This is a genomic window from Priestia sp. RMT2NF4, assembly GCF_047872835.1.
GTDB lineage: Bacteria > Bacillota > Bacilli > Bacillales > Bacillaceae_H > Priestia > Priestia zanthoxyli.
Map to the genome: position 1 here is coordinate 57,672 of NZ_JBLQZO010000002.1, position 797,587 is coordinate 855,258.

836 protein-coding genes, 1 tRNA gene, 6 pseudogenes, 8 riboswitches and 2 other annotated features (1 of these 853 running past the window's edge) are annotated in these 797,587 nt (G+C 38.8%); of the genes and pseudogenes, 160 read left to right on the forward strand and 683 right to left on the reverse strand.

Annotated features, from left to right (window positions below; genetic code table 11):
• The 6 genes from eutH to ACMX9J_RS09390 all read right to left on the reverse strand — a co-directional run.
• On the reverse strand, positions 1-1,026 hold the 5' portion of the coding sequence (gene eutH / locus ACMX9J_RS09365) for an ethanolamine utilization protein EutH (protein ID WP_116740204.1). The gene continues 264 nt to the left of window position 1, outside the view; 1,026 of the gene's 1,290 nt are visible here — the first part of the coding sequence; the start codon lies at positions 1,024-1,026; the stop codon falls past the left edge of the window.
• A gap of 214 nt (positions 1,027-1,240) precedes the next feature.
• Complete coding sequence (locus ACMX9J_RS09370) at positions 1,241-1,813, reverse strand: ANTAR domain-containing response regulator (RefSeq protein WP_028409891.1); 573 nt, start codon at positions 1,811-1,813, stop codon at positions 1,241-1,243.
• Positions 1,806-3,239, reverse strand: a complete 1,434-nt coding sequence (locus tag ACMX9J_RS09375; protein ID WP_028409890.1) for a sensor histidine kinase — start codon at positions 3,237-3,239, stop codon at positions 1,806-1,808. Before ACMX9J_RS09375 ends, ACMX9J_RS09370 begins: the two co-directional genes overlap by 8 nt.
• Positions 3,240-3,871: 632 nt before the next feature.
• On the reverse strand, positions 3,872-4,153 hold the full coding sequence (locus ACMX9J_RS09380; RefSeq protein WP_416225716.1) for a hypothetical protein: 282 nt from the start codon (positions 4,151-4,153) through the stop codon (positions 3,872-3,874).
• A gap of 10 nt (positions 4,154-4,163) precedes the next feature.
• Positions 4,164-4,553 (reverse strand): SHOCT-like domain-containing protein, encoded by a 390-nt coding sequence (locus tag ACMX9J_RS09385; protein WP_016766321.1) that lies wholly within the window; start codon positions 4,551-4,553, stop codon positions 4,164-4,166.
• An 11-nt stretch (positions 4,554-4,564) separates the two neighbouring features.
• Complete coding sequence (locus tag ACMX9J_RS09390) at positions 4,565-4,930, reverse strand: DUF2089 domain-containing protein (RefSeq protein ID WP_028409887.1); 366 nt, start codon at positions 4,928-4,930, stop codon at positions 4,565-4,567.
• Between the two features lie 273 nt (positions 4,931-5,203).
• Here ACMX9J_RS09390 and ACMX9J_RS09395 point away from each other — a divergent pair, with 273 nt between their 5' ends.
• From ACMX9J_RS09395 to ACMX9J_RS09405, 3 genes are read left to right on the forward strand one after another with little or no spacing between them, the layout of a single operon-like run.
• The gene (locus ACMX9J_RS09395; RefSeq protein WP_416225717.1) at positions 5,204-5,761 is read left to right on the forward strand and encodes a TetR family transcriptional regulator; all 558 of its coding nucleotides are present in this window, start codon (positions 5,204-5,206) and stop codon (positions 5,759-5,761) included.
• Positions 5,762-5,775: 14 nt separating this feature from the next.
• Complete coding sequence (locus ACMX9J_RS09400) at positions 5,776-6,138, forward strand: DMT family transporter (protein ID WP_416225718.1); 363 nt, start codon at positions 5,776-5,778, stop codon at positions 6,136-6,138.
• A gap of 4 nt (positions 6,139-6,142) precedes the next feature.
• A complete protein-coding gene (locus ACMX9J_RS09405) occupies positions 6,143-6,553 on the forward strand; it encodes a YvaD family protein (protein WP_416225719.1) in 411 nt (136 codons plus the stop codon).
• An 888-nt stretch (positions 6,554-7,441) separates the two neighbouring features.
• Here ACMX9J_RS09405 and ACMX9J_RS09410 read toward each other — a convergent pair.
• From ACMX9J_RS09410 to ACMX9J_RS09420, 3 genes are read right to left on the reverse strand one after another with little or no spacing between them, the layout of a single operon-like run.
• Positions 7,442-7,594: a hypothetical protein gene (locus tag ACMX9J_RS09410; RefSeq protein ID WP_155404188.1), complete on the reverse strand. Its 153-nt coding sequence runs from the start codon at positions 7,592-7,594 to the stop codon at positions 7,442-7,444.
• Between the two features lie 45 nt (positions 7,595-7,639).
• The gene (locus ACMX9J_RS09415; RefSeq protein ID WP_416225720.1) at positions 7,640-8,530 is read right to left on the reverse strand and encodes a prephenate dehydrogenase/arogenate dehydrogenase family protein; all 891 of its coding nucleotides are present in this window, start codon (positions 8,528-8,530) and stop codon (positions 7,640-7,642) included.
• 20 nt (positions 8,531-8,550) lie between these two features.
• The gene (locus ACMX9J_RS09420; RefSeq protein ID WP_416225721.1) at positions 8,551-9,231 is read right to left on the reverse strand and encodes an RraA family protein; all 681 of its coding nucleotides are present in this window, start codon (positions 9,229-9,231) and stop codon (positions 8,551-8,553) included.
• Positions 9,232-9,667: 436 nt separating this feature from the next.
• Here ACMX9J_RS09420 and ACMX9J_RS09425 point away from each other — a divergent pair, with 436 nt between their 5' ends.
• Together ACMX9J_RS09425 and ACMX9J_RS09430 are read left to right on the forward strand one after the other, a co-directional pair.
• Positions 9,668-10,519 carry a MurR/RpiR family transcriptional regulator gene (locus ACMX9J_RS09425; protein WP_416225722.1) on the forward strand — a complete coding sequence of 284 codons (852 nt, stop codon included), beginning with the start codon at positions 9,668-9,670 and terminating at the stop codon, positions 10,517-10,519.
• Between the two features lie 723 nt (positions 10,520-11,242).
• The gene (locus ACMX9J_RS09430) at positions 11,243-12,541 is read left to right on the forward strand and encodes a CitMHS family transporter (RefSeq protein WP_416225723.1); all 1,299 of its coding nucleotides are present in this window, start codon (positions 11,243-11,245) and stop codon (positions 12,539-12,541) included.
• Positions 12,542-12,805: 264 nt separating this feature from the next.
• On the opposite strand, the gene ACMX9J_RS09435 is transcribed toward ACMX9J_RS09430, so the two are convergent.
• From ACMX9J_RS09435 to ACMX9J_RS09455, 5 genes are all read right to left on the reverse strand, one after another.
• On the reverse strand, positions 12,806-13,273 hold the full coding sequence (locus tag ACMX9J_RS09435; protein WP_416225724.1) for a hypothetical protein: 468 nt from the start codon (positions 13,271-13,273) through the stop codon (positions 12,806-12,808).
• Positions 13,274-13,367: 94 nt separating this feature from the next.
• Positions 13,368-14,813, reverse strand: a complete 1,446-nt coding sequence (locus ACMX9J_RS09440) for a DHA2 family efflux MFS transporter permease subunit (RefSeq protein WP_416225725.1) — start codon at positions 14,811-14,813, stop codon at positions 13,368-13,370.
• A 702-nt stretch (positions 14,814-15,515) separates the two neighbouring features.
• Complete coding sequence (locus ACMX9J_RS09445; protein ID WP_416225726.1) at positions 15,516-16,022, reverse strand: DinB family protein; 507 nt, start codon at positions 16,020-16,022, stop codon at positions 15,516-15,518.
• A gap of 201 nt (positions 16,023-16,223) precedes the next feature.
• The gene (locus tag ACMX9J_RS09450; RefSeq protein ID WP_416225727.1) at positions 16,224-17,921 is read right to left on the reverse strand and encodes an MFS transporter; all 1,698 of its coding nucleotides are present in this window, start codon (positions 17,919-17,921) and stop codon (positions 16,224-16,226) included.
• 68 nt (positions 17,922-17,989) lie between these two features.
• Positions 17,990-18,622: a TetR/AcrR family transcriptional regulator C-terminal domain-containing protein gene (locus tag ACMX9J_RS09455; RefSeq protein WP_416225728.1), complete on the reverse strand. Its 633-nt coding sequence runs from the start codon at positions 18,620-18,622 to the stop codon at positions 17,990-17,992.
• A 290-nt stretch (positions 18,623-18,912) separates the two neighbouring features.
• On the opposite strand from ACMX9J_RS09455, the gene ACMX9J_RS09460 reads away from it, so the two are divergent.
• A complete protein-coding gene (locus ACMX9J_RS09460) occupies positions 18,913-19,107 on the forward strand; it encodes a hypothetical protein (protein WP_028414863.1) in 195 nt (64 codons plus the stop codon).
• Positions 19,108-19,306: 199 nt separating this feature from the next.
• Here the strand turns inward: ACMX9J_RS09460 and ACMX9J_RS09465 are convergent, their stop codons facing one another.
• A complete protein-coding gene (locus ACMX9J_RS09465) occupies positions 19,307-19,504 on the reverse strand; it encodes a ChaB family protein (protein ID WP_416225729.1) in 198 nt (65 codons plus the stop codon).
• 648 nt (positions 19,505-20,152) lie between these two features.
• On the opposite strand from ACMX9J_RS09465, the gene ACMX9J_RS09470 reads away from it, so the two are divergent.
• From ACMX9J_RS09470 to ACMX9J_RS09480, 3 genes are all read left to right on the forward strand, one after another.
• Positions 20,153-20,413: a hypothetical protein gene (locus ACMX9J_RS09470; RefSeq protein ID WP_416225730.1), complete on the forward strand. Its 261-nt coding sequence runs from the start codon at positions 20,153-20,155 to the stop codon at positions 20,411-20,413.
• 150 nt (positions 20,414-20,563) lie between these two features.
• Complete coding sequence (locus tag ACMX9J_RS09475; RefSeq protein ID WP_047750116.1) at positions 20,564-20,797, forward strand: hypothetical protein; 234 nt, start codon at positions 20,564-20,566, stop codon at positions 20,795-20,797.
• A gap of 111 nt (positions 20,798-20,908) precedes the next feature.
• Positions 20,909-21,502, forward strand: a complete 594-nt coding sequence (locus ACMX9J_RS09480; protein WP_047750115.1) for a hypothetical protein — start codon at positions 20,909-20,911, stop codon at positions 21,500-21,502.
• A gap of 79 nt (positions 21,503-21,581) precedes the next feature.
• Here the strand turns inward: ACMX9J_RS09480 and ACMX9J_RS09485 are convergent, their stop codons facing one another.
• From ACMX9J_RS09485 to ACMX9J_RS09500, 4 genes are all read right to left on the reverse strand, one after another.
• Positions 21,582-22,784, reverse strand: a complete 1,203-nt coding sequence (locus ACMX9J_RS09485; protein ID WP_047750113.1) for an iron-containing alcohol dehydrogenase — start codon at positions 22,782-22,784, stop codon at positions 21,582-21,584.
• An 80-nt stretch (positions 22,785-22,864) separates the two neighbouring features.
• Complete coding sequence (locus tag ACMX9J_RS09490) at positions 22,865-23,374, reverse strand: GNAT family N-acetyltransferase (RefSeq protein WP_416225731.1); 510 nt, start codon at positions 23,372-23,374, stop codon at positions 22,865-22,867.
• 234 nt (positions 23,375-23,608) lie between these two features.
• A complete protein-coding gene (locus tag ACMX9J_RS09495; RefSeq protein ID WP_047750109.1) occupies positions 23,609-23,950 on the reverse strand; it encodes a hypothetical protein in 342 nt (113 codons plus the stop codon).
• Between the two features lie 75 nt (positions 23,951-24,025).
• Positions 24,026-24,358, reverse strand: a complete 333-nt coding sequence (locus ACMX9J_RS09500; protein WP_047750108.1) for a hypothetical protein — start codon at positions 24,356-24,358, stop codon at positions 24,026-24,028.
• Positions 24,359-24,631: 273 nt separating this feature from the next.
• Here ACMX9J_RS09500 and ACMX9J_RS09505 point away from each other — a divergent pair, with 273 nt between their 5' ends.
• Entirely contained in the window at positions 24,632-24,823 is a 192-nt protein-coding gene (locus tag ACMX9J_RS09505; protein WP_028414873.1) for a hypothetical protein, read from the forward strand.
• Between the two features lie 402 nt (positions 24,824-25,225).
• Here ACMX9J_RS09505 and ACMX9J_RS09510 read toward each other — a convergent pair whose 3' ends face one another.
• Positions 25,226-25,393 (reverse strand): hypothetical protein, encoded by a 168-nt coding sequence (locus ACMX9J_RS09510; protein WP_165573610.1) that lies wholly within the window; start codon positions 25,391-25,393, stop codon positions 25,226-25,228.
• Between the two features lie 378 nt (positions 25,394-25,771).
• On the opposite strand from ACMX9J_RS09510, the gene ACMX9J_RS09515 reads away from it, so the two are divergent.
• A complete protein-coding gene (locus ACMX9J_RS09515; RefSeq protein ID WP_034267430.1) occupies positions 25,772-26,485 on the forward strand; it encodes a hypothetical protein in 714 nt (237 codons plus the stop codon).
• Between the two features lie 53 nt (positions 26,486-26,538).
• On the opposite strand, the gene ACMX9J_RS09520 is transcribed toward ACMX9J_RS09515, so the two are convergent.
• Positions 26,539-26,685: a hypothetical protein gene (locus tag ACMX9J_RS09520; protein ID WP_014458831.1), complete on the reverse strand. Its 147-nt coding sequence runs from the start codon at positions 26,683-26,685 to the stop codon at positions 26,539-26,541.
• Positions 26,686-26,728: 43 nt separating this feature from the next.
• Positions 26,729-27,649, reverse strand: coding sequence for a lysostaphin resistance A-like protein (locus ACMX9J_RS09525; protein WP_416225732.1), 921 nt, complete (start codon positions 27,647-27,649; stop codon positions 26,729-26,731).
• A gap of 854 nt (positions 27,650-28,503) precedes the next feature.
• Here ACMX9J_RS09525 and bioF point away from each other — a divergent pair.
• From bioF to bioC, 3 genes are read left to right on the forward strand one after another with little or no spacing between them, the layout of a single operon-like run.
• Entirely contained in the window at positions 28,504-29,682 is a 1,179-nt protein-coding gene (gene bioF, locus ACMX9J_RS09530) for an 8-amino-7-oxononanoate synthase (RefSeq protein WP_049165954.1), read from the forward strand.
• Positions 29,679-30,425 (forward strand): alpha/beta fold hydrolase, encoded by a 747-nt coding sequence (locus ACMX9J_RS09535; RefSeq protein WP_416225733.1) that lies wholly within the window; start codon positions 29,679-29,681, stop codon positions 30,423-30,425. Before bioF ends, ACMX9J_RS09535 begins: the two co-directional genes overlap by 4 nt.
• Positions 30,418-31,239, forward strand: coding sequence for a malonyl-ACP O-methyltransferase BioC (bioC, locus tag ACMX9J_RS09540; protein ID WP_416225734.1), 822 nt, complete (start codon positions 30,418-30,420; stop codon positions 31,237-31,239). Before ACMX9J_RS09535 ends, bioC begins: the two co-directional genes overlap by 8 nt.
• A gap of 111 nt (positions 31,240-31,350) precedes the next feature.
• Here the strand turns inward: bioC and ACMX9J_RS09545 are convergent, their stop codons facing one another.
• From ACMX9J_RS09545 to murQ, 3 genes and pseudogenes are all read right to left on the reverse strand, one after another.
• Positions 31,351-31,833 (reverse strand): PTS sugar transporter subunit IIA, encoded by a 483-nt coding sequence (locus ACMX9J_RS09545; protein ID WP_416225843.1) that lies wholly within the window; start codon positions 31,831-31,833, stop codon positions 31,351-31,353.
• A 78-nt stretch (positions 31,834-31,911) separates the two neighbouring features.
• Positions 31,912-33,318: pseudogene (locus ACMX9J_RS09550) on the reverse strand (PTS transporter subunit EIIC); the annotation flags it as partial.
• A 32-nt stretch (positions 33,319-33,350) separates the two neighbouring features.
• Positions 33,351-34,241: an N-acetylmuramic acid 6-phosphate etherase gene (murQ, locus tag ACMX9J_RS09555; protein ID WP_028414879.1), complete on the reverse strand. Its 891-nt coding sequence runs from the start codon at positions 34,239-34,241 to the stop codon at positions 33,351-33,353.
• A 381-nt stretch (positions 34,242-34,622) separates the two neighbouring features.
• Between murQ and ACMX9J_RS09560 the strand changes: the two genes are divergently transcribed.
• Positions 34,623-34,844, forward strand: a complete 222-nt coding sequence (locus ACMX9J_RS09560; protein WP_416225735.1) for a hypothetical protein — start codon at positions 34,623-34,625, stop codon at positions 34,842-34,844.
• A gap of 2 nt (positions 34,845-34,846) precedes the next feature.
• Positions 34,847-35,959 carry a type II asparaginase gene (locus ACMX9J_RS09565; protein ID WP_416225736.1) on the forward strand — a complete coding sequence of 371 codons (1,113 nt, stop codon included), beginning with the start codon at positions 34,847-34,849 and terminating at the stop codon, positions 35,957-35,959.
• A 134-nt stretch (positions 35,960-36,093) separates the two neighbouring features.
• On the opposite strand, the gene ACMX9J_RS09570 is transcribed toward ACMX9J_RS09565, so the two are convergent.
• The 12 genes from ACMX9J_RS09570 to mreC form a co-directional block, all read right to left on the reverse strand.
• Positions 36,094-36,480: a hypothetical protein gene (locus tag ACMX9J_RS09570; protein ID WP_154989931.1), complete on the reverse strand. Its 387-nt coding sequence runs from the start codon at positions 36,478-36,480 to the stop codon at positions 36,094-36,096.
• Between the two features lie 385 nt (positions 36,481-36,865).
• Complete coding sequence (locus ACMX9J_RS09575; protein ID WP_033580029.1) at positions 36,866-38,284, reverse strand: sodium/glutamate symporter; 1,419 nt, start codon at positions 38,282-38,284, stop codon at positions 36,866-36,868.
• Between the two features lie 21 nt (positions 38,285-38,305).
• Positions 38,306-39,472, reverse strand: coding sequence for an alanine dehydrogenase (locus tag ACMX9J_RS09580; protein WP_033580028.1), 1,167 nt, complete (start codon positions 39,470-39,472; stop codon positions 38,306-38,308).
• Between the two features lie 335 nt (positions 39,473-39,807).
• A complete protein-coding gene (locus ACMX9J_RS09585; protein ID WP_416225737.1) occupies positions 39,808-40,671 on the reverse strand; it encodes a DUF4097 family beta strand repeat-containing protein in 864 nt (287 codons plus the stop codon).
• Positions 40,661-41,224 carry an HAAS signaling domain-containing protein gene (locus ACMX9J_RS09590; RefSeq protein WP_034267455.1) on the reverse strand — a complete coding sequence of 188 codons (564 nt, stop codon included), beginning with the start codon at positions 41,222-41,224 and terminating at the stop codon, positions 40,661-40,663. Before ACMX9J_RS09590 ends, ACMX9J_RS09585 begins: the two co-directional genes overlap by 11 nt.
• Positions 41,211-41,540: a PadR family transcriptional regulator gene (locus ACMX9J_RS09595; protein ID WP_034267458.1), complete on the reverse strand. Its 330-nt coding sequence runs from the start codon at positions 41,538-41,540 to the stop codon at positions 41,211-41,213. Before ACMX9J_RS09595 ends, ACMX9J_RS09590 begins: the two co-directional genes overlap by 14 nt.
• A 327-nt stretch (positions 41,541-41,867) precedes the next feature.
• The gene (locus ACMX9J_RS09600; RefSeq protein WP_028414887.1) at positions 41,868-42,023 is read right to left on the reverse strand and encodes a hypothetical protein; all 156 of its coding nucleotides are present in this window, start codon (positions 42,021-42,023) and stop codon (positions 41,868-41,870) included.
• 499 nt (positions 42,024-42,522) lie between these two features.
• Entirely contained in the window at positions 42,523-43,191 is a 669-nt protein-coding gene (locus tag ACMX9J_RS09605) for a phosphatase PAP2 family protein (RefSeq protein WP_034267461.1), read from the reverse strand.
• A gap of 140 nt (positions 43,192-43,331) precedes the next feature.
• Positions 43,332-44,750 (reverse strand): HAMP domain-containing sensor histidine kinase, encoded by a 1,419-nt coding sequence (locus ACMX9J_RS09610; protein WP_034267464.1) that lies wholly within the window; start codon positions 44,748-44,750, stop codon positions 43,332-43,334.
• The gene (locus ACMX9J_RS09615) at positions 44,751-45,434 is read right to left on the reverse strand and encodes a response regulator transcription factor (RefSeq protein ID WP_028414891.1); all 684 of its coding nucleotides are present in this window, start codon (positions 45,432-45,434) and stop codon (positions 44,751-44,753) included.
• Positions 45,435-45,695: 261 nt separating this feature from the next.
• Positions 45,696-46,391: a response regulator transcription factor gene (locus tag ACMX9J_RS09620; RefSeq protein ID WP_028414892.1), complete on the reverse strand. Its 696-nt coding sequence runs from the start codon at positions 46,389-46,391 to the stop codon at positions 45,696-45,698.
• Positions 46,392-46,572: 181 nt separating this feature from the next.
• Entirely contained in the window at positions 46,573-47,364 is a 792-nt protein-coding gene (gene mreC, locus ACMX9J_RS09625; protein WP_051137134.1) for a rod shape-determining protein MreC, read from the reverse strand.
• A gap of 510 nt (positions 47,365-47,874) precedes the next feature.
• Between mreC and ACMX9J_RS09630 the strand changes: the two genes are divergently transcribed.
• From ACMX9J_RS09630 to ACMX9J_RS09640, 3 genes are all read left to right on the forward strand, one after another.
• Positions 47,875-48,639, forward strand: coding sequence for a hypothetical protein (locus tag ACMX9J_RS09630; RefSeq protein ID WP_416225738.1), 765 nt, complete (start codon positions 47,875-47,877; stop codon positions 48,637-48,639).
• 113 nt (positions 48,640-48,752) lie between these two features.
• Positions 48,753-48,911: a hypothetical protein gene (locus tag ACMX9J_RS09635; protein WP_416225739.1), complete on the forward strand. Its 159-nt coding sequence runs from the start codon at positions 48,753-48,755 to the stop codon at positions 48,909-48,911.
• Between the two features lie 49 nt (positions 48,912-48,960).
• On the forward strand, positions 48,961-49,236 hold the full coding sequence (locus ACMX9J_RS09640; protein WP_140451129.1) for a hypothetical protein: 276 nt from the start codon (positions 48,961-48,963) through the stop codon (positions 49,234-49,236).
• 529 nt (positions 49,237-49,765) lie between these two features.
• Here the strand turns inward: ACMX9J_RS09640 and ACMX9J_RS09645 are convergent.
• A complete protein-coding gene (locus ACMX9J_RS09645; RefSeq protein ID WP_416225844.1) occupies positions 49,766-50,668 on the reverse strand; it encodes a LysR family transcriptional regulator in 903 nt (300 codons plus the stop codon).
• A gap of 91 nt (positions 50,669-50,759) precedes the next feature.
• Between ACMX9J_RS09645 and ACMX9J_RS09650 the strand changes: the two genes are divergently transcribed.
• From ACMX9J_RS09650 to ACMX9J_RS09660, 3 genes are all read left to right on the forward strand, one after another.
• Entirely contained in the window at positions 50,760-51,356 is a 597-nt protein-coding gene (locus ACMX9J_RS09650) for a cyclophilin-like fold protein (protein ID WP_416225740.1), read from the forward strand.
• Between the two features lie 81 nt (positions 51,357-51,437).
• The gene (locus ACMX9J_RS09655) at positions 51,438-52,607 is read left to right on the forward strand and encodes an MFS transporter (RefSeq protein WP_047750092.1); all 1,170 of its coding nucleotides are present in this window, start codon (positions 51,438-51,440) and stop codon (positions 52,605-52,607) included.
• A 131-nt stretch (positions 52,608-52,738) separates the two neighbouring features.
• Complete coding sequence (locus ACMX9J_RS09660) at positions 52,739-53,446, forward strand: SDR family oxidoreductase (RefSeq protein WP_416225741.1); 708 nt, start codon at positions 52,739-52,741, stop codon at positions 53,444-53,446.
• 112 nt (positions 53,447-53,558) lie between these two features.
• Here the strand turns inward: ACMX9J_RS09660 and ACMX9J_RS09665 are convergent, their stop codons facing one another.
• Both ACMX9J_RS09665 and ACMX9J_RS09670 read right to left on the reverse strand, forming a co-directional pair.
• Positions 53,559-53,969, reverse strand: a complete 411-nt coding sequence (locus ACMX9J_RS09665) for a cupin domain-containing protein (protein WP_047751802.1) — start codon at positions 53,967-53,969, stop codon at positions 53,559-53,561.
• A 78-nt stretch (positions 53,970-54,047) separates the two neighbouring features.
• Positions 54,048-54,911, reverse strand: a complete 864-nt coding sequence (locus ACMX9J_RS09670) for an aldo/keto reductase family protein (RefSeq protein WP_047750089.1) — start codon at positions 54,909-54,911, stop codon at positions 54,048-54,050.
• A gap of 216 nt (positions 54,912-55,127) precedes the next feature.
• Here ACMX9J_RS09670 and ACMX9J_RS09675 point away from each other — a divergent pair, with 216 nt between their 5' ends.
• Positions 55,128-55,676, forward strand: a complete 549-nt coding sequence (locus tag ACMX9J_RS09675; RefSeq protein WP_028414900.1) for a TetR/AcrR family transcriptional regulator — start codon at positions 55,128-55,130, stop codon at positions 55,674-55,676.
• 306 nt (positions 55,677-55,982) lie between these two features.
• On the opposite strand, the gene ACMX9J_RS09680 is transcribed toward ACMX9J_RS09675, so the two are convergent.
• The 10 genes from ACMX9J_RS09680 to ACMX9J_RS09725 form a co-directional block, all read right to left on the reverse strand.
• A complete protein-coding gene (locus ACMX9J_RS09680; RefSeq protein WP_047750087.1) occupies positions 55,983-56,540 on the reverse strand; it encodes a sugar O-acetyltransferase in 558 nt (185 codons plus the stop codon).
• Between the two features lie 166 nt (positions 56,541-56,706).
• Entirely contained in the window at positions 56,707-58,065 is a 1,359-nt protein-coding gene (locus ACMX9J_RS09685; protein WP_047750085.1) for an SLC45 family MFS transporter, read from the reverse strand.
• 1,051 nt (positions 58,066-59,116) lie between these two features.
• A complete protein-coding gene (locus tag ACMX9J_RS09690; RefSeq protein WP_033580018.1) occupies positions 59,117-59,530 on the reverse strand; it encodes a helix-turn-helix domain-containing protein in 414 nt (137 codons plus the stop codon).
• Positions 59,531-59,721: 191 nt separating this feature from the next.
• Positions 59,722-59,874: a YjcZ family sporulation protein gene (locus tag ACMX9J_RS09695; protein WP_013058439.1), complete on the reverse strand. Its 153-nt coding sequence runs from the start codon at positions 59,872-59,874 to the stop codon at positions 59,722-59,724.
• Between the two features lie 285 nt (positions 59,875-60,159).
• Positions 60,160-60,267: a YjcZ family sporulation protein gene (locus ACMX9J_RS09700; RefSeq protein WP_016766356.1), complete on the reverse strand. Its 108-nt coding sequence runs from the start codon at positions 60,265-60,267 to the stop codon at positions 60,160-60,162.
• A 201-nt stretch (positions 60,268-60,468) separates the two neighbouring features.
• Positions 60,469-60,807 (reverse strand): CotD family spore coat protein, encoded by a 339-nt coding sequence (locus ACMX9J_RS09705; RefSeq protein WP_409405477.1) that lies wholly within the window; start codon positions 60,805-60,807, stop codon positions 60,469-60,471.
• Positions 60,808-60,989: 182 nt separating this feature from the next.
• Positions 60,990-61,178, reverse strand: a complete 189-nt coding sequence (locus ACMX9J_RS09710; RefSeq protein ID WP_028414904.1) for a hypothetical protein — start codon at positions 61,176-61,178, stop codon at positions 60,990-60,992.
• A 125-nt stretch (positions 61,179-61,303) separates the two neighbouring features.
• Positions 61,304-62,047, reverse strand: a complete 744-nt coding sequence (locus tag ACMX9J_RS09715) for an HAD family hydrolase (RefSeq protein ID WP_047750084.1) — start codon at positions 62,045-62,047, stop codon at positions 61,304-61,306.
• Between the two features lie 216 nt (positions 62,048-62,263).
• Positions 62,264-62,446, reverse strand: coding sequence for a hypothetical protein (locus ACMX9J_RS09720; RefSeq protein ID WP_047750083.1), 183 nt, complete (start codon positions 62,444-62,446; stop codon positions 62,264-62,266).
• 133 nt (positions 62,447-62,579) lie between these two features.
• Positions 62,580-62,786, reverse strand: a complete 207-nt coding sequence (locus tag ACMX9J_RS09725) for a hypothetical protein (RefSeq protein WP_028414907.1) — start codon at positions 62,784-62,786, stop codon at positions 62,580-62,582.
• A 486-nt stretch (positions 62,787-63,272) separates the two neighbouring features.
• Here ACMX9J_RS09725 and ACMX9J_RS09730 point away from each other — a divergent pair, with 486 nt between their 5' ends.
• Together ACMX9J_RS09730 and ACMX9J_RS09735 are read left to right on the forward strand one after the other, a co-directional pair.
• Positions 63,273-63,482: an alpha/beta-type small acid-soluble spore protein gene (locus ACMX9J_RS09730; protein WP_047750082.1), complete on the forward strand. Its 210-nt coding sequence runs from the start codon at positions 63,273-63,275 to the stop codon at positions 63,480-63,482.
• A gap of 83 nt (positions 63,483-63,565) precedes the next feature.
• Positions 63,566-63,724: a hypothetical protein gene (locus ACMX9J_RS09735; RefSeq protein WP_165636196.1), complete on the forward strand. Its 159-nt coding sequence runs from the start codon at positions 63,566-63,568 to the stop codon at positions 63,722-63,724.
• 221 nt (positions 63,725-63,945) lie between these two features.
• Here the strand turns inward: ACMX9J_RS09735 and ACMX9J_RS09740 are convergent.
• Positions 63,946-64,047 (reverse strand): annotated as a pseudogene (locus tag ACMX9J_RS09740) (esterase); the annotation flags it as partial.
• Between the two features lie 264 nt (positions 64,048-64,311).
• Between ACMX9J_RS09740 and ACMX9J_RS09745 the strand changes: the two are divergent.
• Entirely contained in the window at positions 64,312-65,100 is a 789-nt protein-coding gene (locus ACMX9J_RS09745; protein ID WP_047750081.1) for a hypothetical protein, read from the forward strand.
• A gap of 4 nt (positions 65,101-65,104) precedes the next feature.
• Positions 65,105-65,575 carry a hypothetical protein gene (locus ACMX9J_RS09750; protein WP_416225742.1) on the forward strand — a complete coding sequence of 157 codons (471 nt, stop codon included), beginning with the start codon at positions 65,105-65,107 and terminating at the stop codon, positions 65,573-65,575.
• 204 nt (positions 65,576-65,779) lie between these two features.
• Here the strand turns inward: ACMX9J_RS09750 and ACMX9J_RS09755 are convergent, their stop codons facing one another.
• Complete coding sequence (locus ACMX9J_RS09755) at positions 65,780-66,298, reverse strand: YfiT family bacillithiol transferase (protein ID WP_047750078.1); 519 nt, start codon at positions 66,296-66,298, stop codon at positions 65,780-65,782.
• A 269-nt stretch (positions 66,299-66,567) separates the two neighbouring features.
• Here ACMX9J_RS09755 and ACMX9J_RS09760 point away from each other — a divergent pair, with 269 nt between their 5' ends.
• Positions 66,568-66,798 (forward strand): hypothetical protein, encoded by a 231-nt coding sequence (locus ACMX9J_RS09760; RefSeq protein ID WP_047750077.1) that lies wholly within the window; start codon positions 66,568-66,570, stop codon positions 66,796-66,798.
• A gap of 79 nt (positions 66,799-66,877) precedes the next feature.
• On the opposite strand, the gene ACMX9J_RS09765 is transcribed toward ACMX9J_RS09760, so the two are convergent.
• From ACMX9J_RS09765 to ACMX9J_RS09785, 5 genes are all read right to left on the reverse strand, one after another.
• Complete coding sequence (locus ACMX9J_RS09765; RefSeq protein ID WP_416225743.1) at positions 66,878-67,369, reverse strand: hypothetical protein; 492 nt, start codon at positions 67,367-67,369, stop codon at positions 66,878-66,880.
• 196 nt (positions 67,370-67,565) lie between these two features.
• Positions 67,566-67,847, reverse strand: coding sequence for a hypothetical protein (locus ACMX9J_RS09770; RefSeq protein WP_025749994.1), 282 nt, complete (start codon positions 67,845-67,847; stop codon positions 67,566-67,568).
• Positions 67,848-67,928: 81 nt separating this feature from the next.
• Positions 67,929-68,114, reverse strand: coding sequence for a hypothetical protein (locus ACMX9J_RS09775; RefSeq protein WP_028414911.1), 186 nt, complete (start codon positions 68,112-68,114; stop codon positions 67,929-67,931).
• A 621-nt stretch (positions 68,115-68,735) separates the two neighbouring features.
• Entirely contained in the window at positions 68,736-69,140 is a 405-nt protein-coding gene (locus ACMX9J_RS09780) for a hypothetical protein (protein WP_047750070.1), read from the reverse strand.
• Between the two features lie 486 nt (positions 69,141-69,626).
• Positions 69,627-70,124, reverse strand: a complete 498-nt coding sequence (locus ACMX9J_RS09785) for a DUF3267 domain-containing protein (protein WP_416225845.1) — start codon at positions 70,122-70,124, stop codon at positions 69,627-69,629.
• Positions 70,125-70,463: 339 nt separating this feature from the next.
• Between ACMX9J_RS09785 and ACMX9J_RS09790 the strand changes: the two genes are divergently transcribed.
• Positions 70,464-70,916: a DUF4288 domain-containing protein gene (locus ACMX9J_RS09790; RefSeq protein WP_416225744.1), complete on the forward strand. Its 453-nt coding sequence runs from the start codon at positions 70,464-70,466 to the stop codon at positions 70,914-70,916.
• A 116-nt stretch (positions 70,917-71,032) separates the two neighbouring features.
• Here ACMX9J_RS09790 and ACMX9J_RS09795 read toward each other — a convergent pair whose 3' ends face one another.
• Positions 71,033-71,614 carry a manganese efflux pump gene (locus ACMX9J_RS09795; protein WP_416225745.1) on the reverse strand — a complete coding sequence of 194 codons (582 nt, stop codon included), beginning with the start codon at positions 71,612-71,614 and terminating at the stop codon, positions 71,033-71,035.
• Positions 71,615-71,733: 119 nt separating this feature from the next.
• Here ACMX9J_RS09795 and ACMX9J_RS09800 point away from each other — a divergent pair, with 119 nt between their 5' ends.
• Positions 71,734-72,375, forward strand: a complete 642-nt coding sequence (locus ACMX9J_RS09800) for a DUF1232 domain-containing protein (protein WP_028414916.1) — start codon at positions 71,734-71,736, stop codon at positions 72,373-72,375.
• Between the two features lie 43 nt (positions 72,376-72,418).
• On the opposite strand, the gene ACMX9J_RS09805 is transcribed toward ACMX9J_RS09800, so the two are convergent.
• Complete coding sequence (locus tag ACMX9J_RS09805) at positions 72,419-72,691, reverse strand: DUF3973 domain-containing protein (protein WP_416225746.1); 273 nt, start codon at positions 72,689-72,691, stop codon at positions 72,419-72,421.
• Positions 72,692-72,880: 189 nt separating this feature from the next.
• Between ACMX9J_RS09805 and ACMX9J_RS09810 the strand changes: the two genes are divergently transcribed.
• Complete coding sequence (locus ACMX9J_RS09810; RefSeq protein ID WP_416225747.1) at positions 72,881-73,225, forward strand: SPW repeat domain-containing protein; 345 nt, start codon at positions 72,881-72,883, stop codon at positions 73,223-73,225.
• Positions 73,226-73,461: 236 nt separating this feature from the next.
• Here the strand turns inward: ACMX9J_RS09810 and ACMX9J_RS09815 are convergent, their stop codons facing one another.
• The 4 genes from ACMX9J_RS09815 to ACMX9J_RS09830 form a co-directional block, all read right to left on the reverse strand.
• Positions 73,462-74,334, reverse strand: coding sequence for a GyrI-like domain-containing protein (locus ACMX9J_RS09815; RefSeq protein WP_176343546.1), 873 nt, complete (start codon positions 74,332-74,334; stop codon positions 73,462-73,464).
• Between the two features lie 249 nt (positions 74,335-74,583).
• On the reverse strand, positions 74,584-75,153 hold the full coding sequence (locus ACMX9J_RS09820; protein WP_028414918.1) for an MEDS domain-containing protein: 570 nt from the start codon (positions 75,151-75,153) through the stop codon (positions 74,584-74,586).
• A gap of 244 nt (positions 75,154-75,397) precedes the next feature.
• Positions 75,398-75,589: a hypothetical protein gene (locus ACMX9J_RS09825; RefSeq protein WP_416225748.1), complete on the reverse strand. Its 192-nt coding sequence runs from the start codon at positions 75,587-75,589 to the stop codon at positions 75,398-75,400.
• Positions 75,590-75,844: 255 nt separating this feature from the next.
• Entirely contained in the window at positions 75,845-76,627 is a 783-nt protein-coding gene (locus tag ACMX9J_RS09830; protein ID WP_416225749.1) for a GNAT family N-acetyltransferase, read from the reverse strand.
• Between the two features lie 149 nt (positions 76,628-76,776).
• On the opposite strand from ACMX9J_RS09830, the gene ACMX9J_RS09835 reads away from it, so the two are divergent.
• Entirely contained in the window at positions 76,777-77,208 is a 432-nt protein-coding gene (locus ACMX9J_RS09835) for a terpene synthase (RefSeq protein ID WP_416225750.1), read from the forward strand.
• Positions 77,209-77,638: 430 nt separating this feature from the next.
• Positions 77,639-77,770 carry a YvrJ family protein gene (locus ACMX9J_RS09840; RefSeq protein WP_306430480.1) on the forward strand — a complete coding sequence of 44 codons (132 nt, stop codon included), beginning with the start codon at positions 77,639-77,641 and terminating at the stop codon, positions 77,768-77,770.
• A gap of 14 nt (positions 77,771-77,784) precedes the next feature.
• On the opposite strand, the gene glp is transcribed toward ACMX9J_RS09840, so the two are convergent.
• Positions 77,785-79,050: a gephyrin-like molybdotransferase Glp gene (glp, locus tag ACMX9J_RS09845; protein WP_416225751.1), complete on the reverse strand. Its 1,266-nt coding sequence runs from the start codon at positions 79,048-79,050 to the stop codon at positions 77,785-77,787.
• Positions 79,051-79,164: 114 nt separating this feature from the next.
• On the opposite strand from glp, the gene moaC reads away from it, so the two are divergent.
• On the forward strand, positions 79,165-79,653 hold the full coding sequence (gene moaC / locus ACMX9J_RS09850; protein ID WP_033580001.1) for a cyclic pyranopterin monophosphate synthase MoaC: 489 nt from the start codon (positions 79,165-79,167) through the stop codon (positions 79,651-79,653).
• A 12-nt stretch (positions 79,654-79,665) separates the two neighbouring features.
• Positions 79,666-80,178, forward strand: a complete 513-nt coding sequence (locus ACMX9J_RS09855; protein WP_047750056.1) for a MogA/MoaB family molybdenum cofactor biosynthesis protein — start codon at positions 79,666-79,668, stop codon at positions 80,176-80,178.
• A 33-nt stretch (positions 80,179-80,211) separates the two neighbouring features.
• Here ACMX9J_RS09855 and ACMX9J_RS09860 read toward each other — a convergent pair whose 3' ends face one another.
• From ACMX9J_RS09860 to ACMX9J_RS09880, 5 genes are all read right to left on the reverse strand, one after another.
• On the reverse strand, positions 80,212-80,874 hold the full coding sequence (locus ACMX9J_RS09860; RefSeq protein WP_028414925.1) for a sulfite oxidase-like oxidoreductase: 663 nt from the start codon (positions 80,872-80,874) through the stop codon (positions 80,212-80,214).
• 24 nt (positions 80,875-80,898) lie between these two features.
• Positions 80,899-81,816, reverse strand: a complete 918-nt coding sequence (locus ACMX9J_RS09865; RefSeq protein ID WP_049165977.1) for an ABC transporter permease — start codon at positions 81,814-81,816, stop codon at positions 80,899-80,901.
• Entirely contained in the window at positions 81,803-82,870 is a 1,068-nt protein-coding gene (locus ACMX9J_RS09870; protein WP_335707326.1) for an ABC transporter permease, read from the reverse strand. The genes ACMX9J_RS09865 and ACMX9J_RS09870 overlap by 14 nt, the downstream gene beginning before the upstream one ends.
• Positions 82,845-84,377, reverse strand: a complete 1,533-nt coding sequence (locus ACMX9J_RS09875) for an ABC transporter ATP-binding protein (protein WP_416225846.1) — start codon at positions 84,375-84,377, stop codon at positions 82,845-82,847. Before ACMX9J_RS09875 ends, ACMX9J_RS09870 begins: the two co-directional genes overlap by 26 nt.
• Before the next feature lie 82 nt (positions 84,378-84,459).
• Positions 84,460-85,470 (reverse strand): BMP family protein, encoded by a 1,011-nt coding sequence (locus ACMX9J_RS09880; protein WP_033579996.1) that lies wholly within the window; start codon positions 85,468-85,470, stop codon positions 84,460-84,462.
• 75 nt (positions 85,471-85,545) lie between these two features.
• Positions 85,546-85,652, reverse strand: a riboswitch (SAM riboswitch).
• Between the two features lie 343 nt (positions 85,653-85,995).
• Here ACMX9J_RS09880 and ACMX9J_RS09885 point away from each other — a divergent pair.
• On the forward strand, positions 85,996-86,154 hold the full coding sequence (locus tag ACMX9J_RS09885; protein WP_155278274.1) for a hypothetical protein: 159 nt from the start codon (positions 85,996-85,998) through the stop codon (positions 86,152-86,154).
• A 90-nt stretch (positions 86,155-86,244) separates the two neighbouring features.
• Here ACMX9J_RS09885 and ACMX9J_RS09890 read toward each other — a convergent pair whose 3' ends face one another.
• Together ACMX9J_RS09890 and ACMX9J_RS09895 are read right to left on the reverse strand one after the other, a co-directional pair.
• The gene (locus ACMX9J_RS09890) at positions 86,245-86,613 is read right to left on the reverse strand and encodes a hypothetical protein (protein WP_328141732.1); all 369 of its coding nucleotides are present in this window, start codon (positions 86,611-86,613) and stop codon (positions 86,245-86,247) included.
• 13 nt (positions 86,614-86,626) lie between these two features.
• Positions 86,627-88,237, reverse strand: coding sequence for a putative polysaccharide biosynthesis protein (locus tag ACMX9J_RS09895; RefSeq protein WP_416225752.1), 1,611 nt, complete (start codon positions 88,235-88,237; stop codon positions 86,627-86,629).
• Positions 88,238-88,569: 332 nt separating this feature from the next.
• Here ACMX9J_RS09895 and ACMX9J_RS09900 point away from each other — a divergent pair, with 332 nt between their 5' ends.
• The gene (locus ACMX9J_RS09900) at positions 88,570-89,154 is read left to right on the forward strand and encodes a YjgB family protein (protein ID WP_416225753.1); all 585 of its coding nucleotides are present in this window, start codon (positions 88,570-88,572) and stop codon (positions 89,152-89,154) included.
• Between the two features lie 27 nt (positions 89,155-89,181).
• Here the strand turns inward: ACMX9J_RS09900 and ACMX9J_RS09905 are convergent, their stop codons facing one another.
• The 3 genes from ACMX9J_RS09905 to ACMX9J_RS09915 form a co-directional block, all read right to left on the reverse strand.
• Positions 89,182-90,024: a GNAT family N-acetyltransferase gene (locus ACMX9J_RS09905; RefSeq protein ID WP_047750049.1), complete on the reverse strand. Its 843-nt coding sequence runs from the start codon at positions 90,022-90,024 to the stop codon at positions 89,182-89,184.
• Positions 90,021-90,686 (reverse strand): cyclase family protein, encoded by a 666-nt coding sequence (locus tag ACMX9J_RS09910; RefSeq protein ID WP_047750048.1) that lies wholly within the window; start codon positions 90,684-90,686, stop codon positions 90,021-90,023. The genes ACMX9J_RS09905 and ACMX9J_RS09910 overlap by 4 nt, the downstream gene beginning before the upstream one ends.
• 94 nt (positions 90,687-90,780) lie before the next feature.
• Positions 90,781-91,908, reverse strand: coding sequence for a 2-methylaconitate cis-trans isomerase PrpF family protein (locus ACMX9J_RS09915; RefSeq protein WP_047750047.1), 1,128 nt, complete (start codon positions 91,906-91,908; stop codon positions 90,781-90,783).
• Positions 91,909-92,092: 184 nt separating this feature from the next.
• Here ACMX9J_RS09915 and ACMX9J_RS09920 point away from each other — a divergent pair, with 184 nt between their 5' ends.
• From ACMX9J_RS09920 to ACMX9J_RS09930, 3 genes are all read left to right on the forward strand, one after another.
• Positions 92,093-92,953 (forward strand): LysR family transcriptional regulator, encoded by an 861-nt coding sequence (locus ACMX9J_RS09920; protein ID WP_033579989.1) that lies wholly within the window; start codon positions 92,093-92,095, stop codon positions 92,951-92,953.
• Positions 92,954-93,250: 297 nt separating this feature from the next.
• Positions 93,251-94,567, forward strand: coding sequence for a CitMHS family transporter (locus ACMX9J_RS09925; protein WP_028414937.1), 1,317 nt, complete (start codon positions 93,251-93,253; stop codon positions 94,565-94,567).
• 67 nt (positions 94,568-94,634) lie between these two features.
• Positions 94,635-94,796, forward strand: coding sequence for a hypothetical protein (locus ACMX9J_RS09930; protein ID WP_165636182.1), 162 nt, complete (start codon positions 94,635-94,637; stop codon positions 94,794-94,796).
• Positions 94,797-94,900: 104 nt separating this feature from the next.
• Here ACMX9J_RS09930 and ACMX9J_RS09935 read toward each other — a convergent pair whose 3' ends face one another.
• Positions 94,901-95,584, reverse strand: coding sequence for a hypothetical protein (locus ACMX9J_RS09935; protein WP_416225754.1), 684 nt, complete (start codon positions 95,582-95,584; stop codon positions 94,901-94,903).
• 142 nt (positions 95,585-95,726) lie between these two features.
• Positions 95,727-96,179, reverse strand: a complete 453-nt coding sequence (locus ACMX9J_RS09940; RefSeq protein ID WP_047750043.1) for a hypothetical protein — start codon at positions 96,177-96,179, stop codon at positions 95,727-95,729.
• A 200-nt stretch (positions 96,180-96,379) separates the two neighbouring features.
• Between ACMX9J_RS09940 and ACMX9J_RS09945 the strand changes: the two genes are divergently transcribed.
• Entirely contained in the window at positions 96,380-96,622 is a 243-nt protein-coding gene (locus tag ACMX9J_RS09945; protein WP_033579987.1) for a hypothetical protein, read from the forward strand.
• Between the two features lie 84 nt (positions 96,623-96,706).
• On the opposite strand, the gene ACMX9J_RS09950 is transcribed toward ACMX9J_RS09945, so the two are convergent.
• The 4 genes from ACMX9J_RS09950 to ACMX9J_RS09965 all read right to left on the reverse strand — a co-directional run bounded on the left by ACMX9J_RS09950 (position 96,707) and on the right by ACMX9J_RS09965 (position 99,048).
• The gene (locus ACMX9J_RS09950) at positions 96,707-96,841 is read right to left on the reverse strand and encodes a hypothetical protein (protein WP_257041728.1); all 135 of its coding nucleotides are present in this window, start codon (positions 96,839-96,841) and stop codon (positions 96,707-96,709) included.
• 140 nt (positions 96,842-96,981) lie between these two features.
• Positions 96,982-97,626: a Bax inhibitor-1 family protein gene (locus ACMX9J_RS09955; RefSeq protein WP_028409806.1), complete on the reverse strand. Its 645-nt coding sequence runs from the start codon at positions 97,624-97,626 to the stop codon at positions 96,982-96,984.
• A gap of 145 nt (positions 97,627-97,771) precedes the next feature.
• Positions 97,772-98,353 (reverse strand): ATP-dependent Clp endopeptidase proteolytic subunit ClpP, encoded by a 582-nt coding sequence (clpP, locus tag ACMX9J_RS09960; RefSeq protein WP_034271305.1) that lies wholly within the window; start codon positions 98,351-98,353, stop codon positions 97,772-97,774.
• Positions 98,354-98,382: 29 nt separating this feature from the next.
• A complete protein-coding gene (locus ACMX9J_RS09965) occupies positions 98,383-99,048 on the reverse strand; it encodes a sigma-70 family RNA polymerase sigma factor (RefSeq protein WP_033579985.1) in 666 nt (221 codons plus the stop codon).
• 152 nt (positions 99,049-99,200) lie between these two features.
• Here ACMX9J_RS09965 and ACMX9J_RS09970 point away from each other — a divergent pair, with 152 nt between their 5' ends.
• Positions 99,201-99,740, forward strand: coding sequence for a DUF2199 domain-containing protein (locus ACMX9J_RS09970; protein WP_028414943.1), 540 nt, complete (start codon positions 99,201-99,203; stop codon positions 99,738-99,740).
• A gap of 39 nt (positions 99,741-99,779) precedes the next feature.
• On the opposite strand, the gene ACMX9J_RS09975 is transcribed toward ACMX9J_RS09970, so the two are convergent.
• The 3 genes from ACMX9J_RS09975 to ACMX9J_RS09985 all read right to left on the reverse strand — a co-directional run bounded on the left by ACMX9J_RS09975 (position 99,780) and on the right by ACMX9J_RS09985 (position 102,830).
• Entirely contained in the window at positions 99,780-101,030 is a 1,251-nt protein-coding gene (locus ACMX9J_RS09975) for a C40 family peptidase (protein ID WP_049165989.1), read from the reverse strand.
• 179 nt (positions 101,031-101,209) lie between these two features.
• The gene (locus ACMX9J_RS09980; protein WP_033579982.1) at positions 101,210-102,409 is read right to left on the reverse strand and encodes an MFS transporter; all 1,200 of its coding nucleotides are present in this window, start codon (positions 102,407-102,409) and stop codon (positions 101,210-101,212) included.
• On the reverse strand, positions 102,378-102,830 hold the full coding sequence (locus ACMX9J_RS09985) for a MarR family winged helix-turn-helix transcriptional regulator (RefSeq protein WP_416225755.1): 453 nt from the start codon (positions 102,828-102,830) through the stop codon (positions 102,378-102,380). Before ACMX9J_RS09985 ends, ACMX9J_RS09980 begins: the two co-directional genes overlap by 32 nt.
• A gap of 253 nt (positions 102,831-103,083) precedes the next feature.
• Here ACMX9J_RS09985 and ACMX9J_RS09990 point away from each other — a divergent pair, with 253 nt between their 5' ends.
• Positions 103,084-103,512 (forward strand): hypothetical protein, encoded by a 429-nt coding sequence (locus ACMX9J_RS09990; RefSeq protein WP_028414946.1) that lies wholly within the window; start codon positions 103,084-103,086, stop codon positions 103,510-103,512.
• Positions 103,513-103,533: 21 nt separating this feature from the next.
• Here ACMX9J_RS09990 and sigH read toward each other — a convergent pair whose 3' ends face one another.
• The 4 genes from sigH to ACMX9J_RS10010 all read right to left on the reverse strand — a co-directional run bounded on the left by sigH (position 103,534) and on the right by ACMX9J_RS10010 (position 105,786).
• Positions 103,534-104,184, reverse strand: a complete 651-nt coding sequence (gene sigH / locus ACMX9J_RS09995) for an RNA polymerase sporulation sigma factor SigH (RefSeq protein ID WP_013058500.1) — start codon at positions 104,182-104,184, stop codon at positions 103,534-103,536.
• A 385-nt stretch (positions 104,185-104,569) separates the two neighbouring features.
• Positions 104,570-104,725, reverse strand: coding sequence for a DUF3934 family protein (locus tag ACMX9J_RS10000; protein ID WP_162837669.1), 156 nt, complete (start codon positions 104,723-104,725; stop codon positions 104,570-104,572).
• Positions 104,726-104,802: 77 nt separating this feature from the next.
• Entirely contained in the window at positions 104,803-105,003 is a 201-nt protein-coding gene (locus tag ACMX9J_RS10005) for a cold-shock protein (protein ID WP_013058502.1), read from the reverse strand.
• Between the two features lie 327 nt (positions 105,004-105,330).
• Positions 105,331-105,786, reverse strand: coding sequence for a histidine phosphatase family protein (locus ACMX9J_RS10010; RefSeq protein WP_416225756.1), 456 nt, complete (start codon positions 105,784-105,786; stop codon positions 105,331-105,333).
• A gap of 201 nt (positions 105,787-105,987) precedes the next feature.
• Between ACMX9J_RS10010 and ACMX9J_RS10015 the strand changes: the two genes are divergently transcribed.
• On the forward strand, positions 105,988-106,662 hold the full coding sequence (locus tag ACMX9J_RS10015; protein ID WP_416225757.1) for a hypothetical protein: 675 nt from the start codon (positions 105,988-105,990) through the stop codon (positions 106,660-106,662).
• Positions 106,663-106,703: 41 nt separating this feature from the next.
• Here the strand turns inward: ACMX9J_RS10015 and ACMX9J_RS10020 are convergent, their stop codons facing one another.
• The 3 genes from ACMX9J_RS10020 to ACMX9J_RS10030 form a co-directional block, all read right to left on the reverse strand.
• Positions 106,704-106,817 carry a YjcZ family sporulation protein gene (locus ACMX9J_RS10020; protein ID WP_098999647.1) on the reverse strand — a complete coding sequence of 38 codons (114 nt, stop codon included), beginning with the start codon at positions 106,815-106,817 and terminating at the stop codon, positions 106,704-106,706.
• Between the two features lie 189 nt (positions 106,818-107,006).
• The gene (locus tag ACMX9J_RS10025) at positions 107,007-108,395 is read right to left on the reverse strand and encodes an amino acid permease (RefSeq protein WP_274862843.1); all 1,389 of its coding nucleotides are present in this window, start codon (positions 108,393-108,395) and stop codon (positions 107,007-107,009) included.
• Positions 108,396-108,435: 40 nt separating this feature from the next.
• Positions 108,436-109,830 (reverse strand): amino acid permease, encoded by a 1,395-nt coding sequence (locus ACMX9J_RS10030; RefSeq protein WP_028414950.1) that lies wholly within the window; start codon positions 109,828-109,830, stop codon positions 108,436-108,438.
• 528 nt (positions 109,831-110,358) lie between these two features.
• On the opposite strand from ACMX9J_RS10030, the gene pruA reads away from it, so the two are divergent.
• From pruA to ACMX9J_RS10045, 3 genes are all read left to right on the forward strand, one after another.
• On the forward strand, positions 110,359-111,927 hold the full coding sequence (gene pruA / locus ACMX9J_RS10035; RefSeq protein WP_028414951.1) for an L-glutamate gamma-semialdehyde dehydrogenase: 1,569 nt from the start codon (positions 110,359-110,361) through the stop codon (positions 111,925-111,927).
• A 72-nt stretch (positions 111,928-111,999) separates the two neighbouring features.
• On the forward strand, positions 112,000-112,914 hold the full coding sequence (locus ACMX9J_RS10040; protein ID WP_033579975.1) for a proline dehydrogenase family protein: 915 nt from the start codon (positions 112,000-112,002) through the stop codon (positions 112,912-112,914).
• Between the two features lie 174 nt (positions 112,915-113,088).
• Positions 113,089-113,892 carry a YwqG family protein gene (locus ACMX9J_RS10045; protein ID WP_416225758.1) on the forward strand — a complete coding sequence of 268 codons (804 nt, stop codon included), beginning with the start codon at positions 113,089-113,091 and terminating at the stop codon, positions 113,890-113,892.
• Between the two features lie 62 nt (positions 113,893-113,954).
• On the opposite strand, the gene ACMX9J_RS10050 is transcribed toward ACMX9J_RS10045, so the two are convergent.
• Positions 113,955-114,482: a YcxB family protein gene (locus tag ACMX9J_RS10050; protein WP_047750029.1), complete on the reverse strand. Its 528-nt coding sequence runs from the start codon at positions 114,480-114,482 to the stop codon at positions 113,955-113,957.
• Between the two features lie 172 nt (positions 114,483-114,654).
• On the opposite strand from ACMX9J_RS10050, the gene ACMX9J_RS10055 reads away from it, so the two are divergent.
• Positions 114,655-115,041 (forward strand): VOC family protein, encoded by a 387-nt coding sequence (locus ACMX9J_RS10055; protein WP_047750027.1) that lies wholly within the window; start codon positions 114,655-114,657, stop codon positions 115,039-115,041.
• Between the two features lie 123 nt (positions 115,042-115,164).
• On the forward strand, positions 115,165-115,344 hold the full coding sequence (locus tag ACMX9J_RS10060; RefSeq protein WP_080754473.1) for a hypothetical protein: 180 nt from the start codon (positions 115,165-115,167) through the stop codon (positions 115,342-115,344).
• A gap of 10 nt (positions 115,345-115,354) precedes the next feature.
• Here the strand turns inward: ACMX9J_RS10060 and ACMX9J_RS10065 are convergent, their stop codons facing one another.
• Positions 115,355-115,501 carry a hypothetical protein gene (locus ACMX9J_RS10065; RefSeq protein WP_176343531.1) on the reverse strand — a complete coding sequence of 49 codons (147 nt, stop codon included), beginning with the start codon at positions 115,499-115,501 and terminating at the stop codon, positions 115,355-115,357.
• A 190-nt stretch (positions 115,502-115,691) separates the two neighbouring features.
• On the opposite strand from ACMX9J_RS10065, the gene spoIIP reads away from it, so the two are divergent.
• Entirely contained in the window at positions 115,692-116,876 is a 1,185-nt protein-coding gene (gene spoIIP, locus ACMX9J_RS10070) for a stage II sporulation protein P (protein WP_034271278.1), read from the forward strand.
• 258 nt (positions 116,877-117,134) lie between these two features.
• Here spoIIP and ACMX9J_RS10075 read toward each other — a convergent pair whose 3' ends face one another.
• From ACMX9J_RS10075 to pgaC, 4 genes are all read right to left on the reverse strand, one after another.
• The gene (locus ACMX9J_RS10075; protein ID WP_047750026.1) at positions 117,135-118,850 is read right to left on the reverse strand and encodes a putative bifunctional diguanylate cyclase/phosphodiesterase; all 1,716 of its coding nucleotides are present in this window, start codon (positions 118,848-118,850) and stop codon (positions 117,135-117,137) included.
• A gap of 380 nt (positions 118,851-119,230) precedes the next feature.
• Complete coding sequence (gene icaB, locus ACMX9J_RS10080; RefSeq protein WP_416225759.1) at positions 119,231-120,097, reverse strand: intercellular adhesin biosynthesis polysaccharide N-deacetylase; 867 nt, start codon at positions 120,095-120,097, stop codon at positions 119,231-119,233.
• Positions 120,094-120,555 (reverse strand): poly-beta-1,6-N-acetyl-D-glucosamine biosynthesis protein PgaD, encoded by a 462-nt coding sequence (pgaD, locus tag ACMX9J_RS10085; RefSeq protein WP_047750023.1) that lies wholly within the window; start codon positions 120,553-120,555, stop codon positions 120,094-120,096. The genes icaB and pgaD overlap by 4 nt, the downstream gene beginning before the upstream one ends.
• Complete coding sequence (gene pgaC, locus ACMX9J_RS10090; protein WP_033579968.1) at positions 120,513-121,769, reverse strand: poly-beta-1,6-N-acetyl-D-glucosamine synthase; 1,257 nt, start codon at positions 121,767-121,769, stop codon at positions 120,513-120,515. The genes pgaD and pgaC overlap by 43 nt, the downstream gene beginning before the upstream one ends.
• Positions 121,770-122,062: 293 nt before the next feature.
• Between pgaC and ACMX9J_RS10095 the strand changes: the two genes are divergently transcribed.
• The 5 genes from ACMX9J_RS10095 (at position 122,063) to ACMX9J_RS10115 (ending at position 125,296) form a co-directional block, all read left to right on the forward strand.
• Complete coding sequence (locus ACMX9J_RS10095) at positions 122,063-122,584, forward strand: ferritin (protein WP_014458733.1); 522 nt, start codon at positions 122,063-122,065, stop codon at positions 122,582-122,584.
• 22 nt (positions 122,585-122,606) lie between these two features.
• Positions 122,607-122,807: a hypothetical protein gene (locus tag ACMX9J_RS10100; RefSeq protein ID WP_014458732.1), complete on the forward strand. Its 201-nt coding sequence runs from the start codon at positions 122,607-122,609 to the stop codon at positions 122,805-122,807.
• Between the two features lie 142 nt (positions 122,808-122,949).
• Entirely contained in the window at positions 122,950-123,105 is a 156-nt protein-coding gene (locus ACMX9J_RS10105; protein WP_014458731.1) for a hypothetical protein, read from the forward strand.
• 480 nt (positions 123,106-123,585) lie between these two features.
• Positions 123,586-124,311 (forward strand): AbrB/MazE/SpoVT family DNA-binding domain-containing protein, encoded by a 726-nt coding sequence (locus tag ACMX9J_RS10110; RefSeq protein ID WP_098626199.1) that lies wholly within the window; start codon positions 123,586-123,588, stop codon positions 124,309-124,311.
• Positions 124,312-124,561: 250 nt separating this feature from the next.
• Complete coding sequence (locus ACMX9J_RS10115; RefSeq protein ID WP_328141744.1) at positions 124,562-125,296, forward strand: class I SAM-dependent methyltransferase; 735 nt, start codon at positions 124,562-124,564, stop codon at positions 125,294-125,296.
• A 321-nt stretch (positions 125,297-125,617) separates the two neighbouring features.
• Here the strand turns inward: ACMX9J_RS10115 and ACMX9J_RS10120 are convergent, their stop codons facing one another.
• Positions 125,618-127,168, reverse strand: coding sequence for an ABC transporter substrate-binding protein (locus ACMX9J_RS10120; RefSeq protein WP_028414963.1), 1,551 nt, complete (start codon positions 127,166-127,168; stop codon positions 125,618-125,620).
• Between the two features lie 205 nt (positions 127,169-127,373).
• Here ACMX9J_RS10120 and ACMX9J_RS10125 point away from each other — a divergent pair, with 205 nt between their 5' ends.
• Positions 127,374-128,870, forward strand: coding sequence for a carboxypeptidase M32 (locus ACMX9J_RS10125; protein WP_416225760.1), 1,497 nt, complete (start codon positions 127,374-127,376; stop codon positions 128,868-128,870).
• Between the two features lie 130 nt (positions 128,871-129,000).
• Here ACMX9J_RS10125 and ACMX9J_RS10130 read toward each other — a convergent pair whose 3' ends face one another.
• Positions 129,001-129,873: a 5'-methylthioadenosine/S-adenosylhomocysteine nucleosidase gene (locus ACMX9J_RS10130; RefSeq protein ID WP_416225761.1), complete on the reverse strand. Its 873-nt coding sequence runs from the start codon at positions 129,871-129,873 to the stop codon at positions 129,001-129,003.
• Between the two features lie 156 nt (positions 129,874-130,029).
• A riboswitch (purine riboswitch) is annotated at positions 130,030-130,133 on the reverse strand.
• A 230-nt stretch (positions 130,134-130,363) separates the two neighbouring features.
• On the reverse strand, positions 130,364-131,374 hold the full coding sequence (locus tag ACMX9J_RS10135; protein WP_416225762.1) for an aldo/keto reductase: 1,011 nt from the start codon (positions 131,372-131,374) through the stop codon (positions 130,364-130,366).
• A gap of 277 nt (positions 131,375-131,651) precedes the next feature.
• On the opposite strand from ACMX9J_RS10135, the gene ACMX9J_RS10140 reads away from it, so the two are divergent.
• The gene (locus ACMX9J_RS10140; protein WP_289578271.1) at positions 131,652-131,906 is read left to right on the forward strand and encodes a hypothetical protein; all 255 of its coding nucleotides are present in this window, start codon (positions 131,652-131,654) and stop codon (positions 131,904-131,906) included.
• Between the two features lie 124 nt (positions 131,907-132,030).
• A complete protein-coding gene (locus tag ACMX9J_RS10145) occupies positions 132,031-132,645 on the forward strand; it encodes a pyridoxamine 5'-phosphate oxidase family protein (protein ID WP_416225763.1) in 615 nt (204 codons plus the stop codon).
• A 38-nt stretch (positions 132,646-132,683) separates the two neighbouring features.
• Here ACMX9J_RS10145 and ACMX9J_RS10150 read toward each other — a convergent pair whose 3' ends face one another.
• The 7 genes from ACMX9J_RS10150 to ACMX9J_RS10180 form a co-directional block, all read right to left on the reverse strand.
• Entirely contained in the window at positions 132,684-132,851 is a 168-nt protein-coding gene (locus ACMX9J_RS10150) for a hypothetical protein (RefSeq protein WP_249887379.1), read from the reverse strand.
• Positions 132,835-133,317, reverse strand: a complete 483-nt coding sequence (locus ACMX9J_RS10155) for a DinB family protein (RefSeq protein ID WP_249887378.1) — start codon at positions 133,315-133,317, stop codon at positions 132,835-132,837. The genes ACMX9J_RS10150 and ACMX9J_RS10155 overlap by 17 nt, the downstream gene beginning before the upstream one ends.
• Positions 133,318-133,319: 2 nt before the next feature.
• On the reverse strand, positions 133,320-133,838 hold the full coding sequence (locus tag ACMX9J_RS10160; protein ID WP_033579957.1) for a GNAT family N-acetyltransferase: 519 nt from the start codon (positions 133,836-133,838) through the stop codon (positions 133,320-133,322).
• Positions 133,839-133,899: 61 nt separating this feature from the next.
• The gene (locus ACMX9J_RS10165) at positions 133,900-134,400 is read right to left on the reverse strand and encodes a hypothetical protein (protein WP_416225847.1); all 501 of its coding nucleotides are present in this window, start codon (positions 134,398-134,400) and stop codon (positions 133,900-133,902) included.
• A 182-nt stretch (positions 134,401-134,582) separates the two neighbouring features.
• Positions 134,583-134,711 carry a hypothetical protein gene (locus tag ACMX9J_RS10170; protein ID WP_416225849.1) on the reverse strand — a complete coding sequence of 43 codons (129 nt, stop codon included), beginning with the start codon at positions 134,709-134,711 and terminating at the stop codon, positions 134,583-134,585.
• 20 nt (positions 134,712-134,731) lie between these two features.
• On the reverse strand, positions 134,732-134,890 hold the full coding sequence (locus ACMX9J_RS10175; protein WP_181170510.1) for a hypothetical protein: 159 nt from the start codon (positions 134,888-134,890) through the stop codon (positions 134,732-134,734).
• Positions 134,891-134,952: 62 nt separating this feature from the next.
• On the reverse strand, positions 134,953-135,123 hold the full coding sequence (locus tag ACMX9J_RS10180) for a hypothetical protein (RefSeq protein WP_416225764.1): 171 nt from the start codon (positions 135,121-135,123) through the stop codon (positions 134,953-134,955).
• Between the two features lie 185 nt (positions 135,124-135,308).
• Between ACMX9J_RS10180 and ACMX9J_RS10185 the strand changes: the two genes are divergently transcribed.
• Entirely contained in the window at positions 135,309-135,695 is a 387-nt protein-coding gene (locus ACMX9J_RS10185; protein WP_033579956.1) for a MerR family transcriptional regulator, read from the forward strand.
• Between the two features lie 36 nt (positions 135,696-135,731).
• On the opposite strand, the gene ACMX9J_RS10190 is transcribed toward ACMX9J_RS10185, so the two are convergent.
• Together ACMX9J_RS10190 and ACMX9J_RS10195 are read right to left on the reverse strand one after the other, a co-directional pair.
• Positions 135,732-136,694, reverse strand: a complete 963-nt coding sequence (locus tag ACMX9J_RS10190; RefSeq protein ID WP_033579955.1) for an aldo/keto reductase — start codon at positions 136,692-136,694, stop codon at positions 135,732-135,734.
• A 227-nt stretch (positions 136,695-136,921) separates the two neighbouring features.
• Positions 136,922-137,602, reverse strand: coding sequence for a lysostaphin resistance A-like protein (locus ACMX9J_RS10195; protein WP_416225765.1), 681 nt, complete (start codon positions 137,600-137,602; stop codon positions 136,922-136,924).
• A gap of 83 nt (positions 137,603-137,685) precedes the next feature.
• Here ACMX9J_RS10195 and ACMX9J_RS10200 point away from each other — a divergent pair, with 83 nt between their 5' ends.
• The 3 genes from ACMX9J_RS10200 to ACMX9J_RS10210 all read left to right on the forward strand — a co-directional run bounded on the left by ACMX9J_RS10200 (position 137,686) and on the right by ACMX9J_RS10210 (position 140,145).
• Positions 137,686-138,423, forward strand: a complete 738-nt coding sequence (locus tag ACMX9J_RS10200) for a MerR family transcriptional regulator (protein ID WP_049166009.1) — start codon at positions 137,686-137,688, stop codon at positions 138,421-138,423.
• Positions 138,420-139,664, forward strand: coding sequence for an MFS transporter (locus tag ACMX9J_RS10205; RefSeq protein WP_230683532.1), 1,245 nt, complete (start codon positions 138,420-138,422; stop codon positions 139,662-139,664). The genes ACMX9J_RS10200 and ACMX9J_RS10205 overlap by 4 nt, the downstream gene beginning before the upstream one ends.
• 199 nt (positions 139,665-139,863) lie before the next feature.
• Entirely contained in the window at positions 139,864-140,145 is a 282-nt protein-coding gene (locus ACMX9J_RS10210; protein ID WP_028414975.1) for a hypothetical protein, read from the forward strand.
• A 40-nt stretch (positions 140,146-140,185) separates the two neighbouring features.
• Here the strand turns inward: ACMX9J_RS10210 and ACMX9J_RS10215 are convergent, their stop codons facing one another.
• On the reverse strand, positions 140,186-140,359 hold the full coding sequence (locus ACMX9J_RS10215; RefSeq protein WP_165573632.1) for a hypothetical protein: 174 nt from the start codon (positions 140,357-140,359) through the stop codon (positions 140,186-140,188).
• A gap of 132 nt (positions 140,360-140,491) precedes the next feature.
• The gene (locus ACMX9J_RS10220; protein ID WP_154992279.1) at positions 140,492-141,970 is read right to left on the reverse strand and encodes a glycoside hydrolase family 32 protein; all 1,479 of its coding nucleotides are present in this window, start codon (positions 141,968-141,970) and stop codon (positions 140,492-140,494) included.
• A gap of 327 nt (positions 141,971-142,297) precedes the next feature.
• Between ACMX9J_RS10220 and ACMX9J_RS10225 the strand changes: the two genes are divergently transcribed.
• On the forward strand, positions 142,298-142,771 hold the full coding sequence (locus tag ACMX9J_RS10225; protein ID WP_047750012.1) for a YtxH domain-containing protein: 474 nt from the start codon (positions 142,298-142,300) through the stop codon (positions 142,769-142,771).
• A 43-nt stretch (positions 142,772-142,814) separates the two neighbouring features.
• On the opposite strand, the gene ACMX9J_RS10230 is transcribed toward ACMX9J_RS10225, so the two are convergent.
• The 3 genes from ACMX9J_RS10230 to ACMX9J_RS10240 all read right to left on the reverse strand — a co-directional run bounded on the left by ACMX9J_RS10230 (position 142,815) and on the right by ACMX9J_RS10240 (position 144,449).
• Complete coding sequence (locus ACMX9J_RS10230; RefSeq protein ID WP_047750011.1) at positions 142,815-143,153, reverse strand: hypothetical protein; 339 nt, start codon at positions 143,151-143,153, stop codon at positions 142,815-142,817.
• A gap of 290 nt (positions 143,154-143,443) precedes the next feature.
• Positions 143,444-143,704: a hypothetical protein gene (locus ACMX9J_RS10235; RefSeq protein WP_016765166.1), complete on the reverse strand. Its 261-nt coding sequence runs from the start codon at positions 143,702-143,704 to the stop codon at positions 143,444-143,446.
• A 136-nt stretch (positions 143,705-143,840) separates the two neighbouring features.
• Complete coding sequence (locus tag ACMX9J_RS10240; RefSeq protein ID WP_047750010.1) at positions 143,841-144,449, reverse strand: hypothetical protein; 609 nt, start codon at positions 144,447-144,449, stop codon at positions 143,841-143,843.
• A 173-nt stretch (positions 144,450-144,622) separates the two neighbouring features.
• Between ACMX9J_RS10240 and ACMX9J_RS10245 the strand changes: the two genes are divergently transcribed.
• On the forward strand, positions 144,623-144,988 hold the full coding sequence (locus tag ACMX9J_RS10245; RefSeq protein ID WP_028414979.1) for a DUF3221 domain-containing protein: 366 nt from the start codon (positions 144,623-144,625) through the stop codon (positions 144,986-144,988).
• A gap of 11 nt (positions 144,989-144,999) precedes the next feature.
• On the opposite strand, the gene ACMX9J_RS10250 is transcribed toward ACMX9J_RS10245, so the two are convergent.
• The 6 genes from ACMX9J_RS10250 to ACMX9J_RS10275 all read right to left on the reverse strand — a co-directional run bounded on the left by ACMX9J_RS10250 (position 145,000) and on the right by ACMX9J_RS10275 (position 150,870).
• Entirely contained in the window at positions 145,000-145,932 is a 933-nt protein-coding gene (locus tag ACMX9J_RS10250; RefSeq protein WP_028414980.1) for a patatin-like phospholipase family protein, read from the reverse strand.
• Between the two features lie 125 nt (positions 145,933-146,057).
• Positions 146,058-147,968, reverse strand: a complete 1,911-nt coding sequence (locus tag ACMX9J_RS10255; protein ID WP_034263844.1) for an ABC transporter permease — start codon at positions 147,966-147,968, stop codon at positions 146,058-146,060.
• On the reverse strand, positions 147,955-148,722 hold the full coding sequence (locus ACMX9J_RS10260; RefSeq protein ID WP_176343519.1) for an ATP-binding cassette domain-containing protein: 768 nt from the start codon (positions 148,720-148,722) through the stop codon (positions 147,955-147,957). Before ACMX9J_RS10260 ends, ACMX9J_RS10255 begins: the two co-directional genes overlap by 14 nt.
• On the reverse strand, positions 148,719-149,075 hold the full coding sequence (locus ACMX9J_RS10265; protein WP_034263848.1) for a YxeA family protein: 357 nt from the start codon (positions 149,073-149,075) through the stop codon (positions 148,719-148,721). The genes ACMX9J_RS10260 and ACMX9J_RS10265 overlap by 4 nt, the downstream gene beginning before the upstream one ends.
• Positions 149,076-149,162: 87 nt before the next feature.
• Positions 149,163-150,197, reverse strand: a complete 1,035-nt coding sequence (locus ACMX9J_RS10270; protein WP_409405507.1) for a sensor histidine kinase — start codon at positions 150,195-150,197, stop codon at positions 149,163-149,165.
• Position 150,198: 1 nt separating this feature from the next.
• Positions 150,199-150,870 carry a response regulator transcription factor gene (locus ACMX9J_RS10275; protein WP_409405508.1) on the reverse strand — a complete coding sequence of 224 codons (672 nt, stop codon included), beginning with the start codon at positions 150,868-150,870 and terminating at the stop codon, positions 150,199-150,201.
• A 325-nt stretch (positions 150,871-151,195) separates the two neighbouring features.
• On the opposite strand from ACMX9J_RS10275, the gene ACMX9J_RS10280 reads away from it, so the two are divergent.
• On the forward strand, positions 151,196-152,014 hold the full coding sequence (locus ACMX9J_RS10280) for a squalene/phytoene synthase family protein (protein ID WP_033579942.1): 819 nt from the start codon (positions 151,196-151,198) through the stop codon (positions 152,012-152,014).
• A 35-nt stretch (positions 152,015-152,049) separates the two neighbouring features.
• Here ACMX9J_RS10280 and ACMX9J_RS10285 read toward each other — a convergent pair whose 3' ends face one another.
• Together ACMX9J_RS10285 and ACMX9J_RS10290 are read right to left on the reverse strand one after the other, a co-directional pair.
• Positions 152,050-153,999, reverse strand: a complete 1,950-nt coding sequence (locus ACMX9J_RS10285; RefSeq protein ID WP_033579941.1) for an FUSC family protein — start codon at positions 153,997-153,999, stop codon at positions 152,050-152,052.
• A 156-nt stretch (positions 154,000-154,155) separates the two neighbouring features.
• A complete protein-coding gene (locus ACMX9J_RS10290) occupies positions 154,156-154,416 on the reverse strand; it encodes a metal-sensitive transcriptional regulator (protein WP_013058561.1) in 261 nt (86 codons plus the stop codon).
• Positions 154,417-154,794: 378 nt separating this feature from the next.
• Between ACMX9J_RS10290 and ACMX9J_RS10295 the strand changes: the two genes are divergently transcribed.
• Positions 154,795-155,235 carry a NucA/NucB deoxyribonuclease domain-containing protein gene (locus ACMX9J_RS10295; protein WP_033579940.1) on the forward strand — a complete coding sequence of 147 codons (441 nt, stop codon included), beginning with the start codon at positions 154,795-154,797 and terminating at the stop codon, positions 155,233-155,235.
• Positions 155,236-155,270: 35 nt separating this feature from the next.
• Positions 155,271-155,678 (forward strand): competence protein ComJ, encoded by a 408-nt coding sequence (gene comJ / locus ACMX9J_RS10300; RefSeq protein WP_033579939.1) that lies wholly within the window; start codon positions 155,271-155,273, stop codon positions 155,676-155,678.
• A 101-nt stretch (positions 155,679-155,779) separates the two neighbouring features.
• On the opposite strand, the gene ACMX9J_RS10305 is transcribed toward comJ, so the two are convergent.
• From ACMX9J_RS10305 to ACMX9J_RS10320, 4 genes are all read right to left on the reverse strand, one after another.
• Positions 155,780-156,370 carry a CPBP family intramembrane glutamic endopeptidase gene (locus ACMX9J_RS10305; protein WP_028414990.1) on the reverse strand — a complete coding sequence of 197 codons (591 nt, stop codon included), beginning with the start codon at positions 156,368-156,370 and terminating at the stop codon, positions 155,780-155,782.
• 395 nt (positions 156,371-156,765) lie between these two features.
• On the reverse strand, positions 156,766-159,084 hold the full coding sequence (helD, locus tag ACMX9J_RS10310) for an RNA polymerase recycling motor HelD (RefSeq protein ID WP_416225766.1): 2,319 nt from the start codon (positions 159,082-159,084) through the stop codon (positions 156,766-156,768).
• 243 nt (positions 159,085-159,327) lie between these two features.
• Entirely contained in the window at positions 159,328-159,453 is a 126-nt protein-coding gene (locus tag ACMX9J_RS10315; RefSeq protein WP_016765178.1) for a hypothetical protein, read from the reverse strand.
• Positions 159,454-159,591: 138 nt separating this feature from the next.
• Positions 159,592-160,107, reverse strand: a complete 516-nt coding sequence (locus ACMX9J_RS10320; protein WP_033579937.1) for an enoyl-CoA hydratase/isomerase family protein — start codon at positions 160,105-160,107, stop codon at positions 159,592-159,594.
• A gap of 242 nt (positions 160,108-160,349) precedes the next feature.
• Between ACMX9J_RS10320 and ACMX9J_RS10325 the strand changes: the two genes are divergently transcribed.
• A complete protein-coding gene (locus ACMX9J_RS10325) occupies positions 160,350-160,718 on the forward strand; it encodes a winged helix-turn-helix transcriptional regulator (protein WP_013084552.1) in 369 nt (122 codons plus the stop codon).
• A 23-nt stretch (positions 160,719-160,741) separates the two neighbouring features.
• Here the strand turns inward: ACMX9J_RS10325 and ACMX9J_RS10330 are convergent, their stop codons facing one another.
• From ACMX9J_RS10330 to ACMX9J_RS10365, 8 genes are all read right to left on the reverse strand, one after another.
• Positions 160,742-161,956 (reverse strand): cytochrome P450, encoded by a 1,215-nt coding sequence (locus tag ACMX9J_RS10330; protein WP_165636153.1) that lies wholly within the window; start codon positions 161,954-161,956, stop codon positions 160,742-160,744.
• Positions 161,957-162,125: 169 nt separating this feature from the next.
• Complete coding sequence (locus tag ACMX9J_RS10335; protein WP_013058570.1) at positions 162,126-162,521, reverse strand: DoxX family protein; 396 nt, start codon at positions 162,519-162,521, stop codon at positions 162,126-162,128.
• Positions 162,522-162,677: 156 nt separating this feature from the next.
• Positions 162,678-164,099 (reverse strand): glycosyltransferase family 2 protein, encoded by a 1,422-nt coding sequence (locus ACMX9J_RS10340; protein WP_416225767.1) that lies wholly within the window; start codon positions 164,097-164,099, stop codon positions 162,678-162,680.
• A gap of 44 nt (positions 164,100-164,143) precedes the next feature.
• Entirely contained in the window at positions 164,144-165,367 is a 1,224-nt protein-coding gene (locus ACMX9J_RS10345; protein WP_416225768.1) for a nucleotide sugar dehydrogenase, read from the reverse strand.
• The gene (locus ACMX9J_RS10350; RefSeq protein WP_165636150.1) at positions 165,360-166,886 is read right to left on the reverse strand and encodes a glycosyltransferase family 2 protein; all 1,527 of its coding nucleotides are present in this window, start codon (positions 166,884-166,886) and stop codon (positions 165,360-165,362) included. The genes ACMX9J_RS10345 and ACMX9J_RS10350 overlap by 8 nt, the downstream gene beginning before the upstream one ends.
• A 2-nt stretch (positions 166,887-166,888) precedes the next feature.
• On the reverse strand, positions 166,889-167,089 hold the full coding sequence (locus ACMX9J_RS10355) for a hypothetical protein (RefSeq protein WP_013084559.1): 201 nt from the start codon (positions 167,087-167,089) through the stop codon (positions 166,889-166,891).
• An 18-nt stretch (positions 167,090-167,107) separates the two neighbouring features.
• On the reverse strand, positions 167,108-167,455 hold the full coding sequence (locus ACMX9J_RS10360) for a DUF2642 domain-containing protein (protein ID WP_034270507.1): 348 nt from the start codon (positions 167,453-167,455) through the stop codon (positions 167,108-167,110).
• Between the two features lie 252 nt (positions 167,456-167,707).
• The gene (locus tag ACMX9J_RS10365; protein WP_033579928.1) at positions 167,708-168,382 is read right to left on the reverse strand and encodes an NlpC/P60 family protein; all 675 of its coding nucleotides are present in this window, start codon (positions 168,380-168,382) and stop codon (positions 167,708-167,710) included.
• 185 nt (positions 168,383-168,567) lie between these two features.
• On the opposite strand from ACMX9J_RS10365, the gene ACMX9J_RS10370 reads away from it, so the two are divergent.
• Complete coding sequence (locus ACMX9J_RS10370; RefSeq protein ID WP_416225769.1) at positions 168,568-169,857, forward strand: protoglobin domain-containing protein; 1,290 nt, start codon at positions 168,568-168,570, stop codon at positions 169,855-169,857.
• Positions 169,858-169,897: 40 nt separating this feature from the next.
• Here the strand turns inward: ACMX9J_RS10370 and ACMX9J_RS10375 are convergent, their stop codons facing one another.
• The 3 genes from ACMX9J_RS10375 to ACMX9J_RS10385 all read right to left on the reverse strand — a co-directional run bounded on the left by ACMX9J_RS10375 (position 169,898) and on the right by ACMX9J_RS10385 (position 171,984).
• Complete coding sequence (locus ACMX9J_RS10375) at positions 169,898-170,428, reverse strand: HTH-type transcriptional regulator Hpr (protein WP_028415001.1); 531 nt, start codon at positions 170,426-170,428, stop codon at positions 169,898-169,900.
• Between the two features lie 195 nt (positions 170,429-170,623).
• Positions 170,624-171,487: an RsiV family protein gene (locus tag ACMX9J_RS10380; protein ID WP_047749996.1), complete on the reverse strand. Its 864-nt coding sequence runs from the start codon at positions 171,485-171,487 to the stop codon at positions 170,624-170,626.
• Positions 171,484-171,984: an RNA polymerase sigma factor gene (locus tag ACMX9J_RS10385; RefSeq protein ID WP_047749995.1), complete on the reverse strand. Its 501-nt coding sequence runs from the start codon at positions 171,982-171,984 to the stop codon at positions 171,484-171,486. Before ACMX9J_RS10385 ends, ACMX9J_RS10380 begins: the two co-directional genes overlap by 4 nt.
• A gap of 159 nt (positions 171,985-172,143) precedes the next feature.
• Here ACMX9J_RS10385 and ACMX9J_RS10390 point away from each other — a divergent pair, with 159 nt between their 5' ends.
• On the forward strand, positions 172,144-173,553 hold the full coding sequence (locus ACMX9J_RS10390; RefSeq protein ID WP_416225770.1) for a polysaccharide deacetylase family protein: 1,410 nt from the start codon (positions 172,144-172,146) through the stop codon (positions 173,551-173,553).
• A gap of 28 nt (positions 173,554-173,581) precedes the next feature.
• Here the strand turns inward: ACMX9J_RS10390 and ACMX9J_RS10395 are convergent, their stop codons facing one another.
• The 3 genes from ACMX9J_RS10395 to ACMX9J_RS10405 are packed head-to-tail and all read right to left on the reverse strand — an operon-like array spanning position 173,582 to position 177,556.
• Positions 173,582-174,697 carry a GerAB/ArcD/ProY family transporter gene (locus ACMX9J_RS10395; RefSeq protein ID WP_028415005.1) on the reverse strand — a complete coding sequence of 372 codons (1,116 nt, stop codon included), beginning with the start codon at positions 174,695-174,697 and terminating at the stop codon, positions 173,582-173,584.
• Positions 174,698-174,714: 17 nt separating this feature from the next.
• On the reverse strand, positions 174,715-175,944 hold the full coding sequence (locus ACMX9J_RS10400) for a Ger(x)C family spore germination protein (RefSeq protein ID WP_416225771.1): 1,230 nt from the start codon (positions 175,942-175,944) through the stop codon (positions 174,715-174,717).
• The gene (locus ACMX9J_RS10405) at positions 175,934-177,556 is read right to left on the reverse strand and encodes a spore germination protein (RefSeq protein ID WP_328153364.1); all 1,623 of its coding nucleotides are present in this window, start codon (positions 177,554-177,556) and stop codon (positions 175,934-175,936) included. The genes ACMX9J_RS10400 and ACMX9J_RS10405 overlap by 11 nt, the downstream gene beginning before the upstream one ends.
• A 157-nt stretch (positions 177,557-177,713) precedes the next feature.
• Here ACMX9J_RS10405 and ACMX9J_RS10410 point away from each other — a divergent pair, with 157 nt between their 5' ends.
• Positions 177,714-177,947: a hypothetical protein gene (locus ACMX9J_RS10410; RefSeq protein WP_028415008.1), complete on the forward strand. Its 234-nt coding sequence runs from the start codon at positions 177,714-177,716 to the stop codon at positions 177,945-177,947.
• Positions 177,948-178,114: 167 nt separating this feature from the next.
• Positions 178,115-179,287 (forward strand): hypothetical protein, encoded by a 1,173-nt coding sequence (locus ACMX9J_RS10415; protein ID WP_416225772.1) that lies wholly within the window; start codon positions 178,115-178,117, stop codon positions 179,285-179,287.
• 50 nt (positions 179,288-179,337) lie between these two features.
• Here ACMX9J_RS10415 and ACMX9J_RS10420 read toward each other — a convergent pair whose 3' ends face one another.
• The 5 genes from ACMX9J_RS10420 to ACMX9J_RS10440 form a co-directional block, all read right to left on the reverse strand.
• The gene (locus ACMX9J_RS10420) at positions 179,338-180,771 is read right to left on the reverse strand and encodes an amino acid permease (protein ID WP_416225773.1); all 1,434 of its coding nucleotides are present in this window, start codon (positions 180,769-180,771) and stop codon (positions 179,338-179,340) included.
• Between the two features lie 64 nt (positions 180,772-180,835).
• Complete coding sequence (locus ACMX9J_RS10425) at positions 180,836-180,976, reverse strand: hypothetical protein (RefSeq protein WP_416225774.1); 141 nt, start codon at positions 180,974-180,976, stop codon at positions 180,836-180,838.
• A 24-nt stretch (positions 180,977-181,000) separates the two neighbouring features.
• The gene (gene rocF, locus ACMX9J_RS10430; protein ID WP_416225775.1) at positions 181,001-181,900 is read right to left on the reverse strand and encodes an arginase; all 900 of its coding nucleotides are present in this window, start codon (positions 181,898-181,900) and stop codon (positions 181,001-181,003) included.
• 392 nt (positions 181,901-182,292) lie between these two features.
• A complete protein-coding gene (ggt, locus tag ACMX9J_RS10435) occupies positions 182,293-184,371 on the reverse strand; it encodes a gamma-glutamyltransferase (RefSeq protein ID WP_416225776.1) in 2,079 nt (692 codons plus the stop codon).
• 409 nt (positions 184,372-184,780) lie between these two features.
• Positions 184,781-185,278, reverse strand: a complete 498-nt coding sequence (locus tag ACMX9J_RS10440; protein WP_028415012.1) for a tetratricopeptide repeat protein — start codon at positions 185,276-185,278, stop codon at positions 184,781-184,783.
• Between the two features lie 173 nt (positions 185,279-185,451).
• Here ACMX9J_RS10440 and ACMX9J_RS10445 point away from each other — a divergent pair, with 173 nt between their 5' ends.
• Positions 185,452-185,538 carry a YjcZ family sporulation protein gene (locus tag ACMX9J_RS10445; protein WP_016765201.1) on the forward strand — a complete coding sequence of 29 codons (87 nt, stop codon included), beginning with the start codon at positions 185,452-185,454 and terminating at the stop codon, positions 185,536-185,538.
• Between the two features lie 189 nt (positions 185,539-185,727).
• Here ACMX9J_RS10445 and ACMX9J_RS10450 read toward each other — a convergent pair whose 3' ends face one another.
• The 4 genes from ACMX9J_RS10450 to ACMX9J_RS10465 form a co-directional block, all read right to left on the reverse strand.
• Entirely contained in the window at positions 185,728-185,808 is an 81-nt protein-coding gene (locus tag ACMX9J_RS10450; protein WP_016765202.1) for a YjcZ family sporulation protein, read from the reverse strand.
• A 327-nt stretch (positions 185,809-186,135) separates the two neighbouring features.
• Positions 186,136-187,455, reverse strand: a complete 1,320-nt coding sequence (locus ACMX9J_RS10455; RefSeq protein ID WP_014458669.1) for a TrkH family potassium uptake protein — start codon at positions 187,453-187,455, stop codon at positions 186,136-186,138.
• A gap of 3 nt (positions 187,456-187,458) precedes the next feature.
• Complete coding sequence (locus ACMX9J_RS10460) at positions 187,459-188,118, reverse strand: potassium channel family protein (protein ID WP_028415014.1); 660 nt, start codon at positions 188,116-188,118, stop codon at positions 187,459-187,461.
• A 124-nt stretch (positions 188,119-188,242) separates the two neighbouring features.
• A riboswitch (cyclic di-AMP (ydaO/yuaA leader) is annotated at positions 188,243-188,387 on the reverse strand.
• 115 nt (positions 188,388-188,502) lie between these two features.
• Complete coding sequence (locus ACMX9J_RS10465; RefSeq protein WP_416225777.1) at positions 188,503-188,961, reverse strand: hypothetical protein; 459 nt, start codon at positions 188,959-188,961, stop codon at positions 188,503-188,505.
• A gap of 120 nt (positions 188,962-189,081) precedes the next feature.
• Here ACMX9J_RS10465 and ACMX9J_RS10470 point away from each other — a divergent pair, with 120 nt between their 5' ends.
• Positions 189,082-189,537: an Lrp/AsnC family transcriptional regulator gene (locus ACMX9J_RS10470; RefSeq protein WP_028415016.1), complete on the forward strand. Its 456-nt coding sequence runs from the start codon at positions 189,082-189,084 to the stop codon at positions 189,535-189,537.
• 289 nt (positions 189,538-189,826) lie between these two features.
• Here ACMX9J_RS10470 and ACMX9J_RS10475 read toward each other — a convergent pair whose 3' ends face one another.
• Positions 189,827-190,729 carry a peptidyl-prolyl cis-trans isomerase gene (locus tag ACMX9J_RS10475; protein WP_416225778.1) on the reverse strand — a complete coding sequence of 301 codons (903 nt, stop codon included), beginning with the start codon at positions 190,727-190,729 and terminating at the stop codon, positions 189,827-189,829.
• On the reverse strand, positions 190,726-192,000 hold the full coding sequence (locus tag ACMX9J_RS10480) for a S1C family serine protease (protein WP_033579915.1): 1,275 nt from the start codon (positions 191,998-192,000) through the stop codon (positions 190,726-190,728). The genes ACMX9J_RS10475 and ACMX9J_RS10480 overlap by 4 nt, the downstream gene beginning before the upstream one ends.
• Positions 192,001-192,222: 222 nt before the next feature.
• On the opposite strand from ACMX9J_RS10480, the gene ACMX9J_RS10485 reads away from it, so the two are divergent.
• Together ACMX9J_RS10485 and ACMX9J_RS10490 are read left to right on the forward strand one after the other, a co-directional pair.
• Entirely contained in the window at positions 192,223-192,894 is a 672-nt protein-coding gene (locus tag ACMX9J_RS10485) for a response regulator transcription factor (RefSeq protein ID WP_028415019.1), read from the forward strand.
• Positions 192,891-194,240 carry a sensor histidine kinase gene (locus ACMX9J_RS10490; protein WP_033579914.1) on the forward strand — a complete coding sequence of 450 codons (1,350 nt, stop codon included), beginning with the start codon at positions 192,891-192,893 and terminating at the stop codon, positions 194,238-194,240. Before ACMX9J_RS10485 ends, ACMX9J_RS10490 begins: the two co-directional genes overlap by 4 nt.
• Positions 194,241-194,275: 35 nt before the next feature.
• On the opposite strand, the gene ACMX9J_RS10495 is transcribed toward ACMX9J_RS10490, so the two are convergent.
• Positions 194,276-195,268 carry a D-cysteine desulfhydrase gene (locus tag ACMX9J_RS10495; protein WP_028415021.1) on the reverse strand — a complete coding sequence of 331 codons (993 nt, stop codon included), beginning with the start codon at positions 195,266-195,268 and terminating at the stop codon, positions 194,276-194,278.
• 150 nt (positions 195,269-195,418) lie between these two features.
• Here ACMX9J_RS10495 and ACMX9J_RS10500 point away from each other — a divergent pair, with 150 nt between their 5' ends.
• The 3 genes from ACMX9J_RS10500 to ACMX9J_RS10510 all read left to right on the forward strand — a co-directional run bounded on the left by ACMX9J_RS10500 (position 195,419) and on the right by ACMX9J_RS10510 (position 197,630).
• On the forward strand, positions 195,419-195,937 hold the full coding sequence (locus tag ACMX9J_RS10500; RefSeq protein WP_028415022.1) for an acyl-CoA thioesterase: 519 nt from the start codon (positions 195,419-195,421) through the stop codon (positions 195,935-195,937).
• A gap of 74 nt (positions 195,938-196,011) precedes the next feature.
• Complete coding sequence (locus ACMX9J_RS10505) at positions 196,012-196,692, forward strand: GntR family transcriptional regulator (RefSeq protein ID WP_028415023.1); 681 nt, start codon at positions 196,012-196,014, stop codon at positions 196,690-196,692.
• Complete coding sequence (locus tag ACMX9J_RS10510; protein ID WP_028415024.1) at positions 196,689-197,630, forward strand: multidrug resistance efflux transporter family protein; 942 nt, start codon at positions 196,689-196,691, stop codon at positions 197,628-197,630. Before ACMX9J_RS10505 ends, ACMX9J_RS10510 begins: the two co-directional genes overlap by 4 nt.
• A 41-nt stretch (positions 197,631-197,671) precedes the next feature.
• On the opposite strand, the gene ACMX9J_RS10515 is transcribed toward ACMX9J_RS10510, so the two are convergent.
• From ACMX9J_RS10515 to ACMX9J_RS10525, 3 genes are all read right to left on the reverse strand, one after another.
• Positions 197,672-198,250 carry a suppressor of fused domain protein gene (locus ACMX9J_RS10515; RefSeq protein WP_013084584.1) on the reverse strand — a complete coding sequence of 193 codons (579 nt, stop codon included), beginning with the start codon at positions 198,248-198,250 and terminating at the stop codon, positions 197,672-197,674.
• Between the two features lie 224 nt (positions 198,251-198,474).
• Positions 198,475-199,575: a M24 family metallopeptidase gene (locus ACMX9J_RS10520; protein WP_033579912.1), complete on the reverse strand. Its 1,101-nt coding sequence runs from the start codon at positions 199,573-199,575 to the stop codon at positions 198,475-198,477.
• Between the two features lie 75 nt (positions 199,576-199,650).
• On the reverse strand, positions 199,651-200,325 hold the full coding sequence (locus tag ACMX9J_RS10525; protein ID WP_033579911.1) for a hypothetical protein: 675 nt from the start codon (positions 200,323-200,325) through the stop codon (positions 199,651-199,653).
• A gap of 536 nt (positions 200,326-200,861) precedes the next feature.
• Here ACMX9J_RS10525 and ACMX9J_RS10530 point away from each other — a divergent pair.
• Positions 200,862-201,593, forward strand: a complete 732-nt coding sequence (locus tag ACMX9J_RS10530; RefSeq protein WP_371129326.1) for an LCP family protein — start codon at positions 200,862-200,864, stop codon at positions 201,591-201,593.
• Positions 201,594-201,815: 222 nt separating this feature from the next.
• Complete coding sequence (locus tag ACMX9J_RS10535) at positions 201,816-202,184, forward strand: cupin (RefSeq protein ID WP_231099260.1); 369 nt, start codon at positions 201,816-201,818, stop codon at positions 202,182-202,184.
• Between the two features lie 27 nt (positions 202,185-202,211).
• Here the strand turns inward: ACMX9J_RS10535 and ACMX9J_RS10540 are convergent, their stop codons facing one another.
• The 5 genes from ACMX9J_RS10540 to ACMX9J_RS10560 form a co-directional block, all read right to left on the reverse strand.
• Positions 202,212-202,730 (reverse strand): NAD(P)H-dependent oxidoreductase, encoded by a 519-nt coding sequence (locus ACMX9J_RS10540; RefSeq protein WP_033579910.1) that lies wholly within the window; start codon positions 202,728-202,730, stop codon positions 202,212-202,214.
• 140 nt (positions 202,731-202,870) lie between these two features.
• Positions 202,871-203,617, reverse strand: a complete 747-nt coding sequence (locus ACMX9J_RS10545; RefSeq protein ID WP_416225779.1) for a TIGR02206 family membrane protein — start codon at positions 203,615-203,617, stop codon at positions 202,871-202,873.
• 306 nt (positions 203,618-203,923) lie between these two features.
• On the reverse strand, positions 203,924-205,447 hold the full coding sequence (locus tag ACMX9J_RS10550) for an ABC transporter permease/substrate-binding protein (protein WP_033579908.1): 1,524 nt from the start codon (positions 205,445-205,447) through the stop codon (positions 203,924-203,926).
• Positions 205,447-206,397 carry an ABC transporter ATP-binding protein gene (locus tag ACMX9J_RS10555; RefSeq protein ID WP_014458647.1) on the reverse strand — a complete coding sequence of 317 codons (951 nt, stop codon included), beginning with the start codon at positions 206,395-206,397 and terminating at the stop codon, positions 205,447-205,449. The genes ACMX9J_RS10550 and ACMX9J_RS10555 overlap by 1 nt, the downstream gene beginning before the upstream one ends.
• Before the next feature lie 265 nt (positions 206,398-206,662).
• Positions 206,663-206,735 (reverse strand) — tRNA-Thr (locus ACMX9J_RS10560).
• A gap of 210 nt (positions 206,736-206,945) precedes the next feature.
• Between ACMX9J_RS10560 and ACMX9J_RS10565 the strand changes: the two genes are divergently transcribed.
• Entirely contained in the window at positions 206,946-207,998 is a 1,053-nt protein-coding gene (locus ACMX9J_RS10565) for an aromatic ring-hydroxylating oxygenase subunit alpha (protein ID WP_028415032.1), read from the forward strand.
• Positions 207,999-208,031: 33 nt separating this feature from the next.
• Here ACMX9J_RS10565 and ACMX9J_RS10570 read toward each other — a convergent pair whose 3' ends face one another.
• Positions 208,032-209,555, reverse strand: coding sequence for a DHA2 family efflux MFS transporter permease subunit (locus ACMX9J_RS10570; RefSeq protein ID WP_416225780.1), 1,524 nt, complete (start codon positions 209,553-209,555; stop codon positions 208,032-208,034).
• 265 nt (positions 209,556-209,820) lie between these two features.
• Here ACMX9J_RS10570 and ACMX9J_RS10575 point away from each other — a divergent pair, with 265 nt between their 5' ends.
• Positions 209,821-210,741, forward strand: coding sequence for a TetR/AcrR family transcriptional regulator (locus ACMX9J_RS10575; RefSeq protein ID WP_034270579.1), 921 nt, complete (start codon positions 209,821-209,823; stop codon positions 210,739-210,741).
• A 109-nt stretch (positions 210,742-210,850) separates the two neighbouring features.
• Here the strand turns inward: ACMX9J_RS10575 and ACMX9J_RS10580 are convergent, their stop codons facing one another.
• The 6 genes from ACMX9J_RS10580 to ACMX9J_RS10605 form a co-directional block, all read right to left on the reverse strand.
• Positions 210,851-211,672, reverse strand: coding sequence for a carbohydrate ABC transporter permease (locus tag ACMX9J_RS10580; protein WP_014458643.1), 822 nt, complete (start codon positions 211,670-211,672; stop codon positions 210,851-210,853).
• Positions 211,673-211,687: 15 nt separating this feature from the next.
• Entirely contained in the window at positions 211,688-212,590 is a 903-nt protein-coding gene (locus tag ACMX9J_RS10585; RefSeq protein ID WP_016765225.1) for a carbohydrate ABC transporter permease, read from the reverse strand.
• A 23-nt stretch (positions 212,591-212,613) separates the two neighbouring features.
• Complete coding sequence (locus ACMX9J_RS10590; RefSeq protein ID WP_028415036.1) at positions 212,614-213,855, reverse strand: ABC transporter substrate-binding protein; 1,242 nt, start codon at positions 213,853-213,855, stop codon at positions 212,614-212,616.
• A 74-nt stretch (positions 213,856-213,929) separates the two neighbouring features.
• The gene (locus ACMX9J_RS10595; protein ID WP_224980505.1) at positions 213,930-216,050 is read right to left on the reverse strand and encodes an amylo-alpha-1,6-glucosidase; all 2,121 of its coding nucleotides are present in this window, start codon (positions 216,048-216,050) and stop codon (positions 213,930-213,932) included.
• 87 nt (positions 216,051-216,137) lie between these two features.
• On the reverse strand, positions 216,138-217,154 hold the full coding sequence (locus ACMX9J_RS10600) for a LacI family DNA-binding transcriptional regulator (RefSeq protein ID WP_028415038.1): 1,017 nt from the start codon (positions 217,152-217,154) through the stop codon (positions 216,138-216,140).
• 146 nt (positions 217,155-217,300) lie between these two features.
• Complete coding sequence (locus ACMX9J_RS10605) at positions 217,301-218,575, reverse strand: ATP-binding protein (protein ID WP_416225781.1); 1,275 nt, start codon at positions 218,573-218,575, stop codon at positions 217,301-217,303.
• A 271-nt stretch (positions 218,576-218,846) separates the two neighbouring features.
• Here ACMX9J_RS10605 and ACMX9J_RS10610 point away from each other — a divergent pair, with 271 nt between their 5' ends.
• Together ACMX9J_RS10610 and ACMX9J_RS10615 are read left to right on the forward strand one after the other, a co-directional pair.
• Positions 218,847-219,611 carry a sulfite exporter TauE/SafE family protein gene (locus ACMX9J_RS10610; protein ID WP_028415040.1) on the forward strand — a complete coding sequence of 255 codons (765 nt, stop codon included), beginning with the start codon at positions 218,847-218,849 and terminating at the stop codon, positions 219,609-219,611.
• Between the two features lie 233 nt (positions 219,612-219,844).
• Positions 219,845-221,197 (forward strand): cation:dicarboxylate symporter family transporter, encoded by a 1,353-nt coding sequence (locus tag ACMX9J_RS10615; RefSeq protein ID WP_416225782.1) that lies wholly within the window; start codon positions 219,845-219,847, stop codon positions 221,195-221,197.
• A gap of 27 nt (positions 221,198-221,224) precedes the next feature.
• On the opposite strand, the gene ACMX9J_RS10620 is transcribed toward ACMX9J_RS10615, so the two are convergent.
• Positions 221,225-221,620: a hypothetical protein gene (locus ACMX9J_RS10620; RefSeq protein ID WP_416225783.1), complete on the reverse strand. Its 396-nt coding sequence runs from the start codon at positions 221,618-221,620 to the stop codon at positions 221,225-221,227.
• Between the two features lie 70 nt (positions 221,621-221,690).
• Positions 221,691-222,662 (reverse strand): NAD(P)H-dependent flavin oxidoreductase, encoded by a 972-nt coding sequence (locus ACMX9J_RS10625; protein WP_416225784.1) that lies wholly within the window; start codon positions 222,660-222,662, stop codon positions 221,691-221,693.
• 172 nt (positions 222,663-222,834) lie between these two features.
• On the opposite strand from ACMX9J_RS10625, the gene ACMX9J_RS10630 reads away from it, so the two are divergent.
• Both ACMX9J_RS10630 and ACMX9J_RS10635 read left to right on the forward strand, forming a co-directional pair.
• On the forward strand, positions 222,835-224,877 hold the full coding sequence (locus ACMX9J_RS10630) for a catalase (protein WP_416225785.1): 2,043 nt from the start codon (positions 222,835-222,837) through the stop codon (positions 224,875-224,877).
• Between the two features lie 123 nt (positions 224,878-225,000).
• Positions 225,001-225,714, forward strand: coding sequence for a YoaK family protein (locus tag ACMX9J_RS10635; protein WP_034270598.1), 714 nt, complete (start codon positions 225,001-225,003; stop codon positions 225,712-225,714).
• A 26-nt stretch (positions 225,715-225,740) separates the two neighbouring features.
• On the opposite strand, the gene ACMX9J_RS10640 is transcribed toward ACMX9J_RS10635, so the two are convergent.
• The gene (locus ACMX9J_RS10640; protein WP_416225786.1) at positions 225,741-226,238 is read right to left on the reverse strand and encodes a GNAT family N-acetyltransferase; all 498 of its coding nucleotides are present in this window, start codon (positions 226,236-226,238) and stop codon (positions 225,741-225,743) included.
• A 200-nt stretch (positions 226,239-226,438) separates the two neighbouring features.
• Between ACMX9J_RS10640 and ACMX9J_RS10645 the strand changes: the two genes are divergently transcribed.
• A complete protein-coding gene (locus ACMX9J_RS10645; RefSeq protein WP_033579900.1) occupies positions 226,439-227,020 on the forward strand; it encodes a YitT family protein in 582 nt (193 codons plus the stop codon).
• A gap of 37 nt (positions 227,021-227,057) precedes the next feature.
• On the opposite strand, the gene ACMX9J_RS10650 is transcribed toward ACMX9J_RS10645, so the two are convergent.
• From ACMX9J_RS10650 to ACMX9J_RS10680, 7 genes are all read right to left on the reverse strand, one after another.
• The gene (locus ACMX9J_RS10650; protein ID WP_028415047.1) at positions 227,058-228,026 is read right to left on the reverse strand and encodes an LCP family protein; all 969 of its coding nucleotides are present in this window, start codon (positions 228,024-228,026) and stop codon (positions 227,058-227,060) included.
• Positions 228,027-228,113: 87 nt separating this feature from the next.
• Entirely contained in the window at positions 228,114-230,036 is a 1,923-nt protein-coding gene (locus ACMX9J_RS10655) for an LTA synthase family protein (RefSeq protein ID WP_028415048.1), read from the reverse strand.
• Positions 230,037-230,442: 406 nt separating this feature from the next.
• Complete coding sequence (locus tag ACMX9J_RS10660) at positions 230,443-230,796, reverse strand: cupin domain-containing protein (protein ID WP_028415049.1); 354 nt, start codon at positions 230,794-230,796, stop codon at positions 230,443-230,445.
• A gap of 51 nt (positions 230,797-230,847) precedes the next feature.
• Entirely contained in the window at positions 230,848-231,747 is a 900-nt protein-coding gene (locus ACMX9J_RS10665) for a DMT family transporter (RefSeq protein ID WP_416225787.1), read from the reverse strand.
• 151 nt (positions 231,748-231,898) lie between these two features.
• Positions 231,899-233,026, reverse strand: a complete 1,128-nt coding sequence (locus ACMX9J_RS10670) for an NADH-dependent flavin oxidoreductase (RefSeq protein WP_416225788.1) — start codon at positions 233,024-233,026, stop codon at positions 231,899-231,901.
• Positions 233,027-233,221: 195 nt separating this feature from the next.
• The gene (locus ACMX9J_RS10675) at positions 233,222-233,407 is read right to left on the reverse strand and encodes a Fur-regulated basic protein FbpA (protein WP_033580328.1); all 186 of its coding nucleotides are present in this window, start codon (positions 233,405-233,407) and stop codon (positions 233,222-233,224) included.
• A 109-nt stretch (positions 233,408-233,516) separates the two neighbouring features.
• On the reverse strand, positions 233,517-234,401 hold the full coding sequence (locus ACMX9J_RS10680) for a DUF4405 domain-containing protein (RefSeq protein WP_416225789.1): 885 nt from the start codon (positions 234,399-234,401) through the stop codon (positions 233,517-233,519).
• Between the two features lie 237 nt (positions 234,402-234,638).
• Positions 234,639-234,870, forward strand: a binding site (T-box leader).
• Positions 234,871-234,937: 67 nt separating this feature from the next.
• Here ACMX9J_RS10680 and ACMX9J_RS10685 point away from each other — a divergent pair.
• Positions 234,938-236,308 carry an amino acid permease gene (locus tag ACMX9J_RS10685; protein ID WP_028415053.1) on the forward strand — a complete coding sequence of 457 codons (1,371 nt, stop codon included), beginning with the start codon at positions 234,938-234,940 and terminating at the stop codon, positions 236,306-236,308.
• A gap of 42 nt (positions 236,309-236,350) precedes the next feature.
• On the opposite strand, the gene ACMX9J_RS10690 is transcribed toward ACMX9J_RS10685, so the two are convergent.
• From ACMX9J_RS10690 to ACMX9J_RS10705, 4 genes are all read right to left on the reverse strand, one after another.
• Complete coding sequence (locus ACMX9J_RS10690) at positions 236,351-237,577, reverse strand: DUF819 domain-containing protein (RefSeq protein ID WP_416225790.1); 1,227 nt, start codon at positions 237,575-237,577, stop codon at positions 236,351-236,353.
• A gap of 131 nt (positions 237,578-237,708) precedes the next feature.
• Positions 237,709-238,275 carry a TetR/AcrR family transcriptional regulator gene (locus tag ACMX9J_RS10695; RefSeq protein WP_098626892.1) on the reverse strand — a complete coding sequence of 189 codons (567 nt, stop codon included), beginning with the start codon at positions 238,273-238,275 and terminating at the stop codon, positions 237,709-237,711.
• A gap of 121 nt (positions 238,276-238,396) precedes the next feature.
• On the reverse strand, positions 238,397-239,035 hold the full coding sequence (locus ACMX9J_RS10700) for a hypothetical protein (RefSeq protein WP_416225791.1): 639 nt from the start codon (positions 239,033-239,035) through the stop codon (positions 238,397-238,399).
• Positions 239,032-239,931, reverse strand: coding sequence for a LysR family transcriptional regulator (locus ACMX9J_RS10705; protein ID WP_416225792.1), 900 nt, complete (start codon positions 239,929-239,931; stop codon positions 239,032-239,034). The genes ACMX9J_RS10700 and ACMX9J_RS10705 overlap by 4 nt, the downstream gene beginning before the upstream one ends.
• 156 nt (positions 239,932-240,087) lie before the next feature.
• On the opposite strand from ACMX9J_RS10705, the gene ACMX9J_RS10710 reads away from it, so the two are divergent.
• Entirely contained in the window at positions 240,088-240,837 is a 750-nt protein-coding gene (locus tag ACMX9J_RS10710; protein WP_028415058.1) for a sulfite exporter TauE/SafE family protein, read from the forward strand.
• Positions 240,838-240,858: 21 nt separating this feature from the next.
• Here the strand turns inward: ACMX9J_RS10710 and ACMX9J_RS10715 are convergent, their stop codons facing one another.
• The 4 genes from ACMX9J_RS10715 to ACMX9J_RS10730 all read right to left on the reverse strand — a co-directional run bounded on the left by ACMX9J_RS10715 (position 240,859) and on the right by ACMX9J_RS10730 (position 243,005).
• Positions 240,859-241,353 carry a GNAT family N-acetyltransferase gene (locus tag ACMX9J_RS10715; protein WP_048019991.1) on the reverse strand — a complete coding sequence of 165 codons (495 nt, stop codon included), beginning with the start codon at positions 241,351-241,353 and terminating at the stop codon, positions 240,859-240,861.
• 72 nt (positions 241,354-241,425) lie between these two features.
• Complete coding sequence (locus ACMX9J_RS10720) at positions 241,426-242,067, reverse strand: NAD(P)-dependent oxidoreductase (protein ID WP_028415060.1); 642 nt, start codon at positions 242,065-242,067, stop codon at positions 241,426-241,428.
• 50 nt (positions 242,068-242,117) lie between these two features.
• Positions 242,118-242,303 (reverse strand): hypothetical protein, encoded by a 186-nt coding sequence (locus tag ACMX9J_RS10725; RefSeq protein ID WP_080968625.1) that lies wholly within the window; start codon positions 242,301-242,303, stop codon positions 242,118-242,120.
• Between the two features lie 39 nt (positions 242,304-242,342).
• The gene (locus ACMX9J_RS10730) at positions 242,343-243,005 is read right to left on the reverse strand and encodes an MgtC/SapB family protein (protein WP_048019927.1); all 663 of its coding nucleotides are present in this window, start codon (positions 243,003-243,005) and stop codon (positions 242,343-242,345) included.
• A gap of 105 nt (positions 243,006-243,110) precedes the next feature.
• Between ACMX9J_RS10730 and ACMX9J_RS10735 the strand changes: the two genes are divergently transcribed.
• Together ACMX9J_RS10735 and ACMX9J_RS10740 are read left to right on the forward strand one after the other, a co-directional pair.
• Positions 243,111-243,920 (forward strand): class I SAM-dependent methyltransferase, encoded by an 810-nt coding sequence (locus ACMX9J_RS10735; RefSeq protein WP_416225793.1) that lies wholly within the window; start codon positions 243,111-243,113, stop codon positions 243,918-243,920.
• Between the two features lie 43 nt (positions 243,921-243,963).
• Positions 243,964-244,683, forward strand: a complete 720-nt coding sequence (locus ACMX9J_RS10740) for a poly-gamma-glutamate hydrolase family protein (protein ID WP_416225794.1) — start codon at positions 243,964-243,966, stop codon at positions 244,681-244,683.
• 51 nt (positions 244,684-244,734) lie between these two features.
• Here the strand turns inward: ACMX9J_RS10740 and ACMX9J_RS10745 are convergent, their stop codons facing one another.
• A complete protein-coding gene (locus ACMX9J_RS10745; RefSeq protein WP_034270643.1) occupies positions 244,735-245,244 on the reverse strand; it encodes a hypothetical protein in 510 nt (169 codons plus the stop codon).
• A 22-nt stretch (positions 245,245-245,266) separates the two neighbouring features.
• Positions 245,267-246,676 (reverse strand): PLP-dependent aminotransferase family protein, encoded by a 1,410-nt coding sequence (locus ACMX9J_RS10750; RefSeq protein ID WP_416225795.1) that lies wholly within the window; start codon positions 246,674-246,676, stop codon positions 245,267-245,269.
• Positions 246,677-246,788: 112 nt separating this feature from the next.
• Here ACMX9J_RS10750 and ACMX9J_RS10755 point away from each other — a divergent pair, with 112 nt between their 5' ends.
• Entirely contained in the window at positions 246,789-247,187 is a 399-nt protein-coding gene (locus ACMX9J_RS10755; protein ID WP_048019923.1) for a GNAT family N-acetyltransferase, read from the forward strand.
• Between the two features lie 233 nt (positions 247,188-247,420).
• Positions 247,421-249,514: a cytoplasmic protein gene (locus tag ACMX9J_RS10760; RefSeq protein WP_416225796.1), complete on the forward strand. Its 2,094-nt coding sequence runs from the start codon at positions 247,421-247,423 to the stop codon at positions 249,512-249,514.
• A 65-nt stretch (positions 249,515-249,579) separates the two neighbouring features.
• Here ACMX9J_RS10760 and alaP read toward each other — a convergent pair whose 3' ends face one another.
• The 3 genes from alaP to ACMX9J_RS10775 form a co-directional block, all read right to left on the reverse strand.
• Positions 249,580-250,983, reverse strand: a complete 1,404-nt coding sequence (gene alaP / locus ACMX9J_RS10765) for an alanine permease AlaP (RefSeq protein ID WP_416225797.1) — start codon at positions 250,981-250,983, stop codon at positions 249,580-249,582.
• Positions 250,984-251,299: 316 nt separating this feature from the next.
• Positions 251,300-251,458: a DUF1540 domain-containing protein gene (locus ACMX9J_RS10770; protein WP_016765258.1), complete on the reverse strand. Its 159-nt coding sequence runs from the start codon at positions 251,456-251,458 to the stop codon at positions 251,300-251,302.
• A 100-nt stretch (positions 251,459-251,558) separates the two neighbouring features.
• Positions 251,559-251,897 (reverse strand): hypothetical protein, encoded by a 339-nt coding sequence (locus ACMX9J_RS10775; protein ID WP_028415069.1) that lies wholly within the window; start codon positions 251,895-251,897, stop codon positions 251,559-251,561.
• 69 nt (positions 251,898-251,966) lie between these two features.
• A riboswitch (SAM riboswitch) is annotated at positions 251,967-252,068 on the reverse strand.
• 121 nt (positions 252,069-252,189) lie between these two features.
• On the opposite strand from ACMX9J_RS10775, the gene ACMX9J_RS10780 reads away from it, so the two are divergent.
• Positions 252,190-252,486, forward strand: coding sequence for a hypothetical protein (locus ACMX9J_RS10780; RefSeq protein WP_416225798.1), 297 nt, complete (start codon positions 252,190-252,192; stop codon positions 252,484-252,486).
• A gap of 12 nt (positions 252,487-252,498) precedes the next feature.
• Here the strand turns inward: ACMX9J_RS10780 and ACMX9J_RS10785 are convergent, their stop codons facing one another.
• From ACMX9J_RS10785 to ACMX9J_RS10810, 6 genes are all read right to left on the reverse strand, one after another.
• Positions 252,499-252,945 carry a GNAT family N-acetyltransferase gene (locus ACMX9J_RS10785; RefSeq protein WP_416225799.1) on the reverse strand — a complete coding sequence of 149 codons (447 nt, stop codon included), beginning with the start codon at positions 252,943-252,945 and terminating at the stop codon, positions 252,499-252,501.
• A gap of 81 nt (positions 252,946-253,026) precedes the next feature.
• Complete coding sequence (locus ACMX9J_RS10790; RefSeq protein WP_028415071.1) at positions 253,027-253,467, reverse strand: hypothetical protein; 441 nt, start codon at positions 253,465-253,467, stop codon at positions 253,027-253,029.
• 107 nt (positions 253,468-253,574) lie between these two features.
• Positions 253,575-254,564 carry a glycosyltransferase family 2 protein gene (locus tag ACMX9J_RS10795; protein ID WP_063248340.1) on the reverse strand — a complete coding sequence of 330 codons (990 nt, stop codon included), beginning with the start codon at positions 254,562-254,564 and terminating at the stop codon, positions 253,575-253,577.
• A gap of 12 nt (positions 254,565-254,576) precedes the next feature.
• On the reverse strand, positions 254,577-256,262 hold the full coding sequence (locus ACMX9J_RS10800; protein ID WP_416225800.1) for a DUF6044 family protein: 1,686 nt from the start codon (positions 256,260-256,262) through the stop codon (positions 254,577-254,579).
• A gap of 37 nt (positions 256,263-256,299) precedes the next feature.
• Positions 256,300-256,719, reverse strand: coding sequence for a GtrA family protein (locus ACMX9J_RS10805; protein ID WP_028415074.1), 420 nt, complete (start codon positions 256,717-256,719; stop codon positions 256,300-256,302).
• A 158-nt stretch (positions 256,720-256,877) separates the two neighbouring features.
• Positions 256,878-258,203 (reverse strand): metallophosphoesterase, encoded by a 1,326-nt coding sequence (locus tag ACMX9J_RS10810; protein ID WP_168761213.1) that lies wholly within the window; start codon positions 258,201-258,203, stop codon positions 256,878-256,880.
• Between the two features lie 221 nt (positions 258,204-258,424).
• On the opposite strand from ACMX9J_RS10810, the gene ACMX9J_RS10815 reads away from it, so the two are divergent.
• Positions 258,425-259,810, forward strand: a complete 1,386-nt coding sequence (locus tag ACMX9J_RS10815; protein ID WP_416225801.1) for a protoporphyrinogen oxidase — start codon at positions 258,425-258,427, stop codon at positions 259,808-259,810.
• A gap of 474 nt (positions 259,811-260,284) precedes the next feature.
• On the opposite strand, the gene ACMX9J_RS10820 is transcribed toward ACMX9J_RS10815, so the two are convergent.
• The 4 genes from ACMX9J_RS10820 to ACMX9J_RS10835 form a co-directional block, all read right to left on the reverse strand.
• A complete protein-coding gene (locus ACMX9J_RS10820; protein ID WP_416225802.1) occupies positions 260,285-261,136 on the reverse strand; it encodes a VOC family protein in 852 nt (283 codons plus the stop codon).
• Between the two features lie 207 nt (positions 261,137-261,343).
• Positions 261,344-262,282: an MBL fold metallo-hydrolase gene (locus ACMX9J_RS10825; RefSeq protein WP_416225803.1), complete on the reverse strand. Its 939-nt coding sequence runs from the start codon at positions 262,280-262,282 to the stop codon at positions 261,344-261,346.
• Between the two features lie 24 nt (positions 262,283-262,306).
• A complete protein-coding gene (locus ACMX9J_RS10830) occupies positions 262,307-263,233 on the reverse strand; it encodes a DMT family transporter (RefSeq protein ID WP_033579879.1) in 927 nt (308 codons plus the stop codon).
• Positions 263,230-263,712: a GNAT family N-acetyltransferase gene (locus tag ACMX9J_RS10835; protein ID WP_416225804.1), complete on the reverse strand. Its 483-nt coding sequence runs from the start codon at positions 263,710-263,712 to the stop codon at positions 263,230-263,232. The genes ACMX9J_RS10830 and ACMX9J_RS10835 overlap by 4 nt, the downstream gene beginning before the upstream one ends.
• Before the next feature lie 220 nt (positions 263,713-263,932).
• Between ACMX9J_RS10835 and ACMX9J_RS10840 the strand changes: the two genes are divergently transcribed.
• Together ACMX9J_RS10840 and ACMX9J_RS10845 are read left to right on the forward strand one after the other, a co-directional pair.
• Positions 263,933-264,553: a LysE family translocator gene (locus tag ACMX9J_RS10840; RefSeq protein WP_416225805.1), complete on the forward strand. Its 621-nt coding sequence runs from the start codon at positions 263,933-263,935 to the stop codon at positions 264,551-264,553.
• A gap of 277 nt (positions 264,554-264,830) precedes the next feature.
• Positions 264,831-266,264, forward strand: a complete 1,434-nt coding sequence (locus tag ACMX9J_RS10845) for an alanine/glycine:cation symporter family protein (protein ID WP_416225806.1) — start codon at positions 264,831-264,833, stop codon at positions 266,262-266,264.
• Between the two features lie 57 nt (positions 266,265-266,321).
• On the opposite strand, the gene ACMX9J_RS10850 is transcribed toward ACMX9J_RS10845, so the two are convergent.
• Together ACMX9J_RS10850 and ACMX9J_RS10855 are read right to left on the reverse strand one after the other, a co-directional pair.
• Positions 266,322-266,774 (reverse strand): CBO0543 family protein, encoded by a 453-nt coding sequence (locus ACMX9J_RS10850; protein WP_028415082.1) that lies wholly within the window; start codon positions 266,772-266,774, stop codon positions 266,322-266,324.
• Positions 266,775-266,931: 157 nt separating this feature from the next.
• Positions 266,932-267,897, reverse strand: a complete 966-nt coding sequence (locus ACMX9J_RS10855; RefSeq protein ID WP_416225807.1) for a bile acid:sodium symporter family protein — start codon at positions 267,895-267,897, stop codon at positions 266,932-266,934.
• A 292-nt stretch (positions 267,898-268,189) separates the two neighbouring features.
• Between ACMX9J_RS10855 and ACMX9J_RS10860 the strand changes: the two genes are divergently transcribed.
• Positions 268,190-269,296: a mechanosensitive ion channel family protein gene (locus tag ACMX9J_RS10860; protein ID WP_025750169.1), complete on the forward strand. Its 1,107-nt coding sequence runs from the start codon at positions 268,190-268,192 to the stop codon at positions 269,294-269,296.
• Between the two features lie 40 nt (positions 269,297-269,336).
• Here ACMX9J_RS10860 and safA read toward each other — a convergent pair whose 3' ends face one another.
• The 5 genes from safA to ACMX9J_RS10885 form a co-directional block, all read right to left on the reverse strand.
• Positions 269,337-269,960, reverse strand: coding sequence for a SafA/ExsA family spore coat assembly protein (safA, locus tag ACMX9J_RS10865; protein WP_074677042.1), 624 nt, complete (start codon positions 269,958-269,960; stop codon positions 269,337-269,339).
• A 137-nt stretch (positions 269,961-270,097) separates the two neighbouring features.
• Complete coding sequence (locus ACMX9J_RS10870; protein ID WP_048019911.1) at positions 270,098-271,462, reverse strand: hemolysin family protein; 1,365 nt, start codon at positions 271,460-271,462, stop codon at positions 270,098-270,100.
• Positions 271,463-272,074: 612 nt separating this feature from the next.
• The gene (locus ACMX9J_RS10875; RefSeq protein WP_016765278.1) at positions 272,075-272,305 is read right to left on the reverse strand and encodes a hypothetical protein; all 231 of its coding nucleotides are present in this window, start codon (positions 272,303-272,305) and stop codon (positions 272,075-272,077) included.
• 114 nt (positions 272,306-272,419) lie between these two features.
• The gene (locus tag ACMX9J_RS10880) at positions 272,420-273,139 is read right to left on the reverse strand and encodes an NAD-dependent protein deacylase (protein WP_048019910.1); all 720 of its coding nucleotides are present in this window, start codon (positions 273,137-273,139) and stop codon (positions 272,420-272,422) included.
• A gap of 12 nt (positions 273,140-273,151) precedes the next feature.
• The gene (locus ACMX9J_RS10885; protein WP_013058676.1) at positions 273,152-273,550 is read right to left on the reverse strand and encodes a universal stress protein; all 399 of its coding nucleotides are present in this window, start codon (positions 273,548-273,550) and stop codon (positions 273,152-273,154) included.
• 158 nt (positions 273,551-273,708) lie between these two features.
• Here ACMX9J_RS10885 and ACMX9J_RS10890 point away from each other — a divergent pair, with 158 nt between their 5' ends.
• Complete coding sequence (locus ACMX9J_RS10890; protein ID WP_013058677.1) at positions 273,709-273,852, forward strand: hypothetical protein; 144 nt, start codon at positions 273,709-273,711, stop codon at positions 273,850-273,852.
• 26 nt (positions 273,853-273,878) lie between these two features.
• Here ACMX9J_RS10890 and pfkA read toward each other — a convergent pair whose 3' ends face one another.
• Positions 273,879-274,838 carry a 6-phosphofructokinase gene (gene pfkA / locus ACMX9J_RS10895; RefSeq protein ID WP_028415086.1) on the reverse strand — a complete coding sequence of 320 codons (960 nt, stop codon included), beginning with the start codon at positions 274,836-274,838 and terminating at the stop codon, positions 273,879-273,881.
• Between the two features lie 345 nt (positions 274,839-275,183).
• Here pfkA and ACMX9J_RS10900 point away from each other — a divergent pair, with 345 nt between their 5' ends.
• Positions 275,184-275,861: a C40 family peptidase gene (locus tag ACMX9J_RS10900; RefSeq protein WP_016765281.1), complete on the forward strand. Its 678-nt coding sequence runs from the start codon at positions 275,184-275,186 to the stop codon at positions 275,859-275,861.
• A gap of 134 nt (positions 275,862-275,995) precedes the next feature.
• Positions 275,996-276,538, forward strand: coding sequence for a 5' nucleotidase, NT5C type (locus ACMX9J_RS10905; protein WP_028415087.1), 543 nt, complete (start codon positions 275,996-275,998; stop codon positions 276,536-276,538).
• Between the two features lie 150 nt (positions 276,539-276,688).
• On the opposite strand, the gene ACMX9J_RS10910 is transcribed toward ACMX9J_RS10905, so the two are convergent.
• The 3 genes from ACMX9J_RS10910 to ACMX9J_RS10920 form a co-directional block, all read right to left on the reverse strand.
• Entirely contained in the window at positions 276,689-276,814 is a 126-nt protein-coding gene (locus tag ACMX9J_RS10910; RefSeq protein WP_013058681.1) for a hypothetical protein, read from the reverse strand.
• A 583-nt stretch (positions 276,815-277,397) separates the two neighbouring features.
• Positions 277,398-277,523 carry a hypothetical protein gene (locus ACMX9J_RS10915; protein WP_016765283.1) on the reverse strand — a complete coding sequence of 42 codons (126 nt, stop codon included), beginning with the start codon at positions 277,521-277,523 and terminating at the stop codon, positions 277,398-277,400.
• Between the two features lie 102 nt (positions 277,524-277,625).
• Positions 277,626-278,030: a secondary thiamine-phosphate synthase enzyme YjbQ gene (locus ACMX9J_RS10920; RefSeq protein ID WP_098249144.1), complete on the reverse strand. Its 405-nt coding sequence runs from the start codon at positions 278,028-278,030 to the stop codon at positions 277,626-277,628.
• Between the two features lie 118 nt (positions 278,031-278,148).
• Between ACMX9J_RS10920 and ACMX9J_RS10925 the strand changes: the two genes are divergently transcribed.
• Genes ACMX9J_RS10925 through ACMX9J_RS10935 form a run of 3 tightly spaced genes read left to right on the forward strand, consistent with a single transcriptional unit; the run spans position 278,149 to position 281,822 of the window.
• On the forward strand, positions 278,149-279,585 hold the full coding sequence (locus ACMX9J_RS10925) for a spore germination protein (RefSeq protein ID WP_048019908.1): 1,437 nt from the start codon (positions 278,149-278,151) through the stop codon (positions 279,583-279,585).
• Positions 279,586-279,600: 15 nt separating this feature from the next.
• Complete coding sequence (locus tag ACMX9J_RS10930) at positions 279,601-280,698, forward strand: GerAB/ArcD/ProY family transporter (RefSeq protein ID WP_098113576.1); 1,098 nt, start codon at positions 279,601-279,603, stop codon at positions 280,696-280,698.
• Positions 280,695-281,822 (forward strand): Ger(x)C family spore germination protein, encoded by a 1,128-nt coding sequence (locus ACMX9J_RS10935; protein ID WP_048019906.1) that lies wholly within the window; start codon positions 280,695-280,697, stop codon positions 281,820-281,822. The genes ACMX9J_RS10930 and ACMX9J_RS10935 overlap by 4 nt, the downstream gene beginning before the upstream one ends.
• 5 nt (positions 281,823-281,827) lie before the next feature.
• Here ACMX9J_RS10935 and ACMX9J_RS10940 read toward each other — a convergent pair whose 3' ends face one another.
• Positions 281,828-282,196: a hypothetical protein gene (locus ACMX9J_RS10940; protein ID WP_033579870.1), complete on the reverse strand. Its 369-nt coding sequence runs from the start codon at positions 282,194-282,196 to the stop codon at positions 281,828-281,830.
• A gap of 230 nt (positions 282,197-282,426) precedes the next feature.
• On the opposite strand from ACMX9J_RS10940, the gene ACMX9J_RS10945 reads away from it, so the two are divergent.
• Positions 282,427-283,029: a DUF3885 domain-containing protein gene (locus ACMX9J_RS10945; RefSeq protein WP_013058688.1), complete on the forward strand. Its 603-nt coding sequence runs from the start codon at positions 282,427-282,429 to the stop codon at positions 283,027-283,029.
• A 38-nt stretch (positions 283,030-283,067) separates the two neighbouring features.
• Here the strand turns inward: ACMX9J_RS10945 and ACMX9J_RS10950 are convergent, their stop codons facing one another.
• The 5 genes from ACMX9J_RS10950 to ACMX9J_RS10970 form a co-directional block, all read right to left on the reverse strand.
• The gene (locus tag ACMX9J_RS10950) at positions 283,068-283,763 is read right to left on the reverse strand and encodes a hypothetical protein (RefSeq protein ID WP_310884065.1); all 696 of its coding nucleotides are present in this window, start codon (positions 283,761-283,763) and stop codon (positions 283,068-283,070) included.
• Positions 283,763-284,632: an ABC transporter ATP-binding protein gene (locus tag ACMX9J_RS10955; protein WP_063248347.1), complete on the reverse strand. Its 870-nt coding sequence runs from the start codon at positions 284,630-284,632 to the stop codon at positions 283,763-283,765. Before ACMX9J_RS10955 ends, ACMX9J_RS10950 begins: the two co-directional genes overlap by 1 nt.
• Positions 284,629-284,997, reverse strand: a complete 369-nt coding sequence (locus ACMX9J_RS10960) for a GntR family transcriptional regulator (RefSeq protein ID WP_028415095.1) — start codon at positions 284,995-284,997, stop codon at positions 284,629-284,631. The genes ACMX9J_RS10955 and ACMX9J_RS10960 overlap by 4 nt, the downstream gene beginning before the upstream one ends.
• Positions 284,998-285,102: 105 nt before the next feature.
• Complete coding sequence (locus ACMX9J_RS10965; protein WP_416225808.1) at positions 285,103-285,858, reverse strand: alpha/beta family hydrolase; 756 nt, start codon at positions 285,856-285,858, stop codon at positions 285,103-285,105.
• Positions 285,859-286,072: 214 nt separating this feature from the next.
• Positions 286,073-286,963, reverse strand: a complete 891-nt coding sequence (locus tag ACMX9J_RS10970) for a YitT family protein (protein WP_013058693.1) — start codon at positions 286,961-286,963, stop codon at positions 286,073-286,075.
• Between the two features lie 260 nt (positions 286,964-287,223).
• On the opposite strand from ACMX9J_RS10970, the gene ACMX9J_RS10975 reads away from it, so the two are divergent.
• The 3 genes from ACMX9J_RS10975 to ACMX9J_RS10985 all read left to right on the forward strand — a co-directional run bounded on the left by ACMX9J_RS10975 (position 287,224) and on the right by ACMX9J_RS10985 (position 289,600).
• The gene (locus ACMX9J_RS10975; protein WP_416225809.1) at positions 287,224-288,033 is read left to right on the forward strand and encodes a DUF4397 domain-containing protein; all 810 of its coding nucleotides are present in this window, start codon (positions 287,224-287,226) and stop codon (positions 288,031-288,033) included.
• On the forward strand, positions 288,030-288,653 hold the full coding sequence (locus tag ACMX9J_RS10980) for a class F sortase (RefSeq protein WP_028415098.1): 624 nt from the start codon (positions 288,030-288,032) through the stop codon (positions 288,651-288,653). Before ACMX9J_RS10975 ends, ACMX9J_RS10980 begins: the two co-directional genes overlap by 4 nt.
• A gap of 128 nt (positions 288,654-288,781) precedes the next feature.
• On the forward strand, positions 288,782-289,600 hold the full coding sequence (locus ACMX9J_RS10985; protein ID WP_063248349.1) for a glycerophosphodiester phosphodiesterase family protein: 819 nt from the start codon (positions 288,782-288,784) through the stop codon (positions 289,598-289,600).
• 27 nt (positions 289,601-289,627) lie between these two features.
• Here the strand turns inward: ACMX9J_RS10985 and ACMX9J_RS10990 are convergent, their stop codons facing one another.
• From ACMX9J_RS10990 to ACMX9J_RS11045, 12 genes are all read right to left on the reverse strand, one after another.
• A complete protein-coding gene (locus ACMX9J_RS10990) occupies positions 289,628-290,314 on the reverse strand; it encodes a hypothetical protein (RefSeq protein ID WP_028415100.1) in 687 nt (228 codons plus the stop codon).
• Between the two features lies 1 nt (position 290,315).
• Positions 290,316-291,158 carry an ATP-binding cassette domain-containing protein gene (locus ACMX9J_RS10995; RefSeq protein ID WP_416225810.1) on the reverse strand — a complete coding sequence of 281 codons (843 nt, stop codon included), beginning with the start codon at positions 291,156-291,158 and terminating at the stop codon, positions 290,316-290,318.
• 119 nt (positions 291,159-291,277) lie between these two features.
• Entirely contained in the window at positions 291,278-291,787 is a 510-nt protein-coding gene (locus ACMX9J_RS11000; RefSeq protein WP_033579864.1) for a GNAT family N-acetyltransferase, read from the reverse strand.
• A 35-nt stretch (positions 291,788-291,822) separates the two neighbouring features.
• Positions 291,823-293,028: a TolB domain-containing protein gene (locus tag ACMX9J_RS11005; protein ID WP_325075028.1), complete on the reverse strand. Its 1,206-nt coding sequence runs from the start codon at positions 293,026-293,028 to the stop codon at positions 291,823-291,825.
• Between the two features lie 101 nt (positions 293,029-293,129).
• Positions 293,130-293,948, reverse strand: a complete 819-nt coding sequence (gene yidC / locus ACMX9J_RS11010; protein ID WP_014458568.1) for a membrane protein insertase YidC — start codon at positions 293,946-293,948, stop codon at positions 293,130-293,132.
• A 505-nt stretch (positions 293,949-294,453) separates the two neighbouring features.
• A complete protein-coding gene (locus tag ACMX9J_RS11015) occupies positions 294,454-295,833 on the reverse strand; it encodes a sucrose-specific PTS transporter subunit IIBC (protein WP_028415103.1) in 1,380 nt (459 codons plus the stop codon).
• 178 nt (positions 295,834-296,011) lie between these two features.
• Positions 296,012-296,839 carry a PRD domain-containing protein gene (locus tag ACMX9J_RS11020; RefSeq protein WP_033579862.1) on the reverse strand — a complete coding sequence of 276 codons (828 nt, stop codon included), beginning with the start codon at positions 296,837-296,839 and terminating at the stop codon, positions 296,012-296,014.
• A gap of 37 nt (positions 296,840-296,876) precedes the next feature.
• Positions 296,877-297,374, reverse strand: a complete 498-nt coding sequence (locus tag ACMX9J_RS11025) for a PTS sugar transporter subunit IIA (RefSeq protein WP_028415105.1) — start codon at positions 297,372-297,374, stop codon at positions 296,877-296,879.
• Between the two features lie 234 nt (positions 297,375-297,608).
• Positions 297,609-297,806 carry a hypothetical protein gene (locus ACMX9J_RS11030; protein ID WP_372452798.1) on the reverse strand — a complete coding sequence of 66 codons (198 nt, stop codon included), beginning with the start codon at positions 297,804-297,806 and terminating at the stop codon, positions 297,609-297,611.
• A gap of 134 nt (positions 297,807-297,940) precedes the next feature.
• The gene (locus ACMX9J_RS11035; protein ID WP_028415106.1) at positions 297,941-298,567 is read right to left on the reverse strand and encodes an FMN-dependent NADH-azoreductase; all 627 of its coding nucleotides are present in this window, start codon (positions 298,565-298,567) and stop codon (positions 297,941-297,943) included.
• A gap of 140 nt (positions 298,568-298,707) precedes the next feature.
• Entirely contained in the window at positions 298,708-299,163 is a 456-nt protein-coding gene (locus tag ACMX9J_RS11040) for a hypothetical protein (RefSeq protein ID WP_028415107.1), read from the reverse strand.
• Positions 299,164-299,321: 158 nt separating this feature from the next.
• Positions 299,322-299,867: a hypothetical protein gene (locus ACMX9J_RS11045; RefSeq protein WP_325075026.1), complete on the reverse strand. Its 546-nt coding sequence runs from the start codon at positions 299,865-299,867 to the stop codon at positions 299,322-299,324.
• 666 nt (positions 299,868-300,533) lie between these two features.
• Here ACMX9J_RS11045 and ACMX9J_RS11050 point away from each other — a divergent pair.
• Positions 300,534-301,700: an FtsW/RodA/SpoVE family cell cycle protein gene (locus tag ACMX9J_RS11050; protein ID WP_014458560.1), complete on the forward strand. Its 1,167-nt coding sequence runs from the start codon at positions 300,534-300,536 to the stop codon at positions 301,698-301,700.
• Between the two features lie 243 nt (positions 301,701-301,943).
• On the opposite strand, the gene ACMX9J_RS11055 is transcribed toward ACMX9J_RS11050, so the two are convergent.
• Together ACMX9J_RS11055 and deoD are read right to left on the reverse strand one after the other, a co-directional pair.
• Positions 301,944-303,392, reverse strand: a complete 1,449-nt coding sequence (locus ACMX9J_RS11055; RefSeq protein WP_028415109.1) for a SulP family inorganic anion transporter — start codon at positions 303,390-303,392, stop codon at positions 301,944-301,946.
• 214 nt (positions 303,393-303,606) lie between these two features.
• The gene (deoD, locus tag ACMX9J_RS11060) at positions 303,607-304,311 is read right to left on the reverse strand and encodes a purine-nucleoside phosphorylase (protein ID WP_013058711.1); all 705 of its coding nucleotides are present in this window, start codon (positions 304,309-304,311) and stop codon (positions 303,607-303,609) included.
• 194 nt (positions 304,312-304,505) lie between these two features.
• Between deoD and ACMX9J_RS11065 the strand changes: the two genes are divergently transcribed.
• Positions 304,506-304,658: a hypothetical protein gene (locus tag ACMX9J_RS11065; protein ID WP_013058712.1), complete on the forward strand. Its 153-nt coding sequence runs from the start codon at positions 304,506-304,508 to the stop codon at positions 304,656-304,658.
• A gap of 51 nt (positions 304,659-304,709) precedes the next feature.
• Here ACMX9J_RS11065 and ACMX9J_RS11070 read toward each other — a convergent pair whose 3' ends face one another.
• The 5 genes from ACMX9J_RS11070 to ACMX9J_RS11090 form a co-directional block, all read right to left on the reverse strand.
• Positions 304,710-305,033, reverse strand: coding sequence for a hypothetical protein (locus ACMX9J_RS11070; RefSeq protein WP_013058713.1), 324 nt, complete (start codon positions 305,031-305,033; stop codon positions 304,710-304,712).
• A gap of 246 nt (positions 305,034-305,279) precedes the next feature.
• Positions 305,280-305,906 (reverse strand): phosphatase PAP2 family protein, encoded by a 627-nt coding sequence (locus ACMX9J_RS11075; RefSeq protein WP_028415110.1) that lies wholly within the window; start codon positions 305,904-305,906, stop codon positions 305,280-305,282.
• 235 nt (positions 305,907-306,141) lie between these two features.
• Entirely contained in the window at positions 306,142-306,912 is a 771-nt protein-coding gene (locus ACMX9J_RS11080; protein WP_028415111.1) for a sporulation protein, read from the reverse strand.
• Positions 306,899-307,732, reverse strand: a complete 834-nt coding sequence (locus ACMX9J_RS11085) for a serine/threonine protein kinase (protein ID WP_098626909.1) — start codon at positions 307,730-307,732, stop codon at positions 306,899-306,901. The genes ACMX9J_RS11080 and ACMX9J_RS11085 overlap by 14 nt, the downstream gene beginning before the upstream one ends.
• A 6-nt stretch (positions 307,733-307,738) precedes the next feature.
• Positions 307,739-307,993: a hypothetical protein gene (locus ACMX9J_RS11090; RefSeq protein WP_080754470.1), complete on the reverse strand. Its 255-nt coding sequence runs from the start codon at positions 307,991-307,993 to the stop codon at positions 307,739-307,741.
• A gap of 117 nt (positions 307,994-308,110) precedes the next feature.
• Between ACMX9J_RS11090 and ACMX9J_RS11095 the strand changes: the two genes are divergently transcribed.
• Positions 308,111-309,172: a DUF2515 family protein gene (locus ACMX9J_RS11095; protein WP_033579858.1), complete on the forward strand. Its 1,062-nt coding sequence runs from the start codon at positions 308,111-308,113 to the stop codon at positions 309,170-309,172.
• A gap of 58 nt (positions 309,173-309,230) precedes the next feature.
• Here the strand turns inward: ACMX9J_RS11095 and ACMX9J_RS11100 are convergent, their stop codons facing one another.
• The 3 genes from ACMX9J_RS11100 to ACMX9J_RS11110 all read right to left on the reverse strand — a co-directional run bounded on the left by ACMX9J_RS11100 (position 309,231) and on the right by ACMX9J_RS11110 (position 310,799).
• Complete coding sequence (locus tag ACMX9J_RS11100; RefSeq protein ID WP_013058720.1) at positions 309,231-309,401, reverse strand: YozD family protein; 171 nt, start codon at positions 309,399-309,401, stop codon at positions 309,231-309,233.
• A 265-nt stretch (positions 309,402-309,666) separates the two neighbouring features.
• The gene (locus ACMX9J_RS11105; RefSeq protein ID WP_013058721.1) at positions 309,667-310,353 is read right to left on the reverse strand and encodes a hypothetical protein; all 687 of its coding nucleotides are present in this window, start codon (positions 310,351-310,353) and stop codon (positions 309,667-309,669) included.
• Between the two features lie 230 nt (positions 310,354-310,583).
• A complete protein-coding gene (locus ACMX9J_RS11110) occupies positions 310,584-310,799 on the reverse strand; it encodes a YozE family protein (RefSeq protein ID WP_013058722.1) in 216 nt (71 codons plus the stop codon).
• Between the two features lie 408 nt (positions 310,800-311,207).
• Between ACMX9J_RS11110 and ACMX9J_RS11115 the strand changes: the two genes are divergently transcribed.
• Together ACMX9J_RS11115 and dat are read left to right on the forward strand one after the other, a co-directional pair.
• The gene (locus ACMX9J_RS11115) at positions 311,208-312,245 is read left to right on the forward strand and encodes an acyltransferase family protein (RefSeq protein ID WP_416225811.1); all 1,038 of its coding nucleotides are present in this window, start codon (positions 311,208-311,210) and stop codon (positions 312,243-312,245) included.
• 121 nt (positions 312,246-312,366) lie between these two features.
• Positions 312,367-313,212, forward strand: a complete 846-nt coding sequence (dat, locus tag ACMX9J_RS11120) for a D-amino-acid transaminase (RefSeq protein WP_028415114.1) — start codon at positions 312,367-312,369, stop codon at positions 313,210-313,212.
• A 35-nt stretch (positions 313,213-313,247) separates the two neighbouring features.
• On the opposite strand, the gene ACMX9J_RS11125 is transcribed toward dat, so the two are convergent.
• The 13 genes from ACMX9J_RS11125 to ACMX9J_RS11185 form a co-directional block, all read right to left on the reverse strand.
• Positions 313,248-313,526 (reverse strand): YokU family protein, encoded by a 279-nt coding sequence (locus tag ACMX9J_RS11125; RefSeq protein ID WP_013058725.1) that lies wholly within the window; start codon positions 313,524-313,526, stop codon positions 313,248-313,250.
• A 14-nt stretch (positions 313,527-313,540) separates the two neighbouring features.
• Positions 313,541-314,953 (reverse strand): lysine 2,3-aminomutase, encoded by a 1,413-nt coding sequence (ablA, locus tag ACMX9J_RS11130; RefSeq protein ID WP_028415115.1) that lies wholly within the window; start codon positions 314,951-314,953, stop codon positions 313,541-313,543.
• 67 nt (positions 314,954-315,020) lie between these two features.
• On the reverse strand, positions 315,021-315,869 hold the full coding sequence (gene ablB, locus ACMX9J_RS11135) for a putative beta-lysine N-acetyltransferase (protein WP_034270774.1): 849 nt from the start codon (positions 315,867-315,869) through the stop codon (positions 315,021-315,023).
• A 26-nt stretch (positions 315,870-315,895) separates the two neighbouring features.
• A complete protein-coding gene (locus ACMX9J_RS11140; protein WP_047749942.1) occupies positions 315,896-317,161 on the reverse strand; it encodes a peptidase in 1,266 nt (421 codons plus the stop codon).
• Between the two features lie 13 nt (positions 317,162-317,174).
• Positions 317,175-317,837 carry a 3-oxoacid CoA-transferase subunit B gene (locus ACMX9J_RS11145; RefSeq protein ID WP_028415118.1) on the reverse strand — a complete coding sequence of 221 codons (663 nt, stop codon included), beginning with the start codon at positions 317,835-317,837 and terminating at the stop codon, positions 317,175-317,177.
• The gene (locus ACMX9J_RS11150; protein ID WP_028415119.1) at positions 317,822-318,523 is read right to left on the reverse strand and encodes a CoA transferase subunit A; all 702 of its coding nucleotides are present in this window, start codon (positions 318,521-318,523) and stop codon (positions 317,822-317,824) included. Before ACMX9J_RS11150 ends, ACMX9J_RS11145 begins: the two co-directional genes overlap by 16 nt.
• Positions 318,524-319,873 carry an aspartate aminotransferase family protein gene (locus ACMX9J_RS11155; protein ID WP_048019888.1) on the reverse strand — a complete coding sequence of 450 codons (1,350 nt, stop codon included), beginning with the start codon at positions 319,871-319,873 and terminating at the stop codon, positions 318,524-318,526.
• A gap of 108 nt (positions 319,874-319,981) precedes the next feature.
• Positions 319,982-321,217, reverse strand: coding sequence for a dicarboxylate/amino acid:cation symporter (locus tag ACMX9J_RS11160; protein WP_033579852.1), 1,236 nt, complete (start codon positions 321,215-321,217; stop codon positions 319,982-319,984).
• Between the two features lie 180 nt (positions 321,218-321,397).
• Positions 321,398-321,552: riboswitch (cyclic di-AMP (ydaO/yuaA leader) on the reverse strand.
• Positions 321,553-322,155: 603 nt separating this feature from the next.
• A complete protein-coding gene (locus ACMX9J_RS11165; RefSeq protein ID WP_028415122.1) occupies positions 322,156-323,625 on the reverse strand; it encodes an NAD(P)/FAD-dependent oxidoreductase in 1,470 nt (489 codons plus the stop codon).
• 217 nt (positions 323,626-323,842) lie between these two features.
• Positions 323,843-325,243 carry an ATP-binding protein gene (locus tag ACMX9J_RS11170; protein ID WP_028415123.1) on the reverse strand — a complete coding sequence of 467 codons (1,401 nt, stop codon included), beginning with the start codon at positions 325,241-325,243 and terminating at the stop codon, positions 323,843-323,845.
• Between the two features lie 153 nt (positions 325,244-325,396).
• A complete protein-coding gene (locus tag ACMX9J_RS11175; protein WP_080518349.1) occupies positions 325,397-325,570 on the reverse strand; it encodes a YjcZ family sporulation protein in 174 nt (57 codons plus the stop codon).
• An 87-nt stretch (positions 325,571-325,657) separates the two neighbouring features.
• A complete protein-coding gene (locus tag ACMX9J_RS11180; protein ID WP_232217062.1) occupies positions 325,658-326,083 on the reverse strand; it encodes a hypothetical protein in 426 nt (141 codons plus the stop codon).
• Positions 326,073-326,234, reverse strand: a complete 162-nt coding sequence (locus ACMX9J_RS11185) for a hypothetical protein (protein WP_165573653.1) — start codon at positions 326,232-326,234, stop codon at positions 326,073-326,075. Before ACMX9J_RS11185 ends, ACMX9J_RS11180 begins: the two co-directional genes overlap by 11 nt.
• A gap of 214 nt (positions 326,235-326,448) precedes the next feature.
• On the opposite strand from ACMX9J_RS11185, the gene ACMX9J_RS11190 reads away from it, so the two are divergent.
• Positions 326,449-327,204, forward strand: a complete 756-nt coding sequence (locus ACMX9J_RS11190; RefSeq protein ID WP_014458542.1) for a DUF4397 domain-containing protein — start codon at positions 326,449-326,451, stop codon at positions 327,202-327,204.
• A gap of 31 nt (positions 327,205-327,235) precedes the next feature.
• Here ACMX9J_RS11190 and ACMX9J_RS11195 read toward each other — a convergent pair whose 3' ends face one another.
• From ACMX9J_RS11195 to ilvA, 7 genes are all read right to left on the reverse strand, one after another.
• Complete coding sequence (locus ACMX9J_RS11195; protein WP_047749937.1) at positions 327,236-327,808, reverse strand: YpmS family protein; 573 nt, start codon at positions 327,806-327,808, stop codon at positions 327,236-327,238.
• A 12-nt stretch (positions 327,809-327,820) separates the two neighbouring features.
• Positions 327,821-328,705, reverse strand: coding sequence for an SGNH/GDSL hydrolase family protein (locus ACMX9J_RS11200; RefSeq protein ID WP_014458541.1), 885 nt, complete (start codon positions 328,703-328,705; stop codon positions 327,821-327,823).
• Positions 328,706-328,941: 236 nt separating this feature from the next.
• Positions 328,942-329,520 (reverse strand): SCO family protein, encoded by a 579-nt coding sequence (locus tag ACMX9J_RS11205; RefSeq protein WP_416225812.1) that lies wholly within the window; start codon positions 329,518-329,520, stop codon positions 328,942-328,944.
• Between the two features lie 24 nt (positions 329,521-329,544).
• Positions 329,545-331,161: an ATP-binding protein gene (locus ACMX9J_RS11210; RefSeq protein WP_033579850.1), complete on the reverse strand. Its 1,617-nt coding sequence runs from the start codon at positions 331,159-331,161 to the stop codon at positions 329,545-329,547.
• A 150-nt stretch (positions 331,162-331,311) separates the two neighbouring features.
• Positions 331,312-332,154: a DegV family protein gene (locus tag ACMX9J_RS11215; protein WP_416225813.1), complete on the reverse strand. Its 843-nt coding sequence runs from the start codon at positions 332,152-332,154 to the stop codon at positions 331,312-331,314.
• 169 nt (positions 332,155-332,323) lie between these two features.
• Complete coding sequence (locus ACMX9J_RS11220) at positions 332,324-332,575, reverse strand: YpmP family protein (protein WP_013058743.1); 252 nt, start codon at positions 332,573-332,575, stop codon at positions 332,324-332,326.
• Positions 332,576-332,736: 161 nt separating this feature from the next.
• Positions 332,737-334,008 (reverse strand): threonine ammonia-lyase IlvA, encoded by a 1,272-nt coding sequence (gene ilvA / locus ACMX9J_RS11225; protein WP_013084697.1) that lies wholly within the window; start codon positions 334,006-334,008, stop codon positions 332,737-332,739.
• A 231-nt stretch (positions 334,009-334,239) separates the two neighbouring features.
• On the opposite strand from ilvA, the gene ACMX9J_RS11230 reads away from it, so the two are divergent.
• Positions 334,240-334,458, forward strand: coding sequence for a hypothetical protein (locus ACMX9J_RS11230; RefSeq protein WP_028415130.1), 219 nt, complete (start codon positions 334,240-334,242; stop codon positions 334,456-334,458).
• Between the two features lie 294 nt (positions 334,459-334,752).
• Here the strand turns inward: ACMX9J_RS11230 and ACMX9J_RS11235 are convergent, their stop codons facing one another.
• From ACMX9J_RS11235 to ACMX9J_RS11290, 12 genes are all read right to left on the reverse strand, one after another.
• Positions 334,753-335,238 (reverse strand): dihydrofolate reductase, encoded by a 486-nt coding sequence (locus ACMX9J_RS11235; protein WP_028415131.1) that lies wholly within the window; start codon positions 335,236-335,238, stop codon positions 334,753-334,755.
• Positions 335,235-336,029: a thymidylate synthase gene (locus tag ACMX9J_RS11240; protein WP_013058746.1), complete on the reverse strand. Its 795-nt coding sequence runs from the start codon at positions 336,027-336,029 to the stop codon at positions 335,235-335,237. The genes ACMX9J_RS11235 and ACMX9J_RS11240 overlap by 4 nt, the downstream gene beginning before the upstream one ends.
• 267 nt (positions 336,030-336,296) lie before the next feature.
• Positions 336,297-337,199, reverse strand: a complete 903-nt coding sequence (gene purU / locus ACMX9J_RS11245) for a formyltetrahydrofolate deformylase (RefSeq protein ID WP_176343479.1) — start codon at positions 337,197-337,199, stop codon at positions 336,297-336,299.
• A 285-nt stretch (positions 337,200-337,484) separates the two neighbouring features.
• Positions 337,485-339,290 (reverse strand): IucA/IucC family protein, encoded by a 1,806-nt coding sequence (locus ACMX9J_RS11250; protein ID WP_416225814.1) that lies wholly within the window; start codon positions 339,288-339,290, stop codon positions 337,485-337,487.
• The gene (locus ACMX9J_RS11255) at positions 339,287-340,441 is read right to left on the reverse strand and encodes an MFS transporter (RefSeq protein WP_033579848.1); all 1,155 of its coding nucleotides are present in this window, start codon (positions 340,439-340,441) and stop codon (positions 339,287-339,289) included. Before ACMX9J_RS11255 ends, ACMX9J_RS11250 begins: the two co-directional genes overlap by 4 nt.
• A gap of 3 nt (positions 340,442-340,444) precedes the next feature.
• Entirely contained in the window at positions 340,445-341,734 is a 1,290-nt protein-coding gene (locus ACMX9J_RS11260; RefSeq protein ID WP_049166069.1) for a lysine N(6)-hydroxylase/L-ornithine N(5)-oxygenase family protein, read from the reverse strand.
• Positions 341,713-342,306 carry a GNAT family N-acetyltransferase gene (locus ACMX9J_RS11265; protein WP_028415137.1) on the reverse strand — a complete coding sequence of 198 codons (594 nt, stop codon included), beginning with the start codon at positions 342,304-342,306 and terminating at the stop codon, positions 341,713-341,715. Before ACMX9J_RS11265 ends, ACMX9J_RS11260 begins: the two co-directional genes overlap by 22 nt.
• Positions 342,303-344,057 carry an IucA/IucC family protein gene (locus ACMX9J_RS11270; RefSeq protein WP_416225815.1) on the reverse strand — a complete coding sequence of 585 codons (1,755 nt, stop codon included), beginning with the start codon at positions 344,055-344,057 and terminating at the stop codon, positions 342,303-342,305. Before ACMX9J_RS11270 ends, ACMX9J_RS11265 begins: the two co-directional genes overlap by 4 nt.
• Positions 344,035-345,555, reverse strand: coding sequence for a pyridoxal phosphate-dependent decarboxylase family protein (locus ACMX9J_RS11275; RefSeq protein WP_155007685.1), 1,521 nt, complete (start codon positions 345,553-345,555; stop codon positions 344,035-344,037). The genes ACMX9J_RS11270 and ACMX9J_RS11275 overlap by 23 nt, the downstream gene beginning before the upstream one ends.
• 1 nt (position 345,556) lies before the next feature.
• Complete coding sequence (locus ACMX9J_RS11280; protein ID WP_033579844.1) at positions 345,557-346,921, reverse strand: aspartate aminotransferase family protein; 1,365 nt, start codon at positions 346,919-346,921, stop codon at positions 345,557-345,559.
• Between the two features lie 262 nt (positions 346,922-347,183).
• Complete coding sequence (locus tag ACMX9J_RS11285) at positions 347,184-347,876, reverse strand: copper homeostasis protein CutC (protein ID WP_014458532.1); 693 nt, start codon at positions 347,874-347,876, stop codon at positions 347,184-347,186.
• 251 nt (positions 347,877-348,127) lie between these two features.
• Complete coding sequence (locus tag ACMX9J_RS11290; RefSeq protein ID WP_176343478.1) at positions 348,128-348,964, reverse strand: hypothetical protein; 837 nt, start codon at positions 348,962-348,964, stop codon at positions 348,128-348,130.
• 165 nt (positions 348,965-349,129) lie between these two features.
• Here ACMX9J_RS11290 and ACMX9J_RS11295 point away from each other — a divergent pair, with 165 nt between their 5' ends.
• Positions 349,130-350,557 carry a cryptochrome/photolyase family protein gene (locus tag ACMX9J_RS11295; protein WP_080754468.1) on the forward strand — a complete coding sequence of 476 codons (1,428 nt, stop codon included), beginning with the start codon at positions 349,130-349,132 and terminating at the stop codon, positions 350,555-350,557.
• Positions 350,558-350,796: 239 nt separating this feature from the next.
• Positions 350,797-352,002: an ATP-binding protein gene (locus tag ACMX9J_RS11300; protein WP_033579817.1), complete on the forward strand. Its 1,206-nt coding sequence runs from the start codon at positions 350,797-350,799 to the stop codon at positions 352,000-352,002.
• Positions 352,003-352,038: 36 nt separating this feature from the next.
• Here ACMX9J_RS11300 and ACMX9J_RS11305 read toward each other — a convergent pair whose 3' ends face one another.
• Together ACMX9J_RS11305 and ACMX9J_RS11310 are read right to left on the reverse strand one after the other, a co-directional pair.
• A complete protein-coding gene (locus tag ACMX9J_RS11305) occupies positions 352,039-352,524 on the reverse strand; it encodes a metal-dependent hydrolase (RefSeq protein ID WP_013084711.1) in 486 nt (161 codons plus the stop codon).
• Positions 352,525-352,640: 116 nt separating this feature from the next.
• Positions 352,641-352,808, reverse strand: coding sequence for a hypothetical protein (locus ACMX9J_RS11310; protein WP_165573659.1), 168 nt, complete (start codon positions 352,806-352,808; stop codon positions 352,641-352,643).
• 123 nt (positions 352,809-352,931) lie between these two features.
• Here ACMX9J_RS11310 and ACMX9J_RS11315 point away from each other — a divergent pair, with 123 nt between their 5' ends.
• Positions 352,932-353,174 (forward strand): hypothetical protein, encoded by a 243-nt coding sequence (locus ACMX9J_RS11315; RefSeq protein WP_033579816.1) that lies wholly within the window; start codon positions 352,932-352,934, stop codon positions 353,172-353,174.
• A gap of 36 nt (positions 353,175-353,210) precedes the next feature.
• On the opposite strand, the gene ACMX9J_RS11320 is transcribed toward ACMX9J_RS11315, so the two are convergent.
• The 3 genes from ACMX9J_RS11320 to gabT form a co-directional block, all read right to left on the reverse strand.
• Complete coding sequence (locus ACMX9J_RS11320) at positions 353,211-354,635, reverse strand: NAD-dependent succinate-semialdehyde dehydrogenase (protein WP_028411357.1); 1,425 nt, start codon at positions 354,633-354,635, stop codon at positions 353,211-353,213.
• A gap of 31 nt (positions 354,636-354,666) precedes the next feature.
• Positions 354,667-356,037: a sigma-54 interaction domain-containing protein gene (locus ACMX9J_RS11325; RefSeq protein ID WP_416225816.1), complete on the reverse strand. Its 1,371-nt coding sequence runs from the start codon at positions 356,035-356,037 to the stop codon at positions 354,667-354,669.
• Between the two features lie 148 nt (positions 356,038-356,185).
• Complete coding sequence (gene gabT, locus ACMX9J_RS11330; RefSeq protein WP_028411359.1) at positions 356,186-357,541, reverse strand: 4-aminobutyrate--2-oxoglutarate transaminase; 1,356 nt, start codon at positions 357,539-357,541, stop codon at positions 356,186-356,188.
• Between the two features lie 276 nt (positions 357,542-357,817).
• On the opposite strand from gabT, the gene ACMX9J_RS11335 reads away from it, so the two are divergent.
• Positions 357,818-358,243 carry a DUF2621 domain-containing protein gene (locus tag ACMX9J_RS11335; protein WP_028411360.1) on the forward strand — a complete coding sequence of 142 codons (426 nt, stop codon included), beginning with the start codon at positions 357,818-357,820 and terminating at the stop codon, positions 358,241-358,243.
• Between the two features lie 31 nt (positions 358,244-358,274).
• Here ACMX9J_RS11335 and ACMX9J_RS11340 read toward each other — a convergent pair whose 3' ends face one another.
• The 3 genes from ACMX9J_RS11340 to ACMX9J_RS11350 all read right to left on the reverse strand — a co-directional run bounded on the left by ACMX9J_RS11340 (position 358,275) and on the right by ACMX9J_RS11350 (position 360,347).
• Positions 358,275-358,766, reverse strand: a complete 492-nt coding sequence (locus ACMX9J_RS11340) for a CcdC family protein (protein WP_013084715.1) — start codon at positions 358,764-358,766, stop codon at positions 358,275-358,277.
• A gap of 104 nt (positions 358,767-358,870) precedes the next feature.
• Positions 358,871-359,428, reverse strand: a complete 558-nt coding sequence (locus ACMX9J_RS11345; RefSeq protein WP_013058767.1) for a DUF2179 domain-containing protein — start codon at positions 359,426-359,428, stop codon at positions 358,871-358,873.
• A 211-nt stretch (positions 359,429-359,639) separates the two neighbouring features.
• Complete coding sequence (locus ACMX9J_RS11350) at positions 359,640-360,347, reverse strand: cytochrome c biogenesis CcdA family protein (RefSeq protein ID WP_033579815.1); 708 nt, start codon at positions 360,345-360,347, stop codon at positions 359,640-359,642.
• Between the two features lie 139 nt (positions 360,348-360,486).
• Between ACMX9J_RS11350 and ACMX9J_RS11355 the strand changes: the two genes are divergently transcribed.
• A complete protein-coding gene (locus ACMX9J_RS11355; RefSeq protein WP_013084718.1) occupies positions 360,487-360,663 on the forward strand; it encodes an aspartyl-phosphate phosphatase Spo0E family protein in 177 nt (58 codons plus the stop codon).
• Positions 360,664-360,685: 22 nt separating this feature from the next.
• On the opposite strand, the gene ACMX9J_RS11360 is transcribed toward ACMX9J_RS11355, so the two are convergent.
• The 8 genes from ACMX9J_RS11360 to yneA all read right to left on the reverse strand — a co-directional run bounded on the left by ACMX9J_RS11360 (position 360,686) and on the right by yneA (position 368,753).
• Positions 360,686-362,491, reverse strand: a complete 1,806-nt coding sequence (locus tag ACMX9J_RS11360) for an ABC transporter ATP-binding protein (protein WP_165635201.1) — start codon at positions 362,489-362,491, stop codon at positions 360,686-360,688.
• The gene (locus ACMX9J_RS11365; protein ID WP_033579813.1) at positions 362,481-364,244 is read right to left on the reverse strand and encodes an ABC transporter transmembrane domain-containing protein; all 1,764 of its coding nucleotides are present in this window, start codon (positions 364,242-364,244) and stop codon (positions 362,481-362,483) included. The genes ACMX9J_RS11360 and ACMX9J_RS11365 overlap by 11 nt, the downstream gene beginning before the upstream one ends.
• 90 nt (positions 364,245-364,334) lie before the next feature.
• Positions 364,335-364,547 carry a YneF family protein gene (locus ACMX9J_RS11370; RefSeq protein WP_013058772.1) on the reverse strand — a complete coding sequence of 71 codons (213 nt, stop codon included), beginning with the start codon at positions 364,545-364,547 and terminating at the stop codon, positions 364,335-364,337.
• Positions 364,548-364,637: 90 nt separating this feature from the next.
• A complete protein-coding gene (sirA, locus tag ACMX9J_RS11375; protein WP_028411364.1) occupies positions 364,638-365,078 on the reverse strand; it encodes a sporulation inhibitor of replication protein SirA in 441 nt (146 codons plus the stop codon).
• Between the two features lie 149 nt (positions 365,079-365,227).
• Entirely contained in the window at positions 365,228-367,234 is a 2,007-nt protein-coding gene (gene tkt, locus ACMX9J_RS11380; protein ID WP_013058774.1) for a transketolase, read from the reverse strand.
• Positions 367,235-367,401: 167 nt separating this feature from the next.
• Positions 367,402-367,632, reverse strand: coding sequence for a DUF896 domain-containing protein (locus tag ACMX9J_RS11385; RefSeq protein WP_013058775.1), 231 nt, complete (start codon positions 367,630-367,632; stop codon positions 367,402-367,404).
• A gap of 69 nt (positions 367,633-367,701) precedes the next feature.
• Positions 367,702-368,370, reverse strand: coding sequence for a recombinase family protein (locus ACMX9J_RS11390; RefSeq protein ID WP_028411365.1), 669 nt, complete (start codon positions 368,368-368,370; stop codon positions 367,702-367,704).
• A 53-nt stretch (positions 368,371-368,423) separates the two neighbouring features.
• Positions 368,424-368,753 (reverse strand): cell division suppressor protein YneA, encoded by a 330-nt coding sequence (yneA, locus tag ACMX9J_RS11395; protein WP_028411366.1) that lies wholly within the window; start codon positions 368,751-368,753, stop codon positions 368,424-368,426.
• Positions 368,754-368,899: 146 nt separating this feature from the next.
• On the opposite strand from yneA, the gene lexA reads away from it, so the two are divergent.
• Entirely contained in the window at positions 368,900-369,517 is a 618-nt protein-coding gene (gene lexA / locus ACMX9J_RS11400; protein WP_013058778.1) for a transcriptional repressor LexA, read from the forward strand.
• Between the two features lie 209 nt (positions 369,518-369,726).
• Positions 369,727-371,172 (forward strand): hypothetical protein, encoded by a 1,446-nt coding sequence (locus ACMX9J_RS11405; protein WP_033579812.1) that lies wholly within the window; start codon positions 369,727-369,729, stop codon positions 371,170-371,172.
• 67 nt (positions 371,173-371,239) lie between these two features.
• On the opposite strand, the gene ACMX9J_RS11410 is transcribed toward ACMX9J_RS11405, so the two are convergent.
• Positions 371,240-371,440, reverse strand: a complete 201-nt coding sequence (locus tag ACMX9J_RS11410; protein WP_230624665.1) for a hypothetical protein — start codon at positions 371,438-371,440, stop codon at positions 371,240-371,242.
• 282 nt (positions 371,441-371,722) lie between these two features.
• On the opposite strand from ACMX9J_RS11410, the gene ACMX9J_RS11415 reads away from it, so the two are divergent.
• Genes ACMX9J_RS11415 through ACMX9J_RS11425 form a run of 3 tightly spaced genes read left to right on the forward strand, consistent with a single transcriptional unit; the run spans position 371,723 to position 374,615 of the window.
• Positions 371,723-373,228, forward strand: a complete 1,506-nt coding sequence (locus ACMX9J_RS11415) for an ArnT family glycosyltransferase (RefSeq protein ID WP_033579811.1) — start codon at positions 371,723-371,725, stop codon at positions 373,226-373,228.
• A gap of 20 nt (positions 373,229-373,248) precedes the next feature.
• The gene (locus ACMX9J_RS11420; RefSeq protein WP_028411369.1) at positions 373,249-373,641 is read left to right on the forward strand and encodes a GtrA family protein; all 393 of its coding nucleotides are present in this window, start codon (positions 373,249-373,251) and stop codon (positions 373,639-373,641) included.
• On the forward strand, positions 373,638-374,615 hold the full coding sequence (locus ACMX9J_RS11425) for a glycosyltransferase family 2 protein (protein WP_028411370.1): 978 nt from the start codon (positions 373,638-373,640) through the stop codon (positions 374,613-374,615). Before ACMX9J_RS11420 ends, ACMX9J_RS11425 begins: the two co-directional genes overlap by 4 nt.
• A gap of 39 nt (positions 374,616-374,654) precedes the next feature.
• Here the strand turns inward: ACMX9J_RS11425 and ACMX9J_RS11430 are convergent, their stop codons facing one another.
• The 7 genes from ACMX9J_RS11430 to hflX form a co-directional block, all read right to left on the reverse strand.
• Positions 374,655-375,632: a cation diffusion facilitator family transporter gene (locus ACMX9J_RS11430; protein ID WP_416225817.1), complete on the reverse strand. Its 978-nt coding sequence runs from the start codon at positions 375,630-375,632 to the stop codon at positions 374,655-374,657.
• 109 nt (positions 375,633-375,741) lie between these two features.
• Entirely contained in the window at positions 375,742-377,568 is a 1,827-nt protein-coding gene (locus tag ACMX9J_RS11435; RefSeq protein WP_028411372.1) for an APC family permease, read from the reverse strand.
• A 162-nt stretch (positions 377,569-377,730) separates the two neighbouring features.
• Positions 377,731-377,872: riboswitch (cyclic di-AMP (ydaO/yuaA leader) on the reverse strand.
• A gap of 191 nt (positions 377,873-378,063) precedes the next feature.
• The gene (locus tag ACMX9J_RS11440; RefSeq protein ID WP_033579809.1) at positions 378,064-379,122 is read right to left on the reverse strand and encodes an N-acetylmuramoyl-L-alanine amidase; all 1,059 of its coding nucleotides are present in this window, start codon (positions 379,120-379,122) and stop codon (positions 378,064-378,066) included.
• A gap of 917 nt (positions 379,123-380,039) precedes the next feature.
• Positions 380,040-381,374 carry a type I glutamate--ammonia ligase gene (gene glnA / locus ACMX9J_RS11445; protein WP_013084732.1) on the reverse strand — a complete coding sequence of 445 codons (1,335 nt, stop codon included), beginning with the start codon at positions 381,372-381,374 and terminating at the stop codon, positions 380,040-380,042.
• A gap of 83 nt (positions 381,375-381,457) precedes the next feature.
• A complete protein-coding gene (locus ACMX9J_RS11450) occupies positions 381,458-381,865 on the reverse strand; it encodes a MerR family transcriptional regulator (protein WP_014458504.1) in 408 nt (135 codons plus the stop codon).
• Between the two features lie 182 nt (positions 381,866-382,047).
• A complete protein-coding gene (locus ACMX9J_RS11455) occupies positions 382,048-383,310 on the reverse strand; it encodes an aminotransferase class I/II-fold pyridoxal phosphate-dependent enzyme (protein ID WP_033579808.1) in 1,263 nt (420 codons plus the stop codon).
• Between the two features lie 14 nt (positions 383,311-383,324).
• The gene (gene hflX / locus ACMX9J_RS11460; RefSeq protein ID WP_176344704.1) at positions 383,325-384,575 is read right to left on the reverse strand and encodes a GTPase HflX; all 1,251 of its coding nucleotides are present in this window, start codon (positions 384,573-384,575) and stop codon (positions 383,325-383,327) included.
• Between the two features lie 289 nt (positions 384,576-384,864).
• Here hflX and ACMX9J_RS11465 point away from each other — a divergent pair, with 289 nt between their 5' ends.
• Positions 384,865-385,476, forward strand: coding sequence for a trimeric intracellular cation channel family protein (locus tag ACMX9J_RS11465; RefSeq protein WP_013058789.1), 612 nt, complete (start codon positions 384,865-384,867; stop codon positions 385,474-385,476).
• A gap of 31 nt (positions 385,477-385,507) precedes the next feature.
• On the opposite strand, the gene spoVK is transcribed toward ACMX9J_RS11465, so the two are convergent.
• The 128 genes and pseudogenes from spoVK to ACMX9J_RS12105 all read right to left on the reverse strand — a co-directional run bounded on the left by spoVK (position 385,508) and on the right by ACMX9J_RS12105 (position 519,169).
• Positions 385,508-386,446: a stage V sporulation protein K gene (gene spoVK, locus ACMX9J_RS11470; RefSeq protein ID WP_223546698.1), complete on the reverse strand. Its 939-nt coding sequence runs from the start codon at positions 386,444-386,446 to the stop codon at positions 385,508-385,510.
• A gap of 205 nt (positions 386,447-386,651) precedes the next feature.
• Positions 386,652-386,876: an RNA chaperone Hfq gene (hfq, locus tag ACMX9J_RS11475; RefSeq protein ID WP_013058791.1), complete on the reverse strand. Its 225-nt coding sequence runs from the start codon at positions 386,874-386,876 to the stop codon at positions 386,652-386,654.
• Positions 386,877-386,908: 32 nt separating this feature from the next.
• Positions 386,909-387,859 (reverse strand): tRNA (adenosine(37)-N6)-dimethylallyltransferase MiaA, encoded by a 951-nt coding sequence (gene miaA, locus ACMX9J_RS11480; protein ID WP_034265185.1) that lies wholly within the window; start codon positions 387,857-387,859, stop codon positions 386,909-386,911.
• Between the two features lie 100 nt (positions 387,860-387,959).
• Entirely contained in the window at positions 387,960-389,837 is a 1,878-nt protein-coding gene (mutL, locus tag ACMX9J_RS11485; RefSeq protein WP_028411376.1) for a DNA mismatch repair endonuclease MutL, read from the reverse strand.
• A gap of 18 nt (positions 389,838-389,855) precedes the next feature.
• Positions 389,856-392,513, reverse strand: a complete 2,658-nt coding sequence (gene mutS, locus ACMX9J_RS11490) for a DNA mismatch repair protein MutS (protein WP_176343473.1) — start codon at positions 392,511-392,513, stop codon at positions 389,856-389,858.
• A gap of 163 nt (positions 392,514-392,676) precedes the next feature.
• Positions 392,677-394,074 carry an amino acid permease gene (locus tag ACMX9J_RS11495; RefSeq protein ID WP_033579805.1) on the reverse strand — a complete coding sequence of 466 codons (1,398 nt, stop codon included), beginning with the start codon at positions 394,072-394,074 and terminating at the stop codon, positions 392,677-392,679.
• A gap of 177 nt (positions 394,075-394,251) precedes the next feature.
• The gene (locus ACMX9J_RS11500; protein ID WP_013058796.1) at positions 394,252-394,797 is read right to left on the reverse strand and encodes an outer spore coat protein CotE; all 546 of its coding nucleotides are present in this window, start codon (positions 394,795-394,797) and stop codon (positions 394,252-394,254) included.
• A gap of 236 nt (positions 394,798-395,033) precedes the next feature.
• A complete protein-coding gene (locus tag ACMX9J_RS11505; protein ID WP_013058797.1) occupies positions 395,034-395,465 on the reverse strand; it encodes a RicAFT regulatory complex protein RicA family protein in 432 nt (143 codons plus the stop codon).
• 1 nt (position 395,466) lies between these two features.
• Entirely contained in the window at positions 395,467-396,996 is a 1,530-nt protein-coding gene (gene miaB, locus ACMX9J_RS11510) for a tRNA (N6-isopentenyl adenosine(37)-C2)-methylthiotransferase MiaB (RefSeq protein ID WP_416225818.1), read from the reverse strand.
• Positions 396,997-397,250: 254 nt separating this feature from the next.
• Positions 397,251-398,117: a 2-oxoacid:ferredoxin oxidoreductase subunit beta gene (locus tag ACMX9J_RS11515; RefSeq protein WP_013058799.1), complete on the reverse strand. Its 867-nt coding sequence runs from the start codon at positions 398,115-398,117 to the stop codon at positions 397,251-397,253.
• Entirely contained in the window at positions 398,104-399,861 is a 1,758-nt protein-coding gene (locus ACMX9J_RS11520) for a 2-oxoacid:acceptor oxidoreductase subunit alpha (protein WP_416225819.1), read from the reverse strand. Before ACMX9J_RS11520 ends, ACMX9J_RS11515 begins: the two co-directional genes overlap by 14 nt.
• A 17-nt stretch (positions 399,862-399,878) precedes the next feature.
• The gene (locus ACMX9J_RS11525; RefSeq protein ID WP_416225820.1) at positions 399,879-400,055 is read right to left on the reverse strand and encodes a hypothetical protein; all 177 of its coding nucleotides are present in this window, start codon (positions 400,053-400,055) and stop codon (positions 399,879-399,881) included.
• A 183-nt stretch (positions 400,056-400,238) separates the two neighbouring features.
• Positions 400,239-401,156: a dipeptidase gene (locus ACMX9J_RS11530; RefSeq protein ID WP_033579803.1), complete on the reverse strand. Its 918-nt coding sequence runs from the start codon at positions 401,154-401,156 to the stop codon at positions 400,239-400,241.
• Between the two features lie 75 nt (positions 401,157-401,231).
• Positions 401,232-401,492 carry a stage V sporulation protein SpoVS gene (gene spoVS / locus ACMX9J_RS11535; protein ID WP_003181955.1) on the reverse strand — a complete coding sequence of 87 codons (261 nt, stop codon included), beginning with the start codon at positions 401,490-401,492 and terminating at the stop codon, positions 401,232-401,234.
• A gap of 223 nt (positions 401,493-401,715) precedes the next feature.
• A complete protein-coding gene (locus ACMX9J_RS11540) occupies positions 401,716-402,513 on the reverse strand; it encodes a TIGR00282 family metallophosphoesterase (protein WP_028411380.1) in 798 nt (265 codons plus the stop codon).
• A gap of 81 nt (positions 402,514-402,594) precedes the next feature.
• Positions 402,595-404,154 carry a ribonuclease Y gene (gene rny / locus ACMX9J_RS11545; protein WP_013058803.1) on the reverse strand — a complete coding sequence of 520 codons (1,560 nt, stop codon included), beginning with the start codon at positions 404,152-404,154 and terminating at the stop codon, positions 402,595-402,597.
• Between the two features lie 280 nt (positions 404,155-404,434).
• Positions 404,435-405,472, reverse strand: a complete 1,038-nt coding sequence (recA, locus tag ACMX9J_RS11550; RefSeq protein WP_013058804.1) for a recombinase RecA — start codon at positions 405,470-405,472, stop codon at positions 404,435-404,437.
• A gap of 199 nt (positions 405,473-405,671) precedes the next feature.
• Positions 405,672-406,913, reverse strand: coding sequence for a competence/damage-inducible protein A (locus ACMX9J_RS11555; RefSeq protein WP_028411381.1), 1,242 nt, complete (start codon positions 406,911-406,913; stop codon positions 405,672-405,674).
• Positions 406,914-406,929: 16 nt separating this feature from the next.
• The gene (gene pgsA / locus ACMX9J_RS11560; RefSeq protein ID WP_028411382.1) at positions 406,930-407,514 is read right to left on the reverse strand and encodes a CDP-diacylglycerol--glycerol-3-phosphate 3-phosphatidyltransferase; all 585 of its coding nucleotides are present in this window, start codon (positions 407,512-407,514) and stop codon (positions 406,930-406,932) included.
• 144 nt (positions 407,515-407,658) lie between these two features.
• On the reverse strand, positions 407,659-408,636 hold the full coding sequence (locus ACMX9J_RS11565; protein ID WP_231099267.1) for a helix-turn-helix domain-containing protein: 978 nt from the start codon (positions 408,634-408,636) through the stop codon (positions 407,659-407,661).
• Between the two features lie 12 nt (positions 408,637-408,648).
• On the reverse strand, positions 408,649-409,440 hold the full coding sequence (locus ACMX9J_RS11570) for a DUF3388 domain-containing protein (RefSeq protein WP_013058808.1): 792 nt from the start codon (positions 409,438-409,440) through the stop codon (positions 408,649-408,651).
• 213 nt (positions 409,441-409,653) lie between these two features.
• Positions 409,654-409,914 carry a DUF3243 domain-containing protein gene (locus ACMX9J_RS11575; protein WP_013058809.1) on the reverse strand — a complete coding sequence of 87 codons (261 nt, stop codon included), beginning with the start codon at positions 409,912-409,914 and terminating at the stop codon, positions 409,654-409,656.
• Positions 409,915-409,979: 65 nt separating this feature from the next.
• Positions 409,980-410,705 carry an elongation factor P 5-aminopentanone reductase gene (gene ymfI, locus ACMX9J_RS11580; RefSeq protein WP_176343470.1) on the reverse strand — a complete coding sequence of 242 codons (726 nt, stop codon included), beginning with the start codon at positions 410,703-410,705 and terminating at the stop codon, positions 409,980-409,982.
• Positions 410,706-410,768: 63 nt separating this feature from the next.
• The gene (gene yfmH / locus ACMX9J_RS11585) at positions 410,769-412,052 is read right to left on the reverse strand and encodes an EF-P 5-aminopentanol modification-associated protein YfmH (RefSeq protein WP_025750276.1); all 1,284 of its coding nucleotides are present in this window, start codon (positions 412,050-412,052) and stop codon (positions 410,769-410,771) included.
• The gene (gene yfmF / locus ACMX9J_RS11590; protein WP_028411385.1) at positions 412,039-413,334 is read right to left on the reverse strand and encodes an EF-P 5-aminopentanol modification-associated protein YfmF; all 1,296 of its coding nucleotides are present in this window, start codon (positions 413,332-413,334) and stop codon (positions 412,039-412,041) included. The genes yfmH and yfmF overlap by 14 nt, the downstream gene beginning before the upstream one ends.
• A 258-nt stretch (positions 413,335-413,592) precedes the next feature.
• Positions 413,593-414,552: an ABC transporter permease gene (locus ACMX9J_RS11595; RefSeq protein WP_013084750.1), complete on the reverse strand. Its 960-nt coding sequence runs from the start codon at positions 414,550-414,552 to the stop codon at positions 413,593-413,595.
• Complete coding sequence (locus tag ACMX9J_RS11600) at positions 414,549-415,610, reverse strand: ABC transporter permease (protein WP_014458483.1); 1,062 nt, start codon at positions 415,608-415,610, stop codon at positions 414,549-414,551. The genes ACMX9J_RS11595 and ACMX9J_RS11600 overlap by 4 nt, the downstream gene beginning before the upstream one ends.
• A complete protein-coding gene (locus ACMX9J_RS11605) occupies positions 415,607-417,136 on the reverse strand; it encodes an ABC transporter ATP-binding protein (protein WP_028411387.1) in 1,530 nt (509 codons plus the stop codon). The genes ACMX9J_RS11600 and ACMX9J_RS11605 overlap by 4 nt, the downstream gene beginning before the upstream one ends.
• 119 nt (positions 417,137-417,255) lie before the next feature.
• On the reverse strand, positions 417,256-418,344 hold the full coding sequence (locus ACMX9J_RS11610) for a BMP family lipoprotein (RefSeq protein ID WP_028411388.1): 1,089 nt from the start codon (positions 418,342-418,344) through the stop codon (positions 417,256-417,258).
• A 133-nt stretch (positions 418,345-418,477) separates the two neighbouring features.
• Positions 418,478-419,203, reverse strand: coding sequence for a GntR family transcriptional regulator (locus tag ACMX9J_RS11615; RefSeq protein ID WP_028411389.1), 726 nt, complete (start codon positions 419,201-419,203; stop codon positions 418,478-418,480).
• Between the two features lie 640 nt (positions 419,204-419,843).
• Positions 419,844-422,201 carry an FtsK/SpoIIIE family DNA translocase gene (locus ACMX9J_RS11620; protein ID WP_047749914.1) on the reverse strand — a complete coding sequence of 786 codons (2,358 nt, stop codon included), beginning with the start codon at positions 422,199-422,201 and terminating at the stop codon, positions 419,844-419,846.
• Between the two features lie 138 nt (positions 422,202-422,339).
• Positions 422,340-422,549 carry a YlzJ-like family protein gene (locus ACMX9J_RS11625; RefSeq protein ID WP_028411391.1) on the reverse strand — a complete coding sequence of 70 codons (210 nt, stop codon included), beginning with the start codon at positions 422,547-422,549 and terminating at the stop codon, positions 422,340-422,342.
• Entirely contained in the window at positions 422,546-423,298 is a 753-nt protein-coding gene (locus ACMX9J_RS11630; RefSeq protein ID WP_013058820.1) for a ClpP family protease, read from the reverse strand. The genes ACMX9J_RS11625 and ACMX9J_RS11630 overlap by 4 nt, the downstream gene beginning before the upstream one ends.
• A gap of 105 nt (positions 423,299-423,403) precedes the next feature.
• Positions 423,404-425,071 (reverse strand): ribonuclease J, encoded by a 1,668-nt coding sequence (locus tag ACMX9J_RS11635; protein ID WP_168761239.1) that lies wholly within the window; start codon positions 425,069-425,071, stop codon positions 423,404-423,406.
• Between the two features lie 194 nt (positions 425,072-425,265).
• A complete protein-coding gene (gene dapA, locus ACMX9J_RS11640; protein ID WP_013058822.1) occupies positions 425,266-426,138 on the reverse strand; it encodes a 4-hydroxy-tetrahydrodipicolinate synthase in 873 nt (290 codons plus the stop codon).
• Positions 426,139-426,213: 75 nt separating this feature from the next.
• Positions 426,214-427,446, reverse strand: coding sequence for an aspartate kinase (gene dapG / locus ACMX9J_RS11645; RefSeq protein WP_028411393.1), 1,233 nt, complete (start codon positions 427,444-427,446; stop codon positions 426,214-426,216).
• Positions 427,447-427,485: 39 nt separating this feature from the next.
• Positions 427,486-428,529, reverse strand: a complete 1,044-nt coding sequence (asd, locus tag ACMX9J_RS11650; RefSeq protein WP_013058824.1) for an aspartate-semialdehyde dehydrogenase — start codon at positions 428,527-428,529, stop codon at positions 427,486-427,488.
• Positions 428,530-428,720: 191 nt separating this feature from the next.
• On the reverse strand, positions 428,721-429,326 hold the full coding sequence (locus ACMX9J_RS11655) for a dipicolinate synthase subunit B (RefSeq protein WP_013058825.1): 606 nt from the start codon (positions 429,324-429,326) through the stop codon (positions 428,721-428,723).
• Positions 429,326-430,225 (reverse strand): dipicolinic acid synthetase subunit A, encoded by a 900-nt coding sequence (dpaA, locus tag ACMX9J_RS11660; RefSeq protein ID WP_013058826.1) that lies wholly within the window; start codon positions 430,223-430,225, stop codon positions 429,326-429,328. Before dpaA ends, ACMX9J_RS11655 begins: the two co-directional genes overlap by 1 nt.
• A gap of 188 nt (positions 430,226-430,413) precedes the next feature.
• Positions 430,414-430,680 carry a YlmC/YmxH family sporulation protein gene (locus ACMX9J_RS11665; protein WP_013058827.1) on the reverse strand — a complete coding sequence of 89 codons (267 nt, stop codon included), beginning with the start codon at positions 430,678-430,680 and terminating at the stop codon, positions 430,414-430,416.
• Between the two features lie 98 nt (positions 430,681-430,778).
• Positions 430,779-432,023: an insulinase family protein gene (locus ACMX9J_RS11670; RefSeq protein ID WP_176343469.1), complete on the reverse strand. Its 1,245-nt coding sequence runs from the start codon at positions 432,021-432,023 to the stop codon at positions 430,779-430,781.
• A gap of 28 nt (positions 432,024-432,051) precedes the next feature.
• Entirely contained in the window at positions 432,052-433,032 is a 981-nt protein-coding gene (locus tag ACMX9J_RS11675) for a polysaccharide deacetylase family protein (protein WP_033579798.1), read from the reverse strand.
• Positions 433,033-433,174: 142 nt separating this feature from the next.
• On the reverse strand, positions 433,175-435,301 hold the full coding sequence (gene pnp, locus ACMX9J_RS11680) for a polyribonucleotide nucleotidyltransferase (protein WP_014458473.1): 2,127 nt from the start codon (positions 435,299-435,301) through the stop codon (positions 433,175-433,177).
• Positions 435,302-435,469: 168 nt separating this feature from the next.
• On the reverse strand, positions 435,470-435,739 hold the full coding sequence (gene rpsO, locus ACMX9J_RS11685; protein ID WP_013058831.1) for a 30S ribosomal protein S15: 270 nt from the start codon (positions 435,737-435,739) through the stop codon (positions 435,470-435,472).
• A 149-nt stretch (positions 435,740-435,888) separates the two neighbouring features.
• The gene (ribF, locus tag ACMX9J_RS11690) at positions 435,889-436,845 is read right to left on the reverse strand and encodes a bifunctional riboflavin kinase/FAD synthetase (protein WP_416225821.1); all 957 of its coding nucleotides are present in this window, start codon (positions 436,843-436,845) and stop codon (positions 435,889-435,891) included.
• 28 nt (positions 436,846-436,873) lie between these two features.
• Positions 436,874-437,791 (reverse strand): tRNA pseudouridine(55) synthase TruB, encoded by a 918-nt coding sequence (gene truB / locus ACMX9J_RS11695; protein WP_033579797.1) that lies wholly within the window; start codon positions 437,789-437,791, stop codon positions 436,874-436,876.
• 92 nt (positions 437,792-437,883) lie between these two features.
• The gene (gene rbfA / locus ACMX9J_RS11700) at positions 437,884-438,249 is read right to left on the reverse strand and encodes a 30S ribosome-binding factor RbfA (RefSeq protein ID WP_013058834.1); all 366 of its coding nucleotides are present in this window, start codon (positions 438,247-438,249) and stop codon (positions 437,884-437,886) included.
• A 14-nt stretch (positions 438,250-438,263) separates the two neighbouring features.
• Positions 438,264-438,542 carry a DUF503 domain-containing protein gene (locus tag ACMX9J_RS11705; protein ID WP_013058835.1) on the reverse strand — a complete coding sequence of 93 codons (279 nt, stop codon included), beginning with the start codon at positions 438,540-438,542 and terminating at the stop codon, positions 438,264-438,266.
• Positions 438,539-440,407 (reverse strand): annotated as a pseudogene (gene infB, locus ACMX9J_RS11710) (translation initiation factor IF-2); the annotation flags it as partial. The pseudogene infB and the gene ACMX9J_RS11705, both read right to left, overlap by 4 nt.
• A 22-nt stretch (positions 440,408-440,429) precedes the next feature.
• Positions 440,430-440,729: a YlxQ family RNA-binding protein gene (locus ACMX9J_RS11715; RefSeq protein WP_028411400.1), complete on the reverse strand. Its 300-nt coding sequence runs from the start codon at positions 440,727-440,729 to the stop codon at positions 440,430-440,432.
• On the reverse strand, positions 440,729-441,010 hold the full coding sequence (gene rnpM / locus ACMX9J_RS11720; protein ID WP_013058838.1) for an RNase P modulator RnpM: 282 nt from the start codon (positions 441,008-441,010) through the stop codon (positions 440,729-440,731). The genes ACMX9J_RS11715 and rnpM overlap by 1 nt, the downstream gene beginning before the upstream one ends.
• Positions 441,011-441,023: 13 nt before the next feature.
• Positions 441,024-442,136 carry a transcription termination factor NusA gene (nusA, locus tag ACMX9J_RS11725; RefSeq protein ID WP_028411401.1) on the reverse strand — a complete coding sequence of 371 codons (1,113 nt, stop codon included), beginning with the start codon at positions 442,134-442,136 and terminating at the stop codon, positions 441,024-441,026.
• Positions 442,137-442,173: 37 nt separating this feature from the next.
• Positions 442,174-442,644, reverse strand: a complete 471-nt coding sequence (gene rimP / locus ACMX9J_RS11730; RefSeq protein WP_028411402.1) for a ribosome maturation factor RimP — start codon at positions 442,642-442,644, stop codon at positions 442,174-442,176.
• 364 nt (positions 442,645-443,008) lie between these two features.
• Positions 443,009-447,319 carry a PolC-type DNA polymerase III gene (locus ACMX9J_RS11735; RefSeq protein WP_028411403.1) on the reverse strand — a complete coding sequence of 1,437 codons (4,311 nt, stop codon included), beginning with the start codon at positions 447,317-447,319 and terminating at the stop codon, positions 443,009-443,011.
• A gap of 118 nt (positions 447,320-447,437) precedes the next feature.
• Positions 447,438-449,135, reverse strand: a complete 1,698-nt coding sequence (locus ACMX9J_RS11740) for a proline--tRNA ligase (RefSeq protein ID WP_028411404.1) — start codon at positions 449,133-449,135, stop codon at positions 447,438-447,440.
• Between the two features lie 104 nt (positions 449,136-449,239).
• Positions 449,240-450,499 (reverse strand): RIP metalloprotease RseP, encoded by a 1,260-nt coding sequence (gene rseP / locus ACMX9J_RS11745; RefSeq protein ID WP_028411405.1) that lies wholly within the window; start codon positions 450,497-450,499, stop codon positions 449,240-449,242.
• A gap of 78 nt (positions 450,500-450,577) precedes the next feature.
• A complete protein-coding gene (gene dxr, locus ACMX9J_RS11750; RefSeq protein WP_033579795.1) occupies positions 450,578-451,726 on the reverse strand; it encodes a 1-deoxy-D-xylulose-5-phosphate reductoisomerase in 1,149 nt (382 codons plus the stop codon).
• A gap of 35 nt (positions 451,727-451,761) precedes the next feature.
• A complete protein-coding gene (locus tag ACMX9J_RS11755; RefSeq protein WP_028411407.1) occupies positions 451,762-452,553 on the reverse strand; it encodes a phosphatidate cytidylyltransferase in 792 nt (263 codons plus the stop codon).
• Positions 452,554-452,571: 18 nt separating this feature from the next.
• Complete coding sequence (locus ACMX9J_RS11760; protein WP_028411408.1) at positions 452,572-453,354, reverse strand: isoprenyl transferase; 783 nt, start codon at positions 453,352-453,354, stop codon at positions 452,572-452,574.
• Between the two features lie 134 nt (positions 453,355-453,488).
• On the reverse strand, positions 453,489-454,046 hold the full coding sequence (gene frr / locus ACMX9J_RS11765) for a ribosome recycling factor (RefSeq protein WP_013058847.1): 558 nt from the start codon (positions 454,044-454,046) through the stop codon (positions 453,489-453,491).
• 2 nt (positions 454,047-454,048) lie between these two features.
• On the reverse strand, positions 454,049-454,771 hold the full coding sequence (gene pyrH, locus ACMX9J_RS11770) for a UMP kinase (protein WP_028411409.1): 723 nt from the start codon (positions 454,769-454,771) through the stop codon (positions 454,049-454,051).
• Between the two features lie 76 nt (positions 454,772-454,847).
• The gene (gene tsf, locus ACMX9J_RS11775; protein ID WP_013058849.1) at positions 454,848-455,729 is read right to left on the reverse strand and encodes a translation elongation factor Ts; all 882 of its coding nucleotides are present in this window, start codon (positions 455,727-455,729) and stop codon (positions 454,848-454,850) included.
• 107 nt (positions 455,730-455,836) lie between these two features.
• Positions 455,837-456,556, reverse strand: coding sequence for a 30S ribosomal protein S2 (gene rpsB / locus ACMX9J_RS11780; protein ID WP_013058850.1), 720 nt, complete (start codon positions 456,554-456,556; stop codon positions 455,837-455,839).
• Positions 456,557-456,714: 158 nt separating this feature from the next.
• Positions 456,715-457,242, reverse strand: a complete 528-nt coding sequence (locus tag ACMX9J_RS11785; RefSeq protein ID WP_176343468.1) for a hypothetical protein — start codon at positions 457,240-457,242, stop codon at positions 456,715-456,717.
• A gap of 15 nt (positions 457,243-457,257) precedes the next feature.
• Positions 457,258-458,019: a FliA/WhiG family RNA polymerase sigma factor gene (locus tag ACMX9J_RS11790; protein ID WP_176343467.1), complete on the reverse strand. Its 762-nt coding sequence runs from the start codon at positions 458,017-458,019 to the stop codon at positions 457,258-457,260.
• A gap of 56 nt (positions 458,020-458,075) precedes the next feature.
• The gene (locus tag ACMX9J_RS11795) at positions 458,076-458,570 is read right to left on the reverse strand and encodes a chemotaxis protein CheD (RefSeq protein WP_028411411.1); all 495 of its coding nucleotides are present in this window, start codon (positions 458,568-458,570) and stop codon (positions 458,076-458,078) included.
• Between the two features lie 50 nt (positions 458,571-458,620).
• The gene (locus ACMX9J_RS11800) at positions 458,621-459,049 is read right to left on the reverse strand and encodes a chemotaxis protein CheW (protein ID WP_014458457.1); all 429 of its coding nucleotides are present in this window, start codon (positions 459,047-459,049) and stop codon (positions 458,621-458,623) included.
• Positions 459,050-459,079: 30 nt separating this feature from the next.
• A complete protein-coding gene (locus ACMX9J_RS11805; RefSeq protein ID WP_176343466.1) occupies positions 459,080-461,059 on the reverse strand; it encodes a chemotaxis protein CheW in 1,980 nt (659 codons plus the stop codon).
• A 14-nt stretch (positions 461,060-461,073) separates the two neighbouring features.
• Positions 461,074-462,117 carry a protein-glutamate methylesterase/protein-glutamine glutaminase gene (locus ACMX9J_RS11810; RefSeq protein ID WP_176343465.1) on the reverse strand — a complete coding sequence of 348 codons (1,044 nt, stop codon included), beginning with the start codon at positions 462,115-462,117 and terminating at the stop codon, positions 461,074-461,076.
• Positions 462,118-462,126: 9 nt separating this feature from the next.
• Positions 462,127-462,996, reverse strand: coding sequence for a MinD/ParA family protein (locus tag ACMX9J_RS11815; RefSeq protein WP_028411415.1), 870 nt, complete (start codon positions 462,994-462,996; stop codon positions 462,127-462,129).
• Positions 462,989-464,086, reverse strand: coding sequence for a flagellar biosynthesis protein FlhF (gene flhF, locus ACMX9J_RS11820; protein ID WP_176343464.1), 1,098 nt, complete (start codon positions 464,084-464,086; stop codon positions 462,989-462,991). The genes ACMX9J_RS11815 and flhF overlap by 8 nt, the downstream gene beginning before the upstream one ends.
• Positions 464,086-466,122: a flagellar biosynthesis protein FlhA gene (gene flhA, locus ACMX9J_RS11825; RefSeq protein WP_033579790.1), complete on the reverse strand. Its 2,037-nt coding sequence runs from the start codon at positions 466,120-466,122 to the stop codon at positions 464,086-464,088. The genes flhF and flhA overlap by 1 nt, the downstream gene beginning before the upstream one ends.
• A gap of 30 nt (positions 466,123-466,152) precedes the next feature.
• Positions 466,153-467,235: a flagellar biosynthesis protein FlhB gene (gene flhB, locus ACMX9J_RS11830; protein WP_176343463.1), complete on the reverse strand. Its 1,083-nt coding sequence runs from the start codon at positions 467,233-467,235 to the stop codon at positions 466,153-466,155.
• 2 nt (positions 467,236-467,237) lie between these two features.
• Positions 467,238-468,014: a flagellar biosynthetic protein FliR gene (fliR, locus tag ACMX9J_RS11835; RefSeq protein ID WP_047749904.1), complete on the reverse strand. Its 777-nt coding sequence runs from the start codon at positions 468,012-468,014 to the stop codon at positions 467,238-467,240.
• Between the two features lie 2 nt (positions 468,015-468,016).
• Complete coding sequence (fliQ, locus tag ACMX9J_RS11840) at positions 468,017-468,286, reverse strand: flagellar biosynthesis protein FliQ (protein WP_033579787.1); 270 nt, start codon at positions 468,284-468,286, stop codon at positions 468,017-468,019.
• A gap of 10 nt (positions 468,287-468,296) precedes the next feature.
• Positions 468,297-468,965 carry a flagellar type III secretion system pore protein FliP gene (gene fliP, locus ACMX9J_RS11845; protein ID WP_028411420.1) on the reverse strand — a complete coding sequence of 223 codons (669 nt, stop codon included), beginning with the start codon at positions 468,963-468,965 and terminating at the stop codon, positions 468,297-468,299.
• Complete coding sequence (locus ACMX9J_RS11850; RefSeq protein ID WP_028411421.1) at positions 468,958-469,599, reverse strand: flagellar biosynthetic protein FliO; 642 nt, start codon at positions 469,597-469,599, stop codon at positions 468,958-468,960. The genes fliP and ACMX9J_RS11850 overlap by 8 nt, the downstream gene beginning before the upstream one ends.
• Before the next feature lie 63 nt (positions 469,600-469,662).
• Positions 469,663-470,025 carry a response regulator gene (locus tag ACMX9J_RS11855; RefSeq protein ID WP_033579786.1) on the reverse strand — a complete coding sequence of 121 codons (363 nt, stop codon included), beginning with the start codon at positions 470,023-470,025 and terminating at the stop codon, positions 469,663-469,665.
• Positions 470,026-470,046: 21 nt separating this feature from the next.
• Positions 470,047-471,177 (reverse strand): flagellar motor switch phosphatase FliY, encoded by a 1,131-nt coding sequence (fliY, locus tag ACMX9J_RS11860; protein ID WP_255219746.1) that lies wholly within the window; start codon positions 471,175-471,177, stop codon positions 470,047-470,049.
• Complete coding sequence (gene fliM / locus ACMX9J_RS11865) at positions 471,167-472,168, reverse strand: flagellar motor switch protein FliM (protein ID WP_034265235.1); 1,002 nt, start codon at positions 472,166-472,168, stop codon at positions 471,167-471,169. The genes fliY and fliM overlap by 11 nt, the downstream gene beginning before the upstream one ends.
• 20 nt (positions 472,169-472,188) lie before the next feature.
• Positions 472,189-472,620: a flagellar basal body-associated protein FliL gene (fliL, locus tag ACMX9J_RS11870; protein WP_028411424.1), complete on the reverse strand. Its 432-nt coding sequence runs from the start codon at positions 472,618-472,620 to the stop codon at positions 472,189-472,191.
• Positions 472,621-472,623: 3 nt separating this feature from the next.
• Complete coding sequence (locus ACMX9J_RS11875; RefSeq protein ID WP_025750317.1) at positions 472,624-472,833, reverse strand: flagellar FlbD family protein; 210 nt, start codon at positions 472,831-472,833, stop codon at positions 472,624-472,626.
• A 35-nt stretch (positions 472,834-472,868) separates the two neighbouring features.
• Positions 472,869-473,693, reverse strand: coding sequence for a flagellar basal body rod protein FlgG (flgG, locus tag ACMX9J_RS11880; RefSeq protein WP_014458441.1), 825 nt, complete (start codon positions 473,691-473,693; stop codon positions 472,869-472,871).
• Between the two features lie 25 nt (positions 473,694-473,718).
• Positions 473,719-474,147 carry a flagellar hook assembly protein FlgD gene (gene flgD / locus ACMX9J_RS11885; protein ID WP_048019847.1) on the reverse strand — a complete coding sequence of 143 codons (429 nt, stop codon included), beginning with the start codon at positions 474,145-474,147 and terminating at the stop codon, positions 473,719-473,721.
• A gap of 9 nt (positions 474,148-474,156) precedes the next feature.
• Complete coding sequence (locus ACMX9J_RS11890) at positions 474,157-476,775, reverse strand: flagellar hook-length control protein FliK (RefSeq protein ID WP_416225822.1); 2,619 nt, start codon at positions 476,773-476,775, stop codon at positions 474,157-474,159.
• A 17-nt stretch (positions 476,776-476,792) separates the two neighbouring features.
• Positions 476,793-477,425: a MotE family protein gene (locus ACMX9J_RS11895; protein ID WP_033579781.1), complete on the reverse strand. Its 633-nt coding sequence runs from the start codon at positions 477,423-477,425 to the stop codon at positions 476,793-476,795.
• A gap of 9 nt (positions 477,426-477,434) precedes the next feature.
• A complete protein-coding gene (gene fliJ / locus ACMX9J_RS11900; RefSeq protein WP_028411429.1) occupies positions 477,435-477,878 on the reverse strand; it encodes a flagellar export protein FliJ in 444 nt (147 codons plus the stop codon).
• Between the two features lie 2 nt (positions 477,879-477,880).
• Positions 477,881-479,194, reverse strand: coding sequence for a flagellar protein export ATPase FliI (gene fliI / locus ACMX9J_RS11905; RefSeq protein WP_165635188.1), 1,314 nt, complete (start codon positions 479,192-479,194; stop codon positions 477,881-477,883).
• On the reverse strand, positions 479,169-479,957 hold the full coding sequence (fliH, locus tag ACMX9J_RS11910; RefSeq protein ID WP_028411431.1) for a flagellar assembly protein FliH: 789 nt from the start codon (positions 479,955-479,957) through the stop codon (positions 479,169-479,171). Before fliH ends, fliI begins: the two co-directional genes overlap by 26 nt.
• Positions 479,950-480,969 carry a flagellar motor switch protein FliG gene (gene fliG, locus ACMX9J_RS11915; RefSeq protein WP_025750326.1) on the reverse strand — a complete coding sequence of 340 codons (1,020 nt, stop codon included), beginning with the start codon at positions 480,967-480,969 and terminating at the stop codon, positions 479,950-479,952. Before fliG ends, fliH begins: the two co-directional genes overlap by 8 nt.
• A gap of 11 nt (positions 480,970-480,980) precedes the next feature.
• Positions 480,981-482,573 carry a flagellar basal-body MS-ring/collar protein FliF gene (gene fliF, locus ACMX9J_RS11920; protein ID WP_048019845.1) on the reverse strand — a complete coding sequence of 531 codons (1,593 nt, stop codon included), beginning with the start codon at positions 482,571-482,573 and terminating at the stop codon, positions 480,981-480,983.
• Between the two features lie 49 nt (positions 482,574-482,622).
• Positions 482,623-482,913 carry a flagellar hook-basal body complex protein FliE gene (fliE, locus tag ACMX9J_RS11925; protein WP_028411433.1) on the reverse strand — a complete coding sequence of 97 codons (291 nt, stop codon included), beginning with the start codon at positions 482,911-482,913 and terminating at the stop codon, positions 482,623-482,625.
• A 12-nt stretch (positions 482,914-482,925) separates the two neighbouring features.
• Positions 482,926-483,375 carry a flagellar basal body rod protein FlgC gene (flgC, locus tag ACMX9J_RS11930; RefSeq protein ID WP_028411434.1) on the reverse strand — a complete coding sequence of 150 codons (450 nt, stop codon included), beginning with the start codon at positions 483,373-483,375 and terminating at the stop codon, positions 482,926-482,928.
• A gap of 2 nt (positions 483,376-483,377) precedes the next feature.
• Complete coding sequence (flgB, locus tag ACMX9J_RS11935; RefSeq protein ID WP_028411435.1) at positions 483,378-483,767, reverse strand: flagellar basal body rod protein FlgB; 390 nt, start codon at positions 483,765-483,767, stop codon at positions 483,378-483,380.
• Positions 483,768-484,210: 443 nt separating this feature from the next.
• Positions 484,211-484,990: a GTP-sensing pleiotropic transcriptional regulator CodY gene (gene codY, locus ACMX9J_RS11940; RefSeq protein WP_013058882.1), complete on the reverse strand. Its 780-nt coding sequence runs from the start codon at positions 484,988-484,990 to the stop codon at positions 484,211-484,213.
• A 28-nt stretch (positions 484,991-485,018) separates the two neighbouring features.
• Positions 485,019-486,419 carry an HslU--HslV peptidase ATPase subunit gene (gene hslU / locus ACMX9J_RS11945; protein WP_013084801.1) on the reverse strand — a complete coding sequence of 467 codons (1,401 nt, stop codon included), beginning with the start codon at positions 486,417-486,419 and terminating at the stop codon, positions 485,019-485,021.
• 16 nt (positions 486,420-486,435) lie between these two features.
• Positions 486,436-486,978, reverse strand: coding sequence for an ATP-dependent protease subunit HslV (hslV, locus tag ACMX9J_RS11950; protein ID WP_013058884.1), 543 nt, complete (start codon positions 486,976-486,978; stop codon positions 486,436-486,438).
• A 14-nt stretch (positions 486,979-486,992) separates the two neighbouring features.
• Positions 486,993-487,895 (reverse strand): tyrosine recombinase XerC, encoded by a 903-nt coding sequence (gene xerC / locus ACMX9J_RS11955; RefSeq protein WP_014458427.1) that lies wholly within the window; start codon positions 487,893-487,895, stop codon positions 486,993-486,995.
• Positions 487,896-487,960: 65 nt separating this feature from the next.
• On the reverse strand, positions 487,961-489,265 hold the full coding sequence (trmFO, locus tag ACMX9J_RS11960) for an FADH(2)-oxidizing methylenetetrahydrofolate--tRNA-(uracil(54)-C(5))-methyltransferase TrmFO (protein WP_028411436.1): 1,305 nt from the start codon (positions 489,263-489,265) through the stop codon (positions 487,961-487,963).
• A 206-nt stretch (positions 489,266-489,471) separates the two neighbouring features.
• Positions 489,472-491,547, reverse strand: a complete 2,076-nt coding sequence (gene topA / locus ACMX9J_RS11965; RefSeq protein WP_028411437.1) for a type I DNA topoisomerase — start codon at positions 491,545-491,547, stop codon at positions 489,472-489,474.
• Positions 491,548-491,701: 154 nt separating this feature from the next.
• Positions 491,702-492,583 carry a DNA-processing protein DprA gene (dprA, locus tag ACMX9J_RS11970; protein WP_033579776.1) on the reverse strand — a complete coding sequence of 294 codons (882 nt, stop codon included), beginning with the start codon at positions 492,581-492,583 and terminating at the stop codon, positions 491,702-491,704.
• A 63-nt stretch (positions 492,584-492,646) separates the two neighbouring features.
• Positions 492,647-493,549, reverse strand: coding sequence for a succinate--CoA ligase subunit alpha (sucD, locus tag ACMX9J_RS11975; RefSeq protein ID WP_013058889.1), 903 nt, complete (start codon positions 493,547-493,549; stop codon positions 492,647-492,649).
• An 18-nt stretch (positions 493,550-493,567) separates the two neighbouring features.
• Entirely contained in the window at positions 493,568-494,728 is a 1,161-nt protein-coding gene (gene sucC / locus ACMX9J_RS11980) for an ADP-forming succinate--CoA ligase subunit beta (RefSeq protein ID WP_013058890.1), read from the reverse strand.
• Positions 494,729-495,096: 368 nt separating this feature from the next.
• Positions 495,097-495,864 carry a ribonuclease HII gene (locus ACMX9J_RS11985; protein ID WP_033579775.1) on the reverse strand — a complete coding sequence of 256 codons (768 nt, stop codon included), beginning with the start codon at positions 495,862-495,864 and terminating at the stop codon, positions 495,097-495,099.
• A gap of 107 nt (positions 495,865-495,971) precedes the next feature.
• A complete protein-coding gene (gene ylqF, locus ACMX9J_RS11990; RefSeq protein ID WP_025750333.1) occupies positions 495,972-496,838 on the reverse strand; it encodes a ribosome biogenesis GTPase YlqF in 867 nt (288 codons plus the stop codon).
• A gap of 21 nt (positions 496,839-496,859) precedes the next feature.
• Positions 496,860-497,411, reverse strand: a complete 552-nt coding sequence (lepB, locus tag ACMX9J_RS11995; RefSeq protein ID WP_013058893.1) for a signal peptidase I — start codon at positions 497,409-497,411, stop codon at positions 496,860-496,862.
• Between the two features lie 180 nt (positions 497,412-497,591).
• On the reverse strand, positions 497,592-497,936 hold the full coding sequence (gene rplS, locus ACMX9J_RS12000; protein ID WP_013084808.1) for a 50S ribosomal protein L19: 345 nt from the start codon (positions 497,934-497,936) through the stop codon (positions 497,592-497,594).
• 161 nt (positions 497,937-498,097) lie between these two features.
• Positions 498,098-498,838 carry a tRNA (guanosine(37)-N1)-methyltransferase TrmD gene (trmD, locus tag ACMX9J_RS12005; RefSeq protein ID WP_014458419.1) on the reverse strand — a complete coding sequence of 247 codons (741 nt, stop codon included), beginning with the start codon at positions 498,836-498,838 and terminating at the stop codon, positions 498,098-498,100.
• Positions 498,838-499,350, reverse strand: a complete 513-nt coding sequence (gene rimM / locus ACMX9J_RS12010; protein ID WP_028411442.1) for a ribosome maturation factor RimM — start codon at positions 499,348-499,350, stop codon at positions 498,838-498,840. The genes trmD and rimM overlap by 1 nt, the downstream gene beginning before the upstream one ends.
• Positions 499,351-499,362: 12 nt before the next feature.
• The gene (locus ACMX9J_RS12015) at positions 499,363-499,746 is read right to left on the reverse strand and encodes a YlqD family protein (RefSeq protein WP_013058897.1); all 384 of its coding nucleotides are present in this window, start codon (positions 499,744-499,746) and stop codon (positions 499,363-499,365) included.
• Between the two features lie 151 nt (positions 499,747-499,897).
• On the reverse strand, positions 499,898-500,128 hold the full coding sequence (locus ACMX9J_RS12020; RefSeq protein WP_013058898.1) for a KH domain-containing protein: 231 nt from the start codon (positions 500,126-500,128) through the stop codon (positions 499,898-499,900).
• Positions 500,129-500,139: 11 nt separating this feature from the next.
• Entirely contained in the window at positions 500,140-500,412 is a 273-nt protein-coding gene (rpsP, locus tag ACMX9J_RS12025) for a 30S ribosomal protein S16 (RefSeq protein ID WP_013058899.1), read from the reverse strand.
• Between the two features lie 137 nt (positions 500,413-500,549).
• Positions 500,550-501,893: a signal recognition particle protein gene (gene ffh / locus ACMX9J_RS12030; protein ID WP_028411443.1), complete on the reverse strand. Its 1,344-nt coding sequence runs from the start codon at positions 501,891-501,893 to the stop codon at positions 500,550-500,552.
• Positions 501,894-501,905: 12 nt separating this feature from the next.
• Complete coding sequence (locus ACMX9J_RS12035; RefSeq protein ID WP_025750337.1) at positions 501,906-502,238, reverse strand: putative DNA-binding protein; 333 nt, start codon at positions 502,236-502,238, stop codon at positions 501,906-501,908.
• A 273-nt stretch (positions 502,239-502,511) separates the two neighbouring features.
• Positions 502,512-503,510 carry a signal recognition particle-docking protein FtsY gene (ftsY, locus tag ACMX9J_RS12040; RefSeq protein ID WP_013058902.1) on the reverse strand — a complete coding sequence of 333 codons (999 nt, stop codon included), beginning with the start codon at positions 503,508-503,510 and terminating at the stop codon, positions 502,512-502,514.
• A gap of 25 nt (positions 503,511-503,535) precedes the next feature.
• A complete protein-coding gene (gene smc, locus ACMX9J_RS12045) occupies positions 503,536-507,096 on the reverse strand; it encodes a chromosome segregation protein SMC (RefSeq protein ID WP_028411444.1) in 3,561 nt (1,186 codons plus the stop codon).
• A 77-nt stretch (positions 507,097-507,173) separates the two neighbouring features.
• Positions 507,174-507,920, reverse strand: coding sequence for a ribonuclease III (gene rnc / locus ACMX9J_RS12050; RefSeq protein ID WP_013058904.1), 747 nt, complete (start codon positions 507,918-507,920; stop codon positions 507,174-507,176).
• A 181-nt stretch (positions 507,921-508,101) separates the two neighbouring features.
• Complete coding sequence (gene acpP, locus ACMX9J_RS12055) at positions 508,102-508,335, reverse strand: acyl carrier protein (protein WP_013058905.1); 234 nt, start codon at positions 508,333-508,335, stop codon at positions 508,102-508,104.
• Positions 508,336-508,473: 138 nt separating this feature from the next.
• A complete protein-coding gene (gene fabG / locus ACMX9J_RS12060) occupies positions 508,474-509,214 on the reverse strand; it encodes a 3-oxoacyl-[acyl-carrier-protein] reductase (protein WP_013058906.1) in 741 nt (246 codons plus the stop codon).
• Between the two features lies 1 nt (position 509,215).
• Entirely contained in the window at positions 509,216-510,160 is a 945-nt protein-coding gene (fabD, locus tag ACMX9J_RS12065) for an ACP S-malonyltransferase (protein WP_257040904.1), read from the reverse strand.
• Between the two features lie 3 nt (positions 510,161-510,163).
• On the reverse strand, positions 510,164-511,168 hold the full coding sequence (gene plsX / locus ACMX9J_RS12070) for a phosphate acyltransferase PlsX (protein WP_028410795.1): 1,005 nt from the start codon (positions 511,166-511,168) through the stop codon (positions 510,164-510,166).
• 20 nt (positions 511,169-511,188) lie between these two features.
• Positions 511,189-511,752 (reverse strand): transcription factor FapR, encoded by a 564-nt coding sequence (gene fapR, locus ACMX9J_RS12075; protein ID WP_013058909.1) that lies wholly within the window; start codon positions 511,750-511,752, stop codon positions 511,189-511,191.
• A gap of 263 nt (positions 511,753-512,015) precedes the next feature.
• Positions 512,016-514,064: an ATP-dependent DNA helicase RecG gene (recG, locus tag ACMX9J_RS12080; RefSeq protein ID WP_033579773.1), complete on the reverse strand. Its 2,049-nt coding sequence runs from the start codon at positions 514,062-514,064 to the stop codon at positions 512,016-512,018.
• Complete coding sequence (gene sdaAA / locus ACMX9J_RS12085; protein ID WP_013084817.1) at positions 514,057-514,944, reverse strand: L-serine ammonia-lyase, iron-sulfur-dependent, subunit alpha; 888 nt, start codon at positions 514,942-514,944, stop codon at positions 514,057-514,059. Before sdaAA ends, recG begins: the two co-directional genes overlap by 8 nt.
• Before the next feature lie 79 nt (positions 514,945-515,023).
• Entirely contained in the window at positions 515,024-515,686 is a 663-nt protein-coding gene (sdaAB, locus tag ACMX9J_RS12090) for an L-serine ammonia-lyase, iron-sulfur-dependent subunit beta (RefSeq protein WP_028411448.1), read from the reverse strand.
• 212 nt (positions 515,687-515,898) lie between these two features.
• Entirely contained in the window at positions 515,899-516,927 is a 1,029-nt protein-coding gene (locus ACMX9J_RS12095) for a PTS sugar transporter subunit IIC (protein WP_016765419.1), read from the reverse strand.
• A gap of 195 nt (positions 516,928-517,122) precedes the next feature.
• Positions 517,123-518,790, reverse strand: coding sequence for a DAK2 domain-containing protein (locus tag ACMX9J_RS12100; RefSeq protein WP_028411449.1), 1,668 nt, complete (start codon positions 518,788-518,790; stop codon positions 517,123-517,125).
• Between the two features lie 16 nt (positions 518,791-518,806).
• A complete protein-coding gene (locus tag ACMX9J_RS12105; protein ID WP_013058913.1) occupies positions 518,807-519,169 on the reverse strand; it encodes an Asp23/Gls24 family envelope stress response protein in 363 nt (120 codons plus the stop codon).
• 314 nt (positions 519,170-519,483) lie between these two features.
• On the opposite strand from ACMX9J_RS12105, the gene rpmB reads away from it, so the two are divergent.
• The gene (gene rpmB / locus ACMX9J_RS12110) at positions 519,484-519,672 is read left to right on the forward strand and encodes a 50S ribosomal protein L28 (RefSeq protein ID WP_013058914.1); all 189 of its coding nucleotides are present in this window, start codon (positions 519,484-519,486) and stop codon (positions 519,670-519,672) included.
• A gap of 57 nt (positions 519,673-519,729) precedes the next feature.
• On the opposite strand, the gene spoVM is transcribed toward rpmB, so the two are convergent.
• The 17 genes from spoVM to ACMX9J_RS12195 all read right to left on the reverse strand — a co-directional run bounded on the left by spoVM (position 519,730) and on the right by ACMX9J_RS12195 (position 537,599).
• Positions 519,730-519,810 carry a stage V sporulation protein SpoVM gene (gene spoVM, locus ACMX9J_RS12115; RefSeq protein WP_016765421.1) on the reverse strand — a complete coding sequence of 27 codons (81 nt, stop codon included), beginning with the start codon at positions 519,808-519,810 and terminating at the stop codon, positions 519,730-519,732.
• Positions 519,811-519,889: 79 nt separating this feature from the next.
• Positions 519,890-520,537, reverse strand: coding sequence for a thiamine diphosphokinase (locus ACMX9J_RS12120; protein WP_028411450.1), 648 nt, complete (start codon positions 520,535-520,537; stop codon positions 519,890-519,892).
• A 116-nt stretch (positions 520,538-520,653) separates the two neighbouring features.
• Positions 520,654-521,310, reverse strand: coding sequence for a ribulose-phosphate 3-epimerase (gene rpe / locus ACMX9J_RS12125; RefSeq protein ID WP_013058916.1), 657 nt, complete (start codon positions 521,308-521,310; stop codon positions 520,654-520,656).
• 2 nt (positions 521,311-521,312) lie between these two features.
• Positions 521,313-522,194: a ribosome small subunit-dependent GTPase A gene (gene rsgA, locus ACMX9J_RS12130; protein ID WP_013058917.1), complete on the reverse strand. Its 882-nt coding sequence runs from the start codon at positions 522,192-522,194 to the stop codon at positions 521,313-521,315.
• 13 nt (positions 522,195-522,207) lie between these two features.
• Positions 522,208-524,250, reverse strand: coding sequence for a Stk1 family PASTA domain-containing Ser/Thr kinase (gene pknB / locus ACMX9J_RS12135; RefSeq protein ID WP_176344702.1), 2,043 nt, complete (start codon positions 524,248-524,250; stop codon positions 522,208-522,210).
• A gap of 5 nt (positions 524,251-524,255) precedes the next feature.
• Positions 524,256-524,999, reverse strand: a complete 744-nt coding sequence (locus tag ACMX9J_RS12140) for a Stp1/IreP family PP2C-type Ser/Thr phosphatase (RefSeq protein WP_028411452.1) — start codon at positions 524,997-524,999, stop codon at positions 524,256-524,258.
• A gap of 4 nt (positions 525,000-525,003) precedes the next feature.
• A complete protein-coding gene (gene rlmN / locus ACMX9J_RS12145; RefSeq protein WP_028411453.1) occupies positions 525,004-526,095 on the reverse strand; it encodes a 23S rRNA (adenine(2503)-C(2))-methyltransferase RlmN in 1,092 nt (363 codons plus the stop codon).
• Positions 526,096-526,097: 2 nt separating this feature from the next.
• Positions 526,098-527,438, reverse strand: coding sequence for a 16S rRNA (cytosine(967)-C(5))-methyltransferase RsmB (gene rsmB / locus ACMX9J_RS12150; protein WP_176343455.1), 1,341 nt, complete (start codon positions 527,436-527,438; stop codon positions 526,098-526,100).
• Positions 527,431-528,369: a methionyl-tRNA formyltransferase gene (gene fmt, locus ACMX9J_RS12155; RefSeq protein WP_028411455.1), complete on the reverse strand. Its 939-nt coding sequence runs from the start codon at positions 528,367-528,369 to the stop codon at positions 527,431-527,433. The genes rsmB and fmt overlap by 8 nt, the downstream gene beginning before the upstream one ends.
• A 10-nt stretch (positions 528,370-528,379) precedes the next feature.
• Positions 528,380-528,853 (reverse strand): peptide deformylase, encoded by a 474-nt coding sequence (gene def, locus ACMX9J_RS12160; protein WP_013084828.1) that lies wholly within the window; start codon positions 528,851-528,853, stop codon positions 528,380-528,382.
• 70 nt (positions 528,854-528,923) lie between these two features.
• Positions 528,924-531,338, reverse strand: a complete 2,415-nt coding sequence (gene priA / locus ACMX9J_RS12165; RefSeq protein WP_028411456.1) for a primosomal protein N' — start codon at positions 531,336-531,338, stop codon at positions 528,924-528,926.
• The gene (gene coaBC, locus ACMX9J_RS12170; protein WP_176343454.1) at positions 531,335-532,552 is read right to left on the reverse strand and encodes a bifunctional phosphopantothenoylcysteine decarboxylase/phosphopantothenate--cysteine ligase CoaBC; all 1,218 of its coding nucleotides are present in this window, start codon (positions 532,550-532,552) and stop codon (positions 531,335-531,337) included. The genes priA and coaBC overlap by 4 nt, the downstream gene beginning before the upstream one ends.
• A gap of 180 nt (positions 532,553-532,732) precedes the next feature.
• Positions 532,733-532,954 carry a DNA-directed RNA polymerase subunit omega gene (rpoZ, locus tag ACMX9J_RS12175; RefSeq protein WP_013058926.1) on the reverse strand — a complete coding sequence of 74 codons (222 nt, stop codon included), beginning with the start codon at positions 532,952-532,954 and terminating at the stop codon, positions 532,733-532,735.
• A 2-nt stretch (positions 532,955-532,956) separates the two neighbouring features.
• The gene (gene gmk / locus ACMX9J_RS12180) at positions 532,957-533,571 is read right to left on the reverse strand and encodes a guanylate kinase (protein ID WP_013058927.1); all 615 of its coding nucleotides are present in this window, start codon (positions 533,569-533,571) and stop codon (positions 532,957-532,959) included.
• A gap of 13 nt (positions 533,572-533,584) precedes the next feature.
• Positions 533,585-533,845 (reverse strand): DUF370 domain-containing protein, encoded by a 261-nt coding sequence (locus ACMX9J_RS12185; protein ID WP_013084831.1) that lies wholly within the window; start codon positions 533,843-533,845, stop codon positions 533,585-533,587.
• Positions 533,846-533,891: 46 nt separating this feature from the next.
• Complete coding sequence (locus tag ACMX9J_RS12190; RefSeq protein WP_028411458.1) at positions 533,892-534,767, reverse strand: YicC/YloC family endoribonuclease; 876 nt, start codon at positions 534,765-534,767, stop codon at positions 533,892-533,894.
• A gap of 153 nt (positions 534,768-534,920) precedes the next feature.
• Positions 534,921-537,599, reverse strand: a complete 2,679-nt coding sequence (locus ACMX9J_RS12195; protein WP_028411459.1) for a cation-translocating P-type ATPase — start codon at positions 537,597-537,599, stop codon at positions 534,921-534,923.
• A gap of 141 nt (positions 537,600-537,740) precedes the next feature.
• Here ACMX9J_RS12195 and ACMX9J_RS12200 point away from each other — a divergent pair, with 141 nt between their 5' ends.
• The gene (locus ACMX9J_RS12200; protein WP_176343453.1) at positions 537,741-539,453 is read left to right on the forward strand and encodes an Rqc2 family fibronectin-binding protein; all 1,713 of its coding nucleotides are present in this window, start codon (positions 537,741-537,743) and stop codon (positions 539,451-539,453) included.
• Between the two features lie 34 nt (positions 539,454-539,487).
• Here the strand turns inward: ACMX9J_RS12200 and pyrE are convergent, their stop codons facing one another.
• The 42 genes from pyrE to ACMX9J_RS12410 form a co-directional block, all read right to left on the reverse strand.
• Positions 539,488-540,126 carry an orotate phosphoribosyltransferase gene (gene pyrE, locus ACMX9J_RS12205; RefSeq protein ID WP_029715075.1) on the reverse strand — a complete coding sequence of 213 codons (639 nt, stop codon included), beginning with the start codon at positions 540,124-540,126 and terminating at the stop codon, positions 539,488-539,490.
• Positions 540,123-540,845: an orotidine-5'-phosphate decarboxylase gene (pyrF, locus tag ACMX9J_RS12210; RefSeq protein ID WP_028411462.1), complete on the reverse strand. Its 723-nt coding sequence runs from the start codon at positions 540,843-540,845 to the stop codon at positions 540,123-540,125. The genes pyrE and pyrF overlap by 4 nt, the downstream gene beginning before the upstream one ends.
• Positions 540,817-541,758, reverse strand: a complete 942-nt coding sequence (locus ACMX9J_RS12215; RefSeq protein ID WP_013058933.1) for a dihydroorotate dehydrogenase — start codon at positions 541,756-541,758, stop codon at positions 540,817-540,819. The genes pyrF and ACMX9J_RS12215 overlap by 29 nt, the downstream gene beginning before the upstream one ends.
• The gene (locus ACMX9J_RS12220) at positions 541,755-542,528 is read right to left on the reverse strand and encodes a dihydroorotate dehydrogenase electron transfer subunit (RefSeq protein WP_034265289.1); all 774 of its coding nucleotides are present in this window, start codon (positions 542,526-542,528) and stop codon (positions 541,755-541,757) included. Before ACMX9J_RS12220 ends, ACMX9J_RS12215 begins: the two co-directional genes overlap by 4 nt.
• Entirely contained in the window at positions 542,525-545,737 is a 3,213-nt protein-coding gene (carB, locus tag ACMX9J_RS12225) for a carbamoyl-phosphate synthase large subunit (RefSeq protein WP_014458390.1), read from the reverse strand. Before carB ends, ACMX9J_RS12220 begins: the two co-directional genes overlap by 4 nt.
• Complete coding sequence (locus ACMX9J_RS12230) at positions 545,737-546,822, reverse strand: carbamoyl phosphate synthase small subunit (RefSeq protein WP_028411464.1); 1,086 nt, start codon at positions 546,820-546,822, stop codon at positions 545,737-545,739. The genes carB and ACMX9J_RS12230 overlap by 1 nt, the downstream gene beginning before the upstream one ends.
• Entirely contained in the window at positions 546,807-548,096 is a 1,290-nt protein-coding gene (locus tag ACMX9J_RS12235) for a dihydroorotase (RefSeq protein ID WP_176343452.1), read from the reverse strand. The genes ACMX9J_RS12230 and ACMX9J_RS12235 overlap by 16 nt, the downstream gene beginning before the upstream one ends.
• Positions 548,059-548,997 (reverse strand): aspartate carbamoyltransferase catalytic subunit, encoded by a 939-nt coding sequence (locus ACMX9J_RS12240; RefSeq protein WP_028411466.1) that lies wholly within the window; start codon positions 548,995-548,997, stop codon positions 548,059-548,061. The genes ACMX9J_RS12235 and ACMX9J_RS12240 overlap by 38 nt, the downstream gene beginning before the upstream one ends.
• 148 nt (positions 548,998-549,145) lie before the next feature.
• Complete coding sequence (locus tag ACMX9J_RS12245; protein ID WP_176343451.1) at positions 549,146-550,453, reverse strand: solute carrier family 23 protein; 1,308 nt, start codon at positions 550,451-550,453, stop codon at positions 549,146-549,148.
• Positions 550,454-550,610: 157 nt separating this feature from the next.
• Complete coding sequence (pyrR, locus tag ACMX9J_RS12250; RefSeq protein ID WP_013058940.1) at positions 550,611-551,153, reverse strand: bifunctional pyr operon transcriptional regulator/uracil phosphoribosyltransferase PyrR; 543 nt, start codon at positions 551,151-551,153, stop codon at positions 550,611-550,613.
• Positions 551,154-551,344: 191 nt separating this feature from the next.
• Positions 551,345-552,259: an RluA family pseudouridine synthase gene (locus ACMX9J_RS12255; protein ID WP_013058941.1), complete on the reverse strand. Its 915-nt coding sequence runs from the start codon at positions 552,257-552,259 to the stop codon at positions 551,345-551,347.
• Entirely contained in the window at positions 552,256-552,723 is a 468-nt protein-coding gene (gene lspA, locus ACMX9J_RS12260) for a signal peptidase II (protein WP_013084844.1), read from the reverse strand. The genes ACMX9J_RS12255 and lspA overlap by 4 nt, the downstream gene beginning before the upstream one ends.
• 80 nt (positions 552,724-552,803) lie before the next feature.
• Entirely contained in the window at positions 552,804-553,091 is a 288-nt protein-coding gene (locus ACMX9J_RS12265; RefSeq protein WP_028411468.1) for a conjugal transfer protein TraR, read from the reverse strand.
• 170 nt (positions 553,092-553,261) lie between these two features.
• Positions 553,262-556,027, reverse strand: coding sequence for an isoleucine--tRNA ligase (gene ileS / locus ACMX9J_RS12270; RefSeq protein WP_416225823.1), 2,766 nt, complete (start codon positions 556,025-556,027; stop codon positions 553,262-553,264).
• Positions 556,028-556,098: 71 nt separating this feature from the next.
• Positions 556,099-556,319 (reverse strand) — a binding site (T-box leader).
• Between the two features lie 69 nt (positions 556,320-556,388).
• Positions 556,389-556,883: a DivIVA domain-containing protein gene (locus ACMX9J_RS12275; RefSeq protein ID WP_013058945.1), complete on the reverse strand. Its 495-nt coding sequence runs from the start codon at positions 556,881-556,883 to the stop codon at positions 556,389-556,391.
• Positions 556,884-556,967: 84 nt separating this feature from the next.
• Positions 556,968-557,741, reverse strand: coding sequence for an RNA-binding protein (locus ACMX9J_RS12280; protein ID WP_013058946.1), 774 nt, complete (start codon positions 557,739-557,741; stop codon positions 556,968-556,970).
• Between the two features lie 51 nt (positions 557,742-557,792).
• Entirely contained in the window at positions 557,793-558,062 is a 270-nt protein-coding gene (locus ACMX9J_RS12285; RefSeq protein WP_028411469.1) for a YggT family protein, read from the reverse strand.
• A gap of 3 nt (positions 558,063-558,065) precedes the next feature.
• Entirely contained in the window at positions 558,066-558,530 is a 465-nt protein-coding gene (locus tag ACMX9J_RS12290) for a cell division protein SepF (protein WP_028411470.1), read from the reverse strand.
• A gap of 16 nt (positions 558,531-558,546) precedes the next feature.
• Complete coding sequence (locus ACMX9J_RS12295) at positions 558,547-559,230, reverse strand: YggS family pyridoxal phosphate-dependent enzyme (RefSeq protein WP_028411471.1); 684 nt, start codon at positions 559,228-559,230, stop codon at positions 558,547-558,549.
• A gap of 7 nt (positions 559,231-559,237) precedes the next feature.
• Positions 559,238-560,059 (reverse strand): peptidoglycan editing factor PgeF, encoded by an 822-nt coding sequence (pgeF, locus tag ACMX9J_RS12300; protein WP_028411472.1) that lies wholly within the window; start codon positions 560,057-560,059, stop codon positions 559,238-559,240.
• Positions 560,060-560,133: 74 nt separating this feature from the next.
• The gene (locus ACMX9J_RS12305; RefSeq protein WP_013058951.1) at positions 560,134-560,388 is read right to left on the reverse strand and encodes a YlmC/YmxH family sporulation protein; all 255 of its coding nucleotides are present in this window, start codon (positions 560,386-560,388) and stop codon (positions 560,134-560,136) included.
• A 345-nt stretch (positions 560,389-560,733) separates the two neighbouring features.
• On the reverse strand, positions 560,734-561,513 hold the full coding sequence (gene sigG, locus ACMX9J_RS12310; RefSeq protein ID WP_013058952.1) for an RNA polymerase sporulation sigma factor SigG: 780 nt from the start codon (positions 561,511-561,513) through the stop codon (positions 560,734-560,736).
• Positions 561,514-561,661: 148 nt separating this feature from the next.
• Positions 561,662-562,381: an RNA polymerase sporulation sigma factor SigE gene (gene sigE, locus ACMX9J_RS12315; RefSeq protein WP_013058953.1), complete on the reverse strand. Its 720-nt coding sequence runs from the start codon at positions 562,379-562,381 to the stop codon at positions 561,662-561,664.
• A 30-nt stretch (positions 562,382-562,411) separates the two neighbouring features.
• Complete coding sequence (gene spoIIGA, locus ACMX9J_RS12320) at positions 562,412-563,335, reverse strand: sigma-E processing peptidase SpoIIGA (protein ID WP_014458377.1); 924 nt, start codon at positions 563,333-563,335, stop codon at positions 562,412-562,414.
• A gap of 276 nt (positions 563,336-563,611) precedes the next feature.
• Positions 563,612-564,769, reverse strand: a complete 1,158-nt coding sequence (gene ftsZ, locus ACMX9J_RS12325; protein ID WP_013058955.1) for a cell division protein FtsZ — start codon at positions 564,767-564,769, stop codon at positions 563,612-563,614.
• Between the two features lie 41 nt (positions 564,770-564,810).
• Positions 564,811-566,106, reverse strand: a complete 1,296-nt coding sequence (gene ftsA / locus ACMX9J_RS12330; protein WP_013058956.1) for a cell division protein FtsA — start codon at positions 566,104-566,106, stop codon at positions 564,811-564,813.
• Between the two features lie 425 nt (positions 566,107-566,531).
• Positions 566,532-567,290: a cell division protein FtsQ/DivIB gene (locus ACMX9J_RS12335; RefSeq protein ID WP_016765445.1), complete on the reverse strand. Its 759-nt coding sequence runs from the start codon at positions 567,288-567,290 to the stop codon at positions 566,532-566,534.
• Between the two features lie 153 nt (positions 567,291-567,443).
• Positions 567,444-568,349 (reverse strand): UDP-N-acetylmuramate dehydrogenase, encoded by a 906-nt coding sequence (gene murB / locus ACMX9J_RS12340; protein WP_115654857.1) that lies wholly within the window; start codon positions 568,347-568,349, stop codon positions 567,444-567,446.
• Between the two features lie 540 nt (positions 568,350-568,889).
• Positions 568,890-569,990 carry a stage V sporulation protein E gene (spoVE, locus tag ACMX9J_RS12345; protein WP_013058959.1) on the reverse strand — a complete coding sequence of 367 codons (1,101 nt, stop codon included), beginning with the start codon at positions 569,988-569,990 and terminating at the stop codon, positions 568,890-568,892.
• Between the two features lie 61 nt (positions 569,991-570,051).
• Entirely contained in the window at positions 570,052-571,401 is a 1,350-nt protein-coding gene (murD, locus tag ACMX9J_RS12350; RefSeq protein ID WP_416225824.1) for a UDP-N-acetylmuramoyl-L-alanine--D-glutamate ligase, read from the reverse strand.
• Complete coding sequence (gene mraY / locus ACMX9J_RS12355; protein ID WP_013058961.1) at positions 571,402-572,376, reverse strand: phospho-N-acetylmuramoyl-pentapeptide-transferase; 975 nt, start codon at positions 572,374-572,376, stop codon at positions 571,402-571,404. It lies immediately after the preceding gene.
• Positions 572,377-572,437: 61 nt separating this feature from the next.
• The gene (locus ACMX9J_RS12360) at positions 572,438-573,901 is read right to left on the reverse strand and encodes a UDP-N-acetylmuramoyl-L-alanyl-D-glutamate--2,6-diaminopimelate ligase (RefSeq protein WP_028411475.1); all 1,464 of its coding nucleotides are present in this window, start codon (positions 573,899-573,901) and stop codon (positions 572,438-572,440) included.
• A 211-nt stretch (positions 573,902-574,112) separates the two neighbouring features.
• Positions 574,113-576,029 carry a stage V sporulation protein D gene (locus ACMX9J_RS12365; protein ID WP_176343450.1) on the reverse strand — a complete coding sequence of 639 codons (1,917 nt, stop codon included), beginning with the start codon at positions 576,027-576,029 and terminating at the stop codon, positions 574,113-574,115.
• Between the two features lie 69 nt (positions 576,030-576,098).
• Entirely contained in the window at positions 576,099-578,357 is a 2,259-nt protein-coding gene (locus tag ACMX9J_RS12370) for a penicillin-binding protein (protein WP_028411476.1), read from the reverse strand.
• Positions 578,358-578,362: 5 nt separating this feature from the next.
• Complete coding sequence (gene ftsL, locus ACMX9J_RS12375; protein WP_028410764.1) at positions 578,363-578,722, reverse strand: cell division protein FtsL; 360 nt, start codon at positions 578,720-578,722, stop codon at positions 578,363-578,365.
• A 30-nt stretch (positions 578,723-578,752) separates the two neighbouring features.
• Positions 578,753-579,691 (reverse strand): 16S rRNA (cytosine(1402)-N(4))-methyltransferase RsmH, encoded by a 939-nt coding sequence (gene rsmH / locus ACMX9J_RS12380; protein WP_048019824.1) that lies wholly within the window; start codon positions 579,689-579,691, stop codon positions 578,753-578,755.
• Between the two features lie 334 nt (positions 579,692-580,025).
• On the reverse strand, positions 580,026-581,651 hold the full coding sequence (bshC, locus tag ACMX9J_RS12385; protein WP_063248567.1) for a bacillithiol biosynthesis cysteine-adding enzyme BshC: 1,626 nt from the start codon (positions 581,649-581,651) through the stop codon (positions 580,026-580,028).
• Between the two features lie 90 nt (positions 581,652-581,741).
• On the reverse strand, positions 581,742-582,125 hold the full coding sequence (locus tag ACMX9J_RS12390) for a DUF3397 domain-containing protein (RefSeq protein ID WP_013058968.1): 384 nt from the start codon (positions 582,123-582,125) through the stop codon (positions 581,742-581,744).
• Position 582,126: 1 nt separating this feature from the next.
• Positions 582,127-583,008 (reverse strand): 2-dehydropantoate 2-reductase, encoded by an 882-nt coding sequence (locus ACMX9J_RS12395; RefSeq protein WP_416225825.1) that lies wholly within the window; start codon positions 583,006-583,008, stop codon positions 582,127-582,129.
• Positions 583,009-583,166: 158 nt separating this feature from the next.
• A complete protein-coding gene (locus ACMX9J_RS12400) occupies positions 583,167-584,708 on the reverse strand; it encodes an acyl-CoA carboxylase subunit beta (protein WP_049166164.1) in 1,542 nt (513 codons plus the stop codon).
• A gap of 19 nt (positions 584,709-584,727) precedes the next feature.
• Complete coding sequence (locus ACMX9J_RS12405; protein WP_033579761.1) at positions 584,728-584,940, reverse strand: biotin/lipoyl-containing protein; 213 nt, start codon at positions 584,938-584,940, stop codon at positions 584,728-584,730.
• Positions 584,937-586,289, reverse strand: a complete 1,353-nt coding sequence (locus ACMX9J_RS12410) for an acetyl-CoA carboxylase biotin carboxylase subunit (RefSeq protein ID WP_033579760.1) — start codon at positions 586,287-586,289, stop codon at positions 584,937-584,939. The genes ACMX9J_RS12405 and ACMX9J_RS12410 overlap by 4 nt, the downstream gene beginning before the upstream one ends.
• Before the next feature lie 313 nt (positions 586,290-586,602).
• Here ACMX9J_RS12410 and ACMX9J_RS12415 point away from each other — a divergent pair, with 313 nt between their 5' ends.
• Positions 586,603-587,073, forward strand: a complete 471-nt coding sequence (locus tag ACMX9J_RS12415; protein WP_013058973.1) for an N-acetyltransferase — start codon at positions 586,603-586,605, stop codon at positions 587,071-587,073.
• An 81-nt stretch (positions 587,074-587,154) separates the two neighbouring features.
• Here the strand turns inward: ACMX9J_RS12415 and ACMX9J_RS12420 are convergent, their stop codons facing one another.
• From ACMX9J_RS12420 to ACMX9J_RS12435, 4 genes are all read right to left on the reverse strand, one after another.
• Positions 587,155-587,757, reverse strand: a complete 603-nt coding sequence (locus tag ACMX9J_RS12420) for an RsfA family transcriptional regulator (protein WP_028411482.1) — start codon at positions 587,755-587,757, stop codon at positions 587,155-587,157.
• A 178-nt stretch (positions 587,758-587,935) separates the two neighbouring features.
• On the reverse strand, positions 587,936-588,703 hold the full coding sequence (locus ACMX9J_RS12425) for an enoyl-CoA hydratase/isomerase family protein (protein ID WP_028411483.1): 768 nt from the start codon (positions 588,701-588,703) through the stop codon (positions 587,936-587,938).
• Between the two features lie 169 nt (positions 588,704-588,872).
• Complete coding sequence (gene rpmF, locus ACMX9J_RS12430; RefSeq protein ID WP_013058976.1) at positions 588,873-589,046, reverse strand: 50S ribosomal protein L32; 174 nt, start codon at positions 589,044-589,046, stop codon at positions 588,873-588,875.
• Between the two features lie 65 nt (positions 589,047-589,111).
• Complete coding sequence (locus tag ACMX9J_RS12435; RefSeq protein WP_014458367.1) at positions 589,112-589,630, reverse strand: YceD family protein; 519 nt, start codon at positions 589,628-589,630, stop codon at positions 589,112-589,114.
• A gap of 179 nt (positions 589,631-589,809) precedes the next feature.
• On the opposite strand from ACMX9J_RS12435, the gene ACMX9J_RS12440 reads away from it, so the two are divergent.
• Positions 589,810-591,009, forward strand: a complete 1,200-nt coding sequence (locus tag ACMX9J_RS12440) for a nucleotidyltransferase (protein WP_033579759.1) — start codon at positions 589,810-589,812, stop codon at positions 591,007-591,009.
• 27 nt (positions 591,010-591,036) lie between these two features.
• Here ACMX9J_RS12440 and ACMX9J_RS12445 read toward each other — a convergent pair whose 3' ends face one another.
• Together ACMX9J_RS12445 and ACMX9J_RS12450 are read right to left on the reverse strand one after the other, a co-directional pair.
• The gene (locus ACMX9J_RS12445; RefSeq protein ID WP_416225826.1) at positions 591,037-592,053 is read right to left on the reverse strand and encodes a SepM family pheromone-processing serine protease; all 1,017 of its coding nucleotides are present in this window, start codon (positions 592,051-592,053) and stop codon (positions 591,037-591,039) included.
• Entirely contained in the window at positions 592,043-592,840 is a 798-nt protein-coding gene (locus ACMX9J_RS12450) for a patatin-like phospholipase family protein (protein ID WP_028411486.1), read from the reverse strand. Before ACMX9J_RS12450 ends, ACMX9J_RS12445 begins: the two co-directional genes overlap by 11 nt.
• A 466-nt stretch (positions 592,841-593,306) precedes the next feature.
• Here ACMX9J_RS12450 and ylbJ point away from each other — a divergent pair, with 466 nt between their 5' ends.
• Positions 593,307-594,515, forward strand: a complete 1,209-nt coding sequence (gene ylbJ / locus ACMX9J_RS12455) for a sporulation integral membrane protein YlbJ (RefSeq protein ID WP_033579758.1) — start codon at positions 593,307-593,309, stop codon at positions 594,513-594,515.
• 58 nt (positions 594,516-594,573) lie between these two features.
• Here ylbJ and coaD read toward each other — a convergent pair whose 3' ends face one another.
• Together coaD and rsmD are read right to left on the reverse strand one after the other, a co-directional pair.
• The gene (coaD, locus tag ACMX9J_RS12460; protein ID WP_013058982.1) at positions 594,574-595,068 is read right to left on the reverse strand and encodes a pantetheine-phosphate adenylyltransferase; all 495 of its coding nucleotides are present in this window, start codon (positions 595,066-595,068) and stop codon (positions 594,574-594,576) included.
• A gap of 35 nt (positions 595,069-595,103) precedes the next feature.
• Entirely contained in the window at positions 595,104-595,673 is a 570-nt protein-coding gene (rsmD, locus tag ACMX9J_RS12465) for a 16S rRNA (guanine(966)-N(2))-methyltransferase RsmD (protein ID WP_013084870.1), read from the reverse strand.
• Positions 595,674-596,262: 589 nt separating this feature from the next.
• On the opposite strand from rsmD, the gene ACMX9J_RS12470 reads away from it, so the two are divergent.
• Entirely contained in the window at positions 596,263-596,649 is a 387-nt protein-coding gene (locus ACMX9J_RS12470) for a hypothetical protein (protein WP_013084871.1), read from the forward strand.
• A 74-nt stretch (positions 596,650-596,723) separates the two neighbouring features.
• On the opposite strand, the gene ACMX9J_RS12475 is transcribed toward ACMX9J_RS12470, so the two are convergent.
• Positions 596,724-596,999, reverse strand: a complete 276-nt coding sequence (locus tag ACMX9J_RS12475) for a YlbG family protein (RefSeq protein WP_013058985.1) — start codon at positions 596,997-596,999, stop codon at positions 596,724-596,726.
• Between the two features lie 77 nt (positions 597,000-597,076).
• On the opposite strand from ACMX9J_RS12475, the gene ACMX9J_RS12480 reads away from it, so the two are divergent.
• A complete protein-coding gene (locus tag ACMX9J_RS12480; protein WP_033579757.1) occupies positions 597,077-597,391 on the forward strand; it encodes a hypothetical protein in 315 nt (104 codons plus the stop codon).
• A 5-nt stretch (positions 597,392-597,396) separates the two neighbouring features.
• On the opposite strand, the gene ACMX9J_RS12485 is transcribed toward ACMX9J_RS12480, so the two are convergent.
• The 36 genes and pseudogenes from ACMX9J_RS12485 to ACMX9J_RS12660 all read right to left on the reverse strand — a co-directional run bounded on the left by ACMX9J_RS12485 (position 597,397) and on the right by ACMX9J_RS12660 (position 629,351).
• Positions 597,397-597,843 carry a YlbF family regulator gene (locus ACMX9J_RS12485; protein WP_028411490.1) on the reverse strand — a complete coding sequence of 149 codons (447 nt, stop codon included), beginning with the start codon at positions 597,841-597,843 and terminating at the stop codon, positions 597,397-597,399.
• A 100-nt stretch (positions 597,844-597,943) separates the two neighbouring features.
• Positions 597,944-598,330, reverse strand: coding sequence for a hypothetical protein (locus ACMX9J_RS12490; RefSeq protein ID WP_033579756.1), 387 nt, complete (start codon positions 598,328-598,330; stop codon positions 597,944-597,946).
• Positions 598,331-598,429: 99 nt separating this feature from the next.
• Positions 598,430-598,666 carry a YlbE-like family protein gene (locus ACMX9J_RS12495; protein ID WP_013058988.1) on the reverse strand — a complete coding sequence of 79 codons (237 nt, stop codon included), beginning with the start codon at positions 598,664-598,666 and terminating at the stop codon, positions 598,430-598,432.
• A gap of 5 nt (positions 598,667-598,671) precedes the next feature.
• Positions 598,672-599,082 carry a YlbD family protein gene (locus tag ACMX9J_RS12500; protein ID WP_034270859.1) on the reverse strand — a complete coding sequence of 137 codons (411 nt, stop codon included), beginning with the start codon at positions 599,080-599,082 and terminating at the stop codon, positions 598,672-598,674.
• An 82-nt stretch (positions 599,083-599,164) separates the two neighbouring features.
• Entirely contained in the window at positions 599,165-599,752 is a 588-nt protein-coding gene (locus tag ACMX9J_RS12505; RefSeq protein ID WP_028411492.1) for a DUF1405 domain-containing protein, read from the reverse strand.
• 133 nt (positions 599,753-599,885) lie between these two features.
• Positions 599,886-600,653, reverse strand: coding sequence for a menaquinol-cytochrome c reductase cytochrome b/c subunit (locus ACMX9J_RS12510; protein WP_028411493.1), 768 nt, complete (start codon positions 600,651-600,653; stop codon positions 599,886-599,888).
• Positions 600,654-600,763: 110 nt separating this feature from the next.
• Positions 600,764-601,438, reverse strand: a complete 675-nt coding sequence (gene qcrB / locus ACMX9J_RS12515) for a menaquinol-cytochrome c reductase cytochrome b subunit (RefSeq protein ID WP_013058992.1) — start codon at positions 601,436-601,438, stop codon at positions 600,764-600,766.
• Between the two features lie 3 nt (positions 601,439-601,441).
• Positions 601,442-601,942 (reverse strand): ubiquinol-cytochrome c reductase iron-sulfur subunit, encoded by a 501-nt coding sequence (locus ACMX9J_RS12520; protein ID WP_013058993.1) that lies wholly within the window; start codon positions 601,940-601,942, stop codon positions 601,442-601,444.
• 204 nt (positions 601,943-602,146) lie between these two features.
• On the reverse strand, positions 602,147-602,605 hold the full coding sequence (locus ACMX9J_RS12525) for a YpiF family protein (protein ID WP_033579754.1): 459 nt from the start codon (positions 602,603-602,605) through the stop codon (positions 602,147-602,149).
• Between the two features lie 117 nt (positions 602,606-602,722).
• A complete protein-coding gene (locus ACMX9J_RS12530; protein WP_013058996.1) occupies positions 602,723-603,268 on the reverse strand; it encodes a ReoY family proteolytic degradation factor in 546 nt (181 codons plus the stop codon).
• A gap of 97 nt (positions 603,269-603,365) precedes the next feature.
• On the reverse strand, positions 603,366-604,622 hold the full coding sequence (locus ACMX9J_RS12535; RefSeq protein ID WP_028411495.1) for a tetratricopeptide repeat protein: 1,257 nt from the start codon (positions 604,620-604,622) through the stop codon (positions 603,366-603,368).
• Positions 604,623-604,926: 304 nt separating this feature from the next.
• Complete coding sequence (gene aroA / locus ACMX9J_RS12540) at positions 604,927-606,216, reverse strand: 3-phosphoshikimate 1-carboxyvinyltransferase (RefSeq protein ID WP_416225827.1); 1,290 nt, start codon at positions 606,214-606,216, stop codon at positions 604,927-604,929.
• A gap of 21 nt (positions 606,217-606,237) precedes the next feature.
• Positions 606,238-607,338: a prephenate dehydrogenase gene (locus ACMX9J_RS12545; protein ID WP_028411498.1), complete on the reverse strand. Its 1,101-nt coding sequence runs from the start codon at positions 607,336-607,338 to the stop codon at positions 606,238-606,240.
• 72 nt (positions 607,339-607,410) lie between these two features.
• Positions 607,411-608,514 carry a histidinol-phosphate transaminase gene (gene hisC, locus ACMX9J_RS12550; RefSeq protein ID WP_176343449.1) on the reverse strand — a complete coding sequence of 368 codons (1,104 nt, stop codon included), beginning with the start codon at positions 608,512-608,514 and terminating at the stop codon, positions 607,411-607,413.
• Between the two features lie 4 nt (positions 608,515-608,518).
• A complete protein-coding gene (trpA, locus tag ACMX9J_RS12555; protein WP_047749878.1) occupies positions 608,519-609,334 on the reverse strand; it encodes a tryptophan synthase subunit alpha in 816 nt (271 codons plus the stop codon).
• Entirely contained in the window at positions 609,321-610,535 is a 1,215-nt protein-coding gene (gene trpB / locus ACMX9J_RS12560) for a tryptophan synthase subunit beta (RefSeq protein WP_028411500.1), read from the reverse strand. Before trpB ends, trpA begins: the two co-directional genes overlap by 14 nt.
• A 30-nt stretch (positions 610,536-610,565) precedes the next feature.
• Positions 610,566-611,159 (reverse strand): annotated as a pseudogene (locus ACMX9J_RS12565) (phosphoribosylanthranilate isomerase); the annotation flags it as partial.
• Positions 611,149-611,916 (reverse strand): indole-3-glycerol phosphate synthase TrpC, encoded by a 768-nt coding sequence (trpC, locus tag ACMX9J_RS12570; RefSeq protein ID WP_176343447.1) that lies wholly within the window; start codon positions 611,914-611,916, stop codon positions 611,149-611,151. The pseudogene ACMX9J_RS12565 and the gene trpC, both read right to left, overlap by 11 nt.
• Positions 611,906-612,931: an anthranilate phosphoribosyltransferase gene (gene trpD, locus ACMX9J_RS12575; protein ID WP_028411502.1), complete on the reverse strand. Its 1,026-nt coding sequence runs from the start codon at positions 612,929-612,931 to the stop codon at positions 611,906-611,908. The genes trpC and trpD overlap by 11 nt, the downstream gene beginning before the upstream one ends.
• On the reverse strand, positions 612,924-614,438 hold the full coding sequence (trpE, locus tag ACMX9J_RS12580; RefSeq protein ID WP_028411503.1) for an anthranilate synthase component I: 1,515 nt from the start codon (positions 614,436-614,438) through the stop codon (positions 612,924-612,926). Before trpE ends, trpD begins: the two co-directional genes overlap by 8 nt.
• A gap of 283 nt (positions 614,439-614,721) precedes the next feature.
• On the reverse strand, positions 614,722-615,804 hold the full coding sequence (gene aroB / locus ACMX9J_RS12585) for a 3-dehydroquinate synthase (protein WP_176343446.1): 1,083 nt from the start codon (positions 615,802-615,804) through the stop codon (positions 614,722-614,724).
• Positions 615,804-616,976: a chorismate synthase gene (gene aroC, locus ACMX9J_RS12590; RefSeq protein ID WP_028411505.1), complete on the reverse strand. Its 1,173-nt coding sequence runs from the start codon at positions 616,974-616,976 to the stop codon at positions 615,804-615,806. Before aroC ends, aroB begins: the two co-directional genes overlap by 1 nt.
• 134 nt (positions 616,977-617,110) lie before the next feature.
• Complete coding sequence (locus ACMX9J_RS12595; protein WP_176343445.1) at positions 617,111-617,893, reverse strand: CheR family methyltransferase; 783 nt, start codon at positions 617,891-617,893, stop codon at positions 617,111-617,113.
• Positions 617,894-618,104: 211 nt separating this feature from the next.
• Positions 618,105-618,554 carry a nucleoside-diphosphate kinase gene (gene ndk, locus ACMX9J_RS12600; RefSeq protein ID WP_013059010.1) on the reverse strand — a complete coding sequence of 150 codons (450 nt, stop codon included), beginning with the start codon at positions 618,552-618,554 and terminating at the stop codon, positions 618,105-618,107.
• Between the two features lie 115 nt (positions 618,555-618,669).
• A complete protein-coding gene (gene hepT, locus ACMX9J_RS12605; RefSeq protein WP_028411507.1) occupies positions 618,670-619,635 on the reverse strand; it encodes a heptaprenyl diphosphate synthase component II in 966 nt (321 codons plus the stop codon).
• 81 nt (positions 619,636-619,716) lie between these two features.
• Positions 619,717-620,421, reverse strand: a complete 705-nt coding sequence (locus tag ACMX9J_RS12610) for a demethylmenaquinone methyltransferase (protein WP_013059012.1) — start codon at positions 620,419-620,421, stop codon at positions 619,717-619,719.
• Between the two features lie 4 nt (positions 620,422-620,425).
• Positions 620,426-621,220, reverse strand: coding sequence for a heptaprenyl diphosphate synthase component 1 (locus ACMX9J_RS12615; RefSeq protein ID WP_029714662.1), 795 nt, complete (start codon positions 621,218-621,220; stop codon positions 620,426-620,428).
• A gap of 278 nt (positions 621,221-621,498) precedes the next feature.
• Positions 621,499-621,729 (reverse strand): trp RNA-binding attenuation protein MtrB, encoded by a 231-nt coding sequence (mtrB, locus tag ACMX9J_RS12620; RefSeq protein WP_028411509.1) that lies wholly within the window; start codon positions 621,727-621,729, stop codon positions 621,499-621,501.
• 25 nt (positions 621,730-621,754) lie between these two features.
• Complete coding sequence (gene folE / locus ACMX9J_RS12625) at positions 621,755-622,321, reverse strand: GTP cyclohydrolase I FolE (protein WP_013059015.1); 567 nt, start codon at positions 622,319-622,321, stop codon at positions 621,755-621,757.
• A 148-nt stretch (positions 622,322-622,469) separates the two neighbouring features.
• On the reverse strand, positions 622,470-622,742 hold the full coding sequence (locus tag ACMX9J_RS12630) for an HU family DNA-binding protein (RefSeq protein ID WP_013059016.1): 273 nt from the start codon (positions 622,740-622,742) through the stop codon (positions 622,470-622,472).
• Between the two features lie 373 nt (positions 622,743-623,115).
• Positions 623,116-624,594: a stage IV sporulation protein A gene (spoIVA, locus tag ACMX9J_RS12635; RefSeq protein ID WP_013059017.1), complete on the reverse strand. Its 1,479-nt coding sequence runs from the start codon at positions 624,592-624,594 to the stop codon at positions 623,116-623,118.
• A gap of 229 nt (positions 624,595-624,823) precedes the next feature.
• Positions 624,824-625,546: a hypothetical protein gene (locus tag ACMX9J_RS12640; RefSeq protein ID WP_028411510.1), complete on the reverse strand. Its 723-nt coding sequence runs from the start codon at positions 625,544-625,546 to the stop codon at positions 624,824-624,826.
• 24 nt (positions 625,547-625,570) lie between these two features.
• Positions 625,571-625,774, reverse strand: coding sequence for a DUF2768 domain-containing protein (locus tag ACMX9J_RS12645; RefSeq protein ID WP_028411511.1), 204 nt, complete (start codon positions 625,772-625,774; stop codon positions 625,571-625,573).
• 314 nt (positions 625,775-626,088) lie between these two features.
• Complete coding sequence (locus tag ACMX9J_RS12650; RefSeq protein ID WP_013059021.1) at positions 626,089-627,120, reverse strand: NAD(P)H-dependent glycerol-3-phosphate dehydrogenase; 1,032 nt, start codon at positions 627,118-627,120, stop codon at positions 626,089-626,091.
• Positions 627,121-627,137: 17 nt separating this feature from the next.
• The gene (der, locus tag ACMX9J_RS12655) at positions 627,138-628,448 is read right to left on the reverse strand and encodes a ribosome biogenesis GTPase Der (protein ID WP_014458340.1); all 1,311 of its coding nucleotides are present in this window, start codon (positions 628,446-628,448) and stop codon (positions 627,138-627,140) included.
• 297 nt (positions 628,449-628,745) lie between these two features.
• Positions 628,746-629,351, reverse strand: coding sequence for a hypothetical protein (locus tag ACMX9J_RS12660; RefSeq protein WP_028411513.1), 606 nt, complete (start codon positions 629,349-629,351; stop codon positions 628,746-628,748).
• Positions 629,352-629,471: 120 nt separating this feature from the next.
• Here ACMX9J_RS12660 and ACMX9J_RS12665 point away from each other — a divergent pair, with 120 nt between their 5' ends.
• Positions 629,472-629,609: a YpzI family protein gene (locus ACMX9J_RS12665; RefSeq protein ID WP_013059024.1), complete on the forward strand. Its 138-nt coding sequence runs from the start codon at positions 629,472-629,474 to the stop codon at positions 629,607-629,609.
• A 30-nt stretch (positions 629,610-629,639) separates the two neighbouring features.
• Here ACMX9J_RS12665 and ACMX9J_RS12670 read toward each other — a convergent pair whose 3' ends face one another.
• From ACMX9J_RS12670 to prsW, 10 genes are all read right to left on the reverse strand, one after another.
• Positions 629,640-630,854 carry an MFS transporter gene (locus ACMX9J_RS12670; RefSeq protein ID WP_028411514.1) on the reverse strand — a complete coding sequence of 405 codons (1,215 nt, stop codon included), beginning with the start codon at positions 630,852-630,854 and terminating at the stop codon, positions 629,640-629,642.
• Positions 630,855-631,033: 179 nt separating this feature from the next.
• Positions 631,034-632,083, reverse strand: coding sequence for a type 2 isopentenyl-diphosphate Delta-isomerase (fni, locus tag ACMX9J_RS12675; protein ID WP_176343444.1), 1,050 nt, complete (start codon positions 632,081-632,083; stop codon positions 631,034-631,036).
• 16 nt (positions 632,084-632,099) lie between these two features.
• On the reverse strand, positions 632,100-633,236 hold the full coding sequence (rpsA, locus tag ACMX9J_RS12680; protein ID WP_028410732.1) for a 30S ribosomal protein S1: 1,137 nt from the start codon (positions 633,234-633,236) through the stop codon (positions 632,100-632,102).
• A 162-nt stretch (positions 633,237-633,398) separates the two neighbouring features.
• Entirely contained in the window at positions 633,399-633,986 is a 588-nt protein-coding gene (locus ACMX9J_RS12685; RefSeq protein ID WP_033579748.1) for a lysophospholipid acyltransferase family protein, read from the reverse strand.
• The gene (gene cmk, locus ACMX9J_RS12690) at positions 633,983-634,657 is read right to left on the reverse strand and encodes a (d)CMP kinase (RefSeq protein WP_176343443.1); all 675 of its coding nucleotides are present in this window, start codon (positions 634,655-634,657) and stop codon (positions 633,983-633,985) included. The genes ACMX9J_RS12685 and cmk overlap by 4 nt, the downstream gene beginning before the upstream one ends.
• Before the next feature lie 162 nt (positions 634,658-634,819).
• A complete protein-coding gene (locus tag ACMX9J_RS12695) occupies positions 634,820-634,996 on the reverse strand; it encodes a YpfB family protein (protein ID WP_013059030.1) in 177 nt (58 codons plus the stop codon).
• A 68-nt stretch (positions 634,997-635,064) separates the two neighbouring features.
• The gene (locus ACMX9J_RS12700; RefSeq protein ID WP_176343442.1) at positions 635,065-635,730 is read right to left on the reverse strand and encodes a flagellar brake protein; all 666 of its coding nucleotides are present in this window, start codon (positions 635,728-635,730) and stop codon (positions 635,065-635,067) included.
• Positions 635,731-635,882: 152 nt separating this feature from the next.
• On the reverse strand, positions 635,883-637,232 hold the full coding sequence (ypeB, locus tag ACMX9J_RS12705; RefSeq protein WP_014458333.1) for a germination protein YpeB: 1,350 nt from the start codon (positions 637,230-637,232) through the stop codon (positions 635,883-635,885).
• A 17-nt stretch (positions 637,233-637,249) separates the two neighbouring features.
• The gene (gene sleB, locus ACMX9J_RS12710) at positions 637,250-638,182 is read right to left on the reverse strand and encodes a spore cortex-lytic enzyme (RefSeq protein WP_249886028.1); all 933 of its coding nucleotides are present in this window, start codon (positions 638,180-638,182) and stop codon (positions 637,250-637,252) included.
• Between the two features lie 145 nt (positions 638,183-638,327).
• The gene (gene prsW, locus ACMX9J_RS12715) at positions 638,328-638,978 is read right to left on the reverse strand and encodes a glutamic-type intramembrane protease PrsW (RefSeq protein WP_028411520.1); all 651 of its coding nucleotides are present in this window, start codon (positions 638,976-638,978) and stop codon (positions 638,328-638,330) included.
• A 198-nt stretch (positions 638,979-639,176) separates the two neighbouring features.
• On the opposite strand from prsW, the gene ACMX9J_RS12720 reads away from it, so the two are divergent.
• The gene (locus tag ACMX9J_RS12720) at positions 639,177-640,148 is read left to right on the forward strand and encodes an asparaginase (protein ID WP_048019803.1); all 972 of its coding nucleotides are present in this window, start codon (positions 639,177-639,179) and stop codon (positions 640,146-640,148) included.
• Between the two features lie 19 nt (positions 640,149-640,167).
• Here ACMX9J_RS12720 and ACMX9J_RS12725 read toward each other — a convergent pair whose 3' ends face one another.
• The 10 genes from ACMX9J_RS12725 to ACMX9J_RS12770 all read right to left on the reverse strand — a co-directional run bounded on the left by ACMX9J_RS12725 (position 640,168) and on the right by ACMX9J_RS12770 (position 649,600).
• Positions 640,168-641,139, reverse strand: a complete 972-nt coding sequence (locus ACMX9J_RS12725; protein WP_028411522.1) for a YpdA family putative bacillithiol disulfide reductase — start codon at positions 641,137-641,139, stop codon at positions 640,168-640,170.
• Positions 641,140-641,271: 132 nt separating this feature from the next.
• Positions 641,272-642,537, reverse strand: coding sequence for a Glu/Leu/Phe/Val family dehydrogenase (locus ACMX9J_RS12730; RefSeq protein ID WP_370506064.1), 1,266 nt, complete (start codon positions 642,535-642,537; stop codon positions 641,272-641,274).
• Between the two features lie 357 nt (positions 642,538-642,894).
• Positions 642,895-643,497 (reverse strand): genetic competence negative regulator, encoded by a 603-nt coding sequence (locus tag ACMX9J_RS12735; RefSeq protein WP_025750420.1) that lies wholly within the window; start codon positions 643,495-643,497, stop codon positions 642,895-642,897.
• A gap of 127 nt (positions 643,498-643,624) precedes the next feature.
• Positions 643,625-644,536, reverse strand: coding sequence for a MerR family transcriptional regulator (locus tag ACMX9J_RS12740; RefSeq protein ID WP_416225828.1), 912 nt, complete (start codon positions 644,534-644,536; stop codon positions 643,625-643,627).
• A 107-nt stretch (positions 644,537-644,643) separates the two neighbouring features.
• Positions 644,644-645,411 carry a metallophosphoesterase gene (locus tag ACMX9J_RS12745; protein ID WP_249886027.1) on the reverse strand — a complete coding sequence of 256 codons (768 nt, stop codon included), beginning with the start codon at positions 645,409-645,411 and terminating at the stop codon, positions 644,644-644,646.
• 20 nt (positions 645,412-645,431) lie between these two features.
• Complete coding sequence (locus tag ACMX9J_RS12750) at positions 645,432-645,806, reverse strand: hypothetical protein (protein ID WP_028411525.1); 375 nt, start codon at positions 645,804-645,806, stop codon at positions 645,432-645,434.
• A gap of 54 nt (positions 645,807-645,860) precedes the next feature.
• Entirely contained in the window at positions 645,861-646,316 is a 456-nt protein-coding gene (locus ACMX9J_RS12755) for a DUF2663 family protein (RefSeq protein WP_047749869.1), read from the reverse strand.
• A gap of 88 nt (positions 646,317-646,404) precedes the next feature.
• Positions 646,405-647,010 carry a CPBP family intramembrane glutamic endopeptidase gene (locus ACMX9J_RS12760; RefSeq protein ID WP_047749868.1) on the reverse strand — a complete coding sequence of 202 codons (606 nt, stop codon included), beginning with the start codon at positions 647,008-647,010 and terminating at the stop codon, positions 646,405-646,407.
• The gene (locus ACMX9J_RS12765; protein WP_047749867.1) at positions 647,010-648,527 is read right to left on the reverse strand and encodes a RecQ family ATP-dependent DNA helicase; all 1,518 of its coding nucleotides are present in this window, start codon (positions 648,525-648,527) and stop codon (positions 647,010-647,012) included. The genes ACMX9J_RS12760 and ACMX9J_RS12765 overlap by 1 nt, the downstream gene beginning before the upstream one ends.
• A 23-nt stretch (positions 648,528-648,550) precedes the next feature.
• Complete coding sequence (locus tag ACMX9J_RS12770; protein ID WP_155017502.1) at positions 648,551-649,600, reverse strand: helix-turn-helix domain-containing protein; 1,050 nt, start codon at positions 649,598-649,600, stop codon at positions 648,551-648,553.
• 257 nt (positions 649,601-649,857) lie between these two features.
• Between ACMX9J_RS12770 and ACMX9J_RS12775 the strand changes: the two genes are divergently transcribed.
• Positions 649,858-650,106: a ferredoxin gene (locus ACMX9J_RS12775; protein ID WP_013059046.1), complete on the forward strand. Its 249-nt coding sequence runs from the start codon at positions 649,858-649,860 to the stop codon at positions 650,104-650,106.
• Positions 650,107-650,187: 81 nt separating this feature from the next.
• On the opposite strand, the gene ACMX9J_RS12780 is transcribed toward ACMX9J_RS12775, so the two are convergent.
• On the reverse strand, positions 650,188-650,763 hold the full coding sequence (locus ACMX9J_RS12780) for an ECF transporter S component (RefSeq protein ID WP_047749865.1): 576 nt from the start codon (positions 650,761-650,763) through the stop codon (positions 650,188-650,190).
• Between the two features lie 154 nt (positions 650,764-650,917).
• A riboswitch (FMN riboswitch) is annotated at positions 650,918-651,061 on the reverse strand.
• A gap of 298 nt (positions 651,062-651,359) precedes the next feature.
• On the opposite strand from ACMX9J_RS12780, the gene serA reads away from it, so the two are divergent.
• Positions 651,360-652,934 (forward strand): phosphoglycerate dehydrogenase, encoded by a 1,575-nt coding sequence (gene serA / locus ACMX9J_RS12785; RefSeq protein WP_028411531.1) that lies wholly within the window; start codon positions 651,360-651,362, stop codon positions 652,932-652,934.
• 31 nt (positions 652,935-652,965) lie between these two features.
• Here serA and ACMX9J_RS12790 read toward each other — a convergent pair whose 3' ends face one another.
• The 12 genes from ACMX9J_RS12790 to ACMX9J_RS12845 form a co-directional block, all read right to left on the reverse strand.
• Positions 652,966-653,655 (reverse strand): peptidoglycan DD-metalloendopeptidase family protein, encoded by a 690-nt coding sequence (locus ACMX9J_RS12790; RefSeq protein WP_034270932.1) that lies wholly within the window; start codon positions 653,653-653,655, stop codon positions 652,966-652,968.
• 171 nt (positions 653,656-653,826) lie between these two features.
• Positions 653,827-655,599 carry an ATP-binding protein gene (locus ACMX9J_RS12795; protein ID WP_416225829.1) on the reverse strand — a complete coding sequence of 591 codons (1,773 nt, stop codon included), beginning with the start codon at positions 655,597-655,599 and terminating at the stop codon, positions 653,827-653,829.
• Positions 655,599-656,315: a response regulator transcription factor gene (locus ACMX9J_RS12800; RefSeq protein ID WP_043976342.1), complete on the reverse strand. Its 717-nt coding sequence runs from the start codon at positions 656,313-656,315 to the stop codon at positions 655,599-655,601. Before ACMX9J_RS12800 ends, ACMX9J_RS12795 begins: the two co-directional genes overlap by 1 nt.
• A 328-nt stretch (positions 656,316-656,643) precedes the next feature.
• The gene (ccsB, locus tag ACMX9J_RS12805; RefSeq protein WP_257040874.1) at positions 656,644-657,822 is read right to left on the reverse strand and encodes a c-type cytochrome biogenesis protein CcsB; all 1,179 of its coding nucleotides are present in this window, start codon (positions 657,820-657,822) and stop codon (positions 656,644-656,646) included.
• 11 nt (positions 657,823-657,833) lie between these two features.
• Positions 657,834-659,456, reverse strand: coding sequence for a cytochrome c biogenesis protein ResB (locus ACMX9J_RS12810; protein WP_028411535.1), 1,623 nt, complete (start codon positions 659,454-659,456; stop codon positions 657,834-657,836).
• Between the two features lie 12 nt (positions 659,457-659,468).
• Positions 659,469-659,990, reverse strand: a complete 522-nt coding sequence (gene resA / locus ACMX9J_RS12815) for a thiol-disulfide oxidoreductase ResA (RefSeq protein WP_028411536.1) — start codon at positions 659,988-659,990, stop codon at positions 659,469-659,471.
• A 198-nt stretch (positions 659,991-660,188) separates the two neighbouring features.
• Positions 660,189-660,914 carry a pseudouridine synthase gene (locus ACMX9J_RS12820; protein WP_028411537.1) on the reverse strand — a complete coding sequence of 242 codons (726 nt, stop codon included), beginning with the start codon at positions 660,912-660,914 and terminating at the stop codon, positions 660,189-660,191.
• 86 nt (positions 660,915-661,000) lie between these two features.
• Complete coding sequence (locus ACMX9J_RS12825) at positions 661,001-661,534, reverse strand: spore maturation protein (protein WP_013084923.1); 534 nt, start codon at positions 661,532-661,534, stop codon at positions 661,001-661,003.
• Positions 661,531-662,130, reverse strand: a complete 600-nt coding sequence (locus tag ACMX9J_RS12830) for a nucleoside recognition domain-containing protein (protein WP_013059057.1) — start codon at positions 662,128-662,130, stop codon at positions 661,531-661,533. The genes ACMX9J_RS12825 and ACMX9J_RS12830 overlap by 4 nt, the downstream gene beginning before the upstream one ends.
• Complete coding sequence (locus ACMX9J_RS12835) at positions 662,123-663,271, reverse strand: D-alanyl-D-alanine carboxypeptidase family protein (RefSeq protein WP_416225830.1); 1,149 nt, start codon at positions 663,269-663,271, stop codon at positions 662,123-662,125. The genes ACMX9J_RS12830 and ACMX9J_RS12835 overlap by 8 nt, the downstream gene beginning before the upstream one ends.
• 117 nt (positions 663,272-663,388) lie before the next feature.
• On the reverse strand, positions 663,389-663,961 hold the full coding sequence (gene scpB / locus ACMX9J_RS12840) for an SMC-Scp complex subunit ScpB (protein WP_033579736.1): 573 nt from the start codon (positions 663,959-663,961) through the stop codon (positions 663,389-663,391).
• Complete coding sequence (locus ACMX9J_RS12845) at positions 663,958-664,713, reverse strand: segregation/condensation protein A (RefSeq protein ID WP_013059060.1); 756 nt, start codon at positions 664,711-664,713, stop codon at positions 663,958-663,960. Before ACMX9J_RS12845 ends, scpB begins: the two co-directional genes overlap by 4 nt.
• A 198-nt stretch (positions 664,714-664,911) precedes the next feature.
• Between ACMX9J_RS12845 and ACMX9J_RS12850 the strand changes: the two genes are divergently transcribed.
• Positions 664,912-665,010, forward strand: a complete 99-nt coding sequence (locus tag ACMX9J_RS12850; protein ID WP_170836726.1) for a YjcZ family sporulation protein — start codon at positions 664,912-664,914, stop codon at positions 665,008-665,010.
• Positions 665,011-665,142: 132 nt separating this feature from the next.
• A complete protein-coding gene (locus ACMX9J_RS12855) occupies positions 665,143-665,664 on the forward strand; it encodes a DUF309 domain-containing protein (protein WP_028411540.1) in 522 nt (173 codons plus the stop codon).
• A 75-nt stretch (positions 665,665-665,739) separates the two neighbouring features.
• Here ACMX9J_RS12855 and ACMX9J_RS12860 read toward each other — a convergent pair whose 3' ends face one another.
• Complete coding sequence (locus tag ACMX9J_RS12860; RefSeq protein ID WP_013059063.1) at positions 665,740-666,093, reverse strand: GNAT family N-acetyltransferase; 354 nt, start codon at positions 666,091-666,093, stop codon at positions 665,740-665,742.
• 244 nt (positions 666,094-666,337) lie between these two features.
• Positions 666,338-666,772, reverse strand: a complete 435-nt coding sequence (locus tag ACMX9J_RS12865; protein ID WP_013059064.1) for a peptidylprolyl isomerase — start codon at positions 666,770-666,772, stop codon at positions 666,338-666,340.
• A gap of 390 nt (positions 666,773-667,162) precedes the next feature.
• Between ACMX9J_RS12865 and ACMX9J_RS12870 the strand changes: the two genes are divergently transcribed.
• Positions 667,163-668,038 carry a DUF1002 domain-containing protein gene (locus ACMX9J_RS12870; protein WP_014458307.1) on the forward strand — a complete coding sequence of 292 codons (876 nt, stop codon included), beginning with the start codon at positions 667,163-667,165 and terminating at the stop codon, positions 668,036-668,038.
• 47 nt (positions 668,039-668,085) lie between these two features.
• On the opposite strand, the gene lysA is transcribed toward ACMX9J_RS12870, so the two are convergent.
• The 19 genes from lysA to ACMX9J_RS12965 form a co-directional block, all read right to left on the reverse strand.
• Positions 668,086-669,405: a diaminopimelate decarboxylase gene (gene lysA, locus ACMX9J_RS12875; RefSeq protein ID WP_028411542.1), complete on the reverse strand. Its 1,320-nt coding sequence runs from the start codon at positions 669,403-669,405 to the stop codon at positions 668,086-668,088.
• Positions 669,406-669,543: 138 nt separating this feature from the next.
• Positions 669,544-671,025 carry a spore germination protein gene (locus ACMX9J_RS12880; protein WP_045292948.1) on the reverse strand — a complete coding sequence of 494 codons (1,482 nt, stop codon included), beginning with the start codon at positions 671,023-671,025 and terminating at the stop codon, positions 669,544-669,546.
• Positions 671,018-671,584, reverse strand: a complete 567-nt coding sequence (locus tag ACMX9J_RS12885; protein ID WP_047749863.1) for a stage V sporulation protein AE — start codon at positions 671,582-671,584, stop codon at positions 671,018-671,020. Before ACMX9J_RS12885 ends, ACMX9J_RS12880 begins: the two co-directional genes overlap by 8 nt.
• A 6-nt stretch (positions 671,585-671,590) precedes the next feature.
• Positions 671,591-671,941, reverse strand: coding sequence for a stage V sporulation protein AE (spoVAE, locus tag ACMX9J_RS12890; protein WP_013059069.1), 351 nt, complete (start codon positions 671,939-671,941; stop codon positions 671,591-671,593).
• A complete protein-coding gene (gene spoVAD / locus ACMX9J_RS12895) occupies positions 671,929-672,960 on the reverse strand; it encodes a stage V sporulation protein AD (protein ID WP_047749862.1) in 1,032 nt (343 codons plus the stop codon). The genes spoVAE and spoVAD overlap by 13 nt, the downstream gene beginning before the upstream one ends.
• Positions 672,961-672,973: 13 nt before the next feature.
• Positions 672,974-673,435 (reverse strand): stage V sporulation protein AC, encoded by a 462-nt coding sequence (spoVAC, locus tag ACMX9J_RS12900; protein WP_028411545.1) that lies wholly within the window; start codon positions 673,433-673,435, stop codon positions 672,974-672,976.
• 18 nt (positions 673,436-673,453) lie between these two features.
• Positions 673,454-673,876, reverse strand: coding sequence for a stage V sporulation protein AB (locus ACMX9J_RS12905; RefSeq protein ID WP_014458301.1), 423 nt, complete (start codon positions 673,874-673,876; stop codon positions 673,454-673,456).
• Positions 673,866-674,486, reverse strand: a complete 621-nt coding sequence (locus ACMX9J_RS12910) for a stage V sporulation protein AA (protein ID WP_045292952.1) — start codon at positions 674,484-674,486, stop codon at positions 673,866-673,868. Before ACMX9J_RS12910 ends, ACMX9J_RS12905 begins: the two co-directional genes overlap by 11 nt.
• Positions 674,487-674,648: 162 nt before the next feature.
• Entirely contained in the window at positions 674,649-675,410 is a 762-nt protein-coding gene (sigF, locus tag ACMX9J_RS12915) for an RNA polymerase sporulation sigma factor SigF (protein ID WP_013059074.1), read from the reverse strand.
• A gap of 12 nt (positions 675,411-675,422) precedes the next feature.
• A complete protein-coding gene (gene spoIIAB, locus ACMX9J_RS12920) occupies positions 675,423-675,866 on the reverse strand; it encodes an anti-sigma F factor (RefSeq protein ID WP_013084935.1) in 444 nt (147 codons plus the stop codon).
• The gene (gene spoIIAA, locus ACMX9J_RS12925; protein WP_014458299.1) at positions 675,866-676,216 is read right to left on the reverse strand and encodes an anti-sigma F factor antagonist; all 351 of its coding nucleotides are present in this window, start codon (positions 676,214-676,216) and stop codon (positions 675,866-675,868) included. The genes spoIIAB and spoIIAA overlap by 1 nt, the downstream gene beginning before the upstream one ends.
• Before the next feature lie 102 nt (positions 676,217-676,318).
• The gene (locus tag ACMX9J_RS12930; protein WP_033579732.1) at positions 676,319-677,485 is read right to left on the reverse strand and encodes a D-alanyl-D-alanine carboxypeptidase family protein; all 1,167 of its coding nucleotides are present in this window, start codon (positions 677,483-677,485) and stop codon (positions 676,319-676,321) included.
• A 116-nt stretch (positions 677,486-677,601) separates the two neighbouring features.
• Positions 677,602-678,432, reverse strand: a complete 831-nt coding sequence (locus ACMX9J_RS12935; RefSeq protein ID WP_416225831.1) for a purine-nucleoside phosphorylase — start codon at positions 678,430-678,432, stop codon at positions 677,602-677,604.
• Between the two features lie 16 nt (positions 678,433-678,448).
• A complete protein-coding gene (deoB, locus tag ACMX9J_RS12940) occupies positions 678,449-679,630 on the reverse strand; it encodes a phosphopentomutase (RefSeq protein ID WP_028411549.1) in 1,182 nt (393 codons plus the stop codon).
• A 197-nt stretch (positions 679,631-679,827) separates the two neighbouring features.
• Complete coding sequence (xerD, locus tag ACMX9J_RS12945) at positions 679,828-680,721, reverse strand: site-specific tyrosine recombinase XerD (RefSeq protein WP_028411550.1); 894 nt, start codon at positions 680,719-680,721, stop codon at positions 679,828-679,830.
• Positions 680,722-680,727: 6 nt separating this feature from the next.
• Positions 680,728-680,955 (reverse strand): YqzK family protein, encoded by a 228-nt coding sequence (locus ACMX9J_RS12950; RefSeq protein ID WP_013059081.1) that lies wholly within the window; start codon positions 680,953-680,955, stop codon positions 680,728-680,730.
• Between the two features lie 195 nt (positions 680,956-681,150).
• Positions 681,151-681,603 carry a Fur family transcriptional regulator gene (locus ACMX9J_RS12955; RefSeq protein WP_013059082.1) on the reverse strand — a complete coding sequence of 151 codons (453 nt, stop codon included), beginning with the start codon at positions 681,601-681,603 and terminating at the stop codon, positions 681,151-681,153.
• Between the two features lie 112 nt (positions 681,604-681,715).
• On the reverse strand, positions 681,716-682,360 hold the full coding sequence (gene spoIIM / locus ACMX9J_RS12960) for a stage II sporulation protein M (protein WP_025750451.1): 645 nt from the start codon (positions 682,358-682,360) through the stop codon (positions 681,716-681,718).
• Between the two features lie 534 nt (positions 682,361-682,894).
• The gene (locus ACMX9J_RS12965) at positions 682,895-683,446 is read right to left on the reverse strand and encodes an NUDIX hydrolase (RefSeq protein WP_028411551.1); all 552 of its coding nucleotides are present in this window, start codon (positions 683,444-683,446) and stop codon (positions 682,895-682,897) included.
• A 71-nt stretch (positions 683,447-683,517) separates the two neighbouring features.
• Between ACMX9J_RS12965 and mciZ the strand changes: the two genes are divergently transcribed.
• Together mciZ and ACMX9J_RS12975 are read left to right on the forward strand one after the other, a co-directional pair.
• Positions 683,518-683,685, forward strand: a complete 168-nt coding sequence (gene mciZ / locus ACMX9J_RS12970) for a Z-ring formation inhibitor MciZ (protein ID WP_033579730.1) — start codon at positions 683,518-683,520, stop codon at positions 683,683-683,685.
• A 93-nt stretch (positions 683,686-683,778) separates the two neighbouring features.
• Complete coding sequence (locus ACMX9J_RS12975; protein ID WP_047749860.1) at positions 683,779-684,696, forward strand: aldo/keto reductase; 918 nt, start codon at positions 683,779-683,781, stop codon at positions 684,694-684,696.
• Between the two features lie 27 nt (positions 684,697-684,723).
• Here ACMX9J_RS12975 and ACMX9J_RS12980 read toward each other — a convergent pair whose 3' ends face one another.
• From ACMX9J_RS12980 to ACMX9J_RS12995, 4 genes are all read right to left on the reverse strand, one after another.
• Positions 684,724-684,972: a YqkE family protein gene (locus ACMX9J_RS12980; protein WP_033579729.1), complete on the reverse strand. Its 249-nt coding sequence runs from the start codon at positions 684,970-684,972 to the stop codon at positions 684,724-684,726.
• Between the two features lie 64 nt (positions 684,973-685,036).
• Positions 685,037-685,705 (reverse strand): 3-oxoacid CoA-transferase subunit B, encoded by a 669-nt coding sequence (locus ACMX9J_RS12985; RefSeq protein ID WP_416225832.1) that lies wholly within the window; start codon positions 685,703-685,705, stop codon positions 685,037-685,039.
• Between the two features lie 20 nt (positions 685,706-685,725).
• Positions 685,726-686,415, reverse strand: coding sequence for a CoA transferase subunit A (locus ACMX9J_RS12990; protein WP_028411555.1), 690 nt, complete (start codon positions 686,413-686,415; stop codon positions 685,726-685,728).
• A gap of 238 nt (positions 686,416-686,653) precedes the next feature.
• Entirely contained in the window at positions 686,654-687,841 is a 1,188-nt protein-coding gene (locus ACMX9J_RS12995; protein WP_028411556.1) for an acetyl-CoA C-acetyltransferase, read from the reverse strand.
• Positions 687,842-688,018: 177 nt separating this feature from the next.
• Between ACMX9J_RS12995 and ACMX9J_RS13000 the strand changes: the two genes are divergently transcribed.
• Positions 688,019-688,915 carry a hydroxymethylglutaryl-CoA lyase gene (locus ACMX9J_RS13000; protein ID WP_047749859.1) on the forward strand — a complete coding sequence of 299 codons (897 nt, stop codon included), beginning with the start codon at positions 688,019-688,021 and terminating at the stop codon, positions 688,913-688,915.
• 68 nt (positions 688,916-688,983) lie between these two features.
• Complete coding sequence (locus tag ACMX9J_RS13005) at positions 688,984-689,895, forward strand: alpha/beta hydrolase (RefSeq protein ID WP_028411558.1); 912 nt, start codon at positions 688,984-688,986, stop codon at positions 689,893-689,895.
• Here ACMX9J_RS13005 and ACMX9J_RS13010 read toward each other — a convergent pair.
• Positions 689,892-690,230 (reverse strand): iron-sulfur cluster biosynthesis family protein, encoded by a 339-nt coding sequence (locus tag ACMX9J_RS13010; RefSeq protein WP_045292968.1) that lies wholly within the window; start codon positions 690,228-690,230, stop codon positions 689,892-689,894. The genes ACMX9J_RS13005 and ACMX9J_RS13010 overlap by 4 nt on opposite strands.
• 130 nt (positions 690,231-690,360) lie before the next feature.
• Here ACMX9J_RS13010 and ACMX9J_RS13015 point away from each other — a divergent pair, with 130 nt between their 5' ends.
• The gene (locus ACMX9J_RS13015; RefSeq protein ID WP_028410691.1) at positions 690,361-690,576 is read left to right on the forward strand and encodes a CDGSH iron-sulfur domain-containing protein; all 216 of its coding nucleotides are present in this window, start codon (positions 690,361-690,363) and stop codon (positions 690,574-690,576) included.
• Between the two features lie 72 nt (positions 690,577-690,648).
• Here ACMX9J_RS13015 and ACMX9J_RS13020 read toward each other — a convergent pair whose 3' ends face one another.
• Both ACMX9J_RS13020 and ACMX9J_RS13025 read right to left on the reverse strand, forming a co-directional pair.
• Positions 690,649-691,443: an SDR family NAD(P)-dependent oxidoreductase gene (locus tag ACMX9J_RS13020; protein ID WP_047749858.1), complete on the reverse strand. Its 795-nt coding sequence runs from the start codon at positions 691,441-691,443 to the stop codon at positions 690,649-690,651.
• 23 nt (positions 691,444-691,466) lie between these two features.
• The gene (locus ACMX9J_RS13025) at positions 691,467-692,423 is read right to left on the reverse strand and encodes an MBL fold metallo-hydrolase (protein WP_028411561.1); all 957 of its coding nucleotides are present in this window, start codon (positions 692,421-692,423) and stop codon (positions 691,467-691,469) included.
• Positions 692,424-692,691: 268 nt separating this feature from the next.
• Between ACMX9J_RS13025 and proI the strand changes: the two genes are divergently transcribed.
• Both proI and namA read left to right on the forward strand, forming a co-directional pair.
• Positions 692,692-693,540, forward strand: a complete 849-nt coding sequence (gene proI / locus ACMX9J_RS13030) for a pyrroline-5-carboxylate reductase ProI (RefSeq protein ID WP_034270974.1) — start codon at positions 692,692-692,694, stop codon at positions 693,538-693,540.
• Between the two features lie 137 nt (positions 693,541-693,677).
• Positions 693,678-694,694, forward strand: coding sequence for an NADPH dehydrogenase NamA (namA, locus tag ACMX9J_RS13035; RefSeq protein ID WP_028411563.1), 1,017 nt, complete (start codon positions 693,678-693,680; stop codon positions 694,692-694,694).
• A 28-nt stretch (positions 694,695-694,722) separates the two neighbouring features.
• On the opposite strand, the gene rnz is transcribed toward namA, so the two are convergent.
• The 12 genes from rnz to mce all read right to left on the reverse strand — a co-directional run bounded on the left by rnz (position 694,723) and on the right by mce (position 708,892).
• Entirely contained in the window at positions 694,723-695,652 is a 930-nt protein-coding gene (gene rnz, locus ACMX9J_RS13040; protein ID WP_033579725.1) for a ribonuclease Z, read from the reverse strand.
• 68 nt (positions 695,653-695,720) lie between these two features.
• On the reverse strand, positions 695,721-697,079 hold the full coding sequence (locus tag ACMX9J_RS13045; RefSeq protein ID WP_028411565.1) for an aspartate aminotransferase family protein: 1,359 nt from the start codon (positions 697,077-697,079) through the stop codon (positions 695,721-695,723).
• A 93-nt stretch (positions 697,080-697,172) separates the two neighbouring features.
• Complete coding sequence (locus tag ACMX9J_RS13050) at positions 697,173-698,642, reverse strand: CoA-acylating methylmalonate-semialdehyde dehydrogenase (RefSeq protein WP_028411566.1); 1,470 nt, start codon at positions 698,640-698,642, stop codon at positions 697,173-697,175.
• A gap of 207 nt (positions 698,643-698,849) precedes the next feature.
• On the reverse strand, positions 698,850-700,481 hold the full coding sequence (locus ACMX9J_RS13055; protein ID WP_033579724.1) for a PucR family transcriptional regulator: 1,632 nt from the start codon (positions 700,479-700,481) through the stop codon (positions 698,850-698,852).
• A 139-nt stretch (positions 700,482-700,620) separates the two neighbouring features.
• Positions 700,621-700,812, reverse strand: a complete 192-nt coding sequence (locus ACMX9J_RS13060) for a hypothetical protein (RefSeq protein WP_013059103.1) — start codon at positions 700,810-700,812, stop codon at positions 700,621-700,623.
• 395 nt (positions 700,813-701,207) lie between these two features.
• A complete protein-coding gene (locus ACMX9J_RS13065; protein ID WP_028411568.1) occupies positions 701,208-701,420 on the reverse strand; it encodes a hypothetical protein in 213 nt (70 codons plus the stop codon).
• Positions 701,421-701,453: 33 nt separating this feature from the next.
• On the reverse strand, positions 701,454-702,872 hold the full coding sequence (hydA, locus tag ACMX9J_RS13070; RefSeq protein WP_033579723.1) for a dihydropyrimidinase: 1,419 nt from the start codon (positions 702,870-702,872) through the stop codon (positions 701,454-701,456).
• A 19-nt stretch (positions 702,873-702,891) separates the two neighbouring features.
• Complete coding sequence (preA, locus tag ACMX9J_RS13075) at positions 702,892-704,172, reverse strand: NAD-dependent dihydropyrimidine dehydrogenase subunit PreA (protein WP_416225833.1); 1,281 nt, start codon at positions 704,170-704,172, stop codon at positions 702,892-702,894.
• A gap of 21 nt (positions 704,173-704,193) precedes the next feature.
• Positions 704,194-705,555 carry an NAD(P)-dependent oxidoreductase gene (locus ACMX9J_RS13080; RefSeq protein ID WP_416225834.1) on the reverse strand — a complete coding sequence of 454 codons (1,362 nt, stop codon included), beginning with the start codon at positions 705,553-705,555 and terminating at the stop codon, positions 704,194-704,196.
• Between the two features lie 224 nt (positions 705,556-705,779).
• Positions 705,780-706,898, reverse strand: coding sequence for a tripeptidase T (locus tag ACMX9J_RS13085; RefSeq protein WP_013084962.1), 1,119 nt, complete (start codon positions 706,896-706,898; stop codon positions 705,780-705,782).
• 25 nt (positions 706,899-706,923) lie between these two features.
• Positions 706,924-708,474, reverse strand: a complete 1,551-nt coding sequence (locus ACMX9J_RS13090) for an acyl-CoA carboxylase subunit beta (protein ID WP_033579719.1) — start codon at positions 708,472-708,474, stop codon at positions 706,924-706,926.
• The gene (mce, locus tag ACMX9J_RS13095; protein WP_080754463.1) at positions 708,467-708,892 is read right to left on the reverse strand and encodes a methylmalonyl-CoA epimerase; all 426 of its coding nucleotides are present in this window, start codon (positions 708,890-708,892) and stop codon (positions 708,467-708,469) included. Before mce ends, ACMX9J_RS13090 begins: the two co-directional genes overlap by 8 nt.
• 149 nt (positions 708,893-709,041) lie before the next feature.
• Between mce and prli42 the strand changes: the two genes are divergently transcribed.
• Entirely contained in the window at positions 709,042-709,137 is a 96-nt protein-coding gene (gene prli42, locus ACMX9J_RS13100) for a stressosome-associated protein Prli42 (protein WP_149917156.1), read from the forward strand.
• Between the two features lie 75 nt (positions 709,138-709,212).
• Here prli42 and ACMX9J_RS13105 read toward each other — a convergent pair whose 3' ends face one another.
• The 17 genes from ACMX9J_RS13105 to ACMX9J_RS13185 all read right to left on the reverse strand — a co-directional run bounded on the left by ACMX9J_RS13105 (position 709,213) and on the right by ACMX9J_RS13185 (position 729,663).
• Entirely contained in the window at positions 709,213-709,737 is a 525-nt protein-coding gene (locus ACMX9J_RS13105) for a L,D-transpeptidase (RefSeq protein WP_014458269.1), read from the reverse strand.
• 98 nt (positions 709,738-709,835) lie between these two features.
• Positions 709,836-710,786 (reverse strand): aromatic acid exporter family protein, encoded by a 951-nt coding sequence (locus tag ACMX9J_RS13110; RefSeq protein ID WP_013059112.1) that lies wholly within the window; start codon positions 710,784-710,786, stop codon positions 709,836-709,838.
• 160 nt (positions 710,787-710,946) lie between these two features.
• On the reverse strand, positions 710,947-711,669 hold the full coding sequence (locus tag ACMX9J_RS13115) for an amino acid ABC transporter ATP-binding protein (RefSeq protein WP_028411574.1): 723 nt from the start codon (positions 711,667-711,669) through the stop codon (positions 710,947-710,949).
• Positions 711,662-712,321 (reverse strand): amino acid ABC transporter permease, encoded by a 660-nt coding sequence (locus ACMX9J_RS13120; RefSeq protein ID WP_013059114.1) that lies wholly within the window; start codon positions 712,319-712,321, stop codon positions 711,662-711,664. The genes ACMX9J_RS13115 and ACMX9J_RS13120 overlap by 8 nt, the downstream gene beginning before the upstream one ends.
• A gap of 31 nt (positions 712,322-712,352) precedes the next feature.
• On the reverse strand, positions 712,353-713,156 hold the full coding sequence (locus ACMX9J_RS13125; RefSeq protein ID WP_026106695.1) for a transporter substrate-binding domain-containing protein: 804 nt from the start codon (positions 713,154-713,156) through the stop codon (positions 712,353-712,355).
• Between the two features lie 281 nt (positions 713,157-713,437).
• Entirely contained in the window at positions 713,438-713,875 is a 438-nt protein-coding gene (locus ACMX9J_RS13130) for a BrxA/BrxB family bacilliredoxin (protein ID WP_028411575.1), read from the reverse strand.
• A gap of 193 nt (positions 713,876-714,068) precedes the next feature.
• Positions 714,069-715,064 carry a methylmalonyl Co-A mutase-associated GTPase MeaB gene (meaB, locus tag ACMX9J_RS13135; protein WP_028411576.1) on the reverse strand — a complete coding sequence of 332 codons (996 nt, stop codon included), beginning with the start codon at positions 715,062-715,064 and terminating at the stop codon, positions 714,069-714,071.
• Between the two features lie 16 nt (positions 715,065-715,080).
• Entirely contained in the window at positions 715,081-717,231 is a 2,151-nt protein-coding gene (gene scpA / locus ACMX9J_RS13140) for a methylmalonyl-CoA mutase (protein WP_048019778.1), read from the reverse strand.
• Complete coding sequence (locus ACMX9J_RS13145; RefSeq protein ID WP_033579717.1) at positions 717,224-719,260, reverse strand: methylmalonyl-CoA mutase family protein; 2,037 nt, start codon at positions 719,258-719,260, stop codon at positions 717,224-717,226. The genes scpA and ACMX9J_RS13145 overlap by 8 nt, the downstream gene beginning before the upstream one ends.
• Before the next feature lie 157 nt (positions 719,261-719,417).
• Positions 719,418-720,677 (reverse strand): dihydrolipoamide acetyltransferase family protein, encoded by a 1,260-nt coding sequence (locus ACMX9J_RS13150; RefSeq protein WP_033579716.1) that lies wholly within the window; start codon positions 720,675-720,677, stop codon positions 719,418-719,420.
• Positions 720,678-720,692: 15 nt separating this feature from the next.
• The gene (locus ACMX9J_RS13155; RefSeq protein ID WP_013084975.1) at positions 720,693-721,676 is read right to left on the reverse strand and encodes an alpha-ketoacid dehydrogenase subunit beta; all 984 of its coding nucleotides are present in this window, start codon (positions 721,674-721,676) and stop codon (positions 720,693-720,695) included.
• Between the two features lie 12 nt (positions 721,677-721,688).
• On the reverse strand, positions 721,689-722,681 hold the full coding sequence (locus tag ACMX9J_RS13160; RefSeq protein ID WP_014458261.1) for a thiamine pyrophosphate-dependent dehydrogenase E1 component subunit alpha: 993 nt from the start codon (positions 722,679-722,681) through the stop codon (positions 721,689-721,691).
• A gap of 20 nt (positions 722,682-722,701) precedes the next feature.
• Positions 722,702-724,123: a dihydrolipoyl dehydrogenase gene (gene lpdA / locus ACMX9J_RS13165; protein ID WP_028411580.1), complete on the reverse strand. Its 1,422-nt coding sequence runs from the start codon at positions 724,121-724,123 to the stop codon at positions 722,702-722,704.
• 28 nt (positions 724,124-724,151) lie between these two features.
• Positions 724,152-725,231: a butyrate kinase gene (gene buk, locus ACMX9J_RS13170; protein WP_372492011.1), complete on the reverse strand. Its 1,080-nt coding sequence runs from the start codon at positions 725,229-725,231 to the stop codon at positions 724,152-724,154.
• 96 nt (positions 725,232-725,327) lie between these two features.
• The gene (bcd, locus tag ACMX9J_RS13175) at positions 725,328-726,431 is read right to left on the reverse strand and encodes a branched-chain amino acid dehydrogenase (protein ID WP_013059125.1); all 1,104 of its coding nucleotides are present in this window, start codon (positions 726,429-726,431) and stop codon (positions 725,328-725,330) included.
• Between the two features lie 12 nt (positions 726,432-726,443).
• Positions 726,444-727,355, reverse strand: coding sequence for a phosphate butyryltransferase (gene yqiS / locus ACMX9J_RS13180; protein ID WP_028411582.1), 912 nt, complete (start codon positions 727,353-727,355; stop codon positions 726,444-726,446).
• A gap of 238 nt (positions 727,356-727,593) precedes the next feature.
• Positions 727,594-729,663: a sigma-54 interaction domain-containing protein gene (locus ACMX9J_RS13185; RefSeq protein WP_154973106.1), complete on the reverse strand. Its 2,070-nt coding sequence runs from the start codon at positions 729,661-729,663 to the stop codon at positions 727,594-727,596.
• A 175-nt stretch (positions 729,664-729,838) separates the two neighbouring features.
• Here ACMX9J_RS13185 and ACMX9J_RS13190 point away from each other — a divergent pair, with 175 nt between their 5' ends.
• Positions 729,839-730,090, forward strand: a complete 252-nt coding sequence (locus ACMX9J_RS13190) for a DUF2627 domain-containing protein (protein WP_028411584.1) — start codon at positions 729,839-729,841, stop codon at positions 730,088-730,090.
• Between the two features lie 12 nt (positions 730,091-730,102).
• Here the strand turns inward: ACMX9J_RS13190 and ACMX9J_RS13195 are convergent, their stop codons facing one another.
• Positions 730,103-730,831, reverse strand: a complete 729-nt coding sequence (locus ACMX9J_RS13195) for a glycerophosphodiester phosphodiesterase (protein ID WP_014458256.1) — start codon at positions 730,829-730,831, stop codon at positions 730,103-730,105.
• Positions 730,832-730,955: 124 nt separating this feature from the next.
• On the opposite strand from ACMX9J_RS13195, the gene ACMX9J_RS13200 reads away from it, so the two are divergent.
• The 3 genes from ACMX9J_RS13200 (at position 730,956) to ACMX9J_RS13210 (ending at position 733,117) form a co-directional block, all read left to right on the forward strand.
• Entirely contained in the window at positions 730,956-731,108 is a 153-nt protein-coding gene (locus tag ACMX9J_RS13200; RefSeq protein WP_064504589.1) for a YycC family protein, read from the forward strand.
• A gap of 313 nt (positions 731,109-731,421) precedes the next feature.
• On the forward strand, positions 731,422-732,753 hold the full coding sequence (locus ACMX9J_RS13205) for a peptide MFS transporter (protein WP_033579713.1): 1,332 nt from the start codon (positions 731,422-731,424) through the stop codon (positions 732,751-732,753).
• A gap of 112 nt (positions 732,754-732,865) precedes the next feature.
• On the forward strand, positions 732,866-733,117 hold the full coding sequence (locus ACMX9J_RS13210; protein WP_416225836.1) for a hypothetical protein: 252 nt from the start codon (positions 732,866-732,868) through the stop codon (positions 733,115-733,117).
• Here ACMX9J_RS13210 and ACMX9J_RS13215 read toward each other — a convergent pair.
• The 29 genes from ACMX9J_RS13215 to ACMX9J_RS13355 form a co-directional block, all read right to left on the reverse strand.
• A complete protein-coding gene (locus tag ACMX9J_RS13215) occupies positions 733,082-733,408 on the reverse strand; it encodes an Imm8 family immunity protein (protein WP_176343428.1) in 327 nt (108 codons plus the stop codon). The two genes, ACMX9J_RS13210 and ACMX9J_RS13215, sit on opposite strands and share 36 nt — an antisense overlap.
• Positions 733,409-733,449: 41 nt before the next feature.
• The gene (locus tag ACMX9J_RS13220; RefSeq protein ID WP_416225837.1) at positions 733,450-733,824 is read right to left on the reverse strand and encodes a hypothetical protein; all 375 of its coding nucleotides are present in this window, start codon (positions 733,822-733,824) and stop codon (positions 733,450-733,452) included.
• Positions 733,825-733,848: 24 nt separating this feature from the next.
• Positions 733,849-734,379 (reverse strand): DUF2247 family protein, encoded by a 531-nt coding sequence (locus tag ACMX9J_RS13225; RefSeq protein ID WP_416225838.1) that lies wholly within the window; start codon positions 734,377-734,379, stop codon positions 733,849-733,851.
• 368 nt (positions 734,380-734,747) lie between these two features.
• Positions 734,748-735,536, reverse strand: a complete 789-nt coding sequence (gene spo0A / locus ACMX9J_RS13230; RefSeq protein WP_013084985.1) for a sporulation transcription factor Spo0A — start codon at positions 735,534-735,536, stop codon at positions 734,748-734,750.
• A gap of 227 nt (positions 735,537-735,763) precedes the next feature.
• Entirely contained in the window at positions 735,764-737,044 is a 1,281-nt protein-coding gene (gene spoIVB, locus ACMX9J_RS13235; RefSeq protein ID WP_028411587.1) for a SpoIVB peptidase, read from the reverse strand.
• 182 nt (positions 737,045-737,226) lie between these two features.
• The gene (gene recN, locus ACMX9J_RS13240) at positions 737,227-738,954 is read right to left on the reverse strand and encodes a DNA repair protein RecN (protein ID WP_028411588.1); all 1,728 of its coding nucleotides are present in this window, start codon (positions 738,952-738,954) and stop codon (positions 737,227-737,229) included.
• 16 nt (positions 738,955-738,970) lie between these two features.
• Entirely contained in the window at positions 738,971-739,420 is a 450-nt protein-coding gene (gene ahrC, locus ACMX9J_RS13245) for a transcriptional regulator AhrC/ArgR (protein WP_013059136.1), read from the reverse strand.
• Positions 739,421-739,581: 161 nt separating this feature from the next.
• Complete coding sequence (locus ACMX9J_RS13250; RefSeq protein WP_028411589.1) at positions 739,582-740,409, reverse strand: TlyA family RNA methyltransferase; 828 nt, start codon at positions 740,407-740,409, stop codon at positions 739,582-739,584.
• Positions 740,406-742,307: a 1-deoxy-D-xylulose-5-phosphate synthase gene (gene dxs, locus ACMX9J_RS13255; RefSeq protein WP_033579712.1), complete on the reverse strand. Its 1,902-nt coding sequence runs from the start codon at positions 742,305-742,307 to the stop codon at positions 740,406-740,408. The genes ACMX9J_RS13250 and dxs overlap by 4 nt, the downstream gene beginning before the upstream one ends.
• Before the next feature lie 320 nt (positions 742,308-742,627).
• The gene (locus ACMX9J_RS13260) at positions 742,628-743,524 is read right to left on the reverse strand and encodes a polyprenyl synthetase family protein (protein ID WP_033579711.1); all 897 of its coding nucleotides are present in this window, start codon (positions 743,522-743,524) and stop codon (positions 742,628-742,630) included.
• Entirely contained in the window at positions 743,524-743,757 is a 234-nt protein-coding gene (locus ACMX9J_RS13265; RefSeq protein ID WP_013059140.1) for an exodeoxyribonuclease VII small subunit, read from the reverse strand. The genes ACMX9J_RS13260 and ACMX9J_RS13265 overlap by 1 nt, the downstream gene beginning before the upstream one ends.
• Before the next feature lie 3 nt (positions 743,758-743,760).
• Positions 743,761-745,101, reverse strand: coding sequence for an exodeoxyribonuclease VII large subunit (gene xseA, locus ACMX9J_RS13270; protein ID WP_416225839.1), 1,341 nt, complete (start codon positions 745,099-745,101; stop codon positions 743,761-743,763).
• Between the two features lie 84 nt (positions 745,102-745,185).
• Positions 745,186-745,578, reverse strand: coding sequence for a transcription antitermination factor NusB (gene nusB, locus ACMX9J_RS13275; protein WP_013059142.1), 393 nt, complete (start codon positions 745,576-745,578; stop codon positions 745,186-745,188).
• 221 nt (positions 745,579-745,799) lie between these two features.
• On the reverse strand, positions 745,800-746,201 hold the full coding sequence (locus ACMX9J_RS13280; protein ID WP_013059143.1) for an Asp23/Gls24 family envelope stress response protein: 402 nt from the start codon (positions 746,199-746,201) through the stop codon (positions 745,800-745,802).
• 29 nt (positions 746,202-746,230) lie between these two features.
• The gene (gene accC / locus ACMX9J_RS13285) at positions 746,231-747,583 is read right to left on the reverse strand and encodes an acetyl-CoA carboxylase biotin carboxylase subunit (protein WP_028411593.1); all 1,353 of its coding nucleotides are present in this window, start codon (positions 747,581-747,583) and stop codon (positions 746,231-746,233) included.
• 12 nt (positions 747,584-747,595) lie between these two features.
• Positions 747,596-748,102: an acetyl-CoA carboxylase biotin carboxyl carrier protein gene (gene accB / locus ACMX9J_RS13290; protein ID WP_013059145.1), complete on the reverse strand. Its 507-nt coding sequence runs from the start codon at positions 748,100-748,102 to the stop codon at positions 747,596-747,598.
• 352 nt (positions 748,103-748,454) lie between these two features.
• A complete protein-coding gene (locus ACMX9J_RS13295; protein WP_223268967.1) occupies positions 748,455-749,105 on the reverse strand; it encodes a SpoIIIAH-like family protein in 651 nt (216 codons plus the stop codon).
• A 7-nt stretch (positions 749,106-749,112) separates the two neighbouring features.
• Entirely contained in the window at positions 749,113-749,775 is a 663-nt protein-coding gene (gene spoIIIAG, locus ACMX9J_RS13300) for a stage III sporulation protein AG (RefSeq protein ID WP_028411595.1), read from the reverse strand.
• Complete coding sequence (gene spoIIIAF, locus ACMX9J_RS13305) at positions 749,772-750,401, reverse strand: stage III sporulation protein AF (RefSeq protein ID WP_224980536.1); 630 nt, start codon at positions 750,399-750,401, stop codon at positions 749,772-749,774. The genes spoIIIAG and spoIIIAF overlap by 4 nt, the downstream gene beginning before the upstream one ends.
• On the reverse strand, positions 750,398-751,582 hold the full coding sequence (gene spoIIIAE, locus ACMX9J_RS13310) for a stage III sporulation protein AE (protein ID WP_013059149.1): 1,185 nt from the start codon (positions 751,580-751,582) through the stop codon (positions 750,398-750,400). The genes spoIIIAF and spoIIIAE overlap by 4 nt, the downstream gene beginning before the upstream one ends.
• 24 nt (positions 751,583-751,606) lie before the next feature.
• Positions 751,607-751,990: a stage III sporulation protein AD gene (gene spoIIIAD, locus ACMX9J_RS13315; RefSeq protein WP_013059150.1), complete on the reverse strand. Its 384-nt coding sequence runs from the start codon at positions 751,988-751,990 to the stop codon at positions 751,607-751,609.
• 20 nt (positions 751,991-752,010) lie between these two features.
• Entirely contained in the window at positions 752,011-752,217 is a 207-nt protein-coding gene (spoIIIAC, locus tag ACMX9J_RS13320; RefSeq protein WP_013059151.1) for a stage III sporulation protein AC, read from the reverse strand.
• A gap of 19 nt (positions 752,218-752,236) precedes the next feature.
• On the reverse strand, positions 752,237-752,749 hold the full coding sequence (gene spoIIIAB / locus ACMX9J_RS13325; RefSeq protein WP_028411597.1) for a stage III sporulation protein SpoIIIAB: 513 nt from the start codon (positions 752,747-752,749) through the stop codon (positions 752,237-752,239).
• Between the two features lie 6 nt (positions 752,750-752,755).
• Positions 752,756-753,703 carry a stage III sporulation protein AA gene (gene spoIIIAA, locus ACMX9J_RS13330; protein WP_047749845.1) on the reverse strand — a complete coding sequence of 316 codons (948 nt, stop codon included), beginning with the start codon at positions 753,701-753,703 and terminating at the stop codon, positions 752,756-752,758.
• Positions 753,704-753,768: 65 nt separating this feature from the next.
• Positions 753,769-754,050, reverse strand: coding sequence for a YqhV family protein (locus ACMX9J_RS13335; RefSeq protein ID WP_028411599.1), 282 nt, complete (start codon positions 754,048-754,050; stop codon positions 753,769-753,771).
• Between the two features lie 138 nt (positions 754,051-754,188).
• Positions 754,189-754,746, reverse strand: coding sequence for an elongation factor P (efp, locus tag ACMX9J_RS13340; RefSeq protein WP_013059155.1), 558 nt, complete (start codon positions 754,744-754,746; stop codon positions 754,189-754,191).
• 19 nt (positions 754,747-754,765) lie between these two features.
• Complete coding sequence (locus tag ACMX9J_RS13345) at positions 754,766-755,824, reverse strand: M24 family metallopeptidase (RefSeq protein WP_033579709.1); 1,059 nt, start codon at positions 755,822-755,824, stop codon at positions 754,766-754,768.
• A gap of 1 nt (position 755,825) precedes the next feature.
• Positions 755,826-756,263, reverse strand: coding sequence for a type II 3-dehydroquinate dehydratase (gene aroQ / locus ACMX9J_RS13350; protein WP_013059157.1), 438 nt, complete (start codon positions 756,261-756,263; stop codon positions 755,826-755,828).
• A 121-nt stretch (positions 756,264-756,384) separates the two neighbouring features.
• Positions 756,385-756,921 (reverse strand): YqhR family membrane protein, encoded by a 537-nt coding sequence (locus tag ACMX9J_RS13355; RefSeq protein ID WP_033579707.1) that lies wholly within the window; start codon positions 756,919-756,921, stop codon positions 756,385-756,387.
• A gap of 313 nt (positions 756,922-757,234) precedes the next feature.
• On the opposite strand from ACMX9J_RS13355, the gene ACMX9J_RS13360 reads away from it, so the two are divergent.
• Complete coding sequence (locus ACMX9J_RS13360) at positions 757,235-758,191, forward strand: DUF1385 domain-containing protein (protein ID WP_014458240.1); 957 nt, start codon at positions 757,235-757,237, stop codon at positions 758,189-758,191.
• Positions 758,192-758,239: 48 nt separating this feature from the next.
• The gene (locus ACMX9J_RS13365; RefSeq protein ID WP_013059160.1) at positions 758,240-758,638 is read left to right on the forward strand and encodes an SA1362 family protein; all 399 of its coding nucleotides are present in this window, start codon (positions 758,240-758,242) and stop codon (positions 758,636-758,638) included.
• 30 nt (positions 758,639-758,668) lie between these two features.
• Here ACMX9J_RS13365 and ACMX9J_RS13370 read toward each other — a convergent pair whose 3' ends face one another.
• From ACMX9J_RS13370 to ACMX9J_RS13395, 6 genes and pseudogenes are all read right to left on the reverse strand, one after another.
• Positions 758,669-759,550 (reverse strand): patatin-like phospholipase family protein, encoded by an 882-nt coding sequence (locus ACMX9J_RS13370; RefSeq protein WP_028411603.1) that lies wholly within the window; start codon positions 759,548-759,550, stop codon positions 758,669-758,671.
• 102 nt (positions 759,551-759,652) lie between these two features.
• On the reverse strand, positions 759,653-760,084 hold the full coding sequence (mntR, locus tag ACMX9J_RS13375) for a transcriptional regulator MntR (RefSeq protein ID WP_013085004.1): 432 nt from the start codon (positions 760,082-760,084) through the stop codon (positions 759,653-759,655).
• Between the two features lie 285 nt (positions 760,085-760,369).
• Positions 760,370-761,491, reverse strand: a pseudogene (locus ACMX9J_RS13380) (hypothetical protein); the annotation flags it as partial.
• Between the two features lie 83 nt (positions 761,492-761,574).
• A complete protein-coding gene (locus tag ACMX9J_RS13385; protein WP_416225840.1) occupies positions 761,575-762,498 on the reverse strand; it encodes a restriction endonuclease in 924 nt (307 codons plus the stop codon).
• 209 nt (positions 762,499-762,707) lie between these two features.
• A pseudogene (locus tag ACMX9J_RS13390) lies at positions 762,708-764,147 on the reverse strand (vitamin B12-dependent ribonucleotide reductase); the annotation flags it as partial.
• Between the two features lie 312 nt (positions 764,148-764,459).
• Positions 764,460-765,293: a lipoate--protein ligase family protein gene (locus tag ACMX9J_RS13395; RefSeq protein WP_013085005.1), complete on the reverse strand. Its 834-nt coding sequence runs from the start codon at positions 765,291-765,293 to the stop codon at positions 764,460-764,462.
• Positions 765,294-765,522: 229 nt separating this feature from the next.
• Between ACMX9J_RS13395 and ACMX9J_RS13400 the strand changes: the two genes are divergently transcribed.
• Positions 765,523-765,906, forward strand: a complete 384-nt coding sequence (locus ACMX9J_RS13400) for a rhodanese-like domain-containing protein (protein WP_049166196.1) — start codon at positions 765,523-765,525, stop codon at positions 765,904-765,906.
• A gap of 44 nt (positions 765,907-765,950) precedes the next feature.
• On the opposite strand, the gene gcvPB is transcribed toward ACMX9J_RS13400, so the two are convergent.
• From gcvPB to gcvT, 3 genes are read right to left on the reverse strand one after another with little or no spacing between them, the layout of a single operon-like run.
• Positions 765,951-767,429: an aminomethyl-transferring glycine dehydrogenase subunit GcvPB gene (gene gcvPB, locus ACMX9J_RS13405; RefSeq protein ID WP_028411605.1), complete on the reverse strand. Its 1,479-nt coding sequence runs from the start codon at positions 767,427-767,429 to the stop codon at positions 765,951-765,953.
• On the reverse strand, positions 767,422-768,768 hold the full coding sequence (gene gcvPA, locus ACMX9J_RS13410; RefSeq protein WP_033579704.1) for an aminomethyl-transferring glycine dehydrogenase subunit GcvPA: 1,347 nt from the start codon (positions 768,766-768,768) through the stop codon (positions 767,422-767,424). The genes gcvPB and gcvPA overlap by 8 nt, the downstream gene beginning before the upstream one ends.
• A 20-nt stretch (positions 768,769-768,788) precedes the next feature.
• Positions 768,789-769,889 carry a glycine cleavage system aminomethyltransferase GcvT gene (gcvT, locus tag ACMX9J_RS13415; protein WP_168761288.1) on the reverse strand — a complete coding sequence of 367 codons (1,101 nt, stop codon included), beginning with the start codon at positions 769,887-769,889 and terminating at the stop codon, positions 768,789-768,791.
• Between the two features lie 212 nt (positions 769,890-770,101).
• Positions 770,102-770,194: riboswitch (glycine riboswitch) on the reverse strand.
• A 180-nt stretch (positions 770,195-770,374) separates the two neighbouring features.
• Between gcvT and ACMX9J_RS13420 the strand changes: the two genes are divergently transcribed.
• The gene (locus ACMX9J_RS13420; RefSeq protein ID WP_033579702.1) at positions 770,375-772,048 is read left to right on the forward strand and encodes a DEAD/DEAH box helicase; all 1,674 of its coding nucleotides are present in this window, start codon (positions 770,375-770,377) and stop codon (positions 772,046-772,048) included.
• Positions 772,035-772,859: a YqhG family protein gene (locus ACMX9J_RS13425; protein WP_047749842.1), complete on the forward strand. Its 825-nt coding sequence runs from the start codon at positions 772,035-772,037 to the stop codon at positions 772,857-772,859. Before ACMX9J_RS13420 ends, ACMX9J_RS13425 begins: the two co-directional genes overlap by 14 nt.
• Positions 772,860-772,882: 23 nt before the next feature.
• On the opposite strand, the gene ACMX9J_RS13430 is transcribed toward ACMX9J_RS13425, so the two are convergent.
• The 9 genes from ACMX9J_RS13430 to ACMX9J_RS13470 all read right to left on the reverse strand — a co-directional run bounded on the left by ACMX9J_RS13430 (position 772,883) and on the right by ACMX9J_RS13470 (position 777,723).
• Positions 772,883-773,068, reverse strand: coding sequence for a YqzE family protein (locus ACMX9J_RS13430; protein ID WP_013059170.1), 186 nt, complete (start codon positions 773,066-773,068; stop codon positions 772,883-772,885).
• 43 nt (positions 773,069-773,111) lie between these two features.
• A complete protein-coding gene (gene comGG, locus ACMX9J_RS13435) occupies positions 773,112-773,486 on the reverse strand; it encodes a competence type IV pilus minor pilin ComGG (RefSeq protein ID WP_033579700.1) in 375 nt (124 codons plus the stop codon).
• Positions 773,476-773,913, reverse strand: coding sequence for a competence type IV pilus minor pilin ComGF (gene comGF, locus ACMX9J_RS13440; protein WP_033579699.1), 438 nt, complete (start codon positions 773,911-773,913; stop codon positions 773,476-773,478). The genes comGG and comGF overlap by 11 nt, the downstream gene beginning before the upstream one ends.
• Positions 773,910-774,248: a type II secretion system protein gene (locus ACMX9J_RS13445; protein WP_033579698.1), complete on the reverse strand. Its 339-nt coding sequence runs from the start codon at positions 774,246-774,248 to the stop codon at positions 773,910-773,912. Before ACMX9J_RS13445 ends, comGF begins: the two co-directional genes overlap by 4 nt.
• On the reverse strand, positions 774,232-774,669 hold the full coding sequence (comGD, locus tag ACMX9J_RS13450; protein WP_016765559.1) for a competence type IV pilus minor pilin ComGD: 438 nt from the start codon (positions 774,667-774,669) through the stop codon (positions 774,232-774,234). Before comGD ends, ACMX9J_RS13445 begins: the two co-directional genes overlap by 17 nt.
• Complete coding sequence (gene comGC / locus ACMX9J_RS13455) at positions 774,656-774,967, reverse strand: competence type IV pilus major pilin ComGC (RefSeq protein ID WP_416225842.1); 312 nt, start codon at positions 774,965-774,967, stop codon at positions 774,656-774,658. Before comGC ends, comGD begins: the two co-directional genes overlap by 14 nt.
• A 14-nt stretch (positions 774,968-774,981) precedes the next feature.
• On the reverse strand, positions 774,982-776,028 hold the full coding sequence (comGB, locus tag ACMX9J_RS13460; protein WP_033579696.1) for a competence type IV pilus assembly protein ComGB: 1,047 nt from the start codon (positions 776,026-776,028) through the stop codon (positions 774,982-774,984).
• On the reverse strand, positions 776,019-777,071 hold the full coding sequence (gene comGA, locus ACMX9J_RS13465; protein ID WP_028411611.1) for a competence type IV pilus ATPase ComGA: 1,053 nt from the start codon (positions 777,069-777,071) through the stop codon (positions 776,019-776,021). The genes comGB and comGA overlap by 10 nt, the downstream gene beginning before the upstream one ends.
• Before the next feature lie 268 nt (positions 777,072-777,339).
• Positions 777,340-777,723: a Spx/MgsR family RNA polymerase-binding regulatory protein gene (locus tag ACMX9J_RS13470; RefSeq protein WP_028411612.1), complete on the reverse strand. Its 384-nt coding sequence runs from the start codon at positions 777,721-777,723 to the stop codon at positions 777,340-777,342.
• 261 nt (positions 777,724-777,984) lie between these two features.
• On the opposite strand from ACMX9J_RS13470, the gene ACMX9J_RS13475 reads away from it, so the two are divergent.
• On the forward strand, positions 777,985-778,221 hold the full coding sequence (locus ACMX9J_RS13475) for a DUF2626 domain-containing protein (protein ID WP_013059179.1): 237 nt from the start codon (positions 777,985-777,987) through the stop codon (positions 778,219-778,221).
• A 37-nt stretch (positions 778,222-778,258) separates the two neighbouring features.
• On the opposite strand, the gene ACMX9J_RS13480 is transcribed toward ACMX9J_RS13475, so the two are convergent.
• Entirely contained in the window at positions 778,259-778,891 is a 633-nt protein-coding gene (locus tag ACMX9J_RS13480; protein ID WP_028411613.1) for an MBL fold metallo-hydrolase, read from the reverse strand.
• 209 nt (positions 778,892-779,100) lie between these two features.
• Here ACMX9J_RS13480 and ACMX9J_RS13485 point away from each other — a divergent pair, with 209 nt between their 5' ends.
• On the forward strand, positions 779,101-779,277 hold the full coding sequence (locus ACMX9J_RS13485) for a DUF2759 domain-containing protein (protein WP_028411614.1): 177 nt from the start codon (positions 779,101-779,103) through the stop codon (positions 779,275-779,277).
• Positions 779,278-779,312: 35 nt separating this feature from the next.
• On the opposite strand, the gene ACMX9J_RS13490 is transcribed toward ACMX9J_RS13485, so the two are convergent.
• The 18 genes from ACMX9J_RS13490 to sodA all read right to left on the reverse strand — a co-directional run bounded on the left by ACMX9J_RS13490 (position 779,313) and on the right by sodA (position 797,315).
• Positions 779,313-780,215 (reverse strand): M14 family metallocarboxypeptidase, encoded by a 903-nt coding sequence (locus tag ACMX9J_RS13490; RefSeq protein ID WP_028411615.1) that lies wholly within the window; start codon positions 780,213-780,215, stop codon positions 779,313-779,315.
• A 111-nt stretch (positions 780,216-780,326) separates the two neighbouring features.
• Positions 780,327-781,295, reverse strand: coding sequence for an ROK family glucokinase (locus ACMX9J_RS13495; protein ID WP_013059183.1), 969 nt, complete (start codon positions 781,293-781,295; stop codon positions 780,327-780,329).
• Positions 781,296-781,297: 2 nt separating this feature from the next.
• Positions 781,298-781,504: a YqgQ family protein gene (locus tag ACMX9J_RS13500; protein ID WP_028411617.1), complete on the reverse strand. Its 207-nt coding sequence runs from the start codon at positions 781,502-781,504 to the stop codon at positions 781,298-781,300.
• A 181-nt stretch (positions 781,505-781,685) separates the two neighbouring features.
• Positions 781,686-783,206: a rhomboid family intramembrane serine protease gene (locus ACMX9J_RS13505; RefSeq protein ID WP_328142113.1), complete on the reverse strand. Its 1,521-nt coding sequence runs from the start codon at positions 783,204-783,206 to the stop codon at positions 781,686-781,688.
• Between the two features lie 134 nt (positions 783,207-783,340).
• Entirely contained in the window at positions 783,341-783,517 is a 177-nt protein-coding gene (locus tag ACMX9J_RS13510) for a hypothetical protein (protein WP_013059186.1), read from the reverse strand.
• Positions 783,518-783,568: 51 nt separating this feature from the next.
• Positions 783,569-784,366, reverse strand: a complete 798-nt coding sequence (locus tag ACMX9J_RS13515; protein WP_033579694.1) for a DUF92 domain-containing protein — start codon at positions 784,364-784,366, stop codon at positions 783,569-783,571.
• Positions 784,353-784,919, reverse strand: a complete 567-nt coding sequence (locus ACMX9J_RS13520; RefSeq protein WP_049166202.1) for a 5-formyltetrahydrofolate cyclo-ligase — start codon at positions 784,917-784,919, stop codon at positions 784,353-784,355. Before ACMX9J_RS13520 ends, ACMX9J_RS13515 begins: the two co-directional genes overlap by 14 nt.
• A gap of 48 nt (positions 784,920-784,967) precedes the next feature.
• Entirely contained in the window at positions 784,968-785,117 is a 150-nt protein-coding gene (gene rpmG, locus ACMX9J_RS13525) for a 50S ribosomal protein L33 (protein ID WP_013059189.1), read from the reverse strand.
• A 242-nt stretch (positions 785,118-785,359) separates the two neighbouring features.
• Complete coding sequence (locus ACMX9J_RS13530; RefSeq protein WP_049166203.1) at positions 785,360-787,639, reverse strand: sugar phosphate nucleotidyltransferase; 2,280 nt, start codon at positions 787,637-787,639, stop codon at positions 785,360-785,362.
• Entirely contained in the window at positions 787,636-789,954 is a 2,319-nt protein-coding gene (locus tag ACMX9J_RS13535) for a glycosyltransferase (RefSeq protein ID WP_034271119.1), read from the reverse strand. The genes ACMX9J_RS13530 and ACMX9J_RS13535 overlap by 4 nt, the downstream gene beginning before the upstream one ends.
• Complete coding sequence (locus ACMX9J_RS13540) at positions 789,947-790,441, reverse strand: DUF4912 domain-containing protein (RefSeq protein ID WP_034271122.1); 495 nt, start codon at positions 790,439-790,441, stop codon at positions 789,947-789,949. Before ACMX9J_RS13540 ends, ACMX9J_RS13535 begins: the two co-directional genes overlap by 8 nt.
• A gap of 67 nt (positions 790,442-790,508) precedes the next feature.
• On the reverse strand, positions 790,509-790,715 hold the full coding sequence (locus ACMX9J_RS13545) for a hypothetical protein (RefSeq protein ID WP_176544770.1): 207 nt from the start codon (positions 790,713-790,715) through the stop codon (positions 790,509-790,511).
• Between the two features lie 119 nt (positions 790,716-790,834).
• Positions 790,835-791,494: a phosphate signaling complex protein PhoU gene (gene phoU / locus ACMX9J_RS13550; RefSeq protein WP_013059193.1), complete on the reverse strand. Its 660-nt coding sequence runs from the start codon at positions 791,492-791,494 to the stop codon at positions 790,835-790,837.
• Between the two features lie 22 nt (positions 791,495-791,516).
• The gene (gene pstB / locus ACMX9J_RS13555) at positions 791,517-792,314 is read right to left on the reverse strand and encodes a phosphate ABC transporter ATP-binding protein PstB (protein WP_416225848.1); all 798 of its coding nucleotides are present in this window, start codon (positions 792,312-792,314) and stop codon (positions 791,517-791,519) included.
• A 388-nt stretch (positions 792,315-792,702) separates the two neighbouring features.
• Entirely contained in the window at positions 792,703-792,834 is a 132-nt protein-coding gene (locus ACMX9J_RS13560; RefSeq protein ID WP_255219741.1) for a hypothetical protein, read from the reverse strand.
• Between the two features lie 126 nt (positions 792,835-792,960).
• Positions 792,961-795,138 (reverse strand): peptidoglycan D,D-transpeptidase FtsI family protein, encoded by a 2,178-nt coding sequence (locus ACMX9J_RS13565; protein WP_033579690.1) that lies wholly within the window; start codon positions 795,136-795,138, stop codon positions 792,961-792,963.
• 161 nt (positions 795,139-795,299) lie between these two features.
• Entirely contained in the window at positions 795,300-796,577 is a 1,278-nt protein-coding gene (locus ACMX9J_RS13570) for an MFS transporter (protein ID WP_033579689.1), read from the reverse strand.
• Between the two features lie 129 nt (positions 796,578-796,706).
• Complete coding sequence (sodA, locus tag ACMX9J_RS13575) at positions 796,707-797,315, reverse strand: superoxide dismutase SodA (RefSeq protein WP_013059198.1); 609 nt, start codon at positions 797,313-797,315, stop codon at positions 796,707-796,709.
• Between the last annotated feature and the right edge of the window lie 272 nt (positions 797,316-797,587).

Consider the following 797,587-nt stretch of genomic DNA (forward strand, 5'->3'; position numbering starts at 1 on the left):
TGCAAACGAAATATTAATAACTTTGTCTTTTGGAGGCATGCTGCGAATGAGCTTAAACATCGCTAAAATATTAGCAATCGTAGCTAAAATACCTGCACTTCCTTCTTTACTTAATCCGAGTTTTTTCCCTACAGCTTCAAGCGGCTTTCCTGCATATTTTTGAAGCAAATAAACCATTGGAAATGCACCAGCAAGCATGATTCCAATATAACCTGCTGTTTCTAGCGCACGGAATTGATCCGCTTTATCAGCCATGATCGGATGAAATCCCCAGCTTCCAAATAAATGAGAGAATAGGCCCGTAAAAATTTCAACAATGGAGAAAACAAGAACTAGCTTAATTCCGGCATCCATAATACGCCCAAACCACATAAATCCTTTAATCATTAAATCTGGCAAGAAATATAGTCCTACCGCTAATAGCACAACAAATAATAAAAGTGGAGATAAATTCAAAATAATTTTTAAATAACTTAGCGTAAATTCGTATGTTGAATCACTGGTAGTGGAAATAATTTTACGCACATCAGAATTGGTTACCATAATCAAAACACTTGAAATAAAAGCACCGATAGGAATAGTTAACACACCTGACATAACGCCGAGCGCCATATATTTATGGTCACGTTTATCAAGCATGGCAAGTCCTACTGGAATCGAAAATACAATGGTTGCTCCGGCCATAAATCCTACTATCATGGCCATAACCCATCCTTCATACGACTCTTTTAATACGTGTGCTAATTGATATCCTCCCATATCCGTTGCTAAGATAGAGGTTGCAGCAATAGCAGGGTCTGCCCCAATAGCTGAGAAAAAAGGACCGCATACCGTACTAATAAACCAAGAAAGATATGGAGTTGCAGCCATAATACCAGCCGCTGGTATAAAAATGTACCCGATAGAATGTAATCCTTCCATGAATTGCTTTCCTAATCCTTCATCACTATTTCTAATCGCAGCAATAGCCCCACACACTGCACAAGTCATGATAATATAAATCACGATTTTCCCAATGATAACCACACCCAATTCCCCCTATATGATGATTTTTATTTAAACAGATAATAGTTTAACTATTTCTATCTATTTAAAGCATATGAAGTAACCTGTTAAGAGCTTTGCTGCTAGAGAAAGATTAAAATTGTTCCCTTAAAAAAGACAAAAAGGTGCCAGGTGGTTTTTTATCACTTAAAACCACTAAGCACCTTTGCTCAAACTATTTACTTGTACAGTGAGGTTAAGTTCCATATTTCTCAATGATGTGTTTTGCTAATTTCTCTAGTGTAACCTGCTTTTTCATGCTAATCGTTCGCATTTTTTTGAAAGCACGATCTTCTGTTAAATTATATTTATCCATTAGAATTCCTTTTGCTTTTTCAACAATTTTTCGTTTTTTAAGTTCGTTATTCATTTCCTGAACTTTTTGCTCATACATTTTTGCATTTTCTGCTTGTTGTAAAGCAATTTCAACTGCTGGAATTAAATTGGATTCAGAGATTGGTTTCACTAAATAGCCTACTATATTCGCTTTTTTCGCTTTATCAATAAACTCCTTCTGACTGTATGCTGTCAACAGCAGAATAGGAATATTATATTTATTTGAAATAATTTCACTTGCTTTTAGTCCATTTAACTTAGGCATTTTTATATCCATAATAATTAAATCTGGCTTTAGTGCAAAAGCTAATTCAACCGCTTTTTCTCCATCTCCAGCTTCTCCTACTATTTCATAACCATTATCAGAGAGCATCATTGATAAATCTAGTCGTACAATTGACTCATCTTCGACAATCATAATTCGTTTAGTCACGGTGTCCGCCTCTTTCTAATGGGAACCTAGCTGATGCCATGGTGCCATTTGCAGTTCTCTCAATCGAAAATTGACCAGATAAATCGTGAGTGACCATCATGGTAACTATATCTAATCCTAAAGATGGCTTGGCTTCTCTTGAGTACCCAATACCATTATCTTCAATTGCAACCTCTATTTCATGGTTATTCTGTTGAAAAGAAACGTGAATGTTACCTTCTTCTCGCCCCTTAAACGCATGTTTCATACAGTTTTGAATAAGCTCATTAATAATTAACGCTATGGAAACAGCTTTATCCGACTTTGCAAAAAGCTGAGTGCCCGAATATTCAATTGAAATATTTTTATTTTCATCAGTAGCGCTATACACTAGCATATTACCAATTTTCTCAATCAAACTAAGAATATCTACATTGTCTACGCTAGAGTTAGAAAGAATAATCTCATACACAGAAGCGATACTTAAAATCCGGTTAAGACTCTCAATAAAATGAGCCTTGCTTTCTTCAGGAAGTCCCCTTCTCATCTGAAGCCTTAATAAACTCGCAATAGTCTGTAAATTATTTTTGACACGATGATGAATTTCTTGAATCATGACTGATTTAACAACAAGTTCTCTTTCTCGCTCTCTAAGTTCAGTCATATCTCGAAATGTAATAAAAGCACCATTCGTTGGGCTTTCTTGTTTTAAACTAACTTTTTTGACTTGAAATACCTTATTCAAAATAGTCACTTCTTGCATAAACAACTTTTCTGGATGATAAAATAACTCTTCTAAACAAGGGAAATATTCGATGATTTGATTCCCTACCTTACATTCTGAGGAACAGACTTCAGAAACCAAATTGAAAGCAGCTGAATTAAAATATAGAATGTTTAAATTAGGATCAATAAAGAAAAGGGCCTCTCCAATAAACTCTGGAATAAGCGAAGCATTTTCTGTCATCTCCATTAAAATTTCGCTTAACGTGTCATTAGTATTTGATAACGTTTTCATTTTTTCTTGACGTTCAACCACTTCACTCATATCTTTCTCCATAATCAATGTAGCGATTACACGATTATTAAATCCTTTAATAGGAACTACACTTTGTTCTACCGTTTTTCCTTCTTGTGTTAAAGCACGATTTAAAGACATAGGTTTTCCATTTTTCAGCGTGTAAAATACTGCTGGTTCAAACGCTTCGTACACAAATTTCCCTGCGACTGGACGTTCGTAAACTGACGGTGCAGTTTCTGGTGCTGCTTCTGCCACTACGACCGCATGCTGCCCTTCTTTTGTTAAACAATCAATAAACACATTTGCTCGGTTTAAATCAGCAATAAGCGGCAAGTTTTTAGCAACTTCATCAATTTTTTGAATATCTACTTCTGCTAGATTTGTATGAAGCCTGCATAAAGAATTTAAGGATAATGTATGAGTCATATGTAAACTCCTAGCTGCTTTTAAACATTTAAGCATTAAAATATTAGAATATAATAAGTATTATATTTTTCTGAACTTTCTTTGTCAATGACCCATTTTGATGTGAAAATATTTACTTTACGAAGGAAACCTTATTTCTTCTATGACTTGTCACCTCTTTTTCTAAAGATGAAAGTAGACCATGGTGAACTATCTACCAGGTGAATGTGCACACATATGGTCCCCTTGCTTTAGAGCTTTTTCTCATAAAAATAGTATTCTGTTATTTTGTTAGTAATAGCTTATGTAACGAGTTTTGGATTTTAAAAAAAGATAAGATCTACTATGGTACCGTTTGATAAAAAGAAATACCTAATAAAATCATGTAACAAAAGAGAGCTTTAATACAATTTCGGTGTAGATAGGAATGTGGATTGCTATGTTTGTTGCCATATTTGGGAGCACATACTCGGGGTATAGATTAAACAAAAAAAGGAAAGAAGCAGAAAAAAAGAGATCCTACAGCACGATAGCACGCTGTATTGTCTCTTTTTTTAGCCTTTTTGCATTTATATAGACTACTTGAGATGAACTTAGACGTATGAAGCGATTTTCAATTTAGTTCTGTAAAGCATCTTGTATTTTATACTAAATCATAGTCTAACTCTTACCTCCGTACCGTCAGTAGCTTTAACATCTACTAGCACCATTCCCTTATGTTTCTTTAGTTCCTTGACGATAGGCTTTAACACGCTTTTATCTATTAGCGGAAAAGTAAAGTTCAGCTCTTTTCTTTTAAAATGTTCTTTTGTCCATTTATCTACATGCTTCTGGATAAATTTCGAAAAAGCAACGCTAATAGCAACATTTAAAAGAGCATATGGAATTGGGATACTAAACCGAGCTTCTTTGGTTTTCACTTTTACATGAATCATAAGCAAGCCGCTACTCAATGATGACTGAAACGGTATCTCCGTTCGCCGATTTAATATCAACAATCTGGCCATCTAACTCGTTTTCAATTGCTTCAACAATCAGGTTTATGTCTATATCTTTTACATATTTTTCTGATTGAGGAATACTTGCTGCGATGCTGTGTCCAGCCATTAATACCAGCTTGACAAGCTTTATTGGCAAATTAACCTTCACATTATCATTTTCAGTTGAAACAACTCGAATTTTTAACGTTTTATCTAAATACGCATTCGGTTTCTTCAAAAGCTTATTGCCTGTTTCTTCTTTTTCTTTTAACACTTGAATCAGTTCTGATCCCTTTTCTGCATCAATTTTTCCTTCTTGAACCATTGTTAACACTTTTGTAATTTCCTCTTTCATAGACAATCCCCCTATTCTTCTTTTAAGAGCTTGATGGCTTCTTCTGCTGTAATTTCACCATTTTCTAACATAGACACAACTTTTTTCTCGTCTACTTCGTTTTTCTTCTTTTCTACATATCCAAGAGATGAAATGATGTCAGTCAGCTTGCCTCGGACGGTTGGGTACGAGACGCCCAGTTCTTTCTCAACTTCTTTGATATTTCCTCTGCACGTTAAAAACACTTCTACAAAATGAAGCTGATCACTCGATAAAGATGCCAGCTTAGATAATTCAAACTCATTTTCAATCGTCGTGTGACAATGGCTGCACTGCAGCTTTGTAATTTTTAACGTTTCACTGCAGACAGGACAATTTGTAAGTACTTTATAAGCCATAATCAAATCTCCTTCTTTTAGTTAATTTGATTATACAACAATTATTTAATATTAAAAAACAATAAAATTAAATAATTTTATATTAAAAATTAAATATATTAACTTTAATTTTAAAAATATTGATAAATCGTTCTAAAACCAAAACAATAAGAGCCCAGATTCTTCACACCTAAAAAAGTAAACACAAGATAAAAATGTTTATTTTTGGAAAAATATGTTGTAAAATACATTTGGTACTATAAAATTATTTTTGGTACCAAATGGAGGTTTTTTATGAAAGAAAGGATTACACAAGAAGCCATTTTTTTAATTCAGCAAAAAGGTTTGTCTTTTACTATTAGCGATTTGGCTAAGAATTTAGGAACGAGCAAACGAACCATGTACCAACATTTCAGCTCCAAAGACGACATCATTGACTCGATAATTGAAAATCTCATCCTACAGATCAAGAACAAAGAAGAAGAAATCTTCCATGATGAAAGTCTAAGTTTGCTTGAAAAGATTACTCAAGTTCTTATATGTGTTCCTGAAGAGTTTAGTACAATGGACATTCGCCTATTAGTAGATTTAAAACGGCTTCACTATAATCAATGGGTTAAGATAGATGACTTTCTAAAGCAAGAGTGGAATCTAGTGGTAAAACTTATGGAAGAAGGCATAGAAACCAGAGTTATACGTGAAATTAATTTACAACTGTTTGTAGAGCTATACCTAGGCGCAATCAACCAAATTTATCAGCCAAACTTTTCGCTAAAAACTAACTTAACAATGAGTGAAATATTAAAATCTGTTATTGATATTCTTTTGAATGGCATTTCTATAAAAAAATAAGGTGGCGAAAAGATTTGCATTGGCTCTATCTATGTTTAGCTATTCTTTTTGAAGTAGCTGGTACAACGTCCATGAAATTATCAGACGGTTTTACTAAAGCTATACCAAGTGTGCTACTTATACTTTTTTATATTTGTAGTTTGTACTTTTTAACGTTAACTTTAAAAAGTTTAGAGGTTTCAATCGCTTACGCTATTTGGTCAGGGATGGGGATTATAATTATTACGCTAATTGGATTTATGTACTTTAATGAAAGTGTAAGCCTGCTAAAAATTGTTGCTATAGCTCTAATCATTATAGGGGTAGTGACATTAAATATGACCGGGGAAAAAGAAGCTAATACTAGTAAATCAACTTTGGAAGAACACATGAGGTAAAAAGATGAAATATTTAAAACCTTTTTTTCTTGTCACAGATATAGGATTTATTGTTTATTGGATTGTTACTTACTTTGAATGGATACCCAAAAGTGCAGCCTTCAAAGATTATGATAACCCTATAGTCATGGCTTGGAACTGGTCGTTCTTCCCTCTAGATATTCTTATTTCATTCACTGGCTTATTTAGCCTATATTTATACAAGCTGCATAGAGAATCATGGAAAGGATACGCTTTAATTTCTCTAGTGTTAACATTTTGCTCAGGGCTACAAGCCATTGCGTATTGGGCATTTATTAAAGATTTCGATTTCACATGGTGGGCTTTTAATTTGTACTTGATGATTTACCCTCTATTCTTTATAAAATTACTTATAAAAGGCAATGAGGATCAAAAAAGTAAACTTTTCATTTAATGAACGTTTTAAAATCAGTTTAAAGCAATAACTAAAGAATTATTAAAACCTCTTGAGGAGGGGTAACAAATAAATAAGAAAATCGCTAATATCATCATCTTTTTTATGTGGTTTCTGTTCTTGCTTCTTCTATGGATCATCTTCTCTTTTTCTAAAGGCCAAGGTGGAGAATGGTGGTCTATGTACCATTTGAACTCCCATAAATATGGTCCTTGGGCTTTGGGGATTTCTTACATAAAAATTAGTGTTGCTGCGGTTATTTCGTTAGTAATAGCCTATATCGCGAGTTTTGGATTCAAAAGAAAGAAATAAGATCAACTGAGGTGCTACTTAATAAAAGAGGATTTCTAACGTAGCTTTTATATTTTAGGGAGAAATGCAAAACCACTTATACAAGAATTCACACACATATAATTCTAGTTGTTTGAATTGAGGTTACAGTTCTTCCTGTAACCTCTTTTATAATTCCTTACCTGCAATTTTCTTTTATATAAGTGTCATATGAGGTATTTTTTAATTTCCACAAGTTTGATCATGGGAAGCAGCCTTTCTAATTCCTAGGACGCCATTGGCTACCAACACTACCTTATTTTTAAACATAACGTTTACATCTCTTTTATTGTCAAGCTCTGGAGAATTGCTATATTTGCGTGTTCACTCATTTCGCTTGGCCTTCTTTACTATCTTTTTTAAGCAGATTTCCTAAACCTAAAAGAACTCAGTTAACAGCTAGAGTAGAAGCTGGATTATAGCAACAGATAATTTCAGAAAAAATTTTATGGTTTTGTAATTTCACGAAAGTTTCTCTTGCCTCCCTTTCTGTGTTAAATTCAAACATGATAATATTATGTTCTCTTGAATAAGCATTGATTACAGTAACCACCCACATCAAAAATCTCCTAGGGCTGTTACAATTAAATTTGATTCTGATAAATGAATATCTCTGGAATTCTTATGAATAGCTGCTATACTTGTAGACTTATTTGGAATAAACCCCTTTTCTAACCGAATAGAACCGCTTTGAAAATTCCATGTTCCCAAGTAAATCTCCCCGTCTCTTACTATTGATATAATAGATTAGTTTATTTAATTGTTTACAGCAGCATCTTCTTTACATGCTTTGATAACATCCAACCAATGATCTGGCTTTTGTCCTTTAAACTTTTCTTTTAAATTAAATGAAGCCAATGTTTCTAACTTACTTTTTGCCGCTCTAGACATAACAGAATTTAAATTAGAGGCCTCTAGCATTTGAATAGAGCCGTCTAACTCAATTGATCTTCTTAATGCATGTATAGAGGTTCCAGTTACCAATCGGTTCATTGTTTCTCTAAAGCTCTTACTATCTAAAGTTTCACTAATAGAATCTAAGACTAATTGTTCTACATTAAATTCATGAGAAGCTTCTAATAACTCTAGATAAAGAGCAACTACACCTTTCATATAAATGCTGCGAATTAGCTTTACAGCAGAGGCATCACCAGGTTTTTCACTTACTTTAGTTATGTCCATACTGTACGGAGTCATTAAAGAAATCAGTCGATCTACACCATTACCACTTGCTGAAATAGGAACCTTATGTTTATAAACTGGCAGGGGACCTAGCATTGCGGCATCCACAAAGAATGCATTCTTCTCTTGTATATTTATATCAATTTTTTGTTTTACGATGGGAGTGGAAGCTGATACATCTACATAGATACAACCTTTCTTTATAAATGGTTTTAGCATCTCACTAACTTCAAGTGCTTTATCTGCGGGTACTGCTACCATTACTATATCTACTTGTTTTAAAACTTCTTGAGGTCTACAAAGAAGCTCTACTTGAGCTTGATCAGCCCGTTCTTTAATTTGTGGACCAAATGTAGGATGGTCTATCATAACATCATGAGCAAAAATGGTTTCTAACCCTTCACCTTTTAGACCCACTGACAACTCAAAGGCCGCCTCTCCAAATCCAATAAAACCTAATTTCATTTTAAAGCTCTCCCTTCTGTTTATAATCCATATACTTTCATTTGTTCTCTTAACCATGAAGGCTGAATGTTCCCTCCAGATTCACCTTGCAGACGCGCTCTTTCAAATGCTTGGATCGTTTCTAAACGTGTTTTCTCATACTCTAGTTTTTTTTCCGCTTTAAAAAGAACCTCTTCAATCTTTTCTTTTGGAACTACAACAACTCCGTCATCATCACCTATAATTAGATCTCCTGGAATAACAGCTACGCCTCCACAAGAAATAGGTTTATGTAACTCACCTGGACCATCTTTAAGAGGACCATTCGGAATAAATCCTTTTGAGAAAATAGGAAATCCTGATTGACTAAGGGTCTCTTTGTCCCGAACTGCCCCATCTATAATAATCCCCTCAAGTCCAATAGCTTTAGCTGCAGCTGCCATTAATTCTCCAAGGTAAGCATTTGCCGTATGCCCCTTTCCATCTACAACTAGTACATATCCTTCTGTACCATCATAGATTGCCTGATGAAGAAATAAGTTATCTCCAGGTCTTAAACTTACAGTTAGAGCGGTTCCAACTACCTTCATTCCTATAGATACAGGCTTAATTTTATAATCCATTGAGCCTGTACACCCCATTGCATCGGATATAAGAGTTGTATTAAGAAGGTTTGCTCTCTTAATAATGTCTTCAGATAATACTGGTGCTAAATTACTCACTGATATACACTCCTCTTCGATTTTAATATATTCTAATCAATGCTCTACTCAGGATAACGCTTACAAAATTAAATTAATAAAATTAGATATTGCCCCCCTATTCGCAGAATATCTACAGTTTATTTGCTGCATTTTTGAAAAAGATAGAAAAACATCGTAAAAAATAAATAAAGTAATAAAAATTACTACATTTTTTATTTAAGTAATATTTATTACTATAATCTTAAATGTATCTTATCACCGGTGCCTAATAAAGTAAATCTATTTTTGTAAATAAAGCACAGGAAAAACATATCCTAAGCTTTATTGCTTAGAAGAAACATTTTTACATAAAAAAGTAAACATGCTAAAATTCAAGTAAGTATTGTGATAAATACTTTTTATATGCTTAAAAAAATAAAATTTACAATATAATCTGTTTAATTGGAGCGAAGGTATGGAAAATCCAATATTAAAATTAAAAGATAATATCTCACAACTAACAGAAACTCAACGGAGAGTAGCAGACTATATCCTTAAAAATCCTGTCGATGTAGCTTTTTTAACGGTTGATCAATTGGCTTTGACAGTAAAAACTAGTACGACCACGATAATGAGATTAGCTTTTAGTCTAGGCTATTCTGGATATGCAGAGTTTCAAAAAGGACTTCAGGAGCTTTTACGTAACAATGCTGCTCCTCAAATCAGATTAGAAACAAATTTGAAGGGCTTAGATGAGAGTGATTTGTGGATGCGATGTGCAGAAAGTCAATTCAATAACATTCAATCAACAGTAGAAATGATTTCTACAGAGAGCCTAAATAAAGCGTTAGAAATGATTGTCTCTGCAGACCGAATATTTTGTACAAGCGTTAGAAGTGGTTTACCCGTGGCACAGCATCTATCTTTTGGGCTTAATCGACTACTCGGAAACTGTGAGCTAATTGTCTCTGACTTAAGTGATTGGGTGGATAAAGGAATTACTTTAACTTCTAAAGATTTAGTTATTGCAACCTCCTTTCCAAGGTACGCTAGAAGAACTGTTGAGTTTGTAACAGCTGCCAAAAGTAACCATGCCAAGGTCATTTCAATTACCGACAGTTATTCTTCTCCTTTAGTTAAGTACTCAGATTTAGTACTGACTTGTAGCTCGAGTAGTATCGCTTTTCATAATTCACCTATAGCGTCGCTACTTGTGGCCGATTATCTTGTAAGTGCGATAGCTATAAATTATCCAGAAAAGACAAAGGATCGTCTCGATAAAATCACTTCAATCCTTACAAAAATTAATTATCATTACACTGATTAAATTTACGAATGTGGTAAAAGCATGAAATATCGAATGTATAAAATAATTCGATATTTTATGTTTTTACCATTTTTTTTTTCAGTTAAGTCTAATACTTCCCTTTCACTTTTCATTTCTATAAAAAAACATTTACTTTTCATTAGAAGCCATGATAGTATACTTTTAAATAGTCACAATTATTACAACAATTAAATAAAAAGTAATAATTATTACTTCAAAAGATGGGTTGTAATAATGAATATAGTTAGTTCTGTAAAATCATTTTTAGATATCATCCGGAGATATCTGACTGCTCCCCTACTAAGATATTACAAAGTGACTATAAGTTTATTAATCCTAACACTTGTATTTTGCTTGTTAACACGAAAATGATGAGAGCAGTACCTTTGGTTCTAAGCAATCATCAACAAAAGATTTTAGTAAAGGAGTGATTAGTTAAAGAAACACGAGAATAGAAAATAATCTATTAATGATTCTATATATACAGTGGGCTTAAGGGGGGAATTCACGCTAGTTTTTTTGTAAACCCTTACATTCGTTCTGATACCAGGTTTTAAACCAATAATATGTAAAAAAAGCCAATTGTTTTCTACTAATGAATGATTGTGCAAAGTAGCTTTATAATAAAGAATGATAGTTAGATAGTTTCATGAGAATTTAAAAAGTATGACATTAAAGATAAACAAGAGGGAAAATGAAAGAAAGTTCTAGAGGGGGTATAATATGTTAACATTTTTAGGTTTTTCGATGATTGTAGTATTTATGTATTTAATCATGAGTAAGCGTTTGTCTGCCTTCAGTGCATTAACAGTGGTTCCTATTGTTTTTGCTTTATTGGGCGGCTTCACTGATTTAGGACCAATGATGATGAAGGGTCTTGAAACCATTGCTCCGACAGCAATTATGATTATCTTTGCCATTCTCTATTTCGGGGTGTTAATTGATACAGGATTATTTGATCCCCTAGTAGCGAAAATTCTAAAAATGGTAGGCGGTGACCCTCTGAAAATTGTAATGGGTACTGCAGTACTATCTTTAATAGTTGCTTTAGATGGTGACGGTACCATTACATATCTAATTGTAGTAACGGCATTTCTACCCCTATACAATCGGTTAGGTATGAATAAACTTATTCTAGCCTGTATTCCTGCATTAGCAATGGGTATCATGAACATGACTCCATGGGGGGGACCTGCTGTACAAGCTGCGGCGGCAGTAAAAGCAGATGTAACTAGTTTACTTATACCCCTTATTCCTTCTATGATCGCAGGAATGATATGGATTTTGGTGGTTTCATATTTTCTTGGACGACGCGAGCGTAAAAGACTTGGAGTTATCAATATAGATACAGAATTTAATAATGAAATTGCTGCAGCTCTTGATGTAGGAATGGATGCATCAATAAAGCGTCCAAAATTATTTTGGTTTAACTTAGCTTTAACACTTTTACTTCTTATTGCTTTAGTTCTAGGGTTCTTACCATTACCAGCTTTGTTTATGATTGGATTTGCTATCGTGATGATTGTTAATTACCCAAATTTACAAGATCAAAAGGAACGCTTGCATGCTCACGCAGGGAATATATTAACGGTGGTTTCCATGATATTTGCTGCAGGTATATTTACTGGAATTATAGATGGAACAGGTATTGTTAAAGCTATGGCGGATACTTTAATAGCCGTTATTCCTGATGCTCTTGGCCCAAAATTAACATTAATTGTTGCCCTTATAAGTATGCCATTCACATTTTTTATGGCAAATGCCCCCTTCTATTTCGGGATTATTCCTATTATGTCTGAAACGGCTGCTCACTTTGGCATCCCTCCACTAGAAATTGGTCAAGCTTCTTTACTAGGGCAACCCTTGCATCTATTAAGTCCACTTCAAGGTTCTATTTATGTCTTAGTAGGACTCCTTGGCATTGATATAGGTGACCATATTCGCTTTGCTGCCAAGTATGCCATTGGAACAGCGTTAGTTATGACGATTGTGGCTGTATTATTCGGAATACTATCTATATGAATGATTTATGGGAACATACAAAAGAGAGAGCTGATTCTTCAAAACAGCTCTCTTCTATATATTTAACTTTAAATTACATTAAAGATTGAAATATAACATAAGCAAATCACTAATCAATCATGACTGATACAGTATCTCCGTTTGTCAATTTGATCTCAACAGTTTAGACATCAAATTCATGTTCAATTGCTTGAATAATAAGGGGATGTCTATATCCGCCAAATTAAAAAATAGTGCCTACGTAATCCCACTTAAGGTTTTAAATCAACTCCATTTTTTCACCTTTTCAAATAAATACTGCACTCCATATAACAAATATGCCTTGTAGTGAAGGTAGATAAAAAATTGAAAATGATTTATTCGGTTTAAACTTACAATTTTCAACCTTTTAAGAACATCAATAAAGTAAAAAGCAAAGATTCCATCAGCTATAACATTCAGCAATAAAAACTTCTTAAAGTTTCCATATGAATATTTAAGCAGCCACATTGAAAGAGGCATATAAGGCCCAATGCTAAAAGGAAGTTCATCTTTTATAAACGAATCTTTTTTATCATAAAATTTCCACCACTTCCTCTTATGCCCATACAAATGATTAATAATTTCAAAGATAATAATAAAAATCCCTGCTAACGAATAACGTCTTATGCTGCGTTTTCCTATAAACAACAACGACAACCACGGAATCGCTATTATAGATAGGTTAAATCCTAAGTGTTTTCTTGATATCATAAGTGAACTCACCTCAACGTACTTTATCTAGTCTTCTTATAGTGTCCGCCTATTACAAAAAAAACACAGACCATCCAATGGTCTGTGTTTTTTATTAATGTGCTTTTTGTTCAACATTGACTCTCTTGATAAAGAACGAGATAACCAATCCAACAATGGAAACAATGATCGCAAAGACAAACGCGTGTTGAACACCGTTGGTAAAGGCAAGAATTTGATTTAGTGGATCCATTTTATTTGATACCGTCTCAAGGAAGCTTCTTGAACCCGATGAAAGAATGGAAATTCCAACAGCTGTTCCAATTGCGCCTGAAACCTGCTGTAAAGTGTTCATAATCGCTGTCCCATGCGGGTACAGCTCAGGTGGAAGCTGGTTTAATCCGTTTGTTTGAGCTGGCATCATAATCATCGAAATGGCTATCATAAGCGCAATGTGCAGAGCAACGATAAACCCTGTTGACGTTTCCAGCGTTACGGTTGAAAAACCATACATGGTGCCGGCTACAATCACAAGACCAGGGATAACTAACCATTTGGGACCAAAACGGTCAAATAATCCGCCCATAACCGGTGAAAGAATTCCGTTAATCACTCCTCCAGGAAGAAGCATTAGACCAGCGGCAAAGGTTGATAAAGCTAATGATGTTTGTAAGTACAGAGGTAAAATCATCATCGCAGACAGCAGTACCATCATGCAGACTAGAATTAATAAAAGACCAATTGTAAACATTGGATACTTAAAGGCTTTAAGGTCTAACATTGGCTCTTTCATCTTCGTTTGACGAATAGAGAATGCAACTAACGCGATCGTTCCAATGACAAGAGTTAGAATAACCTGTAGACTTCCCCAGCCCCCGCCTTCTCCAGCGCTGCTAAATCCAAATACAATTCCTCCAAAACCTATCGTTGAAAGAACAACGGAAATCATATCGATTTTTGGCTTTGTTGGTGTCGTAACGTTCTGCATAAAGAAAGCTCCAAACACCAAGGCAACCACTAATAACGGAAGTGAAATCCAAAAAATCCAGTGCCACGTTAATGTTTTTAAGATTAAGCCTGATACAGTTGGTCCAACAGCTGGCGCAAACATAATAACGAGGCCGATGATTCCCATTGACTTTCCACGCTTATGCGGCGGAATAATAACAAGAATTGTGTTAAACATAAGCGGTAAAAGTAAGGCCGTTCCCACAGCTTGCACGACACGGGCAATCATGAGCACCCCAAACGTTGGTGCGATAGCGGCAATAAATGTTCCGATAATCGAGCAGATTAGCGATGCTATAAAAAGCTGTCTCGTCGTAAACCGTTGAAGAATAAAACCTGAAATAGGTACCAGAATTCCTAACGTTAATAGATACCCTGTTGTTAGCCATTGTGCCGTTGTTTCGTGAATACCAAAGCCTGAAATTAGCTCTTTTAACGCCATATTTAGCGCTGTTTCACTAAATAAACCGATAAACCCGGCAATAAGAAACGACGTAATAATCGGCAGCGCTTTGATGTTAGAGCTTTCGGTTGCTGTTTGTTGATTACTCATATTAAATTGTCTTCCTCTCTTTTACGTACTCTTTTTGGTGAATTTTTTTCTATCTCAATGATAAGTTGATTAGCAGACAAACGATACATACCGATATAAAGATTAGTAATAAGTTTAAGACATTGTGCTGATTAAGCTTTTTCCTTCTCTTCTCTTTTGACCGGATTGCTTTTTGTCTTCTAAATTCGTTTCTTTCCACAGATACCTCTCTCTCCATTTCATTTCTAAATTACGTATGTAAACTGTTTCCCATTTATGTATATGCTTTTTCAATAAGCAAGATAGAACTAAAAAATGAAAAGAGGAAAGGCACATATTTATACCATTCCCCTGCACAAAGGAAAAATGAATTTCCACTTTGTATCCAGGAATATTGTAACACAGCTATAAGCACTGTTTCTATCTAAAATATACTAAATAATGATATCTATATACCTAACTCAGTTCACTCGCGACAATTATAATTTGTTTCTGTTATTTTGTTGGGACTGACATATATAGTGATTTTTGAATGTAATAGAAGTTGAGCTTCTATCATTAATTTTTTATATTTAAATCCAATATAGAACATATGTTCCTAAAAGTCAATCTTCAACAACAATCACAAACAGAGCCAACTAAAAAGATATTCTCCTAAACAGAAGAATATCCTAGCTGAAAATTCATTTGAATAACTAATAGTTCTGAACAGAATGATTGAATTCAGTGTCTCCATTTTAAGATATGTTCATTTTCCGTTTGAAGCAGCTTCGTCATATAAACGATTTGTCCCGTATGATAGGCATAATGTTCAACGGCATATAAGATAACACTTAAGCAAGGCTGTATTTTACTTGGTTCTGGAATTAAGGTACTTGTTGTAGAGGGCATTTGTATGGATTTTTCTAAATCGTTAAAATCAAAATTCCCGATAACTTCTTTACTTTGTTGTCGTGTAAGGATTAAATTTTCTATCAGCTGATCAGCGTTCATTACTCTGTTGTCAGTAAACTCTTTAGATCGCTGTCTAATAAAAGGCTTACCACCAATTATGCTGGCGATAAATGCATATTCGCTGCCGGCAAGATGTAAACACAAGTTTCCAATACTATTCGTTTCTTGACGGAACTTTTTCCAAATGTCATCATCTTCTAGTCTACTAATACAAGTTTGAATTATATTCAATTGTGTATCAAGGGATTCAATACTTTCTTTTATGAAGGAATTCATCTAGGTTCTCCTTTTGGATTTTTATTCTATTTTATAAATAATTATACATATTTCCATCTATATTTGCACTGTATTTTTTGTATTAGTTATTAATTTACATAAAACATACCTGTAAAGCGTACATGTAGAAATGAAAAGAGCAAACTCCCTTGCACGTGAGTTTGCTCTTTCTCTTCTTCATTCAAATTTCTTAAGTTTAACTTATTGTCCTATATCCTTCATCCTTTTAAGAGCTTTTCTATATTCTTGATCTCTCATATGCAGCATTTTATCAGGAGAAGGTTTAGGCTGGCCAAACTTTTTCAAAGCTTCTCTATACTCGCTGTCACCAATGACTTGATTCGAAACAATCTCTTTAGGCGAACGCTCAAAAACGGGAGTAGCTTTTTTACTGTGAACCTCTTCGGTACTCAGTTTTTCTTTATTTTTTTCTTTATCATGCGGCTTATGAGCCAGCTTGTGTCCTTTACCTGTTAGAAACATCAAAAACGAGAGAATGAATACCACAATGCTCAATACACACGAAAACGTAGAAAAGGTATGATACGTAATGATTTCAGATTTTACATGTAGAGACTGAGTAAAATTTTCTTTACTAGCAACCTGGCTCTCTGCACTTACCGTCGCAAGGTTATCTTTATACACCTTTGCAAAAACAATACTGCTGATTACAGGAATGACTGCAGATACTGTAACTCTTATAAATTGAACCGTGACCATTCGAGGGACTAAACTTGGTAGTGGTCCGCCTAAAGCAGCACCCATAAGACCTGCAGCGACTGTGAATCCTACTCCTGCGATTAAAGCAGCGAAGTTACTAACAAAGAGAAAAGCTGAAGCATGACCGTCCACATACATCCACTGTATGTTTACTCCCATAATAATGACGGCTCCTATAATACCTAATACGCCCGGCCCGACTTTATCATATAATACGGCACTTAATATGGCCGCAATTACTATCCCCGCAAAAAGCCCGATATAGATCAGTGACATCTCTCCTTTATCAAAACCAGATCCACTTTTAAGCAATCCTTGTAGAGATAAAAGAGTGAGACTCATACTAATATTTCCTATAACAGCGATTAAGATAGCGAGAGCTGGTTTTCGAGAAGCCACTAATCGAAAGGGAATTAAAGGATTTTTAATATGCCATTCTGCTATAAATAAAAAACATAAAAAAATGATGCTTCCTACTATGCCTATCCATACATAAGTAGATGCCCATCCTGATTTTTGGAGATTAATTAATGTAAACGTAATAAATGCAGTAACCATAAACATTAACGCTACACCGATGATGTCAAATGGTTCATGATGTTTGTTCTGCTGCTTGGCGTGATCATTTGTTAAAAATTTGTAGCTAAAACCTATTCCCAGTAAGGAAAGTACGGCCGCTATATAAAATAACCATCTCCAGTGTCCGTAGCTGTTCACTAACATTCCGAGAAAAATACCCACAACGCTAGATCCATAAAACCCGCCAATAAGAATCAATAATGCCAAGTTCCGTTTCTGAATCGGAAAAGAAAGAACCAGCATTGGAATCATCATCATAAGTGCTAAACCCGTTCCTGTCCCTTGTAAAAAACGACCAATTCCCATTCCTAAAAAGCTGTTAGAAGCAATACTTACGATAGCTCCTATAAGAAACAAACACATCGAAAGAACATAATTCCTTCTCTCCCCTAACTTGTGTCGCAGGATAGGTCCAAACGGAATACAAAATGCAAAGCTTATAACCCCTATTAAAACCGGTGTTATTGAAATATAAGATTGATTGTGAAACGTTTGTTGGAGAATTTCACGTATAGAATTTAATGACGTGTTTAACATTAAACCAGGACCAATAGCTAAAACTGCCAGTAAGGAAATCCCCCAGTGTTTTTCTATTTTCATACTACAATTCCTTTCTGCCTTTCATGATTGTAAAATATCTTTATTTCAACAAACTAAAAAATAAAGCTTCAGTAAGGAAGCTTTATTTTATTTTCTAAACCTGCCACTCGAATTGGCCCTAGAAGGGTTAAACGGGTTAATTTATCAGCCATAAATGCAGGGCTAAATTTCATATCGCTTTCTAACCAAGAACAAATGACACCTATATGAGCTGATGTGATATAGCTAATCAGGATATCTTTAGGAATATCCAGTCCATCCTCTGCTTCTCCAATCGAAGAGATTAGCTCTCCGTACACTCTTTTCTTTACGATTTCCGTCATATAACTTCTGAATTGAGGCAATCCTCGGTCACTTAGCATGACTTTAAAATAATCAGCGTGTTCGTAGATGAATTCAAAAAGCTTTAAAAAAGAAACAGACTCATCTTTTTCTTCTACTTCTGAGGAAGCCTCGTTATTTTGTTTAGGCTTTACCTGCTCTATTAGTTCTTCTAAAACTTCATTCATGATTTGAACAAGAAAGTCTTGCTTATCTTGATAGCGTAAATAAAATGTTCCTCGCGTTAATTCCGCTTTTTCCGTAATTTCTTGAATCGTAATGGACGCGACATCTTTCTCTTTAAGAAGTTCGACTAAAGCGTCTCTTAAGTATTTATTTGTTCTTTTTATCCTAGGATCTACTTTTGTTTTTTTAGACATAGTTGATCTCCTTGTATCACTTTTATTAAGACATACGATGGACTATTTAAACTATCCTGTATCATCAGCATATATTCTATACATAATGTAAACTAATGAACATTATGTATATTAAGTCTCACAAAGTATTGCCAATCTGTCAATATCAAAAATTGGGTAGGGTTAAAACATTCCATTATTAGAGATGGATTGCGTGAACTCAAGAGTGAAATCTTTTTTAAAAACGTTCAAAAGAAATGGTATTAGAAATGAAGGAATAGTAAAAATTGATATTATGGAGGTGTTTTCTTATGAAAAAGTTTGAAGTAACGTTTCATTTGATCAATGGTGAAATCAGTCATATAGTTGAAACTAAATCACTTATTCGTGCAAAGAACTACATACAATATAGATTTGAAGATAAAAGTAAAGTATTGGACTTAGCAAATGACTTGGTACTCGTTAAAAGCAGCGTTCAATACTTTACCGTAGCTGAAAAAGAATAAGTAATGATATAAACAGGGTATAAATTGCTTGTTACACCGCTGTTAATTTCCATGCAAGGCTTCGCTTTTCGCAGGCGGCAAGTGAGCCCGCAGGAGTCTTGGCCTCGCTATCCAATTAACGGCTACAAGCACCTACATTCACCCTCATAATAAAAAAGATCCGAACGGTTTATCGTTCGGATCTTCAGCTCTTTTCTAGCTATTTTTTCACCCAGTTGTCATTACTATCCTTTTTGTACTTTGTTTTTACCGCATTCCACGCAACTTTATGCGCCGTAGCTTCTTCTTTGTATTCGTCACTCGCTGAGTTAAATGCTTCTTTATAAATTTCCTGAGCATGATGAGGAAGGTTCTCTTTTACTCCATCAGGCAGTTCTTTTAATGAATTGTAGGGCATATAGTATTCCTCCTTGAAAACGTCTTTTACTACTGATTTACCTGTTCTTAATGAGTATAAACATTTAATAAATAATGAAAATGAATGCCTCTTAAGCTAATTATAGTAAGACAATTTTTAATAAATTATATATAGGATGATGTAGTGTAAAAAGAAATCCAACGAAAGAATGTATATAAACTTTAATTTTTAAAAATAGCTTCTCGAATGGTAACTAATGATATAATTACCTTTAACTGTATAAAGGGTGATTTTGTTGATAGAAGATTTAATTGGAGGAACACTACCGTTTTTCCCTCCCAAGGAAACAATGGCTGCTAAAAAAAACTTAAACTTAGTCTATTACGTAAGCAAGAATGGTTTAGAACGCCTTAGTTAAGAAAGGATCGACGAACTATGAAAAAATCGAATAAAGATCACTTACTTTGGAACATGTTAAAGTTATGGATTTCTATACCTAGAAATATTCGTGTAGCATTTCTTTGGGCTTTTATTTTAGGACTCTCCTACTTGGGCTGGGTAAAGCTAATCCACCGATTTATTTAACATTAGCAATTTACTTTCGGATCGTTTTTATTGTGAAATAATCCAGAGGAGTTATTTGAGTTGTAAAAGATAAAAAAGCTTATTGGAAAGGGATAGATTCATATGGCTGTAAATATGATTTTTAATCCATTTTTTGCTTTAATAGTCCTTGTGGTAGGGATGTGGACAGCAAGTACGGTTCACCAATTTTTTGGGTTAGTATCGATTTTAGGAGGTTTGTTATTAGGGTTCTCTACCTTATTCAAAAACGGTACAACAATCAATAAAAAGTCAAAGGTTTTACTTTTTGCATCTTTTGTTTTTCTGTTGAGTTTATTCTCATCAGCTTACTTGGTTGTATCGGCCTTTATCTTTCATTTCTAAAAACACTTTAAGTAAATAAATAAGCAGATAAAAGGATCTTCTAACGAAAGATCCTTTTTTAATGGGGCTAATGCGTATTATGGGAACCAACATCCACTAGTCCTATGTTAAACTGTACATAGAAATATCGATGAGTCTGGAGGCAAGGTAATGAAACGTGCAATAGGAATATTTCTTATTGCTCAAGCTTTATTAACGTACTTAACTATTAATATGATTTATACTCCTTATACAACTACAACAGTGAATAACAATACGGGAGCAGTGACAGTTTCGTATAGTTACCCTTGGGTATATTGGTTAGGTTTTATTGGCTTGGGCATTATGCTTATAGTGGGAACATATTTAGTTTTTGCCAAAGATAAGAAGCAGATTTTTAATTAAAGGTCTGCTTTTATTTCTATCGAAAAGTCACATTATGATACATACGTCTTTATAAGGATTTTAATATATAATTAAGACTAAAAAAGAATAATTTCAGAAAGAGGAAAATGTGTGAAACGTAGTCGTTTGTTGCTTTTATCGTTAATGAGTAGTTTGCTAGTTATTCTAGTATCGTTATTCCAGTGGGATCTCGTTGATATAATAACGGAATTTTTAATGTTGCCTGTCTGGTTATTTGTCTATGCCTTCTTTATCATCATAACTGTATGGGCATTGATTCACCTTTTTAAAAATAGAAAGTGGCAGCCGGTTGTTATTCAGTTCATTACTATTATATTATGGTTCTTCTTTCCCTTTACTCAAGTCAACTTGGATTTGAACTTTAAAATCCATCAAGAGAAGAGAGAAGAAGCTGCGGCTAAAATAGAAAATGGCGTGATTAAACCTAACGTACCCGATAGTCCATCACTTATTCAATTGCCAAAAGAGTATACTCAATTGTCTAAAGGCGGAGGCGACATTGAAGTAGAAACAAAAGGAAAGTCGACATCAATTCTTTTCTTTACGTACCGCGGGATGCTAGACAATTTCTCAGGATTTGTTTATGACCCAAATGATCATAAACCTTCAAAAAGCGATTTTGACGGAGATTTTAAACAGATAGAAAAAGTACATAAGAACTGGTATTATGTATCTTCTTATTAAAAATAGATACTACTTAAAAACTGGCCCCAAATCGTTAGACACTGTCTGACAATTGGGGCCGGTTTTTAATTTTCATTCTTTAATTCAAGCTCTCTACTTCAGAATGCCGTTTTTTATCTACACGGTCAAAGTAAGCTTGTTCAAGAATTTGCATATAATCAGCCTCGGTAATTAAGCGAACGTTACTTGGCGTTGAGTTGTTTTGCATAGCCAACTTTACAATGCTCGGAAAGTCTTCTTTCTTTACACCCTCTAGCTCTTTTAGTTTAGGAATGTTTAATGATTCTGTTAATTCTATAATCCCGTAAATTAATTTTTCAACAGCTATTTCATCTGAATCTGAATCTTTGGCAAAATTCATATACCTTGCTAATGTAGCATGCAGCTGCTTATTCTCCATAGAATTAAAACGTAATACGTATGGTAAAAACACTGCGTTAGCAACTCCATGCGGGGTATCATAAAGTCCTCCAAGCGCTTCTGCTAAGCAGTGTACCGAAGCAACATCTGCAGATCCGAAACACAAGCCAGCTAAGAGACTTCCTTCCAGCATATCTTGACGAGCCGCTTCATTTTTACCATCTCGGAAAACGATAGGCAATGCTGAAACAATCGTTCTCATTGCTTGAGCCCCAAGCGCTTGTGATATAGGATTTGTTATTTTACACGTATAACCTTCAATCGCATGAACGAGGGCATCAATGCCAGTCGCAGCCGTAACAGAAGGAGGAAGACTTAATGTTAGTTCAGCATCAAGAATCGCCAAGACAGGTCTTAATGTACTATGTTTGAGCGTCATCTTTCGATGTGTAGATGCTTCCGTAATTACAGCAGACCGAGTAACCTCTGAGCCAGTACCTGAAGTAGTTGGAATACAAATAACTGGTGCAATGTTTGAATACAGAAGTCGGCCGTCTGCATAGTCAGATGGTTCCCCGCCGTTTGGGCCGCACAGCGCAATAGCTTTTCCTGTGTCCATTGCACTCCCGCCACCAATGGCCACAACTGCCTCCGCACTAAAGTCACGAAATAACTTAGCACCTTCCAAGCAGTTCGTATCTCGAGGGTTTTGTTCAATTGAATCAAATACCAGCACTCGGTAACCAGAAGCCTCCAAGGCAGTTACAATTGGTGAAACTAATCCTGCACGAACCACACCAGGGTCACTCACGACTAAAATTGATGAACCAATATTTAAAGATGTCAGCATTTCTGGTAATTCTCTAGCTTTCCCCATTCCTACCTCAATTTGAGTAGAACAAAAATAGTTATAAGATTTCATTTATACCCCTCCCGTTGTCTAAAATCAAATACATATCTTAAGAAGTACTAGTTTTTAAAATTTCATCATGGCCGGTAAGCTTACTTATTCCACTCTGAAGCTAATATACCCATAAAATATGTATCTACGTATTTCCCATCCACATAGGCATGGTTTCTTAATTTTCCTTCGGTAACAAAACCAATCTTTTCATATAGTGTAATGGCCTGTTCGTTTATTCCCCTTGTGGTTAAATAGATTTTATTTAGACGAAGCTGTTTAAACCCTAGATCAATCATTTGTTCCATAGCCATTCGACCATATCCGTGACCTCTAGATTCTGAAGATAGGAGAATTCCTATACTAGCTCTTCCATGTGCATAGTCTATATCCTTCAGAAATACCCATCCGACTAATTCTTTTTCATCGCTTTCAATTCCTAAAATTAAATCGTTGTTCATTCTTTTCTTTTCTACTTCTTGTACCACCTCTTCATAAGTTAAAGGTGTTCTGCCTATCATTCGTATTGCCCGTTCATCATTTAACCATTTATGTAAGTATTGAATGTGAGTAGTTTCAAATGGCGTAAGATGTATTCTTTTTGTACTCATTGATTTATCTTCTCCTTCTAAAGAAATGCAATCACAAATTACAATTCATTCCATACTTGATTCCCTAAATATCGCTGACAAAGGTAAATGTGTATTTCTACTTACGATATACAACAGCCAAATTAAAATAAGTAGATGCATAATTGAATGAAGCCATTAATCTATTTAAATAGAACATTTTTGTATATAATTCTGGAATCAATAAAAAAACCCTCTCTTACATTTTACGTATAGTTAATCTTTGTCTTTAATTAGGGTTAATTCATCGGTTTGAACTATTAAATCAATTATCTTATTTCCTTTTTCGTAATACGTCGAGGCACCTTCTCGGTCCCTTTCCTTCCACCCTTTTGATTTAATCACTAATTTATATCCTGACGGAATGCCGTTTTCTTCAGAAGCTTTAGACCAATCATATATTGCTGTACGTTCTTTTCCTTTTACTAACTTTGCATTTTTAGGAACAGGGAAACCGAAAAACTTATCAGATGGGATATAGGCAAAGAATGTAACAAAATAAAAAATCCCTGCTCCTATTAGTAGAATTGCTGAAACGGTCGTCACGGCTTTTTTCAAAGTATTGCCCTTCTTTCAATGACATTTTTACAATGAGATGGATCTTATTGCATTAAAATTTCTGTTGTTTTAGATTTAAGCATCTTTTTGTACATTCGTCTTATAGAGCTTTTTCAACCAGGAATAAAGAATACATTCGCTAATTATAAAGAGAAGAACGCTTATAAACGTAGTTGCTAAAAACTCAAAGATGTTAAGAATAGACATAGCGTGTCCCCACCACCAATATCTAAAATCCGTTCCGAACAAAACAAAATGAATAAAAAGAGAAATTGCCTGAACTTCTCCTACTGATCTATGAGATTTTATAATAAGTATTCTTCCAATAAAGAAACTAATTATGAAAGAGAAAATAATGAATACAAAATAAAGAGAACTGGCCAATAAGGCTTCCTGTGGTGAATACATGATAACCTCCTTTTATATTGATTATTTTACCATTAATTATAATTAAAGGAAGTTAACTTTTAAGGATTTGCACCTTAAAAAATATTTAAATAGAAAAAGAATTTTTTGTAGCATTGTTGACACATTGTTTCTCAAAAAACAGGATCAATTTTTCTCTAATCTAAGGTTGGTCCTTCTAATAAACCCCATTATGTTAATCCGATGTAATAGAAGAAGGATTTTTACTTTTTAAGGTAGAATAGTTCCTTAAAGAATCATAAAGGAGTTGATTTCATGTCTAAACAAACAAAAGATAGAAAAGAAATAAAGCTTTTGGATTCTCAACTTTACTTATGTGAGGAAATTAGAAAGCTGTTGAGGAAAAAAGAAAAAAGAAGTCTAGCCTTTGAACAAGAGTATACAGAACATGATATATTACACATTGCTTTAAACAGATTAATGAGTGAGCTAATCTCTAGACATTAAAAATTTCATCTATTATATTTGATATTATTCGAAATAGATACGTTTAATATAAAAAATAGACAGAATATTTCATTAATATCTTTACTTTGTAAACGCTTTCGTTTATACTAAGTATAGGTTGGATGGCATGAGTGGCTGTCATAGTATTTAGCGTAGGCGGGGCTGATATGAGGGAACAGGGCATAGAAGAAATGTCCTTTTTTTGTTTGGGCAACATTTGTTAGAGACTAGGAAATGTTATAAAACTTCTTTCAAACGCTTTTTTTGTTTCATATGCCCTATCCAGTCTAGAAATTGAAAAAGACCACCTCTTCCCAGTCAAAAGAGGTAGCTTTTTTTAAAAATTGAATGAACAGTAGTCGTTAAATAATGCTTTATTGCTTCTTGAGTAAGTTGCTTAACTTAAGAAATGGTATTCGTAGACAGCATATTCACCGCTTTTTCCAACAGTAAAATATCTTCTTCAACCATTCTTTTCATATCATCGAGATCAAGTTGAATATATTCTTCTTTTAAACGTTCTAATTCCCTGACGAACAGGGATCCCGTATAGTACCTATAATTTGTCACTACTATTTATCCCCTTTGTATGCTCTTACTAGATGTAATTCCCCTTTATTCAGATTAACAACCAATAAATGCAAAATTTTTTAAAAAAATCCTTCCCTGATGTAGGCAAAGGATTTTTAACTTGATTAAAATAGGGAAAATATGTTATTAACGTGGCCGGATTTTTAGTTTCATATACATACAACGTTTTATCGTTCTACTTTGATTTTAAATCAAATTTATCTTCTTTCCCATTCCATTTTATTGTCACGTGATAAGGAGCGTTGCTGCTTTGAGTCGAACACCCGTTGCAGCTTTCATTTACCATCTAAATCATGGTTTCTCTTCTTCTATTAAAGGGAATTAAACCCTAAAAGTGAACCTTAAAAGGAGACCATCATGGTTACAATTGAATCAATTATAATAGGTATTGTTTTTATCCTCATTCAATTATACGCATTAACGATTGTCGAACGTTCTCCAATCGGGGAGCAAAAGCTGCTCTCATTATCAGGTGGTGTAGCTATTGCTTATGTATTTATTTATATCTTACCGACGCTTCATAAGAAACAAGAAGAGTTTGGAGGATCGCTAGCCCTTGATACTGAACTATATTTTCTTGGTCTTCTCGGCTTACTCGTCTATTTTTCAGTGTATTCATTTGCTCAGACAAAAGCAGCCACTCACCTAACGGAACTGACCGTTTATATGGTACAGGCTAGTTTTTTTATGATTTATTCTTTTATCATTTCTTATGTCGTGTTTTCAACCGATGTTAAGCGAGTTGAATCAGTATTCTACGGACTGGCTATCAGCCTTCATTTTATCGGGTGGTCTTACCATCTAGGAAAAAAACATCCGCGCTTACACAAAAATAGAGGTCGCTATATGCTTGCCGGAGCAACTTTTCTTGGGTCAATTTTGGGCGTCTTTGGCCCCTCATCAGGCCTGCTTATTGAGTCGATGATTGCTTTTAGTTCAGGTGCAATGTTATTTAACGTCATCAGTAAAGAGCTCCCTTTTGAAAAACATGCGCATTTGCCAACCTTTTTAATCTCATCTCTTGTCTACGCGGCTACAATGATTTCGTTAAAAGCTTTTTTCAATTGGTAGCTGCGTGCGCGTGTTTTTACAAAATAAAAAGAGCAGCCTTTAAGGCTGCTCTTTTAAAGTATGGTTTTTATTACTAGATATACTGCAGCAATCGATGCAAGAACGATAAGCACATTTAAAATACGATGTTGAGTAGCTAAGTGGCCCCGCTTCATTTCTGCACGAGTCAATGGTTTATTTTCATCGTGATTTCCACTCACTCTGTTACATCTCCTATCCTGTTTAGGTATTGGTTCTGCCAATTTAAGCAATAGGCTGATCTTTGTCAGCTGCTTCTTCCTTTTTTATCTTCCCTCTACATAAGATATAGAAAACACTGAACATAACAATCGACCAAATAAGGTTAGCTCCTGGCTCAGTGTTAGCTACCTTAAACAAACTCGGTATAGACCCGAAAACAGAATCATCCGTTGTAAGGAACAGAGCGAGAAATATGTTGTTGGCTGCGTGTGCGCCAATGGTAATTTCTAAGCTTTTTGTTTTAACCGCGATATATGTAAGAGCAAAACCAGCTACAATATAATCTAGTCCCACCAATATAATGGATTTATTCATTTCAGGATTAGCAAAATGACCTATTGAAAACATTAGTCCCACAATAATCGCAAGTAAAATTGGACGCTTCACTTTCTTACCCACCCATTGAAGAAGAAGACCTCTAAAAAACAGCTCCTCGGTTGTTGTTTGAATAGGTACTAATAAAAGCGTGATCAGTACTAACAGGGCATACTCTTTTAAACTTACATGATTCCATGAATAATCCGAGTGGTTAAACACGACATCAATTAATTGTGAAACGATTAGTAACAGACTAAAAGCTCCAAAAGACCATATTACTTTCTTCCAGTTCACACGTTTGTTAGCAGTGATTAGTGATTTCATTTTTCGTTTGTGAATAAAACGAATCCCGATCCATAAACCAAAAATCCAGCATATGTACATAATATGAGACAACAGAAAATCAAGATTAGCATTGATTCCTACAGCTAATCCGCTATCAAAATCAACATATGATTTTCCACTTTCATCAGCTACAACCATTATCATTTCAGCAATAATATAAATAATGGATCCTAACAGTATAAACACAGAAGCAAGGATTGTTGTACTTACATAACGCTTCCAGCTATTTTTTCCTTCTTCCACATTTAAATAGTTTTTCATTTTATTCTTACTCCCTCAGCCTTCTCTTCTCAACTACATCGTTCTTCTCTACTTCGTTGTTGTCTAGGCAATGTAAAAATCTATTAGGACCCGAAGTCCTGCAATTATGTTAACTACCGCCTGCTTTTTACCTTTGAAGATAAGGGAAGAGACTGAAAACATTAAGAAATTACAACTCTACCCATTACCTCTTTATATAAAATTTAGCGCCTTAAAAGCCGTCAAAAAACAGCTTCTTCTAAAAGAAGACTCGACACTAAGTCATCGTTAACCTTTATATCCTGCTCATACGTGCCCGCATACACATAATTTTGAAGAAAATACTTGCTACTCAAGAATATATATCCTAGAACAACTAAAATAAATATTTTTTTCAACATCGTCCTCACCTTTTTATCTAAAGTTTTCCCCTCGCGGCTGCTTCCACAATCGCTAAGGGCTTATCCATAAATAGCTTTTCATTTTTTAAAATTAGCTACCATTCTATCTAACACCGCAAAAATGTATATAAGTTACAATTATATTACATTATTATTACAAATGTAACAATTACATTATAACTAAGAAAATGAGGATAATCAATATGAAGTGTTTAGTAAAGCAAATAAAATTGCTAGATTAATATGATGCGTGTAAATAAATCCAAAACATGTCGGAAAAGACGTTTGTTATTAAACAGGAATATTTAAAGAACAAAAAAAGCAAACTCCCTACCGTTAGGAGTTTGCTTCTTTTATTCAAGAGTTTTTATAACCTCTCTCATCTTGACACTCTTCTAAAGGAGTGATTAGATATATATGTTAACCTTTTAAAAATTAAAGTTAACTAATTTTATTGTCGGTGGTGAGAGTGTATTGTATTGGGAAGAAGATATTAAGAGAGAACTTGCCTATTTAGATGAAATTTTTCAAAAACGGCACCTTGTTACTACAGAATTTGCTGAACAACCATGGCTTACAGTCAATGGACGTAAAATGTTAAACCTTGCCTCTAATAACTATTTAGGCTATGCAGGAGATAGTGGACTGAAGAAAACAATGAGTGATGCTGTGATGACGTATGGAGTAGGAGCAACAGCTTCACGCTTAATAGTAGGAAATCACTTCCTTTACGAGAAAGCAGAAAGAGCCCTTGTTAATTGGAAGAAAGCTGAGGCAGGACTTATTATCAATAGTGGTTATAATGCAAACCTAGGAATCATCTCAGCCTTGGTTCCGCGTAATGGCTTCATCTTCAGCGATAAGTTAAATCATGCAAGTATCATTGATGGGGCCCTACTGAGCCGTGCAAAACTTCAACGCTATCGCCATAACGATATGAACCACCTAGAAAATTTATTAAAAAAAGTTCCCTTAGAGTCACGGAAGTTAGTTGTAACAGATACTGTTTTCAGCATGGATGGTGATTTCGCCAAGCTCAAGGAGCTTGTTAAATTAAAAGAGCAATATAACGCCCTACTAATGGTTGATGAGGCTCATGCAAGCGGTGTATACGGAAAAAATGGTGAAGGATATGCACATTTTCTTAATCTGCAAGATAAAATTGATATTCAAATGGGAACGTTTAGTAAAGCGCTAGGGTCATTTGGAGCTTATGTTACGGGAAAACAGTGGCTCATAGATTATTTGAAAAATAGAATGCGAGGACTCATTTATTCAACTGCTCTTCCCCCTGCTATACTCGGTGCAATAACGGCTGCAATTGAAAAGGTGCAACAAGACACAGAGCGCCGCGCACTTCTTCAAGAACATGCACTATTTTTTAGGAAGGCACTTACATACGAAGGATTTAACACATGTAATAGTCAATCTCAAATCATTCCAATTTTAACGGGAGAAAACAAAAGAACAATGCAGTTTGCAGAGCGTTTACAGAAAGAAGGAATTGCTGCTATTGCAGTTAGGCCTCCTACTGTTCCTGAAAATAAAGCAAGAATTCGTTTTACTGTAACAGCCGATCATACGCGAGAAGATTTAGATTGGGCCATAAAGAGAATTTCTCTAATTGGAAAAGAAATGAGTGTGATTCAATGAAACCATCCACTATTATAATATTTCCCGGATGGGGAATGGAAAAAGCAGCGTTTCAACCAATCATAAAATCATTGTCTACTATATGTAACGTTTTGTGTACAGACTGGAGAGGCGTAAAAGAACTAAGTGACTTTAGAGAACGAGCAATTCAATTGCTTATTTCTACTCCAGGTACTGTTTATTTAATGGGTTGGTCATTAGGTTCTCTTGTAACGCTTGAACTTGCAAATTTATACCCTAACAAGATAGAAGGACTCATATTAATTGGCGGAACTAGTCGCTTTACAAACGACATGCATAATACATTTGGATGGGAGCAACGCATCGTTGAACGTATGAAAAAACAACTACAGCGTAATAAAGAAGAAACCCTTACTTCATTTTATAACGCTATGTTCACTAAATTTGAAAAAGAAGAAGAATTTCATCATCAATTTATGGAAGTTGTTCAGCGTGATTATCAAGGAGACAGCATGTACTCCCTCCTTACAGGGCTGGATTATTTACTCCAAAAAGATGTTAGAATGCAACTCAATCAAATTCAAACTCCTTGTTTGTTGATCCATGGAAAAGATGATCAAATATGTTTACCTGAGTCTTCTTCTTTCATAGCTGAAAGAATTGGTGGAAAAGCGCAGCTGTGTATTCTAGAAAAAGCTGGCCATATTCCTTTTTTTACAAAGCCTCAGCACTGTACGCAACTTATAGAAAAATTTATCGAAAAGGAGCTCATTTATGATTAATAAGCAACTTTTAAAGAAAAGGTTCAATAATCATGCTAAAACTTATGATGCTTATGCCGATGTACAAAAAAGCATGGCAAACCAATTAATAGATCAGCTTTCCACCAATTTCTTTAACGAGGAAATAGCTATTCTTGAAATTGGCTGCGGCACGGGTTATTTAACACAATTATTGTGCAAAAAATTCCCTAAGGCTGCTATTACAGCAGTTGATTTGTCATCAGGAATGATTGAGTTAGCAAAGGAAAAAGTAAGGGAAGATCGAATTTCTTTCATATGCGGAGATATCGAGGAACTAAGTATAGAAAGACATTATGACCTTATTATTTCTAATGCAACATTTCAGTGGTTTAATAGTCTTCATACGACAATTAAAAAATTGTATAAACAACTTAAGCCTACAGGCAGCCTGCTATTTTCAACCTTTGGTAACCGTACGTTTCAAGAGCTTCATTCATGCTACAGCCATGTGAAACAAAAGCTTGGTCTTTTCAGTAACAGTTCACCTGGCCAATCGTTTTTTTCTCTTGAAGAGTTGTCTCAAATTTGTGAACAAGCATTAGTTCCATTGAGAGAGCATCCATTTAAACTATCAAAAACGGAGGAGCTAGAGGTTCAATACTTTGCGACGGTTAAGGCATTTTTTACATCAATAAAAAAGATTGGAGCAAGTAACAGTAACGAGGAAAGCTACTTTCAGCGCCCTTCCTTTTTTCGTGAATTAATCAACCTATACGAAAATAATCATCGTGACGAAAATGGCGTAAAAGTAACCTATCATTACTTAATGTTTAATATTACAAAAACGAACTAATAGCCAATCCAGCCCTGGCTACTCTCTAGAAGTGATGACTTGCCGCCAGTAAAAAAGGGTACTCTTCTATTTAGAAAAGTACCCTTAAATAATCAATTAGATTTAATTAACTTACTGTTTTTTAGAAACTAACTCAATAATATTTGTTATACCTTGCTCATTGTACCCTGTTTTTAATAACTGTATTTGATTATGTTCAGATAAATTTGTAAAAATGATTGGTGTAACAAGTGATTTAGCATTTTCTTTAATGTAGTTTAGGTCTATTTTTAAAAGCGGGGTTCCTTGTGTAACCTTTTCTCCCTCTTTAATTAGACATGTAAACCCTTTCCCATTCAAGTTCACTGTTTCTAACCCTACGTGAATTAATAACTCTAGACCTTGATCTGTTTTTAGACCTATGGCATGTTTTGTAGGAAAGATGCTAACAACCTCCCCATTGATAGGAGAAATAAGCGTATTATTAGTTGGTTCGATGGCAAAACCGTCTCCCATCATCTTTGAAGAAAAAACGGCATCAGGGACTTCTTCTAGAGGCACAATATATCCATCAAACGGAAGTTTGAATGCGCTTCCTAAAGTTGTATCGTTCATTTCTTTTTTCTCACCTGTTGCAGCAACTTCAGCTTTTGTCTTCGCTTCAGGTACTTCTTTGTTATTAGAGCCTTCTGTAATAGCCTCTTTTGGTATGCCAAATAAATATGTGCAGATGAATCCTCCAGCATATCCTGCAAGTAAGCCGATGATATATTTCAGCCATAAACCATGAGCAATTAATGGAATTAAAGCTAGGCCAGATGGACCGATAGCAATGGAACCAACGTTTCCGAACATTCCAATTACAGCTCCTCCAATTCCTCCACCGATACAAGCAGTAATGAATGGGCGTCCTAATGGAAGAATAACTCCATAAATAAGTGGTTCTCCAATACCTAATATTCCGACAGGAAGAGCCCCTTTAATAATGGTAACAAGTGATTTATTTTTACGGCAACGAACCCAAAGTGCTAAAGTTGCACCTACTTGTCCAGCACCAGACATGGCAAGAATCGGAAGCAAGATGGTCATACCAGCTGTATTAATCATTTCAATATGAATAGGGATTAATACTTGATGCAGACCTAGCATCACCAATGGTAAAAATGCCACTCCTAGTACAAAACCTGCAAAAACCCCTCCACGTTCAAGAGTCCAATCTATGCCTCCAATTAAATTACTAGAAATTAGACCTGCAAGAGGCATAATAAAGAAAATCGTTAGCAATCCGACAATCAGAAGAGCAATTGTAGGTGTAACAATAATATCGATTGCATCAGGAATAAATCGACGTAAGAATTTTTCTAAAAATGAAAGTAACCATACAGCAATTAAAACTCCGATAACCCCGCCTTGCCCAGCAGTTAGAGGCTGATCGGTAAAGATATTCATAATAGGGAATTCTTCTGTAACTCCCGTTAAAAGGGTGATACCTCCGATAACTCCACCTAGGGCCGGAGTAGCACCAAACTCTTTTGCTGCGTTAATACCTACATAAATAACTAAATAGCTGAAGATTGCATTTTTAATTACATTAAGAATCGTAACGTATTGTTGCCAATTATCTTTATCAAGGTCTCCCGCGGTTATGCTGTTGGCTAAAATAGAAGCAATGCCAGCTATTAAACCTGCGCCTACGAAAGCTGGAATGAGAGGGATGAAAATGCTTCCAACTTTCCGTAAAAAATTTTTAAATGGCGTATTGTTTTTCTTTTTTAGCTCAGATTTCATACCTGCACCTTTTGACGTCAAACCTTCAGATGAAGCTTTTTCTTGTGAAGGAGCTGCAGAATCTTCTTGAAGTACAATACCAAATTGTTCAGCAACTTTCGTAACTACTCCTGGTCCTAGAATAATTTGATACGTATCATCATCGACAACCCCTACCACTCCTTTCACTTGTTTTATACTCGCTTCATCGATTCTATTATGATTCACTGGGGTGACACGGAGTCTTGTCATACAGTGTGTATAATTCGCTATATTAGAACTGCCTCCAAGAGCTTGAAGCAGTTCTTTAGCTGTTTGATGATGTTTACTCATAGCTGTTCCCATCTCCCTTATAGTTTCGCTACTTAATTCACGATTGCTTGACGGATAAACCCTTGTGTTTGTTCTAAACGATGTAAAGATTCCTCATATGAAAGTCCTGTTAAAATCATGACTATAGCAAGCTTAGAATTACAATTTGCTTTTGCTAAGTACTCTTCTGCCGTATCATACGTGCATGAAGTTGCTTCCATCACAATTCGTTTTGCGCGTTCTACGAGCTTTTCATTCGTCAGCTGAACGTCTACCATTAGATTTCCATACACTTTTCCGATACCTACCATAGAAGCTGTCGAAAGCATGTTACAAACCAATTTTTGTGCTGTTCCGGCTTTCAAGCGAGTAGAACCTGTTAATACTTCAGGACCATTTACTACTTCAATTGCAATGTTTGCTACTTTTCCAATATCAGAGCCCTTATTACAGCTAACTGCTATTGTTTGAGCTTCAATTGAGTTAGCATATTCTAATGCTCCAATGACATAAGGTGTACGACCGCTTGCTGCAATCCCTACAACAATGTCTACCTTAGTAAGTCGAATGTTTTGTAAGTCTTCCATGCCCAACTCTTTACTATCTTCCGCTCCTTCTACTGCTTTGATAAAAGCTTTTTCTCCGCCGGCAATTAAGCCTATTACTTCATCTGGGTTTGTACCAAATGTAGGCGGACACTCAACAGCATCAAGCAAGCCGATGCGGCCACTGGTTCCTGCACCTATATAAATAAGGCGCCCCCCTTGTTTCTTAGCTTCTATAATAGCTTCTACAGCTTTTGCAATAGAAGGAAGTTCTTTTTTTATCGCACTCGCAACTTTTTCATCTTCTTCATTCATGGTTGTAAGAAAATCAAAAATGGACATTTCATCCAGATTCATTGTTTTTTCATTACGAGTCTCAGTAGTTAAATGTTCAAGCATTACTTATCCATCCTATCTTTGTTTTTGTTTGAAATCGTTCTCAAGTACAGAATAACGTCTTTGAAATTAAATTTCAACAATTATTTTAAAATGTTAAAATTTAATTTCAAAAACTATAGTAATATGTGACTTTGAACAAGCATCATATACCTGAATTTTAGTAAATAAGACAACTCTCACCGTATAAATATCAAGCATGTCTTATATCAATAATGACTCCTTCCCTGCTGCAGCAAGGATTTTTTTACAAACGTTCCTATTAAAATCATTATTTTCATCCCTATATAGAGACTACCTTATATTAAATGGGTAAAAAAGCGAAATAATTTCCATTTTTTAGAACAGAATAGTTCCTTAAAAGGTTATAAAGGAGCCGAACTCATGTCTAAACAAATGGAAGATATAAACGAAATGAAGCTTTTAGATTCCCAAGTTCACTTATGTGAGGAGATTAGAAAATTGTTAAGAGAAAAAGCAAAAAGAAATCTCATAAAAATAATGCGTTTATCTATTTATTCTTCGTGCGGACAAATGATTGGATATTTCAAACTCAAATTACTAATAATACCGTTACATGTCTTTGGCGTAAAAGGAGCTACGTAACGATGGAACTGAAAAGAATAATAGGCATCACCTGTTTATCAAGCGTTATCTTATTTTCGGGACCTTTATCATTGGTCAATGCATCTATAAATGATTCTAAAATGACTGTAAAACATTCAGTGAAAGAAGAGTTGCCCAATATAAAAATTTTGGCCACTGGAGGTACGATTGCAGGTTCTTCTGAAAGCAGCACAGACACAACTGGATATGAATCAGGAGCCCTTGATATTAAAACCATCATTAAAGCTGTTCCTCAGTTGAAAAAACTAGCGAATGTAAGCGGAGAACAAGTCGTAAATATCGGAAGTCAAAATATAAATAACAGCATTTTGTTAAAGTTAGCCAAACGAATTAATACACTATTAGCGTCTAAGGATGTTGATGGTATTGTCGTAACACACGGATCTGATACGATGGAGGAAACGGCTTATTTTCTAAACTTAGTAGTAAAGAGTGACAAGCCTGTGGTTGTGGTTGGTTCAATGAGACCAGCTACCGCTATAAGTGCAGATGGACCGCTAAACTTGTATAACGCAGTAAAAATTGCTTCTACAAAAGAAGCACGAAATAACAGCGTTTTAGTAGCGCTTAACGATCGAATTGGCGCAGCTCGTTATATAACGAAAACACATACAACGGCAGTGGATACGTTTAAATCCCCTGAACAGGGATATGTAGGAGAAATAGCTGGAGATCAGGTATTATTTTATAATAAAGCAACTCGTAAGCATACAACGCAATCACTATTTGATGTATCAAAATTAGATAAGCTTCCTCGAGTAGACATCATATATGGGTATCAAAACGACTCTAGGAACTTTTATGACGCAGCCGTAAAAGCCGGAGCAAAAGGAATAGTCGTCGCAGGAGCAGGAAATGGGCTGCTATCGGATGCTGCCCTAACAGGTGCTAGAGATGCGGTAAAAAAAGGCGTAGTTATTGTGAGATCCAGCCGCGTAGGAAGCGGGGTTGTGACACATGAAGAATCAGATGATAAAGATACGTTTGTTACATCGGATTCATTAAATCCACAAAAAGCCCGTATTCTTTTAATGCTTGCTTTAACGAAAACAAAGGATCCTAAAAAGATTCAAGAATATTTTAATGAGTATTAATCAAAAATATCTCTCCTCCTCCATTTTGGTATTTTAAGAACAATCGGTAACAAAAGTATAAACAGGCCGAGACACCACCACTAGCATACTTTTGTCTCAGCCTGTTTTCATAAGAAAAAACATCAGCAGGTCCCTTATTCATTTCCCCAGTTCTTGCTTTCTATAATTAAATGATTGGATGTGGCGTCTAGCACACGCCATACCAAGGTCTTACCTTCTATATCTTTTAACTCGATAATGCCTTCTAGCTTATTGGTATTCACATGGACACGCTTCTCATCTATTCTTTGCGCACTTTTTAATCTCGTTCCAAATGTTGCAGGACTTTCTTCCGTTAGCTTTACAATTACATCTATCATACGTTTGTCAGAAATATAGGTTTCGCTGTTTTCATAGTTTTGATCAGCAGGTTTAATAGCGTGTTCTAACCCAGTTTCATATTGGCGCCAATCAACAATTAAAAAAAGCGCAAATACTAAAGACACTGTTAGTAATAAGCCATACACAACATTTCGTTTCATTTATTTTTGCTCCTTTCAATAGCGATTTATAGGTAAAATGAAGAAACCACCTGTTGTAAGAATAGGTTGTATCAGAAAATAGTATCGTACAACTCTGAAAAATATTCCGGTTTCCGAGTAAAAGAAGGTATATTTTTAAAGATTTCTACCTACAGAGACTATAAATATCTAGACAATCAGCTTAATATAGGTCAAGCACTAACAATCCATTAATTAAGAAAAACAAGAGATAAATCATGGTAGAAAACGGACGAATTTATCCTTCTCTATCACAAACTTCTCATCGCGTTGTAAGAGCCCGTAAACATATGTTTACGGGCTCTTGTTTCTCGTTCATAAGATATAAATATAATTAGTCAAGTATACATATTTTATTTAACCTACGTTATTTTTCAATATGTTCTCCCGATATCCGAATAAAGCCTTCATTTCTATCTAATGGAACAGGAGGACGCTCGCCTAAAGGAACCTTCCAGTGCCACCATTTGAAGATTCGAGCGATGACGAAACATAGAATTGATATGCCTGCAAAAATCCCAACAAACGTCCAGTGCTGTCCACTTAGCAGCATAACAGGCCCCGCTGACCATGCAAATAATTCTAATGGCGTATTAAGCGGTCCAACTACCGCTGTGTCTGTAAGTGTTTTTGATTTATTGTTAGGATCAATAATTCTTAGTAATGTAAGTCCGATAGCGAATACACCTGTTGAGTAGCCATACACGAATATAGAACGTTCAAACCAGCTTTCATAGTTCATAGCAGGTCCAATTACGACTAACATCACCACCACTACTACTATGCCTGAAAGCATTAATAAACCAAGCGGAAGTGCATATTCAACCACAATCGGTAATTTAATTGACGCTACACCGAAAAATACAAGAAAATCGGTTGCTGCACTTCCTAAACGATCGACTATCTTACTATCAACGTATTTGTAAACGCCTTTTTCTCCTTTGCCTAGCAATATGTACATAAGCAGTGCTATTAAAAATGCTATTGTAAACGTTGGGAATTCTAGTCCCCAAGCAGTAGCAATATAGTTATTTAATAGATAGCCCAAACCTGACGGCACAACTAATAATGCTAAATGAAAAGCTAATGGATCCATGGCAATTGGTGAAATCGTGTCATTCCCCATTGCCGTTCTATTTTTAGGCTGAACTAATCCTGTTTTTAGATCCTCCGAAATTTCCGAAAAATCTTTCACATAGTGAGTATAACCTTTTCGCGTTGCCCATTTTATAAAGATAAGTCCACCAAAAATACCTGCTAAAATACCGCCGGTAGCAGCTGTCATTCCTAAGTCAGTTGCATTTTCCCATCCTAAATTTTCAAAGGTTGTACCTACCGCTGCCGCCGTTCCATGACCTCCATAAAATCCGGCTGCTAAAAGCAAACCAAATCCGTTATTAATCTCCGGGGCAAACTTTGAAATCACTAAAATCGAAAAAACAATTGGAATAGACATTTGAAGACCTATACAAAGAATTTTATAAGTAGCATATGCGCCCATTCGATTAATATCCTTTTTCATATTGCCTGGTGAAAAAGAAAACCCGTTTATCCCAACTGCCGCAAATACAAAGATGGTGATGATTCCTGCATAGGAGCTAATATCTTCAGAAAAAGGTAGAACATTTAGAAAGCTAGGTCCTAGTGCTAAACCTAAAAAACCTGCCAATAAGCTTGCTGGAATAAAGCTTCTTTGAATAAATTTAAATTTTGCGCGAAGCAGCATGCCTATTAGAATCAGGACGCTGGCACAAGCAAAATCTACTAGTATCGTATATACAGTCATTCATATCCTCCTTTCGTAACGTTACATGCTTAAAAAATTAGTTGATCTTGTTGATGTAGCCGGTGGTGCTGGGTCTAGTTTTTCTTCTTTTATATGTAATACGTCTTCTGGTTTGATCCAAGGTCTATTTTGGATAGCACTTGTTTCTTCATGTGTAAGGTATCCTTTATAAGCGGTTAAGCTTCGTCTTAAAAATCCGTCTTTAATACAGGCTGATTTCACACCTGAATTTAGGATAGATTGGATATGCGGCAATACAGATGCCGCATAAGCTACAGAAGTAGAATTAGCAATAGCTCCAGGAATATTGCTGACACAATAATGAACGACACCATTTTCGATATATGTAGGATTTTCATGAGTTGTTTCACGGAAGGACTCAATCGCACCGTCAGTATCATTGCTAATATCTACAATAACTGATCCTTTTTCCATTAAATTGAGCATATCACGATCTATTAAATAATCTTCGCGTTCCTTTGGCCATTTAACACAGTTAATCACCATATCAATTTCAGGAAGCAATTTTTTAATATTTTGCTTAGTTGATAGCTGCGTATTTACTTTTTCATTATACGTTTTGCCAATATCTCTTAATGTTCCGTAATTGATATCCATTACAGTACACCACGCGCCTAAAGAATGTAGCACCTGCAGCGCCGACCTTCCTACTAGTCCTCCTCCAAGGATAAGTACCTTCATACCAGGGGCTCCGGCTAAGCCACTAACAAATTTTCCTTTCCCGCCGTTAATCGTCAGCATAGCCTGCAGACCCATTAATGCACCTTGTTTTCCCGCTGCTTCACAGTTAACTGAACCAAATCTATGAGAATCCTCTGCTGTGAACGCAATACATTTGCTATCGAGTATAGCTTGTACCTGCTCTTTGTGTGCAGCTGGATGTATACACGTATAGATAATTTGATTTTCCTTAAGCAGCTTATACTCATTTTCTTCAATTTCTTTAACTTTTGCGATAAAGTCACATCTTTCATACATCTCTTCTGTTGTTTCTACTATTTCCGCCCCTTCTTTTTCATACTGTTCATTCGTAAATCCCGCTAGTACGCCCGCATCTTTTTGAACAAGAACCGTATGACCATCATCTTTAATAGCAGCAGCCTCCACAGGCGTCATAATTACTCGATACTCTCCCACTTTATTATCTTTCAATACACCAAATATCATGTTGTTCCCCCTAAAGTCGTTTTTTTGAATGCTTCTCCTTCTCATTCCTGCGTGATATCAAAGTTAATTAAACTATTAATAATATTCAGATTAAAATGAATACAGCTTGTTTTTCTAGCACGCAAGTTTTGGAGTAATTGTTCTATTAGAACCTTATTCTGCATTCACTTACCAAATTATAAATTAAAATGAATAAAAATTCAAAATAATATAATATTACTAGCTATTTTTTGTGTAGTAACAAGCTTTTAGCTTATTAATCTTGCATAGAAAAAAGGTTCCACTCATCAACGTTCAATGAGTGAAACCTTTTTAATTTAGTTATAGCTAATAGGTTACTTTACTACTGAAATATTGCCATTGTGAGTAGCTAGTTTAATGATATTCTTTCCATTTCCAATAACAGCGTTACGATCATATTTATTCAAAATATCGACTTTTCCATTATCGACAGAAACGTTAAATTGAACGTCACTTGGTTGTTTTTCTGTCGTAATCGTAATCTTTCCATTGTGCGTTTTAAAGTCAATGTCTCGATCAAGTTCTTCTGTTTCAAGAGCGATACTTCCGTTATGCGTTTCGCCTTTTAAACTACCTTGCACGTTACTCAGCGTTATTTTCCCATTATTTCCTTTTACTCTAACTATTTTTGCCGCAGCATTTTTTATGCTTGTGAGTCCATTGTGTACGTTTGTATTCAGGCTTTCTGAGTCAATATCCCCTAATTCCACACGTCCATTGTTTGCACGAACAGAAACATCCGCTGCGCGTAATTTTTTAACAGACACGTACCCATTGCTGCTAGAAACTTTTAATGAATTATACTGCTTTTCAGGTAAATAAACATTGATGGATAGCGGTTTTAATACACTAACAATGTCAAAATTGACCCAGCTGCGCTGCTGTTCATTATAGGAGATAAAAAGCGTTGAATTTTTAACGTCAGTAGTGAAGTCTCTTTTTATATTAGGAGATGTTTCACCTTTTAATGTTACTTTGATATTATCACCTTTGATAGGATACACATGAACACGAGTATTATCCGTATCGATGTTTACCTTGGATACTTGATTGCTGTTAATAACTTTTTCTTTTGAAATAGGTTCAGGATCAATAGCACGATAAGTAAGGAGGCCTCCTATAATCCCAACAAGGATGAGAATGCCTGCAAGAACGGAGAGTTTCTTTTTATTCAACACGTTTTAAACCGCCTTTCACCAGTGATACATTGTATTTCAGATAACGTACAAAGCCTTTTATAGCTAGCTTCGTTACAACAAACATACCTAACATAATAAAATATCCAATTCCGCAAAATGCTAACGCCATAAATAAATTAAAGAGAAAAAAGCCGCTTGAATGTACAATAGCCTCACCGAGAACTAGAATAGGAGATAGCAAGAAACATAGACCTATGGCCCAAGCTGATAAAATAAAGCCAGCTAATGCAACGGCCGGACCAAGAACAATTACTACATTAAAAAAAGCTAAACCAATTACGGCCCAAGTGGCTCTCAAAATATTTTGAGTTGTTGCCTTAGCTGTTGCTTGCTCAACGTGATAATCTGCCAGTAATTCTTTGGCTATTTGATTCGGGGATCCTAGCGACGCTACAATTTCTTCTTCTGTTTTTCCTTCTTCTAAGCCAATGGAAAAATGTTCTTCATAATCTTGTAAAATATCCGCTCGTTCTTTTGAGGACAATGGTTTTAAGGATTCATTTAATTGCTGTAAAAATTTACTCTTCGACATTGTTCACACCTTCTTTAATTAATTGATTAACACCTCTTGAAAATTCGTTCCATTCATCGATAAGTTCGTATAAATACTCCCTTCCTTTAGCTGTAAGCTGATAATATTTTCTTGAAGGACCTTCTGTAGATTCTTTTAAGTACGTTGTAAAATATTCTTCTTTTGTTAATCGGCGCAGAAGAGGATATACGGACCCCTCTGATATTTCAATTTGATCGGAGATTTTTTGAACTAATTCATATCCGTAGCGGTCTTTCTTATCCAGTAACACAAGGACACACAGCTCTAAAACCCCTTTTTTAAATTGCACGTTCACTGCTCTTCACCCTTTTCTTTTCACAGTCCACTACTGTTTATTGTATAGTACTGATTTATAATAACTTCCTAATAATTACAATATATCACCAGCTATTGTTTATTGCAAGGTACTGTTTAATATTTTTTTAAATTTTAACCATTTTATAGCGAGTATGATCAAACTAAAATAACTTATTGGAAAAAGATACATGGCGTGCTAAATTCAGCTAGATAATAACTACGTAAGGTGTTTTTTAAAAAGAAGGTCCTAGATAGAATTATTTTTAATGCAGCAAAATAAAAAGCAGCCTATAACTATAGACTACTCAGCAGCGAACATTCTAGGCTATTTTTCTTTTGCTTGCTTGATAAATAAAAAGAAAACCGTAATTAAGATAAAATAATTTAGCGGGTTTTTAAAGATATTCCCGTCTAAAGCTAATTGTAATAAGATCCACAAAGCGAATATAACGAGTATGGCTGGTATTATAAGTTTGTTCATACATTGCTCATCCTTAGTCTCAGAGTAATACAGTAATCATGACTCTCAATATTTTTTATACTGTAAAAATTAAAGCCACAAATAGCTTTGAAAGTATATTGATTGAATTCCTGTAAGAATATCACTTTTTAAGATAAAATTTAACAGTTTCCGCCACGATTGATAGAAATGGATCAATTTCATTTGATTTTTTTGTAATAAGTTCAAGAAAAAAGTAACCGTTATTTTACATTTTCTAATAATAAAAACAGTCAATTTTATGACTGTTTTAAGTAGAATGCTATCAAAAATTTAATTTCCTAGGTGGTGTATCACCTTTATAAAAAATGCAGTTCTTATAGATTCGTTTTTTATTCCCCCTACTGAAAAAACGTCCATAAATCAATGCTGGCTGTTCATATCAGTACTTTTGATAATCCACACTTAATTATGAAGCCAGTCACTTGCATCCTTACCCTATATGGTATATGGTTATTTCCGCGTTGATATATCATCGTATTCATTCTTTACTTTGAGTAGATCTTCTTTGCTCAACCTTCTTCTCCTGATAGCGTTGATAGAACCAGATAGCAATAGCTAGCCAGCAGCCGCTAGCAAAATAGCCTCCAATAACGTCGCTAGGATAATGCACGCCTAAGTAAATACGACTAATACCTATTGCTAGAATCATTGTAGTGCTAATAACGATTAAAAGTGTACGTCCCCAGCGAGTAGAAATATGACGCCAGAGCAAAAATGAAAGGACGCCGTAAACAGCAAAAGCACTCATAGCATGCCCACTTGGAAAGCTATAACCATTGATTTCGATTAATCGATGGAAATCAGGACGTGCACGATGAAAAAGTAGTTTTAGCAACTCATTGAGGATTGGAGAACCTACAATAATCGCGATAAATAAAATAAGCTCCGTTCGATGTTTTAATACTTTATAGAGAAAAAACAAAATAAAGAGAGAAATCACTGCCACAGATGGCGTAGAGCCAATAAAAGTAAAGCATTTCATAATAGTCGTTAGCCTAGGAGTTTCGAACCCTTGAATTAGCGATATAATAGACCGATCAAATGCGACAATTTTTGATCCATTAATTAAAAGAGCCATCCCACTAAAACAAATAAGGGACAACAAGCTTAATATAAAAGCAAGTGTAAATTGAAACTTCAACTTCATACTAGATACCTCTACTTTCTGTGCTTTATCAAGCTACTTTTGATGAAATGTGATAAGGTCTTTTTACTTTTAGATTTTGATGCTTCTTTGCTTTTGAAGTTAGGAGTATTAAAAATACAGAGCTTGTTTGATATGCACATTTATAGAGAGTTAGTAAACAGAGGCCATACAGCCGTTACATTTGTTCCTTCGCCCTCTTTACTCTCGATGTTAATCGTACCGTGGTACTTTTCAATCCATCGTTTGGCTATAGCCAGTCCTAAGCCAAGTCCTCCTTGTTTTCGGCTCCTTGCCTTATCCACTCGGTAAAATCTATTTAAAATATAAGGTATATCCTCTTCTGGAATTCCAATTCCTTTATCCATTATTTTAAGGGATACCTTTTCATTGATGAGAGAACAGTCTATAACTACCTCTTTCTCTTCCTTCTTAGAATATTTGACTGCATTATCTAACAAAATGATTAATATTTGTTCTAGATGGCGAGAAGAAATATTCACGTACAGATTTTCATGTGAGTGTCTTATTTTAAACTCATAGTTGTTATACAGTACTTCAAAATTCCTTACAACATGTTGAACAGTGGCCAATACGTTAATAGGTTCAACATCTACAGGATTTATCAGACTATTTTCAGCTCGGGATAGCTCCAATAATTCTTGCACAAGATTCGTTAAACGCTCTACTTCTTTCAGACTGGATTTCAAGGACTTATCTAATACTGCTGCATCATTTTTCCCCCAGCGATTTAACAATGTCAAATGTCCTTGGATAATGGCTAACGGAGTTCTTAATTCATGTGAAGCATCTTCTACAAACTGTTTTTGCTGTAAAAAAGAGTCTTCGAGGCTATCCATCAACTCATTAAATAAACTGCCTAATTGAGCAAATTCATCGTTTTTTTCATTAACTGGAACACGTTCTTCAAGGCCATTTGTTTTTATTTTTTTCATCGTCAATGTTAACGCTTGAACGTTAGATAGTATTTTCTTTGCTAGAATGGTTCCACCTAGAATACTAAAGATTAGTGAGCCTATCCCTGCAGCAAGCATTAATAAAAAAATCTTGTCCATAAAAGCATCAGACATCTCCATATTTCTAACAATTTCAACCGTTCCAGTGAAGTTGTCGGTGACAATTGGAGAACGAAGAACGAGTAGACGTTCATCGTGGTTTCGAATCACTTTATACTCTTTGTGCTTCACCGCCTTCGGTTGCTGCCAGTTTGGTGAAACATTGTTTGAGGTACTGGTTATAATGTTCCCTTTCCTATCAAGAACACGAATCAACTGATTCTTTTCATTAATTTTCGATAAGTATCCTTCACTGTTTTCAATTTGTTTTAAGGATAAAGGTTCATCATCAGATTGAATAAAAGCGAGAACCTCGTTTAATTGATGAATACCATTTTGCTTCTCATAATTTAAAATACCGTTATCAATCACAATGTATTGAAAGAGGTTATAAGAGAGAAAAAGAAAGAATAAAAACATGGAAGACCATAACGTTATCTTCCATCTTATAGGCAAATCTTTTATACCCTTTATCCACTTTCTCATTTAAACATCACGCATCACGTACCCAACCCCTCTGATGGTTTGAATATATAACTCTTTGTCCTGCGCACTTAATTTATTTCTTAAATATCTAACATATACATCGACAACATTCGTTTCAACAACTGAATCGTACCCCCACACTTGCTCTAAAAGTATGTCTCTCGTTAATACTTTGTTAATGTTACGCATAAAAATGGCTAGGAGTTCAAATTCTTTATTCGTGAGTTCAATTAGTTTTTTTTCTTTTATCACTGTTCTTGATTCCAAATCAAGTTCAATATCTTTAAATGTTAATAGTAGCTTCTGATCCAGCATCTTGTTGTTTTCTTGACGTCTAAAAATGACTCGCATTCTTGCAAATAATTCTTCAATTGCAAATGGTTTGGACAAATAATCGTCAGCTCCATTATCAAGCCCCATTACCCTGTCCATGACACTATCCTTAGCTGTGAGCATAATAACAGGAGTATCCTTAGTTGTTCTTAGTCTTCTGCATACCTCAATTCCATTTAATCCAGGCATCATTAAATCCAATAATATAATATCGTACTTCTGCTTGGTTGCTTTATCTAAACCAGTACGACCATCGTAAGCTACGTCAACTAAATATCCTTCATATTTTAGTTCTAATTCTAAAAATTCTACTAATCCTTCTTCATCCTCTACAATTAGTACCTTTTGCATATAAAGTACTCCCCTTTGTCTAAAAATTAAAAACGTAAAAACTGCTTCTACAAATGAATATGAGTACTAGTACTATATCCCTCAATTTTGAAAGATAATAAGAAGAAATATGAAATAAGTTTTCTATGACTTTCTTCTTTATAGGCTTTTCTTCAATTTATCAAATAAAAATTAGATTTGAATAAAAAAGAGATTAAGAATAAATGAATTTATTTCTTAATCTTCTTTAATGAATCATATAAAGTTGCTTTCCTTGTTTCTTTAACTTTCTTTAATGGTGTATCCTATACCTCGAACAGTCTCAATGAGTGAGGGACTAAATCCTTCTTCAATTTTCTTTCTCAAATAACTTATATAAACATCAAGTATATTTGTATCTCCTTCGTATTCATATCCCCATACATTTAGTAAGATTCCTTCACGAGTAACCGTCTTATTTTTATGGATGACTAAGTAAATTAATAAATCATACTCTTTAGGGGTTAAGCTGATTTTTTGCCCAGCTCTAGTTACTTCTCTTGATTCAGTATTTATAACCATATCTTCAATTAATAATAACGAGTCTTTTTCTACCTTATTCCTAATAACAAGGTGCTTATAACGTAGTAAAGAACGTATCCGAGCCAGCAATTCTTCAGTTTTAAATGGCTTAGTTATATAATCGTTTGCGCCATGATCTAACCCCAGTATTTTGTCTAGAGTTGAGTTGCGAGCTGTCAAAAGAATAATGGGCACGTAATTTTCTCTCTTTCTTACTTTACGCAAGACCTCTATACCACTCATTTCCGGTAGCATAATGTCAAGTAAAATTAAATCAAACATATTTGATAAGGCCATTTCGAGACCATCTCTTCCATTGTTTTTAATTTTCACTTGGTAACCTTCATGTTCAAGTTCCATTTTTAATATATTGCCTATTTCTACTTCATCTTCCACAATTAAAATACTTTCTTTCATCTAAATAACCTCTCTTTTCAATCTCTATATTTTTGCTTTGCATATCGATCGCTCTTTCCAATAATAAAGAGAAGTGTATAGCTATCACAAACCAACATCTCAGTGGACTATAGAAAATTTTAAGTGCTGAACATAAAAACATAAGATAAAAGACTTCTATTAGAATGTGATATTAAATTCCCTACCCATTGTTCTTTGCTTTAATAACAATTACTTCACTAATATCATTAAAGTTGGATGAGGGTTTTACAACGGCCAATTGCGTTAGTCCATATTCATCAGGCTTTACTTTGATGACTTTTCCTAAGGCTAATTTCCCTTGAAAGATTGAACTGATAGGAGAGGTTTGAACTTTATCTCCTACATTAACCTCAGCCTCACTAGGGATTTTTCTAATAATTAAATTACCTTTTTTATCATCGTAGCCTTCTAATGTTCCATTCACGCTTTTCCTATCCTTTAACATTACCGCCATACGATTTGTCCTAAGGTTTGAGCTAATTAGTTCTACGATAGAGGTTGACGAAAAAACTTTGGATACCTTCCCAATAACTCCATTTGTACCTAGCACATTCATATCTATTTTTAACCCCTGCTTCTTTCCTTTATCAATTGTTAATTCATTGTTCCAGTTGTTCGTTGAGCGGCCAATTACGGTAGCTGTTACAGGATTATAGGTTTTCACCTGATCTTCTGCTTTTAAAATTTTTTTTAAGACTTTATTTTCATAGTCCAACTTATAAGCATTTGCTTCCTCCTGATTTTCAGTGGCTAGCTTATTCTTTAAGATAGAGTTTTCTTTGTAAGTGGAAAATAATTGACTCACTTGTTGAGGTTCACTCCAAGAAAGCTTGTCTAAAGAAAGTAAGCTACCTTTGTACAAGGTTCCAACAAAAATAAGTCCTCCTACAGTAAGAATCCCTCCTATCAAAATATATGTATGTCTTTTCTTCTTTCTTTGAAAACGTATCAAAATGGCACCTTCCTACCAATAGTCATGCTATTTATAATCTTACTAGCTGTTTCTTAAAAATTTCTTAAGTATCATCATCTTTGACCTCTTAACAACTGTTCAACGTTCTCCTTCTTTTAATGAATTGTACTTATTTTCTAGTTTCAAAAGCTGAAGGCATAACGTTATGTTTAAAAAACTTGGCTCACATAATTTAAATTTAATACTGTGTAATGAAATTTAAATGAAATTAAAATGAGAATCCGATAAAAAATAAATATTTTATTTTTATAAAAACATCATGGTGCAACAGAGTTGATAAAACATTTAATTAAAACATTAATAAAAAGTTTTTTATAAAAATCTCATTAAATTCTTATTTATTTTTCATTTTGATTTTAGAAAAAGACTGTACAGTTTGAATTGCAGCGATGAAGCTTTTAAAAAATTTCTTTAAGAAAAACGTTAGGCAAGTGTGCCGTTTATTTAAGAGAATAAACAGTTAGCACAAGAAGGAGAGAAAAATTAAAAATGCAAGCATCTTCGCCAATGAATAAAATTGCACAAATTACCCTTGTTTTTTGGATTATGAAGATTTCTGCTACGACACTGGGTGAAACCGCAGGTGACTTGTTAGCACAAACATTAGGAGTTGGATATGCAGTTAGTACGCTGATCTTTTTTAGCATATTTTTAATTACACTTGTAGCTCAACTAAGCTCTAAGAGGTATATTCCGGCCCTTTATTGGACTGTTATTCTGTCAACTAGCGTAGCTGGCACAACTATGTCTGATTTTATGGATTGTACACTGGCATTAGGTTACGCAAAAGGCTCGATGATATTAATCACTATATTGTTGTCGATATTTGCATACTGGTATTTTAGCGAGCGTTCATTAAATATCAACTATATTAGAAACCGCAAGGCTGAAATACTTTATTGGATTGCCATCCTTTTCTCAAACACATTAGGTACAGCTTTAGGAGATTTTTTGTCTGATACGTCTGGCCTTGGATATATAGGTGGAGCTATTTTAATTGGCAGCTTACTAGCATTCATTGTTATATGTACCTTCTATACAAAGATTTCTCGTGTGTTTTTATTTTGGGTAGCATTCGTTTTGACTCGCCCTTTCGGAGCAACATTTGGAGATCTTTTGACAAAGCCACATGAAAAAGGTGGTTTAGACTTAGGTACGGCAGGCTCTTCTCTAGTCCTAGCCTCCATTCTTATTGCCTTTATGATTCATACGACATTTAAACAAAATAACGTAAGCTCAGAACAAGCGCTGTAGATTTCCTTTTTTATTTAATACATTACAAAACCCATAAAAAGAAAAAATCTAACGAAGTGACTAATTGCATGAACCACCTCTTTTTCGCACATACTCGTAAGGAGGTGGTGTTTATGGTTAATCAGTTAGAAGTTCTTACCCAGCGTGTTAATGATAAACAATACGATTACTGGCTTCATCATGATTTATTTAGTGCTCAATGGTGGCTAATTATCATTTTAAGTACGCTTTTCTATTCGTTTTTTATCTCCTCATTGACCGACAACGAATAATATTCATTCTCTTAGTATTTTTTTCATTAGCTTTGTTTTAGTTGGTACTGTGGATGAACTCGGAAAGTTCTTTGGCGTATGGAGCTACCCTCATCAATTATTGGTCTTTACTCATCGTTTTAATTCCGTTGATTTTGCAGTTATCCCGGTTATACTTACATTAGTTTACCAATTCTTTAGCAAATGGAAGTTTTATTGGATTGCTTCTCTTATTGCTTCAGCTTTTATCGCTTTTATTGGAGTGCCTATATTTACTTTTTTCCATATTCTATGGAGCATATTAATTGCAGACACAAAAAAAGCTCACCTTAAAAGGTCAGCCTAAATAGGGGAGTTCTATAGAAAATGTTGTATTGCATTACTGATATTTATACTAGCATCTAATAGTGAAAAATTGGTGAAATGTTCGTCTCACTTATCTTTTTAAAAATTTCTTCTTTGAAAAATGAAGTCTACGTTTTAAGCTCTCACTATAAAAGCGTGAATTCGTGACAGGCTACGCTTTTATACATCTATATTCCATTAAGATCTATGAAAGTTAACCGGTCTCTAATCATCGCTTACTCGTTCAAGCCTGCTATTTTTAGGTACGTCTCTTTTATCTTCAATCGCTCTCCGTAAAGGAAGCTAAAAGAACTGTAAAATATATGGACGAAAAAGCTAATCATTATCTTGATATTATTAACGGTTTATCCCCAGATGACACTAACCCTGGCGAATGGCAGTTAATACATCCTAATAAAACATCCTAAGGCTCTTAACATCACCTCCATACCCGCAGTAAAAAGACTTATCTACCATACCGTATAGATAAGTCTTTTTACTCCATTTGTTTGAACTAGACCGATGCGCTGTCAGTTTAGAGTTTGTGAAAATTCCCCCTGCAGTTCTTTTAAAAACGCATCAGCTGCAGCTGAAAGAACATGATGCTTTTTCCACACAATATTTAAACCGGATTCAAGTCTTGGCTGTAACGGCCTGAAACAAAGGTTGCTATTAGTAGACGTATTGACTATTTTATCAAGTGTTATGGCATACCCAATGCCTTCTTCAACCATAATGGCAGCATTATATGCAAGATTGTATGTAGTAACGATGTTTAATTTATGAAAGTCTTCGCCAAACCAATCCGAAAATTCATTTTTTGAAAATGTCTGCTTCATGGCCTGTCGTGAACAGATTAGTGGAGCGTTTAATAAATCCGCAGCTTGAATGCTTTCTTTGAGGGCAAGAGAACTGTCTCTTCTCATCACAACGCCCCAAACATCTTTGGCAGGGATATTAAGATAATTGTATTTTGAAATATCAGCCGGTTGAATTAAAATGCCAAAGTCAAGCAGCCCCTTGTCAAGCCGTTCCGTTATATCTTCTTCGTTTCCGCTGTAGAGGTGATATCGTATATTTGGATAACGTAACTGCACATCTTTTGCGACTCGTGCAATATGTTTCATTGCTTCTGTCTCCCCGCCCCCTATATAGATATCACCACCTATTGTTTCTTCCATGGAACTAAACTCCGCCTCTAATTTATCGACCATATTAACAATTTCCTCTGCCCTGTTTCGCAGAAGCATTCCTTCATCTGTCAAAATGATACTGTGACTGCTGCGAATAAATAATTTTTTGCCCAACTCTTGTTCAAGATCTTTTAATTGTCTAGACAGTGTTGGCTGTGTCACATGCAAAACATCAGCGGCCTTCGTGATGTTTCCTTCTCTTGCAACCGTAAGAAAATACCGCAAAACTCGAATTTCTATATCCCTCTCCTCCTTTCATAAGCTTTAGTATATACACTCCAGAAATGCTTATCAAACATATCATGATATAAGATATAAGTATTTTCTATATTTGGAAGAAGCCGTTAGAATAAACAACAAAGAAGTTCATGTCACACCAGCAACATCTTTAATAATTCAATGTGGAAAGGATCTTAAGATGAAAAAAATGTTACATCTGCCTTCTATCTTAGTAATAAGCGCTGCACTCACTGCTTGCGGCAACAATCATTCTTCTGCAACCGACCATAATGCCAGTAAGCATTTAAACCGAGTACCAGAACAAACAGAAGAAGATAGTATTTCAAATACAAGAATAAAGTTAACGTTCAACAACAAAGAAGTGTTTGTTAGGATGTACGATAACCCAGCAAGTAAGGATTTTCTAGCTCAACTGCCTTTAACCGTAACGTTTGAAGATTATATAGGTAAAGAGAAAGTTAGTATTTTACAAAAAAGATTATCTATAGATGATGTACAAGCCGGAGACCTATCCAAAAAAGGAGACTTTGCTTATTACGCTCCTTGGGGAAATGTAGCTATTTTTTACAAAGGTCTTGAAGATGCTACAAACGACCTTATCATACTAGGTCAAATTGAATCAGGAAAAGAAAATGTTGAAAATGTTGATGGTGATTTTACAGGTAGAATTGAAAAAGTGACTAAGTAAAAACATGACAATACACCTTTAAACAACCCGCTTTACAGCCACGAGAACACAACATTTTTTAGAAAGAAGGATCTTTATTTTATGTCTAAACAAACTAAACTACTTATATTTGTCTTAACTTTAGGAGCTTTCGGTATTATCAATACCGAAATGGGCGTTATAGGGATATTACCCTACATTGCGGATCACTTTCATATCAGTGTATCAAAGGCAGGATGGCTGGTGAGTCTCTTTGCGCTTACCGTGTCAATATCCGGTCCAACGATGCCGTTATTATTTTCGGGAGTCAATCGTAAGAAGGCAATGCTGCTTGTACTTGGTATTTTCATTTTAGGTAACATTATCTCTATCTTTACTTCTAATTTTGCTATTGCCATCATTGCGCGTGTGATTCCAGCTATTTTTCATCCAATTTATTTTTCAGCAGCTTTTACAATGGCAGCGAACTCAGTTAGCAAGGAAGAGGCTCCAAAAGCTGTTTCAAAAGTCTTTATTGGCGTATCTGCAGGTATGGTACTTGGTGTGCCGATCGCAAGTTTTCTTGCAAGTACAGTCTCGTTTCAACTATCAATGACGTTTTTTGCTGTTATTAATGCGATAGTATTTATTGCTACGTGGGCATTCTTCCCTTCAATGCCTGTTAAAGAAAGACTTTCATACGGAGCACAGCTCAGCGTATTAAAAAAACCTGTTACTTGGCTTTCTATTATTGCCGTCCTTTTACTGAATTCAGCAGTATTTGGGGTATATAGCTATCTTGCTGAGTATCTTAAAAGCGTTACGAACCTCTCTGGACAATTAATTAGTTTCATGCTGGTTCTGTACGGTGTGGCAAATATTATCGGAAACATTATCGCAGGGAAATTACTTACGAAAAATGCCATTAAAACTGTAGTCGTTTTCCCTTTCGCATTGGGAATCGTTTACATCATTTTATTTTTCATCGGACAGTTTACTTGGCCTATGGCTATCATGACTTTAGTTTGGGGAATATTTGCTGGTATAGGAACGAATATTAATCAATATTGGATTTCCTCCGCAGCTCCAGAAGCTCCTGATTTCGCAAACGGACTATTTTTAGCATCCGTTAACTTAGGAACAACCATTGGTACAGCCGTAGGTGGACTGTTTATATCAGGAATGGGTATACAATACGTTGTACTAGTGGGCATCTTGTCATTAGGATTGAGCGTAGTATTTATTTTACCAAGAAGTTATATGAAACGTCCTGTAAGTCAACTTTCAAAATAAGACATCAACGCAACTTTCTTTCGGGATCCCTAGTAGGATCCCTTTGTTTTCTTTTATTACATCTATGAAAAGCTGAATTCTATTCTAGTCAATACTTACAGAATTAATAAATAAAAAATGGAGGACTTGAAATGGAAAAACACACTAAACTTGCACTCGTCACCGGCGGAAATCGGGGTATTGGCTATGAACTAGTGAGACAATTGGCGATGAAAGGTTTTAAGGTCATTTTGACGAGCCGAAATTCAGAAACCGGACATAAAGCCGTGCAAAAACTTAAAGACTCTCATCTTGATGTTTCGTTTGTAGTGATGGATATAAGCAGTGAAGCCAGTATCCGCCAAGCTGCAGCTACAGTAAGTGAACAATATGGACGATTAGATGTGTTAATTAATAACGCGGGCATATATTTAGATAAAAATCAAAAATTAGTGAACTTGGACCCTTCTGTTCTAGAAAAAACGCTAGAAACGAATTTCTTCGGTGCTTACCACGTAATCCGTTCCTTTATGCCTCTTATGGAACAGCAAGCCTACGGAAGAATTATTAATGTTTCCTCCGAATATGGAGCAATGAGTGAAATGTCTTCTTCAGGAGTGGGCGCTTATAAGTTATCCAAGCTTATTCTAAATGGCTTAACGCAATTAATAGCTGCGGAAAGCACCAAAGATATCAAAATTAACGCGGTCGATCCAGGATGGGTAAGCTCAGATATGGGTGGACCATCAGCTCCAAGAACGCCGCAGCAAGCTGCTCGTTCTATTCTTTGGTTAGCAACGATTGGACCCGAAGGACCTTCCGGATTCTTTTTTAAAGACGGAAAACAAATCGATTGGTGAACTTTTATAGCGTTAAGGCTATTTCCTATGACATCTTGAATTTATAATAAAAACCCTACGGATTATTAGGAATAATCCGTAGGGTTTTTGCTTCTAAGATACATACGATCTATTATTTTATGCTATTATATTCCTCATCCGTTACTGGTTCTAACCATTCCGGCGTACCGGCAGTGATGGCAATGTGTTCAAACCAGCTGTCTTTTGCAGCACCATGCCAATGTTTGACACCATCATGCGTCACAATAACATCTCCAGCTTTTAAGAATTGTGCAGGTTTTCCTTCTTCTTGGTACCAACCTTCGCCACCCGTTACTAATAGAAGCTGAAATCCATCACGATGAATATGCCAGTTATTGCGGCATCCAGGTTCAAAGGTTACATTTCCAACTCCAACGTTCACTTTAGGATCTGCGATTAAGGTTTGAAGATAGCTTTGTCCAACAAAAAATTGTGCATATGCTTCATTCTTTTCACCTGCTGGAAAAATAACGCCATTTTTTACTTCTTCATGTTTTGCCATTTTGATTCCTCCAATAATATCATTCATAATTGTATCTCTTGGCTCATTCATTGCTATAAAAAGTCCTTGCTCACCTGTTTATTTTAATTTTCCGCCAAATACCGGGAAGTAGCTGTGCTCACCATAATCTTGAATAGGTTTGACATTTTTCAAAATTTCCATATCTGCATCGCTGATCACAAAGTCAAGCTTTGCATTGATTCTCATATGATCTGGATTTGCCGTCTTAGGAATGACTGCAAGACCAAGCTGAATATCATAGCGCAGGCAAAGTTGAGCAACAGACACTCCGTATTTATCAGCTATTACCTTCACTTCTTTATTATCAAGAGCCGCACCGTGCGCAATTGGTGAATATGCTTCTACCAAGATGCCATTCTTCTGGCAGAACTCAATTAACTCCAAAGGCGTATTGCTCACATGTGCCAATATTTGATTGACCATAGGCTTGATTTCACAGCTAGAAAGAATATTCTCTATATCATCCTGAAGGAAGTTAGAAAGGCCGATTGCCTTTACCTTCCCTGCCTTATAAGCATCCTCCATTGCTTTCCATGCCTCTTTGTTTTCTTCGAAGTAGCGTTTCTCTTCTCTAAACTCCGTCCAAGGCTGTGGACTGTGGATAATTAGAAGATCAATGTAATCCAGCCCCAACTTTGTTAAAGACTCATCAATGGAATTCGTAACTTCCTCATAAGTTTTTGCTTCTGCTGCAACCTTTGTTGTAATAAAGAGTTCTTCTCTTGCAACACCGCATGAACGGATTCCTTCGCCTATGCCAGCTTCATTCATATAAGCTTGTGCCGTATCAATATGGCGATACCCGCTAGATACCGCATCGCGCACTGCCTGAGCTGCCTGTTCGTCATCAAGCAGCCACGTACCAAGACCTAATAGTGGAATTTCTACACCGTTTGATAATTTATACGTTTCGTTAAACATGTTTTTTATCTCCTTTGAATTGTTTATTTTTCTATACTTTAAAAGTATCTATCTGCCTGTTAAAAGTAAATCAACATTGATTGATTAATCAACATCTGTCTATAATTATAAAAGCAAATAAAATCCTTTCAATCGTTAATTGAAGGCGATTCGTTGATTACTCAACAAATGAAGAGGTATTGTTGAATATCTTTTAAAAAAAGTGAGGTTTTTAAAATGGCGAAAGTGGATAGAAGAATACTCAAAAGCCAAGAGGCTATAAAAAACGCAGTGACTGAATTAATGACCCAAAAACGATTTGATGACATTACCATTCAGGATATTGCCGACAAAGCAAATGTTAACCGAGGCACGATTTATCTTCACTATATGGATAAATATGATTTATTAGATAAGATGATTGAAGAACATATGAACAACCTCGAAGAACTATGTCATTCGGCTGCTGATATGACGTTCCAAGAAGGAAATTATGTTTGGTTTGAATATTTTGAGCGTCACCATCTCTTCTTTTCAACCATGTTAGAAAGTAAAGGCGCTCATTATTTCCGCAGCCGTTTTCTCGAGTTAGTCATCCAAGAGTATGGTCCTGAAGTTGATACAACTGAAGGAGAAAACAAAGGGTTGCGTAAAGAGGTTGTTATTCAGTTCTTTGCCTCGGCCGTTGTAGGGACAGTAGAATGGTGGTTTAAAAACGGGATGCACGTTCCAACCGATGTAATAGCCGAGCAAACTGGCATATTGTTAGATCGGAATTTAGAATAATTTAACCCGTTTTACACGTACACATAAATGAAAATTCCCGCGCAGTGTAAAAATGGTAGAAAACATCCTTATTATAAGATCTTTTTAGAAATCTGAGTTAGAGATGCTATGACTTGCAGTCAAATAAAGTGATAATCTCAACATAAAAGAACAGCACTAAACCTGCTGAGTATCCATAGGTTTAGTGCTGCTCGAACATTTTGTTTTTTTAAAAACAGATATTGATTTTTACAGAAAGATTCATTTCTATCGGGAATAACTCTTTATTTTTTAGTTAATTTATAAACAATGTTTAGCTAGTAAAAATTAATCCAACTTTTTTATAATTTTTGCGGGGTTCCCTCCCACTACTACATTATCTGGAACATCTTTTATCACAACAGCTCCGGAAGCGACTACAGCATTATGTCCAATTGTAACGCCTGGATTGATGACAGCTCGTCCCCCAATCCATACATTATCTCCAATCGTGACGGGCTTGGTATATTCAACTTCTGTAATTCGCTGTTCTGCATTCACAGGATGAGTATTCGTATAAATATGTACGCCCGGTGCCATCATGCAGTTCTTCCCTATTGTAATTCGTCCCCCATCTAAAAGTGTGCAGTCAAAGTTCGCATAAAAATTTTCTCCTACGTGAATATTGTATCCGTAGTCACATCGAAAGTTGGATTCAAGGTAAATGCGTTCTCCTGTTGAACCAAATAGTTCTTTTAGTAACTCCGTACGCTTTTCATAATTCGTCTCATCTGTACCGTTAAACGAACGAACAAGCCTTCTTGCATCTTCCCGGTCCTTTACTAATTCTTGGTCTGCTGGAAAATACAGCTCGCCATCCACCATTTTTTCTTTTTCAGTTTTCATTGATTCATTCTCCATTCTTGTTATCAAATTTCCCACTAGATTGAATTCGTTTACATTTTATCATGATAGTCAATACAAAAATAAGATGTTTATAGATTCCGGTCAATAGCTCGAACACAAAAAAGCTAAGAAACCACGCTGCTTTTGTACCATGTACAGTTACTAATTAGTTTGTATATGTTTCTTTAATAATTGAAACAGACGCTGCTCCCGTAGCAAGTAAAATACCTGAGATTAAAATCATGCCCGGCATAGAAGATCCGATTATTGGGAACAAAGCAAAACTCAAGCAAGAAGCTATAATTTGCGGCAAACAAATACTTCCGTTAAATAACCCTAGATATGTTCCCATATTCTTTCCTGACAGGGCGTTGGTAAGCATCGTGAACGGAAACGTCATCATAGCAGCCCAAGCGATACCAATTAAAATAAATGAAGCAATCAGCATCCATTGATTGTGAATAAAAAAGACAGATCCAAAACCAATACCGCCTAGCAGTAAACTAAAAGCATACGCTGGCTTACGTTTGTTGTTGGCTACGCGTGACAAAACTAGTGACCAAATGACTGCGGCAATCGACTGTACAGCTGATAAAATGCCGAACCAGTTGCCAGCTGCTTGATAGCCTGAGCTAGACGGCTGATTCGTATACCAAACGTTTTCAGCGACTGCACCTGTACCGTATGTCCATAAGTATTGAAAGCCCATCCAGCAGAAAAATTGAACAAGTGTGACCGTCCAAAAAACCTTTGGAGCGTTGCGAAGCAGTTTAAAAACGTTTACATTTTCTTTTGTAGCTTCATCTGGAATACCATGGTATGCTGCAAATTCTGCAGGTGAATATTCTTTTACTTTAAGTATTGTAAATAAACTACAAATAATTAACACAACGGCTCCAACATAAAATGAAATAACAACTGATTGTGGTACTACCCCTTTTGGTGCACTATTTGATACGCCTAATACCGTTAAAACAAAAGGGAAAATACAGGCTAGCACAGCACCGCTGTTTGATAGAAAACTTTGAATAGAATAGGCAAAACCTTTTTGCTCTTCATTGACCATGTCTCCAACCATCATCTTAAATGGCTGCATGGCTACATTTGATGATACGTCCATAAACAAAATAGTGATGGCGCCAAAAGTCATAGCAGCCACCGCACTAAAACCAAAACTGCCGGCGTTTGGCAGCAAACACATAACAATTACGGCTACAATTGCGCCAATCAGTAGATAGGGGATACGACGGCCAAGCCTTGGCATCCAGGTACGATCTGAAAAATAACCAACTAAGGGCTGAACCACTAAACCGGCCAACGGCGGTAAAATAAAGAAAAAGCCTAATGTAGTTGGATCAGCACCGATTGTTTGAAATATGCGTCCCATATTTGAACTCTGTAATGAGAATGCCATTTGTACACCTAAAAATCCAAAACTAATTAACCATATGGTACTGATCGGTAGATAAGGTAAGTTTGGCTGAACGCTTTTTTCACTGGTTTCAACGATTCTTTCTTCTAACATAACTGCCTCCTATGATTCAATTAACAGCCGCAAAAGATAGATGTTCTGATGTAAAGTGCTACGACATTCGTTGTGAACGTTTTCAAAACAACGATGAATACTGTAAAATGTTAGTGTCTTTGGCTGGCTGTTTTCTATTTTGCTAGATTACCTCAGGAATACGGCATAACTAATAGTCCTGTCTAAAAATGCTGTTTGAGTATGTAAGAATTTTCACTATCGGCTCATCCGTAAGCTGCTGACTATCGCTTATACCTTCTTAAAAGTTTCATAAAATCTAATTATTAAAAACATTAGAATACTTTTATTTGAACATTATATACTAAACTAATAATTTAATGCAATCGTTTGCACAAATTATTTTTTAAATATTTAAAGACCTTCGAATCTCGTGACACTATGCGTACATACTCATTATCATCACTTTAATATTTCTAAGTCAAAGGAGGCTTTACTCTTGAAATCTTATAAAAAACCCAAAGAATATACGTATTCCTTGGGTTTGAGTTCCTTTAATTCACTTAATTTCCTTCTGGAGCAATCCATAATAGAACAGAGATTGTCTGTAATATAACTTTAACTGAAGGTTTTTGTAACCATAAGGATTATAAAGAAGATAACCGCGAAGAAAAATCCTTGACTGACAGGGCTAGTAGTCTTTTTATCTAAGGATTTTCGGGTAAATAGCTTGAAGAACAATGGAAACAGAATGCCTCCAATGATTGCTGTAATTAGTGCTTTAACTAACATCCAATACTCCTTTCTAAAACAATTAGAGGATACCCATAACTTAACATAAAAACCTAAATCATACAAAAAAACCATAGAGTCGAAAACGTATGGTAATCGCCCGTAAACCATTCGTTTACAGACGAAACTGTGAATTAGACTACGAAATTTTGTGAAAAACCGTTCGTTTCCTTACTACTAACATCTTTATCTATATTACTCATATTTAATAAACCCTCTAAAAGAAAATAATAGCCAATGTTAATGTTTGTATGACTACAAGTACAAAAACAGGCTTTAAGGTTCCTTAAAGCCTGTCCACTTACCTTTCTTCCTTAAAATCTTTTTTTATATTCCAAAACGTTTGTTTTAATTCGTTATAAAAAAGCATAATTGCAAACCCTAGTATCGAAATACAGAATGAAAATTTACCTAAGTCAAAAAATATTCCTATAAATACAATGATAATCCCTATGACGAACCCTGGAGTAGCTGGCTCCTCTTCCTCTTCATCTATTGCAATTTTCTTTTGAAACTTCTGATCTCCCTTAATCAATTCATCCAGCGTCACATTATAAAGCTCACTTAACTTAATAAGGTTCTCAATATCCGGATACCCTTTATTATTTTCCCACTTATAGACGGCTTGTCTAGATACATTCATTTCCCCAGCTAGGTCTTCCCTGGACATCTTTTTTTCTTCCCTTAACTTCTGCAGCTGTTCCCCTAAATTCACTCTCATCACCTCTAAGGCTTAGCTTACAATAAATATGTAAAAAATTCCATAAACGCTTAGTAACAAGCTGTAAACCATTGGTTAACGCGGCAAATATAAAGCGTAATCACTGGACATGTACAAATTCAACACAGAAAAAAAGCTAGCATAAAGCTAACTTTTTTAAGTTAGAGATAAAGGCAGGCTAATAATTAGCAACCGCCAAATCCTCCCCAACAAGCACAGCCAATAATGATTAATAAGATAAACAGCACGATAATTAAAGCAAAACCACTGCCACCGCCGTAACCGCAGCCGCCGCCATAACCATAGCCACAACCTCCGCCATAACCGCCAAAGAACATAAACTCCACCTCCTTCTTCTTCATACATTTAGCATATGATAAAAAACGAAATGTGCTCCACGAAGTGGATAGACTACGTTTTATACCACTATAAAAAAAACAATAACCTTTTAGTTTCTTTTACATACAATGAAGCATCCTCAGATCCCATATATGAGTTGTACACCCTCTGCAATAGATTGTTTGAATTCCGCCCAATCAGTTCTATTGCGTATAAAAGCACTCCCTGCACAACCTAGAATAAAAAAGTCTTTCTCTAATTAGAGAAAGACTTTTTTATTCTTATTAATAGCCAAATCCGCGGCCGTAACAGCTGCATCCAATAATGACAAGAAGAATAAACAGAACAACTAATAAAGCAAAACCAGAACCAGCTCCACCATAACTAGACATATAAACACTTCCTTTCGTGATATTTAACTAAAGGAAAAAACTTTAAACTTACATGGGTTAAGGTATTATATGTAGACACAGCTCATATCGATTGGATTTTGGTCTAAAATGGGCTATTTTGTTTAACGATAGCTAAATAACATCCTAAGTTTCACATAGTAAAAACCCTTCATTGTTAAAATGAAGGAGCTTTTTTGGCTATCAGCACCACGGACGAGGTCTAGGAGGACAGCTTGGAGCACAAAAATGTTGATGCGTTTCCTGACATACAACGGATTCTGTATGCGGGAATGAGTGCATATATTTATAATTTTTTTGATAAACATTTGTAGTATGACTCGGATGCACCATTGGCACAAACACATCTTGACCAGTAAAAGATGTATTTTGTTTAACTGGGTCATACTGAGCAGGCATGGTTTGAGGAGGCAATTGACCACAAGGTTTAGCTTGAGGATAACCGCAGTTACCTTGCTGAGGATACATAGCCCCGTGATAACCACCGTAATTAGAGTGCTGATAAGGATAGTTGTTTCTCATATGAAAAATCTTCTCCTTTCTGTTAGTAGACTCCTATTACTGTATGTGAAACAACCATAGAATGTTTGGACAAATACCTAAAAAAGACCCTAAATAGTTAGGGTCTTTTTTACTAAGAGAAAAATGTGTATCCTTAGTAACATAGCTATGATACTAAGAAATAAAAGGTTTTTTAATGCCCATTATTCCTCAAGATTAACATCCATCGCTCCGTTATCAATATTATTTAAAATGGTTTTGTTTTTATCGTCTAATTCATTACGTAAAAGTGAATTACGCGTCGCTTCGTATAAATCGTAGCTTCTTTCATCAACTGGAGAATTATGATCTTCACATATCATTTTTTCTGATTCTTTGGATTGACCTCCCATATCAGTCACCTCCTCTGTATAGTATGTGAGTTGATTAGAAAAAACATAAGAGCTTTATCTGGCTACTGTTAGGTAAGGTTTAATCAACGGTTAGCTGTTTTTGTATATTTTGTTTATATATGACCTTAGGTGGACACAACCGTTTCTTGAGCGTGCTTTTGAATGATTTCTGGAACTTCCAGCAGTGAATGAACGGTTATCATTTTACCTTTTGGCGCAATATCAATTTCAACTTGATTATAGCTCCACTCCAGTTCAGAAGGTACATGAATCGCATGTATTCCAACCTCTACTGCCGGTCTTATATCGGTTTTTAATGAATTGCCAATCATCCAAGTCTTTTTTGGATCGTACTTAATTTGGTTTAGTATTTCTTTTAATGCAGGTGTATCTTTTTGTTCAGAAATAAATACCCTTTTTTCAAAGTATTTAGCTAGCTCTAGCTGAACAATTTTTCTACCTTGATTTTCCTCGTCTCCACCTGTGTGTAAGTAGAGATCATGTCCTTGTTCTTTAAGCTTATCTAATACTTCATACATATTTGGCAAAGGCTCTACCGGTACTTCAAATACACTTTGACCAATTTTTTTGACTCTTTCGACTCTATCTTCATGAATATCTTGATGATTTTGTTCACTAAAAAATAAATAAGTAGCTACTAATGATTCTGGAAAACGGGAAGAGTGAAGGCCATACTTTTCGATACTTTTTAAATCTATCTCTAACTGCTTTTGTTTTATTTCTTCCTTAGTCAGATTCTCAAACCATTCCTGCAATTGAGCCACAAAAGCATTTATGGTGTCTCTAAAATATTTATTACAGTGAACAAGCGTATCGTCTAAATTAAAAAGTAAGGTTTGCTTCTGCATTTCGTGAAATCCTTTCTACAATGGATGTACAGACAATATATATATAAATACTAACCGCTTTACCTATCCACGCCTAAAACCAAGGTGAATTTTCCAATACCTTAGGCACAAGCAATTGATTACTACGCTGAAATGAGAATATTTAGTGGAAAGATCCTTCTAACATATAAAATAGAAGGATCTTTTTATAAGATAAAACGCTGCAGAATATTCCTGCTAATAAATATAACGTTCAAAATGTTCTCTATTCATATTTGTTTTGAACGTAGAGGTACTCAGTCCTGAACGATTTATTAGCGGTTGGCTGCCTTCGTTTTCTTTAGGTATATTCATTTCAAGACCTTGTATAGTGAAAGGATCATACATATACGTTGTTCGTTCAGTTTCTGTGTCCGACATTAACTTCACCTCTATTAATAGCCCCCATTTTTTTAAATCATGTTAACTCGTTTACAGCAGATCCTCTAATAAAAATAGCTACGTTTCATAGGTCTTTTCGCTAAAAAAGATCCGCCATTTTTGACTTTTTTTATTACGTTGTAATTTCTTGTGGCTCTTCGCCTTCAAGGTCAGTAAAGAAATTTTCTAAGGATTCCCTTGGGTCAAGAGCACGTCCGTCTTCTTCGACAATACGGTTAAGCGTAGGGTCATTATTGCTATCTTTATTTTTATAGTTGTTATAATCAACTCTTTCTGCAATTCCTGAATTATCAACGTCTTTAAAGTCTTTCTTTGGCATAAAAACACCTCCTAGCCCTATTGTTTGAAAATTTGAAGATAAAATAAGTGGAAGGTTAAGTTATATTTTTATTTCCCCAGAATTAATTAGATACTTGTTGCTAAAAGATATGTACAACATGCTTAATTGTTTTACGAAATGGGGAAACTAAAACGTCAAAACTGAATTTACAGAGGCAGAATAACTAAACACACTTCTTAAAATAGCTATAAAAAGCAATTATTTTTAGTTAGTCCTTTGTCATTCAATTAGTATACTCATGAACATGAAAAAAGAATGACAAATGAACTGTCATTCTTTCTCCTACACATGGCAAGCGTATAGTTTTCTTCACAAGGAAATGAAACATGTAATTCCACTTTTCACAGCGTAACTTGTTTCTACTCTTTAGTATCATTAAATGATAAGGTCTAAACATCCACAAATTACCATGTATATACTTCTTGGCCTCTAGGAAACTTAAGGAAAACAAGGAGGTGACACAACATGGCAAACAACAAAAGCAGCAACAACAACGAATTATTAGTATACGGTGCTGAACAAGCAATCGATCAAATGAAATATGAAATCGCTAGCGAATTTGGTGTAAACCTTGGTGCTGATACAACTGCACGTGCAAACGGATCAGTAGGCGGCGAAATCACAAAACGTCTTGTTCAATTAGCTCAGCAACAACTTGGCGGCGGACGCTTCTAAGACAACTTTATAATTGATGGCTGAAGGAAGAATGGATTTCCATTCTTCCTTTTTGTACGAATAAAAAAGGAAGGAGAGATTATATGCAGCAAAATCAACCGGCTAAAGAAAATGCGGGCTTTACTGAAAAATCAGCAGCTTCTGCAACAAATGCTCAAAAAGTAAAACAAGAAATCCAAAGAGACATAAATGAAGGACAAGGTGCAATGACTTCTCGAGAAGCAGGCGCAATGCGCGATTAAAAAAACACTTTAAGCAGTTTTTAATCACGGACTCTTTATATAAGAACCTATAAAAGTACCTCAATTAACCGAGGTACTTTTAGCAGTCTACTCTATTTCGACGGGGGAAATACTGTGACTTCGGGTGTGTTTCATCAGGTCTATACTGGTGAAACACAAAGGCAAACGGTCTAATCCCCAATATATAAAAGGCAAGCCTGCCTTGTCCACCTGAAAAATAATTAGTTTGTATTTTGTCCCTCGCCATTCAGCCCTTCTTTTATGTACGCGTTAACCTGACTATTTGAAAGCAACCCAATATGTCCAATGTCATAAAGCTGAATATATTTCTATATCTTGAACAAACCAATCAAGACGCCGTGAAGCATCTAACCACCTCTTTATTAACGTAATACCAATTGTTAGAAACAACATGTAAAAAGCTCTCTATCGAAAAATAAAGAGCTTTTTCTTATCAACGAATTCTCTATTTTGACAAAGATTAAGTGTATATCAATGGATTGCATAAAATAAGTAAACAAGACCATATTAAATATGAATGATAGGTATAAAAAGTATATTTCCTTCCAAACCATAGGAGATCGTATATGAATAATTATAAAAATGACAATACTGCAAGACGCTATATTGCTCATGTTAGTATATTTGGAACGACTCAAATTCATTTAAGAAACCCCTATATTGTTGCTTGGTGGTCAGCAGCTTTTCCTGGATTTGGACACCTACTACTGTCTAAATATCTTCGCGGCTTTGTGTTATTTATATGGGAGGTCGTCATAAACCTTAAATCTCATGTAAATTTAGCAATGATTTATTCTTTTCAAGGAAACATCGATATGGCCAAAGACGTGCTTAATACAAGATGGCTTCTTATTTATATTCCCGTTTATATTTTTGCTATATGGGATAGTTACCGAACAACCGTTGATTTAAATAAAATATACGTGTTAGCTGAAAGAGAAAATCATCGGTTCAACTCGTTTAGTATAGGAGCCATGGAAATAAACTATTTAGATAAACGGAATCCCATCTTGTCCGTTGCCTGGTCCTTATTGATGCCAGGTCTAGGACAACTCTATATTCATCGGATCATTGGTGCTTTCTTTGTTATCATTTGGGCAGTCATTTTCTTTTATTATTCCCATCTACTTGAAGGGATTTCTCTGCTATTTTTAGGAGAAATAAAACAGGCTACTTCCGCTTTAAATAAAGAATGGCTGTTATTTTTCCCTTCCCTATATGGTTTTGCTACCTTTGATTCCTACATGAATACTGTTGAGAACAATAAACTTGTGGAAAGAGAGCAAAAAAACTTCTTCGAGAAAACGTATCAACATCCAAACTTCTGTATTGTGAAAGGAAAAAAGGTGGAGTGAAAACATGCAGGTCTTTTCTACATTTGAATACTCCAGTTACATAGAGTTAGCTGTTTCGGAGCTAGAGAGAAAAGGGGTAAAGAAAGAAGATATATTTATTGTTCCTCTTAATAATCGAACAGAAAATCGCCGGATTTTTGATAGCCTTCATCGAGCAGATGGAGTTTCTCTTATTGATTTAGGAATGGCTTTAGCCACAGCCTTTTCCGTCATTGGTGCAAGCATTGGCTTTAAACTAAGCTGGGGCCCTATTTATTGGGGAATTATTAGTGCTTTTATCGGATTTAGCTTAGGATTGGGAATTAAACTATTTATATTTAAAGTAATCAGGAAAAATCAACGACTTCTGCGTGGCAAACATTCAGAAGTCATACTCATTGTGGATTGTCGTACCGTGGATGCCGAAATGGTTGAACAAACTTTGTGGAAAAACCTTGCCTTAGGTGTTTCGAAAGTCAGATCTGATGGCTTATAAAAATAAGTCATCACCGTACAATATAATAGCGAGATGCAGGATGAATGAATTACTATTCAGGATTAGAGATAACTTCCTTGACGGATTGAGGGAGTTTTCCTGTTTTCAAGCTGTATACTCTTTAATTAGCATAATTTCATTTATTAGAACCAAAAAAGCTCTTAAAAAGAGCTTTTTTGGTTCTAACATACGTTAAATGCCATTCTACCATCCTCTTTGATTTCTTAATGTGGTAATATGAGCAATATGATGCTTTCCATGCCAAGCGTAAGTGGCTATTAATTGCTCAATCGTCACTTCCCCATTTTCAGGATGGTGGATCATTTTCTTCAAATCTTTTTCATCAAGTGAGTTTAAAACTTTATGCAGACGCTTATGTAAAGCTGAAAAAAGTTGAAGAGAAACTTCTATCGGTAAATCATTATCAGGCAGATTCGACCAAGCTACTTCATCATAGGCCTTAATAGTAGGTGCTTGCTCTGTTAAGCCTAATTTAAAACGAGTATAAGCATTCATATGTGAGTCAGCTAAATGATGGACAACTTGACTTAATTTCCAACCGCCTTCTCGATAAGGCGTAGCTAACTGCTCGTTTGTCAGCCCTTCTACAGCATAAGCTAATTGCTTTGGTGCATCTCCAATGTCATGAATCCAACCTTGAATATCTTCTTTTTGAATATTTTTCTTCACGGTAAATTTTCCAATGGGATATTGATTAAACATACTTCTTCCTCCCTTTCTAATTTTGTTAATATCTATTATATCAATTTTAAATATAAATAAATTCAAATATTCAGAATTAAATATAGGTGAAAAATTATAATTTATAAATATGGTGTGTACTTTCAGTTACCCTCATGTACCTTCTACGCAGTACAAAGACCTGGCTTTGCTATAATTCATGATAATTTTCCCCCTAAATTAGGCCGTTTTTAATAAAAACAATAAACATATAGAAAAACTTGCCGTAAAATTAAGTTGAGGTGAGTAAAATGAGCAGTGATTATAAAAGCTATTTCTACAAAAAGTTCTTTTTAATATATTTTATTACCCTTTCATTATTTATTATCGTTGATATTATAGAATCAGGAATAATTACACTTTTTTCTTTTGCAGACAGCTGGAATTTCATTTTGTATCAAATTGGTTTTTGTTTAATTGCTATTGGCTTTTTTAGTGCCTTCCTTGCAACCTTATTATGGAAAATAAAAAAAGTTAAATAAATACGTCATAGCTCCCCACAGAAATAACAAAAGACCTTCAGCTATTAGAAGATCTTTTTTGGATAGTTGCTTTAAGCGCTTATAATCTTGACTGAGAATCATTGGTTTGCCCAATTACTTTTTCCACGATGTACTGATATCCATATAAAACAACGGCTAAAACCGTAGTCATCCCCCAGTACATGCTTGGCGACATCTTTTTCATTTTAAATATGCCCACTTTTTTCAAAGCACCGCCAAAAGGGAAAATATTAAACCAGTCTAACACCGTATTGGCAAGTATGTATTTTAGAAAAGAGCCGTACGTTAGCTTAAATATCCAAAGTGTTCCTATTAAGTGCGGACCTAAAATATAAGTAAAATCTATAGGTGCTTTAGGAAATAAAGGATTGTTATTTCTAAACCATTTTTTCTGATTGGCAATGACGGTAAACACAATGATGAATAAGTTAGCGAAAGTAGCTACAGGCAAAAAACGGACAAATGATTTTGTTCCTATAAAAGGCGCGGTTAACCATGGAAAGATTAGCACGCTTAAAGAAATGATCAATTTTCTTTTATACTTACGCATGAATTGTCTCCTCAAACTATATTTTCCAAAATATTATTACCTAAAATTGAAAGGTTATGTAATATACCACAACGATTCCAGGCAAAGATAACCTGGCTAACGATGACATACGTTTATTTCTAGTGACGATGGCATTAGAATCCAATCTTCAAAAAAAGAAGCATCTAGCCTTTAAAGACTAAATGCTTCTCCTCCTTTACACCTTATAAATTTCATTAGACGACAGCCAGTCAACGAATTGATGATACGGATAATATGTAGTCCCTTTCAGCTCTATTTTTGGAGCTCCAGGATATTTAGTTAACAGTTCTTCAATTTCACCCTTACTCAAATGAAAGTGATAGTGCAGATCTTTTTCTTTAATCAAATAAGGATATTTTGATTTCCTTTGAGGTTTACTAAAATTTTTTAAACCATCGCCTATAAAATAACCAAGGGCAGCTAATCCTAACGCTAACCAAAAAAAGTTCATTTCCAAAACAGGATACACCCCAAACATTTCTAATAAATACATTCTAGCGTAAGATTCATAACAAAGAGATCTTACTTTATAAGATCTCTACAAATTAGCCAGTTTTTCATCAGCTATAAACTTCATAAGTATACCTGCCCCTGAAACATTTAATAATATGCTGCTGCCTAAAATAACACCATATAATAATCCAGCTATATGTAATGTTAAAGCTAAAATCAGAAAGACTGTTCCTATACCGACCAAAAATAATCCCAAGCTTCGATTATCCATCTATTTCACCACCAAAAAAATAAATATAGTTATATTTTAACATAATTATACTTATTTTACTTTTAAATGTTAAAATAGGCTTATTGATGAGCGGGGAGATTATAGGATCATGAAAAAAGTTATATCGTTTTTAATTTCTACCTTGTGCGGTAGCTTAGTTCTTTCTGGACTATCTTTTTCTAATGGTTACGAGCAAATGAGCTTAAACCATTTTCTAGACCAAATAATGTTTGGATTTATGTATATTGCACTATTTGTAATTGTATTAGGAATTCCTTCTTCTTTCATAATCGATGCTATTGTAAAGAATCAAACGAGGCATAAATATATAGTTGAGCTAGTATGGTATGTTGTGTTCGGTGTTATAACTGCATTCATTAGCTCCGTACTTATTTCACTACTTATCTCAATAGATGATCGTAAGTTTTTTATAAACTTGAGTTTAGTTAAACCATTCCTCTTTTTTTCTCTTAGTTGTTCAGTGCCGTTTGGAATCTGCTCTACCTTGTTGAAATTTAGAGTAAAAAAGAATTTTTTTAGTAAATAAATAGTGTACATCCTTCTAGCTTCTTATAAAAATCAAAAAGTTTAGAACCACAGTGGTTCTAAACTTTTTGATTTTTATCTATATCGCCTTGCCGAAAAGAATTGGACAATGGGAAAAATAATTAAAGAAAGACATATCGCTGCAAATAAAGATATGTTGCCAAAATCATTTCTTCTGACGAAAATAATTCGATCTAGTACCCAAAGAACAAAAAGAGCTATTGTTAGGATATGATAGCTTGTCTTTGCACTGATAGCAGCAATTTTCTTTCCCATTTCATCTTTTTGTACTTTTTTATCAGATCCCCATGTACTAAATTGCAACCAGGCAATTAATAAAAGGACAATTCCTAGAATACTATTTAGATTTAATTTCTTGTCATTTATAAAATCCGTTATGTATAAAGTAAGCAGCCCTAAAGTAATAATACCTAATATAATACCTCCAACTACATTGTTTCTTCTCTCCTTATTCACCATAAATCCCTCCTGCTTCTATACAAAAATAATTCGTCATCACTTACATTAAAATTCTGTACTACTAGAAACGCTAGAACTAACTTGAATCATACTTAATAATTTCAACAGTATTAATCATTTGCCTGGAAACTTAGCACGCATTCACTAACCCCTCCGAGGATAATTTCTTTGGTTTCCTAAGGTTCTTTCATTCGGTGGTGCATTTATATCCCTCTACACCAACATGTAAAACATCTTTTACATATATAGTTTATGGTAAAAATTTCATAATGTCAAACACCTTTTACAAAATTATTGAATTACTTTATGGTATTAGTAACTCCAAAGACAGTACCTTTAGAAAACATCGTCTAGTTTACCTATTACAGTAAACACTACAATCCTTACTTTTATCTTGGAATACCGGCTCGTTTTATCAGCACAAAAAAAGCACCTAATTACTACAGGTGCTCCTTTTCTAGATGTGAATACAAATAAACCAATCTACTAATATTTTACGTGATAATAACCTCTGCAAAAAAACGAATTCTTCGGTTTAATCGCAATTAAAAATGAGTTATAGATATCTGAGCCAGAAATGAATGTATTTATCCAACATACAAATAATAGGATGGATCTAATATTTCCTGATACATAGAACGACGTAATAGCAGGAACTATCGATAATACAAGAAAAGGCAAGCTCATAAAGATCCAATATCTCGTTTTAGATAGAGTTGCATTTGTATTGAGCCAGAAAAATATTCCGCTAAATGTCAAGCTCACATCACCTTTTTTATATACGACTAAAACGTGCAGACATTCATGAATAGCAAAGACAATCATACCCATTATAATAAGATAAAAGAGATTGATGTGAGTAAAGTCTGCTCCAAAGAAATAAGGTATCAATAGAATAATAATTTGAAGTAAATATACAAACTTCATATAGTGTTTTCGATACCACGTATTCTGGATAAAAGGCGTCCATTCAGAAAAGTCCATGCTTATTTGTGGCAAGTGGCGAAACCAACTGATGATAAGCGTTCCCTCCCTTGTCCAAACTTCCACTAATTATGCGTTTGTTTTAACGTAAAATCTCCTAATATATATTACACTTTATTATTTAAATATTGAGTAAGTAAATACACTGCAGCATTTGTGAGTTGATCAATATGTCCCTCCCCCCTAATATAAAGAATATATTGATTATATTTCCATTTTATCATAGGTTAGTGGATGAACACGATATACCAACTTAGTTATATAAGCAAAAAGGACGATAAGGAATACGATGTTAAAATTAATTATGATGGTTCCTTTAGTTAAGAATGGAGAGTTGATATGAAAACAACTAATAGCGAAGAGTTAGGTGACCAATGGTATGGAGTAAAGGTTCTTTATAAGCACTTAATAGTGGGTAAACCTAATACAGAAAAGATCGACGAAAATTATGAAGAACATCAGATATTTGAAGAAAGTATTTTATTAATTAAAGCCCAATCATTTGATCAAGCCTATGAAATTGCAGAAAAGAAAGCAAAAGAATGTGAAAAAAGCTATACCAACGTTTATGATCAGACTGTGCACTTCCAATTGATTGAGAGTTTAGATGCCTTCCTCTTATGTGAAGAAGAGGAGTTACCAAATGGTTCGGAAGTATATTCACGTTTTTTACACGTGCCTAAAAAAGAAAGTTTAGCTAATGTCTTATCTAGGTACTATCCGGAAGTTACAGAGGATGAAACAGAGCTGATACGCAAAAGCTTCCTTTTAAGGAATAGAGATTTTAATTGAAGATTCATATTAAATATAAAAACAAGATATATACGATATACGAACTTGATCAACATAATGTACTAACTTAAAACATAAGTAAGAGACGCCACTTGCTTTAAATGGCGTCTCTTCTTTTAGAATATTTGAGTAAAAGCTACAATTAAAATCGTAATCCCGCTGATTAACGTTCCAAATTGACCTAATGTAAATTTCCCAATTTGAACATTTGCTGCTTTTTGCCCCACCATTACGCCTAGCCATACCGTTATAAAACTACCAAATGCTGATGTGAGCGAAATAGCTAAAGGTGATAAACCAAGTAAACCCGCTCCTAGACCGTTTGTAAGTGCATTGGCTGAAAGTGCAACACCTAGCACACTACTTTCAACCCAGCCAATATATCGTACGTTTTCTTGACCACTACTATCTAATTCATCAATTCCATTATTTTTTTGGGAACCAACTAATAAAATAATTCGAATTCCAATTAGCGTTAATAATACGACGGCTACAATAACATGGAAAACTCCTGGTAAGATGCTTGAAATCCATCTACCAAACATAATCCCGGTCATACTAAAGAGGAAACAAATAGCTGCTATTAGTAAATTCGAAAGCCATTTGATCCTGATTTTTCGTACTCCATAAGATATTCCTACACCAAAGTTATCTATACTTGATGACAGGGCAAAACCTAAAATGAATAACCATTCCATTTTGTATTCTCCTTTTGATGATAATATTGAGGAAATTTGCTTACTTGTTGCATATATTGTTGATAAACCTTCAATAAAATGATTACTGCGCGTTGAAAAATATAAAGAGGTGAATCGCAATGTCTAACATCCAAAATGAACAAAGCCTTGGTCTGTTATTACGGTCTTTATTAAAGGAAAATGCTTTATCTATGCGGAAACTAAGCTCACTTACGGGGATTGATACGGCAACTATTTCACGGATTATAAATGGAAAGCAGCAAGCAAACCTACATCATTTAAAGCAATTTGCACACTATTTAAATACGCCTCTTGAAGCATTGATTGATCCTGCTGAAGCTGCTTCAAACCATACAGAAAATGAACTAGAAACAGGCATTCATTACTCCATCGATAAAATTCAAGAAATACTTAAATCTTTTAATATAGCAGATACCAACTTCACGATTGAACGTGTAAAACAAGAACTAACAAAATATAAGCAATATGCACAGACAGACGAAGGACACAGCATGATCATAAATAACTTTCAATCCAAAATAGAGCAAGTAGGAAGCGTTGGTACTTTCATCGACCAATTAAAGCAAATGTATCTTGAATATTGTAGCGAAGAAACCTCAGCCGCCAAGCGCTCTATATTGGGAAGTGCACTATTGTATTTTATTTTGCCTACCGATATTATTCCAGACTACGTCTTTCCAATCGGTTATTTAGACGATGCAATAGCTGTACAACTAGTGATGAATCAACTTACGGAATAAAAACTGAGTTTTATTAAGGGAACTGAACGCGGCATTCCGCTATTTATTGTGAAAATGGAACTTTTTCTGAACCATGACGATGAGCAGGTAAATACTCTATTTCCTTCTTTAATTTAGATAATTCCTTTGGCACAATCTTTTTAATAATTTTTTCTTTTTTACATGGCTCGCATGACTCATGGTTGCATCTATGTGCACACATACCTAAAGGGATTTTCTCTCCTACAAATGGATCTATATAGACTCCATTTTCAAATAACTTACTCTTAATAAGATGTTCATTTTGCAATCTGCAGCAATTAACACAATAGTACATTTGTTTTCACTCTCTTTCTTATACTTGATTTTGAAACATCTTATGAGAACTCATCAACAGAAGTGCTTGTTCCTACATGAAAAGTTGAAAAAATCTCAACAGGCGTTGATGAATACTCAACACACGTTACTTACAAACATATAGTTTAATCATGACATCACTACGAGTGTCATAATTTGAGGAGGGATAATGATGAAAGCAAGAGGAATTGCTAACGCCGTAATTGGTATTTGGTTTGTTATGGCCCCGTGGATGCTTGGGTTTTCATATAATGCAGGGGCTACGTCAGCAAGTATTGTATTTGGAAGCCTTCAAATGATTATGTCTTTTTGGGGAGTTACTAAACCCGGATGGAATTCATGGCAAAATTGGATTTCGCTCGTTACCGGATTATGGTTTATTCTTTTTCCCTTTATTTATTCATTAACAGACGGGGTGCTTTGGTCTAGCGTCATACTTGGGTTAATGACCGTATTACTTAGTTTATGGAGCTTAAACTCTAAAGCAAGATTAAAATTAAAAGCTGTAAGTTAAAAAGCGAATAATATTCCACTTTTTGCTTAAACTACTCAAGATACCGCAACGTATCGACTATGTGAGAAATAATTCTCCTAGCAGAAAAGCTCCCTACGGAAATAGGGAGCTTTTTCTGCTTTTTATGTAAGGGTTGTACAGATTTAGTCAACGTAATGTATTTTATAGAAAGCTATAAAAGAGAAAAGGTAGATCACATTTGTGATCTACCTTTTCTCTCCATTACGGAGTCATCATTACTTTTTTAACACGGGTATCCATATTTCACTTTTAAAGGTTGGCGACGTTACATTTTTATGTTCATTCCATAAGATTTCCGGTCCTTCTACTTGTTCATAAGTTGAGGCCGGAAACCATTCTGAATAAATTCGTCCCCATACATCTTGTAATGTGTCAGGAAATGGTCCGACTGCTTCGAATACAGCCCATGTTCCAGCTGGCACTTCAAGTTGTACTAAATGATCGGGACAATCCTTAGTTGTGGCTACACCGATATAATGGTCCAGCTGCCCTTTTTCCTCCATTCTCCCTTCAGAAAAGTTCACAGATGCACTAAGCAAACCTAATGGTGTAACATTAGAAAGTTCTTTTAATTCACGTATTGTTTCATCGTTCAAGCTTTCCCACATAGCAGCAATCTTTGGATTGACTCCATGAAAGATTATTGGAACTCTTTCTTTAATACCGACTATATGAAAGTCTTCTTTTTTTTCAATGCGATAATTCATCTCATTTCCCCCTTTAATTGATAACTGAAAGGTCATTTTTGGAAATGCTTTAAGTGAACTGCCGCTCTTTTTAGCTTCGGAAGGAGTTATACCATGCAAATTTTGAAAAGCTCTTGTAAACGAATCTGGTGAGCTGTAATTGTACTTGATCGCAACATCAATGACTTTGATGTTACTATCTTTAAGTTCAAATGCTGCAAGTGTAAGTCGTCTTCGGCGAATATATTCTGATAAAGTAATACCTGCAAGAAAAGAAAACATTCTTTTAAAGTGATACTCAGAGCAAAGAGCCAGCCTTGCTACTTCTCTAAAATCGATATCATTGGTTAAATTCTCCTCAATATAGTCTAAAGCTCTATTCATATTTCTAAGCAAATCCATTTATATGACCTCCCTTATTATCAGAATAGCAGGATTTGAATAGAGCTATCCGACATTTCATGCACAGTTATGCAGGCTTTTTTCTTCTGTTCATAAGTTTTCACAAACTTAAACAAGCTATTCAAGATGCAATTTTAGTTAACATAATAACTTTCGAAAACAACAAATAAAGAGCCTTAAAGTATAAGGCTCTTTATTTGTTCTCTATTCACCTGTGTTTTTATGAGCAAATCCCAACCAAAATAGCAATTACACTGCATCTGTCATTACATATAAATGGGATGGCGCAATTTTGTTTTCTAAAATTACGTATGGATGGCATTTCATTAAAGCGAGCTTAAGAACTTCTGGTACTCTCTCTTCATCATAAGCGCATACTAAATACAATCCGCCTTTATTTACTAATTTATCGGCTTCATTTTCAAACTCTTCTAGAATAGGTATAATTCCTTCTTGCTGTCCCCATTCTACATGAGCCCATATTTGAAAAGATGTATTGTTTTTATAGAAAGGATCTAAGTGTCTAGAAAGGTGTTCAAAGATTATGGCAGGCTGAAAACTTCCACTTGAACAGTAATAATCAAAATTATTAATAGTATGTATATAGGTTAATTGATCTTTAGTTAGAATTCCCTCTAATTTTTCAAAAATTAATGGAATTAATCTTTCACTTTCTATAACTAAAGTATGTCTCTTCTGTTCAATACCCGAAACAATATAAGACACAAGATTGTCTAAGTAACTTTTCATATCGTCAATGTTGTAGTAAATATGAACGCTTTCATTATTCTGTATTAATTGAGCAAACTGATTTTTCAAATATGTACGCTCCCTTATATAAAATCAACCTAAATTTTAAGCCTCTTAAAATAGTAATTTGTTTATCTGTTAGAAAGATTCTACGCTTTGCGTTCCTGCATGTCAAAATTGGATGTTCTTCCCTTTGTTTTGGGGTGGACAGCTTTTTTAGAACAGTGTATCTATATTGATTGCAAACGTTTGCGACAATTATTCTAGCAGCTTGACTAAAGGATACTATACCCTTTTCAAATACGATTAAAACCTAACAAGAAATGATTATGGAATTAAACTTTTGTACACCTGTATAAATAGAATTACCTGTTAATATTGCGGTTCCTAGAAGCCATCCCACCGTAGGAGAGTACTGAAATACATTTTTCAAAGCCATCCCTAAAGAAATAGCTGCCATTCCTAACATTAATAAAAGGACAGTAATGCCTTGCTGTCTTTGCATATATACCACCTCAGATGCTTTTTCTTCTAATCATTGTTTCCTCGGCTGCTCTTTTTTCCCTACAATCCAAGCTAAAGATAAAATTGAAACAGTTACAACTACTGCCGTCAACATCCCTATATCCACCTCTTCTTCCTTATAATTACATTGCAACATACCTTTAGAACAGTATTTAAACATACCTATCATAATTAGACTTAGTTAACTTAAAATATGTTGTTGGTACAAAGAAAAAAACCATATTTCTAGGGCTTTTCATTTTAATACATATAGAGCGTAACTCTCTTCATTAGAAAATCCAAGTTTACTAGCTAATACTTTTGACGCTTCATTATTATTATCGCAATCCCAAGCAGGCATAACATTTTTTTCTAAACACTTTTTTATAAACTCTTGACCTACTATCTTTCCCAGTCCCTGTCCTCTATAGCTAGAATTAGTCACAATATCGATTTCAGCTATTGTTCCACTATGAAAGATCGACACACATTCAGCGACAATATTTTCTTTATGGATAACACAAACGCCTAACCCGTTTTTCAGAAAATGACTTTCTGATCCCCAGTAATCCACTATATATGATTCGTTAAAATTCTTACTTTTTCTTAAAGCGTCGGAGTTAAAATCTTTTAACTCATAAAGATCGGGAAGATTATACTTAGAAGGAACTTTTGAAGGAACAAATCTATACTTAGAACGCATCATTTTCTTTACGTACGGTTCGAAAGTCTCGTCAAAAAAAGCCTCCCAGTCGGTCGATGGAGTAAAAACAGTAAAACGTTTTTCCTTACCATAAACATTCTCAACAAAGTAACGATAGAGAGATTTATTAAACACCCCATCATTTCCTTTACCAAATACATAATAGTCACCTGCAGGTATTCTAAGAAATCCTGACGTTGGCCTCATACGATCATTTACATACACAGATTCTTCAATAACGTGATTAACGACAGAAAAAGCAAATGTAGGAGTCTTAAATGACGCTTTTAAAATGTTATGTATCTTATCATAATCTTTTGGTTCTAAATAATACATTTTATCTACTCCTCCTTAACAAAGTATATGTTTATATATTTGTTAATTAATACCACACAAGACTATTTTACTGTAAACTGAATACTACAGATTTAACAATATCTAATTTATAAAAATATCGTACATCAACATGTTAGCAGGAGGAACTTATGATATCGCTTCATAGAATTTTAAAATTGCGTGATTTAGAGATTTTCCATGTAACAAGAAATGGAAGAATCATATCATATGTAGTCATTGAAGACACTCGAAGTCCATTTACAGAAGAAGACAAAAAACTAGATCCATTATGTTACATGGATGAAGAAGATATTAACGCAATTTTAAACGTCTTTAGGATTTCGATCATTAATGATGAAAAATTAAATGAAAAAGATTCAGACCTTATAACATCGTTCTTTTCAGACTTTGTTAATAATACAAATTTAACAAACTTTATTATAAAAGAATACATTCAAGAAGATTTGTATGATCATGAAGTTAATCTAAAATTCTTCAATAAAATATTAAAAAACATAGGCTCAAATTATAGTATTGAAGAATTTGATGAAATCAACTGGATTTATTTATCTCAGGATTAAGACCGTGTACACAAACCACCCTCTTAGGCACATAGAAAAAAAGAGAACCCCTAGGGAAGTAAGGGTTCTGAAAGAGTCACTTTTATAGAATATGCCGCTTTTTATACACCTTTCATTTAGTTGGCTTTTGATTAGGAGGACCAACGTAATCGATGAATTAAAAGCGCACCTTTTATTCATATGTTAGAACACATCCAAAGTAGTATTTATATTCAAAAACATGTTAAAATCTAGTAGGCATTTATACTCAAATACGTATAAATGAACCCTTACAAAAAAAGCAGCCTCGCTTGCCAATGCCGGGGCTGCTTTTTCTTATTTTTCAAGGACTTTTGTCTTAAAAATGGACGTATACCCTGCGAACAAATACTTAGAAATCACATATGATAATATATCTTCTAAGTGAAGGAGGTATGCTATTATAGAAAACTTGGTTAGTTATATTAAAGATTTAGGCTTTCCAATTGCCCTATCTTTTTACTTACTTGTTCGCATTGAAAGCAAATTAGATCGAATTACAGAACTGCTTCAAATTCTTATTGAAAAGAAGGACAAGCAATAAGCAGACTTCTGTTTTTATACCCAAAGCGAACTCGTACCTTCGTCTTCAAGATGCAGCACGTCCACTTCTATTCCTTTATCATATCCATGCTCTCCGCCTGGAAGAACAATCAGTGCGTTTGCTGCAGCTAATGACGAAATAGCGCCTGACTTGTCCATGCCAACAGGCGTTACTAAGAGCCTTCCGCCTTCGTCTGTCATTTCTCCCCGTACCATTCTTGTGAATGCATTAGGCTCTTTAAAACGGCCGTTTAACACCGCTTTTGTTTTATGTAAATGAGGCGCCGGTGAATGTAAAAAGCTGCGAACAATCGGACGTACAAACAGTTCAAACCCGACATAGCAAGCAGATGGGTTTCCTGATAATCCAAACAGCAGCTGTCCGTTTCGTTCTGCGACTGTTGTGACGCTTCCCGGTCGCATCGCAATTTTGTTAAACAGCACATTGGCACCAAGCTTTTCATAAATAGCCGGCAAATAATCATAGTCACCAACGGATACCCCTCCGGTTGTCAGTAAAATATCCACTTCTTCAAGTGCTTTTTCTACCGCTTCATAGCAGCGGTCAAAATCATCTTCAAGCTTCCCTAAATATTTCGGAATTCCCCCGCTTCTTACGATTTGCGCAAGTGCCATATAAGAGTTGCTGTTGCGGATTTTTCCTGGCTCTAGAGGCTCGTTTACATCAAGCAGTTCACTTCCCGTTGTTAACACGCCAACCACCGGCTGCTTCACCACGGCTACATCCGCATAGCCAAACGTAGCTAAAAAAGCCGTGACGCCCGGATTAATGCGCGTTCCTTTTGAAACGAGCACGTCTCCTTTTTTTGTTTCTTCTCCTTTTAACGCAATGTGTTCCCACTTTGAAGCAGGCCTGCTTAACGCCATATACGTTTTGCCTTCTTTTTCATACGACTTCGTTACTTCAAGCATCACAACCGCATCACATGAATGAGGCACTTGCGCTCCTGTCATAATGCGCACTGCTTGAAACGGCTTTACTTCTTCTTCAAAAACAGAGCCAGCGCCGATTTCACCTACAACTTCGAACTCTACAGAATGTTCATTTGATACTTCTACGCAGTCTTGTGCTTGAACCGCAAAGCCGTCATAAAGCGATTTATTAAAATGAGGCACGTTTTGGTCGGCAATAATATCTTCTCCTAAATAGCGCCCGTAGCTTTCGGTGATCGATACGCGTTCGATGCTGCCTTTTCTTTTATATGTCATAACTTTTTCAATTGCTTCAGGAATTGAAATAGGTGTTCTGCTTTCTAACATACATTCTTCACTTCCTTTATGTCTGTTCACTTTTTACGCTATGGTGTAAAATCATAGCATATCTCACTATTTCTATCATACAACAAAATTTACTGAAAAAGGATGAAAACACCGATGTCTTCTTTTACACATTTTAATGACCAAGGCCGTGCCAATATGGTCGATATTAGCGAAAAATCTATCACTCGCCGCGTTGCAACAGCTCGTTCAAGCATACTCGTTAACAAAGAAATTCACGAAGCCATTGTAGAACATAAAATCGGAAAAGGCGATGTGCTTGCTGTCGCACAAGTAGCAGGGATTATGGCAGCAAAACGCACGTCTGACATTATTCCGATGTGTCACCCTCTTTTATTAAAAGGCGTAAACCTTTCATTTGACTGGGATACAAGCAATGACAAGTATCGTTTATTAATAGAAGCAACTGTTAAAACGGAAGGCTCAACGGGCGTTGAAATGGAAGCTTTAACTGCCGCTTCTGCCTGCGCTCTAACCGTTTATGATATGTGCAAAGCCATTGATAAAGGCATGATTATCGGCGAAACATATCTGCTTGAAAAATCAGGCGGCAAAAACGGTGACTACAAGCGTACGGAAGCGTAAAGGAGGTACATAATGAGCGTACATGAACATAAATCCAAAGCAACTCAGCCCGTTCGCTGCAAAGTCATTACGGTATCCGATACACGTACAAAAGAAACCGATAAAAGCGGCGCGCTAATGATCCAACTTCTGAAAGAACACGAGATGCAGGTCGCTTCCTATGAAATTGTAAAAGACGATCAAACGTCGATTCAACAAGCGATACTTGCCGGATGCAGTGCTGAGGACATTGACGTTGTTCTCACAAACGGCGGCACCGGCATTACAAAACGAGACGTCACAATTGAAGCCGTTCAAGCGCTGATTCATAAAGAAATCGTCGGGTTTGGCGAGCTGTTTCGCATGCTGAGCTACACCGAAGACATTGGCAGCGCAGCGATTATGAGCCGGGCAATTGCCGGGACGATTAACGAAAAAGCCGTTTTTTCTACACCAGGATCAAGCGGTGCTGTTCGCCTAGCTATGACCAAACTGATTTTGCCTGAACTTCGCCACGTTGTGTGGGAATTAAACCGCCAGCGCTAACAAAATGCCTATGCTTGCGCATAGGCATTTTCATTAATCATAGTCTTTATGTACCCACTCATCTTCTGGAATGCCTAAATCTTCTCCAGAAAAACGCTCTTCTTTAAACGGATCTCCTCTAAGATGAAAGCCGTTTTGCTCCCAAAAGCCCGGATGGTTTTCATCAATAGCTTCAAAGCCTCGAAGCCATTTGACACTTTTCCAAAAGTACAAATGCGGCACAACCAATCGCAGCGGATATCCATGCTTAGGTGTAAGCGGCTCTCCGTTAAAGGAATGAGCGAGAAGAATATCGTCTCTCAGTAAATCTTTTACTTCAATGTTTGACGTATAGTCATTATCTCCGTGCAGCATGATATATTTACTTTTCAACTCCACGCCAACTGCTTTTAAAAAGTCTGTAAACAGCACGCCCGTAAATTCATTATCAAGTCTTGTCCATCTCGTTACGCAGTGAATATCACATTTCACCGTTGTTTGAGGCATGTTCAATATATCTTGATACGAAAGCGTCACTTCTTTGTCTACCAACCCAAACACGCGAAGCGTCCACTCCTCTAAGTTATACTCCGGCACGTCGCCTTCATGTAAAATGGGAAAGCGCTCTGTTACTACCTGACCCGGAGGCACTCGTCCTTCATACTTTGGATCAATTTCCGGTGTTTTCATTCGTTTAATACGGTCTGCTTTGTTCATAGGTACCACCTCTTTATTTTTTTATCAGCGTGCACTTTGCTGACTTGTTTGATTCGTTTCGACTCCTTTATCTCGCAGGAAAAACATCGCTGCTAATGTAAGTACATACGGCACCATCATCGTGAACTCGGTCGGTATTGAAAAACCTTGCAGTCGTGTGCTCACCGCATCCATTAAACCGAAAAGTATACTCGATGCTAAAATACCGATCGGATGAGACTGACCGAGCATCATCGCAACAAGTGCAATAAATCCACGCCCTGAAGTCATGCCTTCTGAGAACATCGTGACTTGCCCTAATGAAAGCTGTGCTCCTGCAATCCCACACAGAATTCCGCATGCTGCGATCGCAAACAGCTGATATCTTATTGCTTTTAACCCAAGCGTACTTGCTGCTACTTGATTGTAGCCTACTGCTAGAAGACGAAAACCAAAAATCGTTCGATAAAAAAAGATATAAAAAGCAATAGCTGCTAAAAATGCAAAATAGACAAGCGGTGACTGCCCGGAAACAATGTCGCCGATTATAGGTATGTCTTTAATTAAAGGTATATCCCATGTGCCTATTCCGTGCATGTTTTTATCGTAATAGGCACCTTTTGTATGAAAAATAGTCCGGAGTAAAAATGTCGTTAAGCCCAGTGCTAAAAAATTAATAGACACCCCAACAACAATTTCATTCGCTTTAAACATCACGACCATCATTCCAAAAAGCAACGCAAAAAGTAAGCTTGCTCCAGCCGCAATCACGATCGCAAAAAAGACATTGTGAGTATAATAGTTACCGGCAATTCCGCTAAAAGCCCCAATCAATATCAGACCTTCTAGCCCTACATTAAATATGCCCACGCGCGCGCAAAGCATTCCGCCTAGCGCCGCTAATAATATAGGCGCAACCATTCGCAGCGTTGCATTTAACAGTGACCAATCAAGCAGCTCCACGAATATCAGCTCCTTTCTTTTTTGCTTTCCACCACTGCTTTGTGAATTTTGCTGAGATAAATAGAATGAGTACAGCTTGCATAATACTCGCAATTTCTAACGGAATTTCTGTATTACGCTCTAACCCCATCGCTCCTGTTTGCAAAGCGGCAAGTAAAAGAGACGTAAAAATAATGCCGATTGGATTCGATTTTGCTAACAGAGCAGCCATCACTCCAGTCCATGCATATCCAGGAACGGTAAGCGCACCGTCTACAAATCGGTACTGTGAACCAAGCACTTCAAACCCTCCTGCTAATCCAGCCAAGCTCCCGCTAATAAACATACTGAACAGCATGACTTTTACTTGATGAATGCCTCCATACGCTCCGAACAACGGATTTTTTCCAGATGCGTTCACTTCGTACCCAAACACAGAGTAGCGAAGCACTGTCCATAGCAGTAGCGCACCGATTAAAGCAATGATAAATCCGACATGAAGAGGCATTCCTTGAAACACTTTTCCAAGCCACGCCGATTGCTCAATCATAGGCGTTTGAGCGAGAGCTGCTGAGCCTGTTTTATCTTGAAATGGGTGACCTGCTAAATAACTTGCAAATAAAACAGCGATATAATTTAATAAAAGGGTCGAAATGACGAGCTGAATTTTAAACGCGGCTTCCATCCATCCTGCTAAAACGGAAAGCAAACCTCCTGCCACAACCGCAGCGGCAATAGCCGCTATCAGCTTGACTACCCCTGGAGCCGGCAGGTAATAAGCAACAATCGCTGCACTGATAGCTCCAACGACCATCTGTCCTTCTCCGCCTAAATTAAACACACCTGCTCTAAAAGCAAATCCGACACCTAACGCAATTAACAGAATAGGCGTAGCGCGAGCCAGCGTAGTAGTGAAGAAATAAAAATTACCAAACGCTCCATTCCAGAGCTCTGTATATGTTTGGAAAACCGAACCACCTGTTAAGGAGATAATAATGCCTCCTATTGCTAAGCCAAAAATGACCGCAATAATTGGTTGGATTAATGATTTAAGAAGTTTCTGCAACTGTATCACCTTCTACCGTTCCTCCTGCCATTAATATGCTTAGTTTCTCTTCCGTCGCTTCTTCTCTTGCAAGCTCTCCAACAATACTGCCTTCGTACATCACTAAAATTCGATCTGATAGTGAGATAATCTCCGACAGCTCAGAAGATACAAGTAAAATAGCCGATGCATTATTGCGTTTTTGAATCAAAGCGTCGTGAATACGTTCCATTGCCCCAATATCCACTCCTCGCGTTGGTTCGGCAGCAAGTAGAAAAGAAGTGTTTTGGCCAAGCTCTCTTGCAACAATCAATTTTTGCAGATTCCCCCCTGACAGTTCTCCTGCTTTTTGCTTAGATGAAGTGGCTTTAATCGAAAATTCATTTATCCATTCCTCCACGCTCGAATTGAATATCTTTCTTTTCAGCCAGCCCATTTTCGAGTAAGAAGCTTTATACTGATAGCCCATCAGCGCATTTTCTTCGATCGTATCGTCTTTAGAGGCTCCCCACATATAGCGGTCTTCTGGAATATGAGCAATTCCTGCCTCTCTTCTTTCACGCACAGATCGCCCTGTAAGATCTTCATCTCCAAGTTTGATACTTCCGGTGTCTGTTTCTACTAATCCAGCAATTGCTTGAAGCAGCTCTGACTGCCCATTTCCTGAAACCCCTGCAATACCGACAATTTCGCCTGCAGAAACGTGAAGAGACACATTTTGCAACACGTTTTTTTGTCCTTTTCCTTTTAAAAAGAGATTTTGTACGCTTAAATGAGAAGTGCTTTGTGATGGCACTCTTGCAGGACGCTCTTTTAATTCTCGTCCTACCATCAGCTTGGCTAAATGGTGAGCATTAGTAGATTCTTTATTTGTGACGCCGGCTACTTTACCATTTCGCAGAACCGTGATGCGGTCCGCTACTTCCATCACTTCTTGCAGCTTATGTGTAATAATAATGATGCTTTTTCCTTGTGAAGCCAAAAAACGGATTGTTTTTAATAGTTCCTTCACTTCATGAGGAGTAAGTACAGCGGTAGGCTCGTCTAAAACAATGATTTCTGCTCCTTGATACAGCACTTTTAAAATTTCAATCTTTTGCTGTTCTCCAATTGAGCAATGCTTTACTTTTTTATGAACATCTACTGAAATCTGATAGGTTTGGGTTAATTGCTGAACATCCTCTTTCGCCTGCCTTCTATTAAAAAAGAGACCTTTCTTTGGCTCATGCCCCAAGACAATATTTTCAGCCACTGAAAAATGAGGAAAAACCATAAAATGCTGATGCACCATGCCTATTCCGTTTTTAATCGCATCCGCAGGAGATGAAAACGAGACGGTTTTCCCATGTAGCTGAATACTTCCTGAACTCGGCTTTTCCATTCCGTAAAGCATCCTCATCAACGTTGTTTTACCAGCACCGTTCTCTCCGACCAGCGCGTGAACCTCGCCTTTTTTTAGCGTAAAAGACACGTTATCGTTTGCTAAAAATGAACCGTATTTCTTCGTTAAATTCGTTAACTGCAGCAGCTCACTCATTCCATTCATTGCTCCTTTCCCCTTTAGGTTTTTTTCAAAAATAAGAAAGAGAAGCCAGCCTTACTCGACTTCTCTTCTCAACTCACTTTGCTAACGGATCTTTTACCACTGTTTTTCCATCAATAATCGAATCTTTAATTTCTTTTAATTGATTAATCACATCTTGTCCTACAAAGTCACTAAGAGGCGTCTTGCTGTCTTGAGTCACATACGTTAACCCAACACCTTTTTCTTTTAAGCCGTATGTCACTACGCCCGATTTAAATTTGTCATTTGCGAGTGCTTCTACCGTTTCATAAGCAGCTGCATCAGATCCTTTTAACTGCGATAAAACGATATGCTCAGGATCTACTTCCGTACGGTCAATATCTTGTCCTGCCGTATAAAAACCTTTTTCTTTTGCTGCTTCAAATACACCCAAGTCGCCTACTGCTGATGCTCCGGCGATAAAATCAGCGCCTTTTGAAGCTTGTAAAATAGCAAGTTCTTTTGCTTTAGCTGGATCAGAGAAGCTTCCAACATAGTTTACTAGAAACTCTGCTTTTGGATTTGTTGATTGTAATCCTTCTTTAAAACTTACCGTCCATTTTTTTAATAATGGAATATCATCAGCTGCAACCATTCCTACTTTATTCGTTTTCGTAATCAATCCTGCCGCTGCTCCTAATAAATATGAAGCTTCTTGCTCACGAAATACAACGCTTCTTACATTTGGTAAATCGACCACTGTATCAATAATCGCAAATTGACGCTGCGGATTTTCTTGAGCTACTTTTTTCAACGCATCTTCGGATTCAAAAGAAGATGTAATAATCAAGTCATAATTTTCGGCTACCGCAGCACGCAAATTACTTTCAATGGCTGCTTGGTCCGTAGATTCAATTGTCTTTACATCAATGTTATACTTCTTCCCAGCGCGCTTTGCTCCATCATCCATTTGCTGAAAAAACGGGTTAACCCCAATCTTTTCAGGCAAAACAAGAGCAATTCGCTTCTTTCCTTTCTCTTCACTTCCACTGCTTTTTGTACTTTTTGACTGACAGCCAGTTACGAGTAGTACAAGCGCAACTGCTAAAATAAGAAATCTCTTCATTTAACTTACTCCCCCTATAATATAAAAAAAGCTCTTCCTTTATATAAAGGAAGAGCTCGTTAACCAAACGTCTCTTCCTCATCTTCAAGAACATACTGTTCTTAAGGATTTGGCACCATTCTGTCATAGACAGCGGTTGCCGGGTTTCACAGGGCCAGTCCCTCCACCTCTCTTGATAAGGAAAACAATAGCTATTTATTTTATGTAATATAGTCAATATTAATAGTTTTTCAACAATTGTCAATATTATTTTTCTTTTTCACGCAAAAAAACTTTAAAAACAGATAGGATTATACGGTTTTAGTCTACTAAAATATAAAATAGAAGTTAAAGCCTTTACCTCATTTCTTGAATCATTCTATACTTCTTCACAAAGCACTTATACTGAATCTGTTGACGGTCAAGAGGGTTTAGTGGTAGCAAATAAGTTCTATTATATCTCTTCCGTTAATGTGTTATTAATTGAAACCACTTTACCAATAATGTTAGACTTTTCCTTAGTAATATTGTTAAGAGGTGTTAACGGTGAAATTAATGAAAGAACTATCTGGCATAGCTATTGGGCTTATTATCGCTTTAGCCGTTTCAAAAACATTTTTTGATACCCCGACCAACATTGGAATCATAGTTATTTTTATTACTAGTATGATCGTAACAGGGATAGCAAGAGTAAAACTAAGATGAGATAATCTAACAAAAAAACGCCACCTTTTATTCGCAAGGTGGTGTTTTCTTTTAATGATTTTAGTATGTAGTAATTCCAAGTGAAGGCTTTTACCCTTCTCCATCAATCATCGTATACTTCCTAGCAAAGCGCTTGTAGTAAATTTGCTCATCCTCTTGTCCATTGTTAAAAACAAGTCGGTTATGATCAATATCTTTCTCTTTTAACACATAGCCTTTTTCATCCATCAGTTGAATATATTCATCTAAATGTCCTTTTTTCACCATATAGTAAAGAACATTATCTGAATCCGTAGTCTTTGCTACATCTTGACTTCCCACTTCTAACTTGAATACGGCTGTTGCTGTTTGAATGGGACGGTAGTCTCCAAACACCTTTTCCCAGTTTAGTAGCAGCAGCGCGCCGAAGATTATGATACATCCTCCAGCGGCTACGGTTAGTACAAATCGTTTTGACACTTCTTTCTCTCCTTTACATTCTTTTTCTTCTATTTAACACAACAGATTGCCCTAAACTTGTTTTGACGCCAAGCCCTAGATACACAGCAGCACCTAAAGCTATTGAAATACAAGACGTGCTACTCGCAAGTGAAGATGCAGACAGCTTATTTTCTAAAAAATAGTGAGAAGCATAATTGCCAATAAGCACAGCGGCTGACATCACACTTACTAATAAAACAGGCGTCAACGCGGCTTTTCCTAGTGATTGAACTCGGTAAGAAATGGATTTTTCAATTAAATAAAAGTTATAGATAACCGATACACCATATCCTCCGTACGTCGCGACAACAGGTCCAATTTCTTTTAAGCTTGAAACCAACAGTACGTTTAGTACTATCTTCACAACAATACCTAAGCCCAAGCCAAAAATTAATTTCTTTTGCTGATTAATTCCTTGAAGAATCGCGGCTGTTACGGTAAAAAGAGCAAATAAAATGGCAGCAGGCGCATACCATTGTAAAACAACTCCACCGATTTCAGGACTGTTTTTCGCTCCAAAGATCATCATATATACCGGCTTACCCAATAAACAAAGCCCCACCGCAGAAGGAAGAGTAAAAAACAACAGCAGCTGCAGCGTTTTTGTAATCTTTCCTTTTACTTCTCGTAAATTTCCTTGCACAAAAGAAGATGTAATACCCGGAATCAGCGACATGCTGAAGGCAGTCGCTAGCGATACCGGCACCATTACTAAAATTTGCGCTAACCCAATGACAGAGTTGATTGTTTCGGCTTTAGCTTGTCCATACCCTATTGATTGAAAAAGCATGTTAATCGTAAACGTATCAATATTTTGATAGATTGGAATAGCTAAACCAACTAATACAAACGGAACAGCGTACGTCACAAGCTCTTTGAACATTAAAGAGAACGGAACAGATTTATTATTCTTTCCGCTGTTCACTTCCTTCATAATCAGCCGCTTGCGCTTTAGATACGTCGCACCGAGAATCCCTATTCCCCCTACGCCTCCAATAAACGCTCCAAACGTACCAATTCCAACAGCTTTTGTCATCGTGCTATGAAAGAGATGAATAACAGCGTATGCTCCTGCTAAAATAAACAGTACACGCACTATTTGTTCAATAATTGTACTCAGCGCGGATGGTCCCATGGACTGGTTACCTTGAAAGTAGCCTCGTAATAGACTCATAGGCGGGATAATAATTAAAGCAAAGCTCACCATTCGAATCACGTATACCACGTCTTTTTGACTATTTCCTGAGGAATCTTTTCCGTTAATCACTAGCTCAGCGAGCGAAGGCGCCATGGTATAGAGGACTAAAAATCCTATTATGCCTGTTATCGTCATTAATAGAAGGCCTGCTTTTAATAGATCTTGCCCTGCCCTGTAGTTTCCAAGACCGTTATATTTCGATACATACTTCGAAACAGCAAGCGGAAGACCCATTGTCGATAAGCTTAGCATCAAGGTATATGGACCGTATGCATACTTATAAAGCGCGTAACCTGACGTTCCGACTAGCGCTGTAAACGGAATAATATAAATAAAACCCAAAATCTTTGTTAGCAAAGAAGACGCTGTTAACAAAAGCGTACCTCTCATCAAATTTTTTTCCATACATCAAAACTCCAGCAATAAATATTATATTTTTAACAAATACTTGATTTATTGTATCATACTTACAGTTATTATCTAGTTTTTTATAAAAACTTAGAATCCTCCCTATATTACGTTTTTTTACATAATAAAGGAATAAAAACAAATCTTTTCACCTATGAGAAATGAATCGTTTTTTGCTTTTCACCTTACCTGACGTTTATATTCTGAAAGGCGTGTTACATTATATATATCAGTTACCAACTCAACTAAGACTCCTTGACCATTCTGGCCTACCTTCTCTTTTAGGTAGACTGAGATTGCTAAATCGTTATATATAGGAGGAAAAAATCATGAAAATGAAACAACGACTATCAAAAGCGGCTGCTGCTGCGACGATTACAGGAGTTGCTGCGTTTGGATTTGCTCCTGTGGCTCAGCTTGATACCCCAGCACACGCAGCTACATCTCAAGAAACAAGCAGCCAAAGTCAAACAGCTGTAAAAAACATTAACGAAATTTATAATGCGGCGGTGCAAGGTGAAGTGCCGCGATTAACAGCAGACTTAAAAATTGGCAAAAGCCTGCGTCAAGATGTTCGAGATCAGTTCGGTCCTCCGCCTGAAGGTTCATCAAATAACTTTGACTACTATCATGCGGAAATGGGTCACCCTGGATATGCATTTGGCTATGACCAAAATAATGTCATTAACGAAATCCGCTATTTTGGTACAAATGTAGAGCGTCAAACAAATTTAGGGTCCATCACGCAAGCTAACTTAAAGAAAGAATTAGGTCAGCCAAACTTTACAAGCAAAGTAAAAGGTGATGGTACGACTCAAACGAGATACACGTATCACGCCGGCGCCTATGATCTTGAATTTATTTTTGATGATAGCAAAACGTTAAATCACGTTAATTTAGTTAAAAAACCTTAAGTAATAGAAAAAGTAGCAGACAGCCTGCTACTTTTTTTCATGAAATAAAACTAATGCTGAATCAGCTACGTGTTCATACCCAATCTCCATGTAAATCTTGTTAGACGTAGGGTTTGTCGTGTCCGTGTATAGACTTGTTGTTTGAAAACCGCTGTCTAGCATAAGCTGAGAAAGCGTGGACACACAGCTTGATGCATAGCCTTTTTTACGTTCTTCCCGCGGCGTATACACAAAGTTAATCGTAACGTTGTGGGTTGTCGGACGCGTAGCATTAGCAATTGACACATACTTCCCGTTCACTTCCCATAAAAATAGCCGTTCTGCTTTAATAAAAGCTTCGCCTGTTTTGACAGCTTGCTCTTTTGATACAGGCTCTCCAATGACGCCCATAAACTCCCAAATCCATTCCGTCACGAGCGGAAGATGCTCCAACTTTGCTTTTATCAGCACTCCGTCAGCGTCCGCAGCTTTTTTCACTTTGTCTAACCGGTAAATGCGCTGATCCATTTTCAACGAAGCTTCTTGATTTTTTAGCGCTGCTAGTTTTTGAGAAAGATATAAAACCGTTTGCCTTTCTCCAACTAAGCCCGGTACGGTGGTTTCTTGTAACAGCTCCGCTACTTCGTTCAGCTCATCATCCGTTAGCTTCTGTATTTGAGACAGGATGATTTGCTGAGGATGGGTTTGCAGCAACACAAGCGCAGCACGATTGTCTTTTAAAATAATGCCCATAAAATTCAGTTTGCTGCTTTCATGTAAGCTTTGTAAAATGCCAAGCGCTAAGTTGTGAAGAACTTCATTTTTCTCTAAAAGCGGCTCGACTTGTTTTTTAAATTCCTGCACTTCCCTGTATCTATGTAATTGGATCATGTTCTTTCTACCTCCGCAAATGCTCTTACCGGAAATGTTCCGGCTCCTTTTATTTTAGGAGGCACGGCGTAAAATAAAAAGGACTCCGTTAGTTGATCTAAGCGACATAAGTGTTCAGCAATCACAATGTCCGCTCCTAACAGCAGCGTATGAGCTGGTCTTGCTTTTCCTTTTGTGTCGTCAATATTCATCGAATCAATTCCGACAAGAGCGGGCTGTTGAGACACTAAATAAGCAGCCGCGCTTTCTGTTAAGTATGGATGGTTTTCTAAATAATCGTCTGTATTCCAGTAGCGATCCCATCCCGTGTGAATTAATACCGCTTTGCCTTTTACGTCTATATGGTGAAAATGAGATTCATCAATAGCCGTTAAAGTCGGGTCGATTGAAATTACTATTCCTTCCAGTCCGGCTGTTTTATCAATAGCCGTTTGAGCTAAATCCGCTCCGTCTTTATATCTGTGAAACGGCACGTCAATATACGTACCTGTATTTGTAACCATTTCAATTTTACCGATTTGAAATTCAGTCCCTGGTTCATACAGCTTTTTAGACTCTTCTCGGCTTAAATAGTCGCAAATAATCGGTGCCGGCAAGCCTTTATGCGTGATAACTCCGTCTTCAATGATGTGGCTTAAATCAATATACGTTCTTTTTTTCATACTACCACCCACTTTTTCAATATTTAGTAAAAATATTCTAACACAAAAAAACTCTTCCTAGTTTCCTAGAAAAAGTTTTTTTTAGAGAACGTTATTAACTTGATAAACATACATCGTACGCGTGCTTTGTATAAACAAATCCTTCAAAAATAAGACGGGCCGTACGCACTACTTTGATTCCATTAACCTGTCCTTCTTTTAGATCTACACTGGTTTCCATAATTCCCATTGGATGAGCAAGTCGAACCGTATCGCCTTTTAATTGAACCATTTCCGATACCAGCGTTCCTTTTGTATAGATAGCCGCTGTTGTACAAATTGCTCCTGTAATCGCAAGCGTTTGATGCGGTTTTTGCATCGACATCATGCGAATTAATACGTCCATTTGAGAAGCAGCTTTTTCTCTGCCAGTCCCGTCGCGGTGGTCCATCGGAGGAGCAATAATCGTCATTTTGGGAACCGCTGGTGATAGTTTAGTTGCTTTGTCTTGAGGTGCGAGCCCCGCTTTTTCCGCTGCAATGGAGCGAATTTCTTCAAATAGCTTCAGCTGTTTGTCCGTGTATTCATGCGGAAGTTCTGTTCCTTTTAGGCCAATATCCGCTGCTTTAACAAATACAAGCGGATTTCCTACATCAACAATTGATGCTTTTACTGTTCCGATGGATGTTTGCAGAAGATCAATAGCGTTCCCGGTCGGAAGCAGTTTTCCGGTAACGGCTCCTTCTCCGTTTTCAAACGAAAGATAAATAGGTGAACCCGTACCTGGCACTCCAGGAATCATACATTCCCCTTCTGTTTTCACTTTCCCGTTTTCTACTTCTACTTCCGCTACGATTACTTTTTTAGTATTCGTATTATAAATCCGCACTTTGGTCACCGGTTCCACAGCTTGTACAAGTCCTTGTTCAATTGCGTAAGGTCCCACTGCTGAGGAGATATTGCCGCAGTTTCCTTTAAAATCAACGAGAGATTCGCTGATGCTGACCTGCGCAAACGTGTAATCTACGTCAGCTTCTTCTAAATCTGATTTTTTAATAATCGCAATTTTACTTGTCAGCGAATTAGCTCCGCCCAACCCGTCAATTTGACGTTGATCCGGACTTCCCATTATATCTAGCAAAAACGGTTCCCAATCCGATTTGTTCACAGGCATTTCTTCATGATTGATAAAGACCCCTTTACTCGTTCCACCTCTCATAACCGTTACAGGAATACGCGTCATCTTAATCACCTTTCTCCCCTACTAACAAACGCCCAGGCGTTCATCAAACCATTTTATTTTTTTACTATTTAGAACCGGTTCATTTGCCATTTATCGTATAATAGAGGTGGTCATAAGTAAAATACATAAAATTTATTGTCTTTTTAAAAAAATTTTTATAATCTAAATACAAGGGGGAATTGGGATGGATCAAAAAGATTGGATATTAATTAAAACGCTTCACGAAGAAAAGAACATTACGCGAACGGCTGAAAGGCTCTACGTATCGCAGCCTTCTTTAAGCTACCGGCTTAAAAATCTTGAAGAAGAATTTGGCGTGACGCTGTTTTTTAAAACGAAAAAAGGAATTGAGTTTACATCTGAAGGTGAGCATCTTGTTCGCTATGCAGAAAACATGTGGAAGCAGCTGCAAGAAACAAAAGACAGCATGCGTAATATGAGCGAAACCGTTACAGGCACGCTTCGCTTAGGGGTATCGAGTAACTTCGCACAGCATAAGCTTCCAAAGATTTTAAAACAGTTTTCTCTTCACTATCCAAACGTACAGTTCAGTGTCAATACAGGCTGGAGTACGCAAGTTATGAATCTATTAGACTCTTCGCGTGTGCACGTTGGTATTTTGCGAGGCAATTACCCGTGGAACGGAGAAAAATCACTGCTGACAAAAGAGCGGCTTTGCTTAATTTCGAAAAAAGAAATTGCGATCGATGACTTGCCGAACCTGCCTTATATTAACTATAAAACCGATACGTCGCTAAAAGATCTCATTCAAGACTGGTGGCATGACAAGTTTTCAGAGCCTCCGTTTGTAGCGATGGAAGTTGACCGGCAAGAAACGGCCAAAGAAATGGTTAAAAATGATTTAGGCTTTGCGATTTTACCAGAAATTTGCCTTCACTCCAGCGACAATTTATATACATACGGACTTTCATACCGAGATGAATCACCTTTGCTTCGAAACACTTGGCTCATGTATGATCCTTCTTATTTGAATCTAGCGGTCGTGAAAGCATTTATTGATTTTTTAAAGCTAAGTGAAAAATAAAGCAAAAAGCAAAAAAGTTTGGGTCTTGGAAGAAACTTTCTTTTAGACCAAGCTTTTTTCTAGACTATCATTATAAAATTTTTTTATGAACTTTCTAAAAAAACCTATATTTCCTTTATTTTTCAAAATGTACTAACATGAAAACAAGAAACATCAGCGGGGGTAAAGAGCGAATTTAAAAATTCTTAATAATCAAACTACAACTCATACATGGGGATGAGAGATGTTAGTCACGTTTTTTTACTCTAAAAGTAAACGCTTTCAAAGAAAAGAGGGAAAATAAAGGAGGTTGTTTGAATGCTAGCACTACTAGGTTTTACAATGATTATTGTCTTTACGTATCTCATTATGTCAAAAAGGATGTCTCCTATCGTAGCTTTAATGGTCATTCCACTTCTTTTTGCCGTGATTGGAGGATTTGGCAAAGGCGTCGGAGACATGATGCTAGAAGGGTTAAAACAAGTAGCTCCGTCAGCTGCGATGCTGCTGTTTGCCATTTTATACTTCGGCGTTATGATTGATGCCGGCCTGTTTGATCCATTAATTAAGCAGCTGTTAAAAATCGTAAAAGGCGATCCGCTCAAAATCGTGATTGGAACCGCTCTTCTATCGCTTTTAGTTGCACTAGACGGAGACGGTACAACTACTTATATGATTACGGTTTCTGCTCTTCTTCCACTGTATAAACGTCTGAATATGAGCCCGTTAGTGTTAACGACGGTTGCGATGCTTTCTCTTAGTATTATGAGCAGCATGACACCTTGGGGAGGCCCGGCTACTCGCGCGATTGTTGCTCTTAACCTCGATGCATCAGAGTTCTTTATTCCACTTCTTCCAACGTTAATTGGCGGAGCTTTGTGGGTGATTTTTACAGGCTATATTCTTGGAAAAAAAGAGCGCAGACGACTTGGTGCTATTGACATCGAGCAGTTTGAATTAAAAAGCTCGCTTGCTTTTGCTGAAGACGCGTCTTTAACTTCTCAAGAAGATATTACGCAGCCTAAAAAAATCTGGATTAACTTAGCTTTAACCATTGCACTTATGGTCGTATTAGTTTCTGGTATTTGGTCCGTTTCTGTTTTATTTATGATTGGTTTTGCGCTTGCTCTTATGATTAACTATCCAAAACTTGAGGATCAAAAAGAACGTTTAATGGCTCATGCAGGCAACGCGTTAACCGTTGCAGCCCTTGTCTTTGCAGCCGGTATTTTTACAGGAATACTCTCCGGCACTAAAATGGTGGACGAAATGGCAAGCCTGTTAATTCATTTAGTTCCTGATTCACTCGGTTCGTTTTTACCAACAATCGTTGCTTTAACAAGCATGCCGTTTACATTTGTGATGAGTAACGACGCCTATTACTTTGGTGTTTTACCAATCTTCGCTGAAACTGCTGCTTCCTACGGAATTGATCCAATGGAAATTGCGCGAGCTTCAGTACTCGGACAACCTGTTCATCTATTAAGTCCACTCGTTGCCTCTACTTTCTTACTTGTAGGTATGGTAGGTGTTGATCTTGGTGAACATCAGCGCTTTGCATTTAAATGGGCCGTTTTAACGTCTCTTGTTCTCATTGTCCTTGCTATTGTCACAGGCGCACTTACGCTATTTTAATAGGGAATAAAAGCTGCTATAGCTTTTTATTAATAAATTCTACATGATAGGTGGAGGTACTTCTAAAATGTATGTGATTACGTGTTATGTCAGAAAAGATGAAATAAAAATGTACGAGTTTGATAGTAAAGAAGAAGCGCTTTCTCAGCTCAAAAAGCTGAAAGGCTGCAGTATTCTTTCAGAAGTTGCTTACTTTAATGATTCATCGGTCATTCCGATAGCTATTTAATTATGCACCACTCAACCCTATAGGTACAAATTTGATAAGCTTCCTTTCGCTCAAAAGGAAGCTTCTTTTTTATGTTCTTCTCAAGCTCCGGCCCTTTTCTCTCATCAACGTTTTGTTACGTCTGGTTCGTTTTGTTTTCTTGCTTCAATCATATCAATAATTCGATTGGTATGTGGAGTTAGCACTGCGCACTTTTGATAAAAGGCTCCGTCTACAACAAGCAGCTCTTCGTCCATCCCGCAAAACTTGCAGCGGAGCTCTTGTGGTCCTGCGTATGAGGTGTGATAAACACTATCATTAAAGATGGTATAAAAAGTATTTCGTTGCTGCGCGTCGTAAAAGCCATATTCTTTATTACTGTCATCACGGTAGTTAACTCCATAGTTCCGTTCAAATTCTTCTTGAGTAAACCCATCCTGCAAAAGTTCATTTTGTACTAGTTCTCTTAAACAATCCTCTATTTCTTCATCGTTAAATGAACAATTATGCGCGTAAACATCCAGTTCTTCAGTGCTGTTCTCTTTTACCATCACTTCACTGCCGCAAATCTTACAGGGGTGTTTAGGACGCTGTTGATTAAAGTAAGAGAGAGTTTGTACTTTTTCCACTGCTATTTCATCGCTCACCTTTTTAAATTTAATCATCACATTTTCTGTTTGACTAACGTTTTCGTTATACAACATCACTTCATATTCATCTATATTCTTTCCGTTTTCTTTTCGACTCGAATGCTCCATTACTTCATACGAAGAAATGGTAAAAAACTCGTTAAAATTCACCACTAGCATGCATCCTTCCAAAAAATTTGCGTTCTCTATGTACCTGCTCTATACTACCATTTTTTCAAAGGCTCGCACCACTAAACGAACTTCTTTTAAATTCATGCATGTATAGCAGTTCACTATAACTCCCAAATATCCGATCAGTTCGCTATTTCACATTCACATCAAATAAATAAGTTGCCTTTCCATGAGGCCATTTACCCGATACTTCGTAAAGATAGTAACCGCTCTTTGAAGACACTTCAATATGATTCTCCGTTATTTTAATTTTTTCTTTTTGATTATTTTTGTTTAGTTGATAAATTGTAAGTTTTGGATTGTTTTTTAGTAGAATTGTAACTTTGGTATCTTTCTCTAGCGTGAGGTCATCAAATTCTTTAGCAACCTCTTTTGGTGAGTAAGAATCCGTTTTGGTTATGTGCGCACCATCGTCACCGTTCCATTCATATTCTCCTACTCGCATTTCATACTCTTTGTCATTAACTACAATGCTTCCTGACACTGGAACTTGTTCATCATTAGGTGTAGATACATTGACCTTTTCTTGGTTGCAACCAACTAGTAAGAAAAAGAATAACGATGTAAGAACTACTTTATTCATACTTCCCCTCCTCTTAAGACTCGCTCTTCTCCTCATCTTATTTTTCATCACAAATATATAATACCAAAAATATCCATAAGAGAAACCATGAAAAATCGTCACAATTATGATTTACATCAATCTGTTTGGTTACAACGTCTTATGCATATTCTTTTACTATGCGTCATACGTAACACTAACCCTTTTATAAGAAGGATTCCATGAATACGTATGTAATCATCAGTATTGGCGTTGTTGCCAGCGCATTTTTATTTCGTAAATATCGAAAGCAAGTCGTTGAAATATATACAATCAGTGAATTTATTCATGCTAAAAACGGCGCGGTCGCTACAGGCTCCACGTGGCTTGAAAAGTTTTGGAAAGAACCTTACGCTACCGGACCAAACTATGAAAAAACAGAGGATGACGTTAGCGAGGATGGAGATGGGGATGGCGGAGAATAACTAAAACAAAAAAAGAGATTGTGATATAACTACATCAATCCCATCCAAAGATCAACAGATTGGATACATGAGGTGGACTGCTTATTATACCGCTGTTGATTTCCGTGCAAGGCTTCGCTTTCCACGGGCGGCCGCTGAGCCTCCTCGTCGCTTCCGCTCCTGCGGGTTCTCACCTATTCCGCTTCTCCCGCAGGAGTCTCCGCCTTGCCCTCCAATCAACAGCTAGAAGCATCTAAATGAATGACACCTACGCTCATCCTACCAATAAAAAAATCCGAACGGTGAAGATTCTCCATCAAGAATCTTCACCGTTCGGATCGCCCTTCAGTTAGAACACTTTTGTCCCAGCCTATTTCTTATTAATCATCGCTGCCTAAAATACCAAAAAAGCGAAGCAAGTTGATGAATAGATTAATAAAGTCTAAATAAAGAGATAGTGCCAGCAGTGGAACAAGCTCTTCTGTAATTTCACCATGCTTCATTTTGTTAAAATCATATAGTACGTAAAGTGAGAAAACGATGGTACCAATCACTGAGAATGCCATGAGTCCAGGCGTTGTTAATGGACTAAACAGCGAGAAAATACTGATGCACACTAGTGCTAACAGCGCCACTAATAAAAAGCTGCCTAAAAACCCTAGATCTTTTTTCGTTTTTGCGCCAATTACACCCATCACCGTAAAAATAACGAACGTGCTTCCAAACGCATAAAGAACGACTTGCGCCCCCGCTACTGATGCATAGTAGCTGACAATCGGAAACAGCGTGATGCCTGATATAAATGAAAAAGCATATGTAAAGCCATATCCTACGCTTTTTTTCTTTCGTAACATAAATGCGGCAACCAGCATCACAAGTTCAGCAATCGCTAATGGAAGGAAATAAGCCGGCGGCACATATTGACCTACATATAAGCCAACTGTTGAAATAAATAACGAAAAAATAAATGTGACTAATACTTTTTGAAACAGAGACCGCTGCTCTACTCCAATCACTTCTTGCATGTGTAAAACCTTCTTTCTAAAATCTGTTATATTTTATATAATACCTACCTTTTAAAGAAAAATAAAGATAATACTAAGGTCTTTTTTCTTATTTCTATAGACAAGCAAGCATAGACGCTGCCGTCTATGCTTCCTTATCACCTCTTTATTTCGGCAACAGAATACCATCAATAATTCCGTAAGTCATTGCTTCTTCAGCGCTCATAAAATAATCTCGTTCCGTATCGTTTGCCACTTTTTCAACCGGCTGCCCCGTTCGTGTTGATATGATTTCATTAATATGCTGCTTCAATTTTAAAATCCGCCGAGCGCTAATTTCAATTTCAGTCGCCTGCCCTCTAGCTCCTCCTAGAGGCTGATGAATCATAACTTCACTGTTCGGAAGCGCATAGCGCTTTCCTTTTGCTCCTGCTAGGAGAAGCAGTGCGCCAAAAGAAGCGGCCATGCCCGTGCAAATCGTTTGAACGTCCGGCTCGATGTACTGCATCGTATCATAAATCGCAAACCCTGCTGAAGTCGAACCTCCGGGGCTGTTAATATACAGTGAAATATCTTTTTTAGGATCATCTGCCGCAAGAAATAAGAGCTGCGCGACCACGCTGTTAGCAATATGATCATTGATTTCATCACCAATTAAAATAATTCGGTCTTTTAACAGCCTTGAATAAATATCATACGAACGTTCACCGCGGTTACTTTGTTCAATTACATATGGAATGGTACTCATATATATCCTCCCTATCACACGTAATATGGCTATGCAGCCATGCAGAGAGTGCATGTCGGAGTATACGTCGGTTTTTGGATGATGCTTTTTAAGGAAGGTAAAGCTTGAATCAAAAGAGCTGGATCCTGCGATTCTAACGTTTTGTAAAACAGCTCTGACAGCTTTTTGCGTTCTTGTTCATTCCAAAAAGAATCTGTAGAAAACGGCTCACTGTCTTTTTCTAACCGCTGCTTAGCACGATGTAAATTGCTTTTTACCGCTGTTTCTGACGTTTGTAAAATCGAAGCGATCTCTTTCAGCTGATAGCGAAAGCCTTCTTTTAAGAAAAAGATAACCGCTTGCTTCGGCGTAAATTGACTAAGCAGCAGTTCGACCGAGTGTCCCTTACTATCAAACGCATGCTTATCGGCTTGTTGTTCCAAAGCTTTTTCTTCGACTATTCCTTCACGCTTTCGTTTTCGCAGCAGGTCAATCCAGTGGTGGTACGCAATTTTATTTAACAGCGCAGAAGACAAATTGTGCTCTTCGCCTTTATATCGCTGAGCTTTTAAAAACGTTTCTTGCGCGATATCATCTCCGTCCCACACATTTTGTGCTAAAAAGCGGCAGTACTGCTGCAGTTTTGGGTAATGCTCGTTCCAGCAGGCCTCATCAAAGCTTTCTGTTTGTTTTTCAATTTTTTTTGAATGTGACATGGTTTTCACTCCTTTTGCACTCTCTATTTACTAAACGATTAAAGGAAATTCAAAAGATACGGGGAATCAAACTTTTTTATACATTATACGCTTAAGCAGCCATTTTTTTGTATTATAATGAAGATACTTTTATCTAAGGAGTCTAAAATGATATGCGAAGAAGACGATTATACGGCAAAAAGAAAACGAACAAACTTCACTATAAAGACTTAACTTGTGAACACCCTCTGCCCGCTTTGCCTATGAGTTATACAAGTGAAGCTCCTTTTTACTATTATGAGGCGTCAGAAGACGAAAAACAAAACGACTTTGAACTATACTCAGAGATTTGTATCATGAATCAAGAACATTTTTTCGTCAGAGGCTGCGTTGAAATTCCCGTTCTTAATGAAGAAGACCCTTTCATTTGGAACATTTGGGTTTCTTTAAGCGAAGAAAATTTTCATCGAATGATAAATTTATGGGAAAGTGACGAAAGAGAACATGAACCGCCTTATTTCGGCTGGTTTTCAGTTTCAATTCCAGGCTATCCTGAAACGTTAAATTTAAAAACAAATGTGCATACAAGACCTGTTGGAACGAGACCTCTCATTGAATTAGAACCAACCGATCATCCTTTAGCCATCGAGCAGCGGGAAGGGATAACGCTAGAGCGAATCAAAGATATACAAAAACAATTGGCTACCTATTAAAAAACCAAGACAGCCCCAGACTGTCTTAGTTTTTCACTTTTATGGCATGCGCTTTGCTCCGTAGTATTTAGGCGCCCAGTAGCTGTCTACTTTATAGTTTGTAATTTTCACGCCCTCAGATGTGGATACGTGAACGACATAGTCATTTCCAATATAGATAGATGGAATAAGTGAACTTCCTTCAAAAAAGACGAGATCTCCCGGCTTCAAGTCAGATTGTGAAATGGTTTCTCCTGCTTCCCACTGCTGACTTGCATAGCGCGGAATGTCTTTTCCAGCTGCTTCTTTATAAATGTATTGAACAAAACCAGCTGTATCAAAGCCTGTAGAAGGACTTGTCCCACCTTGTGCGTAAGGTACTTCTCCTACATATTTAAGAGATTCCGTCACAAATGGATTGTCTTTTGACAGCGATAAGCCATCGTAGCGCCTTGCTCCGGCGTACTTAGACGTCCAGTAGCTGCTTGTTAGGTAATCAACCGTCACATTTTCGCTGCGCTTGGCGTGAATAAACTGATTGCCGCCTGCGTAAATGCCTACGTGTGAAATCCCTTCACGATACGTGTCTTTAAAAAAGATAACGTCTCCTGGCTTTAAATCTGCCCGTGCAACTTCTTCTCCAACTTGCCACTGCTGATCGGTTGATCGCGGAAGGTAGACGTCCGATGCATGTTGAAATACATAGGCAACAAATGCGGAACAGTCAAAACCGTCTGTTGGCGACTCGCCTCCAAATACATATGGCGTGCCGAGATGTTTTAATGCTTCTGCAATGACTTCATTATCTTTTGCAATTTCCGGTGCTCCTGTAATGTGCTTTGCTTTGGCGAAATGTGATGACCAATAGGCACTGCTTGAAATGTTTTTCACCACGACTTTTCCGTCTGAAGAAGATGCATAAATCATCTCATCGTCTCCGATATAAATAGCGGCTACGTTCACTTCACCGTTTTCATTAGTGTCAAAAAACAATACATCACCCGCTTGCAGCTCGTTTTTATCAACGTCTGTCCCAAGCGCTGACTGTTCTTTCACGGAACGAGGCAGCGTTGTATCCAGCGCTTGCTTAAACACATATTGAACGAAGCCAGAGCTGTCAAACCCTTCGCTTAGCGTCTCTCCTCCAGATGTATAATCGGCTCCTTCATACGTTTTTGCTTTATCAGCAATCACGTTTTCATCTGTAGCAGCCTGTACTTGCACAACTTTTTCTGCAGGAAAAGCGCCTTCATAAAAAGTGGCAAGACTAAGCCCTAACGCTGTGACCATAAGAGGTTTCATTACTTTCATGTTTGTTCTCCTTTGTTTTTTATTTCATCCAAGAAGTTTTATATGTAAATGGTTCCCCTGTTAAAGTATGGTGCAGATGGATAGGAATTGGCTAGTACCTTTTGACTTAAATATGCTTCCCTTCCAAAGTCCTGTAAAAAATCCATAAAAAAACTCGGCGCATATTACGCCGAGCTTTTTTATTTCATGCCCACCTGGATATTTGCTGCTTTTTGTTTTTGACGTAAATTTGCAATCCACTTGTAGTAAAGTGTAATCAAAAGAACAAAAATACCAAGCGCAAAGTACAATTTTGAATAGCCTAAAGCACCTGCTGCAATTCCTAATACAAACGAACCAACTGCAATTCCGCTATCATAAAACGTAAAGAACGTGGCAGTTGCATATGCGCTTCGGTGAGCAGGCGCTGCTTGAATCGCCAGCGTTTGGAAGCTAGGAAGCAGCGTTCCGTAGCCTAGTCCTACTAATGCACCTGAAAACAGCAGCATCCAAGAAGAATGCGTAAAGCTTAAGCTAAATAGACCAATCGCAAAGACAACGCATGATGGAATAATCACGATGTTTGGACCAGATTTATCGAATAGTCTTCCGGTAAACGGTCGTGAAATCAGCATCGCAGCTGCGAACACAACAAAGAAAAAGCTTGCTGTTTTAATTAATCCAAGCGACTGTGCGTACACAGAAATAAACGAAATAATACTTGCATACGAAAAAGAAACGAGAATACCTACAGATGAAATCGGCATGGATTTCTTTTCAAACAAGTCGCTCAGTGAAAATGATTTCTTCACTGGCGAAGCAGCGTTTTCTTGAAGATTTTTGACCATCATTCCACACAGCCAACCAACGAGCATAATCACGCCAAATACAAGGAAAATAATGTTGTATGCCATGTATTGATGAAGCGTTAATGCTAAAAACGGCCCTGCAACTACAGCTAAGTTCATTGACATTCCGAAGTAGCCAAGCCCTTCTCCTCGTCGTTTAGCGGGAACTAAATCCGCTGCAATCGCTCCGGTGACGGTTGTCGCTAAGCTGAATGAAATTCCTTGAAAGAAGCGCAGTAATAAAAGCACGTTAAAATGGTGGATAAACATATATAAGAAGGAAGAAAGCGCAAAAATGAGGGTACTAAATACAAGCGTTTTTTTCTTTCCAATGTTTTCAATGACTTTCCCTGAAAACGGTCTAACAATAATCGCAGATAATAAAAAGATGGTAACAACAAGCCCTGCCTGCGTACTCGTGCCGTCCAAGGCGTCTAATACATAAATCGGCAGCAGCGTTAGCAATGCATAAAACACGACAAAAATAAAAAAGTTGGTAATCGCAATGCTGATAAAGCTTTTAGTCCAGATTGGCTCCTGCTGGTTCGTCATTCATTTCACCCTTTTCTGTAGATTTACAAATTTTCTTTAATAACGAAATAAGCTGATCCTGTTCGTTGTCGGATAAAGCAATCAGCAAATTTTCTTCTAAACGTTCAATTTCTTGCTGAATTTCTGGAAGCTTTTTCTTCGCTTGAGGAGACAAATAAACGATGCGCTCTCGTTTATCACTGCCTGCTTTTCGAACGATCCATCCGCTTTTTTCAAGCCTTGTTAACGTGCGGGTAACCGTTGGCGCTTCGACATTTAAATACTGCCAAATCTCCGTTTGCGTCATCGAGCCGAATCGCTTTAAACAAAATAAAATCGAATACTGTGAGCTGTATAGCCCGTACGCTTTTAATACTTCATTTACTTCTTTAATAGACAATCTCGACTTTTGATGAAGCTCATGAAACACCAAGTTATTCACTTTTCTCACCTCACCTTTTCATTTTAGTTACCTAGGTAACTAATTGCTCTTTTATTAGTATATGTGCTGCTAGTTGATGTGTAAAGGCGGCTAAAAAGAGTAAAAATCAGCTGTTTTCTCCCATTTTCTACTAATGATTTACGCTTACACTTATGTTTTCTTATTCTTTCGTATCACGAAACTTTTTGTATAGATTTACATGCACCTGCAAACTCTGTTAAAGAAGACGAAACAATATGCGGGAGGCTGGTATATGTTTTCACTGCGCGGCGATGCTCATAAAGTCTACCTTAAACTGAAAAAAGCGGCTCATCAAAACCAAAACGCAGAAGATATTGATGAATTAGCGGAAATGGAAGAAATTCGGCAGCTTTACCTTACACTCGACAGCGCTATTTTACGAAAAGTGTATTACCGAATGACCAAAGAAAAAAACGGCTCCGGCGTCATCCCTATCCTTGTTTCTGCCTTGCCTTGGCTCTTTTTTTTATTTTCGCAGCGGCTGCAGCAATTTTTATTTAAAGACGGCAGCTGGCTTTGGATTATTTTTGTCGTGCTGTATGTTTTTATTCTCATTCCAAGCGTGTTTCTTCATTTCCGTGAACAATCGTGGGCTTCTGTTCATATTGAAATTATTCAAGACATTTTAAAAGATCGTGAAAAAGAGCCGAAACCCCTTTGAGGTCCGGCTGTTTTTTGCCTATTATGAAATAGCTTGTCTGCTTTCTACGTCTCGACCTAACTTTCTTTTGATACGCTGCAGCGCGTTGTCAATTGACTTAACGTGCGTATTTAATTCTTTCGAAATTTCAGCGTATGAATGGCCATCCATATACAGCGTCAGCGCTTTTCTTTCCAATTCACTAAGTGTTTCCGCAATTTTTAACTCGCGGTCTTCCACTTTTTCTTGATGAATCAGCACCGCTTCCGGATTAGCAATTTGATCGCCAGGAATCATATCCATCAGCGTATAGTTTGATTCTTCATCATACAGAGGCTTGTCCAATGAAATGTACGAATTTAACGGACCGTGCTTTTGACGAGTAGCCGTTTTAATCGCCGTAATAATTTGTCTTGTGATACATAACTCCGCAAACCCTTTAAAAGATGTTAGCTTGTCTTCGTTAAAGTCGCGAATTGCTTTGTACAGTCCAATCATTCCTTCTTGGACGATGTCTTCTTTTTCAGCACCAATCAAAAAGTATTTTCTTGCTTTTCCCCTTACAAGATTTTGATACTTGTTGATTAAATACTCTAATGATTTTTCGTCTCCGCTGTGAACCATTTCAACCAAAACATGATCTTCTAACATAGCATAATTTTGAACTTTTTCAATTACGATGCCTACGCTCACTCATATCCCCCCGTTACACTTAGTTGAGTTTTGATGTGTTCTAAACTGATGCATGATCTACTTGTTACGACGCTACTGCAATACGGTCCAGAAACGTAAAAAGCGTACAGAGTAAACTGTCGCTTTCCTCTCTCACTTTATGCTCCCCTGCATCTTTCTATAATCTATTATAAAGAAGTATAACCGATAAAAATCAAAAAGGTTGTCGAAATATGAAAGTGTTTGCAAAAAAAATCAATTTTTATAGAAAATTCACACAAATCACTTTATTATTTCATATAGTGACAGCAATCTGTCAAAAAAGCAATAAAAAAATACTTCCATATGAAATAAACTTACTCAAGCAGAGTAAGTCGAAGTTGCAGATGATACTGCGCATATAGGATTAGTTGCCTTCCGGCTTATCAGCATTTTTTGTTCCCTTACTTTTATAAGGCTTTGCATTTTTCTTCTTTTTTGCACTCGCCTGCCAGCGGTTCCATCCTTTTTTGCCGGTGCCTCGCCCCGTGCCGCCTTTACCTTTTGCTTTACTCATACGTATTCCTCCGTTACCTGCGTGTTTGCTACAATAAAAAAAGACCCCGTCCAAAGTCGGAGTCTTTTTTGGATTGCATAAAATTATGCTTTTACAACGTTAGCAGCTTGTGCACCGCGTTGACCTTGCTCGATGTCGAAAGTCACTTTTTGACCTTCGTCTAAAGATTTGAATCCGTCGCCTTGAATTGCGCTGAAATGTACGAATACATCTTCTCCGCCTTCAATTTCGATGAAACCGAAACCTTTTTCTGCATTAAACCATTTTACTGTACCTTCAGTCATACTATTTCCTCCAGTGGTGGAATTACTCCACACATATATTACTACCCTTGCTCAATCGTACTATTTCCAGATAAAAATTTCTATTGAAGAATATTTCTCTTCTTTCAATTTCATACCGAACAAAAATAATTAACCCTAGTGTAACATATCAATTTAGAAATAGCAAGTTTCTGTTCTAAGACAGGCTTTATCCTAATTATGTATCTGTTAAAACCCTCTGTGTAAGCTTTGAGGCTACCGACATTTCTGGATTGTGATGCGGCAGAAGGTTTTTATATTGAGCTAAACTTATCGTCTGCACAAATGCACAAAAAATCTTTTATTTCATCAATTTGTTTTCTGCTCATTCCAAAGCCTTGTAATGGAAACGCTCTTCTTTTCGAGATCGATTTGATATATATCTGGATTTGTTAGACGCGACCATTCGCTAAACCCAAACTTCGGATCAAAATATCTAAGAATTAACGTCATCAAATTGCCATGCGTAACAAACAGAGTCGTTTTCTGTTTTTCATTCATTACTTCTTTAAACAGCTCTAAAGAACGTACCGTGGCTTCTTTCGTCGATTCTCCTCCGTCTACCTTAAAGTCTATGTCATCAAAAGTTCTTTTCAATACTTCTATCCAGTTGAACAGAGGCTGTCCGCTTAAACGCCTTTCTTCTAGCCTTGTATCTATATGAAGAGGGAGACCAGTATCTTTTGCATAAGGTTCAATTGTTTGAACGGCTCGTTTGTACGGACTTGAAATAATTTTATCAATGGGATAACTCAGCTTGTTCAAATAACCTATTAACTGCTGGCCTGCTGTATGCCTTGTTCCGTCAATGATGCTTTTGCTTCTTGCCCTTCTGCTTCACAATGCCTAACTAATAACAAAGTTTTCATTCATCTTTCCTCCACACATAGAAAAATAACCATTAATTACAAAAAAAGATAATAATAGTATATAATGATACGTGATTTATAGCTAAGGAGGAACAACATGATTCGTGAACGATCACTTTTGATAAAAGGACTCATCTTTTTACTAGCTGTTTTTATTTTAAACATCCCTTTCCCTAACTCAGCGCCGCTTATTAATTCTGTCTTTTCTTTTTTAGGCCTTCCCATTTATGGAAATGAAGAAACAATGACGGGATTCTATTATGCTAACAATGCTTGGGCAATCATACTTTTAATAAGTCTTTTTTTACTTTATAAAAGTTTAAACCGTCATCGTTTAAAACTAACGATTTTAGCTGCATTCATCGTTACTTCCGGCCCTGGGTTTATGATTGAAGTCATGCAAAAGACCGTGTTGTCAGGAATGTATGCTGTTTCTTACGATGCTGAAAACAGCAGTTGTACATTCGAGACTAATAAAAGAGAAACCATATTAACAGGAAACTGCAAGCTTTCCTTTGAAAATAACCGTTCAAAGCCTGTTACGTTTGAAGTGGCAATTGATAAGCGCGCTTTTTTTGAAGATGAACAGCCTTTTTTACAAATGATGAATAAGCCTAAACTTCATACCATTACGCTAGAATCAAAGGGGTATCAAACTGTAGAAATTACTTCATCTGTCAAAATAGCTGATTTACCCTCTAAACTCTATATCGGAGAAATGAACGGCTTTCACGTAAACATTTATCAAAACGGGAAAAAGCGTTATTTATAAGCATTGAAAAAAGCCCTTATAGGGCTTTTTAAATGAGTGAATTACCAGCCAAGGCCTCCGCCGTAGCAGCTGCAGCCGATGATTACTAATAAAATAAATAATACAACTAATAAAGCAAAACCAGATCCATGACCATATCCAGCGTTTCCAGACATACGAACACTTCCTTTTCTTTAGTTACTCTTTCCTCAAGAAAAACGCCGTTTGCATTTCGCTTAAGTTGGATTATCTTATGCCTGAACACGCCCTTTTGACTCTGGTTTTTTCTTTTTTCTTTTTCCTTCTTGCCATGCACCTCATTAGTAAAAAAAGAAAATGCTTTTCAGCCCCTCTTACAAAATCATTTATTTCACTAGCTTACGTCTTTCAGAAGACCGTACTTCCGTGCGCTTTCCGATACCTAGTACATAGTAGCTCAGCACGACAATAGCTAAAAAGATAAGCCCGACAATCAGCGATATGCGCGTTTCATCATTAAACCACATGCCTACAAGCACCATAAGTAAAAACGCGATGGTTACGTAGTTCGTCACAGGAGCAAAAGGCATTTTAAATGGATGCTGATCCATCGCCGCTCCTTTTGCTTTTCGAAAACGAATTTGACTGATAAGAATGACAAACCATGGAATCATACCTGGAAGCACGCTCGCGCTGTACACGTACACAAAAACATTTGGCGGAGCAATATAATTTAAGACAACGCCCGCAGCTAACCCAATCATTACCGCAACGGTACTATAAATAGGTACACCGTTTCGAGAAACCTTTGTAAAAAACGCTGGAGCCTGTCCGTTTACGCCTAACGTATAAAGCATGCGTCCTGCGCTGAAAATTCCGCTGTTACATCCAGACATTGCCGCTGTAATGACCACAAAGTTAATGATTCCCGCAGCTGCCGTAATCCCTACTTTCGCAAATGTAGAAACAAACGGACTGCCGAGTGAGTCCAGCTCGTTCCACGGATATACCGTTACAATGATAAAGATGGCACCGATATAAAAGATTAATATACGCCAAATCAAGCTTTGAATCGCGCTTGTTAACGTTTTTTTAGGATCTTTGGCTTCTCCTGCTGTAATTCCAATAAGCTCTACTCCTTGATAGGCAGCAATCACAAGCGACAGCGCAAAGAAAAAGCCGGACCATCCGCCTGTAAAGAAACCGCCGTTTGCCCACAAATTCGATAGTCCAAGCGCTTCTCCCCCGTTTCCAAGACCGAAGAAAACAAGGCCAAGACCGGCAATAATCATGAGAACAATCGTCACGATTTTAATCATTGCAAACCAAAATTCAAACTCTCCAAAAGATTTCACTGAGATTAAATTTGCCGCACCGAGAATGATCATGGCGACAATTCCCGGAACCCACGCCGGTAAATGCGGGAACCAGTACTGCATATAAGCTCCGACGGCAATAATTTCTGCCATGCCGACAATCACCCACTGAAACCAGTTGCTCCAAGCCGTAATGTAGCCAGCTAACGGGTGAATATATTTATGACCAAATGTCGCAAATGAACCCGTACTTGGCTCTAAGTAAAGCATTTCACCCATTGCACGCATAATAAAGAAAATAAAAACGCCGCAAATAGCATACGCAAGCAGGACGGATGGCCCCGTCCATTTAATGGTGCTTGCTGAACCCATAAATAACCCTACCCCGATCGTTCCTCCAAGAGCAATCATTTGAATATGACGAGATTCAAGCCCTCTTTTTAACTCTTTGTTTGCCAATTTACTTCCCCCTAGCCCCTCGTGATGATTTTCTCTTCTATTAAGAGATTCTTTTATTCCCCTGTCCTGATAGGGAATGATCATCTTTTTTCTTTTTCATAAAGAAGTACGAACATACCACAAATACAGCAATCAGCAGCGTGAGATAAAACTGAGTGCGAAGCGAATCAATAAATGCCATCGCAATAAAGATGCTTGTGATCGCCGCAATTGTTCCATACGTTAAATAAGGAAACAGCCACATTCTGATTTTTAAAGCTTCTGGCTTTTCTTTTTCGTATTTCTTTCTCATGCGAAGCTGTGAAAAAGCAATAACAAGGTACACAAGAAGCGCTACGCCTCCAGATGCATTTACTAAAAATAAAAAGATTTTATCAGGTGAAAGATAGTTAAACCCAACGCTGATGTAAGAAATCACGGTACATCCTACAATGGCATTAAACGGAATGCCTTTTTTATTCACTTTCAAAAACATACGCGGCGCGTCTCCTTTTTGCGCCATTGAGTACAGCATACGAGAACTCGTATATAGACCTGAATTTAAGCAAGAAAGAACGGCAGTCAGTACGATAAAGTTCATGATTTGAGCAGCTGCCGGAACGTTTACCAGCTCTAATATCGAAACAAACGGACTTTTCATCAAGCTTGAAGAATCCCAAGGAAGGATCGTTACTAAGATTAAAATAGACCCAAGATAAAAAATCAAAATACGATAAATAACGGTATTTGTTGCGATGGTGATCGCTCGCTCAGGCTGAGCCGATTCTCCAGCCGCTGTTGCGACAATTTCTGTTCCCATAAAGGAAAACATGACAATCGCCACTCCTAAAAAGACGGAGCTGATTCCATTTGGAAGAAATCCGCCTCTATGAAGAAGGTTCGACGCTCCCGGAGACTCTACTCCCGGTATTAAACCGAGGATGATCGCTCCTCCTAAAAGTAAAAACAGCACTAAACTAACTACTTTAATAAGCGAAAACCAGTATTCAAATTCACCAAATGATTTAACAGAGTATAAGTTCGTTAACGTTAATAAAAATGTCAGGAGCAGACTCACACCCCAAGACGGTAGAGATGGAAACCAGTATTGAATAATCGTTGAACCAGCAATCGCTTCAACAGCAATAACAATTACCCAGAAAAACCAGTACAGCCAGCCGATTGTGTAGCCAGCCCACGGTCCAAGCGCTTCTCTGGCATAGGTCGCGAACGAACCGCTTGAAGGATTAGCCGTAGACATTTCCCCCAGCATTCGCATAACTAAGATCACCAGCAAACCGGCAAACGCGTACGAAAAGATGGAACCAGGACCTGCTGCATTAATAAGCGATCCGCTTCCAATGAACAAACCGGCACCAATGATTCCTCCTAAAGAAATCATGGTTATGTGTCGAATTTTTAATTCTTTTTTTAACTCAGGCGGTTGATGACTCATATTAAAATCCTCCTCATAGAAACCGTCATTTAAAGAATTACACGTTCTTCGCATCGCGCGTTAAATATGTAAGCCCTTACAATATCGTGGACAAATAACTGCCGTTTTCCTACCCTCCTTCTATCTGTGCATGCAAATGAAACTTTCACTTAACGCAAAAGTCAGCTTCATTCGACAAAATTACTTTTCGAATTATATGATAATTTATTTTGAACAACTTTGTCTATTGTTTTTTGATCGAAAAAGTATTTTACCTTACTATCGATAAACTCTTTCTTTTATCGTAATTCTTCACTTCAAAATATCTTTTCATCTACTTACTCATATCCCTTTCTTTTCTTTTTGTTCAAAATCACTATAAAAAACATCGTTTTATTGGCTTTTTAAACAAAAGTGTTTATTTTAAAAATTTTTGAACATTTTTGTTAAAAAACTATGTACAAAACGAGAATAAGGTGATTATAATACAGGTATAGGGTGTTGGAATATTAATTATGTTGTAAATTTTCTAAAAAAGGGGTAATGAAAATGAACACAATGAATATTAACGAAATCAAACAATACAAACACGAGCCTTTCACGGACTTTACGGTTGCTGAAAACAAAGATGCGTTTGAATCTGCATTAGAACTTGTACAATCAGAGCTTGGAAAGGACTATCCTCTTGTAATTGGCGGAGAATTCATTACAACAGAAGATCAAATTCAGTCCATTAACCCAGCAAATAAAGCAGAAGTTATCGGACGCGTGTCAAAAGCAGATCAAGACCTGGCTGAAAAAGCAATGCAAGCAGCACTTTCTACATTTAATACATGGAAAAAAGAAGCGCCGGAAGCTCGCGCTGACATTCTTTTCCGCGCAGCGGACATCATTCGCCGCCGCAAACATGAATTTTCAGCTTACCTTGTAAAAGAAGCAGGAAAGCCGTGGAATGAAGCAGATGCTGATACAGCAGAAGCAATTGACTTCCTTGAATATTACGCTCGCCAAATGGTGCAGCTAAAAGACGGCGCGCCTGTTGAGAGCCGCGAAGGTGAAGAAAATAAATTTAACTACATTCCGCTTGGTGTCGGCGTTATTATTTCACCGTTTAACTTCCCGCTAGCGATCATGGCTGGAACAGCAGCAGCAGCAATCGTAGCAGGAAATACGGTTCTATTAAAACCTGCTAACAACACACCGGTTATCGCAGCAAAATTTGTAGAAGTAATGAAAGAAGCTGGCCTTCCAGACGGTGTACTGAACTACGTGCCGGGAAGCGGAAGCGAAATTGGCGACTATTTAGTAGATCATCCAAAAACACGATTCGTTTCATTTACAGGTTCTCGTGAAGTAGGCTGCCGCATCTATGAACGCGCAGCAAAAGTACAGCCTGGTCAAATCTGGCTAAAACGCGTTATTGCTGAAATGGGCGGAAAAGACACGGTTGTTGTAGATAAAGATGCTGATTTAGATTTAGCTGCTTCTTCTATTGTGTATTCAGCGTTTGGCTTCTCTGGACAAAAGTGTTCAGCGGGCTCTCGTGCAGTTGTTCATCAAGACGTATACGATATCGTTCTTGAAAAAGCAGTTGCGCTGACAAAAACATTAACAATGGGCAGCCCTGAAGATGTAAACACGTATATGGGACCTGTTATTGATCAAGCTTCTTTCAACAAAATTACAAAGTACATTGAAATTGGTAAAGAAGAAGGCCGTTTAATGACGGGCGGAGAAGCAGATGATTCAAAAGGCTACTTCATCCAGCCTACGATTATTGCAGATGTAGATGAAAAAGCACGTTTAATGCAAGAAGAAATCTTCGGCCCAGTCGTAGCATTCTGCAAAGCGCGCGACTTCGATCATATGATGGAAATTGCGAACAACACTGACTACGGTTTAACAGGTGCCCTTCTTTCAAATACGCCTGAACACATTGAGCGTGCGAAAGAAGAGTTCCACGTTGGAAACCTTTATTTCAACCGCGGTTGTACAGGTGCCATCGTTGGGTACCAGCCGTTTGGCGGATTTAATATGTCAGGAACAGATTCAAAAGCTGGCGGTCCTGATTACTTGATTCTGCACCTGCAAGCAAAAACAACAAGCACAACGCTTTAATACTCAGTAGAGCAGCCCTAGGCTGCTCTATCTTAAAACAACAAGGGATTTTTTCTATAGGGGGAGATATTTATGTTAGCAGAGGTATCTAAAAATGTGTTTCTTCACGCTTCCCAAAATAAAGCGCTAAACAAAGCGGCGAAAAAATGGGGTCTTCGCTTTGGTGCAGCTCAAGTGGTAGCTGGCGACACAATTGAACATGCGATCAAAAAAGTACGGGAATTGAATGAAAAAGGGCTTGTTTGTACGCTTGATCATTTAGGGGAATTTGTTTCAAGCAGAGAAGAAGCTATCGAAGCAACTCAATATAACATCAGAACACTAGAAGCTATGGGCCAAGCCGGTGTAACGTGCAACTTATCTGTCAAAATGACGCAGCTTGGTTTGGATATTGACCGCAGCTTTTGCGTTGAGAACATGCGCCGCATTCTTGAAACGGCGAAAAAATACGATAACTTTGTTCGAATCGACATGGAAGACTATGCTCACTGTCAAATGACGCTAGATATTTTACGAGAGCTCCGCGAGACGTTTGATAATGTTGGAACGGTTATTCAAGCTTACCTATTCCGCGCTGAACAAGATGTAAAAGAGCTAAAAGGCATTCCTCTTCGATTGGTAAAAGGCGCGTATCAAGAATCACCAACCGTGGCGTTTCAAGACAAAGCCCAAATTGATGAGAACTATATGCGAATTATCGAAGAGCATTTGCTCAGTGGAACATACACGGCTATTGCATCTCACGACCACAATATTATTGCAAAAGTAAAAGAGTTCGCTCACAAAAATAACATCCCGCGCACGCAGTTTGAATTTCAAATGCTGTACGGATTCCGAACAGATATGCAGCTTAGCCTTGCAAAAGAAGGCTATACAATGCGCGTATACGTTCCCTTTGGCAACGACTGGTTTGGCTACTTTATGCGCCGCTTAGCGGAAAGACCGCAAAACGTCGCATTTGCTTTAAAAGGATTCTTTTCTAAATAAGCAGTTCGTTTAGTAAGGTTCGTAATGAAAACGCTATCATTTCTTTGTGCCCTTTGCGGATGCTTCTGCAAAGGGGTTTTTTTATACGATTTCTCTTCCCTTTTCGTATGTATTACGATAAAATACAAATACGAACAAACGTTCTTTTTATTACAAACAAAAAGGAGAATACATATGAATCCTCTATTAAAATTAGCACTGCCTCTCAAGCTAGAACCTTACCGAAAAGAAATTGAAAAAACATGTAAACCTTATATCCACATCCATACGGTCAGGAATAGTCCCAAATTATATGACAGCAAGTTCGGCGGCAACCCTTACCTGCCTCTAGAAGCAAATCATCCTCTCGACTCCGAGGGCAAGCCTATGTTAATGATGGCACAAATCAATTTTTCTGACGTGCCTCCCTATGAAAATATGCCTTCTCAAGGCATGCTTCAATTTTTCATTTGCGGAGCTGATAACAAAAACACCGGTGATGTGTATGGTCTGGATTTTGACCAACCCACGTCTCAAAAAGACTTTCGCGTCGTTTTTTATGAAGACATAACAACCGACGAAAACAAGTTAATAACCGATTTTACGTATCTAGAAGACGTTGACCGAGATATGTTCCCTATTCCTCAAGAAGTAGGCCTACAGTTTGAAATAAAAAGCGAACCCGTGTCTCCTACTGACTATCGATATAATGATATGGAATCAGATTTATTTGATGATGAAGAAATGGAAGAGATCTACTGGGATGAGCTTACGGGCGAGTATCATAAAATGGGCGGATACGCTTTTTTCACTCAAAGCGATCCTCGAGACTACGATGAAGCGCTGCGCGCATATAACGTTCTCCTTCTTCAATTCGCCATGGACGACGAAGCGGATATTATGTTTGGTGATGCGGGAGTGGCCAATTTCTTCATTAAAGAAGAAGACCTTCGCAACCGTAACTTTAAAGATGTTTTGTACAACTGGGACTGCTGTTAAAAAAACACCCTCTTAGAAAAGTATCTAGGAGGGCGTTTTTTTACATTATTATTATTTACTACTCAGTCTGTTTTTCCAGCCCTTGCAGCATTCAGCGTTTCTTTAAACTGCTGTAGCGCTTTTACATCTGCAAATGCGCTTGTAGGAATAACGTATCCGCTCATTGCACTAACAAGAATAAAGATATGTTCATCGGTTTCTCTAATTTGAGTGATGCTTGACCAAGGAGTCTTCACTTCTCCTTTTAAGCTTTTCTCTACCAAGCCATCTTCCGTAACCATCATAGTATGCTCACCTGTCAGACTGCTGTTATCTCCTTCATTTATTACCTTTATAATGTTCTTTTTAATACTTCCGTAAAAATACTTCGGATAAAATAAAAACCAAAGAACCGCAAGCAGCGCAAATGCTACGAACATGCCAAGTAAAAACTCTCCTTCAACCCACGAAACAAGCAAAGGAATAAGAAGAAAAATAAGCGACATCCATCGCTGAACTTTCAGCACTTTTTGTACTCTTTCCGAATGTTGAGCATGATGCATATTAAAAGCCACATAATCATCTTTTGTTAACGTATAGTGATATTCCATATTAATCTCCAATTCTTCTAAATAACAACAAAATAAAATATACCTCATTTGGTGTTATATGTATATAAAATAATAAGTTTTTCTTATGAAACACATCAACTTTTTATCATTTATTTACAGTGATACATCACGTAAACTTAACTAGTACTCTACTAGTTAAGGGGGAATGTTTATGACTTTTACACTAACGCATATTGATCATATTCAGCTAGCTGCACCACCGCATTCAGAAAGCAAAGCACGACACTTTTTTGGAACCGTTCTTGGCTTAACAGAAATTGAAAAGCCGGAAAGTCTTAAAAAACGCGGCGGCGTGTGGTTTGAATTTGGTTCTTATCAGCTGCATATTGGTGTTGAACCTACCTTTTCACCTGCCAAAAAAGCGCATCCAGGATTTTATGTTAAAAACCTCCCTGCGTTCAAAGATCATCTGAGTAGCTTTGGTATTTCTTTTATAGAAGACAAAAACATTCCCGGTACTGAAAGAATTTACGTGGATGATCCATTTGGGAACCGTATGGAGTTCTTAGAAAGAAAAAACCTTCCTTTTCCCAGCTGAAATTCGGACAAAAAGACTGTGACAAACGTATTTTAGTTGAAGGAAGATCCGAACAATTATTCGTTCGGATTTTTTTATTGGTGTGATGAACGTAGGTTTCATGCATGTAGATACTTCTAGCGGTTGACTGGAAGGCAAGACGAAGACTCCTGCGGGGAAAGCGGAACAGGTGAGCCCCCGCAGGAGCGTGCGCGACGAGGAGGCTCACCGGCCGTCCGCGGAAAGCGAAGTCTTGCACGGAAATCAACCGCGGTGTCAAAAGCGCTCCATACTAGCTCCTTTACCTCATTTGTTCGTCTTTAGATTAAATGCCTCAATCTCGTTGTTTTCGCCCTTCTTTTTGCTTTTCTTTCCACAGCATGTATAGCAATAGCCCCAGTACACAAAATGCCACGCCAAACATCGTTAAAGGAAATAACAGTGTATTAATAAAATGATGATAAACCCATGAATCGTTCATCTAACCAGCTCCAATATGCACCGTTTTTTTATAGTATGCCCTACTATAACCTTTTTTATATTGTGTTAAATATCATGGTTTCTATCATATTTCTTTTTCTTTTTAATAGAGTAAATAGTAGATACATAACATTCTCCTCTTAGAGTTCTTATTCGCTGATTTCAAAATTTTATTAGAGGAGGTTTACTCTATGAAAAAAAAGTTCACTGAAAAGCCTAAAAAGCTTTTTTGGATTCTTTCTTATAAATCATTAATTATCGCTATACTATTTGTTCTGTTAACATCTGCCGCTATTTTTACCGTCACGTATTCAACTCTTCAGCATACGCTGCGCTCGAACGTTGTCTATCAAGCGCTATCAAATTATAAAGCTCAAAGCTTGTTCTACTTCATGCATACGGAAAACCATCATTTCTCTCATGCCTTTGAAGAAGACTTCTCCCCGCCTCCTCTTTCTTCTGTCGCCCTGCAGCTTGCGACGAATATTCGCGTGGCGGATACAAGAAGTCTATTTGGATCAGAACTGCCCGGCTTTTCTATTTTTGATTCTCATATTCTGTTAGCTGGTGAAGGAACGGATTATACCACGATTCCTCATGAATCGGCTCCTCCTCTCGAAAGCATTTCTGGAGAGCGTGATTTGGATCCTGCTGAAAGCAAAACGTACGAAGAAAGCAAAAAACAGTCTCAAACACAGGCTAAGCAAAGCACGGGAGACAGAAAAGTTGTGTACATCTACCACACGCACAGCTGGGAATCTTATTTCCCTTTACTTGGTATGCCAGGTGAAGCGAACGAAAATAAAGCAGTAGATAACAAAACCAACATCACGCTCGTTGGTCAAATGCTAGGAATGGAATTAAAAGCAGACGGAATCGGATCGGAAGTAGATACAACCAACATGACGCAAAAGCTGAATGAAAAAGGCTGGGGTACAGGACGAGCCTATGCGATGTCTCGAAGCGTGGTGGAAACAGCTCTTCAGCAAAACCAAGACGTCGATTATTTAATTGATATTCATCGTGATTCACTACGTCAAGAAAAAACAACGGCTACTATCAACGGCAAATCGTACGCTAAAATAATGATTGTATTAGGTGAAGCGAATCCGAAATTTGATGAAAATGTAAAAATGGCTAAAGCGATTCATGAAAAGCTAGAGGAAAAATATCCAGGCCTTAGCCGCGGAGTATTAAGCAAAAAGAAAACAAGCGGCAATAACGGCCTGTATAATCAAGACTTATCCGACCGCTCCATTTTAATTGAAGTAGGCGGCGTCGATAACAATATGGAAGAACTCACAAATACCGTCAAAGCCTTTTCTGATGTGTTCAGCGAGTATTATTGGCAAGCTGAAAAAGTGAATGCGCAGTAAATAAAAAACTAGCTACTCAAGATAGCTAGTTTTTGTTTTTATGAGAGTCACGCTTCTCCTTTTCTTCACAAGCAAAGCAGACAAGCTTCCCTTCAACAACCACACCGTTCAAAAATCCCTCTAAACAGTACACGTTCTTTTGACATATCGTGCAGATTCCAACGTACTCTTTCACGACTTTCTCACTCCTTACATACGATTAAAAACCATAAAAAAAAGCTCTATTAAAGAGCTTCTTTCCGTACATAGGATTTTCCTTCATTTCAACAAACGGCTCATTTCCTCAGGAGAAAGCGGCTTATCAAATAGATAGCCTTGACCGATATGACAGCCTTGTTCCGTCACAAACTGCAGCTGTTCTTCGTTTTCGATTCCTTCTGCGGTTAGGGCAAAATTAAGTTTTTTCCCCATTTGAATAATCGTTTCCACCAGCACTTTTCCAACTTCATCTAAGTCGTCAATAAATGATTTATCAATTTTTAACGTATTGATTGGCAAGTGTTTAAGATAGCTGAGAGAAGAGTAGCACGTTCCGAAATCATCCATCGCCACTTTTATCCCTAGACTCCGCAGGCGGTTTAGCACTTTTTTCGATTCTTGACTGTTTTGAATAACGCTTTCGGTGATTTCAAGTTCTAGAAAGTGCGGCTCAAGGCCCGTTTTCTTCAAAATTTGTTCCATGTCCGTTACAAATCGTGAGGACTTCAGCTGAATAGGTGACACGTTCACCCCTATTTTACTCGCTTTTAAATTTATCTCCGTCCATGCTTTCATTTGCTGACATGCTTCTTCTAATACCCATTTGCCAACCGGTACAATCAAACCAACTTCTTCTAAAATGGGCAAAAATTCATTTGGATAGACAGTACCAAATTTTGCGCTATTCCAGCGGATAAGCGCTTCTGCCCCTATGACATCAGACGTTTTCAAATCGATTAACGGCTGATAAACGAGCTGAAACTCATTTCTTTCTAACGCATACTTTAACTCATTCTCCATGCTGATCGTTTTAATGATTTTTTCATTTGATGAAGAAGAACTCATTTCATATGTGTTTCGCCCATTTCGTTTTGCTACATACATCGCAATATCTGCTTGCTTAATTAACCTGTCAATTAGTTCATCTGCGTCTTTTGGAATAATATGCTGCTGACATTCCTTTGAAAATAGGCTGATGCCAACGCTTGTAGAGGTTAGCACTTTATCTCCGTCTATATAAAAAGGAAGCGACATTTCTTTTACAATCTGCTCGGTCATTTCTTCAATTTCCTCAACAGTTTTTAGTGTATGAAGCACTAAAATAAACTCATCGCCCCCGTGCCGCGAGATAAAATCAGAGGACGGAATACATTTTTTTAATCTTTCTGCTACGCGCCTCAGCAGCACATCGCCGTGATGATGGCCAAGCGTATCATTTATTGATTTGAAGCGGTCTAAATCTAAAAATAAAATAGCCAGCAGTTCTGGAGATTCTTCATCTAAAAACAGTTTTTTTAGCTGTTTGTTTAACCAGTAGCGGTTAGGTAAATTAGTTAACGGATCATAATAAGCCATTTGCTTAATTTTTTCTTCATATGCTTTTCGCTTTGTAATATCATTGCGAATTGATACGTACTGATACGGTTTTCCTCGTTCATCTAAAAATGGAACAATGGTTGTATCCACCCAGTAATACGAACCGTCTCTTGCCTTGTTTTTTATTTCTCCGTGCCAGACCTTACCTGAGCTGATTGTACTCCATAACTCTTTAAAAAACCGTTTTGAGTGATGTTTCGAATTAATAATACGATGATCTTGACCGAGAAGCTCATGTCTTTCATATTTAGAAATTTCACAGAATTTATCGTTCACGTGATTGATGAATCCGCGACTATCTGTAATCGCTACAATCGATGATTCATTTAACGCAAGTTCAATATCATTTAGTTTTTTCAGCGCTTCTTTAAATTTATATTCAAAATGCCTGTTTTCCATATCCTATACACCTTTATCAAAATTTTAACGATAAAACAAAACCCATGACGAAATGATAGAGAGGAATCGTGAATAATGAATACAATTTAATTAGCAATGGACAGCGAATTAGTTTGTCCGATTGCCTTACATTCGTAAAATAGTAAGCGTACAATTGCCGCTTTTCCTCTTTACACCTTTACAAACTTCTTACACGCAGTTTGTAAAAGGATTGATAGATAGTTTCGTTTATCCATATCTGTTATCACAACTTTTCTATGGTAACATTAAAATGATTTTTATAGAAATGAAAGTGTACTTTCTTCACGTAATTGACATACCTTTTGATGGTAAACAGAAAAAAGCCTCTGCTTTAGACAGAGGCTTTTTTCACTTTCTTCTCATGAGCTCGTACGCGTCAGCCACGGAAGAATAAGATATTGAAAGGTTTTGTTGTACACAACAATCCGGTTAAGATAATACGGATCGTTGTCTTTTGTAATAACATGAGGGGCTAAAATAGCTGCTTGGTGAAAACCAGCATCTTTCACAATCTTAGCTACGTCATCATTCGTATTGCCGTATGGATAGGCAAAGTAAACGGGGTCTATTCCTAAATGGTTCTTAATCGTTTCTTTGCTTTTTCGTAAATCACGAGCAAACGCGCTGTATTTAGCAGGCGTCAGAAATAAAGGCTTGTCTTCTTCTAAACGGTGCATATCATATGTATGCGAACCGATTGTCGCAAGGCCGCTGTCTTTCATTTCTTTTAGCTGACTCCATGAAGCCATATTTAAATTTTGAAAGTCCTCTGCTCCCACTTGTCCTGCGATTACATATAGCGTAAACGGAATGTTTTCCTTTTTCAAAATTGGAAAAGCGTTTTGATACACGGTACGGTCAATATCGTCAAATGAAATCCATACGCAGCGTTTTGGAAACGTGCCTTTTTGCTGATACGTTTCAATATCTTTTGGCGTAACAAACGTAGCGTCAAGTTCCTTCAGCTTTTTTAACTGTTGTTCAAAATCATTGCTGTAGACGCTGTACTCTGTCAGTTCGTCAGACTTTGTAACTGAGCTGACAATTCGATTAAACCAATTATGCTTGCGCACGCGATGATAATTTAAGCCTAAGCATCCGTTCGTCTCAAGCGCTGGCTCCACGGTCGTTGTTGCTTTCGCCTTATCTTCCCAGTTCACTACTTTAAAGAAAATAAAGCCAACTACCGCTGACGCAATTAAAAGAAAGAATACATATTTCTTCATGCGTGCTTCCTCTCCTCAGTATGTTTTAACGGATTAACATCAAACTCTATGTACTGTGCACGCTGAAGCTCTTGAATTTGATCCTTCGATAAAAGCTCAAGACGCTCTAAATCTTTAATACTCGTATACGCCGGCTCTTTTCGTCGGTTTAAGCTTCCAAATCTCTTTTTGTTGTAGAATCTCCATAAAAACAGAGCCAGGAAAAAGAAGCAAAAAATAGCGAGTCCAATTACTAAAAACGTTCGAATTTCGCCGTTCGTCGTTTTGAACGCAATTTTTAATACCCCGCTGTAACGGTCATTTACGCCGATAACAGCTGAAAGGAAAAACCAAAGAACAATGGCACAATACAGCCAAAAAACAGATGAAACAATGATGCTTATCACGAATCGAGCAAGAGGCTGCTTAGCTTGAATCATGATTTGCTCTTCGTTAAGCCGCGGTCTGGACTGCTCCATGTGGCATAGCCTCCTTTCACTCTAGATCTGATAGCACGAGGAAACGCGCCCACTACCACAATCGTATTGACAATCCAGTAAAGCGCTGGGTACCATGCAGCCCAGACGTAATACCGCTTCACGTTGTCGTATTTCGAATCAATTTTCAGCGCAATAAACAGCTGAATTAAGCTCATAAATACAAGGGAAAATGACGTAAACGTAAACCAAAACAGTATGTCTTGAGGACTGCTCGCGGTAACAAGCAGCATGATCGTCACAAACAGCCATGCGAATGACCAAAGAGTACTGATCCACTGCTCTAGGTATACAATCCAAATTCTGCGCTGCTTCCATTTTAATAACACTTTCCAGTGGCGAAGCATTACCTCTTGCCCACCTTGAGCCCAACGTACTCGCTGCTTCCAAATTCCTTTTAAGGTTTCGGGCACAAGCATCCAGCACAATGCCCGCGGTTCATAGCGGATATCCCAAAAGCGCTGCTGCAGCTTCCAGCTTACGGCGATATCTTCCGTAATCATGTCACGATCCCACAGCCCGACGTCCACAAGTGCTTTCTTTCGAAAAGCCACTACTACGCCTGAGACCGTCATTACTTTTCCTAAAATTCGCTGTGTTCGTTTAATAGAACCGATAATAGAAGAATACTCAACTAGCTGAATGCGACTCAGCAGCGTATTACGGTTTCGAATGCGCGGATTTCCGGTAACGGCTCCCAGCCGTTCCCCTTTATGAAGAAAATGATGGATTAGATAATACGGAGCGTCTTGATCTAAAATAGCGTCTGAATCTAAGCAGATTAAAAACTCAGCTTTAGATGCGTGCGCACCTAAATGCAACGCGTTGGCTTTTCCTTTATTTTCATAAAGCTGAATCACACGAACTTCAGGGTGATTCCTGCTGATTTCCTTTAAAATATCAGCTGTTCCATCGGTGCTTCCATCGTTAATAAGAATGATTTCTTTAGACGGATAATCTAACGCCAAAAGGTGCTTAAGCGTTTCTTCAATCGTTTCTTCTTCATTATAGCAAGGCACTAAAAAGCTCACTAACGGCCAATCAACTGTTGAAAAATCAACTTTAGGATCTCGGTCGCGATAGCGTATGTAAATAAGCGTGCCCGCAATCCAAAATAAAGACATAATAAATGGATACCAGAAAACAAAGCTCGCGAGCTTTTCAAATCCAGGTATTAATACGTGTTGCATATTCATTTTTCTGACTCCTTCATACCAATTAAAATTGCACAGAGTGACAATTTTATCATTAAATTGGTTAAATAGAACATAGTAATTTTAACCATCTAAAAAAAGAGTCTTTTAAACTACGTTTATTCCTATATTATACAACCCCTTTATGTAAGTAAGAAGCACCAATAAAGGATGGGCAAGTTACCTACTTAAAGAAGTGACATATAGTATCACTGTAGATTTCTTTCACCATAAAAAACGTGAGGGTTGCAGCTAGTATATGAAAGAAATTCTTTCCCTAAGGAGGAATAACAAATATGAACGAACAAATCCAAAAACTGCTCAATAACTTAATTCAACTTGAACACGTCTCTTCAACTTTGTACCTAGCTATGTCTAACTATATGAATCGATTAAACTATAAAGGAATGGGCAGCTGGCTACGCCTGCAGTCTGAAGAAGAACGCACTCATATGCTAAAACTTATTGACTACTTAGTTGATCGCGGCGGAACGGTTGAATTAAGTTCTTTACCTGCTCAGCCAAGTGAGTTTGGGACACCGTTAGAAACATTTCAAAAAGTATTGGAGCATGAAAAGTTCGTCACAAATTCTTATCGTCAAGCGTTTCAATTTATCAGCCAAGCGAACGATCCTCAAACCCTAGTCATCGTGCAGGACTTTTTGAGAGAACAAGTCGATGAAGAAGCTCAGGCTCAGACAATTGTAGACCGCTTAAAAATTGCTCAAAATAACCCTGCAGCTATTTTTATACTCGATCAAGAACTAGGACAGCGAAAAGCTGCGCCGGCAGCGGGCGGAGCAGCTGCGCAAGGTTAAACGCGCAGAAGAGCACCGAACAATGTACAAAAACAATAACACGCCTCCCGTTTCCTTGCTTCGAGTTGGGATTCATCACGGCTATTACGGCTATCCGCCCAATGTGTACGACGCCATTCAAAGGCTTATGAATCAATATATGCATCAGCTTCACTATCATCGTCCTCAGTACGTTCACGTGTACTACGTGCACCCTTCTCTTATTCACTACTACCTTCACTGAGTGGAGGAAAACAGGAATTTTGTTTCATGAAGAAATTCACCGCTTTTCCACCTAATTCAGGAATTCCAATCAAAAATATGGATATTTATGCTAATATAAAATTTGTTAATCATATAAAGAAATAATATTAGCGGGGTGTCATATGGATAATCAATACGTTGTAGGATGGGGAACGCTGGCTCTAATTAATGCCGGATTAGCGCAAGGTAAAAATCGAACCGGTCTGAACTGGTTCTTATTATCTCTTGCTTTAGGACCGCTTGCTACCTTCATCTTACTGCTGGTTGAAAAACGATAAAATTAGCTCAAAGCTCATTACATTGAGCTTTTTTCTTTATTCTTCAACTATAACTGCTCTCCAAAACAAGTAAAAAAGCACTGCTTGAAATTTTTTTCTAGGCTTAATATGCATAAATCTATTCATCATTCAGACTGAGTTCCGCGGCATTTTTTGATTAAAAACCTACATCTACTCTTTAGAAATAGGGTATTGGCCCTTTTTAAGCCTTTTTTTCTTTCTCTTCTTGCGATAAAACCAAAAGAAAGAATAACGCTTTTATTCTATGCTTTTTCAATTATAGATTAACTTGTTTTCTTCAGATGATTACCATTTACACGGGAAAGCTGTGCATCTACTGAATGAGGTCAAACTTCCTGTATTTCTCAATCTGTAGGATGAATAAATACTCATTTGCTTCATTTGACAAAGAAATAAATGCTGTGTAATTTAAGTAACATACCCCATCTAAACTGTTTTTAGAAAGGATTAAGTAGCAAGATGCGTACAAAAAAAGAAGAGTGTATAATTGATGAAATGGGAAGAGTATCCCTTCCTTCTTTGTTTATGCAAATAACGAAACTCGAGACGAACGACAAAGTTCTTTTACGGAGCTGTGATGATTGGATTATTATTGATCATCATGATGAAAATGTCCCCGTTCCTTCTCATATCTTCATTCGAACAATTGACCATATGGGTAGAATAGTCATTCCCAGATCCCTACGAGATGACTATGAACTTAAGCCCTTTGATTATGTAGAACTATACTTAGTAGAACAGCAAATTGTTGTGAAAAAAAGAGACGAAAAATCGATAGCGCTTTCACAAAAACCTGCGGCGTCTCCTCCTTATTATGCATCATTAACCGGACGGCAGATTCAGCTCACTTCTGAACTGTTAACGTCAGTCGAATTGGGTGCAAACATGGAGGTTCAATTTTTTATTAACCAAGAAAATAACATTGTGATTCGAAAATATGAAATGAGTTTTGGTAAGAAAACGTCTTTAACATTTACGGCTCAATCTCGAAAAATTGATGACCGTTTTCGACTTACTATTCCTAAAAAGCTGCGAGATGATTTCTCTATTCACTCAGGTACAATGTTAAAAATAAAGAAGGGCAATAAGCAGCTAATTTTAGAAAAAGTGGAAAATGAAAAAGAGATTAGCAGCGTATTATCTCAGCAAATAGACGCGGCAATTGTTGAAAAATTACCGAAATAAGAACGACGCCAAAAACAAATGGTTTCCTACGGATTCAAAGCAAAAGCTAAGAGTTACGCATAGACTGACCCTTTCTATACTCAACTCTTAGCTTTTAGACTTAGCTTCCATAAACGTGTACAAGCCGGTTACTCCACATGATAGCACTATCTCCAAAATAATACACCATTTCCATATCCATCAAAATCATTGTAACTAATTTGAATATATGATTATAATAAGATACTTTGCATAGAGGAGGCTGATTTAGTTGAAGATCTCAACAGGAGCTGAATTTTACGATAATGACGAGACGTTTTTGGCTTATACAAAACGCAGGCAGCAAAAAGAAAATGCCAACGATACGATTGAAAAACCGGCCATTTTACAGCTTCTAGGTGATGTTGCAAATGCAAACGTTTTAGACTTAGGGTGCGGAAACGCTGGATTTGGTGCGGAGCTTCTTGCACAAGGCTGTTTCTCTTATACCGGAGTAGACGGCTCTATCAATATGATAAATGCAGCTCAGCAACAGCTTTCAAACTATCCAAATGCAGAAGTGATCCATGAACCGATGGAGCACTATACTCCGCCCCGTGACAAATACGATTTAGTTACCGCAAGACTGTCTCTTCACTATATAGAAGACTTAGCTTCCATTTTTACTAAAGTAAATCAAGCACTCAAACCTGAAGGAAGGCTTATTTTTTCCGTTGAACATCCAGTTATTACGTCTACTCTTCAGCCTTCCGCTCTCCGCACAAACTGGACCGTGGACAACTATTTCTTCATGGGATTCCGTCAGCAGCACTGGATGGGTGGATACGTTCAAAAGTATCATCGCACGCTTGAAGAGTACTTTTCTTTGATGCAGCAAAGTGGATTCACCATTACAAATTTAAAAGAAGCATGTCCTCAAAATGAACATTTCGACAGCGCTGAAACTTACGAGCGTCGAATGCGTATTCCTTTGTTTTTACTGATGAGCGGTGTGAAGAATAGATAAATAAAAGAGATTGAGACATAACTCAATGGATTCAATCTAAAGACGAACAAACAGGATTAACAATCTAGCATGGATGGCTACACCGCTGTTAATTTCCGTGCAAAGCTTCGCTTTCCGCGGGAGTCTTCGCCTTGTCCTCCAATCAACCGCTAGAAGCACCTACATACATGAAATCTACGTTCAACCTAACCATGAAAAAATCCGAACGAGTTAGATTCCCATTTAGAATCTTCACCGTTCGGATTTTCTTTTAACTAAAATACTTTTGTTCTAGCCTCTCTCGTACCTTTAAAACCGCTTTTTGTTTAAACTTAGCGTATGTTATTTATTCACGCTCACGTTATAAAATACAGGGCCTAAATTAAAATCATAGCCTTTTACATGTGTAGACACGGCGTTAATATTTACTTTATGACCAATTAACGTAAACGGAAGCTCATCCCATACGTATTTCTGCGTAGCATCAATAGCTGGTCTCGCATCTTTTACAGAAGCAGCCGCTTTAATTTTATCTAAGTACTTTGTTGATTTCTCAACAGGAGCGCCCCCTGACGTCCAAAATCCTTGGAAAATGGTTGAACGCGCCGCCCAGTCTACCGGGTAAATATCCCATGCTTTAGGATCATTTACTTTATCTGTAAACGTTGCCCAGTCATACACTTCTAGCTTTACTTTTACACCGATTTTTTCAAGCTCTTGCTGGACGATAACAGCCGTATTGTACTGATCTTGATAATCGCGTGAAGTTAAAAGACGCAGTTCCTGCCCGCTGTATCCAGCTCTTTTCAAATAGCTTTTTGCTTTCTTTTCATCATGCTGATTGTACTCTTCTTTTCCCGCTTCACTATAATAGTTAGGAAACTTTTTATTCACAATCGATGAAGTCAGTTCATAATAATCGGAATCGCCGTATGAACTTGATAAAATATCTTTTGCATTAATCGTGGCATTTACAGCTTTTCTAGCATTTAAATCGCTAAAGAACCCTTCTTGCGTGTTATAAAATAAACCAATAAATCCTCCTGGAGCCAGCTTGTTCTTAACGTTTTGCGTACTTTCAATTTGTGCCGCATTGTCGCTTGAAACACCTAAGGCAATATCAAACTGTCCAGCTGTAATGCCTGAAATTCTAGTAGATTCATCGCTTAAAAAACTAATTTTAATTTCATCTACGTGAGGAGTCTTTTTAATTTTTCGTCCTTTTGAAGAATAATCTTTAAATCTCTCTAGCGTGATATATTGATTCTTTTTCCATTCCTTCACTTTAAATGGCCCTGTGCCAACGAACTCAGTAGCTCCTTCAGCAGGTGCTTTTTCGATAATTTCTTTTGGAAAAATAGCGGCTGCCGGAATTGGATCTGCTAGCAGTGCCAGCGTATTCACGTTCGGTGTTTTCAAATGAAGCTCAACCGTATAGTCTCCTGTTCTTTTAACTTGTGCACCAACAAAGTTTGTTTTGCCAAGTGAAGACAGCTTAATCCAGCGGTTAATCGAAGCTTCTACATCGTCCGCTGTCATTTCCTTTCCGTTATGAAACTTTACGCCTTTTCGCAGCTGAAACGTGTAGACTTTTTTATCATCGCTTATATCAATTTTTTCTGCTAAATCAGGCTCTACATTGCCTTTACTATCAAAAATAACAAGTCCTTCGTAAATATTTCGCGCCGCATCTTTAACTGAAGAATTTCCAGTAATCTGAGAATCTAAAGTTGTTGGCTCGCTTTGAAACGCAATGTTTAGCGTACCTCCGTCTTTTTGAGCGGCACTGGTGCTTTTATCGCCTGAGCTTGCTTGATTATTGCTGCACCCGGCAACAAATAAAGCAATCACAATAAATAATAACCATTTCACCTTAACCTGTTTCAACGTCATTCCCCCAATAATTAAAATCACTTTTTAAAACCCACTATTTTTGTAAGGTTAGTAGGAATATAAACCATCCTACCACCTTTCCATTTGTTTGTGAAATTAGCAAGATTAAACTGTTTCTTTGCAATTACTGATTCAATTTGTCTTGTTTCAATTCTCAATTCTTAGTATGTTTATAAGTAAAGTATTTTATCTAAAGGAGGATATTATGAACTCTGCCATCCGTCTTCATACTAAAGAACATATTGCAACGATTGAACACTACAAACAAGCTTTATCTCTTCTATCATGGGACGCAAAAACATCCGCTCCTCTTAACAGTCAAAAGCAGCATGCAACCATTCAAGGCACGCTTTCCAAAGAGCTTTATTTGCTGCAAACAGATCCAGCCTTTGCAAAAGAATTGCAGCATCTTCAAGAACAAAATCTAAGTCAACTACAGCAAAAACAAGTACAGCACTATTGGAATATCTATCAAAAACTTTCCGCTGTACCACTGGAAGACTATCATCAATTTTCTGTTTTAAAAGCTTCTACTCATGCTCTTTGGTCACAGGCTAGAGAGCAAAATAACTTTAAGCTCGTTGAAGACAACCTGCAGCAGCTGATTCATATGCATAAAAGATTTGCGGAGTACCGTAATCCTCACCTCGCTCCTTACGAACAGCTTTTAGAAGAATATGAGCCTGAAATTTCTAGTGAAACCATCGATTCGCTTTTTCAACAAATTAAAGATGCTATTCTTCCTTTGCTGACAAAAATCAAACGCTCCTCGGTTACACATGATACATCGTTTCTCCACGAATCGTTTTCGGTCGAAAATCAGCAAAAGCTCGGAAAACACCTGCTAACTGCGATTGGCTATAACTTTAAGTCGGGACAAATAGGCACCACTACCCACCCGTTTAGTGCAGGCATTCACCCTCACGACGCAAGGCTTGCAGTAAGATACGACGAACACAATGTAAAACTGGCAGCTTTTATGTTTTTACATGAAGGCGGACATTCTATTTATAATCAGCAAATTAGCTCTGAGTTGCTTGACACAGGGTTAGGCGCATACACGTCTATGGGACTGCATGAATCTCAATCTCTTTTTTGGGAACGCATCATCGGAAAACATGAAGGGTTTTGGAGAAATCACGCTCACTTATTCAAAGAGTTAGAACCTGCGATCTACGATAATATTTCATTTGAAACTCTTTACTTTGCCTTAAATGAAGTCACACCTTCTCTTATTCGTTTGCAAGCAGATGACCTTACGTATCTGCTGCATATTATCATTCGCTACGAGCTAGAAAGAGATTTATTCGCTGACAAGCTTCGCGTCTCGGATCTTCCTTCCGCATGGAATACAAAATATGAAGCGTACTTAGGAATCAAACCAGAAACGGACATTGACGGAGTATTGCAGGATGGCCACTGGTACGGAGGAGCGTTTGGCTACTTCCCTTCCTACAATCTAGGATTTATTTATGCAGCTCAGCTACAAGAAGCCCTAATCAATGACCATCCTGACTTTGATAAAATCATTTCGAGTCAAAATCTATCGCTTATAGCAGACTGGCAAAAACAGCATATTCACCAGTATGGAAAACTAAAGACGCCAAAAGAGATATTAACTGGTCTTTCTATAGATAGAATTGATGCTCAGCCGTTAATTAATTATTTGACGAAAAAGTATGAAGAGTTGTATAAACTTTAAATTTACCAATCCATTTATTTTATAAAATTTTGATAGCGTAAATACAGTAAACCCCTATAGACATGACGAAAAAAGCATCAAAGCCTTTTGTTAGAGAAACAAAAGCTTTGATGCTTTTTTAAATAAAGATTTACTTAGCGTTTGTGCTGATATAATGTTTAATTACTTCATAAACATAGTCTTGGCAAGCGGCTGCTGTATTTGGATTATATTTTCCATTGTTTACTTTGTTGTTAGATAACACTCTGATACCTAAGAATGGAACGTCATAGCTTCCTGCAATTTGTGCTGCCGCTGCGCCTTCCATTTCTTCTACAGACGTCCCATATTTAGTATGGAACCACTTAATTCGATCCACTTCGTTATTCCACGTGTCCGCTGATCCTATCGTTCCTTCAACCACTTTACCTTTTTTATATGTATCTTTTACTGCATTTGCAGCTGCAAGTAATGTTTTATCTCCTTCATAATAACGAGCTTTTTCAGCATCAGGATCTTCACCAGCGCTTCCTTCAGAAGCCATTAAATCCATCGGCTTCCACGCAGTAGGATCCATTCCTTCGCCTTCTTTTTTATCTTCTGTTTTTAAAGAGCCTATATTCGTTGTTCGCTTTCCTAATACAATATCAAACACGTTCAGGTTTTCATCATGCCCGCCCGATGTTCCTTGGTTGATAATTGCTTTAGGATGGTATTTTTCTATAGCTATCGCTGTAGCAGCTGCCGTGTTTTCCATTCCTTTTCCTGTTTTAACCACGATGACTGGATAATTATCGACAGTTCCTTTGTAAAAAACAAAATTCCCTGACTTTTCTTCTTTTACATTTTCTAATTTTTTAGCGAATTTCTGCGCTTCTATCGGCATCGGCCCTTGAACAATAATAGGCTTCTGTTTATCGCCTGCTTCTTTTTTTGAAGCTGAATTACACCCGGCAAGTACAGATAGTAATAGAATCATACTAATCCCCAATAAAGCCCCTGTTTTTAACATCTTGTTTTTCATAGATCGTTACTTTCACTCCATTTCGTTTTGCTGTTTCATACACTCGATGATTGGACAAAAGAAAAAAACCTAGAGCATGTTTCATGGTCTACGTTTTTTAGAGTCAAAGTATAAGAAATTAAGTACGGAATACAGCTTCTGTCTGGGTAAACCGAACATTTTTATACTTTAACTCGTAGTCCAGTTCTTTGAATGGGAACCAGGTAGAGACACTTAGACCATATTTCCAAGCATATACGAGCAATATTTTTCACTTTCTAAATGTATCAAATATAAAATGGTTATTCAATATAAAAAGCGAATATTTTAATATTATTTATTTTAATTGTTCGTCTTTAATCATTTCTTACTAAATGTATGACAAATCCCTATTTCAAAACAAAAAAAACGAACCACTAATCAAAGATTTTGATCAATGGTTCGTTTTTCACTTCGTCTAAAATACTTTTGTCCCAGACTCTTTTTCTACTTACTATTTACCGTTCTACCTTCATTTAACGTTTATTGGCAGCGGTGCATGAGACGCTACAAGCTGCTGTTCACGCATTTCTTCCCAGAAGGCTGCCGGAATTACCGTGTTTAATGCCGCTTTGTCTTCTGCAATACGCTCTGGACGACTGGCCCCAGGAATAACGGCAGCAACCGCTGGATTAGCCAGTGAGAACTGTACAGCAGCAGCCTTAATGCTGATCTGATGACGATCTGCAATGGCTTTGATTTTTTCTACTTTTGCCATAATGTCTGAAGACGCTTTTTGATATTCAAAGTGTGTACCTCCAGCAAGAACGCCTGAGCTGTATGGTCCGCCGACAACGATGTCCATATTATGCTTTACAGCTTCGGGCATCACTCGCTGCAGCGCACGTTCATGATCTAACAGCGTGTATCGGCCAGCGAGCAGCGATACATCAGGCTTTGCTTCTTCTAGCTCCAGCATAATTTCGATTGGTTCCACTCGGTTTACTCCAAGTCCCCATCCTTTTATAACTCCTTCTTCGCGCAAACGTGTAAGCACACGAAATGCGCCCGTTCGAGCAGATTCAAATTGTCCTACCCACTCATCTCCATAAAAATCTTGCGCAACATCATGAATATACACAAAGTCTAAGCGATCTGTTTTTAAACGTTTTAAGCTTTGCTCAATTGAACGAAGAGTTGCATCAGCGCTATAGTCATTAATAATTTTATTTTTACGGCCGAATTCAAAAAGCCCACCTTTTTCTCCCATATCACGTGAAGATGTATCTTCCAATTCATCTGAAATGACGCGACCTACCTTTGTACTTAGCACATACTCATCGCGGTTTCTTTTTGATAGTGCCTCACCAAGGCGCATTTCTGCTAAGCCAGCTCCGTAAAGAGGGGCTGCGTCAAAGTAGCGGATGCCGCTTTCCCAAGCAGCATCAACCGTTGCGATGGCCTCTTCTTCTGGAATATTGCGATACATATTGCCTAGTGGTGCTGTTCCAAAACCTAGTTTTCCTTGCAGTATCTCTCTCATATGAATAAAACCTCCTGAAATTTTTATACCTCTATTTTAGAATTTGATTCGTATAATCAATTTATTAAATGTCTTATTATTCCCTGACAAAATTTATTATGAAGCATACAAACACGAAAAAAAAGTACGCACTTTAAAGTAATATGGGAACTAAAAAGTAACCTACTAAGATGCAAATGAGCTTTTTAGACTCTTTTTTCTTTATACCCTTTCTACTTCTTACTCATGCAAACAAACATTTTGCATACAATAAGCAGAAAGCTATTTTATAAATGAGGTGAGACTCTTGAGAGATGAATACTTCAAAAAAATTGAAGATAAGCTCGATAAGCTTGATGAAATGGACGATTCCACAATGAAAGAAGAACAAAAAGATGAGTATTTTCAAAGTTTGCTAGATGATATGGATGATTTGTTAAAAGACATGCGCCAGAGAGAAAAAGACTCCGACCATCTTGTCAGTGAACATATGAAAACGGTTAATGACATATTTGATAACGCAATCAAAAACTTAAAAAAAGACCGAAATTAGCGTTACCATGCTTCTCCTTCTTTTTAATATACTGATTTTTCTGTTTTTTTAATATAAAAACATAGAATTTCATATGTAAAAATGGTATTTTCAGTATACGCAAACTGTAGGAGTGAAAAGAGGAATGAAAAACGGTCACTTTAAAGAACGAGTAAAAACGAAGGAAGAGCTTCGACGTATAGTCGGCGCGCCTAACAAATTGGCGCATCAAAAAATAATTCCTTATTTAGATCGACACTGCCGGGAATTTATTAAACATTCCCCTTTTGTCATCATCGCTACAGCTGATCATAAAGGAATTTGCGACAGCTCTCCACGAGGTGATCAGGCTGGTTTTGTACAAGTCGTCGATGAGAAAAGGCTGTTGATTCCAGAGAGGCGCGGCAATCAAAAAGTAGATTCATTGGAAAATATTTTATCTAACCCTCAAATAGGCCTGCTTTTTTTGATCCCAGGCATAGAAGAAACGCTGCGTATTAACGGCAAAGCTTGCATTGTAAAAGAAAAAGCGCTGCTTGAAACAATGGCGGTTCAAAATAAACCTCCGCTGCTCGCTATCGGCGTCGAAGTACAAGAGTGCTTTCTCCACTGCAGCAAAGCGTTCAAGCGATCAAAACTGTGGAACCCAGAATCTTGGGAAAGAGTCGAAACGCTTCCTTCTGCAGCTAAAATAGTCGCAGAACACGCAGGCTTTTCCACCCTAGAAAGCCTCAACAATCCCGAAGGAAGCAAAACTTAGCACCTCTATGAAAAAAAGCCGCTATAATGCGGCTTTTGTCATTTTACCATCAAAAAAAGTATACCTCTAGCAATGATTAGAACGGGTAACAAAGCAAGAAGCACGCCTTTTTTCGAAGATCCTATGTATTCATGATCACCATAGGCGCGGCCTGCTCTAAAATCTACTTTCACCTGAGATTCTTCTTTTTTATGTTCTTTTTTCATCCTCTTTGCCTCCTAGCGGCATTTGAGCGTCGATTTGCTTGATATGATGCTCCAAATGAGCGATATAATCTTTAGCCAACCACTGGAGCGAAACGAACTTTCCATCTCCTAGTTCGAATTGATACATATGCTTTTCTATTGGTATATGCAAAAGAACGGAAGCAATTTGCTTATTTAAACTGCTCCATAGGGCAACTACTTCTTCCATGGACGTATCTTGATAGTGCTGCAGTTCTACCCATTCATCTTGTTTGTAAGGTATCAGGGCCAAAGGTGTTTTTTCATGCTGCACGTTGATAAAGCGCTGTAAATTGTGAATGGCTGAGTCACATAAGTGCCCCACAATTTCTTTTGGTGACCATTTCTTAGGAGCAGGACGGTTTGACGCCTCTGCTTCAGAGAGTACTTCAAGCTTTTTAGGAAGCTTTATCACCCATTCATTTAACTGAACAATCGTCGTTTCCATGTTCATTTCTCCTTTAAGCACGTTTTTTCAAAAACCTTCCCCATATAATATTCATCGACTGATTTTCCGTCTACAACGAGTGAACATACTTTTTTCCCTTCTATTTCAAAACCCATCTTTTTATACAGCGAAATGGCCGGTTCATTGTGAGTCATCACCGTTAGCTCTACTCGTTTAATGCCGCTCTGCGCTGCCCATTTCTCCATTTCTTCAAACAACGCAGTGCCGATACCTCGGTTTCCATAAGAATGAAGCACGCCAACAGCTAAGTATGCGCTGTGTTTTTTTCGGTTAACGCTTCCTCCAATCACAGATAAATGCCCAACAAGCTGTCCGTCTTGTTCCGCCACTAAAATGGTCGAGTTCGGCATCTTTAAAAAAGTGGTAATCATTTTTTTCTGCTGTTCAAGCGTAGTCGCACGCTCATTTTCCTCATACAGCATATAGGCGGTTTCTTTATCAAGCTTTTTATTTAACGTTAAAAAAGCGGCTGCATCAGAAGATGAAATTTCTCGAATCACGTTTACCCCTGCTTTCGTCAATAGTAGTTAACTAGAAAAAAACGTTAAAAAGCGGATGATATCATGACACACGCGGTGAACGTTTTCCTAGAAACGCAGTGAAGATGAAGCATATACTAAAAGCGACGGCTGAGACGAAAAAGCCAAGCATCCATCCTAAAGCTCGCATAAACGTATCTTCATTGGGATACAGAGGCCTAACGCTTAGCCACTGGCTCACCATAATCAATGCCACTATCAAGTAAAAGCTGCTTCCTGTTAAAGCCATTTTAAGACGGTTTTTAAATGACCCTGTCCACGCTGTACTAAAAGCGCTCCACGTGAAAATACTTACAATCGTCGCTAAAAACATAAGAACAAGATGTAAATAAGGGATATCTGTAAACATAAGAAGATAGAGTAAAAATATCGTAGTGCCAAAATATAAAGCATTAATGCCAAACAAATAGCCTCCGCTCAGCCAGTGGTTTTGAAACCACTTTTTCTTGCTGAGACGTTCTACCACTCCGCTGGGAACCCACAGCGTACGCGAAAAAACAATCATCACCAGCACAAGTACCATGCCGGCCAAAAAGAATGTTGACACCTTTTCATCAGCCTTTCTGTCTAAAACAAATATGGTTAATTATACTATTTATCACAAAATTAAACTATTGTTTTCTTTATTAATTAAAGAGGCTGAGACATAACAAAATTACTTTAACCTAAAGATGAACAAATGAGATAAATAAGCTGGACTGCTTGTTACACCGCTGTTGATTTCCGTGCAAGACTTCGCTTTCCGCGGGCGGCCGCTGAGCCTCCTCGTTGATTCTGCATTAAGAATCTCGATTCATCATTCGGATCTTCATTCAACGAAAATACTTTTATCACAGCCTCTTTTTTACGCCTATTTACATTCTTCCTCCAGTAAACGGATTGATTTCCCCTGTTAAATCACGTCCTGCTTTCTTTTCTTCGTGTGCGATGCGCTTGCCAATCGCAATTTTATTCCAAATGATTGGCACCCATATACACGCTCCGAATAAAATCATCCAAAAAAGTTCTCCCATTTCTTCCACCCTTTCATTTTTTGCTTTTATTTTGAAGACAATAAGAAACGCGCATACGGTTTTTATTCTTGATTTGAATCACTCATGCCGTATGAAAAGAAATAAACCAGGACTGATAAAGCCATTCCGTAAGCGGTCCAAGCTGCTAGTAAAATGACGTACTGATGATTGATAAAAAACACTCCGCTTGAAATCAGCAGCAGTATAAAACTAATCCATTTTATTTTTTTCATTACTCTATCCCCTTTACTTAACCTTTTACAGTAAGTTTCTTATTGTCTACTTGTTATTACGGACAAAATGTATAAAAGTTCCATTTTTTTAAAATAACCGAAAAAGAATTTGATAAAACGTTCAACTATCGATTATCATATACCTTAAAGTAAGCTTTACGATTCATAAGTGGGAGTGAACAATCTTGTCTTATAGCATGAAAGAAATGAATGAAAAAACCGGGCTTTCCGCACCGACTTTGCGCTATTATGAAAAAGAAGGAATCCTTCCTTTTGTAGAACGTGATGAAAATGGAAAGCGCCTCTATAACGATACGAATATTGAGTGGATCCGTTTTATCTTAGCTCTGCGCTCAACTGGCATGCCGCTTGCAGAAATAAAGCGCTATGTAGAGCTCTATAAACAAGGGGAAAGCACGATTAAAGAACGAAAAAACATGATGCTTCAGCACAAAGAAGCGGTAGAAGAAGAAATGGCCAAAACTTTTAAATACCTCGAGCAAATTAACTACAAGTTGGCTTTGTACGACTCACTAGAAGCAAGGTTAGAGCAAAAAGAAATTAAAATATAAACACAAAAGTCCGCAGGTGCACCTGCGGACTTTTTATTAATACAGTGAATTTACGGTGTTTAGCAGTTCTTCTGACCATGTCCAATCGCTGATTTCAACTGCATCTGTTACGTGGTGCAATTTACTAGCTCCGATAATGCTTGATGTCACAGCGGGCTGATTTAGCACCCATGAAAGAGCAAACTGAGACAAGCTTACTTCATGTTGTTCTGCTAACTTGCGATACTGCTCCACCAGCTGAAAGTTTCGGTCAGTAAAGTAGTTTCGCAGTAGCTTTTCACCATGTGCAGCACGGCTTTCTGGCGGCACGTCATTTGGTGTTTTATATTTGCCTGAAAGCATGCCGCGCGCTAACGGACTGTATACCATAACGCCTACACCTTCGGATTGACTAAACGGCAGCAGCTCTTGTTCAATTTCACGAGAGAGAAGATTGTACTGAGGCTGAACGGAAATAAATTTTTCAAGATTCATGTTGTCACTAATATGATGAGACTTTGCGATTTGCCACGCGGCATAATTGGAGCAGCCAATATAACGAACTTTGCCTTGACGAACTAAATCATCTAGCGTGCGAAGCGTTTCTTCCATAGGTGTATGGTGATCAAAAAGATGAACTTGATAAAGATCGATGTAGTCCGTCTGCAGTCGTCGAAGCTGATTATCAACTTCTCTCATAATATGTGTGCGTGAAAGACCTTTATCATTTTTGCCTTTTCCTACGGCAATGCCGACTTTTGTTGCAAGCACAACATCATCTCGTTTTCCTTTTAACGCGCGTCCAATAATTTCTTCAGATTCCCCTGTGCCATATCTAAACTCTTCATCCTGCCCTTTTCCGTAATAGTTGGCTGTGTCAATGAAGTTAATTCCGTTTTCAATGGCGCTATGTAAAATAGCTGCCGACGCTTTTTCGTCAATCCACCGTCCAAACGCCATGGTACCTAGACATAAATTTGATACTTCCAGACCTGTTGTTCCAAGCTTTCGATATTCCATCGATACCCTCTCCTTTTTATTTCTGTTTATAGTCACTATTATCATACGCCTTAATGTGCACTTTAAGACAAGCCTTGAGCGTGCGTGCATATACAAAAAACTGTTAGGAACAGGCAGTGCTTCTAGCAGTTTTTTGGTTCATTTCCCGCTTATTTTTTTACAATTCGCTTCTTCATTATACATAATATGGTAAGATAAATCATAGCTTACCCATTATCGAAACTACATTAAGCTGCCGCTGTTAAAATAACGGCGATTCCATTAAAACAAGCATGAATGATCATACTCGGAAGCAACGACTTTGTTTTTTCGTACACCCATGCAAACACGAGACCTGATAAAAAGTTAACAGGCAAGGTATTGTACGTTGGAATATGCACCACCATAAAGATAAACGAACTTCCCGCCAATCCAAATACAATCCCTCCTTTACGTTTCAGCCACGTATAAAAAAAACCTCGGTAAATAATCTCTTCATAAAAAGGTGAGATCACAGCGGCTGAAACAAAAGCAAGTATAAATGAAAACAGCGACAGGTCATGCTGTAAACTGGCTGTTTTTTTATTTTCATACGTCATACCAAACCATTCCATGAGTACAACAATTGCCACACTTCCTAAGATCAGCACAAAAAGCCAAAAAAGAATGAGCGGCCAGTGACGTTTTGAAAACGATTGAAAACCAATTTTTTTATCACCAGCCTGCACCATCAGCCAATACAGAGCTGATAAAAACACAGTTGCCATAACAAATCCAGTAGCTGTTCCAGCATAGAGCTCACTTTTAAATAACGACTGGAAAACGTGCTGCAATGCTCCTTCAATGAAAACAGGAACACCAATAAACGTAACGACTAGCATAATTACAAATGATTTTATTGTCCATAATCCTTGATTTTGTTGTTTCAATTTACTTCGCCTCCCTTTTACCTATATTCAGTGTAAAAGGTGACGTAACGTTACCTGCAAGCATTTTTTTGGAGGGATTAAACATGATTTATTTTTCTACGGGGCAAGCCGCTAAAAAATTAGGACTCACGGTGCGTACGCTTCGTTACTACGATCAAATCGGATTGCTTCATCCATCGTCAAAAGCCGAAAATGGAAAACGCTCCTACTCAGAAACGGACTTAGTCACACTAGAGAAAATTACCCTGTTAAAAAACTTAGCCGTTCCTTTGCGAGATATTGAACTTATTCTTCATCAAGTAAGTATTGATGAACTTTTAGCGATTCATCAGCAAAAACTTCAGCAAAAAGCTTCAGAAATTCAGCGAGCTTTAGAACACACCCACACTCTTCGCAACAGTATAAAAATAGAAGGTGAACTAAACTGGAAGCAGCTCCTTCCTTTAGTTCACAATCAGCCTACTACACAAAGCAGCTGGACTGATCTGCTTTCAATAGAAGAAAGTGAGATTCTGCAGCGTGATATGCCTAAACTGGAGAATGAGAGTGCTGATAAATGGATCAGCATCATTAAACGAATTCAGCTGTGTTTAAAGCATCAGCGTTCACCACAGTCTGAAGATGGCCAGCTGATTGCGGCGGATATACTGCTTTTATCAAGTGAGCTATTTGGCCCTCATACCGATTTAGAGAAAGCCTTTTGGGATATTCGCAAATCTCCTGAGGCATCCAGTTCACTTAATCTCTATCCTATTGACAGCGAAGTCCTTCAATTTATTGAAGATGCGATTATTTTTTACGAACAACACATAAAGGAATGAAAGTATTGAAAAAAGAAAAGCTGTTTGCTAATTCTTCTTATAAAAAATTATTTATTTCAAGTACTGCGGCAAGCTTCGGAGATTTATTTGATATGTTTGCGGTGATGACGCTTTTTACATACGTGTGGCACGCAAATTCCCTTTGGATTACGCTTATTCCTGTCGCGTACGCTTTGCCTAGCATCCTGCTAAGTCAAGCAGCTGGAAATTTAGCAGACCGCTACAATAAAGTACAGCTGATGTTTCTGTCTGAACTAGTCCGTCTTCTGTTCACATGTCTGTTATTTTTCACAAATGAACCGCTTTTGGCACTAGGGGTGCTGACGCTGCGCTCTATGAGTTCTGTTATGAAAGTGCCCGCACAGCTCGCTTACGTTCGAGAAGTGGTCAAAGAAGACCAGCTGCTGCAGGCCTCTACTTTACAAAACATTATGTTTCAAATTGCCAAAGTTGTGGGACCGTTTCTCGGAGCCGCCGCGCTGACGTTTACAACACCTAAAGCATGTATTTTAGTTAACGCCGCAGCTTGTATGATTTCTATCGGCGTGCTGTTTTCACTTAAAAAAGCAGGTAAAAATATTCAAGGGCAAGCTGCTCGTTCTTCCCATCAACCGAAAGAAACGTACTCAAACGGCTGGAAACTCGTTTTTCAGCACCCGATTCTTTTACGTGTCGTTGTTTTGTTTCACGTTTCATACTTTGTCGTCATGCTTGTTGATGCTCAAATTAGCATCTTTCTTCGAGATGTGCTCCCTCATAACCCGGAAATGCTCGGCTGGCTGCTTTCTGGAATCGGGCTGGGAGCGCTAGCAACAGGAGTGTATCTTAATCGAAAAAAACAGGTTCACCATCCATTTAGACTTTTATCACTTGGACTGCTTCTATTTGGAGGTTCTTTATTTTTTATTAGCTGCTTTAACCCAGCCGTTATGTCGCGCTATTTTATTTTGATTGCTGCACCTATCGGTGGCGCCGGAGTTGGACTTAATTTGCTGCTGTTTAACTATATCGTTCAAAAGTACAGTGACAAAGAGCACCTAGGGAAAGTGTACGGATTCATTAACACCTTAACGAGCGCCGTTTTACTTACTGCTCCTGTTCTTGGAGGCATGGTCGTAAAGCTTGCAGGTGCTCAGACGACTTTTTTAACGGCGGCAATCATCGTAGTAGTCGTTGGATTTGTGAGTATGGTGATGCCGCTGCGTGATAAACCGGAAAGAAACGTTCAGATTGACGCATAAAAAATATCTTTCCTTATTCCCCTGCAGCTGGCTGGATTTTAGGGACACTGCTTTTGCTAGGAAACTCTTTTTATACGAGAAGATACTTACATAGAAGAACAGCCAAAAAGTAAATATCAGTCTGGAGCCGTATATACAAACCTTCATTCGGTTATGGTAAAATAGATAAGCAAAAACTGGATGTAAGGAGATTTTTAGTTTGAAAACGGGATTAATATCTGGCATTATATCTTTAATCATTGTGATTATCATTTCTATTACAGCAGGCAACTGGCAGTATATTTACTATATTTCAGGCCCTCTTGGCATATTACTTACGGCAATTGCACTCGTAACCTTACTGGATACATTTCGATTTGAAACAAGAGGACCTTACTTTACCCCGGTCCGGCAGCGAGAGGATACAGAATGGATGAAACGTTTTATTATTGCAGCTGTTCCTCATTTAGTTGCTTCTTGTATTTGTATTTTATTTTTATAGAGCTCAAAAAAAGGTTAAAACATAACGAAATGAAGCTAACCTAAAGACGAATAAATGAGATACATGAGCTGAACCGCTTGTTACACCGCAGTTGATTTCCGTGCAAGGCTTCGCTTTCCGCGGGCGGCTGCTGAGCCTCCTCGTCGCTTGGCTCCTGCGGGGTCTCACCTCTTCCGCTTGTCCCGCAGGAGTCTTCGCCTTGCCCTCCAATCAACTGCTAGAAGGAACGAAACAGATAAAACTATATTCACCATCGTAAAAAAAACGAACCACTAATCAAACATGTTAATTAGTGGTTCGTTTTTCACTTGCGCTAAAGTACTTTTGTCACAGCTTCTTTTCTCATTTACGAAATGCCGCGCGACATACCGTAATAATCAATACGGTAGTCCACAGATCCCTCTGCAAATACATTTACAGCTGATTTAGAATCTTTTTTCGGGAATACGCGGGAAGTGAAGACAATTTTACCGCCGTTTATATAAATTTCGACAATGCTTTTGTCGACAAATACGCGAACATCGACTTCATTTGACGCCGTCCATTTTTCAGAGCGAACGACACCGTATTCCGTTGCATATTGATGGTGGAATGAAGAGCGGTCAAGTCTCACTTCTTGCTTTTCTGTATCAAACACAAGGCGAAGCTCTTCTTCTTTACTATTAAACAGCTCTAAACCAAACTGTTTGGCCCCTATCTCGCGGAACGTCATATTGATTTCATAGGCATTGTTTGTTGCTTCATCAATAATCACTTCTTCATTTTTTAGCGTGCCTCTAAAATGAACCGCTTGATCTCGAAGCTTATTTAACTCTTCTACAGGCTTTTGAACAAGTTCATTTCCTTCAAGGGAAAGCTCACGAGGAAGCGTTAATGCATGGGCCCATCCGTATTCGTCTGATGGATAGTCAACGTCCGGGTTTCCAATCCATGCAAATAGCAAGCGACGTCCGCTTTCATCTTGAAACGTTTGCGGTGCATAAAAGTCAAATCCTTTATCAATTTCACGGTAATACTCCATTTCAAACGTTAAACTTTCCACATCAAAGGTTCCCACCGCGTAAATCACATTATAAATATTATGAAAATCGTGGCTGTCCGCTTTGATTCCCTGCGGTGAAAAGACAAACACATCTTTTCCGTCCAGTTTAAAGTAATCCGGGCACTCCCACATATAGCCAAAGTCAGGAAGCGATGTTTGAACTTCGCCTTTAAATGACCACTGAAGCGCATCGCTTGATTCATACACAATTAATGCGCCCGTTTCGTTTTCACGCTGAGCGCCCAGCAGCATATAATATGTATCATTTTCTTTCCATACTTTCGGATCGCGCACATGTCCTGTATACCCATCAGGAACGCCTCGTACCGCTGGATTGTGCGTGTATTTTTCTACACTTCCATCCCTTTTTAGCATCGCGATACATTGATTAGCTGAGCGTGAGCCGTCTTCGTATTTTACATTCCCTGTATAAAACAGCAGCCCTTGACCATCTTTTTTGATAGCGCCGCCTGAGTATGCGCCGTGCGATTCATATTCTTCCGTTGGTGTTAGGGCAACCGGAAGGCGTTCCCACGTTACTAAATCCGTAGATTTCACATGAGCCCAGTGCTTCATTCCATGCATCGCACCGTACGGATACCACTGATAAAACACGTGATATTCACCGTTTAATTGAATCAATCCGTTTGGATCATTCATCAGCCCGTACTGTGGATGAATATGATAAATCGGCTGCCAGCTGTCTTTGATTGCTTTGTCTTTTAATGCTTCTAACTCTCCAGATTTTGCTTCTAAAATCGTTCTGTACTTCGATTCAGCCATTTCTTCAATCCCTCCAGCATCTAAAAAAAGAGAACGTATTCTCCTTGCACTCTATGATATAAAATTTCAAGTGAAAATGCTACCAAAGAACGAATGTTGTCGTTTTCTTGTGTCGGATTTTATAGATAAGTTTTTTTCTGTTTTTATAGCAGAAAAGAAGGTTTTTCTGTCAGGTGGTTGAATACTATATACAATCAAATTTCACCAGCCTGTACGAGCGTCCGACGGCACTTGCAGATTTTTTTAGCGAATCATTTGCGTTTTGCAGGAAGTATTCAACAAAATGGTAAACCCTTCATATTACATATTATAAAAGGAGGAAATGTCATGACAAAAGAAAACGTAAAAGAAACAGTGGGTAAAGAAACAAAAGGTGGAAGCAAAGAGTTATTAGTCGGCACTTTAGTAGGCAGCGTAGTGGGTGTAACAACAGCTTTACTAGTAGCGCCAAAGTCAGGAAAAGAGCTGCGTGCTTCTATTCAAGACGGAGCGAATCAAGCACTTGCTAAAACAGGTCAAGTGAAAGAAACGGTATATGCAAAAGGCCAAGATTTCAAACAGCGCACGGCTCGTCTTTCACAAAAAGTCTCCGAACAATCTTCGCAAGTTGTCAACAAAGTGAAATCTCTACGCACTGCTAAAGAACAGCCGCTTGCAGAAACGGCTGCAGCAGAAGAGCTTGAAACGACAGAAATCGTTCAAGATCCTGTTCTTGAAGCTGAAGCGGTGCAAGAAGAATTAAATACAATTACGCAAGAAGTAAGTGACTTAGAACAATCTGTCGATGAAACAAGACGTTAATAACGAGCTGTAGAGATATCTCTACAGCTTTTATGTATATTCGCTATCCTTCCTTCCACCCTTCAAAAAAATAGCCTCCATACGGACACGGCTCTGATTCCGGCAGTTCTTCATAACGCTGTCCGCTGTAATACTTCGCCAGCACAATCTTAGGCTTAAAAGCCGCTACCCCTTCACTGTCTTCTTGCTCCGCTCCGCGTTCTCTCATCAAATAAAAAATATCCATTCCCGCAAACTCTCCGTACCCTTGATAGCACGACTCATAATAAACTTTACCAGGTGTCACCAAATAACACTCCCGCTGCCACGACGGCTGCTTACTGTAGACACTCGCAATACTTATTCCACTCACTGCACACTTCCAGCTGCAAATTCCAACCATATAACGCCTCCAACGACTTAATAGTCTATTCATCTACAACTTTTGATGAAATCAAACGTCCTGAGAAATGTACAGCATTTTATCGTCGACCAAAAATCTACGCTACCAGATTCCCTGACCCCTTGAATTCCCCCAAAAAGGTCCACCTATGCGGAAGTTGGCAGGCCGCAAGGGAGGACAACTTCCGCTTAGGTCTAGCTCTGTCTCCTTGGCTGCTCTTTAGCCACGGAGACAGAGCTACATCGATAAAAATAAAAAAGGTCTGATAAATCGACCATTTCTGGTGATTATCAGACCTCAAGTTTTTCTGCATTTGAGCGGCTTATTTGCTGTTCAAGCGATTTAGCCAGCAGGACAATTTCATGATCTACATATTTTGTTTTGATTTCTTCAATTTCCATTAATGTTTTAGAAAAGCTTTCTGCATTATTTCCCTGTCTGTGCTGCACATCTTTAAAGAAATCAAGCAGTGCCTCGTTAGACTGCGTTGGACGGCTAAAATCAATCGTGTACATTTTGTACCCCAGTGTTAAATTTGTTGTAGTTGTCATAATTATTTCCCCCATTCTTCCTATAGTGATATATCTTCTACTCTTTACCCTTTAATTCCTTCTTTTTAACCTAAATTAATTATTTTTTTCAAAAAAACTTCCCATTATAAGAAAAAACACCCTTATAACAAGGATGTTAGAGTATTCTTCCCTTCGGTACAATTCCAGATGCAAAGTCATCTTTGAACTTAAAGCTAGCAGAATTGTTTTCCTCTAGAAAATGTATTTCCCATTTAAAGACGGGATATTCAGGCTTGTACATTTCGACTTTCTGATTAGGATTTTCTTCTAATCTTGCAATTACTCGTTTGAATCCTTCATATGCAATCCACCAGTCGCTTCCGGTTTCATCGGTAATAAAACAAATAGAACCGTCAATTAAATGAAGGTTTTGCTTGATATCATCAGCATTGGTAAAATACGCATTTCCAAACGTTTGAAGACAACGATCGCAATAACCTGCTTTGCCTCCATCTTTATAAATCCAGTGTGCGATTGGCTCACTGCAGTCTTTACACGTATTCGTCACTTCTTGAAGAAATGTCTTGCCGCTCCACTGTTCTTTTTCATTTTCAAACACGGTCCATACTAAATAATCCTCCGTTTGCTCTGAAATAAAAAGGCGAAACGGCTCGTCTCGATGCCAAAAATGAATATTCTGTTCGTCTGATTCTTCAAAGTCTATGACAAAATTATCTCGTTCTAATATATGTCGAATAACATTGGTTAAAAAGGTAACATCCATACAAGGACCTCCCGTACTAAGCATAGCTTCTAGTAATATAGCGTTTATGAGTTAAAACATATCACGCGCGCTGAAATAACGTCAATGATTACCTCTTGCTTCCTCCGAAAACTGGAAAAGAAATGGTCAAACGCGCTATAATGGTAGTCATGTTAAAACGGAAAGGAGATTTTATGAAGTTTACCGTTCAATCAGCTGCACTTTTTCTTCTCTTTTTTATTTGTTTAAGCGGCTGTTCGGATAACGCCGAGCAGTCAAAAAAGCCAGCCGGCTATTTAGTTCAAGGGCGCATTTTACAAGTGAAACAGAATGAAATTCTTATTGCAAACGTCATTCCGCGAGATACCGCGCTTGACTATACAACAAAAGAAATACTTGGTTCAAGCGATGTACAGCCTATCTATGTAAAAGTTGCGGATGATCAAACATACAAAAAAGGACAGCTCGTTAAAGCATGGCTCAAAAAAGACAAAAGCGTTCAGTATTCTGTTCCCGCAAAAGGCGAGGCTGTGGAAGTCAACATTTTAAAACAGCCGTAGAAAAGCTCCTGTTACAGGAGCTTCCTTCGCGTCAGCGGACGTTCGGTCCGATTCATTTTATGCTGTTCAAAATCCCACTTTTCTAAAAAGCGCTTGGCTGATATATAACCAGATTCATATAAAAACTCGATTTCTTCTTCCTTTAAGGCAAAATCCGTTGCCGTAATCACACCCGTTGGAATTTGTACGGTTCGTTCTTTTGTCTCCGCGTTCAAATACCGCAAATCGTGAGCTTGCAGCATCGTTGTAAACATGCTTTTAAATAAATGGACAGGTGTTGGAATAATAGCAGCTGTATCAATTTCTTCTTTTACAAATCGAAAACCAAACGTCGGGAAACGCGGATGCTCCGTATCAAACAGCCAAATCGGAAAATTGCTTAAAAGCGCTCCATCGACAATGTATGACCTCTTGAACCCTTTGGATTTCCAAATGACGGGACGAAAGAAAAAAGGAATGGACGCACTCATCATCACGGCTTGTGAAATCTTCATATCGCTTGGCTGCATTCCGTATCGGGGCAAATCGTCAGGGAGCACAAGCATCTGTCCGTTCGAAATATCTGAGGCAATAATTTTCAGCTTATCTGCAGGCAAATCTGCAAACGTTTCGATTCCTTTTTCACGCAGCAGACCGTACACCCATTTTTCCAAATAATCATTTTTATAAAAACCTAAATGAACCATCAGTTCAATCAAGTTGCCAATGAGAGGAATTCGGTTAATGATCGTTTTCCCGCGAAACTTAGCATAGTCCATGTTTTGAAGCTCCTTGCGAATTTCCCCGCTTTTATAGCCGCTCGCCAAAAGTGCCGCAATCAACGCTCCGGCTGACGTACCTGCTAGACGCTGCCATTCTACATTGCTTTCTTCCATTGCTTCAATCGCACCCGTGAATGCAATCCCTCGAACGCCTCCCCCTTCAAACACAGCATCTGCTTTCACATTTTTCCCCTCCCTTGCAACTCTCTAGTTTTTATATACCCTTTTTATATTCAGGTTTTCGCTACTCCATACCTTTTATTTTTTCAACAAAAAAGACTGTTTCTTTGATCGAAACAGTCTTTTCTTTACAGTCGCTTTATTACCATTCGATAGTAATTCATTGTCAGCCAGTAGAAAATGAAATAAATAACCCCGTATACTGCATCCGCTATTAAAACAGGAACGATCAGACTTTCACCGGTTAGATTCGTAATGACCTTCAGCGCAAATAGACTGTGCAAGATGCCAATTACTAAAGGCAAACCAAACGTAAACAGCTGCTGCTTTCGAACGGCGCTCATCATTTGAGACACTGAAAACCCAAGCTTGCGCAGTACTTCAAATCTTTTGCGCTCTTGTTCGGCTTCGGAGATTTGCTTAAAATAAATAATACTGCCCGTTGCCATCAAAAAGACGAGCCCTAAAAATCCTCCAATAAAAATAAACAATCCTTTACTCATTAAGCCTGCCTGAAACACATCATAGTATGAAGTACGGCTTTCTCCAGCTTCTTTTGCGATTTGATGATAGTTCTTAGTAAGTTCATTTTGTTTGTTTCCATCATCGGTATTAAATACGTACACCGCTTGCTTTTTTCCAGCCTTTGAAAGTTTGATAAACGTGTCGTGATTGACTACAAACTGATAGCCGGCACTGTCAGAATCAAGAATGAGCAAAGGCTCGGATTTAACGACTTTTAAAGCAAGCTGTTCTGATTCCTTCAGCTGCACAGCTGCGGTTTTACCTGTACTAGGCTTAAACACTTTTCCTTTTGCCATTGAATCAAAAATAACGGTTTCGTTTGCGCTTAGCGCAGGAACGGAAACGCCATTTTTCCGCACTTCTTCTTCATCTAAAAAGCTGATTTGTTCCCTATCTTTATAGTAGCCCGATGTAATAAATCGAAAATCCGATAAATCAGCGGAATGCTTCACGATATGATAGACATACTGATTTGATTGGATATCTAACTCACGCAGTACATCCATAAAGCCTTGCGCTGCGTTTTTACTGTGCAGCGTATAGTCATAAGGCTGCATGCTTCTGGCATCGGCTTTTGTGTTATAGTACGAGGAATACGTCACACCAACTGCTACAAGTGTAGTAGCCGACAAAATCGTAATTAAGGTTAACACTCGTGCATTTGCTTTAATGCGATACATCATCGTAGAAACGCTTAGCATATTTGCAAACGAATAATATCGGCTTGCATGCTCTCGGTAAAGTCCCATCAGCCACTCAATTGTGGCTTTAAAAAGTAAAAATGTACCGAAAATGACCGAGAACAGTACAACGGCTACAATTAGAAAAAAATTAGGCGTCACAATGTTTCCCGATGAAAGGTAGTACCCATAGCCAACGAGTAAGATACCCAGTCCTCCCACTGCAATTGAGCGTTTCGAATTCATTTTATTTACGCGTTCACTTTTGCTTTCTGCTTGAAACAGATCTAATAGCGTATAGCGGTACATAATAAAATAGCCTTGAAACGAGATAAAAATGGTAACAATCAAAAACACTACCGCTGTTTTTAAAACCGCTTGAAGAGAAAATGTGAGCGTAATAGAAAGCGACAGTCCCATAAGCTTTAGTAAAAACAGCACAAACAGCCTTGAAAACACGGTACCTAGTAAAATACCGACCACCAAAGAAAAAATCCCCAGCAGCATATTCTCGTAGAAAATCATTTTCCCAATCGTACGTTTTTCAATACCGACTAAATGATACAGTCCGAGCTCTCTCTTACGCTGTCTGATAAAAAATGAGTTTGTGTACCAAATAAAGACAACAATAAAAGTAAGCAGAACGTAATTTGAAGCATTAAAAATGCCCTGCAGCCTCATCTCTTCTCCAATCACTTTTGAAATCGATTGGTCGTACTGAAGCGTAGCAAACACATAGTACACAACAATACTAAAAATCATTGAAAAGAAATAAAGGCTGTACCGACTAATATTTTTGCGCATATTCTTTTTAACAAGATCAAATACGGTCATAGCCTTCACCGCCTAATGCGCCTTGAATGTTCATAATTCGTTTGAAAAATTCTTGTCTCGTTTGTTCGCCTTTAAACAGCTCCGTGTAAATTTGTCCGTCTTTAATAAACAGCACGCGGCTGCAGTAGCTTGAAGCCAGCGGATCATGCGTCACCATAATAATGGTGGCACGGTCTTCTTGATTTAACTGGGACATCTTTTCAAGCAGGCTTGAAGCGGCCTTAGAATCAAGAGCTCCGGTAGGTTCATCGGCGAAAATAACGGCTGGATTCGTAATCATTGCTCTCGCTGCTGCAACGCGCTGTTTTTGTCCACCAGAAATCTCATACGGATACTTATCCGCTAGCTCATAGATGCCCAGTCGCGTTGCGGTGTCTTTAAGCTTCGCTTCCATTTCTTTCTTAGACATTTTTGTAACCGTAAGCGGCAGAAGAATATTTTCTTTTACAGTTAACGTATCCAGTAAATTATAATCTTGAAAAATAAATCCTAAATGATTGCGTCTAAAAGCAGACAGCTTCTTATCTTTCATGAGCGCCACGTTTTCTCCTTGAATCCATACCTCGCCATCTGTGGGACGGTCAATCGTTGAAAGAATGTTCATCAGCGTCGTTTTTCCCGCTCCAGATGGTCCCATAATACCGACAAACTCTCCTTCTTCGATTGTAAAATCAATTCCTTGTAGCGCTTCGTATACGTTTCCTCTTGATCCAAACGTTTTGGTTACATTTTTCCCTTCAAGGACAATGCTCATTTCCCTTCCTCCTTTCGTTCTTTTGTAGGCCACACGCTTTTCACCCGCTGCGGCAGCTCATTTTTTGTTATAATGTCATATTTCCGAACTTCGTTACCTCGAACAAAAAGGTCAATAACCGTTCCTTCTTTTAACTGTTTAATCGTCGTAAACGTTTGAAACGTTGTTTGTCCTTTTTCGTTTATTACTGAAATGGTATATTGAACTCGTCCATAGTCGTCCACTTTTTTTGCTTCTTTTGGGATGATCCCGTATTGATGCTCCGTTGCGGCGTTTTGATAAATCTTTATTCCTCCTATACATGCTCCCACAATAAAAATCAGGGCTAAAAGGCTAATCCACTTTCGCTTCATGTACGTTCCCTCCTTGTGTATAGCTCTATCTTACTTCGTAACAAGGAAAGATTCGTTTGAAGCAGATGACAATCTCGGCTTTCAACCTTACATTTTTGAAAGGTTATCAAAAGAATTCGGTTTGTAGAAGGTCAAAATTACGGTGGTTCCTTCGTGTAAAAGTGAATGTACCTCTATTCGATGGCCAAGAGCATCTGTAATTTTTTTTGAAAAATACAGCCCTAGCCCCGTAGCTCCTTTCGATTTTCTTCCGACATTTCCTGTAAATCCTTTTTCAAATACGCGCCGAAGGTCTTGTGGTGGAATGCCCTCCCCTTGGTCAACGATAAATAACTTCACATACTTCGGCGTTTCTTCACTAAAAAAAGAAAGCTTTCCTTCTAGAGGGCTATATTTAATTGCATTGGATAACACTTGCCTCACAACAAACTGCATCCACTTTGGGTCAGTTTGCACTAACGTATCTAGATTCTTTTCATCAATATGCAGTCTTTTCTCAATACACCATTTCGAGAAATACGCAACGTTTGGAAAAACAAGTTCGCTTAGCGACACTGCCTGCACCTGGTAATCTTTTTCTAAGTGACGCAGACGTGCGGCATATAAATTCTGATCTACTAACCCATCAATTTTCATCCATTCATCTTCAATATCCTTAAGCCAAGGCCATTTATAAAGCTCTGTACGACGAGCGTTAATAAGCAGCTTCATAGCAGTAAGCGGCGTTTTGATTTCATGAACCCACGTCGTTATATATTCCTGCTGTTCTCGCTGCTGTACGTGAAGAGCGTGAGTTTGTCTGCGATAGACACGATCTATACGCTGCAGCAGACTCAGCATGTCTTCATCTGCTTTCGTTCGCACGTATGAATGCATTTCTTGTAAATCGTACGCGTCATTCTGCAGCATTAAACTTAATCTTTTTATAAATCTTCTTTCTTTTACTCCTCTCCATAAAAGAAATAGAATTAGCATACACAGCGTTAAAAGATTCAAGTACCAAAACGAAGTAGACGATACCTTAATATCATACTCGAGAAGCAGCAGAGCATCGATTACACTCAGCCATAGAAGAACGAATAGAATCCAGCTTAGCCTTTCTCTTAAAAACCTTTTCCACATTTTAATTCACCAGATATCCTTGACCTTTTTTGGTCACGATTTGATCATTCAGCCCGATTTCTTCCAGCTTGGTACGAATGCGTGTGATGTTGACTGAAAGCGTATTGTCACTTACAAATTTCTCATCTTCCCATAATCTTCGCATAAGCTCTTCTCGCGATACAATCTTGCCTCGCTCTTCCAAAAGAAGCCGTAAAATAAAAAATTCATTTTTCGTTAAATGAACTTCTCGATCGTTATAATGCAAACTTCCTTTTTTTAAGTCTAGCACCGCACCGTTCCACTCGATAACGTCTGAAATCGTGTCTCCATACGAATACGTTCTGCGCAGAAGTGCCTGCACTTTAGCAATAAGAACATCCAAGTTAAACGGCTTTTGGATATAGTCATCCGCCCCAACATTCATTGCCATAACAATGTCCATTGGATGTTCACGAGACGACAGAAATACGATAGGAGTTTTTGAAACTGTACGTATTTGCTGACACCAGTAAAACCCGTCATATACAGGTAAATTCACGTCTAAAATGACCAATTCTGGGCTTTCTGCAATAAATACTTCCATTACCTTTTGAAAATCTTCTACTCCAGCCACTTCAAATGACCACTGTTCGAATTTTTCTTTCACTAATTCATATATTTTGCTATCGTCTTCTACAATTAAAACTTTCATACCTTCACCTCTGTATTCTCCTATGTATTATGTATACCCGACTGTTGAGGGTTTTCTTAAAAGTTCATCTAACCCATTAGCATGACGGCAATTTTCTTAAAAATAAACTTTTTATGTCTGTAAAATGAAGAATGAACGAGTATTATCGTAGTGTAAACTTGTGCATGATACAAGTATCTCTGTTTAAATACTACAAAATAATGACAATATCGTTAATAAGTAATCTTTAAACTCCATTAAATGCTCATTTTTTGTTACTATAGTATATAAGATGAAAACTTAAACTAATTTGACATGTGGATATGTAAAAAGGAGCTAGTTATCAATGAGTGTACCCAACAAATTACGCGACAACGCAATGGTGATGTTAAAAGAGACAAGCCGAACATTTTTTATTCCAATTAGCCACTTGCCGGCAGAATTGCAAGATGCAGTAGGATCTGCTTACTTATGTATGAGGGCAATTGATGAAATTGAAGATCACCCTGAGCTAGAAGCCGGTGTAAAAAGCCGCTTGCTTTACGCCATTAGTGACCTGTTAAAAAAGTCTTTTAACGAAGACGACTACATGGCATTAGTAGGTCCTTATCAAGCTGATTTACCTGACGTAACGCTTCAGCTCGGCAACTGGATTGCGCTTTGTCCGACTGGAGTTGCAGATCAAGTATTAGATGCAACTTCTATTATGGCCAAAGGAATGGCCGATTGGGTAGAAAAAGACTGGCATATTCAAAATGAAGCGGATTTAGATGACTATACGTTCTATGTAGCTGGTCTAGTAGGCGTGATGCTTAACGACATTTGGAAATGGTATGACGGCACGGAGACAGACAAAGAATTAGCCATTGCATTTGGACGCGGCTTGCAGTCTGTAAATATTCTGCGCAATACCTCGGAAGATTCAGAGCGTGGAGTCAGCTTCTTCCCTAACAACTGGAGCAGAGAAGATATGTTTGCCTATGCTCGCCGCAATCTGTCACTAGGAAAGAAATATTTAGAAGATGTCAAATCGCTTCCGATTCTTCATTTCTGTAAAATTCCGTTAGCGCTTGCCGATGGAACGTTAAACGCCTTAATGAAAGGAAAAGAAAAAATGACGCGTGACGATGTAAATAAAACGGTAAGTGAAGTTGTGGATATGTAAAAGCAAAAGCACGGAGCCCATTGGTTCCGTGCTTTTTATATTTCTACCTGCAGACTTTCATATAAAGCAGTTATTTCCCCTTGAATAATGGGGTAGCGTTTCAGGGTCGGAACACTTGAAAGCTTTGGCGCTCGCTTTTGCTCTGCTGCTGCGGCTAGCTGAGCAAATGTTTCCTGAAGCTCTCGCTTTTCCATTTCTGACAGCTCATATCCTTCATACGACGCAAGAAGCATATAACCTAACTGCTGCGTAGCGACAACTGCCGGCCACAGTCCTTCAAGCTTGACGGCCGTTTTAGAATATTCTCCAATCACATTATCATAAAGCGCCCGAAGATTAACTAGTTCCCCTTGAAGCTTATTTCTTTCTTGTTTAATTCTTTCTTCATCTTGTTCAGTGCTTAGCATTTCTAAAAATTGTCCTTCTTTTCGAATGACATCTCCAAGTAAATACGGCAGACGAAGCGAAGAAGCTCGTTTAAAAACTAATACCGTACCGACCACTCCAATAACAGAACCAATAACAATATCAATCACCCGAGCGGACGTAAAGTAGCTAATCGCTTTGTCCGGATGACCGCTTTCAGCAATTAAAAGAGCATTCGGTGTGATAAAAAGCGTACCGAGCGCGTAGTTTTTAACAATCACAATTTCAATCGTTGACTGAAGCACAAAGACAATGAGCGCAATGACAATTCCCGTTGGTTCAAGCATGAGAATCCCGGTTCCAATTAAAATACCTAAAATGGTTCCGACAGAGCGTTGAATACCTCGCTGAACCGTTGCACGAACGGTTGCCCCAAGCATCACTCCTGCACACGTGAGAGGAATCCAGTAAGACCTTGGAATATCTGTCGTGTAGGCAACAGCTGCGGCGATAATCATAATAATTCCGTAGCGCAAAGCGTTTTTAAGTACATACGAACGTTTGTGAAAAGCAGCTTTTAACCGTGCTTTTACGCTGCCTTGTGAAAATTGAATATACTCCGTTTCTTTTAATTCCTTCATTTGAAGAACGTCGTTTACATCTAGTAACAATGTGCGCAGCTCTTCTTTGATGGACAGCTCTTCAATTTCTTCTCGCACGTCTCGAATTTTTTTATGTTTTTTTAACGTGGCCATTTCGGATGCGAACGTTTCAATTACCGCTTGTGCTTTTTTCGAAACAGCCGGATTAAAATCATTCGCAGCGGCCATCACAAAAATAAACAGCCCTTCAGCTTTTTGGTTTAATAAAAACAGGCGGTGAGAAAACGATGATTTTTTTCGATTAATTTTCGCTTGCTTCATTGCTGTTTCCGCTGCTCGAAGCTCTACAACCGTTTTGTGCTGCTCAGCGTGAAACGATTCCGTGCCAAGTGATCCAACAAATGAAGCTAGCTGCCTATAAGCTTTCGCCACAGCGGCCGTTTCAGGCCCGCGCGGATTAATAAGCCAGCCGCTCATGCTAATACACCAAGATAGTGCTCCTCCTAAAAAAACGAGACCTGCATGCAAAAAAACTGCCTGTAAATTCGGAGCTGGAATGCTTGTACTCACTGCAAATGAAAGGACAAAAAACATCGCGGAAGGTCCCGGAATTTTTAAAGCTCCGAAGATATAAACCGATACGGCTCCAATCACACCAAATAAAATAGTTTTCATCCACTCCACGTCAGCAAATAACGAGCCTAGCGTAAAGCACAGCGTAACGCCAAGCAAAGCTAAAAATAACTTAACGGCACGCTGCGCGTAAGGTTCATCTTTTGTATACAAATATGTAAAGCCGCCAATACTTGCAATGAGTCCGTACTGCAAATGATCAAACAAAATTCCTATTAAAATCGGCAAACTTGAAGACAAGCCCGAGCTGATTCCTCTTACCCACGGAGAAGAAGCGTGGTTAAAGCGAAAAGCAGCTTTGATTCCCGGCGCTTTTGGAGAAGCCTCAATTTTATGATGAATTTCCGTATGATTATATGTTGGTGACTTTTTGTCATCACTCACCTTGACCTCCTCCTTTCTCTTCATATATCTTTCCTGTTCTTAAAACGAGATAAACCTAAAAAAGCGCTGTTCCTATCCGTATTGTGTTTAGGAACAGCGCTTTTTATCCTTATGAGCAGCGTACAGTAAAAACAAAAAGCAGATGAAACGAATGTCTCATCTGCTTTTTACTAACAGCTCTACTGCTTCTTTTACTAAGTTTTCGGTATTCTCGCCTTTTTCAATGCTTTCCCTTACGCATTGTTCAAGGTTTGTGCTGACAATAACACCCATCGTGCGATCAATTGCGCTTCTGGCTGCTGAGAGCTGTGTCACGATGTCGCGGCAGTCTTTTCCTTGTTCCATCATATTCAAGACGCCTTTTAACTGACCTTCAATTCGTTTCAAGCGATTTTTAACTTGCTTATCATATTCCATCATACTACTACCTCCGCTCATGCATGATTGCGTTTCTTGCTTTTAAGCTATACGCAAGAAGTAAATGTATACACAACTTTATACCTATTAGGGTATGATGTCAAGTAAAGGAAATTGACTCTTTTTTTCACCTAGGACTCACCCACATGCAAATAGACACTTCACACTCCATTTAATCTGAATCGTAAGTAGATAAACATCAGAAAGTATAACTCTCAGAATATTATGGGGGCTTTTTACATCTTACAGACAAGACAAAATGATCATTTTTACATAATTGTTAATACTTGTTTACACCGTATTTATTGTCCTGTAATCTAAACTTAGCAATCTGAGAGTATAGTTAAGCTGTAAAAACGACTACACTGGAGGTTTGAGATGAGTACATACGGGAAAAAATTAATGGCAAGTCTATTCATTATCATTGCATGCGTTTTAGGGTTTATAGGACATGCAGCGTTTTTAGCTCCTGAAAAAACGGAAGCCGAAGTAAACTATGATGCAACGCTTTATTTTCCACTGGACCGATATCCTGAAACGGGTGATCATATTCGCGACGCGATTGCCGCTGGTCACTCTTCCGTTTGCACAATTGATCGCGACGGTGCTGAAGCGAATCGGGAAGAATCGCTGAAAGGATACCCAACAAAAACAGGATATGACCGCGACGAATGGCCAATGGCTATGTGCGAAGAAGGCGGAGCGGGAGCTGATATTCGCTATATTTCACCTTCTGATAACCGCGGAGCGGGCTCATGGGTTGGAAATCAATTAGAACAATACCCAGATGGTACACGCGTACAATTTATCGTGCAATAATAGCTGAACAAGCTTTACTTTGAAGAGGTGAAAAGATGAAAACAAAATGGAAAGAACAAGAGCTAACGATGTCATATCATCAGTTTACGCTGTTTCAAAAAGGACAGCCAAAGCCCCATCACGACTGGAGTGATGAAGATATTCAAAAAGGATATGTCGCAGATGATAAAGCCATTTCGTTTGAAGCTGTTTCGAACACAAAAGCCATTGTCGAAGTGTGGGTAAACGAAACTCCAGACGCATCACAAGCTGAAAAGACGACTCGCCTTCCATTTCACGTCGAAAGCGATGGCATTGAAATCAAAAGCGTCCTATCTGAAGCCTTAAGCTATGATATTCCAAAAGGATATTATTACGTTACATGCCTGACCATTCCTCTTCAAGAAAAAACAAACTCAGGCCTTTACTTAGTGAAGTATTTGCTGCATTTTGAAAGTCAATAAAAAAAGACGACCTACTGTAGACAGTTCAGGTAATATACAATACTAATAACTCATAAAAAGCTCAGAGCGATATATAGCTCTGAGCTTTTTGGTGCAAGATACTAAAATATCCATCCGTTAAAGACCATGCCTAAATTAATAATAAAATGAAAAACTACGGCTGGGTATATGCTTTTCGTCTTTAAAACGACAAATGCATAGAAAAGTCCACCAAAAGAAAAAAGTAAACTTGTTACCACAGGAATTCCTATTGATATGTGCAAGAGACCAAATCCAATACTCGTAATAAAAACAGCGTAAAAAGTCGATAGATTACTTTTTAATTGAGATAACATGATCCCTCTCCAAAGCACCTCTTCTAAAATAGCGTTTATGATTGAGAATACTATACCGTATATGACGAATGATTTTGTATAGCTTATATCTTCAGCGAATAGTAAAGGTACAAAAATTGTAGCCGAACCAATTAGACCAAACAGTAAAAAATACGTTAGCTTAATTGAATGATGTGGCATCACTATACGTTTCTGCCAGTCTGGTAATGATGCAAAAAGAAATACCTTTTGCTTGGACAATAAAATTGAAAGCAATAGTCCACCTATGATAAACAAAAGTAAAACTCTGTTTACAATGATTTTCATCTCTTTAGATAGATCCCATTCAATGAAATAATTGCTTCCTACTTGAAACATACATGTCCCTACTAAAAAGAATAGAAACAGAGAAACAGTTGAACGATATTTAGAGGTTAAAGCGTAGATAAAAAGCAAGCCTATGATGGGCAACATTCCTGCAGCAAATAACTTATAAGAAAAAAGAATAATACCCGAGAAAAATAAACTTATCAAAGAGGTGAGTAATACATTTATTCGTAAATATTGGATATAAAAATCCTCCTTTCACTGTCTTTCTAATTCGTTTTATAGTAGTGGAAACTTAATCAAACAATTTTTATTTTGGCAATGAACAGGAGCTGAATCCATATAAATAAAAAATCGAGGGGAAAACCTTTGCGATTTCACCCTCGATTTTCCGTACTACTACTTCTCCACTTTCTCAGATACTCAAGCCACTGGCCGTTCTCTTTTTATTGTGCTTGGTATTCATAAGTTTCTTTATTTGATATAAACGGGCTGATTTCACCAAGTGAGAACAAGTGCAGCTCATGCATCGCTCTTGTACATGCTGTATAAAATAAATTTCTCTCATATTCATCCTGATAACATTCACTCGAGGCATTGTAAATGATGACTGCATCAAACTCAATTCCTTTTGCTAAGTAGGCTGGCAGGACAAGCATGCCTTTTTCAAATGAACTTGTTTCTTTTGTCAGCAGCCTTGCAGACATCGAATCAGGCAGTGCTTGGAATGCTTCTCGGCTTTCTTCAGCAGTTTTGGCAATCACAGCAATTGTTTTATAGTTTTGCTGCTTCAATTCATTAATTTTGTGTATAATTGCCTCATGCAGATCTTTGACGTTACCTGCAGCCGTCACGGTCGGCTTCGCTCCGTCTCGATTAAACGGATCGATTAAATGGCCGTTTGCCACCATATCCCTTGAAAACTCGACAATTTGACGCGTTGATCGATAGCTTCTTGTAAGAGTCAGCGTTTCTGCTTCTTTCTCTTCGTACAGTTCGCTTGAAAGAATGGTCGGTGCGTTCAAGGCGTGCGCATAAATCGCTTGATTCAAGTCTCCAAGCAGCGTCATTCTAGCATGCGGAAACAGCTCTTTTAAAAACGCTAGCTGAAACGGTGAATAATCTTGTGCTTCATCAATAAACAAATAGCGAATGACAGGATTGGCTTTTCGCCCTTCAATTTGATCTTTTATATACAAGTAAGGCGTTACATCTTCATAAGACAGCTTCATGTTCATAACTCTTTCCACCGTGTTTTTAGCTGTTTCGTCCCATCCTTCTACATGTGAAAAAAGGTGATGTCTTTCAAACAGCTGCATATAGATACGGCGAATGTCGATGAATTTAAGCTGCTTGATGGCCTGCTTAATAAATTTCATTTTCTTAGCTACAACGGCTTTGGCTAAATACGCTTGTTCCCGGTCAAAGTCATCAAATGAGCTTTCCGTATAGCCTTCCTTTTTCTGCAGATGCTGATAGGCCTCGACATAATCTTCTTTTTCTAAAAGCTGAATTTCTTCTTGAACCCAATCTTTTTTACGTTCAAGTTTTTCAAGCTGGTTGATGAGCTTAAGCGCCCACTCGGCTACGAGCTGCATTCTGTTAGGAATGGAAATTCCCGTATCAAGCGAATAGAAATAAGATAACAAACGCCGAGCAGATAACACGATTTCGCCGCGAAACTTAATATTTTTAAAAATGATGTCTTTAGTAGACAGCTCTTCGATATACGCATCTACCTGCTTTTTAAATTCACGGCTTGCTTTGTAGCGGATTTCCTGCATTTTTTGTTTTTTTGCCGCAGCATCTTTTTCCGTTAGTAAATATTCAATTTGAACGAACAAATCCTCCACGTCAAACTCGTTTCCTAACCGTCCGTCGGCATATTGCTGAAACGTTGTTTGTTTCATATTGTCTTCTCCAAGCTCTGGAAGAACAGTTGAGACGTAGCTGTTAAAAAGCGGATTTGGCGAAAACAGCATCATGTTTTCTGCAGTCAGCTGCTTTCGGTGATGATAGAGAAGATAAGCCACCCGCTGAAGAGCTGCAGACGTTTTACCGCTCCCTGCTACTCCTTGGACGATCAGCACTTTATTTTTTTCATTTCGAATAATTTGGTTTTGTTCTTTTTGAATGGTCGCTACAATACTTTTCATTTGACTGCTTGCGTTGTGTCCGAGCACTTCTTGAAGCAGCTCGTCTCGAATGGTAATTCCTGTATCAAACATGCTTTTAATTACGCTATTTTCGATAATAAACTGACGCTTTAGCTTCATCTCGCCTTTTATCGCTTCACCTGGCGTTTCGTACTGCGCTTTTCCCGGTGAATAATCATAATAAAGACTCGAAATAGGCGCACGCCAATCATAAATTAAAAACTCTTCATCTTTTTGATCCATTAAAGAGCCCACGCCCACATAAATAGCTTCCGCTTCTTTTTCACCATTCTCTATAAAATCAAAACGTCCAAAATAAGGGGATTGCGTTAGCTTTTTTAATGTTTTTAATTGATCATACGCTTGTCTATGGGTAATTTCACGTTCAGCTAAAAGTTCTGCCTGCTGCTTAATGCTCGTAAATGTCTCAATCACGTCATCCGGCTCATCCATATTAACCGTGACATCGTCCCAAAACGTGCTTCGCAAATCGACAATTTCGCCTTTTACGCTTCCTACGCTTTCGCCTATTTTTTCAGCTTTTTGGCTGATTTCTTCGACTACACAATCAACTCGCTGCTGTTCTTCTGTTAAATTTTTATCTTTCACTTATCCACACCCCTTACACACGTTACCCGATAACAAAACTTGTTACCGGGTAAAAGCGATCATTGTTTATTTTTTCAGAGTCTACATACTTCCCTACTGAGTTCGTAAATCCCTGCTATGTAACCATATTATGTCTTAATTTCCACCGTTAGTATACTGAAAAATAATGAGCTCCACAACAAAAAGGGCTGAGAAAGTCTCAAGCCCCTTATCTTTATAAGTTGTTTCTCTACTTATTAGCTATTACTGTTTCCAAAAAGTTAGCAGATGAATGATGGCTGACACCACTTCTACCCCTTGAAACGCCAGTAAACCTGCTGCTGCCGCTGTAAACAATCCGACTACCGCTTCTTTAAAAATGAATGGCATTGATACCAGCTCCTTTGCTTATTTAAAATAAGTAGATTTGTTATCATTCTACTCCTTTTTTCAGAATTTTCAATACCTTTTATCAACAAAATAAAATAAAAACGCTTTCACTTTATAAAAATAAAGTGAAAGCGTTTTTTAAGCTTCCTTTTCTAATGCGTTCAGCGCAAGCGAATAGTCCAACCCTTTTCCTTTTTGCACAATATGCTGCACTTTACCCATGTTGCATGCTTCTTGCGCACTAACGGTCATGCCGTTTGTTAACTTCAGCTGCACAGGTTCTTCTGCAATTCGTACGTCGCATGCTAAAGCTAGCTCATACCCTCCGCCAAACGTAAAGTTTGTAAGAAGCGCAATCGTTTGTTTGGAGCTGCATGAAATGCGCTGAAAAATCGCTCGAGCTGTTACTGCATGAATCGGCTGATAAAGCCTTCCTGTTTCTTCACGCAGGAAAGAAGTTGTTCTATGATCGCCGTTCATTTTATAGTACTCTCCCATAAATACAATAGATCCAACCGACGCATCGTGCTGCAGCTCATTCATCGTTTCTTGCAGCTCATACATAACTTCACTGTTCAAACGATTAAGCATCGACTGATTCATTCGTACAACCGCCACGTGATTTCTTTTTTCTACTTTGATAAATCTTTTCATCGTTCCTCCGCCCTTTCCCCTGTCGTTCTTTATAAATAAAGCGCTTTCAAAATATTTCGCTTTTTAATAGAAAAGTTATTTTCATAGTTTCATCATACAACAAACTCATAATTATTTCCATTACTTTTTTAATTTTCCGTCAATAATCCCATGAATCATTTCCATGTTTTTATCAAATAAGACGTGCTATAGTATAAACAGCACAAATGCAGCTGAACTCACGGATAAAAGGAGTAATCACTATGAAATACGACTTAACAAAATGGGAGCCTCACGGCTATTCTTGCCCTGTGGAAGCAGCCGTTGATGTAGTCGGAGGCAAATGGAAAAGCGTCATTTTATATCAATTATCGAAGGAACGCCGGCGCTTTAATGAACTGCGCAGACTCATTCCTGGCGTAACGCAGCGAATGCTCACGCTGCAGCTTCGCGAACTTGAGCGCGACGGAATTATCCACCGCGAAGTCTACAAACAAGTTCCGCCTAAAGTAGAATATTATTTAACGCCTTTTGGAGAAACTCTCATTCCTATTATCGAGCTGATGTTTAAATGGGGATATGATCATACGGATAAAATTGCTGAAGCGAGAATTCAGGCAGAGAAAGAGTAAAAAGCACGCAAAGCGTGCTTTTTTTATACATGTTTACGAATCAATAATTCTTCTAACCCGTATACAAACGTGCTTTCAATCGGCTTTAACTCAAATGCCGGGCTCCAGTCCATATGCGGATAGCGGTCAATCAGCTCAGCCAGCATAATCTTTGCTTCGATTCGAGCAAGCGGTGCTCCTAAGCAAAAATGAATCCCTCTTCCAAATGCCATATGCATATTTGGCTTTCGGTCGATTTTAAATACATCCGGGTCTTCAAAGTACTGCGCGTCTCGGTGCGCGGATCCCATCCATGGAATAACGTGTTCGCCCGCTTTTAGTTTTTGACCTGCAAGAGTCACATCTTTTTTTACGATTCGGTGAAGAGCCTGAACGGGTGAACGATAGCGAAGAACTTCTTCGATCGCAGAAGGCAAAAGCTCTTTCTCACGTTTGAGGTGTTCAAAAGAAGCCTTATCTTCCATTAAACAATAAATTGTATTTGAAATTAAGTTCGTAGTTGTTTCGTTTCCTGCAATCAGCAGCAAAATGGAAAACCCGACGATTTCTTCATCCGTTAGCTGCTTCCCTTCTTCTTTTGCTTGAAGAAGCACGGAAATAATATCATCTCCTGGCTGCGTGCGCTTTTCTTCAATGATTCGATAAAAGTAAGTTTCTAACTCATCGTTTGCTTTCATTTTCTCTTGCTGCAATTTTTCGAGCGTTTCACGTTCATTATTCGATGGACCCGCTACGATAATATCCGACCAGTCTTTAAACTGACGCTGATCTTCTATCGGGACGCCTAAAATATCGGCAATTACCATAACCGGAAGCGGATAGGAAAGATGCTCGACTATATCAATATCTTCAAGATGCTCAACTTCTTGTAATAATTCAGCGGTAATGCGCGCAATTTTAGGCTCCCATGCTTTCATTGCTTTAGGCGTAAAAGCTTTATTAACAAGCGCTCTCATTTCAGCATGCTTAGGCGGATCAATATTAATTAGGCTCGTTCCTAGAGCAGTTTGTCTTTGGTTTTGTGGAGGTCTTCGATCAGAAGAAAAAATATTTTTTTGTTCCAGCACTTCTTTGACCCCGTCATAGTGAAAAACATCCCATACCTGCCTTTCTTCATCCCATTGCACAGGCGCGCTGTTTCTCATCTCTTCATACCATGAAAAAGGATTAAAGCGCTCTTCTTTTGTTTGAATCGTATTCACTTGACGGACGATTCCGTTTTCTCTTTCGGTTTTCATGTTAAAACCTCCCCGTATCGTTCAAATAGAATGACTGTATAGTCATCTATGACCAAATAGTACCATATATACGAATTTTCTTAAAAAGGATAGCTGTATATTTTAGTGAAAATGAATCGATAGAAGGATATATTTTACAAAAAAGGGTAGGCGCATATCGCCTACCTTTTTAAGAATAATGTTCTTCTGGTTTTTGTAATCGGTTGTCTAACGCGTACGCGCCGCTTCCTGCTAGAATCATATGAAGCGAAACGACAAAAAGGGCAACCTCAAGCTCATAGCCACCTGTAAAACCAGCACCGCTTTTCGCTGTAAAAATAGCGCCAATCATCACAATCGCAAACAGAACACCTATTAAACGCGTTTGAAACCCAAGAATCATAGCGGCTCCCCCTACGAATTCAATAACCGCAACCGCATAAGCGAAAAACGCAGGAATGCCCATGCTGTGGAAAAAACCGACCGTATTATCAATACCGCTTTGGAATTTGCCAAGACCATGAATAAAAAACGTTAGCCCTAACATAAGACGAAGTAAAAACGTTCCAAGCTGATAGCTTTTCATTTCTTTTCCTCCCTTTTTACTTTTGTCTGCACATGTAACAATTTTAGTTACAACTGTGAACAAATTCAAGGGGTTAGAACAGAAAAACAAGATATCAGCAAATTTTCTTATCTCATTTTAAACGTTTTTTTTTGAGAATAAGGCATTACTCCCTGCTCAGTCACGCTGAAGATAAGAGAGAAAAGCAAAAATATGATCGTGAACAATGAGTTCTGCCGTAGGAGAATGGTTCTTCAATGATAAGTGTTCAGAATATCGAAACCGATTGAATTTATTTACGTCAACATGATGAACGGCCTGCACATGAAAATTTTCTATTATTGCTTTTACTTGAGCAAAAGGCGGCATCACAAGAGATTCAGCTCCAATTTTTTGCAGGCACTCTCTGCTTATGGCATGAGGAACAGCTGTCATCGAGCTCATTAATAAATCTTTTCTTCCTACTGTCTCATTTAACACGTACTTCCACCCCTGCACAACATGCGTGAGCTTGGCTTCATCTTCACATACGTTTAAAGCTACATCAACACCGCTCGCTACCGCTGAAGCAAATGGATACAACTCTTGAGCTGAAAGAACAAAATCCCCGTCTATAAAGAGAAGAATATCTCCCGTTGCTGCAAGGGCCCCCGCAGCTCTTCCGCAATCATGCCCTAACCGCTCATTGTAGACGAGGGTTTTCACACCCTGTTCTTTGACATACGCCTCCGACTGATCAGTAGAACCGTTAATTACGACAATGATTTCTATTGGCTCAAGTTTTCTTGCTTCTGCAATCACTTGTTTGATTGTTCCTTCTTCGTTGCAAACCGGAACAATAACAGACAGCTGTTTGCCTCCATAAAAAGAAGATAATTTCCCCCAGCCGTGCTCCACAACTGGAAGAGGCTGTGCGAGCATATCCACTCGCCTTTTACGATTTGACGCAAGCGTATAGTATGTTTGAAGAAGCTGCTGGTAGGATTGAATTCGTTCTCTGCTACGCAGCGGGCGATCAAACGGACGAAAGCTTCCCTTTCCCTGCGTTTCAATCGTAATATGCGAGCTTACACGATACTGTGTTAAGAACGTCACAAATAAAGAAAGAGGCGGCAACTCCCAGTGGTTCTTTAATACGCTTACTAGCACACCGTAAGGCGCTTTTAAACAAGCGTTGGCACGATGAGGCTTTCCAAGTGCATGATGCAAAACCGTACTCCACGTAAGCTCGCTGCGGTTAAAAGTATTCATCTTTGTTTTTTCCCACTTGTTTAGCACCACATCGCTATGCCCAAATAACAGCGCCTGCACAAAACGCTCAATCTCAGAAGACGCAAGGATAATGTCTCCGTCTACAAATAAGACGGCATCTCCTTTAGCAGCCTTTGCCCCTTCCATTCTCGCTTCATGTGGAGACATACGCTTTTCTATTACTTTTACCGTGCACCCTTCTTCTTTCGCTATTTTAACTGAAGCATCGGTACAGCCGTTTGCAACTATGATAATCTCAAGCACGTTCACTTTTTTAATTTGTTTAAGCACGCTTTTTAGCGTTTCTTCTTCATTGTAAACGGGCAGCACGACAGAAAGAGTTTTCATTGATATCACCCCTAAAAAAAGAACCACTGAACAATTCAGCGGCTTCATTTGTTTAAAATACCTCTTGTATCGACAACTTTTTTTGCGTATTTTACAATCGACCAATCGATTTGACTGTGATCGGTTAACACAAGTACAACATCGCTTTTTTTAACTTCTTCTTTTGTCAGCGGGACAGAGAAATACGTTTGCTTATTTAATATAGCGGAGTCAATGTAAGGGTCATGATACGTCAGCTCATATCCTTTTGCTAAAAGACCTTCACATACCGTCAGCGCCGGCGATTCACGCATATCATTTACGTCTTTTTTATACGCCATGCCTACAACAAACACGCGTTTCTCATTTGCTGCGAGCTGCTTTTCAACACGTCTAATTACTTTATTTGGCATTTCTTCATTAATATGATGAGCAGCTTCAATAAGTTCGCTCGTTAACCCATTTTGCTTTAGTTTCCATAAAAAATAAAGCGGATCAACGGGTATGCAGTGCCCTCCAATTCCGGGTCCTGGATAATACGGTGTGAACCCAAACGGCTTAGTAGATGCCGCCTGTAATACCTCATGAAAATCAATCCCTAATTCCTCGCACAATTCATTTGTTTCATTCACCAACGAAATATTGACAAGGCGCTGAATGTTTTCAAACAGCTTGCACATTTCCGCTACTTTTGGAGAAGAAACAGGTACGACCTGCTGAAAAATACTTTCATAAAACGTCTGCACGTGATAAAGGCAGTCTTTGCTGTAGCCGCTAATCACTTTTGGAATATACTCAATGTCGTACGACTTATTTGCGGGATCGACTCGCTCTGGAGAATAAGCTAAATAAAAATCAACTCCCGCTTGCAAATCAGACTCCTTTAAAATAGGTAAAACGACTTCTTCAAGCGTGCCTGGATAGGTAGAGCTTTCATAAATAACGGTTTGTCCTTTTACCATATGTTCTTTCAAAAATGTAGATGCGCTAATAACGGGTCCTAGGTCTGGATTATGATTCTCTGTAATAGGAGTTGGCACGGTCACTACTACATAATCGCATGCTTGAAATGCGGAAATACCTTTTTTCAGTTCATATGCTTGAAAGTTTTTCTGGGTTTGAATCACATCATTACGTACATCTGGAATATAGCTTTCCCCTTGTTTTAGCGCTTCAATTTTCCGGACGTCAATATCAAGTCCAATCACGGTGTAGTTTTTCTTAGCAAACAACAGAGCAAGCGGCAGTCCCACATACCCTAGACCAATAACGGCAACTTTTTTATTCATTCTTCAACACCTCAAACAACAGATCATGTCTTCGTATGTCGGGAAGAAATTCGCCTCTTTCGCTAGTTTGGCTAATATAATACGCCATGGCCTCTACATAATCTCCTAAAATTCGCTGAGTTGCTTCTGCTAGACCTTTGACTTTCATATGCTCTTTTCGAATCCGGTTTGTTCGCGCCACATCCACAAAATGAACAGGCTGGACATTAAAGCCGTACATAATACTTTTTAATTGAAATAAAGGCGGAATAATAAGAGATTCGTAGCCTACTTTCTCCATTACATCTCGTTTAATGGCATGGGGAATAGCCGTCGTTGTATTAATTGTTAAATCAGGACGTTTACAGATAAGGTTCAGAAAATATTTGGCAGTACTTACCGAGTGAATAGGATGCACTTCGTCAAGCAGACACTCTAAATTATTAAGCGCTACATCAATGCCTTGGTCAGCTGCTTCTAAATACCGTCGTAAATCTTCCGCGGAAATCACAATGTCTCCATCTATGAACAAGCAAATCTCACCGCTACTGTACATCGCACCGATTGCTCGAGGGACGTTATGCCCAAGCCGCTGCTTGTAATGAAGAACAGTAGCACCCGCTTCAATCGCTCGCTTGACCGTCACTTCATCGGCTCCGTTGGCAACCACGATGATTTCTTCCACTCCTGCTTTTTTCACTTCTTGGATCACGCTTGCAATCGTTTCTTTTTCTTCACCTACTGGAATAACGGCACTGTACTTAACGCCTGCTTTCCGCTTCACGCTTGGTGTATAAGCGGAAACAACTTCTCGGTTTCGATTGCCGTCTGTTAGTCCGCCTCTTATTCCTTTTTCTTCAATAAGATGAGCTAATGCTTTAATGTGATCTCCAATGATATAGTTAGTGGAAATAGGAAAAGGTGAATTGGTAGGAATTGTTTTGTGGGTGGTTCTAATCTTATTGGTATAAATAACGTCTGAAGAACACGGTGCAACAATTGACATTCCTTTTAAAAGAGCAATCGTTTGAGCGAGCGGGGGATGAGCTAAGTTCTCGTATCCGATTTTAGCTGCTGATGTTTTTTTGATAGCATGAGGAATGGCTGTTAATGCTTGAACAGATAAATCTTCACGCTGTAAGCATAAGTTCAGCATGTATTTCGCAATGGAAACAGAATGAGGACGCACCTTTCGTTTCATAATCCACGTAAGGTCGTTTAACGCTATATCATGACCGGTTTCTATAGCTTGCGTATATTTTATCAGCTCTTGATGAGGAACCGCTATATCTCCGTCCAAAAAAAGCAAAATGTCTCCTTTTGCTTTTTTAGCCCCAATGGCTCTTCCAATATTAATGCCAAGAGCTTCCTCATAATAAATGACGCGGCAGCCTGCATTCTCGGCTATGGCCTTAGTGGCATCACTAGATCCATTTACTACGACAATAATCTCAAACGGCTTTATTTTTTGAGCTTCTTTAAGCACAGGTAATAATGAATCTTCTTCGTTACAGGCTGGAATAATCACTGATACTTTCAAACTCACTCAACTCCGCTGAAAATTCGAACATACGTGATGGCTACTAGTGGAATGGTTACGTCCGTTGGCTCACCATATGAGCTTGATGTACGCACAACAGCCGCTGCGTCCGTAACAGCAAGCAGTGTTCCATTAATAACGTCAATAGCTGTGATGATTTGCACAAATGAGCCAACATTTTCTCGTAATGTATCTTGAAACATACTTTTCTCTCCTTTCGTTTAAGCACCCTGAATAGTAACAATGCTTGTAAATGGAAGTAATACCGTTGATGTTGGAGACTCTACTAATTCTAAATAATCATCTCCTACAAATGTCACAACACCTTCTAGTGGACCAGCCGTTGTTTCAATCACAACTTCTTTCCCGATATACTGCTCGGCAATTTTTTTAAAAGGTGATTCTTGTGATTCTTTAATAATACTTATTACGTATTCTTTAAACGTGTCAGAATAAACGACTTCTTCTACTGCTTTCTTTGTGTTTTCCTGAATAAATTCAGCAAATCGATTTGAAAACAACAGGTGTTTTATCTTTTCTACATAGCGACGGTAACAACAAAAAAACATAAAGTTTGTTCCTCCTTTTTATACTGTTATCCCTTCAAATTACCTACAACAATTGACGTAACCTAAGAGATTACTTTATCAATATATACAAGCTCTGTCGTAAAGGTGACAGAACTTTTGTCGTATTTTCATACAAATACGCACATGACTAGCCCATTTTACACAGGTCCTTGTTACCTAGTCCTGTTGAAACGAAAACAAAAAAAAGACAAAGCTTTTAAGCTTTGCCTTGTTTATTTATTAAATTATGAATCAGTTGACTGCAATACGCTTTGCTCCTATATAGCGCTCTTTCCAATAGCTTGAATTTTTATCGCTAATTGTAACGCCTTTAGAAGACGATGCGTTAATAAACTGTCCGTCTCCAAGATAAATGCCTGCATGAGAAGGACCTTCTTTGTACGTTTCAAAGAAAACAAGATCTCCTACCTGCGGTTCACTTACATTTTCACCTGCTTTATAGATATCTTCAACCGTTCTTGGAATATCAACGCCTACGCTTTCTTTATATACATACTGAAGATATCCGCTGCAGTCAAATCCCGAAGGTGTAGTGCCGCCCCATTTGTACGGGGTGCCCATTAAGGATTTTGCTTTGCTGATTACTTTATCCGTATTCACTTCTGATTCGCCTTCTACAACGCCGCCTTTACCTAATGCATTGTATGTATTCTCTCCAACAATTCCATCTGCTTCTAGGTTATGTTTCTCTTGAAAAGCCATAACCGCTTTTTTTGTTTCATAATTAAAATAACGCGATACTTCGCCTTTTAAAAATCCTTTATCTTTTAACACCGTTTTAACTTGTTCAACATCATCATTTGTCATCCCTTGTTTTAAAACCGTGTCGCCAAACGCAGCATGTCCCATTGCCGGACTTGCAAATAAAGCTCCTCCTACAAGAAGCGCCGATAGCATTTTTTTCATTTCGTTTCCTCCCCGAATCATGTTTTAAGCACCGTACAACCATAACATCTGCGGATAACAATTCAATTAATAGAAGATAACAATTTGATAACAATCTTTTTAAACAGCCTCAACTCTTGGACGTAAAACGCCGAAATATAAGAAGAAGAGAAAAACAACTATTCTAGCAAATAAAGGTGATAAACATGAATTGGTTTAAACGAAAAAACGTGCACCCCGAAGCCGCGGCTGTCGAATCCATCACTGTAAAGCTTCATGTATCGGACCCGATGATAAAAAAGCAGATTAACATGATTTCCTTAACGGCAGAGGATCTCGAACGCATTGCCAGATTTCAAGTTCACGCGCTGAACGCCATCGAAGAAATCGTGAATGATTTTTATAAAGCTATTGGCGAACAGGCTCATTTGGTTGCGATTATCGAAAAGCACAGCAGCGTCCATGCATTAAAACAAACGTTAAAACAGCACATCTTAGAAATGTTTGATGGACAAATAGACGACGCTTTTGTGGTAAAACGTCAAAAAATTTCCAAGATGCACGTTAAAATTGGACTTGAGCCAAACTGGTATTTGTGCGCATTTCAAAATTTATTTACGTCGCTTCTTTCAGTATGTGAACGTACGATGGAATCAAAAGAAGAATGTCTAGCTTTTATCGCAAGTATGACCAAGCTTATTAGTCTAGAACAGCAAATTGTGTTAAAAGCCTATGAGCTTGAATATGACGAGCAGCGCGCTGGACTTCAGACTCAAAAAGAGAAAATTCAGCTAGAAATCTCTCGTACATCATCTATCCTTTCTTCGTTATCTGAAGAAACGAAGAAATTTATGAATCAAATGCACAATCAGTCTTCTGACGTCGTTTCTTATGCAAACAAAAGCTCCCAATTGGCAGAAGTCATTGAGAAAGAATCCGTTACGAGTCAAGCAAAATTAAAAGAAGAACAAAACATGCTTGGAAGCATACAAAAAAATACGTCGCTCATTCAAAACAAAATGAAAACGCTCGAACATACATCACAGCAAATTCATCAAATCGTTTCGATTGTTACTTCTATTGCGGAGCAAACGAATTTATTGGCATTAAACGCTTCGATTGAGTCTGCTCGAGCAGGTGAGCATGGAAAAGGATTTGCAGTGGTAGCACAGGAAGTACGGAAGCTTGCAGAAGAAACGAAGAAATCGATTTCTAATATTTCTACTTTTATCGGAGACATTCAAAAACAAATCGAAAGCGTTTCGGCGTTAGGTGGAGAAGTCGCTACATTAACAAAAGATACGGCTGACAATATGAACAACATTACTTCTTTTTTCACGAACGTCCTTAGCATAACAACCGAGAACAAACAGCAAACCGTTCTAACAAAAAAAGAGCTTGATAAAATCGCTGACGCAATGGAGCAGCTATCTCTGCGGATTGAGAAGATGGCCCATTCCTCAGAAGAACTTGAACGGTTAACTGAAAAAAGTTGATATGCCAAAAAGCCTTCTCAGCTTGCACAAGAAGGCTTTTTTATTTTTTCAAGCTAGCGGGCTCTTGAGAAGAACGTTCGATGAACTGGACAAAATCATCTCCGTATATGCTTCGAATCAGAGCCGTCAGCTCAACAAAGTCAGGCAGCTCTCCGTAAACATCTCGCAGCGGCATCGCTCCTTGAAACAAAGGATTTTCAAGAGGGTTATAATCCTCGATCGTTTTTAAAAACATCTTTTTTCCTTCTTCTGTGAGCTGCACGTATGTATTCCGCTTATCTTTCTCATTTTTAGAAAGGGTAAGATAGCCCCGCAGGTGCAATTTTTTTGCAAAGTTAAAAGCTGTGGATAAATGCATGACGCCTAGCTTTGAAATGTCGGTCATCGACGCAATTTCCAGCTGATAAGCAATCCCTAAAATGTGATGCTCATTAATGCTCAGATCGTACGGCTTAACCCACTGTTCCCAATCCTTTTCAGTAGACTTCCAAAGAGCTTTGCTTACTTGCATCACAAGCTGATTAAACAGCATGGCATCTTTAATCGTATCTTGATTTAACGTGCGTTTCACCTCTTCACTTCCTCTCTAAAAATGCAACCGTTCACATCATTTGTCCTTAAGACTTTATAAATAAAAAGAATGAAAATATATACAGAATATTATACATGATTGCTTATATATTTCAACTTATTTTGCATAAAAATAAATTTAAACGTTTCTTTATGTAAAAACCAGGCGTGAACGTTCAGTGTTCACGCCTGGTTTTTAATGAATATACCGTTTACCAACTAGAAGGTTTGAAATAACGTCTGTCGGAATTTCAAACTCAATGTTTCCCATATATCCTGGAGCGACTTTGTATTTATCAAATACAATTCTAAGCTTGTGATCTTTTGTAATGTAGAAGCTTTGATTTTCAGCAATCTCTTTAAAAGGATCCATATCTTCTTCAGTCAGCCAGTAGATTTTGCCTTCTTCATGCTTCATTTGATCTTTCATTTGCTGTTTAATATTTTCACTAATGACCTTTATATAGCTTTTATCTTTGAACAAACTTGGAAGCGTAATGAGCACTTCGTGTTTTTTATCAATCGTGTCGTACTGATTAACGCTCGACGTTGAAGCTCTCGATTCTTCCACATATCGATGAACCACAAGCAAATCATCGGTATCCGTCATAATATCATAGCCGCTGCTGACAGCCACGTTTCCTTTCTCTTCTTTTCGTAATGTTTTCATCTCTTTTTTAAACTGTTCATACAGCTGTTCATTTTCTTTTATATACTTTTCATTTAAGCTTGTTTGAAGACCTTTGTTTTCCAAGCCTGAAATCGATGGTGTTTTCACGTCAATACGAGAATGCTTTTCTTCTTGTTTCAGTTCCTCAAATGTAATTACTTCTACTACTTTTCCCAGTACAGGAATTTTTGCCATTGCATTTGCCGCATCTGGACTTACATTCACCGTTGTGATAAAAATCATCGCTGCTGCCGCAATCGAGCTCGGCCAAATATAGAATTTCTTTTTACGAGGGTGTGAAGAAAGTGCCTGTGCAACAACACCATCTAATTCGTCTGGAATAGGAATGTCATGATACTGCTTCTTTAACTTTTCTATTTTTTCATTCATTGTTCTAAGTCCTCCTCCGTCATCGTAATCCGCAACAGGTTCAACGCTCTGTATAGCCTTGTCTTTACCGTATTTACATTTTCCTCAATGATTTCCGCAATTTCGTCCATTTTTAAATCTTCGAAAAACCGCAGAATAATAATGGTCTTATATTTAACCGGCAGCTGATCCATTGCTTGCTTTAAATCAATATCTTCATACTGATCTTCACGTCCGCTGCTCAGATACTCAAGCTCTTCATCGCCCATAAGCGTTAAACGTTTATGCTTACGCAGGAAATCGATTGCCGTTCGTACAACAATTTTATAAAGCCAGCTTTTAATCGATTGAATATCTTTGATACTGTCTATTGAAATGAGTGCTTTTTTAATCGATTCTTGCACAATATCAAGCGCATCTTCTTGATTTTTTACATAGCTAAAGGCAAGCCGGTAAAAATCTGCTTTATGCTCGGTTATGCATGCTACGAGCATCTGATGTGCATCGTGTTTTTTCATTGTCTTTCATACCCCTTCTATTTTCTCTTGCTGAAGTACATCTATAAGGTAGACGGAATGAGTAGAAAAATAGTTTGGTTTTTTTAAAAAAAAGTAAAACTAAATGATGGTCTCATGCGTCTATTAGGTAGATATATACAAAAAGGGGAATATTACTACATGAAAACCATGGGCTACAAACGTATTTTGACACTGCTTGGATGCTGTATTTTGTTTCTTGGTACAGCAGGGTATATCGTCAAAGCAAACAGTACAGAGAAAAAAACGGCAAGTATTCAAACAGATCAAACCTATCCAGACGTTGAAATTCAAACGCTAGTTAAGGACCTTACCGACGGAGGCTATGCCATTAGCTACCCTTCCTTTGGTAAAAAAGAAATTGATCCATCCATTCAAGCTTACGTAACAGATCAAGTGGCACACTATGAAAAAAAGCTGAAGAAGCAGTCAAAAAAGAAAAAATCTGAATTAACGATTACATATAAAATCGTCCATTACAGCAAGCAAACGCTAAGCGTTGTCTTTGATGAATATGAATCTATAAATGGAGAGAAAGGAACGTCTTCTCTCAAAACCTTTACATTTGACCTGCCTGCTCAAAAACAAATGACGTTAAAGGATTTATTTAACGAGAATGCAAACTATTTAGATCGCCTTTCGGCTATTTCATATGCTGAATTAAAAAAACAAATGAAAGCAGCTGATTTTGACCCGGGCCTTCAAAAAGGAACTCAGGCAGCCAATCAAAATTTCAGTCAGTTTGCGCTGCTTGAAAACAGTATTGTGATCTACTTTAAGCCTTATCAGCTAGGTGCTGAACAAACGAAAACCAAAACAATCGCTATCCAAAAAGATTTATTTAAAGACATGCTGAGCGATGCTTACAAAGACGAAGCAGCAAATAAAAATAAAGTCAAAGAAACGCCTCCAAAACATATCGTTAACGAAATGCCGCAGCAAGGAGCGCCTATTGATCCAACTAAAAAAGTCGTTGCGATGACCTTTGATGATGGACCTAACCCTGCATCTACCAATGTGATTTTAGATGGATTAAAAGAAGTGAACGGACACGCTACCTTTTTTGTGTTAGGAAGCCGCGTTCAATATTATCCTGAAACAATCGAACGTATGGTGAAGGAAGGCAACGAAGTCGGAAATCACTCTTGGGACCACCCTCAGCTCACACGTTTAAATGAAGCGCAGGTCAAACACCAAATAGGCGATACCCAAGCCCTTATTAAACAAGTGAGCGGCTATGAACCACTGCATGTACGTCCTCCTTATGGAGCTGTGAATGCAAATGTAAGACGTTATGTCGGAAATGTTGGCGTGACTCTATGGGATATCGATCCTGAAGACTGGAAATATCGAAACGTTCCTCACTCCGTTCAAGCAGTTATGAGCCAAGTCGGAGACGGAAAAGTTATTTTAATGCATGATATTTATCAAACAAGTGCCGAAGCAGCGGTTGAAATTATGAAGCAGCTTCACGCACAAGGATATCAGCTTGTTACGATTTCACAGCTAGAACAAGTAAAAAAAGAGCGGGAACAGCTGCACTTGCAGTAGAGGATCGCAGACGAATGCGCTGCAGCCATTAGGATGGCTGCAGCGCTTTTGTTTTTTTTATGCGATGTTTAATAAAGGCTATACAGAGCAGCGTAAGCGGAATCACTACGTGAAAAGGGATAAAAAGTAGCACCGGCATAATCGTTAAGCCTTCTTTTAAATGCTCTTGAAAATTACTTGCAATCGTTAAAGAAAAAAATAAAATCACCGTGCCAACAGGATATGTCAGCGCAGAAGGTCGTTTTACCTTAAACAGCGTGGAAAGCCCCACAATTACCGCGTAAAAAAAGACGCTGATTTTAACAAACCCTCCAATGACTAACGCAATCATAAAAAACACGTCTAGCCGCTCTAAAAAATCAGCTACTCTAATGCTCTCTACCGTACTTAAAAGCGGAAAGACCGACCTGTTAGTCAACCCTATCCCTAATACACTCACGTTAATCGCCATGGTGATTGCTAAGTTAATGCCGCTTAGTACAATGCCGCAAAGGCCTACAAGCTTTACTTTTTTAGGATCTTTTACATATGGAAAAATCATCGTAAACACAACAGCTTCTCCATACGGAATATACAGAGTCTGAGTGGCGACTGTTTTTAAAACCGGCCAAATCCCATCTCCAAGTATCGGTTTTAAAGAAGTAAAATCAATTAATCCTGAAACAAAAATAAGCACAAAGCCTGCTACAGCCAAGATATACATCAAAATAAACATGAGCTCTCCTGCCCGAGCCACTACTTCAAGTCCTTTGTGCACGGTATAAATAATCAACAGCATCAACATCGCGTTCACGACAAACAAAGGGCTGTCGGGGTAGCCAAATGTCAGCAGCATTTCTCCAAAATCACGAAGTACGCGAGCGGCAGCATATGAAAAATGAAGCAAATATAAAAAAGCAAGTGCAGATCCCAAGACTTTCCCTAGCAGCTTTTGCATGTATTCTGTCGGCAGCATATTAGGATAGTACCTATACAGCCGGTAGTAAATGAGGTAAAGCAATAAGCTCCCAAACATACCGAGTAAAATAGCAAGCCAAGCGTCTTGTTTTGCATCCATTGCAAGCGGAATGAGCAATGCGCTTCCATGTTCAAAAAGGACGATTAAAATAAAAAACTGCACAGAGCTAATTTTCACTTTTTCCACTCATTGCTCCCTCCTGTTTACTGGCGTTGTTTTACCGCATCAGACATAAACGACTTGTTTCGCAAACCTGCTCGTCTTACATACGCTTCTACTTTCACATCCATCTCCACTTCAGGAAAATACACATCGCTCCACTCATGCTGAAGCCTTTTCCACTGCCTCGGATAATTTTCGTGCACGACTTCTCCAAATCCCACAACATCCGTCTGTTTTTTTTGAGCAAAAGCAAACGCTTCTTTTATTTCGTTTTCAATCACTGCTTCTATTTTTTTTTCAATATCAAGAATCACAAATGGATTTTTAATATCTATAGGTACTTCCATTTCACCAATATCTCCTTCTACTCTAGTTCGTACAATCATCTTTGGTTTGCCGTTCACCATATTTGCACTCACGTTTGTTCGCTGACGGACGACTTGATAAGCAATGGCTTTCTTTTTATCTTTCCATGAAATATTCACATCTGTTCCCTGCACTTTATCCCGCAGCCACATCACGCCTCGCGCTTTTTTTCCATATAAAAATGTAATCAACTTCCCATCTTTAAACATGCCGAGTCCTTCTGCACGAAGAGTCGATTCAGGAGCAGTTTGCTGAAGATTTTGCAGCGTTTGGGCTTTTTGAGCGCTACCTCTTATTCCAAACCCTGACATCAGCGCTTGACTTCCCGGGGATTCAAGGTTTTTCATAACTTCTTGAGCCGATACTTTCATATGTTCTCCCCACTTTTGTTCGGTGAGCTCCAGCGTTTTAAGGACTTTATTAGCTGGAATTTTATCAATTGGCGTAAGAGATTTTACAAAACTGGAAGCTTTTACGCCGTTTGCAATGACCATATCAGATGTAATTCGAAATTCCGGATCTCGGTCAATGCCATCAATAATGACATCAATGCCCTCCGTTCTCGCTAGGCTTTCTCCGATAACAATTAAGTTTGTATGAGCGTAGTACAGTCTTCTTGATACCGTGCTCGATGCTCTTCTGCTTGCTTCCACTAAGTTTGCGCCTTTTGCTCCGTATACGGAAACAGACGGACTTTGGGTACCACCCCCGCCGCCTTGAAGACCGCCGGCTACGTTACCTGGATTAATAATTTGTAGCGTGATTTGATACTGACCATCTTTTGTTTTATCAATTCCCATCGCTGCGACAATCGCTAAATCGGTTAATTCCTTACTGCTCCAGCAGCTTGAAAGGATGCAAATCGAAAATGCCATAACTGTACATAAAAGCCCTTTACGCATCACTTTGATCGCCTTCTTTCACCGTAGTGTTTGCCATTCCCCGGCTTTTAGGAGGCATTGGGCGCTGGTCTTCTCCTTCTCTCACCATATTTCCACTACTGATGAGCCTTGGTCTTTGTCTAAGCGTCCACCACGGCATGCGAACAATGGTATCACCTGAATTGCTCGGAATAAATGGAGCAAGAGGCGTCATGTATGGAACACCGAATGAACGAAGACTGCAGAGATGAACAATCATCATTAAAAAGCACAGGATAATGCCATAAAACCCGAAAGTAGCCGCTGCAATCATAAAAACAAAGCGAATGAGCCGAGCAGAAATCGCAATGGCAAATGAAGGCGTCGCAAAGCTTGCAATCGCCGTCATCGCTACAACAATAACCATCGCTGGAGATACAATCCCTGCTTGAACCGATGCTTGCCCAATCACGAGCGCTCCTACAATTGAAACTGCAGAACCGATCGCCCTTGGAAGTCGAATACCAGCTTCTCGCAAAATTTCAAATGTGACTTCCATAATGAGCGCTTCAACCAAGGAAGGAAACGGAACATCTTCCCGCTGTGCAGCAATGGCGATGAGCAGCTTCGTCGGAACCATTTCTTGATGAAAAGTTGTGATCGCTACATACGTAGCCGGTGCAATCAGTGAAATAAAAAAAATAAGAATGCGTAAAAAACGAATCGACGTGGCAATATCAAAGCGCGAATAATAATCTTCAGGAGACTGAAAAAACTGAATGAAGACAGCAGGTGCAATCAGCACGAATGGCGTTCCGTCTACAAAAATCGCAATACGCCCTTCTAAGAGATTTCCTGCAACGATATCGGGACGCTCCGTGTGATACATTGTAGGAAAAGTAGTGTACGTTTGGTCTTCAATAAGCTGCTCTACATAGCCTGATTCTAAAATGCTATCGATATTAATTTGGTTAAGACGCTGCTTTACTTCTTTTACGATTTTGTCATTGGCAATCCCATTAATGTACATCATTGAAACGTCTGTCTGCGTTACTTTCCCAATCTTCATCGTTTCTACCCATAAGTCAGGCGATTTGATAATTCGCCTGACCATGGGCATGTTTTTAGCAATCGATTCCGTGAACCCTTCCTTAGAACCCCGAACGACAAGCTGTGTAGTCGGTTCTTGAATTGAACGCCACTCCCCGCCTTTCGTACCTGCACTCATCGCATGGTTGTTTCCATCTATCAAGATAAGCGTGTCTCCTGACATCAAGGCGGGAAACACTTCACTCCACGTATGTAAAATCGCAACGTCTCCAATTCCTACTACATCTTCTTTTAATAACGTAAAGGCGTTTTGAGGTGTTATTGGTTCAGAAAACACGTCATCTTTCATCATGGTGTCTACTAAAAGCTCTTGGATAGACTGATTGTCTACAATTCCGTCTATATAGATAACAGCCGCTTGAATGGCTGCCCTTTCCCCAATTTTTATATAGCGGATCACCATATCCGAGCTGTTCCCCGTTCGCTTTTTTATGTTAGCTATATTACCTTCAAGCGACTGCATCAGCAGTTCTTGTTCCTCTGGTAGCGAACCTTCTGTTTCCTTTTTATTGTCTTTGCTTTTTTTATTTTTAAATAAAGAAGGCACGATTAAAAACACCTTTCTTTTCTTTTTTTTAGCTTTTTCCAAATAAATGCTTTGTATGCAATTTTTAATAGAGCAATCAAAGCGTAAGACCAAAAAAATAACAAAAACTATCAGTAGAATGTTTTTGAGAAAAAAATAAAAACGGAGAGTGAGACATATGAAAATCGTTTGGATATCAGCTTTGCTGTTAGGATGCTTAATGGGATTTTCTATCGGCGTGGATATGATGCAAGGATTTAGTTTTTCCATGGCCTTGCAAAATGCCTACAGTCCGTTTCGTGTTATGGAGTTTGCTGAATTATTTGTCCTTTTTTTCCTTTTGTTCTGTTTTGTAGTTGAAGTATTTTACCGCTCATTTAAAGTAAAAAAAGCAAAACAGCAGCAAAAATAAAACTCCGTAAAAAACACATATTTCTCCTTTTTACCACCTATTCTCCTTTCCATTTAAATGTTATAATTTTCATAATTGGAGAAACTTTTACACGCCTTTCTTCATGGAAAGCTGTACGCTTAAACTACAAAATAAATATTAACTTTGAACTAAAAGGTGAAGAAATGATGAAAAAAAAATTAGCCGTTATTAGTACAGCTTGCTTACTTATTCTTGCAAGTGACCCCATCTCTTCTTATGCTACTCCTGATTCCCCGGATTCCTCTTCCGATGTTGTGGACCAGTCAACGGACGTGGATACAACTGAAGATGTAAAAGCTATTTTTGACTCTCTCTATCAAGAAGGCTATTCGCTCGGAGAAGAAGATGGATACGCACAGAAAAAATTCGAGCAGTTCGATCAAACAACAGGACTGGACAAATCTTCTGAAGAATTCACGTGGTTTATGATGGGGTATACGGTAGGATATAAAAAAGGACAGCAGCAAAAAGAGGAAGAACTCAAGACTGAACAAGAAAATGAAATGGCTGCCGGCGAAGAGGAAGGCTATCAGCAAGGCGTCCTTGATTACAAACATGCTACTATTCAATCAGAAATCGACTCTTTCCCTTCTAAGTCATCCGACTGGAATAAAGGTTATGTTCAAGGCTACAAAAAAGCTATTTCTTTAATGGACCTATCTGTTAAAGCAAAAAAAGAAGGCTATGAACAAGGTCTTGAAAATGATTCGATGAGTGTTCCCAGCATGTATGATGATGAGGATGTCACACGTCAGGCTTTTACAGAAGGCTTTGAAACCGCTCAAGCCGAAGTACTGAATCAGCAAAAAAAGCAGTTTGAAAAGCAAGGCTACGTACAAGGCTATCACGACCTTCCACTCGAAGTACCTGCAGAAGCAGAGGGCGAATTGCAAACAGCCTTTGAACAAGGATATGAAAAAGGACAGAAACAAAAACAAAAAGACGTAAAAGCAGATGGATACGACTCAGCTTTCACTTATCAGACCTATAGAGCGCCTAAAAGTCTTCAGGACAAGCCTCAACTAGAAAAATGGTACAAAGCAGGTTTTTATTCGAATAAAGATGTGAAATCTTTACAGCAAAAAGCTTATAAAGACGGCTGGAAACTAGGAAAAGAAATGCGCGTTCCGAAAAAATACAAGCAAAATAAAGCTGCGGTGGCGATGTACAAGAAATATTTTGAACAAGGCCAAAAAAAGCAGGATAAAACAGTGAGTCATATCCTGCTCGGCAGCGGTATCGTTCTTACACTGCTTGCCCTTATCACGCTATGGAGACTTCGCCGCCGTAAAAATGAAGAGACAACACTAGATAGCTAAAGATAAGTACATAAAAAACCCGGAAAATCATGATTTTCCGGGTTTTTATGTTAAATGATCATTCGTTTATTTTCCGCAAGCTGAACTTCTTGCTCCTGTTTAGACTGATTTTGTTTTCGAATTTTCAAATAATAATAAACATAGCAGCCTATAAAGAAGATACCTCCGCAGTATAGCGCCATTCGCTGCTCAGGATCAAACGCAAGACTGATCATAACAATACAGTTCGTAATAAGCGCTACGATAGGCAGAACCGGATAAAGAGGTGTTCTAAATTTCAGATCTTCTACTTTTCCACCTTTAGCCACGTAAGCACGACGGAACGCAAGCAGTGAAGCTGTAATCGCAATCCAGCCAATTTGAGCGCCAAGTCCAGCGAGTGAAATCAGCCATACGAAAACGGTTTTAGCTGCCACTACGCTTGAAAGCAGCGAAAAACATGAAATCACAAGCGTAATTAATAGTGCATTAAACGGTACACCTCTTTTGTTGACTTTTCCAAGCGCAGGACTTGCCATTCCTTCTCTTGAAAGAGAATAAAGCATACGTGTAGCCGCGTAAAACCCAGAGTTTGCGACTGAAAGAAGAGCTGTTAAAATGATAAAGTTCATAATATCCGCCGCGTAAGGTACACCTACACTATCTAACACAACAACAAACGGGCTTTCTACAACGCCTGCTTTTTCACGAGGAATCATGCTTGCTAAGACAAACACGGATAAGACGAAAAAGAAAAGCGTACGCCAAACCGTTTGTTTGATCGCTTTTGGAATTGTTTTTTCCGGATTTTCACTTTCTCCCGCCGCAATTCCAATCAATTCTGTTCCTTGAAACGAAAAGTTCACCGTAATCATTGTAATCAGTAAAGCCGTTACCCCGTTTGGAAACAGCCCTTCGGCAAAGAAGTTTGATAAAAGCGGTGCTTCCTGTCCACTTTTCATATCAATAAGTCCAAACATTGCCGCTCCGCCTACCACAATGAACATAATGATGGCGAAAATTTTAACGCTTGAAAACCAAAATTCTGTTTCACCAAATGCTTTGGCTGAAAGTGCATTTAGTGAAAAAATTAACGCTCCAAAAATGGCGCACCATAACCAAACGGGCGAGTCTGGGAACCATCTTTGCATTAATTGTCCGGCAGCTAAAAACTCAAGTGCCACCGTTACTGCCCATCCTAGCCAGTACAGCCATCCAATCGCAAAACCGGTTGCAGGGCCGATAAATTTAGTGGAGTACGTTTGAAACGATCCTGCAACTGGCATAGCAACGGATAATTCTCCAAGACACAGCATCGTTAGATACATAATGATCCCTCCTACTAAGTAGGAAATCATTGCTCCCGTCGGACCTGCTTCATTGATGGTATAGCCTGAACCAAGAAAAAAACCGGTACCAATACATCCCCCTAGTGATATCATAAAAAGATGCCTTGTTTTCATCGTTCTTTTTAATTCTCCTGGCTGTCCCTGTGGAATATTCATCCCATTTCCTCCCTTTGCTGCACAAAAATGAAATCGCTTTCATTTTTTTAGGTTTATTTTGTTTTTATAGCCGCTTATTACGCAGCTCTTCCTGACTGAAGTCAATTGATGCCGGATGATTTTCAAATGGCGCCACCCCGTAGCGAGGATGGCAGCCGCTTAGTCCTGTATGACCGTTTCTTGGATCATAACAGATTTTCTCCACACGATACCTGTAAGTAGCTTTTTCTTATAAAAGCTTATCACCAAACAATGAACTCATTAACGCAACCGCTACTTCTGCAGTTTTGTTATGCTGATCTAAAATAGGGTTCACTTCTACAAATTCAGCGGATGTGACCATGTCTGCTTCCGCTAACATTTCCATTGCTAAATGACTTTCTCGGTAGCTGATGCCTCCTTTTACAGGTGTACCTACGCCTGGTGCATCATCTGGATCTAAGCCGTCTAAGTCCAGCGACAGGTGCACACCGTCTGTACCGCTTAAATAATCAATCGTTTCTTTCATCACTTGCGTCATACCTAAACGATCAATTTCATGCATGGTATACACTTTAATTCCTTTTTCTTTAATTAACTCTTTTTCACCATCATCCAACGAGCGTGCACCGATAATAACTAGATTTTCAGGTTTAATTTTTGGTGTATACCCTCCAATATTTAAAAGTACAGGATGTCCTATACCCAGGCTCACCGCTAACGGCATGCCGTGAATGTTGCCCGATGGAGATGTTTCAGCGGTGTTTAAATCACCATGAGCATCATACCAAATAACGCCTAAATTTTCTGAACCTTTCACGACTCCTGCAAGCGTTCCAATTGCAATACTGTGATCTCCGCCTAATATTAACGGAAAGCGGTCTTGCTCTTTCACTTCTTCAACTCTTGCAGCAAGCTGTTCATTTCCGCTGGCTACAGCCGCTAAGTTTTTCAAATTCGTATTTTTATCCACGTCTGCCCGTTCTTTAATCTCTACTTTAATATCGCCTTCATCATGTACGGTATAGCCAAGAGCTTCTAAGCGTGTATTCATGCCCGCATAGCGGATTGCGCTCGGCCCCATGTCTACGCCCCTTCTTGTTTGCCCGTAATCCATTGGTACACCGATAATTGAAATTTCTTTTTTCATTTTCTATACCTCCGTTGCATGTTAGTCTGTGTGAAGTAAACATAGGCGTTTATTTAACTATGTATTTTTTCATTGATACAGCCCCTCATCTATTTCTTATGCAAAAATGATGCCAACTTTGTTTGTAGCATTCTATCAGTCTTTTTATCACAGTTTTTCTTACACATGCCAAAAAAACTGTCGATTTCTACAACTTTTTGGCAAACTACGCAAATTTTTTTGTCGTTTGGTTTAAAATCGCCAATTTTATTTGCTTTCTTAAAAAGGAGTGAGCCAATATATAAATGAAACCTACGTTTACCATCGCAATAAAAAAATCCGAACGCTTTAGATTCTCTATCAAGAATCAAACGCGTTCGGATCTTCCTTCAACTAAGCTACTTTTATCCCATTTAATTTGTAATAACGTCTCCGTCTTCATCATCGCCGGTATCGTTTTCACCAGGATCTTTTTCTAATGAGACTACTTTCTTTTCTTCATCCCATTTCACTTTGTAGCCAAGTGATTTGGCTACTTTGATAACCGATAAATAGGAGTGGTGATTTGGCTTATACAGCTTTAAATCACTCGAATCAATGACGCCTAATCCTAGCAGCAGGCGGTCGGACTGAACGTAAGGCTTTCCATCAATCAGTTTTACTTGCTTATCAGTAAATGGATACACGGCACGGTTGACTTCGACCGTAAACTCTCCTTTTTTCTCTTCTTTAATTGGTTTTGGCTGTTTGGATACATATTTAATTGCGTCTACTCCTAATACCGTGCCTTGGCGCGTATTATCAGCACCTCCGTACATTTTCCCCGTTTCATAGTCATAGATAACCGCTTGGACATTTCCAATATGCTCTGGCTTTTCTTCAAACGCATGTCCTTTAGCCATCATTTCAAGGAGTGTATCTTGGCTAAAGCCAGGTTCCCATCTTACGGTTGGATAGCCGCTTGAATAAATACGAGGCGTTAAAATCGCTTTTTGAATTGGCATCTTATGGTCAATAACATTCATAATCGTTTCTGCTACAGACGCAATAATGGTTGGGCCTCCCGGTGAACCAATTGCCATGAACGGCTTTCCGTCTTTTAACAGCATCGTTGGAGACATGCTGCTTCGAGGACGTTTTTTAGGCTCAACCTGGTTCACGCCTCCCGGAGTGGCATCAAAATCCGTCATTTCATTGTTGAGCATAAATCCGTAGTCAGGAACCATAATTCCTGAACCAAAAACTTGTTCAATGGTAGTCGTGTAAGAAACCATGTTTCCCCATTTGTCTACAACAGAGAAATGAGTCGTTTGGCCGATTGGATTTTCTTCCGTTACCGTTGCTTTATTTGGATTTTCTTTTCCTTCATATTTCCAAGGGTCTCCTTCTTTAACATTAGGCGTTGCTTTATTTGGATTAATTAATTTACGACGTTCTTTAATATAATCTTCATCTAACAGGCCTTTTTTCGGCACTTCGTAAAAGTCTTCATCTGCCATATACGCCGCGCGGTCCGCAAAAGCTAAGTGCATCGCTTCCGTTAAATGCTGCAAATACTGTGGCGTATTGGAACCCATTTTTTCTACATCATAACCTTCCATTAGCTTTAAAATTTGCTGCACGGTTAATCCGCCGGAGCTAGGAGGAGCCGTACTAACCACATCGTAGCCTCGGTAAGTTGTTTTGACCGGCTCGCGTTCTTTTACAACGTAATTTTTTAAATCATCCATGGTCATGCTTCCATCGCGTTTTTGAACTTCTTTAACAAGCGCTTTTCCAATTTCTCCTTTATAAAGAGCGTCTGACCCTTCTTTTTGAATAAGCTTTAATGTTTTCGCAAGATCCGGCTGAACAAGCTTATCTCCTTCTTTTAACGGCTTGCCATTCGGCACAAATACATTACCGGCCGTTTGGTATCTTTCAAGCTTGTCCGCATTTTCATCGATATACTGAGCCATCGACCAATTTACTTTGATTCCTTGTTCCGCTTGAGTAATAGCAGGTTTAATAACATCTGATAAGTCCATTGTTCCATAATCTTCAAGGGCTGTTTCTACTCCTTTTAACGTGCCAGGAACTCCAACTGCTTTTCCTGTTATGTGACGCTTACTGAAAGGAATGACTTTTCCTTTTGAATCTAAAAACAGCTTAGGCGTGACATCAGCCGGTGCCATTTCACGGCTGTCTAGCATCGTAATTTTATCTTTCTTTTTTTCATAAATCATCATAAAACCGCCGCCGCCGATACCAGACATCATCGGTTCCACAACGTTTAGAGATAGTTGAATGGCCGCTGCCGCATCTACAGCGTTTCCGCCTTCAGCTAACACTTTCCTCCCCGCTTCAGCAGCCAGCGGGTGAGATGCCGCTACAATTCCTTGTGTAGCACCCCGTTTCATTGAATGGTCGACACCCGGAACTTCAGCAGCAGCTGGTGTGACAACTAAACATAAACTAAATAACGTAATAGCCAACATCTTCATAACCTTCATCTGGGTCTCCTCCTTCAAATACATTATTTCACATCGCCTGAGACGATGGATTTCACGAAGAATAAATTGGTTTATTATGATATTTTTTACATATGTGTATAAATAAAAAGCAAAGTAAATCATACCTTTGCTTTTTTAGTTAATCGCATGTTTAACTTTTCTCTCTATTCATTTACAATTATCTATATTTTCTAACAATTTATCCATAGGCTGATAGTTTCTTACTATTTTTGGAACTATGTAGACTGAACGCTCTAATAATGTAGAAAATCTAGCAGTTAAGAAGTCGTTCGACTTACATGCACTTCTTAAATTTTTTATAAATATTCTTATTATTATATAAAAAGCAATCCTTTATGAAAATCAGCATACGTTTCCTGAAAATCAAAAATAAAACAGGACTTTAGATTCATCGTCCTGTTTGGAGCATGTTTTCGACTTTTTTAATGTCCGCGTGCGTAGGATTGATTTCCCGAGCATAGGCGATTTGTTCTTTCGCTTTTTCCATTTCTTTTAATTGAATATAGGTTTTGGCGAGTTCGAGCGGCAGCATAATCCCTTCAAAACCAAGATCTTGCGCCTTCTGCAAATAAAACAGCGATTTTTCGTAATTCCCTCCAAACATAAGCGGAGTTTCCCGATATTTTATTCCTCGAACGAAGTGCGCCAAGCTTGAAGATGGATTTAATGTTAATGCCTGATGAAGAGCCCGGTCCATTTCTAAGTTCAATACCATTTTTTCAAAGATAATTGATTCTTCGATTTGCTTTGCTAAACAAACGGCTAAGTAACAGTACAAATCAGATGCTTGAGGTTTTTTCTTCATTTCTTGTTGAATTTCGCGCTTGATCTCTTTCCACTTTCCCTCTTCTAGCTGATTCATGACGTATTGTGCATGTATTCCCACCTGTTTGCCCTCCTTTTCCTCTTTATCATAAAGGATTTCTGCGCAAATGAAAAAAGTAAGTGTTCTTCATTCTCCACAAAAAACGTTACCATTAAAAAATAGGCAAATTTCTCAATCACTTAACCCAATTAGTACATAGGATATAGAGACTTTTATTAAAGGAGGTTACACATATGGGCGCAAAAGGCGGTTTTGGTTTTTCATTTATCGTTGTTTTATTTATCCTATTAGTAATCGTAGGGTGTTCTTGCTACTACTAATTTCTAGAGAGGATGAACATCATTCATCCTCTCCTATTTCAAAAAAAACCATGCTTTCGCATGGCTACATACCGATTAGATGAATGAGTAGAGGAACTCATTGTTCGGCAATATTGAAGAAATTTTTGGTTTTTACTTCCGCCTAGTATGCCCTTTTTGACGGGGGCTATGCGCAAATAAAGTTAACGTTTAAAAGCGAAAGCCAGACGCACCTACAATAACAAGTAAAACAAATAACACAACGATTAACGCAAAATTTTGTTTTCCCACGTACCATCCCTCACTTCCTGTTATCTGCTTTTAGTGTATGCAACAGCTTGGCAAAATGTTTAGGACAGGGGTGCGGATTTTTTCAACGAGAAAAACCTTCAAATTTCGCCAAAAAAAGTGAATCATATTTTTGTTTCTTTCGTTATATATAGTAAGAGATTTTTTTACTATAAAAAAGGAGGGGCTTTAATGCGCCGACATTCCAAATTGCCCATTGTTCTTGTTTTTGCCTTCTTTTTATTCATCGCAACTGTTTTGTGCGTAACCTCTTATATGTCTTGAACGTATAAATAATATAAAAAAATCGCCTCATCGAAGGCGATTTTTCTATCCTAGCATTATATCTTCGTTTGGATAGCGAACGGCTTCACGCTTTTGCTTAGATAATGAAAACGCAAGCGTTAATGGCCCCACTTTTCCTAAAAACATGATAAAGATGATAATCACGCGTCCAAAGTACGAAAGTTCAGGAGTCGCTCCCATCGATAAACCTACTGTTCCAAACGCAGAAACAACTTCAAACATAATTTTTACAAACGGCAGGTTTTCCGAAATATTTAACAGGAAGATGGCCCCAAACACAAACATAATTGAAATCATCGTAATGGCTAGTGCCTTAAACACATGAAGAGGAAGAAGTCGTCTCTTTAGCAGCACAATATCTTCCCTGCTTCGTAAAAATGCCCATACAGAAAAGACAATCACCACAAACGTCGTGAGTTTGATACCGCCTCCTGTTGACGCACTCCCTGCACCAATGAACATCAATAAAACCATTAAAAACACCGTTGCGTCATGCAAATGAGCTAAATCAATTGTATTAAAGCCAGCGGTTCTTGTTGTTACCGCTTGAAAATAAGAAGCCCATACTTTGTCTCCTAATGATAAATTTCCGAGCGTATGCGAATTGCCGTACTCTAAGAAAAAAATAAAAAGCATGGCAATCACGTTAATGGCGAACGTGCTGATAATCATAATTTTTGAATGCAGCGTTAGTTTTTTATACGATTTTTTCACCCACATATCAGCAAGGACGGTAAACCCTAACCCACCAATAATAAAGAGAAAAGAAATCGTGATGTTAATAATAGGATCTCCTACATACTGAACTAAGTTATCAGACAGTAGTCCGAACCCTGCGTTATTAAAAGCCGAAATCGAATGAAACAAGCTAAAGAACAGCCCCTTAGACCATCCGAATTCCGGAACCCAGCGTATCGCTAAAAAGATCAGTGCAACAAACTCAATTAAAAATGAAAAGATGAACAACCTTTTAACTAGCAGCACAACTCCACCGACGCTCGTCTGATTTAATGCCTGCTGAACGAGCATACGCTCTTTAAATCCAATTTTTTTACCTAGCATCATAAAAATCAGCACGGCAAATGACATAATGCCAAGACCGCCTATTTGAATTAACAGCATAATAATCGTTTGACCGATGACGGTAAAACGCGTACCTGTATCTACGACGGCTAAGCCGGTCACTGTCATAGCGGAAGTAGATGTAAAAAGAGCGTCTACCCACCGGATTGGCTCAGTAGTAGAAAAAGGCATCATTAATAAAAGAGCACCAATAATAATTCCTCCACCAAAAATAGAGAGCAGCAGCTGCGGAGGGGTGAGTTTAATATTTTGTTTTTTCATGAGTTAAACTCCTTCTTCTTCAAAACGGTTCAAATCGCGATTATGTCCGATAACAATCAGCATATCTCCTTGTTCAATTATTTCATGCGCGGTAGGCGAAATCACCATTTCTCCGTCTTTTCGCTGAAAGCCGATAATATTGCAGCCGTACTTGGCACGGATATTCAAATCAAACAGCGTTTTATTATGAAGCTTTTTAGAAGCGACAATTTCGACAATACTATAATCCTTTGATAGTTCAATGTAATCAATGATTTTTTCTGACACCACGTGATGAGCAATACGCTTCGCAATATCGCGCTCAGGGTGAATGACTTTGTCCGCTCCTATTTTCTCCAGCACTTTTTGATGATACATATTCACCGCTTTTACCCATACTTGCTTAACGCCCATATCTTTTAAAAGCATCGTTGCAAGCACGCTTGCTTCGATATCGTCTCCAAACGAAATAAGAGCATGATCAACGTTACGAATGCCTAGCCCTTTTAAGCTAGCTTCATCAATTGCGTTCGCTTGCACGACATATGTAGCTGAGTTGCTATATTTCTTTACTACCTCCTGATTGCGGTCAATAGCGAGCACATCCACATCCAAATTAGCAAACTCTTCAACCAAACTGCCTCCAAAACGACCTAATCCCAATACAGCAAACTGTTTTTTCATAATGTATTTATTCCTTTCTTCAACTGCTGTGTGTTCTCTTAGCTTATACTTTTTCTAAAAAATTACATCTTTTTCTTAAAAAAAGCGCAAAAAAACACAGGAAGGCTCCTGTGTTTTTTCACACTCTTCCCCCTCAAAACGCTTGCGAAGTTAGCTGTCGGGTTCGGGTTTTAAGAGTAACCCTACCTTTTTAAGGATTCACCCCGGAGCACAATATGTGCGTAAATAATGGGTCCTCCGCTCCATAATGGATTAAGCGATTTTTATTCAAATGTCTATGATCTATTTTTTAGAATAATCGATTCGATTCATGATACGTTTCACTTCACGAAAGCTATCTTACTCCTGTGGATTTTGTCTGTCAAGATATTTTTAGGGAAGACATCACTTGCGCTGCAAACTGCAAAAATCATATAAATCTAAACTGACAATCAGTTTGTGAAATTGATCAAACAAATTAATAACAGCCAAAAGCTCTAATAGCTGCTTATCACTGTAAAATTTCTTTAATTGATCCATATCAGCATCGGTCAAATCCCTTGGACGCACTCGGTATACATCTATAAATCGAAACAGCAGTCGATCTTTTTCTTCCAGCTCTTTTTCTCTTAACACTTTTTGATTAAGCGTCTTATCGCCTACATATGACATGCTCATACACGTCTCACAGCCGTTAACACCTGCTAGATAAAGCCTGATTTTTTCCTTAGTCTCTCTTTTTACTATATCACTGTTCCAAAGCTTGTCGTATAGCTCATCATACAACCTTTTTACATGTGGAATTAAATTCAGTGCTTTTTCAAAATTTGTTCCCTCTTCGTTTGTTAACAAAACTCTTGCCATTTTTTACTCACTCCTTTTTAATTATTATAGTAAGAAAAATGGAGATTTCAGATAACAAATAAAACATATTATCTGCTATTACTAATCAAATGAAACATTAATATGAAAGAAGGTTTTCGATTGAAAATTGATGAAATTGATTTATCGATTTTGCAGGCACTGCAGCAAAACAGCCGTCTTTCCTTAAGAGAGCTAGGAAAACAAATTAACCTGTCTCCTCCTTCAGTGGCAGAGCGAGTAAGACAGCTAGAGAGCTTTGGTATTATAAAAGGATATACAATCGATATTGATTATGAAAAGCTGCAGTTGCCCGTCTCGTGTTTTATTGAAGTAACCATGAAAAACGGAGAGCACGAGCGTTTTAAACGATTTATTTCTCAGTATCCCTATGCTTTATTCTGTGAACGCATCGCCGGACAGGCTTGCTTCATTACAAAGCTTCAGCTTCCTCACCTGCACGTACTCGAGCAATTTATTAACGAAATTACACCTTATGCCAAAACGATTTCACACATCGCCCTTTCTCACGTGGAGATGTCTTCTGCATTATTGAGTCATTTAAAAGATGAAAAGTGATTGAAACATACGTTCACCGTACTAACGAAAAGATCCGAACGATTCATCGTTCGGATCTTCTTTCTACTAAACTACTTCTGTCCTAGCCTCTTTTATTCGTCCAAAAGCATAAAAAATAACCCTCCAAAGCTGGAGGGTATAAATTTTCCGAATAATGAAAGTTTTACAACTTCATTTTATCAGGTACCGACATTTCTGTCTACTTAAAAAATGTAAAAGAGCTCTCTATTAATAGAAAGCTCTTTTACCTGCTTGTTTTTTGAAAACAATCAATCTATATAAAAGGGAACTACCTAAGGTTGAAAGTCACGTGAAACCTTGGCAGTTGATCCTGGATATACCGGTTGATATGATTCAAAACAAGTTCTTTCATCATTTCTTCTTTGACTTCTGATTCCGTTTTTTTATCTTTTTGTTTTAAAATAAGAATATAATAGACTTTACCCATTTTAATGGGCTTACTACACTCTCCGATGTGCTGTTTTTTTAAAACATCTATAAAAGAGGAAGATAGATTAGAAAGCTTTAGATTATCATCATTCTCTATTTTGCTGATGGTCTGGACATCAGCATATTTTTTTTGAACGTCTTGAAGCGATGTTCCTTTTTGCAGCTCAGCCGCAACGGTCTCGGCATCATGTAAAGTTGTAAAAGTTAGCTGCGAAAAAGATACGCGCGTTACATCATTCTCAATACGTGTATAGTAAGCGTCTAGTTCATCAGACGTAATTTGTTTACGGAAATATTCTTCTAATTTAAACTGATTTATTAGCTGTTTAGTTACATCGCTAGAACGAATGTGCAAGACTTCATAGCCTTGTTTTCTTGTATCTTCGTCATATGAACGTTTGATTTGTTTCCACATATCCTCGACTTTTTTCTGTACCCTGTCACTTGTCTTTAGATGCGAAATTAAGATTTTTTGCATGACAAGCTGCCGCAACAACTCTTTGCGGTAGCTTGTATCATTTAGCGGAGCATCGGGATTTAAGAACCCTTCAACTGCTAAAAAACGATTGAATTCAGCTCCTGTCACCTTTCCTCCTTCATACGCTGCCACTTCTTTGGCAGAAGATAGCTGACTAATTTCTACAGAAGGAAACATCGTGTTTGAATGCTTCTCTCCGCAGCCTGTTAAAAATCCGAACGCTGTTAATACTGCTAGCAGCAGCTTTAACGGTGCTGAACTCATCCATTGTTATCCTGCTGCTCTGAAAGCTTCAGAGAAATAGTTTGTTTTTTTCCATTTCGGTACACGTCTAATTTTACCGTGTCTCCTACTTTGCGTTTTGTGTATAGATATTGACGTAAATCACTGGATGTTTTGACTTCATTTCCATCGATGGCAACAATCACGTCTTTTGATTGTAAACCAGCATCAGAAGCAGAAGAGAATGGTTCAACCGTCGTTACGACAACTCCTTCAGACGTATCGCTTGTTAGGCCTAGCTGATCTTGTTTTGTTGCAGCTGAAAGCTGACCTACATCTTGAAGACCTACCCCCATATATGGACGCGTTATTTTTCCGTTTTTCATCAGCTGTTCAATTGTTGGCTGCACTTCATCACTTGGAAGAGCAAAGCCGATTCCTTCTACATTGTCTTCTGAAATTTTCATACTGTTGATACCAACTACTTCACCGGAAGAATTGATCAAGGCACCGCCGCTGTTTCCTGGATTAATCGCCGCATCCGTTTGAATTGCATCTACGTTCCAATTCTCTGAAATAGGGACAGAGCGTTTTGCTGCGCTCACGATACCTTGAGTGACCGTACGAGAAAATTGTTCACCAAGAGGGTTTCCGATTGCAAGAACCGTTTCACCCGCCACTAAATCTGATGATTTTCCGAACTTCGCCACTTGTTCAACATTTTTGTCGGACATTTCAAGCACCGCTAAATCCGTTAGCGCGTCAGCTCCGACAATTTTAGCTTTTTCTTTTTGTCCGTTTGAAAGTGACACTTCTACTTCGCTTGCGCCGTCAATAACGTGGTTATTAGTCACAACGTAGGCTTTTCCATTTTCTTTTTTGAAAATAACACCGGAACCCGTTCCTGCTTCTTGTGTTTGGGTATCTCCAGAAAATGGATTTGTTTGCTGTTGAATATTGTTCACGCCTACAACAGCAGCTGATACTTTATTTACAACTGAAACAAGATCTGACTGATTCACGGTTGTGCTTACTGTTCGAGGCGTTGTGCTCGTTGTTGTTGCGGTTTGAGTCTGCGTTGTTTGATTCGCTGTTTGCGTATCAGCTGAATCCATTAACCCTAGCTGCGGAGCGCCGTATAGCACAATTCCTCCTCCAAGTACTGCTCCGGCGATGGAAGATGCAATCACTGGAAATAAGCGTCTTCTTGGAGGCTGTGATGATGACGCAGGCTGATACTGATCGTAGCGCTGCTGGCGGTTTTCATATTCTTCTTTTCGTTCTTGCTCTCTTTCATAATCACGTGGATCCATGAAAAACACTCCTTTTAACGTAGCAAATTTTATGTTATCTATACTATAAAATAAAAGTTTGGGATAAGTATCAAAACAATGTGTGAAATTGTGAAAAATTTCTTTATAACAGCAAACACGTAGTATAATAGCGGGTACATAGACCTTTAAAGAAACGCGCATAGATGGCGTAATATGCTTTATTTACCTTAATTTTCATATATCCAGAGGAAGGTGTCAAATTTGAGCTTTACACTATATTTAGTAGAGGATGAACAAAATTTAAACGAAGTTTTAACCCTTTACCTTCAAAAAGAAGGCTGGGACGTTCGCTCATTTTTTAACGGCACGGACGCCAAAGAAATGATTGCAACTCCTCCGCACCTGTGGATTTTAGATATTATGCTGCCTGATATTGACGGGTATCAGCTCATTCGCGAAATCAAGCAGCAAACGCCACATGTGCCTGTTATTTTCATTTCAGCACGCGATGCCGATATTGACCGGGTTCTTGGACTTGAAATGGGCAGCGACGACTATTTATCAAAGCCTTTTTTGCCTCGTGAACTAGTTATTCGAGCAAACAAACTGCTAAACCTCGTATATGGTTCCAATCAAAAGAAAACCGATACCATTACGCTGACTCCTTATGAAATCGATTTACATACGCGTACAGTCAGTGAAAATGGAAAGCCGATTGATTTGACGTCTAAAGAATTTGATTTTCTTGTCACTATCTCAAAAGACCTTGGACAGGCTTTTTCAAGGGAGCAGCTGTTGAATCTCATTTGGGGAGAAGATTATTTCGGCACAGACCGGGTGGTGGATGATTTAGTGAGGCGCGTGCGTAAAAAAATGCCGCAAGCACGAATTGAAACGATTTACGGATACGGATACCGGATGATGAAAGCATGAAAAACAAGTCGCTTGCATTTCAAATTTGGCTCGTCATCTCGGGTATTTTACTGCTCATTTCAATTTTGCTCGCTATTTTATTCCCAACGACGCTCAGGCAGTTCTTCACGAATGAAATTTATACCACTATTGAAAATGAACAGCATATTTTAAAAGAATACGGCCTGCCAAGCCGCTCAGGTGAATACTACTTTAGCAATGAAGACAGTGAACCAACGCTTGGCAATCGAACCGTGGATCATATTTTATTGCCTGAACATGCGGATATCTCTTATTTTTCATCACGGGTGTTGCCTCAAGACTTTTTGAGAAAAGCACAGGAAGATGCAATCAGTCAGCGGAAAATTGTCGCTCGCTATGAAAAAGATCTCGGCAACCGGACGCTTTTTTATGTGATTCGAAAAGTAAGCGTAAACGGACAGCCTGCTTTTTTACTTTCATTTTCGTGGGATACGTATCGCAACGCGCTCACTTCTACTCTTTTTAAACAGCTGCTTCTTGTCATTTCAATTGTATTTCTATTCAGCTGGCTTCCATCTATTTGGCTATCAAGATACTTAAGCAAGCCGCTTGTATCGCTTGAAAAAGATGTAAAAAAAATCGCCGAACAAAATTGGCATGAACCTGTTACAGTCAACCGTTCCGATGAAATCGGCAAGCTAGGCGCGTCCATCGAGCAAATGCGCAAAAGGCTCGTATCTAAAGATGAAGCACAGCAAACGCTGCTTCAAAATATTTCACATGATTTAAAAACACCGGTAATGGTTATTCAAAGCTACGCTCAGTCGATTCAAGACGGCATTTATCCAAAAGGTGATTTATCCCAAACGGTAAAAGTCATTGAAGATGAATCCAAAAATCTTGAGAAAAAAATCCGCGATTTGCTTTACTTGACCAAGCTTGACTATATGTCCACTCACCAGCTTGCACAAGACGACTTTGATTTTACTGCACTTCTTCATGAAGTAGTGGATCGCTTGCGGTGGAGGCGCCCTGAAATACAGTGGGAATTTGACGACGTAAATGCAACGATTAAAGGAGACAAAGAGCTGTGGACAAAAGTCCTTGAAAATGTACTCGACAATCAGCTGCGCTATGCTGATACGAAGGTTTCACTTTCACTTGCTAAACACCAAACGAACGTTCAATGTACCATCAGCAACGATGGTCCGCCGATTGATCAAAGCGTGCTTCAACACTTGTTTGAACCGTTTAAAAAAGGAGCAAACGGTGAATTCGGTATTGGCCTAAGTATCGTAAAGCGTATTGTTACGATGCACGATGCAGCCATTACGGCTGAAAACACAGACGCCGGAGTGACGTTTTCACTTACTATTCCTATATAAACTAAAAAAGCAAGGGAGTCGACTCCCTTGCTTTTTTATGAAAAAACCGATGTATATGCATAAAGAGCTGGTGAACCCCCCGAGTGAATGAACACCACATTCTCATCTTTTTTAAAATAACCTTTTCGAATTAAATCAATCAGGCCGGCCATCGCTTTTCCCGTATACACAGGATCCAATAAAATTCCTTCCGTACCGGCCACAAGTTTGACTGCTTCCACCATCTCTTCTGTTGGAACAGCATAGCCTGGACCGACATATTCATCCATACAAACAATATCTTCTTTTTTAAAAGGCGTTTTGCTATGTAAATGATCATAAAGTTCACTCGTCAGCTTGGCAACTTTCATTTCTTGCTCTTCTTTAGCACGACTCACATTCATTCCAATAACAGACACCCCGCTTTGAAGGCCTTGAAAGCCTGCCACTAGCCCTGCGTGCATGCCTCCGCTTCCGCTTGTGCAAACTACGTGGCTAAGCTTTATTTGTTGCTCATAGCTTTGCATAAGCAGCTCCTGTGCGCAGGCAGCATAGCCTGTTGCACCGATAACATTTGAACCTCCTACGGGGATTAGGTACGGCTTATGACCTTTTTCACTTAGCTCGCGCGCTACTTTTTCCATTTCCGCTGTCAAATCCGAACCTTCAGCGACAAACCGCATGTCATGAGCGCCTAATAAATGATAAAGAAAATAGTTTCCCGTCGGCTGATCACTTGCTTTATTTTCCCCTTCTTCTAATACGAGCACGCATTTCATTTGCTCTTTTACGGCAGCAGCAAGCGTCAAACGACAGTGATTGGATTGTATCGCACCGCACGTTACAAGCACGTCTGCCCCTTGTGCTTTTGCATCAGCTACTAGATATTCAAGCTTACGCGTCTTATTTCCGCCCCCTGTCAGTCCAAGCATATCATCGCGCTTCATATAAATTGAAGGCCCGTTTAACTGCTGAGATAAAACCGATAGCTTTTCTAAAGGTGTAGGGGAATCCGTATATTTTCTTCTAGAAAATTGCGTTAAGTTCATGCTCTCATCCTCTCTTTCATATTTGTTCTATTTTACCATATAGAAGCTTTTGAAGAGCTTTTTACGAAAGGGCTTTCTATAACTTGTATACATAAGAACAAGTAGTCAACATACATTAAACCATATAAACAGTTTGAAGGAGTGTTTTCAATGAGTGAAAAAGCAGTACTTTGCAGCGTCTCACGAGTAGTCAAATCACAGCACATTTTTCCAAATGACCTAAACAATCACCACACCCTTTTTGGCGGCAAAATTGTCGCTGACATGGACATGACGGCTTCTCTTTCAGCAGCTAAACATTCCAGAAAGTCGTGTGTTACAGCTTCCATTGATCATGTTGACTTTATCGAGCCCGTCACAGAAGAAGATTTTATTTCATATGAAGCATTCGTTGTTGTCACAGGAAAAAGTTCCATGATTATTTTTGTTAAAGTCATTGCCGAAAATTTGTTAACGGGCATTAAACGTATTGCTGCTACTTCTTTTCTTACCTTCGTCGCATTAGAAAACGGGAAGCCTGCTCCCGTTCCTCAAGTTATTGCTCAAACTGAAGAAGAAAAAAGCCTTCAAAAAGTAGCTCTTGAACGAAAAGAGTCCAAAAAAACGCAGGTTGAGCACAGCAAAGCAATTGCGCGCATCTTATCTAAATCTTTGCGCAGCAGTAATTAAGCTCTTCATCTAAAAAGCAGCTGTCTGCTTTTTAGACGAAGTTTTTTAGATTTCACATTGTTATTTAATGTGATATGCGATATATTGGTTTTATGAAAAATAACATTCAACCTCTCAAACGACTTTCCCTACGGGAGGAAGTCTATCAAACACTTAAACATAATATCGTTATGCTTGAATTTCAGCCGGAACAAAAGCTTCAGGATAAAGAACTGGCTGAGCAATTTGGAGTTAGCCGCACTCCTGTTCGAGAAGCGTTAAAAAGGCTCGAAGATGAAGGCCTTGTACAAACGACACCTGGTTCTTCTACAAAAGTGGCTCCATTAAACCTTGAGGAGGCAAAACAATCTTTTATTGTCGTCGCAGCTCTTCATGCACTTGCTGCTAAGCTGGCTTGTACTTCGTTACAAGAAGAAGATATGGGCGAACTAATCAAACATAATCAATCTCTAGAACATGCAATCAAAACAAGAAATGTACTGAAAGCGATCGAAGCGGATGAAGCATTTCATTCCGTTTTTTTAAACCGGGCGAATAATTTAGAGCTAGAACGTGTTGTAAAACAAACAAGCGCCAAAATTCAACGTCTGGAAATCGCTCGCTTTTCTTCTCTTGCTAGCCTTGCTTCCGTTGATCAGCACAAAGAAATCATAAATGCTTGCCGTCAAAAAGATTCCGCACTGACATCACAGCTTGTCGAAACAAACTGGCTGACACTAGGTGAAGCGCTGACAAGTGAGGAGGAAGCAAAGTGAAGCCTCTTTTATTAGGCGTTGCTGCATCATTCTTTTTTGCTTTTACATTCGTTTTAAATCGAGCGATGGATTTATCTGGAGGCAGCTGGGCGTGGAGCGCATCTCTGCGCTATTTTTTTATGGTACCTCTTTTGCTTATGCTTGTTTATTTTTGGGGTGGCATCAAACCTGTGGTGGCAGAAATAAAAGCCCAGCCGCAAAAATGGCTGCTATGGAGCACGGTCGGATTTGGCTTATTTTACGCTCCTCTTTGTTTTGCTTCCGCCTACGGTCCCGGCTGGCTTATTGCAGGAACTTGGCAAATCACGATTTTATCGGGATCTCTCCTAGCTCCTTTGTTTTACAAGGAAGGAAAAAAGCGAGGAGCCATTCCTTTCAAGCAGCTAGGTTTTTCGTTTATTATTTTAATAGGAGTTGTGCTCATGCAGCTTGAGCATGCGACTGAACTGTCGGCGGCTACTGCCTTGCTTTGTACGATTCCCATTTTAATTGCGTCTTTTGCGTATCCGCTTGGCAACCGTAAGATGATGGAGCTGTCGTCGCTTAATACGTTTCAGCGCGTGCTTGGAATGACGCTTTCAAGCCTGCCGTTTTGGATTATTCTTTCTGTCTATGCCTACTTGACCGATGGACTACCAAAACCAACTCAGATGTATCAAAGCAGTTTAGTTGCTTTACTTTCAGGAGTGTGTGCAACGATTTTATTTTTTGCGGCAACTGACCTTGTGAAAAAAGATTCTCACAAATTAGGTGCAGTTGAAGCTACACAATCGATGGAAGTTTTATTTGCCCTGCTAGGAGAGGTCTTCCTTCTATCAAGTCCTTTGCCATCGATTCTTTCTTGGGTTGGAATGGGAGTTATCGTAGCAGGCATGGTGCTTCACAGCTACCAAACGAGTCATAAAAAAGCTATACCTCAAAAAGAATTGACCTACTAATCAATAACAAAAAAGAGCGTCTCAGTCGGCGCTCTTTTTGTTTATACAACAGATCTTCTTTCTAAATTGAAGACATTAACCTGCTCAGCATCAAAGCGGCTTAGCAACGAATCTACTCCGTACTCAAGTGCAAAAGCACGTTCATTTTCTGAAATCGGAACGGCCTGCAGGAACGTTACTTTTTTATCAGATAGTTCAATCGTTGAAAAATTATCCCATAAAAACGGCGGAATCAGCAAAATGTGCTGCATATGAAAGCTGTCATCAAGGACTGCAATAACGTCTTTATAAATAGCTCCTGGGAAAATGGAGACATGAGATTTCATCATATGGAAAATACAGTTTGCTAAAATAGCAGAATAAATACCGAACTCCTCATGACATGCCCCAACAATTTCAATTCGAAGCGGGATCCCTCCAACTGTATAACCTGTCGGACATTGATGTCCACCGAGCGTTGCATACGCGGTTACGTCTTGACGCGGATGATTTTCACATGCCACAACGTGAATACCATGCTTTTTTCGTTCATCTGAATAATCTTCAATTCGGTCCTTTTGACCAAATACATCTATTGCTTTATGTATAATTAATTCTTCATCTTTTGTAAAATTACTCATAAAAAACCTCCTTGCTTGCGACCTTAAAAAGTCCCCTACTGTACAGCATATACTACCGCACTCGCTTACGATATAGTTTTTAGAAAATGTGATAGAAATGTTATCGTTTCGTAACATACTATGAAATTGTCTCAAGAAGCAAACAAGAAACCTTAACCAATTTTTTCTTTTCCCATAAAAAAATAGAGCCTGCACCATGGCAGCCCCTATTTTTTATGACATTATTATGAAATAATTTGTAATTCTTTTGGGTACTTCGTTAACGTTTCGTATCCATCTTTTGTGATGATTACATCATCTTCAATACGCACGCCTCCGAGTCCTGGAATATAGATACCCGGTTCAATCGTATACACCATGCCTTCTTGAAGCACATCATCATTGTTGCGGCTCATTGAAGGAAACTCATGCACGCTGATACCAAGGCCATGACCAAGACGATGCAAGAAATACTCTCCATACCCTGCTTCTGTAATAATATTGCGTGCTACCATGTCCAAGTCGCCAATGCGAGTGCCAGGCTTGGAAGCTTCAAGAGCTGCCTGCTCGGCGCGCTGTACCGTTTCATAGATTTCTTTTTGCTTATCATTAATCGACTTGTACGCGACTGTACGCGTAATATCTGAACAGTATCCATCTAGCACTACACCTAAATCGAAGAGAACCATATCTCCTGGCTTTAACGTGCGAAGACCTGGGTTCCCGTGCGCTTCTCCCGTTTTTTCACCAAATAACACCATCGTTGAAAACGACATCTCACGAATTCCTTTTCGCTTTAGCTCGTATTCAATTTTAGCCAGAACATCCATTTCCGTAACGCCTTCTTTTAAGGCAGCTACGCCTACTTCTACGCCAAAATCAGCTAATGCAGCTGCCTTTTGCAGAATCTCAACTTCACGCTCATCTTTAATTAGACGCAGCTGATTTAATTTCTCTTCTGCTCCGACTAGCTCAGCATTTGGATATAAATTAAGCAGTTCTTCAGCTCTCGCATACAGCAGCTGCTCTTTCTCTACAGCAACTTTTTTCACATCCATTACGTTTCGTTTATGTAAAGCTTCTTTAATAAGTTCCCAAGGATTTTGATGGTCTTCATATCCGATCACATCAAATTTCCAGCCGGCTTCTTTTGCTTGACCCACTTCCATTGATGGACAAACAAGCATCGGCTCCGCTTCATTAAATAAAAATAAACCAAGCAGACGCTCATGCGGATCCGTGTGAAATCCAGTTAAATAAAATACGTTTTCAGTTGACGAAATAAAGGCCGTTTCTACATTCTTTTCCTTCAGCCATGATACGACTTTTTGCAAACGTGCTTCCATTAAAAAAACCCCTTTCATTGTGCAATATTACTATTATAACATAGTTATTTAGCAATATTGTACAATGAATAGAGGTTAAGACAAAGCCGCGTGAAGAGTAGTAAGCTGCTCTTTAATCGCTTTTCGCTGAATACTTACTTTCATCAGCCAGCCATTTTCTCCGTATCTATAAATAAATTCGTACGTACCTTTAGGAAAATATTCTTTTACCAGCATGTCTCGGTTTTCAACAAATCCCGGATCGCCAATAAAATAGTTACCTTCTTCAAGCGGGAGCTCATGAACTTTTTTTTCTAGCTGCTTCTCTTCGTCTTCGTCATCATCTATCACAATGTGAAGACCACCTTCATCACGCACAACGTCAAATTCACCGTTTTGTTCAAGCTCAAGCACCGGTACCACCTGTCCATTTACCGTTAGCAGCTGCTTGGTTCCTTCAAGGACCTGGGACCAATGATCATCGTATAAAGTAGAAGAATAAAAAATATAGCCCTGAGATTTATATAATAAAAGCAGCTGTTCAAAATGATTTTTCACTTGTTCTTTATCAAATAGAATAACAAAATGCTTTCGATAGAAAAAACTTGTAAAAGGCAGAATAGACGATTGATTAAGCTCTCTAATTATTTCAGCACTATCCTTACCTGAAATAATAGCTCCGGTCAATTCCCCCGCGCCATAAGGTTTCCAATGACTTAACGCCGCTTCTGGAATCAGCACAAGGTTCGAAGATGACACATATATACTCATTCGCTTCACTCCTTTTTTCTACACTTAGACCTATATTTAATTCTCAACAAACAGAGACTTTTCTCTTATTCCCTTCTTAAAAGACAGAACTTTTTCCCTAACTATGATAGATTATAACAAATATCCTCGAAAAAAATAACCTTTATTTCCTCTTTCTTCTATTTGTACACTTCTCTTATTTTAGCTGTCTTCGCAGATTTACTAGTGAACGTACTTGCTAATCTAATTCCTTAGTGTTAATTTTATTATGTCGTTTTATAATTTTTTGCATAATTGGTTTTAAACAAAAAGTATTAATATTTTTGAATGCGATGGTGAGACATTTGGAAGAACGTACAGAACGTAAACAACATAAAAGAAAAAAGCAAAGAAAAAAGAAACGCTTTAGAAAGCTACTTCTTTTCTTTCTCATTCTTGTAATCGCCGCTGGTGCATATGTGTATTATCAATACCAACAAGGATTAGCAGAAGCAGACGGAGCTTTTGGGAAAGATGGACAGTTTGATTTTAATGGTGCAAGTGCCAATTTAGATAGCATGAATGTGCTGCTTCTTGGAATTGACTCTCGCGGTGAAGAACATTCGCGTGCCGATACAATCATGATTGCTCATTATGACAAAGACAGCAATCAGCCTAAAATTGTTTCTTTGATGCGTGATTCATATGTGGATATTCCTGGACATGGCAAAAACAAATTAAATTCAGCCTATGCATTTGGCGGGCCCGAATTAATGCGTAAGACAATTAAAGAAAATTTCGGCGTAGATGTAAACTATTATGCCGTTGTTGATTTTAAAGGTTTTTCTAAAGTTGCCGATACGATTGCCCCTGAGGGAATTACGGTTACCGTGCCACACGAAATGTCATCAGGAATTGGCATGACGCTAAAACCTGGAAAACAAACTCTTCACGGAGATAAATTACTAGGATACGTGCGATTCCGCCATGATAGCCAAAGTGATTTCGGGCGCGTGAAGCGTCAACAAGAAGTGATTGGTAAATTAATGGATGAAGCTCTTCAAGTAAAGACACTGGCGAAAGCTCCTAAGCTATGGGGTGTCATTGATCCATATGTGGATACAAATATTCCGCCAAAAACATTTATTGTGATAGGAAAAGATTTTTTAGTTGGAAATCAGCCAGATTTAAAATCTCTTCGTTTACCGGTTGAAGGTTCCTATTCAAATGAACGAATATCCGGTATTGGTGCTGTTTTAAGCATCGACCTTGAAGAAAACAAACAAGCGTTACAGTCATTTTTAAATTAGGAAAAGGTGTCCATTAGAGGACACCTTTTTTTATACTATTCAAAAAAACTTCTGTTTTTCCTCCCTATCCTTCAAAAAATTTTCAGCTTCGACAAAAAATGGAGATAAAATGGAGTTGTTTTCTAGAAAACAGCTGTTTCTTTGGAGTTCTATTTTTTCTCCTGTATGCGTATATGAAAAGAGAAGGACTTCTTTTTTATATTTTTTAGTCAAGGAGATGAAATGATGAAATTATATGGTTTTCAATCTGAAGAAGAGCGTTCCTTTCTTCATTCTACCTATAAAGTAAACCCATTGCTTTCTCATACTGGAGATGTCAAAATCAGCTTTTTATCTTTTCAAGAAAATGATTATACCCCCCGTCAAGAAGCTACGATTCCACAGCTTCTTTTAGTCGTTCACGGGGAAGGCTGGGTAGCTGGCGATAACGGACTGAAAATTTATATCAAACAAGGTGAATCAGCATTTTGGAGAGCTGGGGAATCTTTTGAAGTCGGGAGTCTAACGGCTATGACAGGACTACTGATTGAAGGATTAGATATTGCTCCTCAAAAGCTGCTTACTTCTTTCTCACGAACAAACGCAAATTAAAAAGCCGCTTTGACGCGGCTTTTTTTATTATCTTAGTAATTGAGCGTAGCTTTCTGCGCTATCTTGAATAACTTTGTCACTCAGGTCACCGCCTGCTCCTTGAAATAAAAATGGAGTTTGGAACTTCATACCTGTTAAATTTGCCATAGCTTGGAAAGGAAGAAGCAGATGATTCATTGGGTAACGGTTGTATCCCCCTTCTTGATAAGCTTCTGCAGGGCCTCCTGTCGAAGTAGCTACGACAAACTCTTTTCCCTGAAGTTTAGTACCTTTGCTTCCATAAGCCCATCCGTATGTTAAAACAACATCTTGCCACTCTTTTAAAAGTGCTGGTGAGCTGTACCAGTAAAATGGAAATTGAAAAACAATACGATCGAATTGAACAGCTAACTCCTGCTCTTTTTCTACATCAATTTTGAAATCGGGATAGTTTGCGTATAAATCATGAACGTACACATCCTCCTCTTTTTTTACTCGCTCTGCCCACGCTTTATTAATACGAGAAGATGCTAAATTTGGATGCGCTAAAATAACCAGTGTTTTCATTTTGATACTCTCCTTCTGATGTCTGTGCTTGCTTTTTTCTTTTCTATTTTTTACGCTTGCCTCTCACGTCTTGTTCACTCATTCTTTCCTTTTCCTTCAGGAAATCCGAGTTCGTTTACACTTATAAATTACCAGTATTATCATTCTGCTTCAATAAAATTGACTTTGCTTTTATCACCTTTAATTTTTTTATGTACCCAAAACGGAAGATAAAGGACAAGAAAGCTAAGAATCATGATTCCTTCAATCCATACTAAATACCAAGGATGAGGTCCAAGAAAATCCAGCAAGGAAGCGTGCTCTGGCTTTTTCATCATGTATAAATAATTCGCACCCAGTAAACGATTCATGACATAGATAAAACCTCCGTACAGATTAACAAATACTACGCTTACCCATAAAGAACGAAACGTCGGCTCATATCTGCAGGCAGCAATTAGCATACAGCAAGCAAGTACCACACCGCCATGCGATACATAGAACTGCACATAGCGAAACTGGGCATACGCATAGCCGCCAAGGTCTGGGGTAATCATCGCTTGAACAGAGCTGCTGATTCCTGCGAAGTACACAAAATAAAAAAGAAATCTGCTTTTGGTTATCAGCATAACAGCAGCCAGCAGCACGACTATATCACTCAGCTGAAGAGGCAAAGAAGTTTCAACGGACCACTGATGACATCCGATTTCCCAAGCCTGGTAGGCCGTTTCTGAAGCAATTAGAACGAGTGAAAGCAAAACGAACACAAACCTCTTTTTTCGCAGCTGCTTTCGACACAAAAAAATAACTGTTCCTATGATCACGATAATGGCTAAAGTTACAAGGTGTTCAACTGAAAAAAGCTGAAAAGAATGTTGTACAGGATGACACGCAAAAAATGAATTCATAACGGCGCCTCCTCTCCATCAAAAAACAAATTTGGTACCTTTAGCTTGTTCATAAAATCGTATTTTCATTAATGCTTCTCTCACAGCAAAAAGAGATTGAAACATAACGAAATCACGCCAATATAAAGAAGAACAAATGGAGTAAATGATCGAGTATAAATTGCCTCTTGCGCTCCAATCAATTGCTAGAAGCACCTACATATATGAAAGCTACGTCCACCATGCCAATAAAAAGATCCGAACGATTTATCGTTCGGATCTTCTTTTAGCTAAAATACTTTTGTACGGATCGTTTTGTCTTCATTTTTATTTTTTAATTAATCCTTTTTTTACTAAGAATTGATGAGCGACTTCTTCAGCCGTTTTTCCTTTTGCATTTACTTGATAGTTCATTTCACGCATTTCGTCGTCACTGATTTTACCACCCAGTTGATTTAAGATTTTTTTCAGTTCAGGGTGCTCTTTTAGCGTATCTTCACGAAGCACAGGCGCTCCTTGATACGGAGGGAAGAACTGCTGGTCGTCTTTTAAGACTTTTAAACCAAACTGTTTGATTTCAGGATCCGTTGCGTAAGCATCAAGCATGTTAATATCGCCTTTTTCAACAGCGCGATAGCGAAGCTTCGGCTCCATCGTTTTAATATTCGGGAAAGTAAGGCCATATTCTTTTTGAATGCCTACGTAGCCGTCTTCACGATCTTTAAACTCAAGCGTAAATCCTGCTTTTACTTTATCTGTTGCATTTGCCAAATCTGAAATATTCGTTAGATTATTTTCTTTGGCAAATTCTTTTGTCACGGTCAATGTGTACGTATTATTAAACTTCATTGGATCTAAATAGACAAGCCCGAATTTCTTTTTAAATCCTTCTTTTGCCTGCTTGTACACCTGTGTTTCATCTTTGCTGTCCGGCTGTTCCTTTAGATGCGTCACAATGGCTGTCCCCGTATATTCAGGGTACAAATCAATTTCCTTGTTACGCAGAGCCTCAAATACAAATACCGTTTTCCCAAGCGACGAACGAAGGTTTACTTTCATATCGGTTTGATCTTCAATTAATTCTTTGTACATATTGATTAAAATATCTTGTTCTGCGCCAATTTTCCCTCCGATAACAAGGTCTGGTTTTGTTGCGCTCATTGCTGCAAACGGAGAAACAAGAATAAGTATTAATACGATGATCATGATGAACGAGCGTTTTTTGGACCCTTTTTTAGCAGAGTGTTCAATCGTTCGCAGAATTCCATCAAAAATAAGCGCTAATAATGCTGCTGGAACGGCTCCTAATAAAATCAAACTATTATCGCTTCGGTCAATACCAAGCAAAATTAAGCTTCCGAGTCCGCCTGCTCCGATAAGAGCCACGATTGTCGCTGTACCAATAATGAGTACCATCGCTGTGCGAATTCCGGCCATAATGACAGGAAGCGCTAGAGGAAGTTCTACTTTGATTAATCGTCTCCACGAGTTCATCCCCATGGCTTTGGATGCTTCAATTAAAGATGGGTCCACTTCTTTAATTCCGGTATATGTATTTCGTACAATAGGAAGAAGCGAATATAAAAACAGTGCAATAACCGCGGGAAAGGTTCCAATTCCGACAAGAGGAATCAGTAATCCTAATAAAGCGAGTGAAGGAATGGTTTGCAGTACGGCTGTTACGCCAATGATCGGTTCAGCAATGCGGTCATGCCTCGTTAAGTACAGTCCAAGCGGCACTGAAATTAATACGGCGATCACAAGAGCCAGTACTGAAATTTGAATGTGTTCAAGAAGAGCTTGAAACAGGGCATCTCCTCGTTGATCTAATAATGTGCTTAGTGCATTCATTACAGCGTTCCTCCTTCTTTCGTTTTATCAGAAAGAAACGCTAATAGAGTTTTGCGCGTTACAACGCCAATGCGTTTGCTCCCTTTTTTCACAGCTATTGCTTCATGGTCGTAAAGGGCGTCCATTGCCTGCTGAACAGTGGCGGTTGAAGCTAGCTCTTCAGTAGGTTCTACGTCTGGCTGTTCACTTTCTTTGACAAACATATCCAATGTCTCAAATAAAGCATTTCCTTGATTTCCAATAAATGTTTTTACAAACTCATTTTTAGGCTTTTGAATGAATTCCTCCGGGGTGCCAACTTGAACAATTTCCCCATCTTTCATCAGGCAGATACGATCTCCAAGCGTCATGGCTTCGCTCATATCATGCGTAACAAACACAAATGTTTTTTTGATTTTTTCTTTTAAGCTAATAACATCTTGTTGAAGCTGTTCGCGGCTTAACGGATCGAGGGCACTAAAGGGTTCGTCCATTAAAATAACGGGGGGATCAGCTGCGAGGGCACGTGCTACACCTACACGTTGCTGCTGGCCACCTGAGAGCTCAGACGGCTTTCGGTTTCGATATTGCTTTGGGTCTAGTCCTACCAAGGTAAGTAGTTCATCAATACGCGTTTTAATTTTGTTTTTCTTCCAATGCTTCATCTCCGGTACAATGGCTATATTCTCAGCAATGGTCATGTGAGGAAAAAGAGCAATCTGCTGTAGCACATAACCAATGTTCCAGCGCAGCTCATGTATGTTGTGGTCCGATACGAGCTTATCTTTTATGTATAGTTCTCCTTCGGTAATATCATGAAGACGGTTAATCATTTTTAAGGTGGTTGTTTTCCCACATCCACTCGGACCAATTAAAACGAAAAACTCTCCTTCTTTTATTTCTAGATTAATATTTTTCACGGCGGTCGTACCGTCTGGATATTGCTTTGACACATTCTTAAACGTAATCAAATTATCGTTCACACTCCCTGTTGAAATTTAACCCCTAGTTTCGTGTACCCAATACTTAGAGGCAATAAACATTCTTTTAAGAATATTTCTAAATATGATTCATAAGACATAGTGGAAAAGATACACATGTTTTCTAACAGCCTCCTAATAAGGCTATCAAACTGTTAAAGTTTTCACAAGGCGGGGAAGAATAATTCGGAGAATAAATTTAAAGCCAATCCAAATAAAAAAACCTTCTTTCAACAAGAAAGAAGGTTTTTGAGTATGCTAGCGACAGGGATCGAACCTGCGACCTCTTGCTTACCATGCAAGTGCTCTACCTACTGAGCTACACCAGCGTCTTGGAAAATTATATCACGTTTAAATTTATTTAGGAAGCGCTTTTTAAATTTTTTTTATTGGTATATTCTCTAATTTGCGTCTTCTGAAATTCGCACTTTCTACAAAGTTCCATATTTCATGTTAGAACTTCTTACATAAATTGTGTGAATTTTCTTTTTTTATATTACCCTTAGTAAAATAGCTTACAAAAGAAGGGAAGAAAATAGATGGAACAACAACCAACCATGACAAAATCAAAAACGGCAACTCCCTACCCAAGAGACTGCACGTTCAGCCTGGAAGATTGGACGACGCTTGCTAAGTATTGGTACCCCGTCGCACGCTGCAGTGATGTAACAGAAAAACCAACGTCCGTAAAATTACTAGATGTAAATCTAGTTTTATACCGCACCACACACAAAGTTGTAGCGGCACGTGATTTATGCGTTCACCGAGGCACCCCGCTTAGCATGGGCTGGGTGGAAGATGATGAAATTGTCTGTCCTTACCACGGCTTCCGCTACGCAACGGACGGCGCATGCACGTCAATTCCAGCTCACCCTGACGCCAACATTTCTCCCCGTCTCTGTATGGCCGTCTATCCAGTTATTGAACGATATGGATTAGTGTGGACGTCCCTGACAGGAGAACAAGATAACCTGCCTTATTTCGATGCGTGGGAGGACCCTGATTTTCAGCAAATTGTTTGTCCGAGCTTTGATATCATGGGTTCAGCCGGTCGTCAAATGGAAGGCTTTTTAGACGTAGCTCATTTTGCTTGGGTTCACACAGACACATTTGGTGATCGAAACAACGCCTTTGTGCCTAAATATAAAGTAAGCGATACAGACTATGGGCTTCATGTAGAATATACGAGCACCGTGAGCAATTATTCCAAAGAACAGCAGCATTTAAATCCACCTGATTTTAAATGGCTTCGCGTCTTTGATGTTTATCCCCCGTTTACAGCTACGCTAAAAGTATACTTCCCAGAAGGCGCAGAGCTGTGGATTATGAATGCAGTCTCTCCTATTTCAGCCCGCGAAACACGTTTATTCGCGCCAATCGCTCGAAACTTTGACAAAGATTCTCCCGTTGAAGGTGTGTATGACTTTAACCTTCGCGTCTTTGACGAAGACCGTGAAATGGTTGAAAACCAAAAACCTGAAGACTTGCCTTTAGACCTGCAGATGGAAGCGCATATTATGGCTGATCAAACGTCCATCGGTTACAGGAAATTATTAAAGAAAATGGGCTTAAGCTTTAGATATACAAGCTAAAAAAAATCCCCGCTGTCTCAGCGGGGATTTTTTTTATTTAGCAAACTGCTCGCGTGCTGCTTTTTCCTTTATCACTTCATCTTCACTTGCCGGCGTTGCGCGTTTCATGAAGAATGAAAGAATTAAGGCAACCACCACTAGGACTACTGAGACAGCAAACGCATCGTTAATCCCTTGTACCATTGCCTGCATCTCAATCTGTTCTTTCATTTGAGCTGCCCCGGCTGCGGTTGCATTAGCTGCTCCTGCTCCGCTCATTGCATCTTGAGCGAGCTCTTTTGCATGAGTAGCTGTACGGTTTGACATCACCGTTACTAAAAGAGCCGAACCAATAGCTCCCGATACTTGTTGAAGCGTATTGTTCATCGCAGTACCATGCGGATTAAAACGCTGCGGAAGCTGATTTAATCCGTTTGTCATAACCGGCATCATCACCATAGACATTCCGAACATACGAAGCGTGTAAAGCGTAATGAGCGTTGTATAGGTCGTATCAAGCTCTAAGTTACTGAAGAAATACGTCGTAACGGCTGTAATCGTTAGACCCGTTACAGCCAATGCACGCGCTCCGAATTTATCAAATAATTTTCCGGTAATCGGTGACATCACACCCATTAGCAGCGCACCTGGAAGCATTAGTAATCCTGAATGAAGCGGAGAGATGCCTCGTACCGTTTGAACATAAATTGGCATTAGCAGCATGGCTGAGAATAATGCCATTGTGATCACCATCGAAATCGTTGATGATAAAGCAAACATTGGATATTTAAAAATGCGGAATTCAAGCATCGGTGTTTTAAGCTTGAACTGACGTGTAATAAATAAAATCAGAGCCACAGCTCCTACGATAATGGTACCGTATACTTCCACAGAATCCCAGCCTTTATCCCCTGCTGAGCTAAACCCGTATAGAAGTCCGCCAAATCCAATTGTAGATAGCAAAAGGGATAAAAAATCCAAATTGATTTCCACTTTTTCTTTTTTGTCTTTTAATAGGAAGAAAGCGCCTATTAATACAATGGCTGCGATTGGCGTAACAAGGTGGAACAGCATTCTCCACTCATAGTGTTCAATTAGCCATCCTGATAATGTAGGACCAATTGCCGGAGCAAAAATCATAACTAAACCGAAAATCCCCATCGCAGCTCCGCGTTTTTCTAATGGAAAACTTGTGAGCAATACGTTCATTAAAAGCGGCATCATAATAGCTGCGCCTGACGCTTGAATAATACGAGCGGTTAACAACACAGAAAATATGGGCGAAGCACCTGCAAGTATTGTTCCTGCTGTAAATAAAGTCATCGCCGTTAAAAATAAGCCTCTGACAGAATAGCGCTGAATTAAAAAAGCGGTAGTTGGAATCATAATACCATTCACTAACATATAACCAGTAGAAAGCCACTGGACAGTTGACGTTGTCACATCTAAGTCTTTCATAATAGACGGCAGCGCCACATTTAATAACGTTTCATTCAATAATGAGATAAAAGCGCCAATTAACAAAATAGCAATTATGCCATAAGGCGGCTTTTCCATTTGATTTATCGATCGACTCATTATTGTACCTCCTTATACTTTAGGTTCATTTTTTTAGACACGTGTTCTACATAGAGTATATTATACTGTGAGTTCAATTTATGCAAGTGAAAAATCTTACGTTCACGTTCTTTATTTTCTCAACTTTTTTAGTCCTATAATCCTTTTATACCAATATATTGTCGTGATATCGTTCAGTTTTCTGAAAAGAACATTTGTGTAAACGCTTTAAATCATGTATCATAAAGTTGGACCATGAGTCTAATTTTACATTTAGGTGATAATAATGAATAATCGAAAACAGCAAGTTGTAAAAAATGCACACCATCTCTTCGTTGAAAAGGGATTTCAAGCTACATCCATTCAAGACATCATTGATTATAGCGGCATTTCAAAAGGAACATTCTACAACTATTTTTCTTCAAAAAATGAATTGTTAATCGCTGTTTTTACCTGGCTTCATACAACAATTGAACAAGAGCGCAATCAGCTGCTGGTTGGTAAAAGTCTGACCGATGTAGATGTATTTATTAAACAGATCGATGCGCAGATGAAAAACCATCACAAACATAAATTTTTTACGTTACTTGAAGAAGTATTTGTTTCTAATGATCCTGATTTAAAAGCATACATAAAAAAAACCCAGTTCATTGAAGTAAACTGGTTCTACAAACGGTTTATTGATTTATTTGGACAAGAAAAGAAACCTTATCTGCTAGATTGTGCAATTATGTTTCTTGGCATGCTTCACCGCAACTTTCACTATAATTTTATGGTCAACGGTACAAATACCGATCCCCATGAGATTATAACTTACAGCGTTAAGCGTCTGCTTCCTCTTGTAGACGAAGTAGCAAGTTCAGGAGACATTTTGCTCGATCCGCAAACGATCAAAGAATGGCTTCCATCTTGCCCAAATACTAAAAATCAAATAGAACAGGACATTTCCGCAGCACTTATCGATTTAAAAAAGCAAGCTCACAAACAATTTACGGATGAATTCGAACGTCAAAAATGCACAGAGCTTATTAGTTTTATTGAAGAAGAGATGTTTAAACAATCGAATCCACGCAAGTTTGTTGTGGATAGTGCCCTTCATTCATTAAAGCAGCTGCCTGTTAACAACAGTAAAACGAACCTAGAGGAACTGCAAACGATGATTGATCAGTATGTGAGTGAACTTCAATCAACAGCTAGAAGCAACTAAACATATGAAATTCACGCTCACCATAACAACAAAAAACGAACGATTATGATTTTTTAATTAATCGTTCGTTTGTAATTCCAACTAAAATACTTTTATCCCAGCCTCTTTTTTATTTTCCTCCAGTAAACGAAATTCCTTTAATGAAATATTTGTTAAAAAACGCATAAATGAGCAAAATTGGAAGTGTAAAAACCATGGAAGCTGCCATAATATAGTTCCAATAACTGATATACTGACCTTTAAATGTGTTAAGACCTAAAGTCAACGTAAACATATTTTCATCAGACATCACAATTAAAGGCTTCATAAAATCATTCCAAAACCCCATAAATACAAAAATCGTTTGTGCTGCTAAGGCAGGTTTTGCAAGTGGAAGGACTATTTTGAAGAATGTTCCAAACTTCGATAACCCATCCAACTCCGCTGCTTCTTCAAGCTCTTTTGGGAAATTAATAAAAAATTGACGCATCATAAATATAAAAGTCGCATTTACCATTCCCGGTACAATCATTCCCTGATAGGTATTTAACCAGCCTAACTCTTTTAAAATTAAAAAATTAGGAATCATCGTTACTTGTCCAGGAATCATAAGCACCGCTAAAATAATAATAAATAAACTTTTCTTTCCCGGGAAACTGAGGCGTGCAAGGGCATAACCAGCCATTGAGTTAAATAGCAAATTTAGAGCTGTTCCTACTACGGCAATGAATAAGCTATTAAACATCCAGCGAGGGAACAGCTTTTGTTCCACAAAAATTTGTTTATAGTTGTCTAGCGTAAAGTGTTTCGGAATAAAGTTCACCGTACCTGACACAATTTCTTCTAGCGTTTTAAAAGAAGCGGACAGCGCCCAAATAAATGGAATCAGAGTAATCAGCGCGTATATGCTTAAAATCGTATATAAAATGAGGACTCCTGTTTTTTTCTTCAACTTTTTCTTCCCCCCTTAGTACATACTTTCTTCTTTTGAAAACTTTCTCTGAATAACCGTTGCCACCAAAATCACGAGCGCCAGCATAAAGGCTAGTGCTGCAGCATACCCCATAGTACCTAAATTTTTAAATGCATATTGATAAATAAGCAGAACAACAGTCAGAGTCGAGTTATTAGGACCTCCTGAACCTCCTGAGAAAATAAACGATTGATCAAATAACTGAAACGTACCAATCAGTCCCATGATCACTACGAATGATGTAACCGGTCGCAGATTCGGAACTGTAATATGCCAAAATCGTTGAAATACATTAGCCCCATCTAACTGAGCTGCTTCATAAAGCGAATCTGGTACGTCTTGCAAAGCTGCCAAATAAATAACCATAAAAAATGGAGCTGTTGCCCAGATGTTCATAATCATAATGGCAATCAAAGCGACCTGAGGATCTCCAAGCCAATTGTAAGTTGGAAGACCAACAAACTTTAAAAACTCGTTCACAATTCCATTTTGATTGTACATCCACATAAAAATAAGCGTTAATACAGCCGATGATGTAAGTGTAGGTAAAAAATAAATAATGCGAAAAACTTTTTCTGCTTTTAGCCCTGCATTTAATGTGGCCGCCAGTATAAGTGCCAATGCGGTTTGTACCGGTACAACAATTACTACATACTTCACCGTATTCCAAAGAGCAATTTTAGCTTTGTCATCTTCAAGAACCTTCATGTAGTTCTCAAGCCCTCGAAAATGAAACTCAGTTCCTCCCAGCAATTGAACTTTATGTAAAGACAAAAAGATGGCATAAAAAATAGGTGCAATAACAAACAGCAATAGTACAAACAGTGTAGGTGTCATAAAAGCATATCCTTGCCCTACATCACGAGGTTTGTACGTTCGTATTTTTCCGTTTTTCATTTCCTCCACTCCCCCGCCGAGCCTTATTCGTAAATACTAATCTCTTGATTTGCCTGCTTTTGTGCTTTTTTCAAAGCTGTCTCTAAATCACTTTGTCCCAAAAAGGCGCTTAAAAACTGGTTATTAAAGTTATTCATGATAATAGGCAAATACGGACCATCTTGCCAGACAGTTGCATAAGCAGCTCCTTTTACTAATGGACCTCGTTTTTCGTCTTCAGCAAAACCAAGCTTATCCGCTACGGATTTTCTTGTTGGCAATGCATAACCCTTACTTGTCCAAGTTTCCATTCCTTCTTTCCCGGTTAAGTACTGAATGAGCTCCCAAGATGCTTTTTTCTTTTTTGAGTCAGCATTCATTACATACGCGACCGTAAATGCCATCGTATTTTTGTGACCGTTTATTGTCGGAACTTCCGCTGTACCGTAATCAAGTTTTGGGAAGGACTCCTGTAAAAATGGAATCATCCAATTTCCTTCAATCACCATAGCTACTTTTTGTTGTGCAAACATGTCCGTACCTGAATTCGCGCCTACATCAGAGGGCTGTACAGACGTTTTATCTTTTAAATGCTGATCGATGAGCGGCTGAAGAGAATCCACGACTTCTTTCGTAGCAAAGTTTGCCTTATTGTTCTTTACAACGTCTCCTCCGTTTGCCTGCGCCATGTAGAAGATACGCGCTAATTCCGGCGTGACACCAAACGCTTGAATCCCTTTCTTTTTAAATACTTTTGAAACTTCTTTAAACTCATCCCATGTTTTTGGTACTTCTACTCCTGCTTCTTTAAATAGCTTTTTGTTGTAAAATAAGCCTAATGTGGAGTAATCTTTTGGAAAACCATAAGTCTCTCCATTTTTTTGAAACGCTTTCAATAATGGTTTCTCAAAATCCTGAACATCAAAATCAGATTTTACATAAGAATTTAAAGGTTCTAAAACCCCTGTATTAATAAGACCCGGCGCTTCAAGTGCATCAAGATAAAAAACATCTGGACCATTTCCACCTATTAAACGCGTTTTTAGAATATCCATGTATTGATCAGTGATTACTTCATGCTTCACATGAATTGATGGATGAAGTTTTTCAAAGTCTTGAATAGTTTGATTAAGCAGCTTCGTCTCTGTTGGGTTGCCTCCCCAGCCGGCTAATACAATTTCGACTTGACCATTTTCCCCGGAAACTTCTTGTACATTTGAACATCCAGTTAAAGCTGCTCCAGCCACTGCCAGAACCAAACTTAAAGCGAGTATCCACTTCTTCATTAGCTGTCTCCTTTCATTTCATTGACCTGCGGCTTATTAATTGACGCTTAATAAGCCGCGGTCGAAGTAACACATTAACCTACATAATTTCTTACCTTACATTGAGATAGAAGCTCGTATTTTGTCGTATTTTCTTTCACGTAAATAATAGTTTCGCTTTCTTCTTTTTTAACCGTTAATGAAAGTTTCCCACTGCCAATCACAAGGTTTTCTACAGAGATTTCATTCATATCGTCTATGAGCAAAGGATTTATCTGTATAGTACCTGCTGTACTATCAGGAAACAGTCTTAGCATCGCCTGTACGAAAGCTAAAGGCGTGCCAGCTGCCCAAGCTTGAGGTGAGCAGGCAACGGGATATTTGACAGGCTTGCCAAGGTTACTTGAATAGCCGCAGAATAACTCTGGAAGGCGGTCGTATTCAAAATGCTCAGCTGCATCAACCAGCCCTTTTATCACTTTATTGACTTCTGTTTGCTTGTTCGCTTTACTCAAACCGAGAACAATTAAACTATTATCGTGCGGCCAAATGCTCCCGTCATGATAACTCATTGGATTATAACCCGCTTCTCCTTCTGCCATTGTACGAATTCCATATCCCGAAAACATAGATTCTGATACTAGCCTTTCCGCTACTTTGTTCAGCTTCTCCTCATCCATCATCTCGGCTAAAAGTACATGACCTGGATTTGACGTAATCGTTCCTACTTGATGTTTATGTTCATCAAGTGCAATGGCATAGAATGACACGTCTTCCATCCAAAAGGCTTCATTGAACTTTTTACGCAGCAGCTCAGCTTCTTCACGTAAACTATTTGCTTCATTTGTTTTGTTTAACTGATCATACAAAGAAGCAATACCCATTTTCGCTTGATATACGTAGCCTTGTACTTCCACTAAAGCAATAGGAGTTTTTGCATATTCACCGCTGCGATGGACAACAGAATCCCCTGAGTCTTTCCATCCTTGGTTAGCAATTCCTTTACTTGATTCTTGATGGTATTCAAGAAATAAATCACCGTCTCGATCTCCATATTCATTGATCCATGTCAAAGCTCCATCGACAGTCATTTGCATTTCTTTTACAAACTCGAAGTCTCCTGTCCACTTCACATATTCCGTTAACAAAATTAAAAATAATGGTGTCGCGTCAACTGTTCCGTAATATGGAGTAAAAGGTATTTGATTTGTGTTGGCTAGTTCTCCGTAACGTATTTCATGCATAATTTTACCCGGCTGTTCATCACGCCATGGATCATTTGCCGTTCCTTGATATGCTGCCATAGTACGTAGCGTTCCTTTTGCTACTTCCGGATTAAAAGCCAGCATTTGAAGCGCTGCAATTAGACTATCCCTTCCAAATGGCACACCAAACCAAGGCAATCCAGCTACAGGAAAAGCACCGAACCCTACATCCGTTAGCAGTACGCGCAGGTCGTTAAGTCCTCTTGTAATAAGGCGCTGCATTGTCGGATGATCGGTTGTCACTTTTGTAGAAGATTTTTCCCACTTTTTATATGACTGCGTTAGTAAACTAAATGCTTCACCAGCTGATAAAATATTTTCATTGATGTCTTCGCCCATTTGCGGCTGAACCATTAATGTAATTTCTTCTTCTTCCTGATGGTTCAGTTCGAAAGAAAACATAACCTCTCCTTGTTCATACACGTGTGAGGCTTTTTTATCCCAAGAAATCCGTGTCGAACGCTTGATATCATCTGATCCTTCGTATGTATATATTAAACTGCTTTCCCCTTTTATTTGCCCTGTTCGTTTTCCGACATTTCCAGTTTGAAAACCTCTTACGATAAACATATCGTTAAAATCGACATCTGCTTGGATGCTTAATGTAAAAGCAATTTTTTTCGGAAAATAACTTTTCAATTTTATTTTTTCATAGAAAATACCCTCATATATAAAGCGCTTTCTTTCTATTTCTACAGACTCTCGCCACAGCGATAGTTCTCCTTCTTTTTCCATATGCGGATTAGTAAGAAGAATTGTGGCTAACAGGTTTTCGTCGGCACTTGAGGACAATAACACAGGATCTGTACCGTTAATTTTCAAATGAAATTTGCTCAAAAAACGCGTATCTTTCATATATAGCCCTAAACCATACTGATGGTTTTCAGTGATATTTCCTGCTTGATCTGTTAGTAAAAATAAGTCATTTTCTTTAATCACACGGTAATCCATTTCCATCCCCCTAAATTTCACCGAAACGTTTTGGAAAAACGAAACACAAAACCGAAACGTTTCGGTTTTTACATTATATAAAAACCACTAGCCGTGGTTTTTAGCTGTTGATTCTCGAATAATCAGCTGTGTATCAAGATAACGCTTCATATTTGTTTCTTTTCCTTCTAGCATCTCAATTAGTAAATCTGCAGCTTCATAGCCAATCTGATATACTTCCTGCCCTACAGTCGTCAAATTTGGAGACGAGTAAGAAGCAAGAACAATATTATCATATCCGACAATCGAAACGTCTTTTGGTACATCAAGGCCAAGTTCTTTGCATGCTTTTAATGCTCCCAGTGCCATTAAATCACTTGCACAAAAAATAGCGGTGAGCTCTTCATACTTATTTAAAAGCTCACTGGCAGCTTTCTCTGCTTTCTTTTCTTCAAACTTTCCGCTTACAACCCATTCAGACCGAAACGACAAACCGCATTCTTTGAGGGCTTGTCTGTATCCATTGAGACGTTCTTGGCTGACAAATGCGTCTTCATGTCCGTTAATCATCCCAATATGCTGATGGCCAAGACTCGCTAAATGTTCAACCGCTTTTTTAGCTCCCAAGGCATTATCGGTGGTGACATAGCCTACTGAACTAGAATGGACGGGAATATCAACTAAAACACAAGGAATATCGCTTTCTACTACTTCTTTTAAATAAGGATCTTCTTTTTTGATGCCCTGAATAATTGCCCCGTCCACTCTTCGCTCTCGACAAAGCTGAGTATACGTTTTTTCTCGCTGCATCATCGTGTTTGTATTAAATAAAATCAAGTCATACCCCAAAGTAGATGCACGCTCATTTACACCGCACAATACTTCAAACGTGAAATTATCTTTTACGCTCTCTCTGCTGATGCCTGAAACTAGTAGTCCAATTGTCTTTGACTTTTGCATAACCAATCCTCGAGCTAACGTATTGGGGCTATAGTCAAGCTCTCTTGCTACGGCTGCAATCTTTTGCCTTGTTTTTTCATTTACATCTGAATAACCATTTAAAGCCCGAGACACCGTTGTTACAGATACGCCGGCAACTCGCGCTATATCTTTAATCGTTGTCAATCAAAATTCCTCCAAAACGTTTCGGATAACTTTAAATAGATTGTAACGCTTTCATTTCTTAAATTCAATACTTTTTTAATAATCAGTTTACTTTTATCTATTTTTAAAATTTTTGCATATAAAAAGAGCAGCCCTAAAGCTGCTCTTTACTCACAAAGGGGAAATTGAAGTGAAAAGCACGTTTCTTTTCCTTTTACGCTAGACACACTTACTTTTCCCTTCATATAATGAATAATACTGAAAGATACCATCATTCCAAGCCCCGTACCTTTTTCTTTTGTTGTAAAATACGGTTCACCTAACCGGTTGATTTGTTCTTGCGTCATACCGCAGCCTGTATCCATAATATCAACGATCACAACTCCGCCTTCTTTTCCTACTTTAATAGTTAACGTGCCTCCGTTTTGCATGGCTTCAATACTATTTTTAAATAAGTTGATTAGACACTGCTGAAGCTTTCTTCTTTCTCCCATTACGAAGAACTTCACTTCTTCATCGAATGTAAAATCAATCGCGACTCCGTTCATATTGGCAAGAGGCGTCATAATATGGGTGACGTGATGAATTTCTTCTGACATATTCATTTTTTCATTTCGTTCTGGAGCGGAATTGGCAAATAGCAAGTAATCATCAATGATTTCTTTTGCGCGGTCTAGTTCATTAATAGCAATCGAAATGTAGCGTTTTTTAGCAGGTTCTTTTTCATCTTCTTGCAGCATTTGCATAAATCCTCTGCTTGCAGTTAGAGGATTTCGCACCTCATGAGAGATGCTGGCAGCTAAATGACTGACAATTTCTAGCTTTTCTGCTTTCATTAGGCGCTGCAGCACTAATAAATTTGCCCGTATCGCTTCCCACAGTATGGTAATCACAAACATGCCTGCCACATCTAAAACAGCGAACTGAACCCACACGCTAATAGGAATGCTTGTTACGTGTAAGACAAAAATAGATACAAGCATAGCTAATAAAGAACCAATTACACTAAGACAGGTGCTCACGATAATTCTATTTTTTAATGAGAAATGTAAAAAGTATTTTGTTATGAAAAATAAAGGAATGGATAAAATCGGAAGAGCAATTAATGTTGATAAAAACCCTACATCGTACCCGCCAATTAGCAAGCGCAGCAGTAAAATAAAGACAAAAAGCAAGCTTCCTAGCGGCCAGCCTCCATATAACGTTCCTAAAATATAAGGAATTCTTCGTAAATCCATTCGATAGTCATCCGGGACATAAGCTCCGTTAACCGGAAACAAAAGGCAAAAGGTAATAGCTAAAATCGGAAATACCGCGATATAGTGATCTTTCCACCAATGAACTTTTTTAGCATACTTGATCAAATAAAACATCTGCACTAAAAACAGCGCCAATAAAATAAATAAAAAATTAATTAACAAATCTTTCGTAACAAAACTCATGCATTCACCGGTCTTTCAAATGAGATAAAAATAAACTCTTTTATTGCATTTACATTTGTAACACAAATTAGAGCGTAATCATAGATAAATAAACGTATTCTATTTACTTTTTTATAACTTCCTATGACTTTATCGTCCGTTCCCTAAAATAGTGAAGACTAAGAAAACCTTTTCAACTTCACTAAAAATATTCAGAATTTTATTTACATATGAGTTACAATGCTCTATAATCAGATCAATGTACTTGGTTTTGAGAGTAGGAGGACAAAATATGGAACTATCAATTACCTTAATGGGATTATTCGTTGGAACCCTTGTAGGCTTAACGGGGGTTGGAGGTGCCGCTTTATTAACACCTTTACTGATTGTACTCGGCATTAACCCTTCCATTGCCGTAGGAACAGATCTTGTCTACAATTCTATCACAAAATTATTCGGAGTCGCTCAGCACTACAAACAGCGAACCATTAACTTTAAATTAGCAAAATATTTAGCTTTCGGAAGTATTCCGAGCGCTGTGCTGGCTATTGTCACACTTCATGCATTCCCATCTTTTCACGAGCATCAAGAAACGATTATTAAGCACGCTCTCGGGTACGTCATGACGCTGGTTGCCATCTCAATTATCTTTCGCGTCTTTTTTGATAAATTAATTCGCCCAAATCGGTTTCAGGAAATGGACTTAAATCAGAAAAAAGGATTAACAATCGGAATTGGCGTAGTCTTTGGGTTCATTGTCGGACTAACATCGATTGGTTCTGGCTCATTATTTGCCATTGCAATGCTGTACTTATTTAAGTTAAAAACATCTGAGCTGGTTGGTACTGATATTGCACATGCGTTTCTTCTCGTTACGGTGGCTGGTATTTTAAATGCAAGCTTTGGAAGCGTTGATTATATGTTGACTGCTAACCTATTAACTGGATCTATTCCGGGTGTGTTACTCGGAAGCCGTTTATCAACGAAAGTGCCTTCAAGACCGCTTCAAGCCATTATGGCGACCATCATTTTAATTAGCGGAATTAAACTAATTTAATAAATAAAAAGCACATGCCTTTGCATGTGCTTTTTATTAGTTTTTTTAAAGATCTACATTAAAAATAATAATGTTTTAAACCACCCTCTTCCCTTCTTATACACTTCAACTAATATCTTTATTGAATTTTAGTCAAAGAGACCAATGACACCTCAAACAACCTTACGTTAAAATGTAAAAAAACATAACATCTATTGTAACATCAAAAAAATTGTACGACGAAGGGAGAACACATGACACAAACAGCGGCAAAAAGTAAGAAAAAACCTTTTTATAAAGGTCTTTTCTTTCAAATTATGATGGCAATTGTACTTGGCGTAGCCGTAGGATATCTATGGCCAAGCTTTGGAAATGCTGTGAAACCGATTGGAGACGGTTTTATTAAGCTCATCAAAATGCTGATTGCTCCTCTTATCTTTGGGGTAGTCGTTGTCGGAATTGCCAAGGTTGGAAACATTAAAACAGTTGGGCGTATCGGTGGAAAAACCATTCTTTACTTCGAAATTGTCACAACATTCGCTCTACTTATCGGTCTATTAGTAGCAAACGTAATGAACCCCGGCGCCGGTATGAATGTTGATCCTTCAAGCTTAAGCACAACTGAAGTGGACGCGAAGACAAACGGCTCCGAACTTCCGAGCGAAGGTGATTTTTTTCTTAATATGATTCCAGACAGTGCAGTTGGTGCTTTTTCAAACAACTCCATGCTTCAAGTGCTTTTAATTTCGTGTTTGTTCGGAATCGCTCTTGTCCATATAGGTGGAAAAACAGCGGAGACCCTTCTACACGTATTAGAAAAAGTAAATGATGTGTTATTTAAAATTATGGGATACATCATGAAGTTAACGGCTCTTGCCACGTTTAGCGCCATGGCATTTGCGGTTAGTCAGTACGGCCTTGGAACACTTGCTGCATTTGGAAAGCTATTTATCGCTATGACAATTGCTTGTCTAGCATTTGTTCTTGTTTTAGCTGTTATTTTACGAACCTATTTAAAATTAAGCTTGTGGAAAGTTATTCTATATATACGAGAAGAAATTATGCTGGCATTTGCTACGGGTTCTACTGAAGCCGTTATGCCGCAGCTCATGGATAAATTTGAACAAGCAGGATGCAACAAAGCAGTCGTTGGCCTTGTTGTGCCTACGGGCTATTCGTTTAATCTAGACGGTGCTTCTATCTACCTGTCTCTTGCTCTTGTCTTTTTAGCACAAGCAACGGGCGTGGACTTGAGCCTGACAGATCAGCTTTTAATGCTTGGGGTCCTGCTTCTTACGTCTAAAGGAATGGCTGGCATTCCAGGATCAGCCTTTGTTGCTCTTTCTGCTACCGCAGCAGCAACCGGATCCATTCCGGTAGCAGCCGTTGCTCTGATGCTCGCTCCTGATCGCTTTATGGGTAATTACCGGACAACGGTCAATATTATTGGCTATGCGGTAGCTGCTTTTGTTATCGCAAGATGGGAAAATTTATTAGACCTACAAAAAGCCAATGATGTGCTGGACGGAAAAATTACGTATCAGCCCAAAAATGCTGAAATTTCTCTCCCTGAGAGTATTCCAGCAGCCAATGAAAAAGCATTTTAATAAAAAAAATTCCTGGCCGAGACAAGTCTATTTTGCTTGTTTTTCGGGCAGGAATTTAATTGTTACATGAAAGGCCTTTTGCTGAAATTTATTTTCTTCCAGTATTTTATATACCATTTGTTTAATCGTTTCTTGCGTTTTGGCATCAGCTGAAACGGAAGGCTCCATATACACATCCAGCTCTACTCTGTCTTTTGAATAAAGGGAAGAATTCACACCCCTTGATTCATAGCCCGCTTCAGTTAAACCGCCGCTGATTTTATGCCAAATATCCAGTTTGTCCATTTGTTTAATAACAGGTTTTGCCTCTTCGTATGCTTGTGCTTGTTCTGTTTTTGACACTTCTTCTTTTTTAATAAAAACTGCATATCCTGAACCTACTACTAGAAACGTCACAATAGCAAATGCTCGCATTCTTTTCATTCTCTCACCTCATTCAGAGATATAGATTATAAATATGCAAACAATTGCTGCAGTATGACGGCTTGTATCTCTACTTCTTTTCTACTATACTCAACAGTCGTTTAGAACCGGCGTGCACTTCTTCTATCATACTGTCAAACAGCTCTTGCACCGTTAGGATACTGTCAATCAGTCCAACGACTTGGCCTGCCCATCCATAGCCTTCATCGATTTTATTTTCATAAATATACCGGCAGTTTGCCCCTCCGCTAATGACGTCTTTTAACTCTTCGTATCTCTCTCCTTGCTCCTCACGCTTAATAATGTCAAGAGTGTAGTGGGACTTCAATACGCGTCCAGGTGCCCCGAACGAACGTTTAATAACCACAGTATCCGTTTCTTTTGCTTCTACAATAGCTTGTTTATACGCATCATGGGCATCTACACATTCTTTTGTCGCGATAAAACGTGTTCCCATTTCTATCCCTTCAGCGCCTAATGATAACGCTGCCAATAATCCTTGTCCGTTTCCAATCCCTCCGCTTGCCAAGACCGGAATTGACACAGCCGCAGCTACTCGAGGAATTAATACCATTGTGCCTAGATCCTCACGTCCGATATGTCCTCCGGCTTCTTGCCCTACTGCCATGACAGCATCTGCTCCTAGCTTCTCAGCTTTTTGAGCTTGACGTACGTTGGCTACAAGTACGAGCGTTTTAATTCCCGTTCCTTTTAATCTTTCAAAAATAGGTGCGGGATTTGCTCCTGTTATGGAAATAACCGGAACACCTTCTTCTACTGCTGCATCGAGAAGTTCTTTATAAGAACCTTCTGTTTGACCTCCAACAGCAAAATTAACGCCAAAAGGACGCTCAGTTAAAGAACGTACTTTCTTAATTTCAGCTCGAAGTTTCTCAGGTGTTTGGAGCGTCATAGCTGTAATTTGTCCAAGTCCGCCTGCATTTGAGACAGCAGCCGCAAGTTCTGCGTACGCTAAATACGCTAGACCTCCTTGTACAATTGGATATTGAATTCCTAATAAATCTGTTACCCGTGTTTTCATCTATGTATCCCCTCTCCTTTTATTTTTGTATTTATGAATACTTATTCATAATCATAACAAGAAAATAACGGATTTCCTACGAAAAAATTCCAACATTTCTGTTTGCGTCAACTTTTGACAGGGTACACATTTTGTAATGATTATCCATTGAAGGTCAAGGAGGAAAACAAATATGACAAAAAAGCACCCTGTAAATGAAAAAAGCAAGCAAGAACAGCTCGAGCAGTTTAAAACAGACGATCGAAACCAAGCGCTCACAACCAATCAAGGGTTAAAGCTTTCCGAAGATGAATTTTCTTTAAAAGCAGGCGAACGTGGTCCAACCCTTATGGAAGACTTTCATTTCCGTGAAAAAATGACGCATTTTGACCACGAGCGCATTCCTGAACGCATCGTTCATGCACGAGGCTTCGCTGCTCACGGAGAATTTGAGCTGTATGACTCGCTCAGCGAATATACAAAAGCTAATTTTTTACAGAATCCGTCTGTAAAAACACCTGTATTTGTCCGTTTCTCTACTGTAGCAGGTTCTAAAGGTTCAGCTGAAACGGTTCGCGACGCACGTGGTTTTGCAACGAAATTTTATACAGAAGAAGGAAACTATGACTTAGTTGGAAATAACATTCCCGTGTTCTTTATCCAAGATGCGATTAAATTCCCTGATTTAATTCACGCTGTTAAGCCTGAGCCACACAACGAAATGCCGCAGGCGGCTTCAGCACATGATACGTTTTGGGATTTTGTCGCCAATAACCAAGAGTCCGCTCACATGGTCATGTGGTCAATGTCAGACCGCGCAATTCCTCGCAGCTTACGTATGATGGAAGGCTTCGGCGTACATACTTTTCGCTTAGTTAATGCAGAAGGAAAAGCTAATTTTGTCAAATTCCACTGGAAGCCTGTGCTCGGAACGCATTCCCTTGTTTGGGACGAAGCTCAAACCATTTCTGGGAAAGACCCTGATTTTCATCGCCGCGATTTATGGGAGTCAATTGAAAACGGAGACTATCCTGAATATGAGCTAGGGCTTCAAATCATAGCTGAGGAAGATGAATTTAAATTCGACTTTGACATTCTCGATCCAACTAAGCTTTGGCCAGAAGAAGACATTCCCGTCAAATTGGTTGGAAAAATGACCTTAAATCGAAATGTAGACAACGTATTTGCCGAAACGGAACAAGTCGCATTCCATCCGGGGCATGTAGTACCGGGAATTGATTTTTCCAATGATCCTCTCTTACAAGGAAGATTGTTTTCATACACGGATACCCAGCTTATTCGTCTTGGCGGCCCGAATTTTCATGAACTTCCAATCAACCGTCCAGTGTGCCCGTTTCATAACAATCAACGCGACGGTTACGGACGTCAAACGATTAACAAAGGGCCTGTCAGCTATCACAGAAACTCTCTTGCAGCCAATACGCCGTCTCCTGTACCAGAGTCAGAGGGCGGTTATTCTCACTATCAGGAAAAAGTGGAAGGAAGAAAAGTTCGAAGCCGAAGCGAAAGTTTTAAAGACCACTTTTCACAGGCAACGCTATTTTGGAATAGCATGAGCGACCCTGAAAAAGAGCATATTATCAGTGCTTTCAGCTTTGAGCTTGGAAAAGTGAAAAGCAAGTCTGTTCAGCAACAGGTTGTTGATATGTTTGCCAACGTCAGTACAGTGCTAGCTAAACAAGTGGCACAAGCGATTGGTGCAACGCCTCCATCAGGAGAAGACGCGCCAGTGACCAAGTCGTCTCCGGCTCTTAGTCAGGAACAGACGATTAAAAAGCCGAATACGCGTAAAGTAGCTGTCATTGTAGCTAATGACTTTAGCGGTGACCTACCACAAGTGTTAAACAGTTTAAAACAACAGGGCATTCAGCCTGAAATTGTAAGCACAACCCTCCAAAACGTAAAAGGAACAGACGGGTCAGAACTTGAAGTACAGCACACGTTCTTAACAAGTGATTCTGTCTTATTCGATGCGGTTTATGTTGTCGGAAGTTCGTCAGCTGATGAGAAGTTTCGTAAAGAAGCACTGACGTTTGCTCAAGAAGCATTCGAGCATTTTAAACCAATTGGCGCCACAGATGAAGGTGTTAAGTGGCTAAAAGCTGCTGGCTTAGATAGTAGTCCCGGTGTCGTAACTGGAGATTCTACACGTTTTACAGATGAATTTATTGAAGCTGTTTCAGCTCACCGCCACTGGAATCGTCACGTTATATAAATGACAAAAAAGATAGGGATCTTCCCTATCTTTTTTACATGGAGTCACAGCAATTGAAGAAAAGCCGATTTTTTGCTTATACTAGATAATGCACCTTAGATTTTCAGGAGGCAGAAAGAAGACATGCTCACAAACAAATCATCTTACTTTTTACAATTAACGAAACGATTCAAAAAAGCTGCAACGGCAAATTCAGTTATCCTTGGAATTTTGTTAGCTATTGTGGGAGGTTTTCTTGATGCTTATACGTATATAAGCAGAAACGGAGTATTTGCAAATGCACAAAGTGGAAATATCGTTTTATTAGGTGTAAAGGCAGCACAAGGTCAATGGACAGAAGCTTTTCTTCATATTCCGCCTATTTTAGCCTTTATCCTAGGCGTTGCTGTAACCGAAACATTTAAGCAGCCGCGATTTGTATCTGTACTCCCTGATACTTCTCGTATTGTATTGCTTTTAGAAATTGTCGTACTCATTATCGTTGGTTTTTTACCGTCTAGTGTTCCTAATATGTTGGTTACAGTAACAATTTCATTTGTTGCTGCTCTTCAAGTTTCTTCATTTAGAACTTTGATAAAATGGTCATATAATACAACAATGACAACTGGAAACCTTCGTACTGCTTCTCAAGCAGCATACTATGCTATATTCAAACGCGACGAAAATGCTGCTTATCAGTGCCTTCGTTTTACGGCCATTATCCTCTCTTTTTTAAGTGGTGCATTGTTAGGCTCTATTTCTACTTTCACCCTCGGAACAAAAGCAATTTGGCTAGCTTCTGCTATTCTTTTTCTCGCTTTTGTCATTTTAAATTCAGAATCTCAAAAAAGCCTTTGAAATCAATAATTTCAAAGGCTTTTTTATTAAACTGATTTTCTAAATGCCATAACGTGCAAATCTTTTACCGGATAAAAATCGTTATCAGGAAAGCGGACGTAACCTCTTTTAGTGTACAGCTTAATGGCATGTTCCATTGAATGATCTGTATGTAAACCTAAATAAGAACACCCTAGCTCCCGAGATTTTTTTTCACACGCTTCAAGAAGCGCATTGGCGACTCCTTTTCGGCGATGAGATGGAGCAACTGCCAGCAGACGAATTTCAGCCCATGGAAATGGTTTTAATAACCCTCCATATACATCCATATTCGGCGGATAAAACAAAACGCTTCCTGCCATTTCTCCATCGATTTCAGCTACCATGCATTCAAATTTCTTTTCTTCACTCAGGGTATGTAAAATTCCCTTTCGATATCTTTTCCAGTGTGCTTCCGATTTTACAGCTGCATATTGCTCATAAGCAGCAAGCGTTACTGTTTCAATAGATGATGTTTCTTCTTCTCTAGCTTTTCGAACGATCAATTTTTTCTCCTCCATTTACCTTCTTCGTTAATTCTTATTGTCTATGGTGAAGAATGTTTATGCAACACATTTGCATTGCGAAACAGCTTCCTTTACATATATTTAATCCGTGCATTATCGTTTCTGAAGCAGTCTTTGTGCTGAAACTCTGCTTGTCTTCATATACATATAAAGAGATTCATAGACAAGGATGAGACAGCATGTACAAAAAATTAATTGCAATTGGAATTGGCAGTGTGTTTGTTAGTATTGGAATTAACGTTTTTATTCTTCCGCTTCAGCTTGTAACAGGAGGCATTACGGGAATTAGCTTAATCATTAATTATTTACTTGGCTATAAAGTAGGCGTGATGATTTTTTGCTTAAACTTGCCGATTTACCTTCTCGCTCTAGGTTTTAACCGCTCTTATTTTTTAAATGCTATCTATGGCATGGTTCTCTCAGCCGTTATGATTGATTTGCTGTTTCCGCTTCACGGGATTTTTCACCTTCCCATTATCTTAAGCGCTTGCCTTGGAGGCATTTTTAACGGAATCGGAACTGGCATCATGCTCCGGCAGCACGCAAGTCAAGGCGGGGTCGACTTATTTTCTCTGATACTTGCGAAATGGTTATCGTTAAACCCTGGCATCATCATTTTAGTGATTGACGCATCTATTATTATTTCAGGTATTTTACTGCTTCAAAACGATACAGCTATTTATTCATTATTCATTGTTGTATGCTCTGGTATAGTGACCAGTTTAATTACGTCATTCAAACGCATCATCGTCTATGTATAAAGAAAAAGCCTCGAGACATGCGTCTCGAGGCTTTTCTTTATTTGTCATTTAAGAATTCTTGCAGCGCTTCTTTATTTTTATCTAAATCAATATCAAGCACCATACCAACGCCGCTATACGTTTTGTTTTCAAATGATCCGTCTAAAGGCAGTCGCAGGCTTTGAACGTCTTTCATGTTTCCTGTTACCACATCTTTAGCCAAAAGCATCATGCTTTTTGTATCTAAATTTGTATCGATGTAAGGATCCATTACGCCGAGAAGCTTCGGTATTTTAAACACGCTGTTTAGGCTTGCTACTTCATCTTTGAGCTTTAAAACGACTTCTTGCTGACGCTGAACGCGTCCAAAATCACTCATGTTATCATGGCGAAAACGTACGTAGCCAAGCAGCTGTTCACCGTGTAAAACTTGGGTACCTTTGTGAAGCGTCATACCAATTCCCGAAGACATATCGTGAGGCACGGTTACTTCAATGCCATCAGGCGCAATCGTATCTACAATTTTTGAAAATCCTTCAAAGTCCACAACTGCATAATAGTTAATATCAATATCAAAATTTTGTTTGATCGTTTGACGCAGCAGCTCAGGACCTCCGAACGCGTAAGCAGCATTCAGCTTTTGCTTGCCGTGTCCTGGAATATCCACGTACATATCCCTCATAAGAGAAACAATTTTCGGGTGTTTGCTTTTAGAATCGTAGTGAGCAATTAAAATAGAGTCTGTACGAGAATGCTTTTCCCCGCGCGAGTCACTTCCTAACAGCAGCATATTTACTTCTCCGTTATTTGGGAGACTGCCTTGAAACTGTTCAAATGTCGTGCCGTCATCCGCAAATTTACCATCGCTTGCTATCGATAGCCCTTGCTTATATTGGAAATAGCTGTATATGCCCCCAACGATAATAAAAAGGAACAACAAAGCAAAGAACACTCTGCCCCATCGAACTCTTCTTCTTCTTTTGCGTCTTGTTCGCTCCACGTTTCTGTCACCAGCTTTCTTTTTCAATGAAGTTCTCATAAAACAAGCAAGTAGCTAAGCTTTTAAAAAGCTCCTCTACTTGCTTGTTTGGATTGTATGGTGTGAAAGCTTACATTATTTTTCTGTTTCTTGGTCTTTTCCATACATGTATTTTGATGGATCGACCGGTTTAAAGTCATCTAATTTATTAAATCGTAATAAATCACCGTATAACACTTTATCAGAAAGTTCTAGCTCTCTTCCAACTTTCTTTTTATAAGCTTTCGCTTCATCTGTTGCTGTGATTCTTTCTCCTGTGTTTGTATCGTAATACTTGCCGTCAATTGACGTGTATTTCGGAGAAACATAATCACCGTTTCTAAATGCTACTACCTGATCATGGTCTTTTGATAATAAATCTGTACCGAATTGAACATACTCTTTACTATCAATTCCCACTAGGTGAAGAAGCGTAGGCACTACGTCAATTTCACCGCCGTACGTATGGTTCACTCCACCTTTTACACCTGGTACGTGAAGGAAGAACGGTACGCGTTGAAGCTGAGCGTTTTTATATGGCGTGATTTTCTCGCCAAGAACTTTTTCCATTGCTTTGTTATGATTTTCAGAAATACCGTAGTGGTCACCGTAAATCATAATAACTGAGTTGTCATATAAACCTGAAGCTTTTAGCTCTGTAAAGAATTCTTGCAGTGATTCATCCAAATAACGAGCCGTTTGGAAATAACGGTCTACCGTTCCATCTCCTGTGTTCGCCGGTTCAATACTAGCATCACCTTTATCAAGAACGAATGGGAAATGGTTTGTTAATGTAATCATATGCGCATAGAACGGCTGCTTCAATGACTGCAGCATTGGCATAGATTCTTTGAAGAATGGCTTATCTTTTAATCCATAGTTTACTTTGTTATCACCAGTCATATTGTAATAACTTGCATCAAAGAATTTATCCACACCGAACTGTTTGTAAATTTCATTACGGTTCCAGAATGTTTTATAATCTCCGTGTAACACAGCACTTGTATAGCCGCCCTCTTGATCTAAGATCGCTGGTGCTGCTTGGTACGTGTTGCGGCCTTTTAAGCTAAATGCTGATCCTTGAGGCAAGCCATATAATGACGTATCCATCATAAGCTCTGCATCAGCTGTTTTACCTTGTCCTGTTTGATGGAAGAAGTTATCAAAATACATAAATTCATTTCCATTTGCTAATGAATTTAAAAACGGCGTTACTTCTTGTCCGTTTAACTTGTAATTAATTAGGAATGACTGAAATGATTCTAGATGAATTTTAATAATATTTTTTCCTTTTGCTTTACCCGCATACTCAATATTCGGAGCTGCATAGTGACTTGTACTGAAGTTTTTCACTGTTGTTAAGTCATCACTGCTTGCGAATGCTCGTTGCTTTGAGTTTTGAAACGTTTGAACTGCATCATACACCGTGTAGTTGTATGCTCCTAAATATTTCACTAGGTAGTTGCGATCAAATGTTCTTGTTAATAATTCAGGGCGATCTTTTTCAGCATAGTGCAAGTTAATTGCAAATGCGACAGCTCCTGCCGCTAACACCATGAACGTATAGCGGAATTTAAGACGTGCTTTTGGCCATTCGATTTTTCTAACAAACAATAGCGCAATCAGTAAAATGATATCTACAAAGTAAAAAATATCGTGAGCTTTTACTAAATCAGCGATACTGCCTCCTAAATGACCCACATTGCTTGTTTGCGTTAAAGTAGGCAATGTCACAAAGTCATTGAAGAATCGATAATATAAAATATTGCTGTACAAAATGACCGTCATGATTGTACTAAGGATAAGCGTCCAAACGATGGCTCTTTTTCCTTTTGCAAACAATGCTAACCCTAAAAAGATCAAAGTTGAACTAATTGGATTAATAAACAATAACGTTTTTTGCATTGAGTCACTTATATCTAAGTTGAACTCCACTTTGTAAGACATGTAAGACTTGATCCACATGAATAAAACCGCTATAAAAAAGTAAAACAACGGCTTTGAAAATAGTTTTTTCATTTTCAAATTCCTTTCACTAAAAAGTAGAGATTTCATGTTCAGCTAACCTCAGGAAAGTCCCCTACATTAAATCGTAACGGTTACGTCCTGCAAAAGATTACCTGAAAATGATTCAATTTGTCAAACAATATCATCTTCATCTCTTTTTTTAGTCATCTACAAAATTTACATTTTAACTTGTAATCTCTTATTTTTCATCGTGATGTTAATATTACACAATTGTTAATTTGTAAATTTTGTTCTCCCTATATTGCATACATATTAATTTACCACATTTCTGCTCTGCAATAAAAGTATTTTTATTTTATTAGGCATAATATTTCACTTGCTGAATGAAAAGGTACTATTGTACTGGACGGTATTCTTCGCTTACTGTTAGGACTAGTAAAAATAGACTTATCTATGCTTAGTCTTTATCTTCATCAACAGCTATGCGGTCTCCTTGTGCAAAAGGCTGTGAAATCACAAGAAACTCAATCTCCTCACTCGAACGATTCATCATTTGATGAAGAATCGAAGGAAATACTTCTACTCCTTCGTGTGCTTTTACATCGTAAATAACTCCGTCTATTTCTAGAGCAGCTGTTCCTTTTAGTACAAAGAAAAATTGATGTGCTTTCAAGTGATAATGCCTTACCTCTTCCGTATAAGGGGGCATGCGCTCATGAATAATACTTACGTCTTTATTTTTCACTAGGTGCCACCCATCGCATTTTCCTCCCCACACGTAGTGTTCTGCGTTTTGCTTACTAACTTTCATGACTAGCTCCCCTTTTTTAATAAATGAACACCTGCAGATTACATAGAAATTCTATGTGATCTTTTTAATCCTGCTATTGGAAATATTTTTTTCAGATGAAGGTTTTGGCTTCAAAGTAAAAAGCATTCCTAAAAAGATCAAAACAATGCCTGCAAGCTGCAAAAGCGTAGGGCGAAATCCAGTGAATGCTGTATCTAATAAAATGGCAACGGCTGGATCTAAAAACACCAGAACCGAAATCACCTGAGTTTTTAAATAGCGCAGGCTGTCGAAAAACAAATAATACACTAAACCAGTATGTACAAAGCCTGTTACTAAAATAGATGTCCAGTTGGCCGTTGTTAGGAAATGAAAATCAGTAAAATGAACAAACGGCAATAATAGAAAAATTCCTAAAAAAGTCTGAAGAAATGTAACAGCATAAGCACTCATATGAATAATTCCTTTGCCGAGCAGCGTCGTGCATGCATAAAACAAAGCGGCTAAAAGCGCCCAGAGTATTCCTGACGACATGAAGCCATCAATCGTAAGTTCCTTCACCCCAATAATCAGAAGTGTTCCCACAAAACAAATGAAAATAGACATAACGCCAAGAACCGTTAATTTCTCCTTAAAGATAAAGCTTCCCAGAAGCAATACTAAGACGGGTGCAAGATGATAAATAGAAATAGCAACCGTAACGGACATCATTTCAAATGCTTTAAATAGAAACACCCAGTTAAACACAAGAAATATGCCGCACAGTAAAATCTGCTTTATTTCTTTGGCATTCCATTTTTCCCTTTTATATTCACCCGTTGCGAACCAGCACATTCCGAGAAAAAGTGTTGCACAAATACAGCGAACGAATACTAAGTCAAAAGAAGGCAGTCCAGTTTGTGTGGAGAAAAAGCCAATTGAACCAAAAATACTCATTGAAATCATCATTTTCACCATTGGCCCTGCTTTCATTCTCTCACCTCACTTTCAGAAAACTATTACTATTCAAACATAAAGAAGCCCATTTGTAAATTAATGGTTCAAAAGCGCTATTCCATGAAAAAGCAAAAAGCGCAAAGACATAGGATCAGTCCCATCGTCTTTGCGCTTTTCTGCCTTTCTTTTAATCTTCAACCGGGAACCAGCCTGGTGTGTTAATAACGGCTTGCCACAGCGGGTCAGGAATCATAAGCTTTTCCTGATCTTTTTTGCTTAATGTTGTCACAATTTCATTTTCACGGCCTTCTTTTACTTTTTGAACCCAGTCTGGATCCATAATTAATTCGCGGCCAATCGCAAGCAGTGGAATGCCCGTTTCAAGAGCGGCTGCTGCTTCGTCTGCTGTATGAATAGAACCTACGCCCATCACAGGTACGCGGCTTCCTACTCGCTCTTGAATAATTTCAATACGTGAACGAGTATCTTCCACGCCTCGGCGCGGTTTTGACCAGAATTCCATTAGCGATACGTGAAGGTAATCAAGGTCTTTTTCTGCTAGTGCATCGACTAACTTCAACGTATCAGCCATTGTAATTCCTGGCGTTTCAGGCTCTTCTGGCGAGAAGCGATAGCCTACTAAAAATGATTCTTTTGCATGCTTAGAAACGGCTTGCTTTACTTCGTCTACGATTGCAAGCGGGAATGTTAAGCGTTTTTCTACGCTGCCGCCCCATTTATCTTCGCGGCGATTAGAATGCGGAGAAAAGAACTGCTGAATTAAATAGTTATTTGCTCCGTGAATTTCAACTCCGTCAAATCCTGCTTCAATGGCACGGCGCGTCATTTCACCAAAATCGTGAATAATGCCTTCAATTTCTTCATTTGTTAACTCTCGAGGTACCGGAGCTCCTTCTTGTTCTGCAGCAACAGCACTTGCGCTAACAACCTCTCCATTTGGAACAAGCTCAGGCGGACACATGCGGCCTCCGTGAAAAATTTGAAGAACTGCTTTTGCTCCTTGATCTTTAATGGCTGTTGCTAATCGACGCAGGCTAGGAATCATTTCATCGCTGTCTGCAGCAAACTCTCCGTGAAATCCTTTTCCGTTCGCCGTTCCGTATGTACATGCTGTAATGACCATGCTAACACCTTTTGAACGTCGTACGTAGTAGTCTACTTCTGCATTTGATACTGTCCCATCTTCATTTGATGAAAAATTTGTCATAGGAGCAAGAATAACGCGGTTATCTAATTTGATGCCATTTGAAAAAGTAAATGGCTGTAAAAGCGGCTCATACTTTTTATTTGTCATTTTATTTCCCTCCAAAAATGATACGGTCAAAAATAGTGGCATATTATAGGTAGAGACTGTTTTCCTTCCTAATAATATGTGTCATTTAAAACTGTAACTTTAAAATATACTGTGATTTTAATCTGTACAGTTTTACCTGTCAAAGAATAAGACTTTCTAACACAAAAAAGCACTCATATACTGAGTGCCTTTTTATCATTGCGAAAGAGGTTCCTGATTATACATGAATGATTTTACTTTTACGTATTGAGCTTCTAACTCTTGAAGTGTCAGTTCGTATAGATGCCGATTTCCTTTTTTATAAATACCAAAATTCAATAGCGCATTAATAAACCAATTTTTCTTATGTTCCGTTTCAGGCTGTGTATGTTGTTTCACGATTTCCACCACCTAAGGTTCTCTCATTTTAATTTTGCAAAGCATTCGCTTTTACATAAATGATTTTACTTCTATACGATGAAAAAACGGTGAAATAGAAAGCTTTTTCATTTTAAATTTCCGCAGCAGGACCCGTTATTTTTTTACGTCTCTTCACACCTGCTAATATTTTTTCAATATAATAAATAACAATAATAAAAACTGACATAATAGCAAAATAAGTACCGATTACAACAAAAGGATTTGGACTTTCAAAACCGCTTTCTTTTCCTTTCATTCCTCTTTCCGGACCTCCGCCATCGTGATCAAAGTTTGGACGTTCGTGACCAGCAGATGCCGTCGCAGAAGATTTGTTCTCGCTAAATGAATGGCAATCAAAATCCGGCTTCCCACCGCCTTTTTGCGGCATATCTGAGGAACTTACATTCAGTACTCTCGCTACTCCTCCAAGTTTTCCAAGAAAACCCGTTTCATTTATTTCGTATATGCCAATGACTAACAGCGCAGCGGTTGTGAGCTTAGCTGCTATGCTCAAGCTTTTCTTTGACTTTTTGAATTTCGTCATATTTTTACATACATTTATAACCCATTTCCAATGAAGACCTATGTGAGCGGCTACTAAAATTAACACTAAAAATGATACGGAAATATGCGAAACCTTAAACCACTGTTCGTTCCCAACATTAATATTTGGAAATACTACTCTTGAAATAAAAATACCGCTAATCATAATAAATGACATCGTAATCAACAGCATGATATTTAAAAAGTAACCGAACTTTGTTCTGCGCGGAAGCCTGCGGTCAAATAATTTAACCGTAACTTTCTTTACCCACTGCCAGTTTAGCAGCACGTGGGTAAAAAAGGCGACGGCAATCGCCAACCCCGCAATTTCATGAAATGTTAACCCTCCCAATACTTGCTTGTTAAAAAACAAAACAAACGTAACGGCCATTAAAAGATCCAGTCCAAACCGGACGTACATCATCTTTTTCACTCTATTCATTCTCCTCACCTATGTATTTGTCAAAACAACTCCTTTTTTATATTTCTTAATGTAAGCAGAGTTGGTGAAAATTAGGTGAAACGACTGATTTTTTTACCAAAATAACCAGTCCTGAGTTCTATAAAAGTAGAATGGAATCATTTTTACTTTTTCGAGAATAGCTGTTGACAAAGAAAAAAGAAGCACGTATAGTAATGGTTATTCATCAAGAACTTTCAGATTTTAATCAAAAACACAGCGATTGGGAGTAGTAAAAGCTTATTATTCGGTCAAGAGAGCTACGGGTTGGTGTGACGTAGTCCAATAATACTTTGAACTCGCCCAGGAGTGGTAATTCAGAAAGAATGCAGAAGTGTTCTCTAAGTTTTAACGTCTAACCTTCGTTATCAGGTTTTAAGCAGGGTTCTTTAAGAGCCAACAAGAGTGGTACCGCGGTTAGCTAAAGCTTATCGTCTCTTCTCTCATTTGATAATGAGGTAGGAGACGATAAGCTTTTTTTATTTTATAAAAAAGTGGAGGGAAAAGTCATGAAGAAGGACAACCAAGGTTTGCAGCGAACAATGACTTCACGTCACATTATGATGATGGCGCTAGGTGGAGCAATTGGCGCTGGTTTATTTAAAGGAAGCAGCTCGGCTATTGATATGGCAGGACCATCAGTTATTATTGCCTATTTAATTGGCGGAATTATTTTACTATTCATCATGCAAGGTCTTGCTGAAATGGCGGTTCGAAATAGTGAAGCACGAACGTTTCGTGATTTAGTTCAGTCGATTTTAGGAAGCTATCCCGCTTACTTTTTGGACTGGATTTACTGGAAAATGTGGGTGTTAAACATTGCAGCTGAAGCCGTTGTAGCCGCTATTTTTATTCAGTACTGGCTTCCTGATTACCCAATTTGGATGCTTGCTTTAGGCGTATCCGTTATTGTTACAGCCATTAACTTGCTTTCAGTTAAAGCATTTGCTGAAACGGAATACTGGTTAGCTTTAATTAAAATCACGGTCATTGTGATCTTTATTATCGCTGGACTTTTATTATTGTTTGTATCATTCGGTCATCATACCGCAGCGGGTTTTTCAAATTTAAGCGATCACGGCGGTTTTTTCCCAAAGGGACCAACCGGGCTAATTACGGCGATGTTAGTTGTCATCTACTCATACGGTGGAACTGAAATCATCGGAGTAACGCTAGCTGAAACAAAAAACCCTGAAAAAGTAGTACCTAAGGCTGTGCGCAGTACATTAACGCGTATCATTGCTTTTTATCTGTTCCCGTTTTTTATCATCGTGAGCTTGATTCCTTGGAATGAAGTGAACGGCGTTTCTCAAAGTCCTTTTGTAATGGTATTTAAAATGATTGGCATTCCCGGAGCAGATCATATTATGAATGCCGTGATCTTGTTAGCCGTTATTTCTTCTATGAACTCAGGACTTTACGGTTCATCACGTATTTTGTATACGCAAGCAGTAGACGGTCGAGTGCCGAAGATATTTTCGAAACTTTCTGTTAACAAAGTTCCTGTCTATGCAATCTTAATGTGTACATCATCCCTTTATGTGGGCGTGTTGATTTCCTTATTTGCAGGAAGTAAGACATTTGATTATTTGATGGGATCTTTAGGGTATACGGTATTGTTTATTTGGTTGATTATTGCGATTGCACACTTAAAGTCCCGCAAAGTTCAGCCAGAAGCATCGAGCAGCTACTCTGTTAAATGGTTTCCTTATACAACGTGGGCTGCCCTTATTGCACTAAGCGCTATTTTAATTGGTGTTATCTGCACAACATCCGTTGTTATTACGACTATTACATTAGCTATCTATTTATTTATTACAGCTACGTATATCTTTAAAGGTCGCTTTTATCAATCTTCAGCAGTCAAGCACGCTAAATAAAAAAACGCCTCCTTTGAGTCATCAGAGGAGGCGTTTTTTTATTTAAAATGTTAAGTACCAATAGCCAAGTGCAAAGCCGATATAGTTACCAATAATATAGCCAAGCGTTCCTACTACCAAGATAGGACCAACCAAACTTCCCCATCCTTTAGCAATCGCCATTGCACTTGCTGTCGTAGGTCCCCCTACCGTTGCATTGCTCGCCAGTAAAATATGCTCTAAATCAATTTTAAATACTTTTCCTAAAAGCAGTCCCACTATCAAATTACTCATCCCCACAATGAGCACAAATAGAATCAAAAGAGGTGCTTTTTCAACAATTAATGGAATGGACGCCGGCACTCCAATAACAACAAAGAAAATATAAATGAAGTATGTGCCGATTTCTTGGCTTCCGCTAATATTTTTAAAATAAGAAGGAAACAGATAAATGACAAGAAACGTAAGTGTGGAAAGCAATAAGTATTTTTCGCTCAAAATAGTATGTAATAACGTTTGAACTACGGAAGCATTTGGACCGGCTGGAATGATTGTTCCAAACCATTCGGCTAATTTAAAAGATACAACCACTAGAAAAAATGATGTACCAATGGAAGCCGCCACGTCTTTTAACGAAATTTCTTTTTTTGCCCAATATTTTTCTGCAAGCGTATGACGATCATTTTCTCCATATTGCCCCGCCTCTACTTCTTGAATATGAGGTGTCTTAAAATGTTTCCTAAAAAACTTCATAGAAGGAACAAACATATACACGGCAAACAGTAAAGCCATGACCATATTATCAGCAACCACCGTCGCGGAAACCATTTGACTTGATGGTTCAAATTTGGCCGTAACGGTAGCAAAGTTAACCCCTCCACCTACATAAGAAGCGCCAATAGCAGCTGCAATTTTTGCTAGTTCAGGAATATAATCTTTTAACAACAAGAAGCCTGCTGTGCTCCCTATGACCGTTCCTACCGCACAGATTAAGAAAATAAAAAGCAGTTTCCGGCTTTCTTGAAATAATTCTTTCATATTGACTTGAAATAACAATAATGGAATGGCAAGCGGTACTAGATACGCCCAAACCGCATCATAGACCGGAGACTCTGTTGGAATAATTTTTAAATTTGATAGGATAAGCGCTCCTGCTAGCGCAATAATAGCTCCTGACAGAAAAGAAGCCCACTTATACTTTTGTTCGAGAAAAATACTAACAGAAGCCCAAATCGCTAGAATTCCCCATAGTGCCCACGTATCATCAGCTTGAATAATAGTAAAAATCACGAGCTACTCCTTTCTTTCTTTTTAAAGAAATATAATTTTCAGAAAATATACCTTTAAATTTTATCAATATATGCCAAATTCCGTCAATCCATAAAAAAAAGCTTTCCACTCTAAAAGTGAAAAGCTTTTTTTTATTTGCGAATCAAAACCGGAATTTGCTGCTGAATCTGCTGCAAAGGAGCGCTCGTTTTTTCTGTTAACGAACGCAAAATACCGCCTTCTATCAGACAGTTAATCACAACTGCAAGCTCTCCTGCCTGCTTATCTTGAAATCCGCTCTCTATCATTTTTTCTCTAAAAAGTTTTTCCCAATCTTGAAACGCTGCATAGCAGACTTCGCGAAGCGGTTCATTAATAAGCGCCGTTTCTCCAGCCATCAGTCCAACAGGCATACCAGCAATACTTTCTTCGTGTTCAAACTGCTTGGACAATTCTTCAATAAAATACTGAATAGCCTGTGCCGCGTCAGAAGATTTATTTAAACTTTCTTTAATTTGAACTTGGACGTATTTATTCGTATATTGAACAGCGTGAATCGCCAGTTCTTCTTTCCCTTTTGGAAAATAATAATAAAGAGACCCTTTTGGTGATCCGCTCTCTTTAATAATTTGATTTAATCCCGTTGCATGATAGCCTTGCAGCTGAAAAAGCCGCGATGCTGTTTCTAAAATCTTATCGCGTGCATTTGCTTTCTTCACAAAACGATGCCTCCCCTATATAATAAGTGGTTTCTATAACACTACTTATCATATAAGGAAATGAAATTTTTGTCAAAATAAAGTGAAAATTTTACCATTTATCTTTCCTTATTTTCATTTCTTATGACCTAATAATTGTTTTTCTTACTTCTTCCGCTAACGGTTGAAGAGGCGTAATAATACGGTCGCTTACCTCCTCAGCCGCTTCTACCATCGAGAGCTGCGCCACTGAAACAACAGTGTTGTGGTCTTTTACTAGCTCATCTAAGACATGTTTCACCTTCTGTTTATACTTCTCTAGGTTTCCAGTCATTACTAGTTCAAAAGCACCTTCTATCACAACAGGGTGAACTTTTATCTTTACATTTTGATAAAATGCAAATTCGTCTAGACGCTTCATCGTTCCTTCTACGGTCTCCGGATTTGTAAACACGATAAGCTGCGGTTCTTCTATTTCACATATTCGGCGAAAATAAGGCTCATCGATTTTAATAATTGGAACATCACTTGTAAATGCTTCTGGTAAAAGAGCAATGTAATTCGTACACGTAAGTAAAATGGCATCCGCTGAACATTCCTCCATCCACTTTAACTGCTTCTCTACTTTTGCACCTGCTGACTCCGCTGCAAATTTAGGATCGGTTTTTACCCGATGTACAAGTCCAGGGTCTACGAAATGCATACAGTTCGCAAACGGCAGCGCTTTTTCTATATAAGAGATGTTCGAATGATGAGCGTGCAGGCAAGCAATTTTCTTCATCGTTTTCCTCCTGTATGATGGTCTTTGAAATACTGAATTAAAAATTCCTGGAACTTTTTCGCAACAGGGGTTAAATATTTATCCTTGTTCCACGCAATCCCAATTACCCTTGAAGCTGTGTCTTCTTTGAGCTTTATTTTTTTAATGCCTCGCAAGTCCACTCCCTTTATTTCAGGAAGCAAGGCAACCCCTAAATGAGCCGCTACAAAACCAATCACCGTCAAAAATTCTTCTCCTTCAAACGTAATATTTGGGACAATTTCAGCTTCTTCGAACAGCTGATCAAAAATTTTTCGGCTTCCGTATCCTTTTTTTAACGCGATAAACGATTCATGAGCCAACTCTGAAATCGAAAGCACTTGTCTTGAGGCAAAAGAATGCGTATCAGGGACATACGCGTACAGCTCGTCTTTCCATAAATATTCCCACTGAATTCCTGCCCTAGATTCCGTTACGGAAGACATACAAAAATCAATTTCTCCCGTTTGAAGCTGATCGAGCATGATATTCGTCGCGTTCTCAAAAATTTGAAATTGAACGTTCGGATACTCTTGTAAAAAAGCATGAACTAGTTTCGGGACGGACGAAGCGCCTAATGATTTTAAAAAAGCAAACGAAATGCTGCCGCGATGAGGATGAATCAAATCTGAAAGCTCACGTTTCGCTTCTTCCATTTCGTTTAATACTTTAGCCGTTCGTTCATAAAAAAGCCTTCCGTATCGATTTAAAATAACTTGCCTTCCTTTTCGTTCAAATAGCGGCACGCCAAGCTCTGATTCTAATTTAGAAATTGAGCGGCTGAGCGTAGGCTGCGCAATTGATAATTGTTCCGCTGCCTTTGTGAAATGTTCCGTTTGAGCTACAACATTAAAATATTCGAGCTGCTGCCATTCCATTTTTTTCACATCCTTTACTTATTACATAATACTATCGATTTCATATAAATTATACATTGGACGTCATAAAAAATTCATGTTTAAATGAAGAACGTAGCACTTGCCGAAAATGTTATGTGTCTGCATAGAATAAGTGTTGAAAGAAGGAATTCGTTTATGGATGTTTCAATTATTTTAACAATGTTAGCCGTCGGACTGATCTTAGGATTTGTCGGAGCAGGCGGATCAGGTTTTATTATTTCAATTTTAACGCTGCTGTACGGCGTATCTGTACACGTTGCACTCGCAACGGCTCTTACCGCAATGATTTTCTCTTCTTTATCTGGTGCCGTCAGTCATTACCGCGAAGGTAACGTATCTTTAAAATCTGGTATCTCTGTTGGTATCCTCGGTGCATTAGGCGCTTGGATTGGGTCTAACCTTTCATCCTTTATCCCAGAAGGCGAGCTAAAATGGCTCACAGCCGGCATGCTTTTATTATCTGGTGTTTTACTTTGGCTGCGAATGTTTTTATTTTCCCGTCAGCAAAAAGAACGTACTGTTCCAACAGGAGCTAAATTTGTCGTCTACTCTTTACTAATCGGCTTAATTACGGGCGCTCTGTCCGGAATGTTTGGAATTGGCTCAACTCCATTTATCCAGCTTGGCCTTATGATGGTGTTAGGCTTGTCTATTCGCCAGTCCGCCGGAACGACGATGCTCGTTATTATTCCGATTGCAATTGGCGGAGGAATGGGCTATTATCAGCAGGGCTTTTTAGATATCCCGCTGTTGATTCAAGTAGTTGTCGGCACAATGGTCGGTTCATATATTGGAGCAAAATTTACAAATCGTGTACCTGCTCCCGTATTAAAAACGTCCCTTGTAGCGCTGCCTATTTGCTCTAGCTTTCTCCTTGTTATATAAGAAAAAAGCTTGAACTCTTGTTCAAGCTTTTTTTATGTTCATCTGATAAACAAACTGCTTTCCTTGGCTTCCAAAAACATGCCGGTCTGTATCGACAAAGCCGCATCGTTTGTATAGGTGCTGCGCCGCCGTGTTTTTATGGTTCACGCCTAGCACCACTTTATTTTTAGTGCGAAAGTGATGGTTGATAAAAGAAGGAAGAAGTTTCAATGACTTTTTGCCAACTCCCTTTCCTTGATAATCAGGATGAATGGAATAAGACCGTATTAAAAGCGCGCCGGATCCCTCGGTATATTCTTTAACGGCTTCCCCTGCGTCGAGCACGAAAAAGCCGGCTAGTTTGTTTTCTGCCAAAATCAAAACGGGCGTTCTATCTCTTTCCTGCTTACACTTAGCTATAGCTTCAGCGGGAAGTGCCGTGTAAATGAGCTGCTCTTCAGGCAGCGTATAGCTATGTATAGATGACTCGTAGGCTTCACTATAAAACGTTAAGGCTACGTTTTCTTTATTCTCCATTTTCTGCTGGACTCCTTTTCTTTTTCCATAGTATAACATGCACAAAAAAAGCCGCATAAAGCGGCTTTTCCTTTATCTAGCGTCGGATACAACGGTAAAGCGTTCGTTTACATGCTCTCCTCGCTCAATTTCATCAATAACTGCAATGGCGTAATCCGCATAACTGACATGGCTGTTTCCTTCTGAGTTTAAAATAACATGATCTTTCCCTGTTTTATAAGCATCCGTTCGTTTTCCTGAAGGATTAAAAAATGCTGCTGGGCTAATGAACGTCCAATTAATATCGCTTGTACTTTCTAAGTCTTTTAAATTTTGGGCTTGGTTGTCAGCTGTCGCTTTGTACTCTTTTGGAAAATCAGGCGTATCTGCTAGACGCGTCGTTTTCTCTTCATCTACAAACAAACTTCCTGCTCCTCCTACAACAAGAAGACGAACGTCCGGAGCTTGTTTAAATACATGAATTAACGATTGCCCCGCTTCTACATGCAGATGTTCCTTTCCTTCAGGAGCTCCAAACGCATTCACTACCGCATCGAAACCTTCAATATCGTTTGCCGTAATATCGAAGATGTCCTTTTCCAGTGTACGAACATCCTTTTCTTCTACTTTGCCCGCATCACGTACAATTGCCGTCACGTCATGCCCGCGATTTAAGGCTTCTTTCACGATAAAACTTCCTGCTTTTCCTGTAGCACCTACAACTCCAATTTTCATTTTATAACCTCCAGTAAAATTCTCTATATTTAGGTAATAGCCTTTTTTTGCTATGATAAAACACAGCAAAACGGTTTAAGCAAGATAGAGAGAACAAATTGGATAAATGAGTTAGTATGGATTACTTTTAACACCGCGGTTGATTTCCGTGCAAGGCTTCGCTTTCCGCAGGCGGCTGCTGAGCCTCTTCGTCGCTTACGCTCCTGCGGGGTCTCACCTGTTCCGCCAACTAAAATACGTTTCTTCCAGTCTCTTTTAAAAAAATAAATGAGTGCTTATTCAATTTCAATAAATAACACGTGAGCCATAGAGTGAATCGATTTAATCAATTCTACTTTATTCCCTTTCTTTTTTGCCTTTCCTTTTATTTCAACAAAATAAAGCAGTTCTCCTTGATGATGATCTTGGTGAATTTCGTAAGACGAAATCATAATATTTTCTTTTTCAATCTTATCAAGCAGCTCATAAATATCCTCTTGATTTGCTGCACGAAACTTAATTAAAAGGGAATGAGTAGAAAGAGATGTAAACATTACGTTCAATATTTCTAAGCCAATCAGCACTAATATAGTTGCGCTAATGCCGACTGTATACATACCGGCCCCAATGGTTAAACCAATTCCCGACGTTGCCCATACGCCTGCGGCTGTTGTGAGCCCTCTAATATGCTGCTTTTGAATAATAATCATACCTGCTCCTAAAAAACCAATACCGCTTACTACTTGTGCGGCCACCCGGCTCGGATCAAGAGCCATATGATCTTGATGAAGCACATCTGAAAAGCCATATTTCGAAATTAGCATAATCAGCGTGCTACCGACAGCAACTAAAAAATGAGTGCGAAACCCTGCTTCTTTAGCTCTAAACTCTCTTTCTAAACCAACCAAAGCTCCTAACAAACCTGATAGGGCTAGACGACTAATAAAAGCTGCGGTCATTCTTTCTCCTCCTTTCTCTTCACTTTTTCATAAATGCACCTATTAACTATTTCTATTTTTGTTATAATTTACTATAACTTTTTTTAAAAGTGGAGGCTAATCAAAGTGGATAAAGTTATCGATTATTACAGCAGATTTGATGAGTGGGGACGGTTAGAACGAGAACCTATTGAGTTTCAAGTAAACTGGCATTTTATAAAAAAACACCTTCCTCCTAGAGGCCATATTTTAGATAACGGTGCCGGACCGGGAAGATATGCCTTGAAACTAGCAGAAAACGGCTATGAAGTAACTTTAACTGATTTGACACCGCAGTTGGTTGAAAAAGCCAAAGAAAAAGCTTTAGAACAGCAAGTATATAATGTATTTCGTAATTTTCACGTGGTAGATGCACGAAACCTTCACTATTGTTCAGATGAACAATTTCATGCGGCATTAATGCTTGGACCAATGTATCATTTACAGAAGAAACAAGACCGTATTCAAGCCGTTCGAGAGCTGTATCGGGTAACAAAGCCAGGCGGAACTGTTTTTATTTCATTTATGCCGCGCGTTCAGCACGTCATTTCTTCTTTAACATCGCCGGAGCGTTTAAAACCAAACAACACGGCAAAAGCGCTTCATGATTTTTATGAATCAGGCTGCTTTAATCATGCAGAAGAAAGGCGATTTACTCACGCTTATTACACTAAAATTGAGGATATTATTCCGTTTTTAAAGAAGCATGGATTTCGATGCATCGAGCTGATTGCCTCTAACGTTGCCTCGTCAGTTAATTCAAAAGAGTGGACGTACTGGCAGGAAACTTCTTCTGAAGAAATGAACAACATCGTTCAGCTCCTTATTCAACAAGCATCGAACCCTTATCACCTTGGACTGTCTTCTCACTTACTTTATATCGGGCGAAAAAATTAATAATCACCTCTATTTATCATAGAATAAATAGAGGTGATTATTAATGAACCGTTTATTCAAATGGAGTACAAGCATTTTGCTATGTTTTATGTACTGCTTTTTGATTCCCCCTCCTTCTTATGCAAGCGGTGACTATTACTCTTCCTATGCAGAACTGCAGCAGCACGAAATTTTTCACCAAGACTACGACATTCGCTACGAGCAGCGCTTTAGCTATTTATCCATTATAGCCATTCACGGCGGCGGAATTGAACCAGGTACATCAGAAGTTGCCAAAGAACTCGCCGATCGCTTTTCCGCTTCTTATTATTTATTTGAAGGCATCAAGTCCACTAACAACGGAGTTCTGCACATAACCTCAGAAAACTTTGATGAACCGACGGCTAGAGGAATGGCTCAGCAAAGCATGTCCGTTTTGACGATTCACGGCTACAGCGGCAGTCAGCCTATCGTGTATATAGGTGGAAAAAATCAGCTTTATAAAGAGCTGATGAAGCAATCACTGCGCAAAAACGGCTTTACCGTCCGTGACGCTCCTTCTAACATAGCGGGAACAAGCGAACAAAACATTGTGAACGATAATCTGCTAAAAGCCGGAGTGCAGCTTGAACTCACAGCCGAACTAAGAAAATCATTTTTCGCAAACCATGACTGGTCGAGAAACAACCGCATGAATGTAACACCGCTTTTTTATACATTTGTTACTTCCTTACAAGAAGCATCCTCTTCCTATCAAACTTTCCTTTACCTACAGATCCACTAATTTTCAAAAATTCTCGATTTCCAGACAAAAAAACCAGCGCAGTCTGTGTAATCAAACGCGCTGGTTTTTATCTATTTCTCTCGCTAAAATAGATCGTTTAAAGCCTTTTTGCTCAAAAAATTCTTTGATTTCACTTGGACTTTGATAAGAAAGTCTAATCACATAGTAGTTAATATATTCAATCCAAGCAAACGCGTAAAGGCCTAGAAAAAAAGCAAGTCCCTTAACCCCTAACTGCATATAGTGGTAAATGAGTACACCTAAACCTAACGTAAGAAGAATTTTATTCATTTTTTTAAAAAGCAGAAACAACTGAATGTAGCTGGAGGGCAAATGAGAATCTTCTTTTCGGCTCACCCGCCTCCATTTCATAAACCAGTACAAGCTTCCTTGAAACAGGATAAACTCAAGTATAATAAAAGCATACACACTTGAAAACGTTGTTAAATAAAAAGCCAGATGAGAAAACTCATTTAAGTACCCTATCCACAGCGCAGCAAACAGTAAAGCTGCCGTAAGCTCTCCTGTCCATAAACCAAACAATTTCCGCTTTACTTTCATAGAAATCCCCCCAGCGTACCTCTCAATCCTTCTGTTCAAACCAAGCTTTAAACAGCAGGTTTACACCTGTTTTTATTTCTCCATTAGACAGTCCGGCAAATCCAAGCAATACATAGGGCGTGTTGTTTTCACCCGCACTATGATAATAAATAGATGTTGGATAAATCGTTACCCCTTGTTTGGCAGCTGCTTCAATTAGTTTCTGTTCACTCATTCCTTTTTTTACCTTAAGAAGAATATGCAAGCCAGAATGTTCTCCAATAACATCTACACGTTCTCCCATAATAGTAGTCAAACAATCTAGCAGCAGCGCTTGTTTTTTACGGTATGCTGTTCTCATTTTATTCAAGTGACGTTCCCAGTGCCCTTCTTTCATAAACAGAAAAAGCGTATGCTGATGAAGCCTTGAAACAGGCTGTTTAAAAAGTCCACAGTGTTTCATATAACTTGTAAGAAGCCGGTGTGGCAGGACGGCATAACTTATTCGAAGAGAAGGCATCAACGATTTTGAAAACGTACCCGTATAAATAACGCGATCGTCTTGATCTAATCCTTGAAGGGCCGGAATCGGTTTTCCTTTATAGCGAAATTCTCCGTCATAGTCATCCTCTATGATATAGCCATTCGTTTCTGCCGCCCACTCTAATAGTTCAAGTCTTCTTGCTATCGGCATGACCATCCCAACAGGAAATTGATGAGACGGCGTAATGTACACCGCATCCGCTCCGCTTTCTTTCAGTTCCTTCACTTTCAAGCCAGAACTATCAAGAGAAATAGGGACGACCGACATGCCTTGTTCTTGAAAAACGTGCCTCGTTCGGTGAAAGCCTGGGTTTTCGAACCCAATTATCTTTTCTTTTCCTAGAATGACAGAAAGCAGCCACATGAGGTACTGTGTACCTGCACCTATCACAATTTGCTCCGCTGTGCAGCGCACTCCTCTTGAATGATAAAGATACGCTGCAATTTCTTGACGAAGAAGCAGTTCGCCCTGTGGATGTCCGCTATAAAAAAGCTGGCTTTCATCATGATAAATTGTTTGAACCGTTAGCTTTTTCCACGTGTTATACGGAAATTTTTCTACGTCTACCTTTCCATGGCTAAAGTCAATGACAGTTGATTTCCCTTCTTCTTGCGGTAAAGAGACATAGGCGGGAGGCTGTTTTTGAAGCACGACTTCATTTTTTATCTCTTTTACAAATGCTCCTTTCCTGGCTAGTATCTCGATATAGCCTTCAGCTTCTAACTGTACATAAGCCGCTTCAACCGTATTTTGGCTAATGCTTAAATGAAGAGCTAACTTTCGTTTAGAAGGCAGTTTTTCATGAGGCGGAATGGTGCCTTTTTGAATTTGTTTTTTTATGTAAGTATAAAGCTGCATGTATAAGGGATCTGCTTTTCTTTTATCGAGCAAAGGCATTAACTCTAACATGATGTTCTTTCCTTTCTAACTGACACTATTAAATTTACTGTTTCTGACACTTATTCTCAGTTCAGATTCTTCATATACTGGACTATATCTTATAAATCAAGGAGATGACACAATGACCATTACTTACAAAACCAACGTCTCAATCCGTGCCGAACAAGCTGCTGAAGTGTTTGTATATTCAGGTATTAAACGTCCGGCACAAGATCTTGATCGGATTCAAAGAATGCTTGATCATGCTTCCCTTACCATTACCGCTTGGAAAGACAGCGAACTCATTGGCATAGCCAGAGCGTTAACAGATTTTAGCTACTGCTGCTATTTATCGGATTTAGCTGTCGTAAAAGACTATCAAAATCAAGGAATCGGCACACAGCTCATCAAACACGTTCAATCAGAAATCGGTGAAGAAGCCGCGCTCATTTTACTTTCCGCTCCTTCTGCTATGAACTACTATCCAAAAGTCGGCTTTCATCAGATTGATAATGGGTTTAAAATTGGGAGAATTCAATAGATAAAAAAGATAAAAAATTCCTTTTATTACTAAACTATTATTATTTTACATCTTTTTGATATGATGTTACAATATTCAAAGATTAAGGCTATGATACTTCTTCCTTCTCATCCAACTCTTAGAATTTAGAGGTATCGCTTTCCTTAATCTATTAACTTAACTATACATATATTCAAAGTCAGGAAGCACAGCGCCTGGCTTTTTCTGTGCAAATCATACATGGTGGTGTTTGAATGAAAAACGATATTTTTTTAAGAAGACAGTCTAAAGTAATTGTGAAGCAAGGATCAGATATATTACCCCCTGCTTATGTAGCTTCCATGTTAAAAAACATTGAGGCATTAGGATTTACAGCTTCAACTTCTTTAATTGATCGGTTACTCACTCTTCCGTTCTACGAATTTATGTCTTTTTATGAGCAGCTTCTCTTATCTTTAAAAAGACTTGTTGGCGCTCATGTCAAATATAAACCGATGTATCCTAACTTTCCAAACGAAGTCATGCAAGCTTCCGAAGCAGAACTATACATAAATGCCGTACTTCACTATCTGACTGGGGTTTTACCAAACAGTGAAAAACAAGATGTTTTTCCACTATTAGATACTACAGATTTACGGATTATTGACCTCGGAACAGATGAAGAATTTGACCTTATGATATGCCAATTAATTGGTGCCAATACCTCATTATCGCAAACGGATCGAGCAGATATCGAATGGTCTCTTATCAATTTACCGGTATTAGATCTACTTCCAGCAGTCATTCCTCAAAAAGAAAATGCTGCATTTGTTAGCTCAGTGTTAATTAAGACAAAAAAACTACCTATTGATGTCTTGTCTTCTTATTTTAAAACAGCAACAGATGTCTTACGTTTGGCAACCGCTTTATCTGATGGCGATATTAGCCTTTCATCACCCACTTTATTTAAGAAGTTTAGTCGTTTTGAACGCCGAAGCTTGTTGCAGCTGCTAGAAAGCACTCCAAACGTAGAAGAAGATATGTTTCGTTATAAAGTAAAGTGGATTCGTTTAGGTGAAATTTTACATCCTGGAGAATACAAACATCGATTTCCTCATGCTGCTAAAGGATTCGATACTGTTCGGAATCATAAAAGACCATTGACGTTCTATAGTAAATTAGAGAAAGCACTCGAGCAACAAGACGTCTCAAAAGCAGTTTCACTTTTAGAAAAACGTCCAGGTGACTTTGCTAGACGAATTGACCATTTGCTGCGCTTATCTACTGGGGAACATGAAGCTGCTTCTATTATTACAGCATTTGCAGCGGTCGCTCATCACGTCTCTACGCCAGTACTGCTTCAGCTCTATTCACATATGAAACATCGACATCATAGACAAGATATGCGCGTAGTGTTTCCAAAAGGGAATGTGTCCAAAGTAATGGCGCTTGATAATCCCTTACCCTCTCTTCGTAAAAATCTTTGTGATGGTGTAATAGATGCATGCAAAGATGCTTTACATGACCGTTTTGCTAAGTTGCCACCTCTTGGAAATGTATGGCTTGATGAACGTTTGCGTGAACAAACTATACCGTTTTCACAGCGTTCAAGCAGCAAAACATTAAAAACGATTAGCAGGGGAAGTAAATTAACAATTCCTGAAGGCGATACGCTTCGTTTTTTCATTTGGTGGAAAGAAGGCTTTGCAAATGGTGAACATACCGGTAGTGTAGATATTGATTTATCTGCCGGAATTTACGATGAAAACTGGCAGTATAAAGAGCATATTTCTTATACAAACTTATCTTCAAAAAGCTTCAAAGCTTTTCACAGCGGAGATATTACATCTGCTCCTAACGGGGCATGTGAATTTATTGACTTGCATATCCCTACAATTCTAAAAAAAGGCGGCCGTTATATATTGATGAACGTCTATTCATTTTCTGTCCAGCCTTTTGTTATGCTTCCCGAATGTTTTGGAGGATGGATGATGAGACAGCACATAGAGTCCGGCGAGATATTCGAACCTTCTACCGTACAAAATAAAGTAGATCTTGCTAGTGATTCCACCATCTCCATCCCTTTAATTTTTGATTTACAAGAGCGAAAATTAATCTGGACGGATATTTCGCTGCATCACCATGTTGAATTTGAAAATAATCTTGAACAAAACAATGGTTCGGTCTCTCTTATGGGAAAAGCCATGACAAAGCTGTTAAAGCCAACGCTTTATGATCTTTTTTCATTTCACGCACAAGCTAGAGGAACACTTGTCCATGACAAACAAAAAGCTGACACTATTTATTCGCTTGATGAAGGTGTTACTCCTTACGATATTGAAACAATTATTGAAACCTACCTAAACTAATTATTTATAGGAAAGTAAGAACAAATAAACGAAAAGACCTCTTTCCAAGAAAGAGGTCTTTTCGTTTACTTCACTAGCTTTTGCTCAGTCCCAGCTGAACCTTGACTTCGTTTATGAAATCCTTTTGCGTAGTACGCGATAATAAGACCGATAAACCATAGTGGTCCGATAACAACTGCAATTCTTGTATCTCGATTGTACGCCATAAGAACAACCACCAGCGCTAGGAACGCAAGTGACACATAAGACGTTAACGGAAATAAAGGCATTTTGTATTTTAACTTTGCCTCTTCACCTTTTTTTAGCGTTTTGCGATACTTAATTTGAGAAAGCAAAATAATTCCCCATGTCCAAATCGCACCGAATGTTGCAATGCTTGTTACCCACGTAAATACTTTGGCAGGCACAATGTAGTTTAACGCTACTCCGACTAATAACGCACCCGCTGATGCTAAAACAGCTTTTCCAGGTACGCCGCCTTTTGTCAGCTGACCGTATCCTTTTGGAGCTTCTCCGTGCTCTGCTAAGTTAAACAGCATACGGCCTGTACTAAAAATACCGCTGTTACAAGAAGAAAGAGCTGCTGTTAGCACCACAAAGTTAATAATGCCTGCCGCTGCTGGAATCCCGATTTTTTCAAATGTTAATACAAACGGGCTTCCCTGTGAACCAATTTCTTGCCAAGGATAAATCGACATAATGACAAATAATGCACCAACGTAGAAAATAAGAATACGCCAAAAGACCGAATCAATCGCTCTTGCTAGAGATTTTTCTGGATTTTTCACTTCTCCCGCGGTAACGCCGATCATTTCAATTCCTAAATATGCAAACATAACCATTTGCAGCGACAGTAAAATACCTTTGAATCCATTCGGGAACAGCCCGCCGTTGTCCCATAAGTTTTTAATACCCGTCGCAACGCCGCCGTTCCCGATTCCAAACACAATCATTAATAATCCAACGGCAATCATTAACACAATCGCTAAAATTTTAATAAGTGCAAACCAAAATTCCAGTTCACCATATGCCTTAACAGCTAAGAAGTTAACTGTTGTCATGATGACAAGCGCCGATAACGCCCAAATCCAGTTTGGTACATCCGGATACCAATATCCCATATAAATACCAACGGCTGTAATTTCAGCCATACATGTTACAACCCATAAAAACCAGTAGTTCCAACCTGTTAGATAACCAGCAAGGGGCCCTAAATAGTCGCGCGCGTACTTGCTGAATGAACCTGCAACAGGTTTTTGAATCGCCATTTCTCCAAGTGCTCTCATAATAAAAAACATAATCATTCCGCTAAATCCGTACGCCAATAATATTCCCGGCCCTGCTAATTTAATAGCAGATGCAGATCCAAGAAACAGCCCTACCCCTATGGCTGCTCCTAAGGACATCAGCGTCACATGTCTTTCTTCTAACCCGCGTTTCAATTCTTTCCCCTGAGTTTTCCCCTGCATAAACGTCTCCCCTTTTTCCAATCTGTCAAAACGAGATGAATACAGCTTTTTTGTTAGCGCTTTCATATAAATTTATGCTAAAAGTCAGCTAGGCTGTATATTTGTATTCTATCACCTTTCTCTCGCTTTTCTTTTGTCGAAAAACAAAAAAATTATCGTATCATTTTGTTTAAACGCACAATTAGACGTAGACACTGCTTTTTTACTATGTATTTATTATCGCACCTAAGTAATAGTATTTTTTAAAAAATAGAAAAACGCCGACTCAACTCCGTCAGCGCATCGTTCATTTTATGCTTTTTTATAAAACTAGCATTTATCTCGCGGGTTCAAAAGTTTTACAGCCAGGTTCTTCCGTTTCAGAAACATGGTGACTACTTTCAGGACTCACAACGTAAATGGACTCTGCACTGCATTTATTTCCCGATTTCCAATACATGCACTCATTCACTTCACATAATACACCTTGGGCCACTGTTATCCCTCCTTTTTTTGTCTTATCTATTTACTACCCGAAATAGAACGCTTCTAACATTTACATGCAAAAAAACCGCTTGTTTATCAAGCGGATCCTTTTACTGCGTGTGTTCAACATACTGTTTTTTAGCTAAATATAATTCACGACTCAGCGTGATCCGCCGTTCTCTCAAGTTCCTTAATTTAACTTGAAACTGTTCATTAGTTGGCTCTTCTTGAATTAAGCGATACGTAAAAGAAATATCTTCATTTAACTGTTTAAAATCTTCCCATATTTCTTGAACGAGTGCGGATTGTTTGTCTTCAAATGAACGATTTTGCTTCGTTTTTAGCGCGGCTAAAATTTCCTGCTGCCACGTTTCGTCTTTTAGTTCTTTTGCTAACAAGTATAGATCTAAATAATCATCAACGCTTAGCGCCTGTTGTGTATTTTTCAATGTCATCACCTTTTCTATACGAAATGTTTCTTCCTAAGAAGAGGATTTCATCATAGAAAAAGATTCCTCTTCTTATCTGTCAGAGCTAGGCTATGCTGGAATTAGCACCATTCAATAATTGTGGTTGCTGAGGCTTCAAAGGGCCAGTCCCTCCACCTCTCTAGATAAGAATATTTCGTTTTTAAATTATTTCTGACTATTCTAATATGTTTTATATGTTATGTCAATAGCTTTTCAATAAAAAGAAAAAAGAAGTAAAATATGGTATGCTTTCATAAAGGATGGTGAGCACATGAAACGATATATGTTATCTGCTTTTTTGGGAAGCTTGCTGCTGCTTCTCAGCATTGCTTTTTCATCTACTTTCCATATTGCAATTGTCAAAACAACCGGAAGCATTGGAGGGATTATTTTAGCAGCGGCGGCTCTGATTATGAACGCACTTGAAGATCCCCCCGCCTCAGATCATACAGGTAGAGGAGCTGTTGAAGTACTAGATAAAGGCGCCGTTTGGGCTACTTATTTACTTTTACTTTCATTACCGAACCTCATCGCATGTATAACAACTTATGTTTTATGGACTCGCTGACATTCACCAACATTACGGACGTTTTGCCACCTGCAGGCTCATTAATATTTGTTTATCTACAAATCCAAGTTCACAGTACACATGCTGTGCAAAATTCCCAGCATGAACGCTGAGTCTGATTTCAGGGTATCCTTTGATAGACAATTCATCAATTGCTTTTTGCATTAACGGCTTGGCTAGACCTTGCCCGCGGTATTCTGGTAAAACATATAACTCGTAGATAAAGCCAATTTCTGCTTTTGAAAAGAAGTCGGCAGATGGACCGACAAAAACCCAGCCTGCAAGTTTATTTTCTTGTCTAGATACTAAATAATAACACCCTTTTTCAAGGGCATTATCAATTAGTTCATTTACGCGTTCAGTTGACGGTTGAAACTGATGCGTTGTTCCTTCAAACAGCGCATCAGCAGATTTCGTCCGAATTTCCTGTATTTCTTCTTCAGTAGCTTTTGCAATCATCACAATCTCTCCTTTCGTGTTCGTTTTCCACATACAGAGATAAATTCCTGCAAAAAAAAGTCTTCGCCTAAGCGAAGACTTTTATTTAAATTCAAAATGTTCTTGATGGTTGCCTTGTTCATCCGTCCAGTTAATCATGATGTCTAAGCCTGCCGCTTTTCCAGGAACAGCAAAATTGGCATAGCGAAAACGCTGACCGCTTTTGCTTAAGTTAGACCTTTCAATAGGAGAAAACAAGCTGTATTTCGCCTTATTTTTTCCTTCGTGCCGAAAAGCTTGGACCTGCACACGCTCTACGTCTTTTCCAATGTTTTCAACGGTTAATCCATATGTATGATAGACGTTATTTTTCCACTTTAGCTGATTATCTCCCGTCATGCTCGCTTTTGTCAGTTCGACCGACCATTGTTCAGATGATTTCTTCATTGGAAGTTTCTCAATCGAAAGAGCGCTGACATGAATGGTTGCAAAAGCAAGCCAAACAAAACAAAAAGTGCTGACTGTATAAAGTAGTCTTTTCATAGATTTTGATCTCCTTAGAAATTTTAGTAGTAGCATCTCCTATTACCTTAAAAATTATGATAAACACTTTAACAAAAAAGCCTCTCCATTCAGGAGAAGCTTCTTAATTAATGCATCAGCAAATCTTTTTGTTTGTCTAACGAGTGTTTTGTATATAAATCTCTTTCAATCGCATATTTAGGACGCTGTTTCACTTCGTTGAAAATCTTGCCAATGTATTCTCCGACAAGACCTATTCCTATTAGCTGCAGGCCGCCTACAAGCCAAATTGATAAAATAAGAGACGTCCAGCCAATTTGCGTATGATCTAAATATTTTTGAATCAGCGCATAAATGCCAAACAAAATACTAAAGAGAAACGAAGCTCCTCCAAGCAGCGTCAGCAAGCGTATAGGTGCTACGCTAAAAGACGTAATCCCGTCAAATGCAAAAGCGAGCATTTTCTTTAGCGGATATTTTGACTCACCCGCCGTCCGTTCTTTGCGGTCATATGTGACTTCCGTGGAGCGAAATCCTACTAATGGTACAAGGCCCCGCAAAAAGACGTTTCCTTCTTTATATTTCATGAGTTCACCAAGAGCACGTTTGCTCATAAGGCGAAAATCAGCGTGATTTTGAATGAGCTGAATTCCTAGCTTGTTCATAAAACGATAAAACCCTACTGCCGTGGTTCGTTTGAAAAATGTATCGGTTTCTCTGCTGTCTCGAACGCCATATACAACTTCATACCCGAGCCAATATTTCTCTACAAAAGTACGAATGACGCTGATATCATCTTGCAAATCCGCGTCAATGGAAATGACGCAGTCAGATTGCTTATGAGCTACTTCTAATCCTGCAAGCAAAGCATTTTGATGTCCTACATTTCGCGCTAACTTTAACCCTTTTACAAACAAATTGCTGCAGCTTTCTTTTTCAATAAGCGACCACGTGCTGTCTTTACTTCCATCGTCTACAAATAAAATAGTGCTTTCACTTGATACAAGTCGTTCATTAATCAGTTCTTTTACTACAGTAGTTAATTGAAAAGACGTCTCTGTGAATACTTCTTCTTCGTTGTAGCATGGAACCACGATCGTTAAAATAGGTCTGTTCATGTTATTGCCCCCTTACTTTGCTTCATATACATACACTTTCCAAGCGGACTGTTTATCGTTAAATGCTTTTAAAAAGTGCAAACCGTCGCTTTCAGCATTTTCAATTGGCACAGCTGAAAAAATATAGCGACCGCCCATTTTCTTAAATTGGCTGATATTAAGCTGCAAATGACGGATTTTTTTCGTTGAGTCTTTTCGGTAATCATATTTTTTCCCTAGCTCGCTAACAAACACATAGCAGCGATTGCCCCAATGATCATAGTAGCTTTCTAGTTTTTTATTTTTATCAAGCTCTTTGGCAATAATTTTGCGAAACTCATGTTTATATGTTAACGGATAGAAGTTGTTATACGTATCTAGCGTATAAAAGCCGTTATACTGAGCAATTGATGGATGAAGCCCTATGCTCGCTACGCGATAAGATGATTTAGGTTTTCCAATATATCTGCTTATTTCATCAAATTGATGCACAGCATAAAATTCTTTGACTGAAGGCTCGTGATTGCAGCGATAGTAAAGTTCAGGATTTGCTATAAATAACACAAGCAGCTGTAAAATCAAACATACCCACACAAACTTTTTCCACGCCTTGCTCCTTTTCCATAAAACATAGCTGCCAACGGCAAACATCAAATAAATAATGAGCGGGCGTAAAAAGTGAAATCTAGCAAAGTTGAACGTATTAAAAAGCTGATATTTTTCTTTTAGCGGCTCCCAACCTTTATAAAACCAAAACGCATACCAAGTCGACAGTAGTAGATTAAGAATAAATAACTGCAAAAACGTTTTTTCAAGCTTTTCCTTGCGATTTCGAGCAACAAACCACAATACGACAAAAGAAAGCGGTAAAATGACAAAAGTATGAAGCGTCATTACATGCGTATGCCCGAGCGTATAGTTCTTCAAAGCAAGGCGAACGGAATGTCCAAAGCTTAGAGTAGAGCTTAAAAATTCATTTCGACTCGTCGGGGCCTCCGGAAATAAAAGCGAATCAACAAGCCGGTATTCAATGAGCAGAAAGACAGCAGTCATCGCTGCAATACTGCTTAAAAAAGGAATATTCCACGCTCGTTTTTTTACTACGTCTCTTAGCCATAGCAGCCCCATCGCTGCTAAAAAGAAGAAAAACCCGAGCACAAAGCTCGCGTAAAACGGGAGCAGTAAAAGTGTAAGCCATTCCTTCCACGTTCCTTCGCGGTTTCGAATGGTTAAAAACGCCCACAGCGCCAGCGGCTGTCCCAATGTACTCAGCATGCCCGAAGGCCAAAATGGCGTAAGTGCAAAAGCAAGCGATACAAGCACTCGAATCGCATACGCATCCTTGCTTTTAATAAAATGCTTTTTTAATAATAAATACATTCCAATTAAAGCAAATACGCGCGTGATCGTTTGACTCAGGCTGTATGCAAGCATGGTCGGGAATACACCATACAGCCACTGGATACCGCTAAATTCTGTTCCAAACGTATTCCTCGGCAATCCGTTAATAATTTGAGGTAATACGGCATGACTGGAGCCAAACAGCTCTCCGCTTCGATGCAGAACTTTATACCACGTAATATTTGAGTCTAAATTATCATGCACGCGTATATGTGAATTTTCCCCAAGCAAAAACATAGGAGATACATACGCAAGCAGCAAAAGGAAAGCGATAATAAGCAATGTTTTTTCTTTATTCATAGCTGTTTCTTTCTTCATCTGTTAACACCTATTTCCATTTCATAATGACTAAAAGCTAATCGTGGACGACTGCTTCTTTTTTTGTATTAAATACAAAGTATTTTTGACCCGTATAATTTAAAAGCGTATACAGACCTGTTCCAATTAATATACCGACGTCTTTTTTGAACGGACGCACCGCAACAGGAAGTTGATGCAATAACCAGCTGGAGAACTGCAGTCCAATATAGTAAGACAAGCCGTAGCAAATGCCAATAACTAAAATAAAACGCAGTATGCTTTTTGATAAATGAACTCCGCTTTTAAACGTAAATATTCGATTTAACACGTAGCTGACGACTGCCCCCGCTGCATTGCCGACGAACGTCGCTATCCAGTAATGATGAAAGATATGAAGCAGCACATACATAATGGAGAGACCTACTGCTGTATTGACCAGTCCCACTACTAAAAAACGTACAAAAGATCCTTTCATATAAACTCCTTTTGATTTTGATACTTTCATAAAAATTACATATTATGACTTTAAATACAGTTTCAGTGTAGCAACTCCACTTAAAAATCTAATGAAAATAACATTAAAAACAGATGAAAAAAAGCTAAAAGAATCAATAAAAATCAGGATTCTTTCAGCTATTTAGTAGAGCCTTCAATTATTAATTTTTGATCGCTTTGATTATCAAACGCATCCACTGCCGCTACTTCTATTTGATACGCAGTATGAGGCTGCAAACCGGATAACGGAAGACTTAAAACATCCGGAACAGGATCGCTGTAATATTGAGAAAATGCATTATATGTTTTGACCACTTTTCCAGTTTCTTTATTTTTGACGGTAATGCGATAAGAATGAACCATCAGATTATCCACCGCTTGCGTAAACTGGATATAAAGCTGATTTGCTGAAGCTTTTTCTTGTATAACAGAAATAGTAGAGCTTGGAAGAAAAATCGGTTTTACTAAATCTCGCTCATTCGTGTAGTGAAATTTTTTTGTATCTGCAGGTATGTCAATTTCCCACGCTTCTCCCGTCCACTTATTTGCGTGAAAATCCCGCCTTTTAACGACTACTTTTCGATTATAAACCTCTACAAGAAGACCTTGACTCACATCTCGGTAGCCAGGAGGAAGTTCACCTTGTAAATATCCAGCACCAGGCCATATATACCGAACAGAAGACGTTGCAAGAGAGGTGAAATCTCTTTGAAAAATAGTACGAGGGTCGTCCAACGGATGATGGGTATGACCAGAAAACGTAATGACCTGCGGATAAGGTTTTAACGTATTGTAAAGAAGCTGTTCATTCACTTCTATCCCCCATCTGTTTTTCCCGTACAATGTATTGTTAATAGGCTGATGAATAAAGACAAAAATCGGTTTTTTAGGATCGTCTCGCTTTGCTATCTTCAACTGTTCAGCAAGCCAGTTAATTTGTTTGATTGAATAATCACCGGCGGTCAGACGGCTTTCTGTTCCAAGCATGATAAAATGATATCCTTTTATCACTTGATGAAAGTAAAGAGACTTCATTTTGGTTTTAGATAAAAAACGCTGCTGCGCTTGCTGATTGGTTACACTGTCCCGGTATTCATGGTTGCCAATTGTAAAAAGAGACACGGCCTGCGACTGTTTATTTTGATTATAAATAGAAAAAAAGCGATCGTATTCTTTTAACGCGCCTGTGTCGGCCAAATCTCCTACGACTACAAATGCATCTTGTTTCGGTGCCTGTTCATTTAATTGCGTTAATGCATGTTGAAAAGTACGCAAATCAAGCGTTCCTGTTTCCTTAATATGAACATCACTGATCACAGGAAAAACTAGCTTTGGTTCGATGTATCCGCTTCGTCCGCTCTTCTCTTCAGCTCGTACATTTAAGGTAATCCCGCATATAAGAACACTTATTAATACTAAAGCGAGCCAGTCTTTTTTCAGCGTTTCCATAAAACCGCCGAGCATGATGCTTCCTCCTTCCTTCACTGCTGCGTCTCAGTCATTTTCTCTACGTGTATGAGCTTTTATTTTATGTAATTTCAAAATATCTAATCGTATAGTTTCAATATTTCTTTTCGTGTTTGCATACACTATGTTCACAATCAATTCATTACACTTTTCCTAGTCATAGTGGTATGATTTTCGTATATTACAGACTAATTGTTGAAAATGTAGGAGTGAATATTTTGAAAACGGTCGCTGTTATTGGAGGAGGAATTACGGGCTTAACCACTCTGTACTATTTGCAGAAACTAAAACGAGAACGTAATCTTCCGCTTAAATTATTATTACTAGAGAAACATCCCCATCTAGGAGGGAAAATCAATACGCGTGAAGCTGGGGAATTTATTATGGAAACAGGGGCGGATTCTATCGTGGCTCGAAAAGAAAACATTATGCCTCTGCTAGAAGAGCTGTACTTAACAAACGATTTAGTCTATAACGAAACGGGCAAATCATTTATTTACTCTGCTAATGAGCTGCTTCCAATTCCTGAAGATACCATGTTCGGTATTCCAACAAGCGTGGAATCTCTTTTTAAAAGCGAGCTGATTTCTTCAAAAGCGAAAATTACAGCTTTAAAAGACTTAATTACTAAAAATACAACGTTTACGAAAGACAGCTCGATTGGACTCTTTTTAAAACATTTTTTAGGAGAAGAGCTAGTAGAAAAGCAAATTGCACCTATTTTATCGGGCGTCTACTCTGGCGATTTAGACAAGCTCACGATTTCTTCGACTCTCCCTTATCTGCTCGACTATAAAAACACATACGGCAGCATCATCAAAGGAATGGGCGCCAATGAAAAAAAATTTAAAACGGCAGGAAATAAAAAATTCATTTCGTTTAAACAAGGTTTATCAACGATTATTCACCGCTTAGAAGAAGAGCTTTCTGATGTAACGATTTTAAAAGATACGCCAACCACCAGCATAAAACGGAACGGTGAACGCTACCAAATCAGTACGCCGGGGCAAGCCCATTCAGCGGATTACGTGGTGTTAGCTACACCGCACACGGCTGCTCAGCACCTGTTGAACGATCCGGAATTAAACGAAGACTTTGAGCAGTTAAAAGATTCTTCTCTCATTAGCGTGTACATCGGCTATGACGTTCCAGACGAATACCTTCCCGCTGAAGGCACCGGGTTTATTGCTTCTCAATCAAGCAACTTAATCGCCAATGCCTGCACGTGGACGAGCAAAAAATGGGCTCACACCTCTAAGCGAGGGAATTTGTTAGTTCGCCTGTTTTATAAAAGCACAAGTCACCACTTTGACAGCCTGCGGACGATGTCAAAAGAAGAGCTGCTAGCAGTGGCACAAAAGGACATTAAAAACAGCTTAGGGATCAAAGAGCAGCCCATTGAAAGCGACGTAACAAATTGGGATAAATTGATGCCTACCTATCACCTTAAACACGGTGAACTCGTACGCAGCTTGACTCAAAAATTGTATGACAAGCACCCCGCTATTACATTAGCCGGCTGTTCTTACTATGGAGTGGGGATTGCAGCGTGTATAACAAACGGCAAACAAACGGCCGAAGCTATCTCTCAACAGTTGACTTAAACAAGGTTTGAAAACAATAAAAGGCCTGAAAATAAATATATTATTTTCAGGCCTTTTATTACCTTTTCGTTAGCATATAAAGCTACTTTCCTTACTATTAACAACTCTTTTATCGCTTTTCTTTTTGCAAAGCAGCAGTAGCAAACAATACAAGATAGCGCTCGTCTGAAGTTAATCTAAGCCAATGTTTCACTTTATATCTCACAGGTTTCCGCTCCCTTCCTTCAAGGTTTTATATGAAAAGACTTTATATAAAGATTCAATAACGATAAGAAACGATGCTTGATATGTATTTTATTCCCACGCCCGCTTGTTTACAAACTTTTTTAAGCATAAGACTCTTCGTTTATTTCCCTGAAAATAACACCGTTTTCGCCATTATCATCTTACTATTTGAGAAAAAAGTGTACATTTCTTACCTATTTTGACGAACATTGCGATAAATAAAAGCTGCCAACTGCGGCAGCTTTTATGTTAAAGGACTAATCTAATTATATTTCCTGATGGATCTTTTGTGATGAAATCTTGGTTTTCTTTAGACACAGCTGCTCCGATTTCACGAAGCTTATTTATTGCCTGTTCCCTTGCTTCTTCAGCTGGAAAAACAAGTGTAAATGAGTCCAAACCAACGCTGTTTTCAAGAGGACTAGGCGCTCCAATTCCATTCCAAACGTTTAGTCCGATGTGATGATGATAGCGCCCAGTTGAAATAAACAAGGCTTGATTATGGTAATTGCTCACAACCTCAAAACCTAATCCATTTCGATAAAAGTTTTCCGTTTGCTCTAATTCAGAAACGTGAAGGTGAATATGTCCCATTAAGGTAGCTGAAGGTAATCCTGTCCATGTTTTACCGTTTCCTTCAGATAATATCGCTTCTGCGTCTAAAGGTTTTGTAGCCATTACTACTTCACTGTCATTCCATTCCCATGTACTTGACGGACGATCTCGATAAATCTCTATGCCGTTTCCATCTGGATCTGCCAAGTACAGCGCTTCACTCACTAGATGATCAGACGCCCCTTGAAGCGGATAACCGCTATTTAACAAATGCTGCAGAATACTTCCTAAATCAGAACGAGTCGGCAACAATAGAGCAAAATGATATAAGCCTGTTGTACGAGACTGTTTTGCTGTAACGTTTTCCGGCTGTTCAATCGATAAAAGCGCCGTGCGTCCATCAGCTGTTAACAAGGCTTTGTTCTCTTTTCTCCCTAAAAGTTTAAGCCCGATTATTTGCTGATAAAAAGCAAGTGAACGCTCTAAATTTTCTACTTTTAAATTTACTTTCCCAACAAATACATGGGGTGCACGGTGAAAGTTCATGATTATTTCTCCTTTTAAATAGATCATTTTTTAATTAACTTACTTTATGTAACTTATTATATTTTTATAACTTTGTTTCGTCAAGTTATTTATTTTACTATCATAACTTAAAACTCATATCACAGCATAACCAATTAAATAAGCCCGCCTGCTCATAATATAGTATGAACAGGCGGGCTTATTTACCATTAGGCTATGCATAAACTATTAAAACAGTTCTCTGCTTTTACGTTTGACATTTCCATTAACGAAATACTGTATTCTCTCTTTTTGCTCATTTGTTGGCTTCTTATACGTTTCACATTCAAACTGAAAACATGCTTTTTCTAAATCGACTTCATTTCCTACAATTTCTCCAATCGCACTCAATTGGTTTAAATCTCTCCAAAGTTCCTCAGAAGTTTCAGGGTCAAAATGAGATGAAAGATAATACTGCGCATCATATTTTTTAAGTTCTCTCTGAATCCGCTCAAGGTCTTCTTTATCATAACTCCAGTCACCACTATAAAAATCTGGACATAGACAATCACCTAAAAACAGTACTTTTTCTTTGGGGACGTAGACAACGGACGAGTCCTGCGCGTGTACCCCTCCAATATGCTGAATGCAACAAGTGATTCCACCTAGGTCAACTTCCATATGATGATGAAACGTTACGTCCGGCTCCCGTAAAATTAACGTCTCTCGACACGGCATTTCTTTCTTTATCATATCCCGGCAAAATTCGATTTCCTCCCCTTCCTGGACGCGTTTATCCAAGGAATCATCGTCCCAGCGCAGTGTCTTTAAATAGGCCAGCTTTTTCTTCGTCAAATGATGGCTGATTGTATATTTGTTCATTGCATGAATGCCAAATGTATGATCCCAGTGCCAATGCGTAATAGCTACTCCTTTGATTGGAGGGGCTCCCATTTTTTCCACTTCTTCTAAAAATGATGATGCATGCGCAGGAGAATTCCCAGCATCTACGACGAAACTATACTTTTCCCCGCATATAAGTCCGAGCACCGGCCGATCCGTTTCTTCAGAATGAGGAAAGTAATAAACGTGGTCCGTTAGTTTTTTCAGCATATTTACACCTGCTTTATGTAGTTTAATAAAAACCTCTTTACTAAATGGTAAATAATGATAAATAAACTGTATCATACTCGGTGCTGCTTGCCTATCCCATTAGCTGATATTCGACTTTTCTTGAAAAGCTATAACTTTTTCGGGCTCTGCTGCTTTGTACTTTAAGAAGATCATCACACTAATCATCACAATCATGCCTCCCGCTAGCTGAGAAATGGTTGTCATTTCTCCAAGCAAGAAATAGGCGAGAATGATGGCACCAATTGGCTCGCCTAAAATAGCCATCGAAATCGTTGTAGCACCTACATACTTTAACAGCCAGTTAAATAAGGCGTGACCAAAAATATTAGGAATAAGCGCTAAAAGCAAAAAGATCCACCAATCCTTTGTGTCATACTGAGTCAGCGATACGTTTGTACAAATATTGTAGACAAATAGAACCAGTCCACCGATTAAAAAAACGGCGAAGCTATAGATGATTGGAGGCATTTTCCTGCATAGATCTTGCCCCGCCAGCATATGAACAGAAACGGCCACTGTACCTAAAACAGAAAGTAAGTCTCCGTAAAGAGCCGTTTTAGATACTCCGATATCGCCCGATGCGATAATCACCGAGCCGCTAACAGCCATTAAAATACTGATGACTCCTACTTTGCTTGTTTTTTCTTTAAATAAAAAATAAGCTCCAATCACTACGAAGACCGGCTCGAGCGCAGTCAAAATCATCGCGCTAGCAACTGTTGTATGTGAAAAAGATTCCATCCAAAACAGAAAGTGAAGCCCTAAAAACACGCCTGATACAGCTAGCATTAGCCATTCTTTTACCGTGCTGTTTTTAAAAAGAATTTTCATTTTTCTCCATGGTAAAAACGGTAAAAATAAAAGGACGGTAAACAGCAGTCTATACATTCCTAAAATAGAAGCAGGCGCATCCGACCATTTAATTAAAATAGAAGAAAAGGAAACGGCTAATACACCAATTAAAAGAAAGACAGGAGGCGGTAAAGGAAGAGTTGATTTATTCATGCCATTACTCCTTTTAAAATCTCTTTTTTCATATTTACTACGGGAATATTCACTCCCCCTCTATGTACGATTTCTTTTTTCTCTATGTAAAAGCCGATTGATTCATACAAAGCTATATTACGAGAAACACTCATTCTCACCTTGCATGATAAACTTTCCTTACCACACTCTTTGGCGTATGTTTCTAACCATTGAATAAGCCGTTTAGCCAGTCCTTTTCCTTGAAAAGCAGGAATAACAGACAGACTGTAAAAATATAAGCTCGTTTCTTCTAGCGTAAAACGCGCCATCGCTACGGGCTTATTTTCAACGTATAAAATGACAGCTTCTTTTCCATGCTTTAACGATTGCATAATAGATTCCGTTGTTTCATCAAGAGCACTGGAAGGTGGGACAGAATCGCGATAGACGGAGAAGGCTTGCAGCATAAGATCGTGAACTGTAGCAGCGTCCTCCGGCTGTGCTAAACAGTAGTTCATAAATTTTACCTTCTTTCTATAAAAATTAAGTATATCGAATTATTATACAACACCACCTATTTTTTTCCTACACCTTTTATTGATTTTTATTAAGGAGAGTAACCTCTTTTTACGCCCTTATATCCTCTTAGCTTTACTCCATTAAACTATTAATTCATTAGCACACACTCTTGAGAACTTTTTGTCGAAATTGTTAAAATTCTGTTGGGAGGGAATCATCATGACATTTTCTTGGCTTATACCTTACATAGCCGTGTCACTTATCATTGTCTTAATACCAGGACAAGACATGATTTTTGTAATGACACAAAGTATTGCTTCAGGCGTCAAAGCAGGCATCAAAACCGTACTGGGATCCATCACGGGAACATTTGTACATACTCTTTTAGCCGCAGTGGGGCTATCTATTATCTTTCAAAAATCAATTATTGCCTTTACGATTCTAAAGGTTGTAGGTGTTCTGTACCTGCTGTTTTTAGCCTACCAATCGTTTTGCGAAAAAAGCGGTCCGTTGGAATTAACAGAAAACGTTCAGCACCACCATCACTTTAGAAAAGGATTTGTTAGCAACTTAACCAATCCAAAAGTAGCTATTTTCTTCATTACGTTCTTACCGCAGTTTGTTAATTCGTCTCTTGGACATGTAAGTTTGCAGATGATTTTGTTTGGGATCATCTTTATCGCCGAAACGCTCATCATCTTTTCACTTATTGCGCTATTTGCTTCTGGCCTTGGGAAGAAAGTCAAAAAAAGCCGTATCTTTCAGCACACATTAAAATATGTAAAAGGAACCGTTTTTGGGGTACTTGGCCTAAAACTTTTATTTTCTAGCAACAATTAAGTAAAACAAAATGAAATTTCTTTCATCCCTGCTGTTATCACCTTTTCATACCCGCTTCATTTGTCATATCACCCTATTTTTCCATGTGAGGTTAGTTGACAAAAGACCAAAATTATTATTTTATATATATATAAGGTTCAGATTTAGCAACAAGATTCGACAAGGATAATGAAGAAAAATAGCGGGGAAATAGGGAGATCTATCTAAATAGAGGGAAAATTCTATAAATTCACGTTTTTTATTATTATTCTACTATAATTTATGAAGAGGTGAAACTATGCAAGAAGTAGTTCAAGGTTTTGTTAGTTCAATCAACGAATTTCTTTGGTCCTACTTACTGATTGCGATGCTGATTGCATTTGGTTTGTTTTTTACATTCAGGTCAAAGTTTTTACAAATTCGGTTATTAAAAGAAATGGTTCGTGTATTAAAAGAAGGTGCGGATAGCTCTTCTAAAGACGGAATTTCGCCATTCCAAGCGTTTTGTATCAGTATGGCAGCCCGCGTTGGTACGGGGAACATTACAGGTATTGCGATTGCGATCGCTTTAGGGGGACCTGGTGCTGTATTTTGGATGTGGGTGCTTGCCATTATCGGTTCAGCTTCAGCATTTATCGAAAGTACGTTAGCACAAATATACAAAGTAAAAGACAAAGACGGCGGCTTCCGAGGCGGACCGGCTTACTATATGGAAAAAGGGTTAAAAAAGCGCTGGATGGGCGGACTGTTTGCTGTCTTAATCACTTTATCATTCGGCTTAATTTTTAATGCTGTACAATCAAACACGATTACTCTTGCGTTTGAAAATGCGTTTGGAACAAATCGTTTAGTGTTAGGAATTATTATGACAGTGGCTTTCGCTGCCATTATTTTTGGCGGAGTTAAGCGTATTGCAAAAATGTCAGAATACATTGTTGTGGTACTAGCTGTTGCCTATATTGCAGTAGCACTTTTCATTATTATCATGAACATTCAAGAAATGCCTTCTCTTATTGCGTTAATCGTTAAAAATGCATTTGGTTTCGATCAAATTGCCGGAGGTTCTCTTGGAGCAGCTCTTATGCAAGGAATTAAACGCGGATTATTCTCAAACGAAGCGGGTATGGGTAGTGCGCCAAACGCAGCCGCAGCTGCAACAACAAGCCACCCGGTAAAACAAGGATTAATTCAAGCCTTTGGTGTATTAACGGATACGCTTATTATTTGTAGTAGTACTGCCTTTATCATTTTACTTTCAGGTACTTATACAAATAAAAATTTAAGCGGTATTGAATTAACACAAGCTGCTTTAAGCACTCATATTGGTTCTTGGGCAACAGGTGCTCTTGCAATTATGATTTTCCTATTTGCGTTTAGTACATTAATTGGTAACTACTACTACGGAGAAACAAATATTGAGTTCTTGAACACGAATAAAGCTTGGCTGATGACTTATCGTGTTGCTGTGCTTGCAATGATCGTGTTCGGTTCTATTTCTCAAATTCAGCTTGTATGGGACTTAGCAGACCTGTTTATGGGCTTTATGGTAGTAGTCAACTTAATCGCAATTCTCCTGCTCTCGAAAGTGGCCTTTGCCGCACTCAAAGATTATCTTGCCCAAAAGAAAGCTGGAAAAGACCCTGTCTTCTATCAAGACAGCATTTCTGGACTTGATGATATTGATGCATGGGATCATTCAAAAGATAAATCTAGCTCGAAAGAAGCGATCTAATAAAAAAAGCCGTGAATATTCACGGCTTTTTTATTGTGCAAATTTACTTCTTTTTTTCTAGTGAAGCAGTCTAAGACTAACCAAATACCTATAGTATAAATAAATTACGCTGTACGGAATCCAGTAGGAAAAAAATGTCCAGCCGAGATTCCATCCGTTTCCGTATATAACTCTTTCCATATACATATACGTTCCTTCTAAAAATGTTGTAAACAGCGCTATAAGAAAAATAAAAAAATGAGGCTTTCCAATTCGCTGGATTAAAAAAATCATATAGCTGGCCAATACAGGATAAACACCTAAATTAAAAGGCAGCGCTTCTAATGCTTCATTTTCTAAAGAAGTCCGGAGTTTCCAAAAGCCATAATAGCTCCCTAATTCATTGATAACGATTGCTAAAATGCAAAAAGCAGTTCCTACTAAAGGCAGTAAACGACGATTTCTAGGATGTAAATAGAGGGTGCCAAAAATCCAAGGTAAAACAAACGCCAGCGCTATATTGATAAGCAAGAATATCCGACCTTTTTCTTTCTAGTATGCCACACCGCACCTTTTTCTAATCATCTCATTATCTTGAACGCAGCAAGTGTAAAAGTATCTTATCTCTGATCGTTAAACCAGAGTGCTTACTTTATGATTACTGTGGTTCGTCCCTTGCTTTTTTAATTTATTTTAATGAAGCAAATTCAGCGTCTTTTTTCTGGTAATAGTTTTGAACTAAACGCCCTGATAAAGCAGCTAATACCTGCTGAAATAACATCCCTAATACGACCGGTACAGCAACGGGAGCTGGAAAATAAGATACGGCTAATACAGCTCCGGCGCTAATATTTCTCATGCCTCCGCAAAACGTAAGCGTCACAACTTTTGCTCGGTCCCATCTTAGCCATTTGCCAATCATCCAGCTGAAGAAATAACCAGCTGAACTCATTAAAAAGACGATCACGATAATAAACAGCAGTTTTTTATCAATATGTTTTAAATAAGGTGCAATCACTCCCCCGTTTACCATAACCATCACACTTAACCCTATTTTCGAAACAGGTGCCAGCTTTGGTCCTAAGGTCTGCTTAATTGTTCCTTTTGTATATTGATTTAAGCACATGCCTAACAGAGATGGAAGGACAATCATAAAACATAAATCTTTGACTAACTTTAGCGCTTCCAAATGTACGGTGTCTCCAACCACCAATAAAAGCGTATAAGGAACGATAAGCGGTGCTAAAAGAGTATCAATTAAAATAATGGATAGTGCAAGAGGAATGCTTCCTTTGTAAATCGAGACCCATATAAAACTAGTCACTCCCGTTGGAATAATTGCTGCTAGCAAAAGACCCGTGCTTGTAAATACATCATGTGGAAAAATCACTTGGCCAACGCTCCAAGCCCATGCCGGCATAAAAATATGTAAAACAAACAGAGCCATAATGATTGGAAATGGACGGTGTATCGTGGCATTTAACTGGTGAAAGTTTGAATTCAAACTTCCGGCAAACGTCATTAATGCAAAAAGCCATGGAATTAAGAAGGTATACTGACTTAATGATGAACCGATAAGAAATCCTATGAGCAAGCTGACCGGCGTAATAAACGGCATCAATTTTTCTAGCATTCTATTTAATTGACTTAACAAAGCTTTCTCCCTCCAACGAACGTTTTAAATAAATAATAAGATAAATTAATGGTTATAATATCACCTATTTATTATACAACTTATTTTCAGACTATTGTCTGTCTCTTTTACTAAAAAGAGATATATTCATAATTATCACTTAAATAGATTTACAGGTATTTTTGTGCTATTTTAATAGGGAAGAAGCTTTTAAAAAGCATGAATTTAGGGTAAAGAACACTCTACATAGGAATGCTTTCAATTGACGGATATAAATGGACTGTAGCACAGTTTTGGTAACTAGGAGGATTGTATGGATTTTTTGAAATCTCTATCATCATTAGATGATTGGAAAAAAATCGTGATTGCGATTGGGATCTTTTTGATCTTTTTAATTCTTCGCAAACTTTTCACGACTTATTTGTTTAAGTTTATTATTGGTTTTGTCAAAAATAAAAAAATCAATTTAATTACGAGCGTTTTAGAAGCTTTTGAAAAGCCGCTGCGCTGGATTTTTGTGATTATTGGTTTCAAGCTTGCTCTTCCCTATCTTCCCTTTGATGTTTTAACAGCCGATACGGAAAGACATTTAGTTCGTTCAGCTTCTGTTGGCCTTGCAGGATGGGGCTTGTATAATTTAGCTGCTTCTACCAATTTATTTTTTGCAACGTTTGCCAAAAATTTTGATATCCAAGTGGATCGAATCATTATTCCTTTTATTGAAAAGTTTATCCGCATCGTTGTTGTTATGCTTTCTATCTCCATCATCGCAGAAGAATGGGGTTTTAACGTAAATGGCTTTGTAGCGGGTCTTGGCTTAGGTGGTCTTGCTTTTGCCTTAGCCGCAAAAGACACCGTTAGTAATTTATTCGGCGGAATCGTAATTATTACTGAAAAGCCTTTTACCATTGGAGATTGGATTAAAACACCAAGTGTTGAAGGCGTTGTAGAAGATATTACGTTTCGAAGCACCAAAGTTCGAACGTTCGCTCAAGCAGTCGTAACGGTTCCAAATGCTACTCTTTCTAATGAACCTATTATTAACTGGGCTAAAATGGGGAAACGTCAAATTGCCTTTCATTTAAACTTGAATTATAATACACCAAAAGAAAAGTTAGAAACCGTAGTGGCAAGAATTAAAAAGATGCTGACTGAGCACGAAGAAATTCACAATGAAACGATTCTTGTAAATTTTGACGGTTTCTATGAATCTAGTTTAAATATCTATCTGTATTTCTTTACAAATACAACCGTTTTTGCTGATTACTTAGATGTAAAAGAAAATATAAACTTCGAAATTATGGACATTCTTGAAGAAGAAGGCGTAGAATTTGCTTTCCCTACGCGCACACTCATCGTTGAGCAGGACGGAAAGCTTTCTGGCAATCCAAAAGAATTTCTAGAAAGTGCTCGAAGCTAAAAAAAGCTGACTTAGTAGTCAGCTTTTTTTCCTTTCTTCTTTAGTTTGAAATGAACATTTGAGTCCAGTAATGACCGTAGCTTCCGCCTTTAGCGTAACCTACTCCGATTTCGGTAAATTGACTTGATAGTATGTTTTTACGGTGACCTTCGCTATTCATCCATGCGTTAACCACTTCTTTTGGAGTTGCTTGTCCAGCAGCGATATTTTCACCTGCTGTACTGTATGTAATACCAAATTTTTTCATCATGTCGAACGGACTTCCATATGTAGGCGATGTATGACTGAAATAGTTTTTATCAATCATATCCTGCGATTTATAGCGAGCAACGCGAGCTACTTCCCAATTAGATTTTAAAGGTTTAAGCCCTACTTTAGCACGTTCTTGATTCACTAGCTGAACCACTTGCTCTTCGTATGAACTTCCCGCTTTATCTGTTGGTATGGTAATTTTTTGTCCCGGGTAGATAGAATTAGGATTTTTAATAGCAGAGTTCGCTTCAATCAGCTCGGAAACGCCAACCTGATATTTTACTGCTATTTTCCACATCGTATCGCCCGATTGAACGGTATGTACGGTTGCTGCTTGCGCAGTGTTATTAAGACCAAAAGCTAGAGTGACAGACAACAATGTTACTAATAAAAGTTTTGATAGAGTTTTCATACTTTTATTAAAGCAAATTGATTTCAAGATTCATAGCGGTAATATTATCCCATAGTTCCATCATATGACTTTGTCATCTTCCCTCCACATTTTCTTTATAAAAAAGGCGCACTGCTCTTTCGCAATGCGCCTTCTTATTATGAAGATAAAGCCTGTGACTGGTTCATGTCCGACACATTAACCGCTTCATCCGTACTTTGATGCACCTGACGTTTTTTGATCACATCAATATATTGAATGTGATGGCCTTCCATTTTCGTAACAGTAAAGTCATACTGATCAAAGCTAAGGCTTTCTCCTTGCTTGACGTCATATTTTTCCGTCAAGACCCAGCCTCCAATTGTATCAACATCCGTATCATCAATTGTTGTGCCAAGGAGCTCGTTAAGCTCACTTACTAATAGCTTTCCATCTACAATATAATGATCGGGTTTGACTTTCTGAATTAATGGAAGTTCATCCGCATCAAATTCATCCCGAATTTCACCGACAATTTCCTCTAAAATATCCTCTACTGTTACAATCCCTGCAGTTCCTCCGTATTCATCGATTAAAATAGCCATATGGATGCGTTCACGCTGCATCTTAAGCAATAAATCATGAATAGGAATCGATTCAATTACTTCAATAACAGGACGGATATACTGTTTTAAATTTATTTTTTCCTTGCTGTTGTTCATAACAATCTCGGTTAAAATCTCTTTCATATTGACCATTCCAATAATATGGTCTTTATCTCCATCAATGACCGGATAGCGGGTAAACCGCTCTTCTTGGACCATCTCAAGGATGTATTCGACCGTATCTTCCTGGTCAATTGAAACGACTTCCGTACGCGGCACCATAATCTCCTTGGCAACGCGATCATCAAAGTCAAAAATTTTACTTACATATTTAAACTCCGATTGATTGATTTCACCGCTTTTATAGCTTTCTGATAACAAGATGCGAAGCTCTTCTTCACTGTGTGCAAGCTCATTTTCTGAAGCAGGCTTTAGACCAAATAACCCTGTTATTAAACGAGAAGAACTGTTTAATAGCCAAATGAAAGGATAGGTTACTTTATAAAAAAGTATAAGCGGACGAACAAATAATAAAGTGACTTTCTCTGCTTTTTGAATTGCAAATGTTTTCGGAGCAAGCTCTCCGACCACAACATTTATAAATGTAACAACCGCAAAAGAAATCGCAACAGATAGTACTTTTGTTAAAGCTCCGCTTATCCCTAGTTGATCAAGTAATGGTGACAGGAGATGCGAAATTGTAGGCTCTCCTAACCAACCAATTCCCAGCGCAGTAATCGTAATACCAAGCTGACACGCAGATAAGTATTCATCTAAATTTGAAATAACTTGCTTCGCAGCTTTTGCATTGCTGCTCCCTTCTGCTATAAGCTGATCCACTTTGGAACTCCTCACGCGAATAATCGCAAACTCGGTAGCCACGAAAAAAGCAGTTAATGCAATCAGTACCGCTAGTAAAATCAAGTTAAATATGTCCAATCAAGTTCCTTAGCTCGTTTAAAAACGAGTAAGGACTCACCTCCTAAAAAATAAAAAATTTGGATAAAGAACTCTATCCCTGTACTGATCACATGGAAAAGTGCATATAAGGAGGAATCACATGATAAATGTATAAACATTTTTATATGGAGCAAAACTGCCAGCCTTTCTTCCTTATCTCACGTTTCACTCGTTAATGTAGCAGGTCATTCTTTATTCAGCTGTTCTAGATGTGAAGCAATGGCTCACATCGCTTCATTTCATGATGTTGCTTCAGCGCTGATTCTCTCTTCCATTCATTTATAAAAAATTTAGTAGTTTCCAATCTTTATAAAGTTAAAGTCTGTTAACGCCTTAAAAGAGCGATTATGTGATAAAGAGCGATATGCGTGAAGCAAATGTAGGTTTATATAATAATGTATTGTACGCTTTGACACTGGTGCATATAATGCTACTTCGCCAACGTGGTACACTGCCCCATCCAATCACCTCTATTTCCGTATATCTAAAAAGATTCAGGAATAATTATCCTATTTCTTTTTAAACTTATTGACTTTATTTTAAATGTTAAAAACTTTGCAGTCAAACGTTTTAGTTAGTCTCCTGCCCTTGCTATTTACTGGTGCGGCGATTTTTAGCAGGCAAATAAAAGCTTGCTGCTACACAAAAAAAACCAAGGACAAAACAGATAATGGGGAGTTTCATACCTATCGCTTCAGCATAATAAGTGAGACTCCTTCCGTGAATAGGGACAAGATTCATTTCAAAAATCAAAGTCAAAACAGCTGTCACTTTGAGTGCAATACCAACAATGAAAAGACAAACTCTCAGGCCTCCACTCATATGCAAAAACATCCCTTCTATCCATTAGCGAATGGATGATGTACTACACCATATGATACATCCCTACACTTTATCACTAAATGCTAAAAAAGCGCTATGTCCATGCATAGACGCTTATAAATTTGCAACCACTTGTCCAATGGAATCATAGATAACCAAATCAAACAAATAATCGTAATGCGTAGGTTCTTTATTAATGATCACCATATTTGTACGATTGTACCGGCTCACAAGCAGCGGAATCTGATTAATCGGTGCTACTTCAAGCGATGAACCAAGCACGATGAATAAATCAGATGACAGCGCTGCTGTAACTGCTTCATCGAACTGATGAATGGCATCTCCAAAGAGAACAACATTTGGCTTTAAAAGGCGCTCACACGCTGTACATTGTGGGAGAGCTGACTGATTTAAATACGCTAAGTCATACTCTTTTTTACACCTCGGACAATGAGCTCTCTTAATGGACCCATGAATTTCAAAAACGTTCGTGCTTCCTGCATCTTGGTGCAGCCCATCGATATTTTGCGTAATCACATGCACGGTTTTGCCGTCTTCTAGTTCAGCAATAAAGCGATGGCCCTTATTTGCTTTATACTGATGCAGCATTTTAATATGAAAAATCTCTTTAAACAGCGGCCAAAATTCATGAGGATACTGTTCATAGAAGTCAGCGGCTACTATGTCCACAAAGCTTTTGTTTTGGCGATATAAGCCATTTTGAGAGCGAAAGTCAGGTATGCCCGACTCTGTGCTCATTCCTGCTCCCGTAAAAAAACAAATGTGTTTAGCATCATCAATGAGCTGTTTTAATTCTTTGTACTGGTTTGACATTGCATTTCTCTCCTATTTAACAATTAGCACAGGAATTGTTACTTGCTGTGCTATCTTAGAACTAACGCTTCCAAGCAGCATGCCTTTTACAGGATTTAACCCTCTGCTTCCTATTACTACAAGGTCAAATGAATTTTGATTAGCAAATTGAATCACTGTTTTAGCCGCGTCTCCGTGCATAAAGGTAATCTCATACTCCACGTTTCCTTGCTTTAAAATTTCATCCGTTGTATGTATCCGACTTTCCCGTTCCTCGTCGCGGCTAAGTGATTTTAATCTTGAATCACCTTCTACTGCATAAATAACTTGAATAAAACTGTTTTCCGTAAGCTGAGCCAGCTGAACGGCTTTTTCTGTTGCTTTAGCTGCATGCTCTGAGCCATCTGAGGCAAGTAAAATTCGTTTAAACATCACGCTTCCTCTCCTCTTTTATAAAATGGTCTTCTCTCTTTACTATATCACTCGCTGTTCAAATGTAATCATTTTTTTGATTATTTCTATAATTTTTAAAATTATTTGTCTACTTTTATGATAAACTGAAAGAAAACGTGTACAGAGGGGATGAACCAATGTTTGGTTTTGAATTAATTTGCACTTTTTGCAAAGGGCTCGGAAAGCTAGCTGTTATTCCTGGTATCGGTTACATGAAAACATGCAAACACTGTGAAGGGACAGGCATGCAATCAAAAAAAGACGAAACTCCTTCTATATAAGAAGCTTCGCCTCAGAAACACTGGGATTAAATTGAAAGTTCTTTAGATAAACGGTACATATCAGCATTGATATGGTGAGGTTCACCTAAAATTTCCATAATATCATAATCTACAATTTCATTTTTACGGATACCGATTGCACGGCCGCCCTTACCTTCTAGTAGAAGTTCGACTGCGCGACCGCCGAAACGGCTTCCTAGCACACGATCTTGAGCAGTTGGAGAACCACCGCGCTGAATGTGTCCTAATACTGTTACACGCGTTTCAATACCTGCAGCTTCATGAAGCTGCTTCGCTACTTCATTACCATTAGCTACACCTTCAGCTACTACGATAATGCTGTGCTTTTTACCGCGCTCTTGTCCTTTTCTCAAACGATCAACCATTTCTTGGAACTCATCTTTTGCTTCTGGGATAAGGATTGTTTCCGCACCGCCAGCAAGACCTGACCAAAGAGCAATGTCTCCTGCATTACGCCCCATAACTTCAATAATAAACGTACGCTCATGAGAAGTCGCCGTATCACGGATTTTATCAATTGCATCGATAACCGTATGAAGAGCCGTATCAAATCCTAATGTAAAATCTGTTCCTGGAATGTCGTTATCAATCGTTCCTGGGATGCCGATACAAGGGAAACCAAGCTCTGTTAGTTTTACAGCTCCCATATATGATCCGTCTCCACCAATAACTACTAAGCCTTCAATACCGTGCTTCTTAAGGTTTTCAATACCTTTTAAACGCCCTTCTTCTGTTTTGAATTCTGGACATCTTGCAGAATAAAGCATCGTTCCGCCGCGTTGAATGATGTCACCAACATCTCCAACTTCTAGCTTTTTAATATTTCCTTCTATTAATCCTTGATATCCTTGGAAGATACCATAAACTTCCATACCTTCATGAATTGCTTTACGCACAACAGCACGAACCGCAGGATTCATACCTGGAGAATCTCCGCCGCTTGTTAATACACCTATTCTTTTCATTACTTTCACCTCATCAAAGTCACATATATGACTACTATATTATAGTTCTACATTTTACCCGAGTTCGAACTTTTTGTGTAGTAATTCACAACATATTTCTTTGTTAAATTTTAAATGTACATACTTTTTCATATCTTTTAGTTATTTACCGTCAAATATTCAAAGTTTTTCTAGCAATATTACACATCTAAAGAACCCTTTTAATTACAGCTTTTATAAGACTATATTCACCTTTATATTTCATTTTTTTCATATATGTAATGAAATTGTAACGTAGAACACTGTCGAAAGATGATATGATGAATTTACTCAAATCAGGAAAAATTTTCAGGGGGTACTAGTTTTATGAAAAAAGTAATAGCAGCTCTTACGCTTGCTGGCGTTATTGTTTCTACTAGCCCGATTGTCAGCCAAGCGGCTCTAGGCGACCAAACGCTTCGCCAAGGCATGAATCACCAAGATGTTAAACAACTACAACAAACGTTGAAAAATAAAGGTTATTTTAAAGGGAATACGACTACATACTTTGGGACTGTTACAACTTCTGCTGTAAAATCATTTCAGCGCAAAAATGGACTAGCAGCAGATGGTATTGTCGGAAAAGGAACGTACGCTAAACTAGGCGTTTCAGCAAAGGGCAAATCGCCTTCTAGCTCAGCGCGCTATAACCCTAACGCAGTGATTAACAAAGGAAAACAGTACATGGGTGTTCGCTATCGCTGGGGCGGAACAACGCCAAGCGGCTTTGACTGCAGCGGTTTTATTGGCTATGCGTTCAAACATGGCGGCGGGGTCCAGCTTCCTCGGACAGTAGCTCAGATTTATCAAAAAGGAACGCGCGTCTCAAGTCCAAAAGCTGGAGACATTGTGTTCTTCCAAACCTATACAAAAGGGCCTTCCCATGCAGGAATTTATTTAGGAAACAACCAGTTTCTTCACTGTTCTTCATCTAAAGGTGTGAGCATCTCTTCTCTAAAAGAGAGCTATTGGAGCAAACGCTATTTAGGTGCTAAAAGAATGTAGTTTCGATAAAAAGGGCAAGCTGTGCGATTTTGATGCGGCTTGCTCTTTTTCTGCATGTAAAAGATTTGGTATAGTAGAAGCAGCGCATTGCAAAACCAAGCGTGTAGATGAATACTGTAAAGGAAGTTGAATAAATGCACACCCTTTTAATTGACATGGATTCTGTCATTTGTGATCTTATGACGGATTGGCATAACCAATATAACAAAGATTATTGCGACAGCTTATCGGTTGAAAAGTTAAAATGCTGGGAATCAGAAAAGTATGTAAAGCCGGAATGCGGCACAAAGATTTATGACTACCTCGATCAGCCGGGTCTTTTTTTACATTTACAACCTCTGCCTCATGCTGTTGAGGTTCTTAAACGACTTTATGAAAGGTTTTCCATTTTAATTGTCACAAGCAGCCGTACCTATGCTTATACAGAAAAAGAGCAGTGGGTTGAAAAACACCTTCCGTTTATCGGAAAGTACAATATCGTGTTTACACACCAAAAAGATAAAATATACGGAGACTTGCTATTTGATGATGCACCTCATAATTTGAAGGCTTTTCAAGCTACAGGTCGCCATGCTGTTGCCATGAGCTACCCGTATAACGAAGAAGTAAATGTCCCTCGCGTGGACGATTGGCTTCAGTTTGAACAGTACGTAAATACTTATTTTAACGAATGTTAATCAAAAAAACACGTAGACTTTGTCATCAGAGAATGAATGCAGTGCGTTTGTGAGCACAGCTATAAGCATAAAAAAACCGCCTTTTGGGCGGTTTTTGACGGATAGCCCCCTAAGGGTTATCCGCTTTTTATTTAAAAAAGATATCGTTTTTTAGTACTTATCAGCTGATGAAAAAAAGTCCATAATTGCATGGATAATTTCAACGGACTGAAAAGAAAACAATGATATGGCTGTTAATGAAAAGAAACCAATCATGGCCATACGTACAAGTAACATAGACTAATCGCCTCCCTGTTTTGAACTAAATGAACGCACCCAAAACAATTCGCTATCTGTCTTTGTTTGTACGACGTTTTCGCCAAGCAAAGGCAGCTCATTCACTGCGTGTAACAATGACAATGAATCTTCATCTTTCTCTTAAAGACTAAGCGTATAGTTAGTATATCAAATGAAACTTTTTCTTCAAGGCTATACTAGCGGTAAAAAAGGAAATAGTATGAAACGATGCGTTTTATCTTTATTTCATACAATTCAGTACCCTAATATTTATTATATTAAACCTTTTAGAAAAATTGCTACTATTATATCTTTTTTATAAAAAAGATATTAAGACCTAACTAAATTATTCCAAAAAGACGAACAAACGGGATAAATAATCTCAACTGCTTGCTACGTTGCTGTTGATTTCCTTGTAAGACTTCGCTTTCCCCAGGCGGCTGATGAGCCTCCTCGTCTACATACATAAAATCTACGTTCACTATATCAATGAAAAAATCCGAATGCGTTGGATTCTCCAGCAGGAATCAAACGCGTTCGGATCTTCCTTCAACTAAAATAATTTTGCCCCAGATTCTTCACATTATCGACACGTACTGTAATACTCATTAACAATGTCTAAAATAGTTGGGTATTCTTCCACCCATGTAAAGTTTGTTTTTTCGTTTTCTTTTTTTACTGTTTCTTGTTCTGCACCGATCTTTTCCATTGTTCAATCTCTCCCTTTAACTGTTATATAACATTTATATTAACTAAACTTTGTTTTATAACAACTTTAAAAAGAAAGTTGGACAATGAGTATGAAAAAAAGTTATTGCAGGGATAAAATTTTCACATAATACGTACGGTTCCTCGGTCCATCAAACTCACAAAAATAAATTCCTTGCCACGTTCCTAGCAGCAGCTGCCCATCGTGAATGATTATATGCTGAGAGGAGCCGACCGTGCTCGCTTTGAGATGCGCCGCCGTATTTCCTTCCATATGAAGATCTAACTGATGTTCCCAAGGATATACTTCATCGAAGCGTCGGATCATATCCGTTTTTACATCCGGATCCGCATTTTCATTAATTGTTATACCAGCGGTTGTATGAGGACAGTAAACAACTACAGCCCCTTCTTTTAATCCTTCTGTTCTTATTACTGCTTGTACCTGACTCGTAACGTCGATCATTTCGTCACGCTTATTCGTTTTTAACGTAAATGAATGTAGCATACCATCACCTCTTTTCTTTACCATAACATATCTTTTCTATTCTTCCACATTTTTCGTATAACTCGTTTTTACATCGCAAACACTAAGCTCATTAACACAACAGGCGGTGAGTTTATTTATGCTCGATTCAAAATTTCAGCCCAATGCAGACTACACCGTTCAAACGTTTCTAGATTTGGTGGGTCAAAATACAGATGTTGGTTCCAAAAAATTATGGCTGTCCCCCACAAAATATATATGCATTATTTACCTCCAAGGATTAGTAGACGGAGAAAAGCTTGATAATCTTACTCAGCATGTTGTTGAGACCAAAGCAAAAAGTGAAACGCAAACACTCGATGACATCGATTCATTTATTTCTGTCATTAAAGACAAAGAAGTTTATACATACAAGCAAGCAATCTCGTGTTTTTTTAAAGGTCAGCCCTTGCTGTTTATTAGCGAAAGCACCACGGCATATTCGCTGAATATGTCTATGACCAAACAGCGCTCTTTAAGTGAACCTACCACAGAAAAAGTAGTGCGTGGCCCTAAAATTGCGCTTATCGAAAACTTAGATGAAAACCTTGGTCTTTTAAGGCAGCGTTCTACCGAAGAAGAAATGGTTATTGAAGACATTTACATTGGAAATGCAAAGGAACATCGAACAAGTATCGTTTTTCATAATAAACACTGTCAAACTCACATCGTGAATCAAGTCCGAGAGAAATTATTAGATATTCCTTTAGATAACATTCAAGACTCAGGAATGATTGAAGAATTTTTAGAAGAAGCACCCTACTCACCGTTCCCTCAAGTACAAAATACAGAAAGACCGGATCGCGTTCTCGCTGCGGTGAATGAAGGGCGAGTAGCCATTTTAGTAGATGGTTCTCCTTTTGCTCTTTTAGTGCCTACTACTTTCGATATGATTATGAAATCACCCGATGATTATTACGAAAGATGGATAGCGGGTTCATTGCTAAGATTGCTGAGATACTTGTCTATTTTTATTACGTTGTTCTTTTCAGCTATTTATATTTCACTCGTTTCGTTTAACCAAGGTCTGCTTCCGACAGAGCTGGCTATTACTATTGCAGCCACACGAGAAAACGTTCCTTTTTCTCCTTTTATCGAAGCAGTGGTCATGGAAGTGACGCTTGAATTGTTGCGCGAAGCCGGGCTGCGTCTCCCTACTCCTGTTGGACAAACAGTTGGACTTGTAGGAGGCGTTGTGATTGGTCAAGCAGCGGTAGAAGCACATATCGTTAGTTCCGTGATGATTATTGTTGTATCCGTGTCGGCAATCGCGTCCTTTACCGTTCCTCAGTACGGAATTGGCCTTTCGTTTCGAATTTTGCGTTTCGTATCTATGATGATTGCAGCAATTTTTGGATTATACGGAGTTTCCATGTTTTTTCTTGTGCTCGTCATCCATTTAACCAAACTCGAAAGTTTTGGTATAGCCTACTTTAAACCGTTTTTTGCGTTAAATAAAAAAGCGTGGAAAGACTCTTATGTTCGTCTCCCAAACAAAAGCCTAAAACAGTCTAAAAATAAATCAAAACAAAACTAACAAAAGGAGGACCATATGCAACAATCACAATCAAGCAAGCTTCTTTCAGATTTTTACGCCATTTCAATTATTTCTTCAACTATGCTTGGCGTCGGTTTATTAACACTGCCAAGCAGTATTACAAACCAGACAAATAATGCAGACGGATGGATTGTACTGATTATGGACGGTCTTTTGTTTATTGGAATTGTTCTTTTTTTAGTCTGGATGGTTAAGTATTTTACAATCAGCTGTATGTTTGATTTTACACAGGAAGTAACCGGCAAGATAATTGGAAATATCTTCAACTTTGCTATGGTCGTTTATTTTACATCTGTAGCAAGTTTTGAAGTAAGAGCTATGGCAGAAATGATTCATTTTTATTTACTGGAAACGATGCCCATTGAATTAATTATTCTTTCGTTTATTTTGACAGGCGTTTATTTAATCACGGGAGGTATTGATTCTATTGGAAAAGTAATGGCACTATGTTTTCCTGTAACGGTCATCATTCTTCTTACCTTATACGCTCTTAGCATCGGTATGGTGGATTTAAAAAACTTGCAGCCTGTATTAGCTGACGGATTCAGCCCGCTTCTTGCTGCCTTTACAACCGTCTCTGTTTCTTTTTTAGGGATTGAAACCATTGTATTTCTTCCGAAGCATATGAAAAATAAAAATCACTTACGAAAAGTTTCGATCATCGGATTTTCTATTCCTTTACTTTTATATATTATCACTTACGTATTAGTTGTCGGCGCGTTATCCGTTCCGGAAGTAAAGACGACCGTCTGGCCTACGATTGAATTTGTTCAGACGCATGAAGTAAAAGGAATTTTCTTTGAGAGGCTTGAATTATTTTTACTTATTGTCTGGCTTCTTCAGTTTTTTTTAACCTTTGTAATGTATTTCTTTTTGGCTGTTTCAGGATTTAAAAAGATTTTCAAAAACCGATCAACTACCAATATTATCTTTCTTGTGCCCATTTTATTTATGAGCTCGTTAGCCCCCAAAACAGCAAGCGACGTGTCCCATTTTTCAACGGTATTAGGCTGGGCATTTTTAGTGACATTTTTAGTTATCCCTCTTTTTTTCAGCACGTTAATGAAAATAAAAAAGGTTGTGTTCAAATGACGAAAAAATGTCTTCCTGTCATGATGACCGTTTTTTTATTATGCGGCTGTATGAGCCATCGGAATATTGAACAACTTGCTCTTGTTATAGGAGTGGCAATGGATATTACACCAAAAATCGAACCAAAAACAGGAAAAAATCAGCTTGTGCTGACTCATCAAACGTTGACCGAAACGGAATCCGGAAATATGTCTTCTTCCATTCCATACAAGAACATTACAACAGCTGGTCCTACCATTCATGAAATCACGCGAAATATTTCGCTGAAATCTGACCCTATATACAGCCAGCATCAGCGAGCGCTTTTAATAGGAGAAAAAGCAAGCAAGACGATCCCTCTGGATGCGCTTATCAATCAGTTTGTCCGTGATAATGAAATACGGCGCAGCAGCCTTGCGTTTGTTACAAAAGGCGATGCTAAAAACGTTTTAACGATTCAAGGAATGTCTGTGCCTCCAGTCAACTTAATTTATGAGCTTGTTTACAATAAATTCAAGACGAATAAAATTCTAAATCCCTTAACCATGGGAGAGCTATCGGCTAAGTTAAAAACCGATCAAAGCTTTTTAATACAGCGGCTTTCTAAAATAAAAAACAGCGTTGAACTAGACGGTGCGGCGATCATCAAAGATAAAAAAGCAAAATTCATCTTAACTCAGCACCAAGTAGAGGCTTTAACGTGGTTAACGGGGAATATTAAAGGCGGAATTATTTACGGCAAACACGGTCCATATCCCTTTTCCTATGAAATTGGAGATGTTCAGCAAGATGTGAAGGCCCGCATTGATTCAAATCACTCCGTTCATTTTGACATCAACGTCCAAACAAGAGGCAGACTATCAGAAGATTGGGAGACTTCAAAACAGTCTCTTGCCGCCTCTAATGTAAAAAAGATCGAAAAAAAAATAGAAAAAATCATTCGAAAAGATGCGAAAAAAACACTCGGCTTACTGCAAAATAACTACAAAGCTGATGTGATTGACCTGCATGATTACGTACGAATTCATTATCCTCGTTTTTGGAAAAAACATCAGCATGAATGGGATGAAATATTTAGCCAGTCGACCATCGACTATCATGTTCATGTTCAAATTAAAGATTTTGGGACACAGGGCAGAGATTAGTCTTATTACTCAACGCCAGCTTCAGTCAGCTCTTTTTTCTTTAGTTCCATAATCGTGAACTTATCGGTATAGTTTTTGCTGACGAACAGCTGGCGTTCATCGTCGTTATTAAAATAAAACTTTTTATCGTCTTGATATTGAAAATTCACTTTTTTCTTTTTCATTTGTTTAATAAACGTTAAATAGTCATTTGAATGAATGAGGTACCTCTTAGGCTTATCGGATATTTGAACAACATCTTCACCTGAAGACTTTAGTTTTACAATACTCCATGCAATGGGAAGAGGATTACCTTCTTGAAAGATCGTTTTGTGAAAAATAAGCACAAAGAAAGCAGCTGTAACAATTGAAATAAGAACAAGCTGTTTTTTCACCGTCTATCATCCTTTCTTCACGTCGTTACTACGTTAAGTAATACGACAGCCGTATGAAAAAACCTGTTCATCCGCAAAGGTTGTGTAAAGAAATAATGCAAAATCAACAAAATATAACAGTTTGGTTACCTTTTGATTAAATAACATTACTTCTTTACAAATTTAGCTAATCACGTGATAGACTAAATTCAACATATTAAGTCAGGACTAAACTAAATGAGGTGTTGCGTATGACCACAATGCGGCTTCAATCATACTTAACAACAATGTTTCCAAATGTTCAAATGAAGAGACCTCTTTTTTATAACGCGCCCGCGGGTATTCGCTTTACGCTTACCAATCAAAAAGGCGTATGGGAACGAGAATACATGAAAAATGTGTACGCACGCGCTTACGAAATTTTTGAGACACTCCATGAAAAAAATGATGAGCTGCTGCTTGTTTTCAAAGCGAATGCTGCACAGGATGATTTACTTTTAAAAAAGAAAAAAGAAACAGCTATTAAAAAATTCATCCGCTCTCGCCTGAAGAAACAAGAAGTTCAATCCGTAGCATTATTAAATAACGCTGAGTATATTATTGCTTGTAAAACAAATGATGTGAAAGAAAAACTTCTTTTACAATCAATTGCCAACCGTGATCTTCATATTCATCCGGCTATTGAAGAAGAGTGTTACATTGTGAATTTGAATAAAGAAACCATCTTCCACCTATACGATGAGCGCGGACTGGACATTGTATCTAACAATCAGTCTTCTCTTCAACTTCTTCAGCAAAAGTTTCACGACTGGATTCTAGATATTGATGCAGCTTGTTCAAAAAAAGTACAGTAAAAAAGCAATCATTCAGTAAAGGAATGATTGCTTTTTTATTAGGCTTGATGGACAGGAGACGCTTTTTTTAAAAACAGCCAGTTGATAAGAAAGAGTAGGAAGCTTACGATAACCATTGTTCCGAATGTAAGCAATAACGACCCGCTCGAAAAGCTTTTTATAAAATGAATAATCGGTTCTTTTGTTACTGGAATTGTGAACAGTAACACCAGAACAGCACCGCTGATCATCCCTCCTGTTTGCCCGAATTTGTAGACAATGCTGCCAAGCAAACACGCGGCTGCTGTAATAAAAAAGATAAAGACAGCGTCCGTTAAAAAGTGAACAGCGAGAGTAGGATCATGGAAAATAAAATCACTTGCATAATAAAGCTGAACATTCATTAAATTCAAACTATTAATCACCTTCATTGAAATGCTCATGATGACAACATTGATAAAAGACATTACAATTGCAAATAGAGCAAAAACACAGGTCATCGTTGAAAGATATGCTTTACGAGTAGCACCTAGCTTTAAGCAAAAAGAGAAGCTTTTTCGAATAATAATAAAACTCGCAATACCTGAAAAGATGTACTGTGGCATACTTGTTACTAATAAAAGATGTTCGTTTACCTGACTGAACACTAAAATATCGACGACAACAAACGCTAACAATATCGTCCAAAACCGAATCATTAAATACTTCAGTTCGACGTAGAGCGAATAGCTGATGGCAGCAAACTGTCCTTTCATTACGCTACACCTCCACGATTGGCTGTAAGATAAATCATAATATCCTGTATGTGAACGGCTTCTACATGAAACGAACTGTCGACAAGTTCTTCAGCATAAATATCTTCATTAAACAGCACTATTTTTTTCTCTCCCCCGAATACTTGTTCATGGATGACTTGCTTTCCTTTTTCATACTCTTCAATTTGACTTTTAGGTCCTTTCACACTTACACAGCGCTGCTGCAAATTTTCTGCTGTATCCTGAAGAATCAGCTTTCCTTTTTGCATAATAAGTACTTCTTCAAACAAATTACTTACTTCATCAATTAAGTGCGTTGAAATAATGAACGTGCGTGGATATTCTTCATATTCATCCAATAAAAGCTCATAAAAGCGCGCTCGCATCGCAGCATCAAGTCCAATATAAGGTTCATCAAAAATTGTGATGCTTGTGCGAGAAGATAACCCAACAATAATTCCTAACGCTGATTCCATGCCTTTAGACAATGCTTTCACTTTCCTATTACAATCTAAATCGAACTCTTCCATAAGACTCTCAGCAGCTTCCTGGCTCCAATAAGGATAAAAAAAGGAGGCAATTTTTAGCACGTCTTTGACTTTTAATGTTTTTTTGAAATTTCCGCTTTCGTTAATTAAGCAGATGTTTTGTAGAACAGAGCGGTTTTCAAACGGAGATTGATTTCCCACTTTTACCTCTCCTGTTGTAACTGGAATATGTCCGGCTACAATTTGCATCAGAGTCGTTTTACCCGCTCCGTTTCTACCTAGCAGTCCGTATATTTTATTTTGTGCTAGCGTAAGTGAAATATCCTTTAACACTTGCTTAGATCCGTAGCATTTATTTAACAGCTGCGCTTCTATATTCATTCTATTTCCCCCTTGTCTAACAGCTCTTTTAACTCGGTTACCGTAATTCCTAAATGCTGTGCTTCTTTTTTCAGCGGAACGATAAAACGGTTATAAAATTCTTCTTTTCTTTGTGTAAGCAACACTTCTTTGGCACCCGCACATACAAACATCCCGATCCCTCTCTTTTTATACAATATTCCGTGGTCAACTAGCTGATTAATTCCTTTAGCTGCCGTTGCAGGGTTAATGCGATACATTTTGGCAAATTCATTCGTAGACGGTACTCTTTCTTCTTCTGGAAAAGCATCATTTAAAATATTCTCTTCGATGGTTTCTTTGATTTGTTGAAAAATTGGTCGCTGATGATCTAATGATTGTTTCATTTTGACTACCTCACTTAAGTGGTTCATTACTCATGTAACTAACTATATAACTAACTGGTTATTTTTTCAAGTATTATTTCCAAAAAAAGAAAAAAAGTCCGTCAGTTAGTTACTGACGGACTTTTTCATTTGACTGTTTAACCACTTGACCGTTCTTTTTACTAGCTCATCCTGCTGCTCTTTAGGAGAAATACTGGCTTTGTTGTCGCCTTTTTGTTTCCCGTACATTCCAAACTGTGCGTGATTAGCTCCTTTCACTTGGACCAGCTCCGTATTTTTTGAAAGTAAATGCTTGGTTTCTTTCATTTTTTCAGGCGTCGACAAACCATCTTTCTCACCGGTTAAAGACAAAATAGGGTAAGTGGAGGTTGAAAAATCATTTTTATTCATCGGATACGATGCTAAAAGAACTAAGCCTTTTATTGAGTTTTGATGATCATACGCATAAGACGCTGCACTCACTCCTCCAAGGGAATGCCCTCCGATAAACCATGCGGCAATCTTCGGGTAGCTCTTCACAATATCCGTCGCTTTATTTTGACTAAAGAAGCTCATATTAAACGGAGAATCTACAACAGCAACAAGATATCCTTCATTTGCAATTTGCTGAGCATAATAGCCATATGCTAACGGCTCTACTTTAGCACCTTGATAAATAATATAGCCGGCCTTTATCTCTTTGTTCGTTTGAGGCTTAAATACGTAATAATCGTCTTTTTTCACTACTTTTTTCTCATCTACCAGTGAGTGAAGCTGTTTTGAAGGTTCATAATCAAAACCCGACCATATAACAAAAAAAGCCGCGGTTACTGCAACAAGAACGGCAAGACTGACTCCTAGTATTTTTAACGTTTTTTTCATGTCACTCCCTCTTTCTGTTTTTTTACTATGTACTCTTTTTATATCTTTTAGACATTTTACATGTTTGTTTCAAAGACATACAAGAAAAAAGAGGGGCTCAATATGCATGAAGCAGCAAAAGTAACGTAAACCATTACAAACAATCAAGCAGAGAAAGCTAAAAATTCGGCTGTAAGCTATAATAAGGGGCAGTCTCATTAGCAGACAACCTTCATTAATGAATATCTCGTTTCTTAAACCTTCCTCCCCTGACTTCAGCAATAGCTGCTACAGCAAAAAAAGCAGATGGATCTATCTCATCGATAATTGCTTTTAACTTTGCTTCTTCAAGCCTGGTAATAACACAAAAAATCACTTTTTTATCATCTCCCGTATACGCACCTTCCCCGTTTAAATACGTGACGCCTCTCCCTAAACGAGCAAGGATTGCTTCACCAATTTGTTCATATTGTTCGCTAATAATCCAAGCTGACTTGGACTCATCTAAACCTTGAATCACAATGTCAATCGTTTTAAAAGCAATGAAGTAAGCCATTAAAGAATACATAGCGCGGTCCCAGCCAAATACAAAACCGGCACTTCCCAAAATAAATAAATTAAAAAACATAATCGTCTCACCTACGGAGAACGGCGTACGCTTATTAAATAAAATAGCTAATATCTCGGTGCCGTCTAAAGAACCTCCGTATCGAATAACAATTCCTACTCCCACACCGAGAACAATTCCGCCAAACACAGTTGCTAAAAGAGGGTCGCCTGTTAAGACCGGCAAGTCGTGAAAAATAGAGGTAGCAATGGATAGAATGATAACACCTAATAGCGTAGATAGCGCAAATGTTTTTCCAATTTGCTTGTATCCAATAAAAAAGAATGGAAGATTTAATACGAAGATATAAAAGCCGATTTGAACATCCGTTAAGTGGGATAAAATAATAGATATACCTACAATTCCACCGTCAATAACCTCATTAGGGACAAGAAAAAATTCTAGCCCGACGGCCATTAAAAGGGCCCCGACTAAAATAAATAGCATACGCTTTACAATCATTTTAGCTGATAGCGAACGATGAACAACCTTTTTTATTTCATGATTCGTTTGCAGCACATAACTTCCCCTCCTTTTTGTGATAGAGACATCAATTACTAACTAAACGCTCTATTTTAATATTATCACAAAATTCAAACTATTTATCTGCTCTTTTACAAAAATTTCATCTAATGAAATAAATTATGCATATATTGGATAAAATTGTAGATGATAACAAGTGAATAAATGCCCGAGTACGTTCAAAAGTGAATGCACCCCGACCACTTTTCATACGGGATTAACAGGACAAACTTAGATTAAAAGGAGAGTAAAACGTTATGAACCGTGTAAAGATTATTGCTGCTTCTTTACTCGCAGTTTTATTGCTAGCTTTTTCAGATAATTTCACTTCTGCAGCTGTGCAGGAGGCAATGATACGAGTTGTGCATGCATCACCTGATGCACCTGAAGTAGATATATATGTGGACAATCAAAGCATCGTAGTCGGCGCATCGTTTAAAGATGTGACAGATTACCTTAAGGTACCTGCGGGGTCTCATAAAGTAGAGGTATATGCTATAGGTACAAAAGGAAAAGAAAAACCTGTCATTTCCACTAATGTAACCGTCGAAGCAAACAAAGCCTATACCCTTGCTGCTATTAACCAAGTTGCACGCTTAGAATTAAAAGTAGCTCAAGATGATATGAACGTAGCTAAAGGAAAGAGTAAAATCCGAATTGCTCACTTTTCTCCAGATGCTCCCGCTGTTAATGTAGGTATTAATCACGGCCCTGCTTTGTTTAAAGACACTGCTTTTAAACAAATGACAAATTATTCTGAAGTAAATGCCGGAACTTATGATTTAACCATCGCAACTAGTCAAGACAATAAAAAAATACTGGAAATTCCAAACCTTAATTTAGAAGCCAACACGGTCTACACGGTGCTCGCTATTAACAAAGCCGACAGCCTTGAAACGCTGTTATTAAAAGATAATACCGCTATGCCTTCCGAAATGCCAAAAACCGGTATGGGCGGTGCTTCAGAGGATAATTATAATTCAATTGTGCCGGTTCTTACTTTATTGGGAATTGGAGCGGTCGCTATATTTGTTGTTCGTCGTCACAGAGGATACGAAAGCGAATGAAATGGATAGGAGGGGTTTTCACCTTTTCTTTTATACTATTCATGAGCAGCTGGTTTGCCCAATCAGCATTTGCAAACAGCTCGACGGATTTTGTTGTGAAGATGGCTGAAACAAAATCGGCTCAATCCTTGAAATCTTCAGGGACCGCTTCTACACCTCTTCCATCTCAGCTTATTATTCCGAAGCTTCATATCAAGGCTTTTATAAAAGGAATGGGCCTTACTAATCAAGGTGAAATGAGCGTTCCTGATAACGGTCATGATGTAGCATGGTTTAAGCTTGGAGCAAGACCCGGAGAGGAAGGAAATGCGGTCATTGCAGGACATGTTGATGACCAAAAAGGACCCGCTATCTTCTATCATCTCGACAAGCTCACAAAAGGAGATGAAATTTTTGTAACCGATCAGCAAGGTCAGCAGCTGGCCTTTGTTGTTACCAATAAAGCTTCTTACCCCCGAGAGTCTGCTCCTATCAGAGAGATTTTCGGTCCAACTTTTCAACACCAGCTTAATTTAATCACCTGTACGGGAACATTTGATCATAAACAGAAAACTCATGAGCGCAGACTCGTTATTTATACAAGCCTCCGCCCGGAAAAAACAGCCGATGTTTCTCACTAAACATCGGCCTTTATTACTTTTAATTACACACTGGTTCGTTTTATTTAAATATTTACACAGCCTTAATATGAACACAACATCTCGCTGGTAAACTAATGCACGACCCCTCAATAAAAAGGAGTTTTGATATGAGACGAAAATGGTGGTTTGTAAGCTCACTCACTTTTTGTTTATGCGGTATTTTTATGTTTATACATACGCAGGCAGCTTCTACTCAAGCAGAAAAAGTAGCCATTATTGCTCATCGAGGCGCATCAGGATATGAGCCAGAGCATACGATGCAATCTTATCTCGCTGCCGTACAGCAAAAAGCGGATTACATTGAACTTGATCTTCACATGTCTAAAGATCAGCAGCTTGTAGCCATTCATGACTACAAAGTTGACCGCACGACAAATGGAACAGGATATGTAAAACAGTATACAGTGAAGCAGCTTCAGCGTTTGAACGCAGGAAAAGGTCCTAAAAAAGCCGTCATTCCAACTTTAGAAGAAATATTCCGTAAGTTTGGCAATCGAACAAACTATTATATTGAAACAAAATCTCCTCATGAATATCCAGGTATGGAAAAAGAATTGTTAACGCTGATGGCTAAGTACAACATTCATACCAATCACGTCATTGTACAATCATTTAGTCCTGAAAGCTTAAAAACCGTCCATCGATACCGACCTACTATGAAACTAATTCAACTGATTCGTTCCAAGCAAACCAATATGTTAACAGATCAGCAGTTCAGACAAATTAAAACATACGCGAACGGCATCGGTCCTAACGCAAGCACGCTGACAAAACCATATGTACAAAAAGCTCGCTCGTATGATTTAGACGTCCACCCGTATACAGTAAATGATGAAAAACAAATGAGAACACTTATCGAGTGGGGCGTAACCGGCATGTTTACTAATTACCCGGATCGTCTTTATAACGTGCTTCATAAAAAATAAACACTTGCCGCGGCAAGTGTTTATTCTTTATACATCTCTTCTATTCGCTCGCCACAAGTACAGGCTAATTAATGCTATGGCATAAAGCAAAGCCCAGCCAAACACCAAAAATTTATTTAATCCTTCGTTAATAAATTGAATGATTGCAGATACGGGCGGCAGTACATACAGCAGCAGTCCGCCTCCTTGATACGGAAATGAAACACCTGCCGCTGCAAGCGTAATGATTAAAATAAATAGAGGTCCAAACCACGATAAGCTGCCTTCTCTTACAACATCTCTTGTAAAAACAAGACCTATGCTCATACCAAGCAAACTAAACGTCCAGTGAATAATAAACCCAAACACCATTTGCTTAGTGGATATATCCACTTCAAACATATCAAGCAGCACGGGATAGGCAATTGAAACCGCTGATAAAAATGTAAACAGCAGAACACAGCTAATAAGTTTGCTCGTAAAGTACTTATTCTTTTTCCCTACGTGAAGTTTTGTAATAACTTCTTGACTGGAATCTTCCGCGTGAAACAGCGACATTGTAAACCAAGTGGTTAGAAAAAAGAGGAAAAGCGCCGTATTAAAAAAGCTATCAAGCACCGGGTTCGGTCTATATGTATAGTTCATACACAGCGAAATAATATAAAGTGCAAGCGGCGGAATATATCGATACGATTTAATATATGTAATAAAATGATAGCGAATCAATGCACCCATCTTAAATTTCTTCCCTTTCCATATGATATAGCTTTACAACTTCACCTTGAACAGCAAGTAATTCTGCAAGAAACTCGTTTACATATTTTTTATCTATATAAAAAATCCAGTAGTTTCCGTGCTGTTCAATTTTCGTGCACTTTTCTTTTAATAAACGAAGTGGCTTATTAAGAATCACATTTGCCTCAATAACCGTTAAATGCTCAATGAGTTGGACGCGCTCATTTTTTAAAATGCGCTGTGACCCAATAGTGATAACACGATCTGCTACAGCATGTATGAGCCTTTCTTCATGACACGTAAATACAATGGTCATCCCTCGTTCTTTTAGCTTTGTAAAAATTCGTTCTACTTCTAGCTGAGCACGCGCATCTAATCCTGATAGAGGTTCATCGAGCAATAGCAGCTTAGAAGAACTCAGCAGTGCTTGCATCATGTTGACTTTTTGCTTCATTCCTTTTGAAAAAGAAACGATTTCTTCATGTCTAAACTCTACCATTTCGAAAGTTTCGAGCAGCTCTTCAATTCTAGAGATGCGCTTTTTCTTAGACAATCCTTGAATTCGTCCCATGTGCTGCAAATAACCTGCTAGGGTAAAACGCAGCTCCTGAGGAAATTGCTCTACCACAAATCCAGGCGTACCGGTTTCTTTATCAAGGTGAATTGTTCCTTTAGTCGGTTTAGATAATCCGCCAATTAGCTTTAAAAACGTACTTTTTCCCGCCCCGTTTTTTCCAACAATCGCAACAGTCTCTCCTTTATAAAGGGTCGTATGAATGTTTTCTAATACGGTATGTTTTTTGTATACTTTTGCAACATTTTTTAATTCAATCAGTTTTTCCATCCGCTGCCTCGCCTCTCCATAATCCTATATGTTAAATCATAGCATATTTATGGGGAATGTGCTTCCATCTCTATACGTTTCAGCTAAATTTTTCCCGTACAAAAAAGCCTTTGATATGGTCAAAGGCTTTTTATAGACAATACCATATGCTCTTCATCAATAAATTCACCATCTACTTGAAGAGCTCTTTTTTCATACGCATAAGAAGTAAAACCGAGGCTTTTGTATAGGGCTTTTGCCCCTTCATTTTTAGCAGCGACAGCTAGGTAGATTTGCAAAACATTCGTTTTGGAAAAAGCTTGTTCAACAGCGGCTTTTAACAGCTTCTTCCCAAGACCTTTCCCCCTTGCTTCAGGGGCTACGTACATGCCCCAAATATCTCCTTTATGCTGAACTTTTAAAGGCTTTTGCTGCTGAAACCCTACAATCCCTACAAGCTGGCTTTCCATAAAAGCTCCTACTACAAATTCTGATTGGCTGCTTGGAAAATAATTTCTGATATCAGCAATTTCTTTTTCATATTCTTCTTCATAACTTAAAATAAAACTTTCGGGATGATCTTTTAAAGCACGAAGACGGAGTTCAAAGTACACGTCAGCGTCTTCTTTTGCCAACAATCGTATATTCATCTTTTCACCTTAGTTTCTTATGTTTTAATTAGCTATTAAGGACTGTACACGCTAAATACTTCATTCCACCGATACAGCTCATAATAATTTCCCGGCAGGTCTAAATCTGAAATGAGTACCTTGTCATTTTTCGTATCTTTTACGCGTGTTAAAAGATTTGCTTGTTTTCGATTTGTACGAATCCACATCGTTTGATTCGTTGCTTTATGATAAACAGGCGCGTAATCGCCTAAGCCTTTTTGCGGAAATGTGAACTGACTTTGCTTATTGGTCTTTACATTCATGCCATATAAAAAAGGCAGCGGCCTCTTTTTTTCATCATTCGACCACCCTGCTTCAGGCACACGTGAAATGATGATGTTATCTTTTTCTGTCCAAGTGAAATCCCAATCTGCGAAGCCTTTTGGCGTAAACACATGTTCTTTAAAAACGGGCATCTCTTTTAAAGTGAACTTTTTATTTTCGGTGGCAAATCTTCCTTCTCCATTAATAAATGCCAGTACTTGCTCTTCATTACTCCACTTAAACCAATTGGGTACATTAAGCATATCTCCCACCACTTGAAAAGCTTTTCCTTCTTTTGTAATGATGCACAGCTTATTTGCATCTGCAGACATCGAAGCCGTTGGAATAGCGATAAAACTAATCCATTGACCGTTAGGAGACCATTTAAAGCTGCTTGTTGTATACGCAAAAAATGAATCATTTTCTGCTGGCAGCGTCGTAAAAGCCTCTACTTTTTTCACATCTAACCCTGCATATTTGCTCACTGTATATAGCTTTACCGGTCCCCATCCCGTGGGCGCCAGCGCAGCAGCTGACGTAATTAAAAATCGATCTCCTTCCGGAAACCATGAAAACTGATCAACTCCTATGGCTACACGCTTCTTTTCATGCGTTTTAACGTTGTAATATACTAAGATTCCATTCGAAATATACGCAAGCTCCTCGGCAACCGGTGACCATTGATAATGAGTCACATCATGTTCAACAAGCAGCGGTTTTCCTTTTAACGGTGCAATCATTAAAGAATCATTTTCTGCATACGCAACTATATCTCCATGTGATGACCATTGAGGCATAGAGGCATGACGGGCATAGGATAACTGCCTTTCGGTACCGTTATCATATACCCATAGGTTTCCTTGCCGTATAAAACTGACCTTCACTGTATTGGCAGCATTTATTTGCATAGGGAACAACATAAGAAAAAGCAGACATAACGCTATTTTTTTCACCATGTTCACTCCTGTCTTTTTTTATAGCGTTACACAAATCTCCTCATCTCATCACATTTTTGAAAAAATAAAAAAGCGCAGCGGATAGCTGCGCTTTTTGTATATTATGATTTTGACTTAGATTTTGGTGATGGCTTTGTTTTAGCTTGTGCTGCATTATTAGCCGCATCTTTTTCTTTTAATAAACTCATACGTTTTTTCAAGTAGTAACCTTGTCCAATTCCGAATAAGTTACCAATTACCCAATATAGTGCAAGAGCAGATGGAAGTGAAATTCCCGCTACTAAGATGAAGATTGGCATAATGTTCATCATCATTTTCATTGGAGGTTGAATTTCATCCGTCATACTTACACGAATTTGTAAGAATGTCGTAATCGCTGCAACTACCGGTAAAATGAAGTAAGGATCTGGCTTTCCTAAACTTACCCATAAGAATGAATGCTGCGCAATTTCATGCGTTCGTGCAATGGCATTATAAAATGCGATAATAATAGGCATTTGAATAAAGATTGGCAAACATCCGCCAACCGGATTAATTTTATGCGTTTGGTAAAGCTGCATCATTTCTTTTTGCTGCTTTTGCTGTGTTTCCGGATCTTTTTTACCAGCATATTTCTTTTGAATCTTTTCCATCTCTGGACGAAGTGCTTGCATAGCCATCGTGCTCTTTTGCTGTTTTAAAATAAGTGGCAATAGAACTAAACGAATGATAACCGTTGCAATAATAATAGACAGACCATAGCTTCCGCCTGCCCACTCAGCAATTTTCGTTAATGCCATAGATAAAGGGTAAACAAAATAATGATCCCAGAATCCGCCACTTGTAGCCGTAACCGGTGTTTTTGTACTGCTACAGCCGGCTAGAGCTAAAAGAAGCGCTCCCATTAAACCAAGCAATAATAATTTTTTATTTCTTTTCATATTCTTTCCTCCTAATAATGACTAAATGTATGAAGTGTTTTTCAGAAGGAAAGGATCTTCTTCATCATTATTCTTCTCTTTAACTGGTGTTTTTCTATACACATGTATAAATACATTTCGTCTTTTCCATATCGTTAATACTGAAGGATCGATCCCTGCATTCACATGGTCAGTGACAGGTTCCGCATGAAAAGCCGTAAACCTAGCTTCACGAAGCATATAATAACAAAGGATGTATAAAACGAAAGCAGATAAATACGGCGCATATAGAAAAAGATCGTGATAAAATTCCATGTGCCAGCTCTCTTTCTGACTATAATAGTACAATCCAATATATGTAGTGTAGCATTTACGTTCCTGTTACACAACATCAACTTATCTCTTTGACTGTTCTACGTATTACTTTTTAAAAAGTTTCATATTTACGACACAAAATTTGCTCATCATAAAATATGATGAGCAAATCTAATCCCATTCTCTATTCTCGTATGCTTAGCGCTGGTTCTCAGTCTTCTTTTAGTTTCATGAACCACGTAACGCCGAATGCTACACCCACAGAAATAATCATACCGATGATATAGTGAATTAAATTGCTCATACCAAGCGGTGCGGCGATTGCCATCATTGGAATACCTGTGAGTCCGTATGCATTGGCTACTACGTGCATAAGTACAACATAGCCTCCCCCGGCTGCCCCGCCTATAGCCGCAGCAATAAATGGCTTGCGAAGCCGTAAGTTGACGCCAAAAATAATCGGTTCTGTAATTCCTAAGAAAGAGGAAATAGCCGCCGGAATCGCAATTTTTTTCGTTTTGGCATTTTTCGTCTTAAAGTAAACAGCCAGCCCTGCTCCTCCTTGCGCTACATTCGCGCAGGCCCAAATAGGAAGTAAGAAGTTAACACCAATCTTCGGGTTAGCAAGCAGCCCTGCTTCAATAGCATGAAAACTATGCTGCAAGCCTGTTAATACAATGGTTGAATATAAGCCACCAAACAAAATTCCTGCAAACACTCCGGCTACATCGTATAGAGACTGAAGGCTAATGGAAATTAAATCTCCAATATAACGGCCGAAAGGACCAATAAACACAAGTGACACAAAGCCCGTGATAATAACAGTTAAAAAAGGCGTAACAAGTAAATCAACCGAATTCGGCACAATTTTCCGCAGGCCCTTTTCAATTTTACTCATCACGTAAATAGCTAATAAAATTGGAACGACCGTACCTTGATAGCCAATCAGCGGAATACTTAAGCCAAACAAATCCATATATTCTGGCTTAGCATCTGCTAATGTCCATGGATTTAATAACATCGGATGCGTCAAAATCCCTCCGATAACCGCTCCAAGATAAGGGTTTGAACCAAATTCTTTTGCAGCTGAAAACCCGATTAAAATCGGTAAAATGATAAATGCTGCTCCTGAGAACATGTCCAATAAAACAAATAACGCACTATCTTCTGAGACCCAGTGGAACGCTTTCATCATACCGAGCAATCCCATTAATAAACCGCTTGCTACAATGGCTGGAATAATCGGAACAAAAATATTGGAAAGCATGCGAGCAAAACGGGCAAATGGGTTCATCTTCTTCTTCATTTCTTCTTGGTGATCTACTGGGGCAGCAGCCTCTTCAGCGCCTAATTCTTTAACAAAAGCAGCGTGGATTTTATTAACGAGACCGGTTCCAAAAATGATTTGAAACTGTCCTGAATTTGAAAAAGCCCCTTTTACATCCTCTATTTCATCCAAACCTTTTTGATCGATTTTGCTTTCATCTCGAATAACGAGGCGCAAACGCGTAGCACAGTGCTGGGCACTAGCAATATTTTCTTTTCCACCCAAAAGCGGAACAAGCTTTTTAGCAATTTCTTTTACGTCCATCTTACTTCCTCCTTGTTGTATGTCATAAAAAAAGCAAGACCTAAAACACGCTTATAAAAGACACACTTGTCCTTTATGCGCATTCTAGGTCTTGCCTGCTTTACCAGTCACAATCCCGATTATTCAATTAATACGCTTTCATTGTACTCAATACAACAATATTCGTCAATGCTTTTTTCTATATTCTTTGCTCTATTCGGCAAATGTGAAGCGTGATGTAGCCTAACTCCGCTTCTGGAAAATTAATGTCGTACTCCTCTTTGACAAATTGCTTTATCGTTTCAGCACACTGATACGATTTTTTATATTTGACTTTTAATACGTCGAGCATCTCTTCATCCATCTCATGAAAAGGTTCATTTTGCGCTAAACGATTTAACGCAAAGCGCAAGTGAGTCAGCAGACGCTGATAGGACATGCTGTTTTCATCAATCTCCATATTCAGCTCTTTTTTTATAATCGTAACCATTTCATTAATAATCGTTGTATTCATCATGAGCTGCTGCATTCCCGGTGAATTCAGTTTCGCCGTATGAATATGAAGCGCAATATATCCCGCTTCATCAATCGGCATCGTGATGTCTAACCTCTTTTTGATATGCTGAAGAGCCCACACTCCTATTGCATACTCAGGCTGATAGAGTGATTTAATTTCATTAAGCAATTTATTTTGGATGGAAATTCCGCGGGCTATCCTTTCGACAGCAAAGGATAAATGATCGCTCAAAGCAATATGCACATGATGACTTAGCGTAGCAGAAAGCTGCTGCTCAGCATACGAAATGATTTCTTCCGCCACTTGAATATGCTCTTCAGGAAGATTTTTTAATAGTTCTTGAAACTTTTCCTGTTCTTCTTTCATGACAAAGACTTTCTCCACTTTTGTAGCATTAATAAGATCATTTTTACCTTTTTGAAAAGCGATGCCGGGACCCATCGCAATCTTTTCAACTCCGCCTTCCTTAAAGACAACGGCGTTGTTATTTAACACTTTTAATATCTTCAAATGCGCTCTCCTTTCTTAAAGGAAAAGGCCTTGCTTATTACTTCATCGTTACTTTTGCACAAGCAGTTTCGCCTTTTTGAACCGTCCCTTGAGCCAAAATTTCGAAACTTTCACTTGCATCACTATTTGTAATAACAATTGGTGTGATAATGCTTTTCGCTTTTTCTTGAATAAGCGCTAAATCAAATGTAATAAGAGGTGTTCCTACACTTACTTTGTCACCTTGTGTTACGTGAGCTTCGAATCCTTCGCCTTCCATTGCCACTGTTTCAAGGCCGATATGTATTAATACTTCTGTACCGGCTTCTGTTTTTAAGCCTACCGCATGTTTTGTATGAAAAAGCTGAACGACTTCCCCAGCAACGGGTGAAACAACTTGTCCTTCTGAAGGTTCGATTGCAAAACCGTCTCCCATCATCTTCTGTGCAAACACTGGATCTGGCACTTCGCTGATTGGCAGGATATTACCTGAAAGCGGAGCTAGAACGGTTGTTTCTTTTGATTTTGTCTTATTACCAAATAATTTTTTAAACATCTCAATCACCCTTTTTTAGATTGTACTTGTAGCATACCCCAATGATTCTGCAGAAAAACTTCCCCTATCCTGATGGTACATTAACATGGTCATTATTTAACCATGCTTTTTTTATCTTGTAAATAAAAATGTATAAGCGCTTTTATAAGAAGCACGTTCCCTATGCTGCACTTTATGTAACCCTTTCTACATCTTCTGAAGGGTGGATATTGAATTTTAACCCTAAAAAAGAGGTTAAGACATAAACAAATGAATCCAATCTAAAGACGAATAACTCGTATACATGAGCCGAACCGCTTTTGACACCGCAGTTGATTTCCGTGCAAGACTTCGCTTTCCGCGGGCGGATGCTGAGCCTCCTCGTCGCATACGCTCCTGTGGGGTCTCACCTATTCCGCTTTTCCCGCAGGAGTCTTCGGCTTGCCCTCCCATCAACTGCTAGAAAGACTTACAAACATGAAACCTATGTTCACCGTAACAAAAAAAAACGAACCACTAATCAAACATCTTGATCAGTGGTTCGTTTTTCACTTCGTCTAAAATCCTTTTGTCCCAGCCTCTTGAGATTAGAACGTTGACGCAACTTCTTTTGCTTTTTCAGATGCTTTTGCTAGAATATTGTCTGCTTCTGCTGGCGTGTAAGCCATTCCTTCTGCAACAACCAGTTGGAAATCTTGAACACCAATGAATCCCATTACTGTACGTAAATAGCTTTGAGTAAATTCTAGCTCTGCCGCAGGGCCTTCTGAATACACGCCTCCACGAGCTTCTAGTAATACTACCTTTTTATCTGAAGCTAATCCTACTGGACCATTTTCAGTATATTTAAACGTTTTTCCTGCAATTAAAATGTTATCAATATATGCTTTCATTAGTGGAGGGAAGCTTAAGTTCCACATTGGAGCTGAGAAAATAACTTTGTCAGCTTGTAAAAACTGCTCTACTAATTCACCCATACGCGTTACTTTTTCTAACTCAACAGCTGATAATTCGTCACCAGCTCCAGCTTTTCCCCACGCCGCTAAAACATCTCCGTCGATGAATGGAACTGTTTCTTTATACAGATCAAGCGTTGTCACTGTATCAGTCGGGTTTGCTGTTTTATACTCATCCAAGAAAACCTGTGCTAAACGAGTTGAAAATGATGCTTCATCAACCTGCGGATTTACTTTTACATATAATACATTTGCCATAAATGTCATCTCCTAAAAAGTGTCTATTATCATCAATTCGAGATATTACTAAACAAATTATCTTTAATTCGAGATTTATTATATAACGTCATTTTTTATGCGTCAACCTTTTCGCACAAAAAAACTCCGCAAGCGGAGTTTTATACACATTGAAATTCTCGAATTTGATTTACATCTACCCCAGCATACACCCAGAAAGATCCTGTCCAGCGATATCCTGCAACTGAGCGTCTGCCCACAAAGGTTGGGTAAAACCAGTAAGGTCGACCATTTCTCGGCCATATATAGGTGTATCGGTATAAGCATCCTGAAATAGCGCCTGGATCAACAGCATAAAGCGATGGACCTCCTGAACCTAGCTTTGGTGCAGGTGTAAAACCTGGCGGCGGACTTGAAGGCGGCTGCGCTCCTCCCTGCGGCGGAAACCCTTGGCCCCCTCCTCCAGGTGGCGATGGTGGAAAGCCTTGACCTCCTCCTCCAGGTGGCGGCGGCGGAAAGCCCTGACCCCCTCCTCCAGGTGGAAACGATGGAAAGCCTTGGCCTCCTCCAGGCGGAAACAAATTTTGAAAACGTGGATCGTATTGATATGGATACATACGCACTCCCCCTTTATAATGCTTGCTACGTTACAATATGCATCATAATGAAGATAGGTGAATGTCTACTTTTACCTTCTATAGACTAATGGAACGATGTCAAACTTGTTGAGCTTAAAGGAGGCTTACCCGAAGAAATAATAAATCCAACACGGAAACTACTTGCGTGTTGGATCTGCTTGCGGAAAATATTTTTCAATAAAATTATACAGCCAAAATACGGTAATCAAAATAGGCGCTATCAGAAAAGGATGTTGAACCCACCTTTTCACCAGTACCTTTTCAAATGACGGAATCGATTTTAACACTTGAAATAACGAGCTTCCGCTAAAAATAACGCTCGTTCCTATCAATAAAAAAGGCAGCGAGTTAAATTGATCTATCCACATGCTCATAGAGATATAAAAACTAACACTCGTTCCTATGCCCCCCATTATTCCGCTTAAAATACTTTTTACCGAAAAAGGAATCCCCACAAACCATCCGGCTCCTAGTCCTGCACACCCTGCTAAAATGCTAGAAAAAAGCAGCGGCTGCTCAAGCCAGAGACATGCATTCACTCCAACCACTAAGGTGACATGTATTCCTACGTGAAGGGAAATTCTTTTGCCAACAGGCTCTGAAACATAATGATGGTAGCGCCCGCTATAAAAAATTGTCCACCATAATAATAAAAATGCTGTCACACTTGCCCCTATAATCATAAACACACCTCTCTACGTTATGATTCTATTAATCTCTATCTATTATTTTCCTAATATCCTGTGTCTCTTATTCGGTAATCTACCCTATGCCTTCCATACGTTCACCAGTAAGAAAGTAGACTATGACTGTTTACTTGTAGGGAGCTAAGAAGTTGAATGTCTGCATGTAGAAAAAGATAGTGTAGAACACTTTCTCTTACCTTTACTATTATTCATATGTATAGCTTGCTAGATTTAGTCCTTGCAGTTTAGAATTTTTCAGTCGTTCATATGAAACTATTTGCCCCTTTCTTTCGTTATATATATACATGTTTCTTTATCTTTTCACGTGCAAAAAAAGATAAATTCCTATAATATGTTTTCATATTAACCTTTAAGGAGATAAAGAAGATGAATTGAATAAATCCTTACAAATAGAGTTTTTAGAAAAAAGAAATTGTTATCATTTCTCCTATTTATGTTATAGAATAATTCATGTATAATAAAAGGCTGTATGGTAACGCAGCTTGCGACATATCTTTTCTTACTTTTAGCAAGTCTATATTCAAAGCAAAAACTGCAAAGCGGGGTTAGTGCGACTCTTCATTAATCGACTTTGCATTAAAAACCAGCATTTTTCTTTTATCATAAAGAAAGAATGAGATTTAATAGTGACAGGTGAATAATATGGGTGAAAATCAAAGAAATGTTAGTAGATTTGACTGGAACTTGGCTTTCCTAATCTTCCTATTGTTTTGCGTAAGCGTTGTGGCAATCCATAGTGCTGAAAAAATTGGGCAGTATGATAAGAACTTCGTAGCGCAACAAGTTGTTTTTTATATTATTGGAATGGTGATTATAGGATTTGTCATGCGTTTTGACTCCGATCAGCTTCAAAAGCTAACGTGGGTTTTTTATGGATTTGGGAACTTTTTATTGCTTCTTTTACTAGTGGCTCCTTCAAGTATTGCCAGAGAAATTAACGGGGCAAAAAGTTGGTTCACACTTCCCGGCTTCTCGTTGCAGCCATCAGAGTTTATGAAAGTGTTTTTGATTATCACACTGAGTACGGTCATTGTTAAACACAATGAAAAATATCGTATCCGAACAGTAAGAGAAGACTTTTTACTGCTTGGTAAACTAGGCGCTGTACTTGCTTTACCTTTATTGTTAATCATGCAGCAGCCTGACTTAGGTACCGCTCTTGTGTTCTTAGCAATCACAGTTGGACTTGTATTTGTTTCAGGCGTAAGCTGGAAAATCATCGCGCCTGCATTTTTAGGTATTACAGCGGTTGGTTCTGTTATTTTGGGACTTGTTGTTTATGCACCTAACTTATTAGAAAAGTATTTAGGGGTTAAGCAATACCAATTTGGACGTATTTATTCTTGGCTTGATCCTGAGTCGTATAGTTCGGGAGAGGGCTATCATTTAAAGAAATCGTTAGATGCGATTGGGTCAGGAATGGTAAACGGTAAAGGGATCGGAAATGGAGTTGTCTATTTGCCAGAAGGACAGACCGACTTTATTTTTGCGGTTATTGGAGAAGAGTTTGGCTTTATAGGCGCCAGCATTGTTATTAGTCTTTTCTTCGTACTCGTTTATTACTTGATCAAGCTAGGGCTTGAAACAAAAAATGAATTCAATTCTTACTTATGTGTAGGCGTTATTTCAATGCTTACGTTCCACGTATTTCAAAATATCGGTATGACCATTCAAGTCTTGCCTATTACCGGAATTCCACTTCCTTTTATTTCATATGGAGGTAGTTCACTGATGGGGAACATGTTTGCAATGGGTCTGATGTTTGGAATCTCATGGCATCACAAACGCTATATGTTTGGAAATGATTAAAGAGAGACAATGGTCTCTCTTTTTTCTTTTATCTCCCTATTAAGCATGCTACAATAAAGAAAACGCTTTCAAAATCTGTTTTAAAAGGAGTAGATATGCATGCTTGATTACCAATATCGTCGCAAAGCCTATGCTATTTTGTTAAAACAGACATCCGCACCTTCATCTACAACTTCTTTTTCCACCTGGCTCATACAGCTACTAAAACGAAACAAGTAAAAAAGGTGTGCTACTGCACACCTTTTATTTGTTCGACAGCGACGTTAAGCCAATCTGCCTAACGATTTTTTTACTGTCTTCATTTAATCCTTTTACAATAACCTTTTTATTCAATCGCTCATACTTATCGATAATTTTTGAGATGCCGATCACGGCCGATTGATCCCATATATGAGAAGAACTAAAATCAATAATGATGGTATCTGGGTCTGTTTCATACTGAAATTCATCCATAAAGAAACTGATGGTAGCAAAAAATAATTGCCCTGAAACCCTGTATTGCTTCATATTGCCTTCTTTTTGTGAAGTTGTTTTGATTTTAGCCATCTTCCAGCCAAATACAATCGTACTTAAAACAATACCTACCATTACTCCTAATGCTAAGTTATGTGTAAACAATACGATAACCACCGTAACAACCATTACAATGGCATCCGATAGCGGATATTTCGTTAAGTCTTTAAGGGACTGCCAATCAAATGTACCGGCAGCTACCATAAACATAACGCCTACAAGAGCAGCCATTGGAATTTGTTTAACAACATCGCCAAGCACCATAATTAAGAACAATAAAAAGACTCCGGCGACTAAGGTAGATAACCTTCCACGTCCCCCTGATTTTACATTAATCATAGATTGTCCAATCATGGCACAGCCAGCCATTCCTCCAAAGAAACCTGTTACAATATTAGCAATGCCTTGACCGCGCGCTTCTTTATTTTTATTTGAAGGCGTATCTGTAATTTCGTCCAGTACCGTTGCCGTTAGCATAGATTCAAGTAGGCCTACAATCGCCAAAGGAAGCGAATAAGGTAAAATGATGAGCAGTGTCTCCACTGATAAATCAACCTTTGGAAAGTGAAGAACCGGCAATGAACGCGTAATATTCCCCATATCTCCTACCGTTTTTAAATCTAAATGAAAGACAATCGCTACAATCGTCATCAAGACAATCGCTACAAGCGGAGATGGTATTGCCTTGGTCATGAGCGGAAATAAATAGACGATGAGCAGCGTTCCGGCTACCATTGCGTACATCATCCAATTTGCTCCTTCAAAATGCGGAAGCTGTGCGGTAAAAATCAAAATACCGAGCGCATTTACAAAGCCAATCATCACTGTTTGAGGAAGAAACGATAAAAACCTTCCTACTTTCAAAACACCAAGTAAAATTTGAATAATTCCGGTTAAAACAGTAGCTGCAAATAAATACTCAATGCCATGATCTTTGACTAAGTTAATCATCAATAAAGACATTGCTCCTGTTGCAGCTGAAATCATAGCTGGTCTTCCACCTGTAAAAGCAATCACAATTGCCATACAAAAAGATGCATACAGACCAACCATAGGATCGACACCGGCGATAATGGAAAAAGCAAGGGCTTCTGGAATAAGCGCAAGAGCAACTGTCATCCCTGACAAAATGTCTGCTCGAACATTTGAAAACCACTGCTGTTTAATACTTGCCATCATGATGGTTTATCACCTCTTATGAATTTTTTATACGATTTTCGACTTTCACGAAAATCAAGGCCGTTTTTAACGTATCAAATCGTACCATACAATTTCCTATTTGGAAACAATTAATTTTCGCAAATAAAAAGACGAGAAGCTTGATTGCTTCTCGTCTTTTTATTTGTTACGCGGCAGCATTTCGCTTCCATTCAGCAAATAAATGAAATTATGTTCATTCATTAATTGCTGCTTCAAGCGCAACAACAATCATATCGTTGAACGTCGTTTGACGTTCTTCTGACGTTGTTTCTTCACCAGTGAAGATGTGATCACTTACTGTTAAAACCGACAAAGCATTACGGCCGTATTTAGCGGCTAGCGTATACAGAGCCGTCGTTTCCATTTCAACTGCCAATACGCCGTGAGCTGCTAATTTTTCTAGCTGGCCGTCTTCATTGTAAAATTGATCAGATGTAAATACACTTCCTACTTTTAACTGAAGGCCTTTTTCAACACCTGCATCGTAAGCGCGCTTTAATAAATCAAAGTTAGCTGTCGGTGCGTAGTCAATAGGACCAAATTTAACCCGGTTCATTTGTGAATCACTTGACGAAGACATGGCTAAAATAACGTCACGTACTTTTACATCTTTTTGGATTGCTCCGCATGTACCCACGCGAATTAGGTTTTGAACACCATATTCATTCATTAGTTCATTTACATAAATAGCAATCGATGGTACACCCATTCCCGTTCCTTGAACAGAAACGCGCTTTCCTTTATATGTTCCTGTAAATCCAAGCATACCGCGCACTTCGTTATAGCAAGTTACGTCTTCTAAAAACGTTTCTGCAATGTATTTTGCACGAAGTGGATCACCTGGAAGTAAAATCGTTTCTGCAATATCACCTTGTTTTGCCCCAATATGTACGCTCATTTCGTACCTCCTATATGTAAAAAATCTTACGCTTTCACTATACCATATTGTATCCCTTGCATGTCTATTTACTTCTAACATTATGCGTCAAAAATAAAAAGACATACTGCCCAAAAAATGGCGTAGTATGTCTTTTTATATAAGGGTACGCTAATAGCGCAAGGGATTTACTAACTTTAGCTGAGGTGATATGTATGGGGAAAAAACATCGCAACCGAATTAATTCGCCTAAAAAGAATAATCACATTCCAAAAGAAGCAATTATAGCAGAACATGAAGCCCATGGAGATGAATATTCAGCAACAAACCGAAAAAATGGCCCTGGTCATCATACTCGTGATTACTAAGAGTCAACATATAAATAAAAAGCGGCCAGATAGGTCGCTTTTACCTTATGTTTAACGTACGTGCAGGCGATTCACTTTTTGCCATCCGTCTGTCCATAGCTTGTAGTAATACTTCCCTCGAGTACCTTCATCAATTAACAAAATATCGCCTGTGCTAATAAATCTCGCATCACAATCTTTTGGCAAATTATCAGCAATATTAAACATCTGAAATACTTGTGTTGCTGCGTCTTGATGATCGAATGCTGTAATCGTTAGACGATGGACAGGCTTATATCCGCGCTTTTCACCTTTTTCTTCTGTTTGCATAATGGTTACATCATATTCTGTGCTAATATTAAATTGTTTTTTTATTGTGGTCCACACACTCAACATTCTTCCCTCCACCCAAAAGCAAGTATTTACTCTTTTACGTCATGTATTCTTATATAATTAGTGATAAAATCCGAAAACCCTTTATCGAATCAAAACGTTTTTTGTCGAAATTACTAGTTTTTTCTTATTAAACATGTACATAAAATATTTGTTTCCCATTTTATCATTAGTTGTTTTTGAATGGATGAATCAATAGGCCTACTTAAACAAAATGAAATATTAACGAAAAAAATGTAACCATTCCTCCTATTTTTGGTTATATAGGCGCTTAGAAAGGAGGTAGACTCCTAATGACCAAGCAAGTCCTACACAATATCCTGCTAGTATATCCGTTAAAAAGTGTACGCCTAAATACAAACGGCTAAATCCAATTAATAAAATAATAATAGCAATTACGCATGCAGCTGCCGTTTTAATAGCCCTGCTTCTTGTATACATCCATATTAACAAAAGCACTCCGCTGTAAAACGCCATTGAGTTCATGGCATGTCCGCTCGGAAAACTATAGTGAGAGGCGGGAACGACTTGACTCCAATCAGGTCTTGGTCTTGCAAAAATCTCCTTCAATCCCCAATTTAAAGCGCGAACTCCCCAAAAAACAAGCGTGATATATAAAGCGAGCAATCCTTTTCGTTTATAAAGAAGAAATACTATAATGGCAAACCATATTGGCGCAGTGACATACCAAGATCCTACAGTTGTTATAAATATGATGATTGGTGTTAACGTATCCGTCCTCCATCCTTCAATGGTATGAAGTACATTAAAGTCAAGCTGTTTCACCCAAGGTGTATTAAACGTAAATAAAATGAGTAAAAAGAAAGCTAAAAGCGATACAATAAATAGAGAATATTTTGTAGTGCGATTTACCATTTTTTATTTCCTCCAACCTATTAAAAGAAAAAGCATGTAGCGTGCTACATGCTTTACTTATTCACACGTTTTGGCTGAATATAGTCTTCCGGCTTGGGAGCTTGATGAACGACAAATTCAGCCGAAAATTCCTCTTTTGCATTTATTTTTTTCGTTTGTTTTGATTGCGGCATATACCTCTCTCCTTTCTTTTTACTGTCTTTAATATACGAAAAATAAAGGAGAGCTATGCACGTTAGCTATAGCGTGAAATAATATTGGTTAATCTATTTTTTAACTGAGGAATTTCTTTTTCAGAAACATGAACATGAACGAGCGACTCATCTGCATCCAGCATTTCAGATAAAAACCCGCCAAATCCTCTGGCCCGTCGATCTACTTCTATAAATAAATCGTAGTCATGTAAGCCGCTCGGCTGCACGATGATTTCAATTTCATCTACTTTCCCAGCGTACACTCCACCGCTTGGAACAAATTCAAATTCTTGAACAAAAGGAAGTCTTTTTCTCATCCTGCGAGGAGCTTCTTCGCACTCGACTTGGCGCAAGCGAAAGCCAAGCTGTTCCATCGCTTCAATTGTGCTTGTTACCATAAGGTTAGGGAGCACTTTTACATGATCAATATCCGACGGATCAACCGCATCTTTAATATCGAGGCTCGTCGCCACCCACACTCGGGTTCTCCCTAATGTAACAGGCGTATCATCAGGTAGCTGAAAGGTAAAAGGAATAGACTTGGTTTCAGATGGTTGGATCGTAAACGGGTCGTTAATCTTAAACGTATTAAGTTCAATGTCCTGCTTGTATTTTTTATCGTCTCTTTCTTTTACATAGGTTGTGAATAGACGCAGATAGATGCTGTCAATTTTCTGCTCAACATTTCCGCCGTACACTTCAACAATCCCTTCAATCGTTTCACCAGCACGAAATTCATCATTGACAAGCTTAGCATCCACTCGCGCTGCACCAATTCCAATGCGGGCTAACGCTTTATTAAATAGCGCCATGCTTTTCCCTCCCCGAGTTCTTACTATTTATATAGTCATAAATGTCTTTTTGTAAACTTTTAATACTTTCATACGCTTCATCTGCTCTCAGCATTTTTTGAATGATGGTTTTAATGGGCGCCGACAAGCTTAGCTCTTGTTCCCAGCTTTTTTCTTGTTTATCCGTCGGCTCATAACCAGAATACAATAAAAATAAAAGAAAATGACCAAGCGCATAGATATCGCTTGCAACCGATGTTTGTCTCATAAACTGCTGTTCTTCTATAAGGGTGCTTGTTTCTTCATGAGCTCCCAAAAATCTTGCAAGACCAAAGTCAATAACATAAATGGTCCCGTTAACATCAATAATGTTTGGAATACGAAGATCACGGTGAACGATTCCTTGCTCATGAATAACGGAAACTACTTTTAGAATATCAAGTAAAATGTCAAGCGCTTTTTCTTCTGTATATACGCGCTTCTCTTCAAAAATTAAATCTTCAAACGTTTTTCCTTGAATCAACTCCATCACTAGAAAACACCCTTCATCTATTTCAACAGCTTCATACAGCGAAGGAATTTGAGGATGATCTAGTTGAGACAGCAGTTTTGCTTCATAATGAAAAGACTTCAGCCCCTGAGGCGTGCGCTGCTTCGTTTTGCGGAGTTGCTTTATTACTACCTCTTTTTGTTGCACAATGTCACTAGCAACATATGTTATACCATAGCTCCCCATTCCCAGTACATTTATGATTTCATAGCGCTCACAAATGACTGTTCCTTTTTTAAAAGGACGGTCAACTAGCCAGCGATGAAAGTGTTTGAACATTCGATTTTTCATTCCAAATCAACTTGAGAAAAAGCTTGAGAAGAAGCTTCCGCTTTTGCGTTTACGCTTGTAATGGTGATGACCATATTTTGAATGACTGTGGCTGTCATAATATTTGCTTCGTTTATAATCGCTACTGCTGCTATGGTGACGCGGACGTCTGTGATGATGATCACTGCTGCTGTAGTGGCGTGGACGTCGGTAGTGTCGATCACTGCTGCTGTAGCGGCGATGTTTAGATCCAGTTAATGATTCAAATATTTTTCTGAACATAAAGAAAACCTCTTTTCTTAACATTTGTTACCCTTTATACGTACGAAATGTTATAAAGGTTTCAAAAAGTCCCTTACCCTTTTTTAAAATAGTTAAACGTTTCAAAGGAGGCTTAACATGACTTCTACTGACACAAATCCCCTCATTAGATTGGAGGATGTTCTTCGTCTGCAGCAGATGATGCAGCACAAACCTCCTGCTATTCTCCCGCTCTCTTTTATTGGAGAAGATGTAAAATGGATTAAAGAAATTCGAAGAAAAGTAAAAAAAGCTAATCAAAACAATGTTACACGTACACAAGCTTATTTGGACTATTATCAAAAACACCCTGAAATTCACTGGGCTCTTTTAGCACACTTAGTTTCACGAAACGGCGGCTATTATATGACAGATCTCTCCACTACCTTAATAAAATCCCTGCTTTCATCAGAGAAACAGCACGCATACTTCTTGTTTTTAGAACATTCCAACTCAGCGATATTTCATGATGCTTACGCTCAGCTGTTGCTCTATGAAAAAAGCAAAGAGCAAAACAGCAATCTGTTTCATTTACTCCCCGCCTTTCACATATCTTCTTTTATGAAAGCTGTTTGGAATGACTTTTGGCAGCATAGAAACAAAACGCTCTTATCAATAGCTCTGATTGTGAACGAACAGTATCATATCGAAAAAAATGTTCTCTTTAAAAAAGAGTTTCAGCGTAATGTTCTTCACTCTTGGCAGTTTCACACTCAAAATTTTCTCGGTATGACTCAAATCGTCTTTCCCTATTATTCAGGTAATAAAATTGATTTATGTGGAACGAAAGTGTACCATTTTGAGTCTGTGATAAGACGGATTGAAGTGGGAAAAACCCTATACGTTCTTCTTTTTTATTCAAACTTGCATGATGCTATTTATACCTTTAGCCTTAAACACCCTCATACAGGGTCTCGAAGCGATTATAATTCAGATATATTTACAAATGACAGAACTCATTCCAAAAAGCTCTATAGCCCGACTTTAACTATGAGCTGGGGAGACCGCGTACATCTTTTTTTAAGAAAAGAAGAATGGTTTGAAGACGAAAGCATATTTTCTCTTCTTGACTCTATTCCCGCTTCTTCAGTTAAAAAAATTCCCCTTCAGCATCATATAAAAGTGCAATCCGCTATAAAAGCTGCTAATCCTTTTTCATAACCGCTGTCTCATAAACAAAACGACGAGTTTCCCCGTCGTTACAGATGTATCTATCTTTTTATTCTTCATCTTGCTCATCAATAATACATTTATCAATGAGATAATCAAAAGTTATATCCGCTAATTCGCCTAGCTCTTCTTCAGCGGGAACATAGCCTCGCTTGACTAGTTCATTGTAAAAGAACTCCGCAATTTCTTCCGTATCAATGACCACTTCGATTTCTTTCACAATATCACTCCTTATCCCGTTTGAACGGATTAGCGTACCTTATTTTTCTTAAAAATAGGTTCACTCCATCTTCTGCTTGAAGTTTTACCTTATACACATTTATGAACAATTTGGCAATAGTATGTCTAAAATTTCAGCAGTTTAAATAGAAAGGTAATTATACCCATTCTTTTTTCATTACCATCGCCGTATACACAATAAAAGATAGCTAAGAGAGATGTGATGATCTATCTCGGCTATCTTTTATTTATTAGGCATCTACCTGCTATTTTCCTTGTTCGGATTTTGCTATCTTTTTTAAATGTTTCAGCACTAAGTTCATGACTTCAGCGTATTCTTCATCTTCAAAAAGCTCATACAAAAATTTATAATCATTGTACACATCTAAAAGACCGTTTATAATCTCATGCTTTTCTTTAGTTAACCTCACTTCTTCTTTTTCAGAACCGTTTTGTTTTTTCATCTTTGGTAGCAACTCCGTCTTTTTAATTTCTTTACCTAAATACAACATATCAACACTTTGAGCGTAATTTTCTGTTTCCTCATGAGGAGTTACGAGAATGAGTTCTTCTTCACTAGCCTCAAGCCATTCTCCATCTGTTACACGTGACAATTCATAGACAATATCTTCCCATGAATCCTCTTTATAACGCCATATTTCTGTTCGAATACCAATGATTTTAAATAACTCTTTTCCATAATTAAAAACCTGGACGATATCGCCGAAGAAAAATTTATATTCAAGCTCTACTCTTTCCTGTACTAATATTTGACCTTCATATTCTTCTAGAAGTTCAATTGTATCTTCTAAAAAAAGACCTTCACTATGGTTGATTTCGTATACAAAAATCCCATCCATCACTTTTATATCGGTAATAGTGCCAACGGTCCCGTATATTGTTACAACGACTGTTTCACCAATTCCGTATTTAGGTTTTTTCTTCCCTGCCATCGTCGCACCTCCTTAGTAAACATACACCTACTGAAAAGTTACAATATTATATGCAGTAACTAAAAAAGGGGAAGTATAACATCTTTAGAACCAAGCCTTTATTATCTATTGCCCTCTATCATTTTTTTCTGCTTATTGTACAGGCTAAGGAAAATAAAAAGATCCGAACGATGAATCGTTCGGATCTTCCTTCAACTAAAATACTGTTGTTCTAGCCTCTTTTTATTTTCTCACGCATTATTTTGATAAAGCTCCCATGCTTCATCAAATACGGTCATACTTGATAAATAATGTCCGTTGAGTTCTAAATAAGAACTCAGTTCGTCATAGTCTGTTGAAGATTTCGGGAAGCTGTGATCATCATAAGCACTTCGCGCAAACTCTCCCATTCGATCATGTTTTTTATTTGATCGGAATTTCATTATATAGTGATAAAAGGATTTCATCGTACTCCCCCTCCAGCGGTATGTGTATCTTTTCTATCATTTTTTCAAGAAATCTACAACTTTCTTCTGTGATATGTAGATGTCGAACACTGCAATATGAGTGTTTTACTGGACAAAAAATATTAAATTCATGTTACAGTTGCAAAACAAATTTCACTATTAGCGTAACGAATAAATATTGTTATATCAATATTTTTCTTTTTTCAAAAAGACATTTGTAACAAAAACACATCGTTTTTATAACAAAAGCGTTGATTCGACAGGTTTCTCAAGCCTTTATGTAATTGCAAAAAAGAAGAATTCATGTTTTAATTCCGTAGTGAAAGGTTATTCTAACAATAATCGCCATTTAAATAAATCTTGTTGGTGGGAGGTTTACATCAGCATATGTTGAGGAAAAATAATACTATGAATACTCGAAATGCTTACTTTGATAACGCTAAATTCGTATTAATTTTTTTAGTTGTATTTGGGCACATGATTTCTCCGTACCGAACAGATAGCAGCGGAATGCTGTCCATTTATCACTTTATCTTTATTTTCCATATGCCTGTCTTTATTTTACTAGCAGGTTATTTCTCGAAAAATTTCCATAAAAAAGGATATTACAAAAAAATATTTACAAAGGTGGCTCTTCCTTACTTAGCTTTCCAAACGATCTATACTCTTTATTATAGTGTGCTTTATACAGATGAAACGTACACGCTTCAATATTTGGTTCCTAGATGGGCAATGTGGTTTCTACTGAGCTTAATTTTTTGGAAATTAATGCTTCCTTTCTTTGCAAAATTCCCAATGTGGATTAGCTTAACTGTCTCTATTTCGCTTGGACTTGCAATGGGCTTCATTGATATTGACGGATTTGATAAAATTCTAAGCATTAGCAGAATGTTTGTCTTCTTCCCGTTTTTCCTTTTAGGCTACTATTTGTCACAGCGACAAGAGCCTTTTACAAATCTTTTGACAGCGCGAAATCGAATCATTGCATCCATCGTATTACTAGTTACATTAATTGGAAGCTATTCTTTCTTAGACGACACGGCTTACACAGATATGCTGTATGGAACGAACACGTACGACAATGTGGCCGAATTTTTAATGCGCGTTTCTCACTATGGAATTGCTTTTCTTGTATCTTTTGCCTTTATGGTTTTAATTCCAACGCGCGGTTTTGCTTTAACAAGCATTGGACAGCGATCACTATACGTGTATTTATTGCACGGCTTCATTTTAAAATGGTTCTTTACAACTGACTTCTCAAAAAGTCTAGAGCCAACATCATGGGGTATTATCGTCTTAATCGCACTGTCCATTTTAGTAACGATGCTTCTTGGCAGCCGTATTGTCGATTGGTTCATCACCGGTACCAAGCTCATCGTTCAGTTTGTTACACCTAAAAAAGCCATTCAGAAATTTTCATTAGCATTCAAACGTACGTTTTCATAAAAGTCATACTCCTAAAGGAGTATGACTTTTTTCATTTTCTTTAGAGAAACCAAGTAAATAATTTCATTTTGCTGAATTTTATGTTAACGTTTTAATATCTAAAGGAAGGGAGTTTTTCAAGATGGAATTAGCATATTATGCTGGAGAGTTTAGAGATATTAACGAGGCAGTTATTCCAATTGATGAACGCGGTCACCAGTTTGGAGACGGTGTTTATGAATTTATTCGTGTATACAAAGGAGTTCCGTTTTCGATTGAACGTCACTTAGACCGCTTAGAAAGAAGTGCAAAGGCAATCTTTATTGAACTGCCGGTTTCAAGACAGGAACTAAAGGACATCATTCGTCAAGGAATGGAAAAATCAACGTTAAAAGACGCTGATATTTATATTCAAGTTACGCGCGGGATTGCTCCTCGAAATCATTTATTTCCTGATGTACCTGCACAATTAGCACTCACAATACGCCATCCTCGCCAAACACCTGAAGAAGCCTATGAAAAAGGCATTTCCACTCTTCTATTGGAAGACGAGCGATGGGCTAATTGCTATATCAAATCATTGAACCTACTTCCTAACCTTCTGGCCAAACAAGCTGCGGCTTCTAAAGGGTGCAAAGAAGCTATTTTAGTAAAAGACGGATACATAACCGAAGGGTCGAGCAGCAATGTATTTGCGATAAAAGACAACGTCTTGTTCACGACTCCTGCCACAAGAAAAATTCTATCCGGTATTACGCGCGCTAACGTACTGGAATGTGCGCAGGAACAAGCCATTCAAATCCGAGAACAAAATATGACTCCTTCCTTTTTAAAAGACGCTGATGAAGTTTTTATTACGAGCACGTCTGTTGGTCTTTTACCCGTTTCGAAAATAGACGAAGTCGAACTTCCAACTGTTCGTCCTGTTACAGTAGCTTTAAAGCACGCATACAGCCTACGTACTGCTGGAACAAAGGCTTATCAATAAGAAAATCCGCCCCTTACAAAATAAGGGGCGGATTTTTAGAATTTAAAGTAGTTGCGCTTTAATAATCTTGGCACTTTTAATAGCTCATCATACCGAATGGATTCATCAAGTTTTTTTGTATCGACAAGAAGCAGCTGTGTTTCCACTTCTTCTATGATCTCTTCTTCTTGATATGACATCCCGCAACCTGAACAGCTGATACATGGCATATGAGTAATTTCGATACTTCTCGTTCCATCTGGCAATTCCCAGTATGCGGTATTGGTTGTTTCTACCGCTTTTTCTTCTTCGCACCATGCGCATTGAACAGTCATATTACAGGACCTCCTTAAGATGATGGAGCATCGTCGCTTTTACCGTCTTTTTTCAATTGAGCTTTAAACTTTTTATCTTTTAATTCATCTCTTTTTTCACGTTTGTCTTTCAGGCTTTCGTGAGCACTGTCACTTTCATATGTTTTACGTCTTTTTACTCTCCCTAACCCTTCCGGTACAAGGTTGAATTGAGCATCATTCATAAGACCTGAGATGCCGATGGAAGAATCTTTAGCATCCGATTCTGGATAAACAGCTCGAAAATAATCATCTGCACGCCCAGGCACATAGCTTTCTGGCTCCGGATACGTCGTAATCACGCCTTCAAAGTTTCGCAGAACAACTTTACTTGCGCTTTGACTAATAATATAGTTTGGTTGAACGGCAATCTTTCCTCCACCTCCTGGCGCATCAATAACAAACGTTGGAACAGCGTAGCCAGACGTATGACCTCGCAGCCCTTCCATAATTTCAAGCCCTTTGGAAACAGGTGCTCGGAAATGCCCAATTCCTTCTGATAAATCACATTGATAAATATAGTAAGGACGAACGCGTATTTTTACTAAATCGTGCATAAGCTTTTTCATGATAGCTACGCTGTCATTAATCCCAGCTAAAATAACCGCTTGATTGCCAACTGGAACGCCTGCATCGACAAGCATTTCACATGCTTTTTTTGTCTCTTCCGTAATTTCAATGGATGTATTAAAGTGAGTATTTAACCACACTGGATGATATTTTCTTAAAATGGCACATAAATTTTCCGTTATTCGCTGCGGAAACACAACGGGTGCTCTGGTGCCAATTCGAATAATTTCCACGTGGGGAATAGCTCTTAAATTTTTCAAAATATATTCTAAAATGTTGTCATTAATCAGCAAGCCATCACCGCCTGAAATGAGTACATCTCGTACTTCAGGTGTTTTGGCGATATAAGCAATCGCAGCATCTAACTGCTTTTTTGGAACGCCCATTCCAATTTGTCCTGAAAACCTTCTTCGAGTACAGTATCTGCAGTACATGGAGCATTGATTGGTAACTAAGAACAAAACGCGATCCGGATAGCGATGAGTCAATCCTGGCACCGGAGAATCTTCGTCTTCATCTAGCGGATCTTCTAGATCGTATTTTGTTTTATGAAGTTCTTGGCCAACCGGAACAGACTGCATACGGACGGGGCAGCGAGGATCATCTGGATTCATTAAAGATGCATAGTAAGGCGTAATATTAAGCGGAATGGTTTTGGTTGAAATGCGCACTCCTTCTTCTTCTTCAGGAGTTAAATTAATGACTTTTTTTAAATCATCTAGCGTTCGAATTGTGTTTGTTAATTGCCAAATCCAATCGTTCCACTTTTCCTCGGGCACATCTTTCCATAATTCGATATCTTTCCAATGTCGGGACGGCTTATATAAATCATATAACATACAATCGCTCCTTTATGAAGATTTACTATTGTTATATGTTACAGCCCATAAATTGGTTAATTATTTCTCATCCTTTACTTTTTGATAGATCCTTCACCCATACGTTCATATCTTCTAACGATTTATAAATGTAACAATTATTCGTTAACCGTCCCGTATAGGTATACCCAAGCTGATGAAAAGCGGCATTCATCCCAAATGAAAGCGCTCTCGCTATTGTGTAAGCACAAAAAATATGCCTCTGTTTTAGCTCCGCCTCTAGTGCGCTTAATAAATGCTTCATGAATCCATACTTTCGGTAAGCAGGGAGAGTCGCACAATCCGTTAGTTCAGCATTGTGATAGACATAATCAATTTCAGCAGAAGCAGCGCTAACGATATCGTTCTTGTCAACGATGATATAAAACAAACTATCTTCTTGAAGCAAACTAGAGAGATACTCTTCTTCATAGAGGGGAGTCGGATACACTGTGAAGATTTGACGGTAGAGCTGAGAAAGTTGTTTAGCGTCAGATGAAATGGCTCGGCGCATAATCAGTTGATTCGATAAAGGAGAATAATCAGATGTCGGCAAATTCAAAACATCTTGAAGCAGCTCTGTTTCTTTTAACGTCTCCCCGCTGTCTCGGCGGGATTGAGACGTATAGTAGCATAAAAGATACGCGTCGCTTCCGTTAAAATAGTAGGGAACAGTTGCTTCTAAAGAAAATCCCAAGCTCATCCAGTCCAACAGATGTTCGGCACGTGCTTTTATAATCCACTTTTCGTACGTTGCCTTATCAATTTCTTTATATATATAGCTGTAAATATCGTTCACATTTCCCCGGTAATCATCCATTCTCAGACGCTTGTTACATTCATCTAAAAAAAGAGTCATAGCAAAGGTTGGTTGACAAATAGTTTCTTGTTTCGCCATTTGTTTGTATCCTCTCCCTTTTTAGCTTAGTCCGCAATACTGCACCAGTCTGCTACGGTGAGCGCAATAATTTCTGCTGCATCAAGCATCGTTTGAATACAAATATACTCATTCGGAAAGTGGGCTACTTCTGTTACTCCTGGTCCAAACACAACTGTTGGAATATCTCCAACTTGTGACAATATCCCTCCGTCCGTTCCCCAAGGAGATGCTTCAATGATTGGCTGTTTCTGTTTCACTTGATAAAAAGAGGACGAAAGAGAGGTCATAAGCGGATGCTCTAATTCAATTTCACCAGGAAGCCAGTGGGCCCCAAACCATTCCAAGTCGACAGGATGCTCAGCAAACCACTCATCACACTGAGGCAAAAGTTCAAGCCACGATTTCATTTCCGCTCTGACATTTTTCATTTTTTCATGCGGAGCAACTCCTATCCTGCCTTCTAATACTACTTGATCAGCAACTGAAGAAGGCCACGTCCCTCCTTGTATATTTCCAATATTAATGGGCACGGGAATGGGAATTTTATTATAGAGCGGGTCTGTAATTCGGCTGTTTCTCTCTTTTTCAAGACCCTCAATATGTTTAAGCACAACAGCTGCTTTTTCAATGGCACTCACGCCTTCATACCGAGTACCTCCATGTGCTGCTACTCCATGTACGGTCACGCGAAACCACATCGAGCCTTGCTGTTTAGGAAAGATCTTCATGTTGGTTGGTTCTGGAATAATGGCACCATCTGCTTTATACCCTCTAAGCACGCAGGAAAGTGTTCCTGCCCCTCCGCTTTCCTCTTCTACTACGCTTTGAAAAATAACATCTCCTTTTAATGAAATACCTAGCTCTTTTAATGCTTGAATCGCTAAAAGTAACGACACATTCCCTCCTTTCATATCCGTTGCACCGCGCCCATATAAGTTTCCATCTTTTACAACGGCCGTATAAGGGTCTTCCTTCCATTGTGAAAGATCGCCGGGAGGCACAACATCAATATGTCCGTTTAAAATGATGGATTTTCCCCCACCTTTTCCTTTTAACACGCCTACCACATTCGGGCTATCTCGGAAACTAGAACGGTTGGAGGCAAAAGCTTCATGGGTACGAAGTGTTTTTTCGTCTGGTTCCCATATATCAATATCTAACTGCAGCTGTCGAAGGCGTTCAATGACAATTGCCTGCGCATGCTTTTCAGAACCCTGTACGCTTGCTTCTTCTACGAAACGCTTGAGTAAACGCACTGCACTTTGACGATGCTCTGTCATCCAGTTATGAATAGATTGCTGTATGTTCATGTAATGGTCCTCCTTATCGTATCGTAATCAATTGATCACTCAGGCGAACTGTCGCTTCTGTTGAACTCAAAATATCCTCTACGGTATAAGGAGACATTAACTCGGTTAGAAGAAGCGCATCTTTTTCTACTTTAAAAACCGCCCGATCCGTAATAACTAATCCCACGCAGCCCGAAGCAGTAAGAGGTAAAGAGCATGTCTTGACCAGTTTTGGTTCTCCTGTCTTGCTCGTATGATTCATTAGCACAATGACTTTTTTCGCTTTTTGAGCTAATTCCATCGCTCCTCCCATCCCAGGAACTCGCTTACCTGGCACAATCCAATTAGCTAAATCCCCTTTTTCACTCACTTCTAACGCACCAAGAATGGTCATATCGACGTATCCTTTTCGAATCATCGCGAAGGCTGTAGCACTATCACAGTATGAAGCCCCTTGAACAGTAGTTGTTGGATAGCCTGCTGCATTGCAGACATTCTCATCTTCTTCACCTAAAGGAGGCGAAGATCCTAACCCTAAAATTCCGTTTTCAGCATGAAACATCACATGAACAGCGCTTGGTACATAATTAGGAATAAGAGAAGGAATGCCAATCCCTAAGTTAACAATCATGCCGTTTTTGATTTCAGCCGCAGCACGTCTTGCAATACGATGACGAATATCTATTCCCAAACCCATTTCCAATTCACTCCTTTTGAAGGCACAATATAATCCACAAATACGCCTGACGTCATCACATTCTCTGGGTCAATGTCGCCAAGAGGAACGATTTCCTCCACTTCAGCAATAGTTATACGACCTGCCATAGCCATTAATGGATTAGTGTTTCGAGCGCTTTTATCATAGAGCAAGTTGCCGAATGGATCTGCTTTTTTTGCATATACAAAAGCCACGTCGGCTGTGAGCGGTTTTTCAACTAAAAATGTCTTGCCGTCTACTTCCACTTTTTCTTTTCCAAATTGAATAATGTCATTTTCTATTCCTACATCAATCAGTACTCCTCCAAGTCCAACTCCCCCCGCTCGAATCCGTTCAGCAAGCGTTCCTTGAGGAGAAAACTCAACTTTCAGCTTTTCTTCTGTCATCAGCGTTCCAGCCACAGGATTCGATCCAATGTGAGAAGCGATCAGTTTTTGGATTCTTCCTTGACTTACTAATTTTCCCGCACCAATATGAGGAAAGCCTGAATCATTGCATATCAGTGTGAAATTTGATTTTTCGCTTTCAATAAGGCCGTCAATGAGAGAAGGCGGACTGCCTACGCCTCCAAACCCTCCTATCATCAGCGTAGCAGCATGATCCACGTATTCAATTGCTTGTTCCACAGTTGTAATCTTTTGAAATGAGTTTTCGACCTTTGTCACTTATTTCACCTCATCTCCCTGTTTTTCATTTTGTACTTCATACAATGTTTTCGAAAGCAACACGACCGCTTCATCAAGTTGGCGATGAGTAATCGTAAATGGTGGCGCAATAATAATACCGTCTCCTTCTACTCCATCTGTTCCTGCTTGTGAAGGATAAAGGAGAAGACCATTTTTATGGGCTTTACTTATTACGCGCGCCGTCATATTTTCGGAGGATGAAAAAGGCTCCTTCGTTTTTGGATTTTGTACAAGCTCAAGACCAACTAGTAAGCCTTTGCCACGAATATCACCAATGATAGGGTAAAGAAGTTGAAGCTCCTTCAATTTTTTTACTAAATAGGCTCCTTTCAGCGCTACTTGTTGAACAAGATCGTTCTTTTCAATATAGGCTAAGACAGCTAGCCCTACAGCCGCTGACAGCGGATTAGCGCTTAGCGTATGGCCGCTCATAATTAATTTGGATCCGTTCATGATAGGTTCAATCGTTTTGCTGCTAGCTAACGTAACGGCTATCGGTGTATATCCTGCTCCCACTCCTTTTCCAAGCGTCATGATGTCTGGTTTAGCTCCCCAGTGCTCATATGCAAACATCACGCCTGTACGCCCAACTCCAGTCATGACTTCATCGGCTATCCATAACACATCATATTTATCACAAATTTCTCTTATCACTTCATAATAACCGGGTGGAGGTGTAAGAGCTGCTCCGGCAGCTCCTACAATGGGCTCTGTAATAAAAGCAGCAATATGTTCAGGGCCGGTTCGTTTGATAACTGTTTCCAATTCGTGTGCACAAGCAAGATTACAGGATGGATAGGTTTGATGAAACGGACATCGATAGCAATAAGGAGGTGAAACCGAAGGATAATCTTCAAGCAAAGACGAGAAACGTTTTCGTCTTCCAACGTGCCCTGACATAGACAGCGCTCCTATTGTAATACCGTGATAGCTCATCCAGCGTGACAAAACCTTTGTTTTGGTTGGCTTTCCTTGCTCTTGAAAATGCTGAATGGCTGTTTTCATAGCCGTTTCAGTCGCTTCTGTCCCGCTGTTAACAAAAAAGCTCCACTGGAAATGATTGCTGCTTAATTCACATAGTTTCTTAGCTAAGGCTTCCGTCGGATCGCTTGTAAACTGCGACCGATATACAAACGCAACTTTCTGTGCCTGATCCGTCATCGCATCAATAATTTCTTTTACGCCGTGTCCGATACTTGCTGTAACTGCCCCTGACGAAGCATCTATGTACTTTTTTCCATCTTGGTCGTACAAATAAATTCCTTTTCCATATGAAATAACTGGGTAGTCGTCGTCGAGCAGCGGCTTTATCACATGGGTTTTATTCATTTCCGCACTCTCCTTTCAAACACACACTCTTATTAAACTGTATGCTGAAAAGAAGAGTTTCTTGCCAATAAAAAAAGCCCTAGCATATAGCTAGAGCTTTTACACATATTAAGCTGATTGCGTTACAGATTTATCGATACGCTTTGCTTCTGACTCAGCCACAATAACGGCACACGCAGCGTCTCCTGTAATATTTACAGACGTACGAAGCATATCAAGCAAGCGATCAATTCCGATAATTAATCCGATACCTGCTACAGGCAGGCCAACCGAACTCAGTACCATCGCTAGCATAATAAGACCAACTCCCGGCACGCCTGCTGTACCAATACTAGCAAGCACCGCTGTCAACACAACCGTCACAAGAGCGCCCAACGACAGATCAACCCCGTATACTTGCGCAATAAAAATAGTCGCTACACCTTGCATAATTGCCGTTCCATCCATGTTAATAGTTGCACCTAATGGCTGAACAAAACTGCTGATAGACTCGGGGACACGAAGATTTTTTTGCGCCACATTCATTGAAATCGGAAGCGTTGCATTACTGCTTGATGTACTGAATCCAACTGTCATCGCAGGAGCAAAACCCTTAAAAAATTCAATAGGGTTACGTCTGGCCATAAGAGCGACTGATCCCCCATATGTTACGATTGAATGGATGAACAGCGCGAGCACGACTACAATCATGTATAGCCCCATCGCTTTAATTGCCTGCCAGCCTTGACTTCCAACCGCGGTTGCAAGAAGCCCAAATGTTCCGTACGGAGCAAACTTCATCACTAGATTCACAAGGTACATCATCAATTCATTTCCTTGCTCAAGTAAATTGTAAAGTCCTTTTGTTTTACTTCCAAGCATCGTGATACCAAAACCGATAAAGATAGAGAAAACGATAAGTTGAAGCATATTCCCTTCAGCCATCGCTTGAATTGGATTGACTGGAATCATATTTAAGAATGTCTCTCCAACCGGTGGTGCTTTTTCAGCTTCAAAAGAAGCGTTTTGTGTATCAAAAGATCCAAATGTACCCGGTTTAATTGCATACGCTAAAATTAAACCGATAATAATTGCAACGGTTGTTGTCACTAGGAAGTAGGAAACTGTTTTTGCCCCGATTCTTCCTAATTTTTTAGGATCTCCTAAACCTGCTACACCTAACGTGATAGAGAAAAACACAATTGGTACAACAAGCATTTTAATTAAGCTTAAGAAAATTTGGCCAAGCGGTGTAAACAAGTACTTGTCCAGCGGAGCAAAAGCACTTGGAGCAAAAGCATTGATTAACACTCCTACAATAGCACCAGCAATTAGCGCGATAATAATCTTTGTCGATAGCTTCATAGATTTACCTCCCGTAAATAAATTATATTAGAATGATTCTAACTACCATACTTATTTTACCATGCATTGAGGGCGATAACACTCAAAATATACAATATATTAAAAATTTTCAGATTAATAGTTTAGGAATATTTTTAGCTATACAAAAAACCATGAGAATATCATGGTTTCATAGACCTGTTATTCCCTCACTGAATGCTTACGGAGTTAGCTGTCGGATTCGGGTATGTGAGTTACCCTACTTGATTCATTCAAGATTCACCCCAAGGACATTACGCACAAATATGGGTCCTCCGTTCTCTTATAAAACAAAAGAGATTAAGCAAATAATTTTCTTTAATATTTTTGCATGATAATAATTGTTACTTTAATTAAAATTCATTTTATATGTTTCTGTCAAGTTTTTATTCAAAAATAATGCATGATTTTATCGTAAAAAGTTGATAATTGTTATATTTTAAAATATTTACATCATATTTCAATAAACCAAAAACACCTATTTAACAAGACTTACAATCTAATGGATAAAAAATTAATTCAAAAAATAGTTTATAAAGTGAACTTTCTTCTCATTGATACCATTCATAAATATGTATAATTATTCTAATATCCATGTACTTTACTGCTTCCATAAATATTTTACTTATCAAAAAAATAACTCTTTCCAACTGTTGATTTTATCCTTGTACTGCTTGATATACACTCCTTAAAATTTCACTGACTTTATTGATGGGAAGAAATCGACACTATCAATTCGCCTTATTCTACTTAATTCTGCTCAAGATAGAAGTATAGATTTCCTACTATCTTTTAAAAAAGGAGCGGGTAATTATCATATAACACTATCGGAGTTGGAGCGGTACAAGTTCTTTACTTTTTACTTATTCCCTCTCGTTGATTTAACCCATAAAAAAAAGAGGCCGTGACGGCCTCTTTTTTTATACAGTAACAGGTTCAGAACTTGCTTTACGATTCTTTAATTTTTCAACAATGTCACGCGCTACCCACACACCACACGCACTTGCCTGCGCGAGTCCTCGCGTAATACCAGCTCCGTCTCCTCCCACGTATAAACCGGAAATTTCAGTTTCAAACTTATCGTTTAACTTCGGACGGGCGGAATAAAATTTCGCTTCCACACCGTAAAACAGCGTATGTTCAGATGCTAACCCAGGCGTTACATGATCCAGTGCTTCTGTCATTTCAATTAAGCTTTTCATTGTATTGTATGGAAGCACTAAACCCAAATCACCAGGGACAGCTTCTTTTAACGTTGGTTCTAAAAAGCCTTCTTTAATTCGATTCGCTGTTGAACGGCGCCCCTTTAAAATATCTCCATACTTTTGAACAACTAAGCCTCCGTTTGACAGCATATTAGCTAATCTTGACACTTCGTGCGCATATTCGTTCGGCTGATCAAATGGATCCGAAAATTTATGAGAAACAAGCAGCGCAAAGTTCGTATTTTGACTTCCAAGCTTCGGATCTTTGTATGCGTGTCCATTTGCTAACATAATCCCTGAATGATTCTCTACTACCACATGCCCTGAAGGATTGCTGCAGAACGTTCTGACTCTTGTACCTACAGACGTATTGTAAATAAATTTCCCTTCGTACAAGTGCTTGTTGATTTCTTCCATAACAACGTTAGATGTTTCTACTCGAACACCGATGTCTACTTGATTGTTAATCATTTTCAAACGGCGTTTTTTTAGTAAGTCGCTCATCCACTTCGAGCCGTCTCGACCTGGTGAAACCACGACTTTATCAGCCGTAATTCTGTCGCCATTCTTCAATTCAATACCGCGCACGATATGCTGACCATCTTCTTTTTCTGTTATTAAATCGGCTACTTCCGTTTTATACTGCATATCAATTTTTTCTTTTAAGTATTCATAAATGCTTTTTAAAATTTCTAAATTTTGCTCTGTTCCTAAATGACGCACTTGGGCACGCAATAGCTTTAATCCTGCTGCGTATCCGCGTTTTTCAATTTCACGAACTTTATCAGTTAACGGATCCGTAATCGTATCGGTTGCTCCGTGTTTTAAATTAATTTCATCCACGTATTTAATTAAATCTACCACCTGTGATTCAGACAGATAATCCGTCATCCAGCCTCCAAATTCACTGGTGATATTAAACTTCCCGTCTGAATATGCGCCGGCTCCACCGAAACCATTTGTGATAGAACAAGCAGGCAAACAGCCAGCAAACTCTTTTCTGCCAACTGCAGGCGGACATTTTTCAATTTTTTTCTGAAGAATCGGACAATTACGTCGATAGATATCGTGTCCTTTATCGATTAATAAAATAGTTGCTTCCGGTAATTTTAACGTTAGCTCATAGCAAGTAAAAATTCCAGCAGGTCCTGCCCCTACCACAATAACATCATAATTTGAGTTCATTGTACATTCTCCCATCATCTTTTTTCTTTGGGTAAAAGATAAAAGTTATTGACCGAATTTTCTTTTTTTATTATCATTCGGTTATTTTCTAGCCATTTGATAATATATCAAAAACAAACCCTTTAGTCAACAATATACACGAACATTAAAATAAAAAAATAAAAAAACATTCGTTTTTATTTCAACCAAATAAAAACCAGCGAACGAATAGCAAGCGCTACGAAATGTTCACTGGTTCTTTAATATACGGAAGAGCAATTTCTACTTTTGTTCCTACTCCTACTTTACTCGCAAATGAAATATGCCCTTGATGCTGTTCGATTATTCGGTAGCTAATCATTAATCCTAGCCCTGTTCCTGTTTGTTTGGTGGAATAAAATGGTTCACCTAGCCGAGCTAAAGATTGCTCATCAATTCCACATCCTTCATCCTCGATAATGACCATGCCGTATTCATTTCTTTTCTCGACGGTAACTTTAACTGTACCTTTGCTCATTGACTCAAGCGCATTTTGAATTAAATTAATAAAAACTTGTTTAAGCGCATTTTCTTCACAAAAGATTGTAATCTCATCACTAATCTCATTAATAATACGACAATTTTTATAATTGGCGTGTGTATCTAATAGTAATGTCACGTGACGTATGATTTGATTGAGACTTTTCGGATGGTATGAATTTTCAATTTTAGGCTTGGCCAGCGTTAAAAATTCTTGAATAATGGATTCGACGCGATTCAATTCTTCAAGCATAATATCATTGTATTCTTCATTATACTGTTTCGATGCTTTTAGCAGCTGAATAAACCCTTTAATCGCCGTCATTGGATTACGGATTTCATGTGCTACTCCTGCCGCTAGCTTGCTCACCATTGTAAGCTTTTCAGATTTGCTTGCCATTTCATCATATTTTTTTCGATCCGTTACGTCGCGAATAATATACTGAATGGCATCCTGTCCTTCAAACTTAATTTTGGTTGCCGAAGATTCAATAATGACGACCCCTTTTTTAGTCAATAGTTTCACATCAACACGTGGCCTCACGGACATTCCATTCATCAGCTGAACCATTCGTTCTTTTACAATTTCTAAATGTTCGGGGTGAATAAAGTGAAGCCAAGGACGCCCGATATACTCTTCTTTTTTCTCCCCGCCAAGAAGTTTAACACCAGCGGGATTCAAATATTGAATTCTGCCTTCTCTCGTTACAATAAATGCATCTTGACTTTGCTGGACAAACTGCTTATATTGCTTCATTTTCCGAATGACTTCCTCTTGCTTTTCAATACTTGAGGAAAACTCTTTCCACTGAACAACTAAGAGCGGAATATCTTCTTCCGTGCGCTGAATATGGATATGCATCGGAAACTGCTGATCTACTTTTTTCTTAAGTAAAACAACTTCTTCCTCTTGCTTTCTTAACGGTTCCACTTCATGCTTTTCAATAAAAAAGCGATTTGGCTCTTCAAACACATTACAGGAAAGAAGCCGTTCCTCCGTCGTTTTAAAAAGGTGGCAGCAAGCTTCATTTAAAATTTGAATATCGCCATCCATATTCATTACGAGCATTGGTGTAAATGACATTGAAAATAGCTGTTGAAATACTTTTTCCTTTTCCATATATTCACCTTCGCTTATTGAGTTACTAGCTATAGTATAATATGGTAAATGTTGATTTGGCAAAATTTTTTTATTATTTAAACAATTTATATGTAAGTTTGTCCTTTTCCATCTTTTATAAAAAGCTCGCACATGCGAGCAAATGAGACCTAATCAGCAAAAACAAGTGCAGCCAATGATGATTAATAAAATAAATAGCACAACAATTAATGCAAATGACTGGCCCGTTCCGCAATGATGATAACCGCCAATTGGATAGTGGCAAGTATCATATAGGTGGTGATAGCCTCCGTGATGGCATGGGTCGTAACAATCGTAGTTATACATAGCAATCTCTCCTCTTGTTTTTTTCATTTCGTACACTGTACTTTATATGCGTTAGTTGATTGTCCTGTATGTGCATTCGCCCATTTTTTACTTTCTCTTACGCCATATTCGCCTTTTGGGCTGCAGCGTATACGAAAACAACAAAAGTAAAATACTGCCCATCACCAGTAGCGTAGTAAAATCTTTCATAAACTCAATAATGACCCCTATATACGGGAGATGGTATGCGTAGCTTCCAATCACTTTAAAAGAAGCAGGCAAAGAATTTCTTTGAGCTGTAACCAGTACATCAGGGTCTTGATTATGGGCCAGTACAAGTTCATTCTTTGAAGAAGATGATTCGTCTCTAAAGACAACCATATCTCCGCGATGCAGGTGGTGATAATCCGTTTCTTGAACGGTTACAGTGAAACCAAATAGGCTTGGAACTGTGCTAACAAATAAAAATGTAAAGCAAATTGCATAAAGAACAAGTACATATCGAAACGCAGAAAACATACATTTATTGATCATAGGTAATCAGCTCAATTCGCTCGGTTACTTTATTTAGCGCGGGGGTAATGTGATTAAATGAAGTAGAGCGCTCTGTAAATTGAATTAAAAGTAGCAGCAGTAAAAAACTTAACATGATTAACCGTAGCATCCGAGCATAAAAATCACGCATGCTCTCACTCCTTTTTTCTATACTAAATTCGGTCGTACAATAAGCCTTCAGTCAATAATTTGATTCAGTATATGCACATAGAGGGCGTTTGGCTCATTGTTTCTTCTTGGAGGTCTCGGGAGTGATCAGTGATCGGCATAAATTATGAGTTTTAGCATATGTTTGGTTACGTATGGAAATGTTTTTATACTCCGACAATAAGGGAGCTGAACATATGGCTAATTATTCCTTTGATCAATATATTAAAAAAGCAATGAAATACGATTTTCTAGCTAACTACTATAAGTATAGTGATCCATCTAAGCATATTCATTATTATCAAAAGCATTTGTACTATATCCAGCAGGCCATCTTAACTTCTTCTGAAAATACGAATTTACGCGTAAATCCGCCGCAAATTCGTATACTTCACGCTTCTCCAGATTCTCCATCTGTAGATATTTATATTAACAACAAACGAGTGATTCGCAACTTAACTTATAAACAAGAAACAGATTATATTGAATTACAAGAACCTGGAAGATACACAATTTCTATTTATCCCGCTGGAGAAACGGGAAGACCTGTTTTAACGGAATCATTTACATTTGAAGGAAACCAAAATTACACGGTAGCGGCGGTAGATGAGCTAAACAAGCTTGATTTATTATTTATCTATGACAATACGGATGTACCAAGTGGAGAAACGAAGCTTCGGTTTGTGCACCTTTCTCCTGATGCTCCTGCTGTGGATATTGCGGCTAGAGGTGGAGACGTCATTTTTTCTGGCGTGCAGTTCAAAGAAGTCACAAAATATTTGCCTTTATCCCCCATGCATGTTCAACTTAGTGTGCGCATAGCAGGAACCAAAAATGTAGTACTCGAAATCCCAGCACTGAACCTTCGCCCGAATCGAACATACACGGTATATGCCGTCGGATTTGCTAAAAACCGTCCTGCATTAGAAGCGCTGATTTCCCAAGACCGTTAACAAAAAAAACCTTCCAAATTGGAAGGTTTTTTTATTCACTGCGCGAAATTAAACGTACGCGAATATCATCATTTTTTAAATCAAACTTTTGTACTTTTACAGCAAAATCACTCTCTAACTTCATCTGCTGTAACGCTACGTATACTGATTCATTCTTTGGATCGATTGTTACCCATTCTGGTAGCGCAAAATTATTATTTACGTATCGAAGCACTGTGCGGACAGGCAGCTGCAGCTTTCCAACAGAAAGTGACTGCTGTTCAAGCACAATATCTCCATTTTTTTGTACGATCGGATCAAATGTCATTCGAATATTAATATCATCGCCGAATACTTGAATCGTTCCGTCTACTCTTACTACATCGGTAAGAGTAATTTTGTAGTTAAGCGGCTGATTCTTAAATTCTTTTTTTAAATATTTATCAATCAGTACATTTAAGTCCGCTTTTTTAGCCAAAATAGTTAGTTCTGCGTCTCCTTCTACTTTTTTAGAGGGAGTTGGATTGACCTTGTCAACCGGTTGAAAAATAAACGCAATAATAAGGATAGCCCCTAGAACATTAATCCCTAATAACGCGATAAATAGGGTTTTCCACTTCTTCATATAACAATCTCCTTACTCGTTCCCACTCTCTTTCGTGTTTTTCTCTTTTTCATCAGATGTAACTTCTTCTGCTGTTTCCTTTTTCTGGTCTCCAACGAGAGGATCTTCTTCCTCCATTGATTTACTAATGCGCTCAGCCATTAGTTTGTACCCTTTTTTATTAGGGTGAAACTCGTCTTTCCCTAATAAATTTACGTCAGAATCATAAAAAATATCATCAATTTTTACATAACTTACATTATCATATTGAGAAGCAATTTTCTCGCTTGCCGCATTCCATTCATTAATAACGACATTAATTTCTTTCACATCACTTAACGATTTAAAGAATGGATTATAAAAACCGATTAAATAAATATGGGCATTAGGATTAAGCTTACGTATGCGTGAAAACACGTCATTTAGACGTTTTTCATATTTTGACTGCTGTGATTCAAACGTCTTAATTGAGATATTGTAAAAGTAATCCCTTACCACTTTCATCACGTCATTGCCGCCAATCGTCAAGAAAACGATGTCTGCTCTTGATACTTCAGCTGCTACTCCCGGCTGATTTAACCTCGCTAATAGCTGATCCGTCCGGTTTCCTCTTTTGCCTAGATTCTCTGTTCGTACATTTTGCACTTCATTTTGTTTAGAAAGGTATTTAGTTAAGTATGGTACATAACCGCCTTTTTTAGACTCATCTCCTACTCCTTCAGTTAATGAGTCGCCAATGGCTACAATATCTAAATCTACAGGGAAAAAGCCTTTCGGAATATGCTTTTTAGGTGTTAAATCCACTTCTTTCTGAACGGCTTCTTCTTTATTGTCCGTTGGCAAAAAAGTCGTCGTCGAACAGCTCGCTAACACCACCGCACTCATACTGCTTATCACTATACTTTTCCATTTTCTCATCATAACACCTACTAACTATGCTGTATTCTCGCTGTCACAAGCAATACTGCTTACCGCTCTGAATAACTATATCTTTATATCTTATCATACTATGTCAAGTTGATATTTTACTACGTTTCTTATATATAGTATATGTAAAAAAAAGGATAAGCATGTTTCTTTCATAAAAATATCCGCTCACACATCACTGTAAAGATAGCTGTGTTTGGCGGATAGATTTGACGATTTTATAGCTCTTACTGAAGGATTTTAATATCTTTTATCATATCATCATAAGGAGGATCAGTCACTCCCTGATAAGATTTTTGAACCACTCCATCTTTGTCAATTAGAAAAAAATACGTACCGTGAATAACCTGCGGATCTTCTTGCGGCTTTTTCACAATCATCTTAAATTGATCCAGCGCAAACTTTTCAATTTCCGCTTGTTTATAGCCCGTTAAGAAATCCCAATTCGAAAAATCAGCGCCAAATTTAGTCGCATAGTCCTTCATTTTCTGAGGAGTGTCCACTTCAGGGTCTACGCTAAATGAAACAAAGCGAACGTCCAGGCCTTCATCCTTAGCCATTTTTTGTAATTTAGCCATATGAGCCGTCATTGGGGGACATACGGTTTCGCAGCTTGTGAAGATAAAGTTAGCTACCCAAACGTTCCCTTCCAGCTGACTTAGCCCTACTTTCTTTTGATCTTGGTTAACATAAGAAAAAGAGTCCATCTTCCAATTAAGCGGATTTTCTATTTTGGAACCACAGGCTGTTAACATCATGCAACTAATAAGCAGTAAAAAAAACAATTTATAAGACCAGCTTTTCATATGTTCCTCCTGCACGGTTAAAGTTTAGTCATAGCTAGGGAAAATCAAGATAAACGTTGAACCTTTTCCTGGTATGCTTTCCACTTCAATTCTTCCATTCATTTGTTCCACCAGTTGATAAGAAACCATCAGACCAATCCCTGTTCCTTTTTCTTTTAAAGAATAAAACGCTGTTCCCAGCCGCTTCACTTGTTCACTGGTCATGCCTATACCAGTATCTTCAATTTGAATATGTACATGCCCTTCTCGCTTGTAAAGCCCCACTCGAAGCGTTCCCCCAGCTCTCATGGCTTCAATTCCATTTTTCATAATATTAAGCAGAACTTGATTCAATTCGTTTCGGCTGCCGCGAACATACATCTCTTCTTTTGCGTCTAATTCTATGAGTATATTGTTTGTTAATAAAGCATAAGAAGATAATAAATCTACTAAGCTTGTAATACACTCCAAGCAGTTAATAAAACGATGCTGGTGAACATCCGGCTTGGCTAACGATAAATAGTCATGAATAATCGCTTCTGCTCTGTCCATTTCATTAATCATAAGATGAATGTAACTTAATTCAGTGTTTGAAAGCTTTGTGTTATCTTGAAACAGCTGCAAAAACCCTTTTACCACCGTCATAGGATTTCGAATTTCATGCGCTACAGAAGCAGCTAATTGGCCAATTGCATTCATTTTCTCCGCTCGCTGCAATTCCTTTTGCATCCTCGTTTTTTCCATAATAACTTCCAATTCATCAATCGCTTTGGTAATTCCGTCTTTTGTATGACTGAGATCTGTTTCTACATTCAGGTGTTCTTTTGTTACTGACACTTGATGAAAAAGCTGCTGCAGCCGCTCGGTCATTTCATTAAATCTTGTGTGTACATTCCCTAACTCAGAATCATCTTCGTGTGTCAGCTTCACATCAAATTTCCCTTGACTCACCGCTTGAATTCCTTCTATTAATTCCCCAAGGGGCGACATTAATCGCCTTAGTCCCCAGTCTTGAATCACAATAATGAAGGTAAACAGAAGCGTAAACGCAACGACCAAAGACACAATTAAACGTTTTTGATAGATATAGATAGCGCTTGCATCTACATCTACACCAAGAATAGCCACAACTTTTCCAGAGCTGTTTGTAATAGGCGATAAAACGGTTATCCACGTCCCGAATTCGTCTTTGTATGTAGATGTTACGATATTTTTCTTTTTTCGTTCTGCTTCCTTAAATGATTTGTAAAATTCTTCTCCCCCATAATAAATCATGGACGGCTCTAGCGATTGCTTAATTTTCTTATTCGCTGTTACGATAATCTTATTTCCATGCGATTTGAATTTTTCGGTCGTCATAATATATCCCTGCAAGTACGACGGATGCAATTCATAAATCTTTCTGAACTGCTTTTCTAGCTCGTCTTTTTCAGGAATCGGCCCGTTCCTTGAATCCACTGCTGCTATTACGTCTTGTTTAGATAAAGACTCCCTCCATAAATCGGCCATAATTAACACATGCTGCGTTAACGTCTCTTTTGCCATTTTTTTTTGAACTTGATAGCTAATGGCTAAAGAAATGACTCCAAGGGCAACTACAATTAAAGTAGAAAATAAAACCGTTTTGTTAAACACACTCAAATTTCGAATATATTTTTTCATCGGTATACTCCGGATTCAAAAGAATAGTAACCAGCACAGCATTCGCTGGTAGAAAGTTGATTCTATTATATCACACGTTCGTCCACTTCTCTTTCTCCTTTTTCCAAAAAAGAGAAAGCCAAAAAAGTGACTTGCAAAAAGCAACTCACTTTATTCAGCAAAATACATAAAACCAATTGCACCAATACCCGTATGCGTCGAGATAATAGGCGTCGTATCTTCAATCGAAAATTGCGTATAGCCTCTTGTCTTCACGATTGATTCTTTTAGCTTAGAAGCGAGCCCAAGTCCATCTGCATGTACAAGCCCTACTCCTTTAATACTTTTTCCTTCTGTATGCTCTTCGAACTGCTTCGTTAAAAACTTAACAATTTGAGAATGACTGCGCACTTTAGCAACAGGAGTGTATACTCCGTCAGCTAGGGAAGCAATTGGCTTAATATTTAAAAGAGAACCGATTAGCCCTTTTCCACGTCCAATACGTCCACCTTTAACCAAATTTTCAAGCGTATCGACTACGACAAAAAGATTCGTATTTTGACGCACCTCTTCCAAGCGCGCGACAATTTCTTCTACCGTATGCCCCTCTTCAATCATTTTCACCGCTTCAAAGACTTGAAACGAAAGAGCTTTTGTAATGTACATAGAATCGACAACGGTGATATTTCCTTCCACCATTTGAGCCGCGCTTTCAGCTGCTCGAACGGTTCCGCTCATTCCTCCAGTCATATGAATGGAAATGACGTCATACCCTTTACTCACTAATCGTTCATATACTTCAACAAAAGAACCAATAGCCGGCTGAGAGCTTTTTGGTAATTCTTTTGAATTTTTCATTTTTTCAATAAAATCTGTCGGCGTTAATTCCACGCGATCCAAATATGTTTCATTATCAATATTAATACATAAAGGTATCATCTCAATACCGTATTTTTCAGCTTCTTCCAACGTTAAATCAATTGTTGAATCCGTTACCACTTTAATTTTCGACATGTGTTCACCCCTATAAGATGCATTGCAAACTAGTATAACATGAACGCTTACAACAATATAGTTATAATAGAATGCAAGTTTTGCTAATTCGTAAAATGCATGTTCAACCTTTTAGATCAACAAAAAAAGTTGACTCTGCTGAAATATTCAGAAAAGTCAACTTTTACGTTTATGCATTATGCTTTAATACATGAGACTTAAAGAGCTGTTCGTAATCTTTCCATTTCAGCACGCGTTTTAAATATTCTTGAAACGAGTAGGTTTGCTTCGGAACTGATTCGTTCGTGATTTGTCTAATAAATAAATCAAGCTTTGCAGATAACATGAACCGAAACGTGCTATTTTCCTCTAAAACTGGAATTTCAGTAATTTTTACTTTTTGACCACTGACATGTTTAAATTCAAGGCTTTTTAATAGCAAGGCGATCAACCCTCTTTTTACCCGTTTATTTTATTATAATGCTTGAGGTACTTTCTGTCTTGATAAAATAAAAAGAAAACACAAATATTTTTTAAAATAAAAATGCTTCATCAACTTATTCGACAGTTAATGAAGCATTCCTTTTTAAAACGACCTTCTATTTAAATAAATAAGTGAAACAAGTTGCTTTCTTTATTAATTTCTGTGTAAGGAAATCCTTTTTTATCCATACGATTAATTAGTGGATAATAATCTTCTTTATGCTTAAGCTCGATTCCCACAAGTGCAGGCCCGCTGTCTTTGTTATTCTTTTTCGTATACTCAAAGCGCGAAATATCGTCTGTCGGTCCAAGCACTTCGTCTAAAAATTCACGAAGAGCTCCTGCGCGCTGAGGGAAGTTAACGATAAAATAATGCTGTAATCCTTCATAAATCATCGAACGTTCTTTGATTTCTTGCATACGTCCAATGTCATTGTTGCCTCCGCTGATGACGCAAACAACCGTTTTTCCTTTAATTTGCTCACGGTATGAGTCAAGAGCAGCAATCGAAAGAGCTCCTGCTGGTTCTGCTACAATCGCATTTTCATTGTATAGAGATAAAATGGTTGTGCAAACCTTGCCTTCAGGAACAACTACAATATCGTCCACAAGCTCTTTACTGATGTCATACGGAAGCGTTCCAACTGTTTTAACAGCCGCTCCGTCTACAAATGGATCGATTGCCGGTAGCGTCACTACATTTCCATTTGCTAAAGATGTCTGCATACCAGGCGCGCCTGCTGGTTCTACCCCAATCACAGCTGTTTGAGGCGAGATGCTTTTTACGTATGTGCCGACACCGGAAATTAATCCGCCCCCGCCGATACCCGCAAATACGTAGTCAATTTCATCTTCACAGTCATTGAACATTTCAACGGCTACTGTACCCTGTCCTGCAATAACGTCTACATCATTAAATGGATGAATAAATGTTCGATGCTCCTCTTCACTGCATGCAATAGCTTGTTCATAAGAATCATCAAACGTATCTCCGATTAGTACGACCTTTACGTTATCTTTGCCTAGAAATTTCACTTGATTAATTTTTTGGCGTGGCGTTGTGCTCGGCATAAAGATTTTACCATCGATATTTAAATGACGGCACGCATATGCTACACCTTGTGCGTGGTTTCCTGCACTTGCACAGGCAATTCCATTTTCTAATTCTTCTGGGGATAACTTTTTGATTCGATTGTACGCACCGCGGATTTTAAATGAGCGCACCACCTGTAAATCCTCACGTTTTAAATAGATATTACATTCATATCGTTCAGACAAAACGTCATTACGCTGTAGTGGTGTATGCACAACAACATCTTTAATCAATTGATTTGCAATCATGATGTCCTCTAAATGTACGTGTTTTGTTCGATTATCTACTTGTTGTTTCATAACCAACTTCCTTCCTCTTCTACCATTATTAATTTGTACATTATATCACATAAAATTTAGAAAAATCATTATTTTTCATTAATAATGACTAAAAAAACTTTTCCAACTATTTTACTGTCCACATACTTTACATATGTTTAGCAAACGCTAAATAGACTTACAAAATTGCCCATACTTTCTACATGCAGCTGATGCTATAACAGGTATAAATTAAGAAAGGTTGTGGAATAAATGGAGTTTTCACTTCAAAGTTATGAAAGTGCCATTCCGTGCGAAGTAGTTGCAGATGAAGAAAACGGTAGATATATGCTTCGCAAAGCAGATACAAGCGGAGAAGTTTTTAATACACCAAGCGAGCTGATTCAATGGATTGAAGCAAACTGGAGCGCTGAACAGTTTGTTAGCACAGCCGCTTTTCACGAAATGATGAAGCAATTAAAATCAATATAAAAAGAGATTGAGACATAACGAAATAGACCCCACCTAAAGACGTCTAATATGAATCGGTTTTTACACCGCAGTTGATTTCCGTGCAAGACTTCGCTTTCCGCGGGCGGTGAGCCTCCTCATTGCTTCCGCTCCCGCCTGAGTCTTCGCCTTACCCTCCAATCAACTGCTAAAAGCACCTACAGACATGAAACCTACGTTCACCATCACAAAGAAAGATCCGAACGATGAATCGTTCGGATCTTTCTTCAACTACCATACTTTTGTCCCAGACTCGCATTTTTTTAATAAGGGAAATCAGCTTCGCTCGTATACGGTAAAATAATACGTGTAGGGATTTTTTTCATCTTTAATTCCTTGCTGCTTCGAAATAACTTTCCATTCGCTCAAATCAATCGCAGGAAAATGTGTATCGCCGTCAAAAGATTCTTCAATATGCGTAATATAAAGTCGGTTTGCAACGTCTAATGTTTGCTCATACAGAGTAGCTCCACCAATCACAAAGAGCTCGTCTTCTTTTTCAGCATCTAATGCTTCTAGTTCCTCAACTGAATGAATAACGGTTGCTCCTTCTTGCTGATAATCTTTTTGACGCGTAAGAACCACATTTTCGCGATTAGGGAGCGGTCGTCCAATTGATTCAAATGTTTTTCTTCCCATTACAATCGTATGACTCGTTGTGATGCGCTTGAAATACTTTAAATCTTCCGGAAGACGCCATGGCAAATCATTCTCTTTACCAATCAGCCTATTTTGATCCATTGCGACAATGAGGGAAATCATACGCTCACAGCTCCTTTAATGTGAGGATGCGCATTATAATCTACTAATTCAAAGTCTTCAAATTTAAAGTCAAAAATTGATTTTACGTCTGGATTGATTTTCATTTTTGGTAATGCATGAGGCTCGCGCGTCAACTGCAGGTTTACTTGTTCGATGTGATTGCTGTAGATATGCGCATCACCAAACGTATGAACAAAATCACCTGGCTCTAAATCACACACTTGTGCCACCATCATTGTAAGCAGCGCATATGAAGCTATATTAAACGGTACGCCTAGGAAAATATCAGCTGAGCGCTGATACAATTGACAAGACAATTTGCCGTCCGCTACATAAAACTGAAATAAGCAGTGACAAGGCGGCAAAGCCATATTGTCTACATCAGATACATTCCAGGCGCTTACCATTAAGCGGCGCGAATCAGGATTGTTTTTGATTTGATTAATAACATTTGTAATTTGATCAATTTTTTCGCCGTCCGGCGTTGGCCATGAACGCCACTGATGACCATATACAGGGCCAAGCTCGCCGTTTTCATCCGCCCATTCATTCCAAATGCGCACGCCGTTATCTTGTAAATACTTAACGTTTGTATCTCCTTGTAAAAACCAAAGCAGTTCATGAATAATTGATTTCAAATGAAGTTTTTTTGTCGTTAATACCGGGAAACCTTCTTGTAAATTAAAACGCATTTGATAGCCAAATGTGCTAATTGTACCTGTTCCTGTCCGATCTTCTTTTTTTGTTCCATTTGCTAACACATGCTCGCAAAGTTCAAGATATTGTTTCACTTCCGACACTTCCTTTATTAAAAAGTCCTTTTCTATTGTATAAGTGTTCACGGGCTAAGTAAACAACTAAATCTCAGCTCATATAGAAAAGTTCTTTATCATGTAGGTACGCGATTTCCCCGAAAAAAAACGCGAATGAGACCTAATGAAACCTACGTTTACCATGACCATAAAAAAATCCGAACGAATTTCATTCTCTCTCAAGAATCTCGATTCATCGTTCGGATCTTCCTTCGGCTAAACTACTTTTTAACAGCTTAGTCTTTGTTAATTAAATACAATTGTGCGGTTTTCATGCACTAAAATGCGGTCTTCTAAGTGCCATTTCACAGCGCGTGCAAGCACCGTACGTTCAATTAAGCGGCCTTTTTTCTTTAAGTCATCCGCATCATCACGGTGATTCACGCGTTCAATATCTTGTTCAATAATTGGTCCTTCATCCAAGTCGTCTGTTACATAGTGAGACGTAGCACCAATTAATTTTACGCCTCGTTGATATGCACGTTCATATGGACGTGCTCCAATGAATGCCGGTAAGAATGAATGGTGAATATTAATAATGCGATACGGATTTTCAGCCACAAAGGTCGGCGTTAAAATTTGCATATAACGCGCTAAGATAATTACATCAATATCATAATCTTTTAATACTTCAAGCTGTTTTGCTTCTGCTTCTTGACGAATGTCTTTTGTCGCTGGTATATGCTTAAATGGAATGCCAAACGATTCAACTACTTCGCGCGCATCTTCGTGATTGCTTACAACGACAGCGATGTCTGTCATCAAGTCTCCGCTTTCCCACGCCCACAGCAGCTCTAGCAGACAGTGAGGCTCTTTTGACACAAAAATAGCTGTTTTTTTCAAATTATGAGCATATGTAAACTGCCAGTTCATCGAAAATGTATCGGCAATCTTTTTGAAGCTTTCTTCTAGCTTTACTTCTTTAGCTAATAAATCCTCACATTCAAATTCGAAACGGATAAAAAACATGCCGCCTTCATGGTTTGTTGAATGTTGACTTGATTCTACAATATTTGCACCGTGCTCATGTAAAAACGTAGACACAGCGGCTACAATACCCGGTTTGTCCGGACAGCTAATTAGCAGCCGACCTCGGTTTTTATATTTCTCTTTATATGAAGTTAAATGTTTTTGAATATGCGATTTCATGTAATTCCCTCTCTTTTTTTAAATATACAGACAATTGTACCATTATCCTTGTAGCGATGCGACATTGAAATAAGGCTTTGACAAAAGAAAGCCGAAACGTTTGCTTCAGCTTGCGTATTTGTTGTTCTACCATCTACTCCATCAAATCGTTCATTCACTGATCTTTACGTTCTACACATACATAAAATGAGTGTTTCCTAAAGTGCTGCTGCTCATCCCCTTAGCTTCCTGCTTTAGAATTAACCATAAAAAAGCCGCTAGTACAACACCAGCGGCTTTTCCTTATTATTGCACGGCTTTTTCACTCACTTCATGCAAGGCATTTCTCACCGTACCATATTCGCTTGCGTGAGGACGATCTCCGTCATCTTCGTATCCGTAGTCAAACATTCGATTTCGATTTAACGTTAACTTCGTAATCGTTGGACGCAACAAATCAAATAATTCAAATCGTTTTTTCAAATGTGGAAATGATGCTTGATAATGCAAGATTTCTGCTCGTACACTTTTCCAAAAGTCCTCTTCTTCTACACCTTCATGCTCTTCTAAGATGCTTGCTAAATAGCGGAAGTGACAAACAAATAACCCTGTTAAAATAAACTGCGTCAATCCTTCTGACTCTTCGCTGCGCAGCACTTCTTTTAATTCAAAAGATAGCTGCTGCAATTCTTCAAACGGCTGATCGCTAATATTCACGTCGTCTACAAAATCTTTCATAATAATTCGAACCGGCTTGTTGTTTTTAAGAACCAGTACCGTATTTTGACCGTGCGGGGAAAATACAGTGCCGTATTGATACAAGTAATGAAGTAGTGGCGGCAACACAGCGCTGGTTAGCGCATTAATCCACTCGTTAGGAGTTAAGCCTGACTTTTCAATATATGACGAAACTAAAGCCTTCCCTTGACCGTCAACATGTAATAGCGCAGCTAGCGTAATCGCATGCTCTCCTTCTTCTAGCTCTTGATAAATGCTTTCACGCCAAACGACTCCAAGCATCTCTAGATACTGATAAGGCGCATTTTTAATAGAAGCGAACGTCGGCTGAGTGACGTTTAACGTAGCCACTTCTCCTAAAAGTCCTACTTTGCACGTATCTTTTAAAAACGTATCACGATCTCTTATACCTTTTATATGCTGAGTGACTTGAGGAGCAATGACCGTCCTCTCACTTGGAAGGCCTCTGTACACAAGCGTATTTAATATACTCATTGGAAGCTTTACGTGATACTTATCTCGATTTGTTGTATTCACAAATGTACGAATCGACTGCTGAGGCAGGTATTGATCCTGCCCTTCTCCTAAAGGAACAATTAAATTATTTGCAATGTATTCAGCGAATAAAGGAACAATTACGTTCAGCCACTGCCATTCATGGACAGGAATATAATAATAGTCCGCAGGTAAAAGACTTTGGCTTGTTAACTCTTTTTCAAATTCAGCTAGCGTCTCAGCGCTTAACTCCTTCTTCATGACATCATCAAAACCAAGGGTATCCAACGAATGAAATGAAGCAATTTGCTTCTCTACAGCAATCCATGAAAGCTGAATTTCTTGTTTTTGCTCGGGCGCAAACCGAAGATAGTCATCATAACCAAACCCAATGCGCCCTTTATTATACGTAATCCAAGGATGCCCCGTCATTTCACCTTCTAGCTCTGCATAATCCATATCTGCTAATTCATCAGCTGATTTTCGATTTTGCAAATGCAAATCTGCTACTAATGTATGAAAATATTCTTTTGCTAAGTGGCCTGCAGTTGAGCTAGACATTCCTTTGTCTTCAGATAAGCTAATTAACAGCTGCAGTGCTTCTGAAAATGTGGGGTTTGACGTTTGAGATGTTAGTTTAATACTTTCTGGCAGTACAGAAAAACTATCAAACATTCGCTGTTTCGCTTGATATGTATACGTAACGCCCCGATGGTCTTCCCATTGATACATAGCAATCGCACCCTGTTTTTGCAGTTGTTTCGGCTCAATAATATGTTCATACATGAATTCCTGCAGCATTTTAGCTAAAAGCTGTCGATTTGCTTTTTCCCATGATTGCTTATTAAATACAGAAAGATTCGTTTCTTTGATTTTCATCCTTCATTCTCCTTTACTTGTCTTAGAATAGGGATTGTTTTATTACGCAGCGGCATTACAGCGCTAGCAGCTAGCAAAGCAGCTGCTCCCGCTACTAAAGGAAATGCCAAATCCACTTTGCTGATTTCTAATGCTAAAATCGGTGCAATCAGCAGAGCGATATTTTGAACAGCAATAAGCCAGCTGTAATAGTAAGCAGCCGCTTCTTTACTTTTTCGAAATAAATAGATATCCAGTATAACCATGCTGAGATAAAACCCGGCTCCATATAAAATTCGGCTGATAATAAACACGCTGAGATGATCAGCATATGCCTGCAAACACAGCACCAAAACACTAGCACCCGTTATGCCATAAAAAAGCGGTATAACGTTGCCGTTCAATAGTTTGGTAGGTACCGTAAGCTTTAAGACAATCGCCATAATACTCGGCATCGCATACAGCAAAGCGCTGCCTTGACTGCTCATGCCATATGTTTCATGTGTAAACAATGTAAAATAAGGGCGAATGACATTGTGCCCAAGGTAAAAAAAGAAAATCGCCAGCAAATAAAAAAAGATGGGCTCGTTTATGCTTTGAATGGATGGCGTTTTTTCTGCTTTTAAAGGTAATGCTTTTCTTGTTAAGAGCCATACGGCCAGTACCATATCAATTAAAGCAAAGTATTGATATACGTTAAGCGGCATTTCCCATGCAATAACCGTACTTCCAAACAAGCTAGCGACAATAATAGCCGTATGAACAATAAATACATACGTTGTTGCAGCACTTGCCTTTTTCTGTCCTTTTTTCATGTGGCCTACTAAATAGGGGTACAAAAGATATAAACTGCTTTGAAATAGGAGCAGCACTAAGGAAGTAGCTAAAAATTCATAAAAAGTAGAAACTTCGCTCAAAATGACTTTAATTAAGGCCGTCATTAAAAGTGACGTTACAACTACATATTTTACGTTCCATTTCTTAAACAGCATTCCCCATAAAGGTGTCATAACAATGACCACAATCCGGCAGCAAATAATGAAAAAAGACGTCATCGCCACTCCATCTACATGAAATGCATGTGTAAAATACTGTGGATAAAATGGTGATAATAATACTTCTGACGTCATGGTCATAAACAAGCAGATAAAAACAAAACGCGCGGAAATCATTTCTTAAAATCCGAACTTTTGGAAAACAGTATTTTTATATATTTTGTACACGCTTTTGCCTGCAATTTGGTTAATCAAAACAGCATTGCGATAAGCGCCTAAACCTAAGTCCGGTGCTCCAACTCCGTGTGTATGAAGCTCTCCGTTTTGCACAAATAGCGGGGCTCCTTTCTTCTTCATCTCAACTTGATAGCGTTCGTTAATTTTCAGCTGGCCTTTTTCATCGAATAGTACATGTTCTTTTAAACCTTCCATAAAAGCAGGCTCTTTTGCATGATAGCCAGTAGCCATAATGACAATTTCACTTTCTTCTTTTTCAAATGAGTCCTGCTCGTATTGGTGAAGAGTCAGAAGATGTGTATCGTTTATCTTTTCAACGCCTGCAAGTTCCGTAAGCGCGCGCATCGTTAGAGGCACTTCTTTTCCTCCAATTGTTCGTTCGTAAATCAAATCATAAATATTCCCGATTGTTTCAAAGCTTATTCCTTTATAGAGGAGAGCTTGATTTCGTAAAACGCTCTCTTTTTTCTCTTCGGGCAATCTGTAAAAATAGCGGGTATAATCCGGTGAAAAATGTTCAAGGCCAAGCTTTGAATATTCCATTGGATAAAAACCTTTTGAGCGCGTATACCAATTCAGCTTATACTCAAACTCAGGCTGCTGTTGAAGTAAATCATAGACAATTTCAGCTGCACTTTGACCAGAGCCAATTACGGTTATGCTTTTAGCCTGCAGCGTTTGCTGACGCTTCATTTTGTAATGAGCGGAGTGATAAAACGTATCGCTTGCCACTGTTTGAAAGTCTCTTGGCACTACGGGCTGCGTACCTACTCCAGTAACAAGATGATAGCTGTAATAGGTATAAAGCTTTCCTTCTTTTTCAACTGTTACTTCGTAGTAAGGCTTAGCGTCTTCATGCATTTTTACTTCTTTTACTGTGCTGTTAAATTCAAGCCCACTCAGCTGGCTCGCTACCCAGCGGCAATAGTGATTGTATTCATTTCTCGGAATATGAAACTTTTCAAAGAAATAAAACTGATACAAGCGCTCATGCTCATGCAAATAATTTAAGAACGTGTATGGACTCTTCGGATCCACCATCGTGACCACATCTGCCATAAACGGCACTTGAAGTGTTGTACCTTCTAAAAGCATTCCTGGATGCCAATTAAACTCATTCTTTTGTTCAAAACATTTATATGTACAATCTTTTTTATCAATTAAAGCGGCTAATCCTAAATTAAATGGACCAACTCCTACTCCAATTACGTCTAAAATGTCCCGTTGTTCCATTCGCTCCACCTTCTTTCAAATACTTCTCTTTCACATTTCATCAGTACACCCGTTTTATCAGGCAGCGACACTTCTTTCATGAATTGAAACCCGCATTTTTTAAATACTGCAATCATTTTTTCATTTCGTCTATCTGGCTCCGCTATTACTTTAGCAGTGTCTGCTACGTTAAACTTATGCTTTAGCAAACTAAGAAGGAGCGGATAAATATAGCCTTTTCCTAAAAAAGCAGGTTCTCCAATCAATAAATGAATTCCTTGATCTCCTTTTTCATAAGGATAATAGTTACTGATTATGTCACCTTCAACCATATAAGATTCCCAATAGCTCATAGGTACACCATCAATTTCTCCGATTAGCAGCTTTTGATGAGAATCAGCTAGAAATGTTTTTAAATGCTGCTCGTACGCCTGTTTTGAAATATTTAAATTCCAATACGGAATAACATGCGGTTCATGCATCCACTTGTACAGCCGTTCGAAATCTTTTGCAAAAGAAACAGAGCGAAAGGTAATGCTCTGCTCCTTTTGCTGAATCATAAATGGATACTGCGTTTGCAAGGCTGATTTCATACACGTACACCTGCAGATTCGAACAATGGATTCTCGACATTTACATAAACAGACTGTGTTTCAAGAGATCCTACCAGCTCATCCATATCATGAACGCGCGTTAAGAAGTTGGCTTTGCAAGGAAGCACTTTCTCTTCTAACATTGATGAAACAAGCCCTGTATGATCTTTTTCTTTGTACATCTCGATCTCTTGTCGCAAAATCAATAGCAGATCTGATTCTTGAGTGAGGCCAGCTGCACCAAAAGCGTTAACTAATCCTAAAATATGATTAAAAAATACGTAATAACGAAATCTTTCTTCTGCTACAGCGTCATCACAGACCGTATCGCTTTCTCCGTTTAAGAAAGGAAGCAGCTTGCGAAGCTCTTGTTCCTTTGATTTCATAAAGTAATAGCCTTGGTTATCGCGGTAGTAAAACACCGATGGATATCCGTTTTCATCAAGTTTAATAACGGAGTTTTGCTGATGAGCTTCCAGCGCAATTCCTTTTTGAGTGTAAAGCCACATCATAGGATGAAAAGATACGTCTAAATAGCGTTTAAACCAGCGCTTGCTTACATCTTCAGTCGTGCTATTTTCACTTGCAGCAATGTGATGAATAATATTTTCAATTTGAGAAGCTTCTCCAAACACATGATCTTGACACAAACTGGCTAGAAGTGTTGTACGATCCCCTTGCTTACCTTGAAAAGGATTGCTTCGAATCATAACTTCAAATCCAAGCTCCTTTTCTCCAAGCGTGATGTAAGCAGGGTCTTCAATTACTTGAAAAGCCGGATGATTTTCGTGAAGCTCCGCCTGTAATCCCTTTTGCAATAAACGGCTAATTTCTACCCCTCTGCTTAATTCTTTGCGTTTGTTCACTCTCAGTGAATTAGTGATCTTTACCGGAATGGAAAATTTGTACATCACATCTGCATTGTTACTGTATACGGTTCGAACAGACGAAGTCGGATAAAACGGCTGACCGTGTGGCCCTAGATAAGCAAGCCTGCCTTTTTGAATCCATTGGCACACTTCTTCTTTTCCTAAAAGATAACGAGCTTGCAGCGGATGCATAGGTATAAGTGAATAATCGTCCGCTTGGCAATAAGAATGTATGAATTCTTCAGAAACCGTCTTATCTTTTTTCAGCTGCTCTTTAATAAGCTGTGAAGCGGTTTGATTTCCAGCGGACTGTTCTGCAACGAGAGATGCATGCGCTTTAAAATAATGAAGCTGAAATTCCCCGTTCACTTCAGGTCCAAATACCTCTTCTTCTTCAGGTAATATCCCTTGGCGGCTTTTAGGTGTTGGATGCAGCTGGTGCCCAATAAGCAGGGACTGTTCAGATTCTAAGAACGTTTTGTCCCATTTATAGCACGTCTCTAACTCTTTCTGCCTTTTTTCAATGAATAATTTCATATTTTCATAGCTTAATAGAACACGTATAATTAGCTCATTTACTTGTACTAAATGATCCGTTACTTCTTTTAAAAGAAAGGCCAAAAGAGTGACGATATCTAACTCCTTAATCTCCTCTTGCTGAATACGATAAGAAAAGTTTGAAAAGAACAAGTGACGTCCGGTGGCTGAGCGGTACTTTACTGGAAAGTAAAGAGTTACCGGCTGTTTTTCTAGTCTAAGAACGAGCGTTTCCTCACTTTTTATTTCTGAAACGGACTCCCATACTCCCTTACCTGTCTCTCGAATATAGCAATTAATAATGTTTTGCATCGTAATAAAATTAGCCGATAACTGAGCGTTCACGTAATCGCTCCTCCTTTTTCTCCAACTGTTTGCCTAAAGCAACAACTTCCTCTAAATGAGTGACAACAGAATCAAATGTAATCATAGGATTTAACATCGTTAGTTTTAAATAGACTCGTTCTTTATGCTTTGTTTTTGCCATGATAAACGTGCCTTTTTCGTATAAGTGCTGCTGAATACGCTGATTCAACCTATTTTCATAATGCTGATGCTTTTGACAATCACTATATAAAATATCTGGTACATAGCGAAAGACAACCGCGTTCATATAAGGGTCATTTAACACTTCTACATTGCTTTGTTTTTGTAAGTAGTCAGCTGTTTGCTTAGCAGTTTCAATCGTGTGGTCAACCATTTCTCCGTATTCATTTGCACCTACTGCACCGAAAGTAAGCCAGAGCTTCAAGGCGTCAAACCGCTTTGTCGTTTGAATGCTGCGGTCTACTAAGTGCACATGCTCATCTTCTTCAGGATTTAAATAATCTGCATGAAGCTGAATGTGTTTAAACATAGCTGAATTTTTCAGTAAAAATGCTCCGCAGCTTACAGGCTGATAAAACCATTTATGAAAATCCATCGTGATAGAATCCGCTTGTTCAAGAGCTTGTAAGCGTTCACGGTACTTATGGGAAAACAGCAGCCCTCCTCCATAAGCGGCGTCAGCATGGAGCCAGAGCCCTTCTTTTTTAGCAAGCTCACTTATTTCAAAAAGAGGATCTACGCTGCCAAAATCTGTTGTACCTGCCGTTGCTACAATAGCAAAGGGGAGGTTGCCCTGAGCTTTCACTTCCTGTATTGCTTCTTCTAAGCTTTTTATATCCATTTCATGCTGCTCATTGCACTTTACACTCACCACTGCACGCATGCCCAGCCCAAGCTGAGCTGCAGATTGTTGCACCGTAAAGTGCGCTTTTTCCGAGCAGAAAATCCGCAGTTTTTTAGCTTGGAACGGTAAGCCTTCTTTACTAACATCCATTGAAAAGGCAGAATGGCAATATTCATTACGAGCAAGCAGGAGTCCCATATAATTTGACTGCGTCCCTCCGCTTGTAAAAATGCCTGAAGATGAGCTTGGATAACCAATTTGTTGTGTTAACTCATCAATCACTTTATCTTCTATATACGTAGCTGCCGGACTTTGATCCCACGAGTCCATAGATTGATTCAAAGCAGAAATCATCACTTCCGCAGCAAGAGCGGGTATAATCGGAGGGCAATGCAAGTGCGCCATTGCTCCGGGATGCGAAATATGAAGCGAATGATTCATCACTACTGCTTGTACGTTATCAAATAAATCTTCTAGCGGCTGTTCGTGCTTGCTAAAATAGACAGAACGATTGACTAAGTTTGACAACTCTTCAACGTCGATGTGAGTATAAGCGGACTTTAATTCATAGTAGTGACGTTTGATCATCTCAGTCATTCCGCCTATCATCGCTTCATAATTCTCGAGGCTTTCCTTTGATGATGATAAAAACCACTTTTCAAACGGTGCCATTCTATTTATTCACCCACTTCTCTTCTGCTGCTTTTACCGCTTCTTCAAATTTCGTTAATATTTCATCCGTTTGTTGTTTCGTTAAAATTAATGGAGGAAGCAAACGAATAACAGCACCATGCCTTCCACCGACTTCTAAAATGACGCCTCTGTTAAAACATTCTTTTTGAATCAGCTTAGCTAACTCACCGTTTGCAGGATGACTGCCGATTTTATTAGCCGGCTTTGTCGCGTCGATGATTTCAACACCCAGCATCAAACCTCTTCCGCGTACATCTCCAATCGACAATACTTGCTTTTGAATATGTCTTAGCTGGCTTTGAATGTAGGCTCCCAACTCGTGAGCATGCGCAGGTAAGTTTTCTTGTTTTATAAATTGCAGAGTAGCCCGTCCTGTAGCCATTGCAAGCTGATTTCCTCTAAAGGTGCCGATATGTGCACCTGCTTCCCATTGATCAAGCCTTTTATCATACAGAACAACGGATAATGGAAGGCTTCCTCCAATTGCTTTAGACAGTACTAATACATCTGGTTCGATATCAGCGTGCTCAAATGCATACAGTTTTCCTGTTCGTCCAATTCCAGTTTGAACTTCATCCACAATAAGCGGAATATTTCGTTCTTTTGTAATTCGACGAAGCTCTTTTAACCATGGAATCGGTGCTGGAACAGAGCCTCCTTCTCCTTGTACAATTTCTACTACAACACCGGCAGGAGTAACAATTCCGCTCTCAGGATCATCCAGCATATTTTCAATATATGTACTAATATACGTGTGTCCTTCAGCACCTACGCCAAAAGGGCAGCGATATTCATATGGGTAGGGTAAAAAATGTGTATCTGGCACTAGCGCATGAATGTGCTTTTTTGGACTCGTTGTACCGCTGATGCTTAATGTTCCGTGTGTGGAGCCGTGATATCCCCCTTGAAAAGATAAAATCGTTCGGTTGCCTGTTGCTGTTTTCACAAGTTTCAAAGCCGCTTCAATTGCGTCTCCTCCAGTGGGACCGCAAAACTGAATTTTCGCTTTGTTTGCGAAATTTTCCGGCAAACTAGCGAACACTTCATCGATAAAAGCTTCTTTTACAGGCGTTGTTAAATCTAATGTATGTAAAGGAATAGATTTTGCTAAAACGTCTTGAATTGCTTCATGAACTACGTGATGGTTATGACCAAGAGCAAGTGTGCCGGCTCCTGCTAAACAATCAATATACTCTTTTCCATCCATATCCGTGATCACGGCGCCTTTTGCCTGCTTAATCGCAATAGGAAGGCGTCTAGGATAAGATCTTGCATTGGATTCTCGTTCATTTTGCATAGCAAGCAGCATTTCGTTTGATGTAAGTTGTTTCGTTGACGTTGACATATCATATCCTCCTGTTTGTTCAATTGATAATGATTTTCATTAACAATTACAACAATAAATGATAATGATTATCACTGTCAATAATTATTCTGAAAATATGAAATTATTCCTATTTCACTCTACAGTCGTAAAAACTCAGTATTTCTCTTGTGTATCAAGGGTTAAAAGAGTTTTATGTTGTTTTCCAATTAGGGAAAACTATGTAATAAGTCCCTTTCTATTTCCAAATAAAAAAGTGCTACAATTTCTTGTAGCACTTCTGTTACTTTTGCTTATTCATCGTTTCTTTTGCAGCTTTTACACTCCTTGGGTCAAGCGGTTTCGTATATTGACAATTTACTCGAACCCCTGAACCAATACGAATTTCTTTCACGGGAGTAACGGATAAGAACGCTTGAAGATTTTCAGGCTTCAGCCCTTTTGTCCCGATTAAAATAATATCTTTATCTTTCATTCTTCTTAACAGCTTTTTAATATGAGGAATACCGTTTAGCGCACTTTTATCCGCTCCTGAAGTCATGACACGCTGAATTTGCTTATAGCTTAAAAGCGTTTCAAGCGCCTTTTCTTGATCACTGATTTCATCAAATGCTAAGTGGAACGTTACGTTCATTTCTCCTGCCGCATCCAGCAGTCGCTTTAAAGCTTGCTCATCGATAATTTTGTCTTCTGTTAAACAGCCAATTTCAATTCCATCAATGCCAATTTCTCTTGCATAGTGAATATCTTCAATCATTGTTTGCAAATCATCTTCATCATATTGAAAAGATTGATTATGTGGACGAATCATCACAAATATTGGGATATGTATCGTTTCTTTCACTTTTTTCATCAAACCGTAGCTTGGGGTTAAGCCGCCTTCACCGATTCCAGTTACAAGACTTATACGATCGGCACCATGTTCCTGGGCAACTTTAGCATCATGCAAGGTTGCAGCTGTGACTTCTAATATCATTCTAAAAACACCCTTTCCCCTTTAATATAGAGCTTTTGCCTTCTTTTCCCTGTATTTATACTTAAAAAACTCTACCAAACTCTCTTATGTAAGAAAACACCCAAAAGATGTGATTAATATTTTCAAAAAATTGAATGTCATGGAAAAAGAGTAAGAACTATTCTTTTTCTCATGACGTTTCAATTAATAAAATTCTATATTTATACTAAAGATCCAAAAATACATCCCTTTTATCTAGGGTAAAGGGTTTATTAAAAAGAGCGTGGATTTGTTTGTTGCATGAACATCCACTCATTTAAAGAATGAGGCTGCTGATGACCAACGGGTGCTGAGACATCGCGGCATCCGCAATCATGCATCGGCATTTGACCCATCCCTCCGTGCATTGGCGGCATTCCACCTTGCATCGGCATTTGACCCATTCCTCCGTGCATTGGCGGCATTCCTCCATGCATCGGCATTTGACCCATTCCTCCGTACATTGGCGGCATTCCACCTTGCATTGGCATTTGACCCATTCCTCCGTGCATTGGCGGCATTCCTCCATGCATCGGCATTTGACCCATTCCTCCGTGCATTGGCGGCATTCCACCTTGCATCGGCATTTGGCACATTCCTTCGTGCATTGGCGGCATTCCACCTTGCATCGGCATTTGACCCATCCCTCCGTGCATTGGCGGCATTCCTCCATGCATTGGCATTTGACCCATCCCTCCATGCATTGGCGGCATTCCGTCCTTCATGGGCATTTGATCCATCCCTCCATGCATTGGCGGCATTCCGTCTTTCATGGGCATTTGATCCATCCCTCCATGCATTGGCGGTAGTTCTCCGTACATTGGCATTTGATTCATGTCTTTTTGCATAGTTGGCATTTGACTCATTCCGCCATGCATCGACGGCATTCCGTCTTTCATCGGCGGCATTTCTCCGTGCATCGGCATTTGCTTTGTGCCTTCTTGTATCGGCATTGCCTGCATTTCCTTTGCAGAAGGCATCGGCGGCATTTTAGCAGGCTTAGGTGCTGCTTGCATATATGGATTGGATATCGGTTGTCCGGTTTGTTTCATTCCATACGAATTTCTCATTTTTAAGGGCTCCTTCCCATTCTCTTACTCTGTTTACGTTATTCTTTTTACCATCAATCTGAAATTCGTCCATAAGAAAATAGGCCTTCTACACATTCAAAATTGTAGAACGTATGAGAAAAAAGCTATAATCGAGGCAAATTGCAAATAGAAAGGTGGCACATGATGAATAAAACCATTATCGTATGGATTCGAAAAGATTTTCGGCTGGTTGATAACCCAGCTCTATTTCACGCAGCTAAAGAAGGAATGGTTGTACCTGTTTATATCCATGACGACCATGAAGAAAACTCAATGGGAAGTGCAAGTAAATGGTGGCTTCACCATGCGCTAAATGACTTTAAAACTTCGATCGAACAAATACAAGGAACGCTAATTGTACAAAAAGGAAACCCTAAAGATGTGTTGCAAAAATTACTCCATGAAACGAATGCGCAAGATATTTATTGGAACAGACGCTATGAACCACATGCGCTAAAAAGAGATAAAGAGCTTCAAGCTTTTTTTTCAGAGCAACAAATAAATATTCGCACATTTGAAGGATTTCTCCTTCATGAACCTTGGAAAATCACAAAAGAAAATGGAGATCCTTATAAAGTATTTACAGCTTACTATAAAGCTTCTCAAAAACATGCCGTATCTTCTGCTGTAAAAAAAGTTACTTCCATACAGGCCTTCTCTAAACCAATTGAATCTCTTTCGGTCTCAGATCTCGATTTACTTCCAAGCATCCCCTGGGACGAAACGATTAAGTCGACGTGGGAAGCTACGGAAAAAGGCGCTGTTAATGCCTTTAAAACGTTTTTAAAGAAGAAGTTGCTTCACTATGAAAAAGGACGAGATTTTCCCGCTGAAGCATTAAATTCATTTCTATCTCCTTATTTTTCTACAGGACAGCTCTCAGTTCGAGTCCTTTATCATTATTTGAGAACTAAAGCAGAAAAAGTAAGCTCTGATGCCTTTGACCATCAAGCTGAAATGTTTATTCGTCAACTTGTATGGAGAGATTTTGCTTATCAGCTGCTTTATCATTTCCCACACACTACAAGTGAACCGCTGAATGAAAAATTCAAGCAATTTCAGTGGGCGGACGGCAATGAAGAGCTTCAAGCTTGGAAAAATGGAAAAACCGGCTATCCCCTTGTCGATGCCGGAATGCGGGAGCTGTGGGAAACAGGTTTTATGCACAATCGAGTTCGAATGGTAGCTGCTTCCTTTTTAGTAAAGCATCTTTTAATTCATTGGAAACACGGAGCCAATTGGTTTTTTGATACCTTAGTAGATGCAGATTTAGCTAACAACACAATGGGCTGGCAGTGGGTTGCAGGCTCGGGAGCAGACGCCGCGCCATATTTTCGTATCTTTAATCCAACTGCTCAATCAGAAAAATTTGATAAAGAAGGAGAATATATTAAAAAGTGGCTTCCAGAGCTTAGAGATCTGCCTTCCTCCTACATTCATAAACCTTGGGAGGCTCCAGCAGACGTATTAGAAAAAGCAAACGTTACGCTTGATAAAACATATCCGACTCCAATTGTTGATCATAAAGCAGCTAGAGAGCGTGCGCTAGAGCATTATCAAGACATCAAATAAGAGGTATTATTCACCTCTTATTTGACGTCTTGATTTTTTAAATGTGTAAAAATTCCCATTTCGCATCTATTTGCAACTAAAAACATGTATTTGAAATCCATTTATAGGGTTTTCAAGCCCAGTTTCCCTCTCTATAGCACATTTGATTTTTCATATTTTTTCCTATAATTTGAATATATAATAATGATTATATGTGCTTGAGAACTCTCTCACTGCATAGATCTGATTGGAGTGATTCGATGCCCGTTTGTCCTTCTTGTAACTATAAGGAAGATTATAATTTTTGCAGAATGTGCGGCACTCAAGTTCGTCACACCTTCACCAACCAAGAAGATCAGCTTTTTTATCCATTAAAAGATCGAATCATTGCCGATGACAATGAACCAAAGCATCAAGCTATTTTATCTCATACCCATGATTTAGTATGTGCTATTACTGAAGATGGCATTTATGAATACGCTTCTCCTTCTTACGCTAAAACATTAGGGGTTTATCCTGATGAACTTATTGGACAACATGTGCTTATCAATGCGTTTCCTGAAGACAAGCACCTAATCTCGACTATTTTAGCTAACATGAGCAAAACAAAAGATGCCTCCACATTTGAATACCGGAAGTTTCACGTGAATGGCACCATCGTTTTATTAGAATGTAAAGGCGCTCCAATTATCACAGCTACTGGAGAAATCGAAGGGTTTGTATTTATCTCACGAGACGTAACAGAGAAAAGACAAGCAGAGAAAAAGATCCAGAATTCAGAAAAACTCTCTGTCATTGGTCACCTTGCTGCAAGTATCGCACACGAGGTTAGAAATCCTTTGACAACCATTAAAGGGTTTATACAACTGTTCAGTGAGACACAGCAGCCGAAAGAAACAATGGTTTATCGAGATCTCATTCAGCACGAACTCTCACAAATTGAACATATTATCGCAGAATTTATGAGCTTAGCTAAACGAGAGTACGCATATACAGAAAGCCTTATTATGACAGACTTGCTAGATGAGGTATTAAAGCAATTTGAACCAGTTACCGAAGTCAAAAACATCCACATCATTCGCCATTATCCAAAAGAATATCCCCTGCTCATTAGTGGGCAAAAAACACAGCTAACCCAAGTATTTATTCATATTATACAAAATGCCATTGATTCTATGGAAAGCGGCGGCAAGCTGGCTGTATCGATTGAAAAATCAGCTAGAGAAACGCTATGCATTGTGATAAAAGATAGCGGATGTGGAATTGACTCAAAGCGTATCCCTCATATAGGAGAGCCTTTTTATACAACAAAAGAACGAGGAATAGGCCTGGGACTAACCATTTGCAACAAAATTATTAACGAGCATAATGGTTTTTTCCACGTATCAAGTGAAGAAAATGACGGCACAAGCATTACCATTACCCTGCCTATGAAAACGCCTGAACTTTATGTGGTAGAAGTGTAAAAGAAGCCATCTAATTTACTCAGATGGCTTCTTTCTTTAAAACAGCTGGGTGTACAGCTGATACTTATAAAGCATATAGAAACTTCCTATCACTGCCAGGTAAAAGATGAGAGTCTCTGCTCCACCACCTGTTTCATATGTTAAAGGAGGCTTAAACTTCTTCTTGCTAAGAGGAGAGAAAAAAGGTACCCCTCGTTTAGAAAAGAAATCTCCAAGAATATGAAAAGCGTATCCATAGGCTATCCCTAATGTAAAATCGTTGTTATACATCGTATGTAAATAAAAAATAAGTCCACTTGCAAGAATAGAATGCGTGATACCTCGGTGTCCAAAAATAGATTTAATGACTTTTGCGAGACCAAGAGATCTTCTACCAATATATGAATTTGGTTCATCTATATCAGGAAGCAGCGCTCCAATCGCAATGCCTACAACATAAGGAAATGTAAACGAAGCGTCTCCTGTTATAGCCACACCGGCACCGGCAGCAATCGATGTTGCAATATGTGTGTGATATCTCAAATATGCCACCTTCTTTCTTTTTCAACTTAAGGCAAGCACCGTAACCAAAATCATACATATGTTCGCCCAACGTTAACTATAAGTGAAGGTGGTAAAAATGTCAAAATAATCTATAGTTATGTAAACTGCATACCGACTAACCCGATAAGCATCACAAGAAAACTAATAAGAGTACCCTTTCCATTTTTCTTTGCTCTTCCATCTTTTTTGACAATGGAATAAATCCACGTACTCGAATACACAGCGAATCCAAGAAAACCAAATAACGTAATATATGTAAACATGCCGAAACTCCTTTGCTTGTCATTACTATTAACTATACGAGATTTTTTCAAAAAAACAAAGTAGTATGACGGCTTGTTTAATATCTCTTTCTTTTTCTTATACTAAGAAGAGGAGGGATGTCTATGCACCAAAAGCAGTTGGAAGATATATTTGACTTTTATGGACTGAGCGAGGTTTATCGAGGCAAATTTGAAGATGTTGATCACCACTGGTTATTTAAAGACGCCGAACCAACTATACTAGAAGATTTTTTTAATTCTCACGATTGCGAAGACCTTGCATGCTGTACTCTTGAGGAGTTTTGTTTTTCATTCATGAATTTTCAATCAATCCATGCACAAATTCCCCACGTGTACTATTACTAAAAAAGTGATTTCGCAGGAAAGCGAAATCACTTTTTATTAAAAGCCTAAAGAAATATATTTTACTTCTAAATATTCTTCAATTCCGTAATGTCCGCCTTCACGTCCAAGTCCACTTTCTTTAAAGCCGCCAAACGGCGCTTGTGGTGTAGAAGGTAGTCCATCATTTAGTCCTACAATACCATATTCTAAAGCTTCAGCAATACGAATAGCTTCTGAAATATTTTCAGTGAACACATAAGCTGCTAATCCGTAAGGCGAGTTATTTGCACGGCGAATAACTTCTTCTTCTGTTTGATACGTCGCAATTGGAGCAATCGGTCCGAATGTTTCTTCGTACATACAAAGCATATCATCCGTTGCACCATCTACAACCGTAGGCTCAACAAAAAGTCCGCTTCCCTCTTCGCGTACAGCCCCTCCAGTTAAGACGTTTCCACCCTTTGCTACAACATCATCTAAGTGGCGCTTTACTTTTTCTAACGCTTTTTCATCGATTAAAGGTCCGATATCCGTACCTTCTTCTAAGCCGTTTCCGACTTTCAGCTGACTAACGGCTGCTGCAAACTGCTCTGCGAACGGTTTAGCAATAGACTCGTGCACGTAGATGCGGTTTGTACATACGCATGTTTGACCAGCGTTACGGAATTTAGAAGCAATTGCATTTGTTACTGCTTTATCTAAATCAGCATTTGCTGTTACGATAAACGGAGCGTGTCCTCCTAATTCTAAAGACACTTTTTTAACCGTATCAGCTGCTCCACGCATTAACAGTTTACCTACTTCTGTAGAGCCCGTAAACGATAGTTTGCGTACGCGTCCATCTTGAAGCCACGCTTCTCCAATCGCTTTTGCATCTCCTGTAACTACATTCATTACGCCTTTTGGGATACCTGCTTCCTGCGCCAACTCTGCTAGACGAAGAGCCGTTAGTGGCGTTTGTTCTGCCGGTTTAATAACCGCTGTACATCCAGCTGCTAGAGCTGGGGCTACTTTACGCGTAATCATAGCTGCCGGGAAGTTCCAAGGTGTAATAGCTGCCATAACTCCCACAGGCTGCTTATGAGCAAATAATCGTTTATTAGGAGAAGAAGCTGGAATTGTTTCTCCGTAAATGCGTTTTCCTTCTTCTGCGTACCATGAAACGAATCCGTTGGCATAGCCAATTTCACCTTTTGCTTCTTTAAGAGGCTTACCTTGCTCGACTGTCATGATTTCAGCCAGTTCATCCGTGTGTTCTTCGATCAGCTGATGCCATTTAAATAATAATTTACCGCGCTCTTCTGCTGTTTTTTTAGACCATGTTTGAAACGCTTCATAAGCAGCATCTGCTGCTAGCTTTGCTTCTTTTTCTCCGCCTTTTGCAACGGTAGCTACTACTTCATTTGTTGCTGGATTTACCACTTCGTATGTATCATTTGCCGAAACAAATTCTCCGTTAATATATAAGTTTGCTTGCTTCATATTTCTTCACTCCCTGCTTAAATTTATCTACTCACTGTTCGGTACTGTCCGACACATATTTTCGAATTTTACGGCTCGCTTGTGATTGACTAATACCAAGCTGTTCGGCTACTTTGTAAGATGACCTATGCTGTTCAAACGCCTTGATGACCATTTCTTTTTCCACATGTTCAATCATTTCAGGAAGCGTATGCACAGGTGGATTGATAGCAAACTCTTTTGCAAATGGCAAGTCTTTAAGCGTAATCATTTCTTCTCCTGTAACAACCAGACGCTCAATGATATTTTCCACTTCGCGAACGTTTCCTTTCCATTCCTGCCCTAAAAATGCATCTAATGCCTTTGGTGATAAGCGTACATTACGTTCGTATACCGTATTAAAATGATGAAGAAACTGATAGACAAGAGGCAGAATATCTTCTTTTCGCTCTCGTAGAGGTGGGATCGTAATTGGCACCACGTTAAGTCGATAGTACAAATCACGTCTAAACTTTCCTTCTTCGACCATTTGCTCCAGGTTTTGATTCGTAGCAGCAATAATTCGTACGTCTATTGATACTGCTCTTGTTGAGCCCACGGGACGAATTGTACGGTCTTGCAGTACATGGAGCAACTTACTTTGTGCTGAAAGAGAAAGTTCACCAATCTCATCTAGAAAAAGCGTGCCTTCGTTCGAAAGCTCAATGATCCCTTTTTTCCCTTCGCGAAATGCTCCAGTGAAAGTACCGCCTTCATAGCCAAATAGCTCTGACTCAATAAGCTGTTCAGGAAGCGCTGCACAATTAAGCTCATGATACGGCTGCTGTTTTCTTGTACTAAGCTGATGAAGCAGTTTTGCTACTCTGCTTTTTCCTACCCCTGTTTCTCCAAGTAAGAGAACGGTTGTATTTACAGAAGCAACTCGTTGAATGGTTGAAAAAACTTTTTTCATCGCTTCGCTTTTTGTTACGATTCCTTCTAAATCTACGGATTCGTTTAACTCTTTTTTATAGTTTTCAAGCTGTTCTTCCATCTCTTCTACTTTTCGTTTTAGTTCCATTAAGTCTGTGAGATCTCGAGAATAGCTAATAACACTTTTCAATTGCCCGTCATTGGTAAATACTGGCCTAGTCCGCACATGAAGATATCGGCCTGAGTTTGTTTTTTGAACCAATTCAATTGCTTGATTAGATTCAATCACCTTTAACGTGGCCGAAGGATAAAAGATGCCCATTTCCTGAAGTTCTTTTACGTGCTTTCCAATAAAATCTTCCACTTTCAAAGCATAATTTTTTTCACACTCTGAATTTACAACTAATACATACCCATTTGCATCAGTTACAAAGATTTCATCAAATGATGACTCAAATATATCGTAAAGTTCGTCGTTAATTTGCTGAATCTGCTTTTTATGAATGGTCATTTGAATCACCTTTTCGTCAAAAAATAATTATTATTTTATTTTATCAGAAAATGAAAAATCTATAAATAGAGTGTCCAAACATATCCATTCTTTGTGATTTATGAAGAATGAGTGAAGAGTTCTCTCTTCACTCATGCCTCAATTTCTCTTATACTTCAACCGTTTGCTGCACGCTTGCTTCTAGTGCTGCTTCAAAAATAGCTAAGCCTTCTTCTAGCTGCTCATCTGTAATAACAATCGGCATTAAGATACGAAGAACGTTTCCGAATACTCCCGCGCTAAGCAGTAATAATCCACGTTTGTTTGCTTCTTTTACGATGCGCTGTGTAAGCTCTTTATCCGCTTCTTTTGTTTCGCGGTCTTTCACAAGCTCGATAGCAGACATAGCTCCTAATCCGCGGATATCACCGATACAGTCATATTTTTCTGCTAATTTTTCAAATCGTGATGTTACCACTTTTCCAAGGTACTCACCGCGTTCATTTAGCTTTTCTTCTTCAATGATATCAAGTACAGCTAAAGCCGCTTCACATCCAAGAGGGCTTCCGCAGTACGTTCCGCCAAGCTCACCAGGATTAGATTCATCCATGATTTCAGCGCGGCCGATGACACCACTAATCGGTACACCAGCTCCTAGTGATTTAGATACTGTAATTAAATCTGGTGCAACGTCAAAGTGTTCAATACCGAAGTAGCGGCCCGTACGTGCAAAACCAGCTTGAATTTCATCTGATACAAATAAAATTCCGTGCTCTTTACATAATTGATACACTTCTTGCACAAAACGTTTACCTGGAACAATGAAACCACCTTCGCCTTGAATTGGCTCCATTACAACAGCTGCAATCGTTTCTGGTGCTACTTCTGTATTTAAGAAGTTTTTGAATTCAGTGATCATAAACTCTTCGTATGCTTCAACTGATAATCCTTGTGGGCGGCGATACTCATAAGGATATGGAGCTTTGTATACTTCAGGAGCAAACGGTCCAAATTCATATTTATATGGCTTTACTTTACTTGTCATTGTCATTGTCATTAATGTACGGCCGTGGAAACCGCGGTTAAATGAAATAATTCCTTGACGCTTTGTATATTTACGAGCAATTTTCACTGCATTTTCTACAGCTTCTGCTCCGCTATTTAAAAGTAATACTTTCTTGTCAAATTCACCAGGTGCAATTGCTGCTAATCTTTCTGCAAGCTCTACATATGACTCATACATCATGACATTAAATCCTGTGTGAATAAAACGGTCTACTTGCTTGTGAAGCGCTTCTTTTACTTTTGGATGACTATGTCCTACATTGATTGTGCCAATTGCCCCTACGAAATCAATAAACGTATTGCCATCGACATCTTTAACGATCGCCCCTTCAGCCGTATCAGCAAATGTCGGAATGCCATAACTTACACCTTTCGGAATGGCACGGTGTCTTCTATCTAATAATTGCTTTGCATTTTCTCCCGGTAAATTTGTTGCTACTTTGCTAAAAGTTTGACTCATTTTTTATCTTCCTCTCATATTAAATAATTCTTCAATTAGTTTATATGCAAAAAACGTGCCAACTTTTAAAAGGCTGAAAAATAAGCATTTTTAGATAATTCTAACGATAATTCACTCATTAATGAGTCAATATAAACTTATCAGTAAGTCAAAAATGACTCTCTTTTCACATAAAGTGCAGGAATTTTATATTGCCATAAAAGGAACAAGGCTTTTATAATAAATGTATAAATATAGTAATGTTATGATTAATCTCTTTATAAAGGAGTGAAAAATATGCTAGAGGGCTGGTTTTTATGGGTTATTTTATTTTGGGTTGTCTTTTTAATGAGCATGTTTGCTATCGGCGGATTTTTTATGTTCAGAAAATTTTTAAAGCGCTTACCAAAAGAAGACGGCATGTCTGAACTTGATTGGCAAGATCACTATCTTTCCAAAACCATTCACCTTTGGTCAGCGGATCAAAAGCAGCTATTAAACGTTCTTGTTGAACCAGTACCTGAACTATTTCGCGATGTGGCCAAACAAAAAATTGCAGGGAAAATTGGGGAACTCGCACTTGAGGAACAAGCCGCCTCTATAACAGAAGACTTAATCGTACGTGGATACATCTTAGCTACGCCTAAACGTGATCATAAATTTTTATTAAAAACATTAAAAAAGCAAAAAATAGATGCCGTCCCTTATCAGCATTTATTTTAAATCAAAAAAGGTGGCTGCGTAGCCACCTTTTTTAATTTAATATCGTTGTATTTCCAAGACGATCATTGTGCAGCTTTCGTTCGAGCTTTTTGTACGATGTGTACATCGCAATGCGCCAAGGTACAATCATACCAAATGCTAAAATCCAGAACATACCGCCAAGCTGGCCAACATCAATTGAAGAACTTAAATATATTTTCATTGCAATTCGAATAATAAGCAAACCAATAATAATGAATGCAAAAGCTTTTGAACGCTTCAAGTAAATATGATCGTCACGAATTTCAAATTTAGACGTTTTAATTAACAGGATTGAGAAGATCATGCCTGCTATTAACGCCTCAAGCAGTTCTGCACCCGTTACTCGAAACATTGGAAAGATAAACATTAACGCTCCCGTACTCATAAAAAAAGGCGGAAGTATAATTTTTTTTGCATTCGTTGGTTTATCAGCAGCTTTCATTCGAACAACTAATATGAAAGAAGCCATAAAAATTGCGACAAGTGTTGAAGCAATAACCAATGAAATCCTTCCTTTACTATAGTTTAGTGTGTACTTATATTATAATCCAAAAAACATCAGAAGTAAAAGTGCAACAAAAAAACAGAAGAGGATCTCTTCTGTTTTTATTTAGTAGAGGTAATATCTGCTTTTGCTTTTTGCTTTTGTTTTTGCTTTTTCATTGCTTTTAGTAAGAACCCGCCTTTAAATTTACGCGGCTCGTATGAAATAATGAAAGCACGAGGCTCATATTCTTCAATGAATGCTAATAGCTCTTCTTCTCTACTTCTTTTTGTTAAAATGTCTAATCTATAGCGTGCACTGTCTCTTCCTTCACCTTGGTACACAGTAACACCAAAACCTTCCTGTCGAAGGCGGTTAATTAACTCTTCATTTTTGGTCATAAGGTTAACTAAGAATGTTGTATATCCGATAGCAAGCCTAGATTCGATATAACTTCCAAGTATAATTCCCACTCCAAATCCAACTGCGTATACAACCATAGCAAGCGTGCTTTGATCTCCTGAAAATACTAGGGATAAGCCAAATACATAAATTAACGCTTCAACAAATCCAAAAACCGAGGCATACATACTCATACCTTTGACTAAAAAAATTGTGCGCAGCGTCAAGATCGGTACATAGATCAGTTGCAAAAGCAAGATTAACAAAATATCTTTCAATTTATACACCTCTTTTTAACAATTAAAAATATGACGATTTCATTGTATCACTCCGTATTTATAGAAGATATAGTAAAAATAAATTTTTTCTATATATTTTTTCGAGTCATATTCTTGCTTCTTTCCTAAGAGCTAAAATGAACGTTTGGTCTTTAAAAAACAAAAAAGAACCTGCCAACTTCCAGATTCTTTTTTGTATCATTTTCCCTTTTTAAAAGCCCGTAAACCCTCCAAATACGCTCGTTGTATAAATAATAATTTTTGTCATCCAGTCAAAATATAAAATAAACCCCATGCCAATCATTGCGTATCCGCCAACTTTCATCATGGAATTCATATGTTTTTTTAACCAGTTCATTTTTCCAATAAAGAATGTCATGATAAAGAACGGAATAGAAAACCCAAGTGAATACGTTATCATGTACAAAAGACCGGAGCCTGGGTTTGTCGCTGCAAGCGCCATAACCGATACTAAAATAGGTCCCGTGCAAGGAGTCCAGCCGGCAGCAAAAGCCATACCAATAAAAGAAGAACCTAAGAGTCCAGCCGGCTTATTGGCGAATTGAACTTTATGTTCCTGCATAAGAATTCGAGGCTTAAAAATCCCTAGTACAACTAGACCAAAGAAAATAATAAGAATAGCGCCAATCTGCCGAATTAAATCCTTATAGTTAAAAAACCACTGACCAATAAAGGATGTCGCAAAACCAATCATAATAAAGATAACAGAAAATCCCAGCAGGAAAAAAGCTGTGTGAATAAAAGCTTTGCGCTGATGTGACTTAGCGCCTTCCTTTAGCTCGCTGACTGATACTCCCGTTATGTACGATAAAAAAGCTGGATACAAAGGCAAACAGCAGGGTGAAATAAACGATAAAAAGCCTGCGCCAAATGCCAAAAATAAATTTAAATCTCCCACATTTCCCACTTCCCTTTTTTGTTCTTTTTGTTCTTTTTCGTTACCATTTTGTAACCAAATTGTCTTATCTCACTTCTTTCAAATAGTACCATTATCTTGTATAATTAGGTAAACGACTTGTTAGAAGGGATACATAGCATTGGCCAAAAAAGATATTCTATTAGCGATTGAAAAGAAACGAGAAGAACTCATCCGCATAGTCCGAGTAAGTGGATTAAACTCTCCACCTGCTATTAAACATAGTCAAGAATTAGATCATTTATTAAACGTTTACAATGAATTCCCTGCTCAAACAACAGAAACAACCTCTTCATGAAGGTTGTTTCTTTTTTTCACCTTCACTCTATCAATTCTTTATAAATCTCTTTTACTCCTGTTTCTTTATTGAAATTTTCCTCTTTTTCACTGTGCTGAAGCTGATACATATTATAGTACAAACCGCCTTTATCTAGCAGTTCAGCATGCGTTCCTTTTTCGACTATTTTCCCTTTATGCAATACTAAAATACAATCGGCGTGTTGAATAGTTGATAAACGATGTGCAATCGCAATCGTTGTGCGGCCTTTTCCCATATCTCTTAACACTTCTTGAATCGCTTCTTCCGTTTCTGTATCGATATGGGCTGTTGCTTCATCAAGAATAAGGATTTTAGGGTTTCGAATCACCGTTCTTGCAAATGCTAAGAGCTGACGCTGACCGCTTGATAAAGTTGAACCTCTTTCCACTAGCACTTCATTATACTTATTAGGAAGAGCTTCGATAAATGCGTGAGCTTGCACAAATTTCGCCGCTGCTTTTACTTGCTCATCAGAAAAATGGTCTTCATGCAGCGTAATATTTCGCTTTACGGTATCGGCAAATAAAAAGGCATCTTGCAGCACCAGCCCTACCTGATCTCGAAGCTGTTTATTTGAAAAGGACGACAGTGGTTTATTATCGATCAAAATGTCTCCTTTTTGCTGCTCATAAAAACGCATTAATAAATTAATGATGGAGCTTTTCCCGCTTCCAGTATGGCCTACTAAAGCCACTGTTTCTCCTTCGTTTACCGTAAATGATATATCAGAAAGCACATCTCGAACACCGTCATAGGAAAACGTGACGTTTTTGAATTCTACCGTTCCTTTTTGTACCCCCTGCTTTTGTTCTCCTGTCATCACTGGATTTTTTTCTTCCTCATCCATCAAATCAAATACCCGGGAGGCTGATACCATCGCTTGCTGATACATAGAAAGACGCTGCATCATTTCATTAACGGGCTCAAAAAAACGATCCAAATAGTTGATAAACGCGTAAAGAACACCAATTTTAACAGGACTGTCAGCTACGGAAATGCCAAAATAACTGAGCACAAGAATAACGGCTAAAATATAAAGAATTTCGACAGCAGGCCTCAATAGCAAACCATCTAACTTAATATTGCGCATGCCCGCTTTGTAGTGCTCATCATTAATTTCTTCAAATTCCGAGCGAAGCCGCTTTTCTTGACGAAATAATTGAATAATGGACATGCCTTGCAAAGACTCATGAAGCTTGGCATTTAACTGACTTAGCTTTTCTCGGAGCTGTCCGTAGTAAATAGCGCTGTAATGCTGATAAAGCTTCATAAGTCCCCAAATAAACGGGAGAAGAACTAAACAGTAAAAAGCCAGCTTCACATCTAGCATAAACATCGCTATAAAAATACCAATCAAAAATACCCCATTTTGAATAAAAACCGCGATGACTTCTACAAACATTTCTTTCATAGCTTCCGTGTCATTTGTAATTCGAGAAACAAGGCTTCCCGTTGGCGTGTTGTCAAAAAAGCGAAGCGCCAGACGATGAACATGAGAAAAAACGTCAATTCGAATCTGCTGAATAATTTGAAGCGCAATTTTCTGAAACTGCAGAAGCTGAAAGTATTGAACGACAATTTTTAAAAGCTGTAAAAGCAAATAACTGCTTGCAAGCCACACCAGAGGCTGAAGAGGCAAATACTTAGGAGTTAAATAATCGTCAATGAAAATTTTAATCAAAATGGGCCCTAATAAATCAGCAGCCGTAGCAATTAATAATAGAGTGAACGCTAAAAAAAATGATTTTTTATGCGGAATTGTATAGTGAAACAGACGTTTATGTACCGAAGAATGCTCAATTTTCATTTTTCGTCTCTCCTTCTTCTACCGCACGTTCAAGCTGCTGTCTATCGTACATATCCTGATACCAGCCGCTCACGCTAAGCAGTTCCTCATGATTTCCTCGCTGAATAATTTTCCCTTTATCAAGGACAAGAATCAGGTCTGCATGAGTAACCGAGCTCAGCCGATGCGCTGTAATAATCGTTGTTCGATTTTGACGTTTTTGCCTCAACGCTTGTAAAATACCCGCTTCCGTTTTTCCATCTACCGCTGATAGCGAGTCATCTAAAATTAAAAGCTCAGGATCTAATAGAAGAGCTCTTGCAATCGAGATACGCTGTTTTTGTCCACCAGATAACGAAACGCCTTTTTCACCTACTATTGTTTGATAGCCATCTGTAAAATCGAGGATGTCTTTATGTACATTTGCAACTTTAGCCGCTTCTTGGATTTCTTGATTGCTTGCGTCTTCTTTTCCGAACGCGATATTAGCAGCGACTGTTGTTGAAAACAAAAAGTGATCTTGAGGAACATATCCAATGCTTTTGTACAGTGAATCAAAAGCATAATCTTTAATGTCTTTTCCTCCCCATAAAACAGCTCCGTCGCTTACATCAAATTCACGAAGCAACAGCTTTAAAAGCGTGGTTTTCCCAGCACCCGTCTTTCCGACAATCCCTAACGTTTGACCGCGAGAAAGTGTAAAGTAAATTTCGTTTAACGTGTATTCGTCTTCTTTACCATACGAAAACCTATGAATAACAGCTTCAATATTTCCTGTTGGCAGTTCAACACTAGGATGCGCTGCTTCTTCAATCGAATTTTCTTCTTTTAATAAAGAAAATACCCTGTCATATGATGCTCTTCCTCGTTCCACAATGTTAAATAGCCAGCCAAACGCGAGCATCGGCCAAATAAGAAGGCCCAAATAAGTTGTAAAGGTAACAAGCTGTCCCAGTGTTAACTCTTCACTAATCACCATCTTGCTGCCAAAAATAAGAGCAAGTAAAAAAGAAAGTGCTACAATAATCGAAATGGTCGGATCAAACAATGCATCTACTCGTGCTACTTTCATGTTCTTTTGAACAACATCTGCAGACTTCATACGAAATTCTTCGACATCAGCTGCTTCTTCCCCAAACGTCTTAATGACTTTAATTCCGCTAATGCTTTCTTGAACCTTATCATTTAAAGTAGAAAATGCTGCTTGTGCGTGATGAAACCGCGCATGAAGCAATGTACCATAGTAACTTGTTAAAACGGCCATAAGCGGCATAGGAATAAGGCAAATAAGCGTTAATTTCCAGCTGATTGTTAGGGCCATTGTGCATAGAACAAGCCCTCCTGTGACAATGGAATCCACGAGCGTCAAAACGCCCGAACCTGCAGTTTGTTGAATAGCTTGAATATCATTCGTTGCATGGGCCATCAAATCCCCAATTCGCCGCCGCTGATAAAAGGCCTGATTCATCCTGGTAAAATGAGTGTAGAGAGTATTTCTCAGCTGCTTGGCTAGTTTAACAGATGAACCAAATATCATAATACGCCATATGTATCTTGTGAAATAGGCCACAACAGCAGCTCCTAGCAAAATGCCAACCATCTGCATTAAGCGCTTTCCATTCAGCGTCCCTTCTTTAATGCCATCTACCGTTAAACCAATAATTTTAGGCGGGAGAAGTTCTAATGCTGCCACAATAATGAGCAGCGCTATCCCCGTTATGTAAGACTTTTTTTCCTGTTTGAAAAACCACCATAACTCTCGAAAAATTTTCATCGTATCCCCCTAGCCCCACAACCATTTTCTTATCTCTATCATAAAACAAAAGACACCCTTCTGAATAGAGAGTGTCTGTCCAATTAACCATTATTTAATTTGGCCGTTCATTGCTTTCATCATTTGGTTAATTTTTTTCTGCGATGGTTTCATGCCCATTTGCATCATCATCATTTTTAACATTTGTTCATTAATTGGTGGATTTTTCTTCAGATAGCTCATCATATACTTACGAGCAATGAAAAATCCTAGCGCTATCCCAACAATTAATGCTAGAACACCAACTAGAATATACATTCCCATGGTATTACTTCCTCCTTCGTGTTGTCTAACTTACAGTGTACTAGACCATACGCTATTATACAATATTTCCGTTCCAATTTCCTTAAATAATTACACAAATTTTCTTGTTTTCACAGGCCTCAGCCAGCCGTATTCATCCGTTCCATAATTCACTGCTAAAAAACAAGGATCTAGCTTGCGTAATACTTCAAAAAAAGCTGTCTCAGCATCAACATTGCCATCTCCTTCAATTGTTATACAGCGATTCGTTAATTTTATAGATGCTCGACTTTTTTTATGAGGATATTCTAGCACAAACGTCTCTTGATGAGTAAAAAAATGAGGATAATGAGAAAACGCCTGAAGTAATTCTCGTTGAATAAATGAATTGGGCAGTTGGCGAGTAATGTAATGAACTTGTTTTTGTAAATGCGTTTCCTGCAAGTGACGTTTCATTTTATATTCAATCAGCAGCTGATAAATGAGCTTTTCTCTTCGAAAATAGGATGATGCAACTTCTTCCTCCATTAAATATACTTCATACGTTCTCACGATTCATCCTCCCTTTCGGCTCGTTCTTTTTTGTACCATTATACCGAATGGTGTACGCAATGCTTGTCTATCGATGAAAAAATTTCTTTGTTTTTTTGTCGAAAAAAAAGAGCAGACCATAGGAGTCTGCTCTTTCTTGTGAAAAAGAATTATGCATTAAGCAAGCTTTTCACTTTTGCTACTACATTTTCAACTGTAAAACCAAATTCTTTCATGATTGTTTCACCAGGAGCAGATGCACCGAAGTGATTAATACCAAGAACTTGTCCCTCGTCTCCAACATAGCGTTCCCAGCCAAGTGTAGAAGCCATTTCAATACCTAAACGTTTTTTCACTGATTTAGGGATAACACTTTCTTTGTACTCAGCAGATTGCTCTTCGAAACGATCCCATGCAGGCATACTTACTACAGATACATCAATGCCTTCTGCAGCTAATGCTTTTTGTGCTTCTACTGCTAGGCTTACTTCAGAGCCTGTTGCAAGTATTAATGCATCCGCTTGGTCTTTACCAGCTTTAGATACAACGTACGCGCCTTTAGACACGCCTTCGTATGCATTTTCTTTTGTACCTTCAAGCGTTGGCAAGTTTTGACGAGTCAATACAAGCGCCGTTGGGCGGTCAGTTGATTCTAATGCTAAGCGCCATGCAGCAGCTGTTTCATTTGCATCTGCAGGACGAACCACTGAAAGACCTGGCATTGCACGAAGTGATGGCAATTGTTCAATTGGCTCATGTGTTGGGCCGTCTTCTCCAACTGCGATACTGTCATGTGTGAATACATATGTTACAGGAAGCTTCATTAAAGCTGCTAAGCGAATTGCTGGGCGAAGATAATCAGAGAATACAAAGAATGTTCCTCCGAATACTTTTACACCGCCGTGTAGAGCCATACCGTTTAATGCAGCTCCCATTGCAAATTCACGTACACCGAACCAAATATTACGTCCGCTGTAATCAGCTGCAGTGAAGTCTTCTGAACCTTTAATCATTGTTTTATTTGACCCAGCTAAGTCAGCTGAACCGCCGAAGAATTGAGGTACAGCTTGTGCTACTGCGTTTAATACTTCTCCAGAAGAAGCACGGCTAGCTAAGCTTGAACCCGTTTCGTATGCTGGAAGCGTTTCTTCCCAGCCTTCCGGTAACTTTCCTTCTACTGCTAGTTCAAATTGACGACCTAGTTCAGGATATTTTTCTTTATACTGTGCAAATACATCGTTCCATTCGTTTTCTTTCTTTTGGCCATCTTCAGCAATTGTAGCTTTGAAGTGAGCATACACTTCTTCTGGCACATAGAAATCTTCTTCAAATGTCCATGCATAAGCTTCTTTTGTTAATTTTGTTTCATCGGAACCTAATGGAGAACCGTGCACGCCAGAAGTACCCGCGTGGTTTGGAGAACCAAATCCGATTGTTGTTTTTACTTCAATTAGCGTTGGGCGTGTTAAATCGCCTTTTGCTTCTTCAATTGCGTTTGCAATCGCTGTCAAGTCATTGCCGTCTTCAACGCGAATTACTTGCCATCCGTAAGCCTTGAAACGATCTTCTACGTTCTCAGAGAACGAGCGATCTAAATCTCCGTCTAAAGAAATATCATTTGAATCGTATAAAACAACTAAGCGTCCTAATTTTAAGTGTGCCGCTAATGAAGCTGCTTCAGCAGATACACCTTCCATTAAGTCTCCGTCACCACAAATACCATACGTAAAGTGGTCTACAATTTCTAAACCTTCTTTGTTGTATGTTTCAGCTAAATGACGTTCTGCCATTGCTTTACCAACAGCCATTGCAATACCTTGTCCTAGTGGACCAGTTGTTGCATCAACACCTGCTGTATGACCGAACTCTGGATGACCTGGTGTTTTGCTTCCCCATTGACGGAAGTTTTTAAGGTCTTCAATTGATAAGTCATATCCAGCTAAATGAAGCAAGCTGTATAATAGTGCTGATCCGTGTCCTGCTGATAATACAAAGCGGTCACGGTTGAACCAGTTTGGATTCTTTGGATTGATGTTCATAAATTTTGTCCACAATGTATATGCCATTGGAGCAGCTCCCATTGGCATACCTGGGTGACCTGAATTTGCTTTCTCAATCGCATCGATTGATAAAGTACGAATTGTTGCAATCGAAAGATCTTCAATACGTTGTGTCATACTCTTCATTCCTTTCAAAACTATGTACATATGTTATCATACTAATGATTTGCTTATTTGTACAATACTTGAACCAAAAAAATTTCCACTTTTACAGTTTTTGTGTGCCTTATTAAAAATATACAAAAAACTAGAGGGAACTCTCCCTCTAGTTTTACTAGAACGTCTTAGTGAAGACGCTTCTTTTTGCTCTCTTTTAACTTCTTAGGCGTAACATCTTTACCTTCCTCGTCCACAACTTTAATCGTATGAAGGTGGTTTGTCATAGATTGTCGGAAAACTTTTAAATATTCCTGACGTAGCTCTTGCTGTTCTTTCGCTTCAGATTCTGTCAGACCTTCAGCCTTTGCCTTTTTTGAAAGAGCATTAATACGAGCAAGTTTATCTTTTGATAGCATATAAAACCTATCTCCTTATAATCAATAATTAAAATTACCGAACCGTTCCGGCAACATGTAGTCATCTTACTAAATCTCTTTCGTTTTATCAAGAGATTGAGCACTTTCTTGATACTCTTGATAGCGACGATGTACCGTTGCTTTTGAAATATTATAACCAAAACCTTTTAGCGTAACTGAAATTTCAGCAAAGGTTAAGCCGTTATGACGAAGGCGGACAATTTCTTCAATCGGCGCTTCTTTTTTTTCTCTTCCTGAGTTAACTCCTTGATTTTTTAAATTTTGCTGCGGACGATAACCGTTTTCTACGGCTCTTTTCATTCCTCTTTTAATTTTAGCGTTATGTAATTTCCGCTGATGCTCTTCCACTAAGCTAATAATATCTAACACCATCGAATCAGATTCTGAAAGCTGAAGCTGACCTTGATGACTAATCGTATAGATCGTAGCATTTTCTTTATGAAAAGCATGAAGAAGCGCGATTCGGGCATTTCCTCTGCCTAATCGCGTTTCGTCTTGAATGAGCAGCACAGATATTTTTTCTTCTTTCATTGTATGAAGAACATCCAATATACCCTCTCTGTCTACGTCATATCCGCTTGCTTTTTCCATTACGACTTTTTTTACGTTTAGATGGTGAAGATCAGCAAGCTTTTTTAATTCTTCTTGCTGGCGCTGTAAAGATGTTTCTTGGGTTTTTTTATCCGTACTTACACGGCAATAAATAATGGCGTCCACTTTTATCACGACCTTTTCGGCTTCTAACAATATTCAGGAACGGCCGTTACACACTACTGTTCAATTGCCACTTGATTATGTAACTCTTTTTTTAAAACAGGAATATATAATTTATCTCCAGGAGATAAAGACTGGGCAGTGTCTGAGTTTAGATCATTGACGTCTTCAACCCATTTGACAAATTCATTGGTGGTCAAATGATGGTGATTATGATACTTGTTGGACAAGTCCCAAAGCGTATCTCCTTTTGTAATAGTAACCGTTGAATATTTGTCTAAATCTACTTTATCCGCTCCTAAAACCAGCGTCAATACATATGTAAGTGCAGCGATAACTGCAAAAAAAATAGCGTAATGTTTCATAGAATGTAAGAATTGGTGCATATTATGATCCCCCTATCAGAATATATGTTCTTATTTTATTGAGAACATTTGTTTCTGTCAATGGAATTCTTCGAACTTATGTTTGTATATTGACACATCACGTGGTATAATTCACCTAAAGAATAGCTAAAATCGAGGTGAAAAATATGAAGCTATCAAAACGTCAACAAGACATACTAGATTTTATTAAGCACGAAGTAAAATTAAAAGGTTATCCGCCTTCTGTTCGTGAGATTGGGGAAGCGGTGGGATTAGCCTCTAGCTCCACTGTACACGGGCATTTAGCTCGTTTAGAAAGTAAAGGGTTAATTCGCAGAGATCCAACAAAACCAAGAGCAATCGAAGTTCTTCAACTAGACGAAGTAAACATCCCTAAAAGCAATGTCATTAATGTTCCTGTTATCGGTAAAGTAACAGCGGGTCTTCCTATAACAGCCGTTGAAAATGTGGAAGAATATTTCCCTCTTCCAGATAAATTCGTTTCTCCAGATGATCATGTATTTATGCTTGAAATTATGGGAGAAAGTATGATTGAAGCAGGTATTCTAGATGGCGATATGGTAATCGTACGTCAGCAGCAAACTGCTAATAACGGAGATATTGTGGTCGCTATGACCGAAGACAACGAAGCAACGGTAAAACGTTTCTTTAAAGAAGAAAATTTCGTTCGTTTACAGCCTGAAAATTCAACGATGGCGCCTATTATTCTTCGCCACGTAACGATTTTAGGAAAAGTCACTGGTGTATATCGCACGATTCACTAATCACACACTGTATGTAAAACCAACTAATCATGATGTTAGTTGGTTTTTTACGTTTGTTTTCTAAAAAAATTGGCATATTATAAATGATACGTCGAATCATTACAGGCAGGTAGAGCGGTTTTTATAAAGCCTGTTTTACCTTTTACTTTCTGTCTGCATTTTTTCGACTCTCAAAAAAAATACAACCGACTATAAGAAGGATGTAGTTTATGACCAATACACCAAGGAAAACAGAAGCATTTCAAACTATTATGCCTACCAAAGCAATGAACATGTTTCTTTTTCCTTTTTCCTTTGATCGAAAAAATAAAGAGCAGCTTGTTCATGCACTAGAAGCAAATATGTTTGAGTTTTTTTCCATTCAAAACAAACATGTAGAAAAAGAATACTACGGAGAACAGTATTACGTATCTCATGATAGCTTGGATCAATATTTTCTTCCTTACATTGAATGTATTCTATTTCCTGATTCGTGCGAAAAAGAAGGCTTGCTTCGATTTTCAAAAAAAATAGACCATACCGTTACGCTACAAACTTCCTCCACCACCGTGTCTAGCAACGTGCTGTCTGTGGATGTTTTTTTATGTCCTTTTGAAATTGGCGTCATGACCATTCGCACTGAGATGAGTCATAATCATTACACCTATGATGACATTTTAGAATTCATGAATCATTTTCGTGTATTAGAACCGAAGCTTGCTGAAGAGCATGGATCCACCATTACCTATGAACATCATCGCTATAGCAAAGTACAGGATTATATTTTTTCACAGCTCGCGCCATTTTTGAACGAACACATCAAAAAAGAAGCGACGCGTGAACAGCACGTCGGGAGTCTTCCTTATTTTATCGATGAACGGATGTTTGTATTAAGTTATGTAACGGTAAATCAAGAGCAAGAGATTAACTCCACAACTTTATTTCGTACTGGGCAGCTAAATAGCTATACGCCTGACGGGAAACCGTTTATCTCTGCACACAACCATGAGTATATTAAAACGTATAATACCAAACACGTGTATTCCAGATGGGCTCCTGAAACCTATTACGTTATAACAGACCATGTGTTTTCGTGTATTTCTAAATCGACAGACTCTAAAACGGATCAGCTTTTGATGAATCATCTATTTGGCCAGCATTACTATAATTTATTTTTGCATTTTTTCTATAAAATCGTGTTGCTAAAACTATCCTATGAGTATTCTCAGCTCACGTTTCATAAAAATTCAGAGGGCATCGAGCGACTAATTCGCTCTATTACTGTATTTTCAGGTAAATATTTATTTTTAGAAATTAGCTCTCGCACGGAAGGTCAAGAGTTTTCTGAGCTCTTTAAAAAAATCTTCCACATCAATTCTCTTTATCAAGAAGTCAAAGAAACCCTTGGTACTTTGTATCAAAATCAAGAGAAAATCGCGGCCAAGCGTCACAATTACTTATTATTAATTTTAACGATTTATACCGTTCTTTCCGGTATTTACGGAATGAATTTAGTTATTAGCAAGCTAAAGGGAAACATCAATTGGGATAGTATGAAGCAGTTTTCTATCTTTGAATATATCGCTTTAATAGTAGCTTTATCAGGAATTCTGATCAGCATTAGTCTCGGAGTGAGTTCCCTATGGAATTTATTAAAAGATCGATTTAAAACATAAAAGCTGTTCGCATCAGAAAATACATTATAAAAAAGAAGAGATTGAGACATAACTAAATTAAGCAAGTCTAAAGGGAAACAAATGAAATAAATAAGCTAGCAGGGATTGCTTGTGACACCTCTGTTGATTTCCGTGCAAGACTTCGCTTTCCGCGGGCGACCGGTGAGCCTCCTCGTCGCTTGCGCTCCTGCAGGGTCTCACCCCTTCCGCTTTTCCCGCAGGAGTCTTCGTCTTGCCCTCCAATCAACTGCTGGAAAGAACTAAACAAATGAAACCTACGTGCACCATAAAAAACGAACCCCTAATCAAACATGATGATTAATGGTTCGTTTTTCGCTTCGACTAAAATCCTTTTTTCCCAACCTCTTTTATCTATTACTAAATCACTGCCTACTCCACTGAACCTTTTATTACACGTTGTGCCGCTGTTGTAATTTCAGAACAATCTAACATTATACTCTATAAGAAAAATATATACAAAATAATAAAATATGGTATCATAGGGTAGGAATTTTGTACCTTATCTTTGAAATAATTTGCAGGAGGTAATATGCTTAACTCATTTTTATCCAAAAGCCTGATTCTTTTATGTGTCATGATTCTTACATGGTCTCTATGGGGCAGTTATAGTGCGATGACAAATTCATTGGACTTAAAAGGCTTGGCTTTAAGTAATTCATTTATTATTGAAGGAATATGTATCACTTTCCTTGTCATTTTTCTAATAGCTATTGCAAGTAGATACATGAACAAAACTGTTTTTTTTATTTCACTGATTGTTTTGACCTTAGGTGTTCGATTAGCATGGATGCTTTCTGTTCAAACACCTGTAAAATCTGACTTTCTTGTCATGTTAGATGCCGCACGTAATATCGCAAAAGGAAATTATGAATTTAACCAAAGCGTTTATTTCACTACATGGGTATATCAGCTAGGCTTTTCATTCTATGAATCTATTGTTATTCGCTGTTTTGGAGATAGCATTTTCACATTAAAATTGTTAAATATTTTTTATTCTACTGGAACCGTTATTTTTATTTATCTAATTGGCGCTAAAGTATTTAACGAACTTGCTGGGAGAATGGCAGCTTTCCTATATGCGTTCTACATTCCGAACATTCTCTACAGCTCAGTGTTAACCAATCAGCATTTAGCTACTTTTTTATTTTATGCAGCTTTTTACCTTATTATAAAAAGATTTGCTCATAACAAGTTTAGCTGGCTTTATATTGGTCTTCTATTGTCGTTAGGAAATTTAATGCGCCCTCTGGGACCCATTATTATCGTTGCTGTTTTCATTTATTTCATCTTGCAAATTCTTCAACCTTACATTAAAGCGAAGGATGCTGCTGAGTTAAAAACTCGTCGAAAGAAAATAGGAAAAAACCTCGTAGGCGTACTGGCTACTTTTTTTATTGCAAATGCGCTGATCAACTACTCTTTTGTAGCGAGCGGTATTTCTAAATATCCTTTAAGTAACAGAGATCCTTTATGGAAATTCGTTATTGGCTTTAATTATGAAACAAGCGGTTCTTATTCTTCAGAGGATGCTAGTCGTTTTATGGGTATGCCAATTGGAGAAAAACGAGCTGAAGCAGAAAAAGAAGTAATTAAAGAGCGTGTAGCAGATAAAGAGCAGCTTTTAGATCTCTTTCACATTAAATTCCTGAATATGTGGGGAGGAACGGATGCATCTACATTTTGGAGTATTTCATTAACTCCTCAAGAAGATGTACCTTTTAATAAAGAGAAATTAATTAGTGCTGCTCAAATTTATGAAAGAATCATTTACGTTTCAACTACTATTCTTTCCATTATTGGACTTATATGTTTATTCCTGAAAAAGCAGGATAAATATCCGTATACACTGTTTTTATTACTAATCATAGGATACGTTCTTATTCACTTGCTTATTGAAATTCAAACTCGCTATCGATTCTTTATTTTTCCAAGCTTTATGCTGCTCGAAGGGTTTGGTATTTCAGTGATTCTATCTTATTTACTAGTACGGTTTACTAAAAATAAGCCACAGGCAAAATGTGAAGAGATAAATTAAATGGAAGGGATTATGCAACCGTGATAAAATTCCTGAAATTCGGATTCGTAGGTATAATGAATACCCTGCTCACTATTATCAGTTACTTAGCACTCATTCATTTTGATATGAATTATATATTGGCTAACGTACTATCCTATTTCATTGGCGTCATAAACAGCTACTATTGGAACAAATCGTGGGTGTTTCAAGCAACTGTACATAAATGGATGTTAGCTCAATTTTTCATCGTAAACCTTATTACTTTAGCAATTAATACATCTTGCTTATTCCTTCTTGTACACTATACACCTGCTAATCCGATAATTGGACAACTGTTGTCTACTTGTATAGGAATGTTTTTTAATTTTTTTCTTAATAAAATATGGACGTTTAAGCACACAAACAATCACTCGATAGGAGGTAAAGCATGAAAGAACTAATTTCAATCGTGGTACCTATGTATTTTGAAGAAGAAGTAGCTAATGAATGCTATAATCGCTTGCTTTCCGTCATGCATGAAAATCACATTAACTATGAATTCATTTTCGTCAATGACGGCAGTACAGACCGAACAATTGAAATCTTAAAGGACGTAGCAGCTATGGATTCTAACGTAAAAATTATTGATTTTGCCCGTAATTTCGGGCACCAAACTGCCGTCACAGCAGGTATTGACTATGCTCAAGGTGATGCTATCGTAATTATTGATGCTGACTTACAGGATCCGCCTGAAATGATTCCTGAATTAATTGCTAAATGGCAGCAAGGCTATGAAATTGTATACGCAAAGCGCAAGAAGCGAAGCGGAGAGACCTTTTTTAAATTGACAACGGCTAAGTATTTTTATCGCTTTTTAAATTATATGTCCGATATTGAAATCCCAAAAGACACGGGAGATTTTCGTATTATCGACCGAAAAGTTGCGGACGTATTCAAAAAAATGACTGAACGCAATCGTTTCGTAAGAGGAATGATGTCTTGGATCGGCTTCAGGCAAACATATGTAGAATATGAGCGCGATGAGCGTTTTGCTGGTGAAACAAAATATCCTTTAAAAAAGATGATCAAGTTTGCTTCAGATGGAATTATTGGGTTTTCAACGAAACCTTTACGTTTAGTAATGGTTATTGGCTTGTTATCAGTTTTTGTATCACTTCTCGTTTTAAGTTATTCGATTGTTGTTTGGCTGATAGGTGAAAATATTCAGCCTGGCTGGACTTCGATTATGGTAGCTATCACTTTCTTTAGCGGTATTCAGCTACTTGGTTTAGGTCTAGTGGGACAATACATCGCAAGAATTTACGATGAAAGTAAAAATAGACCTATTTACGTTGTACGTGAAACTATTAACTTTTCTGCGGCTTCAACAGATTCTCAAAACGTGCGTGAAAAAGTATATAGCTAAAAAAACAAGGAAGAAAACAACTGTTTTCTTCCTTGTTTTTTATTCTTTTTGAAGCTGTAAATCGCTTGTCACCCAGTCAGGAATTCCATCATCTTCATCAAATTCAATAATGACATCCGTTATTCCTTTTTCCTGTAAAATACGATTTTCGAGACGATCTTTAATATCATCCGCTTCTGCTACTGTTAAAGAAGGATCAATTTCTACTTTTAATTCAACGTGAAGCTCTTCTCCTTCTTTCATCACCATTAACGTTTGAATATCACGCACTTGTACATCTTGCATAACAATAGCGCCAATTTTCATTTCCATTTCTTTATCTGCTTCACCAAGCGCTCCAGCAGCGTTATCTAAAAATACTCGTCCTACTACAAAAAACATCATAAGACCAATTAGCATAGAAGCAATTCCTTCAGCTTGATGAAAAGGCGTAAACCGCGAAATAAAAACGGCGATTAAAGCCAATACGCCTCCTCCAGTGGCTACCAGATCTTCCATAAAAACAAGCTTAGTTGCTGGCTTTGCTTTCTTTAGATGAACAAAGCTTTGCGTAAAAACATTGACCTCTGCAGTATTCATTCCGACATCGTGCAAAATTTCTTTCATTGCCTTAAAGAGGACAAACATCTCAAGTAATACCGAGATGCCAAGTACTGCAATATTTAAAATAAAGCCTGAAGACTTCGTCGGATGAAGAATATGATGATACCCTTCTTTAATCGTTTCAAATGCCATAATTCCTACTACAAGAACCGCCCCTAATAAAACGAGATTAACCAATCGTCCAAATCCGTTTGGAAATCGTTTGGTCGGAGCTTTTTTGCTTAATGCTGAACCTATAAAAACAAAGAACTGATTTGCTGCGTCTCCTAAGCTGTGCATCGTTTCAGCAAACATCGCTACATTTCCCGTTAAAGCAAAAGCAAGCCCTTTAATAATGGATATAATGGTATTAACTATAGCGGCCATCATGGCCGATTTATTTCCTTTTCGCAATAACTTAATTAATTCACTCATGCAATCCCTCCGTTTGTGCCTTTGATGAGATTCAATTATGGTTAGTGTATGTGAATTTAAAAATTAAAAACCTCCAACATATAAGTTGGAGGTTTTTAGTCATGTTTCATTATTTTTTAAAACGATAAGGTACCGTTGTAACGATTACGTTTTTACGGTAAAGCAAATGTGCTTTTAACAGCAGACTGGACTGATTATGAAGGATGTTTTGCCAGCTTTTTTTCGTGATGAACTGCGGAATAACAACCGTAATAGCCATATTATTTTCCCGGGCTTTTTCTTCAGCCATATCGATGAATCGAAACAGCGGACGCACAAGACTGCGGTATTGAGAGTGAAACGTAACAATACGAATATCAGGCTGCCACTTTTCCCACTTCTCTTCCATTCTCTTTTCGCTTTCTCGGTCAAAAGCAACGTGCACCGCAATAACTGTATCACCAATCGTTCTTGCATAGTTCAATGAATTTTCCACTACCTTTGTCATTCCTGCTACAGGAACAATGACCACACTTCCTTCAAGCTTTCCAATCTTTTCTCCTTGCTTAATACGAAGCTGCTCTCCTACCGCTTCATAATGCGTATGAATGCGATGAAAAATATAAACGATAACCGGTAAGAAAACGAGCACGGACCATACTTGTGAAAACTTCGTTGTAAACAAAATGATTAGCACCGTTAAGGTAATGAGGGCACCAATTAAGTTAATGGTTAGCTTTCCTTGCCAGCCGGCCGGCTTTTCTCTAAGCCATTTGACAATCATGCCTGTTTGAGAAAGCGTAAATGGAATGAACACTCCAACTGCATAAAGAGGAATTAATTGTTCCGTCGCTCCTTTAAAGGCGACAAGTAAGACAATAGAAGCAATTCCAAGGGTCACAATTCCATTTGAATAGCCTAGTCGATCGCCGCGAATTTGAAACATTCTTGGCATGTATTTATCAGACGATAAGTTTACGGCAAGCAAAGGGAAAGCTGAAAAACCCGTATTCGCTGCTAGCACTAAAATCAGAGCTGTGGTGCCTTGAATAAAATAATAAAACCCATTTCGTCCAAATACACTCGATGCAATTTGTGATACAACCGTTTCATCTGCTTTTGGAGAAATGCCAAGCCAATAAGCTAAAAACGTGATGCCAGAAAATAAAACGGCTAAAATACCGCCCATCAGCATTAATGTATGAACAGCATTTTTTGCACCTGGATCTTTAAAGTTAGGCACTGCATTCGAAATAGCTTCTACACCAGTCAATGCCGAACAGCCTGATGAAAAAGCTTTTAATAATAAAAACAAACTAATACCTGGCACCACGGTACCGAGAGATGTATGAAGCTCAGGTGAAACTTGACCTGTCACTATTTTGAAGAAGCCCACCGCTATTAACAAAATAAGAGCAATCACAAATAAATAAACCGGATAAGCTAAGACAGAAGCGGATTCTGTTACACCTCGTAAATTTAAAACCGTAATAAAAATCACCAGCAAACACGCAATTACTACGTTATAGTGATGCAGCGTTGGAAAAGCCGAAGTTAAAGCATCGGTTCCTGCTGAAACACTCACGGCAACTGTTAAAATATAATCTACTAACAGTGATCCCCCAGCGATAAGTCCAGGATTTTCTCCTAAATTGGTTTTCGAAACAATATAAGCTCCTCCGCCTTGCGGATACGCATAAATAATTTGACGATATGAAAGAATTAAAGCCGTCAGCAGCACCAATACCCCAATGGCAATTGGAATCGAATACCAATAGGCAAGCACGCCCACTGTTGCAAGGACAATCAAAATCTGTTCTGTTCCATAAGCCACTGAAGATAAGGCATCTGATGATAAAATAGCCAGCGCTTTAAGCTTACTAAGCTTTTGATCGCCTAACTCTTTTGTTTTGAGCGGCTTTCCAATCAATAATCTCTTGAGAACTGAATAGTTCACGTAATTTCCCTCCGATGATTGCTTAGCTAGTATTCACTGTTCGTTGCTAAGCTCCGTTACAAGTTCATGAATAAGTGATATTATCCCTAAAAAATACCTTTTTATGTTAAAAAAGCGCACAAAAAAAACACTAAGGGTTCTCAGCGTTTTTACACAGCTTAAACCTCCTCTCCAAAACGCTTATGGGGTTAGCTGTCGGATTCGGGCTATGAGAGTAGCCCTACCTTTTAAAAAAGGATTCACCCCAAGTGACAATGCACAAATTTGGGTCCCCCACTTCTGACGAATTAAGCGATAACAGGTCAATATAATTTTCGGTTAAAGAGTATGATTGATAACAAGTTTCTTTCATAACTATCCTTTGTTCTTAGATAATATACTCCCGTACAAATGGTTTGTAAAGCATTATTTTACGTAAACGATAAAATAGTGCTTAAGGCGCTTTTAAGGGGAAAACAAAAGGCCTTCTGCCTGCTTACAGAAGACCTGCTTTCTTTAACTTTTTGCTTTTAAAACGGCTGCTAGCTTGTTTTTCGTTTGAGGACCATAAATGCCATCTACATCATAAGGAAGATACACAAGCTGAAAACGTCTGACTGCATCTTTCGTTTGTACTCCATATATTCCGTCTACTGACCCTACTTTAAAATTAACCGCGTTTAATGCTCTTTGAAGCTGTTTCACTGCTTCTCCAGAATCGCCTTGTTTTAAAATTCCATTTGGAAGTGGATATTGTTCAGAAGGTGGAGTTGGTGACGGTGTTGGAGATGGGTTTGGTGAAGTTCCTGAAGGAATAACAATTGTTTTTCCAACCTTTAGGGTTAAAGGATCAGAAAGCCCTGTATTTGCTTCTTGAAGCGCTTGTACTGTTATTCCGTACTTCTGTGCAATACTGTACAGCGTATCTCCTTGCTTAATTGTATACGTTTTTTCACCTGGTTCAGAAGGTGATGGATTTGGTGTCGGTGTCGGTGTTGGAGATGGCGATGGATTTGGAACTGCACGACGAGGTAAATTTAAATATACGGCAATTCCTTTTGCATACGATTCACCCATGCTTTTTAAAAAAGCTTCATTTTGAAGAAGTGCTGCATCGGCGCTCCTATCAATAAAAGCTATTTCAGTTAGTACTGCAGGCATATTTGTTAAGCGAAGCACCGCATAATTAGCTGATTTTCGACCGCGATTCGGATGATTATACGACAGCAGCGTTGGCTGTACTTGGCCGTGGACAATTGATTGAAACGTTTTACTGGCATTGCTAGCGCTTCTATAAACATAATCTTCATATCCTGTTCCTCCACCGGCATTTACGTGAATAGACATAAATGCATCTGCTCCCCACGAGTTAGCTTGAGAAGCGCGCTGAGATAACGATAAAAAAGTATCTGTGGTACGGGTGGTTTTAATCGTAAAGTCACTGTAAGTGCTATTTAAATAGCTTATTAAATATTGTTGAATTTTTAAAACTAAGTTTTTTTCATACAGTCCGTTCGCTCCAACTGCTCCTGCATCTGCCCCACCATGTCCTGCATCAAGATAGATTTTTTTCATATTACTTGTCCCTCCTTATTGTTAACATATGCATGAGGGAAAAAAGTGCTACGTATACTAGCCTACTTAGTGAAAAATTACTAAAAAAGGAGATTGAGACATAACGAAATCACTTCAACCTAAAAACGAACAAATGGGATAAATGCGCTAGTATGGATGGCTTGTTACATCGCTGTTGAATTCCGTGCAAGGCTTCGCTTTCCGCGGGGGGGCTGGTGAGCCTCCTCGTCGCGTGCGCTCCTGCGGGGTCTCACCTATTCCGCTTTTCCCGCAGGAGTCCCTCCAATCAACTGCTAGAAGCAACTAAATAGATGAAATCTACGTTTACCCTACCAATAAAAAAATCCGCACAATTCATCGTGCGGTTCCCTCCCCCTAACATACTTTTGGTCCAAATTCTATTCTGGTTGATTAAAGTATAGATCAGGAGGGTCTATTATTTATAACATTAGGACCTATTTAAAAAGCAGAACGCCTACAACAATGAGAATAATCCAAATTGGAATGCTTATCAATATCCCTATCACTAAACCTTTAAAGAAATTTCCTTCTTTCATTTTTATTACATTCCTCTCCAACAGTATTTTCTAACGATACTATGATTGGCTGAAAACTCTCTGAAGTTATACTGAAATACAGTGCAGAGTGAACACATAAACAATCTCACTATCTGTTATACACTACTTTTACTTATAGATTCAATGAGACAAAAAGCTCATCCTTTTTGATTCATGTAAACAAATTCTTTCTTGTATGTAACAAAACAATAAAAAAGCTCCCTGTAAATTATACGACAGGCAGCTTTTTTATAAACAAGCTATATTATTCAATTTACGTATGCAGAATGTTATTTATTCATTGTGAAAAACAAAAAAAGTCGGAGAGAACGTACAAACGATCTCTCCGACTTTTAAAAATTAATATTGGCTCATGTATTGGTCACGTTCCCAAGGATGAACTTGTGTACGGAACATATCCCACTCGATTTCTTTCGCTTCAACGAAGTGTTCTGCTAAGTGTTCACCTAATGCAGAAACCATAACTTCGTTTGATTGGAAGCTATCTAAAGCTTGAGCTAATGTTGCAGGTAAATCTACGATACCTTCTTCAACACGCTCTTCTTTTGTCATTACATAGATATTACGATCGATAGGTTTTGGAGCTTCAAGGTTATTCTTGATTCCATCTAAACCAGCTTTTAATAGAACAGCCATTGCTAAATATGGGTTAGCAGCTGGGTCTACGCTACGTACCTCAACACGAGTTCCTACGCCGCGAGAAGCTGGGATACGGATTAATGGGCTACGGTTGCGAGCAGACCATGCAACATAACAAGGAGCCTCATATCCAGGTACTAGACGCTTATAAGAGTTTACAGTAGGATTTGTTACTGCTGTAAAGCTGTGTGCGTGCTTGATGATACCTGCGATAAATTGACGAGCAGTATCACTTAGCTCTAGATTACCGTTCTCATCATAAAATGCGTTTTGACCATCTTTGAATAATGAAACGTTACAGTGCATACCTGAACCGTTCACACCAAATAATGGTTTTGGCATAAATGTAGCATGTAAGCCATGTTTACGTGCAATTGTTTTTACAACAAGTTTGAACGTTTGAATATCATCACAAGCTTTTAATGCAGCAGCATATTTGAAGTCGATCTCGTGTTGTCCAGGAGCTACCTCATGGTGAGATGCTTCAATTTCAAATCCCATTTCTTCAAGCTCTAATACGATGTCACGACGGCAGTTTTCACCAAGGTCAGTTGGCGCTAAGTCGAAGTAGCCACCTTTATCATTTAATTCTAATGTAGGTTCGCCTTTTTCGTCTAATTTGAATAAGAAGAACTCTGGCTCAGGTCCAAGGTTAAAATCAGTAAATCCTAACTCTTCCATCTCTTTTAACACACGTTTTAAGTTATTACGTGGATCGCCATCAAACGGAGTTCTATCTGCATTGTAGATGTCACAAATAAAACGTGCTACTTTACCTTTTTCAGATGTCCAAGGGAAAATAACAAATGTATCAATATCCGGGAATAGGTACATATCTGATTCTTCAATACGTACAAACCCTTCAATAGAAGAACCGTCAAACATCATTTTGTTGTCTAACGCTTTTTCTAATTGACTTACTGGAATTTCAACGTTTTTAATTGTTCCTAAAATGTCAGTGAACTGAAGACGAATATATTTTACATTCTCTTCTTGAACTTTGCGGAAAATATCTTCTTTTGTGTACTTTGCCATCGTGTGATCCTCCCCTAAATCTCTATATAATATTTATAATCTATACCCCTCATATACGAACGGCATAAATATTGATAACTTTATTAATGAAAGAACCTGGACATATCTCCTTGATTTAAAGTTGCTCGATTAAAACGGCCTGCTTGCATAAGTTCTGCACGAAGCATTTTTCGCAACTCATCGTCCGTTAATTCTGGCTTTGCTGTTTCTGCCACAACTTTTTCTTCTTGCTTATGCCCTTTTTGCTCCTTTTGAAGATGAAACAGCTGTTTTACACCTGCTAAGTTTACACCTTGTTCGATTAGATCGCGGATTTCAAGCAGCTTATCAACATCGTTAAATGAGAATAGTCGTCGATTTCCTTCTGTTCTTACTGGTGCAACTAATTCATGTTCTTCATAGTAGCGAATTTGGCGAGCAGACAACTCAGTTAACTGCATCACAATTCCAATCGGGAAAAGTGGCGTATTTCTTCGAATGTTGTCACTCATTTCAGTTCCTCCTTTGGATTAACTATTTACATTGTATGCTATGTTAGTTCACCTGTCAACCGAATGTTAGTAATTCTAACATAAATTTTTCTGAACATTTTTTCTATACAAATAAATAGCACTTCGTTTATTTTTATAGCTTATTTTTTTCCTTGTTAACGGGGAGAAATAATCTTTCTATCTTATAAAAGTTCTTTTGTCAGTAATTGATCTACCGCCATGCATATTGCTACTTTTACATGAGCATACGTTAATCCGCCCTGCACGTAAGCGACATAAGGCGGCCTGATAGGACCATCTGCCGTAAGCTCGAGGCTCGCTCCTTGTATAAACGTTCCTGCTGCCATAATCACATCATCTTCATACCCTGGCATATAAGCAGGATACGCCGTTACGTGTGAATTAATTGGCGAAGCGAATTGAATTGCCTGACAAAAAGCCACCATTTTATCGCGGTCATCAAACTGAACGGATTGAATTAAATCTGTTCGTTCACTGTCCCACTTCGGTTCACTTTGCATACCAAGCTCTTCAAACATAGCGGATGAGAAAACCGCTCCTTTTAAGGCTTGACCTACTACGTGCGGCGCCAAGAAGAACCCTTGATACATTTCTTGCAAGCTATACAGCGTCGCTCCAGCTTCTGCACCGATTCCAGGAGTTGTCATTCGGTATGAACAAGCTTCCACTAGGTCTTTTCGTCCTGCAATATAGCCACCGATTTTAGCGAGACCTCCACCAGGGTTCTTAATAAGCGACCCCGCCATCAAATCTGCTCCTACATGCGTTGGCTCGATTGTTTCTACAAATTCACCGTAGCAGTTGTCAACAAATACAACAACGTCAGGCTTAATGCTCTTTACAAACGAAATCATTTCTTTTATTTGAGCGACTGTAAAAGAAGGACGAATGCCGTACCCTTTTGAACGCTGAATGCCTATCATCTTTGTATGCTCATGAATAGACGCTTTCACTTCTTCAAAATCCACTTGACCTTCCTCAGTTAAATCTACTGATTTATAGCTAATGTTATATTCTTTTAAAGAACCTACACCGCTTCCTCGTATGCCAACGATTTCTTCAAGCGTGTCATAAGGCTTTCCAGTTATATATAATAGTTCATCTCCAGGACGCAGTACACCAAACAGCGAAATGCCGATTGCATGCGTGCCTGAAATAATTTGCGGACGCACTAGACATGCTTCTGTTCCAAAAACGTCCGCATATACTTTCTCCAACGTATCGCGGCCTAGATCGTCGTAGCCATACCCCGTTGTCGGATTAAAATGTGAATCACTCACTCGGTTTTGCTGAAAGCTTTGCAGCACTCGAAATTGATTTGCTTCAATACGCTCGTCAATTTTCTCATGTACGGGCTTAATCTGCTTTTCTACTTTTGCAGCAAGTTCCCGAATGCGTGCCCCGTTTTTTAACTGATCAAACATCATTTCTTTGTTCCTCAACTTTCTTCAAGCGTTTGTAGCTTTTTGTAAAGGGGATGCTCTTTTGCAATATACCCTTTGCACTGATACTTCTCAGTTTCTTCATTGAACTTTAACGACTCAAGAATAGAGACCGTTTTTAGTTCAGCGAGCATTTTTCCTTCATAAGCCGGCAGCAGCACATGAAAAAACGCCATTTCTTTTTTCATTTCTTCTTGAATTCTTTCCCCAAGCTTCACTAAATCTGTAGCTTTAAAAGCGCTCATTGATAACGATGTTGAAGCGGATGGGACAAATAGTTCATGCTGCATATCTTCTTTATTGTAAACTGTTAGCATCGGAATGTCCGTTACGTTCAGCTCTTCTAGTAAGCGATGCACTGTTTTTTCGTGGTTGTTGTAATCTGGATTAGATGAATCTACCACGTGCAGAACAAGGTCAGCTTCGGTTACTTCTTCAAGTGTTGAACGGAAGGCGGCTACTAACGTTGTTGGAAGATCTTGAATAAATCCAACCGTATCCGTTAACAGCGCCGTTAATCCTGACGGAAGCATATACTGTCTTGTCGTTGGATCAAGAGTTGCAAACAGCTGATTTTCTTCAAAAATACCAGCTTCGGTTAAGCGGTTAAAGATCGTCGATTTACCAGCGTTCGTATAGCCCACAATTGCAATTTGATAGACATGATTACGCTTACGTCTTTCTCGATAACGTTCGCGGTGACTTACCACTGTCTTTAACTGACGCTTAATTTCATCAATTTTACGGCGAATATGTCTGCGGTCACTTTCAAGTTTCGTTTCACCAGGACCTCTTGTTCCAATTCCGCCCCCAAGACGCGACAAAGCGGTACCTTGTCCTACTAACCTAGGCAGCAGATAATTTAATTGAGCAAGTTCCACCTGCATTTTTCCTTCTCGCGTTTGAGCACGCTGTGCGAAGATATCCAAAATCAGCTGCGTGCGGTCAATAACACGCGCAGATAACCCTGCTGACAAATTGCGGATTTGACTCGGTGACAATTCATCATTAAATACAATTAAATCAGGCTCTAACTCTTCTTCAAGAGCCACAAGTTCTTCTACTTTCCCTTTTCCAATATAAGTAGCTGGATGAATGCGATCGCGCTTTTGCGTTAACCTTACCAGCACTTCGCCTTTTGCAGTCTCAGTTAAAGATGCTAGCTCATCCATTGAATATTCAAAACGTTCGTCATCGTCATGAAGCTGACATCCGACTAAAATTACGCGTTCAAGTTCAGTATTCATTTCTGCTGTCAAAGATTTTTCCTTCCCTTACTATTAAATTGACAAATCATTCATATCATATCAAAAAAATCTCCATTTCTCCATCTTTGCAAAAGAGACAGAATACATTGTCTTTTACTAGTTTAACACCCTTTTTAAAATCTATAAAACGATGATTAAAAAAACATTGAAATATCACGAAATTCTGTATACAATTTGAATTGGTTTACTTATCGAAATTTGAATCAGGCTGCCTGATTTTAAAATAATAGTCGCTACTTGGTGAAAACAGAATAAAGGGGATAGCATCATGACTTGGGACGTACTTAGCATTATTGGAACGATTGCTTTTGCAATCAGCGGAGCTTTCATTGCGATGGAAGAGGAATATGATATTTTAGGCGTTTACATACTCGGAATCGTAACGGCTTTTGGCGGAGGAGCCATTCGAAACCTGCTTATCGGTGTACCGGTGTCTGCCCTTTGGGAACAAGGACTCTTTTTTCAAATTGCTTTATTATCTATCACTGCCACTTTTTTATTTCCAAACAATATCTTAAAACATTGGAAGCGATGGGGAAATTTTTCGGACGCCATTGGCCTTGCAGCATTCGCGATTCAAGGAGCGCTTTATGCCACTCATATGAACCATCCGCTTAGCGCGGTTATTGTAGCTGCGGTCTTAACAGGAAGCGGCGGGGGGATTATCCGAGATTTATTAGCACGCCGAAAGCCTACTGTTCTTAAAGATGAAATTTATGCCGTATGGGCGATTATCGCAGGATTTAGCGTAGGGCTCCATATTACAAACACGCCTGTAGAACTTTATACGTTATTTATCTTGCTTGTAGGCCTTCGGATGTGTTCATACATTTACAAATGGCGCCTGCCGATTAAAACGATTCGACAACCAAATATGTAGAAAAAAGCCTTTCATGACGAAAGGCTTTTTTTCACAGCTGAATATCGCTTGATGTTAAAGTTAAAAGCTCGTTGCGTTCAAAGCTTTCTTCTTCTAAAAGCCTCATGGATTGAGTACGTATGGAACGTTCAATAATGTTTCGCACATATCGACCGTTACTAAAATCCCTAGGCGTCTGATTGTACTTCACGTCCATAAAATGATCTTTTAGCTTTTTATAGGCCTCTGTACTAAACTGATACTGCCTGTCATTCATCATGTGACCCGCAATGTCCATCAGTTCATTAACATCATAATCCGGAAAATCAAAAATAAACGGAAACCTAGAGCGCAGCCCTGGATTAAGACTTAAGAAATTTTCCATTTCTCTTGGATAACCAGCTAAAATCAATACAAACTTATCATTTGAATCTTCCATATGTTTGACCAATGTATCAATCGCTTCTTTTCCAAAATCTTTTTCTCCCCCTCTTGCAAGAGAATAAGCCTCATCGATAAATAAAATACCTCCAAGCGCTTTTTTTACAAGATCTCTCGTTTTCTGAGCGGTATGACCAATGTATTCTCCAACTAAATCTGCACGCTCTGCTTCAATTAAATGTCCTTTAGACAAGATGTTCATATTCAAAAATAATTTACCCAGCAGGCGGGCTACCGTCGTTTTCCCTGTTCCTGGATTTCCTTTAAACATCATATGCAGCGCCTGCTTTCCCGCTTTTAAGCCCTGTTCCTCTCTTTTTTTGTTAATATATAGCCACGCATATATTTCTTTTATCATTTTTTTCAATTCTTCCATTCCAACCAGTCCGCTCATTTCTCGTTCAATTTCCCGAAGCGGCTCATGATTTATCACAGCTTTTTTGGCAGGACGCGGAATTGATGTCGTATACGATTTTTCCTTTTTTGTTTCATTATTTAAAATGATATTAATTTGCCCATTATTTTTAAGAGTTATCGGCTGTTCCACCATGTTCACCTCTCGTTTCATCCCACTTCTCTGTATCGCATAGCTGCATGCGATGAACGATACGAAGACAATGATCTCTTATTACCGAAGAAATAATCGTCTATTATAAGGTTTATGTTCAATGAGTAAAAACAATGTTAAGAAACTTTTCTAAGCCTTTATTTACATAAAAAAAGCATCCGAATATGCGGATGCTTCTCTTTAATCTCTATTCAAGTTCTACTGTAATATTTTTATTTGGTACAAATGTCGAAATCGCATGTTTATAAATCAGCTGCTGTTTTCCTTCAGATTCAATTAGCACAGTAAAATTATCAAATCCTTTAATTAGTCCTCTTAATTGAAAACCATTTAAAAGAAATACCGTCACATAGATATTTTCTTTACGTAATTGATTTAAAAATTGATCTTGAATATTAACTGATTGTTTCATTATTCGGCCTCCTCGGTTCTCTATCTGTTTACTTAATTCGCTTCTTTCTTCAGCTTTCCTGCAATATATGTAAAAATTTCAGCAAACTTTTCGGGAAATTTGTCAACTTCCATCTCTATCCATTTTACAGGCATTTTATTTCGAAACCATGTTAACTGACGCTTTGCATATCTGCGTGAATTTTGTTTCAACTGTTCAACGGCTTCTTCGAGCGTACAGCGTCCCTCAAAATAAGCATAAAGCTCTTTGTAGCCGATAGCTTGAATTGATTGTACATCATGCAGACCACTTTCGTACAATGATTTGACTTCCTCAAGCAGTCCAGCCTGCATCATCATATCGACTCGGTGATTAATTCTCTCATATAATACGTCGCGATCCATTGTAAGTCCAATAATGGTTACATCGTATAATAACTCTTGCGACTGTTCTTTTGTATAGTCACTGAATTTTTTGCCGGTTACTTCATAAACTTCAAGGGCTCGAATTACACGACGATGGTTATTTTTATGAATAGCAGCCGCACTGTCTGGGTCAATTTCTTTGAGCTTCTCATACAGGGGATCAATGCCATGAGCTTTAATAAATACTTCCATTCGTTCACGAACTTTTTCATCACTAGGCGTTTCTGTGAACTGATAATCATAAATAACGGATTGAATATAAAGACCCGTCCCTCCAACAATCATCGGCATTTTTCCTCTAGCACGAATATCATCGATTTGTTTTCTTACAATCTCTTGAAATTCTGCCACAGAAAACGATTCATCCGGCTCCTTAATATCGATCAGGTAATGGGGAACACCCTGCATCTCTTCTTCTGACACCTTTGCTGTTCCGATATCCATCCCTTTATAAATTTGCATCGAATCACCTGAAATAATTTCACCGTCTAACTGTTTGGCAAGTTCAATGCTTAATTTTGTTTTACCAACCGCAGTTGGTCCAATAATGACAATAAGTTTTGGTTTCTCTCCCGTCATAACAACACTACTTTCATCTATAGGCATTCACATCATTCCATTTTATCCAAATGGTCATGATTTATTCAACAAAACGGCTAGCTGCAGCTAGCCGCATTGCTTACATCACTCGCTTAAACATTTTTTCCATTTCATACGTCGAATGATGAATAATAATTGGTCGTCCGTGCGGACACGTAAATGGATCCGTTGTTTTTCTTAACGTTTCAAGTAAAGCAAAAATCTCATCGTTTCGCAAATGATGATTCGCTTTAATCGATCCTTTACAGCTCATCATAATAGCCGCTTCTTCTCGTAACTTTTCGATATTGACTCGTTTCATCGTAAAGATTTGCTGAATCATCTCTTCAATGGTTTCCTGTTCCTCTCCTTTTGGAAACCACTGCGGATGTGAACGAACGATATAGGAGTTTTGTCCAAACGGTTCTAAAAAGACTCCTACTTCAGCAAGCATGTCTTTGTATTCTTCTAAAATCAAGGCTTCATTTCCCGAGAACTCTAGCGTAAGCGGCATAAGCAGTTCTTGAACTTCTGAATCTACTTCTCCAAGCTTTCGCTTAAAATATTCGTACTTGATTCTCTCCTGCGCCGCGTGCTGATCAATAATAAATAATCCTTTTTCATTTTGCGCCAAAATATACGTTCCGTGCATTTGGCCAATTGGGTACATCGCAGGAACACGCGGTTCTGGCTGCTCTTTGGCTGAACGGTTTGGTTCTGGAATAGGTGCGTTTTCTTCCACCGATTCTTCATAGTGTTCTATTTCTCGAAACGTTGGTTCAAGTTCTTCATCTTGACGTATGACCTCTGTTTTAACAGGCGGCATGATCTCGTCTACACGAGCGGTAGTCTCCTTAAAGCTAGGCTCGCGAACCGTATCAGACGGCTGATAGCCAGACGGTTTAGACTGATGATCAAATGTAAAGGTCTGCTGCTCAGTTGGCTGCACAGCTGATTTTGACTTGGTTGGTACTACAGCATCCGGAATTAACTGCTGCTTTTTAAAAGCAGCTTTTACTCCTTGTTCAATAAGCTCAAACAGCTCCGCTTCTTTACTTAAACGCACTTCTAGTTTCGCTGGATGAACATTCACGTCCACTAACAAAGGGTCCATTGTAATGGTTAAAAACACGATTGGAAAACGGCCGATAGGTAAAAGGGTATGATAGCCCTGCTGTACCGCTTTTAACAACCCGTAGTTTTTAACAAAACGACCGTTAATAATGGTGGACATATAGTTGCGAGAAGCTCGTGTAATTTCAGGAAGAGCAACGTAACCATTCACTTCATAATCAAGAGACTGAACGTTAATCGGAATCATTTTTTTGGCCACTGCCATTCCATAAATAGCTGCAAGCACTTGGCGCACATCTCCGCTTCCGTTCGTATACAGAAGCTGTCTTCCTTGATGCATCAGCCGAATTGAAACTTCAGGATGAGACATCGCAAGGCGATTGACGACATCCGTTACGTTACCAAGCTCCGTGTTTACCGTCTTCATATATTTTAAACGTGCAGGTGTGTTAAAAAATAGGTTTTCAATAACAAGTTCGGTACCTTTTCGGCTTGACGTTAATTCGTGATGAACGATTTCTCCGCCTCTAAGTTTAAGGTGAGTGCCGGCTTCTTCTCCCGTACTCGTTTTGAGTTCAAGCATTGAAACCGAAGCAATACTTGGCAAAGCTTCACCGCGAAATCCTAACGTTCGAATTCGAAATAAATCTTGTTCTGTTTTGATTTTACTTGTCGCATGTCTTTTAAAAGCGGTCAAGCAGTCTTCAGAAGCAATGCCGTCTCCATTATCCAATATACGAATTTTTGAAAGCCCAGCTTCTTCTAGTTCAATTTCAATAACTGTACTGTTTGCATCAATAGCATTTTCGACTAGTTCTTTCACCACCGAAGCAGGTCGTTCAACAACCTCTCCGGCAGCAATTTTATTTGAAAGTTCGTCTGAAAGCTGCACAATTTTACCCACAGACTCACTCCTCTCAATCTATTTCTTTTTTAATGATTTTTGCAGTTCATACATCGCATTCATTGCGTCTAAAGGCGTCATTTCTAAAATATCGAGCTCTTTTAAACGATCGATAATTGCTTTTTCACGTTTTGAAAGCGCAGGCTTTTCTTTTTTCTCTTCTATTTCAAAGAACGAAAGCTGATTGGCTTCATCTGCTTTTTTACGATCTGCACGTTCTTCTTGAACCAAAGAAGCACCTTCTTGTGGAACTTGTTGTGTTATCTCTTCTCTTTTTGGAGCCTGACGTACAGGTTCACGCTCAGAAAATTGTTCTAAATCGTGTAAGATGACGCGAGCTCTCTCTAGAAGCGGATCTGGAAGTTCTGCTAGTTCCGCTACGTGAATACCATAGCTTTTATCTGCGGCACCATCTTTGATTTTGTGTAAAAAGACGACTTTCCCATTTTTTTCAACCGCGCTTACATGAACATTTTTAAGCGCAGGAAGCGACTCATCGAGTACGGTTAATTCATGATAATGAGTAGAAAATAGTGTCTTACAGCCAATATGTTCATGAACGTATTCAATAATTGCTTGAGCAAGAGCCATTCCGTCATACGTAGACGTGCCCCGTCCAATTTCATCTAACAGGATCAGACTCGACTGAGTGGCATTTGTCACTGCATTCTTCGTTTCTAGCATCTCGACCATAAACGTACTTTGGCCTGAAATTAAGTCATCAGCTGCTCCGATACGTGTAAACACTTGATCAAAAATCGGCAGAACCGCTTCGTCAGCTGGCACAAAACAGCCAATTTGAGCTAATATCGCCGTTAAAGCGACCTGACGCATGTACGTACTTTTACCAGACATATTTGGTCCTGTAATCAGTAAAATTGAACTATCATCCGTCATTTGACAGTCATTTGGCACATATTCCTGCGAATTCATTACTTTTTCTACTACTGGATGGCGTCCATTTTGAATCGAAATGTCTTCACTTGAAAAAATAGGCTTCGTGTAATGACGTTCTTCACTGATTTTTGCAAAGCACTGCAGTACGTCAAGCTCACTTACTTTTTTAGCAAGTTCTTGCAGCCTTGGAATATATGCTTTTACTTCTTCACGAATTTGTAAAAACAATTCATATTCCAGCTCTACAATTTTCTCTTCCGCTTCTAAAATCAGCGCTTCTTTTTCTTTCAGCTCAGGCGTAATAAAACGTTCTGCATTGGTTAACGTCTGTTTTCGTTCATACATTCCTTCAGGCAAAAGATGCAGATTTGCCCGCGTTACTTCTATATAATAGCCGAACACGCGATTATAACCAATTTTCAGTGAGCGAATCCCTGTTTTCTCACGCTCTTGCTGTTCAAGTGATGCAATCCACGTTTTTCCGTTTCGGCTTGCATCTCGATATTGATCAAGCTGTTCATGATAGCCGTCATTAATAATGTCTCCTTCTTTAATTGACAACGGAGGGTGCTCTTTTAATCCTCTTTCAAGAAGATTAGCTAATCGCTCACAAGGATCAATGTCTTCAACAAGCTTTGTGGCATAAGGATGATTCAAACGATTCACAACCTCTTGAATATGAGGCACATTTTGCAATGATTTTTTTAATTGAATTAAATCACGAGCATTTACATTCCCAAAAGCTACTCGACCAGCTAAGCGTTCTAAATCATATACGTCTTTTAGCAACTCACGCAGTTCTTCTCGTTCAAAAAACTGTTTCATTAAGACATCTACCATATTCAAACGATTATCAATATCCGCTTGTTTTAAAAGCGGACGGTCAATCCAATTTTTTAATAAACGGCCGCCCATTGCCGTAACGGTCTGGTCTAATAGCCATAGAAGCGAGCCTTTCTTTCCTTTTGAACGAATCGTTTCGGTTAACTCTAGGTTTCGCTTAGAGAACAAATCAATTTTCATATATTCATTGATTTGATAAAACTGCACGGGCTGTAAGTGCTCAAGCGAACGCTTCTGCGTGCGAGTTAAATACTGAAGAATACGCGCAAACGTTGTAATAAGCTTTTGCTGCTGAAGCGACTCTACTAAATAATCTAGTCCTTCTACTTGACCTGTACTATTCTCATAAGAAATGGTAATCGTCATGCGCTCTTTTAGTGTTTGTAATAAGTCAGCAGGAAACTCAGAGCTTACAACGACTTCTTTTGCTTCTTTTGCATAAATTTCTGAGACGATATCGTGAAACGAACTAACAAGCGTTACGCTGTTTTCTCCTGTAGACAAATCAGAAAGAGCAAGACCAAACGTTTGATCCTCGAACGCAGTAACAGAACAAATATAGTTATTTTCCTTTTCATGCAGTCCGCGTTCGTTCATCAGTGTTCCGGGTGAAATCACCTGCACCACTTCTCGCTTTACAACACCTTTTGCATGCTTAGGGTCTTCTACCTGCTCACAAATAGCTACTTTAAATCCCTTTTCAATTAAACGCTCGATATACGTAGGAGCAGAGTGATACGGAACCCCGCACATCGGAATTCGCTCTTGTCCTCCTCCGTCTCGACTTGTTAATGTTATTTCAAGTTCTTGAGAAGCTGTCGTAGCATCTTCAAAGAACATTTCATAAAAATCACCTAATCTAAAAAATAAAAAGGCATCTTGATACTCTGCCTTAATTCTCAAATATTGCTGTATCATTGGCGTATACGCTGCCATACTATTCCTCCATACCACATCTAGTTGTGCGTTTTTGCTACACGTATTATAACATAAGTCTTTCTTAAACTTAATTTATTCAAATAGAACAATCTTCAATTTCTTTTCATCAAACAAATAAAAAAGCTTCGGACGAAGGAAGAAGCTTGTCCGAAGCTTTTCATTATTTACTGCTGTTCAAATGACTATGCTTACGTCCGTATAAGAAGTAAACCACTAGCCCTAGTACAAGCCAAATTACGAAACTAATCCATGTTAACTTTGGAAGCTGAAGTGCTAAGTATAAACAGAACACAAAAGCTAAAATTGGAACCACCGGCACGAACGGTACGCGGAAACCAGTCGATTCTGAAGTTTGTTTTGATTTACGTAAATATAAAATTCCAATTGATACAGTCATGAAAGCAAAAAGAGTACCGATATTTGTTAACTCTGCTAATCTTCCTAATGGTACTAAACCAGAGAAGATAGATACTAGTAAACATGTAATCCACGTATTTACTACTGGCGTTTGTTTTTTCTCACTGATTTTTGAAAAAGGCTTCGGCAATAGACCATCTCGACTGATCGCATAAAATAAACGAGTTTGTCCATACATCATAACGAGTAATACCGTTGTAATACCAACAATTGCACCTAATGAAATAAATCCTGCTACCCAGTCTTGATTAATGTAGCTTAAAGCAAATGCTACAGGGTTTTTAACATTTAATTCAGTATAAGGGACGATTCCTGTTAAGATAAGCGATACGACGATATAAAGGACTGTACAAATCGCAAGAGATGCGATGATTCCAATTGGCATATCTCGCTGAGGCTTACGTACTTCCTCGGCCGCTGTTGCTACAGCATCAAATCCAATGTAGGCGAAGAATACAGTTGCTGCTCCTGTCGCTACTCCCGAGAAACCAAACGGCATAAACGGCGTCCAGTTTTCTGGCTTAACATAGCTAACTCCTACCCCGATAAACAGAAGTACAACAGCCAGTTTAATAATAACCATGATAGCATTAAAACGTGAAGATTTTTTTACTCCTTGTGTTAAAAGCAAGGTAATTAAGAAAACAATCATAATTGCTGGAATATCAATGTACGTGCCGTTTGCAGGATTGTATGCACTTGTTAAAGCTTTTGGAAAATGTATGCCAAACCCTGCTAACAATCCTTGGAAATACCCCGACCATCCGCTCGCTACAGCAGAAGAAGCAAGACCGTATTCCAAGATAAGATCCCACCCTAAAATCCAAGCGATTAATTCACCAAATGTTGCATAACTGTAAGTGTATGCACTTCCTGAAACGGGAACTGTTGAGGCAAACTCCGCATAACAAAGAGCTGCAAACACACACGCAAGTCCTGACATAATGAAAGATATAACTAAAGCTGGACCGGCATGTTCAGCGGCGGCTACGCCCGTTAATACAAAAATTCCGGTTCCGATAATGGCTCCAATTCCTAACATCGTTAAATCGAAAGCGCCTAAATCCTTTTTTAATTTAACACCTTTAGAGTTGGTTTCACTAATTAACGTTTGAATTGATTTTTTACGAAATAAGCTCATAGTAAACCCCCAAAAAATACTTATCTGATATAACTAAATTTTCTGAAAATTAATGCATTATTTTCTTTAGATTTACTATACACTGCGCATTCGACAAAAAGCAATATATTTTTTTATTTTTATAAGAATTTTCTTAAAATAGTAAAAATAAAAAAACTAGGAAGAACTTCTTCCTAGTTACTCATCGTCTCCTAATATAAAATCAGGATCTAAATCTTCAAATTCATCGTCATCTACGTCTAAATCAAACTCGTCTTCATCATCGCAGCCTTTCGGATTTACTGCAACACAAACCTTGGTTTCGCCAATCACTTCCGCCAACAATTCTCTCTCTACTTGAACAATCGTTTTATTGCCATTTGGTGAAATTGTGCACTCTAGGCAATTTGGCTGCTGCAGCACGCGAACAATTACTTCGTAATCGTCTCCAATCGAATCTTCGTCTTTATAGCGCAGCTTAATATTATCTTTGTATGATACGGTTTCCGTCCAAACTTCGGTTTTTGTATTATTATTGTACGAATACCAGATGTTAATATCATATCTGCCGTCAACTTCTACATTGCTGCCGCTTTTCTTTGCTTTGTACTCATGGTTAATCACCCAGCATCCTAAGATGCTTGTTGGTCGATTTTTCGGTGCAAGCGTATGAGACGATTGTGTAAACTTGCGACCTTTACCTACGACTGCTTTTGTAATAATTTCTCTATAGTGTTGTGACATGTGAGCATACCCTCCTCAAACTATCTTCATTTCATCCTATGCAGGCTCATTCACTTGTTTGCACATTATTTTTAAGAAACTAGGTTTAAGGCATAAAAAACCTATGTTCCATTGTATGCAAGGATATAGAAAAACGTGACAATTATTAGAGAGAAAATCTGCCCAATTTTCATGCCACATAATGCACACGTGATGCACAAAAAAATGCCTCAGCAATTTGCTAAGGCATTTTTTCTTTATGAGCAGCTAGATCCAGGGCTGTTTCGCACCTGTGAACCTGTTTCACCGCGCAGTAAATCACCATCTGTTGACACAATAATTTCATCTGTTACTGTGTTTGAAATAGTGTTAGCGACAAGTTGAAGCAAATCATTCACGTTTATTTGAGACTCTTGAAACTGCTGAATAATCGGCAGTTCATCCAGCTCTTCCTGTAAACGATCGATTTTTGCCTCCACTTGTTTTAACGCTTCTGTCTTACCATAATGTTGGAAATTAACAGCTTGTTTTTGCAAACTTTTAATGCTTGCAATGGTTTCACGCACTTTTTGATTTTCGTTAAGCTGAGCTTCGGCACGCTTGAAGAAATCTACTTCTTCCGTTTCAGCAATCATTTTTGCCAGCTCTTGAGCACGTTTAATTACGTCACTCTTGTTATACTGCGCCATATTACTTCACCTCTGCTGTTTCTTCTACCATTTCCCCGTTTAATGTCCATGTTTTGGCTTTTGTAACTTTTACTTTTACAAGTTGCCCAATCACTGACTTAGGTGCTTTGAAGTTTACAAGCTTACTTTTTTCCGTGTAGCCTGCTAATACTTCCGGATTATTTTTACTTTCACCTTCTACTAATACTTCGACAACTTTACCTTCATATTCCTTCAATTTCTTTGCAGAAATTTCATTTACAAGAGCATTTAAACGCTGAAGACGCTCTTTTTTCACTTCCATTGGTACGTTGTCTTGCATCTTAGCAGCCGGCGTACCTTCACGAGGTGAATAAATAAACGTATAAGCACTATCAAATTCAACCTCACGATATAGCGACATTGTTTCTTCAAACTGCTCATCCGTTTCATTTGGGAAACCAACAATAATATCAGTTGTTAATGATGCCGTTGGAATGGCTTCTTTAATTTTACAAACAAGCTCTAAATAATGTTCACGAGAATATTTTCGTGCCATAATTTTTAAGATATCACTGCTTCCTGATTGAACAGGCAAGTGAATGTGATCGACAAGATTTCCACCTTTAGCAAGAACTTCAATTAAACGGTCATCAAAGTCACGAGGGTGACTTGTTGTAAAACGGATACGAGCAACGTCAATTTTACGGATTTCGTCCATTAAGTCGCCTAAGCCGTACTTCATGTCTTCAAAATCTTTTCCGTATGCATTAACGTTTTGGCCTAGAAGCGTAATTTCTTTGTAGCCTTGAGCAGCTAAATGACGTACTTCTTGGATAATATCTTCTGGACGGCGGCTTCGTTCTTTTCCTCGCGTATACGGAACGATACAGTACGTACAGAACTTGTCACAGCCGTACATGATGTTAACCCATGCTTTGACGCTGCCTTTACGTGCTCTTGGAAGGTTTTCAATAACGTCCCCTTCTTTAGACCATACTTCAATCACCATTTCTTTTGCTAAGTATGCTTCGTTCAAAATGTGAGGCAAACGATGAATGTTATGTGTACCAAAAATCATATCCACGTGCTGATGTTTTTGTAAAATTTTATTTACAACTGACTCTTCTTGAGACATACATCCGCAGACGCCGATTAATAGCTCAGGACGCTCGCGCTTTAAGGCCTTCAAGTGTCCTAATTCACCAAACACTTTATTTTCCGCATTTTCACGGATCGCACACGTATTCAATAAAATAACATGAGCATCTTCAACAGAGTCAGTCGGCTCGTAGCCAAGGCCTAGAAAAATACCAGCCATTACTTCTGTATCGTGCTCATTCATTTGACAGCCGTACGTACGGATATAAAACTTACGTCCCTGTCCCATTCCATGAAACTGTTCATCGATTGCAAAATCGTTGTGATAGGAAACTTCTTCTTTTCCTCGTTTTTTCGCATCTTTTAAAGAAGGTGGCATGTATACTGTTTGAAAATATTTGCTGTAATCCTTTTCGGATTTTTTGTCCGCTGGATTAACTTGGTTGCTTTCTAAACGTTGTTTTTCGTTCATAAAAAAATCTCCTTTCGCCATGACAATTGTCACGTTGCACCTGTAAATCGCAAAAAAATGTGACAGCCTTATGCTTATGCATAAAACTCATCACATTAACATAGTATATAACTTTCAAGTAGCGAACACAATCATATACCTATTTTCTATACCTATCACTATGAAAAAATCCGAACGAGCTGGATTCTCCATTAAGAATCTCAATTTACCGTTCGGATTTCCCCTCTACTAAACTGCTTTTATTGCAGCCTCTTTTACATAAATTCAGCCACTAGCTCATCAAATTTTTCCTCAGTCATACCTAAGTCTGCTTTTGACAGCGGCTCTTCACTATAGCCGTGAACAAGCTGCTGATACGACGGCTGATGCGCATTTTGATAAATAAGCCCTGTTACTAAGCCATTATGCTCCATTAACGTCTGCATAGCTTGCATACGATTGTTTGCATCATAACCTTCAATTGTGCTAAGACTAGTTAGGTTTTCTTTAAACCAATCATACGTGTTCACTTTGTTATACGTTACGCACGGGCTAAATACGTTAATTAAAGAAAAACCTTTATGCTGAATGCCTTGTTCAATTAAGCTTGTTAACTCTTTTAAATTCGTTGAAAAGCTTTGCGCTACAAACGTTGCCCCGGAAGTTAACGCCAGCTCCATGACAGATAAAGACGACTCAATTGATCCTTCAGGCGTACTTTTTGTCTTGAATCCTACTTCACTGCGAGGAGATGTTTGTCCTTTTGTTAAACCATAGATTTGGTTATCCATTACGATATACGTTACATCGATGTTTCGGCGAATCGCATGTACCGTGTGTCCCATACCGATAGCAAACCCATCTCCATCACCGCCAGATGCGATAACGGTTAAATCACGATTAGCCATTTTTACACCTTGAGCGATTGGAAGCGCACGTCCGTGAATACCGTGAAAACCATATGAATTAATATAACCAGAGATACGTCCAGAGCATCCAATACCTGAAATAACAGCAAGCTCATGAGGTTCTAAACCTACGTTAGCAGATGCGCGTTGAATGGCTGCTTGTACGGAGAAATCTCCACACCCCGGACACCAGTTAGGTTTTACACTGTTACGAAAATCTTTAAACGTTGCCATTTAACACAAACATCTCCTTACTTTTTGCGTATACTTCTTGCGGAAGAAATGGATTTCCATCGTACTTCAATACGCTTTGAATTTTATCATGACTTGCGATATTCATTTTTAAAATATTAGCAAGCTGTCCAGTAGCATTGTTTTCAACGACAACTACTTTTTTAGCTCCTTGCACGTAAGGAAGCAGTTCGTCAGCTGGGAAAGGATGAATTAAACGAATGTGAGCGTGATTTACTTTTATACCGTCCTGTTCCAAACGTTCCATTGCCTCTTCAATAACTCCACGCGTCGAATTAAATCCAACAAATAAAATATCAGACTCTTTTTCATGAGAGTGAACATGAATTGGCGTATTAAAACGAATTCCTTTTGTTTTACGAAGACGCTTATTCATTTGATCATCGCGGTTCACCGGAGATTCAGATGGCTTTCCTGTCTCATCATGTTCTACTCCCGTTACGTGATGAATGCCATGCTTCATTCCTGGAATGACGCGTGGTGATACGCCGTCTTCTGTTACGCGGTAGCGCTTGTAATATTGTTTTTCTTCCAACTCTTCTAGCTCTCCTTGCTGAAGCTTGCCGCGGCGGATTTCAACGCGGTTATAGTCAAGCGGTTCTACAGACTGTTTCCCAAGTGAAAGCTGTAAATCCGTTAGCATAATAACTGGACACTGATATTCTTCTGCTAAGTTAAACGCTTCAATCGTATCGTAGAATGCTTCTTCAACCGTACTTGGCGCCATGACGATCTTCGGAATTTCACCGTGCGTACCGTAAATCATAGCCATTAAGTCAGACTGTTCTTGCTTAGTTGGAAGCCCTGTACTTGGACCGCCGCGCTGCGTATCAATAATCACAACAGGCTGCTCAGTGATGCCCGCTAATCCAATCGACTCCATCATTAATGATAGACCAGGTCCAGCTGATGCTGTCAGCGCACGTACGCCTGCATAGTTAGCTCCGATAGCCATCGTACATGCTGCGATTTCATCTTCTGTTTGAATAACAGTTCCACCGAATTGAGGAAACTTTTTAATTAAGTATTCCATGATTTCTGAAGCAGGGGTAATTGGATATGCTGGCATAAAACGAGCCCCACCGGCTAAAGCACCTAGTGCAATCGCATCGTTTCCAATCATAAACATACGTTTTTTACCATCCGCTGGATCTAGTTTCATTGTTTCTAATTGTTCGCCTAGCTGTTCACGAATGTAATCTGCACCTTTTTTAATAGCTTCCATGTTTTTTTGTACAACTTTTTGGCCCTTTTTACCGAAGATTTCAAGCACTACTTCTTCAAATACTTCTGTGTCAATATGAAGCACAGCACTTGAAGCGCCTACAGCAACCATGTTCTTCATTAGCGACGTTCCTAGTTCCGTTGCAATTTCTGTAAACGGAACAGCGTATAGCGTAGCAGTTGTACATGTTTCGGGCAGACTTGGGTTGAATTTCGCATCTGCAATTACAACGCCTCCTACGCGCAGCTCATGGACGTTTACATCGATTGTTTCCTGATCGAACGCAACTAAAATATCCAAATCATCTGACACAGATCGAACCTGAGTTGTACTCACTCGGATCTTATTATTTGTATGTCCACCTTTGATACGAGAAGAAAAATGACGATAGCCGTATAAGTAATAACCTAATCGATTTAAAGCGGTTGAAAAGATTTCTCCCGTACTTTCGATTCCCTCACCCTGCTGTCCGCCAACTTTCCATGAAAGTTGCTGTACCATAAATCAACGCCACTCCTTTAATTGCTCTTAATATAGAAATCTATTTTATTGATAAAAACTGAAAAAAGTAAATTAGCAAACGATTTCATTTGCTTCTCCATTTCACGAACAAAAATCATCCGCAAAACTCCCACAGCACCTTGTCGCTGTGCAGGATACGTTTCTGCTTGAACAGCTCCATAATCCGTTTTCAATTTTATTCCGATTGCCAGAAAAATGCAACCCTTTCCATTGAATTCTCAATCGTTTTAATTATATTTATATTTAATGAATAAGATGAAGTTTTTTAATGATCTTTTCTGCCTTCACATGAGGTATTATTATATAAATAACTTCTATAAAAAGAGCTTTCCCAAAAAGAAAAAGCTCTTTTTTTATTAGTTGCATACACGATCGGCAAAGTTTTGAAACAGAAAACGTTTTACCTGCTCCTCAGTGTAATACTTAAGGAGTTCTTCAATTAAATTCGTATACTGTTCATATCTTCCGAGACGATAAACCGTTTTGTCAATGCCGTCAAAGTCTGAGCCAAAACCAACGGAGTATTCGCCTCCTCTTTCACATATGTAATCAAGATGACGGATCACATCCGCTATGTGCGCTTTGGCAGAACTCGTTAAAAATTCAGGGACAAACGTAATACCAATCACGCCGTTTCGCTTTATTAAAGCATGAATTTGATCGTCTCTTAAATTCCGGGGATGAGAACACAATACGTGTGAATTGGAATGAGTAGCCACTACATATTGTGCTAGCTCAATCACATCCCAAAAACCTCTTACTGATAAATGAGAGACATCCGTCCACACTTTATGTTCATTATTCAATTCAACAACTTCTCTTCCAAAAGACGATAACCCCGCCCCTCGAGGTTCTAAAATACCATCACATACAGCATTGCTGTAATTCCATGTCAAGCCTACTGAACGTACACCCAGTGAAAAAAGTGTCTTTAAGCGAACTAAACTTGTATCAATGGCATCGCACCCTTCAAGCGTCAGCATGGCTCCAAGTTCACCTTTTTTCAAGCTATCTATATCGCGCTTTGAACGAACCCATTTTACACCGGGAAGCGATAAAATATGACTCTGAAACAGCTGAATCATTTCTAACGCAACATCAAAGCGCTGAGCTGCCGGAACCGCTTCTGGAATATAAATAGCGAATAGCTGAACTTTTCCTTTTGCTTTTTTTATGCCTTCTAACGTAACATGCAGCGCTGAATCATATGTAAAAGATAAACGTTTATTTAACCAGAGCTTCATTAATACATCACAATGAGCATCAAATATCACAACCAACACCCCTTTAACTCTATACAAAAAGGACCTGTTTGGCTTCTATGCTTTACAGGTCCGTGGTTTTTATAATTATCGCGGCTCTACAATTAATTTAATGGCTGTTCGCTCTTCTCCATCAATTTGAATATCTGTAAAAGCTGGGATGCAGATTAAATCAACCCCACTTGGTGCAACGAACCCTCTTGCGATTGCTACAGCTTTTACTGCTTGATTAAGTGCCCCGGCCCCAATGGCTTGAATTTCTGCTGCGCCGCGTTCGCGCAGCACGCCTGCTAAGGCACCAGCAACTGAATTTGGATTAGACTTTGCTGAAACTTTTAATATTTCCATATCTAGCTCCTCCTTATTCTTTACAATGTATGATGAGAGATCATTAGACCAATGACTTAATTGATTTCAATGTTACTATATTCACGATATGTCAAACGTATTCCTGCTTGTTTTTCCTAAATATTCAAAAACTTATATTTCTACACCTTTCTTTTTTCTTTTTACGTTTTTGACAAAATAAAAAAGCCAATGTATCGTTTTTCGACACATTGACTTTTTCCCTTTATTCAAAAAACGGATGATCTTCGTTAATTAAAATTCGCTCTGTTTTTGTTGCTTTCCCCGTCTTTTGATCAATATCAATAACGATTCCACTAAGCTGCGTTCTTCCTTCTTTTGGCACCTCAAATCGAACAGGAAGAGACGTTAAAAAACGCTTAATAACAGCTTCGCGCTCCATCCCTAAAATGCCGTCATAAGGTCCCGTCATTCCTACGTCAGAGATGTAGGCTGTTCCTTTTGGCAATATACGATTGTCAGCTGTTTGAACGTGCGTATGAGTGCCGACAACAGCGCTGACACGACCGTCCACATACCAGCTAATCGCTTGCTTTTCACTTGTTGTTTCAGCATGAAAATCAATAAAAATAAGCGGAGTGCGCTGGCGTGCTTCTTCAATTAATTCATCTGCTTTTTGAAATGGACAATCGAGCGGAGCCATAAACGTACGCCCTTGTAAATTAATCACGGCTACCTCAAGCTGATTGTACGTAAAATACGTAATTCCTTTGCCCGGTGTACCTTCAGGAAAATTTGCTGGACGAACAAGATTTTTTGCATCGTCAATAAAATCAAAAATTTCACGTTTGTCCCACGCATGGTTACCAAGAGTAATAATGTTAGCCCCTGCTTGTAAGAACTGACGATAAATCTTTTCGGTAATTCCTTTTCCTGAAGCTGCATTTTCTCCATTCACAATTGTAAGTCCCGGAGAGTATTTTCTTTTTAATCTCGGTAAATATTCTTCAACCATTTCACGGCCTGGAGAACCAACTACGTCTCCAATAAATAAAATTCTCATGTAAAAGCTCCTATACTTCATTCTTAATCTGCATCTTCATCTCTACGAAAAAAAATAAAGTGGCGAAACGCCACTTCATTTTTATTTTGCATACTCTACTGCTCTTGTTTCGCGAATAACCGTTACTTTGATGTGGCCAGGATAATCCAGCTCATCTTCAATTCGTTTTCGGATATCTCGAGCAAGTCGATGCGCTTCTAGATCACCAATCGTATCTGGTTTCACCATAATACGAACTTCACGCCCTGCTTGAATTGCAAATGATTTTTCAACGCCTTCATAAGACTCTGAAATTTCTTCTAACTTTTCAAGACGACGAATGTAGTTTTCTAACGTCTCACTGCGAGCACCTGGTCTTGCAGCAGATAATGCATCCGCTGCTGCAACTAGTACAGCAATGATTGATGTTGGTTCTGTATCTCCATGGTGAGAAGCAATCGCGTTAATAACAACCGGATGTTCTTTATACTTTGTAGCTAATTCAACACCGATTTCTACGTGGCTTCCTTCTACCTCATGGTCAATTGCTTTACCAATATCATGTAACAATCCTGCTCGTTTGGCTAACGTTTCATCTTCACCTAATTCAGCAGCCATAAGTCCTGATAAATGCGCTACTTCCATTGAATGTTTCAGCACATTTTGACCATAGCTTGTTCTGAATTTTAAGCGACCAAGAATTTTCATCAAGTCTGGGTGCAACCCATGAACACCGACTTCAAACGTCGTTTGTTCACCAACTTCACGAATATATTCGTCCACTTCGCGGCGAGATTTTTCAACCATTTCTTCAATACGTGCGGGATGGATACGACCATCTTGAACGAGTTTATCAAGTGCAATTCTTGCTGTCTCACGACGAATTGGGTCAAATCCTGATAAAATAACTGCTTCTGGCGTATCATCAATAATAAGATCAATTCCTGTCAAAGTTTCAAGCGTACGGATGTTTCGACCTTCTCGACCGATAATTCGGCCTTTCATTTCGTCATTTGGCAAGTTAACAACTGAGACAGTCGTTTCAGCAACATGATCTGCTGCGCAACGCTGAATAGCAAGTGAAAGAATTTCTTTCGCCTTTTTATCGGCGTCTTCTTTTGCACGGTTTTCTGTTTCTTTTACCATTATTGCAATGTCGTGGGAAAGTTCATTTTCAACACGATCTAAAATAATCGCTCTTGCATCTTCTCTTGTTAAGCTTGAAATGCGCTCTAGCTCTGTTTGCTGTGCACGTACTACTTCTTCAACTTTGCTTTCCATCTCTTCAATATGCTGTTGTTTAACAGTAAGAGAATCATCTTTCTTTTCAAGTAACGCTTCACGTTTATCAAGTGATTCGTCTTTACGATCAAGATTTTCCTCTTTTTGCATTAATCGATTTTCTTGTTTTTGAAGTTCTGCTCGACGATCACGAATATCTTGTTCTGCCTCTGTACGAAGCTGATGGATTTCATCCTTCGCTTCTAGTAAAGCTTCTTTTTTCAAAGCTTCCGCCTCGCGGGTTCCTTCATCAATAATTTGTTCTGCACTAGACTTTGCTCCCGCAATTTTAGCTTCAGCAATCGATTTACAAACAAAAAAGCCAACAACTGCACCGACGATTAGGCCAAGCAAAGCGAAGATGATTGTATTAGTATCCATCATTTCACCTCCCCTTGCTATAAACTTGTAAGTTTTAAATTTCATGTCGGCATGTACATCGTATTCACCTTTCAATATACACACAAAGGCTTTTAAACGCTAAAATGTTTTAAAAAGGGAAAATATACATCTTAATTGTAAATCTGTGCATTTTTATTGTCAAGCCTGCCTCTACAGTATATATTGAAATTTCGTATGTTACTTTTCTAGCATTAACAATTTTTACAAAAAAAAGACCCCTTCTTTGAAATAGAGGAGTCTTTTTTTATCTCGCAGCAAATTAAATATTTAAATCGCCTTGATCGTCATCCTCAGGAGCTGGCTCTCCATCTTGGTCTAAACCATGATGTTCACGCACTTGTCCCGCAATTTCCTGACGAATATCAGTATTTTCTTTTAAGAATTGCTTTGCATTTTCACGGCCTTGACCTAGACGCTCGTCATTATATGAATACCAAGATCCACTTTTTTGGACAATATCTAGTTCAGAAGCGATGTCCAAAATTTCACCCTCTTTTGAAATACCTTCTCCGTACATAATATCTACTTCGGCAGCACGGAAAGGCGGAGCTACTTTATTTTTCACAACTTTAATTCTTGTTTTGTTACCTACGATATCATTTCCTTGCTTTAACTGCTCTGCACGACGCACTTCTAGACGCACTGAAGAGTAGAATTTAAGCGCACGTCCACCAGGAGTTGTTTCAGGGTTACCAAACATTACGCCGACTTTTTCACGAATTTGGTTAATAAAGATAGCGATTGTTTTAGACTTGTTAATAGCTCCAGATAGTTTACGCAATGCTTGAGACATTAAACGAGCTTGTAGACCCACGTGAGAGTCTCCCATTTCTCCTTCAATTTCCGCTTTTGGCACTAACGCTGCTACTGAGTCAACAACAATAATATCTACTGCGCCGCTTCGAACTAAAGCTTCAGCAATTTCTAAAGCTTGTTCTCCTGTATCAGGCTGAGATAATAACAGCTCATCAATATTAACACCTAATTTTTGAGCATATACAGGATCTAACGCGTGCTCCGCATCGATAAATGCAGCCTGTCCGCCCTGCTGTTGAACTTCTGCAATCGCGTGAAGAGCAACTGTTGTTTTACCTGAGCTTTCTGGGCCATATACTTCCACCACACGTCCACGTGGATATCCACCTACGCCTAAAGCTATATCTAATGCTAATGAACCACTTGGAATTGTAGAAATTCTTTTTTCCGTTTGTTCACCTAATTTCATAATTGAACCTTTACCAAATTGCTTTTCAATTTGCTTTAAAGCCATATCAAGGGCTGCTTGACGATCGTTCACTCAATTTCCTCCTCTATCTCTTTGAAATCATCTATAAACTGCAAACTTACTACGATGTAGTAGCAATGTCGAATTAACAACTTTCTATAACTTACTATACTAGTTTTTGGGTCGTTTGACAAGCAAAAAGCGAATAAATGTTCGTTTTTTATAAAATTAAAAAAAGGCTGCTTTGGTAAAACTAAGCAGCCTTTTTTCTTTATTTTTTTATCGTCTTCAATACGTAATGACAGCCGTAATTAACCGTTCGTGAACGAATTCCTTGGCGGCTTCCAGATAGCTGCAAACTGTAAACTTGAGGAGTTTGATCCTTATAAGCGACCCCTATATGCACTGTTCCTACAGGGTGTCCTTCTTGTTTAGAGGGTCCAGCTACACCCGTAAAACCGATGCCAATATCCGTTTTGTATAACTGTTGAATACGCTGAGCCATTTCAGCCGCGCACTGCTCGCTAACGGCTCCGTACTGATTCAGCGTGTGTTCGCTCACTCCGAGAATATTTTGCTTGATTTCATAATGATAGGCTACCAGGCTGCCTTTAACAACTTCTCCAGCACCTGAAACAGTTGTTAAACGTTCGCTGAATAACCCGCCGGTTAAACTTTCGGCTGAAGCAATCGTCAAGCCTTGTGCCGTTAATTCTTTTACCAATTCATTATGTAAAGAAGTTGCTTCGTATCCATATAAATACTCGCCTACGCGCTCTGAAATGGTTTTTTCCACTTCGTCTAACATGCGCTGTGCTTCAGCAGCATCAGCGTGCTTAGCAGTTAAGCGAAGCGTCACTTCTCCATCTCCTGCAAGCGGTGCAATCGTCGGGTTTGTTTGCGCATCAAGCAAATCTTCAATTTCCGTCTCAAGCTGTGATTCTCCTATTCCGAAAAAACGAAGAACGCGTGATTCAATACTTTCTTTTAATTCAAGCTTTTGAGCTAAAAATTCTTGACCATATGCTTCATACATTGGATAGAGCTCTTTTGGCGGCCCTGGGAATAGCATATAGTGTTTTCCCTCTACTGTAAGCCCCATACCTGGAGCCATTCCGTAATCATTAGGGAGCACTGTCGAACCTTCAAGTACAATTGCCTGTTTTTTATTGTTAGGTGTCATGATACGATTTGACTGTTTGAAATAGGCTTCAATGCTTTCAAGTGCTTCCGCATTTGTTGTCAACTCTACTCCTAGCACACTCGCAATTGTTTCTTTTGTTAAATCATCTTTTGTAGGACCAAGCCCGCCTGTGAAAATAATTAACTCTGCACGTGTTTGAGCTGTAGCAATCACTTCTTTCAAGCGCTGTGCATTATCTCCTACTACTGTATGATAGTAAACATTAATTCCAAGTTCGGCTAATTTTTTCGATAAATACTGAGCGTTTGTATTGGCAATTTGCCCAAGCAGCAGCTCAGAGCCGACTCCAATAATTTCAGCGTTCATCATATCATCTCCATCTTACTTATTTTGAATTAACAAAAGCCTGTTTGTTTTTAGCAAAGTAGTCCCAGCCTGAAATAACCGTAAAAATCACTGAGATCCAAAGCATTACGCTAGCAAACGGAATGGAAATCCATTCAAAAGGCAAGTTGTACAACAGAATAGCTGAAATAGCTAAAATTTGAGTCCATGTTTTAATTTTACCTAACATATTGGCTGCTACAACTTCTCCTTCCCCTGCTAGTACAAGTCTTAAACCTGTGATAGCAAATTCACGGCTAATAATGATGATAGCAGCCCATCCTGCACCTGCAATTAAATCTAAGTCAACAATAGCTACAAGCGCAGCTGAAACCAACAGCTTGTCTGCTAGTGGATCTAAAAACTTGCCCAAGTTTGTGACTAAATCGTACTTTCTTGCATAGTATCCGTCGATCCAGTCTGTTGTAGATGCAATAATAAATAATGCCGCCCCTAATAGATGAGCGATCGGAATCTCTTTTCCTGCTGCCTCCACTGTGCCAAATGGTAGCGGCACCATCATAAAAATGAGGAATACGGGAATTAGAAAAATTCGCGAAATGGTAATCTTGTTTGGTAAATTCACTTCTTCTGCCTCCAATTACTGTTACAAACTGAAAGCGTGCAAACGAAGTTGTTTGCACGGCTTTGGTTTTATTATAGCGTGAATGAGTATTTAATTCACATATTATCTTTATTTACACCCTGACCACTTTTTAAAACAGGCTGTTTACTGTGCTTCTGCCGGCTGATATTGAATCGTTACAACTTGTCGAACTTGCTTGGATGAATCAAACGGCAAGTCAACCGCTTTTCCATTTACTTTTAACTCTACTCCAGGTGAATAACCGATGTTGACACGAGCTTCCGTTTCTTTCGTCAAATCAAATTCTTTTGTTTCACCTTTTTTTAGAATGGAGCTAAAGAAAGCATTTCCTTTTCCATTTTTCACATCTAACCAAGTATCTGCTTGAGTGGATGTTACTTCTAGGTTAAATGCATCTGTACCGGAAAGAGCATACGTAGCACTTCTGCCTGTTTTTTGAACTTCCTTGTATTCTTGTTTACCGCTGTCTTTCTTTTCTTTTTCAGCTTTTTCTTTCTCAGCTTTTTCTTTTGCGGCTTTTTCTTTTTCAGCTTTTTCTTGTTCTTTCTTATCAGCAGCACTTTGTTCATCTTCTGACTTGCTATTGTCATTTTTTGCAGTAGTTTCATTCGTTTCTTCCTGCGTGTTAGACTGCTGAACTTCGCTGTTTGGAGCTTCTTGATTAGCCTGCTCCTTGTTTTTATCCGAGACGATATTTTGAGCGATTACCCAAATAATAATCCCAACAACTACAACTCCCGCCACCACTAGAACAGTTGGAAGGTAGTCATATGCTTTTGAAACTCCTTTTGTATGCTGAGGAATTTCTTTGCGGCTGCGAACGCGCGAAAGCTGCTGCGGCATGTCTTCTGTTTGAGTTGAAGGAATGTCTGATTTGTATTCTTCAAAAATAGCATCTGTGTCCAACCCAATTGCTTCGCAGTATTGCTTAATAAACGCTCGTACGTAAAATTTCCCTGGCATAACCTCATAATTGCCTTCTTCAATGCCAAGTAAATAGCGTTTTTGAATTTTCGTTAGTTTTTGTAAATCCTCTAACGACAATCCTTTGCTTTCTCGTTCTTGTCTTAACCTTTGTCCTAACTCTGTCAATGCTAACACCTACCAATTATGCTAAAAATCAAACATCGATAATCCACCGTCTTGAAACATTTGAGGACCTTCCATTATTTCATATGTAATCTTCTCATTGGGGTCATTTCTTATTTCAATAATGTAGGCAAAATCATCTAACGAATACTCGGTATTTTGTACAAATACATCCGGATGCTCCACGATTTTTGTCGCGGGTACATTCATTACTTCTCGAACAAGCTGCCAGTGCTTTTCATTCGCTCGTTTTGTCGATACAATCCCGTCAATGATAAAAATATTATCAGCGTTGTATTCGTCAGCAATAAGCTGACTGCGAATCGTTTGTTTTAAGAGTGTAGAAGACACAAAAAGCCACCTTTTGTTCGCACATACGCTAGCTGCTACAATCGATTCGGTTTTGCCTACTCGCGGCATACCTCGAATACCGATAAGCTTATGACCGTCTTGTTTAAACAGTTCCGCCATAAAATCTACGAGCAAACCTAATTCATCTCTTACGAAACGGAATGTCTTTTTATCATCTGCGTCACGCTGAATATAGCGACCGTGACGCACTGCTAACTTATCACGCAATTTAGGCGGTCTCATTTTTGTCACAATGATATTATCCATTGTTTTCAAAATAGATTCAAGCCTGTCTATTTGCTCATGTGAATCACAGCGCAGCAATAATCCACGGCGAATATCATCCACTCCATTAATTGTGACAATATTAATTGACAACATTCCAAGAAGCGATGAAATATCACCTAAAAGACCCGGACGATTTTTTTGTATTTGATATTCTAAATACCACTCAATTTTCTCCATCAAACCCCTCCCATTTCTTGGCTGGCCTTCGAGAGGTGCCCCCTTTTTTTCACCTAGTTTAACTATAAATGATTTCCATTATATTATAAACCCTAAAGGCAAGTAGTTCTACATTTGTTATGTATGTAAGCGCTTATTTATTTGTACTATTTAATTCTAAGAAAAAAGGAGCTTTCACACGCGGTGAATTAGCTCCTTTTTAGAAACGATAACTTATTTTACTGATCCGTTATTTTGAACTAATTTCACCATGCTGCTCGCAATCGCATGCTGCTCTTCTTTAGAAGCAACGCTCCAAAGGTCTGCTAAAATTCGCTCTTGATCATTTTTTGCATCAACTTGGTTTGCTAAATATCCACCAATTTGATAAGCAAGATCATGAATAACTTCTTCTTGCATTCCTTCGTTTTGTGCATGATGTAAACGGTCGCCTAAAAAATCTTTCCAGCTATCCCAGTTTTCTAATACTGACATGAGTAGCCCTCCTTAAGGTTTATTCATATCATAGTTTGTACCTTGTTTTTAATTTTATGCACACTTTATATGTACCAACCGCCATTAACCGATAATATTTGTCCAGTTATATACGAAGCACGTGAAGATATTAAATATGAAACCGCATCTGCCACTTCTTTTGGATATCCTATTCTTCCTAAAGGGATCTCTTCAGCCAGCTCTTTAACCTCTTCTTTTGAATAGCTGGCCATCATATCCGTTTCAATCGCTCCGGGCGCAACTCCATTGACGCGAATTCCACTTAATGCAACCTCTTTTGCCAAAGCTTTTACAAACGTATTTTGGGCGCCTTTTACCATTGAATAAAGAACTTCAAACGAAGCTCCTGTAAGTCCCCAAATGGAAGAAATCATGATAATTTGTCCGCTTTTAGCACTGATCATTTTAGGCAGCAAAGCTTTTGTAATAACAAAGGGAGCCGTGATGTGAAGATAGATCATTTCTTCGGTTTCATTTGCCGAAGCATCTGTCATTAACCCGCTAACGCTTCGTCCGCTGTTATGAATAATAACTTCTACCGGAACAATAATCTCCTTTAAAAACTTCTCCACTCCCTCTTTACATGATAAATCCGCTTGTACTGTAAACACGGTTTTCACCTTTTCAGCTAGCTCATGTACAAGCGCCTCTATTTTGTCTTTTCGTTGATGATAGTGCAAAATAAGCGAGTATCCATCTTCAGCCAATTGCTTAGCAATCGCTGTGCCAATTCCTCCGCTTGCACCTGTCACAAGGGCAAATTTCTCCATAGCCTTCTCTCCTTTACATGCAAAAAAGCTGATGAACATCAGCTTTTTTGGCAACAATCATCTTTATTTAGGTACTACTTCACAAACCGTAAAGTTCTTTTCATCAATAATCTCGTTTAGCACATCTTTTATTTCGTTTACCTTCAGTTTTTCTAGCGTTTCAACAATATCAAATAAATTCATATCATTAAACGCATAGCGTGTAAACTGATTAGCGATAAACTCAGGTGAGTTTAATGAACGTAAAAATCCGCCGATTTTCTTTTTACGAATACGTTCAAGTTCCTCTTCTGTTAGTGATTTTGTTTTCATTTCAAGTAAAATTTGTTTAACTCGATCATACAGCTGTTCCGGTTGATCCGTATCTCCTCCGATAAGAGCAAAACCAAATCCTCTTTCCTCCGTATAATCATACGCAAACGTTTCATCAATGAGTCCGTCTGCATACAACTCCTCATAGTACGAAGAGCTTTTTCCAAATGCATAATCTAAAATGATATTCATTGCTAACTCGTATTTAAGCATTTCTCCGCCTGAACGCTGCGGATTTTTCGCTTTTAGACCCACCATACATTTCGAAGACTGCACCGGCATTTTTAATACTTGTTTTTCTTGATCCACCGTTTCAGGCTCTTCGTCAAAATGACGCTGTATGTCAGAGATTTCTTTATAATCTTTTTTCTGCTGATTGTCTCGAACTTGCTTCATTACTTTTTCCGCATCAACAGGACCTACAATGAACAACAGCATGTTGCTCGGATGATAAAACGTTTCATAGCATGTGTACAGTAAATCTTTATTAATATGTGAAATCGATTCGATCGTGCCGGCAATATCAATTTTAACAGGATGGTTTTTGTACATATTTTGAATGGTACCAAAATACAAGCGCCAGTCCGGATTGTCGTCATACATTGTAATTTCTTGACCGATAATGCCTTTTTCTTTTTCTACCGTTTTTTCTGAGAAGTACGGCTCTTGTACAAAGTCCACTAATGTTTCAAGATTTTCTTCAAAGTTAGATGTACAGCTGAATAAGTAAGCTGTGCGGGTAAAAGAAGTAAATGCGTTGGCCGAAGCACCTTGTTTACTAAACTGCTGAAAGACATCTCCGTCTTCTTTTTCAAATAATTTATGCTCTAAAAAGTGGGCAATTCCATCGGGAACTTTTGTCATTTCATTTTCATTTAGCGGTACAAATTGATTGTCAATCGATCCGTAGTTTGTTGTAAAAGTGGCAAACGTTTTGTTAAACTCCGGTTTTGGCAAAATGTATACCTGCAGCCCGTTATCCATTTTTTCATGATACAGCTGTTCTTGAAGCTGCGAAAATTCAATTTTCTCCATTTTCTTCACCGCCCGTTCCTGTTAAGAAATAAATTGTATCCATTTCAATTTTCTCAGCCACTTTAATAATTTCCTGCTTAGATACCGCATCAATATGCTTTAAGTATTCATCAATTGAAATATCTTTACCCGTTAATTCATTATGATACATAACCTCTACTAGTCCTCGTGGAGTATCCACCGTTTCAAGCAGCTGGTTGTGAATAACGGCTTTCGTTTGAGCGATTTCGCCGTCTGTAAACGATCCTTGTTTCATTTCCTGCATTTGTTCTTTAATAATCGTAACAGCTTGGTCGTAATTTTTAGCATCAATACCCGACATGACCATTAGTAATCCTTTATGACTCTCTACTCTCGAAGCAGCATAGTAAGCTAAGCTCGCTTTTTCACGCACGTTAATAAATAGCTTGGAATGTGAGAACCCTCCGAATATCCCATTGAATACTTGAAGAGCAAAATACTGTCTATCTCCGTATACAACGTTTGTACGATAGCCAATATTTAATTTCCCTTGTTTGACTTCTTGTTTTTCCACCACTTCATTTACGTTTGAGATCTCTTTAGACGTGATAGAATCTTCAATGTCTTTTTGCTCGCGCTTTGGTAAAGTAAATGTTTCTTTTACTGTTTGTAAAACCTCTTCGACTTGCAAATCTCCAATAGCATAAAGGTGAATGGCATCTTCTTTTAACACCTGCTGATAATAAGCGTACAAACTTTCACCTGTAATTTCTTCCACATCGTCAATTTGACCGTTTACATGTAAAGAGTAAGGTTCTTCCTTACACATTTCTTCAACTAGTCTTAAATTAGCATAGCGCATTTTATCATCAAATACGGCTTGAATTCGCTGACGAAGCGAACGCTTTTCTTTTGTCATAATATCCGTTAAAAAAGAGTCCCCTTCAACTGCTGGCTTTAATAAAATATCGCCAAGAAGAGCTAACGCTTTTTGTAAAAGCGGAGTTGAATCTTTCAAATATTTTTCATTCGCTATATCAATGCGAATCGTAATATCGTGGTTATCACCTTTTTTTGTTAAGTCTACTTGTAAAGTAGCACCATAAAGCTCATCTAAATATGTACGAAGCTTTGTCGTAGACGGCAGCGACTCGGTAGCGCTTTGAAGCACATAAGGTAAAAGGGCACGCATTGTCACCGTTTTCTTATCTAAAGGGGCATTTAGTTTTAAAATGAACGTGTTTGTTTTGTACTTAGCTGTTTGAATGGTATGAACAGTCAATCCTTCTAGTTCATGTTTTTGTTCAGTCAATAATTTCATATATAAACCTCCTTTTAAATTTTGATGTATTAACTAGACAATACTTCTATTTTGAATCTTTAACGCTAATTTTAGTCTTATAACCACTATATCGAATTCAAGGAAACATTTTCAAGTAACTTGCCGCGCGCTTCCTCATTTCTTTTCATATTCTTTCTCTCAATGAAAAAAAGGCGGAGAAAAGAATATGATTTCTTTGTCTCCACCTTCTATATTTATCCAACTTTAGTCATTGTTAGACCTCGTATAGAGGATTTATTAGCGGCGGCCTTTTTCATAAGGAACGCCCAGCGCTTTAGGAGCCTCAGCACGTCCTACAAAACCAGTAAGCGCTAAGATTGTTAATACGTACGGTGCAATGGTTAAAAGGACGGATGGGATATCTTGAATAACCGGAATCTGAGCTCCCGTGATACTCAAAGACTGTGCTAATCCGAAAAACATGGCTGCACCTAAAGCACCAATAGGATGCCACTTCCCGAAAATCATGGCCGCAATAGCAAGGAACCCTTGTCCAGCAATCGTTCCCGCTGCAAAGTTTGTAGCAATAGACGTGGCATACACCGCTCCGCCGATTCCAGCGAACATGCCGGAAATCATAACGCCAACGTAGCGCATTCTCACAACTTTGATCCCCATCGTGTCTGCTGCCATTGGGTGTTCACCAACTGAACGAAGACGGAGACCAAACGGCGTTTTATAAATGATGTACCATACAGCAAAAGCTAGCGCAATCGCAATATAAGACGTAATAGGAACGTTCGAAAACAGAATTTTACCGATTACTGGAATGTCTGATAAACCTGGAATACTTACTTTATCGATACGGAATTGAATAAAATCTGTTTGTCCTTTCCCAAAAATCTTTTTGATTAAAAAGATTGAAAGACCCGCAGCTAGAAAATTCAGGGCTACACCACTTACAGTTTGATCTGCTTTTAATGTAATGCTTGCAACAGCATGAATCAGCGAGAACACAGCGCAAACAACAGCCGCAATTACTATTGCTACCCACGGGGCCCAAGCACCTAATGAATCCTGAAGTAAAAGGGTTGAAACAATACCTGTGAACGCGCCAAACATCATCAGCCCTTCTAATCCAATGTTCACGACCCCGGAACGTTCACTAAATATCCCTCCGAGCGCGGTAAAGATAAGCGGTGCAGCTGAATAAAGCGCCGCTGGAATAATAATGGCTAACACCTCTAAGAAGTTCATTTTGCTCCCCCCTTGCCTGCACGGCCAAGCACCCAGCGAATTAAATAACTAGATGCAACAAAAAAGATAATAAGCGCAATGACAATTTGAATTAATTCAGACGGTACGCCTGTCATAAAGTTCATTTGAGGAGCCGCAGTTTGCAGTCCTCCGAAAAAGAATGAAGCTAATAAAATTCCAATTGCGCTGTTAGCTCCTAAAAGGGCTACGGCGATACCGTCAAATCCCGTACCCGTAAACGCAGTGAATGTGCCCATATATTGAAATGTTCCAAGCCCTTCCATAGCTCCGGCAAGCCCGGCAAAAGCGCCTGAAATAGCCATGGATAACACAATGTTTCGGCCTACATTCATTCCTGCATACTGTGAAGCATGCTGATTAAAACCAACGGCTCTTAGCTCGAAGCCCTTAGCTGTTTTATTCAAAATAAACCACATTACGACGGCTGCAGCGATGGTAATAAGAATGCCGTAATGAAGGCGGGAGTTATTGGTTAACTGTGCTAAAAAGCTTGATGCTAAAGATGCCGATTCTTTAATATCATACGATTTTTCATTACCCGCGTATAAATACGTACGGATTAAGCTGCTCGTGGTGTAAAGGGCAATATAGTTCATCATGATGGAAACAATTACTTCATGAACATGAAATTTTGCTTTTAAAAATCCTGGAATAAACGCCCAAACTGCTCCAGCTGCAGCTGCTGCTAATACAGCTAAAGGAATATGAATGACTGCTGGTAAATCAAACGCATACCCAACCCATACTGAAGCCAACCAGCCAACTAAAAGCTGTCCTTCTACTCCAATGTTAAAGAGACCGGTTTTATAAGCAAACGCAACCGCAATACCGGCCAGAGCAAGAGGCGTCATGGCACGAATCGTTTCTCCAATGGCTTTTGGCGTCCCAAACATCCCGTCAAAAAGAGATTGATAGCCAAGCATTGGATCATAGCCGCCTAGTAACATAATAACCGCTCCGGCAATGAGTCCTAATATGGCCGATACAACAGGGATCAAAATCATCATTACACGTTCGTTTTTCACAAGTTTATTCATGCTGTTCCACCCGCTTTCTCACGCGTACCGCCTGCCATTAATAGACCTAACTCTTGTTCATTCGTTTCTTTTGGATCTACAATGTCAACTATTTTCCCTTCATAAATAACCGCAATGCGATCGCTTAGATTCATTACTTCATCTAGTTCTAGCGAAACGAGCAGCACTGCCCGTCCTTTATCTCGTTCTTCAATCAGCTTTTTATGAATAAATTCAATGGCTCCTACATCCAGCCCCCTCGTTGGCTGAGCTGCAATTAATAGTTCCGGACTGCGGTCTACTTCACGGGCAATAATGGCTTTTTGCTGATTTCCGCCCGATAGCGATCGCGCTTGCGTATATTCACTAGGGGTTCGCACATCATATTCTGCAATTAACTCTTTTGCTTTTTTATACAGCTCTTTATAATTCAAAATACCTGATTTAGACATCGGCTTTTGATAATACGTTTGAAGACCGATATTTTCACCAATTGTATAATCTAATACAAGCCCGTGCTTATGGCGATCCTGCGGAATATGTCCTACTCCTGACTCCGTAATTTTACGCGTGGATAACGTAGACAGTTCTTGATTTTTTAACGTGACCGAGCCCGACTTTATTTTTCTTAGACCCGTAATTGCCTCAATCAGCTCTGTTTGGCCATTTCCATCCACACCCGCGATGCCTACAATTTCGCCTGCTCGAACGCTTAGATCAAGTGAACTTACAGCCTCTACTCCTCGGCTGTCTTCTACTACTAATTCTTTTATTGTTAACACAGCTTCTTTTGGAGTCGCTGTTTTCTTTTCAGTTTTAAAATGTACTTCTCTTCCTACCATTAAAGCAGCAAGTTCATCAGGGTTGGTCTCTTGCACATTTACCGTACCAACCCCGACACCTTTTCGAATAATTGTACAGCGGTCACACACTGACATAATTTCTTTTAATTTATGCGTAATTAAAATAATCGACTTTCCTTCTTGAATTAATTTTTTCATAATTTGAATTAATTCCGTAATTTCCTGAGGTGTTAAGGCGGCAGTAGGTTCATCAAAAATAAGAATGTCGGCTCCTCTGTAAAGCGTCTTTAAAATTTCCACTCGCTGCTGCATGCCAACTGAGATATCTTGAATCTTCGCATATGGATCTACCGATAATCCATATTGATTTGAAAGCTCTTGAATATCTTGAGCTGCTTTTTTAATATTGATTTTCCCCGTTCGCGTCGGTTCGTTCCCAAGAATAATATTTTCTGTGACTGTAAAGTTTTGAACAAGCATAAAATGCTGATGAACCATTCCAATTCCTAAGTCATTCGCTACGTTAGGGTCCGTGATTTTGACTTCTTGGCCGTTTACACGAATCTGCCCTTTTTCAGGCTGATAAAGCCCAAATAAAACGTTCATCAGCGTTGACTTACCTGCACCATTTTCTCCTAACAAAGCATGAATTTCTCCCTTTTTCACTTGGAGTGTAATATTGTCATTAGCGACAATACCGGGAAACTCTTTGCGAATATCTAGCATTTCAATAACATATTCCACTACTTTCACTCCCTATTCCTGCCTGCTACAGGATTCTGTCTTCCGTTTTTTGGCTATGAAAAAGGCTAGTTTTCACTAGCCTTTTATACTCATATAATCATTGCTTAACAGATATCAGCTTATTTTTTAAGCGTTTTTTCAAACTCTTTAAATTCTTTATCCGTTTGAGGCACTGTAATGTCACCGTCTAGAATTTTTTGCTTATACTCATCAACTGCTTTTAACGCATCTTTGCTTACATTATCTTGTGATGGAGCAATCCCCACTCCGTCTTCTTTTAAGCCAAACACAACCTCTTTACCGCCTGGGAATTTGTCGTCCATTGCTTGTTTTGCAACATCTTCTACAGCCAGGTCAACGCGTTTTACCATCGAAGTTAACGTTACGTTTTCAGGCATACCTTCTTCATGCTGATCGCGGTCAACTCCAATTACCCAAACCTTTTTGTCTTTACCGCCTTTTGAACGGTTTTTAGCTTCTGTAAATACGCCGTTTCCAGTACCGCCAGCCGCTTGATAAATAATATCAGCGCCTTTGCTGTAAATGGTAGAAGCGATAGCTGAGCCTTTTTCTGGAGAGTTAAAACTTTCCGCGTATTGAGAAATAACTTCAGCGTCTGGGTTTACAGATTTAACACCTGCTTTAAATCCGTTTTCAAACTTCTTGATTAATGGAGATTCAACGCCTCCGATAAAGCCGATTTTGTTCGTTTTCGTTTGTTTCGCTGCCACTACACCTACTAAGAAAGAGCCCTGCTCTTCTTTAAATAGAATGCTCGCCACGTTATCTAAGTTTTCTGATTTTAACGTATCGTCTACTAATGCAAAGTTAGCATCTGGATACTGCTTTGCTGCTTTTTTAATGTCTTCTTTTAACAAAAAGCCAATTCCATACGTCAAGTTGTAGCCACTCTCAGCAAATTTAGAAAGGTTGCTCTCGTATTCAGATGCTTTTGTAGACTGCAAATATTTGTATCCAGTCCCTTCATCAAGTCCGTTGTCTTTCCCAAACTTTGTTAGACCTTCCCAAGCAGATTGGTTAAACGATTTATCATCTACCCCGCCCGTATCTGTTACCATTCCCACTTTAAAATCCGCTGCTTTTTTATCTCCGCTGCTCTTATCTGCGTCGTTTGAGCCACACGCGCTTAAAAGTGTTCCTGCCGCTAATACTAGTGATAATGCAAGTCCCGTTTTACGTTTTAACATGTTTTAACCCCCTGAATAGTTTTAAAAGTATAAAGCCAATTTTCTATTTCGTCCCTGTGACCTACATTTGACACCTCCTTAAAAGGACAATGTTAAATAGTTGTAAATTTTCTGACATTTAACCATAAAAAAACTAGACGCGTTTACGCAGTACTTGGAAACTAAATTGATCTGCTTTAAAATAATTGATGGAATATAAAATGGGTTCATCATACTGGTCATAATGCATTTGTTTCAGCACAAGCAAAGCGGTTTCTGGCTCGCATTGTAAAATAGGAGAAACTTTTTCATGATAGCCTAGAGGCTCAATATTTGCCACGGCGTATGAAATGTGCTTTCCTGCTTGTTTTTCAAGAATTTCTAGCAAAGATTCCTGTTTGTATTCGAAATTTTCAGGCAATATTTTTTGAGGAACCTTGTCCATGCAATATACAACAGGCTCTCCGTTTGCCGTTCTCACCCGTTCAACAAATAAAATCTGTTCGTCTTCCCCGCAAGCAAAACGTGTTAAATCATTTTCAGACAACTCTTGTATTTGAGAAGATAAGAAGATTGTTCCGGCCTTCATACCAGCTTGTTCAATCATATGTGTTATACTATTTAATTGCTCAATCCCTGACAAAAAAGTAGGCTTCGTGTTGACAAATGTTCCCACGCCGTGTCTGCGAACAATAATATTCTCTTCTTCTAATATGCGAAGTGCCTCACGTAGCGTTGCGCGGCTAACCCCTAGCTGCTTTGATAAATCAAACTCTGAAGGGAGTCTTTCCTTTTCTTTAAAAATTCCTTTTTCTATATTTTGTTTAATTTTATCAATCACTTGTAAATACAAGTGCCGATTATCCGCACGTATAGACATCACTCTTCCTCCATATTAAAAAGTCATCAGACCTCTGATGTTCGACTACTTAATCGAAAATAATATATCATTTTTCGACAGATAAATAAATAGGTTATATTAATTTTTTGTTAAAATTTTTAATATTTTTTTAAAAAAATGAATTTTTGTTATTTTTTAATGTCAGCATACCTAACAACCTACTTTTCTTCTAATATTAGATAAAACCCAAACATTTTAGTCATTAAATTTTTTAATATTCGTTTTTATTTTATTTATTTAGCATGACATATTTTTGTATAATACTATTCTTACCGTCTCTTCTTCCATAAAAAAATGAGGTTGAGACATAACTAAATGAATCCAATCTAAAGACAAACAAATAAGATACATGAGCTGAAACGCTTGCGACACCGCAGTTGATTTCCGTGCAAGACTTCGGTTTCCACGGGCGGGCGATGGGCCTCCTCGTCGCTTACGCTCTTCCCGCAGGAGTCTTCACCTTGTCTTTCAGTCAACTGCTAGAAGGAACGAAACGGATGAAACCTATATTCACCCTAACAAAAAAAACGAACCGCTAATCAGACATGTTGATTAGTGATTCGTTTTTCACTTAGGCTAAAATACTTTTGTCCCAGCTCCATCTTTTCTAATAACCTTATTAAGATCCAACATCTTCATTTTGCTGAGAAATCAACACCGAACGCGGCTTACTTCCTTCGTAAGGCCCAACCACTCCACGATCTTCCATCGCATCGATTAAGCGTGCAGCCCGGTTATAGCCAATTCGAAAGCGTCGCTGCAGCATAGAAACAGAAGCTGTTTGCATTTCTGCCACAAGCTGAACCGCTTCGTCATACAGCTCATCTGCAAAATCATCGACTTGTTCAGGGGCATCTGTTGGAATCATTTCTTCTTGATACTGTGCTTTTTGCTGTGCAATTACAAAATCAACAATCTCTTCTACTTCTTCATCTGATAAAAAGGCACCTTGCACACGCACAGGTTTTGAAGCTCCAACAGGCATGAACAGCATATCTCCTCTTCCTAGAAGCTTCTCAGCTCCTCCCATATCTAGGATCGTACGAGAGTCAGTTTGTGAAGATACACTAAAAGCGATTCGGGAAGGAATGTTTGCTTTAATAACTCCAGTAATAACATCTACTGATGGTCGCTGTGTAGCAATAATCAAATGAATGCCGGCAGCACGAGCCATTTGAGCAAGACGTGTGATCGAATCTTCGACGTCAGATGAAGCAACCATCATCAAGTCAGCCAACTCATCAACAATCACCACAATATAAGGAAGAGTCGGCTGTTTTGCATCGGCGTCTCCATCATCATTCATACGTTTTACTAAATCGTTATACCCTTCAATGTTTCTCGTTCCGCTGTGTGAGAACAACTCATAACGTCGCTCCATCTCACTTACAACTTTCTTTAATGCTTGAGAAGCTTTTTTCGGATCTGTTACGACAGGAGCCAATAAATGGGGAATACCATTGTACATATTCAACTCAACCATTTTAGGGTCAATCATCATTAATTTTACTTCATGAGGCTTTGTTCTCATTAAAATACTAATAATAATACCGTTGATACACACACTTTTTCCGCTTCCTGTTGCCCCTGCTACAAGCATATGAGGCATTTTATTAAGCTCTGCTAGCACAGCTTCGCCTGAAATATCTCTTCCTAAACCAACTAATAGCTTTTTATCAGGTCGGTTATTTTCAGTCGCTTCAAGTACTTCTCTAAGTGAAACCATCGCTACTTCTTCGTTCGGCACTTCAATTCCTACCGCTGATTTCCCGGGAATTGGAGCTTCAATCCGAATATCTTTGGCAGCTAATGCAAGTGCTAAATCATCACTTAAATTGACAATCTTACTTACTTTTACTCCTACATCAGGATATACTTCATATTTTGTAACAGCTGGTCCAAGGTGAACTTTTGCCACTTTTGCTTTTACGCCGAAACTTTGAAACGTTTTTTCAAGCTTTTCGGCATTTTTATAAATGTTTTTATGCTCTTTTGCCTGGTTACTTTTCTTTGGCATCGTCAATAGCTTGATAGGAGGAAGCTCATACTCTTTATTTTCCGTTTCAGTAAAGGTAATCATAGGAGCTTTTTCTTCTTCCTGTTCCTTTTGCGGCCTTGGCTGTTGCGGTGCAGCAGCTACAGGCTTCGATTCCATAACCGGAGGCACCGGAGCTATAGGAGCAGCAGGAGATTGACTAGACTCTTCCTCTCCATAATCAAAGTGTTCAATAATTGGAGGCGAAGGTGCTTCCACTTCTATTTCCACGCTTTCTTCAGGTTCTTGAACAGCTTTTTCTTGGCGTCTCTTTTTTGTTGTTTTAGGGGCTTTTTTCTTCTTATGTTTCCACGTCTGAATATCTTGCCAGCCTTCTTTTAACTCCGTTGTTAAAAAATTAACTAGAGGTGACAGAAGTTTTAATACCGTTTCGTGAAGCGAACGTCCGGTAATGAGCAGTACCCCAATCACAATAAGCAAGGCAGCGATAAGTTCTGTTCCTAAGCTATCAAACAGATAGTAGAACATGGCAAACATAATAGCTCCTATCATCCCTCCCCCTAAATCACTGTGATTCGATTGTCCCGTTGCTTCGAGCATATACAAATCCCACGTATTCATAATGACAGATGGATCTGTAAACGTTCCGTTTTTCGATAAATTTTCAAATAACGTCACGTGACTAAACAGTAAAATAGATAAAATAATGAGGTATGTACCGATAAGCTGCCGCGTCACTAAAGGAGGCATTTCTCTTTTCCAAATAATATAAACAGATAGAATAACCATTCCGATTAAACACAGCATATACCATTCGCCAATAAATAAGCGGACCACGAGTACAAGAGCCTGTCCTACAGCACCGAGTCCTGCCATGGCAATTAACGTTAACGCTAATAAAAATAAGCCAATAAGCTCAAAGCGCAATATGCGTTTCCATTCATCCTTTTTTATTTGACCTCTTCGTTTTTTCTTTGCCATTTTTCCACTCCAATCAACGTCCAACACCCTATGTTGATTTTGTTTCTTTTATCAGTTGAATAAAAAAGCAGCCAATACAGCGGCTGCCTTCTTCGTCATATTCATTATACCATATTCACCATAATTATACTGAAATCCTTACGACAAAATTTGACCAGGATAATAATTTTCATTCAAATAATCTTGAGGATTCGTGCTTAAAACCCTCACAATTTGCTGTTGTTTTTGTTCATTTTCTTCAACGATAACCGGGATTCCATTATGATTAATAAGCTTTGGCTGAGATTGTTCTTGATGATAAGACTGCTGAAAAATCAGTTCTTGTGGCATCATTGTATATAAAATCATTGCAGCAGCTGCTCCTCATTCTGACGTCCTTGCTCAATCAGTTCATTCAATTTTTTGATTGCTTGAGCAACTCCGCCTACTTCGTTAATTAACCCGTATGAAACAGCATCTCCGCCAACTACATTTGTCCCGATATCACGCGTTAAGTTCCCTTTTGAAAACATAAGTTCTTTAAACTTTTCTTCTGAAATATGAGAGTGTTCTCTCACAAAGTTAATCACGCGCTCTTGCATTTTATCTAAGTATTCGAATGTTTGCGGTACACCAATAACAAGACCCGTTAAGCGAATGGGATGAATGGTCATGGTCGCTGTACCGGCAATATACGAATAATCAGTTGAAACCGCAATTGGAACACCGATTGAATGTCCGCCTCCTAGCACAATGGACACAGAAGGCTTGGATAACGAAGCAATCATTTCCGCAATGGCAAGACCTGCTTCTACATCTCCACCTACTGTATTCAAAATAATAAGCAATCCTTCAATTTTTGGATTTTGTTCAATCGCCACAATTTGCGGGATGACATGCTCATATTTTGTCGTTTTATTTTGAGGAGGCAGCTGCATGTGCCCTTCGATTTGTCCTACAATCGTTAAACAGTGAATATTAGAATCCTGAGGAAGCTGAGCCACGTTGGTCTGTCCCAATTGTTGAATTTTATCTAATATTCCGCCCTTGCTTTCTTCATTTTTATTAGGCTGCTGAGGCGCTTCATCAGAATGTAATCTTTCGTTATTTTCAAACATATTCTAGCTCCTTTCACTTATTGATAGTAGTAGTATGAACTTCTCATAGTTATTACATCCGCATCAGCTGCAAATAAAAAGCCTTCCCAGCGGGAAGGCTTCACATTAGATTTCCATGATAATCGGTAAAATCATCGGTTTACGACGGGTTTTTTCATATAAAAATTGATTTAAACTTTCTCTCATTTTTAATTTTAATGAAGACCACTCGATCACTTTGTCTTCCATACACTTTTCTAAAATTTGCTGAACAATCTTCGTTGCTTCTTCTAAAAGCTTTTCTGATTCTCTTACATAGACGAATCCGCGGGAGATGATTTCTGGCCCCGCTACTACTGTTTTTTGACGTTTATTAATCGTAACTACTACCGTTAAGATTCCGTCCTGTGACAGCAGCCTGCGATCCCTCAGAACGATATTCCCAATATCGCCGACGCCTAGTCCATCAATGAGCGTATTTCCCGCTTGAATAGAACCGCTAGGGTACATGCGAGCATCTTTAAACTCAACTCGCTCACCTTTTTCAAGCAAACAAATATGATCTTCTGATATTCCTAATTGACCGGCTAGCTTTGCATAAGCTTTTTGTTTTCGATACTCTCCATTCACAGGCATGACATATTTCGGCTTTGTTAAGTTAATCATAAATTTTAATTCTTCTTGACTGCCGTGTCCGGAAGCATGCACTTTCTTCTGAGCAAACACTACGCTTGCTCCTAAACGAAAGATGACGTCAATTGTTTTTGAAAAGGTCGTTTCGTGCCCCGCCACGGGTGTAGCAGCCAGCAGGACCGTGTCATCTTGTTTGATTTGAATAAATTTATGGGACTGTTTAGCCATTCGAGTAAGACCTGAAATCGGCTCTCCGTGATGACCTGTTGTTAAAATAACCGTTTCATGTTCTGAAAGATCCTTTAGCTTTTGCACAGGAACAATTAAATCCTCAGGCAGCTGCAAATGTCCAAGTTTTGCTGCAATATCAATGATTTTCAGCATACTCTTTTCCATAACGATCAGGTTACGGCCATGCTGATATGCGGCATGAATAACTTGCTGAATACGGTGCAGATTGGAACTGTATGCAGCAACAATGATTCGACCTTTGCTTTTATAAAAAGCGTCGGTAATATTTTGTCCGATGACGGCCTCGGAAACTGTATAGCCTGGCTTATCCGCATTTGTACTGTCTGAAAGCAAACACAGGACGCCTTTTTCCCCAATGGCAGCCATTTTTCCAATATCAGCGCTTTGAATGCTGACTGAGTTTTGATCAAATTTAAAATCACCTGTATATACAATCGCACCTTGATTGGTTTGTAAACAAATGCCGACTGAATCTTGTATACTGTGCTGCGTTCTAAAAAATGAAATATCCACTCCTTCAAACGATAAAACCGTTGACGAAGTGATAGGATGTAAAGCCTCATATTTTTTAATTCCATACTCTTTTAACTTTTCTTTGATAAGTGCTAGCGTTAATTCTGTACCATATACCGGCACGTCCAATTTTTGAAGTATAAAGGGAATAGCCCCAATTTGCTCTTCATGTCCATGAGTAACAAAAATGCCTTTTACGTTCTGCTGATTTTCTACTAAATATGTAATGTCAGGAATGACAATATCAATTCCTAACATTTCCCCTCCCGGAAACTTTGACCCTGCATCTAACACATATATGTTTTCATTGATTTCCACCACATACATGTTTTTTCCAAGTTCTCCGACTCCACCCAAGGCTGAAATTTTAATATTTTCTGTCTTTTCTAGTACCATAAGTTCCTCCTACTTACTTTCACCCGTACAATTTCATTTGCTTACATTATAACTGAAGTAAGAATTGGAATACAAGAAATTTCATTCGTCTATTTCCGTCATGTGCTCTTCTATTATCTTATAAGAAAAAAACGTCTCTTCATCAACTCGTATATACGGTCAATGAAGAGACGTTTAAAAAACATACTTATAGCTTATAGCGTATTTAATGTGCTGACTAACGTTTGGCGTTCTTCTTCCGTTAACGGAACTAAAGGTAATCGTACCGATCCTACGTCTAACCCTTTTAGCTGTAAAGCTGTTTTAACAGGCGTTGGACTTGGAGCCGCAAAAAGAGATTTCATCACAGGTACAATACGCTGATGAATTTTTGCTGCTTCTTTCGGATTTCCTGACTCATACAACTTAACCATCTCTTGCATTTCATTTCCAATAACGTGAGAGGCAACAGAAATAATGCCAGTTCCTCCAATTGCTAATACCGGCAGTGTTAAGCCATCATCACCGCTGTATAAAGCAAAATCATCGCTTGTTTGTGCGATAATAGCTGTCATTGCGTCAAGGTCGCCGCTTGCATCTTTTAACGCTACAACATTTGGCAGTTCAGCTAGGCGTACAATTGTATCCACAGACATATTGATCACGGATCGCCCTGGAATATTGTATAACATGACAGGCAGCTCTGTACTTTCAGCAATTGTTTTAAAGTGCTGATATAAGCCTTCCTGATTCGGCTTGTTATAATAAGGTGCTACAATCATAATCGCATCTACGCCGATTTCTTCTGCCTTTTTCGTTAATTCAATTGATGCATACGTATTATTGCTTCCTGTACCTGCAACAACAGGTACACGGCCATCTACTACCTTTACTGAGTGGCGGAACAGCGCCAGCTTTTCTTCTGTTGAAAGCGTAGGAGATTCACCAGTTGTTCCTGCAATAACCAACGCATCTGAACCGTTGCTGATTAAATAGTTAATAAGCTGCGTTGTTTTTTCAAAATCAATATTTCCTTTATGATCAAAAGGCGTTACCATCGCTGTTGCGACTTTCCCAAAATCAATCATGTTTTCACTCCTTGAAATTGCATTATCCCTATTCATGTAATGAACCGTTAGCTTATAGCTAACGGAACATGTAGTTTATCTTTTTTGCGGTGCTTTTGACAAGTCAAAGGCACCATGAAGAGCATTAACGGCTTTCTTTAAATCCTCTTCTTTTACAAGCACCCAAATCGTCGTATGGCTGTCAGCAGATTGTAAAATCTGAATACCTTCGCTAGAAAGAGCTGTAACAATTTTAGATGTAACACCAGGCACCCCTGCAATTCCTGCTCCAACCGTTGATACTTTGGCACAGTTGCGAATAACAGCCGGCTCATACCCTAGCGCATGAAGCACATCAATTGCTTTGTCAGTTGCTTCATCTGTTACCGTATATACAACACCCTTCGGTGAAATATTGATAAAATCTACGCTGATTTTTTCTTGTGCCATTGCTTTGAATACCTCTGCTTGCGTATCATAATGGCCTTCTTTACTAAAAACTTTAATTTGAGTCACGTTAGATACGTGGGCGATTCCTGTTACAAGGCGTTCTTGCACATCGCTTCCACGCTGCTGTGCTTCACCTTGAGATGTAACGAGCGTACCTTCTGAATCAGCATACGTGGAACGGACGCGCATCGGTACTTTTGCTTGCATGGCGATCTCTACGGCACGTGGGTGAACTACTTTTGCACCTTGATAAGCCATGTTGCATATTTCGTTATATGTGACAACGGATAGCGGTCTTGCATCTTCTACAATACGCGGGTCCGCTGTCATCACACCTTCTACATCCGTGAAAATGTCAATGTAATCAGCCATAAGGGCTGCACCTAACGCTGAAGCAGATGTATCGCTACCTCCGCGTCCAAGCGTTGTTGTATCACCTTCAGCAGTTGCCCCTTGAAAGCCTGTTACGACAACGACATCATATTCTTCTAATTCTTTTAACAAACGGTCGCATTTCATTTCTAGTATCTTGGCATTGGTAAAATCATCATTCGTCACAAACCCTGCCTGTGCACCGTTTAATGCTGTAGCTTTAATCCCATTTTCGTTTAATAAATTTGTAAACACAACCGATGAAATTAATTCTCCGCATGCCATAAGCATATCAAGCTCACGTTTGTTAAGAGACGCTTTATTTCCATCAACAAGTGAAAGCAATGTATCCGTTGCATACGGTTCACCTTTTCGTCCCATTGCCGATACAACAACGACTACTTTGTAACCCTCACTTAATGCATTATTTAAATGATAGATTGCTCTTGCTCTTCCTTCTTCGTTACGAACGGAAGTTCCTCCAAATTTTTGGACGATTATTTTCATACTTACACCTCATCATGTTCCGAGACACTCTGGTTGCGCTTATTTTACTAAGCTAAGCTTAATAAGTGATTCTGCAATTTGTACAGAATTCCAAGCTGCACCTTTTAACAAGTTATCAGAAACGATCCACATATGGAAACCGTTATCGCGATCTAAATCTTTACGAATACGGCCGACAAACACATCTCGTTTACCTACACAGTCTGCTGGCATTGGATATACTTGATTTTCTGGATCATCTTGCAATACGATACCAGGTGCATCAGCCAATAAATTTTTCACATCAGCTACCGTTACACCGTCTTTTTCAATTTCAATGTACACTGACTCTGAATGACCTGTTACAACCGGTAGACGAACACAAGTAGCAGCTACTGGCAATTCAGGCATGCTCATAATTTTTTTCGTTTCATTAATCATTTTCATTTCTTCAAATGTAAAACCGTTATCTTGAAATTTATCAATTTGCGGAATGGCATTAAAAGCAATTTGATAATGTTTTTTATCTCCACCAACCGGTAAAATTTCCGGTGTAAACTCTTTTTCTTCTAAAATAGCTTTAGCTTGTTCTTTTAATTCATTAATTGCAGCAGCGCCTGCTCCAGAAACGGCTTGATACGTTGATACTAGCACTTTAGATAAGCCGTATGTTTCGCGTAATGGCTGTAATGCTGCTACCATTTGAATTGTAGAGCAGTTTGGATTAGCAATGATTCCGTTATGTGCGTGTAATGCATCTTCGTTCACTTCCGGCACAACTAACGGGACATTTTCATCCATTCGATAAGCGCTTGTGTTGTCTACAACGATTGCTCCGCGTTTTACTGCCTCTGGTGCAAGTGCTTTTGAAATGCTGCCGCCTGCACTGAATAAAGCAATGTCTACGCCTTCAAAGCTATCAGGAGTTGCTTCTTGCACAACAACTTCTTCTCCGTTAAACAACACTTTTTTACCAGCTGAACGAGCTGAAGATAATAACGTTAATTTACCAACTGGAAAATTACGCTCCTGTAGGGTTTTAATCATTTGTTGTCCTACTGCACCTGTTGCTCCTACTACTGCTACATGTAATTCTCTTGTCATTTTAATACCGCCTCCAACAATTTTCAACTACTCAACATTTATCTGCATATACTGACTATTTTAACATATTATTATGCTTCATTGCGTCAAAGAAGAGAAGATTTTTAAAATCTTCTCTTCTTTGAGATTGAGAGTTCTCTTACAGCCGCAGTATTGAACAGATTCATACAACAGCAAGAGGCATATATGTCCTATGACTCTTGACCGTCGCGGAACCTTTCGACAATAACAGGCTGAATCTGTTTATCTTCAAGCGCTGCGTACACCGTGTCTGATAACATCGTCATACGCGCTACCATTGAATTTGGTTTAAGCACCGGGTCATCTTGACCAAATGGAATAAAATAAATATTTTTAGTCGCCATTAGCCTCATTAAGTTTACACCATTTAGCCCTAGTGCGTCATTAGTCGAAATTCCCAGTACCACTGGCTTATTATTACGAAGCGTTGCTTTAGCTGCCATGAGTACCGGAGATTCAGTCATTGCATTCGCAAACTTACTCATCGTATTCCCAGTGATTGGGGCAACTACCATACAATCAAGCGGAATCTTTGGTCCTAGAGGCTCTGCTTTTACAATTGTATTGATGACGGCATGACCTGTTAATTCCTCAATTTTCTTCACCCAGTCTTCTCCATCTCCAAAACGAGTATTTGTGGATTGTACAGTGTAAGAAACAACCGGTAACACTTCTGCTCCCAAATTAACAAGCTTTTCAATTTCCGGCATAACCGCATCATACGTACAGTGAGATCCGGTCAAGCCGAATCCTATTCTTTTACCTTTTAATGACATTATTTTTTCTCCTCTCTCGCATCCGCAGCGTCTTTTAATAAATTCACTAATACATTAGCGACAATCTGACCTGCTGTTTTTGGAGCCACAATCCCTGGAAGACCAGGTGCTAAAATAGCTTTAATTCCTCGTTTTTCTGCATAGCGGAAATCGGTTCCTCCAGGCTTTGAAGCTAAATCAATAATGAGCGCGTGGGTCGGGACATTAGATAATGTCTTAGCCGTTAAGATAGGGTATGGAATGGTGTTAATACATATATCACTATCAGCAATTTCTTTATCGAGTTCAGAAAGATAGAAAGGCTGCAAACCCATTTCAGCAATACGTGCTAAATGTTCAGATTTTCTAGCTCCTACTTTTACATTGGCACCAAGTGCAGCAAAGGACCTCGCCACGCTCATTCCTACTCTTCCTAAACCTAGGACAGAAATATTTGAACCGTGAATGGTAAAATCCGTATGTTGAATAACAAGCATGATGGTACCTTCAACAGTAGGAATAGAGTTATAAATTGCTACATCATCACGCTCAAATAGCTGAACGAGTTTACGGTTTGTCGTTTTGACTAATTCGTTTAAATACCCATTGCTAATACCAGAATAAATAATGCAGTGCTCAGGCGTTTTTTTAAGTATTTCTTCAGTCAATACTACTTTTTCATTTGAAAAAATAGTATCTACTTGCCCTTCGTGATTTGTTCCAGGCACTGGAAGGATGATGGCGTCAACATCTGAAAAATCCAGCTCCTCTATCTGATATTTCGTCGCACCTGTAAAACCATGATCTAGCTGATCAAAACCAATAAGAGAGGTTTTTGCATCTAATTGAATTAATTTTCGAATGACTTCAAGCTGCCTAGCATCACCGCCAATTACAGCTATGTGCAAATCCGTTAACATGTTTCATTTTCACCTTCTTTAACATTAAATAGATGTATCTTTCGCTTAAACCATCGAGATGTAAAGTGCTATCATTACGCCCTAGAATGCCTATTGCTTTTCTTCAACATACTATGTAAACACACAGGAATCGGTGAATCTTTATCCCTGAAAATAAAAGAAACGAGATGCAGGAAGCATCTCGTTTGTTATTTTGTTGACTCATTATTTATGTCTTCTAGCTGATGAACATTTACAATCACCATATCCGTACCAATTTTTTCGATATTCCCCCACGGCACTCGCACTTCATCTCCTTGTTTTCGAAATCCAAACCACTTCACAGATGGAATAATAAGCGCATTAATTTGTCCCGTATGTTCATTAATTTCAAGATCTGTTTGCCCTAAAATACCCAAACGCTCTGCTCGCTTAACATCTACAATTTCTTTTCCACTCAGCTCACTTAATCTCATGAAATCCCTCCTTTCATCTAATTTATTGAACAACCATACAAAAAATGACATAAAAATAAGGCTGGCTCAATTATTTTAGCCAACCTTACTTTTATGGTTTAATTTCCTTTAAAACCCTTAGGTAAATCTCCACTCGGGCTTATTAATGAAAGCGCAAATTCGTCTTTGAAAATATCTCGTGCAAGACCATTTACACTATCTTTAGTCACGGCATTAACAAGGTCTAAAATCTCATCTAATGAACGGTGATAGCCCAGCATTAACTCATTTTTTCCGTTTCTGCTCATACGGCTATTTGTACTTTCAAGACTCAGCATTAAGTTTCCTTTCAGCTGCTCTTTGCTGTTAGCAAGTTCTTTATCTGTAATACCTTTGTCTTTCAAATCATAAAGCGTTTCTTGAACCGTATCATATAATACGTCGAGCTGATGGCTTCCAGTTCCCCCATAAATCGTTACAAGACCACTGTCTCGATAAGAAGAATGATAAGAGAAAACAGAGTAAGCCAAGCCGCGCTGTTCGCGGACTTCTTGGAACAAACGACTGCTCATGCTTCCGCCAAGCACGTTGTTTAATACAATTAAGCTATATACATCTTCTCCGCCGATTGGCAAACCTTTAAAGCCAAGGCAAAGATGAGCTTGTTCTGTCTCTTTTTTGCGCGCAATATGATTTGTATAGAACTCAGGCTGAACATATTGATGAGCGGAATGACTTGACGTATATGTACCAAAATAGTTTTCCACCTGTTGTATAAAACTCTCATCAATGTTTCCAGCTACTGAAATAACGATGTTTTCAGGAATATACATTTGCTCCATATATTGACGAAGCGAATCACCGTTAAATGTTTTTAACGTATCTTCCGTTCCTAAAATTGGATACCCTAATGGATGATTGCCATATACGGCTTTTCCTAATAGATCGTGTACAATATCGTCAGGTGTATCTTCATACATTTTAATTTCTTCATATACAACATTTTTTTCACGAGCTAATTCCTCTTCATCAAATGAAGAATTAAAGAACATATCCGCCAGCACATCTAGCGCTTGATCTGCGTGTTCGTCTAATACTTTTGCATAGTAGCACGTGTATTCTTTAGAAGTGAATGCATTTACTTGTCCCCCAATGCGGTCGAAGCTTTCTGCAATTTCACGAGCAGATCTTGTTTTTGTTCCTTTAAAAAACATATGTTCAAGAAAATGTGATACACCATTAATTTCAGGGTGTTCACTTCGAGAACCCGTTCCGATCCATACCCCAATGGCCACAGATCGAACAGTTGGGATATTTTCCAATACAATTCTTACACCATTTTTGCACGTATATCGTTTTATCAAGCTAGTGCCTCCCTTTTGCTTATCTCACTTACTTCTTAGTAGAAGAAGGTAGTTTCATCATTCGTTCTTCATCTAGCATCGTTGACACATCGCTAACTTTCAGGCCTTTGCGTTCAATATCGGTTAACAATTGGTCAAGCGATTCAGCCGTTGATTCAGTCGGGTGCATCAGTACAATAGCCCCTGGATGAATCTTTTTCATTACTCGATTAATTAACACTTCTGAACTCGGCTTTTGCCAATCGATTGTATCAACTGTCCACATGATGGTACTCATTTTTAACTGAGAAGCAAGCGTTACTACTTCGGGGCGAAAACTGCCGCTCGGCGGAGCAAACCATTTTACTTTTTGTCCCGTAGTAGATGTAATAATATCATTCGTTTTTTTAAGCTGCTGATTGATTTGACTAGCCGATAAAGTGGCCATATCAGGATGAGAATAAGAGTGATTTCCCACTTCATGCCCTGCGTCTACAATCATTTTTGCCATATCTGGATTATTTTTAACCCATTTTCCTTCTAAAAAGAAGGTTGCTTTAGCATGGTGCTTTTTCAGCACTTCTAACATTTTAGGCAAATACTCGTTCCCCCATGCTACGTTCACTGTAAACGATACCATAGGCTTTTCATCGTGTCCACGGTAGATAGGTTCCTGTGGTAAATCCTTCAAGTGAACCTTTGGTCTAACCTGTTTGTAAACTAATTTTTTTTCATCAAATTTACCCGCAGGTTTCATATTTTTATAAGAAGCAGCAAGATCAACTTTTATGCCGTTATAGCCAGGAACCCGTTTCCAAACAGGATCGATTCGTGCATTCGCCGCTGGCTTTTCATAATCTTTTGCTTTTTCTTCAATCTTTTGATATAACGCATCATGCTGAGCTGATACAAGTTGTACATCGGATTTAAGTGCTTCTATATATGCTTCAGCAAAAGGATTATAAATAGATTTATATGTAATTGCCAGTAAAAATAGAAATGCTGTAAATTGCACAATGGTTCTCTTCACTTATCCTTCCCCCTTTACCATTTAAAATATGTATAAAGAGGACAAGGTAGAACAAACATCTACAAACGATAAAATCGCCCTACACATGGATTTTCTTCATGTATGGACGATTTCACAATATCTATATAGTAGTAAAAGAAGATTATTTTGTTTCTTTTGCTTTTTCTTCTTTTTCTTTTTGTTCTTTTAAAATTGCTTTACGAGATAAGTTAACGCGACCTTGTTTATCAATTTCCATGACTTTAACTAAAAGCTCGTCACCAATCGCTACAACGTCTTCTACTTTTCCAATACGCTCTTCTGCAAGCTCTGAAATATGAACAAGCCCATCTTTTCCGCTGAAGATTTCTACAAATGCACCGAATTTTTCAATTCGTTTTACTTTTCCTAAGTACATTTGGCCGACTTCAACTTCGCGTACAAGATCTTCAATGATTTTCTTCGCTTTTTCATTCATCGGCTGATCAATAGAAGAAATGAAGATTGTACCATCTTGTTCGATATCAATTTTAACGCCTGTTTCTTCGATGATTTTATTGATTTGCTTGCCGCTTGGTCCAATAACATCACGAATTTTATCAGGGTTAATCGCCATTGTAAGGATCTTAGGCGCATATTGAGAAAGCTCTTGACGAGGCGTAGCAATCGTTGACATCATATGATTTAAGATTTGCATACGGCCTTTTTTTGCTTGTTGAAGGGCTTCGTCTAAAATTTCACGAGATAACCCGTCAATTTTAATATCCATTTGAAGCGCAGTTACGCCATTTTCGGTACCTGCTACTTTAAAGTCCATGTCTCCTAGGTGATCTTCCATTCCTTGAATGTCCGTTAGAATCGAGTAGTGTTCACCTGATTTGATCAGACCCATTGCAATCCCTGCTACAGGTGCTTTAATTGGAACCCCAGCATCCATCATTGCAAGCGTACTTGCACAAATACTTGCTTGTGAAGTAGAACCGTTTGACTCTAATACTTCAGATACAAGACGAATTGTATAAGGGAAATCTTTTTCATTTGGAATAACCGGCTCAAGTGCACGTTCACCTAGCGCACCATGTCCAATTTCACGACGACCCGGTCCGCGCATCGGTCTAGTTTCACCAACACTAAATGAAGGGAAGTTGTAGTGATGCATGAAGCGTTTAGATTCTTCTACACTTAAACCATCTAAAATTTGCACATCGCCAAGTGCACCTAATGTACAGATGCTAAGCGCTTGAGTTTGTCCACGCGTAAATAATCCAGATCCGTGTGTACGTGGAAGCAAGTTTGTTTCAGAAGAAAGTGGACGAATTTCGTCAATACTACGGCCATCAGGACGTACTTTTTCTTCTGTGATCAAGCGACGCACTTCACTTTTAACAAGCTTCGACAAAATTTCATTCACTTGATTTAGTACTTCTTCTTCTACATCTTGCTCTTCAAATTTTGCAGCTACAGCGCTTTTCACTTCTTTAATCGCATTTTCGCGCGCATGCTTTTCTTGAACTTGAACAGCACGGTTCATGTCACCTTCTGCAATTTCGCGAACTTGACGCTCAAGGTCAGCATCAACAGTATAAAGCTCAACTTCAACTTTTTCTTTGCCTACTGCTGCTACAATTTCTTCTTGGAACGCAATTAATTTTTTAATTTGCTCGTGTCCAAACATAATTGCTTCTAACATTACTTCTTCCGGTACTTCATCAGCGCCTGCTTCAACCATGTTGATCGCGTCTTTTGTACCAGCAACCGTCAGATGAATATCGCTTTTTTCAAGCTCATCTACCGTTGGGTTTACAACAAATTCATTGTCTACACGGCCTACAATTACGCCTGCAATAGGACCTTCAAATGGAATATCAGATACTGATAATGCTAATGAAGAACCAAACATTGCTGCGATTTCTGAAGAACAGTTTTGGTCTACGCTCATTACAACGCTGACAACTTGAACTTCGTTTCGGAAACCATCTGCGAATAAAGGACGAATCGGACGGTCGATTAAACGGCTAGCCAAGATTGCTTTTTCACTTGGTCTGCCTTCACGCTTAATGAATCCACCTGGGATTTTACCGACTGCATATAAACGCTCTTCATAGTTTACTGTTAACGGGAAGAAATCTACATTTTTAGGCTCTTTTGAAGCCGTTGCTGTACTTAATACAACTGTGTCTCCATAGCGGATTAATGCTGCGCCATTTGCTTGTTTTGCCAACTGGCCAACTTCAACTTCTAGCTTTCGTCCAGCTAGATCTACAGAGAACACTCGTTTTTCTTGTTCCATATCGACGAGTACCCCTCTCTACATATAAAATATGTATGTAATCAAATGTGATAGTTTTATTATAAACGAAATATCCAAAAACAATAGCTTTTTTCACATTATGTAGCATCTTTAATGTTTCTTAAATGTACATACTAAAAAAGCGGGAATGCTCCCGCTTTCTTCTTATTATCGACGTAAACCAAGTTTGTTGATTAACTCACGATAACGAGTAACGTCTTTGTTACGTAGGTAGTTAAGTAAGTTACGACGTCGACCTACCATTTTTAAAAGACCACGACGTGAATGGTGATCCTTTTTATGAGTACGTAAGTGACCGTTTAGATTGTTAATTTGCTCTGTTAGGACAGCGATTTGAACTTCTGGAGAACCAGTGTCGTTCGCATGAGTTTTGTACTCACTAATGATTTCATTTTTACGCTCTTGTGTGATAGCCATCCTATTCACCTCCTTATTATTAAACCCCAGTTACCGAGCAAAACGTTGGTGAATCGTAATGCCAAGCAATGGTTGTTTTACATACAAGTGTTATGTTACTACTTATTAGAACAAAAAGCAAGTCGTAGCAGCTATTTATATATATTTTTTTATTTCTTGTTTTTTTGAATTCCTTCAAAATAAGCAAGGGCTTCTTCCTTGTCCTTTGAGATCTGACCGACAAGCTCTTCGATGCCGCTGAACTTTTTTTCTGAGCGAATCATTCGGTGCCATTTCACCGTTACGTGCTGATCGTAGATTTGCTCGTCAAATGATAATAAGTGAACTTCGATTGTTGGCTTTTCTAAATTATCGTGAAAAGTCGGCTTGTAGCCCACGTTGCACACTCCTGCATACCACTTACCGTGGAGCTGAAGCTCAACAGCATACACGCCGATGCGTGGAAGTAAATACTCCTCGTCTAAAGCGATGTTAGCAGTAGGAAAACCTATTTGCCTGCCTCGCTTTTCTCCATGAGTCACTGTACCTGACACTTCATAATAGCGGCCAAGCAGCTCTTTTACTCGATGCATATCTCCATTTGCTAAACTTTCGCGAATAAGCGTTGAACTAATTTTTTCTTCGCCATTTGTTAACTTATCAATTGTTGTTTGCGTGAATTTTGATCGAGAATGAAATGGTAGTATTTCCATTGTTCCTTTACCTAACTTTCCATACGTATAGTCAAATCCAGCTACCACATGCTGTACATTCAGTCCAATAATATACTGATCAACAAACTCTTGAGGCAATAGTGCTGCAAACTGTTTATCAAAATGAACGATATATAAAAAGTCAATTCCCATTTCCTCAATGAGTTTCTTTTTTTCTTGAAGCGGTGTGATCATATCAATGTGCTGCACATTGCGCCCGAGCACCACAGAAGGGTGAGGAGTAAACGTCATCACAGCACTAGCTATGCCTTTTTCATCGGCTAACTGTTTTGCTGAATTTATCACTTGCTGATGCCCTAAATGCACACCATCAAAATAACCAAGCGCTAACACTGATTGTTGAACAGCTTCTCGTTGAAAGTGGTGTGGATGTCGAATTTCAATCGTTTCCAAAACACAGTTCACCTTTTCCCTAACCGGTCTAGTCGATTGCCAACACTTTAACCGGCTTCATTAAATGTTTTTTTGTTGGGTGCTGAGCATAAATTGCTAAGCACTTGCCTGCAGAATTTATCATTAAAAAGAAGGGTTCTTTTTTTAACTCTTCATCTTCCGTACACGGCAATACCGCGCCATTTTTCACTTTCTCTGCTAATGTATCACTAATTTGAAGTTTCGGCAAATGATTAAGAGCTTCTTCGATCGAATGTAGTTTCTCATTGATCGTTTCTTCTTCTACCGCCCGTTCAATATCTTCAAATGTCACACAATCTTCGAGTGAAAACTGCCCGGAACCCGTTCGCTGCAAATACGACATATGAGATGGATAGCCAAGAGCTTCTCCAATCATCACAGCAAGCGTTCGCACATATGTACCTTTGCTGCACGTTACGCGGAATTTGAAGGAAATTTGTTCTCCCTCAAATGTAGCGCGATCATCCAGCAGTTCAAAGTTATAGATATGAATGGTTCTAACTGGGCGCTCTACTTCGATTCCTTGCCTTGCATATTCATATAGTTTTTTACCTTTGACCTTTACCGCTGAATACATTGGAGGGACTTGCTGAAGTTCTCCTGTCATCGAAGACAGCACTTCTTCGATTTGAGCACGTGAAAAAGAATCCGCTACTTTCTTTTCTTCTACAACCTCTCCGGAAGAATCTTCTGTTGTTGTAGAAAACCCGAGTGTAACTTCCCCTTCATAGGTTTTAGTAGCTCCTGTTAGATATTCTACAATCTTGGTAGCTCTACCGATACAAATAGGCAATACTCCTGTAACGTCTGGGTCTAATGTGCCTGTATGCCCTACTTTTTTAGTGCGAAGCAGCTTTCGGACTTTAAACACACAGTCGTGCGAAGTCAGGCCAGCTGGTTTATGTAAAACTAAAACACCGTCCACTCATTCTTCATCTCCTTTTCATTTAAAAAAGGGTGTCTCAGAAGCAAAAACCACTTTTGAGACACCCTTTTTTGTTTCTACATTCACTGATCTTATTCGTTCTCTTGATGGTCATCGCTTTCTTTTTTTATTTCATGAAGCAATGATTCAATTCGATTACCATAATCAATTGATTCATCAAACTCAAACGTAATTTCAGGTGTTTTACGTAAGCGAATGCGCTGACCGATTTCTGAGCGGATAAATCCCTTTGCTTTCGCAAGGCCTTTTAACGTATTCTCACGCTGTTCAGCATCTCCTAAAACAGAGATATAAACTTTCGCTTGCTGTAAATCGCCTGATACTTGAACATCTGTTACAGTCACAAAACCGATGCGCGGATCCTTGATTTTACGATTTAAAATCTCGCCCATCTCTTTTTTCATTTGTTCTCCGACTCTAGTTGCTCTTATGTTCATCTGTGTCACCCCTTTTATAACCAATCAAAAGTTGTAATGGTACGTTCAATCTCTGGAAAAGAATCAATCAAGCTTAGCGCTTTTTGCAGTTCTTGTTCCGTTGTGACACGGCTAGATGAGACTGCGACAATGCTAATTTTTGTTCGTTGCCACACATCTTGAAAATCAGTTTCTGAAACCGATACGTTAAACCGCTGCTTCAAGCGCATCAAGATGCGCTGAAGCACGGCACGTTTTTCTTTAAGAGAAGCAGCATCGTAAATTAAGCATTCACACTCCACTAGTCCAATCATTTAGGATCAATTTGCTCCATTACATATGCTTCAATAATATCTCCTTCTTTAATATCATTGAAGTTTTTAATTGTAATACCACACTCATATCCTTGAGCGACTTCTTTTGCATCGTCTTTAAAGCGTTTTAGCACATCTACTTCACCTTCAAAGATAACAATTCCGTCACGGATTAAACGAATTCCACTGTTACGCGTAATTTTACCGTCTGTTACGTAACTTCCTGCGATTGTACCAACTTTTGATACTTTGAATGTTTGACGTACTTCCACTTGACCGATGATTTTTTCAGCAAACTCAGGGTCAAGCATTCCTTTCATCGCAGATTCAATTTCTTCAATTACTTTATAAATAATGCGGTGAAGACGAATATCTACGTTTTCTACGTCAGCTGTACGTTTTGCTCCAGCATCTGGACGCACGTTAAAGCCGATAACGATTGCGTTAGAAGCAGTTGCAAGAATGATATCAGATTCTGTAATTGCGCCTACACCCGTATGGATAATACGAACATTTACACCCTCTACATCAATCTTTTGAAGAGCAGCAGCCAATGCTTCTACAGAACCTTGTACGTCTGCTTTTACGATAAGGTTTAAGTCTTTCATTTCACCTTGTTTAATTTTTTCAAATAAATCATCTAAGCTTACGCGAGATTTTTCACCGCGCTGTTGTTCAAGCTGCTTTTGAGCACGAGCTTCTCCGATTTGACGAGCTGTTTTCTCATCTTCAAATACTAAGAAACGATCTCCAGCTAATGGAACTTCGTTTAAGCCAGTAATCTCAACCGGAGTAGATGGTCCTACTTCCTTCACACGGCGGCCGATATCATTTACCATTGCGCGAACGCGGCCAAACGTATTTCCGACTACGATTGGATCACCTACGCGTAGTGTACCAGTTTGAACAAGAAGCGTTGCTACAGACCCACGGCCTTTATCTAGCTGTGCTTCTACAACTGTACCTGCTGCACGACGGTTAGGATTTGCTTTTAACTCTTCTACTTCACTTACAAGTAAAATCATTTCAAGTAATTGATCGATCCCTTCACCTGAAATGGCTGAAAGCTTACAGAAGATTGTTTCTCCGCCCCACTCTTCAGCTACAAGGCCGTGCTCCATTAGTTCTTGCATAACGCGATCTGGATTTGCTGCTTCTTTATCCATTTTGTTAACCGCAACAATAATTGGCACTTCTGCCGCTTTTGCATGGTTAATCGCTTCAATTGTTTGAGGCATTACACCATCGTCTGCTGCAACAACAAGGATTGTAATATCCGTTACTTGCGCACCGCGAGCACGCATTGTTGTAAATGCAGCATGCCCTGGTGTATCAAGGAATGTAATTTTCTTTTCATCAACCACAACTTGATAAGCACCGATATGCTGCGTGATACCGCCTGCTTCTGCAGCCGTTACTTTTGTGTTACGGATAGAGTCAAGAAGCGTCGTTTTACCGTGGTCAACGTGACCCATGATTGTAACAACTGGAGGACGCACTTGAAGGTCTTTTTCGTCGTCAATAATTTCTAATGATTCAAAAGCAGTGTCATCTACTACTACTTCTTCTTCAACTTCTACACCGTATTCTCCGGCAATTAGTTCGATAGAATCTTTATCTAACTCTTGGTTAATTGTTGCCATTACACCAAGCATAAATAATTTTTTAATAATTTCAGAAGGCTCTTTGCCTAATTCTTTTGCTAACTCAGAAACCGTTAAGCTTCCGACAAACGTTACTTTTTCCGGTAACTCTTTTGCAGCTGCTGGAGCTGGTCTACCTTTTGGTGCCTGTGACTTTTGTGCCTGTGGCTTTTTGTTACCTTTATTGTTTCCTTTGTTAGCTGTTGATTTTGTATTTTTATTCAATACTTTCACCCCCATAAAATTAACCGAGCATCGTTGCTAGCTTTTTAGCAAATCCCTCGTCCATAACGGCTACCACAACTCGAGCATCTTTACCAATCGCTTGACCTAGCGTGTAGCGATCGGGAACCATTCTAACCGAAACGTTGTAGTAAGAACATTTATCCGTTACTTTTTTCTTTGTGTTTTCAGACGCATCGCTTGCTAAAAGTACTAACTTTGCTTTTTGTTTCCGAACTTCTCTAACCACAAGTTCTTCTCCAGAAATCAATTTGCGTGCACGGTTTGCAAGCCCTAAAAAAGAGATCCACTGTTCATTCATTAGCGTGACTGTTTCTCCTTTTCTACAAGCGCTAGCAACTCTTCATAAACCGCTTCATCTATTGACGCGCCTAAATGTGTCGAAAGCACATTTTTCTTTTTTGCCAATAAAATTGCTTCTTTATCCTTGCTTACATAAGCTCCGCGCCCGGACTTTTTACCCGTTACATCAACTGAAACGTCGCCTTCTTTTGAACGTACAACGCGTACTAGCTCTTTTTTAGGCTTCATTTCTCCAGTGGCCACACATTTTCGCATCGGGACTTTTTTACGATTGTTCACCTTGGCTCACCTCTTATTCCATATCTTCATCTGAATCAAATGCATGTTGACTTACTAGCATATCATCGCTGCTTTTTACAACCATACCTTCTTGCTCAGCTTCTGATTGACTTTTAATATCAATTTTCCAGCCTGTCAGCTTAGCGGCTAGACGTGCATTTTGTCCACGCTTACCAATTGCAAGTGACAGCTGATAGTCAGGAACGATAACAGTTGTTGCTTTTTCATTTTCATCTACAATCACATCTACTACCTTAGATGGACTTAGGGCATTGGCAACAAATTCAACTGGGTCATTTGACCAGCGAACGATGTCAATTTTTTCACCTTTTAGTTCATTCACAACAGCCTGTACGCGCTGACCTTTTGGCCCAACACAAGAGCCGACCGGATCTACTTCAGCATACTCAGAATGAACAGAGATTTTTGAACGGTCTCCAGCTTCGCGAGCTACTGATTTTAATTCAACTGTACCGTCATAGATTTCCGGAACTTCTTTTTCGAAAAGACGTTTTAAAAGACCTGGATGCGTACGTGAAACATAGATTTGTGGTCCTTTTGTTGTTTTTTCTACTTTCGTAATATACACTTTAATACGATCATGAGGTTTATACTGCTCATTTGGCATTTGCTCGCTTTGAGGAAGCAATGCTTCAATTTTGCCAAGGCTCACGTAAATGAAGCGAGAATCTTGACGCTGAACAATACCTGTCATAATATCTTCTTCACGATCGCTGAACTCTGAGTAGATAACGCCGCGCTCCGCCTCACGAACACGCTGTGTAACAACTTGTTTTGCTGTTTGAGCCGCGATGCGTCCAAAGTCTTTTGGCGTTACTTCGATTTCAACCACATCGTCTAGCTGGAAGTTAGGGTTGATTGTTTGTGCTTCTTCAACCGAAATTTCTAGACGTGGATCATATACTTCATCAACCACATCTTTGCGAGCAAACACGCGCATTGAACCTCTTTCTAAATTTAAATCAACGCGTACGTTTTGCGCTTGGTTAAAGTTGCGTTTGTAAGCAGAAATTAGCGCTGCTTCAATTGCTTCAATAATTACATCTTTGCTAATGCCTTTCTCTTTTTCAAGAATGACTAAGGCATCAAATAACTCACTGCTCATCGTTGGATAATCCCCCTTTAATATTGGCCCCTACACATTAAAATACAATCGCTAATCGAGCAAAAGCGACTTTGTCATATGGTAAAATCACCGTTTTTGTGCGTGTTTTGATACGAATAGATAATGTGACAGTTTCTCCGTCAAATGATTGTAATTCGCCTTCAAATTCTTTTGCACCTTCAATTGGTTCATATGTTTTTATGTATACATGCTTACCAATTGCACGTTCAAAATCTTTATCTTTTTTTAATGGGCGTTCCGCACCAGGCGATGATACTTCTAAAAAATAGTTATGAGGGATTGGATCTACTGCATCCATTTTCTCACTCAATTTTTCACTTACTGCTCCGCAGTCTTCGATATCCACGCCGGTATCAGAGTCGATAAACACACGTAAAAACCAATCTTTTCCTTCTTTTACGTATTCAATTTCAACAAGCTCTAAATTCATTTCCTCTAAGATAGGGGAAACCATTTCTTCCACTGTTTGTTTTACATTTTTACTCATTCTAATCCTCCCTTCGAGACATTGCATGGTATGTTTAGGTTACGCGTTTTTTATGTCTCTTATATCAAAAAAGAGTGGTTTATTTGCTATTTTTATTTTGCACTCTATAAGAGGTCTAACCTACTAGAGTGGAAATGTTGTCATTTGTGTTGCAGGATTTTAAACGTCACATAATAAATCAATCATGGTGATTGAAAATCTACAGAAAAAACGAATCATGCTAGAAGCCGATTCGTTCTCCATACTACTTACTATGACAGTAAGTTCATATCAATAAGAAAGAGCGGGTTTCCCCACTCTTTCTCGTCCGTATCCTTAGCATTTCCACAATTACTATATCATAACCGCTTATTTTATGCAAATGTTAGAAAAGAGAAAGCTGGTTCTGATCAGGTAATGATTCAAGGCATCCATGGTTGTCTAGATACTCTAAAATCGTCTTCGATACTTTGCCTCGCTGCTGCAAGTCTTCTTTCGATAAAAACTCTCCCGTTTCACGAGCTTTTACAATGTTCAGCGCTGCATTTGTGCCAAGACCAGGAATGGCATTAAACGGTGGAATTAAAGATGTGCCGTCAATTAAAAATTCGTCTGCGCTCGATTCATATAAATCTACTTTTTTAAATGAATAGCCTCGTTCGCACATTTCCAAAGAAAGCTCAAGCACCGTTAATAAGTTTTTCTCTTTAGGAGATGCATCTAAACCTTTGGCATTGATTTCTTCCATCTTCGCTCGAATGGCAGTTGATCCTTTAATCATCGTATCAATATCAAAGTCATCTGCACGAACCGTAAAGTATGCTGCGTAATAAAGAAGCGCGTGGTGCACTTTGAAATAAGCAATACGCACGGCCATCAATACATAAGCAGCCGCATGGGCTTTAGGGAACATATACTTAATCTTTTTACAAGAATCAATATACCAGTCCGGAACACCATTTTTAATCATTTCTTCTTCAAATTCAGGTGTTAGCCCTTTCCCTTTACGCACAGACTCCATAATTTTAAAAGCAAGTGAAGGTTCAAGACCTTGATAAATTAGATAAACCATGATGTCATCACGACAGCCGATTACTTCACTTAAGTTGCAAATATCATTGCGAATTAGCTCCTGCGCATTACCAAGCCATACGTCCGTCCCGTGCGACAGTCCCGAGATTTGAACAAGTTCTGAAAACGTCGTTGGCTTCGTATCTTCTAACATTTGACGCACAAAGCGCGTTCCAAATTCAGGTATGCCAAGCGTTCCTGTTTTACACATAATTTGTTCTTCTGTTACGCCAAGTGATTCCGTTCCACTAAAAATTTTCATCACTTCAGGATCATCCGTCGGAATTGTTTTTGGATCAATTCCACTTAAATCTTGAAGCATGCGAATCACGGTCGGATCATCGTGTCCGAGTATATCAAGTTTTAATAAATTATCATGAATCGAATGGAAGTCAAAATGAGTTGTTCTCCATTCGGAATTACGGTCGTCAGCTGGAAACTGGATGGGTGAAAAATCGAAAATATCCATATAGTCCGGTACAACAATAATTCCTCCTGGATGCTGACCAGTTGTACGTTTTACGCCCGTACATCCTGCTACTAAACGATCCACTTCTGCGTTTCGTAAATGTAAATCACGGTCACCAGCATAGCCTTTTACATAGCCATAAGCTGTTTTTTCGGCAACTGTACCGATTGTTCCCGCACGGTATACATTATCTTCTCCAAACAGTACTTTTGTATAGTTATGAGCTCGCGGCTGATACTCTCCGGAGAAGTTCAAATCGATATCGGGAACCTTGTCTCCCTTGAATCCTAAGAACGTTTCAAACGGAATATCGTGTCCATCTTTAATAAACGGTACGCCACAATCGTCGCAGCTTTTGTCCGGCAGATCGAATCCAGAACCTACGGAACCGTCATTAAAAAACTCGGATTTCTTACATTTTGGACACACATAATGCGGCGGCAGTGGGTTTACTTCTGTAATTTCCGTCATCGTCGCAACAAATGAAGACCCTACGGAACCACGTGAACCAACTAAGTAACCATCATTTAATGATTTTTTAACGAGTTTATGCGAGATCAAGTAAATAACGGCAAACCCGTGGCCGATAATACTTTTCAACTCTTTCTCTAGACGAGCTTCTACTACTTCAGGCAGCTCTTCACCGTAGATGCTGCGTGCCATCGCATAACTCATTTCACGCATTTCTTCGTCCGCACCTTCAATTTTCGGCGTATATAAATCATCTTTAATTGGTTTAATATCATCGATCATATCGGCTATTTTTTGCGTATTATGAACAACAATTTCTTTCGCTTTGTCCCCATCTAAAAATGAAAAACAATTCAGCATCTCATCCGTTGATCTAAAGTGAACATCCGGCAGCTGATGACGGTTTAAAGGATTAGCCCCGCCTTGTGAACCAATTAAAATTTTTCGGTAAATTTTGTCTTCCGGATTGAGATAGTGAACATTTCCTGTTGCTACAACCGGCTTTCCAATCTTTTCACCAAGCTTCACAATATTGCTAATAATATCTTTTAAGGCTTTCTCATCTCGCACTAAATCTAGTTCAATTAAGTGCTTGTAGTTGTCAGGAGGCTGTACTTCGATGTAATCATAAAATTCAGCTACTCCTTCTACTTCATCAATTCCTTTTTGCATCATGCCTTCGAATACTTCGCCTCGGTCACATGCGGTTCCAATCAAGATGCCTTCTCGATATTTGTCGAGCTGAGATCTTGGAATTCGCGGAACTCGATAAAAGTAATTTAAATGAGAAATCGAAACAAGTTTAAATAGATTTTTTAATCCTACGTCGGTTTGTGCTAAAAGAGTCGCATGATAAGGACGGGCCCGCTGATAGGCATTCCCTTCTCCCATATAATCATTTAAGCGATCATGCATTGTAATTTCCCGTTCAAATGCATCTTTCAGCATTTTATTTAACAAATAGCCAGTTGTTTCCGCATCATAAATCGCGCGGTGATGCTGCACAAGTTCAATATCAAACTTTTTAGCAAGAGTATTCAAACGATGGTTTTTCATATGCGGATACAAAAATCTTCCGAGTTCAAGCGTATCAATAACGCCGTTAGCTGCTTTTTCTAAACCGATTTTTTGCAGTCCCATATTTAAAAATCCCATATCAAAGCTTGCATTATGAGCGACTAAAATACTGTCACCCATCCACTCGTGAAAATCACGAAGTACTTCTGAGATTTCAGGCGCATTTTGGACCATATCATCTGTAATACCCGTCAGCTCAATTGTTGTTGCAGACAGAGGATGATGAGGATTTGCAAACCGTTCAAATCGATCGATGATTTCTCCTTCTTTCATCTTCACGGCAGCAAGTTCAATAATGGTATCGTATACGGCTGACAAACCGGTTGTTTCGACGTCAAATACTACGTAAGTTGCTTCTGTTAAATCCACATGCTTCGGATTATAGGCAATCGGCACGCCGTCGTCTACTAAATTAACTTCCACTCCGTACAGTATTTTAATGCCGTTCTTTTTCCCGGCTCCATATGCTTCAGGAAACGACTGTGCAACCGCATGATCAGTTATCGCTACAGCCGGATGTCCCCATTTTTTAGCTTGTCCGACTAAAGCTCCAACAGATGAAACGGCATCCATTTGACTCATTGGCGTATGCAAGTGAAGCTCCACACGCTTTTCATCTTCAGGCGCTGTATCTTGTCTAGCAGGACCGGTAATCTCGTTGACATCATTTCCAATCATAACTAAATCACGGACAAATGTATCATTTTGTACACTTCCGCGAACCTTTACCCACATTCCTTTTTTAATCGCTTGAAGTAAAGGAATATCTTCTTTGTCACGTGAAAACATTTTAACCATAATAGAGTTTGTATAATCTGTCACTTTAAAAATAAGAAGCGTACGTCCGCTTCGTAATTCTCTAGTTTCTGCATCAAATACGTATCCTTCAACGGCAATTCGCTTTTCTTCATCCACAATGGAGTCTAGGCGAACCGTCTCGTCTTTAATCGTATATCCAATTGTAAGCGGACCTTTTGGTAGGTCTGGTCCATCACTTTTTTCATTTTCTTTATTTTGCATTTCTGTGATGGCTTGTAATACTTTTTCTGTATCTTCTTGTTTTCGTTGCTCTACAAACTGCTGAAATGCTTCTTCTGAATGTACAACTTCCGTCATTAGCTGAAGGTTCGGAAAGCCATAGGACGCATACTGATCAGCAATTAACTGACTGTACTTTTTACGTAAAGCCGTTCCTTCTGCATCATGTCGTGCGTTCACAATCAATTTGGCACCGTTCAATCTCGGCATTTGATCTTGTAAAAGCGACTGTAAAAGCGGGGATATTCCCTGCATTTCTCCAATACAATGCTTCCAATATGACTGTACATGCTCTTCCGTACATTCTTTATTAACGGTTTGAATAGAAAAAGAAACACTCGCAATATGAGAAAAAGCTGAAGACATGCGAGCATGGAATAACTCATAGATCTCAAAAGGTAATAACCCTTCTAAAGAAAAATGAAAATGCCATTTTTTTTGTTCTTTCTGAATGACGAGCTTTTCAATCGCTGCGTTTTCAAAATAAGGAACAATTTGATCACTCGTCAGCTCTAACTGCTGCAGCAGCAACTTAAAACGCTCTTTTTTTCCTAGCGTTTGTGCTTCCAAGTTTTCTGCCTCCTTTTATAAATGAGTGCAATCTATTTTAACATAAATGACTTCTATTCTGTCATATGTTCTGTTTATAAACATAAAAACAGCAGGGATACAAATCCCCGCTGCTTCATTACTTCGCTAGCAGTTCTTTCACTGTTGAAACAAGATTGTCAACTGACACTTCTAGTGACTCCCCAGTTTTCCGTACTTTTACTTCTACAATTCCTTCAGATGCACGTTTACCAACTGTTACTCGAACAGGAAGACCAATTAAATCTGAATCTGCAAATTTTACTCCTGCACGCTCTTGGCGGTCATCTAACAGCACTTCAAAGCGATTATCTAATAACTCATTATATAATTTCTCACCTAGTTCACGCTGTTCATCATTTTTCACGTTAACTGGAATAACGTGCACTTGATAAGGCGTAACAGCCTCTGGCCATAGAAGACCGTTTTCATCATTGAATTGTTCTGCAATCGCAGCTACTGTACGAGAAACACCGATACCATAGCAACCCATAATCATTGGCTGGCTGCGTCCGTTCTCATCTAGATACGTTGCTCCCATCGCTTCACTGTAGCGAGTTCCTAGCTTAAAGACATGTCCGACTTCAATACCTTTAGCGAACTTAATAACACCTTGTCCATCCGGTGACTGATCTCCTTCTTGGATGAAGCGGAAATCTTCGTAAGTTGCATTAAAGTTACGTTCATTCACATTTGTATAGTGATAACCTTCTTCATTTGCTCCGCATACACCGTTAACGATTGCTTTTACCGCATGATCAGCTACCACTTCTACTGAATCACTTACACCAATCGGTCCTACCGAACCAACTGCGCATTTTAATGCTTCTTTTGTTTCTTCTGGAGTTGCCAGTTCAACGACGGAAGCTTCAAAATAGTTTTTCACTTTAATATCGTTTACTTCGTGATCCCCGCGAACAAGTACAAGCACAAAACGATCATCTACTTTAAATAAAAGGGACTTGATACAAGAAGTCGCTTCAACATTTAAGAAAGCAGCTACGTCTTCAATGCTATGCTGATTTGGTGTTTCCACTTTTGTTAATTCTTTTTCAGCTTCATCTGATTTTTCATACGTATTTACAACCGGTGCCATTTCAACATTTGCTGCATAAGAAGATGTATCTGAATAAGCAATTGTATCTTCCCCGATTTCAGAAAGAACCATAAATTCATGCGTATCTTTTCCGCCCATTGCACCTGAATCAGCGATAACCGCACGGAAATTTAATCCGCAGCGCTCAAAGATGCGGCTGTAGGCAGCAAACATTTTATCATACACTTCATCTAAACTTTCTTGAGAAGCATGAAACGAATATGCATCTTTCATAATAAATTCACGACCGCGTAATAAGCCAAAGCGTGGACGTTTTTCATCGCGGAACTTCGTTTGAATTTGATATAAATTTAGCGGTAAACGTTTGTATGACTTCACTTCGTCACGAAGCAAGCTTGTGATAACTTCTTCGTGTGTTGCTCCCAAAGCAAATTCACGGCCGTGACGATCTTTCATACGCATTAACTCAGGCCCATATGAATACCAGCGGCCAGACTCTTGCCACAATTCAGCTTGTTGTAAAGCAGGCATCAATAATTCGACAGAACCTGCACGGTCCATCTCTTCACGAACAATTTGTTCAACTTTTTGTAATACACGCTTACCAAGCGGTAAAAAGCTGTACACACCGCTTGCATTTTGGCGCATATAACCTGCGCGCAATAGAAGCTGATGGCTTTTTATATCCGCATCAGCTGGCACTTCTCTTAATGTAGGAATCAATGTAGAACTTTGTCTCATAACCTCGCACCTCTTTGCTTACTTCTCTATCTTATTTTTTAAGGCGGACCATGCCGCAATTTTCATATAATCAGCGAGGGAATATCCCTCGCTGAGCGTATGTCTTATAAAAAGAACTTTTGAATATCGTTCCACGTTACAACGAGCATCAGCAGCATTAATAAAGCAAAACCGATAAAATGAACAATCCCTTCTTTTTGACGATCAATTGGCTTACCGCGAATTCCTTCTACAGCGAAGAATAATAGTCGTCCTCCATCTAAAGCAGGAAGTGGAAGCAAATTGACAATCCCTAAGTTAATACTTAAAACGGCTGCCCATTTCATTAGGTAATAAATGCCTGACTGTGCTACTTGATCGGTTGCTGCGTAAATACCTACAGGACCAGAAAGCATATCCAGTTTGAACTGTCCTGTCACAAGCTTTCCAAGGCCCGTTAAGATTTCTTTCATCCACGTATATGTTTCAGTAGCTCCGTGCGTGATCGAACCAATGAATGACTTTTCAACCGGTGCATATACGCCAATTAATCCAATTGTCTGTTCCCCAACCTTGCGGCTTTCAGGTGTAATTGGAATATCTAGGGTTTTGCCGCCGCGCTGAACCGTGAATGTAATTTGCTGTTCAGGATGTTTTTGAATTACTTTTACGACATCATCCCACGTTGAAACACTTTGTCCATCAATTGCTTGAACTTTATCTCCTTGTTTAAGTCCCGCATCAACGGCTACTCCATCTGATGTTAATTTGCCCATCACAGGTTTGTCAACAACATATCCTTGAGAAATCCCAAGAACGATAAAAATAACAAAGGCTAATATAAAGTTCATTAGTGGACCAGCGAAAATGGCTAGCGCACGCTGACCAAGAGTTTTGGAAGCAAACTGACGGCTGTAAGGTGCAATTTGAATGTCTTCTCCGTCCATAACAAAGTAAGATTCTTCTGCTACCTCGAATTTTTGCAGATGTTCATCTTCACCTTCTTCATAACCTGAAATAAATAGATTATGCTCTAAGTCTGCTTGCTCTACCTCAATAACTTTTGCATTTGGATGCTGTTCCTTGTTATTAATAATGACTTTATTTACTTTGCCTTCCTTATCAAACATGAGGCCCACCATTTGACCAGGCTTAACTTCAATCATTTCCGGGTCTTCTCCAGCCATTCGAACAAATCCACCTAGAGGCAGTAAGCGAATGGTATAAACTGTTTCATCTCGTTTAAATGAAAAGATTTTGGGACCAAACCCAATGGCAAACTCACGGCATAAGATGCCTGCACGCTTTGCAAAAACTAAATGACCAAGCTCATGAAAGAATACAAGAGCTCCAAAAATGACGACAAACGCAATGACTGTGTTCAATGGGTATTACCCCCTTCATGTAATAGAGTCAAACCTCCACCCACCAAAAATAAGGGAGTGGCTTCTCTCGCACGCACATTATCGAGAGATGGCGGATCTAACAAACTCTCTTGCTTCTAAATCTACTTCTTTAATAGTAGATAAACAAGGTTTCTGTATTACAGTATGTTCATTCATTGCTTTTTCAATCACATCTTCAATTTGTAAAAATGTAATGTGACCATCTAGAAAGGCTTGAACAGCTTCTTCATTAGCTGCATTTAAAACAGTCGGAAGTGTTCCACCCGCTTTGCCAGCCTCAAATGCAAAAGCTAAACAGCGAAAACGCTCTTCATCCATTTTAGCGAAGTGAAGCTGACCAATATCCGCCAAACTTAAACGCTTGGTGTCAGGCAAAGACATGCGTCTTGGATACGTTAACGCGTATTGAATTGGCACGCGCATATCGGGCGTTCCAAGCTGAGCAATAACGCTTGTATCAGAATACTCTACCATAGAATGAATGATGCTTTCCTTATGTAACAATACATCAATTTTCTCATAGGGAAGATCAAAAAGCCAATGTGCTTCAATCACTTCTAGTCCCTTATTCATCATCGTTGCCGAATCAATTGTAATTTTAGCTCCCATTGACCAGTTTGGATGATTTAACGCATCTTCAACCGTTACTCCCTGTAGTTCTGCTCTCGTCTTATCTCGAAAGCTCCCTCCAGAAGCCGTTAAAATTAAACGGTCTATTGCTTTTTGATCTTGCCCTTGCAAACTTTGAAAAATAGCTGAATGCTCACTGTCTACCGGTAAAATATCAGCGCCATATTCCTTGGCTGCTTCCATGACAAGGTGACCAGCGGTAACAAGTGTCTCCTTATTTGCAATAGCAATTGTTTTTCTCATTTTGATTGCTTCTAGCGTAGGAGTCAACCCTACACTTCCAAGAACAGCGTTTACCAACACTTCTGTAGAAGGATGAGTTGCTACTTCCACAAGTCCTTCTTCTCCATAAACAAATCGAATAGAAGGGAATTCTGCTTGCAGTGACAGACAATCTTCTTTCTTCATTACAGAAACAAGGGCTGGCTTACACTGCTGAATAATCTTTCTTGCTTCGTTAATATTTCGACCTACAGAGATTGCTGAGAGCTCAAAATGCTCAGGATGCGCTCGAACAATATCAACGGTTTGAGTACCGATTGAACCTGTAGCTCCTAACAAGGAAATTTTCTTCAAGTATATTCACTCCTATTAAAACAAAGACATCTTTTTTATAGAGATAATAAAAAAGCTAAAATTGGCATGATGAACATTAAACTGTCAAAACGGTCTAAAATCCCACCATGACCCGGTAAAATTTTCCCTGAATCTTTTACGCCATAGTGACGTTTGAACGCTGATTGTACAAGATCACCCATCTGTCCAAATAACGATACGATAATACCAATTACAAGTAGCTCGATCATAGTTTGATCAATATTTGCTAACAGCTTAAATACAACGGCTACTATAATAGCGCATACGACGCCACCAACAAAACCTTCAATTGTTTTATTGGGACTGATTTCCGGCCATAGCTTTCGTTTCCCCATTGCTCGTCCAATAAAATAAGCTCCGGAATCCGTCGCCCAAATAATAAGGAAAGCAAAGAACAAATAAGCTAACCCGAACTCTTGACGAACCTCGATAAAATAATGAAAGCCAAAGCCAACATATACTGTTGTTAATAAAATAAACCCAACGTCATCGAAGGTAAATTTATTTTTAACTACAACCGTGTACATTAATAAAAGAAGGACAGCAGCAAGCGCTACTTCTATCTTATGTTCACTTAAGAATTGAAATGCAACATCTCTTCCGTTTGGTAGTAAAAACACCCAAGTTAGTAATAAACTAATGATACTTGGAAAAGACATTGCTTTCAAATGTTTCATTTTTAAAAGCTCAATTACACCAACTGTTCCGATCACATACATGATAAGGGTAAAAGGTAACCCTCCAATTAAAACAATCGGCACAAATACCGCAAGTGCTACAATCGCGGTGATAATGCGCTGTTTCATCTTGTTTTCCACACCTTCTTATACACCACCAAAGCGGCGACCGCGCTTTTGAAACGCCTCGACTGCTTCGATTAAATGATTTTCTTTAAAATCTGGCCATAATACTTTTGTAAACCAAAACTCTGTGTACGCTAGCTGCCAAAGCATAAAGTTACTTAAGCGAAGCTCGCCACTTGTGCGAATAAGCAAATCCGGATCTGGAAGGCTTTTGCTCATTAAATAGGAAGAAAATAAATTTTCTGAAATAGAAGAGGAAGCCACTTTTCCCTGTTCTACATCTTCTGCCAATGACCGAATAGCGCCCACAATTTCGTGACGGCTACCGTAATTAAGCGCGAAGTTTAAAATCATCCCCGTGTTATGCTTTGTTTTTTCAATTGCCTTATCCACGGCTCGAATCGTATGGGCAGGGAGCTCACTTTTATCTCCCATAATACGAACTTGCACATTTTTTTCAATTAGCTCAGGCAAAAAGGTTGTTAAAAATTCCTCTGGCAGTTTCATTAAAAACTCAACTTCAGTTTTGGGGCGCTTCCAATTTTCAGTGGAAAATGCATATAAAGTTAATACTTTAACACCTAATTCATTGGCCAGTCTGGTCACATGACGTACTACTTTCATTCCTTCATGATGGCCCATCATGCGAGGAAGAGCTCGTTTTTGCGCCCAACGACCGTTCCCATCCATAATAATTGCAATATGTTCAGGAACAGGGTGCTGTTTCACTTGATCTTTTCGTTCTGACAAAGACAGTGTATTTAAATCTTGACTTTTCTTCCATGCTTGAAATTTTCTTAACATGCAAAGGTCCCCCGTTGTACGCTCTCACATAAACGTGTAGCTTATGTGAGTTTTTTCTTACTACACATTATTAACAAAAAAACCCCCTGTAAACAATAGAGGGTCTTTTACAATATATTTTACCTTGAAATGACTTAAACTGCCATAATTTCTTCTTCTTTATCTTTTGCCACTTTATCCACTTTTACGATATGGTCATCTGTTAGTTTTTGAATGTCATCACTGTAGCCGCGTAGATCGTCTTCAGTAATTTCACCTTTTTTCTCTAACTTTTTGAAATCATCGTTTGCATCACGGCGTACGTTACGAACCGCAACTTTTGCTTCTTCAGCATATTTTTTAACCATTTTCACTAACTCACGACGACGCTCTTCCGTTAAAGCAGGAATCGATAAACGGATAATAGTTCCATCGCTTGTAGGTGTTAATCCTAAATCAGATTTTAAAATAGCTTTTTCAACTTCACCAATTTGTGATTTGTCATAAGGCTGAATAACAAGCATACGAGCTTCCGGTACGCTTACTTGCGCCAATTGGTTAATCGGTGTTGGTGCACCGTAGTATTCTACCGTTACGCGGTCAAGAAGTGACGCGCTTGCACGTCCAGCGCGAATTGATGCTAGTTCGCGGCTAAATGATTGAATTGCTTTTTCCATTCTTTCTTTTGCGTTTTGCAACACTTGTTTTGGCATGTTTATTTCCCCTTTACAATTGTTCCAATGTTTTCGCCTGTAACGGCACGTTTAATATTGCCTTCTTCCGTAATTGAGAAAACAATTAGCGGAATATCGTTGTCCATACATAATGAAGAAGCTGTAGAATCCATAACAGCTAGTCCATCTTTTAAAACATCAATATATGTTAATGTTTCATATTTTACAGCATCAGGTACAAGCTTAGGATCTGCATTATAAACGCCATCTACGTTGTTTTTAGCCATTAAGATAACGTCAGCTTCGATTTCAGCTGCACGCAAAGCTGCTGTTGTATCTGTAGAGAAATAAGGGTTTCCTGTACCCGCAGCGAAAATAACAACGCGTTTTTTCTCAAGATGTCGAACAGCTTTTCTTCTAATATAAGGCTCTGCTACTTGTCTCATCTCGATAGAAGTCTGAACTCGTGTTTGCACACCAATGTTCTCTAAGCTATCTTGAAGAGCCAGCGAGTTCATCACTGTTGCTAGCATTCCCATATAATCAGCAGCTGCACGATCCATACCCATTTCACTACCAATTTTACCACGCCAAATGTTTCCACCACCAACGACTACAGCAATTTCCACACCTAATTCATAAACGGCTTTTACTTGTTCAGCAACAGATTTGATGATGGATGGGTTAATACCAAAACCATCTTCACCAGCTAATGCTTCTCCACTTAACTTTAATACGATACGATTATATTTTGCTTGACTCATGCTTACCTCCATCGTTAACGGTGAGATCTCTTTTGTAAAAAAGGGAACACACAGTGTTCCCTATACGGTCAAACCCTTACTTTTTAACTTGGTTCATTACTTCTTCAGCGAAGTTGTCTTGACGTTTCTCAATACCTTCTCCTACTTCAAAACGAACGAAGCTTTCAACAGTAGCGCCTTTGCTCTCAACGAACTGACGTACTTTTTGATCAGGATTTTTAACAAATGTTTGATCTAGTAAGCAAATATCTTCGAAGAATTTGCCAAGGCGACCTTCAACCATTTTTGCAACGATTTTTTCTGGTTTGCCTTCGTTTAATGCTTGTTGAGTCAATACTTCGCGCTCACGCTCAGTTTCTTCAGCAGAAACTTGGTCACGAGAGATGTATTTAGGGTTGATTGCAGCGATGTGCATAGCAACGTCTTTTGCAACAGCTTCTTCAGTTGTACCAGATAATACTGTTAACACACCGATACGTCCGCCAGCATGTAGGTAAGCACCGAATGCATCAGCATCAGTTTTTGTTGCTACAGCGAAACGACGTAGAGATAATTTTTCTCCGATTGTAGCGATTGCAGAGTTGATGTGTTCTTCAACAGTTGCACCGTTTTCCATTTTTTGAGTAGCAGCTTCAGCAGCGTCAGCTGGTTTGTTAGCTAAGATGTGAGCAGCTAATTCTTTTGTTAATTTTTGGAAACCTTCGTTTTTCGCAACGAAATCAGTTTCAGAGTTAACTTCTAAGATAACAGCTTCGTTACCTTGAGTTTCGATGTAAGTTAGACCTTCAGCAGCAATACGGTCTGATTTTTTAGCAGCTTTTGCAATACCTTTTTCACGTAAGAAATCGATTGCTTGCTCCATATCACCGTTAGTTTCAGTTAACGCTTTTTTACAATCCATCATACCAGCGCCTGTTTTTTCACGTAGTTCTTTTACCATTTGAGCAGTAATTGCCATAATGTGTAGCCTCCTTGTTTGGGTATGTAATTAATGTATATAAATGGGTTAAATCTTTTCAAAAAAAGGTGATAAAAGGCTATTCCCTCTTATCACCTTTCACGGAATTAAGCAGTAGTTGTTTCAGTTTCAACTGCTGTTTCTTCACCTTGTTTAGCTTCTAGAATAGCATCAGCAACTTTAGAAGTTAAAAGTTTAACAGCACGAATTGCATCATCGTTTGCAGGGATTACATAATCAATTTCGTCTGGATCACAGTTAGTGTCTACGATACCAACGATTGGAATGTGTAATTTTTTAGCTTCCGCTACTGCAATACGCTCTTTACGAGGGTCAATGATGAATAATGCATCTGGAAGTTGTTTCATATCTTTAATGCCGCCTAAGAATTTTTCAAGACGCTCTAACTCTTTTTTAAGTTGAACTACTTCTTTCTTAGGTAGTACTTCGAAAGTACCGTCTTCTTGCATTTTTTCGATATCTTTTAAACGTTTGATACGTTTTTGGATAGTTGAGAAGTTAGTTAATGTACCACCTAACCAACGTTGGTTAACAAAGTACATACCAGCGCGAGCTGCTTCTTCTTTAACAGAATCTTGAGCTTGTTTTTTCGTACCTACGAATAAAACAGTACCGCCGTCTGCAGCTAATTCTTTAACGAATTTGTACGCTTCTTCTACTTTCTTAACTGTTTTTTGAAGATCGATAATGTAGATGCCGTTACGCTCAGTGAAGATATATTTCTTCATTTTTGGGTTCCAACGGCGAGTTTGGTGACCGAAATGTACACCAGCTTCTAGTAATTGTTTCATTGAAATTACTGACATGTGTTTTTCCTCCTAATGGTTTTAAGTCTCCTCCGCTTATATCATCTTCAGCCGAAACTACAAAAAGTAGCACCATCAACCGAATCAACAAGCGTGTGTAATAACACCAAAAACTAATATAGCATACTCCTTTTTCACAAGCAAGCGTTTCATTAAGTTTATTGATGAAATTTCAATAATAATTCAATTTCAGTTTTCCCTCTGTGTAAATGTTTTGCAATTTCTTCAATTGTTAAACCTTTTCCCTTTAAATAAACGGAAAATTCTTTTATCTCTTCACCTGACAAATCTTGAATTTGGTCTGTAGTTAATTTATCAAAAGATGTGCTTATATGTTTCTGATTTTCTTCTATAGAGAGAAGTTCATGCAGCGACTGGGAAGGCTCACTTTTTAGATCCACCCTTTGAACAGGCACGTCTTCTTCATCTACCAAAGGTGATTTGGCGCTGCTTTCTTCCATTTCGGAAGAAAGCGAAGTTGAACGCTCACGAAGCTGCCGTAAAAACTGCTCGTTTTGTTCCTGAAATTCAGCGAGATATGAACTCATTGCAGCTTCCATTTTATTTATATTTTGCTGGTGCAAGCGTTCAATCCTTTTCACTTTGGTCACTTGCATATATAAAAGAATAATGCAAAACAGTGATAGACCATGAATTAAAAAACTAACTGTGAGTAAAAACCCCATCACTTTACCTCTTTGTTAAATTATTTTGCTTAAACTCGTACGCATTTTAAACAGCGCTTTCGAATGAATTTGAGAAATGCGTGAAGTGGATAGCCCTAACAGCTGCGCGATCTCTGTGAAAGTCAACTCCTCTTTATAAAATAATGAAACAACAAGCTGCTCTTTTTCATTTAGCTGCTCGATAACTCCAGCGAGCTCTTGATATCGTTCGTCGTTAATTAGCTCCTCTTCAGGAGAGAGCGTTTTTTCATCTTTAATCGTGTATTTTTGCTCTCCATCTTCATACTCTTTTGGCTGTTCTTCCATTGACAAAACGTTAGCTAAGAAGCCTTCATTCATTGTATGAACAACATCTGCTTCTGTCATGCCTACTTCTTTTGCAACCTCACTTGGTGCAACTCTGCGCAAGTATCTTTGTTCAAGTGCTTCTGTTGCTTGCTCAATTCTTTTCGTCTTTTCCCTTGCGCTTCTTGATAACCAATCTTCTTTACGAAGCCCGTCTATTATCGCCCCTCGAATTCGAAAAGACGCATATGTATCAAACTTTAAGTCTCTACCGTAATCAAACTTTTCCAAAGCATCGTAAAGGCCGATTAATCCTAAACTACGAAGCTCTTCTTTATGAATATTCTTCGGCAGCCCTACACTAATCCGCTGAACGTGATAGTTAACAAGCGGCATATACTTTTTAACAAGCATGTTTCCCGCATGGGAGTCTCTCGTCTCTATCCATTCCTGCCAAATTTTATGTTCTTCAACTTCTTGTATACTTTTCAAGGGTCTTTCAACTCCTTTTTATAGCGCTATTAAACGGTCAACGGTCAGAGCGCGCTTTATATCGTTTTTATCCCTTCATTAATCGTACGAACCTTTAAAATAGCCGTTTGAGGATCAAATTCAATTGTGCGTCCGTTGTGTCCTCCTGTAGCTTTTGCTGCAATTTCTACACTGTTTCTATGCAGTTCTCTCTCCACTGCTTGAACATTTCGAAGGCCAATTCGCATCACATCATTTCTTGGTTCAAATTGAAACATCTGTGCGCCCCCTGCTATTTTTGCTTTTAATAATCTTCTATGTGCACCTTGTTTAATCAACATATTTATCAAATCAAAAATGGCTGTATCTGCATATTTAGCTCTATTAAAAGGACATTTAGCCCCGCTTGAATCGGGAAGCATTACATGAGCGAGCCCAGCTACTGAGTGAACAGAGTCGTAAACGACAACTCCTACGCATGACCCTAATCCCGCTGTTCGAAGCACTGCGGGTGCATGTGTAACATTCATCTCGGCAATTCCTACCTTAATCACTTGTTTATCATCTCTCACGATTCTTCAACTCCTACAAACTTCAGCGTGATATCCATTATTCGCTTGGCTCACTGGAGGTGGTCTTCTAAAGAGAGCACTTTAGGTAAATTTAGAAGAACAATTAAACGGCTATCTACTTTAACAACTCCGTTCAAGTATTCTACAGCTGTTCCTTCAACTGTTTCAGGCACTGAAGCAATCGTTTTTTCATCAATGTCTACTACATCATTTGCCGCATCCACAATCAAACCTGCTTCTACATCATTAAGACGAACCATAATAATACGTGTCAGCTCATGGTTAAGCTGTTCTTGTAAGTTAAAACGAGTGCGCAAATCAATAATCGGTGTAATAACACCGCGAAGATTAATAACACCTTTTACATATTCTTTTACTCCAGGAACGCGTGTTATGTGCTGAATCTTTTCAATCGATTGCACTTCTTCTACTGAAATTCCGTACTCCTCGTCCCCCAATTGAAACACAATAATTTTCATGCCTTTCTCCCTTTCTTTTTACAGCATTTGTTATTTGATCAAAGCGTTGCAATCAATGATAAGTGCTACTTGTCCATCGCCTAAAATCGTGGCTCCTGAAATAGCAAATACACCCGGCAGATAATGACCTAAAGATTTTAAAACGATTTCCTGCTGACCGATAAAAGAATCAACAATTAGCCCGGCGGTCTTTTCTCCTTTTTTCACAATAACGACGGAATAATGATCTCTTTGTACCGAGTTAGGCACAGTAAATAGTTCTTTTAAATCAATAAGAGGAATAATGGCTCCTCGAAAGTCAATAACCTTTTGACCATGTACATGCATGACCTCTTTCGGCTGAACAATAGCTGTTTCAATAATCGAAGAAAGCGGTAAGGCATAGCGCTCTTCACTCATTTGCACGAGTAAAGCAGAAATGATAGACAGAGTGAGCGGCAGTTGAATAGAAAAACGCGAACCGTATCCTTCGTTAGAATCGATCGTTACAGAACCCCCTAGCGATTCAATCGTGTTTTTCACGACATCTAGACCTACTCCTCGTCCGGAAACATCTGAAATTTGTTCAGCCGTCGAAAAGCCCGAAGCGAAAATGAGCTCGTACACTTGTTTATCCGTCAGCGTTTCAGCAGTTTTCCCATCGATAATTCCTCGATCTAACGCTTTTTGCAATACCTTTTCACGATTGATGCCCGCCCCGTCATCTTCTAAATCAATAAAGACATGATTTCCGCTATGATAAGCTTTAAGGCGAATCGTTCCCTTTTCATTCTTTCCGTTCTTTAAGCGTGCTTGAGGCATTTCAATTCCGTGGTCAACGGCATTTCTTAATAAGTGAACAAGCGGATCTCCAATTTCATCAATGACGGTCCGGTCCAACTCTGTATCAGCTCCGACAATTTGAAGTTCAATTTGTTTCCCTAAATCTTTTGAAAGCTGTCTCACCATACGGGGAAACCGATTAAAAACGGTTTCTACAGGCACCATACGCATATTTAAAATAATCGTTTGCAAATCTCCAGAAATACGGGACATCCGCTCTACCGTTTCGTCTAATTCGCTATTATTCAATTCTTTTGATATTTGTTCTAACCTGCCTCTATCAATAACTAGTTCTTCAAACAAGTTCATGAGACTGTCCAAACGGTCAATATTGACTCGAATCGTCTTGTTATTTGAGAGCTGTCTTTTCTCTTCAACAGGCGATTTAGAAGGTGCTGACACAGTAACTTCCTGTATAGCTGCTGCTTCTTCTTGTGAAACAAGCTCCTGCATTTCTGTCTCCTTTTTTATGGGGACCGCAGCAATTTTCACGCTTTCTACTTCAGAGACCTCCATAATGCTCGCCTTCAGCTTTTCTTGCGATTCGCTTGTTACTAATATAACGATAAAAGATGATTCAAATTTTTCTTGTTCGATATCTTGAACAGTTGGCGCTGACTTAATGACGTCTCCCACTTGCCCTAACACATCAAACACCATATATGCACGCGCAGCTTTTAACAGACAGGTGCGTTCGAGCTGTACGGTTATTTCAAACGCATTAAATCCTTGCCCTGCTGTTTGACTGAGCAGCGTTTGTACGAACTCATCATACTCAATAGAAGAAGCCGCATGCTCTGCTGCGGGTTCCTCTGCTACAATACGCTGCAGCTTTTGAACAAGCAATTTGACATCAAGCTGACCATCGCCGCCTTCAGAAATAGATTGAACCATTATTTCTAGCGCATCGACTGATTCAAACAAAGCATCAAGAACTTCCGTGTGAGCGTCGATTTGATGATTTCGAACGGCATCTAGCACGTTTTCCATTTTGTGAGTTAATTGTGCTAAATCATCAAATCCCATTGTTGCAGACATACCTTTTAACGTATGAGCAGACCGAAAAATTTCATTTACATAACCAAGATCATCGGTATTTTTTTCAAAACGCATTAGCTGGTCGTTAACGTTTTGAAGATGTTCCTTGCTTTCTTCAATAAACACTTCTAGATATTGATTCATATCCATCGTAACTTTCCCTCCTATTTCTGTGCGTAGCGAGAAATAAAGCTTCCAACGTTTCGCAGCGGTTCAATATAATCAACAAGCTTTGTAGAAACAGCTGATTTGGGCATCCCATAAATGACAGCTGTTTCTTTAGATTCAGCCAATATAAGCGCGTCTTTATTTTTCTTTAAATCAATAATGCCTTCCGTTCCATCCGCCCCCATTCCCGTCAACACAATAGCAAGTTTTTGATAACCTGAAATTTTACTAATCGACTGAAACAAACGATCCACTGAGGGGCGATGTCCCTTTACAGGTGAAGAAGTGTCTAAACAAATGCTGAGCTGTCCTTCTTTCTCTACAACCGTCATATGAAAACCTCCAGGCGCAATGTACGCACATCCTGAGCGCGCGATTTCATTGTCTTGTGCTTCTTTCACTTCAATATCAGCTAGCTGATCTAGTCTAACCGCTAATGATTTTGTGAAATTTGGAGGCATATGTTGCACAATAAAAATAGGTGCGTGTATGTCTTTTGAAACAGTTGATAATACTTCTTGCAGCGCACGCGGTCCTCCAGTAGAAGTGCCAATACAAATCATTTTGTTCACTTTCGTCCCCATCGGGAGGTTATATACACTTCTGTTTTGCACGTGCTGATGACTGCTTGAAGATATGTTGGCTTTACTAGCAAGCAATAGTTTAGAGATAAGCTCATCTTTCACTTTATGTAAGTCCAGCGAAATAGCTCCCGAAGGTTTAGCAACAAAATCAACTGCGCCGTACTGCATAGCGGTCAGCGTATTTTCAGCACCTTCTATTGTTGTACTCGATAACATGACGACAGGAAGGGGCTTCACACGCATAAGCTGCTTTAACATATCTAAGCCATTCATTTTAGGCATTTCGATATCAAGTGTCACAATGTCTGGCGACAGCTCGAGCGCTTTTTTCAACCCTTCTTCACCGTTACGTGCGGTACCCACAACGTGAAAACGCCTGTCACATGCCAAAAAATCGCCGATTAGCTTTCGCATAAATGCAGAATCATCTACAATAAGCACCTTTATTTCATTCACTCTCATTTCCTACCTTTCAAGAAAAAATCGTTTGAGGCGCCGAATAAACATTCCCTCGTTTTTAGCCGTTATCCTATTGTCTTGAGGAATAAGAATATTCACCATTTCTATTAGTGATACACTTGCTTTAGATGTTGGGTTTTGAAGCAAAAAAGGCATTTGGCGATTGACCGCTTTCTGGACAGCTTGATCGTTTGGCACAATACCTAATAGAGAAATAGATATGTTCAAAAACTGCTGAACAGCTCGGTTAAATCGTTCATACGTCTCATTTCCTTCTTTGTCAGAAAGCGTTTTGTTAATAATAAGCCGAACCGGTGCTGATACAGAATAGGAAGCTGCTAGCTTAATAGCAGCGTAAGCATCTGTGATAGATGTAGGTTCGGGTGTTGTGACCACGATCATTTCATCTACAGCTTTTAAAAACTTAAGCACACTCTCTGACATGCCCGCTCCCATATCAAAAATCATGTAATCGTATTGATTTGTCAAAGAACTCAATTCTTGTATTAAATGAGCAAGGTCCGATGGAGACCATTCAAATACAGAGGAAATTCCCGTTCCACCAGCCACATAAGCTAAATCTTCAGGACCTTTTTTAATAATTTGCTGGATGGAAAGCTTTTTTTCTAGCAAATCAACCATCGTATAGGAAGCAGTTTGTCCAATCAAAATATCAATATTTCCCATCCCTATATCCATGTCAAAAAGAAGAACTCTTTGCTTTTGCTTCGTTAGCGCAAGAGATAAGTTTAATGATAGATTCGACTTTCCAACTCCTCCTTTTCCGCTTAACACGGCTATCGTTTTACAATTCCTTAAAGAGTTTTGATGTTTCTTTAACACTTTTTCTCTTAAAACTGCTGCTTGATCATTCATCTTTCCAATCTCCAAACACATCGTCGATAAACTCTTCTATTTTAAATGACGAAACATCTTCTGGTACATCCTGCCCGTTTGTTGTAAAAGCAGCTCGTTGGCCGTAACGATACAACATATTTAAAAGCGAACCTTTGTGAGTTGTTTCATCTCGCTTCGTAAAAATCAGTTGATCAACAGGGAGACTAGCAAAACGTTCATATATAGCTTTCATATCTGATGCTTTTGACGTTAGTGCTAGAACAAGAAACGTTTGCAAATCTTCTTGAAACGTAATAATTTTCTTTAAATCATTTACATATTGCGGTTCTAAAAAGTTACGGCCTGCTGTGTCAATAAAAATCACATCGTATGCTTTTGTTTCCAGCAAAGCTTTTTTAAAATCTTCTCCGTTATAGCAAATCGTTAAAGGCGCATTTAAGATCGAAGCGTACGTCTTGAGCTGCTCAATCGCTGAAATTCTATAGGTGTCCGTTGTGATAAATGCTATTTTTTGATTTTGTTCTAGGACACACTTTGCAGCCAATTTAGCAAGAGTGGTTGTTTTACCGACACCTGTTGGCCCTACTACACTTACATATTTTTTGAAAGGACCGCTCCATTCACTTGCTTTAAACTGATTGGTAAACCAGTTTTTCGTCCACTTCATGAGTTGGTTTGAGTTAGGGCGATGTAAGTAGTAGTACTCTAGCATAGGAGCCTCCAAGTTTTCTAAAATAGCTTCGTCTATTTCTTGCAAATGCAAATAAGCAAGCACATCTTCCACTACTTTTGGATATGAACCTGAAGAAACCTTTGGCATTTGACTCATTTGTGAGACAAGAGTATTTAACTCACTGAGCTGCTGCTTCATAAAAGATTGATTATCTTCCATACTGGGTTCTGGCGGCGCTGAGTTCTTCTTTACGCTCAGCTTTTCTACGGGATCGACAGCTGCCAATACTTCTATTTTCGCCTTAGTAAATAAGCCAAGAAAACCTCCTGTTCGAATTTGTTTCGAATGTAAAATAACCGCTTCCTCACCTAAATCTGAACGAATGGCTTTCATAGCTTGCGGCATAGATTCTACTACATATTTTTTTACTTTCATCAGATATCCACCACTCCAACACTTTGAACTTCAACATTTGCTTCTAACTCGTTATATGATAAAACCGCCATATGAGGAAAATACCGCTCAGTGATTTGACGCACGTACATCCTCACTGCAGGAGAACATAACACAATTGGAGACTGTTCTTGAAAAGAAAGTGTTTCTATTTGCTTAGCTATACTTTCCACAATAGCTTGTGAAACGTTAGGGTCTAGTGATAAATAGTTCCCATGCTCCGTTTGTTGAACAGCTTCCGCCATCGTTTTTTCAACTTTTCCTGAAAGGGTAAGAACTCGAAGCAGACCTTCTTGGACCGTATATTGACTGGTAATTTGCCTTGCAAGTCCTTGCCTGACATATTCAGTTAACAAATCGGTGTCTGACGTCATTTTTCCGTAGTCGGCCAGCACCTCAAAAATAATGGGTAAATTTCGAATTGAGACGCTCTCTTTTAAAAGTTTTGCCAGTACCCTTTGAATGTCTCCAACGGAAAGCGGATTAGGCGTTACTTCCTCAATTAAAATAGGATACGTTTCTTTTGTGTGATCAATTAGTTGCTTTGTCTCCTGCCTTCCAATCAGCTCATGCGCATACGATTTTATAACTTCTGTTATGTGCGTAGACACAACCGACGGTGGGTCCACAACGGTATACCCAAACATCTCAGCCTGCTCCTTCACCGACTCGCTAATCCATTTCGCAGGCATTTTAAAAGCTGGTTCTAACGTATCAATTCCTTCAATCAACTCATCATCCATTCCGGGACTGATTGCTAAGTAGTGATCGAGCAGCAGCTCCCCTTTCGCCACTTCATTGCCCTTTATTTTAAGACAGTATTCGTTGGGCTGAAGCTGAATGTTATCTCTGATACGAACAACTGGAATGACTAATCCTAGCTCAAGTGCCAGCTGGCGCCTAATCATAACAATTCGATCGAGTAAATCGCCTCCTTGATTCGTATCAGCAAGCGGAATTAATGCATACCCAAATTCAAATTCAATCGGATCAACGCTTAATAGATTGACAACACTCTCTGGACTTTTCATTTCATTGTCTTCTAGCTCTTCTTCAGTAGGGGCCATTTCTTCACGAACCGCCTGATTTTTAGCCTGAGACAAATAATAGCCTCCCACCCCTAATAAAATAGCAATAGGCATTGTAATGACATCATTAATTGGCGTGATTAAACCAAGAGCAGCAATTGTTCCTCCAGTTACATAAAGCATAACGGGAAAAGCAAACAGCTGCCGTGTAATATCTTCGCTCAAATTGCCTGTTGAAGCAGCTCTCGTGACGATAATTCCCGTCGCTGTTGAAATCATGAGGGCTGGAATTTGACTCACTAATCCATCGCCTACTGTTAACAAAGTAAACGTTTGGGATGCTTCAGTGATGGACATTCCCATTTGCAGCATGCCGATAATAATTCCAAACAAGATGTTAATAAGGGTAATGACAATCCCTGCAATGGCATCACCTTTGACGAATTTACTAGCTCCATCCATTGCTCCGTAAAAATCTGCTTCGCGCTGAATTTTTTCACGGCGGTCAATTGCTTGTTTTTCTGAAATCATACCTGCATTTAAATCTGCATCAATGCTCATTTGTTTCCCTGGCATCGCATCCAAGGTAAAACGTGCGGCTACTTCAGAAACACGCTCCGCTCCTTTTGTAATAACGAGAAACTGAATGATAATTAAAATAATAAAGACAACAAACCCCACTAACGGATTTCCACCAATCACGAAGTGGCCAAATGTTTCCACTACTCCGCCTGCTTCTCCTGTTCCTAAAATTGAACGGGTTGTCGATACGTTCAAACCTAATCGAAACAGCGTAAGAACCAGCAGCAAAGACGGAAACACCGATAGCTCTAAAGGTTCTTTCATATTCATGGAAACGAGCAGTACAAGCAGCGCAAGAGAAATGTTAATCATGATTAAAATACTTAATAACCATGAAGGCAACGGAATAACAAGCATAACGATAATGAGTACAACACCTATAACAACTGGCAGTTCTCTTGCAGACATTAATTTTTCTCTCCTTACAATAGCGTAACGTTACATTTTATTTTGAATGCGGTATACGTAAGCTAATATTTCAGCCACCGCTTTAAAAAACTCTTCTGGAACCGCATCCCCTACTTTGGTTTGATCAAAAAGCGCTCTTGCCAGCGGGCGGTTCTCTACCATGATAATTTCATGACTTTTGGCAATTCCTTTGATCTTTTGAGCAATAAAATCTACGCCGCTGGCTACAACATAGGGAGCATCCATTTTTTCTTCATCATATTTTAAAGCAATGGCATAATGAGTAGGGTTTGTAATGACGACATCTGCTTTTGGAACTTCTTGCATCATGCGAGACATTGCCATTTCACGCTGCTTTTGCTTTATTTTTGATTTGATTAGAGGATCTCCTTCAATGTTTTTATGCTCATCTTTGATATCTTGCTTTGACATTCGAATATTTTTCTCGAAATCAAACTTTTGGTACAAATAATCAAGCAGGGATAAAAATAAAAGCATAAGCGAAGCTGCAAGTCCCATTTGAAAAACAAGCTTAGACAGAACAACCAGCGAGTCCCCTATACTTTTTTGAGATAAATTTAATACATCTTCTATGTGAATCCATAAGATAAAAAACGTGACGGCTCCGATACACATAATTTTCAGCGTTGACTTGATTAGTTCTACCAGCGCTCTCATGGCAAAAATTCGTTTGGCTCCGCTAATAGGGTTAATCTTTTCTAACTTAGGCTGAAGGGCCTCCGTGGAAAAAAGAATGCCAACCTGCATATAATTCGCTCCGAGCGCAGCAACAAAAGCTGCGAGCATGACAGGACCCGCTGCAAGAGCAATTGAAGGAAGAAGATGCTTAAACATCGCAAATACGCGCTCTGCCGTCACTTCCTCAAGCATATACGTTTGAAAAGCTTCTCTTAACAGCTTCATCATTTGCTGTAAAAATTGTTTGGCTCCAAACAAAAAATAAAGAAAAACCATTAAAAGAATGAGCGCAGTGGTAACGTCTTGACTTTTAGCTACCTGTCCTTTTTTTCGAGAGTCCTGCTTTTTTTTAGGTGTAGCTTTTTCCGTTTTTTCTCCTGCAAAAAATTGCAAATCAACTTTTACTAAAAACAAAGCTACACCCCTCCTAATATGCGGATCATCGCGCGCATCGCTTCTATCATTTGTTCAAATATGATTTGCATCATATAAAACATGCTCCCCATCACTACAATTAGTAAAATAAAAGCAACGATGATTTTCACCGGAAATCCAACTACGAAAATATTTAACTGCGGAACCGTTCTCGCGATGATGCCAAGCGCGATATCGACTAAAAATAATGAACCAACCAAAGGCAAAGACATTTGAACGGCTACTAAAAACATCGATGAAAAAACAGTTATGATGTGTGTAGCAAATGCTTGGCTTCCCACAGGGAAAGCTACTTTGTCTAACGGAATAATTAAATAACTATTATAAATGCCGTCTATTAATAAATGATGCCCATTGGTCGATAATAAAAATAGAAGAGCAAATACATATAAATATTGACCTAGTATCGGACTTTGCGCCCCTGTCTGCGGGTCTATTACACTGGCAATGGCAAACCCAATTTGAAAATCGATGAGACCTCCGGCGATTTGAATAGCCATAATAAATACATACGCAGTCAAACCAATAAACAACCCAACAGCACATTCTTTTACTACTAAAAGTACAAACTGTGCATCTAACGAAACGACGGGTAAATCAATCGTTGTCGCAATAATGACGGATAGCGAGGCAGACAAACCTACCTTATGAACTGCGGGAATCGTTTTGTATGAAAATAGCGGAACAGTGATGAAAAAAGACGTTACCCGCACTAGTACTAGTAAAAACGCGGGATAGGATAAGATCAACTGACTCATAGCTATCCTACGTACCGATACAGATTTGCAAAAATTTCATATGTAAATGAAATCATTTTCGATAACATCCACGGACCAAAAAATACAATCCCTACTAAGACCGCTACAATCTTAGGAACAAAAGCAAGAGTTTGCTCTTGAATTTGGGTAGTTGCTTGAAAAATACTAATAATGAGCCCAACTACAAGGGCCAGCAGTAATAGAGGACCAGATACAATTAAAATTGTATACACGCCTTTTTCTGCTAACGAAATGACAAATTCTCCATTCATTGTCTATCACCTATTGAAAACTTATTAATAATGATTTAACAACTAAATTCCAGCCGTCAACCAGTACAAATAGTAAAATTTTAAATGGGAGCGAAATCATAACGGGAGGAAGCATCATCATTCCCATAGACATCAGCACGCTTGCTATAATCATATCGATAATGAGAAAAGGAATAAAAATCATAAATCCAATTTGAAATGCCGTCTTTAGCTCACTGATCGCATAAGCTGGAACGAGCGCAGTTAAGGGAATATCTTGAACAGAGGATGGTTTATCTATATCCGCATATTCTAAAAAAAGAGCTAAATCTTTTTGTCTTGTATGAGCACTCATAAATTCTTTCATTGGTTCAGCTGCTTTTTTATAGGCTTGATTCAACGTGATTTTTTCTTTTAAAAGCGGCTGAAGCGCCTGTTCATTTACCTGAGAAAAAGTTGGTGCCATAATAAAAAATGTTAAAAACAGCGATAAACCAACTAATACTTGATTAGGAGGCATTTGCTGTGTCCCAAGCGACGTACGTACAAATGAAAGCACAATGACAATTCGTGTAAAGCAGGTCATCATGATTAAAATTCCAGGAGCTACTGAAAACACCGTCAGCAGCAACAAAAGCTGGACAGAAGTTGAAATATTTGTAGGACTGCTCGAGTTAAAGAGATTCATCACTTCATTCATCGTTCTTTTTGTTCCTTTCTAACTCTTTCAGTGCGTTTTGTCTTTTTATTTTCATTTCATTCATTTCTCGCTGAAAAAGCTGCTGAAAAGAATGACTAGATTTCTCTTCTTTTTTAGAAGTGAATTTTTCTAAAAAAGACGGTAGTACGACTTTATATTCGCCCTCGTTTTTCTGTTGTTCCTCATACTGCGTAAGCAGCTGCTGTTTCTCTTGCCCTGTAATTTCTGAAAGAAGCTGCACATTTTCACCGACTCCAATAACAAAAAGCTGATTTCCAACTTTGACTACTTGTACAGACTTGCTGCTTCCAACATTTGTACCACCCAAGTTTTGTACGACTTTATTTTTTTGTAGAAGCCTTCCTTTTTTATTTACAAATTTTAAGAGCGCAAAAAGCAGCCCAATTACAAGTAAAAACGCGAATATCATCTTCACGATATCTCCAGCTGAAAGCGCAGGCGTCGCCTGGAGTTCAGTTTTTTCTTTTGAATCAGTACTCTCACTCTCTGAACACTTCTCCGTTTTCTCCAAACATTCTTTTACCGATGCAGATCCACTTTCTGCATAGACGATTTGATTTGATCCTGCTAATACGCTTATTAACAGCGCAACAATTACGAACTTTCGCAGCAATGTCTGCCACCTCTTACTTCAACATAGTGTAAGATTAGCGGGAAAGTCCCGCCAATCTGTTGTTTATCCAATTGCTTTTGAAATTGCCTCTAATACACGATCTGCTTGAAACGGCTTAACGATAAAATCTTTTGCCCCTGCTTGAATGGCATCAATCACCATTGCCTGCTGTCCCATCGCTGAACACATGATCACCTTGGCATCACTTTTTATGTTTTTAATTTCTTTTAAGGCCGTAATTCCATCCATTTCAGGCATCGTAATATCCATTGTGACAAGATCTGGTGCATGCTCTTTAAATAACTCCACAGCCTGCTGGCCATCTGCCGCTTCCGCTACTACTTCATATCCATTTTTCGTTAAAATATCTTTAATCATCATGCGCATGAACGCAGCATCATCTACAATTAAAATTCGGTTTCCCATCTCTACTCCTCCTAAAAATCATTACTTTAGTTTGTTAATACGGTCTCTTTGACTAATAATATCAGTTACGCGAACGCCAAAATTCTCGTCAATGACGACCACTTCACCTTTTGCAATTAATTTGCTATTAATCAAGATATCTACCGGTTCGCCTGCTAGTTTATCAAGTTCAATGATTGCACCAGAAGATAATGCTAAAATCTCTTGAACCGTTCGCTTAGTCCTTCCAAGCTCCACGGTAACTTGAAGCGGGATATCAAGCAGCATGTCTAAATTTCGCGAATCCCCTTGAGGAGAAGACACGTGCTCGAACTCTGAAAACGATGCGGGCTGAACATCAACTGGTACATGAACAGGTTCTGCCTGCTGTGTTTCTTCATGCTGTATGTATTCAGCTGCCGGCGGTTCTGTTTGCTTTTCGTTAAGATCTGATTCTTTTTCAATAGAAGCTGCGGTACCTTCTGCGCTTGGAACTAAGAGCTCTTCCACCAAACTTTTGGCAAAAGATATCGATAACAGCTGCATAATATTCGAATCGATTAATGTGCCTACCTTCAAATTAAAAGAGACTTTTACAAAGACGTCATCTTGGGGAATCAGCTCTGTGCCTTCCCCTTTTTGAATATTTAAAATATCTAAGCTCGGCGGAGAGATATCAATTTTCTTTTGAAATACCGTAGACATAGACGTCGCTGCAGAACCCATCATTTGATTCATCGCTTCCTGCACTGCACTCAGCTTAATTTCATCCATGATTTCCGTCGGATTCTCTCCCGTTCCACCAAGCATCAAATCTGAAATAACAGCTGCATCTTCATGTTTAATAACTAACAAATTCGTACCAGAAAAGCCTTCTGTGTACTGAACTTGCACAGCGACATGAGGATTTGGAAATTCATCCGTCAGCTCTTGTTTATACACGAGCGATACAAACGGTGTGGTAATATCGACTTTTTGATTCAATAAAGCCGATAACGCTGTTGCTGAACTGCCAAACGAAATATTTCCAATTTCGCCAAGCGCGTCTTTTTCCATTTCCGTAAAGTAATCGTCTACTTGACTTGACTTATTCGGCTCTGAAAACTCGTCAAGTGAAGAAGTTCCTTTTAACAACGCATCAATTTCATCTTGCGAAAGCATGTCATCGTTCATTCCTTTCGTTCCTCCTCTTAACATCATCTAGAATTTGCACAGCGACTTTCCGACTGACTTTTCCAGGCTGTGCAATAAATTTAGGTTGTTCTCCGACGTAAATAGTTAACGGATTATGAACGCTTGTTTGCAGTCGAATAACATCTCCCTCATCTAATGCTAGGAAATCTTCAATGGAAATATCCGCTTTTCCTAGCTCGGCTACAACCTGCAATTCCGCATCATTGATTTGTTCCTTTAGCTGCTCAACCTCTTGTACGTTAGGTTCTTTTTTCGAAGATTGCATCCAGTAATGAACGGACAGTTTGGACACAATCGGCTCAAGCGTCACGTGCGGAATACATAGATTGATCATGCCCGTTTCATCTCCAATTTGTACGTTTAATGAAATGACGATGACAATTTCATTTGGTGAAATTACCTGCAAAAACTGAGGGTTCACTTCAAACTCTGATGTTTCAGGTTCAATTTCCGCAATAGAACTCCAAGCTTCTCTCATACTGTCTAACGTTTTCTCTAACAAGTTTCGAACCAAGCTCGTTTCAATCTCCGTTAAGTTACTAATTTTCCCACCGCTCTCGCCTTGTCCCCCGAGCAAGCGGTCAAGCATCGCATAGGCAATGTTCGGATTGACTTCCATAATGATATGCCCTTCTAAAGGAGGGACAGCTATCACATTTAAGATGGTTACTTTCGGAACAGAGCGAATGAACTCCTCATACGGAATTTGATCCACTGATACAACGGACACTTGTACAACGTTACGAAGCTGCGCCGAAAAGACGTTGATGAGCATGCGCGCATAATTTTCATGAATTCGCGTCAAACTGCGAATCTGATCTTTTGAAAAACGCAGCGCGCGTTTAAAATCATATGTACGAATGCGCTGTTTTTTATTTTCCTTTTTTAGCTCATCCGCATCCATCTCTCCGGTTGATAACGCGGATAATAGGGCATCAATTTCATTTTGTGATAATACATCCCCAGCCACTAGCTTCCCTCCCTTTTTCTTTACTGCAACACTTTAGACGTTGTATAAATTTTAACAACATGTCCGTTTTCCATTAATTGATCAATTTGCTTTGCAATATCTGTTTCTAACGTACTGAGCCCTTGCGTTCCTTCAAAATCTTGAGCACTCATATCGGAGAGCCGTTTGATAATAATGTCTCTTACTTGAAAGTCTCTTTTTTGAAGCTCTGCTGCCGCTTTTTTACTATCCATTTGAATTTTAAAGGAGATGCTGATGTAGTTATTGCTTTTTAAATTGGTTTTGATATCCGTTACATCCACAGAAGCTTTAATCACATCGTCGATAGATGGACCTTTTTCGGTACTTGCCTGCTCCGTATACTTTAACGTCACAATAACCGCAATGCTTCCTATTAAAGTAAGAGAAAGCAGGATAATAATCATCTTACTAATTAGCTTATTTTTGAACACACTTTATTCCTCCGTCGTTTGCTGCAACCCTAATACGTTAATTCGCTGATAATAACTCGTCACTTTCTCATTCACTTCTTCAACTGAATCCTTTACCACTAGCTTTTTGTTATTTGTTAGCGTAATAGTTGTATCTGGAAATGCCTCAACCTGCTCGATGTAAAGAGCATTTAACGTAAATGTTTTGCCGTTTAGCCTCGTTAAAGTGATCATAATCAACCGGAGTAATACCTACTCCTTCCTCCCGCCTATCGTTTTAGATTCACTAATTCTTGCAGTATTTCATCGGATGTTGTGATAATTCTTGTATTCGCTTGAAATCCGCGCTGTGCAACAATCATGTCCGTGAATTCCTCCGATAAATCAACGTTGGACATTTCAAGGGCGCTTGAGACGAGCGTTCCTGTACCGCTATTTCCAGGAGTAATGTTTGCAGGAGTTGTAACTAGCCCCGCATTTGGAGTATCTGCAAACAAGTTTCCTCCTACTTTTTGAAGTCCTTCATTGTTAGCAAACTTCGCAAGTTTAATAGTACCTGCAACTCTCGATACACCAGTATTGTCTATATAATTCACTGAGCCATCCGAGCCAATTCCATAGCTTTGACTATTTGGAGGAATAACGATTTTCTGATTGGTCGAACTTTGCAAATAAAGGCCACTCCCTGTTACCAAGGCTCCATTTCTATCTAAATAAAAGTTTCCCGCCCTCGTATACATGGGGTTTGTGACCGTTCCATTGTTTTGTGTACCACTATTTCCGACAATAAAATACCCATCCCCAGAAATAGCTAAATCAAGCGGCCGTCCCGTTGACTGAATACTCCCTGCCGTTTGAACTGTATCAACCGTGCCAATTTGTGAACCTAACCCAACTTGTTTAGCGTTAACACCTCCACGGTTAGCTCCCGGTGCCGTCGCTCCTGCTACCTGCTGACTTACTAAATCTTGAAACGTTGTACGTCCTTTTTTATAGCCGTATGTATTAACATTGGCAATGTTATTTCCTAGGACATCTAATTTAGTTTGAAAATTTTTCATGCCGCTGATTCCTGAATACATCGAACGTAACATAAAATCACTCCTTAAATTTGGTTGGTTAACTGCTTACTTCTAAGATATCGTTTAGCGAAAGTACCGTATGATTTTCATCGTTGATCGTAAACGATACCTCATTGTTTTTGACGGATGCTGTTGAAATGACTCCTTGCTTTTTATTTCCTTCTTCATCTAACCATGCAGCGGTTTTACCAATTAATTCGCTTCCTTTTAAAATAGGAGAAGCCTGAGACTGCGTTACAAACGTATTGAGCGATGTGCTCATATTTGTCATTTGTTCAAGAGATGAAAACTGAGCCATTTGAGCAATAAAGTCTTTGTCTTCCATTGGATTCATTGGATCTTGATTTTGAAGCTGTGCAATCAAAAGCTTCAAAAAGTCATCTTTGCCAAGCGAGCTGTTTCCCGTTTGCTTCACTTGTGTGTCCCTATTGCTTAAATACAAGTCAGACGTAATTTCATTTGTCATTGTTATCACCTATACGTTGTAGTTAATGAGCGCTGATTCAAAAGAAGATAGAAAGGAAGCCGATTCTTCCAATTGTTGTGAATCTTGATCTTCTTCTTCGTTTCTAAACAGCTCTTTTTCCTGTCTTTCTTTTTGCTGGTCGTTTTCATTGTTATACGACATCGCTTGTTCTGACAGTAGCACATCGATTTTATCAATTGATACATGCTGAGACGCGAGACCATGCCGCAAAGTTGAAAGATTGGAGTCCAATAACTCTTTTGTTTTTACTGACGATACGACAATTCGCGCAACCGTTTCGCTGTCTTTCTGAAGCATTTCAATTGAAATCGCACCTAGCTGTTTGGGAAATAACTTAATGAGAAGCTTGGATGTTCCGTCTTCAGTACTAAACGAAGCTTTACTCCATATTTTTTGCAGCTCGTTTACCAAATTGCTAGACTGCTGATAGTCTGATTTTGCTTGCCCTAGATAAATAGAGAACTGCTGAAGCTTAGGCATTTCTCCACTTCCAAAGGATGATGCCTGATTCTCTACTGGCGCCCCGGTTGTGTATGTACCTGCCGGACTTTCGCTATTTTCCAAAAAGCTATTGGTATCTATACTTCCGCTGGGTACAACCACATCTTTTTTCCATGGAAGCTGATTAAAAAACGGTACTTTTTCTTCTTTAGGAAAAGCAGTCATATTTTTCACAGAACTTTCTGAAGCTGTATGAACAGCGTCCATATCCACTTGATCAACCAATACGTGCTGAGACCCGAGAGCCTGCCGTAAACTGAAAAGGTTGGCATTTAACAGCTCTTTTGTTTTTGCCGACGTTACCACAACCTGCGCAATCGTTTCATCGTCTTGTTGAAGCACTTCAATTGATATTGTCCCTAGCTGATTTGGAAATAGCTGAATGGAAAGCTTGGACGCCCCCTCTTCAGATCCAACTGAAGCTTTACTCCATATTTTTTGCAGCTCGTTTACCAGATCGCTAGACTGTTCATAATCTGATTTCGCTTTCCCTAAATCAATAGAAAACTGCGGCCTTTTTTCTTCTTTACCAAAAGCAGTCATATCTGTTACTGAACTTTTTGGAGCTGCTTGAACAGTAGCCACATCCACTTCATCAACGGATACATGCTGAGACGTGAGAGCTTGTCGTAATCTGAAAAAGTTGGCATTTAACAGCTCTTTTGTTTTCGCTGACGATACAGCTACTTGTGCAACCGTTTCATTGTCTTGTTGAAACACTTCAATTGAAATCGTCCCTAGCTGCTTTGGAAATAACTGAATGGAAAGCTTGGATGCTCCTTCTTCAATACTGATGGAAGCTTCACTCCATATTTTTTCCAGATTATTTACCAAATCCCTAGACTGCTGATAGTCTGATTTTGCTTGGCTTAAATCAATAGAAAACTGCGGCTCTTTTTCTTCTTTACCAAAAGCATTCATCTCTGTTACAGAACTTTCTGGAGCTGCTTGAACGCCGGCCGCATCCACTTGATCAACCGCTACGCGTTGAGACGCAAGAGCTTGTCGTAAACTGAAAAGGTTGGAATTTAACAGCTCTTTTGTTTTCGCTGACGTTACCACAACCTGCGCAATTGTTTCATTGTCTTGTTGAAGCACTTCAATCGAAATCGTCCCTAGCTGCTTTGGAAACAATTTAATGGAAAGCTTAGATGCTCCTTCTTCAGTACTGATCGAAGCTTTACTCCATATTTTTTGCAGCTCATTTACCAGATCGTCAGACTGTTGATGATCAGAGTTTGCTTGCCCTAGATCAATAGAAAACTCTTGGATCTTAAGCATTTCTCCAGCTCCAAAAGCTGATGGGTTATTTTTTAACGTCAACCCGGCTGTTTTAGCAGTGAAAGAACTTTCACTATCTATACTTGGGTTACCTAAAACCACATCTTTTTTCCATGGAAGCTGATTAAATAGCGGCCCTTTTTCTTCTTTACGAACAGCGCTCATATCTTTTAGAGAATTTTTTGAAGTTGAATGAACAACGGCGAAAAAACCAGCTGAGCGCTTTTCATGTAAGGTATCGGTTAATACACGTGGTTGTTTATGAATTTTCTCTATTTTTTCAACAGCAGCTTTCTCCAAGCCTTGAAGCTGCGAATCTGAAAGCTTCACTGACTGTAGCTGCGGTTTTTGTAGTTCTTCCATCAGCTGAGCAAACTCTGTTTGAAACGCAGACGACGTGTTTTTGCATATAGTCAACAAGCTAGAAATAGAAGACAAATATTGTTCTTGACTGTCTGTTTTAGATGAAACAGGTTCCTGCTGCATTTCTGTTAACACGTGCTGCAGCTTTAGAAGCGGCTGTTCCAAATCTAGACTACTTGGAATACTACTGATCATCTCGGCTAGATGTTCGTATAAGACAGACGGTTCATCTCCTTCATATTCTGCTTCGCTTAACTGAATCGCAATTAACCCGACCGCGTTAAAGACGTCTTGATTTATCGCTTGTTCATTCAATGATTTCTCCCGGCTCGCTAAAGGTTGCGCATTTAGCTGCTGAAGCTGTTGAACGATTTCTTCAAAAAAACCCTGAGTCTGAATAACAGCCGCTTTTTCATCGCAGTTTACCTTTGATGCAGCTGCTGGACGTAGTGAAATTTCCACTGTTTTCACCTCTGCTTTTATTCATCAATCTGATCTGTTAACAATGTCGTATAGCGTGCAGCTACTTTCGGATCCATTTTTTCTAAGATTGCCGTTCTTGTACTTGCTTTGAACTGCTTAAGCATCGCGACCGCTTTGTCTTCTTTTAATTCGGCAAAAATGAGCGCTGCATTTTTAGGAGACATGTTTTCATAGGTAGCAATGACATCTTTTTTCGCCAGCTGATTGTTCTTTTGTTTTTTCGCTTCGTCATCGGCTTTTTCTTCCATATCGCGCATTTCAATTTTTAGTTCATCCATTTGACGATCTTTTGTACTGATCGTTTTCTCATAGGCTGAAATTTGCTTTTCTTTCGTGCTCAGCTTCTTTTGAAGGCTCTCAACCTGCTTTTGTATTTCTTCATTGCTTTCTTGAATATTTTCATTTTTTTGTGACTGCTCACTTGATACAAATGGAATGGCGTGTGTAACAGCAGAAACCTTATCATTTATATTGACGCCTAAAAGTGTCAGGACAATGTAAGCTGCCAAGATGAGGAACACCGCTGGAATAAAGATTAAAAATAAAAACACCTGGCTTTTACTGTAAGATTTCCCATCTTCATAGTTTTCTTCTTCGTACTCTTCTCTTAATTCTTTTCGTTTAGCCATGTTTTTCACCTAATTTCTATGCAGCATGTACTGCTGTAAAGACAGCTCATCCATTTGCTTCGCTTCTAATTGTTTTTCCGCTGTTATATAAGAATCGTAGTCTTTCTTTTTTAATTTTTCATACTTCTTTACTTCTATATTCTTTTCTTCTAGCTTCAGTTTCTTTAAGTTCATTTGCTGTCTGGCAAACATGACCTCTTGTTGCAGCCTTTCAATCACTCGTTCGGCACTTGTTAAAAACTGCTGAAATGATGTAATTTCTAAAATAGAAAGCCCCTGCTTCATTTTGCCCGTATGCTGTTCAATCAGCGTTTCTTTTTCTTTTAACTTTTTATAAAGCTTTTCACCCGCTGTTTCAAACTGCTGTAAGGATTGATTATATTGAGATAGCAGTTCATCTTTTTCATTTGACTTAATTGCCATTATTTTAGATAACCTAAATTCATATGCCATATTTACTCACCTTTCACAAACAGTTCACAGAGCTTTGTTACACTTGTTTCAAACGATGGATGTTCGTTCGTTTTTTGCTTTAAAAACGCCTCAATGACAGGATGATAGTGGATTGCCTCATCAATGTAAGCAGAAGATCCTCTTTTGTAGGCACCTATGTTAATTAAGTCTTCAGAAGTAGCGTAGGTAGCCATTAATGAACGCAGTTTTTCAGCTGCTTCTTTATGCCGTTCACTTACGATATGGTTCATCACGCGACTAACGCTTTTTAAGACATTGATGGCCGGATATTGACCTTTATTGGCAAGCTCCCTGTCTAGTACAATATGTCCGTCTATAATGCCTCGCACCGTATCCGAAATAGGTTCGTTCATATCATCACCGTCTACTAATACAGTGTAAAAAGCGGTAATAGATCCATGTTGATTAGTCCCTGTACGTTCAAGCAGCCTTGGCAAGCTAGCAAAAACAGATGGTGTATAACCTTTGGTAGTGGGAGGTTCACCTACGGCTAATCCAATTTCTCTCTGAGCCATTGCTACACGGGTAACAGAATCCATCATCATCATGACGCTCAGCCCCTCATCTCGAAAGTATTCAGCAATAGAAGTAGCTGTATATGCTGCTTTCATTCGAAGTAGAGCAGGCTGATCCGAGGTAGCAACTACTACAACGGAGCGCTTTAACCCTTCCTCTCCAAGATCTCGTTCAATAAATTCTCTAACTTCTCTTCCTCGCTCGCCTACAAGGGCAATGACATTGATATCTGCTTTTGTATTACGAGCAATCATCCCGAGCAGCGTACTTTTCCCAACACCGCTTCCTGCAAAAATACCTATGCGCTGCCCTCGGCCTACGGTTAACAAACTATCAATCGTCCGTACACCTACTTCAATAGGCTGTTCAATAGGCGGGCGCTCTAAAGGATTAGGGGGGTCTTGATCGGTTAAAACAAAAGGCAAATAATGAGAAAGTTCAGACCCATCTAAAGGGTTGCCTAACGAATCAAGCACTTGACCTATTAACTCTTTCCCCACGCTTACCTGCAGAGGTTTTTCTGTTGTTTCCACTAGGCAGCCAGGTCCGATATATCGAACAGACGTATAAGGCATTAAAACGACGTGCTCACCGTTAAAACCAACAACTTCTGCACGAATTTTATCTCCTCGTTCACTGAGATGAATAAAACAAACATCTCCTATTGACGTTCTAGGTCCTTTAGATTCAATCATCATTCCTACTACTCGGCTGACTTTCCCGTACCGTTTAAAAGAAGATGTGCGCGGGATTTCATGAATGAGTTGTGCGACTTTCATGTTTACTCCCCTCTAACAAACGTTCTTTTAATTTTTTCTTCATTTCCATTAACTGACTATCAAAAGAAGCAACAAGACGCCCATAAGAGGAATCGATGACACAATCCATTTCCTGAAGATTTTCATCTGCATAAATAAACAGCCCGGTTTCTCCGTTTAATAAATCGAACAGTTCTCGTTTATGTTCACATACATATGCATATTTTTTGGGAGAAACAAAAAGCTGGATTTCTTTATGTTCTCTAACTTCTTTTAAAGACCTTGCAACAAGTGATAAAAATGATTCATCTCTTTGAAGCTGCTCATTTAAAAGCGTTTCTGCTAGGGTGAAACCTAATTCAAAAATGACTTCTTCAGATTGATTTATATATTCGTAGTACTGATTCTTTGTTTCGTCAACAATGTTTCGCGACATGGCTAATACATGTTCGTACTCTTGTTTCCCTTGAAGCAGCCCTTCTTCGTACCCTTCTTCATAGCCGCGTTTTTTTTCTTGTTGAAACAGCAGCACCTTCTCTTCTTCCCACTGCTTTTTCAAACGTTCAACTTCGTTTTGAGCTTGTTTGCGGTAAGCGTCTGCCTCGGCCTTTATCATTTCAGCTTCACTATGCGCTTGTTCAATAACGTGCTGTGCATTTTCTTGCTGAAGATGTTCTTCTGTCGGCTCATCTTGTATCGGAAAACCAAATGGAATGACTTGAATGTGCTTAGCATTTTCGTCTGAAAGTTTGTTCGTATAAGTTGATTTAATGATATTAGACAATAATATCGTCTCCTCCACCTCGAGCTAGTACAATTTCACCAGCATCTTCTAAACGTCTAATTGCAGCAACGATACGTGACTGGGCTTCCTCTACATCTTTCAAACGCACAGGGCCCATAAATTCCATTTCTTCTTTAAACGTTTCCACCATACGGCTAGACATATTTTTAAAAATAATAGATTTCACTTCTTCACTTGCTACTTTTAAGCTCAACAATAAATCATCATTTTCTACATCTCGTATCACACGCTGAATAGAACGGTTATCGAGCGTTACGATATCCTCAAATACAAACATTCGCTGTTTGATTTCTTCTGCTAATGCCGGATCTTGAATTTCAAGCGTATCAATAATAATTTTTTCAGTCGCTCGGTCCACTCCATTTAATACTTCAACTACTGCTTCTAAACCACCTGTTTGGGTATAGTCTTGGGTAACGGTAGCTGAAAGCTTTCTCTCTAAAATTTGCTCCACTTCATTAATGACTTCCGGAGACGTACTTCCCATCGTTGCAATCCGCCTTGCAATATCCGCTTGCCTTTCCTGAGGCAGTGATGATAAGATTTGTCCTGCCTGCGGCGGTTCTAAGTAAGATAAAATAAGGGCAATCGTCTGAGGATGCTCATGCTGAATAAAATTTAACAGCTGCATAGGATCAGCTTTTCTGGCAAAGTCAAACGGACGAACTTGCAAAGAAGAAGTTAATCGATTGATAATCATCATAGCCTGCTCTGGTCCAAGTGCTTTTTCTAACACCTGTTTCGCATAGCTTACTCCTCCTTTTTCAAGGTAGTTTTGAGCAAGCGTTATTTGTTCAAACTCATGAAGCACAGCTTCTTTTAGGGACGGCTCTACCTTTCTCACTGAAGAAATTTCAAGCGTTAGTTGCTCAATTTCATCTTCACTGAGATGTTTATAGATAGAAGCTGATACATCCGGACCGAGAGAAATCAACAAAATTGCTGCTTTTTGCTTTCCAGTTAACTCATTTTTTTGCATAGCCTTTACCATTAGCTTTCCTCCTAATCCTCACTAATCCATGTTCGTAGCAGCTTTGCAAACTCTTCCGGGTCTTGCTTCGCTAACGTTTCAAGATTGCTTTTTGTTTGCTGTTCAGCACTTAAAACAGGGGCTTTTTGTGCCGCTTCATATGCTTCAAAAGTTTCATCATACTCTTCATCATATTCGTCTTCATCTAAGTCTTGACGCCTTTTCCTAACCAACAGCACAATAAGAACAACAATAATAAGCAGCAGTGCTCCTCCGATTATATACATCCACAATGGAATCGAACTTGCTGTGCTGTCAGCTGTTTCTTGTCCATTAAACGGCTGAACGGAAACGGTAATCTTATCGCTGACCGCGTTATCCGAGAGAGCTTTCGTATTTGCATCTTTTGAAATAGAAGTACGGACAATTGTACCTAACATTTTTTGAACGTCTGACTCAAGTGTATCGGACACTTGTGATTTCCCTTTTGCATTGGAGGGATCTATCATTACTTGAATGCCAAGGTCTTGAATTTTGTATGGACTTTCAACGATTTCTTTATGAATTCGATTCACTTCATAATTAATACGTTCTTCGTTTTTTTCGTAGTCTCCGTCTCCACTTGCTGTGCTAGATGAGTAATTTGTTGTATCTTCTTCTCCTGTTCCAGCAACGCCTCCATCTTGAGCATTTTTACCAGAAAATGTTTCATTGATTTTTTCAGCGCTAACGGCAATTCCTTGCATATTATCTTTATCAACAGGCTCTACTAGCTTTTCTTCGCGATTTTCCTGTGTAAAATCAAGATCTGCTGTAACAGAGACCATTACTTTGTCTTGACCGACCAGTCTTCCTAGCATTTGCTGTACTTGACGCTGAATATCCCGCTCAACTTCTTTTTTCGCTTCGTTCTGCGAAGCAAATGAGCTAGAAGCTGAATCCGTTTCATTTCCTTTTAAATCAAAGTACTCAAAATATTGGTTCATAATGACGATATTATCTGTAGGAAGGTTTGGCACACTTTTGGATACTAAATGATAAAGAGATTTAATTTGCTGATCATCAAATTTATAACCAGCCTTTGTATTAAGCACAATCGATGCAGAGGCTTCTCCCTGCTTTTCATTCGCCCATACACTTTCATTGGGAAGGGTAATCATCACTTTTGCATCGTTGACTCCTTGAATATTTTTCATTAAGTTAGCCAATTCAGTTTGCATCGCATCGAGTTTTAACACATCAAATTCATTGTCTGTCATACCAAAGCTCGCATTTTTCCCAAAAAACGAATAGTCGATACTTCCGCTATCAGGAATTCCTTGTGCAGCTAAATCAACTTTTAGCGAGTCAACGCTTTGTTCAGGCACCGAAATGGTTGTTCCATTATCAGAGATTTCTGAAGGAACGCTTCTAGCATCAAGCTCTGCTTTGATTTGTCCTGTTTCTTGAGCCGATAGATTGCTATAAAGAGGGACAAATTTATCTTTGTTTAAGAAAACAGATGCTAAACTAATGACTAGAATAGCCGCAAGAGGAGCAGCGATAAGGGCTATTTTCTGTCCTTTTTTGCGGTTATTCCAAAAGACTTTCATCTTATCTCGATAAAGAGCTATTCTTTCATTCATGGTATTCCTCCGGTTATTACTATTTTCATTTTCTTTAATAACCGCTCAATTACATTTGCATTCTCATCATTTCCTGATAGGCTTCAACAGCTTTATTGCGTATTTCAAGAGCCGTTTGCATCGTAATACTTGCTTTTTGAGCAGTAATCATTACATCTTGGAGTTCGACATTTTCTCCTTTAGCAAGCTTTTCAGTCGCTATATCCGAAGCGCGTTGAGCATTGTTTAACTCATTGATTGAGTCTTTTAAAAACGTTGAAAACTGTTGAGTTGTTTGTCCAGTGCCAGTCGAAGCGGCTGTTTTTGCTATTGCTATTTGATTGCTGATACCATTAATCATTTTATCGCTCCTTTATTTTCCAATTTCTAACGTCTTTGTTAATATATTTTTGTTTGTATTAAAGACCGTCACGTTTGCTTCATAGGATCGAGTAGCACTAATTAAATCCGTCATTTCCTTTAAGGGATCTACGTTCGGCATCTGCACGTACCCTTGGTCATTAGCATCTGGATGCGTCGGATTATATACTAAATTAAAAGGAGTATTATCTTCTACGATATCTGTGACTTTTACACCATTGTTTTGACTTTTATTGATTTCAGAGTGTAAGAGAGACGAAAAAGAAGGCGAACGATCAGACTGCATGACAACCATTTTTCTTTTGTAAGGCTGCCACTCACCATTAACGTACGTCCCTCTTGTCGTTTCAGCATTCGCCATGTTAGATGAAACAACGTCCATCCTTAAACGATTGGCAGTTAAAGCTGAAGATGTAATATTCATATTTTGAAAAATTGTCAAACTTATTTCCCCCCTCTAATGACTGTTTGAAGAGAATTAAATTTTCCGTTTAAACGATCTACTAGCGCCTCATAGTAAATTTGATTTTCAGCCATATCCGCCATCTCTTTATCCATATCCACATTGTTTCCATTTGCTTGATAGGAAGTGTTTCCTTGCTGGGTAATCACTCGCTGGGATGAATCGGAAAATGGGATATGTTTTGAATCAGTCTGATATGCTTCTAACTCGTTATGTAATAAATCTCGAAATTCACTCGTACGCGATACTGTTTTCGATTTATAATTTGGAGTATCAACGTTTGCGATATTTTGTGCAATCGTCTGCTGCTTTTGTGACGCATAGCTAATTCCATTTTCAATTGTTTGAAAAGTAGTTGAAAACAAACTCAATTCTTACACCTGCTTACCTATTCTATTTTTCTCAAAAATGAGACAAATTTCGACTTTAGTACCATAGAACTTATTGTAAGAAAAACTTCATGCAATGTCTATCCTTTTTTAAGAACTTTTGGACTATAAACCAAAATTTTCATTCGATTTCCAAGCATATTTTAACATCAATGCTGTACTTTAGCTCTATTTTTTTAATTTAAAATCAAAATACATACCATAAGTCCTGAACAATATGTAATAAAAGTAACGATTTGTAATCAACTAGTATCTTTTTACTATTTAAAGATTCTATAATATAATTTTTAGATTTTTATATGAAGTTTGTTAAAGATTTATAAAAATAGTGAACGAATCGTCTTAACCCAGAGCGAACCTTTTCATACTGAGAGCATATAAAAAAAGCACACGGGCTTTGCCCGTGTGCTTTTTGGTTCATAAACTTAGTTAGATTTTAATTTTTCAAGCTCTACTAAGAATTTGTTGTTAAGAACTTTAATGTAAGTTCCTTTCATTCCTAGCGAACGTGATTCGATAACGCCAGCACTTTCTAATTTACGTAGCGCATTTACGATTACTGAACGTGTAATTCCAACGCGGTCAGCAATTTTACTTGCGACTAATAGTCCTTCATTTCCATTTAACTCTTCAAAGATGTGCTCAATAGCTTCTAACTCACTGTATGATAATGAGCTAATTGCCATTTGTACAACAGCTTTGCTACGTGCTTCTTCTTCAATCTCTTCTGCTTTTTCACGAAGAATTTCCATACCTACTACCGTTGCACCGTATTCAGCAAGGATTAAATCATCGTCTTCGAACTGACGGTCTAAACGAGATAGTACAAGCGTACCTAGACGCTCTCCGCCTCCGATAATTGGAACGATTGTTGTTAGTCCTGCATCAAATAAGTCTTTATTTTCAACTGGGAAAGCTGTATATTGACTTTCAATGTTTAAATTAGAAGATGTTTCTTGAATGTTAAATAGGCTTTGAGTATATTCTTCTGGGAACTGGCGTGCTTCTAACATATCTTTCATGCGCGCATTCTCAATTTGCTGTTTAACAGCGATTCCTAATAATTTACCGCGACGACTTACTACGAATACGTTTGATTCGATCACTTCGCAAAGTGTTTCAGCCATTTCTTTAAAGTTTACTGGTTTACCAGCTGCTTTTTGTAGCATTGCATTAATCTTTCTAGTTTTCCCTAATAAATCCATTAGTACTCTTCCTCCTGCGATTTCAGTTCTATAAAATAAATTGACTCAAATCTTTGTTTTTAGCGATTTTTTCTAATTTTTCTTCCACATACTGCGGAGTAATCACAATTTTCTCTAATGTTACTTCTGGTGCTTCAAACGATAAATCCTCTAGCAAACGTTCTAAAATCGTATGAAGCCTTCTTGCACCAATATTGTCTGTATCTTGATTTACCTGATATGCAATTTCTGCAATCTTACGTATAGCATCGTCAGAAAATTCAATTTGTATACCTTCAGTTTCCAATAATGCCGCATATTGCTTTAATAACGCATTATCTGGCTCTACTAAAATGTTTATAAAATCTTCAACGGTTAGCTTCGTTAATTCAACGCGAATTGGGAATCGACCTTGCAATTCTGGAATTAAATCCGACGGTTTTGATACATGGAAAGCACCAGCTGCTACAAATAAAACATGATCAGTTTTGACTGCACCATATTTGGTAACAATCGTTGATCCTTCTACAATTGGTAAAATATCTCGCTGCACGCCTTCACGTGAAACATCAGCGGAAGATGAATTACCACTTTTTTGAGCAATTTTATCAATTTCGTCAATGAAAATAATTCCGTATTGTTCTGCACGATTCACAGCTTCTTGCGTCACTTCATCCATATCAATCAATTTTTGCGCTTCTTCATTTGTTAATACTTTTCGTGCATCTTTAACAGTAAGTTTGCGCTTTTTTTGTTTTTTAGGCATAAAATTGCTTAAGGCATCCTGCATGTTCATGCCCATTTGTTCCATACCCGAACCTTGTAACATATCAAACATAGAAGGCTGTTGCTCTTCTACTTCAATTGTGACATAATGATTTTCAAGCTCTCCTAGAGCAAGCTGATGAGCAATCTGCTTGCGCTTCGTTGCAATATTCGTTTCCTCATCTTGATCAGGATCCGCATCGCTTGACTGTGTACCGTTTGAAAAAATCATTTCAAACGGATTTTTAAACGATTGCTGCTTCTTTTTGCTTGGAACAAGAAGCTCCACTATCCGCTTGTTTGCATTTTCTTCTGCACGATCACGCACGCCGTTCATTTTTTCTTCTTTCACAAGTCGAACTGACGTTTCCACTAAATCACGAACCATTGATTCCACATCGCGTCCTACATATCCAACTTCCGTAAATTTTGTTGCCTCAACCTTAATAAAAGGTGCACCGACAAGCTTAGCTAAGCGGCGTGCAATCTCGGTTTTACCCACACCTGTAGGACCAATCATTAAAATGTTTTTCGGCACAACTTCATCACGTAAAGATTCGTCTAGCAGACCGCGGCGATAGCGATTTCGCAGCGCAACAGCGACCGCTTTCTTTGCCTTCGTTTGACCAATAATATACTGATCGAGCTTTTCTACAATTTGTCGAGGTGTTAAATGAGAATTCATAAAAAAATCCCCTTTCCTACAGTTCTTCTACAATAATATGATCATTTGTATAAACACATATCTCACTTGCTACATCTAAAGCTGCTTTTGCAATTTCTTTAGCTGTTAAATGTTCGCCTGCATGTTGTTTTAATGCACGTCCCGCTGATAAAGCATAATTTCCGCCTGATCCAATTGCTAAAATGCCGTCGTCCGGTTCAATAACTTCACCCGTTCCTGATACTAACAGTAAGTTATCTTTGTTCATAACAATAAGCATTGCTTCTAACTTTCGCAATACTTTGTCACTTCTCCATTGTTTAGCAAGCTCCACGGCTGCACGCTGAAGATTTCCGTTATACTCTTCAAGCTTCGTTTCAAATAATTCAAAAAGAGTGAATGCATCAGCTACTGAACCTGCAAAGCCGGCAAGAACTTGCCCTTGAAATAGACGTCTTACTTTTCGAGCAGTATGTTTCATCACAACAGCATTTCCAAACGTTACTTGTCCGTCCCCAGACATGGCACATTGACCGTTATGCTGAACTGCAAAAATCGTAGTAGCATGGAAAGTAGACAAATTAACTCCTCCTTTTATGCGCGAGGATGGTGATTCATATAAACTGCCTTTAAACGATCCTTCGTCACATGTGTGTATATTTGAGTGGTTGATAAATGTTCATGACCTAGCATTTCTTGAACTGTACGTAAATCTGCCCCTTCATTTAACATATGAGTCGCAAAAGTATGCCGCAAAACGTGTGGACTAATATGTATATTCTCAGCGGTTTTCTTTACTAACTGATCAATGACTAAGCGTATGCCTCGGTCTGTCAACGGTGTCCCCTTATAATTTAAAAAGAGCGAATGAGTATCAGAAGGAGCCTTTTTTAAAAGAAGCTTTCTTCCATTATCTATATATACTCTAAGAGCGTCCTTGGCATAACAGCCAAATGGCACGTACCGTTGTTTTTTCCCTTTGCCATATACGAGCAAAGTTTGAAGTGAAAAATCTATATCGCTAAGCTTAATAGATGCACATTCACTCACTCGTATTCCGGTGGCATACAGCAATTCTAAGAGAGACTGATTACGCTGCCCTAACGGAGTTGTTAAGTCATTCATTTGAAATAATTTCACAATCTCCTCTTCATACAGGAAGCGAGGATTTCTCTCTTCCTTTTTAGGAAGGGTAACGAGCGCAAATGGATTATCTTCTACTAATTCTTCTCTATTTAAGTAACGATAAAACGTTCTCAAACAAGAAATTTTGCGTGACATCGATCTTTTTGAATACTGCTTTTCATATAGGCGTGTTAAAAACAGCCTTGCATCAGCATATGTAACACTTTGTAGGTTTTGTATTTGCTCTTCCTGCATAAAAGACATGAAGATACCTATGTCTTTTTCATAGCAGTCAACTGTATATTTTGAATAATTTTTCTCAATTTGTAAATATTCTAGAAAGGAATTTAATACATCTTTAACAAATTCCAATGTTATCACCTCACAAGGGCTACTAAATATTATCACAATTAAGTAGCCCTTGCAAACAATTTTGATTATTTTGTTGTAAAATTCTGAATAGTTTCCAATGCTCGTTTAGCCAGCGTTTCATTTCGTTCTTGTTTGTTTTTGATTCGCACTTCCAATTCTTTGAATAAGCCAAAGTTGGCATTCATCGGCTGGAAGTTTTTGGCGTTTGTATGTGTGATATAGTGAGCCATACTGCCAATCGCTGTTTCCTGCGGCAATACAACCAATTCTTCACCAAGCACGAGTCGAGCCGCGTTCATTCCTGCCATTAATCCGCTCGCAGCTGATTCTACATATCCTTCTACTCCCGTCATTTGTCCAGCAAAGAATAAGTCATCACGCTCGCGATATTGATACGTAGGCTTTAACAATTTAGGAGAATTAATAAACGTATTTCTATGCATAACTCCGTAGCGTACTACTTCTGCATTTTCTAAACCTGGGATTAAGCTTAATACTTCTTTTTGTGCTCCCCATTTTAAATGTGTTTGGAAACCTACAATATTATATAGTGTACCTGCTGCATCATCTTGACGAAGCTGAACAACTGCATAAGGTCGCTTTCCTGTTTTCGGATCTTCTAACCCAACTGGTTTCATTGGTCCAAAGAGCATTGTTTTTTCTCCGCGTGAAGCCATTACTTCAATTGGCATACATCCTTCAAAATAAATTTCCTTCTCAAATTCTTTTAAAGGAACCGTCTCTGCATTGATTAATGCTTCATGAAAGCGCTGGAATTCTTCTTTTGTCATCGGACAGTTTAAATAGGCAGCTTCCCCTTTGTCATAGCGAGATTTAAGATATACTTTATCCATATCAATGCTGTCTTTTTCAATAATAGGTGCAGCCGCATCGTAAAAATATAAATAATCTTCACTTGTTAACGCGCGCAGCTGTTCCGATAAATCTTTTGACGTTAGCGGACCTGTTGCAATAACAGTTGGTCCCTGTGGAATTTCCGTAATTTCTTCATTAACAACCGTTACGTTCGGATGGTTTTTAACGCTTTCCGTCACACGAGAGGCAAATTCGTGACGATCAACAGCCAGTGCTCCACCTGCTGGAACCGCACACTCGTCTGCTGAACGAATAATGACAGAGTCTAATAATCGCATTTCTTCTTTTAGCACACCCACTGCATTTGTTAATGTATTCGCACGCAGTGAATTACTACATACTAATTCAGCAAATTTGTCCGTATGATGAGCAGGTGTTTGCTTTACTGGTCTCATCTCATAAAGACGGACTTTCAAACCGCGCTTTGCGATTTGCCAAGCTGCTTCACTTCCAGCAAGACCTGCTCCAATAACATTAATTACTTGTTCATTCATTGTAAATCCTCCAACTTCATTTCTATCTTTTCTATCATTTTGCTTATTCATTCACTTGTCTTTTCCTTTTTTAACGGGACAAAGAAAATGCGACATTACTCAATGTCGCTAATAACGTTTCCATTTTAGCACATGAAGCAATGTCGCCGCATCTTATATAACTGCTATTTTTAAATTTAAAGTGTGGGAATTCATCCCATTCTCTTTTACTGCTGAGCTTCCTCTTTATAATCACAACTTGTACAGACGACTTGAGTTCCTTTTTTCTGTTTCTTCTCTACAAGCAGATTTTCACATTTCGGACATTTTCTTGCAATCGGTTTATCCCAAGATACGAAGTCACAGCCCGGGAATCGATCACAGCCATAAAATGTACGCTTTTTCTTCGATTTTCGCTCAACGATATTTCCTTCTTCACATTTCGGACACTTTACGCCAATCTCTTTTACAATTGGCTTCGTGTTGCGACAGTCAGGGAAATTAGAGCATGCCATAAATTTTCCGTAGCGTCCCATTTTGTATACCATAGGTGAACCGCATTCTTCACAGTCTTCTCCGGCAGGTTCATCTTTAATCTCCACTTCGCGCATTTCTTTTTCAGCATGTTCTAAGCGTTTTTCAAAATCACTGTAAAATTCGTCAATAACACGCACCCATTGAACATTACCATCTTCCACTTCATCCAAATCGTTTTCCATTTTAGCTGTAAACTCTACATCTAAAATTTCCGGGAAAAACTCCAATACAAGCTCTAGTACAATTTCTCCAAGTTCTGTTGGAACAAAACGCTTGTTATCGAGCGCTACGTATCCGCGCTTTTGAATCGTATCAAGTGTTGGAGCATATGTAGACGGTCGGCCAATGCCTAGCTCTTCTAATGTCTTAACTAAACGAGCTTCTGTATATCTTGGCGGCGGCTGTGTGAAATGCTGCTTTTCATCGATGTCCTTAGAATAAGCTACTTCTCCTTCTTCTAAGTCTGGAAGAAGATTTTCTTTTTCCTCCACTTGATCATCATTGCCTTCAACATACACTTTCATAAAGCCTGGAAATTTAACTTTTGAGCCGTTCGCTCTAAATGTTACGTCTCCATTTTTCAAATCTACAGCCATTGTATCCATAATGGCAGGTGCCATTTGACTAGCAACGAAGCGCTCCCATACTAACTTATACAGTCGATACTGATCACGCGATAAGAACTCTTTTACCTCTCCTGGTTTACGAAGAGCTGAAGTTGGACGAATCGCTTCGTGGGCATCTTGCGCATTTGAATTCTTCTTTTCTTTACGCTTTTCCGTTGCCACAAACTGATTTCCGTACGCGTTCGTAATGTAATCTCTAGCTTCTGTTTGAGCTGTTTCTGAAATACGAGTAGAATCGGTACGCATATACGTGATAAGACCTACTGTACCTTCTTTTCCTAAATCAATTCCTTCATATAATTGCTGCGCAATCATCATCGTTTTTTTCGCTCGGAAGTTCAGTTTCCGCGCTGCCTCTTGCTGTAATGAAGACGTGGTAAAAGAAGGAGCCGCATTACGCTTTCGCTCACGTTTTGTTACTTTAGAAATTGAAAATTCGTTTCCATCTAATTGTTTAACAATGTTGGTTACATCATCTTCATTCGATAGCTCTACTTTTTTCCCTTGATATTCGATTAACTGGCCTTCAAACTGGTCGTTCCCTTTTTGAAAAGTTGCTTTTACCGTCCAGTATTCTTCTGGGATAAACTTTGCAATTTCTTTTTCACGATCAATAATTAACCGCACTGCAATTGATTGAACCCTTCCGGCACTTAATCCTTTTTTCACTTTTTTCCACAGCAATGGACTGATATTGTAGCCAACCAGCCTGTCAAGAATACGTCGTGCTTGTTGAGCATCTACTAAATCCATATTAATTGCTCGTGGATGTTTAAAAGATTCTTTAATCGCTTCTTTTGTAATCTCGTTAAACACTACGCGGCAGTCCGATGCAATGTCTACATCCAAACTGTGCGCCAAATGCCATGCAATCGCTTCTCCTTCACGGTCTGGATCGGCTGCTAGGTAAATCTTTTTTGCTTTTTTAGCCGCTGTTTTTAGTTCTTTTAAAACCGGGCCTTTCCCGCGAATTGTAATATATTTCGGGTTGTAATCTTGTTCAATATCAATTCCCATTTGACTTTTAGGTAAATCGCGAACATGTCCCATCGATGCTTTTACTTTATATTTCTTTCCTAAATAACGTTCAATTGTTTTAGCCTTTGCAGGCGATTCTACAATTACTAGGTAGTCAGACATCTATTTGTTCCTCCTCAAGAGGTAGAATAAAATCTTCATTATTATTAAATATTTGGTTCTTGTTTGTCAAATGTCAAAAAGATAAGTCATACGATTTTCCTACGTATCTCACTAGTATTTCATACCATGCAAGAATATGACTACTTTGAAACATTCATCTTATATACATCATTTCATCTGTAATATCAGCAGCGCTTTGCACAAGTTTTGCCCCTAATTGGATTAACTTATTCGTTCCACATGATGTTTCTTCAAAAATAGAACCCGGTATGGCAAATACTTCTCTTCCTTGCTGAAGCGCCTGGTCGGCGGTAATAAAAGATCCACTTCTTTCTTTTGCTTGCACCACCAACGTGCCTCCTGTTAATCCGCTAATGATTCTGTTTCTGCGAGGGAAAAACCATTTCGTCGGCTTCATAAACGGGGCATATTCAGAAAGCAGCAAATGATGCTGCGCAATTTCTCTTGCTAAATTTTGGTTTCCTCTTGGGTAAATATTATAAAACCCTCCGCCTAAAACTGCAATCGTTTTAGCTTTTTCAGCGATAGCCAGTTCATGAGCAGCCTGGTCAATTCCTAAGGCTAGCCCACTCACAACGACAAATTCTTCATGCAGCATCGGCTTAACAATACGAGTTAAAGCTGCAGTTCCATATGAAGTAGGATTTCTTGTTCCTACAACGCTTAAGCTTGCCGGAGCGTGTAGAAGAGACAAGTTCCCCCTTGCAAATAATACCCAAGGCGGATCATAAATATGGCGCAAAAGTTCAGGATATTCATCATCTAAGATGGTGACACATCGAATATTCTCAGCGTCATATTTATCTAGAATATCTCGTATTGGAATAGTTTGCAAATCTTTTTTTATTTGATTAGCACGTTCAATCGAGAGAGTCAATAGTTTTTGAAGCTGTGATGGAGAGTACTCGTAGAGATTTTGTAATGAAGAATTCTGTTGAAGTAGCGTAAAAATTTGTTTCCAATTAACAGATGGACAATGTGCTAAATGAATTAATTTTTCCCGTAAACCAGACATTCTACAATCTCCTTTTTAAATGGACAAAATAGCCCCCGGTCAAAGGAGGCTATATGTCTTCTATTAATGAGTCTTACACTGCTCGTAAATGCCTTGTTCTTTTAACACTTTAATAAGTGTTTCTCCCATAACAGATGGTGTTTCAGCTACTTGGATACCGCACTCATTCATTGTTTTAATTTTTTCAGACGCTGTCCCTTTACCACCTGAAATAATCGCACCAGCATGGCCCATACGTTTTCCTGGAGGCGCTGTTTGACCGCCAATGAAGCCGACAACAGGTTTTGTCATATTTGCTTTTACCCATTCTGCCGCTTCTTCTTCTGCTGTACCGCCGATTTCCCCAATCATAATTACTGCATACGTATCTTCATCTTCATTAAACGCTTTTAATACATCGATAAAGTTCGTGCCATTCACCGGGTCACCGCCGATACCAACAGCTGTTGATTGGCCAATTCCAGCTTCAGAAAGTTGGTGAACAGCTTCATATGTTAATGTACCAGAACGCGAAACTACACCTACATGACCTTTTTTGTGAATGTACCCTGGCATAATGCCAATTTTACATTCTTCCGGTGTAATAACACCTGGGCAGTTAGGCCCTACAAGACGCGTACGTTTTCCTTCCATATAACGCTTTACTTTTACCATATCTAATACTGGAATACCTTCTGTAATACAAATAACTAAATCTAAATCTGCGTCAACTGCTTCAATAATGGAGTCAGCTGCGAATGCTGGTGGAACATATACAACAGAAGCCGTTGCGCCTGTTTTTTCTTTCGCCTCGGCAACCGTATTAAATACCGGAACACCCTCTACTTCTAAGCCGCCTTTACCCGGCGTTACGCCACCAACAATTTTTGTTCCATATTCTAACATTTGCTGTGTATGAAAAAGGCCAACTCCGCCTGTAATTCCTTGTACAATTACTTTTGTATCTTGATTAATAAATACGCTCATTCCTATCCCCCAGCCTTTCTATTTCACTAGTGAAACGATTTTTTGTGCGCCGTCTGCCATAGATTCAGCAGCTGTGATATTTAAGCCTGATTTTTGTAAAATTTCTTTTCCAAGTTCAACGTTTGTTCCTTCTAAGCGAACAACTAATGGAAGGCTTAATCCAACTTGTTTTGTTGCTTCAACAACACCTGTTGCAATAACATCACATTTCATAATTCCGCCGAAAATATTAACGAAAATACCTTTTACATTTTGGTCAGATAAAATAATTTTAAATGCTTCTGTTACTTTTTCAGCAGTTGCGCCGCCCCCAACATCCAGGAAGTTAGCAGGGTCGCCTCCGTAATGCTTAATAATATCCATCGTTGCCATCGCTAAACCTGCACCGTTTACCATACAACCGATATTACCGTCTAGTGAAATGTAGCTTAAGTCGTATTTAGATGCTTCAATTTCTTTAGCATCTTCCTCTTCAAGGTCACGATATTCAAGAATATCTTTTTGGCGATACAGCGCATTTGAATCAAAGTTTAACTTCGCATCCAATGCCATAACGTCTCCGTCACCTGTTACAACTAGAGGGTTAATCTCTGCAATTGAGCAGTCTTTTTCAACAAATACTGTATATAAACCTGTCATGAATTTAACTGCTTTTCCAACTAATTCTTTTGGAATATTAATATTAAATGCAAGTCTGCGAGCTTGGAATGCTTGTAAACCAATCGCAGGATCTACATATTCTTTAAAGATTTTTTCAGGCGTTTTTTCCGCCACTTCTTCAATTTCAGTTCCACCTTCTTCAGAACCCATCAATACAACTTGAGACGTTGCACGATCAAGAACTAAACCGATGTAGTATTCTTTCTTAATATCGCATCCCTCTTCAACTAACAAGCGCTTAACTTCTTTTCCTTCAGGGCCTGTTTGGTGCGTTACGAGGGTCTTTCCTAAAATATCTTGTGCATATGTACGAACTTCATCTAAGTTTTTTGCTACTTTGACACCGCCCGCTTTACCGCGTCCACCAGCATGGATTTGTGCTTTCACCACTGATACTTGTGAACCTAATTCCTTTGCTGCTTCAACTGCTTCTTCAACAGTAAAAGCTACTCGACCGTTTGGTACTGCAACCCCATATTTTCTGAGTAGTTCTTTTCCTTGATACTCATGGATATTCATTTCCCATCCTCCTAACATAATCAACCACAAAACTATACTGCACAAAATAGACTGCGCTTTCATTGTATAAAAATAATTGTCTAATTGTCTACTATTCTAGTGAAAAATATTGAAATAATAAGAAAATTGATATTTTTATGGAGATAGTACTTAACCATACCTTATGAAGTAGATGAGGCTCTGCGGACGTTAAACGTGTGGTTGATCATGTAAATCAACCTTCATAACTAAAGCAGACTGAGAGGAAAATAATTTACGAATTTTTCCCGCTGCAATATCTCCGCTTACATAGGCTATATTCTTTTTAAGCCTAGAATCCCGCATTGAAACATGCGCTAAAAAGCAGAGATATGCTCGGGTATCATGTTCTAGTTTACTTGGTTTTTTATCGGTGCAAAAGATCGGCGGTGTTCTGGCAAAATTCCATATTGTTCGATTGCTTCTAAATGTTGTTTTGTTCCATATCCCATATGTTTTTCGAATCCGTATGCAGGATAGCGTTCACCAAGTTCTTTCATCATTCGATCTCGCGTCACTTTTGCAATAACAGAACTTGCAGCAATTGAAATGCTTGTAGCATCGCCTTTAATGATTGACTGCTGCGAAATAGGCACCGGCAGCTTCATCGCATCAATGAGCAGTTCATCAGGCTGAACTGCCAACAGTTCAATGGCTTCAGTCATTGCCTTTTTTGTTGCTTCGTAAATATTAATAGAATCAATGACCTCTGCGTCTATAATCCCTATACCGATAGCGACAGCTTTTTTACAAATTTCTTCATAAAACGCTTCTCGCTTTGCTTCTGATAACTTCTTTGAATCCGTCAGACCAGGGAGAAAAAAATCGGGAGGCAAAATAACAGCAGCCGCTACTACCGGTCCTGCTAACGGTCCTCTTCCTACTTCGTCTACTCCGGCAATATAAGTTGCTCCTTGTCTATATAATTCATTTTCATATGCCATCATTTCATCAAACTGTTGCTTCAAGCGCTCAGCCGCTTCAAATTGCCTTTGTTTTTGAATAATAACCTGCTGCACACCTTTACGCTCATCTTGCGCATATGCCTTAAATAAAGCATCTTCCGGGCTTCTCACTTGCTTTAGTTCCTCTTTTATTTCCTTAATACTCTTTTTCATTAGCTCCACCTTCTTTATATCAACATTTTCACGCGGCACTTTCACATAAAAAACGCCTCATGCTGAAAAGGCAGAGGCGTTTTTTGCTTCAGTTCGCAATGTGTTGCTTACAGCTGTTGTTCAGCTTCACTTGGATCATCAAATGTAAAGGTGCCAATTTTATCCGTTCGAATTTCTCGAAGAACAAGCTCAGCTGTTTTATCGTAATCCACCATGCCGCCACCCATTAAACAGCCGCGGCGCGACCCAATTGCATCAAAAAGCTCTACAATGTCTTCAGGGATTTCATTTAAATCATAACGCTGCTTTAATTGTTCTGGGTAATGGCTAGTTAAGAAGCGCAGCGCATAAACAGCGACATCTTGCATATTTAAAATGGTATCTTTGATAGCACCCGTTGTCGCAAGCTTATATCCAACTGTTTCATCTTCAAACTTAGGCCACAAAATACCTGGCGTATCAAGCAGCTCTAGCTCGTTTCCTACCTTAATCCACTGCTGTGCCTGCGTCACACCTGGACGATCTCCCGTCTTGGCAATTTTTTTGCTGGCAAGGCGATTAATTAGCGTTGATTTACCGACGTTAGGAATCCCTACAATCATCGCACGGATAGCGCGGGGTTTTTTAACTCCTTTTGCGCGCATGCGGTCAAACTTCTCTTGAAGAAGTTCTTTAGAAGACGAAACAATTTGTTTCATTCCTTTACCTGCTTGTGCGTCAATAGCTAAGGCATAAATACCTTGTTCTTTGTAATAATCTAACCACTGCTGAGTGACGCGCGGATCCGCTTTGTCCACTTTATTCAACAATACGATTCTGGGCTTGTTCACAATAATCTCATCAATCATTGGATTTCGCGATGATTGCGGAATGCGTGCATCAACCAGTTCGTATACAATATCAATCAATTTTAGCTTTTCAGTTACTTGTCTTCTGGCCTTGGCCATATGGCCAGGAAACCATTGAATTGTCATATTTTACTCACCTTTTATATTTTACTTTGCAAAACGCGCTTCTTTAATCGGCCAGTATACGGCACTCGTTTTACCAAGCACCTTGTCCATGCTCACAAAGCCAATCTGACGGCTGTCTTTACTGTAGCGTCGATTGTCTCCCATCACGAACAAATAGCCTTCTGGCACGGTCTTTTTACCCGTTACGTCTTCTAGTTTAAAATCTTCGGTTAAATTACCGTCAATCACTTCTTTTTTATACTGATCTAAATAGGGCTCTTTATAAGCTTTTCCATTTACATATAGCGTATCATTTCGATACTCAATATGATCACCCGGCAGTCCGATAATACGTTTTATGTAATCTTTTTCCGCTGTAGCATGAAAAACAATAATATCAAAGCGATCAGGATCACCAATCTTATAGGAGAACTTATTTACAATCATTCGATTTTGGTCATGCAGCGTAGGCATCATAGAAAGTCCATCTACTACAATCGGTGCAAACAAAAAATAGCGAATTACAACAGCTAACAGTACGGCAATGGCGATTGCTTTTATCCATTCCCACAGTTCATTTTTCTTTCGAGCCATCTTCAGTCCTCCAACTCTTATGTCATACCTTTATTTTAAACGATAATGTTTGAAACGCCTAATAAATAAATAGAATAAAAAAATGATGACTTGTACGTCTATTTTTCACTGTCAGAGAACGAATCGTTCTAAAAAAACATTTGAAAAAAGGAGCTTGTATAAACAAGCTCCCCTTTACTATTATCGAATTTCTTTAATACGCGCAGCTTTACCACGTAATTCACGTAGGTAATAAAGTTTCGCACGGCGTACTTTACCGCGGCGCATTACTTCGATTTTTGCAATTTTTGGCGTATGAAGTGGGAATGTACGCTCTACACCTACACCGTAAGAAATCTTACGTACTGTAAATGTTTCGCTGATACCACCGCCACGACGCTTAATAACAACACCTTCAAATACCTGAACACGTTCACGAGTACCCTCAACGATATTTACGTGTACACGTACAGTATCACCAGGACGGAACGTAGGAAGATCTGTTTTTAATTGTTCTTTTGTAATCTCTTCGATTAATTTTTGCATCGCGTGTTTCAACTCCTTCCAACAGACGCTCATACCAATGCTTTTCAATCATTGCAGCGGAACATCGTTATAGGTGACCAGACATCTGCCCAAGCCACAAAATCTATCTTAGCACACTCTTATACCGTATGCAACAGAGTTTATGCATAAATTTTATGGATTTATGAAAGGTTGTTTTCCTCTTTTAATTGAGCTACTAGTTTCTTTTGCTCTTCCGTTAGCTCCATCTTTTCAAGCATATCCGGTCTTCGAAGCAACGTGCGCTTTAAAGACTCTTTTTGGCGCCACTGTTCAATTTTTTTATGATTTCCTGACATAAGTACTTCAGGAACTGTTAAGCCTCTAAAATCAGCAGGACGCGTATAGTGGGGGTGCTCTAGTAAACCTGTACTGTGTGAGTCTTGTACAGCTGAATGATTATTGCCAAGCACATCAGGAAGCAGGCGAACAACGCTATCGATCACAACCATTGCACCAAGCTCTCCTCCAGTTAATACATAGTCACCAATTGAAATTTCATCAGTTACCAGCTGCTCACGAATTCGTTCATCATATCCTTCGTAATGACCGCAAATAAAAATTAAATGCTCTTCTGCTGCTAGTTCTTCTGCTTTTGCCTGTGTATAGCGTTCGCCCTGCGGACAAAGCAAAACTACCCGGGGCTTCTTAGCTGTTTCAGTCAGCTTTTCTACAGCGTCAAAAATAGGCTGAGGTGTCAATACCATTCCAGCACCTCCGCCGTAAGGATAATCGTCCACATTTTGATGTTTGTTCGTAGAATATTCTCGGAAATTAACTACATTCAGTTCAACCGCATTTTTTTCCTGTGCTTTTTTCAAAATTGATTCACCAAAAACACCGTCAAACATAGAAGGAAATAGCGATAGTACATCAATTTTCATTAGTCCAATAACCCTTCCATTACTGTAATAACAATCTCTTTTTCCTCTATATCAATAGATTGTACAACGTCGTCGATGTAAGGAATAAGAACTTCTTTTCCGCCTTTTTTAACGACCCACACATCATTAGCTCCCGGCGTTAAAATTTCTTTGACCGTTCCTACCTCTACTCCGTCTTCTGTTTTTACTGTACAGCCAATAATTTCGTGGAAATAAAATTCACCGTCTTCTAAATCCGTTAGCTGCTCCTCAGGAATTTTCACTTCGCAGTTTTTGTACTGCTCAACATCATTTACGTTGTGATAGCCTTCGAATGTAAGCAGATCAAAATTTTTATGCCTGCGATGGCTTGCTACCGTTACTTCCACCGGCTCGCTTTGCTTTTCTTTGAAGATATAAAGTTTATTTCCTTTTTCATAGCGCTCATCAGCAAAATCCGTAGTTGATACAATACGAATTTCTCCTTTTACACCATGGGTATTCACAATTTTTCCAACCTTAAACCATTTCATGCTTCTTCACCTCTATCTAATCTCAACAACTTTGCTATCTTTTATAATAATTGTTTTACTTTCTTTTATCTTTTCCCAATCATCGCCGATTTTTACCTCTACTAAGGCATCCAGTTCCGTTTCAACGAGTTCGCTCCCTAAAGGAAGCTTTTCTAATTGCGTCAGCTGAAAGTTCAACACTTCAATTTTTTCAAGGCGAGCGGATTTTTCTTTTTCAAATTGACTATGTAATAAAGAAGAACCTTTATTGGCTTTTTCCATGTGCTTTAACTGAAATTTCAGCTGTTCCATTTCCTTTTCAAGCGCCTGCTTGCGGTTTATAAAACGATTTTCAAGATCTTGTTTGCTTGCTTCAGTTAACACTTGTTTCACAACCACTTTTTGAATAATGTTCAAAACGTTCCCTCCGCCCTCAAGATAGTGACCTTGTGCTTTTTACATGCATATTGAAATAGCTGCTTCTTGCTCGCAAAAGACTTACTGTGATCAAAACGTTCATCTTATCATAACATAAAAAAAGGGGGAGGTTATCCCTCTCCCTTTTTGATTACTCTTGAATTTTCACATACACTTTTTTACCTTGCTGTGATGCTGCTGCATTCACAACAGTTCGAATCGCTTTTGCAACGCGGCCTTGTTTGCCGATTACTTTGCCGACATCTTCTTGGTGAACAGTAAGGATGTAAGTCACTTGACGTTCATCTTCTTGTTCCTCCACTTTAACATCAGCTGGATAATCAACAAGCGGCTTTACAATTGTTTCGATTAGTGATGTCATCTCGAGTGAAATTATTTTCCTAATTTAGCATTATGGAATTTTTCCATGATGCCTTCGTTAGAGAAAAGGTTACGAACTGTATCAGATGGTTTAGCACCATTTTGTAACCATTTAAGAGCTAGCTCTTCATCGATTTTAACTTCAGCTGGTTGAACTACAGGATTGTAAGTTCCAACTACTTCGATGTAACGTCCATCACGTGGTGAACGAGAGTCTGCTGCTACGATACGATAGAAAGGAGATTTTTTAGCTCCCATACGTTTTAAACGAATTTTTACTGCCATTTTATAAAGCACCTCCGAATATGTTTCAACAAGATAATATAATATCAAATAGGTAAAATGTTTGTAAAGGTTTTTTTCTTAACACTAGAAAAATATTTTATTTTCTTTGGTTTTTTCAGTTCAAATCAAGCATTTTATCATGAAAAGAATGGAAGTTTCATACCCTTTTTCTTGCCTTTTGACATATTTGTCATTTGTTTCATCATTTTTTTCATGTCTTCAAATTGTTTAAGCAAACGATTGACTTCTTGTACAGAACGTCCGCTTCCTTTTGCAATACGCTTTCTTCGACTTGAATTAATGATTTCAGGGTTTGTTTTTTCCGCTTTCGTCATCGAACGAATAATTGCTTCTACATGATTAATTTGCTTTTCATCAACCTGCAGGTTTTTGAGCCCCTTTACTTTATTGGCGCCCGGAAGCATACCAATTAGCTCATCAAGCGGTCCCATTTGACGCACCTGAGCAAGTTGATCTAAAAAGTCATCAAATGTAAATGACTGCGTGCGCAGCTTAGCTTCAAGCTCTTTTGCCTTTTCAGCATCTACATTTGCCTGAGCCTTTTCGATAAGCGTCAGCACATCACCCATACCTAAGATACGGGAAGCCATACGCTCTGGGTGGAATGCTTCAATAGCATCCATCTTTTCTCCAAGACCGACAAACTTAATTGGTGTATCAGTTACTGCACGAATAGAAAGCGCTGCACCACCGCGCGTATCGCCGTCTAGTTTCGTTAATACAACGCCAGTTAATCCTAATTGCTTATTAAAGCTATCCGCAACGTTTACTGCATCTTGACCCGTCATCGCATCGACAACAAGGAAAATTTCGTCTGGGTTAGAAAGCTCTTTGATCTGTTCTAACTCCTCCATTAGATTTTCATCAACATGCAAACGTCCCGCTGTATCAATTAATACATAATCGTGATGCTCTTCTTTCGCATGAGCAATAGCTTGTTTCGCAATCTCCACAGGACTTACTTGATCACCTAATGAAAAAACAGACATGCTAAGCTGTTTCCCTAGTGTTTCAAGCTGTTTAATAGCTGCCGGACGATAAATATCTGCTGCTACAAGCAATGGATTACGGTTATATTTTTTACGTAATAAATTGGCAAGTTTACCAGTTGTTGTTGTTTTACCTGCACCTTGAAGTCCAACCATCATAATTACAGTTGGAGCTTTTGGAGCTACTGCAATCTTGCTTTGCTCTCCGCCCATAAGTGCAGTTAATTCTTCTTGTACAACCTTAATAACTTGCTGTCCAGGCGTTAAGCTCTTAAGAACGTCTTGACCTACAGCACGTTCGCTTACGCGCTTAACAAAGTCTTTTACTACTTTAAAGTTTACATCGGCTTCTAAAAGGGCAAGTCTAACTTCACGCATCATTTCTTTAACATCAGCTTCGTTAACTTTTCCTTTTCCTTTTAACTTTTGCAGTGTGCTTTGCAAACGGTCGGCTAATCCTTCAAATGCCATATACGCCGCCCCCTAATCTAATTTCTCGAGCGAATCAAGAAGAGAAGAAAGCTTACTGTTCTTGTGTAAGTCGGCTGCAAGTTCGTCTTTCAGTTGTTGAACAATTGATTGACGCTCTTGAAACCGTTGAAATAACAATAGCTTTTCCTCATATTGTTCAAGCATTTGCTCTGTACGTTTTATATTATCATAAACTGCTTGACGACTCACATCAAATTCTTCCGCTATTTCACCGAGGGAATAATCATCCAAGTAATAAAGTGACATATAACTTCTTTGTTTGGGCGTCAACAGCGCCTGATAGAAGTCAAATAAGTAATTCATTCTTGTTGTTTTCTCGAGCATATGCACGCTCTTTTCAACCATCTGACCGCCCCCTTGTTAAGTGAAAAGCCTTTACATGTTATTAGTTTAACTAGGCGAGGTTTGAATGTCAAGTTTTTTCCTTAACACCTCACATTTTTCCACTTAAAAGAGATGGAAACATAACTAAATTACTTCAATTTAAAGACGACTAAATATGAAACCTGCGTCCACCCTACTAATAAAAAGATCCGAACGATTAATCGTTCGGATCTTCCTTCAACGAAGATACTTTTATCCCAGCCTCTTTTTAGATTACGCCTCTTTTTCTGTTTCTTCTTCTACAGCATTGGCAAATAACCCATAGATATATTGCTCCGTGTCAAACGGCTGAAGGTCGTCTACTTTTTCTCCAAGTCCAACGAATTTAACAGGAAGCTTCAGTTCGTTTCGAATGGCAAGAACAATCCCGCCTTTAGCCGTACCATCTAGTTTTGTTAACACAATTCCAGTCACGTTCGTTGCTTCTGAGAATGTTTTAGCCTGACTTAAAGCGTTTTGACCCGTCGTCGCATCAAGTACGAGAAGCACTTCATGCGGAGCACCAGGAATTTCTCGCTCAATAACACGCTTTACTTTCTCTAATTCTTTCATTAAATTCACTTTGTTTTGAAGGCGACCTGCTGTATCACATAATAAAACATCTGCTTTTCGAGCCTTGGCTGACTGAACAGCGTCATACATGACAGCGGCAGGGTCAGAGCCTGCAGATTGCTTAATAACATCAACACCAACGCGTTCTCCCCATACTTCTAACTGCTCAATCGCACCGGCACGGAACGTATCTCCTGCCGCCATTACGACTTTTTTGCCTTCTTGTTTGAATTTATGTGCAATTTTCCCAATTGTTGTTGTTTTCCCAACGCCGTTTACCCCTACAAACAAAATAACCGTTAAATCATTTTGCTGCATATTTAATTCACCAATCTGCTCTTCACCAGATTCATAAATATCAATTAATTTCTCAGAGATGACAGCCTGTACATCTTGAGGGTCCTTAATATTACGGCGTTTCACTTCCGATTTTAAGTCATCAATTAAATCCAACACGGTAGCCACGCCGACATCAGCGCTAATTAAAATTTCCTCTAATTCCTCAAAAAACTCTTCGTCTACTTGACGATAGCGAGACACTAGATCATTCACACGTTCCGAAAAAGAATTGCGTGTTTTTGATAGTCCATCTTTAAATTTTTGTGTAACAGAATCCGTTTGCATTGTAATTTTTTCTTTTAATTTCTTAAAAAAGCTCATTCGTACCACCCTTTCATTCTATGAGTTAAACATATTGCTTTGATTCTTCTAAACGAACAGAGACTAATTTCGATACGCCAGATTCTTGCATTGTCACACCGTACAGTACGTCAGCTTCTTCCATTGTACCTTTTCGGTGAGTAATAACAATGAACTGTGTTTGATTACTAAATTTGCGTAGATACGTAGCGAAGCGATGAACGTTCGCTTCATCAAGCGCCGCTTCCACTTCATCTAGCACACAAAACGGCACCGGACGTACTTTCAAAATAGAAAACAGGAGGGCAATGGCTGTTAACGAACGCTCGCCGCCTGACAGCAACCCTAGATTCTGCAGTTTTTTCCCAGGAGGCTGGGCAACAATTTCCACCCCTGTATTTAATAAATCTTTCGGATCTGTTAATTTCAAATCCGCTTTTCCTCCTCCGAATAGTGAAGAGAACACTGTACCAAATTCATTGCGGATACGAGAGAACGTATCAGAAAAACGTTTCTTCATTTCCTCGTCCATTTCTTCAATCACTTGATACAGGGTATTTTTCGCTTCGTCGAGGTCAGCTCGCTGCGTATTTAAAAATTCATAGCGTTCTGAAACGCGTTCGTATTGTTCGATAGAACCTAAGTTTACGGTTCCTAATTCATCAATTGCCAGCTTAATGAGCTTGATTTTTTTCCTTGCTTCTTGAATATCTAATGTTAAAGGATACTTTTCTTTTGCTGCTTCAAAGCTAATTTCGTACTCTTCTGTCAGCTGCTGGAGACGGCTGTCTAGCTCTACGTCAATTCGATTGATTTTGACTTCTTCATCTTTTAAAGCATCCGTAATTTGTTTGTACTGACGCTGGAGCTCTTTTACAACCCTTTCTTCGTCTTCAAGCTTATTCTGGGCTTTCAACCGCTCTGATCTGCAGTCATCCATTAATTGTAACGTTTCTGTCTTTTCTTTTATTCGCTCATGCGCCGCTTCTTCGAGCTGAAGTTCACCCGAGTCGTTGCTCGTGATTTCACTCGTTAAAAGAGAAAGATCATCTGTAGCTTCAGACAAACGCTGAATGGTTTGATCAAGCTCAAAGCACACTCTTTCGTATTTTTCTTGCTGATTTGTGAGGAACTGTTCTTTTTTCGCAAGAAGCACTTTTACTTCTGTAAGCTCATGTTGAACCGTTTCTTTAGACGTTTGCTGTGTATGCTTGCGTGCAGCTAACTCTTCAATGTTTTTCTCTAATACATTTGCCTGCTGCTGATTTCCCTGCAAACTCGTATGCAGCTCATCAATTCGAGCGGACAAGCTTGTTTGATCTTGTCTAAAGCTAGCAATATCATGATCATACATGGTTAAGCGGTCATTCACTGCTTTTTCTTCGATGTCAATTTGCTTTACTTCTCGGTCAGATTCCTGCTCTTTGTCTTTCAAGCGTTCCACAAATGCCTGCTGTTTATTAATTTCCTGTTGAAGCTCTTCAATCTGTGACTTTTTATCTTTCACATCTTGCTCGAGCACAAGCGTCTTTTGTTCCATCTCTTCTATTTTTGCCGTAATGGCTTCCACTTCACGCTGACGGCCTAACAAAGAGTTGGACTTTTGCTTCATTGAACCGCCTGTCATCGAACCACCGGGGTTGACCACATCCCCTTTAACGGTCACGAAACGATAGCGATGCTGCACAAGGCGGGCAAGTTCATTCGCGCCTTTTAAATCATTGACAACAATAACGGTTCCAAGCAAATTTTTAATAACTCGGTCGTAAGTAGCTTCGTATTTAACAAGAGATGAAGCGATTCCTACATACGCTTCGTGACTCTCTAGCATAGAAATAGTTTGAGCCGGAACATAACGGTCTTTTACAGACGTCAGTGGTAAAAATGTAGCTCTTCCGTAACCGTTTTGTTTCAAAAAGCCAATTGCCTGACGGGCACTTTGTTCGTCTTGAACGACAATGTGCTGAGCTGCTCCTCCAAGCGCAATTTCAAGCGCTGTTTCATACTCTTTTGGGACATTAATTAGCTCAGCAATGGCACCTTTAATACCTGCAAGCTTCCCATCACGCGCTTTTAGTACTTCTTTTACACCGTGAAAATAACCTTCATAGTCTTCTTGCATCTCTTCAAGCATTTCTTTTCGTGATTTTGTCTGTTGCACGTACTGATAAGCTTGATAAAGCGTAGACTCTTGTTTACGATAGGCTTGCCTTAATGACTCAAGCTTCTCTCCTTGCTGCTTATACACTTGTACAGCCTGCTGAAGCTCTTGACGAAACTGAGCGAGCCTTTTGATCGCCGCTTCTTTTCGCTGCGTTAATTCACGGCGCTGTTGGACGTATTGCTCGTTGGATTTTGTTAAGCGCTGCTCTTTTTCAAACGTTTGCATTTTTTGCTGCTCTAAAAATGAAATTTCATTTCGAGCGGATGTTTGAGCGTTCGCTAATTCAAAATATTCGCTTTTCATCTGTTCAAGTTTTTCTTCTAGATTCTCACTGTACTGCCTGAACAACTGTTCCTGCTCAGTAAGCTTCAGACGTATCTCTTGCACTTCTTTTTGAGATTGCTCAAGATCTTTTCCTTCGCTGTCTTTTGCTTTACTTAGCTCTTGATGCTTATGAGTATACTCTTTTACTAAACGTTCCAGCTGCTCTTTATTTTGAAAAGCATTTTTCTTACGCTCTTTTAATACTTCTTTTTTGCCTTCTAGCTTTTCTACTTCTTCACTTACATATAGTAGTTTTTTATGTAAAGAGTCTAGCTGTTCATCGATTTGCTGAATATGCGAACGAAGGGTCTGAATTTCTCCTTCACGCGTGCGAATATTGGTCGCGAGAGATTCTTCAAGCTGCTCGTGCTGAGCCATTTCAGCTTTTAATTTTTCCCATTTCTGATGAAGATCTTCAACTTCAAATACCGTAACAGCCACATCAATGTGCTCTAATTCTTCTTTTTTCTGCAAATAATCTTTTGCAATAGACGATTGAATCTGTAAAGGCTCTAACTGACCTTCAATTTCATGAAGAATATCTACTACTCGATTTAAATTTTCTTGCGTTTCGAGAAGCCGAAGCTCCGCTTTTCGTTTACGCGTTTTGTATTTTAATACACCTGCTGCTTCTTCAAAAATTTTACGGCGCTCGTCAGATTTACTGCTTAGTACTTCTTCTACTTTTCCTTGACTGATAATCGAAAAAGCTTCTCTTCCAAGTCCTGAGTCCATAAATAAATCGACAATATCTTTTAAACGGCACGGCTGGTTGTTAATAAAAAATTCACTGTCTCCTGAGCGGTACACGCGCCTTGTAATACTAACTTCATGATAATCAAGCGGGAGAAACTGGTCATCATTTTCCAAAGTCAGCGTTACGTCAGCCACGTTTACCGCACGGCGTGATTCGCTTCCTGCAAAAATAATGTCCTCCATTTTCCCTCCACGAAGCGATTTGGCTGACTGTTCTCCAAGCACCCAGCGTATAGCATCCGTAATGTTGCTTTTTCCGCTCCCATTCGGTCCTACTACCGCCGTTACACCTGGCACAAAATCTATCGATACTTTTTCTGCAAACGATTTGAACCCTGCAATATCTAATCGTTTGAGGAACATAGAAATCCCCCCTCACACATGTAATCTTTTCATAGCAAATCCCCCTTTATAACGAATGCGTTAAGAGGGGGATCATTTTATTTCGTTTGACTTGCTCTAATTTTCGTAATAGCTACTTGAGCTGCTTTTTGCTCTGCTTCTTTTTTCGAACGGCCTACACCAACGCCGAGCTCTTCACCATTTAACGATACGCGAGATAAGAATTCGCGATTATGCGCTGGACCTTTTTCTTGCAAAACTTTGTATTCTAATTGTCCAACTCCATCACGTTGAATCACTTCTTGAAGCTGGCTTTTGAAATCCATCACATGAGAAAAAGCACCTTCATTAATTTTTGGAAAGACAACTTTTTTTAGAATCGTTACTACCGTATCAAGCCCTTGGTCTAAATAAAGAGCTCCGATAAATGCTTCAAACACATCGGCCAGTAAAGCCGGTCTAGATCGGCCGCCCGTCATCTCTTCACCTTTTCCAAGTAACACTAGTTTACCAAAATCCATTTCATTTGCAAAAGTAACAAGCGACGGTTCACACACAACTGCTGCACGAAGCTTCGTTAACTCACCTTCACTCATCGTTGGATACTTTTTAAATAAAAATTGTGATACGGTTAGCTCTAATACGGCATCTCCTAAAAACTCAAGACGCTCGTTGTCTTCATACGGTCTTCTGCGATGCTCATTCACATAGGATGAATGTGTAAATGCTTGAAAAAGAAGCGCTTCATTTGTAAACTGAATACCAATTTCCTTTTGAAACTCGGCAAAATTTTGCTTGAATTTCACGTTCATCTTTCGATCTCGATTTGAATATTGTTTAGGCATAAAATACCTCCGCTTACCTGCTTCAATTGTTTCGTAGTTTTTCCCTACCATCTCTCATTATAAAACGAGGTATCCTAAAAGATACACTACCTTTTCAAAAAAAAGAGGTCTTTTTTTGAAATTCTTAAAAAGAAGAGAAAGCCCCGCTGTTTAACGGGGCTTTTCATACATATACTACAGATTAAATTTGGCTCTGTATGTAATTAACTGCATCTCCTACAGTTGAAATTTTTTCAGCTTCTTCGTCAGAAATTTCGATATCGAATTCCTCTTCAAGCTCCATTACAAATTCAACTACGTCTAGAGAGTCAGCACCTAAGTCTTCTTTGAAACTAGATTCTAGTTTCACTTCACTTTTGTCTACACCAAGACGATCAACAATGATTGTTGTTACGCGTTCTAGTACCTCTGCCATTGTTCTTCACCTCCCCTCAAGTCATTATAGATGATTTCCATCTAAAATACTATGGTTGAATAATAAAGTTTATCGGTCGCCTAGTAAACGTCCCTTTGTACTTTATCACCAAATTGCACTTTTCGTAAAGTGCCTTTTTTACATCACCATTCCGCCGTCAACGTGAATCGTTTGACCGGTAATATAACGGCTTGCATCTGATGCTAAAAACGCAACTGCGTTCGCAACATCCTCAGGCTGGCCAAAACTTGCAAGAGGAATTTGCTTTAACATTTCCGCCTGAACTTCTTCATTCAATTTATCCGTCATGTCTGTTGCAATGAAACCAGGAGCAACTGCATTCACTGTAATATTGCGGCTTGCTAATTCTTTGGCAGTTGTTTTTGTTAAACCAATCACGCCTGATTTTGCTGCTACATAATTTGCTTGTCCAGCATTACCGCTGACGCCGACAATTGATGAAATGTTAATGATGCGTCCTGCGCGCTGCTTCATCATTTGACGAGTAACCGCTTTTGTACACAAAAACACGCCTTTTAAGTTTGTATTAATAACATCATCCCATTCGTCTTCTTTCATACGCATAAGAAGATTATCACGTGTGATGCCCGCGTTGTTTACTAAAATATCTACTGAACCAAATGTAGAAATCGCTTCTTTTATCATTGCTTGTACAGAATCACTTTCTGCCACATTTGCTTGTACAGCAATTGCATCCGTTCCTAGTCCTTTAATTTCATCCACAACTTCAAGAGCTTTCGCTTCGCTTCCAGAATAGTTTACAACTACTTTAGCACCAAGCTTTCCCAGCTCAATTGCAACGGCACGACCAATTCCGCGAGAAGCGCCTGTTACAACTGCAACTTTCCCTTGTAACATGTTATTCTCCCCCTTTTAGTGCGTCAATCGTTGATTTTAATGATGTAAGATCATTAACAGCGTAAACAGCCGCACGGCGATTTACTTTTTTCACAAGACCTGATAATACTTTTCCTGGTCCAATTTCAACAAATGTATCTACACCTTCTGCAAGAAGTGTCTCAACTGTTTCTTCCCATCTCACTGGAGAATACAGTTGTTCCACTAGCTTGTTTTGAATATCTTGACTGTCAGTAACCGGCTTTGCTGTTACGTTTGCTATGACTGGAACTTTCGCATCGCTAAAGCCCACTGTTTCTAGCGTATCACGTAATTTTTCAGCAGCTGGCTTCATTAAACTAGAGTGAAACGGACCGCTTACCACTAGAGGAATCACGCGTTTTGCACCTTTTTCTTTGGCAAGAGCTCCTGCTTTTTCTACGCCATTTACCGTACCTGAAATAACAATTTGACCCGGACAGTTAATATTTGCAAGCTGAACAGCGTCGCCTTCGTTTGTAATTTGAGCGGTAACGGCTTCTAGATCTTCCGCAGACATGCCAAGCACTGCTGCCATTGTACCTTGACCTGCTGGTACAGCTTCGTCCATATAGCGACCTCTTTTGTGAACAGCCATAACAGCATCTTTAAACGATAAAACCTCAGCAGCCACAAGCGCACTGTATTCTCCTAGACTGTGACCCGCAACAAAATCGGGTGTAATTCCGCTCGTTTTAAACGCTTCAAGCAGCATTGTACTCGTTGTTAAAAGAGCAGGTTGAGCGTGATAAGTTAAAGTCAATTCTTCTTGAGGCCCTTCAAAAATAATGTTTGAAAGACTGAACCCTAAAGCTTCGTCAGCTGTATCAATCAGCTTTTTTGCTTCCTCTGTTTCATCATATAAATCTTTTCCCATACCAACAGTTTGTGACCCTTGGCCTGGAAAGATAAAAGCAATTTTCCCCATTTCTTATCTCTCCTTTTCTTCATTAGCAGTTTGTTCGATTGCTTTTTGAATAGTGGAAGACACATTGTTTTCCACCATATTCACAGCTTGCTTAATCGCGCTAAATACTGCATTCGCATCCGACGAACCGTGCGCTTTGATAACAGGCGCATGCAATCCAAACAGCCCTGCTCCTCCATATTCACTGTAATCCATTTTCGCTTTTAAACCCTGCAGCTGAGGCTTGAGTACCGCTGCGGCTAACTTGCTTTTTAACGTGCTCATTAATTCTTGTTTAATCATTGAAAACAAGGAAAGCGCCGTTCCCTCAATGCTCTTAAGAGTCATATTTCCTGTAAAACCATCTGTTACAACCACATCGGCTACGCCGTTTAGCAAATCACGAGATTCTACGTTGCCTACAAAATTGAGATCAGCGTTTTTTAGTAGCTGAAAAGCTTGTTTGGTTAAGTCATTTCCTTTTTTATCTTCAGTTCCAATGTTCAACAGTCCCACTCTAGGAGCTTGAATGCCGCGTACTTTTTCGGCATACACCGACCCCATCACAGCGTACTGGAGCAAATGTTCAGGCTTGGCATCAACATTTGCACCAACATCTAGCATTAAAAAGCCTTTTCCATCTAGTGTCGGAAGCGTCGGAGCAAGTGCTGGGCGTTCAATGCCTTTGATGCGACCTACAATAAAAAGTCCGGCTGTCATTAACGCACCTGTATTTCCTGCTGAAATACAAGCATCGGCACGACCTTCGGCTACTTCATTTGCCATTAATACCATAGATGCTTGTTTTTTACGACGCACAGCTCGCACTGGCTCGTCAGTTGCATCAATGGTTTCTTCTGTATGAATAATCGAAATACGATCTGAATTCGTTAAATACTTTTTTATTTCTGATTCGTTTCCAATTAACGTAATATGTAATTCTTTAAATTGAGCAGTAGCTTTTTCTACACCTTCAATAATGGCTTTCGGTGCATGATCTCCGCCCATTGCATCAATAGCTAGTTTCATGTTGGGTCTCATCCTTTTTATTATTTATCCTTTGTAGAACGATACATTTTAAAAGTGCCAGAGAACACTTGCTCTTGCCCTACATAGCTGTTTACCTCAACGGTGGTTCGCACTTCACTAGTTGACAGAACTTTCGCTTTTGCTATCACTCGTTCATGAAGCTTAACAGGGCGATGATAACGGATCGACGCATCTGCTGTGAGCGCTAGTTCGTTGTTAATAACAGCGACAGCTAACGAATTAGCTTGCGCAAAAAGGTGGTGACCACGAGCAATTTGATTACGCTGAAACACATGCTCTGTTTTCACATCAAAAATAGATATCGCTGATTGATCTAGTTCAATGTCGATAACTTCTCCAATTACTTCTTCAATCGGAAGCGAACGCACTTCCTCGTCTAGTTGTTTTGAAGCTACATGCTTAATACGTTCTCGCAGTTCAGGAATCGACAACTCTAGGCGGTCTAATCGAATTGTTTGAACGCTCACTGAAAAACGGTCTGCTAGTTCTTCATCCGTAATAAATGGGTTTTCTTCAATTGTCGTTTTTAATAGCTGCTGTCTTTCTTTTTTACTGCGCTTCATTGTCCACCATCCGAACTTTTAATACTAGGTACTAATAGCAGTATATAATCATTGCCTTCTAATTGCAACATTTTTCACATGCTGTATTCTGTGCATCACACTATGGATATTCATGACTATTAACAGCCGCTAAAAGTATCTACATACATGAAACCGACGTTCACCCTGCCAATGAAAAAATCCGAACGAGTTGGATTCTTCATCAAGAATCTCGATTCATCGTTCGGATTTCCCTTCAACTAAACTACTTTCAGCCTCTTTTACTAATCAAATTTTTCTCCAGTTAATACGCCCGTTGCTTCTAATTGTATTCTCAGCAGCGCAAACTGCTCTTCTGTCCAAAAACTGTCGGAATTTACAAGCTTAGCAGCATCTTCTCGAGCTACTTCAAGCGCACGGTAATCGTGCACCATATCCGCTACTTTAAACTCAGGCATCCCGCTTTGTTTTCTACCAAAGAAATCACCAGGCCCACGAAGCTCTAAGTCTCTTTCTGATAATACAAATCCATCGTTTGTTTCCGTCATAATGGTCATTCGTTCTTTTCCAACTTCTGATTTCGGATCCGCGAGTAGAATACAATATGACTGTGCATCTCCTCGTCCTACGCGTCCTCTTAGCTGATGAAGCTGAGATAACCCAAAGCGCTCTGCATCATAAATGACCATTACGGTTGCATTCGGAACGTTCACTCCTACTTCTACAACCGTTGTTGATACTAAAATCTGCACGTCATTTACGCTAAACTGTTTCATCACTTCTTCTTTTTCATCAGGTGACAATCTTCCGTGCATGAGACCAACGCTTGCTTTTCCATTAAAATAGTGAGTGAGTGTTGCATGCACATCAATTGCATTTTGAACATCCAGCTTGTCCGATTCTTCAATCAACGGACAAATAACATAAGCTTGTCTGCCATCGTGTATTTCTTTTTCAACGAAATGTAAAATACGTTCAAGCATATCATGTTTTACCCAGTACGTTTCAATAGCCTTACGTCCTGCTGGCATTTCATCGATAATGGACACATCCATTTCTCCAAACACCGTAATAGCAAGGGTTCTTGGAATAGGAGTCGCCGTCATAAACAGTACATCCGGACTTTCTCCTTTTTCACGTAAAACCCGGCGCTGTCCAACTCCAAAGCGGTGCTGTTCATCCGTAATGACGAGCCCTAAACTATTATATATAACTTCGTCTTGAATTAAGGCATGTGTACCTACTAATACATGAACATCTCCGTCTCTCACTCGCTGAAGCAGCTCTCTTCTTGCTTTTCCTTTAACAGACCCTGTTAGCAAGCCTACGCTGATGCCTACCTTTTCAAGCATCGCAGTTAATGACTCTGCATGCTGTTCAGCTAAAATTTCAGTCGGTACCATTAAAGCACCTTGATGTCCCGCTAAAACAGTGGCGTATAAAGCAACCGCTGCTACGACTGTTTTACCTGACCCTACATCACCTTGCAGCAAGCGATTCATGCGATAAGGCGATTTCATATCGTGCGTAATTTCGTTTACTACACGTTTTTGAGCGCTTGTTAACGGAAACGGCAGCAAGTTCGTGAAGTTTACCAGCTCAGTTGAATCAAATGCTTGCTTCATTCCAGGCGTTTCTTCTCTTTCGCGCTTTCTCAGCGCCTGCATTTTTAATTGAAAAAGTAGAAATTCTTCATAGACAAACCGACGTCTCGCTTGTTTTAAATCTTCATGATCACGAGGTAAGTGAATACTTCTAACCGCTTCTTCACGCGTTACTAGTTTGTACCTAGAACGAATAGAGGCCGGGAGCATATCCTGAATGCTGCTCCCATAATTCTTCAACGCAAGAGAGACGAACTTCCGCATTCCTTTGACCGTTAAGCTGCCTTTAACTGAGTAAACAGGCTCAATCGTTTGATTTTTAACAAACGGAGAAAATTGAAGCTCCTGCAAGTTAATCGTTTGCCGATGCTGATCCCATTTCCCTGTAACCGTAACAGTTTGATCGATTTCTAACTTTGATTTATAGTAAGGGCGATTAAAACAAGTAACCGTAATCAAATAGCGGTTTACTAGCAGCCGAAACGTAAGGCGCGAACGTTTTTTGCCGTAATACGTAAGCGAGGGGACGCTGTGAACCTTTCCTTCTACGGTGACCTTTTCGTCGTGCTTTGCTTCAGCCAAATCTTTTAACTCATAATCTTCATAGCGGTATGGGAAATGTTCTAACAAGTCATGCACACTGTGAATATGCATATCCTCTAATGCTTGTGCTGTTTCATCTCCAATACCTTTAATGGTTTTAATTGAAATAGTTGTTAGTTCATTCACTTTTATTTAATGCAATACCAAAGATCTTCGCTTCAAGCTCGCGACCTGTTGGTGTTGCCGCTAAGCCTCCTTGTGCAGTTTCTCGTAATGCAACCGGCATTGTTTGACCAATTTTATACATAGCATCAATGACTTCATCACATGGAATACGACTTGTAATGCCTGCTAAGGCCATATCTGCTGCAATCATTGCATTCGCCGCTCCCATTGCGTTTCGTTTCACACATGGAACTTCTACTAGCCCCGCTACTGGGTCACATACTAATCCTAGCATATTTTTGAGAGTAATTGCCATTGCTTCAGCTGCCTGACTAGGTGTACCTCCTGCCATTTCAACGATCGCTGCAGCTGCCATACCTGAAGCTGAACCAACTTCTGCTTGACATCCGCCTGCTGCTCCTGAAATAGACGCATTATTGGCTACAACAAACCCAAAAGCACCTGATGTAAATAAAAATTCAATCATTTCTTTACGAGTGGGATTTAGCTTATGTTGCACGGCAAACAGCGTTCCTGGCACTACCCCTGCAGATCCAGCAGTAGGCGTTGCACAGATTGTACCCATTGCCGCATTTACTTCGTTTGTCGCTACAGCTTTGCTAACTGCATCTAAAATTAAATTTCCAGATAAAGATTTTCCGCTTTGAATATAGTTTTGAAGCAGCACTGCATCCCCGCCTGTTAAACCTGTAACAGACTGTACCCCTTTTAAACCGCGTTCAACCGCTTCTTCCATAACCGTTAAGTTCCGGTCCATTTTTTCCATGATTTCTTCACGAGTAACTCCCGTGATATCTATTTCCTGTTGAATCATAATCTCTGCAATTTTTACATTTTGACTTTCTGCTAATTCTACTAGTTCTGCTACATTTCGAAACATAGTAACCTCCGCTATTATTCTGTCTTATTTTCACTTTAGAACCATATATAATTATTCGATTTATTCTCCCAGGCCTTTCCTATTCAACCATTCTTGTTACTTGAATAATGTGAGGCAATGTTTTTAACTCTTCAATTACATCATCTTCAATATTCGTATCCATTTCAATTGCCATAAGCGCTACTTCGCCGCGCTCTTTGCGAGATACTTCCATATGTCCGATATTAATTGAATGTTTCATCAAAATATTTGTAACGGTCGCAATGGCACCAAATCGATCATTATGCACAACGAGAATAGCTGGATTCATGCCTGATAAATTTAATTCAAATCCGTTAAGCTCCGTAATTTGAATTTTTCCTCCTCCAATTGAAATTCCAACAACTTCAATTTCCTTTAATCCGTCGCTCATTTTGATGCGAGCAGTATTCGGATGGTCTGTGATTGCCGCTTCCTCAACAAATGTGACGTCAATTCCTTCTTTTTTAGCCAAGTCCAAAGACTCCGGAATACGCTGATCGAATGTATCAAAATCTAAAATACCGCCAATCAACGCTACGTCTGTTCCGTGCCCTTTATACGTTTGAGCAAAAGAACCGTACAATGAAACCACAACTTTTGTGGGCTGCTTACCAAAGAGTGTTCGGGCAACGCGTCCAATACGCGCTGCACCAGCCGTATGTGAACTAGATGGTCCAATCATTACCGGACCAATAATATCAAAGACAGATTTATATTTCATAAGGATTTTCCCCCTGCTATTTAGACATTGTTATTACTTATATGTTACTTGAGCTTTTGACTTTTTGGAAGCTTTGTTTCACGCTCTTAAAAAATTTAAAAATTCTCATTTTTATTAGAGATTCACGCACAAAAAAAGCGGTGTATTTATCCATAAAAATAGGATAAGCACACCGCTTTTTTTGCTATGTTATGCAGGAAAAGATGAATTACTTACGCTGCTTCTTGCTCTGAAGCTACATCGTCTACTGTTTTAATTTTAAAGTTTTTAAAAACAACTGAACCTATAAACCCAGCTAATGCTCCCGCTAATGCACAAAGTACTGCACAAATTGTGACCTTCATAGGGTCATTAAACCCAAACATCACTGCAAGTCCTGCGATTGGCGTTGCCGTGCCTGCAGCATCATTTACTAATCCGAACAGAGCCACAACTACACCCGCTAGTGCCCCTCCAACAAAGTTGGTAATGTAAATAGGAATTGGATTGGCTGAAATAATATTCGCTTGTGTTAAAGGTTCAACTGCAACTGAAATGGTTGTACGACGATCCCCAATTTTTAATCGATCAAACAGCACATAGTTCATGAAAGAAGAACCAAACACAGCAAGAGCTCCAATCGCCATAGGCAATCCCGTTAACCCTAGCATAGCCGTTAAAGCCATTGAGCTAAGCGGAGCCGTTGCTACTACTGTAATAACTCCCCCTAAAATAATTCCCATCAAAATAGGGCTAGCACTTGTTGTATCTTTAATAATTCCTCCAATATTTAAAAGCGTCGCATCTACAATAGGTGAGAATGCATTACCAATTAATCTTGTTAAAGGTGCTGCAATTAAGATATTGCCTAATAAGTCTAGACCAGCAGGTGCCTTTTTCTCAATAAATTTCACTACAAATGCCATGAGGTATCCCGCAAAAAATCCAGGGAGCAAGCCTAGTCCTGAACACACCACGCCCATCATAAGAGCATATACAGGAGATACTCCTAACGCCAAAGCAACTAGTGCGGCTGCTGCAACTCCTCCCATTCCTCCTGCAGCCTTTCCAACTTCACCTAAGAATGAAATACCTAGTAAATCTCCTCCTACATATGACTGAAAGGCCTCTACGAGAAACGCAGCCACCGCTCCGCTTGCCAGAGCCCCCATCGCTTTCATGCCATAAGGTGCCTTGTTGCTAAACAACCAAAATAAAAATAAAACTAATAACAATAAACCTGTTCCTTTTAAAATATCCACTGTTGCCTCTCCTCTCATGCTGTTTTCTTTCACATTTGACTCAATCAGTTTTCAAAACTACCATACAAACGGGTTCTTTTCAACTAATATACCTAATATGCCGAACGATTACAACATGTAAAAATAAAATAGTTCGTATTTAACTTAAAAAACACAAAAAAGAAGCGCCCCTTGAGAGGAGTGCTTCTTTTTTTGTTATTCAATTGCAAAAATGTAAGAATATAAAGGTTGATCTCCTTTATGAAGCTCTACCTCAACTTCTTCAAACGTTTCTTCTACAAACGATGTTAGCGCTTCAGCTTCATCGTCTGAGACATCCTCTCCTTGAAGAATCGTAAGGATTTCTGCTTCGTCATCAATCATATAAGTCAATAGCTTTTTCGCTGCTTCTAATTTCTCTGAATCTTTTACGACGATTTTCTTTTCGGCAATACCCATAAAATCGCCTTTAGCTAATTCAAGACCATCAATATTTGTATCGCGAACTGCATACGTTACTTGCCCTGTTTTTACGTGCTGCAGAGCTTCTGTCATTGCTTCCTCGTTTTCTTTTAAGCTTTGCTGAGGATTAAATGATAGCAGCGCTGTCATTCCTTGAGGAACCGTTTTAGACGGGACAACCGAAACGTGACTGCCCGCAACAGCAGCCGCTTGGTTAGCAGCCATTACAATATTTCCGTTATTAGGTAAAATAAGTACCTGTTCTGCATTTGTTTCTTCAATCGCTTTGACAATATCCTCCGTACTTGGATTCATTGTTTGTCCGCCTTCAATGACAACCGTTGCCCCAAGGCTCTTGAACAATTCAGCAATTCCTTTTCCCATTGATACAGTAACAATGCCAAAGGGCTGTTTTTCAGCCTTTTTTACTGCAGGCTTTTCTTCATCTGAAACAATGCTGCTATGCTGTTCTCTCATGTTTTCAATCTTCATTTTAATTAAACTTCCATATTGCTGCCCGTAGTTTAACACTTCTCCAGGATGCTCGGCGTGAATATGAACTTTCACAATTTCATCATCAGATACTACAAGCAACGAGTCGCCCCATTTACTTAAATCTTGGCGAAACGTTTCTTCAGAAAATGTTTTAGCTGCGGGCTTATCCTCTTCCAGCCTTACCATAAATTCTGTACAATAGCCAAATTCAATATCTTCTGTATTCATATGGCTTTGCGCATGCTTATGATGCTCAGCATTTACAAGTTCATTCATCGAAGGAGCTGACATGGGTACACCCGGAAGTTTTTCACCTTTTAATTCAGCTAAAAACCCTTCATAAATTAAAACAAGCCCTTGACCTCCGCTATCCACTACGCCTACTTCTTTTAACACGGGTAAAAGATCTGGCGTGCGATTTAACGAAGCATTAGCTTCCTTAAGTACTTCTTCCATGAACAGAATCATATCAGATTGCTTTTTAGCAACAGCCGCTGCTTTTTTAGCAGTATCCTTAGCTACTGTTAAAATGGTTCCTTCGATTGGTTTCATAACAGCTTTATAAGCAGTTTCTACACCAAGCTCAAGAGCTTCAGCAAACTCAACTGTTGTAATCGCTGACTTTTGCTCAACCGATTTCGCAAAACCGCGGAATAATTGAGATAAAATAACTCCTGAATTACCGCGCGCGCCCATCAATAAGCCCTTAGACAAAGCTTGACTCACTTGACCGATGTGATCAGATAGTTTATTTTTCACTTCTTTAGCACCAGACGTAATCGATAAGTTCATATTTGTTCCAGTATCACCATCTGGTACAGGAAAAACGTTCAGCGCATCCACGTAATCTGCATTGTTAGATAGATGCTGGGCTCCTTGAAGCACCATTTCTCTAAACCGCTTTCCGTCCAACGTTGTCATTGACACGAATCTTCCTCCTTAATTAAACGTTCGTTACACGAACACCCTGCACATAAATATTTACTGAATCAACCGTTAGACCAACCGTTTGTTCCAGCGTGTATTTTACTTTTGTTTGCACATTATGAGCAATTTCAGAAATTTTTGTTCCATAGCTTACGATAATGTACATGTCGATATGTACGTCATCCTCTTCTTGTCTTACCACAATACCTCGTGTAAAGTTTTCTTTGCGAAGAATTTCTGTAAGACCATCTTTAAGCTGATTTTTTGAAGCCATTCCGACAATCCCGTAACAATCAACAGCTGCTCCTCCAGCAATTGTTGCAATTACATCTGTAGAAATATCAATTTGACCATACTTCGTTTTCATTTCGATGGACATACTCGTTCCCCTTTCTACTTTCATAGGTTATAAATATTCTACTATAATCAATCTCGTTTTAAAAGAGGCGTCCAGCTTGTCCCTTTTAAAGATGACAGTATTGGGTATCAACTTGTCTTAAAATAAGTAATTGCCCAAGTTATACCTATTTCTACTCTCTATATTATTGAACATAGATTCATTTTATATGTCAAGGAAAATTTCTTGAAAGCTTTTCTCCAGAACTATTGCATTCTCTTTAAGGCTGTGATAAATTAATATAGTATTTCTCAAAACAGAATTGAGTAGTTTTTTTGGTGTTAGGAGGGAAAATCATGGCACGCAAATGTGTAGTAACTGGTAGAAAAGCTCGTTCAGGTAACGCACGTTCTCACGCAATGAACGCTACTAAGCGTAAATGGGGTGCTAACGTTCAAAAAGTACGTATCTTAGTGAACGGTAAACCAAAACGTGTGTACGTTTCAGCTAGAGCCCTTAAGTCTGGTAAAGTTCAACGCGTTTAATCTTTATAATGAAAAAGCACCATATTTTATGGTGCTTCTTTTATTATTCCGGCGTTGTTAATCTTTTTTAAACGAATTAAGCATGACCTTTACGATCCCACCTAAAAACTTTGGAAGTTTGATTGTATAGAATTTCATACTGTCCCTCCTAACCGTCTCCACACTTTATCTCCTTTTAAAGAAAGCCCTATGTCCTGCTCTCATTTTCCATACTTCATCACAAGCAACGTTTATCATTGCTTCTTACCATCATTAATATGCCTTTTGTAAATGAAAAAGTACCTCTTTGTTGAATAAGTTCATTGCTAATACATAAAGTTGAGCCGAGTTCTACTTCATGCTTATTGAGCGGATATTTGAAACCTTCTAGCGTAAGCTCTTTTACACCGCCTGCAAAAGGAACGAATGAAATATAGTGAAACTCCTTTAAACGATCAACATGATAAGTGCCTGGTTCAAACAATTGAATGATATTTTGATTGTCAATCATTTGTACATTCGCTTTCTTTTTTAAGCCTTTGTACAGGAGCTGAATGCTTCCAAACATGTGGTCAAGTCTTCCACCTGTTGCTCCAAAGATACAAATACTGTCCGGTTTTTGCTCTATTGCCCACTCAAAAGCAAGTTCCAAATCAGTTGCATCTTTTTCCGCAGGATACAATTCAACATCTTGTAATGCTTCTCTCACTCGCTTAAGCTGCGCATTTGTAATGGAATCAAAATCTCCGAATGCTTTCACGGGCAAAATGTCTTGTTGAAGAAGCAGGAATACGCCCCGGTCTACTCCTACCCACTTTACATCATTTGATTGGTGCAGGAGTGGCATATGTTCATCCGGTCCCCCTGCTAGAATATGAATTTTCATTATGTATATGCTCCTTTTCTATTAAAAAATGAACGAAATAAATATGTTTTCTTTATCCTAAAAGAAAAAGCTGCTGTGTACAAGTTCTACCCGTTGTACACAGCAGCTTTTATTACTTACGCTTGAACAGTTGTGCGAATTTGGCTGATTGCGCCAGCTCGATCTTCTTGATTATAAATAGCTGAGCCAGCCACTAAGACATTTGCTCCTGCTTCTACACATTTTCTTGCTGTTTCTTCATTAATTCCTCCATCAACCTCTACTTCAATAGAAAGGTGACGGATTTCAATAAGCTGAGAGATTTGCTCAATTTTCGGCAGTACACTTGGAATGAAGTTTTGTCCTCCAAAGCCTGGGTTCACCGTCATTAATAAAATAAGATCGATATCTTCTAAGATATGCTTTACCACGTCAATTGGCGTTGCAGGATTTAAAGCAACGCCTGCTTTCATGCCGTGCTCTTTGATTAATTGAATGGTGCGGTGCAAATGAGTACACGCTTCAGCATGTACCGTTAAAATATCAGCACCCGCCTTTGCAAACATTGGAACGTATTGATCTGGGTTTTCAATCATTAAATGCACATCTAATGGCAGTGTTGTGACAGGGCGTACAGCCTCAACGATAAGCGGTCCAATTGTAATATTAGGAACAAAATGGCCATCCATGACGTCTATATGGATGTAGTCTGCTCCACCTGCTTCAACTTCACGAATTTCTTCAGCAAGCTTTGAAAAATTGGCAGATAAAATGGAAGGTGCGATTTTTGTCATTTTTAATACCTCGGCTTTCTTTGCTTAATTTCCTCAATAAATTGCAAGTAATGTTCGTAGCGATAACTCGGAATTTCTTTTTGTTCGTATGCTTCTTTCACCGCACATTTTGGTTCTTTCACATGCAAACAACCTCGAAATTTACACTGTTCACTCAAACGCGACATTTCAGGAAAACAATCGGTCAACTCTTCTACTTCTAACGTTAAAAATTCCAGTGAGCTAAAGCCTGGCGTATCAGCTACTAAACCTTCACCAAACGAAATCAGTTCTACATGACGTGTTGTATGCTTTCCTCTTCCAAGTGACATTGAAATATCATTTGTCTTTAACTCAAGCTCTGGTTTAAGCGTATTTAGCAGTGAAGATTTACCTACACCTGACTGTCCAGCAATAACCGTTACGCGATCTTCAAATAACGGCTGAATTTGTTCCATGCCTTTTTCTGTGACTGTCGACGTTAAAATGACCTCATATCCTATTTTACGATATTCTTCGGCATATTGCTCGATTTCTTGCTTTTGCTGCTGTGATAAAAGATCTACTTTTGAAATACAAATAATAGGTTCAATATGATTAGACTCCACTAACACTAAAAATCGGTCAAGAAGCATTGTACTAAAATCAGGTTCAATCGCTGAAAAAACAAGCAGCGCCTGATCAACATTTGAAATTGGGGGACGAACTAATTCATTTTTACGTTCTTTAATTTCAAGTATATATCCTTCAAGCTTATTTTCCGCCTGAAATACTACATTGTCACCGACTAAAGGCGTTACCTTCTTTTTACGAAAAACACCTCGTCCTCGACATTGCGTTACTTGTCCGTCATGAAGAACATAATAAAATCCGCTAAGGGATTTAATAATTCTTCCTTCTGGCATAACCTCACTCCTATCACTCTGGATATTCAACGTCTTTTTCTTCAATAACTTCCCCGTCTCGGACAATTTTATAAGACGCTTTTTCATTTTCATCAACTAAAACATCGAATGATTCTTTTGTTGTTTCAGTAATCGTTAGTTCTTTAGCAGGAACCGACATATCGTTATCTGCATCTTCGATATAAATTTGTACTTTTTGCGGCTTTGGCTTTTCCTCTTCTGTTTCAGTGGCATCGCCTGTTTCCGTTGCGTCGCCTTGTTCCGTGCTTGCTTCGGTGTCAGCCTCTTCTTTATACGGAATGGTAACATCCACTGACACCGTTTGAGGAGCTTTTGGCTCTTTGCCCATTGAGACCGTAATGGTGAGCTTATCACCTTGCTCAATGCTCTGCTCCGCTGCAGGCTTTTGAGACATCACAAGACCTTTTTCAACAGTGTCGGAATACGCTGTTTTTACGTCCACTTCAATATCTTCATCTGATGCATAATCTTTTACGCTTTTTTCCGTCCAGCCCGAGAAATCCTTTAATGCAATCTTCGGCGGACCTTTACTTACCCATAGAGTAACCGTTGTATCTTCCGGCACGACTTGTTCGGTTTCTTTAGGCGTCTGATCTGTAATATTGCCTTTTGGTTCTGTGCTTTCAACTTCGATGGATTGGATATCTTTATAATTCTGCTTTTCTAACAGACTTTTTACTTCCGTAAAGCTTCTTCCAATGTACCGGTTAAATGCTTCTTTTTTCTTTCCTGTACTTCGATAAATAATGACGTTAGAGCCTTCTTTGATCACGTCTCCCGCTTCTGGCATCGTTTTAACCACGTCGCCTTCTTCCACCTCATTATCAGATATATCTTTAGGATTCTTCACTTTAAAGCCTAAAGAAACTAAATCGGTTACAGCTGATTCATAATCTTGATTATGTAAATCAGGAACCTTTACGTCTTTTGGCAGTAATAAAGCCGGAATGAATGTAACGGCGGCTACGCTAGCAGCTGCCAGCAGCAAAAAAATTAAAACAAGCGTTACAATCAGCTTGCTTTTGCCTTTTTTCTTTTTCTTCTTTTTTTTCTTCGGCTTTACTTCTTCTTCTTGTTCTTCGCGCTCTAAGTGAGGTGGTTTTCTCACAGGTACGTGCGTTTCTTCGGATTCAACAAAATCCTCCTTAATAACGGGAATGGCTTTTGTCACTTCTTCATCATCAGGCACCGTAAATCTTTGTTCATTATAACGATTTGGATGAACAGCAGACTGTAAATCCGCTTCGAGTTCTTCGACGGAACTGTATCGGTAAAATGGATCTTTAGTTGTTGCTTTTAATACAACATTCTCCACGCTTTGAGGGATAGATGGATTCCACCTTTTTGGAGAAGGTGTTTCTGTCTGTAAATGTTTTAATGCAATTGACACAGCCGATTCCCCAGAAAAAGGGACTCGACCCGTTAGCAATTCAAATAGGACGATGCCAAGCGAATAAATATCAGAACGCTTATTCGCAAGCCCTCCCCTTGCCTGTTCAGGAGATAAATAATGAACAGATCCCAAAACAGAATTAGTATGCGTAATGGTTGTAGAACTTAGTGCTACGGCAATGCCGAAGTCAGTAACTTTAATGGTATCATCATGATCAATTAAAATATTTTGAGGCTTAATATCCCGGTGAATAATTCCGTACTGATGAGCATGGGCAATAGCTGATGTAATCTGCGTCATAATATGTATGGCTTTATCAAGAGATAATGGTGATTCTTGCAGAATGTATTGCTTTAATGTCATACCCGGTACATATTCCATGATGATATAGTAAATATCTTCTTCTTCTCCAACATCATAAATGCTGACAATATTAGGATGAGCAATACTCGTAGCAGATTGAGCTTCTCGATGGAAACGCTTTATAAACGCATCGTCACTTGCAAAGTCTAAACGAAGCACTTTAATTGCCACATCACGATCCAAAATCATGTCGCGACCTAAATAGACGTTTGCCATTCCGCCTCCACCAATTACTTGCAATACCTTATAACGGTCGTTTAGCCGTCTACCTATTAGCAACACTCTCACCCACTTTCAGATGTAAAGTCCACAATTGCAAGTGTAATATTGTCTTCTCCACCAAGCTCATTTGCTAATTGAATCAGGCTCGTACCCTTTTCGTGAAGTGATGAACTTGTTGATAACGTTTCGTTCAGCTTTTGTTCCGTTACCTTATTTGTCAGTCCATCTGAACATAATAATAATCGATCTTCTTTTTCCACTTCAATTGTTTTTACATCTAAACTAACATTTTCTTCGGTACCTAGTGCTCGCAATAAGATATTTTTTCGCGGATGATGTTCAGCATCTTCTTTTGTGATTTGACCATTTTTTACGAGTTCATTCACAAGAGAATGATCTTCTGTTACTTGTTGAAATCCATATTCATTGGAAATATAGCACCTGCTGTCTCCTATATTACCAATCGCACAAAACGTATCGGCGCATAAAGCAAGTACAACTGTCGTACCCATGCCTTTACACTCTTCATGCTCCTGAGCATACCGATAAATATCTTGATTAATTTGCGAAACATGCGTACGAATCCACTGCGTCGCCTCATCAGGAGACGTTACTTTGTTCGCTTCTTCCCACGCTATTTGCAATTTTTGAACCGCCATCTCACTGGCGATGTCGCCAGCTCGATGACCTCCCATACCATCAGCCACAATTGCAAGCAGCTGATTATGTTGGTTCAAAAATACCCCTCCGTTATCTTCATTGTGTTGTCTAACTCTCCCTCGGTCTGTCATGAAGACAGTTGCCATACAATCACCTCGTCTCTTCTTTACGCTCCTTCGCACGTAATTGGCCACAAGCTGCATCGATGTCATGACCTTGCTCACGTCGAATAGTCACGTTAACGCCACGCTTTTTAAGCGTACGTTCAAATGCAAAAATCTGTTCACGCGGTGTACGAACATAATCACGCTCAGGCACATAGTTTACCGGAATCAAGTTCACGTGACATTTAACGTCTTTAATCAAATCCGCTAATTCCTCCGCATGCTCTACTTGATCGTTTACTCCTCCGAATAGACCATACTCAAAGCTAATACGTCTTCCCGTTTTATCCGTATAATATTTAATGGCTTCCATCAAATCAGGAAGTTTATACGCGCGGTTAATCGGCATTAAGCGTGAGCGGATGTCATTGTTTGGAGCGTGAAGTGAAATCGCAAAATTGATTTGCATTTTTTCATCAGCAAATTTATAGATTTTTGGAATGATTCCACTTGTCGATACTGTGATATGACGTGCACCAATATTTAATCCATCATCACTGTTAATTGTTTTTAAGAAGCGCATCATTTCATCATAGTTATCAAATGGCTCCCCAATACCCATAATTACGACAGAGCTCACGCGTTCTCCTTGTTCATCTAGCGCTTTTTGTACTTTTACTACTTGCGCTACGATTTCTCCAGCTTCTAAGTTACGCTTTAAACCTCCAAGAGTAGACGCACAGAACGTACAGCCGATGCGACAGCCAACTTGAGTTGTTACGCAGACAGAATTTCCGTATTCATGACGCATAAGCACCGTTTCAATCGTATAACCGTCATGGAGTTCGAATAAAAACTTCATCGTGCCGTCTCCAGACGTTTGCTGAACAACTGTTTTTAATGTCGTTAATGCAAATTTGTCTTTTAATTGTTCACGTAATCCTTTAGATAAGTTTGACATATCGTCAAAGTCCGTTACGCGTTTAACATATAACCAGTCAAAAATTTGTTTAGCACGGAACTTCTTATCACCATGTTCCACTAACCAATTTTCTAGGTCGTGCATTTCTAATGAATAAATAGATGGTTTTTGCGTTTTTTCTTCTGCTTTTGCTTTTCTTTTAGCTACTTCTTCCATTTTTACACCTTCTTCTGTAAACATGCAATATAAAATCCATCGCTTTGTGCATCTGGCAACAATTGAATTTCACCATGTTTTACGTTTTGTTTAAGTCTTTGCGGCATGCGTGCAGCAAGCGTTTCGTCTTTTTGAAAATCAGCATGATCTGCTAAAAATGCTGCTACAACATCCCCATTTTCATCCCGATCAATTGTACATGTACTATATACGAGGGTCCCACCTTTTTTTAATAAAGGCGCAACCGCATTTAAAATATCTTGTTGAATACGCGCCAGCTGCTTTACATCCTGCTCAGTTTTTGTATATTTCAAATCAGGTTTACGTCTCATCACACCAAAACCTGAGCACGGGGCATCTACTAAAATGCGGTCAAACATTTCTTTATCAAACTGTTCACCGGCTTTGCGGCTGTCTTGAACCGTTGGCTCAATATTGGTAAGATGCAGACGCTCTGCCTGCTGGGCAATCAGCTTTACTTTATGGTCATGAATGTCCAAGGAAATAACTCTACCACTGTTTTTAAGCTGCTCTGCAATATGAGTTGATTTTCCTCCCGGTGCAGCACAGCTATCTAAAATCAGCTCTTCTGCTTCTGCACCTAGTGCATGAGCTACTAACATAGAGCTTTCATCTTGAACGGTAAACATTCCTTCACGAAATGCTTGTGTATGAGCTGCATTTCCTTTTTGAACTTCTAGCGCTTCTTCTACAAAATGGCCTGGTTCTACAACAATACCTTCTTTTTCTAGCGCTTCTTTTACTTCATTTTGCGTAAAGCGTGCACTGTTTACTCGGATTGTTTGTTTAGGGGCCATTAAATTAGCTAAACAGATTCCGCGTGTTTTGTCCAATCCATATTGTTCCACCCAGCGTTTTACAAGCCATACTGGATGACTCGTTTCAATTGCCAAGCGCTCCACAGGATTTTGTATTTCTTCTAAAGAAGGCGTGCCGCTACGCTGAATATTTCGTAAAACGCCGTTTACCATTGAGGCAATTCCTTTGTGACCACGTTTTTTAGCAATTTCTACTGCTTCATGAAGGATTGCCCGGTCAGGTACTCGGTCTAAATACATCATCTGATAAAGAGATAAACGAAGCAGCACTCGCACCCAAGGCTGAATTTTTTTGGGATTTTTCAAGAAAGGGGCTAACCCGTAATCTAACGTATCGCGTCTTTGAATCGTTCCATACACGATTTCCGTTAACAGCCCTGCATCTTTCCCTTGAATACCACGTTTTTGTATACTGTTATTTAACAATAGATTGCTGAATGCCTGATTTTTTTCAATAGCTAGTAAAATATCTAAAGCTATGTCTCGAACGTTGTACTTACTCATTGACATCCCCTAATACTGTTCCGACTTCAACAGATGTACCTCGTAAATACTGCGCTGCATCCATACGTTTTTTTCCAGCCGGCTGAAGTTCCGTCACTTTAATAGCTGTTTCATTTCCAGTTGCTACTACAAATCCGTCCTCTTCAAGTGATAAAACGGTACCCGGTTTGCCTGATGCGGATACTTTCTCTCCCCACCAAATTTTCATGACTTGACCGTCTGCTGTTGTATAAGCAACGGGCCAAGGATGAAGTCCGCGGATATGATTATAAATTTCTTCTCCTGTACGGGCCCAATCAATTTTCTCTTGTTCACGCTTAATATTAGAAGCAAATGTCGCTTCGCCATCGTTTTGTTTAACCGGCGTAATTTCACCTTTCACAAGAGAAGGAATGGTTTCTGAAAGCAATTTTGCACCAGCAGCGCTGAGTTTATCGTGAAGTGTGCCCACGTGATCACGTTCTTCAATCGGAACTTCTACCTGTGTTAAGATATCACCTGCATCTAATTTTTCTACCATATACATAATTGTAACACCAGTTTTCGGCTTACCTTGTAGAATTGAATAGTGAATCGGCGCGCCTCCGCGCAGTTCAGGTAACAGAGAAGCATGTACGTTAATACAGCCGTATTTAGGCGCTTCTAAAATAGGAGTTGGTAAAATTTGACCAAAAGCCGCTGTTACAATTAGGTCAGGCTCATACGCTAACACTTGCTGATATTCTTCTTCTAAACGAATCTTTTCTGGCTGCAGTACAGGTATTTCATGTTTTAACGCCTCAACTTTTACAGGAGGAGGTGTTAATACGCGCTTGCGTCCTTTTGGTCGGTCCGGCTGTGTAACCACTGCGACCACTTCATATCCATCTTTAAGTAATGTTTGTAAAACCGGCACTGAAAAATCCGGCGTTCCCATAAATACGACTTTCATCGTGTAAAACCTACCCTTCTAGTTCATCCTCTTCGTAATACTTTGTTACTTTTTCCGTGAACAATACACCGTGTAAGTGATCAATTTCATGTTGAATGGCTCGTGCTAAAAAACCTTTTGCTTCTATAAAATAAGGTTTTCCTTTACGATTTTGCGCACGTACTTTCACATAATCAGCTCGAGCCACGTCACCAAAAAGGCCCGGAAAACTTAGGCAGCCTTCTGGACCGATTTGTTCGCCTCGTTGCTCAATAATTACCGGATTAATTAACTCAATTTTACCGTGTCGATCGTCCACGTCTACCACTGCCACTTGCTGCAGAACTCCTACTTGAGGAGCAGCTAGACCCACACCGTCTGCTTCAAGCATTAAATCATACATGCCGTTTAGTAATTTCGCTAATTTATTATCAAAGTTTTTAACGACTTCACACTCTTGTTCAAGTACTTCATTAGGATGGTAAACAAGCTTAAGCTTAGCCAAATAGGCACCTCCTTTATTCTTTCTATTTATATCCAAAAAGCTTCTTCTTTAACGCCATCAAGACGACTAGTTACATCATCGAGTATGGATTCAAATCAATTGTAATCGTTAAATTTTCCTTCTGCATTTCCGCTTGATAACGTTCTAATATATATTTCAACAGCGGAATCAGGCTTGGTTCCAGCTTGTATTTTAACATGCATTGATAGCGATATCTATCTTTTATCTTAGCAATGGGAGATGCGACTGGCCCTAAGATTGTTGTTTGCGGCGAAAGTTTCTGACCCAGATACTGCGAAATTTTGTCTGTAACAGACACCACTTTTGCAATATTTTCATGAGATACCGTTACAAGCGCCAAGTAAAAGAAAGGCGGATATTTATGCATTTTTCGAATTTCCATCTCCTGCTTATAAAACGCATCGTAATCATGCTGACTCGCAAGTTGAATGCTGTAGTGCTCAGGCGTGTACGTTTGAATCACTACTTCTCCTGGAAGCTTGTGGCGTCCTGCTCTTCCGCTTACTTGTGTTAAAAGCTGAAACGTTTTTTCAGATGCACGAAAATCAGGTAAATTCAGCATCGTATCTGCTGTTAAAACGCCTACAAGCGTGACGTTTGGAAAGTCTAGCCCTTTGGCAATCATCTGCGTCCCTAGTAAAATTTGCGCTTCTCCACTTGCAAACTTGTTCAGGAGCTTTTCATGCGCGCCTTTTCGGCTTGTCGTATCAACATCCATTCGCACGACTCTAGCCTCAGGCAGCACTTTTGTTAATTCTTCTTCCACTTTTTGTGTACCAGATCCAAAAAAGCGGATATGTTCGCTGTGGCATTCCGGGCACTCAGTGTGCACATGTTCTTCGTGTCCGCAGTAATGGCATTTTAATTTATTTTGATAGCGGTGATACGTTAGTGAAATTTCACAGTGCTCACATGTCGGAACGTAACCGCAGTCCCTGCACATAACAAAAGAAGAATGGCCTCTTTTATTTAAAAATAAAACGATTTGCTCTCCTTTTTCCAAACGGTTTTTCATCTTTTCAAACAGCATAGTTGAAAACATAGAGCGATTGCCGCTGCGAAGTTCCTCTCTCATATCAACAATATCCACCGACGGCATCGATGACTTATTCATTCTTTGCTTTAACGTCAGTAGCTTATATACACCTTTTTGCGCTCTTGCAAAGGACTCAAGCGTTGGTGTTGCACTTCCTAAAATGACTGGACACTGATGATGCTGCCCTCGGTAAATGGCTACATCTTTTGCATGATAACGGGGGTTTTCTTCTTGTTTATAACTCGTCTCATGTTCTTCATCGATAATAAGAAGGCCTAAATTTTCAAATGGAGCAAATACAGCAGAGCGGGCCCCTACCACAACGGATACTTCTTTTCGCTGAATTTTTCGCCATTCATCGTATTTTTCTCCAGTAGACAAGCCGCTATGAAGCACAGCAACTTTTGAGCCGAACCGCTCTTTAAACCGCTTGACCATCTGAGGGGTAAGTGAAATCTCCGGAACAAGCATAATCGCTTCTTTTCCTTTTTTTAATACTTGATCAATCGATTGGAGATACACTTCTGTTTTTCCGCTTCCCGTTACTCCATACATTAAGAACACATCGTGAAGATTTTCTTCGATGTCCTGCAGAATCGGTGCGATTGCCTCAGCTTGTTCATCGGTCAATTGAAATGGCTTTGACGGTGTAAAGTATCGATCTTGATAAGGATCACGGTATATTTCAATTTCCGTTTCCTCTAAGAGTCCTTTGTTAATCAGCGCTTTTATAGGAGCGGAGGTAATCTGCAAATCTTCCGCTATTTCTTTTATGGCTACTTCTTCATTTCGCTCGAGCATAAAAGACAGCACTTGCTTTTGCTTTTCTGCCTGCTTATTTAACTCGTTCATAAACTGTTGAATGTCTTCAAGGCTTTGATTCAGTTTTACGCCTTTTGCCGTTTTTTTGTTTCCTTTGTTTTTCACCACGTAGACGACTTCAATTAGACCTTTTTGAATATCACGGTGAAAAGCAGGAGCAGCGGCTGTTTTTTCCACTTCACTCCACTTCAGCGAGGATCTTGACTGAAAAAACGGCTTGACTTGCTCATGAAGCTGTTCGTATGCCTCTTTTGAAAGGAGTGACAGTTCTTTATCATATTTTGCTTTCATCGCCGCAGGCAGCATGACTTGAAAAGCCGATATCATAAAACAAAGCGTTTTTTCTGTTAGCCAGTGCCCAATCTCTAACAGTTCAGGAGTCAGAACCGGCGTTAAATCAAGCAAGTCAGCGATTGGTTTAACACGCTTAACTTCAGCCTCTTCTTTAAGAGCCACCACAAACCCTTGAACTTTTCTTGGACCAAACGGAACGACAACTCGCATACCCGGAACAATAATTCCTTTCCATTTGTCAGGAATGGCGTAGTCAAAAGCTCGATCTGTTTGTTTAGCAGCCACGTCCACAATTACACTAGCTACACTCATTTTCTCAGCCCTTCTAACATTTCCTTCACTTCTTTTAACACCTCGGTAGCTACATCGTGTTTTGAAAGAATGGGAAGTTCTTTAGACTCTCCGCTTCGCTTATAGAGCGTCACAATATTTGTGTCCGTCCCAAAACCTGCTCCTTCTGTCGTCACGTTATTGGCTACAATCATATCCAAGTTTTTAGATGCAAGTTTCTTTTGTGCATATTCATCCACTTGTTCTGTTTCTGCTGCAAAGCCGACTAAAAGCTGGTGTTCTTTTCGCTCTCCAAGCGTGCGTAAAATATCTGTTGTTCTCTCTAGCTCTAATACTGCTTCACCAGGCTGCTTTTTCATCTTTTGATCAAACACATACTTTGGTCGGTAATCTGCCACTGCGGCTGATTTAATGACAACATCTGCTTCATGATAGCGTTGCATAACAGCTTCAAGCATCTGCTGCGCACTTTCAATTTGAACAACCTGCACCCCTTTTGGATACTCTAAATTCGTCGGTCCCGTTACAAGTGTTACCGATGCACCTAACTTAGCAGCTTGTTCTGCAAGAGCATAGCCCATTTTCCCAGTAGAGCGATTGGTGAAAAATCGGACGGGATCAACGCGTTCTACCGTAGGTCCTGCTGTAACCAATACATTGATACCGTCAAAGATTTTTTGTGTATCTGATACTTTGGAAAAATAAGAGTCGATTAGTGAAACAATTGTTTCTGGCTCTTCAAGACGACCTTTTCCTACGTAACCGCATGCCAAATACCCTTCTCCTGGTTCTACAAAAGAGTAACCAAATGATGAAAGAGTGCTCATATTTTTTTTAACAGCGGGATGATCGTACATATGAACATTCATTGCAGGCGCAATCCACACAGGTGCAGTAGCAGCAAGCAGCGTTGTGGAAATCATATCATCTGCAAGACCATTTGCTATTTTTCCTATCATATTAGCCGTAGCAGGAGCCACTAAAATTAAATCGGGCCAATCGGCTAAATCAATATGTGCAATCACAGATGGATCTTTTTCATCAAACGTATCTGTATAAACTGGGTTTCGAGACAGAGCTTGAAACGTAAGCGGCGTTACGAACTCGCGTGCTGAAGCAGTCATCATTACTTTAACTTCCGCTCCTGCTTGTACTAATTTACTTGTTAAAGCTACGGCTTTATATACGGCGATTCCGCCGCTAACACATAATAAAATTCGTTTTCCCTTCATCATTATGCCCCCATCTATTTATCCCGCTCAACCAGCATCCGCTTGTTTACTCGGGTAACTATCTAAAGCTTTTCAATTCAATTATTATACCATTTTTGTAGTGAGACATTCACTATCCTGCTTGAATACAAACAAAAGCATCAAAAAAATAACAACCTATAAAGTAGGTTGTTATTTTTTCACTTACTGATGTTTAGAATCTTCTTCTGCTACACCTTGCTTATAGCTTAATTGTTCAGCATTAATTTCTTCTAAAGCACAGCCTACAAACTTATAAGAAACCGGCTTTTCAATCGGCGTATCATTGTGAAGCTGTAATTGACGAGCGCGTTTTGCAGCTACTGTCACAAGCGTGTACTTAGAATCTAATTTTTCCATTAGGGAATCAATTGATGGATAAAGCATGTTTATTCTACCTCCAGCATTCTTTTATAGCGCGCAGAAATACGATCACGACGGCAGTGTTCAGCCGTTACGATAGCACGGATGCGAGCACAAGCATTTTCTACTTTGTCATTTTCTACAACATAATCGTAGGCGTCCATAAGTTCAATTTCTTCTTTTGCCACGCGCATACGGTTATTGATTAAGTCTTCTGTTTCAGTACCGCGGTTTACGATACGACTTTTAAGCTCTGATAAACTCGGCGGTGCCAAGAAGATGAACAAACCTTCTGGAAATGCTTCTTTCACTTGAAGAGCACCTTGCACTTCAATTTCTAGAAATACGTCTTTTCCTTCAGATAACGTTTGTTCTACATAATCAACCGGGGTACCGTAGTAGTTGCCTACGTATTCAGCCCACTCTAATAATTTCTTGTTTTCAATCATGCGCTCAAACTCTTCGCGTGGTTTGAAGAAATAGTCAACGCCGTCTACTTCACCTTCGCGGGGCTTTCTTGTTGTTGCAGAGATAGAATACTGCAATTTAATGTCTTCTTGCTCAAACAATGCTTTTCGTACCGTTCCTTTTCCAACACCTGATGGTCCGGAAAGAACAATTAATAAACCTCTTTCAATCATCGGTTCAAGTGACCTACCCTTCTAATAATTCTTCTTTGTTTATAAGTCGCTGCGACACAGTTTCTGGCTGTACAGGAGCTAAAATAACATGATCGCTATCCATAACAATAACAGATCGTGTTTTACGTCCTTGCGTTGCATCTATTAAAGAGCCTCGATCTTTTGCATCTTGAATAATGCGTTTGATTGGAGCTGATTCAGGATGAACGACAGAGATTATACGATTAGAAGAAATAAAATTTCCAAATCCAACGTTCACTAATTTACCGCTCATAAGAAGCCTCCTGCTATACCAATATAATCTTTATCTTACACGAAGGCTATTCAATGTTTTGAACCTGCTCTTTTATGCGTTCTAATTGTGCTTTCATACTAATAACATACTGAGCAATAGTACCATTATTTGCCTTCGCACCGATTGTATTCATTTCACGATTCAGCTCTTGAACAAGAAAATCCAGCTTGCGTCCCACTGAATCAGGTGTATTTAATGCTTGAATAAATTGTGAAACATGACTTTGAATTCGCGTAAGTTCTTCGCTAATATCTGCTTTTTCAGCAAAAATAGCTACTTCAGTCAGCACTCGCTGCTCATCGAAAGTACCTTCTAAATAGTCGCTCAGCTTTCTTTTAATACGCTCGCGATATTGTTCAGCAACTTCAGGAGCAAGCTGTGTAATTTTTTCGCGAATGTCTTGAATGTCCTGTAAGTATCCCATTAAATCGTGATACAGCTCTGATCCCTCTCGTTTCCGCATATCCACTAACTGATGAACAGCAGCTTCAACGGCTTCAAAGATTGCACCATGAATACTCGTCTGATCAGCTTCTTCTTCATAAGTTGTCATCACTTCAGGCATGTGTAAAATGTCTTGAATTTGAACAGATTGTGACAGCCCGTGCTTTTCTTTTACTTGCTGCAACGCATTCATGTATTCATCAAGCAGCTGCCAATCCGTCTGCAGTTTCTTTTTTGCCATTTCTTCACCTGAAATAGTAACAAATACTTCTACTCTACCACGTTTTATGTATGTTTGAACGATTTTTTTTATTTTATCTTCAATTTCAATTAATTGTCTTGGCATACGGATAACAATTTCACAAAAACGATGATTAACAGACTTCATTTCCACTGTTACTGATCGATTTTCCACTTCCGCTTTTCCGCGGCCAAAACCAGTCATACTTTTTATCATTATCATCACATCCACTATGTACATCTTACATAAAAAGTATCGTAAAAGAAAGTGTTAGCAAAAAAAAGAAATCTCTCTTCTTTATTCAACCTGTAAAGGCTGCCTTCATGAGTTTTCTCATTTGGGACAGCCTGTATTAAAGTATAGCACAATTTATGAAGGTTTTCTTGTTAAAAGTGAACCAGCAAGTAAAAAAGTTGGAAGGCTTGCAAGTCCTAAAATAACGAGCCATTCCCGCGGTGCAATGGCCATTGTATGGAAAATAGGCTGCAGCGGCGGATAGTAGATGGCCACCAGCATAAGGATAATAGATGAAATAACAGCCCCTACAAGATATAAGTTCTGAAATGGATTCCGATCAAAAATTGATTTTTCACTTCGGCAGTCAAATACGTGAATAAGCTGTGCCATGACAAGCGTGGCAAATGCAATCGTCTGAGCATACTGCAACCGATCTGGGTCATTGTCGTAAACAATCATAAACGCAGCAAGTGTAGCAGCTCCAATTAAAAATCCACGGCTGACTACTTTCCATCCTAATCCTCTTGCAAAAATACCTTCGCGCGGATGCCTTGGATGGCGCTTCATCACGTTGTCCTCTGGCTGGTCTAAGCCAAGAGCCATCGCAGGCAAACCGTCTGTTACTAAGTTTACCCATAGTATCTGAATGGGCACTAGCGGAAGCGGAAGTGCTAAAATCATCGCAAAGAGCATAACTAAAATTTCTCCTACATTTGATGCAAGCAAGTAACGGATAAACTTCCGAATATTTTCATAGATATTTCGCCCTTCTTTGATCGCTGATTTAATAGTGGCAAAATTATCATCAAGCAAAACGAGTGAAGACGCTTCTTTTGCTACGTCTGTCCCGGTGATGCCCATCGCAATTCCTATGTCTGCTGCTTTAATAGCCGGTGCGTCATTTACGCCGTCGCCCGTCATCGCTACAATGTGATCTTTTGCTTGAAGAGCTTTAACAATTTTAAGCTTATGCTCAGGTGATACCCTTGCATATACATAAACATCATCTACTACTTCTTCTAGCTCTTCCTGCGTCATTTTGGATAAATCCGTTCCTTCCAAGACTTGACCGTTTTTCGGTAAAATTCCGAGCTGTTTTGCAATCGCCTGTGCTGTAATAACGTGGTCACCTGTAATCATAACGGTTTTGATGCCTGCGTCTCGGCATTCTTTGACCGCTTGCTTGACCTCTGGTCTTGGCGGATCAATCATTCCTTGAAGCCCGAGGAAAGTCAGGTCTTTTTCTGCTTCCTTCTCTGTATGAACGCTCTCATGTTCTCCTAACGGTCGATATGCAATAGCAATGGTTCGAAGCGCTTGGCTAGCTAACTGATCAATCGCTCCTTTTACTTCATTATGAACCGTTACCGACAGCGTTTGTTGTCTGCTTTCCCACAAAATATTTTTGCTGTTTATAAGCAGCACATCCGGAGCACCTTTTGTTATCACATAGCGTTTATGAGATGCGTCTTCAATGACTACACTCATCATTTTACGCGTTGAATCAAATGGAAACTCTTCAATAATCGTAAACTGCTTTTGAATATTTTCTTTTGTCAGCCCCGCTTTCATCGCGGCAACAAGCAAAGCCGCTTCAGTAGGATCCCCGTCGATAACATATTCTTTATCTTTTCTCGAGATGGACGTTTGATTGCAAAGCAGACCAAACACCAAAAGCTGCTGAAGCGGTTTTTCACTCCGTGTATCAACTTCTCTTTCCTCTCGTGAAAATACGCCCGTAGGTTCATACCCTGTCCCTGATACTCTCCATGTCATTCCTCCCGACCAGAGGTGGGTAACCGTCATTTTATTTTGCGTTAATGTGCCCGTTTTGTCTGAGCAAATGACTGACGCGCATCCTAGTGTCTCAACAGCAGGAAGTTTGCGAACAATGGATCTTTGCTTAATCATGCGCTGTACACCAAGAGATAGCGCCACGGTTACGATGGCAGGAAGACCTTCGGGTATGGCAGCAACAGCTAAGGAAACTCCCGCTAAGAACATACTGTATAAATCATGCCCTTGCAGCACACCAATCCCAACAACTAATACAGTAAGTGCAAGAGCTACAACAATTAAAATTTTGCCCAATTGCTCTAACTTCCGTTGAAGAGGAGTAATCATGGCTTCAGCATTTTGAAGTAAATCAGCAATTTGCCCCATTGCTGTTTTCATTCCAATCCCTACAACGATACCTGTTCCGCTTCCTCTGGTTACAAGGGTACCCATAAACGCCATATTGTCCTGATCTCCAAGCGGCACTTCATCTCCTGACAATGCTTTTATTTGCTTACCAACAGGCAAAGACTCTCCCGTAAGCGCTGATTCTTCAATTTCTAGACTTTTGGCTTCCATAATCCGAAGGTCAGCTCCAATACGGTCTCCGCTCGAAAACTTTACAACGTCTCCTACCACCAGCTCTTTAGATGGTAACTTAACCCATTTCCCTTCACGCATGGCTGCTACTTGAGGAGCCGAAAGCTCTTTTAATGCATGAAGAGATTTCTCTGCTTTTCTTTCTTGGAAGAACCCGAGAAATCCATTAATTACCACAATAGCAATGATAGCAATTGCATCGATGTATTCTCCTAAAAGCCCTGAAATAAGCGTGGCAGCTAGTAAAACCAGTACCATAAAATCTTTAAACTGCTCTAGAAACACAAGAATGGCTGGTTTTTTCTCTCCTTCAGTCAATTCATTAAACCCTTGTTGCTGCTGACGTGCTTTTACTTCTTTGTGTGTAAGACCATGCTGCCTGTCTGTTTTTGTTACTTCTACTATTGCTTTTTCACCTAATTCATACCATTTCATTGCATCTTTTCACACCCTTTTATTTGTAAATGCACCTATTAGATTGTTACAATCTTATATCGTATGCTTATTCAGACTCGTCCTAAAAAATGCTATACTTTTCTATAGGACAATTTTCAATTACTTAAGGATGTGAGCACTGTGTCATTTGATGGTATTTTTACATATGGCATTTTACAAGAATTATCTGAGACCTTGGTTTCAGGACGAATTTCAAAAATATATCAGCCGTTTCCAAACGAGTTGATTTTACAAGTACGCGCTAAAGGTGAAAACCGCAAACTTTTAATCTCAGCTCACCCTAACTATTCACGCGTTCATTTTACAAATGAGCCCTATGAAAATCCATCTGAGCCTCCTATGTTTTGTATGCTTCTTCGCAAGCATTTAGAAGGAAGCATTATTGAACAAGTGTATCAGCTTGGATTAGACCGCATTTTAGTCATTGAAACAAAAGGACGAAATGAAATTGGCGACGTGACGTACAAGCAGCTTATTATTGAAATCATGGGAAGACATAGTAATGTTGTACTTGTAGATAAAGAAAAACAAACGATTATCGACAGTATTAAGCATGTTCCAATGGCCTTGAACAGGCATCGTACGCTTCTACCCGGAGCTCCTTACGTACTGCCTCCTAGCCAAGATAAGCTTCATCCATTTGAAGCGGACGAGGAAACCGTGGTTAAAAAAATTGATTTTAATAGCGGAAAGCTAGCCAGTCAGCTAGTGCAGACCTTCTCAGGGCTTTCTCCTTTAATTGCAAATGAAGTAGTGTTTCGCTCTGGCTTAGCGAATCGTTCTACCCTTCCAAAATCATTCGTCGAAACCATGACGCTGATCAAAGAAGGTCAGTTTACACCGACTCTGACAACCGTTAATCAAAAAGACTATTTTTATTTACTCGAATTAACGCATTTAGAGGGTACGAAAAAAACGTATGCAACTATCAGCGAGCTTCTTGACCGCTATTACTACGGGAAAGCAGAGCGAGATCGTGTAAAGCAGCAAGCGCATGATTTAGTACAGTTTATTTCCACCGAGAAAAAGAAAAATGAGAAAAAAATAAAAAAACTTGAGCAAACGCTGCAAAATGCAGAAAAAGCATCTGATTATCAGCTAGCCGGTGAACTCCTTACGGCAAATTTACACCTTGTCAAAAAAGGAGATGCGAAAGTGGATGTTATTAATTATTACGATGAAAATAGCGGTACACTTACGATTTCATTAGATCCGCAAAAATCACCGTCTCAAAATGCTCAAAGCTATTTTACAAAGTATCAAAAAGCGAAAAATTCCGTTTCGATTGTAATCGAACAGATTGAAAAAGCAAACGAAGAAGTACAGTATTTTGAATCACTTATTCAGCAAATGGATACTGCTACTCACAAAGACATTGCCGAGATTCGCGAAGAGCTTGTGGAAGAAGGATATTTGCGCAACCGTCAGCAAAAGCAAGCAAAAAAACAAAAAAACACCACGCCTACACTTGAACAATACGTTTCAAGCGACGGCACGACGATTTTAGTTGGAAAAAACAATAAGCAAAATGAGTATTTAACAAATCGCCTTGCTGCTCGTGATGACGTTTGGTTTCATACGAAAGATATACCGGGTTCTCACGTTGTTATCCGCAGCCAAGAGCCTTCAGAAGAAACAATTTTAGAAGCGGCTCACCTTGCTGCTTACTTTAGTAAAGCCAAGAATTCAAGTTCGGTACCAGTGGACTATACAAAAATTCGCCACGTAAAAAAACCAAGCGGTGCTAAACCTGGTTTTGTGACGTACGATAATCAGCAAACGGTGTACGTAACGCCTAGCGAAGAACTTGTACTGAAGCTGCGCCAGTCATAACAAAAACCCCCTTTCTATATAGGGGGTTTTTAGTTTAGTTCATCCATGAAGGATCTGAAGGATTTTCACGCCATTTAAATAGCTTTTCCATCGCTTCTTCTTCAATGTATCCCGCTTCGTTTGCCGCCTCTACTAGCGTAGAGTAGTCTGTTAAAGAATAAACTTGAAGTTCTTTTTCTTTAAACAGCTGACGCGCTTTTTCCAGCTCATATGTAAAGATAGAAACAACTCCCAGTACTTCACAACCCTGCGCTTTTAATGCATCGACTGCGGTAAATACACTTCCGCCAGTTGAAATCAAATCTTCAATCACAACTACTTTTTGACCTTTTGTTACTTTTCCTTCAATTTGATTTCCTTGTCCATGTTCTTTTGCTTTGCTTCGCACATAGCACATTGGAAGCTCTAGCGCTTCACTTACCCATGCTGCATGAGGAATACCAGCTGTAGCTGTACCAGCAATCACTTCTGCATTGGCAAAATACGTTTTAATTAAATGCTGCAGACCTTTTGCAATTTCTTTTCGCACTTTTGGGTAGCTAAGCGTTAGACGGTTGTCACAATAAATAGGCGACTTAATTCCAGAGGCCCACGTAAACGGATCGTTCGGTTGAAGGCTTACTGCCTCAATATCAATTAATTGTTTTGCAATTTCTTTTCGTAGTTTTGTCATCGCGTAATACGCTCCCCTTTCCACTGCTGTAACATCTCATAATATGCTTTAAGCGGGTCTTTTGCTTTAGTAATAGAACGGCCAACCACAATGGCACTTGAGCCATATTCTCTCGCTAGCTGAGGCGTTGCTACGCGGACTTGGTCATCTACTGAATCTGCCCCCATACGAATACCCGGCGTTACGGTCAAAAAGTCCTCTCCTGCTGCTTTTCGAATCGAAGGCACTTCATGAGTAGAACATACAACGCCGTCTAGTCCGCTTTTTTTAGCAAGCGCTGCATAATGCGTAACCACTTCTTGCATCGAGTGCGTAATCAGCTGCTGCTCTTTTAGCATTTCATCCGATGTACTTGTTAGCTGAGTAACCGCAATACAATCCGGACGTTTTTTGCCAGCAGCGGTTCCTAAGTCAAGTCCTTCAACGGCTGCTTGCATCATATTCGTTCCGCCGGCTGCGTGAACGTTAACCAAATCCACTTCAAGAGAAGCCAAAGACTTCATTCCTTGCTTTACCGTATTGGGAATATCATGAAGCTTTAAGTCTAAGAAAATCTGGTGGTTTTGCTCTTTTAATGCAGAAATAATGGATAGCCCTTCTTTATAAAACAGTTCCATGCCTACTTTCACAAATAATGATTCTTGTTGAAAAGGCATTAAAAACTGCTGTACATCGTTAATTGATGAAAAATCAAGAGCAATGATTAACGGTTGCTTCACGCTTTTTCCAGCTCCTTCCGATACATTCTGAAACATGCTCGTATCCTAATGATGTTAATAGCCTTGGCAGTTCGTCAATGATGGTTGGGCATACATACGGATCGACAAAGTTTGCTGTACCAACCGCTACGGCACTTGCACCTGCATATAAAAATTCAAGTGCATCTTCAGCAGTCGTCACTCCGCCCATACCGATAATTGGAATGTTTACTTTTTGGCTCACTTCATACACCATTCGAATCGCTACCGGTTTAATTGAAGGTCCTGACAGTCCGCCTGTGCCGTTCGCTAAAACCGGCTGAGCTGTTTTCAAATCCAGACGCATCCCGAGAAGCGTATTAATCATCGTTAAGCCATCCGCGCCAGCTTCTTCAACAGCCATTGCCATGTCTACAATATTGGATACGTTTGGTGATAGTTTAACATAAACTGGAACATTTGAAACATCTTTTACCGCTTTTGTTAAACGAGCAGCGATGACAGGATCTACGCCAAACGCAATTCCGCCTTCCTTTACGTTAGGACATGAAATATTCAATTCAAGTGCTTTCACATTTGATACGGTTGAAATTTCTTTTGCTACGTGCACATATTCTTCAATTGAAGCACCGGCTACGTTCGCGATAATCGGCACATCATATTGCTGAAGCCAAACGAGCTCTTCATTCATTACTTTTTCTAGCCCAGGATTTTGTAATCCAATCGCATTTAACATTCCTGCAGATGTCTCCGCTACGCGAGGAGTTGGATTGCCAAAACGAGTTTCAGCAGTAGTCGCTTTAATCATAATGGCTCCAAGTGCATCAAGTGAATAAAATTGAGCATACTCACGCCCAAATCCAAAGCAGCCGGATGCTGGCATAATTGGATTTTTCAAATCTAACCCTGGCAATGTCGTTTTTAGCATACTCATAGAAGCACCTCCCCTGCTTGAAAGACGGGACCGTCGCTGCAGATTTTTTTATACGCCGTAGAATCTTCACTTTCCCTGCATACACATGCAAAGCAAGCGCCGATTCCACAGCCCATTCTTTCTTCTAAAGAAATGTAAAGCGGCTTGTTTGTATAATTATTTTCTAGTGCTTTTAACATCGGAGTTGGACCGCATGAAAACATAACGTCATATGAAAACTGATGCTCGTCAATCACCGTTGTGACAAAACCTTTTGTTCCGTAAGAGCCGTCTACCGTTGCAATATATGTTTCTCCTAAAGCTAAAAACTCTCGTTCATAAAATACGTCTGCTTTTGATTGAAAACCTAGGACGTGGATAACCTGCACGCCTTTTTCACGAAGTCTTTTTGAAAGCTCATAGAGCGGAGGCACTCCAATGCCTCCCCCTACTAATAAAGCCGTTTGACCTGACTCTATCGCATCTAATGGAAAACCGTGGCCAAGGGGACCTAACACGTCAATCGACTGTCCGGCTTGTTTTTCAGCCAGCAGCGATGTTCCCGCCCCTTCTGCACGGTAAATCATCGTAAATTGTTCGTGCGTTTGATCAATTTCTGCAATACTGATTGGTCTGCGAAGCAGTGGCAAATAGTCGTTGTTAACGCGGATATGCACAAACTGCCCCGGCTCATTCATGAAACGAACAAGCTCGCCTTGAAGGGTTAATTCATATACATTGTGTGTTAACGGTCGCTGACTGACGACTTGCATCATTTCATGTTTGATCATACGGTTGTCACCTCTTTGGTTGGACGAACTTTTTTCATTGGCGTTGTATGGAAGCTGATCGTTTCAAGCACTCGTAAAATCGCTTCTGCTGTATCAAGTGATGTTAAGCAAGGTACGCCATTTTCAACTGCTTCACGGCGAATTTTAAATCCGTCACGCGCAGGCTGTTTTCCTTTTGTTAGCGTGTTGATGACCAGCTGCGCTTCACCTTTTCGTATCACATCTAAAAGATTGTGATCTTCATGATGAATTTTATTTACTATTTTTACGCGAATGTCTTCTTTTGTAAACGTTGAAGCTGTTCCTTCCGTTGCAATCACCTGGTAGCCAATATTAGCAAAGCGCTTTGCTAACGCTGTTGCCTCTTCTTTATCTTTATCCGCTACTGTCATAAGTACTGAACCGTACGGCTTAATGGACATACCTGACGCAATTAGTCCTTTATATAATGCTTTTTCGTACGTTGAATCTTGCCCCATTACTTCTCCAGTAGATTTCATTTCAGGTCCAAGCGTAATATCTACGCGGCGCAGCTTTGCAAATGAGAAGACCGGCACTTTTACGTAGACGCCTTCTTCTTCAGGGTGCATGCCTGATTCATACCCAAGATCTTTTAAACTTGTTCCTAAAATAACTTTTGTTGCCACATTCGCCATCGGAATACGCGTGATTTTACTTAAGAACGGCACCGTACGGCTTGAACGAGGATTTACTTCAAGAACAAACACTTCTCCTTTTGATAAGACGAACTGAATGTTAAGCAGGCCAATAATGTTTAAGCCTTTTGCAATTCGTGTTGTGTAATCAATGATTGTATCTTTTACGTCCTGTGACAGAGTTTGCGGTGGATATACAGCGATGGAGTCGCCTGAGTGGACACCCGCGCGCTCTACATGTTCCATAATCCCTGGAATAACCACTGTTTCACCGTCTGAAATGGCATCGACTTCAATTTCTTTTCCTGTTAAGTAGCGGTCGATTAATACAGGATGATCAGCGTGTACTTTTACCGCGTGTTTCATATAATGAAGCAGCTCTTCTTCTTTATACACAATTTCCATCGCGCGTCCGCCCAGTACGTATGAAGGACGTACAAGCACCGGATAACCAATTTCTTTTGCGACAACCACTGCTTCTTCAACTGAAGTAACCGTCTTTCCAAGCGGCTGAGGTACTTCTAAACGCGCTAGCGTCGCTTCGAATTTTTTACGGTCTTCCGCTGCATCTAAGCTTTCAAGCGACGTACCTAAGATCTTGACCCCTCTTGCTTCTAGCTCATCCGCTAAGTTGATTGCTGTTTGACCACCGAACTGTACAACCACACCTTCTGGTTTTTCTAAATCGATGATATGCATCACATCTTCAATCGTCAGCGGCTCGAAGTATAATTTATCTGAAATACTGAAGTCAGTTGATACTGTTTCTGGATTGTTATTGACAATAATCGCTTCGTATCCAGCTTCTTTAATCGCCCACACCGAGTGAACCGTTGCATAGTCAAACTCAATTCCTTGCCCGATGCGGATCGGACCTGACCCTAACACCACAACGCTTTTACGATCTGTAACAATCGATTCATTTTCATCTTCAAACGTGCCGTAGAAATATGGTGTTGTAGATTCAAATTCTGCTGCACATGTATCTACCGTTTTGTATACTGGCATCACGCCGTTTTGTTTGCGGAAGTCGTATACTTCACGCTCTGTTTGATTCCATAGCTTAGCAATCGTGCAGTCTGCAAATCCCATTTCTTTTGCTTCCTGTAAAACTTCTACATTATGAATCTCTTCTTTTAACACATTTTCAAAAGCAATCACTTTTTCAAGTTTTACTAAGAAGAAAAGATCGATTTTGCTCCACTCGTGAATTTGCTGAATTGTTACACCGCGGCGAATGGCTTCTGCGACGTAGAATAATCGCTCATCGCCAGCTTTGCGAATACGTTTTTCAATAATGGCATCATCAAATTCATGCGCATCTTTTAGCTCTAAGTGATGAACGTTTGATTCAAGTGAGCGTACGGCTTTTAAAATTGACTCTTCGAACGTGCGGCCAATTGCCATTACTTCCCCTGTTGCCTTCATCTGTGTACCTAGTTTACGGTTAGCTGATTCAAATTTATCAAACGGCCAGCGTGGAATTTTAGATACGATGTAATCTAGTGCAGGTTCGAAACATGCGTATGTCTTCCCAGTTACCGGGTTCATCATTTCATCTAATGTTAACCCTACCGCAATTTTTGCGGCTAATTTTGCAATTGGATACCCTGTTGCTTTTGATGCTAAGGCCGACGAACGGCTTACACGAGGGTTTACTTCAATTACGTAATACTGGAAGCTTTCTGGGTCTAGTGCTAGCTGAACGTTACATCCGCCTTCGATTTTAAGCGCTCGGATAATTGTTAGTGACGCATTTCTAAGCAGCTGATACTCACGGTCGCTTAGCGTTTGGCTTGGTGCTACAACAATTGAATCTCCCGTATGAATACCGACCGGGTCAAAGTTTTCCATATTACATACTACAATCGCATTATCGTTTGCATCGCGCATTACTTCATATTCAATTTCTTTAAAGCCTGCAATGCTTTTCTCAAGTAAGCACTGTGTTACAGGACTGTGTTTTAACCCACTTGTTACAATTTCAATCAGCTCTTGCTCGTTGTTACAAATTCCGCCTCCCGTACCGCCAAGCGTATAAGCAGGACGCACGATTACCGGATAGTTTACTTGTTCAACAAACGCATACGCTTCGTCTAGTGAATGAATGATTTCACTTGCTGGGACAGGCTGATTTAGTTCATTCATTAATGAACGGAACTGCTCACGGTCTTCAGCTTGTTCAATCGCTGATAATTTTGTCCCGAGAATTTCTACGTTAAATTCTTCTAAAATGCCCGTTTCGTGTAATTCTACCGCTAAGTTCAGTCCCGTTTGACCGCCAAGCGTTGGAAGCAGTGCATCCGGGCGTTCTTTACGAATAATTGAGCTTACAAATTCAACCGTTAGAGGTTCAATATATACTTTGTCTGCCATTTCTGAATCTGTCATGATTGTTGCAGGATTGGAGTTCACAAGAATAACTTTGTATCCTTCTTCTTTTAACGCAATACATGCTTGCGCTCCTGCATAGTCAAACTCTGCCGCCTGTCCAATGACGATTGGTCCTGATCCGATTACGAGAATTGTGTTAATATCTTGACGTTTTGGCATTAGCAATTACCTACTTTCTGATTGTTTTTCATAAGATCCATAAATTCGTTGAACAATCCGTTTGCATCTTCAGGTCCCGGTGATGCTTCAGGGTGATACTGAACCGTAAATGCCGGATATTCTTTATGCTTTACTCCTTCAACTGTTCCATCGTTAAGCGCAACGTGCGTCACTTCTAATGGCGTGTTGACAAGAGATGGCTCACACACTGTATAGCCGTGGTTTTGAGATGTAAGAGCTACTTTATTGGTTTTTAGATCCTTTACAGGATGGTTGGATCCACGATGACCAAATTTCATTTTTTCTGTATCTGCTCCGCATGCTAGGGCAAACAGCTGATGTCCTAAACAAATTCCGAAAAGCGGAACCTTCCCTAAAACCCCTTGAATCATCTCGATTGCTTCAGGTACGTCTTTTGGGTCTCCAGGTCCGTTGCTTAACATGATGCCATCTGGATTTAATTGAAGAATTTCTTGCGCAGTTACGTTATAAGGAACCACAATCACGTCGCATTGACGAGCTGTTAATTCACGTAAAATTCCGTGTTTCATTCCAAAGTCAACGAGTACCACTTTTTTACCTCTGCCTGGGCTTGGGTAAGGCTTCACCGTTGATACTTTTTTAACTGAATCAGTCGGAAGTTCATGATTTTGAAGCTGTGCTACCACTTCTTCTACATTGACTTCCATGCTGCACACGCGTCCGCGAAGCGCACCGTGCTGACGAATTTTTCGCGTTAATTTTCGCGTGTCGATTCCAGCTAATCCTGGAATATCTTTTTGTTTTAAAAATTCATCTACTGATAGTTCGCTTCTGAAGTTTGAAGGAGCATCACAAATTTCTTTTACAATCAAACCGTGTACAGCTGGTTCAATCGACTCAAAGTCATCGCGGTTAATACCGTAGTTTCCGATTAAAGGATATGTTAATGTCACAATTTGTGCACAGTATGATGGATCAGATAGAATTTCTTGATATCCTGTCATTCCCGTGTTGAAAACAACTTCTCCTGTCATTTCTTTGTCGCTGCCGAATCCTTTTCCGATAAATACTGTTCCATCTTCTAAAATTAGTTGACGTTGCATGCTTTAACATCCTCCCATACTCGTTTACCTTCTACTAATGTCATTACCGGCCAACCTTTGCATACCCAGTTAGCAAACGGCGTGTTTTTACCTTTGGATACAAATTCTTCTGGATTAATTGCTTTTTCTGTTTCAAGATCAATGATGGTTAAATCCGCTGTTTTTCCCACTTCAATCGTGCCATAAGGAAGATTGAATGTTTCAGCCGGCTTGTTTGTTAAATACGATACTAGCTGCGCTAGCGTCATTACTTCTTTTAATACCAAGTTTGTATAAAGAAGCGGGAAAGCTGTTTCAAGTCCCACAATTCCAAACGGCGCAAGCTCCATGCCTTCTGCTTTTTCGTCCGCTGTGTGCGGTGCGTGATCAGTGGCGATAAAATCAAGCGTTCCGTCTAATAAAGCTTCAATTAATGCCTGTTGATCATCTTTTCCTCGAAGCGGCGGATTCATTTTGAAATTCGAATCAAGTCCCGGGATATCTTCTTCATTTAGTAACAGATGATGAGGCGTTACTTCTGCAGTTACGCGAATGCCTGCTTTTTTCGCATCACGAATGGCGCGAATGGATTCTTTTGTACTTACGTGACACACATGGTAGTGACAGTTTGCTGCTTCAGCAAGCAGGACATCTCGTGCAATTTGAACGGCTTCGCAGATAGATGGGATACCGTTTAGTCCATGTTCTTTTGCAAATTTCCCGTCGTGTACGCAGCCTTTGTTAATTAAATCATTATCTTCACAGTGTGCAACGATTGCTTTGTTTAATGAAGCGGCTTTTTTCATCGCTTCTAGCATCATTCCTGTTGACTGAACCCCTACTCCATCATCTGTAAAAGCAAATGCTCCCGCTTCTTTTAAGCCTTCAAAGTCCGTTAATTCTTTTCCCAATTGACGAGTAGTAATCGATGCGTACGGTAACACGCGCACATGTGCTGTTTCTTCAATGCGCTTGTTTACCCACTCCATTTGTTCAACAGTATCAGGCACTGGACGCGTGTTCGGCATTGCAGCAATTGCTGTAAAACCGCCCTTTGCAGCTGCTAGAGTACCTGTTTCAATTGTTTCTTTCTTTTCTCCCCCTGGCTCACGCAAGTGAACGTGGACATCGATTAAACCCGGTGATAAGAAGTTCCCGCCTGCATCAATGACTTCTTCATTCTGTACGTCAATGTGTGAAGCTATTTCAGCAATTACACCATTTTCAATTTTCAGTTCGACTTTTTCAATTTTTCCTTCATTTAACCATGTAGCATTTTTGATAATTGTTGTCATTATTAAGTCCCCTTTCAATTGGTTGTAGCGCTCTTGCTAATACTGCCATGCGAATGTATACGCCATTTTGCATTTGTTTAAAAATTCTTGAGCGTTCACATTCAACGAGCTCATCTGCAATTTCGACTCCTCTGTTCACCGGAGCTGGATGAAGAATAATGCTATGTGATTTCATTTTCCGCTCTCGTTCAACGGTTAATCCGAAGCGGCTATGGTAGTTCTTTGCAAGCTCTGAAGTGTTCTCTTCATGCCTTTCAAATTGAATACGCAGTAGCATCACAACATCGACCGTTTCGATTGCTTCATCGATATCAAGATATGTACCGTGTCTGTTCTCTTCATCTTTCCATTCTTCAGGTCCCGCAAAATATACGGTCGCCCCTAGTTTTGTCAGCATTTCTGCATTCGATCTCGCTACGCGGCTATGTCGCAAATCTCCGACTATTGCGACTTTTAATCCTTTAAACGAGCCGAACTCTTGGCGAATTGTCAGTAGATCAAGCAGACACTGAGTTGGATGCTGACCGCATCCGTCTCCTGCATTAATGATGGGAATCGATACTTTTTCCTGCAGTGCTTCATAATAACGATCTTGCGGGTGGCGAATAACAACTGACTGAACACCGATTGAAGCTAATGTTTCAATCGTGTCATAAAGCGTTTCTCCTTTTTGGACGCTTGAAGTTGTTACTTCAAACGGAATTGTTGTTAATCCTAGCTGCTGTTCTGCCATTTCAAAGCTGCATCGAGTACGCGTGCTCGCTTCAAAAAATAAGTTGGCAACAAACATTTTCTCTTCCGGTTTCCATCCTTGTTTATTCGTTCGATAGTTTTCAGCGCTGTCTAAAATCTCTAGAATTTCATTTGTTTCTAGTGTTGAGACTGTCACTAAATGTTTCATATCGATTCCCTCCATTTTTGCTTTCCTCGCATTTCTTTATAAAAAACACCCTTTCTAACTTAGAAAGGGTGTAAGAAAACAAGCTTCGTCTATAACGCGCTTTTCACACACCCTTAGAAACCTCTCTGGATTTCAATTAAAAGGCGTTCTATGAAATTTTTCGTGCTGACGTTTGTTGAACGTTTTCTGCTTCTTTTATCTTCTCTTTCGGCAGAACTAGATTCAGCAGAACTCCCATGATAGCAGACAGTGCCATGCTATCAATCTTTACATGTTCTGAGATATCTAAGTGTGCTCCTCCGATTCCTAACACTAAGATAATCGAAGCAATCATTAAGTTTCGTTTTGATCCAAGATCTACCTTTGCATCTACCATCATGCGCAAGCCTGATGAAGCAATGATTCCGAATAAGAGAATTGAAATCCCGCCCATGACCGGCGTTGGTATACTTGAAATAAGAGCGTTGATTTTGCCGACAAACCCGAACAAAATCGCGAAGACTGCTGCTCCTGCTATTACAAATACGCTAAGCACCTTTGTGATGGCTAACACTCCGATGTTCTCACCATATGTTGTGTTTGGAGGTCCGCCGATCAGCGCAGCAAGCATAGTGGCTACTCCGTCTCCTAAAATCGATCTGTGCAGCCCTGGCTTTTCAATATAGTTTCGATCCACAATCTTATTTAAGACGAGAATGTGTCCGATATGTTCTGAGAGTGTTACGACTGCTACAGGTACCATGATAAGCACAATCCCTAATGAAATGGACGGCGTGTATGTGACGAACGGCACGTAGAAGTGAGGTACTTCAATCCACTCTGCTTTCACTACCTTTGAAAAGTCTACCAATCCTTGTGTATAAGCGAAGATGTATCCGCCGATAATTCCCATCAGTACCGGAATCAGACTGATAATATTTTTAAAGAAGATTGAGCAAGCAACTGTTATCGCTAGTGTCACAAGTGCAACCATCAGGTAAGTTAAGCTGTAATTTCCATTTGCATCGTTCATAGCCATGCCTACTGCTGTATTAGCTAGTCCTAAGCCTATAACCATAATAACTGGTCCTACTACAACCGGAGGAAGCAGCTTCATAATCCAATTAATTCCTGTTCCTTTTATAATCAAAGCAACAATTCCATAAACAAGTCCGGCTAAGAAACAGCCAACCATCGTTTCTTCAGGTCCAAACGAAGCTTTTGCGAAAATAATTGGCGTGATGAACGCGAACGATGAACCAAGATAAGAAGGAATTTGACCTCTTGTAATGAGCAGGAAAGCGAGCGTTCCTACCCCGCTTGAAATCAAAGCAATTGCCGGGCTGAACCCTACCAGGAACGGCACTAACACCGTCGACCCAAACATTGCAAACAAATGCTGTAGACTCAATGTTAACCAATTTACTGCTTTTGGTTTATCATGTATATCAAGTACAAAATCTCGTTGTTGACTCATATGTTTTTCCTCCTATCACTATTAAAAAACCTCTTTACGCAGAGGCAAAGAGGTTTTCAGCATACAAGGAAGACCCTTATACCGCAGTATAGTTTTCCTTGTATAGTGACCCCCCTTTTGCAGCCTCACGGGACTACCATTTAAAAGGGTATATAATTTATTTTTCGTAAATAGACACGTGGTCTTTTTCGTCTACTTCCATTAAATGCACCGCAATTTTTTCACTTTTAGCTGTCGGTACGTTTTTGCCAACATAGTCTGCTCGAATCGGCAGCTCGCGGTGCCCTCTATCCACTAAAACAGCCAGCTGAATGAGTTCAGGTCGGCCGATATCAATCAGTGCATCAAGTGCTGCTCGAACCGTACGGCCCGTATATAACACATCGTCTACTAAGATGACGTTCTTATTTGCAATATCTGTCGGAATATCTGATCCTTTTACGAGAGGCTCATCATTGCTTGTCACTTTCGATAAATCATCTCGGTAAAGCGTGATGTCTAGTTCTCCGACTGGCAATGTATTTCCTTCAATTTGTGCAATTCGTTCTGCTAAACGTTTTGCGATATAAATACCTCGCGTTTTAATCCCCACTAGCACACAATTTTCGATTCCTTTATTCTTTTCAATAATCTCATGTGCAATTCGAGTTAAAGCGCGGCGGATAGCCTGTTCGTCAAGTACGGTAGCTTTTACGTTCACTGTTTTTCACCTCAAGTTGTTGACATAAAAAAATCCTCTTGCCTTGAGGCAAGAGGATTTGGTTTTAGACATATTTCTTCAAAAAGGCTATAAGCATGCCTTTTCTGCACCGTTTCCTTCTCAGCCTCTCTGGACTGTTCTTAAAGGTTCTTATTAAGTTAATACAAGTATGCCATCACTTATGGCAGTTGTCAACTTCTTTTTTCAATAAGCTCTAGCATCTCATTAAACTCTTTTGGAGCCGGTGCTTCAAATTCCATATACTCATTTGTACGAGGGTGAATAAAGCCTAATACACCTGCATGAAGCGCTTGTCCGTCAATCGGAAGCGTTTTTTTCGGTCCGTACTTCGGATCTCCAGCAAGCGGAAAGCCAATATACTTCATATGAACGCGAATTTGGTGTGTTCGCCCCGTTTCTAGCTTACATTCGACTAGTGAAAAATCTTTAAAACGCTGCAATACAGTAAAGTGCGTCACTGCATCACGACTATTTTCATCAGTCACCGTCATGCTTTGACGATCTTGCTTATCTCGGCCGATTGGCGCATCAATTGTACCGTGATCGTGCGCAATTACTCCGTGAACGATAGCTTTATAGCGACGCGTCACTGTTTTAGCTACAAGCTGACTAACTAGTGATTCATGAGCTAAATCATTTTTTGCAACCATAAGTAAACCTGACGTATCTTTATCAATTCGATGAACGATACCAGGGCGCATAACGCCGTTAATACCGGATAAATCTTTACAGTGAGCCATTAAGCCGTTTACAAGCGTGCCGCTATGATGACCTGGAGCTGGATGTACAACCATGCCGCGAGGTTTATTTACAACAAGCACATCTTGATCTTCATAATAAATATCTAAATCCATTTCTTCCGCTACCACATCAAGCTCCTCTAGTTCCGGCACTTCAATAATAATAGCGTCTCCTGTTTTACATTTATAGTTTCCTTTAACGGTTTTATCATTCACTTTTGCATGACCTTCTTTGATCCACTGCTGCACTTGTGAACGTGACCATTCTGCATTTACAGTCGAAAGTACTTTATCAATACGTTCTCCCGCTTGTTCTTCATTTATAACTGTTTCAATTACATTCATTCTTTGTGCTCCTTCTTCATTTTCCCTTCAAACAGCGTCATAATAAACATGATGATTACTCCGACGACAAGTGCCGAATCAGCTACGTTAAAAATCGGAAAATCATACGTAAAGATGTATGTATTTACGAAATCAACTACTTCTTTACGGACCACTCGATCAATAAAGTTTCCAATGGCGCCGCCTAACATTAATGCTAGCGCAATACCGAACCATTTATCTTGTTTTTTGAGCTTTTGAATATAAATTATTAAACCGACTACCACAACCACCGTAATGAGATAAAAGAACCACATCTGTCCTTGTAGAATACCCCACGCGGCTCCTCTGTTACGATGAGAGGTAATGTAAAGAAAGTTTTCAATTACGGTAATGCTTTGTCCATAATACATTTCTTTTACAATCATCCATTTTGTTACCTGATCAATAAGTATAACAGCTAAAGCGATAAGATAATAAAACACAAACGTTTTCCTCCCGCAATAAAATCAAACGAATCCATACTAAAGCATTTTAGCACATAATTCATTTTTTTTCTCGCTTCTCACCAGAAAACAAATAAATCTTCGTTTGTGCGGGCCGTCGGCATTACTTTTAATTTATGAATAGACATCACTTCGCCAGTTAGTTCATCAATTCCAAACGCACCAACGTCAAGCTTTGCTAGCGCGTGTTCTACATCTTTTAAATCGGCTTTAATCATTTCTATTACGTAACGTTCCTTTTCATCTATATAACCAGATTGTTCTGTAGCATATCTCAATAGGCGATCTTGTAATTCTTCTTTGATAAGAGCTAATTCCTGTCCAATGGAAAGATAATTTTCATACATGCAAACGCCTCCTGTGCTGATAAGATGAAGTATTAATGATGTTAGGTTTACCGAGTTTTCCATCGAATCTACAACACAAGTTTTTCCTAAGGCTTTGAATGCTTTATACCATTGTATTTGGGAATTTCGTACAGCAAAAAACACGCCCAAAAAGGACGTGCTTTTGTTCATTACTGCTGAACGTAGTGATTTTTCACAACATCCGCACAGCGTGTACATAAAGTTGGGTGATCTTGATCTTCGCCAACTGTTGGTGATACTACCCAGCAGCGCTCACACTTCTCACCTTCTGCTTTACTTACAACAATTGAAGCATAGCTGAATTTTTGTGCTTCAGCAGGCGCTTCACCTTCTGCTACTTCAAGATCTGAAACGATGAAGAGTTGACCTACATTTTCAGAAATAGAGGCTAACAGCTCTTTCGTATCTGCTGTTGGATACAGCGTTAATTTTGCTTCTAAAGACTTACCGATTACTTTTTCATTACGAGCTTGTTCTAGCGCTTTTAAGACTTCATCGCGAAGCTCCATGAACGCATCCCATTTCTCTACTAATTGATCTGCTCCTTCAATTTCTTGAACCTCTGGCATATCAACTAGCTGCGCGCTTTCTTCCGTTACGTTCGGAATGTGAACCCATACTTCGTCTGCTGTATGAGAAAGAATTGGAGACACTAATTTCGTTAACGATAATAACGTTTCATAAAGAACTGTTTGAATGCTGCGACGCTCTACATTATTTTCTGCTTCAATGTACAATACATCTTTTGCAAAGTCTAAGTAGAATGAACTCATATCAATTGTACAGAAATTATGCACTGCGTGATAAATGCTTGAGAATTCATATGAATCATAAGATTTTTTCACTTTATCAATTAATTTGTTCAGCTTCACAAGCATGTAGCGATCTACTTCACGAAGGTCTTCAACGGCTACAGCGTCAGTTGTTGGATTAAAGTCCGCTAGGTTTCCTAGTAAGAAACGGAACGTGTTGCGGATTTTACGATATACTTCTGCTACTTGTTTTAAAATGTTATTAGATACACGAACATCCGCTTGGTAATCTACAGAAGCTACCCATAGACGTAAAATATCCGCACCTAGTTGTTTCATTACTTTTTCTGGAATTACAACATTCCCTAATGACTTACTCATTTTGCGACCTTCACCGTCTAAAGCAAATCCGTGGCTAAGTACGCCTTTATAAGGTGCTTCACCTGTTACAGCTACACTTGTAGAAAGACTTGAATTAAACCAGCCGCGGTATTGGTCAGAACCTTCTAAATACAAATCAGCCGGACGCTGTAAGTCTTCACGCTCTTCAAGAACAGCTTGATGTGAAGAACCAGAGTCAAACCATACGTCCATGATGTCTGTTTCTTTTGTGAAACGGCCATTTGGGCTTCCTTCATGAGTAAAGCCTTCTGGAAGCAAGTCTTTTGCTTCACGCTCAAACCATACGTTTGATCCATGTTCTCTAAATAGATTTGATACGTGCTCAATTGTCTCGTCCGTAATGATTGGCTCATCATTTTCAGCATAAAATACTGGAATCGGAACGCCCCATGCACGTTGACGAGAAATACACCAGTCTCCGCGGTCACGCACCATGTTATAAAGTCGCGTTTCACCCCAAGTAGGCACCCATTCTGTTTTTTCTACTGCTTTTAATAAATCTTCACGGAAATCTTTAATAGACGCAAACCACTGTGCTGTTGCACGGAAAATTGTTGGTTTCTTCGTACGCCAGTCATGTGGATATGAGTGGGTAATGAAACTTAATTTTAACAGCGCGCCTTCTTCTTCTAGTTTGTCTGTAATCGGCTTATTCGCTTTATCATAGAATAATCCTTCAAATCCTGGTGCTTCATTCGTCATATGACCCTTACTATCAACTGGACAAAGAACTTCCAAACCATATTTTTGACCAACGATAAAGTCGTCTTCCCCGTGTCCCGGTGCTGTATGAACACAGCCAGTACCAGCATCAGTCGTTACGTGATCGCCAAGAACAACTAAAGAATCACGCTTGTAGATTGGATGTTCAGCTACCACGCGTTCAAGTTCTGAACCTTTTACTGTACGAAGTGTCTTATAGTCAGCCCATTCAATTTCTTTAGCAACTGTTTCAATAAGTTCAGTTGCTACTACATATTTTGCTCCATCTGCTTCAACTACGCTGTACTGAAGCTCGGGATTGACAGCAATCCCTTGGTTAGCTGGCATTGTCCATGGTGTTGTCGTCCAAATGATGAATTTTTCATCTTGTTCAAGCACGCCTTTACCATCTTTCACATTAAACGCTACGTAAATAGAAGCTGAACGCTTGTCATAGTATTCAATTTCCGCTTCTGCTAAAGCAGATTCACTTGAAGGGGACCAGTATACAGGTTTTAATCCTTTGTAGATATAGCCTTTTTTCGCCATATCGCCAAATACCTTGATTTGCTGCGCTTCGTACTGTGGCTGAAGCGTTACATATGGATTATCCCAATCTCCGCGTACGCCTAAACGCTTGAACTGCTCACGCTGGCCGTTTACTTGTTCCCAAGCATACTGTTCGCAAAGCTTACGGAATTCAGCTACTGTCATTTCTTTGCGGTTTACTTTTTTATTTTTTGTTAAAGCCGTTTCAATTGGCAAGCCGTGTGTATCCCAGCCTGGCACATAAGGTGCGCAGAAGCCTGACATCGACTTATAGCGAACGATAAAATCTTTTAAAATTTTATTTAAGGCATGTCCCATGTGAATATCGCCATTGGCATATGGAGGTCCATCATGCAGGACGAATAGCGGACGGCCTTCCGTACGTTTTTGTACTTTTTCATAAATATTCATTTCAGCCCACTGTTCTTGCATTTTAGGCTCGCGGTTCGGTAAATTTCCACGCATAGGAAATTCAGTTTTTGGCATCAATAATGTATCTTTATATTCCATGTTTTACCCTCCAAAAAAAAACGTAAATTTCATATCTTTTTGCACCATAACAAAAAGACCTCCTCATCCCAAAAAGGGACGAGAAGGCCTCCCGCGGTACCACCCTAGTAGATTTGCTGCACGCAAATCCTCTTTGCATTCGTAACGTGAATAAACCGCCACTGCTTACTATCATCATTTCAGCAATGGTACTCTAGGGTGATTTTCACTTTTTTGTTTGTTATCGAGCTCGCACCATCCTCGATTCGCTTTGACAAACTAAAAAAGCTACTGTCCCTGTCTCCGTACTGTTTGATATGAAATTTCATCTGTTACCAAATTATATGACAACAAAACGTGAGAAGTCAAGATGATGTCTTGACTAGTCAATTTTTTCTTCTAGCGCTGGCATCTCATAATCCATCAACTGATCCCAGTCATCGCTGTTTAACATTTCAAGCTGTGCTTCAATTAACATTTTGAAACGAGTTCTAAATACTTTAGACTGCTTTTTCGTCTCCTCAATGTCCATCGCAATTTTACGAGACTTAGACAGTGCTTCATTAATAATACGGTCCGCATTTTTTTCTGCTTCTTTTATAATGAGCTTCGCTTCTTTTTCAGCGTTTCGCTTTACATCTTCCGCTGCTTCTTGAGCAATTAAAATTGATTTATTTAACGTTTCTTCGATGTTAGTAAAATGTCCAAGACGATCTGTTAATTCAGATACTCTTCCTTCTAACTCCTTTTTATCACGCATTACCAGCTCATAGTCTTTAATTACTTGGTCAAGAAACTCATTTACTTCATCTTCATCATATCCGCGAAACCCGCGATTAAACTCTTTGTTATGAATATCCAAAGGGGTTAAAGGCATCTAGGCCACCTCCGTGTTGTCTCATTACATCATTAGTAATGGTTTATTCGACATATTTTTAAAATTTCCTGCTAGTAGATTTCTTTATTTCTGCTTCCCTACAACAATTCGCCATTTTTCTTTTTTGGTTTTGCCTTCAAGTGAAACGATACGACTTCTGCCGTGGCCACGAAGCGACAAAATATCACCTTCATGACATTCAAAAGAAGGCTGTTCAATGACTTTAAAATTTACTTTTACCGCTCCATTTGCAATAAACGGCTGGACTTTTTGTCTTGATAAATTGTGAATGGTCGACAGCAAAACATCAAGCCTCATTGAAGAAACTGTATAAACGTGTTCAATCAGCTCTTCTTTTACCACATGCAGCTGCTCTCTTTGAATAGAAGAAAGTGAAACTTTGGCTTTTCCAATTGATGTTAAATTCATCTCAATATAAGAAGAAATTTCCTCTGCGGCTACAAGCTGAATATCGTCTCCCGCGACCAAAATATCGCCAAATTTTGAACGGCGCAGTCCTAAGGACATCGCCGAACCAAGAACTTGAGGATGTTCAATCGTCACAAACTTTTTAGGATAATTCAATTCGTACATATGCAACTGAAAATCTTCGCTTTCAGGCACATAGTAATCCGGATATAGCAGCGCACGCTTGCGTTCAGCAAACGGTTGTCCACCATCAAATGAAACTTGAACCTCTCCTTCAGTCCCAACAATAGCTGTCACAATCTGCTGCTCTCTTGGATCTAAAAAATCCGTTAATTTTGGGCTGTATTGATGTAGGACATCTTCTTTCCACTGAAGAACCTGGTCAATAAATCCATGTTCTTCTTGCCTAAAATGTTCATAAATAGACATATTATTACTCCTACTATTGGTATGTAAAAAAGGAATCCAGCGATTCCTTTTTTAAATAAACCCCATCACATTATTAAGTGAATACACGCCTCTTTCCGCAAATCGTAGTAAAAAGATTGCAACAAGAGGTGAAATATCAATCATGCCAATAGGCGGAATGATTTTACGAAAAGGCTCTAAGTAAGGCTCGCAAATACTGCCAAGCAGCTGACCAAACTTAGAGGCCCTTACATCGGGTACCCAAGACATCAAAATGTAAATAATCAGTGCCCATGAGTAAAGCCCAATCAATTTTGCGAGAATCCCAAAAACGATGTCCAAAAACTACCACCTCTTTACGTTTGTTGTATCGTGTTCTCCCATCATATCTGAAATGCTTCCGCTTACGTCTACATTATCAGGTGTACATAAAAAGATGTCGGTTCCAATTTTTTGAATGTCCCCGCCTAAAGCATAAACTGTACCACTTAAAAAGTCGACAATTCTCACTGCTTGATCTCGTTGAATGCGCTGTAAATTAACAACTACGACTTTACGATTTTTTAAATGATCCGTAATTTCTTGTGCTTCGGCATAGACGCGAGGTTCGCAAAGCATCATTTTTGATGATTTTTGAACGCTTTGTAAGCTAATCACGTTTTGCTGCTGATTCGGCTGCTGACTAGCTTTCACTGGTCTCGACTGCTGTACAGGCTCTTCTACCGACTCTTCTTGTTCGTAATGTTCTTCTACATATTCAGTATCGTCATCAAGAGCAAAAAAACTTCTAAAGCGATTTTTCATACTCATCTTGAATTACACCTCCTTAACGTTCATTCCCAACTAGCGTGGTTCCTAGTCGAATGAATGTTGCTCCTTCTTCAATTGCAATTGCATAATCGTTTGACATTCCCATTGATAGCTCCGTACAAGGTGCATACGGGAGGTTTAGTTCTTGTATACGATCCTGCAATTTCTTTAGACCTTGAAAACAGCTGCGAAGCAAGGACTCGTCATCTGTGTGAGGAGCCATGGTCATTAATCCAACTACTTGGATATTTGTAAATGTTTCAAGAGATTGAATAAATGGAATTACCTCTTCTACAGCAAGGCCATGCTTTGATTGTTCTTCGGCAACATTAACTTGTACAAAACATTTTATACGATGTCCTGCACGTTTATCAATTTCTTTTGCTAAAGATAATCGGTCTAGTGAATGAATATAGTCAACTTTATCAATCACATTTTTTACTTTTCTTGTTTGTAAGCTTCCGATAAAATGCCAGGTCGCTTTCTCACCGATTGATTCATACTTTTCTAGAAGACCTTCATCCCTGTTTTCTCCAAGATGTAAAATGCCTGCATCCACTGCTTCTGCTGCTCGTTTTGTGGAAACGTATTTTGTTACAGCAATCAGCTCTACATCTTCTCGATTTCGATTAACTTTTTTACATGCTTCAGCAATTGTTTGTTGAACTGCTTCTAGATTTTCACTTACGCTAGCTGTCACTATGTAATTACTCCTCCTTAAAGCCTATGAAGTTAAACATGCGTCCTGTTTTCCCTTGGTCGCGGCGATGTGAGAAGAACAGGTCATCTTCACAGCTTGTACAATACGACGATGTTAAAATTCGTTCCGGCAATACGCCTGCGTTTTGAATCAGCAGCTTATTGACTTTTTTTAAATTAAGCGCGTATTGTCCAGGGCTTACTTCTTGATATCCATTTTGGCCAACTACTTCGTTTACTTGTGTAATGACGCGGTTATCGACAACATAACAGCAATCTTCAATCGAAGGGCCAATCGCCACGTAAATATCTTCAACCGGAACATTTTCTTGCTCTACCCAACGTCGAATCATATTTCCTGCAATATCTTTTACTGTTCCCTTCCACCCAGCATGAGCAAGACCAACTAAATGGTGATCAGGCGCATAGAAGTACAGCGGAACACAATCTGCATAACATAAAGCTAACAAAATATCAGATTCATTTGTATAAATGCCATCCGCTGCTTTTATGCCCTCTTCATACTTGTAGAGTCCTTTTGCACAGTCGGCTTTTGTTACTTTTTGAACAGTTGCTTCATGTACTTGTTCAGCACATACAAAGCTTTCAAAAGACATGTCTAGTTCGGCTGCTAAAATTTTTCTATTTGTAATAACATCTTCTACGTTATCGTTTACGTGAAGCCCTAGGTTAAAAGAAGCAAATGGAGGTTTACTCACGCCACCATTTTTTGTGGTGAAACCAGCAACAAGCATATCATTCTTTTCTACCCAAGGGCTCAGCCACATAAACGACTCGTGATGGCTTTTTTTTAATGGCTCAGGATTCATGTATGTGACACATCCCTTGTTTCATTTGTTCTCACATATTGTACCACAGATTACTAGGTGCTGTTGACAAAAAACTAATTCTCTTCAGGCTGAAATGCGTCTTTATAACGTACTAAAATGACATCGGAACCAATTTTCACAATATTTTTCCACGGAATCACAATTTCATCATCTTTTCCAAAGAAGCCCAATACACGAGAGCCTCCGATAATGACGGCCTGTATTTTTCCCGTTGTTAAGTCAATATCAATATCCCCTACATTTCCAAGTTTTTTGCCATCAGCTACATTCACTACATCTTTCAGCTGAAACTCTGAAATCTTTAACATGCTCTCTCCTCCTATAGCCAACTTTATTCCTTAGCCTATATATATTTTCAAATTTTCATTTCATGAAGGAAAAGCTTATTTTTTCTCTGCCATTCTCTTTCTATAAGCATTTTGTTCACTAATTACACAGTTTTTCATCAAGAGACATTCTCAACAAGCAGCGAGAAGTCCACATAGCAATAGGAAATCTAACATGAATATCTTTTGGTTATGTATTCATTGATACATACAAAATAAGCATCGCGTCTGTTTTTATAGACACGATGCTTATTAAGTTGAACATCAAATAAAGTGAATGGTATTGATTGTATGAACAAGAGCAGCTGCCAGTTTAGAGAGCTTTTGTTAACTTTGAATATTTTTATTCATCTGTTTAATAGCAGCTTTTTCTAAACGAGAAACCTGCGCTTGAGAAATACCAATTTCTTCAGCAACTTCCATCTGTGTTTTACCTTGGAAGAAGCGCTTTCGTAAAATTAGTTTTTCTCGCTCGTTCAATCTTCTCATACCTTCTTGCAAAGCAATTTCTTCAATCCAAGTTGAATCACGGTTGCGTTCATCGCTTAGCTGATCCATCACATAGATTGGGTCTCCGCCATCATTGTAAATAGGTTCAAATAAAGAAACCGGATCTTGGATAGCATCTAAAGCAAACACAATTTCTTCATGCGGTACTTCTAGGACTTTTGAAATTTCCTCAGCTGTAGGTTCCTTGGATGTTTCACTCATAAGCCTTTCACGAACTTGAAGAGCTTTATAAGCAATATCACGAAGGGAACGAGAAACACGGATTGGATTATTGTCACGTAAATAGCGGCGAATTTCCCCTATAATCATTGGGACAGCATATGTAGAAAACTTCACGTTTTGACTTAAATCAAAATTGTCAATGGATTTCATTAATCCAATACACCCAACCTGAAATAAGTCATCAACAAATTCTCCACGATTGTTAAAACGTTGAATCACGCTGAGTACGAGACGTAAATTTCCGCTTACTAGCTTTTCTCTTGCTGTTCCATCTCCAGCCTGCATTTGTTTAAACAACTTTCGCATTTCTTCATTTTTTAATACGGGAAGTTTCGAAGTATCTACTCCACAAATTTCTACTTTATTTCTTGTCAACTCTTTCCCTCCTAACAGGAGATGATGTTCTGAATTCAGTATCTCCTCAGGAGGAAAAAATATGCACTTTTACAATTCTGACAATTCCACGCTAAAAAAGCTGATTGTATAAGATGCTTCTCAGCCCTTATACAATCAGCTTTTTTACTTAAACCATTTTATTAAATTCTTTTCGCAGCCGTTTAATAATTCGTTTTTCGAGCCTTGAAATATAAGACTGAGAAATGCCTAGCATATCGGCTACATCTTTTTGCGTTTTTTCTTCTCCGCCGGCTAGCCCAAAGCGCAGCTCCATAATTTGCTTTTCACGATCATTTAATTGGTGCAGTGCTTTCAGCAAAAGTTTTCGATCTACATTCGCTTCTAGGTCTTTTGTGATGATATCTTCTTCGGTTCCCATCACGTCAGACAATAACAGTTCGTTTCCATCCCAATCAATATTTAACGGCTCATCAAATGAAACTTCAGATCGAATTTTATTGTTGCGGCGCAAATACATTAAAATTTCATTTTCAATACAGCGAGAGGCGTACGTCGCTAGCTTAATTTTCTTTTCAGGATTAAACGTGTTTACTGCTTTAATTAAACCGATGGTGCCGATGCTAATTAAATCCTCAATATTGATTCCCGTATTTTCAAACTTGCGGGCAATATAAACAACAAGTCGCAAATTACGCTCAATCAACAGTGAACGTGCTGCTTCATCTCCTGATGGAAGTTTCTTCAAGAGCACTTCTTCTTCATCTTTTGTTAAAGGTGGTGGAAGAGCTTCACTTCCTCCTATATAGTACACTTCATCTGTTTTTAGCTTAAGTTTAATTAATAATTTGTACCACCATAATTGAAATCGAATTCGATATGTAGCCATTGTGTATCCTCCTTTATTTGTTCACACCTTTTACGATGCGGAACTTACTTCTCCAATAACGATAAGCTTCGGATGAACAATACATTCATATTGCTTCTCCACTGAAAGCGTTGTATGACTAATACCTACTAATACTTTAGTGACTTCAATCGTGTTGGACTGATGTACCAGCCTTACCATATCTGGCTTTAGAGCAAGCAGCAGCTGATTGGCTTGGCCTACGCTTCGATAAGGGACAAAGCGGACTTTTGAATACCACTCTTGATCAATATCTTCGCTGTGTGAAAAGGATTGGACATTTTTGCTTAATTCCATTAAGCCTTCAGGCAATATTTCTTTTAAAGAATCTGCTGTAACAATCATAACCGGGGTTTTCGTCAGCGGATCTACAAGCTGATTCCCACTATCAATAAGTCCTTTCATCGACAGCGTCTGTTCGTTTAAAATAACTTCTACATCTACCAGCTGATCAAATGTAATATTTTTCATTCGCAAATCATCAACTCGTGCTTTTGAAAAATAAGATAATAGCGGAAAACCAATAAGAACAAATATCCAGCTAATAGGATCACCAAACTGTGGAGATTTCGTATCAACCATTTGATTAAGAACAAGGAACTGATCTTGAAATAAAAAGTGAACGCCCATTAACCCTCCACCCACAACAAAGGTTGCAAAATAAAACGTTAATAAATTCTCAAAGAAAAAGCGCAGTCGTTTATAACCAAACGCCATCAATACCATAAAAAACGAGAATAAAATTTTAATAGCAGGATGAACCATAAGATGAGAAAAAGGTGTAAACATAAGAAGGACAATCAATGAACCGATAAAGCCGCCAAGCAAAAGCCGCCACCACTTGTAATTCCGTTTAAGTACAACAGCACATAACATTAGTAGGATCGTATCTAACCCAAAATTCAGCATCCATATTAAATCTAAATAGATTGGCAATGTTTATAACCTCTCCATTCTTTCTGAATTTTTCTGTTAAAAATTAGTATATAGTACATCCTATTAGAAAGTCTGTCAGTTCATGCCGAGAAACAAGCAGTATTTTTGAGGAAATCATTCGATATTTGTCACACCATTTTTAGAAAGAAAACACAAACCCTTTGAAGGCGTCATATTGACCATGTCGAATGTTTTTTATACTCTTTTTGAGTTTTCTAGATTCATTGCATAAAAAAAGACCTCTGTATAAAACAGAGGTCTTGGCTTTTTATTTTCTTAGCGTCTACGATTACGGTTTCGTAAGAATGTTGGAATATCTAGCGCATCTTCAGACTGTGGCTGAGATGGACGCGTATATTCTTGCTGTACAGGTTCTTCACGCTTTACTTCACGCTTCGGCTGTGGAGCCGGTTGCTGTGTCGATTGCTGCATGCGATTCGCCGATAACGAAGGGCGACCTGGTTTTGGCTGTGATAAATCTTGGTCACTAAAGCCAGTTGCAATAACTGTAACAACAATCTCGTCTTTTAGGTTTTCGTTAATAACAGATCCAAAGATCATGTTCACTTCTTGGTCAGAAGCCGAAGCAACGATATCTGCAGCTTCTTGTACTTCGTAAAGACTTAGGTTTGTACCGCCTGTGATATTCATTAACACACCTTGAGCTCCATCGATAGATGTTTCAAGAAGTGGACTTGAAATAGCTTTTTTAGCTGCTTCAGCAGCGCGGTTTTCACCAGTCGCAATACCGATACCCATAAGTGCAGATCCTTTGTTAGACATAATTGTTTTCACGTCAGCGAAGTCTAAGTTAATTAATCCAGGAACTGCGATTAAATCTGAAATACCTTGCACACCTTGTCGTAATACGTTATCCGCTTCACGGAACGCTTCTAGCATTGGCGTGTTTTTATCAACGATTTCTAATAAGCGATCATTTGGAATAACAATCAGCGTATCCACTGCTTCTTTCATTGACGCAATACCGCCTGCCGCTTGAGTAGAACGCTTACGGCCTTCAAACGTAAACGGACGAGTAACAACACCTACCGTTAGTGCTCCTAGCTCACGAGCAATTTGGGCAATGACTGGAGCTGCACCAGTTCCAGTTCCTCCACCCATACCAGCTGTTACGAAAACCATGTCTGCACCTTTTAGTGCTTCTTGGATTTGTTCCTTACTTTCTTCAGCTGCTTTTTTACCAACTTCCGGATTAGCACCTGCACCTAATCCTCTTGTTAATTTAGCGCCAATTTGCATTTTTGTTTCAGCTTTTGATAAATTTAATGCCTGTGCATCTGTATTAACTGCAATAAATTCTACACCTTGGACGCCATGTTCAATCATTCGGTTAACCGCGTTGTTACCGCCGCCTCCGACACCGATTACTTTAATCGTCGCTAATTGGTCTACACTTGTATCAAACTCCAACATGATAGTTCCTCCTAATTCTTCGAAATTACCAATCCGTAACGTTAATCAAAGAAGTATCCAAAAAACTTCTTCATTAAATTTTGGTCATTTTTCTTTTTCGGCTGCTCAGCTGATTGTTGCGGCTGCTGTGGTTTCGGGCTAGGTTTGATCATTTCTTGCTCAATCGGCTCTTCTTCCACAACTGGCGCTCCAATTTCCCGGCCTTGTATTTTAGCATTTTTGTATGCAAATTTTATTAATCCTACGCCTGTTGTATAATGCGGCTCACGTACTCCAATATAATCAGGCACTGCTATGCGCACGTTATTCTTTAAAATTACTTGAGCTAGCTCAAGAATACCAGGCATCGCTACTACTCCGCCTGTTAAAACAAATCCTCCTGGAATATCTTTGTATCCTAGGCGATTTACCTCCTGCGTAATCATATCTAAAATCTCTTCTAATCTAGCTTCAATAATATCAGAGATTTCGAGCTGATTAAACTGCTGATGCTGATCGCTTCCAATGATCGGTACACTAAATACTTCTTCTTCAGAAGCATGATCGTAGAAAGCATGTCCATGCTTTATCTTAATATTTTCCGCATCTTCAGTCGATGTGCGAAGGCCAATCGATAAATCTTTGGTAATGTGCTCTCCGCCAACAGCTAGTACATTTGTTACTTTCAAATGTCCTTGGTCAAAGATCGCAACCGTTGTTGAACCCCCACCGATATCTACCAGTGCGACACCTAAGTTTTTTTCATCACGAGATAATGCAATTGAACCAGCGGCTAGAGGCTGTAAACAAATATCACTGATTTCTAAACCAGCTCTTTCTACACAGCGTAATAAGTTATGTAAAACCGTTCTAGATCCCGTTATGATTGTGCCTTCCATTTCTAAACGTACCCCAATCATACCTCTAGGATCGTTAATACCTTCTAAGCCATCTACAATAAATTGCTTTGGAATAACATCAATGATTTCACGATCTGGCGGGATAGACATGACTTGAGCAGCATCAATTACTCGATGAATATCTTCGTTTGTAATTTCACGATTTTCGCTTGACACGGCTACTACTCCGTGACAATCCTGTAAAAATACATGATTTCCGCTTATGCCCACTACAACCTTTTTAATTGTAATGCCTACCATTCGTTCAGCTTGTTCTACTGCTTTTCTAATAGATTGAACTGTTGCATCTATATCAACGATAGAACCTTTTTTTAGTCCGTGTGATTTAACATTCCCTACACCAATGATATTCAATGAATCGTTACTCATCTCTCCGATGATTACTTTCACACTGGATGTACCGATGTCTAAACTAACGTATATTTCATTGCTGTTCATTCTTTGGCACCTCCTTTTTCTTTCTGCACATGTCATCTTAATAAATTAAGAAGAACAACAATATTAATTTTTTATTATATGAAAATATTCAACAAATACATCTGTTTCCCTTTTGTAAAATCAATTTTTTTCAAGTTTTTCACAGACTTTATCTCTTTCAAAGAACAAAACGTTCTGGTTTTGACTTTTTTTTAGATTTAAGCCTAAAATTCACTGAAAAAAGCTATTTAACTACAAGTCTACACTAAGATGTACACTGAGAAAAGCGAAACTTACCTAGAACAAATATTACATTTCCATTTCACAGCACCGGAGAAGAAAATCATATGTATGCAGAATACTTGCATGTGATTATACAATGTACAAGGGCTAGTTTGCCAGTCTCAACTCATCTATTTCCTTTAATTAACACTTATAAAAAATAATTACTGCTTGCTCTTTTTATAAGGTTTAAATGCATATCCTTCTTCTAAATCAATAATACCTTTTTGATCATCACTCAATTTACTTGCAATAGCTGGGTAATGAACTATTTTATCAGAGAAGTTGCTAATTTTCCCGCTTACTTCACGCGTATCATTCATAAACACCTCGATGTGAAGAGGTTCTGATTTTGTCGGCGCATAGTAAATCTCAGAAATAGCCCCTTTTATGCTCTTAGGCGTTTTAGCTAATTCTTGAACCATGCTTTGTATAGCGTCTCCGTCTTTCCAGTCAATTAGCAACGGAGCGTCGGATGACACTTTCTTAGCACTTACTTCTTTTAAAACTTTTCCATTTTCATTCACAGGGAAATATTTATTCCCCGAGGTTACATATGCAATTCTTGCGTACTCTTTTACGTCGATTACGACCTTATTAGGAAATGTTTTGTGAATGACAGCTTCCTTTACCTCAGGGTTTTTTTCGACTTTTTCTTGAATTTGATCAGCATCAGCTTTCCAGTAGCTGGTTTTTTTGGACAGACCACTCGCTTTGACAATATCCTTATCACTTACATGTTTATTCCCTTGTACTTCAATGTTAGAAACATTACTCAGAGAAGATTGAGAATATACAATAAATAAAATAAGGATGAAAAAGAGTGATAAATACAAAATAAGCCGTCTATTTGCTTTTTGCTTTCGCTGTTCTTGGAGCTTCGGTACCCGATCTTCTAAAACAATTAACTTACCTTTTTCCATTTTTTTCACCCTTATCCATTTGAGAAAATAAACGAAGAATTACCATCTATTTATTTCCAATCTTTGCTTCATGAGAATATCCCCATTATAGCATAGAATAAACACATAAAAGCTACCTTTTCACGCATAACCATACAGCGACGGGCTGAGTAATTAGCGGCCGATAATCTCAACTTCTGTATGAATATCAATATCGAATTTCTCTTTAATTGTTTTCTTAACATGAGCAATTAAATTCAGCACGTCTGAAGCCGTTGCATCTCCTGTATTGACAATGAAGTTCGCATGCTGCTCACTAATTTGCGCACCGCCTACTGAGAAACCTTTTAAGTTGGACTTTTCGATTAAGTCTCCTGCATAATTTGGAAGCGGATTTCTAAAAATACTTCCCGCACAAGGGAAATTCCAAGGCTGTGTTTCGCGGCGATAGTCTTTATTTTTCTGCATGACCGCCACAATATCATCTTTCGTTCCCTTTTTCAAACGCAGCACGGCTTCTACACATACTCCAGGACGGTCTTTTTGTAGAATGGAATGACGATACGAGAATTCAAGCTCTTCATTTGTCAGCCACTCAAGAGTGCCATCTTCAAATAAAATCAGCGCTTTCTCGACTACATGAGACATATCAGAACCATGGGCACCTGCATTCATATAAACAGCGCCTCCCACAGATCCAGGAATTCCACTTGAAAACTCCAGTCCAGACAGACCTTGTTTTGTAATAACTGTTGCAAGCTTGATGCTAGGGTATCCCCCACCTACAGTAACCGTCTCTCCATCTACTGTTAAATCATCTAATCCGGCTCCGAGCTTAATGACCACGCCTTCAATTCCCTTATCAGAGACAAGAAGATTAGATCCTCGACCAATCGCTCTCCATTTCACGCCATGTTTTTTAATAATATCCATTGTAACTTTTAAGTGATCAACAGAATCAGGTTCTACAAGCACATCTGCTGGACCACCAATTTTCATTGTTGTATGTTTTGCTAGCGGTTCATTTTCACGAACCTTTCCAATATTCGCTTCGACTAACTCTTTTACTAACGCTTCCATAAGAACCTCCTAAAACCCTCTTTGCTGTTATAAAACTTTCATGTCAATGCGCCCTTACTTCTAATGCATAAGAATAATAAGAACAGATTCATAACTAAGCAGCAGCACCTTGTAAGATACTTTTTTTCTACGAAGGCACTCTATTCTGTTGTCAATTTCATCATTTTTATTTATCGTATGACATTCACCCATAGAATGTACGTTCATCTGCTATATAAAGTAATTTTGATTGTTTTTTTATCGTTTTTCATTTAGAAGTTAAACACATGCTGACAGTCATAAAAAAACGCTACGCTCATAAGTGCACATACGTTCACTTACTCACTAAGATAAAACATTTAACCTTACACATCATACCATAGTTGGACCCAAAATTGGTTATCACAACATTACATTTTAAAAACATTTCATACAAAAATATCATCTACCTGTAAAAAATCGAAAATAAACCGCCAACAAAATCCGGCGTGCACTTGGATTTAAGATGACGGTTTACTTCAGTAGACCATTGCCTACTTGACATTATACAATTTTTTTCAATTAATAGCGAGAATATCTACTAACATTTAACAAAACTCCAACTGCTGCCAACATGAGCGTCAGCGATGATCCGCCATAACTTAAAAATGGAAGCGTAATTCCCGTAACAGGCATAAGACCTGTTACCACGCCTATATTAATCATGACTTGAATCGCAACCATTGAAATAATTCCCAAGGCTAAAAACGTTCCGTAAAGATCAGGTGCTCCGAGCGCTACTTTAATTCCTCTCCAAAGCAATAAGCTAAACAAAAGCAGAACAAGTGTTCCTCCGATGAAACCAAGCTCTTCTGCCAGAATAGCAAAAATAAAATCAGTTTGAGGTTCCGGCAGATAAAAGAACTTTTGTCTACTTTGCCCTAACCCTAATCCAAGCAATCCCCCCGGCCCAATTGCATAAAGAGATTGAATGATTTGAAACCCGCTTCCAAGCGGATCTTCCCAAGGATTTAAAAACGAGGTGATGCGTTTAATCCGATAAGGAGCCGATAAAACAAGCCCTACAAAACCGGCAACGCCAAGTAATCCAAGCCCTGCAAAGTGACTGACTTTGGCTCCTGAAACAAAAATCATAACTAAACAAGTTCCAACAAGCACCGTTCCGGTTCCTAAATCCGGCTGCATCATAATAATGCCAAACGGTAAGAAAACCAGTAATAATGCCGGTAACATTCCTTTTCTAAAGGATGTAATTTTCTTCTGGTTTTCTGATAAATATTTCGCTAAAAATATAATCATAGCAAACTTCATAAATTCTGAAGGCTGAATCGAAAACGCTCCAACTCCTATCCAACTTTGCGACCCATTCCGTACTAGCCCTACTCCCGGAATCAATACAAGTACCAGCATAACAAAGCAAATGATTACAATTGGCTTTGCCCACGTACGCCACATCCAATAATCAATATTCATGATGACAAACATCGCGCATACTCCAAGCCCTGCAAATAAGAGCTGGCGTTTAGCAAAGAAAAAAGAATCATTAAACTTGTATGTAGCCCATACCGCACTTGCGCTGTATACCATGATAAGGCCGATGGTTAGCAAGGAAAGCGTAACGATTATGAGAAAAAAATCTGGGGTAGACCTTTTTGTCGACACTGTCACACACCTCTAAAAATAGATTAGGGCTAGTGTATTTTCTAGGTGTTTAGACAAGCCCTTATTTCAGTTTATGCACAGATTCAATAAAGATGTCACCACGTTCTTCAAAAGTTTTAAATTGATCCCAGCTTGCACAAGCAGGAGATAATAAAATAACATCTTCTTCATCTGAACAAGCATATGCTTCTGAAACTGCTTGTTTAACATTATCGACACGTTTTACAATTTGTATTCCCGCTTCTTTTGCTACGCGTTCAATTTTAGGAGCCGTTTCACCAAACGTAATAACAGCTTTCACATTTTTAAACTCTTCTTTTAAATCATCAAACTCATTGCCGCGATCGAGTCCACCTGCAAGTAGAATCGTCGGCTGCGAAAAAGCGGAAAGAGCTACTTTTGTAGCAAGCATATTCGTAGCTTTAGAGTCATTATAAAACTTACGTTTGTTGATTGTCGTGACATATTGAACGCGATGTTTAACACCAGCAAACGTTGTGAGCACGCGGTAGATAGCTTCATTTGAACAGCCGTACAGCTTCACAACGGATACAGCTGCTAAAATGTTTTCTTGATTATGTCTGCCTGGCAGCACCACATCTTTTAAGGACATCACTTCTTCATCTTTAAAGAAAATCGTTTTGTTTTTAATATACGCTCCTTCTGTCGTTTGAGCTGTAACAGAAAAAGGTACTTTTGTCGCTTTAACATTTGCACTAGCTTTCATCACTAGCTCATCATCCGCATTAATAACGGCAAAGTCTTCACTTGTTTGATTGTTAAAGAGATTTGCTTTCGCTTTGATATATTCCTCTTTTGTACCATGATAGTCTAAGTGAGCATCAAACAAATTCAATAATAAAGAGATTTTCGGACGGAATTTTTCAATTCCCATCAGCTGAAAAGAAGAAAGCTCCGTTACAATTACATTGTCCTTTGTTGCTTTTTGCGCCACTTCACAAGCTACTGTTCCAATATTTCCAGCAATCAACGGCTGCTTTTGATCTTCTTCTAACATTTTATAAATGAGCGTTGTTGTTGTTGTCTTCCCATTGCTTCCCGTAATTCCGATAAAAGGAGCTTCGCTAATTTCATAAGCCAATTCTACCTCTGTTAAAATCGGAATATGTCGCTTTAATGCTTCTTGCAATAGAACATTTGAATACGGAATCCCAGGGTTTTTTACAATAACATCCGCTTTGTCTAAAAGCTCAAGCGGATGATGTCCACAGACAACTTCAATGCCCGTTTTTTCTAATTCCTGTGCTGCTACGTTCTCTTCGTACGGTTTTTGATCATTAACGACTACTTTAGCACCAAGCTGTTTAACTAACTGAGCGGCTGCTAAACCGCTCTTGGCTAATCCTAAAATAAGTACTTGTTTACCTTGATACGTATTGACTGATTTCATTTAAATCCACACCTCGATATAAATTCCAAGCATTGCAAATAATAGTCCTACAGCCCAAAAAGTCATAACTACGCGCCATTCCGACCAGCCGCTTAGCTCGTAATGGTGATGAAGCGGGCTCATTTTAAACACACGTTTTCCTGTTGTTTTGAAAGATGCGACTTGAATAATAACAGATAGTGTTTCAATAACAAACACACCACCGATAATAACAAGCAAGAATTCCATTTTCATTAAGACAGCCACCGTAGCGATAGCTCCTCCTAGCGCTAAAGAACCCGTATCTCCCATAAATACTTTTGCAGGATGGGCATTAAAAACTAAAAATCCTAACACAGCTCCTACGACAGCAACTGAGAAAATAGATAGTTCAAACTGCTCTGCATTCCAGGCGAGAACTGCAAATGCACCAAAAGCAATCGCACTTGTACCAGATACAAGTCCGTCTAATCCATCCGTTAAGTTGACCGCGTTTGAAAAACCAACAAGCCAGATGATGAGGAAAACAACATAAAACCAACCTAAATCGATTGGGTCTTTAATTCCTGGAATCGTCACTTCAGTTGAAAACTCAAACTGTCTTGCAATAAAGTAAAAAATAATTGAAATGACAACCTGACCTAAAAACTTTTGTTTAGATGTTAATCCAAGGTTACGCTTTAACACTACTTTTATAAAATCATCTAAAAATCCTAATAAACCAAATCCGATTGTGACAAATAATAATAGAAACGTCTTATATGTAAGTTCTGCATATTGATTGACCATAATAAGAGTTGCCACAATAATAGATAATAAAATCATGATACCGCCCATTGTAGGTGTACCTGATTTTTTTTGGTGAGATTTCGGGCCTTCATCACGAATACTTTGACCAAACTTTAATCTTCTTAAGAAGGGAATAAAAATCGGCGACAATACAACCGTAATCAAAAAGGCTACGCCGATTGTCAATAAAATTGATTGTTCTAGCACGATGTCCCCTCCTTAACTTCTAACTCATTCCGACTCATTTTGTTCTCTACCCATTTCATTACTACTTTCGCTCCTCAATCATTTTGCGTGCTACTTCTCGATCGTCAAAATCGAATACTTTTTTACCAATAATTTGATAGGTCTCGTGCCCTTTTCCAGCAATGACAATAACATCATCTGCATGCGCTGTTTCCACTGCATAGCGAATAGCTTCTGCACGATCAGCAATCGTCACATAGTTATCTGTATCCAAACCTTCTTCCATATCTTTTAAAATAGCCAATGGATCTTCACTTCGTGGATTATCAGATGTCAAAATAGCTTGTGTACTGTATTCAGCTGCAATCCGAGCCATGATTGGTCGTTTTGTACGATCTCGATCTCCGCCACAACCAACAATAACATATATATTGCGTTTTGCGAATTCTTTTACAGTTTTTAACACGTTCTCTAAGCTGTCCGGCGTGTGGGCATAATCCACGATAACCGTAAAATCTTGCTGCGCATCAACCACTTCAAAACGCCCAGACACACCTTCTAACACTTTTATTTCCTCGACAATAACTGACAGAGGGAGACCAGATACTAAACATGCAGCCGTAGCCGCTAATACGTTGTAGACGCTAAATTTCCCAATAAGCTTCATTTCTACAGAAACCGTTTCTGTCGGTGTTGTCAAATCGAACGTTGTGCCGCTGTTTGTAATTTGAATATTCGTTGCACGAATATCACTTTCACGGTCAATACCGTACGTAATCACTGTAGCAGCCGTGTTTTTAATATATTCCTCGGTTGCCGCATCATCGACATTAAGAACAGCAAATTTAGGACGAGTATGGTTATAAGCATTTCCTAACTGTGCAAATAGCAACCCTTTCGCACGACGATAATCTTCCATTGTATGATGATAGTCGAGGTGATCTTGCGTTAAGTTACTAAATACCGCCACGTCAAAGTCGCACCCGTGTACGCGTCCTAAGTCAAGCGCGTGAGATGATACTTCCATCATCGCTACTTCTACATTCTCTTCCACCATTTGATTAAATGTTTTTTGAAGAGTCAGCGATTCAGGCGTTGTGTTTTTCACATCATAAGACGTATCACCAATACGAATTTCAATCGTTCCAATTAGACCCGTCTTTTTATGCTGTGATTTAAAGATATGCTCAATTAAATGTGTAATCGTTGTTTTTCCATTTGTGCCTGTTACACCAATTAAATGCATTTTTTGTGTGGGCTGATTGTAGAAAGCATCCGCCAGCACTGCCATTGCTCGCTTTGTACTCTTCACGCGTACAACGGGCACTTCTACATCCACAGGCTTTTCTGCTAAGATTGCTACTGCCCCTTTTTCCACAGCCATCTGTGCAAAGCTATGACCATCAACCGTATAGCCGTCTATACAAATGAACAATGCTCCGGGCTTAACTTCTCTTGAATCCATTTCAATTGACGTAATATCAATATTCTGTTCAGGAAGCTGAACAAAATCATGTAAATGTGTTAGTAGTTCTCGTAAATCCATTCCTACCATGTCCTCTCTATTTGTAAAGTGAAACGTTTGTTATAAGACGCTATGGCAACTATTCTTCTTTTTCTAGCACCTAACCTATTACATTTTACAGAAAAAGAAGCCCGGAGGGAACACCCCCAAGGCTTATTTGTTGATTTCATGTTCACACGCAGCGTAACCTGCTGATTATCATGCAAGGAAGAATAATAGTTTATAGAGATTTTTATTTTCCCATATAAATTCTAACCGTTTCGCCTTCTTTAACTTTCGTTCCGGCTGCAGGAGACTGCTTGACCACTTTATCTCCTTCGCCACTCACATCTAATTTTAAATTAAGTAGCTGTTCTTGTAACTCTTTTTTTGACATTCCTACGACATTTGGTACTTTTATCATTGGTGTGTCCAGCCACGTTAACTCTTTTTCAATTTGTCCTTTACGCGGTTTAACGTCCATCACACGCAAACTGTCTTCAATCATTTTACCTACAATCGGAGCTGCTACCACTCCACCAAACTGAATGGTGCCCTTTGGATTATCAACCGCAACATACACGACAATTTCAGGGTTATCTGCTGGTGCAACACCGATAAAAGAAACGATGTGATTATTTTTTAAATACTTTCCATTTTGAGCTTTCTGCGCCGTACCCGTCTTTCCTCCAACGCGGTACCCTTCCACAAAAGCTCCTTTTCCGCTTCCTTGCGCGACTACACTTTCAAGAGCAAAACGCACTTGCTTAGACGTTTCCTCGGAAATAACTTTTCGCTTAGCAACCGGTTTATGACTGCTTACAACTTTTCCGGTAGTTGGATCCACCCACTCTTTTGCAATATAAGGTTCATAAAGCGTTCCACCGTTTACGGCTGCTGAAACAGCAGCTACTTGTTGAATAGGAGTAACAGCAACCCCTTGCCCAAAAGCTGTTGTAGCTTGTTCAACCGGACCCACGCGCTCAAGCGGGAACAAAATTCCTTTTGCTTCCCCTTGTAAATCAATACCTGTTTTTTGACCAAAGCCAAATTCTTTAATGTATTTGAACAATTTCTCTTTTCCTAAACGTTCCCCAAGCTCCACAAAACCAGGGTTACATGAGTTCTGTACAACTTCTAAAAAAGACTGCTGTCCGTGTCCGCCTTTTTTCCAGCAGCGAAGTCTCGCTCCTCCAACTTCCGCGGCTCCATCATCGTAGAATTGATCTTTTAGTAAATCCACTTTCTTTTCTTCAAGAGCAGCTGCCAGTGTAATAATCTTAAACGTTGATCCGGGCTCATATACGCTCCAGATTGGAAGATTGCGATTATACACCTCAGGCTTCACATTTTTAAAATCCGTCGGATCAAAGCCCGGACGACTTGACATACCTAAAATTTCACCGTTTTTAGGATTCATGGCAATGGCAATCATACCATCTGGATTATAAGCTGTCTGAGCATTATCCAACTCACGCTCCATGATTGTTTGCACACGTGAATCAATGGTCAATCTCAAATCGAGCCCGTCCACAGGCGCTGTGTAGTCATCGGCTATATTGGGCATCTTTTTACCTTTAGCATCAGAATACAATTTAACTGAACCTTTTTGTCCTTTTAGCTCTTTATCATAATATAATTCAAGGCCCGTTAACCCTTGATTATCTACTCCCGCAAAGCCTAATACATGCGACAAATAACTTCCAAACGGATAGTACCGCTTCGAATCCTCAGCTATATATACACCTTTTAAATTTAAATTTCGCACTTCATTTGCTTTCGCATGTGAAATTTTTCTTCCTTCAGGACGCAAATATACGCTAGAAGAAGCTTTTGTTATTTGTTCATATATTTTTTCTTTTGATGCTCCCAGCACTTTTGCTAACTTTTCAGCCGTAACAGCTGGATTTTCAACTTGTCTTGGCATAACTAAAACGGTCGGTGCACTTTTATTTGTAGCAAGTGCCACATCATTGCGATCTAGTATCTTTCCTCTTTCAGGTTCAAAAGGAATATTCCGACTCCATAAGTCTTTGGCTTTTTCAGTTAGCGTATCCCCAGTCAGCAACTGTACATATCCAAGCCTTGTATCAATAATCAAAAACACAATAAAACCGACAAACAAAACAATGGCTAGCCTTTTACGAACTGTGACTCCTGATACCCGCATATATTAGAACCTCCTCTGAATCGGCTCGTTCCAATATATGCTTGTACAGGATTCACTAGAACTTATTTTCTAGTCAAGTTGCTTATCGTCTTTTTTACTGTCAGATTCACTTTTTTCCGTTTCTTTTAGCTTATTTAACGTGCTTGAAAATTCTTTAGGCGTTTCAAGTTCCACTTTCAGGTACGTTCCTGCTTTTAGCGGATCTCCTGCTTTAATACTTTGACTTACAACATAACCATTTTCAAGTGCGCTAGGTCGAACGTTGACAAATTCACTAAAGCGAATAACGTCACGATGTGAAAAACCTGTTAAATCAGGCATTGTGGCTTTTCCGTTTGTCTTAATGAACACGCGTTGACCAGTGACAATGGTATCAGAAGTCGGTGATTGGCTTTCTACCGTATCTCCTTTACCTATTACAACAGGAACAAGCCCTTTTTGTTTTAAGTCTTTCACGGTACTATCAACTGATTCATTAACGTAAGATTTAAGCTTGATTTCTGAATCCACTTTCTTTTCTTTCGTTTCTTTTCCGTCTTCATCCGTTTTTTGAGGCTCCACTCCTAAATACTGCAGACTATTTTTCATCACCGGATTAAATACAGCTGTAAGCGGCGCAGTACCCGTTTCTTGAGGCGTGAGAGTTGGATTTTTAACGGCTACATAGACAAGGAGCTTTGGATCCTTAGCAGGTGCAAAGCCCATAAAGGAAATGAAATTTTTCCCGTGTCCATGCAGGTAACCTCCGGTAGGCCCAGGAATTTGAGCTGTTCCCGTCTTTCCAGCGACATCGTATCCTTCAATCGCGTAAGGTTTGCCTGTTCCATCATCAGAAGAAACAACGGTTTCTAAAATACCTAGCGTTTCGTTCGCTGCTTTTTTAGAAATAGGCTGGCCTACTACGGTAGGTTTTGTTTTCTTAATTGTTTTCTTATTTGTTTCATCGACTACTTGTTTAATCACGTAAGGCTTCATCATTTTCCCGTCATTTGCAATCGCAGTAGCCGCTTGAATTTCTTGAATAGGCGTAAAAGCAGACGCCTGTCCAAACGCAGTGGTTACGCGGTCTCTCGGGTACTTCGTCACTAACTTGCTAGAAGCTTCATTTGGCAAGTCAATTCCCGTCTTATCCATAAAGCCAAACTTGTCCAAGTATTTATACAAACGGTCGGTACCTAATTTTTCGTTGGCTAAAATGGCAACCGCTACATTTGAAGACCTTTGAATTCCTTCATTAAATGTAATAGCTCCCCAGCCGACTCCGCCGTTGTGATCGTTAATCGGAACGCTGTTTTTCGTTACTTTATAAGATCCGGACTGATAGCGGTCTTCGCCGTTATAAACGCCTGCATCAATCGCGGCTGCTAGCGTAAAGATTTTCATCGTTGAACCAAGCTCATAGCTGTTTTCAACAAACGGATTGCGATAAGAAGTGATATCACGAATATTTGGATCAAATGAAGGTCGGTTTGACATCGCCAAAATTTCACCGGTTTTCGGATTCACTACCGTTGCCATTAGCTCTTCTGGTTTATATTCTTTAGCAGCAGCTGTCATCGCATCCTCTAAAAACGTTTGAATTTTTTCATCAATCGTAAGCGTAACGCTGTCTCCGTTTTTAGGAGCTACAATTGACTCTTTTGGATCCGGAAGCTTAATTCCGTTTTTAGCAGCTTCGTATTTCACATATCCATCTTCTTCAGAAAGCTGCTTATCAAATACTTTTTCAATTCCCATTTTCCCTACGATTTTACCCGTATCATCTTTTTGTGCATATCCTAAAATACTTGAGGCAAATACACCGTTTGGATAGAAGCGCTTCGAATCGCGTAAAAACGTGATGCCCGGGAGATTTAGCTTCTCAATTTTTTGCTTTAGCACGTTATCAATATCACGTCCGCCTGGGCCAAGTTCTACTTGGAAGGTACCACGTTTAATTCCTCTCGTTAACATGCTTTCAATTTTCGATTCGTCCATCTTCAACAATGGGGCTAATTTTTGAGCCGTTTTTTCTGGGTCTACCACATGTTGCGGGTGATCTTTATCTTTTGTTTGTTTTTTATCTAAAATCGCCACAACCGTATAAGCACCCGTGTCTTGGGCGATCGCTTCTCCATTTCGATCGTAAATCGTACCGCGCTGTCCTTCAATTTTAGACGTTCGCGTATGCTGTTTTTGTGCAATTTCGGCTAAAGCTTCTCCGTCTGCTTTGCCCGTCGCTTGGATGTAAAAGAACCTGATGGCTAATACAAAAAAGAGCAATGCAAATATTAAAATTAATATTGCTGCTCCTGTACTAATATTGCTATTTTTTCTTGGCGTAGTCATCGCAATTAATCGTTAACGACTTTTACGTTATTTTCATTCAATTTTAGTCCAAGTTCTTTTGCTTTTGTCCAAATACGATCGTATGCACTTAACTCTGTTACCTGTAATTTTAACTCATTGTTTTTTGCTTCTTGCTTGTCAATCTTTCCATCGAGTGATTGCACTTCTTCACTGATGCTATAAAGCGAAGATTGATTTGAAATGATTTGCACAGACCCAAACAGCATGAGTGCGACAAACCCAGAATACACAATTTTTTCACCAACCGTGATTTTTCTTTTTGTCTTTCGAACAACTTGACGTACCGTCTTTTGCTGCTTCTGCTGCTGGTCTTGCTCTCTTACTTTGTATGCTGCATTGTTCATTCTCGTCCCCTCCTCTTTGATTAAACCCTTTTATTGGACTAATTTCTCAACAATTCGAAGCTTTGCCGAACGCGCGCGCTTATTTTCTTCTACCTCTTCTTCTGAAGGTAAAATAGGTTTTCTTGTAATGACTTTCATTTTAGGTTTAAATTCTTCTGGAATAACCGGCAGTCCATGAGGAAGCTGCGGAACCGTGCTTGCATTTTTAAACGCTACTTTACAAATTCGGTCTTCAAGTGAATGGAAGGTAATAACACTTACACGTCCACCTTTTTTGATTACATCCATGGCCTGTTCAATTGCATCTTCAAATACTTGAAGCTCATCATTTACAGCAATTCGAATAGCCTGGAAAATCCGTTTTGCCGGATGTCCACCCGTTCGTCTAGCTGGCGCTGGAATACCATCTTTAATAAGATCAACCAGCTCTAGCGTTGTTTCAATTGGTTTAGACTCTCGATATGCCTCAATTTTGCGGGCAATTTGTTTCGAAAACTTTTCTTCTCCATATTGGAAAAAGATTTTTACAAGTTTTTCATAAGGCCATTCATTTACTACGTTGTACGCAGAAAACTTTGAGTTTTGATCCATGCGCATATCAAGCGGGGCCTCATGATGAAAGCTGAACCCTCGCTCTGGTGTATCCAACTGAGGAGACGAGACGCCTAGGTCAAACAATACTCCATCTACTTCTTCAATTCCATGTTTCATTAGCTGCTCTTTTAAATAGCGAAAATTACTTTTGATTAGAATAACTCTGTCTAGATACGGGGCTAATTTTTCTTTTGCATTTTCAAGAGCAACATCGTCTTGATCAAACGCAATTAATTTCCCTTTTTCTGATAGCTGTTTTACGATATATTCACTATGACCTGCTCCGCCAAGCGTGCAGTCGACATATACTCCATCCGGCTTAATATTTAAGCCTTCCGCTGCTTCTTTAAGCAAAACAGTTGTGTGATTAAACATTATGACACCTACTTCTTTCTAAACTACTTAGTTATGTATACAAAAAGCAAAAAACGGTGTTTTTCTTTGATATATATACACGTTTATATTATATATCAAAGTTCAACATTATTTCAGCTATTTATATAAGAATTAAGTAGAATTTTGTCTTTTTGTCACAAATAGTGTCATTTTGTTAAAAGTAGGACATATTCGTAGAATAAAATGTAAGGAATATAAGGTTTTTTTGTGTAATTAGAAATAAATACCTTATGAGGATTCAATTGGCTGACATTCACCTTGTAAACTTGTTCTCTTTTTCAAAATAAAAATCCTGCTTTTCAGCAGGATTTTATTAGACATAACAGACTTTTAACTGGTGATTTAATTCGACTTCAGCACTTAGTAAATCTGACACAAATTGCATACCATAGCCGTTTAAATAATACATAATATTCCACATGCGTTCTTGTGGAGCATTGTAGGGACGAAGAGCAAGTTCAATTTGAGCATATTTTGAATGCTTCACATCGTGCTTAATGAGCTGTTTGGATTCGACAATCTTTTGAATGGTTTCAAACTGCTTTTGAATAATCGCTCGATTTTTAAGCATGACTTCATCAAATGTTTTGTCTTCTTTTTGAATATTTTCACGAAGAGTTTTATGAATTTTTTCAAAATCTTCTTTCGCTTTTTCAAAATACATTTCGTACGGGTTGTGAACTTCTGTCTTAAGCCAGTGCTCCCTCTCTGCATCTACGCCTTTGTTAATGACATTCGAAAGGTCTAACTGAAGTTCATCCATATACTTCTCGATATGTCTTTCTACGATTGCATAGGATAACCTCGGAACCACGGGAGGCATTTTAAAGCTAAATAAAGAAAATGCTTTTTCAAGCTCTGCCCAATACGCTACTTCCCCTGGACCTGCAATAAACGCAAGGGTAGGAAGTAAGTACTCCTGCATAAGGGGTCTAGTCACAACGTTATTACTAAGAAGCTCTGGCGTTTGTTTAGCAATTTGAACCAGCTCTTCTTTAGACAGCGCGAGTTCATTTTGCTTTCCAACAAACTGCTCTTGCTCTGCGTCTCTTTCTAAAAGTACTCTGTTTTCGTTGTGTGAATAAAAGAGATGGGCCGTTTCTTCTCCCACTTCAATCATTCGTCCGTATTGTTTTTGAATCTCTGTTTGCTGTTCCATAACGGCTGACGATAATTTGTCATTTTGTTCAATTAACGTCACAAAGAAAGAAGATTCAATGCTGCGCACTTCTTTAGAAGCTGCATCCATTAAAATAAGACCTGACTCTGCAAACAATGTGGTAACCAAATGAGCAAAGAAATCGACATAGGTACGTGATTTATCTAACGCCTCTAAAACAAAGTGTAACACCTGATTTGTATGCGCCGTTTCGTTAAACGTTTGAAAAACATCACGAACCCAGCTTCTACAGGCTTCATGATCTAATTCGATTTGAGAAACCATTTGCTTTTTCTTTAAAGAATGCTTTAACGTTTTCTTTAAAAGCTGGTTTTTATGCTCTGTGTATACATGGTTGATCTCAGCAAAATCATGATCTTCTCCAGCAATCCAAAATACCGGAAGCACGGGCACGTTTAGAGCTGCCTCTTGTTGTTTAGCTAGCAGCACAATTGAAATCACTTTATGAATGGTGTACAAAGGACCCGTAAGCAGCCCCGCTTGCTGACCTCCAACGACCACTACGCTGTTAGGATCTTTTAGCTTTTCAATATTTTCAATCGTCTTAGAAGATGCTCCGTAGCGCTTATTAAAATCAAGCAGATACTCAGCAAGCTGTTCTCTTGGATAAGACTGCTTTTGAACGTCCGCTAAACGTTTTTCATATACGTCTTTTTCGTGTATATTATAATGAAAAAAGGAAAGTGCTTGCTTTTCACCTTTTATGTAATCGTTCGTTAGTTTGTTTCCCGCCTTTAAAGAGACGTCTGTAATCTCCATGAAAGAACTTCCTTTCTTTTCCTAATACTTATATTCTCTACATATAGCTTCATTATCCATAATGTAACTGCTCACGTCTAGTAACATGCTTTACAGAGAGGAAATACGAAAAGCGATTCCACCTATATTTAACACAATATGTGCAATAAGAAACAAAACGAAATTCATCCGAAAGAACCCTTTCGCAATAAGCTTCATTTCTAAGTCATGTTTGACTTTCCAATGTACAAACATCATAATCATTGCCACAACTAAAAGGACTAACGCAATCAACCACAAAAAAGAGTGCCCAAAAATTTCCACAGCTGCATAATGCACGGACAAAATAAGAAAAACCGTAGTAATGTACGTTGCTATGTGGACAGATTTCCTTTTATTTTTCGTCAGTTTGCGTAAAAGCATGTATAGAATAAAAAAACCGACGAGCGGCAGAGTGACAAACGTCGCAAAAACGCCAGCAATAAAACTTCCCATGTTACTCACCCTTTTCTTCTTCGATTCCTTTTATTGACCTATATAAAAAGTCAACAATAGGCGTCGACGTTCTTTTTTCAGCAGCTTGTGTTTGGATATAACCTAAGATAGCATCAATCTCGGTTTGCCGCCCCTCCTGTATATCTTTTAGCATAGAAGATTGATTGGTACTCGTGCGCGAACAAACCCCCAGCGCATTTTCCCAATAATTAAAAGCTGAATCTAGTTTTAATACATCCGCAATCTCTTCAAACAATAGACGCATCGTTTTATAAAAATAGCTGTTGTGAATCAGCTGCCCATTTTTCACGCTATACAGTGCCGTAAGAGGATTAATGAGCGCATTTACAACTAATTTCTTCACCAGCATCGCATACCAATCTTTTTCAATTACCCAAGGAAAATTCACAATTGGTAAGATAGACTCCATTTCTCCTCTGTACGAAGCAATACGGGTTGTTCCTATTCCTGTATGATGGACGCTATCCATATTTGTACGCATTGCCCCATGTTCAACTGTACCCAAATAGAGAGTGCGCTGCGGGAGGTTTTTGAGAATTTCAATATGGCTCATACCGTTTTGGATAAACAAAAGGGGAGTATGTATAGTAAGGGTTTTAATAAAAGGAATAATCTCTTTTAAATGATACTGTTTTACAGTAATAATGATTAAATCTGCTTCTTTTATGTTTTTTTCCAGAGGGATAGCACTGACTTTTTTCGTGTGATGTTCCCCTTGTCTATGTAAGGTAATTCCATTTTCGTTAATACACTTTGCTTGAGTTGGTGTTTTCGTGTACAAGGTTACATCATAACAATCTGATAAATACGCGCTAAACAACAGACCTAATGATCCGCCTCCAATAATACCTATAGTTTTCATCGTATTTTTTGTTCCTCTTTCTATTATTGAGTTTCATTTTAGCAAAAAAATGCTTTGAATTAAATGCATTCTTTAAATTTTACCTATTCATATAGCCCGTGTGATTAAAAATCACCGGGCTTATTGTAAATTATTTAGAGTGATCCCGTTTTTTTCTATTATACGGGATACACCGGATGTTTACGACGGCTAAAGGTCACATTCTTTGTTTCATATAATCGAAAGCGGTCAATTAACGTTCGACGCAGTTCGTTAGCAGGAACGATGTCGTCAATAATAAGTTCAGATGCCAGCGTATAGATATCGATGTGTTCTTTATACTCTTGCTGTTTCTGTTTAACAAACATGAACCGCTCTTTCGGATCTTCAATTTCATTAATTTTATTAGAATAGACGGCATTTACTGCAGCTTCAGGACCCATTACGGCAATTTGAGCAGTAGGCAATGCAATGCAGCAATCTGGTTCAAAAGCCGGACCAGCCATAGCGTAAAGCCCTGCGCCATAAGCTTTACGCATGACTACGGAAATTTTAGGAACTGTAGCTGAACTCATCGCTGCAATTAATTTGGCTCCATGTCTAATGATGCCAGCTCTTTCTACTTTGGTTCCAATCATAAATCCAGGCACGTCAGCTAAAAACAGCAAAGGAATATGGAATGCATCGCACAGTTGAATAAATTTTGCGCCTTTATCTGCTGAATCTACAAACAGCACTCCCCCTTTAACTTTTGGCTGATTAGCAACAATCCCTACTACTTTTCCATCTATTCGTGCAAGCCCTGTTACCAATTCGGCGGCAAACAGTTTTTTTATTTCAAAAAAGCTCCCCTCGTCAATAAGGGTATCAATTGCTTCATAGATATCAAATGGAACATTTTGATTCTCCGGAATTAGTTCTATTAAATCTTTTGTCTGCTTAGGCTCTTTAGCTTTTTGTACTTTAGGCTTCTCTTGATAGTTTTGTGGAAAGTACGTTAAATAAGATTTGGCATACGAAATAGCTTCTTCTTCAGAATAAGCCAGCACATCCCCGCACCCGCTAACGCTGCAGTGCATATGTGCTCCTCCCATTTCTTCTAGCGTAACCTTTTCTCCAATAACGGCTTCGGCCATACGCGGCGACCCTAAGTACATAGAAGCGTTCCCATCTACCATCACAACAATATCACAAAATGCAGGGATATAAGCCCCTCCAGCTGCTGACGGACCGAAAAGCAAACAAATTTGAGGAATGACGCCGGAAAGTTTTACTTGATTGTGAAAGATCCTTCCAGCTCCTCGGCGGTTTGGAAACATATCTAATTGATCCGTAATACGCGCTCCAGCAGAATCCACTAGGTACAGTAAAGGCACATGCAGTTTTTCTGCAACTTCTTGAATCCGAATAATTTTTTCTACTGTTCTGGCCCCCCAAGACCCTGCTTTTACAGTAGAATCATTAGCCATTACACAAACCGTTTCACCGTTTACTTTTCCAATCGCAGTTACAACACCGTCTGCCGGCAACCCTTCGGCTTTATTATTTGCAAACATGCCGTCTTCTTCATATTTCCCGTCATCGAATAAAAGGGCTAAACGATCTCTTACAAAAAGCTTCTGTTGTTTTGCAAGTTTCTCTTTATACTTCTCGGCGTTGCCACGCTCTACTTTTTGACGATTTTCATCATATTTTTTCTGAGATTCACCTGTATGTATCATGATATCTCCCCTTTATGAGTTATGAAATAGTCACCAAAACGTCGCCTTCGTTCACAAAATCCCCCACGGCTATATGGACAGTCTCTGCAATACCAGCTTGATCGCTTTCAATAGGAATTTCCATTTTCATAGATTCTAATACAACAACAACTTCTCCTTTAGTTACACTTGCTCCTTGCTGAACAAACACATTAAATACCATGCCTGCCATTGTCGCTTTGATTTCACTCATTGTGGTGCTCCTCCTTTATTTAATACTGTTGATAATAACGATGTGTTATAGGTGCCCTTTTCATATAACTCTTCATTTAACAACTGCTTAAATAGAGGAATATTTGTTTTGATTCCCTCTACAACAGCTTCTGTAAAATATGATTTAGCTAGTTCAATTGCATTTGAACGCGTACGACCAGTAATGATAACCTTTGCAATCATTGGATCATAAAAAGGTGTAACCGCATTCATATCACTGTAGCCGCTATCTACGCGCGCGTAGGTTCGCTCCGGCAAGTGATAACCCGTAATTTTCCCCGGAGCCGGTAAAAAAGTAAACGGATCTTCTGCATAAATTCGAAATTCAATGGCGTAGTTATTTGCTGCTATTTCCTCTTGCATACGAGGAAGCTTTTCACCGCGCGCAGCTAAGATCTGCCACTTAACTAAATCGACCCCTGCAATTTGCTCGGTGATCGGATGCTCAACTTGCAGCCGCGTGTTCATTTCAAGAAAATAAAAATTTTCGTCTTCATCCACGATAAACTCCACCGTACCCGCATTATAATAGCCGATTGCTTTAGCCGCTTGAACGGCTTGGTTTTGCATGGCTTGTCGCGTACTTTCTTTTAAAGAAAGCGCAGGGGCTTCTTCAATCACTTTTTGATTTCTTCTTTGTACAGAACAATCGCGTTCAAAAAGATGAACGACATTACCATGCTGATCTCCAAAGACCTGTACCTCGATATGTTTTGCGTTTGTTATAAGCTTTTCAATAAACATTCCTTCATGACCAAAATATGCTTTTGCTCTTGCTTTTGTTGAGGCATATACTTGTTTTACTGCTTCTTCGTTATCGCAGCGCACCATTCCAATTCCTCCGCCGCCTCCGCTTGCTTTTAACATAACGGGATATCCAATTACCCCCGCTACTTTACAAGCCTCTTCAACCGACGTCACATCACCTTCGCTGCCGGGGACAACAGGTACACCCGCTTCTTTCATCGCAGCGCGGGCAGCAATTTTGTCGCCCATCATCGAAATGATTTCGGGAGAAGGACCGATAAAACAAAAACCTTCATCAATCGCTCTTTTAGCAAATGCACTATTTTCCGATAAAAATCCATATCCAGGATGAATGGCGTCTACTTTTTCTTCATGACTAATTCTAAGCAGCTCTTCCACATTCAAATATGACTTTTGCACAGGAGGCTCTCCAATTCGACGTGCTTTTGTAGCCGCTTGAACATAAGGAAGTTCTGCATCTGCATCGGAATAGACAGCCACCGTTTCAATGCCCATTTGTTTGCATGTATGAATAATACGAAGAGCAATTTCTCCTCGATTTGCAATCAGTATTTTTTTCACCTTTCTCTCCCCTTTCCTCAAATTTCTACTTTCCCCCATATAATTCTACAATAATTTTAAAACTCCTCTACAATTTTTGAAAACGCTTTCTATTTGAATTCTGTTTCCCTTTTGCCTCCTTTCTAAAAAGTGATGTTTATAGTAATGTATTCTTCGTGTTTAACCGAAAGAATTCATTTTTCTTTGTGCGCATTGAATATTCGTTCACCAATCACGAAAACAGAATATTTTGTATTTTTGTTATATAATATTAGATGAACGAACCAATCCAGTTCGTTCATCTAGCAAGGAGACATAACAAGGGGGATATGGGATGAATTACGAAGTGAAGCATTTAAAAATTAATTTTAAAACGCTAGAAGAGTTCAAGAAATTCAAAGAATATGGCATTCAAGAACTTTCAATGCTAGAAGAATTACATGCCAAGATTTCCGATAATGAAATAAATTCTCCGTTTTACGGCATTTATTTTGGAAATAGCTTAGTGGCTCGCATGAGTCTCTATAAACGAAACAAACAGTACGATCAATATTTCGAGCCGCCTCAAACGTATATTGAAGTGTGGAAACTTGAAGTGCTCAGCGATTTTCAGCGCAAAGGATTAGGTCAAACGCTCGTTGAATATGCCAAATCCTTTCAATTACCTATCAAAACAAGCCCGCGAGTAAAATCGAGTGATTTTTGGTCAAAAATGGGGTTCGTACCTGTAACGTATGATATCGATCGTGATTTGGGAGAAAACCCTCTTATTTGGCTACCAAACGGTGTAAGCGAACAAAAATAAACAGCTGATTTCCAGCTGTTTATTTTATATCTATGTGGTATATATGATTAACATGAAGTAGGGAGCATTCAAGCTATCGCTTTACTTTTGAACTTTTTCTAAATTTAAATTTTTATCCACTTGAAATTTCACTTTTCTACTTTTTTCATCCTCTTTTAATACAACCATTTTACGAGCCCTCTCCATAATTTCAATAAGAGCTTTATAGTCATCTTCCACAATTAACAAATTGTTTTGCAAAGCTTTTTTTTCTTTTTCCAAAATCGTTACTTTCTCTTGTAAACGTTCAATCTTTTGCTGCAGTTCTTCATTAGCTTCGAGAAGCTCCGACGAGTGTTTTTGCCCTTGATCTACATTTTCTAAATACTTAATTACCTCATTAAGCGAAATATGTTTCTCTGCTTCCATATATGATAAGCGTGCAGGCTGCTCGTCGTCTTTTGAAACAGTTCTTGCTTTTAATTCTTTTCTCTGTTTTTTCGCAAGGTCAATACCAGTCTTGTATTGTTTGCGCACAAAAGAATTCCAGCGGAAGCCACAAGCTGCTGATGTTCGTGTAAGTTTCTTCCCCACTTCTTCAAATGCAGCTAGCTGAGTGCCACCTTCACGTATATGACGCAGTACAATTTCTGCGAGTAATAAATCTTCATCATGAGTCCATGCATCTTGACGAGAAGAAGTCATTTTTCTATCCCTCCTTATCCGTACTTATTAAATGAATATGCACCTACTAGATAAGATAGACTATTGTTCCTCTTCTCAATCAAGAAAATCTTTCATATACTTTGAAGCAAAATGGGAAATCCGTGATTCTTTCATCTTTTGCTTATTAACTATATTGCTATGGAAATGCAGTTCATAACTATGTTTTTTTAACGATGACCTTTTGAACCGCTTCTTCATGCTCAGGCGATTCCCACAATATCGAACAGCGATGAATTTCTTGTTCCATTCGATTCCAAACCCGGCTTTGCTCCCATTTCTCAATAGCGATTTCTTTGTAAGCTTGCAATACTTGGGTCGATTTATGAGTAATAGGAGCTAACCACTCCTCACACCTCATAGTTAGCTCTTTAAACGACGTAACATAGGAAAGAAATCCAATTTGCTTTGCTCGTTCTACTCCATACAGCTGAGCACTGTAGATCATTTCCATCGCTTCTTGATACCGCAGCTTTTCAAGAAGAATGGTTCCTCCTCCCCAGCCTGTTGTAATTCCTAAATTCCCTTGAATAAAGCCCATTTCGCTATGTGTTGCACTTATACGGAAGTCACATGCAATCGCAAGCTCACATCCCCCCCCAACCGATGTTCCATTCAAAAGGGCAACTGTTGGTTTTGGGAGCGTTAAAATTTCATAAAGAATTCTCCCCATTTTCGTTAACATTTGAGACGCCTCTTTCGAAGTCTTTAGCTCATGAAATACGCTTAAATCTCCTCCACTGCAAAATGCGTCTGAACCAGCACCTGTAATTACAAAAGCTTTTACTAACTGATTATGTTTCACATAATCTACAGCTTGCTGCAGTTCATTCATCACATCATAATCAATGGCATTACGCTTTTCAGGGCGATTAATCACAAATGTAGCAATGCCTTGGCTTGTAGTAAACAGCTCGCTTTTTTTCATGCTTTTTCCTCCTTATGGACAAGGTATGAATCCTTTTACAACAGTAATTGTTTATTTAAAAAGAGTTCTTGTTCTATAAGAAAAATCCTTCTCTTCCAAAGGGCAGAGAAGGAAAAAAGGCAAAAAAAATAAAAGACCCTTTAAGAGGGTCTTTTATTTAAATAAGCAATTATTTGCTTACTACGTCATTTCCTTTGTAAGTACCACAAGCTTTACATACGCGGTGTGATAGTTTCATTTCACCACAATTTGGGCACTCTACCATACCAGGAACTTGTAATTTAAAGTGCGTACGACGCGTTCTTTTCTTCATTTTAGATGTTCTTCTAAAAGGTACAGCCATTATTCCCACCTCCTTAAAAGAATTTTAAAATCATATGAAGGCCCGAAAGCCGGATCTTCGCATTTTTATTTCTTTTTGTCTTTAAAGAAATTTTCGAGTACGGCTAAGCGGGGATCTACTTTTTCCTGCTGTTCTTCTTCGGTAACAACTTCCCAGTCTTTTCCTGACTGTGGAGCTGCTCCTGCCGCTTGCTGATTTTCACTAAATACCTGCAGAGGAATTTCAACAATAATTAACTCTTGAATCAAAGGTTGTAAATCAACCGTTTCTCCCTCTACAATGCGTACTTCAGCATCTTCTTCATAATCAGCATTCACATTCAATAAAAACGTTTCAGTTGCGTTAATTTCAAACGGATACGGAACGTCAACTAATGTACGAGCACAAGGCAACGTCATTTCTCCTGAAATTTTAAGGTGAAACGTTACTTTCGAAGAGCTAATGTCGGCTCTTCCTTTCACGTTTACATCTGACATTCTACGAATTTGAGGATCAGCATTCATAAACTCTTTGCCGTCAATCACTTCGTCAAATGTTAGACCTTTATTTTGCAACTGATACAATTGATGTATTGTCCATTTCATTGTTAATCACCTCAAGGCAACAAAGGTTATTATAGCTTTCACAAGATTATTTGTCAATATTTTTTCTTTACACTATAATGTACTTAAATATGCTTTTTTGTAAAAATTTCTTACTTTCATAAAAAAACGTTTTTAAAACAAAGAGCTAGACTAAAAATAATAAATTAAAAGGAGACATTATGCAAGCAGTTGGAATAATTGTCGAATATAATCCTTTTCATAACGGACACGCTTATCATTTGCAGCAAGCCAAACAACAAACCGGAGCAGATTGTGTGATTGCTGTGATGAGCGGGCACTTTTTGCAGCGCGGAGAGCCTGCTCTTGTATCGAAATGGTCCCGCACAAGAATGGCTTTAGCCGCTGGTGCAGACTTAGTCGTTGAATTACCCTATGCTTTTTCTACTCAAAAAGCTGAAACATTCGCAAGCGGCGCTATTTCTATTTTGGAATCCCTTCACGCTGACTTTGTATGCTTTGGCAGCGAAAATGGCAATATTGACTCATTTACCCGCACCGCTGATTTGCTCGAAGCTCATGAATCAGAACTATCTGCCTTAATTCAACAAGAGATGAAAAAAGGAAACAGTTATCCAAAATCAGCTTCCAATGCTTTCTTACAGCTTTTCACGGAGGCTCCTATTGATCTATCTCAGCCAAATAATGTGCTTGGAATGAGCTATGTAGCTGCCATAAAAAAACAGCATGCATCTATTAAACCATATACAATCACTCGAATTCAATCACATTATCACGATGATTCCCTGTCTTCCTCTTTTATTTCAAGCGCTACAAGCATACGTAAAGCTATTTTTGACAGCAGCAGCCATGGGGACCTGGGCAAGCATATGCCAGTTAGTACAGCAAACGAATTAGCAGCTTACAAACAAGCACACGGACAGTTTCATCATTGGGAGCACTATTTCCCATTTTTGAAATACAAATTATTAACTACTCCACTTTATGACTTACAGCGTATTTATGAAATAGAAGAAGGTATTGAACATCGACTGCTATCTTATATTTCTTCATCTACTTCATTTGAAGATTTTTTAACAAATGTTAAAACGAAGCGATATACGAGAACCCGTTTACAGCGCATGTGCGTTCACCTTTTAACCAATACAACAAAAAGTGAGATGCAACAAGCTGATCCTTATATTCGCTTATTGGGAATGTCAAAGACCGGACAAGCCTATTTAAAAACAATTAAGAAAAAGCTGTCCCTTCCTATTGTATCCACTGTATCGCAATGTAAACTAAAAGAAATTGATACCGATATTAAAGCGACACATGTTTATAGTACGCCGTTTCAGGAGCCTCTGCGCTCTCAGTTTATGAAACAAGAATATACGCAGCCTCCTATCATTTGGCCATAAAAAAATCGTCTGCAAGAGACGATTTTTTTATGGTTTCAGCTTTTCTAAATAGGTTACGGCATCCGAAAATGAATCTACGGGTACAATTTTCATATCACTGTTTATTTTTTTGGCTGTCTTCACTGCTTCTCGGTAGTTAGAGCCAGCAGCCCCTTTTTCATTTGGTGCAAAGAAAATCTCTGCTCCTTCTTTATCTGCGGCTACAATCTTTTGTGAAATACCTCCGATTGGTCCTACCTCTCCTTTATCATTGATAGTCCCTGTACCTGCAACGCGGTGGCCTTTTGTCATGTCCTCTTTAACAAGCTGATTATAGATTTCAAGTGAGAACATCAGTCCCGCTGAAGGCCCTCCTATTTTTTCAGTATCAATATGTATATCGGGCTTGACTTTTAATTCTTGGTTCGTTTCTAAGGCAATTCCTAGGCCTACTCGTTTCGGCTCGTCAGGAAATGCTTTAACTTTTAGAGTATGTTTGCTTTCTTTGCCATCTCTTTTTACATAAATTGATACTGAATCTCCTGCTTTTTTAGTCGATACGTAGTTGATTAAGTCCTCAGCAGTTTGAATTTTTTTCTCATCTACTTTTGTCACGACATCTCCAACATGAAGTTTTCCATGTGTAGGCATATTTTCTACAACATATGTAACATATACGCCTTTATTGTGGTAGGAAACGCTCTTTCCAGCTGCTTCATATGCTACTGAAATAGCGGCATTTTTTGACGTATCCATCATATGTAATTGCCTTGTCGAGTAATCTTCATCGCTTTCACCCTGCTGCAAAATTTGCTTTGTAGGGAAAATTTCATGAAAGTCCTGTATTTTCGCAAGACCATATGAAAGAGGAGTTGCTCTGCCCATTCTTACAGTTGTAAGCATAAACGTCCCTTTTTCATGGTATCCATCTTCTACCTTAATAATAGGCGCAAGTTCTTCTGCCATTCCAGGCTTTGTAATGTAGTACGGTAATGGATAAAAACAAAGCATTGCCACCACTGCAATAACAGCCAAATATACCAAAATTCTAATTCTAGATTTCACTTTTTTTGTTCTCCTTCCAATGATCAATTGCTTGTAGAATAGAAGGCAACTGCTCATGTGCTGCTTGTTCACCAATTGACATCATTTCTTGAATGTTTGTAAATGCTCTGGAACTAAAAGTATCGAGATTAGGACGAATCATAACGTCTGAAGCAATAGTTCGGTGAGCTACTAGCTCATCTTGCAAAATATCTAAACTTTGCATAATGACATCAAAAATGGAGCTGATTTCTGCATTCACTTTCGCTTTTGATACATCGACTCCAATGACAATATCAGATCCCATCTCTTTTACAACCGATACAGGAATACGGTCCACTACCCCGCCGTCTACAAGCAATCGCCCATCAATTACTTCGGGAGCAAAGATTCCTGGAATTGAAATACTTGCTCTCACCGCTTCAGCGATAGGTCCTTTTTTAAACACCACTTTCTCTCCTGTTTTCAAATCTGTCGCTACAATGGCAAACGGTATAGATAACTGTTCAATGTTTCTATTTTGCGTAAAAGTGCGAACCAACGACTTTACTCTGTTGCCCGTAATAAATCCCATTTTTGGCACGGTAAAATCCAAATAATACTTTCGTTTGAACGTTAGCGCCATTTTATAAAGAGTTGCCAGTTCAATACCTGACGCATATAGTGCACCAACTAAAGCTCCCATGCTGCTGCCAGCTAGAAAATCAATAGGAATGTTATTTTCTGTTAGCGCTTTGATTACTCCTAAATGTGCAAAACCTCTAGCTCCACCTGAGCCTAACGCAACTCCTATTTTTGGGCTTTCCACTTTACCTGCCCCCTCGTTTTACCTTATAGACTTCTAAAAATGTAAAAACTTTTGATGAGCTTCTCTATCATTGTTGCCCTGTCTTCAATAGGACTATTCTTCATTTTCTATTTGTTCATTTTGTATGAAGCTAAAGATATGTTTTGCTCAATCAACGGTGGTTATTAAGCATTATACTATACTGAAGGTTGTTTTAAGAAATTCTTACTCTTCTCTTGCTGCGTATACGTTTTTTTACTCCTTGACTATTCTAGAAGTGCATTGATTTATGTATATGAATTGTATTTCCAAATGTGACAAGACGCCTTTTTATTCAGTATGAATTTATTTTCTCCTTACACATAGGCATAAAGTCGATGCATAGCTTCGTATATTGATATATAGAAGAACTTGTACATTTGCCTAAAACTCCTCATTTCATTCCTATCAAAATGACGTGAGCTTAGAAAAGGAGATGAATCGTTCGTTGAATAAATCGATGGTGAAAACACTTCTGCTCGGGACGAGCGTAACACTTCTCGCTATTGCGCTTATTGTATATCCAAAAGAAGCGCTAGAAGGTTCAGTAAGAGGTCTCAACACATGGTGGAAGGTCGTCTTTCCTTCTCTGCTGCCCTTTTTTATTGTTTCAGAAATGCTTATTGGGTTTGGCGTAGTGAAGTTCATTGGGATCTTATTAGAGCCGTTTATGAGGCCTTTATTCCGAGTACCTGGAGTAGGGGGTTTTGCTTTAGCAATGGGCATGGCTTCTGGATTTCCTTCAGGTGCAAAAATCACTTCCCGGCTGCGCCAAGAAAAACAGCTAACAGCTATTGAAGCTGAAAGACTCGTATCATTTACTAACTCATCTAACCCTATTTTTATTTTTGGAGCTGTGGCAGTTGGCTTTTTTCACAATCCAGCTGTCGGTATCATATTAGCTCTCTCTCATTACATAGGGAATATTTGTGTAGGACTGGTGATGCGGTTTTATGGATCAGCAAAACCTAAAGGACAAGTAATTCAAAAACCTTCTTTATCGTTAGCTTTTCACGAAATGCATAAAACGCGATTAAAAGATAAGCGTCCTATCGGGAAGCTTTTAGGAGATGCGGTTACTTCTGCAGTTCAATCTCTCTTAATGATTGGCGGTTTTATCATTTTATTTTCTGTATTAAACAAACTTTTATATGTGACTCATATCACGGCCGTTTTAAGCAGCGGTCTAGCTTATTTATTTTCCCTTTGTCATATAGGGACTGAGCTGAGCCTTCCCTTTATTTCGGGGCTTTTTGAAATTACGTTAGGAAGCCGCCTAGCAAGCGAAGCACCGGACACGCTGCTGTTTCATCAAATTATCATCGTTAGCTTTGTATTAGGCTTTAGCGGTTTCTCTGTTCAAGCACAAGTAGCTAGCATACTCGCCGAAACAGATATTCGATTTTTCCCGTTTTTTATTGCCCGAATTTTTCACGGCTGTTTTGCGGTAGTATTCACTATCTTTCTATGGGGTCCTCTTCGGGAATCCATTACTACTTTTCAAGCATCTGAAGGAGCACTGCCGGTTTTTTCTCACTTGGAGTCCGTTACGATTCTATCGCAGTGGCTAAACGTGTACGGCCCGCTCCTAACGATTTTTACGCTGTGCTGCTATATTTATCTATATTCAAAACGAGCGTTTCTTCATCGTTCCTAGTAAAAAAAGAACGTGACGTTTTCTTATCGGCAAAGAAAACGTCACGTTCTTTTTTATCTTATTTTTGAGACAGCTGTTCAAATTTTTCTGCAAGCGCTTCTCTAACAGGGGGAGGAACTAATTCAGAAATATTCCCGCCATATTTAGCTACCTCTTTTACAATACTAGAACTTAAAAACGAGTATTGATTATTTGTCATCATAAACAACGTTTCGATTTCTTTATCTAATACGCGATTTACAGATGTGATTTGCATTTCGTACTCAAAATCTGATACTGCACGCAAACCTCTTAAAATGGTCTTTGCCTGCTTTTCTTTTGCATACTCCATTAATAATCCGCTGTACGACTCTACTACCACATTAGGAAGTGATTTTGTTACTTCTTTCAGCAAAGCTACTCGCTCTTCCCCTGTAAATAGAGGACTTTTTGAGGAGTTATTTAAAACAACCACATAAATCGTATCAAATACATTTGCGCCTCGTTTAATAATATCAAAATGTCCATTCGTAACTGGATCAAAGCTTCCTGGACAAACAGCTATACTGCCCATACGTATCCCCTTTCTACATCTAACAGCTCATTGATTTATTCAACTGATTCTTCTTTCTTGTATGTATAAATAGAAACACCAATGATACCGTACGTTTCGCTTTTTATTTTTTCAAATAAACCAATCTCATTATCTAAATGTACATCATGAGAATGCTCCGCTACAATAATTCCTGTTTTTGCCAGAAGGTTTTCTTCACTTACCGTTTCGATAAGCGCTTTCAACTTTTGTGCTTTATACGGTGGGTCAAGCAAAAGTAAATCGACAGTCAGCTCCCTTTTCTTTATCGCTTTCAGTGCACGCTCTGCATCATTTCGATACACTTCAGCGCGGTCTTCTAACCGACAGGATGCTAAGTTTGCTTTAATCGTCTGAATCGCTTTGCCATCCCGATCCACAAAAATGACTTTATCTATTCCTCGACTTAGAGCTTCAATTCCCAAGCCACCGCTTCCACCGAACAAATCAAGAGCTGTTCCACCTTCAAAAAACGGTCCAATCATATTAAAAATAGCTTCTTTCACCTTATCTGTTGTAGGGCGGGTTGAGTATCCTGGAACCGCCTTTAACGCATGGCCTTTATATAAACCTGCTACTACTCTCATCCTTATCACTACCTTACTTTTACTTCCTTATTCTTCATTATCCTAACATATTTTGAATTACAAAGACTAGCAAAAATCCTCAATTTATTCAATGCTGTATGCATTCTGTGCAATAACCCAGCAGCTTGCTTTTATGCTGGACTTTTACGACCGTCTCCTTAGATACACCTATGCAGATCATTCGGCATTTCGTTCATAAAAGATTTCCTTTACTTTAATATGTCATCATAAACGTAAATTTACCCTTTTTCTCTGTCATGTTATCAGTCTTTTATATTTTAAAAAGTGAATTTCACGAGACAGGTATATGAACGTTTAAAACGGACATACTGACTAGTAACAACATCATCTAACCGATGTTGTTGCCAACCGCGGAGAAGACTTACGTTTCCCCATAAGTTCTTCCTCCGGTTTCTCCTCTCCCTTTGCCTTCATCAAGGTGCTTGTAATCGCAGAGGTGATTACACCCTTTTATTGAAGGGCCCTACAATGAGTAGTTGTAGGGATTTTTTTATTTACTCCTAAAATATTCAGTGATACATTAAACTACGTGAGTTTGCTTTTTTAATACATAGAGGGGGAAATACATATGATTCAGCGTTTTATTGAGCTCGGAGAAGGGTATTCAGATATTTATGAGCTGTTAGAGATTGTCAAAAGCAACAAACATCGTCTTGCCCATCTTATTATGCTGCGAACAGTAAAAGAAGATCGACAAGTAGCTTCTTTTGTCGCTGTCTTGCATCCAACAGCTGAAGGGAATTTCCAACCGCTTTACGTTTGCCGAGAAGGAATTGTTTTAAAACAAAACGACAGCAAGCGCGTTGAGTTATTTAAACGAGCAGCTGAGGAAGCGGGAAAAGAAATTGTGGTACTCGATGTCAAACCATCTACTACCTTTCCAGAAACAGCACTATACTATCAGCACCTTATTGGCATTTTGCGAATGAACCGCTTTATTCCGCCAATGCAATAACCTCATCCCTGCCTATTCGTTTGCTAAGGCCAAGTAAAATAAAAAAAGGAATGTACATTACATTCCTTTTTTGTTTAAATTCCTATCTTATAGTCATATTCCTTCGCTTTATCCGGCTTTGAATTTTCGAATTCTGTTTTTAAAAACGGCCGATAAGAAGGATCTACTTTCTTCACAAAAGGTAGAGACTGAAGTTTATGGATTGTTTTTTCAATGCCATCTTGGTTGCAATATAAGACAACATACTTTAATTCTTTAGATACGTAATGTACATTTCCGTACTTTCGCAATGCTTTTGCTTGCTTAACAGAATGCACATACGCCACAATTCCTTGACGTTCAACAAACATATTTAGTTCCCCTTTTGCATACGTTATATTGGTTTTCTTTATCATAAATTCTTTTATATGAAGTAGGTGCTTTATGTATGAATTTAGATGATATCTGGATGCTCTTTCTTACTCATTTTAACGAGCACAGAGCTATTGAACAAGTCATTTTCAAAAAAATCACAAATATACCCTTTTTGTATATAAACACATCAATTGAGCGTAGAAAAATAGATGAGCTTCTAGAAGCTTCATCTATTTTTGCTACATCCAATACAAATGCTACGTGGCGCTCAAGTTTTGTCAGAAGTCAGCATCTTACTTATGTCTATCAGCACAGGTTTTACGTTCCACAGCGTAAAATGGCCTGCTGCGGAAATTCCTGTGCTGATTGCGTTCGATTTATACAGTGAACGGCTTATGCGCTGCACCCGCAGCTTCCACCAGATCCGCAGCCACCGCCGCAGCTGCTTCCCGTATCAAAAAACGGATTTCCCGTCGGTACTTTAACATGCTCTGAAACAGCTTGACCAAGGATAACGCTAATTTCATCAAGCAGTTTTTGCAATTCATTTTCTGCTTTTTTGAACGCAGCGATTGTCGCATGTAAATCAACTTGACGCTTTACATCACGTACTTGTCTCGTAATGGTTTTATAGTCAGGATGATATTTTCCAAATCGCTGAACATCCTCATACTGTTCCTTTATTTTCACAAATTGAGCAATTAATGCCTGTGCATGTGAATCTTTATTTAATCTATATAAACATTGACGATAGTTCTCGGCTACGTCTGATTGTAACACCATGTTCGCTACGTGATCAGACTCGTCGAGTAATTCAACAGTTCTCATTGTTGTCAGCATGGCTGTACACCTCCGTTTTTATCTTATCACGTTTTGGATCTAAAGAAAAAGAACTTGCTAAAACAGCTTACACTGATTTACTACAAGTTCTACTTTTTAACTATATAATTTCAACCGTAAAGGTATTCCTCACTTGATAACTTTCTTCTTTAGATTTCATCAGTTCAATCGTAACAGTATGAGATCCTTTTGGAAGATCACTTAAAACAAAGGCTGCTTGCTTCATTTCTTTAAATGGTTTTCCATCTACTGTGATTTGAAGGAATCCACTCTCTGTTGAAAATGAAAACCCGCTTAGAATACATTCGACGTATACGTTCTGTCCTTTCACATGCTGGTGTACCATCAGTGAAGGTTTTGTATTCATTGCACCAAACGTTTCAGCTGCCCGCGGTTGAGAGGAAGTTTTAGTCTCAGGTTTTGGTTTATCATGGTTGCATCCTAGCAGAGAAACTACACATAAGGCCGTCGTTAATAGTAAGCGCATAATACCATTCCTTTATCATTCGTTTCTCCATAGTGTTTACAAACTCTTTATTTTTACTCATGACGTGCAAAAATCTCTGCATCGCTATGTATGCAGAGATCATTGATTTTTCATGGATTGAAACATATGAAACATCATGTTTGCCATTTGAATCGAATTCGAAAACTTTTCAACTTTATGAGGAATGGTTTGTTTGTAGTAGTGTTTGGATTCTAATTCAAATTTCTCCAGTTCTTCAGGATTCCTAGATAAACGCCGGTACCACATTGGCTGTTCACGAACGAAGTCGTTGAGTTTAGGACGAGACTGCATATACTCGTATATATCTTTTCTCATTGCGTTTAATCTTTCCTAAAGCCAAATGGATTCCCTGGCCCGGAAGCTGCTCCTCCACCGGATGGCTTAGATGGCTGAAATTGCTGCAGTACTTGTTGAATATTCGAAATAGCGGAATTTACATTTGTGATATGATTTTGCATTTGATTCAAGTCCATGTTTTTCAGCGAGGATACGATTGTACCCATAATATCTTTTTTCTCCTCTGTGGTAGCAGCTGGTTCAGCCTTTTCACTTTCTTCTGAACGATATGCCTCCCACATTGGGTCTTCTGCACCGAATAAATACCAATCTTCATAAAGCTCTTTCCACGTTTTTTGCTGCTTTCGAACCTGTTCTACTAATTTGGGATGTGATTTTACAAATTGTTTAAATTCCACAACGGACGGATGAAGCTCTCGTTTGGTTTCCTTCACAGTCACTCACCTCATACTTAAATATAGCCTACTATATCTTAGAAAAAGAGAGCTCGTTTCGTGCGCCTATTTCAAAAATTTTTTATAGCTGTTTTTTTGAAGAAGCACGAACTGTGAACCAGTATGTAATGAAAATAGATAAAATGCTTAGCCAAAATGTAAAATAACCAATTTCAGACATATACGCATTGAGCATGCTGTATCTTGGCATCATAGAAAAAACGTAATCAATGATATCATTATGTACGGCCCATACAGCGGCAACCGCTACATGCCATAACTTAATCCGGTAAAACGGTACGTATAAAAGCCCTTGAAAAGCCATTGCTGCATGAGAAGCCATTAACATAAGCATCATCCAATCAATGTATCCTGTTAACACATAGACCAATACATTCATTATAACGGCCCAAATCCCGTATTTAAACAGCGTGACCATAGCTAAAGCTTCAAATAGTGAAAAATGTTTTCCAAGTAAAAGACCGATAAGTACGATAACAAAAAACAAGCTTGCCGTTGGACTATCAGGTACAAATAATAAAAACTTCTTAGGTGTTTCCGCTAATTGACTCCCATACCAAATATATCCGTAGATTGTTCCTAGTATATTTACAATCAGCAAAAGCGTTAAAAAACGCTTATCTTTTAAGGTATACCATAACCAAGCCATTCAGAAAGTCTCCTTTACATTTAATCTCTTCTTTATTATGTACAGTTTTTGGACAATAGCAAGCACCTATCTCATTGATATAAACCACAACATTAAATAAATTCAAAAAAACCAGCCTTTTGGCTGGTTTTCATTATTCTTTTCCTAAGTTTCCGACAAATTCCGAGAGCGTTTTCAATTCTTTATCTGAACCTTTGAAAACACCTTTTGGCATATTGCCTTTACCATTTTTTGCGATATTGGCGATTTCTTCAGGAGATAAATCAATTCCTGTTAAAGCCGGAGCCGCAGGGCCTCCCTGTAAATTATCACCATGACAGGTCAAGCACGTTTGCTTTTGCATAATTTTGTAGCCTTCTGAATTTTTGTCAATCGCTACTTCTTCTCTAATTTTCCCTTGCTCTTCACGTGCTTTCCAATCTACCTGTGTCGCTGACTGCCACGTTAGGAAAAAGACTGCTGCTATAGCCAGAAGCATGAATCCTGTCGCAAACGGTCTCTTAGCCGGTCTTCTTTCTGGTCCGCGATCAATGAAAGGAGCAAGCATTAATGCGCCAAATGCAATCCCAGGAATAATAAATGCACCTATAATATTATATGGACCAGAAGCAAATGAATATTTAAGCAATTGATATAGGAACAAAAAATACCAGTCGGGAAGAGGCAAGTACCCCGTATCAGTCGGATCGGCAATACGTTCAAGCGGAGATGGATGAGCGATGGTTAAACATAAATAACCAATTAAAAAAACTGCTCCTACCATCCATTCTTTTAGTAAAAAGTTTGGCCAGAATGCTTCTGTTTTCCCTGGAAATTCAGAGTAATCTTTTGGAATATTGGGTTTTCGTTCTGCAGGAACACGTGAATCTCCAACAAACTTCATCCCTTTACCACGATGCATGTTCTCCCTCCTTTTTCTCACTGTTCTAGTGAAAGTACTAACAACGGAGTATGTGCTTGATGCATATGATGACTAGTGTGATTGACTAATTGAATAAAGCGTATAAACTTTTATAGCGGTCCTGAAATTCCTTGTTTACGAATCATTAAGAAGTGGGCACCCATTAAGCCAAGCAGGGCTCCGGGTAAAAAGAATACGTGAATGGCGAAAAAGCGAGTTAGTGTTTGAGCACCAACGATGTCTGGATGTCCTGAGAGTAATGTCTTCACTTGCTGGCCTATAATTGGTGTGGATTCAGCAATTTGCAAACCTACTTTCGTTGCAAATAGCGCTTTCATATCCCACGGCAACAAATAACCTGTAAAACCTAAACCTAACATAACAAAGAAAATTAACACACCCACAATCCAGTTTAACTCGCGGGGTTTTTTGTATGCTCCTTGGAAGAAAACACGAAGTGTATGTAAAAACATCATGACGATAACCAAACTTGCTCCCCAGTGATGCATACCTCGAACAATTTGTCCGAAAGCGACTTCATTTTGCAGATAATAAACGGATTCCCATGCATTTTTTATATCTGGTACATAATACATGGTCAAAAACATGCCTGATAAAATTTGAATAACGGTAACAAAAAACGTCAATCCACCAAAACAATACACAAATGCTGAAAAGTGATGTGCAGGATTTACGTGTTCTGGCACTTCATGATCGGCCACATCTCGCCATAAAGGAGTAATATCTAGCCGTTCATCCACCCAGTCATAGATTTTATTCAACATTTTCTATGCCCCTCCTTGTGGTTTGGCTTTTCCTAGATATAACGTACCGCCTTTTACCTTTTGAACGTATACATCTAACGGTCCCATCGGTGGTGTCCCCGGTACATTTTTACCGCTTTTTTCATACATTCCCCCATGACAAGGGCAGTAGAAACGATGTGGATAGTTTTTGTCACCAGCCCAGTTAACCGTACAGCCTAAATGCTTACAAATTGGTGACAGCGCGACGATTTCACCTTTATCAGTTTTGTACACCCAAGCCGATCTTGGTTCTTCTGATTTATGCCACGCATCCACTTGCTTGATTTTAAAATCGACACGTTTCGGCTCTTTTGTAATGTCTTTAACCTGCGCTACAGCTACTAAATCCTGACCCGCTTCTTTTTCCAAAATTGGATCTACTGCAAAGCGCACCATTGGCATTAACATTCCAGCAGCCATAAATCCCCCTACACCAGTGAGCGTATAGTTTAAAAACTGTCGTCTTGATACCCGATCACCCATGCTTTTCCCCCCTTTAAAAAAGTTCAGTCCAGAGAATTTTGGACACATGATGGACCATTCTATTAAACTAGGACATAATCATGATATATTAATATTTCTGGAAGGTCAATACAATAAAAACCTAAAACATGGAAATAATCTTTATTTTTCTAAATTTTTCGTCATTATTTTGTTTGCGCTTCCATTGCTTATTCTACAGCCTTTTTAAACACTCCATTTCTCTACAAAAATCGGCAGGAGCTGTTGGACTTGTTCATGTATGAGCGTATACTTATGCGAGTCGTCTATATGCTCAAGCGGTAAAGCAGGTATCCAAATGCAGTGAGCCCCTATTTCTTTTTCATACTGCAGCCAATCTCGGTCGCTAGTAAGCACAAAAAGATGATTGACTTCATTGTCATTTATATGCTCATTCCAACGAAGTAATGTTTCATAAACAGCAGCTACTCCATCTTTTTTTAAGTATGTAAAACTAGGTGTTAAAATCACTCTTCCTTTAAATTGTCTCTCTAACTCTTCAGTAAGAGCAGTCGTATATTCACTCATAGATGCAGTAAGCTTTAAATCTTCTCCGAAATCAATAGGAATGAGTGGAACCAATACGGTATCAACATAACTTTTGGATTGTAAATACACATCCATTTCCTTCGCCTGCAGCTTCAACTTTCTTCTCCTCTCAGCAAGCTTGCTAAGGCTTGTCTTATTTATTTTTCAAACTGAATAAGGAGATAAAAAAAGAGATTGACCTTTTTCTAAGAAGCTAGCCAATCTCTCGTTTATCTACTGTACATAATGGTTATTTAAATATTCGCTTAAGCGCTGAAATTCCTCTTTATCATTTTCATCTAATGCTTTATCAATTAGTTCCATGATTTTTGATCGTTGAAATTTCTGAATAGATTCTTCCAATATTTGCTCAGCTAATACTCTGTCTTTTTCATTTGTTTGATTAGCTTTTGGCATATACGGATTGTCTTCCAGTACAGCCACATATTGAGGCGATGAATACAACGATCGGAAGTTTAATTGAATATAAATGTCTTCTTCTCGATTCAAACGAATATCATGAAATGATTTTTCTGCATCGGTTGTCATGATATTTTCTTTATAAAAACGAAATGGAGGGTCTTCCACACAGTGCGTAGACATCACCATCCCGCGAGGACAAAACTGTGCTTGCTCAACGAAGTGAACTCGTTTCATCAATTGATCATGGCTCATCAAATAATTTAAAATCCATACACATTCTCTGCGCTTCAGCTGATAATTCGTTAAAAACCAGCGAACAAATTCTTTTTTCTCGTTGACAGTAACAGGGGTCGTCATATTCTCACTTCCCTCCTCTGTGTTTAAACTCTCAGTTAAAACACCTTTTACAGTTATTTATTCCACACGGCAGCAATAAAATCCTCTGAACTATTATTTATTCTTCTAATTGAAATAATATGTCTTGAATTTCATCTACTGTTGGATCCATGGCTAATAAAGCTTGGAAAATCCCCTTCGCTTTCGAGCGCTGTCCTTCTTCTAATAAGAAATAGCCATACTCTTCTAAAAACGCATACTCTTCTTTAAAAACAGTATATGCAGATTCGTAGTATTTTAGCGCTTCTTCATAATTTTCTAATTCCTGATAAGCTTTTGCTAAATCCCATTCAAAATGAGGGTCATGCTCATTATATTCTTTGGCGTGCTCGATATTCTCTACTACATCTTCATATCTCTCTTGACTCATATAAAGTTTAGAGAGAGTTAAAATAGCTTCAATGTACCCTGGATCTAGTGCAATCGCTTGTTGAAACGCCGATTCAGCCTCTTCTTCTAGACCGCGCTTTAATGCTATTTTACCTTTAAAAAAGTAAAGTTCTTTTTGAAATTCATCCTGCGCAATACCTTCGTTGACAGCCACCGCAGCCTCTTCTAGCATCTCTTCATGTTCATATGACTTTGCTAAATATAAATAAAGAGAATGGTACTCACGGTCTAACTCTTTTAGTTCTGTAAACTTTTCAATAGCGGTCTGATAATGACCTGCTTGATACGCTGAAATCGCATATTCAAATAGTGTGTTAATCTCAAGCTTATCTTTTAACGCTTGATCAAAGTAAGGAAGCGCTTCTTCGAACTGGCCGATACCTGCTAGACTTTCAGCTAATCGCTGACGAAGATCCGTACCGTTAAATTCTTTTTCTGTTTTTAGCAGCGTTTGATAAAAAGGAATTGCCTTTTGATAAATTCCTTGACTGCTGTAAAATTCACCGAGCCCAAAATCGATAACCGGCTCATTTGGAAGCATTTTTTTCGCTTCCATTAACTTTTGCTCACTTACTTCACTAAGGCCTTGCATTTGATATAAGTCAGCTACAAGAAGCAGAGCTGGCACGTAATTATCGTCTTCGCTGCTAATTTGATTTAAAATATGAATGGCTTCTTCTTCTTCTTCTAAATCAATAAGCATTTCAGCTTTTAATAAATACAGCTCGCCTTCTTCTGGGTATTTAGCGATGAGCTCGTCTATTAAAGGTAGCGCATCATTTACCAGTCCCCACTCCTGCAGCTGTTCAGCCATTAAAAACTTTTCTTCGTCTGTAGCTTTATCTTTCAATTCATGAATAAGGGCAAGACCTTTTTCAATTTCATTGGATTCTACGTAACCTATCGCGCGGTCTAGTTCTTTCACACACAATTCTCCTTTATTATTACATTCACTTTTTATATAAAAATAAAACGAATTAATTTTCTATTTTTCCAAACTCGAAGCAAGAACACATGCTTCTATACACAATGATAAAATAGTTTGAGCGTTTGTTCAACAAATCAATTTGAATACGCTTACATTTTTTTAGGTAAAAACGAGATTGAGACATGAAACCTGCGTTCACCATCTCAATAAAAAATCCGAACGAGTTTGATTTTTCATCAACAATATCAATTCCTCGTTCGGATTTCCCTTCAACCAAAATACGTTTGTTCCAGCCTCTTCCTTATTGGCTTAGCTCATCAAGATCTTCAAAAAAAGTAGGGTAGGAGACGTGAATGGCATCACTTCTCTTTAGCGTTACCTCTCCCGTTGCAATGGCTGCTGCGACCGCAAGCATCATTCCAATTCGATGATCTCCGTAGCTGTCTACTTCCCCGCTTTGTAAAACCGTCTTGCCTTCGATAATAAGTCCATCAGGTGTTGGCGTAACAGAGGCACCCAGCTTGCTTAGCTCGGTTGCAACCGTATCGATGCGGTTCGTTTCTTTTACTTTTAGTTCTTCCGCATCTTTAATCACCGTTTTCCCAGTTGCCTGAGTCGCCAAAAGAGCGATTACCGGAATTTCATCAATTAAACGAGGAATTAAATCGTCCCCAATTTCAATCCCTTTCAACTGAGACGTTTCAATCGTCAAATCGCCAATAGGCTCTCCATTTTGAATACGTTCATTGGAAATTGTAAGGCGTGCACCCATTTGCTGAAGCACATCAATAATACCTGTTCTTGTAGGATTGAGTCCGACGTTTTTCAAAACGATTCGGCTGTTTGGGACAATGGCTCCTGCAACAAGAAAGAATGCAGCTGAAGAAATGTCTCCAGGGACGTACACATCCGTTCCGCGCAGGGATTGTCCCCCTTCAATACTTACAGTCGTTCCATCTACCTCTACGTCTACTCCAAATGCGCGAAGCATACGCTCGGTATGGTCGCGTGATGTAAAAGGCTCGGTTACTTTTGTTGTGCCTTCGGCATGAAGTCCCGCTAGTAAAATCGCCGATTTTACTTGTGCACTTGCTACAGGAGAATGGTAATGAATTGCTTTTAATGCTCCTCCTCTAGTAGATAAAGGCGTATATTGGCCATGCTCACGCCCATCAATCTTTGCACCCATAGAGCGCAGCGGCACCGTAACACGGCTCATTGGACGCTTGGCAATCGACTCATCTCCAATTAGAGACGTATGAAATGGCACACCGGCAAGAATCCCCAGCATTAAACGAGTAGTTGTTCCTGAATTTCCTACATCTAAGATGGAAGTAGGTTCACTTAATCCTTCGATACCTTTACCTTCCACTTCAACATACTCGCCTTCTCTTTTAATCGATACGCCCATCTTTTCAAAACAAGAGATGGTACTTAAGCAATCTTCACCTGCTAAAAAATGATTAATCGTAGTTTTCCCTTCTGCCATCGCTCCGAACATCACAGCTCTGTGAGAAATCGACTTATCCCCGGGAATAGAAATTTCTCCTTGAAGAGATGAAAGATTCGTTTTTAATGGTTTTCCACTCATTTCATTCACACCTTTCGTACATTAAGAAATAAACGTCTGATATTGATGCTGATGGAGACACGCTCTTGCCCTCTTTCTATCTTCCTCTGTTTGAAAGCTCAAACGTAATACTCCGTATATATCTTCTCGTGTTTCTAAAATTCGAATGTTTGTAATACTGATTTCATCTTCTGCTAAATAACCGGTTACTTCTGAGATAATACCCGGATAGTCAGGAACATCCACATAGAGATCATAAAAGGATGGAATCGCTCCTTTGGTTCGTACAGGAAGCTGATCTCTAAATTGTTTCGCTTGTGAAAAATATGTATAGATATCATTCGCATCTTTTCGTTCGATCATATTTCGCACGTCGTTCATTTCTTCAAGCCAGTGGTCAAACATTGAAAGAAGCGCATCCTGGTTATGAAGCAAAATATCTCTCCACATCGCTGGACTGCTTGAAGCAATACGTGTAATATCACGAAACCCTCCAGCCGCAAGCTGCGAAACTAGCTGATTGTCTTGTTGGTAATATTCTGCTTGATGAACAAGGCTTGCAGCAATAATATGTGGAAAATGGCTAATGACACCTGCTAATTTATCATGTTCTTTTGGTGACATTACAATAATTTTAGCTTTTGTACCACTTAGCAATTCCTTTAAGCTGTTTAAAGCCTCCGAAGAAGTAGAAGATGAAGGTGTTAATACATACATTGCATTTTCAAATAAATGAGCTTTAGAAGCAGCTACTCCGCTTTTATGAGACCCCGCCATTGGATGACCCCCGATAAACTCAATGCCTTTAGAAATAAGAGCCTCGGCTGTCTTCACTACTTCTTCTTTTGTACTTCCTACGTCTGTTACGATGACAGACTGTTTGAGCGTAAAATGTTCGAACTGTTTTAGCACTTCCGCTGCTTGGGTGACTGGAATGGCAATAACAATATAATCCGCTTGCTCAGCGCCTTGTTGCAAAGAAGAAGCCGCTTGGTCAATTACGCCTAGAGTTTTAGCGAGCTCCAGCTGCTCTTGATTAATGTCAAAACCTATTACATCAAGATGATGATGCGTCTTTTTTATATTAAGTGCAAGAGATCCTCCAATTAATCCTAGGCCTATAACAAAAACATTTTCTTTCACTTTCCTTCACCTCATTGTGCATATGAAGATGAGAGTGTGAAATCACACTCTCATCTTTTACTATATTAGGTATTAAGCTTTCGCCGTTTCTTGGTTAACAAACTGCTGAAGCAATTCAATGATTTGTTCATTTTGTTCTTTTGTTCCCACCGTAATACGAACGGAAGTTGGGAAGCCTAATGCATTACCTGAACGAACGATAAATCCGCGCTCCAATAAAAATTGAAACACTTCATCGCCTTGACGGCCAAAATCAATTAGAACAAAATTAGTGAAAGAAGGATAATAGTTTAAGCCATTCTTATCACAGAAAGCATAGTACTGCTGCAAACCTGCTTCATTTTTCTTTTTGCACTCTTCAATGAACGCTTGGTCTTCAAGAGCAACGATTGCTGCTTTTTGAGCCATGCGGCTTGTATTAAAAGGTTCGCGAGCCGGCTCAATTTTTTGTAGCAATGATTCGTTTGCAATACCGTAGCCAATACGCAAAGAAGCTAAGCCGTATGCTTTTGAAAATGTGCGAAGTACAATTAAGTTTTCGTATTCATTCAAAAGCTCTACCGTATTCGGATAGTCGGCTTGATCTGCTGCATACTCAAAATACGCTTCATCCATAACGATTAACGTATGCTTAGGAACTTGCTTCATAAAGGAAATTAACTCATCGCCCTTCACATACGTTCCCGTTGGATTATTAGGACTGCATACCCATACAATTGTCGTATTTTCATCAATTGCACGAAGCATAGCATTTAAATCATGATTTCCGCCGCGCAGCGGTACTTCACGAATTTCTGCACCTTCAATTACGGCATTGTGCTTATATTGAGGAAATGATGGCGTTGGCATGACAGTGTTTGTATCAGCCGATAGTAAAGCTCGGCAAATAATTTGAATGACTTCATCAGACCCATTTCCAAAAATCAGCTGATCTTGCTCTACACCTACGTGTTTTGCTACTGCTGCACGCAGTTCAGCTGCATAACCGTCTGGATAAAGCGCCATATTTTCAATTTCTGCAGCAATCGCCTCTTTTACTAAAGCAGAGCTGCCGTAAGGATTTTCATTGGATGCTAATTTTACAACGCGATCTAAATTAAATTCACGCTTCACTTCTTCAATTGGCTTACCTGGTTTATATGGAGATAAAGTTAGTAATTGTTCTTTTACCTTCACCGTGTTACACCTCGCATTTTTGTATAGGCGAAACGATGGATGCAACATACTCCTCAATTTGATTTAATCCGTCTCGGCGTGTATCCTTATTTAAAAGAACTTCTTCAAGCTGGCCAATTTTATTAACAATTGCACTTCCGATTACAATGCCGTCGCTGTGTTCTTTTAATATCTCTACTTGTTCGCTTGTTGAAATCCCAAAACCGACGGCAACCGGTATAGAAGCTGCTGCTTTCACATCTTCTAAAAAGGTGCCAATATCAGCCGGCAGCGTAGAGCGAACCCCAGTAACGCCTAAAGACGACACGCAGTATAAGAAGCCCGTTGCATCTGCAGCAATTTTTTGAATACGCTCTTTAGATGTAGGAGCAACCATTGAAATGTACGCAACTTCATTTTCAGCGGCAAGCTCCCGGATACGGCCACTCTCTTCGTACGGTAAATCCGGAATTAGCACTCCATCTATTTCATTTTCTCGCATTAACGCGAAAAAGGATTCTAAACCTAATTGTAACACAGGATTAAAATAGGTAAAGAGAATTACCGGTATTTTCACACCTTTTTTTCTCATCACCGATACAAGCTTAATAGCTTTTGAAATAGACATGCCGCCAGATAAAGCTCTTTTGGACGCCTCTTGAATAATCGGACCATCTGCTAAAGGATCGGAATACGGTACGCCCAGCTCTAAAATAGAAGCACCTTGCTTTTGCAAAGACAAAGCAATCTCCACCGTTGCATCTTCATGAGGATCTCCTGCTGTAATAAATGGAATAAATAATGTTTCATGTTTAGGTAGTCTCGCTTCAAACGTATTCATGTTCTTCTTCCTTCCCTTCTAGCAAGTTTACTAATGTATGAACGTCCTTATCTCCTCGACCTGATAAGCAAATTAAAATGGTTTCTTCTTTCGTCATGCTTTTAGCCAGTTCAAATGCTTTTGCCAGCGCATGGGCGGATTCGATAGCCGGGATGATTCCCTCCGTTTTCGCCAGCAGCTGAAGAGCTTCGATTGATTCATCATCCGTTACACTTTCATATTCTACTCGTCCAATAGATGAAAGGTGAGAATGCTCTGGACCGATACCCGGATAATCCAAACCTGCTGAAATAGAATAAGGCTCTGTAATTTGACCATTTTCATCTTGAAGTAAATACGTGAGCGTTCCGTGGATAACACCTTTTGTGCCTTTAGCCATTTTAGCAGCATGAAGAGCTGTATTTAGTCCTTTCCCCCCTGCTTCTACTCCAATCAAGCGTACATGTTCTTCTTTAATAAAATCATAAAACATACCGATTGCATTACTGCCGCCTCCGACGCATGCCACGACAGCATTTGGAAGTTTTCCTTCTACCGCTGTAAACTGTTCTTTTGCTTCTTCTCCAATAATTTTTTGGAAATCTCGAACCATTTTAGGATAAGGATGCGGTCCAATTGCCGAACCAATTAAGTAAAAATGATCTTCACAGTGTTGAACCCAGTAGCGGATTGCTTCATTTGTTGCATCTTTTAGCGTTTTTGTTCCAGAAGTTGCAGGAATGACTTCCGCTCCTAGAAGCTTCATGCGAAAGACGTTCAACGCCTGACGTTCAATATCTTCTTCTCCCATGAATACTTTACATTCCATTCCGAACTTTGCAGCTACTGTAGCTGTGGCTACCCCGTGCTGACCCGCTCCTGTTTCAGCAATAATTTTTGTTTTGCCCATCCGTTTAGCAAGTAAAATCTGTCCAATGGCATTGTTGATTTTGTGAGCACCCGTATGATTTAAGTCTTCACGTTTTAAATAAATTTTTGCCCCGCCGAGTGTTTCGGTAATATTATCAGCATATGTTAAAGCCGTTGGTCGCCCTGAGTAATTGACGAGTAAGGATAGATACTCATCTTTAAATGCCGGATCTTTCATTGCTTGATTCAAAGCTGCTTCTACTTCTTCAAGTGGTTTCATTAATGTTTCAGGTACGTATTTTCCGCCAAATTCACCAAAGCGGCCAAATTCATCAGGATGATTGTATGTCATAGTATGGATCTTCCTTTCAATCTCTATAATTTTTGTATAGTCCTTCGTTTCATTTGTTTCAATACCGCCAGAAATATCAATCGCCCCAGGCTTGTAGGGTAACAAGTTCTCAATGTTAAAGGCATTGATTCCTCCAGCAATAAAGCATTTTTTACCTAACTTTCGTGCAGCTGATTCATACTGAGGAACGAAGCTCCAATCAAAAGCGACGCCCGTTCCTCCGAATTGTTCTTTAACCTTGCTGTCAATTACATAACCGTCAGCTTCTTCATATACATGCATTTGCTGCAGCGTATCTTTATTGTGCGGGAGTGCTTTCCATACTTCATATCCACGCTGCTTTAACTCACGTACTTCAGCAGCTGTTTCTTGCCCGTGGCACTGAATCACATCTAAATTTGTCACGGAGGCAATTTCAAGTATTTGATCCACCGGTGTATTAACAAATACCCCTACTAGCGAGACTTGTTTTTTTATTTCATCCGTTACAAACTCATTTACTCGTTCAGGCTTTACATATCGTTTACTTTTAGGGTAGAAAATAAAGCCAATGTGAGTAGCAGCCGACTTTTCGATTAAAGCTATATCTTGTTTTGATCGAATACCGCAGTACTTAATAAGCATATTCACTTTCCCCAAACAGCTTTTTAATCGCTTTGGTTTGATTATCCTGTCTCATAAGCGATTCTCCTACTAAAATAGCTTTTGCTCCGGCTTCTTTTACGTAGGAAACATCATCGTATAAGTAAATGCCGCTTTCACTTACTAAAAGCTGATCTTTCGGCACGTGCTTAGCGATTTCTTTTGTCTGCTGCAAGCTGGTTTCAAACGTATGAAGATTTCGATTATTAATCCCGATAATCTTCGGTGTAAATACAGCTAACAGCTGTTCAAGCGTTTCTAAAGAATGCACTTCTACTAAACAATCTAACTCTTTTTCAGCAGCTTGAAGATAAAGCTCTTGCAATTTTAATGGTTCAAGTGCTTCTCCGATGAGTAAAATAGCATCGGCACCGATTCTTGCACTTTCTTCCACTTGAATGGAATCAATGATGAAATCCTTACGAAGCACAGGAATAGAGACATGCTGTTTAATATCACTTAAAAACGTTCGGTGTCCTTGAAAATAGTGCTGATCCGTTAACACAGACAAAGCATCTGTTTTTCCTTCCTCGTAGGCTTTAGCAATTTCCACAGGCTGAAAATTCTCCTTTATTAATCCTTTGGAAGGAGAGGCTTTTTTTACTTCTGCAATAAGAGCCAGCTCTCGATTTGGATTTGATAAAGCTTCTAAAAATGATCGTTTTGTAACATTTTGCTGTTCGGGTAACTGTAGGTTTTGAATTTCTTCTTTTTTTGTTTCAATAATTTTATTGAGCATGTTCAACCACCTTTTTCGATTTCAATCGTTGTAATTGCGTGTATGCAGCACCTGATTCAATTGTTTCTAAAGCTACAGCTACTCCTTCTTCAAAAGTAGAAACGTTTCCGCTAACGTAAATAGCTGCAGCAGAGTTCAACACGACTGCATTTTTAGCAGTTACATTACTTTTATTTAAAAATAGCGATTCAATGAGCTCTGCACTCGATTTCGCGTCTTCTACCACCAAGTCTTCAAGCTTCCCTCTCTGTAAGTGTACATCCTCTGGTGCAAGCGTATATTCTGTAATAACATTGTCTTGCACTTCTACAATATCCGTTACATCCGTAGCACTAATTTCATCCAAACCGTCCCTGCCCGCAACGAGAAGAACGTGGTTAGCTCCCAGTACAACAAGCGCTTCTGCTAATTTCCGTGCAAGCTCAATAGAGTAAACGCCAATTACTTGCTTTGTGCAATTAGTAGGGTTTGCTAACGGACCTAATGCATTAAAAACGGTTCTAAACCCTAATTCCTTTCGAGTAGCAGCAACGTGCTTCATAGCAGGGTGATAAAGCGGCGCAAATAAAAAGGACATGTTGAGGTCAGACACCGCATTTTTCACTTCTTTTTCATTTCCTTGAATCCATATATCCAGATGTTCTAACACGTCTGCACTTCCGCTTTTAGAAGACACCGCGCGATTCCCATGTTTCGCAACCTTTACTCCAGCAGCAGATGCCACAATCGCACTAGCCGTCGAAATATTAAACGTAGAGGCGCCGTCTCCTCCCGTACCGCACGTATCTACTACGTTTAATTCTTCTAGAGAAATAGCATTCATGTTGTTTTTCATACCCCGGACAAAACCAACAATTTCATCGACGGTTTCTCCTCGGTACGTTAAAATGGTTAGCACGCTAGCAATTTGAGCTGCCGGGACTTTACCGTTCATAATATCATTCATAATTTTTTCTGCTTCTTCCGCTGAAAGTGACTCGCCGCGCAAACACTTTTTCAACAATTCTTTAAACATATACATCCTCCTTTTTATCGTAGATGTCTTGAGCTAATTGAATTGTTTTAATTAAAGCGCTAGCTTTATTGCGGGTTTCTTTCCACTCAAGCTCCGGTTTTGAGTCAGCAACCACTCCTGCTCCAGCCTGTATATAAGCGGTTTGGTCTTTCAAAAGAATGGTACGAATTGCAATGCACGAATCAATGTTTCCATCAAATCCGAGATATGCTACGGTTCCTGCATATACATTTCGCGCAACTGGTTCAATTTCATTTAAGATTTGCATCGCCCGCACTTTTGGAGCGCCAGATACGGTACCCGCTGGAAATGCAGAAAGCAGCGCATCAATAGGATGTACTTTTTCATCTAGGCGTCCTGTCACTTTAGAAATCAAGTGCATGACGTGCGAAAAATTAACCTGCTGCATTAATACCGGCGTTTGGACACTTCCATACTGTGCAACTCGGCCGATGTCATTTCTTGCTAAGTCCACGAGCATATAGTGTTCTGCCCGCTCTTTTTCATCGTTAATTAAGTCTTCATACAAGCGCGCATCTTCTTCTGCATCTCTGCCGCGTCTTCTCGTTCCTGCAATTGGATGAATTTCTAAATGGCCGTTTTCAATTTGAATCAACCGCTCAGGGGAACTTCCAATCAATTCCACTCCCTTTACTTTCACGTAAAATAAATAAGGAGATGGATTAACTAATCGCAATACTCTGTAAATATCAAATCCAGCTACGGTCGTATCAATTTGAAATCTCTGCGACAATACGGCTTGAAAAACATCTCCGCTTTTAATGTATTCCTTAATTTTTTCCACATCTTGCACAAATTTATCTTTTTGGTATGACGATGTCACACCTTCAAAGCTAACTTCGCGCTGCTCGCTTTCAAACATCATCGGCTTTTCTTTCACCGTCTGCGCTATTCTTTCAACATATCGATTGATCTCTGCTAGAGCTTCATCATGTTTTTCTTTTTTCTGCTGTTCTTTATCTTGCTCATCAAGCTGAATGTAGTGAATCACCATAAGCTCTTTTGTTTGGTGATTATAAGCGAGCATCGTTTGACAATAGATAAAGTGAAAAGTAGGCATGTTCAAATCGTTTTGGGCATGTACGTTTACTTTTTCAATTTGCGATACTGCGTCGTAGCTGATAAATCCTACTGCTCCTCCTTTAAAAGGAAGTGCAAGGTCTGGTACTTTCACTTTCAGCTCTTGCTGAATTTTACAAAATACCTCTTTAAAGCTGTCTCCTTGCAGCACAGGTTGAAGCTGCTTGTTTTTTGCTAGATAGGTTCCGTTCTCTTCTTCTACATACAAAAACGGATTCAAGCCAATAAAAGAATAATTGGACCATGGTGATGATTCATCATTGCTTTCAAGCAAATATACAGCTTCATCTTTTACTTGCTGAAAAAGATCAACAGGTGTCATGCTATCGATAAATATTTTTTTTATGATTGGAATGGTTAAATACTTTGTAGAGTCTTCTAAAAAAGAAGTATACGTGTTCGTCATATCTTTCAATCCTCCATTTCATGGAGAATGAGAATAGATGAGGTTATATAAAAGAGGATATAATAAATAAACCCAAAGACACATCAAAAATGGGCCTTTGGGTATACGAATGGTAAAATTCACTCAACTAAACTCTGCTCAACTGTCTCATTCTCGTCTACCCTAATCTCAACTAAACTGTCTATTTTTTTCTCATAACTAAAATCTCTAAACTAACTTGTTACCAATTGTAGTACGTTTCAAATTCATTTGTCAACTACTATCTACTTGGCTTTTGAAGAAACTACGCTTGAAGCTCTTCATTCAGCAGCTTAAGAATCACTTCATCTTCTACTTGTTGAACAAAAGGTTTTCCTATGCCTTCAAGCAGTACCATATGAACATTGCTTGACTTGGACTTCTTGTCTGCTTTCATTCTCACGAGCAGCTTTTCAGCTGAAAGGTGGTTTGGAACAGACGTCTCATAGCCAAATTTTTCAAACCATTTCGCAATTTCAGCTACAGGGAACTCGCTTTTCCCAAGCGTATTGCTGACTTTCATAGCAAACAGCATCCCAATGGCTACGCCTTCTCCGTGACTGATTTGTCCATAGCCGCACTCTGCTTCGATCGCATGACCTAACGTATGTCCAAAGTTCAGGTGAGCGCGAACGCCAGCTTCTGTCTCATCTTCTTTTACAACAGATGCTTTGACTAAAATACCGCTTTGAATAGCATAAATTAATTTTTCATCTTGTAAATCAGTCAGCGATTGTATATTTTGCTGAAGCCATTCATAAAATGCTTCATCGTGAATAAAAGCATGTTTAATCACTTCTGCAAAACCAGAACGCCACTCTCTTTCAGGAAGCGTTTTAAGAAGATCAATGTCATAAACAACCGCTTCAGGCTGATAAAAAGCGCCAATCATATTTTTTCCAAGCTCATGATTAATGGCTACTTTACCTCCTACAGCACTATCGTGAGCAAGAAGCGTCGTTGGCACTTGAATAAACGAAACCCCTCTCATGTATGTAGCGGCTACAAATCCAGCTAAATCGCCAACTACCCCTCCGCCGAAAGCAATAACGAGCGCATTGCGGTCAAGCTGCTGCTCGAGTGCAAAAGTCTGACAATCGTAGTAATGTTGAAATGACTTTGCGTGTTCACCGCTTGGTACTACGTATTTAGCCACTTTAAACTGCGTCTCAATCGCTTTTACAACCGCTTCTCCATAATATGAATCTACAGCTGAATCAGTGATGATTAACACCGACGACAGATTAGGTTTTACACTCTCAATAATAGAAGGCAGCTTTTCAATTAATCCATTTCCTAAATAAAGAGGATATGTTTTGGATAAAGTTTGAATATCAATTTGCAACATTAAAACTCCCTCGCATGTACACGCATTTTCTCAATATTTTCAGCAATTAAATCAATTCGGTCTTGTCCAAACTGTTCGATTAGCGCATCAGCCAATTCCCAAGCTACAACGGCTTCTGCTACAACGCTTGCTGCCGGCACAGCACAGCTGTCTGAACGTTCGATGCTTGCCTCGAAGGCTTCTTTTGTTTCAATATCAACACTTTTTAACGGCTTGTAAAGCGTTGGAATAGGTTTCATTACACCGCGTACTACAATTGGCATACCTGTTGTCATGCCACCTTCAAAGCCGCCTAAGTTGTTTGTTTTACGGGTATATCCATTCTCTTCATCCCATAGAATTTCGTCATGAACTTCGCTTCCTGGTCTGCGAGCCGCTTCAAATCCAATCCCAAACTCAACGCCTTTAAATGCATTAATGCTCATAACAGCTGCAGCAATCTTCGCATCTAATTTACGATCGTAATGGACATAGCTGCCCACTCCTGCTGGCACGCCTTCAATAATAACTTCTACTACGCCTCCGATCGAATCGCCGTTTTTCTTAGCATCATCGATTGCTTGCATCATGTCTTTCTCAACAGCTGAGTCAAAACATCTTACTGGAGAAGCTTCAGTGACTTCTTGAAGTTCCTCTAAGCTTTTGTATTGAGGAGGATTTGCCTGTACGCCGCCAATTTCTAATACATGTCCAGCTACAGAAATCCCGAACTGAGCAAGGATTTGACGAGCCACAGCACCTGCTGCTACCCTTACAGTTGTTTCACGAGCTGAAGAACGTTCTAATACATTTCTCATATCGCGATGACCATATTTAATAGCGCCGTTTAAATCGGCATGCCCTGGTCTTGGTCTTGAGATTTTACGCTTTACTTCTTCTGATTCTTCTTCAGAAATTGGCTCGATGCCCATAATTTTTGTCCAGTGTTTCCAGTCGTTATTTTCTACCGCTAACGTAATAGGAGATCCTAGCGTATAGCCGTGGCGAACACCGCTTAAAATTTCCGCTTGATCTTTTTCAATTTGCATACGTCTTCCGCGACCATGACCTTTTTGTCTTCGCGCTAAATCTGTATTGATGTCTTCGGCTGTTAAAGGAAGCCCTGCGGGAACACCCTCTAAAATAGTAGTCAACTGTGGACCATGTGATTCTCCTGCTGTTAAATATCGCATAATCGTACCTCCGCTTAATATGTATTATTCGTCAGAATTTTTCCATTTTTAAATATGACTATACCATACTATAACATAAGAATATATAAAAAGTTTCACCTCAGCTTGTAAGAAATCGCTTCAGGTTATCTCAATTAAATGGTCTTTACTTTTCTGTAAAAAAACGTATCAGCCGTTTCAAACCCATACTTTTGCGGAGTGAAAATCTGCTCTGTGCTCCCTACAAATAAGATGCCTCCAGGTGCTAAAGCTCTGCTAAACTTTTCATATAAAGCATGCTTTGCTTCATCGGTAAAATAAATAAGCACGTTTCGACAAACAATCAAGTCAACGTTTTTAGGAAAAGAGTCTGACAGTAAGTTATGTTTTTGAAAAATAACTGTTTTTTTGATTTTTTCATCTAATAAGTACCCGATTCCTCTTTGTTGAAAGTACTTATTTTTCATCGAAACAGGCATTTCCTGAAGTGAACGTTCATCATAAAAGCCTATTTTTGCTTTTTCTATCACTTTTTCATCCAGATCGGTCGCCAATATAGAAATACGCGAAAGCGGAAAAAATGTTGATAAAACCATCGCTAGTGTATACGGCTCTTCCCCTGTTGAGCAGGCAGCGCTCCACACTTTCAGATCTGATTTTCCTTTTACAAGAGTCGGTAAAATTTTTTGCTCCAATATATCCCACCGCTGATAGTTGCGATAAAACTCTGACACGTTAATCGTCATCCGATCTAAAAACTCCTCAAGCAGTTTGTTGTTACTGTTCATTGCTCGATAATATTCAAAAAAACTAGAAAAACCTTTTTTTTCATACAGCGAGGTGAGGCGGCGGTGCATTTGAGACTGCTTATATAGTGATAAATCAATGCCTGTTTTTGTTTTTATTTTCTCCACAAACGCGTCGTATTCATCTATCATTTTTGACTCTCCTTTCTCATTCCTATACGTTTATGTTAGACGTATAAAGAAATAAAACCTTTATATACGCTTATCTTCTTATTAATATATCGGAATACATTATGAAAATGTTTATGCGGGGAAATCTTTGCACTTAATAGCCTAGAAGCTTGTTTATACACACAATAAAAAAGACGAATGAAAATTCATTCGTCTTTTTGCGCTATCTAAATTAGTAAATCCAAGCGTCTGCGTCTTTTTTATAGAAAGTCAGCTCTTCACTTTCAAAGAATAAGCTGATTTCACGCTCCGCACTTTCTGGTGAATCTGAGCCGTGAATAATATTCTTATCCACAATCAGTCCATAATCACCTCGAATAGTTCCAGGAAGCGCTTCTTGAGGGTTAGTTTTCCCCACCATTTGACGTGATACTGAAATCACGTTTTCACCTTCCCATACCATAGCAAAAACTGGACCTGATGTGATAAATTTCACTAACTCACCGAAGAAAGGTTTCTCTTTATGTTCACCATAGTGTGTTTCAGCTAATTCCTGCGAAATATGCATAAGCTTAGCTCCAACTAATTGAAAACCTTTTTTCTCAAAGCGAGAAATAACCTCACCAATAATGCTTCTTTGTACCCCGTCTGGTTTGACCATTAAAAACGTTTTTTGTATCATTTTACTCTCCACCCCTGAAGTTCATGATATGTAAACAAGTTTTGAAAGCGCAATCACACCTCATGAAGATATTAACATTGTTTCGAGCAGTTTACAACTTATGAAAGTAAATAAATCAAAATTTCCGTTTTCCAATGTACTTCGCAATTTGATGCAGCGTTTTTTTCGCCTTGTTTGGCGGCAGTTCTTCTAAAATGCTCATCGCTTTTTGCAGATAACGATCGCTCATCTCAAATGAACGTTCAATGGCGTTAGAAGATTTAATATCAGAAATAATTTCATCGATCAGCTCTTGCTCATATTCCCTCTCGAAAAGCTGTTCTACTTTATCTCGAAACTCAGCATTTTCAATGGCATACAAAACTGGCAGCGTAATATTTCCTTGCAGTAAGTCGCTGCCAACTGGTTTCCCAAGCTGTTCTTCTGATGAGATAAAATCTAAAATGTCATCCGTAATTTGAAATGACATTCCCACGTAATATCCAAACCAAAATAAACGTTTATGTATATCTTCAGGAGCTCCCGCTGCAATTGCGCCTAACTGACAGCTTGCAGCAATTAGCAGTGCCGTTTTACGTTTAATTCTACGCAGATACACGCGTAAGTTTTGGTTTAGGTTGTATTTGTCCTTAATCTGTTCAATTTCACCGAGCGTTAATTCCACCATCGTATTAGATAAAATTTTATGTGCTTCCACATCTTTAACCTCACTCATAACTTCAAGTGCACGAGCAAAGATGTAATCCCCTGTATACATAGCAATACGATTGTCCCATTTTGCCTTAATTGTTGGTTTTCCCCGTCGCTTATCAGCGTCATCAATAACATCATCATGAACAAGAGACGCCATATGAATCAGCTCAAGCGCTACTGCCACATGTTTGATTTGGTCGATATTGTAATGCCCAAATTTAGCTGCCAACAAAACAAATACAGGGCGAATTCGTTTCCCCCCTGCTTGTAAAAGGTGAAGAGAAGCATCTGTGATAAGTGTTTCATCGGTATGAACAGTTTGTTCAAGTTCTTTCTCAATAAGGGTAATATCCGTATTCAAAAAAGCGTACATCATTTTTAGTTTCATTGGACTCACCTTGCATTATATATTCATTCTTTACTCCTTATCCTACAGGCTGTTGCACCTGTAGGACAAGCTTTTTCTCTTTTATCGTTTGTACCCTAGATGCATCGCCGCTACTCCACCTGTGTAAGATTTCACTTCAACATCTGTCAAACCGGCTTCACGGAACATATCAGCCAATTGCTTTTGACCTGGAAAGTCCCTAGCTGACTCTTGAAGCCATGAATATTCATCATAGCTTTTAGCGACCATCTTTCCAAGCGCAGGCATAATATACTTAAAATAAAGCAAGTACATTTGTCGGTAACCAATCATCGTTGGCTGAGACGTTTCAAGGCAAACCACTTTTCCGCCAGGTTTCACGACGCGCTGCATTTCCTTTAAAACTTGAAGGTAATCGGGCACGTTGCGCAGTCCGAATCCAATCGTTACATAGTCAAATGAATTATCTTCAAAAGGAAGCTCCATTGCATTGCCATGTAGTAAAGTAATATTTGAAAAAGGTGAGTTTTTTACTTTCTCTTCACCAATCTTTAGCATATTTTGACTAAAATCCAGGCCAACTGCCTCTCCTGTTTCTCCAACTGCTTCAGCCATAGCTAGCGTCCAATCCGCAGTTCCGCAACAAACATCTAAAGCTTTTGTTCCTTTTTGAACATTCATTCGCTTCATCGTATCTTTGCGCCATGCCTTATGACGCTGAAAACTAATAACAGAATTCATTTGATCATAATTTTTGTATATTTTTTCAAATACGCCATGGACACGCTGTTCTTTTGATTGCTGCATATCTCTATCCTTCTCCTACGACATTTTTCAACACTTCTAAGCTAGATGTAAGTTCATCTAAGTGCTCTCTTAAAAACTCATTCATCGCAAATTCACTTCGCAAGTACCCTCTAACAATATTTACAGACTGTTGAGTATACGAATAAAGGTATTCTTTTATTTGTTCTTGATTCATGCCAATTTGTTTGCAATAGTTTAGCAAGAGAGTAGGCTCTTTATGCTGTAATGACTTTAATTGCTTTAATATCCCATTCAAATACGCTGCATGTTTTAAAAGTTCTTTCCACTCTTCACGTTCAAAATAGTCACATAAGCATCTTACAAACGATGATTCTGCTGCTAAAAAACTATTCATAACGTCGTGTGGATTAGTAGAGCGATTGTTATAAATGTGTATCTTAGCGATATTAATTTCTTTAATAGCAGATGCTATAACTTTCATTAAATTCAGCTGGCTGCTTTGAGCTAAATAGTAATAGTACAGGCCGCTGTAATAATCTCCGGCCAAAACTACCAGCTGCCTCTCATGCAGCTTCCCTTCATTTCCGCTAACATTTTGAGTGGAGACTAGATCGTGGGTATCAAGTGCGGTTTGAACGAGCATCACAGATAGCACAGAGCTGTTCTTTTTTTCTTCTTCCATTGAAAGAGTATCTAAGAACGAACACATGTACAGTAATCTATTTTCATCAATACGCGGATGATGAATATATTTTTTTACATATGGATGACTTAATTCAACATGAAGCTGTTCTTTCATGTTGGCCACAATATCATAGATGGTTTTTACGCTCATCATCCTTGTCTCCCTTTCCATCACTATTTGTTTAAAGTTCTTTTAACTCCAAATCGATAGTGTCAATTATAACATAATTACATTATAAAATATCCTTTAAATTCTTTTGAAGCTTTTTCACGGTTTAAATCCTTTAGCTGCTCATCCGCTTGAACACCGTTCATCTACATACCATCTTGATTTCTTAGACAGTAATTTAAGATATTGCTTTTAGTTTCACCATGTTTTTCCTGTTCTTATTCATTTATTTTAAATATAAATAAAAGCAGGAAAATCCCTGCTTATTTTTTCGTATCGGATTCAATTTCTCCGTGAACAGTCTGAACGACGGCTTTGCCACGAATTTTAATTGCGGATGTATGCTCAGTAAACTGCGCAATCATCACTTCGCCTTTATCTAGTTTTTCTGAATGATGAAATCGCGTATCTGCTCCTCGCGTTAAGCCAATTACGTTAACTCCATCTTCGACCGCTTTAATGACAATATACTCTGGCGTTCCTTTTTGTGTCATATTCTCTTCTCCTTCATCATCCACATTATGATTTAATCAATGATAAAACTTCAGCTCTAGAACTTGCATCGTGTTCTAACACTCCACGCACAGCAGAAGTGATTGTCATAGCCCCAGGCTTTTTAATGCCTCGCATGGTCATACACATGTGCTCTGCTTCCACTACTACCATTACCCCGTGCGGCTCTAATGTTTCTACAATAGAATCCGCCACTGTAGATGTAATTCTCTCCTGAAGCTGAGGACGTTTCGCAACAGCTTCTACCGCTCTTGCCAGCTTACTTAAACCGGTCACTCGTCCGCCTTTTGGAATATACGCAACATGAGCTTTTCCGTAAAAAGGCACTAAGTGGTGTTCACACATAGAGTAAAAAGGAATATCTTTTACAAGCACTAGCTCTTCATGATCTTCTCCAAAAACTGTTTTAAAATGCTCTTTTGGATCTTCATTCAACCCGGAAAAGACTTCCTCATACATTTTAGCTACTCGCTTTGGTGTATCTAATAATCCTTCACGGTTTGGATCTTCGCCAATTGCTTCTAAAATTAGTCTCACAGCTTGTTCGATCTGTGGTTTATTTACAGATGACATGTTGTTGCCCTCCAATTCGTTGCATTACGACTTTATGAAAAAAATTCTAGCATATGTATATACCAAAGGCAAAAAAGAAAGGTCGCAAATGTGCGACCTTTCAAAGCTCTTCATCAACGGCTATGAATAAAGCCATTTTATGTAGATATTATTTTACAGCATCTTTAAGAGCTTTACCTGGTTTGAATGCAGGAACTTTGCTAGCAGGAATTTCGATTTCTTCGCCAGTTTGTGGATTGCGTCCTTTACGAGCAGCACGTTCACGTACTTCGAAGTTACCAAAACCGATAAGTTGAACTTTGTCCTCAGCTTTTAAAGCTTCTAAAATTGTATCGAAAACAGCATCAACTGCTTTTGTAGCATCCTTTTTTGAAAGCTCACTTGCTTCTGCAACAGCATTAATTAATTCTGTCTTGTTCATGCCATTCACCTCCTCCCAAAATCGGATCATATAATAACTAAAAACCTTGTTAGAAAAGGAATCTAGTAATTCGTTATATCTCATTCTTTAACAAAACAAATGGATATTATACATAACCTATGTATCGACAAGCCTAATCATAAACGATTGAACTAAATAATTCAATGTTTTTCATTCATCTGCCGTATGTATGTAGTGAAAACAGTATGATCGATCGATTTCTGTTAAAAGATTAACATATTGAACAAGGCATAGCAAGCAGAAAATAACGCAGGAATAGGATAACCACGCGATCTATCACAATATATGTAAAGTTTTGTATGATCTATCCAAAAAGAAGAGGCTCCTTTATGAGGAGCCTAACCTTATATTCTTATAAAATAATCGCGATTAAACCTCCAGATCCTTCGTTAATAATCCGTTCTAGCGTTTCTTTTAACTTATATCGCGCATTTTCAGGCATCAGCGACAGCTTTCCTTGAATCCCTTCTCTTACGATTGAACTTAGAGAGCGGCCAAATATATCTGAATTCCAAATTGAAAGCGGATCATCTTCAAAGTCTTGCATCAAATAACGAACTAATTCTTCGCTTTGCTTCTCCGTTCCGATAATCGGCGCAAATTCTGATTCTACATCCACTTTAATCATGTGTATAGAAGGTGCCACTGCTTTTAAACGAACTCCAAAACGCGATCCTTGGCGAATAATTTCAGGTTCATCAAGGCTCATATCTGAAAGCGAAGGTGCAGCTACACCATAACCCGTTTGCTTAACCATGCGAAGTGCATCAGAGACTTGATCATACTCGGTTTTTGCATGCACAAAGTCTTGCATTAACTGCAGCAAATGATCTCTTCCGCGAATTTCTACTCCCACGATTTCTTTCAAAATCTGATCATATAAGTCATCTGGAGCGTATAAGTCAATTTCGGCAATCCCCTGCCCCATCTCAATTCCGGCTAATCGAGCCTGATCGATAAACTCAAACTGGCTAAATTGCTCTACTACCCTTTCAACGTCTCTCAGTCTCTTAATATCTTTTACCGTTTCTTTAACGGCTTCTTGATAGCTTTCACGCAGCCAATGTTTATCTTTTAAAACCATTACCCAGCTTGGTAGATTAACGTTGACTTCTAATACAGGGAACTCGTATAGTGCTTCTCTTAATACGTTCATCACATCAGTATCGCGCATGCTTTCCACACTCATCGCTAATACTGGGATATCATATTTTTCATTAAGCTTTGCACGAAGCTTTTCTGTATCGGGATGATATGGCTGTACGGTATTAATAACCATGATAAAGGGTTTGCCTACTTCTTTTAGCTCATTAATGACGCGCTCTTCTGCTTCCACGTAATCTTGACGAGGTATATCTCCAATTGAGCCATCTGTTGTAATGACGACACCAATCGTTGAGTGTTCTTGAATGACCTTTCTCGTTCCAATTTCAGCCGCTTCGTGAAATGGAATTGGTTCTTCATACCAAGGTGTATTGATCATTCGAGGTCCATTTTCATCTTCGTACCCTTTAGCGCCTGGCACTGTATATCCTACACAATCTACTAACCGTATGTTAACTTCTAGCCCGTCATCTACCAAAACATTGACTGCTTGATTCGGTACGAATTTTGGCTCAGTTGTCATAATCGTTTTTCCAGCTGCACTTTGTGGTAGTTCATCTTGTGTGCGAGCTCTTTCTGCCTCGTTCTCGATGTGAGGCAGGACCACCAGCTCCATAAACTTTTTAATAAATGTAGATTTTCCTGTTCGAACTGCTCCCACCACACCTAAATATATATCGCCTCCTGTACGTTCAGCGATATCTTTAAATACATCCACCTTTTCCAAAAGATCCCCTCCGATCTATGAGTTCATGGAATATGACATCCATTGCGAGAGTAAATTAGGACACTATATAGTTATGACGTTGTCCTATTAAAATATGACTTTTGATAGAAAAATTTATGATTTTTTTCATGCACATGCTGACTTAGTCATTCTGATTTTCATTATTGGTATACAAGAAAGAGAAAACCCCTTCTCTCTGAATATTATTCAAGGAGAAGGGGTTCATGACTTATTTTTTAAAAAATATTGGTTCATTCTTATCGTTAACTGTATAAGGAAGAGAGTAAGCAGGTACAAAATCACTGTTTTCCACAAGGAGCTTTCGGATATCTTCACCCGGTTTGTAGGAGCTTTTATGCTTTTGAATGGCATCATACAAATCAGGACGATAATCTACAAATACATCTCCCTGCCCATTAACAATTAAAGAAAGACTATTCCCTGTATACGGGCTAGTAACGACAGGGGGTTCTTTCATATTCAATTTCTTATAGTTAATAGAGAATACGCCGGGAGCGATGACGTCTTTAAACGGTACGTACCCTTTATGGTTTTGACGGTATATATTCAAATGTACATTAACATCTTGAATCGTATCCGCCATCCGTAAGTCTAATAATTTAACCGTGGGCTTTGTTTCTGCATCCACAAGCACGTACGCAAATATCCCTCCGCTTTCATACGAATTCCCAGGTGCGTCTTGCATGTATCTAGGAACAATTTTTGTAAAGTCAATCGGATATTTTTGATAAATCGGCGTGTCCATATCTTTCGTTTTTATCGGCAATAAGCCTCCGCTTTCTTCTTTAAATTGATCAACGGCCGTTTGTACGGAAGCAACTTGATCTTTATAAGGAACTTGATTTTGAGACATTCTTTCCGTCGGGTATAAACAACCGGATAATACAAAAATGGTTAACCCAACAATAGACGTTAGCATGAATTTTTTCATTTTCCTCACCCTACCATATGTACATTAAGCATCTGTCGGACCACTGAATACAACAATTACCATAATAAGACCTGCTACAATCATGAGCGAATAGGCAATGAAAGCGAGTACAATTTTACCAACGCGGTTCGTGATTTTATAACGACTAAAGTAAATAGAAAATACCGCAATAAACATAAATACAATGGAACCCAATGAAATCCACATCTTTAACAAACCTGGCGACAAATTGCATCCACTCCTTTTTTCACCGTTATTATAACATAAGGACTTATAGTTAAGACGGATATTAATAGAACATTCTAAATTTAATATTTATTTACCTTCCATTGATTTACGCTCTATAGTAATTACTTTCCTATTAAATTGACAAATTCCTGCTTTTTCACATAAAAAAATCGAAGCGAAGGGGGCTCTTCGCTTCGACCGTAACTAAATATTCCCATACTAACAGTTCTACTCATCTTTATTTACACGTTATTTTATGCAAGTAAATGATTTTGGGTATCACCAATTGCCTATTTTTTCATATTTCTTTGCACTTAATTTAATTTTTCTCCTAAAACATTCGCTAAATCTTCCATTTCATGTGTTTTAGTACGAGACATAAGCGCGTCTACTGCATCTTTTGCCTTCACATCATTAAACAGTACATTATATAAAGCATCAGCAATCGGCATTTTCACGTCGTATTTTTGAGATAGCTGGTAAGCTGCTTTCGTCGTGCGTACACCTTCTACAACCATTCCCATATTTTCTAATACTTCGTCTAAATTTTTGCCTTTTCCAAGAAGATTACCAGCGCGCCAATTTCGAGAATGAACGCTTGTACACGTTACAATCAAGTCTCCAATCCCGGTTAAACCTGAGAACGTCAGAGGATTGGCGCCAAGCACCGTACCTAAACGAGCGATTTCAGCTAAGCCACGAGTCATAAGAGCGGCCTTCGCATTGTCACCATATCCAAGTCCATCCGTAATACCAGCAGCAAGAGCAATAATATTTTTTAACGCTCCCCCAATTTCCACACCAATCACATCAGGATTTGTATAAACACGGAAGTACTGTTGATTATTAAATAAATCCTGTACTTTTTCTGCTGCTTGTATATTTGTTGAAGCTGACGTCACGGTTGTCGGCTGCCTTCTACTTACTTCTTCAGCATGACTCGGGCCTGATAAGACAACGATGTCTTTTGTATCAATTTCTTGTTGAATCATTTGAGATATACGTAAAAGAGAATCCGGTTCAATTCCTTTACTTACGTGAACAATTGTAAACAGTTCATCGGTAAGGGATTTTAGCTGTTGCAACACTTCACGAATGGCCTTCGTTGGAACAGCTAAAATAAGGGTTTCAACACCCTCTATTGCCTTTTCTAATGACGTAAAACCTTTAATCTGATGAGGAAGCTCTACACCAGGCAGATATTTTTCATTCTGATGCGTCTCGTTGATTTGATCAATGACTTGTTGTCTATGTCCCCAAATGCGAACATCGTGTCCATTTTCCGCCAATACGAAAGCTAATGCAGTTCCCCAACTCCCTGCTCCTAGTACAGCTATTCTTTCCACGCCGATCACATCCTCTGTTATTTTCTTGGTCTTGCAATAATTTTAATTGGAGTTCCTTCGAATCCAAAAGCTTCACGAAGCTTATTTTCTAAGAAACGTTTATATGAAAAATGCATTAGCTCAGGATCATTTACAAACACAACAAAAGTTGGCGGCTTGATTGCTACTTGAGTTGTGTAATAGATTTTTAAGCGGTTGCCGTTGTGAGTAGGCGTAGGGTTCATTGCTACTGCATCCATGATTACATCGTTTAAGATGCTTGTTTCTACACGTACAGCATGGCTTTCGCTTGCAAGATCAATCATTGGCAATAGCGTATGCGTACGTTTTTTCGTTTTAGCTGAAAGGAATACAATTGGAGCATATGTTAAGAACTGAAAATGCTCGCGTATATTTTCTTCAAATTTTTTCATTGTTTTTTCATCTTTTTCTACTGTATCCCATTTATTCACAACAATGACGACAGCTTTTCCAGCTTCTTGTGCATAGCCAGCAATTTTCTTATCTTGTTCAATAATACCCTCTTCAGCATTTAATACAATTAAGACAACGTCTGAGCGTTCAATTGCCTTTAATGCGCGAAGTACGCTGTATTTTTCAGTACTCTCGTACACTTTTCCACGCTTTCTCATTCCAGCTGTATCAATAACAACATATTCTTGATCTTCTTTTGTAAACTTCGTATCAATAGCATCGCGTGTCGTACCGGCGAGATCACTGACAATAACACGATCTTCACCTAGAAGAGCATTAACTAATGAAGATTTCCCTACGTTAGGACGACCAATCAATGAAAATTTAATGACTTCTTCTCCGTAGTCTTCGTCTTTTTCTTTTGGAAAATGCTTAGCTGCCTCGTCTAACAGGTCACCTAAACCTAAACCATGCGTTCCTGAGATTGGGAACGGTTCTCCATATCCTAGTGCGTAGAAATCATAGATTAATTCTCTCATTTCAGGATTATCTACTTTATTAACGGCTAGGACGACGGGCTTTTTGGATTTGTATAAAATTTTCGCCACTTCTTCATCAGCTGCAGTAATTCCATCGCGTCCATTCACTAGAAAAATGATTACGTCCGCTTCATCAATTGCAATTTCTGCCTGCTGTTTGATCTGTTCTAAAAATGGCTCATCTCCAATATCAATACCGCCAGTATCAATAATGTTAAAGTCCAAATTCAGCCACTCACCTGAACTATAGATACGATCACGAGTTACACCCGGAATATCTTCTACAATAGATACTCGCTCTCCTACAATTCGGTTGAAAATTGTTGATTTTCCTACGTTGGGACGACCAACAATCGCAATAATTGGTTTTGGCATACGATTCTTCCCTTTCCTTGATCTTTTTTATGTATCGGCAACCAGTCTTTAATCGACTAAAGGTATTTATCTACATGTACAAATAAATAAGATCATTCGTTTTTCAAAAATTGAGGCCATGCAGCGTGGCATGACCTCTACTAATCGATCATAAGCGATAAAGCAGGATTTTTATCAGCTCTTTCTTATACTGAACTGATTAACTGCCTATCCGCTGAATAAGCATTACTCTTTCAATCAAACAATTTTATCAAAAATCACCGGTAACAACAATATAATTTTACGAAATCTCTTCTTCTATTTGTAAGTACTTTGCTTTTGCCTGTGAGACTTCAGCACGTACAAATCTAAATAAGCAGAGAAATAAACCAGCATCTCCCAAATAAACATCGCTCCTACTGCTGTGGCTAAAACGTCGAGTGTACGAAGAGACCCTATTTCATAAGATGCGATATCCCGAATGACAACTGCGTATAAAAAGTCTCCTCCAACTACACCTAAAATGATTGCTGCGAATCTTTTTTCAGCATCTTTAACCACCATAAAGCAAATATATAAGATAAGTCCAGTCAAAATCCACTTACGATCAATAAAAATCCAGACAGGATCATAGAGCTCAAGTAAACAAAAACTAGCATAGGCAATTATTATAATGCCGCATACAATAACATAATATAACTGCTGAAATCGGCTGTAGCCTGAAGCATACACACACGCTACTCCCACTAAAAACAAAGCGGTGTAGCTACATGAAAACTGAGTCATATGCATGTTCATTCCGCTTAGGAGTATACTGATTAATATAATGGCTGCTACCTTCCAACGCCTAGCTGTTTTGGGCATAAGAAAAGTCGCAACAATCCATCCCATCCACGAAAGCCAATAAAAGAAAATTCCGTCCACTGAATATGGCACCTCCCCTATCTGTCATCAGTATGTATCAATTTTGGAAAACTTAATCGGAGTTTTAGAATAGAACCGCTTATTTTGGACAACCTATCAGAAAAAAGGAGGGAATATAAAATGGGAAAAGATCGTCAAGAGAAAAAATTAAAGGAATCAAAACGAGTTGAATCTGACCGTGATCAAGGACTTCACTATCCGGGAGCAACTAGCTTGCAAAGTCCTGAAGAAGCGCGCGAGTTAAATGAGCATAAATAAAAAAATGCGCTGACTAAGTCAGCGCATTTTTTATTTTAAAACTGGATGTGAAACAGGATAGGAACGTTCTTTCTTTCCTGTAAACAAAAAGAGAACTCCTCCCACTAACAATAGTGCTCCTGACAAATAAAATCCGAATTCCATACTTCCAAGTTTATCTGCAAAATATCCGGTAATGTAAGGTGCAAAGATCGATGACAGCATGCCGCTGAAGTTAAAAAAACCGTACACTTTAGAGTACATGGAAGAGGGAGTAATATCCGCCATATACGAAATTAAAATCGGATCTAATGCTAATTTCCCTATCAGACCGTACACAATTAAGCCGATTAATAGCCAAGAATAACTCTCTGTATAGGGAATAAAAAATTGACATAAAGCGCCCGCTACTGACAAACTCACAATTAAAGCTTTTTTATTTGCAATTCGATCCGATATATATCCAAAGAAGATTGCTCCTGGAATAGACGCCCACGGTACTAAAGATGCTATGATGCCTGTTTGAGACCCTTCTAAGCCGCGCGAGTGCTGCAAATAATAAGGAAGCCACGTCAGCATCCCAAAAAATCCGTAAAGAGAGCAGAAGATTAAAATGTATACGAAAATATGATTTTTTGTAAATAATACTTTTAGCGACTGCTTTGTTTCTTTATTTAGCGAATTTTTTTCTTGATCCCTTTGCTTATCTTTTACAAAGAAAGCTATTAAAATAGCTATTACTATAGTCGGAATAGCAAATAAGTAAAAAGTAAACTGCCAGTCTTTTTCTAACGTATATGTAATGTATGTAGAACCGATAAAACCAAGCGATATACCAAAAGCCATTCCACTATTGATGAGCGCAGACACTAGACCTCGGTATCGTTCAGACGTGATGCTTGAAGAAATTCCGTATTGTGAACCATAATACGTTCCTTCTCCAAGTCCTGTCAGCGCCCGCATGAGCAAGAACATACCGAAAGTAGTCGTAAGTCCTGTAAAGAATGTGGCAACTCCAAACAAAATGTATCCAGCCACTAAGATCTTAACGCGACCAAATCGATCTGCCAAAAAACCCGTTGGAATCTGCATAGCTGCATACGCTGCAAAAAATACGGTAGACATTAGCCCAAGTTCAGCTTTATTAAGATCCCACTGCGCACCGATATCTCCCATAACTGGAGATAAAATATTACGATCTGCATACATGAAAACCCAGCCTAAAAAGAAAAGAAAAATTGTAAATATAGGATGTCCCTTTTTCATTACGCCACCTCTTTTTTCTGATTTTTCTGTTTATTTAACTTATTATAAGTGGCTAACGTTTGGGATTTCATGCTTTTTGTCACTTCTTCTGCCAATATTTTTTGCTTTTTTTAATGAAAACGCGATCATTCATCTTCTAAGGAAATAAAAAAGCAAGCAGTTAACTGCTTGCTTTTTTATCATCTGTTATTAAATGTTTCTATAGATACATTTCGCTGAGTCAGCCAGCTATGGGTATCCCCTGTAATAACTAGAGGCATTTGCTGAAGCTTAGCAATAGAAGTTGCTCCTAATGCAGCCATGATAAACGTTAACTCCTCATGCAGCTCGGCTATCTCTTCTACGACTGCTTCTAAACCAGACTTCATTAAAATGGATAGAAAATATCCTGCCATTCCCGTTGCAGAAGCTCCTAACGCAATGGACTTAGCAACATCCATAGAGGTTTGAATACCTCCTGAACCAATAATGGATATACCTTCTACGTGCTGAGATACTTCCGCTAAAGAAGCTGCTGTGGAAATTCCCCAATCATTAAAGAAGTGAAAATGTTTTGCTCGTCTTTCATTTTCGATTTTCGAAAAATTGGTACCACCGTACCCACCAATATCAACGATTTCAACACCAACATCTTTAAGTTTTTGCACTGCTTGAGCGCTCATCCCAAAACCTACTTCTTTGACAATTACAGGAACGGTTACTTCTCGGACAATTCGTTCAATACGACGTAATGCATCGGTAAAATCACGATCTCCCTCTGGCATGACCAGTTCTTGTATAACATTTAAATGAATTTGAAGTCCATTTGCTTCAAGCATATCAACCGCTTTTTTAGCTTGTTCAACTGTAGCTTCACTGCCTAGGTTGGCAAAAATAATTCCGTTAGGGTTTTCTTGACGCACTACTCTGTATGATTGTTCTTCCTTTTCATCTTTAATCGCAGCCATCTGCGATCCAACGGCCATTGCTAATTGACCATGATGAGCAATTTGAGCAAACGAACGGTTAATCCGTTCCGTTTCTTGTCCGCCTCCACCCGTCATAGCATTTATAAAAATTGGCGAACTTAACAAAAGTTCGCCAATTTTTGTATCCATATGAACATCGTGCACGCCTGTATTTGGTAAGCTATTATGAACGAAGCGAATATCATCTAGCCCGTGCAGCCGATGCTGTCCCGTTTGAATCGCATGATGAATGTGATCAATTTTACGTTTTGCTCTGCTCACAAATCATCACCATTACTTATCTTAATTTTTTTAATTGATCCCCAATCATATCACCTAATTGGAAGCCTTTTGACTCTTCTTGTAATTCATAGTCACCGTAATCTTCTTGCTCTTCTTCCTCAAGGTCACGAATGCTTAACGAAACGCGTCGTTCTTGTTCATTCACATCAAGTACTTTTACCGTCACTTTTTCGCCTTCAGAAAGAACTTCATGCGGTGTCCCGATATGCTTATGTGAAATTTGAGAAATGTGTACAAGTCCTTCTACTCCAGGTAGAACTTCCACAAAAGCTCCAAAAGATACAAGTCTTTTAACAGTTCCATCTACTACATCACCTTGGCGAAGCTTCGTAGAAATGTTGGACCATGGACCTTCTAACGTATCTTTAATAGATAATGAAACACGACCCGTTGATTTGTCAACAGATAATACTTTGACTTTCACAGTATCTCCCTCAGCTACTACGTCTGAAGGCTTTTCTACACGCGTATGTGAAAGCTGAGAGATATGCACTAGCCCATCTACTCCGCCTACATCTACAAACGCACCAAAGTCTGTTAAGCGCTGAACGGTTCCTTCTAAAACCTGACCTTCTTTTAATGACTCAAGAACATTTTCTTTTTGTTGTACAAGCTCTTCTTCTACAACTGCACGATGCGAAAGGATCACGCGATTTTTTTCTTTATCTAATTCCACTACTTTGACTGTAAGAGTTTGATCTTGATATTCTGCGAAATCATCAACGAAATGAGTTTCAACAAGAGAAGCTGGAATGAACCCTCTTACACCAATATCTACTACTAATCCGCCTTTGACAATTTCTTTGACTACCGCTTCAAACACTTCACCTGAAGAAAGTTTTGCTTCTAAACCGTCCCATGCTTTTTCAGCATCTACAGCCCGTTTAGATAACACAAGCACATCGTCTTCCACTTTAATTACTTTCGCTTCGACTTCGGCACCTTCTTGGATTACATCCCCTGCTTTTTCAATATGTAAGCTCGCTAATTCACTAATTGGAATAATACCGTCTAGTTTGCTGTTAGGCACATCTACATACACTTGCTTTTCTTCTACTTTTGTAATAGTACCTTTTACTGTTTCTCCTACTTCTAATGACGTTACCTCTACTTGATTCATATCTTCTGTCATCGTCTTTTCCTCCTCCAATATCCATCTACAATATGTATTCCCTTGTAAGAGTTCTTCACTCTTTTAGCTCATCATTATTGTATATAGCTCTGTATAGAAAAAACTCTCTTTGTTACTAACTTCTAATAAATAGAATCTTTTGTCAAGTCATAAGGTTACAAACTATTGATATTTTTCAATTAATTCACCAATGCTTTTCATAATAACTTCGGTTACTTCCTCGGCTGATGCCTTTCGTTCACGAAGTTCATCCATCTGAATTGGCGGTCCGTACACTACTTTTAACCTTGCAAAACGCTTATATGGACCAATAACAGCACAAGGAACAACAGCTGCTTTTGAACGCAAAGCAAAAAAGCCTACTCCAGCCATTCCTTTTCCTAATTTTCCATCTTTACTTCTTGTTCCTTCTGGAAATAATCCAAGCACTTTTCCTTCTTTTAAAATCTTTAACCCTTGGCGCAAAGCTTCACGATCTGCCATCCCCCGCTTTACAGGGAACGTTTCTAACTTTGGCAGAACCGTCTTCAGAAAAGGTGCTTTAAACAGCTCTGCTTTTGCCATAAACGAAATAGGCCTTGGACATGTCACACCTACCGTAGGCGGATCTAAGTTGTCAATATGATTTGAACAAAGCAAAACTCCGCCTTCTGAAGGGATATTTTCTGCACCGATTACTTCATAACGATAAACTGGTGTTAAAATACCTTTTACAATGCCACGTGCAAACATATAAAAGCTCAAAATCATCCAATCCTTTCGTTTGTAATAGAAAGTATTTTTTCTACAACTCCTTCAATCGATAAGGAAGTTGTATCGATTTCAATTGCATCTTCAGCTTTTTTAAGAGGTGCTACTTCACGCTCAGAATCCAGCTTGTCTCTGCGGGCAATTTCTTCTTTTAAACGCTCTAAATTTGATTCAAAACCTTTTTTTATGTTTTCATCATGGCGTCGCTGTGCTCTTTCATCCACAGACGCTAATAAAAAGATTTTAACTTCTGCCTGAGGAAGCACGTGTGTACCGATATCACGTCCATCCATTACAACGCCTCCATCTTTAGCAAGACCCTGCTGTCTCGCTACCATCTCTTCACGAACTGCACGATGTTTCGCGACGATGGATACAGAATTGGTTACTTCTGTGGAACGAATTTCACTTGTAACATCCTGTCCATTTAAAATGACTATCTGTCCAGATTCAGACGGTTTTAAATCGATTACTGTTTCGTTAAGCAAATGCAATAGCTCTTCTTCATTTTGCAAATCTACCTGGTTTTTCTGCGCTTGATACGTTAGAGCACGATACATCGCTCCTGTATCAACATAAATATATGATAAGGTTTCTGCTATAATCTTTGCCACTGTACTTTTCCCAGCAGCTGCAGGGCCGTCAATCGCGATTGAAATTTGTTTTTTCATAAGTGCCTCCCTTAATTTCAAAACAGGAACAAACCACTTTCATCTTTTATACAATGAGCCATTTTATATGAAACGTTTATAAACGAAAAAAAGAGCAGGGGGTCTTCTCCTGCCTGGTGTTCACTGCATGTTTCTTTCCTAGTTATTCTACCATACGTCCGACTACTGGTCGAATGTTTCAATAATTTTATTAAAATTATTTTTGCTAACTCCCTCATACTGAATGACCTTTGAGAAATATGTACTGTGACTGCTAGATAGTAAAATACATTGGGCAATTATTAAAAACACAAATTGAATAACCACTAATTTAATTAAAATTCGTTCTATTCGATTCATCTTTTTCTCCTTTTGTAAGAAGTGATACCTTTGCTTACAGTTTAGGAAAGAGAAGTTTTTTTTATACGCTAAAGAAGACCTTTTCTCCTTAGGTCGAGCTGACGCTTTAAGGTATAACGAATCATCATTTCTTTCGTTTGTTTTTCCATGTCCATAAATTTAATAGATAGCTGACCTACTTTACAGGAAGTCGGGGCGGTAATTCGTACAACTTCCCCTTTTAATTCAAGATGCTGCAAAGTTCCCTCACAATTAGGAAGACTTAATCGTACAACAACCGAATCTTTCTCATTAAAAAGCAGCGAATGATGGAAGGAGCCGGCTACTCCACCTGCACTGATGTTTTTAGTCATAATTTCCATTACGGCCTGCTGTTCTTGTTCACTTTTTATCACCGCCTTCACTGTAAGCGGCACACGGAAAAAATTTCTTCTTTGGATGGACTTTAACTTTTTATCGCCCGGGTAAAAGAGCTTCACAACAGGCATGCCTTTTATTTCACGCCCTGTTACTTCAGTTGGAAAGGTATATACATTTTGATTATATCCGATAAACGTAGCCAGCAATTTTGTACCTTTTAGTAAAAAAGCACTTCGCTGCGTTTCTTCATTTAGCGGATAGCTAATATAAATCACGTCTTCCGTAAACTCAACTACCTTACATCGATACGTTTGTTGTAAGGTAGACTCTCTGTACCCGCTCTCTAACGTCAACCTCATTCCCGCTTTTATCATCTTCTCTCTCCTTCAGTTCCACTATATACACTTTTTCCCTTTATTTAAACATAGTCAAATATATTTATTTTGTAAATAAAAATTAGTCATTTAGACTCAAAAAACTTATACAACACAAAAAACCGGTGTCTATAGACACCGGTTTCTCAGCTTTATACTTCATTATATAAAGGTTCTGAGTTTTGCAGTTTTTCGACTTTCTCTTCAAAACCCGTATCGGCATTGATAAAAATACGATACGTATCATTTTTAATTGTCCCTAAAAACTCATAGCATAGCACTTCTTCGTTTAAATCGTTTGTAATAATTGCCAAGCGGTCTTCCATCACTTTTACATTCGAGTTTAGCTTGGTTTTTGCCTGTTCTTTCGAAATTTTAGGTTTTGGAATATCTCTTGTACGATGTTTTAATAAGAAGTCTTTAGCTGAGAAGCCAATCACAGATCCATCTTCTAAAGACATTTTCATTTTAACTGAATCCGGATAAATCCGAACTCCACTTTCCGTTTGCTCTACGAATGTAAAGACTCCCATGTTATCGTATTGAGCGCTTTCAGCCATCACTAGGCTTTCAAAACGATGATCTTTTAAAAACTTAGTCGCTTTGTTCATAGCATCGTTTAAACTAATATTTTGTTTTTTAATATCTCGATCTTCGAGCACCCAAAGCGGATATCCACCTTTTTGGGTAATATCCATATACGTCTCTTGTTTAGTCTTTGGATCTGTAATGGTTAAGCTGTACACCTCATAATCGGCATCTTTTCCGCTCTTTACAATATGAATTTGTTCATTTCCTTTTAAATTCAAAAACGAACGCGCCACTTGTTTGGCAACATCTTCACTAACTTCTCTACCTTTTAATTGATGAAAAGCGTTTTTTTCCTGTTCATTCGTTGCATTCATAACGCCTAAATCTGTTTCAGCAAAAGAATCCATACTTTTTTCAACGGTTTTTAATCCGTCAATAATTGTATTGTCCCCTTGCTTTTCTTTTGTGGCTAGAGCTAGCTCAACATCCATCCAACGCAAGTTATTATCAATGACTAGATGCTGTACTTGGCGCATTTCATTTTGAATTTCGCCTGACTGATCATAAAGCGAATTTAACGTTTTATACTCTTTATCTGTTAAGGGGGATTTGCTTAAATCCCTTACCGCCACTTTGTACGTAAAGTCCCCAACATCTGAAAGAAACTCTTCTGTTTTATTGAACGGTAAAAGCGATAAAGGCAGCTGTCCTACATTGTTATGAGCTTCAGAAGTTAAACGCCATACTTCTGCAAGCGCGGGCGAAAGCTGATCTCTCGAACTCATGGCAAGCGTGCCACCGATTTTATCATTTAATAAATCTAGCTGATATGACAAATCATGAAATGCTCGTTGATACGTATTCTCCGCTTGAAGCAGCACAGCATCTTTTTCTTGATGTTCGCTGTACCCCCAATACCCTACACCTACAACACCAATAGCTAATAATACAATTAAAATTGTTCGAATCATGTTTCCTTCACCTCTCTTTATCGACAGAAAATGTGTTTCCCGATTTGCTTAATTTGAGGACGTGACCAAATCCATGCGCTTGTTGCTGTATCCGGATTAAAGTAATAAATAGCATTCCCAGTAGGATCCCATCCGTTAATCGCATCCATAACCGCTTTTTTAGATGTTGGATTGGGTTCAAGCCAAATTTGCCCATCTGCTACGGCAGTAAATGCACGCGGTTCAAAAATAACTCCAGCGACTGTATTTGGAAATGACGGACTGTTAACTCGGTTTAAAATAACGGCCGCTACGGCTACTTGGCCATTATATGGTTCACCCCGTGCTTCACCATGCACAGCATTTGCCATGAGCTGAATATCATTTTGTGAAAACCCGCTCGGTACATTCACCGCTGTTGGCTTTTGTGCTTTTTCTTTCTGTTGTTCAGAATTTCCTTTAGACGTATTACGCTGCGGCTGACTGGCAGGTTTTTTTGCTTGAGAAGATCCGCTTTGTGCTTTTGGCTGACCATTGTTCCCGCTGCTTTTTCCACTGCTACTGCTTCCTTTAGACTGCTGATCAAGAGGCTTACCGCCATAGTGCGTAAACTTATTGCCTTTTCTAATTTGATTTTTCACATAGCTTTCGTGATATTTTGTTGCGTTAGCTAATTTAATCTTTGTTTGCCAGCCTGCTAAACCGTCAATCTTTTTAATGCCAAATTCATATTGAAAATTGCGCAGTGCCCAGTATGTGCTCCATCCAAATACACCGTCAATTTTCCCGTTATAATAACCTAAATACTGAAGTCTCGACTGCAGCTCAATAACGTCATCTCCAACTGCTCCGTGTTGAATGACTTGATTTGAAAACGCGTGAGCGGCCTTTGGACTCACAACGGACGCTGCAATAAATGAACATATGCATATGAGACATGCATACTTTTTAAAACATCGAAATGATAACATGACAAAACCTCCTACATCGTATGTAACTGATAAGATGATAGGAGTATTTTTTGTAAAGGTTGTTTTTTTATACAAGATGCGCAAAATTTACCGAAATGAAAAAACTCAGCTCGTAAATCTCTCAAAAAAGATTTACAAGCTGAGCCTAGACAATCGATGGCTGTTTGGCCTTTTTTACTTTTCTTAATGCCAGCCACCATAAATAAATCATAAATGGAATAATAATAAATACCCAATGATCCATTGTTTTTAAAATATAATCATATGTTCCATGTAAAATGAGCGGCGCAAATACGGAATACAGCGTCCACTTCGTTTTTTCCTTTCCTTCAGAAAACTTTGCTTTTCCTAAATAATACCCCATAATGACGCCGAATAAAGCATGACTAGATACGGGTAAAATGGCTCTTCCTAGCGCTGATTCTAAACCATTTGCAAATAAATATAAAATATTTTCAACGGTAGCAAAACCTAATGAAACAGCTGCCCCGTAAACAATTCCATCGTAATGCTCATCAAATTCCACATGCTGATAAATCGTGAAATATAAAATGAACCATTTGAAAAATTCTTCTAAAAAGCTTGTCGTAAAAAATGCTTCAAGAAAAGGTGATTGAAAAACGTGTTCTTCACCAAATACATATTGAATAAACATAATTGGCAAAACAAGCATTGCTCCAAAAATAAATGTTTTTAATACCATTGAAATAGGCTCAGTTTCATATTCATCTTTCAAATAAAAAAAACTTAACAATGCCAATCCTGGCGCAATGCCTGCAGATACAATCGCCAACATAAATAGCGCCTCATCTCCTCTATTTTTTTTAATAGTAACATGTTATCTTTAGGATGAAAATCTCCGTCTATAATGTCCTTATCTTTATATGTAAATGCTCACATAACTTGCTGTCGATTTACAAAGCCTAACAAAGACCTTAAACAAGTATACCAAAAAATGTATCATACTTATACGAAAAATTGAAAGGAGCTCTCTATGAAAACTGTTTATATTCTTCACACCGGCGGCACAATCTCGATGAAAGAAGACATGGAAACTGGAGCGGTAGCACCAGATATTCAAAACCCGCTTCACCGCTCAACATCATCTGTTTCAGGTATGGCCAATGTAATCGTAGAAGAAGCATTTCATCTGCCTTCTCCTCACATTACTCCTAAGGAAATGCTTATACTTTCAAAAAAAATACGCGATAAAATTAATGAAGGCAAAATTGATGCAGTCGTGTTAACCCACGGCACGGACACGCTGGAAGAAACCGCTTATTTTTTAGATTTAACAGTGCATACAGATATTCCAATTGTCTTAACTGGAGCTATGAGATCAAGCAATGAAATCGGTTCAGACGGTCCTTATAATTTTATATCTGCGGTTCGGGTGGCTATTAGTGACGGGGCAAAAGGAAAAGGTGTCTTAGTTGTGATGAACGATGAAATTCATACCGCTGAAAATGTGACCAAGACCCATACAAGCAACGTGGCGACATTTCAAAGCCCTCAGTACGGGCCAATAGGATTAATCACAAAACGCGGCGTATCTTTTCACCACATGCCTACAGAACATGAATTTTATCCTGTTAATCAAATAGATAAACAAATCACTTTATTAAAAGCTTATGCAGGAATGGACGACCATTTATTTCAAGCAGTGGCTTCAATGAATGTTGACGGACTTGTAATTGAAGCCCTCGGTCAAGGAAATCTGCCTCCTCTCACCATTCCAGGAATTCAATTGCTTTTGAAGCGAAAGATACCCATCGTGCTCGTTTCTCGCTGTTTTAATGGAATTGCTCAAGATGTATATGGGTATGAAGGCGGTGGCAAGCTGTTAAAAGAGATGGGCGTTATTTTTTCAAATGGCTTAAATGGTCCTAAAGCACGCATTAAACTGTTGGTTGCTCTCCAAGTAACAACGAATCATGATGAGCTGCAGCAGCTATTTAATCATTAGTAAAACAACGCATAGAAGCCTATGCGTTGTTTTTGTTGATAATATGAGAAGCGATTGATTTCCCATGAAAACGTCCATTTTCAATAAAAATCTCATTAGCATTGTTTCCTGCAGCAATCACACCAGCGATATAAATTCCTTCCACGTTTGTTTCCATCGTCTCTTCGGTAAAAGAAGGGCGGCCTGTTTCATCATCTAATTCCACACCCATTTTTGTTAAAAACGAGTGATCAGGGTGATAGCCAGTCATGGCAAAAACGAAATCGTTACTAATCGTAAATTCTTTCCCTTCCTGCTCATATGTTACTGCTTCATCCGTTATCTTTGTTACATGAGCGTTAAAATGCATCCCAATCGTTCCATTTCGAACCAGCGCTTCAAATTCAGGCAATATCCAAGGTTTTACGCTAGGGGAGTAATCTGAGCCACGATAAATAACCGTCACCCTTGCATCACACTTCACCAATTCCAGAGCTGCATCGACGCTAGAGTTTTTTCCGCCTATAACGACTACATCTTTATCAAAATACGGATGCGCTTCTTTGAAATAATGAAATACCTTTGATAAATCTTCACCAGGAACATTCATATAATTAGGATGATCGTAATAGCCCGTAGCTATAATGACATTCTCCGCTTCATATGTCTCTTTGGATGTTGTGACAATAATTTGGTTTTCCGCTTGTTTGTCTACTTGCAAGACACGTTCAAACGGCTGAATTCGAACTTGCTTGCGCTTCACCACTTCTCGGTAGTAAGCAAGAGCTTGGTTGCGCACAGGCTTACGATTTTCGGTAATAAAAGGGACATCCCCAATTTCTAGTTTTTCACTTGAACTAAAAAACGTTTGGTGGGTCGGATAGTTATAAATTGCATTCACAATATTGCCTTTTTCAATTACAAGGGCATCAATACCTGTATGTTGAAGCTCAATAGCTGCTGAAAGCCCGCATGGTCCTCCGCCAACAATAATTACTTTTTCTTTCTTCATGCCTGTCACTCCTTCAGTTGTAAACGCACCTTTTTTTTATTTTAACGCAGTGTAAAACAAAAAAATCTCCTCATTAATGATAGGAGATTTTTTCTATTTACGCAATTGTTCTGCTGTTCTGCTGTTCTGTTTTTAAATCCAGCCTCTGAAGCGAGAGCCTTCTGCCATTTTTCTTACGCCTATCATATAAGCAGCTAGACGCATGTCGACTTTTCGAGTTGTAGAAGTTTCGTAGATGTTATTAAATGATTTCACCATTACTTTTTCAAGCTTTTCTTCTACTTCTTCTTCCGTCCAATAATAACCTTGGTTATTTTGCACCCATTCAAAATAAGAGACTGTTACACCGCCCGCACTTGCCAAAACGTCTGGAACTAATAAAATCCCTCTCTCTGACAAGATGCGCGTTGCTTCAAGAGTTGTTGGTCCATTTGCTGCTTCCACCACAATACTCGCTTGAATGTTATGGGCATTTTCTTCTGTAATTTGATTTTCAATCGCAGCTGGAACTAGGATGTCACAGTCAAGTTCAAGCAGCTCTTTGTTGCTGATAGTATTATTGAATAATTTCGTTACTGTACCAAAGCTATCGCGTCGATCTAATAAATAATCAATGTCTAAACCATTAGGATCATGCAGCGCTCCGTATGCATCAGATATCCCTACAATTTTAGCACCAGCGTCGTGCATGAACTTAGCTAAAAAGCTTCCTGCATTTCCAAACCCTTGTACTACTACCCGTGCACCTTGTAATTCAATGCCTCGTTTTTTCGCTGCTTCACGAATACAAATAGTTACTCCTTTTGCAGTCGCTGTTTCACGGCCGTGCGAACCACCTAAGACAAGGGGCTTTCCAGTAATAAAGCCAGGCGAGTTAAATTCATCAATCCGGCTGTATTCATCCATCATCCAAGCCATAATTTGTGAATTTGTAAACACATCCGGCGCTGGAATATCCTTTGTTGGTCCAACAATTTGGCTAATCGCACGAACATATCCGCGGCTTAAACGCTCTAATTCTCCAAAAGACATATTTCGAGGATCACAAACAATTCCACCTTTTCCTCCACCGTAAGGAAGGTCAACGATTCCACATTTTAAACTCATCCATATAGATAGAGCTTTTACTTCTTTTTCAGTTACGTTTGGGTGAAAACGAATTCCACCTTTCGTAGGACCAACTGCATCGTTATGCTGCGCTCGGTGACCTGTAAAAATCTTAACTGATCCGTCATCCATACGAACAGGAATTTTTACTGTCATCATTCGTAATGGCTCTTTTAATAGTTCATACACTTCATCAGGATAGCCTAGTTTTTCTAACGCTTTATGTATCACTGTTTGTGTAGATTTTAAAACATCATGCTTCTCTTCTTGACTATTTTTACTGTCTTGCATCTTGTCGGCTACCATCTGTAAACCTCCTAAAATGTATCGAAAATTATTCGTTTTTAATTGAATGGTGCTTCTTTCATGACATAGTATACACCCTTAGTTTTACATTGCAAAGGAAAATATCGAACTTTTAGTATTTTTTGTGTTCTTCTAAGAAAACGCTTCCAATAACTTTACAAGGTATGCTACAATGTTTTAAGTCTGCCTCTTTCCTAGTATGCGTTAATCGTCTTAAAAAAATAAAAAACACCCGGTGATAAAGAGCACTTTCAACAACTTTGTACAAGCTGAAAGTGCAGCCACTCTTATTTTAATAAAAGTGCTTTATCCTTCACGGGTGTAATAATTTCAATTAAACAGTTAAGAAAAGACAGAGTTAATATACTCCAGAGCTCTCTTTTCTACTAATATTTTTCCATATTCATTTACGCGGTGCTTTGTAATTGTAGAGGGATTTCCATACTCCGCCAAAACCGCAATCATATTCCCAACTTCAGCCGGTGACAGCATGTGATAATCCAACAGCACGTAAAAACGTTTTTCGAATGAATAGAGTACGCTATCCGTATCGTAAAAGTTTGACATGCGCTTGGTCAGCTGAATGACATCTTCAAATGAATCAAACTCAAAAAACATGTCTTCGCTTTCATCTAGCATGACCTGCATTTCAATGAAGTCCTCGAACTCGTCTTCATCGAACTCACCGTAGCTGGTTTCTTCTTCATACTGCTTTGTCACAAATACAACCATTCCCTGTGCTTGAAGTGAAAAAACTTCTACCGAAAGAGAATTTGTAGGTTCAAAGTTCAGTTCTTGAGAAGCTTGCTCTATCATCTCACGAAAGAGCTGTTTTACTTTGAATGTATCTGTCCATAGATCTTCTTTTGTTAACCCTCTTTCTTTTAAATCATCGTAGGTCAAAAAAACTTTTAGCTTATTATAGTTTAATCGTTCAAGCCTCATTAGCGTCCCTCCCCGCTTGCACTCATAACCACATGGTTCGATAATGCAGTATATGTATTTTTTGGAAAACGGTTCGTGATGTTTACTTACGAGTTTACAGGTTTATGAAAGGAAAGACAAGCTATTCTCAATCAATTTCTGCTAATTTTTTTGTTAGCCAGCTGTTCCACTCTTCTTTTGTATTTCCTAAAATAAACGGCTGAGCCTCGCCTTTTCTTTTGCTATCTAAACCATCAAACGCATAACCGCCTAATCCTACTTTAAGATGCGGGAATTTCTTTATCATTTGGTTCGTCAAATTCAGTGTTTTCTCGGCATTTTCTATCATTGTGCATGACATAAATAAAAACGTTGGGTCTACTTCTTTAACAATTAGCTCAACATCTTTATCTTCAATGCTGCTTCCTAAATAAATAACCTCAAACCCTTTACGGCGTAAAAATAGCGTAAAGACTAGAAGTCCAACTTCATGTGTCTCATTAGGCCCACATACAGCAATCGCTTTAGGCAATAAGCCATTTGAAGGCAGCGAATAAAAAATCATGCTGATACGCGTTTTTAATACTTGAGTCGTATAATGCTCATGAGCACTTGTGATTTGCCCTTTTTCCCACATATCTCCAACCGTCACGAGTAGAGAACCCAAAATATCAATAACCACTTTTTCTACCGAATACAGGCTAAACGCATGATTAATTAAATCCTGTGCTTTTCCTTCTTCAAAAGATAGAAGCATCGTTAACAGCTCATCCCTAATTTTCTGAGGGGAATCTACTTCTCCTTCTTCTTCAAACGCTCCTACTGTACTACTTTCCGTTTCTAATAACGAAACCGCTTGACTAATCGTAAAACCTCCGCTCACTTTTTCCGTGAGCCATTTTAATTTCCGCAAATCTTCCTCTGTATATAACCGATGCCCCGATTCATTGCGGACAGGATTTAAAATTTGATAGCGTCGTTCCCATGCACGCAAAGTTCCCGGCTGGATCCCGACCATATTTGAGATGGCTTTAATATTATACTTCCCTTCGTGAGCCATACGTAACCTCCAACTACTCTTCGTGAACTGTTTCTATTAATTGAATTATAGGATAAGTTATCCTGTGTGTAAAATTTGTATATGCTATGTAAAGAGTTTGTTCAAGGCTATTCTTTCCTTTTTAAAGTGATATAATGCGTTTGTGCTCTAGCTTGTAAACGGAGAGGCAGGGAGGTTGTACCATATCCATTACTAACAAAAAGAGGAATCTGTCTTTTCTCTTTCAGCCCTCCTAATTCATACATACCAAAATTAAATAAGCGTATCTGTCCTCCGTGTGTATGTCCGCTCAAAATTAAATCTACTTTTGATTCTTCATCTACATAATAGATAACATCAGGATTGTGGCTTAGAAGAATGGTAAGCTGGTCAGGTTCAATGGAAGAAACAGCTCGCTTTAGATCCATCTCACCTTCGGATAAATCATCTACTCCCGCAAAATGGCATGTAGTACCATGTTTAGAAACTGCAGAGACATGCTCGTTTTTAAGGGTAATAACTCCCTCATCCTTAAGCATCTGCTTCAATTGCACTTGACTTACTTCGTAATCATTATTTCCCCATACAAAATAGACCGGTCCAAGCGTTTTAAGCTTTTGAATATTTTGACGAGCACGCAATAAAGGTACTCCTCCTTCTAGTAAGTCACCGCCTATGATCACAAAATCTACTTCACCAGGTATTTTTTCCAACAGCTTCGACGAAACTGTTCGCTTATGTACATCCGATATAAAAAACAGGCGTAAAGGCTGCTGATTTCCGGGAAATGTTGATAAATGAATCGTTCTTTCTTCTACATATGTACGATGGGCTTCCGAAAACATAAAAATCAGCAGGCCTATGCCTAACGCTAAAATAATTAAAGAAATAACCATATATTCTCCTTCTTTTCATTTTATACACGGTGTGTTTCTGTTAAAGAAGAAAGGGCATAAATTGTCGCAATTGTTAACAAACCTACTACTTGATAAAGCGCAACTGTACTTAACGATAAAACTCCTATCACACATAGACATGAAACAAGATATTCATGCCATTTTACCTTATAGCCTTTTAGAAACAACCGACTTTGCAGAAACACTTTACGAACTGCCGCCGACAGACAAAAAAGAGCCGTGAAAAATAAGATTATAATACCAAACACATCTAACGGATGTAAAATCATTTGAATAAGTAAATAGGTTAACGAAGCTTTTGAGCCTACAGCCGTTAAACTGCTGATATAATAACTGCATAACCACGCAGCCAGCAAGTTAAACCAATCTCTCACAAAAAAACCCCCTTCACTAAACTTCTATGTAAAAAGAGGCTTTTTCATGCGATTCTATTTATTTTCATGATATAAATTAATTCCATAAGTGGACTGCATCCAGCGGAACGTTTCTTTTCGGTTCTCCCATGTTTCAGGCGTCGCCCATAGCTCTTTGCTTCTTTTAATAATCTCACAGCGCAAGTCTTGAAAAGTCTTTTCCGCTTTCTCGCTTTTTTTCTGCAGCTGTACAGTATAAAAATAAAGGGAGACGGTGAGCAATAGAAACATCAAATGCCCTATGTTACCTAACAAAAATGAGAAAAATTCGCTAAACGTCGTAAAAAAACCGCTTTGAAATATGAAAAAAAAGTAGCTAATAACAGCCGTTAAGCTGGCTAAAAACAAAAGCTTCCATCTTTTCTCTTTAGCTTTCAGCTTATTAACCGTCTCTTTTCTTTTGATAACGCTCGCTAATATATATTGAAGTGTTTCATCGCTTTCAAAGTCTATCAACTTGTTTTCCAACATTCCACCCCCTCGTATGCTAGTACAACATATGAGTGAATATAAAAGATTATGTGGATAACACTGAAAATAATGGCTGTTTCCTTAACCTTTACTGCATGAGTTCTTCTGGCTGTACAGATTTCCCTTTTGACTTTCGTATCTGCAGGCCTAATAAAAAATCAATGAGAAAATGAGTGAAAATCGTGACATACAAATTTTCAGTCCACCAAAACAGCAACCCTATTAAAAAGCTTAAAACCACAACCGAAATAAAAAGAAACCACTTTTTTAAATATCGAATGTGAACGAGTGCAAATACGATACTCGCCCAAAAAAGGCCGAACTGAACTTGTATAACCCCTCGAAATAATATTTCTTCTGAACATGCAACGATTAGGCAAATAAGGGCTAGATGAGGAATGGAACGATTAGCAAATAAACGTTCATTAATACCTCCGTCATCATATAAATGCTCGGGTACACACTTCATTAGAAGCATATCTCCTCCTACTACCAAGAGAGCTGTACCTCCCCCGTACAATAAAATAGAAGCCCAATCCAGCTCAAAAAACTGTAAAAAGGAATGCCACGAATCAAATGTGAAAAAACCGATGCCTAAAGCAATAAAGCAGATGAGCAGCTGCGTTACATATAAATTTTTAACCAGCTCTGCATCCGTCATGGATGAAATAAGCTCTTGCTGTGACTTTGCCATTATATCTCTCCTTGACGAAGCAAACGAGCTAATTCTAATTCCCAGCCTTGAAATGTCCATTGCTCTTGCTCACCATTTGTTTTTTTATAGGCTTCTAAATCCAATCCGCAGCAATCGCAACAATTCTGAAGCTCTGATTTTCCCAGCTCATTGAAATAGCCAAGCAGCACCTGACGACGGCATTCTTTTGCCTCAATAAACTCCTTCATCGCACGGTACTTGTCATGTTTGTTTCGAAGACGTTTATTTACAGCTGCAACAATCGTTTCATGCAGCGATTCAGGGATTTTCCTAGGTTCAACATGTTCATTTTCCACTACATTTTCTCTGTACAAATAATAACGAATAAATCGCCAATGTGTTTCTTGAATACCCACTGTATAAAGAAAATGAGACTCTACTTGTTTTAAAGGAATGGCCTGATCATGATTTCGTAAATACGACAGGCAGTATAAGATGATATCTGAAGAAGGAAGCTCAATTTCAAGTAAAGAATGAGCAAAATCATCGTCTCCTTCAGCATAAAGCAAAATCGCAATACTGTTTTGCTGATCGCGTCCACTTCTTCCAATTTCCTGTACGTATGCTTCTAGCTGCGTAGGTGTATGAAAATGAATAACAAAGCGAACATTCGATTTATTAACCCCCATTCCAAATGCACTTGTGCAGCAAATGATATCCAGCTGATTTTCTAAAAATTGCTGTTGAACAAGCATTCTTTCACTCGGTTCCATTCCCCCATGGTAATACTGCACTCGCTGTATCCCATTTTCCTTTAGAAGCTGTGTTAATGCTTCTGTCCAAGATCGGCTGGAACAATAGATAATTCCTGGACTTTGCAGTTCACTAACGTACATCAGCAACTTCTCTTTTTTCTCTTCAATACTTGCAACAAAATCAACTTTCATCGCAATATTACTTCGATTCATGGAATAGATGTGCTCGTTGACAGCAGGCAGCGATAAGTAGCGCTTAATATCTTCCACTACTTCCCTAGTCGCAGTTCCTGTTAGTGCCAGACATAGCGGACTGCCAAGTTCCTTCCATATATCTCCTAACTGAAGATAATCCAAACGGAAATCATGTCCCCACTGAGAAATACAGTGCGCCTCGTCCACAACGAAAAGGCCTACCTTTGCCTGTTTTAATGCTTCTACCACAACAGCGTTTTGCAAAATTTCAGGAGATGCATAAATAAAACGATAAAAAGCTAAATCTTTTAGCGCCCGTCTTTTTTCTTCTTGTTGTAGGAAACTATTTAAGGCAATAACTCGCTTTTCTCCACTTGCCTTTAGTTGTTGAACTTGATCTTCCATCAGTGAAATTAAAGGAGATACAATCAGCACCGGTCGGTTCAACACATAAGCGGGGAGCTGATAGCACAATGATTTCCCTGTTCCTGTAGGAAGAACCGCTAACACATTATGACCTGTTAAAATATCTTGAATAATCTCTTTTTGTCCTAGTCGAAATTGGCTATAGCCAAATTGTTTCTGTAGAAGTTGTTCTATCTTCACATCAAACACCACTTTTTTTAGTATCAGGTAAAATGTTTTGCTAATACGAGACGAATCTGAAAATAGGTAACGTCGTCTTTTACTTCTTCCTTTATCGCCTTTAATTTATTTGTACGCAAACTTTCAAAAGCCGAGATAATTTCTTCCTGCTGCTTAGGCGATACGTATGCATCGATTGAAAAAGATGGAACAAACAGAGCTAATTCTGCAATATGATCTTCAATTGTACTTTCTTTTAAACGCCTTATATAAGCAATTTCTTCAAGCGTCTTTCCTTTTTGAAGCCAGCTATACGTTTTTAACGTCGAGCTTGTCAAAGGCAATTCTAAATATAGATCATGCAAAAAAGAAGAAAGTACATGAAAGCTTTCATTATTTTGACTCACTTTTTCAATGATATGATGAATAACCCCTAAAAGTTGAATATGCACATAATGCTCATCGAGTTCATATTGATATGCTAACTGATTTTTTGTAAAGCCTACTCTTTCGTATCCAGTCAGTTGCAAAACAAAAAGAGACGCATCCCGTTCCCTACAATCTTTCAAGCACGTTCGGAGCTCTTTGAATAGCTCGGCGGCTAACTCTTGACGCGTTTGCTTTTGAGACATAATATACGTTTTGACCCATTGAATGACCTCAGGATTTTTGGAAATGGGTAAAAACCCTTTTTGAAAATACTGTAGGTTGGATAAGGTCTGAATGAACAAAGTGATTCTTGCTAAAAATAATTGAGTACTGCTTGCGAATTTCCATCCGTCTAAAGCTGGATGAAAGGGCCGAGCCGTCAGTTCATCTTCAAGGCGTGTTCGTCCCTTATCTGTCATCACATACTTTTGATTTTCAGTTTCTTCGATATACTGCTGTTCTTTTAAATATGCAACGCAGGTTTCAAAAGACCGTTTATCTAAGTAAAGAAATGACTGAAAAAGAAAAGAGATTCCAAAAATTTTTCCGTCTTGAATTGTTTGCGCTGACTTTTTACCTGTTAATAAATGATAAATACCATAGGCGGTTCGCTCACCTTTTAACTGTTTTATACAAAATAAAATGCTAACTTGAATATAATTCAAAGGTGTCAACTTCCTTTCTCATTCATTGTACCAAAAGTGACCAATAGCATGTGAGATAAAGGCTTTTTAGCTCTTTCCTTTATGTATCAAAACGTTTGGATAAGTGAAGAAACCTTGATTTGATAAGCATTCTCAGTGACTTTTCTATTGAAAAGTTTTATAAATCATTTTACAATGAATAAGGAGAAATTTCACTCTTGATTCGCGAAGAGATTATATAATAAGAAATTTTCGAACACTTTACAGGAGGTCTTGTTATGCCAAAATATACAATTGTTGATAAAGATACTTGCATCGCATGCGGCGCTTGCGGAGCAGCAGCACCAGACATTTATGATTATGATGATGAAGGTATTGCATTCGTAACATTAGATGATAACCAAGGTGTAGTAGAAATTCCAGAAGATCTAGAAGATGATATGATGGATGCAATGGAAGGCTGCCCTACGGATTCAATTCGCGTAGCGGATGAAAAATTCGAAGGCGATGCTAATAAATTCGAATAAGTATTGAACAAACCTGTAGTATAGTACATGCTGCAGGTTTTTTTATATATAAAAATCGCTCTCCCCGGGAGAGCGATTGAATTAAACAGCAACGCGGCGCGTGATCCATTGCTTCATTTTTGAAAACAATAAGACAAAAATAACCCCTGTTGCTGCTCCTTTTATTAAGTTAAACGGCAAAATACCTGCAACGATATATTGACGCGCTTGTTCACTAGACATTTCTGGCGATTGTAAGAAGATTGTATACGCCGGTAAAAAGACATAATAATTTAAGACAGCCATGAGTACCGTCATTACAACCGTACCCGTAACCAAACCTATCGTTACGCCTTTGGCTGTTTTAAATCGACGGAACATATATGATACAGGAAGAATGAACAGTAAACCAGCTACAAAGTTCGCCACTTGACCAACCGGAACCCCTGTAGCACTTCCTTGAATTAAATAATTCAATAAATTTTTTATTCCTTCTACTATAACAGCAGCCATAGGTCCAAATACAAGTGCTGCTACGAGTGCAGGAATTTCGCTAAAATCAATTGTTAAAAACGGAGGTAATCCAGGAATCGGAAAATTAATCATCATTAAAATGTAAGCAATACTGCTTAACATTCCTAGTATAACCAGCTTTTGAGTTTTCTTACTTTGTTGCATCTTGCCTCTCTCCTTCTTTGTGATCCACTCTTCAAAGAAGAAAGGTTCAACTTCATATCCCCACGCAAAAACCTCCCAACAAATGATTCGTTGAGAGGAGACATGGCAGGCATATTTAATAAACGTTCATCACATTAGGTTTTGAACGCTGAACCTCCACCTTCTCCCATCCAGACTGTACTGTCGGCTTTGGAATTTCACCAAATCTGCTCGTATGTATTACATATAAGCTCGCGGGCTCAAAACAATTTGTTTTTTTACCGCCGGTCGGGAATTTCACCCTGCCCCGAAGATAGACCAATATTTAATTATGAATTTATTATATGTTATCTCGAATTAAAAGTAAATAAAGAAGTTTTTTAATTCCTATTAAATTGATGTCTTTTATAAACTTCATTACTGTTTTATATGTAAAATAAGGAAATAAGTGCATAACCAACAGCATTATGACATATTTATAGTTTCAATTTTACGTTTACAATTGTGTATTTGATAACTAATTGTAAAGTTTAAAAAATATAATTGACAGAATTTTTTTAACATGGTAAATTATCAAATATTTGATGATAGTAAAATCCAAGGGAGATGTTCACGTCATGTATAACGTATTAGTAGCTGATTCAATTAGCAATGAAGGTCTTGCTCCACTACTTGAAGCTCCTCATGTGAATCTTACGCGAAAAAAAGTTGAAGAAGTTGAGAATGATTTGCATACGTACGATGCGCTTTTAGTACGGAGTGCTACGACGGTTACAGAGGATTTGCTGGCAAAAATGCCGAATTTAAAAATTGTTGCTCGCGCTGGAGTAGGTGTCGATAATATTGATATTGAAGCCTCAACCAAACGAGGGGTTGTCGTTATTAACGCGCCGAACGGAAATACCATTTCAACGGCGGAACATACATTTGCTATGATGGCTAGCTTGTTTCGGCATATCCCCCAAGGAAATGCTTCAGTCAAAGCGCGCGAATGGAACCGCTCAGCATTTGTTGGAACAGAGCTTAATCGCAAACACCTGGGCATTATCGGATTTGGACGAATTGGCTCAGAGCTTGCTAAACGCGCAAAAGCCTTCAATATGAGCGTTCACGTTTACGATCCTTTTTTAACCTCTTCCCGAGCTGAAAAGCTAGGCGTAGAACTATTATCCCTGGATGAATTACTAGCAGCAGCGGATGTAATTACCGTACACACTCCGCTTACGAAAGAAACCAAGGGATTGCTCAATCATGAAACATTAGCCAAAACAAAGAAGGGTGTATTTTTATTAAACTGCGCACGCGGCGGGATCATTGATGAAAAAGCCTTAGTTCATTATTTAGAAATTGGCCATGTTCAAGGTGCAGCTATTGACGTATTTGAAGTTGAACCGCCGATTGATAACCCTTTGTTACATTTTGATCAAGTTATTACAACTCCCCATTTAGGAGCTTCTACAAAAGAAGCCCAGCTTAACGTTGCTGAAGACGTGGCACATGACGTTCTGCGTTTTCTAGAAGGTAATCCTGTAAGTTCATCCATTAATTTACCAACGCTTTCTAAAGAAGTTTTTGAAAAAATTCAGCCGTTTACGAGCCTTACTAAACAAATGGGAGCTATTTTATCTCAATGCATGCGAGAACCCGTTCAGCATATCTCGATCTCCTACGGAGGTACAGTGACGGATTTAGAAACCACTTATATTACACGGAGCTTGTTATCAGGCTTTTTAACCCATCGTATTGACTCACCTGTTAACGAAGTCAATGCTTCTATGATTGCCAAAGAACGAGGAATTACATTTGGTGAAAAAACATCGGAAGATACGCAAGGATATTCTAATATAATTGACGTTACAGTAACAGGCGAACAGCGTACATTTACCATTACGGGCACTTATATAGCAGGATATGGACCTCGAATTGTTAATATTGATTCGTTTGATATTGATTTTTATCCGGAAGGACATCTTCTTTATATCCGTCACAGTGATCAGCCCGGAGTTATTGGAAATGTAGGGAAAGTACTTGGAGATTTACGTATTAACATTGCTACCATGCAAGTGGGCCGTAAGCAAAAAGGCGGAGAAGCCATTATGATGCTCACGTTTGATAAACTTTTAGATGATTCTGTCATCACTTCATTAAAACAAACAAGCGAAATTGTGACCATACAGCGCATTGAGTTGTGACATTGAAAAAAGAGCCTTAGCGGCTCTTTTTTTATGGACTTATTTTTAACACTTGTCCTGCATTTAAAGCGGTGTTCTTTAAATGATTCCACTTTCTTAGCTGCTCCACATCGACTTCATATTTGGCCGCAAGTTCAGATAATGTATCTCCTTGATGGATAAGAATACAGTTATCAGAAGCCTGATGTAACTGCTGAAAAACCGTGGCAGCTAAATCGTTTTTTACGTATGCCGATAGTTTTTGCTTGTCCAATTTGGCGAGTGGGTTTACCGCATTGGTTTTATCCGGATTCCAACTTCCTTGATGAACTTCAAAATGCAAATGTGCACCTGAAGATCGTCCTGTATTGCCAACCCATCCAATGTTTTGACCTGCGGATACAGAATTTCCTTCTGCAACAAGTCGTTTCTCTAGATGAGCATAGACCGTTTCGTATCCATTCGTTTGTTTGATAAAAACAACTTGCCCGTATGTATTTGAATAATAAGAGCGGCTCACCACTCCTTTTGCAACAGCATACACCTGTGTACCAACAGGTGCTGCTATATCGATTCCAAAGTGTTTGGCGTGACGAGAACCAAATATATCAGTTAAGACTCCTTCAACCGGCCACTCCCACTGCTTCTCTTCTGCCTTTACCATTTGCCCGCCCAAAAATAAAAGACCTATACACAATCCCATCACTAATACAACCAATATTCTTCTTAACACGTCAATCATGAAGAAAGAACCTCCTATGTAGATCATTGCACACAAAACATACTATATGCCAATTCCTTCTCTTTTAGACTTGTTTATAGAAAAAATAAAGAGATGTGATTCTCCAATGAATCACATCTCTTTGCTATTCTTATTATTTCAGCCGAAGACAAACTGTTATTTAGCATGTGTTTACTTTGGCAGTTTGATAAAGAAAGTTGTTCCTTCATTTAATTCACTTTCAACTGCAATAATCCCTTGATGTGCCTCCACGATATTTTTAGCGATCGCAAGCCCAAGACCAGTTCCTGACTTTCCTCTCGTTCTGGCTTTATCAGCTTTATAAAATCGCTCAAATACAAACGGAAGATCTTCTTTTGGAATCCCTGCTCCTGTATCTTGAACAGAAAGATGGATTTCGGATTGACTTTTATCAAGATGCAGCTTTACTTCTCCGTAGTCATCCGTATGACGAATGGCATTATCAATTAAGTTTGTCAGCACTTGTTCCATACGGTCTGAATCAATCATCGCTTCAAATTCATCTTCTATTTTTCCATTAAGAGACAGTTTAATATGTTTTTCTTTAGCTAACCCTTGAAACTTGCGCAAAACACGTTCTGTAAATTCAACCATTGCTACAGATTCTAAGTGAAGCTGCACATGTCCCGCTTCCATTCGCGCTAAATCTAAAAGTTCATTTACAAGCCGGCCCATACGGAGTGATTCATCATAAATCACCTGTGCAATTTCTTTCTTTTCTTCATCCGTACTTGCAATATCGTCAATAATAGCTTCACTATAACCTTGAAGCATAGAAATAGGTGTACGCAATTCATGAGACACGTTTGCAATAAAATCTTTTCTTGATTTATCAAGTTTACGCTCTTCAGACATGTCTCGCAGTACAGCTACAGCACCGCGGATTTTCGTTTGATTATAGAGCGGTGACATTAAAATGACCCACGTTTTCCCTTGAATTTTCAACTCTGCACTTCGCTCCGTTTCAGTCTCTACTACCGTTTGAAACAAATGCACGACGTTTGCTGGAAGCTCAGGCACCTGCTGGTTGTTCACATCCTGCTCGTAATACCAAGTCTGAAGAAAATGCTCCGCTGGGGGATTGGTAATTAAAATCGATCCGTCTCTACTAAACGTAATAACACCGTCTGCCATACTGCTTAAAATACTTGAAAGCTGTTCTTTTTCCTGATTGAGCGCATTGAGATTAAACTTTAACTGCCTGCCCATTTGATTAAAAGCAATCGCTAACTCCCCAATTTCATCGTGAGTTAAAATAGGTACTTTTGTATCAAAGTTCCCTTTTGTTACTTCAAATGCCGCCTGCCTCATTTTTCTAAGAGGTGCTGTAATTCGAGTGGATAAGAAAAAAGCAAAGATAGTAGTTAAAATAATAGCAATACCTGCAGCCAATAAAATGAACTTAGTCGTATATTGAGCGGGCTCTTCAATTTCAGAAAGAGATTGATACAGATAAACGCCGCCTGTCGGTTTATTATCTTTCATTAAAGGTACACCGACAACAAACATTAAAGGCTCATCACTCGTGTCTTTCTTTGTGGTCATGTACATTTTTTCCCGTATTACTTTACCTTTTTCAACCACTTGATTTAGCTGATTGTTTTGTTTAACAATGGCCGAAATAGCTTTCTTATTTTCTTTATCAGGATGTGTGGAATGCCAATAGAAATCTTTATCTTGAACAATAACTACACTTGCTTGATCTGCAAGTTCACGAGCAATGGATAGTCCTAGCTTTTCATCCTCTGTTTCCTGCACAATGGTAGAGATTTTAGCAGCCGTTTTAGTTAAACGGTTTTCTGCGTCTACAACATGATAATTTTCAAAAAACTGAAGCAGTAAAATGGTCAAAATAAATAAAACAAGCGTAACGAGCAATAGGATAGTAAACCATAGTTTACCAACTACACTTCTCCAAAACATCAGTTATTTTCAACCTCAAATTTATACCCTACTCCCCAAACGGTTACGATCATTTTCGCCGCTTGTGACGATACGCGATTTAACTTTTCACGCAAACGCTTGACGTGCGTATCTACCGTACGAAGATCTCCAAAGAAATCATAATGCCACACTTCACGCAGCAGCTGCTCTCTGTCGTATACTTTATCTGGCGTTTTTGCAAGGTAGCATAATAATTCATATTCTTTTGGAGTTAAGTTAACTTCTTTTCCTTCTGCTGTAACGCGATGTGCATCATTATCAATCGTTAAGTGATCAAAGACAATGAGGTTTTTCACGCTCGTTTCTGGCTGAATAAACGTTGCTTGAGAAGAACGTCGAAGCAGTGCTTTTACGCGAAGAACCACTTCTCTTGGGCTAAACGGCTTAACGATGTAATCATCTGTACCTACTTCAAACCCTTGGACCCTGTTTACTTCTTCACCTTTAGCTGTAAGCATGATAATAGGAGTTGCTTTTTTCTCGCGAATTTGTTTACAGACCTCAATACCGTCTATGCCAGGCATCATTAAATCTAATACAATCAAATCATAATCTATGTGTAACGCTTTTTCGATTGCTTCATGCCCGTCGGCTGCTTCTTCAATGATGTATCCTTCTTTTTCTAAGTACATTTTTAACAATCGTCTAATGCGATCTTCATCGTCTACTAGCAGTAATCTTTGTTCGTTTTGCATGTATTTTCAACCTCCTAGTCTTAGTGTACAAAAAAAAACCGGCGAGTTCTACTTATGTTACCCAAACAATGTGACAATTCGTGAACACCTTTATGAAAAATAGCTTTTTTCCTCAAAAAAGAGGTTGAGACATATCGAAATCCATCCAATCTACAGATGGACAAATAAAATACAGGAGCTAGAAGCAACTACATATATGAAGCCTCCGTTCACCATGCAAATAAAAAAATCCGAACAAATGTGATTCTCCATCAAGAATCTCAACTCATCGTTCGGATCTTCTTCAACTAAAATATCTTTATTTCAGCCTCTATTCTATTTTTAAAGGTTACGCATATGAATGTAAACCTGCAATAACTAGGTTCACGGCCACTAAGTTGAACATGATGATGGCAAATCCGCCAACTGCCAGCCAAGCTGATTTTTCACCGTGCCATCCTTTAGACAGCCGAAGATGAAGAAAAGCGGCATAAAATAAAAAGGTGATCAGCGCCCACACCTCTTTGGGGTCCCATCCCCAAAAGCGCGTCCAGGCCATCTGAGCCCAAATCATAGCGAAAATAAGTGCTCCTAATGTAAAAATAGGAAATCCAATCGCCACTGCTCTGTAGCTTACTTCATCAAGCAAGTCGCTGTTTACCTGCTTCACAAGCGGCTGCAGTGCGGCTCCAATTCGCTTCCGTAAAATAAGACGAATCAGCCAATATAAGACAAACCCACCGGCTAACGACCAAATAACTGTATTTAATTTTTTAGCATTGATAATAGCCGGCATATCAACAAGCGGCTTTATGTCGTTCCCGTCTGTCCACTCACTTTGATGAGGCCCCACTAGCGGAACCATATGATATACGACTTGCTCTTGTTCGCCACTTTTATTAACCCAATTAAATGATGACTCGTAGTGAGCCGCATTAAAAGCCAGCGTCACCGCTACAAACCCAAGCGTACTAATAAGCGTATACAGGATGAATTCCAGCCAAAATGCTTTTTTATTTCGCTTGGATTGATCAATTGTTTTGATTAAATAAATCAATCCTGCAACAAAGCTAATGGAAAGCACGGCTTCACCCGTAGCTGCGGTTGTAACGTGAATATGCAGCCAATTCGTCTGGAGAGCTGGTATCAGCGGCGTAATTTCAGTTGGAAACATGCTTGCATAAGCAATGATTAAAAGAGCCACCGGCAAGGCAAAAAGTCCAAGCATGCTAAGACGATAAATAAAGTAAATAACAATAAATGCGCCAACAAGCATCATGCCAAAAAACGTCGTAAATTCAAATAAATTACTAACAGGAGCGTGGCCTGATGCAATCCATCTTGTAATGAAATAGCCAATCTGTGCAACAAAACCGATGATGGTAACCGCAATCCCAAACGTTGCCCACTTTGTTTTCTTTTGAGCTGCTCGCTTATCTCGAATAGCTCCTCCGAAAAAAAAGGTTGCAACTAAATAAGCAATAAACGCCACATACAGTAAATTACTACTTATACTCGCGTAATCCATGCTTTTTCCTCCTATTTTGTTTCTTTATCATTTTGGTCCTTCAGCTGTGTGAGGGATGTGGATTCTAATAAACCATTTAATTCTTTTTTAAGACCATACCAGTTTTTATTTGTATGTGCGGCCAACCATATCTCATTATTGACTTTTTGAATCCACATGCGGCGATGATTCCAATACATCCCTTGAATCACACCAATCATAAAGATGGCTCCGCCAATCCCTAAAAACCAAAGCGTATAGTCTCTGCGAACGGTTAATCCCGTTACATTTTTCGTTTCCACACCAGCAAAGGTCATTTTATAATCGTTATTTCCTAGCGGTTCCAAGTTCTCTCTAATTCCAACAAAAGCAACTTCGCCTTTTTTATGCTGAGGCGTAATCATTTTAAATACAAAAGCCGGGTTGTTAGGCACTCTTGTTTTTGTATTTGGGTTTCCTTCATCATCAAAGAAAAAGTCTGGAAAGTAGCTCATGAGCTTGACTTTATATCCGTTTTTTAAATCATATGTTGCTTTTGGATTATGTAAATCTACTGTAAGTGAACCAACGTTTTTATTTGCATTTTTATCTGTTAAATGGAAAGACATAGAGCTAAACTCATTTAACTTGAAGTCCACTTGGTACATGGCATATCCTTCAAACTTAAGCGGCTGATTCACACGAATCTCTGAATCTTTTATTTTCTTTAGCTTTGGATCTGCTCCCGGTATAAGCTTTCCTTCGCGCTTATACAGACTAACATCCGCTTCATATTTTTTGGCTACTTTATTATTCCCTGCACGATCAATTGCTTCTTGAAACACGGCGCTTTCGCTATCTTTATCATACGTTTCCACAGTAAAACGATGGTTTTTCAAAAAATACTCTCCGTTCGTCCCAGGAATAACTTTTGTTTCACCTTCACGGATCCAAAGAACTTCATCTATATACATACCTGGTACAAATCTAAGCATAGCGCCTAGTAAAAAGATAATGAGACCGATATGATTAACGTATGGACCCCATCTTGAGAAGCGTCCTTTTTCAGCCAGCAGATTGCCCTTTTCTTCGCGAATAGAGTATCTTCTTTTTTTCAGCATGCTTTTTACATGTTCATAATCTTGATCCGTCCACGATGATGAAGTGCTGTATAAACGCTGTCTCTTTAAGAAGTTTGGATGTTTTGTTACACTCTGCTTTTTTAGAGCTCGGTACAAAGGCACTACTCGATCTAAACTGCAAATGACTAACGACATTCCTAAAGCAGCAATTAAAAGCAAGTACCACCACGATTCATAGAGATGATGAAAACCTAACTTATAATAAAGCTCTCCTGTCCATCCATATTCCTTTTGATAATACTCACCTGCTGTCACATTAGGAGGTATGTAAGCTTCTTGAGGATAAATGGTTCCGACTGCAGACGCAACAAGCGTCACAATAATGATCCAAATGCCTACCTTTACAGAAGAGAAAAAATTCCATATTTTATCGATAACTGTTTTATTGTACGTTTGCGATCGCCTTGCGCTTCCTTCATAACGCATATCTACTAATTTTTCAGTTGTTTCTTCTGCAATTGGTTTACCACAGGCTTCACACAAAATCGTACCATGCGGGTTAACGTGTCCACATTCACATTTTACGTGTTTCATTGTCAACACTCCCTATGGTTTAATTTCTTCCATATATTCTTTTATTTTAGATTCTTCTAATCCGCCAATAAAGCTGTCTACAATCTTTCCGTTTTTATCAATTAAAAACGTAGTCGGAAGAGGATCTATCCCGTACGCACCCAACACTTGTGAATCTTTATCCATCAAAATTGGAAAAGATAGCCCATACTGTTTAGCAAACTGCTCTACCGCTATATTCGTTTCTGCAACGTTAACAGCTAAAATTTCAACGCCTTGCTTTTTATATGCTGCATACTGCTTTTCCATCGCCGGCATCTCTTGTTTACAGGGCTTGCACCATGTTCCCCAAAAATTCAAAAAAACTCCTTTGCCTTTGTAATCTGATAGCTGATGAGTTTCTCCATTAATATCTCTTAATATAAAGTCAGGTGCCTCATCTCCTACCGATACCTTTTGTTTATCAGCAAAAAATTGAGCATAAAGGGTATATCCAACCGCGCACAGTAAAACTGCTAATATAACTGTTCGAATAATCAAGCGCTTTTTTTTCATAGCACGAACTCCTTTTAACCGCTTTCAATACGCTTTTTTTCTACCATTATATCATTTTTTTGGTAGTGGCTTTCCGATAATATTTCGACGTTTCTGTGAAGTCTTCCTCTCATTCTACAAGTTCGACATTTTTTCAAAAAACCTTGCTTGATTTTCTAATTCACGACATTTTTCATAAAAAAAACAGGTAAGTGAAAATTACTTACCTGTTTGAGACATTGAATATAATTGTTTGACTTCATGAGCCGTAAGCTCGCGTGCTTCTCCTGCATTTAATCCGCGTAAGTCTAAAGGTCCGTAGCGCTCACGTTTTAACTTTAATACAGAATGTCCGATTGCATCGAACATGCGACGTACTTGACGGTTTTTCCCTTCGTGAATCGTCAGTTCTACGATCGCCGTCTGCTTGCTTTTATCAATGGAAAGAACTTTTGCACGAGCTGGTGCTGTTTTTCCGTCTTCAAGCATCACTCCGCGCTGCAGCTGTCTGATGCTTTCACGACTTGGGATTCCTTTAATTTTAGCCACATACACTTTATCCACTTCAAATTTCGGGTGCATTAGCTGATTAGCAAATTCACCATCATTTGTTAAAAGAAGTAGACCCGACGTATCATAGTCCAGACGTCCAATCGGGTAAATTCTTTCTTCTACATGCGGAAAGAAGTCAACGACTGTTTTTCTTCCTTTGTCGTCGTTAGCAGCTGAAATCACGCCTCTTGGTTTGTATAGCATAAAATAAACGGGCGCTTCGCTTTCTACCGGCACTTCGTCTACTTCAATTTTATCGTTAGGACCTACTTTCGTGCCCAATTCTTTTACAACTTTTCCATTTACTTTCACTCGGCCTTGGCCGATTAATTCTTCAGCTTTACGTCTTGATGCTACACCTGCGTGAGCAATCACTTTTTGTAATCGTTCCATTAACACTTCACCTCTTGTAACATCTTACTTGTTTACGAAGTAATACACAAGTCTATTTGCCACACAGAGGTAGAATTTTCGATTTCTTACCGGCCAAATACAAGGATTACGATTACAACTGATGCAATAATCCCTACCAAATCCGCCAGTAAACCAACCTTCAGCGCATCTCCCATTTTTTTAATACCTACTGCTCCGAAATAAACCGTTAAAATATAAAACGTGGTATCTGTACTTCCCTGCATGGTCGATGCCAAACGACCGATAAAAGAATCAGGTCCATATGTAGAAATTAGATCCGTTGTGATACCAAGGGCAGCCGTTCCAGATATCGGTTTAATAAGAGCTAAAGGTACAATTTCAGCCGGAACGCCGACTGCTTGCAGCATAGGTTTTAAAACAGATAAGAAAAAATCAAGGGCTCCTGAAGCTCGAAAAATAGAGATGCTCACTAACATGCCGACTAAGTAAGGAATGATGGAAAAAGCAATTTGTAATCCGTCTTTCCCTCCCTCTACAAACTTTTCATACGTAGGAATTTTTTTGTAGGTTCCATAAAGTAAAATACATCCTACGATAAGAGGAATAAACATCAATGATACTTGATTAAGCATCGTCATTTTCGTTTTCCTCCTTTTCGCGTACGTCGATAATAAAAGAAGCGATCGATGATGATAGCTCCTATTGTAGCTACAACAGTTGCTAAAAGCGTAGTACCCACAATTTCAGTAGGATTAGCCGAGTTATACGTAATTCGAATGGCAATAACTGTGGTCGGTATAAGCGTTAAACTGGTTGTGTTAAGTGCTAAAAGTGTGATCATAGAACGGCTTGCTTCGTCTCTGTCGCCGTTCAGTTTTTTAAGCTGCTCCATCGCTTTAATACCAAGAGGAGTTGCCGCATTCCCCAGCCCAAACATATTCGCCATCATATTGGACAATATGTATCCTAAGGCCGGATGATCTTTTGGAACATCAGGGAAAAGTCTAGTAATAATGGGTCGAAATAGTTTCGCTAACTTGTCGAGAAGCCCTGCACTTTGAGCAATATTCATCATACCTAACCAAAAGACCAGCACGCTGATTAACCCAATGCTGATGGTCACCGCTTCGCCTGCTCCTTGAAAAATTGCTTTGTTTACATCACCAATTTTCCCATTTATAATTGCAAAAACAATTCCGATAATGGTCAGCAACATCCAAATAATATTAACCATCTGTTTTGGCTCCAGACTGAATAAACATTAATCGCTTCACTCGATCAAAGAAACCTTCTTGCTGCTCGGCCTGCTTTTCGAAATAAATAGGAACACTGTCAATCGTTTCTCCACTTCTATAAATATCGAGCTTCCCTACAACATTGGGAACTTTCCCTGTTTCTTCCCACTGCTTTTTAGGCTGAATTAACGTTGTTTTCACTTCTACAGAGCTCTGTTCTTTCTTTGTAAGAGGATAGACGACATTTCGTTTAATATACAACTGATCTTTATAGAAAGAATCTTTTATATCTGCCAATTCGCCTTTTGCAGCTAAACTGGTCATATCATATTTATCAAATGCATTTTCATACATGGAAATGTGATCGTTCCAATCATCTGGCGCATTAATCGTTACGGCGATTAAATCCATTCCATCTTTTGTAGCAGTTGTCACAAGCGTCCGTTTTGCTAATTTTGTATATCCTGTTTTTCCGCCAGTACAGTATGCATATAGTGTTGTCAGCAGTTTATTTTTGTTTTTCCACACTCGATCCCATTTCTCTTCAGGGTGCTTCATTCGATAGACTTTTGTTCCTGAAATCTCTTTGAAAATTTTATTATTCATTGCATAGCGCATAAGCAGAGCCATATCGTGCGCTGTTGAGCGATGATTTTCATGATTGTCTAATCCATGCGGATTTTGAAATGTTGTATTCGTCATGCCAATTTCTTCTGCTTTTTTATTCATCAAATAAACAAATCCATCTTCGCTTCCTCCAACGGCTTCTGCGATAGCTACAGCAGCATCATTACCTGAGCGAAGCATCAAGCCATACACTAAATCTTTTAATTTTATTTTTTCACCTTCAACTAAATACACAGAAGAACCTTCAACGCCAACTGCGTTGTGGCTAACGGTAACTTTTTTATTTATTTTGCCAGATTCAATCGCCAGTATTGCTGTCATAATTTTTGTGATGCTAGCAATTCGGCTAACTTGATCTGCATTTTTAGCGTATAACACTCTTCCTGACTTCTGTTCCATCAAAATAGCACTATGAGCACTTACACTCCCTGCTGCAGATGATACGGAAGGCCAACCGCTGAGACATAGCAATACAATAAATAGATAGATGATACTTTTTTTGCTTCTTTTCATGTCATCCCCGTCCCTCTACCTGTTTGTACAAGTTTATGCTCGTCTTTTTTGGTTATGAATGAAAAGATTTGTCCATACAAAAAAGAACATAGAAAAACTCTATGTTCTTTTACGGTTTCACTTCATTTCTTGAAACGATTGAAAAAATAAATCTGCCTCTTGATCGGTTCCTTCTTGTAACAAATCTTCTGGAAGTGGCGGCAGCTCTTCGATACTTTTAAGCCCAAAATAGCCTAAAAATTCTTTTGTCGTTCCGTATAAGATGGCACGCCCTGCGCCTTCCGCTCGTCCCACTTCTTTTAACAGAACCTTTCCAATTAAAGTTTGAAGAGGTCTTTCCGTTTTCACTCCGCGAATCTCTTCGATTTCAGCTCTTGTAATTGGCTGCTTATACGCTACAATAGCTAACGTTTCAAGCGCTGCTTGTGACAATGATTGATTAGCAGGAGCTTCTACGAGCTTCTCAATATATGGTGCATGCTCTTTTTTTGTAACAAGCTGATAGGCCCCGCCTATTTCAACAAGTGTAACTCCTCTGGACTTACACTCTTGCTCTAAGCTTTCCAAAGCACCTTGAATGTCTTCATGAGGCTTTTCTATAATCTCAGCTAACCGGCTAATAGACAGACCTTCATCACCAGAAACAAAGAGTAAGCTCTCAATAATAGCCTGTAAATTATTCGTTGTCATTCCTCTTCATTCCTTTCTCGATACGATACATAAAGCTCGTCTAGATTGTGCTGCTGTTCCACAACGATTTCATTTTCTTTCATTAATTCCAGCACAGCTAAAAACGTTACAACAATATGATCACGCTCTTGATAAGGAAACAGCTGATAAAAACTTTTTTTCCCTTTAAAGGCTTTTAATTCATTCACAATTTCACTCATGCGCTTGTCAATTGGAATATCTTGTCTTGCTATTTTCGTCTGCATAGGCTTTTTGTTTTGCTTTCGTTTCATTAACTTTTGAAAAGCACTTAGCATATCATACAGTGATATATCCAATCCTTCGTCCTGAGGCTGCGTACGTTCTTCTGCATTTATTTGCACATTACTTGGAGGTTTTGTATACACATGACTTTGGTCTTCTTCCAGCTTTTGAAGCTCTACTGCCGCTTCTTTAAACTTTCGATATTCAATTAAGCGCTGCATCAATTCTTCACGCGGATCTTCTTCATCGACCATTTCAATTTCATCCATATCTTCTTCATACGTAGGCAGAAGCATTTTACTTTTAATTTGAAGCAAAGTTGCTGCCATGACTAGATACTCACTGGCAACGTCTAGCTGAAGCTCATTCATTGTATGTATAAACATCATATATTGCTCAGTAATTGTCGCTACTGGGATATCGTAAATATCAATTTCAAATCGGTTAATCAAATGCAGAAGAAGATCTAAAGGTCCTTCAAACGCATCTACTTTTACACTGTACTCCACTTTTATCTCACCAACACTTTTCAATTGCTTATCATTTCTGCTGCTTTATATAACGTTACTATCATTAGTATAGAGGATTATAGACACATGTCCAATACAAATTAACGTAAAAATAGGTCATTTGCCCATACAAAAAGTTTAAACATACATATGATGTCAAGGTAATAACATTTTCAAATGGCTGAAGGAGGAACTCGCATGGGTGAAAAATCTTGTGGATACGGTAGCGGTTTCGCTTTAATTGTTGTACTGTTTATTTTATTAATTATTGTTGGTTGTTCTTGCTTACGCTTCTAACCACACATATTGAATAAAAACAAACGTGTTCGCCATACCTTGAGCACGTTTGTCTCTTTAAAGGCACAGCGCTGATGAATAGCTAATTTTTGTGATACACTACATATAGAGTCTTACCAGGAGGGAACAAGATTGTATTCACAAGCCTATATTGATTATTTAGTTCATTTTCATGGCGACCGGGATTACTTTGAATGTCATGAACTGCTAGAAGAACACTGGAAAAAAGACGAAAGAGGACACCGCAATATTATTTGGGTTGGCCTTATTCAAATTGCTGTTTCACTCTATCATCATCGACGTCAAAATTTCGCCGGAGCCAAAAGAACGATGCAAAAGGCACTGGCAATTTTAACGAAGGAAGAAGAAAACATTGCACAGCTTGGACTTAATTATCCTTCACTGCTTAAACTTCTTCGCAAACAATTAGCTTTAATCGATACCTATCAGCCATATAAAAGCATTAACTTACCTATTGAAGATCCAGCATTATTACGAGCTTGCAAACGAAGAAGCACTGATAAACAGCTTGTCTGGTTATCAGCTTCTAATCTGCAAAATGATGCGATTGTTCATCGTCACAGTACACGAGATCGTTCAGATGTGATTGCGGAAAGACAAGCGAACTTATTGGCAAAACAAAACAACAGGTAGCTAGAAGCTACCTGTTGTTTTATGATGACTAAGATGTGAAAGACGCTTTCGCACCTCAACTAATCATGCTTTTCTTTATTCATCCGCCTGACACTTTTCATAAAAAGGAGCGATGATTTCACTCGGCTTAATTTGTGCAGTCGTATACATTTCTTTAAGAGCTTTAATCATTTTTTTGCCAATGCCCTGTTGGCGGTGTGAAGGGTTTACACTGACGTGTTGAACCTCAATCAAACTTTTATCGAGCATGGAAATGCCAACAATTCCAATAATATCTTCTTCTTGCTTCCAAAGATACAGCTGCCAATGTTCGTTTTGCTCATATTCTTTCATCGTTTGTTGAAGTTTTTTTAAATCTTTTTCCGTAGGTACAAACGATAGAAGACCCATGGCAATTTTTTCATAGTTTCGTTTATAGCGAATAAGCATACGATTCTCCCTCGTCCTCAAACTTTCCTACAAATTAATGCGCTGCGTTTTTTACTGCTTTTATCATACAAAATTTATAAGTAAATAGCAATATTACACAAAAGCTTGTCATATGTCACGCGTGTATGAGAAACCTAATCTATTACGCTTTTTGAGCTGTTGCGCGAAGAAAAAACGCCGTAACCCCCTGTAAAAGGTTGTTATGACGTTTTATTAGCTGATATCCATTTATAGCAGTATGCTCTTATTCTTCCCAGACTTTTACTTCTTTCATTACGTCGCCATTTTTCATTTTCAACACTGTATCAAGTCCTTCTGTTACTTTTCCAAATACAGTGTGAACACCGTTCAAATGAGGCTGTGGCTCATGAACAAGAAAGAACTGACTGCCGCCTGTGTCTTTACCAGCATGCGCCATTGATAGAGAACCCGCTTCGTGTTTGTGAGGGTTTCCTTCTGTTTCACATTTAATTGAATAGCCAGGGCCGCCAGCACCTGTACCAGTTGGGTCTCCTCCTTGAGAAACAAATCCAGGGATAACGCGGTGGAACGTTACGCCGTTGTAGAATCCTTCATTAGCTAACTTTTCAAAGTTTTCTACTGTTCCTGGTGCTTCGTTCGGAAATAAATCGATTAGAATTTTTTCACCATTTTCCATTAAAATACTTGCTTTTTTCATATAAATGACCTCCAATATATGTATTAGTACCGCTACAGGCTCTATCTTCCCCGTCAAAGCGGCAAAACGTAAAAGTTGTAAATGCCCACCTAGAGGCAGAACACTTACATTTATAAACTCACTCTATTCTACTACAAACAAGCTCATGAATTCAATGAATGCACTTTTTCACTTTCTTCTCGTAGGGCTCTAAATAAAAAATAGTAGTTGTGAGATGAAACTTTTTATAGTATCATCCGTCTAATACAGTGATGGAGATACATAGATTTCATTTTATATAGAAATCTACGCCTCTAGACTGATTTATGGGAAAATGATGAATTGGCTCTGTTACTTCAGACCTGCCCGTATTATAATAGGGCAAGTATGGGATTAAAGGAGGAAAAAGGTTTGAAATTAACGATAAAAGCAATGATGGTGACATTAGGTCTTCTTCTATTCCTAACCGCACCCTTAAAAAGTTTTGCAGATGCTGCTCCGGGCGATGTGATTATTACATTAGGTCAGGACTTAACCAGCTCTCAGAAGCAACAGGTATTAAATGACCTTGATGCACCAAGCAATGCTCAAACAGTAACCGTGACAAACCAAGAAGAGCATGAATACTTAGGTGACTTTATTCCAAAGGCTACTATTGGATCTCGTGCTATTTCATCTTCTAGTATTACCCTTGGCTCAAAAGATTCTGGTTTAAGCGTATCAACTCAAAATATTAATGGTATTACAGATGACATGTATATTAATGCTTTAATGACCGCCGGCGTTAAAGATGCAAAAATCCAGATTACTGCTCCATTTGAAGTATCTGGTACAGCCGCTTTAACAGGTATTATGAAAGCATATGAAGTTCAAACAGATCAAAAAATCCCAGAAGAAGTAAAAAAAGCAGCCAACGAAGAGATGGTCCAAACATCTGAACTTGGTGAAAAAATCGGTAAAGAAAAAGCAGCGCAGTTTATGGCAACGATTAAAGAAGAAATTGCTAAAGAAAATCCTCAAACAAAGGACGATTTACGCACGTTAATTCAGCGCGTGGCTGATGATTTAGGTATTAAATTAACAGATTCAGAGCTTAATACACTGGTTGACTTTTTCAATCGGTTAAAAGATATGAACATCGATTGGAACCAAGTAAAAGACCAGCTTTCTGCGACAAAGGAAAAAGTAACAACATTTCTTCAGTCAGAAGAAGGCCAATCATTTCTTGATAAATTAAAGCAATTCTTTGTTGATATTATTGATGCTATTAAATCGTTATTCTCATAAAAAAGAGCCTCTTGAACAAGAGGCTCTTTTTTTACGTTAATCACTCGTTACTTTTTTACCGTCACTTTGTATTTCACGTCATTTTTTACAATGTCTTCATACGTTTCGCGTTTTACGACTAGCTGTGCTTCTCCATCTTCTACGAACACGACAGCTGGCTTTGGCAAACGGTTATAGTGACTTGCCATAGAATAACCGTATGCGCCTGTACAAAACATCGCTAATAAATCATCTGGGTTTGCTTTTGGAAGATGTACATCCCACATCAGCATATCCCCCGATTCGCAGCACTTACCTGCGATGGATACGAGCTCATCACTCTCATCATTCATTCGATTGGCAATGACCGCTTCATATTTCGCTTGATACAGTGCGGGACGAATATTGTCGTTCATCCCTCCATCAATCGCTACATATTCACGTACATTCGGTACGTGTTTACGAGAACCGATTGAATACAGGGTCGTTCCAGCATCTCCTACAAGAGAGCGCCCGGGCTCAATCCAAATTTCAGGAATTTCTACTTCTAACTGTTTGGACTGCTTTTTGACCTCTTCTATAATAACTTCCACATACTGAGAAACAGGGATAGGCTGATCTTCTTCCGTATAACGAATGCCAAAACCCCCGCCTAAATTTAATACTTGCGGAACAAATTTTATACGTTGTTTCCACTCTTTCATTTTTGCAAAAAGCTTTTGAGTCGCCATAATAAATCCCGTTGTTTCAAAAATTTGCGATCCTATATGACAGTGAATACCTAAAAGTTCTAGCCCCTTGCTATTTTGCACAAGACGCACAGCTTCGTCTGCTTGACCGTTTTGAAGATCAAATCCAAACTTCGAGTCTTCTTGCCCTGTCAAGATATAATCATGTGTATGAGCTTCAATTCCAGGTGTTAATCTGAGAAGAACAGGCATCTTTTTTTGATACTGTTCCGTTATTTCCTCAAGCAATGCAATTTCATAAAAATTATCAACTACAATGCATCCTACATCTTCTTTGACGGCCATTTCTAGTTCTGCTCGGCTTTTATTGTTTCCGTGAAAATGAATTCGTTCTTTTGGAAAGTCAGCTGCTAAAGCCGTATACAGTTCTCCCCCCGAAACAACGTCTAACGAAAGACCTTCTTCATGAACGACTTGGACCATTGCAATTGTCGAAAAAGCTTTGCTTGCATAAGCGACCTGTGCTTTTACCCCATGCTTTTCAAATGTTTCTTTAAATCCTCTAGCACGCTGCCGAATTAAAGCCACGTCATATACGTAAAGGGGTGTCCCAAAATTTGATGCTAATTCAACCGTATCAACTCCACCAATTTCAAGATGCCCCTGCTTATTTATGCGACTTGTTCCGTGTAAAAACATGTTTAGACCCCGTTCCTGTGTATAGTGTAAAAAAGACAGTTAACGGCAATTCGCTGCTAACTGTCTAAATATTTATTATTTTCCATATTTAAAACAAATTTATCACATCTTCATACAGGTTTCAACCACATATTTTGTTTAAGGTTTTGCAGGCTGGCGGTCTTTATCCTGCGGATGCACAATACTAGGTCGCGGATTCGCTCCAGGAACCGGTGTGCGGATGAGAATCTGCCACAAAGCCTGCGGATTAAATGGAAGAAACGGCCACAAATAAGGCGTATTTAATGATTTTAGTCGCGCCATGTAGAGAATGATACACGTTGTCGCAATAAGAAACCCTGGAGTATGAAAGGCCGCCACGAAAATTAACAGAAACAATCGCAGCATTTTATTTGCTACCGCTAACTCATAGCTTGGCGTCGCGAATGAACCAATTGCTGCAATAGCCACATACAAAATAACCTCGGGAACAAAAAGACCTACATCAATAGCAATTTGCCCAATAAGCGCAGCGGCAATCAAGCCCATCGCCGTGGCAAGCGGCGTCGGCGTATGAATGGCCGCCATCCTCAGAAATTCAATCCCAAAATCAGCTAGGAAAATTTGAACAACAGTTGGAATATTTGTTGCTTCGTTTGGTCCAATAAACTGCAATTTTGACGGCAGCAAGTCTGGCTCAAGTACAAATAACAGCCATAACGGTAATAAGAAAAGAGAAGCAAGAATTCCTAAAAACCGTATCCAGCGGATAAACGTACCGACAGAAGGAGCCTGCCTGTATTCTTCCGCATGCTGCACGTGATGAAACAGCGTAGTTGGCGTAATAATAACGCTTGGAGACGTATCGGTAATAATAATCACATGCCCTTCCAGTACATGAGCTGCTGCTGTGTCCGGACGTTCTGTATAGCGTACCATTGGAAAAGGATTAATTCCTTGTTTGACTAAAAACTCTTCAATTGATTTGTCAGCCATCGGCAAACCATCTATATCAATTGCTTCCAGTTCATCTTTTATCAGTTTAACCAGCCCTGGATCAGCTACGCCATTTATGTACCCAATCGCTACGTCCAGTTTTGATCGTTCGCCTACCTTCATAATTTCAAAACGAAATCTTCCGTCACGAATTCGTCTTCTTGTTAACGCTGTATTGATAATGATGTTTTCAGTGTATCCATCTCGTGCTCCGCGAATCACTTTCTCTGTATCCGCTTCTTCAGGGGATCTGCCAGGATATGTACGCACATCGACTTCAAAGCCAACTTCTTCACCGTCAATTAAAACGAATAGCAGTCCTGATAAAACCGACACCATTCCATCATCCAGCGTCTTTAAAGGCTTGACTTGCTGATGAATAAGACGGTTTTCAACAATATCCTTTAGCTTTGCTCGTTCAACTTCATTATCATTAATTTGAACGAGCACTTTTGTAATTTCAATAATAAATGAACTATCGCACAGTCCTGTTACATAGTAAACATGAACTTCTCGATCCAGAATAAGTAGTTTACGCACGCCCACATCAAAGCTTGTATTCATACTAGCGTTTTCTTTGAACCACTGATCGTTTTTTTGTACTTTCGAAAAAATAGCTGTTTTCTGCTCTGCTAGCTTATCCAAACGAACCGCTCCTTTCTAAAATAAGTCTTGCTGCTTTTTCTGTAATAGGACATCCCAGTTTAACATCATCCATCCTAGCCATTTTGCCGATATCCCCTATTCCTACGACTAAGGGAACATCGAGCTGATCCAAGCAGTAAACTGTATCTCCATTAATTCGTCCGACTTCTAACTCTTGAATTCCGCTTTTATCCACGCCGTAATGCGATATTTCTCCAAAACGATCGATGGTTACATCCACTCTTGTCCATTCGCTTTGATGAGTACGTGACGCAACAGCGATCACTCCAAGAACTTCTACTTGAGGATGCTTTGCTACATGGAGCAAAGCAATTTCCCCGGGTCCTTCCTCTAAGAAACCGCTATCGTCGAACATCACAAAGACGGGATCATATGGTGCTTGAAGAATTAAATCTACCGTTTGACTACCTGTTAACGTAGTAGGGTTTCCATATGACCTCGAAATGCATCTGCCACCAACCGATTTAGCTACATGCTCAATTGCTTTGCGCGCATATTCATCCCCATCGGTTACAATAATGATCCTTCTTTTTTTCATAATCTTTTATCCTTTCGGTTTAAAGATTAACGCGATAATAAAAGCAAATAAAATAGCTGCTGAAATTCCAGCCGAGGTAAGTTCAAAAATCCCAATCCCAATCCCGATAAACCCATGGTCATCTGCTTGCTTCATCGCTCCGTGCAGCAAAGAATGACCAAAGCTTGTAATTGGAACCGTCGCTCCGGCGCCAGCAAATTCAATTAACTTATCATAAAGACCAAATCCATCTAAAATCGCTCCTGCAACTACAAACGAACTCATAACATGCGCTGGAGTAAGTTTAGCAAGATCCAGCAGCAGCTGCCCAATAACGCAAATGATTCCTCCTACAGCAAAAGCTATTACATACTCCATTGATCATCCCCCTCCCCAATATGTTCTAAGACGACGCCATGAGCAATTGTTGGAATTGACTCTTTTTGCTGAATCATCGTTGGACTTAAAAGAGCTCCTGTTGCCACCATAAACACTTTCTTTAAGTTTCCCGATTTTAATTCATTTAAAATATGACCATACGTGACAATAGCCGAGCAGCCGCAGCCGCTTCCCCCTGCAAATACATTTTGGTCGGGGCGATATACCATCAATCCGCAATCATTATGATTGGTTGATATATCATAGCCTTCGTCCTTGAGCAGCTGTTTTAAGATTGGACTGCCTACACCAGATAAATCTCCTGTTAAAATAAGATCATACTCGCTTGGAGCGACGTTTAAGTCTTCCAAATGCCTTTGAATGGTATCCGCAGCAGCTGGTGCCATAGCAGAACCCATATCGTTTGCGTTTTTAATCCCATAATCCATTACACGCCCAATCGTTGCAGACGTGAGACGCACAATACCTTTTTCTTTCGAGACCAGCGCTGCCCCTGCTCCCGTAATGGTTGCCGTTGCCGTATCTGGTTTTTGTCCTCCGTACTCGGTAGGATTTCGAAATTGGCGCTCAGCGGTTGCGTTATGACTGCTCGCTGATGCAATAACACGATTAGCAAATCCCGCATCCACAAGAGCTGCCCCTGTTGCCAGCGTTTCCATTGATGTGGAGCAAGCGCCAAACATGCATAGAAATGGAATTTGGTTATGTCGAGCTACAAAATTAGCCGTTACGTTTTGATTTAATAAATCTCCAGCCAAAAACAAATCAATGTCTTCATAGGATAAATTTATTTTTTGCAAGCAGGAGTCAATGGACTCCGTCATCAGTCTTCTTTCAGCTAACTCCCAGTTGTCTTCTTCACAGTGCAAATCTTTATGTGTAATATCAAATGTTTCTCCCAACGGTCCATCTGCTTCTTTTGGCCCTACTGCTGTTCCTGTAGCATTAATGTAAATAGAATTTTCATAAACCCACGTTTGTTTTCCAGTTTTTCTCATAATCCCCCTCTTTTCATAGCAAATAAGTTTTAAAAAGGTAGCGAATGATTCCTACAACGTAAGCCGAAACCGTTCCAAATACAATGACGTTTCCAGCCAGCTTGAACATGTTAGTCGCAACGCCGAGAACAATTCCTTCACTTCGATGTTCAAGCGCTGCACTCGTCATGGAATTAGCAAAACCCGTAACAGGAACGGCTGAACCTGCACCTGCGAATTGACCAATACGATCATATATCCCAAACCCGGTTAAGAGCGCAGATATTAAAATAAGGGTTGCGACGGTAGGATTACCTGCATTTTTTTCATTAAAGTCAAAAAATGCAATATAGAAATTTTGAATTGCCTGTCCTAATGTACAAATGATTCCCCCTACCAAAAAGGCCTTTAGGCAATTTGCCACATATGAAGGTTTAGGCTGAAATGGTTTAATGCTTTCTTGATAGTTATCTTTTAATTTTTGATTATTTGCCATGTTACATACATCCTTTTCTTATTGATTAACAAAATAAATCCAATGAAATAATGACCCGCATACTTTGCCTAGTACAATGGCCATTAACAATAAAATAAGCTTGCCTTCCATTCCTATTCGTTTCGTTAACGTCGGCAATACATTAAGCACTTCTGTTAACGCTGCTGCCAGCATCCCAATAAAAATACCGCTCGTTAGACCTATGATCATAATAAGCACCGCAGGAAACTGCCACGTGTATTGATGAAGACTGCACCAACCGCCTGTAACGGCACCACCTACGACTCCCCACTCATATGCTTGAATGTATTTCATGGTTTTGGTCAGCTGCATCAAACGCGGAATAATGCCCAGCACCGTTAAAAATGCTACAAACCCAGCACCTGCAGCCAATCCTCCCGCAAGTCCAATTACAATGGTCATCACAATGTTAATGATCATCAATTTTTTTCATACTTTCTTTATTCTCGTGCATAATGACGTATTGATCTAAGTCTTGCTGGTAATTAAACATTTCGACTTCGAGAGGACTAGGCTCTTCATTAATTCGTTTTCTAAAGACGTGGTTAAAAAACAGAATCATTCCCAACCCTAAACCGATAGAGTAAGGCACTTGAATCAGCAAAGGCTGCTTATCTCTCAGACCGGTCAGCATATAGAACAACTTTTGATGTACTTGTCTCATACTCACATCTTCGTGAAAGTTCATAATTGCTAAAGCGGCTCCGATGAAGAGAAGAAACCAAACAGCTAGAAAAAACAAAAAGGAATATTGTTTCTTTTTGTACACGACCTCTACAATTGTTTGAGCGGGTCCAATCGTCTGAATGTCTAAGTGCGGATACTGAGAGGCAACTTTTTCAATTACCTTCATTAAATCAACAATGATAATATTTCGATCACTCATACTTACTTGATAGACAATTAGCTTTTCAATTTGCTTTTGAACAGAATCTCCTGCTATAACCATTGCTAATTGTCCAATATTTACAGCTTCATCAGGTTTTACTTGAATACGATGCCTCATTTTAAGATAAAGAACGTTTTCCATTCATATCACACCTTACGATTCATTATCTCCCTGTACGTGTAGTATGGATTTTCTTAAATTTTCTAATTCACGTTTCTGAACAGACCATTAATTACCAAATAAAAAAAAGCAATTCGTTTCACTATTCTTCTTTGAATAGCAAAACGGATTGCTTCTTAAGTATTACGTATCATTCATATGCAGCTTCATTTGTTTTAAGATTTTCTTCTCAAGCCTCGATACCTGAACCTGAGAAATTCCCAGCCTTGCGGCCACTTCGGACTGAGTTTGATCTTTGTAATACCTCAAATAGACAATGAGCTTTTCACGCTCATCAAGTTCTTCAATTGCTTCTTTTAAAGCAATTTTATCAAACCACTTCGCTTCCGTATGATCAGCAATTTGGTCAAGAAGGGTAATTGGATCTCCATCATTTTCATAGACGGTCTCGTGAATAGACGAAGGAGCACGATTAGCTTCTTGAGCTAGCACTACTTCTTCAGGAGTGAGATCCAAATGTTCTGCAACCTCAGCGACTGTAGGGACGCGTCCAAGCAATTTGGAAAGCTCGTCTTTTGCTTTACGTATTTTATTGCTCATTTCTTTCAGAGAACGACTAACCTTTACCGTGCCATCATCACGAATAAACCGCTGAATTTCACCAATAATCATTGGAACAGCATATGTTGAAAATTTAACATCATACGATAGATCAAATTTATCAACGGACTTTAATAGTCCTATACATCCAATTTGAAATAAATCATCGGGCTCATAACCACGGTTAATAAAACGTTGAACAACCGACCAAACGAGCCGCATATTTTTTTGGACGATTGTATCTCGTGCAATTTGATCACCTTGCTGACTGCGCTTGATGAGGTCTTTAACTTCATGATCCTTTAAATACGGTTCGTTTTTATTTTTTTTGACCTCCACATCCATTGGCAAGTCTCCTTAATTACATAGCGCTTTACTATTTGTTAAGTGCTTTTTTAAATATAAGGTCGTACCTTCTAATACAGTAGACTCCACTCGAATTTCGTCCATAAAGTTTTCCATTATGGTGAAACCCATTCCAGAACGTTCTAGATCTGGTTTCGTTGTGTATAAAGGCTGCTTGGCTTCATCCACATTATCAATACCAATTCCTTCATCACGAATCATCAGCTCGACTACACCGTCTTCATGAAGCGTCACAGAAATATATACCACACCATCCGGATTGCTTTCGTAGCCGTGAATAATAGCATTTGTTACTGCTTCAGATACGACTGTTTTAATTTCTGTTAACTCATCCATTGTTGGATCTAACTGCGTAATAAATGATGCTACCGTGACGCGGGCAAACGATTCATTTTGACTAAGCGCGGAAAATTGGAGGTTCATTTGATTTTTCATTATGCCACCCCCAATTTTTGAAGCGCGTTTTCTTCATTAGGTTCAAAACGAATAATTTTAAATAAGCCTGACATATTAAACAAACGTTCTACAGCGGGAGAAATAGCGCATACAACCATTTCCCCACCGTTATTATGAACTTGTTTGTATCTCCCTAAAATAACCCCCAACCCAGAGCTGTCCATAAAGGTTAAATGCTGTAAATTTAAAATCAAATGGCTGATAGATTCCTTCTCTATCGCTTGGGTGATTTTGCTTCTTAGCTCTTCAGCCGTATGATGATCTAATTCTCCTGTTAATCGAACCAACAAGACATCTTGTTTGAATTCCAATTCAATTGAAAGACTCACTATACAAACCTCCTCGGAAATCTTATAGTCAATCTTTCGCTGCCAACAGAATAGAATCCTTCTCACCGACAAAACTAGTTCTATTTCGTCACATTTAGCTGTTTAAGATGTTTGAGAGAAAATAGAGAACGTACGTTTAAATAGCTTCCACCAAGAAGCAGCATCGATATCTTCTTTTGCAAGAAGCGGTGAAGAACTCATTACTTTGTTATCCTTCTTAATGGTCAACGTTCCAATTTTGTCGCCTTTTTGAATAGGCGCATTTAACTTCTCGTTCATTTTCACTTCTGTTTTAACATCTTTGGCTGCATTTCCTTTTTTCAATAAAACAGAAATAGGCTCTGACGTAACGGCTGTTACCTGATCTTCACTACCCTTGTTTACATCTATCTTGGCAATAACGTCTCCTTTTTTGTATAAAGGCTTCGTTGTATATTGACTGAATGCGTAGTCTAACATTTTGGTTACTTGATTATTGCGATCTTTTGGCGTGCTTGCACCGAATACAACCGCTAACACACGCATATTTCCCTTTTTAGCGGTAGCTGTCAGGCAATACTTAGCTTGACCTGTAAATCCCGTTTTGAGTCCATCAACCCCGGGATAAAACTTCACTAAGCGATTCGTATTTACTAACCAAAACTTCTTATCTGTATCCGTGCGTAAATAAGCTTCGTATTTACTTGTATAGTTAATAATTTTTTCATACTTTAGTAGCTCTCTGCCCATCATGGCCATATCATGAGCTGTACTATAGTGATTTTCTACAGGCAGGCCTGTCGGATTTTGAAATTTTGTATGAGTCAAACCAAGCTCTTTCGCTTTTTGGTTCATCTTTGCTACAAATTTTTCTTCTGATCCAGCTAAATATTCAGCCATTGCCATAGAAGCATCGTTACCAGAACCTATCGCAATCCCTTTTAGCAAATCATTTACCGTCATTTCTTCTCCGGGCTCTAAAAAGATTTGTGAGCCTCCCATTGAAGCGGCATATTCACTTGCTCGCACTTTATCTTTTAAGGTAATTTTCCCTTTATCCAAAGCCTCCATAATTAAAATCATTGTCATAATTTTAGTCATACTGGCAGGGGGAAGTTCTTGATTACTATTTTTTTCGTATAGAATTTTTCCTGTATCCCGTTCAATTAAAATAGCTGACCTAGCACTGTCAGCAAGCTCAGAACTCTTTTTTTCTGCGGCTAAAACAGGTTGCGTCATAAGTGGAAATAAAAATATGACAACGAGTAACTTTACAATAGTTCGCTTCATCTCCACAAACCTCCATTCTTTATACAACCTATTTTTTCCAAGGTATAATCGATTTATACTAAACGAAATAAAAAAAGCATCGAGAAATTCTCGATGCTTGAAGTCATATTTTCTTCTTATTTTTGATCAGCTGGAAGTTGCTTTACTACTTCTTTTACAAGCGATAAAAACTGCTGTTTTACTTTTTCAGTCGTTTCAATCACTTCTTCATGATTTAAGGGCTGATCTAAAATACCAGCTGCCATATTAGAAATACAAGAAATACCCAGTACTTTCATACCTGTATGGCGTGCTACAATAACTTCTGGTACTGTAGACATACCGACCGCGTCTCCCCCGATAATGCGAAGCATGCGTACTTCAGCAGGCGTTTCATATGTTGGACCTGTATTTCCTACATATACACCTTCTTGTAAGGCGATATTTAAATCAGCTCCTACTTTCTTCGCTAATTGACGAAGGTCCTTGCAGTAAGCAGTTGACATATCCGGGAATCTTACGCCAAAATCAGAGTCATTAGGTCCAATCAAAGGGTTCGTTCCAAAGTTATTAATATGATCAGAAATAATCATTAAGTCTCCTGGATTAAAGGATTCGTTTACTCCGCCTGCTGCATTCGTTACAATCAACGTTTCTACACCGATTTCTTTCATTACGCGCACTGGAAATGTTACTTTATCAAGGGCGTATCCTTCATAAAAGTGAAAACGTCCTTGCATAGCTACAACCGGTACGTCATGAATGGTGCCAATGACTAATTGACCAGCGTGACCTTCAACTGTTGAAACCGGGAACTCAGGAATGTCGTTGTACGGAATTTTTACCGCGCCTTCAATTTCGTCAGCTAATACCCCTAGTCCAGAACCTAAAATAAGACCAATGGTTGGTGTAACAGCTGATTGATTTTTAATATATGCTGCTGCTTTTTCAATATATTCTTTTTTCATACTCCATTCCCCCTGCTTAATTCAGCTCTTGTAAAAAACTTTTTCCATGCTTAGGCATTGCTACGCCAAAATTTTCTGCTACCGTTGCGCCAATATCCGCAAACGTTTGACGAATAGAAAGTTCTTTTCCTTCTTTCATGCCTTTATTGTACACAAGAAGCGGCACGTATTCACGCGTATGGTCTGTCCCATGATGAACAGGGTCATTTCCATGATCCGCTGTAATAATCAATAAATCATCTTCTTTTAATAAATCAAATACTTCTTCCAAGCGTGCATCATATTCTTCAAGCGCTTGCCCATATCCTTGTGGATCGCGGCGATGGCCATAGAGAGCATCAAAATCAACTAAATTTAAGAAGCTTAAGCCTGTGAAGTCCATGTTTAATGTATCAACTAGCTTATCCATGCCGTCCATATTCGACTTGGTACGAAGAGATTTTGTGACCCCTTCTCCGTCGTAAATATCAGAAATTTTACCGATAGCAATAACATCGATGTCATTGTCTTTTAATTCATTCATTACTGTACGTCCAAAAGGCTTTAATGCATAGTCATGACGATTGGATGTACGAGTGAAGTTACCTGGTTCACCTAAAAACGGGCGAGCGATAACACGTCCAATCATATATGGATCATCAAGCGTTAATTCACGAGCAATCTCACAAATTTTGTACAATTCATCAATTGGAACAATTTCTTCATGAGCAGCAATTTGCAAAACAGAATCCGCTGATGTATAGACGATTAAGTCACCTGTTTCCATATGTTGTTTTCCTAGCTCATCTAAAATTTCTGTACCAGATGCTGGTTTGTTCCCAATGATTTTTCGACCTGTTTTTTCTTCTAGTTGTGAAATCAGCTCTTCTGGAAATCCGTCTGGAAACACATTAAAAGGCGTATCAATATTAAGACCCATAATTTCCCAATGACCTGTCATTGTATCTTTTCCTGCAGAAGCTTCCTGCATTTTTGTATAGTAAGCGAGCGGTTTTTCAGCTTTATCAATTCCTTTAATTTCACGAATATTGCTTAGACCAAGCTTAGCCATATTAGGCATATGAAGACCGTTGCAGTGCTCTGCAATATGGCCAAACGTATCGGCACCTTTATCATTGTATTTTTCAGCATCCGGTGATTCACCGATACCTACTGAATCCATGACAACTAAAAATACGCGTTTATATGTATGCGCCATTTTATTCCCTCCAAATATCAATTTATTTATTCTCTATAAAATTCCCGTTTGGAAATAATTTAACCATCTTCTCTTATTGGTCAGAAGTCTGACCTCTCTATTAGTATAGACGCTTTTTATTTTTTTGTACACAGGAATGAAAGTGTTTTCAATCAAAAAAACCAATGTCTATGAACTTACTGGACATTGGGATCTTCCTACGCTCGCGGGTGAAACTGATTGTATACATCTTTTAAACGTGCTTTTGTGACATGTGTATAAATTTGAGTGGTCGAAATATCCGCATGCCCGAGCATTTCTTGAACAGCTCTCAAATCCGCGCCGTTCTCTAACAAATGAGTAGCAAACGAATGGCGTAACGTATGTGGAGTTAATTCTTTTTCAATTTTTGCTTCAGAAGCTAACTTTTTTAATATTTTCCAAAACCCCTGCCTTGTCAAGCGCCTTCCATGATGATTAACAAAAAGTGCTTTGTCCTGTTCCTTTTGCTTTGTTAAAATACTCCGGCCATGCTGTAAGTACTCTTCAATCGCCTCTGTTGCCAACCTTCCGATGGGGACAATTCTTTCTTTATTCCCTTTTCCGATACACCGAATAAATCCCATCGTCAAATGTGCATCATCAATATTTAAGTTAACGAGTTCAGATACACGAATTCCAGTAGCATAAAGCAATTCAAGCATCGCTTTGTCTCGTATGCCAAAAGGCGTCGAAGTATCAAACACATTTAACAGCGCCTCTACTTCCTCTGCATTTAGCACTTTTGGCAGCTTGCGCTCAAGCTGCGGAGTATCAATATGAACGGATGGATCTGTATCCGCTGCTTTTTCCCTTAGTAAGAATTGATGAAAAGATCTAGTTGAAGCCACATGTCTCGCAATCGTTTTAGATGATTTTTGCTGATCACTTAAATATTTCAGAAAATTAACGATGTGGAGTCTTGTTACTTCATTAAATGATTTCAGCTGCTCTACATGCTCTAAATATTGAGCATACTTTTTTAAATCTCGTTCATACGAATCAATCGTATTTTTCGCCAGTCCCCGCTCTACTACTAAATAATGAATAAAATCTTGAATTTGATCATTCAATAGCCTCTACTCCCCGTTTTGATAAAACATAAATAAACGCTCCAGCCACGTCTGATCTTTGTTCACACTTGCTTGCATGACCTTAACTGCTGAACCCGACGGCTCATCATAACGTTTATAATTTTGATACTCTTGAGATACCCATATCATTCCAAAATAAAACAAAAGAGTAAACCCGGTAAATAAGATAAATACTTTACATGTATTATATACCATTTCAGCCCATGATTTCATGAAACAATTCCTCCAATTTTTGATTCTATTAGAAGATATGCCAATTGGGACAGGTTTTATACATGTTTCTTGCCTTTATACGCTGAGTTCTCTCCTTGTCATTTCCTTCCTTTCTATAAAACCATATAGCTTGTAACCTCTTTATTTTTTCTATTTATGTACAACAAAAAACCTTCTCCATTATGGAAAAGGCTTTTACTGCTTGTCTTCTTTATCCTGACAGCGATGGCAAATGCCATGAAATGTCAAGCGGTGATCTTTAATTTTAAAATTCCATTGCTTTTCCACAATTTCTTCAACGTCTTCAAGCAAATCTTCTTGAATTTCGTCCACAGATCCACATTCCATACACACAAGGTGATGATGAAAGTGTGCGGCTCCTTCTTGTCTTAAATCGTAGCGAGAAACGCCATCGCCAAAGTTTATTTTATCAACAATTTTAAGTTCAGTTAACAATTCTAACGTACGATAAACAGTTGCCAATCCAATTTCCGGAGACTTTTCCTTGACGAGGAGATATACATCTTCGGCACTTAAATGATCCTCTTCATGTTCAAGAAGTACTCTTACAGTCGCCTCACGTTGAGGTGTCAATTTATAGCTAGCTGAGTGCAACTGCTGCTTAATTCGCTCAATTCGACTTTCCATAATTATTCCCTCCCTCGCCATTCACTAATCCATTATATCAGATGTGTCGAGGGTGTCAAAATAAAGTTATTCTTAATAAGAAAAAAGAATTCTTTTTATTTAATACTTATTCTTACTTATTTAATAGAGCCATTACACTTTTCATTAAAGTAGGTGATACATAAGCTTCAACTGTAGCTGCACAGGCAACCAAGCATATCATTGCAATCATCGTGCCGCTATAGCGTAAAAAGGATGCAGAAATAGGCTCCGCTGCTTTTTTAAAAAACTGCTGCCGCACGAGCTTCAAAGAAAAGGCAACTGAAGCTGCAGACAGAATCAGAAATGCCGGTATGAGAAAGATATTTTGCGGCATAACAGATACAAAAGATAGCGCAAACCCAGAGAGTCCCATTTGATTGACTAAAAAGCCTACGGTAAAACCAATCACCATTCCTTTTAAAAACAGCAGAATTAACACTACAGGCAAACCAATAATAGCAATTCCTAGTATCCAAATGAGCCCTAAGTATTTAACATTGTGAAAAAAACTTTGCTGAAACATTTCAACGCTGCTTGCTACTTCCCCACTCTTTACCTGTCCGAAAAACCGGTTTAAATAGAAGTACAGGTCTTCTTTTTGATCAAGCGTCAAACTATTTACAACAATAGCCCCAAAAATGATTCCCATTAAAAACAGCACGGTTACAAATAAATAAATAGAACTGTTTTCTTGAAAATGTCTTGCATACGATAATGGCAATTGTTTTTTTCTCATCGTCTTCCTCCTATTAATCGCTTAATAGAGTGTATGATAGAGTACAAAAACTATGCCAAGAATCTTTTAAATCTATCACATAAAAAAGAGATTAAGACATAATGAAATTAATCTAATCTAAATAAGAACAAATGAGATAGTATGGATAGCTTGTGACACCGCTGTTGATTTTCATGCAAGGCTTCGCTTTCCGCGGGCGGCCGGTGAGCCTCCTCGTCGCGTACGCTCCTGCGGGGTCTCACCTATTCCGCTTTTCCCGCAGGAGTCTTCCCCTTGACCTCCAATCAACCGCTAGAACCAACTACATAAATGAAAGCTACGTTCACCATCAACTTTAAAAAAATCCGAACGAATTTGATTCTAAATCAAGAATCTCTATTTATCGTTCGGATTTTTCTTCAACTAATATATGGTTGTCACACATTTTTTAAGCTAGAGATACGCGCATGCCTGTTTTTTCTCACATCAAATGACGTTTCAATGTAAACCTCTAAATTGCTAGATTGCCGTACGTATGTAAAAGAAAAAACTCTCTTACTCTCCTAATCCGCTTTTTAACTGTAAGTACTGCACAGCATATGCTGTTTTTGCATCGTAAATTTCTTTGTTTTGAATAAGAGTAAGGGCCTCATCTACAGTAACTTCCATCACTTCAACAAATTCATCTTCGTCCAATTCCGCTTTGGTGGTCATCACTTTTAAATCTTCTGCTAAATAAACGTGAACCAACTCATCTGCAAAACCTGGCGATGTGTAAAAAGAAATAATATGGCTAAGGGAATCTGTTGTATAGCCCGTTTCTTCTTCTAACTCACGTTTTGCCGTTACAATCGGCTCTTCTCCTTTTTCCAGCTTGCCGGCTGGAATTTCCACTAAAATACGATCCATCGGTCTGCGATACTGTTTGACCATAACCATTTTATGATCGCTTGTTAACGCAATGACAGCGACAGCTCCAGGATGCTTAACTACTTCTCTTGTACTCGTTTTTCCGTTCGGAAGCTCTACTTCTTCTAAGTACAAATCAATCACTCTGCCTCCAAACAGCTTTTCAGAAGACCGCATTTTTTCTGTTAAATGATCCATTTTCTCCACCTCGTTCTATTTTTTTGACTCTTACATATATTCTATCATACGAATCTTGGGAGGTAGAAAAAATGAAAGTTTATGTTCACGAGAAGCAAATCATTTTAGTCGGTAAAGCATGGGAAATTAAGCAAAAGTTAAAAGAATACGGCGAACAATTTCAGTATGTTGATGAGTGGACGAACGCTATCTCTCAAAATTTTAATTCTTACAAACAACAAGCAGACTGCAGACACTAATTGTGCTGCAGTTTTTTAATCTTCTTATTTGAGTTTCTCTCTATCATAGCGCTACAATAGATAGAAACAAGTAAAAAATAAGGAGTGGCATATATGGAAAAAAGACGCTTAGGTACTTCAGATTTGCTGGTCAGTACATTAGGTTTAGGATGCATGTCTCTTGGCACGGAACAGAAACACGCTGTCAATATGATTGATGAAGCTCTGGAATATGGCATTAATTATTTTGATACAGCAGATTTATATGATTTTGGCTTAAACGAGGAGTTTGTGGGACAAGCTTTAAAAAACCGCAGACATGATATTGTTTTAGCCACAAAAGTAGGAAATCGCTGGAATGATGCAAAAGACAGCTGGACGTGGGATCCGTCTAAAGCTTACATAAAAGATGAAGTAAAAGAAAGCCTGCGCCGGCTTCAAACGGATTACATCGATTTATATCAACTGCACGGAGGGACTGTTGAAGACAATATTGAAGAAACGATTGAAGCATTTGAAGAATTAAAACAAGAAGGCGTCATTCGCTACTATGGTATTTCATCTATCCGCCCGAATGTGATTCGAGAGTATGTGCAAAACTCTTCTATTGTCAGTGTCATGATGCAATACAGCTTGTTAGACAGACGTCCTGAAGAAAGTGCACTTCCCCTTTTGCACGATAACGGCATTAGCGTTGTAGCCAGAGGTCCAGTAGCCAAAGGGCTGCTAACCGAAAAAGGAGAGCAAAAGCTTGCTGCATTCGAAGGTAAGGGATACTTAGACTATAGCGGTACGGAATTATCAAAAACGATTGAAGCATTTCGTCACGTACGACCAAATCACTCTCTGAATTCAACTGCACTTCAATACTGTTTAGCTAATCCTGCGGTAGCCTCAGTTGTAGCAGGAGCAAGCTCTTCTTCACAGCTTCGTGAAAACGTAAAGGCTGTCGAGACCTCCCCGCTACAGCCTACTGAAGTGAGCAAACTGCACTCGATTTTTAAAGCAAATCAATATGAAGCTCATCGTTAAAAAATAAAAGCGCCTTTATCGGCGCTTTTATTTTTTAAACTCGGACCAGTTCATATCACTTTCATTTAACAGTTCTTCAAACGATTTATTTTTTTCTTTTTCTTTTCGAATTCGAGCAGCTTCTTTACGTTCTGTTTCTTTCTGCTCTTCTTCTTTTAAAGAAAGCGCCTGTTTTTTAGCCTGAAGCTGTTTTAATAAGCTATCATTTAGCTGATCTTTGATACTGAGCTGATCATTTTGTTTTTGTGCTGATTGTTTTTGCTTTTTTTTAGCCATCACAATTCCCCCGCTACTTTAATTGAGAGATATTGTATCATATTCTTGCTTTTGTTACCAAAAATCAAAATGCATCTAGTTTTACATGTTCATCAATGATTAAAGTTGGCTCTGTAGACTGTTGAATATCTTCTACCGTATAGCCTTTCGCTACTTCGACAAGTTTTAGGCCTTCTGCCGTAATGTCAATGACCGCTCGATCTGTAATAATACAATCTACTACCCCTTTTCCTGTCAGAGGGAGGGTGCACTCATTTAAGATTTTAGGTTGGTCTTTTCTCGTCACATGTTCCATAATAACAATGATGCGCTGCGCTCCATGAACTAAATCCATTGCACCGCCCATTCCTTTAATCATTTTTCCAGGAATCATCCAGTTAGCTAAGTCACCAGTTTTTGAGACTTCCATGCCTCCTAAAATCGCAATATTAATATGCCCTCCGCGAATCATGCCAAACGATTCAGCACTGTCGAAGTAAGAAGCCCCTTTTGTCGCCGTTACGGTTTCTTTGCCTGCATTAATTAAATCAGGATCTACTTCTCCTTCTTTCGGATATGGTCCAATGCCTAACAGACCGTTTTCGGACTGAAGCACAACCGTTTTATTATCTGAGATATGATTAGCCACAAGCGTTGGAATACCAATTCCAAGGTTTACATAAAATCCGTCCAAAATTTCTTTTTCAGCACGTTTTGCAATTCGCTCTCTCACGTTCACGCCGTTTTCAATCATGAAAAATCTCTCCCCTTTTGTTATTTTTGAACGGTTAAACGCTCAATACGTTTTTCTTGTTCACCAATAATTAACGATTGAACATATACACTAGGTGTGTGGATAATATTTGGATCAAGTGAACCTGTTGGATGAAGTTCCTCTACTTCTGCTATCGTCACTTTTCCTGCTGCTGCAATCATTGGGCTGAAATTGCGCGCTGTCTTGTTATACACTAAATTCCCCATATGATCGGCTTTCCAAGCTCTAACCAAACTAAAATCAGCTTTTAACGCCTCTTCTAGTAAATATTCTTTCCCATCAAACACACGAACTTCTTTTCCTTCAGCAATGGGTGTTCCCACTCCCGCTGGTGTATAAAATGCAGGTATGCCCGCTCCGCCGGCGCGAATCTTTTCAGCTAGCGTGCCTTGAGGTAGCAATTCTACTTCAATTTCTCCTGACAATACTTGTCTTTCAAACTCTTTATTTTCTCCCACGTAAGAGCCAATCATCTTTTTAATTTGTTTGTTTTTCAGAAGCAGTCCAAGTCCCCAGTCGTCTACGCCGCAGTTATTTGAAATTACGGTTAAATCTTTTACCCCTGTTTCAACTAACGCTAAAATCAAATTCTCCGGAATTCCACATAAACCAAAACCACCGACCATCATCGTAGCACCGTCGTGAATATCTTTCACCGCTTCTTTAAACGACGTATGTACTTGTTTCATACATAACCACCCCTTCGTTATTTTTGAAAACGCTTTCTAATCTATTATAAAAGATTTTTATTTCTTTTTAAATATATATATAACTAAAAATTATAATTTAATCATTTTTTTGTCAAAAAAGTTATATTAGTAGACAAAATTCAAAGAAAAACAAAAACGCCACGAGTTCCAAAGCAGTATGTTTGGAATCTGTGGCGTTGTGATATAGCTTTAATGTTTGTTAAAGCTATATCAAAAATTAAGGACGTTCAACGATTGTTGCAACACCTTGGCCTCCGCCAATACATAACGTTGCTAAACCAAGTTTTGCGTCGCGTTTTTGCATTTCATGAATAAGTGAAACCAGGACACGTGTACCACTTGCACCAATAGGATGTCCAAGCGCAATTGCTCCACCGTTTACATTTAAAATATCATGGTTAAATTGAAGTTCACGATCCACAGCGATTGACTGTGCAGCGAATGCTTCGTTTGCTTCTACTAGTTGAACGTCTTCTAATGAAACAGCAGCTCTTTCAAGCGCCTTTTTCACTGCGCTTACAGGACCGATTCCCATAATGCTTGGGTCTACTCCAGCAGTTGCATTAGCTTTAATAGACACTAATGGTGTTAGGCCTAACTCGTCTGCTTTTTTACGGCTCATTACCACTACTGCAGCTGCACCGTCATTGATACCAGATGCATTACCAGCTGTTACTGAACCGTCTTTTTTGAAAGCTGGACGTAGCTTTCCTAGACTTTCAGCCGTTGTGCCTGCGCGTGGGAACTCATCTTGTTCAAAAATTGTTACTTGGCCTTTTCTTCCAGGCACTTCTACTGGCACAATTTCATCTGCGAAACGGCCAGATTGAATAGCTGCTTCTGCTTTTTGCTGACTTGAAGCTGCAAATGCATCTTGTTCGTCGCGAGTAATTTCATATTTATCACACAGGTTTTCAGCTGTAACGCCCATATGGTAGTCGTTAAATGCACACCATAATCCATCTTGGATCATGCTGTCGACTACTTTTTGATCGCCCATTTTAAACCCGTTGCGTGCATTTTTTAATAGGTATGGTGCTTGGCTCATGTTTTCCATTCCACCAGCAACAATCACATCAGCATCCCCAGCAAGAATCGCCTGTGTAGCGAGATGTACTGCTTTTAGTCCTGATCCGCATACTTTATTGATGGTTAATGCTGAAACAGTTTCAGGTAACCCTGCTGCTAAAGTTGCTTGTCGTGCTGGATTTTGTCCTAAACCTGCTTGTAAGACATTTCCCATAATAACTTCATCTACTTCGTTTGCTGATACCCCTGCTTTGTTTAAAGCTTCTTTGATTACAGTACCACCTAAAGTTGTTGCGGATACATTTTGTAAGCTTCCCCCAAAGCTGCCGATTGCTGTACGTACAGCGCTTACAATGACTACTTCTGTTTGACCCATGTCGAAAACCTCTCCTTACTGTTTGATTACTGTGATTAACTGTCACTTGTATTAATTTCGACATCGCTTGCGAAATTCCTCTTTTTTTGTAAAAATTTATAATTTTTATTGAATTTTAATTTTTTAGAATTAAAATAAATATTAGTAAGCGTTTACATTGTGGGAGGAGAGCGGTTTATGGGATTTCCTGAAAAAGTAACAATTATAGAAGTTGGTCCACGAGATGGACTTCAAAATGAAAAAAATTTTGTTCCAACTGATAAAAAAATTAATTTTATCAAAAAATTAAAAGAAGCTGGACTATCTGAAATCGAAATTACATCCTTTGTTTCTCCAAAATGGGTTCCTCAAATGAAAGATGCTTCTACTATTGCACCTATATTCCAGCCTGATACATGCCGAAACATTGTACTGGTGCCGAATCAAAAAGGCTTGGAAAAGGCACTGCAAGCTGATTGCCGCTCGGTTGCGCTTTTTATTGGCGTAAGCGATACTTTTAATCAAAAAAATATTAACAAAAACACCGAAGAAGCTGTCCAAACGCTGCTTCCTCTCATTCAGCAGCTTAAGCAGCAAGAATGTTTTATTCGCACCTGCATTTCCACCGCCTTTTATTGCCCATATGAAGGAAAAATAAATGAACGTGACGTGCTGAGCCTTTGCGAAAGCTTTGTGGAAGCTGGAGTAGATGAGCTAAGCGTTGCCGATACAATTGGCATGGCAAATCCTAAAGATGTATTTTCACTTTTCTCGAAATTAAAACAAAGTTTCCCCCACACGCTACTTGCTGCGCACTTTCACGATACGAGAGGATTGGCTATTGCAAATATCTATGCAGCTCTGCAAGCCGGTATTAACAGGTTCGATTCATCCGCTGGCGGGCTAGGAGGATGTCCATTTGCTAAGGGAGCAACGGGAAACGTAGCTACCGAAGATCTTGTCTTTATGCTTCATGAAATGGGTATTTCCACTTCTATTAATGAAGAAAAGCTGCTCGAAGCGGTCGATTTTATCGCTCCTTACATTTCAAGACCGATTGAAAGCAAGCAATACTCTTTATTTGCACAGCGTTAAAAATTAGGTTTTTATGAGAGCGATGCTATAATAACTAATAGCTATATTAACAAAAGGAGCCGCTAATCATGAAAAAATGGCTATTATTAGTAGGAAGCGTTCTCGGAGCATTTGCCGCTCTTGGCATCTTTTTTACAAATCAAATGATGTACATCCGTAAAAAGACCGACAAAGTTATTATTGACCGCGATACGGAAGATGGCTTTTATGATGAGAAAGTCTATAGCACTCTTCCTAAAGAAGCATTTGTACTTCCTTCTTCTCTAGGCTATAACATAGCTGGAACCGTTATTAAACAACACGATAACAACCGATTTATGATTCTTTCGCATGGAGTCACAGTTCATTCACTGAATTCTATGAAATATGCTCGGCTTTTTCTGAAGCTTGGATGGAACGTCGTTCTTTATGATCATCGCCGTCACGGCAAGTCTGAAGGGAAAACAACGAGCTACGGCTATTATGAAAAGCTGGACCTTCAATCTGTTGTTCACTGGGTAAAAGAACAATTCGGTTCAACTATTTCCCTTGGGATTCACGGGGAGTCTATGGGAGCTGCGACCACTCTTTTGTATGCTGGAATGGAAGACGGAGCTGATTTTTATATTGTCGACTGCCCTTTTTCAGACTTGGAAGAACTTCTTGCCTATCGCTTAAAACAAGATTTCCATCTGCCCAAACAGCTTGTGATGCCAGCAGCCAATATTATTTTAAAATGGCGAGAAGGCTATTCATTTAAAGACGTATCCCCCATTTCAGTCGTAGATCAAATAAAACATCCTGTTCTGTTTATCCATAGTAAAGAAGATGACTATATTCTTCCTAAAATGACCGAGCAGCTGCATGCCAAAAAAATGGGTGCAAAACGGATGTATTTGGCACCTGTAGGCACTCATGCCCGCTCGTATGCTGATAATCCAGGGGAATATGAACAAGTTATTGAATCATTTTTAGAAAAAATACAAAAAGAAGCGCATTAAAGCGCTTCTTTTGTTTTATCGATGAATGACATGCGCGGATTTAAAATTTGAGAAGGACATTTTAGCATAAACGCATATGCACTTTCATTGTAGTCAACCGTCATATTATCATCTAGAAATACTTGCTTTGTTTTTTCGACAAGAACGGGAACAAAATTCGTCTCGATGGTCACATCATCGCTCTCTTTTTCATCAACAATCCATAGCGTCGTTACACCGCTCACCACACAGCCGCATCCATCCGTATCGTATTTCAATTTTAAATATAGTGAAGAATCTTTTCCGTACTTTTCTTGTATTTTTGCTATCGCTTTATCTGTAAAGGTAATATTCATTTTCCTTTAACTCCTTTTAAACTAATTGTATAAACAAACGAAAATTGCTTATATAATGAGTATAATACACATCTTGCTTTCATTAAACTCTGGCGCTTCATATAGGTGTGTACAAAAAGGAGGTTTTTCTATGTCAAAAGTACAAATTAAAGTAATGGATAACGGTTCTTTCCGTGTCACTGGAGACGTTGAATTAATTGATGCAGACGGCAATAAATTTGAAACAAAGCCGACATTTTCACTATGCCGATGTGGCCAGTCGCAAAAGATGCCCTTTTGCGACGGAAATCATAAAGGAAAATTCGACTCTTGTGTGCGCGCTGCAAAAGTTTTAGACGAGCAGTAGATTCATAGAAATACAGCTTTACTGAACGAAAGCATTAACGAAAACATTGATAACCTGTGATTAAAGCACAGGTTATTTTCTATTAAACGCATCCCCTGCCAATTTTTCTACGAGCCCCGGGGCAAGCTGATACACCTTCGAACCCATGTTCATCCACTTAGGCAAGTTGACTTCTCGTTTTGGTTTCCCAATAATATTGACCGTTTTTTCAGCTACGTATTGAGGTGTTAACATAAACTTTTCTACACTTTTTTCATAGTTTCCTGACTGATCCGCTATTGAAAAAAAGTTGGTTTGAATAGGACCTGGATTCACTGCGGTTACATAGATATCCGTTTTTGCTAATTCCATTCGCAGGCTGTTGGTAAACCCTAGCACGGCATGTTTAGAAGCTGAATAGCCACTGGATTTAGGCGTTGCCAGTTTGCCTGCTTGAGAAGCAATGTTAATAATATGTCCTTTGTTTTCTTTTAGCATATAAGCTAAAATTTCTTGTGTACATGCAATTAATCCAATAACATTGACTTGAAACATTGATGCAATTGTCGAAATGGATGCTTCTTTCACTTCTTCAAATACACCAAAGCCTGCATTATTAATCAGCACATCAACACGCTTAATTTCACTTATCATTTTCTGAACAACACTTCTGACTTCCTCTACGTTCGCTACGTCAGCTTTATATATGTAAGAGGTAATCCCATACTTTTGATTAATTTGCTCAGCTACTCGCTGCAGCTTTTCTTCTGTACGTGCAAGTAAAACGGGGACGCCCCCTCTTTTGGCCACTTCATAAGCTAAATGTTCTCCAAGACCTCCTGAAGCGCCTGTAATCACGACATGTTGGTTCTTTAACGAGGATTTCAAATATAACACACCTTTTTTGTAAGTTAAGAGCACACAGAATAAATAAGCGTACTTTCCTTTTCATGTGTACTGATTTTATTTGCATCTTCTAAAAAATCGAGCTGACCAATTGTTTCAGAAAGAGTTAGCCCTAGTTCTTTTTCATAAATAGTAGGAAATAGCTGTTTGCAAATATCAAACGCTGTTTGAGGGCGTTCTTTTATCATGCTAAGCACTTTATCCGCTCGGTCGCTTTGCTTTTGTAACCTCTCTTGTACAAGTTCACGGACATGTAATACTTCATCTCCATGACCTGTATAGATACAGCTTATCTCTAAGTCAAGCAGACGTCTTAACGAATGATTATATTGAAGAAGCGTTTTAGGCCGCTCGCCGCTTGGTTTCATAGGAGGTTCAATAAGCGGATTAGATGAAATATGCTTTAACAGCAAATCTCCTCCAATCATAACCGCTGTTTTTTCATTGTATAATGCAATATGGCTTTGAGCATGACCGGGCACTTCAAGCACTTTCCAACTCTCTAGGCCCGGAATGTAATCTCCTTCCTGCACAGAAGTCGTAAGAGAACGGTGACATGAATACTTCATTGATGCTTTTAAACGTTTTAAATAGGGGCGAAATCTTTCATCTACGCCCGCTTTCATAAAGTGATCTTCAAAAAACGCATCGTACCACTCAAAAAAATCCGGATTCTGAGAGATCCAAGGCTGATTTTTCGCATGACCGACTATGGCAATATCTTTATCAAAAAAATCAAGCATTCCTACGTGATCAGGATGGTGATGAGTTAGGACAACTTGTTTAATATCATCTGGTTTTAATCCTATTTCATTAAGCTTTTCTTTAAATACAGACCACGCTGCCTCCGTTTTAATACCAGCATCGATTAGCGTAACGGTCTGACCTTTTATAACAAAAACATTCACATCTCCTACCGCAAAAGGAGTAGGCAGCACAATTTTATACAATTGCTCATTCATCTGTATTTTTGCTCCTTTACCATCGCATTTTCTTTTAAGTTTACACGATTTCCCCCCTTATTTATACAATTGCTTTCGTTTTCTGAAAATTACATTGACATCCCTCTCTTTTTCATTGCATAATGACAGAAATATAGTGAAGTTTTATTCATATCTTTAGATAACTATGCATTTTATAAAGAAGAGATACACAAACACAAACCTTTAACAGATACTGAAATTTCAGTATCTGTTTTCATTGGATAGCAAATGACTGGAGGAAATTTTAATGAAAACGGATTTAAACATCGCCTTTATTGGAGCTGGATCAATGGCTGAAGCCATGATCTCAGGGCTGCTGTCAGATAAAAAGCTTCGCCCCAATCAAATCACCGTAACAAATCATAGCAGCGATAAAAGACTTCACGAACTTCGAAACGCCTATGGAATTAACATTACGCGTAATCATGCCTTGTTAATAGAAAAAAGCGATATCGTCGTGCTTGCTATTAAACCAAAAGACGTAGCCGAAAGCATCAATACGATTAAGTCCTATATTCGTCCCCATCACCTCGTTCTCTCTGTTTTAGCGGGTGTATCGACTGCCACAATTGTAAACTTGTTTGACCAAGAAGTAGCGGTTGTAAGAGCTATGCCAAATACATCTGCTTCTATTGGATTATCGGCTACAGCCATTGCACCCGGGAAGTTTGCTACAGCGGAGCATATGAACGTTACTACTGCTTTATTTGAAACGATTGGTACGGTTACAACTGTAGAGGAAGAGCAGCTTCACGCTGTAACAGGACTATCTGGAAGCGGCCCAGCGTATGTCTATTATCTAGTAGAAGCAATGGAAAAAGCAGCTGAAAAACAAGGCTTGGATACGTCAGTGTCAAATGAACTAATTCTTCAAACGCTTATCGGTGCTGCAGAAATGCTGAAACAGTCACCTAAAACACCGGCCGTACTTCGAAAAGAAGTTATGAGTCCTGGCGGTACAACAGAAGCAGGAATCGAACAGCTTATTTCTCATAACTTCCAAGAAGCGATGATGCAGTGTATTGAACAAGCTACCATTCGCTCTAAATATTTAGGAGATACGATTGACGAAAAAATCTCGAGTAAACGTTCGTAAAGGTTCACCTCTTTCTAAAAAAAGAAAGAGGTTTTTTTATGATTAAAAATGGATAAGCAGATTATGTGAAAGATATTTCAATGCGGTGATATAATAACTTTTGTTTAGAGTATCGAAATAATTGGAGGTTAAACCGAATGACAACAAAACTATTTTCACCTTATACAGTGAAAGACGTAACATTAAAAAACCGAATTGTAATGTCACCAATGTGCATGTATTCATGCGAAAAAGAAGACGGAGTAGTAACCGACTTTCATATGGTTCACTACACAACTCGCGCGGTTGGACAAGTAGGTCTCATTATGGTTGAAGCCTCAGCTGTCGTCCCACAAGGTCGTATTTCAGCTCAAGACTTAGGGATTTGGAATGATGAGCAAAGAGATGGATTAACAAAACTTGTGACACAGCTAAAAGAAAACGGTGCAAAAACGGCCATTCAACTTGCACACGCAGGACGTAAAGCAACTGTTGAAGGCGATATTTATGCTCCTTCTGCGATTGCTTTTGATGATAAAAGTAAAAAACCTGTGGAAATGACCACAGAACAAATTCATGAAACGATTTCTGCCTTTAAAGAAAGCGCTCGACGCTCAAAGGAAGCTGGATTTGATATTATCGAGCTTCACGCGGCACACGGTTATTTAGTACATCAATTCCTATCACCGCTAAGCAATAAACGCAGCGACGAATATGGCGGCAGCGCAGAAAACCGCTATCGTTTCTTAAAGGAAATTATTGACGCTGTGAAAACAGAGTGGGACGGTCCTTTATTTGTCCGTGTTTCTGCTTCTGACTATACAGAAGGCGGATTAACAGTCGATGATCACGTTGTATTTGCAAAATGGATGAAAGAACAAGGTGTCGACTTAATTGACGTTAGTTCCGGTGCTCTTGTACATGCTCCAATTAACGTATACCCTGGCTATCAAGTTCCGTTTGCAGATAAAATTAAGCAGCAGGCAAATATTGATACAGGCGCAGTTGGATTAATTACAACTGGACGACAAGCTGAAGAGGTTTTACAAAGCGAACGCGCTGATTTAATTTTTGTTGCGCGCGAACTTCTGCGCGATCCGTACTTCCCGCGCACGGCGGCAAAAGAATTAAATGAAACACTTTCAGCACCCGTTCAGTACGAACGCGGATGGTAAAAAAAGACGAGGATATCCTCGTCTTTTTTTATGAAATCGTAAACCTTTTTAAGTCTTCTGCTATATCGGTATTCGGAAAAATTTCTTTTGCTCCTTCTGCTAACTGGCTGACTGCGTCTCCTTGGTAACGCGAACTGATATGAGATAAAATAAGACGCTCGGCCGATGCTGTTTTAGCAATTTCAGCGGCTTCTTTTGCAGTAGAATGAAAATAGTTGTAAGCAAGCTCCTCGTCTCCCGCTGCAAACGTAGCTTCATGGATTAACACATTCGCATGCATAGCAAGCTGAACACTTTGCGTGCACCTTCTTGTATCTCCTAAAACCGTGATGACCTTCCCTTTTTTAGGTTCTCCTACAAACTCTTGTCCATTGATTAGACGCCCATCTTTTAATACTACTTCTTTCCCTTCTTTTAACTGCTGATAATGAGGCCCTGGGGGAATATTCATTTCTCTTAAACGCTGAACGTCCAGTGACCCTGGCAAATCTTTTTCGACAACGCGATATCCATAAGATAAAATGCCATGTTCAAGTTTGCCAAACTCCACTGAAAAAGTTTCATCTTCAAAAATCGTTCCACTTTCACTTTCCTCTTCTATTTCAACAACCTCTAGAGGATATTGCAGATGAGTTTGACTTACAGCAAGCGTGACTTCAATAAATTCTTTAATTCCTTTTGGCCCGTATACAGTAAGCAGCGATTCTCCGCCTTGAAACGAACGGCTTCCAAGGAGTCCAGGTAAGCCATAAATATGATCACCGTGAAGGTGCGTAATAAAAATTTTCTCAATTCGTCTCGGTTTAACGGTTGTATGTAAAATTTGATGCTGCGTTGCTTCTCCGCAATCAAAAAGCCACACCGCCCCTCTTTCTTGCAAAAGTTCGAGCGCAAGAGATGAAACATTCCGCTGTTTTGCTGGTACTCCTGCACCCGTTCCTAAAAATAACAATTCCATTTTCTACTTCCTCCTTCACACGCACAAAAAGCCTGTAAGTATATTATACAGGCTTTTTGCAAACTTACCTATTTGATGCTGTCAAGCGCATACGTAATAGTAGCTAATAACAGCTCAATATCACTTTCCTCAATGTTGAGCGGCGGCGAGAGCGTGAGAACATTATTATAGCCGGCTACCGTTGCTCCATTTTTCCCAATAATGACTCCTTTGCTTTTACATTTAGCAATCACTTCATTTACAAGATTAACGTCTAGCGGTTCCTTCGTTTGCTTATCAGCTACAAGTTCAATTCCGATTAAAAGCCCTTTACCTCTTACATCTCCAACGTATGGGTGGCTATCAATAAGCGGCGTTAGCTCACTTAATACGTAAGCCCCGAGCTGTTTAGAACGATCAAACAGATTTTCTCTTTCCATAATTTCTAAATTCTTTAATGCCAGTGCACACGCAGCCGGGCTTCCTCCAAATGTATTAACGTGGCGAAAATACTCGTACTGATCGCTATCTTTGAACGCTTCATAGATTTCTTTTTTAACAGCAGTTGCCGAGAGCGGAAGATATGCGCTTGTAATTCCTTTTGCCATGGTAATGATATCTGGTTTTACATCATAGTTCATAAAACCAAAGGCTTCTCCTGTACGTCCAAAGCCGCAAATAACTTCATCTACAATTAGAAGTGCACCGTGTTTTTCACACGTTTCTTTTACGCCTTTCATATAATTTTGAGGCGGTAAAAGAATTCCTCCACCTGTAATAATTGGCTCCATAATAACAGCGGCAATCGTTTCGCTTAGCTCCCACGTCATGACATTGTCAATATCTTTTACAGATTGAAGCTCTTCTTTTGGCGCATGGTAGTCATCTTGCCCTCGGTATGAATCAGGCGGCGCAACGTGAATAAAGCCAGGAGCAAGCGGTTCATATTTATATTTACGCTGAGCTTGGCCCGTTGCTGCTAGTGCGCCCATTGAATTTCCGTGATACCCTCGGTAACGCGAAATAAATTTGTAGCGAGAATGCTCTCCTTTTTGCTGATGGTATTGACGCACAATTTTAAAAGCCGTTTCATTTGCTTCAGATCCGCTATTTGAAAAGAAGATAACATAATCATCACCTAGCATTTCATTTAGCTTCTCTGCTAGTTTGATAGCAGGTACGTGAGATTGAGTGAGCGGAAAATAAGCCAGTTCTTTTAGCTGCTCATAGGCTGCGAGCGCTAACTCATCCCGTCCATACCCGGTATTTACACACCAAAGCCCTGCCATTGCATCTAAATAGCGATTTCCTTGTTCATCTGTAATCCAAGCACCTTTTGCTTTTGTAGCTACCATCGTTGCATCCGGACTGTATGGTTTCATTCCATGCCATACATACTGCTCATCTTTTGCACGCAGATCTTTTTCATTTTGACTGACCTGTACCATCTTATCCACTCCCAAATCGCTAGCGCGGTATTTTTTTCTGTATGAAAAGACTTCGACAAAATGCCGAAGCCACTTGCTATATTCATCTATATGTTAAAAGTCAAAGCGTGATGTAACCATCTTTTTACGTGTAAAGAAGTTCAAACCGTCTTTGCCGTTTACATGCAAATCTCCGTAAAAAGAGTCTTTCCAGCCGGAGAATGGGAAGAAGGCCATCGTAGCAGGTACTCCTACGTTAATGCCGAGCATACCCGCATCTGCTTCTTCTCTAAATTGACGCACCGCTTTTGCATCTTTTGTATAAATCGTTGCTCCATTTCCAAAACGAGATTTTTCCATATAGCGAAGTGCTTCATCTAATGTGTCAGCGCGAAGCAAGCTTAGTACAGGTGCAAAAATCTCTTCTTTAGCAATGGTCATATCAGGAGTTACGCGGTCAAAAATGGTTGCTCCTAAGAAATTTCCTTCTGCATGTTCATCCATTTCTTTACGTCCGTCACGAATGAGTTCCGCCCCTTCTTTCATGCCAAGTTCAATATAATCCAGCACCTTATCACGGTGCTCTTTTCGAATCACGGGCGTTAGAAGCACTTCATCATCAAATCCGCTTCCCATAATTAATTCATCTGCTTTTTGCTTTAATTTTGCGACGAATTCATCTCCTTTTTCACCAACTACGACCACGGCGCTGCAAGCCATGCATCGCTGGCCGGCACTTCCATAAGCCGAGCTGATAATATGGGATACCGCTTTATCCATATCGCAGTCTGGCATCACAACATGATGATTTTTAGCTCCGGATAAAGCCTGAACTCGTTTCCCTTGAGCTGCAGCTTGTTCATAAACATACTTTGCTACCGGCTGCGATCCGACGAATGAAATCGCTTTAACTTTTTCGTGCTCTATTAATCCATTCACGACATCATGTGCCCCGTGTACAATATTTAATAATCCATCCGGTGCTCCTGCTTCTGTAAAAAGTTCAGCAAGTCGCGTTGCTAAAAGCGGCGTTCGCTCAGACGGTTTTAATACAAACGTATTTCCACATACAATGGCAAGCGGGAACATCCACAGCGGTACCATCATTGGAAAATTAAAAGGTGTGATGCCTCCGACAACACCAAGTGGGAAACGGAACATTTCAGAATCAATTTCTTCCGCTATGTTATTTAATGATTCTCCCATTAATAAAGTAGGAGCACCCGCAGCAAACTCCACGCATTCAATACCGCGCTGTACTTCACCGTAAGCTTCTTTAAAAGCCTTGCCGTTTTCTTGTACAACTAATTTCGCTAACTCTTCGTGATGCTTAACTAGTAAATGCTGAAACGCAAACATTAATCTTGCTCGTTTTGGAGCAGGAACGTTACGCCATGTTTCAAATGTTTTTTGCGCTGTTTCCACCGCATTGGCTACGTCTTCTTTTGTAGAAAGCGGTACTTTTGCAATTACTTCGCCCGTCGATGGATTAATTACCTCTCCAAATTTTTGCCCTGCCGTATCAACCCATTTTCCGCCCACGTAATTTTTTAAAACTTGCGTATCATTATTCACAACTGACATATCGCTTGGCCTCCTCAAAAAATAAGAAATGACAAATCTACCTTTATTATTGAATAAATAAATGGTGGTTGCATTAGACAAAATGTGAAACAACTCTAGATTCTCGTTTCACATTTTGCGCAGTGAACTCGGAGAAAGCATGAACTAAAATGAACATATAGTAAAATCATCCTCAACATAAAAAAACAGCTGTTTCCAGCTGCTTACTTATCCGTTTATAAATTCCGCACGCGACTTTTTCATCATAAACAAATATTCATATGCCATAATCATAAATTCAATCGCCAATCGTTTTTCCGGCTCCATAAAATCTTCACCCAGCAGCTTTTCTAGTTTTTCAATGCGGTGATACAGCGTTTGCCGCACAATGTATAAACGCTTAGCCGTCTCTTGTTTAGATCCGTTGCATGCTAAATAAATTTTTAATGTTTCCATGAGTTTTGCATTGTACGTTTCATCATATGTAATAACGGGCTGCAGATATTCAAACACCACTTCCTGTAAGTCTTCATGCTGATGTAAAAGCGAAATAATTCGGTACATATGCAAATCATCATAAAAATGAATAATGGTTTGTTTTTGCAGCATTTCTTGAATCGAAATTGTTTCTTTAGCCGTTTCATAGCTTTTATGCATACAGTCAAGCTGTTCACAGTATTGGCCAATTCCGATAAAGCTAATAGCGTTCCGCTTTGAGTTTTCATCCGATTCGTATTGATTCATCCAGCGGTGAAGGCTGCTTTCTAATCTCTCTCTCCACGTGCTAACCATTCGTTTGTTCAAAAGAATAAATAACACTTCGCGATTTCGCTCGGAGACTAATAAGTGAAAGCCTTCTTGTTCAAAGATGCTTCGTAAGATCAGCTTAAAATACGTTCGATCAAACTTTTCCCGTCTTTGCCACTTACAGCAAACAACGATACCCCCGCGAATAGGAGAATCTGAACACACCTCGTGCATAGAATCTTTTATTTGTTCAAGAGTTAGCTCTCCGTTCATCCATTTCGTCATCCATTCAGTTTCATCTACTCTTTTTTTCTCTTCGACATACAAGTCCTTCAAAAAATGCTGAGCAAGTGCAGTTGCCGTCCGGTCAACGGTGAGCACTTCAAGTTCTGTTAACGCTTCATTTATAGAGGCGACATACAGCTGAGCATAATCTTGTCCTAATAAATGAATAGGCTGCTCAGTAAAATGCGGACTCTCATTTTCCCTGCTTATATAATGAAGTAGAAGCTGCTGTTTGAGTAAGTCCATCTCCGGAGCAAAGGTAAATAATTCATTTGAAACTTTAAGGCCGACAAGAAGCCCCGTAGATTCATATAAACACTGTAAGATAACGGCCGGGTCATTAACTGTTAACAGCAGCTGATTTAGCCGATGAGAATACTGTTCTAAATCGGAAATCATTTGATAATGCTGATTAATTAAAAGTGAGTGAACATCTTGCGTAATTTCAACGAACGGAACTTCTTCGTGAAATAAAATAATCGGAAAATCACATTCGTTCGCTTTATCAATGACAATTTGCGGAATCTTAGAAGTATAAGTGCCAAGTTCAATACACAGTCCTGATGCCTTACAAGAAATTAATTGCTGAAGAAATGATAAACAAGATTGAGGATCTTCTCCCCAGCCTACCCCTGTTGATAAAATGAGCTCGTTTCCTTTTAGCAGCTCATTAATGCGCGTCACTTCCATCACGTGCACCCACTTCACAGAATTAGTAAGCCCTTTCTCTCCAGCTATTACTTCACAGTTTACAAAATGTTTCCTTGTTAAAATCTCTGTTACTGTTAAATATGATTTCAAGTCAACACCGCCCCTAGCGAATTTCACATCATGTCTCCTGGATCATTAACGCGTATTTCGCATATGTGTAGAACAAAAGCTATATCTTCTTACATTATATTAAATATTTAGAAGAAATAAAATATTTAATAAAAGAAACGAAAAAAGCTGTAACGATAATGGATCGTTACAGCTTCTGAGCCGTTTGCTGTAATTTATTAAAAAAACCGTGGCGCTTAACCGCTTGTTCTTTAATTCGGTGAATTTCTTTTTTATAAAAACGCAAATCTTGTAGTGACACTGCATTTAACATTTCCATTTTTAATTTATCAATAATTTTTGTTTCTTCTTGTGTCATACACTGCGTAGCTTGATCCATCCGTGTCACACCCTTTTTATATTTAATAGATTTATTGTGAAAACGTTCTACTATAATATTTACTACAATTTACTAGATAACTAAACCTTTTCTCTTTCGATGTAAACGAAATGTAACAACTGTAATACAGTCAATGGATAATATCTAGTTATTTTGTTTCACATCCAAAACGAAAAAAACACAAAAACGGATCACTTTTGTCAGCCAATATAGTAAAAAACTTATAGGTCTTAGTAAACAAAGAAAGGGATTGAGACATAACTAAATTACTTCCATCAACATCTAGGAGCTCCTGCATACGTGAAACCTACGTTCACCCTACCAATAAAAAAATCCGAACGATTCATCGTTCGGATCTTCCTTCAGCTAAAATAATTTTGTCTCAGCCTTCGTTTTTATACTTGTTGAATCAGTAAGGATGAAAAATACTTTCTAGCATCCGCCGTCAATATATGAAGCGTTTCTTGTTCGGTTTGATTCTTTTCGATGCGTTCAAACGTCACAAACGCCCCGCTTAGATTCTCTGTTACAGCCGTTATTTTAAATCCTTTTTGCAGCAAAAAATCAATCTTTTCCCGCTCTGCCATATATTCATGGTAACTTGACATTCCCCTGCCTCCAATCTATTTTGGCATCTGTTTTTATAACGTTAATTTTTCAGCTTCGTTAGCCGTGTTTAACTCATTAAACTTTGCTCTTTTTGTATACTGTCCATAGCCTTTTTGACCGACAAACTGCTTATCTTTTACGACAAATTCTCCTCGGCAAAGCACTGAAACCGGCTCACCTGTAACTTTCATTCCCTCAAATGCGCTATAATCAACTGCCATATGATGCGTTTTAGCTGAAATCGCACGTTCAACAGAAGGGTCAAATATAAGCAGATCCGCGTCTGCACCAACTGCTATCGTTCCTTTTTTCGGATACAGTCCGAACAGCTTCGCGATTTTTGTTGACGTTATATCCACAAACTGATTGATATTAATTCGGTTTTTCACTACTCCTTCTGAAAATAAAAGGCTCATGCGATCCTCGATAATAGGTCCTCCGTTTGGAATCTTTGTAAAATCTCCTTTTCCTAGATCTTTTTGACCGTTAAAATCAAACGAGCACTGATCTGATCCAATCGTTTGCAAGTCGCCATTACGCAGGGCATTCCACAAAACATCTTGGTTCCATTTTTCACGTAAAGGCGGCGACCATACGTATTTTGCTCCTTCAAAATCCGGTTTCTCTAAATAGGTTTGGTCAAGCGTCAAATACTGCGGACACGTTTCGCCCCAGATATTTACGCCTTTTTCCCTTGCTTCAGCAATCTTTTTAACTGCTTCAGCGCAAGATACGTGAACAACATAGAGCTGTGAGTCAGCAAGCTCGGTTAGCACTGCGGCTCTTCCCGTAGCTTCTCCTTCTATTTCCGGAGGACGAGTGAGTGCATGATAGATAGGATCAGTTTGTCCTTGCTCCAGCGCTTTTGCCGTTAAATACTCAATAACATCTCCATTTTCAGCATGTACCATCACAAGCGCCCCTAGTTTTTTAGCTTGCACTAGCGTTTGGTAAAGGGTAGCATCGTCTGCTTGAAAAACATTTTTATAGGCCATGAACACTTTAAAAGAAGTAATTCCTTCTTTTTCAATAATCGTAGGAAGCTCATTTAATACATCTTCCGTGATTTCTCCAATCATTAGATGAAAGCTGTAATCGATAGCCGCTTTTCCTTTTGATTTTTCATGCCATGTGCCGATCGCTTTTTGGAGCGGTTCGCCTTTATTGGTTAAGCAAAAATCAATAACAGTTGTCGTACCTCCAAAAGCTGCTGCTCTTGTACCTGTTTCAAAGTCGTCTTTTGTAACGGTCCCTCCAAACGGCATATCCAAATGAGTATGGGGATCGATGCCTCCTGGGAATACATAGTTGCCTTTTGCATCAATCACTTCGCATCCCTGTTCTTCAAAAGCTGAGCCAATTGCCGAAATCACTCCATTTTCAATTAAAATATCGGCTTTATACGTATCTGTTGCTGTGACTATGACACCATTTTTAACGATTTTCTTCATTTCTTCATCCCCTTTGTATTTATACGTCCAATCGCTGTGCAGCCGTCGCTTGTAAAGCAGCTTGGCGTTCATTCCACGTCATTGGCGGTTGTTCATTTGGTAATTCAACCATAGATATAGCTCCGTCCACAGGACATACAATCGAACATAAATTACAGCCTACACAATCTTCTTCTCGTACTTTTAAATAAGGTTTCCCTGAAGGATCTTTCAACATATCAATACATTGGTGAGAAGTATCTTCACAAGAAATATGACACTTATTGCAGTTAATACACGTATCAGGGTCGATGCGAGCCACTACTTTATAATTGAGATCTAAGTTGCCCCAGTCGGAATATTTTGAAACGGCTTTCCCTACAATATCGCTTACTTTTTCGATTCCTCTTTCATCCAAGTAATAGTTGAGACCTTGAATCATATCCTCTACAATGCGGAATCCGTGATGCATAGCAGCTGTACATACTTGCACACCTGTAGCACCCATGAGCATAAATTCCACTGCTTCTTGCCAGTTCGAAACGCCCCCCATACCAGATATTGGAACGTTAATAAACGGACTTCTTGCACATTCAGCAACCATGTTTAATGCAATCGGCTTAACAGCCGGGCCGCAATAGCCTCCGTGAGCGCCTTTTCCCGCTACGTGTGGAATTGTATTCCATGAATGAATGTCTACTCCTGCTAAACTATTAATGGTGTTAATCATACTAACAGCGTCGGCACCACCTCGAACCGCTGCTTCTGCTGTAACGGTAATATCTGTGATATTTGGGGTTAGCTTAACAATGACCGGCGTTTGGGCTACTTCTTTAGCCCAATACGTTTGTTTTTCAACTAAATCAGGGACTTGCCCAGAGGCAGCACCCATCCCTCGTTCTGCCATTCCATGCGGACAGCCAAAGTTCAGCTCTAATCCATCTACTCCTACATCTTCTACTTTTTTGACAACCTCATGCCATTTTTCTTGCTGAGGCTCTACCATAAGAGAGGCAATAATTGCGTGGTTAGGAAACTTCTTTTTCGTTTCATAGATTTCCTTCAAATTAACTTCAAGCGGACGATCGGTGATTAGCTCAATATTGTTAAAGCCGGCTACGCGCTGACCGTTGAAGCCAACGGCAGCAAATCGAGAGGAAACATTTAAAATCGGATCACCAAGCGTTTTCCAAACTGCGCCTCCCCATCCTGCTTCAAATGCACGCTGCACTTGATAACCTGAATTGGTTGGCGGTGCGGATGCCAACCAAAACGGATTTGGTGATTGAATACCTGCTAAATTTGTTGTTAAATCTGCCATAGATTTCTCCTCCTCCTGATTTTAAGCTGTTTCCATTGTTTCTTTTGTTAACTGCATATGAATATTTAACGCCGTTTGTTTTCCTTGCTGAGCAGCGGTCACAACCATTGCTTCTCCTTGTCCTTTACCAAAAATGACGTCTCCGCAAGCAAATACTTTTGGATTTGATGTTTGGAACGTCTCTTGATTGATTAAGACAACTCCGTCTTCATGGTTCAGCTGGAATTGTTGAATCAAAGACAGGTAACGTTCTTGACCAATTGCTTTAACAACAGCATCGACTGGAATCGTAAACGTTGAACCTTCAACCGGAACAGGCTTCCTGCGGCCGTCTGCATCTGGATCTGTTAGGGTCATTTTTACACATTCAATCCCGCTCACCTTACCATTTTCATCTCCAATAATTCGTATAGGAGCCGTTAACCAGCGGAATTCAACACCATCTTGTTTCGCAAATTCAAATTCAAAATCATAAGCCGTCATTTCTTCTCGTGTACGACGGTATAAAATTTGAACATTTTCAGCCCCCAAGCGCACGGAACACGTAGCACCATCAATCGCAGTATTTCCCGCTCCAATGACGGCTACACGCTTACCAACAAATTCTGTTGATAGCGCTTTTGACTTCGTTTTTTTCACAAAATCAATCGCATCATACACACCTTCTAGCTCTTCACCTTCAACATGTAGAGAAGGCACCTTACTCATACCAATAGCTAATACAACCGCGTCATATGACTGCAGTAATTCGCTTGGAAGAATATCTTCTCCAATTCTTACGTTTGTTTTAATTTTTACATCTAAGCTTTTTACTTGTTCAACTTCCCAGAATGAAATCGCTTGAGGAAGACGGAACGACACGATTCCATATGTATTTAACCCTCCTGCTTGTTTTTCCGCTTCAAAAATGGTTACGTCGTACCCGAATCGGGCCAGTTCTCTTGCTGCAGAGAGACCAGCCGGACCTCCCCCAACAATCGCTACCTTTTTGCCGTTGGCTTTTCCTTTCTCAAACAGCACCTGTTCATTTTGAATAGCCCAATCCGTTGCGTAGCGCTGCAAATCTCCAATCATAATTGGTTTGGTTGAATGGTTTAGCACACACGCTCCTTCACATAGTTCATCGGTTGGACAGACTCTCGAACAGCTTGCTCCTACTGGATTCGAAGACATAATCGTTTCGGCAGAGCCCTTTAAATTGCCCGATGCAATTTTTTTAATAAACGTCGGGATGTCAATTCCTGTAGGGCATGCCTGAATACAGGGTGCATCATAACAGTACAAACATCGATTAGATTCTTCGACTGCTTCTCTATTGGACAACCCTTTTTCTACTTCATTAAAGTTTTGAATGATGGACTGCAAACTTTCCGGTGATCGCATTGCATCAACCTCCCAAGAATATCTGTTGATAAAACTTAAATTGAAAGCGCTTACATATTTTTTATATACGTTATTTTCAACTTCTACTTTGTAAAATGTATTACTAACTTTATTGTACAAAACGACCGTCTTTTCTTCATTATACATTATGTTAAAAAATTCAGACTATTTACTATTCACTATGTAAAAAGCCTTGCTTTTATATAAAAGCAAGGCTGCAACTATTATTTTGCTACTTCTTTAATAATCGACACTACTAGTTCAGATGTCTTCACCAGTTCTTCTACCGGAATTTTTTCATTGGTTGTATGAATGTCTTCATAACCAACTGCTAAATTTACTGTTGGGATATCAAAGCCTGCGATTACATTTGCATCGCTTCCGCCTCCGCTTTGAAGCAGGCGTGAAGGACGATCGATATTAGCCACGGCTTTTTTAGCAACTTCGACAACATGATCTCCATCGCCAAATTTAAAGCCTGGATACATCACTTTAATATCAACTTCTGCACGTCCGCCCATTTCTTGTGCAGCTGTTTCAAACGCTTCTTTCATTTTCGCTACTTGTGCTTCCATTTTTTCTGGAATTAATGAACGAGCTTCTGCTAAAATATCGACGCGGTCACACACGATATTCGTTTGCGTTCCACCTTCAAAACGTCCAATATTCGCTGTAGTCTCTTCATCAATACGTCCAAGCGGCATTTTAGAAATGGCTCTTGAAGCAATCGTAATAGCAGAAACGCCTCGTTCAGGAGCTACACCCGCATGAGCTGTTTTTCCATAAATTGTTGCATTTACTTTTGCTTGCGTCGGCGCAGCAACAATAATGTCTCCCACTTTGCCATCGCTATCTAAAGCATAGCCGAATTTTGCCGTTACGAGACTAGAATCAAGAGCTTTAGCACCCACTAAGCCAGATTCTTCTCCTACTGTAATAATAAATTCAATTTTGCCGTGCGCGATGTTTTCTTCTTTTAATACGGTGATTGCTTCTAGCATTGCTGCTAAGCCTGCTTTATCATCCGCTCCAAGAATTGTCGTGCCGTCACTTTTAATATAGCCATCTTCAATAGATGGTTTAATACCATTTCCAGGTACGACTGTATCCATATGAGAAGTAAAGTAGATTGTGTCTACGCCTTCTTTTGTAGCTGGCAGTGTGCAGATTAAGTTGTTGGCTCCGTGGCCTGTTTTTTCTTTGGCATCATCTTCTACTACTTCGACGCCTAATGCGGTAAATTTTTCTTTTAGTACAACAGCGATTTTTTCTTCATGCTTTGTTTCTGAGTCTACTTGTACTAATTCAATAAATAAATCAACGATTCGTTGTTCATTAATCATAATATGTAATCCCTCCAAAAATAACCTACAATGGTATGTTACCATGTTTCTTTGCTGGACGCTCTTCCTTTTTATTGTGCAACATTTCAAGCGCTTGTATTAATTTTATTCGTGTTTCCCGAGGATCAATCACATCATCGACCATTCCAGCGCTTGCCGCTACGTAAGGATTAGCAAATTTCTCGCGATACTGCTCAATTTTTTCGTGTCTTGTTTCATCTGGGTTTTCGCTACCTCGAATGTCGTTTGCAAAGATAATATTTGCAGCACCTTGAGGACCCATAACAGCAATTTCTGCATTCGGCCACGAATACACAAGGTCGGCTCCAATCGATTTACTATTTAAAGCTACATACGCACCTCCGTACGCCTTTCGCAAGATCACCGTGATTTTCGGAACGGTAGCTTCGGAGTATGCATATAAAATTTTAGCACCATGTCGTATAATTCCGCCATGTTCCTGCTTGATACCTGGGAAAAAACCTGTAACATCTTCAAATGTAATAAGTGGGATATTAAATGAATCGCAAAACCGAATAAACCTTGCTGCTTTATCTGAGGAGTTAATATCTAAACTGCCTGCCATTACTTTAGGCTGGTTACACACAAGTCCGACAACTTTTCCATCTATGCGGGCAAAACCAATGACAATATTTCTGGCAAAGTCTTTTTGCACTTCAAAAAAGGAGTGCTCGTCCACTACTTGGTGAATGACTTGACGCACATCGTAAGGACGCACGGCATCGAACGGGACAACGTCTAATAAATCCGGACGGTAATGATCACTCTGTGCCTCTGAAGCTAAAGGAGGCTGCTCTTGACTAGACTGCGGAAGATAGCTTAAGAGCGTTCGTACTTGTTCTAGTACCTCTTGTTCTGTTGAACCTCTGAAATGGGCGTTACCGCTAATTTCGTTATGAACAGCTGCTCCTCCAAGATTTTCAGAGGAAATGCTTTCTCCCGTTACGGTTTCAATTACTTTTGGTCCGGTAATGAACATTTGACTTGTTTCTTCTACCATAAAAACAAAGTCCGTAATCGCCGGTGAGTACACGGCTCCGCCTGCACAAGGACCCATAATAACAGATATTTGAGGCATAACACCTGAATAAATGGCGTTTCGATAAAAAATATGACCGTATCCATCAAGAGACATGACGCCCTCTTGAATACGAGCCCCTCCTGAGTCATTTAAACCAATAAACGGCACGCCTGTTTTAGCCGCTAAATCCATTACGTGCGCAATTTTTTTAGCATGCATCTCACCTAACGCGCCTCCAAATACCGTAAAATCTTGCGAAAACAAATAGACTGAGCGACCGTTTATCTTGCCGTAGCCTGTTACTACCCCGTCTCCTGGTCCTACTTGATTATTCATACTGAAGTCAGCACACCGATGCTCAATAAACGGATTTAACTCGACAAATGTATGTTCATCCAAAAGAATTTCAATTCGTTCACGTGCCGTTAGCTTCCCTTTATGGTGCTGTTTTTCAATTTTTTCGTCTCCACCGCCTAACTCGATTTTCCGGCGCTTATCGTACAATTCATTTAATTTATCATAAATGTCAACCATGTTTCTTCTCCTCCTCTAGTGTTTTTTCACAGAGCTCATAAAGAACACCGTTTGCTGACTTAGGATGCAAAAAAGCAATGGATGCTTCCCCTGCGCCTTTTCGCGGAACATCGTCAATCATTTGTACACCTTTTTCCTTTAACTCGTTAATCCGTTCTTCAATCGTACGTACACCTAAAGCAACATGGTGAAGACCTTCACCTCTCTTTTTGATGAACGCACCGACTGCACTGTCTTCAAAGAGCGGCTCTAATAATTCAATTTTTACGTTGCCGCACTGAATAAAAGCCACTTTTACTCCTTGTTCTTCTACTTTTTCTACTTTTAATAGAGACAGTCCTAATACCTTTTCGTAAAAAGGGAGGCTGCCTTCAATTGATTTTACAGCTACTCCTATGTGATCAATTCCTTTTATCACTTTCTCACCTCTTTAAAAAAGCGTTTTCATTTACACATATTCTTGAAAACAAAAGAAATCTCCTGCTCGCGTATGTACAGAAAGTTGCTTGTCTAAGCAGCGGAAGACATGTAAAATAAGAAAAAAACGTGTAGGAGGACTTTGGTTGTATGTCTAATAAGAAAATCCAAAAAACCATTGTGTTTTTAATGCTTCTTGTCATGTTAATATCTACGCTTCTAGCGGGACTTGCGATGTGGTTTTAATCGAGACTGATGACTAAAAACATAGCTGCACTGCTGTTTCTTTGTGCAATGCAAACATATAAAAAAGACTGGTGACTAGTCACCAGTCTTTTGCTGTATATTCACAATGCCTTTTTGAGCGGCTAACTCTTCAAAAGATTGATCTGTAGATACAATCCATACTTTTGTACCTAACGGGACTTGATCATATAAATGGCTTACTTCACGATTTTCTACGCGAATACAGCCATTCGATACATATTTACCGATGGAATCCGGCTGATTTGTACCGTGAATGCCATAAATACGTCCGTCAGTCTCTCTTGCATCAAACCCAATCCACCTTACACCTAGAGGATTTTGAGGAGCGCCTCCTTCAATGTTACTTCTCCGATAATAAGGATTAACAGCTTTTACTGTTACCGTGAACTCCCCTTCGGGCGTCAGATTAACTGTTTTCCCCGTTGCTACTTTAATAATTTGTTTAATTTCTTTATTTTGAATATAAGCAAGCTCATTGCTTTGTTTATTAATAATAATATAAGGATCATTTGGCAACGGATTTTCTCCTAATGGCCAAACCGGAGATAGTAGTAAAAGGATAAAAGCAAACACATGCACGTAATCCACCACCTTACGTTAGTCCTAAGTAAAAGACAAGAGAGACATCTCTTGTCTTATTTAGTGTTCGTAAGCAAGATACACAACATGCATGCTGTTTAACTTATTTTTAAGGTTTGTTTAATAACCAAATATTGTTCAATTTCTTTGACTACGTGCAGTAAATCGGCACGCGCTTCAAACTCTTCCCGCGTTTTGGGAAGCGGCATCTCTGCAAACGCTTCTCGTAAATGCTGAAGTTTGGCTAAAAATAATTTTGCTGTATTACCGGGGTGGATGGATAGACTTAATTCTTCAATGAAATCGGCAATCATGTAGCGCTGTTCTACCACCAAATCAATAGCGGTAATGAGAGGAAGCGTACGCTCAATAATTTCAAGCTGTTTTTCACGAATTTTAAAATAGCGGTAATAATAATTTTCCCCACGTACAAAATGATTTTCTACATCACGAAACGCAAGGCTTTTTGCTTTTTCTAAAATTTTTACGGTATCTGCAATTTCCTTACCGTCCCAGCTGCTGTCATTGGTTCTGAGATACAGGGCAATTTCCTTTAACATCGATCGGAAATTTTCTTCAATTTCTTGCTGATACGTGCGAAGCTCTTGATCTAAACTTGGCATATATAAATTCACAAGCAGGGCAACCCCTATCCCAATTACAATTAAGCCAAGTTCATTAAAGACGATTCCCCACGTCATATTGCCTTTGGAGTAAATATGAAGCAAAATAACGGAGCTTGTAACAATGCCTGCATTAACTTTGAATATAACCGTAACCGGGATAAACAAAAGCAGCATCAGTCCTATAACAAGTGGATGATAAGCAATCCCTTCAAAGAATATAAACGAAAACAGAATGGATAAAGAACAAGCAATAAAACGATCGCTTGCGCTTCGCAGCGATTTTTTCTTTGAATTTTGAATGCACAAAATGGTGATAATTCCAGCTGATACAAAAAACTCGAGGTGAAAGAACTGAGCTATAATAATAGCCAGTGATGTACCGACGGCTGTTTTAATTGTCCGGTACCCAATTTTAAATTTCATTTTCTAGACTCCTACATGTTGGTTTCTTTTTAGTGTGATAAAATACTCTATTCTTTATTAACACGAATAGAAAAATAACACAACCTTAAATCTTGCTGTACTTTATAAATTTCAATAAAAAAAGTGCAGAAAAGATCGTACTCTTCCTGCACTTTTTTTATTATAAAATCTTTTCTAAGAAATCTTTAGCACGCTTGCTTTTAGGGGCTGAGAAAAATTCGGCCGGAGGCGCATCTTCAACAAGCACACCGCCGTCTAAAAACAGCACACGATCCGCTACTTCTCGTGCAAATCCCATTTCATGCGTTACAATGACCATCGTCATTCCTGTTTCTGTTAGCGACTTCATTACATCTAGCACTTCTTTTACCATCTCTGGATCCAATGCTGATGTTGGTTCGTCAAACAGCATTACTTTCGGCTCCATTGCCAATGCTCTTGCAATAGCTACACGCTGCTTTTGACCGCCCGATAAGCGACTTGGAAACTCGTTGGCTTTTTGAGCAAGTCCAACTTTTTGGAGTAATTCTTTGCCTTTAGCAACAGCCGTTTCTCTTGACACGCCTTTTACCGTCATCGGAGCATACGTCAAATTTTCAAGCACTGTCATATGTGGAAACAAGTGAAAATGCTGAAATACCATTCCTACATTTTCACGCACACGCATAATGTTTGTTTTTTTATCTGTAATCACTTGACCGTTAATGGAAACTAATCCGCTCGTCGGTTCTTCAAGCAGGTTCATACAGCGTAAAAAAGTAGATTTACCAGAACCAGAAGGGCCAATAACAGCTACGACTTCTTTTTCCTTAATCGTAGTTGAAATACCTTTTAAAACGTCATTCTTACCAAATGATTTGTGTAAATTTTCAACGTTAATCACCTTTTCTCATTCTCCTCTCGACTGCTTTACCAAGGAGCGTTAAGCCCATTACCATTACATAATAAATCAACCCTGCAAAAATTAACGGTTCAAGGTAGGCGAATTTTTCTCCCCCTACAATGTAAGCACGGCGCATAATGTCGAGTGCTCCAATAACTGTAACGATAGCTGATTCCTTTGTTAATGTAATGAACTCATTCATTAAAGCAGGTAAAATATTTTTAAGTGCCTGTGGCAAAATAATTTGTCCCATCATGCGGCGATAAGGAATTCCTAACGCTAATGCCGCTTCACGCTGTCCTTTATCAACAGCTAAAATACCAGCGCGAATAATTTCAGATATATATGCTGCAGAGTTTAGCCCGAACGCAGCAACGGCCGCTGGAAACGGGGCAATATCAAACCCGAGCAGCTGAGGTAATCCAAAGTATATTAATAATAATTGCAGTACAAGCGGTGTTCCGCGAAACACGGACGTATATGCATCCGCAAACCATTGAAGAGGTTTATTGCGGCTGATTTTACATAAAGATAAAATAACTCCCAGCACAAACCCTAAAATTGCTGAAGCTAGGACTATCTGTATCGTTACCCCTATCCCTTTTAAAATATAAGGCATAGAAGGCACGATTTGCGAAAAATCCAAATTCATGCCTAGTTCCATTCCTCTCTAACTATCATTCTTATTTTTGGTCGTCAAACCACTTAACGATTAATTTATCCAATTCACCGTTTTCTTTCATTTTCTTTAATTCACGGTTAAAGTCATTCGTTAGCTTGCTGTCTTTAGGAAATGCGATTGCTGATCCTTTACTTGAATCGGGACGTCCTGTATCAGACATTTGCAAGCTTTTGTCTTTGTTCACATACCCTTTCGCTACTGTATCTTCAATAATCGCTGCATCGATACGATTTGATTTCATTTCTTGAATTAGTTCTGGAATACGGTCACGCGTTGTTACATTTACTCCGTCAACTTCTTTTGCAATTTCTTTTGCTTCGTCTGCTTGAATAGAAGAAGTTTGTACACCGACTGTTTTTCCTTTTAGTTCTTCTGCGTTTTTAATTGGCGCATCTTTCTTCGATACAATCATGTTTTTTGCTTCGTAGTATACATCTGAGAAGTCCACGTTCTTTTTACGCTTTTCAGTTGGCGTCATACCGGCTAAAACTAAATCGACTTTATTAGATTGTAAAGCTGGAATTAATCCGCCAAATTCCATATCCTTTACCTGTACGTCATAGCCTAACTTTTTACCGATTGTTTTTGCTAAATCCACGTCAAATCCGATTGCTTCACTATCACCTTTTGCCGTATCAATATATTCAAATGGTGGGTAATCTGCTGATGTTCCCATTACAAGTACTTTTTTATCTTTGTCGTCGCTGCTTGCTCCGCCATTAGACGTTCCTTCTCCTGCTCCGCATGCAGCTAAAACGCCTGCTGTTAAGAGACCAATTGCCGTTACCGATAACCACTTTTTCAATTTCATCTTCGTTCCCCCTAGTTTATTCCTTACATTATTTTTTAAAAATTAATAATATTATGAAATAAGTTTTTTACTATTGCAAGTAAATGTCGAAATTTAAATATATATTCATATAAATGTATTTTAACACAACATTATAAATATGCAATATCTTTTTTAAATATAAGTTTCACTATTTGAAAATACCTTTTCTCAACATTTTCCACTCATTAGAAAGCCTGCATACAGACGGGTAAAAAAATGCATAAAAAAAGAAGCCGTTCAAAACGGCTTCTCTCTTACACTTCTTCACAGTTCTGTTCGAACGCTTCTTGCAGCTTCATCACAACTGACATTGGCTCATGGCCTTCAATTTCGTGACGCTCTACCATTGTGATAATTTTTCCGTCTTTTAATAAAGCGAAAGATGGAGATGAAGGTGGATAACCTTCAAAGTATTCGCGTGCACGCGCAGTTGCTTCTTTATCTTGCCCAGCAAATACTGTAACCAAGTTTGTTGGACGTTTATCATAATGTACAGCGTGCGCTGCAGCAGGTCTTGCAATACCTCCTGCACAACCGCAAACTGAATTCACCATTACAAGCGTTGTGCCAGGCTGTTTAAACGTTTCATCTACGGCTTCAGCCGTCGTTAATTCTGTATAACCAGCAGCTGTAATTTCTTTACGGGCCTGACGAACAACGTCGTTCATAAACAAGTTAAAATCGATATTCATTTTCATACCTCCCTTTTGCTATCTATCCTTTATCATAGCAAACGAAAACTAAAAAGGCGATTGCTTTGACTCATTTTTTCTTGGTAATCAAGATTAAACAAGAAAAGAAATGGTGATACTGTTTTTACAGCTAGAAAACCATACTCTTAACTCCCTAGTGTAGAAGGATCCGCATAAAATGCAGGATCCTTTTTTACATTTCTTTCATCGCCTGCTGATAGATTTTAATCAAGTGTTGGAGAGCTTCAGCCATTGTGGCATCTCCGGTCATCATTTGTTTTTCAACATCCCCTAATGTTTGCTTAACTAAAGGATGTTCATAAAATGATTCTTGTAAATATTCATTAACACTTGCTTGCAACCATGCCTTCATTTGCTTTTGTCTTACTGCATAAAACAGATCTTTTTTATTCATCCATTCCTTATAGTCACAAATTATCTGCCATAAATGTTGAAACGACGCTTCTTCATAAGCAGAAGTTGTGATGACCTGTGGTTTCCACCCTCCGGAATGACCGTGAAGAAAACCGATGACACTTTTGTATTCTTTTGCAGTCACTTCTGCTTTTAGCCGGTTATCCCCGTCTGCTTTATTTACACAAATTAAATTAACCCATTCAAGCAGCCCTTTTTTAATTCCTTGCAAATCATCTCCTGCTCCGGTTAAAGCAAGCAAAACAAAGAAGTCTACCATCTCTTTTACAATCATTTCACCTTGGCCAACACCCATCGTTTCGACAAATATGATGTTATACCCAGCCGCTTCACAAAGAAAAATGGCTTCTCTCGTTTTAAGATGAACACCTCCAAGCGTTCCTTGAGAAGGTGAAGGACGGACAAAAGCGTTCTCTTGTTTGGCAAGCAGCTCCATTCTGGTTTTATCTCCTAAAATACTTCCTCCAGACAAGGTACTGCTTGGATCGACTGCTAAAACTGCAACGGAATGGCCATTTTTGCATAGATACGATCCAAATTTGTCAATCAGCGTACTTTTTCCTGCTCCTGGTACGCCTGTAAAACCAATGCGCACTGAATGCCCCGTATGGGGATAGATTTCTTTAATCAGCTGTTGTGCTATTGCTTTATGCTTCAGCGCTTTACTTTCAATTAAAGTAATGGCTTGAGCTAACGCTGTTCTTTTCCCTTCAAGCAGCCCTTGTTTATAATCTTGTACCGTTTTTAATTTCACCAATTGTCTTCACCAACTATTCTTCTAACCGTTTCTTTATTTCATGTAAGACGGAAACGGCCGCTTTTGGGATTACTGTTCCAGGTCCAAAGATTGCAGAAGCGCCGTGCTCTAAAAGAAATGAGTAGTCTTGTTTAGGAATAACGCCTCCGACAATAACAACGATATCGTCGCGCTCTAATTTCTTTAACTCATCAACAAGCTGCGGCAGTAACGTTTTATGCCCGGCTGCCAAAGAGCTTATGCCAATCACATGTACGTCGTTTTCTACAGCTTGCCTTGCTGTCTCTTCAGGCGTTTGAAATAAAGGGCCAATATCCACATCAAATCCAAGGTCAGCAAAGGCTGTTGAAATCACTTTTGATCCTCTGTCATGACCGTCTTGCCCCATTTTCGCCACTAAAATCCTTGGGCGTCTTCCTTCTTCCTCTAAAAATTCAGCCGTGAGCTTTCGAACTTCTTCGATTTGATCTCGATGCGCAAACTCCGCACTGTATACCCCGCTGACTGACTTAGAAGTAGCCTGATGTCTTCCAGCCACTTTCTCAATGGCTTCTGAAATTTCACCTAGTGTAGCTCTAGCTCTTGCAGCTTCAACCGCAAAAGCAAGGAGATTCCCTTCGCCTGTTTTGGCACAAGTGGTCAGTCGATTAAGCGCTTCGAGTACCGCTTGTTCGTTACGTTCACTGCGTATTTTCTTTAGCTTTTCCAGCTGCTTCATTCGAACTGCTGTGTTATCAATATCAAGAATATCAAGCGGTTCTTCTTGCTCCGGCTGAAACTGATTCACACCTACAATAATTTCTACCTGCGAGTCTATTCTTGCTTGTCTGCGCGCAGCAGCTTCTTCTATCTTCATTTTAGGTACGCCTGCTTCTATTGCTTTTGTCATTCCGCCGAGCTGTTCTATTTCTTCAAGGTGCTTCCACGCTTTTATCATTAATTCATTCGTTAATGATTCCACATAATAAGAGCCTCCCCAAGGGTCAATGACGGAACAAATCTCCGTTTCATTTTGCAAATAAAGCTGCGTATTTCGAGCAATTCTAGCTGAAAAATCAGTCGGAAGAGCAATCGCTTCATCCAGTGCGTTTGTATGAAGCGATTGCGTATGTCCTGACACTGCAGCCAGAGCTTCGACGCATGTTCTAATAACATTATTAAATGGATCCTGCTCGGTTAAGCTCCATCCGGACGTTTGAGAATGCGTTCTAAGAGCGAGTGATTTAGGGTTGTCCGGCTCAAACTGTTTCATGAGTTTTGCCCACAGCAGCCTCCCCGCTCTCATTTTCGCTACTTCCATAAAGTAGTTCATTCCAATTGCCCAGAAAAAGGATAGTCTCGGTGCAAACGCGTCAATTGAAATTCCTGCTTTCAAGCCGGTTCGTACATATTCAAGTCCATCTGCAAGCGTATAAGCAAGCTCTAAGTCTGCTGGAGCGCCTGCTTCTTGCATATGATAGCCTGATATACTAATACTGTTAAATTTCGGCATATGCTCCGCTGTATATTTAAAAATATCCGCAATGATTCGCATGGACATTTCAGGAGGATAAATATACGTATTGCGCACCATATATTCTTTTAAAATATCGTTTTGAATCGTTCCAGCCAGCTTTTCTTTTTTTACTCCTTGTTCTTCAGCTGTTACGATGTAGAAAGCTAAAATAGGAAGAACCGCCCCGTTCATCGTCATCGACACGGACATTTGATCAAGCGGAATCCCTTCAAACAGCTGCTTCATATCAATCATTGAATCAATTGCCACTCCTGCTTTCCCTACATCTCCAACAACTCTTGGATGATCAGAGTCATAGCCGCGGTGGGTAGCTAGGTCAAAAGCAACAGACAGCCCTTTCTGTCCAGCAGCTAGGTTTCGGCGGTAAAAGGCATTGCTTTCCTCCGCCGTTGAGTATCCTGCATACTGTCTAATCGTCCAAGGCCGATTCACATACATCGTTGCATACGGTCCTCTCACAAACGGTGGAATACCAGGTGCAAAGTGAATAAAGTCGAGGTCATCTCTGTCTTTTTTTGTATATAATGATTTTAATTCAATTTGTTCATTTGTTTGAAAAGCAGTGAATGAACTTTGAGTCACGTCCTCTTCCCTTTGCTGCTTTGAAAATGATAATGGAATATTAGAAAAAGAAGGCTTTTTATACATGAACTTCTACCTCCAAAGCACATAATAACTTCTTAACGCATTGAATAACATTTGTCTTAGGATGTATGACGCTCATTACACCTTTTTGCTGCCACTGCGTTTTGCGTGATACGTGTTCTTCCCCTACTACGTACACATAAACGGAATCTTCCTCAAAATAAGTCATCGCTTTTGTTAAGAGCTTTTCCACGAGTTCATCACTTCCACAGATTACATATGCTTCGTGCTTTTGTTCATTCATCCAATCTGCTATCTCGACGTAGGAATCTATGTTTTTAATTGTTTCACACGCAAAGCCTGCGCTTTCAAATAAAGACCGGGCAATCTCAGCTTTTTTATGGCTGCTAGGATCGGCGAGCTCCATAATGCCAATGCTCATTCCCTTTGTATAAACCCGTATTTTTTCAAACTTCTCTGCTGCTCTCCACTTAGTGAGCGGCACAACACTGTCTGGCTGTGACTGCTTCGCCATTTGTTTTAGCATCCACCCTGCTGTTACCCCTTTAGATGCTAGCTTTGTATAGTCCTCTAGCGAAAGATTTGATAAAAATTCCGAAGTGTTCTGGTCACTGTATTTATTCATTTTTCTTTCTTCTTTTTTAGACAGAGTGCTTTTTATCTCTTCAGATGCAGCGTGTTGCTTAGGAGCATAGTGTGTGACTCCGATCAAGCGCTCAATTCGGCACTCTATATCTCCTTGTCTTTTTACTCTCATTTGTTCAACTTCATCTTGAATTCGCCCTTGTTTTAAAGCTTCTTCCATTCCGCCGTGGTCTTCAATGTTGCCAAATAACTCCCAAGCTTTTGTCATTAATTCATGTGTGTAAGCTTCAACGTACCAAGAGCCTCCGGCAGGATCCATTACTTTTGATATATGTGTTTCGTGCTGCAAAATTAAGTGAGTATTACGGGAAAGGCGATGAGCGAACTGAGAAGATGAGGATGTAACGGAATCATATGGTTCAATATGCAGACTATCCGCTCCTCCTACAATAGAAGCAAACGCTTGAACCGTGCTCCTTAATGCATTTGTATACATATCTTCTTTAGACTGTGTAAGACGTGACGTTTCCGTATGAATAAACGGCACTGAAACGGCCGTGTCATCAAAAGCACGAACCACATTTGCCCAGAGCATGCGAAAAGCACGAAGTTTTGATATTTCCATAAATAAATGTGAGCTAACTGAAAAAGAAAAGGTCATGTGAGGTAAAACTTGATGTAAGGACAGACCGCGTTTCATGCATTCATCAATATACTGCACTCCTGTAGCAAGCATATAAGCTAGTTCTTGAACAGCGTTTGCACCGCTGTTATGGTAAGGAATGCTTGATACAATGATCGTTTTGAGCTCTGGAACATTACTGTGAGCCAAACGCGTTGCGTAAGCTAAATGATCGTATAAATCTCGAGTAGAAAGTGGAACTCTCCCGTATTCAGCAAGAGTGCCGAGCGGATCCATTCCAACCGTACCTGTTAGCTGTCTCATATCAAAGTTATGATCAACACAGTATGCTTTTAGAAACGAAAGAAGTGGAACGGATGTACATCCCGTATTTAAAAATAAAGGCACAGCTTCAAGAGCTACATGCTGAAACAAATGAGCAACATCCTCTAAAGTAGAAATTGTAGCGCCTGAGGCTACTTCAGCTTCAGTTGCTTCATCAACGTCTTTTCCTTGCCTCATTGCTTCACTGCACGTAAAAGCGGCCGTATTTTGTCCATTTCTCAAACTGTGTAAAAGAAGTTTATTGCTTTCTTTAATAGAAGGTAAGTCGATTTTTTGGGTGATTTCCCATTCCCCTAGTATGTATGATTCTTTACCGGCTCCTCTTAAACAATCTATTCCCGCCGGACTCTGCTGCAAGTAGTCTAAATGTGCCGTATCACTTTCAAAATAAAGCGGTTTCAAAAAGATGTTTTCTAACGTTTCTTTTGAGCGGAGCGCGGTGTTTTTGCTAACTTCCTGTGCCCAATCTTCTTTAGGTGTACGTGTAAATTCATGAAATGATAATGTATTTGTTTTCATTTCCATGCCCCTTTACAGTTAATAGCTGCCTGCTAGACCTAGATGATTACACTTTGAAGTTTGATGATTCTTCTTTTATTTTAATACATCTTTTACAAATTGTTCAATCATTGCTTCAAAATAAAAAAGCAAATGGAGAAAGCTCCATTTGCTTTTTTTAATAGACGGACGTATTCTCTTTAGACGTAGATTCTAAAATCTCTTTAACTCTTGCCAAGAACCTGCCGCACACCAAGCCGTCCAACACGCGGTGATCAAGTGATAAACATAAGTTAACCATATCTCGAACAGCAATCATGTTATCAATAATAACCGGACGTTTTACAATAGATTCTACTTGTAAAATAGCCGCTTGCGGGTAATTAATAATCCCCATTGATTGCACGGAACCAAATGAGCCTGTGTTGTTAACAGTAAACGTTCCGCCCTGCATGTCTTCAGACTTCAATGAACCCGTACGAACTTTTTGCGCAAGCTCTGTAATTTCACGCGCAATGCCTTTGATTGTCTTTTCATCGGCTTGTTTAATAACCGGCACAAATAAAGCATCGTCTGTTGCAACAGCAATAGATACATTAATATCTTTTTTCTGAACAATACGGTCTCCTGCCCACATTGAATTCATTTGAGGGAATTCTTTTAAAGCCTGAGCCACTGCTTTTACGAAGAACGCAAAATAAGTTAAGTTAAAACCTTCTTTTTGTTTGAACTCCGTCTTTAATGCATCACGATAAGAAACTAAGTTCGTTACATCAACTTCAACCATTGTCCATGCATGCGGAATTTCGTGTTTACTGCGAAGCATATTTGCTGCAATAGCTTTACGCACGCCTGAAACAGGGATTTCTTGATCTCCGGCTGCAGACACAACCGGCGCGGGTTGCTTCGTTTTCGGAGCAGCTGCCGCTACGGGTGCTTCTGGCTGAACTGTTGATGCAGGTGTTTCTTTCACTTCAGCAGCTCCGCCTTTTTCGATAACAGCTAAAATATCTTTTCTCGTAATGCGGCCGCCCGCTCCTGTTCCTGTCACGGTATCTAAATTAATATTATGTTCTTGTGACAGACGCATAACAGCTGGAGAGTATCGGCTTTTATTGGATTGACTGTCCGCTGTTTTTGGCGCTGATTCTTCTACAGTCTTATCAGACGTTTTCTGTTCTTTTTGAGGTACAGTTCCTTCTACTTCAATTAAACAAATCACTTCTCCCACGGGTAAAGTATCATCTTCACCTGCAATTAACTCTTTAATTGTTCCACTAAAAGAAGAAGGCACTTCAGCATTTACTTTATCCGTCATGACTTCAGCTAACGGGTCGTACTTATTTACGTGATCTCCAACAGAAACGAGCCATTTGCTAATTGTACCTTCTGTTACACTTTCACCGAGCTGCGGCATCGTAATTTTTTCAATAGCCAATTGATACAACTCCTTTTAAAATTGAGCTAATTCTCTCATTGCTTTTTCTACTTTATCTGGATTCACCATAAAATATTTTTCCATTGTTGGTGCATACGGCATAGCTGGAACATCAGGGCCAGCAAGGCGCTGAATTGGCGCATCTAAATCAAATAAGCAGTGTTCAGCAATAATAGCTGCTACTTCGCTCATAATGCTGCCTTCTTTGTTGTCTTCCGTTAAAAGCAGGACCTTACCTGTTTTAGAGGCTGCTTCAATAATAGCTTCTTTATCAAGCGGATAGACCGTTCTTAAATCTAAGATGTGTGCTGAAATACCGTCTGCTTCTAGTTTTTCAGCAGCTTGAAGAGCAAAGTGTACACAAAGACCATATGTAATAACCGTGATGTCGTCTCCTTCTCTCTTTACATCTGCTTTGCCAATCGGCAGTACATAATCATCTTCAGGGACTTCTCCTTTAATCAAACGGTACGCACGCTTATGCTCAAAGAAAAGAACTGGGTCATCATCACGAATAGCTGCTTTTAATAATCCTTTTACATCATAAGGCGTAGAAGGCATCACAATCTTTAACCCTGGCGTATTGGCAAAGAGTGCTTCAACAGATTGAGAATGATAAAGAGCACCGTGAACTCCGCCGCCGTAAGGAGCTCGAATTGTAATTGGACAACTCCAATCATTATTAGAACGATAGCGAATTTTTGCTGCTTCTGACACAATTTGATTGACTGCAGGCATAATAAAATCAGCAAACTGCATTTCAGCAATTGGACGCATGCCGTACATTGCCGCTCCGATTCCTACCCCCGCAATGGCGGACTCTGCAAGAGGTGTGTCAATGACTCTTTCTTCTCCGAACTGTTCGTACAGTCCGTTGGTTGCTTTAAATACGCCGCCTTTTTTCCCTACGTCTTCTCCTAATACAAACACGCGGGAATCTCTTTCCATTTCTTCACGAATGGCCATTGTTACTGCATCAATATATGAAATAACCGGCATATATTCTCCTCCTTACTCACCGTACACGTATTTTAAAGCCGATTCCGCTTCTGCATAAGGAGCGTTTTCAGCATAATCTGTTGCATCATTAACGATGTTCATAATATCATCAAGCATTTGTTTTTCTCGTTCATCGGTTAACACGTTAACTTCTTTTAAATAAGCCGCAAAGTACGCAAGCGGATCACTCTTTTTAGCTTCAGACAATTCTTCTGCGCCGCGATATGCACGATCATCGTCATCACTTGAATGGGCAGTCAAACGCTCTGAAACAGTTTCAATAAGAGTAGGCCCTTCTCCTCTGGATGCACGATCTCTTGCTTCTTTTACCACTCGATATACTTCAAGGACATCGTTTCCATCAATTGTGTAGCCTGGCATACCATATCCAATCGCACGATCAGATACTTTTGCGCACCCTAGCTGCTTTTCAACCGGAACAGAAATCGCATACTTGTTATTTTCACACATAAAGATAACAGGAAGCTTATGAACACCTGCAAAGTTCGCGCCTTCATGGAAATCTCCTTGGTTAGAAGATCCTTCTCCAAACGTGACAAACGTGACTAAGTCTTTTTTCTCCAACCGTCCTGCTAAAGCGATTCCTACTGCATGAGGCACCTGTGTTGTAACGGGAGAAGATCCTGTTACAATTCGCTTTTCCTTATGGCCAAAGTGACCTGGCATTTGACGACCTCCTGAGTTTGGATCTTCTGCTTTAGCAAACCCAGAAAGCATTAAATCGCGCGCAGTCATTCCAAATGCCAGCACAACACCCAGATCGCGGTAATAAGGTAATATGTAATCATTCTCTCTGTTTAAGGCAAAAGCTGCGCCAACTTGAGCGGCTTCTTGACCTTGACATGAAATAACAAAAGGCACCTTCCCTGCACGGTTTAATAGCCACATACGCTCATCAATTTTTCGTGCAAGCAGCATAGTGCGGTACATTTCAAGTACTTGTTCATCAGTTAATCCTAATGATTCATGACGGTTTTTTGTCATGTTTAAACCTCCTTTAATCATCAAAAATGAATCGCTTTTCCATCTACAGCTAATGAAGCTTCTCCCATCGCTTCTGAAAGGCTAGGATGAGGATGAATGGTATGAGCAATTTCCCATGGTGTAGCATCCAATACCTTTGCAAGACCCGCTTCAGAAATCATATCCGTCACGTGAGGTCCAATCATATGCACACCAAGAACATCATTTGTGTCGGCATCGGCAATAATTTTAACAAATCCCTCTGCCTCTCCATATACAAGAGCTTTTCCAACGGCCTTAAACGGAAACTTTCCAACCTTCAGCTGAAATCCTTGCTGTTTTGCTTCTTGTTCTGTTAATCCTACACTTGCTGCCTCCGGGCTGCTGTATACGCATTTAGAAATTGTTGTGTAATCAATCTTCAAAGGCTTGTCACCGTGTAAATGCTCAACAGCTACGATTCCTTCGTGAGAAGCTACATGTGCAAGCTGCAGTCCGCCAATCACATCTCCAATTGCGTAGATATGAGATTCTTTCGTTTGATAAAAATCATTTGTGGCAATCACACCGTTTTCTACTACAATATCGGTATTCTCGAGACCAATTCCTTCGACATTCGCTTGACGCCCTACAGATACAAGCAGCTTTTCTGCTTCATATTCTTGCATATCGTCTCCTACTTGAGCAGAAATTTTCACCTGACCACCAACAGACAGTGTATCAGCCATTACTTTAGCAGAAGTAATAATGGTAACTCCTTTTGCTTTTAAAAGCTTCGTCATTTCACGGGAGATATCTTGATCTTCTGTTGGTAAAATTCGATCGCTGTATTCAACAACCGTTACATCAACATCAAAATCTGTGAGCATTGACGCCCATTCAATTCCAATGACGCCGCCTCCCACAATAATAATAGAAGCAGGAAGTGTTTCCATCTTTAATGCTTCATCTGAAGTGATTACTTTCTCTCCATCGATTGTTAAACCAGGTAATGTTCTAGGGCGAGACCCTGTTGCGACAATTACATTCTTTGGAATAAGCATTTCGTTTTCTTCACCGCTTTTTAATTCAACGGAGATGGTTCCTGGCATAGGAGAAAAAATAGAAGGTCCTAAAATACGTCCAATTCCTTCATATACGTCAATTTTACCTTTTTTCATTAGCTGTTTGACACCATTATGTAACTGTGAAACAATTTCTGACTTTCGTTCTTGTACACGAGCATAGTTCAATAGTACATTGGACGTTTCTACGCCAAATTCACTGCTTTTCTTAGCCGTTTGATAGACTTCTGCACTTCTTAGTAAAGCTTTGCTTGGGATACACCCTGCGTGCAGGCATGTGCCGCCTAACTTATTTTTTTCCACAACCGCTACCGATAGACCTAACTGAGAGGCACGAATAGCTGCTACGTACCCTCCGGTTCCACCGCCGAGAATGACCAAATCATATTCTTTTGCCACACTGCTTCACACCTTTCTGCAAACGCTATTAAGCGCCTTTATATTCCTTTACTTCTTCTTCACCTGTAAGCACTCGGAGAGCCCCTTCAGCTAGCGCTTGAAGCTCATTTTCTCCAGGATAAACAATGACATCTGCAATCCACTTTACATGATTAATAATCAGCTCAACAAACGCTTTTGAATAAGCAATGCCTCCCGTTAGAATAATGGCATCTACTTTTCCATGCAATACCGTACTGGCAGCTCCAATTTCCTTCGAAATTTGATAAGCCATTGCTTCGTAGATAAGCTTAGCTTTTTCGTTTCCATTTTTCACTAGCGCTTCGACTTTCTGCACGTCAGATGTGCCCAAATAACCGACAAGTCCGCCTTTTCCTACAAGCATTTTCATAATCTCCTCGCGGTAATACTGACCTGAAAAGCAAAGACGAACTAATTCACCAACCGGTACACCGCCAGCGCGCTCTGGACTAAAAGGACCGTCGCCGTGCAGGCCATTGTTCACATCAATTACTTTTCCGCACTTGTGAACTCCAACCGTAATGCCCCCGCCCATATGGGTAACAATAACGTTCATTTGTTCGTATGTGCTATTCATTTCTTTGGCCACTTTTCGAGCCACCGATTTTTGATTCAGCGCATGAAAGATGCTTTTCCTTTCCATAAAAGGAGTTCCTGAGATACGAGCGATGTCACTTAGCTCATCTACCACCACTGGATCAACAATGTATGCTGGAATATTTAATCCAGATGCAATCTCAAACGCTAAAATCCCGCCTAAATTTGAAGCATGATGGCCGGCATAACCGTCTTTTAAATCTTTGAGCATGGCTTGATTTACTTCGTATGTGCCGCCTTCAATCGGGCGTAAAAGCCCTCCTCTTCCACATACTGCACTTAATTTAGATAAATTAATCCCTTCTTCATCAAGTGCCTCTAAAATCGAGTTTTTACGGAACTCATACTGTGCATATATCGTCTCAAACTGATTCATTTGCTGTGAATCGTAGCGGATTGTTCGATCAAAAATTGGTTTATCGTTGTGAAACACGCCAATTTTTGTGGACGTTGAACCCGGATTTATTATCAGCATTCGATATTCGTGCATATCCAACACATGTCCTCCTACCTTATCATTCTCATAAACGAAGGCTAGGTCGAAAGGATTTCATTTATTCCTTTTGCCTAGCCTTCAGCTCAAACATTAGCGCGTATGACGTCTACTTAAAATATGCTGTCCATTTTGTAAAAATTGACTGCGTGAACGACGCAGCTTTTCAATTCTTTCTTCAGCTAAGCGATCTGCTGCTAGATAGGTTGGAATGCCATCTCGCTTTGAGATTTCAACTACCTTTTCAATATTATCATAAATACCTTCAACTTTTTTCAGCGCACGCTCACGGTTATATCCAACTAGCTCATCAGCTACGTTAATAACGCCTCCTGCATTAATAACATAGTCCGGTGCATATACAATGCCTAATTCATGAATTAAATCACCATGACGCGTTTCTTTCAATTGATTATTAGCTGCCCCTGCAATAACTTTTGCTTTTATTTGAGGGATCGTTTCATCGTTAATCGTTGCTCCGAGTGCACAAGGAGCATAGATATCACATTCTACACCATAAATATCATTTGGGTCTACTGCTTGCGCACCAAATTCTTCTACCGCACGCTGAACAGCTTCTTTATTAATATCCGTTACAATAAGTTTTGCCCCTTCTTCGTGAAGGTGGCGGCATAAATTATATGCTACGTTTCCTACACCTTGGACAGCTACTACTTTTCCTTCAAGCATATCTGTTCCAAATGCTTCTTTTGCTGCTGCTTTAATTCCTCGGTATACGCCGTAGGCTGTGACTGGTGATGGATTGCCTGATGAACCGAAGGCAGGAGATACACCCGTTACATAATCCGTTTCCTCATATACAATATCCATATCCTCTACCGTTGTGCCCACATCTTCTGCTGTAATATATCGACCATTTAACCCTTGAATAAAGCGGCCAAATGCACGGAACATCGCTTCATTTTTGTCTTTGCGAGGATCTCCGATAATAACCGTTTTTCCTCCTCCTAAATTCAAGCCTGCTGCTGCATTTTTATAAGTCATTCCGCGTGATAAACGAAGCGCATCTTCAATTGCAGCCTCTTCTGATTCATATGTCCACATTCTCGTACCGCCTAGAGCTGGTCCAATTGTTGTATCATGAATCGCAATAATGGCTTTTAAGCCTGAATCTTTATCTTGGCAAAATAATAACTGCTCATAATCGTATGTTTCCATATAGTCAAAAATTTTCATTGTTAGTGCCTCCTAAGAATTCTGTTGAGCGACGCTGATAGCAAGCGCCAGTGAGTATAATTTACTTTCTGATGAATCTGCTCTGGATGTTAAGACGACCGGAGCTTTTGCCCCCGCTAGAATAGCTCCAACTTTTGCTTTAGCAAAATAAATAAGGGATTTATATAAGACGTTCCCTGTTTCAATTGCTGGAACGAGTAATATATCTGCTTGACCGGCAACTTCACTTTGAATGCCTTTTTGCTTGGCTGCTTCTATGTTAATGGCATTGTCGAGTGCTAAAGGTCCATCAATAACGCAGCCTTTAATTTGTCCTCTGCGGTTCATCTGTGTAAGAAGTGCAGCCTCTACTGTGGCAGGCATCAAAGGGTTCACAACTTCAACCGCTGCAACAGGAGCTACCTTTGGAACCTCTATCCCAATCGAGTGAGCAACGTTCACCGCGTTTTGAATGATTTGAACTTTCTCTTCCAGAGATGGCGTAATATTCATAGCTGCATCTGTTACAAGAATAGGGCGGTCATAGTGAGGAACATCAAACACAGCTACATGTGATAAAACATTTCCCGTACGCAAACCATGCTCTTTATTTAACACAGCTTTTAAAATAAGCGATGTGGATAAATTCCCTTTCATTACGATATGAGCTTGACCTTGCTGAACTGAACGCACAGCCAATTGAGCCGCTTCTAAAACGGACTCCGTATGTACGACCGTCACAGCCTTATGAGTGAGTAAGGATGGGCGGTACTGCCTGAATAATTCATTAATTGTTGTTTCGTTGCCAAACAAAATAAATTCAGAAACTTCCCTTGACACAGCTTCATACACTGCCTCAATTGTTTCTAAGTCTTCAGCTGCAGCAACAGCAACAGTCAAAGAAGACTGCTTAGCAACCCGAGATAAGATGGTAGCAAGAGTCATGGAATGTTCGACCTCTCCTTTTTCATTCTTTCTTTTGCCCCTTTTTAAAGAGCATACTGCGCGTTTATGCAGTCACTTAAAATATATGCAAGATTTGTGCCACACTCTGCATATATTACATAATATAGCTGCTTATATCCGTTTCTACGCACAAAAATTTTTTTTTATTGATTCTAACGACAAACAGAAAAAAAGAATACCTCTCTATTTATATGCAATAACTTGCACACCATGCATTTTATTGCATGCTGTTATTTGCAAGATTGTATTTTTCCAACTTATAATACAGAGAACGCAGGGAAATATTGAGCTGTTTTGCTGTTTTCGTTCGGTTATACTTGTTTGCAATCAGCACTTTTTGAATAAGTTCAGCTTCATAATTTTCCATCATGTGCGCTAAAGTCTTCCCTTCGAATACTACCTCTTCATTCGCCTGATTTTTTTCTTTTTTGCCCTTGCCTTCAAGTGAAGGGAGATGAACAGAATCAATCATTGTTTCCGTATAGTGCATATAAATAATAGCTCTTCCTAATATGTTTTCAAGCTCTCTGACGTTTCCTGGCCAGTCGTATGATCTCAATGATTGTAAGGCCCGCTCTGTTACCCCTTCAACATGTCGGCCGTAATCTTGATTAATTTTTGTAATTAAGTGTGTAACAAGCGCTCCAATATCCTCTTTTCTCTTCCGAAGAGGAGGTATGTGAATCGGAATTTTGTTTAGCCGATAATACAAGTCCTGTCTGATGCTTCCATCAGCCATTCCTTTTTCTAAATTCACATTCGTAGCTGCAATCACGCGAACATTCACCGGAATAGGGGTCGTGCCTCCAACGCGAATAAGCTCTTTTTCTTGAAGCACTCGAAGCAGCTTAGCCTGCATATGAGCTGAAAGCTCCCCGATTTCATCCAAAAAGATGCTACCGTTATTGGCTTCTTCAAAAACACCTCGTTTTCCGCCTCGTTTTGCCCCGGAAAAAGCTCCTTCTTCATACCCAAAAAGTTCACTTTCAAGCAAAGACTCAGAAAGTGCAGCACAGTTGATCCGAACAAATTTATTAAACTTTCGGCTGCTCGCATTATGAATCGCATGTGCAAACAGCTCCTTACCCGTCCCAGATTCACCTCTAAGCAAAACAGTAGCTGGTGTTTTAGCAGCAAGTCTAGCCTGCTCAATTGCTAACTGAAATTCTTCAGACTGACCAATGATATCAGCAAATGAATATTTCGCTTCAAGCGTTCGGATAATTTGACGCGCTCTTTTGAGTTCATTTGTAAGCTCTTGAATTTCAGACATATCATGAATAACTCCAACGCTGCCTTTTAATTTTCCATCGACAATAACGGGGGCAACATTCACAACTACGTCTCTTTTACTCGGACCAAGCCTCATTCTTACACCTCGAACAGGACGTCTTGTTTGCAGCACCTTCATGTGCATACTGTCTCCTTCAGAGATATCGGCAGTCGCGGGCTGACCAATAATATCCGTCTTTTTTAAACCCGTAATTCTCGTATAAGCAGGATTAATTAAAATCCCTCTTCCTTCTTCATCGACAACCGAAATAGCTTCTTCAGAAGATTGAATAATAGCTTGAAGCATAGTTTGTACTTCTTTTAAGTTCGTAACTTCTTCTGCCAATCCGACAACGTCCGTAATATCTTTAAAAATCGAAAAGGCACCAAACAGCTCTCTATTCTCGTCGAGTATTGGTATTCTAGTCGTAATGACCTTCCGTCCGCTATCTAACACAAATTCACTATTTTGATCAATCGTTTTTGTATGAAGAACATCAACAAGTTTACTATTTGGAATAACTTCATGAAGATGCTTACCAATTACATCTCTGTGTGAAAAGTTCGTCAAACGCTCGGCGCTTTGATTAAATAGCGTAATATATCCATTCTTATCAATCACGACCATCGCATCATGAGCCGCGTTAAAAATAAGATCATATTTATACGATTCTTGCTTTAACCGCTGAATTAACTCTTCTTTTTCCTCCATCAGATTGGCCATAATTTCAGCAACCAATCCCGGAACTACCAGTGCATCAGCAGGTTTGCTTCTCTGCAATTGTTGAAAAACACCTTGTTTACCTGTTGTTTCAACAATAACATCGAGCTGCTTTGTCATATAAGGCTCCCAATTCATTCCAGTTGAAATATCTTGTTCTTGCGCATGCAAAACAGCCGGCGCGTCAGCTCGTACGTCTACTACACCAATCACTTTCATAAATTCTGTTTCCAACAAGATTTTCAGAATAGCTAATCCGCCTTTTCCTCCTCCAACGATCAACACTTTTTGCATATTTTTTCACCTTTTCTACTTAATATGTACATATTCCGTGCAAAATATTGCATATACCTATCATATAAAAAAAGAAACGCTCTTGACAATTTATTTAGTTCTTTTATGATTCAAGTATAACGGTTTTATAATGTAAACGCATTCATTTTAAAAAAGAGAAGCGAAAGGAGAAGCTATGGTTCGAATTATTGCCCTGCTAATCTTACTTATTCCTGGTATACTCGCTGGATATGGCATTAAACTTATGAGAGATATGATTTTTGGCATCCTGCAATCCCCGTTCCCTTCTTTATTTTTGCAATTTTCAGTCGGCCTTCTGTTATTTGTAATCGGCCTTGGATTTGTTGCTGGCTTTATTCTGCACAGAGACCGCAAGCGAAACAAAGTTCAAAACAGATTTCAAAAAGATAAAAAAACATCGCATTAATGCGATGTTTTTTTACGAAAAGCGTCCCCCAAATTGCTTCACCATTTTTTCAGGATAATCAGTAATAATGGATTCACATCCATATTTCCGAAGCTGCTCAGCTACTTTTACATCATTTACTGTGTAAGGTCGCACTGGAATTTGACAATCTTTTGAAGCGGCTACATTTACTTCATTCACGGTACGCTGATTAGGGTGAAGAGCTTTTGCGCCAAGATGCTGCGCATATACCCAAGGCTCATACATCGGATAAGAATATAAAATAGCTGTTTCAATCGTAGAATCCAAAGAACCAATTCGGGCTAAGCTGTTATGATTAAAAGATGAAATCATCGTTCGATCCTTCATCTTGTATAAATAAATTAAATCTAAAACTTTCATTTCTAAGTATGGATAGTCAAATATATTGTTTTTCAACTCAATATTTACACTAATTCCTTCACTTGAAGCCCACTCCATTACTTCATTTAACATGGGAATTTTACATACCCCGTACTTTTTTTTGAACTTATAGCTCGCATCTAATTTTTGTAAATCTTGATACGTAAAATCTTTTACATACCCTTTTCCATTCGTCGTTCGATCTACTTTTTCATCATGAATTACAGCAAGTTCTCCATCCTTTGTCATATGCACATCAAGTTCAATTCCGTGTGCTCCGACTCTCGCTGCTTCTTTGAAGGAAATCATCGTATTTTCAGGAAACGTTCCAGCTGCGCCGCGATGACCTATTACAAACATACTTGCTCAACTCCTCTATTATCACTTATTATTAACTTTAGCATTACTTAATAGTGAAAGCACGAATTTACTGTTTATACTTCTTCACTTTCATTACTTTATATGCAAAAGGAGGTCGTTGTGTATGAGACCACTGCAAATTTCTCCGGATACAGCCGTAAAATTAGCAGAACAATTAAATATCCCCCTCGAGCAATTGATGCATATGCCTCAGCATATTTTGCTGCAGAAGCTTGCTGAATTAAATGCGGGCGAAGATAAAAAAGGATCTGAATAACAGATCCTTTTTTCTTTCGAATTTTCGTTTCCAAAAATAGTATTACTTTCTTACTTCATTTTCCATAACATATATTAGAATATTTAATAATATAAATGTATTTTTAAAAATGCTTTTAAATAAGTAATTTAATACTTTTTTGTGTATATTTAATTATTTTTTGATTTTTCCATATAATTTCATTGACGAAATTATTGTTTTTCTACTAAAATAAAAATACATTATATTTATTCCAGTACTTATATTCTGATTTTTTGATCAATTCAAATAAAAGAATTAAATAGTATGAGAGAAATTTTAGGGGGACTTCATTATGCAAGCAGCTGTACAACACGAAAATCAGCAGCCAAATGAGTCTAGGAAAAAACACCCTCCTGGACTGTACTTATTATTCGCGACTGAGGCATGGGAAAGGTTTAGTTATTATGGAATGAGAGCCATTCTGGTTCTTTATTTAACTGCTACCGCTGCTCAAGGTGGACTCGGGGTAGATAAAGCAACTGCACTGAGCTTATATGGAACATTCACTAGTGCTGTTTACATTACGCCGATGATTGGCGGATATTTAACAGACCGCTTCCTCGGAAGAAGGCTAGCCATCACAATCGGTGGTGTGATTATGGCACTCGGGAATTTTTCCATCTTCATTCATCAAAGCGTAGCCGCTTTGTATATCGGACTTGCTTTATTAATTATCGGAAACGGATTTTTCAAACCAAATATCTCCACATTGGTTGGAGATCTTTATGCAGAAAATGATCCTCGCCGTGACGGTGCTTTTACCATTTTTTATATGGGTATTAACTTTGGTGCATTTTTCGCCCCATTAGTTGTTGGATTAATGAGTTATAAATACGGATTTTTAACAGCAGCTATCGGAATGGTTGTTGGACAAATTTTATTTAACCTACTGGCTAATCGCTATTTAGGTGATATTGGGAAAGAGCCTACAGGAAAAGTTCATGCAGCAGCATCTCAAACATCAACTGCTCCGCTGACAGCACGAGAAAAGAAAAGAACGGTTGCTATCGTTATTCTAGCTTTCGTTGTTATTGCTTTCTGGACAGCTTTTGAACAGGCTGGAAGTTCTTTAACGCTATATGCTCAAGATCAAATTGATCGTCAAATCGGTAGTTTTACGGTTCCAACAGAGTGGTTCCAATCATTGAATCCACTGTTTATCATGATTTTAGCACCAATTATGTCACTTGTTTGGTACAAGCTAGGAAATTCAAAACGCGGTGATTTTAAAACACCAACAAAAATGGGTATGGGACTTGTAACAGTCGGATTAGGATTCTTAATTTTAATTCCAGCCGTTATGTATACTGGTAATGACCCAGCTTTAAAAGTAAATATCCTGTTCATGATTTTCACTTACTTCCTGCACACGCTGGCTGAGCTTATGATTTCGCCAGTAGGGTTGTCTATGGTAAGTAGACTGGCTCCATTAAAGCTTGCTTCTCTTTTAATGGGCGTATGGATGGCAAGCTCTGCTGTTGCTAATAAGCTAGCGGGTGTTCTTGCATCTTATACACAGTCGTTAGGTTATTTCGACATCTTCAGCTTAATCGGAGCTGTAACAATTGTACTTGGAATTATTGTTTTGTTCCTTTCAAAACCGATTGCTAAATTAATGGATTAAAAAAAGTATGTTAGACGAAGTGAAAAACGAGCCATTTATCAACCATGTTGATGAGTGGTTCGTTTTTTGTTGTGGTAAACGTAGGTTTCACCCGTTCGAATTCTTCTAGCCGTTGATTGGAGGGCAAGACGAAGACTCCTGCGGGAAAAGCGGAACAGATGAGACCCCGCAGGAGCGTAAGCGACGAGGAGGCTCCTCGTCCGCCCGCGGAAAGCGAAGGCTTGCACGGAAATTAATGGCGGTGTCTCAAGCGGTTCAGCTCATGTCTCCCATTTGTCCTTCTTTAGATTGGATTCATCTCATTATGTCCCAGCCTCTTTTTTATCATTTATTTATCCATATCCCATCTAAAATAGTTAGATAAATTTCTTAATGCATCTTCAAAATTTTTTTCGCTGCTTATTTCTACTAGCCTTTTCACAGTTTGTTCTACTTTATTTTGATCATAGTCCTTCATTATCAGGTATCCACGACCAATTTTAACATCGTCAATGATGTTGTGCAGTCTTGCAGGACTAATAACTTCAAACGAAAACATATCTGAAGCTCCTTCAACACCTTCTAAACCAACGTCTAATTGATAATAAATACAAAAATCTTCAAATGTTTCTCCCCACTCTTCATGAATGACAGTAAGGGCTTTAACCATCATCATGGTATTCAACTCCTCATTAGTAAACAATAAACTCCTGTTCATTATAAAAACTCGACGCCAAGTCGATCTACCTTCATTTCTGCGTATTTACCCATGACCTCAGGATAATTATCTAAATAACCGTCTTCATCTATTATATGTAGACCTGCATCGATAAAACCTTCCCTAACAATTCCTCGAATCACATACATATATGCTTCCCCAACTCTCTCTAACTCTTTGAGTCTATTTGCATTTAATCGGACACGTAAATCATAGATCATTGTAAAACCTATACTTACTGGATAACGCTGTCCTTCTTTAATTTCATACGGACAAATATCAATAAATGCTGTAAATACTACACCGTTTATATCTAACGTAACTTCTTGTTCCAAATTTTCATTTAGGTTCTTTATTTTAGCAAAATAGTTCATCGAATCACCTCATGGGCTCAAAATTTAAGAGGTTTTAAAATAGTTTTTTTCACGTTCCAAAAAACTATTTAAATTAAGAACTAATCGATTGGTATTTTCAATGTCAGAATGCTTTTCGGGACAATATTCATCATCTGGAGGAAGATAGTAGATAAAACTTTTCATCTCACTAGGGTATTGACAATCAGCATACACTTCAGCAACAGCTTTAAGTAATGTCGACACATCATCTCGATAGGATTTTTTCAATGATTCTAGTATCCCATACCTCCACTTTCTTGTTTCGCCTTCAAACTTATCTCCTTCTTGTAAAATCTCTTCCATATTACATTCTTTCAGTATTCCTATTAATACTCTTTTATCATTTGTTTCTTCAAATCCCCATGCAAGCTCAAGAATGTTAGTATCTTCTACATCAGGAACCACCTCTAAGTATTCAATTGCATAATGCATCAAATCTTTATAATCTATAACTCCTATTTCCAAACCTACATACAACGTATCCCAACTATAAGGAATGTTTTGTTGTTTTAATACCTCAATACTATATTTCATTTAATCACCTTCAGAAATTTCATTGGTTAATCTTTTCGGTTAGTGAGATGTGCTTTGCTATAAATGCCGATTTTTTTATTCCAAACTCAAATCCATCATAACAATTACATAAATTATTTCAATAAAATACAACACTATTGGTAGGAAGAGAAACCAGAAGTACATTCCCTTAACCTCCCTATTTCCAACTCTTAAAACAAAATGAAAGGACCCATGAATGATTAAAATTCATCGGCCCTGCAGTAAAAAGTTTATTGGTTTTCAGTTTAATATCTAGTGTAAATTCCAAAAGTTTATCGGCATGTACTCTGTATTACAAAAGGTATCAGCTCACTCAAAACCCCGTAATTCCAGCAGTCCTATCCCTTTCAACTCGCTTTATGTTCAAGGCGTAATTTATCCGCAACCATGGCGATAAATTCACTATTTGTCGGCTTCGCTTTTGACATGCTGACAGTATATCCGAATAATGAAGAAATAGAATCAATGTTCCCTCGGCTCCATGCTACTTCAATGGCATGACGAATGGCGCGCTCAACGCGGCTTGCTGTTGTATTGTATTTTTTTGCAATGTCAGGATACAGCACTTTTGTAATCGACCCAAGCAGCTCAATATCCTTATATACCATTGAAATGGCTTCTCTCAAATATAAATAGCCTTTAATATGAGCAGGTACACCAATTTCGTGAATGATGCTCGTAATGCTTGCATCTAAATTTGCTGGTTTGCTGTCGCGATGCGAACGCATGGAAGAAGATGAACGTTGCATAAATGAAGATGTTTGTCCGCTAACTTGACGAATATGATTCACTAAGTTTTCCATATCAAACGGCTTTAGAATAAAATAAGCAGCTCCTAAATCAACCGCTTTTTTCGTTACGTCTTCTTGCCCAAATGCTGTTAGCATGATGACATTTGGATAATTTTCTTTTTTCATTTCTTTTAACTGACCTAAAACTGCTAATCCATCTAGATGCGGCATAATAATGTCTAATACAAGAACATCCGGATCTTTATCTTTTAAAATGGATAAACACTCTTGTCCATTGTAAGCTACTCCGATTACTTCCATGTCTTCTTGCTCTGAAATATAATCTTCAAGCAAACCAATTAGTTCCCGATTATCATCAACCAAGCATACTTTAATTTTTTTCAATGCAGCTTCCTCCTCAGTCCTTTATGTTATACGTCGTTTCCTACGTGTCTCTATTCTTTATTCTAAAGGACAAATTCGACAATGCAACATTATTTCCTTTATTTTTTTAGAAAAAAGTCTTTTAAATGGAATTTATTCGATTTTCTCTTATTTTCTTTGTTTTTCGACGTTTTTCTCGTACATTTACGACAATAATTTTTATCAAAAAAAGCGAACTAATGACAACATTAGCTCGCTTTTTTTCGATTATTTTTATAAATATCGATTCCTGCTTCGTTAAGCATCCATTCAATATGGACACCGTAACCGGAGGTAGGATCATTTACAAAAACATGGGTAACCGCTCCAACGACTTTACCGTTTTGAATAATGGGACTCCCGCTCATTCCTTGAACAATTCCACCTGTTTTCTTTAACAATTTAGGATCTGTAATTTTAATAACCATTCCTTTAGTAGCCGGAAACTTTTGAGGTATAGTACTCATAATTTCAATATCAAATTCTTCCACTTGATCATCATCTACTACCGTTAGAATTTTAGCAGGTCCTTCTTTTACTTGATGAGATAGAGCAATTGGCATTGCTTTATCCATTATTCCGTTTTCCATCGTTGAAGACAATTTTCCAAAAATACCGAAAGGACTATTTCGTGTAATATTTCCAATGATTTGTCTATCTTCAGAAAACCTCGCTAGCTTTTCGCCGGGAACGCCGTTCGAACCTTTCTCAATTGATGTAACGGTCGAACGGACAATTTGTCCATCTTCTACTACGATTGGCTTTTTTGTATCCATATCCGAAATAACATGGCCTAAAGCGCCGTATTTTTTAGATTTTGGATCATAAAAAGTCATTGTGCCAATTCCTGCAGCTGAATCACGGATGTATAAACCGATTCTGTACGCATAATCTTGCTTATCTTTTAACGGATACAGCTTCGTGTCAAACTGCTTTTTTTCTCTTAAAATATGCAGATTTAATGGTTCACCCGTTTTCCCTGCCTGCTGAATAAACGGTGTAATATCACTCATTTTTTCAATGGTTTTACCATTAATCTTCGTAATCATATCTCCAACTTGAATACCCGCAATTTCGCCAGGAGATTTTTTACCTTTTGCTGTATCTACCTGATGATAGCCTACAACAAGAACACCTTTTGAATTTAATTTCACACCGATTGATTGTCCACCAGGAATGACTTTAAAATCAGATAATACCTGCACGTCTACACGCTTTACAGGAATACCGGCCAAATGAAGCATCAACTCTTCTTTGCCTACCTGTTTGCCTGCTACGGTCAGCTTCGCCTTGTTACTTGTTACATCGTAAACAGGTGATGAAGCTTCTACGCTAAGCGGTAATGTCGTATTAATTTTTTCTTTTTGCTGTTCAAATAAGACGATTTGTTTTGGAATGTGTATATATTGTTGCACAACTGGAATAAATCCTACAAAAATGAACGAAACAAGGAGAATCGCACCAATTATATGTCTGTATCGATTTTGCATGTTTTCACTCTCCTCGCTTCCTCGCCTAAATGGCTACACATTTAATTTAGCCTTCTTAGAGCGCATTTATAACAGAAGTTCAGAGAAAAATGAAAAGAAGTGCAAGGAAACATTTTCAGTTCCTCCATTTTGTATAAAAAAACACCTTTAACACATACTGTTACGTGTTAAAAGGTGTTTTTTTAAATGGTCTGCTTCATCTTATCCGCTAAATCTAAAAGCTCTTTGGCATGCTCCTTCGTTAAGCTTGTAATTTCAGCTCCTGCAATCATTCGACCAATTTCTTTTACTTTTTCATCAAGAGTTAATGGAAGAACAGATGTCGTTGTACGATCACCTTTTATCTCTTTAGCAATAAAGAGATGAGTATCTGCCATAGCTGCTACCTGCGGCAAATGAGATATGCAAAGAACCTGCGAATCAACGGAAATGGCATGTATTTTTTCACCGATCGATTGAGCTACTCTTCCACTTACGCCTGTATCAACTTCATCAAAGATAATGGACGTCACGCCTTGATGCTTAGAGAAGATGCTCTTTAACGCCAGCATGATCCTTGACAGTTCTCCGCCTGATGCTACTTTCGCAAGAGGCTTTAACGGTTCACCAGGGTTGGTAGAAATATAAAACTCTACGTTGTCAATGCCGTCTTTGGTGAATTTTATTCTTTCGCCATTTACTTCAACGTCATTTTTACCTGCATTTACGACAGAGAATTTAATTTGAAATACGGTTTTAGCCATATAGAGTTCTTGAAGCTCATGATGGATGCTGTCCGTTAACTCCTGAGCAAGTTTTTTTCGAATAGCTGAAACGTTGTTAGCTTCTACTAATAAATCCTGTGCTACGCTGTTTAACTGTTCTTTGATCTTGCTCACGTGCGTATCTCGATTTTCAATACGATCAATTTCATCTTCAATTTGCGCTGCATATTCTAGAATTTCATCTACACTTTGACCGTATTTACGCTTTAAATGATTAATTTCATTTAAACGCGCTTCAATAAAGTCTAAGCGTTTCGGATCAAATTCTAATAAATCCAGCTGCTGACGAATTTTATAAGATGCGTCTTCTAACTGATAGAAGCTCGATGAAATAATCTCCGAAATTTCGGCATAGTTTTTTTCCAGTGACGAAATATCCTCCGTATGATTCATTGCTACGCCTACCCAATCCAGACCTTGATGTTCACCGTGCAGCGCATTGTACGCATCGTTTAGCGACGTATAGATCTTTTCAAAGTTGGAAATCTTCAAACGCTCTTCATTTAGTTCCTCGTCTTCATTGAGCTGCAAATTTGCGGCTTTGATTTCATCTAATTGAAATTGAATAAGATCGAGGCGATGTGCCATCTGCTGCTCATTTTCAGTTAATTGATCCAACTGCTTTTTTAGCGACGTATACCTCGAAAATACCTCTCGATACTCCGTCAAAGCCTCTTCTACTTTTTCTCCTCCATATTGATCAAGAAGAGTTAAGTGACGATCTTGATTCATTAAATCTTGGTGCTCGTGCTGTCCATGTATATCAATTAACGTCTGTCCGACTTCACGTAGGATAGCTAACGTTACGAGCTTCCCATTGATACGGCAAATACTTTTCCCATTTGTAGTGATATCTCGGCGAAGCACAATCATTCCATCTTCCACTTCCAAACCGACTTGTTTGGCTTTTTCGTGACTCGGATGCTGTTCTTCATCAAATAAGAAAAGCCCTTCAATTTCGGCTCTGTCTGTTCCATGGCGGACAAACTCCGAAGAGCCTCTTCCACCTACTAACAATGAAATGGCATCAATAATAATCGACTTTCCCGCTCCTGTTTCGCCTGTTAATACCGTTAAGCCTTTTTCAAATGAAACAGAAAGTTCATCAATAATCGCAAAGTTTTTAATGGATAATTCAGCTAACAACCTGCTTCACTCACCTTTATAACATTTCTAAGAATCGGTCTGATATAATTTGCGTATCTTCAGGAGTACGGCAAATAATCAAACATGTATCGTCTCCACAAATTGTTCCTAATATTTCATCCCAGTCCAAATGATCAATTAATGCGCCAATCGCATTTGCGTTTCCCGGCAATGTTTTCATCACCAGCATATGCCCGGCTGAATCAATTTTTACAAATGCGTCCATAAGAGAGCGCTTTAACTTTTGTAAGGGATTAAAACGCTGATCTGCAGGCAAGCTGTATTTGTATCGTCCGTCCATCAAAGGCACTTTGACTAAGTGCAGTTCTTTAATATCACGAGAGATTGTTGCCTGTGTTACATTAAAACCTTGGTTTTTTAAAATATCTACCAATTCATCCTGTGTTTCAATATCATTATTCGTGATAATGTCACGAATTTTAATATGTCTTTGCCCTTTATTCATGTTGGCACCTCACATTAATATGTAATCTTCTTTTTGTTTTGTTGTTTATAAGTCTTTCACTAATTAAGTATCATAATGTGTTCAACTTGATTATGCACCTTTTGTATAAAGAGTCATAATCAAATCGCCAATGCTAAGTTTTTGCTTAACATTGGCCATTATTACTTTTTCTCTTTTAACGTCTTATGTGCTTCTTCGACCACTTCACGCACAGTAAGCGGAGCTTGATTTTCACCAAGTTCACGCTCGCCTTTCCAGCTCAGATGAAGAAGAAATTCGATATTTCCATCTCCTCCTGTTATCGGTGAATACGACATGTTATATACATCGTATCCTTGACGAAGGGAGAAATCCACCATTCCTTGAAGGACTTCTTCATGCACTTTTGAGTCACGCACGATTCCTTTTTTCCCAACTTGCTCTCTTCCAGCCTCAAACTGTGGCTTAACAAGTGCAACAACATCGCTGTATGGAACAAGAAGTGTTTTTAACACAGGGAGAATGAGTCTTAAGGAAATAAACGATACATCAATAGAAGCGAATTCAGGCAAGCCTCTTGATAAATCAGCTGGTGTCACATAACGGAAATTTGTTCGTTCCATTACTTCTACTCGCTCATCTTGACGAAGCTTCCAAGCTAGCTGATTATAGCCTACGTCTAGCGCATAGGACATCTTCGCTCCATTTTGAAGCGCACAATCGGTAAAGCCTCCAGTAGAAGAACCAATATCAATCATGATTTTATCCGCTACATGGACATTAAATTCTTTAATCGCTTTTTCAAGCTTAAAGCCGCCTCTGCTGACGTAAGGCATCACTGCACCTTTAATTGTCAGCGGCGTATCACGTTCAATTTTCTCTCCCGGCTTATCCAAACGGACTTCATTCGCATAAACAAGTCCTGCCATCACTGTACGCTTTGCTTTTTCTCTTGTTTCAATCAAACCTCGTTCTACTAATAATACATCTACTCGTTCTTTTTTTGTCACTTAACTTCAAGCCTCTTTTGTGTTGGTGTTACGAGTTTTTTAACTCGATTTATAATCTCTTCTTTGGTTAAGCCAATTTCTTCTAAAAGTTTTGTTACGCTGCCGTGCTCGATAAAGCGATCTGGAATACCCATACGTTCAACGCGAGTATCATAATAGCCGTGCTCTGATGCAAACTCTAACACCGCACTTCCAAAACCGCCTTGAAGTACCGCTTCTTCCACCGTAATCACAGGCTTATTCGTTTGGAAAATCTCGTGAAGCATTTTTTCATCCAGCGGTTTAATAAAACGAGCATTGACCACTTTGACGCTGATTCCTTGCTTCTCAAGTTCTGCTGCTGCATCCATCGCCATTGAAATCGTTGTACCAAACGTTAAAATGGTTGTATCCGAACCTTCTTTTAATACGTCCCATGTACCGATCGGAATGTTTTTCAGTTCTGAATCTAGTTCAACACCTAATCCGTTTCCTCTCGCATAGCGCATCGCAATCGGACCTTCTTCATAAGTCAAAGCAGTGTGAACCATGTGCTGACCTTCATTCTCGTCTTTTGGCATCATAATAACAAGGTTAGGCAAATGACGTAAAAACGCAATGTCAAATACACCTTGGTGCGTTTCACCATCAGCACCTACTAGTCCAGCTCGATCAATCCCAATAAATACATTTAGCTTCTGACGGCAAATATCATGAACCACTTGATCGTATGCACGCTGTAAAAACGTCGAATAAATAGCTAAAAAGGGCTTCATATTTTGAGTTGCAAGACCAGCGGCCATTGTTGTTGCATGCTGCTCTGCAATCCCAACATCAAACATGCGATGCGGAAACTCTTTTTGAAACGCTTCAAGTTTTGAACCTACAGGCATTGCTGGCGTTACTGCTACGATACGCTCATCTTCTCTAGCCATTTTCAATACCGTATCACTTACTAATTTACTCCAAGCAATCGGAACATTTTTGTCTTTAATAAAGTCACCGGACTCAATTTTGTAAGGGCCTGTACCATGCCACGCTCCGCTTTTATCGCTTTCCGCTGGCAAGTACCCTTTCCCTTTTTTCGTAATCACATGAATAAGTACCGGTCCTTTTGTTTTCTTTGCATATTGTAACGTTTCCAATAAATCGTCATAGCTATGGCCGTCAACCGGTCCTAAATACGTAAAGCCAAGATCTTCAAAGAACATGCCTGACACAACCATGTACTTTAGGCCATCTTTTACACGTTCTGCCGTTGCCGCGAGCTTACCGCCTACCGCAGGCACTTTTTTCAGTAGAACTTCAAGCTCATCTTTTACCCAGTTGTATTTGCCCGCCGTGCGCAAACGCCCCAGAATGCTGTGTACAGCCCCGACGTTAGGAGCGATAGACATTTCATTGTCATTTAAAATAACGGTCATATCCGTTTGCTCGTGCCCGATGTGGTTAAGCGCTTCAAGAGCCATACCACCTGTTAAAGCTCCGTCACCAATGATAGGAACAATGTGAGCTTTTGTTTTTTGCAAATCTCTTGCAGCAGCCATTCCCATTGCGGCTGAAAGAGATGTAGAACTATGTCCCGTTTCCCATACATCATGCTCACTTTCATCTCGCTTTGGAAAACCGCATAATCCTTTATATTGACGGATTGTATCAAACTCTCCCGCTCGTCCTGTTAAAATTTTATGGACATACGACTGATGCCCGACGTCCCATAAAAATTTATCTTTTGGACTGTCGAACACTTTATGGAGTGCAAGCGTTAACTCAACAACCCCTAAATTTGGCCCTATATGACCACCAGTTGCAGAAAGCTTTGTAATTAAAAAACGACGAATCTCTTCACTTAGTTCTTCTAATTGTGTTACTGACATTTTCTTTAAAAACTCAGGATTTTTTATCGTTGTAAGATCCAAGGTGGATCACTCACTTTCGTACTTGTTATAAAGTTACCTTAATACATTGTCTATTGTTTTATACGTATAGTCAATTTTTAGTATTTCCTTATTACTTACAATACCTTTGATATTCTATCAGTAAACCAGTGATATTCAAAGGAAAATAGTGAAAAAATAGCCGCTAACACAAATGTGATAACGGCCACCAAGATATTGTATATGTCTTTCAAACCTATGCACTACGCTTTTATACAGTAGTAAAATCATTATAGCATAGCCCCTATTGGGACTCAATCTTATTTTACTGTATCACTCAAAAAACCTGACAGAAATCGTCATTAACTATCACGTTTTGCTATATATAAACAAATTTCTTCTAGTAATCCGTGCTTAATTTGAGCTTGACGTAACGAGAGAAGTGCTTGTTCAACATGATACTGTAACTTTTCTTTGGCCGCTTCCATACCTAATAAAGAAGGATATGTCGTTTTTTCATTTTCTGTATCACTGCCAATTGGCTTTCCTAACTTTTCTTCAGACCCTTCCACATCCAAGATATCATCTTGAATTTGAAACGCTAACCCTACATGCTTACTGAATTCTTCTAATAATTCTTGCTGTAGAGGCGTAGCTTTTGCAAGAATTGCTCCTGCTTTTACACAGAATCCTAGCAGCTTCCCCGTTTTATGAAGATGAATATATTCAAGCTCATCTAGCGTGAGCTGCTTTTTTTCACCTTCCATATCTGCAACCTGTCCGCTGATCATACCTTCTGTTCCGCTTGCTTTTACCAGTTCTGTAATGAGCTGAAGTTTCATATGTGATGTAATTTCAGGATGTACCGCTTCAGAAATGAGCTGAAAGCTATTTGTTAAAAGAGCATCTCCAGCTAATATAGCCGTTGCTTCGCCGTACACCTTGTGATTTGTCGGTTTACCTCTTCTTAAGTCGTCATCATCCATACTAGGTAAATCATCATGAATGAGCGAATATGTATGAATCATTTCCACTGCACAGGCTGTTTCTAATCCCATGCTCTCGTCTTTTCCAAATGCATGTAGCGTTGCAAACAACAGCACTGGGCGAAGTCGCTTTCCTCCTGCCGTAAGCGAGTAAAGCATGGATTCCTTTAAGTTAACCGGAGCATGTAATGCCTTTACCACTTCAGGCAAGCGTGTTTCTACTCGATCTTTTGTAAAAGAAATATACTCTTTTAAATTCATTTCATTCACCATCACTCTTCCTCCTGTACCGAGAATGGCTCAAGCGTTCCGTCTTCACGTAAAATAGTTTCCATTTGCTTTTCAATATGCTGAAGACGATCGTGACAGAATTTTGAAAGAGTCATTCCTTCTTGGAATTGTTGAATTGCTTCTTCTAAAGGCACGTCGCCTTCTTCTAGCTTGTTTACGATGGTTTCTAACTGCTCCATCGCCTCTTCAAACGTATACTCTTTATTTGTCGCCATTTTTCATCGCTCCTCTATTTTCGAAACTTCACACTGCAACTGTCCATCGGTCAAACGAACGTTTACCACATCACCTTTGGATACTTGTTTGGTTGATTTAATTAACTCTTTTTCTTTATCGTATACTAAGCTGTAGCCTCTTTCCATTGTTTTTAATGGACTAAGCGTATGTAATTTTGACGTTGCCGTGGCAAATAAAAGCTGTTTTTGCTTTAGCAGCTGCTGCATCTCTTTTGTCAGCATTTTCGTCAGCTGCTGTTGACGGTCTGCCGCTTTCGTTAACTGATGCTCGGGGTGATTGCGCAACAAAGCGGCTGTTAGCTGCTCGTAGTTCGTCCGTTTATGCTCAATGTACCTTCTACCTTCACGATAAAAACGCTCCATCAGCTGATCTAACTGCTGCTCTTTTTGCTCGACCAACTTTTGAGGATAACGAAAAGCATATGATTTCTGAGATCGTTCAAGCCTGCGGCTACTAGACTGAAGCATCTCTTTCATCGAACGAAGAAGACGGATATTTCGCTGAGTCAATCTTTCTGTAATTTCACTGATATGAGGTACGGCCAGCTCCGCAGCACCCGTTGGAGTAGGGGCTCGCAAATCTGCTACAAAGTCTGCAATTGTAAAATCGGTTTCATGTCCAACCGCTGAAATAACGGGAATAGTAGAAGTGAAAATTGCACGAGCTACGCTTTCTTCGTTAAACGCCCAAAGCTCTTCAATTGACCCGCCGCCGCGGCCGACAATTAATACGGCTGCTTCTTTACGACGGTTTGCTTCTTCAATTGCCTTGATGATAGACGGTGCCGCATTCACTCCTTGAACAAGAGCGGGCATAACAATAATGTTCGCGTTATATCTGCGCTTTAATGTCGTAATAATATCACGTACGGCGGCTCCAGTAGGAGATGTAATCACACCTATTGTTGTTGGATACTTCGGAAGTTTTCGTTTTCTAGCATGATCAAACAAGCCTTCTTTTTCCAGCTTTTTTTTCAGCTGTTCGTAGGCCAAGTATAAGTTTCCAACGCCGTCAGGCTGCATTTCTTTTACGTACATTTGATAATTTCCGCTTGGTTCATAAACCGAAATTTCAGCTCGAATCAGTACATTCATTCCTTCTTCAGGCTGAAAATTAAGCTGACGGTTATGCCCAGCAAACATAACGGCTGCGATACGAGCATTTTGATCTTTTAAGGTGAAATACATATGTCCTCGACTATGACGTTTAAAGTTAGAAATTTCTCCTTTAATCCATACATCTTGCATGTGAGGGTCTACGTCAAACTTGCGCTTGATGTATCGTGTAAGAGCCGTAACGGTTAGATAACGCACTTCACTCATCATTTTGCCTCCTTTGCAGTCACCCTCTCCCCTTTATATAAAGGAGAGAAGCATTTTAGTCACTTGATTTGGCAAGATGAACGTTTATTTAGATAAAGTTGTTAACACTTTAGACAATACGCCGTTGATAAACTTGCTTGATTGATCATCGCCAAATGTTTTTGCTAATTCAATCGCTTCATTTAACGTAACGCTCGTAGGAATTTCTTCTTCATACTTCATTTCGTATACGGCAATACGCAGGATTACGCGGTCTACAGTAGCTACGCGGTCTAACGTCCATTTTTCTAAATGATTGCGTAAAAGTTCATCAATTTCTTGCTGATGCTCAACTACACCTAGCACAAGACTTTCTAAAAATTGATCAGACTTTTCGTTTTGTACAACATTTCCGATTGCCTCCATTGGCTCGGTTTGCCCTAAATCATGCTGAAATAGTGCTTGTAATGCTTTTTGGCGTGCTGTATGTCTTTTCATTATTTTTGCTCCTTTATTTATCTTCTTCAACTAGTATACCTAGATAATAGCATAGTTTATGAAACGATACTTGATTGTTCTTATACGAAGTTTGTAGAACACGAAAAAGACCGTCTTTATGACGAGACAGTCTTTTTCACTTTACCATAGCTTGTGTTGAAAAGGAACAAGTAATCATACGTTATTCCATTTTAGCAACAGCCGTTAGGTAAACGTTTGTTTTATTCAACTTCTTCAATATCAGTTTTTTGCGTATCAAACTGAATCCCTACGATATGAATGTTTACTTCATCGAGATCAATAGCTGTCATATTTTTAAGGGCTTGACGAATGTTATCTTGTACTTGCTGCGCTACGTTTGGAATAGACACACCAAACTTCATCATACAAAACACGTCTACTTTTATCCCGTTTTCTGTTAAGTCCACTTTTACACCTTTACCGTGGTTTTTCTTTCCTAGTTTCTCCACAACGCCAGCTGCAAAATTTCCTCTCATTGCAGAAACGCCTTCTACTTCAGAAGCAGCAATACCCGCAATGACTTCAATAACCTCAGGAGCAATTTCTACTTTGCCAAGAGAATTTGGGTGTTCTTCCATTTCTAATACATGATTTTCATTCATGTACAGCACCTCCTATAGTTTATATTATACTAAGAATTCATTACGTCATATAGCTCAAGAAACTTCGTGTTGAATTCACCGCTAACAAATTTTTCATGATTTAATAGCTTTTGGTGAAAAGGAATAGTGGTCGCAACGCCATCGATAACAAATTCATCTAACGCGCGCTTCATTCGTTCAATAGCTTCCTCACGAGTTGGCGCATGAACAATCAATTTAGCCACCATTGAATCATAGTAAGGTGGGATTGCATAGCCCGGGTATGCAGCAGAGTCTACGCGCACTCCGTAGCCACCTGGCGGCAAGTACATTTGAATCGTACCTGGTGATGGCATAAAGTTTTTCTCTGGGTTTTCTGCGTTGATTCGGCACTCAATTGCCCATCCGTTAAACGTCACTTCTTCTTGCGTAAACGGTAAAGTTTCACCATTTGCCACGTTGATTTGTTCTTTAATTAAGTCAACTCCTGTCACCATCTCTGTAACAGGATGTTCTACTTGGATACGCGTATTCATTTCCATGAAGTAAAATTTGTTTTCACGATAATCATAAATGAATTCCACGGTTCCGGCTCCTGTGTAATTAACGGCTTGAGCGGCTTTAACAGCAGCGTCGCCCATTAATTCACGCGTTTTTTCGTCCAACGCTGGAGAAGGCGTTTCTTCAATTAATTTTTGAAGACGGCGTTGAATCGAGCAATCACGCTCTCCTAAATGTACAGTATTTCCATGAGAATCAGCCAACACTTGGATCTCAACGTGACGGAAATCCTCAATGAACTTTTCAATGTACACACCAGGGTTACCGAAAGCTGTAGCAGCTTCTTGCTGCGTAATTGTAATACCTTTAATAAGCTCTTGTTCATTTTTCGCAACGCGGATTCCTTTTCCTCCGCCTCCTGCCGTTGCTTTAATAATAACAGGATAGCCAATATCATTAGCGATTGACATACCGTCTTCCACTGACTCTACAATTCCAGTGGAACCAGGAACAATTGGGACACCGGCTTCACGCATCGTTTCCCTCGCTACGTCTTTTGTTCCCATTTTGTTAATGGCTTCCGGACTTGGTCCTACAAATGTAACGTTACACTCTCTGCATAGCTCTGCAAAATCAGCGTTTTCAGCTAAAAAGCCATATCCAGGGTGAATGGCGTCACAGCCCGTTAGCATCGCAACGCTCATAATATTTGTAAAGTTTAAATAGCTGTCTTTAGATGACGTTGGTCCAATACAATACGCTTCGTCTGCTAATTGTACATGCAAAGAGTCGCGATCAGCTTGAGAATGAACAGCTACTGATTCTACACCTAACTCTTTACACGCTCGAATAATTCGAACCGCAATTTCTCCTCGATTCGCAATTAATAGCTTTTTAATCATATTTACCGCTCCTTATTCAGGCTTTACTAAGAAAAGAGGTTGACCGTATTCTACAAGTTGTCCATTTTCAACTAATACGTCAACGATTTCACCTTTAACTTCTGCTTCGATTTCATTAAATAATTTCATTGCTTCTACGATACATACAACCGAATCTTTTTGTACTTTATCTCCAGGCGTTACGTATACATCTGATTCTGGCGATGATGACGCATAGAATGTCCCTACCATCGGAGATGTAATTTTATGTAAGCTTTCATCAACCGCTGGGGCCGCTTGTTCTTCTTTTGGCTGAGCAGACTGTGCTGCTGGGGCTGGCGCTGGAGCCGCTGCTGCCTGCGGTGCAGGTGCTGCTGCTTGTTCAGGTGCCGAAACCACTACTTGCTGCGCTTGTTTGGAAACAATTGCGTCTTTTTTCTTCATCTTGATTTTGGAGCCTTCGTGCTCATAGGTGAACTCCTCGATTGATGATTGATCAACTAGTTTAATGATCTCACGGATCTCTTGAATTTTTAACATATTGAACACTCCTACCTCATGAAAATAGAATTCTCTACAATGTTAATAATACGATAAATGGCTACAGCCATTCAATTCGTTTGGCAAACATTAAAAAGAAGTTCCACTTACTCTATAATAACTTTTTAGCGTTATTGTTTTATAAATGGAAACATAGCTTTACAGATGACAATACTTATGAAAACATTTGTCACCTAGTACTAATATAAGATTATGAAACCTATTATAACCGAAGTAAAAAAAGAAAGCCATGTTAAAATTTTTCCCGTCTCGCTTAGATTTTAGTCATTTCATAAAAAAAGAAGTGTAAACAACCCCAATTTGCGGCTGTTTTACACTTCTTTTATTCCCTTTATTTAGTTGGCTGAAACTCTACCGCTACTTCTTTTGGACCCATTTCTTTTTTGACTAGCTGAATGATTTGATTGGCTTTTGTTTTTGAGTGTTTTTCTGTCTTAACGGTAATTTGCACTTGTTTTCCATCTGCTCTTACTAGCGCGTCGCTGTATCCTTTTGCTTTAATTAATGTTTCCAGCGTTGCTTCTTTTTCCCCGAGCTTTGATAATTCATCGATTTTATCCATCGCTTTGCTTACTTCTGCAGGCGTTACATTTTTTGATGCCGCTACTTCCTGATACTCTTCTTTCAGCTGACTTCTTTCATCATTTAATTCCAAGCGGAGCGCCGTAAATAGCTCGTCGCTATCTGTGCTTGATACAACCGCTGATTCTTTTGCATTTTTAGCCGTTTCCTTTTTTACATCTTCTGCTGAGCCTTCGGTTTTTGAATCTTCTTTTGTTCCTGATTTCTCATCTGCCTGTTGTTTTGTATCTTCTGCAGGAGCCTTGTCATCAGCCTGTTTTTCGCTTTGTTTTTCATTGTCTACTAGCGCAACATTACTCTGAGGATTTTCTGGCGTTGTCATATAGTACACCGATAACACAACAACTAAACTTAACATTGTTAATAACCAAACCGTTTGCTTTTTTAATAACATATTCATTTCCCCCTCATCCTTTTTTCGCTAATACTGCTACTCTATGACTTGGTATATCGAGCGCTCTTGTCACGGCTTCAATAATAGATTTCTTTACCTCGATATTATCAGCTCCTTTAGCGACAACTAACACACCTCTGACTTTTGGCTTTTCGGTTTTGACTACAACAGGCTTTTCTTGTTCTCCACTTCTTACAATGACCAGCTGTTCATCTGTTGAGGAATCTTCAACTTTACGAGTCCCTCCTTCACGGTCCGTCTCGTTGGTCGTTTGCGATTTTGTCACGCTGTTTTTTTCATATATTTTGGATTCTGTTGCATCTAGGTTCACAATTACTTTTACCTTACTTACGCCTCTAACTTGATCTAAAATATCTTTCAATTCTTCCTCATACCGCTCTTCATAACCTGTCATCGTTGTTGTCTTTTTGGAGCTAAAAGCGGGAATATCTTGTGATACGGGTGGTGCGCTGGTTTCTTTGCTTGCACTCTTTAATAATCCGCCTGAATTCATAGATGTTGTGAGTGAGTTGCTAAATACCATAAAGATAACGCCTGCAGCTAGTAAAATACCTATATACATTAACTTTGAAGGTTTCTTCGTAGTTGATGACTGTTTAAGTGAAAAGAACCGCTGAAAAAATGATGGGTCACCTTTTTCTGGCTTTTGACTCATTTCGTGTCTCCCTCCTCCATATTCACAACAACTTGGCCTTGTTTTACATCCCATTTTGCTGCTAAATAGTTGGATAATTTCTTGGATTCTGTTGGTTTGTTTGTTTCGATCGGTGTGGAGGTATCAATAGAAATAACTTTCACAGCTGAAACAACCTCGGAATCACCCGATGCTTTTTTACTTACGGCAACTGAAATGGATTTAATATTATCAGCGGTAGGTTCGTCGTTCGGCTTTTTTGTTTCAATGTGAATTCGATCAATTGCTACACCATACTGATCCATCAACTCCTCTTTTACATCTGCCTCCATTTGGACAGCCATTTGTTCTAAAATATATGCACGTTGTGAAGCTTGTATTTCTTTTTTCTGATTTTCTATTGAATTTTCTACCTGTTGATCGGATCGAATAGATGATAAGCTAAGTGATTTCAGCATTTGATTAACATCCACTTTAAAAATTTGAAAAACGGGTGTAATAATAATCAGCATCAAAAGAAGTCCAACCACCAGCTTCGTATACTTTTGAAAACTAGAATTGGGCAACAGTAAATTAATAATGGTAGCTAATAAGATAAAAAGAACGATATTCGTAATCCACGTCGTTAAGGCCTGCAATTTCTTCACCTCACCATCATTGTGACGTTGCTCGCTGTAATGATGACCGTTAAACATAAGAAAAACATAAGCGAGACAACAGCAAGCGCCGCAAAAATATAGATGACGCTTTTGCTGATAATGCTCAAGCAGGAAATAACCGGTCCTCCTCCAATGGGTTGAAGAAGAGCTGCTGCTAGCTTATAGATAAAAGCGAGCGTTAACACTTTAATAGCCGGAAATGCGACGATTAACAGTAAGACTGCTACTCCAGCAATCCCTACTGAATTCTTTAATAGAAGCGAGGCACTGATGACTGTATCAGCCGCATCTGTGAACACACGTCCTACAACAGGTATAAAGTTCCCTGTGACGAACTTTGCCGTTCGAATCGTAATACCGTCAGCAACAGCTGATGTGGCACCTTGGACGGATAGCACACCTAAAAAAACAGTTAGGAATATTCCAAGCACGCCAATGCTTATATTTCTCAACAGCTGAGCAAGCTGTGTAACCTTATGCTCATCTGAAATCGTACTCACAATGCTAAGCAGTGCTGAAAGAAAAAGCAGCGGCATCACTACGTATTGAATAAGCAAACCGCTGGTGTTCATTAAAAACAAAATCATCGGATGAAAAAAGGCTGCCGATACAACTCCTCCTGATGATGCCATTAAGGCAAGCAGCAGCGGCACCAGAGCTAAAATGAATTTGGTCATGGTCTCGATCGCTCCTGTTGCATAAGAAATAGCAATTTGAAAACTATTAAGAGCAATGATGATCAAAACCATATATACAAGCGCATACGCTACTTTACTTACGGTTTGCTGATTAAACGCACTTTGGAGCGTTTGCAAAAACACGCTAAAAACCGTTAGCATAATGAGTGTACCGAGGAGCTTTCCATTCGCTAATACTTCGTGAAATAAAAACTTTACAAGACCTCCTAGCCATTCTTTAAGAGAGAACTCTTTTTCTCCTTTTAAAAAATCGACTAAACTTCCCTTCTGACTCTCGGGTAAAAAGCCGCCGTATTGGGTAATAATATCGTCCCAAAACTGTTTGACTTCATCGATACCGAGCTTATCAATTTGTTCATTGACAAGTTCTTGCTGCTTCGGGGGTTCGGAAGCTTGTACATTTTCTGGAAAGAAAAAAAAGAGGAACAAAAGAAGAGCGAGTATATTCACTTTAAACGTCCACCGCTTCATTTCGTCACCTCATATTAAGTAAAATTAATTGGGCAGCATTGAAATAATCGTTTCAATAATGACCGTCAAAATAGGAATTGCCATGGAGAGAATCAGCACTTTTCCACCTAATTCAATTTTAGAAGCAATGGCACCTTGTCCTGCATCTTTCGTAATTTGAGCACCAAATTCGGCGATATAGGCAATACCAATGATTTTCAAAATGGTTTCCACATAAATCATGTTAACGTGAGCATTGATCGACAGCCGCTCGACCATCTTAATAATCTCGTAGATTTGATCAATTAAAAAAAGAAAGATCACGGATCCCACGAATACGACAAGTAAAAAAGCAATAGGTGATTTATGTTCTTTTAAAATGAGTGCCAAAAATGTCGCTACTAATCCTAAGCCCACAATTTGAAGCATTTCAATGGCGAATCACCCCTCTACCCTTGAAATAAAAAAACCGATTTGATTTTTTGAAATAAGTCCTCCACAATCGAAGCAACCATAAATAAAATATAAATAAAACCGATGAGGGTAACCCAATTCGCGTAATCTTTTTTTCCCATCTGTTCGAGTACGGTGACTAAAAAAGCTACGACGATACCAATCCCAGCAATCTGAAAAATGGTGTTCATATCAATTCCCACATTCAATCCTCCTCCATCGCTACATCAATAGGATGACCAGTAGCAATCCAGATAGAAAGCCTAAACTTTTAACCATTTTTTCATAGCGATTCTGCTTATCGACTGCATCTTGTTCTTCGCGTTCGAGATGGTTCAGCGTCAGCAAAATATGCTTTTGCTGCGAATAACGATCATGCTGACCAAGCGTTTCACCAAATTGTTTTAAGATTTCCAGTTCTCCTGTTTTAAGTGCGGTTTGTTTCCAAAATTGGTCCAACGTCTTTTCCCAAGCTTCCTTGACACTTTCAGTACCTTCTTTTAATTTCATTGAAAACTCACTAAATAAAGAAGCTAAAGGGTTAGGAAGCTGTAGAGATAACAAATGAGCAACTTCTTGAAGAGGCCGGTTGCTATACATAATTTCCGCTTCTAACGACCGAAGAGCCGTTTTTAATTGCCTGAGCTGCCTAGGTCTTTCGCTAAGCTGCTTTGCAAACTCAAATCCTGTGTAAGTGGAAGCAAATAAGATAAAGATGGCACCAAACAGTTTCATACACCATCACCCTTTACTATTTTCAATAAGCGACTTTTCAGCGGTCAATTTCATGGAGTTATAATGCTCATCATAGATAGCCTGAAGTGTTCCAGGACCTCGGCTGTTCGATAGCACAACATACCTTTTAAATACGTGAAGTTTCATTAAAGCTTTCAAAGTGGGACGCTTCATTAAATCGTCAATGTCATACCCATGAACAGTCATAATGACACGAACACCAGCATTAACGGCTTCAAGTACGGCCTTACAATCTTCTTCACTTCCAACTTCATCCACGATCAGTACATCGGGACTCATGGAGCGAATCATCATCATCATGCCTTCAGCTTTCGGACAGCTATCTAATAAATCCATTCTAGATCCGAATGTATGCTGAGGAACCCCTTTAACAGCCCCAGCAATTTCTGATCGTTCATCTACAATCCCTACTTTAAACGGAGGAATCTTAGAGCGCTCTATGCCAGTGCTTATTACTCTGGCTAAATCACGAATCATGGTTGTTTTTCCTGTTTGAGGAGGTCCTATAATGACCGTACTTTGCCAATAGCGATTGTATAAAAAAGGAATAAGCTGATTCGAAATGCCAATCTTTTGTTTAGCAATCCGGATATTAAAGGATGATACATCACGAATCACACGAACCTGTCCATTTTCCGTTACAACTTTTCCCGCTAGTCCAACCCGGTGTCCGCCTTCAATGGTGACATATCCTTTTTTTAATTCTTCTTCAATCATATAAATCGAAAACTGGCTTAGTTTATTTAAGATAAATAAAGCATCTTCTGCACTTGGAAGATACGATTCGAAATAAGGCTGATTGTTGATTGTAAATTCGACAGGTCTTCCTATGCGCACTCGAATTTCTTCTAGCACATGAGAATGGTTTGTGACATAAAATTCAACAGTCTTTTTTAAATTAGGCGGAAAAATTGCAAGTATTTCGTTTAACATATTCATCCCCTCATATTTGAACTCACTTCAATGTATTATGAGCTTGACCATTTTATGCCTACCTTTTATTTAAAAACACCGATTAAAATGAAGAGCACTCCTATTACAATCATGATTAATTTTCCAAAAGATAATTGATCTGCTACGGACACTAAACCAATGGTGAAAGAACTCACCATTACAATCGGACCAACAAGCGCTAGCATTCCATTAATCATTAACGCTTTTTTCACATCATTGTTTGTGACAATTAAAATAGCGGCAATAAACTCAATAAATGAAGAAATAAATCGAAGGCACGCCATCGTTAATACCGTACCGTTTAAATGATCCAACCACTGCTTCATAAGCCCCTCCTATATCTCTGCGTTGTTTAGTACAACCTATGCAAAATAAGGAAGGGTTAGCACAAAAAAACACACAAAAAAGGCAGAGAATCATTCTCTGCCTTTTTCGTGTGTTTGCAGCTTGCTTACACGACCGAATTACGCGCGTGATACGTAGCTGCTGTCTGTTGTGTTAATAATTAATACGTCGCCTTCATTTACGAAGAAAGGAACGTTTACTGTTAAACCAGTTTCAACAGTTGCTGGTTTTGTACCGCCAGAAGCTGTGTCACCTTTAATACCAGGTTCAGTTTCTGTTACTTTAAGCTCAACTGTGTTTGGAAGTTCAACACCTAATGTCTCACCTTGATACATCATAATTGCGACTTCCATATTTTCTTTTAAGAATTTTAGCTCATATTCAATTGCACTCGCCGGAAGCTCTAATTGCTCATAAGACTGGTTGTCCATGAATACGTGCTGATCGCCGCTTGCATATAGATATTGCATTTTACGATTATCAATTTGAGCTTTTCCTACCTTTTCACCTGCACGGAACGTTTTTTCTTGCACAGCTCCTGTACGAAGGTTACGTAGTTTTGAGCGAACGAATGCAGCGCCTTTACCAGGCTTTACGTGTTGGAAATCCATTACACGCCAAATACCCCCGTCTACTTCTACTGTCAAACCTGTACGAAAATCATTTACTGAAATCATGAAGAAATCCTCCTACATTTTATAAAATAATGAACTCTTTTGATGAGTGCGATAATGCCTCATTACCTTCTGCTGTGACGACCGTATCATCTTCAATACGAACGCCCCCTAAGTCTGGTATGTAAATACCTGGTTCAACGGTTACAATCATACCTGGCTGCAGTACATCTGTAGATTTCACAGAAAGCGATGGGCCTTCGTGTACTTCTAACCCTACGCCGTGACCGGTCGAATGTCCAAAATACTGGCCGTATCCGTGTTCTGTAATATAATCACGCGTTAGCGCATCTGCTTCTTTACCCGTCATACCTGCTTTGATACCGTTCATTCCGTTAAGCTCTGCTTGCAGTACGACATTATAAATTTCTTTTAGCTTATCACTTACTTCACCGACGGCAAATGTTCGTGTGATATCTGAACAGTAACCATTATAGTATGCGCCAAAATCAAGCGTTACAAGTTCGCCTTTTTCAATTACTTTGTCAGAAGCAACACCATGCGGTAAAGCCCCGCGATGCCCTGAAGCAACAATTGTATCAAAAGATGAAGATGTTGCGCCTTGTTTTCTCATAAAGAACTCCAGTTCATTCGATACTTGAAGCTCTGTTAAACCAGGACGAACAAAGGTTAAAATATGTTCATATGCTGCATCTGCTATTTTTGCAGCTTCCTTTAATATCTTAATCTCTGAGTCACTCTTTATCAAGCGTAAGTTTTCGATTGCGTGCGAGATTGGAACAAGTTCCGCTCCGATATGCTTATCAAATAATTGATGCTGTCCATATGTAACATAATTCTGTTCAAAACCAAGCTTTTTAATTCCAAATTGTTTCACTACATTCGCTACTTCTTCTACAATAGGACCCTTGTGCTGAACGATATCAAAACCTTCTGTTTGACTAGTTGCTTGTTCAACATAACGAAAATCTGTTACAAATGCCGCTTTGTCTTCAGAAATGATAACGACACCAGCAGATCCTGTAAAATTGGTCATATAGCGTCTGTTATATTCACTTGTAACGACAACACCGTCTACATTCAACTTTGAAAACTGTTCGCGTAGTTTTTCGATTTTCATTTTATTTCCCCCTTAATTGTAAAAGTGCCTGCAGAGCAAGCTCGTATCCGTATAAACCTAACCCGACAATTTGACCATGCGTAACAGGTGCCGTCACCGAATGGTGGCGAAACTCTTCACGCTTATGTACGTTCGAAATATGCACTTCAATAACAGGAACAGATATACTGGCAATCGCATCTCGAATGGCATAACTGTAGTGAGTAAAAGCACCAGGATTGATCATAATCCCATCAAACTTCTCATCCGCTTCGTGAATCCAGTCGATAATTACACCTTCGTGATTAGACTGTACGCACTCAACTTCTACCCCATGGTCTCTGCCTGCTCGCTGAAGCTTCTCTTCAAGATTTTGAAGATTATCTGTCCCATATACCGCTGGTTCGCGTACGCCTAAACGGTTTAAATTAGGACCGTTTATTACTAAAATTTTATTCATCTTATTTCAACACTCTCCCCTACTACGAACCCTTTATGCAGCTCACTTGTGTGAATTTACACTTTATTTTTCTTTTTAAATCATTATATAGAATATATTAGCATACGTTGGAACATTCACACTACTTATTCGCCGTTTGAAAATCTGTAGATTCATCTTTTGTTTGAAGCTCTGCCGCTTCAAAAGAAATGGAATATCCGATGAATACACCATATAAAATATAAATACAGAGGGATGAAATAATTGTGTTAGCTGGAAGCTCTCCAATTGTTTTCAAGTTAGGAAAGAGCGGATTCAAAACAACGAATACGATTGCCCACCATAATAAGCCGTAAGCAAAACCTATCCAAATTGTTTTAAACTTCTTTAATAGGACGTAGTATAACAACCCGACAACAATAGATAATACCCCTATGAGAAAAATACTGACGATAACACCTATTCCTTTATCCTTCCAATTACCTAATGCCCATGGATCTAAAAGCATATTTGGATTGATAACACTAAAGCTAAACAGATAATTTAAATAGCCAATAAAGCTCCAGAAAACCCCTCCAAAAAAGGAAATAAAGATGGCTTTAAATAAAAAAGATATTTCCTGTTTATGCGTAGGTTGGTTATCCTGTTTTTTTTCATGCTGTTCTTTAGGTTCTGACATATTAATCACCTCTTGATGTAGTATGAACTTTTTTCTCATTTCCTACCGACTCATTTCTAAGTTTTTACGTTTATTACTCTTCCTATACGCAAGAAGGGCGCCTGATATCGCAGAGACATTTTAAAACTACTTCGCACAGAGTTTCATAAACAAATTTTATAAATGAAAGGAAAAAAATTCATATGAAGGGTGTGGAGATGAAAAATATTGGCTAAACTAGATAACATGCATCCGCCTAGAGGTTTATTTGATTTTGCTGTAGAATATAAAATACTAAGAAGTCTAGTCTAGTTAAGTTAGGTTGGTGCCTGAAATGTCTAAATTACAAAAACCTGCGTATGGTGGTCAAGCCGTTATAGAAGGTGTCATGTTCGGTGGCAAACGTATGATGGTGACGGCTATTCGCCGCAAAGATCAATCTATTGATTATTTTCATTCAAAAAGAAAATCAAATTCCGTACTCACTGCTTTAAAAAAAATTCCTTTTTTACGAGGAATTGCTGCTATTGTTGAAGCCAGTGCAAACGGTACGCAGCACTTGAACTTTTCCTCTGAACGCTATGACGTGAATCCAGAAGATGATGCTCAAGTAGCAGCAGAACAACAAAAAGAGAAAAAAGAATCAAAACTATCTTTAATATTTGGCGTTGCAACTATTGGTGTAATATCCTTTCTTTTCGGGAAAGTACTATTTACATTGATTCCTGTGTTTTTAGCACAATTGACACGTCCTGTTTTCACTTCAAGTGTAGCTCAAGTTTTTATTGAAGGAGTATTTAAACTATTATTGCTCCTTGGCTATATTTATGTGATTTCACAAACGCCACTTATTAAACGGGTGTTTCAATATCATGGAGCAGAACACAAGGTCATTAATGCATATGAAAACAATGCTGAACTTACGGTAGAAGCCGTTCAAGCACAATCTCGACTTCATTATCGCTGCGGAAGTAGCTTTATCCTCTTTACCGTAGTTGTAGGAATGTTTGTCTACCTACTAGTTCCAACGGATCCTCTTTGGTTACGAATTGTGGATCGCCTTGCATTAATTCCAGTTGTCCTTGGTTTATCATTTGAAGTGTTACAGTTAACCAATAAAGTTCGTCATGTCCCTCTTCTTCGCTTTTTAGGTTATCCCGGTTTATGGCTTCAGCTTTTAACAACCAAAGAACCAAAAGATGATCAAGTTGAAGTTGCGATTGCTTCATTTAAAGAACTTTTACGCGTTGAAAATGAACTTTCTTCTACCACTGACGAACAAGTTGTCTAATCCACACCGTTTTGCTTTCTTTTTTTACTATTTTAGGAGGTGAACAAAATGAGACGTCCATTCGTGAAACCACTTGTATATGGTCTAATCGGGTTAGGAGTCATTGGCTTTGCATTTACGTTGATTACAGATCCAGCTGTTTTATTACGTCAAGCAGGTTATATTTTTCTGTTTATCATTTTGTTTTACTTAGTTTATCGGTTTATTCTCCGCCCTTCTCAGACAAAAGGTCAAGATAGAGGCTATGTGCGCGCAGTAAAGCAATCGAAACTGCGTCAAAAAGAAAAAGAGCGAGGAAGCAACAAAGTTGATATGCATACGTACCGAAGCTCAAATAAGCGCCCGGTATCCAAATCAACGAAACCGCTAAAGAAAAAGAAAAACAACTCACACTTGACCGTCATCGAAGGTAAAAAAGGAAAAAAGAAAAATAGAGCATTCTTTTAAAAAAACAAGGAGAAAAGCCTCCTTGTTTTTTTAATAGCACCATTTTTTCAAAAATGCCCTTGTACGCTTTTTGCCAAACGCAATCAGCTCTTCCTTCCGTTCTTCTGTGAGGGTAAATTCTGTCGCAAAAACTTGATTAACAGGTAAAAAGATAATATTTTTTTCGTGACGTTTTGAAATATGTCTTGCATCGTGCGCATCTTTCATCGTCTCAAAAAGCGCACTGAATAAACCAACGGCATTTTTAATTTTATTCCGTTCTCTCTCTTCGTCCTTCGGACTCAGCTTCACACCAATTACCGGTCGTTTCTTCAAACTTTTATCATCATCAAATAAAAAAATTGGAAAGTTGCTTAACACTCCCCCGTCGACTATTAAACTGCTTGGAGTAGATTTTAATTTAACCGGCTCAAAAAAATATGGAATGCTGCAGCTCATCCGAACGGCTCTTGCTACAGAAAAACGATTCGGATCAATGTGATATTTAGGCAAATCATCTGGAAGAACAAGCATCGTACTGTTGGTCAAATCTGACGCAATAATACGCAGCGACTGATCAGGCAAATCAGCAAATGTACGAATTCCTCTGCTCCGCAACTTCTCAGCAATCCACTTTTCAAGCCTTTCTCCTTTATATAATCCCATTTTCCAATATAAAAACAGCCATTTTGTCAAGCTCGATGGTAAAAAGGACATTCTTTGATCTAGGAAAGAAGATAACTCAATTTCATTCATCATTTCAACGATTTCTTCACTTGTATAACCAGCTGCTACAAATGCACAAATAATGGAACCCGCACTCGTTCCCGCTAACCGCCGAAAAATAAAGCCTTTTTCTTCTAGAGCTTGTAACGCACCAATCAGTGCAAGCCCTTTAATACCGCCACCTGAAAATACTCCGTCGACGTACACAGCCTCTCCTCCAAACTACCTACTCTACATTTGTAGTCGACTCAGCAACAAGTTATGATAAAAAGAAAAAAAGCAGTGACGCTATTGGCCGCTGCTTTTTCCTTATAATTTTTGCTCTTCTTCATTTCGTTTCTGTACATTGCGAAGATCTTGAATACGGTTATGATTTTCTTCAAAGTATTGAACCAAGTCCCCAATTCGATCAATGGAATTCCAGCTTAAATGATGTTCAATTCCTTCTACGTCATCATAAATATTCTTCTCATCCACGCCAATGATTCGCAATAGCTGCTCTAAGAGCTCGTGGCGATAAACAAGACGTTTTCCAATCTTCTGTCCCTTAGCTGTTAAAACAAGGCCTCGATATTTTTCATAAATTAAGTACTCATCTTTGTCTAGTTTTTGAACCATCTTTGTTACAGATGAGGGGTGAACCGCCAATGCATCAGCAATATCAGACACTCGAGCGTATCCTTTATCTTCAATTAGCATATATATTTGTTCAATATAATCTTCCATACTCGGTGTAGGCATGAAATCTCCCCCAATTAATATTATGTATTGCTAATAATAAGTCATAAATGTCTGTTTCTTATAGTGATATCGTGTTCATGTTTGATAATCTATGTGAAAAAAACGTGTAAATAAAGCGATGTCATAAGATAAAACTGGATAAAAGACATTCAATTAAAATCATACTACAATGCTTATTCAAATACAAGAACCGTTCTCTCCCGCTTCTTATTTATGCCCCATTTTCATACATAATAAAAGCCGACTCACTTGAGTCAGCTTTTACTAGTCAATCATGATTAAAAATTAAAGGCCGCATTTCAGCTGTGCACCACAGTTTGTACATGTGTTGCATCCGCCCATTTCCTCTACCGTTCCTTGACGGCAAACCGGACACGTATTACCTACTTCAGAACCGATTGTTACATCAGTTGAACGAATTTCATTAATTGTATCAACTAACACAACGTGTGGTTTTGTTTCTTCTTTTGGCGCTTCAATTTCTTCATCAAATGTATTTTCTTCTGCTTTTAGCGTTAAGACTTGTGCATCACGGCTTCCGTCTACGTACACCGTACCGCCTTTTGCTCCGCCTTTATACAGACGCTCGTACACTTTTTGAACTTGCTCTACCGTGTAACCACGAGGAGCGTTTACTGTTTTACTAATTGAGCTATCAATCCAGCGCTGAATCACACATTGCACGTCCGCGTGAGCTTGTGGTGCAAGTTCCATAGCTGAAATGAACCATTCAGGAAGATTGTTTGGATCTGCTTCTGGATGCTGATCTAAATACTCTTGAACGATATCAGCTTTCACTTCAATAAACTTACCTAAACGACCGCTTCGGAAGTATGAGAATGAGAAATAAGGTTCAAGACCCGTTGATACTCCAACCATCGTTCCAGTACTGCCTGTCGGCGCTACTGTTAATAAATGAGAGTTTCGGATACCGTGCTCTTTAATGTTTTCACGAATATCTTCAGGCATTTTTTTCATGAAGCCTGTATTTGTGAATGCTTCACGTAAAGAAGCCGTTTCAGCATCTGTTTCGCCCACTAAGAACGGGAAGCTTCCTTTTTCTTTTCCAAGCTCTACAGACGCGCGGTAAGCCGTCGTGGCAATTGTTTCAAACACTTTATCTACTAACTCATTGCCTTTGTCAGAGCCGTATTCTGTTTCACAATAAATAAGAAGATCGTGAAGACCCATTACACCAAGACCAACGCGGCGTTCGCCAAGCGCTTGCTTTTGGTTCTCTTCTAAGAAATAAGGAGTTGCATCAATAACGTTATCTTGCATTCTAACGCCCGTTTCAACCGTTTGACGTAGCTTTTCAAAGTTAACTGTTTTTGTTTCTTTATCTGCCATTTGCGCTAAGTTAACAGCAGCTAAGTTACAAACAGAGAATGGTGCAAGTGGTTGTTCCAAATTTGTTATCGTAAAGGCTTTTTATCCTCTACCTCTTACGCTTCATATTTACGTAAGTTCAGCATACGTTTTCGTTACAATTATTCAGCCATTTCTTTCAAGTACAACATTAATGCTTTTCTACCTTGATCTTTTCCTAAAACAGCTTTGGTAATAACTCTTATATCTTTTACATCATAGATTTGGGCTATCTCGTCCATTAAAGGTTTAAGGTATGTGGAAATTTCATTTAAAGGAATCGAAGTTACTAAAGGTGCATTTGCTTTAGACCATGATTCAACATGATTTTTAATCTGTTGGTGGAGAATTTTTCTATGTTGAACATATGCTTGAGTAGCTGTTTTAATAGCTACTGCTCCACTGCAATGTCTACTACAATACTGCTTCTTTGTAGTAATCAACACTTCCATCTCTTCACCACATTTCAAGCAACAAATAACTTTTCTTCCTACCTTAATTTTACCTTTTTGAGACAAGCCACTTTTTCTTAGGCCTTCTATCATTTTAACTTTAGCTATACCATTACTCGCCCATAAAGCCTTAGTATGTTTGCCTATTTTTATTTTAGCCTCTTCAGTATGTTTCATATTATAATGACCGTTTAATTCACCTTTCAATGACTTAAGGATAGTCGTAGCCTCTGAATTGATCCATTGGTCAATGACTGAATTTAAACTAAATGGCAAAGCACGATAGATAACTAACAATTCTTTATAAGATATTAAAGAGCATTTAATACCATAAGTTTCAGAAACTATATTTAGAGATTTTTTGGCTATATCAATTTCTTTTTGACATTTAGATTTAATTTCGACTATTTCAACTGTGTCACCATATTTATCTGTAATAAAAAAATCTGGTTTAAATAGTTTAAATCCTACGTCAAATACCTCTACTTCATAAAGCCAGCTTATTCTCATATAGTCAAGATACCTTGCGTAAGCATATTCATAAGAACTTCTTAAGTAAATACCTTTATAATATCCAGCATACCCTCTGTTCACTAGATACGCCCCTTTGCAAGAGTTTTCAAGGCAGTTCCTATACGGCTAGAAAATTGTAACGTTGCGGCCTCGTGGAAGCATTATAGTCTGTTATACAGGATCAGCTTCTATGCGTTGCCCCTGACTAAACCTTTACGTTTAGCCTTCGGTTCAGATTCCCATCTCAGGGTTCCTGCTTTATTCCGCAATGTTTTACATGAGGCAAACTATTCACCACATGGATTCGTTGCAACAACGTGCTGACCATATGCTTGAGCATTTGTCATGTCATTGGCATTGTCGAAGAAGAAAATGCCTGGTTCAGCTGAGTACGTTGCACAAATATTAATTAAGTTCCATAGCTCTTTTGCACGGATAGTACGGTACGTACGAACTTTGTTTCCTTGTTTTGCCCACTCGCGCACGTCGCCTACTTCGTGCCAGTTTTCATTGTAGTTAGCCATTTCTTCTTTTGAATAGCTTTCTACGTCTGGGAAGCGAAGTTCGTATTCACCGTCGTTTTCAACAGCATCCATAAAATCTTTTGTTAAGCATACAGAAATGTTTGCTCCTGTTAAAAACTCTGAGTTATGAACGCTGTACGTTCCGCCTGTTTGCAGCTTTTCTTCTGCATCTTTAATGATTTTTTCATTAAATCCACCAAGACCAGGAATTTGTTTATAGTTAATGATTCCTTGGTACATTGCTTCTTCAGACTCTGTTAGCGGCGTGAACTTCAATTTATCTTGCGCGTGCTTTTTAATCATTTCGTCATTTGTGTTTTCAATTAAGAAACGTAAAATGCGAGGGTTTTGCATTTTAGAAATAATAAACTCTACAATGTCAGGATGCCAGTCGGCAAGCATGATCATTTGAGCCCCACGACGCGACCCACCTTGCTCAACAAGATGCGTCAGTTTAGCAATATCATCTAACCATGAAACCGAACCAGATGATTTGCCGTTTACACCGCGAGCCAGCGTGTTGCGCGGGCGAAGAGTTGAACCATTCGTTCCAACACCGCCTCCGCGGCTCATGATTTCCATTACTTGTTTGCGGTGTTCTGAAATACCTTCACGTGAATCTTTTACATAAGGCATTACGTAACAGTTAAAGTACGTTACGTCCGTGTCAGCACCTGCACCGTAAAGAACGCGGCCAGCTGGTACAAAGTTTAGCTGAACAAGCTCTTGATAGAACTTTTCAAACCACTCTTTGCGCTTTTCTTCTGTTTTTTCCACAGAAGCTAAGCCTGTTGCATTACGTTTTGCAATTTGCTCATAGAAGACCTCTAGAGGTTTTTCAATGACATCTAAAGAACGAGTAATTAACCCATTTTCTGCTTCTTCAGGTGATAAAGCTCCTCTAAACTCATCTTCTACCTTGACAACAGCGGTTTTTTGCTCAAAATTAATGCTTTCCACATAGCCAAGTCCTCGTGCTGGAAATTTTGGGTCTTCCTTTACAGTTAGAACAACAAAATCTCCTTCTGATAACGTTAATTTTTCCGTATCTTTAAACGCATAGCGGTCTAACATTACCAATCTTGAAACACCTTTATGAGTTAACTTCATATCCGGTGTAATCGGATGTACTTGCGGAAAGCGTTCAATATCTGAATTGAGCTTTTCAACATTCATATTCACTTTTTGATTTAACAAAACAGTCATTCTCACAACTCCTTACCTATCGAACATCTATAAATTTATTAACTCTTTTTCCTTTTAAAGGAAATAGAGTTTTTCAATCAACTATCAATAACTTACCACACGGCTTGGACGAATTCAATATATAGTATTTGACACTTCTCCAAACATCTACATATAGAAGGGTGTCAAGTGAAATATTTTTTTTTTCGTAAAAAAAGTGTTTGACTTTTCTTCCGTATGTATTCTATTAGCCAAGCATTGTTTCTAAAAATTCCAATAAAAAGTGCAACTTATAAGAAGTTGCACTTTTATCTATTTACCATCCGCATTCGTTTAGCGCTTAAAGTTCCATTCATCCGATCCGTACTTTGTGCGCGCTAGTTCTTCTACATATGCTTCCTCTTCTTCAGATAGTGTATACGGTTCTAAATCGATATCAAGAGCAGAAGCAAATCCTTTATAAAACGCTTCTTTTGCTTCTTCGATAGAAATTTTGCGGCCCGCAATTGCATTGATGGCTACCGCTTTAGAACGAAATGCGCGCTGCATTCTTTCTTTCACGCGGTCATTTGGATAATTAAACACGCTGAATAATTTATCTTCATCAATCTCTAACAGAATAGAGCCGTGCTGTAGAATAACTCCTTTTTGTCTAGTTTGGGCACTTCCAGCAATTTTGCGGCCCTCTACAACAAGTTCATACCAAGAAGGAGCATCAAAGCACACGGACGAACGAGGGTTTTTTAAGCTATTTTTTTCTTCTTCTGAACGAGGAATAGCAAAATAAGCCTCGAGCCCTAACGAACGAAATCCTTCCAGTAAACCTTCAGAGATGACGCGATATGCCTCTGTAACTGTCTTAGGCATATTAGGATACTCTTCAGATACAATGACGCTGTAAGTAAGCTCTTCATCATGAAGCACGCCCCTGCCGCCCGTTGGACGTCTCACAAAGCCTAATCCTAATTCTTTTACTTTATCAAAGTTAATTTCTTTTTCAGCTTTTTGAAAATAACCGATTGACAGCGTTGGAGGGTTCCATCCGTAAAAACGAATCGTAGGTGGAATTTCTCCTTTACTATGCCATTCTAATAACGCTTCATCTAACGCCATATTGTAATAAGGCGAACGGTTGTTGGAATCAATAAATCTCCACTTTGCTTTCATCTACCTCATCCTCAGCTATATGTAATATAAAAATAAATCCGTTTTTTAGTCTACCAAAAGATTGAGCTAAGGAAAAGCAAAGAGCAACATAAAACTGCGAATTCAAATGTGGTAGTTTTTTCATTTTGGGGAAGAAATCCGCTAGATTCAAGGCAAAATCGCTTTACTTCTAATTTCATTCACTTATATAATAAGAGTATGGATTTTGTCGAAGAAAGGAAGAATCAGCATGTCACCAATTACAGCAGTACTCATTTTACTTGGAGTAATCATCATATACTCTGTCGTTATGTTCTTTATCCAACGTCGCATTATGAAAACGTTAACTGAAGAAGAATTCCGCAGCGGCTACCGCAAGGCACAGCTAGTTGATATTCGCGAACCGAATGAATTCGAAAACGGACATATTTTAGGCGCACGAAATATTCCTCTTTCACAGTTCCGTATGCGCATTAAAGAATTTCGTCCAGATCAGCCTGTGTACATCTATTGTCAAAGCGGAATGCGCACAGGACGTGCAGCACAAATGCTTCGTCGCCACGGTGTTAAAGAAATCTATGATTTAAAAGGCGGCTTCAAAATGTGGAACGGTAAAGTAAAAAAGAAAAAATAATGGTATGTATATAGAAAAACCTCGCCTTTGGGCGAGGTTTTTTGTTAGACGTTTTGAACAGCCTGTTCTTTCTGATAGCGAAGAACTGGTTTTCTCGCTGCCAGCGTTTCGTCAAGGCGCTTCACAACCGTTGTATGCGGAGCTTCCTGTACGAGTTCAGGCGTCTCTTCTGCTTCTTTTGCAATTTGAATCATCGCATCGATAAACGCATCTAGCGTTTCTTTCGACTCCGTTTCCGTTGGTTCGATCATCATGCACTCTTCTACGATAAGAGGAAAGTAGATAGTCGGCGGATGATAGCCAAAATCAAGCAGTCGTTTCGCGATATCCAATGTGCGCACGCCAAGCTTTTTCTGACGTTTTCCTGATAAAACAAATTCGTGCTTACAGTGACGGTCAAACGGCAGCTCATAGTGTTCTGCTAAACGACGCATCATATAGTTGGCATTTAGCACAGCGTTTTCCGTTACGGCTTTTAAGCCGTCTGGACCCATTGAACGAATATACGTATAAGCTCGAACGTTGATACCGAAGTTGCCGTAAAACGGCTTTACGCGTCCAATTGACTGAGGACGGTTATAGTCAAAGTGATAGCCTTGTTCTGTTTTCACAAGCACTGGTTTAGGCAGATACGGAATTAAATCTGCTTTTACCCCTACCGGACCAGAACCAGGACCGCCGCCTCCATGAGGACCTGTAAAGGTTTTATGAAGATTTAAATGAACAACGTCAAACCCCATATCTCCAGGACGAGCTTTGCTTAATACTGCGTTTAAATTTGCACCATCATAATAAAGTTTTCCACCTGCTGCGTGAACAATTTCAGCCATTTCTAAAATATCTTCTTCAAATAACCCTAGGGTATTTGGGTTTGTTAACATTAAAGCGGCTGTATCTTCTCCCACTACGCGGCGTAAATCCTCTAAGTCCACTAAACCATGTTCATTTGATTTTACCGTTACCGTTTCAAATCCCGCAACTGTTGCCGAAGCAGGGTTCGTTCCGTGAGCTGAGTCTGGAACAATGACTTTTGTTCGCTGCGTCTCACCATTTGCTTCATGATAGGCACGAATCATCATAAGCCCGGTCCACTCGCCATGAGCACCCGCTGCTGGCTGAAGTGTTACTTCATCCATTCCCGTAATTTCTGTTAAATGCTCTTGTAAATCATATAAAAGTTCGAGAGCACCTTGAACCGTTTGCTCATCTTGAAGCGGATGAATATGCGCTAACCCAGCAATGCGTGCTGCTTGTTCATTCACTTTTGGATTATATTTCATCGTACATGAACCAAGCGGATAAAACCCTGAGTCCACTCCGTGATTTCGTTTTGAAAGCGCGGTGTAATGACGCATAATATCGAGTTCTGATACTTCAGGAAGCTCAGGAGCTTCGGTACGGACATACGCTTTTCCAAGCAGCTCTTCAGCATTTACTTGCGGAACATCTAACTCCGGCAATGAATAGCCGATTCGCCCTTCTTTACTGCTTTCAAAAATAAGTGATTGATTTTGATTAAGCATGAAGATCCCCCAATTCATTTACAAGTTGGTCAATTTCCTCTTTTGTACGGAGTTCTGTAAAAGCAAGCAGCATGTGATTTTCAAGCGCTTGGTTATCACGGCTAAGATCATAACCGCCAATTATTTTTGATGCTAATAAATGATTGTTTGCTTCTGTTACCGAAACAGGAAGCTTCACGACTAGTTCGTTAAAAAACGGTCCTTCAAATGCTACATTTACCCCTTTTGCCTTTAACGCTTCATATGCATAATGCGTTTTTGATAAGTTTTGCAGCGCCATTTCTTTTACACCTTGCTTGCCTAAAGCTGTCATTGCAACTGATGCTGCTAAAGCATTTAACGCTTGATTTGAACAAATGTTAGACGTCGCTTTATCGCGGCGTATATGCTGCTCACGCGCTTGAAGGGTTAAAACAAACCCTCGCTTACCGTTTTCATCGACCGTTTGCCCTACTAATCGTCCTGGAATTTTTCGCATAAGCTTAGACGTAGTTGCAAAGTATCCGCAGTGCGGGCCTCCAAATTGACTTGGAATACCAAATGGCTGTGCATCTCCAATGACAATATCAGCTCCAAATTCTCCAGGAGGCGTAAGTAAACCTAATGATAAAGGATTGCTTGAAACCACAAACATACATTTTTCTTGATGAGTAATTTCTTCAATTTCTTTTAACGGCTCGATTTGTCCGTAGAAATTTGGATACTGGACAATAACAGCTGCCACGTCACTTCCCATCTCTTTTTCTAATGCAATCATATCTGTTACGCCGTCTGCTGCAGGGATTTCTACCACTTCAATATATTGACCCTTCGCATACGTTTTTAACACATCTTTTGACTCAGGGTGAACGGCCGCAGAGACAAGTACTTTTTTCTTTTTCGTTTGACCCGCACTGAGCATAGCGGCTTCTGCTAAAGCAGTTCCTCCGTCATACATAGAAGAATTGGCCACGTCCATCCCCGTTAACTCACAAATCATTGTTTGAAATTCAAAGATGGCCTGAAGTTCTCCTTGAGAAATTTCTGGCTGATACGGAGTATAGGCAGTATAAAATTCCGAACGAGAAATAACATGGTCAACAATAACCGGCATGTAATGATCGTAAACTCCCGCTCCTAAAAAAGAAGAATATTCTTTCAAATGAGCATTTTTTGCAGCCATATTATTTAATTCTTTTAACAGCTGAGGCTCTGAAGCCGCTTTTTTAATATTGTATTCTCCTTGAAAACGAACGCGCTGCGGAATATCTGAAAATAAATCATCAACGGATGAAACACCAATTGCTGCTAACATTTGCTGCTGATCTTGTTCTGTCATTGGTAAATAGCGATGTAACATGTTAAATTCCTCCCCAAAGCTTACTTTGAACGTTTATAAAAAGGTGTTGAAACCACTTTTGCTTTTAAGCGTTTTTTCCGAACCTGCACTTCCACTTCTTGACCAAGCTCTGTATACTCTGCTGATAATAGCGCTAAACCGATGTTTTTCTTTAATGTCGGTGACTGTGTACCTGTTGTCACAAATCCAATTTGTTCTTCATCTGCAAATACTTCGTAACCGTGTCTTGGTATACCTTTATCAATCATTTCAATTCCTACCAGCTTACGAGGTGCCCCGCTTTCACGCTGTTCTTTTAACACTTCTTTTCCAATAAAGCTGTCTTTGTTCGTTTTTACTGCAAATCCAATTCGAGCTTCAATTGGCGTAATATCTTTTGAAAGCTCTTGGCCATATAAAGCCAAAGTAGCTTCAAAACGAAGCGTATCGCGAGCGCCTAGTCCGCAAGGCAACACACCGTCCTCACTTCCTGCTTCTAAAATAGCCGTCCACAAGTGAGAGGCGTCAGCTGAAGAACAATAAATTTCAAAACCATCTTCTCCGGTATATCCAGTACGTGAAACGAGAGCTTTTACATTCGCTACTTCTACATCATCAGCAAATGTAAATGGCTTTAATGAAGCTAAATTTTTATTCGTTAACGTTTGTAAAACTTTTTCTGCTAAAGGACCTTGTAATGCTAGCTGCGCAGTTTCATCAGATTGATTAACGAGCGTTACATCTCCTTGTTTGTGAGACACAAGCCACTCATAGTCTTTTTGAATATTAGCAGCGTTTACGACCAGCAAATACTCTTGATCTGCTTTTTTGTAAATCAGCAAATCATCTACCGTGCCTCCGTCTTCATAACACATAGCCGTATACTGCGCTTTTCCATCTACAAGGGTAGAAACGTCATTTGTCATCGTATGCTGAAGAAAAGCTAAGCTATCAGCTCCTGTCACAAGAATTTCTCCCATATGAGAGACATCAAAAAGACCTGCCTTTGTACGTACAGCTTCATGCTCTTCTTTAATAGAAGAAAATTGAACGGGAAGAGCCCATCCTCCAAAATCAATTGTTTTGGCACCATATCTTTGATAGGTATCATAAAGCGGCGTTTTGTGTAATTCTGTTGTCATATTTATGTCCTCCTCTTTTTCACGTGAAACTTTTCATAACGGGGAGTTTTCAAATAGTGTGGGGATCACTATGTATCCAAGCAAAAAAGGACAGAAAACCCCCTACTGTATTTAGTAGGAAGTCTCTGTCCTTTTCACCTGAAAGTTTACCTATAAACGAATAGGTTTGCCTCGTGGGTGGTCTATAAACGCATAGACACTCTCCAGAGCTGCGTCAAACAAGAGTCTTTTTGCCTGAGAGATTCACAATTTTATTGCTTGCTCCTTCGGCGCTACATTCAAGTAGTCTCTCCCCGTGTCGTCATTCGCTTCTATAAAGTTGGTAAAGTTGGGCATACTACTGAAAGATGTATCTATCTCTATTCACACAATCATTTGTAAAGTGCTAATCTATTTTCTTTTTCAAATTTTCTAAATATATTTTTATCCTACCTGATTCTTATCATTTGTTCAATAAAAATTTTTTACAAAGGAGCATTTTTATCATGAAAGTGAAATTAAACATCGATGAAACATGGGAAGCAGCCTTCTCAACTAAATTGGAGCAAGACGGCCCTTGGTCTGCATGGGATTTGTATAAACTTGCCTATGAAATAGAAGACCAAACGCTTATCTCAGAATTTGAAGGACTACAAAGCCCAAAACATCTAGCCGATTTAACGCCGCTTCCTCATCAGCTCGAAGTAGCCAAACAAGTAGTCGAAACAATGAATGGGAAAGCCATTTTAGCAGATGAAGTAGGACTAGGGAAAACGATTGAAGCAGGGTTAATTTTGAAGGAATATATGATTCGCGGGCTTGTTAAAAAAGTTCTCATTTTAGTTCCAGCTTCGCTTGTTTCACAGTGGGCTATGGAATTGAATCAAAAATTTTATATTCCCGCGGTCCCTCAAAGAAAATCATATGTGTGGGATCAGTGTGACATCGTTGTATCTTCAATTGATACAGCAAAACGTTCCCCTCATCGAGAAATTGTGCTAGAACAAGACTACGACCTCATCATCATTGATGAAGCTCATAAACTTAAAAACAACAAAACAAAAAACTATGAATTTGTTCAAAGCCTGAAAAAGAAATTTTGTCTGTTGCTAACCGCAACACCGATTCAAAATCGAATTGAAGAAATTTTCAACTTAGTCTCTCTTTTAAAGCCTGGCCATCTCGGCAATAAAGACTATTTCGAAGAGTTATTTTCTGCTAAAAAACGCTCTTTGCAAAACGATGAGCACTTAAAAGAGCTTGTTAACAAAGTTATGATTCGAAATCGCCGCCATGATACTGGTATCGAATGGACGAAGCGAATTGTTCAAACCATTCCTGTTGAATTTTCACCGAAAGAACGCGAGCTATACGATGCGATTACGTCTTTTAAAGGAAACGGACTGCACCCTTCAAGTGCTTTTTCAATTTTAACCCTGCAGCGAGAGGCCTGCAGCAGCCGTGAAGCGGTGTATATGACATTAAAAAACATGCTGGAACGTCAGGAAGATCAAAACAGCGCATTAACGGAACATATGATTACTCCGTTAATGCAACTACTTCAGCAAGTGCCGCAAAATGCAAAAGCAGAAAAAGTTCTGGAGCTCGTTCAAAAAATTGATGACAAAGTTATTATTTTCACTGAGTACAGAGCAACTCAACTGTACTTACAGTGGTATTTAAAACAGCATGGAATTACCTCTGTACCGTTTAGAGGAGGATTTAAGCGAGGTAAAAAAGACTGGATGAAGCAGCTTTTTGAAAGCCACGCGCAAGTATTTATTGCCACTGAAGCGGGCGGAGAAGGAATCAACCTTCAGTTTTGTCATCATATTATTAACTATGATCTACCGTGGAATCCAATGCGTCTAGAACAGCGAATTGGAAGGGTACATCGTTTAGGTCAAAAACATGATGTTCACATTTACAATTTAGCGATTCAACATACGGTCGAAGAACATATTTTAAAATTGTTATACGAAAAAATAAACCTTTTTGAACGAGTTGTTGGAGAGTTAGATGATATTTTAACAAAGCTTGATTTAAAAAATATCGAAGAGCATATTCAAGATATTTTATTTCATTCACGGAGTGAAGGAGAAATAAAAATCAAAATGGAGAACTTGACGTCTATTATTCAATACGAAGACAGCGAGGAGGATCAGCATGCAGCAAACTGATATTCATCAATTTTTAAAGCGTTACTTTCTAGCTAATAATTGTTCTATTGTCACAGAAACACCATCTTATCTAACGGTTCAATTAACAATCGAACTTGACAAAGAGTTGATGAATCGTCCATTTTATTGGCATTATGTTGAAAAGACAGGCGGAGAAGCAAATCCTGCTTCACTCACTTTCATTACAGACCCCGCGTTTGAAGACGATTCTGTTCAAGGAGAACGAATTCATTTTGGCTCACCTAGGCTGCATCAAATTTTCGCTTCTACTCAAAAGCTAGGCGGGTTTATTCATCTGTATGAACAAGTTTCATCAGCTCAGCCAACAAATCAGCCTTTACACCCTTGGCTTGCGTTAAATATTAAAGTCTCATACAAATGCGACCGTAAAAAGGATGAGCTCTTGTCGCTTGGCATTAATTTAATTAACGGACAAATCGTTGAATCATTTCATGAATCAATCATTAATCAAAATTTATCATCTAAAATCTCGGACTATTGCTTTACTCTTTCACCTTTTATTAAGCCGAAAAGTGCGATTGCACGACTCACATCATACGTGACTGACTACGTTAAAACTCAACCGACTGAATGGGCAGAAAAAGCGCAGGAAAGATGGTACGAAGACTTAGCGCTTCTTGATCATTTTTACGAAACAGCAGAAGAGCTGCCAGAAATATATATGACCGAAAAAACAGCGCTTCAAGAGCTGTACGAGCCGACCATCTTATTTAAGTTTATAAACGGTGGCTTATTTTACATATCGCCCGAAACGATGTCACGTCAATTTAATAAAACACAAGCCGGTTAAAAAAAGATGAGCATATGATATGCTCATCTTTCTTTTTTCTTTCGGTACCACAGCATAAACGACAGCGGAATCATTCCAAACCATCTGTTCGCAAAAGGTGCTCGCTCTTCTTTTTTTTGAATCTTTTTCGTTTTCCTCTCTTCTTTTGGCTGATCCATATATTGTACAAATTGCTGAGTCATATATTTTACATAATCATTCGTTTTCATATAATCATCTCCTCAGCACTATTATATCCGGAGAGAAAGAGACTTAATCCGTCCACTTCACAATGTGCTGGTCCTTTTTTTGAATATATGCGGTTTCTGTCAATGCTCTTCCTTGCAGTGTTTGACACTTTATTTTTAGGATAATCATCTGTTCATCTTCACTTACTACGTCGTATGAAACCGTACCCGTTTCTAACACTAAGGGTGCAGATGGAGATTTATTATGTTCTTTTATTTCTTTTTTTACATGTACAACCGCGTTTTCTAAAAGATGCTGCAGACGATTTTTCTGCTCTACTTCTTGATAAAATGAACTTTTCGTCACAAAATAAGTAGTTTGCTGAGCTACTAACAGAAGAAAAAGCGCACAAAATGCCAACACAACCGGGAGAATAAACCCTTGCTCATTATGTTTCATAAGCAAGCATCAAAAACGTCGTAATGGTTTCTTCTCTAACTTTGTTAACACCGTCTGTTGAACGAATCAGCAGCCTTTCTTTTTGCTGTTCATACATGATATTCTTAATATGCTGCAGCACAACTTCATGACCGCTTTCATCCACTCGTCTTCTTATCTTGTCTTCGTATCGTTCATAAGTGATGATCTGATTATTTTCCATTTTCAACGTAAGCGTAGTCGCATGAATTCTCACTTCTTTTGCTTCTCGATATTCCATAGCAAGTTGATTCACAAAAATTTCCCACTCCATTTCATTCATACTAAAGTCTGGATTATATGTTTGCTTAGCTAGCGGAATGATAATGGGGAAAAATGAAACAATGATCAAAAAAAGAGCAAAACTGACTAACATCTCTACAAGCGTAAAGCCTTTTTCACTTTTCACTTCAACATCACATCACACTTCTTTTTCATTTTATCAGCGGAATCTGTCCATTCTACACAAAGCTTTTGAGCACTTTCTCCGTTCCACTTCAGATAAAACACAACGTTTTCTTTTACGATTTTTTCTCGCCGTTTATATCCTGTTTCATATTTATATTTCAATAGTTCTTCGTGTAAGATAGCATCAGCTTGATACGAAACATATTGCTTCTTTTCTTCTTCCTTCATCTGAACATACAAAGGAATAATTGTACCGGTTAGGAGTAAAAGCATGCTAAATGAAACAAGCATTTCTAACAAGGTATAGCCCTGCTGACCCTTACATCTTGTCCACATAAAAACGCCCTCTACCTATTTGAAAAGTAACTTTGTATTTAAACTTTTGACTGCTGATAAAAATGGTCTTTGCTTGAGAAATATTGCCATTTTTGTTGTATTGTATCGTGGAATTGCCGCTTCCAAACGTGATATGAATCGTGGAGTCATAGGCGCGCTTATAAAGAACGGCACGAGAATCAGAAACAATATATTCTGTTCCCTTCGGTGCGAAGTTAATTTTAATTGGAGATTCTCGGTTCATGGCTGTCTGCTGCACATAAAACGTGTCGCTTTGCAGCTGTCGCAAGAATAATGTGATTTTGTAATATTCCACAAGCGGCCGAATGGTTACGATAATGGAAAACATCATCACTTGCACAATAAATAAAACCATCAGCATCTCAATGAGGGTAAATCCTTTTTGCTTAAGAAGAACCACTAGCCGTAACCTTTCCGGTACCGTCAATTTGAATAGCTTGACCATTTGGACACACGGTGCCTTCTTTTAAGTAGCCTCCTGCTTCAAGCTCTTCTAGACTTGGTTTTTCGCTGTTTTCAAGCTCATATACTTGTACCTCAGCCTCTACGGTTTTGACAAGAGCTGAGCAGCCTTTGTTGTTAATAACCGTATTATGCTTTAATACATTTGGAATCATAATGAGCAAAAGCACGGTAATAACGAGCATAACGATTAACATTTCAATAAGGGTAAACCCTTTATTACCTTTTAGAATCATATTCTTTCACCCTTCTACAAGCTCGACATCACTTCTAACATCGGAAGCATAACAGACATATACATAAGCAGAATGACCATTCCGATGAACAAAAATGTAAGCGGCTGTACATATTTTAAAATACGAAAAATAAATTGTTCCATTCTTTCCATCATAAATAGACTGTAATCATACAGCTCTTGAGAAAGCTCACCGTTCTGCTGGCCATGCACAATAACATGAGCCAAGTCTTTTTCATAATGAGATTTAGCTGAAACGATATGATCTAATCGCATTCCTGAGGAAAGTTGATCTGTAAAAGCAAAAGCTTCCACTTGAAAGAACGGATGATGCTCCTGCTTTTGAAAAAGAGCAAAACATTCATAAATAGATAAACCACCGTTTAATAAATTGCTCATATGAACAGAAAAAAAGTAGGAGTTAAATAGTCGTGTGAACGTTCGGATAACGGGAACTCTCATAAAAAGCTGCATTTGAACTACTGGAGGCAATTTTTTAATGTAAATTACATAAAACAAATAAAGGATGATTGGCATACTGATGACTGCAGGTAACACAAAAGGAAAGAACGACATCGCCTGCATAAATAAGAGGATAAACGAAGACTGCTTGTTTCCAAAGGATAAGTACAGAGCTTCAAACTGCGGAAGTAAAACCGTACTTAAAACAAATAAAATGGAAAGAATAAACAGAAGTAGCAATACGGGATATTGAACAAGCTTTTGAAATTTTTTACGATGCCTTACTTTTTCTTCAATCATTGAGCTACTTTCTTTTAAAGCAAATTGAAGGTTTCCATGCTGTTCCGCAAAATATAAATAGCTTAAAATATCACGGTGAAACTGAAGTTTAACAAAAGCATCGTGCAAAGATTCTCCTCGTTTTAACTGCTCAAGACATTTTTCAATATCCGTTTTTTCTTTGTTAGATACTTGAAACGTCAAAAATGAAAGAGCTTGAGAAAGAGTGTAGCCTTTTTCTAAGAGCTTGGAGACCTGCTTAAGAATTTTTGCTTGCTGAGCTAGAGACCACCTTTTTTGTCTATTTGTCTTTACCCCCATCCGTCTAGCGAATGCGGATATAAATAGCCTAGCGCGATTCCTTTTAGAATAACATCTCGGAGCGTCTTATAATCATAATCCGCATTTTCTCCTTTCACTTCTCTCATCACTGCGCTAAGCTCCTTGCCATAAAGCAATTCGTATATGCTGGACTGACGATGCTTCCTCATTTTTTTACAAGCAGGGTGGCATTTTCCCGAACACAGCGGACAGCGAATTTCTACAAGACGCTGTGCAGCTACTGCTACAAGAGTCTGCTCCATTTCTTGAAAGCTAACGCCAAACTCAAGCAGCCTGTACAAAGATCCTTTTGTATCTTTAGTATGCATCGTTGTCAAAACCAAGTGTCCGGTAAGCGCTGCTCTCACAGCAATTTTGGCAGTCTCACTATCTCTTATTTCTCCCACCATGATAATGTCTGGATCATGGCGCAATATAGCTTTTAAACCAGTCGTATACGTAATCCCTGCGCGTTCATTTACCTGCACTTGAAGCACGGTTTCACTCGGTTTTTCAATAGGATCTTCTAGTGTAATAACATTTCGATTAAAAAGGTGCTTTACTTCGTGTAAAAGAGTATATAGAGTAGTGGTTTTACCTGATCCTGTAGGACCGGTAAAAATAATTAATCCATGAGAGAATTTCAAGAGAGAAATAAGCTTTTTAGTATGTTCAGGAAAAAGAGATAAATGTTTGAGAGAGGTAGATTGTTGATGAGGCAAAAGCCGAATAACAAGACTTTCATCATGAGAAGTAGGAAGAGTTGATAAACGCAAATTTACTTGATAGTGATCAACGGAAGTGGTCAATGCACCATTTTGAGGTTTTCTGCGCTCCCCAATATCCATTCCCCCTAAAAATTTAAAATGCGAAATGAGCCGTTCAGACATTTCCTTTGAAATAACCCTCTTTAAAATAAGCTCCTGGTCAATTCGCAGCTGAATCACAGCATCTTTCTTTCGGGGCACAATATGCACATCAGAACTTCGACACTCACATGCATCTCGTATAACGTAAGTAGCAAACTGTTCAATTTCGGTCAAACGATCATCACTCCTTTATTTGTAATGAAGATGATTCTTAAAACACCTAGAAACAGTAATTTCGACCTTTTTCGAGATTTTCCTCCTTCTTTTTTCATTTTTATAATTTTTTTCGTATACGCTTCTTTTCTTCGCTTCAGTCCTTGTACACGATGTACAACTTCTGTACACCTCTAAACGATTACATAAAAAAAGACAACGTGATGTAAAACTCTACGCTGTCGTTTTATTCGTTATTTACTGAATTGAGCTTCTTCATCATGTATGCTTACACAACTAGAGACGCAAGACTTGTTTTTTTCTTGACCAAATTTTTAAGTGCAGATTCGTTATAACCTACTACAAGCTTTTTGCCATCCGTTAAAATGGGGCGGCGAAGCAAACGAGGATGTTCAATTAATAGATTGACTACTTGTGATAACGTCATGCTGTCCACATCAACATTTAACTTTTTATATTCCTGACTTCTTTTAGCAAGAAGTTCATCCATCCCTTCTGTTGTCATAGAAAGAAGTTCAAGCATTTCTTTATGAGTAGGTGTTTCTCTAAATAAATGACGCTCTTTAAAATTTACATCTTCCTTCACTAGCCACTTTTTCGTTTTACGACATGATGTACAGCTCGGGTACGTATAAAATTTAATTTCTTCCATATGAAACCCTCCCGTTTTTTAGTTATAGATTGTTTATATACATTGTACACGTTTTGTATAACATTTGTATAGTATTTTGCATACGTTTTGTATAACTTTTTTTCTTCTGTCGTATTTCAAGGAAAAGATAGCGTTTTCAGGAAAGAAAGGATGTATTATAATGGAAAAGTATCGATATAGTTTCATAAGTGCTTTCTAGTGCTTACACAGCGATGACATTCATCATGACACTAACTAAGTTTGATAAAGGAGGAAATGGACGTGGAACGAATGTACCGTGTAATGGGGTTCTGGACAGCAATTTTCACTGTAATGTTTTACCTCGGTCACATGCATAAGACTTCTTTACTCTTTTTAGCTCAAACAGGCTTTTTTGTAATTCTTAGTTATTTAAAGCTGTCTGAAAGAATGTACATTTACGTTTTTGGAGCATATTTGACCGTCTTTTTTGTGGGGTTCACGTACTGGTCAACTTTTATGATGACACCAGGACAGTAAAGAGAAAAGCGATGGGCTTCCATCGCTTTTTGTATTCTTAAAACCCATTTAGAAAAGGATTTTGATCCATTTCGTGTCCCACAGTTGTTTCAGGTCCGTGACCGCTTAGTACAAGCGTATCTTCTGGAAGGGACAGCAATTTCGATTCGATGCTTTCTAACAGCTGAGCTTGATTACCTCCAGGTAAATCTGTGCGCCCGATGCCGCCTGCAAAAAGCGCGTCACCAGATACTACAAAGTTACCCGGTTTGAAATAATATGAAACGCTGCCAGGAGAATGACCAGGCGTTTCATACACCTCAAATTGGAATGAACCGATTGTTAAATTGCCTTCTGATGAAATAATATCGGTTGCATCTGGAGCTGTAATTTCTCCTAGGTCAAAAAATTTCGACCCGTTTAAGTCACTATTATGAAGCCATTCTTTTTCGTTTTTATGTACATAAAGCGGGATAGAGTAGTGATTCATCACCTCATCTACTCCTCCAATGTGATCGAAATGAGCGTGTGTCAGCAAAATAGCTAATGGTTTATACGTTTGTTTTTCGAGAAATTCAACGAGCTGTTTTCCCTGAGCTCCCGGATCAAAAATTAAACATTCTTTTTTTTCGTTAGCAACGACATAACAATTCGTTTGAATAGGTCCTAGCGGTATACGATGATAGTTCATAATGTGTCCTCCTTGTGTAAATTTATTTCCGTTATATGCATTATCATACACACATCATCTTATAAATGAAAGTAAGGACCTTTCTAAGCCAAAGAAGCAAAAGAAAGATTGGTTTTCATCTCGACAAACGGTTAGAAAAGTTTTACAATTGAAGGGATAAGCTAATGATAGCGCTTTAATTTTAAGTTACCTAAAGGAGGTTTCTTCGAGTGGGTCTTATGATTATTTTTGCACTAACAACATTGCTAGGCGTATTTGCAGCTATTTCATCTTTGAGAAATAAAAACATATTAGGCATTGGTTTTTCGGTACTAACATTCGGTGTATTCGGATGGTTTACCGTGATGACCATCATACATCACGGCTATCCGGCGGTACATCATTAAAAAAGCCATGCAAAGCATATGCTTTGCGTGGCTTTTTAAATAGACAGATAATCCATTGCCGCAACTAAAATAGCTTTAGTCGGATTATATACGCGCGATATTTGAGATAAAGGCAGCGGATTAATCCCTTTTCCCAATTCTAGGGTGAACCCCAGCTTTTTCTTTTCTAAAATAAACCAATCCTTAAATCCCGCGTGACTATCAATCGTTTTGACAGCTTTATAACCGCTTACCCTTTCAAAATAGCTTGCTATTTCCTCTGCTTCCTCAGGCTCTTCATTCATATACCCCCAATAAAATTCTTCTCCTTGGGTATGTAAAGCAATCACACAATCAAAATCATGACGCTCAACGAGTTTTACCATTGCCTGAGCTTCAGGTTCAGAGAGAGATTCATAGCCTGGAAAATCTCGATAATGCGGCGCTTTAGGTTCTTTACGCTTTTTTTCGATTTCCCAATAAGCCGGAAACTGATTGTTTAAGTCCACCCCTCGGATATTTGCTTTCCAGCTTTGAAAATCTGGAAAATCTCTCCCTATTTTAGAAAGAAAAGACGCATAAGGTTCGCCTACACCAGGACCTTTTAAGACCAGATCTACTCCGTCTGGGTTAACAATTGGAACTGCAGAAAGCGTAATTTGATTAAAAAGAGCTCTTGAATCTTGCCCGTTCAACGCCTGATCATAATGAAGAGCAGCTAAATAATCTTCCATAAACTGTAGAAGAACATTTGTCGTAATCCATTCATTAGCATGAAACGACGCATTGATATGAACCTTTCTCTTTCCGTTTCCAATTAAAATATGAGGAATCGGCTTTCCAAGCACGCTGCACCCTATCCATTCAAGAGAACCATAGGGATAATAAGTCAAAAGTGTTTGTATGTCTTTTATGGTTCGCTTGTAATCGTAAGGCTTTTGGATATCTATAATTCGCATAATCTTCACTCCTTTACACTATGTATATGTAAAGATTGAAAAGATGCATGATAAAAAAGCGCTTTGACATTTAGTCAAAGCGCTTTTTTATCTCAGTTAGATTCATGCTTATTATTCAAAATAAGATTTAACTAACCAAGCTCCTCCAATAATTCCCGCATCGTTTCCTAAAGTAGCGATTGCTAGCTCAGCACCTTGCGCTACGCGAGGAAATGCAAAACGTTTGAAATAATCTCTTACCGGTGCAAGTAATACCTCGCCTGCACGAGACACACCGCCACCTAGAACGATTTTCTCAGGGTTTAATGCATTAGCAGAGTTTGCTAGTGCTAGGCCTAAATGAAAGGCAACTTTATCTACAACATGCATAGCTAACTCGTCTTTTGAACGTGCTGCATCAAATACATCTTTAGATGTAACTTGTCCGTTTTGTTCTAACACTGTGCGAAGCTCACTTGGTTTGTCCGTTTCCGTTAACTCTTCCATCGTTAAACGTACAATCCCAGTTGCTGAAGCAATTGTTTCTAAACAGCCGGTTTTGCCGCAGTTACACGGTGCCCCGCCTTCAGGAATAGATGTGATGTGGCCAATCTCACCAGCTGCTCCATTTACGCCTTGTACAATTTCACCGTTGGCAATGACACCGCCGCCAACACCTGTGCCAAGCGTAACGCACAGCAAATCTTTTGCTCCGTCTCCAGCACCTTTCCACATTTCTCCAATGGCTGCAATATTTGCATCATTGTCTACTACAACAGGAAGAGAAGTTTCTACTTCCAAGATATCTTTGATAGGGAATTTTTCCCAACCTAAATTGACAGCTACTTCAATCGAACCGTTTGCAAAGTTGACAGGCCCCGGTGCACCAATACCAATTCCCACCAACCTTGACTTTACTTCTCCAAGATCGTTTAACTTTTTATCAATTGCTTTTGCAATATCTGTTGGAATTTTACGGCCTTGCTCGCTCACATCCGTATTAATTTCCCACTTGTGAATGATTTCTCCATAATGATTAATAAAGGCCATTTTTATTGTTGTACCGCCTAAATCAACTCCAACTAACCATTTGTCATCCATGTTCATTCATCCTTTTTCTCTTTTTGTTGTTTTAACTCTCGACGGAGCAAAAGAATTGCCATTTGGTAATCACGTACATCAATCAAATTAGACTGATATAATTCTTTTACTTCCGCTTCCATCAGCTCTAAATCAGCAGTACGATCGCCTACGTATATAAAAATGCCGAAGGACTTTAATAATTGTTGTACATCATATAACGTATTCATTCTGTCACCTTTATCCTATTTTCTAGGTGATATGATTCATTTATTTTGAGATAACTCAACAGTCATTCAGTCATAAACAGCGGCCGTATTTAACGCCCACTGCTAGGTCTACATATTAATATTCTAGTAAACGTTCTCACAATAGTAAAGTATAAAATATTAAATTCGTCATTCAACAGTTTTAATTTTCTAGCTGTCGCTTCAGCTTTTCATATTTTTTACTTTGTGGTTCAAGCGCAATTGCTTTGTCGATATTTTGTGTGGCCGCTGAAATATCGTTCAGTTTTATATTCACCAAAGCTAAATTGTAATACGCCTCATGAAAAGTTGAATCATACTTTACAGCCTGATTCAATTGCTGTTTAGCTTCTTTATAATTTTCAAGATAAAATTCTGCGCTAGCACTGATAAAATATATGTCACTATTGCTTGTCCCTTTTTCAATAAAAAGCTTGATGGCGTCTTTTGCTTCTTCATACTGCTTCTGCTGAAGATACGTAGCCGCTACGCTGAGTGCATATGGCTCATCTTGATAAACAGAACGCTCATGATATCCATAAAAAAGCAGACTTCCTACTAATAAAAGCGTGCAAATGAAAGCCGGAATCTGAATATACAGCTTTTTTTGTTTCGGTAAACTGACGATGCTTGCAGCTAAAAATCCGCCAACCAAACCGCCAATATGCCCTGCATTATCGACGTTCGGCGCAACAAATCCAAAAATCAAGTTAATCACAATGATGACAATGAAACTCGATCCCATTGTTCGAAAAAAGAAGCGTGGATTTGTTCTTGCTAAAAACAGTAAAGCTCCAAAGCAACCGAAAATGGCCCCTGAGGCTCCTGCAGAAATAGACGTATTCCATATAAAACTTCCTAGAGATCCTGCAAACCCGGCAAATATATAAATAAAGACAAAACGCCCGCTGCCATATATCCTCTCTACAAGCGTTCCTAAATAATACAGGGCTACACTATTCATAAGCAAATGCAGAAGTCCTATATGCAAAATTATAGGTGTAAAAAAACGCCACCATTCGCCTTCTATAATTAAGGGGTTATATTTAGCTCCGTATTGAATCAGAGTGAGCGTATTTTGCGTACTGCTTTTCCACTCCAGAAATAGAAACATTAAGATTTGCATCGCTAAAAATATATATGTAAAAATAGGCTTTCCGTATCCAGCTATTTGCTGTTCTTCGCTTTGTTTTTTCTGCACAAAAAGCACAATTTTATGTTTCCACTGTTCTATCCGCTGAGCTTCTTCTTCGGAAGAGAAATTGTCTGCGCTTTCTAATGTAAGACCCAGCCGTTCGAATAGAGGTTCATAAGCGCTTGCTTTCTCTGCCGTTAGTTGTTCAACATAACTATTCACTTTAGAGGGACTCGGCGCACTTTCTAAGGACTGCTCTGTATAAAAAGGATCAAAATCAGCAAAGTAAATTGTGTTAAGAGTAAGCGTTGATTTACCGCTCTGCTTTCGCACATTCTCAGCTCTTTGTAATGCATACAATACATCTTTTTGCTGCTCAACGACTGATTTGAAATTACGGCGGACTATGCGGATTATTGACTTATCTTTGCGATAGTGAGATTGAAACCATAGCTCTGAAGCATCAGCTTTCATCGAAATCAGCTCATATGAAGAATGGCCAAGCAATTGCTGTGCCACCTGCAAATAATAAAAATCTTGCCTAGACAAATAGTCACCTCCTCACACTCTCTATATGTAAAGATGGCAGAAAGCCAGGAAAAAAGCAACGATTTTCCCTTTTTCTTTTTCTACGAAAAAACACCTTACATGTCTGTAAGGTGTTTTTTATGTATCTTTCGCTCTTAGCGGAAGACCTGCTTCATTAAACGATCCCGAACAAACGGCAAATTAAAAAATGAACGAACAGCTAGACTGCGGATAAATGAATTTCCAAACAGCGAATTTAAAACACGGTATCTCATTTGGTAGCCCAGCGTTCCAACAACTAAAAGCGTAAGTACTAATACAATATGTCTCATTTTCAAGCCTCCTTACGTTTACTTTGCTCCTATGACGAACATTTTATGCTCTTATATAGGTAAAAGCAGGATAAGGATTCCGCCTGTAAAAGCAGCAAGCAAAATAGCGGCAAGATTCACAACATCATTGTTAAAGAACGTTATTCCTTTTTCTTTTACGGTTGGCTTGCCGCAATGATCTTTCCGTTCCGTTTCAATACCGCAGCTTTGACAGCGAAAGCGAACTTGCACACTTGCTCCAAGAAGAGTGTCTATAGCGTTTCCAATAAAACCAAAGCACCCAACTAGCAATATACTACTCAGCGATACGGATGGAAAAGCAAAATAACAAGCGGCAGCAATAAGAAAAGCTCCGGCTGCTCCGGCTGCTGTACCTAAAAGTGAAACGGCTCCTGAAGTACCCGCTTCTACTCTCTTTAACGTCCAAATGTAAAACGGCGGCTTCTTACTAAGAGACCCTATTTCAGATGCCCATGTGTCAGCATTAGCAGCTGAGATACTAATCATAAACATCCACATGTAAACAGGCAAAGCTGTTACAGCATATAACAAACCGCAAGCAGCAGCTACACCTCCATTAGCAAGGACTTGAATGTAATCTCGCCTGTCGTGCTTCTCTAGCTTTTCTTCTAATGCGCGTTTTTTTTCTTTTTTATACTTACTACACAACGTAGAAGTGCTAAAAAATAAGAGTAAGAGTAAAAAACCTTGAAGCGAAAAACCGATATAAACGCTCGCTCCTACGATGAAAGACATGCAGGCTCCCGATACTGTCAGTGCTTTTGCTATGTAGCCCGCTCCTGCCATGAGTAATATCACGATTATCATGACAGCATCAAACGGATTCACAGCAAATAAGCTCCTTCTCTGTCAAAATATATTCAACGGGAATATCATGAGATTCATATGGAACCTCTGAAACGACTTGACAATCAAACGCAAGGCTTAGCTTCTGTCCGGTATAATCTGTTAAATAACGATCGTAATAGCCGCCTCCATAGCCGATACGATATCCATTCTTGCTATATACCACGCCAGGCACAAGGAGTAAATCAATTGAAGATTTTGAAATGGGAACCGTTTCTTCAACAATTGGTTCGGCTAACCCGTAGTACACTGTTTCAAGCTGTGAAAAATTCGTAATCTCGTAGAAAACCATTTGAGATGTTGTGGGGTTGCATTTTGGAACAGCTACTTTCTTTCCATCTTTCCAAGCCCGTTCAATGATGGCTTTCGTATTAACTTCTTTATTTCTTGAAACCGTAGCTGCAATGACTCTAGCCTCTTTCCATAAACAAGTTTCATACAGTGCATTTGCTATGCTCGTTGAATGTGCCTCGTGCTGCTCTTCAGAAATTAAATTAAGAACGCGCTTCATCTCTTTGCGCAGATGAGATTTCATTTTAATTCCCCCCTATAAAAAAAAACAGCAGGATTGTACTCCTACTGCTTACTTTGTTTCACGATGAAGTGTAACTTTTTTAAGTCTTGGGCTGTATTTTTTTAACTCAAGACGATCTGGGTTATTACGCTTGTTTTTAGTTGTAATGTAATTACGGTCACCAGTTTCAGTGCAAGCTAATGTAACGTTTACGCGCATCTATTTTCCCTCCAAACATTATAAACATAAATCAGACTTTAATATAATATCATTTTTCGAAAGGAAATGCCAGTCTGTTTTTTTGAAGAAAGTCATTTAATTTCATTTCTTCACTTTTTCTTTCCTCTTAGAGTCCTGAGCTCCTTCTCTGCTACGCCTTATATATAGATGAAGTTTCTTAAAATAGGCGGAACTCTTTTTATGAGAGGCGTACTTCCTTTCTTTTAAATAAAATCCATTATTTACACTCTTTGATATTCTTGTATTTTTTCTACAAAATATGCCGACAGCTTCTTGGCAGTCTGAGTATTTAACGCCTCTGAATAAATATTTAATACAGGCAAGTGACCATCGGGCAAAATAAGCGTCCATTCATGAGGATCATGGTAAATTTTTAAACCATCAATGACATACACTTGTTTACCGATTGCTTCTTCTAATAACTTCTTCATCACTTGTTCTTGAATTTCTAGCGGACATGAAATATAGCGCCAGTTCATATAAGCGTGGGGGACATATTGAATCATTTCAGAAATTTTCCGCTGCTGCACCATAATTAATTCGATCAGCTGACATAAAGCGTACATGGCATCTAACTGAAATTGAACAGGCCCCAAAAGACTAAGCAAATCACGTTTTTTTGCTTTTGTCCTCATAAATGATTGATTGAGAGATTGAGCAAATGTTTCTAATGTGGATGAATAGTGTATAGGAATAGGAACGAATGCTACTTTTTTTGTCATGTATACGCTATAAATATAAAGCGACATAATTTCTGAGTCATTTACGCTGCAGCCTTTTTCATCATATAGAGCAAATGTTTCTCCATCTTCTTTAATCTGAATACAAAAAGACAGCTTATTTCGTTTAATTATTCGTTTGGTTTCTTCTGTTTTCTCCCACTTGTTTAAAAATAACACATGGATACGAAGACGCTTACATAATAATTCGACAACTTCCTGTATAAACGGTGAACAAATCACACCAATCCGCGTACTGTCTTCTAATAAAACATGCTGATTAATTGATTTTACTAAAGCATCACAATATTCTTCCCTGATATTTCCTATGCTTGTTTCTTTAAGTGAAACAGAAGTCGTTATGTTTGCTTTTTTAGCTTGAAGATACATCCGCTCAATCTTTTTTTCAATAAGCTGATTAACTAATTGTCCTTTATTATCATATATTTCTAAAAACAGACCGCTGTTTTTGCTATCCACACCAATATAAATACCAATGCTCGCTTGTGAAGTCATCATGTAATATCGAAATACCGGAAGAGCTTCTTTTTTAATATCATACACAGCTGAATGATTACTCCGTAAAAAAGAAAAGCATTCTTTGCGAAGTTGAGTGGCTTCTCCTTCATCATCGCTTGCTAGACAGAACGATCCTTGATGTTTGCATACAAGTAATAACGCATTGTATAGTCTTTCTCGATCAACAGATGAATGTACATACAGGCGACCGTTTTTGAAGATAGAAACATCTGGTTTTACAGAAAGTTGAGGTAGCACTTGATTTTCAGCTACTGTATCTTGGACATACGTAGTCATTGCTTGAACATTTACATACGGACCTATCGTAGCGTTGTATAAAAACGATTCTGCCCCCACCGTTACGTTTTGAAGCAAAATCGTTTTATCGATTGCAGCATGTGCTTCTATGATACTATTGGTTCCGATAATCGTGTAAGGACCAATTGAAGCACCTTTTCTAATCACCACATTTTCTCCTACGTAAACCGGATCGTAAACAGTCACCCCTTCTTCTATAAGCGCGTCATCTGAGACAATACTTTCCTGTCTATCGCCAAACCACTTGCTCCACAAATCATAGTGTGCTTGACGATAATGGTGGATTTGCCCAATATCAATCCAATAATCCTCTGTTACAAAACTGCACACAGTATGATTATATTCCAAAAGAAGCGGGATAATGTCAAAGCTAAAATCTGTAGGACCATAAGAATTCACGTAATCAAGAACGGATTTTTTGATCACATACACTCCCGTATTAATCAATCGGCTATTGGCCTGTTCGTAGGTGGGTTTCTCTACAAATCCCGTGACTCGATTCCCTTCATCTATCGTCACCACTCCATAACCCCGCACGTCGTTTACTTCTTTTGTAACAATGGTCATTTCGCTTTTTTGTTCATAATGAAAATGAATAACGTCTTGAAGATTAATTTCTGTTAAGGCATCTCCACTAATAATAATACAGTCTTCCTCAATAAAGGCCTCTGCTCGCTTAATTCCGCCCGCTGTTCCAAGAGGCTCTTTTTCGATAAAATAAGTAAGCGTCACTCCCCACTGAGAGCCATCCCCAAAGTATTCAATAATTTGTTCATGCCTATACTGCAGCGTAATCCCAATCTCTGTAATTCCATGTTTCTTAAGCAGTTCAATGCTATATTCCATCACAGGTTTATCGTAAAGCGGCAGCATAGGCTTTGGAATCGTGTAGGTCAAGGGCTGCAGTCTTGTTCCTTTACCGCCAGCAAGTATAATGGCTTTCAATTTTTTGCCTCCCTCCTTTTTTTATCCTGGCAAATGTGATGTTGAAACAGCTTACTTGTATCGATAGCGATTTTCTCCCAGCTAAACATCGTTGTTGCTTTTCTATACCCATTTTCGCTGATTTTCGCAGCTATTTTTTCATTTTTTAACAAAAATTCAATACAGTTGATTAATTCGAGCGTATCTCCTCTGGCAAACGTCAGGCCCGTGTCGAAATGTGAAACAATATCGCTTAGACCTCCTGTATCGGCAACGATGGTTGGCTTCTTGGCTACCATCCCCTCTAAAGCCACAATTCCAAAAGGTTCATATAGACTTGGAAAAACAACCATTTTGCAAGCTTGAAGAAGTTGATTTCGTTCGTTATCGGTAATGTATCCAATAAAATACACGTATTTGTCTAATTGCTTTTCACTTACCTGTGTTCGAAATTCATGAAGTAAAGGCCCTTTTCCCGCCACAACAAATTGAACATCTATTTGTTTTTTCTTAAATAGTTCCGCTGCTTCAATAAATAGCTGAAATCCTTTTTCATATACAATTCGTCCAATTGAAAAAATAATAGGGGCCTTTCTAAAATTATATTTCTTTTGTAAACTTTCTTTTAACCGTTCATTTACTGCGTCGACTACCAGCTGCTTGTCAATTCCATTTGGAAATATAGCAATTTTATCCTGTTCTACGTGAAATAAAGTGATTAATTCTTTCTTCATATAGTCGCTGCAGACAATGATTGAGCTTGATTGTCGAATCAGCTCCTCTTCTTGCAAGTGAATTTTCTGCTGCATGTCATTATGAATACCATTATTGCGCCCATGTTCTGTCGCATGAATGGTCGTAATTAGCGGCCTATCCGTTTTATCTGCTAAACATTTTGCTGCGGATGCAACAAGCCAGTCATGAGCATGAATAACGTCAAAAGACAGCTTGTAGCCTAACTCCAGTCCTCTAAGAGCCATAGCCACGTTCAAACTGTTTACCCATGTCAAAAAATCCGGATGATGAGGCTGCAGGCTTTTAACTCTGTAAACGTGAACACCGTATAAACGTTCATATTCCGGCAGCCCCTCTACATACGTCGTTAATACACTAACGTGATGACCCGCTCTAGCTAACGCTCTGGATAAATCAAATACATGTCGTGCAAGTCCTCCGATAACTAGAGGAGGGAATTCCCATGCAAGCATTAAAATGGAGAGACCGCCTTTATATTGATTTACTGATAAAGCCGACGGCTCTATCTCTTTTACAGGGTATAAAAAAGAACTTCCTGAAAGAAAACTGTTTTCACTATCCATCCTTGGATTCTCTTCGTGACAGAGAAAATCAAACAGCTTTATTTGCCTTTCGTATTCACCCCTGACTTTTTCAAAAGTATAAAGCCAATCGCTGCTACTTAAAAGGAGCCACTGTCGGTAGATGGCATTCACCACGCTAGGATGTTTAAAATCGATCACACCTAGCATCGCCTCTGACTTCTGTACGGTTGAAATAAACAATTGATTGTTCTCACTGACAAATTCGGCGCTTTTTGTTGCACCGTAGAGTGCAAGAGTTTCGTTTTGATGAAACTGTATATCCCTCGCGTAATCTAAAGGATATTGAAATGTACCGCTTGCTGCTTGCATTCGCTGAAAGCCAAGCGTGTCCTTCGCTTTCAAATCCAAAACAGCGCTCGCTTTATTCATTGTTCCTTCCTCAACTTGTTTTCCTTGCTTAGGATATGGAAACAAGATAATACCAGCAGGGGACTTTTTTAGTTCATCTGTTGATGACTTCACAAAGGTGTAGCGCATTTCATGAGATTTCAGGAGCATATCTACTTGATGAGTATACTCTCCTTGCTGTATAAAAAAACCGACGGGCTTTTTTTCAAAAAACTGTTGAAAAACACGTATTGCTTCTGTAATTTGGAGATTTAATGTTTGTTCTGTTTTAAGGATGGAAACGAACGCGTTCGTTACGGTAGTAGGAATACATTCCAGCATGTCATGCTGAAAGAAATATTTGCAGGCTGAGAACAAGCTCCCGTCCCACTTTTTTAAAAAAGTGAGTGCTCTCTGATGCTGCCGGCTTGAAAACTGGTGTAAATACTGAGCGTAACGAGTATTAAACTCCTCGTCGTTTAATACGTTCAAAAATACACAAGACATCACAGCTGTTGCACCTATCAATTTTTCAGACTCAATTTGATCTAAAAAAGGGATGAATTCGTTCGTTACTTGTTCAAACAGCGGATACTCACTCTCTGCTTGAAGTACATGTAGCAACGGATAATGCATATAAGTTAAAAGAATACAGTCATCACTATTCATATTGCTTCTTCACCTGCTCCAAGTCATTTGAATATAAGGAATATGTGCTAAATTCATTTTGAACACCCTGGTGAACTTTTACAGGTTCGTACATCCAGCTCAACGACGTTACATTCACTTGTTCATGCTGTTCTTTCATCAAATAAACCGGATTCGAACGAAGAAGGGAAAAAAAACTTCCTTCTTTATCTTGAATACCAATATCTATTACATACGTGCGCTCACTTTCCAAGCTATTCATAAATATGAAGTCTTGCTTAGGAGTAAGACCCTTCATATAATAGCGGTTTGATTCATGGCCGTTAAAATGAAGGCCTGTTATATCATACGTACACATAGCTAGATTCAATTCTTCCCATCGTGTCGAAAACATACTTTCTACCATTTCTCGAATATGCTCTGAAAACGACCAGTGAACATAAATACGAGATGAGTCAAGCTGAGTAGCTATACACACATTTAAGTTTTGAATAAGATTAGGAGCCACTGTTTTATCACTTCGTTTCTTAGATTGTTTTTTCTACATATAAATGCCGTATAAACTTATTAACATCTTACCATTCAGAAAAAGTTGCCACAATAAACGCAATTTGTCGATTTGTGTTAAAAAATCCAGGCCAGCAAATTGGATGCATGGGCCCGTATGAATCGTTTGTTACACCGCTGTTGATTTCCGTGCAAAATGTCGCTTTCCGAGGGCGGCGATGAGCCTCCTCGTCGCTTCCGCTTTTCCTGCAGGAGTCTTTGCCCTTCCCTCTCATTAACAGCTAGAAGCAGCTACATTAAACCTACGTTTCTCGATACAATGAAAAAAATCCGAACGATTCATCGTTCGGATCTTCCTTCAACTAAAACACTTTTGTCCCAGCCTCTTTTTCCACTATTCATTTAAATCGTAGCGTTTGCCTTTTACAAGGTAAAATACGCTTTCTGCTACGTTAGTGGTATGATCAGCCATACGCTCTAAATAACGGGCTACAAATAAAAGCTGTGTAATTTGGTTCATAGCCTCCTGCTTTTCTTTAGCAAGACTTAAAAGTTCTTTAATTGTTATTCCGTAAAGCTCATCCACTTGATCGTCCATTTCCGCTACTTTTTTAGCCAACACAAGATCTTCTTCGTGATAAGCTTTTAACGAAAGGCTCAGCATTTCAATCGAAATATCGTGCATTTTCTTTACATGTTCTAACGGCTTAATTAATTCTTCGTTTCCAATTCGTATAGCTGATTTTGCTACATTAACGGCAAAATCTGCCATACGCTCAACATCCGAAGCAATTTTAATTGCCACAATAATACGTCTTAAATCAATAGCCACGGGCTGCTGCTTTGCAATCAGTAGGATAGCTAGGTCATTAATTTCTTCTTCTAAGTCATCCACGTATGAATCACCGTCGATAATTTCTAGCGCCAGCTCAACGTTACTTGTTTGCAACGCTTCAATTGATTTTGATAACGCCTCATGCGTTAAGCGCCCTATTTCTAATAATTTTTCACGTAATATCTTTAAATCACCATGAAACTTTTCGCGTACAACCACTCATCCCATCTCCTTGTATGTCTTAACCGAAACGACCTGTAATATAATCTTCTGTGCGTTTATCAGATGGCATTGAGAAGATTTTATCTGTTTCTGCGTACTCTACCACTTCTCCATTTAAGAAAAATGCTGTTTTATCTGAAATACGTGCCGCTTGCTGCATATTATGTGTAACAATAATAATGCTGAAGTCTTTCTTTAATTCTTGTACTAACTCTTCTACTTTTAATGTCGAAATTGGATCGAGTGCAGAAGTAGGCTCATCCATTAAAATAACGTCGGGTTCAATAGCCAAGCAGCGCGCAATACAGATACGCTGCTGTTGTCCACCTGACAACCCATTCGCATTTTGATTCAAACGATCTTTAACTTCGTCCCAAATAGCTGCTCCTCGTAAACTTTTTTCAACAATTTCATCTAGTTTTCTCTTGTTGCGAACGCCATGAATTCTTGGACCGTACGCGATATTATCATAAATAGATTTTGGGAACGGATTTGGTTTTTGGAAAACCATTCCTACTTGCGTGCGCAGCTCTTCCACATGGTACGATTTATCAAAAATATTTTTTCCTCTATACTCAATTTCACCTGATGTACGGACAATTGGCGTCATTTCTACCATACGATTTAACGTTTTAATATATGTTGATTTTCCGCAGCCCGATGGACCGATGATCGCGGTAACTTCGTTAGCATGAATGTCTAAATCAATATTTTTTAAGGCATGTGTGTTGCCATACCATAAATTCAAACCTTTTGTTTTATATACAATTTCTTTTGTTTGCGGAGTATTTACTTTTTCTTTGTTAGTCAATTCCATTGTTATTGCCATTGGATAATCCTCCTTCATCGTCTTTAACCGTTTTGAGCACAATAAAAGTCTCTCTATGTCTATTTAATATCTATTGTTTACTATTAGTGTAAATACATACGAGAAGCCGAACGCTTCCCCTTATTTTGATCATTTCTATTAATCCTTACACTTACAGAATAATAGCCGACTATTAATTGTGTTTTAACTCAATGTAAAGCTTTTGTAAATGAAGGCCTATCTGCGTGTTTTTTAGGTAAAAAACTAGTTCTTACGACCCTTAAATTCAATAAAAAACCATATATGTAAAGATTTCTAACAAAAAAGAAGAGGTTGAGACATAACTAAATTAATTTGATATAAAGATAAGTAAATTAGATAAATAAGCCAGTACGAATCACTTCTTCTGACACCACTGTTGATTTCCGTGCAAGCAGGCGGCCGGTGAGCCTCGTTGTCGCTTCCGCTCCTGCGGGGTCTCACTTCTTCCGCTTTTCCGGCAGAAGTCTTCGCCCTGCCCTCCAATCAACCGCTTAAAGCACCTACTTACATGAAATCTACGTTCACCCTCTCAATAAAAAAATCCGAACAGCGTTAATTCTTAATCAACGTCGTTCGGATCTTACTTCAACTAATATGCTTTTTCCCAGCCTCTTTAATTGGCGTCGTTTGCAATGACAGCCTGTTGATTCTCTTCTTGATCTTTTACTTCTTGTTCACCTTTTTTCTTTAAATCAAAATACGTATCGAGCGCAGAACGAGCAAGCTCTTTTGTAATGGTATTTGGTGCACTTGGCACAAATGCCGATGGTACCACGACAGCTACTGCAATTTCAGGATCATTTGCCGGAGCAAAGGCCACAAAGTTTGAATTATTAACTTTAATTGGATCCCCTCCGCTTGGGTTTTTCTCATAGGCTTGTGCCGTTCCAGATTTACCAGCAGGATTATAGTTCGCTGTATGGAAAGCTGCGTACCCTGTACCGCCTTGTTCCTGCGTAACCCGCTTAAAGCCATTTTGAACATCTTTAATGTATTCTTCTTTCATCGTGATACGATTTAACACATCAGGTTCAAATGAATGCTGCGTACCGCCAATTTCATCGGTTTTTATCGTTGGCTTTCGGATTTCTTTTACTAGCTGCGGCTTGATGCGATACCCTCCATTAGCTATTGCAGAAGTATATTGAACAAGCTGCAGCGGCGTGTACGTATCATACTGGCCAATTCCTAAATCAAGCGCTGTACCTGGAACATTGCTTCCGCCTTGTACACCTGTTGATTCGTTATCGAGGTTTATGCCTGTTGATACGCCTAAGCCGAACTGACTGTAGTACGAACGCAGTTCGCTGAATGTGTCAGGTTTAATCGGTAAAGTCATGTTCTTGTGGTACTGTAATCCAGCCATCGCCATTACCGTTTTAAACATAAATACGTTGGATGAATATTTTAACGCGGATGAATACGTTAAGGGTCCTAACCCCTCAGCCTCAGCTGATTTCTTAATTGGTGTTCCTTTAATTTTTAACGGTTCATCAACGAACACTGTGTTTGGCTTAATAGCTCCTGAATCTAAGCCAGCTAGAACCGTTGCCCCTTTTACAACAGAGCCCATTGTATAAGATGTTGAAATATTCCCTAATGCAAAATCTTCTATTTTAGGTACCCCAGTCTTCTTATCAATGGTGTATTTTTTACCTGCCATTGTTAAGATTTCTCCTGTGTGAGGATCCATCATAATCACAAAAGCACGGTCTAAAAACTGCGTTCCTTTCATTTTCTTTTTGGCTAAAAGCTGGTCCGTAATTTGTTTTTCTACCGCTTTTTGAAGCTCCATATCAATAGTTAAAACTAAATCACTGCCGCGTTCGCCTTTCGACACTTGAATTGTATCAAGGAGATTTCCTTTATCATCTGTTACATACTGGACTTTTTCTTTTTGACCGCTGAGCTGAGCTTCGTATTGCTTCTCTAAATAGCTCGTCCCAACTTGGTCATTTCGACTATAGCCTCTTGATAAGTAATACTGTACTTTATCTTTGGGCAGACCCTCGTTGGCAGAGGATACATTTCCAAGCAAAGTACGGAGAGTGCTGTTTTCTGGGTATGAGCGATCCCAATACGTTGTTGTATCAACACCCGGAAGTTCATCTAAATGCTCACTTACAACGGCATACTCTTCATTTGTCACACCGCTTTTAACAATTTGCGGGGTGTTAGAATAACCTGCCTCCATTTGGCGCTTAATAGCTAGAACTTCTAAATCACTCTTTAAACTTTCTAAATCTTTTTTAGAAATGCGGTCTAACTGACGTTGATACAGTTCGTCATCAGTCATTTCACCATCTTGAACTTTTTTACGATCAGCTTTCGTAATTTTCTGCTCCGCTTCTTTAGGGTGAAGCATAATCCAATAATCCTTCATGTCGCGTTCTGTAATTTTTACCACGTTTTTAGCATCTTTATTCTTTCTATTTTCTGGAATATCAATCACATTTGTGGTGTAAGGAACATCGATCATAGTGGCTAACTTTTTAGCGATGCGCAGCCTTTCTTCAGCTGTATTTCCTTGAAAACGAGTATATGTAATCGTATTTAAAGAGGTATTATCTACAATTACGCGGTTATACCGATCGTACATTTTCCCTCGAGGAACAGGCGTACTGACTGTAACGTCCTGTGTTTTTTCGACTTCTCGTTCGTAATTCTCACCGTACACAATTTGAACAAGTCCCAACCGCAAAATTAATACGGAAAATAGGGCAAATACGGTCAAGAAAAGTAAGTTCACACGAAAAGGCACGTGACTTTTTCTTCTTTTTTTCTTTTTCATACCAACACCTACACTTTATAAAACATATATACCATAACACCATAAAATCAGACATTTAGCAAATAAATAGACACCTGGCAGGTGCCTATTTACACAACGTATTTATTCTAAAAGAAAAGCGAGGCATTTTCCATAGTACAAATGAAGGAGCTGATAATACTCTAAGCTGGAGACTCTCCGTCTCCTTCATTTAATACTGGAGGAGTAACAGTCGTTTCTTTTTTGTGCAGAGGCTGTGAGATATGTCTTACACAAAAATAAATGATCGTATGCCCTGCTCCAACAATAGCTAATAAAACGGGAATACTTTTTGCTTCATCAAAAAATAGTACGGCTATTAAAAATAAAGATATGGAAACAACGCGCCCAATATTCAGAAATACTTCTCTGACAACAATGTATTCGATTCTTTTTGAAACAACGTCCTTTGCTCGTCCAATCACATCGTACGTTAGAGAAATGAATGGAACCAACAAAATAGGATAGGCAATGGCAATACAAACAGCATATATAATTAACTTTGGATACGATAAGTTAAAGATAAGCAAAAAGACTGCTCCATAGAGAAGGAGGCCCCCGGTGAAAATAAATCGAAGGCGATTTTTTTGCTTAATAAATCTTGAGGCTACATAGTATCCTACAAACGCCACCGCTGAATTCACCAGTCCATAAGTTCCTAAAGCTAATTCACTTCCCGTCGTAATAAATACCATGACGGATACGACAAAAATGAACGTACCTTCACGCAATCCTTGAAAGAAATGAGCCTGTAATATTCGATTCCAGTCTTTGTTGACTTTTCGTTCAGCCCACACTTCTTTAAATTTGTATACTCCTTCAGCTGCGCGTCTTGTAATAAAAAAACTAAGCACAACGGCACCGACAAACAATAGCAGAGATACACCAAACACAATTTTATATCCAAGTGATTCATACAAAGCGGAAATAACAAAGCCCGCTCCTAAAGGACCAATCATCCCTGCAAAAGAGTTTAAGATCCCTAAAAATCCGTTAAAAAAGTCTCTTGTATCAGGTTCTGTAATTTCAAAAGTTAGCACATTAAAAGCTAGCCAATAAAAGCCATATCCTATACCCAGCAGTCCACCAAGCAATACTAAATACTCGGCTGCGTTAGCTCCACTGACCAATACAGCGATATAAAAAACAGCTAAAAAAGATACGCCTAACCTTAAAACCACAACCCGGTCAATTCGTTTGGCCCATTTACCTGCTAAAATAAACGTAAGGGGCTGAAGCACCACTACCGCTAAATTATAAATAGCGAGATCCGAAAATTCGCCTGATTGTTTCCACAGATAAATGTTAACAAACGAATTGGAAATTGAAATAGCCAAGGCATAAAGACCGCCTATAATTAAAAGCAAAAGTAAATCTTTACTAACTTCTACATCTCCAACTACTTTTTTTAATAAAGGCATATCAAAAAACTCCTTTTCTCTTCTACACCTAGTGTGTGAAAAAGAAAAGGAGATATGTAAAAGAATTGGAAAACAAAAAAGCCAGTAAAGGTAATAATTACTTTACTGGCTCTTAAATACGTCTTCAGCTTATTTTGCAGCGTCGTAACGCTTAGCAACTTCGTCCCATTTTACAACATTAAAGAATGCTGAAATGTAATCTGGACGGCGGTTTTGATAATTTAAGTAGTAAGCGTGCTCCCAAACGTCTAGACCAAGAATTGGCGTTTTGCCTTCCATTAATGGGCTATCTTGATTTGGTGTGCTTGTTACTTCTAATTCGCCGTTGTTTACAACTAACCAAGCCCAGCCAGAACCGAAGCGAGTTTTAGCTGCATTTGCAAATTCTTCTTTGAATTGATCAAAGCTGCCGAATTTGCTAGCGATAGCGTCTGCTAATTCACCAGTTGGAGCACCGCCGCCGTTAGGGCAAAGGATTGTCCAAAATAATGAGTGGTTCGCATGACCGCCACCGTTATTGCGTACTGCTGTACGGATATCTTCAGGAACAGCATCTAAGTTTGAAATTAACTCTTCAATACTTTTGCTTTCTAAATCCGCTTTGCCTTCAACAGCAGCGTTTAGGTTTGTAACATATGTGTTGTGATGTTTTGTGTGGTGAATATTCATTGTTTCTTTGTCGATATGTGGTTCCAGTGCATCGTATGCATAAGGTAGTTCTGGTAATTTGTAAGCCATGAATAATTCCTCCTTCAAAATATGTAAGCATTTTGGCGCAAAAGCACCATATACGTTTAGATTAGCAAATTTACCCTACTCTTTCAAATAAAAAGTACCTAATCCATGATTTATATTTACCTAATTCCCATTCGCTATTCTTTTAAACATAAAAAAAGCTTCTTTTTCTCAAAAGAAGCTTTGAATAGACAATAGTATGGCGGAGGAAGAGGGATTCGAACCCCCGCGGGCTTTAACACCCCTGTCGGTTTTCAAGACCGATCCCTTCAGCC

Coding starts and splice junctions, on each gene's coding strand:
- ACMX9J_RS09375 (WP_028409890.1), bottom strand. CDS start 3,239: ATGACTCATACATTATCCTTAAATTCTTTATGCAGGCTTCATACAAAT.
- ACMX9J_RS09380 (WP_416225716.1), bottom strand. CDS start 4,153: ATGATTCATGTAAAAGTGAAAACCAAAGAAGCTCGGTTTAGTATCCCA.
- ACMX9J_RS09385 (WP_016766321.1), bottom strand. CDS start 4,553: ATGAAAGAGGAAATTACAAAAGTGTTAACAATGGTTCAAGAAGGAAAA.
- ACMX9J_RS09390 (WP_028409887.1), bottom strand. CDS start 4,930: ATGGCTTATAAAGTACTTACAAATTGTCCTGTCTGCAGTGAAACGTTA.
- ACMX9J_RS09395 (WP_416225717.1), top strand. CDS start 5,204: ATGAAAGAAAGGATTACACAAGAAGCCATTTTTTTAATTCAGCAAAAA.
- ACMX9J_RS09405 (WP_416225719.1), top strand. CDS start 6,143: ATGAAATATTTAAAACCTTTTTTTCTTGTCACAGATATAGGATTTATT.
- ACMX9J_RS09415 (WP_416225720.1), bottom strand. CDS start 8,530: ATGAAATTAGGTTTTATTGGATTTGGAGAGGCGGCCTTTGAGTTGTCA.
- ACMX9J_RS09425 (WP_416225722.1), top strand. CDS start 9,668: ATGGAAAATCCAATATTAAAATTAAAAGATAATATCTCACAACTAACA.
- ACMX9J_RS09430 (WP_416225723.1), top strand. CDS start 11,243: ATGTTAACATTTTTAGGTTTTTCGATGATTGTAGTATTTATGTATTTA.
- ACMX9J_RS09435 (WP_416225724.1), bottom strand. CDS start 13,273: ATGATATCAAGAAAACACTTAGGATTTAACCTATCTATAATAGCGATT.
- ACMX9J_RS09440 (WP_416225725.1), bottom strand. CDS start 14,813: ATGAGTAATCAACAAACAGCAACCGAAAGCTCTAACATCAAAGCGCTG.
- ACMX9J_RS09445 (WP_416225726.1), bottom strand. CDS start 16,022: ATGAATTCCTTCATAAAAGAAAGTATTGAATCCCTTGATACACAATTG.
- ACMX9J_RS09450 (WP_416225727.1), bottom strand. CDS start 17,921: ATGAAAATAGAAAAACACTGGGGGATTTCCTTACTGGCAGTTTTAGCT.
- ACMX9J_RS09455 (WP_416225728.1), bottom strand. CDS start 18,622: ATGTCTAAAAAAACAAAAGTAGATCCTAGGATAAAAAGAACAAATAAA.
- ACMX9J_RS09460 (WP_028414863.1), top strand. CDS start 18,913: ATGAAAAAGTTTGAAGTAACGTTTCATTTGATCAATGGTGAAATCAGT.
- ACMX9J_RS09465 (WP_416225729.1), bottom strand. CDS start 19,504: ATGCCCTACAATTCATTAAAAGAACTGCCTGATGGAGTAAAAGAGAAC.
- ACMX9J_RS09470 (WP_416225730.1), top strand. CDS start 20,153: ATGGCTGTAAATATGATTTTTAATCCATTTTTTGCTTTAATAGTCCTT.
- ACMX9J_RS09475 (WP_047750116.1), top strand. CDS start 20,564: ATGAAACGTGCAATAGGAATATTTCTTATTGCTCAAGCTTTATTAACG.
- ACMX9J_RS09485 (WP_047750113.1), bottom strand. CDS start 22,784: ATGAAATCTTATAACTATTTTTGTTCTACTCAAATTGAGGTAGGAATG.
- ACMX9J_RS09490 (WP_416225731.1), bottom strand. CDS start 23,374: ATGAGTACAAAAAGAATACATCTTACGCCATTTGAAACTACTCACATT.
- ACMX9J_RS09500 (WP_047750108.1), bottom strand. CDS start 24,358: ATGTATTCACCACAGGAAGCCTTATTGGCCAGTTCTCTTTATTTTGTA.
- ACMX9J_RS09505 (WP_028414873.1), top strand. CDS start 24,632: ATGTCTAAACAAACAAAAGATAGAAAAGAAATAAAGCTTTTGGATTCT.
- ACMX9J_RS09515 (WP_034267430.1), top strand. CDS start 25,772: ATGGTTACAATTGAATCAATTATAATAGGTATTGTTTTTATCCTCATT.
- ACMX9J_RS09525 (WP_416225732.1), bottom strand. CDS start 27,649: ATGAAAAACTATTTAAATGTGGAAGAAGGAAAAAATAGCTGGAAGCGT.
- ACMX9J_RS09535 (WP_416225733.1), top strand. CDS start 29,679: ATGAAACCATCCACTATTATAATATTTCCCGGATGGGGAATGGAAAAA.
- bioC (WP_416225734.1), top strand. CDS start 30,418: ATGATTAATAAGCAACTTTTAAAGAAAAGGTTCAATAATCATGCTAAA.
- ACMX9J_RS09545 (WP_416225843.1), bottom strand. CDS start 31,833: ATGAACGATACAACTTTAGGAAGCGCATTCAAACTTCCGTTTGATGGA.
- murQ (WP_028414879.1), bottom strand. CDS start 34,241: ATGCTTGAACATTTAACTACTGAGACTCGTAATGAAAAAACAATGAAT.
- ACMX9J_RS09560 (WP_416225735.1), top strand. CDS start 34,623: ATGTCTAAACAAATGGAAGATATAAACGAAATGAAGCTTTTAGATTCC.
- ACMX9J_RS09565 (WP_416225736.1), top strand. CDS start 34,847: ATGGAACTGAAAAGAATAATAGGCATCACCTGTTTATCAAGCGTTATC.
- ACMX9J_RS09570 (WP_154989931.1), bottom strand. CDS start 36,480: ATGAAACGAAATGTTGTGTATGGCTTATTACTAACAGTGTCTTTAGTA.
- ACMX9J_RS09575 (WP_033580029.1), bottom strand. CDS start 38,284: ATGACTGTATATACGATACTAGTAGATTTTGCTTGTGCCAGCGTCCTG.
- ACMX9J_RS09580 (WP_033580028.1), bottom strand. CDS start 39,472: ATGATATTTGGTGTATTGAAAGATAATAAAGTGGGAGAGTATCGAGTA.
- ACMX9J_RS09590 (WP_034267455.1), bottom strand. CDS start 41,224: ATGTCGAAGAGTAAATTTTTACAGCAATTAAATGAATCCTTAAAACCA.
- ACMX9J_RS09600 (WP_028414887.1), bottom strand. CDS start 42,023: ATGAACAAACTTATAATACCAGCCATACTCGTTATATTCGCTTTGTGG.
- ACMX9J_RS09605 (WP_034267461.1), bottom strand. CDS start 43,191: ATGAAGTTGAAGTTTCAATTTACACTTGCTTTTATATTAAGCTTGTTG.
- ACMX9J_RS09610 (WP_034267464.1), bottom strand. CDS start 44,750: ATGAGAAAGTGGATAAAGGGTATAAAAGATTTGCCTATAAGATGGAAG.
- ACMX9J_RS09615 (WP_028414891.1), bottom strand. CDS start 45,434: ATGCAAAAGGTACTAATTGTAGAGGATGAAGAAGGATTAGTAGAATTT.
- ACMX9J_RS09620 (WP_028414892.1), bottom strand. CDS start 46,391: ATGAAAGAAAGTATTTTAATTGTGGAAGATGAAGTAGAAATAGGCAAT.
- ACMX9J_RS09630 (WP_416225738.1), top strand. CDS start 47,875: ATGCAAGCATCTTCGCCAATGAATAAAATTGCACAAATTACCCTTGTT.
- ACMX9J_RS09635 (WP_416225739.1), top strand. CDS start 48,753: ATGGTTAATCAGTTAGAAGTTCTTACCCAGCGTGTTAATGATAAACAA.
- ACMX9J_RS09655 (WP_047750092.1), top strand. CDS start 51,438: ATGTCTAAACAAACTAAACTACTTATATTTGTCTTAACTTTAGGAGCT.
- ACMX9J_RS09660 (WP_416225741.1), top strand. CDS start 52,739: ATGGAAAAACACACTAAACTTGCACTCGTCACCGGCGGAAATCGGGGT.
- ACMX9J_RS09665 (WP_047751802.1), bottom strand. CDS start 53,969: ATGGCAAAACATGAAGAAGTAAAAAATGGCGTTATTTTTCCAGCAGGT.
- ACMX9J_RS09670 (WP_047750089.1), bottom strand. CDS start 54,911: ATGTTTAACGAAACGTATAAATTATCAAACGGTGTAGAAATTCCACTA.
- ACMX9J_RS09675 (WP_028414900.1), top strand. CDS start 55,128: ATGGCGAAAGTGGATAGAAGAATACTCAAAAGCCAAGAGGCTATAAAA.
- ACMX9J_RS09680 (WP_047750087.1), bottom strand. CDS start 56,540: ATGAAAACTGAAAAAGAAAAAATGGTGGATGGCGAGCTGTATTTTCCA.
- ACMX9J_RS09685 (WP_047750085.1), bottom strand. CDS start 58,065: ATGTTAGAAGAAAGAATCGTTGAAACCAGTGAAAAAAGCGTTCAGCCA.
- ACMX9J_RS09695 (WP_013058439.1), bottom strand. CDS start 59,874: ATGTTCTTTGGCGGTTATGGCGGAGGTTGTGGCTATGGTTATGGCGGC.
- ACMX9J_RS09700 (WP_016766356.1), bottom strand. CDS start 60,267: ATGTCTAGTTATGGTGGAGCTGGTTCTGGTTTTGCTTTATTAGTTGTT.
- ACMX9J_RS09705 (WP_409405477.1), bottom strand. CDS start 60,807: ATGAGAAACAACTATCCTTATCAGCACTCTAATTACGGTGGTTATCAC.
- ACMX9J_RS09710 (WP_028414904.1), bottom strand. CDS start 61,178: ATGGGAGGTCAATCCAAAGAATCAGAAAAAATGATATGTGAAGATCAT.
- ACMX9J_RS09715 (WP_047750084.1), bottom strand. CDS start 62,047: ATGCAGAAGCAAACCTTACTTTTTAATTTAGACGATACGCTTGTTCAC.
- ACMX9J_RS09720 (WP_047750083.1), bottom strand. CDS start 62,446: ATGTCGGACACAGAAACTGAACGAACAACGTATATGTATGATCCTTTC.
- ACMX9J_RS09725 (WP_028414907.1), bottom strand. CDS start 62,786: ATGCCAAAGAAAGACTTTAAAGACGTTGATAATTCAGGAATTGCAGAA.
- ACMX9J_RS09730 (WP_047750082.1), top strand. CDS start 63,273: ATGGCAAACAACAAAAGCAGCAACAACAACGAATTATTAGTATACGGT.
- ACMX9J_RS09735 (WP_165636196.1), top strand. CDS start 63,566: ATGCAGCAAAATCAACCGGCTAAAGAAAATGCGGGCTTTACTGAAAAA.
- ACMX9J_RS09745 (WP_047750081.1), top strand. CDS start 64,312: ATGAATAATTATAAAAATGACAATACTGCAAGACGCTATATTGCTCAT.
- ACMX9J_RS09750 (WP_416225742.1), top strand. CDS start 65,105: ATGCAGGTCTTTTCTACATTTGAATACTCCAGTTACATAGAGTTAGCT.
- ACMX9J_RS09755 (WP_047750078.1), bottom strand. CDS start 66,298: ATGTTTAATCAATATCCCATTGGAAAATTTACCGTGAAGAAAAATATT.
- ACMX9J_RS09760 (WP_047750077.1), top strand. CDS start 66,568: ATGAGCAGTGATTATAAAAGCTATTTCTACAAAAAGTTCTTTTTAATA.
- ACMX9J_RS09765 (WP_416225743.1), bottom strand. CDS start 67,369: ATGCGTAAGTATAAAAGAAAATTGATCATTTCTTTAAGCGTGCTAATC.
- ACMX9J_RS09775 (WP_028414911.1), bottom strand. CDS start 68,114: ATGGATAATCGAAGCTTGGGATTATTTTTGGTCGGTATAGGAACAGTC.
- ACMX9J_RS09780 (WP_047750070.1), bottom strand. CDS start 69,140: ATGGTGAATAAGGAGAGAAGAAACAATGTAGTTGGAGGTATTATATTA.
- ACMX9J_RS09785 (WP_416225845.1), bottom strand. CDS start 70,124: ATGGACTTTTCTGAATGGACGCCTTTTATCCAGAATACGTGGTATCGA.
- ACMX9J_RS09790 (WP_416225744.1), top strand. CDS start 70,464: ATGAAAACAACTAATAGCGAAGAGTTAGGTGACCAATGGTATGGAGTA.
- ACMX9J_RS09795 (WP_416225745.1), bottom strand. CDS start 71,614: ATGGAATGGTTATTCATTTTAGGTTTTGCCCTGTCATCAAGTATAGAT.
- ACMX9J_RS09800 (WP_028414916.1), top strand. CDS start 71,734: ATGTCTAACATCCAAAATGAACAAAGCCTTGGTCTGTTATTACGGTCT.
- ACMX9J_RS09805 (WP_416225746.1), bottom strand. CDS start 72,691: ATGTACTATTGTGTTAATTGCTGCAGATTGCAAAATGAACATCTTATT.
- ACMX9J_RS09810 (WP_416225747.1), top strand. CDS start 72,881: ATGATGAAAGCAAGAGGAATTGCTAACGCCGTAATTGGTATTTGGTTT.
- ACMX9J_RS09815 (WP_176343546.1), bottom strand. CDS start 74,334: ATGGATTTGCTTAGAAATATGAATAGAGCTTTAGACTATATTGAGGAG.
- ACMX9J_RS09825 (WP_416225748.1), bottom strand. CDS start 75,589: ATGCAAAGACAGCAAGGCATTACTGTCCTTTTATTAATGTTAGGAATG.
- ACMX9J_RS09830 (WP_416225749.1), bottom strand. CDS start 76,627: ATGTATTATTTAGAACCAAAAGATTATGATAAGATACATAACATTTTA.
- ACMX9J_RS09835 (WP_416225750.1), top strand. CDS start 76,777: ATGATATCGCTTCATAGAATTTTAAAATTGCGTGATTTAGAGATTTTC.
- glp (WP_416225751.1), bottom strand. CDS start 79,050: ATGTTAGAAAGCAGAACACCTATTTCAATTCCTGAAGCAATTGAAAAA.
- moaC (WP_033580001.1), top strand. CDS start 79,165: ATGTCTTCTTTTACACATTTTAATGACCAAGGCCGTGCCAATATGGTC.
- ACMX9J_RS09855 (WP_047750056.1), top strand. CDS start 79,666: ATGAGCGTACATGAACATAAATCCAAAGCAACTCAGCCCGTTCGCTGC.
- ACMX9J_RS09860 (WP_028414925.1), bottom strand. CDS start 80,874: ATGAACAAAGCAGACCGTATTAAACGAATGAAAACACCGGAAATTGAT.
- ACMX9J_RS09875 (WP_416225846.1), bottom strand. CDS start 84,377: ATGAGTGAGCTGCTGCAGTTAACGAATTTAACGAAGAAATACGGTTCA.
- ACMX9J_RS09880 (WP_033579996.1), bottom strand. CDS start 85,470: ATGAAGAGATTTCTTATTTTAGCAGTTGCGCTTGTACTACTCGTAACT.
- ACMX9J_RS09895 (WP_416225752.1), bottom strand. CDS start 88,237: ATGGAAAAAAATTTGATGAGAGGTACGCTTTTGTTAACAGCGTCTTCT.
- ACMX9J_RS09900 (WP_416225753.1), top strand. CDS start 88,570: ATGAAAATGAAACAACGACTATCAAAAGCGGCTGCTGCTGCGACGATT.
- ACMX9J_RS09905 (WP_047750049.1), bottom strand. CDS start 90,024: ATGATCCAATTACATAGATACAGGGAAGTGCAGGAATTTAAAAAACAA.
- ACMX9J_RS09910 (WP_047750048.1), bottom strand. CDS start 90,686: ATGAAAAAAAGAACGTATATTGATTTAAGCCACATCATTGAAGACGGA.
- ACMX9J_RS09915 (WP_047750047.1), bottom strand. CDS start 91,908: ATGACGCGTATTCCTGTAACGGTTATGAGAGGTGGAACGAGTAAAGGG.
- ACMX9J_RS09920 (WP_033579989.1), top strand. CDS start 92,093: ATGGATCAAAAAGATTGGATATTAATTAAAACGCTTCACGAAGAAAAG.
- ACMX9J_RS09925 (WP_028414937.1), top strand. CDS start 93,251: ATGCTAGCACTACTAGGTTTTACAATGATTATTGTCTTTACGTATCTC.
- ACMX9J_RS09930 (WP_165636182.1), top strand. CDS start 94,635: ATGTATGTGATTACGTGTTATGTCAGAAAAGATGAAATAAAAATGTAC.
- ACMX9J_RS09935 (WP_416225754.1), bottom strand. CDS start 95,584: ATGCTAGTGGTGAATTTTAACGAGTTTTTTACCATTTCTTCGTATGAA.
- ACMX9J_RS09940 (WP_047750043.1), bottom strand. CDS start 96,179: ATGAATAAAGTAGTTCTTACATCGTTATTCTTTTTCTTACTAGTTGGT.
- ACMX9J_RS09945 (WP_033579987.1), top strand. CDS start 96,380: ATGAATACGTATGTAATCATCAGTATTGGCGTTGTTGCCAGCGCATTT.
- ACMX9J_RS09955 (WP_028409806.1), bottom strand. CDS start 97,626: ATGCAAGAAGTGATTGGAGTAGAGCAGCGGTCTCTGTTTCAAAAAGTA.
- clpP (WP_034271305.1), bottom strand. CDS start 98,353: ATGAGTACCATTCCATATGTAATTGAACAAAGTAACCGCGGTGAACGT.
- ACMX9J_RS09965 (WP_033579985.1), bottom strand. CDS start 99,048: ATGTCACATTCAAAAAAAATTGAAAAACAAACAGAAAGCTTTGATGAG.
- ACMX9J_RS09970 (WP_028414943.1), top strand. CDS start 99,201: ATGCGAAGAAGACGATTATACGGCAAAAAGAAAACGAACAAACTTCAC.
- ACMX9J_RS09975 (WP_049165989.1), bottom strand. CDS start 101,030: ATGAAAGTAATGAAACCTCTTATGGTCACAGCGTTAGGGCTTAGTCTT.
- ACMX9J_RS09980 (WP_033579982.1), bottom strand. CDS start 102,409: ATGACGAACCAGCAGGAGCCAATCTGGACTAAAAGCTTTATCAGCATT.
- ACMX9J_RS09990 (WP_028414946.1), top strand. CDS start 103,084: ATGTTTTCACTGCGCGGCGATGCTCATAAAGTCTACCTTAAACTGAAA.
- ACMX9J_RS10005 (WP_013058502.1), bottom strand. CDS start 105,003: ATGACTGAAGGTACAGTAAAATGGTTTAATGCAGAAAAAGGTTTCGGT.
- ACMX9J_RS10015 (WP_416225757.1), top strand. CDS start 105,988: ATGATTCGTGAACGATCACTTTTGATAAAAGGACTCATCTTTTTACTA.
- ACMX9J_RS10020 (WP_098999647.1), bottom strand. CDS start 106,817: ATGTCTGGAAACGCTGGATATGGTCATGGATCTGGTTTTGCTTTATTA.
- ACMX9J_RS10030 (WP_028414950.1), bottom strand. CDS start 109,830: ATGAGTCATCAACCGCCTGAGTTAAAAAAAGAATTAAAAATTCGACAC.
- pruA (WP_028414951.1), top strand. CDS start 110,359: ATGAACACAATGAATATTAACGAAATCAAACAATACAAACACGAGCCT.
- ACMX9J_RS10040 (WP_033579975.1), top strand. CDS start 112,000: ATGTTAGCAGAGGTATCTAAAAATGTGTTTCTTCACGCTTCCCAAAAT.
- ACMX9J_RS10045 (WP_416225758.1), top strand. CDS start 113,089: ATGAATCCTCTATTAAAATTAGCACTGCCTCTCAAGCTAGAACCTTAC.
- ACMX9J_RS10050 (WP_047750029.1), bottom strand. CDS start 114,482: ATGGAATATCACTATACGTTAACAAAAGATGATTATGTGGCTTTTAAT.
- ACMX9J_RS10055 (WP_047750027.1), top strand. CDS start 114,655: ATGACTTTTACACTAACGCATATTGATCATATTCAGCTAGCTGCACCA.
- ACMX9J_RS10065 (WP_176343531.1), bottom strand. CDS start 115,501: ATGAACGATTCATGGGTTTATCATCATTTTATTAATACACTGTTATTT.
- spoIIP (WP_034271278.1), top strand. CDS start 115,692: ATGAAAAAAAAGTTCACTGAAAAGCCTAAAAAGCTTTTTTGGATTCTT.
- ACMX9J_RS10075 (WP_047750026.1), bottom strand. CDS start 118,850: ATGGAAAACAGGCATTTTGAATATAAATTTAAAGAAGCGCTGAAAAAA.
- icaB (WP_416225759.1), bottom strand. CDS start 120,097: ATGAAGAAATATGTATTCTTTCTTTTAATTGCGTCAGCGGTAGTTGGC.
- pgaD (WP_047750023.1), bottom strand. CDS start 120,555: ATGGAGCAGTCCAGACCGCGGCTTAACGAAGAGCAAATCATGATTCAA.
- pgaC (WP_033579968.1), bottom strand. CDS start 121,769: ATGAATATGCAACACGTATTAATACCTGGATTTGAAAAGCTCGCGAGC.
- ACMX9J_RS10095 (WP_014458733.1), top strand. CDS start 122,063: ATGAACGAACAAATCCAAAAACTGCTCAATAACTTAATTCAACTTGAA.
- ACMX9J_RS10100 (WP_014458732.1), top strand. CDS start 122,607: ATGTACAAAAACAATAACACGCCTCCCGTTTCCTTGCTTCGAGTTGGG.
- ACMX9J_RS10105 (WP_014458731.1), top strand. CDS start 122,950: ATGGATAATCAATACGTTGTAGGATGGGGAACGCTGGCTCTAATTAAT.
- ACMX9J_RS10110 (WP_098626199.1), top strand. CDS start 123,586: ATGCGTACAAAAAAAGAAGAGTGTATAATTGATGAAATGGGAAGAGTA.
- ACMX9J_RS10120 (WP_028414963.1), bottom strand. CDS start 127,168: ATGACGTTGAAACAGGTTAAGGTGAAATGGTTATTATTTATTGTGATT.
- ACMX9J_RS10125 (WP_416225760.1), top strand. CDS start 127,374: ATGAACTCTGCCATCCGTCTTCATACTAAAGAACATATTGCAACGATT.
- ACMX9J_RS10130 (WP_416225761.1), bottom strand. CDS start 129,873: ATGAAAAACAAGATGTTAAAAACAGGGGCTTTATTGGGGATTAGTATG.
- ACMX9J_RS10135 (WP_416225762.1), bottom strand. CDS start 131,374: ATGAGAGAGATACTGCAAGGAAAACTAGGTTTTGGAACAGCACCACTA.
- ACMX9J_RS10145 (WP_416225763.1), top strand. CDS start 132,031: ATGAAAAACGGTCACTTTAAAGAACGAGTAAAAACGAAGGAAGAGCTT.
- ACMX9J_RS10150 (WP_249887379.1), bottom strand. CDS start 132,851: ATGAAAAAAGAACATAAAAAAGAAGAATCTCAGGTGAAAGTAGATTTT.
- ACMX9J_RS10155 (WP_249887378.1), bottom strand. CDS start 133,317: ATGGAAACGACGATTGTTCAGTTAAATGAATGGGTGATAAAGCTTCCT.
- ACMX9J_RS10165 (WP_416225847.1), bottom strand. CDS start 134,400: ATGGTACTTGTGCTGGTGATGATTGTTTTTTCGCGTACGCTGTGGGTT.
- ACMX9J_RS10175 (WP_181170510.1), bottom strand. CDS start 134,890: ATGGGAGAACTTTTTTGGATGATTTTATTCGGAGCGTGTATATGGGTG.
- ACMX9J_RS10180 (WP_416225764.1), bottom strand. CDS start 135,123: ATGAAAAAAATAAAATGGATTAGTTTTATACTGCTGCTGATTTCAAGC.
- ACMX9J_RS10190 (WP_033579955.1), bottom strand. CDS start 136,694: ATGGAATATCGAAAGCTTGGAACAACAGGTCTGGAAGTATCAAATTTA.
- ACMX9J_RS10200 (WP_049166009.1), top strand. CDS start 137,686: ATGATTTATTTTTCTACGGGGCAAGCCGCTAAAAAATTAGGACTCACG.
- ACMX9J_RS10205 (WP_230683532.1), top strand. CDS start 138,420: ATGAAAGTATTGAAAAAAGAAAAGCTGTTTGCTAATTCTTCTTATAAA.
- ACMX9J_RS10220 (WP_154992279.1), bottom strand. CDS start 141,970: ATGGCTGAATCGAAGTACAGAACGATTTTAGAAGCAAAATCTGGAGAG.
- ACMX9J_RS10225 (WP_047750012.1), top strand. CDS start 142,298: ATGACAAAAGAAAACGTAAAAGAAACAGTGGGTAAAGAAACAAAAGGT.
- ACMX9J_RS10230 (WP_047750011.1), bottom strand. CDS start 143,153: ATGGTTGGAATTTGCAGCTGGAAGTGTGCAGTGAGTGGAATAAGTATT.
- ACMX9J_RS10235 (WP_016765166.1), bottom strand. CDS start 143,704: ATGACAACTACAACAAATTTAACACTGGGGTACAAAATGTACACGATT.
- ACMX9J_RS10240 (WP_047750010.1), bottom strand. CDS start 144,449: ATGGATGTTACCTTTTTAACCAATGTTATTCGACATATATTAGAACGA.
- ACMX9J_RS10245 (WP_028414979.1), top strand. CDS start 144,623: ATGAAGTTTACCGTTCAATCAGCTGCACTTTTTCTTCTCTTTTTTATT.
- ACMX9J_RS10255 (WP_034263844.1), bottom strand. CDS start 147,968: ATGACCGTATTTGATCTTGTTAAAAAGAATATGCGCAAAAATATTAGT.
- ACMX9J_RS10260 (WP_176343519.1), bottom strand. CDS start 148,722: ATGAGCATTGTCCTTGAAGGGAAAAATGTAACCAAAACGTTTGGATCA.
- ACMX9J_RS10265 (WP_034263848.1), bottom strand. CDS start 149,075: ATGAAGCGAAAGTGGATTAGCCTTTTAGCCCTGATTTTTATTGTGGGA.
- ACMX9J_RS10270 (WP_409405507.1), bottom strand. CDS start 150,197: ATGTGGAAAAGGTTTTTAAGAGAAAGGCTAAGCTGGATTCTATTCGTT.
- ACMX9J_RS10275 (WP_409405508.1), bottom strand. CDS start 150,870: ATGAAAGTTTTAATTGTAGAAGACGATAGCAAAATATATGAATTAGTG.
- ACMX9J_RS10280 (WP_033579942.1), top strand. CDS start 151,196: ATGAGTGTACCCAACAAATTACGCGACAACGCAATGGTGATGTTAAAA.
- ACMX9J_RS10290 (WP_013058561.1), bottom strand. CDS start 154,416: ATGGAATATGATAAGCAAGTTAAAAATCGCTTGAAACGAATTGAAGGT.
- ACMX9J_RS10295 (WP_033579940.1), top strand. CDS start 154,795: ATGAGTACATACGGGAAAAAATTAATGGCAAGTCTATTCATTATCATT.
- comJ (WP_033579939.1), top strand. CDS start 155,271: ATGAAAACAAAATGGAAAGAACAAGAGCTAACGATGTCATATCATCAG.
- ACMX9J_RS10305 (WP_028414990.1), bottom strand. CDS start 156,370: ATGTTTCAAGTAGGAAGCAATTATTTCATTGAATGGGATCTATCTAAA.
- ACMX9J_RS10315 (WP_016765178.1), bottom strand. CDS start 159,453: ATGCCATTCATTTTTAAAGAAGCGGTAGTCGGATTGTTTACAGCGGCA.
- ACMX9J_RS10320 (WP_033579937.1), bottom strand. CDS start 160,107: ATGAAAAGATTTATCAAAGTAGAAAAAAGAAATCACGTGGCGGTTGTA.
- ACMX9J_RS10325 (WP_013084552.1), top strand. CDS start 160,350: ATGAAATACGACTTAACAAAATGGGAGCCTCACGGCTATTCTTGCCCT.
- ACMX9J_RS10330 (WP_165636153.1), bottom strand. CDS start 161,956: ATGAAAACCGAAAGAGAAAACGGAATCGTCCGTCAAGTGAATACGATT.
- ACMX9J_RS10335 (WP_013058570.1), bottom strand. CDS start 162,521: ATGAAAAGCTATCAGCTTGGAACGTTTTTACTTCGTCTTATGTTAGGG.
- ACMX9J_RS10340 (WP_416225767.1), bottom strand. CDS start 164,099: ATGAAAACTCTTTCTGTCGTGCTGCCCGTTTACAATGAAGAAGAAACG.
- ACMX9J_RS10345 (WP_416225768.1), bottom strand. CDS start 165,367: ATGAATAAAAAAGTTGCCGTTATTGGTCTAGGGTATGTGGGACTGCCG.
- ACMX9J_RS10355 (WP_013084559.1), bottom strand. CDS start 167,089: ATGTTTCAAGATACATTACGAGAAAATGTTGGCTCATTTGTGCAAATC.
- ACMX9J_RS10360 (WP_034270507.1), bottom strand. CDS start 167,455: ATGTTTTTTTGTTGTTACCGTCGCTATGTAGAAAAGATAAAACACCTG.
- ACMX9J_RS10365 (WP_033579928.1), bottom strand. CDS start 168,382: ATGAAAAAAATGCTATCGGCGCTTCTTGTAGGAGGAGCTTTATTTGCA.
- ACMX9J_RS10370 (WP_416225769.1), top strand. CDS start 168,568: ATGAATTGGTTTAAACGAAAAAACGTGCACCCCGAAGCCGCGGCTGTC.
- ACMX9J_RS10380 (WP_047749996.1), bottom strand. CDS start 171,487: ATGAATGAAAAAATAGAAAAGTTAAAGAAGCAGTATCATGACATTCCT.
- ACMX9J_RS10385 (WP_047749995.1), bottom strand. CDS start 171,984: ATGAAAAAACACGATGCACATCAGATGCTCGTAGCATGCATAACCGAG.
- ACMX9J_RS10390 (WP_416225770.1), top strand. CDS start 172,144: ATGAAAACCATGGGCTACAAACGTATTTTGACACTGCTTGGATGCTGT.
- ACMX9J_RS10410 (WP_028415008.1), top strand. CDS start 177,714: ATGAAAATCGTTTGGATATCAGCTTTGCTGTTAGGATGCTTAATGGGA.
- ACMX9J_RS10415 (WP_416225772.1), top strand. CDS start 178,115: ATGAAAAAAAAATTAGCCGTTATTAGTACAGCTTGCTTACTTATTCTT.
- ACMX9J_RS10420 (WP_416225773.1), bottom strand. CDS start 180,771: ATGAATATTCCACAGGGACAGCCAGGAGAATTAAAAAGAACGATGAAA.
- rocF (WP_416225775.1), bottom strand. CDS start 181,900: ATGAAAAAAGAAATTTCAATTATCGGTGTACCAATGGATTACGGGCAA.
- ggt (WP_416225776.1), bottom strand. CDS start 184,371: ATGAAGGTTATGAAGATGTTGGCTATTACGTTATTTAGTTTATGTTTA.
- ACMX9J_RS10445 (WP_016765201.1), top strand. CDS start 185,452: ATGGGCGCAAAAGGCGGTTTTGGTTTTTCATTTATCGTTGTTTTATTT.
- ACMX9J_RS10455 (WP_014458669.1), bottom strand. CDS start 187,455: ATGAAAAAACAAAATATTAAACTCACCCCTCCGCAGCTGCTGCTCTCT.
- ACMX9J_RS10460 (WP_028415014.1), bottom strand. CDS start 188,118: ATGAAAAAACAGTTTGCTGTATTGGGATTAGGTCGTTTTGGAGGCAGT.
- ACMX9J_RS10465 (WP_416225777.1), bottom strand. CDS start 188,961: ATGGCAAGAGTTTTGTTAACAAACGAAGAGGGAACAAATTTTGAAAAA.
- ACMX9J_RS10475 (WP_416225778.1), bottom strand. CDS start 190,729: ATGAGTTCAGCACCGTTAAAGCTGCTGCTAGCAGTATTAACAGCGTTC.
- ACMX9J_RS10480 (WP_033579915.1), bottom strand. CDS start 192,000: ATGGATCCACGTGATTATGAAAGAGAGCAAGAACGAAAAGAAGAATAT.
- ACMX9J_RS10490 (WP_033579914.1), top strand. CDS start 192,891: ATGAAAAACAAGTCGCTTGCATTTCAAATTTGGCTCGTCATCTCGGGT.
- ACMX9J_RS10495 (WP_028415021.1), bottom strand. CDS start 195,268: ATGAACTTAACGCAATTTTCTAGAAGAAAATATACGGATTCCCCTACA.
- ACMX9J_RS10500 (WP_028415022.1), top strand. CDS start 195,419: ATGAGTGAAAAAGCAGTACTTTGCAGCGTCTCACGAGTAGTCAAATCA.
- ACMX9J_RS10505 (WP_028415023.1), top strand. CDS start 196,012: ATGCGATATATTGGTTTTATGAAAAATAACATTCAACCTCTCAAACGA.
- ACMX9J_RS10515 (WP_013084584.1), bottom strand. CDS start 198,250: ATGAGTAATTTTACAAAAGATGAAGAATTAATTATACATAAAGCAATA.
- ACMX9J_RS10520 (WP_033579912.1), bottom strand. CDS start 199,575: ATGGAAGCACGTTTGCAAAAAGTCGTATCATGGCTGAAGGAAAAGAAT.
- ACMX9J_RS10525 (WP_033579911.1), bottom strand. CDS start 200,325: ATGAGTATATATGTGTCATCTTCGAACCTTGTGCTGATTCCAGAAGCG.
- ACMX9J_RS10530 (WP_371129326.1), top strand. CDS start 200,862: ATGAATGTGCTGCTTCTTGGAATTGACTCTCGCGGTGAAGAACATTCG.
- ACMX9J_RS10535 (WP_231099260.1), top strand. CDS start 201,816: ATGATGAAATTATATGGTTTTCAATCTGAAGAAGAGCGTTCCTTTCTT.
- ACMX9J_RS10540 (WP_033579910.1), bottom strand. CDS start 202,730: ATGAAAACACTGGTTATTTTAGCGCATCCAAATTTAGCATCTTCTCGT.
- ACMX9J_RS10545 (WP_416225779.1), bottom strand. CDS start 203,617: ATGAATTCATTTTTTGCGTGTCATCCTGTACAACATTCTTTTCAGCTT.
- ACMX9J_RS10550 (WP_033579908.1), bottom strand. CDS start 205,447: ATGAATGCACTAAGCACATTATTAGATCAACGAGGAGATGCCCTGTTT.
- ACMX9J_RS10565 (WP_028415032.1), top strand. CDS start 206,946: ATGGAACAACAACCAACCATGACAAAATCAAAAACGGCAACTCCCTAC.
- ACMX9J_RS10570 (WP_416225780.1), bottom strand. CDS start 209,555: ATGAGTCGATCGATAAATCAAATGGAAAAGCCGCCTTATGGCATAATT.
- ACMX9J_RS10575 (WP_034270579.1), top strand. CDS start 209,821: ATGAATAATCGAAAACAGCAAGTTGTAAAAAATGCACACCATCTCTTC.
- ACMX9J_RS10585 (WP_016765225.1), bottom strand. CDS start 212,590: ATGAAAAACGGAAAAATACGAACGTACAAACCTCGTGATGTAGGGCAA.
- ACMX9J_RS10590 (WP_028415036.1), bottom strand. CDS start 213,855: ATGAAGAAGTGGATACTCGCTTTAAGTTTGGTTCTGGCAGTGGCTGGA.
- ACMX9J_RS10595 (WP_224980505.1), bottom strand. CDS start 216,050: ATGGATTACCGTGTGATTAAAGAAAATGACTTATTTTTACTAACAGAT.
- ACMX9J_RS10605 (WP_416225781.1), bottom strand. CDS start 218,575: ATGAGTTTTGTTACGAAAGATTTGTTAATTAATTTTTTATTTATTTTA.
- ACMX9J_RS10610 (WP_028415040.1), top strand. CDS start 218,847: ATGGAACTATCAATTACCTTAATGGGATTATTCGTTGGAACCCTTGTA.
- ACMX9J_RS10615 (WP_416225782.1), top strand. CDS start 219,845: ATGACACAAACAGCGGCAAAAAGTAAGAAAAAACCTTTTTATAAAGGT.
- ACMX9J_RS10620 (WP_416225783.1), bottom strand. CDS start 221,620: ATGAAAAGAATGCGAGCATTTGCTATTGTGACGTTTCTAGTAGTAGGT.
- ACMX9J_RS10625 (WP_416225784.1), bottom strand. CDS start 222,662: ATGAAAACACGGGTAACAGATTTATTAGGAATTCAATATCCAATTGTA.
- ACMX9J_RS10630 (WP_416225785.1), top strand. CDS start 222,835: ATGACAAAAAAGCACCCTGTAAATGAAAAAAGCAAGCAAGAACAGCTC.
- ACMX9J_RS10635 (WP_034270598.1), top strand. CDS start 225,001: ATGCTCACAAACAAATCATCTTACTTTTTACAATTAACGAAACGATTC.
- ACMX9J_RS10645 (WP_033579900.1), top strand. CDS start 226,439: ATGTACAAAAAATTAATTGCAATTGGAATTGGCAGTGTGTTTGTTAGT.
- ACMX9J_RS10655 (WP_028415048.1), bottom strand. CDS start 230,036: ATGAAAAAACTATTTTCAAAGCCGTTGTTTTACTTTTTTATAGCGGTT.
- ACMX9J_RS10660 (WP_028415049.1), bottom strand. CDS start 230,796: ATGAAAGTTAGTAAGCAAAACGCAGAACACTACGTGTGGGGAGGAAAA.
- ACMX9J_RS10665 (WP_416225787.1), bottom strand. CDS start 231,747: ATGAAAGCAGGGCCAATGGTGAAAATGATGATTTCAATGAGTATTTTT.
- ACMX9J_RS10670 (WP_416225788.1), bottom strand. CDS start 233,026: ATGACAAATAAAAAGTATGAGCCGCTTTTACAGCCATTTACTTTTTCA.
- ACMX9J_RS10685 (WP_028415053.1), top strand. CDS start 234,938: ATGAAGAAGGACAACCAAGGTTTGCAGCGAACAATGACTTCACGTCAC.
- ACMX9J_RS10700 (WP_416225791.1), bottom strand. CDS start 239,035: ATGAAGAAAATTGCTTGCCTGCACGCTCATCATTCGAACATCTCTTAT.
- ACMX9J_RS10705 (WP_416225792.1), bottom strand. CDS start 239,931: ATGGAATGGCAGCAGCTCGAATATTTTAATGTTGTAGCTCAAACGGAA.
- ACMX9J_RS10710 (WP_028415058.1), top strand. CDS start 240,088: ATGGATGTTTCAATTATTTTAACAATGTTAGCCGTCGGACTGATCTTA.
- ACMX9J_RS10715 (WP_048019991.1), bottom strand. CDS start 241,353: ATGGAGAATAAAGAAAACGTAGCCTTAACGTTTTATAGTGAAGCCTAC.
- ACMX9J_RS10720 (WP_028415060.1), bottom strand. CDS start 242,067: ATGAAAATTGGAGTTGTAGGTGCTACAGGAAAAGCAGGAAGTTTTATC.
- ACMX9J_RS10730 (WP_048019927.1), bottom strand. CDS start 243,005: ATGACCGCAGCTTTTATTAGTCGTCTAGCCCTATCAGGTTTGTTAGGA.
- ACMX9J_RS10740 (WP_416225794.1), top strand. CDS start 243,964: ATGAACCGTTTATTCAAATGGAGTACAAGCATTTTGCTATGTTTTATG.
- ACMX9J_RS10745 (WP_034270643.1), bottom strand. CDS start 245,244: ATGAAAGTAAAGCGGAAATTGTTTGGTTTATGGACAGGAGAGCTTACG.
- ACMX9J_RS10750 (WP_416225795.1), bottom strand. CDS start 246,676: ATGTTAGAGTTAATGCCTTTGCTCGATAAAAGAAAAGCAGATCCCTTA.
- ACMX9J_RS10755 (WP_048019923.1), top strand. CDS start 246,789: ATGACCATTACTTACAAAACCAACGTCTCAATCCGTGCCGAACAAGCT.
- ACMX9J_RS10760 (WP_416225796.1), top strand. CDS start 247,421: ATGAAAAACGATATTTTTTTAAGAAGACAGTCTAAAGTAATTGTGAAG.
- alaP (WP_416225797.1), bottom strand. CDS start 250,983: ATGCAGGGGAAAACTCAGGGGAAAGAATTGAAACGCGGGTTAGAAGAA.
- ACMX9J_RS10780 (WP_416225798.1), top strand. CDS start 252,190: ATGAAACGATATATGTTATCTGCTTTTTTGGGAAGCTTGCTGCTGCTT.
- ACMX9J_RS10785 (WP_416225799.1), bottom strand. CDS start 252,945: ATGATTGCAAAAGCTACTGAAGAAGAAATACAGGAAATTCGGACGAAA.
- ACMX9J_RS10790 (WP_028415071.1), bottom strand. CDS start 253,467: ATGAAAAGACTACTTTATACAGTCAGCACTTTTTGTTTTGTTTGGCTT.
- ACMX9J_RS10795 (WP_063248340.1), bottom strand. CDS start 254,564: ATGAACAGACCTATTTTAACGATCGTGGTTCCATGCTACAACGAAGAA.
- ACMX9J_RS10800 (WP_416225800.1), bottom strand. CDS start 256,262: ATGAAGAAAGAAACAGCTATGAATAAAGAAAAAACATTGCTTATTATC.
- ACMX9J_RS10805 (WP_028415074.1), bottom strand. CDS start 256,719: ATGAAAGGATCTTTTGTACGTTTTTTAGTAGTGGGACTGGTCAATACA.
- ACMX9J_RS10810 (WP_168761213.1), bottom strand. CDS start 258,203: ATGCTCGGCGGTTTTATGGAAACGCTGAAAAAAGACTGGCTCGCTTTA.
- ACMX9J_RS10820 (WP_416225802.1), bottom strand. CDS start 261,136: ATGAACTTTCACCGTGCACCCCATGTATTTGTTGGGAAAGTAAATTTA.
- ACMX9J_RS10825 (WP_416225803.1), bottom strand. CDS start 262,282: ATGATACAGTTTATTTATCATTATTTACCATTTAGTAAAGAGGTTTTT.
- ACMX9J_RS10830 (WP_033579879.1), bottom strand. CDS start 263,233: ATGAATAAATCAACTCTTCCTTTACCGCCTCCTGTCTTTCTTTTAATT.
- ACMX9J_RS10835 (WP_416225804.1), bottom strand. CDS start 263,712: ATGAACTACTGTTTAGCACAGCCGGAGGACGCTGCTACAGTTCACGAT.
- ACMX9J_RS10840 (WP_416225805.1), top strand. CDS start 263,933: ATGACATTTTCTTGGCTTATACCTTACATAGCCGTGTCACTTATCATT.
- ACMX9J_RS10845 (WP_416225806.1), top strand. CDS start 264,831: ATGCAAGAAGTAGTTCAAGGTTTTGTTAGTTCAATCAACGAATTTCTT.
- ACMX9J_RS10860 (WP_025750169.1), top strand. CDS start 268,190: ATGGATTTTTTGAAATCTCTATCATCATTAGATGATTGGAAAAAAATC.
- safA (WP_074677042.1), bottom strand. CDS start 269,960: ATGAAAACTCTATCAAAACTTTTATTAGTAACATTGTTGTCTGTCACT.
- ACMX9J_RS10875 (WP_016765278.1), bottom strand. CDS start 272,305: ATGAGTGGAGGCCTGAGAGTTTGTCTTTTCATTGTTGGTATTGCACTC.
- ACMX9J_RS10880 (WP_048019910.1), bottom strand. CDS start 273,139: ATGTCAAACCAGTACAAAGAATTAAAACAGCTCATTGATGATGCTAAA.
- ACMX9J_RS10885 (WP_013058676.1), bottom strand. CDS start 273,550: ATGTTTAAACGAATTTTACTTGCCTCAGATGGCTCAGAGCATGCAGCT.
- ACMX9J_RS10890 (WP_013058677.1), top strand. CDS start 273,709: ATGTTTGGTTTTGAATTAATTTGCACTTTTTGCAAAGGGCTCGGAAAG.
- pfkA (WP_028415086.1), bottom strand. CDS start 274,838: ATGAAAAGAATAGGTGTATTAACAAGCGGCGGAGATTCTCCAGGTATG.
- ACMX9J_RS10900 (WP_016765281.1), top strand. CDS start 275,184: ATGAAAAAAGTAATAGCAGCTCTTACGCTTGCTGGCGTTATTGTTTCT.
- ACMX9J_RS10905 (WP_028415087.1), top strand. CDS start 275,996: ATGCACACCCTTTTAATTGACATGGATTCTGTCATTTGTGATCTTATG.
- ACMX9J_RS10910 (WP_013058681.1), bottom strand. CDS start 276,814: ATGTTACTTGTACGTATGGCCATGATTGGTTTCTTTTCATTAACAGCC.
- ACMX9J_RS10915 (WP_016765283.1), bottom strand. CDS start 277,523: ATGGAAAAGATCGGTGCAGAACAAGAAACAGTAAAAAAAGAAAACGAA.
- ACMX9J_RS10920 (WP_098249144.1), bottom strand. CDS start 278,030: ATGCTACATTCATTTACGTTAAAAACGAATAAGCGTGACGAAATGATC.
- ACMX9J_RS10925 (WP_048019908.1), top strand. CDS start 278,149: ATGCTCGATTCAAAATTTCAGCCCAATGCAGACTACACCGTTCAAACG.
- ACMX9J_RS10930 (WP_098113576.1), top strand. CDS start 279,601: ATGCAACAATCACAATCAAGCAAGCTTCTTTCAGATTTTTACGCCATT.
- ACMX9J_RS10935 (WP_048019906.1), top strand. CDS start 280,695: ATGACGAAAAAATGTCTTCCTGTCATGATGACCGTTTTTTTATTATGC.
- ACMX9J_RS10945 (WP_013058688.1), top strand. CDS start 282,427: ATGACCACAATGCGGCTTCAATCATACTTAACAACAATGTTTCCAAAT.
- ACMX9J_RS10950 (WP_310884065.1), bottom strand. CDS start 283,763: ATGAAAGGACAGTTTGCTGCCATCAGCTATTCGCTCTACGTCGAACTG.
- ACMX9J_RS10955 (WP_063248347.1), bottom strand. CDS start 284,632: ATGAATATAGAAGCGCAGCTGTTAAATAAATGCTACGGATCTAAGCAA.
- ACMX9J_RS10960 (WP_028415095.1), bottom strand. CDS start 284,997: ATGAAACAATCATTAGATCATCAGCGACCAATTTTTCAACAAATCAAA.
- ACMX9J_RS10965 (WP_416225808.1), bottom strand. CDS start 285,858: ATGAAAAAAACGTTAAAAATACTAGGAGTCAGTCTTGCCGTTCTTGTT.
- ACMX9J_RS10975 (WP_416225809.1), top strand. CDS start 287,224: ATGAACCGTGTAAAGATTATTGCTGCTTCTTTACTCGCAGTTTTATTG.
- ACMX9J_RS10980 (WP_028415098.1), top strand. CDS start 288,030: ATGAAATGGATAGGAGGGGTTTTCACCTTTTCTTTTATACTATTCATG.
- ACMX9J_RS10985 (WP_063248349.1), top strand. CDS start 288,782: ATGAGACGAAAATGGTGGTTTGTAAGCTCACTCACTTTTTGTTTATGC.
- ACMX9J_RS10990 (WP_028415100.1), bottom strand. CDS start 290,314: ATGGGTGCATTGATTCGCTATCATTTTATTACATATATTAAATCGTAT.
- ACMX9J_RS10995 (WP_416225810.1), bottom strand. CDS start 291,158: ATGGAAAAACTGATTGAATTAAAAAATGTTGCAAAAGTATACAAAAAA.
- ACMX9J_RS11000 (WP_033579864.1), bottom strand. CDS start 291,787: ATGAATATACGATTGTTGGCAAAAGAAGACGCTGACGTGTACTTTGAA.
- ACMX9J_RS11005 (WP_325075028.1), bottom strand. CDS start 293,028: ATGGTGAAAAAAATAGCGTTATGTCTGCTTTTTCTTATGTTGTTCCCT.
- yidC (WP_014458568.1), bottom strand. CDS start 293,948: ATGAAAAGAAATAAAAAATTATTATTGCTTGGTTTAATGGGAGCGCTT.
- ACMX9J_RS11015 (WP_028415103.1), bottom strand. CDS start 295,833: ATGGACGTAAAAGAAATTGCTAAAAAGCTTGTTCCGCTTTTGGGTGGA.
- ACMX9J_RS11025 (WP_028415105.1), bottom strand. CDS start 297,374: ATGTTTAAAAAATTATTTGGTAATAAGACAAAATCAAAAGAAACAACC.
- ACMX9J_RS11030 (WP_372452798.1), bottom strand. CDS start 297,806: ATGGGAGGGCAAGCCGAAGACTCCTGCGGGAAAAGCGGAATAGGTGAG.
- ACMX9J_RS11035 (WP_028415106.1), bottom strand. CDS start 298,567: ATGGCAAATGTATTATATGTAAAAGTAAATCCGCAGGTTGATGAAGCA.
- ACMX9J_RS11040 (WP_028415107.1), bottom strand. CDS start 299,163: ATGTATCCATATCAATACGATCCACGTTTTCAAAATTTGTTTCCGCCT.
- ACMX9J_RS11045 (WP_325075026.1), bottom strand. CDS start 299,867: ATGATTATAGGGGCAAGTGTGACAGCATTTTTATTATTATGGTGGACA.
- ACMX9J_RS11050 (WP_014458560.1), top strand. CDS start 300,534: ATGGGTGAAAATCAAAGAAATGTTAGTAGATTTGACTGGAACTTGGCT.
- ACMX9J_RS11055 (WP_028415109.1), bottom strand. CDS start 303,392: ATGATGGCAAGTATTAAACAGCAGTGGTTTTCAAATGTTCGAGCAGAC.
- deoD (WP_013058711.1), bottom strand. CDS start 304,311: ATGAGCGTACATATTGGGGCAAAACAAGGTGATATTGCAGAAACGATT.
- ACMX9J_RS11065 (WP_013058712.1), top strand. CDS start 304,506: ATGGGGAAAAAACATCGCAACCGAATTAATTCGCCTAAAAAGAATAAT.
- ACMX9J_RS11070 (WP_013058713.1), bottom strand. CDS start 305,033: ATGTTGAGTGTGTGGACCACAATAAAAAAACAATTTAATATTAGCACA.
- ACMX9J_RS11075 (WP_028415110.1), bottom strand. CDS start 305,906: ATGGTAAATCGCACTACAAAATATTCTCTATTTATTGTATCGCTTTTA.
- ACMX9J_RS11080 (WP_028415111.1), bottom strand. CDS start 306,912: ATGGCGCTATTTAATAAAGCGTTAGCCCGCATTGGAATTGGTGCAGCG.
- ACMX9J_RS11085 (WP_098626909.1), bottom strand. CDS start 307,732: ATGAAAAATCGAATGTTCAAACACTTTCATCGCTGGCTAGTTGACCGT.
- ACMX9J_RS11090 (WP_080754470.1), bottom strand. CDS start 307,993: ATGTTCAGAAAAATATTTGAATCATTAACTGGATCTAAACATCGCCGC.
- ACMX9J_RS11095 (WP_033579858.1), top strand. CDS start 308,111: ATGACTTCTACTGACACAAATCCCCTCATTAGATTGGAGGATGTTCTT.
- ACMX9J_RS11105 (WP_013058721.1), bottom strand. CDS start 310,353: ATGGCAGGGAAGAAAAAACCTAAATACGGAATTGGTGAAACAGTCGTT.
- ACMX9J_RS11110 (WP_013058722.1), bottom strand. CDS start 310,799: ATGAAATCCTTTTATCACTATATAATGAAATTCCGATCAAATAAAAAA.
- ACMX9J_RS11115 (WP_416225811.1), top strand. CDS start 311,208: ATGAATACTCGAAATGCTTACTTTGATAACGCTAAATTCGTATTAATT.
- dat (WP_028415114.1), top strand. CDS start 312,367: ATGGAATTAGCATATTATGCTGGAGAGTTTAGAGATATTAACGAGGCA.
- ACMX9J_RS11125 (WP_013058725.1), bottom strand. CDS start 313,526: ATGACTGTTCAATGCGCATGGTGCGAAGAAGAAAAAGCGGTAGAAACA.
- ablA (WP_028415115.1), bottom strand. CDS start 314,953: ATGTTATATGATTTATATAAGCCGTCCCGACATTGGAAAGATATCGAA.
- ablB (WP_034270774.1), bottom strand. CDS start 315,869: ATGGCGAAACAAGAAACTATTTGTCAACCAACCTTTGCTATGACTCTT.
- ACMX9J_RS11140 (WP_047749942.1), bottom strand. CDS start 317,161: ATGAACATACAGCAATCTATTCATAACTGGATGACAGAGCATCGTCAA.
- ACMX9J_RS11145 (WP_028415118.1), bottom strand. CDS start 317,837: ATGGGTTTGGGAATAGATATTCGTCATCGTATTGCAAGACGTGCTGCG.
- ACMX9J_RS11155 (WP_048019888.1), bottom strand. CDS start 319,873: ATGAATAAAACCCATGTGATAAAGCCGCTGCTCGACGACGACTACCCA.
- ACMX9J_RS11160 (WP_033579852.1), bottom strand. CDS start 321,217: ATGAAGCTATCGACAAAGATTATTATCGCGCTAATTGCTGGTGCTATT.
- ACMX9J_RS11165 (WP_028415122.1), bottom strand. CDS start 323,625: ATGAACTCAAATTATGATGTTATTGTGGTAGGGGCAGGACCTGCTGGA.
- ACMX9J_RS11170 (WP_028415123.1), bottom strand. CDS start 325,243: ATGGAAAAGGAAAAAGTATTTCAACAGCTATTTTCAATGTCATTTACA.
- ACMX9J_RS11175 (WP_080518349.1), bottom strand. CDS start 325,570: ATGTATAACTACGATTGTTACGACCCATGCCATCACGGAGGCTATCAC.
- ACMX9J_RS11180 (WP_232217062.1), bottom strand. CDS start 326,083: ATGATCAATAAATGTATGTTTTCTGCGTTTCGATATGTACTTGTTCTT.
- ACMX9J_RS11185 (WP_165573653.1), bottom strand. CDS start 326,234: ATGCGTGATTTTTATGCTCGGATGCTACGGTTAATCATGTTAAGTTTT.
- ACMX9J_RS11190 (WP_014458542.1), top strand. CDS start 326,449: ATGGCTAATTATTCCTTTGATCAATATATTAAAAAAGCAATGAAATAC.
- ACMX9J_RS11195 (WP_047749937.1), bottom strand. CDS start 327,808: ATGAAGAAGTGGAAAACCCTATTTATCGCGTTATTAGGGATTAATGTT.
- ACMX9J_RS11200 (WP_014458541.1), bottom strand. CDS start 328,705: ATGAGAAAATGGAAAAGTATAGTGATAAGCAGTATGAGTGCGGTGGTG.
- ACMX9J_RS11205 (WP_416225812.1), bottom strand. CDS start 329,520: ATGAAAAGCTGGTCTTATAAATTGTTTTTTTTACTGCTTATTAGTTGC.
- ACMX9J_RS11210 (WP_033579850.1), bottom strand. CDS start 331,161: ATGAAAAAATATATTCGAAATTTGAGTGTGTTTAACAAAACGGTTTTA.
- ACMX9J_RS11215 (WP_416225813.1), bottom strand. CDS start 332,154: ATGTCGAAAATTAAAGTGGTAACGGATTCAACAATTGATTTAACGTTG.
- ilvA (WP_013084697.1), bottom strand. CDS start 334,008: ATGAAACAACAAGTAGATAATCGAACAAAACACGTACATTTAGAGGAC.
- ACMX9J_RS11230 (WP_028415130.1), top strand. CDS start 334,240: ATGGAGTTTTCACTTCAAAGTTATGAAAGTGCCATTCCGTGCGAAGTA.
- ACMX9J_RS11235 (WP_028415131.1), bottom strand. CDS start 335,238: ATGATTTCCCTCATTGTCGCAATGGATCAAAATAGGCTGATTGGTAAA.
- purU (WP_176343479.1), bottom strand. CDS start 337,199: ATGAAATCGCATATTCAAAAACATTTAACTTCATATAAAGAGAAATAT.
- ACMX9J_RS11250 (WP_416225814.1), bottom strand. CDS start 339,290: ATGAAAATCAAAGAAACGAATCTTTCTGTATTTAATAAGCAATCATGG.
- ACMX9J_RS11255 (WP_033579848.1), bottom strand. CDS start 340,441: ATGATTTCCGCGCGTTTTGTTTTTATCTGCTTGTTTATGACCATGACG.
- ACMX9J_RS11260 (WP_049166069.1), bottom strand. CDS start 341,734: ATGGAACAACGGGACATTTTAGACGTAATTGGAGTAGGAGTTGGTCCA.
- ACMX9J_RS11265 (WP_028415137.1), bottom strand. CDS start 342,306: ATGAAATCAGCCTTGCAAACGCAGTATCCATTTATGATTCAGCAAAAG.
- ACMX9J_RS11275 (WP_155007685.1), bottom strand. CDS start 345,555: ATGGCACCGTTTGAAAAGTGGTTTTTATCATCATCAAAGGAAAGCCTC.
- ACMX9J_RS11280 (WP_033579844.1), bottom strand. CDS start 346,921: ATGTCAACGTCAACGAAACAACTTACATCAAACGAAATGCTGCTTGCT.
- ACMX9J_RS11285 (WP_014458532.1), bottom strand. CDS start 347,876: ATGATATTAGAAGTCACAGCTGCAACCTTGCATGATGCTAAAGTTGCC.
- ACMX9J_RS11290 (WP_176343478.1), bottom strand. CDS start 348,964: ATGAGAAATTCGTATGGAATGAAACAAACCGGACAACCGATATCCAAT.
- ACMX9J_RS11295 (WP_080754468.1), top strand. CDS start 349,130: ATGAATAAAACCATTATCGTATGGATTCGAAAAGATTTTCGGCTGGTT.
- ACMX9J_RS11300 (WP_033579817.1), top strand. CDS start 350,797: ATGCCCGTTTGTCCTTCTTGTAACTATAAGGAAGATTATAATTTTTGC.
- ACMX9J_RS11310 (WP_165573659.1), bottom strand. CDS start 352,808: ATGTTTACATATATTACGTTATTTGGTTTTCTTGGATTCGCTGTGTAT.
- ACMX9J_RS11315 (WP_033579816.1), top strand. CDS start 352,932: ATGCACCAAAAGCAGTTGGAAGATATATTTGACTTTTATGGACTGAGC.
- ACMX9J_RS11320 (WP_028411357.1), bottom strand. CDS start 354,635: ATGAAGCAAGCAAACTTATATATTAACGGAGAATTTGTTTCGGCAAAT.
- ACMX9J_RS11325 (WP_416225816.1), bottom strand. CDS start 356,037: ATGACCATTCATAAAAAGCAGATTCAGCAAATTAACGACGAACTTTAC.
- gabT (WP_028411359.1), bottom strand. CDS start 357,541: ATGAGTCAAACTTTTAGCAAAGTAGCAACAAATTTACCGGGAGAAAAT.
- ACMX9J_RS11335 (WP_028411360.1), top strand. CDS start 357,818: ATGCTAGAGGGCTGGTTTTTATGGGTTATTTTATTTTGGGTTGTCTTT.
- ACMX9J_RS11360 (WP_165635201.1), bottom strand. CDS start 362,491: ATGAAAATTGAGCATTCTTCGGTACATAAACGTCTGTTTCACTATACA.
- ACMX9J_RS11365 (WP_033579813.1), bottom strand. CDS start 364,244: ATGAAAATTTTTCGAGAGTTATGGTGGTTTTTCAAACAGGAAAAAAAG.
- ACMX9J_RS11370 (WP_013058772.1), bottom strand. CDS start 364,547: ATGGGAATGTATATTCTAGTTGGTGTTCTAGCATTAATTGTTGGGATA.
- tkt (WP_013058774.1), bottom strand. CDS start 367,234: ATGACACAACGTATTGAAGATCTTTCGATTGCAACAATTCGTACTTTA.
- ACMX9J_RS11385 (WP_013058775.1), bottom strand. CDS start 367,632: ATGCTATCAAAAGATAAACTTGCTCGTATTAATGCTCTTTCAAAAAAG.
- yneA (WP_028411366.1), bottom strand. CDS start 368,753: ATGCACCAATTCTTACATTCTATGAAACATTACGCTATTTTTTTTGCA.
- lexA (WP_013058778.1), top strand. CDS start 368,900: ATGAAGCTATCAAAACGTCAACAAGACATACTAGATTTTATTAAGCAC.
- ACMX9J_RS11405 (WP_033579812.1), top strand. CDS start 369,727: ATGACCAATACACCAAGGAAAACAGAAGCATTTCAAACTATTATGCCT.
- ACMX9J_RS11415 (WP_033579811.1), top strand. CDS start 371,723: ATGCTTAACTCATTTTTATCCAAAAGCCTGATTCTTTTATGTGTCATG.
- ACMX9J_RS11425 (WP_028411370.1), top strand. CDS start 373,638: ATGAAAGAACTAATTTCAATCGTGGTACCTATGTATTTTGAAGAAGAA.
- ACMX9J_RS11430 (WP_416225817.1), bottom strand. CDS start 375,632: ATGAGTGAATTAATTAAGTTATTGCGAAAAGGAAATAAATCGGCCATG.
- ACMX9J_RS11440 (WP_033579809.1), bottom strand. CDS start 379,122: ATGAAAAAAATCTATCTTGATGCAGGACATGGTGGGGCAGATGCAGGA.
- glnA (WP_013084732.1), bottom strand. CDS start 381,374: ATGGCAAAGTACACAAAAGAAGATATTTTCCGCAAAGTTCAAGAAGAG.
- ACMX9J_RS11450 (WP_014458504.1), bottom strand. CDS start 381,865: ATGAGTGACAACATTCGAAGAAATACGCCACTTTTCCCGATTGGAATT.
- ACMX9J_RS11455 (WP_033579808.1), bottom strand. CDS start 383,310: ATGTTTGATCAGTTAAAAAACGGGGCACGCATTCGGGAACTTGCTGCA.
- hflX (WP_176344704.1), bottom strand. CDS start 384,575: ATGAATACTGAACTTGAACGCGTAATTTTAGTCGGATGTCAGCTTCAT.
- ACMX9J_RS11465 (WP_013058789.1), top strand. CDS start 384,865: ATGACTTGGGACGTACTTAGCATTATTGGAACGATTGCTTTTGCAATC.
- spoVK (WP_223546698.1), bottom strand. CDS start 386,446: ATGGTGGAACAGCCGATAACTCTTAAAAATAATGGGCAAATTAATATC.
- hfq (WP_013058791.1), bottom strand. CDS start 386,876: ATGAAACAATCAGTTAATATTCAAGATCAATTTTTAAATCAATTACGT.
- miaA (WP_034265185.1), bottom strand. CDS start 387,859: ATGACGGGAGAGAAACCAAAACTTATTGTCATTATTGGACCAACTGCG.
- mutS (WP_176343473.1), bottom strand. CDS start 392,513: ATGGCAGCGTATACGCCAATGATACAGCAATATTTGAGAATTAAGGCA.
- ACMX9J_RS11495 (WP_033579805.1), bottom strand. CDS start 394,074: ATGAGCTTATTTCGTAAAAAATCAATTCAAACGTTAATTAGTGAAACC.
- ACMX9J_RS11500 (WP_013058796.1), bottom strand. CDS start 394,797: ATGTCACAACACTATAGAGAAATTATTACAAAAGCAGTCGTAGGTAAA.
- ACMX9J_RS11505 (WP_013058797.1), bottom strand. CDS start 395,465: ATGGCGCAGTATAACAAGAGTGACGTAATTAAACGTGCTCAAGAGCTG.
- miaB (WP_416225818.1), bottom strand. CDS start 396,996: ATGAACGAAAAACAACGTTTAGAAAGCAACCAAGTTAATCCAGCGGAC.
- ACMX9J_RS11515 (WP_013058799.1), bottom strand. CDS start 398,117: ATGGCAACGTTTAAAGATTTTCGTAACAGTGTAAAACCTAACTGGTGT.
- ACMX9J_RS11520 (WP_416225819.1), bottom strand. CDS start 399,861: ATGGTACAGCAACTTTCATGGAAAGTTGGCGGACAGCAGGGTGAGGGA.
- spoVS (WP_003181955.1), bottom strand. CDS start 401,492: ATGGAAATATTAAAAGTTTCAGCAAAGTCTAATCCAAATTCAGTTGCT.
- ACMX9J_RS11540 (WP_028411380.1), bottom strand. CDS start 402,513: ATGAGAATTTTATTTATTGGAGACGTAGTTGGTTCTCCAGGCCGTGAA.
- rny (WP_013058803.1), bottom strand. CDS start 404,154: ATGGATACTAATACAATCATCTTCGCTTTGCTTGGCCTAATCGTCGGT.
- ACMX9J_RS11555 (WP_028411381.1), bottom strand. CDS start 406,913: ATGATGAACGCTGAAATTATTGGAGTCGGCTCTGAGCTGCTGCTTGGG.
- ACMX9J_RS11570 (WP_013058808.1), bottom strand. CDS start 409,440: ATGGAGAAAATTGAGTGGTATTTAGAATATCAAATACAAAAAAATCGT.
- ACMX9J_RS11575 (WP_013058809.1), bottom strand. CDS start 409,914: ATGTCAGTATTAGAAAACTGGGATAGCTGGAAAGATTTTTTAGGCGAC.
- ymfI (WP_176343470.1), bottom strand. CDS start 410,705: ATGGAGAAATTTGCCCTTGTGACAGGTGCAAGCGGAGGAATTGGCACA.
- yfmH (WP_025750276.1), bottom strand. CDS start 412,052: ATGGAGAAAATTGAATTTTCGCAGCTTCAAGAACAGCTGTATCATGAA.
- yfmF (WP_028411385.1), bottom strand. CDS start 413,334: ATGAAATTATTGACTGAACAAAAACATGAACTAGAAGGATTGACTGTT.
- ACMX9J_RS11595 (WP_013084750.1), bottom strand. CDS start 414,552: ATGAACTTCTTAGAGGTGTTAGCCATTATTATTCCAGCGGCGCTTTAT.
- ACMX9J_RS11600 (WP_014458483.1), bottom strand. CDS start 415,610: ATGAATAAACTTGTGAAAAACGAACGTGTAATGATGATTTTGATCCCT.
- ACMX9J_RS11610 (WP_028411388.1), bottom strand. CDS start 418,344: ATGTTAAAACGTAAAACGGGACTTGCATTATCACTAGTATTAGCGGCA.
- ACMX9J_RS11615 (WP_028411389.1), bottom strand. CDS start 419,203: ATGTCTATACGTGCGGATAATCGGCACTTGTATTTACAAGTGATTGAT.
- ACMX9J_RS11620 (WP_047749914.1), bottom strand. CDS start 422,201: ATGGCAAAGAAAAAACGAAGAGGTCAAATAAAAAAGGATGAATGGAAA.
- ACMX9J_RS11625 (WP_028411391.1), bottom strand. CDS start 422,549: ATGATTTTATATACAATGATGCCACAAGAACTGATTTTTCAGCAGTCT.
- ACMX9J_RS11630 (WP_013058820.1), bottom strand. CDS start 423,298: ATGTTTGAAAATAACGAAAGATTACATTCTGATGAAGCGCCTCAGCAG.
- ACMX9J_RS11635 (WP_168761239.1), bottom strand. CDS start 425,071: ATGGTACTAGAAAAGACAGAAAATATTAAAATTTCAGCCTTGGGTGGA.
- dapA (WP_013058822.1), bottom strand. CDS start 426,138: ATGATTGATTTTGGGAAAGTCGCAACAGCGATGGTAACGCCTTTTGAT.
- dapG (WP_028411393.1), bottom strand. CDS start 427,446: ATGAAAATAATCGTCCAAAAATTTGGAGGAACTTCCGTTCGTAACGAA.
- asd (WP_013058824.1), bottom strand. CDS start 428,529: ATGACAAGAGAATTACATGTAGCAGTAGTAGGAGCAACAGGTGCAGTA.
- ACMX9J_RS11655 (WP_013058825.1), bottom strand. CDS start 429,326: ATGTCATTAAAAGGTAAAAGAATAGGATTCGGCTTGACCGGATCTCAC.
- dpaA (WP_013058826.1), bottom strand. CDS start 430,225: ATGTTAACGGATTTGCACATAGCTGTAATTGGCGGTGATGCTAGGCAG.
- ACMX9J_RS11665 (WP_013058827.1), bottom strand. CDS start 430,680: ATGAGATTAAGTGAGCTGAGTGGAAAAGAAATTGTAGATGTTAAGCGA.
- pnp (WP_014458473.1), bottom strand. CDS start 435,301: ATGGAACAAGAAAAACGAGTGTTCTCTGTAGATCTAGCTGGACGAAAG.
- rpsO (WP_013058831.1), bottom strand. CDS start 435,739: ATGGCTATCACACAAGAGCGTAAAAATGAAATCATTAGTGAGTACAAA.
- rbfA (WP_013058834.1), bottom strand. CDS start 438,249: ATGAACATAAGAGCAACTAGAGTCGGAGAACAAATGAAAAAAGAGATG.
- ACMX9J_RS11705 (WP_013058835.1), bottom strand. CDS start 438,542: ATGATTGGACTAGTGGAGTGTGAATGCTTAATTTACGATGCTGCTTCT.
- ACMX9J_RS11715 (WP_028411400.1), bottom strand. CDS start 440,729: ATGAATGAACAGTGGATCTCTTTTTTAGGGCTTGCAAACCGTGCACGC.
- nusA (WP_028411401.1), bottom strand. CDS start 442,136: ATGAGCAGTGAGTTATTTGATGCCTTAGTCATTCTTGAAAAAGAGAAA.
- rimP (WP_028411402.1), bottom strand. CDS start 442,644: ATGAGTAAAAATGTAAAACAAACAGTGGAAGAAATGGTTTCCCCTATC.
- ACMX9J_RS11740 (WP_028411404.1), bottom strand. CDS start 449,135: ATGAGACAAAGTTCTACATTGATTCCTACATTAAGAGAAGTGCCAGCT.
- ACMX9J_RS11755 (WP_028411407.1), bottom strand. CDS start 452,553: ATGAAACAGCGCATTATCACCGCGATTGTAGCACTTGCGGTATTTGTG.
- ACMX9J_RS11760 (WP_028411408.1), bottom strand. CDS start 453,354: ATGTTAAGAAAATTTCAAGCATGGAAGAAAAGTCAAGATTTAAATACA.
- frr (WP_013058847.1), bottom strand. CDS start 454,046: ATGCCAAAACAAGTGTTGCAAAACGCAAAAGAAAGAATGGAAAAAGCA.
- pyrH (WP_028411409.1), bottom strand. CDS start 454,771: ATGAGTCAAGCAAAATATAATCGTATCGTATTAAAGTTAAGTGGAGAA.
- tsf (WP_013058849.1), bottom strand. CDS start 455,729: ATGGCAATTACTGCTCAAATGGTAAAAGAACTACGTGAAAAAACAGGC.
- rpsB (WP_013058850.1), bottom strand. CDS start 456,556: ATGTCAGTAATTTCAATGAAACAATTACTAGAAGCTGGTGTACATTTC.
- ACMX9J_RS11785 (WP_176343468.1), bottom strand. CDS start 457,242: ATGGGGTTTTTACTCACAGTTAGTTTTTTAATTCATGGTCTATCACTG.
- ACMX9J_RS11800 (WP_014458457.1), bottom strand. CDS start 459,049: ATGAAAATTATTGTGTTTCAATTGGGGGACGAGGAGTACGGAATTTCA.
- ACMX9J_RS11805 (WP_176343466.1), bottom strand. CDS start 461,059: ATGGATATGAATCAATATCTAGAAGTGTTTATTGAAGAAAGCAAGGAA.
- ACMX9J_RS11815 (WP_028411415.1), bottom strand. CDS start 462,996: ATGAATGATCAAGCAGCAGTTTTAAGAGAAAAAGTGTTAAAGAAACAT.
- flhF (WP_176343464.1), bottom strand. CDS start 464,086: ATGAAAGTAAAAAAATATGTAGTAGAATCTATGCCGCAAGCTATGAAA.
- flhA (WP_033579790.1), bottom strand. CDS start 466,122: ATGTCTGCAAGAGAACTGCCAGTTGTTATAGGTGTTGTACTCATTATC.
- fliR (WP_047749904.1), bottom strand. CDS start 468,014: ATGAGTCAGTTGATCTTATCCTATCCCGCGTTTTTACTAGTACTAGTG.
- fliQ (WP_033579787.1), bottom strand. CDS start 468,286: ATGAATGGAGAATTTGTCATTTCGTTAGCAGAAAAAGGCGTGTATACA.
- fliP (WP_028411420.1), bottom strand. CDS start 468,965: ATGAATGAAGTGATGAATCTCTTTAACTCGAGCAGTCCTACAAATATT.
- ACMX9J_RS11855 (WP_033579786.1), bottom strand. CDS start 470,025: ATGGGAAACCGAATTTTAATTGTAGATGATGCTGCGTTCATGCGCATG.
- fliY (WP_255219746.1), bottom strand. CDS start 471,177: ATGAACGATGACATGCTTTCGCAAGATGAAATTGATGCGTTGTTAAAA.
- ACMX9J_RS11875 (WP_025750317.1), bottom strand. CDS start 472,833: ATGATCACTTTAACGAGGCTAAACGGCAAAACATTTACGTTAAATGCT.
- flgG (WP_014458441.1), bottom strand. CDS start 473,693: ATGTTACGTTCGATGTATTCAGGAATCAGCGGCATGAAAAATTTTCAA.
- flgD (WP_048019847.1), bottom strand. CDS start 474,147: ATGACAAATGAAATTACGTCTGACTTGTATTTAAGCAATAGGGACACA.
- ACMX9J_RS11895 (WP_033579781.1), bottom strand. CDS start 477,425: ATGGCTAAACGAAAAGAATTAAGAGAAGAGTACGAAGAAGAAAACTAT.
- fliJ (WP_028411429.1), bottom strand. CDS start 477,878: ATGGCATATGAATTTAGGTTATCTAAAATAATGGCAATTAAGTCAAAT.
- fliI (WP_165635188.1), bottom strand. CDS start 479,194: ATGAAAGTCGCACAACTCATTCATGAAATCCCGCGCACATCTTCTTTT.
- fliG (WP_025750326.1), bottom strand. CDS start 480,969: ATGGTAAAGGCTATGCAAAAAAATGAGTTAACTGGAAAGCAAAAAGCA.
- fliF (WP_048019845.1), bottom strand. CDS start 482,573: ATGAATGAAAGAATAGCTCTTTATCGAGATAAGATGAAAGTCTTTTGG.
- fliE (WP_028411433.1), bottom strand. CDS start 482,913: ATGATTAATGGTATCAGCAATCAAATAGCAATAGCAAAAACAGCCGCT.
- codY (WP_013058882.1), bottom strand. CDS start 484,990: ATGGATTTATTAGGGAAAACTAGAAAGATTAATGCAATGCTACAAAAA.
- hslU (WP_013084801.1), bottom strand. CDS start 486,419: ATGAATTCTCATTTAACACCTCGACAAATTGTAGAAAAGCTCGATCAG.
- trmFO (WP_028411436.1), bottom strand. CDS start 489,265: ATGAATGAACAAGTAATTAATGTTATTGGAGCAGGTCTTGCTGGAAGT.
- topA (WP_028411437.1), bottom strand. CDS start 491,547: ATGTCTGACTACCTAGTAATTGTAGAATCGCCTGCAAAGGCTAAAACA.
- dprA (WP_033579776.1), bottom strand. CDS start 492,583: ATGTCTGGTTTACGGGAAAAATTAATTCATTTAGCACATTGTCCATCT.
- sucD (WP_013058889.1), bottom strand. CDS start 493,549: ATGAGCGTATTTATTAATCAAGATACAAAAGTAATTGTACAAGGAATT.
- sucC (WP_013058890.1), bottom strand. CDS start 494,728: ATGAATATCCATGAGTATCAAGGAAAAGAACTACTCAGAAAATATGGG.
- ACMX9J_RS11985 (WP_033579775.1), bottom strand. CDS start 495,864: ATGAAAAAGAGTATTAAGGAAATAAAAGAGGAACTAAAGCAAGTGAGA.
- ylqF (WP_025750333.1), bottom strand. CDS start 496,838: ATGACAATTCAATGGTTTCCTGGCCATATGGCCAAGGCCAGAAGACAA.
- lepB (WP_013058893.1), bottom strand. CDS start 497,411: ATGGCTCGAAAGAAAAATGAACTGTGGGAATGGATAAAAGCAATCGCC.
- rplS (WP_013084808.1), bottom strand. CDS start 497,936: ATGCAAAAATTAATCGAAGAGATTACAAAAGAACAATTAAAAACAGAT.
- trmD (WP_014458419.1), bottom strand. CDS start 498,838: ATGAAAATTGATGTACTATCGCTATTTCCTTCTATGTTTGACGGTGTT.
- rimM (WP_028411442.1), bottom strand. CDS start 499,350: ATGAAATGGTTTAAGGTTGGAAAAATTGTGAATACCCATGGTGTAAAA.
- ACMX9J_RS12020 (WP_013058898.1), bottom strand. CDS start 500,128: ATGACATCACTAATCGAAACAATTGTAAAGCCGCTTGTTGATTATCCA.
- rpsP (WP_013058899.1), bottom strand. CDS start 500,412: ATGGCAGTAAAAATTCGTTTAAAACGTATGGGAGCTAAAAAATCTCCT.
- ffh (WP_028411443.1), bottom strand. CDS start 501,893: ATGGCATTTGAAGGATTAGCCGACCGTTTGCAAAGCACACTGCAAAAG.
- ACMX9J_RS12035 (WP_025750337.1), bottom strand. CDS start 502,238: ATGCTCGAGAAAACAACAAGAATGAATTACTTATTTGACTTCTATCAG.
- ftsY (WP_013058902.1), bottom strand. CDS start 503,510: ATGAGCTTTTTTAAGAAATTAAAAGAAAAAATTACAATGCAAACGGAT.
- smc (WP_028411444.1), bottom strand. CDS start 507,096: ATGTTCCTCAAACGATTAGATATTGCAGGGTTCAAATCGTTTGCAGAA.
- rnc (WP_013058904.1), bottom strand. CDS start 507,920: ATGCCTAAACAATATTCAAATCGAGATCGAAAGATGAACGTGAAATTC.
- acpP (WP_013058905.1), bottom strand. CDS start 508,335: ATGGCAGAGGTACTAGAACGCGTAACAACAATCATTGTTGATCGTCTT.
- fabG (WP_013058906.1), bottom strand. CDS start 509,214: ATGTTACAAGGGAAAGTTGCAGTTGTAACAGGCGCTTCTCGCGGAATT.
- fabD (WP_257040904.1), bottom strand. CDS start 510,160: ATGGGGAAAATTGCTTTTATCTTTCCAGGCCAAGGGTCACAAACTGTT.
- plsX (WP_028410795.1), bottom strand. CDS start 511,168: ATGAAACTAGCTATTGATGCAATGGGCGGAGATCATGCACCGAAAGCC.
- fapR (WP_013058909.1), bottom strand. CDS start 511,752: ATGAAGCGCAGTAAAAAAGAAAGACAGCAGCTATTAAAAACGACAATT.
- sdaAA (WP_013084817.1), bottom strand. CDS start 514,944: ATGTTTCGAAATGTAGCAGAACTAGTAGAATTAGCAGAAAGTCAAAAT.
- sdaAB (WP_028411448.1), bottom strand. CDS start 515,686: ATGAAATATAAATCTGTCTTTGATATTATTGGTCCGGTAATGATTGGA.
- ACMX9J_RS12105 (WP_013058913.1), bottom strand. CDS start 519,169: ATGTCCATCGAAATGAAAACGAAGTATGGTCAAATTGATATTTCTACA.
- rpmB (WP_013058914.1), top strand. CDS start 519,484: ATGGCACGCAAATGTGTAGTAACTGGTAGAAAAGCTCGTTCAGGTAAC.
- spoVM (WP_016765421.1), bottom strand. CDS start 519,810: ATGAAATTCTATACAATCAAACTTCCAAAGTTTTTAGGTGGGATCGTA.
- ACMX9J_RS12120 (WP_028411450.1), bottom strand. CDS start 520,537: ATGAAAATTCATATTCTAGCAGGGGGACCGGATGAACATATGCCACTC.
- rpe (WP_013058916.1), bottom strand. CDS start 521,310: ATGACAAAAATCGCACCTTCCATTTTATCTGCCAATTTTTCAAAGCTT.
- rsgA (WP_013058917.1), bottom strand. CDS start 522,194: ATGCCAGAAGGAAGAATTATTAAATCCCTTAGCGGATTTTATTATGTT.
- ACMX9J_RS12140 (WP_028411452.1), bottom strand. CDS start 524,999: ATGGCAACTGTCTTCATGACAGACCGAGGGAGAGTTAGACAACACAAT.
- rlmN (WP_028411453.1), bottom strand. CDS start 526,095: ATGGAAGAAGTAGCTAAAAGAAAAGCAAAAGCAGAAGAAAAAACGCAA.
- rsmB (WP_176343455.1), bottom strand. CDS start 527,438: ATGAGTAAGTACAACGTTCGAGACATAGCTTTAGATATTTTACTAGCT.
- fmt (WP_028411455.1), bottom strand. CDS start 528,369: ATGAAAGTCGTATTTATGGGAACGCCGGATTTTTCAGTGCCGGTTTTA.
- priA (WP_028411456.1), bottom strand. CDS start 531,338: ATGAGTGTAGCTAGTGTAATTGTGGACGTGGCTGCTAAACAAACAGAT.
- coaBC (WP_176343454.1), bottom strand. CDS start 532,552: ATGATGAAGGGAAAACGAATTTTATTATGTGTTAGCGGCGGAATCGCC.
- rpoZ (WP_013058926.1), bottom strand. CDS start 532,954: ATGCTTTATCCATCAATTGATTCCCTAATGGAAAAATTAGATTCTAAG.
- gmk (WP_013058927.1), bottom strand. CDS start 533,571: ATGATTGAAAGAGGTTTATTAATTGTTCTTTCCGGACCATCAGGTGTT.
- ACMX9J_RS12185 (WP_013084831.1), bottom strand. CDS start 533,845: ATGAGCGGTAAATTAGTGAACGTTGGATTTGGAAATTTTATTTCTTCT.
- ACMX9J_RS12190 (WP_028411458.1), bottom strand. CDS start 534,767: ATGATAAAAAGTATGACTGGTTTTGGCCGCGGAAAAGCGGAAGTGGAA.
- ACMX9J_RS12195 (WP_028411459.1), bottom strand. CDS start 537,599: ATGAAATGGTATGAATTAGGTGAAAAAGCAATAGTAGAAGTAACAAAA.
- pyrE (WP_029715075.1), bottom strand. CDS start 540,126: ATGACAAAACTACGAAAAGAAATTGCAAAACAATTAATTGATATTGAG.
- ACMX9J_RS12215 (WP_013058933.1), bottom strand. CDS start 541,758: ATGAGTATGCTAAAAACGACATTGCCAGGGTTAGATTTGAAAAATCCA.
- ACMX9J_RS12220 (WP_034265289.1), bottom strand. CDS start 542,528: ATGATCAAACATGAAATGATGCAAGTCGTCAGTCAGCGACCGTTAACA.
- carB (WP_014458390.1), bottom strand. CDS start 545,737: ATGCCAAAACGTCAAGATATTAACACAATTCTCGTAATCGGATCAGGA.
- ACMX9J_RS12230 (WP_028411464.1), bottom strand. CDS start 546,822: ATGCAACGTCAACTAATTTTAGAAGATGGAACAGTATTTATCGGAAAA.
- ACMX9J_RS12235 (WP_176343452.1), bottom strand. CDS start 548,096: ATGACAACAATTATCAAAAATGCTACATGGTTAAATGAAGGAAAAATT.
- ACMX9J_RS12240 (WP_028411466.1), bottom strand. CDS start 548,997: ATGAAACATTTAGTGACAGTCTCAACACTAGAAACAAATGAAATTCTA.
- ACMX9J_RS12245 (WP_176343451.1), bottom strand. CDS start 550,453: ATGAGTCAACAACGAGATTTTGTACTTGATATACATGATAAACCAAAA.
- ACMX9J_RS12255 (WP_013058941.1), bottom strand. CDS start 552,259: ATGAATGTAATTGAAACAGTTATAAATGAAGAACAAGCGGGAGAACGT.
- ACMX9J_RS12265 (WP_028411468.1), bottom strand. CDS start 553,091: ATGTATGAAAATTATCTTTCCATTGGACAGGAATTAGCTCTTATCAAA.
- ileS (WP_416225823.1), bottom strand. CDS start 556,027: ATGGAATATAAAGATACATTATTGATGCCAAAAACTGAATTTCCTATG.
- ACMX9J_RS12275 (WP_013058945.1), bottom strand. CDS start 556,883: ATGCCTTTAACCCCTTTGGATATTCATAACAAAGAGTTTAATCGCGGG.
- ACMX9J_RS12280 (WP_013058946.1), bottom strand. CDS start 557,741: ATGTCTATTTATGAACATTTTAGGCAAGAAGAACATGGATTTATTGAC.
- ACMX9J_RS12290 (WP_028411470.1), bottom strand. CDS start 558,530: ATGAGTATGAAAAATCGCTTTAGAAGTTTTTTTGCTCTTGATGACGAT.
- pgeF (WP_028411472.1), bottom strand. CDS start 560,059: ATGAATCCTGAGCCATTAAAAAAAAGCCATCACGAGTCGTTTATGTGG.
- ACMX9J_RS12305 (WP_013058951.1), bottom strand. CDS start 560,388: ATGTTAAAGATTTCAGAGTTTCAGCTGAAAGATGTAGTGAATGTAGCT.
- sigE (WP_013058953.1), bottom strand. CDS start 562,381: ATGGCTACATATCGAATTCGATTTCAATTATGGTGGTACAAATTATTA.
- ftsZ (WP_013058955.1), bottom strand. CDS start 564,769: ATGTTGGAGTTTGATACAAGTGTAGACCAATTAGCGACGATTAAAGTA.
- ftsA (WP_013058956.1), bottom strand. CDS start 566,106: ATGAACAGCAATGAAATATACGTTAGTTTAGACATCGGTACATCCAGT.
- ACMX9J_RS12335 (WP_016765445.1), bottom strand. CDS start 567,290: ATGGAAAAAGGTAAGTTAATTGTTTTAGAAGATCGGGTACCGAAGCTC.
- murB (WP_115654857.1), bottom strand. CDS start 568,349: ATGGAAGCGTTAGTAAAAGAGTTAGTCGAAGCGAATATTGGAAAGGTT.
- murD (WP_416225824.1), bottom strand. CDS start 571,401: ATGAAATCAGTCAATACGTATCAAGGTAAACAAGTACTTATTTTAGGA.
- ACMX9J_RS12360 (WP_028411475.1), bottom strand. CDS start 573,901: ATGGATTTACGAGAACTACTAACACATTTACATGATTTTGTTCAGCTT.
- ACMX9J_RS12365 (WP_176343450.1), bottom strand. CDS start 576,029: ATGCGGGTATCAGGAGTCACAGTTCGTAAAAGGCTAGCCATTGTTTTG.
- ACMX9J_RS12370 (WP_028411476.1), bottom strand. CDS start 578,357: ATGACTACGCCAAGAAAAAATAGCAATATTAGTACAGGAGCAGCAATA.
- ftsL (WP_028410764.1), bottom strand. CDS start 578,722: ATGAACAATGCAGCATACAAAGTAAGAGAGCAAGACCAGCAGCAGAAG.
- rsmH (WP_048019824.1), bottom strand. CDS start 579,691: ATGTTTAATCACACAACTGTTTTGCTTAAAGAAGCAGCGGAAGGCTTA.
- bshC (WP_063248567.1), bottom strand. CDS start 581,651: ATGGAGATTACAGACGTCTCTTTAAAGGCGGGAAACAAACTAACGAAC.
- ACMX9J_RS12390 (WP_013058968.1), bottom strand. CDS start 582,125: ATGGGAAGTTTTATTGCTGGCGTTTTTGCGACGTTTGTCACTCTGCCG.
- ACMX9J_RS12395 (WP_416225825.1), bottom strand. CDS start 583,008: ATGAAAACTATAGGTATTATTGGAGGCGGATCATTAGGTCTGTTGTTT.
- ACMX9J_RS12400 (WP_049166164.1), bottom strand. CDS start 584,708: ATGATACATACAGGTGAATCTCAGAAAAAATATGATGAAAATCGTCAA.
- ACMX9J_RS12405 (WP_033579761.1), bottom strand. CDS start 584,940: ATGAGTGAAATCAAAGCGACAATGGCAGGCATGGTATTTAATGTGTTT.
- ACMX9J_RS12415 (WP_013058973.1), top strand. CDS start 586,603: ATGAATTACGAAGTGAAGCATTTAAAAATTAATTTTAAAACGCTAGAA.
- ACMX9J_RS12420 (WP_028411482.1), bottom strand. CDS start 587,757: ATGACTTCTTCTCGTCAAGATGCATGGACTCATGATGAAGATTTATTA.
- ACMX9J_RS12425 (WP_028411483.1), bottom strand. CDS start 588,703: ATGAAAAAAAGCGAGCTGTTTACTACAAGCCAAGGCATTGCTACATTT.
- rpmF (WP_013058976.1), bottom strand. CDS start 589,046: ATGGCTGTACCTTTTAGAAGAACATCTAAAATGAAGAAAAGAACGCGT.
- ACMX9J_RS12435 (WP_014458367.1), bottom strand. CDS start 589,630: ATGAAATGGACAATACATCAATTGTATCAGTTGCAAAATAAAGGTCTA.
- ACMX9J_RS12440 (WP_033579759.1), top strand. CDS start 589,810: ATGCAAGCAGTTGGAATAATTGTCGAATATAATCCTTTTCATAACGGA.
- coaD (WP_013058982.1), bottom strand. CDS start 595,068: ATGGGCAGTATAGCTGTTTGTCCAGGAAGCTTTGATCCAGTTACGAAT.
- rsmD (WP_013084870.1), bottom strand. CDS start 595,673: ATGAGAGTAGTAGCAGGTTTATATAAAGGCCATGCGTTAAAGGCGGTT.
- ACMX9J_RS12470 (WP_013084871.1), top strand. CDS start 596,263: ATGATTCAGCGTTTTATTGAGCTCGGAGAAGGGTATTCAGATATTTAT.
- ACMX9J_RS12475 (WP_013058985.1), bottom strand. CDS start 596,999: ATGTTTGTTGAACGTCAAGGAATTGTGGCGTATGTGCATTCTGTTAAG.
- ACMX9J_RS12480 (WP_033579757.1), top strand. CDS start 597,077: ATGAATTTAGATGATATCTGGATGCTCTTTCTTACTCATTTTAACGAG.
- ACMX9J_RS12485 (WP_028411490.1), bottom strand. CDS start 597,843: ATGCTGACAACAATGAGAACTGTTGAATTACTCGACGAGTCTGATCAC.
- ACMX9J_RS12490 (WP_033579756.1), bottom strand. CDS start 598,330: ATGCGCTTACTATTAACGACGGCCTTATGTGTAGTTTCTCTGCTAGGA.
- ACMX9J_RS12495 (WP_013058988.1), bottom strand. CDS start 598,666: ATGAGAAAAGATATATACGAGTATATGCAGTCTCGTCCTAAACTCAAC.
- ACMX9J_RS12505 (WP_028411492.1), bottom strand. CDS start 599,752: ATGGCTTGGTTATGGTATACCTTAAAAGATAAGCGTTTTTTAACGCTT.
- ACMX9J_RS12510 (WP_028411493.1), bottom strand. CDS start 600,653: ATGCATCGTGGTAAAGGGATGAAGTTTGTTGGAGATTCACGTGTTCCT.
- qcrB (WP_013058992.1), bottom strand. CDS start 601,438: ATGTTGAATAAAATCTATGACTGGGTGGATGAACGGCTAGATATTACT.
- ACMX9J_RS12520 (WP_013058993.1), bottom strand. CDS start 601,942: ATGGGTGATCGGGTATCAAGACGACAGTTTTTAAACTATACGCTCACT.
- ACMX9J_RS12530 (WP_013058996.1), bottom strand. CDS start 603,268: ATGACGACCCCTGTTACTGTCAACGAGAAAAAAGAATTTGTTCGCTGG.
- aroA (WP_416225827.1), bottom strand. CDS start 606,216: ATGAGTGGAAAACCATTAAAAACGAATCTTTCATCTCTTCAAGGAGAA.
- trpA (WP_047749878.1), bottom strand. CDS start 609,334: ATGAATACGTTTGAAGCGAGACTACCTAAACATGAAACATTATTTATT.
- trpB (WP_028411500.1), bottom strand. CDS start 610,535: ATGACATACAATCATCCTGATGAATTTGGCCGCTTTGGTGAATTTGGC.
- trpC (WP_176343447.1), bottom strand. CDS start 611,916: ATGCTCAATAAAATTATTGAAACAAAAAAAGAAGAAATTCAAAACCTA.
- trpD (WP_028411502.1), bottom strand. CDS start 612,931: ATGTTTAAAGAATTGTTGAAAAAGTGTTTGCGCGGCGAGTCACTTTCA.
- trpE (WP_028411503.1), bottom strand. CDS start 614,438: ATGACGAACACGTATACTTCTTTTTTAGAAGACTCTACAAAGTATTTA.
- aroB (WP_176343446.1), bottom strand. CDS start 615,804: ATGTTGCAAATTGATATTCAAACTTTATCCAAAACATATCCTCTTTAT.
- aroC (WP_028411505.1), bottom strand. CDS start 616,976: ATGCGATATTTAACAGCAGGAGAATCACATGGTCCACAGTTGACTACT.
- ACMX9J_RS12595 (WP_176343445.1), bottom strand. CDS start 617,893: ATGATAGATGAATACGACGCGTTTGTGGAGAAAATAAAAACAAAAACA.
- ndk (WP_013059010.1), bottom strand. CDS start 618,554: ATGATACAAAAAACGTTTTTAATGGTCAAACCAGACGGGGTACAAAGA.
- hepT (WP_028411507.1), bottom strand. CDS start 619,635: ATGAAACTAAAAATGATGTACGCTTTTTTGAATACGGATATTACCCTT.
- ACMX9J_RS12610 (WP_013059012.1), bottom strand. CDS start 620,421: ATGCAGCAATCAAAAGAACAGCGTGTCCATGGCGTATTTGAAAAAATA.
- ACMX9J_RS12615 (WP_029714662.1), bottom strand. CDS start 621,220: ATGATGAGCGTAAAAACCATCTATGATATTGTGGCCAACATGAAAGAA.
- mtrB (WP_028411509.1), bottom strand. CDS start 621,729: ATGACACAAAAAGGAACGCCAGAGTATATTGTCATTAAAGCGGTCGAA.
- folE (WP_013059015.1), bottom strand. CDS start 622,321: ATGTCATCTGTAAATAAACCACAGATCGAACAAGCTGTGAGACTAATT.
- ACMX9J_RS12630 (WP_013059016.1), bottom strand. CDS start 622,742: ATGAACAAGACAGAATTAATTAATGCTGTTGCAGAAGCAAGTGAGCTT.
- ACMX9J_RS12640 (WP_028411510.1), bottom strand. CDS start 625,546: ATGAAAAAATTCATGCTAACGTCTATTGTTGGGTTAACCATTTTTGTA.
- der (WP_014458340.1), bottom strand. CDS start 628,448: ATGCCAAAACCAATTATTGCGATTGTTGGTCGTCCCAACGTAGGAAAA.
- ACMX9J_RS12665 (WP_013059024.1), top strand. CDS start 629,472: ATGGGAAAAGATCGTCAAGAGAAAAAATTAAAGGAATCAAAACGAGTT.
- ACMX9J_RS12670 (WP_028411514.1), bottom strand. CDS start 630,854: ATGAAAAAGGGACATCCTATATTTACAATTTTTCTTTTCTTTTTAGGC.
- rpsA (WP_028410732.1), bottom strand. CDS start 633,236: ATGACAGAAGATATGAATCAAGTAGAGGTAACGTCATTAGAAGTAGGA.
- ACMX9J_RS12685 (WP_033579748.1), bottom strand. CDS start 633,986: ATGATTTTGAGCTTTTATATGTTTGCACGTGGCATTGTAAAAGGTATT.
- cmk (WP_176343443.1), bottom strand. CDS start 634,657: ATGAAAAAACAAATTTCAATCGCGATTGACGGCCCTGCAGCTGCTGGG.
- ACMX9J_RS12695 (WP_013059030.1), bottom strand. CDS start 634,996: ATGAATCGAATAGAACGAATTTTAATTAAATTAGTGGTTATTCAATTT.
- ACMX9J_RS12700 (WP_176343442.1), bottom strand. CDS start 635,730: ATGATAAAAGCGGGAATGAGGTTGACGTTAGAGAGCGGGTACAGAGAG.
- ypeB (WP_014458333.1), bottom strand. CDS start 637,232: ATGATTCGAACAATTTTAATTGTATTATTAGCTATTGGTGTTGTAGGT.
- sleB (WP_249886028.1), bottom strand. CDS start 638,182: ATGTTATCATTTCGATGTTTTAAAAAGTATGCATGTCTCATATGCATA.
- prsW (WP_028411520.1), bottom strand. CDS start 638,978: ATGTTGGCGATTGTATCTGCAGGCATTGCGCCAGGATTGGCATTGTTA.
- ACMX9J_RS12720 (WP_048019803.1), top strand. CDS start 639,177: ATGAAAACTGTTTATATTCTTCACACCGGCGGCACAATCTCGATGAAA.
- ACMX9J_RS12725 (WP_028411522.1), bottom strand. CDS start 641,139: ATGAAGAAAGAAAAAGTAATTATTGTTGGCGGAGGACCATGCGGGCTT.
- ACMX9J_RS12730 (WP_370506064.1), bottom strand. CDS start 642,537: ATGCAAGACAGTAAAAATAGTCAAGAAGAGAAGCATGATGTTTTAAAA.
- ACMX9J_RS12735 (WP_025750420.1), bottom strand. CDS start 643,497: ATGAGGCTTGAACGATTAAACTATAATAAGCTAAAAGTTTTTTTGACC.
- ACMX9J_RS12740 (WP_416225828.1), bottom strand. CDS start 644,536: ATGGCTCACGAAGGGAAGTATAATATTAAAGCCATCTCAAATATGGTC.
- ACMX9J_RS12745 (WP_249886027.1), bottom strand. CDS start 645,411: ATGGTTATTTCTTTAATTATTTTAGCGTTAGGCATAGGCCTGCTGATT.
- ACMX9J_RS12755 (WP_047749869.1), bottom strand. CDS start 646,316: ATGTTGGAAAACAAGTTGATAGACTTTGAAAGCGATGAAACACTTCAA.
- ACMX9J_RS12760 (WP_047749868.1), bottom strand. CDS start 647,010: ATGGCAAAGTCACAGCAAGAGCTTATTTCATCCATGACGGATGCAGAG.
- ACMX9J_RS12775 (WP_013059046.1), top strand. CDS start 649,858: ATGCCAAAATATACAATTGTTGATAAAGATACTTGCATCGCATGCGGC.
- ACMX9J_RS12780 (WP_047749865.1), bottom strand. CDS start 650,763: ATGCAACAAAGTAAGAAAACTCAAAAGCTGGTTATACTAGGAATGTTA.
- serA (WP_028411531.1), top strand. CDS start 651,360: ATGTATAACGTATTAGTAGCTGATTCAATTAGCAATGAAGGTCTTGCT.
- ACMX9J_RS12790 (WP_034270932.1), bottom strand. CDS start 653,655: ATGATTGACGTGTTAAGAAGAATATTGGTTGTATTAGTGATGGGATTG.
- ACMX9J_RS12795 (WP_416225829.1), bottom strand. CDS start 655,599: ATGTTTTGGAGAAGTGTAGTTGGTAAACTATGGTTTACTATCCTATTG.
- ACMX9J_RS12800 (WP_043976342.1), bottom strand. CDS start 656,315: ATGCAAAACGAACAAAGATTACTGCTAGTAGACGATGAAGATCGCATT.
- ccsB (WP_257040874.1), bottom strand. CDS start 657,822: ATGGATTACGCGAGTATAAGTAGTAATTTACTGTATGTGGCGTTTATT.
- ACMX9J_RS12810 (WP_028411535.1), bottom strand. CDS start 659,456: ATGAAACACGTAAAATGTGAATGTGGACACGTTAACCCGCATGGTACG.
- resA (WP_028411536.1), bottom strand. CDS start 659,990: ATGAAAAAAAAGCGCTTGATTATTCGAACAGTTATATTAGCAGTTTTA.
- ACMX9J_RS12820 (WP_028411537.1), bottom strand. CDS start 660,914: ATGGAACGATTACAAAAAGTGATTGCTCACGCAGGTGTAGCATCAAGA.
- ACMX9J_RS12825 (WP_013084923.1), bottom strand. CDS start 661,534: ATGACGATGCTTAATCAAGTATCATTGATGTTTATTCCTCTTATCGTA.
- ACMX9J_RS12830 (WP_013059057.1), bottom strand. CDS start 662,130: ATGGTTAATATTATTTGGATGTTGCTGACCATTATCGGAATTGTTTTT.
- ACMX9J_RS12835 (WP_416225830.1), bottom strand. CDS start 663,271: ATGAAAAGAAGCAAAAAAAGTATCATCTATCTATTTATTGTATTGCTA.
- scpB (WP_033579736.1), bottom strand. CDS start 663,961: ATGACAACGAATAATTTACAGGCTATTATTGAGAGCTTACTCTTTGTT.
- ACMX9J_RS12850 (WP_170836726.1), top strand. CDS start 664,912: ATGGGTGAAAAATCTTGTGGATACGGTAGCGGTTTCGCTTTAATTGTT.
- ACMX9J_RS12860 (WP_013059063.1), bottom strand. CDS start 666,093: ATGCTTATTCGCTATAAACGAAACTATGAAAAAATTGCCATGGGTCTT.
- ACMX9J_RS12865 (WP_013059064.1), bottom strand. CDS start 666,772: ATGAAAAAAGCAAGTATTTTAATGGAAAATGGTGAAAAAATTCTAATC.
- lysA (WP_028411542.1), bottom strand. CDS start 669,405: ATGTTTTTACACGGAACAAGTCGCATAAATAAGCAGGGGCATCTTGAA.
- ACMX9J_RS12885 (WP_047749863.1), bottom strand. CDS start 671,584: ATGAAAAAAAGAAGGATCATTATTGTAACCGATGGGGATGAATATGCG.
- spoVAE (WP_013059069.1), bottom strand. CDS start 671,941: ATGGAGTATGTAATAGCTTTTGCTGTAGGAGGAATCATTTGCGTTATT.
- spoVAD (WP_047749862.1), bottom strand. CDS start 672,960: ATGAGAAAAACTGGAAAACAAACGTGGGTTTATGAAAATTCTATTTAC.
- spoVAC (WP_028411545.1), bottom strand. CDS start 673,435: ATGGCAAATAATCAAAAATTAAAAGATAACTATCAAGAAAGCATTAAA.
- ACMX9J_RS12905 (WP_014458301.1), bottom strand. CDS start 673,876: ATGATCATTAACATTGTGATGACCATTGTAATTGGACTTGCGGGAGGA.
- ACMX9J_RS12910 (WP_045292952.1), bottom strand. CDS start 674,486: ATGGAAAACGTTCTTTATCTTAAAATGAGGCATCGTATTCAAGTAAAA.
- sigF (WP_013059074.1), bottom strand. CDS start 675,410: ATGGATGTGGAGGTCAAAAAAAATAAAAACGAACCGTATTTAAAGGAT.
- spoIIAB (WP_013084935.1), bottom strand. CDS start 675,866: ATGAAAAATCAAATGAACCTCCAATTTTCCGCGCTTAGTCAAAATGAA.
- ACMX9J_RS12930 (WP_033579732.1), bottom strand. CDS start 677,485: ATGAAGCGAACTATTGTAAAGTTACTCGTTGTCATATTTTTATTTCCA.
- ACMX9J_RS12935 (WP_416225831.1), bottom strand. CDS start 678,432: ATGAAAAAAGAATATATTGAAAAAGCAGCAGCATATATTAAAAATCAA.
- deoB (WP_028411549.1), bottom strand. CDS start 679,630: ATGGCGCATACATATAAACGCGTATTTTTAGTTGTCATGGATTCAGTA.
- ACMX9J_RS12950 (WP_013059081.1), bottom strand. CDS start 680,955: ATGAAATCATGGGCTGAAATGGTATATAATACATGTAAAGTATTTATC.
- ACMX9J_RS12955 (WP_013059082.1), bottom strand. CDS start 681,603: ATGGAAAGTCGAATTGAGCGAATTAAGCAGCAGTTGCACTCAGCTAGC.
- spoIIM (WP_025750451.1), bottom strand. CDS start 682,360: ATGAGAAAAAAACAATTGCCATTATCGTATGCAAGACATTTTCAAGAA.
- ACMX9J_RS12965 (WP_028411551.1), bottom strand. CDS start 683,446: ATGGATCATTTAACAGAAAAAATGCGGTCTTCTGAAAAGCTGTTTGGA.
- mciZ (WP_033579730.1), top strand. CDS start 683,518: ATGAAAGTTTATGTTCACGAGAAGCAAATCATTTTAGTCGGTAAAGCA.
- ACMX9J_RS12975 (WP_047749860.1), top strand. CDS start 683,779: ATGGAAAAAAGACGCTTAGGTACTTCAGATTTGCTGGTCAGTACATTA.
- ACMX9J_RS12980 (WP_033579729.1), bottom strand. CDS start 684,972: ATGGCTAAAAAAAAGCAAAAACAATCAGCACAAAAACAAAATGATCAG.
- ACMX9J_RS12985 (WP_416225832.1), bottom strand. CDS start 685,705: ATGATTGAAAACGGCGTGAACGTGAGAGAGCGAATTGCAAAACGTGCT.
- ACMX9J_RS12990 (WP_028411555.1), bottom strand. CDS start 686,415: ATGAAACAAGTACATACGTCGTTTAAAGAAGCGGTGAAAGATATTCAC.
- ACMX9J_RS12995 (WP_028411556.1), bottom strand. CDS start 687,841: ATGGGTCAAACAGAAGTAGTCATTGTAAGCGCTGTACGTACAGCAATC.
- ACMX9J_RS13000 (WP_047749859.1), top strand. CDS start 688,019: ATGGGATTTCCTGAAAAAGTAACAATTATAGAAGTTGGTCCACGAGAT.
- ACMX9J_RS13005 (WP_028411558.1), top strand. CDS start 688,984: ATGAAAAAATGGCTATTATTAGTAGGAAGCGTTCTCGGAGCATTTGCC.
- ACMX9J_RS13010 (WP_045292968.1), bottom strand. CDS start 690,230: ATGAATATTACCTTTACAGATAAAGCGATAGCAAAAATACAAGAAAAG.
- ACMX9J_RS13015 (WP_028410691.1), top strand. CDS start 690,361: ATGTCAAAAGTACAAATTAAAGTAATGGATAACGGTTCTTTCCGTGTC.
- ACMX9J_RS13025 (WP_028411561.1), bottom strand. CDS start 692,423: ATGAATGAGCAATTGTATAAAATTGTGCTGCCTACTCCTTTTGCGGTA.
- proI (WP_034270974.1), top strand. CDS start 692,692: ATGAAAACGGATTTAAACATCGCCTTTATTGGAGCTGGATCAATGGCT.
- namA (WP_028411563.1), top strand. CDS start 693,678: ATGACAACAAAACTATTTTCACCTTATACAGTGAAAGACGTAACATTA.
- rnz (WP_033579725.1), bottom strand. CDS start 695,652: ATGGAATTGTTATTTTTAGGAACGGGTGCAGGAGTACCAGCAAAACAG.
- ACMX9J_RS13045 (WP_028411565.1), bottom strand. CDS start 697,079: ATGGTACAGGTCAGTCAAAATGAAAAAGATCTGCGTGCAAAAGATGAG.
- ACMX9J_RS13050 (WP_028411566.1), bottom strand. CDS start 698,642: ATGTCAGTTGTGAATAATGATACGCAAGTTTTAAAAAATTACGTGGGC.
- ACMX9J_RS13060 (WP_013059103.1), bottom strand. CDS start 700,812: ATGGATCAAGCTACGCAGTGTATGACACAAGAAGAAACAAAAATTATT.
- ACMX9J_RS13065 (WP_028411568.1), bottom strand. CDS start 701,420: ATGTCAAGTTACCATGAATATATGGCAGAGCGGGAAAAGATTGATTTT.
- hydA (WP_033579723.1), bottom strand. CDS start 702,872: ATGAAGAAAATCGTTAAAAATGGTGTCATAGTCACAGCAACAGATACG.
- preA (WP_416225833.1), bottom strand. CDS start 704,172: ATGGCAGATTTAACAACAAATTTAGCAGGTATTCAATCACCAAATCCG.
- ACMX9J_RS13080 (WP_416225834.1), bottom strand. CDS start 705,555: ATGCGATCACCGGAAAGTTTGCAGTCCATCATTCAAAACTTTAATGAA.
- ACMX9J_RS13085 (WP_013084962.1), bottom strand. CDS start 706,898: ATGATTAATGAACAACGAATCGTTGATTTATTTATTGAATTAGTACAA.
- ACMX9J_RS13090 (WP_033579719.1), bottom strand. CDS start 708,474: ATGGTTGACATTTATGATAAATTAAATGAATTGTACGATAAGCGCCGG.
- prli42 (WP_149917156.1), top strand. CDS start 709,042: ATGTCTAATAAGAAAATCCAAAAAACCATTGTGTTTTTAATGCTTCTT.
- ACMX9J_RS13110 (WP_013059112.1), bottom strand. CDS start 710,786: ATGAAATTTAAAATTGGGTACCGGACAATTAAAACAGCCGTCGGTACA.
- ACMX9J_RS13120 (WP_013059114.1), bottom strand. CDS start 712,321: ATGAATTTGGATTTTTCGCAAATCGTGCCTTCTATGCCTTATATTTTA.
- ACMX9J_RS13130 (WP_028411575.1), bottom strand. CDS start 713,875: ATGAATATCGATTTTAACTTGTTTATGAACGACGTTGTTCGTCAGGCC.
- scpA (WP_048019778.1), bottom strand. CDS start 717,231: ATGTATAAAAAGCCTTCTTTTTCTAATATTCCATTATCATTTTCAAAG.
- ACMX9J_RS13145 (WP_033579717.1), bottom strand. CDS start 719,260: ATGAAAACAAATACATTATCATTTCATGAATTTACACGTACACCTAAA.
- ACMX9J_RS13155 (WP_013084975.1), bottom strand. CDS start 721,676: ATGCCGGTTATTTCATATATTGATGCAGTAACAATGGCCATTCGTGAA.
- ACMX9J_RS13160 (WP_014458261.1), bottom strand. CDS start 722,681: ATGACAAAAAACCGTCATGAATCATTAGGATTAACTGATGAACAAGTA.
- buk (WP_372492011.1), bottom strand. CDS start 725,231: ATGCACGAATATCGAATGCTGATAATAAATCCGGGTTCAACGTCCACA.
- bcd (WP_013059125.1), bottom strand. CDS start 726,431: ATGAAAATTTTTGACTATATGGAAACATACGATTATGAGCAGTTATTA.
- yqiS (WP_028411582.1), bottom strand. CDS start 727,355: ATGACTCTTGCTACCATCTTATCTCGGGTTGCTAAGCAGTCTTCTTTG.
- ACMX9J_RS13185 (WP_154973106.1), bottom strand. CDS start 729,663: ATGCAAAAAGTGTTGATCGTTGGAGGAGGAAAAGGCGGATTAGCTATT.
- ACMX9J_RS13190 (WP_028411584.1), top strand. CDS start 729,839: ATGGTTCGAATTATTGCCCTGCTAATCTTACTTATTCCTGGTATACTC.
- ACMX9J_RS13195 (WP_014458256.1), bottom strand. CDS start 730,831: ATGTTTGTAATAGGTCATCGCGGCGCAGCTGGAACGTTTCCTGAAAAT.
- ACMX9J_RS13200 (WP_064504589.1), top strand. CDS start 730,956: ATGAGACCACTGCAAATTTCTCCGGATACAGCCGTAAAATTAGCAGAA.
- ACMX9J_RS13205 (WP_033579713.1), top strand. CDS start 731,422: ATGCAAGCAGCTGTACAACACGAAAATCAGCAGCCAAATGAGTCTAGG.
- ACMX9J_RS13215 (WP_176343428.1), bottom strand. CDS start 733,408: ATGATGATGGTTAAAGCCCTTACTGTCATTCATGAAGAGTGGGGAGAA.
- ACMX9J_RS13220 (WP_416225837.1), bottom strand. CDS start 733,824: ATGAACTATTTTGCTAAAATAAAGAACCTAAATGAAAATTTGGAACAA.
- ACMX9J_RS13225 (WP_416225838.1), bottom strand. CDS start 734,379: ATGAAATATAGTATTGAGGTATTAAAACAACAAAACATTCCTTATAGT.
- spoIVB (WP_028411587.1), bottom strand. CDS start 737,044: ATGCAAAATCGATACAGACATATAATTGGTGCGATTCTCCTTGTTTCG.
- ahrC (WP_013059136.1), bottom strand. CDS start 739,420: ATGAATAAAGGGCAAAGACATATTAAAATTCGTGACATTATCACGAAT.
- ACMX9J_RS13260 (WP_033579711.1), bottom strand. CDS start 743,524: ATGGTGAATGAAATGAATTTAAAAGAGTATATTTCTTTTACAAAAGAT.
- ACMX9J_RS13265 (WP_013059140.1), bottom strand. CDS start 743,757: ATGGCGACAAATAAAGAGTATACGTTTGAAGAGGCGATGGAGCAGTTA.
- xseA (WP_416225839.1), bottom strand. CDS start 745,101: ATGAGTGAAGTGCGTTATCTAACCGTTACGGCTCTTACACGATACATC.
- nusB (WP_013059142.1), bottom strand. CDS start 745,578: ATGAAAAGACATACAGCACGCCAAAAAGCATTACAAGCACTATTTCAG.
- ACMX9J_RS13280 (WP_013059143.1), bottom strand. CDS start 746,201: ATGAATGAAAATCATGTATTAGAAATGGAAGAACACCCAAATTCTCTT.
- accC (WP_028411593.1), bottom strand. CDS start 747,583: ATGATTAAAAAGCTATTAATTGCGAATCGAGGAGAAATTGCGGTTCGA.
- accB (WP_013059145.1), bottom strand. CDS start 748,102: ATGTTAAAAATTCAAGAGATCCGTGAGATCATTAAACTAGTTGATCAA.
- ACMX9J_RS13295 (WP_223268967.1), bottom strand. CDS start 749,105: ATGAATATGTTATTAAAAAAGCAAACGGTTTGGTTATTAACAATGTTA.
- spoIIIAG (WP_028411595.1), bottom strand. CDS start 749,775: ATGAGTCAAAAGCCAGAAAAAGGTGACCCATCATTTTTTCAGCGGTTC.
- spoIIIAE (WP_013059149.1), bottom strand. CDS start 751,582: ATGAAGCGGTGGACGTTTAAAGTGAATATACTCGCTCTTCTTTTGTTC.
- spoIIIAD (WP_013059150.1), bottom strand. CDS start 751,990: ATGCTTCAAATTGTGGGCTTAGGATTAGTAGCGACATTTTTGGCACTC.
- spoIIIAB (WP_028411597.1), bottom strand. CDS start 752,749: ATGAAACTGTTTGGTGCCATCTTTATCTTATTTGCTTCCACTTACACA.
- spoIIIAA (WP_047749845.1), bottom strand. CDS start 753,703: ATGTTAAACGAAATACTTGCAATTTTTCCGCCTAATTTAAAAAAGACT.
- ACMX9J_RS13335 (WP_028411599.1), bottom strand. CDS start 754,050: ATGAAGCAGTGGTTGGATCATTTAAACGGTACGGTATTAACGATGGCG.
- efp (WP_013059155.1), bottom strand. CDS start 754,746: ATGATTTCAGTAAATGATTTTCGTACAGGTTTGACAGTAGAAGTAGAC.
- ACMX9J_RS13345 (WP_033579709.1), bottom strand. CDS start 755,824: ATGAAAATCGAAAAACTACGCGAACAGTTTTCAAAGTTGAATGTAGAC.
- aroQ (WP_013059157.1), bottom strand. CDS start 756,263: ATGAATAAAATTTTAGTAATAAACGGTCCTAATTTAAACCGTTTAGGC.
- ACMX9J_RS13355 (WP_033579707.1), bottom strand. CDS start 756,921: ATGTCAGAACCTAAAGAACAGCATGAAAAAAAACAGGATAACCAACCT.
- ACMX9J_RS13360 (WP_014458240.1), top strand. CDS start 757,235: ATGTCTAAATTACAAAAACCTGCGTATGGTGGTCAAGCCGTTATAGAA.
- ACMX9J_RS13365 (WP_013059160.1), top strand. CDS start 758,240: ATGAGACGTCCATTCGTGAAACCACTTGTATATGGTCTAATCGGGTTA.
- mntR (WP_013085004.1), bottom strand. CDS start 760,084: ATGCCTACACCGAGTATGGAAGATTATATTGAACAAATATATATGCTA.
- ACMX9J_RS13395 (WP_013085005.1), bottom strand. CDS start 765,293: ATGAAAGCAAAGTGGAGATTTATTGATTCCAACAACCGTTCGCCTTAT.
- ACMX9J_RS13400 (WP_049166196.1), top strand. CDS start 765,523: ATGTCACCAATTACAGCAGTACTCATTTTACTTGGAGTAATCATCATA.
- gcvPB (WP_028411605.1), bottom strand. CDS start 767,429: ATGCTTAATCAAAATCAATCACTTATTTTTGAAAGCAGTAAAGAAGGG.
- gcvPA (WP_033579704.1), bottom strand. CDS start 768,768: ATGTTACATCGCTATTTACCAATGACAGAACAAGATCAGCAGCAAATG.
- gcvT (WP_168761288.1), bottom strand. CDS start 769,889: ATGACAACAGAATTACACAAAACGCCGCTTTATGATACCTATCAAAGA.
- ACMX9J_RS13420 (WP_033579702.1), top strand. CDS start 770,375: ATGAAAGTGAAATTAAACATCGATGAAACATGGGAAGCAGCCTTCTCA.
- ACMX9J_RS13425 (WP_047749842.1), top strand. CDS start 772,035: ATGCAGCAAACTGATATTCATCAATTTTTAAAGCGTTACTTTCTAGCT.
- ACMX9J_RS13430 (WP_013059170.1), bottom strand. CDS start 773,068: ATGAAAACGAATGATTATGTAAAATATATGACTCAGCAATTTGTACAA.
- comGG (WP_033579700.1), bottom strand. CDS start 773,486: ATGAAACATAATGAGCAAGGGTTTATTCTCCCGGTTGTGTTGGCATTT.
- ACMX9J_RS13445 (WP_033579698.1), bottom strand. CDS start 774,248: ATGTGGACAAGATGTAAGGGTCAGCAGGGCTATACCTTGTTAGAAATG.
- comGC (WP_416225842.1), bottom strand. CDS start 774,967: ATGATTCTAAAAGGTAATAAAGGGTTTACCCTTATTGAAATGTTAATC.
- comGB (WP_033579696.1), bottom strand. CDS start 776,028: ATGGGGGTAAAGACAAATAGACAAAAAAGGTGGTCTCTAGCTCAGCAA.
- ACMX9J_RS13470 (WP_028411612.1), bottom strand. CDS start 777,723: ATGGAAGAAATTAAATTTTATACGTACCCGAGCTGTACATCATGTCGT.
- ACMX9J_RS13480 (WP_028411613.1), bottom strand. CDS start 778,891: ATGAACTATCATCGTATACCGCTAGGACCTATTCAAACGAATTGTTAT.
- ACMX9J_RS13490 (WP_028411615.1), bottom strand. CDS start 780,215: ATGCGAATTATAGATATCCAAAAGCCTTACGATTACAAGCGAACCATA.
- ACMX9J_RS13495 (WP_013059183.1), bottom strand. CDS start 781,295: ATGGATGACAAATGGTTAGTTGGAGTTGATTTAGGCGGTACAACAATA.
- ACMX9J_RS13500 (WP_028411617.1), bottom strand. CDS start 781,504: ATGAATACGTTATATGATGTACAACAATTATTAAAGTCCTTCGGCATT.
- ACMX9J_RS13510 (WP_013059186.1), bottom strand. CDS start 783,517: ATGAGACATATTGTATTAGTACTTACGCTTTTAGTTGTTGGAACGCTG.
- ACMX9J_RS13520 (WP_049166202.1), bottom strand. CDS start 784,919: ATGAAATCTCATCTGCGCAAAGAGATGAAGCGCGTTCTTAATTTAATT.
- rpmG (WP_013059189.1), bottom strand. CDS start 785,117: ATGCGCGTAAACGTTACATTAGCTTGCACTGAAACTGGTGACCGTAAT.
- ACMX9J_RS13535 (WP_034271119.1), bottom strand. CDS start 789,954: ATGAATAGTGATGACTGTATTCTTTTAACTTATATGCATTATCCGTTG.
- ACMX9J_RS13545 (WP_176544770.1), bottom strand. CDS start 790,715: ATGAGAGGGAAGGGCAAAGACTCCTGCAGGAAAAGCGGAAGCGACGAG.
- pstB (WP_416225848.1), bottom strand. CDS start 792,314: ATGGAATTGACTAACAAAGAAAAAGTAAATACTCCGCAAACAAAAGAA.
- ACMX9J_RS13565 (WP_033579690.1), bottom strand. CDS start 795,138: ATGAAAAAGAAAAAAAGAAGAAAAAGTCACGTGCCTTTTCGTGTGAAC.
- ACMX9J_RS13570 (WP_033579689.1), bottom strand. CDS start 796,577: ATGCCTTTATTAAAAAAAGTAGTTGGAGATGTAGAAGTTAGTAAAGAT.
- sodA (WP_013059198.1), bottom strand. CDS start 797,315: ATGGCTTACAAATTACCAGAACTACCTTATGCATACGATGCACTGGAA.